The sequence below is a fragment of the Symploca atlantica LB2515 genome, from assembly GCF_052546295.1.
This window is the reverse complement of record NZ_JBQWMT010000001.1, coordinates 1,326,443-2,045,000: the sequence shown is the minus strand read 5'-3', so window position 1 is coordinate 2,045,000 and position 718,558 is coordinate 1,326,443. Positions and strand designations below refer to the sequence as shown.

General features: G+C 43.9%; 565 protein-coding genes, 6 tRNA genes, 17 pseudogenes, 1 CRISPR repeat array and 1 riboswitch (2 of these 590 cut by a window edge). Of the genes and pseudogenes, 304 read left to right on the top strand and 284 right to left on the bottom strand.

Going from position 1 to position 718,558, the window contains the following annotated elements:
• A protein-coding gene (gene dnaK / locus ACT7WV_RS08635; protein ID WP_445102518.1) for a molecular chaperone DnaK crosses the window boundary here: on the bottom strand, positions 1 to 632 show its 5' portion. 1,378 nt of this gene lie to the left of the window's left edge; 632 of the gene's 2,010 nt are visible here — the first part of the coding sequence; the start codon lies at positions 630 to 632; the stop codon falls past the left edge of the window.
• 675 nt (positions 633 to 1,307) lie between these two features.
• On the opposite strand from dnaK, the gene ACT7WV_RS08630 reads away from it, so the two are divergent.
• The 4 genes from ACT7WV_RS08630 (at position 1,308) to ACT7WV_RS08615 (ending at position 5,430) form a co-directional block, all read left to right on the top strand.
• Positions 1,308 to 2,291: an alpha-ketoacid dehydrogenase subunit beta gene (locus ACT7WV_RS08630; RefSeq protein ID WP_445102517.1), complete on the top strand. Its 984-nt coding sequence runs from the start codon at positions 1,308 to 1,310 to the stop codon at positions 2,289 to 2,291.
• Positions 2,292 to 2,596: 305 nt separating this feature from the next.
• On the top strand, positions 2,597 to 4,015 hold the full coding sequence (gene secD / locus ACT7WV_RS08625; protein ID WP_445102516.1) for a protein translocase subunit SecD: 1,419 nt from the start codon (positions 2,597 to 2,599) through the stop codon (positions 4,013 to 4,015).
• A gap of 14 nt (positions 4,016 to 4,029) precedes the next feature.
• Positions 4,030 to 4,995, top strand: coding sequence for a protein translocase subunit SecF (gene secF / locus ACT7WV_RS08620; protein WP_445102515.1), 966 nt, complete (start codon positions 4,030 to 4,032; stop codon positions 4,993 to 4,995).
• 21 nt (positions 4,996 to 5,016) lie between these two features.
• Positions 5,017 to 5,430 (top strand): hypothetical protein, encoded by a 414-nt coding sequence (locus tag ACT7WV_RS08615; protein WP_445102514.1) that lies wholly within the window; start codon positions 5,017 to 5,019, stop codon positions 5,428 to 5,430.
• Positions 5,431 to 5,456: 26 nt separating this feature from the next.
• On the opposite strand, the gene ACT7WV_RS08610 is transcribed toward ACT7WV_RS08615, so the two are convergent.
• From ACT7WV_RS08610 to ACT7WV_RS08600, 3 genes are all read right to left on the bottom strand, one after another.
• Positions 5,457 to 6,632, bottom strand: coding sequence for an ArsB/NhaD family transporter (locus tag ACT7WV_RS08610; RefSeq protein ID WP_445102513.1), 1,176 nt, complete (start codon positions 6,630 to 6,632; stop codon positions 5,457 to 5,459).
• Complete coding sequence (locus tag ACT7WV_RS08605) at positions 6,629 to 7,528, bottom strand: YihY/virulence factor BrkB family protein (RefSeq protein ID WP_463424234.1); 900 nt, start codon at positions 7,526 to 7,528, stop codon at positions 6,629 to 6,631. The genes ACT7WV_RS08610 and ACT7WV_RS08605 overlap by 4 nt, the downstream gene beginning before the upstream one ends.
• 186 nt (positions 7,529 to 7,714) lie before the next feature.
• Positions 7,715 to 8,674 carry a pentapeptide repeat-containing protein gene (locus tag ACT7WV_RS08600; protein WP_445102511.1) on the bottom strand — a complete coding sequence of 320 codons (960 nt, stop codon included), beginning with the start codon at positions 8,672 to 8,674 and terminating at the stop codon, positions 7,715 to 7,717.
• Between the two features lie 173 nt (positions 8,675 to 8,847).
• Here ACT7WV_RS08600 and bchD point away from each other — a divergent pair, with 173 nt between their 5' ends.
• Positions 8,848 to 10,884 carry a magnesium chelatase ATPase subunit D gene (bchD, locus tag ACT7WV_RS08595; protein WP_445102510.1) on the top strand — a complete coding sequence of 679 codons (2,037 nt, stop codon included), beginning with the start codon at positions 8,848 to 8,850 and terminating at the stop codon, positions 10,882 to 10,884.
• 3 nt (positions 10,885 to 10,887) lie between these two features.
• Here bchD and ACT7WV_RS08590 read toward each other — a convergent pair whose 3' ends face one another.
• The gene (locus ACT7WV_RS08590) at positions 10,888 to 11,715 is read right to left on the bottom strand and encodes a retropepsin-like aspartic protease family protein (RefSeq protein ID WP_445102509.1); all 828 of its coding nucleotides are present in this window, start codon (positions 11,713 to 11,715) and stop codon (positions 10,888 to 10,890) included.
• Positions 11,716 to 12,476: 761 nt separating this feature from the next.
• Between ACT7WV_RS08590 and ACT7WV_RS08585 the strand changes: the two genes are divergently transcribed.
• The 5 genes from ACT7WV_RS08585 to ACT7WV_RS08565 all read left to right on the top strand — a co-directional run bounded on the left by ACT7WV_RS08585 (position 12,477) and on the right by ACT7WV_RS08565 (position 18,834).
• Positions 12,477 to 14,306 (top strand): 4Fe-4S binding protein, encoded by a 1,830-nt coding sequence (locus tag ACT7WV_RS08585; protein ID WP_445102508.1) that lies wholly within the window; start codon positions 12,477 to 12,479, stop codon positions 14,304 to 14,306.
• A 189-nt stretch (positions 14,307 to 14,495) separates the two neighbouring features.
• On the top strand, positions 14,496 to 16,067 hold the full coding sequence (locus ACT7WV_RS08580; protein ID WP_463424233.1) for a 2Fe-2S iron-sulfur cluster-binding protein: 1,572 nt from the start codon (positions 14,496 to 14,498) through the stop codon (positions 16,065 to 16,067).
• A 194-nt stretch (positions 16,068 to 16,261) separates the two neighbouring features.
• Positions 16,262 to 16,903 carry a hypothetical protein gene (locus tag ACT7WV_RS08575; RefSeq protein ID WP_445102506.1) on the top strand — a complete coding sequence of 214 codons (642 nt, stop codon included), beginning with the start codon at positions 16,262 to 16,264 and terminating at the stop codon, positions 16,901 to 16,903.
• A 55-nt stretch (positions 16,904 to 16,958) separates the two neighbouring features.
• On the top strand, positions 16,959 to 17,810 hold the full coding sequence (locus ACT7WV_RS08570; protein ID WP_445102505.1) for a pentapeptide repeat-containing protein: 852 nt from the start codon (positions 16,959 to 16,961) through the stop codon (positions 17,808 to 17,810).
• 187 nt (positions 17,811 to 17,997) lie between these two features.
• Complete coding sequence (locus ACT7WV_RS08565) at positions 17,998 to 18,834, top strand: SDR family NAD(P)-dependent oxidoreductase (protein WP_445102504.1); 837 nt, start codon at positions 17,998 to 18,000, stop codon at positions 18,832 to 18,834.
• Between the two features lie 55 nt (positions 18,835 to 18,889).
• Here ACT7WV_RS08565 and ACT7WV_RS08560 read toward each other — a convergent pair whose 3' ends face one another.
• The gene (locus tag ACT7WV_RS08560) at positions 18,890 to 20,992 is read right to left on the bottom strand and encodes an acylase (RefSeq protein ID WP_445102503.1); all 2,103 of its coding nucleotides are present in this window, start codon (positions 20,990 to 20,992) and stop codon (positions 18,890 to 18,892) included.
• Positions 20,993 to 21,169: 177 nt separating this feature from the next.
• On the opposite strand from ACT7WV_RS08560, the gene ACT7WV_RS08555 reads away from it, so the two are divergent.
• Genes ACT7WV_RS08555 through ACT7WV_RS08540 form a run of 4 tightly spaced genes read left to right on the top strand, consistent with a single transcriptional unit; the run spans position 21,170 to position 23,296 of the window.
• Positions 21,170 to 21,784 carry a sigma-70 family RNA polymerase sigma factor gene (locus ACT7WV_RS08555; RefSeq protein WP_445102502.1) on the top strand — a complete coding sequence of 205 codons (615 nt, stop codon included), beginning with the start codon at positions 21,170 to 21,172 and terminating at the stop codon, positions 21,782 to 21,784.
• Complete coding sequence (locus ACT7WV_RS08550) at positions 21,781 to 22,119, top strand: hypothetical protein (RefSeq protein ID WP_445102501.1); 339 nt, start codon at positions 21,781 to 21,783, stop codon at positions 22,117 to 22,119. Before ACT7WV_RS08555 ends, ACT7WV_RS08550 begins: the two co-directional genes overlap by 4 nt.
• A gap of 32 nt (positions 22,120 to 22,151) precedes the next feature.
• Positions 22,152 to 22,631 carry a Spy/CpxP family protein refolding chaperone gene (locus ACT7WV_RS08545; RefSeq protein WP_445102500.1) on the top strand — a complete coding sequence of 160 codons (480 nt, stop codon included), beginning with the start codon at positions 22,152 to 22,154 and terminating at the stop codon, positions 22,629 to 22,631.
• Between the two features lie 20 nt (positions 22,632 to 22,651).
• Entirely contained in the window at positions 22,652 to 23,296 is a 645-nt protein-coding gene (locus ACT7WV_RS08540; protein ID WP_463424232.1) for a YqiA/YcfP family alpha/beta fold hydrolase, read from the top strand.
• Between the two features lie 149 nt (positions 23,297 to 23,445).
• Here the strand turns inward: ACT7WV_RS08540 and acsF are convergent, their stop codons facing one another.
• Positions 23,446 to 24,519, bottom strand: coding sequence for a magnesium-protoporphyrin IX monomethyl ester (oxidative) cyclase (acsF, locus tag ACT7WV_RS08535; RefSeq protein WP_445102498.1), 1,074 nt, complete (start codon positions 24,517 to 24,519; stop codon positions 23,446 to 23,448).
• Positions 24,520 to 24,792: 273 nt separating this feature from the next.
• Between acsF and ACT7WV_RS08530 the strand changes: the two genes are divergently transcribed.
• From ACT7WV_RS08530 to hetL, 3 genes are all read left to right on the top strand, one after another.
• Complete coding sequence (locus ACT7WV_RS08530; RefSeq protein WP_445102497.1) at positions 24,793 to 25,545, top strand: biliverdin-producing heme oxygenase; 753 nt, start codon at positions 24,793 to 24,795, stop codon at positions 25,543 to 25,545.
• Between the two features lie 291 nt (positions 25,546 to 25,836).
• Positions 25,837 to 27,234: an oxygen-independent coproporphyrinogen III oxidase gene (hemN, locus tag ACT7WV_RS08525; protein ID WP_445102496.1), complete on the top strand. Its 1,398-nt coding sequence runs from the start codon at positions 25,837 to 25,839 to the stop codon at positions 27,232 to 27,234.
• 101 nt (positions 27,235 to 27,335) lie between these two features.
• The gene (hetL, locus tag ACT7WV_RS08520) at positions 27,336 to 28,064 is read left to right on the top strand and encodes a heterocyst differentiation pentapeptide repeat protein HetL (protein ID WP_445102495.1); all 729 of its coding nucleotides are present in this window, start codon (positions 27,336 to 27,338) and stop codon (positions 28,062 to 28,064) included.
• Positions 28,065 to 28,188: 124 nt separating this feature from the next.
• Here the strand turns inward: hetL and ACT7WV_RS08515 are convergent, their stop codons facing one another.
• The 3 genes from ACT7WV_RS08515 to ACT7WV_RS08505 form a co-directional block, all read right to left on the bottom strand.
• Positions 28,189 to 29,589, bottom strand: coding sequence for a hypothetical protein (locus tag ACT7WV_RS08515; protein ID WP_445102494.1), 1,401 nt, complete (start codon positions 29,587 to 29,589; stop codon positions 28,189 to 28,191).
• A gap of 75 nt (positions 29,590 to 29,664) precedes the next feature.
• Positions 29,665 to 30,003 carry a hypothetical protein gene (locus ACT7WV_RS08510; RefSeq protein ID WP_445102493.1) on the bottom strand — a complete coding sequence of 113 codons (339 nt, stop codon included), beginning with the start codon at positions 30,001 to 30,003 and terminating at the stop codon, positions 29,665 to 29,667.
• Between the two features lie 14 nt (positions 30,004 to 30,017).
• On the bottom strand, positions 30,018 to 32,960 hold the full coding sequence (locus ACT7WV_RS08505; RefSeq protein WP_445102492.1) for a CHAT domain-containing protein: 2,943 nt from the start codon (positions 32,958 to 32,960) through the stop codon (positions 30,018 to 30,020).
• Positions 32,961 to 33,435: 475 nt separating this feature from the next.
• Here ACT7WV_RS08505 and ACT7WV_RS08500 point away from each other — a divergent pair, with 475 nt between their 5' ends.
• Entirely contained in the window at positions 33,436 to 33,729 is a 294-nt protein-coding gene (locus ACT7WV_RS08500) for an RNA recognition motif domain-containing protein (RefSeq protein ID WP_445102491.1), read from the top strand.
• Positions 33,730 to 33,889: 160 nt separating this feature from the next.
• Here ACT7WV_RS08500 and ACT7WV_RS08495 read toward each other — a convergent pair whose 3' ends face one another.
• Positions 33,890 to 34,345, bottom strand: a complete 456-nt coding sequence (locus ACT7WV_RS08495) for a cupin domain-containing protein (RefSeq protein WP_445102490.1) — start codon at positions 34,343 to 34,345, stop codon at positions 33,890 to 33,892.
• 392 nt (positions 34,346 to 34,737) lie between these two features.
• Between ACT7WV_RS08495 and ACT7WV_RS08490 the strand changes: the two genes are divergently transcribed.
• The 3 genes from ACT7WV_RS08490 to ppk2 all read left to right on the top strand — a co-directional run bounded on the left by ACT7WV_RS08490 (position 34,738) and on the right by ppk2 (position 37,113).
• Positions 34,738 to 35,328, top strand: coding sequence for a DUF4168 domain-containing protein (locus ACT7WV_RS08490; RefSeq protein WP_445102489.1), 591 nt, complete (start codon positions 34,738 to 34,740; stop codon positions 35,326 to 35,328).
• A gap of 223 nt (positions 35,329 to 35,551) precedes the next feature.
• Positions 35,552 to 35,815, top strand: a complete 264-nt coding sequence (locus tag ACT7WV_RS08485) for a hypothetical protein (RefSeq protein ID WP_445102488.1) — start codon at positions 35,552 to 35,554, stop codon at positions 35,813 to 35,815.
• Between the two features lie 458 nt (positions 35,816 to 36,273).
• Positions 36,274 to 37,113 carry a polyphosphate kinase 2 gene (ppk2, locus tag ACT7WV_RS08480; protein ID WP_445102487.1) on the top strand — a complete coding sequence of 280 codons (840 nt, stop codon included), beginning with the start codon at positions 36,274 to 36,276 and terminating at the stop codon, positions 37,111 to 37,113.
• Positions 37,114 to 37,140: 27 nt separating this feature from the next.
• On the opposite strand, the gene ACT7WV_RS08475 is transcribed toward ppk2, so the two are convergent.
• The 4 genes from ACT7WV_RS08475 to ACT7WV_RS08460 form a co-directional block, all read right to left on the bottom strand.
• Positions 37,141 to 38,133, bottom strand: a complete 993-nt coding sequence (locus ACT7WV_RS08475; RefSeq protein WP_445102486.1) for a Gfo/Idh/MocA family protein — start codon at positions 38,131 to 38,133, stop codon at positions 37,141 to 37,143.
• Between the two features lie 155 nt (positions 38,134 to 38,288).
• A complete protein-coding gene (locus ACT7WV_RS08470; protein ID WP_445102485.1) occupies positions 38,289 to 38,594 on the bottom strand; it encodes a MerR family transcriptional regulator in 306 nt (101 codons plus the stop codon).
• A gap of 77 nt (positions 38,595 to 38,671) precedes the next feature.
• Positions 38,672 to 39,355 carry a two-component system response regulator RppA gene (gene rppA, locus ACT7WV_RS08465; protein WP_445102484.1) on the bottom strand — a complete coding sequence of 228 codons (684 nt, stop codon included), beginning with the start codon at positions 39,353 to 39,355 and terminating at the stop codon, positions 38,672 to 38,674.
• An 18-nt stretch (positions 39,356 to 39,373) separates the two neighbouring features.
• On the bottom strand, positions 39,374 to 39,757 hold the full coding sequence (locus ACT7WV_RS08460) for a hypothetical protein (protein ID WP_445102483.1): 384 nt from the start codon (positions 39,755 to 39,757) through the stop codon (positions 39,374 to 39,376).
• Positions 39,758 to 40,222: 465 nt separating this feature from the next.
• Between ACT7WV_RS08460 and ACT7WV_RS08455 the strand changes: the two genes are divergently transcribed.
• A complete protein-coding gene (locus ACT7WV_RS08455; protein ID WP_445102482.1) occupies positions 40,223 to 40,939 on the top strand; it encodes a class I SAM-dependent methyltransferase in 717 nt (238 codons plus the stop codon).
• On the opposite strand, the gene bicA is transcribed toward ACT7WV_RS08455, so the two are convergent.
• On the bottom strand, positions 40,906 to 42,642 hold the full coding sequence (bicA, locus tag ACT7WV_RS08450; protein ID WP_445102481.1) for a bicarbonate transporter BicA: 1,737 nt from the start codon (positions 42,640 to 42,642) through the stop codon (positions 40,906 to 40,908). The two genes, ACT7WV_RS08455 and bicA, sit on opposite strands and share 34 nt — an antisense overlap.
• 763 nt (positions 42,643 to 43,405) lie before the next feature.
• Positions 43,406 to 44,326 carry a cobalamin-binding protein gene (locus ACT7WV_RS08445; protein WP_445102480.1) on the bottom strand — a complete coding sequence of 307 codons (921 nt, stop codon included), beginning with the start codon at positions 44,324 to 44,326 and terminating at the stop codon, positions 43,406 to 43,408.
• 420 nt (positions 44,327 to 44,746) lie between these two features.
• Between ACT7WV_RS08445 and ACT7WV_RS08440 the strand changes: the two genes are divergently transcribed.
• Both ACT7WV_RS08440 and ACT7WV_RS08435 read left to right on the top strand, forming a co-directional pair.
• Positions 44,747 to 44,956, top strand: coding sequence for a hypothetical protein (locus tag ACT7WV_RS08440; RefSeq protein WP_445102479.1), 210 nt, complete (start codon positions 44,747 to 44,749; stop codon positions 44,954 to 44,956).
• A gap of 40 nt (positions 44,957 to 44,996) precedes the next feature.
• On the top strand, positions 44,997 to 45,242 hold the full coding sequence (locus tag ACT7WV_RS08435) for a hypothetical protein (protein ID WP_445102478.1): 246 nt from the start codon (positions 44,997 to 44,999) through the stop codon (positions 45,240 to 45,242).
• A gap of 48 nt (positions 45,243 to 45,290) precedes the next feature.
• Here ACT7WV_RS08435 and ACT7WV_RS08430 read toward each other — a convergent pair whose 3' ends face one another.
• From ACT7WV_RS08430 to ACT7WV_RS08405, 6 genes are all read right to left on the bottom strand, one after another.
• Positions 45,291 to 45,758 (bottom strand): hypothetical protein, encoded by a 468-nt coding sequence (locus ACT7WV_RS08430; RefSeq protein WP_445102477.1) that lies wholly within the window; start codon positions 45,756 to 45,758, stop codon positions 45,291 to 45,293.
• Between the two features lie 205 nt (positions 45,759 to 45,963).
• Entirely contained in the window at positions 45,964 to 46,662 is a 699-nt protein-coding gene (locus tag ACT7WV_RS08425; protein ID WP_445102476.1) for a hypothetical protein, read from the bottom strand.
• 268 nt (positions 46,663 to 46,930) lie between these two features.
• Positions 46,931 to 47,863, bottom strand: a complete 933-nt coding sequence (locus tag ACT7WV_RS08420; protein ID WP_445102475.1) for an alpha/beta hydrolase — start codon at positions 47,861 to 47,863, stop codon at positions 46,931 to 46,933.
• 30 nt (positions 47,864 to 47,893) lie between these two features.
• The gene (locus ACT7WV_RS08415; RefSeq protein ID WP_445102474.1) at positions 47,894 to 49,666 is read right to left on the bottom strand and encodes a ShlB/FhaC/HecB family hemolysin secretion/activation protein; all 1,773 of its coding nucleotides are present in this window, start codon (positions 49,664 to 49,666) and stop codon (positions 47,894 to 47,896) included.
• 147 nt (positions 49,667 to 49,813) lie between these two features.
• On the bottom strand, positions 49,814 to 53,653 hold the full coding sequence (locus tag ACT7WV_RS08410; RefSeq protein ID WP_445102473.1) for a two-partner secretion domain-containing protein: 3,840 nt from the start codon (positions 53,651 to 53,653) through the stop codon (positions 49,814 to 49,816).
• A 702-nt stretch (positions 53,654 to 54,355) separates the two neighbouring features.
• Positions 54,356 to 55,885 (bottom strand): WD40 domain-containing protein, encoded by a 1,530-nt coding sequence (locus ACT7WV_RS08405; protein WP_445102472.1) that lies wholly within the window; start codon positions 55,883 to 55,885, stop codon positions 54,356 to 54,358.
• 72 nt (positions 55,886 to 55,957) lie between these two features.
• Between ACT7WV_RS08405 and ACT7WV_RS08400 the strand changes: the two are divergent.
• Positions 55,958 to 56,965 (top strand): annotated as a pseudogene (locus tag ACT7WV_RS08400) (transposase).
• Between the two features lie 11 nt (positions 56,966 to 56,976).
• On the opposite strand, the gene ACT7WV_RS08395 reads toward ACT7WV_RS08400, so the two are convergent.
• The 4 genes from ACT7WV_RS08395 to ACT7WV_RS08380 all read right to left on the bottom strand — a co-directional run bounded on the left by ACT7WV_RS08395 (position 56,977) and on the right by ACT7WV_RS08380 (position 60,565).
• Complete coding sequence (locus ACT7WV_RS08395; RefSeq protein ID WP_463424155.1) at positions 56,977 to 57,372, bottom strand: 4-Cys prefix domain-containing protein; 396 nt, start codon at positions 57,370 to 57,372, stop codon at positions 56,977 to 56,979.
• A gap of 234 nt (positions 57,373 to 57,606) precedes the next feature.
• Entirely contained in the window at positions 57,607 to 58,236 is a 630-nt protein-coding gene (locus ACT7WV_RS08390) for an S-layer homology domain-containing protein (RefSeq protein ID WP_445102471.1), read from the bottom strand.
• 79 nt (positions 58,237 to 58,315) lie between these two features.
• Positions 58,316 to 59,401 carry a fatty acid desaturase family protein gene (locus ACT7WV_RS08385; RefSeq protein ID WP_445102470.1) on the bottom strand — a complete coding sequence of 362 codons (1,086 nt, stop codon included), beginning with the start codon at positions 59,399 to 59,401 and terminating at the stop codon, positions 58,316 to 58,318.
• A 66-nt stretch (positions 59,402 to 59,467) separates the two neighbouring features.
• Complete coding sequence (locus ACT7WV_RS08380; protein ID WP_445102469.1) at positions 59,468 to 60,565, bottom strand: C40 family peptidase; 1,098 nt, start codon at positions 60,563 to 60,565, stop codon at positions 59,468 to 59,470.
• A 132-nt stretch (positions 60,566 to 60,697) separates the two neighbouring features.
• Here ACT7WV_RS08380 and hisG point away from each other — a divergent pair, with 132 nt between their 5' ends.
• The 3 genes from hisG (at position 60,698) to ACT7WV_RS08365 (ending at position 62,062) form a co-directional block, all read left to right on the top strand.
• Positions 60,698 to 61,345, top strand: a complete 648-nt coding sequence (hisG, locus tag ACT7WV_RS08375) for an ATP phosphoribosyltransferase (RefSeq protein ID WP_445102468.1) — start codon at positions 60,698 to 60,700, stop codon at positions 61,343 to 61,345.
• Positions 61,346 to 61,719: 374 nt separating this feature from the next.
• A complete protein-coding gene (locus ACT7WV_RS08370) occupies positions 61,720 to 61,851 on the top strand; it encodes a hypothetical protein (RefSeq protein WP_445102467.1) in 132 nt (43 codons plus the stop codon).
• Positions 61,844 to 62,062 carry a hypothetical protein gene (locus ACT7WV_RS08365; RefSeq protein WP_445102466.1) on the top strand — a complete coding sequence of 73 codons (219 nt, stop codon included), beginning with the start codon at positions 61,844 to 61,846 and terminating at the stop codon, positions 62,060 to 62,062. Before ACT7WV_RS08370 ends, ACT7WV_RS08365 begins: the two co-directional genes overlap by 8 nt.
• Before the next feature lie 165 nt (positions 62,063 to 62,227).
• On the opposite strand, the gene ACT7WV_RS08360 is transcribed toward ACT7WV_RS08365, so the two are convergent.
• Positions 62,228 to 62,773 carry a GNAT family N-acetyltransferase gene (locus ACT7WV_RS08360; RefSeq protein WP_445102465.1) on the bottom strand — a complete coding sequence of 182 codons (546 nt, stop codon included), beginning with the start codon at positions 62,771 to 62,773 and terminating at the stop codon, positions 62,228 to 62,230.
• 178 nt (positions 62,774 to 62,951) lie between these two features.
• On the opposite strand from ACT7WV_RS08360, the gene ACT7WV_RS08355 reads away from it, so the two are divergent.
• Positions 62,952 to 64,844: an ABC transporter ATP-binding protein gene (locus ACT7WV_RS08355; protein WP_445102464.1), complete on the top strand. Its 1,893-nt coding sequence runs from the start codon at positions 62,952 to 62,954 to the stop codon at positions 64,842 to 64,844.
• A gap of 29 nt (positions 64,845 to 64,873) precedes the next feature.
• Here ACT7WV_RS08355 and ACT7WV_RS08350 read toward each other — a convergent pair whose 3' ends face one another.
• The 6 genes and pseudogenes from ACT7WV_RS08350 to ACT7WV_RS08325 all read right to left on the bottom strand — a co-directional run bounded on the left by ACT7WV_RS08350 (position 64,874) and on the right by ACT7WV_RS08325 (position 74,162).
• Positions 64,874 to 67,615, bottom strand: a complete 2,742-nt coding sequence (locus ACT7WV_RS08350; RefSeq protein WP_463424154.1) for an Eco57I restriction-modification methylase domain-containing protein — start codon at positions 67,613 to 67,615, stop codon at positions 64,874 to 64,876.
• A 293-nt stretch (positions 67,616 to 67,908) separates the two neighbouring features.
• Positions 67,909 to 69,009, bottom strand: a pseudogene (locus ACT7WV_RS08345) (type IIG restriction enzyme/methyltransferase); the annotation flags it as partial.
• Positions 69,010 to 69,011: 2 nt separating this feature from the next.
• On the bottom strand, positions 69,012 to 69,584 hold the full coding sequence (locus ACT7WV_RS08340; protein WP_445102462.1) for a Uma2 family endonuclease: 573 nt from the start codon (positions 69,582 to 69,584) through the stop codon (positions 69,012 to 69,014).
• 22 nt (positions 69,585 to 69,606) lie between these two features.
• On the bottom strand, positions 69,607 to 70,170 hold the full coding sequence (locus ACT7WV_RS08335; RefSeq protein WP_445102461.1) for a Uma2 family endonuclease: 564 nt from the start codon (positions 70,168 to 70,170) through the stop codon (positions 69,607 to 69,609).
• A gap of 9 nt (positions 70,171 to 70,179) precedes the next feature.
• The gene (locus ACT7WV_RS08330; RefSeq protein WP_445102460.1) at positions 70,180 to 73,554 is read right to left on the bottom strand and encodes a helicase-related protein; all 3,375 of its coding nucleotides are present in this window, start codon (positions 73,552 to 73,554) and stop codon (positions 70,180 to 70,182) included.
• Positions 73,555 to 73,574: 20 nt separating this feature from the next.
• Positions 73,575 to 74,162, bottom strand: coding sequence for a Uma2 family endonuclease (locus tag ACT7WV_RS08325; protein WP_445102459.1), 588 nt, complete (start codon positions 74,160 to 74,162; stop codon positions 73,575 to 73,577).
• Positions 74,163 to 74,795: 633 nt separating this feature from the next.
• On the opposite strand from ACT7WV_RS08325, the gene acs reads away from it, so the two are divergent.
• Positions 74,796 to 76,766, top strand: coding sequence for an acetate--CoA ligase (gene acs / locus ACT7WV_RS08320; protein ID WP_445102458.1), 1,971 nt, complete (start codon positions 74,796 to 74,798; stop codon positions 76,764 to 76,766).
• Positions 76,767 to 76,909: 143 nt separating this feature from the next.
• On the opposite strand, the gene ACT7WV_RS08315 is transcribed toward acs, so the two are convergent.
• The 4 genes from ACT7WV_RS08315 to cdf31 form a co-directional block, all read right to left on the bottom strand.
• Positions 76,910 to 78,295: an RNA-guided endonuclease InsQ/TnpB family protein gene (locus ACT7WV_RS08315; protein ID WP_445102457.1), complete on the bottom strand. Its 1,386-nt coding sequence runs from the start codon at positions 78,293 to 78,295 to the stop codon at positions 76,910 to 76,912.
• A gap of 115 nt (positions 78,296 to 78,410) precedes the next feature.
• Positions 78,411 to 80,195 carry an N-acetylmuramoyl-L-alanine amidase gene (locus ACT7WV_RS08310; protein WP_445102456.1) on the bottom strand — a complete coding sequence of 595 codons (1,785 nt, stop codon included), beginning with the start codon at positions 80,193 to 80,195 and terminating at the stop codon, positions 78,411 to 78,413.
• Positions 80,196 to 80,249: 54 nt separating this feature from the next.
• Positions 80,250 to 80,795, bottom strand: coding sequence for a pyridoxamine 5'-phosphate oxidase family protein (locus ACT7WV_RS08305; protein WP_445102455.1), 546 nt, complete (start codon positions 80,793 to 80,795; stop codon positions 80,250 to 80,252).
• A 363-nt stretch (positions 80,796 to 81,158) separates the two neighbouring features.
• On the bottom strand, positions 81,159 to 82,049 hold the full coding sequence (gene cdf31, locus ACT7WV_RS08300; protein ID WP_463424153.1) for a CDF family zinc efflux transporter Cdf31: 891 nt from the start codon (positions 82,047 to 82,049) through the stop codon (positions 81,159 to 81,161).
• A gap of 115 nt (positions 82,050 to 82,164) precedes the next feature.
• Here cdf31 and ACT7WV_RS08295 point away from each other — a divergent pair, with 115 nt between their 5' ends.
• Together ACT7WV_RS08295 and ACT7WV_RS08290 are read left to right on the top strand one after the other, a co-directional pair.
• The gene (locus ACT7WV_RS08295; RefSeq protein ID WP_445102454.1) at positions 82,165 to 82,515 is read left to right on the top strand and encodes a hypothetical protein; all 351 of its coding nucleotides are present in this window, start codon (positions 82,165 to 82,167) and stop codon (positions 82,513 to 82,515) included.
• A gap of 148 nt (positions 82,516 to 82,663) precedes the next feature.
• A complete protein-coding gene (locus ACT7WV_RS08290) occupies positions 82,664 to 83,044 on the top strand; it encodes a hypothetical protein (RefSeq protein WP_445102453.1) in 381 nt (126 codons plus the stop codon).
• Between the two features lie 540 nt (positions 83,045 to 83,584).
• Here ACT7WV_RS08290 and ACT7WV_RS08285 read toward each other — a convergent pair.
• The 4 genes from ACT7WV_RS08285 to ACT7WV_RS08270 all read right to left on the bottom strand — a co-directional run bounded on the left by ACT7WV_RS08285 (position 83,585) and on the right by ACT7WV_RS08270 (position 86,392).
• The gene (locus tag ACT7WV_RS08285; RefSeq protein WP_445102452.1) at positions 83,585 to 83,827 is read right to left on the bottom strand and encodes a DUF4327 family protein; all 243 of its coding nucleotides are present in this window, start codon (positions 83,825 to 83,827) and stop codon (positions 83,585 to 83,587) included.
• Positions 83,828 to 84,094: 267 nt separating this feature from the next.
• Positions 84,095 to 85,735: a glycoside hydrolase family 3 N-terminal domain-containing protein gene (locus tag ACT7WV_RS08280; protein WP_445102451.1), complete on the bottom strand. Its 1,641-nt coding sequence runs from the start codon at positions 85,733 to 85,735 to the stop codon at positions 84,095 to 84,097.
• Positions 85,732 to 86,136: a 30S ribosome-binding factor RbfA gene (gene rbfA, locus ACT7WV_RS08275; protein ID WP_445102450.1), complete on the bottom strand. Its 405-nt coding sequence runs from the start codon at positions 86,134 to 86,136 to the stop codon at positions 85,732 to 85,734. Before rbfA ends, ACT7WV_RS08280 begins: the two co-directional genes overlap by 4 nt.
• Positions 86,137 to 86,185: 49 nt before the next feature.
• Positions 86,186 to 86,392, bottom strand: coding sequence for a DUF751 family protein (locus tag ACT7WV_RS08270; protein ID WP_445102449.1), 207 nt, complete (start codon positions 86,390 to 86,392; stop codon positions 86,186 to 86,188).
• Positions 86,393 to 86,724: 332 nt separating this feature from the next.
• Here ACT7WV_RS08270 and ACT7WV_RS08265 point away from each other — a divergent pair, with 332 nt between their 5' ends.
• The gene (locus tag ACT7WV_RS08265) at positions 86,725 to 87,564 is read left to right on the top strand and encodes a DNA adenine methylase (protein WP_445102448.1); all 840 of its coding nucleotides are present in this window, start codon (positions 86,725 to 86,727) and stop codon (positions 87,562 to 87,564) included.
• Positions 87,565 to 87,698: 134 nt separating this feature from the next.
• Here the strand turns inward: ACT7WV_RS08265 and ACT7WV_RS08260 are convergent, their stop codons facing one another.
• Positions 87,699 to 88,181, bottom strand: a complete 483-nt coding sequence (locus ACT7WV_RS08260) for a PD-(D/E)XK nuclease superfamily protein (protein WP_463424231.1) — start codon at positions 88,179 to 88,181, stop codon at positions 87,699 to 87,701.
• Between the two features lie 115 nt (positions 88,182 to 88,296).
• On the opposite strand from ACT7WV_RS08260, the gene ACT7WV_RS08255 reads away from it, so the two are divergent.
• The 3 genes from ACT7WV_RS08255 to ACT7WV_RS08245 all read left to right on the top strand — a co-directional run bounded on the left by ACT7WV_RS08255 (position 88,297) and on the right by ACT7WV_RS08245 (position 92,360).
• A complete protein-coding gene (locus tag ACT7WV_RS08255; protein ID WP_445102446.1) occupies positions 88,297 to 88,971 on the top strand; it encodes an SOS response-associated peptidase in 675 nt (224 codons plus the stop codon).
• 157 nt (positions 88,972 to 89,128) lie between these two features.
• Positions 89,129 to 89,467: a CU044_2847 family protein gene (locus tag ACT7WV_RS08250; RefSeq protein WP_445102445.1), complete on the top strand. Its 339-nt coding sequence runs from the start codon at positions 89,129 to 89,131 to the stop codon at positions 89,465 to 89,467.
• 178 nt (positions 89,468 to 89,645) lie between these two features.
• Positions 89,646 to 92,360, top strand: a complete 2,715-nt coding sequence (locus tag ACT7WV_RS08245) for a HEAT repeat domain-containing protein (RefSeq protein ID WP_445102444.1) — start codon at positions 89,646 to 89,648, stop codon at positions 92,358 to 92,360.
• Positions 92,361 to 92,408: 48 nt separating this feature from the next.
• Here the strand turns inward: ACT7WV_RS08245 and ACT7WV_RS08240 are convergent, their stop codons facing one another.
• The 6 genes from ACT7WV_RS08240 to ACT7WV_RS08215 form a co-directional block, all read right to left on the bottom strand.
• Positions 92,409 to 93,620 (bottom strand): quinone-dependent dihydroorotate dehydrogenase, encoded by a 1,212-nt coding sequence (locus tag ACT7WV_RS08240; RefSeq protein WP_445102443.1) that lies wholly within the window; start codon positions 93,618 to 93,620, stop codon positions 92,409 to 92,411.
• Positions 93,621 to 93,731: 111 nt separating this feature from the next.
• A complete protein-coding gene (gene secA, locus ACT7WV_RS08235; protein ID WP_445102442.1) occupies positions 93,732 to 96,527 on the bottom strand; it encodes a preprotein translocase subunit SecA in 2,796 nt (931 codons plus the stop codon).
• 381 nt (positions 96,528 to 96,908) lie between these two features.
• The gene (gene codB / locus ACT7WV_RS08230; protein WP_445102441.1) at positions 96,909 to 98,189 is read right to left on the bottom strand and encodes a cytosine permease; all 1,281 of its coding nucleotides are present in this window, start codon (positions 98,187 to 98,189) and stop codon (positions 96,909 to 96,911) included.
• Positions 98,190 to 98,814: 625 nt separating this feature from the next.
• Positions 98,815 to 99,471 (bottom strand): uracil phosphoribosyltransferase, encoded by a 657-nt coding sequence (gene upp, locus ACT7WV_RS08225; protein ID WP_445102440.1) that lies wholly within the window; start codon positions 99,469 to 99,471, stop codon positions 98,815 to 98,817.
• Between the two features lie 19 nt (positions 99,472 to 99,490).
• Positions 99,491 to 100,867, bottom strand: coding sequence for a URC4/urg3 family protein (locus ACT7WV_RS08220; RefSeq protein ID WP_445102439.1), 1,377 nt, complete (start codon positions 100,865 to 100,867; stop codon positions 99,491 to 99,493).
• Between the two features lie 382 nt (positions 100,868 to 101,249).
• A complete protein-coding gene (locus tag ACT7WV_RS08215; protein WP_445102438.1) occupies positions 101,250 to 102,515 on the bottom strand; it encodes a GTP cyclohydrolase II in 1,266 nt (421 codons plus the stop codon).
• Positions 102,516 to 103,004: 489 nt separating this feature from the next.
• On the opposite strand from ACT7WV_RS08215, the gene lysS reads away from it, so the two are divergent.
• Positions 103,005 to 104,726, top strand: a complete 1,722-nt coding sequence (gene lysS, locus ACT7WV_RS08210) for a lysine--tRNA ligase (protein WP_445102437.1) — start codon at positions 103,005 to 103,007, stop codon at positions 104,724 to 104,726.
• Between the two features lie 81 nt (positions 104,727 to 104,807).
• On the opposite strand, the gene ACT7WV_RS08205 is transcribed toward lysS, so the two are convergent.
• Positions 104,808 to 105,398, bottom strand: a complete 591-nt coding sequence (locus tag ACT7WV_RS08205) for a glyoxalase-like domain protein (protein WP_445102436.1) — start codon at positions 105,396 to 105,398, stop codon at positions 104,808 to 104,810.
• A gap of 284 nt (positions 105,399 to 105,682) precedes the next feature.
• Between ACT7WV_RS08205 and ACT7WV_RS08200 the strand changes: the two genes are divergently transcribed.
• Both ACT7WV_RS08200 and ACT7WV_RS08195 read left to right on the top strand, forming a co-directional pair.
• Entirely contained in the window at positions 105,683 to 106,351 is a 669-nt protein-coding gene (locus ACT7WV_RS08200; protein ID WP_445102435.1) for an RNA polymerase sigma factor, read from the top strand.
• Between the two features lie 73 nt (positions 106,352 to 106,424).
• Complete coding sequence (locus ACT7WV_RS08195; RefSeq protein ID WP_445102434.1) at positions 106,425 to 107,531, top strand: tetratricopeptide repeat protein; 1,107 nt, start codon at positions 106,425 to 106,427, stop codon at positions 107,529 to 107,531.
• Positions 107,532 to 107,664: 133 nt separating this feature from the next.
• Here the strand turns inward: ACT7WV_RS08195 and ACT7WV_RS08190 are convergent, their stop codons facing one another.
• On the bottom strand, positions 107,665 to 107,907 hold the full coding sequence (locus ACT7WV_RS08190) for a hypothetical protein (RefSeq protein ID WP_445102433.1): 243 nt from the start codon (positions 107,905 to 107,907) through the stop codon (positions 107,665 to 107,667).
• Between the two features lie 152 nt (positions 107,908 to 108,059).
• Between ACT7WV_RS08190 and ACT7WV_RS08185 the strand changes: the two genes are divergently transcribed.
• Complete coding sequence (locus ACT7WV_RS08185; RefSeq protein ID WP_445102432.1) at positions 108,060 to 109,640, top strand: hypothetical protein; 1,581 nt, start codon at positions 108,060 to 108,062, stop codon at positions 109,638 to 109,640.
• An 81-nt stretch (positions 109,641 to 109,721) separates the two neighbouring features.
• Here the strand turns inward: ACT7WV_RS08185 and ACT7WV_RS08180 are convergent, their stop codons facing one another.
• The 4 genes from ACT7WV_RS08180 to ACT7WV_RS08165 all read right to left on the bottom strand — a co-directional run bounded on the left by ACT7WV_RS08180 (position 109,722) and on the right by ACT7WV_RS08165 (position 114,444).
• Positions 109,722 to 111,068, bottom strand: a complete 1,347-nt coding sequence (locus ACT7WV_RS08180; protein WP_445102431.1) for a TldD/PmbA family protein — start codon at positions 111,066 to 111,068, stop codon at positions 109,722 to 109,724.
• A 40-nt stretch (positions 111,069 to 111,108) separates the two neighbouring features.
• On the bottom strand, positions 111,109 to 112,323 hold the full coding sequence (locus tag ACT7WV_RS08175) for a serine hydrolase (RefSeq protein ID WP_445102430.1): 1,215 nt from the start codon (positions 112,321 to 112,323) through the stop codon (positions 111,109 to 111,111).
• A gap of 38 nt (positions 112,324 to 112,361) precedes the next feature.
• Positions 112,362 to 113,849: a TldD/PmbA family protein gene (locus tag ACT7WV_RS08170; RefSeq protein WP_445102429.1), complete on the bottom strand. Its 1,488-nt coding sequence runs from the start codon at positions 113,847 to 113,849 to the stop codon at positions 112,362 to 112,364.
• Between the two features lie 91 nt (positions 113,850 to 113,940).
• Entirely contained in the window at positions 113,941 to 114,444 is a 504-nt protein-coding gene (locus ACT7WV_RS08165) for a 2TM domain-containing protein (RefSeq protein WP_445102428.1), read from the bottom strand.
• Between the two features lie 392 nt (positions 114,445 to 114,836).
• Between ACT7WV_RS08165 and ACT7WV_RS08160 the strand changes: the two genes are divergently transcribed.
• A complete protein-coding gene (locus ACT7WV_RS08160; protein WP_445102427.1) occupies positions 114,837 to 115,961 on the top strand; it encodes a site-2 protease family protein in 1,125 nt (374 codons plus the stop codon).
• Between the two features lie 162 nt (positions 115,962 to 116,123).
• On the opposite strand, the gene ACT7WV_RS08155 is transcribed toward ACT7WV_RS08160, so the two are convergent.
• The 3 genes from ACT7WV_RS08155 to ACT7WV_RS08145 all read right to left on the bottom strand — a co-directional run bounded on the left by ACT7WV_RS08155 (position 116,124) and on the right by ACT7WV_RS08145 (position 118,109).
• On the bottom strand, positions 116,124 to 116,750 hold the full coding sequence (locus ACT7WV_RS08155; RefSeq protein ID WP_445102426.1) for a hypothetical protein: 627 nt from the start codon (positions 116,748 to 116,750) through the stop codon (positions 116,124 to 116,126).
• On the bottom strand, positions 116,750 to 117,391 hold the full coding sequence (locus ACT7WV_RS08150; protein ID WP_445102425.1) for a ParA family protein: 642 nt from the start codon (positions 117,389 to 117,391) through the stop codon (positions 116,750 to 116,752). The genes ACT7WV_RS08155 and ACT7WV_RS08150 overlap by 1 nt, the downstream gene beginning before the upstream one ends.
• A 376-nt stretch (positions 117,392 to 117,767) precedes the next feature.
• Entirely contained in the window at positions 117,768 to 118,109 is a 342-nt protein-coding gene (locus tag ACT7WV_RS08145; RefSeq protein WP_445102424.1) for a winged helix-turn-helix transcriptional regulator, read from the bottom strand.
• Positions 118,110 to 118,234: 125 nt separating this feature from the next.
• Here ACT7WV_RS08145 and ACT7WV_RS08140 point away from each other — a divergent pair, with 125 nt between their 5' ends.
• The 5 genes from ACT7WV_RS08140 (at position 118,235) to ACT7WV_RS08120 (ending at position 122,392) form a co-directional block, all read left to right on the top strand.
• Positions 118,235 to 118,471, top strand: coding sequence for a CDGSH iron-sulfur domain-containing protein (locus ACT7WV_RS08140; RefSeq protein WP_445102423.1), 237 nt, complete (start codon positions 118,235 to 118,237; stop codon positions 118,469 to 118,471).
• Between the two features lie 88 nt (positions 118,472 to 118,559).
• Positions 118,560 to 119,258 (top strand): pirin family protein, encoded by a 699-nt coding sequence (locus tag ACT7WV_RS08135; RefSeq protein WP_445102422.1) that lies wholly within the window; start codon positions 118,560 to 118,562, stop codon positions 119,256 to 119,258.
• 238 nt (positions 119,259 to 119,496) lie between these two features.
• The gene (locus ACT7WV_RS08130) at positions 119,497 to 120,165 is read left to right on the top strand and encodes a nitroreductase family protein (protein WP_445102421.1); all 669 of its coding nucleotides are present in this window, start codon (positions 119,497 to 119,499) and stop codon (positions 120,163 to 120,165) included.
• Positions 120,166 to 120,840: 675 nt separating this feature from the next.
• On the top strand, positions 120,841 to 121,371 hold the full coding sequence (locus ACT7WV_RS08125) for an orange carotenoid protein N-terminal domain-containing protein (RefSeq protein WP_445102420.1): 531 nt from the start codon (positions 120,841 to 120,843) through the stop codon (positions 121,369 to 121,371).
• A gap of 304 nt (positions 121,372 to 121,675) precedes the next feature.
• Complete coding sequence (locus ACT7WV_RS08120; RefSeq protein ID WP_445102419.1) at positions 121,676 to 122,392, top strand: rhomboid family intramembrane serine protease; 717 nt, start codon at positions 121,676 to 121,678, stop codon at positions 122,390 to 122,392.
• Between the two features lie 100 nt (positions 122,393 to 122,492).
• Here ACT7WV_RS08120 and ACT7WV_RS08115 read toward each other — a convergent pair whose 3' ends face one another.
• From ACT7WV_RS08115 to ACT7WV_RS08105, 3 genes are all read right to left on the bottom strand, one after another.
• On the bottom strand, positions 122,493 to 124,070 hold the full coding sequence (locus tag ACT7WV_RS08115; protein WP_445102418.1) for a cation:proton antiporter: 1,578 nt from the start codon (positions 124,068 to 124,070) through the stop codon (positions 122,493 to 122,495).
• 131 nt (positions 124,071 to 124,201) lie between these two features.
• On the bottom strand, positions 124,202 to 125,854 hold the full coding sequence (locus tag ACT7WV_RS08110) for an alpha-amylase family glycosyl hydrolase (RefSeq protein ID WP_445102417.1): 1,653 nt from the start codon (positions 125,852 to 125,854) through the stop codon (positions 124,202 to 124,204).
• A 147-nt stretch (positions 125,855 to 126,001) separates the two neighbouring features.
• Entirely contained in the window at positions 126,002 to 126,994 is a 993-nt protein-coding gene (locus ACT7WV_RS08105) for a YegS/Rv2252/BmrU family lipid kinase (protein WP_445102416.1), read from the bottom strand.
• 1,055 nt (positions 126,995 to 128,049) lie between these two features.
• Between ACT7WV_RS08105 and ACT7WV_RS08100 the strand changes: the two genes are divergently transcribed.
• The 3 genes from ACT7WV_RS08100 (at position 128,050) to ACT7WV_RS08090 (ending at position 137,036) form a co-directional block, all read left to right on the top strand.
• Positions 128,050 to 135,057, top strand: a complete 7,008-nt coding sequence (locus ACT7WV_RS08100) for a CHAT domain-containing protein (protein ID WP_445102415.1) — start codon at positions 128,050 to 128,052, stop codon at positions 135,055 to 135,057.
• Between the two features lie 254 nt (positions 135,058 to 135,311).
• Complete coding sequence (gene mltA, locus ACT7WV_RS08095) at positions 135,312 to 136,643, top strand: murein transglycosylase A (protein WP_445102414.1); 1,332 nt, start codon at positions 135,312 to 135,314, stop codon at positions 136,641 to 136,643.
• Between the two features lie 156 nt (positions 136,644 to 136,799).
• Positions 136,800 to 137,036: a hypothetical protein gene (locus ACT7WV_RS08090; RefSeq protein WP_445102413.1), complete on the top strand. Its 237-nt coding sequence runs from the start codon at positions 136,800 to 136,802 to the stop codon at positions 137,034 to 137,036.
• A 429-nt stretch (positions 137,037 to 137,465) separates the two neighbouring features.
• Here ACT7WV_RS08090 and ACT7WV_RS08085 read toward each other — a convergent pair whose 3' ends face one another.
• The 6 genes from ACT7WV_RS08085 to ACT7WV_RS08060 all read right to left on the bottom strand — a co-directional run bounded on the left by ACT7WV_RS08085 (position 137,466) and on the right by ACT7WV_RS08060 (position 143,846).
• The gene (locus ACT7WV_RS08085; RefSeq protein ID WP_445102412.1) at positions 137,466 to 137,741 is read right to left on the bottom strand and encodes a hypothetical protein; all 276 of its coding nucleotides are present in this window, start codon (positions 137,739 to 137,741) and stop codon (positions 137,466 to 137,468) included.
• Between the two features lie 408 nt (positions 137,742 to 138,149).
• Positions 138,150 to 138,380, bottom strand: a complete 231-nt coding sequence (locus tag ACT7WV_RS08080; protein ID WP_445102411.1) for a hypothetical protein — start codon at positions 138,378 to 138,380, stop codon at positions 138,150 to 138,152.
• 334 nt (positions 138,381 to 138,714) lie between these two features.
• Positions 138,715 to 138,921 carry a HetP family heterocyst commitment protein gene (locus tag ACT7WV_RS08075; protein ID WP_445102410.1) on the bottom strand — a complete coding sequence of 69 codons (207 nt, stop codon included), beginning with the start codon at positions 138,919 to 138,921 and terminating at the stop codon, positions 138,715 to 138,717.
• A gap of 51 nt (positions 138,922 to 138,972) precedes the next feature.
• Positions 138,973 to 140,658, bottom strand: a complete 1,686-nt coding sequence (locus ACT7WV_RS08070) for an HlyD family efflux transporter periplasmic adaptor subunit (RefSeq protein WP_445102409.1) — start codon at positions 140,656 to 140,658, stop codon at positions 138,973 to 138,975.
• A gap of 869 nt (positions 140,659 to 141,527) precedes the next feature.
• Positions 141,528 to 142,475, bottom strand: a complete 948-nt coding sequence (locus tag ACT7WV_RS08065; protein WP_445102408.1) for a glycosyltransferase family 2 protein — start codon at positions 142,473 to 142,475, stop codon at positions 141,528 to 141,530.
• Positions 142,476 to 142,559: 84 nt separating this feature from the next.
• Positions 142,560 to 143,846: a pentapeptide repeat-containing protein gene (locus ACT7WV_RS08060; RefSeq protein WP_445102407.1), complete on the bottom strand. Its 1,287-nt coding sequence runs from the start codon at positions 143,844 to 143,846 to the stop codon at positions 142,560 to 142,562.
• 160 nt (positions 143,847 to 144,006) lie between these two features.
• Here ACT7WV_RS08060 and ACT7WV_RS08055 point away from each other — a divergent pair, with 160 nt between their 5' ends.
• Entirely contained in the window at positions 144,007 to 144,393 is a 387-nt protein-coding gene (locus tag ACT7WV_RS08055; protein ID WP_445102406.1) for a hypothetical protein, read from the top strand.
• Positions 144,394 to 144,476: 83 nt separating this feature from the next.
• Here ACT7WV_RS08055 and gcvP read toward each other — a convergent pair whose 3' ends face one another.
• On the bottom strand, positions 144,477 to 147,449 hold the full coding sequence (gene gcvP, locus ACT7WV_RS08050; protein WP_445102405.1) for an aminomethyl-transferring glycine dehydrogenase: 2,973 nt from the start codon (positions 147,447 to 147,449) through the stop codon (positions 144,477 to 144,479).
• 654 nt (positions 147,450 to 148,103) lie between these two features.
• On the opposite strand from gcvP, the gene ACT7WV_RS08045 reads away from it, so the two are divergent.
• From ACT7WV_RS08045 to ACT7WV_RS08030, 4 genes are all read left to right on the top strand, one after another.
• A complete protein-coding gene (locus ACT7WV_RS08045; RefSeq protein ID WP_445102404.1) occupies positions 148,104 to 148,706 on the top strand; it encodes a TerD family protein in 603 nt (200 codons plus the stop codon).
• Between the two features lie 96 nt (positions 148,707 to 148,802).
• Positions 148,803 to 149,375: a TerD family protein gene (locus tag ACT7WV_RS08040; protein ID WP_445102403.1), complete on the top strand. Its 573-nt coding sequence runs from the start codon at positions 148,803 to 148,805 to the stop codon at positions 149,373 to 149,375.
• 129 nt (positions 149,376 to 149,504) lie between these two features.
• Complete coding sequence (locus tag ACT7WV_RS08035) at positions 149,505 to 150,872, top strand: VWA domain-containing protein (RefSeq protein WP_445102402.1); 1,368 nt, start codon at positions 149,505 to 149,507, stop codon at positions 150,870 to 150,872.
• A gap of 257 nt (positions 150,873 to 151,129) precedes the next feature.
• Positions 151,130 to 151,633: a thiol-disulfide oxidoreductase DCC family protein gene (locus tag ACT7WV_RS08030; RefSeq protein ID WP_445102401.1), complete on the top strand. Its 504-nt coding sequence runs from the start codon at positions 151,130 to 151,132 to the stop codon at positions 151,631 to 151,633.
• 98 nt (positions 151,634 to 151,731) lie between these two features.
• Here ACT7WV_RS08030 and ACT7WV_RS08025 read toward each other — a convergent pair whose 3' ends face one another.
• The 3 genes from ACT7WV_RS08025 to ACT7WV_RS08015 form a co-directional block, all read right to left on the bottom strand.
• A complete protein-coding gene (locus ACT7WV_RS08025; protein WP_445102400.1) occupies positions 151,732 to 152,214 on the bottom strand; it encodes a hypothetical protein in 483 nt (160 codons plus the stop codon).
• 96 nt (positions 152,215 to 152,310) lie between these two features.
• Positions 152,311 to 152,829: a hypothetical protein gene (locus tag ACT7WV_RS08020; RefSeq protein ID WP_445102399.1), complete on the bottom strand. Its 519-nt coding sequence runs from the start codon at positions 152,827 to 152,829 to the stop codon at positions 152,311 to 152,313.
• Positions 152,830 to 152,844: 15 nt separating this feature from the next.
• Positions 152,845 to 153,189 (bottom strand): DUF732 domain-containing protein, encoded by a 345-nt coding sequence (locus ACT7WV_RS08015; protein WP_445102398.1) that lies wholly within the window; start codon positions 153,187 to 153,189, stop codon positions 152,845 to 152,847.
• Between the two features lie 414 nt (positions 153,190 to 153,603).
• On the opposite strand from ACT7WV_RS08015, the gene ACT7WV_RS08010 reads away from it, so the two are divergent.
• Positions 153,604 to 153,906, top strand: coding sequence for a DUF2470 domain-containing protein (locus tag ACT7WV_RS08010; RefSeq protein WP_445102397.1), 303 nt, complete (start codon positions 153,604 to 153,606; stop codon positions 153,904 to 153,906).
• 117 nt (positions 153,907 to 154,023) lie between these two features.
• Here ACT7WV_RS08010 and ACT7WV_RS08005 read toward each other — a convergent pair whose 3' ends face one another.
• The gene (locus ACT7WV_RS08005; RefSeq protein ID WP_445102396.1) at positions 154,024 to 154,767 is read right to left on the bottom strand and encodes a DUF554 domain-containing protein; all 744 of its coding nucleotides are present in this window, start codon (positions 154,765 to 154,767) and stop codon (positions 154,024 to 154,026) included.
• A gap of 90 nt (positions 154,768 to 154,857) precedes the next feature.
• On the opposite strand from ACT7WV_RS08005, the gene ACT7WV_RS08000 reads away from it, so the two are divergent.
• The 3 genes from ACT7WV_RS08000 (at position 154,858) to ACT7WV_RS07990 (ending at position 156,282) form a co-directional block, all read left to right on the top strand.
• On the top strand, positions 154,858 to 155,019 hold the full coding sequence (locus tag ACT7WV_RS08000; protein ID WP_445102395.1) for a hypothetical protein: 162 nt from the start codon (positions 154,858 to 154,860) through the stop codon (positions 155,017 to 155,019).
• 27 nt (positions 155,020 to 155,046) lie between these two features.
• Complete coding sequence (locus tag ACT7WV_RS07995; RefSeq protein ID WP_445102394.1) at positions 155,047 to 155,724, top strand: alpha/beta fold hydrolase; 678 nt, start codon at positions 155,047 to 155,049, stop codon at positions 155,722 to 155,724.
• A gap of 333 nt (positions 155,725 to 156,057) precedes the next feature.
• The gene (locus ACT7WV_RS07990; protein ID WP_445102393.1) at positions 156,058 to 156,282 is read left to right on the top strand and encodes a hypothetical protein; all 225 of its coding nucleotides are present in this window, start codon (positions 156,058 to 156,060) and stop codon (positions 156,280 to 156,282) included.
• Positions 156,283 to 156,644: 362 nt separating this feature from the next.
• Here ACT7WV_RS07990 and ACT7WV_RS07985 read toward each other — a convergent pair whose 3' ends face one another.
• Positions 156,645 to 156,929, bottom strand: coding sequence for a hypothetical protein (locus tag ACT7WV_RS07985; RefSeq protein WP_445102392.1), 285 nt, complete (start codon positions 156,927 to 156,929; stop codon positions 156,645 to 156,647).
• 181 nt (positions 156,930 to 157,110) lie between these two features.
• Here ACT7WV_RS07985 and ACT7WV_RS07980 point away from each other — a divergent pair, with 181 nt between their 5' ends.
• From ACT7WV_RS07980 to ACT7WV_RS07970, 3 genes are all read left to right on the top strand, one after another.
• Positions 157,111 to 158,037, top strand: a complete 927-nt coding sequence (locus ACT7WV_RS07980) for a LysR family transcriptional regulator (protein ID WP_445102391.1) — start codon at positions 157,111 to 157,113, stop codon at positions 158,035 to 158,037.
• Between the two features lie 198 nt (positions 158,038 to 158,235).
• Positions 158,236 to 158,841: a DUF1517 domain-containing protein gene (locus tag ACT7WV_RS07975; RefSeq protein ID WP_445102390.1), complete on the top strand. Its 606-nt coding sequence runs from the start codon at positions 158,236 to 158,238 to the stop codon at positions 158,839 to 158,841.
• Between the two features lie 124 nt (positions 158,842 to 158,965).
• On the top strand, positions 158,966 to 159,838 hold the full coding sequence (locus ACT7WV_RS07970) for a hypothetical protein (protein WP_445102389.1): 873 nt from the start codon (positions 158,966 to 158,968) through the stop codon (positions 159,836 to 159,838).
• 8 nt (positions 159,839 to 159,846) lie between these two features.
• On the opposite strand, the gene ACT7WV_RS07965 is transcribed toward ACT7WV_RS07970, so the two are convergent.
• From ACT7WV_RS07965 to ACT7WV_RS07955, 3 genes are all read right to left on the bottom strand, one after another.
• Entirely contained in the window at positions 159,847 to 160,341 is a 495-nt protein-coding gene (locus tag ACT7WV_RS07965) for a hypothetical protein (RefSeq protein WP_445102388.1), read from the bottom strand.
• Positions 160,342 to 160,665: 324 nt separating this feature from the next.
• The gene (locus ACT7WV_RS07960) at positions 160,666 to 161,454 is read right to left on the bottom strand and encodes an ABC transporter permease (RefSeq protein ID WP_445102387.1); all 789 of its coding nucleotides are present in this window, start codon (positions 161,452 to 161,454) and stop codon (positions 160,666 to 160,668) included.
• Positions 161,454 to 162,434 (bottom strand): ABC transporter ATP-binding protein, encoded by a 981-nt coding sequence (locus ACT7WV_RS07955; protein ID WP_445102386.1) that lies wholly within the window; start codon positions 162,432 to 162,434, stop codon positions 161,454 to 161,456. The genes ACT7WV_RS07960 and ACT7WV_RS07955 overlap by 1 nt, the downstream gene beginning before the upstream one ends.
• A 175-nt stretch (positions 162,435 to 162,609) precedes the next feature.
• On the opposite strand from ACT7WV_RS07955, the gene ACT7WV_RS07950 reads away from it, so the two are divergent.
• From ACT7WV_RS07950 to ACT7WV_RS07930, 5 genes are all read left to right on the top strand, one after another.
• The gene (locus ACT7WV_RS07950) at positions 162,610 to 169,506 is read left to right on the top strand and encodes an AAA family ATPase (protein WP_445102385.1); all 6,897 of its coding nucleotides are present in this window, start codon (positions 162,610 to 162,612) and stop codon (positions 169,504 to 169,506) included.
• A gap of 437 nt (positions 169,507 to 169,943) precedes the next feature.
• A complete protein-coding gene (locus ACT7WV_RS07945) occupies positions 169,944 to 171,824 on the top strand; it encodes a hybrid sensor histidine kinase/response regulator (RefSeq protein WP_445102384.1) in 1,881 nt (626 codons plus the stop codon).
• Positions 171,825 to 172,110: 286 nt separating this feature from the next.
• The gene (locus ACT7WV_RS07940) at positions 172,111 to 173,490 is read left to right on the top strand and encodes a calcium-binding protein (protein ID WP_445102383.1); all 1,380 of its coding nucleotides are present in this window, start codon (positions 172,111 to 172,113) and stop codon (positions 173,488 to 173,490) included.
• Between the two features lie 400 nt (positions 173,491 to 173,890).
• Positions 173,891 to 174,313 (top strand): hypothetical protein, encoded by a 423-nt coding sequence (locus tag ACT7WV_RS07935; RefSeq protein WP_445102382.1) that lies wholly within the window; start codon positions 173,891 to 173,893, stop codon positions 174,311 to 174,313.
• A gap of 250 nt (positions 174,314 to 174,563) precedes the next feature.
• Complete coding sequence (locus tag ACT7WV_RS07930) at positions 174,564 to 175,217, top strand: calcium-binding protein (protein WP_445102381.1); 654 nt, start codon at positions 174,564 to 174,566, stop codon at positions 175,215 to 175,217.
• A 339-nt stretch (positions 175,218 to 175,556) separates the two neighbouring features.
• Here ACT7WV_RS07930 and ACT7WV_RS07925 read toward each other — a convergent pair whose 3' ends face one another.
• From ACT7WV_RS07925 to ACT7WV_RS07900, 6 genes are all read right to left on the bottom strand, one after another.
• Entirely contained in the window at positions 175,557 to 178,214 is a 2,658-nt protein-coding gene (locus tag ACT7WV_RS07925; protein ID WP_445102380.1) for a GAF domain-containing protein, read from the bottom strand.
• 572 nt (positions 178,215 to 178,786) lie between these two features.
• Entirely contained in the window at positions 178,787 to 180,958 is a 2,172-nt protein-coding gene (locus ACT7WV_RS07920; RefSeq protein ID WP_445102379.1) for a DEAD/DEAH box helicase, read from the bottom strand.
• Between the two features lie 64 nt (positions 180,959 to 181,022).
• Complete coding sequence (locus ACT7WV_RS07915) at positions 181,023 to 181,721, bottom strand: rhomboid family intramembrane serine protease (RefSeq protein WP_445102378.1); 699 nt, start codon at positions 181,719 to 181,721, stop codon at positions 181,023 to 181,025.
• A 169-nt stretch (positions 181,722 to 181,890) separates the two neighbouring features.
• Positions 181,891 to 183,222, bottom strand: a complete 1,332-nt coding sequence (locus ACT7WV_RS07910; protein WP_445102377.1) for an ATP-binding protein — start codon at positions 183,220 to 183,222, stop codon at positions 181,891 to 181,893.
• Positions 183,223 to 183,350: 128 nt separating this feature from the next.
• A complete protein-coding gene (locus ACT7WV_RS07905) occupies positions 183,351 to 184,358 on the bottom strand; it encodes a tellurite resistance TerB C-terminal domain-containing protein (protein ID WP_445102376.1) in 1,008 nt (335 codons plus the stop codon).
• A 151-nt stretch (positions 184,359 to 184,509) separates the two neighbouring features.
• Positions 184,510 to 185,829 carry an ATP-binding protein gene (locus ACT7WV_RS07900; RefSeq protein WP_445102375.1) on the bottom strand — a complete coding sequence of 440 codons (1,320 nt, stop codon included), beginning with the start codon at positions 185,827 to 185,829 and terminating at the stop codon, positions 184,510 to 184,512.
• 277 nt (positions 185,830 to 186,106) lie between these two features.
• Between ACT7WV_RS07900 and ACT7WV_RS07895 the strand changes: the two genes are divergently transcribed.
• Positions 186,107 to 186,964: an EI24 domain-containing protein gene (locus ACT7WV_RS07895; RefSeq protein ID WP_445102374.1), complete on the top strand. Its 858-nt coding sequence runs from the start codon at positions 186,107 to 186,109 to the stop codon at positions 186,962 to 186,964.
• A gap of 148 nt (positions 186,965 to 187,112) precedes the next feature.
• Here the strand turns inward: ACT7WV_RS07895 and ACT7WV_RS07890 are convergent, their stop codons facing one another.
• A complete protein-coding gene (locus tag ACT7WV_RS07890; RefSeq protein ID WP_445102373.1) occupies positions 187,113 to 188,660 on the bottom strand; it encodes a sensor histidine kinase in 1,548 nt (515 codons plus the stop codon).
• Positions 188,661 to 188,875: 215 nt separating this feature from the next.
• On the opposite strand from ACT7WV_RS07890, the gene ACT7WV_RS07885 reads away from it, so the two are divergent.
• The 3 genes from ACT7WV_RS07885 to ACT7WV_RS07875 all read left to right on the top strand — a co-directional run bounded on the left by ACT7WV_RS07885 (position 188,876) and on the right by ACT7WV_RS07875 (position 191,908).
• Entirely contained in the window at positions 188,876 to 189,733 is an 858-nt protein-coding gene (locus ACT7WV_RS07885) for an FG-GAP and VCBS repeat-containing protein (RefSeq protein ID WP_445102372.1), read from the top strand.
• 271 nt (positions 189,734 to 190,004) lie between these two features.
• Positions 190,005 to 190,262 (top strand): hypothetical protein, encoded by a 258-nt coding sequence (locus ACT7WV_RS07880; RefSeq protein WP_445102371.1) that lies wholly within the window; start codon positions 190,005 to 190,007, stop codon positions 190,260 to 190,262.
• Positions 190,263 to 190,363: 101 nt separating this feature from the next.
• On the top strand, positions 190,364 to 191,908 hold the full coding sequence (locus ACT7WV_RS07875) for a DEAD/DEAH box helicase family protein (RefSeq protein WP_445102370.1): 1,545 nt from the start codon (positions 190,364 to 190,366) through the stop codon (positions 191,906 to 191,908).
• An 83-nt stretch (positions 191,909 to 191,991) separates the two neighbouring features.
• Here ACT7WV_RS07875 and ACT7WV_RS07870 read toward each other — a convergent pair whose 3' ends face one another.
• Both ACT7WV_RS07870 and ACT7WV_RS07865 read right to left on the bottom strand, forming a co-directional pair.
• The gene (locus ACT7WV_RS07870) at positions 191,992 to 192,729 is read right to left on the bottom strand and encodes a peptidylprolyl isomerase (RefSeq protein ID WP_445102369.1); all 738 of its coding nucleotides are present in this window, start codon (positions 192,727 to 192,729) and stop codon (positions 191,992 to 191,994) included.
• Positions 192,730 to 192,948: 219 nt separating this feature from the next.
• A complete protein-coding gene (locus tag ACT7WV_RS07865) occupies positions 192,949 to 193,275 on the bottom strand; it encodes a hypothetical protein (protein ID WP_445102368.1) in 327 nt (108 codons plus the stop codon).
• A gap of 287 nt (positions 193,276 to 193,562) precedes the next feature.
• Here ACT7WV_RS07865 and ACT7WV_RS07860 point away from each other — a divergent pair, with 287 nt between their 5' ends.
• The 5 genes from ACT7WV_RS07860 (at position 193,563) to ACT7WV_RS07840 (ending at position 199,235) form a co-directional block, all read left to right on the top strand.
• The gene (locus tag ACT7WV_RS07860; protein WP_445102367.1) at positions 193,563 to 193,970 is read left to right on the top strand and encodes an acyl-CoA thioesterase; all 408 of its coding nucleotides are present in this window, start codon (positions 193,563 to 193,565) and stop codon (positions 193,968 to 193,970) included.
• Between the two features lie 235 nt (positions 193,971 to 194,205).
• Positions 194,206 to 196,242: a sensor histidine kinase gene (locus ACT7WV_RS07855; protein WP_445102366.1), complete on the top strand. Its 2,037-nt coding sequence runs from the start codon at positions 194,206 to 194,208 to the stop codon at positions 196,240 to 196,242.
• 72 nt (positions 196,243 to 196,314) lie between these two features.
• Complete coding sequence (locus ACT7WV_RS07850) at positions 196,315 to 196,713, top strand: response regulator (protein WP_445102365.1); 399 nt, start codon at positions 196,315 to 196,317, stop codon at positions 196,711 to 196,713.
• 56 nt (positions 196,714 to 196,769) lie between these two features.
• Positions 196,770 to 197,171 carry a response regulator gene (locus tag ACT7WV_RS07845; protein WP_445102364.1) on the top strand — a complete coding sequence of 134 codons (402 nt, stop codon included), beginning with the start codon at positions 196,770 to 196,772 and terminating at the stop codon, positions 197,169 to 197,171.
• Between the two features lie 159 nt (positions 197,172 to 197,330).
• Positions 197,331 to 199,235 carry a serine/threonine protein kinase gene (locus tag ACT7WV_RS07840; protein WP_445102363.1) on the top strand — a complete coding sequence of 635 codons (1,905 nt, stop codon included), beginning with the start codon at positions 197,331 to 197,333 and terminating at the stop codon, positions 199,233 to 199,235.
• Between the two features lie 8 nt (positions 199,236 to 199,243).
• Here ACT7WV_RS07840 and ACT7WV_RS07835 read toward each other — a convergent pair whose 3' ends face one another.
• From ACT7WV_RS07835 to menA, 3 genes are all read right to left on the bottom strand, one after another.
• Positions 199,244 to 200,644 carry a 2-succinylbenzoate--CoA ligase gene (locus tag ACT7WV_RS07835; RefSeq protein ID WP_445102362.1) on the bottom strand — a complete coding sequence of 467 codons (1,401 nt, stop codon included), beginning with the start codon at positions 200,642 to 200,644 and terminating at the stop codon, positions 199,244 to 199,246.
• 120 nt (positions 200,645 to 200,764) lie between these two features.
• Positions 200,765 to 201,748: an o-succinylbenzoate synthase gene (locus tag ACT7WV_RS07830; protein WP_445102361.1), complete on the bottom strand. Its 984-nt coding sequence runs from the start codon at positions 201,746 to 201,748 to the stop codon at positions 200,765 to 200,767.
• A complete protein-coding gene (gene menA / locus ACT7WV_RS07825; RefSeq protein ID WP_445102360.1) occupies positions 201,748 to 202,653 on the bottom strand; it encodes a 2-carboxy-1,4-naphthoquinone phytyltransferase in 906 nt (301 codons plus the stop codon). Before menA ends, ACT7WV_RS07830 begins: the two co-directional genes overlap by 1 nt.
• A 413-nt stretch (positions 202,654 to 203,066) precedes the next feature.
• On the opposite strand from menA, the gene ACT7WV_RS07820 reads away from it, so the two are divergent.
• Entirely contained in the window at positions 203,067 to 204,542 is a 1,476-nt protein-coding gene (locus tag ACT7WV_RS07820) for an isochorismate synthase (protein ID WP_445102359.1), read from the top strand.
• A 26-nt stretch (positions 204,543 to 204,568) separates the two neighbouring features.
• Here ACT7WV_RS07820 and ACT7WV_RS07815 read toward each other — a convergent pair whose 3' ends face one another.
• Together ACT7WV_RS07815 and menD are read right to left on the bottom strand one after the other, a co-directional pair.
• A complete protein-coding gene (locus ACT7WV_RS07815; protein ID WP_445102358.1) occupies positions 204,569 to 204,979 on the bottom strand; it encodes a hypothetical protein in 411 nt (136 codons plus the stop codon).
• Positions 204,980 to 205,614: 635 nt separating this feature from the next.
• Complete coding sequence (gene menD / locus ACT7WV_RS07810) at positions 205,615 to 207,447, bottom strand: 2-succinyl-5-enolpyruvyl-6-hydroxy-3-cyclohexene-1-carboxylic-acid synthase (protein ID WP_445102357.1); 1,833 nt, start codon at positions 207,445 to 207,447, stop codon at positions 205,615 to 205,617.
• Between the two features lie 112 nt (positions 207,448 to 207,559).
• Here menD and ACT7WV_RS07805 point away from each other — a divergent pair, with 112 nt between their 5' ends.
• The gene (locus ACT7WV_RS07805; RefSeq protein ID WP_445102356.1) at positions 207,560 to 207,856 is read left to right on the top strand and encodes a LuxR C-terminal-related transcriptional regulator; all 297 of its coding nucleotides are present in this window, start codon (positions 207,560 to 207,562) and stop codon (positions 207,854 to 207,856) included.
• An 84-nt stretch (positions 207,857 to 207,940) separates the two neighbouring features.
• Here ACT7WV_RS07805 and ACT7WV_RS07800 read toward each other — a convergent pair whose 3' ends face one another.
• Entirely contained in the window at positions 207,941 to 209,065 is a 1,125-nt protein-coding gene (locus ACT7WV_RS07800) for an acyl-CoA dehydrogenase family protein (protein ID WP_445102355.1), read from the bottom strand.
• 384 nt (positions 209,066 to 209,449) lie between these two features.
• Here ACT7WV_RS07800 and abc-f point away from each other — a divergent pair, with 384 nt between their 5' ends.
• The gene (gene abc-f, locus ACT7WV_RS07795; protein ID WP_445102354.1) at positions 209,450 to 211,051 is read left to right on the top strand and encodes a ribosomal protection-like ABC-F family protein; all 1,602 of its coding nucleotides are present in this window, start codon (positions 209,450 to 209,452) and stop codon (positions 211,049 to 211,051) included.
• A gap of 137 nt (positions 211,052 to 211,188) precedes the next feature.
• On the opposite strand, the gene ACT7WV_RS07790 is transcribed toward abc-f, so the two are convergent.
• The 3 genes from ACT7WV_RS07790 to ACT7WV_RS07780 all read right to left on the bottom strand — a co-directional run bounded on the left by ACT7WV_RS07790 (position 211,189) and on the right by ACT7WV_RS07780 (position 213,497).
• Positions 211,189 to 211,866, bottom strand: coding sequence for a class I SAM-dependent methyltransferase (locus ACT7WV_RS07790; RefSeq protein WP_445102353.1), 678 nt, complete (start codon positions 211,864 to 211,866; stop codon positions 211,189 to 211,191).
• 605 nt (positions 211,867 to 212,471) lie between these two features.
• Positions 212,472 to 212,819 carry a hypothetical protein gene (locus ACT7WV_RS07785; RefSeq protein ID WP_445102352.1) on the bottom strand — a complete coding sequence of 116 codons (348 nt, stop codon included), beginning with the start codon at positions 212,817 to 212,819 and terminating at the stop codon, positions 212,472 to 212,474.
• 213 nt (positions 212,820 to 213,032) lie between these two features.
• A complete protein-coding gene (locus tag ACT7WV_RS07780) occupies positions 213,033 to 213,497 on the bottom strand; it encodes a CsbD family protein (RefSeq protein WP_445102351.1) in 465 nt (154 codons plus the stop codon).
• A gap of 312 nt (positions 213,498 to 213,809) precedes the next feature.
• On the opposite strand from ACT7WV_RS07780, the gene ACT7WV_RS07775 reads away from it, so the two are divergent.
• The 3 genes from ACT7WV_RS07775 to ACT7WV_RS07765 all read left to right on the top strand — a co-directional run bounded on the left by ACT7WV_RS07775 (position 213,810) and on the right by ACT7WV_RS07765 (position 216,723).
• The gene (locus tag ACT7WV_RS07775) at positions 213,810 to 213,992 is read left to right on the top strand and encodes a CsbD family protein (protein WP_445102350.1); all 183 of its coding nucleotides are present in this window, start codon (positions 213,810 to 213,812) and stop codon (positions 213,990 to 213,992) included.
• Between the two features lie 365 nt (positions 213,993 to 214,357).
• Positions 214,358 to 215,434, top strand: coding sequence for a DUF3616 domain-containing protein (locus ACT7WV_RS07770; protein ID WP_445102349.1), 1,077 nt, complete (start codon positions 214,358 to 214,360; stop codon positions 215,432 to 215,434).
• A complete protein-coding gene (locus ACT7WV_RS07765) occupies positions 215,431 to 216,723 on the top strand; it encodes a phospholipase D-like domain-containing protein (protein ID WP_445102348.1) in 1,293 nt (430 codons plus the stop codon). Before ACT7WV_RS07770 ends, ACT7WV_RS07765 begins: the two co-directional genes overlap by 4 nt.
• Positions 216,724 to 216,775: 52 nt before the next feature.
• Here the strand turns inward: ACT7WV_RS07765 and ACT7WV_RS07760 are convergent, their stop codons facing one another.
• From ACT7WV_RS07760 to ACT7WV_RS07750, 3 genes are all read right to left on the bottom strand, one after another.
• Positions 216,776 to 218,572, bottom strand: a complete 1,797-nt coding sequence (locus ACT7WV_RS07760) for an ABC transporter ATP-binding protein (RefSeq protein WP_445102347.1) — start codon at positions 218,570 to 218,572, stop codon at positions 216,776 to 216,778.
• A gap of 435 nt (positions 218,573 to 219,007) precedes the next feature.
• Positions 219,008 to 219,820: a hypothetical protein gene (locus tag ACT7WV_RS07755; protein ID WP_445102346.1), complete on the bottom strand. Its 813-nt coding sequence runs from the start codon at positions 219,818 to 219,820 to the stop codon at positions 219,008 to 219,010.
• A gap of 175 nt (positions 219,821 to 219,995) precedes the next feature.
• Entirely contained in the window at positions 219,996 to 221,000 is a 1,005-nt protein-coding gene (locus tag ACT7WV_RS07750) for a multicopper oxidase domain-containing protein (RefSeq protein ID WP_463424152.1), read from the bottom strand.
• 617 nt (positions 221,001 to 221,617) lie between these two features.
• Here ACT7WV_RS07750 and ACT7WV_RS07740 point away from each other — a divergent pair.
• Positions 221,618 to 223,447 carry an iron uptake porin gene (locus ACT7WV_RS07740; protein ID WP_445102343.1) on the top strand — a complete coding sequence of 610 codons (1,830 nt, stop codon included), beginning with the start codon at positions 221,618 to 221,620 and terminating at the stop codon, positions 223,445 to 223,447.
• Positions 223,448 to 223,544: 97 nt separating this feature from the next.
• Here the strand turns inward: ACT7WV_RS07740 and ACT7WV_RS07735 are convergent, their stop codons facing one another.
• Positions 223,545 to 225,497 (bottom strand): iron uptake porin, encoded by a 1,953-nt coding sequence (locus ACT7WV_RS07735; RefSeq protein ID WP_445102342.1) that lies wholly within the window; start codon positions 225,495 to 225,497, stop codon positions 223,545 to 223,547.
• A gap of 643 nt (positions 225,498 to 226,140) precedes the next feature.
• On the opposite strand from ACT7WV_RS07735, the pseudogene ACT7WV_RS07730 reads away from it, so the two are divergent.
• A pseudogene (locus ACT7WV_RS07730) lies at positions 226,141 to 226,720 on the top strand (IS701 family transposase); the annotation flags it as partial.
• Between the two features lie 15 nt (positions 226,721 to 226,735).
• Here the strand turns inward: ACT7WV_RS07730 and ACT7WV_RS07725 are convergent.
• Positions 226,736 to 227,998, bottom strand: a pseudogene (locus ACT7WV_RS07725) (IS701 family transposase).
• 71 nt (positions 227,999 to 228,069) lie between these two features.
• Between ACT7WV_RS07725 and ACT7WV_RS07720 the strand changes: the two are divergent.
• A pseudogene (locus ACT7WV_RS07720) lies at positions 228,070 to 228,765 on the top strand (transposase); the annotation flags it as partial.
• Between the two features lie 149 nt (positions 228,766 to 228,914).
• On the opposite strand, the pseudogene ACT7WV_RS25835 reads toward ACT7WV_RS07720, so the two are convergent.
• The 3 pseudogenes from ACT7WV_RS25835 to ACT7WV_RS07700 all read right to left on the bottom strand — a co-directional run.
• Positions 228,915 to 229,627, bottom strand: a pseudogene (locus ACT7WV_RS25835) (RNA-guided endonuclease InsQ/TnpB family protein); the annotation flags it as partial.
• 36 nt (positions 229,628 to 229,663) lie between these two features.
• Positions 229,664 to 230,883 (bottom strand): annotated as a pseudogene (locus ACT7WV_RS07705) (RNA-guided endonuclease InsQ/TnpB family protein).
• A gap of 107 nt (positions 230,884 to 230,990) precedes the next feature.
• Positions 230,991 to 231,998, bottom strand: a pseudogene (locus ACT7WV_RS07700) (transposase).
• Positions 231,999 to 232,082: 84 nt separating this feature from the next.
• Here ACT7WV_RS07700 and tnpA (ACT7WV_RS07695) point away from each other — a divergent pair.
• The gene (tnpA, locus tag ACT7WV_RS07695) at positions 232,083 to 232,499 is read left to right on the top strand and encodes an IS200/IS605 family transposase (RefSeq protein ID WP_445105597.1); all 417 of its coding nucleotides are present in this window, start codon (positions 232,083 to 232,085) and stop codon (positions 232,497 to 232,499) included.
• Positions 232,500 to 232,516: 17 nt separating this feature from the next.
• Here the strand turns inward: tnpA (ACT7WV_RS07695) and ACT7WV_RS07690 are convergent.
• The 3 genes and pseudogenes from ACT7WV_RS07690 to ACT7WV_RS07680 all read right to left on the bottom strand — a co-directional run.
• A pseudogene (locus tag ACT7WV_RS07690) lies at positions 232,517 to 232,888 on the bottom strand (helix-turn-helix domain-containing protein); the annotation flags it as partial.
• 20 nt (positions 232,889 to 232,908) lie between these two features.
• A complete protein-coding gene (locus tag ACT7WV_RS07685) occupies positions 232,909 to 233,526 on the bottom strand; it encodes an IS607 family transposase (protein ID WP_445102339.1) in 618 nt (205 codons plus the stop codon).
• Between the two features lie 87 nt (positions 233,527 to 233,613).
• Positions 233,614 to 234,237 carry a TMEM165/GDT1 family protein gene (locus ACT7WV_RS07680; RefSeq protein ID WP_445102338.1) on the bottom strand — a complete coding sequence of 208 codons (624 nt, stop codon included), beginning with the start codon at positions 234,235 to 234,237 and terminating at the stop codon, positions 233,614 to 233,616.
• A gap of 785 nt (positions 234,238 to 235,022) precedes the next feature.
• Between ACT7WV_RS07680 and ACT7WV_RS07675 the strand changes: the two genes are divergently transcribed.
• A complete protein-coding gene (locus tag ACT7WV_RS07675; RefSeq protein WP_445102337.1) occupies positions 235,023 to 237,485 on the top strand; it encodes a PAS domain S-box protein in 2,463 nt (820 codons plus the stop codon).
• 1 nt (position 237,486) lies between these two features.
• On the opposite strand, the gene ACT7WV_RS07670 is transcribed toward ACT7WV_RS07675, so the two are convergent.
• Entirely contained in the window at positions 237,487 to 238,602 is a 1,116-nt protein-coding gene (locus ACT7WV_RS07670; RefSeq protein WP_445102336.1) for a precorrin-8X methylmutase, read from the bottom strand.
• Positions 238,603 to 238,656: 54 nt separating this feature from the next.
• On the opposite strand from ACT7WV_RS07670, the gene ACT7WV_RS07665 reads away from it, so the two are divergent.
• Together ACT7WV_RS07665 and ACT7WV_RS07660 are read left to right on the top strand one after the other, a co-directional pair.
• Complete coding sequence (locus tag ACT7WV_RS07665; protein WP_445102335.1) at positions 238,657 to 239,547, top strand: CPBP family intramembrane glutamic endopeptidase; 891 nt, start codon at positions 238,657 to 238,659, stop codon at positions 239,545 to 239,547.
• Between the two features lie 260 nt (positions 239,548 to 239,807).
• Positions 239,808 to 241,790, top strand: coding sequence for a heavy metal translocating P-type ATPase (locus ACT7WV_RS07660; protein ID WP_445102334.1), 1,983 nt, complete (start codon positions 239,808 to 239,810; stop codon positions 241,788 to 241,790).
• Between the two features lie 46 nt (positions 241,791 to 241,836).
• On the opposite strand, the gene arfB is transcribed toward ACT7WV_RS07660, so the two are convergent.
• On the bottom strand, positions 241,837 to 242,253 hold the full coding sequence (arfB, locus tag ACT7WV_RS07655; protein WP_445102333.1) for an alternative ribosome rescue aminoacyl-tRNA hydrolase ArfB: 417 nt from the start codon (positions 242,251 to 242,253) through the stop codon (positions 241,837 to 241,839).
• Between the two features lie 383 nt (positions 242,254 to 242,636).
• Between arfB and ACT7WV_RS07650 the strand changes: the two genes are divergently transcribed.
• From ACT7WV_RS07650 to ACT7WV_RS07630, 5 genes are all read left to right on the top strand, one after another.
• Positions 242,637 to 244,499 (top strand): NAD(P)H-quinone oxidoreductase subunit F, encoded by a 1,863-nt coding sequence (locus tag ACT7WV_RS07650; RefSeq protein WP_445102332.1) that lies wholly within the window; start codon positions 242,637 to 242,639, stop codon positions 244,497 to 244,499.
• Between the two features lie 52 nt (positions 244,500 to 244,551).
• Entirely contained in the window at positions 244,552 to 246,069 is a 1,518-nt protein-coding gene (locus ACT7WV_RS07645; protein ID WP_445102331.1) for an NADH-quinone oxidoreductase subunit M, read from the top strand.
• A 68-nt stretch (positions 246,070 to 246,137) separates the two neighbouring features.
• On the top strand, positions 246,138 to 247,478 hold the full coding sequence (locus tag ACT7WV_RS07640; protein WP_445102330.1) for a CO2 hydration protein: 1,341 nt from the start codon (positions 246,138 to 246,140) through the stop codon (positions 247,476 to 247,478).
• Positions 247,479 to 247,644: 166 nt separating this feature from the next.
• Positions 247,645 to 247,980, top strand: coding sequence for a hypothetical protein (locus ACT7WV_RS07635; protein WP_445102329.1), 336 nt, complete (start codon positions 247,645 to 247,647; stop codon positions 247,978 to 247,980).
• Between the two features lie 134 nt (positions 247,981 to 248,114).
• Positions 248,115 to 248,663 (top strand): Uma2 family endonuclease, encoded by a 549-nt coding sequence (locus ACT7WV_RS07630; protein ID WP_445102328.1) that lies wholly within the window; start codon positions 248,115 to 248,117, stop codon positions 248,661 to 248,663.
• Positions 248,664 to 248,872: 209 nt separating this feature from the next.
• On the opposite strand, the gene ACT7WV_RS07625 is transcribed toward ACT7WV_RS07630, so the two are convergent.
• Complete coding sequence (locus ACT7WV_RS07625; RefSeq protein WP_445102327.1) at positions 248,873 to 249,274, bottom strand: fasciclin domain-containing protein; 402 nt, start codon at positions 249,272 to 249,274, stop codon at positions 248,873 to 248,875.
• A 961-nt stretch (positions 249,275 to 250,235) separates the two neighbouring features.
• Here ACT7WV_RS07625 and ACT7WV_RS07620 point away from each other — a divergent pair.
• The 4 genes from ACT7WV_RS07620 to ACT7WV_RS07605 all read left to right on the top strand — a co-directional run bounded on the left by ACT7WV_RS07620 (position 250,236) and on the right by ACT7WV_RS07605 (position 255,871).
• Entirely contained in the window at positions 250,236 to 250,478 is a 243-nt protein-coding gene (locus ACT7WV_RS07620) for a hypothetical protein (RefSeq protein WP_445102326.1), read from the top strand.
• 559 nt (positions 250,479 to 251,037) lie between these two features.
• The gene (locus ACT7WV_RS07615; protein ID WP_445102325.1) at positions 251,038 to 252,975 is read left to right on the top strand and encodes a heavy metal translocating P-type ATPase; all 1,938 of its coding nucleotides are present in this window, start codon (positions 251,038 to 251,040) and stop codon (positions 252,973 to 252,975) included.
• 523 nt (positions 252,976 to 253,498) lie between these two features.
• Entirely contained in the window at positions 253,499 to 255,004 is a 1,506-nt protein-coding gene (locus tag ACT7WV_RS07610) for an N-acetylmuramoyl-L-alanine amidase family protein (RefSeq protein ID WP_445102324.1), read from the top strand.
• A 156-nt stretch (positions 255,005 to 255,160) separates the two neighbouring features.
• Positions 255,161 to 255,871 carry a tetratricopeptide repeat protein gene (locus ACT7WV_RS07605; RefSeq protein ID WP_445102323.1) on the top strand — a complete coding sequence of 237 codons (711 nt, stop codon included), beginning with the start codon at positions 255,161 to 255,163 and terminating at the stop codon, positions 255,869 to 255,871.
• A gap of 45 nt (positions 255,872 to 255,916) precedes the next feature.
• Here ACT7WV_RS07605 and ACT7WV_RS07600 read toward each other — a convergent pair whose 3' ends face one another.
• The 6 genes from ACT7WV_RS07600 to hsdR all read right to left on the bottom strand — a co-directional run bounded on the left by ACT7WV_RS07600 (position 255,917) and on the right by hsdR (position 264,474).
• Entirely contained in the window at positions 255,917 to 257,797 is a 1,881-nt protein-coding gene (locus tag ACT7WV_RS07600) for a pentapeptide repeat-containing protein (protein ID WP_445102322.1), read from the bottom strand.
• Positions 257,798 to 258,201: 404 nt separating this feature from the next.
• The gene (locus ACT7WV_RS07595) at positions 258,202 to 259,962 is read right to left on the bottom strand and encodes a restriction endonuclease subunit S (protein WP_445102321.1); all 1,761 of its coding nucleotides are present in this window, start codon (positions 259,960 to 259,962) and stop codon (positions 258,202 to 258,204) included.
• Between the two features lie 22 nt (positions 259,963 to 259,984).
• Positions 259,985 to 260,272: a type II toxin-antitoxin system RelE/ParE family toxin gene (locus ACT7WV_RS07590; RefSeq protein WP_445102320.1), complete on the bottom strand. Its 288-nt coding sequence runs from the start codon at positions 260,270 to 260,272 to the stop codon at positions 259,985 to 259,987.
• Positions 260,269 to 260,496 carry a hypothetical protein gene (locus ACT7WV_RS07585; protein ID WP_445102319.1) on the bottom strand — a complete coding sequence of 76 codons (228 nt, stop codon included), beginning with the start codon at positions 260,494 to 260,496 and terminating at the stop codon, positions 260,269 to 260,271. The genes ACT7WV_RS07590 and ACT7WV_RS07585 overlap by 4 nt, the downstream gene beginning before the upstream one ends.
• 84 nt (positions 260,497 to 260,580) lie before the next feature.
• Positions 260,581 to 262,032, bottom strand: coding sequence for a type I restriction-modification system subunit M (locus ACT7WV_RS07580; protein ID WP_445102318.1), 1,452 nt, complete (start codon positions 262,030 to 262,032; stop codon positions 260,581 to 260,583).
• A gap of 96 nt (positions 262,033 to 262,128) precedes the next feature.
• Complete coding sequence (gene hsdR, locus ACT7WV_RS07575) at positions 262,129 to 264,474, bottom strand: EcoAI/FtnUII family type I restriction enzme subunit R (protein ID WP_445102317.1); 2,346 nt, start codon at positions 264,472 to 264,474, stop codon at positions 262,129 to 262,131.
• 201 nt (positions 264,475 to 264,675) lie between these two features.
• On the opposite strand from hsdR, the pseudogene ACT7WV_RS07570 reads away from it, so the two are divergent.
• Positions 264,676 to 264,975 (top strand): annotated as a pseudogene (locus ACT7WV_RS07570) (FMN-dependent NADH-azoreductase); the annotation flags it as partial.
• Here ACT7WV_RS07570 and ACT7WV_RS07565 read toward each other — a convergent pair.
• A complete protein-coding gene (locus tag ACT7WV_RS07565) occupies positions 264,971 to 266,182 on the bottom strand; it encodes an aminotransferase class V-fold PLP-dependent enzyme (protein WP_445102315.1) in 1,212 nt (403 codons plus the stop codon). The pseudogene ACT7WV_RS07570 and the gene ACT7WV_RS07565 sit on opposite strands and share 5 nt — an antisense overlap.
• Positions 266,183 to 266,928: 746 nt before the next feature.
• Here ACT7WV_RS07565 and ACT7WV_RS07560 point away from each other — a divergent pair.
• Both ACT7WV_RS07560 and ACT7WV_RS07555 read left to right on the top strand, forming a co-directional pair.
• A complete protein-coding gene (locus tag ACT7WV_RS07560) occupies positions 266,929 to 269,865 on the top strand; it encodes a methyl-accepting chemotaxis protein (protein ID WP_445102314.1) in 2,937 nt (978 codons plus the stop codon).
• A 744-nt stretch (positions 269,866 to 270,609) separates the two neighbouring features.
• The gene (locus tag ACT7WV_RS07555) at positions 270,610 to 271,350 is read left to right on the top strand and encodes an MHYT domain-containing protein (RefSeq protein WP_445102313.1); all 741 of its coding nucleotides are present in this window, start codon (positions 270,610 to 270,612) and stop codon (positions 271,348 to 271,350) included.
• Positions 271,351 to 271,454: 104 nt separating this feature from the next.
• Here the strand turns inward: ACT7WV_RS07555 and pcrA are convergent, their stop codons facing one another.
• Both pcrA and ACT7WV_RS07545 read right to left on the bottom strand, forming a co-directional pair.
• Positions 271,455 to 273,824 carry a DNA helicase PcrA gene (gene pcrA, locus ACT7WV_RS07550; protein ID WP_445105600.1) on the bottom strand — a complete coding sequence of 790 codons (2,370 nt, stop codon included), beginning with the start codon at positions 273,822 to 273,824 and terminating at the stop codon, positions 271,455 to 271,457.
• Between the two features lie 270 nt (positions 273,825 to 274,094).
• The gene (locus tag ACT7WV_RS07545) at positions 274,095 to 276,503 is read right to left on the bottom strand and encodes an EF-hand domain-containing protein (RefSeq protein WP_445102312.1); all 2,409 of its coding nucleotides are present in this window, start codon (positions 276,501 to 276,503) and stop codon (positions 274,095 to 274,097) included.
• Positions 276,504 to 276,607: 104 nt separating this feature from the next.
• On the opposite strand from ACT7WV_RS07545, the pseudogene ACT7WV_RS25830 reads away from it, so the two are divergent.
• Positions 276,608 to 276,741 (top strand): annotated as a pseudogene (locus ACT7WV_RS25830) (Uma2 family endonuclease); the annotation flags it as partial.
• 149 nt (positions 276,742 to 276,890) lie between these two features.
• Here the strand turns inward: ACT7WV_RS25830 and metK are convergent.
• Entirely contained in the window at positions 276,891 to 278,153 is a 1,263-nt protein-coding gene (gene metK / locus ACT7WV_RS07540; RefSeq protein WP_445102311.1) for a methionine adenosyltransferase, read from the bottom strand.
• Between the two features lie 360 nt (positions 278,154 to 278,513).
• Between metK and ACT7WV_RS07535 the strand changes: the two genes are divergently transcribed.
• Together ACT7WV_RS07535 and ACT7WV_RS07530 are read left to right on the top strand one after the other, a co-directional pair.
• Positions 278,514 to 279,827 (top strand): homoserine dehydrogenase, encoded by a 1,314-nt coding sequence (locus ACT7WV_RS07535; protein ID WP_445102310.1) that lies wholly within the window; start codon positions 278,514 to 278,516, stop codon positions 279,825 to 279,827.
• A gap of 70 nt (positions 279,828 to 279,897) precedes the next feature.
• On the top strand, positions 279,898 to 280,899 hold the full coding sequence (locus ACT7WV_RS07530) for a peptidoglycan DD-metalloendopeptidase family protein (RefSeq protein WP_445102309.1): 1,002 nt from the start codon (positions 279,898 to 279,900) through the stop codon (positions 280,897 to 280,899).
• Positions 280,900 to 281,068: 169 nt separating this feature from the next.
• Here ACT7WV_RS07530 and glgA read toward each other — a convergent pair whose 3' ends face one another.
• From glgA to ACT7WV_RS07510, 4 genes are all read right to left on the bottom strand, one after another.
• Positions 281,069 to 282,496: a glycogen synthase GlgA gene (gene glgA, locus ACT7WV_RS07525; protein ID WP_445102308.1), complete on the bottom strand. Its 1,428-nt coding sequence runs from the start codon at positions 282,494 to 282,496 to the stop codon at positions 281,069 to 281,071.
• A 101-nt stretch (positions 282,497 to 282,597) separates the two neighbouring features.
• Positions 282,598 to 283,560, bottom strand: coding sequence for a hydroxymethylbilane synthase (hemC, locus tag ACT7WV_RS07520; RefSeq protein ID WP_445102307.1), 963 nt, complete (start codon positions 283,558 to 283,560; stop codon positions 282,598 to 282,600).
• Positions 283,561 to 283,795: 235 nt separating this feature from the next.
• Positions 283,796 to 284,230 (bottom strand): ArsC/Spx/MgsR family protein, encoded by a 435-nt coding sequence (locus ACT7WV_RS07515; protein ID WP_445102306.1) that lies wholly within the window; start codon positions 284,228 to 284,230, stop codon positions 283,796 to 283,798.
• The gene (locus tag ACT7WV_RS07510; protein WP_445102305.1) at positions 284,218 to 284,523 is read right to left on the bottom strand and encodes a hypothetical protein; all 306 of its coding nucleotides are present in this window, start codon (positions 284,521 to 284,523) and stop codon (positions 284,218 to 284,220) included. The genes ACT7WV_RS07515 and ACT7WV_RS07510 overlap by 13 nt, the downstream gene beginning before the upstream one ends.
• On the opposite strand from ACT7WV_RS07510, the gene ACT7WV_RS07505 reads away from it, so the two are divergent.
• Complete coding sequence (locus ACT7WV_RS07505) at positions 284,495 to 285,598, top strand: SpoIID/LytB domain-containing protein (protein ID WP_445102304.1); 1,104 nt, start codon at positions 284,495 to 284,497, stop codon at positions 285,596 to 285,598. The genes ACT7WV_RS07510 and ACT7WV_RS07505 overlap by 29 nt on opposite strands.
• A 126-nt stretch (positions 285,599 to 285,724) precedes the next feature.
• Here the strand turns inward: ACT7WV_RS07505 and folE are convergent, their stop codons facing one another.
• From folE to ACT7WV_RS07475, 6 genes are all read right to left on the bottom strand, one after another.
• Entirely contained in the window at positions 285,725 to 286,444 is a 720-nt protein-coding gene (gene folE, locus ACT7WV_RS07500; RefSeq protein ID WP_445102303.1) for a GTP cyclohydrolase I FolE, read from the bottom strand.
• Positions 286,445 to 286,498: 54 nt separating this feature from the next.
• Positions 286,499 to 287,224, bottom strand: coding sequence for an SDR family oxidoreductase (locus ACT7WV_RS07495; RefSeq protein WP_445102302.1), 726 nt, complete (start codon positions 287,222 to 287,224; stop codon positions 286,499 to 286,501).
• Positions 287,225 to 287,896: 672 nt separating this feature from the next.
• Positions 287,897 to 288,877 carry an acetyl-CoA carboxylase carboxyl transferase subunit alpha gene (accA, locus tag ACT7WV_RS07490; RefSeq protein ID WP_445102301.1) on the bottom strand — a complete coding sequence of 327 codons (981 nt, stop codon included), beginning with the start codon at positions 288,875 to 288,877 and terminating at the stop codon, positions 287,897 to 287,899.
• A gap of 156 nt (positions 288,878 to 289,033) precedes the next feature.
• The gene (locus ACT7WV_RS07485) at positions 289,034 to 290,056 is read right to left on the bottom strand and encodes a long-chain acyl-[acyl-carrier-protein] reductase (protein ID WP_445102300.1); all 1,023 of its coding nucleotides are present in this window, start codon (positions 290,054 to 290,056) and stop codon (positions 289,034 to 289,036) included.
• A 171-nt stretch (positions 290,057 to 290,227) separates the two neighbouring features.
• Complete coding sequence (locus ACT7WV_RS07480; protein WP_445102299.1) at positions 290,228 to 291,814, bottom strand: B12-binding domain-containing radical SAM protein; 1,587 nt, start codon at positions 291,812 to 291,814, stop codon at positions 290,228 to 290,230.
• An 87-nt stretch (positions 291,815 to 291,901) separates the two neighbouring features.
• Positions 291,902 to 292,597 carry an aldehyde oxygenase (deformylating) gene (locus ACT7WV_RS07475; RefSeq protein ID WP_445102298.1) on the bottom strand — a complete coding sequence of 232 codons (696 nt, stop codon included), beginning with the start codon at positions 292,595 to 292,597 and terminating at the stop codon, positions 291,902 to 291,904.
• A 315-nt stretch (positions 292,598 to 292,912) separates the two neighbouring features.
• Between ACT7WV_RS07475 and ACT7WV_RS07470 the strand changes: the two genes are divergently transcribed.
• On the top strand, positions 292,913 to 293,758 hold the full coding sequence (locus ACT7WV_RS07470; RefSeq protein ID WP_445102297.1) for a carbohydrate ABC transporter permease: 846 nt from the start codon (positions 292,913 to 292,915) through the stop codon (positions 293,756 to 293,758).
• A gap of 17 nt (positions 293,759 to 293,775) precedes the next feature.
• On the opposite strand, the gene ACT7WV_RS07465 is transcribed toward ACT7WV_RS07470, so the two are convergent.
• Positions 293,776 to 294,816, bottom strand: a complete 1,041-nt coding sequence (locus ACT7WV_RS07465) for a hypothetical protein (protein ID WP_445102296.1) — start codon at positions 294,814 to 294,816, stop codon at positions 293,776 to 293,778.
• 651 nt (positions 294,817 to 295,467) lie between these two features.
• Here ACT7WV_RS07465 and ACT7WV_RS07460 point away from each other — a divergent pair.
• The gene (locus ACT7WV_RS07460; protein ID WP_445102295.1) at positions 295,468 to 296,259 is read left to right on the top strand and encodes a cobyrinic acid a,c-diamide synthase; all 792 of its coding nucleotides are present in this window, start codon (positions 295,468 to 295,470) and stop codon (positions 296,257 to 296,259) included.
• Between the two features lie 120 nt (positions 296,260 to 296,379).
• On the opposite strand, the gene fdxB is transcribed toward ACT7WV_RS07460, so the two are convergent.
• Complete coding sequence (gene fdxB / locus ACT7WV_RS07455) at positions 296,380 to 296,673, bottom strand: ferredoxin III, nif-specific (protein WP_445102294.1); 294 nt, start codon at positions 296,671 to 296,673, stop codon at positions 296,380 to 296,382.
• A 490-nt stretch (positions 296,674 to 297,163) separates the two neighbouring features.
• Positions 297,164 to 297,667, bottom strand: coding sequence for a DUF4112 domain-containing protein (locus ACT7WV_RS07450; protein WP_445102293.1), 504 nt, complete (start codon positions 297,665 to 297,667; stop codon positions 297,164 to 297,166).
• A gap of 193 nt (positions 297,668 to 297,860) precedes the next feature.
• Between ACT7WV_RS07450 and ACT7WV_RS07445 the strand changes: the two genes are divergently transcribed.
• Positions 297,861 to 298,313: a hypothetical protein gene (locus ACT7WV_RS07445; protein ID WP_445102292.1), complete on the top strand. Its 453-nt coding sequence runs from the start codon at positions 297,861 to 297,863 to the stop codon at positions 298,311 to 298,313.
• A 139-nt stretch (positions 298,314 to 298,452) separates the two neighbouring features.
• Here the strand turns inward: ACT7WV_RS07445 and thrC are convergent, their stop codons facing one another.
• The 3 genes from thrC to rimO all read right to left on the bottom strand — a co-directional run bounded on the left by thrC (position 298,453) and on the right by rimO (position 302,608).
• Complete coding sequence (thrC, locus tag ACT7WV_RS07440) at positions 298,453 to 299,562, bottom strand: threonine synthase (protein WP_445105599.1); 1,110 nt, start codon at positions 299,560 to 299,562, stop codon at positions 298,453 to 298,455.
• A 170-nt stretch (positions 299,563 to 299,732) separates the two neighbouring features.
• Positions 299,733 to 301,148, bottom strand: a complete 1,416-nt coding sequence (locus ACT7WV_RS07435) for a DEAD/DEAH box helicase (protein ID WP_445102291.1) — start codon at positions 301,146 to 301,148, stop codon at positions 299,733 to 299,735.
• Positions 301,149 to 301,267: 119 nt separating this feature from the next.
• Positions 301,268 to 302,608, bottom strand: coding sequence for a 30S ribosomal protein S12 methylthiotransferase RimO (gene rimO / locus ACT7WV_RS07430; RefSeq protein ID WP_445102290.1), 1,341 nt, complete (start codon positions 302,606 to 302,608; stop codon positions 301,268 to 301,270).
• A gap of 200 nt (positions 302,609 to 302,808) precedes the next feature.
• Here rimO and ACT7WV_RS07425 point away from each other — a divergent pair, with 200 nt between their 5' ends.
• From ACT7WV_RS07425 to ACT7WV_RS07415, 3 genes are read left to right on the top strand one after another with little or no spacing between them, the layout of a single operon-like run.
• Positions 302,809 to 302,955 (top strand): hypothetical protein, encoded by a 147-nt coding sequence (locus ACT7WV_RS07425; RefSeq protein ID WP_445102289.1) that lies wholly within the window; start codon positions 302,809 to 302,811, stop codon positions 302,953 to 302,955.
• Positions 302,956 to 303,008: 53 nt separating this feature from the next.
• Entirely contained in the window at positions 303,009 to 303,857 is an 849-nt protein-coding gene (btpA, locus tag ACT7WV_RS07420) for a photosystem I biogenesis protein BtpA (RefSeq protein WP_445102288.1), read from the top strand.
• Between the two features lie 55 nt (positions 303,858 to 303,912).
• The gene (locus tag ACT7WV_RS07415) at positions 303,913 to 304,902 is read left to right on the top strand and encodes a vitamin K epoxide reductase family protein (protein WP_445102287.1); all 990 of its coding nucleotides are present in this window, start codon (positions 303,913 to 303,915) and stop codon (positions 304,900 to 304,902) included.
• Between the two features lie 163 nt (positions 304,903 to 305,065).
• On the opposite strand, the gene ACT7WV_RS07410 is transcribed toward ACT7WV_RS07415, so the two are convergent.
• Positions 305,066 to 306,421, bottom strand: coding sequence for an IS200/IS605 family accessory protein TnpB-related protein (locus ACT7WV_RS07410; RefSeq protein ID WP_445102286.1), 1,356 nt, complete (start codon positions 306,419 to 306,421; stop codon positions 305,066 to 305,068).
• 30 nt (positions 306,422 to 306,451) lie between these two features.
• Between ACT7WV_RS07410 and tnpA (ACT7WV_RS07405) the strand changes: the two genes are divergently transcribed.
• The gene (tnpA, locus tag ACT7WV_RS07405) at positions 306,452 to 306,871 is read left to right on the top strand and encodes an IS200/IS605 family transposase (RefSeq protein WP_445102285.1); all 420 of its coding nucleotides are present in this window, start codon (positions 306,452 to 306,454) and stop codon (positions 306,869 to 306,871) included.
• A gap of 333 nt (positions 306,872 to 307,204) precedes the next feature.
• On the top strand, positions 307,205 to 309,121 hold the full coding sequence (locus tag ACT7WV_RS07400) for a CHASE2 domain-containing protein (RefSeq protein WP_445102284.1): 1,917 nt from the start codon (positions 307,205 to 307,207) through the stop codon (positions 309,119 to 309,121).
• Here the strand turns inward: ACT7WV_RS07400 and ACT7WV_RS07395 are convergent.
• The gene (locus tag ACT7WV_RS07395; RefSeq protein ID WP_445102283.1) at positions 309,101 to 310,729 is read right to left on the bottom strand and encodes a PAS domain S-box protein; all 1,629 of its coding nucleotides are present in this window, start codon (positions 310,727 to 310,729) and stop codon (positions 309,101 to 309,103) included. The genes ACT7WV_RS07400 and ACT7WV_RS07395 overlap by 21 nt on opposite strands.
• A gap of 817 nt (positions 310,730 to 311,546) precedes the next feature.
• On the opposite strand from ACT7WV_RS07395, the gene ACT7WV_RS07390 reads away from it, so the two are divergent.
• Entirely contained in the window at positions 311,547 to 311,795 is a 249-nt protein-coding gene (locus tag ACT7WV_RS07390; protein ID WP_445102282.1) for a hypothetical protein, read from the top strand.
• Between the two features lie 209 nt (positions 311,796 to 312,004).
• Here ACT7WV_RS07390 and nadB read toward each other — a convergent pair whose 3' ends face one another.
• Both nadB and psbU read right to left on the bottom strand, forming a co-directional pair.
• Positions 312,005 to 313,717 (bottom strand): L-aspartate oxidase, encoded by a 1,713-nt coding sequence (nadB, locus tag ACT7WV_RS07385; RefSeq protein WP_445102281.1) that lies wholly within the window; start codon positions 313,715 to 313,717, stop codon positions 312,005 to 312,007.
• A gap of 97 nt (positions 313,718 to 313,814) precedes the next feature.
• Positions 313,815 to 314,270: a photosystem II complex extrinsic protein PsbU gene (gene psbU / locus ACT7WV_RS07380; RefSeq protein ID WP_445102280.1), complete on the bottom strand. Its 456-nt coding sequence runs from the start codon at positions 314,268 to 314,270 to the stop codon at positions 313,815 to 313,817.
• A gap of 327 nt (positions 314,271 to 314,597) precedes the next feature.
• On the opposite strand from psbU, the gene ACT7WV_RS07375 reads away from it, so the two are divergent.
• The 3 genes from ACT7WV_RS07375 to ACT7WV_RS07365 all read left to right on the top strand — a co-directional run bounded on the left by ACT7WV_RS07375 (position 314,598) and on the right by ACT7WV_RS07365 (position 316,729).
• Positions 314,598 to 315,236 (top strand): peroxiredoxin, encoded by a 639-nt coding sequence (locus ACT7WV_RS07375; RefSeq protein WP_445102279.1) that lies wholly within the window; start codon positions 314,598 to 314,600, stop codon positions 315,234 to 315,236.
• A gap of 67 nt (positions 315,237 to 315,303) precedes the next feature.
• Entirely contained in the window at positions 315,304 to 316,278 is a 975-nt protein-coding gene (locus ACT7WV_RS07370) for a cysteine synthase A (protein ID WP_445102278.1), read from the top strand.
• A 151-nt stretch (positions 316,279 to 316,429) separates the two neighbouring features.
• The gene (locus tag ACT7WV_RS07365) at positions 316,430 to 316,729 is read left to right on the top strand and encodes a (2Fe-2S) ferredoxin domain-containing protein (RefSeq protein ID WP_463424230.1); all 300 of its coding nucleotides are present in this window, start codon (positions 316,430 to 316,432) and stop codon (positions 316,727 to 316,729) included.
• An 85-nt stretch (positions 316,730 to 316,814) separates the two neighbouring features.
• Here the strand turns inward: ACT7WV_RS07365 and ygfZ are convergent, their stop codons facing one another.
• Positions 316,815 to 317,867, bottom strand: coding sequence for a CAF17-like 4Fe-4S cluster assembly/insertion protein YgfZ (ygfZ, locus tag ACT7WV_RS07360; protein WP_445102276.1), 1,053 nt, complete (start codon positions 317,865 to 317,867; stop codon positions 316,815 to 316,817).
• Between the two features lie 44 nt (positions 317,868 to 317,911).
• On the bottom strand, positions 317,912 to 318,292 hold the full coding sequence (locus ACT7WV_RS07355; RefSeq protein ID WP_445102275.1) for a hypothetical protein: 381 nt from the start codon (positions 318,290 to 318,292) through the stop codon (positions 317,912 to 317,914).
• A gap of 281 nt (positions 318,293 to 318,573) precedes the next feature.
• Here ACT7WV_RS07355 and ACT7WV_RS07350 point away from each other — a divergent pair, with 281 nt between their 5' ends.
• The 4 genes from ACT7WV_RS07350 (at position 318,574) to ACT7WV_RS07335 (ending at position 325,295) form a co-directional block, all read left to right on the top strand.
• On the top strand, positions 318,574 to 320,625 hold the full coding sequence (locus ACT7WV_RS07350) for a protein kinase domain-containing protein (protein WP_445102274.1): 2,052 nt from the start codon (positions 318,574 to 318,576) through the stop codon (positions 320,623 to 320,625).
• Positions 320,626 to 320,796: 171 nt separating this feature from the next.
• Positions 320,797 to 322,128: a DnaJ domain-containing protein gene (locus ACT7WV_RS07345; protein ID WP_445102273.1), complete on the top strand. Its 1,332-nt coding sequence runs from the start codon at positions 320,797 to 320,799 to the stop codon at positions 322,126 to 322,128.
• A gap of 191 nt (positions 322,129 to 322,319) precedes the next feature.
• A riboswitch (TPP riboswitch) is annotated at positions 322,320 to 322,416 on the top strand.
• A gap of 7 nt (positions 322,417 to 322,423) precedes the next feature.
• The gene (thiC, locus tag ACT7WV_RS07340) at positions 322,424 to 323,797 is read left to right on the top strand and encodes a phosphomethylpyrimidine synthase (protein ID WP_445102272.1); all 1,374 of its coding nucleotides are present in this window, start codon (positions 322,424 to 322,426) and stop codon (positions 323,795 to 323,797) included.
• 277 nt (positions 323,798 to 324,074) lie between these two features.
• Positions 324,075 to 325,295 (top strand): RNA-guided endonuclease InsQ/TnpB family protein, encoded by a 1,221-nt coding sequence (locus ACT7WV_RS07335; protein ID WP_445102271.1) that lies wholly within the window; start codon positions 324,075 to 324,077, stop codon positions 325,293 to 325,295.
• A 71-nt stretch (positions 325,296 to 325,366) separates the two neighbouring features.
• On the opposite strand, the gene ACT7WV_RS07330 is transcribed toward ACT7WV_RS07335, so the two are convergent.
• Both ACT7WV_RS07330 and ACT7WV_RS07325 read right to left on the bottom strand, forming a co-directional pair.
• Positions 325,367 to 326,587 (bottom strand): RNA-guided endonuclease InsQ/TnpB family protein, encoded by a 1,221-nt coding sequence (locus tag ACT7WV_RS07330; RefSeq protein WP_445102270.1) that lies wholly within the window; start codon positions 326,585 to 326,587, stop codon positions 325,367 to 325,369.
• A gap of 107 nt (positions 326,588 to 326,694) precedes the next feature.
• Positions 326,695 to 327,702: pseudogene (locus ACT7WV_RS07325) on the bottom strand (transposase).
• A gap of 84 nt (positions 327,703 to 327,786) precedes the next feature.
• Here ACT7WV_RS07325 and tnpA (ACT7WV_RS07320) point away from each other — a divergent pair.
• Positions 327,787 to 328,203, top strand: a complete 417-nt coding sequence (gene tnpA / locus ACT7WV_RS07320; RefSeq protein WP_445105597.1) for an IS200/IS605 family transposase — start codon at positions 327,787 to 327,789, stop codon at positions 328,201 to 328,203.
• Here the strand turns inward: tnpA (ACT7WV_RS07320) and pyrE are convergent.
• Positions 328,170 to 328,817: an orotate phosphoribosyltransferase gene (gene pyrE, locus ACT7WV_RS07315; protein WP_445102269.1), complete on the bottom strand. Its 648-nt coding sequence runs from the start codon at positions 328,815 to 328,817 to the stop codon at positions 328,170 to 328,172. The two genes, tnpA (ACT7WV_RS07320) and pyrE, sit on opposite strands and share 34 nt — an antisense overlap.
• Before the next feature lie 133 nt (positions 328,818 to 328,950).
• Here pyrE and ACT7WV_RS07310 point away from each other — a divergent pair, with 133 nt between their 5' ends.
• Positions 328,951 to 329,466 (top strand): hypothetical protein, encoded by a 516-nt coding sequence (locus tag ACT7WV_RS07310; RefSeq protein ID WP_445102268.1) that lies wholly within the window; start codon positions 328,951 to 328,953, stop codon positions 329,464 to 329,466.
• Between the two features lie 52 nt (positions 329,467 to 329,518).
• Here ACT7WV_RS07310 and ACT7WV_RS07305 read toward each other — a convergent pair.
• A tRNA-Ile gene (locus ACT7WV_RS07305) sits at positions 329,519 to 329,591 on the bottom strand.
• 397 nt (positions 329,592 to 329,988) lie between these two features.
• On the opposite strand from ACT7WV_RS07305, the gene ACT7WV_RS07300 reads away from it, so the two are divergent.
• Positions 329,989 to 330,714 carry a hypothetical protein gene (locus ACT7WV_RS07300; protein ID WP_445102267.1) on the top strand — a complete coding sequence of 242 codons (726 nt, stop codon included), beginning with the start codon at positions 329,989 to 329,991 and terminating at the stop codon, positions 330,712 to 330,714.
• A 121-nt stretch (positions 330,715 to 330,835) separates the two neighbouring features.
• Positions 330,836 to 332,365 (top strand): hemolysin family protein, encoded by a 1,530-nt coding sequence (locus ACT7WV_RS07295; RefSeq protein WP_445102266.1) that lies wholly within the window; start codon positions 330,836 to 330,838, stop codon positions 332,363 to 332,365.
• A 101-nt stretch (positions 332,366 to 332,466) separates the two neighbouring features.
• Here the strand turns inward: ACT7WV_RS07295 and queC are convergent, their stop codons facing one another.
• A complete protein-coding gene (queC, locus tag ACT7WV_RS07290) occupies positions 332,467 to 333,189 on the bottom strand; it encodes a 7-cyano-7-deazaguanine synthase QueC (RefSeq protein ID WP_445102265.1) in 723 nt (240 codons plus the stop codon).
• 338 nt (positions 333,190 to 333,527) lie between these two features.
• Here queC and ACT7WV_RS07285 point away from each other — a divergent pair, with 338 nt between their 5' ends.
• On the top strand, positions 333,528 to 334,613 hold the full coding sequence (locus ACT7WV_RS07285) for a Gfo/Idh/MocA family oxidoreductase (protein WP_463424151.1): 1,086 nt from the start codon (positions 333,528 to 333,530) through the stop codon (positions 334,611 to 334,613).
• Here the strand turns inward: ACT7WV_RS07285 and ACT7WV_RS07280 are convergent.
• A complete protein-coding gene (locus ACT7WV_RS07280) occupies positions 334,610 to 335,650 on the bottom strand; it encodes an SGNH/GDSL hydrolase family protein (RefSeq protein ID WP_445102264.1) in 1,041 nt (346 codons plus the stop codon). The two genes, ACT7WV_RS07285 and ACT7WV_RS07280, sit on opposite strands and share 4 nt — an antisense overlap.
• 229 nt (positions 335,651 to 335,879) lie before the next feature.
• Here ACT7WV_RS07280 and ACT7WV_RS07275 point away from each other — a divergent pair, with 229 nt between their 5' ends.
• The 4 genes from ACT7WV_RS07275 (at position 335,880) to ACT7WV_RS07260 (ending at position 337,920) form a co-directional block, all read left to right on the top strand.
• Positions 335,880 to 336,020: a hypothetical protein gene (locus ACT7WV_RS07275; RefSeq protein ID WP_445102263.1), complete on the top strand. Its 141-nt coding sequence runs from the start codon at positions 335,880 to 335,882 to the stop codon at positions 336,018 to 336,020.
• Positions 336,021 to 336,450: 430 nt separating this feature from the next.
• On the top strand, positions 336,451 to 337,584 hold the full coding sequence (locus ACT7WV_RS07270) for a hemolysin family protein (RefSeq protein ID WP_445105595.1): 1,134 nt from the start codon (positions 336,451 to 336,453) through the stop codon (positions 337,582 to 337,584).
• Positions 337,585 to 337,689: 105 nt separating this feature from the next.
• A tRNA-Tyr gene (locus ACT7WV_RS07265) sits at positions 337,690 to 337,774 on the top strand.
• A 74-nt stretch (positions 337,775 to 337,848) separates the two neighbouring features.
• Positions 337,849 to 337,920 (top strand) — tRNA-Thr (locus tag ACT7WV_RS07260).
• Between the two features lie 825 nt (positions 337,921 to 338,745).
• Here ACT7WV_RS07260 and cas12k read toward each other — a convergent pair.
• The 5 genes and pseudogenes from cas12k to xseA all read right to left on the bottom strand — a co-directional run bounded on the left by cas12k (position 338,746) and on the right by xseA (position 344,529).
• Positions 338,746 to 340,653: pseudogene (gene cas12k, locus ACT7WV_RS07255) on the bottom strand (type V CRISPR-associated protein Cas12k).
• Positions 340,654 to 340,708: 55 nt separating this feature from the next.
• Positions 340,709 to 340,966: an exodeoxyribonuclease VII small subunit gene (gene xseB, locus ACT7WV_RS07245; protein ID WP_445102261.1), complete on the bottom strand. Its 258-nt coding sequence runs from the start codon at positions 340,964 to 340,966 to the stop codon at positions 340,709 to 340,711.
• A 90-nt stretch (positions 340,967 to 341,056) separates the two neighbouring features.
• A complete protein-coding gene (locus ACT7WV_RS07240) occupies positions 341,057 to 341,278 on the bottom strand; it encodes a hypothetical protein (protein ID WP_445102260.1) in 222 nt (73 codons plus the stop codon).
• Between the two features lie 100 nt (positions 341,279 to 341,378).
• Positions 341,379 to 343,289: a DUF4114 domain-containing protein gene (locus ACT7WV_RS07235; protein WP_445102259.1), complete on the bottom strand. Its 1,911-nt coding sequence runs from the start codon at positions 343,287 to 343,289 to the stop codon at positions 341,379 to 341,381.
• Between the two features lie 10 nt (positions 343,290 to 343,299).
• Positions 343,300 to 344,529, bottom strand: coding sequence for an exodeoxyribonuclease VII large subunit (xseA, locus tag ACT7WV_RS07230; protein ID WP_445102258.1), 1,230 nt, complete (start codon positions 344,527 to 344,529; stop codon positions 343,300 to 343,302).
• Between the two features lie 93 nt (positions 344,530 to 344,622).
• Here xseA and ACT7WV_RS07225 point away from each other — a divergent pair, with 93 nt between their 5' ends.
• Positions 344,623 to 345,852, top strand: coding sequence for an RNA-guided endonuclease InsQ/TnpB family protein (locus ACT7WV_RS07225; protein ID WP_445101566.1), 1,230 nt, complete (start codon positions 344,623 to 344,625; stop codon positions 345,850 to 345,852).
• Positions 345,853 to 346,124: 272 nt separating this feature from the next.
• The gene (gene recA, locus ACT7WV_RS07220; RefSeq protein ID WP_445102257.1) at positions 346,125 to 347,183 is read left to right on the top strand and encodes a recombinase RecA; all 1,059 of its coding nucleotides are present in this window, start codon (positions 346,125 to 346,127) and stop codon (positions 347,181 to 347,183) included.
• Between the two features lie 61 nt (positions 347,184 to 347,244).
• Here the strand turns inward: recA and ACT7WV_RS07215 are convergent, their stop codons facing one another.
• Both ACT7WV_RS07215 and ACT7WV_RS07210 read right to left on the bottom strand, forming a co-directional pair.
• Complete coding sequence (locus tag ACT7WV_RS07215) at positions 347,245 to 347,991, bottom strand: FHA domain-containing protein (protein ID WP_445102256.1); 747 nt, start codon at positions 347,989 to 347,991, stop codon at positions 347,245 to 347,247.
• A 266-nt stretch (positions 347,992 to 348,257) separates the two neighbouring features.
• Positions 348,258 to 348,539: a DUF3493 domain-containing protein gene (locus tag ACT7WV_RS07210; RefSeq protein WP_445102255.1), complete on the bottom strand. Its 282-nt coding sequence runs from the start codon at positions 348,537 to 348,539 to the stop codon at positions 348,258 to 348,260.
• Between the two features lie 29 nt (positions 348,540 to 348,568).
• Here ACT7WV_RS07210 and ACT7WV_RS07205 point away from each other — a divergent pair, with 29 nt between their 5' ends.
• Complete coding sequence (locus ACT7WV_RS07205) at positions 348,569 to 348,712, top strand: hypothetical protein (protein ID WP_445102254.1); 144 nt, start codon at positions 348,569 to 348,571, stop codon at positions 348,710 to 348,712.
• Between the two features lie 376 nt (positions 348,713 to 349,088).
• Positions 349,089 to 349,160: transfer RNA gene (locus ACT7WV_RS07200), tRNA-Thr, on the top strand.
• A 1-nt stretch (position 349,161) separates the two neighbouring features.
• Here ACT7WV_RS07200 and ACT7WV_RS07195 read toward each other — a convergent pair.
• Together ACT7WV_RS07195 and ACT7WV_RS07190 are read right to left on the bottom strand one after the other, a co-directional pair.
• A complete protein-coding gene (locus ACT7WV_RS07195; RefSeq protein WP_445102253.1) occupies positions 349,162 to 350,355 on the bottom strand; it encodes a DNA double-strand break repair nuclease NurA in 1,194 nt (397 codons plus the stop codon).
• A 391-nt stretch (positions 350,356 to 350,746) separates the two neighbouring features.
• Positions 350,747 to 351,535: an HAD family hydrolase gene (locus ACT7WV_RS07190; RefSeq protein WP_445102252.1), complete on the bottom strand. Its 789-nt coding sequence runs from the start codon at positions 351,533 to 351,535 to the stop codon at positions 350,747 to 350,749.
• A 945-nt stretch (positions 351,536 to 352,480) separates the two neighbouring features.
• Here ACT7WV_RS07190 and ACT7WV_RS07185 point away from each other — a divergent pair.
• The 3 genes from ACT7WV_RS07185 to ACT7WV_RS07175 all read left to right on the top strand — a co-directional run bounded on the left by ACT7WV_RS07185 (position 352,481) and on the right by ACT7WV_RS07175 (position 358,385).
• A complete protein-coding gene (locus ACT7WV_RS07185) occupies positions 352,481 to 353,233 on the top strand; it encodes a TVP38/TMEM64 family protein (protein WP_445102251.1) in 753 nt (250 codons plus the stop codon).
• A 96-nt stretch (positions 353,234 to 353,329) separates the two neighbouring features.
• Positions 353,330 to 354,880 (top strand): mercuric reductase, encoded by a 1,551-nt coding sequence (locus ACT7WV_RS07180; protein WP_445102250.1) that lies wholly within the window; start codon positions 353,330 to 353,332, stop codon positions 354,878 to 354,880.
• A 640-nt stretch (positions 354,881 to 355,520) separates the two neighbouring features.
• Positions 355,521 to 358,385, top strand: coding sequence for a cadherin-like domain-containing protein (locus tag ACT7WV_RS07175; protein ID WP_445102249.1), 2,865 nt, complete (start codon positions 355,521 to 355,523; stop codon positions 358,383 to 358,385).
• An 88-nt stretch (positions 358,386 to 358,473) separates the two neighbouring features.
• On the opposite strand, the gene ACT7WV_RS07170 is transcribed toward ACT7WV_RS07175, so the two are convergent.
• The 4 genes from ACT7WV_RS07170 to ACT7WV_RS07155 all read right to left on the bottom strand — a co-directional run bounded on the left by ACT7WV_RS07170 (position 358,474) and on the right by ACT7WV_RS07155 (position 362,817).
• On the bottom strand, positions 358,474 to 359,484 hold the full coding sequence (locus ACT7WV_RS07170; RefSeq protein WP_445102248.1) for a catalase family protein: 1,011 nt from the start codon (positions 359,482 to 359,484) through the stop codon (positions 358,474 to 358,476).
• 27 nt (positions 359,485 to 359,511) lie between these two features.
• Positions 359,512 to 360,951, bottom strand: coding sequence for a Dyp-type peroxidase (locus tag ACT7WV_RS07165; protein WP_445102247.1), 1,440 nt, complete (start codon positions 360,949 to 360,951; stop codon positions 359,512 to 359,514).
• Positions 360,952 to 361,014: 63 nt separating this feature from the next.
• Complete coding sequence (locus ACT7WV_RS07160; protein ID WP_445102246.1) at positions 361,015 to 362,325, bottom strand: hypothetical protein; 1,311 nt, start codon at positions 362,323 to 362,325, stop codon at positions 361,015 to 361,017.
• Between the two features lie 60 nt (positions 362,326 to 362,385).
• On the bottom strand, positions 362,386 to 362,817 hold the full coding sequence (locus ACT7WV_RS07155; protein ID WP_445102245.1) for a hypothetical protein: 432 nt from the start codon (positions 362,815 to 362,817) through the stop codon (positions 362,386 to 362,388).
• A 568-nt stretch (positions 362,818 to 363,385) separates the two neighbouring features.
• On the opposite strand from ACT7WV_RS07155, the gene ACT7WV_RS07150 reads away from it, so the two are divergent.
• The 7 genes from ACT7WV_RS07150 (at position 363,386) to ACT7WV_RS07120 (ending at position 374,955) form a co-directional block, all read left to right on the top strand.
• Complete coding sequence (locus tag ACT7WV_RS07150; protein ID WP_445102244.1) at positions 363,386 to 365,173, top strand: peroxidase family protein; 1,788 nt, start codon at positions 363,386 to 363,388, stop codon at positions 365,171 to 365,173.
• Positions 365,174 to 365,352: 179 nt separating this feature from the next.
• Positions 365,353 to 366,288 carry a hypothetical protein gene (locus tag ACT7WV_RS07145; protein WP_445102243.1) on the top strand — a complete coding sequence of 312 codons (936 nt, stop codon included), beginning with the start codon at positions 365,353 to 365,355 and terminating at the stop codon, positions 366,286 to 366,288.
• Between the two features lie 351 nt (positions 366,289 to 366,639).
• Positions 366,640 to 368,939: direct repeats of the CRISPR family, unit length 37 nt; unit sequence CTCGAAATTACCTATAATCCCTATTAGGGATTGAAAC.
• A gap of 735 nt (positions 368,940 to 369,674) precedes the next feature.
• Complete coding sequence (locus ACT7WV_RS07140) at positions 369,675 to 370,232, top strand: hypothetical protein (RefSeq protein WP_445102242.1); 558 nt, start codon at positions 369,675 to 369,677, stop codon at positions 370,230 to 370,232.
• A 53-nt stretch (positions 370,233 to 370,285) separates the two neighbouring features.
• Complete coding sequence (locus tag ACT7WV_RS07135; RefSeq protein WP_445102241.1) at positions 370,286 to 370,771, top strand: hypothetical protein; 486 nt, start codon at positions 370,286 to 370,288, stop codon at positions 370,769 to 370,771.
• Positions 370,772 to 370,782: 11 nt separating this feature from the next.
• Complete coding sequence (locus ACT7WV_RS07130; protein WP_445102240.1) at positions 370,783 to 371,208, top strand: hypothetical protein; 426 nt, start codon at positions 370,783 to 370,785, stop codon at positions 371,206 to 371,208.
• 248 nt (positions 371,209 to 371,456) lie between these two features.
• A complete protein-coding gene (gene glpK, locus ACT7WV_RS07125; RefSeq protein WP_445102239.1) occupies positions 371,457 to 372,974 on the top strand; it encodes a glycerol kinase GlpK in 1,518 nt (505 codons plus the stop codon).
• Between the two features lie 289 nt (positions 372,975 to 373,263).
• Positions 373,264 to 374,955: a glycoside hydrolase family 9 protein gene (locus tag ACT7WV_RS07120; protein ID WP_445102238.1), complete on the top strand. Its 1,692-nt coding sequence runs from the start codon at positions 373,264 to 373,266 to the stop codon at positions 374,953 to 374,955.
• Between the two features lie 497 nt (positions 374,956 to 375,452).
• On the opposite strand, the gene hisE is transcribed toward ACT7WV_RS07120, so the two are convergent.
• Together hisE and ACT7WV_RS07110 are read right to left on the bottom strand one after the other, a co-directional pair.
• The gene (hisE, locus tag ACT7WV_RS07115; protein WP_445102237.1) at positions 375,453 to 375,767 is read right to left on the bottom strand and encodes a phosphoribosyl-ATP diphosphatase; all 315 of its coding nucleotides are present in this window, start codon (positions 375,765 to 375,767) and stop codon (positions 375,453 to 375,455) included.
• A gap of 495 nt (positions 375,768 to 376,262) precedes the next feature.
• On the bottom strand, positions 376,263 to 377,600 hold the full coding sequence (locus ACT7WV_RS07110) for an MFS transporter (protein ID WP_463424229.1): 1,338 nt from the start codon (positions 377,598 to 377,600) through the stop codon (positions 376,263 to 376,265).
• A gap of 636 nt (positions 377,601 to 378,236) precedes the next feature.
• Here ACT7WV_RS07110 and ACT7WV_RS07105 point away from each other — a divergent pair.
• A complete protein-coding gene (locus tag ACT7WV_RS07105; protein ID WP_445102235.1) occupies positions 378,237 to 378,383 on the top strand; it encodes a hypothetical protein in 147 nt (48 codons plus the stop codon).
• Positions 378,384 to 378,555: 172 nt separating this feature from the next.
• Here ACT7WV_RS07105 and ACT7WV_RS07100 read toward each other — a convergent pair whose 3' ends face one another.
• The 9 genes from ACT7WV_RS07100 to ACT7WV_RS07060 all read right to left on the bottom strand — a co-directional run bounded on the left by ACT7WV_RS07100 (position 378,556) and on the right by ACT7WV_RS07060 (position 391,762).
• Positions 378,556 to 381,768, bottom strand: coding sequence for a HEAT repeat domain-containing protein (locus tag ACT7WV_RS07100; protein ID WP_445102234.1), 3,213 nt, complete (start codon positions 381,766 to 381,768; stop codon positions 378,556 to 378,558).
• 298 nt (positions 381,769 to 382,066) lie between these two features.
• The gene (locus tag ACT7WV_RS07095; RefSeq protein WP_445102233.1) at positions 382,067 to 383,095 is read right to left on the bottom strand and encodes an NAD(P)H-dependent glycerol-3-phosphate dehydrogenase; all 1,029 of its coding nucleotides are present in this window, start codon (positions 383,093 to 383,095) and stop codon (positions 382,067 to 382,069) included.
• Between the two features lie 130 nt (positions 383,096 to 383,225).
• Positions 383,226 to 384,932 (bottom strand): glycerol-3-phosphate dehydrogenase, encoded by a 1,707-nt coding sequence (gene glpD, locus ACT7WV_RS07090; RefSeq protein WP_445102232.1) that lies wholly within the window; start codon positions 384,930 to 384,932, stop codon positions 383,226 to 383,228.
• Positions 384,933 to 385,061: 129 nt separating this feature from the next.
• Positions 385,062 to 386,570 carry a glucosylglycerol-phosphate synthase gene (gene ggpS / locus ACT7WV_RS07085; protein ID WP_445102231.1) on the bottom strand — a complete coding sequence of 503 codons (1,509 nt, stop codon included), beginning with the start codon at positions 386,568 to 386,570 and terminating at the stop codon, positions 385,062 to 385,064.
• A gap of 1,216 nt (positions 386,571 to 387,786) precedes the next feature.
• On the bottom strand, positions 387,787 to 388,845 hold the full coding sequence (gene aroF, locus ACT7WV_RS07080; protein WP_445102230.1) for a 3-deoxy-7-phosphoheptulonate synthase: 1,059 nt from the start codon (positions 388,843 to 388,845) through the stop codon (positions 387,787 to 387,789).
• 233 nt (positions 388,846 to 389,078) lie between these two features.
• A complete protein-coding gene (locus ACT7WV_RS07075; RefSeq protein ID WP_445102229.1) occupies positions 389,079 to 389,567 on the bottom strand; it encodes a PAM68 family protein in 489 nt (162 codons plus the stop codon).
• Between the two features lie 16 nt (positions 389,568 to 389,583).
• Positions 389,584 to 389,853, bottom strand: a complete 270-nt coding sequence (gene rpsO, locus ACT7WV_RS07070) for a 30S ribosomal protein S15 (protein ID WP_445102228.1) — start codon at positions 389,851 to 389,853, stop codon at positions 389,584 to 389,586.
• A 95-nt stretch (positions 389,854 to 389,948) separates the two neighbouring features.
• Positions 389,949 to 390,416: a Holliday junction resolvase RuvX gene (gene ruvX / locus ACT7WV_RS07065; protein ID WP_445102227.1), complete on the bottom strand. Its 468-nt coding sequence runs from the start codon at positions 390,414 to 390,416 to the stop codon at positions 389,949 to 389,951.
• A gap of 104 nt (positions 390,417 to 390,520) precedes the next feature.
• Positions 390,521 to 391,762 (bottom strand): GNAT family N-acetyltransferase, encoded by a 1,242-nt coding sequence (locus ACT7WV_RS07060; protein WP_445102226.1) that lies wholly within the window; start codon positions 391,760 to 391,762, stop codon positions 390,521 to 390,523.
• Between the two features lie 325 nt (positions 391,763 to 392,087).
• Here ACT7WV_RS07060 and cruF point away from each other — a divergent pair, with 325 nt between their 5' ends.
• The 3 genes from cruF (at position 392,088) to ACT7WV_RS07045 (ending at position 396,200) form a co-directional block, all read left to right on the top strand.
• Positions 392,088 to 393,038 carry a gamma-carotene 1'-hydroxylase CruF gene (gene cruF / locus ACT7WV_RS07055; protein ID WP_445102225.1) on the top strand — a complete coding sequence of 317 codons (951 nt, stop codon included), beginning with the start codon at positions 392,088 to 392,090 and terminating at the stop codon, positions 393,036 to 393,038.
• A 166-nt stretch (positions 393,039 to 393,204) separates the two neighbouring features.
• Positions 393,205 to 394,413 carry a 2'-O-glycosyltransferase CruG gene (gene cruG / locus ACT7WV_RS07050; protein ID WP_445102224.1) on the top strand — a complete coding sequence of 403 codons (1,209 nt, stop codon included), beginning with the start codon at positions 393,205 to 393,207 and terminating at the stop codon, positions 394,411 to 394,413.
• A gap of 311 nt (positions 394,414 to 394,724) precedes the next feature.
• Positions 394,725 to 396,200, top strand: a complete 1,476-nt coding sequence (locus ACT7WV_RS07045; protein WP_445102223.1) for a hypothetical protein — start codon at positions 394,725 to 394,727, stop codon at positions 396,198 to 396,200.
• Positions 396,201 to 396,237: 37 nt separating this feature from the next.
• Here the strand turns inward: ACT7WV_RS07045 and rnhA are convergent, their stop codons facing one another.
• On the bottom strand, positions 396,238 to 397,140 hold the full coding sequence (gene rnhA, locus ACT7WV_RS07040) for a ribonuclease HI (protein ID WP_463424228.1): 903 nt from the start codon (positions 397,138 to 397,140) through the stop codon (positions 396,238 to 396,240).
• A gap of 358 nt (positions 397,141 to 397,498) precedes the next feature.
• Here rnhA and ACT7WV_RS07035 point away from each other — a divergent pair, with 358 nt between their 5' ends.
• Positions 397,499 to 399,802 carry a DNA polymerase III subunit gamma/tau gene (locus tag ACT7WV_RS07035; protein ID WP_445102221.1) on the top strand — a complete coding sequence of 768 codons (2,304 nt, stop codon included), beginning with the start codon at positions 397,499 to 397,501 and terminating at the stop codon, positions 399,800 to 399,802.
• A gap of 25 nt (positions 399,803 to 399,827) precedes the next feature.
• On the opposite strand, the gene ACT7WV_RS07030 is transcribed toward ACT7WV_RS07035, so the two are convergent.
• The gene (locus tag ACT7WV_RS07030; RefSeq protein ID WP_445102220.1) at positions 399,828 to 401,255 is read right to left on the bottom strand and encodes a glycosyltransferase family 2 protein; all 1,428 of its coding nucleotides are present in this window, start codon (positions 401,253 to 401,255) and stop codon (positions 399,828 to 399,830) included.
• A 319-nt stretch (positions 401,256 to 401,574) separates the two neighbouring features.
• Here ACT7WV_RS07030 and ACT7WV_RS07025 point away from each other — a divergent pair, with 319 nt between their 5' ends.
• On the top strand, positions 401,575 to 402,852 hold the full coding sequence (locus ACT7WV_RS07025; RefSeq protein ID WP_445102219.1) for a bifunctional sterol desaturase/short chain dehydrogenase: 1,278 nt from the start codon (positions 401,575 to 401,577) through the stop codon (positions 402,850 to 402,852).
• Positions 402,853 to 402,975: 123 nt separating this feature from the next.
• Here ACT7WV_RS07025 and ACT7WV_RS07020 read toward each other — a convergent pair whose 3' ends face one another.
• The 4 genes from ACT7WV_RS07020 to ACT7WV_RS07005 all read right to left on the bottom strand — a co-directional run bounded on the left by ACT7WV_RS07020 (position 402,976) and on the right by ACT7WV_RS07005 (position 407,347).
• The gene (locus tag ACT7WV_RS07020) at positions 402,976 to 404,064 is read right to left on the bottom strand and encodes a glycosyltransferase family 4 protein (protein ID WP_445102218.1); all 1,089 of its coding nucleotides are present in this window, start codon (positions 404,062 to 404,064) and stop codon (positions 402,976 to 402,978) included.
• A gap of 89 nt (positions 404,065 to 404,153) precedes the next feature.
• Positions 404,154 to 405,524, bottom strand: a complete 1,371-nt coding sequence (locus ACT7WV_RS07015; protein WP_445102217.1) for a HEAT repeat domain-containing protein — start codon at positions 405,522 to 405,524, stop codon at positions 404,154 to 404,156.
• Positions 405,517 to 406,092 carry a peptidoglycan-binding domain-containing protein gene (locus ACT7WV_RS07010; protein ID WP_445102216.1) on the bottom strand — a complete coding sequence of 192 codons (576 nt, stop codon included), beginning with the start codon at positions 406,090 to 406,092 and terminating at the stop codon, positions 405,517 to 405,519. The genes ACT7WV_RS07015 and ACT7WV_RS07010 overlap by 8 nt, the downstream gene beginning before the upstream one ends.
• 145 nt (positions 406,093 to 406,237) lie before the next feature.
• Complete coding sequence (locus ACT7WV_RS07005; RefSeq protein ID WP_445105594.1) at positions 406,238 to 407,347, bottom strand: DMT family transporter; 1,110 nt, start codon at positions 407,345 to 407,347, stop codon at positions 406,238 to 406,240.
• Between the two features lie 334 nt (positions 407,348 to 407,681).
• Between ACT7WV_RS07005 and sppA the strand changes: the two genes are divergently transcribed.
• A complete protein-coding gene (gene sppA, locus ACT7WV_RS07000) occupies positions 407,682 to 408,506 on the top strand; it encodes a signal peptide peptidase SppA (RefSeq protein ID WP_445102215.1) in 825 nt (274 codons plus the stop codon).
• A 30-nt stretch (positions 408,507 to 408,536) separates the two neighbouring features.
• Entirely contained in the window at positions 408,537 to 408,953 is a 417-nt protein-coding gene (gene aroH, locus ACT7WV_RS06995) for a chorismate mutase (RefSeq protein ID WP_445105593.1), read from the top strand.
• Between the two features lie 186 nt (positions 408,954 to 409,139).
• Here the strand turns inward: aroH and crtR are convergent, their stop codons facing one another.
• On the bottom strand, positions 409,140 to 410,024 hold the full coding sequence (crtR, locus tag ACT7WV_RS06990; protein WP_445105592.1) for a beta-carotene hydroxylase: 885 nt from the start codon (positions 410,022 to 410,024) through the stop codon (positions 409,140 to 409,142).
• Between the two features lie 239 nt (positions 410,025 to 410,263).
• Here crtR and ACT7WV_RS06985 point away from each other — a divergent pair, with 239 nt between their 5' ends.
• Positions 410,264 to 411,004 carry a COP23 domain-containing protein gene (locus ACT7WV_RS06985; RefSeq protein ID WP_445102214.1) on the top strand — a complete coding sequence of 247 codons (741 nt, stop codon included), beginning with the start codon at positions 410,264 to 410,266 and terminating at the stop codon, positions 411,002 to 411,004.
• Positions 411,005 to 411,175: 171 nt separating this feature from the next.
• On the opposite strand, the gene ACT7WV_RS06980 is transcribed toward ACT7WV_RS06985, so the two are convergent.
• Together ACT7WV_RS06980 and ACT7WV_RS06975 are read right to left on the bottom strand one after the other, a co-directional pair.
• On the bottom strand, positions 411,176 to 411,997 hold the full coding sequence (locus ACT7WV_RS06980) for an alpha/beta fold hydrolase (RefSeq protein WP_445102213.1): 822 nt from the start codon (positions 411,995 to 411,997) through the stop codon (positions 411,176 to 411,178).
• 57 nt (positions 411,998 to 412,054) lie between these two features.
• Positions 412,055 to 412,798, bottom strand: coding sequence for a lysophospholipid acyltransferase family protein (locus ACT7WV_RS06975; protein ID WP_445102212.1), 744 nt, complete (start codon positions 412,796 to 412,798; stop codon positions 412,055 to 412,057).
• Positions 412,799 to 413,213: 415 nt separating this feature from the next.
• Between ACT7WV_RS06975 and metG the strand changes: the two genes are divergently transcribed.
• From metG to lptC, 3 genes are all read left to right on the top strand, one after another.
• A complete protein-coding gene (gene metG / locus ACT7WV_RS06970; protein WP_445102211.1) occupies positions 413,214 to 414,806 on the top strand; it encodes a methionine--tRNA ligase in 1,593 nt (530 codons plus the stop codon).
• 109 nt (positions 414,807 to 414,915) lie between these two features.
• Entirely contained in the window at positions 414,916 to 415,518 is a 603-nt protein-coding gene (locus ACT7WV_RS06965) for a LabA-like NYN domain-containing protein (protein WP_445102210.1), read from the top strand.
• Positions 415,502 to 416,713, top strand: coding sequence for an LPS export ABC transporter periplasmic protein LptC (lptC, locus tag ACT7WV_RS06960; RefSeq protein WP_445102209.1), 1,212 nt, complete (start codon positions 415,502 to 415,504; stop codon positions 416,711 to 416,713). Before ACT7WV_RS06965 ends, lptC begins: the two co-directional genes overlap by 17 nt.
• A 7-nt stretch (positions 416,714 to 416,720) precedes the next feature.
• Here lptC and ACT7WV_RS06955 read toward each other — a convergent pair whose 3' ends face one another.
• The 7 genes from ACT7WV_RS06955 to ACT7WV_RS06925 form a co-directional block, all read right to left on the bottom strand.
• A complete protein-coding gene (locus tag ACT7WV_RS06955; protein WP_445102208.1) occupies positions 416,721 to 417,680 on the bottom strand; it encodes a hypothetical protein in 960 nt (319 codons plus the stop codon).
• 417 nt (positions 417,681 to 418,097) lie between these two features.
• Positions 418,098 to 420,764, bottom strand: a complete 2,667-nt coding sequence (gene bcsA, locus ACT7WV_RS06950) for a UDP-forming cellulose synthase catalytic subunit (RefSeq protein WP_445102207.1) — start codon at positions 420,762 to 420,764, stop codon at positions 418,098 to 418,100.
• A 58-nt stretch (positions 420,765 to 420,822) separates the two neighbouring features.
• Positions 420,823 to 423,429, bottom strand: coding sequence for a cellulose biosynthesis cyclic di-GMP-binding regulatory protein BcsB (locus ACT7WV_RS06945; protein WP_445102206.1), 2,607 nt, complete (start codon positions 423,427 to 423,429; stop codon positions 420,823 to 420,825).
• Positions 423,430 to 423,625: 196 nt separating this feature from the next.
• Positions 423,626 to 424,978 (bottom strand): glycosyl hydrolase family 8, encoded by a 1,353-nt coding sequence (locus ACT7WV_RS06940; RefSeq protein WP_445102205.1) that lies wholly within the window; start codon positions 424,976 to 424,978, stop codon positions 423,626 to 423,628.
• 74 nt (positions 424,979 to 425,052) lie between these two features.
• Complete coding sequence (locus ACT7WV_RS06935) at positions 425,053 to 427,512, bottom strand: tetratricopeptide repeat protein (RefSeq protein ID WP_445102204.1); 2,460 nt, start codon at positions 427,510 to 427,512, stop codon at positions 425,053 to 425,055.
• Positions 427,509 to 429,350: a hypothetical protein gene (locus ACT7WV_RS06930; protein WP_445102203.1), complete on the bottom strand. Its 1,842-nt coding sequence runs from the start codon at positions 429,348 to 429,350 to the stop codon at positions 427,509 to 427,511. The genes ACT7WV_RS06935 and ACT7WV_RS06930 overlap by 4 nt, the downstream gene beginning before the upstream one ends.
• A 313-nt stretch (positions 429,351 to 429,663) precedes the next feature.
• Positions 429,664 to 431,013 carry a D-alanyl-D-alanine carboxypeptidase gene (locus ACT7WV_RS06925; RefSeq protein WP_445102202.1) on the bottom strand — a complete coding sequence of 450 codons (1,350 nt, stop codon included), beginning with the start codon at positions 431,011 to 431,013 and terminating at the stop codon, positions 429,664 to 429,666.
• A 195-nt stretch (positions 431,014 to 431,208) separates the two neighbouring features.
• On the opposite strand from ACT7WV_RS06925, the gene plsX reads away from it, so the two are divergent.
• From plsX to ACT7WV_RS06900, 5 genes are all read left to right on the top strand, one after another.
• Entirely contained in the window at positions 431,209 to 432,258 is a 1,050-nt protein-coding gene (gene plsX, locus ACT7WV_RS06920; protein WP_445102201.1) for a phosphate acyltransferase PlsX, read from the top strand.
• 128 nt (positions 432,259 to 432,386) lie between these two features.
• Positions 432,387 to 433,385 (top strand): beta-ketoacyl-ACP synthase 3, encoded by a 999-nt coding sequence (locus ACT7WV_RS06915; RefSeq protein WP_463424227.1) that lies wholly within the window; start codon positions 432,387 to 432,389, stop codon positions 433,383 to 433,385.
• Between the two features lie 194 nt (positions 433,386 to 433,579).
• Positions 433,580 to 434,422: a prohibitin family protein gene (locus ACT7WV_RS06910; protein WP_445102199.1), complete on the top strand. Its 843-nt coding sequence runs from the start codon at positions 433,580 to 433,582 to the stop codon at positions 434,420 to 434,422.
• Positions 434,423 to 434,777: 355 nt separating this feature from the next.
• Positions 434,778 to 435,488 (top strand): ribose-5-phosphate isomerase RpiA, encoded by a 711-nt coding sequence (gene rpiA, locus ACT7WV_RS06905; protein WP_445102198.1) that lies wholly within the window; start codon positions 434,778 to 434,780, stop codon positions 435,486 to 435,488.
• A 300-nt stretch (positions 435,489 to 435,788) separates the two neighbouring features.
• The gene (locus tag ACT7WV_RS06900) at positions 435,789 to 436,970 is read left to right on the top strand and encodes an aldo/keto reductase (RefSeq protein WP_445105591.1); all 1,182 of its coding nucleotides are present in this window, start codon (positions 435,789 to 435,791) and stop codon (positions 436,968 to 436,970) included.
• A 167-nt stretch (positions 436,971 to 437,137) separates the two neighbouring features.
• Here ACT7WV_RS06900 and gghA read toward each other — a convergent pair whose 3' ends face one another.
• Together gghA and ACT7WV_RS06890 are read right to left on the bottom strand one after the other, a co-directional pair.
• Positions 437,138 to 439,597, bottom strand: a complete 2,460-nt coding sequence (gene gghA / locus ACT7WV_RS06895; protein WP_445102197.1) for a glucosylglycerol hydrolase — start codon at positions 439,595 to 439,597, stop codon at positions 437,138 to 437,140.
• A gap of 192 nt (positions 439,598 to 439,789) precedes the next feature.
• Positions 439,790 to 440,530, bottom strand: a complete 741-nt coding sequence (locus tag ACT7WV_RS06890) for an LmeA family phospholipid-binding protein (protein WP_445102196.1) — start codon at positions 440,528 to 440,530, stop codon at positions 439,790 to 439,792.
• Positions 440,531 to 441,054: 524 nt separating this feature from the next.
• Here ACT7WV_RS06890 and ACT7WV_RS06885 point away from each other — a divergent pair.
• A complete protein-coding gene (locus ACT7WV_RS06885; RefSeq protein WP_445102195.1) occupies positions 441,055 to 441,801 on the top strand; it encodes a pseudouridine synthase in 747 nt (248 codons plus the stop codon).
• Positions 441,802 to 441,841: 40 nt separating this feature from the next.
• Positions 441,842 to 442,618: a helix-turn-helix domain-containing protein gene (locus tag ACT7WV_RS06880; protein WP_445102194.1), complete on the top strand. Its 777-nt coding sequence runs from the start codon at positions 441,842 to 441,844 to the stop codon at positions 442,616 to 442,618.
• A 76-nt stretch (positions 442,619 to 442,694) separates the two neighbouring features.
• On the opposite strand, the gene malQ is transcribed toward ACT7WV_RS06880, so the two are convergent.
• Complete coding sequence (gene malQ, locus ACT7WV_RS06875; protein ID WP_445102193.1) at positions 442,695 to 444,200, bottom strand: 4-alpha-glucanotransferase; 1,506 nt, start codon at positions 444,198 to 444,200, stop codon at positions 442,695 to 442,697.
• Between the two features lie 265 nt (positions 444,201 to 444,465).
• On the opposite strand from malQ, the gene ACT7WV_RS06870 reads away from it, so the two are divergent.
• A complete protein-coding gene (locus tag ACT7WV_RS06870; RefSeq protein WP_445102192.1) occupies positions 444,466 to 444,900 on the top strand; it encodes an NUDIX domain-containing protein in 435 nt (144 codons plus the stop codon).
• Between the two features lie 33 nt (positions 444,901 to 444,933).
• Here the strand turns inward: ACT7WV_RS06870 and ACT7WV_RS06865 are convergent, their stop codons facing one another.
• Positions 444,934 to 446,640, bottom strand: a complete 1,707-nt coding sequence (locus ACT7WV_RS06865) for an ABC transporter permease (protein WP_445102191.1) — start codon at positions 446,638 to 446,640, stop codon at positions 444,934 to 444,936.
• 342 nt (positions 446,641 to 446,982) lie between these two features.
• On the opposite strand from ACT7WV_RS06865, the gene ACT7WV_RS06860 reads away from it, so the two are divergent.
• On the top strand, positions 446,983 to 447,438 hold the full coding sequence (locus ACT7WV_RS06860) for a GNAT family N-acetyltransferase (protein ID WP_445102190.1): 456 nt from the start codon (positions 446,983 to 446,985) through the stop codon (positions 447,436 to 447,438).
• Here ACT7WV_RS06860 and ACT7WV_RS06855 read toward each other — a convergent pair.
• The 3 genes from ACT7WV_RS06855 to ACT7WV_RS06845 form a co-directional block, all read right to left on the bottom strand.
• Positions 447,407 to 448,408 (bottom strand): sucrase ferredoxin, encoded by a 1,002-nt coding sequence (locus ACT7WV_RS06855; RefSeq protein ID WP_445102189.1) that lies wholly within the window; start codon positions 448,406 to 448,408, stop codon positions 447,407 to 447,409. The genes ACT7WV_RS06860 and ACT7WV_RS06855 overlap by 32 nt on opposite strands.
• A 29-nt stretch (positions 448,409 to 448,437) precedes the next feature.
• The gene (locus ACT7WV_RS06850; RefSeq protein WP_445102188.1) at positions 448,438 to 449,601 is read right to left on the bottom strand and encodes a cupin domain-containing protein; all 1,164 of its coding nucleotides are present in this window, start codon (positions 449,599 to 449,601) and stop codon (positions 448,438 to 448,440) included.
• Between the two features lie 126 nt (positions 449,602 to 449,727).
• Complete coding sequence (locus ACT7WV_RS06845) at positions 449,728 to 449,997, bottom strand: hypothetical protein (protein WP_445102187.1); 270 nt, start codon at positions 449,995 to 449,997, stop codon at positions 449,728 to 449,730.
• Between the two features lie 376 nt (positions 449,998 to 450,373).
• On the opposite strand from ACT7WV_RS06845, the gene ACT7WV_RS06840 reads away from it, so the two are divergent.
• Positions 450,374 to 450,766, top strand: a complete 393-nt coding sequence (locus ACT7WV_RS06840; RefSeq protein ID WP_445102186.1) for a RidA family protein — start codon at positions 450,374 to 450,376, stop codon at positions 450,764 to 450,766.
• Between the two features lie 618 nt (positions 450,767 to 451,384).
• Here the strand turns inward: ACT7WV_RS06840 and ACT7WV_RS06835 are convergent.
• The 5 genes from ACT7WV_RS06835 to ACT7WV_RS06815 all read right to left on the bottom strand — a co-directional run bounded on the left by ACT7WV_RS06835 (position 451,385) and on the right by ACT7WV_RS06815 (position 457,055).
• Positions 451,385 to 452,236 (bottom strand): ABC transporter permease, encoded by an 852-nt coding sequence (locus ACT7WV_RS06835; protein ID WP_445102185.1) that lies wholly within the window; start codon positions 452,234 to 452,236, stop codon positions 451,385 to 451,387.
• 3 nt (positions 452,237 to 452,239) lie between these two features.
• Entirely contained in the window at positions 452,240 to 453,250 is a 1,011-nt protein-coding gene (locus tag ACT7WV_RS06830; protein WP_445102184.1) for an ABC transporter permease, read from the bottom strand.
• Positions 453,251 to 453,390: 140 nt separating this feature from the next.
• Entirely contained in the window at positions 453,391 to 455,055 is a 1,665-nt protein-coding gene (locus ACT7WV_RS06825; protein WP_445102183.1) for an ABC transporter substrate-binding protein, read from the bottom strand.
• 73 nt (positions 455,056 to 455,128) lie between these two features.
• Complete coding sequence (gene msrA, locus ACT7WV_RS06820) at positions 455,129 to 455,593, bottom strand: peptide-methionine (S)-S-oxide reductase MsrA (RefSeq protein WP_445102182.1); 465 nt, start codon at positions 455,591 to 455,593, stop codon at positions 455,129 to 455,131.
• A gap of 283 nt (positions 455,594 to 455,876) precedes the next feature.
• On the bottom strand, positions 455,877 to 457,055 hold the full coding sequence (locus tag ACT7WV_RS06815; protein WP_445102181.1) for a GNAT family N-acetyltransferase: 1,179 nt from the start codon (positions 457,053 to 457,055) through the stop codon (positions 455,877 to 455,879).
• Positions 457,056 to 457,300: 245 nt separating this feature from the next.
• Here ACT7WV_RS06815 and ACT7WV_RS06810 point away from each other — a divergent pair, with 245 nt between their 5' ends.
• From ACT7WV_RS06810 to ftsE, 9 genes are all read left to right on the top strand, one after another.
• Positions 457,301 to 457,756 (top strand): chemotaxis protein CheW, encoded by a 456-nt coding sequence (locus ACT7WV_RS06810; RefSeq protein ID WP_445102180.1) that lies wholly within the window; start codon positions 457,301 to 457,303, stop codon positions 457,754 to 457,756.
• A 48-nt stretch (positions 457,757 to 457,804) separates the two neighbouring features.
• A complete protein-coding gene (locus tag ACT7WV_RS06805) occupies positions 457,805 to 459,145 on the top strand; it encodes a CheR family methyltransferase (protein WP_445102179.1) in 1,341 nt (446 codons plus the stop codon).
• Between the two features lie 31 nt (positions 459,146 to 459,176).
• Positions 459,177 to 460,802, top strand: coding sequence for a methyl-accepting chemotaxis protein (locus ACT7WV_RS06800; protein WP_445102178.1), 1,626 nt, complete (start codon positions 459,177 to 459,179; stop codon positions 460,800 to 460,802).
• Between the two features lie 2 nt (positions 460,803 to 460,804).
• Positions 460,805 to 461,458 (top strand): chemotaxis protein CheW, encoded by a 654-nt coding sequence (locus ACT7WV_RS06795; protein ID WP_445102177.1) that lies wholly within the window; start codon positions 460,805 to 460,807, stop codon positions 461,456 to 461,458.
• Positions 461,459 to 461,548: 90 nt separating this feature from the next.
• A complete protein-coding gene (locus tag ACT7WV_RS06790) occupies positions 461,549 to 463,954 on the top strand; it encodes a hybrid sensor histidine kinase/response regulator (protein WP_445102176.1) in 2,406 nt (801 codons plus the stop codon).
• Between the two features lie 122 nt (positions 463,955 to 464,076).
• Positions 464,077 to 465,096 carry a chemotaxis-specific protein-glutamate methyltransferase CheB gene (cheB, locus tag ACT7WV_RS06785; RefSeq protein ID WP_463424226.1) on the top strand — a complete coding sequence of 340 codons (1,020 nt, stop codon included), beginning with the start codon at positions 464,077 to 464,079 and terminating at the stop codon, positions 465,094 to 465,096.
• A gap of 175 nt (positions 465,097 to 465,271) precedes the next feature.
• Entirely contained in the window at positions 465,272 to 468,103 is a 2,832-nt protein-coding gene (locus ACT7WV_RS06780; protein WP_445102174.1) for a response regulator, read from the top strand.
• A gap of 421 nt (positions 468,104 to 468,524) precedes the next feature.
• Positions 468,525 to 469,280, top strand: a complete 756-nt coding sequence (locus tag ACT7WV_RS06775) for a WecB/TagA/CpsF family glycosyltransferase (protein ID WP_445102173.1) — start codon at positions 468,525 to 468,527, stop codon at positions 469,278 to 469,280.
• Positions 469,281 to 469,439: 159 nt separating this feature from the next.
• Positions 469,440 to 470,165 (top strand): cell division ATP-binding protein FtsE, encoded by a 726-nt coding sequence (ftsE, locus tag ACT7WV_RS06770; RefSeq protein ID WP_445102172.1) that lies wholly within the window; start codon positions 469,440 to 469,442, stop codon positions 470,163 to 470,165.
• A gap of 29 nt (positions 470,166 to 470,194) precedes the next feature.
• On the opposite strand, the gene trmD is transcribed toward ftsE, so the two are convergent.
• On the bottom strand, positions 470,195 to 470,905 hold the full coding sequence (gene trmD, locus ACT7WV_RS06765) for a tRNA (guanosine(37)-N1)-methyltransferase TrmD (RefSeq protein WP_445102171.1): 711 nt from the start codon (positions 470,903 to 470,905) through the stop codon (positions 470,195 to 470,197).
• 773 nt (positions 470,906 to 471,678) lie between these two features.
• On the opposite strand from trmD, the gene ACT7WV_RS06760 reads away from it, so the two are divergent.
• Together ACT7WV_RS06760 and cphA are read left to right on the top strand one after the other, a co-directional pair.
• Positions 471,679 to 472,530 carry a cyanophycinase gene (locus tag ACT7WV_RS06760; protein ID WP_445105590.1) on the top strand — a complete coding sequence of 284 codons (852 nt, stop codon included), beginning with the start codon at positions 471,679 to 471,681 and terminating at the stop codon, positions 472,528 to 472,530.
• Positions 472,531 to 473,592: 1,062 nt separating this feature from the next.
• Positions 473,593 to 476,274 carry a cyanophycin synthetase gene (cphA, locus tag ACT7WV_RS06755; protein ID WP_445102170.1) on the top strand — a complete coding sequence of 894 codons (2,682 nt, stop codon included), beginning with the start codon at positions 473,593 to 473,595 and terminating at the stop codon, positions 476,272 to 476,274.
• 245 nt (positions 476,275 to 476,519) lie between these two features.
• On the opposite strand, the gene tatA is transcribed toward cphA, so the two are convergent.
• The gene (tatA, locus tag ACT7WV_RS06750) at positions 476,520 to 476,696 is read right to left on the bottom strand and encodes a twin-arginine translocase TatA/TatE family subunit (RefSeq protein WP_445102169.1); all 177 of its coding nucleotides are present in this window, start codon (positions 476,694 to 476,696) and stop codon (positions 476,520 to 476,522) included.
• Between the two features lie 298 nt (positions 476,697 to 476,994).
• Here tatA and ACT7WV_RS06745 point away from each other — a divergent pair, with 298 nt between their 5' ends.
• Entirely contained in the window at positions 476,995 to 477,735 is a 741-nt protein-coding gene (locus ACT7WV_RS06745; RefSeq protein ID WP_445102168.1) for a phycocyanobilin:ferredoxin oxidoreductase, read from the top strand.
• A 195-nt stretch (positions 477,736 to 477,930) separates the two neighbouring features.
• Here ACT7WV_RS06745 and ACT7WV_RS06740 read toward each other — a convergent pair whose 3' ends face one another.
• Entirely contained in the window at positions 477,931 to 478,743 is an 813-nt protein-coding gene (locus ACT7WV_RS06740) for a hypothetical protein (protein WP_463424150.1), read from the bottom strand.
• A gap of 641 nt (positions 478,744 to 479,384) precedes the next feature.
• Between ACT7WV_RS06740 and ACT7WV_RS06735 the strand changes: the two genes are divergently transcribed.
• Together ACT7WV_RS06735 and ACT7WV_RS06730 are read left to right on the top strand one after the other, a co-directional pair.
• Entirely contained in the window at positions 479,385 to 480,176 is a 792-nt protein-coding gene (locus ACT7WV_RS06735) for an HAD-IIB family hydrolase (protein ID WP_445102166.1), read from the top strand.
• A gap of 546 nt (positions 480,177 to 480,722) precedes the next feature.
• Positions 480,723 to 482,558 carry an aspartate kinase gene (locus ACT7WV_RS06730; RefSeq protein WP_445102165.1) on the top strand — a complete coding sequence of 612 codons (1,836 nt, stop codon included), beginning with the start codon at positions 480,723 to 480,725 and terminating at the stop codon, positions 482,556 to 482,558.
• A gap of 59 nt (positions 482,559 to 482,617) precedes the next feature.
• Here the strand turns inward: ACT7WV_RS06730 and ACT7WV_RS06725 are convergent, their stop codons facing one another.
• Both ACT7WV_RS06725 and ACT7WV_RS06720 read right to left on the bottom strand, forming a co-directional pair.
• Positions 482,618 to 483,322 carry an ExbD/TolR family protein gene (locus ACT7WV_RS06725; RefSeq protein ID WP_445102164.1) on the bottom strand — a complete coding sequence of 235 codons (705 nt, stop codon included), beginning with the start codon at positions 483,320 to 483,322 and terminating at the stop codon, positions 482,618 to 482,620.
• A gap of 67 nt (positions 483,323 to 483,389) precedes the next feature.
• Complete coding sequence (locus ACT7WV_RS06720; protein WP_445102163.1) at positions 483,390 to 484,076, bottom strand: MotA/TolQ/ExbB proton channel family protein; 687 nt, start codon at positions 484,074 to 484,076, stop codon at positions 483,390 to 483,392.
• A 428-nt stretch (positions 484,077 to 484,504) separates the two neighbouring features.
• On the opposite strand from ACT7WV_RS06720, the gene ACT7WV_RS06715 reads away from it, so the two are divergent.
• On the top strand, positions 484,505 to 484,807 hold the full coding sequence (locus ACT7WV_RS06715; protein ID WP_445102162.1) for a YkvA family protein: 303 nt from the start codon (positions 484,505 to 484,507) through the stop codon (positions 484,805 to 484,807).
• A gap of 260 nt (positions 484,808 to 485,067) precedes the next feature.
• On the opposite strand, the gene ACT7WV_RS06710 is transcribed toward ACT7WV_RS06715, so the two are convergent.
• Positions 485,068 to 485,140: transfer RNA gene (locus ACT7WV_RS06710), tRNA-His, on the bottom strand.
• 120 nt (positions 485,141 to 485,260) lie between these two features.
• Here ACT7WV_RS06710 and ACT7WV_RS06705 point away from each other — a divergent pair.
• The 5 genes from ACT7WV_RS06705 to cobA all read left to right on the top strand — a co-directional run bounded on the left by ACT7WV_RS06705 (position 485,261) and on the right by cobA (position 489,976).
• A complete protein-coding gene (locus ACT7WV_RS06705; RefSeq protein ID WP_445102161.1) occupies positions 485,261 to 485,650 on the top strand; it encodes a DUF4359 domain-containing protein in 390 nt (129 codons plus the stop codon).
• A gap of 31 nt (positions 485,651 to 485,681) precedes the next feature.
• A complete protein-coding gene (locus ACT7WV_RS06700) occupies positions 485,682 to 487,109 on the top strand; it encodes a protein kinase domain-containing protein (RefSeq protein WP_445102160.1) in 1,428 nt (475 codons plus the stop codon).
• 294 nt (positions 487,110 to 487,403) lie between these two features.
• The gene (locus ACT7WV_RS06695) at positions 487,404 to 488,093 is read left to right on the top strand and encodes a manganese catalase family protein (RefSeq protein ID WP_445102159.1); all 690 of its coding nucleotides are present in this window, start codon (positions 487,404 to 487,406) and stop codon (positions 488,091 to 488,093) included.
• A gap of 306 nt (positions 488,094 to 488,399) precedes the next feature.
• Positions 488,400 to 489,188 (top strand): sirohydrochlorin chelatase, encoded by a 789-nt coding sequence (locus ACT7WV_RS06690; protein ID WP_445102158.1) that lies wholly within the window; start codon positions 488,400 to 488,402, stop codon positions 489,186 to 489,188.
• A complete protein-coding gene (gene cobA / locus ACT7WV_RS06685) occupies positions 489,185 to 489,976 on the top strand; it encodes a uroporphyrinogen-III C-methyltransferase (protein ID WP_445102157.1) in 792 nt (263 codons plus the stop codon). Before ACT7WV_RS06690 ends, cobA begins: the two co-directional genes overlap by 4 nt.
• Positions 489,977 to 490,718: 742 nt before the next feature.
• Here the strand turns inward: cobA and ACT7WV_RS06680 are convergent.
• Entirely contained in the window at positions 490,719 to 490,943 is a 225-nt protein-coding gene (locus tag ACT7WV_RS06680; RefSeq protein ID WP_445102156.1) for a helix-turn-helix transcriptional regulator, read from the bottom strand.
• Between the two features lie 455 nt (positions 490,944 to 491,398).
• Here ACT7WV_RS06680 and ACT7WV_RS06675 point away from each other — a divergent pair, with 455 nt between their 5' ends.
• The 4 genes from ACT7WV_RS06675 (at position 491,399) to ACT7WV_RS06660 (ending at position 494,667) form a co-directional block, all read left to right on the top strand.
• Complete coding sequence (locus tag ACT7WV_RS06675) at positions 491,399 to 491,929, top strand: hypothetical protein (protein ID WP_445102155.1); 531 nt, start codon at positions 491,399 to 491,401, stop codon at positions 491,927 to 491,929.
• 287 nt (positions 491,930 to 492,216) lie between these two features.
• Positions 492,217 to 493,242 (top strand): hypothetical protein, encoded by a 1,026-nt coding sequence (locus ACT7WV_RS06670; RefSeq protein WP_445102154.1) that lies wholly within the window; start codon positions 492,217 to 492,219, stop codon positions 493,240 to 493,242.
• 15 nt (positions 493,243 to 493,257) lie between these two features.
• Positions 493,258 to 493,884: an SMI1/KNR4 family protein gene (locus tag ACT7WV_RS06665; RefSeq protein WP_445102153.1), complete on the top strand. Its 627-nt coding sequence runs from the start codon at positions 493,258 to 493,260 to the stop codon at positions 493,882 to 493,884.
• 153 nt (positions 493,885 to 494,037) lie between these two features.
• Positions 494,038 to 494,667: a helix-turn-helix transcriptional regulator gene (locus ACT7WV_RS06660; protein ID WP_445102152.1), complete on the top strand. Its 630-nt coding sequence runs from the start codon at positions 494,038 to 494,040 to the stop codon at positions 494,665 to 494,667.
• A gap of 32 nt (positions 494,668 to 494,699) precedes the next feature.
• On the opposite strand, the gene ACT7WV_RS06655 is transcribed toward ACT7WV_RS06660, so the two are convergent.
• Entirely contained in the window at positions 494,700 to 495,332 is a 633-nt protein-coding gene (locus ACT7WV_RS06655) for a sigma-70 RNA polymerase sigma factor region 4 domain-containing protein (RefSeq protein WP_445102151.1), read from the bottom strand.
• Positions 495,333 to 495,762: 430 nt separating this feature from the next.
• Between ACT7WV_RS06655 and ACT7WV_RS06650 the strand changes: the two genes are divergently transcribed.
• A complete protein-coding gene (locus ACT7WV_RS06650; RefSeq protein WP_445102150.1) occupies positions 495,763 to 496,278 on the top strand; it encodes a peptidoglycan-binding domain-containing protein in 516 nt (171 codons plus the stop codon).
• A gap of 798 nt (positions 496,279 to 497,076) precedes the next feature.
• Here the strand turns inward: ACT7WV_RS06650 and ACT7WV_RS06645 are convergent.
• Positions 497,077 to 498,516, bottom strand: a complete 1,440-nt coding sequence (locus ACT7WV_RS06645; RefSeq protein WP_445102149.1) for a protein adenylyltransferase SelO — start codon at positions 498,514 to 498,516, stop codon at positions 497,077 to 497,079.
• A 63-nt stretch (positions 498,517 to 498,579) separates the two neighbouring features.
• Here ACT7WV_RS06645 and ACT7WV_RS06640 point away from each other — a divergent pair, with 63 nt between their 5' ends.
• Entirely contained in the window at positions 498,580 to 498,837 is a 258-nt protein-coding gene (locus ACT7WV_RS06640) for a CRR7 family NDH-1 assembly protein (protein WP_445102148.1), read from the top strand.
• Between the two features lie 20 nt (positions 498,838 to 498,857).
• Here the strand turns inward: ACT7WV_RS06640 and ACT7WV_RS06635 are convergent, their stop codons facing one another.
• Complete coding sequence (locus ACT7WV_RS06635; RefSeq protein ID WP_445105589.1) at positions 498,858 to 499,421, bottom strand: DUF2854 domain-containing protein; 564 nt, start codon at positions 499,419 to 499,421, stop codon at positions 498,858 to 498,860.
• A 238-nt stretch (positions 499,422 to 499,659) separates the two neighbouring features.
• On the opposite strand from ACT7WV_RS06635, the gene ACT7WV_RS06630 reads away from it, so the two are divergent.
• Entirely contained in the window at positions 499,660 to 499,836 is a 177-nt protein-coding gene (locus ACT7WV_RS06630; RefSeq protein ID WP_445102147.1) for a hypothetical protein, read from the top strand.
• Positions 499,837 to 499,910: 74 nt separating this feature from the next.
• On the opposite strand, the gene ACT7WV_RS06625 is transcribed toward ACT7WV_RS06630, so the two are convergent.
• Positions 499,911 to 500,306, bottom strand: coding sequence for a response regulator (locus ACT7WV_RS06625; RefSeq protein ID WP_463424225.1), 396 nt, complete (start codon positions 500,304 to 500,306; stop codon positions 499,911 to 499,913).
• 1,228 nt (positions 500,307 to 501,534) lie between these two features.
• On the opposite strand from ACT7WV_RS06625, the gene ACT7WV_RS06620 reads away from it, so the two are divergent.
• On the top strand, positions 501,535 to 503,022 hold the full coding sequence (locus ACT7WV_RS06620) for a glycoside hydrolase family 13 protein (protein ID WP_445102145.1): 1,488 nt from the start codon (positions 501,535 to 501,537) through the stop codon (positions 503,020 to 503,022).
• Between the two features lie 46 nt (positions 503,023 to 503,068).
• On the opposite strand, the gene ACT7WV_RS06615 is transcribed toward ACT7WV_RS06620, so the two are convergent.
• On the bottom strand, positions 503,069 to 504,049 hold the full coding sequence (locus ACT7WV_RS06615; RefSeq protein WP_445105588.1) for an ABC transporter ATP-binding protein: 981 nt from the start codon (positions 504,047 to 504,049) through the stop codon (positions 503,069 to 503,071).
• A 722-nt stretch (positions 504,050 to 504,771) separates the two neighbouring features.
• Between ACT7WV_RS06615 and ACT7WV_RS06610 the strand changes: the two genes are divergently transcribed.
• The 3 genes and pseudogenes from ACT7WV_RS06610 to ACT7WV_RS06600 form a co-directional block, all read left to right on the top strand.
• A complete protein-coding gene (locus tag ACT7WV_RS06610; RefSeq protein ID WP_445102144.1) occupies positions 504,772 to 504,963 on the top strand; it encodes a hypothetical protein in 192 nt (63 codons plus the stop codon).
• A 156-nt stretch (positions 504,964 to 505,119) separates the two neighbouring features.
• Positions 505,120 to 505,305, top strand: coding sequence for a hypothetical protein (locus tag ACT7WV_RS06605; RefSeq protein ID WP_445102143.1), 186 nt, complete (start codon positions 505,120 to 505,122; stop codon positions 505,303 to 505,305).
• 973 nt (positions 505,306 to 506,278) lie between these two features.
• Positions 506,279 to 506,377: pseudogene (locus tag ACT7WV_RS06600) on the top strand (hypothetical protein); the annotation flags it as partial.
• A gap of 181 nt (positions 506,378 to 506,558) precedes the next feature.
• Here ACT7WV_RS06600 and ACT7WV_RS06595 read toward each other — a convergent pair.
• Positions 506,559 to 508,238 (bottom strand): sodium:solute symporter family protein, encoded by a 1,680-nt coding sequence (locus ACT7WV_RS06595; RefSeq protein ID WP_445102142.1) that lies wholly within the window; start codon positions 508,236 to 508,238, stop codon positions 506,559 to 506,561.
• Positions 508,239 to 508,247: 9 nt separating this feature from the next.
• Complete coding sequence (locus ACT7WV_RS06590; protein WP_445102141.1) at positions 508,248 to 508,502, bottom strand: DUF4212 domain-containing protein; 255 nt, start codon at positions 508,500 to 508,502, stop codon at positions 508,248 to 508,250.
• Positions 508,503 to 508,873: 371 nt separating this feature from the next.
• Between ACT7WV_RS06590 and ACT7WV_RS06585 the strand changes: the two genes are divergently transcribed.
• Entirely contained in the window at positions 508,874 to 512,740 is a 3,867-nt protein-coding gene (locus tag ACT7WV_RS06585) for a CHAT domain-containing protein (protein WP_445102140.1), read from the top strand.
• Between the two features lie 24 nt (positions 512,741 to 512,764).
• Here ACT7WV_RS06585 and ACT7WV_RS06580 read toward each other — a convergent pair whose 3' ends face one another.
• The 8 genes from ACT7WV_RS06580 to ACT7WV_RS06545 form a co-directional block, all read right to left on the bottom strand.
• Positions 512,765 to 513,196, bottom strand: a complete 432-nt coding sequence (locus ACT7WV_RS06580) for a hypothetical protein (protein ID WP_445102139.1) — start codon at positions 513,194 to 513,196, stop codon at positions 512,765 to 512,767.
• Complete coding sequence (locus ACT7WV_RS06575) at positions 513,186 to 514,178, bottom strand: alpha/beta hydrolase (protein WP_463424224.1); 993 nt, start codon at positions 514,176 to 514,178, stop codon at positions 513,186 to 513,188. The genes ACT7WV_RS06580 and ACT7WV_RS06575 overlap by 11 nt, the downstream gene beginning before the upstream one ends.
• Entirely contained in the window at positions 514,162 to 514,839 is a 678-nt protein-coding gene (locus tag ACT7WV_RS06570; protein WP_445102137.1) for a hypothetical protein, read from the bottom strand. The genes ACT7WV_RS06575 and ACT7WV_RS06570 overlap by 17 nt, the downstream gene beginning before the upstream one ends.
• Positions 514,840 to 514,855: 16 nt before the next feature.
• Complete coding sequence (locus ACT7WV_RS06565; protein WP_445102136.1) at positions 514,856 to 515,941, bottom strand: WD40 repeat domain-containing protein; 1,086 nt, start codon at positions 515,939 to 515,941, stop codon at positions 514,856 to 514,858.
• Positions 515,942 to 516,196: 255 nt separating this feature from the next.
• Positions 516,197 to 516,484 (bottom strand): hypothetical protein, encoded by a 288-nt coding sequence (locus tag ACT7WV_RS06560; protein ID WP_445102135.1) that lies wholly within the window; start codon positions 516,482 to 516,484, stop codon positions 516,197 to 516,199.
• 40 nt (positions 516,485 to 516,524) lie between these two features.
• On the bottom strand, positions 516,525 to 517,064 hold the full coding sequence (locus ACT7WV_RS06555) for a transposase (RefSeq protein ID WP_463424206.1): 540 nt from the start codon (positions 517,062 to 517,064) through the stop codon (positions 516,525 to 516,527).
• Positions 517,065 to 517,066: 2 nt separating this feature from the next.
• Complete coding sequence (locus ACT7WV_RS06550; RefSeq protein ID WP_463424149.1) at positions 517,067 to 517,276, bottom strand: transposase; 210 nt, start codon at positions 517,274 to 517,276, stop codon at positions 517,067 to 517,069.
• 200 nt (positions 517,277 to 517,476) lie between these two features.
• On the bottom strand, positions 517,477 to 517,971 hold the full coding sequence (locus ACT7WV_RS06545; protein WP_445105587.1) for a WD40 repeat domain-containing protein: 495 nt from the start codon (positions 517,969 to 517,971) through the stop codon (positions 517,477 to 517,479).
• Positions 517,972 to 518,038: 67 nt separating this feature from the next.
• Here ACT7WV_RS06545 and ACT7WV_RS06540 point away from each other — a divergent pair, with 67 nt between their 5' ends.
• Both ACT7WV_RS06540 and ACT7WV_RS06535 read left to right on the top strand, forming a co-directional pair.
• A complete protein-coding gene (locus tag ACT7WV_RS06540; protein WP_445102133.1) occupies positions 518,039 to 518,335 on the top strand; it encodes a hypothetical protein in 297 nt (98 codons plus the stop codon).
• Positions 518,336 to 518,375: 40 nt separating this feature from the next.
• The gene (locus ACT7WV_RS06535) at positions 518,376 to 519,416 is read left to right on the top strand and encodes a hypothetical protein (protein WP_445102132.1); all 1,041 of its coding nucleotides are present in this window, start codon (positions 518,376 to 518,378) and stop codon (positions 519,414 to 519,416) included.
• Between the two features lie 241 nt (positions 519,417 to 519,657).
• Here the strand turns inward: ACT7WV_RS06535 and ACT7WV_RS06530 are convergent, their stop codons facing one another.
• Positions 519,658 to 520,875: an RNA-guided endonuclease InsQ/TnpB family protein gene (locus ACT7WV_RS06530; RefSeq protein ID WP_445102131.1), complete on the bottom strand. Its 1,218-nt coding sequence runs from the start codon at positions 520,873 to 520,875 to the stop codon at positions 519,658 to 519,660.
• 117 nt (positions 520,876 to 520,992) lie between these two features.
• Between ACT7WV_RS06530 and ACT7WV_RS06525 the strand changes: the two genes are divergently transcribed.
• The 3 genes from ACT7WV_RS06525 (at position 520,993) to ACT7WV_RS06515 (ending at position 523,047) form a co-directional block, all read left to right on the top strand.
• The gene (locus tag ACT7WV_RS06525; RefSeq protein WP_445102130.1) at positions 520,993 to 521,853 is read left to right on the top strand and encodes an alpha/beta fold hydrolase; all 861 of its coding nucleotides are present in this window, start codon (positions 520,993 to 520,995) and stop codon (positions 521,851 to 521,853) included.
• A 109-nt stretch (positions 521,854 to 521,962) separates the two neighbouring features.
• Positions 521,963 to 522,655 (top strand): Coq4 family protein, encoded by a 693-nt coding sequence (locus tag ACT7WV_RS06520; RefSeq protein WP_445102129.1) that lies wholly within the window; start codon positions 521,963 to 521,965, stop codon positions 522,653 to 522,655.
• Positions 522,656 to 522,831: 176 nt separating this feature from the next.
• Positions 522,832 to 523,047: a hypothetical protein gene (locus ACT7WV_RS06515; protein ID WP_445102128.1), complete on the top strand. Its 216-nt coding sequence runs from the start codon at positions 522,832 to 522,834 to the stop codon at positions 523,045 to 523,047.
• Between the two features lie 39 nt (positions 523,048 to 523,086).
• Here the strand turns inward: ACT7WV_RS06515 and ACT7WV_RS06510 are convergent, their stop codons facing one another.
• Both ACT7WV_RS06510 and ACT7WV_RS06505 read right to left on the bottom strand, forming a co-directional pair.
• Entirely contained in the window at positions 523,087 to 526,377 is a 3,291-nt protein-coding gene (locus ACT7WV_RS06510) for an efflux RND transporter permease subunit (RefSeq protein ID WP_445102127.1), read from the bottom strand.
• Between the two features lie 66 nt (positions 526,378 to 526,443).
• Positions 526,444 to 527,808, bottom strand: coding sequence for an efflux RND transporter periplasmic adaptor subunit (locus tag ACT7WV_RS06505; protein ID WP_445102126.1), 1,365 nt, complete (start codon positions 527,806 to 527,808; stop codon positions 526,444 to 526,446).
• A gap of 303 nt (positions 527,809 to 528,111) precedes the next feature.
• On the opposite strand from ACT7WV_RS06505, the gene ACT7WV_RS06500 reads away from it, so the two are divergent.
• Positions 528,112 to 529,104 carry an Hpt domain-containing protein gene (locus tag ACT7WV_RS06500; protein WP_445102125.1) on the top strand — a complete coding sequence of 331 codons (993 nt, stop codon included), beginning with the start codon at positions 528,112 to 528,114 and terminating at the stop codon, positions 529,102 to 529,104.
• 192 nt (positions 529,105 to 529,296) lie between these two features.
• Here ACT7WV_RS06500 and ACT7WV_RS06495 read toward each other — a convergent pair whose 3' ends face one another.
• Positions 529,297 to 529,818: a hypothetical protein gene (locus tag ACT7WV_RS06495; protein ID WP_445102124.1), complete on the bottom strand. Its 522-nt coding sequence runs from the start codon at positions 529,816 to 529,818 to the stop codon at positions 529,297 to 529,299.
• A gap of 298 nt (positions 529,819 to 530,116) precedes the next feature.
• On the opposite strand from ACT7WV_RS06495, the gene ACT7WV_RS06490 reads away from it, so the two are divergent.
• The 3 genes from ACT7WV_RS06490 to ACT7WV_RS06480 all read left to right on the top strand — a co-directional run bounded on the left by ACT7WV_RS06490 (position 530,117) and on the right by ACT7WV_RS06480 (position 532,503).
• Positions 530,117 to 531,655, top strand: a complete 1,539-nt coding sequence (locus ACT7WV_RS06490; RefSeq protein ID WP_445102123.1) for a YcjF family protein — start codon at positions 530,117 to 530,119, stop codon at positions 531,653 to 531,655.
• A 106-nt stretch (positions 531,656 to 531,761) separates the two neighbouring features.
• The gene (locus ACT7WV_RS06485) at positions 531,762 to 532,241 is read left to right on the top strand and encodes a hypothetical protein (protein ID WP_445102122.1); all 480 of its coding nucleotides are present in this window, start codon (positions 531,762 to 531,764) and stop codon (positions 532,239 to 532,241) included.
• A gap of 70 nt (positions 532,242 to 532,311) precedes the next feature.
• Complete coding sequence (locus ACT7WV_RS06480) at positions 532,312 to 532,503, top strand: hypothetical protein (protein WP_445102121.1); 192 nt, start codon at positions 532,312 to 532,314, stop codon at positions 532,501 to 532,503.
• Positions 532,504 to 533,723: 1,220 nt separating this feature from the next.
• Here the strand turns inward: ACT7WV_RS06480 and ACT7WV_RS06475 are convergent.
• The 3 genes from ACT7WV_RS06475 to ACT7WV_RS06465 all read right to left on the bottom strand — a co-directional run bounded on the left by ACT7WV_RS06475 (position 533,724) and on the right by ACT7WV_RS06465 (position 534,920).
• Positions 533,724 to 533,996, bottom strand: a complete 273-nt coding sequence (locus ACT7WV_RS06475; RefSeq protein ID WP_445102120.1) for a hypothetical protein — start codon at positions 533,994 to 533,996, stop codon at positions 533,724 to 533,726.
• Positions 533,997 to 534,002: 6 nt separating this feature from the next.
• Positions 534,003 to 534,158 carry a P-loop NTPase family protein gene (locus ACT7WV_RS06470; protein WP_445102119.1) on the bottom strand — a complete coding sequence of 52 codons (156 nt, stop codon included), beginning with the start codon at positions 534,156 to 534,158 and terminating at the stop codon, positions 534,003 to 534,005.
• A gap of 126 nt (positions 534,159 to 534,284) precedes the next feature.
• A complete protein-coding gene (locus ACT7WV_RS06465) occupies positions 534,285 to 534,920 on the bottom strand; it encodes a phosphoribosylanthranilate isomerase (protein WP_445105586.1) in 636 nt (211 codons plus the stop codon).
• 154 nt (positions 534,921 to 535,074) lie between these two features.
• Between ACT7WV_RS06465 and psaK the strand changes: the two genes are divergently transcribed.
• From psaK to ACT7WV_RS06450, 3 genes are all read left to right on the top strand, one after another.
• Positions 535,075 to 535,353 (top strand): photosystem I reaction center subunit PsaK, encoded by a 279-nt coding sequence (gene psaK, locus ACT7WV_RS06460; protein WP_445102118.1) that lies wholly within the window; start codon positions 535,075 to 535,077, stop codon positions 535,351 to 535,353.
• A 152-nt stretch (positions 535,354 to 535,505) separates the two neighbouring features.
• Complete coding sequence (locus ACT7WV_RS06455; protein ID WP_445102117.1) at positions 535,506 to 536,705, top strand: site-2 protease family protein; 1,200 nt, start codon at positions 535,506 to 535,508, stop codon at positions 536,703 to 536,705.
• Positions 536,706 to 537,399: 694 nt separating this feature from the next.
• Positions 537,400 to 537,726: a DUF1816 domain-containing protein gene (locus ACT7WV_RS06450; RefSeq protein ID WP_445102116.1), complete on the top strand. Its 327-nt coding sequence runs from the start codon at positions 537,400 to 537,402 to the stop codon at positions 537,724 to 537,726.
• Positions 537,727 to 537,764: 38 nt separating this feature from the next.
• Here ACT7WV_RS06450 and ACT7WV_RS06445 read toward each other — a convergent pair whose 3' ends face one another.
• From ACT7WV_RS06445 to glnA, 4 genes are all read right to left on the bottom strand, one after another.
• Positions 537,765 to 538,547, bottom strand: a complete 783-nt coding sequence (locus ACT7WV_RS06445; RefSeq protein ID WP_463424223.1) for a lipoate--protein ligase family protein — start codon at positions 538,545 to 538,547, stop codon at positions 537,765 to 537,767.
• 49 nt (positions 538,548 to 538,596) lie between these two features.
• Entirely contained in the window at positions 538,597 to 539,100 is a 504-nt protein-coding gene (locus tag ACT7WV_RS06440) for a YbjN domain-containing protein (protein ID WP_445102114.1), read from the bottom strand.
• A 247-nt stretch (positions 539,101 to 539,347) separates the two neighbouring features.
• Positions 539,348 to 540,421, bottom strand: coding sequence for a class I SAM-dependent methyltransferase (locus tag ACT7WV_RS06435; RefSeq protein WP_445102113.1), 1,074 nt, complete (start codon positions 540,419 to 540,421; stop codon positions 539,348 to 539,350).
• Between the two features lie 204 nt (positions 540,422 to 540,625).
• On the bottom strand, positions 540,626 to 542,047 hold the full coding sequence (gene glnA / locus ACT7WV_RS06430) for a type I glutamate--ammonia ligase (RefSeq protein ID WP_445102112.1): 1,422 nt from the start codon (positions 542,045 to 542,047) through the stop codon (positions 540,626 to 540,628).
• 893 nt (positions 542,048 to 542,940) lie between these two features.
• Here glnA and apcB point away from each other — a divergent pair.
• A complete protein-coding gene (gene apcB / locus ACT7WV_RS06425) occupies positions 542,941 to 543,450 on the top strand; it encodes an allophycocyanin subunit beta (protein ID WP_445102111.1) in 510 nt (169 codons plus the stop codon).
• A gap of 353 nt (positions 543,451 to 543,803) precedes the next feature.
• On the opposite strand, the gene ACT7WV_RS06420 is transcribed toward apcB, so the two are convergent.
• Positions 543,804 to 544,139, bottom strand: coding sequence for a hypothetical protein (locus tag ACT7WV_RS06420; RefSeq protein ID WP_445105585.1), 336 nt, complete (start codon positions 544,137 to 544,139; stop codon positions 543,804 to 543,806).
• 96 nt (positions 544,140 to 544,235) lie between these two features.
• On the opposite strand from ACT7WV_RS06420, the gene ACT7WV_RS06415 reads away from it, so the two are divergent.
• From ACT7WV_RS06415 to ACT7WV_RS06400, 4 genes are all read left to right on the top strand, one after another.
• Positions 544,236 to 544,457 carry a hypothetical protein gene (locus ACT7WV_RS06415; RefSeq protein WP_445102110.1) on the top strand — a complete coding sequence of 74 codons (222 nt, stop codon included), beginning with the start codon at positions 544,236 to 544,238 and terminating at the stop codon, positions 544,455 to 544,457.
• A 98-nt stretch (positions 544,458 to 544,555) separates the two neighbouring features.
• Positions 544,556 to 545,086: an HNH endonuclease gene (locus tag ACT7WV_RS06410; RefSeq protein WP_445102109.1), complete on the top strand. Its 531-nt coding sequence runs from the start codon at positions 544,556 to 544,558 to the stop codon at positions 545,084 to 545,086.
• A gap of 3 nt (positions 545,087 to 545,089) precedes the next feature.
• Entirely contained in the window at positions 545,090 to 545,470 is a 381-nt protein-coding gene (locus ACT7WV_RS06405) for an alr0857 family protein (RefSeq protein ID WP_445102108.1), read from the top strand.
• Between the two features lie 543 nt (positions 545,471 to 546,013).
• Entirely contained in the window at positions 546,014 to 546,538 is a 525-nt protein-coding gene (locus tag ACT7WV_RS06400) for a dihydrofolate reductase family protein (protein ID WP_445102107.1), read from the top strand.
• 76 nt (positions 546,539 to 546,614) lie between these two features.
• Here ACT7WV_RS06400 and ACT7WV_RS06395 read toward each other — a convergent pair whose 3' ends face one another.
• Together ACT7WV_RS06395 and ACT7WV_RS06390 are read right to left on the bottom strand one after the other, a co-directional pair.
• Positions 546,615 to 546,845 (bottom strand): hypothetical protein, encoded by a 231-nt coding sequence (locus ACT7WV_RS06395; RefSeq protein ID WP_445102106.1) that lies wholly within the window; start codon positions 546,843 to 546,845, stop codon positions 546,615 to 546,617.
• An 81-nt stretch (positions 546,846 to 546,926) separates the two neighbouring features.
• A complete protein-coding gene (locus ACT7WV_RS06390; protein WP_445102105.1) occupies positions 546,927 to 547,088 on the bottom strand; it encodes a ribbon-helix-helix domain-containing protein in 162 nt (53 codons plus the stop codon).
• A gap of 303 nt (positions 547,089 to 547,391) precedes the next feature.
• Between ACT7WV_RS06390 and ACT7WV_RS06385 the strand changes: the two genes are divergently transcribed.
• Entirely contained in the window at positions 547,392 to 548,195 is an 804-nt protein-coding gene (locus ACT7WV_RS06385; RefSeq protein ID WP_445102104.1) for a hypothetical protein, read from the top strand.
• 161 nt (positions 548,196 to 548,356) lie between these two features.
• Positions 548,357 to 548,833 (top strand): GNAT family N-acetyltransferase, encoded by a 477-nt coding sequence (locus ACT7WV_RS06380; RefSeq protein ID WP_445102103.1) that lies wholly within the window; start codon positions 548,357 to 548,359, stop codon positions 548,831 to 548,833.
• Positions 548,834 to 548,981: 148 nt separating this feature from the next.
• Here the strand turns inward: ACT7WV_RS06380 and ACT7WV_RS06375 are convergent, their stop codons facing one another.
• Positions 548,982 to 549,944 carry an aldo/keto reductase gene (locus ACT7WV_RS06375; RefSeq protein ID WP_445102102.1) on the bottom strand — a complete coding sequence of 321 codons (963 nt, stop codon included), beginning with the start codon at positions 549,942 to 549,944 and terminating at the stop codon, positions 548,982 to 548,984.
• A gap of 490 nt (positions 549,945 to 550,434) precedes the next feature.
• Here ACT7WV_RS06375 and ACT7WV_RS06370 point away from each other — a divergent pair, with 490 nt between their 5' ends.
• The 5 genes from ACT7WV_RS06370 to ACT7WV_RS06350 all read left to right on the top strand — a co-directional run bounded on the left by ACT7WV_RS06370 (position 550,435) and on the right by ACT7WV_RS06350 (position 554,166).
• Positions 550,435 to 551,778 carry an alkaline phosphatase PhoX gene (locus ACT7WV_RS06370; protein ID WP_445102101.1) on the top strand — a complete coding sequence of 448 codons (1,344 nt, stop codon included), beginning with the start codon at positions 550,435 to 550,437 and terminating at the stop codon, positions 551,776 to 551,778.
• 111 nt (positions 551,779 to 551,889) lie between these two features.
• The gene (locus tag ACT7WV_RS06365; RefSeq protein ID WP_445102100.1) at positions 551,890 to 552,444 is read left to right on the top strand and encodes a hypothetical protein; all 555 of its coding nucleotides are present in this window, start codon (positions 551,890 to 551,892) and stop codon (positions 552,442 to 552,444) included.
• 132 nt (positions 552,445 to 552,576) lie between these two features.
• Positions 552,577 to 553,059 carry a cupin domain-containing protein gene (locus ACT7WV_RS06360; protein ID WP_445102099.1) on the top strand — a complete coding sequence of 161 codons (483 nt, stop codon included), beginning with the start codon at positions 552,577 to 552,579 and terminating at the stop codon, positions 553,057 to 553,059.
• 13 nt (positions 553,060 to 553,072) lie between these two features.
• On the top strand, positions 553,073 to 553,660 hold the full coding sequence (locus ACT7WV_RS06355; RefSeq protein WP_445102098.1) for a YdeI/OmpD-associated family protein: 588 nt from the start codon (positions 553,073 to 553,075) through the stop codon (positions 553,658 to 553,660).
• 317 nt (positions 553,661 to 553,977) lie between these two features.
• Positions 553,978 to 554,166: a hypothetical protein gene (locus ACT7WV_RS06350; protein WP_445102097.1), complete on the top strand. Its 189-nt coding sequence runs from the start codon at positions 553,978 to 553,980 to the stop codon at positions 554,164 to 554,166.
• A 293-nt stretch (positions 554,167 to 554,459) separates the two neighbouring features.
• Here the strand turns inward: ACT7WV_RS06350 and ACT7WV_RS06345 are convergent.
• Both ACT7WV_RS06345 and ggt (ACT7WV_RS06340) read right to left on the bottom strand, forming a co-directional pair.
• Positions 554,460 to 554,531: transfer RNA gene (locus tag ACT7WV_RS06345), tRNA-Lys, on the bottom strand.
• A 202-nt stretch (positions 554,532 to 554,733) separates the two neighbouring features.
• A complete protein-coding gene (gene ggt / locus ACT7WV_RS06340) occupies positions 554,734 to 556,293 on the bottom strand; it encodes a gamma-glutamyltransferase (RefSeq protein WP_445102096.1) in 1,560 nt (519 codons plus the stop codon).
• A gap of 201 nt (positions 556,294 to 556,494) precedes the next feature.
• Between ggt (ACT7WV_RS06340) and ACT7WV_RS06335 the strand changes: the two genes are divergently transcribed.
• The 3 genes from ACT7WV_RS06335 to ACT7WV_RS06325 all read left to right on the top strand — a co-directional run bounded on the left by ACT7WV_RS06335 (position 556,495) and on the right by ACT7WV_RS06325 (position 558,680).
• Positions 556,495 to 557,268 carry a nucleoside phosphorylase gene (locus ACT7WV_RS06335; RefSeq protein WP_445102095.1) on the top strand — a complete coding sequence of 258 codons (774 nt, stop codon included), beginning with the start codon at positions 556,495 to 556,497 and terminating at the stop codon, positions 557,266 to 557,268.
• 22 nt (positions 557,269 to 557,290) lie between these two features.
• A complete protein-coding gene (locus ACT7WV_RS06330) occupies positions 557,291 to 558,157 on the top strand; it encodes a TlyA family RNA methyltransferase (protein WP_445102094.1) in 867 nt (288 codons plus the stop codon).
• 280 nt (positions 558,158 to 558,437) lie between these two features.
• The gene (locus ACT7WV_RS06325; RefSeq protein WP_445102093.1) at positions 558,438 to 558,680 is read left to right on the top strand and encodes a DUF4278 domain-containing protein; all 243 of its coding nucleotides are present in this window, start codon (positions 558,438 to 558,440) and stop codon (positions 558,678 to 558,680) included.
• Between the two features lie 135 nt (positions 558,681 to 558,815).
• On the opposite strand, the gene ACT7WV_RS06320 is transcribed toward ACT7WV_RS06325, so the two are convergent.
• Both ACT7WV_RS06320 and ltrA read right to left on the bottom strand, forming a co-directional pair.
• On the bottom strand, positions 558,816 to 560,921 hold the full coding sequence (locus ACT7WV_RS06320; RefSeq protein ID WP_445102092.1) for a M3 family metallopeptidase: 2,106 nt from the start codon (positions 560,919 to 560,921) through the stop codon (positions 558,816 to 558,818).
• Positions 560,922 to 561,026: 105 nt separating this feature from the next.
• Positions 561,027 to 562,832 (bottom strand): group II intron reverse transcriptase/maturase, encoded by a 1,806-nt coding sequence (ltrA, locus tag ACT7WV_RS06315; RefSeq protein WP_445105584.1) that lies wholly within the window; start codon positions 562,830 to 562,832, stop codon positions 561,027 to 561,029.
• Positions 562,833 to 563,185: 353 nt separating this feature from the next.
• Between ltrA and ACT7WV_RS06310 the strand changes: the two genes are divergently transcribed.
• The 4 genes from ACT7WV_RS06310 (at position 563,186) to ACT7WV_RS06295 (ending at position 565,327) form a co-directional block, all read left to right on the top strand.
• Positions 563,186 to 563,506 (top strand): hypothetical protein, encoded by a 321-nt coding sequence (locus ACT7WV_RS06310; protein ID WP_445102091.1) that lies wholly within the window; start codon positions 563,186 to 563,188, stop codon positions 563,504 to 563,506.
• 120 nt (positions 563,507 to 563,626) lie between these two features.
• Positions 563,627 to 563,908 carry a hypothetical protein gene (locus tag ACT7WV_RS06305; RefSeq protein WP_445102090.1) on the top strand — a complete coding sequence of 94 codons (282 nt, stop codon included), beginning with the start codon at positions 563,627 to 563,629 and terminating at the stop codon, positions 563,906 to 563,908.
• Positions 563,909 to 564,226: 318 nt separating this feature from the next.
• Complete coding sequence (locus ACT7WV_RS06300; RefSeq protein WP_445102089.1) at positions 564,227 to 564,712, top strand: hypothetical protein; 486 nt, start codon at positions 564,227 to 564,229, stop codon at positions 564,710 to 564,712.
• A gap of 3 nt (positions 564,713 to 564,715) precedes the next feature.
• Complete coding sequence (locus ACT7WV_RS06295; protein WP_445102088.1) at positions 564,716 to 565,327, top strand: cysteine dioxygenase family protein; 612 nt, start codon at positions 564,716 to 564,718, stop codon at positions 565,325 to 565,327.
• A 67-nt stretch (positions 565,328 to 565,394) separates the two neighbouring features.
• Here ACT7WV_RS06295 and ACT7WV_RS06290 read toward each other — a convergent pair whose 3' ends face one another.
• The 5 genes from ACT7WV_RS06290 to ACT7WV_RS06270 all read right to left on the bottom strand — a co-directional run bounded on the left by ACT7WV_RS06290 (position 565,395) and on the right by ACT7WV_RS06270 (position 575,295).
• A complete protein-coding gene (locus ACT7WV_RS06290; RefSeq protein ID WP_445102087.1) occupies positions 565,395 to 566,837 on the bottom strand; it encodes an ATP-binding protein in 1,443 nt (480 codons plus the stop codon).
• A gap of 123 nt (positions 566,838 to 566,960) precedes the next feature.
• Positions 566,961 to 570,191 (bottom strand): PAS domain S-box protein, encoded by a 3,231-nt coding sequence (locus ACT7WV_RS06285; RefSeq protein ID WP_445102086.1) that lies wholly within the window; start codon positions 570,189 to 570,191, stop codon positions 566,961 to 566,963.
• A gap of 369 nt (positions 570,192 to 570,560) precedes the next feature.
• Complete coding sequence (gene sbcC, locus ACT7WV_RS06280) at positions 570,561 to 573,581, bottom strand: exonuclease subunit SbcC (protein ID WP_445102085.1); 3,021 nt, start codon at positions 573,579 to 573,581, stop codon at positions 570,561 to 570,563.
• A 279-nt stretch (positions 573,582 to 573,860) separates the two neighbouring features.
• On the bottom strand, positions 573,861 to 574,496 hold the full coding sequence (locus ACT7WV_RS06275) for a class I SAM-dependent methyltransferase (protein WP_445102084.1): 636 nt from the start codon (positions 574,494 to 574,496) through the stop codon (positions 573,861 to 573,863).
• Positions 574,486 to 575,295 carry a TspO/MBR family protein gene (locus ACT7WV_RS06270; RefSeq protein ID WP_445102083.1) on the bottom strand — a complete coding sequence of 270 codons (810 nt, stop codon included), beginning with the start codon at positions 575,293 to 575,295 and terminating at the stop codon, positions 574,486 to 574,488. Before ACT7WV_RS06270 ends, ACT7WV_RS06275 begins: the two co-directional genes overlap by 11 nt.
• Positions 575,296 to 575,616: 321 nt before the next feature.
• Here ACT7WV_RS06270 and ACT7WV_RS06265 point away from each other — a divergent pair, with 321 nt between their 5' ends.
• Positions 575,617 to 576,273, top strand: coding sequence for a cyclic nucleotide-binding domain-containing protein (locus ACT7WV_RS06265; protein ID WP_445102082.1), 657 nt, complete (start codon positions 575,617 to 575,619; stop codon positions 576,271 to 576,273).
• Between the two features lie 114 nt (positions 576,274 to 576,387).
• Here ACT7WV_RS06265 and psb35 read toward each other — a convergent pair whose 3' ends face one another.
• Complete coding sequence (psb35, locus tag ACT7WV_RS06260; protein ID WP_445102081.1) at positions 576,388 to 576,594, bottom strand: photosystem II assembly protein Psb35; 207 nt, start codon at positions 576,592 to 576,594, stop codon at positions 576,388 to 576,390.
• Positions 576,595 to 576,677: 83 nt separating this feature from the next.
• Positions 576,678 to 579,218, bottom strand: coding sequence for a transglycosylase domain-containing protein (locus ACT7WV_RS06255; protein ID WP_445102080.1), 2,541 nt, complete (start codon positions 579,216 to 579,218; stop codon positions 576,678 to 576,680).
• 339 nt (positions 579,219 to 579,557) lie between these two features.
• Between ACT7WV_RS06255 and ACT7WV_RS06250 the strand changes: the two genes are divergently transcribed.
• The 5 genes from ACT7WV_RS06250 (at position 579,558) to ACT7WV_RS06230 (ending at position 584,294) form a co-directional block, all read left to right on the top strand.
• Positions 579,558 to 581,168, top strand: coding sequence for a B12-binding domain-containing radical SAM protein (locus ACT7WV_RS06250; RefSeq protein WP_445102079.1), 1,611 nt, complete (start codon positions 579,558 to 579,560; stop codon positions 581,166 to 581,168).
• Positions 581,169 to 581,253: 85 nt separating this feature from the next.
• On the top strand, positions 581,254 to 582,135 hold the full coding sequence (gene fabD / locus ACT7WV_RS06245) for an ACP S-malonyltransferase (RefSeq protein ID WP_445102078.1): 882 nt from the start codon (positions 581,254 to 581,256) through the stop codon (positions 582,133 to 582,135).
• Positions 582,136 to 582,338: 203 nt separating this feature from the next.
• A complete protein-coding gene (locus ACT7WV_RS06240; RefSeq protein ID WP_445102077.1) occupies positions 582,339 to 583,217 on the top strand; it encodes a phosphate ABC transporter substrate-binding protein in 879 nt (292 codons plus the stop codon).
• 49 nt (positions 583,218 to 583,266) lie between these two features.
• Entirely contained in the window at positions 583,267 to 583,905 is a 639-nt protein-coding gene (locus tag ACT7WV_RS06235; RefSeq protein WP_445102076.1) for a lysophospholipid acyltransferase family protein, read from the top strand.
• An 86-nt stretch (positions 583,906 to 583,991) separates the two neighbouring features.
• A complete protein-coding gene (locus tag ACT7WV_RS06230; RefSeq protein WP_463424222.1) occupies positions 583,992 to 584,294 on the top strand; it encodes a DUF2288 domain-containing protein in 303 nt (100 codons plus the stop codon).
• Positions 584,295 to 584,346: 52 nt separating this feature from the next.
• On the opposite strand, the gene ACT7WV_RS06225 is transcribed toward ACT7WV_RS06230, so the two are convergent.
• The 3 genes from ACT7WV_RS06225 to ACT7WV_RS06215 form a co-directional block, all read right to left on the bottom strand.
• Positions 584,347 to 584,964 carry a YdcF family protein gene (locus tag ACT7WV_RS06225; RefSeq protein ID WP_445102074.1) on the bottom strand — a complete coding sequence of 206 codons (618 nt, stop codon included), beginning with the start codon at positions 584,962 to 584,964 and terminating at the stop codon, positions 584,347 to 584,349.
• An 892-nt stretch (positions 584,965 to 585,856) separates the two neighbouring features.
• Entirely contained in the window at positions 585,857 to 586,567 is a 711-nt protein-coding gene (locus tag ACT7WV_RS06220) for a DNA endonuclease (RefSeq protein WP_445102073.1), read from the bottom strand.
• 162 nt (positions 586,568 to 586,729) lie between these two features.
• Positions 586,730 to 587,827, bottom strand: a complete 1,098-nt coding sequence (locus ACT7WV_RS06215; RefSeq protein WP_445102072.1) for a tocopherol cyclase family protein — start codon at positions 587,825 to 587,827, stop codon at positions 586,730 to 586,732.
• Positions 587,828 to 588,023: 196 nt separating this feature from the next.
• Between ACT7WV_RS06215 and ACT7WV_RS06210 the strand changes: the two genes are divergently transcribed.
• Complete coding sequence (locus ACT7WV_RS06210; protein WP_445102071.1) at positions 588,024 to 588,701, top strand: ComF family protein; 678 nt, start codon at positions 588,024 to 588,026, stop codon at positions 588,699 to 588,701.
• A 79-nt stretch (positions 588,702 to 588,780) separates the two neighbouring features.
• Here ACT7WV_RS06210 and ACT7WV_RS06205 read toward each other — a convergent pair whose 3' ends face one another.
• A complete protein-coding gene (locus ACT7WV_RS06205; RefSeq protein WP_445102070.1) occupies positions 588,781 to 589,149 on the bottom strand; it encodes an EamA family transporter in 369 nt (122 codons plus the stop codon).
• A 107-nt stretch (positions 589,150 to 589,256) separates the two neighbouring features.
• Here ACT7WV_RS06205 and ACT7WV_RS06200 point away from each other — a divergent pair, with 107 nt between their 5' ends.
• Positions 589,257 to 589,958 (top strand): DUF533 domain-containing protein, encoded by a 702-nt coding sequence (locus tag ACT7WV_RS06200; RefSeq protein ID WP_445102069.1) that lies wholly within the window; start codon positions 589,257 to 589,259, stop codon positions 589,956 to 589,958.
• A 61-nt stretch (positions 589,959 to 590,019) separates the two neighbouring features.
• Positions 590,020 to 591,045: a GTPase ObgE gene (gene obgE, locus ACT7WV_RS06195; RefSeq protein WP_445102068.1), complete on the top strand. Its 1,026-nt coding sequence runs from the start codon at positions 590,020 to 590,022 to the stop codon at positions 591,043 to 591,045.
• Positions 591,046 to 591,145: 100 nt separating this feature from the next.
• Here obgE and ACT7WV_RS06190 read toward each other — a convergent pair whose 3' ends face one another.
• Together ACT7WV_RS06190 and ACT7WV_RS06185 are read right to left on the bottom strand one after the other, a co-directional pair.
• Entirely contained in the window at positions 591,146 to 592,777 is a 1,632-nt protein-coding gene (locus tag ACT7WV_RS06190) for a serine hydrolase (RefSeq protein ID WP_445102067.1), read from the bottom strand.
• Between the two features lie 268 nt (positions 592,778 to 593,045).
• Positions 593,046 to 593,783, bottom strand: a complete 738-nt coding sequence (locus ACT7WV_RS06185) for an RNA methyltransferase (RefSeq protein ID WP_445102066.1) — start codon at positions 593,781 to 593,783, stop codon at positions 593,046 to 593,048.
• A 141-nt stretch (positions 593,784 to 593,924) separates the two neighbouring features.
• Between ACT7WV_RS06185 and ACT7WV_RS06180 the strand changes: the two genes are divergently transcribed.
• Genes ACT7WV_RS06180 through ACT7WV_RS06170 form a run of 3 tightly spaced genes read left to right on the top strand, consistent with a single transcriptional unit; the run spans position 593,925 to position 595,233 of the window.
• Positions 593,925 to 594,080: a DUF2256 domain-containing protein gene (locus tag ACT7WV_RS06180; RefSeq protein ID WP_445102065.1), complete on the top strand. Its 156-nt coding sequence runs from the start codon at positions 593,925 to 593,927 to the stop codon at positions 594,078 to 594,080.
• 39 nt (positions 594,081 to 594,119) lie between these two features.
• Positions 594,120 to 595,094, top strand: coding sequence for an isoaspartyl peptidase/L-asparaginase (locus tag ACT7WV_RS06175; RefSeq protein ID WP_445102064.1), 975 nt, complete (start codon positions 594,120 to 594,122; stop codon positions 595,092 to 595,094).
• A 4-nt stretch (positions 595,095 to 595,098) separates the two neighbouring features.
• Complete coding sequence (locus ACT7WV_RS06170) at positions 595,099 to 595,233, top strand: hypothetical protein (protein ID WP_445102063.1); 135 nt, start codon at positions 595,099 to 595,101, stop codon at positions 595,231 to 595,233.
• A 120-nt stretch (positions 595,234 to 595,353) separates the two neighbouring features.
• Here the strand turns inward: ACT7WV_RS06170 and ACT7WV_RS06165 are convergent, their stop codons facing one another.
• From ACT7WV_RS06165 to ACT7WV_RS06130, 8 genes are all read right to left on the bottom strand, one after another.
• Positions 595,354 to 596,868 carry a GMC oxidoreductase gene (locus ACT7WV_RS06165; RefSeq protein WP_445102062.1) on the bottom strand — a complete coding sequence of 505 codons (1,515 nt, stop codon included), beginning with the start codon at positions 596,866 to 596,868 and terminating at the stop codon, positions 595,354 to 595,356.
• A 21-nt stretch (positions 596,869 to 596,889) separates the two neighbouring features.
• The gene (locus ACT7WV_RS06160; protein WP_445102061.1) at positions 596,890 to 597,513 is read right to left on the bottom strand and encodes a cytochrome c oxidase subunit 3; all 624 of its coding nucleotides are present in this window, start codon (positions 597,511 to 597,513) and stop codon (positions 596,890 to 596,892) included.
• Positions 597,500 to 599,185: a cytochrome c oxidase subunit I gene (gene ctaD, locus ACT7WV_RS06155; RefSeq protein WP_445102060.1), complete on the bottom strand. Its 1,686-nt coding sequence runs from the start codon at positions 599,183 to 599,185 to the stop codon at positions 597,500 to 597,502. Before ctaD ends, ACT7WV_RS06160 begins: the two co-directional genes overlap by 14 nt.
• Positions 599,182 to 600,102 (bottom strand): cytochrome c oxidase subunit II transmembrane domain-containing protein, encoded by a 921-nt coding sequence (locus ACT7WV_RS06150; RefSeq protein ID WP_445102059.1) that lies wholly within the window; start codon positions 600,100 to 600,102, stop codon positions 599,182 to 599,184. Before ACT7WV_RS06150 ends, ctaD begins: the two co-directional genes overlap by 4 nt.
• A gap of 8 nt (positions 600,103 to 600,110) precedes the next feature.
• Complete coding sequence (locus ACT7WV_RS06145; RefSeq protein ID WP_445102058.1) at positions 600,111 to 600,716, bottom strand: DUF2231 domain-containing protein; 606 nt, start codon at positions 600,714 to 600,716, stop codon at positions 600,111 to 600,113.
• On the bottom strand, positions 600,716 to 601,213 hold the full coding sequence (locus tag ACT7WV_RS06140) for a DUF2231 domain-containing protein (protein WP_445102057.1): 498 nt from the start codon (positions 601,211 to 601,213) through the stop codon (positions 600,716 to 600,718). Before ACT7WV_RS06140 ends, ACT7WV_RS06145 begins: the two co-directional genes overlap by 1 nt.
• A gap of 489 nt (positions 601,214 to 601,702) precedes the next feature.
• A complete protein-coding gene (gene glmU, locus ACT7WV_RS06135) occupies positions 601,703 to 603,073 on the bottom strand; it encodes a bifunctional UDP-N-acetylglucosamine diphosphorylase/glucosamine-1-phosphate N-acetyltransferase GlmU (protein WP_445102056.1) in 1,371 nt (456 codons plus the stop codon).
• A 158-nt stretch (positions 603,074 to 603,231) separates the two neighbouring features.
• Positions 603,232 to 604,104, bottom strand: a complete 873-nt coding sequence (locus ACT7WV_RS06130; protein ID WP_445102055.1) for a tRNA (5-methylaminomethyl-2-thiouridine)(34)-methyltransferase MnmD — start codon at positions 604,102 to 604,104, stop codon at positions 603,232 to 603,234.
• 105 nt (positions 604,105 to 604,209) lie between these two features.
• Between ACT7WV_RS06130 and ACT7WV_RS06125 the strand changes: the two genes are divergently transcribed.
• From ACT7WV_RS06125 to ACT7WV_RS06095, 7 genes are all read left to right on the top strand, one after another.
• On the top strand, positions 604,210 to 607,044 hold the full coding sequence (locus ACT7WV_RS06125; RefSeq protein WP_445102054.1) for a CHAT domain-containing protein: 2,835 nt from the start codon (positions 604,210 to 604,212) through the stop codon (positions 607,042 to 607,044).
• Positions 607,045 to 607,349: 305 nt separating this feature from the next.
• Positions 607,350 to 610,076 carry a putative PEP-binding protein gene (locus ACT7WV_RS06120; protein WP_445102053.1) on the top strand — a complete coding sequence of 909 codons (2,727 nt, stop codon included), beginning with the start codon at positions 607,350 to 607,352 and terminating at the stop codon, positions 610,074 to 610,076.
• 221 nt (positions 610,077 to 610,297) lie between these two features.
• The gene (locus tag ACT7WV_RS06115; protein WP_445102052.1) at positions 610,298 to 611,467 is read left to right on the top strand and encodes a DegT/DnrJ/EryC1/StrS family aminotransferase; all 1,170 of its coding nucleotides are present in this window, start codon (positions 610,298 to 610,300) and stop codon (positions 611,465 to 611,467) included.
• Between the two features lie 4 nt (positions 611,468 to 611,471).
• Complete coding sequence (crtB, locus tag ACT7WV_RS06110) at positions 611,472 to 612,371, top strand: cyanoexosortase B (protein WP_445102051.1); 900 nt, start codon at positions 611,472 to 611,474, stop codon at positions 612,369 to 612,371.
• Positions 612,372 to 612,435: 64 nt separating this feature from the next.
• Complete coding sequence (locus ACT7WV_RS06105) at positions 612,436 to 613,227, top strand: cyanoexosortase B system-associated protein (RefSeq protein ID WP_445102050.1); 792 nt, start codon at positions 612,436 to 612,438, stop codon at positions 613,225 to 613,227.
• A 360-nt stretch (positions 613,228 to 613,587) separates the two neighbouring features.
• Positions 613,588 to 614,805 carry a polysaccharide biosynthesis/export family protein gene (locus ACT7WV_RS06100; RefSeq protein ID WP_445102049.1) on the top strand — a complete coding sequence of 406 codons (1,218 nt, stop codon included), beginning with the start codon at positions 613,588 to 613,590 and terminating at the stop codon, positions 614,803 to 614,805.
• A gap of 126 nt (positions 614,806 to 614,931) precedes the next feature.
• Complete coding sequence (locus ACT7WV_RS06095) at positions 614,932 to 617,121, top strand: GumC family protein (protein ID WP_445102048.1); 2,190 nt, start codon at positions 614,932 to 614,934, stop codon at positions 617,119 to 617,121.
• An 8-nt stretch (positions 617,122 to 617,129) separates the two neighbouring features.
• On the opposite strand, the gene psbV2 is transcribed toward ACT7WV_RS06095, so the two are convergent.
• The 5 genes from psbV2 to ACT7WV_RS06070 all read right to left on the bottom strand — a co-directional run bounded on the left by psbV2 (position 617,130) and on the right by ACT7WV_RS06070 (position 621,662).
• Complete coding sequence (gene psbV2, locus ACT7WV_RS06090) at positions 617,130 to 617,672, bottom strand: photosystem II cytochrome PsbV2 (RefSeq protein ID WP_445102047.1); 543 nt, start codon at positions 617,670 to 617,672, stop codon at positions 617,130 to 617,132.
• Positions 617,673 to 617,942: 270 nt separating this feature from the next.
• Positions 617,943 to 618,431 carry a photosystem II cytochrome c-550 gene (psbV, locus tag ACT7WV_RS06085; protein ID WP_445102046.1) on the bottom strand — a complete coding sequence of 163 codons (489 nt, stop codon included), beginning with the start codon at positions 618,429 to 618,431 and terminating at the stop codon, positions 617,943 to 617,945.
• A gap of 360 nt (positions 618,432 to 618,791) precedes the next feature.
• Positions 618,792 to 619,739 (bottom strand): acetyl-CoA carboxylase, carboxyltransferase subunit beta, encoded by a 948-nt coding sequence (gene accD, locus ACT7WV_RS06080; RefSeq protein ID WP_445102045.1) that lies wholly within the window; start codon positions 619,737 to 619,739, stop codon positions 618,792 to 618,794.
• A gap of 36 nt (positions 619,740 to 619,775) precedes the next feature.
• Positions 619,776 to 620,006 (bottom strand): putative signal transducing protein, encoded by a 231-nt coding sequence (locus ACT7WV_RS06075; protein WP_445102044.1) that lies wholly within the window; start codon positions 620,004 to 620,006, stop codon positions 619,776 to 619,778.
• Between the two features lie 834 nt (positions 620,007 to 620,840).
• Entirely contained in the window at positions 620,841 to 621,662 is an 822-nt protein-coding gene (locus tag ACT7WV_RS06070) for a prepilin peptidase (protein WP_445102043.1), read from the bottom strand.
• 287 nt (positions 621,663 to 621,949) lie between these two features.
• Between ACT7WV_RS06070 and ACT7WV_RS06065 the strand changes: the two genes are divergently transcribed.
• On the top strand, positions 621,950 to 624,259 hold the full coding sequence (locus tag ACT7WV_RS06065; protein WP_445102042.1) for an Ig-like domain-containing protein: 2,310 nt from the start codon (positions 621,950 to 621,952) through the stop codon (positions 624,257 to 624,259).
• Between the two features lie 136 nt (positions 624,260 to 624,395).
• Here the strand turns inward: ACT7WV_RS06065 and ACT7WV_RS06060 are convergent, their stop codons facing one another.
• Both ACT7WV_RS06060 and leuB read right to left on the bottom strand, forming a co-directional pair.
• Positions 624,396 to 624,659 carry a hypothetical protein gene (locus tag ACT7WV_RS06060; RefSeq protein WP_445102041.1) on the bottom strand — a complete coding sequence of 88 codons (264 nt, stop codon included), beginning with the start codon at positions 624,657 to 624,659 and terminating at the stop codon, positions 624,396 to 624,398.
• Between the two features lie 98 nt (positions 624,660 to 624,757).
• A complete protein-coding gene (gene leuB / locus ACT7WV_RS06055) occupies positions 624,758 to 625,846 on the bottom strand; it encodes a 3-isopropylmalate dehydrogenase (RefSeq protein ID WP_445102040.1) in 1,089 nt (362 codons plus the stop codon).
• Between the two features lie 169 nt (positions 625,847 to 626,015).
• Here leuB and ACT7WV_RS06050 point away from each other — a divergent pair, with 169 nt between their 5' ends.
• Both ACT7WV_RS06050 and ACT7WV_RS06045 read left to right on the top strand, forming a co-directional pair.
• Positions 626,016 to 626,963: an ABC transporter ATP-binding protein gene (locus ACT7WV_RS06050; protein ID WP_445102039.1), complete on the top strand. Its 948-nt coding sequence runs from the start codon at positions 626,016 to 626,018 to the stop codon at positions 626,961 to 626,963.
• Between the two features lie 130 nt (positions 626,964 to 627,093).
• A complete protein-coding gene (locus tag ACT7WV_RS06045) occupies positions 627,094 to 628,809 on the top strand; it encodes a hypothetical protein (protein ID WP_445102038.1) in 1,716 nt (571 codons plus the stop codon).
• A gap of 62 nt (positions 628,810 to 628,871) precedes the next feature.
• On the opposite strand, the gene ACT7WV_RS06040 is transcribed toward ACT7WV_RS06045, so the two are convergent.
• Positions 628,872 to 629,768 carry a succinate--CoA ligase subunit alpha gene (locus ACT7WV_RS06040; RefSeq protein WP_445102037.1) on the bottom strand — a complete coding sequence of 299 codons (897 nt, stop codon included), beginning with the start codon at positions 629,766 to 629,768 and terminating at the stop codon, positions 628,872 to 628,874.
• A 578-nt stretch (positions 629,769 to 630,346) separates the two neighbouring features.
• A complete protein-coding gene (locus ACT7WV_RS06035) occupies positions 630,347 to 631,627 on the bottom strand; it encodes an ATP-grasp domain-containing protein (protein ID WP_445102036.1) in 1,281 nt (426 codons plus the stop codon).
• 582 nt (positions 631,628 to 632,209) lie between these two features.
• Between ACT7WV_RS06035 and ACT7WV_RS06030 the strand changes: the two genes are divergently transcribed.
• Genes ACT7WV_RS06030 through ACT7WV_RS06020 form a run of 3 tightly spaced genes read left to right on the top strand, consistent with a single transcriptional unit; the run spans position 632,210 to position 633,887 of the window.
• Complete coding sequence (locus ACT7WV_RS06030) at positions 632,210 to 632,419, top strand: hypothetical protein (protein WP_445102035.1); 210 nt, start codon at positions 632,210 to 632,212, stop codon at positions 632,417 to 632,419.
• A 2-nt stretch (positions 632,420 to 632,421) separates the two neighbouring features.
• Positions 632,422 to 633,651, top strand: coding sequence for an RNA-guided endonuclease InsQ/TnpB family protein (locus ACT7WV_RS06025; protein ID WP_445101566.1), 1,230 nt, complete (start codon positions 632,422 to 632,424; stop codon positions 633,649 to 633,651).
• Positions 633,648 to 633,887, top strand: a complete 240-nt coding sequence (locus ACT7WV_RS06020) for a hypothetical protein (protein ID WP_445102034.1) — start codon at positions 633,648 to 633,650, stop codon at positions 633,885 to 633,887. The genes ACT7WV_RS06025 and ACT7WV_RS06020 overlap by 4 nt, the downstream gene beginning before the upstream one ends.
• Positions 633,888 to 633,932: 45 nt before the next feature.
• Here the strand turns inward: ACT7WV_RS06020 and ACT7WV_RS06015 are convergent, their stop codons facing one another.
• Complete coding sequence (locus ACT7WV_RS06015) at positions 633,933 to 634,859, bottom strand: SDR family NAD(P)-dependent oxidoreductase (RefSeq protein ID WP_445102033.1); 927 nt, start codon at positions 634,857 to 634,859, stop codon at positions 633,933 to 633,935.
• Positions 634,860 to 635,145: 286 nt separating this feature from the next.
• On the opposite strand from ACT7WV_RS06015, the gene ACT7WV_RS06010 reads away from it, so the two are divergent.
• The 4 genes from ACT7WV_RS06010 (at position 635,146) to ACT7WV_RS05995 (ending at position 642,551) form a co-directional block, all read left to right on the top strand.
• A complete protein-coding gene (locus ACT7WV_RS06010; protein WP_445102032.1) occupies positions 635,146 to 637,020 on the top strand; it encodes a hypothetical protein in 1,875 nt (624 codons plus the stop codon).
• Positions 637,021 to 637,706: 686 nt separating this feature from the next.
• Complete coding sequence (locus ACT7WV_RS06005; protein WP_445102031.1) at positions 637,707 to 639,113, top strand: hypothetical protein; 1,407 nt, start codon at positions 637,707 to 637,709, stop codon at positions 639,111 to 639,113.
• Between the two features lie 412 nt (positions 639,114 to 639,525).
• On the top strand, positions 639,526 to 641,475 hold the full coding sequence (locus tag ACT7WV_RS06000; RefSeq protein ID WP_445102030.1) for a response regulator: 1,950 nt from the start codon (positions 639,526 to 639,528) through the stop codon (positions 641,473 to 641,475).
• On the top strand, positions 641,472 to 642,551 hold the full coding sequence (locus tag ACT7WV_RS05995) for an adenylate/guanylate cyclase domain-containing protein (protein WP_445102029.1): 1,080 nt from the start codon (positions 641,472 to 641,474) through the stop codon (positions 642,549 to 642,551). The genes ACT7WV_RS06000 and ACT7WV_RS05995 overlap by 4 nt, the downstream gene beginning before the upstream one ends.
• A 54-nt stretch (positions 642,552 to 642,605) precedes the next feature.
• Here ACT7WV_RS05995 and ACT7WV_RS05990 read toward each other — a convergent pair whose 3' ends face one another.
• Positions 642,606 to 643,385, bottom strand: a complete 780-nt coding sequence (locus ACT7WV_RS05990) for an ABC transporter permease (RefSeq protein ID WP_445102028.1) — start codon at positions 643,383 to 643,385, stop codon at positions 642,606 to 642,608.
• A gap of 517 nt (positions 643,386 to 643,902) precedes the next feature.
• Between ACT7WV_RS05990 and ACT7WV_RS05985 the strand changes: the two genes are divergently transcribed.
• On the top strand, positions 643,903 to 645,033 hold the full coding sequence (locus ACT7WV_RS05985; RefSeq protein WP_445102027.1) for a DegT/DnrJ/EryC1/StrS family aminotransferase: 1,131 nt from the start codon (positions 643,903 to 643,905) through the stop codon (positions 645,031 to 645,033).
• A 57-nt stretch (positions 645,034 to 645,090) separates the two neighbouring features.
• Here ACT7WV_RS05985 and ACT7WV_RS05980 read toward each other — a convergent pair whose 3' ends face one another.
• Positions 645,091 to 645,834 carry a DUF561 domain-containing protein gene (locus ACT7WV_RS05980; RefSeq protein WP_445102026.1) on the bottom strand — a complete coding sequence of 248 codons (744 nt, stop codon included), beginning with the start codon at positions 645,832 to 645,834 and terminating at the stop codon, positions 645,091 to 645,093.
• A gap of 138 nt (positions 645,835 to 645,972) precedes the next feature.
• Between ACT7WV_RS05980 and ACT7WV_RS05975 the strand changes: the two genes are divergently transcribed.
• The 5 genes from ACT7WV_RS05975 (at position 645,973) to ACT7WV_RS05955 (ending at position 653,370) form a co-directional block, all read left to right on the top strand.
• Positions 645,973 to 647,082: a protein kinase domain-containing protein gene (locus ACT7WV_RS05975; RefSeq protein ID WP_445102025.1), complete on the top strand. Its 1,110-nt coding sequence runs from the start codon at positions 645,973 to 645,975 to the stop codon at positions 647,080 to 647,082.
• 1,077 nt (positions 647,083 to 648,159) lie between these two features.
• The gene (locus tag ACT7WV_RS05970; RefSeq protein WP_445102024.1) at positions 648,160 to 649,587 is read left to right on the top strand and encodes a sugar transferase; all 1,428 of its coding nucleotides are present in this window, start codon (positions 648,160 to 648,162) and stop codon (positions 649,585 to 649,587) included.
• A gap of 109 nt (positions 649,588 to 649,696) precedes the next feature.
• Positions 649,697 to 649,828, top strand: a complete 132-nt coding sequence (locus tag ACT7WV_RS05965) for a hypothetical protein (protein ID WP_445102023.1) — start codon at positions 649,697 to 649,699, stop codon at positions 649,826 to 649,828.
• 155 nt (positions 649,829 to 649,983) lie between these two features.
• On the top strand, positions 649,984 to 652,197 hold the full coding sequence (locus ACT7WV_RS05960) for a GumC family protein (RefSeq protein WP_445102022.1): 2,214 nt from the start codon (positions 649,984 to 649,986) through the stop codon (positions 652,195 to 652,197).
• Between the two features lie 30 nt (positions 652,198 to 652,227).
• Positions 652,228 to 653,370: a polysaccharide biosynthesis/export family protein gene (locus tag ACT7WV_RS05955; RefSeq protein ID WP_445102021.1), complete on the top strand. Its 1,143-nt coding sequence runs from the start codon at positions 652,228 to 652,230 to the stop codon at positions 653,368 to 653,370.
• A gap of 339 nt (positions 653,371 to 653,709) precedes the next feature.
• Here the strand turns inward: ACT7WV_RS05955 and cysC are convergent, their stop codons facing one another.
• Entirely contained in the window at positions 653,710 to 654,264 is a 555-nt protein-coding gene (cysC, locus tag ACT7WV_RS05950) for an adenylyl-sulfate kinase (protein WP_445102020.1), read from the bottom strand.
• 1,373 nt (positions 654,265 to 655,637) lie between these two features.
• Between cysC and ACT7WV_RS05945 the strand changes: the two genes are divergently transcribed.
• From ACT7WV_RS05945 to ACT7WV_RS05825, 25 genes are all read left to right on the top strand, one after another.
• A complete protein-coding gene (locus ACT7WV_RS05945; protein WP_445102019.1) occupies positions 655,638 to 657,431 on the top strand; it encodes an SLC13 family permease in 1,794 nt (597 codons plus the stop codon).
• Between the two features lie 986 nt (positions 657,432 to 658,417).
• A complete protein-coding gene (locus tag ACT7WV_RS05940) occupies positions 658,418 to 660,247 on the top strand; it encodes an ABC transporter ATP-binding protein (RefSeq protein ID WP_445102018.1) in 1,830 nt (609 codons plus the stop codon).
• Between the two features lie 46 nt (positions 660,248 to 660,293).
• Positions 660,294 to 661,094 carry a hypothetical protein gene (locus tag ACT7WV_RS05935; RefSeq protein ID WP_445102017.1) on the top strand — a complete coding sequence of 267 codons (801 nt, stop codon included), beginning with the start codon at positions 660,294 to 660,296 and terminating at the stop codon, positions 661,092 to 661,094.
• A gap of 225 nt (positions 661,095 to 661,319) precedes the next feature.
• Positions 661,320 to 662,525, top strand: coding sequence for a prenyltransferase/squalene oxidase repeat-containing protein (locus ACT7WV_RS05930; RefSeq protein WP_445102016.1), 1,206 nt, complete (start codon positions 661,320 to 661,322; stop codon positions 662,523 to 662,525).
• Between the two features lie 88 nt (positions 662,526 to 662,613).
• On the top strand, positions 662,614 to 663,399 hold the full coding sequence (locus ACT7WV_RS05925; RefSeq protein ID WP_445102015.1) for a hypothetical protein: 786 nt from the start codon (positions 662,614 to 662,616) through the stop codon (positions 663,397 to 663,399).
• A gap of 52 nt (positions 663,400 to 663,451) precedes the next feature.
• Positions 663,452 to 664,372 (top strand): glycosyltransferase family 2 protein, encoded by a 921-nt coding sequence (locus ACT7WV_RS05920; protein ID WP_445102014.1) that lies wholly within the window; start codon positions 663,452 to 663,454, stop codon positions 664,370 to 664,372.
• Positions 664,373 to 664,642: 270 nt separating this feature from the next.
• Positions 664,643 to 665,566 carry a glycosyltransferase family 2 protein gene (locus ACT7WV_RS05915; protein WP_445102013.1) on the top strand — a complete coding sequence of 308 codons (924 nt, stop codon included), beginning with the start codon at positions 664,643 to 664,645 and terminating at the stop codon, positions 665,564 to 665,566.
• A gap of 11 nt (positions 665,567 to 665,577) precedes the next feature.
• Complete coding sequence (locus tag ACT7WV_RS05910; protein WP_445102012.1) at positions 665,578 to 666,747, top strand: glycosyltransferase family 4 protein; 1,170 nt, start codon at positions 665,578 to 665,580, stop codon at positions 666,745 to 666,747.
• A gap of 73 nt (positions 666,748 to 666,820) precedes the next feature.
• Positions 666,821 to 667,696 carry a sulfotransferase gene (locus ACT7WV_RS05905; protein ID WP_445102011.1) on the top strand — a complete coding sequence of 292 codons (876 nt, stop codon included), beginning with the start codon at positions 666,821 to 666,823 and terminating at the stop codon, positions 667,694 to 667,696.
• A 55-nt stretch (positions 667,697 to 667,751) separates the two neighbouring features.
• Positions 667,752 to 669,023, top strand: coding sequence for a glycosyltransferase (locus tag ACT7WV_RS05900; RefSeq protein WP_445102010.1), 1,272 nt, complete (start codon positions 667,752 to 667,754; stop codon positions 669,021 to 669,023).
• Positions 669,024 to 669,153: 130 nt separating this feature from the next.
• The gene (locus ACT7WV_RS05895) at positions 669,154 to 670,230 is read left to right on the top strand and encodes a glycosyltransferase family 4 protein (RefSeq protein ID WP_445102009.1); all 1,077 of its coding nucleotides are present in this window, start codon (positions 669,154 to 669,156) and stop codon (positions 670,228 to 670,230) included.
• Positions 670,231 to 670,387: 157 nt separating this feature from the next.
• Positions 670,388 to 671,218, top strand: a complete 831-nt coding sequence (locus tag ACT7WV_RS05890) for a sulfotransferase domain-containing protein (RefSeq protein WP_445102008.1) — start codon at positions 670,388 to 670,390, stop codon at positions 671,216 to 671,218.
• 31 nt (positions 671,219 to 671,249) lie between these two features.
• The gene (locus tag ACT7WV_RS05885) at positions 671,250 to 672,185 is read left to right on the top strand and encodes a glycosyltransferase family A protein (RefSeq protein WP_445102007.1); all 936 of its coding nucleotides are present in this window, start codon (positions 671,250 to 671,252) and stop codon (positions 672,183 to 672,185) included.
• Between the two features lie 31 nt (positions 672,186 to 672,216).
• Positions 672,217 to 673,539 (top strand): O-antigen ligase family protein, encoded by a 1,323-nt coding sequence (locus ACT7WV_RS05880; RefSeq protein WP_445102006.1) that lies wholly within the window; start codon positions 672,217 to 672,219, stop codon positions 673,537 to 673,539.
• A 55-nt stretch (positions 673,540 to 673,594) separates the two neighbouring features.
• Entirely contained in the window at positions 673,595 to 674,848 is a 1,254-nt protein-coding gene (locus ACT7WV_RS05875) for a glycosyltransferase family 4 protein (RefSeq protein ID WP_445102005.1), read from the top strand.
• Positions 674,849 to 674,973: 125 nt separating this feature from the next.
• Entirely contained in the window at positions 674,974 to 675,681 is a 708-nt protein-coding gene (locus tag ACT7WV_RS05870; protein ID WP_445102004.1) for a hypothetical protein, read from the top strand.
• On the top strand, positions 675,668 to 676,438 hold the full coding sequence (locus ACT7WV_RS05865; RefSeq protein WP_445102003.1) for a glycosyltransferase family 2 protein: 771 nt from the start codon (positions 675,668 to 675,670) through the stop codon (positions 676,436 to 676,438). The genes ACT7WV_RS05870 and ACT7WV_RS05865 overlap by 14 nt, the downstream gene beginning before the upstream one ends.
• A 70-nt stretch (positions 676,439 to 676,508) precedes the next feature.
• Positions 676,509 to 677,705 carry a glycosyltransferase gene (locus ACT7WV_RS05860; protein WP_445102002.1) on the top strand — a complete coding sequence of 399 codons (1,197 nt, stop codon included), beginning with the start codon at positions 676,509 to 676,511 and terminating at the stop codon, positions 677,703 to 677,705.
• Positions 677,706 to 677,951: 246 nt separating this feature from the next.
• Positions 677,952 to 679,007 (top strand): acyltransferase family protein, encoded by a 1,056-nt coding sequence (locus ACT7WV_RS05855; RefSeq protein ID WP_445102001.1) that lies wholly within the window; start codon positions 677,952 to 677,954, stop codon positions 679,005 to 679,007.
• Positions 679,008 to 679,075: 68 nt separating this feature from the next.
• On the top strand, positions 679,076 to 679,849 hold the full coding sequence (locus ACT7WV_RS05850; RefSeq protein ID WP_445102000.1) for a WecB/TagA/CpsF family glycosyltransferase: 774 nt from the start codon (positions 679,076 to 679,078) through the stop codon (positions 679,847 to 679,849).
• Positions 679,850 to 679,928: 79 nt separating this feature from the next.
• Positions 679,929 to 681,104 carry an endo-1,4-beta-xylanase gene (locus ACT7WV_RS05845; RefSeq protein WP_445101999.1) on the top strand — a complete coding sequence of 392 codons (1,176 nt, stop codon included), beginning with the start codon at positions 679,929 to 679,931 and terminating at the stop codon, positions 681,102 to 681,104.
• A gap of 226 nt (positions 681,105 to 681,330) precedes the next feature.
• Entirely contained in the window at positions 681,331 to 681,687 is a 357-nt protein-coding gene (locus ACT7WV_RS05840; protein ID WP_445101998.1) for a sulfotransferase domain-containing protein, read from the top strand.
• A 179-nt stretch (positions 681,688 to 681,866) separates the two neighbouring features.
• Positions 681,867 to 682,196 (top strand): helix-turn-helix domain-containing protein, encoded by a 330-nt coding sequence (locus ACT7WV_RS05835; RefSeq protein ID WP_445105574.1) that lies wholly within the window; start codon positions 681,867 to 681,869, stop codon positions 682,194 to 682,196.
• Positions 682,193 to 683,200, top strand: coding sequence for a transposase family protein (locus tag ACT7WV_RS05830; protein WP_445101721.1), 1,008 nt, complete (start codon positions 682,193 to 682,195; stop codon positions 683,198 to 683,200). Before ACT7WV_RS05835 ends, ACT7WV_RS05830 begins: the two co-directional genes overlap by 4 nt.
• Positions 683,201 to 683,269: 69 nt before the next feature.
• On the top strand, positions 683,270 to 683,800 hold the full coding sequence (locus ACT7WV_RS05825) for a sulfotransferase domain-containing protein (RefSeq protein WP_445101997.1): 531 nt from the start codon (positions 683,270 to 683,272) through the stop codon (positions 683,798 to 683,800).
• 83 nt (positions 683,801 to 683,883) lie between these two features.
• On the opposite strand, the gene ACT7WV_RS05820 is transcribed toward ACT7WV_RS05825, so the two are convergent.
• Entirely contained in the window at positions 683,884 to 686,427 is a 2,544-nt protein-coding gene (locus ACT7WV_RS05820; RefSeq protein ID WP_445101996.1) for a glycogen/starch/alpha-glucan phosphorylase, read from the bottom strand.
• 1,093 nt (positions 686,428 to 687,520) lie between these two features.
• Between ACT7WV_RS05820 and ACT7WV_RS05815 the strand changes: the two genes are divergently transcribed.
• Positions 687,521 to 689,554 (top strand): hypothetical protein, encoded by a 2,034-nt coding sequence (locus ACT7WV_RS05815; protein WP_445101995.1) that lies wholly within the window; start codon positions 687,521 to 687,523, stop codon positions 689,552 to 689,554.
• Positions 689,555 to 689,660: 106 nt separating this feature from the next.
• Here ACT7WV_RS05815 and ACT7WV_RS05810 read toward each other — a convergent pair whose 3' ends face one another.
• Complete coding sequence (locus tag ACT7WV_RS05810) at positions 689,661 to 693,008, bottom strand: phosphoenolpyruvate carboxylase (protein ID WP_445101994.1); 3,348 nt, start codon at positions 693,006 to 693,008, stop codon at positions 689,661 to 689,663.
• Between the two features lie 398 nt (positions 693,009 to 693,406).
• Entirely contained in the window at positions 693,407 to 693,637 is a 231-nt protein-coding gene (locus ACT7WV_RS05805; protein ID WP_445101993.1) for a hypothetical protein, read from the bottom strand.
• A 294-nt stretch (positions 693,638 to 693,931) separates the two neighbouring features.
• Here ACT7WV_RS05805 and ACT7WV_RS05800 point away from each other — a divergent pair, with 294 nt between their 5' ends.
• The 3 genes from ACT7WV_RS05800 to ACT7WV_RS05790 all read left to right on the top strand — a co-directional run bounded on the left by ACT7WV_RS05800 (position 693,932) and on the right by ACT7WV_RS05790 (position 700,268).
• Positions 693,932 to 697,039, top strand: coding sequence for a hypothetical protein (locus tag ACT7WV_RS05800; protein WP_445101992.1), 3,108 nt, complete (start codon positions 693,932 to 693,934; stop codon positions 697,037 to 697,039).
• Positions 697,040 to 697,061: 22 nt separating this feature from the next.
• Complete coding sequence (locus ACT7WV_RS05795; RefSeq protein WP_445101991.1) at positions 697,062 to 698,579, top strand: MBOAT family O-acyltransferase; 1,518 nt, start codon at positions 697,062 to 697,064, stop codon at positions 698,577 to 698,579.
• A 213-nt stretch (positions 698,580 to 698,792) separates the two neighbouring features.
• Positions 698,793 to 700,268 carry a mechanosensitive ion channel domain-containing protein gene (locus ACT7WV_RS05790; protein WP_445101990.1) on the top strand — a complete coding sequence of 492 codons (1,476 nt, stop codon included), beginning with the start codon at positions 698,793 to 698,795 and terminating at the stop codon, positions 700,266 to 700,268.
• A gap of 198 nt (positions 700,269 to 700,466) precedes the next feature.
• On the opposite strand, the gene cax is transcribed toward ACT7WV_RS05790, so the two are convergent.
• Complete coding sequence (cax, locus tag ACT7WV_RS05785; protein WP_445101989.1) at positions 700,467 to 701,585, bottom strand: calcium/proton exchanger; 1,119 nt, start codon at positions 701,583 to 701,585, stop codon at positions 700,467 to 700,469.
• A gap of 384 nt (positions 701,586 to 701,969) precedes the next feature.
• Here cax and ACT7WV_RS05780 point away from each other — a divergent pair, with 384 nt between their 5' ends.
• Positions 701,970 to 704,618: a DUF3536 domain-containing protein gene (locus tag ACT7WV_RS05780; RefSeq protein WP_445101988.1), complete on the top strand. Its 2,649-nt coding sequence runs from the start codon at positions 701,970 to 701,972 to the stop codon at positions 704,616 to 704,618.
• 48 nt (positions 704,619 to 704,666) lie between these two features.
• Here ACT7WV_RS05780 and ACT7WV_RS05775 read toward each other — a convergent pair whose 3' ends face one another.
• Positions 704,667 to 704,915 (bottom strand): HNH endonuclease, encoded by a 249-nt coding sequence (locus ACT7WV_RS05775; protein WP_445101987.1) that lies wholly within the window; start codon positions 704,913 to 704,915, stop codon positions 704,667 to 704,669.
• Positions 704,916 to 704,987: 72 nt separating this feature from the next.
• Between ACT7WV_RS05775 and ACT7WV_RS05770 the strand changes: the two genes are divergently transcribed.
• Positions 704,988 to 705,293, top strand: coding sequence for a small RNA NsiR4-regulated ssr1528 family protein (locus ACT7WV_RS05770; protein WP_445101986.1), 306 nt, complete (start codon positions 704,988 to 704,990; stop codon positions 705,291 to 705,293).
• Positions 705,294 to 705,416: 123 nt separating this feature from the next.
• Here the strand turns inward: ACT7WV_RS05770 and ggt (ACT7WV_RS05765) are convergent, their stop codons facing one another.
• Entirely contained in the window at positions 705,417 to 707,213 is a 1,797-nt protein-coding gene (ggt, locus tag ACT7WV_RS05765) for a gamma-glutamyltransferase (protein ID WP_445101985.1), read from the bottom strand.
• A gap of 25 nt (positions 707,214 to 707,238) precedes the next feature.
• Entirely contained in the window at positions 707,239 to 707,634 is a 396-nt protein-coding gene (locus ACT7WV_RS05760) for a PPC domain-containing DNA-binding protein (protein ID WP_445101984.1), read from the bottom strand.
• Between the two features lie 227 nt (positions 707,635 to 707,861).
• Between ACT7WV_RS05760 and ACT7WV_RS05755 the strand changes: the two genes are divergently transcribed.
• The 4 genes from ACT7WV_RS05755 (at position 707,862) to ACT7WV_RS05740 (ending at position 712,168) form a co-directional block, all read left to right on the top strand.
• Positions 707,862 to 710,339 (top strand): dynamin family protein, encoded by a 2,478-nt coding sequence (locus tag ACT7WV_RS05755; protein WP_445101983.1) that lies wholly within the window; start codon positions 707,862 to 707,864, stop codon positions 710,337 to 710,339.
• Between the two features lie 106 nt (positions 710,340 to 710,445).
• Positions 710,446 to 710,844 (top strand): KGK domain-containing protein, encoded by a 399-nt coding sequence (locus tag ACT7WV_RS05750; RefSeq protein ID WP_445101982.1) that lies wholly within the window; start codon positions 710,446 to 710,448, stop codon positions 710,842 to 710,844.
• 88 nt (positions 710,845 to 710,932) lie between these two features.
• On the top strand, positions 710,933 to 711,280 hold the full coding sequence (locus ACT7WV_RS05745) for a KGK domain-containing protein (protein WP_445101981.1): 348 nt from the start codon (positions 710,933 to 710,935) through the stop codon (positions 711,278 to 711,280).
• Between the two features lie 48 nt (positions 711,281 to 711,328).
• Positions 711,329 to 712,168 (top strand): SDR family oxidoreductase, encoded by an 840-nt coding sequence (locus ACT7WV_RS05740; RefSeq protein ID WP_445101980.1) that lies wholly within the window; start codon positions 711,329 to 711,331, stop codon positions 712,166 to 712,168.
• On the opposite strand, the gene ACT7WV_RS05735 is transcribed toward ACT7WV_RS05740, so the two are convergent.
• Complete coding sequence (locus ACT7WV_RS05735; RefSeq protein WP_445101979.1) at positions 712,165 to 712,782, bottom strand: hypothetical protein; 618 nt, start codon at positions 712,780 to 712,782, stop codon at positions 712,165 to 712,167. The two genes, ACT7WV_RS05740 and ACT7WV_RS05735, sit on opposite strands and share 4 nt — an antisense overlap.
• 218 nt (positions 712,783 to 713,000) lie before the next feature.
• On the opposite strand from ACT7WV_RS05735, the gene ACT7WV_RS05730 reads away from it, so the two are divergent.
• Positions 713,001 to 713,378 (top strand): hypothetical protein, encoded by a 378-nt coding sequence (locus tag ACT7WV_RS05730; protein WP_445101978.1) that lies wholly within the window; start codon positions 713,001 to 713,003, stop codon positions 713,376 to 713,378.
• A 154-nt stretch (positions 713,379 to 713,532) separates the two neighbouring features.
• Here the strand turns inward: ACT7WV_RS05730 and ACT7WV_RS05725 are convergent, their stop codons facing one another.
• A complete protein-coding gene (locus tag ACT7WV_RS05725; RefSeq protein WP_445101977.1) occupies positions 713,533 to 713,850 on the bottom strand; it encodes an antibiotic biosynthesis monooxygenase family protein in 318 nt (105 codons plus the stop codon).
• A gap of 85 nt (positions 713,851 to 713,935) precedes the next feature.
• Between ACT7WV_RS05725 and ACT7WV_RS25825 the strand changes: the two are divergent.
• Positions 713,936 to 714,019: pseudogene (locus ACT7WV_RS25825) on the top strand (catalase); the annotation flags it as partial.
• Positions 714,020 to 714,403: 384 nt separating this feature from the next.
• Here ACT7WV_RS25825 and ACT7WV_RS05715 read toward each other — a convergent pair.
• Positions 714,404 to 715,252: a peptidase associated/transthyretin-like domain-containing protein gene (locus tag ACT7WV_RS05715; protein WP_445101976.1), complete on the bottom strand. Its 849-nt coding sequence runs from the start codon at positions 715,250 to 715,252 to the stop codon at positions 714,404 to 714,406.
• 52 nt (positions 715,253 to 715,304) lie between these two features.
• On the opposite strand from ACT7WV_RS05715, the pseudogene ACT7WV_RS25820 reads away from it, so the two are divergent.
• Positions 715,305 to 715,520: pseudogene (locus tag ACT7WV_RS25820) on the top strand (threonine ammonia-lyase, biosynthetic); the annotation flags it as partial.
• A 43-nt stretch (positions 715,521 to 715,563) separates the two neighbouring features.
• On the opposite strand, the gene ACT7WV_RS05710 reads toward ACT7WV_RS25820, so the two are convergent.
• The gene (locus ACT7WV_RS05710) at positions 715,564 to 716,136 is read right to left on the bottom strand and encodes a transposase (RefSeq protein WP_445101975.1); all 573 of its coding nucleotides are present in this window, start codon (positions 716,134 to 716,136) and stop codon (positions 715,564 to 715,566) included.
• A gap of 131 nt (positions 716,137 to 716,267) precedes the next feature.
• Between ACT7WV_RS05710 and ilvA the strand changes: the two genes are divergently transcribed.
• The 3 genes and pseudogenes from ilvA to ACT7WV_RS05695 form a co-directional block, all read left to right on the top strand.
• On the top strand, positions 716,268 to 717,779 hold the full coding sequence (gene ilvA, locus ACT7WV_RS05705) for a threonine ammonia-lyase, biosynthetic (protein WP_445101974.1): 1,512 nt from the start codon (positions 716,268 to 716,270) through the stop codon (positions 717,777 to 717,779).
• A 67-nt stretch (positions 717,780 to 717,846) separates the two neighbouring features.
• Positions 717,847 to 718,349: pseudogene (locus tag ACT7WV_RS05700) on the top strand (DUF29 domain-containing protein).
• 46 nt (positions 718,350 to 718,395) lie between these two features.
• On the top strand, positions 718,396 to 718,558 hold the 5' portion of the coding sequence (locus tag ACT7WV_RS05695) for a hypothetical protein (RefSeq protein WP_445101973.1). It continues 20 nt past the right edge of the window; only the first 163 of its 183 coding nucleotides appear in the window; the start codon lies at positions 718,396 to 718,398; the stop codon falls past the right edge of the window.

Below are 718,558 nucleotides of genomic sequence, written 5' to 3'. Positions count from 1 at the left end.
AAAATTCCCTCCCCAACTTCCAGGATAGAAACATCAAAAGTCCCCCCTCCCAAGTCGAATACCAGGATCGTCTGACGTTCTTGTCGATCCAAACCATACGCCAAAGAAGCGGCAGTTGGTTCATTGAGAATACGCAAAACCTCTAAACCAGCAATTCGCCCAGCATCTCGCGTTGCTTGCCGTTGAGAATCATTAAAATAAGCAGGAACCGTGATCACTGCCCCTGTCACCGGCTCTCCTAAATAGCGACTTACTTCATCCGCTAACTTGCGCAGCACCATCGCTGAAATCTCTTCGGGAGCAAATTCCTTTTTCAAGCGAGGACACCTAATTTTTAGGTTGCCATCTTCATCTCGGCGAATGGTGTAGGGTACTCGCTTGGACTCTGGACTCACTTCAGAATATTTGCGCCCGATAAACCGCTTAACTCCATAAAAAGTATTCTGAGGGTTAAGTACCGCTTGGCGGCGTGCCATCTGCCCAACTAGCAGTTCCCCATCCTTACTGAAGCCAACCACTGAAGGTGTCGTCCGCATTCCTTCTGCATTGGCAATTACAACCGGCTTGCCGCCCTCCATGACCGCTACCACAGAGTTTGTTGTACCCAGGTCAATGCCGACTACCTTGCCCATGCGTGCTTTTATCTCCTCTCGCTTTTGGTGCTGACTTGGTCACTGCTGACAATTGGTTATTTGCGACCGGATATTTGCCAAATATAACCACAAATAAGCCTTCACTGTCAGCTGCTGTGATTTGTGCATTGAAGTGCTGAACCTATTGTATCTAACGGGGTAGAGTTTGAGATAAGCACAACATTAGCTTGCAAAAGGCCGCGGCAATTGACCAAAGGGCAAGATGGCTGTTCTTTATCCTCTTCTGGGAGCATCTTATCTCCATCTCAAGCTCAAGTATCTTTTGCTGGAGGTAGATACCAACCAATAAAATAGGCAGTTTTCAGAACTAATCTGAGAGTTCTATATTTATTTTGGTAAAAATGCCAATAAATCATCGCCTTTACCAAACTAGCTACCAACATTTGCTAATGTCAATTAATTCACTTTTCGTCAACCTTAAAATCCAACGTTTTAACAAAAAACATAATAAGATATTCTGGAAATTGTTTGAGACTTAATTAAAAAGCAACTTTGCTCCTTTGAAAATAACTTAGATAAGTAGCTTTCCTGATAGTGAATAAGGACGGTTCCAGCATAGCTGAATAAACAGTTACTTTGCTCCTGTAGCTGTAATTTATCTTTAGAGCCTAGTGCAATGCTAGGATCACATTTGCCGAATCTGGTTAAGTATAAATGGCAGAAACACTTTTATTCAATGCTCTACGCGAAGCCGTTGATGAAGAAATGGCACGTGATCAAGTTGTATTTGTTCTCGGTGAGGATGTCGGTCACTACGGCGGTTCCTATAAAGTCACTAAAGGTTTATACGAAAAATACGGCGAACTGAGGGTTCTTGACACTCCCATTGCCGAAAATAGCTTCACGGGGATGGCTGTCGGTGCTGCAATGACCGGTTTGCGGCCAATCATCGAAGGTATGAATATGGGATTTTTACTCCTTGCCTTCAACCAAATTGCCAACAACGCAGGGATGTTACGCTACACTTCCGGCGGCAACTTCAAAATTCCCTTGGTAATTCGAGGGCCTGGTGGTGTAGGACGTCAACTAGGTGCCGAACACTCCCAGAGACTAGAAGCCTACTTCCAGGCAGTACCAGGTCTAAAAATAGTTGCCTGCTCAACACCCTACAACGCCAAAGGCTTGCTCAAATCAGCCATCCGTGATGATAATCCCGTTTTGTTCTTTGAACATGTCCTACTCTACAACCTCAAAGAAGACCTACCAGAAGAAGAGTACCTACTACCCCTCGACAAAGCAGAAGTAGTAAGAACAGGCAAAGATGTGACCATCCTCACCTACTCGCGGATGCGCCACCATGTGATGCAAGCAACGAGTCAGTTGGAAAAAGAGGGGTTCGACCCAGAGGTAATTGACCTAATCTCCCTCAAACCTCTAGACTTTGACACTATTGGCGCTTCTATTAGCAAAACCCACCGGGTAATTATTGTTGAAGAATGTATGAAAACTGGTGGCATAGCTGCCGAATTGACGGCATCGATTAATGAAAGATTATTTGATGAACTAGACGCACCAGTGCTGCGACTGTCTTCTCAGGATATACCCACGCCTTACAACGGCACTCTGGAAAACTTAACGATTGTGCAGCCCCAGAAAATTGTCGAGGGTGTAAAGAAGATGATGGAACTGCGGGTGTAATCTTTCCCTTCAGCAACCACTACCCCAGCTAAAGCAAAAATTTAGCTGGGGTTTGCCAACAATTTAGCAGCTTGCCCAAATAAAAAATGAACGAATTTTTGATAAAAAAGTAGCAATATCAAGTCTCAAAGACCAGCAAAGCTTTCCCCTGCCAGCCTCTAGATTTACGAAATTACTAAAAAGTAAATATTTAGCCAAAAGCAGTATAAAAAAATGTAAAGTAAGAAACAAATCAGCAATTTGTGACTAAATACCGCTTACAAGAGTTAGATATATAAACAATTCAGAGCCTTGGGATTTCATTCATGCAACGACAACGTTTATTACTAGCCTTAATTCTAGTCCTCGTGATTGCTGCAATCACAGTACTAGTAAAGATTCCCATACGTTTAGGACTAGATTTGCAAGGAGGTGCACAACTAACAGTTCAGATTAAGACTACAGAAGATATTAAAACAGTTACAGAGCAGCAACTAGAAGCAGTTCAAAGCGTTATCGAGCGTCGAGTCAACGGACTCGGAGTATCAGAATCAGTAGTACAAAGTGTTGGCAAAGATCAAATTTTGGTGCAGTTACCCGGTGTCAATGACCCCAAAGAAGCTGAACGAGTACTAGGAGGCACCGCTCAGTTAGACTTCCGCCGCGAACTTAGCAAACCAGAGATCAAAGTTCAACTAAATATTCGACAACAAGAACTGGTTCAATTATTAGCAAAGCAACAATTAGAACCTCAAGGAGAGCGCTCAGAAAGTATTCCTATCTCGGCTGAGATCGAGGAAAAAAAAGCGGAAATTGCCGAGCTGAATAACGCTCTTTATGAAAGTACCCCTCTAACCGGCAAAAACCTCAGAAATGCTCGTGCAGAACTAGATTCAGGAGGCAACAGTTGGAGTGTAGGACTTAGCTTCGATAGCCGTGGCGCCGAACTGTTTGCTGAGCTCACTAAAAGCATCGCTGGTACTGGACGTACCCTCGGTATTTTCTTGGATAACGAACTAATCAGCTCACCAATAGTTGATGCTAGGTATGCCCAAGATGGTATTAGTGGCGGAAGTGCCGAAATCAACGGCAACTTTACAGCACCGCAAGCCAGAGAATTAGCTCTTCAACTCGAGGGTGGTGCCTTACCGTTGCCCGTGGAAATTGTAGAGAATCGTACTGTAGGGGCAACTCTTGGTCAAGACAGCATCCAAAGCAGTATTTATGCAGCGATTGGCGGTCTGATTTTAGTACTAATTTTTATGATTTTCTACTACCGACTCCCAGGTGTGATTGCCGATGTTGCTCTAGTAATTTACGCCTTGCTGACAGTAGCAGCCTTTGCCCTACTAGGTGTAACCTTAACCCTACCCGGAATTGCTGGTTTTATCCTAAGCATCGGCATGGCAGTTGATGCTAATGTACTAATCTTTGAACGAACACGAGAAGAACTAAGAGCCGGGAAGAGCTTGTATCGCTCGGTTGAATCGGGCTTTTATCGAGCATTTTCTAGCATTTTGGACTCTAACGTGACAACATTAATTGCTTGCAGCGTACTTTTTTGGTTAGGCTCTGGTTTAGTAAAAGGCTTTGCGCTAACCTTGGCAATCGGGGTAGCCGTGAGTATGTTTACCGCCCTTACTTGCAGCCGTACCTTAATGCTATTAACAGTTTTGGGATTTCCCAGAGTTCGCCAGAGGCCGGAACTTTTTTGTCCTAATCTACCGGCATCAGCTAAATCATAGGCGGAGGGGTCAACATGAAACTAAACATAATCAAACAGCGCTCAGTTTGGTGGGGTATTTCTACGGCGATTATCCTTGCCGGCATTTTATCAATGGTGATTTCCACCATACAGCTAGGCTCCCCATTACGTCTGGGTCTGGATTTTGTCGGCGGTACACGGCTGCAAATTGAACGAGACTGTAACCAACCCGGAAACTGCGACAAACCAGTTGATTTGTCTGCTGTTCGAGAAGTGATGACAGCACAAGGTCTGGGTAACAGTAGTATCCAACTCTTAGGGCAAAACCAGCAAGCACTGACAATTCGGACAAAAACCCTAGATGTTGAGCAACGCACCCAATTACAAAATGCTCTTTCCGATCGCTTAGGCGCTTTTGATCCTCAAGCCACCCAAATTGATACTGTTGGCCCAGCTTTGGGACAGCAGTTATTTACTTCTGGCTTACTGGCTTTGCTCCTCTCTTTTGTCGGTATTTTCATCTATCTCTCTTTCCGCTTTCAGTTAGACTATGCCTTCTTTGCCTTTATTGCCCTATTCCACGACGTTTTTATCACCCTGGGGATTTTCTCCATCTTAGGTTTGGTGCTAGGAGTAGAGGTCAATAGTTTATTTGTGGTGGCTCTGTTGACGATTATTGGCTTCTCAGTCAACGATACCGTGGTAATTTATGACCGAGTGCGGGAGGTAATTAGTCTCAACCCAGAAGAGCATATTGACCAAGTTGTAGACGATGCCGTAAATCAAACTCTGGCACGCTCAATCAATACAACTCTGACTACGCTGCTAACTTTGACCTCAATCTTTATCTTTGGGGGAGAAACCCTGAAGTACTTTTCCTTAGCACTAATTATTGGCTTTGCCGCTGGTGCTTATTCGAGTATTTTTATTGCCAGTACGCTGTTAGCTTGGTGGAGAGAAAAAAACGGCAAAGCTCAGGCATTACCAGTCGTAGAAGCTGAGTTCTCCGACGAAACCTAACAAAAGGTTACTCTGTAACTAATGAATCAGCAAGACGCTCCCAAACCTGAAACAACGAAGGCAGAGCTTGACCCCATCTTCAAGGCGCAGGTAAAACGGTTACACCAGCTCAATGTCTATGGTCGATGGTTACTTGTGAGCATCCTGTGGATAACTCTTGGTCCTTTAAGTGTTTGGGGTTGGCGTTATGAAATTTCTCTGTTGCGATCGCATTTTACTTGGGCAGCAGTCAGGTATGGCATTCTCTACAACCGTTTGCCAGTCATGGGTATGGTCATTTGTGTTGCCATGACTACCTCTGTCCTAGTTTGGCAGAGTCGCAATATTTTATGGGGAATGCCCCCTGCTGAACAAAAGCTTCTAGAGCAACAGGTACAGCGAATTAGTCAACAAGGGTCCAGTCACCCTCTATGGAAGTGGGTTTGTAAATCTTGAGAGCCAGAAACTGCCCTATTTGCCACTTAGGCAATTAGCCACGGTAGCCAGATTGCTAAACTAAGTAAACTAGCAAACAGCACAGGCACAGTTAGCATCAAAGCAAACCGAAAGTACTGATACCAGCCGAGGTGGAATCCTTGACGCTTCAAGACTTGGAAGCACAACAGAGTCGAAAGACTGCCAATTGGTGTGACTTTAGCTCCAATACTGCAACCAATCACATTAGCGTATACCATCAACTCTTGCAGGGCTGCATTAATCCCAGTTAGCTCTTGAATCGCCTGGGCATTAATCAAGATCGCGAAAATATTGTTGAGTACACCAGATAGCAAAGTCGCTAGAAAACCGATACCAGCAGCAGCAATAGTCAATCCCCAGCCAGAAAATATCTCCAACCACTGGCGGCAGAGATGACTCACACCTACATAGTCCCAAGCGATGGTGATTAAAGGCATCGCCAATATCAACAACATCAATTGCCAGGGTGCTTCACGCCAAAGCTGGCGGAGAGAAATTATTGGGGTGGTACGTTTAGCAAACCAACGCCCCGCCAGTGCTAGCATGAGCAAAACACCAAGAGCAGTAATTAAGGAAATCGGTACGCCTAGAGGTTCAGCCCAATAGCAGCCAATTAGCAGTAATCCTAGAACGACAAAGCTCCATTGACAGATCAGAGGATCACGAATCGCACTAGCTGGTAGAGGCAACAGATCTCGATTATAGATACGTGGGATATCTCGGTCAAAGTAGAAGCAAAGAACCGCTAAACTGCTAATGATCGCCACACAACTCACCGGAACCATCACCATGGTGTAGCGCAGCCAGGAAATATGGAAATAGTCAACAGAGATAAGATTAACCAGATTGCTAATCGGTAGAGACAAACTAGCAGTATCGGCAATAAAACTAGTAGCAAAGACAAATACCAACGTTGCTTGGGAACTAAAGCCAAGTGCCAAGAGCATTTCCATCACAACGGCACTCCAGAATAAGGCTGTGGTGAAATTGCTCAAAAAAACTGTGATTAACGCCCCGAATAATACTACTAGCAAAAAAAGTAGACGCCCGTTACCAAAACCCCAGTAAGCCAGATGAAGCCCTAGCCAACGGAAAAAACCCGCTTGCTCCAAGACGTGGGAAATAATGACCAGGGAAATGAGGGTAATAGTAGAGTTGGGGATAATTGCTGCAATAGTCACCGCCTCCGGCGCCTGAGTCGTTGGGTGAAGTTGGCTGTCTTGCCATCAGGGACGATTCTTGAGCCATATTTTTTAGCATAAACTTGGGTAAATTCGGCACCGAATAAGAAAATTTGAGACGAATAGTAAACCCAAGCCAAAAGTACCATCAGAGAACCAGCAGCACCGTAGGTAGAACCGAGACTACCTGTTCCCAGATACCACCCCAACAACCAATTACCGATAGTGAAGAACAAAGCAGTGATGATCGCTCCCATCCATACATCTCTCCAGGCAATTTTGGCGTCCGGCAAAAACTTATAAATTATCGCAAATAATAGAATGATCAAGCTAAACGAGAGGGCATAGTTAAGAATCTGCCAGAGGAAGCCGAAACCAGGAAGCAAAGCGCTTTGATATTTGCTCAATACTGAAAGAAAAGCACTCAAAGCCATAAACACAAGTAGAAAGATGCCGATACTCAGCACCATGAGAAAGGAAAGCAGGCGTTTAGTGATAAAATTCTTAATTCCTGCTCCCGACTTAGGCTGGACATTCCAAACAGTGTTCAGGGCATCTTGGAGCTGAGCAAATACCCCAGAAGCACCAAATAAGAGAACCCCAATACTAATCAGAGAAGCAACACTACTGATATCGGGTTGATTAGCATTATCTAGCGCACTTTGGATTAATTCTGCGGCACTAGTACCTACTACTCCCTGAATTTGGCCAACAATTTCCCCTCTAGCTGCGGCTTTGCCAAAAATTAAACCAGCAGTTGCGATCGCAATTACCAGCAGTGGTGCCAAGGAAAAAACCGTATAGTAAGCTAACGCCGCTGCTAGCCTAGAGGCTTTATCCTTCTGCCATTCTTGAAACGTTTCTTTGAGCAGTTTGAAAATAATCTTGGGATTGATCACAAAAACTCGCACTCCGGTAGTATTTTTCCAGTTTCAGCCTCGCCCTCGCCCATTCCGTCCTTATTTTGCCCTAGTGACTTCAGGAAGGAATTCGGCGTGCTCATCGAGGATGATTCTCGAACCATACCTTATAGCCTAAACCTGGGTAAATTCTGCCCCAAAAATCTGAGCTGAATAATTTGTTTACATTTTTGCTCCCTCAAAGGAAGTATCTTTTAACTTTGCTTTGGAAAAGTCAGTACATCCAATTTTGGCGCGAGTGAAGGTAGCATTCGTTAAATCAGCTCCCTTAAAACTTGTACACTCAGTAGCAAACAATACGATAAATGATAGGATTGCCGTAAAAGCTAGCAATGGCAGAAGACTATCATTCATCAAGAATACCAATATTATAAAAGTAACTGTTACTCCAGAGGTAGCTACAATCAGTGCTTTTTTTACGAGAAGTTGCTTAGGAGTTATTTTAAATAGAAAAATTCCTAGGAAAAACCCTAAAAGAGATATAATCCAACCAACTATCCAATTAGATTCAGGCATTGATGTGTTGAATCCTAGTTCGCGGTAAAGACCGCTTTTATAAAGAAAACTAAATACATTAAACAGGTATTTTCGACTAAATAGCACTAATAGAAAAGTAACTATAGTAGCTGGAGTCCCTCCCCAAACTGAGGTATTGATCAAACTTATTTTAATAGGAATATTTTGCATAAGAGGCTTAAGTGTGATTAAAATTTTGTACAAAAGTAACGCACCTAAAAAGATGGTAATTGTTAATAACCAATAATCTACATCAGCAATAGGTCTTATCGTAGGCATTATTTTTGTTAAGAAATATTTTAGGGTATTTCCTCCTTCTAAGAATGAGAAGGAGGGGTTGGATGAAGAGAAAGCGGAGATCACATTTGCCATATCATTTGAAATACCGAACAAAAAGAATGTTAAAGTCATTAAGCCGACTTCTATAAAAAAAATCAGTTTTGGTACTCGCATCCCACAGATAGCATGACTGAAGTTAGCATTTCTAAGAATTGCCTTACGAAAGTTTGCACCTCGGATATCTATATAGCTGAAGTCGGCTCCTGACAAATCTTGTCTCTTAAATGAGTGTCCTCGGAAATCCTTGTCAAGGAAGTTATCAGACATACATGTAAAAAGCTGAGTGTGTTCTACTCAGTTATGGCATAGGTGACGAAGGCGAAAATCAGGTAGTATCACAAGTGGGAGTTGGCTTCACCTTGACGGGAATTTTGCCATTGCTCCTCAACAAAGCTCGCTAAGCCTTATCCTAGAAAGTCTGATTGATTTGATACTTTTTTATGCCTGTAATTAGCCGCCCCCCCGCAGTAAGTGCATTTCCGCTCACAGCTGTTGTGGGGCAAGAGGCGATTAAACTTGCTCTATTGTTGGCAGCGATTGACCCTGGACTAGGGGGTGTAGCGATCGCTGGACGTCGTGGCACAGCTAAATCCGTGATGGCCAGAGCGCTTTATACCCTGCTACCACCAATTGAAGTAGTCAAAGATTCTCTATCTAACTGTGACCCAACCAAGCCCCAAGAATGGGATGACCAGACCAAAGCCCTGTATAGTACAACCGATAACCTGCCCACGGAGGTAATTCCGGCTCCCTTCGTACAAATTCCCCTGGGAGTTACCGAAGACCGACTGCTAGGTTCAGTGGATGTGGAAAAGTCCGTAAAACAGGGAGAAGCCGTATTTCAACCAGGGTTATTAGCGCAAGCACATCGGGGTGTCCTGTATGTGGATGAGATTAACCTGCTTGATGACCAAATCGCTAACCAATTGCTGACGGTTCTTACTGAAGGTTACAACCAAGTTGAACGAGAAGGTCTCAGTTTTCAGCATCCCTGCAAGCCACTGTTAATTGCCACCTACAACCCAGAAGAAGGGCCGCTGCGGGAGCATTTACTGGACAGGATTGCCATTACTCTCTCTGCTGACGGTATCTTGAGCTTAGATCAACGAGTGCAGGCAGTAGACCAAGTAATCTCCTACGCCAGCTCTACTGAGCAGTTCTTGGAACAGTATGAAGAAGGAATCGACGCTCTCAAGACGGAGATTGTCTTAGCCAGAGAGTGGCTCAAAGAAGTTAGTGTTACCTCAGAACAAATTACCTACCTGGTCAACGAAGCAATTCGAGGCGGCGTACAAGGACATCGGGCCGAGCTATTTGCTCTGAGGGTTGCCAAAGCCGCAGCCGCTCTAGAGGGGCGTCAGAAGGTAATCGCTGAGGACTTGCGCCGTGCAGTGGAATTGGTGATTGTGCCTCGCTCCACAATTGTCGAGACGCCGCCAGAAGAACCACCGCCACCACCGCCACCACCGCCGCAAGAGCCATCCCAGGAAGAGCAAGAGGAACAAGAAGAGGAAGAAGACCAAGAGGAACAGGAAGAAAAGGAGGAGCAGGAAGAAAAAGAACAAGAACCCCCTAGCATCCCAGAAGAGTTTGTCTTTGACCCAGAGGGCATTTTACTGGATCCCAGCGTCCTCTATTTTGCCCAGATGGCACAACGCCAAGGTAAGTCGGGTGCCCGTAGCATCATCTTCTCTGACGACAGAGGCCGCTATGTCAAGCCAATGTTACCCAAGGGCAAAGTCAAACGCATTGCCGTAGATGCCACCCTCAGAGCCGCTGCTCCCTACCAGAAGGCACGCAGAGAGCGAAACCCCGGTCGCCGAGTAATTGTCGAGCAGGGGGATTTACGATCTAAGCGGTTAGCCAGAAGAGCTGGTGCTTTGGTAGTTTTTGTGGTGGATGCTTCTGGTTCAATGGCACTCAACCGGATGCAGTCGGCAAAGGGTGCTGTCATGCAGCTATTAACAGAGGCTTATCAAAATCGTGACCAAGTATCGCTGATTCCCTTCCGGGGAGAACAGGCCGAAGTCCTCTTACCGCCAACCCGTTCCATTGCCTTAGCGCGCCGACGTTTGGAGCGATTGCCTTGCGGTGGTGGCTCACCTCTGGCCCATGGCTTGACTCAAGCTGTGAGAGTGGGGACAAATGCTCAGATGTCGGGGGATATTGGTCAAGTGGTGATTGTCGCTATTACCGATGGACGGGGTAACATTCCCCTAGCGCGCTCTTTGGGTGAGCCATTGCCAGAAGGAGAGAAGCCCGATATTAAGGGGGAATTGTTGGAGATTGCTGGTCGAATTCGGGCGATGGGAATTCAGTTGTTAGTGATTGATACAGAAAATAAGTTTGTTTCTACTGGTTTTGCCAAAGAATTGGCTAAGCAAGCAGGTGGCAAGTATTATCACTTACCAAAGGCAACTGATCAAGCGATCGCAGCCATGACCAAAAATGCGATTGCAGATATTAAATCTCGCTAAGCCTCAACGTTTGCGAAATTCGATAACTTTTTCCTTAATCGCAATATCGTAACCCTGAAAAAAGTCTTGCCCCAGTAAGCCAATTGGCATGCTGGGGGGGGCGACGGTTACTTCCACTTTTCTTTTGAGGCGACTATCAACTTCCATTGATGGCACAAAGGTAATCGGTAATTCCAAGCGAGCTCCATCAGCAACTGTAATCTGCTTGGTTCCGACAGTTTGCAATTGCAAGGTATAAGCAGCAGAGGTAGTGACTAGAGTCCCGCTAGCGCCTGTATCAAAAACCATATCAAATTTATGCTTGCCATTAAAAGTGACTTCAACTACAGGGATGCCAGCTAGCCGCGCTTTCACTGGGACAGAGAAAAACTTGGGACTCGTGTCTCCCTGCTTGGGTTTTTCTGGCACGGGGGTGGCTTTTTCTTGAGCAACCGCTAGATGACGCTTATATTCGGTAAGCTTTGCTTTAGCTTTGGCAGAATTTGCGCTAGAGGTTGGCACTACTTTTAATAAATTAATTGCCTCTTGCCAGCGATTAGCTACTAAACTCCAATCATCTCTAGATACAGCCGATTCACTGATGGTAATTGCCCCCGAAGCAGCCGCGATCGCATCTTGATAAGTATCCTTTTTAGGCGTTGCGGTTACTGGCGAGGCAGTTGGCTGAGGCGCAGGGGTAGCCGAAGGAGAGGGAGAAGGAAAAGCTACAGTAGTCTTGGTTGAGTCATTGCCAGGAATGGCAGGTTCAGTACTCTGACAGGCAGTATTGCTTAAAGCCAAAATGCCTGATAAAACGACCAGAGCACCAGTTTGTCGATCAGGTTTCCACATAATTATAATCTATAGTTATTTTTATACTTCGGCAATAAAAGTAGTCAGAGGTTATTCCAGTATTGTAAAAAAAATTAATCGCGATACTGATAAAGCTGCATCCTACTTCTATAAGATTTAGCTACAAACTCAGGAGGCAACATTCCGGATTTTTACCAAGATTTTCTGCTAAAAATCTAATCTAAAGCTACTCTTGTTCGCCTCAAATTTAAGAAAAACAATATAAATTACTCAGCAAATAATTACTCTGCTGCTACACTCAGCTCTATAGGGAAAGTTTGAGGTTTAACTTGTCTTTGCTGTAAGTAATCGAACCCCAAAATTTTACCTATGTCAAAGCAGGTAAAACTCTACTATTCTTTATTCCCAGACTAGTTATTGTAAAGATTTGTAACAAGATTCCTGAAATCTGCATAAAATGCTAGTACTCAAACTGATGAATATCTAGTGACCAAATAACCTAACCTTTGCAATATATCAACTCATTAGATTTGGATGATAATTTGATTAGCTATTTATGGGGTTTTAGTACAACTTTTTTTTCAAAAAAAAATAGGGAATAATAGTCCTAGATGGATTGTAAACAGTGTACATTGTATTTCTTGTTGATCCGTGATTAATATTGATCAGCAATCATTTAGGATAGCTAAATTAATTATCAGAGTGCTCTTGCTGCTTTTCTAGAACCAATAAGTACCCCGGTGGGTAATATACAGAGTCTTCTTCTGTTGCTGACAATAGAAAAAAAGGGGAGTGAAGCTATGTTATCAAAAACACCAGAACAAACGATGCATCGTATCCGTTGGATACTGGTAATTGGCTGGTTAGTATTAATTTTTTCTTTATTTTATGACCCAGTTTCACAGCATCTGACCGATCCTAATAACTTATTTAGCCCATTTCGCGATTACATCATCACCCGTGAACCCTGCGTTGAGGTACAAAACGTTTGCCTTCCCCAAAGAACCTATCCCATGGGTGCGAGAATTTTTTGGGGTATGGTAGTTCCCAGCGCCATCATGATTGTTCTAGTATTCGGTCATGAAACCTGGCGGCGTATTTGTCCTCTCTATTTTCTCTCTCAAATTCCACGGGCATTGGGATTACAACCGAAACTTAACATCGAAAAAAATCACTGGCTAGTTCAAAACCATCTATATCTGCAATTCGCCATTTTCTTTTTCGGTTTGAACAGCAGGATTCTATTTATTAACTCCGATCGCCTAGTTCTCGGTCTATTTCTCATTCTCACCATTGTCTCAGCAATCATGATGGTTTTCTTCTACGGTGGTAGAAGTTGGTGTCATTATGTATGTCCCTTTGGCATGGTGCAGACAGTCTTTACCGGGCCAAGAGGACTCTTGGGCAGTGAAGCCCATAAAGCACCACCCAAGAGTATTACTCAGTCAATGTGCCGCACCGTGGATCAAACTACAGGTCAAGAAAAAAGCGCCTGTATCAACTGCAAATCTCCTTGTCTGGATATAGACTCCGAAAAAGCTTACTGGAACCAACTAACTAAACCTGGTCGCAAATTAGTCCAGTACGGTTACTTAGGACTAGTCATCGGTTACTTCGTCTACTACGGATTATATGCAGGTAATTTCGATTACTACCTATCCGGTGCTTGGACTCACGAAGCTAATCAGTTGGGAAATCTTTTCAAGCCAGGTTTTTACCTCTTTAATCAGGCAATACCTATCCCTAAACTGGTAGCCGTTCCCCTAACATTTTCTTTCTTTATCGGCATGAGTTGCCTAATTTGCACCAAGCTAGAAAAAGCTTACAAAGCGGCGATGAGAAAGAAAGACCCCTCAATTAGTCACGAGCAGGTATTGCACAGAGCATTCTCAATTTGCACCTTTTTAGCCTTCAATATCTTCTTCATTTATGGAGGGCGTCCAGAGATTCTTCGCTTACCTATATCCTGGCAATTCTTGTTTCAAGCTGTTGTTGCCCTAGTGAGTAGCATCTGGCTTTATCAAACCTGGGGTCGCAGTTCTGAACAGTACACCAAAGAAAGCTTAGTTGATAAATTGCGTCGTCAACTGAACAAGCTGTCCCTTGATTTCTCGCAGTTTCTTGATGGTCGTTCTGTCGAACAACTTAAACCCGACGAAGTGTACGTTCTTGCCAAAACCCTACCTGGTGCTACCCGACAAAACCGCTTGCAAATCTACAAAGGCGTTTTGAGAGAAGCCATACAAGCTGGACATGTCAACTCCGCTAGCAGTTTGGACGTTCTCAAGCAAATGCGTCAGGAACTCGACATCAGTGAAGAACAGCATTATCAAGTTTTAGCAGAACTTGGCAGTGAAAAAGAGAACTTTCATCTCTTTTATCCAGACACTCCGCAGGCTTCACACAATCTACGCACACAACTCAGAGGTTCCCAGTCAGCAGACACCTCCCACAACCAGACACAGCCAAAACGCCCTCAGCAAACAGACACTTCCCGCAACCGAACACAACCAAGAGCCCCCCAGACGGCAGAAAACTCCTCCAATCAGACACAGCTAAGACGACTGACAAACATCGGACAACGGCTTACACAACTAAGACGTAACGGAACTAATGGAAGCAACAAATAAACCCGCGATTATTTAATGCCGATTTCATAAAAATTACCCAGATAGTCTGATTTTAAGTAATAAGCATGCCCTTGAGCGGAGCGAAGGGTAATAAGCATGCCCTTGAGCGGAGCGAAGGGTAATAAGTTTGATTTACTTATTACGGCTTGAATGGGACTAAATGTTGATGGTCAATTATTGAGAAAGAACATGCTCAAAGCCAAAGTAATCAACTATCAAACAAGTGAGGTTCAGGAAAAAATCCTGACACCGGAAACCGAGATTCGAGGTGAGTGTCTGATTGGCCGACACCCTAGCTGTAACTTAATTCTCAATAGCCCAGAAGTAAGTCGCGTACATGGCAGGATTCTTTTCCAAGAGGGCAATTACTACTTTAGCGACCTCGGTAGTACAGATGGCTCTAGAATTAACAACGAAGACATTCTGGTTAACCAACAACGCCTCTTGAAACGGGATGACATTATCCGTGTCGGTGAGTTTGTCATTTTGATAGAAGCAATAGATCTCAATGGTGTTGCTACAGTACCCCTACTCCAGGATAAACAAGCAGTCCAGGGAAATTCAGCTCAGATCCGACAGTGGCAGCAAGGCGAGATTACTGTCCGGTGCGTGCAGGTAATTGAGCAGACATCTGACGCCAAAACTTTTCGCTTTATGGCAGAACCAAAGGTACTCTTCGACTACCAGCCGGGGCAATTTGTCACCTTGGATTTGGACATCAACGGTAAAAAGGTAAAGCGATCTTATTCGATCTCTTCTACACCCTCACGTCCCCATACCCTAGAAATCACCGTCAAGCGAGTTCCCTCCCCCGCAGACGAACCGGATATACCACCGGGTTTGGTTTCTAACTGGTTGCACGATAACCTCAAGGTAGGCTCTCTGGTCAAATTAAGTGGGCCCATGGGTAAATTTACCTGTGTTGAGCAGATTGACAAAAAACTGCTGTTCATTTCTGCTGGCAGTGGCATTACACCAATGATGTCTATGTCACAGTGGATTTGCGATACTGCGGCTAATACCGATATGGTCTTTGTCCACAGTGCTCGTAGTCCCAAAGATATTATCTTTAGGCAAGAATTAGAATTGATGGCGGCAGAGTACCCTAATTTTCGGCTAGCAGTTACGATGACTCGGCAAGAACCAGGTCAAGCTTGGTGGGGTTATACAGGTAGATTGAATGAACCAATGCTACAGGCGATCGCTTCTGACTTTCGCGATCGCACGGTTTATGTCTGCGGCCCCAATCCTTTTATGGAAGCGGTAAAAACCTTGTTAGAGAGTCTAGATTTCCCGATGCAAAACTATTACGCAGAGAGTTTTGGAGGGAAGAAGCCATCAAAAGCAAAAGCCAAAACTGCAACATCACCACTAAGACTCGTCCACAACACCGAGAAAGATATTTCTCTGGCTGAGGTGGCTACTAATGGACACCAGACTAGATTACAGGAAGTTGCCTCACTGCCAGTAACGACTTCTACTGTAGCTACTACTACTCAACCCAAGGTAGTCTTTGCTAAGTCTGGGAAGGAGGTGGACTGTGATGGCGAAGATGTCATCCTTGATATCGCCGAACAAGAGGGAGTAGACATGCCTAGTGGTTGCCGGATGGGAGCTTGTGGTGCTTGTAAGCAAAAGCTGCTAGAAGGAGAGGTCAAGTATGAGGGAGAACCTGATGCTCTTAAAGAGAGTGAACGGGAGGAAGGGTTGATTTTGACCTGTTTAGCTCACCCAGTGGGTAAAGTTGTGATTAGTGCTTGACTAGATGTGCTGAGTCGCGAAATCAATCTTACAGAAAGACACACATAACTCTCATTGTGGCAATTGCTTAAATTGTGATCTGGAAAAATACCTGTAGCAGTAGGTTTTACCGAGAACGCCAAGTAGTCAAGGCGAGTGCGGTAAACTCAGATGTTGCACTTCCCTTTTTCAGCCAACGCCAGGAGATTTAAGCTTTGGGTATAGAACTGCGCAGTTACGTATATATAGATAGTTTGCAGCCTCAGCACGCCGCTTACATAGGAACTGTAGCGCTAGGATTCTTACCTTTACCAGGTGATACGTCATTATGGATTGAACTCTCACCTGGTATCGAAATTAACCGTATTACGGATGTTGCCCTCAAATCAGCCGACGTTCGTCCTGGGGTGCAGTTCGTGGAACGACTCTACGGTCTTTTGGAAGTTCATGCTAGCCGACAAGGCGAAACGAAAGCAGCCGGTCAAGCGATTCTGGAAGCGCTAGGAGTTAGTAGACAGGAGTGTCTCAAACCACGCGTTGTTTCTAGCCAAATTATCCGTAATATTGATGCTTACCAATCACAACTAATCAATCGCAACAGACGCGGACAGATGCTGCTTGCTGGCCAAACACTATACGTGCTAGAAGTACAACCAGCCGCCTATGCAGCTTTAGCTGCCAACGAAGCAGAGAAAGCTGCCCTGATTAACATTTTGCAAGTGCAGGCTGTTGGTAGCTTCGGACGTCTTTACTTAGGTGGAGAAGAAAGAGACATCTTAGCTGGTTCTAGTGCCGCACTAGCAGCAATTGAAAATGTGGCTGGCCGCGAAAATCCGATCACTGGATCCAATGAATAATTACTTATTGTTAGCAGTGTCAGGTTAACTACTGAGGGGTTCGGGGAGCTAAAAGATGGCAAATGTAGAACATCTAGCACTGCTCAAGAAAGGTGTACTTAGATGGATTGAGTGGAGAGAGCAAAACTCAGAGATAGAACCAGACTTAAGTGAGGCTAATCTCAGTGAGGCTAATTTAAGTGGGGCTAATCTCAGTGGTGCTAATTTGAGGAGGGCTAATCTAAGAAATACTAACTTAATTGCCGCTGACTTGAGTCAGGCAAACCTCAGCAATGCTAACCTTCAGCAAGCCGAACTAATAGATGCTCACCTGATTGCTGCTGAACTGGTCAATGCTAGCCTCATGGCAGTAGACTTTCAAGGTGCTGACCTAATAAATGCCAACTTAATCGGCGCTGACTTCAGAGGTGCCAACCTCCAAGAAGCGGATCTCAGTAGTGCTAACCTGATTGGTACTGATTTGAGCAAGGCTGACCTTAGAAAAGCAGATCTTAGTACAGCTAACCTTACCAGAACTAAACTCAGTAAAGCCAACTTGATTGCGGCTAACCTAAGTGAGGCGGATCTTAGAGATGCTAACCTCTACGAAGCTGAACTAATTGGGGCTTATCTTTACAAGGCGAATTTGAGCAAAGCTAACCTAAGTGAGGCTCACCTGATTGCAGCTTACCTCTTTGCGGCGAATTTGAGTGAAGCTGACCTTACAGGAGCTGACTTGAGATGGGCTAATCTGAGCAAAGTTAACCTGAGCAGAGCTAACCTTAAAGGGGCTAATTTAGGAGGGGCTAATCTTAAAGGAGCCAACCTAAGCGAAGCTAACCTGAGCGAAGCCAACTTGAGTGAGGCTAACCTTAATAAAGCTAACCTTCGGGGAACAACTATGCCCGACGGCGTAATTGCTAGCTAACAATTGGGGGTTGAATTGTGTGATATGGCACCTCTAGATGATTCACGATAAAAATTAACCACAGATGCACACAGATACAATATTACAGTTTGCACAATTCATCTAGGATTGCTATAGCTCAAATATTTGTCAGCCAAGGGATAATGCTTTTAATTAATTGATTTAACGAAAATAAAATACCGAGCTTATGTCATTTAAAAGTGCAATAGTTACGGGCGGAACTCGTGGTATTGGCTTCGGAATATCAGAACAACTGGCTCAGGATGGCTATAACCTGATATTGTCTTTCAATACCAATGAAGAAGCAGCATCCACAGCTAAAACCACCATTGAATCAACCTATGGGGTAAGAGTTTACACCGTCAAAGGTGATGTAACTGAAGAGTCCACGATTGAAAACATATTTAAATGTGTAGATGATAATTTTGATGGCAAACTAACAGCATTGGTGCATAATGCTGGACTCTACGTCGGTATAACAACTACCCCTGAATCCAGTCAGGCAAACTTAGCCGCCAATGCCCCAGGTCAATTCTTGGGTGAGGATGCTTTAACTAACTTGACACAGTACGATTACTACCAAAATGTCTATCCCAAGTGTCTAATTAGATGTGTCGAGAGAGCCGTTAATTGCATGGAAGATGGTAAGGGTTATATCGTAGCCATCTCTTCTCCTGGATGTAATAGCTGCCAAAGACCACGGTTAGCATACATGATGCCAGGGCAAGCCAAGACGGTGGTCGAGTTTTTAGTCAGATACTACGCCCTTATGCTGGCACCACGGCAAATCACCGTAAATGCGGTGAGTCCCGGTTACACAAAAACTGAAGCCTGGGAACCTTTAACAGCTAAATTTGGGGGAGTGGATAGCGAAAGGGCGAATCAGATGATTAAAAATACACCCATGCAACGTTGGGCATCACCCGCAGAGATCGGTAGGGTAGTAGCTTTTTTGTGTTCGCCCCAAGCAGCCTTAATTACTGGCGTGGCACTTCCTGTTGACGGCGGGTTACATCTTAGTTAAAAATTCGTAATTACGAATTACGAATTAGATGGAGACTACATATTTGCCTCGTCTATCACAACAACTGGCGTGATTCCAAATGGGCTTCAATCTCCTCACGAGTCCGCCATGCTGGCCGCAACTCCCCGCGACTATATAAGGGTAATTGGTCACCGATGTGGGGTGAACCAGGTTGAGTTGCATTGCCGTAGGTATTGAGAACTTTTGCCTTAACGGAACCAGAAAACTCAATTGCCGCAATATAAGAGTCGCCACCCAAGGTTTGAAAGTGCCCATCATCTGTTGGTGCGACAAACAGAACCCGAAAGCTGCCTAGTTGCCCAAGACTGCCCGATGCTGGTAAATCTTCTGCCCCATAACGCAAGCGCACCACTTCACCCCAAGGTACATCCAGTAAACCATAGTTTGATTTGAGCTGAGCTGCGGTTTCTTCTAGTACCTCTACTGCCTTACTCAAATTAGCGATACCATTAGGGGTGATTAAGGGAGATTGCTCTTGCCAGGGTTGAGCAAACAACTCAGAAGAGGGCATGGCTTGGGCCCACAAAGTAAATAGTACTGCTCCCCGGCTATGAGCATCCGTTTGCCGATCCCAAGCTTGCAGAACATCTGCTGCTTGACGCCCTAAATCATTACCTAGTTCACGCGCTGCGGCAATCAACTCATCCAACAGTCGATCCGCCATTTCCAAACGTGATGAGAACTTGTCAGCAATCATCTCCTCAAAGCTAATCTCTTGATCTTCCCTCAGCATCCGAATTGAGCGCTGGGAGCGAAAAATATCTGGCACTTTCCCTAAAGAATTTGGTGCCAAATAGGATGGGTAATCTTGGGAATTGATGGCAGGCGGGAAGGTTGTTGTCCAAGGGGGATCGTTAGTGTTTTGCAACCACCCACTAGCTGGGTTGAGAACGCGGGGCAAGTCTTGGTAAGGGTGGTATTTCTGCCAAAGAGTTTCCGAAGTGTCCCCAGGAACAATACCCTGCCAATAATCCCAATCTCCTTGGGAACGTACAGGTACTTGAGCGTTAAATATATAGAGGATTTGCCCTTCTTGGTCTGCATAGAGCAGATTGAACATGGGTAATTGTAAGCTTTGAAGTGCCGCCTCGAACTGCTTGCGGTTAGTTGATTGTGCCATCTGCCAAAGCTGTTCCATCAAGTGCGGTTCTTCTAAACCAACTACCCGCACTGCCCTAGCTGTACCATCTTTTTGAGCAATCACCGGTCCGTGAATTGAGTGACGAATTACCAGTTGTTCCTCTCGCAAACTACCATCAGCTTGCCTGATCTTGAGAGTTTGACTTTCTGTTCGGAAAGGACGAACCTCACCATCTAGAAGATAACCACCCTCTGCTAAGGTCAATTGATAAATATCTGCACCATCAAAAGTATTGACCGTCGCTGTCCAGCCCAGATGGTCATTAAAAGCGATCGCTAATGCTGGCATGCCCACAAAAGCCACACCATAAGCATCAATTCCCGGTGCCGTTAACTGGGCTTCGTACAAGAGATACAAATCTGACCAGGGTAGGTGAGGATTGGCAAGCAGCATGGCATGACCACTAGCTGAATGAGTCGGTGCGATCGCCCAACCATTAGAACCAGCTTGGATAATTCTCGCTCCTGGAGAGGCTATTTGCTGGGGATTAACCACAAAATGGAAATGAATTACTCGCTGCACATGGGCAAGAATATCTGCCCCATTTATTGGCAGTACTGCTTCTACCTGGTCATCAATTTGCTCAGGATTTTCCTGGGCATAAGCATTAATGCCAGCAGCAAAGGCGTCAAGATAACGCCGCATGGTTGGGCTTTGTGCGGCGTACCATTGCTGTCCTCTTGCTGGAATGCCCATGGTTCTAACATAGTGGTCTGATTCCAGGTATTTCTCTCCCCAATACTCTGCCGCTCGTCCTCGCGCTTGTCCATACAGCCGCAGCATCAGGTTGCCGTGACTAGAAGTCTGCGCCCAGCCAAAAGCTTGAAATAGACCCTCAGTATCTTGGCTATAGATATGGGGTACACCCCAGTTATCCCAAAGAATTTCGTTGTGATCTTCCCCAGCAGAGGGTGAACGAATACCCAAGAAGAACACCAAAACAAAACTCAGTAGTAACGCCAATAGCGGTAAAAATTTGCTCTTAAATTTAGGCATTGAAAATAGAAAATGGTTAATTGAGGCTTCGCGGGCAAATAGTTAATGGAAAATAGTTAATTGAGGCTATAAGCCAGATACTGATGTGTACAGTTCAATTTTCCATTTGTATTGAACCTTTTCCTAAACCACTGAGTCTAAAGTATCAAGAAAATAAATCGGTGAGAGAGCCCGTAGGTGTCAGTTATACCAGCTAAGGCGTCAAACAACGATCCAGCTTCTGCCCAAGTGCCCCCAACCGAGAGCGAATTAGTGCTACGGTGCCAACAAGGTGACCAGCAAAGCTTCCGCCAACTGTACCGTACCTATGAGCAGCGAGTGAGGTCAACACTTTACCAATTGTGTGGTGCTGAGACTTTAGATGATTTAATGCAAGAGGTCTTTCTGCGAGCCTGGAAAGGCTTGCCCAAACTGCGTCAGCCTGCCCAATTTTCCACCTGGCTTTATCGCATCTGCTGGAATGTAGCGTCTGATCAGCGACGGCAGTTTGCCCAACAACGTGCAGTTAACTCAAAATTAAAAGCAGGGACAGAGGCAATACCAAGCCAAGAGGCTAAACATGCTCAAGCCCCCGACCTGATGCAGCTACACTATCAAGATATAGTACAACGAGGGCTGCAAAAGTTGAGTTTTGAGCATCGTGCTGTCATTGTGCTACATGACTTGGAAGATCTACCGCAAAAAGAGGTAGCACAAATTTTGGGCATAGCACGAGGAACAGTTAAGTCTCGTCTTTTCCATGCTCGAATGTCTCTGCGGCAGTATATCCAGCAACAAGGAGAAATGCTATGACTCAGTTACCGCCTGATGACCATCAATGGCAAGAGTTTCTGCGCCAACATTGCTCCCCTCCTCCACCAGCAGCAGCTGACTCAGAAGAGCAACTGATGAGAGCTCTGGCAAGGCAAGAGCAGACAACTAAACATCGGCAAATCTGGGCAGCCTCACCAGCAATTGTAGCTGGCATACTGATGGCTTGGAGTAGCTATCGTCATCTAATCACTTCACCAGATCTCCGCTTAGAAGCCTTCCTCACTAACAACTGGAATGGTGTAGTAGGAGAACAAACAACCCAAAATAACTCTCCCGAAGCAGATTGGATGGTTTTAGCCAATACAGGACACTAAAGCCAGAAGATAGTAAAAAAGAGGCAATTTCCATGTCGTTTCCTCGTATTTCGGTGATGTCAGCTTTCCTGCTCGCGGCAGGATGCTTAGCGGCTTTGGCAGATCCCAACCCGCTTTTACCCCAAACAATAGAACAAAACCTAGGAACCCCAGGAAATTCACAGGCTCAGCCGCGCTTGACGGAGGAGCTAAACCTCACCCCAGAGCAAAAACAAGAGCTACAGGATATTCGCTTCTCACGCCAAGATCAAATTGACCAAAAACAACAAGCTTTGCGTCAAGCTAACCAAGAGTTACACCAACTGATGAGCTCTCCTACCTCCACAAAGGAGATGCTTAGCGCCAAATATCAAGAAGTTCAAAATTTGGAGCGACAGATGGAGAACTCGCGCTTTGACGCTTTGTTGGCAATGCGAGAAGTCTTAACTGTAGAACAACGTAGCCTGTTTGCTCAATTAATGCGAGAGAATCGCCAAAATATGCGCAACCAGAGAAGCAACTCAACTGAGTAGCTGCACTGAGGTAATGAATGATGCAGTTATCTAATTACATTTATCTTCACGGCTTTGCTTCGGGTCCCCAGTCAGCCAAGGCTCAGTTTTTGTACTCTTGTCTGGAAGCATGCCAAATTAACCTCAAAATACCTGACCTCAACCAAGGCAATTTTCCTCACCTCACTCTGACACGGCAGTTGCAGCAAGTTGAAGCGGAATTTGCTTTAGGCCAGGTACCCGTCATCATGATTGGATCTAGTTTTGGAGGACTAACTGCTGCTTGGTTAGGGGAGCGCCATTCTCAAGTGCAAAGACTGGTTCTGCTAGCACCCGCCTTTGGCTTTCTAGAACACTGGTTGTCTAAACTGCCACGGGAACAATTGCAAAACTGGCAAGCCTCAGGATACATGCCAGTGCATCATTACGCCCAAAAGCGATCGCTACCCTTGCATTATCAGTTTCTAGAAGATGCCCGCCAGTATCAAGACAAACAGTTGTCGCGAGCAGTACCCACCCTAATCCTCCATGGGCGGCACGATGAGGTAATACCAATACAAGCTAGTCGAGATTATGCTGGGGTGCGGCCGTGGGTGCAATTGGTTGAACTGGAGAGTGACCATAGCCTAAGTAACGTGATGCCGGAAATTTGGCAGGCAACTCAGGCTTTCTGTCAGCTTTCTTGAGACCCAAGGGATTCTTGCTTGAGATATTTTTATTTTTTACCATCAGAGTCTCCCATGATTGGATAACTAAAGCGATCGCTTCCATCATATCTATCCAAAAAAGCGATCGCCTTTGGCGCTGCCCCTTTGGGGCAATCGCTTTATTCGTTCTACCGCACAGTTCCTCGCAGTGCTTCTGCGTCAATGGGTTTAAGCAGATAAATCCGCAGGAGGTGACCGACGATTTTCAGTTGAAATGGTAATTTGCGTAATGTTTTCAACCACTTGGGTTGAGAAGTACCCTCAATTTCAGACATTTGTAAATTGAGATCGGAACAGCGATGTAAGCGAGGGAAAAAGTCTGGATGTTCTGTGTTGAGAACAGATGGAAAGGCGCGGATTGATGTCTCATTAGTTTTGCGAATAACTTCAGCATCAAACTCGGTGGGATCTAATCCCAACACCTTGTAGAAGCCAGTCCGTTCGTGAACAGTTAAGGTATGAGTAGCAAATACTGAAAGTAGGAAAAAGCGACTCCACAACCGAGATTGCCAAGTTTGCCAGAGTTTGGGTTGCGATCGCAACAATGCCTTGAAAATATCCCCATGTCGGTTCTCATCTTGACACCAGCTTTCAAAGTAGCGGAACAATGGATAAAACTGATTCTCAGGATGTTTTTCTAGATGACGATAAATAATAATGTAACGCCAATAACCAATCTTCTCTGATAGATAAACTGTGTAAAGAACCCACTCAATCGGGAAGAACGTATAAACCCGATTTTTCGTCAGGTAAGCCAGATCCATCGTACAACCAAAATCCGCCATCGCTTTATTAAGGAATCCTGCGTGACGGGCTTCATCTCGTGCCATCAGGTTAAACATTTCAGCCAGCAGAGCACTGCGATTCTTCAATTTGCGAGAGAGTTCCTTAAACAGCAGAAAGCCGGAAAACTCAGACACACAGGATCTCTCCAAGTAATCGATAAATGCCTGTCGGGCTTCTCCGGTAATGTGGTCCCAGGATTGATCGAACGCCTCATCTCGCACAAAATGGTGGCGGTTATAATCTGCCCGCATTTCTTCCAGCATCGCCTGCAACTCAGTTTCCTGGGCAGACAAGTCCATCTGTGCAGTGGTTTCAAAATCTGTTGTATAAAACCGGGGTGTGAGGATGTTCTCCCTTAGTGCCTTTGTTTTACTGTCCGATGTGTCTAGAGTGGGTTTTGCCGGAGAAATAACCATAGTGTTCAAGCGCCCCTTAATAAACTCAATAGCTATTAAGCTATACTATTTGCCTTCTCTTGAACAGACTTGCCACTACAAAAGTTAAGAGACGTTGAATCACAAAGATTTTTGTTAATTTATGAAAACTCCCCATGATTGAATCTCTTAATCGCTATAAGGTTTTCTAAAGTATTTAGGTTGAAACAAGCGTGCCTGCTCAACAATTTCACGGCACATTGCCCTAACAGGCAGCGCCCAGACAACCGCTTCTTAGGAATAAGGTAATTTGACATGAGCCACGATCTAGCCAACCGCCTGCGAGAAGGCACCCAAAAATCCCACACCGCCGCCGAAAACACTGCCTACATGAAGTGCTTCCTTAAAGGAATCGTTGAGCGAGAGCCATTCCGTAAGTTGCTGGCAAATCTGTATTTTGTTTACAATGCCCTGGAAGAAGCACTGCGACGTCATCAAGATCATCCAGTGGTAGGACTGATGTACTTTCCTGAAATCAACCGCACATCCAATCTGGAACAAGACTTGGTATTCTACTACGGCGACAACTGGCGGGAACAGATTACGCCTTTACCCGCAGGTCAAGTTTACCTCGATCGCATTCAGGAAATCGCCAATACTGCTCCTGAACTCCTGATTGCTCACGCCTACACTCGTTACATGGGTGATTTATCCGGGGGTCAGGCGTTGAAAAATATTGTTCGTTCAGCACTAAAGTTGCCTCCCGATCAAGGTACGGGAATGCATGAGTTTGAGCAAATTCCCACGGTGGAAGCAAGACGAGAATTCAAAGAAAAATATCGTCTCGCCTTGAATTCTTTACCCATTGATGAGACAACAATTCAAAGTATTGTAGACGAAGCCAACTATGCATTTACACTCAATCGAGATGTGGTTCACGAGTTAGAAGACGATGTAAAAGCCGCCGTTGGTGAACATGTGTTTGATTTGCTTACCCGTCAGGATAAACCTGGTAGCACAGAGCGAGTTACTCACGGTGGCGCACCCCATCCTGTAGCAGTTGAATAGAGCATTTATCTAGCGGTTCTTAATCGGATGAGGTAAACAAATGTGGGATAATAGGTAACAGATAATGGGGAACAGAGAGGACAGATAAATGTACCTCGCTGAAACGAGAATTGCTATATTCTATTCATTTGAGAAAAACCTCGGGGCGAGGTATTCGTGTATTTGATTTGTCTGAAATTAACGCAAACTCCACTTATACTTCACCCCAAAGCCCACCGTATTTTTGTTGATCGCGTCGATTAATACTCATAGATTAGATTCAGTTACAAACTAATAAGAGAACACGCACAAATGAGCTTTTCGCTGCCTACGGTTCAATTTGACTCAACATTGCTCCGCAAGTATGACCAGCCTGTACCACGCTACACCAGCTATCCACCGGCAACGGAGTTGAAACCGGAGTTTGAGGAAGTCGATTTCAGGACTGCGATCGCTGTTGGCAATTATAAAAATACCCCATTATCTCTTTACTGCCATATCCCGTTTTGTGAAACTGCCTGTTATTTCTGTGGTTGCAATACTGTGATCACGCAGCGCAAACAAGTAGCAGAACCTTATCTTGACTATACAGCACGTCATATTCAACAAGTAGCCCAATTGATTGATGACAAGCGTTCAGTTCATCAGATGCATTGGGGAGGAGGGACACCAAACTATTTCTCTCTTGGTCAAATTGAACGGTTATGGACAACCATCAATCAGCATTTTCATTTCGAGCCAAATGCAGAAATTTCGATTGAGGTCAATCCCAGCTCATTAGACAAAAATTACCTTTTGTTTTTGAAAGATTTGGGATTTAACCGCATTAGTTTTGGTATTCAAGATTTTAACCCCCAAGTCCAAGAAGCGGTTAACCGTATTCAACCAGAAGCCATGCTGTTTAATGTCATGGATTGGATACGAGAAGTGGGGTTTGAAAGTGTCAATGTTGACCTGATTTATGGCTTACCTTTTCAAACTTTAAGCACGTTCCGCGAGACTATTTATAAGACTATTAAACTCGATCCTGATCGCATTGCCGTATTCAATTTTGCCTATGTGCCTTGGTTGAAACCTGTACAGCGAAGGATTCCCCAAGAGGCACTCCCGCCAGCTTCTGAGAAACTCGATATTCTGCAAATGGCGATCGAGGAACTGACTCAGAATAGCTATCAGTTTATTGGCATGGATCATTTCGCTAAACCGAATGATGAATTAGCGATCGCACAACGTCAAGGACAACTCCATCGCAACTTTCAGGGGTATACTACCAAACCGGAATCAGATCTGATTGGGTTTGGCATGACTTCGATTAGTATGCTGCATGATGTCTATGTTCAAAATCACAAGCGTTTAAAAGACTTTTATCAAGCAATTGATGCGGGAAGTTTACCCATTGAACGAGGGGTACGTCTCAATCAAGAAGATGTGATTCGTCGCACGGTGATTATGGAGTTAATGTGCCAATTCCAACTATCAAAAGATGACTTAGCAGAAAAATATCACCTTAGCTTTGATCAAGATTTTGATGAGTATTTTGCTGGTGAGCGATTGGAGTTAAAGAAGCTGGAAGCAGATGGGCTGCTGCGCATCTTTCCTAATCAAATTAAGGTGACTCCTGCTGGAAAGTTGTTAATCAGAAATATTGCTGCCGTTTTTGATACATATCTCCAACAAAAAACAATTTCTAGTTTCTCAAGAGCAATTTAACTATTTGAGGAAAGACTATTAAAAATAAATTCAGCTCATTACACTCTATAATCCAACCTCCACTTATGGGACTATAAAGAATCGCAGCAAAGGTAAAGAATATGGACGCAGATGAATTTTTGAGACGATATGCGGCAGCAGAACGGGATTTTTCTGATGTAGACTTATCAGCAATAGATCTGCGCGAGGCTACCTTAGTGGGTGCCAATTTCCGGGGGGCTAATCTGAGTCAGATTGACTTACGAGAAGCACGACTAGGGCAAGCACAACTTAGTCAGGCTAATCTCAGTCGGGCGAATTTGAGTGAGACTATCCTCTGGGGTACGGACTTTAGTGAAGCCAACCTACACCATGCTGAGTTGCGAGAAGCAGATTTGAGTGGTGCTCAGTTGAGGAAAGCTCAATTAGAAGAAACGATACTGACGAAGGCATGTCTGCGTGGTGCTAGTTTAAAGGGTGCTAATCTTTTCCGGGCGACGCTGTTTGCCGCCGATTTGCGTCCTAGTTCGGAGCAACAAACCGATTTGGGATACGCAGATTTGAGTGGCGCAAACTTAAGCTATGCGAACCTCAGTGGAGTGCTACTACAGGGGGCAAAGTTAGATGGAGCAAAACTTTGTCGAGCTAATTTAGGTGTTTGGGGAGGAGAGCGTTTCTATCAGACTGACCTTAGTGAAGCGAGTTTACAAGGGGCAGATTTAAGTTACGCAGATTTGAGTGGTGCTAATTTACAGAAAGCAGATCTGCGCAAGGCTGACCTGACTAAGGCTAACTTGACTAATGCTAATCTTCAAGGAGCCATGATGCCAGATGGCACAATCCACGACTAGAGGTGCTCTGGGAAGGAGTTACATATATAGGTATTAGACCTGTTGCGATCGCTTTCCTGAATAATTTTACGGCTTGCCGAAACTGCGATCGCGAAATGCTGCTGCAAGCAAATCGGCGATCAACTTAGTTTCGTTTCGTCCACAGCCAAGCCAAAGTGCCGAAAAACAAGGTAGCTAGCACACTCCAAAATAAGGACAATACTAAGGGATGGGGTGGGTTATTCATGGAGATAGGCGCAAAGGGTTTATCAATATGTTGTGTGACAACGCCAGAGACAATGGCACCTGCACCTAAGCCTACACCGATGATTTGGATGGTTTTTTCTAACGAGCGGTCGCGTTCTGCTTGTTCGATTTCTACAATACCGCGAATTGAAGCGATCGCTTGCTCTAATAAGGTGGCACCGTGACGGAAATATCCTAAATCGGCTTGGATTTGTTTTTGGAAAAATGGAGATTTTTCTTGACTAAATGTTGTGAGAAATAGTAATTGATTATCTCCTACTACACCACTAATTTGCTGCAATCGTTCGGAATAATTGTACTCATTTATCGCAATAGTATTGTGATAGTCTTCGAGATTTCGCAGTAAGCGAGTATAGGTTAGGGCTAATTGCGGTAATTCTTTTAACTTGTTTTTTAGGTCTTCTAATTCTTCAGTTGTTACTTGATCTTTTTCTCTTTTTTTTGGTAAGCTATCAATTAATGTTTCTATTGCTTGATAGGTAGAAGCGACTTGGTGATAAGTTTGCCTACTGTCTTGATAGGCTCTAATCACCTTGGAACGAAAAAAGAATAAGTCTAATAATTCTTGATAGCATTGATTCAACTTTTCATCGGCTTGGGAGTCACGGAATAACCAGATGAGGACGTGTTGATAGTTGGCTAACTGGCTAAATAAGCCATATTCAAAAATTGGACTGCCGAATAACTCGCCTTGACGATTGAAGGGGGGACGTTGAGATTCATTGGGAAAAACGGCTTGCAGACACTCTTCGGCGATTTGGTATAGATGTTTTTCGTCTTTCGCGCCGATTAGCCAAGCGGTGATTAATAAGGTTTGTCCGAGAAAGCGAGGACTTTTTTCTAAGGTGAAACAATTATTAGGGTTTAATTGGCTTAAGAAACTAATTTCTACATCTTCAGTTGACTGTCCATCTTCTTCATTTTCAGGACGACGTAAATTTAGCCACAACCCGTAGCTGTCAGCAAATCGCAAGGGATAGGCAAATCCTTTGATGAGGATTTGTTGCTGTTTATCTGGGGAAATTTTACCAGCAAATTCTAAGGAGTAATCACCGTCTTTAACTTCTGATTCTTTAAGCAAGTCAACGCGGTGACTATCCGGTTTTTTGTGAATGTCTATGTGCTGAGACAGATGTAAATCTTGATGTAAGATGCTGCGGACTATTTGATCGCCAGCTTGCCATATTTGAATCTTATCTTCTTGTAGAGTTATCTCTAAATTGGCAGCTTTGTAAAGTTCAAATACGAACAGATGCAGGTTAGGCGCATAGATTTTCATAGTGGGTTGAATAGTCAATTCTCTGAATAGAGACGCAAAATTTCGCGTCTCTACATTATATTTACCATCTCTACACTATTGCGATTTATCCTTTTCTTTTTTTCTTTCTTGGAGTTTTGGCAGTTCTTCTTCAAGAATTCGGTAGCGGTTTTCTAGAGTATTTTCTTGGCTTTGTGGTTTGCTTTTTTCAACTTTCTTAATTTCTCGTTCTTGCACGAGGATGGCATTTCTTACATCTTCGTGGTTGATATACCATTGACGCAGGACTTCTGCAAGGGTTTCTGGGGTGAGATTGTCTATGGCAGAGAGGTTTTGTTGTAAGTTGGGGATATCCCTTAGGGCATCGTCAGAAAAGACATAATCTTGTTCTTTGACGACTTGGATAAAGGCTTCGATGATGGTGTCGGTGTCCATGGGTATTCTCCTAATTATTCTCCAACTGCACAAAAAGCAGCCCAAAATTCTGGCTTTTTAAAGGGTTGCTGTTCTGGGTGATAGTTGTTTTCTAATCTCTCCTTTACTTTCTGTTTTTGCTGGGTGTCCATCTCTGTTTTATCATCTAGCCATTGCAGTAACTCACGTTGAGTTCTTTGACGAAACCACTGCTGTGCTTGGTTTAGGGCAAGTGCTACATTACTAGTTGAATTATGCAGGTTTTCATAGAATTTAATCATTAATAAGGCAGTAGAAAAGTCATCGACTGACCATAAACTACTGATGATACTGGCAGCACCAGCGTGGATAAACCCGCTGGGTAAACCAATATATTCATCGCTGCTATTGTTAAAGTCAACTAAGCCCGTTTCGCAGGCAGAAAGCGTGACAAGGCGGCAGTTAGGTAAACTTAATTGGAATATGTCTTCTAGGGTGAGGCATTTATTTAAATCAATGGCTGCGTCGTCAGAAAGTCGTAAATAGCGGGAGGTTTCTGCCTCTTTCGGGAGAGGAGAAATCTCAGAAGCGGCTAATTGTAAAGCCGATTTTTCAGGTAAGTTAAAGTTGAAGTAACCGTGACAGGAAAAATGCAGCCAATGGGCATTGCCTAAGTTTTTGGCATTGGTTGATTCTTGCAAAGCAGCGGCGGTGGCTTGGCTTTTTTTCAGGATGTGGTGAGGTTGAAAGGCTGTGGCAATAGTTTCCACTTCGATATCGGTGAATTCTAAGTTATCGGTGGGGTTTTGAATGGCGAAGAGGTTATGGAATTGAGAGTTAGATAAGGTTTGGGCTTTCTCTTGAGTTAAGCGCCAAAGTTGACAACTGGGGGCATAACTGACACCCTTGGGGAATTTGTCGATTAAATACTCCTCTGAAGATAGGGGTAAAGCATGGAGGGGTAGCAGGTGTAGGTAACGATGGGGGACTAAAATAACCTTTTGGCATTGGGTTGGGACAAGTTTCAGGATGTCTGGGATGTGTAAAATCTCAGCAAGGTGGTGAAGTTTGTCATGCAGGCAAAATCGCCAGCGCTGTTTGTCGTTAGAGTAAAGCTGGAGATAGTCATCTTTCCAATTTGCCAAGTTTTCTAAGTCTTGTGGTTCTGACTGCCAAATCTCCGGTTGTTCCTTGTGGCGGGTGATGATGAAGGCGCGAAGACAATCATTAAAAATGTAGAATTGGATGATGGCAGTTTGGTCATCGAGTTGGTTGTGAATCTCGCTGTAGCGGATGGGGTGAAAGCCGATAATTTTGGTAATTAGTTGTTCTCGTTGTTGGCGCAACTGATTAAGCTGGGTGTAGTTGCTATCCAAGGATGCCTGAGAAACCTGATTGTCGTTCTGAGTGGAACGATAGGGAAGCGAAGAATCCCGATTAAGCAAACTAGATGTTTCGGTTTGTTCCACACGGCGCTTTTCTTCTTCAATTTGTTGCTGTAGCTGTTTGAGTTGATCGTTCAATGCTTCCGATATAGCAACTTTAGGATAAGCTTCAGGGCTGAACAACAGTTCCACCAAATTACGGGTTTTGCTACGCTCAATATATTCAATAGCTTCAGTGATTTTGTGCAATTCCAGGCAAACCTCTACCATGCAGCGATAAAGCTTGTTCCATTCTTCAGCTTGTTTGCGTTTGCTTTGATCACCAGAAACAATTTCTCCCCGCAAAAACTCTACGGTTTCAATAGCATCCTTAAACGTTGTTTCAGCCTCAGCAAACTGTTGGCTGTCTTGGTAAGTAATACCTAAATTAAATAATGTCTCGGCGTGGTTTTGGGGGAAAGCCTCGCGGGTTCTTACTTGCAAGGCAAGGGTGTAAGCAGCGATCGCCATTTCCAGATTCTCTGCTTTGTCCCCTACTATTCTGTCTAAGTAGGCATTGCCCAGATTATTTTGCGTCGTTGCCCATTGTTGGGGGAAAGCCTCGCGGGTTGTTACTTGCAAGGCAGCGGACAAAGCAGCGATCGCCATTTCCCGATTCTCTGCTTTGTCCCCTACTATTCTGTTACGGTAGGCATTGCCCAGATTATTTTGCGTCGTTGCCCAATTTTGGGGGAAAGCCTCGCGAGTATATACTTGCAAGGCAGCGGACAAAGCAGCGATCGCCTGTTCCCGATTCTCTGCTTTGCCCCCTACTATTCTGTATAAGTAGGCAATCCCCAGATTATTTTGCGTATCTGCCCAATCTTGGGGGAAAGCCTCGCGGGTTGTTACTTGCAAGGCAAGGGTGTAAGCAGCGATCGCCTGTTCCCGATTCTCTGCTTTATCCCCTACTATTCTGTCTAAGTAGGCAATCCCCAGATTATTTTGCGTGGTTGCCCAATCTTGGGGGAAAGCCTCGCGGGTTCTTACTTGCAAGGCAAGGGAGTAAGCAGCGATCGCCTTTTCTAAATTGTCGGCTTTGTCCCCTACTATTCTGTATAAGTAGGCATTGCCCAGATTATTTTGCGTATCTGCCCATTCTTGGGGGAAAGCCTCGCGAGTATATACTTGCAAGGCAAGGGTGTAAGCAGCGATCGCCTTTTCCAGATTCTCTGCTTTGTCCCCTACTATTCTCTCACAGTAGGCATTGCCCAGATTATTTTGCGCATCTGCCCAATTTTGGGGGAAAGCCTTGCGGGTGAACAGGGTTAACACTCCTTCGTACCCAGCAATGGCAATTTCCATATTGCTGGCTTTGTCTCCCAAGGGGAAGTTCTGAATTAGATCACTAAAATTGCCAATAACTCCGGCAATGAATCGCGCCTCATCTGGCTGCCTTTCTGGCAAGGTCGTTGTCGCCCAATACCGCAATAGTTCTGCTAAAGTCCGGTGGAGGTATGCTGTATTGTCTGCCAGCAACGGGTAAATTACCCTTGCATCTCCTTCGCTGTCTGCCGTGGCTTGGAGTACCTCGATCAAGAATTGCCGATAGGCTGGTAAATCCTCTTCTGACATAGTATTTAGCAACCTCAAACATCAGACATTACTCTTGGGGAAGTTTCACGGCTGGATAGACGTATTTAGCGACGCATCACCTAATTCTTGTTCTGGTGCTTTCTTTCTTTTGTTTTGGGGCTGGAAAAAGTTGCTTCACTCAATAACAAATTATTAATGCCAACCCACTTAAGATCATAAAGCTTAATACTTAATACTCCCTGATACAGGTGGTTCTGTTAACCTCTAACTTAACCTAGGGAGCATCAGAATCTCACCAAATACTAACACCTCGCTACATTTCCTGCGCTTCACGACTCAGCAGGACAACAGAGTCTTTTATTTGTTTGCACTCCTTTACATTAAATGACAGTGAATCACTAAAAGTGTTAAACTGAAGATGGTTGATTTTCGGTAGAGTAAGCTTGTTTCAATTTCTTTCACAGGCGCATCTCCGATTTAAGTCGCTACATGTTCAAGACCAAGGAGATGCCTAATGTCTATTTATGTTGGTAATTTGTCCTACGACGTTACTCAAGAAGACCTGACTAGCGTTTTTGCTGAATACGGCAACGTCAGTCGCGTGAGTGTACCCACAGATCGTGAAACCGGACGTCCACGGGGCTTTGCCTTTGTGGAAATGGAGTCAGAAGATAACGAAGCTACCGCCATTGAAACCCTTGATGGGGCTGAATGGATGGGACGCGACCTTAAGGTTAACAAAGCCAGACCACGTGAACAAAACGGAGGCGGTGGTCGCTCTGGTGGCTATGGCCGCAGAGCCTTCTAATTTAGCTAATTTAATATAGCTAAGGCAAGTTAACAGAAAGCCCCTTCTTCAATAGCAAGTAAATCGTTTCGGCGAACAATGCTATCAGGAGGGGCTAATTATTGTGATTTAGAGAACCTCATTAGCTCTTGGGCAGCTACCAGTTTGAGCTTAATTAAAATTAATATGAGCTACCGTCTTTGTGGGTAAAAATCCAACCTGCGGTACTATCTTTAGCCATCAAGTCAGTATCGGGATAGGTTACTTCATCCCTCGGTGTTCTGTCACCAATTTCTAAATAGATGGCAACTGCATCGGATTGATTAACTAAATGATGCCCATCGGGTTCTCCTCCAGGGAAACCGGCTGCCATTCCTGGCTTTAAGGTTTGCTCTCCCTGATTACTAATCAACGTCACTTCACCTTGTAGAATATAAACAAACTCATCTTGCCGAGCGTGCCAATGCCTCATAGCAGACCAGCTTCCCGGTTGCAACTCGACTAAATTTACGCCAAAATTTTTTAAGCCAGCAATATCTCCCAAACGCTTTTTAGACCTTCCAGCTACTAAAGCTCTAAAGGGTTCAGGATAAGCCGAACCTTTTCTCTGAGGTACATCTTGAGGATTAATAATCATCGGGCATTTTCTTGGTTGATCAAATATAAATAGAGACTATCAGGCAAGAAGGTAAGGGACATAATATTAGCCCAAGAAGTCAGTAATCTGTTTGAGCAAACCCTTAGAAAAAGGGATTACTACCTGTAAAACGCGATCGCAGGTGATGGTTTTCCGTTCTTTTGGCTAATAGATCCCTTAGTCTGAATCGACGTGTGGTCGGTGTTTTCAATAAGCGATCGCTTTTTTAGGTAAGAGTTTTCGCTTAACTTACCGGATTTTTTACTTTTTGCAACTAAAGTTTAGAAAAGGATTCAAATAATTGAGTTGCGGAACATGATTGAAAGTTCCCAACCAACGGCAGAGGTTTAACCTTATAGCCAAGCAGACACGCTCTCAAGGAGAAAAGCCAAATGCTCAGGTCACTTCTAGCAGGAACTTCAGTCTTCGCCCTTTTGCTTGCTGGCAGCCTGCCAATTCGTGCACAGTTTCAAGCTCCAGCTACATCTCAACAAACTCAGGGACAGTTAGCTCAAGAGCCACCAGTACAGGAACAACCAGTACAGGAACAACCAGTACAGGAACCATCAGCAGAAGAACAGCCAGCAGCAGCGCCAGAGGTAACTAGCCAAGAAGTTAGCCAAGAAGATTTAGAGAAGTTTGCTCAGGCTGTGAAGGCAATACAGACGATTGAAGAACAAGCACAAACAGAAATGACCCAGGCTCTTGAGAATGAAGGCTTGAACTTTGATCAGTATCGCACCATTCTTCAAGGCCAGGAAAATCCAGAGGCTCAAGCGGCGTCTGAGGTGACACAAGAGCAGAAAGAGAGTTTTAAGCGGGTCAATAACCGAGTAGCCGAAATACAAGAGGCAGCTCAATCCAAAATGCAAGAAGCTGTTGAAGCTCAAGGTTTAAAAGTCGAGCGCTTCCAGGAAATTTCCATGGCAATCCAGCAGAATCCAACTCTCAGAGAGCAAATCCAACAGCTACTCCAAAGTTAGTCTGAACTGGCTTATTATCTATCGCAACAGTTCCTCTCTAACCATACCAAATAGGTAAGAGAGGATAGAAAACTTAGAGGAAGACTTGGACGGGCAGACAACAATCCTACTCTAGTTCGTCCTCTGTTCTTCCTAAATAACAGACACTTTTGGTTGGTTATTGGTGGCAACCTTGGTTTTAGCCAACAACTTTTTAATAACAAGATTTGGGAGTGATTTTACAGTGAAATTGAAATTTATTGCCTTATCGCTTTTTTTAGTGGTTGCGTCTTTTCTAGGAGCCTGCGAGTCTGAGAATGAGGTTCCTCCAGCAGGAGAAACATCACCAAGTGTTGAACCAGGCGGGGTTTCGGAAACTCCTGGGGGATTACCTGAGACGACATACCCATCAACATCGCCGGATGAATCACCGTTGTCTACTGAGTCGCCATTACCAGATGAATCACCATTACCAGATGAATCACCATCACCTACTGAGTCACCTTAATCTAGTAAGTAAAGGGAGAGAATTATTTACCAGATTCTTAGAGCTGATTTGGTGTAATTGGTAGTTTCTGATCAGAAAATGCTCAAGCTAGAAGCACCATCTTCTGACACCAGCATCCCCAACAGCATGTGATATCAATTCTGATACTACCTTGATTGGTGACAAAATTCCCCGCCCCTATCTTTGACTGGGTGGGGGATTTTGTTACTTGGTAGCTCGTCGGTTAAGTAATAAGCATGCCCTGAGCGGAGCCGAAGGGTAATAAGCATGCCCTTGAGCGGAGCGAAGGGTAATGAGTAATAAGTAATAAGTAATAAGTAAGCACTCATATCTGTAAACTGGCTACAATACTCTGTTCCCCGCTATGGTTGAGAAATTTCTGTTTGAGTTAAACTCAGGAAGTAATCTCAAATAATTAAGATAATAGACAAGTGAATGACCACAAAGAGCAGCTAGTAATGAAGAAAGGAAAAGCTAAGGGAGGAACAGAGCAAGGGCAGGAAAAAAACGAAACAAAACTCAAGAAAGTTAAAAAAAAAGTTTATCAAAAAGAATTAAGCCGACTCCAGGTAGAGTTAGTGAAATTGCAAGAATGGATCAAATATAAAGGCTTGAAAGTTGTTGTGATCTTTGAGGGACGTGATGCAGCAGGCAAAGGAGGGGTGATCAAAAGAATTACAGAATGCCTGAATCCTCGCATCTGCCGAGTTTCAGCCCTAGGTAAACCGAGCGATCGCGAAAAAACGCAATGGTATTTTCAGCGCTATGTTGCCCATCTACCAGCAGCAGGTGAAGTAGTTCTTTTTGACCGAAGTTGGTACAATCGAGCGGGTGTTGAGAGAGTAATGGGTTTTTGCACTCACGAAGAATACGTAGAGTTTTTGCGCTCATGTCCTGAATTTGAATGTATGCTCCAAAGGTCAGGAATTATCTTGATCAAATATTGGTTTTCTGTAAGTGATGAAGAACAAGAAAAGCGCTTTCGAGAACGGATTCGTAATCCTGTCAAACGATGGAAGTTCAGTTCTATGGATTTAGAAGCCCGTGCTAAGTGGGTGGAATATTCTAAAGCGAAGGATGATTTATTTCTCGCTACGGATATTCAAGAATCGCCTTGGTATGTGGTGGACGCCGATGAGAAGAGACGTGCACGCTTAAATTGTATTAGTCATTTCTTAAGCATGATACCCTATGAGGATTTAACACCTGAACCCATAGAGTTACCACCACTACAAGAGGCAATGGAGTATGAGCGTCCGCCTGTGTCAACGCAAACTTTTGTACCAGAAGTCTTCTAGTTAAGAGACTTCTGGTGGACAACTAAGTTATAGGTTGATTGTCTTGCCTGTTTCTGCCGACTGGCGCAAGGCATCACCAACCTTGAGGGCATAACAACTAGCCGACGGAGACACATAAAGGGGTTTCCCTTGCTCTAAGTAATCTAGTACCATGCAGGTGTCTTTGACAAACAAACCACGCCTGCTACTCACTTCAATTGGTGTCTTTTCTTCTTCCCTAATCAGAGTCCCTTGCTCACCTTCAAAAACTAGTGTTCCTTGCTCTCCATGGACTTCAAATTTACGTGAGCGCTGCCAGAAAACTTCTCCTCTACCGTATGTAACTTCCGCAATTAAGCCATTAGCAAAGCGCATTTGACCATTACACAAACAGGCTTTATAGTCATCTGATTCACCCCAAAATTGGGATTGACAACTCACAGAAACTACCTCTCCAAACAAGTTAGTGAAGCGGTGGACGTGAGGGAGAGCAGCTTTGAAGGGAAAGCCAAATAGTTCTCGATTGTAAGTCCAGCGCTGTGGTGCGGGTCGTTGAGGTATAAGAGTAACGTAACGAGCATAAAAGGGGTTGCCAATTTCTACTAAGGATTGCCTAAGGGCTTGATGCAAGCCGCCTAATAGCTCAATATGTTCTACATGAAGCAGTTTGCCTTTGGCTTGGGCAAGGGTTACCAAAGACTCTGCTTGTTTGGGATCCAAAGAGATCGGATATTCTACAACCACGTGCTTCCCAGCTTCGAGAGCAGCACTGGTAATTGCGCCGTGATCCCGATTAATGGTACAAATAAAGACCAGATCTAGATCAGGATGCTCTACTAACTGTTGCCAGGAATTTACGCAGGATGCTTTGTAAGTTGTGGCAAAATCTTGGGTTTTTTCCGGTGTATGACCACTGACGGCAACTAAAGTTGAGCGAGAATCTGTTTGCAAAGTCTCGGCTCTTTGTTTTGCTGCATATCCAGTACCGACAATACCAGCTTTGATGGGGAGAGTAGTAGAAGGAGTATTAATTGGTGTCACCAGTAGGATTGCATAATTGGTAGTTTTTTACATTATAAAATTAACAGATTAGGGTTTATTATTGGGTAAATCTTTGTGTGGATAAAGTCACTAATAGAAACTTCTTGGGCAGCTTGCAAACGAGTAGCAATTGTCTCTAAGAGTTTAGCTAGCTGCTACTGAAGTTGAATTGGCTTGTGCAGTTTAGCAATGTGGGATTGGATAACTGCTTTAGGAGAAAAATTGGCATTGTTTAAACAATCTTTGATTTCTTCTAAAGAAAAGCTAATCTGGCGGAGAGAAACTATCTGTTGTAGGTAGATAATATCCTTTTTGGTATAGAGACGGTGACCAGCTTCTGTACGTTGGGAAGGTTTCAAAAGACTAATCTCTTCATAATAATGAAGAGTCCGTACAGATAGACCAGTTTGCTTAGCTAAATCACCAACTTTCCAAGCTGTTGACCAGAGTCTTTCACTCATTTTTAAGGAGTTTTCTCAGTGATATCTCCACGATATAACCTGACGTTACGTGAGGTGCAAGTAGAATTTTTAGCTGATTATTTGTTCTCTCCAAAGCGGTATCCTTTTCCATATACCGTATAAATCAGTGGCGTCTCGCCCTTGGCTTCAATTTTGCGGCGCAACAAACGCATCAAAGCGGCTAAAACATTGCTACTAGGTAGTTTATCTTCTGCCCACAGATGCTGATAAATTTGTTCGTGGGTCAATAATTGACCTGGATGACGCATTAAGTATTCTAGCAGTTGGCTTTCCTTTTCTGAGAGTTCAATCAGGCGTCCCTCACGATCTGCTAATTGATTTTCTAGATCTAGTTCGAGTGTTCCCACTTGCAACCGCTGGCTGTTAGGGGTGTCTGTCGTCGCCGAACGCCGCAGTAAGGCGCGGACTCTCGCTAGTAACTCCCGCAGTTCAAAGGGTTTAACTAGATAATCGTCAGCCCCAGCATCTAATCCCATTACTCGATCATCCAGGGTATCTTTAGCTGTGAGGAAGAGAACTGGTGTGTTTTTCCCTTGCGATCGCAACTGTTGGCAAACTTCTAACCCTGAGAGTTGCGGCAGCATCCAATCTAAGATGAGTAAATCATAAACACTTTGGGAAGCCAACTGACTACCCGAAGCACCATCGTAAGCAACATCAACACTGTAGCCTTCACGGTTGAGTAGGCGACTTAAAGGATCGGTTAGTTCAACTTCGTCATCAACTAGAAGAATTCGCATAAAAAGCCGATAGTGGCATTAGTCTTCTGATCCCTGTAAGTTATGAGATTTGTCCAAAATTTCCTGCGATTCCCGAAGATACTCCTGTACAGCTTTGATTTCTTGGTTTGTCGCCTCTACATGTGCCTGAGTAGCTTTTGTCTGATTGTTCACTTCTGATTCGTAGGCAGCACGTGATGCTTCACCCTCCTCTTTCTGCGCAGCCTCGGCATCTTCCTGTAGGGCTTTGGCATACTTGTTGATGGTTTTACCAGACTCTTCGATGAACTGTCCCCTTTCGGCTGTTGACCCTCCTTTATCTTTTAAAGTCTTTCCTGACTCCTCTACTAAATTGCCGTGTTCTTCCACAGTTTTTCCATGTTTTTGTGCAAGTCTCGCTGTGTTCTCTGATACACCAGACATAATCTTTTACTTTTTGTTTCAAAAGCATATGATAAGATTTTTCCCTTTTTTTTAACTCTGTCTAAAAGCATAGCAAGAGATAAATTAAGGTTTGTGTAATACCCTAAATGACCCAGGAAAATTTACTATAGCAATCCTAGCTAAATTAGAAAACTGCCTATTTCATTTCTTGTACATCTCTTGTCCATCTGGGGCTAATTTTAGTATTAATTATTTCTGCTTGCGATATCTCCCCAAAAATGACAGCCTCCAAGACAACAACTGCATTTGCTCGAACTGGTGTTACATTATTGCTATATAAATATATGCTCTCTGCTAAATACCCAATCGTCAGCACGGCAATAATCAAGAGCATAAAAGTTAATCGAGAAAGTTTTCTGTTTCCTGCTTAGATGATAGTCCTGCTTTGAGTTGTTTCATTAGCAGACTAATTTTCAGGTGCCAAAGGTGAGTAGAAGTTACTATATGAAAGAAAAAACGATATATCCTGGCGAAGTTTTTGCGACAACTGCCGATTTTGACGCCAATATTCGACAACTGTTGCCGCGCTACGACGAAATGCTGGAAGCGATCGCACTTGGCGTCTCTCCTCATGCCCAGCGTATCCTAGACTTGGGTTGCGGTACTGGCGAACTTAGTCTTAAATTACTCAAGCGTTGCCCTAATGCCCAGGTGGTGGCGCTTGATTACTCCCCCCGTATGATTGAATTTGCCCAGTCAAAGCTCAAGGCTACCGAATATGCACAGCGGTGGACAGGCATAGAAGGAGACTTTGGTGACTGGGCTAATCATCAGTTAGTACTAGAGGATGGCTTTGATGCCTGTGTTTCATCCCTGGCAATTCATCATCTCACTGATCAAAGCAAGGGACAACTGTTTGCCAGGATCCGTGAAAGCCTTAATCTAGGTGGCGTCTTTTGGAATGCCGATCCGGTTTTGCCGGAATCACCAGCACTCTCAGATGTTTATCAGAGTATCCGAGAGCAGTGGGCGGCTCAACAGGGAACTAACTTAGCAAAGGTTCGGGCTAAGACTGGTAAAAGTACACCTTACGGTCATTCTCAACCCGACCAACTTGCCACCCTGGACACTCATCTGCAAATGCTGAAAACAGCAGGGTTTGCAACTGTGGCAGTACCTTGGAAGTACTATGGTTTAGCGGTTTTTGGCGGGTTTGCTTGAGCTACTTCAGCTGCCGGGAACGAGGAGGAGTACACTTCAGGCTTACTCTTGACCCCATACTCCTTGACTAGAGTAACTGCTTGTCTGAGTGCCTCTAGGCGATCGACAAAGAGATGGTGTGGGGGTATAAGTTGGAAAATCCCTAAGCGTTCCAGACGATGCTTGACCTTGCCAATAGCACCCACAATCAACACCTGACGACCTTGATCACAGGCTTCTCGGATTGCATTCTCGATCGCCAAAGAAGAGGTTACACCCAAAATTGGTACATCGCTGAGATCCAGAATCAAGACATCGTGGTCTTGCATCGCTGAATGTTCACGAGAGATTGCCTTAGCCACACCGAAAATCATTGGTCCACTGAGGTAGAACAGTAGCACCCGACCATTGGCTTGATCCAGAAGCTCTTTTTCTGCTTCGCTCATCAGGATTTCGTCGTCGGCGTCGGTAACTGTCTTAACTTCCTCAGAACGCATGTCTGAGAGACGTTGAATTGTCAAAATATTAGCAATGAATACCCCCACTCCAACGGCGACAATCAGGTCAACAAATACCGTCAAGAACATTACCCCATACATGATCAGCGCTCCCTTGGTTGATACCTTATGAGCGCGTTTCAAGAAGCTCCAGTCAAGAATATCAATACCAACCTTGAGGGCGATACCCGCTAGTACGGCCATGGGAATGCTTTCGGTTAGACCAGCAGCCCACAAGACTACAACCAGCAGAATTAAAGCACGAGTGATACCAGATAAAGCAGTACGAGCACCAGTCTGGATATTAACCACAGTACCCATTGTTGCGCCTGCACCAGGTAAGCCACCACATAGACCCGAAGCTATGTTGCCAATGCCTTGACCAATAAGTTCCTTATTAGAATCGTGTTGGGTGCGAGTTAAGCTATCGGAAATCACTGCGGTAAGCAACGTGTCGATACATCCCAGCATGCCCAGCATGGCAGCATCAACGAGCATGAAAGTAAGTTGTCCTAGGCTGAAGACAGGCAGTTGCAAAGTAGGTAGTCCCACTGCAATCTCGCCAATGCGGCGGATCTCAACATCTGAGAAAAAGATCAGGGACACCACAGTGCCGACGACTAAAGCTACTAGTTGCGGTGGCACTATGCGCTTGATTCGGGATGGCATGAAGAAGATAATTGCCAATGTCATCCCTCCCAAAGCCGCTTCGGCGGGATTGATATTTGCCAATAATTCGGGCAATTTTTGGATGATACCGATTACACCACCCTTGGGACTGGCTTGTCCGACAAAAGGAGCAATTTGCAGAATAATCAGTATGATGCCAATTCCCGACATAAAGCCTGAAATCACACTGTAGGGCATCAGGGTAACGTATTTACCCAGCCGAAATACGCCAAAAAGGATTTGAAATAATCCGGCTAACATGACCACGGTAAACGCCATGGCTAAGCCGTTTTCCGGGTTGGCAGCTACCAGGTGAGCCACAACAGCCGTCATCACCACGGTCATCGGCCCAGTTGGCTCAGAAATTAGGGTGGGTGTGCCACCAAACAATGCTGCAAAAAAGCCGACGCAAACAGCACCATAAAGACCAGCTACAGGGCCTGCACCAGAGGCGACACCGAAAGCCAGCGCCAGTGGTAATGAGATGATGGCGGCAGTCAGACCCCCAAATAGATCGCCGCGCAGATTGCTAAAGTTTATACGATTGGTAATTTGCATTATTTAGAGGACAATGAATCAGTTAATAAGTTTAGAGGACAATGAATCAGTTAATAAGTGCTGATCTAGAGACTGTTTAATTTCTTAGACTTAGTTAAGTTTTCTATTCAGTTTTTCATCAAAAAACATCAGAGACCGAAACGACACATCGAAGAATTAATCTTGCTTTCGTCGGCTACAGTCAATTCTTAAACGATTGCCATAGCGGGTAATGAGCCAAAGAGTTTGGGGTGATCGCTTACCCCCCAGATCTCATTAACTTCGCTTTTACCCTCCAGGCACTGATTAAAATGACAATATCAGTTGATGCAAGGTTTCATAACGCTCGATAATATTTATTTACTTAAAATTAAGTGAGCGTTATTACTCTTGCTATTTTTCCTGCTAATAGAGACCATAGAGTGGTCGAGCTTTTCGGTATACTCAATCCATACTGGCAAAATGTCAAGTTCTATGAGATGAATTTTCGGCTCGCTACTCTTGCTAAAGCAAAAAAATGACGGCTAGAAAATACAATTAAAAAAGTTGCTTGATGTCATTAAACCAGTTAACTAATTAACACTGAAAGCAGCAACAAGCCTTACCTGCTCAGATTAAATCACTTGAGAATCAGGTCAGATTCAGGAAAGAAGCCGCGCCTGGAGAGCATTGCTCTCAATCAGACTTATGATGAGGAATAAGAACCGTTAAGAAGTTAACTTAAACCTTTAATTAAGGGACATCTTACCGACATTCGAGGAAATAATACTTAAGTATTATTTCCTCAGAAACGCTCCCAGCCAGTTCCTTGATAGCCAAAATTGAACAGTTCAGGGTGTAGAATTTCTGCCAAAATTTCTAAGGAATCTACCAAGCGTGGCCCTGGACGGTTGAAGTATGCATTACCATCAGTGAGATAAATCTTACCATTACTAACCGCTTGCAAAGTTGACCATTCCGGACGCTGTGCCAACTGTTGAGTTTCTTGGCGGGTGCGTTCTAAGTCAAAGCCGCAAGGCATGACGATAATTACTTCTGGGTCAGCTTTGACTAAATTATCCCATGCTAGGTATGGTGAATGCTTACCCAAAACCCCAAACAGAGGTTTGCCACCAGCAAGTTCCACTAATTCAGGAATCCAGTTGCCAGTTGCCATCAGAGGGTCAGTCCATTCTAGGCAAGTGACCGTGGGAGGGTTGACCAGTTCTTGCGTCTTTTGCCTACAGGCTTCGACACGAGACTGTAACTGCCTGAGTAATGCTTCTGAGGCAACTCCTAGCATGGCAGCAACTCGTTCTATGTCCGCCCAAACCTCACTCAGCAAGTTGGGCTGTAAGGAAATCACTTTCGGGTTACTCTGAGTGAGTTCGGCAACTGCTTTCTCGACAATATCGAAGTTAACGGCGCAGACATCACATTGGTCTTGAGTGACAATGTGAGTCGGTTGCAGTTGTTCTAGGACATCGGTTTTAACTTGGTAAATGCTTAAAGCTTTTTGCACCAAATCCAGGACATCAGCATCAATTTGGGCGCTGGGTTTGTCACTGTTGATTTGTGCCTCGGTGCAAACGGGCTTGTCTTTGATTTCTAGGGGATAGTCACATTCATGCGATCGCCCTACAATCGCATCAGTTAAGCCCAATGCTGCCACAATCTCCGTGGCACTGGGAAGTAGAGAGACAATTCGGAGGTTGGAGGAAGTCATGATCAAGCTTTGCTCTCAATCAACTGCATAGCATACAAGATTCAGATTAGTTGATTGTTGAGCAGGCTGAGCGTTTTTTGGCTAATTTCTAATGGAGGGTATTGTCATTTAGATTACTAAAGTTTAAGATTAAAGTTATACTGGGTCAATCCACAACCAAGTGGAGTGTGATGGTTAGAGATGAGATTTAACTCCCGGTGAGACAACTTTACTTGTAATCCAGTCCCCGTCGCTATCGAACGGGGTCTTTATTTTGGGAAAAATTTTGCGTTTTGCAATTATTCATGCACTGAAATATTGGAAAACACAGTCCTCCTATTTTAGGTTGATTGAAGCACCAGAAAACTGCCAATTTGGCAACTCTCGGAGACTGAAGTAGGCTAGGTTAATTGCAGAACCCTAACGAGGAAGGAGGCTGTGATGCACCATCCATTTGAACTAGAACTTTCTGAACTAGAAACTCTCAATTTAGAGATGCCAGAAATCACTAGTGAAGAAGCCCAAAAAGTTATCGGTGGCGCTATCTCCATCACGACGATGGCAACTGGTGAAGAGGGTGGCGAAGATCCTACCACGATGGCAACTGGTGAAGAGGGTGGTGGTGAGTTTTTCTTGACGCTTGCTTTCTGAATTTGGCTAGAGGAACTCTGAGAAACCAGGAAAGAGACCTATGAAACTGCGCGATTTAGATGTACTAACTAAAATAGACGACGACAAAAAAATGACTGCAACCGTTGGGGGATTACAACTTCCTTTTCCGGTTTCCTATGACACAAGCTTGAGTAATCAATACAGTATCCGCATCGATGATTGTGGGAATATTGTCTCTGGGAATTTCGCTTGTGTTACATACCCCTGCTGTTTAGGGCCACAACAAATACCGCTAGGTGACCAGGAATTGTTAGCCACCCTTTAAGTGGTAAATAGGTATTAAGTAGCGGCAGAACACCACACAACTGTACGCTTATCCGTCATTTTTTAGGGAAGGCTGATTTAACTCTCGGCATTTAGTTAGTGCTTGTTCATAAGCAACTTGGTACTCATGACCTCCTAACATTGAATCGCCGTAATACTCATAGGGGGCTGCACCATAAACGGGAAGAGGTGGGTCATCAGGATAATCTTCTACGGCTTCTTCAATCGCAGCTTTGAGTTGCTTAAGACTCAGGCGTTGTGCTGGAAAATAGCAGAGTTCTTGAGCATTTTTGTTGAGGTGTGGCAGGGTGGGATCTACTAAAGATTCTTCGAGTTCCAGCCAGCTATGTTCAAGAGGTTTGTAGGGGTGTCCTTTCCAGACTAAAAAACCTTGGACATAGGTAGCACCATTGAGTGACAAGCTGGCTTTATAAGCATTATCAAAGCTATTAGTTGCCTTGCTATGGATTTGTTTGGCAATTTCTTTAGAAAGATGCTCTTCTAAGGGTTTGTTCATTAATCAATTACGCTTTAACTTAAGATAGATGCTTTATTTACTAGGCTCTAATTATTGTAGACAAAAAGTTATTTAATCAGAACTAATTAACAATTATCTGCGAGACAAATACCAGAATAAAAGCTAACTAAAAAGTAGAAAGCTTACCAGGTATATATTCATCTAACCTGGTAAATCTACATTTATATTTGATGGGAACTCGCTATCAAGCTTTCACTGCAACTGAGGGGAAAAATTTTCCTTGGCGATACTCCCAGACTAGTCCTTCCGGATCTCTAGCTTGGCTCCATTGGCCAAAGTCTGGAGAAGACCGCATTCTTTTAAGAATCCTATCACCACATTTGAACCGATGACAAACTTCTTTGACTGTATAAGACCGTGTTGAAGTAACTTCTAAGACGGGGATGGCAACTTCTGAAGCTTCTACGGCAGCAACTGATTTTTGGGGAACTTTCTGACTTTTTTTCTTGTTTACCGGCGTAACTTCTGAAGTTTCTACACCAGCATCGGAGAAAGTTTCCAGGGAGTAACCAGACAACTCAATACCTCGACTTTGCAATCCTTTTTGCTGATGATACTGGATAATTGACTCACCACTAAACCAGTCTAAGGCTGTACGTACCCAATGCCAACCTGGTTCTGGAGATTTTTCCAAACAGATTGGAGTCTTCTCGCCACTACCGCCTTCAACCAAGTAATGTGTAGCCTTGAACATTCCTTTTTCAGGCTTACTCGTTTCCGAGGATTTCTTCTTCCTAGGCGAACAGGATAAACAGTATTTTGGTGCTCTACCTGGATAACACTCGCGAGTCGTCATCTGATTACATTTAGCACAGATGAAGGTTACAGGTTTGGTGTGGATAGTACGAGCGTGAGCACGGACGATGAAAGTCTGAGAGGGCATGGGTTATCAGGTTATCGGTAGCGGGTAAAAGAAATTGAACAGGTAGCCACCCTTTGGGGTACATCTCCAAGAACTATCTGATTAATTATTTAAGGTAATGACACCAGCACCACAGTCTAAGTGAAGCGACTATTATCTATATTCAATTAAACTGCAAAAGTTGCACATCTTACGTAAGAGTGATCAGTTAGCTTATCAGGTTATCGTTATCACTAAGCTAACACCATTGACGTTGGTCAAGGTTTTTCAGTAGCCCGTAAGCAATCGTTCACTCAAAAGCCAGACGCAGATTAGCTGCAATTTCTGCTAAGGCTTGGCTGCCCAGATTAGGCGACTGGGGCATTCCCACAAAGCCATGAATCATTCCCGCGTAGCGTTTCTTCCTCACCTTCACACCAGCTGCCAGTAATCGCTCGGCGTAAGCTTCCCCTTCATCGCGTAGCACATCAAACTCAGCAGTAATAATCTGCGCCGCAGGTAAGTTACTCAGGTTCTTGCTTAGTAAGGGCGAAGCATAAGGATTGCTACCATCCGCTTCATTAGGTAAGTAGTGGTTCCAGTACCAGAGCATTTCATCTTTAGTTAAACCATAGCCTTCGGCACATTCTTGATAAGACGGGGTATTAAAAGCATAAGCAGTTACTGGGTAAATTAGTAGTTGATGCACCAGTGGAGGATTTCCACGCTCGCGAGCCATCAGGGCAACCACCGCTGCCAGATTCCCCCCAGCACTATCTCCCCCCACGGCCACTCGCTGGGGATTGCCATTAATCATATTTGCATGATTAACTACCCATTGAGTAGCAGCATAGGCATCTTCCGCCGCTACGGGAAACTTGTACTCTGGTGCCAAATGATAGTCTACAGAAACCACCAGGCAACTGGCTTGATTGGCAAGGGAGCGGCAGATAGCATCTGCTGAGTTTAAGTCACCCCATAGCCATCCCCCGCCGTGGAAGTAAACGAGAACTGGGAAGGGACTACTACCACCGGGGGTATAAATACGAATAGGAATTTGCTCAATAGAACCAGGGATGGTGGAATCTTCCACACGAGCGACAGTTTCTTTTCTCCTAAAGGGCATGCAGGTCATTTTGGTAATCATTTCCCGTGCCTCTTGGGGTTCAAGAGTTGGCAAGGCTGGTAGTTCTAGTTGCTTTAGCCGATTGAGCAGTATCTTTATTTGTGGGTCTAGGGGCATAAAACCTTAATGAAAGTTGATAATTATCCGCTAAAATCCATAGCCGACGCTGAAGTAAAAGCCTTCATCCTGAGCATTTTCACCCCGGTCATCTAGGTCAACAAGCGGTACAGCATAGTCAATGCGGATATTCAGACCGGGCGATGGCTCCCAGAGTAGCCCTAAGCCAATACCCGCCAGGAAGGTCTGGTCTGGTAAGTCGTTGGGATTATCTGGGTGGTTCCAAATTGCTCCTAAATCGGCAAATGGGGCTAACTGAAAGATTGAGAATCCGGCTTCGTCTCGTTTTAGGGTGATGCGGTCTTCTAGGGAAAACCGGAAGCCATTGTCGCCAGAACGGGCGTTCTGTCGATAGCCTCTCAGCGAGAGTCCTCCGCCGATGACAAACTGTTCGGACGGTAAGAGACTATCGGGGGTCAATTGCAAGTCGGCCTGCATAATCAACAGTTGATTTTTACTGAGGTTTTGCACCCGCTGAATTTGACCTAGCCAGCTAAAAAAGCGACTGTCGGGAATCGGATGATCATTAACGGTGGCATCAAATAGTCCAGTGCCGATGTTAAATTGCGATCGCACTGACCAAGCTCCCCTAGTATCCCGTTTAATATAGTCTTGCCCAAAGCGGAATACACTGGTGCGGCTGATACCGTCTTCATCGGGGCCAATGCCGAAGGGCGTAGCAATATCGTTGAATAAAAAAGTCTGACCGTCTCGAAAATTAAATCCTAGAGAAAGAGCCAATTCTTCACGAGGTGTGCGGATTAAAGGCTGACGCCAGCTAATTTCATAAAGTTCGCTCTCTCCTTCAATATCGAATTCTTTAAATGGTTCGGCAGTAACTTGGTTACGGTCAATAACTGCACGAAGTTGTAGAGTGCCATTCTTGGGATTAATCGGGGCTAGATAGCTAACATCAAAAACATTAGACCCCCCAGTAGTCGAACGGTAATAGGAACCAGCAAGATTATCGCCAATACCTGTTAGATTACGGTAGCCTAGTGCCACTCCTAAACGTTCGGAACCGATACTAGGAGGAGAATAATTATCAACGCTAACGTTGCCGTAGAAGGGTTCAGCCTCCTGCACTTTAACCACTAAAATACTTTGACCAATCTCTTCACCAGAGCGTAAACTGGCTTCGATATTATCTAAGAGCGGGTCTATTCGGAGTAGGCGCAGTTGGTCTTCGAGTTGGTCTACCCGCAGTGGTGTAGCGACTCCTAGCTGAATACGCCGACGGATGTAGCTAGGATTGAGTCGCTGGGTTCCCTCAATCTGAATCTCTTGCAAGCTCCCCTCAAATACCTGAATCCTGACGATGCCGTCGGTGATTTGCTGGTCTACTAACACTGCGCGAGAAGTAATGTAGCCTGCATCTAAGTAAAGCTGGGTAATTGCTTGGCTGACTCCTTTGAGTTCTTCAAGGCTAACAGAACGTCCTTCTAGGGGGCTGGTGATGGGAGCTAATTCCTCGGCATCAAAGACTGTGCTACCAGTTACCTCAATTTGGTTAACAGCAATTGTGACCTTTGGCTGCTCCTCCTCTGAGGAAGCTGGCTCAGATTCCTCAGTTGGATTGGGGATAATAGGTTGGGTTTCCCTGGGTTGGGAGGGTAGAGTTTCAGGATTTCTGGGCAGAAAGCGCTCTTGGTTGGGGTTGGGTTGCTGAGCTACTGGAGTAGTAATCTCGGCTATTGTTGCCGCTTCTGATAAAGTCGGTGACACCGTAGCCAGAGCATAGCTAGGGCAAAAGCTAGTAAGCAGGGCAAAACCTGGGATGGAAACAATGCTGTACCGAAACATATGCTCTGGTTAATGACTATTTTTTAACTAGAAGTGGTGATTGATAAAAGACTCTTGGGCGTTGCACAGTTAGGGATGAATAGGGGAGATAGGGGGGAGGGAATCGCTGAAAATTCCCTTTTAATCCAAAATCCTCAATCAGAGGGTTCAATTGCTGTTGAGAACTTGAGGAATAGTTTTCAACTGCATTGCTTGGGGAGTGTTGTTTTCTTGGTCAAATAAGAGTACTGGCTGTTGCGGTAATTGGAAGTCAATAATTTGCTCGGTAGATGGTCTGCAATTGTTGCCGCCTTGTTGGGAAATTAGCCTTTTACTGGGCTCAGTCGAGGATGCCTCTAATGAGTTTTCCTGAGCTAGTATTTGTTCTCTGAGCCCTAGGGGTTTTAAAGCGAAAGAGCAAATTACGGGGATTGGTTCAGGAGGTTCAGCAGAAGGTGGTGCTGGTACTGGTGGCTGTTGTGCTACTACTGACGTTACTGGCGTTGGAGTTGGTGGTGTTGGTTCTTGTATGAGTACTGGAGTTGGTGGAGTTGGTGGTGTTGGTTCTTGTATGAGTACTGGGGGCGCTGGAGTTGGTGGTGCTGGTTCTTGTATGAGTACTGGGGGCGCTGGAGTTGGTTCTTGTATGAGTACTGGGGGCGCTGGAGTTGGTGGAGTTGGTGGGGTTGGTGGTAAACTAACATCCACTGCGATCGGCACCGCAGTTGAAGAAGACACCTGATCACTAGCACTAAGAGTGAAGACGTTGAGCTGACCACTGGCGTTGAGTGGTGGAGTGTAGCTCAAAATATCGTCGGGTTCCAGAATCGTTCCGGCTGCTACCTCAGCACCATTTTTGGTTAGTCTCCCTTCGATTATTTCCTCAACAACTACTGAGGTATTATCGCCGTCTGAATCATTGACTGCTGGATTTAAATCTGCCAATGAGAATGTCAACTCCTGATTTTGCACAGTCCCAGTTAACACTGAATTAGCGCTCAGAGTTGGTGTCTCGTTAACAAAAGTAATACTGATATTCTCTACAGGATTAACCATGCCCAGTTCTGGGAAGGATTGTTGAGGTGAGATGATTGTACTGCCAGTATTAATAGCTCCTACAGTACCATTTTGAGTAGCATTGCCCACAATTAAGGGTACGTTGTTGGGGCCACCACCGTGTTCAATGGTAATGCTACCTCCTCCCCCAGTACCAGCACTAGAAATGCTAGCTGCTACGCCGTTTTGATCAGTAAAGCTGCCAGTAGCTTGCAATGAACCTCTCGCTTTAAGATCAACTGCCCCGCCTACGCCGTTCACACCTTGGGTATCAATAGAAATAACTTCGATATTTCCTCCAGCAGACAAGTTAACTGGCGCACCATTAGTGGCAGCTCTTCTCGGTATCGAAATATTATCCACTAAGAAGCCGGAGTTATACTGGTTGTCGTTAACATCGACAACTCCCATGCCCAAAATGTAGGTGCCGCTAATTGGCAGAGTAATGGCATAATTTTGAAACCCGCTCTCATAGGCAAATCCTGCCGATGCCGAGGAATCTAAGGAGATTTCAGTTCTAGTTACCTCGGAGCTATTAGAGAGAGTCAGCCAAGTAAAGTCGTTGATTTCATTGGGTGAGCGGACAGTTTCATTGGTAAAGAAATTCGCATCTAAACTAACTGTATCTCCCGCGCGGGCTTCAAAGGTAAGTTTAATGGCAGAACCTTCAATGGGCTCACCATTAGTTAGCTCATTTAGTCTGCCGGGAGGAGCGTTCACAAAGGCTTCTATTTCACCAGCGGAAACTGTGCCTTCGCTCCCGTCTACTGTTTGCAGAAAAGCTTGGTAATTTCCTTCGGTGGGACCAGTGCCAAACTCGGCTGTCTCAATACTGGTTTCGCCAATGGTTTCCCAACCAGTAAAATCACCAGATTCAAAGCCAAGCATCTCAACCGTTGATTCATATTCTCGGACGGTAATAATTCCTGCTTTAATACTTTCAAATGCCGTTACTTCTAAAGGGCCACCCGTGTAATTTCCGAATACCACATTGTTGCCGCTAATGCTCAGGCTGGCTAAGGGAGAGATACCGCCAATAGCACCATTGACAGTGACATTTCCTGTTCCTGCTGCTAGGGCTAAATTCCTGAAGCCAGTAACATCATCATCAATGGTACTGGTGAAGGTGAGATCTCCTGCCTCTGGACCAGTGCTGATGCTGAGGTCACTGCCTAGTTTAACTGGGCCATCGAAGGTAATATTACTACCATCGGAGGTCACGGCTAACCCGTTGAGAGCAATCTCAGCGGCTGTGATGGTCAGAGGGCGTCCGTTAGTATTGAGCGCACTCCCTGTCTGCATCAAGAAAGTGCCATTGGCATCATTATCGGCGTCGGCTGTAAAGGCGATGGTTCCTGAACCTGCGGGGAAGTCCAGCGAGACATCAGTTGCCAGGGTAATATCGTTGGTGGCTTGCAGAGTAATATTGTTATTACCCGCTAGTCCTTCTAATTCCGACTCGAAGATAATAGTCGGTTCAGTATCGCCGGGGAGTACTTGACCTGGTACTCCTGAAGGATTACCTACAACTGTATCCGTGCCGTCAGGGTTATCAGAAGGCGCTCCTTCCCCAGTACCAGCCACAATCGAGATGTTAGTCGGATCCAGCAGCAGTGTTCCTAAGCTACCATTGGAGGCGCTGGTGTCTACCTTACCCTGAAAAATCAGCTTCTGCCGACTCGATACCTCCACTAAACCACCGTCGCCGGCTGCTGTACCTCCACTAGCGCTGATTTGACCGTAGAATTGGGTACTCTTATCGGCCCAGACAATTACCTGACCACCATCTCCTTGGCTCAGCGCATCGGCATTAATTTCGCTATCATTGCTGACAAAGGTGCTGCTGGCATTGGGCACAGTTCCCTCGCCTTGGTAATCTCCGCCAATCAACACGGTGCCACCGCCATGGCTGCCGGAGGCATTGATATCAGCACTAATTAAAGTAACGTGATCGCCCAAAACCTGGATGCGGCCGCCAGTCTGCGATGCTGCGCTGTTAGAGGCATCAATGCTGCCAGATGCGATCGCCATTCCTCCCTGTATGGGCACGGAAATCCCCGAACCCGTTAGACTGATGGTGCCATCGGGGTTAAATGCTACTCCTGTAGCATCGGCAACATTACCTCCCCCCGCCAATAATCCTGGTAAGTCTAAAGCTGAAATCCCCTGATTACTGGGTAAATTATTATCATTAATTGCTGTGGTTGGTTGAATTTCTAAACTGAGTACCATTCCTGGTTGAGAAAGTTGTACAACACTCTCCCCCGGTACTGCGGCCAGGGTGATGTTGCCACCTGCACTAGCAAGGGTGCCAGTATTAATTACTGTGCCACCCAACAGGGTCAAATTTTGTTGGTCACTGACTGCTAAATTACCAGCGTTGATCAGGCTTCCCGGCTGACTCATCGTAAAGGCAAAGCGACTGGGATTGTCAACTAGTTGCTGATAGTTATTGGGGCCAATGGCATTAAACCAACCTTGCTCAAAACCAATACCATTAGCGGTAGTGGCAGTGAAACTAGCTGGTACATTTAAACTAGCATTGGCACCAAAGATTATCCCTGCCGGATTCATTAAAAACAGATTAGAATTGCCGCCTGTAACTTGCATCAGGCCATTAATCACTGAGGCATCTCCACCCACTACTCGGCCGAGTATGTTACGAATCTGGGGGTTAGAGAGGAAATTGGCAATCTCATTGGCATTGAGTCCAAATTGCTGAAAGCTATGGAAGAGATTTAGCTGATCTCCTGAGGGAGTACCTCCACTAATATCAAGGCGATCGCCATTAGGAGTAATAATTGTGTTTGTCCCATCGTCAGCAGCAGTAATTGATTGTGCTTGAGCTGGGGTAGTGGTGCTGGTATTAAAGACAGAAAGGATTGCTATTAGCAGAGCAGCACTAGTTTTAACTGTACTGTTGAGTTCATTTAGTAGATTATTGCCTGACATAACTATTTCCAATACTTGCTTGGGACTATTGCTGATTTGAGGTGATAATTTAAAACTGGGTTATGAGTAATTAGGCGTTAAACTATTGATGATTTAGTCATAGATTGGCTTCCCGAAAATAATAGCAAATTCAATAATTGACCTGAATGAGAGTACTAATTACACCTATCTCAGCTAATATGTAAAATTTGTGATGCCTGTAAATTGGCTCAAGATATTAATTGGTTCGGCGTCAAGCTAAATAGAATTTTTCATAAATGAATTAGGATTATTTTCCTTGCTGGCAAGCACTAGTTTTGCTTGCAAAGAAAGAACAATAATCTGATAAACAAACAAAAAAGTCAATCTATTGAATTAAAAAATTGATACTGTATTTATTAATACTTTTTGGCTTTTATTGCCTAAAAAATTTACCAAAACTACCCTGTTTATACCCCTAGAAGCTGCTATGCTGTTTCAGCAGAGGAGAGTTGCAAACTATCCAATTAGGAGGGAATTAGGGAATAGAGTAAGTAGTTCAAATATTTATTGTTTTAACTGAAACAGTCAATATCTTTTTAGAAGCTCGCTAATCACCGACTTGGTTGAACTGTAGCGGAAGATTACGTCGGCGCCTAGATGATGCTGCAATGTTTTGCCCCAAACCTTTGAGATATTTCTATCTCACCTCTCAGTCAAAGAGTACTCGCTCTCGAACAACTCCTAACCAATGACTCGCCAAATATTAATGGTGTTGTCCCAACTACCGCTGGCAATGAGTGTTCCATCAGGGCTAAAAGCAACGGAATAAACTACATCTGAATGTCCCTCTAGGGTGAAAATCTCCTGTCTAGTAAGAAAATTCCACAGTTTGACAATGTTTTCCGAACCTCCACTAGCTAAAGTTTTACCGTCAGGGCTAACAGCTACGCTACTGATAAATGGAATGCTGGAATGTCCCTTAATAGTGCAAATTTCTTGTCCGCTATCCACATCCCACAGTTTGATATTATTGTCCTGACCACCACTAACTAAAGTCTTACCATCAGGGCTAAAAACAACGGAACTCACCCCACGTAAATGCTCTCCAAGTGTGGTGATTTCGCTTCCGGTATTAACGTTCCACAGTTTGATATATTTATCCTTACTGCCACTGGCTAAAATCTTGCCATCGGGACTAAAAGCAACGGAATTGATATATTTGCGATGTCCCTGAAGGGTACTAACCTCTCGTCCGGTGCTAACCTCCCACAATTTGATAGTGCAGTCTTTACTGCCACTGGCTAAAAGCTTGCCATCAGGACTGAAAGCAAGGGAAATAATCAAGGGTAAGCTTCCTACATCACCCGGTTTTGAATGTCCTTTGAGGTGTTTAATTTCTCGTCCAGTGCCAACATCCAACAGTTTAATAGTATCACTTTGATTGTGGGCTAAAATTTTGCCCTCGGGACTAAAGGCAATGGAATTAACCCCACCAGAATGTTCCTTGATAGTTCTAATCTCCTGTCCGGTGTCAACATCCCAAAAGTTAAGGCAGTTATTTTTGTCCTTATATCCACTTCCACTCGCTAAAATTTTGCCATTGGGACTAAAAGCGATAGAAAAAACTTGGTCTGAATGCCCCTTAAGAGTAGTAACTAAGAAAATGCTTCGCTGATCAATTTTGGGGAGTATTTGTATAGTAGGTGAGGATGCTGTAACCTCTGAGCTTGTTGCTTCTAACATCTCTAAGTCTTGTATTACTTCCAAGGCTGATTGATGTCGCTGCTGAACCGCACTTTGAGTCATTTTGTTCAAAACACGCTCTAGTTGGTCACTCACCGGATTGTTATCCAAGTGATGCTGCCACACAAAGGTACTTGCCATGGCGTTATACAGTGTAAATGGCTCAATGTTAGTCAACAGATGAATACAGGTAACACCCAAACTGTAGATATCGCTGGCAAATACCGCTTGCCGAAACATCTGTTCTGGAGCTGCATAACCCGCAGAGCCAATAGTTGTTCCAGTTTTGCCTAAAGCCTTTCCCGCAGCATATTTAGCTGCCCCAAAATCTACCAGCACCAGTCTAGCATCTGAGCCACTACGGATGATATTATCTGGCTTGATATCCCGATGAATTACCTGTCCTTCGTGAATAAATTGCAGCACAGGCAGTAAGTCGCCCAGGAGACTGCGAATCTGTTGCTCTCGAAAAACTCCTATTTCTGCCAACTCTTGAGCTAAGTTTTGCTCGTTAATGAACTCCTGCACAATAAACATCTCCAAAATATAAATTATGAGATAATTAAGGCATAACTAATTAACGTTTGGGGTGCAGAAACTGTGAGTTATACCTGGGAGTACTTGCAACGTAATCATCAAGAAGCCAAGCGCTTGGTAGGAATTAGCTATGAGCAGTTGATTCAACTAATTGAACAAGCCAAACTTTGACATGAGCAGAGACAGAGAGAAATTGAGAAAAAGAAAACTCGGCTGATTAGTGCTGGCGGTGGCAAGACTTCTCTTCTTGCTCTTGAAGAACAAATTATATTAACTTTAATCTATTTACGTCATCATCTGAGCTTTCAGATTCTGGGCTTATTATTTCAAGTAAGCGAATCGACAGCCAATAACATGTTTAATTATTGGCAAGTTCTGTTGCGAGAATCACTACCAGCTAGCTTACTAGAACAAGTAAAAAAGTGCGAAGAAGAGGAGGAAGCAATTATTGAGATGTTGGCAGAGCAGGAGTTAATAGTAGATAGCGCTGAGCAAAGCCGATCAAGACCTTCAGACTATCAAGAGCAAAAATCATTCTACTCAGGTAAGAAGAAAAATCACACTTTTAAAAATCAGTTTATTGTCTTGCCCAAAGGTAAAGATATTATCGATGTAGTAGCAGGAAAACCAGGAACCAAAAGTGACATAAGTCTGATGCGGGAACGTCTGAAACAATTTGATAAAAATCAACTATTTAGTGCTGATCAAGCCTATCTAGGAGAACTTCAAATTCGCACTCCTCAGAAAAAACCGAAAAATGGAGAACTAACCTCACAGCAAAAAGAAGCCAATAAAAAGCTATCTTCTAACCGCATTTTTGTAGAACACGTGATTCGTTTAATCAAGATATTTAAAATAGCACAAGAAAGATTTCGTCTGGAAGCCAGTAAATATGAGTCAGTTATCCTAACCATTTGTGGTTTAGTAAGACTGAGAATTGAGCGGTTAGTTTTCTCGGCAGTGAAAACCCCTGAATACTCAAAGAGAAATGAGATTATTAACCTTGATAGTTTGGCAGTTAAATTAACAACAAAAGCCCCTGATGCTTATGGAGCCGTTGAATCGAGCTAAATCTGTGGAAGTTAGTTTAAGGCTTCAAAGTAAGTCAGGGAGACACTCTTAGCTTTCTGGAGATGCCTAATGTACTGACGGCCATCTTGCCCCAAATGCGCTAACAGTTCGGGAATTTGGGGATGTTTGCCCAACTGTTCCAGCCGCACCGCTTCCTGCTGGAATAACTCGGCAGCTTTTCCAGCATTGTTTTGTCTTTGAGGATAAAGCTGCTTAATCACACAGCGAGGTTTTGACGGTTTATACTCATCCTGTGCTATTAAAGTTCTCCCGCAACCTCCAGCACCAATGAGTTTAATAGGACGATATCGCTCTGCTAGCAACAGTTTTGTACCGCAATTTTGGCAAAACTTTACACCATCGATGTTTTGGGGCTTCTGACAATCGGCGTTAAGGCAGTAACTCATGGATGGATGAGCTTTAGTACATAACTATAGTTCCCAAAAACCCTAGCCAACTCTCAAATGAGCTAAAAATTGCGATCGCACTGACTACCAATCAACCCTTCCGCTTGTATGCTGATACTAGTTGAAAATATAATTTAGTTTTTCCATATTCTTCCTTTCAGCAAAATATTAAATTAAACTAGTTCCATCGGTCTAACATTCACTAGAAGATTGTTAGACCTGAAATTTTTAGTCCTAACTGCGTCTGCGCAGCACTCTATATTGCCTCAAAGCATAGTCAATATCTGCTTGGGTCATGGGGTTAAGAGGATAAATTTGATTAGTTAAAGGATCGACATTCACAAATCCATTGCGTAGCGCTCTAGCTACACCCTTTCTTGCCCAATTAGGAATTTCTAATGCATCTGGATATCTAGCCAGAATTCCCTCAGCAGTGAAGGGAAAGTACAAGGGAAATAACCCATCAGCTTGAGCAAAGATAGCAAACCCTTCCGCCCGATTAATTGTTTGATCGGGAAAGAACATGCCATCTCGATAGCTATTCATTACACCAGTTTTAATTGCTACTTGAATAGCTTGATAAGCCGGATGGGATTGAGGAACGTCTGGCACAGAAACATCCGGTTTAGCTGCATTAGGACGTTGTTCTAATTGCATCTGATCGACTAAGATCTTAGCGAGTTCTGCCCTAGTTACAACTTTTTGTTCCGTCACCGTTTCCTGGGGCGCGTCACTTATTAATACACTGGTTTGATTCTTGTGGTGATCAGTCAGTAATTGTGCTGCTAGAGAAGGATTAGGCAAAAAGCTAAGACTGACTAGAGCAGTAACAGTCGTAGTTGTCAGAAAAATTAGTTGTTTCATTCTCAGGAACATCCAGAAATAAAGATTTATCCGAGTATAGGCGATATAAAGTATCGAAAATTAACAGAAAAATTACAGATTATGTATGAGGTGTGATTCCCATTGTTTTTAACCAGCGATGATTAGCTGCGATCGCTTCTAGCAAGGTTCCATAAACTTTATATTCTACGCCAAACTCTTGGCACACTTGGCTCACAATTGGAGCTAAATTAGCATAATGAATATGGCAAACTTGAGGGAATAGATGATGAACTACTTGATAATTTAAACCACCAAGATACCAGTTGCAAAACTTATTATTAGGCGCAAAATCCACTGTAGTTTTAACTTGACAAATTGCCCACTCATCATCAATATCAGGAGACTGAGAACTCACGTCTAAAAATTCTGCTGTTTCCACTACATGAGCCAGCATTAAAATCACACCAGTTACCAACCCACCAGTCATGTAAGTAAGGCAAAAACCTACGATTGCTTGCATTGGTGTATATCCAGCTATCAGGGGTACACCCAGAAACATACCAAGCCAAAGTAGCTTTAATGTAAAGAATGCAATTAACTGCGATCGCTTAATTTTCGGGAGGGTATACTCATGGGCTCGGCGCTTAAATACGATCAAATTTAACTCACTAACAAACCAAAACCCAGGCATCAAAACGTGTATTAACCAAACAAATAGATGTTGAAACTGGTGATACCATTCGTGGGGTTTATCGGGATGACGCCGCACCCAGCCATCCCAATCTAGTTCAAAATCGTGACCTGAGATATTAGTATAAGTATGATGAATAAAGTTATGATTAAATCTCCACAAGTAACTAGAAACCCCCATAAATAAATCGTAGCTTAACCCCAAAATACGATTTACTAGTTGATGCTCAGAATAACTACCATGATTAGCATCATGCCCTACATTAAAGCCTAAAGCAGCAAGACCTAATCCGAGAAAGACGCAGCCAATTAATTTCCAACCGACAGGTGCTGGATAGAAAATAGTAAATGTCCAAGCAGAGATTATCCAAGCAAAAATTATCCCTGTTTTTAGGTACAGCGCTGGATGATCTCGTTGAGCAAGATCCTCAGAAATAAAATATGCTTCGACTCTGCGATTCAGTTCTTTCCTGAAACCAACACTCTTGCCAAAAGTTACTCTCTTCTGTGTCATTTCTCTATAAATTAATAGATTACCTCCAATTTTATTTTTAGAACAATCTCCTATTTAGTCAAAATATCAGGAACTCTGAAGAATTCTTTTAGCACCTAAGAAACGCGGCGAAAAATAGGAATCTTCCAGGGAACTATAACCCACCCCAGAGGAGGAAGCATGGATAAATTTTCGATTTCCAGCATAGATACCGACATGGGAAGGGCCGGAAGCATAGGTAGAGAAGAAGACTAAATCCCCCGGTTGCAATTGGTCTGGCGCTACACTGACTCCATCGCTAAAATATTGTAGATCAGCGTCGCGGTGTAAGCGGATGCCGTGAACTTTGAAAACAGTATGTATAAAACCCGAACAATCTACACCAGGTGTCGTCATTCCCCCCCAGAGATAGGGTTGACCAATTAGCTGATCTGCGGTTTCCAAAATGCTACCACTCGACACTTGAGAAACTTCCCGTTCTGCATAATCTAGTAACTTTGTGGAGGTAATATATCCCTCACGTCCATCCACTAGTTGAACTGAGGTAAAATCTCCTTCAGTGCTAGGCAATTCTACTCCTACTACCGTACCCAGAGGTAAACTCACCGCAACTGGAGCATTCTGACGTGGCATAGTTCGCACCTCTGCCATGGGTACAGCAACAATCTGGCGTTTTACCCAGTTTTTGCTCTTGTTGGTGGGAATATTTTGTAAAGCTGACTGCTGCACCCATCCTTGGTAATTAAACTGGTCTGGTAAGCTAACTTCTACCCATGAACCACGCTGATTAATCACCTTTACCGCCTCACCATGCAGCGCTTGAGTTACCCTCTCCGAGTCAGTCGAAGTATCTCGGTGAACGTTAACCACCCCAAAGGCAACATAAAGGTTATCTGACTGGAGAGCAGATTTCACCGTCTCTGGTTCAGAGGTGCTGGGAGGCTGTTCTACTGAAGGAATTTGATGCGGTTTTGCTGATTCCTCTACAGAAACACCATGCTGAGCGTCAATCTTAGATAAAGTATCCCTATCCCTTGACTTGAGTTGACGCTCCCTAGCTGAAAACAGATTATCCACTGGTGTAGCTTCCTGCTGGCGATTCCTCCACCAGGAAAACCAACCGACAGCCAGCACGATAAACACAGAGATTACAGCAAATTTTGCCTTTGGCTTGAGGTTAAGCATAGGAATTTCCGCAGGAATATAACATTGTCCAGGTCAGTAATGCGACTATGAGATACGAACACTCTCCCTTGTCCTCCTTGTCTCAAAACCAAGATAGTTGTATTTTGCCCTAATAAAACCGCTATACCTTCTATGATTACTGTTGCATTACCCAAAGGCGCACTTCTGCAAGATAGTATCAAGTTGCTGCAAGCTACTGGCTTAGACTTTAGTGCCTTTTTAGATTCAACCAACCGCCAACTTCAAATTGAAGACCCTACAGGCAAAGCTAAGGCTTTGCTGGTACGAGCCCAGGATGTCCCAGTTTACGTGGAATATGGTCAGGCCCAGTTAGGAATTGTCGGTTATGATGTACTGCGGGAGAAGACCCCGGAAGTAGCTCATCTGGTGGATTTACACTTCGGCAAATGTCGGCTGTCAGTAGCAGTACGCGCTTCTAGCTCCTACCAACGCTCTTTCGAGCTACCTCCCCATGGTCGGGTAGCCTCTAAGTTTGTTCACTGTGCTCGTGAATATTTCAACAACTTGGACTTACCAGTAGAAATTATCCCACTTTATGGTTCTGTGGAACTCGGTCCGATTACCGGGATGTCGGAGGCAATTGTCGATTTAGTTTCCACAGGTCGCACTTTAAAAGAAAATGGCTTGATTGAAATAGACACACTATTTGAGAGTACAGCAAGGCTGATTGCTCACCCCCTCAGTTATCGTCTCAACACAGATGGACTCAACCACTTGGTAGAAGAGCTGCGGGCATTAACCTTGAGTGTTGCGTGCTAAAATTCTCTACCGGATAGAAGTTGCAGCAGAACTAGGACTTACGCATTCAACTGTCATACTCAACGAAAGTGTTCGTGTAGCGTCTCAAACAGAAGCATCTCAGATGTCTGGGAGATCCTTCGCTATCGTTCAGGATGAGATAATTCGGTTATGGTGCGTAAGTCCTAAGAACTTCTGCTTTGTAAAGAAAATCAGGCAAATGTTAATCAATTAAATGTATTGTTGCAATGGTTTGCCTGACTGAATCCCTTCAAGGTAACCCACTGATAATGTGAAATTGAAGCCTGCTTGCTCAGTAGGTGAGCGTTAATCAGTCGAACTGGTTTCCGTGAGGCTCTGAGTCAGACTCGTAATGTTCGCGCCATTCCTAGGAAATGAGGCCGGAATTAGCTGGGTTAAATTCCTTCCCGGTTTTTCTATGCCGTGTGGCGGAAGGAAGCATCTGGGTTGACTTGGAGGAGCCACAGCCGAAGGCTATTACCCAACAAGGAGGAACGGATGAATAAATATCGCTTTCATGACGGACTCACTCTTGCAGAAGAAGCGGAAAAACTCGGAAAAAAAGCTATCGCCTTAGGGTTAATTCCTGGTTTTTCGGTGCATCTATTTGCAGACTGCTGGCAATTCTACATCCCTAATGAGAAAGAATCAGAACCCCTGACTCCAGAGCAAGTATACCTGCACTTCAAGAAACTAGTTGAGCAATCGGGCAAATAAAATTTTTACAGGTATTCACCATGACCTAGAGAACTCTCGTCATGCTCTAAAGAAAAGGATTAGTATTAGCTAATTTTAAGTTACTAAAGTGGACACAATCTCTGCTGTTTCTTAACTAAGACAGTGGAGATTTTTTTTATTAAGGGCGGCTTTTTTGCCGATAGTTTATTGTAGCCGCTGTAAGCTGTTCTTCAGCTCACTCAAACGGTAGTCTTTTTGCGAGATAGAATAGTAAACTACATCACAGTTATAGTAGTAGGCGTCTTTCTCGTACTTCAATCCCACCTTCTCCATAACCCGGCGCGAAGCCAAGTTTTCTGGTTTGGCAACTGCAACAATCTTTTTTAAGTTTACCATCTCGAAGCCGTACTTGAGCGCTGCTTGAGAGGCTTCTGTCGCTAAACCTTGACCCCAATAATATTGATCAAGTAAGTACCCCAACTCAACTTCTAGGGTATGGTCAAGAAAACAAAGTCCACAACGACCAATTAACTTATCATTATTTTTGTCAATCAATGCCCACATACCGAAACCATGTCGCTGCCAATGCTCAATCATCAACAACAAACCAGTTTCCGTCTCTTGTTGAGTTCTGGCACCTCGCCCAACGTACCTCATAACTTCCGGTTCACTGTAGAGACGATACAAATCGTCGAAATCACTTAGCCTGAACAGTCTGAGTTTTAGTCTAGCTGTTTCCAGTTCTAGCATTACCTTTACTTAACTAAAGGACTGGTAACCTGACAAGCAACACAGAATAGTAAACTACACTCTGCTTGCCTTCAGGATTGTTTATTCCACTCATACTTATAATGACTACTTATATTCTTGCGCTACATTGAGAAAGCGTACTTTTTTGCAGTAGTTAAATTTACAACCAGGGTTTTGCATGACTAGCTTATCACCGCCCCCAGAAGCGGATCGAAACCAGCGAAACTCCTCCCAAGCTGCTTTCCGAGGACGTGAGAACGACTGGCGACTCTTCTTGCGACTGTTGCCTTATGCCCGCCGCCACAGACGTCTGGTATGGGCTGCACTTATTTTATTAGTACCCTTGTCTTTTGCCAATGCCATCCAACCTTTATTAATTGGGCAAGCAGTTTCGCTAATTCGCCAAGAATCAACCTGGTCTTTTCTCCAAGATGTCTCGTTGCAGTCTGGAGTCAGTATTCTCGGCATTATGCTGTTACTAACCATAGTAATCCGGCTAGTATTCGGCATTCTTAGTAAATTTTTGGAAGAAAAAATTGGTCAGCAAATTACTGCGGGAATTCGTGATGACCTCTTTGACCATGTAACATCTCTAGCGGTGCGATTTTTTGATAAAACGCCAGTAGGGAGGTTAATTACCCGACTGACGAGTGACGTTGAAGCCCTAGGATTGGTCTTTTCTTCTGGTGCTATTGGTATTATTAATGACCTGTTCTCCATGGCAGTGATTGCCGTTTTTATGTTTTCGCTGCAATGGCAACTGGGTTTAATTTTGGTGGCAATGCTTTTTCCAGTTACTGGCCTGATTGTCTACTTTCAAAAACAGTTCCGCAAAGCCAACTATAAAGCTAGGGAAGAACTTTCGGGACTCAATTCAATGCTGCAAGAAAACATCTCCGGTATGAATATCGTGCAGTTGTTTAATCGGCAAAGATTCAATGCCGAGATGTTTCGCACCGTTAACCAGCGCTATATCGACGAAGTAAACTATACAATTTTTCACGATTCCGCAGTTTCAGCTACTCTAGAAGCGGTTTCTTTAGTTGCGATCGCTGTTGTACTCTGGCTGGGTGGTTTATTAATCTTGAATGACACCTTGACTTTTGGTGTTTTATCTGCGTTTATCCTGTATGCGCAGCGTCTGTTTAACCCCTTGCGCCAGTTTGCAGAAAAATTCACCATGTTTCAAGCTGGTTTCACTGCCTTAGAACGCATCAGTAATCTTCTCAATGAACCCATCGAAATCCTTGACCCTGAAGGGTTGCAAGTTAGAAGTTTACAATTTGGCAATGCACCAGAGTTACTAACAGAAGAAACCAACGGACAACCTGCTAACCCAACTCAAGGAGAAATTCGCTTTGAACACGTTTGGTTTGCCTACAAAGAAGATGATTACGTCCTCAAAGACCTGCACTTTACCATTCGTCCTGGTGAAAAAGTTGCCTTAGTTGGCCCGACTGGTGCTGGAAAGAGTTCGATTATTCGTCTTTTGTGCCGCCTCTATGAACCTACACAAGGGCGAATTCTGGTTGATGGCATTGATGTTCGCGATTTACCCCAGGCTCAACTGCGGCGCTATATGGGTATTATTTTACAGGACGGCTTTCTGTTTTCCGGTGATGTCAAGGGTAATATTGCCCTAGGGGAAGACTACTCCCTTGAGGAAATTCAAGCTGCGGCACAAGCAACCAATGTTGGTAGTTTCATTGAACAGCTACCGGAAGGCTACGACACCCAGTTACGAGAACGGGGAACTAATCTTTCTGGTGGTCAAAAGCAATTATTAGCATTTGCCCGCGCTGCCATTCGTAATCCTGTACTGCTGGTACTTGATGAAGCAACAGCAAGTTTGGATGTTGGTACAGAAGCACTAATTCAACAATCTTTAGAACGACTACTGCAAGAACGTACCGCAATTATTATTGCCCACCGACTCTCGACAATCCGCAATGCTAATCGGATTTTGGTGCTCAAGCGGGGTCAGTTAGTGGAGTCTGGGACTCATGAAGAACTATTGCAAGAGAATGGACTCTATGCCAGCCTATATAAATTGCAGATGTTAGGAAGCTAGTAAATCTCAGTCTCTATGGTTCCTGAAGCCTAAGACCAACGATTTTTACAGTAATTGTGAATCTCGCTAGGATTGTCGAGTTGGTTGGTAGAGTTACCTGTGCGGATGAAGAGGGATTCTTTGGTTTGACCGCTTTTGGAGTCTTTGAGTTTCAGGTAAACTGGGCGAGGGGAGGGGTCAAGGATAATGCGACAGATATCTTTAGCCTCAATTTCATGGAAGGTGATATGAATATAAGGGGCGAGGTCTTTGCCGAGTTCTTTTAATAGTAAGTTGTTGGTTAAAAAGAGTTCGTAGCCGTCGCGGTTTTTCTTTTGGACGGTTTGGTAGTCGTGGTTTAAACCGAGGATTTCTCCTTCGTCGTTGATGCCAATTAATAATGTACCGCCTTGGTGGGAGTTTAGGAAAGCGGCGACGGTTTTGAGGATGACTTGTTCTATTACTTTGTTTTTCTTATTTTCCCGCATATCCCAACGGGCGGAGGATTTGAATTCTAATTGGTTGCTTTCTCCTTGGCTAATTAGGTTGATAATTTCTGAATCGCCTGTTAGGGGGGTGAAGGTTTGGTAGGCGGCGAGTGCTGCTTGTTTGGTTGCTTCGGGGACGATGGGAAAGGTGCTGAGGATGTGTTGAAATTCGTATTCGGTTAAGCCGTAAAGGTGGGCAATCATTCCGTCAAGTTCGGCGCGGAGTTGGGCGCGTTCTGTTTCATCGGTAATGCCGTTTTGGTGGGAACCTAGTCCGACTTCTGCGGCTAAGTCGTCGAATTCTGGGGTTGTGCAGATGAGTTTGGCGGCGCGTTCTACTATTTCGTTGAAGTAGCGATCGTTTTTTGTGAGGCGGGGGACTGGGAGTTGGTAGACATAAAAAAAGTTAACATTAGCGGAAACTCTAAAGCGAATTGCGTAATCAAGAACAAAACTGTTCCAAACTGATACTAAATACAAACACTCAAGGTCATTTGGTGGACTATCGACTTTTTCCGAATACCGCAATACTGACTGAAAATTTTCTGAATGAAAGCTTGGCGGAATAACAGTTGCGATTAAAGTGCGATAGTTTGTCGTACTAGCCACTTTACGGAAACCAGCTCGATAATTTTGATAATCTAAAGTCTGTCCTCTATCTTCGCCTCGTCCTAAGATAGCTGCACGCCCCTCTGACTCTTCTATCCAATATCTAGCCTTACCAAATGTATGAGTAAATTGCTCAATCATTTTACCTTCATAGAGGGGCAGCTTACCTTTCCCTGGCTGTGGATTGAATAAACGACTATCATTAGTCATATGGAACTCTGAGGTTAATTTCAGATTCCACTTACCTTTAATCTCTTCTCCCAATAAAGGAAACTTACCCATCTTTTGAGCAATACGAATATCAGTCTCATTCTTAAACTCCATTACAGAAAGAGAGTCAGGAGACAGTTTACGAATTAGCGGAACTGAAATTTTGATGTGTTCATCTTTATTATTTAAGAAAGTCTCAAGCTGAACTGGTCTAATCGCCTCTCGCGGGTCAATGCGAAAAGCAGCAGCAAAGGAATCAGTCTGACTTCCCTTTTCAAAATTTAGTAGGCAAAACTTAAATCGATGGTCTACTCCTTCAAAAATAAACCTTTCATTAGAAATTCCAAATAAAGCACCTAACTGAGTCTGAGTAAACAACATTTCCCTCAGTTGTTTTGCACCCAAGTCAGTATAAATACCCGTAGGTAAGATAATCCCAGAATGACCGCCGGGATGTAACAGATTAAAGCATTGCTCTAAAAAAAGCTTATAGAGATTAATATCAGTCCCTGATTTTCTGCCATTTACAACAGAAATCTGATTCTTGTACTGTTCTGCTGAACGATAATAGGCACTAACATAAGGATATTGACTTTGATATTCAAGCCAAGCGTCAGCAATTTCTGAATCTTCAAGTAATTTTTTCTTGGCTTTCTCAAATTGCTTGATATCCATCTTGCTCTTTTTGACCAGCTTATTATGCTGAACAAAGAACTCTCTAGCATTTGGCTTAAATATCTCCCAAGGTGGATTAGTAATAATCGCATCAAAACCACCTCTTTTCTCTATAATCTCATCAAAATGATAACCCCAGTGAAACGGCTTCAACGCCTCAATATCCTCAATCTTCAATAGCCGCTTCTTCGCCTTACCCTTCAACTGTGCTTGCTCATACTTAATTCCTAACTTCGTGCTAAACTCATCCAGCAATAACTGATTTAACTTAGTGTAAGAATCCCGATTGAGCTTTTCAATCTCATTTCGCAACCGTTGAATCTGATCATTCTGAGATGTTCCTTCAACTTCTCCCGGTTGAAAAGCATGTTTTTTGTATAAATCTACATTTTTATTCTTCTCCTCCAAAATCCTCCTATAGTTACTAGCTGCTAAAATCTGAAGTAAATTCCCCTGTCGAGACTCACCAACCGCATCAAACCCTTCCTCATCCACTCGAATTAAACCAATTAACGAATTCCCCACCATAATATTGAAATCAATATTCGGTAGAGGTTCCAATTCTTCAACCTCCTGTGCAGAAGAAACCAATGCCAGAAATAACCGTAACTTAGCAATTTCCGTTGCTTCCTCCATGATGTCTACCCCATAGAGGTTGTCGGTAATAATCCGCTTTTTGACAAAATAAGGCAATGAGGGGTGCTTGGCTTCTACATCATTTAGCCAATTTTTCAAACGTCTGTCACCCTGTAACTTAATCGTGACAATCACCGCGCCATATACTGAAATTAGCGTCCTCATCGCCGCCACCAGAAACGCCCCCGAACCGCAGGCAGGGTCAAGTAATGATAAATTGGGTAGGATATCGTGAATTAAGCGATCGCACAGTGGGGAATCTAACTTAATTAGTAGTTCGTTGATATCCTCGAATTTTGCACCCTACCCCCCTTACTAAGGGGGGAGTTAGAGATAGAAGATTCCTTAGTAAGAGAGGAGTTAGAAATAGAGACTGTTTCAATATTCTCCCCCCTCGTTTCTAATGTCCCCCCTTGATAAGGGGGGATTAGGGGGGTGGCGGGTAGGGGGGGTTCTTCAAGTGTCGCATTCACCCGATCTAGAATGAGTTTGTTGATAGTGCGATCGCATAAATACTCGGTAATCTCCGGACGAGTATAATAAGCACCAAACGCCTTTTGGTTAATATACTTCTCAAAAATATATCCCAACACATCCGGGTTAATTTCATCATCCTTACCCCCCGGAGTATCATCCAAGTTCCAAGAATAGCGATAAAATAACGCCAAAATTTGCTCAAAACCTTGGTCAGAAATAGCAATATTTGGATAATCTTGCTCAATGCGATGCTTGAGAAATAAACCGCCATTTAAATATTTTACCCGACCAATTAACGCCTCTACCTCTGGGTTACGTTCCGCTTCCGGTTTAGCAAACCCCTCAAAAAATAGCGTTTGCAGAAACTCACGATAAAAACAATCGTCTCCCCGTTGCTTACTCTCTGCTAACTTATTTTGCAGATAATCTAAATCCTCATTATTAATAAACCCCTTGCGCTGCAAGAAATAAACAAACATCAAGCGATTGAGAATAACCGAAGTATACCAACGACGGTCAACCTCATTCTCAATTCCTCGCACAAACTTGAGAAACTCATAATGTTCCTCCTGAAATTCCTTATAAAACTTCTTAGTAACCCGTTCAACATCAAAACCACTTTGCAGTTTTTGGGCAATTTCTACAACTGAAGGTTCGCCATGTTCCAAGTCAGTAATATCAATTACTAACCCACCCAATTTGCTTAAAAATAAATCTCCAGGTTGTCCCTTAACATGCAAATGGTCACGGACATAGCGCTTGGAATTCTCCCGTTTCACCCAATACCAAAGACTACGGGTGCGTTCCTTATCGACAAAAATAAGTAAGTTTTCCGCAATTTTCTCTGTAATTTCCTGGTGAATCGCCGTTCGTTGTTTTGCTTCGGGAATCTTACCGTTTGGTGAAGTTAGTTCAAAGACAACCACTCCCGACTGTTCAGCAATTCGCTTGTAATCATAAGTTTTATCTTCAATCTCCAACGGTATAGCTTTTTTAGTTGAAGGTTGCGACCAACCTAATTCCTCAATAAATAACTCACCGAACTGAAAATTATAGAGTAAATCACGAGTATGTTTAAAATTGAGAGGCATAATTAATTTCTCCTAAAACTTAACCATTGAAATAATTCCGCTGCTGATAATTGCCAATTATCTAAAATATCTAAAACAGGTAAAATATCTGAATCTTTCTTTACTTCCGGCTGCTGCTTAGGTTTGAATACAATGACTAATCGTGCTTCCGGGTCAATTAACCAACCCAATTTTGTGCCGTGATTCAGGCAAAAGATAATTTTTTCCGTTAAACGGGCATCGTGTTGTTCCGGTGAAAGAATTTCAATCACCCAATCTGGGTAAGTTTCAAACCTATTCTTTATTTCTCCATTCTCGTTGAGAGGAATACGTTGCCATTCAAAAACCGCGATATCTGGAACAATAGAACGTCCTCCAAACGTGCAACGCAGTTCTGGAAATGCGTAAGCTAATTGTTGCGGGCTAGCAACTTGGTTGATTTCAGCCGTAAAACGACCTTGTAACGTACTATGTTTTCCTTGAGGCATTGGTTTTTGGTAGATTTTCCCATTGATATACTCACTAGCAGGTTCCGTTTCTGGCAGTTCTAGAAACTCCACCAGCGATAAATTTATCTTGGCATCTGTTGAAGTCATAATTTATTTACCCTAAAGTTATCTAATACAACCAACTAAATACATCTGCCACAGAAAGCTGCCAATCTGCTAACACTTCAAGAACAGGTAATTTTTCATCACCGTATTTCACATCAGGTAATTGATTGGGCAGAAAAACCATCACTGATTCATCTTCCGGTTCAATAAACCAACCTAATTTTGTCCCATGCTTCAAACAAAAGGTAATTTTATGAATAACGCGACTTGGTGATTGGTCTGGAGAAAGAATTTCAATCACCCAATCGGGAGGAATTTCAAACTTATTAGCAATTCTGCCGTTGGGACGACGCGGGATACGCTGCCATTCAAAAACAGTAATATCTGGCACAATTGCGCGATTCCCAAATGTACAGCGCAATTCTGGAAATGCATGAGCTATTTTTTCGGGTATACCCACCTGATTAATAGCTGCCAATAAACGACCTTGTAATGTGCTATGTTCTCCTTGAGGCATTGGTTTCTGGTAGATTCTCCCATCAATATATTCACTAGCCGGCTTAGTTTCTGGTTGCGCCAAAAACTCTTCTAAGGTTATCTGAGTGATTGGTTGTGTCGTTGAAGCCATAGCAGTTACCTACTCTTGTGATTGAAACAATCCTAGCGAACAAATAATTTGCGGTTCTTGAGTTTGTCCCTCCTCGTGCACGAAACAAAGCTGGTCATCTAAATAAAGTGCAACCACCAACTCTGCTAATTGTTGGTCATCCATACCGCTTTTAAGAGAACGATTCAAACGGTCAACGGCTGACTGTCGTAGGGGATAGCGGTAAATGTGGTCAATTGCTTTGAGTAAATCTGGAGTCACTAACAACGGCATTTCCGTGGCGTAACGTTTTAGCCGTTCATAACTCCGAAACCTGGCCCCGGAAGGGCGGCCTAATTGCCCCCCTGCACTCTTTTCTTCCTCGGCAATTAACTCAGCCCCTTTTTGCACTAAACTATGATGTTGGGAGTCACGCTCAATCGCCTTGGTTTCTGGTTCACAACGCGCCATCCGCAAAATTTCAAACTGAGATTGAGTAACACTTTTACCCTCTCGATTAATCCAAGCTAAAGCATCATTCCCTTCTACAGTTTTCATGTATAACAAAACCCCTTCCGGCTGAGTAGTAGTAGGGATATGACTACGGCTGGAATAAACCACATTTTGTAGATTTTCAATAGTTTTCTTAAGGGTGGGATTATTATCAGTAGCATTCTTCCAGATTTGATAAGCCTCCGAAGTTAGGTCTACTTCGTTATCCTCATCTCCTTCTAGAATTCCCGCTTTTTCGTGATAAATATCAAGCATCATTTGCTGATTAGCGTCATCCTCAAAAAACGCCTCATCCGTACCCACAACTTCAGCATTTTCTTGAAGCCTTTGACGCAACCTTCCCCGCAAATTAATAATTCGTTCTACTCCCTCGGCTGGTAAAAAGGAATAGCAAATTATTTTCTGTGCAGTTTGACCAATTCTATCTACCCGTCCCGCCCTTTGAATCAAGCGAATAATTGCCCAAGGCAAGTCATAATTAACAATAATGGCGCAATCTTGCAAATTCAAACCTTCACTTAAAACATCAGTCGCAATTAAAACTCTTAATTCCTCAGCCTCAGCAACAGATTTACCGTTACTCACCGGACTAAAACGCCAAGCCGTCCCTGCGGGGTCAGCAGAACTACCCGTTACCCCCTCAAGTTTGCTAATTCCTCGCTGCTGGAGTTGGTCAGTTAGATAATGCACCGTGTCAGCAAACTGGGTAAAAATTAAGACTTTTTCTTGAGGGTGAATCTTACGCAAAAGTTCAATTAACGCTGCCAACTTTTGGTCTTGATTAGCATCCCAATCTCCGCATTCATCGAGTAAACTAATTAAAGCTTGAGCATCTGCAAGTAAATCTTTTTTTAAAGAGGCTTTAAATAATTTTGGTCGCAACCATTTAAAGCGTCGCTGATAGCGATTGGCATATTCTTGGTAAACAGCAGCAGCACGTTGGCGATAATCTACCTCTGTTGAGGATAATAATTCCTCTGTTGTTAATTCTTCCTCTTCCTCGAACTCTGGATCAAGCCGAGTTACATCTAGAGAATCTGAGTCTTCATCATTATTACGAGTATCTAAAAGTGCTGCTTCTTGTGTACCAATCGGTAAGGGTAAATCTTGTGCGATCGCATGTAAGAAAATATAATTCCGTAAGATATGACGATCTAAAGATTGCAGAAAAGCTGGGCCACCACTTTCTAAGCGCTTAAATAAGTTGGTGCGGCAAAAACCCATCAATCTTTTACCTGCACGGGATAAACCTTTAAGCTGCAATGACTCAGCGGTGGTTAAAGATTTCCCCTTAGCTGACTTAGCAGAAACTGCATAGTTTCCTAACCCATATCTTGGTAAACTAAGAGAATTAAGCAGTTTAACTACATCCTCAGAATAAAGGGCGGTATAGGGTTCATCTTCTCCACCAAAGCTAAACTTAACAGTCTGGGGTTTACGCAGGGGAAAATAAGACCGTCTGCCATCAGGAAACTCTAAGTATTTACGTCCAGTTTCATCATCTTTAGTATAATTCTCCTGAATAAAACTGCGAGTCCGACGCACCATATACAGCCGCATTAGTTCTCGCCAATCATCCGGATATTCACTATGTTCAAAAGCAGCTAAGGAACGTACTGGAGATTGATGTCTGCGGCTAAATTCAATTTCTCCCCCTAACTCACTCAACAGTTTTTCCGGGCGAATACCTAAATTTTTATCTTCGGGTACAAACAAACGTAGCTGATTGGATAAATCCAAATAAGTTTTGTTATAAGGTGTAGCCGTGAGTAGAATGCAGCGACTTTCATTCAGGGCAATATACTCCTGAATTGCCCGATAACGCTTACCTTGCCGATTCCGTAAGTTGTGGCTTTCATCAATTAGTACCACCCGATAACGGCGTTCTTTAGGCAACTCAATTTGTACCCGACTCAGGGAGAGAACCTTTGCCCGCAACCCATAACGATGAACATAATCCTCCCACATCGTTACTAGATTTTTGGGACAAATAATTAGAGTTTCTAAGAAAAAATCCTCTTCTAAAATCTTGGCTAAAGTCGAAGCAATTAGAGTTTTTCCCAAACCCACCACATCCCCGACTAATACGCCTCCTCTACGATTGACGTGACGCGCCGCAATTTGCACAGCAGCTTTTTGAAAGTCAAATAACTGATTTTTAATATCACGAGGAATGTGATATTCTGCTAACCCTGCCCTGGCTTCCTGGGATAAGTGATAAGCAATTTTCAAATAAATATAGTAGGGCGGAATCAACTTTTCTCTCGCCCAACTGTTATCAATAATCTCAATCAGTTCTTGAGAAATATCAATACACCAGCGGTCATTCCAACGCTCATTAAACCATTTTTGCAACTTTTGGCAAGCATCATGGTCTAAAATATCAACATTTAACTCTCCCTGGTTTTGCAGTCCCGACAAGGTAAGATTACTACTACCTAAAAAACCAATTGTGGGATTAATTATGTCACTACGATGAATTAGATAAAGTTTGGCATGAAGGGGATGTCTAAGAAATAATTTAACAATAACTTTCTGACTTTTAATTTGCCGAGACAACCTACGCAATCCCACCTCATCCTCATTAGTAGGTGCTCCCCAAGTTAATTGTTCGCAAAATTCTTGAGCAATTTGTTTCTTATGACGAATGACAGCACTGTTATCAATTCCTGCCTCTTCCTTACCTAGTGCTAAAGCAGCATGAACTTCATCTCTTGGTAACCGTTGCATTCCCACCAGAAGACGACAGCAGCCTTTTTCTCCTCCAGCAAACTGCTCAATTTGAGCGTCAATTTTACGCCAACCCCTCAGATTAAAATAGCCGACACAAAAATCGGCTCTCTCAGAAATATCTAGGGTTTCTTGTAAAGTTGGTAGTAGGGATTGCTCTATGTTGTCAAAAATGCGCGGCATTATATCCCCTAGAACAAAATTTACTTCCTGATATGCGATCGCAACAAATCAGCAACAGCAATCCGACAATCCCGAAATAGCAAAGGAGAAACAATCCCATCCTCTCCTAAAACCACCTCACTTTGATAACCATCCTCCGTCGGTTCCCGAAAAACCCGCAACTGCTGATTCTTCACATCTAACACCCAATAATCTACAATCCCTGATTGAGCATAATCTTTTGCCTTCAACTCACAATCTCTCTTGAGAGTCGAATCTGCCACTTCAATAATCAAATAAACATCAGATGCTTTAGGATGACTTTCTTCATAATCCAACGGATCTACCCTCACTACCGCCACATCCGGTTCTGGTTCCGAGAAATCATTTAATTCAATCGGCAATTGCGTTTGTATTAAAACCTGCTTTCCCAAACGTTCCCTAAGCAACCTCTCTGTACGCCGGATTGCGGCAGCATGGAGACTTCCCTGGGGACTGATCTTTTTTATTATCTGTCCTGCAACTAATTCAACTTTCTCATCAGGCTGCAAAATTCCCGCCTCAACCATTTGGTGATATTCCTGAACTGTCCAGAGACGGAGTGGTAATGTCGTTTGAGTTTTCAGCATAGCTGTTAAGGGGAAATTGTAAATCGTAAATGGAAAATTGAGAATTGTATTGATATTTCTATTCTCTTCCTTCGATCTTGTAAGCTGTCATGCATTTAAATTGGGTATAAGTAGCGACCAAGATGGTCGCACTACAAGGCTTTCGCAATTCTTGATAATAAGCTTTAAATGACGAACAGCTTACCTAGCGGTTGAAACAGCAGCTACACCAACATAGGCGAGTAGCGGCTTCCCACTTAGATCTTGTAAGCTGTCATGCATTTAAATTGGGTATAAGTAGCGACCAAGATGGTCGCACTACAAGGCTTTCGCAATTCTTGATAATAAGCTTTAAATGACGAACAGCTTACCTAGCGGTTGAAACAGCAGCTACACCAACATAGGCGAGTAGCGGCTTCCCACTGGGTAGATTTCGGGCTAAATACAGCCTTTGTGAGCAACAAGCAAGATTTATATACACGGTAGCCCATCATCTTTGCGATGGTCAGCAAGCAAAAAAGATTAAAGAAATTTACATACTTCCCCTATTGCAGAGGATGAGAGAGTATCGTTTTTTAGCAGTATCGCTCACTACAAAAGAGCGAGCAGTAGATTAGAACTGATACCGCACATAGAGTTAAATCAATAACTACAATGTCTCAGCCCACGATAGAATCAATCCTTCAAGAAAAGCGTTCCTTCTCACCACCATCTGAGTTCTCTGAGAAAGCGCAGATTAAAAGCCTGCAAGAATATCAGCAACTCTACGAACAGGCAAAAGCTGACCCCCAGAAATTTTGGGCAGATTTAGCAGCACAAGAATTGGACTGGTTCCAGAAGTGGGATACGGTGCTGGATTGGCAACCGCCTTTTGCCAAATGGTTTGTGGGCGGCAAAATTAATATTTCTTACAACTGTCTTGACAGACATTTAACTACTTGGCGTCGCAATAAGGCAGCCTTAATCTGGGAAGGAGAACCAGGAGACTCCCGAACTTTAACTTATGCCCAACTGCACCGAGAAGTCTGCCAAATGGCAAATGTCCTCAAACAGTTGGGAGTGCAAAAAGGCGATTGTGTCGGTATTTATATGCCGATGATTCCCGAAGCAGCGATCGCCATGCTAGCTTGTGCCAGAATCGGCGCACCCCACACCGTAGTTTTTGGTGGTTTTAGTGCAGAAGCCCTCAAAGATCGACTCGTAGACGCTTCAGCAAAGTTAGTGATTACTGCTGATGGTGGCTGGCGCAAAGATGCGATCGTACCCCTAAAAGATCAAGTTGACTTAGCATTGGCTAATCAAGGTGTCCCTAGTATAGAAAACGTCCTAGTAGTGGAACGCACCAAGCAAACAACCCAGATGGAACCGGGACGCGACCATTGGTGGCACGAATTGCAGGCTGGAGTATCGGCAGATTGCCCCGCCGAACCGATGGACTCTGAGGATATGCTGTTCATCCTCTACACTAGTGGCACCACAGGGAAACCCAAAGGCGTTGTTCACACCACGGCTGGTTACAACCTCTACAGCCACATGACGCTGAAATGGGCATTTGACCTTCAAGATACGGATGTCTATTGGTGTACCGCCGACGTCGGTTGGATTACCGGACACAGCTATATTGTCTACGGCCCCCTGTCCAATGGTGCCACCAGTGTCATGTACGAAGGTGCACCACGTCCTTCTAATCCTGGTTGTAGTTGGGATGTGGTGGAAAAATACGGCGTTAATATCTTTTACACCGCACCCACCGCCATTCGGGCATTTATTAAGATGGGTGAACAATATCCCAATGCTAGAGATTTATCTTCCCTACGACTGCTAGGAACTGTGGGAGAACCGATTAACCCGGAAGCCTGGATGTGGTATCACAAAGTAATTGGCGGTGAACGCTGTCCGATTGTTGATACTTGGTGGCAAACCGAGACTGGCGGCTTTATGATTACTCCCCTACCCGGTGCGATCCCGACAAAACCCGGTTCTGCTACTCTGCCTTTCCCTGGTATTATCGCTGATGTGGTGGATTTAGAAGGTAATCCCGTTAGCAATAATCAAGGGGGCTATCTAGTCGTGAGGCACCCCTGGCCAGGGATGATGCGCACGGTTTACGGTGACCCTGACCGCTTCCGCCGCACCTATTGGGAACATATCCCCCCCCAAGATGGACAATATCTTTACTTTGCCGGGGATGGCGCGAGAAAGGATGAAGACGGTTACTTTTGGGTAATGGGCCGTGTGGATGACGTGATTAACGTAGCTGGACACCGCCTGGGTACGATGGAAATTGAGTCCGCATTGGTGTCTCATCCAGCAGTGGCTGAGGCGGCGGTGGTTGGCCGGCCAGATGAGGTGAAAGGGGAAGATGTGTTTGCTTTTGTTACCCTCGAAGGCAGTTATAGCCCCAGCGAAGAGTTAGAGAAGGAACTCAAGCAGCATGTAGTTAAGGAGATTGGTGCGATCGCACGTCCTGGTCAAATTCGCTTTACCGATGGCATGCCCAAGACGCGATCAGGCAAGATTATGCGGCGCTTATTGCGCAATTTGGCAGCAGGTCAAGAAGTTGCTGGTGATACCTCCACGTTAGAAGACCGGGGTGTCTTGGATAAGTTGAGGGGTGGGGCTTAGGTAGGGCAATTTGAAGTAATAAGTAATAAGTAATAAGTAATAAGTAATAAGTTGTTTTTAGTGATGCTATTGGCAGCTTGTCTTTAGGTTCAGCCTCTTCTCCAGTTATTACTATTACTTATTACTGAAAAAACATTGGAGGTTTATTCAACGACTCCACCCTGCGACACTTCGCCTGACGGCTCCGTTTCGCTGAGGGTGGAGATTGCATCTATCGTCCAGCGCAGTTCCGAATACCTCGAAAGGCGCGACGCTCGTTGCCTCGCTACCGCTTCGCTATCGGCTTTGCCTTCATCCGACGACGCATCAGGGACGGCTGAAAAACGCCCCGTACTCTCCCAGTCTTGCCGAAAGAGCAACACTCTAAGTGCAACATTTCGAGCACCAATCAAATCGGAATGGAGAACATAACCACACTGCTGGCACACAAAAGTTAGACCCTTGTTGGGCCTATTTCCTTTGGATGTGTGACCGCAGCAGGGACAAGCCTGAGAAGTATAATGAGCATCTACTTTGACAGCCAAACTTCCAGACAACACAGCCTTGTAATCAATAAAGCCGTGCAGCTGTGCAAATGACCAACGAGCCTTGTTGCTGTTAGCTCTACGCTGTTTGTGCGACGCTTTCTTGCCCTTTTTCTGGGGCTTGGTCCGCTCTCGGATATGGGTTAGATTCTCCAATCCAATCAGGGTGTTAGGCTCTGCAACTTGCTTAGCAATGCAGTGATTCGTATCAGCGATAAACCGTCTCTCCCGTCCAGATAAAGCAACTAATCTTTTGGTTGCACTACGGGTGCCTTTACGCTGCAAAGACCTTCTCGCTTTTACATAACGAGAAGCTTTGTGCCTCACCTGTTTACCACTGAAAAACTGAGCCTTATTTCGGGTATCTGCGGCAACAGCAATATAGCGCTGCCCAACATCTACACCGATGACTCTGTTTATATTGTTCGGTGTTAGCTCTGGTATTTCCACCTCCATGCTTACTAACAAGTAGTAAGTTTTCCTGGCGCGTGAGTACCAAAGTTTTGCCGCTCCAATTTTGGCTACTCCAGAATTAATCAGATAAAGATGCTTGGAGTATCCCTGATAATTTACCTTGATTCGACCAGATAAAGTGATGACACTTACTTTCTGGTCTTTAATAAATGAGTAATCACGCTGATAATTTAAGGTGCAGGTACGAGAAACGTACTTAGGTGGTTTATCCAATCCCTTGTATCGTTTCTTGGTACGACCCGCTTTAAATGCCTCCTCGTTGTGCTTCAACTTTGTCCGTAATGACTTATAGGTTGCTCCAACTTGACGGGGAACATTACAAGCCATTTGCGAAGGTAGTCTAAACTTCTCCCGCAGTGTGTAATAAACTTTCTTCTGTATCTTGGTGCCGTTGTAGGTTTTACCCATCTCGAAGGCAACACCAGATGTGTAATTCAATGCGTCCTTATATGCCAAAGAAGTCACCCGGAGCTGTTCTTTTTGCTCCTGGGTGACTTCTAGTTTTAATTTGGCAGTTAGGGTTTGGCCCATGATACTTTCACGATGTTGTCTTACACTATCATTGTCGTGAAGCAATGGCAAGTAGCTTGGACGACTCCATACTTACGCCGTCCCGCAATTCCTCCCCCCACCTGCGCTTTGTGAGCTAAACCCTCATTTGCTTCGAGGTGGGGGAATCCTGGCGATTTTGTTGAACATTCTGGAACCAGGCAACGATGCCATCGGCGATCGCCTTTGCTAATTTCTGCTGTTCTTTCCGGTTGGTGATCCATTCAAATTCCACCGGATTAATCATGAATCCTAGTTCCAACAACACCGAGGGCGCAGTGTGAGGACGAGTTAAGGCTAGGTTATTCCAAAAGACGCCGTAGGAAGGACGCCCTAGCTTTTTTACTAAGTAGTTATGGAGAAACACTGAGAGACTGTGGGCTGGGGTGTTATACCAAAACATGCCAATACCAGCCGTATTCATGGCGTCACCACCATCGGGTAAGGCATTGTAGTGAATCGAAAGTGCGATCGCAGGTTTGAGTTGATTAATCATCTTCACCCGATCCTCAAGGGAGACAAACTGATCTTCCTCCCTTGTCATGTAAACCTCGGCCCCTCGTTGCACTAGTTCCTCTTGCAGTAGCTTCGAGACGGTCAAGTTAACATCTTTTTCTGGATAACCATTGGGTCCCCTTGACCCCAACTCATCTCCGCCGTGGCCTGGATCGACTACAATTTTGATGCCAGAGAGAGAGTTACTCTTCAGGGTTGGTGGATACCGCAATGAGAGAATTAAACTAGTTCCTTCGTACCGTAAGTCATAACCCCACTGCTGTTGAGATTTCAGGTTGAAGGTATACTGCACCTGAGTTGGCGTCACTTGTTGCCAGTCGAGGCGGGAGATTAATGGGTCATCGTCTAGGCGAATAATATCAGTTTGTGCTGTGGTGTTATAGAGATTGAGGGTAAAAGTGCGATCGCCTTGCTGCACACTGACTGGTACAGGTGTTTGTAGGGGGAAAATCACTTCTGTTGCCCCCGCAACCTGACGGGCGCGGATACTACGAATCAGTGATAATGGTGGCACTACACCAGGCAGGAAACGTACTTCAGCCGCTTTAATCCAGGCACCGTAGTCAAGACGCACCCACTCTCCTTCTTTACCAGTGACGGTAGCCCTGGTTCCTTTGGGCAAAGGCGTTAGGCGAGAATAGTCTGTACTGGGGCCAGTGCGCGCCACACCTGCATCGGCTGTCACCTCGACAACTTCTAGTTGTGCCGGGGAGAGAATCGAAATTTTACCGGCTGCTGACTGGCTAGTTGTTTGACCATTAACAGTTAGCTGATACTGAGGTTGCCCTAAATCGGCTGCTGTCTGTGCAGTTGTACAACCCTGGTAATGACCAATCACAGACTCGCTAGCTGGCTGATTAAGTTGTGTCAATACGGCAGAATTCGCTGGCAATTGGATATTCTGGGATTGAGGCAATAAAGGGATGGTTTGATTAGCTAAACCCACGGTAACCTTGGCTTTTGGAGAAGCGATCGCGCTAAAACAAACAAGTTCTCCTGGTAATCGGGCAATATCTACTGTTGGTGTCAGAGAATCTTTGCTAAACTCCAATCCTACGGGCACCTCTGGTTCTGTGGAAAGCCTAGTGACGCTAACCTTGATTTCTTGGTTTTGGTAGCGCAGGGTAAACTGATTTTCCCCTAGTTGCAAAGGAAAACTGGGGGCAAAATTACCAGCCGGACTGCGTTCAATTGCTTGACCATTTACCAGTACTTCTCCAGATGGGGAGGCTGTACCAATCAAGAAAATTGTTGAGGCAGTTGTCTGGTGTTCCTCTGGGGGATAAGCCAGGAATAGTGGTTGTTGTGCCGCAACGGGTAAGGTAATCACAGCTCCTAAAACTGCCAATCCCAGAATTTTTCTCATGCTTGATTAAGATGCCAGTTATACCGAACCCAAGTCACTTTACACTAAAAATTCTTAATCTTCCAATAGTTTAGTCGGCAAACCATCAATGCTCTGCAGATTTTTCGCTTGCCAATATTCATATATACCCTGTTCACCCTTGTTATCAGCCCAGTCCAGAAGCGTTTTTCTTTCTTCCTTAAACTCATAGACAGGTACAGCAAAGCCACAGGAAGTTTGCGCTGATTCAATTGCCAAAACAATAATTTGCCGTTCTCCGGGCAGGGTATTAAAGAGTGAGTAGAATTGTGACCAAGCTTCATCCCTAGGTCGAATCACTTTACCTGTGCCATAGAGGCGAAGAATTAAGGGCTTTTCTGAAAAGCTACAAAACATAATTGTCATTCTGGCATCTTCTTGCAAGTGGGCAGATGTTTCGTTACCACTGCCAGTTAAATCAAGATAGGCGACAGTTTTATTATCAAGACAGCAAAAGGTATCAATGCCTTTGGGAGATAAATTAATGCGACCTTTAACGGGTGCTGTTGCTGTAAAAAATATCTTTTGCTCTTTGATAAAATTTTGCAGTGAGGCATCAATCTCGGAGTAAAACTTAGCCATAGAGCAACCTTCTGGTTAAGACGAAACTTTTGTAGAAGTGAGCCGCGATGATCTTTAGTCTGGTCGAGGAGTCAGCCGAAATCCTCTTGGCTAGGAAGCAAGCTGTTACCAAAGACCAGATATTAAGAATACCAGGATGTTGAGCTAAAAGGATATATGAGCAAGAGCGCAGACTTGAGAAGATGGAGTGTCATTAGGGGATTAGTCGTGCAGAGAGTCGAGGTACAAATTGTTCTCAAAATACCTTAAGTAAAGGTTCCATAAAGATTATCTTTTGTTTATCTATTGTGGAAAACTATCAAATTTCTGTGGAAAACTGCCAATCTCTGTGGAAAACTATGGGTATGATGGAGTATTTTTTGACTAAAAGCTAATCTGGTCAGATTGATATGCTTGGGGCTCAACGTGAATAACAACTCGCACTGGTTGGAAGCGTTCTTCCAAAAGATTCTCGACTTCTTCAGTTATTTGATGAGCACTGGCAACGTCTTGGTTATCTACAATCATGTGCATTTCAATAAAGACTTGGCGACCTAAAAGACCACGAGAAGCGATCTGATGGCAGTTAATTACACCAGGTACTTGCATGGCGATCGCTTGAATTGCTTCTGGTGCGATCGCTACTTCATCTACTAGCCAGGGTAAGTTTTCTTGCAATACTTTCCAGCCACTGCGAAACACCAACAACGCCACAGGAAATGCCAAAACCAAATCAAGCCACTGCCAGCCACTCCAGACTCCAATTAATCCAGCAATCACGCTGATCGTAATCCAGACATCGCTCATGGTATGTTGAGCATCAGCAATCAAAATATTACTGCCGAGGCGTTTACCGACACGGCGTTCGTAGAAGGCGACAAAGATATTGACTCCTAATACAATCAGCATCAGCCACAGTACAGGTGCTGACATTTTGACTAGCTGACCACCAAAAAAGATGCGCTCTACAATACCTTTAACAATTTCTAGGCAGGCAAAACCCAAAAAAGCAGCGATCCCCATGGCTCCTATCGCCTCATATTTTTGATGTCCATAGGGATGCTGGCGATCCGGCAGAGGTGATGCCATTTGGTTAGTTACCAATCCCAAGACGTTGCTGGCACTGTCAGTCACGCTGTGCAGGGCATCTGCTAGTAAACTGAGGGAACCTGTCCACCAGCCAACGCCTGCTTTCAAAGCCAGCACAAACAAATTCAGCAGCAGCGTAATAATCAGAACCCTACGGATCGCGGGACGGTTATCTATCTGATGCACGCCGCTCACCCCACTAAAATTAAAGTTGATTAATCTAGTTTAGAGACAAGGGCCGATGCTGTACTAGTTCTATGGTTAATATTAATTGGCAAACCATAACTAATCGCAACTACTGATGCATTTACCGCGACTAACACTCAATTTGGTAGGGGGTTCTGTTTCGTTCAGTTTCACGGCCGATGCTGCCCAAAAATTACAAGCTGAGATTTCCCAATTAATGCAGAGTCTCAAAACCGCTAGTCAGAGTTCAGCAAGCGGCGGCAAACCCAATCCCCAAAAATCGATGGAGTTCCAGTATACCGGAGATGTCTTTCTCGAAGTTTTCTGTAATCCCAACATCTATCCCAGTCCTTTTGCCGCCAAAGTCTTGATCACTCTCCGGGATGAGCAGATGCGTTTAAGCACAGAAGCTGAATTGACTCGCTTGATTGAGGACTTGAACCAGTATTTAGAACAAGTCGGCTGAAAGCTTCGATATCCTGAGTTCTTAGCGACTAATGTAAAATAGGCAGCGTCATCAAGAGGAACTGGCTATTTTGTTAAGTAACAGCTTCTTGCCTTGAGATGCACTCTCTTATCCCCAGAAAACTAATAGCGAATAACTAACTACTTAGATGAAATCCAACAATTTCCTGGAATTACTACAAACTGGGTTTCGTGCCTCCTTGGGAGCGACAACTTCCCTCGTCGAGACTCTGCAAGACCCTCAAAAGCGAGAGGAAACCTTTTCAGAGATCAGTCAAAAAGTGACGGAATGGGCCGAAAAAGGAGAAATAACTGAACAAGAAGCGCGGAGTTTTATCGAAGAGATGTTGAGGCAAACCCAACGTTCAGGAAGTGCGCCGACAGCAGAAACACCCAGTGAAACCTATGCATCAGCGCCGACAACCTCTGCTACTCCCAAAACACAAAGGTCAATTGAGGAACTGACAGCAGAAATTTCTGCGGTTCGGACTGAGTTAGAGAAGCTGCGCAACTCTGACTCTAATAGTTAGTTAATCTTACTTTGATGAAAAACCGCTACCTGGGGAATAATATTGCCCTTGCAGGTAGCGGAAGATTAACAACAGTATGATTTTCGACAGAGACCAGACTTGGAATTAAATTACTTCAGTGATAATCAGAGCTTAAACCAAGAATTCAGGTCTAGGGAACGCCGTGGTCAAAAGCCAAAAAGCAAAAAAACGTTCACCTTTGCCAATGCGGCTTGCTAGTGCTACTAAGTATTTATGAGTTTTTGAGGACATTAGCTAAAACTTGAAGCGACACAATTATCTCCAACACTCAAGGGAATGAAACATTTGTTTCCAGTTTATCTAGTCAAGCTGAGCAAAAGTGAACAGTACAGTATTAATTTTGCTGATTGATGTTGAGATAGCTCTACACACTGGTGCTGCGATATCAGAGTGGATGGCATAGCTACAAACAACCAGTTTCCCCCCCGGTTCCCCGGTCAGATTGTAACGATAAGTAATTAACCAAACTTGATATCACTGCCTCGCAATTAATTTCGTGTGTTGTTCAACCGCAATACCTTAGTCGTTGTCCCATTCTTCCGGACCCAACAAATCAGCAACGCGGTCTCTAAGTAAGTAGCCGCACTCTTCTAGTTCACACTCAACACAAACCCACTCGCGAGCTGGAATGTACTGACAAAGTACATAGATCGGCTGTTGCCGACCAATAGTTCCCTTCTCGACAAGGTTACGTGCTTCTTCTTGGATGAGATCAATGGAATACCGGATAGGAGGAGCAGATTGCACCGTGTCAACAATCATGGTTATTAACCTGGTAAATAGCAGCTATACGATTAAATATAAACGAAGAATTCAGTATCGTGAAAATAAATTTATTTCCGTATAGAAAGTTACAATGCACTGCGTTTTATTAACACAAGACTACGAAACATAACAGGCTCAGGCAAACTGTTCAAGTCTAACCTCTCAAAGAAGAAAAACCAAATAAACCGGCTTGAATCCTTTGCCAGTTTAATGTTGGTAACTTAGGTAGGCGTAAAGAGGGGGTTGACGGGAGGTTAACCAAACTTAAAGAAATGGAATGAAAGCATCAACTGTGGTGACTTTAGGTAATAAGACTTCAAGAGCAATTATCTGAGCCTGTGGCATCTGCCCAAAAGAAAATACATAAGACTGTTCCGGCAGCAGGTTTGGTATAAATTGCTTCAATGCATAAGGGCTACCGTAAATTACCAAAGCCTGGAGAGCCGGATTTCTTAATATTTTCTTAAACATAGCAGCTACTTCGGGGGTCAGTCCTGCACTACCCCGAAAGGGATTACCCCTGATAAATAGCTGGAGGAGAGTTGGCCTGGCGGCAAGAGAATCACTCAGATCCTCAGAAATCAGTGGGGTGTGGCGGTCAATAAGCTGTAGTTCGTAACCTAGTTGTCTAGGTATTGCCACGGCTGGGGTGTGTCGATTTAGAAAATCACAAGCTAGAATGTCGTCCACGACAATCACGTTGCGTGGCTTGTTGGTGCTGTTAGCAGCTTGAGTTGCTAAAGGTAGGGAACCTCCGCTTTGTTGTGACTCCCGCAGGATGTTGGTAACTGTAGTGAGAGCCTCTGGCTGCGCTAATTGGTCAATACAGATCGGTGTGGGGGACGGTGAGCAAGAAACTTGTTTCTCTATCACCTTAGTTTTAGCCTTCCAGATACGCTCTAGCGACTCTTGAATACGCTCTCGTGAGATGCGTCCTGTGGTCACAGCGTCACAGACTGCCTGAATCGCACTTTCGGGGTTGACAGGCATCAACAGGATATCGGCCCCGGCTTCTACAGCCATTACTGGAGCTTCATTTGCGCCATAGCGATTGGCGATCGCTCCCATGACTAGGGCATCTGTAACAATCAGTCCCTCAAATCCACAACTGATGCGCAGCAAATCAGTCAAAACTTGCTTAGATAAAGTGGCAGGGAGTTGCTTGTCTAAGGCAGGAATTAACAAGTGAGCACTCATGACGGCATCTACCCCAGAAGCGATCGCCTCTACAAAGGGAGGCAATTCTACTTGGTGCAGTCGCGATAAATCTTGAGGCAATACTGGTAAATCTAGATGAGAATCAGTTGCAGTATCGCCGTGACCAGGAAAATGTTTAGCAGTACTCAAAACTGGATACTGTTGAGTACCACGAATAAATGCCCTTGCCAGTTTACTTACGGTTTGTGGTGTTTCACCAAAGGCGCGGACGTTAATTACTGGGTTTTGGGGATTATTATTGACGTCAACAACGGGTGCCAGTAACCAGTTAATGCCAATTGCCAAGGCTTCTTGGGCCGTGATTGCTCCCATTTGCTCGGCATATAACTCAGCTTGTTGTTCATTTTGTTGGGCAATTGCCCCAATTGCCATCGGTGGGGCAAACCAAGTAGCACCGCCAAAGCGTTGACCTACTCCCTCTTCGATGTCAGCCGCAATCAGCAAAGGGATTTTACCCCAGTCTTGGAGTTGTTGGCACCTCAGTGCTAGTTCTCCGGCGCTTCCTCCTAATAAAATTACGCCGCCGACACCTAACTCTTGTAACCAATAGCGCAGCTTGGCGGCCGGAGGTTCCCAATCTGGGTATTGAATTTGCTGGTCGAACAGATAACCAGATGCCCGTACTACGACCATCTGGGCAACCTGTTCGGCTAGGGATAGTTGATCCCCATCAGGCAGCGATTTCACTCTTGAACCTCTACCTCTGGAACCGTGTCATCCGTTTCTTTGTCCTGACGCTCATCAGAGAGCTGATTGAGCAGTGTCAGCATGCGAGCGCCACGCTCTAAACCTCGGTCTTCAACGAATATGACTTCTGGTGTGCGGCGCAGACGAACTCGCTTGCCTAATTCGCGGCGAACATAGCCGGTAGCTGACTTTAAACCAGCCATCGTCTCGGCTCTTGCTTCATCTGTGCCATAGATGCTGACATAGATTTTGGCATGCTGCAAGTCACCAGAAACGTCCACGTCAGTGACGCTGGCCATTCCGGCACCCACGCGGTCATCTTTGATGTCATAGAGCAACATTTGGCTGACTTCCTGCTTAATTAGTGAGGAAATACGAGAAACACGGCGACTTGTGGCCATAAAGCCCCCTTTGATACAGTACGGGCAGTTGTTTGCAACGACTACCAGTCTAAACTGGACTCAACCCTAGCATGGCACGGAGGGTAAAAGAGATAAAGAAAAAGGAACCCACTACAAGACCAATGAAAGCGATCGCACTGATGGGATTTTGCAACAAAGGTTTGAAGAACAGGTAAACCGAATAGAAAATGCCTAAGGTAAAGCTAATCAAGTAGCGTGGGTAGCGAGAGACGTTTTGCCAGAAGCCTTCAAACATAGGTAGAGTCACCGCTCTAAGCGGCTAAGAGTTACTGTATCTTCACTGGTAGCACTTGTTAGCGAGTTCGACAAGTTCTTTTTAGTTGAGTTGATTTGTCTAATCTCCTCCAAGGATCAGGCAATGCCGTTGAACTCGATTGGCACTGCCGTTGGGTAATAATCATTACCTCTGAGAAATATTTTCTACATCCGACAATTAATTACTTGCTAACATTTTGTGGTAATTTGGAAGTTCCTTGCCGCTAATTTGCCCAATAAAAATCCCTGATCTAGGTTATTATTTGCTGCAAGATTATAGATTTTTAAAAGATTAAACCATCATTAGATTTAATGCTTCTCAAAACAACCAACATGGCTAAGCCGCGTCCCTTTCTTAAATGGGCTGGAGGCAAAAATAGGCTAATTCAGCAATACGAAAATTACTTTCCCCAGACTTTTACAACTTACTACGAGCCGTTTCTCGGTGGTGGTGCAGTCTTCTTTTATTTGTCACAGCAGCGGTTACCCTTGTCTGCCGTTTTGAGTGATATTAATCAAGAGTTGATTAATGTCTATTGCTGCTTAAAGAATGACCCAGAGCAAGTCATTTTGTTCTTAAGTGAGCATCAACAAAAGCATAGTCCAGAATACTATTATCAAGTGCGCAGTAATTCTGAAGGCAGTATTTTCCAAAAGGCAGCTAGGATAATTTATTTAAACAAAACTTGCTTTAATGGTCTCTACAGAGAAAATGCTAAAGGGGAATTCAACGTTCCTCTCGGTAGATATAAGAATCCTAAAATTTGTGACCCAGCTTTACTGCGATCAGTCTCAGCAGCACTTGAGAATGTTTACCTTGAATCCAGATCTTTTCAAGACGTTGTGCACTATGCCAAAGGCAGTAACGATTTTGTTTACTTTGACCCTCCTTATCATCCGGTAAGCTCTACTAGTAATTTTACCGCCTATAGTCGCTATTCTTTTAATCGAGCTGAGCAAGTCAATCTCAGAAATGTTTTTGTCAGCTTAGCAAGCCGTGGCGTTAAAGTGATGCTTTCTAATTCTGACTGTCCATTTATTAGAGAACTATATCACGGTTTTAGTATTCATACAGTTTCTGCTTCGAGAGTGATTAACTCTAATGCGAAGAAGCGAGGTAGGATTACTGAAGTGTTAATTACTTCTTATTAAATCTGGGCTTTCTAGATAGTATTTAGAGTATTTATTTAGCTAGACACAATTAACTTGAAAATGCGCAGGGGTTAGGTTGGCGTAGAAAACTCAACACCAATATGGGTTAAGCTTCGCTAACCGATCCTGCTATATTACAGATGATTATTAGCCCAAGTGATAAAACTAGTTAAATTATGAACTGCTAGAAGATTAGCATTAAAATTAACTTGATTGGTCAACCAATCAATAGCTTTCGGCTTCATGCCTTTGCCATCAATGAGGACAACTGCGGGAGTAGGATAGCAATTCTGGATATTTAAGTTAAGGTAAGGCAGTTTTTCATCAACTGAACCACTGGATTGTTGCCATTTACATTCAATGATTAAACTATCAGGGATTCGGGGAACGCCAAAAAGATAAAAGTCTACATAAATATCAGTTCCATAAATTCCTGGGCCTATGTAAACTTGTCTAGCATATCTTTTTATCGGTTCCTGAGAATTTATTAGCCAGTCCTTTCTTCGCTTTTTCGGTATATATTCACAGCTTTGCAGATAACCGTTTCCTTGTATTATTCCTTCCACAGTTTTTTCTAAAACATTGCCAGACTTCGTTGCCCTCCTCCCTTGATTGATTAGACTTTTATTGATCATCGGGTTTAAAATAGTAATTATGTACTATATAGCGGTGCGGTTGTATTAGCTTGAATACCTTAAAACTACCGCAACCTGCAAGCCATAGAATAAAACTATGTGTGGAAGATTTAGTCAAACTCAATCAGCAGAAGTAATCGCACAAGCATTCCAAATAGCCGAAGTTCCGCCTCTCACCCCTCGTTATAATATCGCGCCTACTCAGTCTGTGGGGACTATTTTACAGACTCCAGAACAGCAGCAAAGGCAGTTCCGGATGTTGCGTTGGGGTTTGATTCCTAGTTGGGCGAAAGATGCCAAAATTGGGGCGAGATTAATTAATGCTAGGACAGAAACGGTTGCTGAGAAACCAGCTTTTCGTAGTGCCTTCAAGCGTCGGCGTTGTTTGGTAATAGCAGATGGCTTTTATGAGTGGCAAAAACATGAAGGGAAAAAACAAAAGCAACCCTTTTATTTTCGTCTGAAAGATGAGCAGCCATTTGCATTTGCTGGTTTATGGGAACATTGGCAAGATGCTGATGGTTCAGAAGTTGAGTCTTGCACGATTTTGACGACAGAACCGAATAATTTAACTCGCCCTATTCATAACCGTATGCCAGTAATTATTGAGCCGAAAGATTATCCTTTGTGGCTGGATAGTGAAGTAAAAAAATCAGAGTTATTACAACCTTTGTTGCATCCTTATCCGCCTGAAGAGATGATAGTTTATCCAGTTAGTAAGGTTGTGAATAAGGCAAGTAATGATAGTGCAGAGTGTGTTGAGAGAATTTAATTTAAAAAGTGAAAAGGGATTGATGCTTAGGTAGTAGGTGATCATACAATTGAAGACTGCTGTAATTGCGATCGCTTCTGTTATTAGGCAATTTAGCTCAACAACGGCTAAGATAAGAGCGAAAATTTGCTAATTGCACTCTAGAGAAACTACGGCAATGCCTACAAGAATTACAGAAGTACTTGGCACTGATGGGGAAAAAATCTACATTCAATATGACGAAGAGGACAGTGATGAATTGCAAGCTGTTGGCTATATAGATGATATTCAGGCAAGAACAGAAAGATTAAAAAAGACAATGGTTAGTACAGTACGCAGTTATTCACAAATGGTACTTGATAGTGTCAAGCAAGGAATCACTGATACTGTTTCGCCAAGTAAAGTTACTTTAGAATTTGGCTTACAAGCTGGTGGGGAGACGGGAGTTCCTTTCGTAACCAAGGGGACGGCGCAAGCCAATGTGAAAGTTACCATTGAGTGGGATTTGAGTAAGTAGTAACTGAGATACTCGACTTCTGAATTGAGTTTATATAGTGTTAGCTAAGGTTTGAGAAAAGAAGTCGGGTATCTGTCAGAAAGCAGATCTTTATTCCACAGCACCTAATCCGGAAATGGGCAAAGTAGGCTTGTATTAGAGAAAACAAAGTAACTAAAGCGGTAAACATGCCCTAATCATGAGTCAATATAGCCTTGACCAACTTAGAGAATCCATGGTGAAAATCCTCAATTCTGAGGGGGGAAAGACTGCGGGTTCTGGATTCATAATTCGGGCTGATGGTTATTTGGTTACTTGCCATCATGTTATTTATTTATTAGATACCCTGAAGGTAGAGTATCAGGGTCAAGAATACGAGGCGCAATGGTGCGAAGAGTTATCTAATCCAGAAGTAGATATTGCGATTCTCAAGATTAGTATAGAGGGTGCTAAGACAGTACCAATTATTAATCCGCCTCAGCTAGCTACCTCGGTAACGGTTTATGGCTTTCCCCCTAAACAAGAGAATTTTTTTCCAGAAGGGATTGATATTTCCGCTCAAAATATTCGTCCTAGTGCGCCTGTTAAAATTCTGCCTACCTATCCCCCCCAACAGATAACTGCTAGCAATCCTTGGAATAAATTACCTCAAGAAAATTCTACTTTTACTTCCCAGAGAATTGATGCCAAAGTAGACCGCGGAACTAGTGGCGGTCCAGTTTTTGCTGAAGAATTGGGCGGTGTGGTGGGAGTAATTCAGTCCAGTAAAAGTGACGAGAGTTATGTCATTCGCTGGGATAATATTTTAGGGGAATTAGACTTACTGGGGTTAGAACCTGGGAAGAATGCTGTTTGTCAATTTCTAGCAGAGATTGAGGAGAAGTTTAACTATATTAGTTTTTTTCATATTAGAGAGCAGAAAATTAGTCTGAGAGAGCAATATATTCCTGTTCAAGTTAGTTTAGAAACGCAACGAAAAGATGTAGAGTCTTTCTTGGATGGGGAAATAGAGGCAGTACAAAAACGTGCTTATGCCCTCAAGGGATTGGAGGAATCTCAGCGGAGTAAACTTGGTTGGCAAGAGGTTAAAAAACAGCATCAAAATGAGAATTTTATGGTGCTGGCTGACCCAGGTATGGGAAAGTCTACCTTATTGAGGATGGAGGCGGCAACTAGGGCGCAAGAGGAGAGGGAGAAGTTAGAGAAGCTAAAGGGGGAGAGGTCAAATTTAATAGATCAAACCATTTTTCCTATCTGGCTACGCTTGTCTGATTTAGCGGAAACTGATTCAGAAATCATCAATGCTATCCCTAATATCATCCAGCGAGATCATCCGAAAACTTACCCAGCTATCAGCCATCTTTTGCAGGAAAAATTAGACCAGGGTAAGTGCTTCTTGCTGTTGGATGCTTTAGATGAAGTGCCGAAAGTACAGCGCAATGGTTTAAAAGAAAAGCTGCAAAGGTTTAAACAGAATTATTCCTGTCCGATTATTTGCACTTCTCGTATTGTTGGCTATGGTGGAGGGTTTTTAGAAGCTGGGAAAGAAGTAGAGATTGTGCCCTTTAGCCAGCAGCAAACAGAAGAGTATATTGAAACTTGGTTTAAAAATGCTGAAGAACACACCAATGATCATGTATCAGCCGAGGAACTGATTACAGAACTGCGGCATAAACCCCAAATTGGCGGACTAGTTCAGAATCCTTTACTCTTATCCCTACTTTGTAGTTTATATCAAGAAAAAGGCTTGACTCTTCCGGCGCGGCGCACTGAGGTTTATAAGCAAGCCGTCGATTATATGTTGAACAAATGGAGTGCTAATCGACATTCTGTATCAGCAGGGAAGATTGCTGCCAAAATTAGGTTATTGGAGGAAGTTGCTTACTATTTTTCCTGCGATGAGGAGGGAGATGGTAGCGAAGTTTTTGATTTAGATGTTCTCTCTGAGACAATTAACCGATGCCTAAAAAATGAGCAAGTTTCTCTTGATTTTAAAAATTCTACGCCCTCAGAACTGATTGAGGAACTATCGGAAAAAGATGGTATTCTGCAAAAGTGGGATAGGCAGGGTAATAAGTATCTGTTTCTGCACCGCACCTTTCAGGAGTATTTAACGGCTGCTTATTTACAGAGAAAGATTCAGGAAAATCAGACAGCAGGAATTGCTTTAGTTAAAAAACTTTTGTGGCAATATGATTGTCATGAAACTTTAATGCTACTGGCAGGGTTGATGAAAGATCCTATTCCTTTGCTTGAGGCTATTACTAAGGAAAAGGATGATATTTTTAAGACGCAGTTGTTGTTAGCAGGGCGCTGTTTGGGGGAATGTGGAGAGATTTCTCACCCTTTGATTGGTAAGATAGTTGGGCGTATTTACAAGTTTTGGCATTCTTATCCAACGGCTGATTTTATCAATTCAACTGTGGTGGTGTTGGGTAAAGCAAACTCGCGGATGGTTGAGAAGTTGCAGGCTGCCCTTAAGGACTCCGATAGTTTCGTGAGAAGGCAGGCGGCAGTGGCTTTAGGTGAAATAGGCAATGCCCAAGCAGTCGAGGCTTTAAGTGCTGCCCTTAAGGACTCCGATAGTTTCGTGAGAAGGGAGGCGGCAGAGGCTTTAGGTGAAATTGGCAATGCCCAAGCAGTTGAGGCTTTAATTGCTGCCCTTAACAACTCCGATAGTGAGGTGAGAAGCTATGCGGCAGAGGCATTAGGTGAAATTGGCAATGCAGAAACGTTGAAAAAGCTGATCTATTCCCTGGAAATAAATATCTATCGCAATGATATATTTCCCTTAGCACGCAAATTAGCAGTTAGATTCAGTAAGGAAAAACAGCCTTTTATTCCCGTTTATCCTAAGTTGGTGAGATTTACCTACTCGCCCATCTGGGCAAGGGTGAAGCGTCTTGTTAAGTAATAAATAATCAGTTAAATGTACTGTCTTCAATTGGTCTGAAGTTTGGGCTTATTCATTAGATTTTGACTTATTACCCTTCACCCCCTGATTCCCTTCCCCTCCCACTGCCAAAGAAATCGAACTCAACCCCCGTTCTTCCAACTTCTCTAGCAAACCCTGAAGAATTCGCCGCACCATCCAAGGGCCCTCGTAAACCCAACCAGTGTAAACTTGAATCAGACTGGCACCCGCCGTAATTTTCTGCCAAGCATCCTCTGCCGTAAAGATGCCTCCAACCCCAATAATCGGCAATTTACCTTGAGTTTGCTGATAAATAAAGCGAATCACCTCTGTTGATCTTTGACGCAATGGTGCCCCACTAATACCACCAGCTTCTTCCTCAACTGATTTGCCCGTTGCCTCAATGAACTCAGTTTTGAGCAGATCACGACGAATGGTGGTGTTAGTGGCAATAATCCCAGCCAACTGATGAGTTTGGGCAAGACTGAGAACATCTGCGATCGCTTCGGTTGTCAAATCTGGAGCAATTTTCACTAAAATTGGCTTAAAGCCCTGATTTTCCTGTTGTAGAACATCCAAAATTAAACCAAGTTGAGCCGCATCTTGAAGCGATCGCAATCCCGGTGTATTGGGTGAACTGACATTAACGACAAAGTAGTCCCCTAAATTCTTCAACAGGCGAAAACTGCCTAGGTAATCTGTCGCTGCTTCTGCTAGGGATGTTATCTTAGATTTCCCCAGATTAATACCAATCGGAATTGGGGTTAAATTTTGTAGGTTATTATCTTTTAAACCTTCAACTTCTAATCTGCTAGCTGGCAACCCCCTTGCCAAGCTTCGCGCCATCGTCGCCGCCCCTAGATTATTAAAACCCATGCGGTTGAGTGCTGCTTGGTCTTCAGGCAAACGAAAGAGGCGAGGACGAGGGTTTCCCGGCTGAGGATGAAACGTCACCGTACCCAGTTCAGCAAAACCAAAACCAAACTCACCCCAGACTCTAGCCGCCACGCCGTCTTTATCAAACCCAGCAGCTAAACCCAAGGGATTAGTAAATTGCAGCCCCCAGAGAGTTTGCCCTAAGCGAAGATCACTCAAGCAAAAAGATTGCTGCAATCGAGCCTTAAGTAAGCTGGTTAAGGGACTTTCACTAGTGCGATCTAGCTTACCTAAAAGCTGCAAACTTTGCTGATGCAACCATTCTGGATCAGCTTTCAAGGCAGAGAACAAAACCGGACGAATTCCAGATTGATAAATATCCATTACCTTTAGTCAAATGGAAAATGGAAAATGGAAAATGGAAAATTGAACTTTGTACACCAGTATCTGGCTTATAGTCTCAATTTTCTCTTTTCTACTAACCATTTTCAGTCGTTAAACCGCTTGTGCTTGAGTTTGCGGCTGGAACTGGAACAATGAATAAACGACATTACGGCGGATGTCAATCATCATCTCCAAGAAGGCTTCATATCCCTCTTGCTTGTACTCAATTAGGGGGTCTTTTTGCCCGTAGCCTCGTAAGCCAACCGACTCCCGCAGGGCATCCATTGACTGTAAGTGTTCCCGCCACAGGGTGTCAATTTGCTGCAAGATGAAGAATCGCTCAGCTTGCCGCATCAATCCTGGCTGAATCTGATTAACTTGGGCTTCCTTAAGATCGTAAGCTTTGCGGACTTCTTCGTGCAAGAAGGTTTTAATTTCCCCAATGGTCATATCATCCAGATGTATAGGCTCTAGATCTTGCAGAAGATAGACAAATTCTTGCACCTTCTCCACTAACTTATCTAATTTCCATTCTTCTGGTGGCAACTCTGGGTTGACGTAGGCATCGACAATATCGTCCATTGTCTTTTCAGCGTACTGAATTACCTGCTCTTTGAGGTCTAAACCTTCTAGCACCCGCCGCCTTTCTGCGTAAATGGCTTTTCTTTGATTGTTCATCACCTCGTCATACTCAAACACCTGTTTACGGGTGTCGTAGTAGAAGGTTTCGACTTTTTTCTGTGCACCTTCCAAGGAGCGAGTGAGCATTTTAGATTCGATGGGCATATCTTCCTCAACCCGGAAGGCATCCATTAAACCTGCCACGCGATCGCCGCCAAAAATCCGCAATAAGTTATCTTCTAAGCTGAGGAAGAACTTAGTCGAGCCTGGATCCCCCTGTCTGCCAGCACGTCCCCGTAGCTGGTTGTCGATGCGGCGCGATTCGTGGCGTTCTGTACCCATGACGTGCAAACCGCCTTTTTCCACCACCTGATCATGCTCACGGCTGGTGAACTCCTCATATTCAGAAATTACCGCCTTATAAACCTCCCGCAGCTTTTGAATTACCTGGTCATCTGTGGGCGCATTTTCTGCCGCTACTGCTAATTTGTCCTCAGCTTCTAGTTCTGGTAGACTCTGTTCTCCATGCTTTTGTACGGCAAAATCCACAGCAGTTTTTAGTAGCTGTTCGGTTTCTTTGGATAGTTCCGTAGGGAAAATTTGGGGGCTCACTCTCCAGGTTTTCACCTTCTTGCCAGGAGCAAAGCCTACCCCGCCGGAACGTCCCCCACTAGCACCGGGCACCGCCATGGGTGAGAAACTATCTTCTTCTGAGGGCATGACAATTTTGGGCATCAAGTATTCCCGCAACTTGAGCCTTGCCATGTAGTCAGCATTACCACCCAAAATAATGTCTGTGCCTCGCCCTGCCATGTTTGTCGCAATAGTCAAGGCTCCTAGGCGGCCGGCTTGTGCCACAATCTCCGACTCTCGTTCCACGTTTTCTGGTCGAGCATTGAGCAGTTCGTGAGGTACTGTGCGTTCTGCCAACAGTCTAGAGAGCAGTTCTGATTTTTCGACACTCGTCGTACCTACCAGCACAGGGCGTCCGATTTCGTGCATTTCGGCGCATTCGGCGGCTACTGCCTGCCACTTGGCTTCTTCTGTCTTATAGACGACATCCGACATGTCTTGGCGACGAGACGGCATGTTGGTGGGAATAACTGTAACTTGTAGATTGTAGATTTTTTCAAATTCAGCTTCTTCAGTCTTGGCAGTACCCGTCATCCCCGCTAACTTGGGATACAGCAAGAAGAAATTCTGATAGGTAATTGTTGCCAGGGTTTGGGTTTCGTTTTGAATTTCTACCCGCTCTTTGGCTTCAATTGCCTGGTGTAAGCCATCACTCCAGCGGCGTCCAGCTAATACCCGCCCCGTAAATTCATCAACAATTACCACTTCCCCTTTGCGAACGATGTAGTTCACATCTTGGGTAAATAGTTCTTTGGCTTTAATGGCATTAAAAATATAGTGCGCCCAAGGGTCATTGGGGTCAAATAAGTCCTGAACACCCAGCAGTTCCTCGGCTAACTGAAATCCTTCATCCGTCATCAGGACGTTGCGCGCTTTTTCATCAACTTCGTAGTGCTCTTCTGGCTGAAGCGCTCGTGCGATTTCTGCTGCCTTCAAGTACTTCTGAGTTGGTCGCTCTACCTGTCCGGAAATAATCAACGGTGTCCGGGCTTCATCAATTAATACTGAGTCTACTTCATCGATAATGCAATAGTTGAAGGGACGTTGTACAACATCAGCCATTGCCGTTGCCATGTTGTCTCGCAGGTAGTCGAAACCTAACTCACTGTTGGTGGCGTAGGTGACGTCACAGGCATAGTTGCGCTGTCGCTCTGCCGGCCCCATACCCGATTGAATTAGTCCGACACTCAAGCCCAAGAAACGGTGTACTTGCCCCATCCACTCGGCATCTCGACGAGCCAAGTAGTCGTTGACTGTGACAATGTGAACACCTCTACCATCAAGAGCGTTGAGATAAGCTGGTAGCGTAGAAACCAAAGTTTTTCCTTCACCAGTTTTCATCTCAGCAATTTGTCCTTTATGTAGGACAACGCCCCCCAAAAGCTGCACATCAAAATGGCGCATTCCCAAAACCCGCTTGCCAGCTTCCCGCACTACTGCGAAGACTTCGGGCAACAATTCATCTAATATCTCGTCTCGCTCTCGATCTGTAGTTGCTTTCTCCAACCTCTGTTGAAATTCTGCCGTTTTACCCTTGAGTTGTTCATCCGAAAGTACCTGAATATCTTCTTCTAAGACATTAGTATCGGCAACGTAAGGTTGGTATCTTTTTAGTTTACGTGTATTGGGATCGCCAAGTAAATTTTTCAACATAGCAGGAGAGGGAGATGTCTATTAGAGCTTTGTCTAGAGATAGATGTTAGAGGCTAAGGATATGGTAACGCTGGGTACAGATTTTTCCTAACATCTGAGGATAAGTCTTGGTTGCCTTCTTGCTGACTGGTCACCAGTTTGAGTTACGAAAAGGCTTAATCTAGGCGATAATACCTGCACAAGTCTTTGACCGCCTAATTACTGACCACCCAGAAGCTACCCTTATTTTCTGAGGATTTTCATAATTATCCTATCATTTTCGCTGAGACTGAAGTGGTACGGTGATTTCGACAGCCACTACAGTTAGCTTTGTCCTCAGACCAAGATTCTTTGAGTTTAGGCAACTTACTATTTGCCTGCATTTCCCTGTTGCCTTTGCCGTCAATTTCTTGAGAATAAGCTGCTTACCCCTACGGTAATTAGGTAAAGAACTGCTGCGGCAATAATACCGTTGATTGGTCTAATTCCTGGCCCATAAACCGCTATTGCGCAAGCAAGTATATAGGCAGTAATACCCGCCCAGTTATAGGTTGGTAGGGATGAATCTAAAGAAGGAAATCTACCTTGGTGATTTAGCCAGTAGTCCGCCATTAATATGCCCCCAATGGGAGGAATAAAAGTACCCAGCAGAATCAGGTAATCTACTAGAAAATTGTAGATACCGCTCCACGCCAGAAACAGGGCAATAGTTGCCCCCAAGAATACCAAACGATCTCGCTTCTTGGTACGAAACATGTTGGCGCCTGCTACAGAGAAGGCATAGATGGTGTTGTCTTGTGTTGTCCACATATTCAAGAAAAACAACGCCAATGCCCCCACTAGTAGTTCCTGCTGCGCCATCACTTTAACAATGTCTTCTTGCCCATACACAAAAAAGCAATAGGCACCGCTAAAGATCAGGAAACCATTGCCCAGGAAAAAAGCGAGCAATGCACTTAAAATAGCTGTACGACCTGAGTTGGCAAACCTACTCCAGTTAGTTACTTGGGTAGCACCTGAGATAAACGTACCAACAATAATTGTCATTGCCTCTCCAACAGAGAGACTTTCTTGGGGAATGATTACCTGTGCCGCCGACAAACTAGCGAGATCTGCCGTGGCACCAGTCAAACCCCAAGCCATTAAAATTAGCATTACTGGTACTGCTAGGCGACTGAGCCAATCCATTGCCAAATAGCCCATGTAAGCCGTAGTGCAAAAGGCGTAGGTAAAAAAGAGAACCACTAACCAATTGAAGGATTTAGGCAGTCCCACCAATTGATTGAGTAACTCTGCCATAAAGGCTGAACCCCAAGCATACCAGCCTATTTGTGTAAAACACAGCAGGAAATCTACCCAGCGCGAGCCAAGATTACCAAAACTGAAACGCGCCATCAGTACTGTCGTGAGACCACTTTTAGCGCCAATGTAGCTGAGTGCTGCTGCGTAGACACCTAGAATGAGGTTACTCAACACAATAACACTAATTAAATCGGGCCAAAAGCGATAGGCTGAACCTACTATCCCTCCAGCAAACAAAGTTCCCGAATAAAGCGTAAAACCAATGAGTAAGGGAGCTAGCGACCAAATCGACTTGCGCGCCTCTGGGGGAACAGCGCTTAAAGGATAGTCTTCATTTGCTTGTGAGCGGTCAATTGAGAGCGGTTCTGATGTCTTAATCATCAAGTGTCGTGCGTCCCTGTACACCTACAAATACGACTGCTTACAGGGATACAACCTCCTCGAAACAGCAGGTAGACAATACAAGTCTTCATTTAACCATTGTTGAGCAGTATGCGGATTGGCAATTTTGATTATTTACTGTTTGCTGTTCCCCTGGCTCAACAGTAAACTTGAGTTTTATCTATTTGAGGGGGTTTGGGGGAGCTATAAGCATGTCCTTGAACGAAATGAAGGAACCCGCGCTATATTCGTGAAATTAGCGCTGGGATACTTCGACAAGCTCAGTAACAACATGGACTCCCCCAGCACCTAAGTGGTAAGCTAGGCAGGGTCGATGCATAGACTCACTTCCGCTAGCTGGAATTGCTGCATCGTGAGTTGAGTAGCGAAAAAACGAAACAAAACTCAACTAGTACCCCTGGGCTAGGGGGAAGGGAAACTGCCTGTGCAGACGGTCTACCGGGGGCTGAAACGAGTAGATTTCAGCCTAGGCAAGTGTCAAAATCCCGGTAAGGGAGTAACCAGGAAATCTTCCAAGTGATTGGAGAGGGTCCGCGCTATATTCTTTGAATTAGCGACGGGAAGACGTCACCCGACTACTTAGACCCAATAGCAGCAGTAACTGCTACTTTGTACCATAAAGGCGATCGCCGGCGTCCCCAAGACCCGGTAAAATATAGCCGTTTTCGTCTAATTGTTCGTCAATTGCCGCCGTATAAATTGGCACGTCAGGATGCTGTTGGTGGAAGTGTTCAATTCCTTCTGGTGCCGCTAATAAACACAAGAATTTGATTGATAAGGGATTAGCTTCCTTGATGCGGTCAACAGCCGCAACAGCGGAGTTGCCAGTCGCGAGCATCGGATCTACCACTACAATATCTCGTTGCTCCAAATCGTTAGGAAATTTGAAATAATACTCAATAGCAACATAGGTTCCTGGGTCACGGTACAACCCAATATGCCCCACACGAGCCGAGGGAATTAGTTCCAGAACTCCGTTCAACAGCCCCTGTCCGGCCCTCATGATCGAGATAACTACCATTTTTTTTTCTGAGGCGAGCACGGGAGCCATCATCGGGGCAAGGGGTGTTTTGATTTCTTGATACTTAAGGGGCAAGTCACGGGTCACTTCGTAGGCTAACAAAATGCCAACCTCTTTCATCAGTTGGCGAAATTTTGCTGTACTAGTTTGGAACTGACGCATCAGGGTTAATTTGTGCTGCACAAAAGGGTGATCAATTACCCTGACTTGAGCCGTCACTGCCTTTTTTTTTGCCTGCATGCCTTGTTACTTATGCCTTTTAAAATACGGTGCCGTCACTTTCTAACTGAATTGGGGAGGTGCCACCTGCTCTTAACTGAGCAGCAATGCGTCTTCCTGCTGTCCAAGTTCCTCCCTGTAAAACTTTCACCATGGGCAACTCCTCTTCTGTGAGCTTAAATTGTTGCCGGATGGCTACCGCGATTAAGTCTAAGCAGCTTAGAGTCAGGGCCCGCCACTCGACAATCACCTCAGATTGGGGTGCATGAGGTTTCTGGAACAGGGCAGTTTCTTTCACGACCAACAGCCCTAAATCCAGACACAAACCACCATTGCGGTACTCTGGCAAACCTGTTAGCTGGTCGAGTCCAGCAATCTCTATGCCTAGCTCCTGTAGCGGTTCTAGCAGGGAGTAAGTTAACCACTGAGATAGTTTGTGAAATGGCACATATTCACCACCAAGATCATCTTCTTGAAGAGCTGAGTGTCGCCCAACATCACCTAAATTGATGCCAGCGATGGTTAGTCCTCCTGGCCAGATATCTCCTAATCCCTCTAAGAGGGTACTCAATACCCGACTAGCCAGCAGTTGCTTTTTGCCTTGAGATACCCCTACCTCTGGCAATTGCTCTCTATCTCGCATCCCCCAGCCGGCTACTCCATCCCTAGGGGAGATAGCATTTGGGGTTAAGCTTTCTGCTTCTTTGCCAGTGGTTATCGGAAAACTGGCACAACCTAGCAGGTAATTAACCAAATTACCAGGGCGAGGTAACCCATTGCCAAATAGCCGAGGAAAATCTAATAGTGATTTCCCCAAGCGCTGTAGCAGTGACCACCTGCCTGCTAAACCCAGGAGTGGATTGGCTGGAGACACCTGGAATGAAGCGGCTAGCTCTTCTAAGGTTAATTGTTGTAGTCCTTGAGCATCAACTCGTAGAGGGCGCTCTTGGTCACTAGAGAACACACCCTGGCAGAACATACGAAAACTTGCTACTGCTAACCCTTCAGAACGGTGAAATACCAATCCTGTTTCTGGTTCGCGATACTGCCACTGAGTACCAGCACCAGCATCAAGTAATACGCTAACCATTGCTAGGTCAAACTTGGCTTGTGCGGCTTCTAGTGGGCTCAGTTGTACCAATTTTTGTTCTAATTCTTGCAGGCGTGGGATATTGCCCACCTCGAAATGTCGCCAGCGACTATGAAACGGGATGTTTAAATCTGGATATTCTTCCCCCATCACCTCGATTACATAACTAGCTACCTGGTCTAAGTTGCTCAAATCACAGCGAAAATGGTGCAACTGGTTAGCACAGGCTAACTGAAAAAGGCGATCGCATTGCCCTCGAATTGCTCTTGGCGTTCTTAAGTAAGCGATACGCTCAGGTCGTAGCTCGGCTTCAAGTTTGCTCTTCATCTTAATTTACGGCAGCTCCCTTTGGCTGAAAAAAGGCAATTGTATTGCTCTGATATTTTGGCTAATTTTCTGAAAATACGGGAGTGCTGGTTGTTGATAATCAATGAACTACCCCGACAAGCTAGGAGGGGGAATGCGTAGCGGATAGTGTTCAACTTGGCTCACTTGGGGAAGATGGGCATTATTCCCCAGACGAAGGAACGGGAGAGTAGGATTTTTTAGTAGGTTTTTTACTTTTGCACCAGAAAAAATCAGACAGGGGGAGGAAAACAGGGGGGGTTAACAACTCCTCCCTACAGAGATGGGACTTTAAGCCAAAATTCAAACTTGATCAATTTGAACTTTAGATCTACCCAAACTCTCTTCCCCCCCAATCTCCGAACTAATCTGCTAGGGAGCGCCCTTTAATTGTAGACAGGGCTATCGCATCCGGTGCTGGTTGTTCAGTATAGTAACCAGCAGCTTTCTTGGCAGCAATTTCCACCTGTGCATCGGCAGGAATCAGTTCCTCTGGAATTGGAATGCGCTGGACAATCTCAATGCCGGAGTTAACGATCGCGTCGTGTTTCATATCACTCATGGAAATAAAACGGTCGATTCGTTGTATTCCCAGCCAGTGCAACACATCTGGCATCAGTTCTTGAAAGCGCATATCCTGCACACCAGCTACACACTCGGTGCGGTTGAAGTAGGCATCGGCACTATCGCCTCCTTCCTGGCGTTTACGAGCATTGTAGACCAGGAACTTGGTGACCTCACCTAAAGCTCGACCTTCCTTGCGGTAGTAAACTAAGATACCTGCGCCACCATCTTGGGCTGTTTGGGTACAAACTTCCAGGCCATGGGCCAAATAGGGACGGCAGGTGCAGATGTCGGAACCGAAGACATCTGAGCCGTTACATTCGTCGTGTACCCGCACAGCTAGAGGTTTTTTGGGGTCGGTAATTGCCGCTAAATCACCAATAATATAAACAGTGGTGCCGCCAATCGGTGGTAAAAATACCTGTAAATCGGGGCGCGTGACCAATTCCGGGAACATCCCACCAGTTTGCTGAAATAAAGCGCGACGCAGGTTGCTTTCTGATACTTTGAGTCGCTCAGCAATTCCTGGCAGATACCAGACGGGATCAATTGCCACCTTATTGACGAGTAAACTACCGTCTTTTTTTAAAATTTTGCCATCGACTGATAATCGCCCTTTTGCCACAGCTTCCTGCATTTCTGGCATTTTGATATGAGCTTGAGTGACGGCAATTGTCGGCCGAATATCGTATCCCTGCTCATGGAAATGGGCATAAACATCGCCCACCATGGCACCAAAGGGGTCGAGGGAAACGATACGATTGCCTTTAGCCCAACTGGGATGAGGTCCAATGGCGATCGTGGGAGAAGTATTAGTTAGATCAGCGAGGTGATTAGCCTGAAGCGCTCCGCTGGCAACGGCCAAAGCTCTGTAAATAGAGTAAGAACCTGAATGGCTACCGATGACATTGCGATGAGCTTGGTTTCTCAATGTCCCAATAATCGGGCCTCGTTTGAGAGGATCACCCTCTCCCCAGCGAATTGATTGAGATTGCGACCGAGAAGCACCTGGATGAGAAGTTAAGACAATATGCTTCGGTTTAGAGACGATTTTTAGCTGTTGCATGATTTTTAATTAGTAGAAAGCACCCTGAGTTACCACGGTTGTTGAATAATTCCCAACTGGGTAACTTTACGCAACTAAGCAAACCCTGAATACGGCAACTTGGTTGTCAAAACCAACTTGCCAGTAATCTTTCTGAAAAACTATATATACTCTCCTAATAAATGACTTATGTCAAGTTAGAGGGTCACATAGCTTGCAATAGATTATCCACCTTGCCCAAAACAAAGCTGATCACCATGAACTTTACTGAAAATTGGGCATTGGTTGCATAGTTACCGGATAATTGGGGATTTTCGGCAATTCCTTGCCCCTATTGCTTTTCTTGCCCCCTTGCCTCTTTGCTTTTCCTCGTCCTAAATTTCCAATTGACAACTACCAGGATGGAGAGAGCATGTCACAATTGAAGTCAAGCATGATTCCGCAAAATGCCACCAAGCTAAGGATGTGCTGAGCTTTCTCTAAAGACAATCTGCACTTTATTTCGCTACTATGTCCTCCGAGCAGTCCCCACAAGAACCGCAAAGCCACTCCAGCCTAGAAGAAATCCGCGCCGCACGGTTAGAAAAGGTCAAACAGCTCAAAGCCTTGGGTATCAATCCCTACGCCTACCGCTGGGCATCTACCCATCATGCGGCCCAACTCCAGGAAAAATTTGCTGATTTGCCTAATGGCGAGGAAGTAGATTTTCAGGTAGCGATCGCTGGCCGAATTCTGGTGCGTCGAGTTTTTGGCAAATTGGCATTCTTTAACCTCCAGGATGAAACTGGCACAATTCAACTTTACCTAGATAAGAAGCGCATCACGGCTGAGATGGCAGATGTACCCAATGCCTTTAACCAGCTCAAGCAGCTTACTGATATGGGGGACATTATCGGTGTTAAGGGGACAATTAAGCGCACCGATAAAGGCGAACTATCGGTATACGTCAGCCAGTACACGATTCTCACTAAGTCATTGTTGCCCTTACCTGATAAATGGCATGGGCTTACAGATACCGAAAAGCGCTACCGTCAGCGCTATGTTGACCTAATTATTAACCCCGTTGTCCGAGAAACTTTCCGAGTGCGGGCGAAAATCACCGCTGGTATTCGTCGCTATCTCGAAGAGCAAGACTTTATTGAAATTGAGACACCAGTTTTTAATACCGAAGCTGGTGGTGCGGATGCTCGTCCCTTCGTTACTTACCACAACGCCTTGGATATGGAGTTGTATCTGAGGATTGCCACAGAGTTGCACTTGAAGCGGCTGATTGTCGGTGGGTTTGAAAAAGTCTTTGAGTTGGGGCGGATTTTTCGTAATGAAGGTGTCTCCACCCGCCACAATCCTGAATTTACTTCGATTGAGGTTTACCAGGCCTATGCTGACTACAATGACATGATGCAGTTGACGGAGCATCTCATTACCACCGTCACCCAACAAGTTTTAGGTAAGCTCAAAATCACTTATCAGGGTGAGGAAATTGACCTGACGCCACCTTGGCGCAGAGTGACAATGCACCAGCTAGTGCAGGAACAGACGGGTTTAGATTTCACTGAGTTTAAGACTTTAGAAGCAGCGAAAACCGCAGCAAAAACCGCAGGCATTGAAGGCTCAGCAGAGTGTCAATCTATTGGTAAAATTCTTAATGAAGCCTTCGAGCAAAAGTGTGAAGCAACACTAATTCAGCCGACTTTTGTGGTAGATTACCCTGTAGAAATTTCGCCCCTCGCGAAGCCCCATCGAGAGAAGGCGGGTTTAGTAGAACGCTTTGAGTTATTTATCGCGGGACGCGAGACGGCTAACAGCTTCTCTGAGTTGACTGATCCCGTAGAACAAAGGAAGCGTCTAGAAGCCCAGGCGGAACGAAAAGCAGCAGGAGACTTAGAAGCACAAGGAGTCGATGAGGACTTCCTGACAGCCCTAGAATACGGCATGCCACCTACCGGGGGTATGGGTATGGGTATTGACCGCTTAGTGATGCTGCTGACTGATTCTGCTAGTATCCGGGATGCGATCGCCTTTCCCTTGCTCAAGAGTTCCAGTAATGTAGTCAAATCCTGCGACTATGACAAGGAAACTCAAACCCTGCGAGTTGAATTCAACACTGGCAGTGTCTACAAGTACCATAACGTGCCGGAAAAGGTATATCAGAGCCTCAGGAGTGCGCCCTCCCTCGGTCAATATTTCAATGGGCAAATCCGGGAAAAATACGGCTTTGATCGGGAATTGTAAATAGAAAATGGAAAATTGAGCTGTAAACACCAGAATCTGGCTTATGGTCTCAATTTTCTATTTGCCCTCACATTTGAACCGCTAATTAGAAACTTCTGCCATCTCAATAACACGGCCGTCAAGATCCTTGACCAAAAAATTGAGTGGCTTCTGTTTACGGATTTTGTACTTCAGCTGCCGCATTTGTACCCGCATTAAGACCTGTTCAAGGCAGTCTCGGTCAAAACAGACGTGGCGCTGGTTGTTTTTCTTGCCCAAGGTGGCACCAGAAATGATATGCAGTTGGGTATTCTTTTTTAATTGATACCAAAGGCCCTCAGTACCGTTGAACTGTGTTGCACTAGAGGGACTCATGGTAGCCGATGACATGTAAAGAGGGTCAATGCTAGTGGCTCCTAGCGTTTGCTCGTAATTGTAGTAATAATGCAGAGGGACTTCTGCTGCTGGTAAATCTAGCAAGCCTTCATAGAATTGCTGAGCTACAGCTAGGTCCGACACCATCACAGTATGTACTTTCGGGGCGCTAGTGAGAAACATCCACATGGCAACCCCGTAGGCCGCCAAGAGCATGACCATAATGCCCTGGGTGGAAAATAGGCTATCTAAGGGCAAAAAGGCCCCAAACGGTAGCGGCTGAAATAGGAAGGAAATAACATCTACTGATAAAATCATGAACTGACAGAGAGTGACGCTAGGTTTTAACCTTAATAAGTCCGTTGTCCTGTTACAGGTAAGATTATTACCATCAGACTTGTCTACTGTTAATAATTCTAGCTAAGTTCTACAACCACTTTGCCAGAAAACAGCCTGGACAAGTAGCTAGTAGATAGTGGAAACTCCAAACAGACTACCGTTAAAGAAATTCCTGAGATCCTCTGTCACCAGGTAACTGGCGACAGAGAGAAAACTGGGAATTATCTGCCCTGCCTTTTCCTGATTCTGGGAATTTAAAGACTGTGCAAATTCCGTATTTTACTGAATCTAATCATCCGATGGTCAAAGCGCTGTTCCATCACAGCGATCAAGAATTGCTGACCCTGTTTCAGCGCCATCGGGAACAGGGGAAGTACTTCACGGCAATTTTCTGTCGCTATAGCCCGCTGGTTTTTACCCTGATTCGGCACTCAGCACGCTCACCAGTACAAGCAGACTACTTATTTGCCTTGACTTGGCGTCATGTGTATTACGAAATTGGTGGGCTGGATTTGCGTGACAATACTCTTTTAGGATCCAATTCCTTGCAAGCTTGGCTGATTAATATGACAGCCATCTGCATCAACTCCGCCGATTTGCCACCAGTAGAGTCAATTCACTACGACATCAAAGCAGCACCTCCGCCCCTGTGGTGTTACCTCGAACAAGCATTAGGACAGTTGCCGCCAGTAGTGCGTCTAATGGTAATTATGGCACAGAGTTTCCACTGGAGCGAAACACGGATTGCCGCATATCTACAAGCCGAGGGAGAGGAAATTGCACCCGCTCAGGTGAGAAGTAAACTCCAGGAAGGTTATCAGCTCTTGGAAGCTAACTTACCTAAAGATATTCGCGTGATTTATCTGGGAGAAGAACTAACTACTCCCCAGCCAAAGTCCAAAGCAAATGCCGTGACGGTGGCGGGTGATTAACGCCCAGCTTCAGTTAAATTAAGTAAATTAAGGACACAACTGGCGAGTCGAGTTCAGCCTTGGGAATCGTGGTATGGAAAAATTGTGTCTGTTACTGGTAGTAAATAGCCAAAGAGGAGTTTTTTGCCCCTCCAAAGTTGCGGTGCTAACGCTTCATGCACTAGTAATACTAGTTAGTGATGCTGCTTTGACTGAGGTATTGCCCCGTCGAGCAGCTGCTGCTGAGTTGGAACAACAACTAGAGATACCCATGGACAATGGCATTGTCAAGGAGGCCAGAGATGAAGCAGATTTACTGCTACAGCAGGGAGAACTAGCCTATAGTCAGGGTAACTTTGAGCAAGCGATCGCTGATTGGTCGCTTGCTCTAGAAATCTATCAACGAATTGGTAATTTGGAGGGACTTGGTCTTACTTACGATTACCTGGGCCTGACTTATACTCAGCTAGAACGTTACCGGGAGGCAGAAGATGCTCTCAGAAGAAGGTTAGGAGTTGCGCGTTCTCAGCACGATTTTCAAGGGCAAATTTATGGTTTAAATAACGTCGGATCACTATTGCTGCGCTCTGGCAATCTGGAAGCTGCCCAGAAAACCTTTGCAGAAGCCCTAGAAATTGCCCGTAGCGTGGAAAATAGGCAAGGTGAAGGGCTAAGCCTCAGTAACTTGGGTTTAGTGGCTGCTGAAGGGAAAAATTATGGCGAGGCGGTTAAGTTGTACGAAGCCTCCCTTGGTTTGCGCCGTCGCTGGGGTGATATTGAGGGGCTAGCCCAAACGCGCAATAATCTAGCAGATACTTATCGCGCGATGAACCGTCTCAGAGATGCTGCATTTTCTTACCGAGCAGCGCTAATTTTAGCTAGTGATAGCAGCGATTTACCCAACCAATTTCGGGCTTTGAGGGGGCTGGCAACTTCTTATGGTGAGTTAAAACAGTATGGGCGAGCTTTGAGATTCGTAGATCAATACATTGTTTTGACCAGACAAGTAGGAAAACGCTCTGAAGAACTCAGAGCGCTAAAGCTAGCTGCAGAGCTACACCGAGCTAAGGGTGACTTGTTTCAGGCGAAGCATCTCTATGAAAGAGCGATCGCTTTAGCTAGTGATTTAGGTAATACCAGCGAAGAAACTTTTTTGCGCAATGATTTGGCTCAAATCCTCTATCAGAGAGAGCCAAATTAGCCAAAGAAATGATTAATAGGAAAAATTAACCACAGATGGACAAGAGATAGATAGCAACACTCTGACAGTTCATCGACCGAGGATTGCTATATCAAGAATTACAACGCTTGCTCAGAGGTAGATGTTGTCGCACTCAGTTAGAGTCTAGTCGCTGGGATATCTTCTGGATCAAACCACTTACCAGAGCTCCAGCCATCAGAATGCCGATTGCTGGAGTAAATACAGGTTCCCACAGACGATACCAGACTTCTAGTCCGAGGGAAACTCCCACTGAGCGGCCAACAAGCGCTACTACTAACCAAAAAAAACTTAACAATACGAGAAACACATCTACTACCAAAAATTTGTTGAGCCAGGTGATGAGGTGATCTTTCACGGTTTCAAAAATGGTCAAGTGCAAGTAATCAATTAATTAATGGTAGGATTCTATCGCCACTAGTTACATCTTCAACCCAAAGACAAGTGTAAACCGCAAAGAAGCCGAACTACGAGAGTCAGTAGAGGTTGATAACTTTCTGAATTCACCTTATGCCCAAATTCTGCTTGCGACTCCCCAGTGCCGTTGCTGTGGCTTTACTGACGTTTGCCACTAGCTGTTCCCGCTTGCCCTCACTGTCCAATATTACCGTGGGTAAGACATCTTCCTCAGCTACTAAGAACGCTACACGCTTGGTTTCCTCTGAGAAGACTTCCCCAGACTGTTCTCAAATTGACCCTTTTACTAAAGCAGTTGGTAAAGCGATCAGTGCTGCTACTCTTGCTCAATCGGCTGCATCAGAAAAAGATTGGGATTTAGTTGTCTCCAGGTGGATTGCTGCCATTGACGGTATGCAAGCTGTACCACCAGAAAGTCCCAAACGCATTTTTGCCCAAAAGAAAGTTGTTGAGTATTTACAAAACTTAGATATTGCCCAAAGAAAAGCCTCATCTATCAACTACCAGTTGCCCTTCTCCAGCTTTGACAACGAAATTTTAGATGAGCAATTACTGCTGTATTTATCTTACGTTGCGGCTGTTGGACCGCCAGATGTTTTAATTGTCGGCAGTTCCCGTGCTTTACAAGGGGTAGATCCTCAACAACTACAACAAGTTTTAGCCAGCTTTGGCAAAGAAGGACTTAAGGTTTTTAACTTTGGGGTCAATGGCGCAACTGCTCAGTTTGTGGACTTCCAACTCCGACAACTCTTAAGCGCTGAACAACTGCCACGCCTAATCCTTTGGGCGGACGGCGTACGAGCCTTTAATAGTGGGCGTGTAGATAAAACCTATAATAGCCTGATCACTTCTAAAGGTTACCAGAACCTGATAGCAGGAAAGGAACCCACACTTCCTGAGAGCGAACCTGAAACCGCTGATGCCTGTGAAGTGATCGAAACTACGATTTCTCAAGCTTCTCACGAGGAATCCAGCAGCTTAGTTAATCAAGAGAATTCTACTATCACTTCCAGCAATTGGAGATTAACCAAAGTATCCTACGAGGCAAGTGACTCCCCAGTGTCACCCCCCGCTGAGAGATTACTTTTGACTCAACTGAAGACCTCAGAGCCACCACAACGGCTGACGATGCTGCGCAATGTTACTGGTTACAGTAGTTTTGCCGTTGATGCTAATGGCTTTTTGCCGATAGATAGCCGCTTTGAGCCTCAGACTTATTTTCAGAAAAATCCACTAGTGCCAGGTCTGTACGATGCCGACTACCAGCCCTTTAGTATAGCTGGCAAGCAAGCAGTTGCCTTGAATTCGATTAAAGCTTTTACTAAGGGGAAAAAGATTCCCTTGGTGATGGTTAACTTACCAGTAACTCAAGGGTACTTAGACGCGGTACGCCAAAAACGCGAGCAGCAATTTCAACAGTCAATGGAGCAAAAGGTTGATCAAGGATTTGTTTTTATCGATTTGGCAAAGCAGTGGCGGACTAAAAATGAATATTTTGCCGATCCTAGCCATCTGAACCGCTACGGAGCAGCAGCGGTTTCTAGCCAGCTTGCTGCCGAATCTAAGATTCCCTGGCCTGTGGAGCCAGCAAAAACCCCCGATGGACATAATAATCCGATACCCAGAAGGAAAGTTGAACAGGAGCAGTCGGAATTCGATATAAGAAGCCGATAAATTGAAAATTGAACTGTGTGCCTCAGTATCTGGGTTATAGCCTCAATTAACCATTTCCGATTAACTATTGGCACCGCCTAATTACACGCTATCAGTGACGCTGCTAAAGTTAAACTCCTTAACCCGCACTCCTGGTACTACACTGCTACCAAAGCGCTCTACTGTACTCAAACCATCTACATCCCGTAGCATGTTAGGTAGGCTTTGATTAAAGCGCAGGTTTTTGATGGGGTAAGCAATTTGACCATCTTCAATCCAGAATGTGCCGTCGCGGGTCATGCCTGTTACTTCGAGGGTTCGGGGGTTGACATCACGCACGTACCAGGAGCGGTTTACCAGAATACCTCGCTCGGTTTGGGCAATTAATTCTGAGAGACTTGGCTCTGAACCTGTCATCACCAGAGGAAACATAAAACCAGTTGGTTCTTTCCCTTGCTGGGCTGCCCAGTAGCGGCTGTAGGATAAGGCTTGGGGAATGCCGTCTTTAATAACATCTGTGTATTGATTACTCAAGCCATCACCAAAGCAAGTACCTAACTGCAATAGAGGGTAAGCAGGATTACGCTGTACTTGTACCAAAGGGCTAAACATCTGCTCACCGATGCGGTTGCCTACAGGTTTACCTGCCTCGTCGGTGCGGGACATAAAAGTTCGTCCCTCATCTGCGGCTCTAGCATCTAGGTGCCACACCAACCAGGTGAGTAAAGTTACGAAGGCAGCACCGTCAAAAACTACTGGGTAGTTGCCTGGAGTAATTTCGCGAGGCTGGCGTGAGGCAAAAGCCCGCTCAATGAGCTGCTCAGTGAGTGCTTCTATGGGTAATTGGTCGATGGCAAAAGCCGTGCGTTGACGCCAACTTGAGCCATCTGCAATGCGAGCAGTAAAACTAAAATCTGCCTCTGTACTTTGATTGAAAGTTCGCAAACCCCGTGAATTACCTAATGCCCGCAAGGAAGCTTCTGTACTCAAGGTGCCGGAACCCTCAACCCCTGCTTGAGAACTCAAAGCACATACCTGCTGCACAATTTCTCCTCGTTTGAGGGGGGAGAGGGTGGCAGTTTTGATGTCAAAAGCTGGGGTGCGCTGCTCGTAATCTTGGGGTTCTAGTAGAGGCACCCATTCGGGATCTTCTGGAGCAATGCGAGCAAGTTCTTCAGAGCGTCGGATAGTTTCTGTAATTGCCTCTGGCTCTAGTTCTGTTGTGGAGGAAGAGGCGCTACGCTTGCCGAAGTAGCTGGTAATGGAGAGGTTGAAGCGATTTTTACTAATATTTTGGCTAATTTGATTTTCTGAAAAGCGACTGAGGGCTTCTTCGCTGGCATTGAGGCTGACAAAGACGCCTTCGGCTTGGGATTGTTTAATGGTGGAGTCTACTAAAGAGAGGGCTTTGTCTTGGCTGAGGAGTGTGGGAGATGGGGCTAGAGTCATTAGATTGTCGCTCTTGCTGGGAAATTGAGAGAATTAGGGGTTAATCCAGAGGCAATTTAGATTTCAACCCTTCAAGGGTAGCACTATAAAGGGTGACGAAACTTGCCTCATTAATCGGTTGATTACTATTCTGTGTCGCCGCCACACAATAAGTTTTGCCGTCTTTAGCTTCTAACCATGTAGTGAGGTTGTATACCCCAGGTTCAGAACCACCTTTGAAGGCAACCCTCTGCCAGTCTTCGGGATTTGCCAAACCAGGATTAATGCTCATTAACGGCAGGGGAGCGACTTTTGCCATCAAGCTGCACAGTTCACGCATACTGAAAAACCACTCTACATCCAGTGCTAGTGGCTCACCGTTAAATAGTTCTACATTGGGTAAGGGTGCTTCCTTTAACTGTTGGAGGATTTGCCGGCGCTTAGCAATATCGCTACGCTGATAGCGCGAGAGTAACTCTTGATTTTGAGGATTTTTCAAGGCAAAAGCTTCGCGAGTTGTCAAAAAAGGACGATTGCGAGTCGAAAAGTTTTCTACCTGCTCTCTACCTAAAATGTAGATCAAAGCATCAGTAGCAGTATTGTCACTCAGAGAAATCATCAGACTGGCTAGGGTTTGCAGAGTCAGGGGTGAATTATCTGGCCAAGTCTGTAGTATCCCACTAGGCAAACTTTTCCATTGCGGCTGAAGTTCCACCACATCTCGCCAGGAACGCTGACTAGCAGCAATTTGCTCTTGCAATAGCGCTAAAACTGCCAGCTTGAAGGCTGAACCTACTGCTAGGGGTTGATCGGCGTTGAGTTCTGCCAGGGTGGAGTTTCCTTGCATCACTAAGAAACTTACCTCACCAGGTAGCTTCTCAAATGCTGCTACTGCCTCACTAAGACTAATGCTTTGAGTTACTGGGGGTTTGAAGAGAAGTAAAGAAATTTTCCCTTCAGCGTCAAGGGTAATTTGGGTGGGAACACTCCCTTTCTCAAAAACTACTCGATAATCTTTGCCTTCTGTCTGAACTTGTTGGTAAGAACCCAAGGTTTGTTGGATATTGGTAAGGATGCGATCGATTTGAGGCAGGGGAATTTGCCTAAGAAAAGCATCGGCAAACCAATCTCTCTGGGGTTCGCTGCTGGTAAACAGCCGTTCGAGGACAACACTTGGGGATGGTTCTCCAGCTAAGGCTATGTCGGAGGGATTCATTAGCTGTAGTTGGAAGGAAAATATGAGAGTCAGCAGTATCCTAGCAATGAGCTTAGTCATATTTTGCTATAAGTTCTTGGGCTGAGATCAAGTAGAGATTAAGAAGCACCTCCCAGTTGAATATCCCGCACTCGTACAGGCACGCAAGCATGAGTCATCTGTGCTATCTGCATTGGCTCACCTTTACCACACATATTAGTGCCACACTGCTGCAACTCAGAAGCTGGGCCAATCGCATCGATACGATTCCAAAAATCAGTAGTCATGCTGTGGTATGTCACATCTTTGAGCATGCCCACGACTTTCCCTTTCTCCACCTTCCAGAAGGCATCTCCCCCAAACTGAAAGTTACGCCGCTGTTGGTCGATGGAATAACTACCAATACCATCAATTAAAATACCGTCTTCTGTGTCGGCAATCATTTCCTCTAACGTTGCCGTATGACTGCCGCCATCTGGCCCCGGTTCTAGTCCAAGATTGGGAATGCGTACCATGGGCACACTCGACCAACTATCAGCGTAAGCGCTACCGTTACTGCTGTCGCGACCCAGGCGATAGGCTGTCTCGCGGTCGGTGAGGTAGTCTACTAACATGCCATCTTTGACAAGATACCAGTCTTGTGATTTAGTACCTTCATCGTCATAGCCCATAGTACCGCGTCCCCCTGGTTGGGTACGGTCGGCTTTGAAGTTAACCCAGGGTGCAGCGTACTGCAATTTGCCTAATTTGTCAGTGGTGGCAAAGCTAGTACCAGCAAAGTTGGCTTCGTAGCCGTATACCCGATCTAATTCTGTGGGGTGTCCGACGGATTCATGGATAGTTAACCAGAGATTGGTCGGTTGGAGAATCAGAGTGCCACGGATGCCAGAAGGGCCCTTGGGAGCATTAACTTTAGCGATCGCTTCTTCGGCTACCCTTTCCACCTGACTTAAGAGGTCAGTTGCGTTAACATGCTCATAGCCGATATTTAGGGGAGGGCGTTCGTAGCTGCGGCTTTGAGCATCGCCGTTGGCAACAGCAGTACACCCCATACCCGGATAAGAGCGGTAAATTGTTTGTTGAATTAAAGAGCCTTCGGTGGAAGCAAAGGTTTTGTCTTCACGGGTAAAACGCAGGTAGGAGAAGACTTTCTTAATTCCCCGTTCTCCGTAACCGAGCAACTGCTGATTAATATTTAACAGCAAGTCTGCTTTTTCGGTAATCGGTACGGAAAAAGGGTCAATCTCAATGGGAGTGATGTAGGTATCGCGGTAGGCTGCTACTGGGGTCAATTGCACTCGTGTTCGTTGAGAGAGACGACTGCCTTTAGCCATTTCCACCGCTAAGGCGACAATTCTTGTCACTTCGGCAGGGTTTTTATGTGGACTAGCGGCGAATCCCCAGGCACCATCCAGTAGTACTCTGACGCCAAAACCAGAACTAACATTATCGGAGAGTTGAGTCAAAGAGCGATCGCGTGCGGAGAGATTCTGATTCCGGTAAGTACAAAAACGAACATCCCCGTATTCGCAACCGGCTTGGCGAATTAAATCAATTACTAAGGTGGCTAGATCAGTCGTAGTAGTGGGTGCTGGTGCTTGTACCATATTGTGATTTTTTTTGAGAGTTAATTAACTAGGTTGGCATTAATATTTGTCGTTGAGAAAGAAGACAGGGAGAAAGGTATCTCTTGCTGATTCAAGCCGCTGTATTGAGCCAGTTGTTGACACGAGTATAAAGGGAATTGGCAACTTGTTTAAGCTGCTGCTGACGTTGCCACTTTTGGAAAGATCGTTGGTATTCTTCGCCTTCTGACTGATAAGTACTCCAAGCACTGAGTCCTAAACCTAATCCCCAAAATAACAGGATGTATAAAGACCAAGAAAGCTGACCTGAAGTAAGTAGGTTTAGGCATACCAAAAAAATATTGACTATTAAATATTTGCCAAAATTTCTTTGCAATTTTCGGTGACGGTAGCTGTTAAATTGATCGCGCTTTTGCTGGTCTTTTTGTTGAACCAGCCACTCTTGTTGTGCTAGTTGCAAGCTCTCAGTTGAAATACATAATTCGGCAGCAATTTCCACAAGCTGCTCATGGGAAAAATCGCCGCCTTCAACCTGATGGGCGATTGCCAAATTGAGGATTTGCTGGATTTCTTCCTGCTTATAGGAGCGGGTGATTTGAGTTTCAAAGACAGACATGATTTACTTAATTATTTATATTGGTAACGCCTGAGGTGCCTATCAACCTGATGCCGCCCAAGGTCTCTTGAGTCTATCGAAAAGGTCTAATAGATAGTTGAAATCGCAGATACAGATGTAGACCAGCTAGCAGATAAACACGAACATCGTGGTGATTACTGCTAAGATTTTCAGGGTTTTTCGGGTAAACTCAAGAGAGTATTGCTTATTCTATTATGCCGATGCTCACTGGCAAGGAGCAAGGAGTTTAATTCTCAAAACCGAACCCCAGTGGACGGTTCTTACTACATTAGGTAGATGAAGAAAATATTTACATTTCGTTACGATAGAAGAGTATAAATGCAAACGAAATTGAGCAAACGTCTTAGATATAAAACTCTGAGGAAATCTGTATGAACGGTAGCATTCGTATTGGTAAATTATTTGGAATTCCCTTCTATGTACATCCGTCTTGGTTTTTAGTCTTGGGTCTGATGACCTTCTCTTATGGAGGCTACTTAACCGGTATCTTCCCCGGATTAGGGGGGCCTTTGCCTTGGGTACTAGGATTTGTTGCCGCCTTATTGCTATTTGCCTCCGTCTTGGCCCATGAACTAGGACACAGCTTTGTTGCTATCAGCCAGGGAATCGAAGTCAAAGCAATTACCCTCTTTCTGTTTGGTGGTTTGGCTAGTCTAGAGAAAGAGTCCAAGACTCCAGCCGAGGCATTCTGGGTAGCGATCGCTGGACCAGTAGTCAGTATAGTAATCTTTGGTCTGTTGAGTGCTGTTAGTGTTACCACCGCGATCTCTGGGCCCTTAGCGGCGCTGTTGGCAATGGTCGCTTATATCAACTTAGTACTGGCGCTATTTAACCTAATCCCTGGCTTACCGCTGGATGGAGGCAACATCCTCAAGTCGGTTGTCTGGAAGATTACTGGTAATCCTTATAAAGGGGTAGTCTTTGCTAGCCGCGTCGGTCAGTTTTTGGGTTGGGCGGGGATCGCCCTGGGGTTACTCTCCGTCTTGGGTATCAGTAACTTCGGTAGTTTCTGGACTCTGTTAATTGGTTGGTTCCTCTTGCAAAATGCTGGTCGTTCTGCCCAAGCTGCGACGATTCAAGATCAGCTAACGGCTTTGAAAGCAGAAGATGCCGTAATTCCCAACAGCCCTGTTGTCTCCGATAAGTTATCTCTGAGGGAGTTTGCTAACCAATATATTATTGGTAAAGCCCAATGGCGCAAGTTCCTAGTCACCGATGAGGAAGGTCAATTACTGGGTGGGATCGCTGTTGATGACATGAGGGCGATTCCTACTTCTGATTGGCCAGTAACTACAGTCAGAGAACTGATGAAGCCTGTTGACCATTCCACAACAGTTCAGTCTGACCAATCATTGCTAGAAGTGGTCACGCTTTTAGAAAGAGAGAAGCTAAGTCAGTTACCTGTGGTTCGTGCCAACGGCGTACTGGTAGGAATTTTGGAAAAATCCTCTATTGTCCAAGTACTTGAGAAAAGAACACAAGCTAAGCCTGCTTAAGCGTTAGCCCCTGCTCTCCTTAACCAACATCTCCCTCAGACTGAACAATAAATGTCCGAGGGCGTTTTTTTGGGAAAGTAAAGGAAGTTTAGCCTAGTGCTGTGTTGCTGTACTCTCTGGCGTAATTATTAATTTGTAACCGGGCTTTAGTCTTTCTTGTGGTTAGAGTAGCCAAGTTTTATTAGCAAAATCAGCTGGCCTTTCGCTTTCTTTTTGAATTGGTCTTTCATAGGTATGGGGCAGTTGACGCCTCTGGGCTTGGAGGGGTTCTTTGGCTTTTTTCGGGATATTGATATTATCTTTTTTCAAGCTATTAATTTCTTGAGTCAACTTTTCATTGGCTTTTGCTAGTTGGGTAGCGGCTTCTTTCGCTTGAAATAGTTCCGTCTTGAGCTGGTCTATATTTCCTCGTTCTTTTTGCAGTTTTTCTAAAAATTCTTGTTGTTGTTTTAAACTGCTTTGCAAGTCAGTAATTTGTTCTTGCAAGGAGCTTTCTCTTTTGTTGGCTTCTTCCAGAGACTCTTTTAAATCAGTTAAATCAGTAAAAGTTTTTTCTGAATTTTGTGCTTCTTCTAGGGCCGTTCTCAATTCTTTTACTGTGGCTTCTAACTGAGCTTTAGTCTGATTTGAACGACTTGCACTACTTGATGTTTGCCTATTCATTGTTGATGCTTCAGTATCCTTATCTAAAATTGCTTCTTCGGTGGTATCTTGAAGTGTTCCTAATTTATCTTCTGGAGATTTCCCCACCTCTTGACGTAAGAGTTCTGTTAAACTTTTCTTAGCCATTAGTTCCCCCAATAACTTTGTAGTTCATCAGCGACACGGCGGTAGTCCGCCTTAGCTTCATTGGCATTTTTACCTCGCCATTGGCTGATTGGCACGCCTTCAAGCGCTGCTCGTTCGTGGCTTTTGTAAGTCCTGATCAAGGCACTGAAAGCAGGAACTCCCAGCTCAATGAGAGTCTTTTGCGCCTCTAGCGCTTCCCTGAGACTACGGGAGTCTACCCTGGTTAAAAGCACCCGATGAGCTACCCCCACGGGTACAATTGCTTCTCGCACTGTCTCGACTAGCGCAGCTAAGTCCATCGGTGCAGGGGGCGTGGGCAAAACCAAATAATCAGCGATCGCAATTACTGCGGCCAAGGCTTCAGAACGCAGTGCTGGCGGTGTGTCCACCACTGCAAAATCATAACCTTTTATCTTCCTTAATTCACTCAAAAGTGCTGGATCTGTCTCTTGGGTAAGGTCAAAGCCCATGTTTTTTTTACCACGCTTAGCCCACCAAGAAAAGCTGCCCTGAATATCTGTATCTACAGCTAAAACTTTATGTTTTTCTGAGAGTATCCCTGATAATGCCATAGCTGTTGTGGTTTTCCCAACACCACCTTTGCCATTAGCTACAACGATTATCTTGGGGGACGATGACATTTAAGATTTTCCTCTGTATCAAGATCATTTTAACAAACTAGCGTTCCCAAGCTGACATATTTTTGATAAACAGAGGTTTTGGGTTTTTAACTTTCAATCGTAAGAAGTCTCTCACCTACCCGCAAGGGATGTGGTGTTAGTTTAGCAGGGCGTTAGCCCAATGAATTACGAATCAGGTTTATGGTAAAGTTACCTATTAGGTGTAATCCAATTGAATGCAGAAGTGCACCCTACAAAATAAAGAGAACCTTTGCCATCAACGAAAGACCGTGAGACGCACGGCTTAAAAGCTCAGTCAATGTCTTCAAAGAAGAGTCGCTGAGAAGCCTACAGTTACTCGGAGAGAGAAGCGTAAGTACGTCACAAGATTACAGACTTAGCCTTTATCAGACACGCCTCGATGCTTAACCCCCCATTCATGCATTGAGGCAATAATTGGTTTAAGACTCTCTCCTAAAGGAGTTAGTGAATATTCTACTTTCGGAGGCACTTGTAGGTAAACTTCGCGATGCACAACACCATCTGCCTCCATTTCCCGCAGTTGCTGAGTTAGCATTTTTTGGGTAATGCCGTGTAAAGCTCGATGTAGCTGCCCGAAACGCCTTACACCTAGAAACAATTCCCTGAGAATCAAAACTTTCCAGCGTCCACCAATCACCTGAAGAGTGGTTTCTACAGGACAACTCGCTTTCTTGCTATTTTCTAGTTTGTTGCTCATAGTATCTTTTTGGGTACTACCTTACTTTAAAGTGCATACTTTACATAAATTCTATACTAATAATAAACTTGAAATATGCAAAACATCTGCATACAAACTGTTACTAACAAAAGTACAAAAAACCAATGAATAAACCTGTTATTGCTGACAAAAAACCTGCGGTGATGCCACTAAAAGCTGGTACTTACTACTGGTGTAGTTGCGGTCAATCGCCAACTCAACCTTTTTGTAACGGTTCCCATCAAGGAACTGAATTTACACCGCTAGCTTTTGAGGTAACTGAGCAAAAACAGGTAGCACTTTGCAACTGCAAACATACTAGTAACCCTCCCTATTGTGACGGTGCTCATAGCAAACTTTAAGTAGCAACTTCAAGGTGTTATAGTCAGCAGCTACTTAAGAAAGTGAGTGTCACTAAAGGGGAGGAATAAGCTTAAATAGAAGATAAAGATGATTACAATTCGTCAAGCTCAAGATCGAGGACACGCTAATCATAGTTGGCTGGATACTTACCATACATTTTCCTTTGCCAACTATTACGATCCCCAGCAGATGGGATTTCGCTCTTTGCGGGTAATTAACGAAGATCGCATTAGCCCAGGTGCTGGTTTTGGGAAACATGGACATCGTGATATGGAAATTATCACCTATGTCCTGGCGGGGGCGCTAGAACATAAAGACAGCATCGGTAATGGTTCAGTGATTTACCCCGGCGATGTGCAGCGCATGAGTGCTGGTACAGGTATTATGCATAGCGAGTTTAATCACTCCCAAAGCGAACCAGCTCACTTCTTGCAAATTTGGTTACTACCAGATACTCAAGGAGAGCCACCAAGCTACGCACAACAAAACTTTGGCTTAGCAAAAGAGCCTGGTAAACTGCGGTTAGTTGCCGCTAGAGATGGGCGAGAGGGTGCACTGAGCATTAAGCAGGATGCAGATTTATCTGCTGCCGTTTTAGAGAAGGGCGATCGCATTTCCTATACTTTAAAGCCTCAACGTCATGCTTGGGTGCAAGTAGCGCGTGGTGCCATTACCCTGAACGAGTTGCCCCTAAACACCAGTGACGGAGCAGCGATTTCCCAGGAAACAGATGTCGTGATTGAAGCTAGAGAAAATTCTGAGATTCTGCTGTTTGATCTTGCCTAGGGAGGTATTGAGTTTTCTCTTAAACAAGTTAAACTCCAGTTTGTACTCAGAAAATAAGCTCTGGAATCTAGGTAGGTAGATGTAAACAAACGCAAGTTAAATAGGGTAGTTTAGGCAAATAAAACTGGCAATAGAGAAAACTTTATGCGCTGATCTGCCCTGCCAATTATTGGGTGTTCTTACATCTACCTATTAATTAACTAATAGCTTGCTTAATTTGGGAGGGATTCAGAACAAGATGACAATTGAAATGCAACCGACAGTTAACTTGAAAGCCGCTATTGAGCAGCGTCGTGCAGCTCGCTCTTTTCTTGCGGATCCAATTCCCGAAGCTGTTTTAGAAGAGGTTTTTCGCTTAAGTTTACGCGCACCTTCCGGTTACAATTTGCAACCCTGGCGGTTTGTGGCAGTAAGAGAACAAGAGAATAAAGATAAGCTACAAGCTTGTGCCTTTAATCAGCGTCAGGTTGGTGAAGCACCCGTAGTTTTAATTTGTTGTGGCGATCGCCGTGTCCAAGAAAAAGATTATATTGAATCGGTAATCCAGTTAGGGAAAGAGCAAGGCGCAGTTAATCAGGATTATGCTAATCATATGCGCTCAGCAATTCCTCAGTTATTTGAAAATAAGACGTCCTTTGAGGCTCTAGAAGCGTGGACAAATCGCCACACCATGCTAGCCGTAGCTCATTTAATGATAGTAGCCCAAAGTTTTGGTGTAGACACCTGTCCGATGGAAGGATTTGCCTCTGCTCAAGTCAAGGAGGCGTTTAATATTCCTGCTGAGGTGGATGTGTGCTGTTTGTTGGCAATGGGTTATGCCGCAGAACCCTTTAAACAGTATGGTGGACGCTTCGCAATTGACCAAGTTTTCTCTGCTGAGAGTTTCGGAGAGTCATTCAAACTATAGCTGAATCGCACTAATTAAAGCGGAAATTAGTTGTTTGTCATTAAAAACCCTGCTTGGGGGGACTTCCCCCCAAAACCCCTGCACAAGGATCGATCTGTTGACATGAATTTTTCTTATACCAATTTCCTAGATATTGGCTACAAATATTTTTCTAAGTAATCAGTATGTAGCATGCTAAATTAATAAGTAAACTCCCAATTAAATAAACATCTAATTCGCTAGTTTTCTAAATTCCTCAAGCCGTAGTCAGAACGTTTAATTAACTTGAGCTTATCCTTAATTACCTCAACAATTATTGCTCTTTATTTGCTTATTTGACTGTTGATTCAGCATACTATGTACTGAAGAACTATAAAAAATTAGGCTCTTTACTGCCTCACTCCAACCACCAGGTTGGGTTTTTTTACTAGAGGTTAAATCTTTGGTATTTTCTCTTGGTCGTATCTTAGTCAACCTGCTCGCAGTGGCTTAGCTCAATTTTCCCCCGTCGATTAGCTATTGGTAACTACCCTCAAATCAAGAAGATTGTTGAGCAGTCTACCTAAATGATTATTTCATTGGGTTGACAAATTAACAGAAAAATAGCTCAAACATCTATCAATTGGAGGGTGATTTACAACAGCCAACTTTGGTAAAAATGACAGTGGACGCATTATTAAGTTTCTTTAAGACGTTATGGTTTCAGCTAAACAAAACAATCTTTCTCAAGTACTCTCCGAATCTACCCAAAAGACAGTGCAAGCCTTTGACGGTTTAGGCACAGACGATAAATTAGCACTGCTTTACTACATCTACAAAAAAATGGGGGATTCGATCACACCAGCCGCCCCCACAGCTGCTGATCCAGAATTAGCTCCTACACTGCTAGGAGACTTCTACGACATGTCTGATGACGAGCAACTGGCTGCAATGCGAGCGATCGCTAATGGTGAAGAGACAGAACTCTCCCGCGCTTACGGAGGACTACGCCCCAATAATCAGCTAGTAGTTTGGTACGCCTGGGCGAAAGGAATGGGTGATACAGTCGTAGATCTGCCCTCAGATTATAAAGCCACAAAAGCAGTTAAAGAGGCCTTGTCTCACATTGAAAATCTAGAATTTGAAGAACAAATTTCAGTGTTGCGCCAGGTAGCCTCCAACATGGGCTATAGCGAAGTTGGTTCGGTTCCTAGCCAAGAAGAAACCGGTAAGACACCAAGTCTTTAGGTAATATCTGAGCTACTGCCGCCCCCTTTCTGACAAGCTAGTGAAACGTAGTGTCTTAAGTTAGGGGGCACGATAAATAATTTAGGGGCGTTGCATAATTAAGGAGGACAAGAAGGAAATTAATTGCCAACAATCTCCTCTAGGCAATGCCAGTTTAAGAATAAGCTTTAGTTCCATCGAAATTAGCAGAATTCGACGTAAAATATTAACTAACTAAAAAAGCAGAGCAGACCAAAAAAACAACAAAATATTGCCTCGTCTCTAGTCGAAAATCTCTGCAATAACACTCCAACAAAAAAAGCCTATGGTGCCTTTACGGGACGAAAATCCGATTAAAATCACTCCTTATGTGACCTATGCTCTGATTGCCATTAATGTTTTTGTTTTTATTTATGAGCTGACTCTAGCTGGGCCCCAGCTAGATGGTTTTTTCCATCTTTTTGCTGTTGTTCCTAGGGAGCTAACAGCTAGTTTCAGTGGTATTACTGTAAACCAGCCAGTGCCGGAGGCTGTGACGTTGGTTACTTCCCAGTTCCTTCATGCTGGTTTTATGCATGTTGGTTTCAATATGTTGTTTCTTTGGATTTTTGGTAACAATATTGAAGAGGAACTGGGCGGTTTTAATTACTTAGTTTTCTATTTAATTTGTGGTGTGTTGGCGGCTCTAACCCAGTGGTTTTTTTCGGCTCATTCAGCAATTCCCTCTTTGGGTGCTAGTGGTGCCGTGGCTGGGGTGATGGGTGCTTATATTCTCAAGTTTCCTGATGCTAAAGTAGTAACCTTAATTCCCCTTGGTTTCTTTTTTCCTACTTTTAGAATCCCCGCCGTCTTTTTCCTGGGTTTCTGGTTTTTGGAACAAGCCCTCAACGGATTAACCATGCTGGAAGCCCAATCTCAGGTTGGTATGGAAGCTGGCGGCGTTGCTTACTGGGCTCATGCCGGGGGTTTTATCTTCGGAGCAATTCTAGGACCAATGTTAGGATTGTTTTCTGATAAATCCGAGCGCCCTTCAGTAGGATAAAAAACTGCAGGTTTAGGTTTTTTCCCTGACTAGGGACGCACAGTTAGCGTCCCTAAATTTATCAAATTAAATGGCGATCGCTTCTAGGGCAACTGACAAACTACTCAAGAACTTTCTCGTCTGCCTCAATTAGGGCTTCCTGCATTAAGGGCGAGAGATTCTCGTTGAGACGGCCAGAACGAATAAATTCTGCGTAGGTATCCGCTTCAATATTTAACATGGTTTCTTGCACTTGTTCTAAATCAACTTGTTGTAGTTTGGGATGTTTCTTGAGTAATTGCTCAAGATTGTCTTTAATACCTCTAAGCTGTCCTTCTACAAGTGTTATCTGATAACGTCCAAATTCAGCATCAATTTCGTCGCTATTTATTGCCTGTAGGAGATAGTTCTTGACTCGATTGAGAGCAACACGACGGGCAAGCACTTCGGAATATTCCTGACGTAGAGGTTGATCACCAATTAAATTCAGTTTGTTTAATAAAAATTTGGTGGTCAAACCTTGGGCAAGGAGAGTAAATAGTACTACGCCAAATACCGTATCAATAATATCTTGTCGCCCGTCTAAAACAACCGGTACACTCAAGGCAATGGCAATAGATACAGAACCCCGCAGCCCCCCCCACCAAAGTACTGTTTGTTTTTGCCAACTGATGTTAGATTTTGCCAACCGATTACTGATCGCTCCCAACCCATAAATTGCGATCGCTCTTGTTAGTAATACTGCACCAATAGCCACGGCAATCAAGTCTAAATTCTGCCCCAAATTGTCAAAGTTTATTTGATCACCAATCAGCAAAAAGACAATTGAGTTGACAAAAAAGGCTAAAAAGTCCCAAAACTCAGAGACAATTAACCTGGTACGGGGGTTCATACCAATTCGGGAGCCAAAATTACCTAAAACTAAGCCCACTGTCACTACCCCAATGACGCCGGAACCACCTAGTTCCTCGACAATTAGATAAGTGCCATAAGCTGAAACTAAAGTTAGAGATTGTTCAACTAAGGGTAAATCAAAGCGTTGGGTGAGGAAGGATATGCCAAAACCGACTAAACAACCAACACCTATACCAATCCCCACAAAAGCAAAGAAACGAGCAACACTCGTCGAAACGGCAAATTCCTCTGTTCCCAGGGGTAACCCTACCAACAAACTAAAGGCAACGACCGCTACCCCATCATTAAATAAGCTTTCCCCCTCCATTAGAGTTTTGAGGCGTTTATCAGCACCCAAATCCCGGAACAGGGCAATTACTGAAACCGGATCAGTGGCAGAAAGACTTGCCCCGACTAACAAGGCAGTCGTCAGTGGCAAACTGGTTAGCTGGCTGATGGAGAAGGCAATGCCAACCACTGAAATTACCACGCCAATGATGGCAAACAGACTCACTGGCACTAAATCTCGCTTCAAGTCGCGCCAACGAATATTCCAAGCAGCTTCAAATAGTAGGGGGGGTAGAAAAATCTCCAGAATCAGTTCTGGTGACAAATTGACTAATCGGACATCAACAAAAGCTAAACCTAACCCGACAATTACTAACAGTAATGTGTAGGGTATTTGGCGGAACCAGGCAAAAATGCGGGAGAGTGTGGCTACACTCAAAGAAACAGAGAGCACCAAGAGAAATTGCTCCAGGTTTTGCTCAATCGCAGCTTCGTTAATAGTTGATTCTAGGGACATGCACCGAACTCCAAGAAAATCAGCCGATTAAGGCTGGGTCTTTATTGTAAGGAGCAAATAATTTAAATTCAATTTTCTTTAAAAAGTTCCTTATCTTAGTAAGAGTGGGCAGTGCCCACCCTACTGCATTTTTACTGCCAGACAAATACCTTTGCTTCGTATCCTCCAATATCAATCATCATTTGGTTATCTCCGGCTTCTAGATCATAATCACCAGTCCACTCGTGCCAAGTGCCATTTTCTGGAAAGTTGGGAATGGTGTAACCGGCTAAGAAATTATCTGAAAAATTAGCCACCACGACAACGCGAGAACCCTGATCATTCCAACGGGTGTAGGCAATAACTTTGGCTTCTGAATCTTCATAGAAAAACTCGATATTCTCTGTGTAGAGAGCATGGTTGTTTTTCCTTAGACCAATCAAGCCTTTGCAATATTCCAACAGCCCTCGGTTACTATCGTTAGCTAGTAAATTCCAATCAATTTTAGATTGCTCAATCGAGTGGGGATGATAATCGGCAAACTCTTCCCCCATCCACAACAAAGGAATACCAACAGCCGTTGTTAGTAGGGCAATTCCTAACTTGATTCGTTGGAATGCTGCCTGATCAAAAATTTCTCGTTCTGCCAACTCCACCATTAAACGGGGATGGTCATGATTAGTTAGGTAATTCACTACATTAGTGGCACCCATGAACCCTTGGCGCTTGCAGTCGATGACATCTTTGAGACGCTCTAAATCAAAGGTATCACCGCAGATATGTTCTTTAACACTATGATAGAAACTATCGTGCCAGCAGCCATCCATCGGACCATCAACATTAGTAATGCTGGTAGTTTCGGGAATATGTTCGGCGATATTGTAATATGGTTTTGTTCCTGCAGTTTTTTTCGCTTCGTCAACAATCCAGTGCATGAAATCATAGTTGGCGATTTGCCGCGCTGCGTCGTAGCGAGTGCCATCAATGTGGTATTCAGTGATCCAGAAGCGTACTACATCACCGATGAACTTTCGGGCAGGATAAGTATCTAGTTTCTCGTCGTATAGTTCGTAGTTGAACTCCGGTCCCCAGTTGTTATCGGGGTCACGAGGGGAATGATGATACCAGTAATCGTGGTCAATCTGCGTCAGAGGACTTTCGGCTTCTGAGTGGTTGTAAATACCGTCCATAATCACGCGTATTCCACGGCTATGGCACTGATCAATCAGATGCTTTAATCCTTCTGTTGAACCATAGCTAGACTCAGTGGCAAAGAAATAGCGCGGATTATAGCCCCAACTATAATCTCCAGGATACTCTTTGATCGGCATCAGTTCAATGGCATTGATACCCAATTCGCAGAGGTAGTCTAACTTTTCCGTCACATGTTTATAGTTGCCCCGTGGGTAGGGGTCATCCTCGCCACCGGAGAAATCACCAACGTGCATTTCATAGATCACTAATTCATGATCGGGAGGCAGTGGTTTGTCGTCATGCATCCAGACATAGGTATCAACAATCCGTTCGCCTCCTTTAACGCGTAACACGCAGTTTTGAGTGGGATTATCAATATCTGTGGCGTAGGGATCATTGACATCTACCCATTGGTCTGGTTCAAAAAACCAGGACCTGGATTGGACACGGAATTTGTACTGATAAGTTCCGTCTTCGAGTTCAACCTGAGTGCGGAAATAACCATCCTTACCCTTTTTCAGGGGAATTTCTTGCCAATCTGAGAAACAGCCAACTAATGCTGCTGCTTGATTGTAAGGAGCAAACAACTGAAACTCAATTTTACTTGTCATTAAACCCCCAGCCTTAACAAGAGGCTAAAAATTTTTTCGTAGATATCAGCGCATCATAATGGCAAAACGTAGCGCTCACATCAGTCTTGCGGCAGTGTACTCAGTTGCCGTTAATTTGATACTATGTAAAGTGACTTGTGGGACGCGCTATTCAGATTTTAATGGGACTTGTGGGAAATTAACTTGTTTAAACTCCACCTTCAATTCAGGTAATCCTTCTAGCTTTTCAAAGGGGTTATCTTCTGGTCTGGTAGGAACAAAAATTGTTAAGCCACCAGGAACACACTCAATATCAATGGGAGTTGTACCGACAATTTCTCCGTCCAGGACAACTTTTTGAGGTGGTTCGGTGCTTATTTTAAGACGTCTAGCCCTGAGATAGCCGATATCATCTCGCTCTGCCGCCTCGCCATTAACAGCGCTTTGCAGTAGATGGTAAGAAGCTGCGATCGCTCCGGCTCGATTTTCTGGTGCTACTACGGTTAAATCTAGCATACCATCGTCAAAGACAATCCCTGCCGGCCCTTGAGCTAAAATTGAGGTCGCTGGCGCTGCATTTGCCACTGTAATCGCTGAAGCTGTAAGGGTGATTTCTTTTTCCTCTGTCTCTATCTTCGCCTGAAAGGTTTCAAACTCCCGCAATTGCTGTAATCCAGACAGAATATAGGCTAGCATCCCCAAGCGGTTCTTTAACTCTCGTGAAGCGCCTTCTACTGTTTTGGCCTCAAACCCCACTCCGGCGAGTAATACCATTGGCTTGCCATTGCAGCAGGCTGTATCGACCACCCGTGTTTGTCCGTCTAAAATTGTCTGACAAGCGGCTTCAACCGTGTCAGGAATGCCTAAGGCGTTGGCAAAGGCGTTAGCAGTACCACGGGAAATCACACCCAAAGGAATGCCTGTTTTCACCAAGGCTTCGGCTGTAGCTGAAAGGGTGCCATCGCCTCCGGAAGCAATAATCACCTCAGCCCCACCTTCTATCGCTTCCCTGGCTAGTTGATCAGCACCAATGGCTTCAGTTGTCAAGCGGATATCCAGCTCAATTTCTTGTTCCAAAAGCGTCTTAATTAACGCTAAATCTTGGTCAGGGTCTCTTTGACCAGCAACTGGGTTGAAGATCAGACAAGCTGTGCGGGTCATCGTCTACTTCTCCTTAAAAGAAATAAAGTTGTTTTCCCCTAAGCAATTGTAGAATGTGGGGCAAGCAAGCCCACTACAGTGCTTTTGGTTGGCCTTTGATGAGTCACTAGTAACCTTAGTAGATCATCAAGTTGCCTTCTTCAAGAAGAGTCTCATTACAGCTACTGGACTGACTCCTCTTATAATAGACTCATCTTCTTTTAAATTGTTATGCTGCTTGCCTTGTACGGCACCTACTAGAAGGAATATTTCTCTTCTCTGTTGGCGAAGCGCTAGTTAATTTATCTATAGCAATCAAAGCTCGATTGTGAATATTGCCTATTTTATCTGTGTCTAGTTGTGGTTAATTTTTATAATCAATTATTGAGAAAATTTATAGTAAATCAACTGACATAAATAAACAGCGAAATTAGCTAAATTTTCTCCCTCAGATTATTGATTTAAAAAGCTGCCATAAAGATAGCTTGAAGTTGCTTTGAAAATTATTTTCGAGAGAGTTTTTGGGCTTGCTTATTAATTAATGTTTAATTGGGTAATATACCAACCAGCAAGTTGCACAAAGCCGCAATTGCTTCTATCACAGACCTCTCTAGTAAAACAGATTAATTAATGAAAAGTGCGATCGCTCAATTACTAAAGCTGCAAACCAGGCTGAGATTACTCTTAGTATAAATATTTCTTGCCAATTCTCACTTACCTTCTTGCCCTTGAGTTAGGATAGCAATCGTCTCCTAGGAAGTTACCAAAATAAATGTAATTTGTTGGTAACAAGTCGGGGGAGGGAAAGGTTATGATCTTGCGAAATCAGGAAATAAATTAAATAGGGAACAAGGATAAATAGATATATTTCCCAATCATTTGTGCAATACCAAAGTTAATTTTATCAAGGAAACTTGCCATTAACTATGCTTAATTACTACTGGAAAAAAGTATTGCACCACACTTGGGAAGAGCAAATCATTGATTTACCAAAAACAATCTTCAGGATTCTTCAATGCCAAAATTTAGCTAATTTTGGGATAATTAAGCCTGAATCAAGGTTTTTCTCACTGTCTATGTCTCCTCCCCTCACCAGCGCCTTTAAAATAGCCAGTGTCTTATTAACTGCCCTTCCCTTAACTACAAATCTTGCCCTCAAACCAGCGCAGGCACAATCAATTACACCTGCTACCGATGGCACTGGTACAGTTGTTAATCCCCAGGGCAATCGTTTTGATATTCAAGGGGGTTCTCTCTCTCAAGACGGAGCAAATCTTTTCCATAGTTTCGAGCAATTTGGACTAGATTCAGGACAAATTGTCAACTTCCTCTCTAATCCTGAAATTCGTAATATTCTGGGGCGAGTAGTTGGCGGTAACCCCTCGCTGATTAATGGTTTAGTTCAAATTACAGGGGGTAACTCTAATTTATTTTTAATCAATCCTTCTGGTATTCTTTTTGGCCCTAATGCTCAGCTTAACCTGCCTGCTGACTTTACAACAACTACGGCGACAGGTATTGGCTTTGACAATAATAATTGGTTCAATGCCATTGGCTCTAATGATTATCAAAACTTAATTGGCACACCCTCTCAGTTTGCTTTTGATTTTACTAATCCCGGCAGCATTATCAATGCAGGTAATCTGGAGGTGTTGGCAGGACAAAGTCTAACCTTACTCGGTGGCAATGTCATCAATACTGGGCAAATGACGGCAGCAGCAGGCAACGTCACGATTGCGGCTGTTCCTGGAGAGAATCTGGTGCGCCTCAGTCAGCCGGGACACTTACTGAGTTTGGAGATTGCACCGCCCAGGGACACTCAGGGGCAACTATTGGCGATTAATTCCCTGGATTTACCGACTCTCTTGACGACTGGCACTCAGCAAGGTTTAACCACAGGATTGGTGACTAATCCAGATGGTACGGTGCAACTGAAAACTTCCGGTGCAACCATACCCACCCAGGCGGGAACGGCAATTGCTGCTGGTACTCTTAATGCTTCCACAACCTTAGCCGGTTCCACTGGAGGTCAAGTAAGCATTTTAGGCGACAAAGTAGGTTTAGTTGGTGCGACAATTGACGCTTCTGGCAGTAATGGTGGGGGCAATGTGCGCCTCGGCGGAGATTACCAAGGACAAGGAACGGTGCCCAATGCCTCCCAGACGTTCGTTAGCGGCGATTCAGTAATCAAAGCCGATGCCATTACTGATGGCGATGGGGGTAGGGTGATTCTCTGGGCAGATGATGTTACAGAGTTCTCTGGCAATATCAGCGCCCATGGTGGACTCAATTCTGGTAATGGCGGTTTTGTGGAAGTATCAGGGAAACAAGACCTGATTTTTCGTGGTACAGCCGATTTAAGTGCAACTAGCGGCAATACTGGTAATTTATTGCTCGATCCCCAGAATATCACGATTGTCAGTGGTACGGGAGCAGCCGATGATGGCGAAGTGACGGGAGATGGTCAAATTCTCGCCGGAGATAGTCCTGGGGCAACTTTTACTATTTCTGAAGCTACCCTCGAAGCGTTAGGTGGTAATGCCAATGTTGTCTTAGAAGCAACGGATAATATCACCATTAATGATTTAGCTGATAACGCTTTAACCTTTCTCCAAGGTACAGGTTCTATTACCTTTACTGCTGATGCTAATGCTGATGGGGTGGGTGCTTTTACGATGAATCAAGGGGATGCAATTATTGCACCAACAAGAGCACTTACTATTACCGGAGAGAGTGTTACTGTTGGCAATATTAATACAGGATTACAGCGAATTGGGATAACCGCAATTGCCGGTGATGTCGCGATAACTGCTCAAAATAGTATCAATACTGGAGATCTTGAAACTTGGGTCAATGGGGGGAGTGGCGGTAATATTAATCTTAGTCTCACTGGTGTTGGCGGTTCAATTATTACTAATAATATCCAGTCGCAGACTTTTGATTTTGACTCCGGCGGTGATGTGATCATGGATGCCAATGGTGGTAGCATTACCACAGGTACTATTGATAGTTATGCCAACCGTAGTAATAGCCCTGATGACCAAGGTGGAGATATTAGATTACTCAATGCTAGTACAATTATTACCGAAGGCATCAACGACAATGGTCTGAGTAGTTTCAGTGCTATTGATGCTCCTGGTGGTGAAATTATCCTGGAAGCAACTGGTAGTGTTACTACGGGGAATATTAATAATAAAAATAATACTATCAGTCTTAGTGGCGCTGATGTAACCACAGGTAATCTTAGTGCAGGTAATACTGACCCCAATGACCTTACTGGCGGTCTAATTAGCCTCACTGCCACCAACAATATTACCACAGAAAATATTAATACTAAGACCAATAATGTTAGCCTTAATGGCCCGGTTAATCTTGCCAATAATGTCTTAATTAATATTGGTGGTACGGGGGGTGATATTGACTTTGGCAGTACCATTAATGGTAACGGTAATCTCTCACTAGAGGCTCTTGGCGGTAATATTACTTTCAATGATGCTGTTGCTATTCTGGGAAACCTGACAGCTAATAGTACCGGAATCACTACCTTTAGTAGCACAGTCAATGCTGCCAGTCTGTTCACTAATTTTGGTGGTACTACCCAACTCAACGGTAATGTCACCACCAGCGGTGTCTTTGGCCAAAATTATAATGACAATCTGACGGTAGTTGGTAATCTTAGCTTAACGGGTGATGAGATTAACTTTACTACTGATGTATCTGGTACTGGTGATTTAATCCTTCAGCCATTCACGACAACTCAAGCAGTTGCAGTTGGTGGCATTGATTTGGGTGAAGATGGCGACTTCACGACTCTGGATTTAACAGCTACAGACTTAGGTTTTCTACAACCTGGCTTTAACTCACTCAGCATTGGCAGAACTGATGGTAATGGTGCGCTTAGTGTTACAGGTGATGTTACTTTTAATAGTGCAATAACTTTGCGATCGCAAAATCTTGGCGTTAATGGGGCAATTCAAACTAATGGCAACCCCTTAACCTTAGAAGCTGGCAACGATTTAGCAATTAATGCCAATATTACAACTAATCAAGGTGATTTGACCCTCACTGGTGATGCCGATAATAGTGGTGAAGGTTCTCTGATTATTACTGATGCTGTTATTAATACCAACGGTGGCAATATTACAGGCAGTGGCAAAGGTAGTCTTACTTCTGCATCTGGTATAGAGGTTAATGGTGGTCAAATTAATGCCGCAGGGGGCAATATTAACCTCACGGGTACAGGTAGAGACGGCGATACATCAGGTATCGGTATTAATTTGCAAGGCGGTGCTACAGTACAAACTAACGGCACTGGAACAATTACTCTCACTGGCACCAGTGGTGTTGGTACTTCTAGTAATCAGGGTATACGAGTTGATGGTTTAGGTTCTCTAGTAAGTGCAGAAAACGGCAATATCAACCTAGTAGGTACGAGTGCGGCAAGTACTGGAGATGTTAACCACGGCATTTTTATTTCCGGCGGCGGTTTGGTGCAATCGACGGGTTCCGGATCAATTAATCTGCTTGGTACTGCTGAAGCTACCACCAACGGCGGCTTTGGCAATGAAGGTATTTCCGTAATCGGTGGCGGCACAGTCGAGGCGACTGGAACAGGAAATATTAGCTTAACGGGGATTGGCGGATTAGGTGAACAAGGATCAGATGGCAATCAGGGCATAGTTATTCTAGATGCCAATTCTAGGGTTACAGCCACCGATGGCAATATTTCCCTCAATGGTACTGGTAGGGGAAGTGGCAATAACCACTACGGCATTTGGCTGGGTAGGGATGGTGATGGTTTAGTGGAAACTACGGGTACGGGAAACATTTCCTTGGTGGGTAATAGTGAGGGAGAAAATAATAATAGTGATGGTATTTTCTTTGGCGATGGTGGTGTAGTCGCAGCCAATGGGGTGGGAGATATTAGCCTTACTGCTGATGAAATTACTCTTACTGGCAATCAAGCAGAAATTAGAGGCAATGGCATCCTTGAGTTACAGCCACTGGATCCCAATTTGGATATTACCCTCGGTGGTACTACTAATGACGCTAGCTTGAATTTGGATACCGATGAATTGAATAAATTGGCCGCTGGGTTTTCCCAAATTAATCTTGGCAATCCAGATAGTACTGGTACTATTACCCTCAATAATGATACTACTTTCAACAATCCAGTAAATATTGCTGGTGGGTCAACTCTGGTTGGACCAAACCAAAATACTACTTGGAATATTACAGGTAATAATCAAGGTAATCTCAACGGTTTAACTTTTAATAATATTGAGAAGCTTACAGGTGGCAACTCAGACGATACATTTGCTTTTAGTGATGGTGGTGCTATCAGTGGGGCAATTGCAGGCAATAGCGGTACAGACACCTTAGATTATTCTGCCTTGACTACTCCTTTGACAGTAAATTTAGAGACGCTAGAAGCGGTAGATATTGAACAAATTATTGGCACTAGCAACGCACCTAGCACTTTAATTGGCTCTAATACAGCTAATATTTGGAATATCACTGGCAGCAATAGTGGTAGTATCAATGGAGTTAATTTCACTGCCTTTTCTAACCTCGTAGGCGGCAGTTTGGAGGACACTTTTAACCTAATTAATAGTGGTAGTGTTGCTAATATTGATGGTGCGGAAGGTAATAACACTCTTGTCAGCGAAGACACCCTGAATAATTGGAATCTGACTGCCGCTAATGCTGGAACTCTCAACGATACCACCAACTTTAGCAGCATACAAAACCTCAAAGGTGGCAATTTAGATGATGCTGTTCAATTCAGCCAAGGGGCTAGCCTGAGTGGTAATCTTGAGGGGGCAGGTGGTAATCTAACTCTAATTGGAGACGAAATTGACTTTTCTGGTAATGTCTCCGGTGCAGGTAATTTGACGCTGCAACCTTTAACAGCAACACAAGACATTCAACTTGGTGCTACAGATAGCAGCAATAGCCTGTTAGATTTAACTGCCACTGAGCTCAGTTTGCTGCAAAATGGCTTTAATTCCATCACCATTGGTAGCACTGACGGCAGTGGTGAGATTACCATAGCTGGTGATCTAACTTTTAATGACCCAGTTACGATACAAGCGCCTGTCGGTAATGGTTCAATTAACACCGTAGCTGGTACGATCTTGGGGGCAGACGATGCCACACTGACCCTAGAAGCTAATCAAGATATTACCACGGGTAGTATAATTAATCCTGGCAGAAATATTAGTTTAACTAGTCGCAATGGTGCTGTTAGTGCAGGTGACCTTAACACCTCCGGTGCTAGGGGTGGTAACTTACTAATTGACGCTCAACAAGCGATCACTACTGGCGTCATTGATACTAGTGGCAGTAGTGGTGATGGCGGTAATGTCACCCTAGACCCCATCGGTGATATTCAAGTAACCTCAATTAATGCCCAGGGTGGTAGTAATGGCAGTGGTGGTACTGTGGATATCACTGCGGGTCAATTTTTCCGGGCTACAGGTACTTTTACTGACCAAAAGGGCAGAGTAGCTAGTATTTCAACTGCTGGTGGTCAAGGTGGGGGAAGCATCACAATCCGCCATGGAGGTAATGGAGAAATTCCCTTCGATGTCGGTGATGCAACTCTCAATGGCACCGAGGCAGCAATCGCTACTAATGATTTTACCATTACTCCTGTCCAATCTTTTCCCTTTACCGTAGAACAGGGCAATATTCAGATTATTAGTGTGCCGGAACCGATTAAACCCTTGGAACCGGAACCACCAATTCCGCCGATTAATCCTATTGATCTAGAACAAATACCAGAACAACCTGATCAACCACTTTTGGCTCAATTACCGCCAGTCAAGTTAGACTCCATTGTAGCAGCCGTTGAACAAAGCTACAGTGATACTTTTGAAAACCATTTAGGTATTACTAAACAGCCAATTCTTTCCTTAACAGAAATCCGTGATAGGTTGCTCGACATTGAACAAGCTACTGGTGCCAAACCTGCCGTAATCTACGGAGTTTTTGTACCCAAAAATGAAAGCTTACCCCGCTCAACATCGGCTTCAGGAAAACGAACTACTCAAGCCGATGATCAACTAGAATTAGTGTTAGTTACCTCCTCCGGTGAAGCCATTCGACACAACGTAGCAGGAGCAACCCGTGAGCAAATTCTTAAAGTAGCAGATTCATTTCGCCGCAACCTTACTAGTATTGGTTTTCCCTATCGGCGTCACTCGGAACAACTGTATCAATGGCTTGTTGCACCACTAGAGGCAGATTTACAAGCCCAAAAGATTAATAATCTCTTGTTCATTTTGGACAGTGGTTTACGTTCAGTACCTCTAGCAGCACTCCATGATGGTAAAGACTTTATTATTGAAAGATACAGTGTGGGTTTAATGCCGACCCTTTCTTTGAGCGATACCCGTTATAAAGATATCAGAGATGCTTCAGTTTTAGCAATGGGAGCTTCGCAATTTAAAGATCAAGCTCCTTTAGCCGCAGCGCCAATAGAAGTGAAGGAAATTGCTAATCAGCTCTGGCGTGGTCGGTCTTTTCTTAACGAAGATTTTACCTTAAATAATCTCCAAGAAACCAGAAAAATTCAGCCTTTTGGGATTATTCATTTGGCAACTCATGGTGAATTTAATCCAGGGAAACTGAGTAATTCTTACATCCAATTTTGGGACACCAAACTAAGACTTGATCAGCTACGCCAGTTGGGTTGGAATGACCCACCATTAGAGTTAGTTGTACTCAGTGCCTGTCGTACTGCATTAGGTGATGAAGAGGCAGAATTGGGCTTTGCAGGATTAGCAGTTTTAGCTGGGGCGAAGTCAGCGCTGGGCAGTTTGTGGAACGTCAGCGACGCCGGGACACTAGCTTTAATGACAGAATTTTATCAACAATTAAGAACTACTCCGATTAAAGCGGAAGCCCTGCGACAAGCACAGTTGTCGATGCTGCGGGGTGAGGTACAAGTCTCGGAGGGCAGGATGTTAATTGGCAATGAAAGTATTATTTTACCGCCAGAGTTGGCTCAACTGAGTCGGCGAGATTTCTCTCATCCTTACTACTGGAGTGCTTTTACAATGATTGGCAATCCTTGGTAGGGTGAGTTTGTCGGGAGATGAGGGGGACGAAGGGCAGTTTTTGACTTTAATCCCTGCTATCTAATAGCATCAGTCTAAAATTTCAGCCAAAGTTGAATGGCAAAAGCTGAGCATCGAGGTTGCAGGTACAGCGCTTTTCAGGTTAGTGAGTTGCACGGATTAGCGACTGCTTGAAGAAGTCGCTGAGCTTGCTTGGATATACTATATTTCATAAACCTGAAATATGCTGTATCTGGAAGAAACTCCAGCTCTCTATGAGAAAAAAACTGACTTTTATCCCCTTGAGTTTAGGATTAGCAACTGGGATTGTACTGTGTACTCTCAAACCATCACTGGCTGATGAGGAGCAAGTAATTGTCCCGGAAAGTGTGACTACAGGAATTGGAGAAAAACTCTCCACACTTTCGTGTCTTTTTCTCAACCTCGCGCCCTCTCTTTTCCAAGCGGAGCAAACTATTCCCCAGGAAAAGAAACCCTCTCAAGAACCTCTACAACTTCTACCGGAGATAGCATCTGTAAAAAGTTGCCAATCGAAAAATTTGGGAATGGATCAGCAGTTGTGGGGGGAATTTGGTCAGCTTGGAGACAAACAAGCGCTATTGAGGGCAATTGATCAAAGTCTGCGTTACTTGCAAACTCCCACTGCGGCGGCTGCTTACCAAAGGTATCGAGTCCCTGGAATTACCCGCGAGCGGGTTTTACGCTCTCTGGTGAGGTTCCGTCAACTGCTAGTTACCTCCGCTTCAGCAGCAGAACTTGAGGCGGCTGTTAAACGGGAGTTTGTTTTTTACCAGTCAGTTGGCAAAGAAGGCAAGGGCGATGTTTTATTTACCGCCTACTATGAACCAGTTTATGCTGCTAGTCGTGTCCCCACCCCAGAATACCGCTATCCCATCTATCGACGCCCCCCCGATTTAGACTCCTGGAGAAAACCCCACCCCACCCGCCAACAGCTAGAAGGGGATGACGGTTTGCAAGCTTCTCAGGGAAAGCTGCGGGGTTTAGAATTATTCTGGCTACGCGATCGCTTAGAGGCATATATACCTCATATCCAGGGTTCGGCTCGTCTGCGGTTAACTGACGGCACCGAAACAACGGTAAACTATGACGGGAATACAGCTTACTCCTATACCAGCCTAGGGCGATCCCTAGCAGATGACGGCAAATTGCCTTTAGAAAGTATCACCTTTCCCCTAATTCTTGAGTATTTCCATGAACATCCTGGAGACCTCAATATCTATGTACCACGGGATCGCAGCTTTGTGTTTTTCCGAGAAAATCCAGGTGGTAAAGCAACAGGTAGCATCAATGTTCCCTTAACAGCTTCCCGTTCTATTGCTACAGACAAATCTCTGATGCCACCCGGTGCTTTAGCCTTAATTCGTGCTCCCCTTCCCTTCAAAAATGCCTCTGGCGTCTTGGAAGAACATACTATCAGCCGCTATGTCCTAGACCAAGATACTGGCGGTGCCATTAAAGGCCCGGGACGGGTCGATTATTTTCTAGGAACCGGGCCTGAAGCTGGGGAACGTGCTGGGGTAACTGTCAGCCATGGGCAGCTATATTATCTACTACTTAAGGAATAAATTTGTATCTAGACTCACTACTATTGAACTTACGATACAGGCTAGTTAGTCTATTTTTTCAGAATAATTTAGCCAAATCTTCAGCTTTGTCTGCTCAAGTTTCTAGAAAGAAAGAGGTAGTTTATAGATAGAGTTAATTGATTAAGGCAACTACCTATGGACGGCGATACTAAATTCGCTTTGCTGGTGATCGGACTACCGCTTGCTGGATTGGTTTATTGTGGTTTAATGATAGCTTTGATGGCTAACTCACCGCTAGTAAGAGAACATCCTGTCGCCGGTGGTGCTTGCTTTCTGTTAATTCCTTTTGTAATCGGGGCATCTATTTGGATCAAAGCTTCTGCCAAAGCCTATAGTCAGCAAGCAGATAACTCTATCTCCAATAAGAATTAAATCCCCTAGATAGGTTGAGTTCTCTGGGGCGGCAAAATTGGATACCAACCCAGAGGAGATGTGTAGCAATGATGATTCAAATCACTTGAGTACTAAGCTATTTTTGCTGATTTATTTACTTTAGTAGCGACTAGAAAATAGCAATATTTTTTTAAGGTTAGAAATTCCCTCTTGAATTGACTCAGAAACCCGTTGCTGTTAGTAGCTATTTGAGGCTGGTAAAGTTAGCTGAATTATTGATACTTCGAGCTTAGCTAAATAAAAAAGAACACAAACAACAAACTGGCTGAACTTAGAAGCTCAATCCAGCTAACTTTACCATTAAGTACCAGACATTGATATCAATGAGTTTGGGTCTATGCCTATCTAGCTTGGCTTTTAACTCACAAAGTCGAGTTTAGCTGATTTAGGAAAACAGTTACAGTAACTTTAATAAGTCCTACTGTGAGCAGAAGCAGAGGCAGAAGTATAACCATTAAAAGAGACTGCACCAGCAGTAGCTATACCGTAGCCTCTAGAAGTTCTGAAACTCGCCTGCCGATAAACAGAACCATGGTTGATATCAACATTGACTTTGACGCCTACGCTTGAATCAACAGCAGTATCACTAGCACTGGAAACTGAAAGGGATCCCGCTGTTACTTTACTCAGTTCAAGCAACTCTTCTTCACAGAAGTTTAAGTCCCGGATCGTTATTTGGCTCATGGTATTTCTCCTTTTCAATAAAAACTTAGTAGATGCCAAAATCTGCAAGAATTTTATTCACTTTTCCTGCTTAGATTGTTTAGATAATTTAGTGACTAAATGTCTTCTTTTTGCTAGTTGCACAATGATAAAAAAAAGCAGGCAGGTAAGAGCGGCAAATTTGCTGCTAAATACTCTATCGCTCATTACCCACCCCACCAGTTTTTGATTAATTTTTACCTATCTGCTTGGCAGTCTTTGAAGTACTAGAATTCCGATTTTTCTGGCAGTCAAGGTAGTATCAGAGCTACTCTCTAAGAAGGGTGTTTTTAAGTTGCTTGGTTAGAGATTAGTCTGACAAAAAGAGCTGAAGGATTATAAGTTTTTGATAATACCCTCAGCAACTTTTAATTCCTAAATAGCCCTTAATTAATGACCGGAGCTAGCATATGAGTAAGAATCTGAGCTAGCAGCAGCAACATAACTATCTGTGTAGGCATCAGTGTTAGTATAGCTATAAGCGCTGCTGTTGCGACCAAAAGCTAACGCATCCGCAGAAGCAGAAGCAGAAGCAGTATTCCGGTTCCTACGATACCAACCGCCTTGAATTTGATTAGATTCAGAAGCTAATTCCAAGTGTTCCAAATCAGAAATAATCATCGCTTTTCTCCTGAGTTTTTTAGGTCTCCAGCGCATCTCTGAGCTGTTAGTATCAATATATAGTTGATCCCTAATTTTGTGCGGTCAAATTGACCGCTTTCTTGGCACAATGAGTAGCAAATTAAGGATTAAACATTAGCAGTTCTAGGTCACCCAAAGTTGACCAAATAAATAGCACACTTTTGCAAAATGCGAACAAAATATGTGCTATTTTTTGCAATTTTATACAGAGTAATCTTGGGAATCTAGCTTAAGAAGAATAGCAACTAAAAAAAACTGCCCTGTGTGTACCAAGAAACAAGGCAGTAATAGAACTAAGGAAAAATTTACTAACTCATTCGCGTTGGTTTCTTGTTCTCGACAATCTTCTGTAGGTGCGAGCAGGAATGTAGTCTAGAGGATTGTAACCAACGTGACGCAGGAACAAAACACAAGCCCAGGAATACTGTCCAGCAAGAATAGCGTCTAAAATCTGATCTATTTGTTCAGGATTCATCGCTGTGTCGGTTTTTTTGTCGGAAACCGAAACTTGGTAAGTCATAATGCTCACTCACTCTCTTATGTACAATCTCTGAAATGGGAATCTGAAGTATTAAAGCTTGAGACCACTCTGTTGCAGTTGCTGCAAGGGATCTAGCAAAATATCAACGATGCGGCGATGGCGGATGATAATATCAGCGCTGGCAGTCTGACCCGCTTTAAAGTCGATGGTTTGACCCTCGTCGGTAACATAGTTCCGATCCAGAGCCACTTCTACCTTATAGACGGTGCCTAGTTGTTCATCAGCTTTAGCATCCGCGGAGACAGAGGTAACTTTACCTGAGACAATGCCGTATTCCTGATAAGGGTAAGCATCTAATTTGACCTGCACAGGCATTCCTTTGTTAATGAAGCCAGCCTCGCGGTTAGGTAAACTTGCTGATAAAACCAGGGGCACACCTTCTGGAGCGATTTCAGCAACGTTTTGTCCCGGTTGTACAACTTCACCCACATTGGCGACATTGAGAGACGAAACTACCCCATCAACGGGTGCATAGAGAAAGCGCTGTTTTAGCTTTGCCTGAGCACTAGCCAGCAGGTTTTTATTTTCAGCAATTTTGGCTTCTAGCTGAGTCAGTTCTAGTTCCAGTTGTTGAATTTTTTGTTGCGTCTCCAGTTCAGTTGTTTCCTCTGCGGCTTGCTTTTGGGTTAACTCTGCCTGAAGTTGGTCTATTTCTGCTGTAGTCTGCTGCCAATCACCCTGGCTTTGAGCAATCGCTGAGTCGTACTCTCGCAGGCTTTGCTGCGCTTGAAAAATTTGCTCTTGGGCATTGGTACTCTCTTGCAGTCGGCTTTGGGTAATGGCACTCTGACTTACACGGAGACTCTGTTGAGCTTGAAACACCAGTTCTTTAGAAATTGCCCCCTTTTCTGAGAGCGGTTTGAGGGTTTCTATGCGTTGTTTATAAGCTTGTACCACCTCCTGTTGTTGCTGGAGTAGTTGTTTGGCTTGAGTCGTTAACGGCTTTAGTCCCTCTAGTCTGTCTTGACTGGCAGCTTTAGCTATCTGCTGGAGATGCAGCCGTTCTTGTATGGCACCTGCCTTGGCTTTTGCCTGAGCAATCGCCGCTTGTTGAGCTTTGGTTGCTGCCTGGGCAATTTGTTTGCGGGTTTGAGCTTCTAAACGAATGCGCTCAATTAAAGCTTTTTGTTGAACTCTTTTAGTTTGGTCTGCATTCACCAGTTGCTGTAGACGCTCGACTTCGCCTGCGGCAAGTTGTGTATCCAATTCCATCAATACTTGCCCTTTTTTGACCAATTGCCCCTCTTTGATAGAAATGCTGGCCACCTTACCCAATTCAATAGGGTCAATTTGATACACTTCTCCTTGTGGCACTAACTTTCCTTGAGCCTTACCCACCTCGTCAATCTCTCCCCAGGTTGCCCAAGCCCCAAATCCCAGACAAAAAACTAACCCCAGTAGCATTAGTTGTAGGGGTAGTGCTGCGGGAGGTTGGTCAAGCAAAGTTTGTGCAGAAGTTGACCAGTGATGTGCTTTGGTAACTTTAGCTGGTGGCGCAGGGTTTGAGTCTGTCGGGGAATCAGGGGGTATTTGCTCTACTGGCGGGAGGGCAGTGGCTGTACCTCCATAAATAACAGAGGCAGCTTGGCAGGATGCATCGTAGCAGCCACTTACAGAAATATCTTCCAATCTTAAAACAGGAGAATCAGATGAGCTAGAAGAGTTGGCTCTGCCTGAGTATCCCATTGCAGGAGTGGGTGTTATTTGTTGTTTCATAATACTGACCAAGAATTAAACAATTCTTCAGACTGCTATAGAGACACCTCGTCTGATGTCATCTGAATTTTGTGCCAGAAGATAACTTTGTCAGCGAACGATACCAATCGTTTATGGGTTTCTTTACGAAAGAATTGATGAGTTTAATGTCTTTTTCTGGGAAAAACTTTTTACCGCCGCGACAATAAACAACTTAGGCGGCTTGATACTCAAAAACTGCAGTCAAACATTACTGAACCAAGATAAATTAGCCAGACTGAGCAACAGATTGTCAGGGATTGCTACAGCTTGACTTTTAGTTAAAAAAGCGTTGTTTACTTTTTTTCAAACAGTAATTTTAATAAATTTATCATTTGAGTAGATTGCTAATATCAATTATTATTTATCGTTTGTAAAAAAAACTACTTTTTAACAAAACTTAATAAATAAAGTTGGTGAAAATGTTGGACACAAACAAAATTTTCTGAACGATTGTTTAGGTCTGACCTAAGGAGATTAGTCGCCTGAAAGGAACCCGCAAGCTTCTAGTGTTCGCCAGACAGGAGACGAGCATTCAAACTTGCTAAGATCCCAAGTATGAAGTGACTTTGGGGAATTAGAAATAAACGTAGGTCTGAGAATAGGCAGTCTAGTTAATTTCACTAAGCTGCTCTTATACTTAACTCTCAGTAGAGGACTTGATTGCCAATTAATTATGTTTTAGTAAATTAACTCATCGTAAGTCAAGTACCAATCTCGCTAGTTGACTCAATCTTCATCAAATCTTTAATAAGAAGCCCAAAAAGTCGAGGTTAACCCCCTAATTTTCACGCTAATTTCACAAACGATACAGAGTTTCAGTACTAGCCCAAGTAAACTTAGCTTCAGCTTCATTGGCTTTTAATCTCAGTAAACCCCCCAACCTCCGACAACACATATAGGGGTCTACCCTTAATTTCTTCATAAATCCGCCCCACATACTCGCCCAGAATACCAATACTCACTAGCTGCACAGCACCGAGAAAAAAGATGGCAATCAGAATCGTGGCAAAGCCAGTTAAAGGCGAACTGGGGGCAAACAGACGCCAATAGAGAACCAACACCGCCATCAACACCGCTACCGCAGCAGCCAATAGGCCAACATAAGTGGAAATGCGCAAGGGCACCCTGGAGAAAGAAACTAGACCATTTGCCGCCAAAGCCAGGGATTTACCCAAGGTGTACTTTACTTCACCAGCAAAACGAGGGTCGCGCTCATAGAGAATAGAAGTTTGTCGCCATCCTACCCAAGAACGCAGTCCCCGAATATAGCGGTTACGTTCTGGCATCCGATTGAGGATATCGACTACCCGTCGATCCATCAAACAAAAGTCACCTGTATCCAGAGGAATCTCCACATCCGCCAGTTGCCGCAGCAGACGATAAAATATGTAAGCAGGCAAGCGTTTTAGCCAGCTTTCCCGATGGCGTCTGGTGCGCTGAGCATAAACAAGTTGATACCCCTGTTGCCATTTTTCTACTAACTTAGGGATTAACTCTGGTGGGTCTTGTAAGTCGGCATCAAGAACAATAATTGCTTGACCGCGCACAAAATTGAGACCAGCGGTAACAGCAATCTGATGGCCGAAGTTACGGGAGAGACTAAGATAGCAAACCCGCGAGTCTTGCTGATGGAGTTCTCGCAGCAGCCACAAAGAGCGATCGCGGCTACCATCATTGACTAAAATTAATTCTGCTTCCCCTAACTTGTCGATCACCGCCTTTAAACGCCGATACAGTTCCGGGATATTAGTTTCCTCGTTATACACAGGAATCACCAGAGAATACTTCGGGTTCATCGGTTATTTTTCATTAGTCTTCTTGAGGTGTTGTTTTTATTTTTCCTGAAGTTGGGTAGTAACCATCCCCTAATCCCTGACCCATTATCGGCCTAACTTGTTGGGAATATCCTTACAACCACCGGGAATGGTTCTTCTCGATTTCTCACCACACCAGTAACAGCAATAGCGATGTTGTTCTTCATCCATCCGCTGTACGCCAGTAAAATTAGCGTTTTCTACCACAGCACCAGTTTGAGCACCAGTTTCGTAGTTGGGGGGTTTAGTGCGGCTGCGGGGAGTGGCAGTTTCCAGTGATCCATAAAAAAAGCGGGCTTCCCTCAAGTCAGCACCGGCTAGGTTGGCTTCGTATAAAATAGTTCGAGATAAATTGGTTTTCCCCAAGTTACAGCGTCTGAGATTAGCTTTTACCATATTCGCCTCGCTCAGTTCTGCCCAACGCAGATCAGTACCACCGAGATCTGCCCCAGCCAGCATAAAATGTAAGTCAATTACACGCACTCCCATCAAGCGGTCTTCTTGGTAACCCCCTTCTCCATCTAACATGGGGCGTCCTAAATGGCGATCGCGTTTCAGGGGCGTTAGTAAATGAGACTGGGATAAAAACCGCAACACCTTGGCTTTACCAATGGGATCCACACTGCTAAGAATCGCCGCAGTACGCCCTTCAGAAAAAGCCCTCTCCTGAGGCCAATCTTCTAACAAACCCTGATCGTCTAAAGCCAAGTCAGAAACACCCTGAAAGTAAGCATCAATAGTTTGCTGTTGGGTGATCAAGTTTTGCTGAATGGTCAAGTCTTTAGAAATTACATACTGTCGCCAAGCAATATAAACAGCCAAGACAGCAATCATAATTTGCCCTAGAGCACCCACCCATTCTGCCCAGGATCCAAACTCATCCCATTTAGCCTGGTTTAACCAATCGCCTAGGTTTTTGTAAACACCAAAGTATTTCAACAAACCAGCAGTTGCTACCAGTGCTCCGATAAAAGCGAATAATTGCTCCCGGTGTTGCGAGGGCAAAAAATTATTAAGCCATTTTTGCAGTGGGGGCCAAATTATCGGCAAAGATACCAACAGTGCTGCTAATGCCCCCAAAACCCCAATCCAGAAATTATCAATTGCTAATCCTACTGCCATAATGGCAAGCGTGGTCAGGATCGCGGGGGCAACTGGTAGTCTGTTAGTGATTAGCGCGTCATTAACGCTGATCTTGGGAAAATCCGATGTAGGTAGGGCAGATAAGTGGTGTTCTGCCGTATTTTCCGCCACTGACTGTGGAGACTGACTATTAAGCGAGTGCTGGTTGTTAGCACCATTGAGACTTTCTGGCGGTGTACTAGACTGGGTTGGTTCAGGCTTGTTGGTCATCTTTTTCCAGGTGAAGTAGGCAAATGGGTTAGGATACCTATCCTTACCTATACTTAGAAGATTTTAGCTAAGCAGTTCTTAGACAGTCTGAAAGTCATACAACATTTCCCCAACTCAAGATGTCCTAAAATCTGGATATATTTCTCACAGGAGAAAAATTGTGGTGGAATCTCAACAGTATGAATTCAGTAACGGTCAGAATCAACTGATTAAAGACTTAGCTGAGAAAATGCGCTTTGTCGGCTATTTCCTGGTAGGTATTGGAGTGCTGGTTTCTATCTTTGGAGTAGTTTTTATCACACGGGGTGGTTTTGGCTCTGTGATTCAAGGCATTGTTCAGATTATTATCGGTATCTGGACTAGTAAAGCTGGCTTGGCTTTCCAGCGAATTGTTGATACTCAGGGAAGTGATATTAATAATTTGATGGATGCCTTGGCAGAACTGAGAAAACTCTATGCACTTCAATACTGGCTACTGATTATCACGCTGGTTTTTGCCGCCATCGCCTTGGTTTTTGCCATTATTGGGGCTATTGCTACTCGGTAAGAGACAAAATTCCACTTAAGACTACTCAACCTGCGATTAAAGAGGGCACGGTATGCCGTGCCCTGGTTACCCTTAGCAAAAGTTTATGCCTCTTGGTAAGCCTCCATTCCTAGACACGAGCAAATAAAATGGCGATCGCCAAAAGCATTGTCAATCCTTCCTACAGTCGGCCAGAACTTAGATTCCTCAGTCCAGGGTGCAGGGTAGGCCGCTTGTTCACGGGAATAGGGATGTGACCATTCCCTTGCCATCAGGCTTTGAGCTGTGTGGGGTGCATTTTTGAGTAAATTATCTTGAGCATCAACCTTACCCAATTCAATTTCCTCTATTTCCTGGCGAATCGCTATCATTGCCTCACAGAAACGGTCTAGTTCTTCCTGAGATTCGCTCTCTGTGGGTTCCACCATCATTGTCCCAGCAACGGGCCAAGAAACTGTAGGCGCATGGAAACCGTAGTCCATTAAACGCTTGGCAATGTCATCCACTTCGATTCCGGCACTCTTTTTAAGCGATCGCAAATCCAAAATACACTCATGAGCCACTAAACTATTCGTGCCTTTGTAGAGAACTGGGTAATAAGTTTCTAGGCGATGAGCAATATAGTTAGCATTGAGGATAGCTACCTTAGTGGCTTGAGTCAAACCTCCACCACCCATGAGGGCAATATACATCCAGGAAATCGGCAGGATACTAGCACTACCCCAGGGTGCGGCAGAAATACTGCCAATCGAGAGGTTAGCAGCTTGCAGAGTGTTTTGATCTGAATCTACAGTCGGCAAAGTTTTAGGCAAGAAAGGCACCAAATGCGGCATTACACCAATCGGGCCCATCCCTGGGCCACCACCGCCGTGGGGAATGCAAAAAGTCTTGTGCAGATTCAAGTGACAAACATCTGCCCCAATATCTCCGGGACGGCATAGTCCCACTTGGGCATTCATATTAGCCCCATCCATGTAGACTTGACCACCGTGGCGATGGATAACCTGACAAATTTCTCGAATCGGCTCCTCAAATACGCCATGGGTAGAAGGGTAAGTTACCATCAAGGCGGCGAGGTTTTCGCGATGTTTTTCAGCTTTTGCCTGTAAATCCTCCCAGTCAATATTACCCTGGTGATCACAAGCAACCGCCACTACCTTCAGGCCACACATCACAGCACTAGCGGGATTTGTACCATGGGCAGATTCGGGAATTAAACAAATCTGACGATGCCCTTCGCCTCGATGTTCGTGATATTTGCGAATCACCTGGAGTCCGGCATACTCCCCTTGAGAACCAGCATTAGGCTGAAGAGAAATACCTGCAAAGCCAGTAATTTCGCCTAACCATTCCTCAAGCTGCTGGAAGAGGATTTGATAACCTTCAGTTTGCCAAAGAGGGGCAAAAGGATGAATCTTGCCAAACTCAGGCCAAGTAACTGGCATCATCTCAGCGGTTCCGTTGAGTTTCATGGTACAGGAACCCAAAGGAATCATCGAGGTGGTTAGGGATAAGTCTTTAGCTTCTAGTCGGTGTAGATAGCGCAGCAACTCAGTTTCCGAGTGATAACGATTGAAGACAGGGTTAGTTAAATAGCTGCTGGTACGCCGGAAAGGTTGCTCAAAATTTACACTGTCTAGATTCAGTTCTGCGACGCCAAAATCTAGGGAATCTACAGCCGCAAATATTTTCCAGAGGTCAAGCAAGTCATCAACGGTAGTAGTCTCGTCTAAGGCGATACCCACTGTAGTGGAATCTAAGATACGCAAATTAATTTTATGAGTCTCAGCTTTGGTGAGGATCTCTTCTAAAGTGCGATCGCCTAATTCTACTCGCAGAGTATCAAAAAATGGTTCTGAACCAATGCTATAGCCGAGGCGCTTTAGTCCTTGGGCCAGCATTACGGTTAACTTATGAATTTTCTCTGCTATTGCTTTAATTCCTGCTGCTCCATGGTACACCCCATACATGGAAGCAATTACCGCCAAGAGTACTTGGGCAGTACAGATATTGCTTGTCGCTTTATCGCGGCGGATATGTTGCTCACGAGTTTGCAAAGCTAAACGCAGTGCTGGCTTGCCTTGAGCATCTTTGGATACACCAACAACTCGCCCCGGAACCTGCCGTTTGTAGGCTTCTCGCGTGGCAAAATAAGCGGCATGAGGCCCTCCATATCCCAGAGGAACACCAAAGCGCTGGGTGCTGCCTACGGCAATATCAGCGCCAAATTCACCAGGGGGTGTGAGTAGAGTTAGGCTTAAGGGGTCTGCGGCTACTGTAACTAAGGCTTTAGTTGCGTGAGCTTTGTTGATAAACTCCCGATAGTCGTAAATTGTGCCATCAGTTGCCGGGTACTGTAGCAATGCGCCGAAAATCTCTTGCTCAAAGCTAAAGGTCTGATGGTCACCGATAATAATCTCAATATCCAGAGGTCTAGCACGAGTTTGCAAGACGGCGATAGTCTGGGGATGACAGGCTTGGGAAACAAAGAAGGCATTGGCTTTAGTTTTAGACAAGCCATAACTCATACTCATTGCTTCTGCGGCGGCGGTGCCTTCATCGAGCAAAGAAGCATTAGCGATTTCCAGACCCGTTAGCTCGATAATCATTGTCTGGAAGTTAAGCAGGGCTTCTAGTCTTCCTTGAGCAATCTCTGCTTGGTAGGGTGTATAGGCAGTATACCAACCTGGATTCTCTAAGATGTTGCGCTGAATCACTGGCGGAGTGATGCAATCGTGATATCCCATGCCAATTAATGAGCGAAACACCTGGTTTTTTGAGGCAATTTCTTTTAGCTTGGCTAAGGCGGCGTGTTCGCTTAAGGCTGCTGGCAAATTTAGGGGTTGGTTAAACCGGATAGCTGAGGGAACTGTTCGATTAATGAGATCATCGAGACTAGAGAAGCCTAAGGCTGCTAGCATTTGCTCGATTTCATCAGCATTAGGGCCAATGTGCCGTGTGGCAAAAGCCTCCGTAGTAGCGAGCAATTGTGGGGTAGATAATTGCGGCTGAGACTCAGGGGTGTCTTGAGTGTCTTCTGTTTGTGGATTTGGGTTAACGATATCAAAATTAAGCATATGAAACCTGTATCTGAGGGTTGGCGATGCTGCGCGAGTTGCCAGGGCAGGTAAAATTACTTATTCTTTTGTAACAAACCTTCTCGCAAGAACTCTCAGCACAGGTTAACCGATGTTAAATAAAGATGGCATCAGAGAGAGGAAACTGGAGAAAAAAGACTTTCCTCAGATTTTCAGGATGATCTGGTGGTGATTCCCTTACTCCACAAGGATGCAATCCTTTTGTCCGCAGATACCCTGAATAACTTGAAACGCAGCAGAGATTATCTGGTCGATAGGTTGTATTCGGTTATCTCTACTATTTTCTAGTACACCTAATATTCTTTTAAAAGCTAGGCTTGCAGATAAGACAAGATGTAGTCTTTTAGTAGGTTGGCATTAATATTTGTTGTTGAGTTAAGGCAGGGGAGAGGGAAATTTAGCTTCTTAATATTTGTTGACTCTTGGAGTCCGCTCAGGGTCAATGCTGAGCAAAGTCGAAGCATTGACATATCTTCGTTTATTGGTACTTACCTAATTACATTTAGGTTAATCTCCCAAAGAGATAGTATTGATTATGGCTGAACTCTACTGAAAAGATGGTAACTGGTGTCTTGAGCATATCAGGGCGGCTTAAAAGCACTTATTGACCGCTATAACTAAGAGGTAAAATAGATGGTAATTAACCTACAAAAAGGACAACGCATCTCACTTTCTAAAGAAGCACCTGGCCTTACCAAGCTCATGTGCGGCTTGGGTTGGGATATAGCTAAAAAGTCAGGTGGTGGTATTTTTAGCGCTTTCGGCAATACTCAAAACTACGACCTTGATTCATCAGTTATTTGTTTAGATAGCAATAGCAAAGTGAATAACAGAGCAAATGTGATTTCTTTTAGTAACTTAAGCCACTCATCAGGAGCTATTACTCATTTAGGGGATAATCTTACAGGTGCAGGTGCAGGAGATGACGAGCAGATTGTTGTTGATTTAGCTCGGATGCCAAAAGAAATTGTAAAACTGGTATTCACGGTTAATATTTACGAATGTCTTGCCCGTAAACAAGACTTTGGACAGGTTCAAAATGCCTTTGTACGCTTGGTAAATATATCGAACAATCAGGAACTCGCAAGATATAACTTATCGGGTCAGGAATACCAAGGGATGACTGGGATGATCATGGCTGCAATCTACAAGGATAATGATGAGTGGAAAATGGCTGCCATTGGCAAGGGAGTTAGTGTGAATGGATTGGGGGAACTAGTCAACTCTTATACTTAAGCTAGGGTTGTATATCCAGATAACCCCTACTTCTTGGGGAAATCCACTGCATGTCAATTCGGAATCAAAGTTGTTTTGTAAAAAGAGGTAAGAGTCATGTCAATTAATCTAAGCAAAGGTGAAAGAATCAATCTTGCTAAAGAAGCTCCCGGAATGAAGCTTGCAGGAATTGGTTTAGGATGGGATATCAACCAAACAGATACGGGTTCAGCATTTGACTTGGATGCTTCTGTGTTTATGTTGGGAGCCAATGGAAAAATTCCTAACGAAAAATACTTTGTTTTCTATAACAACTCTGCATCGCCAGATGGTTCTGTTAAATATCAAGGAGATAGCAGAACTGGAGAAGGGACAGGAGACGATGAGACAGTTGAAATCGATTTGAGCAAAGTAGATTCATCGGTTCAAGAAATAATTTTTGTTGTAACCATCCATGAAGCAGAGCAAAGAAAGCAAAACTTTGGGCAAGTCAGAAACTCGTTTATCAGAATTTATGATAATGCTACAGAAAAACAAGTTGCTAAGTATGAGTTAGATGAAGATTTCTCGCGAGAAGCTGCCATTGAATTTGGTAAGCTTTACAAAAAAGATGGTGAGTGGAGATTTCAAGCAGTTGGAGCAGGTTATAATTCAGGGCTTCAAAGTTTTGTAGATAAATATGCTTCTTAGTGGCTATTTGAAAAAGCCTAAATAATAGGACTCTGAACAGAAAGGGGCAATAATCAATGCCCCTTTCTGTCTTATAAACAAACTTAGCTTGATCAGCATAATTTAAGCTGGAATAGACATTCAAACAATATGGGAACTGAATTAATTAAAGGCAGCAGATTTAATCTTTTTCAAGAAGCTCCTGATTTAAAGAAAATTAACATTAGTTTAGGTTGGGAAGTGAGTGATACAGGACAAAATTATGATATTGATGCCTCTGTATTTATGTTAGATGCAGATGGCATAGTTCCTAATGAAAAATACTTTGTATTTTACAACAATTTGAAATCACTGGATGGCTCTTTGAGACACTCAGGAGATGACAGAACTGAGCAAGGAGAAAAAGACGATGAAACAATTCATATAGATTTGCATAAGGTCAATTCTGCAATTCAGGAGATGGTTTTTGTTGTTACTATTCACGAAGCCCAGGAAAAAAATCAAAATTTTAGTCACATTAAAAATGCCTTTATCAGACTTTTTAATCAGGAAACAGGACGCGAGTTAGCTAGGTACGATTTAAAAGAGGCTTTTTCTCAAGAGACGGCTTTAGAGTTTGGTCGGTTGTATAAAAAAAACGGAGAATGGAGGTTTCATGCCGTCGGACAAGGCTATAATGCTGGCTTACAAACTTTTGTAGATAAGTACAAGGTTGAGGATCAACAAAAAGAAGATCAAGAAGAACCTCAAATAGAGACACCTTCAACTAATCCTCAGAATACCAAACAACAGCCTATTGATATTAAGAAAAAGGCAGACATTAACCTTTTAAAAGCAAAAATAGATATTGTCCTTAAAAAGAAAGACATTAATAATGTCGTAGCCAAAGTTGCTTTGGTTTTAGATATTTCTGGGTCGATGCTCCATCAATATACATCGGGAGCAGTACAAGCTTTTGTTGAAAGAATAGTTCCAGTAGCTAGTAGGCTAGATGATGATAAAACCTTAGATGTTTGGTTCTTTGGCTCCAGATTTAAAAGAACTCAATCTGTGAGAGAGGCCAATGTCGATGGCTACATCAAACAACAATGTGGTGAAAGTAAAAGAAGTTTCCTAATTTTAAAAGCACCTGATCTGATGAAGGAATTGGGTTTTGGCAACAATGAGCCTCTTGTTATACGAGATGTAATAAAGAAATACACTCAAGAAAAGCCTAGTAATTTGCCCACATTTATTGTATTTCTTAGTGATGGAGGTGTTACTAATGAGCAAGAAATTAAACAAGCTGTGTTTGATGCCGCTCAATATCCTATATTTTGGCAGTTCGTTGGATTGGCTGGTTCTAACTACGGAATTTTAGAAAGACTAGATACAGTAGGTGGTCGCCTTGTTGATAATGCCGATTTTTTTAATATAGATGATCTAAGCAAAATCACTGATGAGCAATTATATGAAAGACTTCTCAATGAATTTCCCAGTTGGATAAAGGAGGCAAGGTTGAAAGGCATATTAAGCTGAGGCTTGGGTGGTTGTTCCCTAGAATCCCTAAAGAACTTTGCAAACTAAGCTCTCACGCATTTAAATTGGGTATGAGTAGTGACCAAGATGGCTCCACTACAAAGACTTGGTAATCACTGACAATAAGGTTGGAGTAACGAACAGCATACTCAACTATCATAATTTCGTTACAATCAGTAACAAACGAGCAAATAAAATCTCTATCTTCTTGTCAGGGAGATTTTTAACAAAAGTCTTTAGCCGATTAATTCTCCAATATGCCCTTATCGAACACTAAACCCCAGGAATCCGTTGAAGTTGCTACTACGTCTCCAAAACCGTCCTGGCAAATTAAGTTGCTGTACGACGGTGAGTGTCCCTTGTGTGTGCGAGAGGTCAACTTCTTGAGAAAACGGGATGCTGGTCGAGGAAGAGTGACTTTTGTGGACATTGCTGATAATGACTACACTCCTGAAATCCATGGTGGGGTAGACTTTGAGACAGCAATGGGGCGAATTCATGCTGTACTCCCCGACGGTACGATCATCAAAAATGTCGAAGTCTTTCGTCGAGTTTACGAAATTCTGGACATGGGCTGGATCTATGCAGCCACTAAGTTACCTGTAATTGGTTTCATTGTGGATACCTTATACGAAATCTGGGCCGATTGGCGACTGGCGCTAACTGGACGACCAGACTTAGCCACTATTATTAGCGATCGCCAACAGCGGATTGAGTGCGAGACGTCCCAGCGTTGCAGATTGACCGAGGATGATGGATAGACTTTGCCGATGCGCTGAACTTCGTTTCTAGAATTTGAGGGTGAGAATTTACCAAAAGTAGTATTTATCTGTCTCCTAACTCCCAAACTAGCCACAGTTCATTGACAGCGATCATAAATCCACATAGTATCGCCAAGCAAAGGTGCTGTCTTCTCTGAAACTTGATCTTTCCTGTTGTAATAGTCGTGACTGCCTAAACCAGAAATGAAAACAGCATTGGGCGCTTCAACATCAGAACCTATGTAGGAAATGTTGGCTGCTCCTAAATTAGCATCAAAGAAATTGATGACAAATTCATCGGCATGATTCATGGCAAAGAAAGAGCCATAACCATTCGCCTGCACAACGTCAAATTGATAGAGGTTATCTTGCTGAGAATGATTAATTTTTGCAGTAGCACGTAGTGAACCAACTGCTGGAATAGCTTCACTCAAAACTAACTCAAATCCTCTATTATCTGCATCTCGATAGATACTCTTCTGAATACTACATGCTCCTTGGGCATTAACCCGTGGTACTGTCAAATTAACCAATAGAATCGAGAAGCAACTAGCGAAACCAAGAAATGCATACTTCTGCATCACGCTTTTACCTAAAAGAAAATAAACTCAGTTTTATTGAAAAATATCGTAGTTAGACAGGTAATCCGCAAGCACTCCGTTTCTTTTTTAGGAAATCTAACGGTCAACAGGCTTAAAGTTGCTTGAAAAGCTCACAAACCGCCGTGATTTCGCATCTGTATCGAGATTCAGGGATGGCATATGTTTCCAATAAATACCTCCCCAGCTTATAACGGGTCGTGATATGCTGTCATTCAAACCATAAGCAATTCCCAAGTCATGGGCTAGATTGCAGGAAATATAGAACCTACCCATATTAATCTGCCCTTGATTTCCTGCTGTTAAGAAAAAGTCAGCCCCTTGCTCATTTCGGTCTTTGCATGATTGGTAAGTAATCGCAACTGCTTGTGCGATCGCTACATCGTAGTATCGGACTACGCCTCCATCGATAGGTTGTGTAGTGTCGTTCACTGGGATATTTATATGGAGTTCCTTGTACTCTCCTTCTTCATCTCCTTCCGAGAGGAAAGTAATCTCTAAGGGAAAGGGTGCTGCATCGGCTGGGGCAAAAGTCGTCACAGTGGCAGCAGCAATCGCACTGCAAAGTGTTGCAAGCTTAAATTTTGGCTTTTTCATAGTAGCGATTGACCTTTAGGGATTGCAGTAAACCGACACAGCCCCGACAATTAAATTTGAGGCATAAAGTTCAGCTAACTCTGGAATTACAGGCTCTGGGCTAATCTGTGTGTCGTTAGCAATTTCTCTCTGAATCTGTGCGACGGTTACCCCTTGGTTAATTTGTTGGCAAGCATATAACCCATGTCTTACCTTGTCTTGAGTAGACATGACTTGATCGAAACCCAGTTCCACTCCATTTAGTAGCTGGTCAACGGTATTAATAAAAGCTTCATGCTGCGCCCCTGGTAGACCAGATTGAATCATGGGGATTTTTTGAGCGATCGCTGCCAGTGGCGTTAAGGCAGTTACAGTGGTCACAGCGATTACTCTAAAAAGAAACGAGGTCTTAATTTTTGGTATCATTCGTTAGCCGCTTTCGCTTTATACTCCTTTACCCAGTCTGCCCACTCTACGAATAAAGAATTTAGCGATCGCAAACTCTTCACCTGCATGTTGTAAAACCTTTGTAATACAACTATTTGAGGCTTTTTAAAGCTTGAGTTCCATAAATTAAGAGATAATTGCCAGATACCTCCGGCAATTGCGGCAAAAGAGCATTATGCTGAACCTGAAAACTAAATTAGCCTATGGAGTGGGAGAACTGTGATATATTCGGCACTCCTGTCTTAGATAGTACCAAAGTGTAAGTATTCAACCGAATATGTATCAATCAACTAGAAGATCAGGCTAACTTTGGTTTACCTTAGTTGCAGTAATATGCTGAGCAATACAATGTCGGAACAGTTCACAACTCAAGTAAGCGATCGCATTTGTAAGCACATGAACGAGGATCATGCTGAGGCTGTAGCCACTTATGCTAAAGTTTTTGCCGATTCCCCCGATACAGAAGCTGCCCAGATGGTCTCAATTGATGCTCAAGGGATGAATCTCAAGGCACAAATTAATGGGGAATCTGTACCTCTACGCATTGAGTTTGATCATACTCTGCAAGATGCGGAAGATGCGCACCACACATTAATTGACATGCTCAAGCAGACAAGAGGGCAATCGAAACCAAGTACGCCTGCAAGCTAATGATCTAGATTATTTAAACCGCAGAAGAATACAGATTTTTTGAGAATTATCATTCGTCTGCGGTTGCCTATTGGGGATTGGCGGCGATTACTTTTCCCCTTGTCCCCATCGTCAAATTTAACTAATTAACAAGGCAACTTGATAAATTAAAGGAGCCAGTCCTAAGGCTGGAAGGAAAGAGGCTACACGGATTGGAGTCAAACCTAGCAAATTGATTCCCGTCCCTAGAATCATCAATCCACCAACACCTGTCATCAAAAGAATGCGGGGGTCGTTAACAGGGTCAGGCAGTGCTTGAGCCAGCATCCCAGCAACTAGAGAGATGCCACCTTGATAGAAGAGGATCACTAATACGGAGAATCCTACACCAATGCCAAAGCTACTGGAAAGAGCGATCGCCGCAATGCCGTCCATCACTGCTTTGAGAGTAAGCAAAGTATCATCCCCGGTTAGGCCATTATTAAGGCTTCCCAGCAAAGTCATTGGTCCGACGCAAAACAACAAACTAGCGGCGACAAAGCCTTGGGTAAAGCCACCGCCGCCCTTGAAGCGACTTTTGAGCCAGTCACCGACAGATTGGAGTCTCTCTTCAATGTGCCACCATTCTCCTAACAAACCCCCTAACACCATCACCAGTAGTCCTAAGAGTACCCCATCGACTTGACCCACTTGAACCTTCGTCAGGCTTCCCGCCATGCTGAAGCCAATAAACAGGGTAATTAATCCTACTGCTTGGGTGATAATGCGCTGCATCTGCATGGGGAGGCGGTGCTTGAGGAGCATACCCAAGGTAGTACCCAGTGCTACCGTTACCAGGTTAATCCAAGTACCGCTGGTCTTTGCAAGGAAATCGAGAGACATTTTTTGATAATCAGGCAACTACAGCAATATGCAATATCCATCGCTATTGCATAATAGTCGCCTTTTATTTGATGCCAACTAAATTAGCAGATGTTGATCTGCCCAAAGGGCAGCCTGAGTGCGATCGCGCATCTACAATTGATAGAAAATATTTGTCAGGTGATTTTTAATGGTTCCTTCGCTGAGATTAATATCTGCCGCAATTTCTCGATTGCTTTTGCCTTGACCTACACCTCTGAGTTATTCCTTTAGGAGTAGATACCACTCGTGCTTTCAATTATGAGCAAAATTAAGAATATTGTGTTGGTTCACGGTTTTTGGTCAGATGGGTCTAGTTATAGTGAGATAATTTCAACGTTGTCGGCAGAAGGCTACGAAGTAATTGCAGTTCAAAATCCTCTCACTTCCTTAGCTGATGACGTTGCAGCAACGAAGCGTGTTTTGGATCGTCTTGAAGGTCAATCTATTCTGGTTGGTCATTCGTGGGGCGGTATGGTGATTACCGAAATTGGCAATGATCAGCGAGTTTCTGGCTTGGTCTATATTGCCGCGCTTGCTCCTGATGCTGGCGAATCAATGATAGATTTGATGAGTAAATATGGATCTCCATCGCCGCATTTTCAGGAACAAGATGGCTTTATTTGGATTTCAAAAGAAGGCGTACAAAAGATTCTTGCGGATGACCTTTCGGCAGAACAAATAGCATTGATATATGCGACTCAAACTGCGCCATCTGCATCACTACTGGAAGTAAAGGCAGATACACCAGCATGGAAAAATAAGCCAAGCTGGTATATTATTGCAAACAATGATCGGGCTGTTCCACCTGATTTACAGCGTAAATTATCTAAACGAATGCGCGCAACAACAGTTGTTTTAGAATCAAGCCACTGTGCAATGATTTCTCATACAAAAGAAGTTTTGAGCGTTATCAGAGAAGCCGCAGCAAATAGCTGATTCTGGCACTATTGCTGAGTTTCTGAAACTAGGAAAATCAATGCTTCGTTGTGCCACGACTAAGTACATTTTTACCCCCCTAATCCCCCTTATCCTAAGCCTTTGGCGCATGCCCGAAAGGCTTGAGGGGGAACTCTATTACACCGACTCGGAAAGTGCTGTAGGCTTGCCGTCACGAGTTTGCTTACGCACCACCCACACCCATTCGACAAACATTGGCTCAACCGGAAAATGACTTTTGTCATTCCTTTCCATGACTTGAAGCTATGGTGATGGAGCGATCGCTTCGTTAGAGTAAAGTAACGAGTGCTTAAGGGATTAGGAGGTCATTTTATGGAATCAAAACCACGCACTTTCAAAGAAATCACTCTACTGTTTGCAGGGGGGGCTGGCGCTGGAGTAATCATCTTTGCCCTGTTCGGCGGTGTCTGGCAAGTCACTCACTTTTGGTGGGTGATGGCAGCAACTACAATATTCTGCGGTTTATTAGCCGTAGTGTTCCGCCAAAACTTCCAGAAGATGTTAAATGCTTTGATGGACAATGCTCCCTGGATTTAGGAACAGAAGATTAAATATTTCCTGATTTCCTGGCTCAAAAATTCTGTAGGGGGAATTGCGATCACCACGTTTTTCCCGTTTGTCCTCCATGTTGGAATTCAGGCGCGGGTGGGGTCAGTTTCTCAGTGGCAAGAGTGATATCCTATCCCAAATCGAGGTGCAACAGCCTTCCTACCGATCGTGGTGACGCTCTATATCTTTATCCGGTTGCGAGCGCTCATGGAATAGGTCACCATGGGTGATAGACCCTCGATCTCCCTTCAAATCAGGTTCCAGGATTAACTCGTCAACCGTATTTTTCGTAAACCTAGACTGGTCATCAATAGGCTGAAACAGTTATTCAAGCTAAGCGAATAGCCAATTTATCGATAGTAACGCTCTTCTAGCCAGATGAGGACTTCTTCTTCAGAAGCTAAATGAGCCGATCTACCTGTTTTCGGATCGTAGGCGTACCAATAATTGTTGCCAAAAGAGCTTTTTTTATATCTGATTATCGGTTCAGGTTCTTTGGTTAGTACAAAGAGAAACTTTTGTAAGAGTTTGCTTGTCTTTAACCAAAGACTAGCTTTTTTATGACTTACCTCTGTGAAACAATCAGAAGATTTAGCTATTGCTTGATCATCGAAGCATGGGTTTAATTTATTCATTTTTACTATCTCCTTGGGAGATAATTAACAATTTGATGTTTCCTGATAAATACAAGTTATTTTATTTAACCAAAATAATCAAAAACAGTTTTTGATAGCTTTTATGAATAAAATCGATAGATGAAGGTAGCAATTAGCTAATGGTTTCTGCCACAATCCAGATAATGCCTGCACTACTGTCATGAATGGAATTAGCACACACAGGATCAAGCTCTCCCAGCTACGCGCCCTAGTTGCAGTAGCTAGGTACGGTAACTTCAGTGAAGCTGCCTTACAGTTAGAAATTTCTCAATCTGCAGTTAGCCATGCGATCGCAACTTTGGAAAAAGAGTTAGGAGTTTGTTTATTCGCGCGGGGCCGCCAGGGGGCTTACCTGACTACTACTGGTGAAGGAGTAATTAGCTATGCCCAGGAGGTACTCAAACTGTTAGACGGGATGGTTGAGGAGGCAAATTCCCATAAGGGCTTAGAGGGAGGGCGGGTGCGAATTGCCGCTTTTCGCAGTATGGCAACCCATGTTTTACCAGCAATTGTTGCCCAATTCCGCTGTGACTTCCCTCTAATTACTGTCGCTATCACTGAGTATTCAGATTACAGGGATATTGAACAAGCTCTGCGGGAAGGAAGGGCTGACATTGGTTTTATGGAGATTATTGCCAGTGAGCAATTTGAAAGCTGGGAAATTTTTCGGGATGATTATGTTGCTCTACTACCGCCAACGGCTAAGTTGCATAGTAATCAGCTCAATTGGCAACAGTTAGCAGCTTATCCACTAATTGCTGATGTTCCCGGAACGGGTTGTCATCTGAAGGTTTACAATTATCTGCAAATCTCTGACGTGCCTTTGAAGATTGCTTACGAAATTAAAGAAGACTCGACAAGAGTTCAAATGGTAGCTCAAGGCTTGGGAGCAGCAGTCCTCCCTCGATTAGCAGCTCATCCCATTCCCCCAGAAGTGCAAGTTTGTCGACTACCAGTTCCTTTAGAGCGGATAATTGGGGCTACGATTTTAGCGGACGCTCTCTTACATCCTGCGGTATTTGCCTTTTTGGATATGGTTAAAAACAATAGTTCAGTAGTCAGAAGTGTCTCTCTTTGTCAGTCTTAGGGTTGGCTTGTTATTGGCTTTTTTACTGCATTTACGACCACTTATTAACTTTGGCAGAATTTTTGCTTAATGTTTGATTAATTTACGCTCTAAAAGGTAATTTTGCCTAGGTTCGGTAAACCGAAGCAATTGTTTCAAACCAGAATTGTAAAATTAACTGTATCGAATCCTAGTCATGGAAAGTGAGTAGCAATACCCATGAGTTCTTTGCGCGATCGCTTTAATAAATTTACTGGCAAAACTCGATTTGTCGTTTCTCGTTTGTTCATCCATTTAGCTGGAGCAGAGGTAGCGCCACTGCTGGGCATTCTCAATCAGGCTGGTAGGAATGCCATTGAAGCTGACGGTAACCTTGAGGTAGTGGGAGAAGGTCTAGTTGACATTTGCCAAAACCTCCTACAGTTGAGTACCTACTGGCAGTCTGCGGCTAATGAAGGGGATGTTTTCTGGGATGAAGGTGAAGCGGGAGACTACGTTACTGAACTTTTCACTGACTCGGCATCGCGCTATCTGAGTGAACCAGACTATCGGGATCCCTTGCTAGGCGAAGATGAGCCACTGTCTTTACCTGTTACTCGGAACTTGGTGGTGATGATTACAGTAGCCTTTGAGGGGGAAGTTCCTGAACTAGAAACTAATTTGGCTAGTATTGAGGCATTAGAAGACGGCCTAAAAACTTTGATAAATCTGCACTACCAAGAAAAATATCGCGCGGTTCAGATTCACTTTTCTCCAGCGCAGTTAGGCGATGAACTTACCAACGATCAACTGTTGAGCAATTTCCCAGAATTAATTCCTCTCTAACGTAGACTTTAGCTATTAGATGCTAGATTTTAAATTTCATCTGCCATCAACAAGCCAAGTTCTTGGCTTTTCAAGTTGAGCGCTAGTATTTCCCAGAAAAATTGTCGGCACAGTGTTCTAGTTTATGTTGCGTAAATTTATCATTCTTTTCCTGTCCCTGAGTTTATGTTGGACTACCTTTGCTTGTAGTTCTCCTGAACCAACACAAACTCAAAATCGGACTTCTAACACCTCCTCGGCTGTGACAAAGTTAAGTGAGGGAAAATATCCGGTGCAACAAGCCACCTACGATGATTTGAACGGGGAATACTCTCTGATGTTGCTGAATACGCCATCAGGTACTCCCCCAACATTTCGCAGCAATGATTTACAGATGGCTCGTCTCACCGATGAAGAAATTTCAGCGGGAGAAAAGACTTATCTAGAGGTTGACGGTGGTCAAGCGGTGATGCACCTGACCGAAGACTTTCGTATTGAATATGTCCACAACGTTACAGAAACTCAAACTGATCCTCAAACACGTCAGCAAGAAACAGTAATTGTGCGCCAGCAATCTGGCTTTTGGGCTCCTTTTGCTGGGGCTGTAGCAGGTCAAGCTTTGGGAAGTCTATTATTTAGACCTCAATACTATGTGCCACCTGTGTATCAAGCCGGGGGAGTTTTGAATGGTTATGGTGGATATGGCAGCAGCTATGGTCAAGCAGTGGAGCGATATCAAACCCGCTACCAAGCACCACCCCCAGTTGTTCGCAACCGTCAGGCTTTACGAACCACCGGCCGCTTAAGAAACGCAACCTCCTCTAGTCAAAGAGATACCATTCGTAGGACATCGCCAAGTAACAGTCGGGCTACAGGGTCAGGATTCGGTTCAAGCACTCTGCGGCAATCCGACAAATCGGGTTCTGTCCGCAAGAAACCCTCTAGTAGTAGTTTTGGCAGTAGTGGTAGCAGTTCACGCTCTCCTCGACGCTCATCAGGGGCAAGGAGACGGCGCTAAAGCCAGCTTTAGATATAGATAATTTCACATCTTTCCGAGTCCTGCTGAAGAGATTCTTCAGCCAAGAGGTGAGTTGCTCCTAGGTAGTCAACGAGGTTCTCCATAAAGTGGCAGCCGTCGCTAAATGAGCAGGGGGGCCAACCCATTTCCGGCCCTCCCAGAACTTGCCCAGCAATAAAGATAATCTGATGATAAAAATCAGATAAATCCATTGTTTCGATCAGTCTACGTAATTTCAGAGGCGAGGGCGAGATAAAATCCACATCCAGATATTCTGGTTCTACCAGTTCTAAGTCTTCCCAATTGGTATAGGATTGGCGGGTTTCCCAAGACTCTAAGGAGTAGCCTAGAGCAAAATGCATTTCGTCTAATACTTCCACATCCCAAACTTTATCAGCTACTTGATCTAGCCAAAGTTCGATGGTGTTATACAGTTGAGTGTTTGGCAATGAGAGCAGAGCTTCTTTGACAGCGGCAACACGCCATAGGGTCTGAATTTTCATGGTAATAACCTCCTTTGAGTAGATGGACAGTGTACGTAGCGTAATACTTTGCAAACTGTCCATTATACGGCAAAATAAAATACAATTACATTCTTAACTAAATAAAATCCAATTGACCATGGTTGAGATGGTCTTTTGTTGTGATTATCTACACGTCATCGCTGAAGGTAATTTGCTATGATGTAGGGTTGACTTTTTCTTTGAATGTAGAAGGAATGGTCGCTCTTGGTCACTGAGGAGGGTTAATTGGCGCTGCACGTGCCAATAGTTAATTGAAAATTGACCTTTTACACCCATATTCGGCTAATAGTATCACTTTTCCATTTATGCTCCCATCCCCGAATACTGCTTTAATCCCCTACGCCACAGCCAACGGTTCCACACAAAAAACAACACACCCCAAGCCAGCATCACCAGCACACCACGCACCACATTTTCCGGCAACCCAACTAAGATAGATGCTGGGAAGTAAATCAGATAAGGAAATGGTGTCCATAGTGCCACCTGGCGCACTAAGGGAGGAAAAACTTCCAAAGGAGCAATCATGCCCGAAAGAAATAAGTAGAATAAAAACCAGAACTGCTCAATTGCCGTGGCTCGTTCTGTCCAGAAAGCGAAGAGGGCAAAGGTATATTGCATCAAAAAACGCAAGATAAATGCCATTAACGTTACCAGAGAAAACAGCAAAATCTGGCTTAAACTGGGTAACCACATAGCCTGGGGATAGAGCAAGAAAAACAAAGCCACCAAGACTAGGGCGAAGGGTAAACGGGCAAACCTTTCGGAGAAGTGACCCGCGAAGTGGTGCCATACGGGATCAATTGGCTGTAGGAGTCGGGGAGAAAGTCGCCCTTCTAATACTTCTTTTTCAAACTCCCAGATTACCCAAACTACAGTGAACTGGCGGACGAGAAAAACCACGAGAAAATAGCGAATAAACTCTGTAGGTTCTAGTCCAAACTGTCCCCCCTGGGATGCCTTAGCCCAAGCACCCATAAGAATCAGAGGCAAAATGCCCGACAACATCCAAAAAATCAGCTCTGCTCGGTACTCCAGCATATAGGCGTAGTACACCGAGAGGAAAGCTCTGGCTATGGGGATAAATTTTTTCATCAGACTACCCCGGCGCGGAAGACACGACCAATTACTTCTTCAATTGGCGGTTCAGTGACTGTTAAATCCAGCACTTCCAGTTCACTGAGAATCCGGGTAACAGTGCTAGTCAGTACCTGACGCTGCACCAGGAAACGCACTTCTCTACCTTCCACTGCTTCTAGTTCAGCGTAGGTAGATAGCTTGTCATGAGGACATGGCTGAGCCAGTTCTACCTTGACTTCGCGGTAAGGGGCAAAGCGGTTAAGTAATCCTTCCAAAGAACCATCATAAATGAGCCGACCCTCATAAATGAGCAATACTCGCTGGCAAAGAGCGGTGATATCGGCCATGTAATGACTGGTCAAGAGTACCGTAGCACCTGTGCGCTGGTTGTACTCCCGCAAAAAGTCCCGCACCCCAAGTTGGGCGTTGACATCCAATCCAAGGGTGGGCTCATCGAGGAATAGTACTTGAGGCTGATGGAGGAGTGCTGCTAGTAGTTCTGCTTTCATGCGCTCACCCAAAGATAGTTTACGGACTGGCTGAGTCAGCTTGCCTTCTAGAGAAAGCATTTCTGTGAGTTCTCCAATTCGGTGGCGGAACTCTTTGTTAGAAATTCCATAGATAGCAGCATTAATTTTTAAAGAGTCCAGTGCTGGCAAGTCCCAGAGCAACTGTTGCTTTTGCCCCATCACTAAGGTAATCTTCTGCAAGAAGGCTGATTTACGCTCAAAAGGTACATAATCGGCAACCCTCACTTGACCACCAGAGGGATGAATCAAGCCAGTAAGCATCTTCAGTGTGGTAGTTTTGCCCGCTCCATTAGGACCTAAAAACCCCACCACTTCACCAGGTTCAATAGCAAAAGAAACGTCTTGAACTGCTTGCACAGAACGGTAGGTGCGGCGTAGAAAATGAGCTAATGTACCTTTGAGGCCTGGTTCTTTAACTGCTACCGGATAAGTCTTACTTAGGTTTTGGGCGGTAATAATCGACATAGATTTTTAATCTACCTTATGGAGGGCGCTAGGATGTATGGCGAGCGCTAAGAACTGATTTATCAAGCAAATCTTGAGGCAACCAACCCCTCAAATCAGTGGTTTCTGATTGAAGGTGCAGATTGCAGGTTGGCAATTTTCGTCCTTGGTTAGTAGCTACAGCTATTCGTTGACTATGATTAACCTCCCTGGTTACCGTCTTCTTACCCCAATCTACGAAAGTGCTAATTCTCTGGTTTATCGCTCGATCCGAGAAGAAGGTAATCAACCCGTTATTCTCAAAGTTCTCAAAGAAGACTATCCTACACCCTCCGAACTTACTCGCTATAAGCAAGAATATGAAATCACTCGCCATCTGAACCTAGATGGAGTGGTCAAAGCTTATGCCTTAGAACCCTATCAAAGAAGTTTTGTTATCGTCTTTGAGGATTTTGGCGCAATATCCTTAGAACAATTGATGGATGACTCATTAGGGGCTAAGAGATTCTTGTACTTACCTGAATTTCTCAACATTGCCATCAAGACTACGGAGATTTTAGGCACTATTCACAACAGCAATGTCATCCACAAAGATATTAACCCCTCTAATATTGTCCTCAATCCAGAAACCGGGCAACTCAAAATCATCGACTTTGGCATTTCTACTGTATTAAACTGCGAAAATCCTACTCTCAAAAATTCCCATTTCTTAGAAGGCACTTTAGCTTACATGTCGCCGGAACAGACGGGTAGGATGAACCGTTTCTTAGATTACCGCACGGACTTTTACTCCCTTGGCGTCACTTTCTATCAACTGCTGACTGGAAGATTACCTTTTGCCACCAATGATGCTTTGGAATTAGTACATTGTCAGATTGCTAAGCAGCCAGTGCCACTCCATCAGTTAAATCCCCAGATTCCTAAAATTCTGTCGGACATAGTGATCAAATTGATGGCGAAAACTGCCCAGGAACGATACCAAAGTGCTTGGGGAATTAAAGCTGATTTAGAAGCATGCCTAAACCAGTTACAGATAACTGGCAGAATTGAGGCTTTTCCGCTCGGTTCTAATGATATTTCTGACAAGTTTCAAATCTCCCAAAAACTCTATGGACGGGAAGCGGAAGTTGAAACTTTACGGGCAGCCTTTGAGCAAGTAGCGTCAGGGGAAGGGAGGCCGGGGGGATTAGCTTGCCTCCAACTTATGCTGGTGACAGGTTATTCTGGTGTCGGAAAATCAACCCTAGTACAAGAAATTTATCAACCAATTACTGAAAAACGCGGCTATTTTTTAACTGGTAAATTTGACCAGTTTAAGCAAAATGTTCCTTACTCTGCTGTTGTGAGCGCCTTCGGCGGATTGGTACAGCAACTGTTAACAAAAACTGAAGCACAGCTTGAACAATGGCGAGAAAAACTAGGACGTGCTTTGGGTTTTAATAGTCAGGTCATTATTGATGTTATTCCTGAAGTAGAACTGATTATCGGTAAACAGTCACCTGTCCCTGAGTTAGGCGCGGCTGAGTCGCAAAATCGCTTTAATTTAGTTTTCCAAAACTTCATCCGAACATGTTGTAGGAAAGAGCATCCCTTAGTCATCTTTTTGGATGATTTGCAGTGGGCAGACTCTGCTAGTCTCCAGTTAATAGACTTGATGATGACAGATGAGGAGACAAGATATCTGTTTCTGATTGGAGCCTATCGAGATAATGAAGTCAACCCCACCCATCCCTTGATGATGACTCTTGAGAGGTTGAGTAATCTTGGCACAACTGTCAATTTTATTACCTTAACTCCTTTACCTGGTGAACAGATTGGTCGGTTAATTGCTGATACATTGCACACTGACATGGCATTTGTGCAACCATTGGCAGACTTAGTGGTGCGTAAAACTGAAGGCAATCCTTTGTTTGTTAATCAATTTTTGAAAACGTTGTATGCGGAAAAGCTAATAACTTTTAATTATCCTCAATCCTTGACACCTCTAACCCCGCTTAGTGAAGAAGAATTAGCAACAGCAGCAATCAATTCAGCTTCTTGCCAAGAGAGTGGTAGGGGAAGTTACTGGCAATGGAACTTAGCTGAAATTGAGGCAACTGATATCACTGAAAATGTGGTGGAGTTGATGATTAGTCAGTTAAAAAAGTTGCCCGAATCTACACAGCAAATTTTGCAATTAGCGGCTTGTGTCGGTGCTGAATTCGACTTAAACATCCTTTATATTATTTCTGAAAAGTCTCCAGGAGAAATTTTCTCTTACTTAGTTGCGGCAGTTCAATCGGGGTTAATTATAGCTACATCTGATTTAGATAAAAATCTGCTAATTCAAGATTATAAATTTCTGCACGACCGTGTACAACAAGCAGCTTATACTCTGATTGCAGACGAGCAAAAACAAGCCGTCCATTTAAAAATTGGGCGTTTGTTGTTACAGAATAATTCAGCAGAAGCATTATTAGAGAAGATATTTAAAATCATTGGTCATCTCAATCTTGGGGTTGAACTGGTGACTCAACAACCAGAAATAGAAGAAATTGTCAAGCTGAATTTGATGGCAGGTCAGAAAGCTAAGTCAGCCACAGCTTATTCAGCAGCATTTGAGTACTTTAATACAGGGGTCAAACTCCTGATTACAGGTAATTGGCAAAATCAGTATGACTTAACTTTAGTTCTACATCAAGAAGCGACGCAAGCAGCCTACTTAAAGGGTGATTTTGTCCGTATGGAGCAATTGGCTGAGGTAGTACTCAACCATGCCAAAACTCTGTTGGACAAAGTGAAAGTTTATGATAGTAAAATTCAGGCGGCTGTGTCGCAGGGAAAGCTCAAAGAAGCAATTAAGATTGGTCTGAAAGTGCTGGAACAGTTAGGAGTTAGCTTACCAGAAAATCCTAGTCAGTTGGATATTCAAAAAGGACTGGAAGAAACTGCTTCGCTCTTAGTTGGAAAGGAAATTGAAGAGTTAATTAATCTGCCATTAATGACAAAAGCTGAAGCGCAATCAGCTAATCATATCATGTCGAGTATATCTTTTGCTTCCTATGCAGCGGCTCCTAACCTGATGTTGCTCCTACTTCTATCACAGGTTAATTTATCTATAAAACATGGTAATGCAACCTGCTCAATATTTGGTTATGTCGGTTACGGAGGACTTCTCTGTGGAGTAGTTCAAGACATTGAGTCAGGTTATAAATTTGGTAAGTTAGCCTTAAATTTAGTGGAGCGATTAAAAGCAACTAAAAGTAGGGCTAAGGTATTCGAGGTCTTTGGTTTACATGTCATGTTCTGGAAAGAACATCTCAGAGAAACACTACCAATTTTGAGGGAAGGTTATCAAAGTGGAGTAGAAACCGGAGACTTTGAATTTGCTAGTGGTTGTGCTTTTTCTATATGCAATCATTCATATTTTCTCGGTCATGAACTTACGGAACTAGAACAAAAAATAGCAGCTTATAGTAAGGTTATCAGCCAACTCAGACGGGAAAACTACTCGAATTGGACTGCCACATTTTGGCAAGCAGTCCTTGCTTTGCTACAGCGGTCTGACAATCCTAGCAGATTAATTGGTAATGCCTACCATGAGGAGCATGCACTACCCCGTGCTATCGCCACAAACGACCGCTCGGAAATTTACTACTTGCATCTACATAAACTTATATTAGGTTATCTGTTTGGTGAGGATCATCAAGCCATCCAAAATGCTGCAATAGCAGAACAATATTTGGATGGTGTGACAGCACAGATAGCTGTACCGCTATTCCATTTCTATGATTCTTTAGCCCATTTAAGTATCTTTGACGAGGCTTCTCAATCGCAACAAGAAACTTTTCTGGCTCGAATTAATGCCAACCAACAAAAGATGAAACTTTGGGCCCACTATGCACCAACAAATTTCCTACATAAATTTCATTTAGTGGAAGCAGAAAAAGCGCGGGTTTTAGGAGAAAATTGGCAAGCATCAGAATTTTATGAGCAAGGGATTCAAGGAGCAAGCCAAAATGAATATATTCAGGAAGAAGCTTTGGCTTATGAATTAGCAGGTAAGTTTTATTTAGCTCATAACAGAGATAAAATTGCCCAAACTTATCTGCAAGAAGCTCACTACGCTTATACTCGCTGGGGAGCGAAGGCAAAAGTTAAAGATTTGGCAGAAAAGTATCCCCAGTTTTTTGCTCAAAGGTTGTCAAATTCCAGCAATACTACCTCAATAAATTTAACTACTAACTCAAAAACATCTACTGAACTCGATTTGACTAGTGTACTTAAAGCATCACAAACTCTGTCGGGAGAAATTGAACTCAACACCCTGTTGGAAAAAATGATGCAAATCGTTTTGGAAAATGCAGGAGCTCAGATAGGTTATCTCATTCTGCCCTCTCAAGCTAAGCCTGGAAAGGAGGAAAGACAATGGGTGATTGAGGCCTCAGGAAAAGTTGCATCTAATCAATTCCAAGTTCCACCATTCATCCCGATGGAAACAGTAGATGGCAGTAGTGAGCACCCACTGGTGTGTGATGCTATTATTAATTATGTAATCCATACTCAGGAAAATGTTGTTTTAAATGATGCGACTAAAGACGGTAATTTTACTCGTACTTCTTACATCCTTAAACAACAGCCGAAATCAGTTTTATGTATGCCTTTGTTGAATCAAGGCAAACTAATAGCTATTCTGTACCTGGAAAATAATCTGACGACTGGGGCATTTACTAAAGATAGATTAACAGTATTAAAACTCTTAACTTCACAGGCAGTAATTTCCCTGGAAAATGCCAGACTTTATGCTGAAGTGCGCGAAAGTGAGAGGTTAATTAGCAACTACAATCGCAGCTTAGAAAACCAAGTTGCCCAACGGACAGAGGCATTGAGCCAAAGTGAAGAGCGCTTCCACGAAATTGCAAAAACTATCAGTCAGTTCTTCTTTGTGCGGTCAGTTAATTCTGGTCAATTTCTGTACGTTAGTCCAGCCTATGAAAAGATTTGGGGACGTACCTGTGAAAGTCTATATCAAAATCCTCAATCGTGGATCGAATCAGTGCATCCCGATGATCGCGAATTGGTTCTAGGTTCCCTCAAAAAACAGCTAGAAGGAAATGGCGTCAGGCGAGAGTATCGGATTATTCGACCTGATGGTTCAATTAGCTGGGTTGTTGCTGATATTTCCGTGGTTCGTGATCAACTAAAACAACCTCTGCGCTTTGTGGGAATCGCCGAAGACATCACGGAACGCAAACTAGTAGAAGCTGAAATTATCCGCTCTAGAGACTTACTAGAATCAATTTTCAATGAATCTGCAGATGCAATTTTTCTGGTCGATCCGGAAACACTTTTGATCGCAGACTGCAATCAGCGTGCGGTGGAAATGTTTGAAGCTCAACGCAAAGAAGAATTACTCAACACTAAGGGAAACACCCTACAAAAAAAACCTTTTGTAGCAGAAGACTTGAGTTCTATTGCCGACGAAGTAAACCTTAAAGGCTTTTGGAGTCGGGAATTAGAATATGTTACTAAAAAGGGAAACTTGTTTTGGGGTAACTTAGCGGCTAAGCAAATTTATATAGCGGGTCAGGCAATGCATCTAGTTCGCGTTACGGATATTACTGTACGCAAACAGGTAGAAGAAAAACTGCAAGAAAGTAAGCATTTTATTCAACGAGTTGCCGACGCTTCTCCCAATCTTTGGTACATCTACGATCATATCGAGCAGCGTAATGTCTATGCCAATCGCGAAATTGCGGCTATTTTGGGCTACACCCCAGAAGATATTCAAGTAATGGGTTCGGCAATTCTGCCAACGATTATTCACCCTGAAGACCTCGCAAAATTTCCGGAGTATATCAAACAATGGGAGACTGCTTCGGATCAAGATATCTTGGAAATCGAGTATCGGGTGAGGGATTATCAAGGAGAATGGCGGACTCTAATCAGTCGAGAAACCGTGTTCGTGAGAACATCTGAAGGTAAGGTAAAGCAGGTTATTGGCACATCCACTGATATCACTGACCGCAAACGAGTAGAAATAGAACGGCAACAAGCTATTGAAGCTGCCGATACCGCCAACCGAGCGAAAAGCCAATTTTTCGCCAATATGAGCCACGAATTGCGCACCCCCCTCAATGCAATCCTTGGCTTTTCCCGACTGATGAGCAAAAGCCAAAATCTGGCTCTGGAATACCAAGAAAAACTCAAAATCATAACCCGTAGCGGAGAACACCTGCTCACTCTCATTAACCAAGTTTTAGATTTGTCCAAAATTGAAGCAGGACGCATCACCCTCAACGAAACAGCCTTTGACTTATTTCGTCTGCTGGACGAGTTGCAGAAGATGTTCCGACTCAAGGCTGATACTAAGAAATTGCAGCTAGTTTTTGACCAAACTCCTGACGTTCCCCAATACGTGCAAACCGATGAAGTCAAGTTACGTCAAGTCTTGATTAATTTACTCTCTAACGCGATTAAGTTTACCCAGGAGGGAAGCGTTGCCGTGCGGGTGAGTTTGGGCAGAAGGGATCAGGGGGACGAGGTAAAAAATATTTCCCCATCTCCTTCATCTCCTCTGTCTTCCTTGTCTCTTCATTTCGAGGTAGTTGATACAGGTGTTGGTATTGCCCCAGAAGAGTTAGATAGTCTCTTTGAAGCCTTCGTGCAAACACAAACAGGCAAACAATTTCCAGAAGGCACCGGTTTGGGTCTGCCTATTAGTCAAAAATTCGTGGAATTGATGGGTGGTGAAGTTACCGTGCAAAGCCAGGTAGGGTGTGGTAGTACTTTCCAATTTGACCTTAAAGTTATCCTAGCTGATGCCAAGGGGATTACAGCCCCACTTGTGCCGCCTGAGGATCAAGTAACTCTTGCTCTAGATACCACGCCAACTGAGATGGTTACTCTTAACCCAACTGCCCTAGCTGCCTTACCTGCTGAGTTAATAGCTAATCTCTACGGAGCAACCCTTGACGGGGATTTCGATTTAATGCTAGACCTGATTGGACAAATCCGCTCTCGAAATGAGTCCCTTGCCAACGGTCTGGATTGTTTGGCAAAGAATTTTCAGTTTAATCAGTTACTGGATTTAACCCAACCAAGAGACTCTTAAGCGGTGGTGCATTTGACTGACAACACCCAAGCACAGCATACTCGGAAATTAAAAATTGTAATTGATTACATTTAAGTAAAATGAGGGCTTTAAAGCTATGTTTATCTTATGTCACAATTAGGGCAGCAGCTTAGCTGGGGCATCTCAGGTTAACTATTGATAATCTCTCTAGAGAGAATAATGAGCAGTCTTTATCTTTAGCAAAAGCATCTAAAAAGTTAAAGCTAATATAGCTATACTTAACGGTTAGTGAGAAAAATTAATCACAGATAGACAAGAGAGACAATGGGCAGTTTCCAGAATTAATCTAGAATTGCGATAAAGCCCATCTTCAATCCCATTAGATGAACAGTATTAAGTTAGGATAGCTAATTTTAAATCAATTACTTCAACACGTTGATCAAAAACGTGGGGATGAAACTATTAGCCTCTGAAAGATGAGCCAACAATTAACTAGCTGCACCAAAGAAAATATTCTCGTTGTTGATGATACTCCTGTCAATTTATACCTCTTAACCGAGATGTTGTCTGAGCAGGGATATAAAGTGCGAGTCATGCCAGAAAGTTCTCTGGCCATTAAATCTGCCTTAGCTAATCCCCCTGACTTGATTTTACTAGACATCCTTATGCCTCAGATGGATGGTTATGAAGTCTGTAGAAAGCTGAAGGCGAATCAACTAACTAAGGATATTCCTGTTATCTTTATCAGTGCTTTGAGTGAGGGATTTGATAAAGTTAAAGCATTTTCTGCTGGCGGGGTAGACTACATCACCAAGCCATTTCTGGCGGAAGAAGTGATTGCTCGTGTTGAAAGTCACTTACGTCTGAGGAATCAGGAAAAACAATTAGTGAAACAAAATGCACGATTAACTCAGGAGATAGAAGAGCGTAAATTAGCAGAAGAAAAACTTCAAAAGAGCGAAGCAAATCTTATCCAAGCTCAAAGAGTTGCTCATGTGGGAAACTGGGAATTTGATGTCTTCACAGGCAAGATTACTTGGTCAGAGGAAAAATTCCGTATTTTTGGTATTGACTCGACTAAACCAGAACCAACTTTCGCTGAACTGATGGAGATAATTCATCCCAATAACCGCTCACAGTTTGAACAAGCTGTAAGCCGTGCGATCTCTCAAGGAATTTCCTATAAAATAGACTTTCGCATTAAGCGACCCGATGGTGAACTTCGCTATCTCGAATCAAGAGGAGAGCCTGTTTTCAACAACTCTGGGGAAGTTATTCAACTGTTTGGCACAGCACTCGACATCACTGAACGCCTGCAAGCGCAGGAGGAATTGCGGCGAAGTGAAATGCGCGAAAGAGAAAAGGCAGTTCAGCTAGAACTGACCTTAAAGCAATTAAAAAGTACCCAATCCCAACTGATACAAACTGAAAAAATGTCGAGTTTGGGGCGCATGATTGCGGGTGTTGCTCACGAAATTAACAACCCTGTCAGCTTTATTGGGGGCAATCTTTCTCATGCCCGTATCTACTTCAAAGAGTTGATGCACCTCGTCGAACTTTACCAGAAGACTTACCCTGATTCCACACCAGAAATTCAGCAGTTAACTACTGAGATAGACTTAGATTTTTTGGTAGAAGATTGGTCAAAACTGATGCATTCGATGCAAGTAGGCTCAGATCGCATCCGACAAATTGTTCAATCCTTAAAGCTTTTCTCTAGATTGGATCAAGCAGCTCTAAAACCTGTAGATATCCATGAAGGTATCGACAATACCTTACTGATTTTACAACACCGACTCAGAGCCGTGGGCGGAGTAACTAAGATTAAAGTGATTAAAGACTATGGTCAACTGCCAAAAATTCCCTGCTATAGCAGTCAGTTGAATCAGGTATTTATGAATCTGCTCAATAATGCGATTGATGCTCTGGAAAGCCAACGCGCTCAAGGAAAAATTACTATCCAGACTTCAGTGATCACTAGGGACTCAAAGTTAATTACTGAAAAAGAATCTAAAATACATAATAATCAACCAACTCCTACCCATTGCCATCCCATCTCTAGACAGCAATTTGCCGTGATTAGGATTGCCGATAATGGTCTTGGTATGAGGGAGGAAATGCTTCGTAAAATATTTGACCCTTTTTTTACCACTAAACCTGTAGGGAGTGGCATGGGATTGGGGCTATCAATTAGCTACCAGATTATTGTAGAAAAACACATGGGTTGCATCAGTTGTATTTCTGCTCCTGGGCAAGGTACAGAGTTTATTGTAGAGATTCCAGTCAACCACAACAGGTTGCTGATAGAGAATTGTAATTCTCAGCTACGCAGAAATGATCTAGTTACTTCCCTATAGGCAGTTTTCACAATTCCTCTAGGATGACTATATTGCTTTTTTGGCAGGTGCAAATCGTTTCATAATTATTTAATTTTTATAAAACTTGTTGGAAGAATCATGCCATTAGCTAGGTTATGCCGATAATTTAAGATAATAAGCTGCAAGCAGATTTTTTAAGTAAACAAAAATTGAAAATAGCCCTATCTAAGTCAACCAACAATAAACAAGTCAAGTATGGTGCATTTGGGGAAACGGAAAAATCCACACCCAGCCAGATAATATCAGTCTATCAGGAGCAACTGACTTGGCAAGTTACAAAGGTGACAGGGGAAACAACTTCTACCTTCCAGAAGAGTTTGAGCTACTTAAGTCCTCGAACATCTACGGTTATGACGGAGATGACACTCTTATCGGTGGCTTGAGAAATGACGTACTCTCTGGAGAAGCGGGCAATGACTCTCTCAAGGGGGGCGATGGTAATGACTCTCTAGAAGGAGGCTCGGAAAATGATACCCTCTATGGGGGCAATGGCAATGACTCCCTCTACGGTGGTTCAGAACAAGATTCCCTTTACGGGGATAATGGCAATGACTACCTTAACGGGGGAACCAGTAACGACTACCTAGAAGGAGGTGATGGTTATGACTTCCTCGAAGGGGATTCCGGCAATGATTCCCTCTATGGGAATGCTGGTAATGATACTCTCAAGGGTGGAGTCGGTAGCGATTACCTCTACGATTATTCTGGTAATAATCAACTATTTGGGGACTCTGGCAATGATTCCCTTTACGGTGGTTCTGACAATGATATCCTAGATGGTGGAGCAGGGGATGACTCACTCTACGACGACTCTGGCAATGACTTACTGATTGGAGGCGATGGTAATGACACCCTCCAAGGTTATAGCTCTAGCTACGCCATATACGAGTTAGATACCTTAACGGGTGGCGAAGGAGCAGATACCTTTTTACTCGGTCAAGACTATCCTGGTATTTTTTACACAGGAACTGGTTTTGCCACCATTACCGACTTTAACCGCAGCGAGGGCGATAAAATTCAACTCTTTGGCAGTGAAGATGACTACAAATTCACTGACTTTGCGGGCGCAACTGAGATTTACTACCAAGAGGACAAGATTGCCTTGGTTGGACACATTGATGGTGTTCTTTTGCCAGAGGATTTCATCTTTGTGGGCAACGAAACTCTATACGGTGATCAAGGAAATGACTACCTTTACGGTGGCAATGGGGCTGATGTCCTCTATGGTTATGGTGGTAATGATGACCTAGACGGGGGATTGGGTAATGACTCACTCTATGGAGGGCAAGGAAATGACACCCTTACAGGTTATGGTCATAGCTACAGCAGTGACGGTCAAGATAGCCTACAATACGACACTTTAGAGGGTGGCCAAGGTGCTGACGTCTTTGCGCTGGGTAATCCTTATCATGGTGTTTTTTACTCCGGGGCAGGCTTTGCCACAATCACCGACTTTAGCCGCGAAGAAGGGGATAAAATTAAGCTCTTTGGCAACGAAGGCGACTACGATTTTATTGCTGCTAATGGTGGGTTAAAAATTAACCACCAGGGTGATACCGTCGGTTTTGTGGAAAACACGACTAATCTCCTCGTGCCAGATGATTTGATGTTTGTGGCTGAGGAACCCATCTTTATTATTGCTTGATAACTGCAACCGTTAAGGTTCAGTAGTAGGGGTGCGACGTGTCGTGTCCCTACTGTTTTGTGTCGGTTGCGCGTTTAGGCAGCTTGATGATTTTTTTATTAGGTTAGTATTGCAACATTTTTATTTTATCACAAGTAAATAGTAGGACAGAATTCTTTAGTAGGCAATTAATCATTTCCCTCCTCTACAGCAGCGCTTCTTGTACAGAGATAGAGAGATTAACCATTGGCTGAGCATTTGTGTAAGGTTTTGTAAAAAAGACCTGATACCTTGCGTAAGAGTTAGGACTAATACCGAGAAATATATAAGAGCGAAAAACGAACTACGCAAGTAAGCAAACACGACTAACTTCTGTTTTTCTGCCCTGAAAAATTTACTCAAGAATTAGGAGCAAAAACCAATGTCTTACGTTTCTGGAACTTACTACGGCGACTACCTAACTGGCACCTACTACAACGATTATATCGATGGTTATGAAGGTAGTGATACCCTAGTCGGTAGTTACGGTGATGATACACTTGTCGGTGGTTATTATTACCAAGATGGCTACGAGTACGATAGTTTAAGTGGTGGTTACGGTGCTGATACCTTTGTGATTGGGGATTACTACGGTTCCTACTACCAAGGTGGAGGTTACGCTACTATTAACGACTTTAACTATCTTGAAGGTGATAAAATCCAAGTCTATGGTAGTGCCTACAACTATCAAGTTACTCCTTACGGTAGTGGCACAGATATTTACTACCAAGGTGATTTGATTGCTCATGTGGCAAACACCACCAATGTCATCGCCTCCTATGACTTTGTTTCTGCTGGTTACTAATTTGTACCGCTCTTACGGAAGAGATTACCCTCAAAGGTACTGTCAGTATTCCAGTTAGATATCACAATAAAAATATAGGTGATTATCCACTACAAACTAGAGTTGAATAAGAAGTTTAACTTCTGTTACCAAGATAGGTATCAATCCCCAAGCCAGGGATTTTTCTCCAAGGTAATCACTCAATTGTAGGGCGCATTCACTAGCATTAACTCTTTCCCGAAATCACTTCATCACATTAGGAGCAACTTCCATGTCTGATATTATTGGTACTAACTGGGCTGACAACCTATACGGCACTTACTACAACGACTATATTGACGCCAAAGGCGGTGATGATTACGCCTACGGTGACGCTGGCAATGACAACATTTACGGCGGAACAGGTAATGACACCCTCGACGGTTGGACAGGAGATGACTATCTGTTCGGCGACGAAGGTAATGACACCCTGTATGGCTACGAAGGTAATGACACCCTCGATGGTTGGACAGGAAATGACAACCTCTACGGTGAAGCCGGCAACGATACTCTGTACGGCTACAATGGCGATGATACGCTGACTGGTGGCAGTGGCAACGATGCCTTATATGGTGAAGCCGGAAATGATTGGCTTAACGGCTATGGTTACAGCAGCTATGAGTACGACACCTTAAGTGGTGGTGCCGATGCTGATACCTTTGTGATTGGTGATGCCTATAGTGCCTTCTACCAAGATAGTGGCTATGCGACTATTACTGACTTTAACTACGCCGAAGGCGATAAGATTCAAGTCTATGGTAGTGTCAGCGACTACTCCCTAACTCCGTTTGCTAACGGTATTGATATTAACTACAAGGGCGAATTGATTGCCTATGTGGAAAACACGACTAATGTTGTCGCTTCGCTGGACTTTATCTCTGCCTAAAAACCTGTTTAAATTGCCTGGAAGTCGCTGTTTGGTATTGATGATTGCTTTCTCTTACCCCAACTAGCTGATTGTTTCCAGACTACCTGCCAGTGGGGCAATTGAAAGCTAATTGTAAATCTTTAGAGAAGACCATAGAACTATAACAGCCTTTAGCACTTTTCTCAAGAGTTACCACCAGCTCAGCAATAAGTAACATCCGACTTTCAGATACTTAGCATTTCAGATACCGGACTTCTTAGAGAAATCCGGTATCTCATCTTGAGGTAATTTGGCAAGGGAAAACGAGTACAACCCGAGAACAAACAGACTCATACCTGATGAAGATAGTGCCCAGTGCTACTCATCAACTTTGAAGACTCCCACAGATGCTTTTAGCTGCTGCGCTACTGCTACAGTTTGTTGCAAAGATCCAGAAATTTGCTCAGAAGACTTAGAGGTTTCTTCAGAAGCCTGAGTTATCTGTTTGATTAACTCAGTAACTACCTGAGAAGTATCGACCTGAGACACAGTATTTTGGGAAATCGACGCGACTAATTGGTCAATTTGGCGAGATACTTCGAGAATTTGACTCAGATATTGTTTGGTTTCTTCAGCCAACTCAGTACTTTCAGTTACCTCGCTTGTTCCCTGTTTAATCACCTTAGCCACTTGAGTTGTTTCTTGCTGAATTTTTTCGACAATCTGCTCAATTTCTTGTGTAGCTCTAGTGGAGCGCTGTGCTAATTCGCTAACTTGTTTGGCAACTGCGGCAAAACCCTGACCTTCTTTGCCCGCTTTAGCGGCTTCTAAACCAGCATTCATCGCTAACAAATTGGTCTGCAAGGCGATTTGATTAATTAAAGAAACAACCTGGGAAATCTGTTGAGAAGATTCTCCGAAAAGCTCCACTTTTTTGGCAACTGTTGCCACGGTTTCCCGCAGTTTAGATATTTTATCAACCGTTCGTTCTATGGTTTTGGTGCCAGCTTCAGCAGTTATGGTAGCAGTGTGGGCTACTTTTGCTGCACGGTTGGCATAATCAGCTACCTCTTGAATTGAATAAGTCATTTGCTCAACCGAACCCAAAATACGAGTAGTTTCTTGGGCTTGTTTAAAGGCAGCAGTCGCTAACTGACGGATTGCTCCTGAGTTTTCTCCTAGTGAAGCATTAACCTGAGTTGTTGACTTTTTGACTTGCACTGCAATTGCTTGTAGGCTTTCAATAATCATATTGAAAAATACGGCTAGAGTGCTGAAATCATCATCTTTGACTTGGGTGCGAACCGTAAGATCTCCCTCAGCTATCCCTTCAAAATCTCTAATTAGGTCAGAAAGTTGTTCCTGAAGCGACTGATTTTGTTGATGTTGTTGAGTAGAAAACCCCCTGATTTGCTCCATAAGTTGGGCTTGTTCTAGGGCAAACCCAATTTGTGCGGCTAGACTTTTAAGGAGTAATAATTCAGGCTCCTGCCAGTCGCGGCTACCAGAGCATTGATGAGCACACAAGAAACCGACAAGTTGGTTTCTTTGGAAAATGGGAGCAACTAAGCTGGCTTTAATTTGCAGGCTTTCTAGAATTTTATAGTGAGTGGGGGTAAGACCGTCTCGGTAAACATTGTAGGAAATGCCAACTTTGCCCATTCTATAGGCCCCTAAATTTTCAAACTCTACCAGTTTATTACACACAAGTCCCTGAGCTTCTGAGCAACCTGTTACCACTGCTTGTGATCTAATTTCTCCACTTTTGCCATCTGGATTAAAGTGATAGAGTAGCACCCGGTCTGTTTCTAGAGTGTTTCGGATTTCTTCTAGGGAAGTGCTGAGAATTTCTTCTGAGGTGAGAGATCGACGAATGCGGCAGGTAAAGTCTGCTACTAGTTGTGTTCGTTGACGCTCAATTGCCGCAGTTTTTAAGAGAGTAGCTTGCTCAAGAGCAAAACTGACTTGAACTGCTAACTCCTTAAATAATTCAATAGTAGATGTTTCCCAGGTTCGAGTTGTTGAGCACTGATGGGCAATAATTAAGCCGATGAGTTGTTTACCTAAGTGTATCGGTGCCACTAAACTGGACTTAATTTGGTACTGCTCTGATAAAGTAATCTCAGTATCTTTAAGAGTGGCTTCTTGAAGAATATTACTGATGGGCTGGAGATAGCCCCTAGCAAATCCCTCTAGATAACGCTCTTCTGACTCAGGAACGGCTAATTGCCGATCTAACATAGATGGCCATGCTGAGACAACTGACTCATTAAAGATTTTACCCTCTTGGTTGCTGGGACTGAGGCGGCAAATGACTACTCGATCTACTTCGAGGACTTGTCTAATTTCTCTGGCTGCTGTGTTGAAGACTACCTCTGGTTCCAGAGATTCACGCAGGCGCAGAGCAACTCGAGAAAAGGAACTCTCCTGGCCAGCTTTTGCCCTTAGTTTCAAAAAGCTCTTGTCTCCCAAGCAAAGTGAGACTTGCGCGGCCAACTGTACCAAGAAATCAATGTCTTCTGGTTGCCAAACTCGTGGTTGGTTACACTGATTAGCAATCAATAAACCTAGTAGATGATTATTTTTGAGAAGTGGTACTACTAAGTTAGCCCTGATTTGATATTTTTCTAACATTTGAATGTGGCAATCTGCCAAACCTGCTCGATAAATATCATTGATGGCACAGATGCGACCATTTCGATAAAGTCCTCCCTTGCTTTCTTGCAAACAAGTATCAGTTATTTGGTCGTGAAGTGATTTGGTATATCCAGGAACCACAGATTCGGCTGTGATCGTTCCGTTTAAATCAGCATCAAAGTTATAGATCATCACTCGATCTGCCTGCAAGATTTCTCGCGCTCCTTCGACAGTTCGCTGATAGATGTAGTTAATATCTAGTAGATCTATATGAGAGGCAATATCTCCAAAAAGCTGTGCTTTTTGAGATTCAGGGTGCTGCTTTGAGATGTTGAAGCGGCTAGCTAATGAGCTGATTGCTCTTACTCCCAGGAAAGTTGTATTTAATTGACTAGTCATGATTTGGCAGCTATTTTAGGTTAATTTTTTGTTAGTTATTAGTCAACTTTGCTGCTGATAATACCCTGTTAATAATTGATTTGTACGCCATAACAGACTGCTCTTCTATGCGTAATTAGCTAGTCAAAGTCTGGCAAACTTGTGGCAAATAATGCTTACTTAAACTCTCTAGACTCAGGTTGTTAGTGAGGTTGGTAGTTAGTAAATCGCCTGAAAGAGAAATTTAATTTATTCAGCGAGCAACAAACAGTTGACTTATGGTTTTTTTGGGATGCACTAATATCTTAGTTTTAGTATCGCCAGTTTTACTTCCGTAAAGATACGCAAATTTTTTCTGATTTTTGTAGCGACCACCTTTAGATATATGATAATCGATGTCGCTTGGTAAATTAGTTAAGCTTTGTTTAAGTTTTAAGTTTTATTAATTATGCTGATAATTAACATAGATAAAGGCTAATCTTACTTTTAATTAGGTGACCATGCTTCTCTGGCAGTCTTAGATGATCTGTGAGCAAGAAAAACACAGATAGACACAGATATGTAGCAGCACTTTAACAATTCGATTTTAATTGTTATAACTGCCAACTATTCAGATGGTGTTTTAAGGCTTCGACGTTCAGATAATCGAGGGCAAAGGCTTTGCGTAGCAGATTATTGGGGATAAAATCATCATATTTTTGCCGTTTGGCTACTTCCACAGAGGCAAGTAAGTCATCTGCGGTTAAGCTTTGTTTACGGAAGCTATTAATCTCTGTATAAAGCTTTTGGCATTTATCTTCTCCTAATTTAACAATTAGAAAGTAGGGGGACTTACCTTTAATACTTTTGATGTCCAGAGACTGCCTCACACAGGAGTTAAGGTAGCGTTCTAAGGTGTTATAGGTAACTGTCCCCATCCAAGGAAAGATACAGCAAAGATCATCGGCAATCGGTAGTAGATAATCTTCTGCCAATCCCGTAGTATGAGCCAGTTGACGAGCAGCTTTGAGGCGTTCTTTTGCCTGATTTTGCAAGTAAGGATATTGAGTATCTTCTAAGAGAACTTTTCGCATTCGCGAGAGGATTTTCGTATCAATGCTACCACTACTACTACGCCAGGAAGTATTAGCCAATCCGGAAACTTCTTTGACAAAGATAATTTTGCTTTTGCGATCAATATCGATGGCTTCCCAAGTTTTCCCGGCTAGGGCAAAACAATTCCCGGCTGGTAAAGGCATCACAATGCTACCAATTTCCCGAAATTCCTCTCGGACAATGTATTCCAAATTATCGGGAAATACGGCATAAAAGCGGAAGTTGCGAACAACTTTTTCTCCCGTTAAACCAATAATTAAGCCACCTTTTTCCGTGAGTTGGAGATGGTCAATATCTATCCAATAACGCAATAGTTGCCGAAAATCTTCCTGGGAAATGGCCGCGAAACTGGGCAAAGTTAACACTTGTTGAGCAAGAGCCACGGGTGATAGTTCTCCTACTGACCCTAAAATGCTCATGGTCTGATGGTACAATAAACTCAAGGGATATTTGACAGGTTCTATCGGCTCAATCCAGCGTTCTTCTAAGTAAAGCTGAATGATGGCAATACACTGCAACAATTGCCAAGGTATTTGTTCAGGTAGCAATTCTTCCCCCAAAGGTTCGGCCTCGGTACACACAAACCGCATATCTGCTGGGCTACCTCGCCTACCAGTACGTCCCAATCGCTGCAAGAAACTGGAGACGGAAAGAGGGGCATTTAGTTGAATCACCCGTTCTAATTGGCCAATATCGATGCCTAATTCAAGGGTTACGGTGGCCGCTGTTACAGCCGGGGCAGTCTCACGCATTGCCTCTTCTGCCGCTTGTCGTAAGGGGGTGGCAATGCTGCCGTGATGGACGTGATAAATGTCGGGTAGTTTGTTTGCCTGGGCAATTTGACGCAAGTTAGCAACAACTAATTCTACCTCAGTGCGATTGTTCGCAAAGATTAAGCACTTGCGAGATTTGCTGTAGTTGAAAATGTATTGATAGTAAGGATTGCTGGCTGATGCCTCTTCTTTAGTAAGATAAAAATGTTCAACTGCTAGCTGAACTTTACGCTGCCCTCCCTGAACTTGGGGAGTAATAACTTGTCTATTAGTTCCTGATTGCAACCATTTTTCGGCTAAGGAGTAATCCCCCAGAGTTGCTGATAAGCCAATCCGACGCGGTGCATTTTCTAAGTATCTGGAGAGACGTGCTAGTTGGCAGAGAATTTGGCTACCGCGTTCAGAACCCATAAAGGCATGGATTTCATCAATAATTACAAACCGCAAATCTCCGAACAGGCGGGTTAGTTCGTCCGGTTGGTTGATTAACAAGCTTTCTAGGGATTCGGGCGTAATTTGCAATACGCCCTGGGGATTTTTTCGTAGTTGTTTTTTCCGACTTTGAGAGACATCACCATGCCAAGCCCACACAGGAATATTAGCTTCTTTTAGTAAGTCGTTGAGGCGTTCAAATTGATCATTAATTAGGGCTTTAATCGGGCTGATGTAGAGTACTCCAATAGTTGATGCAGGGTTGTGGTGCAGTATTGTCAAAACTGGGAGAAAGGCAGCTTCCGTCTTCCCGGAAGCAGTGCCAGCAGACACCAAAAGATGAGCCTCAGTATCAAGAATTACCCTAGATGTTTCGATTTGGATTTGTCTTAATTCAGTCCAGCCGTGGGTGTAAATGTATTCCTGAATAAAGGGAGCAAGTCTGTCAAAAGTCTGCTGACTCATAGAAAATTATGCGTCTATAAATAGAGAAATCTGATTTATTAAACTCTTCTCATACCCAGAGAAATTATTCACGATCATCAGAAAGTAAGCCTAAAAGTGGGCCAAGGATTGCACCAAAAACAAAACCTCCAGCGTGAGCCCAATAGGCAATACCACCACTTTCTCCAACGTCAGTCTGTATGCCTAAACTAGCAATACCGCTGATTGCCTGCTGTACAAACCACAAACCCAGAAAAAAGATGGCTGGTATATTGTAAAAGGTGACAAAAGGGCCAAGGAAAATTAAAGTCCGGATACTGGCCTGAGGGAACTTGAGAATATAAGCACCCATAACACCTGCAATCGCACCACTAGCACCTAGGGAAGGGATACCTGATTGGGTGGAGAAAATCCACTGGGCTAAAGCTGCTAAAACACCACAAGCAAGGTAAAAGATGATGTACTTGATGTGACCGAGTCTGTCTTCAATATTATTGCCAAAAATCCATAAAAACAGCATATTACCGATGATATGCATAAAACCACCGTGCAGAAACTGGGAAGTTACCAATGTCAGTGGTTCTGGTACTGCTTGATTTACAGGCATACCGCTGAAGCTGGCGGTTAATTCTTTAGGAACTAGGGCATAAAGCTGAAAAAAACTATTTAACTGAGGTTGACTTAAACTCAGTTCATGTATGAACACCACGATGTTGATGGCAATTAGCGCGTAAGTCACATAGGATGTACGGCTGGTGGGATTGTTGTCACTAATGGGAAACACAGATGTTGTTCCTCTTTATCTAAATAAATGAGAAAAATTAACCACAGATGCATACAGATGCACAGAGATAAAATAGGCAGATTTCACTGTTAATCTAAAATTGCTATAGAAGGCAACGAATTCAATGCTCAATAATATCGCAAGACGGGTTTAAGTAATTAGTTTTGTATCATAAAGTAAACTCAGCAAATTCGCTGTTTTCATCCTTATCTGAATTTGTCTGCCCACTACTGGAGTGAAAATTTGAATTATAGATTAATTCTTTGAAAGTTACTTGGGGATTTTGCTGGAGAATATTCAAAACACTAATTAAGTCTCGGACAACTTCTCTTGGTGTCAAGAGTTTTTCAGCCCCTAAACGGCTAGCAAGCACTTGCTTAAATTCTGCTAATTCTTTAACCGAGAGGGTTTTTTTATACTTGTAATGAATACCATGAACTTGGGCTAAGCGTCCTAAAAGCTGGGAGAGTTCCTCCGTTGTTAAGCTTTCTAGCTCAATCACAGGTGAGGTAGTATCTTCATAGCCAGAATTATTAAGAAAACGGCTTTTTGCTAAGCGAGTTTGCCAAGCTGCTTCACTTTGCAATCCCCGGCGTGAATCTTCTAAAAACTGAGGCGTTCCCCCAATAATAATACCCAGGTGTTCTGCCTTACCCTGCATCGTATCATTGAATATTGCCAGTAATTTGTCGTAGTTACCTTGACGAGAGCCAGTATGGGTAATTTTATACAAATGCACAGCTTCATCTAATAGAATTAGTAGCCCTTTGTAGCCAATATCAGCAACAAATCTGGCGAACAGCTTAATATAGTCGTACCAAGTCTCATCATCAATAATTACTCGCACTCCTAAAGCTGACTTGGCTTCAGTTTTATTAGCAAACTCTCCCCTTAGCCAGCGCAAAGCGGCATCTTTTTTATGATCATCATCCTCGCGGTAGCCACGCCAATAAGCAGTGATTACGCTGGCAAAATCAAACCCATGGACTAATCCTTCTAAATGATTGACGACTTCGAGAATTTTTGATTCTACTTTGTCATCAAAACCTTCATCCTTGTGACGTAGCCCCGTTTCTTGAGCAACTTGAGCCAAAATACCACTAATCCATTTTTCCAAAATTAGAGCGATCGCACCGCCATTAGGATTAGTTCTTGTGGCAATATTTTTCATCAATTCTCGATAGGTTGCTACCCCCTGATTTTTAGTTCCTGCTAGTCGCCTTTCTGGTGATAAATCCCCATCTGCTACTACCAAACCTTGCTCCATTGCTTGATTACGAATCAACTGAAGCATAAAACTTTTCCCGGAACCGTAACGCCCGATAATGAAACGGAAAGCAGCACCACCATCACTAATATTTTCCAAGTCTTGTGATAGTGCAGCCAATTCTTTTTCTCGACCAACAGCAATATGTTCTAAACCAACTCTGGGCACAACTCCGGCACCTAGAGAAGTGAGTAATGCCGTAGATTCTCGCTTGTTAATTTTGAGATTTGTCATTTGCTTTAAGTGTTTATTCTATCGAGATGATACTTCTGTTATAACCTACACCAATATCGGCAAATTAGTCATGATTTATCCTGGCAATAAGCTGCATTTGTATATAATTAATATTTGCACAAACTGTTTTATATTTTATCTTTATTTATACTATCTTCGTAGACCCTGATCATTTGCTGTAAAGCTACTAAATATTCATGATCGGCAATCACTGGAGGATTAGAACCTGGCTCGATTAGCAGATCACCAACTGTATCTAAAGCACGTTCATTGATGGAATCAATTAATAGTTCAGGCATAGTAATCTTTTCTTCAGCAATACTCTTGATAGTTGCCAGGGGATTGTCTTGTTCTGCTACAGCTTTGAGAATCTTCACTTCGTGTTCAGGGAGCTGTACCATCAAATTAGTCCATTCTAGGGGTAATTCTGTGGGAAGCCTTGAGTTAGTTGGGGCAGTTTTCGTAGAGTCATTGAAATTGATCAAGGCAAATTTATGCTGTTTTATTATTGCCTCAAACTTGATTAATTCCTGTTGCAGTGTATCCTTGTTTTTTTCTTGTTCTGTAATTTGAGCTTGCAGTTGGTTGAGTTCTGTTTGTAAAGAGTGTTTGTGATTTTCTGCCCTCTCTAGTTCTGCAACTCTTACTGAAAGAGTTTGGCTAAGTTCTCTTTGATGCCTTTCAAAAGCTTGAATTTCTGCTTGCAGTTCCTGGGATGCTTTGATCGTTTGTTGTTTTTGATTCTGGAGAAGGATTAAGTCATGATTTAATAGATCTCTTTGGCTATGCAGTTCTGAGACGCGGCTTAATAACTGGAGGCGTTCTGTATATAAATTACTGATACTAGCTTCTAATTGCTCTGTTGTCGTCTTGACTAGAGAGAGTGTGTCATATAGTTGCTCTTCTTCTTCCTCAAGTTCCTCAATTTGATTTATTAGAGAATATTTAACTAATCTCTCCTGATTGGTGCGTCTTTTACTGGCAACTATTACTCCTGTATAGCTAGCCGGAACCGCAATTAAACCAGTTAACAGTGCCTGCTTGCCATCTCGGTTTACGATGAATCCCAGGATAAAGCTGACAGCAAAAGTAATGACACCGATAGTCACCTGATTAGCTAGCTTAGGGGATTGCATTAGCTGTACTTTGAAGCATCTATAGCAATCCTAAATCAATTGCGAGAATTCCCTATTTTATCTCTTGTGTATCTCTTGCCCATCTCTGGTTAATTTTTCTGATCAATTATGGAGAAGAAGGAGATAACGGAATAAAAATAATCAGTAAATTCTACAAATGGTAATTACTATCAAAAATAGCCAACTCAGCTCTCAAAAAATCCACAAATTGCCTTGCAGTACGCCCCGAACGCCCATTATTACGGGTTGCCCACTGCAAAGCGCGAAACACTAACTCTTCCTCTGCAAGATTGATCCTAGCTTGTGTTGCTAAATGCCGGACAATAACTAGATAAGTGTCTTGATCCGCTGGTTCAAAAGTCAGGGTCAAACCAAAGCGATCGCTAAAAGAAAGCTTCTCCTGCAAAGTATCCCAAACATGGACTTCATCATGATCTTGGGGACGGGGGCGCTCAGCAAAAAACTCTCGTACCAAATGACGTCGATTAGAGGTGGCGTAAACTACGACATTTTGCGGTCTTTCCATGATACTCCCTTCCAAGACAACTTTCAGAGCCTTGAAAGCGTCATCATCTTCTTCAAAAGAAAGATCATCTACAAAAATAATAAACTTCTGAGGAGTATCCCGCAATTGCTCAACAATTACTGGTAGATCTTGCAAGTCAGATTTCGCCACTTCAACTAAGCGCAATCCCCGCTCACTATATTTTTGTAACAGAGCCTTGACTAAAGAAGACTTGCCAGAGCCACGACTGCCATAGAGTAGGACATTCAAAGCCCGATATCCCGCTAGTAAAAACTCTGTATTCTGGACTAAAGCCTCCTTTTGAGACTGATAACCCACTAATTCCTGGAGAGCGATCGCATCAGGGTGAGCAATACCAATCAGTTCTCCCGAATGCCAGCGCAAGGCAGAATACTGGGCAAATTTACCTGTGCCATGCTTGCGGTAGTAAGCAACCAAATCTTCTAGTGCATCCGCCCAATTTTCGCGCTTCTGGAGTTTTTCTCGCATTGAGACGAACTCTGATAAACCAACATACTGCTCCTGATGCCAATGAGCAGGAGTGTGAGGCAGATCAGAGATTTCCTGTACCCAGACAGCCATTTGTTTGCTACTGCATTGGCAAAGACTCTGCAAGGCTTGCAAATCCTGCTTGGCCGCAGTGACTAAGGCAGGAGGCAAATCCCCCAGGGGTGTTGACTGAACTTGTCGAGTAAAAGGATTATCATCTTGAAGGACTTTACTCAGTAGGTAGTCTGGCCAGCTTTGGTTAATCTCAGCTAGGGCTTTAAACCACTTGCCATAAGCCATCAGACTATTTAATCCCTGATGATCGCTGTGACTGAGAGCTTGCAGCAGCTCAACAAAACCAAAGCCGACGGGGCCACACAAGACACATTGATAAAGTAGCAGAGAAGCCAATTGACATTCGAGTAATTGAATTGAGGCAGTAGTTGAGATAACCATTAATGAGCTAACAGTTAGATTATGGGGGTGTAATTAGACAATATTTAATCTTTCCATGTAATGGCACAGCATGAGCGTAGGGAAATCTTACTCCTTTTCAGAAGAGAGAATCGCCTGACCTCAGATAGACTTAAAACGTTGAACTAGGTATAGCAGTCAATGATTGATCAAAAAAATTAACCACAGATGGACAAGAGATCAAATAGGCAGTTTTTACAATTCATCTAGCATTACTACAGCAGTGGTTTAGAAACTAGACAAGAAACAAATAATATGTATGTTGCAAATACTTAGTGGATTTGGATTTCTCACAGGGGCAACCTACCCCCTGCGAGTACTAGCAGTTCTGAGGCGCGCACCTCGTCTGTGGAGCTATTTGGCGATACCGATTTTGGTGAATGTTGTAGTTGGAATTGCCCTCTATGCCGGGTTACTCCTTCCTAGCTTGCGGGCCACCGAGGAGCTGGAAATAAGTCTGTCTAATCGTTTAGACAGCCTTCTAGTTAACCTTCCCGCTTGGCTTGGTTTTCTCCGGTTTCTCTCAAGTGGCGTTGATTTCTTGCTAGACTTTCTGCTGATAGTGCTGCTATTTCTCTTCACAGGCTTCTTGTTGGTACAATTTGGCACCCTCCTCGGTGCACCCTGGTACGGTCAACTCTCGGAAAAGATGGAAGAACTACGTACTGGTAAAGTAGAGATTGTCGAAGTGGGCATCTTCCGAGATATTGGGCGAGCCATCCTGTTTGAATTGAAAAAACTGGGGCTAGGGATGGCAATTGGCATACCACTACTAGTACTGAACTTGTTACCGGGTTTGGGGACATTAATGGCAACTATTGGCGGTGTCACACTTACCGCAACCATTATCTGCCTAGATTTTTTAGATGGCCCTTCCGAACGCCGACGCTTGAGTTTTCGTAAAAAGTTATCTATTGTCTTAACAAGCTTACCAGCCAGTGCGGGTTTTAGTCTGGTGTGTATGGGGCTAATCACGATACCCCTGCTGAATCTGATCACGATTCCTCTGTGTGTGGCAGGTGGCACACTCTTTTGGTGCGATCGCGTTTATCCCAAACTCCCCAAAGCTGGCTCCCAGGGGAAACTCAATAAAACCTCAGGAGTTCCAAATCCTTAGTGCAAGAAGGTAGGATAGAAAGTAATAAGCATGCCCTTGAGCGGAGCGAAGGGTAATAAGCATGCCCTTGAGCGGAGCGAAGGGTAATAAGTAAGTTGCACAATTAGATGAAATTAGTATTACCACGCTTCACTAGTGGCTCACCTTGCTATCTTTGCTCCCCCCAGGAGAGTGTGACTCTAAAAGTAGTACCTACTCCAACTTCACTCTCCACCGTAATCTCACCTTGATGCAGTTCTACGCACTGCTTGACAATTGCTAGTCCCAATCCTGTTCCGGGAATCTTGCCAACATTAGCGGCTCGATGGAAGGATTCAAATAATCGCGGCTTGTCTTTTTCCGGAATGCCAATTCCTTGGTCTTGAATCTGAAAAGTTACCTGTGAAGCTTGACAATTTACTTGGCATTCAACTGTGCTGCCTTTAGGGGAATATTTAAGGGCGTTAGAAAGCAAGTTAGTCAGGATCTGTCGCAGTAATTTTTCGTCAACAACAGCAGTTTTACTTCCTTGGTAAGTAAATTCAATCTGGTGTTTGCTCTCGGTACTTAGTTGTAGCTCATTAATCAATTCACGGCACAACTTTTCCAATTCTAGCTGGACTGGTTCAAACTTGAGTTTGCCAACTTCTGCCCGACCAATTAGCAGAACATCATCTAAAAGATTGTCCATTTTGTTGACTCCAGCACGAATGCGCCCAAACACCTCCTGTTTTTTCTCTGCTGACCAACTGCTGCTATAGCGTTCTAAAAGTTGGGTCAACCCTGAAATAGCATTTAGAGGATTGCGAAATTCATGGGAAACCATGGCAACAAAACGAGACTTAAGTTCATTGAGTTCTTTTTCTCGTTCGAGTGCTTGACGAGTGTCTAAGTCCGCCTGCTTGCGCTCCGTTATATCTTCTACAATGCCAGCAATGCGCTCAAGTTTTCCGGAATCACTTTTGATGGGAAAAGCACGACTTTCTAGCCAACGAATACCTTTTTCTGGATGTACGATGCGGAACTCCTGAGAGCTGAACTTACCTTGCATCTCAATTTCCAGAGAATCTCTGACAAGCTGTTGATCTTCTGAATGAACTGTATCTAGCCAGGACAGAGGCTGCTCCTGAAGACTCTGAGAGGTACGACCCCAAATTGCCTCATAGGCTGGACTGACATAAAGCATCTGAGTTTTATCAGAAGAGGTAAGCCAGAAGACTTGATTGATATTTTCTGCTAGCTGTCGGAAGCGCCAATCACTATAACGCAGTGCTGCTTCTGTCTGAATGCGTTCTACAATCTCATGCTGGAGTTGCTCATTGGTTGCTTTGAGCTTTAAAGACATCTCTCGCGATCGCAACAGCACTCTCAACCGGGTTTTTAGCTCTTCTTTCTCAACCGGGAGCTTAATTAACTCGTCAATAACGTACTCTAGACTATCCGTCGCCATCCCCACCTCTGGACGGGAAGTAATCAAAATAAAGGGGAGAAAAACTGGCTGTTGACTCTCTCGTCTAGCTTTAATTTGCTCCCGCAGCTGTGATAAACCAGAACCATTGACGATGCCAAGGTCAAAAGACTCAGCTAATAGTCCCGGAGCCTGGGCTCCGAAACCACTTTCAGCATCAGGCCGCAGTACCTGATAAGAATCTGCTAGCAATTTTGCTAATAAGCGGCAGTTCTCTATGTGATCTATTAGCAATAAAATGCGACCCACATCGACTGCCTCAGCCCACTACTAATTATTTTCCATCATTCTCTCATCTTTAGGGGGTGTACCTATGCCTAACTACGGGAAAACTTTATCGGTTATACTCAATCAACTATAAAGTTTTGTAACTGCTAGCGCAATCTCTTGAACTTGACCAGAAAAGTCTACAGAGGAAATCGTTAAGTCCTCCTATCACCTAAGGTTCAAGGAAGTTTTTAGCCATGGCAGACTTTAATAATGACGGTTTTGATGACCTCGTAGTGGGTGCTCCCGGCGAAGCTCCAGGAGCCGATCCGCAATCAGGATACGGGTTTGTGTTTAAGGGTTCTGCTACTGGTTTAGTAGCTAGTCAAGGACTCGATCAAGCAGGACTCGGAGCCAATGAAAATGGTGATAAGTTCGGTGCTACCTTGGCGACAGGAGACTTCAATAACGACGGTTTCGATGACTTGGTAGTGGGTGCTCCCGGCGAATCTCCAGGAGCCGATCCACAATCGGGATACGCTTTTGTCTACAAGGGTTCTACTAACGGCTTAGCGGCCAGCCAAGGACTCGATCAAGCAGGACTTGGAGCCAACGAAAATGGTGATAAGTTTGGCGCTGCCTTGGCGGTGGGAGACTTTAATAATGACGGTTTTGATGACTTGGTAGTAGGCGCTCCCGGTGAAGCTCCAGGAGCCGACCCACAATCGGGATACGCCTTTGTCTACAAGGGTTCTACTACTGGTTTAGTAGCTAGTCAAGGCCTCAGTCAAGCAGGACTCGGAGCCAACGAAAATGGTGATCTCTTTGGTGCCGCTTTAACGGTGGGAGACTTCAATAACGACGGTTTCGATGACTTGGCAGTAGGCGCTCCCGGCGAAGCTCCAGGAGCCGATCCGCAATCAGGATACGCTTTTATCTTCCATGGCTCTGTGAGTGGCTTAGTGGCCAACCAAGGGCTTGATCAAGCAGGACTTGGAGCCAATGAAAATGGCGATTTATTCGGTGCTGCACTGCCTGGTAGTTCCAGCTTCACTATTAATGAGGAACTGAATCTGTTTAATATCGCACCTCCCCCTCTTGCAGTTTCTCTGTAGCTTGACTAAATGAGGATATTGGTAATCAGCAAGTAATCGTTCTCGATTCTCAAAGAACTACCCTCCAACCAAAATAACCAGGTTGATACGCTAAACCTTAAGAAACTCCTAGCTGGATGAGCAACTAGGAGTTTTCTTTTAGGGGTAAAGGAGTAGGTTCTAAAATAAGAAAATGCTTTTTCATTTTTTATTGTTAAATTTTCACTGATCAGCAAAGATAACCAGGGTGTTCTATGGGTAATTATCAACAACAATTTAAGCTCATCTCAACATGCAAAAATGGGAATATCTTACTTTCAGAGCCACAATTACTCAGGTGGGTTACCTAAGGATAATTATCGAGGCGGAAGACCCTAAACTGACTCAAGCTCTTCAGGGTAAAGGAGGAAAAGAAGGCTTAGACCACTTAGGGAACGAGGGTTGGGAGTTAATAACTGTTTTAGAAGACGCCGGATCATCATCTCTGATTTTCTTTTTTAAGCGCCCTCAAGTCGTACTGCCGATAAAATCCGATCTGAGAGTAAACTAAAATTGTTGCTCTCTGAGATTTTTGCCCCAATAGTTTCAAAAACCTATCTATCCTCCTACTAACCCTTGTCTTGGGGTGTGGGGTTTTCGGTGCTTCTACTGATGGTTCGTACCTCTAAATTAAAGTTTGACCGAGGAACTCTAATTTTACATCCACCACCCCGAGGGAAAGCTTGGGTGGATTATGCTACTTGGGATGACCGCATTGAGAAGTTTCGTATCCCTGGTATGCACTATCGTCTACTGGTGGAAGCATTACAAACAGAGGGGGCTAATTTTGTTGATGAAGCCAAGGAATTTGCTCCTTTAGAACTAATTTCTCGCTTGGAAATGGAACCTTACCCCCACCAAAGTGAGGCCCTCTTAGCCTGGAAGCAGGCGGGACGCCAGGGAGTTGTTGTGCTACCTACGGCTGCGGGTAAGACATATTTGGCTCAACTGGCAATGCAAGCCACACCCCGCAGTACTTTGATTGTGGTGCCAACGCTGGATTTAATGCACCAGTGGTATGCTCAACTGGAGGCAGCGTTTCCTGATGTCGAGGTGGGTTTACTGGGGGGAGGTTCACGCGATCGCACACCTATCCTGATTTCTACTTATGACAGTGCGGCTATCCAGGCGGAAACTCTGGGTAATCTGTACGGGTTGTTAATTTTTGATGAGTGCCACCACTTACCCACAGACTTTTATAAGGTAATTGCGGAATATGCGATCGCTCCCTATCGATTGGGACTAACGGCCACCCCAGAACGTGCCGATGGCCGGCATCAGGAACTGGCCGCCTTAGTTGGTCCAGAAGTATATCGCAGGACACCGGAAGAACTGGGAGGAAAGGCACTCGCAGAGCATAAGATAGTGCAAATTAAGGTTAAGCTCTCCCAAAGAGAACGCGATCGCTACAGCGCTTGCGTTAAACTCCGCAATGATTTTTTGAGAGAATCGAAAATTTACCTAGGTAGTATGGAAGGTTGGCAGCAATTTGTCATGGCGAGTGCTCGCTCATCCGCAGGCAGAAAAGCCATGTTAGCGCATCGGGAAGCTAAAGAAATTGCTTTATGTACAGATGGTAAGCTGCAAATACTTATTGACTTACTTGCCCAGCATTACCCAGAAAGGATTCTGATTTTTACTAACGATAATGCTACTGTCTATCGGATCTCTCAAGAGTTACTTATTCCCGCAATTACTCATCAAACCCCAGTAAAAGAACGCCATGAAATACTGACTCGTTTTCGCCAGGGAGAATACAAAAGTTTAGTTGCTTCCCACGTTCTTAACGAAGGTGTCGATGTGCCAGATGCTCGCGTGGCAATTATCTTATCGGGTACGGGTTCGATTCGTGAGTATGTGCAGCGATTGGGTAGAGTTTTACGTAAGGGCACTGATCAGAATAAACTCGCTATTCTTTACGAGGTAGTGTCAGAAGATACTAGTGAAGAACGTACTTCTGAGCGTCGGCGGGGGTTAGGAACAAAAAATGAGGCAACTCGGCAAACCAGAGGCAAAAAGCGAGAAAAACCAAAACCCCAGCATCAACAATTAGAAATTCTGCCCTCACCGTCGATTTATGAGGTAAATCCCACCAAAACGCCGAAAGCAGCTGAGCCTCCAGCCAAGTGGGGAGAAGATGAAATACCGGATAGTTGATCAAACTTTCTCAACCGATTCTTGGTCATTAGTGGCTGTTTTATGTTTAGTTCTATGCCTTGCGATCAGCCGTTCCTAATCTTTCAATTGAGCGATATTGAACCATTACTAGCTAATTCCACCAGTTGCTGTTGCACCCAGTCTTCAAAGAGTTCACTGAGTAGTCGCTGACCCATAGATTTATTGAAAATAGCCGGGATACGTTGTTCGAGGCGCACAATTATCAACCAGGATCCCAGAACCTTGGGTGACCAAAGTTGACCAACTCGACTGGCATACAACATATCACTCAAAACTGAGGGAAGTTTGCCGAGTTCAACAGGTCCCACTAGTCCGGCGGTTTGCGCCTCCGGGCCACAAGAATATTCTCTAGCCAATTCAGCGAAGGATTGCTCTCCTTCCTGCAGACGGAAATAGAGTTCGCCAGTTAAATCTTCATCTTGAGTGCGTATCAGAGAATAAATCACCTGGTCAAGTTCCCGCTTGCGACGCAGGAAGTGAGGTTCTAATTTGTGGCCCCAGGTAACTTGTTTGAATTTCTCAATTCTTGTTTCTCGTATGGCTAAAACTTCTAGTTGTTCCTGAGTCATGTCATAACTTTCTAGCCACTCCTGACGCTCTAAGTCAGAGGATAGCTGATATTTTTGATAAAGTTGCTGACAAGCGCTAGCTATTTCCTCAGGCGTGCAGCCAAAAGAAGCGATCGCTTGGTCAATAATTACCTCGCGCAAAAATTGAGGCAGCATCTGGTAATTTGCCAGCAGAGTGAAGATTTTTTCTGTGGTTATTGCTTGGTTTCTGACTTGTAAAACCTGGCTCATATTTGATACAGTGGGACTGCTTACATGACACTTTCTTGAATAAAGTCAGCACTAAGATATCAGAAAGTAATGGGTAGCTGGTTGTCAAACTACTTGATCAGTTGAGTGCAGCCCGTTACTATGACTGAAGGAGACTCCGTTCAGAAGTGGTCAATCCTCAAAAGGGAAACTCCCACAGGCAACACTTACTCGGTAGTGTTAACTGAGTAATACTGTAAATTAAGCATTGTAAACTTCATAGGTCAGTTGATAATTAGACCCTTCTAGGTTGAAGGTAGCTGTTTGTTCACCCAAGCCAGTTTCCCAATTGTAGACAGTATGGCTGCCGAGATATTCGTCACCATTGGGCCAAGAATCATCTTCAAAGAGGTCAATCTTATCAGAGTAACCGCTGATATCATAGGTTTTACCAATATAGAAGCTATCGCCGACTTCCACGCCTCCTTGATCCCAGACTTTGCTACCATCTAATTTCATGTAGAGTTCGTCCCTAGGCCATTCTTGATTGGCGTAGGCTTTAAGAGTTTTGAGCCACAGTTTAGCCATGGTGCTTCTTCTCCAAAGATAAAAAGTAGTGAGTGTTGGATGTGAGAGTTAATTACTTTGTCTTCTCTCTGTTTATTAATCACTGACGGAAAAATCTTTTATGCAAACTGTCTGTTATTTTTAACAATCTTTTACAAAAAACAGGCGAAGAACTAAGGAGTCAGTTTTAGATTTAACCTCAAATATCCAATTAAGGACTAAGAGAGCATAGTCTTCTGTTGTTTGCCATAATTGTTCTGCACTAGGAAGCTAACCGGAAGCTCATTCACATCTAAAAAAACTTAAAGATGCCTTTTACTTATAACCGTACTGTTCGCCTAGTCGATACTGATGCTGCTGGCGTCGTCTATTTCGCTAATGTTTTGGTGATGTGCCATGAAGCCTATGAAGAATCTTTAGCGGCATGTCACATCAATCTCAAGACATTTGTTAGTAATTCGGCTACTGCTTTTCCTATTGTTCATGCTGCCGTGGACTTTTTACAACCAATGTTTTGTGGTGACCAAGTGTTGATTCAGTTAGAATCTAAGCAAATAAGCAACACAGCCTTTGAGATTAATTATCAAATTTTTGCCGCAGCCTTAAGGGAGCAGCGATTAGCACAAGCTATTACCCGCCATGTCTGCATTAATCCCATCAGTAGAACCAGAACTCCACTGCCTGAGGTAATTAACCAATGGCTAGACTGTGGTTAGGATGATTGCTTCTGAGCGCCAAGGGAAGTAATTTTCCTGACAATTATTGGCATATTTCAGACTGTATACTTTTGTCGCTCAGGGGAAACTTCAGCCGACTCAACTATCTAATCTCAACGAAGAAAAATAGTCGTCCCAGCTTAATAAAAATTGTCAAAAAAAATTGATATAATACAATAATATCCCATTAATAAAGATAACAAACTTAACAAACAAAATTCATGGAACAACAAAAATGAGTCGCTCAAACAAAAATCAGGATGCGACCCGCATGCTGGTATACGGAGGATTGTTGCATCGCATAACTAACCGTATCCGTCAATCTTTGGAGCTACAGGATATTTTGTCTGCTACCGTTGCAGAAGTACGCTCCCTTTTGCAAACAGATAGGGTCAAAATTTACCGCTTTCATCCTGATAGTAGTGGGCAAGTAATTGCAGAGTCGGTCAACCAAAACCGCTTACCTTCTTTATTAGGACTCAACTTTCCCGCAGGAGATATTCCCCCTGAGTCTCGTGAAATGTTTATCAAAGCGCGTCAGCGCTCTATTGTCGATGTAGGGGCTCAAAAAATTATCCTCAGTCGCAGGGAGGCTCCCGCCACTACAGGGAATCTGACTCTTGAAGAAATCCAGGCTCAGCCAATTGAAGATATCCTGCAACGCCCCGTAGACCCCTGCCATGTGGAATACTTAACCGCGATGGGAGTGACATCTTCTTTAGTAGTGCCAATTTTCGCTCAACAGCATCTCTGGGGGCTGCTGGTGTCTCATAACTCGCAACCGCCGCCTTTTTGTGAAGAAGATTTGCTGTTGGTACAACCCATAGCGGATCAACTCTCAGTAGCGATCGCTCAATCAGAACTCCTGAGTCAAACGCGTAGACAGGTGCGACAGGAAATGATCATCAATCAGATCACTCCCCTGCTGCACTCACCGCGAAATATTCAAGAAATCCTACAACTAGTCCTTGAAAGAACTGTGAGGGCTGTTAGTGGTTCTGGTGGCAGACTGTACCTGCCCTCAATTGATAGCAGCCCATTGGCTCTCTATACCTACGGTACTGGTTCAACGCTATCTCAAGAGCCTGCTGGCTTGCTAGAAGAACACTCCTTCTGGCAAGAAATGATGCATCCTCTGGGCGAACTTGCCTCTTATACTGATTTCCCCAACCTGGAAGTCGTCTCGGACATCTATCAAAACCCCCGACTAGAATCTGTAGTCGAGATCTTCCAACCCACGCCGATTCGCGGCATGTTGGTAATGCCTCTCCAACATAATAGTCATGAGTACCTAGGCTGCTTGACAATCTTCCGCAACGCTTTTGATATTGAAATACCCTGGGCAGGATACTGGGAGGAAGATAAGCGCCAGCAGTTGCCTCGCCAATCCTTTGAACTATGGCGAGAGCAAAAAAGTAACCAACCCCCTGAATGGACTGACGAAGATATCGATCTAATTCGGTCACTAGGAATTCATCTGGCTATGGCGGTAATGCAAAATCGGCTCTACCAGTTAGAAAAGCGTAACCTAGAACTGACAATTGCTCGTGCTGCTGCCGAAGAGTCCAGCCGCATGAAGTCTAACTTTTTGGCATCTACTAGCCATGAATTGCGCACTCCCTTGGCCTCTACACTGAACTGTCTGCAAATTATCAAAAAAGGTTTCTATAAAAGCGAAGACGACTTAAACAAATATGTTCAGTTAGCTGATCAGTCGGCGAGAAACTTAGTTGCGATCATTAATGATGTTTTAGACATTGCCAAAATTGAGGCAGGTCGCATGACGGTAGATTGGGAGCAAGTTAATCTCAAGCCGCTTCTAGAAGAGCAGCGCGACCTATTTAGCATCGAAAGCCAACAGAAAGGAATTTCTTTAATAATTGATTGTGAGGTTGAGAAGGTTTATGCTGACCCAGGTAAGCTGAGACAGATTCTGACTAACCTCCTCTCTAATGCCTTCAAGTTTACTGATGGCGGCACAATCCACCTTAGAGTTAGTCAACTAGCAGATCAGCCGATGGTTGAATTTGTGATCACTGACACTGGTATCGGCATTGAGATGAATCAAAAATCACTGTTGCTAGAACCGTTTGTTCAGGAAGATGGCTCGATCAAACGGCGTTACGGCGGCACTGGTCTGGGTCTATCTATCTGTAAACGATTTGTCGAACTGATGGGCGGCAAGATTTGGTTGAATAGCGCTGGAAAAAATCTGGGTACAATAGCGACATTTACTTTACCCGAAAATACTATCCTCAACTCTTCCCCCTAAAGAAATACACTTAGGAGAGGGGGTAAAACGCAATTGATTAAGTAGGAATAATACTGTTGATTGCAACTTGATATGAAAATTCTGATCGTAGACGATGATAAAATTTTGGCTGAGACCACAGCTACACTCATTCAGTGCATTGGGGGGCATCAGGCATATATTACAGATGAACCCACAGAAATTTTCCAGCAGTGCGTATCAGGAAATGTAGATGTGGTAATGATGGATGTTAATCTGCCAGGAGCTCAGTGGGAGGGTCAACTAGTTAGCGGAGCAGACCTGTCGCGCCTGCTCAAAAATCAGCCCGAAACTGCCAGTATTCCCGTTATGTTGGTGACAGCTTATGCCTTAGTCAACGAGCGGAAACGCCTTTTAGAAGCCTCTCAAGCGGATACATTTTATGCAAAACCTATTCTAGATTTTGAGTCCCTTGTCGCAGCTTTGGAACAACTGGCCCAAGGTAAAACATGATTACAATCTACAGCTTAATTAGCTAGCAAATAATAGTCCTCTATAGGCAACTAAAAATGTATAAAATAGCTTTGTTAGATGATAACCAAGAAATTTGCGAATTGATGGGATATTTCTTGGGTAATTATTTTGAGGTGGCAACTTTTACAAACACCACTTCTTTTTTAAAGCAAATTGAAGCTAATCGCTATGCTTTAGTCATGATTGACTTAAGTATTCAACCCTATTACCAAGATATCAACATTAAAGATGGGTGTGAGTTAATCACCTATTTAAAGAAAACCTTACCAGAGCCACCCTTACTTATTCTCTTCACTGGGTGGATTAGTAGAAACCCTGCTTCCGAAGGCAAAAAACTCTGTCCCCTCGCGGATGGTTTTTTAGCAAAAGATGGCGACATAGAAGAAATGTTACTGGAAATAAATCGACTGCTGCCCTCCAAAGTACATCAAAATTGACTGTAGCTTTGCCTGTCTTTTGCTTTAATTCTAAAATCATCCGGGTTTGATACTTTGTAGGCAGAATTTAAGTCTAAGTAGGATTGACATTTTCCCTCTTGATCTCTGCGAGTTTAACGGGCGTCTCCTACTTCAAAGACAGATGAGTTCCGCCTGACCATGATGAGCAACTACCCGGATTTCAGCAGTAACGGCTATCAGGTAAATCAACAACTAGGCTACAACTACCAAGGTGGAAGATTCACCTACAAAGCCATCAGTCGGCAAACTGGACAAACTGTAGTAATTAAGCAGTTTCGGTTTGCTACTTTAGGCAGTGATTGGTCAGGTCACAAAGCCGTGGAAAGGGAGATGCAAGTGCTACGCAGTCTTAATCATCCCGGTATTCCCCGCTACCTCAATTCTTTCGATCCTGGTGATGGTCTTTGCTTGGTTCAAGAATACAAAAACGCCCTACCTTTGTCTGTCCCACGCAGTTTCCACCCAGATCAACTCAAGCAAATTGCCGTCTCACTCTTAGAAATCTTGGTGTATCTGCAAAATCAGATTCCTCCTGTAATCCATCGAGATATTAAGCCAGAAAATGTCTTAGTTGATGACCAACTTAATGTTTATCTAGTTGATTTTGGATTTGCCCGAATTGGTGGAGGAGAAGTAGTAGCACTGAGTAGTATGGTAGCCGGAACCACTGGTTTCATGCCGCCAGAACAATTGTTAAATCGTCCTCTCAGCAAAGCCTCTGATTTGTATAGTTTAGGAGCAACGTTAGTCTGCTTACTAACAGGAACAAGATCAATTGAACTCACCAACTTAATTGATAGTAGCTTTCGCCTTAATTTCCAGTCTCTAGTTCCTCAACTGAGTTTCCGGTTCATTGAATGGCTGCAAAAGCTGGTACAGCCAAATCTTAATGACCGCTTCGAGCATGCCGAAGCTGCACTAGAAGCTCTAAAACCGCTTTATGTGATTCGTTTACCAGAAGTTAAACTGAGCCAATCAAGCATTAATTTAGAGGCAGCAAAACTAGGTCAAAAGCTAACGCAGACGATTACAATTAGCAACTCAATTCCTGAAACAATTTTAGAAGCTAATTGGCAAGTAGCACCCCATCCGAGTGACCCACCCCATACTCCCGATACTCATGCTTGGATTTCTTTAACTCCAGCAAAATTTGCCAGTAATTCTGCCAACTGTGCAATTACGATTGATACCACTAAGTTGATGGCAGATCGAGTCTATGAACGTCAGATTTTACTGCATACAAATGCCGCGCCAGAGACTCAGAATTTGACCATTAAACTGCGAACAGCCCCTCTACCCATTGGCACTCAGCAAATACCTTACATCTCCTTAGTCATGCTGTTCTTAACTGCTGTTACTTTAGCCGGGGCAGCAGTTTGGCCGGCCGCTGTAGTTGAGAATTGGAATTTGTTTGTCGCTGTGATAATGGTTGTAGTTCTGGTAAGGACTATCGTTTCGTTAGTGGCGGGAAGTTGGCCTTTAGCCGGGATTTTATTTGTAACTTTTTTGGGAACTTTGATGGGAGTTCAGTTGGGGAGTGATGCTGGTGCTTGGTTTGGTGCTGGGGCTGGAGTTTCTTTTGGTACGATACTGATGGCTCAACAAGATCCTGTCTCTAAAGCTGTATGTCGGGTTTTGTTTAGTACAGTAATGGGAGCTGTGGTTATGGCTGTATTGGGCTCTCAGACAGAAACTTTACCGAGTAATTTTTTGTTGGTTGGCGGTTGCTTTGGGATTTTGGTGGGGATTATCTTAGAGGTTTTAGTCGGGGCGGGATTAGGACATGCGGTTAAAGCGATCGCGGCAAATTTCGTCAATAGAGGGTTTAGTCTTGGTTTTGCTGCTGGCGTCTCACTACTAGCGATCGCTAATGGTATCAGCTTAGGCATTGGTTGGGAAGTAGGATTGCGAAATCCCTGGGTTATCTTCAGTCTGCTAGGAACAGGTTTACCATTAGTGACTCTGGTGCTTTATACACCAATTAATCGACGCCAATTGATTGCTAAGTACCGTCAATCTGAGCAACATCTAATTAAGCCGTAGAGAGGGGATTATTGTGGCAAACATCTTTTTAATGAAACCTCAGCCACTCTTTTAAGTTCCTGATAGTTCACCTTTCCTTGACTATTGCGTGGTAGATTCTCCAGCGCTAACCAATATTTAGGAAGCTTAAATTTACTCAATTTAGTTGCTACTTCTTTTTCCAGCGTCGCAGTAGAAACTTTAAGGGAACGGGGAACGTAAATAGCGCTAACTACCTGGCCCCAATATTGATCAGGTAAGCCAATGACGCAGACATCGCTAACTAGTCCAGTTGCTCGAATTGTGGCTTCTACTTCAGCCGGGAAGACATTTTCACCACCGGTAATAATCTTGTTACTGCGACGCCCAATTATATGTAAATAACCTTGCTCATCAAAAAATCCTAGATCGTCAGTTGCTAAATACTGCTGTTGATTAAAGCTTTCGGGATAGTAGCCCAGGGCAAGGGAATCTGCCTTGATCGTAATCATGCCAGTTTGGTTAGCAGCTAAGACATTACCCGCAACGTTACAAATTTTTACGTGGGCATGGGGTAAAACCTGACCAGAGCTATGGTTACCTTTGAGGAAGTCTTCTGATTGAAGAGTAACCACCCCAGAAGCGGTTTCCGTCATGCCATAAGTGGGGGCCAAGGGGATACTGTGGCGTCTTGCCTCTTCTAAAAGTGAACCCCACGCCGGGGCACCGCCTAAAAGTACCGTCCGAAAGCAGGATAACCAAGGAGAAAAGTCTAACTCCATCAACCGTGTTAGTTGGGTAGGCACCAGGGAGATGAAAAACTCTCTAGGGTCTAAATCACATTCTTTAACTGCGATTAAAGCTTTGAACGGCTCAATTACCATGCGTCCACCAGTAGTCAAAGAGCGCAAAAACTGCATTAAGCCGCTGACGTGATATAGAGGTAAAACACAAAAGGAATTAATCGGCTTCTGACCAAAATACTGGTGAAACCCTTGCACAGATGCCGTTAAAGTTGCCCAACTATGAATAGTAAAGCGGATTCTACCAGACGATCCGCCAGTGGGAATCATAATCCTGGCAGATTGTTGAGGGGAACATCGGGAGATGGGGAAACGGGGAGATGGCATGAGGGGGAAAGGCAGAGAAGGCAATTGTCCCCAAATTAAATCCGGTTCAACAATCTCCACGACTTGTTGCCATTCTCGCGGCACCCAACGAGGATTGCAGAGAAAAACTTGGCTTCCAGCAGCACAAGCAGCCACAAAACAAGCCAAAAAACGCACTGGATCTTCCTCCGCCAAAAGAATTTTGAGCGGTTGACTTGACAACTGAAGCTTAGTTAATTCTAAAAATAGCTGTTCGCTAAGTTCGGACAACTTACGGCTGTCGTGACCAATCAGCCAATCTTCTGTGGCGCGTTGTTTAAGATGCCCTAACAATTCTTGCATTAAAGAGAAATTACTGATTAACTGCAACAACTAGCAATCCTAGATAAATTGTGAGGCATACTCTACCCCTATCCATCTCATTTCATCTCTTGTCCATCTGTGGTTAATTTTTCCTATCAATCATTGAAGCAGACGCTCAACAACTGCTGAACTCTCAAGCAACTCTTTAAGCCAAATTTCCCCATCCTCTTGAAACCACTGAGTAACACCAAAACCCAAAGCGCGATTTTTACCAGATAATTCCCTTGCCAACCGGAGGGCAGCTTTTCTGCCAATCGTAGTTTCCAAAACCGAAGAAAACACCGCATCAATCGAGTGTTCTTGGCAAAATTGCCGAAGACGCCTGGGAGAACCAGCGATCGCAGGCTTGATCACAAAAATCCCTCGCCATCCCCTTTGGTAACAAACTTCCAGTTGGTCAAGCGTAGCTACAGATTCATCTAAGGCGATCGCAGTTGCATATTGGTGAGTCATCTCTAACATCGCCTCCAACTGTCCCACGGGTAGCGGCTGTTCCAAAAATTCCACTATCTCGACATCATCGCATGCTCTGAGCCACTGATGAGCTTCTTTGGTTGAGAGTCCCCCATTGGCGTCCAAGCGCAACCGTACACCGCTAGGTAGCACTTGCCTCAACTGGTCAAATATCTGAAGTTCTTCCTCAACAGAGGCGACACCAACTTTCCATTTAAAGGTGCTAAAACCTTGATTCCACCCTGTTTGCCACGACTCCAAAGCCGCTTCGCCCGTTGGTAGGAGAAAACTGTAGGCTATTGAATGACCGCTCAAGCTAGGCTGGAGAGTATCAGCCAACATTTCCTCGGCCGACTCAAAGCCAAATTGACAAGCTGGTAGTTCTGTAGGGATGTTGTGGATAGTACTAGCTCCAATTTTACTCCCCAGTTGATCGCAGAAATTCAGAGCTTGCTCCAAGGTTTCAGAACCAAACCAGTCAAGGGGAGCAACTTCACCCCAGCCAACTTGTCCTGCGTCATCGGTGAGACGGAGAATAATTCCTTCCCGAACATCCCAGTTGCCATGACTGGTAGAGAGGGGGTGCTTAAAAAGACGGCGGTAAGGATAAAATTGGCAGTGATACTGCATTACCAACCTGTGAGTACCAACCCCAACCCTAAGAGTAGACCACTACAGAAATGCATCCCCACGGCAATAAATTTGCAATTACTCACTAACTCTGGCTGGTTGTGATACTGGTTAACGTGGCGAAATAACTGAAGGGCAAGGGGTAAACTGAGCAAGATCAGTAACGTCCAGACGGAGAAAATGCCCAAGATCACAAATAAAACGGTGAAGGCATAAATGCTGCTACCCAACCAAGTTAGCACCTGAGCTCCTCTTTTGGTGCCAAGGCGGACAATTGGCGATCGCTTTCCTGCGGCTAAGTCGTCCTCGACTTGATGAAAATGAGAGCAAAATAAAATCACACTAGTCGCTATACCGACAATCACCGAGGCGGCCAGAAAGTAAGGTGACCAGGTTTGCGTCTGAGAGTAGTAAGCTGCTGCTACCGCCATCGGGCCAAAGGTAACAAAGCAAATAATCTCACCCAGTCCTTGATAGCCAAGGCGAAATGGTGGCCCTTGGTAGGTATAGCCTAAGGCACAGCACAGAAGAATTAACCCAATCACACTTAGGTCTTGCTGCCACCAAGCGATCGCTGATATACCTAGAAGACCTACGATCAAAAACAAGTTGCTCAGCCAGAAAATTAGCGGTTTATTGCCCGTTAAATTAACCAGAGAATGAGCTTTATTTTCGTCAATACCAGTTTCTGAATCAAAGACATCGTTGCTTAGGTTTAACCAAGCAATAATCAAGATGGCTGACGTTAAGAAGGTGGAAAATATCCTCAAGTCAATCGTTTTCGTTTCCGCCACAGCCACGGCAGTTCCCACCCAAATTGGGATAATAGCAACGCTGTACATGGGCGGTTTGATTGCAGCGAGCCACAATCTGCTATTTGACTGTTTAACAAAACTGGTAGCCATTAGACAGAATTTATTAAATAACTAAAACCCAAAATGTTGCTACACTCCTTGCTTTTTTGGTAAGGATGTGCACATGCTTAAGAGCAAGTCTGGGCAGTTAATTGCTGCCGCGTCCTAGTTGGACGATGAGTTAGTAGAACCATAATATATTGCTGGCAGCCTTAGTGATCACCCGGTCGGTGATTGTTTCTTCGATACCATGAATAAGTCTGTACTATAGAACTGCTAATCTGTACTGTCTGTAGGGACTTGGGCTATCCCTAGCGGGCAAATGGAGTTAGCCCTGATCTAAGGGAGAGTGTCAATCGACACCGGGGGTTAGGTCGGGAGCCGGTGTGTCTCTTGAGATATCCCACCATTGTCAATCGGATTTTAGGAACAGAACTTCAAAAAAATTTACCATCCCAGATTCTATGACACTCACCCCGTATCGCGCCAATCTTTTCCAAGACCACAAAGAACTATATCAACTCTTGTGCACTAGCCAACAGCAAGCTATTAAAAAAAATCACCAACAGATTATCAGTATCTCTCAAGAAATTTCCCAACTCGATCCCTTAGTAGTTTTTCAGGACATTGACAAAATCACTGCAACTCCAGGGGCAAAATCGGAACAGCGACAATTCTACCTAGAAAATATTAATAGAAGAGAAGCAGTAGCAGCAATCGATACAGCTACCTCTGCGACTTTTGAAGGAACTAGTCGCTTTGATAAAGCACGAAAATTTATTAACACTTGTCTGAAAAATACGATTATTCATGACAACTTAGATTCCAGGTTTTCCGGGCCTCATTTCTTCTGTAGCTTCACCTTTTTTGCTGACAAAATAACTGAAGCGTCACCTTTCCCTGCTGCTACTATATTTCTTCCCAAGTGGCAAATCTCTCAATATCGGGGCAGCTCTATCTTAGTGGCAAATATAACTGTTAATGCCCATAGCAATCTAGAGTTTTTATTAGAAAAATTACACAAACAGGTACAAACCATTAACTGCTGTAATCGTAGAATTTTCAGGTTTAACACTCCGGAACGTCAAAATTTCATTAAGCCCAATAGCAAAAATACGGAGCAATTTAAATCATCCGTTATATCTGCCTTAAAATCGATTCAGGCTGAGAAACTCAGCAAAATTGTACTTGCGAGTGCCGTCGATGTTATTTCACCCATGCCCTTTAATCTGGTTAATTCTCTTGACAAATTGCGTAGACGTCATCCGGATTGCTATATTTTCTCTACCAGTAATGGTCAGGGACAAAACTTTATTGGTGCTAGTCCTGAACGCCTGATTACTATTGACAAATATCAGTTAACTACAGATGCTCTAGCGGGTTCAGCGCCGCGAGGCAAAACCGCTGCTAAAGATGCTGAATTAGCTAACCGTTTACTCTGTAGTGAAAAAGAGAGGCGCGAACATCAATTTGTGCTCGATTTTATTACCGAACGCTTATCTGAGTTAGGTTTGATTCCCCAGTTACTAACAACACCTCAACTGCGACAACTCTCCAATATCCAGCACTTATGGACACCAATTCAAGCTCAACTACCTACTAACGTACACCCACTAGAAATAGTCGCTCAACTGCACCCCACACCAGCAGTTGCCGGCGTACCTACTAAAATTGCTCAAGAACAGATTCGCCGCTACGAAACTTTTGATCGTTGCCTGTACGCTGCTCCTTTAGGTTGGGTAGATCATCAAGATAATTGTGAATTTATTGTCGGTATTCGCTCTGCTTTAATTGAAAGCGAAAAGCCAGCCCAACTTAGCGCAGATGCTTATTATGCTAGGCTCTACGCTGGTGCTGGAATTGTTGCTGGTTCTGACGCTAATAAAGAACTCGCAGAAATTAAACTCAAATTACAGGCACTGCTGAAAGCTTTGCTGTGAACTCTTATATTTGTGTTTTATCCTACTTAGAAAAACGGGGAGGTATTGGCAAAATTCGGCGTGACTTCGTAAGTTAGTGTGTATTCCGAGCCGCTGCCACTCAAGTTAACTATTTCTGTCAAGGGATCGACGCTTGTCGGTTGAATAGTATGACTACCTAGAAAGTCATCGCCGCCAGCTATTTCTTCTACACCAAAAATACCACCGTCTTCGTCGTAAAATGAGATGGTTGCTGTATTGTCGAACACAAAAGAATTCTGAATATCGTCAACGAAGCCCTCGGTTTCGTCAAAATAGACCATATCCCCGGTATTCAAATCATCTTCCCAAACCTTTTCGCCATTGACCTTGATATACAGCTCATCATCATCGTTAAACCAACCGTCTGCACCAGTTTTATTGGCTTCTAAAGAGATTAGTCTCAAAAAGTAGCTCATGATTTGATCTTCTCCAAAAGTAGAATGCACCTAAACCTTTCGGGCTAGGCTTTGAATGGAAAGTTAAGCTGCTTGGCTCTTCTGCTATTTTTTAATCACTCGAAAGAGCTAATTTCCTAATTCCTTGGGGATAATTAAACTTAAATTGGTTTTTACTCAAACTCTTTTTGGGAAGTCGGAGGCTCTTAAGAATGAATCATGGTTGAATGCACTTACCAATTCTAAATACTTAATTACAAAACTTTAGAAGTTTAACAAAAGATTAATTTACGTAAAAGAAATGGGTAAAACCTGAGAGCCTTGTTGAAGCGAGCCAAAACGCCAAGACTGGCGCTCTAATCTAGCTTTTCACAATCCCATTAAGATCTCTGGTGTCGTTGTCAGCGGTATCAAGGAAGCTCCAAGGCATAATTTGGTAGATAATGGCATTCTGCCACTATTCTCCATGGTGTTCTGCATCATTTGCATCTTCCTATCGCCAAGCTCAACGGTTGATGAGGAAACTGCGCCAGCATAATCTCTCGCCTAGGCGCATTTAACCTGATTATCAAAATTTTTTTCCATCCAAGTCTAGAGAATCGCCGGATTCTCCCACATCTTCCCTAAGTAGGAAAGTATGTTGCCGACTATCCCTTCTAAACTTTACCAAGATCTACTGCTAATTTTCCCAGATTTTCTTGACGCCATCTAGCATCTGCTTTGCGGTCAGTTGGCAACTCCAAAACTCGGATTCCTTGTTGAGTCGGAAGTGGATTTAGCAACTGCTTTAACTGTTCCCAAGACTCAATCAACTGATATTCAACTCCGTAAGTAAGACATAACTGAGAGAAATTGACGTTTTGCGGGGTGGCGAAGAATTCTTCAAAAGGTGGGTCAAATTTAGCAATAGGTAACATTTCAAAAATGCCGCCCCCATTGTTATTAATTAAGATAATAGTTAAATGACCAACAAACTTATTTCTTATTAGAAAACCATTAGTATCGTGCAACAGAGATAAGTCTCCGGTGAGCATGACACTGCTTTGGTTACGGTGAGCAATACCCAAGGCTGTCGATAATGTGCCATCAATGCCATTAGCACCTCGATTAAACCAAGGCTGGACACCAGTATTGCCAGGGAACCAAAAGCACTCAACGTCCCTAACTGGCATGCTGTTGGCAATAAATAGTGGTGTTCCTGAGGGCAAGATTTGGGAAAGTAGCCACGCCGCTTTACCTTCAAATAACCGATTCATGCTGACCATTTTCTGGTCAATAGCTGACTTTACCCGATTCTGGGCTTCACACCATCTTTGTCGGTAACTTAAGCTTGAATACTGTAGAGGCAATAGTGACTTCTCATATTCACTGGCAAATTTAAACTTTTGTAGCTGCCAACTTTTAGTCCCTAACTCCTTTAACCAACTACCAAGCTCTTCTACAGATATACGCAGATGGATTGTTTTGCCATGGAGGGGATCGAGGTTGTGGTGATCTGGATCAATAACCCAACGTTGGGGTTGATATTCATCTAACCAAGCCTGGAGATTTTTACTGATTGGTAGTTCACCTAGATGAATTACCATTTCTGGTTTTAGCCGTTGCGCAAGTTGGCGATTACGCAAGATAATATCGTAGGTAGAAATTAGATCGGGGTTGAGTTCTGCATAGTTTCTGACTGGTGAGAGTCCCTCCGCGATTACAGGCCATTCTAAGACTTGAGAAATCTGGGCAACTGCCTCACAATATTGCCTGGGGCTTTGGGGTTGGGCAGGTCCAGCAATGATCATACCCTGGTTACATTGCCGCCATTTGTGGATTGTGTGTCCCTGGTCTTTTGTCATTAGTCCTGTTTCTTGCCGCAATGAGCGACGAGTGATCCCAGCGAAGAATTCTTCGAGTTGAAAGATGGGTGGTAAGGTATCAATGTCGAGTTGAGGTACAGGTGCTAAGGGTTCACGAAAGGGAATATTAAGATGAACTGGTCCAGGAATAGGAAACAGCGATCGCTCCCAGGCATGAACAACCGTTTGCCGCAGATAACTAAGCATCCCGATTTCTACAGAAGGAACTGCTAATTCTGTTTGCCAATTGGGGTAGTTGCCATATAATTTCAGTTGGTCAATCGTTTGTCCTGAATGACAATTTCTCAGTTCTGGGGGACGATCAGCAGTTAAGATTAACAAGGGTACACGACTCTCAGTCGCTTCAATCACCGCTGGGTAAAAATTAGCGCCTGCGGTTCCAGAGGTGCAAATCAGGGCAACCGGATGGCTAGTCGCTCTGGCGACTCCTAAAGCAAAGAAAGCCGCAGAGCGCTCGTCCAAAACCGGAATAGCTTCTATCAGTCTTTGCTGGGCAAAAGCAAGGGCTAAAGGGGTCGAGCGTGACCCTGGACAAATGAGAGCTGTGTTTAACCCTAGGCGCTTTAAGGTTTCTGTCAAGATGGACGCCCAAACGGTATTAGTGTTGCGAAAATCAATGGCCATTAGCGACGATGGAATAGAAGTAATCGGTGATTCCAGGCAAAGACTGATTTCACTCCCACTTTTAGAAAATACTTTGGCTAGACTGGCTTTTAGATGAGTAGGGGAAAAGCTAATGTGGTTACCACCGGAATTTCTGACTCGGATAGCTTATGATAAAAAACTTTCGCCTAAGGAAGAGGATGTTCTGATCGAACTGTTTAGTAGAGGAAAAAGTAGAATACAGGTTGCGGAAGCTCTCCATATTTCTGAGAGTTCCTTAACCACTCATCTAACCGGGATTTACAAGAAATTCAGGATTAGTGGCAGTGGACCAGTTAAAGCTCCTCGTTTACAGGAATACCTGATAAATACATATTTACAATCGAATTCATCAAATTCTTCGGTATCAGAGCGAACTTTGAGGGATTAATCAACAAGCTGTAATAAAACATTATTGGTTAACAATAGTTAAGAGATAATCTGCTCTCTTTCTGAGAAGCTTCGGTTGCTTCACTTAAGAATGAAGTAATCGATTAAGACTAGCCTCCATCGCTAGGGTAGTTTGACCAGAGACACTGAAGACCAGCGCCTCTCGATAAACTCGCTGTGCAGCGTGATATTTATAGTTAGCAGTGCCACTAGAAACTATCACTGCTGCCTGACTACACCTTCCTGCCAGATTGATTGCCCAAGCTCGCAGTTGCAGTCGTTCTTCAAAAGAAAGAGCTTCTGGAGGCAAAGCCTGTATCATAGCATCCTCACAGCGATTGAATTCCTCTTGCAGGGAGTCAAAAGCTTGGTTGAGGAAATTTAGTTTTTTGTTACGGGCTGTAGCTTCCATAATATCGAGTCCTGCTTGAGCGCATCCCAAGGACAAAAAACCGGGTTGTATAACATTTTTTTTGTCTTTTTCGTGAATTGCACCTTGAGGTTTGAGCAAAACTACTTGCTCTGAGGATAGAAACCAATCGGTAAAATTAGCACTAACCGTATTAGTTGACTCCATTACCGCTAGTTGCATCGGCTCACTAAAAGTAATTGCGCCACCCGCATTAGAAAAAGTATCCCTCAAAGGCACCATGCCGTAAAGTTCCTGACCATCAGGAAGCATTGCACCCACAATAAAGTCCTTAAAGAAGCCAAAACCTGTTATCCAAGGAACCTGTCCTTTGATCTGATACCCTCCTGCTAGGGGAATTGCTCTCACTAAAGGGTTGCCTCGGCGCCGTAATTGGGAAAAACCAATACCAACTAATACTTGACCTTTACCCATTAAAGGTAAATACTGCTGTTTTAAGGACTCATTCTCACTTTGGCTGAGCAATCCGGCAGCGCTCTGGTGTTGGATTTGTAGAAACCCTAAAGCCCCAGAGTAGCGTACCACTAACTGTAAAAAGCGGTGATAGATTTCTTGGCTTACTTGGGCACCCCCCCAGGATTGGGGAACCTTTAGTGCCAGTAAAGAATGCTTCCCCATGCCCTCAAGGGCATCTTGCAAAACTTCGACAGTACTATCAATTTCTGAAGCTAAAGGAGCAACCGACTCCTTGAGGTAAGACTCAGCCACGTCTAGCAACTCTTGCTGGTCATCTTTTTTTATTTCGTGAGCAATACCTTGGTTCTTTGCTGAAGGTGACATCTAGTAAACCCGACCTAAAAAGTTAAACTATAACACTCTCACACTATAGGAATCTGCCACAGGCTTTGGAGAGGGTTAGCTTGATTCCTGCAGGAGATCTATTTTTTTCCAACATCGAACTGTCAAGAAATGCAATTCAATCAGGATCAGGAAACATCTTGATCTAGAATCCCCTCATGTAGTATATACTGTAGTACAGATAGCCTTGATTACAAATTCAGACAATGAGCCTAACAACGCTACAACTTGGCTAATTTAAACCCTTTCTCAGCTAAGAGCTAGTAGACAGTAAAAACTACTGGTTTTGAAAGCTCTATGGCAATCCTTTTTTGAAGGGGGGGTTGCTAAATACTTTACAGATTTGACAAATCGGAGGTGGTCAATATGCCACAACAGCCCTATTTGTTGGCCGAAAGCTTGACATATGAACTTCCGCCAGAGCGTAGGCTATTTAAAAACGTGCAATTAAGCCTTGCTGCTGGCGATCGCGTGGCGCTTGTCGGTGCTAATGGAGTTGGTAAATCGACGCTGCTGCAAATTTTGGCAGGGCAGATTGAGCCTACTTTAGGTTCTGTGGGGCGTCATGGATCAATCTACTATTTGCCCCAAATCAGTACTATTAGGCAGCAAATTAAAGGGGATACAGTGCTTAATTTCCTCTGTTCCATCTCTGATGAGTGGTGGAAAATTAGCAACATTTTGGAGGCACAGTTCAACACCATACTAGATTTGTCTCTATCAATTGCTCATTTAAGTGGGGGCGAACTCACGAAACTGTTTCTGGCGATTGGTTTGTCTCAACAAGCCAATGTCCTGCTGCTAGATGAACCGACTAATCACCTGGATTATCTGGCACTAGAAGAGTTGCAACAGTTTCTTAAGCAGTTCGAGGGGGCATTTATTATTGTTTCTCACAAACCTTTCTTTCTCGATCAAATTGTTAATATAACTTGGGAACTCACGCCTGAGAAAGTAACCGTATACGGGGGAAACTTTTCGTTATATCGAGAACATAAACAGGCAGAATTAGCCGCAAAATTGCGAGTACACGAGGTTGCCAAAAAGGAACTAAAACGGACTAAATTCGTTGCCCTGCAAGAGCAAAAAAGAGCAGCTCAATCTCGTCGCAACGGTAATCTACAGCGCGATAGCATGCCAAAAATTGTTGCCGGAGCATTGCAACGTAAAGCCGAAGTTACAGCAGGAAAACTAAAGCAGAAGCATGAGGCAGCCATTGCAAACGCAACTCACAAAATGGCTGAGACAAAAGTTAAAACCCATAAAGCAACGAGTATTCAGCTCGAACAAAGGAGTCAAAAACACAAAAACATTCTGGAAATTCAGGGGGCAAATCTTTGGATGGTTGATCGCCTGTTGATCGAAAATATTCGCCTGCATTTGGCTTCTGGAGATCGAGTTGCGATTGCAGGGGGAAATGGTTCTGGTAAATCTAGCTTAGCCAAAGCAATTATTAACTCAAAAGAGTCGCAAGCGTTTCTGGAATCCGGCGAAGTCTTACTTTCTCCAACCATGAAAGTAGTTTATCTCGATCAAAGCTATGAATTAGTGAATCGAGATTTAACAATTCTGGAGAATATGCAAGCTACAAATCCGGAGCTAGAGTATCAATTTATGCGACAGCAGCTTGGACACTTTCTTTTTTTTAAAGATGATGTTTATAAATCAGCATCAGTCTTGAGTGGAGGAGAATTGGCGAGATTAGCACTAGCGATGATTAGCATTTGTGAAATTGATTGGCTGATTTTAGATGAACCAACTAACAATCTGGATATTCCCACCGTAGATCAAATGGTGGAAGCGGTAAATGAATATCAAGGGGCACTTTGGGTGATTTCCCACGACTTAGACTTTCTGAGCCGTATTCAGATTAAGTCTTCCTATTGGTTGCGCAATCAAATGCTGCAAAGAACAAATTATTTACCGGAGGAAACGGAGGAATATTATCAGGAGTTAATTGGTAGCTAGCAATCAGTGCATTGATATAGTAATCCCATCAAAGTTGTGCAACAATTGTCTAGTGTAGTATCGAGATATCCGCGCCACAAGTGAGTGATGCAACCCCTGCTTCTTGAGCCAGTTCCCACATCTATCTTAGAAAGATGTTACTGTCGCTCAAAAACAAAAATGATTGAGATAGGTTTATTGGTTGCGGGATGGCACGGTTCCCGTAAATCCAGTAATCGGTAATTCTGGGCATGGAACTCCTCGATCCAGGATTGTATAGTCCGGAAGTACCAGGGAGCAGGTTGAAACTCCTCATCTGCGATTCCCTGCCACGAAGTCTCCCGCCATCCCGGAGTGTAAGCAGCATCACCGTAGGCGATTATGGGGTGAAGTGTTTGAACGATAATTTTGCCGTCTACCTCTAAAAGATGAAGTCCAGCCTCTGCAATCTGAGCTAAATCTTGCTGCCCCAGAATTGAGAAGTTACAGATCAGGCAAGAAAAATTAGCTATATCACCAAATTTCTGGGATGTCAGGTCAGAGTATAAAGATACCAGAAATCGAGCATCGCCCTCGTGCCGTGCTGCCTCAATGAGTTCAGCAGAGGCATCAACTCCCCAACCATCAATTCCCTGGGAAAAGAGTTTACGACACAACCAGCCTTCACCGCATCCCACATCCAAGAAGTTTTTCGGGTGAAGTTCAATTACTGTCTCTAATATTGCTAAATCTGTCGCGAGAACCCGGCTTTCAATTTGCTGATTACGAATTACCCGTGTCCAAGACTTGGCATTATTGTTCCATGAATCTAGGAGGCGTTGTTCATTATTATCCATAGCTATAGCTATAGTTTGAATGGCACTGATTTAATACTAGTTTCGTTAAGGAGTCCTACAAATAGTTGGGCTTGAAGTAATACCCCTCTTCTGTCACTTTCCGGTTTTTCCTATTATTAATATTTTCTAGAAAGAAGGTATATTAGGTAATGCCGCGTTGGCTCATCGGCTCATCTAATTTTGGCAATTTTCCTGCTCTGATAAATTTCTAGGAATAAAAAAGTATGCGGTTGCATACTATATAAGAACTCCAGAATTCAGAAATTGCAAAAGTTTTCGGAGAGTGACAGAAGAGGACTAAGTCTCCCAGTTTAGCATGTAGTGTGCCAGATTATAGCTTCATTTGCTTATTTGACTGTTGATTTAGCATACTATGTACGGAAGAGTTGTTTTTATTAAAAATGTTTTGGAAAGCAAGTCAGCGCTAACTTAGCTTAGACAAACATTTACTTTGAATTGAGTAACATGCTCGGCTGAACCCTGGTTGGATTGAAATGCCAATTAAATTAACTTTGTTATTTCAACCCCAGGAACTGATGATCTACTCCAGGAGGTTACGGTTATCCCGCATAGTACTCAATTCCTGATAGTTCAGGTAACTGAAACTAAATTATGCCTGTTCCTTTACCACGACTATCTTTCTCCATAGTCAGCTTTCCTTGTTCATCAGTCTGATTCATTTCTTTTAATTCTTCGTTGCGTTCAGCAGTTCTTTGCTCTTCCTCTTCCCTCAAGTCACCTGGTTCATCGACATACATTTCAGGCTCGATTGCATAGTTATTTAACAAGCCTTCTTTATCGGTTGTATAGCCACTTGTCGTATCAATCTCTCCTTCTTTTTCAGGAGTATGTTTATACTGCTGACCTTCTCTTTCGATGCGAGCTGCTGTTTCTGCAGGAGTAATTCCTCTATCGTAGTTGTCGGTTTCTATTCTTTGGTTTGGGTTAGTCATAACTGCCTCCAAAATTTACTTGCTTTTTACTAATCTAGATGGTAAATAAAACCCTGATTCTACGCATCTACCGAAAGTGGAATATCAAAAATTTAACAGTGCTGCCACGACAAGAGCAGCACTTCTACCCTTAAGGATTTTCCTGACGAGGAAATTGTTGTCGTTTAGTAGATATGGTTGGGGTAGCGGACGGTAATAAATATTTCTTGCTTTTTACTGTCCAAAGAAGTCTTTGATAGCATCTAGAGCGTTTTCACCGGCATCTTCTAAATCCGAACCAGCAGACTCAGTCCTATTCTTAGCTTCACCGAGATTTTGTTGAGCCTTACCCTGTACTTCTTTCAGAGTGCCTTCTGTTTGACTAGTTACCTTGTCCAGATTACGCTCAGTTTTGCCCATCGCCTCGTTGAGCCTACCTTGAACTTTATCCGCTGTACCAGCGCCAGCTCCTTCGTCGAGAATTCCTTTTGCTTGTTGTTCTACCTCTTTAGTAGCACTAGAGCCAAGAGCAACGACAAAGGAGGGATTTTCTAGAGTGGCTGCATTGGCAGCAGGTATGAGGTTAAAAGATGTTCCTGTTCCGATAAAGGCAAGTGCTACGAGGAAACAAGTAGTCAGCAATACCTGCTTGACTCTCTGAGCTATTAAATCGACTAAGGCGTTATTTTTATTTTTCATGGATTATCTAAATTCAGGTTCAAGTTGTGTATTTAGTCTGAAGCCTAAATGTAGCTTGCCTGCATTGCTTGAAGCATCTACCAATAGAATTAATTTAGCTGATGTTCTTGCTGCACAAACGAACTAACAAGTTTTTGAAGAACTACATATCAAGTATATTTATCTTGATTATTAAATCTCTTCAGGAATTACTGTTTTTATACACCTTTGGATAGAAGAGTAAAAATAGAAACCTAGATAAATTGGTAATCGTTAGTCAAGACTGTCCTAAATTATTTAAGGCAGTCATGTAAAAAATAGAGGTTAATAAACATGAGTACCGAAGATAGAGCCAAAGCAACTGCTAAAAATATTGAGGGTAAAGCCCAGGAAATGATGGGAGAAGTCACGGGCGATCCTGGTGATAAAGCCGAAGGAAAAGGCAAGCAAGCTGAAGCCAAAGTGCAGCACACTGTAGAAAACGCGAAAGAAAAGGTCAAGAAAGCAATTGACTAGTTCTAGCGCTGTGTTGATTAGTAGGTAGAGGAAGTCATATTTGCTCCTGCTACCTCTTAAGCACGAAGAAAGCAAAAGCTTGGCGTTTTTGATACAGCGGAGGCTCAGTTACTTGGAGGTAGCTGAGCCTCCACTTACTTTATTTGCTAAGGCTGTAGGCAACCCTCCTCGACCTTAAATATGGGGATAGCCTAGGGCATAATTTACCAAATCCCTAAACTTTTTGGCTTATTTACTTAGAAGATATTTAATTATCAGGTAAGCTAAAGTTACCCTTGGGGTCAACTTGATCAAATCGAACTCCGTAGTTACCAATTTTTTTTGAAGGTTGATCGAAACTATTACCTCTATAACTTAATTCAATCATGTCAGAAGGTTTTTTACTCAGTCGTGTCCTACTTCGCTTTGATAGTGAATCTGAGGATTTAGTTGAAGATATCTCAGCCGTTACTATAACGCCTGATGGTAGTCTCTGGATTGGTTCTGACGAATTGCTTGGAGTTGAACGCTTATCTTTGGTTGAACCATACATTTTTGGTGAACATCGACCGTTTAAATTAGCAGATTTCGTCGAGCTATTTAATCAAAAAGACGAAATTGATATTGAAGGGATGGATTATTCAGATAATTATCTCTGGTTAACAGGTTCTCACAGTACGAAACGTAAAAAGACTAAAGGGAAAAAACCTGAAAAAGATATAAAAGGACTGGCAACAATTAAAACTGATTTAAATCGCTACTTACTCGCTCGTGTTCCTGTAATTAACGGCGAATTAGTTAAGTCTTGTTCTTTTCCCGAAGGTGGAGAACAAAAACTAACAGCAGCTTGCCTCCAGAAAACAGATAAGGGTGACTTACTGATAGACGCACTAGCGGAAGATCCCCATCTCGGCTCTATTGTTTCTAGCTTTCTTCCTTCCAAAGACAACGGATTAGATATTGAAGGATTAGCTGTTCGCGGCGACCAACTTTTCCTCGGCTTACGTGGCCCTGTGCTGCGAGGTTGGGCAATTATTTTGGAGATAGAAGTTGAAGAAGTAGAACCCGGAGTGTTGACACTCAAAGAAATCGGAAAAGAAGGACAGCTCTACAAAAAACATTTTGTAGACTTAAATGGCATGGGAGTGCGCGAACTGTGCCTGTATGGGGAAGATCTAATTATTTTGGCAGGCCCAACAATGGATCTAGAAGGGGCCATGAGAGTCTTTAAGCTGAACAAGGCGCTAGAGCTTTCAGGAAATACTATCTTTGGGCAAGATGCAGAAGAACTGGAGGTTTTATTTGACCTACCATTTACTTTCGGTACAGACCACGCCGAAGGTTTAGCGCTATATCCTTGTTTGGGACAACCGGACTCTTTGATGGTAGTTTATGACTCACCAGACCCCAAGAGAAGAACTGGATCAAAGGAAGTTTTTGCTGATATTTTTCGACTCAAATGATACTCTTTGATGCCTTGATCTGGTGGCTAGGCAGTCTTGCTCTCTGCTTGGTTCTCCTCACACTACTGATTATGTATGTCCGGGGTGGCTTCCGCCGTCGGTTTAAGTATCATCTAAAAAATTTACCCTCACCAGCGACAGACGAATTTGCTTTTACTGTGGCCGGTTTGTCTGACTCTTTTGTTAGCCAAGGTCAAGTAACAGGATTTTGGGTAGAAGCCGAGCAAATTAGTAAGGCTAGACTTGAGGCAATTAGCAAGGCCAAGAGTTCGATTCAGTTTGAAACCTTTTTTATGACCCCTGGTCACCGTGCTGATGACTTTGCCTTATCTCTTGCAGAAAAAGCTCAAGCTGGGGTGAAAATTCAGCTAATTACTGATAGCTACGGCGCTAAATCAATTCCTCAACAGTACTGGCAAAGACTGCAAGCAACAGGTGTTGAGGTTCGCTTTTTCAACCCCTTTAGCATCCGTGCGCCCTTAGATTATTTAGAGCGCAATCACCGTAAGTTACTGCTAATTGACGGGCAAGTCGCCCTAATTGGGGGTGCTGGAGTTTCAGATCATTGGGACGGTATGGAAGCTATTGGTGACCAAGCACCCTGGCTCGACTATGAAGTCAGTTTCCAAGGTGCAGTGATTTCCAGACTTGAGGGTCTTTTTCTGCAACACTGGCTAGATGTTGGCGGCACCGCTGACTTATCTCAAAGAAATCTTCAGCCCAACGATGCTGAGGGAGAAAAAATCCTCGTGACCCCAGGGGAAGCCCCTAGTTATCGAGATTCTTCGATTCGCACCTTCTTTCAATCGGTGATTTTGTCAGCAAATAAAAGGGTGTGGATTGCTAGCCCTTACTTTTTGCCCAATGCCAATTCCCGCGAATTACTATTGAGAGCAAAGCGTCAAGGAGTTGATGTACGTATTCTGACAATGGGACCCCATACCGATAAAAAGTTTGTTTACTATGCATCCCGCGAACTTTACGGTTACCTACTAAGTGGTGGGGTTGAAATTCACGAATACCAGCCCAGTATGATGCATGCTAAGGTCATACTGGTAGACGATTCTTGGGTCAGTATTGGTAGTGCCAACCTTGACCCGCGTAGTTTTTTCCGTAACGATGAATTAAATCTCTTTACCGCTCAAGAGCAATTATTTCCAAAGATTGAGCGCTTTTTCTTAGATGCCTTTTCTAAAAGCTGCCGTGTTAATTACACAGATTGGCAGCGTCGCTCTTTTTGGGAACAGCTTAAGGGGCGTTTCTTCCTTCTCTTTTACTGGCAGCTTTGAATTTTTTAAGATGGATGTATCTAAGTTTTCAGCAAAAGTTACGGGATTTTCCTCAAGTCTGCAAAGCGTGTAACTGTGCATAAGTTCGATTATTTGCTAACAGTTGATTGTGATTGCCCAGCTCAACAATACGCCCTTCTTCGAGGACAATAATTCGATTAGCTTTGCGGATTGTGGAGAGGCGGTGAGCCACGACAAAAGTAGTGCGGTTAAGCTTCAATCGCTCTAATGCTTCTTGAATCAAAGCCTCATTAACTGTATCAAGGGCCGCTGTCGCCTCATCTAAAATTAAAACACGGGGATTGCGGATTAAAGCACGAGCGATCGCTAGCCGTTGCCGCTGTCCACCAGAAAGTTTCGTCCCGTTTTCACCAATTGGTGTGTTGAGTCCTTGAGATAGTTCGCTAATAAATTCCCAGGCATTAGCATCCCTAATTGCTTGTTTTAAAAGTTCCTCACTGACATGTTCTGAGCCATAGAGGATATTCTCTTTGAGAGTGCCTTCAAACAAAATAGTTTCCTGAGAAACTACTGAAAGGAAGCGTCTGTAGGTTCGTAAATCGAGGGTATTCATCTCACTACCATCAAGTAAGATGCGTCCTGTAGTTGGGCGCAGAAAACCAATTATCAGGTTCAACAGCGTCGATTTACCGGCCCCAGAACGCCCGACAATTGCTACCGTTTCACCCGGTTTTATTTGTAAAGAGAAGTCTTGGAGGGCAAATTGTTGTGCACCAGGATAGGTAAAACTGACCGACTCAAAAATAAACTCACCACGCACTTGTTTAACTGGAACTTTGCCCCAATTATGTTCTACGTCTGGACACTCTAGCACTTCACCAAGACTGCGGATTGACTCAAAACCTTTACCAATTTCCGGTAGTACTGCCATAATTTGCACTAGGGAAGTGGTTAGAGAATCAAAATAGCCCGTGAGCAAGACTACATCGCCTACCGTAATTCCTAATTTACCCGTGTAGACCAACCAACCTGCGGTGAGTAGGCAAACACAATTAAACAACCGCAGCGTCACCCAAGAAGAAGCATTAGCGATCGCATTAATCGAGTCTAATTGCACTGCTGAGTGTCGCACCGTCCTCAAGCGGCGCTCAACTCTTTCTATTTCCTGGTCTTCAGCCGCATGGGCCCGCGTGACCGGAATTAGTTTGATCATTTCTAGCAATTGTGCAGACATGCCTTCTAGCTGCTGACGAAAAGCTTGATTGCGCAGCCGTATTGGCTTTTTCAGCAATCGCACCAGAGTTACAGCAGCCGGAACAGTGGCCATAAAAAAAATTAAAAACCAAGGTGCGCGAACCGCAGTAACTGCGATCGCAACCAAGATGGTGAGAATGGCAGAAGGTACATACTGAAAGACATAGGTTGTTAAGAGTTGAACTTGCTCAACATCTCGCAAGAGTTTGTTTTGTAGGGTTCCGGTGCTTTTGTACTTATAAAACCCAATCTCCAGGTTTTGTAGATGTCGGGTGATCAGTGAGCGTAAATTGGACTCCATGTTGCGGGTAGCAACGCTCATAAACTTGATGTGCAGATAATGAGTTGGGATATTCTGCACTACAGAAGCGGCAAGAATTGCCCCGTTAAGCCAGAGGTCTGATAATGAGCTTTTATCCGGGTTAGAGATGATGTCAATAACATTGGCGACTACTAGAGGCTTGATCCACTCCGGGCTATGCTTAATTACGTAGAACACCATTGACAAGCCAAGCTTACCCAAGTCTTGACGGTAGAGGATCAGTAGTGTTCTCAGGGGGCGATCGCCTCGATAAAGACGAGTGTAGGAGTAGTGGGATCGGTCAGTCTGAGAGTTAGTGGTCGGACTGTTCATGGGAAAGGCATTAACTATAGCAGTTCTCACGCTTGATCAAATACAAAGATTCTGGTTTGGCACAAGGTGTATTGCATTCGACCGAGAATCGCTATCAAGCTAATGTAAAGCCAAAACAAAAAAAAGGCGGCACAATCAGGAGATGAGCGGGAAAGGAATTACTGAACCTCTCTAATCATCAACTATATAACCCTGCAAAAAGAAACCCCCAGCGAGAAGGAGTCGCCGAGGGAGGTCATCAAGGTGCATCTACTATTTCTCTCTTTCGGTATCAGTATTGCGGTATCAGGAAAAAGTAAGGCATTCCTCTGTGGTTAGTTGCCTTGTTTTTGATCACGGGCACCATGAGTAAATAGATTGACGTGGGGCAAATTCCCACCACGCCAGGTTTCTAACGACAAACAACCATTTTCTAGTTAAGTCATTGCCCTGAAACTATGATACTTTTTGACTATTCTCTTTAATAGTTTCAATCAGTTCTGATACTTCCTCCGGAGTTTTTACAGGAACAGCAGGAGCGTCTACAGAAGGCCAAACAGTTTTGAGTTCCGTCATGCTAGTTTCGATTGCTTGATGAGCCTCAGGGTTTTCTTTGCTCATTTGATCGGAAATATTACGATAAAGGTCTTCAGAGTACAGTACAAAACCCCGTGAATCTTGATACTCAACAACCTCAGTAATTTTACCATCAGCGATCGCAGCTTCATACTCCTTCCCAGCGGTATTTAACATCCTGTTGATTACCTTAAGTACAAATTCAGGAGACTGACGCTCAGTTGCTGGTAATACCTCAATTGCCCCATCAATTTCTTGGGTAGCTTCTTGATACTGAGTGGCCAGTTCGGGAGCGTTAGGCTGAGATTTTACTGTATCGTTTAATTTGTTCAAAGTTGTCTTAAAGTCTTTGACATTGCGCTCAGGTAACTCGCCTTCTATATCACCATAAAGCTCTTCTACAGGGTGACCAATATGAGGTTCTGCTTCTTTAGGTTTTCCTTCGTCTATTAGTTCCTTAGCTACGATGAGATGTCCTTTCATTAATCCCAAAGTAGTCATGTAGTCAACATCGTCTTTTTTACCCTCTGTGGCAGCAGGTTTCTCCGCTGTGGTGTCTGTATGACCTGCATGAGAACTAGAACTATTAGTTTCAGGGGAAGAAGTGGTAGCTGTCTCCGGGTTACCGCAACCAGTTAGCGCCATTAAAGCGGCAGTAACACTCACAACATACAACGAGCGAAAAGAAGACATGTTTTTAACTCCTGGTAATAAATAAAAGACTATAGCCGTCCTCAATCCATGAAAAAAATTAACCACAGATACACAAGAGATCAAATGGAAGTTTTCGCGATTCACCTAGGATTGCTAGAGGAAAAAAAGATTTCAAATTAGCTCTTAATTTTATTTAGAAGAGTAGCAATTTTTGTCAACTAGGAATTACCTGAAAATTTCCCATACACCCATGTTCGGCAACTACATCTTGGTGCGGATGAAACATATACTCACCGGGATAAGGGTAGGAGAATTCCAAGATATGTCGTTCTGCCGTTCCCATCGTGATTACATCGGTTTCTTCATTGGGTTTGAGTGTTCTACCTGTGCGATAAACCCGGAACATATTAGCGTGGATATGAAAAGTTACCGCTGGGTCAAACTCAATCATGTTGAGCACATACAGCCGCACTAGTTGATTTTGGTAGATCTGGATGGGGTGATCTCTGTAGTAGTTGGGCAGTCCGTTAAAGGCATACAGTTCGTTGCTTTCGTCGTTGTTGATGTCGTAACCACCCATCACCAGCACCATTTCATCCGCCGGAGGACGTCCCTCTGGTGGATCAATGATGAACATGCCATAGAGTCCTTTGCTGACGTGTCGTGTCACTGGTGCAATATGGCAATGGTAAAGGTGTACTCCATAGGGTTCGGCATCAAACTCGTAAATCACCTCCTTACCTTGACGTACTGGTTTTACCCCATCCACCTCAGAACGATGATTGCCGTGGAAGTGCAAACTATGAGAATGTCCGCCTTCGTTGCGAAAAATTATCCGCAGGCGATCGCCTGCTGTCGCCCGAAGAGTTGGCCCGGGAACGCGATTATTCACATTCCAGCTAACGAAAGAAACAGCACTATTAAGCTGGAAGGTGGAACTCTCGGCAATAAGCTGAAATTCCCGAATCTTTCGCCCATTTTCATGCTTAATGGTTCCATAGTCAAAGTCTCGCAATATAGCCATGGGGTTGAAACCATTACCAGTCACTGATAGCGCTTGCTTTGTGATTGGTGGTATTCTCGCCGACACCTGTGACTTGTTCGTCAAGCCACGCCAAGAAAGCGCGGCACCAGCTACGCCAGTCCCTGTTAGTCCCCACTTCAGCAACTGGCGGCGACTCCAAGGCTTAATTTTTGGTGATACAGAAGGGTTTGACATGTACGACTATTGGTGGGGTTTAATCAGTTTGTCTTGAGTTGTCAAAGGAAAGTCATGGGTTAATAGGAGGTTAATAATGATAATTTCTCCTGAAAGCCTATCATGTACCTGGTCATATCAGCGTACTTATTCAGAAAAATTTCTGATAAATCAACGATATTTTATCTGAATAAGCAGTCCTATTTTTCAGGATATTTCCCTAAAAAAATCATACAAGCTAGTAATTGCAGCCTTTTGAGTTGAGATGATGACCTACATGAATATTCAGCTTTTTTGAGAATAGGTCTTATAATACTCCAGATAACCCTCGCCAAACTAAGAATAAAGATTAGCAATAGTCTGAACGGATGTCGAGAGGCTCAAGCCATAATTTATTGCTGAGAAAGCACCACTGTACTGCCTACTGCTGTTGAGTGGGGTGTGTTTCGAGTGCGCAACAACCAACTCAAAAGGGGAGGATTCTCAAATAGCCGTAAATCAAGCTAATGGTTTCTTAAGAGGGCATCTGGGCTGTATTTTTGAGAATGAAAATCATTCCATTTTTTTGCCCCAGGTTGAGTCATCAGAAATTACAACCTTATCTATACAACTGATTTAAAGGTGTGAGCAAGCAAAAGATGTCTACAAACTTTTGTCGATTGTGGCAGATTAGCCCAGCAATTTTAGGGGCAACATTCTTAGTTGCAACTAGTGCGACGGCGACAGAAACGAAACTGATACTTGAAGAGACTCAACATCAAACAGTTGAGGCTTCTGTTGATGATCATCAGCAGGTACTGGTAATTACTTCTCCTACAGATGTTCAACTAGAAACCATTCTCGGAGAGGAATCCTTAGAATTCTCCCAGCAAAAGGACGAGGGAAAATTTACTCATTTAAGTGAGAAAAATTTTGTAGCTCAAACACCTAGGGAGATTAACGAAGCCAGTGTACTAGAACAAATCAACCGCTACAGCAACGAGAGTGATACTAGCTCCCTCGACCAAATTACCAGTGTCAATCAGCTTCGGGATGTTTCCCCTGGCGACTGGGCTTATGAAGCCTTGCGATCGCTTGTAGAACGCTACAACTGTATTGTGGGATATCCCGATGGCACTTACCGGGGTCAAGCACCCCTAAGCCGTTATGAATTTGCCGCTGGTTTGAACTCCTGTCTCAACCAAATTGAGCGTTTAATTCAAGAAAATAACTCTGTAGTTACCCGTGAGGATTTAGAGCAACTGCAACGACTCGTCAGTGAGTTTGAAGCCGAACTGGCAACTTTGGGAACGCGAGTTGATAACTTAGAAGGGCGCGTGGCGTTTCTGGAAGATCATCAGTTTTCCACGACAACCAAGCTGGGAGGAGAAGTTGTTTTTGGTTTGGCTAGCGTTGTTACAGGAGATGATGTTGACGGCAACGAAGTGGATAGAATACCTGTTCTGGGTCACCGGACGCGTTTAGAGCTCAATACCAGCTTCACTGGTCAAGATTTATTATTTACACGACTGGCAACAGGTAACTTTCCCGAATTCTCTGAAGTCACTGGTACATCTGAAGGAGAAATTGGCTTTGCCCAACCTGAAGATAATGATGTCGGCGTCGAGGTTCTCTACTATCGTTTCCCCTTGGGCGATAATACAGAAGTCTTAATTGCTGCCACGGGGGGTGCATCCGATGACTTTGCCAGCACTGTCAACTTTTTAGACGGAGATGGCGGTAGTGGTGCTGTGTCCGTGTTTGGCACTCGCAACCCAATTTATTACCCCTTTGGAGATGCAGGAATTGGCATTACCACAGAACTAGGTAGTAGTTTGGAGGTGAGCGTAGGGTATCAAGCAAGTGAAGCCAGTGATCCAGCTAACGGCAGTGGCTTATTTAATGGCCCCTACAGTGCTTTAGCCCAACTAGTCTTCAAGCCAACTGAGCGCATCAACTTGGGTCTGACCTATCTTCACGGTTACAATCAGCTTGATACTGGTGCTGGTAGTAATCTTTCCAACTTCCGTTCGTTTACTGAAGATCTCATCGGCTCTGAGGTTCCTACTTATAGCAATTCCTACGGAGTAGAACTATCTTGGCAACTAAGCAATAATTTCGTCCTCGGTGGTTGGGCTGGCTATACTAACGCTGGCACTCTATCTACTCTGGGAGGGACAATAGAGCGGGGTAACCTCGATATTTGGAATTGGGCTGTTACTTTAGGTTTCCCTGATTTGGGTAAAGAAGGCAACCTGGCAGGAATTATTGTGGGTATGGAGCCGAAAGTAACTGGTTCTAGCATTAATATCAATGGTAATAACCTGGAAGATCAGGATACTTCACTGCACTTCGAGGCTTTTTACCAGTATCAGCTGACGGATAATATTGCTATTACACCTGGAGTTATCTGGATTACGGCTCCTAATCACAATGAGGACAACGAAGACTTGGTAATTGGCACTGTGCGAACCACTTTTGCTTTTTGATATTGAGCCCAAATCCCCGACTTCTGAAGGAATCTGATTGGTGAAGTCGGGGATCTGCTGGAAAATACCGCTCACCAAATGAGGCTGGTAGCAAAGCTTAGAAAGAGAAGGTAGTGCGCAGTACACCTACTGCCGTAGTGTCGTTGTTGGCGTCACTTTCTGGATTAAACAGAACGAAAACACCGGGCGTTACACTCAGACGGTCGTTGAGCTTAAAATTGTAAAAAGCCTCCAAATGGTAAGGAGTTGCCCTGTCAACACCGGGTTTGCTCAGTTCTGCTGCACCGTCGGCGTTAACCCGATGCAGTGGTTGCCCAAAGAGTAAACCTGCTGTGTTGCCGTCCTTCAGTACGTCCTTAAAATATAGACCTGCCATCCAACTGCTGAAGTTGGAAGAAGCATCAGGGCCAGCAACAGCATCCACGAAGAAGTATGAACCATAGCCTGTCAAAGTGACTTTTGGCGACAAACGCCAAGCTACAGTAGCACCCACGGAATTAATATGTACAGGTGTATTAAAAGGGTCTGATCCAGGAATAAACAGAGGTTCCGAAGAGAAGCTGGTGAGTCCGAGGGCCATGATATTCAGGTCATGGTAGCTGTGGGCATAGTTAATACCCAGATCAATACTGTCGGTAGGATTAAGAGTTAGCTGGGCGGCTGCAACCGTACTACCGCCAAAAAAGCCTGCCCCTAGAACATTATTGTCCTCCTGGCTAGGAATTGCAGCGTTAACACTACCGTACAAAGCACGCAAATCTACTCGCTCAGAAATTTTCCAGATGAAACCAACTGGTGATGCTAAACCCCTTTGAGAAGTCCCACCTGAGATTCGTGCTACCGGGTTGAGGCTAGCAAAGCGAGAAATTGCTCCTTGCCCTTCACTAGAAAAAGGAACAATTGTTGGGAATGCGTCGGAAACTTCGGCAGCAGTTCCAGCAAAGAGAGTGAGATTTTTGACGCCTGGAGCTGGGAAAACGTAAAGTAGCTTATATAGTCCAATTGAATTAGAATCAATTGCCGACAAATCTTGAGGATTGAATCGGGGAAACTGAGGCTCAAAGCTGAGTTTGGTTGAACCTGCGCTCAAAAAAGATGCGCCGGGAAACAAAGTATTTTGAATACTGCCCGAACCGTCTACAGCACCTCCAAAATTGTCCGCTTGTAAACCAGTGATTAAGGCATCTTTGCCTGTAAAACTAGTAGTTAAATTTAAGCGGACGCGGTTAACTAAAATTATATTTGGATCATCACCTGCAACACCATCACTATCGTCTTTGTCACCACCAGTAGCACCAACAATTGAGAAGATAGCCTCACCGCTGAGTTTAGTAGTAGTAGAAAACTGATCTTCTTCTAAAGAAGCGACACGTCCTTCCAATTTATCTACGCGTACTCCCAGGGTTGTCAGTTCCACCTCAAAGTCATCAACCAGCCGTTGCAATACGGTTAAATCTTCTCCATTGATTGAGTTGGTGTTACTCGCAATTAATCTCTCAATCACTTGCATACAGGCATTTAAGCCCGCTGCAAACTCATAACGAGTCATGGCGCTGCTACCACGAAAGGTGCCATCTGGGTATCCAGCAATGCAGCCATAACGCTCTACTAAGCTTCTGAGTGCTTCATAGGCCCAGTCTCCAGGTTGAACATCCGACAGTTGAGAGACGGAGTTTACCTGTCCCATTGATTCGGACAGTTGAGAGACAGAGTTTACCTGTTCCATTGACGATGAATCTGGGGAACTACTCTGCGGGATTTGAGCTACAGAGTTAACCTGTTCCACAGGGGATGAATCTGGAAAATTACTATCTAATATTTGAGCTGGAATTGTAAAATCAACTGGGGAATTGTTATCTGCTATTTGAGCTGGAATTGTAAAATCAACTGATGGCAAACTATAGTCCAGAGCTATAGTTGTTGACTCTAAATTCAAGGTCTCAGTAGTCCCAGCGATCGCAGATAGTGTTCCCCAAGATCCACAGCTAGCTAGTAAGCAGAAGAAACTCGTCCCACTAACACAAGTCAGTCGATTTTTATTTTTATTCATAGTAAAAATCTCACACCAAAAATTTCAATAGCGATTTTTATTGCTTTTGGTAGATAACCCTTAAGCATCGCTAAAGCATTCCACTTTATTGTTCCCAATAAGGCGGACTTTCGTAGCAGCTATTCACCGTTTTTTAAAAAACCTAGGCAATCATCTGAGAACAAAGAGCTTTTTTGCTAGAAAGGTAATAAAATCCAGAAGTTAGAACCCTAATAGTTAGGTAAGATGATCACCAGAAAGACCTGGTAGTCTCAAAAAAAATTGATACACAATCCTGCGGCAATTGCTTTAGATTGCAATATCTTAGCCTTAAATAATAGTAACATGCAAATTTGCCTCAAAAGGCTTTAATAGCAAGAAATATCAGGTTTGCTAACCTAATGAGGTATATTTAATTTTCTTACCTATTCCCTAATCCTATTCGGGTCAGGAGGCGGAGTGGTGAAATAGGTTAATTCCTCTTTGCATCTCCCCCATCCTCCTTGTCCTTCATTCATCCCCTGATTGCGTAACGCCAAGGGAAAATCAATTAATTATCCCCAGAGTAGGTATTACCGTTACATAACGGGACTTAAACGAAAATAAAGAGTTAATAAAGGTATAATTTAGGTACTGGCAGCCATTTGACATTAGAGTGTAAGACATGAAAGAGACAACCCCCGCCGCCATGCCTCCTTGCTTCGATAGATGGTGCAAACGCTTTGATGATGTCTGGAGACATCAAGCGCAAAAAAGGGAGTTTAGGAACTATATTGGGGGATTATTAGGGGAAAGTGAAGGAAAAAACCTGTCTCAAATGGCGGATAACGCGGTGGGAGTGACTTACCACCGATTACATCATTTTTTAACGGAAGCCCCCTGGAATGCTCAACAGGTAAATGAGCGGCGTCTACTGGTGATGAATCAGTGTAGCCCAACCCGAATAAGTAGAGGATTCACGTTAATTGTAGATGACTCAGGACATAGGAAAAGTGGCAATTTCACGGCGGGAGTAGGACGACAGTACATTGGAGAAATCGGGAAGACAGACAACGGAATAGTAGTGGTAACAACTCATCTATATGATGGGAAAAAAGCCTACCGTTAGATATAGAGTTATCTCAACACGCTAGTTCTTTAGCTGAAGGAAAAAAGATATTGAATTCCAGAAAAAGCCGGAGTTAGGCTTAGCATTAATTGACCGCAGCATGAACAGAGGATATCGACCGGGTATCGTATTAATGGGACTTAGACAGATTTCAAGCCCAAACAAAGCCCAAAGCAGCTTTGTGAGCAAAGAATACGTCCCGATTGTGGTTCAACCACTCCATAAAACGAAAAGACATCGCTGTCCGAAACGCCTCTAATGCTTCAGTAAAGGTGTTTAAAGGTTTCGATGCCCAACGCCGTCTTAATCCTCCGGTTAAAGTGTGCCATAAAATAAATGTATAGGCACAAAACACAAGCATGAAATGTCTTATCAGGCTTCTATAATCTCTGACTTGATATTCAGATAAACCCAACCAGCCTTTGGCTTCCCGATAGAAAACTTCTACCCAATTTCTTTGAGAGTAGGTAGTTACTATCCAATCGGCTGTGGCTTTTGTTGATTCAACATTGGTAATAAAATAGTCAACATCACTAGCTTGGTCGAAGGTTGAGGCATTCATGACGATAGCAATTGTTCTCTTTCCTTCAAGCTGTGAGAGTTCAACTTCTACAGGAGCCACCCAAACGGTTTCAGTTTATCTAGATTGATTTGAACAGGGGTAAAATCTTTTGGCGACAAGGATTCGGCTAACTTATCTAGGCGAATCTCTTCTCGTTGACTTATCCCTATTTCAATTATCACCTTACGGTTTTTGGCTAATCCTCCTATATACTTGAGTTTCCTTTTTTCCAGTTCCAGCAAAAACGTTGTGTTATTTCCATACCCAGCATCAATTAATACGATACCCGGTCGATATCCTCTGTTCATGCTGCGGTCAATTAATGCTAAGCCTAACTCCGGCTTTTTCTGGAATTCAATATCTTTTTTCCTTCAGCTAAAGAACTAGCGTGTTGAGATAACTCTATATCTAACGGTAGGCTTTTTTCCCATCATATAGATGAGTTGTTACCACTACTATTCCGTTGTCTGTCTTCCCGATTTCTCCAATGTACTGTCGTCCTACTCCCGCCGTGAAATTGCCACTTTTCCTATGTCCTGAGTCACCTACAATTAACGTGAATCCTCTACTTATTCGGGTTGGGCTACACTGATTCATCACCAGTAGACGCCGCTCATTTACCTGTTGAGCATTCCAGGGGGCTTCCGTTAAAAAATGATGTAATCGGTGGTAAGTCACTCCCACCGCGTTATCCGCCATTTGAGACAGGTTTTTTCCTTCACTTTCCCCTAATAATCCCCCAATATAGTTCCTAAACTCCCTTTTTTGCGCTTGATGTCTCCAGACATCATCAAAGCGTTTGCACCATCTATCAAAGCAAGGAGGCATAGCGGCGGGGGTTGTCTCTTTCATGTCTTACACTCTAATGTCAAATGGCTGCCAGCTCTAAATTATACCTTTATTAACTCTTTATTTTCGTTTAAGTCCCGTTAATTGATGCTGGGTATGGAAATAACACAACGTTTTTGCTGGAACTGGAAAAAAGGAAACTCAAGTATATAGGAGGATTAGCCAAAAACCGTAAGGTGATAATTGAAATAGGGATAAGTCAACGAGAAGAGATTCGCCTAGATAAGTTAGCCAAATCCTTGTCGCCAAAAGATTTTACCCCTGTTCAAATCAATCTAGATAAACTGAAAACCGTTTGGGTGGCTCCTGTAGAAGTTGAACTCTCACAGCTTGAAGGAAAGAGAACAATTGCTATCGTCATGAATGCCTCAACCTTCGACCAAGCTAGTGATGTTGACTATTTTATTACCAATGTTGAATCAACAAAAGCCACAGCCGATTGGATAGTAACTACCTACTCTCAAAGAAATTGGGTAGAAGTTTTCTATCGGGAAGCCAAAGGCTGGTTGGGTTTATCTGAATATCAAGTCAGAGATTATAGAAGCCTGATAAGACATTTCATGCTTGTGTTTTGTGCCTATACATTTATTTTATGGCACACTTTAACCGGAGGATTAAGACGGCGTTGGGCATCGAAACCTTTAAACACCTTTACTGAAGCATTAGAGGCGTTTCGGACAGCGATGTCTTTCCGTTTTATGGAGTGGTTGAACCACAATCGGGACGTATTCTTTGCTCACAAAGCTGCTTTGGGCTTTGTTTGGGCTTGAAATCTGTCTAAGTCCCAATAAGACCTATCCAAACCTACCCAACACTAGACTTTTCTAGACTAGATAACTGGCACGCTTAGGGTAGTTGGTGCTTACTTCCTGCTTCATTCTGGGGAGTCGGCTCTTACCAGTCCGCAGGCTAACACCGTCTAACTGACGGCTTTCTCCAAATTAACAGAAGCGTTCAAGTCGCGGTCAATTTCAAGACCACAGCCATCACACTTGAACACTCTTTCACTCAAGGAGAGTGTTTCTTTTTTAGTCCCGCAGTTTGAGCAAGTTTTGCTACTGGGGAACCATCGGTCAACTACGGTTAACTTAGAGCCGTACCATTGACACTTGTACTCAAGCTGTCTACGGAACTCGTAGAATCCCATATCTGCAATAGCTTTGGCTAGCTTGTGATTTGCTAACATTCCCGATACATTTAAATCCTCAATCCCAATTTTGCCGTGGTTTTTGGCAAGGTAGGATGTCAGTTATGTAATGTATCCTTGCGGATGTTGGCAATCTTGCGATGTAACCGCGCTATCTGAATTTGGGCTTTCTTCGAGTTGTTAGAACCTTTAACCTTGTTGCGGTTGAGCCATTGCAGTCTAGAGAGTTTCAACTCATACTTGCGATAGCTAGACGCACTTGGGAACACTTCACCCGTTGAGAGTGCAGCCAGTGCCTTGATACCTAAGTCAACGCCTACAACGTCCACTGACTTCGGTTCATTGGTTGAATCGACCTCAATTTTCCAGCTAATAAACCACCTATCAGCAGTACGGCTAATCGTGAAAGATTTGGGCTTCTGGTCAACTGGTAGGCGCTCGTAGGTCTTGAGCCAACCAATTACAGGTACTTTAACTCGATAGTGTTGACATACTCCCCGCGCTGAAGCGACGGGGATTATTTACGCTTCATTGACTAATGCTACCGAAGTAGTCTTACTCTGTCTGGACGTACATTTAGAGTCGTGCCGATGCCCCGTGCCGACTTTTTCTATATTTGCAGATGCGTTTTCGTCTCTATCATGTTCGCTGCCACAACCTAAACAGAGTATTGAACGCACCGATAAATCAATCTTGCCCCATTTATAGCCACAATCAGAGCAGGCTTGGCTAGTTGGTTCCCAACGGTTGATGGCTACAAACTTGCCTCCGTACTTTTCAGATTTTGCCTCAACCAAGACCCGGAATTCTCGCCAGCCTTGCTGACTAATTGCTCTAGAGAGTTTGCGGTTTTTGACCATTCCTGATACATTTAAATCTTCTAAGACGATAGTTTGGTTTTCACTAACGACCTTGGTAGACAATTTGTGCAGGAAGTCTTGGCGAGTGTCTGCAATTTGATTGTGCAGTTTTGCTATCTGAATTCTGGTCTTATGTCTTCTGTTTGAGTCTCTCTGTTGTCGCGCCAACTTCCGTTGAAATTTACGCATTTTACGGTCTAAACGTTTGTAGCAAGGACTGAAAGCTTTTTCACGTTACTCATCACAGCCAAGGTTTTGATACCCAAATCAATGCCAATGCTTTGGTTTTTAGCATTAGCCTGAACAGGCTCTACTTCTACTACAAAACTTAAGAAGTAACGGTTGGCACAGTCCTTAATAAGGGTTACGGAACTAGGACTCGTAGGTAAATCCCTTGACCAGACAGGCTTGACAACACCTATCTTTGCAAGATAAACACCATCTTTCTTGATGGAGAAACCCCCAATCCTGAACCGTGCCGATTGGCTATTATTCCTCTTTTTGAACTTTGGATAACCAACCTTTCTACCTTTTCTCTTGCCTTTACAGGAATCGAAAAAGTTCTTGAAAGCTATCTCTAAATCAGCTACAGACTGTTGTAGCGGTATGTTCGACACCTCGCTTAACCAAGCTCTTTCCTCAGTCTTTTTCGCCTGAGTAATAACAATCTTTTGAAGTTCAGCCGACTTGGGCTTCTTTGCCCTTGCGGTACGCTCGCCCGCTAGACCTAACGGTCTCGCTTCGCTAACGCTAACACTAACAGATTGCTTACAGATTGCAAGCGCATCGTTATACACAACACGGACGCAACCGAACAACCGAGCTAGACTCTGCTGTTGTTGGTCTGTTGGGTAAAAACGATACTGGTATCTTGCTTTCATGCTCCGTGATAGGATTGGTCTGTGTTTGGATTATACATTAGGCATCTCCAGAAAGCTAAGAGTGTCTCCCTGACTTACTTTGAAGCCTTAAACTAACTTCCACAGATTTAGCTCGATTCAACGGCTCCATAAGCATCAGGGGCTTTTGTTGTTAATTTAACTGCCAAACTATCAAGGTTAATAATCTCATTTCTCTTTGAGTATTCAGGGGTTTTCACTGCCGAGAAAACTAACCGCTCAATTCTCAGTCTTACTAAACCACAAATGGTTAGGATAACTGACTCATATTTACTGGCTTCCAGACGAAATCTTTCTTGTGCTATTTTAAATATCTTGATTAAACGAATCACGTGTTCTACAAAAATGCGGTTAGAAGATAGCTTTTTATTGGCTTCTTTTTGCTGTGAGGTTAGTTCTCCATTTTTCGGTTTTTTCTGAGGAGTGCGAATTTGAAGTTCTCCTAGATAGGCTTGATCAGCACTAAATAGTTGATTTTTATCAAATTGTTTCAGACGTTCCCGCATCAGACTTATGTCACTTTTGGTTCCTGGTTTTCCTGCTACTACATCGATAATATCTTTACCTTTGGGCAAGACAATAAACTGATTTTTAAAAGTGTGATTTTTCTTCTTACCTGAGTAGAATGATTTTTGCTCTTGATAGTCTGAAGGTCTTGATCGGCTTTGCTCAGCGCTATCTACTATTAACTCCTGCTCTGCCAACATCTCAATAATTGCTTCCTCCTCTTCTTCGCACTTTTTTACTTGTTCTAGTAAGCTAGCTGGTAGTGATTCTCGCAACAGAACTTGCCAATAATTAAACATGTTATTGGCTGTCGATTCGCTTACTTGAAATAATAAGCCCAGAATCTGAAAGCTCAGATGATGACGTAAATAGATTAAAGTTAATATAATTTGTTCTTCAAGAGCAAGAAGAGAAGTCTTGCCACCGCCAGCACTAATCAGCCGAGTTTTCTTTTTCTCAATTTCTCTCTGTCTCTGCTCATGTCAAAGTTTGGCTTGTTCAATTAGTTGAATCAACTGCTCATAGCTAATTCCTACCAAGCGCTTGGCTTCTTGATGATTACGTTGCAAGTACTCCCAGGTATAACTCACAGTTTCTGCACCCCAAACGTTAATTAGTTATGCCTTAATTATCTCATAATTTATATTTTGGAGATGTTTATTGGTCTACAGGAAATGACTACTCAATTCCGGAGGGAAAGACATAGCGTTACAGACCTCAAGATTCACTTGGTCTGCGTGACTAAATATAGGGATGAGATTTTTAGTGGTGAACAGTTGAAATTAATCGAAGAAGTATTTCGCCACGTAGCAACACAGATGAACTTTCAAATTCTAGAAATCAGTGGTGAGAACGAACACGTACACGCATTGATTGAGTATCCACCAAAGCTCTCTGTATCGAAAATTGTGAATGCTCTAAAAGGTGTCTCAAGTCGTCGTTATGGACAGGCTGGCTTTAAAAAACCGCACGGCAAAACAGCTTTGTGGAGTCCCAGCTATTTTGCCGTGTCTGTTGGTGGCGCTCCTATTGAAGTGCTTATCCAGTACATCAAGAATCAAGAAAAGCCGTCCTGGAAGGACGGGGCTTGAATCCCATATTTTTGGTCAACAGCCAATGAACCGTCAACGGTCAAGCTGTCAGGGCGTCCTTTTTTCTTAAACCTCGGTGGTTTCTTGACATGCTTGAACGCTTGCTTCCCAGCTTCTGCTAACTGCCTCAAGGCATACTGAGGAGCGCATTTACTGACCTGGTAGTACCAAGGACACTCAGGCTTGACCATAGCCACAAGTAGCTTGTGTAGGTCAACCGCGCTAGGGAATTTAAGCTTGTCCTCTGGGTTCGCCTTGTTGTGGTCAAGAATGTTTTTCGCGAGCGCAAGTCCCCAATTCCAAGCATGACGCGCTACGCCGCCATGTTTAGCTAGCTGTGTCCGTTGATGGTTGTTGAGTTTTAACTCTGTCTTGAATCCTAGAAGCATTAGGACAGATCCTTAACCACTTAGGTCATGCCATCGACTAGCTTCTTGTTTTTCTTGCTTCTAGAGCCATAGAGACGCGCTGAGAACACTGTTATTAGCTCAATCATGTCTGTGACTAGCTCTTGCTCAAAGCTCAACTCCTCTGACGATTTATTGATAATCACAACCTCAGTCTCGAATTCTTCGCACATTGCCAAGACAAGCTCTGAGCCCAATCTAAGAAGTCGGTCTTTGTGAGTCAGAACTAAACGCCCAACATCACCTTTGATAATGCGCTTGAGCAGTTTTTGAAGTCCTTTTTTGTTGTAGTTAAGTCCACTGCCAAGGTCTTGAATAGTTTCATATTGCCAACCATTTGCGGCGCTGAAAGCTTCCAAAACTTGAGCTTGTCTGGTCAAGTCGTCTTTTTGGTCATGACTTGAAACACGAGCATAGTTAATTGTGATGCGGTCGTCTAGTTGATTAAGCTCTCTTGGTGTGATGCGTTTAATATCTGCTAGAAAAAACCTTCTTTGTCCTGAAGGTGAGCGCTCTGAGCGAATCTTTCCTGAGTCTGCCCACCTCCTGAGTGTTGTGATTGAGATGCCTAGCTCTTTAGCAGCATCTCCTATACTTAATGTCACTTCGGATGATTCCATATCGTTCTACTGATATATCCTACATCCTGTTCTCTACTCATTTTGGAAGAAATGGCAAGAGGTGGATAGAGATTTAGTTACAGCTCTTTACCCTCCTACATTTTCCCAAAGGGCAACCGCACCAAAAATGAGAAACAGACAGCCACCAATCGCTGTAATCATCCGTTCGGAAACTCGACCAGCGATTAGCTTACCTCCTGTAACAGCGATCGCGCTACAAATAGCATGCCCTAGTGTGGCACCGACGATTATCCCTAATGGTTGATAAGTGGCGGCTAAGGCGATGGTGGCAATCTGAGTGCGATCGCCCCACTCCGCTACAAAAGTTAAGGCAAAGGCTTCTGAGCAAACGGCGAGGAAAGTATGTTGCTTGGCTAGTTGTGACTCCGCTTTTTCTACTGCCGCTATTGCCTCTTTTTCCTCTGTATGATTGGGTTTGGCAGACATTTTACTGGCATCGTACAACAATTTTATGCCAAAGCCCAAAAACAAAGCAATTTCTGCGTAGTCGATATAAATTTGGGGAAACACCGATACCATCTGTCCCAGAACCACGGAGAGAATAGTCATCGTTGCTAAAGCAGCACTGACTCCGATAAATACCGGCCACCGCGAGTGGCGCATTGATAAAATTACGGCAATAAAGAAAGTTTTATCACCCAGTTCAGAAATTGTAATTAGTAATAGACCTGCCGTAAAAGCTGTTAGCATCCTCTCAATCTTCTCAGAAACTGTTATTTATCTGAGTGAGCTTGATGAGGATAAAGACTCTTCACCAAGCTCACATCAGAAGTGAACTTAATGAAGGTCTCGCTCTCAAATAGCTGTTGTTATCTCAGCGGTTTTACCATCAGAATTATAGACTAGAACTCTAGTACTACTCAGATAAAATCTGCTTGTACCCGTTCTAAAACGACGGTTTTTTTGCCTATGTTGAGCACCAGTATCAGGTGTCATGGCTGAGTTGAAGCTAATTTGTCACCTGAACCAGGCTCATCACCAGTATGTTGATTCCGGTGTACTGACAAAATAATCTGTCAGTAGCTACTCCCCTTCTTTAGCTATTTATTTTAATACAAATTTGACTGAAGTTAATAGTAAGTATTGACTGAACTCACAAAATCTTTAAAATTGGTTAAGTTCAATCAAAAAATCATTTTTGTCTCATATTTTATTCATTAATAAATCATTTTTAACTAAAAAGTTTTAGATTTTAGGTGTAAGTTTTTAGCTTGAAGAAAACTTACCACCTACCACCGGGCTAACGCCCCGTTGCTTACTTGAGGCCTCTGAACAGTTCTTGAATTTTAGCTAGATGAAGAAGGGTGTAGGGTATAGGGGGTAGATTGTAGACGGAGAGTTAAGCAACTTTCTGTACTATTTTCCCCCACTTTATAGCCTATACTCGTGCCGGAGGCGCTTTGCTCCGACTACACCCTCTGAAGTCTTGACAATAAAATTAAGTTGGTACGCAGACTCCAGGAATAAAGAGCTTCATGCCCAACGACTTGAAAGTGTTATCAGCCATGGCACTAACCCCTACTGAACTACAACTTTTTTTCGATTCTTTCCCTGAGCAACTCTACGTCTTTAATCGCGCTAGGCGATTGATCTTTGCTAATCGTGTATTCCTAGAGTCGATAAGCAATATCCTGGGCAGGAGTCAACCCTTAGCGCTATCCGATGTGGTTGGAAAAACAGTTGATCAGTTAGGACTTAGTTCTGAGTTCACTAAAATCCATGAGCAACAGTTGGAGAACGTCTTTAGCAGTGGTAAGTCCTTAACTGGTGAATGCAGCTCTCGGAGTCCGTCAGGCACTAAGTATTATCAGTACAAGTTTACCCCTATCGGGGATATTTCTGAAGTTCCCCAGAAAATAGTCGTCACTTACAGGGAGATTACGGAGTATCAGCAATTACCCCTGGCTGACAAGGGAGCTGACTTTTCCCTGACAATTAAGGAAGAACAACCAACTGTCCCTTTTCAGGAAAGCCAACAGCACTTAAGCGCAGTTCTCGCCCATGCACCCGTCGCTCTCTACGCTATTGACAGTAATGGTATTTTCACGCTGAGCGAAGGCAAAGAAAGAAACTCAATGGGACTAGAGCCGACTCAAGTAATTGGTAAATCAGTTTTTGAACTCTATAGTAACCGCAGTGATTGCCTAGAACATATCAAAAGAGCTTTACTTGGCTCTAAACAGACTTGGAGTGCTTCCTACGGGGAGAAAATTTTTGAGAGTCGCGTTACGCCCCTCAAGGATAGCAAAGGTAATGTTTTGGGCATCGTTGGTGTTTCTTGTGATATTACCTCCGAGCAACAGGTACACAATAGCCTAATCGAGAGTGAAGAAAAGTTTCGCCAGATGACGGAGAATATTCGCGAATGCTTCTGGATGTCCGATGCTAATCGAACTGAGTTACTCTACATCAGTCCTGCTTATGAGCAGCTTTGGGGACGCAGTCGCCAAAGTGCTTATGAGTGTATGGATACGCGGCTTGATGCCATTTATCCTGAAGATCAAGAACGCATTCGTCGCTCATTTGCTCGTGTTCTTTTAGGAGAAACGGTTGAGGAAGAATATCGAGTTGTTCGTCCCGATGGTTCGCTTGTCTGGTTGCTGGATAGAACCTTCCCCGTGTGGAACTCCCAGGGAGAGGTTTATCGCTTGGCAGGAATTGTAGTTGATATTAGTGAGCGTAAACAGGCAGAAGAAGAACTTAAGAAGCAGAAAGAAATCTTACAAACTATCTTCGACCACATCCCGGTGATGATCAGCTTTTTTGATGCTCAGGGTAAGATGCAATTAATGAGCCGGGAGTTGGAAAATTGCCTGGGTTGGTCCCTCTCAGAAATACAAGAAGTGGACATTTTGAAGGAGTGTTATCCTGATCCAGAGTATCGTCAGATGGTTCTCAATCACATGCTCAAAGGAGCGCCAGGATGGCAGGATCTTCAAACCAGAATTAGAAATGGGCAAGTTTTGGAGACTTCTTGGGCTAATGTTAGGCTTTCGGATGGCACATCAATTGGTATTGGACAAGATATTACCTTTCGCAAGCAGGCAGAACGGCAGTTGTTAGAGAAAGCTCAAGAGTTGGAAAAAACTCTCCATGAACTCCAAAAAGCCCAGGCGCAACTGGTTCAAAATGAAAAAATGTCGAGTCTTGGTCAGTTAATGGCAGGTGTTGCCCATGAAATTAACAACCCCGTAGGTTTCATCTCTGGTAATGTTAGCTTCGCTGAAGACTATGCTGAAAGTTTAATCGAGTTAGTTGAGCTTTACCAAGAATATTATCCCACGCCAGTAGCGGAAATTTCTCAAGCAATTGAAGAAATTAACTTGAATTTTATCAAAGATGATTTTATCAAATTGCTTAAGTCAATGGAGGAAGGTGCAAAGCGCATTCGGGAAATTGTCTTACAGTTGCGGAACTTTTCACGCCTTGATGAAGGCGAGATGAAACCTATTGACCTACACTCTGGTATTGAGAGTACTCTGTTAATTTTGCAGCATCGCCTCAAAGAAAAACCGGAACGAAGAGCAATTAAAGTGGTTAAAGAATTTGCTGAGTTGCCTTGGGTGGAATGTTACGCTTCTCAGCTCAATCAGGTATTTATGAATATCTTGAGTAATGCTATCGATGCTGTAGAAGAAAAACTTGAGGCAGACTGGGTTTTTACTCCAGAAATTAGGATTAGCACTGCCGTAGAAGTTAGGGAAAATTGTCCCTTGGCGGTAATTCGTATTTCTGATAACGGTTTGGGCATCTCTACTGATGCCAAGCAACGTTTGTTTGATCCTTTCTTTACTACTAAACCCATTGGTAAAGGCACTGGTTTAGGATTATCGATCAGCCATCAGATTGTTGTTGAGCGACATCAAGGACAATTATTAGTTACTAGTGAACCTGGGCAAGGAACTAAGTTTTTGATTAAGATTCCTTTAAAGGATTGAGCTAATTTAGAGATTGTAGATAGCAATGACATTCTGGCTTTTCAATCAGGGATCTTACTAAAGCATTCAGAGCAACAGCCGCTAATAAACCACCTCCCAGAGCACCTTCTACGGTAATGTAGGGAACACTAGAACGCATTAAACGACGCTTAGCAGCTGGGGCATGGCTAAAGCCAATCGGCATGCCAATGATCAGCGCTGGTTGGAATTTTCCCTGTACAGTGGCTTCAACGGCAGACAAAAGAACAGAGGGAGCATAGCCGATAACTAAAATACAGTTTTTGTCTAACTGTTGCCATTGATTGATGGTTCGGTGGTGTTGCCAAAAGCTGGCTTCTGCCTCAGCCGCACTGCTAATATGGGGGTCAGTAATCAGGGTTTGGCAAGAACAGTTCAAATGAACTAAGCGAGTTTGATCAATTGCTGCAACTACACTAGAAACGTCAGCAACTACTTGGCAGCCAGCTTTTAGGTTATCACGGGCGGTGGCGATCGCATTTTCAGAGAGCCGCACGAAGTTAACTAGACTGACATCTCCACTGGCTAACACCAATTGTGAGAGTAAATCTACTTCAATTTCTGAACGGTTAGATAAATCTGGCAAAAGCTGTTGCAGGGATTCAGTAAAGCTTTCTGGGTGGCTATCTGTGGCGGTATCCCAGTTATCCCACAGCTTTTCTAGGAGGGCAACACCATCGGCTGTTTCAACTTCTAGATGGCGTAATTGAGTGATCGCTTCGGCTTGCACTTGTTGACAGTGGCGATCGCGTCCTAGTAGTCCTTCTAAGGCAGATGCGGTGCGTCGCAGGCGTTGCAGTTGTTGCATCACCGACTGGTATTGTTGTTGCAGCAGTACTCTGAGGTCGTCAACTTTTGGGGTAGTCGTGTCAGTTTCTAGCAGCTTGTGAATGTGTGACAGTTGAAATCCCTGCTGCTTGAGCGCCATGATGCGCTGGAGACGCTGGACATCTTTTTGAGAGTAAAGTCGGTAATTGCTCTGAGAACGCACTGCTGGCGGCAATAAACCAGAGGAGTGGTAATGCCTTACCATTCTGGGCGTCAGACCACCCCCTACAGTCTCTGTGAGTTCTTTAATTGTCAAGTGGTCAGCAGGCATCCTCTCTATGGGTTAAATTGTTTTAAGCATTAATCCGAGCCGCTGATTCAAATTATGGCTTTTTCAGAAAACCCCAGTCCAGAAGAAAACCCCTTTCGGAAAATCAAGGTTCGCATTCTAATTTTATGGGGTTTTTTAGTTAGCACTATCCTGGGATTCTTACTAGGAATAAGTATACTATCAACTGGCTTAAATATTCAAGAGCCAATTCTCACCAGTATTTTGGGTATTCTCACAATTTCTTTGCTTAGTATTTTGGTTTTGCAAAGATGCAGAAAGTCACGTATCAGTTTAAAGCAGCTCATTGGCAGAGAGCCGATTAATTATCAATGGTTACCTACAGTTGGTCTGGTAATTGCTGTCTTAATTTTCTCCTTAGGAGCCTTCCAGCTTTCCTACTATCCTATCTCCTTTATTGCACCACCATTTGTTGAAAATCTGCTTAATGAGAAATTACTCTGTTACCCATCAGAAACTACTGCCCTACTCCCCTGTAACTTACTGAGAGTTCTTTATATTATTTTAGTTGCTCCCATAACTGAAGAATTTCTGTTTCGAGGAATTATCTTGCATCGTTGGGCAACTAAATGGGGAATTGGAGCAGCAATATTAGCATCTTCTTTATTTTTCGGTCTACTACACAGAAATTTTGTAGGTTTATTTGTTTTCGGCGTAATCATGGCGTTGCTGTATATTAAAACCCGCACTTTAGTTGTGCCAATCATGGCTCATTTACTCAACAATTGTGCAGCCGTTCTCTTAGGAGTTGCTTCCACAGTCTTTAACTCTGCTGAAACTGTTCGCACCTTAGAAGAATTTCGCTCTCAATGGTGGCTAGGTTTCTTGTATTTAGCTGTATCGGTTCCCTGGTTGGTTCGTTTTATCTACAAAAACTGGCCGAGTAACAATCGCTCTTTACCGTATTTTACTAATATTTCTCAATAGCTAGAATTTTATTCTTAAAATTTTGACTCAGCATCACGTAGTGGGATAGTCATGATTGCCCCGCCTGCGATAAAGACATAAGCTGTCACACATTTAAATTGGGTATGAGTAGTAAATTGGCTATGAGTAGCGACCAAGATGGTCGCACTACAAGGATTTGCCAATTATTGACAATATAGATGGTAGTAAAACGCTTGACCTTAACACTAATGTCAAGGTTTAGGGTGAAGTAGTTGTTCAGATGCAATCTACTAGCCAGAATGAGTCAAAGTTCTCTCCCTACCCCTTCCCTGGGCCAACTATTTAAACAACATCCCGACGCAGTAGCTGCTGCGGTTTGCGCCCTACTGCTTTTCTTTGGTTGGCTAACACTGCAACTAGGCTGGGTGGGACTAGCAGTAATAGTTTTAGCCGCCGCCTATGTAATTGGTGGTTATGAAAGCACACGAGAAGGCTTAACTACCTTAATTAAAGAACATCAACTAGATGTTGATCTACTGATGATTGTGGCAGCATTAGGTGCTGCTGGTTTGGGATTGTGGCGTCAGGAATATTACCTAATTGTTGATGGTGCTGTACTAATTCTCATCTTTGCCATTAGTGGCGCACTTGAAGGTTATGCCATGCAGCGCACCGAACGTAATATTCGTAGTTTGATGGCGGTAACGCCGGATACGGCTAGATTATTGCAGCCTGCGGGGGAACAGATGGTTCCTGTAGAAAAATTGCAGGTAGGTGACGAAATATTAGTTAAGCCAGGAGAATTGATTCCCACAGACGCCATCATCTTAGCAGGTTATAGTTCCCTCAATGAAGCATCAATTACGGGTGAATCAATGCCTGTAGAAAAGCAAGCTGGGGATGAAGTGTTTGCTGGGACAATTAATGGTAATGGTGCTTTAAAACTGAGGGTACATCAACCACCAGAAAGTAGCTTAATTCAGCGGGTGATTCAGTTAGTTAAGCAAGCACAAACAGAAGCACCGCCATCTCAGTTATTTATTGAACGTTTTGAGCGGAGTTATGCTCAAGTTATTGTCTTAGTTGGGATATTACTAGCAATTACGCCGCCAATTTTTCTCGGTTGGGATTGGGAAACTACTATCTATCGAGCATTGATTTTTCTGGTAGTTGCCTCTCCTTGTGCCTTAATGGCGTCGATTATGCCAACTTTGCTATCGGGTATTGCTAACGGCGCACGGCAGGGTATTTTATTTAAAAATGGTACTCAATTGGAGATGATCGGCAGGGTAAAAGCGATCGCTTTTGATAAAACTGGCACTCTGACTACTGGCAATGTGACGGTGGTGCAAGTAACTCCAGCTACTGGAGAATCAGAAACTGATGTTTTGCGCATGGCTGCGGCTTTAGAAGCATACTCAGAGCATCCCATTGGTCAAGCTATTGTGCAAGCAGCGCAGTTACAACAGATAGAATTACCAACTGCTACTGATGTGCAAGCGCAGACGGGTTTAGGGATTTTGGGTAAGGTTAATGGTCAGTTAATTGTCGTTGGCAAGGCAAAGTATGGGCAATTATCACTAGAATACTCTTCAAGGGAACAAAACTTATTATCAAGGGAAAAGTTAAACCAAGGGTGTTCCTTACCTCCGGAATTAACTACAGCTAGTCAGCAGCTAGAAGCGACAGGCAAAACGGTGGTTTGGGTAGTTTGTGACGATAAAATATTGGGAATTATTGCTTTGGCAGACAAAGAACGTCCCTTAGCAGCGCAAACGGTAAAGCGTCTCAGGCAGCTAGGAATTGAGCAAGTGGTAATGCTAACGGGGGATAATGCTAGTACTGCGGAAAGCATTGCCAAGGCTACTGGTATTGAGCAAGTGTACGCAGAGTTGTTGCCGGAAGACAAGGTGAGTGTGATTCGTCAGTTACAGCGGCAGTACGGCGCTGTGGCGATGGTGGGAGATGGGATTAATGATGCACCTGCACTGGCGACGGCTTCGGTGGGAATTGCCATGGGTGCTGCGGGTAGTGATGTGGCATTGGAAACGGCTGATATTGTTTTAATGGCTAATAGGCTGGAAAAATTAGAACAGGCAGTTTATTTGGGCCGCCGTGCCACAAGAATTGTTCAGCAAAATATTGTTTTTGCTCTGAGTTTTATTGTGTTGCTCTTGATTGCTAATTTTGCTGGTAGCATTAACATGCCTCTGGGTGTCATCGGGCATGAAGGTTCTACACTGATAGTTACTTTGAGTGGTTTGAGGTTGTTGAGGAATTGAGAAGGGGAAAGGGCAAATCGAGAGTTAGCAGAAAAGTGATTTAATCTCATTCATCCGTAACCTTTCCTCGCATTGCCTTAATCTGACTCCGCCTGCTTTTGTTATCCAGACGCTTTCTTTGAGAACTCCGAGTCGGTTTGCTCCTTTTACGGGGTTTGGGGAGTGCAATCGCGTTCTTAATCAGGGCTTGCAATCGTTGCAATGCCTCTGCTCGGTTTTGTTCCTGGCTACGGTGTTCTTGAGCCTTGATGACAATAACCCCTTCTTTGGTAATCCGCTGATCGGAAAGCTTTAACAAGCGCTCTTGGTAGCGATTGGGTAGGGAAGAAGCCAGGATGTCAAAGCGTAGGTGAATTGCAGTCGCCACTTTATTTACGTTTTGCCCACCTGCGCCTTGAGAGCGCACTGCACTCATCTCCACCTCATGCTCTGGGATACTTACTGTGTGGGAAATTTGCAGCATGATTGATCAATTCAATATGGAATGATGCACCGTTTCTCTCGGCAGGTTGAGCAGCGAGTTTTTTTGGCAATGGTTATTCCAGTGTAGAGTACCTAGTTGATCACTGGCCCTGTTCAGAGCTTTAACTCTAGAGACAAATCACTCAAGATAGATAAAAGCCAATAGTTACTATTACTCTTCCTGTATTATATAAGCAGATTTTACGACCATCATTACCGAATTGTTTAATTTAATCCTTCTTTTTTTGTCAACCAACCATTACACTAAGTTAAAAGCTTAAAAAAAGTTAATCCAGTGACTTTGCTAGTTCTGGAAACAAGATAACGAGCTCAATATTGCTTTCATATACTTGACAATTTTTCCATCATAGAAAGATAAGACCGATGGCTCAACTTTTCCTGGAAACAGCTTGGTTGATACCTTGCTATCCGCTAATTGGTTCGATTTTAGCCGTACCTTGGTCTCCCGGTATTATTCGTCGCACGGGACCAAGACCAGCAGGTTACATCAATGTGTTGATGACGTTGGTCGCATTTTTACATGGTTTAATTGCTTTATCTGCAACTTGGAATCAGCCTGCACAAGAAGTAACAATTCCTTGGCTGCAAGTTGTCAATCTCGATCTGAATATTCCCTTGGAATTTTCTGCGATTACCATTGGCGCAACCCTGGTGATTACAGGAATAAACCTGCTGGCACAAATCTACGCCATTGGTTACATAGAGACAGATTGGGGCTGGGCGCGTTTATATTCTTTGCTGGCATTCTTTGAAGCCGGAATGTGCGCCTTAGTTCTCTGCAACTCCTTATTTTTTGGCTACATTATTCTAGAAATCCTTACTCTAGGAACTTACCTCTTAGTTGGATTTTGGTTTAATCAATCTTTGGTGGTTACGGGTGCAAGAGATGCCTTCTTAACCAAACGGGTGGGGGATTTGTTTCTCTTAATGGGGGTTATTGCTATCTATCCCCTGTCAGGAACCTGGAATTTTACAGAACTCGCAACCTGGGCAAGTACGGCTCATATCGACCCTACAGTTGCCACCTTGTTGGGCTTAGCCTTAATTGCAGGGCCAATGGGTAAATGCGCTCAATTTCCTCTCCATCTGTGGCTTGATTTAGCGATGGAAGGTCCTGTTCCCAGCACGATTTTACGAAACTCTGTAGTTGTTTGCACAGGTGCTTGGGTGCTAATTAAACTGCAACCTGTGATCCAACTTTCTCCCTTGGCAACATCATTCACATTGTTTATTGGTGCTGTGACAGCATTGGGCGGTACGATGGTGGCAATCGCACAAATTGATGCTAAGCGTACTCTTTCTTTCCTCGTCAGTGCTTACATGGGTTTGGTATTTATCGCCGTAGGTACGGGCCAAACTCAAGCCGCCTTAACCTTAATGTTGACCTACGCCGTCTCAATGGCTCTGTTGGTGATGAGTTTGGGTACAATTATCTGGAATAGCATTACTCAAGATGTCACCCAATTAGGGGGTTTGTGGGGTAAACGACCAGCTTCAGGCATTTCCTATCTCGTCGGTGCGGCTGGCTTGGTTGCCATCCCTCCCCTTGGTGGTTTTTGGCCTTTATTGCAGTTAGGCGACTATCTTTCTAATACTCGCCCTTGGTTATTTGCTGTATTGCTAGTGGTCAATGCACTGGCTAGCTTAAGCCTTACCCGCGTCTTTGGCTTGATTTTTGGCGGTAAACCCAAGCAAATGAGTGAACGTTCCCCCGAAGTTCACTGGCCAATGGTTTTTCCCATGTTGCTGCTAATGGGTTTCGTCTTGCATGTACCCCTGATCTTGCTGCAATGGCAGATCATACCTGAGTTATCTGCTATCAATACTACTGTGGCCGGTTTGTTGCTGTTATCGAGTGCCGTAGGTTGTGGCATCGGGTCATTCCTCTACCTTAATAATAGCTATGCCAAACCCGTGCATTTTGGCCCTCAGTCCCTACAAAACTTGTTTACCTACGATTTTTACACCCAAAAAGTGTACCGCGTCACCGTTGTCTTTTTTGTTGACTTAGTGTCTAAAGTCATTTCTTGGTCTGACCGTTATATCGTGGATGGATTGGTCAACTTAGTCGGAATAGTAACCGTCTTTGGTGGACAAAGCTTAAAGTACAACGCTTCAGGTCAAACTCAGTTTTATGTACTAACTATTCTTCTGGGAATTGCTTTGTTTGGATTGATTGTAAGCTTGCCTCTCTTGTCTACTCTTTCTTTAATTATGGGCGGTTAGTTGTTAGTTATTACTCAACCAACAACAAATAATAAACAACCAACAACAAATAATGCTGAGTACCTTAATTTTGTTGCCTGTATTAGGCGCTGCCATAATTGGTTTTATACCCGGAACTCTAACAGGTTCGCGGATACGTTCTGCTGCTGTTGCGGTCGCAGCAGCTATCTTGCTTGTCACCATCTGGATTGGTTTTCAGTTTGATATAACCAATTCAGGCATGCAGTTTCAAGAGTCTTTACCCTGGATTCCTCAACTGGGATTAAATTACAAACTGGGAATTGATGGGTTGTCGTTTCCCTTACTAGCATTAAGCAGTTTACTGACTGTTATTGTCCTCTTTAGCGGTCGTAAAGAAGTTGAGCGTCCCCGACTAAAATATGCCCTAATTCTGCTGGTTAATGCGGGGGTAACTGGAGCATTTCTTGCTCAGAATTTGTTGCTGTTTGTCTTATTCTACGAACTAGTCCTCATTCCCCTTTATTTATTAATTGCTATCTGGGGAGGTGACAAGCGAGAATATGCAGCGATGAAGTTTCTTATCTACACCTTTGTATCCGGAATCCTCATTTTGGCAGCCTTTCTAGGGATGGCTTGGCTATCGAATTCTACTAGCTTTGATTACGATGCCATTAATACCCAAAACCTATCCCTAACTACCCAACTGGTTCTTTTAACCGTGCTTTTGGTGGGATTTGCCATTAAAATTCCTCTAGTTCCTCTGCATACTTGGTTACCGGATGCTTATGTGGCTGCCTCTCCCTCTGTGGCGATTTTATTAGGTGGGATTGTGGCTAAAATGGGAACCTATGGCCTAGTGCGGTTCGGTTTGCAACTATTTCCTGAAACCTGGTCGCTGACAGCCCCCGGACTATCGGTGATTGGTGTGGTGAGTGTGATGTATGGGGCATTAAGTGCGATCGCACAAAAAGACATCAAACGCATGGTAGCCTATAGTTCTATCGGTCATATGGGCTATATTGTTGTCGCCGCCGCCGCACTGACTCCCTTAAGCCTCTTGGGTGCTGTATCTCAAATGGTGAGTCACGGTTTAATTTTGGCAATTCTGTTTTATCTGGTAGGTGTGATTGAAACCAAAGTTGGCACCCGTGATTTAGATGTCCTCAATGGATTAATGAATCCCTTGCGCGGTTTGCCCCTTGTTAGCGCCCTGTTAATTTTAAGTGGCATGGCTAGCGCCGGAATTCCTGGTTTAGTCGGTTTTGTCGCTGAATTTATGGTGTTTCAAGGCAGTTATGCAGTGTTCCCCTGGCAAACGCTTCTATGTATCTTTGCCTCTGGCTTAACTGCCGTTTACTTTGTGATTCTCCTGAACCGCACCTGCTTTGGCAAACTAGACAACAATACTGCCTACTATCCCAAAGTTTTGTTTCCGGAAAAAGTTCCTGCTTTCATTTTAGCGGCTCTCATCTTCTTATTAGGAATACAACCTAGTTGGTTAGTGCGCTGGATGGAACCGACTACCACAGCAATTGTTGCCACTACTCATGCTGTTAATAATCAGCAAGTTGCCATCAATTATCAATCTAATACAGCAACTAACAAATAGTGGGTAAGGGCGATAAGTGTAAGATTCAAGATTAACAAAATCATTCTTAAAATCAAGAACAAAAGACCATGTCTGCCACTCTAGATAAAGCTCCTGAAACTCAAGCAAATAAAGCTAAACTGCCGCCTTCTAAGCATGAATTTGCTGAGGTTATTCATCGCCTAGAAGCCGGTGGTGCAATGGTGCCGGATACGCCAGAGAATCTGATGCAAATTGTCGGCATTTGGAAAGCTTATGCTGTGCCGATGGATTTCTACTGGCGCGACTTACTTTATATTGGTGAGCGTGTCTTTTTAAATCCTTTTCCTTTCTTTAAATACGTCTTACCTAAAGAATATTTAGATCTGCATAATCATTATGCTGGCGATGATGCAGATTTACGGATTTGGCGTGGCGAAGCAACTGCTCACCCTGAACTTTTAGCTTTCATTGAGAAGGGTGAAACTAGGAAAATGCCTAAGTTGCTGCATCACTTATGGCATGACCGGATTAATATGGAGTTTGCTGAAGCTTGTATGCGGGCAATGCTCTGGCATCGTCAGATGTATGCGCCGGTGAATCAGTTTGACGCTTACCTAGATTCTGACGAATACAAAGCGAATGCAGATCGGGCAATTAAGGCTTATTTTAAGAACAATCCCTTAATGCTGGGACTGCATAAGCTGTTCCCAGAAATGTTTATTGAGCAATGTCGTCAGGCATCTTATTACAGTAATTTGGGGCTATTTTGGGAAGTGATGGCCCCGGTTTTCTTTGAAGTCTCTGATTTGTATGATGAGGGGAAAATTACCACGGTTCCAGAGGCGATGAATTTTATCGTCAATGGCATTTTTGCGATCGCAGGTCGTCCCATTTATCATCATGTTTATGTAGGGAACGAATGTTACGAGGTTATCCCTAAATCCAAGGGTTTTACTTGGTTGTATGAAGCAGCACTTCCTTATGTAGAAGCGGTTTTCTATCGCACGGCTCCCTTTAGAGGAACCAAGTCTTATAATGCTCAGGCTGGGGAAGTTCCCAGTGACCAAAAAGATTTCCATTATGGAGTGCTTTATGCTGATAAGTTCCCAGTGGGGACGGCAGGTATTCCACCGACACTGCTAATGCAAGATATGTATCATTTTCTGCCACCTTATCTCAAGGAGTTTTATGCTAAGCGGTGTCGGGGTGAGGATGATGTTTTAAATCAAATTGCGGTAACGTTTCAGCGCTCTATGTATTGTGTAACATCTGGAGTGTTTCAGGCATTGCGGACTGCACTTTTGTATCCGTTAGATGACCCAAATCCCAAGCATTTGCAGGCAAATCGGGCGTTTTTTGAGGCGCAATTAGATCGCTTTTGTCGTCCGGAGTATGGGATGCGCGATGCGGCGCGGTTGGAGAATATTCAGACGGCGGATTATCGGTAGGAAGTTTAGATATATTCAACCCCCCTTAATTAAAAAGGGGGCTTTTTTTTTGAGAGGTACTAGGGAGAAAAGTACACCTCCAGCATCCGGGTAATCCTATAAAGTCTATGAATATTTAGAAAGCTGAAAGGCTTAGAGATAGGAAATTAGGACGAGGATGAAACAAATGGATGAGGCTGTCAGAAAAATTGCTGCATTAGGATTGCCCGGAGTCATTCTCCTGATTGCAATGGCTACTACAGGTTTTACAGGAGCAGCGGCAATCACAGCAGCTCTAGCAATGCTGGGACCAGGAGGGATGATTGGAGGTATTGTTTTTCTGGGAGTAATAGGCATAGCTGGCGATGCCTTGTCTAAGTTTGGGCTGCAAGCTTTACTTGCGGGTGTATACAAAGAACGCCATGAAAAGGGAGAAACACTTAAAGCTCTTAAAAAGGAGATTAACGGACTATTTATTTCTGACGATTTGAAGCGCAAGCTTAGAGAAGAACTGGGCCGTTAAACAAGAGAATTTTCTTGTTGACTGGGGTGTGTCTACATATAATGAAAAGTTGCTAGCCGACAAGATAGCGATCGCACTTGACCTGATCATCTTGGCGTCATAATAAGGAAGAGTTGCAAAAAGGCGCAGAAAAAATGCTAGCCTCTACAGTCGTCCCCAACCAAACAGAAGCCTTTTCCTTAGAAGACTTTCTGCAAAATCCCCCTGATCACATGGAATGGGTGGACGGGCAACTGGTGGAGAAAAACGGCATGACACTCAAGCATGGTCGAATTCAAGCAAAACTATCAACTTACTGGGGAAATTACCAAGATGATCGCCAATTGGGAGGAGTAGTTTATACAGAAGCACCTTGTCGCACCAATAAACAAGTACGCCGTCCAGATGTAGCCTATCTCACACCAGAATTACTGACCCAATTTGGCGAACCTAATGTACTGCCTCAGAGTTTCCCACTGATTGCTGAGATTATCTCACCCACCGATTTAGCAGAAGATGTATTCGCTAAAGCCAATGAATATTTAGCATCCGGTTGCCAGGAAGTCTGGTTAGTCTTGCCGGATAGTCAATGGATTGTTGTACTAACTCAACAGCAACGATTTTTATTTACAACGGGTGAAGGGATTAGCACTCAGCTTATTCTCCCAGGTTTCAGCGTCGCTGTCGATCGCTTATTGGCTTGATAGCGGATAAAAATGCGAGTCCCTAGTGCTGCAAATTAGTTCACTCAACAAATTGCTAACTTGAAGGTAAAGTAAGCCAGCAAGAAAAAGCGATCGCCACGACTGTAACAACATTAATATTTAGATAGAACCGACTATCAACTTTAGAGGTATGATAGCGGCTCTTACTATCTCCTTGCTAAGGTCTAAATAAACTAACTAAAATTAGATTACCCCATTAAAATTACGTTATCAATAACGTGGATAATACCGTTATCGGCTTCGATATCTGCGGCTAGAACAGTAGCATTTTTTACCTCAAAACCATCAGAGGTATCAATTCTAATCGGTGAACCTTCAACGGAGGTAACCGAATCTACTTGTTCCAAATCGGCTTTGGTTAACTTGCCAGATACAACGTGATAGGTCAAAATCCTGGCTAATTGAGGAATGTTCTGCACGAGGGTTTGTATCGTTCCTGGCGGAAGTTTAGCAAAGGCCTCATCATTCGGTGCAAAAACAGTAAAAGGGCCGGGACTTTTCAGCGTCTCCACTAATCCAGCCGCTTTGACGGCGGTTACTAGAGTCTCGAAAGAACCCGCGCTAACTGCAATATCAACAATATCAGGCATTTATTTCGGCTCAGCTAAAATTTGCAGAAAAATCTAATTTATTATTTTACTTGCCAAGACACCCGGAAAGCGATTTTTTATGTTTATAGCCAATAAAAAATCAGGCTTATGTATCAATTACAGAAACTGCTTCACTTACTATTTAATATATTTATTCATCTTTTTAGTGGCTTAATTATGACCACATTTATCATGATTTTTTCTGAAAAATGTCCTGGGTGAAGTTGGGCTACATTGGTTTAATTGCCACTAAGTAGATAGACTCAATTAACTTGAAGATACGCGTGTCTTAGGTTGGTGCAGGAAACTCAGCACCAGCATTGGTTAACGAAGCGTAACCCATCCTACAAATAATTAGGCTCATTTACCTAAAGATGGGCTAACTTATCTAGGTTACCAGGCTTCTGCCAGAAATCTTAAACTTAACGATGAAAAATACTTGTGAGTTATCAGGTAAAATACAAGCGTCATCAAGATGCATCTACTCTCAACAGAAAAGGTGAATTTATCTCCTCAACACGTCTTTGATACAGAGAGTGCGTCTACAATTAAAAGATGGGTCATCTACGATCTAATACAAAGGGTGCGTCTACCCTCGACACAGGGCATCTACGAGTTCATCAAAGGGTGCGTCTACACTCGACACAGGGCATCTACGAGTTCATCAAAGGGTGCGTCTACCCTCGACACAGAGAAATCATCTATATATTTAGTCTGGGCCAAGAAAACCGATTTTAGGTTTAGCTTGCGTGAAGTAGTTATGAAGATTTAATAAATTTCCCAAAAGACCTATCCAAAAAAGAGTTTCAAATACCGACAACGTCATAGCTAGATGTTACTTTATGGATAGTTCTCAAGATTGCCCCAGCTAAAAAATTTTTAATCCAGTTTAAAGGAAGGTTACACCGTTCTGCTACCGAAGTCTACCAGCAAATTCACCATGTCCTAGGAGATTTGTCTGATGTCATCCCTTCAACAACAATTGCTCAAGGCAGGTTGGTGCTACGAAAGCAGTAGCCCGATGTATAGCGAAAAAAAAAGCGAAATCTACAAAGATTGGGAGATTATCACTTACCCAGAATTAGCTTTACACTATCTGCCGACAGGAGAGCATTTCATCGGCTCAAATAATCCATCTCCTAGACTGAGGCAGTCTCAAGCTCCAGTAAGGGCAATTAAAGCTCTAATTGACTCAGCAGATTAAGGCTAGCTGGTTCGGGGTTGATCTTTTTTTGGTATTTTTAATAATAATTATTTCTAGAAACTAAGAGAGCAAGTCTTAATAACTTTGATAACTTACGTTAATCAAAAAAATAGTACTCATAAGTAAATTTATAAATACATTTGATTGATTTTAATTGTTAGATAATAGAACAAATTATTCCTGCATTTGAGTAGTGTGAGGCTCTTACTCACGTAAGCTGCAAAGCGAGCAAGATGTCTTTGCTTACGCAGACGCTACGCCAATGCACTACATTGCCAAAAACGACATGCTCCCAACGTCAGGAGCAGAAATTTACTATATATCTGCTCATAATTAACACTCTAGATTCACTTCCGTGATTAGATAGATAGACAGTAAAAAAAAGATTTTTCTGTTAATTACGACACCAGTTAGCCAATAATTAGCAAACAATAATTATTGGCATTTTTCCGAAAAAATAATGATTATAATTATCAAAATATTTATATTTTAATCCCTTGCCTAAAAATCATTTATTCGTTAATTTACAAATATTCCGACGTTAAACACTCGACAAAAAATGAGTCAGTCAAATTCAGGGCATTCAGGCTGTCATAGTTGCCATCATGACCACGGACATGACCACACTCATGGTTCGGACGGCATAACAATTAGGCAGGTCACTCCACTGATTATCAGTATTATTTTCTATAGTCTGGGTCTGATTTTTGGTGATGATTTACGTAAAGCTGGCTATGAAGCGGCGGAATATTTACTATTTGTCCCTGCTTATTTATTGAGTGGTTGGAGTGTTTTGACCAGTGCAGGACGCAACATACTTAAAGGCAGAGTTTTTGATGAAAACTTTCTGATGACTGTGGCCACGCTCAGTGCTTTTGCAATTCGTAAACTTCCAGAAGCTGTAGCAGTCATGCTATTTTTTCAAATTGGGGAGTTATTCCAGGAATATGCCGTAGGTCGTTCTCGCCGCTCGATAAAAACCGCTCTAGAAGTTCGTCCTGACTATGCCAATCTCCAAGTAAATGGTGAAGTCAAAAAAGTATCCCCTACAAGCGTACAAGTTGGGGATATTGTGATCGTTAAACCTGGTGAAAAAATTCCCCTAGATGGTGAGATTGTTCAAGGAAATGCTCAAGTTGATACCTCTGCTTTAACAGGAGAGTTCCTTCCCCGCACCCTAGAAGCGGGAGAAATTGCCCTAGCTGGAATGATTAATCAAACTGGAGTCCTGACTATTCGCGTAACTAAACCCTTTGCCGAGTCTTCGATTTCTAAGATTTTGCACTTGGTAGAAAATGCTAGTAGTAAGAAGGCACAAACTGAAAAATTCATTACGCGGTTTGCCCGATACTACACACCGATTGTGGTTGTGGGTTCACTTTTAGTTGCTCTACTTCCCCCTTTAATTATTCCCGGAGCTATTGCTTCAGAATGGGCTTACCGCGCTCTCATTTTGCTAGTAATTTCTTGCCCCTGTGGACTGGTAATTAGTATTCCACTTGGCTACTTTGGAGGTGTTGGCGGAGCAGCAAATCGGGGAATTTTGGTTAAGGGCGCTACTTTTCTCGATACACTTGCCTCAGTCAAAACAGTCGTCTTTGACAAGACAGGAACTTTGACCAAAGGAAAAATAAAAGTTGGTAAAATTATTCCTAGTAATGGTTTTCAACCGGAAGAAATGCTGCAGCTAGCTGCCGCTGCTGAATTACATTCTAACCATCCCGTTGCTGAATCAATTCGCCAAGCTCATGGTCACAATATTGATGCTTCCGAGGTGGAAGACTACGAAGAAATTGCGGGTCAGGGAATTCGAGTTAAAGTAAGAAAACGTCAAGTTGTCGCTGGTAATGACCGCCTCTTACATCAAGAAAACATCCAGCACGATACCTGTTTAGTAGAAGGCACAGTTGTTCACTTAGCAGTTGATGGTCAATATACAGGATATATTCTGATTGAAGATGAACTTCGTGAAGACGCCGCCTCAGCAATTCAAAGCCTCAAACAACTAGGTATTGAACGGGTGATGATGTTAACCGGAGATAATCAAGCTGTTGCGGCCAAGGTAGCTCAACAGCTCAGTTTGGATTCCTACGAGGCAGACTTGCTACCAGAAGATAAAGTTAATGCGATTGAAAGAATTTTGTGCCAAGCTGGAAAAAATAATAGAGTTGCGTTTGTTGGGGATGGCATTAATGATGCTCCTGTAATTGCTAGAGCCGATGTTGGCATAGCAATGGGAGGATTAGGCTCCGATGCAGCAATTGAAACGGCGGATGTGGTACTAATGACTGATGCACCCTCAAAAGTTGCTGAGGCAATTAAAGTAGCACGGAAGACTCAGAAAATTGTTTGGCAAAACATTGCTTTAGCTTTAGTGATTAAAGGTTTATTTATTTTTCTAGGTATTTTGGGTGTTGCTACCCTGTGGGAAGCAGTTTTTGCTGATGTTGGCGTAGCTTTGTTGGCGATTTTTAATGCCACGAGGGTTCTGAAATAGGGTGCTGAGGCTGACCCGTAATTCATCAATAAATCACGGGTCAAAATTAAAAGATGTCTTACTAATAGCAGATTTCAATTGGGTATAATATAGGGCTGGTGTAGGGGTGCGACAGGTCGTGCCTCTACCCTGTTGTTTAGGCAAGTAGAAACGCTATGTCGGGGTAAATTGGAGAGCAATCACTGACAAAGCTACCCTCTCCTCCTCAGGTTATCCTCAGGAAGCTCAATCATGTTCAAAAGTAAACTGTCCTCAATTGTTAAATAGAGATGTTAATTGACATGGCGACGGCCTAAAAGACCAGCACCTGCCTAGATAAACCTCTGATCGCATAAACTCTATTAGTCGGGTATCAATAAGGTTTGTATGTTTTCAAGTTCCAGCGGACTTTAGGGCCGACTGCACAGATTAAAGTTCTACCAACCCTGTCGATAGGGTCTGACTAACTGCTTTAATGACCAATTCTGAGCTTCTTCTCCACCCGGCGCGAAGCAATACAACTTATTCGACGAATACAGCGATTATGAAATTTCGGTGGCTACTGCTACTTCCTAGTTTTCTGAGCGTTTTTCTCTTTTCCTCTGCTGCTGAGGCAGCGAAACTGCTATCGTCATCTTCCTCTTCCTCCCAGACAATGCCTGTTATCGCCCAGATCACCTCAGGCGCTCAACTGAGAGGTTTTCAGGTGACGCGGGATGGATTTTTCCTGCGGACTCGTGGTGGAGAACCAACAACTATCAAGGTCAGACGCAGTCGCGATGGTCGTACGATCGAATTTGACCTAGAAGGTACAACCCTCTTAGAGCGCCTGAACTCTCAAACTGTATCAGTGAATCGCTATGGAGTCAGCCAAGTTCAATTTTCTCAGGTGCAAACCTCACCAGCACTGACCCGTGTTACCTTGAGCGTGAATAAGAACAGTCCCGATTGGCAGGCAAGTGTTAGTAATTTCGGTGGTATCGTCATTCTGCCTTTGGGAGGTGTTGCCCAAACCGATGATTCCTCTGGAAGTCGTCCTTCTCCATCTTCGGCATCTTCGGCATCGTCAACTCAACCAGCGGTGGTTACTACTGCCAATCAACTGGCGGAGATTGAGTCAGTGGGACTGGCAAATAACGCTACTCAGTTGTTAATCGTGGCTAACCAGAAGATTAGGGCAACTAGTAGTTGGGATACCAGGGAAAATGTTTACCGGATTAAGGTCTCTAACGCCCGATTAGCAAGCGGATTTAGAGGGCCACAGCTAGATGGTAGCAGCCCTATCCAGCAGGTACGTGTCCGACAACAAAAGCCAGATATTGTAGAATTTTTGGTGCGACCCAATGCCGGAGTCCAAATTGGGGAGTTGAATCAGCCTAGTGAACGCATATTAGCGCTCTCACTGCAATGGGCAAGACAATCAACGCCTACCGCGCGATCAATTCCCGTACCCCCCCCAGAAAGAGAAAGGAACAATTCTTCAGCTTCCTTACCCCGCGTACCCAGGGGCAGGATTGTAGTTGTAGTTGATCCAGGTCATGGTGGTCAAGATCCTGGCGCTATTGGCATCGGGGGACTACAAGAAAAAGATATAATTTTGCCGATCGCTCAACAGGTGGCAACTCTGCTGGAGCAACAAGGTATCCAAGCTGTGTTGACGCGAGATTCTGACTACTTTGTAGACCTAGCGCCACGAGTTGCGATGGCTGAGCGAGTTGGTGCTAGTTTATTTGTGAGTATCCATGCTAACTCTCTGAGTCTGAGCCGCCCGGATGTTAATGGTCTAGAAACTTATTATTTTTCTAGTGGTGTCGGTCTTGCACGGACAATTCACAACAGCATTTTGCAGAGTGCTAACATCGGTAATCGGGGGGTACGGCAAGCAAGATTTTTCGTGCTTCGGAAAACTTCTATGCCAGCGGTTTTAGTAGAAGTTGGCTATGTCACAGGTAATCAAGATGCTGCTCGACTCTCAAACCCAGCTTCCCAGAGACAGATGGCAGAAGCGATCGCGCGCGGTGTTTTAGAGTACATTCGGCAAAATCGTTAGAGTAAGTAAGATTTTCCCCAGTATTTCTACTCCTAAAACTCTCAGGGTGCATTCACTAAATCTGGAGGTTGAGAATAGGTCAATTACAATGGTGAGAGTAGGGAATAACTCCGTACTCGTCAAATAGGCCGTTCAATCACTGACAAGGTCAACGCAATGAACCCTATTCACCAACTCTTAACGCTTTTAGGGATAGCACTCGCTTTGGGTGGACTAGTTCCTGTAGCCCAAGCCAGTTCTTCTTATTTGCCCCATACTCAATTAAAAGCAACTTCTACTGCTCGGCTCAGTGCTCAAGAATTCTTTGCTCGCGGCATAGACAAAACTCAGCAAGGTGATTACAGTGGGGCGATTTCAGACTTTAATCAAGTTGTCAAACTCGACCCGAAAATTATTGAAGCCTATTGTAGCCGAGGAATGGCCAGACTCGGACTTGAAGATTATCGGGGGGCAATCACTGACTTTCAGCAAGCACTGCGGGTTGATCCCAACCATGCCGATGCTTATAACAAGCTGGGGAATGTTCGCTCTCTACTCGGAGACTTTTCCGGAGCATTGTCAGCCTTTGAACAGGCATTGCAACTTGACCCCAAATTAGCTGATGCTTACTACAATCGGGGGATAACCTACTCGGAACAAGGGAACCTGCAAAAAGCGCTTCAGGATTATAACCAGGCAATTAGAATTGAACCTGACTTAGCCGAAGCTTATGGTAACCGAGGACTGGTTCGCTATCAACTAGGAGATCAGCCAGGGGCGGTTACTGATTTGAAGCAAGCCGCACAACTATTTCACCATCAAGGTGACGCCACTGCCTATCAACAAACCCTCTCTTATCTGCAAGCAGTTCAGCAGCCTGCGAAGTAAAAAATTAACTGTGCTTTTGAGCTGTTGACTACTGAGAGGCGATCGCTAAATACAACCTTGCAAGGACTTTGTGCCATCTGGCATGGTAGCATTACACAGATTAGCATTCCCTGGTTTGATATTTGCCAAATTAGCACCTTTGAGGTCAGCGCCACTGAGATTAGCACCTCTCAAGTCGGCACCTCTCAAGTCGGCATACCTAAGTTGGACATTACTTAAGTTAGCGCCACTGAGATTAGCACCTCTCAAGTCGGCAACCATCAAATTGGCGTTTTTTAAGTCAGCACTCTTTAAGTTGGCGTTTTTTAAGTCAGCGTAACTTAAGTTAGCATTCCTCAGATCAGCCTGAGCGCCAACCGGACGCATCTTTTGTTGATCGGGGTCAATATTAGCTGGTAACTTAGTTTCTTCTGTGTAGAATGCGCCTGTTAGGTCAGTATTACTCAAGTCAGCTTTGCTGAGATTAGCGCCCCTGAGATAAGCATTTTTCAGCTTAGCGTTAATCAGTTTAGCATTAGTCAGGTCAGCATATCTGAGATTAACTCCAGTCAGATCAGCCTGTTTCAGGTTAGCTTTAGTTAGTATGGCATTAGTTAGGTCAGCATATCTGAGGTTGGCTCCAGTCAGATCAGCTTGTTTGAGATTGCTATCATTCAGATCAGCACCAAGCAACTGGGTATCCCTCAAATTAGCATTTCTGAGGTCTGCACCAATCAAATCAATATCCGTCAGCCTAAAAGCCTCAAAATTGGCAGACTTCAAGTCGGCGGTATTTAATTTAATTAGGGATTGCTGGCAATTAAGGCAACCAATTAGTTTAGTTTCGTATAAAAATAGAACTAACTGCCCCTTGCGATTGCCATCTTTTTCTGAGATACCAAATCTTCTTAAAGTAGTCAAGGTAGTAGCCCTCACTACTCTCTGAGTTTTATTGTTAGAATTTATTGTCTCTTGAGAAGGATTGATAATAATTTCTTTCATCGAGTTAAAATAACCAGATAATATTTGCTGATGGGCAAGATCTTCAGCTAGTTTATTCTGGTGATTTATTAAAACTAGGGCAATTAAACTGCCAAATAAGGAAATAATTAACGAAGGAATAATAAATGCTGACCAGCTTCTTGATTTTTTTTGATTAAAACTGGGTTCTTCCTGAATAACTTCTATAAATTCTGGCTGTTGAGTCTTGTTAATTGTGGAAAAAGTATAAGATTCATTTGCTTGAATTTTACTTTGTTGTTCAGTCGGAAAAGTAGAGATTTGAGGAGTTAAATTAGCTTGATTTTCCCCAACAGAGGTAATCAGAAAACCTGGAGATGTAGGGTAATGTTTTTCTTGAGAAGAAGCTGGTGAAGAAATATTTTCTTGTTCTTGTGGTTTTTCTTGGTGTGGACTGGGAGAAGGATTTTGCTTAACAAAATCTACCTCTTTTCCTCTTTGATATTCCTCCTTCTTGGTAATCTCAGTTGAAGAGGCAATTTCTGACCATGAGACTGGTAAATAATTTGCTGCTTGTTTGCCTAACTTAGAAGAGTTTATTTTTTTCTTTCTTGGTTCTTGCTGAGAGATTAAAGCTGGTTTTATCACCTGGTTAAGCTGCTCAAACCAGAGTTGGTTTTGGTCTATGGTTAGAATGATTCGTTTATAATATTGATCAATTAACTCAATAGTTAGATAATCTCTATCTCTAGTAACGTACCAAAATTCTCTGCCTCGACTAGTGTAATAAGTTCCGGCTTTAATTAACTTGGGTATAAAAGTTCCTGGCGCTCTAATTTCCAGACAAGTTTTCCTGGGTTTTTCTGCTGTTACACTAGTTATATGGCTGAGTGGAACGCTAATAACCTTGCTTAGATAAAAAGCTAAGACTTGTTCAAACCATTCGAGATTTATCTGTAGTTGTTGCTCGACAATTGTAAGTTTCATCGCTAATTATCTTTTAAATGTATCTATATTCTTTATCAAAGTTTCCTATTAACTCGTACCAATGTTACTGCTCTTAAATTAATTTGAGTAAGCAATCTTCTGTAACTCTATATGATATCATTAGATTACAGCAGTTTTGTCAGATATCTTGACAGTTGGTTATGGGCAAAAAAATTAATACCTAAGTAAACTGGCATCGATGGGCTTAATTTGTGTAGAGGTAGTTGCCACCAATTAGTTGAGAATAGGTAGGATGCGAGCCATTCAATATTAAGAATGACTGCTAATTTTGATTGATTTCCGAGGTTCTAGCCTAACACAAGACAAACTGAAGACTTCCGCATAAAAAGTAAGGTAGGCGATAGTCACCACTCTCATCTAAAACTCGGTGTGTTACGCTGTCGCTAACACGCCCTACGGTTGTTTTCTTCTAGTGCGTCGCTTTTGTCGGCTGCGTTAATGAAGTGTGATGCAACTGCATTTAAGAGGGTGGTTTGTTTGTCGGTGGCGCAATCGATTTGTTGTTCGAGTTGGTCGCACAGTGTCATTAGTTTATCGACTTTGGCGACGATGCGGTGTTGTTCTGGAAGGGGGGGAAGGGGGATTACTAATTCTTTTATTTTTCCTAAAAATAAATTTGATTGAGCTGTTGTCCTTGATTTTTCAACAATTTGAAATTGTACTAATAGTGATCTAAGTACATAAGCTAAAAATGAAGAACTAACGCGATTATGATCATATTTAATTAGTGCAACACTACGCACCATAACATAACAATCAGAATCAACTATTGCGATTCTACCAACACTACCTGAACAAGATACTAAAATATCTCCAATTTCAGGATTACATCTTTTTCTGATTCTCAAATATTCTTCTTCTAAAACATAATCTACATCATCAAGTTTTATTCCTTTATTTGTGACATTACGCGCTGAAAGTAAATAATATCCAGTATCGGATCTAATAGGAGTTTTATGTTCTCCGTCTGTAACTTTTAGGCTAATATTTTGGATGTTTGTCCATTCCCAAGCATCCGGCAAATCATAAGGAATCTCATCCGGTGTAATCTCCGGTAAAGGCTTCGACTTCTTAATCTTCCCTTCCTTAATTAACCGTTTCTTCTCCGCCTCAATTTCCTTGAGTAATTCACTAGCAGGCGGATCATCTGGATTTTGCGGGACGAGTTTACCCATTACCGCGAGTTGTAAGATCGCTTTACGGAGTTCGCTGACGTTTTCTTTAACCGAATACAAATCGCTGAAGTTATGGCGGATAAAGTCCCAAGCTTTTCTAAACCCTTGATCATCCTTGGCATTCAGGAGGCGATCGCACGCAGCAGCATGGACTATCAGGCGTTTTTGGTTACGTTTATCCCGTAGCCGTTCTAGTTCATCGCATCGGGACATCAGGCGATCGATTTTTTCAACTATTCGGCGTTGTTCTGGGAGTGGGGGTAGGGGGAATAATAAGGTACTCAAAGAGGTTCCATTAACATTAGGCTGTCCAGTTCCTGAGCATTTTTCATAGAGTTGTTTCCAGTACAAAGGACTTTCAATAACAAGTTTTAAATAGTTGACATTAATATGTTTCGAGGGAATTAAACGAATTAAATAAGATGCAAAAACAGCGTTTATATTAATATTTTCAACCAAATATGATTTTCCAACTGTTCCACCTGTTCGGGCAATTAAAATATCATTATTAGCAAGTAGATAAGATGAAACATCTTGTCCATTAGTATCGCATCCTGGAACAGAATCCCATTTGACCTTATTGTTTTGAATATCTGTAATTCTCAATAGTCTTATATCCCGTAATTCATGATTAGCTGAAGCAGTATAACCATAGTGAATTCTTATTGAGATATCCATTAATTGCATCCATTCCCAACTCTCTGGAATTTCATAAGGAATTTCATCCGGTGTAATCTCCGGTAACGGCTTCGACTTTTTAATCTTCCCTTCCTTAACTAACCGTTCCTTCTCCGCCTCAATTTCTTTTAAAAGCTCCCTCGCAGGCTGATCACTGGCATCTTGCTGTACTAACTTCCCCTGCATCGCCAAACTTAAAATCAACTCCCGTAACCGTTTCACCCCATCCGGTGCAGCAAAAGCCGTATCAAAATATTTATCTAAAACTTCCATATAATTTTCTTCAGTCATAAAAAAATTGTCAGGCTTTGCACTAATAAACATCATCATGGGAGCCAATATTTAAAAGCACAACAACCTCTTCATCCGTTTCTAAATCGTTCTCAATCGCAAAAATAATTCGACAATCATAACCACAGGAACAAGCCCTTAACCCCTCAAACTCTCCCTTTAGTCGATGAGTCGTAAGATTCGGGGCAAATACATCCACCTCCATTTCCTGTAATGTCTCCTCAATCTGTATTTGTAAACGACTATTCCCCTTAATAAACTTCTTTAATGACCGCTTAAACCGAGAAGTTAAAACAATTTTTCTATTCATAATTCAGGAGAATTCACATAACTTCTGAGTTCTGCGATCGCCTCTGTAGCTGTTAAAGACTGAAACTGACCTGCTTTAAATTCAGCTAAAGCCTCATGAGACTCTCTTGCTAAAACTTTTCGCCGCTGCTCTACAGTTCTACGTTTAACAATTTCAATCAGTAACTCTTGCTGATCAATCGGTAATTCTGAAATCTGATCCAAGACTTGTTCAAAAGTAGACATAATCTAAAAATGAGGGTGAATCCATACTTCTATCACTCTAATTCTAACTAGCTCTCACTCAAAGGCAGTATTCCCAGTCTTGAATTAAACATCACTCCCCAAAGCCAACATCAACTCAGCCTTGAGCGCCTCCTGTACCGCCGCCAAATCCTGGGAAAGCTGCTCATATTCTGCCATCAACTCATCCGGTTCACCGTGATTAATTTCCACAGAATAAGGATTTTTACAATCTAAATTAAAATTTCGTTCCGCAATCTCCTTAACCGAAACCTTCCACGCAAACTCATTCACCTCCCGCTTATCCCACCATTTTTTCTCCCGCTCAAATTCCTTAATCGTCAAAGGCTTAGAACGAGAATAAGACTTATAACCCTGGGGATAAGGATGCTCAAAAAACCAGATATCCTCCGTCGATTTCCCCTTCTCAAAAAATAAAATATTCGTACTAATACTCGTATAGGGACTAAACACCCCCTTCGGTAATCGCACAATTGTATGCAAATTAAACTGAGCCAAAAGTTCCTGCTTAATCGTCGTTTTCACCCCTTCCCCAAACAAAAAACCATCCGGTAAAACCACCGCAGCCCGCCCCCCATCTTTTTTGAGCAGGTGCATAATCAAACCCATAAATAAATCCGCCGTCTCCCTGGTTTGATACTTCTTGGGAAAATTATTCTCAATCCCATCTTCTTCAACACCCCCAAACGGCGGATTAGTAATAATCACCTCCACCCGTTCGGCAGGACTGTAATCTTTGAGGGGACGGCTTAAAGTATTATCATGGCGAATATTAGTCGGCACATCAATGCCATGTAGCATCATATTCGTCATTGCCAACATGTGGGGTAACGGCTTTTTCTCAACCCCGTGAATCGTCATCTCAATCATCTTTTCATCATCAGGATTTTTCACCTGTTTTTTGAGATGATCGATGGCACAAGTCAAAAAACCCCCCGTTCCACAAGCCGGATCAAGTAACGATTCCCCCAACTGCGGATCGAGAATATCTACCATAAACTGAGTTACCGCACGAGGCGTATAATATTCCCCCGCATTCCCCGCCGACTGCAAATCCGCTAGAATCTTCTCATAAATATCATTAAATAAATGGCGATCGCTAGAGGAATTAAAATCTAAATCTTCTTCAATCTTATTAATAACCTGTCGCAGTAAAGTCCCCGACTTCATATAATTATAGGCATCCTCAAACACCGAACCAATCACCCTACCCCGATTAGAAACCCCCGCCGCAGTTCCTAAAGTCTTCAACGCCGGAAAAAGCTCGTTATTGACAAACTCAATCAACTCATCCCCCGTCATCCCCTCATCATCTTTTGCCCAATTCAACCACCGCAACCGCTCATCTAGAGGCGACTGATACCCCTCCACAAAAAACTGCCATTCCTGTTCCTTATCATCAAAAATCTTCAGAAACAGCAACCAAACCAACTGGCTAATGCGTTGGGCATCCCCATCGACACCCACATCCTTACGCATGATGTCCTGAATACTCTTAACCAAAGTTGCGATCGCCATAATTATCTGTTTTCCTAAACTTCCTTAAAGCAAAACTTTGAGCCATTACCGTAGGGTGCTGTTAGCGAAGCGTAACGCAGCAAAAGTAACGCCAGATCATGATGCGCTGTAAAGCTCCCGTTCCAAATCCCGCACCGCCTCCTGATAACCCTTCATCCCCCCAAAAGCCTTGACAATTTCCAGCGGTGTCCCAAACTGTGTAAACGGTGAAATCTTGAGAATTTGTGGTTCCTCTACCGCCTCAATCCCCTCATCTGCATACTTATCCAGCAGCGCTTCCAAAACCTTTCGCGCCTGTTCCCCATACTTGGTAAAGTAATTGCGCTTCTTAACTTCCCTAGCCCGTTCCTTGCGAGTCAACGGCGGCATATCCCAAACAATATGACAAATCAGATCAAACGGATCACAATCGAGCCCAATTTCTTCCGCCAAAGCCTCAAAAAAGACCCCCTCCTTTGCCAATTCCTCAATCACCACCTGCTTTTTCTCTGCATCACTCCACCGTCGCAGAAAATCATCTAGGGAGGCAAATTCCGTTACCAAAGCCTTGCGGGTATAATCCTTTAATGATTCCGTAATTAGCTTGCCATCTGCGTCATAATATTGCACCCGTTCTGAAGAAACCTTCACCTCCACATCCGCCACCACATACCGCCTCACCCTAGCAGCTTCTTCTTCAGTCCAATCACCCCAATCATCTCCACTAGAATCATCATGATCATCATCTATCAGTTCCTCTGGTGGTACTGGCAAATCGTCAATACTTTTTGGCTGATAAATCTGAACTGGATCACCATCAAAATCAGGGTCAGCAAACAACTCTGTTGCCTTCTTAAAATCGATAATCGTGAAGAAAAACTTACCGAAGTCCTCATTAATCCGAGTCCCCCGTCCAATAATTTGTTTAAACTCCGTCATCGACTGAATCCGCTGATCCAGCACGATTAATTTACAAGTTTGAGCATCTACCCCCGTCGTCATTAACTTAGACGTAGTAGCAATTACAGGGTAAACACTCTCCGGAAAAATAAAATTATCCAGCTCATCTTTCCCCTCCTGATTATCCCCCGTAATCCGCATCACATACTTAGAATTTTCTGCTGCTAAATCACTATTTTCATTATTAAGAGCTTGTCGCATCCGTTCGGCGTGGTCAATATTTTCACAAAAGACAATTGTTTTATCAAAGCGGTTCGTTTGCTTAAGAAACTCACTTACCTTTTGAGCAACTAACTGAGTACGCTTTTCTAGCACCAAGCTTTTATCAAAATCCTGTTGGTTATAAATCCTATCTTCAATTTCCTGCCCATATTTATCCCTCATCCCCTTACTCGGACGCCAGCCAGCCAAATCCTTATCAATATCAATTCGCACTACCTTATAAGGAGCCAAAAAACCATCATCAATCCCTTGACGTAGGGAATAAGTATAAATCGACTTACCAAAGTAATCAATATTAGAAACATCCTTAGTTTCCTTCGGTGTAGCCGTCAAACCGATTTGAGTCGCTGAGGTAAAATACTCTAAAATTTCCCGCCACGCCGAATCCTCCGCAGCACTCCCCCGATGGCATTCATCTATGACAATCAGATCGAAAAAGTCGCGGCTAAATTGCTTATAAATATTTTGGCTTTCCTCATTTCCTGTCACCGCCTGATAAAGGGAAAGATAAATCTCATAGGATTTATCCGCCTGTCGCTTCTGAATTTTCGTCATTGCCGAACCAAACGGTTTAAAATCATTAGTCATCGTCTGATCGACCAAGATATTGCGATCGGCTAAAAACAAAATCCGCTTTTTCGTCCGCGACTTCCACAACCGCCAAATAATCTGAAACGCGGTAAATGTCTTCCCCGTACCTGTCGCCATCACCAACAGAATCCGGTTTTGCCCAATGGCTATCGCTTCAATGGTTTTATTAATCGCCAGAAGCTGATAATATCGGGGTGCTTTATTACTCCCATCACTGAAATAATCCTGAGTAACAATTCCCGTCTGTTCTGCCGTTAAACCCTGATAATCTGACCACAAGCGCCACAGCATCTCCGGTGATGGCATCTGGGTAAACTCAATTTCTTGCTCTAAAACCCCATCTGTATTAATTTTGTTATGGAACAACAAGCGATCGCCATTGGAACTAAACACAAAGGGAACTTGCAACATTTCTGCATAGCCTAAAGCTTGCTGCATTCCATCCCCAACCGAATGATTATTATCTTTCGCCTCAAGTACGGCTAAGGGGATATTCGGCTTATAGAACAATACATAATCTGCTCGCTTATTCTTCCCACGGGTATGAAGTTTACCCCGCACAATAATCCGTCCATTCGTCAGGGAAAATTCCTCTCGAATCTGCGTCTGGATGTTCCAGCCAGCCTTCTCCAAAGCCGGGGTAATAAATTTCGTACAAATATCCCGTTCAGAAAGCTGCTTTTTATTCATGTTCAAAATCTCGACATATCAAACTATCTTTCATCATGTCTGATCATGATTACGGAAGATTCTGAATAACCCTATCAATTTTGCCTGTTTCCCATTGAGCAATCTGAAAATTGACAGCAAGATTTTGATAGCTGCACAAGAACTAGATAGTTAAATATGAGGCGTTTACCTAAGCTGGAATAGTGATTAACAGATGGAACTATGGCACATATTCTGCATATTGATTCTAGTCCTAGAGGAGAAAGATCCCACTCTCGCCCCATGACTAGAGAGTTTGTTGAACAATGGAAACAGACTGATCCGGCTGATAGTTTCACCTATCGAGATGTTGGTCATAATCCCGTCCCCCATGTAGATGAAATGTCGATTGCAGCGGGTTATACACCCCCAGAGGAACGTACACCCAAACTATGGGATGCAATTCCTATTAGCGAGCAACTGGTGGACGAATTTTTAGCGGCTGATCTTTATCTCATTGGCACTCCGATGTACAATTTCAGCCCTTAGTACTCCTCTGAATATATCCCTCAAGCGCTTTAATCAACTGGTCAATTTCGGTCTTTGTGGTGAAATAGTGAACACAGGCACGGACACAGTTAGGATCGAGAATAGTTCGTAGTAGGAAGCCTTGTTGTTCTAGAGAAGTTACCAACTGCTGATGAGACTCTCCATTAGTCAATACAAAAGAAACTAAACCAGATAGGGGAGGTGAGGCGGCTAGACAACGGACTGACTCTAGTTGCGATAAACCTTGCCAGAGGTACTCACTCAACAGACAAATTTGCTCGTAACGTTCTTGGGAAGTTCCCCATTGCTGATGAGTTGCGATCGCAGCACACAATCCGCTATAGAGGGGGTAAGCGGAGGTTGCTACTTCAAACTTTTGTCCATCAGGCTTCCAACCCACCGGGTTCCCAGCTTGGTCTTTGATAACGCCACGCCAACCAATGAAAGTAGGATTGATACTGGAAAAAGCATCTGGTCGTACGTACAAACCACCAATACCTTCTGGCCCGCATAACCACTTGTGACCGGTAAAGGCATAGAAATCTGCCCCTAGTTCAGTCAAATTTAAAGGTAGGGAACCCACCGATTGAGCCGCATCTACTAAAACTCTCACCACTTGGTCACCTGTAGAATAGCTACGGCAAGCCTCAACAATTTCTGCAAGGGGCAAGATTTGACCAGTGTTCCACAGAATATGGCTGAGGACGACTAGTCGAGTACGGGGTTTTAGATGTTCCGCGATTACTGCTGTGGGATTTCCCTGGTTGAGGGTTGCTAAGATTGGGCAAGTAGATACTTCTACCTGAAACCGACGTCCAATTTCTTGGGCGGTAGCAACAATACCTGGGTGTTCACAATCGGTAAGCAGTAGGTGATCGCCAGCTTGCCAATCAATCCCCCAGATGGCGATATTACAGCCAACTGTGACATCTTCTGTCAGGGTAATTGTCTGTACTGGCACTCCTAACTCAGAAGCGATCGCTCGTCTAGTTTGCTTTCCTGCATCGATTAGCCACTCATTCACCTGACCAGAAAACGGTCCGTGCTGCTGAATATATTCGTAAGCTTGCTGAATAGCCGTCAGCGAGGCTTGGGGGAGGGGACCTTGACCGCCAAAGTTGAAATAGGCTTTATTGGCTAATGCTGGAAATTGTTGCCGATGGCTCTCAAGAGCCTTTGGCGTAAGATAGATGCCAGTCATGGGAGGACTCAGAAAGAACCAAAAATTTATTGTATACGTTTATAACCTTTGTCCCGAAACAAGGCAAGCCCGAAAAACTGCAATATATTCCGGTTACCTTGGTAATTACGTAGATAAATCAGATAACTCTATGAAGACTATTTCGATGTGTTAATTTAGCTAATACATATGATTATCGAAACCAGAGGTTAAACACCCTGGCGGAAAACCATCACTTCGGTGCATCCTTATCAAACTTAAAAGGTTCGCTGCTTACCCTTAGCAAACCTCTTCGACTGACTTACAAAAGAGGAAATTCTTCTCTGTCTTTGCCAGCAATATCAGGAATGCATAACTTCTACCCTTATAGACCAGCGACTGATCTGACAAAAGCAGAGAAGCCTTTGCCATGCCATGAGTTTGAGAGGATAACCAAACACGAGTAAAGTTTTACTTAAAACAAGCTCCTGAGCTTTGTCCGTTTAGTTGTGGCTTGAGCAACCTCACTACTGACAGCTATTTAATAATTTATCTGGGTGGTGCTACTCATCAGGATTAAGACTCTCATCTCGACAATCGTCGAGATGCACGTATCTACACCACTACCTGATCGCCATGAATAGAGTTAACGGCGATATTTTTTTATTGTCAACACTGCTGCCTTCAGGGAGATTAGCCTCAATCTCCTGCTTTTGAGTAACTTAAGCACTGCTAGAGAAACTAAGAGAAAATCTGACCCAATTTATAGTTAATGAACTTATTTGACGATGAGAGCTAAAATACCACAATTTGATTCCCCAACTCAACCACATCCTTCTAGTTATCAGGAAAACGAATCTTCTCTTCTGCGATGGTTTTATAACTTACCAGTGAGAAGCAAACAGCTCACTGGTCTGTTTACTTCTGAGGTACTCTCTATCGTAGGGCTAGTGGGTGTTGGGGCTGTGTTGATTGTAGTGGGAGGGCGAACTCAATTACGACAGCAAGCTCAGTCGGAATTAGTAGTCACCGAGATTAATTACAACATTAAAATTGACCAAATGGGCTTCGGTTTTCGTGGTCAATCTGACAATCCTGCCATCATTAAAGCAGCATCTGACCATAGCTCCGGTAAATCTGTCAACGAGTTAGAACTCTCTCAAGTGAAGCTGATTCTCCAAAATGAGATCAAGGCTCGCCAAATTGAATATGCCACCTTAGTAGGCAGCGATAAAAAAATTATCGCTAATGCCAACATCAATAGGGCTGGCCAGAGTTTTGACCCCAACAACCTCGTTAGTCAAGTACTCAGGAATCCGGAGCAAATTAAAACTAGTCAAATTGTCAGTAGGCAAGAATTACTTAAAGAGTCACCGCCACTGCCCGAAGGTTTTACTCAACCAGAGGCTCTGATCCGTTACACTGTCACTCCTGTCAAGGGTCAAAATGGTCAGGTGGTTGGCGTGTTAGTTTCTGGGGATATTGTTAATGGCAAATCGCCGATTGTTGAAAACACCATTAATGCCTTTGATGGAGGTTACAGTGCTGTTTATGCCTACCAACCCTCTGGAGAATTTACTCTAGCCACAGCTTTAGACCAAGCTGAAAACCTTAATGGGGAACCAGTCAAATCTGGTGAAGCCTTATCTAATAAATCTTTACTAGAAAAAGCTACTGAGCAGCCAGGAAAGATCGTCACTGCCAGAAAGGTAGTGGGAGAGCAAACCTACACCATGGCGGCTAAAGCGATCACCGATGCTAATCAGCAACCTGTTGCTGTTTTGGTACGGGGAACTCCAGAAACGGCACTGAATACACTTCTGGGAAATAGTCTTCTGTTACAGTTGGTCGTCTCTGTCTTGGCTTTGTCGGCAGATGTCTTGTTGGCAATTTTGCTAGGACGCTCGATTGGTGAGCCGATCAAAGATCTACAGGAAACTACCCAAAAATTTGCCAACGGTGATCGCCGTATCCGCGCTAAGAGTCAAAATACTGATGAACTGGGGCAACTAGCAGAAACTTTCAATGAATTAGCCGACAAAATTGTCTTTGGAGAGACAAGTCTGGCACAGCAGTTGATTCGTCAAAGAACGGAGGCGGAGCGATCGCAATTTTTTGCCGACTTTACCAGCCGCCTCTATCAATCTCTGACAGTGGAAGATATTCTGAGTACTTCCATCGAAGAAATCCGCACGGTACTACAGGCAGAGCGTATCTTGATCTATCGCTTAAATTCTGACTTGCAAGGCGGGGAAGTCACTAGCGAATCAATAGCACCTGGTTGGACGCCAACTAAGGGGCGAGCCTTCAATGAAACTTTATGGGAAGGTAACATCAGTACTTACCGCAATGAGCGTGTCTGGGTTAGTAACAATCTTGAGGAGGTCAACTTAAGCACTGAGCAAAGGCAAATTTTTGAGGCGCTTCGGGTCAAGGCGAGTATGGTTGCGCCCATTTTGCAAGATGATCAACCTGTAGCTTTTTTGTGTGTTCATCAGTGTTCTGGCATTAGGATTTGGCAGCAAGAAGAAGTTGCTTTCTTAAGGCAGTTAGCGACTCAGACGAGCTTCGCTCTTAAACAAGCTAATCTGATTGAACAATTGGAACGAGCACGACGGGAAGCAGAATTAGGTCGTCAGAAGGCGATAGAATTCTCTCAAGTGGAGCAAGCACGCCAAATTGCTGAGTTGACTTCTAGTGAGCAACGTCAGCAAAAAGAAGAACTGCAACGCCAGGTAATTGCACTGCTGAGTGATATTGAAGGTTCGGTACAGGGAGACCTCACAGTACGCGCTGAGGTGACTGATACCGAAATTGGTACTGTAGCTGACTTCTTCAACGCTATTGTGGAAAACCAGCGGCAGATTGTCATGCAGGTGAAACAAGCCTCTACCCAAGTTAACTCCTCCCTCCGCCAAGATGAACAAGCTGTCGGGAAACTCTCAGAGCAAGCGCTTCAACAGGCGGAAGAAATTAATCTCGGCTTAGAGTCGCTCTTGAGGATGACTTACTCTGTTCAAGCGGTAGCAGAAAACGCTCGCCAAGCCGCAGCAGTTGCCCATACAGCCTCCCAAGCAGCAGAAACGGGTGGAGTGGCAATTGATGGCACGGTAGAAAACATCATGAATTTGCAAGCCAAGGTGGTAGGAACTGCTGACAAGGTGAAGATTCTTGGTGAATCTTCGCAACAAATTGCCAAGGTGGTTTCTTTGGTTCAACAAATTTCTCTCAAGACCAATTTGTTGTCGATTAATGCTGGTATTGAAGCCAACCGTAGTGGAGAAGAAGGTGAAGGCTTCCGAGTAATTGCTACACAAATCGGTGAATTGGCAACTCAATCAGTCAGTGCCACAGCAGAAATTGAAAAGGTAATTGACGTGATTATGCGAGGGACGAAAGAAGTGGTTGAGGCTATGGAAGAAGGCAGAACTCATGTGGTTGATAGTGCTCGTTTGGTAGTAGATGCCAAGCAGAGTATGGAGAAAATTGTTGAAGTTTCACGTCAGATTGATAATTTAGTGCAATCGATTTCCTCAGAGACTGTCTCTCAAGCACAAACCTCTGAGGAAGTAACGGCTTTGATGCAAGAAATTGCTAGATTCTCTCAAGTCACTTCCGAATCCTCTCGCCAAGTTTGTGGCAATTTACAACAAACTGTTGAGGTGGCGGAGCAATTACAGAGGTCTGTTGGTAGATTCAAGATTGACTCTCATGAGTTACAGTAAAACTCGCATCAATACCTGAGATTTTGCTGCCTTACTACTCAAAATTGCTCGTTGATTGATGAATCTTTATCTAATCTTGGGATAATGCATCACTAGTTTACTAAGTGATGATACAAGTAGTTGTTGAACTTCTTGGTCAGGTTCAGTTTTGTTCTTTAACACCTGAACCATGACTTCTGCCTGTTGATTAATTGCTTAATATCAACCGCGTGAAATAATCTGAGTTTTGGCATGAAGCTGGGTAGCAATTCAGTCTCTGGTCAAGATTTAGTAAATATTCCAACCGAAAATAATGTTTTTGATGTATCATAGTTGTCAACTTCAATTTTCGACATCAAAGATTGAGTGCATCTCCACAAGCATCGAACGAAGTATTTGAATTAGGGAAATTATTCCTTAGTAGTATCTACAGATTTTTGGTTGGTGATAGCTATCTTGGTAGTTTAGATATAGATTTTACTGATTAAGGTCGTTAATCAAACTTGGAGATTAGTGGTGAGTTTTAGAGCAAATTTAGATCTCATTATCGCCAGTTTTCAGGGAAAGTAAAACGTTACAATCCTCTGTTGACCGCAAATAAATTTGAGGTGCTGGTGGCGGAATATTTCTGCTGTCAATATCCTGTTGTCAAGGTTCTAAGATTTATCAAAAATTCATGAATCAAGGCAAAAAACAGAAGATAAAAAAATCACTGCTGCCTACTAACTAAGAAAAATTAATCCTCGGAATAGGCTTTAAAAAACTATGACTGCTACCTACAATTTTTACCTGGTAGTTTTATCTGCTTTAATTGCTGTACTTGCTTCTTACACAACCCTTGAGTTAGCTCGTAAAGTTACGGCATCACAAGGCTTGACTCGCAGACTCTGGCTAACAGGAGGGGCGATTGCTATGGGTACAGGAATTTGGTCAATGCATTTTGTTGCGATGCTCGCCTTTTCTATCCCAATATTTATTGGCTACAACCTGATGATTGTCCTCGCCTCGCTAATTGTCGCGATCTTAGCGTCTCTACAGGCGCTGTTTATTATCTGTCGCCCCAAATCTAATGCGCAAATCTTGCTCTCCGGCAGCATTGCTATGGGTATTGGTATTGCCTCTATGCACTATATCGGTATGGCAGCGATGGAAATGCCAGCTACCCTGCGTTACAAACCCAGTCTATTTTTACTATCGGTAGCCATTGCGATCGCAGTTTCCCTAGTAGCATTGAAGCTTGCCATCAGGTTTCGTGAGGGAGTTAGATCAAAACGCACGGGGTCAAAGATCTTCAATGCTTTTATCATGGGATCGGCGGTGCTTTCTATGCATTACACGGGAATGGCAGCAGCTGTCTTCAAACCTGAGCCGAGTAAGCTAGTTGAAGCACCTGGTTTAGATAATCTATCTTTAGCCTATATTGTCTGCCTTGGTACGCTTCTAATTATCAGCATGACCATAGCTTCGATGGCAATTAACTCTCCGTCGAAAGATTTTGTAAGTTAGGCAAAAGGACAATTTTTAAGCTAGGACAAAACATTCTTGAATTAGGCTTTTAGGCTTTGCCTCCACAAAAATTGGGCTTCTTATCCAGAAATAACCCAAGAGGGTTACTGCAATCTTTGCAACGCTGCTCGTTTAGGATCGAGAATTTTCTGTCCTAAGCCAGGAAATTTAACCGCAATGCTGACTTTGTTCCCTGAACCAAACACATGAGTTACTTCACCAGTGCCAAAGGTATCATGAATTAGTAATTCGCCAACTTCCCATACTTGAGACTCTGTTGTTGAGCCTGGGGATTTTTGATTTTTAGTTTTGCTTGAAGATGGCAGATTTTTGGGAGAACTTAATTCTAAAACCTGGGAACTTTTAACCTTAATTTTATAAGTACTGCTGACAAGTTCTTTGGGCAATTCGTCCAGAAACTGAGAACGCACTGCTGGTTCCCGATTACCATAGAGGCGGCGTTCACGAGCATGAGAAAGAAACAGTTGATCTTGGGCACGGGTGATACCCACATAACAGAGACGGCGTTCTTCCTCTAAAGCAGCAGTATCTCTCATGGTGCGGCTATGGGGGAATAATCCTTGCTCTAAGCCAACCATGAATACTACAGGAAACTCTAATCCTTTGGCAGAATGTAGCGTCATCAGCGATACTGCTTTTTGCCCTTCTTCGAGGTTATCTAAGTCTGAAGCGAGAGAAGCATTAGCTAAAAAACCTCCTAAACTGGTGTCTTCGTTGTCTTCCTGAAATTGGAGAACAGCGTTATATAGTTCAAAAATATTTTCTAGTCGGTTTTCAGCTTCCTCAGTGCCTTTATTTCTTAAGTCATGAATATAACCAGACTCTTCCATAATTCCCCGAACCACCTCAGCCGCTTCTAGGTTCTCAATTTGTTCCTGCCACTGCTTAATTAGCTGAGCAAACTTATTAACTGCTTTAGCGGATCTGCCAGCCATGGTATTAACTGAGGTTTCGTCGTTGATGATTTCCCAAAGAGGTGTGCTAAGTTGTTGACCAGCAACCATAAGATTATCGATAGTAGCTTGACCAATACCACGTCGGGGTGTGTTAATTACTCGCAGGAGACTGACAGTATCAGCCGGGTTGGCAAGTACCCGCAAATAGGCTAGAGCATCTTTAATTTCTTTACGATCATAGAATTTTAGACCGCCAACAATAAGGTAGGGTACTCTTCCCCGCAAGACATCTTCAAAGGGGCGAGATTGAGCGTTGGTGCGGTAAAGAATGGCAAAACTTCCCCAGTCTAGTTCGGGGTTTTCTTGTTCTAATTTGCGAATTTGATTAACAACAAATTTGGCTTCTTCTACCTCATCATCGGCTTTATGGCAATAAATTTGCTCTCCGACACCTCGAGTTGCTTTAAGGACTTTATCAATGCGTTCAGTATTATTTTCAATTAGCTGGTTAGCTGCTTGGAGAATGTTTTCTCTAGAACGATAGTTTTCTTCTAATTTCACCATTGTTCGGGTATCTTCGTCTGGCAAACCATCACCAAAGTCCGATTGAAAACCCAACAAAATAGTAAAGTCTGCCTGCCTAAAGGAATAGATTGATTGGTCGGCATCACCTACCACAAAAATCGAACGACTGCGCCAATTCCATGCAGTTTTTTGGGTTTCTCCATTAGTGGTCAGTAGGCGAATTAGTTCGTATTGAATGCGGTTAGTATCTTGATATTCATCCACTAAAATGTGATGAAATTGCCGATGCCAATAGCCCAAAACCGTTTCATTTTGCTGAAATAGTTTGGAAGTTACTAAAATCAGGTCATCAAAATCTAGGGCATTGTTGGCAGCTAGTTGATCTTGGTAAATACTATAGACTTCAGCTTGGACTCGTCCTTTATAATTATTTTGTTCTTGCTCGAATTCTTGAGGAGATAAGCCCTGGTTTTTGGCGTTGCTGATAGCGTAGCGGACACTACGTGGGTCAAATTTGCGGTCATCTAGGTTTAACTGTTTGGTAGCAATATTTTTGACCAAACTTTGCACATCTGATTCATCAAAGATGGAAAAATTGCGGCTCCACTGCCGTCCTTTTTCGTCTTGATATTTATTGAGATCAAAGCGGAGTATTCGAGCAAATAAACTGTGGAAAGTGCCAATCCACAAAGGCTTGGTGATGGTTTTATAAACTTGCGATCGCAACTTAGCTTGTGCTTCTTCTGGTAGTAATTCCAGACGTGTACCGTGTTTTTGTTGCGCTAAATGCTGAGTAAATATACTCTCAATTCGGTTTTTCATCTCCCGTGCGGCTTTGTTGGTGAAAGTTACCGCCAGGATATTTTCTGGATCGACTTTGTGCTGGAGAATCAGATTAGCAATTCGATAAGTCAATGCTCTGGTTTTGCCGGAACCTGCTCCCGCTACTACCAGCAACGGCCCACAAAAATGCTCGACAGCACGACGTTGAGAAGAGTTAAGTTGGCTAAGGAAATCGGGAGTTGCTCTCATGAGAGTGATAGCGGCGATCGCGGCAATAATGGCTAACCTCAGCAGGCAAATTTTCAACAAAGTTGCTGCTGAGGTTAAGCCCTATCATCTCATATACTATCTGATAGATTCTGCTTCCCGTCACCGCCTTGGGTGAGTTCGAGCAATTGCCGAAGTTAGATGAGCTTAGTTTTCAAAAAACTAGTCTTCTTGACATCCTCCCCGCCTGGAGAAAATGATCAAAATATCCGAGCAATTAGGACAAATCTAGAAGGCATCATCCCTTGATATTTAAGCAACTTCTACAAACACACCGCTTCGTGCAAACTCCTCCTCCTCAGGCGTGAAGTACGGAGCTTGATCTACGAGATCAGGGTTAAAGTAATAGGTATCCTGGAGAAATTGTCCACTGATCACAGCTTCTTCCAAATCCCGAATGTAATCTTGTGCCACAAGGCAGGCTTCCTTGATGCCTTCAGGATCACCCTTCTCTAACAGCTTTTGCAATGTTGTTCTCGCCCCGGCAAGCCGTGACGCTGGCTTAAGCATCCCGTAGAGGTGGTAGATGCGATCGGTGGCAATGCTGATATGTTTGAGCGCTTTGGCACGAGCTAGTTCAGAGTCAAGGCTGGGCCAATAGCGGGTCGTGTAGAATGCCCTCTCATCCTTGTGATACCACTCCTCAGAGCGAGCAATAGACGAGGAGACAGTATTGTGCAGCTTCCAGAAGAATAGGCGAAGGGATGAACCATCTACTACAGTAGAGAGCTTAGCATCCATTGACACCTCAAAGTTATCAAGGCGCGGATCACGTCCGAGCAAAAGGTACTCCATCGGGTACATTTCCACCTCTTTATTCTGCACGACGTACATGTTGAGGTGGTGGCGGCAGTAGGGGCAAGGGTACATGGTGGCAAACAAACGGAAGAAGTCTTTGAAGACTGCTACCAAGGCGGTTTGTTGCTCAGGAGTTTTGCTAGACAAAATCTCAGCCGTGGTGTGGAAAAAACGCCACACCGCAGGACCAATATAGTAGGGGAAGCTCACCCGCATTTGGGCATCTTTCACATCAGTGCGGTTTAGGTAGACATCAATGAATGCCACATACTGTGAAAGTGCTCCTGACTCACGCCCAAACTCTTGACGTTCGCGCCGTTTCTGCACCCCATTCAGGTAGTGATGTGTGAGACGCCATGCTTGTTTGAGCATTAGCTTCTTTTTTGGGGTGGACTGGGGAAAGCCCTCAGCCACATCCGCCCCATAACGGTCAAACTCTCCCACGGCTTTGGTGGAATCATACCACTGGTTCAAAGCAACTTCGTCAGGCACGGTGCTACTCTGAATATTCGCTGCGGTGCTTACACTGAAAGCCGCCAGCAGTTTCGGCATGAAGTCCTCATACCAATAGGCTACGGGCATCATCGCACCATCAATTTCTTCTGATGCATCGGAGAGGATGACACGGTTCCACTGCTTCAGGTAGTCCTTTGGGTTTCCCTTTGACTTGTCAGGGGGTGGCGCAAACTCCTCATTTAGCTCCATTTGCCTCAGACGGTTGAGTTCGTTGATGGCAAGCACGCCTTCTGCAATGTCACGCAAGTTGAGCTGCTTTTTCTTAATTGTGATCGCAAACTCGACCCCCGCTGCAAATTTCTCTTTGACAGTGGCGGACTTACTGCGCGCCTCCAACATTGCTTTTTCTTGTGCCAACATCTCTGGCGTCTTTTCCACTGTATTCCAGTTTTGGATACGCTCTTCTAGTCGGCTATACTCATCTGCGATCGATTCCACCACCGCATCCAGTACGGGGTAACACGCCTCTTCCACCACGCCTAACCCTTTGTACAGCTCGATCGCCGTCTTCACAAATTGTGCAAAATCAGTAATTCTGTAGGGCAGGCTTCTCACACGCAGGTGGGTTTCGTGGTTTGCTGAGAAACTCTCGCGGAAGCAACGGTAAGCTGCTCCCTGGATGAGACGAAATAAACCAATCTGCATCTGCAACAGCGATGTACCGCGCTTCGTCTCATTCTGTGGATGTTTAGCAAGTAGTTCTTTGAGTCGTGCTACCTCTGTATCTATCTCAGTGGAGGCTTTCTGGGGAGTGGGTTCAGTGGGGGCAGAGGCTGTACTGATGGTAGTTCCTACTGTACTTTGGGTAGGAGTTGCTGTACTCCTTGAAGTTGCGCTTGGTTGGAGGGAAGCGGAGGTAATTGGCGATTCTTTATAACCTGTTATTGTCTCTGATTCGTCCGGCACCAGCTTACAGAATTCCTCAAAGTCAATTGAGGCATCGCCATCGTGATCCACTTCTTTGATGATCTCATCGAGTTCTTCATCCGTCAGTCCAAACTGACTCATAACATTGTGCAGTTCATTGACCGTGATCTGACCACTGCCGTCCGGATCAAAAACACTGAACGCTAGTTTGAGGCGGCTTTCACGATCTCCTTGCCGAGAAACCATCAGGGCTTTGAACTCATCCAAATCGATCGTGCCTGACAAGTCAACGTCTACTTCTTTGATCATGTCGCGCAGTTCCGTGTCGCTGGGACTCTGCCCCAATGAACGCATCACCTGTCCCAGTTCTTCGGCTGAGATGGCTCCACTGCTATCAGCGTCAAACACGTTGAACGCTTCCCACAGCTTTTCTACCTCTGCCTCGCTCATTGGCGTTGTTTCCGATTCCACAGATGTCATAAGTAGATTATCAGTAGATTATCCCCATTTTTAAAATTCTTCATGCATAGATGAGGATTTGTCAATAATCTCTGTACGCTTACGATAAGGATAAGATGGTTTGACCCCATCCCCAAGGATTTCAAGGGAGCCAGCAGCTACAGTTATATCTCGGCATTGAGCAAAAAAAATGCGCTTCTTCACCCCCGAACAGCAACTAGTGCCATTACCAGAAGAAGCAGCACAACAGGAAACTTAACAAGCGGAACGCTTAGCAGCTAAACTCCGGGAATTAGGTGTTAATCCAGATACTATCTAGAATTCCCAAAATCTTCCCTAAGTCCCAAAGATAATTAGTAGAGACGCCAATGCGCCTCTACCAAACACTAACTCTTAGGAATTAATTAACTAGCCTACTGCAACTGAAGCAGGCTCTTTGAGTGCTTCCTTGAGTAGTTCTACTTTATCGGTCTTTTCCCAAGGCAAATCCAAATCGGGACGACCAAGATGGCCATAAGCCGCGACATCTTGATAGAAACGGCCACCGCGTTCGGCTGGCAAACGGCGCAGATTGAAGGCCTGGATAATGCCAGCAGGACGGAGTTCAAAATGCTGTTTCACCAGTTCCAGCAGTCTTTCTTCCTCAACCTTACCAGTCCCAAAAGTTTCTACTAAAATACTCACCGGTCGGGCCACTCCGATGGCGTAACTTAACTGCACTTCGCACTTTTCGGCCAAACCAGCAGCCACAATGTTTTTCGCCACGTAGCGGCAAGCATAAGCTGCCGAACGGTCTACTTTTGTGGGGTCTTTTCCGGAAAAAGCACCGCCGCCATGACGAGAATAACCACCGTAGGTATCAATAATAATTTTGCGGCCCGTCAGACCAGCATCTCCTTGAGGGCCACCGATGACAAACTTGCCAGTTGGGTTGACAAGGAAGCGGGTTTGTGAGTCTGGCTTAATATCAATTTCTGCAAAAGCAGGCTGCACTACAGCTTCCCAAAGATCCTCTTTAATCTTTTCTTGTATAGCTGCTGCGGCAGTGATTTCCCCAATTGCGGGGGCATGTTGTGTAGAAATTAGAATAGTATCAATCCCTACAGGGCGTCCGTCTTCATAGACTACAGTGACTTGGGTTTTGCCATCAGGACGTAGGTAAGGCAAAAGGCCAGTTTTACGTACTGCCGCCAGACGTCGAGCCAATCTATGGGCTAGACTAATCGGCATAGGCATCATTTCGGGAGTCTCATTGCAGGCAAAGCCGAACATCAGACCCTGATCACCAGCACCAATCGCGTCTAATTGATCTTCGCTCATCTGTTCCCGACTTTCGTGGGCAGTGGTGACGCCTTGGGCAATATCGGGAGATTGTTCATCTAAAGCTACCAAAACAGAGCAACTGTTGGCACAGAAGCCGTACTCGGAGTTAGTGTAGCCAATTTCCGCAATTTTTTGGCGTGCTAAATCAATATAATTGACATGGGCTTGGGAGGTTACTTCACCGGTAATGAGCAACAAACCAGTGTTGGCAACAACTTCTGCTGCAACACGGCTTTGCTCGTCTTGGGTGAGTAGGGCGTCTAAAATCGTGTCGGAAATTTGATCACAGATTTTATCAGGATGACCTTCCGTAACCGATTCTGAAGTAAATAAATAGCGACGAGTCAACTCAATTCTCCTTGAACAAGTGGCTAGAGTAATGAAGGGCTTGGAGCTATCAAGAGCCACTATAACCTGCTATCATAAATAAATTTTTACCTCTGGGCAGAGCGGCTAATTGGGGTAACAATAACTACAAAACCTTATTTAGATAAAGAAATTAACTTTTTATCTTACAAAAGATGCACGCTCATGGCTAGTATAGTTCTTAACTTTGGTGTTGCACAGTGGAAGCTAAAACAATTCATGAATTCTTTAATTTTTCAGGCTTTGGCGTTAGCCTAGGCATTGGGTTTTAAGGCGATTTCAATAAGAAAGAGTAAAGTTCGCACTCACAAATTAGAACGCTGAAGATTCAGGATAACCGCTGTGGCTTTGAAAATAGGTTTATTAGGGCTGGGGACAGTTGGTACGGGAACGGCAAAGATTTTGTTGAACCCAGCAGAACGTAGCCCCCTGCTACAAGAGATAGAAATTTATCGGGTAGGGGTGCGATCGCTTGACAAATCTAGAGATGTTTCCTTGCCTCAAAAGTTAATGACAACGGCATTGGAGACAATTGTCACTGACCCAGCGATTGACGTTGTGGTAGAAGTACTTGGAGGTATAGAACCAGCGCGATCGCTAATTCTTCAAGCAATTGCTCACGGCAAGCATATCGTCACCGCGAATAAGGCGGTAATTGCCCGCCATGGTGATGAAATTTTTACAGCGGCCGAGGAAGCTGGGGTTTACGTTCTCTTGGAAGCAGCAGTTGGCGGTGGTATTCCCGTAATTCAACCCCTCAAGCAATCCTTGGGTGCTAATCGGATTAGCAGTATCACTGGCATCGTCAATGGCACAACTAATTACATCCTGACTAGGATGCAAACCGAAAGAGGTGAATTTACTGATATCCTCGCCGATGCCCAAAAGTTGGGTTATGCAGAAGCTGATCCTACTGCTGATGTTGATGGGTTGGATGCGGCTGATAAGATTGCGATTTTGGCTTCCCTGGCGTTTGGAGGACGTATTAAGCTGCAAGATGTCCACTGTGAAGGGATTCGTCAGGTAAGTGCGGCGGATATTGCCTATGCGGAAAAACTGGGATTTGTGATTAAACTGCTAGCTGTGGCCAAGCGAGAGAAAACCCCAGCAATAGCTTCTCCAGAGGGGGAAGTGCTGCAAGTCAGAGTTCACCCAGCCCTGGTTCCTAAAAATCACCCTCTTGCTAGTATCAGCGGTGTATACAACGCCATTTTGGTAGAAGGTGAACCGATTGGACAGGTGATGTTTTTTGGGCCGGGGGCTGGATCTGGGCCGACGGCTAGCGCCGTGGTTGCAGATATCTTAAATATTGCCGCCGTTTTAAAAACTAGTAAAGACGCTGAGCAATTGCATCCTTTACTTAGCTGTGTTCATCAACACTACAGCACAATTGCTCCCATGTCGGAACTGGTCACTCGCTTTTATGCGCGTTTTCTTACTAAAGATCGTCCAGGTGTCATTGGTCAGTTGGGAACCAGCTTTGGCAACCACAGCGTTAGTCTAGAATCTATTGTACAGACTGGCTTTCAAGGAGAGTTAGCAGAAATTGTGGTGGTCACTCACGATGTCCGTGAAGGCAACTTTCGAGATGCCCTTGAGGAAATGCGGGTTTTAGAGGCGGTCGATAGTATTCCTAGTATTCTTAGGGTGGTTTGAGGGGTTGTCGGATTGCAGGTTTTAGCTGGTTTACTTTCAGCTTTTCTTTGCCCATCACTAATTGCTGAAAATGAATTTACTACGCTGGCTCCCTATTAGTTCGACAATTTTCTGTCTTTTTGCCTTATCTGTCGGCACACTAGCTCATCCTCTTGAGGGGATTTCTTTATTTTCTACTAGACACACTAATTTAGATGCTCAAGATTCTCCCTCTTTATCAAAAAGTGTGTCGGCCAAGGCAATAGCAGGGTTGATTGCTCAAACCCCCTCACTGGAAGAAAATACCTGTCCGCCACCTATTCTTGAGCGGTTGAGTCGTCACAAAGTTCTTGCTGGTGATACTTTGGAGAGTATTGCTGAGCAGTACAACCTAGTACCTGCCACTTTAACTAATCTTAATCCTGGTTTGCCGGAAGGAGCCATGTTGTCGGTCGGTAGTGAAGTGCTGATTCCTCCTTTTAATGGCATCCGTATTCAAGTGCCTGCGGGTTCTAACTGGAAAGATCTTGCTACTACTTACGGTGTCCGCGCTGAGCTTTTATTTGAGGTAAATGGCTGTAAAACTAAGCCTCAACAATTGGTTTTTCTGCCAGGGGTGAATTGGTCTGAGGAGGGCAATCAGGCCAAAGATAACTATAGTGGCTTTGCTGGTTATCCTTTGCCCTCAGTCGCGCCAGTGGGACTAAGTTATGGCTGGCAGGAAAATTCCGGCGATGAGCAAGTAAAGTTTCACCCAGGAATCGATTTACTGGCTGACATCGGCACGCCAGTACTCTCGGTTGACCCTGGAACTGTGGCCTTTGCTGGGGAGCAAGGTAGTTATGGTAATTTAGTCGTGGTTAATCATCAAGGCGGACGGCAAAGCCGCTATGCTCATCTAGCTAGTGTGATCGCGAAAGTGGGTCAGCAAGTACAGCCGGGGGATACTCTGGGAACAGTTGGCAATACTGGCATTCCTGACATTAGCCAACCACATCTGCATTTTGAGGTACGTTACAATTCTTCTCTAGGTTGGGTAGCTCAAAATCCGGAACTGCATTTGCGCACAAAGCCCACCGAAAATCGGGGTTGATTTTGCTAGGGGGCAGCCTCTGATCTTGAAAAAGCGACCATTCTGCATAACCAACCAGATTAGCCAACAACCTCTTGTTTGCGATCGCATTCATTTGGCGTAGTTAATTCCAGCTTACGAGTACAGTGGTCGCTTCTACCTAGGGCAAGGAAATTGGCCTGGGTTGGGTCTAGCTAACAACCCCTGCTAGTTGTGAAGATTTCTCAGCTTCGGTAAGTTCTGGTGGCATTCCTCGCATTTCCCTGTACATTTTGACGTATTCAATAGCTGACTTATCCCAGCTAAAGTTTTCCCTCATGCCTCTTTGCTGTAAAGCCTTCCAGGCATCTTTGTAGCGGAAACCTTCCCAGGCGCGAATCATGCAAGTGAATAAATCTAGTGGTTCATAGCGGTCAAAGCAGTAACCGGTACCCGCTTGGTTAACGGGGTCGTGGTGGCTAACGGTATCAACCAAACCACCAGTGCGCCGCACAATTGGGACGCAACCGTAACGCATTGCTAGCAGTTGACTCAAGCCGCAGGGTTCAAAGCGCGAAGGCATGAGGAAAGCGTCGCTACCGGCATAAATGCGTCTGGCTAGAGCTTCATTGTAGAGCAATTGAGCAGACATCCGGCCTGGATAGCGGGAAGCCATCTGCCACATTTGAGTTTCGTAGTAGCGGTCGCCTGTACCCAGTACCACTAATTGGCAGTCAGTATAAGCCATGAAGCGGTCTAGAACTTGGATTAATAGATCAACCCCTTTTTGTTCTACCAACCGCGACACCATGCCCATCAAAAATGCCCCAGAGTTAACTTCTAAGCCTACTTCTTCTTGCAGGGCAATTTTGTTTTTAGGACGCAATTCAATCGTATCGGCAGTGAAGTTATGATTGATATACTTGTCAGTTTCTGGATCGTAGCTTTCTGTATCAATCCCGTTGAGGATACCGACTGTCTTACTACTAATAAAAGACAACAAGCCTTCGAGGGTTTCGCCGTATTCCGGCGTCCGGATTTGCTCGGCATAAGTTGGGGAAACAACACTCACCCGGTCAGCAAATTGCACAGCAGCGGCCATTGTATTATGACCTTGCATGTACCAAGGACACCAAGTCATCTGGTCTAAGCGCCAACGCCACGGCCCTTGATAAGCTAGGTTATGTATTGTAAAGACTGTACTAATGTCAGGGGATTGGTGCATCCACACTGGAATCATGCCTGTGTGCCAATCATGGCAGTGGATGATTTCTGGTTTCCAGTAGTTCCAAGCAAACTCCGCAGCGCCATTAGAAAACAGAGTAAATCGCCAGTCTTCATCCGCTCCGTAGTAGATATTACGACCTGAGAAAGCAAGATGTCCAAACAGGTACAAGGGTACGTCAGTACCGGGCAAAACTGTCTCATAGACAGCAAAGCTCTGGAACATAGCATAGCCCGACCAGACCGGTTCTTTAGGAACCTCCATCTTGTCTGGCACAAAGCCATAGTAAGGCATGAAAATCCGCACATCATGCCCCATGCGGCGCAAAAATTTCGGCAATGCTCCAACAACATCTCCCATCCCGCCTGCTTTAGCGATGGGTGCTGCTTCTGCGGCAACAAATAGAATTCGCATATTGTTTCCCTAGGTTTTTCCTCAGTTTTAGTAATTTTTTTGCTTAATTGCTAATCTTTACCAGAGGAACTGCCGAAAAATTAGCAATTGGCTATTAGTTACTAACCGCGCTGAATTTGAGCAAAAATTTCTTCGAGTATCTCTTGAGCACCTGCCTGACGTAGTCGCTGGGCGAGTTCTAGACCTAGCTGTTCGGCACTAATGGCTTCACCACTAACCGTATCTTGCACCAGTCTTTGACCATCAATACTAGCAACGATGCCAGTGAGAGTTAGCGTGTTGCCTTCAATGTGGGTGTCCACGCCGATAGGCACTTGACAACCGCCTTCTAATTCTCGCAGAAACGCTCGTTCAGCATAGCAACGCTGAGTAGTTGGGATGTGTTCAATTGCTTTTAATAGTTCTAATACTTCGGTATCATCAGCACGGCATTCGATACCCAAAGCACCTTGTCCTACAGCATGGAGAGAAACCTCAGAGGAGATAACCTGGTGAATGCGGTCTTCCATGTCTAGCCGCTTTAAGCCAGCAACAGCCAGGATAATAGCGTCATACTCACCAGCATCTAGTTTCGCCAATCGGGTGTTCAAATTACCCCGAATATCTTTGAAGGTCAAGTGAGGGAAATGATGACGCAGTTGAGCCAACCTCCGTAGCGAGGAAGTTCCGATTACCGCACCTTCTGGCAGTGTTTCAAGCTGCTTGTCTTGATGTTTGGCATGAACCACGAGAGCATCAGCTGGGTTCTCTCTTTCTGTAACCACTCCTAAAACCAAATTTTCTGGTAGGTTAGTGGGCAAATCTTTGAGGGAATGAACCGCAAAATCAATCTCATTGCCCAGCATGCCCAGTTCCAGTTCCTTGGTAAATAGCCCCTTATCCCCTATCTTGGATAAAGCCACATCCAGGATTTTATCTCCGTGGGTACTCATGGTCTGGACTTCAAACTCTCTGCCGGGAAAGTGCATTTCCAGTTGTTTTTGTACCCAGTAGGTTTGAATGAGAGCTAGCTGACTTTTGCGGGAACCGATACGAATAGTGCGGGGAGGTCCGATAACAGACATAGGGCGATCAAGCGTCAAAAGTAGTGAATACAGTCACTCGATCTAGACTACCGCAACAGGGGGACTCTGATCTGGTGTTTCTCCTGGTTTAGGTTGCAATAAGCTCCGTTAAAGAGTAGTGCGCTAGAGCTACGGCTAAAAATTCGGCCTTGCCTAGTTATGGGATGATCAGGGATTTTCGGCAAATTTTTCCCCCTTGTCCCCCTGATATCCTGAGTGCGCAACAGGAAAAATTCTATTTATTGTGGCTATTAGGGCAGCTCTGCAAGTCCTGGCTCATCAGGCTTTGGCTCATGCTCTTGTCCGCCTCGTCTAGTGGCTTAAGGCTAATCCAGTGGTTTAGTAGGTCAGTATCGAACCCTACTTCCCGGCGCTCATCTACCTGAATTAAAGGGCGACGAATCAGAATCGGGTCATTGACCATCAGCGCCAAGGCGGTTTCAACATCGATTTTTTCAGGAACTACCTCTCCCGATTTGATCCTCGGCGCAGTGCGGTTGAACCACTCAGAGACAGGAAGCTCACCGAAAAACAAGCGTAACTCCTCAACTTGCCATGATTGTGTCAGGAGATTGTGAGCAATCACCTCGTGACCAGCAGCTTTAAGTAGAGCCTTTTGTTTAGTATTGTTAATGCAACCCGGTTTTTCGTAGAAAATCACCTTTGCCATTGAGTTATCTCCCCTGCACTGATTTTGGTGACGTTCCATAGACTAACACTGAGCCTCTCCCAAGAAGCGATCGCAGTGGACAGCTGAGCCAATTGCTTTTTGCTCTGGATGGCTACAGCTAAAATCTCGGCTAAGGTTTTCACTAATTGAGGAGTGAGTATTTTTCTTATGTCTGACCAGCACCCAGTTTTTAACCATTCGGCTTTATGGTCAGTTTTTCTGTTTTCAGCGGCTTTGTTTTTACCCTGGATGTTAGCTAAATCCATGCCGCCCCGTTCTAAGGAGTTAGTCACATCTTACTCAACACCTTCCCCTGACTCGGAGCCTTTGCTTAGGGGTTCCCAGGACAAATTTTTAGCAGAACGGGAGTGGCATCGTCAAATAGTTAGTCAAAGTCTTTCGTTGCAGACGCCAAAAGCTAGCACAACTCCTGAGATTAAGCCTCCCACTGCTAATACTCAAAAGTCAACGCCACCTTCTGCCCCTGCTAGTTCTCCACCTTCAGCGCTGACTTCTCAGACTACTAGCTCTAAGTCTTCCCAGCAAAACAAGGAGACTAAAGTTCCTAAAGCTAACAAGCAGCAAGCCAGCAAATCGCCCGCTTCTAGTAAAAGCCAGGCTCAACTTCCCGATTTGTCTCAAAATCCTCCCTCGGTTGAGATACGAGTAGCGCTAGCTCAGGGAGTCAGTTCTCTAGTAGTTGCTACCTCAACACCGGGCGAGTTGGTCAATGAGAATGGCAAGGTAGTCGATAAGTTGCCGGCTAACAAGGGAACTAATGTCCAACCCAATGGTTCCAAGATCCGTATCGACGATGTGCAAATAGCCAAAGGAGTTTGGCTGAAGCCGACTCAAGGAGGGCATGTCTTTGTAGGAAATCGCTGGTATCGAGGCGATGTACTCCTAGTTTCTCTGGGTGATACTCTCTTGGCAGTTAATTACGTTGACCTGGAGTCTTACCTCAAAGGTGTTGTAGCTGCCGAGATGCCACCTAGTTGGCCGATGGAAGCTTTAAAAGCTCAAGCAATTGCTGCTCGCTCTTATGCCATCGTCCACGCTTTGCGACCTGCTCATGCTTTGTATGATTTGGGAAACACTCAGCGTTGGCAAGTTTACAAGGGTGTGGAATCTGAATGGAACACGACGAGTCAGGCTGTCCAGGAAACTACCGGAATTTTTCTTAGTTACAAGGGTGGAGTAGTCGAATCTATGTACGCGGCCTCCGAAAATATAGTAACTAACGTTTTTGGCGGTAGAGGGATGAGCCAAGAGGGTGCTAAAGATTTGGCCCAAGATGGTTACAACCATCAAGAAATTTTGGCTAATTATTATCCAGGAACGGGTTTAGGCTGGATTGAGGATAACTAAATAATCAAGGGAAAATTTCCAACTGTTAATTGAAATTTTCCCTTGATTATTGGCGAGTCCTCTGGTGTTCTTCAAAGATACCGGAGGCTCAACCTTCTCTGATTCCAGAAAATAATCAAGACGGGTTTACCAGAAACTAGGTTGATGACGGATCAGACTGAGGAATTCTTCGCGAGTTTTTTGCTCTTCCTGAAAAACTCCGACCATGGCGCTAGTTACTGTCCAGGAACCAGGTTTCTGGACACCCCGCATCACCATGCACATGTGGGTAGCTTCCATCACCACAGCAACACCCTGGGGTTCTAAGACGGTTTGAATGGCTTCGGCAATCTCGCGAGTTAGACGTTCCTGCACTTGCAAGCGTCTAGCGTACATTTCAACAACGCGAGCTAATTTGCTTAGTCCTACTACTTTTTGGTTAGGGATATAGGCAACATGAGCCTTGCCCATAAAGGGCAGCATGTGGTGTTCACACAGGCTAAAGAAATGGATGTCCCGGACAAGAACCATTTCGTTATGACCTTCATCAAAGATGGCACCATTGATGATTTCTTCTAGAGACTGATTGTAGCCATCGGTAAGGAATCGCATCGCCTCGGCCACTCGCTTAGGAGTTTTGAGGAGTCCTTCGCGTTCTGGATTTTCACCAACGTTTAATAACATGGTCCGCACCGCACTCATCATTTCTTCGTTAGATTCCTCTACCTGCGGTTGCAATTTGGCTTGTTGACCATTATGGGTATTGCGGTCAGGTCTAGGTTCGACGCGAATATTGGCGTTTGTCATATCAGTAGGAGTGGAGTTAGGCTCAGAGCGATAGGAACCATTGGAAGAAGCAATAGTCATGATTAATCTGATGTAGTGTTCTGCGAAATTTGAGTGCGGTGGCAGAAGGTTAATCTAAAGAGTTCCTGCACTAGGCATTAAAGTCACCGATTCGATAACGGCTTGTTCTGGTAATAAGGCTGTGTGCAGGATAGACTGAGCAACAATTTCTGGGGTTAACATCGCTAAACGATTAAAGTCAGCTTGCACTGTGTCTGTATCCCAGAGTGGAGTATTCACCGAACCAGGGCAGACAGTAACGACACGAATACCTCGATTACGTTCTTCAGCGGCTAAGGTTTTTGAAAGAGCAATCAAACCGGCTTTACTGACGCTGTAGGCTCCCCAACCGGGAAAAGGTTGTTGACCAGCAATCGAAGCTACGTTGATGATTGTTCCCTTTTTCTGGTCGCGCATGGCTGGCAAAACGCCCAAAATACACTGAAACACACTAGTAAGATTGAGATCAATAACTTGTTGCCAATCTGATAGAGGGGTTTCACTTAGGGAACCGGTGTAACCGATACCAGCGTTGTTTACAAGAATGTCAACAGGAGCAAAATCTGCAGCAATCGCCTCAATTGCTGCTCTGACTTGCTCAATCTTTGCCAAATCCAGAGAATAAGCCGAGGCTTTGACTCCGGTAGCCCTAGCAGCATTAGCCACTGCCTCTAAACTTTCTTGGGAGCGGCTGACTAAGGCAACATCAATCCCTGCCTTGGCAAAGGCCAAAGCTGTAGCTTTGCCAATGCCACTACTAGCCCCAGTAATCAGGGCGCGTCTTTGGATGGTCGAAGTCATGAAATATTCCAGTACTCTCTAACTAGATGCTCTCATCGCAGCTGATGTAACTGCTTAACTTTTTCTGAAGAGCTGCTCATATCTTTTTACGGCGCAACTCCTGTGACTCTGGCCTTGGAGCAAGCAGCCTGCAAGACATCGGTGTGTTTTAACACAACAATATTTGCTTGTTCTGGGTTTTGTGGTGGTTCAGACTCTGAACGTTGCTCATGACACTCACTTTTCGGGCAGTATCCTAATTCGGTCAATATACATAGCGAATCTTTGAAAAAGCATGATGTTAGCCACTCAGTATGAGAAAAGATTCGCTTAATGGGGATACTGCCGTTTCCCAGGACTTAGTCTAGCTTTGATTCGGTGGCAAATTGACCAACTACCTCAAATTAGTAAAATGTAAAAAATTGTTACTCTAGAAATTATATCACCCAGAAAGGCTGAATATTTGGAAAATTTAGCCGCATTAGGCAACAAAAGACTTGATAAAGTTCTTCGCTTGGGGTATCCCAACATCAATTGAACTCCGTCAAGACAGCGCAAAAAACTGGGAGTTGCACAATCAGGGAATGAATAGGGGACAAGGGGAACTAGGGAGCAAAAACCCACATCCTTCCGTAATTATGCAATGCCAAAAGTTTCAAGCTAACTAAAAAGTGAGATAGCCCAAGCAGTAGTTTAAACTGGGGCCTCAGTAAAGACACCAATGCTGCGGAACTTCTGATAACGTAACTCCCTAAGTTCTCCAGGTGTTAGTTGATTCAATTCTCCTAGGTTTTGTAATAGTGACTCTTTGAGCACAGAAGCTGCTCCTAATGGGTCAGTATGAGCGCCACCTAGTGGTTCTGGCAATATTTGGTCGAGAATGCCGAAGCTTTTGAGATCCCAAGCTGTGATTCTTAAGGCTGCTGCTGCTTCCGGTGCTTTGCGCGAGTCTTTCCAGAGAATTGCGGCACAAGCTTCCGGGGTAGCTACAGTGTAAACAGCGTATTCAAACATTAATAATTTGTCGCCAACGCCAATCCCCAAGGCCCCACCTGAGCCACCTTCACCGATGACTGTACAGACAATGGGGACTTCAAGCTGAAACATCTCTCGTAGATTATAAGCGATCGCTTCTCCTTGACCTAGCTCTTCAGCTTTAACGCCTGCCCAGGCTCCTGGCGTGTCGATAAAAGTTAAAATAGGCATGCCAAAGCGGTTAGCGTGTTCCATAAGCCGCATTGCCTTACGGTAGCCTCCAGGAGATGCCATGCCAAAGTTACGAGCTACGTTATCTTTGGTATCGCGACCTTTTTGATGACCTAACATTACCACCGGCAGCCCTTCTAGTTTACCGATGCCACCGACTAAAGCGGGATCATCGTAACCCCGGCGGTCGCCATGCAACTCAATCCATTCATCACTAATTGCTTGGATATAGTCAAGGGTACTAGGACGCCTAGGGTGACGCGCTAGCTGTAGCCTCTGTCCCGGAGACAAACTGCTGAAGATTTCCTGACGCAGCTGCTTAGCACGGGTCTCCAGTTGTCGGATTTGGTCAGAGACATCAACCTCGTTTTCCTCTGCTAGTTGGCGAATCTGGTTAATTCGTGTCTCTAACTCAGCCAAGGGCTTTTCAAAGTCGAGAAGAAAGGTTCTTTGTTCTAAGGTTGCCATAATTAAAATTTTCAGGCTGGAGGGTTAAGAATTACAGCTAAGTAGGCTCTCTTTTTTTCAGGGTTCGCTACTGAGCGCCAATTGCCCCAAATCATTGTTAAAAAGCCTACTCAGCAGTAAGTTGTCAAGTGACTAGCGACAACAGGAAACAAATAACTAACAGCTCAGTAGTGGTCTAAAGCCATGCTTTACTGATACTTGTCCAATTTGCTCCATTTTTTCTACCGTAATCTGATTTCTTCCCCAGGAGAAATTGGTATACAATTTTTCAAATTCCAGGAGCATAGATTCTGCAAAGCAGGCAAAGAGCTGACGTGCTGGTACATCCATATTGACGATTTGCATAATCCGCCACTCAATATCCAAGGAATGCTCTACAATGCCGCCATTGAGGACGTAAACACCGGGACGCTGAATCTTCGTTCCTAGGTTTTTGGGGTAGCCACCGTCAATTAGCAGGCAGGGTTGCCTCAGGCAAGTGAAGTCAATTTCCACGCCCTTGGGCATACTAGCGACCCAAACTACTATATCTGCCAGTGGTAGAGCCTCTTCCAGTCCGAGAATTTTACCGCGACCGAGTTCACCTTGTAGCTCTTTTAATCTTTCTTGGTTTCGGGCAATCAGCAATAATTCTCCTACGTCAGTACGTGCATCAAGCCAGCGGCAAATAGCGCTACCAATATCACCAGTTGCTCCGCAGACAGCAACGGTTGCTTTTGAAAGTTCAATTCCTAGTTTTTGAGAAGCCTGTTCCACCTGGCGGCAAATAATGTAGGCGGTATGGGTATTACCAGTGGTAAATCTTTCAAACTGCAGTTTAACGTTACGAACCTGCTTCATCTGCTGCAGGTTGAAGTTTTCAAAGATAATCGAAGAAAAGCCTCCTAATGCGGTAATGTCAATGCTGTGCTTTTGGGCATGAGCCATCGCATTGAGGATTTTGCGCATTGCCGCCTTGATGCGGCGATTAGCGAGCATTTCTGGCAAGAAGCAAGATTCTACGTACCGACCTTCGATCTGTTGACCGGTGATGCTGGTAACCTTGATTGTATCAACGATTTGGGGCGGTGCAGAACACCAAAAATCCAGCCCTTGGTCGGCATATTCTGGATAGCCTAACTCTTTAGCAACGGCTTGGGCGTGTTCCAAACTGGTAAGATGACCGATGAGACCAAACATGTATTGCTCGCGTATAGACCTGTAGATCAGGCGGAATGGGGATAAAGGACACAAATAGTTAACGACTCTTAACGATATTACAAAAAATTGCCGCTCTTGGAGAGCGGCTGGTAAAAAAAACCTCAACTCTCCTTAGGAGAGTCTCTGGTAAGGACAATCATTCAGCTCAGATCAGGCTCTGGTCAGAGCTGGTTGCGGCTCAATTACAGGAGTTATACTGAGCGGATCAAACCCCAACTGCTGAGTAATCCGTTCTCTGGTGAGAACGCGGTATTCCCAGAAATGCTCTCCAGCAGCACACAGACCCAGATACATGTTGAGAAATTGAGGCTTTTCTCGTAGGATTCTCCAAAGCTGCCGCCAAAACAGACCGCGAATCTCCGGCCGCCGTATCCCTTGACGCCAAATTAACTGTGCTACGAGTCGCGCTCCTTTCCCAGGAGGGAAATAAGCACTTTGACCTCTTTTCGGGTGGTTAGCGATATTCAGGCATTGTTGAAAACACCGTCTCAGGTAACTTTCTAGCTCGTAGACTTTCCAAATAGTTTGAACATATTCTCTAGCAATTTCAGCAATCGGGCGGCTGGGTATAAAGTTCATTAAAGAGTTTTGGTCTCCCAACTCAACAACACCGACGCCTTCTTGCAAGCGCTGCTCTTGTTTAAGCCGTTGCCACAGAGCAGTATTAGGCAAAGCTTGTAGAATGCCTACCATGGGCTGGGGAATGCTAGTTTCTTCAATAAAGGCTTGCATCCTCTCGCCTGCACCAGTTTTTTCTCCATCGAAGCCGATGATAAATCCCGCATAAATTAACAGTCCAGCCTGGTTAATGATGCGACAGGCTTCTACTAAGGGATGGCGGGTATTTTGATACTTGTGAGTAACCTTGAGGCTGTCTTGATCTGGGGTTTCGATACCGAGGAAGACTGAGTAGAAACCAGCTTTGACCATCAAATCTAACAGTTCAGAGTCTTCTGCTAAATTAACAGAGGCTTCTGTAAGGAAGCTAAAGGGATAATTACGTTCCTCCATCCAGGGAATTAGTTCTCGCAACAGGCATTTAACGTTGCGCTTATTACCGATGAAATTATCGTCTACGACAAATAGTGTTCCCCGCCAACCCAATTCGTAGAGAAATTGCAGCTCAGCAAGGGTTTGGCTCGGTTCTTTAGTACGAGGTTTGCGACCGTAGAGACTAATAATATCGCAGAATTCACAGTTGAAAGGGCAACCACGAGAAAACTGGATTGCCATGGCAAAGTAGGAATCCAGTTTGAGCAAATCGAAGCGAGGCATTGGACTAAGGCTGACATCTGGCTTTTCGAGAGAACGAAAGATGCCTTGTTCTTGTCCTTGAGCGATCGCTTCGAGGAATAGTGGAATGGTAAGCTCGCCCTCATCTAGAATCAGGTAATCAGCGCCAGAAGCAAGTGCATGCTCTGGAACGGAAGTGGGGTAAGGGCCACCCACGGCTACTTTCTTGCCCAACCCCACAGCTTTCTGAATTAGCTGCTGAAAGTCTTGTTTCTGGGCCAACATAGCGGAGAGGATGACGATATCGCACCACTCCCAATCAGCCTCTGTTTCTAAGGCGACGTTGCGGTCATGAAAACGAATTTCCCAATCCTCTGGCAACAGGGACGCTATGGTAATAATTCCTAAGGGGGGAATAACTGCCTTTAGTCCAGCAATCTCCATGAATCGGTCATAGGACCAAAAGGTCTGGGGAAAGCGGGGGTAAAGTAAAAGTGCTTTCATGTATTTTTCCTAACAGAAAATTAGGCAACTTACCCCCCTTATACCACTGCCTTCGGTGGACTGGTTAGACAATTAGGTTAATTTGTGCTAAGCAGCAGTCAGCCCATAGGCAGACATCCGCATGATGTCGCGGGTGGTGAAACCAATGTTACTTAAGGCTTCGCCGTAGGCAATCATGAAGTCTTCCACCAGAGCCTCTTTTTCCATACCCAGGATATGGGCATCCTGCTCAACCTCGTTGAGCATTCGCCAAACAATAGGCAGATTCTGACGATTAGCTGCTTCTAGTTCAGCTTTAGATTCTTCAAAGTGTTCTTGCAGCCAAACTTCGCCGAAGTTGAGGTGGGTGTACTCCTCTTTGACAACACCCTCGGTGATCTTCCGAGCAAAGGGGTCAGCTACAGGGATATAAATGTTGTAGGCGGCAATAGCGAAACACTCAATAATTAGCGATTGAATTAGCAGGCAAGTGACAACTTGATCTGCTGCTGCTGCTTGCTGAAAATTTTGATGTAAATCAGCAAAGTACTTGTTGGCAAACTCCATATCTGGCTTGACATCTAGGTTCCGTCCACAGGCCTGAAAACCTTTCATGTGGCGGTTTTCCATCTTCGAGAGGCGAATCAGCTCATCTTGTTGATCTGGCAGCAGTTCAGCCAGTTTGATGTAGTTATCGTGAGCCTCTTGTTCACCTTCAATCACAATCGCGTCGATGCGGCTGTAGGCGTCTTTGTAGGTTTCACTTTGGTAATCGAACTCCGGACTGACTGCAAGCTGCTGCATAGTGGTAGATTGTCTCCTGTTGGCATTGGTATGCTGCGACAAAGTTATCTAATCCTTTACCGGTCGGGTAAAGGTCGAGATGATTAAGTTTAGTAACCTAACCAGCTATGTTATACGTTACTGCTTTTTATGCAATACCCTCCTAAGAGGGAAAGTATGGTACGGGAAAATGACACCCTGCCAAACTCTTAAGCGTAGGTATGCCTGTAGGGCTTTGGCTAGTAGTGACGATCTGGACTTCTGAGCAAGCGCTTCCAGGATTTCCTACTTTACGAGAATTCCCATCTTAACAAGGATAAAGTCAAATCAGTAGAAATGCCTAATCTATCTCAGAAAAACCCCTCATCGTTGCTAGGAAAAATGCTGCTGGTTCTGTTGCTGAGCATAGCCGCTGTTGTCGTACTACTGCCTTTAGTGATTGTTTTCCTGACATCTCTGGCACCTCCTGGCAGTGTCACCAGTTCTAGTTCTAGCATCATACCAAAGGCAGTAACATGGGATAATTATCGTCAAGCATGGGTTAGGGGCGATTTTCTGTTAGCTTTTGCCAATTCAACCTTAGTGGCTCTGGCAGTTACTGGTTTTCAGCTACTCACCTCCGCTTTGGCCGGCTATGCTTTAGCGCGACTCAAATTTCGGGGCCGTCAAGCAGTGCTATTGATGATTGTCGCAACCCTGGTAATTCCTTTTCAGATTTTGGTGGTGCCGATTTTTTTGGTTCTTAAGTGGGGCAATTTGATCAATACCTATGCAGCCCTAATTTTGCCCACGGCAGCCAATGGCTTTGGTATTTTTCTCTTGCGGCAGTATTTTCTCACAGTCCCAGTAGAGTTAGAGGAGGCGGCGGCGCTGGATGGGGCTTCCCGACTGCAAATTCTCACTCAGGTGATGCTGCCTTTATCCCAACCAGCATTGTTGACGTTGTTTTTATTTACCTTTATTGGGGAGTGGAACGATTTATTTAAACCCCTAATTTTTACTACTCGACCAGAGTTGAGGACAGTGCAATTAGCCCTAGCTGAGTTCCAGGAACAATTTACCAATAACTGGTCTTTGCTGATGGCTGCTGTAGTTATAGCAACAGTGCCTGTGGTGCTACTGTTTCTTGTCGGCCAGCGGCAGTTTATCCAAGGAATTGGGTCAACAGGAATAAAGAATTGACCCAATTTTGAGCAATATCAAGAATTAACCTCTGTCATCACTTTCAGGCGAATAATTTGTTCTCCTGTGTCGTCGAGTGCTACTTCGATTACTTCACCAGCAAGGCCCTCTAGGCAGTTCAAGAGCGATCGCAAATTCGGGGTACTAGCACCTGTGTCTACATACAATCTATCTGAAAGGCTGCCTAGGCGTTTCCAGGTAGTGAAAAGTTTACCAACAGTCTGTTCGAGTACAGAAGCCTGTTTAACTAAATCAGCAGCAGTATTTAAACAGTCCAATCTGAGGGCTTCCTCTAGTGCCATTTCCAAGTCCAGGGAGGACTGGTTCAGGGCCTGGACTTGGGCGGCAGCCTCGAGATACTTGGCTAAGTAACGGGCATCGGAGGTTACCTGTTTGACTGTATCAACATCAGGGCTTGCCGCTACTTCTTGTTGTAATGGTTTGAGATGGATTTCTGGTAGTTTTTCCATTTCTTTGACCAAAGGCGCTAAATAGCGCGCAGGCATATTGCCACCAGCGGATTTTTCCTTAACTTCATCTGGGAGCAATTCTGAGGACATTGCCGTCCATTCATCAGAGAGTTGTTTGACCTCACGACGGGTAATGCGATCGCCTTTTTGAGCAGCATCTGTTACTAGTTGTTGCACTTCTGGGGCAGACTTAGCCGTTTCAACAAATGCTCGTTTACTGAAGTTGTTAATCGAGTTGGAGTTGAGTCTTCCTTCGGCTAAGAGAGTATCGGCACTGTTGGCCAGTTCAATTAGGGAATAAGCATAACTTTTGCTAATTTCTCGGCTTTTAAGCCAGTTCAGAAATCCTGTGCCTCTGCCATCGCCGCCTTTTTTCTCTCGATCTCGAACTACTCGCAAAATTCGCCCTCGCCAGATTTCCGTTTGGAGGTCAAAGCGATCGCACACTAGCCAAGCGTTATCGACTAGTTGTTGAAAATCATATTCTAAAATTTCCTCATCTTCTGGATCTGGCAGATTGAAATTGAGATCAACTGGTTGCTCAAGGACAGCAGCCAGGTCGGCGGTAGACTGTGGTACTTCAACCATGAGAAGCAATCATTGAGTGGCGGTCGGATTATTATGGCACGATTCTTGAACGGATAATTACGCTATAGGTAGAGTGCCTTTAGTGCTTTGTCTAGGATTTTGCACAAGCTGCGTTGGTGATTAAGGTAATTATTTAGTTGTCCAGTCGCGATTCTCGCTTGAGTCCAAGATACCGTAGCCTTCCTTGTCCCTAACCATAATTTTTGTAGGCTAGGGGTCTAAAATATTGCACTCAATACTTCTGGTATATTTCTGATGATACCTCTAGCAAAGTTGAGATTAATTTTTTAGGAAAGTGACGATGATTCTGCAAGTCTAGTTTTTAGTTAACAACATTGCCGAAAACACTCAAAGGGTATTTGAGTTCAGAATTTTTAATAAAAATTGATAATTGGCAAAATCTTCCGAGAGGGTTTTGCTGTTAATGCTGTGAGTGTAATGGATTAGACGCACATTAGATTATAAATACAAAACTTCACCCTAACCCTGATTTTTGTCTACCTACAGTCACTCCGGGAAAAGTTTATTATTTCCTTTTGTCGGTTTAAATTATACTTGTTGACAGCCAACTTAAGCTAATTATATTTCCTCAAATTAATGAGAAGCTGACTGCCTGGATTTTTGTCTGCCTAATTCTTAAGACTTCAATTCATGGACGAACCCAACTACCAGAAACCCTATCCTTCTGAAATTATTAGAGATTTTGATATTTTTCAAATAGTTCCTCAGGAAATAAAAGAATGGGTAGAGGGATTACCGATAGACGAACGTTCCTATGTTTTATTGTTATGTCACCTAATATCTGTAGCCACGCCGGAAACTAAATCTGATTTTTTGGATAATTACGCTGCCGATAGCTTAGTTTCCAAAATGCTTGAGGATAAAGTGCCTCAACAAATATTAAAAAAGTACCTTTGTAAGTTTTATATTCAGCAAGAGATTAGTGATTTGCTTTTGAAAAAGTATATCAATCAGTTTTATATACATTCGGCTCAAAATCGGCACACGCAACCTGAACTTTATTTGAAAATAGTCTTACGCTTATTCTCTTCTTTAAAAGAACGAAATAATCTGCTTAACTATATTTTAGGCTTCGAGATTATTAAAATGATCTTTAAAATGAGCTGGTTACAACATGAAAGGTTATATTCTTTACAGAAAAGTCCAGAGACTTTTATAAAAAATTTTATTAAACCAGTTCAACATGCCCACCGTGTTAACAAAATTATCATTCCTGTACACGAGAAGGTTTTTTTTGCTAAGCGTCGTTATTTTATTGAAAAACCTCAGATAGAAGACAAGAAACTAGTAGAACTAGTCATGGCTACATTTCCCACCCACAAGGTTGCAAAATTAGGATTCTTTATAATTTACAATCCTAATTTTTTAGTTTTTGATTACGAATATATTTTCAACTCTGATCCAGAAAGTATCTTCCTGTAAAGCACAAATATTAACGAGCATGACTCATTGATGAGTCATGCTCTTTTGATACCAACTCTACACATCCAGACAAGGCTCCAGGGCAATACCCAGACTACTGTATGGAGTCTGGGGAGCATGTTAAACAGTTAAAGTTTCATTAGTGATGCACTTTTTCGCGCACTGTCTTGCACAAGCTTTGCAGCCAACGCAGTTTTCTCGGTTGCTAATGCTCATTACTCTACGAGCTTCGTCTTCATCGCCTTCTTCTTCTATAACTTCTCCATCTTCGTTAAGTGCTAGTAGCTCAAGCACATCACGACCACATATTTTAAAGCATCTGCCACAGCCAAGGCACTTGCTCCAGTCAATGTTTTGAATAAATTCAGGAGTCCAAGTATTACCGCCAAAAGTTACGCCAGTTAATGTTGACATGGTGTGTTCTACCTCTCCAACTTTATACGAAGGTCTGCTTTCTCTTCACAAATACTAGCCTGAAGTCCTAGTTTTTTTTATTAAAAGATGCTGCGTATATAGTTAAGAAAATTGTTTTTTTTTGACACTAAATTTAGTGTATTTGTTTATACAAATAATTTATTTTTAATTAGTTGCAAATAATTTTCATCATTTTTCTAATAACACAGATTCTTATATAGGATAGTAGAAAAAGCAACAGTTTTCTTATTTTTTAGTTCAGAATGAGTATAAATAAATGCAGATGAGCGGCATAGAAAGTTATGGCATTAGAGGTGAGTGGCAAAGGCTGATAGCTAAGAATTACCTAATACCTGACGAGAGAGTCCTCATCGTTATCCTCAAGGATTAATGAGAAAAATCAACCACAGGTGCACACAGACGAAATAGTAAATTTTTACAATTCATCTAGGACTGCTACCAGTATATTTAGCTTGATCTGCTTACTTGGTTAGAGTTTGATTACTCCTAGCAGCCAGTTTACAATTGTGAGGCTAATAATAGCCATGAGTATCACAAATAAAATTAATCCCCCCAACAGCAAGACAAGAAATAACCAATCAACTTTTTGTCTGGTAGGAGAAACATTCAAATGCGCTTCTAGCAGGGCAACATTTTTGGCATTGGCTTTCCACCCGACATCAACCAAATCTCCCAGCACTGGTACGGAACCGGCTACTGTGTCTAAAACAATATTGGTAGCCATTTGCACTAACATGGCTCGTGGTACACCTAGGCGCGAGGCTTCTAGAACTATATATGCTGAAAGGATACTTGCCAAAATATCACCCCCTCCTGGCAATAAACCTAGTACAGGATCTAGACCAATACGGTAAGGTGTCCCTGGAATGGCAATGGCATTATCGAGTAGGTGGCTCAACTGGCGTAGACGCCTAAGAGTAGGCATTCGGGAGTCGAGTGGTTGGTTGGAAGGTCGAGGATTGAGTGGTGGCATGGCAAAAAAAAAGAGTTAGCAAGACAATAATAGTAGAGCAACTGAGTTGGTAATTTTTGCCGTAAGCTTTTGAGTAATTAAGGTGCCAAACTAACAGACAATTGATTTATTAAATCGGTCAGCAATACGATCTATACAAGTTAGCATTTAAGGGTTTTATCCGTGCAGTGGAACACAGAAGGAGAACCTATCGATGAGTAGTGATATCACTCGGTGGTTAGCCGAAATCAGGGAACTAAAGCAGCAACTAGCAGACAGCATTAGGGATCGCCAGGCAGCGGATGAAAGTGCGGCTAGTTGGCGTAAACTATACACTACCGAGGCAGAGCAACGTCGTATTCAAGCACGCCTTGCTCAACAGCAAATAGAAGCTCTCCAAAGAAAAGTTCAGCAACTACAAGGAGAGAGTGATCGAATTAAATCGGAAGATCCAGAAGCAATGTCGGCAATTGAGCAGGAAGTGGCACAACTGCTCACTATTGAGGAATTGAAAGCAAGGCTGACTGAGATCATGCTCGAACGCGATCGCCTTATCGATGCTTTAAAGGCTGAGCAAACTAATCATGTTCAAACTCGCAAAAGCCTAACTGCTGTGATTGGGGATACTATTGACCAGCTCTCAAAACAACGTGGTAATCACCATTGAGAACTAGAAATTAAAAATTAGAATTTCTTCTGTTAGTTGGTGGGTATTTCCCACCCTTCTATTTAAGATTGATCATTAATAAATTAGGACTTTACTTTTTTACTAAAATAAGTCCAATTAATTTTAATTTAGTATTTTTTTAATTTTGCAGTCCCATAACTTGGGCCACTGCTGCTGTTGTGGGTGCAATTCCTTGCTTGAAGGGGTTATTGCTATGTTGAATTGCAGTATCTGGATCTTTAAGACCGTTGCCAGTAAGAACACAGACCACTGTGGCACCGCTAGGCACCTGATCTTTGACTTTCAACAAACCAGCCACAGATGCTGCACTAGCAGGTTCACAGAAAATTCCTTCTTGGGATGCCAATAGCCGATAAGCTTCGAGAATTTCCGCATCAGTGACACTGTTAAACTGTCCCTGACTAGCTTGTTGGGCCGCAATTGCTTGCTGCCAACTAGCTGGATTACCGATACGAATTGCTGTAGCTAAAGTTTCGGGATGAGGAACAATTTTGCCGGTGACGATGGGAGATGCGCCGGAGGCCTGAAATCCCATCATTACGGGTAAGCGGTCGCACTTACCCTGCTGATGGTATTGGCAAAATCCCATCCAGTAGGCGGTGATATTCCCCGCATTGCCTACGGGTATACAAAGCCAATCTGGTGCATTTCCTAGAGTGTCTACTACTTCAAAAGCGGCTGTCTTCTGACCTTCTAGGCGATAGGGGTTAACTGAGTTGACTAGCGTGACAGGATACGTAGAAGCCATCTCCCGCACAATTTTCAAGCAGTCGTCAAAGTTTCCCTGAATCGCCAGCACTTGGGCTCCGTAAACTAACGCCTGTGCTAACTTGCCTAGTGCTACATAACCATCGGGAATAAGGACAAAAGCCTGCATACCACCCCGCGCCGCGTAGGCAGCTGCTGCTGCGGAAGTGTTGCCGGTACTGGCACAAATCACGGCCTTAGCTCCTGCTTCCTTTGCCTTGGAAACCGCCATTGTCATTCCTCGGTCTTTGAAGCTGCCGGTAGGATTGAGACCATCGTACTTCACCAATACTCGTACACCCTTACCGATCAGCTTTGCGATCGCTGGCACGGGAATTAAGGGGGTATTACCCTCTTGGAGGGTTACTACTGGCGTTGACTCGGTGACCGGCAAATAAGGACGGTAAGCTTCGATTAGACCAGGCCAGTGAATTTGCCCGGAGGCGGATTCCCCGTAAGTAGGGTTGTTGACAGGAGACAGACTTGAAGCCACTTTTTTTAGGCAAGAGTTAGTTATTGAGCAGTGAAAGTAAGTGTGAAGTGTTAAGTTTGAGAATCTGATATTTCGGTAATTGATTCAGCTATCTAACTCACTCAGGAGTTAATACTTGACACTTCATCTTTACTTTTCAGACTTTTACTTACCTCAGTTTAGCGTGATGGGTTCTGTATCACAGGTTTCTGGGGTTCTTCTCTTTTACTAGACCTGGAGGAGCGACGTTTGTTGACTTTTGGTCGTTCCACCATTGGCGTTTCAAAATCTAGTGCTGCCCAAGATGGTTGAGTTTGATCGTAGAGCATTTGCAGCGTCGCTGCTGCAATCGCTTGAGGGTCATATTCCTCGCTCAAATCTCTTACCACCGGTAAGAAGGAAGCCATCCGTTCACCTGCTAGAGCTTCGCGCAATTTGTCTTGCAGTTTTTCCAGATGCCGCGCTTCAATTTGTGAACGGCTGGGAATTCTCGATACTTCTATCTTTTGCCGCACTTTGCGCTCAATCAAGTTCAGTTTGCGCCGGTCTAGAGGTTGAATCAGAGAAATTGCTATTCCTGTGTTTCCAGCACGTCCTGTACGACCGATTCGGTGAATATAGCTTTCTGCCTGATCCGGTAGGTCGTAATTAATTACGTGAGATAGGTGATCAACATGCAGACCCCGCGCCGCAATATCTGTAGCTACAACCCAACGGACTTGACCTTGACGGAACCGCTGGAGCAGTCGCTCACGTTGGGACTGGCTCAGATCACCATGGTACTCATCTACACTGTAACCGGCTGACTGTAAGTGGGTAGTCAGTTCAGCTGCTGAGCGTCGCGTCCGCACAAAAATTAGTGCTGCTTCCGGGTCTTCCAGAGCCAGAATTGGTTGAAGAGCCCTGATTTTGGGGCAACCACGGGGAACCATGTAGACTCGTTGTTCAATCCGAGCTGGTGCGACTCTTTCTTGCTTAATGGTTACTGTGACTGGCGATTTCAGGAATTGGTTAACTAAATCACAGATTTGTTTAGGCATGGTGGCCGAAAAACAAGCTGTCTGACGATTGCTTGGAGTTTTTTTGAGGATTTTCTTGACATCATCAATAAATCCCATACTCAACATTTCATCAGCTTCGTCGAGTACCACCCAATTGATCTGATCAAGTTTTAGATCGCCCCTGTCGAGCAAGTCAATTACCCGTCCGGGTGTACCTACGACGATCTGGGTTCCTCGTTGCAGCCGTCGAATTTGCCGATCCATCGACTGACCGCCACAAACGGTGAGGATTCCTAGTCGGCGGTCGCTATTAAAATCGCGAATCGCATCATTTACTTGAGAGGCTAACTCTCGTGTCGGTGTTAAAATGATCGCTTGTACTGCTGGGTTCTTGAGGTCAATACTTTCCAGCATTGGTAGCGAGAAGGCAGCTGTTTTACCAGTGCCAGTTTGAGACTGGGCTACCATATCGCGTCCTTTGAGCAGTTCGGGAATTGCTTGGACTTGAATTGGCGTTGGTGTCGTAAAGCCTAATTGTTCCAGTTCTTGGACACGAGCTTCAGACAGGCCCAGGCTTTGAAAAGAAAGGGTCATAAGTTACTTTTCGCTGTTAATTTTCAGTTTTTCGGAGTCTAAAAGTTATTTGTCAATAGCCGGTTCTCAGTAGCTGGTTATTTAAAAGACCGAGAACAAGAACCAATAAGGTTACACGATCAGCGGCTAATTGACAACTGGTGATTGGGGATTACGCATCCATGGAGGTCGTAGACTTCGGCGTCAGTGATTTCTACGGCCACGATTTTCCCCAAGGGGGCTTCGCCTCGGATGTAGACCAATCCATCTATCTCAGGTGCAAACCGAGCAGAGCGACCAATTAATTCACCCGTTGCAGGATTTTCTTGCTCAACTAGCACATCAACCACCTTACCTAGTTCACCCTGATTTTTTTTCAGGGATATGGGCTGCTGGATTGCCATCAGGGCATCCCGACGACTATCCATGACATTTTGGGGTAGTTGGTTGGACAAGTTGTAGGCTGGAGTTCCTTCTTCTGGGGAAAAGGTAAAGACACCTACATGGTCAAACTCGTGATTTTTGACAAATTTGAGCAAATGTTCAAAGTGCTCATCTGTCTCACCAGGAAATCCCACAATAAACGTAGTCCGCAGCACCGCATTGGGCAACGCTGTTTTAATCCGCTCGATGATAGCGTCATTTACTTTCCCCTGCCAGGGTCGGTTCATGGCACGAAGGACTTCCGGGTGTGAGTGTTGCAAGGGCAAATCCAGATAAGGAAGAAGGTTCGGAGTTTCCTGAATCGCTTGTATGACGGGTGGTGTCAAACCAGTTGGATAAGCGTAGTGCATCCTAATCCAAGGAATGTCTACTTCACCCAATGCCCTTAACAATTCGGCTAGCTTAGGTACACCGTAAATATCTAAACCGTAGTTAGTGGTGATTTGGGAAATTAAGATCAACTCCTGGACACCTTCCGAGGCCAACTGTTGGGCTTCGGTAACAAGAGATTCAATGGTGCGGGAACGCTGAGCCCCCCGTAGCTGAGGAATGATACAAAAAGCACAGTGGTAATCACACCCTTCCGCTATGCGCAAATAGGCAACGCCCTCAGATGTTGTACGGTAACGCGGTGTCGTTTCGTCGGCAATGTAGGTAGGTTCAGCCGAAACTTGCTTGACACGCTCACCAGTCTCTACTCGTTGAATCACATCAACTATTTGGTTGTAGTCACCGGTTCCCACCACTGCCACCGCTTCTGGCAACTCTTCCAAGAGTTCTTGTTGAAAGTGTTGTGCCAGACAACCAGTGATGACTATTTTTTTGTTCTCTTCCGCCAATTCTACCAATGTGCGGACTGATTCTGCCCTAGCAGCTTCAATGAAGCTACAGGTATTAACTATAACATAGTCAGCTAATTCTTCGTTATTATCTACCGGGTAACCTGCCTGTACCAACAGCCCCAGCATGTGTTCGGTATCTATACGGTTCTTTTCGCAGCCTAGATGAGAAAATGCAATTGTTGGCTTGTTGCCCATGCGGTTATTATTCTTTATGACTCAGGAGAGTGGCGGAGCGCTATTGTCGATGAGAATTCTACAACATATAAGCTTTTTTAGTTCACCCACACTCCACCAGTCAGGATGTTCTTTATTCTATTCATCAACTCTGTTAACCATTGTAGATAAAATTTGAGTGAGATATCTAACAAACTGGGGAAGCATTTTTCAATGGCATCATGGGCAAATTAATTATAGAGAGTCCGGCTGGTCAGATCTCTACTGTTATCTTTGGGGCATCAGTACTTAATTGGCTAGAGAACGATTTGCCCCAGTCAGGATATTTCCACAAGGCTATTGACGCCACGAAAACCCTGAACCCATAAGGGAGAAAATCTACAGGTTGGGCAAAAAGTAGCCAGTGTTTTCAGGTAGACACGTGAAATTAGAGCAAATTTTCAAGACACCGAATCCAATCATTGGAGTTGTTCATCTACTGCCGCTCCCAACATCTCCCCGTTGGGGGGGGAGCCTCAAAGCAGTTATCGACCGCGCAGAGCAGGAAGTGACAGCACTAGCTTCGGGAGGGGTAGATGGTGTAATCGTTGAGAACTTTTTTGATGCCCCATTTACCAAAAATCAGGTAGATCCAGCAATTGTCAGTGCCATGACGCTAATCGTCCAACGGCTGATGAATCTGGTAACTTTACCGGTGGGGATCAATGTTTTGCGCAACGATGCCCAAAGCGCCTTAGCGATCGCATCCTGTGTAAACGCCCAGTTTATCCGCGTTAATGTTCTCACTGGGGTTATGGCAACTGACCAGGGATTAATTGAAGGACAGGCACATCAGCTACTCCGTTACCGTCGGGAACTCGGTAGCGATGTCAAAATTTTGGCAGATGTTCTAGTGAAACACGCACGCCCCCTTGGTTCCCCGAATCTCACCACAGCGGTGCAAGAAACCATAGAACGGGGCTTAGCGGATGGCGTTATTCTCTCCGGTTGGGCAACGGGTAGCCCTCCCACTCTAGAAGATCTAGAACTGGCATCTGCCGCAGCTAGAGGGACACCAGTCTTTATTGGTAGCGGTGCCAACTGGGAGAATATTTCCCACTTGATGCAAGCAGCCGATGGCGTTATTGTCTCAAGTTCTCTCAAGCGACGTGGACGTATCGAGCAGCCCATTGACCCCGTCCGTGTTAGTCAGTTTGTAGAAGCAGCGCGACAAAGTGCTGCGCCAATGACGGAACCAAAACCCGTCTCCTCAGTCAAGCTACATTCATAGATAAGTTGAGCGTTTAACTAGTAACACACTGACCACTAATACCTAACAACTGATTATGAGTCGCCGACGTTCTGCTCCCTGGATTCATCGCTGGTCTCGTCAGTTAATCGGCGCGATCGCTATCACAGGAGCCTTGTTAACTGCATATCTAACCGTGGTTAAACTCACTGGTGGTGCTGCTGCTTGCGTAGCTGGTGAGGCGGCTGCCGGGGCTACCAACTGTAACAATGTTCTCTCTAGCCCCTACGCTACGGTTTTTGGTTTGCCTCTAGCCTTATTTGGCTTTCTCGCTTACGCCAGTATGGCAACTTTTGCTCTGGCTCCTCTGGCTTTGCAGTCAGACCAAAAAAAAGCACTGCGTTCTCAATTAGAAGACTGGACTTGGCTGTTGCTCTTTGCTGGTGCCATCGCCATGACCATTTTCAGTGCTTATTTGATGTATATCCTGGCTTTTGAACTGGAAGCTTCCTGTCCCTACTGCATTGGCTCTGCCTTATTTTCCCTGAGCATGCTGACCTTGACGATTCTGGGCCGTAGTTGGGAGGATATAGGTCAAATTTTCTTTATTGGCGTTGTTGTGGGCATGGTGACGCTGATTGGCACCTTAGGTGTATATGCCAATGTGGGCGAGCCAACAGCAACTTCAGAAGTAGCTAGCGGTGAGATTCCGATTGCTTCTGGTCAGCCACAACCAGCAATCGGTGGTTGGGAAGTTACCACTACTTCTGGTGAAGCCGAAATCGCTCTAGCACGCCATCTGACAAAAATCGGTGCTAAGAAATACGGTGCTTACTGGTGTCCTCATTGCTACGAACAGAAGCAGTTGTTTGGCAAAGAGGCATCCAGTGAAATCAACGACTTAGAGTGTGCTCCCAATGGCAAAAATGCCCAGCCACAAGCCTGTAGCGCTGCTGAAGTTAACTCTTACCCTACCTGGGAAATTAATGGGAAATTAATTCCCGGAGTCCAAACCCTGGAAGAACTAGCTAACTTAAGTGGTTATCAAGGTCCACGAGACTTTAAGTACTATTTGCCAGGGAATTAGCTTAACTAAAGCAGCCAAAAACCCTGTAATAACAGAAGACGCACTACTAACCTTTGAGAGCAAAGGGGTAATTGGTAATTGTGATCAGAATTGGCAGGGAAACTAACAAATACTGATCACCTCATGAAGCTCCTCCACCTGCCTATCGGCGAGGTGGAAGTGTCTATGCTAACTTAGGACGGTCGTTGTACCACAAGTCACATAAACAAGCCCAGCTTCTAGGCAAGCGTCCAGAGTTTTTACTGGGACGCTTCTCGTAGTCCTTTCGGCCATCGAGTTTAAGCCAACCTCTAGCGGCAATGTTGTAAGACCCATTGAGGTCACAGTTGTAGTGCTTGCCGTTTTGGAATGTGGCTAATGCATAATTTTTAGAGTCACGCTGGAGTGTTCCCGACCCATCAAAAGCCAACTTAGATGTATAGGCAGCAATGACAGTTACTGTCTTGCCTCCCATCTCAGCCCACTTAGATTGAGTTAGGTTCACAATTAGGCTTTTTAGCCATCCGTGAAACCGTTGTTTTAGGGTTGAACGTTTCTTTCCTCCCTTGGGTTTCCACCCCTTTAAATCCTCAAAAACAATAGCATCAACACTATATTCTTGAGCAATCTGAGTAATGCGTTGAGAAACGATATGCCCAATCTGTTGGTTAATGTTGCGGCACTTGCGGTAGATGTGCTTGCAGAAACCAGAATTAAGTTTTCCGCCTTTTCCCATCGTCTTTTTGGCACGCATGGAAACTGATTTCAGTCGCTTGTCACGTCGGTCTATGTCTCTTCCTGGATGAATAAATTCACGATGGATTACAGTACCGTTGCGACTCACTACTGAAACAGTGGCTGTGGTGTTTAACCCCAAATCGACAGCCACAACAAAACCCGTTCCCCTCACTTTTTCTGGATGACACTCGAACGGCACCGATAGATGGCAGCGTTTACCATCAATGATGAGTGAGGGAGATTTTATTTTGTTGTTAGCAACTAAATGGCGTTCACGCCAAGAAGTAATCTGAATAGTTGTCCAAATCCAATCTTTCCCTGTGAACACCTTTATCTCGACCTGTTCAAAACTATGTAGTTTGAAACATTGCCCTTTGTAAAGAGCTGGATAGCATCCCGCCTCGGAATTGAGGATTGGTGGCTTGGCATCTCTACGATGACGACTTTGGCCGGACTGCCAGTTCCGGTATCTGGTCATATAGCTACTGACTTGTCCTGCTGCAAACATAATGGCAGCACGGCGCAGGTAGCTAGGGAATTTAGGGAATGCCTTGTTAATTTGAGGGTATTTCGGATGAGGATTCTTGGTCGTAGCATGTACCAGCCTTTCGACAGCAGGTACAAGATTGTCGCTACTCAATGTTCCCAATTTAACCCAATGGGTACAGACTACAGTTACTAAAAAACGGCATAAACGACGATACTCCCGAACAGTGTTAAGCATGTACTGCTTTTGCTCACTGTTTGGGGCGAGTTGCCATTGATCCGTTCTAATTGTTTTAGCTACTGGTTTCTGTGCCATAGTCTACAGTGTAAGTCATAGAGTAGACTGATGACAAGAACCCTTCGCTCCTTTGCTCATAGTGTCTGTAGTATACACATCCACCTGGTATTTATTACGAAGTATAGGCACTCGGTACTAGATGAACAGATGGAGTCTGACATTATCCAGATATGCCGAAGCATTTGTGAAAAAAATCGCTCTTACCTAATAGAGGCAAAAGCTGACTTGACAACCAAAGACCACATCCACTTATTAATAGATATGGCTCCAGATGTCTCTATCTCGAAACTTGCTAACACAATGAAAACTGTCAGCAGCAGGGAGATTAGGAAGCGATACACAGAAAAACTTAAACCCTATTACTGGAAACCTGTATTCTGGAAACGCGGATATTGTGTTGTTTCTGGTGGTGGGGGAACCCTGGATGTCATCAAATCCTATATTGAGTCTCAAGGAAAAGATGACTGACTTCGTTCGGCTAACCCCCACCTGTTACCGAGGTGGGGCAGTGCGCCTCACAATTTGTTCAAATACCGATTATCCCTTAACAATTTTCTGACCTGACAAGACCAATATAAACGGACGGTATAGTATTCATTTGTTATATTAGGCATCTGCACAATTGATTGAAGACAATTAATGATGCTCTTGGAGAATTAGCTACTAGTAACATCAGGGTAAAAAAGATACTGAGTGTTTCTCAGCTCAAGCTATCAAACCATCTCTAGACTTCACAATTTAAAATCGTACCCTTCCAGATGTAGATCACTGCGCTCTTAAGAGAATCCTCAAATCGGGTAGATGTTAGAAGCAAGTCTGTTGAAGCAACTGAAGCTGTGGATTAAGCACAAGAGCCCGATATTAACAGTCGTTGCTGGTGTCACAGTTACTCTGATACTCCTTCGCTTACTGGGGATACTACTCCCATTAGAGTTAGCCGCCCTAGATCAAATTTTTCGCTTACGTCCCCCAGAAGCCTCCGACGAAAGGATCGTCATTGTCGCAATTGACGAGGCTGACCTCAGCCAGGTAGGAACATTTCCTCTTCCTGATCAAGTGATTGCTCAGCTACTGAAGAAGTTAGACAGCTATCACCCAAGGGCTATTGGTTTAGACATCTATCGCTTTAGCTCAGTTGATCCCGGTCGCGAGGCATTTGTCAAAGTTTCCCAAAGCATTCCCCATTTAATTGGAATTGAAAGATTAACAGATAACAGTAGTGTGGGGGTTCCACCTCCGCCAGTATTGAGTCAACGCCAGCAAGTGGGCTTCAACAACGTTGTTGTGGACGCCGATGGCAGAATACGTCGCAATTTGCTCTATTGGCATGCACAGGGAATTGTGCATCAAAGTTTTGCACTACAGTTAGCGTTGATTTATCTGAAAAGGGAAGGAATTACACCTCAACCAGCCACCGCCAATCCCCAAGATTTACAACTAGGTCAGAGTGTTTTTCACCCTCTTGAGCCATCAGACGGTGGCTACGTACACTCAGACACCAAAGGCTATCAAATTCTTGCCAACTTTCGACGCCCTGGTAAATTTCGCACTATCTCGATGACGGATGTCCTGAAAAACCAGTTACCCCAAAGTTGGCTGCATGATCGCATTATCCTGATTGGCTCGACCGCAGATAGTTTTAAAGATTTTTTCTACATCCCCTACAGTGGGGGACTGTTGGGGACGGCAGAACCAATTTTTGGAGTTGAGCTACAGGCTAATTTTGTCAGCCAAATTCTCAGTAGTGTCCTAGACCAACGTCCTCTGCTCAAAGCTTGGTCGGAACCTTGGGAATGGCTATGGATTCTCGGTTGGTCTGGTGTTGGTGCTACTCTCATCTGGCAAATACAACCGCATTTACCCACCAAAGTTGCGAGGGATAGTGATCCTGAAAAACCAATATCGGAACCTAAAACTATTCCCAAAGCGCTATCGCTGTGCAGTTTATTTACTAGGCTTTTCCTCGTCAGTGCTGGGCTTTTTGGTAGTTGTTACTTCGCTTTTGTCGCAGGTTGGTGGTTACCTTTGATTCCTGGTCTTTTGGGGCTGCTGGGTTCTGCTACTGTGATGCTTAGCCAGGCATTACTGAGCGCCATCAGAGACCTTAAAGAACGGCAGCAGCTAGAGGAAAAACTCCGGCAAGTAGCTATGGAGTTAAACCTCTCTAATAGTGAGCTACAGCTTTCGGGAGAACAATGGCGTTATCTAGCTAATCACGATCCTCTGACAGGTCTTGCCAATCGCCAACAATTTCAGGAAAAACTCAGTCAGTGTTTGGATTGGGCTAGCAATCACAAGCAATTGGTAGCACTGATGTATCTTGATTTAGATGGCTTTAAGCAGGTCAATGACACCCTGGGACACAGCACCGGGGATCAGCTACTTCAGGTCGTTGCCCAGCGACTGACTAGTAGCTTGCGTGAAAGTGATATTATTTCGCGTTTAGGCGGAGATGAATTTACAGTTATTCTGCCGGGAATTCCCCAAGAGGAATATGCAGCTAAAGTTGCGCAAAAGATTCTTGGACTTTTTTCTCAAGTTTTCGTTTTAGAGGGAAAAAATGCAACTGTCACAGTTAGTATTGGCATCAGCATCTTCCCCTTTGATGGAGAAGTAGAGGAAAGCTTAATTGAGAAAGCTGACACCGCTATGTATCGTGCTAAGCAATTGGGTCGGAACCAATATCAATTCTCTTCTTTAAACTGTTCCTCTTCCTGAACAACATTCGGTGATATCGATGGAAGTACCAATGATTTGCTCCGGTAGACCCTCTGGAGTTCTGCTGTAAACTGCTTCAAGGCTGCGGAACCAGCGCCACTGACCTTGGGCATCTTTCATCCTGAACTCGTTTTCAATCACTTGATCATCTTGAGCTGAGTTCCATTGTTCTGCCCCCGGGTCTAGTTTTGCCAGGTCTTCGGGGTGTAGAAATTTTTCAAAAAATGCTTTCCCCAGCTTCGGCATAGCTTCCGCTGTCTTGCCGTAAAATTTTTGGGCTTTGTGGTTCAAGTAGACATAGCGCTTTTGAGCCACGTCTTGGATGTAAATCAAACTAGGTGCGATTTTTGTCAGCTTCTCAATAAAATGTTGGCTTTCTTGCAATGCCGATTCGGTCTGCTTGCGCTCAGTAATATCGCGGATGAAGCTTTGAATAGCTAGTTGACCATCATATTCAATTACTCTGCTACTAACTTCAACCGGCCTGACCGTTCCATCTTTGCTGATGTGAATGTGTTCAAAAATTACACTGCCAGTTTGCCATAACTTCCTTAACACAGCTTTCCGTCGCTTAGGATCCATGGGCGGGCTAATTACCTCCGTAGGCAAGCTCAGAAGCTGTTTGCGGGTATAGCCCAAACGCCTTGCACCGTGTTCGTTGACATCTAAAAGGCGATGGGTAGAGTGATCAGTGATAAAGATGGAATCTTGAGCCCATTCAAACAGGTTGCGATAATTTTTTTCTGATTCCCGCAGTGATTCTTCTACCTGCTTGCGTTCGGTAATATCCCTGGCGGTATATACCACTGCTTCAACCGAACCGTCAGCATCATAGATGGGGCTGAGGATATATTCGTAGTCTCTGGAACCATTGACAGTGGGCAAAGTGATTTCCGCTGCTACCGACTGCCCTGTAGCAAAGACAATTTGGCGTTGTGCCTCAAAAGGCTTCATCATCTCGGGTGGCAAACCCAGTTGCTGCCATGTCTTGCCGTAAAGTTCGCTCCCCTCAAATCCCAAGGACTGCATAAAGGCACAGTTAGCGTAAGTGTACCTCCCTAACCTGTCGTACATGCAGACGTGATCTATGGATGCTGAAAGAACCTGATCGAGAATTCTTGCTCGTTGCTCAACTTTATCTACTAGCTGTTGCAGGCTCTCTTCTAATTCATTATGTCTGCCACTGCCAAGTTTTGACTCTGGGCTAGCTACTTGGTCAGTATCTGCCTTATCGAGCAATTCACTAACTGCCTGAGACTGAGCAACTTTAGGTTGTCCTACGGAGATTTCCTCAAATAGCTCTTGCCCACCAACCAGAGTCTGATTACTCTGCTCTAAAGCTTGTGCCTTGTTTTCCGACGGCAATGCCTCAGATGCCAACTCGACTAATCGCTTATTCAAGCAGGCGACTTTCTTGCTTAAGGCTTCTAGTTGATTGTGAATTCCTTCCAGTGAAGCTGGTGGCATTTCACCAGCAGGCAAGCCGAAAGCTTCTTTAAGAACCTCAACTATCACCGCTGTTCTAGTCCTGCCTGTCGCCTTGGCTTGAGAGACAATCGCCTGCATCAGGTCTTCCGGCAATCTGAAGGTTACTACCTTGCTAGACATTTTCTGTACCGTTTACAACATCAATAAAGCTGGTTACACCTAATGCTGATTTTTTGGTGTATTTCGCCAGCTTCTCAGCATCAATGGTGGGTATTATATCGTAATACATTTTGCTGTTATCCAGCAACTAAATTCGGCTAATTTCAATTCATATTTTGAAGGCAAATTTCTCTAAATCATTGCTTATTTCGATTGGATAACTCCTAGATAGTTTTTGTTGGATTATGATTGTTGCCCTCGATCATTCATATAATGCTCAAAAATTCCATTTATGCCAATAATTCCCTCGTTTGAAGCCAATACAAATTGAAGTAGATCATACACTAAAAAAAGAACTTCAGAGATCAAAAACCATCAAAAGTAGATAAGGAAATTAGTAAGGGTAGGTATAACAATCTTCCAGCCATATTCATAAGAGTCTACTTGGACTCTTATAAGAGCCTTGGAAATTACCTGAAATCTGGCTTAACCTTACTTTCCTCGGTGAGTTAGCAGCAAAGATTACCCTCAAGGGCAATGCCCAGACTTAGGGTTTGGCTGTGATTATGCTGCCAGGCTAAATGCATTATAAATTGCCTTTAGGTAAATATACCGTAAATGCACTGTAAATATTTGATAAACTTACCAATTAACCTCGAAGGGTAAAGTTATTCTAATCATCTTTTGCCGATCGTCTTAGTGACCCTTTTCCTGAGATTTATTCAGTTTTATAAACATTACGTGAAAGCCTTGTAAAGCTTTGCTCAATGCTCTTAATTCTGTCAAATGCAGTGAATATACTGAATTTATACGACACCACAAATACTAATTTACGCCTATGTATGTTTCTTGTTGGCTTACCACTGTTGCTAGTTTACTATTTAGTTTACAAGTGTTGGCTTCACAGGTTGTCAGCACCCAGGCAGTAATTAGTTCATTGAATAAGATATTAGTTGATCAATCATTAGTAACTTACTATAGCAACAATTATCCAGTGTTTGAGCAACGTGCTCAGCCGACGGTCAAATATCAGCCTGTAGATAACGGTCATCCAGACCGCACTCAAAGTTCCGGAACCTATATTTAGCTTCACAAGATATTCCAGAAAAGGTGTGTCACCACTCTAAAATTTTGTGGTCACAAAATAAAAGGGTAAAAAATTAAGAAATTAAGGAAAGCGTCATACCAATAAGCAACTTTGTTCCTGATTTTTTGATCTCTTTATCTCAAAAAAAGGCTGGTGACTCGTGATTGGCGGCCCGACACCCTGACGCTTTTTCCCCCTCCGCTTTGTCTCTAGCTCCTGATCGGCAATGATTTCCACCACCTATTATCTTGAACTAATGTATGAACCTGCCAGTTAGGTTCTGTCTGAGGACAATCAAGTCGGTAATGTCCGCCCCGACTTTCGGTGCGAAAAGCAGCACTTTGAAGAATTAAATAAGCCACATCCAATAAATTGTAAGTTTCTCCCCAAGTCCGCAATTGTCGATCAGCATCGGCTAAGTCAAACCGGAGAGTTTTCCTAGGAGATAAATTCAACAATTGTTGGCTCAAAGGCAGAGCAGTAAATTCCTCTCGCAATATCTTAACCTGTGCGATCGCACTCTCTAAAACCGCCTGGGAGCGACAAATTCCAGCACTTTGCCAGACTAGGCGCTGTAGTGCGACACGCATTGTTACCATTTTTTCTTTTTGAGTTATCCAATCAAACTCAGCCAAATTTTCCCCGATCACCGCTACATTGTGAACAGACAAATCATCAACTGTTTCGCTCACCTTCTCAGGTGTGAGATGACGCAGTTGAGCCCCAAAGACCAAACATTCCAGTAGCGAATTGCTAGCGAGACGATTAGCACCATGAACTCCAGTGCTTGCAGTTTCTCCAACGGCATACAAACCAGGAATCGAGGTACGGTTCATCAAATCCGTTGCAATTCCTCCCATCCAGTAATGAGCGGCTGGTGCTACGGGAATGGGTTGCTGGAAAACGTCAATGCCCCACTGCTGACACACCTGAATAATATTAGGAAATCGGTAGCGAATTTTCTCATCGGGAATGGGTCGTAAATCTAAATAGACATGGCTAGTAGCTGGGTCAGTGGTACTTTTTTGTAAATGGCTAAAAACCGCCCGACTGACAATATCCCTAGGTGCTAGTTCTCCAGCCGGGTGATAATCAAAACCAAAGCGCACTCCCTGAGCATCTACTAAGTGAGCACCTTCTCCTCTCACGGCTTCGCTGATCAGGAAGTGAGGAGCACCAGCTTTGGTTAAGGCCGTGGGGTGAAATTGCACAAATTCCAAGTCTCGCAACAGAGCTCCCGCACGCCAAGCAATCGCCACCCCATCTCCGGTGCTGACTTCAGGATTAGTTGTCTGAGCAAATACCTGACCGCCACCACCAGTTGCCAACACCACTGCACCCGCCCGCACCCAAGTCATTTGACCTTGGTAAACTAAGCTGATCCCTTGACAATGACCAGTTTGAGGGTTGAGCCATAACGAGACAGCAAACGCCTGCTGCAACACCGTGATATTCTGGCGATTCAGAACCTGAGCCGTCAGAGTGCCAACTACCGCTCTACCCGTGGTATCAGCCGCATGAAGCACGCGGGGACGAGAGTGAGCTGCTTCTAAGGTTAAAGCTAAATTACTCCCCCTGCGGTCAAAGGCAACCCCCATGTCTACCAAAGACTCAATACAAGAGTGTGCTTGCTCCACCAGAAACTTGACAGCAGCTAAGTCGCAAAGACCAGCGCCAGCCTGCACCGTATCTTCAACGTGCAGTGCTAATGAGTCCTTTGGGTCAACTACTGCCGCAATGCCACCCTGAGCCCAATCACTAGCACCAGTGGATAGGGTATCTTTTGTAATTAAGCCAACATGCAAATTTTCTGGCAGACAAAGCGCCGCATAAAGCCCAGCTGCACCAGCACCCACCACCAATACGTCAAACTGGGTGGGAAGGTTTGGCTGAGGTAGAGAATTAGAGAGGGGCTGATTCAAGGAAAGAACAGTTCCTACATAAATTTCATAAATTCTAATAAATAACCCACTCCCTGAAGGAGTGGGTTGAACTAAATAATTTAGCAACCAGTGTTTTTTAGTAGATGCCGTTATTGATGCGGTCGTCACCCTCGACGTAAGCTGACTCAGGATTAGTCACGGCAAATTTATCGAGGTTGGCTTGCAGCAGTGATTGCTGACGTTCGCTCAGACCAGGAATCTTTAGAACATCCTCTACCGAATTGTAGGGAGCATTATCAACAACTTTTCGAGCCAGGTTAGGATACATGCCTCGATACTGACGAAAGGCTCGCACATTGGTATTGTTCAAGTCGATTTTTTCGCCAAACTCGGTGGCTAATTTTTGGTCAGCGGGATTACGCAGGGATGCATCGGCGAGCAAAACCTGTGATGATTGCCCATTGATAGTAATTAAAGCCTCTCCGTCAGCCAAAGGCTTCGGTGAAGCGCTAGCACTTTGGGGCATACCTAGCCAGCCAAAGCAGCTTACCATCAGACTCAAGACCACTAGTAGCCTAACTACTTTTTTCATCAATCCACTCAACTCCTTCCTTACAGAAAACAGGATGAAGAGAGTAACACCCCTCTTCAATTAGCTTAACTTTTGTTTTCAATCATCTCATTTTATCTAAGCATTATATGAGCAAAGCGTTAATTTTATTTACTAACGAGGCTCAAACCACCATTACTTGTCTCCCCTGTCTCCCCTGTCTTCAGCTAGTAGCTTCAGGCGTGGCGCTTCAAAAATATAGCTAAAATCTGAAGTAATAGTAAATAAATTTAACAGCCAAGAGTTAGATCAACGTTTTATGGGAACATATAAAGCCGTCTCCATCGAGATTCAAAAGGAAATCTAGTTATGACTCTGCGATTAGGTGATACGGTACCCAACTTTACTCAAAACTCTACTGAAGGCGAAATCAACTTTTACGATTGGGCAGGAGATAGCTGGGTAGTACTATTTTCCCACCCAGCGGACTTTACGCCAGTTTGTACTACAGAATTAGGCATGGTTGCCAAGCTTAAGCCTGAATTCGATAAACGTAGCGTCAAAGCACTAGCCCTGAGTGTTGACGATGTTGATTCCCACAAAGGCTGGGTAGGAGATATCGAGGAAACCCAAAAGACTACTCTCAATTATCCGATTTTGGCGGATCCGGATAAAAAAGTGTCTGATCTCTACGACATGATTCATCCCAACGCCAACAGTACCTTGACAGTACGTTCTGTTTTCATTATCGATCCACAGAAGAAATTGCGGCTAGTTTTAACTTACCCTGCTAGTACCGGTCGCAATTTTGATGAAATTTTGCGGGTTATTGACTCCCTGCAACTGACAGATAACTACCAGGTAGCAACCCCGGTTAACTGGCAAGAGGGAGGCGACTGCGTAATAGTCCCTTCGATTAAAGATCCAGAAGAGTTGAAGCAAAAATTCCCCAAAGGTTACGAAGAAATTAAGCCTTACCTAAGGATGACGCCCCAGCCTAACAAGTAAAGGGTTTAGTAGGGTGGGGAATGCTCACCCTACTGGCTGATAAACTCAATTAGCTACCAAATAGGATATGGATATCAAAGCAGGCTTTGTAGGAACCGTTGGCAACACACCACTGATCCGGTTAAACAGCTTTAGCGAACAGACTGGCTGCGAAATCCTGGGTAAAGCCGAGTTTCTTAATCCGGGCGGCTCTGTTAAAGACCGGGCAGCACTTTATATTATTGAAGATGCTGAAGCCAAAGGTTTACTCAAACCCGGAGGCACCGTAGTTGAGGGAACGGCTGGCAACACTGGTATTGGTCTAGCTCATATCTGTAACGCTAAGGGATATAAGTGCCTAATTATTATCCCAGATACCCAGTCTCAAGAGAAAATGGACGCTTTGCGGACACTGGGTGCCGAAGTGCGTCCTGTTCCTGCTGTGCCTTACAAAGATCCTAATAATTACGTCAAACTCTCGGGACGTGTTGCCGCAGAAATGGAAAATGCTATCTGGGCAAATCAGTTTGACAACTTAGCAAATCGGCTGTCTCATTACGAAACCACAGGCCCGGAAATGTGGGAGCAAACGGGCGGTAAAATCGACGGCTGGGTTGCTGCTACGGGTACTGGCGGTACTTTTGCCGGTGTCTCTCTGTATCTCAAAGAAAAAAACCCTAACATTAAATCGGTGGTAGCTGACCCCATGGGCAGTGGACTCTACAGCTACATTAAAACTGGTGAAATTAATATAGAAGGCAACTCAATTACAGAAGGCATCGGTAACAGCCGCATCACCGCTAACATGGAAGGCGTCCCCATCGACGATGCGATTCAAGTCGATGACCACGAATGTATAAGGGTGATTTACCAGCTACTCAGGGAAGATGGTTTATTTATGGGTGGCTCTGTGGGCATTAATGTAGGAGCAGCAGTGGCTCTTGCTCAAGAAATGGGGCCTGGTCACACCATTGTTACTGTTCTTTGTGATGGCGGTGCCCGTTACCAGTCACGGTTATTTAATCAGGAATGGCTGGAGTCTAAAGGACTTTTGCCGGATTAAATAGAGCGCTTCTTCGGATGATTATTAGAGCTTGACAGGGAGTTGAGCAAGCAACCAGGGCAGCAAGTCACCCATTAGTTTTGCCTGCGAGAGAATCATGGTTGAGCTATGAATATTTCTACAAAACCCGCTTTTTCCGAATTAATTAATGATGAGCATTCCAGAAACTGCTAGACAGGTACTGGTATGTCAAAACCGTAGCTGTCGTAGACATGGTGCAGCCGCAGTATTGACAGCTTTTCAAAAATCACCAATCAAGGATGTCAGAGTTATTAGCAGTGGTTGTCTGGGGCAATGTGGCAATGGACCGATGGTGCTAGTGATGCCAGAACAAGTTTGGTATAGTCGTGTCCACCCTGACGAAGTGCCTGTGGTGGTTGAACGACATCTAAAAAATGGGCATCCTGTGCAGGCAATGCTCTACCCTAAGTATCCCCTTGATCAGCACTAATCTGGAGCACCGCTCCGCAGAAATCAACAATGAAGAAAACTACTCTCGATGCTTAAATCTAATTGATCTCAAGGGTAAACTACCTTCAAGGGTATTCATGGGTTAGGAAAGGGACATCAACAACTTCCCCCTCAACATCTCCCACTTTTACCTGAAGACCAACACCACCTGCCTTAGTTCGGATATAAGCTAAAGCAAATCGTCCAGAGTCCGTTTCCGTAAAACTAGTTAGCTGGCCCACTTTTTCTCCATCAACAGTAACGCTACTTCCAGGAGAGGCTGTTCCCTGTAGGTGAACACCCCAAAGTTGCTGCTTAACGCCTTTATAGGTATTTAACCGCGCAATAGTTTCCTGACCAATGTAGCAACCTTTCTCCAAGGAGATGGTCTGCCATAAACCGGCTTCTAAGGGATTGTAATCATCAGTCAGTTCGTGTTCAGGAACCGGACGTCCTTGCTCAATTCGCAATTGTTCCCAGGCGCAATTGCCTATTGGTATTGCTCCAGCCTTCTTTAGCTGTTCCCAAAGTCCAGCAGCATCCTGAGCAGATACAATCACAGTATATCCCGGCAAGGCTAGACCGTTGCCCACAGCAACACGTATCTTCACCTCACCCAGGGTTAGCTGTTGGTGACTGGCATAAGCTTGAGCAGTAATCTCAATCCCCAACTGTTTCAAGAGGGCATCACTTTCTGGTCCAATCAGGCTAAAAACCGCACTCTCGCTGGAAATATCTTTTAAGGTAACCCGATCCATGGGAAAAATATAACGATCTAGCCACTCGATCAACTGCTGACGGCGATTAGGAGAGACGAGAACTAGCACAGCATCTGCTGTCACATAAGCAGTTGCGAGGTCAATTGTGCGAGCTGTGGAAGTCACGAAAACAGTATCACAGCCTTGGCCTGGTTGGAGCTTTTGGAAGTCATTGGTACTTTGATTATGTAGGTAACGTAATCTGTCTTCATCACCGATACACAGCAGCCCCCAATGGGATAAGTCAAATAGAGCAACACCCTGATTTACTGCCTGAAGCGCCGCAGTGTCATTAGCAAAACTAGCTGCAACCATAACATCAGCAACTGGCTCAAATATCGCCCCAGCAGTGAGCTGTATATCTTGTAATTCTTTAATCATTGTTAGCTGCTTTTCTCTTCAAATTATCTACTGCCCAGGAGTTATCAAGCTGGTAAATCTGCGAATAATTTTGCCACCAAATCTTGTGCCTTGGCGTCCAACATCTGCCAATCAACTTCACCAGCTTCATCAATTAAGCTAGTGTCAATCTCGATTTCCTGGCTTTCTTGTTCATGATGTGTAGGATTGTACTGGCAAAAACATACTTGGTAACACAGTTCCCATAAATCAAAACAGAGTGAGATATCTTGGCGTTGTAAACACATCTGATAACCTGGTATCGGACTTGTGACATCTTGATAAGTTGCCTTCCAGGTCGTTTGTTCAAGCTGTTGGCGTATCTGATCTAGTAGGCGAATGAAAGCCGGTTGCATCAGCATTTGTGCCTGTTGCCAAGCAACAGTATCTTTAAATTTTGGTTTCATAAATCCACTTAAAAGCCAAGGAACTAGCGGCAAGATAATGATCAAGAACTACTCTTGGTTGGTATTTCCTCTGCTAGACTCCGATATAGCAATCATAAAGGAGGGTGCGATGTCGCCAACTGTCACACCCAAAAAACCCTCGCCTCGACTAGTTTAATGGCTTCCCGACGCTATCTCTTGCGTGATCAGAACCACCAAAAAAATAATTGGTACACTCCTGAAACATCTTCCTCTGGTGTGTATGTCAAGATCTATAGGTGTATTAGGAGGCGTGTCACCCCATGTTAGGCAAGCTACTTGACGGGCGTTACCAAGTTACTGAGGTTCTCGGTGCCGGGGGATTTAGTAAAACCTACCTAGCGCAAGATACTAAGCGTCCAGGTAACCCCATCTGTGTAATCAAACAACTCAAACCAGCTAATAGCGACCAGAATTTTTTGGAAATTGCCCGACGCCTATTTAGGAGCGAAGCCGAAACCCTAGAGAAGTTGGGAAATCATGACCAAATTCCTCGGCTACTGGCTTACTTCGAGGAAGACCAGGAATTCTATCTAGCACAAGAATTCATTGAAGGACATACTCTAAGTCAAGAGCTACAACCAGAACAAAAGTGGCCTGAGAGCGAAGTAATTGAACTGCTACGAGAAGTGCTGCTGATTTTAGAATTTGTCCATAGCCACAATGTCATTCACCGCGATATCAAACCTGACAACATTATCCGACGTCAATCAGACAACAAATTAGTCTTAGTGGACTTTGGTGCTGTTAAGCAAGTGAGCTCTCAGCTTACTGGCGGTTATGGAAAATCCGGCAACACTGTCAGTGTCGGTACTCCCGGCTACATGTCCAGTGAGCAAGCTTTGGGTCAGCCACGTCCTAGTAGTGATATTTATGGACTGGGTATTATTGGCATTCAAGCCCTCACGGGTATGCTACCGGATCAGCTCCCAGAAGACCTCAGCACTGGTGAAATTCTCTGGGAACATTTGGTGGTGCCAGTTAGTCGGAGTTTCGGCAGTGTCCTGACTCGCATGGTACGTTACCACTTCAAAGACCGCTACCAGTCGGCAGCCGATGCTATGCTGGCGCTGCGGCAACTGCAGTCTCCCCAATACCAAGCGAAGCGTTATCCTGCTGCTCCTAGATACTCTTCCAATAATAGTGTTCAGACTCCTAGACAAACTTTGCCGCCACCACTACCAGTGACGCCTTCGGTTCAGAGAACCCTGGTTGCTAGTCCTGGTTACACTCCCAAACCACCAGGCACTTCTACCTCTCGTCTGGCTCATGCTGCTACCTCTGACCACCTCCCGGTGTTTATTGGTATTGGCTTGGCGCTAGCTGTTGGGGCATTAGGCCTAGCCTATGGCATACGCCAAGAACCATTGACTTGGATCAGCGATCGCATTATCACTAACAAAGATGCGAATTCACAAGCTAATTGTACGGTGGTTAATGCTGGTTTAAATGTTCGTTCAGAGCCTACTGGTGGTAAAAACAATGTCGTTGAAATCGTTAAACAAGGTACTAACCTGGCTCTGACTGGTCAAGAACAAAATGGCTGGGTAGAAATTAGCTCTCCAGTCAAAGGGTGGGTGTTTAATGAGAATAGATATATTAACTGCACCTCACCAAGTCAGACACCTATTGCTACTGCCGCACCTACTACTGCCCCCGTTGAGACTGTTAAACCGAAACCACCAGCAGTAACACCAAAGCAGACAGATGGTGACTCAAGCACGATGGAACAAGCAACAGATAAGTACCAGGAAGGAGACTTAGAAGGCGCGATTTCCGACGCTGAGTCAATTATTCCCGGTACTGCCGCTTTCAAAGATGCCCAAGCGAAAATTCAGCAGTGGCGGGAGGAATGGTCAGCCACTAAAGAAAAATTCGATAAGGTGAAAACAGCCTATGATGAGGGTCGTTGGGCTGATGTAGTGATTATTGCCACAGACAGCGATTTTCCAGAACAACGCTATTGGCCAGAGATCTTAAAACAACAAGTTGAAGAAGCCAAACGCCGCGCTAATCAAGCAAGTCCCTTACCCCAAGAACCTAGTCCATCTCAACAGCCAAGACCTCAAGAGTCGGTAGGGAGACAACCAGCAGCATCCCAGGAACCTAGGTCATCAGCTCATTACGTGCTGATTAATGATACTAGCGATCGCACCCTACAAGAAGTACAGAAAAGCTTTCCTAATGCTTTTGTGGCTGACTTTTCCGGTCTTACAGGTATTCAGGTAGGAGTCTTTGAAAATAAGGTTAATGCCCAAAGATTCGCAGGGGAACTCAAGCAACAAGGCTTTCCTGTATCGATTTATAGTCGCTAGGGCAAGCACAAGGAAGCTTGCCGTATTCAAGAGTGAAGGATGAGTTGGACTAAATAACCGTTAAATTACCATTTTCGTTTTATTATCCTAAATTTTTTCTTTCTGAGTTGATCCTTCACTGTTTTTACTTAAAGTCTTTGTCGATTTTTGTCCCAGTGTGACACCCTGGTAATGAAAGCGCTTCTTGGTTTAAGTCACATGCAGGACTCTGGCGACTATTACAAAATTCTGGAAGTTTCAACAAAAGCCACCGCTGAGGAAATTAAAGAAGCTTACCGGCGTCTTGTACGCAAGTATCATCCTGACTTGCATCCAGGAAATCTAGCTGCAGAAGAGAGATTTAAAGAAATTTGTAAAGCTTATGAAATCCTCTCTGATTCAGTTGAGCGCAGCCAGTATGACCAAAGATTTAGACACAAAAAAAGTAAACCTCAAGGGATGAGTCCCCAAGATTTCTATGTTCGGGCCATCGGCAAAGCTTTAGAAAGAGACTATCCGGGAGCGGTTGCAGATTACACCCAGGCTATTGAGGGCAATCCTCGTTTTGTTGAAGCTTATCTAGAAAGAGGGGCAACACGCTACAAACTCGGAGATGCTCGTGGATCTCTCCAAGATTGTAACCAGGCATTACAAATTAATCCCAATTTGGCTCAGGCTTACTATTACCAAGGTAGAGCACGCTACAAACTAGGGTACACTTCCGCAGCGATTAAAGCTTACAGTAAAGCAATTCACCTCAAACCCGACTATGCCCAAGTCTATTATCACCGGGGTCTAGCTAATCACGAATTGGAAGATAACATTCTTGCTAGCGAAGATTTACAAAAGGCGGCAGAACTTTTTCGTAAGCAAGGTGATAAGACGGGCTACCAGCTAGCCCAAGCCACCCTGACAACACTCCAAGATAATCGGGGAAAATTCAAAAAATCTTCCAGGAAAAACCCCCCAGCAGCCGTGAAGAGTTTGCTGACTAATCTAGTGCAAGTTTCCTTCTCTTTAGTCGTTAATCCTGCTGGAGGAATGTTGTCAGGTTATGCCAATCTTGAGAAGCGACAGGCGTTAGCAGTAGGGATTGTCTTTGCCGGAATTTTCAATTTCTGTTTTGTTTTTTGGTCTTATGTCGGTTGGCGCAATATCTTTGAGGCTTACCTATGGGAGCTGATGAGTGTCGGGTTAGTCCCGTTTTTTACCTTGGTGGCGATTGGTAGCATAGCACGGGTCGTTTCTCGCAGTTCCGGTAGTTTAGCTGGTGATATTTATCTCGCTGGTGCTTCCCTTTTACCGTTGGGTTTTCTGGCCCTAGCAAGCAGTGGCTCTACGGTTTTAGGCTCTCAGGTAATGCTAATTATCGGTGTATTTGCTAGTTGCTATACGGTTCTCATCCTTTACAGCGGCTGCACTCAGATTTCTGGTATGTCTGATACGGTAGCAGCTCTGACCTTACCTGTGATGTTACTAGTAAGTGGTTGGTTGACTTATTTGGCTGTGACGGTGATTTTGTAGTGTGCAGGTTTTTCGAGGAGCCTGGAAAAGTGTAGGGGTTTTCCTCAGGTTGACTTTTCTGATCCTTGATGGTGAGGGGAGGCGGGTTACTCATAAAATTGAGAAGAAAATTTTACACAAAATTAAAATATTTTTCATAAAGAATTAACAATCCTGGCCGCACTTTGAGTGAAGGTGGGTGATAAGATCCTCAAATAGGCTGGGGGTGCCTGAGTAACCAGGCTGAGATTAAACCCTTTGCACCTGAGTCCGGGTAATACCGGCGGAGGGAAGCTGTTAATTGAGGGAATCAAATATGCGGACTGAATGGGTTGCTAAGCGACGTGGTCAGAGTAATGTTACTCAAATGTACTACGCCCGCCAGGGCCTTGTTACCGAAGAAATGCACTACGTCGCTGGGCGGGAAAATTTGCCACCTGAGCTGATTCGCGAAGAAGTGGCACGGGGGCGTATGATCATCCCTGCCAATATTAATCACACCAACCTCGAACCAATGTCTATTGGTATCGCCTCAAAATGCAAGGTGAATGCCAATATTGGTGCTTCCCCCAACTCTTCCAATTTGCAGGAAGAGGTGGATAAACTGAAGCTGGCAGTAAAGTATGGTGCTGATACGGTGATGGACTTGTCCACTGGTGGTGGTAACCTGGACGAGATTCGCACTGCGATTATTAAAGCTTCCCCTGTTCCCATTGGCACCGTGCCAGTTTACCAAGCCCTAGAAAGCGTCCACGGCACAATTGAGAACCTAAGAGCGGATGACTTTCTCCATGTCATTGAGAAGCATGCACAGCAAGGTGTTGATTATCAAACTATCCATGCTGGGATTTTAATTGAACACCTGCCGTTGGTAAGAAACCGTTTGACGGGCATTGTCTCTCGCGGTGGCGGAATTCTTGCCAAGTGGATGCTGCATCACCACCAACAAAATCCCCTCTACACCCACTTCAATGACATCATCGAAATTTTCAAAAAGTACGATGTCTCCTTTAGTTTGGGCGATTCCTTGCGCCCCGGTTGCACCCATGATGCCTCTGACGAGGCTCAACTGGCAGAACTCAAAACCCTGGGACAACTGACACGTCGTGCTTGGGAAGACGATGTTCAAGTAATGGTAGAAGGTCCTGGTCACGTGCCGATGGATCAAATTGAGTTTAATGTCAAGAAACAGATGGAAGAGTGCTCGGAAGCACCTTTCTATGTACTAGGGCCCCTGGTGACAGATATTGCCCCTGGTTACGATCACATCACCTCTGCCATTGGTGCGGCAATGGCTGGCTGGTACGGCACGGCGATGCTGTGCTACGTGACGCCCAAAGAACACTTAGGATTGCCCGATGCGGAGGATGTGCGTAACGGGTTAATTGCTTACAAAATAGCAGCTCATGCTGCTGATATTGCTAGGCATCGTTCAGGAGCACGCGATCGCGACGACGAACTATCTAAGGCTCGTTACAATTTCGACTGGAACCGCCAGTTTGAACTTTCCCTTGATCCAGAACGAGCTAAGGAATACCACGACGAAACTCTGCCAGCGGACATCTACAAAACAGCCGAGTTTTGCTCGATGTGTGGGCCCAAGTTCTGCCCGATGCAGACCAAAGTTGATGCCGAAGCCTTAACCGAATTAGAGAAGTTCCTCGCCAAGGAAGCTGTAAGTCAGAGTTAACCACCCCAGAAAATTGAGGTCAACTGGGGTAGGTAATCTTCAGTTGACCAAAAAAAATGGGATACAAGCCTCCCCCCTTCGACAGGCTCAGGGCAAGCCTTCTAGGGGGACTTTTTATTGATTTTCAGTTTTCTAATTAACTCACGCAGTACATCGTTTTGAGTTCTAGCTTCCTGCTGGCAGTAGCCTACCAAGCGTTCATATTCTTGGTCTGAACAGCGGACTGTTAATTTTTTAATGCCGTCAATATGCCATCATTTTGCGGTGGAATCTTAACATGAAAGCACGCTACCGCTACAGAATCTATCCCACACCCGGACAACAAATGGCACTCGCCAAGCTGTTCGGGTGTTGTCGTGTAGTCTGGAACGATGCCCTGGCTTTCTGTATCGAGCAGTATCAATTAGGTGAGAAGAAGCCCAAAAATGGAGAACTTCAGAAAAAATTCATCACCCAGGCAAAAAAGACATTAGAACGCCAGTGGTTAACAGAAGTTTCTAACATCCCACTCCAACAATCCCTTAACGATTTAGAGCAGGCTTACCAAAACTTCTTCAAGTCTTGTAAGGGGCAAAGAAAAGGTAGACCTGTTAGACCACCAAGATTTAAAAAGCGTCGAGCCAAGCAGTCTGCTCGTTTTCGCCAGGGGGGATTTAAGGTCAATCGAAAGCTTAAGCTGGCAAAGATTGGCGAAGTTAAAGTTGCTTGGTCAAGACAGTTGCCTGCTGCACCATCATCAGTCTCCATTGTCAAAGATGCGGCTGGTAGATATTTTGCTAGTTTTGTTGTCGAAATTGAGCCTGAATCTTTACCAAAAACTGATACCTCAGTCGGTATTGATATTGATTTGGGAATTACCACCTTTGCCACATTGGATGCTGGCGAAAAAATAAAAGCACCTAAACCTTTAAGGAAAAGACTTAGACGCTTAAGAAAGCTCAACAGAAACCTGTCTAGAAAGACAAGATTCAGTAATCGCTACGAAAAAGCGAGGCAGAGAAAGGCTAAACTCTACGCCAAACTCAAAGACACTAGAACCGACTTCCTGCATAAGTTATCAACTCGGATAATTCGCGAGAACCAAGTAATTGTCCTGGAGGATTTAAATGTGTCGGGAATGGTGAAAAACCGCAAGCTATCTAGGGCTATTAGCGATTTGGGTTGGCGACAGTTTAGAACCTACCTTGAAGGCAAGACAGAGAAATACGGTCGAGAACTACAAGTAATCAGCAGGTGGGAACCGACTTCCCAGAGATGTTCGTGTTGTGGTTTTCGTGGTGGCAAAAAAGACCTATCTGTTAGGACTTGGACTTGCCTTAATTGCGAAACAACTCACGACCGCGATATTAATGCCGCAGCGAATATAAAAAAAGCCGCCGGGGGACACTCGGAGGCTCAAAACGGGCGTGGAGACAGGCTTAAGACTTTCGTAAAGAAAGCAGCAGTCGATGAACCGTCAACCCATCAGGAATTCATTCAGCTTGAGTTGTTTGGATAGATTGGGAATCTCCGTCATTTTACGGCGGAGAGGATTTGACATACTCCCCGCGCTGAAGCGACGGGGATTATTTACGCTTCATTGACTAATGCTACCGAAGTAGTCTTACTCTGTCTGGACGTACATTTAGAGTCGTGCCGATGCCCCGTGCCGACTTTTTCTATATTTGCAGATGCGTTTTCGTCTCTATCATGTTCGCTGCCACAACCTAAACAGAGTATTGAACGCACCGATAAATCAATCTTGCCCCATTTATAGCCACAATCAGAGCAGGCTTGGCTAGTTGGTTCCCAACGGTTGATGGCTACAAACTTGCCTCCGTACTTTTCAGATTTTGCCTCAACCAAGACCCGGAATTCTCGCCAGCCTTGCTGACTAATTGCTCTAGAGAGTTTGCGGTTTTTGACCATTCCTGATACATTTAAATCTTCTAAGACGATAGTTTGGTTTTCACTAACGACCTTGGTAGACAATTTGTGCAGGAAGTCTTGGCGAGTGTCTGCAATTTGATTGTGCAGTTTTGCTATCTGAATTCTGGTCTTATGTCTTCTGTTTGAGTCTCTCTGTTGTCGCGCCAACTTCCGTTGAAATTTACGCATTTTACGGTCTAAACGTTTGTAGCAAGGACTGAAAGCTTTTTCACCGTTACTCATCACAGCCAAGGTTTTGATACCCAAATCAATGCCAATGCTTTGGTTTTTAGCATTAGCCTGAACAGGCTCTACTTCTACTACAAAACTTAAGAAGTAACGGTTGGCACAGTCCTTAATAAGGGTTACGGAACTAGGACTCGTAGGTAAATCCCTTGACCAGACAGGCTTGACAACACCTATCTTTGCAAGATAAACACCATCTTTCTTGATGGAGAAACCCCCAATCCTGAACCGTGCCGATTGGCTATTATTCCTCTTTTTGAACTTTGGATAACCAACCTTTCTACCTTTTCTCTTGCCTTTACAGGAATCGAAAAAGTTCTTGAAAGCTATCTCTAAATCAGCTACAGACTGTTGTAGCGGTATGTTCGACACCTCGCTTAACCAAGCTCTTTCCTCAGTCTTTTTCGCCTGAGTAATAACAATCTTTTGAAGTTCAGCCGACTTGGGCTTCTTTGCCCTTGCGGTACGCTCGCCCGCTAGACCTAACGGTCTCGCTTCGCTAACGCTAACACTAACAGATTGCTTACAGATTGCAAGCGCATCGTTATACACAACACGGACGCAACCGAACAACCGAGCTAGACTCTGCTGTTGTTGGTCTGTTGGGTAAAAACGATACTGGTATCTTGCTTTCATGCTCCGTGATAGGATTGGTCTGTGTTTGGATTATACATTAGGCATCTCCAGAAAGCTAAGAGTGTCTCCCTGACTTACTTTGAAGCCTTAAACTAACTTCCACAGATTTAGCTCGATTCAACGGCTCCATAAGCATCAGGGGCTTTTGTTGTTAATTTAACTGCCAAACTATCAAGGTTAATAATCTCATTTCTCTTTGAGTATTCAGGGGTTTTCACTGCCGAGAAAACTAACCGCTCAATTCTCAGTCTTACTAAACCACAAATGGTTAGGATAACTGACTCATATTTACTGGCTTCCAGACGAAATCTTTCTTGTGCTATTTTAAATATCTTGATTAAACGAATCACGTGTTCTACAAAAATGCGGTTAGAAGATAGCTTTTTATTGGCTTCTTTTTGCTGTGAGGTTAGTTCTCCATTTTTCGGTTTTTTCTGAGGAGTGCGAATTTGAAGTTCTCCTAGATAGGCTTGATCAGCACTAAATAGTTGATTTTTATCAAATTGTTTCAGACGTTCCCGCATCAGACTTATGTCACTTTTGGTTCCTGGTTTTCCTGCTACTACATCGATAATATCTTTACCTTTGGGCAAGACAATAAACTGATTTTTAAAAGTGTGATTTTTCTTCTTACCTGAGTAGAATGATTTTTGCTCTTGATAGTCTGAAGGTCTTGATCGGCTTTGCTCAGCGCTATCTACTATTAACTCCTGCTCTGCCAACATCTCAATAATTGCTTCCTCCTCTTCTTCGCACTTTTTTACTTGTTCTAGTAAGCTAGCTGGTAGTGATTCTCGCAACAGAACTTGCCAATAATTAAACATGTTATTGGCTGTCGATTCGCTTACTTGAAATAATAAGCCCAGAATCTGAAAGCTCAGATGATGACGTAAATAGATTAAAGTTAATATAATTTGTTCTTCAAGAGCAAGAAGAGAAGTCTTGCCACCGCCAGCACTAATCAGCCGAGTTTTCTTTTTCTCAATTTCTCTCTGTCTCTGCTCATGTCAAAGTTTGGCTTGTTCAATTAGTTGAATCAACTGCTCATAGCTAATTCCTACCAAGCGCTTGGCTTCTTGATGATTACGTTGCAAGTACTCCCAGGTATAACTCACAGTTTCTGCACCCCAAACGTTAATTAGTTATGCCTTAATTATCTCATAATTTATATTTTGGAGATGTTTATTGGTCTACAGGAAATGACTACTCAATTCCGGAGGGAAAGACATAGCGTTACAGACCTCAAGATTCACTTGGTCTGCGTGACTAAATATAGGGATGAGATTTTTAGTGGTGAACAGTTGAAATTAATCGAAGAAGTATTTCGCCACGTAGCAACACAGATGAACTTTCAAATTCTAGAAATCAGTGGTGAGAACGAACACGTACACGCATTGATTGAGTATCCACCAAAGCTCTCTGTATCGAAAATTGTGAATGCTCTAAAAGGTGTCTCAAGTCGTCGTTATGGACAGGCTGGCTTTAAAAAACCGCACGGCAAAACAGCTTTGTGGAGTCCCAGCTATTTTGCCGTGTCTGTTGGTGGCGCTCCTATTGAAGTGCTTATCCAGTACATCAAGAATCAAGAAAAGCCGTCCTGGAAGGACGGGGCTTGAATCCCATATTTTTGGTCAAGCCAGCGCTGTTGAATTTCCTCAATGGTAAACACTGCTTGAAACTTTAGTCCCATGGATTCGTATAACTCGGCACCCCCCTGCTGGCGGTCTACTAGGGCAATTACTTGCTCCACCTCATAACCGGCATGCTTAAGACGCTCTACCGCTTTCATTGCTGATTGCCCTGTCGTAACTACATCTTCTAAAACCACCATTTTGGCTCCGACTGGCAAATTTGGCCCCTCTATATAAGCTTTAGTACCGTGTCCTTTCGGCTCCTTACGAATAATCAGCGCTGGGATTGGTCGATTTTCTATAGCAGATACTACACTTACCGCCGTGACAATCGGGTCTGCTCCTAGAGTCAAACCAGCAACGGCCTGAGTATCGGCAGTCAGCATAGATAAGAGCAAACGTCCCACGGCTAAAGCTCCTTGGGGATCGAGGGTCACTGGCTTGCCATTAATGTAATAAGAACTGCGCTGACCCGAAGAAAGAACGAATTCACCTTCTTGATAAGCCAGTTGGCAAAACAAGTCCAGCAGCAGTTGGCGTAGGGAAGTTAAGTCCATTAAAGCGGTGTTGCCCAGGGGTGTTTGAATTTTGTCAATCATTCAGTTACGGCAAAGAATGTCATATACGGGCAGGTTCCCCAAGGCAGCGTACTCTAATGAGGAAGCTTGCCTTAGACTTGCTTACATATCGGATATCATTCAAATAATATGGGAGTGGTAAAAAGTGAGGGTGATGATTATGCAAATGCGGTTAACTAGATGCCTCAGTATTTTGTTGGTTGCTGCTAGCTCTAGTGTATTGGCTAGCAGTGCCATCGCACAAACTAACTCCCCAAAGTCAGAAGTAGCACCGGTTAATCCTAGAACTCTCGGTATTGATACTGCACCTCCAGAATTTGAGCCAATCCCTCTACAGACGATTCCCGAAGCTTTTGACCGGGCTCTTTTCAATGATTCTGGGAACTTTTACGAAAACAGTTCCATCCCCCGCCAAATAGATTTGATCCTGGGTACTGGTCTACCAGGACGAGCCGCTTTTCCTGAGCTGGAAATTGAGCGGGATGGCGCACTAGTTCACCTTCTTTACGAAGAGGCACTATATCAGCAGGTGTCGAGTGATCCCGTGCTGCGTACACCTGATTTACCTAACCCCTACAGAACATCGGTTTTGCAATTGCCCGATGCCACCCGTTTCCAGTATCAACTGGAGGGCGCAGAGTTCTTTTTTGAGACAGTGCCTTATAAATAGAGGCTTGCTCAAGACAAGGCGCATTCATCGCCTTCAAGAGCAATTTTTTTAATCCAGGGTGCAGGAGTTGAACCTGCCTTGGGCGAATTATGAGTTCGCTGCCTCAACCGCTCGGCCAACCCTGGTTAATCCACCTCTACCATTGTAAGCTGAGTCAGGTCATAGAAGGCAACTGAAGAAAAATTCCTGATGTATCTGCAAATTTTCAGAAGTATGAAATAGAGTCAAAGGCAAATTAGTCTTTCCTAAACAAGGATAGATTTTACCTAGATTCCTTTAATCAAAGAACTTCCAGCACAGGCGCTTCTTCAAGGTGGTAGCAGCTTGTTGTCAGAAGTACAACCTAAGACATTGACTTTTTTAGAGTACGTGCTAGAAAAGACAACGAACCTAGAAAGCTCCGATCTGATGGTGGATCGGAACTACTCAATTAACTATCTTCATGTTAAATAGCTGTAGACCTTACGCCTAGTATGGCATACAGCAAGTTCTTTCTGCCTTTCGGAGTAACTTGAATCACTAATGAAATTGAACTCAACTGTGGCGCTAACCTTACTTCTGCTGGTGATGATGTTAGGTGCCGGTTTTGTGAGTGCGATGTGGGGATTCACTCTTGGTCATGAAGCCCTCAAAGGAGTCACCCAGCCGGATGTTCGTCCAACTAAAAAGCTTTCGGGGAACCAGCAGACTGTTGCCGGGAACGAAGGGGTGGAACTTTTGCAAGAAAGGGACATCCTGATTAATGTTGATGCTTACATTAAAGAACAAGGCGAGAAATTTAAGAGCGATAGCCAGGATAATCAGGCAAACAACAGCTCTAAGTCTCAAACTGATGAGCAGAAATCTTTAGCTAACCAGGTAGCTAGCACTCAGGTATCTTTTACCACTACCAGTCCCGTCCTTAATTTACCTGTGAAAAGCCAAGATCAGGGAGTAACGCTGGAAGTACGTTCTGCCAGTCAACAGGGAGGTTCTTTATTGCTCAATGTCAGCATGAAGAACGAAGGAAGAGATGATGTGCGGTTCCTGTACAGTTTTTTAAATGTTACAGATGACCGAGGTCGTGCCCTGAGTGCGATTACGGAAGGCTTACCGGGAGAATTGCCCGCCAATGGTCAAGAATTTTCTGGTACGGTGAGTATCCCGGCAGTTTTATTGGATAACTCTCAAAAGCTTTCACTAAAGTTGACGGATTATCCAGACCAAAAACTTCTACTGCAAGCTTCAGAGATTCCCGTAGTGAGGTAAGGCATTGCTAAACTTGTTGGTTGTCGGTTGCTAGTTGTTTGTCAAGATGAAGAAATGACTCAATAAAAAATAACCCATAACAAACAACTAGACTTATACCTTTTTTATGGTAGACAACCTAATGCTTCTCCTTTCAGTGAGTGCTTTTGCTAACCTCACCAGTGGAGACATTCTACTGCGATTGTTATCGGTGCTACTACTGATTGCCATCAATGCCTTTTTTGTCACTGCTGAGTTTTCCATGGTTTCGGTAAGGCGATCGCGCATCAGTCAATTAGCTGATGCTGGCGACGTGCAAGCCAAGACTGTCCAAGCACTGCAACAGAGTATTGATCGATTACTTTCTACTACTCAGTTGGGGATTACTCTTTCTAGTTTGGCGTTAGGCTGGATCGGCGAGAGTACGATGGCAGTTTTAGTCAAAGCTCTCATCGACCAGGTTCCCTTGCCAGCAGTAGTTAGCCAGGTGATTATTACCCACTCCCTGGCAACCATAGTGGCTTTTTTCCTGATTGCCTATCTACAAATTGTTCTCGGTGAACTTTGCCCCAAGTCTGTTGCCATGCTTTACTCGGAAGAGCTGGCGCGGTTTCTGGGGCCTCCGAGTCTGGCGATCGCACGTTTCTTTAAACCTTTTATCTGGATTTTAAACCAATCGACTCAGTGGCTACTGCGGTTAGGAGGCATACAACATACAGCTCAAAGCTGGTACAACCGAGTAACACCAGAAGAGTTACAACTAATTATTACCACTGAGCGTGAGTCTACCGGACTAGAAGCTGAAGAAAGAGAGCTACTAAATAATATCTTTGAGTTTGGCGAGGTTTTAGCCTCAGAGGTTATGGTTCCCCGTACTAGCATTGCGGCTATTCCCAATGCTGCCACTTTCCAGACCTTACTAGAGGAAATTGCCAACACTGGTCATTCTCGCTATCCTGTGACTGGCGAATCTCTAGATGATATTCGCGGCATTGTCTATTTTAAAGAATTAGCCGAGCCTTTATCCAACGGTCAGCTATCCTCAGAGACATCACTTCACCAATGGATTCGTCCAGCCAAGTTTGTGCAAGAGTCTACGCCTCTTTCCGAGCTACTACCAATGATGCAGCGATTGCATCTAGCCATGGTTATGATTGTGGATGAGTTCGGCGGCACGGCTGGTTTAGTTACGCTCAAAGACTTGATTGCTGAAATTATTGGTGACGACTACGAATCAGAAAGTACCGAAGAATTGGCTCTACAAATTCTAGACGAGCGAACTTTCCTGGTACAGGCTCAATTGGACTTGGAAGAAGTCAACGAACTTTTAGATTTAGACTTTCCCCTGGCTGATGAATACCAAACCTTGGGAGGGTTTATCCTCAACCAGTTTCAAAAAATTCCTCTACAGGGTGAAACCCTACAATATGAACATTTTGATTTAACTGTTGTTGCTGCTGAAGGGCCGCGCTTAGATCAAATCCGCATACACCGCAGGGAGCCAGCGGTTGTCAATTCTTCAGATAGTTCTTTGACAGATACTAGCTCAGAAGTTGCCCCCAATGATCAACAAAACCCTGGTGATCTTCTCCAAGATATTGATAACGCTCCCTCTAAAGATCCAGACCCAGACTTTTCTGTCAATCAAGACGACTACACTGATAAATTTTGAGTTTTGAGTAGTCAAGTTCTCCCTGAATTTTAGGCAATGATGGCGTGGCAAGTGGGGTCTGTCTTTAACGCTTTAGCTAAAGTAGTATTCAGAGTAAGCTACTATTTGTTCTCGTTGGTCACCGTGTAGGGAAGTGGGTCTTCTAATCCCAACTCAGCAAATGCAGCCAGCCGTAATCGGCAAGAGTCACACACACCACAAGCGAGTTCAGCACCAGCGTAGCAAGACCAAGTTTCTTGCCAAGGGACGCCCAACTGATTACCTAACTCAATGATTTCAGTTTTCTTTAAGTCAATCAAAGGGGTGACAATCTCAATCGCTTGTCCCTCACGTCCCTGTTTTGTCCCCAGTTTAAAGACGTTTTGCATTGCCTGAATATAGTCAGGACGACAATCTGGGTAACCTGAATAATCCAAAGCGTTGACACCTACATAGACTCGTGAGGCTCCCTTAGCTTCTGCATAGGATAAACCAAAACTCAAAAAAATCGTGTTGCGAGCCGGAACATAAGTGATGGGGATCTGGCTAGACATTTGTTCAAGGGAGCGATCCCCAGGTAAGTCTAACTGATCATCAGTTAGAGCCGAACCACCCCACTGCCGTAAGTTAAAGCTCACTACCTGATGTTCCTTAATCTCAGCTTGCTTGGCGATCGCAATCGCTGAATTTAGCTCCCGACGATGACGCTGCTGGTAGTCGAAGGAAATTGCATAACACTCATAACCATCAGCCTTAGCTTGATACAGAACTGTCGAGGAGTCTAATCCTCCAGATAACAAAACAATGGCTTTGGGAATAGTTGTATTTGCACAACCCAATGTCAATACTTTTATCCTCAGAAATGCTGACAATTACTTACCTGATCAATATTACTCATATTCTGGGTATTACCCATTAGCATTGCTCATCTGCTTGAATGTTTTATTCAACCTTGGTTGGTTTACAGACACCCCAAAAACTGACACATCCAATTACTAATCTATAAGCCAGTAAAACCAAAATAAAAACGAGGTGATTAACTTCAAGACTTCGTGAATCTGAGAAACCTCGGCAAAACTTTGAAATTCTTCATATTTAGAGGTGCTGTGGTACTATCTGGATGGTTTTAAGCGGCTCAGATTGAGCAAATCGACTTAGTTCCAGTGGTGAGGAGCAGACAAGAGTGCAAGATAGAACGTGCCAAAGGCATCAAGATACCCATTTGCAGCGCAGCCTACCGCAGCCAGTCAAAATCGGCGTCATTGGTGTCGGCAACATGGGACAACATCACGCCCGCGTTTTGAGTCTTCTCAAAGATATCGAAATGGTCGGGGTGGCAGACATCAATGTTGAGAGAGGTTTGGACACGGCAAGTAAGTACCGTGTCCACTTTTTTGAAGATTATCGAGATCTTTTGCCTCACGTAGAGGCTGTATGCATTGCGGTGCCTACTCGCTTGCATTACGAAGTAGGCATGACTTGCTTACAAGCCGGGGTTCATGTCTTAATCGAAAAACCGATTGCTGCCAGTATTGCTGAGGCAGAATCTTTAGTAAATTTAGCAGCTGAATCTCAACGGATTCTGCAAGTGGGTCATATTGAACGATTTAACCCAGCTTTTCAGGAACTCCGAAAAGTCTTGCAGACGGAAGAACTACTGGCTCTGGAAGCTCATCGGATGAGTCCTTTCCCTGACCGAGCCAACGATGTTTCCGTAGTTCTGGATTTGATGATACATGACATTGATCTACTCTTAGAACTGGCAAACGCTTCGGTAGATAAGCTAACAGCTAGTGGCAGCCGTGCTTCGGATTCCGGTTATCTGGACTACGTAACTGCTACTCTAGGCTTCACCAATGGTATTGTTGCGACCCTAACAGCTAGCAAAATAGCGCACCGCAAAATCCGCACTATTGCTGCTCATTGCAAAAACTCCTTAACTGAAGCAGATTTTCTCAACCATGAAATTTTGATTCATCGGCAGACTACAGCCAACTACATGACGGAATATGGTCAGGTACTCTATCGGCAGGATGGATTGATTGAGAAGGTTTACACCAGCAATATTGACAAGTTATGGGCAGAATTGGAGCATTTTGTCAACTGTGTTCGGGGTGGTAATCAACCTTCTGTCGGTGGTGAGCAAGCGCTCAAGGCACTACGTCTGGCAAGTTTGATTGAGCAAATGGCACTCGAAGGCCAAGTTTGGCAACAGCTACACAGAGATCGTCGTGACCTCGATTCGACCGCAGTGACGGTTTCTTATTAAGGGTTTGATTCTGGTAAAAATTCTTCAGGGTTAAGAAAATTTGCTCTCGGGGCAGTAACCGAGGAGATTGCGGGCGCTAATAAAGGCTGGAGCAATCTCCCCAGGACTTCACTTACTTTCTGATTCCCTTGAAAATTGAGGTGAATGTGGTCACGATATAAAGTTTTTGGCTTTGGATCACTGTTGAAAATCGGCAGAAAATCTAGATAAGTAATTTGCTGTTGTTGAGTAAATTCAGCAAGCTTTGCACGCTCTTTGAGTTCGTAATCGCGAGGTCCTGGTTCACCAATTTCCCGCAAAAGGGGGGTCATGGCAAGTACGAATTCAGTACCAGCGGCCTTGGCAAGGAGCTTAATTTGATTAATAGCCTCTAAGTTAAAGCCCACCTGATCCCCTGGTTCCGCCTTGACGGTTGCTATTTCTGGTGGTGTTTGCCGGGGTAATAACCGACTAATAACCTCTAATATGGCTAAAGCAGGTTGACGCACTGGATAATTGCGATCGCGTCCTACTGGCAAGGAAGTTGGTTGGGGAGCAAACAAGTCATCAGTATTGATCAGTAAAACTAAGGCTGGGACGCCGAAATTGCCAAAGCGTTGTAGATAAGCTAATTCGTTTCTTGGTCCCCAAGAATTAGCGGAGGCATTGAGGACTTCTACTCTCTGGTAGGTAGTCTCTTGGGTATTATTATTAGTTGCTTTGTCCAACAAGGGTTCGAGTTGACTCATCAACAATGCTGAAATTGTCTGATCTTGATCCGTCCACCAACCACCGTTGGCAACAGAATCTCCCAAAAGGAGTACTCGCAGTGTTGAGGCTGGTGGAACAATTGTGGTGGAGGGACTCCGCATCGAATACTCATTAATAAAGATGCGATTGCCCAACCTATTGGCGCATTGGTTGGGCGCAAGTAAATAGCCAATTTCTTGATCTGCGAGATAAATTAGAAGCTTGCCAAAGCCCAGGAATCTGAAGCACACTTCTAAAGCTACTAAACAGCCTACCAGCACTGCCAAAATAACTAGTAGCAATTTCACACATTTTCTCCTCGCCTAGAAAGGCTTTTGTTATCGGTAACTATTTTTCCCAGTTTACTGATGCTTTTCTGGCTGCTAAGGGTCGTGCTTCTCAAGTTGATAGCAATTAGGCTTGAGGTAAATAAATTCTTTAAATCTATGGAATCTTCCTCCTTAGAGAGTTAATCTAAACCCATATATATTCGATTTGCTAAATCAATCTAAAAGTAATACGAGGAGTCACAGGGATATGTCAGACTTGAATCGTGGAATCATGAAGTTTAAAGGAGCCGATAGTCCAACGGTGGTCGCTATTTCAGCCGTGCTGATTCTGGGCGCTATTGCACTCCTGCTTTGGTGGGCGCTACAAACTGCTTACACAGTAGGCTAGATAATAATCTCTAAATTTATTGTCGAGTGCGATTCCTTGGGCACCAGTCATTCTCTACTCAGTAACCAGAGTGTACTATCTATCGAAGACAAGCCAGGGTAGGGAATGGCTTGTCTTTAATTGACCCTCATCACCTTTAGTTTCTAGAAACGAGTCGTTTAAAGCTTAATATTAGCCATAATTAAGAATTCCCAGTCGGTGACTAATCCGCTACGTGTCCTTTCTGGTTTTCCGGCGAGGGTAACTCAGCGCCTGTTGCTCTGCCTACAGGCGTTGCTACCAGTATTTTTTACTACCTTTTACTAGGCAAGATAAACAATACAAATACAACAGATGCCTTGTTTTTCATTCTATCCTTAAGGAGAAAGATTAGGTTATCTGGCCTAATCTGTCCAAGATTATAGTTCTCCAAAGACCTGCATTGTTTAGCGTGATTTTTTTGCCAGTATCGTTTTACTTTCTTGCTATTTCTGAAATTGGTCCCCTGTTGGGCAATGTTTGGCTTGACATTATAGTATTGGTCTTGATGCTCGTACTTTCGGGTGCATTCTCTGGTTCAGAAACTGCAATCACCGCCCTAGACAACCTCAAACTGCGGGCACTGATTAAAGACCAAGGCGACCCAGATGGGATGTTTAGGCTGGTTTTGGAGAAACGGTCTCGGTTCATTACCACTTTGTTAGTGGGTAATAACTTAGTCAATAATTTTTCCGCGATTCTAACGAGTAACTTATTTGCTCTGTGGTTAGGAAACGCTGGTCTGGGAGTTGCTACTGCTATCATCACTTTTTTAGTGTTGATTTTTGGAGAAATTACCCCGAAATCTTTAGCAATTAATAATGTAATTCCAGTTTTTCAGGCGGTGATACGACCGATTTACTGGCTATCTAAGTTTCTCTCTTTCTTAGGAATTACTTATTTTTTGGAAACTATTGCTCAAACAGCCATTCGCTTTTTTCAAAGAGGTGTCGTTCAAGAGGGAGAATCGGTAAGAGACCTCAAGTTAATGATTGAAGTTTTGGGTGGTAAAGGAAAACTTGACCTAGATAAACACCAACTGCTGAGTAAAGCTTTGATGTTAGATAGCCTCAAAGTACGGGAGGTTGTTAAGCCCCGGATTGAGATGCGCACGATTTCTCATGAGGCGACGCTACAAAATTTAGTGAATCTCTGTTTAGAGACAGGTTATTCCCGTATTCCTGTGCAAGAAGAGTCGAAAGACCAAATTGTTGGCATTGTTCACCTCAAACGGGCTTTGCAGCACTTAACCTCTTCGAGAAAAGAAGGCCGTGCTGGTGTGCTGGTAACAGAAGCCATGAATCCGCCGTTTTATGTTCCGGAGACCAAGCGAGTTGCTAGTTTGCTTAAAGAAATGTTGCAACAGAGATCGCACATTGCCATTGTGGTTGATGAGTATGGGGGTACAGTAGGATTAGTGACTCTGGAAGATATTCTGGAGGAACTGGTAGGAGAAATTTACGATGAAAGTGACTTTCCTAGCCGGACAGCCAACCTCAGAAGTGGTACTACTCTCAATAAAGTGATGCGCAAGGGTGCTAGCTGAGCAACCAAAGACACACACAGCGATGCAGCAAGGTGACAAAATTTCTTCAAAAAAAAATGAGGAACACTGATATTTTGTGTTAATATGATCGGGTGTGGAACAAAAGGGTCGATGCCCGAGTGGTTAATGGGGGCGGACTGTAAATCCGCTGGCTACGCCTACGCTGGTTCAAATCCAGCTCGGCCCACCACAAGCCAATTTAAAATTTATAATTGCCGACTGCATTATTTTTAGTTTGGTATTTATAATCATCAATTGTTTGTTGCCCGTGTGGCTCAGTGGTAGAGCACACCCTTGGTAAGGGTGAGGTCACGAGTTCGATCCTCGTCACGGGCTTTGTCTTCAGAGATGTCGATTGCCAAATTACTTGTCACCGTTGTCATATTAGTGTCGCTTTGACAAATTAATTGTCGTTGTGACAGATAAATGTCGCCGAAGGAGTATTGACGAATTAGATGTCATCTTAACAAATCAATTTGCTATTCAGCAATCTTAGCTCTAAGATTGAACTCGTGACCTCTTTCAATCCACACCTAGCTGGAATGGTCGTTGAAACCTGTAGGCTTCGAGTGCAGTATCCAGCTTCGTATCTTTCAACCCACACCTAGCTGGAATGGTCGTTGAAACTCGTTAGCCGAATTGTTTCCTCAGTCATAAAAACTTTCAACCCACACCTAGCTGGAATGGTCGTTGAAACCCTTCCTACCTAGACCCTGGTCTACCACTGATTTTCAGGACTGGTTTTGGCAAACCTCGAAAATACTGGCTAAATCTCTCCAAAAAAGAGAGGATTGACTTTTGCCAGAATTACTGAAGTCAAGACTACCTCAGGGATTGGCATTTTTGGCGAACCTCCAGGGTTTTTGCCCCCGCTTTGGCTTGCCAGAAAAATGAATGAGAGTGGATTCCTCCTTGCTCGGAGGTGATTGAGTAGCCACGACTGTAGTAGACCTACACCCCTATTACTGGGAGCGCACCTTATTCCTGTCTTTCGACAGCAGCATCAGGGTGGACAGCTACCAGGGCCAGAAAGCAAAACTGTTGTCAAACAGTCAAACTAACCCTCATTTTTCGCACATCAGGGGTTCGGTCGAACATGAACTGCGGCGCTGTTAGCCATTGAATTATTATACTTTCAAGGTTCAATAATTTGTCTTATTTTTAAGAATTAAGACGAGATTGATAAGTGCCAATAGCCATTTCTTTTGCCTTTTCCTGGGGACTGCCTCGAATTGGCTGCTTTCCTTGTTCAACTGAAATACCTATCTTTGCTGCTTGAGCTTGAATGTTGTCAATTAATCTGCCGTAACTCCATTGGTGGAAATGAACTCGATATTGTTTAGCGTACTTTTGCTGCCCTTCGAGATAAGCAGGGATTTTTTGCTCGGCTTTGGCTTGGATTTCGCTTTGCACGAGTTCTCGCATATCCCCCAGTTTGGGCAAAACAATGCTAGCTGCTTGGTAGGTTTGGGCTAGAGTAACAATGGCTTTAGCTATTAGTCGGTCTAAGTACTGACCTAGTTCAGATTCCCCAAATTGGTTAGGAGCAGCATTTTTTTGTGCTTTGTGGCGTTGGTGAGATTGACGTTGTTTTTCCTGCCTAACTCGGTTGAGAAGTCTAGAGTTTTTCCCTAATAATTGCCGGATGCTGCGGAAAGTTATTGCTTTGCCCGTAGCGCCATCGATCACAGCAGCTATAGCAGGTTTTTCTAGTCCTAAACTGATACCTACCAGAATATTTCCTTGCCCCTGATAGAGAGGTTGACTAGGACGAGGAAAAGGGTTGTGAATGCGTGCAAGAGTTGTATTTTTACGTTTGATAAAAGCTTGCTGGTTCTGAGTTAGGTCACCTTTCTCTTTCATTTTGGTGAGGATTTTGGCAATCTCAGTCGCTTTCTCATCTCTTACTTGCTCTGTACCTTCAGCAGAAAAGAGACGAGTGTCTAAGGTGCAATAGAGAGTGAGGTGATGGACGTTCCAAGGTTCGCCTTTGCCAAATCCTTCCCGCCAAGCAATTCTGCCTGAGCGTAGGGTAAATAAGCTACTCGAATGTTGGTTTTTACTTTCCTTCTTAACTTGCTGGTCTTCCAGAAAGCGCTCAAACCATTTGAGTTGGCGCTGGTCACAGTAGATTTGAAACTTATACTCACTCAAACCACTGAACTTAACACAGAGGCGACCTTGAGAGTTTTTGCTCCAGGTTAGGTCTTCGTTGGTTTCGTAAGCGACTGGAAAAGGTAAGACTTTGGGTTTGGTAAGGAGTTGGTTTTGCCAAGACTTGGCTTGAGCTTCATTCGCTGGAACAGTTCTGGTAGCGGTGATTAAGGTTTCTAACCATTTTTCCCCGGTTAAGTCTCGACCTTTAGGCAAGCGGCTGGTGAGTTGTTCAGATAATCTTGAAATCCTGATTTCATGCTTACGGCGACGCTGAGCAAATTTTTCGGGGTTTTCTGCTTTGCTAGGAAGTTTGCAGCCATTTTTGAGTAGATAGCAGATAGCATTTTTACTCAGGATGTCTTCTGTTTGGTCGTAAGCAGAGAAAAGAGTTTGGGAAATACTATCCTGAGATTTTGACGCTTTAGGCTTCTTTCTCTTTTTCCCTTTGGTTTTTGGGGATTGAGTCGAGGAGTTTTGAGGAGTTAAGGGAAGAATAATTTCACTAGCTTTGCTGCGAAGAACCTCAAGGGTAGAATTACTTTCCTTAATTAATTCTTCATCGCTTTTGAGCATTGCCAACCAGCGCATCTGCCCTGCCAATTTGCGTTGTAGTCTTTGCTGGAGTTGGAGCCAAGATTTGTAAGTGTAGTCTACCAATGCGATCGCAGACATATAAAAACGGCTCGGCTGACCACTGTAGCGGGGGTCAGTTTTGAGGGGTTAGCATAGTTGTTCGATAGTGCCAGTGGGGATTTTGCCTTTTTCTCGCCAGTTTTCCCAGTCGGGATGTTCTTGAACTTGTTTTAAAAGTTCATTGATTAGAGGTGTATTCAGTTCTGCCATCAACTTCCAAAGTTGGTGGCGGCATTCTGGTGAAGCAACAAGACGACATTGGATCGTAATTTGGCTCATGCCGTCAATACACTACTGTGTTTAATAAAAATTAATTAGTCAGTCTAGAAAAACTCTAGAATTCTGATTCATCTGTTAACGTTTCAATCAGCAAGTCCATTTGCTGCTGTCGCTGGTTCAAGAAAGCCTCGCACTGGCGCAAGTATTCAACCGCCGCGCTAAATTGCTCAAAAACCTCTGCTAGTTCCAATTCACCAGCTTCTATTTGCTCAATGATATTTTCCACTTGAGCGACAGTTGCCTCGTAGTTCCAATTTTGAGGCGGGGAAATATCTACTTTATGGGAAACAGAAACACCACTAGGGTCAACCATAAGAATTCCGAGTATCGAATTGAGATGATAACTCCTGTGATCTTTTTCTGGCAAGGCTAAGTAAATAGCCCTATTCCCAACAATAGTCTATCAATCCCTCTTTAAATCACTCCTTAACTCTTCCGAATCATCGAGCATTTGAGGAGTTACGGCTGGGTTATTGACAATTTCTGCGGGATCTTTGGTGTAACCGCCTTTCGTCACTAAATCTCTGGGATCAACAGCTTCTTCGAGAACGGATTCCTGAACCGTCTGTAGCTCGTCTTGATTCTTTTCTTGCTCAGCAGATGGTTTCGGTGTCTCAGGACTCATATAACTTTGCCTATACAATTAGCAAGCTTTAGTTTACAGGCACTTTGTCCGATGTAAACACTATCAAAAGGCAGATTCAAAGTTGCAAATTATCTAAATATCAGACAACAGGAGAAAGATTAACCTGGAAAACTATATCATTGTAGTCCAAATCACCGCCGTTAAATAAATCCTCAAAAGCAAAGGTATTGTCTCCGCCTAAGCGAACATGGTCAACCCCATCTGGGTTAGCTTCCAAAAAGGGAAAATAAGCTAAAGGAACTTGCTCTGGCTGGTGATTCAAGTTAAGTTCCAGAAATTCCTCTGGTGTGCCATCAGCAATAATATAAGGTGCCAAAATTTCTCCACCCGTCAATTGCACTGTTGTATTACTGTCAAACTCCAGTAGACGCTCTAATATCGCTATTCGTGCATAATCAGCCTCACCTGGATGAGAGTCAATCACACCATCATTATTGACATCTATACCGCCATTTTCATCATCAATTACATAGAAACCAACAACATTGTTGTAACCAGCCTCACCGTTAACAATCAACTCAGCTTGCACCGGAGTAGTCTGGCTACGCAAATCGAGCAGTTCGACTTCTCCTTGAAGTTGTGTACCTAGCGGTTGTGGCTCCTCTGTCACCTCAACAGTCAGCACTAAATCGTCAAAACTTTGGTCACCACCGCCGATTTGATCTTCCCAAGAAAGCGTAAAGCCACCATCTGTAATTTCGTCACTCTGTAGGTAGTTAATGCCATTAGTATTAGCCGAGGGAAAGGCAAACAAAATCTCCGGAGTTTGTCCAGTTGCCAACTCCTGCTGCGCCGTAGTTGTTGTGCTATTTGGTACTAGATAAAAACCCAAATTAGTACCACCACTAAAGCTTAATTGACGAGTGATACTGACGTTATTCAATAAATCAAAAATATCAGAGGGGGCTGAAAAAATTACTTGCGATTGTCTTAGGGCTGCCTCTAGGTATCCTTCCTGACCAGGAACTAAGGATAAACCCGTATTACTATCAATAACTCCGCCATTTGTATCTACCGTAAAAACACCAATTTCATCAACAAAATTGGTGTTAATTTGGTTTAGAGTAAATAAGAGTTGAGTGGTGGAGTCACCTAAGCCTGCGAGACTAAAAATATTATTATCGTTCCTGGTAAGACCAGCAGGGGATGTCGCAGCAACAATTGCTTCTCGAAAAGTGTCGGCGTAAATTTCATCGACTTTAGTTGTGGGATGAACATCATCCCAGAAAAAAAACTGGTCTGGATCGGGATCTGGATCGACAACTTCTGCCGTGTTTAAAAAAGAGTCAGTAATATTAGACAAGCCAAACGCGGTAGGATTAGCCGCGATTTCCTGGCTAATGTCAAATAAATCTACTGAAATTACATCTAGCACGAGACCTGCTAGAGCTAGTTCTAATGCTGAATTGAACGATAAGCTAATGTCGCGCAGAATCGATGTCAAGCCATTTGCTGACGCCAATGGTGTTCTACCTATATCCGGCAAATTTGGCACTACGACATTTTGCGCCCCCACACTAGCCAGGGCATTGACAGCCGTTGTCAGGTTGTTGACAGCCGCAGTCACCGCCGCCTTAGGATCAGCAGGTGGATTTAAAAAATCATTGCCCCCAGCCCAGACAACATAAAGCCCATCAGGATCTGCGCCTTGGGAACCAGTGTTAGCAACAAACTGATCAATTTGGTCAAGTAATCCGGGAAATTCTAATCCCAAAGCAGGATTATCACCGCTGTTATCGCGTCCCGTTTTGGCACCACCAACAGCAAAGTTGGTGGCGGGGTTGGAGGTCAAACCTAACTGGGGTGCTAGGAGTTCTACAGTTAAAGGACCGTTAGAGAAACGCCCCTCAAAGTAGGGTGGGCTATTGGGAACAAGACCCCCCGTTGCTTGGAATAAGTTACCTGTATCAGAAAGACTGTCCCCAAAAACAAATAACTCACTAAAATTTTGGGTCTCCTCTAGGGAAGTCGCACTATTAGAAGTAGCCATAGCTATTTAGCTAAATAATTTCTGTAATTTTGACTTTTATTTGCCCTTCACTCAGGGTAATTTCTAGTGTCTCACCAAGCTGCAACTGCTCTGCTGAGCGTGCAATAGTTCCTTCTGCTTGACGCACTACAGCATAGCCTCGTTTCAGTACACTATTGGGGTCAAGGGTAGCTAGTTTTTGCTGCAAGAGTTGACAATGCCCATTAGCTTGACTTAGGCGCTGTGAGGTGAGTTGTACTAATTGCTGGCGCTTCCAAGCGATCGCTTGTTTTTCTTGCTGTAATTGTCGGTTCAGGGGTAGGCGTTGCACTCTGGCTCGCAGATATTGAACTTGCTGGTGAGAGCCTTCTAGAACTTTAGCTACGACCTGATTAAGGTTACGTTTTCGTTGTTGATGTTCAGCATCAAGCTTGGCTAGTTCTGGAACCGCCAGTTCTGCTGCTGCTGTCGGCGTGTGAGCACAAGCGTCAGCCACTAAGTCAGCTAAAGACTCATCCCGTTGATGACCAATCCCCGTTAAGACGGGAATGGAGCAATTAGCGATCGCTCGCACTACCCTCTCATCATTAAAGCAAGCCAAATCTTCAGATGCTCCGCCCCCCCGTGACAAAATCAGCAGTTGCGCTCTACCATCTAACTCAATACGCTCAATTGCTGCCACAATCGAAGCTGGTGCTAACTCTCCCTGCACCTGGGCAGGTGATAACAAAACTTGTAAACCGGGATGCCGACTGCGCAGGGTGCGTTGAATATCACCCCAGGCGGCGGCTTGAGGCGAGGTAACAACGCCAATGATTTGGGGATGAGTGGGCAGGGGGCGCTTGCCTTCTTCGTCAAACAAGCCTTCTGCTGCTAGTCGATGACGGAGTTGGGCATAGCGCAATGCCTGCAAACCTTCACCCCCTGGCAATGACTGCCATACCATCAGTTGGTATTGTCCCCGTTGAGGGTAAACCCGGATACTGCCTAAAACAATCAGCTGTTCTCCAGTAGTGGGTGGCTGCACTAGTTTAGTCACTACAGAATTCCACACTACACACTGAATCGAGGCCTTAGCGTCTGGGTCTTGAAGTGTGAAAAACATGCCACTGCGATGTTGAGAAGCGCTAGAAACTTCTCCAATCACCCAAACCCTTCGCAGTTGTTCGTCCTGTTCCAACAGTTCCTGAATGTAATTTGTTAGGTCAGAGACAGACAACGTTAATTCCGGAAACAGAGAATTAGACACAAACGAAGTCATGTTTTTTACCAAAATAATGGGTCTAAAGCCCCGTGCTTTTAGCGCGGCTTTGTTTAACTGCGCTATACTTACCCTAAGTAAGTCAGCGTAATCATGTGGGTATTTGAAGCAAAACTTCAGGGAACAAACGGGCAGTATGAGCGGCTTAATCAAGCCATTCGTACTGCTAGGTTTGTTGGTAACAGTTGCCTCAGATACTGGATGGACAACAAGGGAATTGGGAAATACGAGTTGAGTGCTTATTGCGCTGTTCTCGCCAAAGAGTTTCCCTTCGCTTTTCAGCTCAACTCTCAAGCTAGACAAGCCTCCGCTCAAAGAGCTTGGTCTGCTATCACCCGCTTCTACAACAATTGCCAAAAAGGCAAGCCAGGAAAAAAGGGTTTTCCACGCTTCAAAAAGCACCAAACTCACGGTTCTGTTGAGTACAAAACAACGGGATGGAAGCTGTCGGAAGATAGAAGAACCATCACCTTCACCGATGGTTTCAAAGCTGGAAGCTTCAAGCTGTGGGGAACCCGTGACTTGCATTTCTATCAGTTGAGTCAAATCAAGCGGGTTCGAGTTGTTCGTCGTGCTGATGGGTACTACGTTCAGTTTTGTCTTGATGTTGAGCGGGTTGAGAAACGAGAACCAACAGGAAAAACTATCGGGTTGGACGTTGGCTTGACTCACTTTTATACCGATTCCGATGGACAGACGGTTGAGAATCCCCGACATCTGAGGAAGTCTGAAAAAGCTCTTAAGCGTCTGAATCGCCATCTCTCTAGAACCCAGAAGGGTTCTAAAAACAGAGCCAAAGCTCGAAACCGTTTGAGCAGAAAACACCTCAAGGTAAGTAGGCAGCGTCAAGATTTTGCCGTGAAGTTGGCAAGATGCGTAGTCCAGTCTAACGACTTGGTTGCTTATGAAGACTTGATGGTGCGGAACATGGTTAAGAATAGAAAGCTGTCCAAGTCGATATCGGATGCTGCATGGTCGACTTTCCGCAACTGGTTGGAATACTTCGGCAAGGTGTTTGGAGTGGTGACGGTTGCCGTTGCGCCCCACTACACCAGTCAAAATTGCTCTAACTGTGGGGAAGTCGTCAAAAAGTCTTTGAGTCAAAGAACACATCGCTGTCACCATTGTGGGTTTGTTTTAGACCGAGACTGGAATGCATCCCGGAACATTTTGGAACTAGCACTACGTACCGTGGGGCACACGGGAACGCCAGCCCTGAGCTTTGTCGAAGGGTTAAACGCCTCTGGAGACATCGACCTCTGCATTGGTGGGGAAACTCCTCAATGTAAGCCGAGTCGTGGAAAGAGGAAACCCAAAGAGTGATCTTTGGAATCCTCGTACCTTTAGGTCGAGGAGGATGTCAATTAGCAGGTGAATAATTAAACGTACTATCAAGGAGTAGGTTGAGCATAATCCATAACTCATGCTTAACCAAAAGTAGCCCCACTTTACCCAAAAGAAAACCGCTATAGTGCTAAAGTTCTCGGCGGGTTAGCCGCTTACTGATTTTTTCACTCAACCACAGCACAGAGTTAGAATAGGAAGGAGTTTGGGCGCGTTTCCCAACACATCCCAACACAGTTCCTGAGGCACTAATGGCTACCCAAATCACAAACAGTCCCGAAAAGGAAAAAGCCCTGAACTTGGTGCTCAACCAGATTGAGCGCAACTTTGGCAAAGGTGCCATCATGCGTTTGGGAGATGCCACTCGCATGAGGGTGGAGACGATCTCCAGCGGAGCAATTACGCTAGATTTAGCTTTGGGTGGTGGCTTGCCGAAGGGTCGGATTATTGAGATTTATGGACCAGAAAGTTCCGGTAAAACAACGCTAGCTTTGCATGCTGTCGCAGAAGTACAAAAAAGCGGAGGTGTGGCGGCTTTTGTTGATGCTGAACACGCCCTTGACCCTACCTACTCTGCTGCTTTGGGAGTTGACATCGCCAACCTGTTGGTTTCTCAACCTGATAATGGTGAGGCAGCTTTGGAAATTGTCGATCAATTAGTACGCTCAGCGGCAGTGGATATTGTAGTTATCGATTCAGTGGCTGCTTTAGTCCCGCGTGCAGAAATTGAAGGGGAAATGGGCGACACTCAAGTAGGTTTGCAAGCGCGTCTGATGAGTAAAGCACTGCGCAAAATCGCTGGTAATATTGGCAAATCTGGCTGCACCGTCATTTTTCTCAACCAACTAAGACAAAAAATAGGTATTTCTTACGGTAGTCCCGAAGTGACTACAGGCGGCAATGCCCTCAAGTTTTATGCTTCAGTCCGCTTAGACATTCGTCGCATTCAAACCCTGAAAAAGGGATCTGAAGGTGAGTATGGTATCCGTGCCAAAGTTAAGGTGGCAAAAAATAAAGTCGCTCCCCCTTTCCGTATTGGAGAGTTTGACATTATTTTCGGAGAGGGTATCTCCCGGCTAGGTTGTCTGGTTGACCTAGCAGAAGAAACTGGCGTAATTGTTCGCAAGGGAGCTTGGTACAGCTACGAAGGCAGCAACATCGCTCAAGGGCGTGATAACACTGTTAAGTATCTCCAAGAAAATGTAGAGGTTGCCGAGACTGTGGATCGGCAGGTGCGCCAGAAATTAGAAATGGGAGTGGTTGTTTCTGCCAATTCGGTCACTCGGGTGGAGAGTGAAGAGGAAGAGTAACTTCTCTAAAAAGCCCAATAGGGTTATTACCAAACTAGGGGTTAGCTGAAGATGCTAGCTCCTAGCTATGTTCAAATATCTTCTGTATTTGCCGACTAGCGAAGCTATCTGAGGTCTTCGGGTGACTAGCTTGGTTAAACTGGGCTATGGAGAATTGAGCATTGGGTTCTTCTGGTTCGGATTGCTTTTGCCAGGAGCTAGGATTTACTTCTTGACAGTCAATAGTTGAATCATCTAAGTCTCGAGGTGATATAGATGAACCCAATTGTTGGACTGTGGCCAAGTTTTTCTTAGTTGGATCGGCTTCTAGTTTCGCCAGGATATCCGGGGGTATGTCGTCTAAAGTCTTAGTTTGATAGCACAAGAAAAAGTCAAAGGTAAAGTTGCTCAGTCGTACGTGATCGCCGTCCCGAAGAAGCATTCGCCCCCGCACGGCTTTATCATTAATGAAAGAGCCATTGGTGCTGTTGAAATCCACCAGGTAAAAACCCTGGTACTTAACGTACTGAATCGCTGCGTGATGCCTAGACAACCGTCGGTCTTGGATTGTTAAAGCTAGCCGTTGGTCGCGACCAATCGTCCAGATGCCTTGAGATTGAAACAAAGTCTGAGTTTTTCCGTCAACTAAGTTTGTGATCAAATAAACTTGCTGACCTTCAATGACGCCGGTCACCGATTGTGTGGCTAAGCCCGGAAGGTTTGGGAATCCAGTTTTTTCTAGCTTAAGAAGTTCATCTAACAGACCGCGATGGTTCTCGTAAAGCTTGAGAAAAACCTCGTAAAGACCTAGTCTTTGTTCGATATTCATAATTATCGGATCAATTCAGAGGAGCAGAGGTATGTGCAAAGTAAAAAATCGTGACTTAGCAAGTGCGGTAGGTTTACGGTAAAACCACTGTCGCCATTCGTCAGTTATGCAACAGGTAGGCAATATGACTAGCTCACTTACCCCGACGTCCAAAGACTGGTGAGCAAATTTTGGTAGATCCTTTCCCTCTTAGCCTAGATTACCTTGACCCGTCAAGATGCACCAATTTTTTTTAAATAAAGTGCCACCACAATATTAATTCCCAACTACTTGTCAAGGCGAAACAACCAAACCATCAAGGCAACCACTCCAATTTGCACTACCAGGTTAGGCAGAACCGTGTTTGCTTGTTGACCAGAGGCTAGCTGTGCCAAAAACACTACTGCACCAATGAGACCAGATGCACCAAAGGCAACATAAATAAATTTTCTCAGACCTCGGTAGGGAGCTTGTGCCTCTGCTTTTAATTTTGCATATTTTTCTGGGCTAAGCTTTCGAGGGTTGATGTTAGATTTGGGGTTGGGACTTTTTGAGGTTGGCTTTGACATCCGTTTTTGATTTTGCCTTCATATCAATCTTGGCACGACTGCAACTTCTTTATGGTCTAAATAGTCTGGTAAAAGATGAAGTCTTGCCAATAGAAGATGAAGTATTGTCGAGTAGCAGAGCAATTTTTGGCTACCTGAGTATTGAGTTTGTCGGAGCATCAGGGTTAGGGTAAGGGGTAGTCAACAAAGACCCTTATTGAAGATACAGTAAGATGCGCAAATTTCCCCTATACCCCAGACCCCACACTCACAGCTTTAGGTTACTTATCTTGGAGTCAAAAAAAGGATAGGGGGACACGGGAGACAAGGAGGACTAGCCTAATTTTTCCGTTCCTTTGAGCGTCTGATATTACTTTGTAATATTTTCTATCAGTTTTTCTTAAGAGAGAGAGAAACTATGAGTCTGCACTCATAGCGAGTGGCGTTTAATAACCCCTGCAACCGGAGATATTACAATTGTCACTGTTTCAGTCCAAGAGAATCTTCGATCACAAGTGGGGTTAGCGGGGTCATTTTTGGGCAAAAATCCTGCTATATTATTCAATTGGTGCCGGTGTAGCTCAGTGGTAGAGCATTCGATTCGTAATCGAACGGTCGGCGGTTCAAATCCGCCCATCGGCTTTTAGGCAATACTGCCGCGTTTGCGGGCTTCTTTATAGGAGATGCCTACATTTTTTAAACCGACGCGAATCATTTGTTGTTCAAGGAGGGCAAAGAAGCGGGTGCGATCGCCGCCTCGCACTACTGCCTGATTGTGAGCTTCAGCTAGGGCGACTGGATAGCCATAACCTTTGTGAACTTGCGCTAGCATCAAACTTAGGGCTTGATCAAGCAAGGAGGGGTTAAGCGCTACCCATTCCGGTACTTCTGTGCGGGCAATTTCTGTGCCAACATTGACATAGCAGAAATAGACGCGATGAGCTTGATATGACTCAAGAATCCGTGCTGAACTGCGAAACAAAGAGCTACGTTGTCCTGGTTGCAAAAAATTTGTCCAGAGAGCAGCATCTCGCAAAGGGTCAATAACTTGACAGGGTAACTTGTCAGTGAGGCTAGCACAATTGCTGATGCAGTTAGGAGTCTCGTGAGGGCAAGCTTGCAGCCGCAGAAAGTTAACGGCTTCAGTGCTGCGAGAGGCGCTCAAATAGCCCAACAAGGGAACGTTGACTGAGCGTAGCTGTTCCCAAGCTTCCAGAATTGGTGGCAGAATGCGATCGCGTGCTTCTGCTGGTAGCGATTCCAGAAACCAGTAGATTAAGGAACCATCCACCATTGCCAGATTGGGTATGTCAAAGTGAGCGCCCGGTGGATTGACCCAGCGACAAGCCATTTCTGCTAACGTTGACGCCTCGGAAACCGTACGCCGATAACCCATCCACTCTTCTGTACGAATACCCCACTGACGAGAAACGTACAGGTCTTCTGGTCGGTAAAATACTTCTGGCAAGCTATCTAAAAGCGGGTATAAACTCTGCCCATAGTGCAACATTACCCGGCCAACATTAATCAAGTAACAGTAGGCAATTTCGTGGTGAGAAGGAGACAGTTGAGAGCCATCTGTGGCGAAAACGGTGTGGCCCTCTGGTGGTGTACTGATCTCAATAGCCGTGTCTAGGGGTTCGATGGGTGTTGCAGCGGCAAAGGTAATGCGATCGCGCCATTGTTGTTGCCGATTGACGATTTCTTCCTGCTGGGATTTGGCTTGTATTAACAGTTTCTGGGCAAGTTCTAAGCGTTGACGTGTTGCAGCCGCTTCAACTCTCAGGTGCTGACTAATACCAGGTATCTGCTTGGCAATTTTCGTTAAATCGAGCATTAGATTTCCCTTTGGTGAGAAATAGTTGCACAGGTATCAGGTTTTAGGTGGTACTAAGCAACATCTAATAGCTTATCTTGACTGTTTTTTAGATACATCCATTCCTACCAAACTGAATTGTGAATAATTTTGACTATTCACTACTTTTCTTCACTCAAGGCAAAATCTGTCTTTGTTTTCTATGCAGTAATAGCAACTCTAGAAGAATTCTTGGAAATGATCGGTGTTGTTGTTTTCTTGTACAGGCTGTTTTCTTATTGACAACGGATGAGCGAGGTATCTGTACGTATCGAAGACAAAAAGGTAGCTAGGGAACTAGAATCAGGCAGCCATCTGGTTTAATGACAAGTTAGGGAGTAGTTGAGTAACTGCTAATATCTCACTTACCTGACTAAGACCAAACTGAAAAATCTTGGGGAAACTGAGCAAGTGACAAGAGCCTAATTCTCTGATCATTACTGGCAGATTGATGATGAGCCTCGGTGTTATAACCCCAATCTGCTAAGTAGAGTCTGACATCTTGAAGATCAGGGTGCTGTTGGACTAATTGTAAGGTTTTTAATCTATCTTCCACAAACCAAAGACCAGCCGCTTGGCAACTCAGCACTTCTAGGATTTGGCGAAGAGTTTGGTATTTAGGACGTTTGCACTCTTTGCCGATAATCCTCTCCTCTGGCAGTTGGATGCCTTGTTGTTGCAAGAGCTGCTTGACAAACCGCCCTTCTTTGGTGGTAACAATAAATACTTGTGTTGGTGTTTCTGAGAGTATTTTACCTACTCCCTCAATCACGCCGGGGTAGAAGCGATGTAGCTCTAGCCAACTGTCTAAATCTTTATTGATCCACTCGTCTCGGAAACTGTCTAGTTTCTTGCCGCTTTCTGCAGGATCTAACTTTTCAGAGGCAACGATTTCCTTGGCGACAGTTGACCAATCTTGAACAATCTTTGCTTCTGGCACTCCCAGCACTAGTGCACGGACTAGCACTGGCATTTCCCAGCCAGTTTCGATTACAGGTCGTAAGCGGTAAAATTGAGCAGCCACGTTATCTGGTGGAGTGTGGCTAGGTGGGTTCCAGATTTGACAGTAAGTACCCCAAGAAGTCTGAAAATATTCTAGCAGTCCGTCACAGAGGACACCATCAAAGTCAAGGGCAAGAATTGTAGGAGCGATCGCAGCCATGGCTTTAGAGCTTCAAAGTCGCTGTCTATCATCGCATACAATCAAGGAATAACTCAGTAACATTGAGCCTTCTCTGCCTGAGTAGCGATCGCTTCGTACCAATCAGTGAGGGGAAACTCAGCAGGTGTTGTTACTTGTTGATAAACACTTTGGCACAGTTCTAGAAATGAACTCTCATTGATCTTGATTTATAGAGCCAGCTACAAAATGGGTGGTTTTGAGCTGCTAATTATTTAGCTGCTTTTAGTTCTACTTTTTTACGCAAAACACCGACTCAAATTAAATTTTTTAACAAAGGTTAATTTACTAGTATTCCCTCGTTTTATCGAAATTTTGGCTTATTCCCACCTAGGCACTGGCAAACGGGAAGTGTTCACCACTGGCTCAGGAGTCTGTACGAGTCCCAACATGCTGGTGTAAGTAGCTTCTCAATGTACAGGTATATCCTCAACAGACAAACCCACAATAAAAGTACCCTGGAGGGTACTTTTATCGATGCTCCTAGTTGCCAGAATAAACAGATAAGTGATTAGTACTAACTATTTAAAATCTGTTGTTCCTAAAATTTTTAACAAAAATAACCATTGATCTAAGTTCGGGGGAAATTTAGGTTTTTTTAAGCTGATTCTCAGACAAGGCACTTAATCTAATAACCATGTCCAAAAATTAATTAGTTTTTCTGAACTAGATTCTAATCATCAACAACATCTTCTGGGCAGGGAGGTTAATTATAGGACTCACTAGATTTTGAATGTTTCTCTACTGAGAATAGCCAATTTTTAGGTGTAAATCTTCCTGAATTGCCTCAATTACTAATGCTTTTGAATGTGGGTAAATGAGGTAAATTCAGCGCATTACTATATCGTTATAGACATCAATATTAACCACAAGTGACCAACCATGAAGGATAATCTAATAAAACATCAATACCGTGCGAAAAAATTAATGAAGCTTTTCAAACTAATCGCATTGACTTTGTTGGCATTCAGTGTTGTCCTGGTGTTTGCCGATAATTCCGCCCTAGCCCAAGAATCTGCTAACGTACAGGGATTTAATCCTCAACAATGGTTGCGCAATGCTTTGCAATGGATTCAAAACCTTGGCCCAACTGGTGCGATCGCCTTTATTTTACTTTACATAGTTGCTACTGTAGCTTTCTTACCAGGGTCAATTCTTACCCTCGGTTCTGGCGTGGTTTTTGGTGTAGTTTTAGGTTCCCTTTATGTCTTCATTGGTGCGACAATTGGAGCTACTGCCGCTTTCTTAGTTGGTCGTTATTTTGCAAGAGGCTGGGTTGCCAAAAAAATTGCGGGTAATGATAAATTTCGGGCAATTGATGAAGCTGTTGGTAAAGAAGGATTTAAAATTGTTCTGTTGACGCGACTCTCTCCAGTATTTCCTTTCAACTTATTAAATTATGCCTATGGCGTGACCGGGGTTTCCCTCAAAGACTACTTTTTTGGTTCCGTTGGCATGATTCCAGGAACCATTATGTATGTTTATATTGGTTCTCTAGCGGGTAGTTTAGCTACCATTGGTGGCGAAAATCAGCCTACCAATGCGACTGTACAGTGGGCAATTCGGATCATTGGTTTTATCGCCACGGTTGCTGTAACTGTTTACGTGACCAAAGTTGCCAGAAAGGCGTTAGAAGAGAAGGTATCAGACGAGCAACTTTCAGATGAGACAGTTTCCTAACTAATGTAAGTTTTGTTACTTGCGTCAATTATCAAAAAACGAGAATAAATTCTCTGTTTTTAATTGTGTATTTTTACTATTTATGAGGTTTTTTCTATGTCAAATTCTGCCTTTGAGAAAGTCACTGTTCCACCGATGGATGAGTATAACCGCAAATTGGTTAACTATGTCCACCCACCAGATTGGGTAAATCCTAAGCCAGTTGATTGTTACGATTTAGTAGTAATTGGTGCTGGTACTGCTGGATTAGTAGTCGCAGCAGGTGCAGCGGGTTTAGGTATTGGTTTAAAAGTTGCCTTGATTGAAAAACATCTTATGGGTGGGGACTGCTTAAATGTCGGTTGCGTGCCTTCTAAGTGTATAATTCGCTCTTCTCGCGTCGTTGCTGATATTAGGGAAGCAGGAGCATTTGGTATTCATACCCCAGAAAACATTGAAGTCGATTTTCCTGCTGTCATGGAGCGGATGCGCAGGTTAAGAGCTAATATTAGTCATGTTGATTCGGCTGCACGCTTTCAAAAAATAGGAGTTGATGTTTTTTTAGGGGAAGGCAATTTTTCTAGCGACGATATGATTAAGATTGGCGAGCAAAATCTCCGGTTTAAGAAAGCCGTAATTGCTACAGGCGCTCGGGCGGTACGGCCCTCGATTGAGGGCATAGAAGAGACGGGTTTTCTTACTAATGAAACGGTTTTTTCTCTGACAGAACGCCCCAAACGTCTTGCCGTAATTGGTGGTGGCCCCATCGGTTGTGAACTAGCTCAATCTTTCCAACGTTTGGGTTGTGAGGTGGTGCTTTTCCATCGAGGTTCTCATATTTTAAATAAAGAAGATGCTGATGCCGCAGAAATTGTTCAACAAGTTTTGGTACGGGAAGGAATTCGCCTAGTACTCGGTAGCAAAATGCAGCGTGTTGCTAAGACTAGTGAGGGTAAGACGCTTTATTTTACCTCTTGTAGTGGTCAGCAAGAGTCGATTACAGTGGACGAAATTTTAGTCGGTGCAGGACGTGCGCCTAATGTAGAAGGACTCAATTTAGAAACAGTTGGGGTAGATTACGACCAGCGAAAGGGAGTCATAGTGAATGACTATCTCCAGACAACCAACCCCAAAATTTACGCTGCTGGTGATATCTGCATGGATTGGAAATTTACCCATGCTGCTGATGCTGCGGCGCGGATTGTAATTAAGAATACCCTGTTTTCTCCCTTTGGCTTTGGCAGATATAAACTAAGTGATTTAGTGATGCCTTGGGTAACCTATACTTCTCCAGAAATTGCCCACGTTGGTATGTATGAAGATGAAGCACAGAAAAAAGGTTTTGATGTTAGTACTATTAAGATTGACTTTGAGCATGTAGACCGGGCAATTGCTGATGGTGAGACGGAAGGGTTTGTTAAAATACACCACAAAAAGGGTTCGGATCAGATTCTAGGTGCAACAATTGTGGCTCGTCATGCTGGTGAAATGATCTCGGAAGTGACTACGGCAATTGTCGGTAATTTAGGTTTAAGTAAGCTCTCTAGTGTGATTCATCCTTATCCTACTCAGGCGGAATGTATTAAAAAAGCTGCTGATGCTTATCGCCGTACGTTACTCACGCCGACTAGTAAGCGACTGTTGGGATTACTTACCAAGTTTTCCTAGTAGTTAGGTAATACTTTGCTCTCAGCATGCCTATGCCTATGCAGTAGCTTTACGCTACCACAAAAACTTGTATCCGCCGTCAACTACTAAATCATCAACTCACCTGACTAGGTGGGTTTAGTTTTTCTTGCCCCAAATTTGAGTCTGCAGGCGTATATTCCCTTGAGCAAGATGTATATTGCTCTGGTTCTTGGTAAACAATTGCTATTGCCGGGAACTTAAGACATTACCTATGCGTCTTAATGTCAAATTAAACTTATACATCTTTCAACTTTATAGAAGCTTTAAACAAGTAATAAGTCTCTTATCTTTTATTTAAAGATTTCATATTCAATTGGTATTGAAAGGTGTAAAAATATTTTTTGTGATTAAAAGTTAAACTCGCAAAATAACAACTATTTCTTAGATGTGACAGATATTTAACTGAACACCATACCTATCATTTAGTTTAGTAATAGCTAGAATAATGAGCAGAAAATGTTTGCGATATCTATAGATCTTACAGCAAAAATAATCTATTTTTCGCAAACTCAAAAAATAGTTTATCTGATTTTCAGGGGCAATTGCAGTTAGATAAATCATGGTTTATCTAACTAACATCTATTCCTTTACTGTTAATGTTTGTCTTTGAGGAGATAGAATGCCCACTTTTACTTGGACTGGAGCAGCTGCTGATAACTCCTGGAGTAATCCTGCAAACTGGGTTGATGAGCTTAATAACAATGCGGTGCCTGGAGAGTTGGACATTGCCATTGTCGATGTTGATGTCAACGTCACCACAGATGTTGATATCAACGTAACTCAATTGAACCTCCTTGCAGGCACCCTCAACTGTATAGGAAACACTAACTGGAGTGGCAATTTTGACGTTGCAGAGAATGCCGGCATTCAGTTGAATGGAGAAAGCTATACCTTTGGTGCGGGTGTCAACTTCACTGGCTTAGGCTTACTGGAAGTTGTCAGTGGAGAGTTGGAAATTGCTGACGAAGTTAGCATTAAGAGTAAGTTCAAGAGTAACGCCAACGGCAAAGTTAAAGTTAAAAACAAGCTTAAACTTGAAGGCGATAGCGAAATCAACGGCCAGTGTGAACTGGACGAAAATGCTAGCCTGGAGTTAATTGGCGAGAATCACATCCTAGCTGCTGGTAGTGACTTCATCGGTAATGGCACACTGGATGTCATCAGTGGCAACGTTAATGTTGATAGTGACATCAGCATTAAGAGTAAGTTTAAATCGAGCACTAACAGCCAACTCAATGTCAAAAGCAAGCTCAAGCTAGAGGGTGACAGTGAAATCAGCAGCCAGTGTGACTTGGCAGATAATGCCAGCTTAGAGTTAATTGGCCTGAATCACACCTTAGCTGCTGGCAGTGACTTCACTGGTAATGGCACACTGGATGTCATCAGTGGCAACGTTAATGTTGATAGTGACATCAGCATTAAGAGTAAGTTTAAATCGAGCACTAACAGCCAACTCAATGTCAAAAGCAAGCTCAAGCTAGAGGGTGACAGTGAAATCAGCAGCCAGTGTGACTTGGCAGATAATGCCAGCTTAGAGTTAATTGGCCTGAATCACACCTTAGCTGCTGGCAGTGACTTCACTGGTAATGGCACACTGGATGTCATCAGTGGCAACGTTAATGTTGATAGTGACATCAGCATTAAGAGTAAGTTTAAATCGAGCACTAACAGCCAACTCAATGTCAAAAGCAAGCTCAAGCTAGAGGGTGACAGTGAAATCAGCAGCCAGTGTGACTTGGCAGATAATGCCAGCTTAGAGTTAATTGGCCTGAATCACACCTTAGCTGCTGGCAGTGACTTCACTGGTAATGGCACACTGGATGTCATCAGTGGCAACGTTAATGTTGATAGTGACATCAGCATTAAGAGTAAGTTTAAATCGAGCACTAACAGCCAACTCAATGTCAAAAGCAAGCTCAAGCTAGAGGGTGACAGTGAAATCACCGGCAGTTTTGATCTCGCAGAGGGAGCTACGGTAGAGTTTTCTGGGGGAACGCACAACCTTGATAGTGGCACTGCCTTCACTGGTACTGGCTTGGTGAAAGTCACAGGAGGCATCTTCAATGTCAATGAAACGATTAACGTCGAGAAATTTGAACTGACAGGTGGTACTGTTGTTGGTCAAGACAAAATTATCGCCAATATCTTTGTTGAGAATTTTGGCTTAACCCTTGGTGAAGGGAAAGACAAGGCAATCTCTAACGAATTCCTGGAGGTTACCGATGTCAATGCTACCCCGGATCAAATTGTTTACACTCTGACTACCTTACCGGCTGAGGGTACTCTGTTACTCAACGGTGCCGCTTTGGGTGTTAATGGCACCTTCAGCCAAAGTGACATTAACAACGGTCTAGTGACTTATCAAGATGGCGATAGTGATGCCCCTGGCGACAGTTTTGGCTTCACTGCAACTGCTAATGGTCAAGAAATTACTAGCAGCAGTTTTGCCTTCACCATCGGTTCAGTTGCCGAGTTCCGAGATACGGGAACTGCTGGCATTTTTGCTTTTACAGAAACCAGCACCTCTGCCACACTGCAATTTAGCGTCGATACTAGCAGTATTCCTAGTCTCCACAACGAGATTGGCGTTTTCAACGTCGATGATGACCAAGGCACTATCGATGGTATTGCACCTGGTGAAGATGGTTATCTGCAAGCCGCCTTTAACAGAGCTAAAGTTATCAACTCAGTTCTTGCTAACAATCCCAACGGTTTCCAGGCTGTTGCTCGTCTGTTAGGGTTTGAATCAACTGACCGCTTAGGATTTTACCTAGTACAAGATGGCACTACGGATACAGTGCTAGCGGAGTTGGCTGGTGGGGGAACACCAGATAATGTCTCCTTCTCGACTTCTGGCAGTCTAGAGGTTGCTAACTTCTCTTCTACTGGTTTCACTCTACAGTGGTCAGAAAACGTAGCGATTAATGTTGAATCTGTAGTTGAAGACTCGACGCCCGGTACAGGAGTTCAAGGCGAAACGCAAGGCGAATTACTAGATTTACGTGATTTTACTGGTCAAGTTTCAGCTAGCTATACAGTCCATCGGGAAGCCGACTTCGACAATGTTGCTGGCTTTTATGTCGTACAAAATGAGCAGGGAGCAATCCTTGATGAGCTGACTGGCCAACTGGTTAATCCTGGTGATGAGGGTTATGGACAAATTGCCATCAGACAGCGCCTTGATCTAGAATTATCTGTCGAAAATCAGGGTACGGTCAATATCTCCAGTCAGTTGGATGCTGGTGTACTTTTGGCTCCGTTCCTCATGGTCGATGGTAGTCTGGATGATTTCCAGAGTTCTGGGTTTAGCCTGTCGCAGTCGAGTAGCGAAGTCTACTTTGCTTTCTTAGGAGCGAACTCGGATGGCGCTGACCACATTACTTTGCTGGGAGACAATCAGTGGGGCTTCGAGGATTTGCCCAGCGCTGTTAGTGATAAAGACTATAACGATCTTACTATCACTCTCAATCTGGCAGTAGCTTAAGCGATCGCTAATTGCTTATCCTCTTGAGGGTTTGAGCATTAATACCGAAGGGACACGATATATCGTGTCCCTTGCCTGTTTGTCGGGTTTAAGGAGTCGGTTCTCTTAAGGGAGCATTATTTAAGTCATGCCGCTGTTTAGACAACATTTGGTAAACCATGAGACGACCACGGTTGATACCGCCTAGGGGTCGGTGTTCTGGCAAAGAATGCCAAGGAGTATAAGCAAGATTTTCACAGAACTTCATTTGCTCATCAGAATCAAAACTCTGAGGAGGAATTTTAATAGTTGCTACCTTGATATAAGGTGAATTCCATCTAATCGTTGGATTTTCAATCGGCATTTTTACTGGGTCAGTCTGTAACTGAACCATAAAATCAAAACAAGCTTCTTGGTTCTTTAAATACTCGACCATTGCCTCCCTAAGGTAATTTTTTGACTTGAAGAAAGGTTTGATTTTTTGGGAAGTAGTGGTTGGTCTTGCCGAAAACTGAATTGCTTGCTCTCCTAGCTTATAAGGCGTAGTACTCCAGTATTGAACTAGTAAAGGATTAACAACCTTTTGTACAGCAGTTGCCACAAGAATATATAATTCCCGCAAACGCCATTGAACAGGATTAAAGCTGGGAAAGAAAAACTTGAGCGGAAATCGAGACTTTTGCAATGCACTAAAAAACTCAACGTAGTCTGGTATGTTGCCAATAAAAAAAAGTGGGTAGTTGATCATCAAAAAGTCTTGGGTTTTCTGTTCGTCATCCAACAACTTTTCACCATCCACCTCCATCAGTTTAACTGCCATCCCCCGCCCATCCAATTTGGTATCATCCTGCTCTCTGCTATTAGAGAAGCGAATCCAAGTGGGGAAACTACGTGGCTCTCGAAAAACACCAACTCTGAGATTTTCTGGTAGGTTATCTTCAACAATAAATTCTGCCTTGACACAACCATGATGTTTAGGATGCTGGGCTCGTGGTACTGGTTTCTTCTCTGTTTCCAGAAATGATTTAATGTGAATATCAGTAATTTTCTGGAAAGCTTCTTCCTCGCCAGGGACAGCATGTTCCTTGCCAAGTTCTAGTTTTTCTAGTGGGTTTTGCATAGGTTTCTCCTGAAAGGTTGAAGTTACTTAAATAGACATCAAGTAACGAAATGCCCTAATACCTGGCAAGAAAAAGTAAGCCCCCCCACGAACCACAACAAATTCTGGAAGACCAGTTAAACGCTTTCTGACTGGTGTTGCTTGTTCCGTAAAGGTGACCTCTAAGCCTAAATCTCCAGGATGGCGATCGCCAATTAAAGGATCGGTATCACTGTACATACCACTAAATTTCGGGTTGTTAATCCAGGTTTGCTGGACGAACTCAAATTGCCGAGCAATATTGGCATTGACGCAGATGAAGTGTAGCCCCCGTTCTCCTGAACTGTCGCCCTTGAGTAGTTCCTGCGGTTCCAGTGAGGCAGCTATCGGTTTACCATAGGTACGACCCCGGCGGAGCAGCCGATGTGTTTTATTAACGGCGATGGATTTCTCTGTGCCTGGTTTGGGGTCTAGGGAATCACGGGGATTGGAACGGCGAATATGAGCACCTAAAGGACATTTCAAGCCGTGGGGGTCTAGGTGATGATAGGCAAAATCATTGTTATTTTCTAAGGATGGGTCATCTTGGTCTGGTGATGTTACCAGGGGTGTACCGCTTGGCCATCTTCCCACTATTTTCGATGCTAATTTGAGACTAGCTTCGGGGTTACTGGTGCCTTCCTGTTCTTGGGTTACTTTGTCCAGAAAATGCCAGAATTCTTGGACTTTTTGACCAAGTTGTCTAAAAACAAGATAGCTGCCGTTGCGCCCCAGATCGTGGTTACCAGAACCTTCTGAATCTTCGGGTAGAATACTCTGCTGGTCTTGTTGGGCCTTCACCATGGGTCTTTCTGTATACAGCCCGTACTCGTTAGGGTAACCAAGAATAAATTCTCCAGCTTTGACCGTATTATCTGGCGATCCGACCCTGCTGAGTCCTTCAATAGTCGGTTGCGATACGCCGTCTCGAAAGCCAAAGTGTTCCCGAAATCTGCCCTCTTCGTCCATCAAAGTAAAGGTTTCTAGTTTCAGGATTTCCTCAACGCCTCCACTAGCAAAGTCTTGGGCGTAAGCTTTGTAGAAAGTAGCAAGTTTGGCTTGATCAGTGGCATAAAGCATCAGTAAGATATCTACTGATGTCGTGTTGGGACCACCCCACTCCCACAACTCAGGGGCACTTTCTCCGTGATCTCCCAGAATGCGACGGCGATAGGGTTCACTCATACCCTCCCGAAATTCAGGGGAGAACGTGGTCAAAATTTGCTCGTTTAAGCCTAAGCTTTTTAAGCCTTCGTAGGTGAAGGCTATGTTGAGGCAGGTTTCTGATGGTCTCTCTTGACTATTTTGGAGTTGAGGGGCTAGGGTACTAAGCCACTGCTTAGCTGCTTTGGGGTTCTCAATCTTTAGTAATACGAAACGAGCAGCGAGAAGCTGAGAATACCCACGTACGATCAGCCCTTGAATATCGTTGAGTTCGAGGGTGGACATAGCGCTAGTAGTTCTTAAGAATTTAACGGGATATGTAGCATCTTCTTGGTCTGGAAGTTTGGCTCAAAATCGGCGTAGCCACTCCTCTGTTTCTGGTTGGTTGAGGTGTTGGGAAATTCCGGCGCGAATCTGGGCGTTGTTACCAATATTTACAGCCGTAAGTTGGGGGTAGGCGGTATACCAAACCTGCGTAACAATCTGGTGTTGGCGAATAAAGGCTTTGAAGGCTTGCTCATCTTTAGCACCATCCAAAACCAGCCAACGGGTTTTGGGATAGCCAACGCCATTGCTAAAGACAGCATTCAATCCCCAGGCAACTTTGTTAATAAAGTCGTTCATGTAGCTTTCTAAGCTACCGTCGTAGTTGCTGCAAAACAACAAACGTCGCCCTTCATCGATGATGATCCACCGGGCAAAGTGGATGGTGTCCACGCCGTCTAGGCTAAGTAAGTCAATACCTGCCAGGTTGCCTTTATTGAAGATATGTCGGCAGGTAAAATTAACTAGCCAGAGGAGTACCCTGACCGTGATCTGCCGAAACCAACCGGGCTTGATCAAGCCAACGGCACTAAATTGATTTTGCACCACGTGGTCTTCGCGAAGGGCAAGATTACCTCTTTCTTGCTTGCTCAACCTTAAGTCATTCTCCTGGGCATCTTTGGTTTCCTTATAGCGCAGGATGGCAAAGAATATCGGAGAAATCAGCAGGAAAGTAGGTAATAAAGCCAGTATGAGTAGAGTACCGAACAGGAAATGCAGCGTTTCCTTAACTCGCCACACCAAACTGGGTTCTGCGGCCGGATTCTCGGCCCAAGTTAGAGTTTTCTCTCCTCTGATCAAGTCCTGGATTGCCTTGCGAATATCCTTCGTACTCCAATCCCACCAGCGATGTTTTGTTTGTTGCTGATCTAGAAAGCTTTCAATTTGGTCGCGTAGTTTGGCTTCTTGGTGAATCTGCTTTACAGGACGACCAACGGTGTTAACGTAGAAGGCTTGGCTTTTAATCTGATGAGCGCGAAGATAGGCTAAGCGACTTTGCCTAGTCCTTTCACCCGCAATCGGATATCCTTCACAGTGACTAAAGATCTGATCTATGCTTTCCCCTACCACCTCAACGAGTTCTTGAAGATGTCCTTCTAAAGGTGCATCAATATTGCTGGAAAAGACTAGGCTAGGTCTAAGGATGTTTCCTTTAAGGTCTTTTGCTTCTTCGAGAATCAAAAATCGCGCAAAGTGAATCTTACTCAGCTTTGCCAAGGGAATAATTTTATTTTGTCCGATATCTTCGCTAATTAAACCCAACAAATGCTTGAGAGCATTGATCTCTCTCAGTTTGATCTTAGCGATTACTGTCAGTGCTACTTGATGTGTCATAGAGCCACCTAGATAAATGCGGCATTGTATTCATCAATTCACGCTAATCTGGAGCATTATTTAAAATTCCAGGATGAAATTGAGTAGCCGTGTTTTTCCCCAGTAGGCATTGCCTAGATAAAGACACGGTGCAACCTCTCGTATTTCGTCTCTAATTTGTTGAGCGACAAATGATGTTTTAGAGTAGTCCAGAATGATCGATTGTCCATCACTAACCCAGCTATCTCCCATGTAGATTTGAGCTTTGATTAAATGAATCTGGAAAGGGGTAATCTTATTGAGCAAGTACTGTTGCTCTCGATGAAAGACTTTGCCCCGCCAAGCTATCGACTTAATCAGGGAGGAGAGACCATTACTGAAAGATGCTCCAGGAGCAATAATCGCTGTACCCTGGCTATCACCGTCAGGGATTGTACCCGGAAGACTGTTTCTATACAGTTCATCCAGTTCGGCTTGCGACATTCTCATCATATCGGCTGTGGTAACAGTCATTTATTATTGCCTCATTTATTTGAGTTTAAGTTAATCAATCTATTCTGAATCACCGCTCATTTAGTCAGATATATTCTATATTCTGCGATTTTTAAAGACTTGACAGTACCCTTAAGGGTGATCTCACTTTAGGGATTACCAGAAATAATAGTGACAGGAAGCGGTACTCACCATTCCAAGATCAGCAATCATAATTGGGCAATATCTCGCACCTTAGCTTTGCCCTCAATCTGACTCCAAGTCAGGAGTTACTTGACTATGTAACCAATCTTAAACTTTTAATTCGTGACCTACAATAGTGATACCTCATTACTTTGAGGATTTCCGTAAACTTCAAAAAAGTACAAGCTTAATAATGAAAATCTTTGATGTCACAACGCTGCTACCCAAGCAATAGTCGATTCTGCAAAAATAGAAAAATAGTTTGACGAAAATAATTATTCTTTACGGTTTACGAAATGTTACAAACTTCCGGTTTATTTGTTACTAGAGGTGAGGTCTAACAAAAGTTACATCTTGTCAAAAATATTCAGTAAAAACTTCTAGCTTACCAAAGGAGAGTTGAATAGTGCTAAAATTTTTGACTTCAGTCCTAGAGAATACATTTCCTTGGCATAAACTGCCCGTACCCCTAGCACTGCTAGAATTAATTAAGTTCCGCGACGACCTGCGGGAAAAAAATCTCCACGATACGTCAAAGTTGCCCACAGAAGCGGAACAACCAGCGCCAAGTCCTGGCGATCGCCATTTAGTTACTCGAACCGCAGATGGGAGTTTTAATGACCTTCAAGACCCCAAAATGGGGATGGCGGGTAGTCGCTTCGGACGTAATGTGCCGCTTGAATACGCCTATCCCAACGAAAAGAATTTACTAAACCCCAATCCGCGCAGCGTTAGTCGGGTGTTGATGACGCGAGATGAATTTGTACCAGCTACTACCTTAAATCTACTAGCTGCAGCCTGGATTCAATTTCAGACCCACGACTGGTTTTCTCATGGCAGCAACCAGCCAGATCATAAAATTCAGCTTCCCTTAGAAGCAGATGACCCCTGGCCAGAGGAATATCGACCTCTGGAAGTCAAAAAAACCTCAACAGATGCCACACGTACCGATGGCAATAAACAAGGACCACCAACATATATTAACCATGTCACCCACTGGTGGGACGCCTCACAAATCTATGGCAGCAACCAGGAAACCATTGATAAACTACGTACCCACGTAGACGGAAAAATGATCATCGGTGAAGACGGCTTATTGCCCGTCAACCCAGAAAATGGCATTGATTTAGCCGGATTTGATGATAACTGGTGGGTTGGGCTGAGTCTGTTGCATACTCTTTTTATCAAAGAACACAATACTATTTGTGAGCATCTCCAACGCGAATATCCCGAATGGAAAGACGACGAACTTTTCAACCATGCACGATTAATTAATGCGGCTTTGCTGGCCAAAATTCATACTGTTGAATGGACTCCCGGCATTCTGGGGCATCCTGCTTTGCAAATAGCGATGAGTGCTAATTGGTGGGGTTTATTGGGTCAGCAAACCAAGAAAATTTTCGGGCATATTGGCGATACTGAATTGCTTAGTGGCATCATTGGTTCTCCGAAAGATCACCATACTGCTCCCTACTATCTCACGGAAGAATTTGTATCTGTGTATCGGATGCATGCCCTAATGCCAGATGAGTTTGAATTTTATTCAGTTAAAGATGGCAAATTTTTGCTTAAGGAAAATCTTTTTGAGGTTTCCGGTAAGCGAAGTCGGGCTTTAGTAGAAAAGCTGGAGATGCCGGATTTATTCTACTCCTTTGGTATTACTCACCCCGGAGCAATTACACTGCACAATTACCCGCGCTTTTTGCAACAGTTAGTTAGGGATAATGGCGAAGTTTTTGACTTAGCTGCTGTTGATATCCTCCGAGACCGAGAACGGGGCGTTCCTCGCTACAATGATTTTCGGGAACTTATCGGCCGGGGTAGAGTTACCTGCTTCGAGGAAATTACTGATAAGCCACAATGGGTTAAGGAACTGCGCCAAGTTTACAACAACGATATCAATAGTGTAGACCTCATGGTTGGCATGTTTGCCGAAAACCCACCAGAAGGCTTTGGTTTTAGTGATACTGCTTTTCGGATCTTCATCCTGATGGCCTCTCGTCGGCTGAAAAGCGATCGCTTTTTTACTAACGACTACAGGGCAGAAGTTTATACCCAATTTGGTCTTGACTGGATAGACAATAACGGTATGTTAACCATTCTCAACCGACACTATCCCACTCTAAGTCCTGCCTTATTTGGTGTCGAAAATGCCTTTGCTCCTTGGCGACGTTTGGGAGCGTCTGTCAAATGAGTTAGAGAACTTTAGTACTAAGAAACATGGTGGCGGTAAGTGGCTTGATCAGGAGACAACCGCCTTAAATCTAAGGTCGCTAATGTCAACGGAATCAGGAATAGTTGTCAGTGAACAATAAAACAAGTAATAACTGATAGCAACCCTTTGCCGCCACTTTATTAACGGGATATCAAACAATGAAAGAAATTAGTAAGTTTTGGTCGGGTGCTTATGAACTACCACCTTTGCCCGCAGATTACGAATCCTGGAGTGCTTCTAAAAAACAGGACTTTCTTTGGCAAGAGAGGATTTTAAAATCTCAATATGATCAACTGCCACCTCTAGAAAAAATTGATGTTTTAGGTTTATTTGTAACAATTTTAAGCATCAAAATGGATCGTTTAGCTGATGAAGCTCCTCGTAAGTGGAAAAAAGCTATTCATGCCCACGGAAGTGTTGCCAAAATCAAGTTTGTGCCTGCTACTAATAGCCCTTTTACTGGTTTATTTAAGGGAGCTGATTCTGGTCTATTACGCTTATCAGTAACTGCTGATCCAGCAGATAGAGGTTTTGCTCCTGGTTTGGCACTCAAGCTTTTTGTTGATGGCAAGCCTTCCGAAAATTTCTCTGCTTTAGTTTCGTTATCGGGTCAAGGGAATAACTATAACTTTTTTGCTCATGAATTATCTAATATAGTTTCTGAAGAAAAAAGTGTAGGGCCTAAACTGATTAACTTAATTTTTAGTCGAGTCAGCAAATTTCCTAGAAAATTGTATTTGCAGGGTTTTGGACAAGTTGACCAAAAGGGTAATCAGGAGACCAATCCTAATTATCCTTATCGCCTTTTTCTCGCACCCAATCCTGATCTCCAGTTTCCGGAAAGCCCACCCCACGACTTTAGAAATGACCTGGCTACCATTCCCTCTGGAACATTATTATTCTCAGTTTATGCTGTAAATCCTCAGCAAGTTGGAGATGATGCGGCTAATAAAGTTGCTGATGCTGTGGAACAGTCTGAATACCGCCAAAAAGCTGAATTAATTGGGCAGATTGTCACAACGTCTGAGTTTGTTTCTTCGTTTTATGGTGATAGTTTGTTGTTCTTTAGACACCAGCGTTTTGCTAATCGATAGTTTGTGATTTAGTGGCGGGAGTCGAAGTTGCAGCAGGCAGTGGAGAGCACTCAAAAACATCTATACATTTATAATTGTGAATAGGGGACTTGAGGTTTTGAGTGCGCGGCTAGGTAGGTGTTTTTTCCAGCTAGTGGGAAAATATGCTTGAATCGCCCTCTGGCTGGTAATTTGAACCTCTCGATCCTAAAAATTCTGCCGCGCAATAGCTAAAATGCTTAATGTATATGGGTTAAAGCTGATATTTCTGATCAGGTCTTGCCGAACCCTAAGCCTGAAATGCTATAATTTTTCTCAGGCGCGCAATCGTACCTTGAAAACTAAATACAGTGAAGGTTTCAGGAGTCCGGCCTCGAAATTACCTATAATCCCTATTAGGGATTGAAACGCCTCAGGGACACCGAGAGCGGCTAGAACTAATAGCTCGAAATTACCTATAATCCCTATTAGGGATTGAAACATTGGCTTCAAAGCGCTTTATTGATGCCTCGACCTCGAAATTACCTATAATCCCTATTAGGGATTGAAACTGATTCGAGATATCTTTAGGTGTTGTTGAGATTGCCTCGAAATTACCTATAATCCCTATTAGGGATTGAAACTGCTGTTTGGCCCCTGGTAGCCGCCAGGGGCTAAACTCGAAATTACCTATAATCCCTATTAGGGATTGAAACGATGTAGAGTGTCCCCGAATCTCTCGATTGAAGCTCTCGAAATTACCTATAATCCCTATTAGGGATTGAAACGAATAAGTAAACTATGCCACAGCTAACTGAACCTCTCGAAATTACCTATAATCCCTATTAGGGATTGAAACTCAAAATTAGGACTTTGCTTAATGGTGTTGTCGTAGATCTCGAAATTACCTATAATCCCTATTAGGGATTGAAACATTAATGAAGCTACTGGAGAAGCTTATGCGACTGCTCGAAATTACCTATAATCCCTATTAGGGATTGAAACATCAACCAAGATGATGATCTAAGGTTGAATCGCGGCGCCTCGAAATTACCTATAATCCCTATTAGGGATTGAAACTCCAGTAGCTTATGTCTAGTCGAGTGCACATTTTTTCTACCTCGAAATTACCTATAATCCCTATTAGGGATTGAAACAGGGAGGTTCTGGGATGCTGTGCCAGCAAAGAAAAAATCTCGAAATTACCTATAATCCCTATTAGGGATTGAAACTATGGCTTTCTCCAGTTCATCGAGATATTTCAATACCTCGAAATTACCTATAATCCCTATTAGGGATTGAAACCCATCCAATAAATGGACTCGCCAGTCGGGCTAAACTCGAAATTACCTATAATCCCTATTAGGGATTGAAACCTATTGGATCGCTCATGGGTGCCAGAGGATGTAATTCTCGAAATTACCTATAATCCCTATTAGGGATTGAAACACATTATTTGACAACAGAGAAGTAGCGCCAAAACTCTCGAAATTACCTATAATCCCTATTAGGGATTGAAACCTGAGGTTCTGAAAGCGAATCTCATAGACATTTACTCGAAATTACCTATAATCCCTATTAGGGATTGAAACACGCCAGAGGGTAAGGATACCTACTATCAGCTAAACGGCTTGATAACTCGAAATTACCTATAATCCCTATTAGGGATTGAAACTACTGTTATTTATTTGCCCCTTCACGCCGCTCATTGTCTCGAAATTACCTATAATCCCTATCAGGGATTGAAACCTGGGGTGGCTTCGACTACTTGGCTGTGAATTTCTCGAAATTACCTATAATCCCTATCAGGGATTGAAACCCTAAATATCGCAAGTGTGGCATCGTGGCGCTTGTTCCTCGAAATTACCTATAATCCCTATCAGGGATTGAAACATGGTATGGGCAAGGGCTTTGAATCCATGGATAACTCGAAATTACCTATAATCCCTATCAGGGATTGAAACGGGAGAGAAATTAGCCACTAAGGCGCGGTTGATTCTCGAAATTACCTATAATCCCTATCAGGGATTGAAACGAGCCGCTTCCTTTTGACACTGCCCGACCTTCCCCTCGAAATTACCTATAATCCCTATCAGGGATTGAAACAAATAAGATATACGACCAAGGGAAAAACATCATGATTTCTCGAAATTACCTATAATCCCTATCAGGGATTGAAACACGGATTACCCCCAAAAGTGTGACGGATTGGTGACGGCTCGAAATTACCTATAATCCCTATCAGGGATTGAAACTTTATCTAGTAACTGCTTGAGTTCTCCTAAAAAAGGATGGTTCTCGAAATTACCTATAATCCCTATCAGGGATTGAAACATCTCACTGTCTCGCGGCTTAGATTTGGGCTTTATCTCGAAATTACCTATAATCCCTATCAGGGATTGAAACAGAAGGAATCGGCTCAACATGCCGTCGGGGTCTTGCTCGAAATTACCTATAATCCCTATCAGGGATTGAAACATGATATCTGGACTCTTTTGTGTCCCATCGCTTCTCGAAATTACCTATAATCCCTATTAGGGATTGAAACAGAGAAAATGCCCTCATGAGAATCTAACTCTCGCTCTCGAAATTACCTATAATCCCTATTAGGGATTGAAACGACTAATGCCTTCATACTCACTACCTACTCACCAGACTCGAAATTATCTATAATCCCTATTAGGGATTGAAATTACGAGAAAAATAAGTAATATACCCACCATTAGGGCGAGGATAACTAACCTTGCCAATAGTGCCAGCACTACCCATTTGATGACAACAAGCATCTAGTGAACCTGGGAGTAAATCAGGCATTGCTTCATGCAACTGACTCAAAGAAACTGGGTCATTTTGATGACTAAGAAAATCTAACACTCGCTCTCGAATATTGAGCGAAGTATTGGTATAAAGTAACTCTTCAACGGCAGTTAAGGCAGTCTCCGGAACCGTAACACAGGAGTAGGGATGATTTTCTAGTAGAGACTCCAATTCAACAATCCACACCGTCGAAAGTCCTGGTACATGACTAGCAATACCCTGAATGTACCCAGTAGTAGCACCCTCTCTTCCCATAAACCCCAAATCAATACATACTCGCTGGCGGGGAGGATAAGTGTAGTGTGGAGTTATAGAAGTTTCTGTCTTTTGCATCTTTATCAACAACACCCATTAATATTGACATACTTTAACACTCCCGTAAGTCCAGCTAGACTGCAAGCTTCTCAACTAATCTAGTTACAGCAGTGCATCAGTGTGTTAGGTTGTATTCACTAATAAAGTATCTCCCATCAAAAATTAGAGCAGTGGGTGCGGCATAACCTCATTAGCCTAAGTGTTAGACTGCAAATCCGGTACAACTAATAGTTATACCGATGGATTGTGGGTGCAGCTAGCATTGGTATTTTATCTATTTGTTTTATGAACTATTTATGAATAAAGCACTGCAATTTGCCTTCCCTTTACTGGTAAGTTGTTTCACTTTTTCCGGTGTCGCCCAAGCTTTACCTGACATGACATCCGATGCCCTTGATGCTTGGTTCCAACGCAATCGCTCGATTGAAATAGCAAATGGCACTGCTCGCTTGTCCGTCTTTTTCAATGCCCAAGGCAATGTTGAAACAGAGATAATTGACTACCGCCCAAAATGCTATCTCTCTCCTGACTGTTTTGGAACAGTACTTTTTCAAAAAGTGAATAGTTCAGGTGGACAAATTGAGGGAGGGGCTATTTCAAGTGGAGACAATCTCATCAAAAATTTTTGGGGGCAAAACATTTTAGATGATTTCAAAACGTCAACACTCGTAGAAACTGTCTCTGATAGCGGTCCAAAAAGATGGTATCAGGGTAAATTATACAACTACGAGACATGGCATTATACAGACCAGACAATTGTCCATTTTGGTGTTGTATCTAAGAAATCTGCTCAGGCTAAACGGATTCAAGAATATAAATTATGCATCACAGATCCAACTAGTTGTGACCCCTAACTAGTGACCTTACACGAGACAATTTTGGAACGATTTGAGCTTATCAAATAGAAATGTTGACGCTCTTAACTTTTCTATTAAGTGAATCACCGAACGATAAAATTATGCAACTCATCAAATCTGCGACAGCACTCGCTATTGCTTCTCTGTCTATATTTTCAACACCTGTCCTTGCTCAAACAAACCAAGAACAATGGGTAGACTTTGGTAGAACCAATGGCGGTGAAACACTCAGGTTAAACGAAAAAAGCATTGAGTTTGAGATGATGCTGACTGACGATTCTCTCAACAATGAAGATGGATTCTATGACGACTTACCAAAAATAAAAGTTGTGGCATTTGATTACAGCATTGGAGGCAGGAAAAGAAGTGCATACACCAAATCCTGTAACAGTGGCAATTTGGCTGCTAACCCAAACTGGAAAACCTTCACTACTTTTATAGACTATTGGCCTCAATATTTTCTGGTTGAAGCTGACAGTGTTGCTAGCCAGAAAATGTTACAACGGGTTTGTACTTTAAGTTTGTATGAACAATAATTGAGCAAAAAATGAAAATGATAGAATCTCTGTACCGTAGACTTGGCTTAACTGTTTTAGCTAGTATTACTTTATTGAGCGTGGCATTTCCTGTTTCTGCGGAAGTTCTAGAAATCAAGTTACGCCAAAACATGTCATATCAGGATGCAAAAACTTTACTGGTAAATGCAGGTTGGCAGTATGCGAGTTTACCAGCTTATGGCTATCGTGAAACCGATCAAAAAGTCATCTCAGAGTGCTTCGGAGAAGTCAAAATTTGTAATGAGTATCCCGAACTATCAGCATGTAGTGGTCAAGGATATTGTAAGATGTCATTCTCTGACCACTTTGGTAATGTTTTATCGGTGACAACTTACGGGTCACTTACGAGTAAAGAGCTTCTTGTCATTGGTTGGAGCCTGAGCTCGGAAGAAGCCGATATCAGGGAATCGCGCTAGTAGTATTAACCTGCTGACCTCAATCAACTACTCACCAGGTGGCGCAGCAGAAGCTAAAGCTGTGGAGCCCTTAGACAATACGGAGAGGACTACAGTTTTACGTCACAGCCATGGGCTAGTCGAAGGGGTATCTGGATTCTCGGTTTTAAGAAACACTAAGGATTGCAGCATTTCTAGCACTTAAGCTGTTACAAGTGATACCCAACCCCCAACTGGGTTGATTGCGAGATTTCAAAGTTTTATTAACCATGACAACAAAAAAGCCTCAATATGTGCTTTCTTTAGACCTTGGCACCACAGGCAACCGCGCTATTCTTTTCAATTCTGAAGGAAACGTCGTAAGTCAAGAGTATAAGGAACTAACCCAGCATTACCCCCAACCTGGCTGGTTAGAGCACGATCCTGAGCAGATTTGGCGAGATACTCGCCTGGTAATGTATGAGGCATTGGGTGATGCAGATATTTCCGCCTCACAAGTAGCCGCAATTGGTCTAACAGTTCAACGGGAAACCTGCCTGCTGTGGGATAAAACCACAGGCAAACCCCTACATAATGCGATCGTTTGGCAAGACCGCCGTACCTCTGCCGTGTGTCGTGAGTTAATTGAGCAAGGTTATGCCCAAAAAGTTCAAGAACATACAGGACTAGTTCTGGATGCCTACTTTTCTGCCACAAAACTAGCTTGGCTGCTGGATTGGGTACGGCAGAACCAACCTGATACTAACCTGGATAACGTTTTAGCTGGCACAATCGATACCTGGGTTCTCTGGAATTTGACGGGAGGGCAAGTCCATGCGACAGACCACAGCAATGCTAGCCGCACCATGTTGATGAATCTGGCTAAAGGGGACTGGGACACGGAACTTTTAGATTTATTCGGTATCCCTGCCCAGATGATGCCCCAGATTAAGCCGAGTATGGGCATGTTTGGCAATACTGACCCTGACTTGTTGGGAGCTTCGATTCCCATCACTGCTATCTTCGGTGACCAACAGGCAGCACTGTTTGCTCACGGATGCGATCGCCCCGGCTTGTTAAAATGCACCTACGGCACTGGCTGCTTCTTGGTCGCCCAGACAGGCAAAGAAATGACGCGATCGCAAAATCGACTGCTCTCAACGGTAGCTTGGAGCAAAGCAGGGCCAGAGGGTGCCATTGATACCAACTACGCCCTAGAAGGAGCCATGTTTACCACAGGAGCCTGCATTCAGTGGCTGCGGGATGGTATCAAGCTGATCAACTCGGCACCAGAAACAGACGCATTAGCGCGTCAGCTAGAAGACACAAATGGTGTCTACTTTGTACCAGCTCTGAGTGGCTTGGGTGCACCCCACTGGGATATGAGTGCTCGTGGTGCATTCCTCGGCATTACAGGAGGTGTTCAACGAGAACACATGGTTAGAGCTGTCCTAGAATCGATCGCCTATCAAGTTAAGGAAGTGGTAGATGCGATGAACAAGGACGGTGATACGGCAATTGCTCGCCTTAAAGTCGATGGTGGTGCCTCTCAGAATGATTTCTTGATGCAGTTCCAGGCAGATGTTCTCGGCATCCCAGTTGAGCGTCCTGCCTTCATTGATGCTACTGCCCAGGGAGCTGCGTTTGGTGCTGGTTTAGCCGTGGGCTTCTGGGAAGATTATGACCAGTTGGTGGCGACAAGCAAGGTGGGCAAGGTTTTTGAGCCAGGAGAGGGTGCGGCGACAGCCCAGGGCAATTTTGTGATGTGGCAAAAAGCTGTAGAACGGGCTAAACAATGGACTGATTGATAGTCATTAGCTCGCCATAGAGCTTAAGAGCGATCGCTTCTTCTCATCCCAGGTTAGCTAGGGAAACAATACTTGATTTTCTACTGTCTTGAGATCTGTAAGCAAGCGATCGCTATTTAATAAATGCTTGCATCAAATAAGGCTTTTAGATAAAAATCCGGAAATTACTTGCTTGGTTTCGTAAAAATCATTGTATTCAGCATCAGCAATATTAAAAATATTTATTTCCTAAACTTGCTAACTACAAATGAAAATTAGTAGAAGATTTTTCCTTGGTTTTGTTTCCGCGATGACCTACGGATTATATGCCAAGGGCAATGCTCAATCGCTGCTGAGACCTTCTAGTAGCAAAATTGTGATTAATCAAGTGGGTTATTGTCCCGGAAGAACCAAAGCTGCTTTCCTGATTAATCTAGACAATCCTACAAGCAACCAAGTCAAAATACTTGATGCAAAAACGCGCAAAACTGTTTTTGTTACCCAACTGGGACAACCTTTAAAAGATTCAGCAAGTCAAGACCTGATCCAAACTGTTGATTTTACTGATTTTAATCAAGAAGGTAGCTATTACCTCAAACTAGGTAATCTTGAGTCCTCTGTTTTCCCAATTGGCAGGAAGATATATCAAGATGCCTTTACCAAGCTGCTGCGTTCTTATTATCTGCAAAGATGCGGCGTTGCTATTAATGATCCCGTTACTGGCATTAATCATCCTCCCTGCCATTTAAGCGACGGCATTATTGCTCATCAAGACAACTTTCATCAAGCTGGTGAGTCATTATCTGCCACAGGTGGTTGGCATGATGCTGGGGATTTTGGCAAGTACGTCGGCCCAACGGCGGTGACTGTTGGTCGCTTGTTAAGTTTATATGAGCAATATCCCAGCTTATTTAGCGATCGGCAACTAACTATTCCTGAGAGTGGTAATGGTAGACCAGACTTACTGGACGAAGTCAAGGTGGGACTGGACTGGATGCTGAAAATGCAAAGGAGGGACGGTGCTGTCTACCGCAAGTTGTCGGGGAAAAACTGGCCCGGGGAAATTATGCCCAATGAAGACACACAGCCCAGGCTTGTCTATGGTATCTCCACACCAGAAACTGGCAAGTTTGCTGGGGCAATGGCAATGGCAGCAAGAGTTTATGCTCCCATAGATTCAGGTCTTGCTCAAAATTATTTGCAAGCAGCCCGGAAAGCTTGGGATTTCCTGCAAAGGCAACCCTCAATGAAAGTGGATTGGTTTGAAGGGGATGATAGTGGTTCTGGTAAGTACCTAGCCTCGGAATGGGATCCGGAAGAGTCCTTAAAAACGGATCAAGACGACCGTTTATGGGCAGCAGCGGAACTGTTGATCACCACAGGCGAGGATACTTTTGAGCAATACTTGTCTGAAAATCTACCCACCTTTGACTATACTCTGTTTGAATGGAAGGACCCTTCACCACTGGCAATGAGTAACTATTTAATGCGAACTGGTGGTAAAGGTTCAGAAGACCTGAAGCAGCAAATTAAGCAGAAATTAATCGGACGGGCGGATGCTTTGCTGCAAAAAGTTAACCGCAGTGGCTATCGTTTGGCTATTGATAAATTTGTCTGGGCATCTAATAAGATGGTAGCCGAAGAGGGAATTACTCTGTTTTATGCTTATCAACTAACTGGCAACAAAGACTACTTAAGAGCAGCCTCTGACCAGGTAGATTATTTACTGGGAAGAAATCATTTTAATCTCTCCTTTGTTTCTAGTGTAGGCACTAATGCAGTACAGCATGTTCATCACCGGATCGCCCGTGCAAAGAGAGTAGTTATCCCAGGTCTATTAGTCGGTGGCCCTAATACGGATGCACAAGATGATATTGCGCCTAAAAGTTTGGGTCCTCTGAGTTACGTAGACGATGAGCGGTCTTATGCTACTAATGAATATGCAATTGATTACAATGCTTCCTTAATTGGATTGATGGGGATGCTGATCGGAGAAGCTTAACTGGATGCCCAGAAAATAAGGTAAGCTCTCTTAAGAGGAACTTGATTAATCAGGTCAGTAAACCTGTGGCAGCTTTTTCAGTTCGATAAATAATAACTTCACCAAGTCTTCACATTAAATTCACCGAAGCTAAATAATAAAACTCCTTTCAGAATTCATAATGTAGTTAATAGATTCATACACCCGACGTGACCGCCCTCAGCTACCCACTGAGGGTTTTCGCTTTTATAGACATTAAGTAGCACCCCTACTTAATGGAGAGGTGCAGATTCTTTCCTCAAAGTTTTACAGAAGCTTCTGCAAAACTCAACTATTAAAATATTTTCAGGCTTGGTGAAGATAGTTCTTAGTGATTTGCCGATATAGACGAATCTATAGCCTAAGTTTACGAGCAGATCTTTTTGCTGAATCAATATTAGTATTGAGGGCAGTTCGCTAAACTTTGCGATTCCCCTGAGATCAAAATAACTTTAAATTTGCCCAAGTTTCTTCATAACTTAGGATAGAAAATCAAACTGGCGCTTTTTCCACATTTTCTTAAATACTTTCTCTGCATCTACATCATTGTGAGCCAAAGCAATTAGAAGGTAATAAAGCACGTCACCTACTTCTTCTTCTATGTGTTTTTTGTCTCCGTTGCCCAGCTTGTAATCTTTACAAGCCATGATTACCTCAGCCGCCTCTTCGCCAATTTTTCTCAAGATTTTGTCGTCACCCTTACGCAGTATTTCCTCAATATGGGGATGGCTTAATTTCCCTTCACGACAGTCGTTAATTATCTTAACCGTTTCCTGTAGATTGGGGTTCTTCACTGATTGATGCTCCTTAGCTACTAATTTGTTCTCAGGGGTTTTCTCAAGCCTATATTCCGTTCTCAAAGTGTTACTCCTCGATAATTTCCTTGAACAATATAGCCGAAATTTACACAAATAATAGTTCACTAACGTCAAACATCACAAAAAGTCAATGATCTTTAATTAAGCAGGAAAGATGATTATTGATTAATAAAGAAAATCGCTGTAGTGCTTGCCGAAGCTTTTGCTCATACCGACTCTAACCCATAGTCTAGTCTCTCCTAAAAAAGACTAGGTATGTCCTGGAAGGAAGGGGAAATTTGGCAGTAAAAAAAGCCTCTACCGTTGATACTTCAATAGTAGAGACTAATAGTTAGCCTTAGTGAGGGAAATAGACAACTAGTTTAAGTGACCATCAACCAGGTTGAATTCAACTTAACGAACAAAGCTTTGAGAAGTTTCCTTAGTTGACAATTTGCCTACTGGCACTGTGCAGCGTCTGTTGGCTTCGAGTTAAGTATTGACCACGGTTTTTTCCGAGTTTTCCATCTCCGGCATTTCTTCGTCAGTTAGATTAGCCAAATCTTCAGTAGGCGTTGTTTGTACCCGCTGTGTTAGCAAGGCAGCAATGATCAAAAAGCTACCACCAAGGACGATTGCCACTAAACGATTGTCATCCAGAAAGTTTTCCATTACCCAACCGAAGCCCAGGGACACGGCAATCTGAGGCAAGACAATAAAGAAGTTGAAGATTCCCATGTAAATTCCGCTACGTTCCACTGGTAAGGAACCTACTAGCATGGCGTAAGGCATCGCCAAAATACTCGACCAAGCAATACCAATACCCACCATGGGCAGCAATAATAGATATTGATTTCTGATCACCCCTAGGGAGATTAAACCCACCGCACCGCAAAGTAAGCAAAGGCTATGAGTCGTCTGGCGGCTAGTTGCTCGTGCCAAATGGGATAATAAAAAAGAAAAGACCATACAGACAGCATTGTAAGCGGCAATACAAATTCCCGCCCATTCAATACCACGCAGATAAAGTGGCGAACTTTGGTGAGTAGCCTGGAAAACGTGCCGAGCAACTGCTGGTGGGAAATACAGAAAAAAGCAATACAGACCGAGCCAAGTAAAGAATTGTACCCAAGCAAGCTGCCGCATCGTCAAGGGCATTTCCTGCAAAGCAGTCCAAATTTCCCTGAAGCTGTTGAGTACACCACCTCGCTGCGTCTGCTCTTGCTTAAAGACTTTCATGTCTTTGGGAGGATATTCCTTGGTACTCAGTACAGTCCACAACACAGTTGCCAAAAATAGAGAGCCTCCAATATAAAAGGACAACTCGACGTTTAGGGGAATCGGATGTTCTGTAGTACTGAGGCTGGAAATACGAAAGACGTGATTGAGAACCCAGGGGAAGGCTGATGCCGAGACGCTTCCCATGCCAATCAACAGACTTTGCATCGCGAACCCCTGGGTACGCTGATCTTCTGGTAGCAAATCGCCAACAAACGCCCGAAAGGGCTCCATGCTGATGTTGGCTGACGTGTCTAAAATCCAGAGTAGTCCGGCTGCCATCCAAAGTGTTGATGAATGGGGCATGAGGATCAGGGTAATCGAACTAAGAATTGCGCCTGAGAGAAAATAAGGTCGCCGCCTACCCAAAGGTCCCCAGGTGTGGTCACTCATGTTGCCAATAATTGGCTGGACAATTAAGCCCGTTAAAGGAGCCGCTAGCCAGAGGATAGGTATTTGGTGGGCATTAGCACCGAGATGCTCGAAAATGGCACTCATATTTGCCATTTGCAGCCCCCAGCCAAACTGGATGCCGAGAAACCCAAAGCTCATATTCCAGAGCTGCCAAAAGTTTAATTTGCTGTTTTCTTTCTCTACCTCCTCTAGCTGCTCGTGAGGATAACATAGCCATTCCTGGAGTCTGAGATTAAGATTGCGACGACCATCAATGAAAAAAATGATTAATGGTGCCAAAAATGACTTAAAAATTTGATTTCCCTCTTCTTCTGGTAGCGTCCCTTGTGGTTTTTGCAGCTGTTCTTTATTCTGCATATGGTCATCTAGAAATCAACACTCAAGCTGCGTCGTGGTTTGAGCCACTCTTGGCTTGACTTTGAGACCGGCTAAGGCAGGTCTGCTAAGGAATGCCCAGCAAACTTAAATCCGCTTGAGTATCAGACTTATCGACTTAAGCAGTCAGCAAAGCAGCACTCACAAGGGTAAAAAGTCCGTAGGCAAAATCAATGGATGTATTTCGGCAATGAAGGTAGAAGTCCTCACATATTACCTAGGTAATCAAAATTACAGACGGTTTTAAAGTCTTGACTAGGTTGTCTTAGAGAGCCAAAGTCACTGGCTCTGGCTAAAGATAACTTTGTAATTACAAAATACTTTAGATATTATTACACAATGTAAAGTGCTGTTATGACATTGTCAACATAATATATGTATATTGTTAGTACAAAATCAATGACCAGAACGAAACCTCCCTCCAATCGAATTCTGACCATCCGTATACCCGAAGCCGATCTCCAACACCTAGAAGCTTACTGTTTTTCTAAAGGCAAAACAAAAACAGAAGTCCTGATTGGTCTAATTCGTAAATTGAAGCCCTAGGATTATTCTGTTTCCGCTCAATTGAGGGCGAAGTGCGAGTAGAGAAAATTGATGGGAGCAACATTGCCTAAACAGGCTTCGCCCCCTAATAAGAAATACCTCAATGTTGGCTACAGATAACAAGCACGGGGTCAGGGGGGGAATAATTTGTAGCATTCTTGTTATAAAAAGCTCAAAGACTCTCTAACGCCACTTGAGATGGTTCAGGTAACTTCTTGGTAGGTAGGTACTTGTCGGTTTGTCTGAGGCGCTGACTTAAGAATCTGCAAATCTCTAACAAAATGTGAGGGCGTTGAGTAACTAAGCTAATAAAGCGATTTTTCTCCAGCTTCAGCAAGGTACAGTCCTCAACAGCGATCGCTCCATCCCAACGGGGACAATCATCAAACAGAGCTACCTCTCCAAAATGCTGACTAACAGAGAGGTCAGTTAGATCGCGTTTCTCCCCCTCAACTTCTTTGACAATGCGCACACTACCCTCACCGATAATGTAGAGATGCTTACCCCAACTGCCTTCGCTGAAAATAGTTTCTCCAGCTAAGAAATGTTCTTGCTCTAAAGCTTGGTCAATTAAGAGCAGTTCGTCGAGGGAAAGATCTCGAAACAAAGCAACATTTTTCAGCAAGAGTAGGCGGTTCATAAAGAAATTCTTTGGGGATGGATGCTGATCTAGGGGCAAGAAAATCTGCTTGGCGGCAACTTGAACTAGAGGATCTGGATCTTTCATTAAAACTGATGGCACCGCAGCCAAAGCAATTAAAGCACCAATCTTGATCCATCGGTCTCTAGATTCTAGAGCTTCGAGAAGCAATTTTTGCCCCTTAGTTCTCATCCACTGCGGATTTGAGCGAGTAAGGATTCCTGGCGTCTCTCCACTGGCTAACTGCTCGAGTACTGGCATTAAAGGCAAGACAAAGCGACGATGGTTCAATGAAGCTAAGGTTTCTACTGCGTTAGCTACTTCTCTTTGTTCTCGGCTATAGAGCAAGCGTTTGACAGAATTAACAGTGCGTGAGTTGCCTAAACAAGAGAGTACGTATAAAACTCTTTGAATGAGACGCTGGTGGTAGTCGGCAATCGCGATCGCTAAAGGCTTCCAACTCAGATCATATCGAGGAATCTGTTGCTCCCACTGTCTGGTAGCAGCAACTTGCTGGAAATCTGGACTGAGATAGTTAAATAAGATATCGCTGGCGCGTTTGATCCGAACTTGTCCAATTGCTGCGATCGCCGCTTCTACTACATCTGGGTTTGAGGAAGACAAATTATCTTGAGCTAAAGACAAACCCTGCTCTCCGTAAGCCGCAAGAGCTATTGCTGCTCTACGACGCACTTGGGGGTCAGGATCTTCGAGGCCTAGGGCTACATAGCTCAACATTCCCTGGCTACGGGCAACTCCCAAGAGTTTGAAGGCCGCAGCACGTACTGATGGTTCTGGGTGATTTAGTTGATTTACCGCGATTTCTCCCAACTCGACATCACCAGGGCGTGCTAGGCTCGCTAAAGCCTCTAATCCTTCTTGCTTGACTACTGCTGTTCCACAGGTCAAAACCTGCTTGAGTGGGGTAATCAGCTCTTGATTGCTGCTAAAAAATACGGCTCGTACTACTGCCTCTCCGGTAGTAGTATCTAGCTCTGATTGCCATAACTGTTGGCAAGTTGCCTTAATTTCCGCAGGGGTGATTTCTCCACTCTGGGCAACTGCTACAGAGGCTAATACCCTAACCTCCTGACTGACATCCCCTAAGCCGGAACAGATTTGTTCTTGATTGAGAGGCTGTTTACTGGCAATTAAGACTTCTAATGCCATTGCCCGCATCGTGGGATTCTGGGAGTATAGTAGCTCTTGGCAGTGGTCGATAGTTTCGTTGTCTGGTGTGCTGCTCAAGAGTTTGACAGCAGCTTTGCGGATTTCGTTATTGGCAGTCGGGATTAATGCTTGTACTGGTGCTAAAAATTGACTGGGCTTTCCTAAACCTACAGCCAATTCTAATCCTTTTAGTTGAGTGTAGTGGTCACTGCTCTCCAGCAGTTCCTGGATTACTGAGCCAGACTGAGGCGGTAATTGGGTCAATCCTTCACCAACATCGTCCAGGTTGACTGTATCTGAGCGTAGTATTACTTCTAGGCATTGGGCGTAACTATTGCCCATGAAAGAGCGCAAAACCAGAAGAACTACACTGAAACCCACACCGATCCAGAGGATCTCAACTAGGGTGAAAAATGATTGGGAAATCCATAACATCACCCCAGCTAAAGTAAGACCGATCGCATAAAAGAAACCATCACTGAGCGAGCGCACACGCCCCATAAATTCGTGAGGAACGGCGTTATAGTTCAATTGATGTACGGGCAAGTTAATGCCTTTATAGAGGGAGTCGCTATTAATATTGGTAGCGATCGCTGCTTTGAGATTGAAGTTAAAGGCTAGCCCTAAAAAGCTAACCAATGTTGTCATAGGATAGAGCAAATTCATGCGTCCTACCCCCAATCTTTGGATCAGGGGTCGAGTGAAGCAGTAAAGAACAATTATTTGCAAAATACTATTTGTCATCCTGACTAATCCCAGGAAACCAGTCAGTTCTTGGTCATTGGTAAAGGTCTGAGAGTAAATGCTCAAGTACTCGAATTCAGACGTGATGTAAATGATAACTAATAAAAAACTGCTACTAGCTAAGAATAAAATAATTGGGTAACGCTTCACTAAGTCGGGAAATGTCTTTAATGCTTCTACCATCCCCACTGGTGTTTGGTTTCTATTAGATTCTAGGGGACGTTCTGAACGTTCTAGATACCATAACTGGGCGATAGCCACGGCACACAGAAAAGGCAGGCTCAGCAGCATATCTTGAGTTGTCAAATACTTTGATAGCAAACTGGTTAAGCCACCGCCCAAGAGAGTACCTACCGCCTGGGCTATGCCAATAAAAGGAGCGTAGCGTTTGTATTCCAAGGCTGTAAAATAGTCCATGAGCAGACTGGGAAACAAAATATTATTGTGTAAATCCCACTGAAAAAAAATAACAATAAAGATTATGTAGTAAATTGGCAAACTCTCTAAAGTTACCAATGCCCGCATTCCCACTGTCATGAAGATAGCTAACAGCAACATGTAGCGGAAAAGTTGAGGGCGAGAGTAGTGGTCAACTATTTGCGAAAAACAGGCATAAGCTGGGATTGAAAACAATCCAATCAGCACATAAAATAGAGGTAGACTTTGAGAACCAGCGTTGCTCAAAAATAAAGAATTGGCTGTAGTCATAGCCAAGATGTTGTAAGCCAAAATAGAGGCCGCAAGCAACAGCAAGTGGGTCAGGCGACGTACTTTCCAGATAGAAATGCCCAGGCGTTGCTCAAGTATTTGCTCAATGAACCGATTCAGCATCAGGGATAAAATTGGAGACTATAGCAATCCTAGGGGAATGGCGAACACTGCATATTTTATCTGTATGCATATCCTGTCCATCTGATTTTTCCCCAGAATCACTGAGGGCTGCTCTATCTCTAGAATCCGCCCTAGGGAACTAGGATAATAAGTTAATTATTTTTTATTTTTAGGATAAGTAAAGTAATAGCGCAACCTATTAAACTTTGATGAGTGCTGGCTAAAAATAGCCTCAACCCAATCCGAGAAGAGTTTAGTTTAATTAGGTGCGCTTACTTAGTTAAAGAAAAATTTGGCTCTAGAGCAAGTCACAAGCTTCTGGTTTCAAATCCCTCTCCATTAAGGCTCCTACAGCCTCTTGCGGAGTAATTTTGTTGTTGAGCAGGCGATGCACCTGCCGAGAAACTGGCACCGGAATTTCTTCGCGATTGGCAATTTCCATCAATACGTTGGTCGTGTTTACCCCTTCAGCAGTACTTTGTAATTCTGTCAGAATTTGCTCTAAGGTTTTTCCTTCGGCTAAAGCGTAACCAACTCGATAGTTACGACTCAGAGCGCTGCTGCAAGTTGCTAACATGTCCCCTAAGCCGGATAAACCGAAAAAGGTTTCCGCCTGTCCACCAAGATGGGTGCCGATACGGATGATTTCTGTCAAGGCACGGGTAATTAGAGCTGACTTAGCATTAGTGCCTAGCTGCAAACCATCACAAACCCCAGCTGCGATCGCCATTACGTTTTTCAGTGTGCCGCCTAATTCAACGCCAATGGGATCGCTACTGGTGTAGACACGAAAGCGATCAGAAGCAAAGAGCTGTTGTACCGTCTCAGCTGCTGCCAAATCTGTGCAGGCAACGACGCTGGCGGCTGGTAGTCCTTGTTCAATTTCCTTCGAGAGGTTGGGACCAGAGAGCACTACAATCGGATGTCCTGGAAACGAGTCTTGCCAAATCTGGGAAGGAGTTCGGGTGGTTACTGGATCCAACCCCTTGGTGGCTGTGACAATGGTCACGTTGTCAGCTAGGCCTATTTCTTGCATTTTGGCAGCAGTAGCTGCTACTCCCTTCATTGGGATGGCTGAAACGATAATTGAGGCGTCAGCCAAGGCTTCTGCCAGGGATTGGTCACTGCTGCGCGACCACAAGCGCACTTGGTGACCATTGTGAAGAGCTAATGTCGCCAAGGCTGAACCCCAGGCACCCGCACCAAGAACTGTCAGAGTTGCCTGTTGGGTTTGGTCTTGCTGGCAAGAATCTGGGTTAACGTTAACTTCTTTCGTCTCCTGTGTTTGGGACGATGAAGCCTGAGAGTTTGTAAGGTTGGTTACCATAGAATGCTGTCCTAACTCAAAATGAGGGACTGGGTAATTTTTACTACCTTAACAAAAATTTAGGATAAATCAACTTAGAATCGGTTATAATTCTTAACCCTGTTGCTAATTACCCAGTCCCCTATAACTACTACCGATTGCTAGACATGAGCTGCGGCTCAAAGGATGACTCAAGAGGAGCTAGTGCATAATCAGGAATGCAATTTTCCTTCATATAGGTGAAATAGTCTGCCACTTGGCTATCACACTTTTGGTCACTCCAGCCGCAGTGCTGTTTCAGGGTCTCGGTAATTACGGGAAGTAACTCCAATCCGTAGTGTGCCTTCATTGCCAAAGTAGTGCGGCGACGGGTGATGTCCAGGAGGGTATGAGCAAACTCTGAGTTAACGGCATAAACAATTTGAGCCTTAATGTCGGGTAACTCAGGATAGATCGCTTCTGCCAATTTGGGGTTAGAGTCTGTTAATGACAAAACGTTTACTGCTCTGGCACCGTAGAGGCTAAACAAGTGGTGAATTGTTTTTAGAGGCAGTAAGGCACCGTATTCGTCGCGAGCCTTTTGCAAGCGTGGGTCGTAAGGAAAAATGCACCCTGGCAATGGCTTGGTTTCTGTTGTACAAGGCGGTGCTTGGCGTCCTAGTTTACGGAAGACACTATCAACTGCTTCTTCACCAACGTGGCGGTAGGTTGTTAGTTTACCTCCAATCAGAGAGATTAAATTAACCACGCCCTCTCTGCTGTGGTCATAAAGGATATGCTTGCGGGTTACACTTCCTGGTTTCTTCCCTTCCTCATTGGGTAGAGGACGAACTCCGGAGTAGGTAAACTTGACATCCTCACGGGACAATTGAGCAGTCGGAATGATGTTATTCGTTTCCCTCAATAGATAATCAATCTCGTCGTTGTCTGCCTTGATGTTGTCTAATTCCCCTTGGAAGCGAAGGTCGGTTGTGCCAATTAGGTACATTCCCAACCAAGGTACAATGAAGAAGGGACGACCATCGGTCTTGGCTTCCACGTATAATGCCGTATCGGGAGCCCCAGGAAAGTCATTGACAATAATGTGACTGCCTTTGGTGCCGCCAATTTTTTTCCTTTTGCCGATGGGAGCCTCTGAGCCATCAACAAAAGCCCTCTGGCAAACCTGATCTACCCAGGGACCTGAGGTGTTAAGCACCATCCCAGACTCGCTACCGTGGACAGTAAACTCTTCTCCTGAGGCAAGATCCTTACAGATCAGGCTAGTCACCCGATTACCTTGGCGCTGCAATTGGGTCACTTCCACATAGTTGAGTGTTGTTGCTCCGGCTTCTCGTGCGGAGATGATATTTTCTAGGCACAAGCGCTCTGCATAAGCTGCCTGAGCATCATAGTATTGAGCTGCACCTTGCAAGTTTTCTGGGTCAAGATGGCGAAATAACTGCCGGAGTTTTTGTTTGGGCAGCATCCGGTGAGAAGGCAAGGTTTTATCAAAGCTGAAGATGTCATAAAGGAACATCCCTGCCTGAATTTTCCAGTAAGGGCGGGAGCGACCACTGTAAACAGGAACCGTCAGCATCAGGGGATGCACTAAGTGGGGTGCCGTGCGCAAGAGGATTTCTCGCTCCCGTAAAGACTCCCGTACCAAAGGAAATTCAAAATACTCCAAATAACGCAAACCGCCATGCACCAGACGAGTAGACCAACTCGAAGTACCACCCGCGAAATCCCCCTTTTCCACCAGGATGGTTTTGAGACCTCGCAAAGCGGCATCTCTGGCAACGCCAGCACCATTAATGCCGCCCCCGATCACAATCAAGTCGTAGGTTTCTTGCTGGATAGTTTGAAAATCTCGCATGATTTAGTTTTCTTTGCTTGTAGTGTCAACACCAGTTGCGGTCGAGCCAATAAGTTATGTATCCAGACTCAACCTAGCAAAGATATCAGTTTAAGTCTTCAGGCAAATGGTAGGGAGTTGACAATAACTTTAAACTGAAACTACTTCTTGTTGCGATGTTTTCTCAGGGTTAGTGCTTTCAAATAGCTCTAGTAGATGATCAGCCCAGTAATTAACATCATATTTAGTTACTGTTTCGTACATCTTAGCCATCCGTTCCTTTTGCTCTTTTTCCGGCATGGCAAGCGCCTGGTCAATTGCCTCGTCCATGCGATCTATAGAGTAGGGATTGGTCAAAATTGCTTCTGGCAGTTCGACTGCGGCCCCAACAAACTCTGAAAGAACCAAAGCTCCACCTTGTCCTTCTTTGGCAACAATATATTCCTTTGCCACCAAGTTCAAGCCATCGCGCAGGGGAGTTGTCCAGCAAACATCGGCTGTGTGGTAGTAGCAGATTAAGTCTTCGTAAGGCACTGGCTGGGTGAACAGCATGATGGGCACCCAGTCAAACTGAGCAAACTGTCCGTTGATTTTTCCTGCTAGTTGTTCTATTTGATGCTGGGTTGTTTTGTAAACTCGCATCCCCGCCGCCGCTGAAACCGATGTTGCCATCAAGTTAACTTTGCCACGCAAGTCAGGGCGACGCTCTAGTAAACGTCCGTAGGCTTCTAACATCTCGCGGGTGCCTTTGACGTAGTCCACCCTACCAGCTGCGAAAATTAACTTACGCCCATTCATGGCTTGCTGAATCTCAACTAGCCGTTTTTGGGTCTCTGGTTTGTGCAGAACTGAGAGAATTCCCTGAGGATTTGTCCCTACAGGTAAAGCGTCAATATTGACTAACTGATTCTTGTAGCGTAATTGGGTAGTAAAGTCTGGTTCAGCCAAGGCTGTCCCCACAGGTGTAATTTGGGGTGGTACTGGCTCTCTTTTAACAATTTCCACTTCCCGCAAACTACGGGCAACATTGACAAAGTTTTCTGAGTAGCGGGGGATATGGAAGCCTACAATATCGCAACAGAGTAAACTATCAGCGATTTCTTCCCGCCAAGGCAAGATGTTGAAAATATCGACGGAGGGGAAAGGCGTATGGTGGAAGAAAGCAATGCGAGCGTTGGGTTTTTTTTGCCGGATGTAGTAGGGAGCCAGCCAGAGATTATAATCGTGTATCCAGATTAGGGCATCATCTGCGGCTTCTTCGCAGGCAGCCTCGGCAAATAAACGGTTGATGGTATGAAAGTTTTGCCAATCTGAAGATTCGTAAGTGAAGTGATAAGGAAAAGAGTGCAGGATTGGCCAGAAAGCTTCTTTGGAAGTTATGTGGTAAAAATGCTTGACCTGATCGGCACTTAGCGGAATGCGTCGTACGTTGTAGCCTGCGCCGTCTTCAACAGTTACCCGTTCTTGGAAATCAGCTTTTTGTTTAGAATTGACTTGCTTCCAAGCAATCCAGGTGCCCTGCTTAACACTGGCGAAAAAGTTTTTTAACGTTGGTACAATGCCATTGGGGCTTTTCTTTGGGAGGTAACGGGTTTGGCCGTTTTCAACTACCTCGTCGTAAGGTTCTCGATGGTAAAGAATAACAAGATTAGATTTCACTAGTACACCTCGTATTTGCCATAATTGTTTAAGCAGTTCCCGATCCGTGCTATGTCAGGCTTACAAAGCACAATAGATGCTTTCTATCACTTTGATTTTGCCGACAAGTCTGCTTTCTCAAGTTACCCGCCGTGCTGATAATCTCTGCTACCTCTTGAGTTTAGTGACTAATATGTCAATATCTAAAATGCGTAAACCCTAATTGACCAAGGCTAATAGCATTGACCAAAATTCTTTTGGCTTCGCCTATCTGGCTTGGCTCTTCGAGGACATCTTAGATTAATGACTTTTCTCGAAAGAGGAAAATTCTACTGAAAGAGAGATAGGTTTGTCCTCTAAGCAAGATTGCTAGCTTCCGCTAAATTATTAGTAAATCCATACCAACTTTGAGAGCAACAGTGTAATTGATTACAGCTTTTTTATCAATTTATCACTTGGTTTAGTTCAACAACTGTGTGTCTACTAAACTCCGAAAAGTACAATTTTTGATTAGGAATGGAAGTTTCGATCTTTTTCTAAGTATGGTGTACTTAACCAGCTTGATACAAGTTTGGCGCTCTGTTTTGGCTCTCCCAACCAACCTGGATAAACAGATATTTTAGCTGCTCAGAAGTTCTTTGTGGCTCTTTCGCAAGTGCCTAACCTCTCTAATCTTGGGACTAGTGAGGAGATTTTACTTCCAAAGCTACGAGTTTTATTTGCATGATTGCCAGTGTCAGAAGCAATCTTTTTTAGCCAAGCAGGTCGCTCTTTTTTCTTGGGAACAGCGTATTTTGCTGCATCCCGATGTGCCAATGAAACAGCCTGAAGTAGATTAATCTGCTTCAGGGTTGCTTCTGATTTTATTTTGGCAGTAAAGACTTGTTTCACGGATTGCTTCGGCTGCTACGTTTGAAGTATACCATGTCCGCCAAATCTTTAAAAATATTCAAAAATCAACTGGCACTTCGCTGTCAGACACAGTGGGGAAAAGCTAGTTGAACCTAGGATAAAACTACTGATAGGTCAGAAATTTGCGCCAATAAATTATCAGCTTCACTTATAACAAATATCAGTGTAATTTATTGCAAGCTACTAGGAATCTGCCTCTCGTATTTATCTATTGCCATCCCAAGAATCTCTTTTTTTGTGATTATGCTATCAAGTAAAATTTTGCTATTTACTAGAGGCAATATTACTAGCCCTGAGAGAGCAACTTGTTCGACCGACAAAACCCTCAGGCAACGGCAACAACTGGTGCAGCCCAACGCCCCACAGCTCGACCAATGACCTCCATTTCTTTGACCAAGCGATCAAAACTCTCTGGTGTCAAAGATTGGGGCCCGTCAGAGAGAGCCTTGGCAGGGTTAGGATGGACTTCAATCATTAAAGAGTCAGTACCAGCGGCAATCGCTGCCAGAGTCATGGCGGGGACATACTCAGCTCTTCCTGTGCCGTGGCTAGGGTCGATCATTATTGGCAGGTGAGTTAGGGAACGCAGTACTGGTAACACCGATAAATCCAAGGTATTCCTTGCATACTGACGGTCAAATGACCTGATCCCCCGTTCACAAAGGATTACATTTTGGTTGCCCGCAGCGAGGATATATTCTGCTGCCATCAACCACTCGTCAATTGTTGCCGACATCCCTCGCTTGAGTAACACTGGCTTTTCTTGGGCCCCGACTTTTTTCAGCAGTGAGAAGTTCTGCATATTGCGTGCTCCTACTTGCAGCACATCGGCGACTTCAGCAATCTTTTCTACGTCAGCGGTGTCCATCACTTCAGTAATGATACCCAAACCGCTAGCTTCCCTGGCGGCTGCCAGCAAACCCAAGGCACTTTCACCGTGACCTTGAAAAGCATAAGGTGATGTCCGGGGTTTATAGGCTCCTCCCCGTAGGAATTTTGCTCCTGCGGCTTTGACGCGAAGCGCCGTTTCCACAATCATCTCTTCATTTTCTACGGAGCAGGGTCCAGCAACAATTACCAAAGGGTGATGCTCTCCAAAGTAAGCCGGTCCATTGGGAGTCGAGACAACCACTTCACTGGCTTCTCCGTGACGAAACTCGCGGCTAGTTCGTTTGAAGGGTTTTTCTACCCGCAAAACCTCTTCAATCCACGGGCTAATTTCTCGAAGTTGTAAGGGGTCTAAATCAACTGTGTCGCCAACTAGACCAATCACAACTTTATGCTTGCCGACAATTTTTTCTGGAGTCAGACCCCATTCTTCCAGCTCCTGGTTAATGCGAACAACCTCGGCTTCTGGGGAGCCGACTTTCATTACCACGATCATGTTTTAAAGCCCCTGGTAAATTGCTTGTTTGCGTAAAGTTTGTCTGGACTTACGCAGTTGGATGAATTTCCAGACAGTCTGAAGGTTCAACTGCGTAACTCCTTGATGAGGAAATGAGGAGGGTTTTAGAGGCACAAGCGGCTTAATCAATCAAAGGCTAACAAGCAGCAACCTTGGTAAATTAAGCAGTTCCACTTGAGTATTTCTTGCCAGTCTAACTAGGCAAATATTGTCTAGTTGGTAGTTTTTTGTCTAGCGGAGCGCCATGCTGATGTCATTCTTCCCCAATTAGTGGTGAACTCTTGCCAACCTAAGTTTGTTCCTGGTGTGTTTTCATCCCAAGAAGCAGAGAGAAGCCCATAGCTTAATCCCAACACTCCTAAACCAAAAAATCCCATACTGACAAGAACCACCGCCACGTTGGGCAGTTTTAACCCAACGTTTGTGCTCAAAAGATAGCTGACAAAAAAGGTTGCTATACCCATAAACGTAGGAACCCCGCACAGCAAGGCCATACGTCGCACCATGCGTTTGCTGACTACTTCAGGAATTGCCATTGCTTCCTTGTTGGCACCTGGAGATTTCCCTTGTCCAGAAGCAGTTTTTTGAGGTGCTGTTGACGGTGTAGTCTTAGGTTTTTTTTGGCGCTTCTGACGCGGCTCAAATGGTAGACGATTCTCCTCAGGAGAGTTTTTTGACCCGCGCGATGGTTCAGTAGACATAATTTAAATTCTTAATCTATCCACGGATGCCTAAGCGTTTAATCAAGCCTTGATAGCGTTCTAGATCTTCTTTGCGCAAATAGTTCATTAAACGCTTACGCCGACCAATCATTTTGAGCAATCCTCTTCGGGAGGAATGATCTTTTTTGTTGATTTTCAGGTGGCCGCTCAATTGACTAATTCGGGTCGTGAGCATAGCAATTTGAACATCCACTGAACCTGTGTCAGTTTCGTGGACTTGGTAGCCGTTAATAATTTCCTGTTTGCTTTCTTGGGTCAGACTCATGGATAGATTTGATTAGTATCGTACAGCAGTCTTTTATGTTATCATTCTTGACCCGATGGTTGAAAAGTAATACGCTGACTTAGAAAGAAAAGCTTCTAGTGAGGGGAAAAGTTTTCTGCTGGAGGCGTATTTCTTTGACTGAGCCAACGGCGGCTATCTAACCATCTTTGCAGAATTAAGGCAGCGGCCTTGCGGTCAATCAGACCTTTATCAGTAGAAAGCGATCGCTTTTTTGTCTTAGTTAGTTCTTCTGCTTCCCAGGAACTCAGGCGCTCGTCTTCGTACTCCACAGGCAAATCAAGGGCTGCTGCCAACTTAAGAGCTAACTTTTGTATCTTAGTGGCTTGGGGGCCAATGGTGCCATCCATCGAATAAGGCAAGCCAACTACCAAAACCTGAACCTGTCTTTGTTCGATTAATTCTCGCAGCTGCGCTATATCTTGCTGAAAGGAAGTGCGCTCAATTGTGGTGATACCTGTAGCAATTAAACCAGTTCCATCACACCCAGCAACACCAATACGCTTGCTCCCAAGATCTAAACCTAGGGCTGAGATTTTTTGCATAACTTTCCCTTGAATTTCTAGAGACTGCTGATTAGGGGTTGAGGTAGTACTGGTGTTTTAGTTAATCGGGAATTTGAGCTGAGGGAGTTTACTTTACCTAATCTCTAATTACGAGTTTCTGGAGATTCTCCCTGTGGTTTGATCTCTTTGGGGGAGGGATTTACTTTAGTTGAGTCACAAGAAGATAAATCTGTCCTTGAGGGGTGATGATTTAATGACTGGGAAACCAACCAGGCGATGCGACTAGGTATCGGGGTACGCACTGGCTGCAACCCCTTTAAGACATCAGATAACTCAAAAGAAACTGGTTTGGCTTCCCGGAGTTTGTGCCAAACTGAACGAGACATCAGCAAGGTATGCTCGGTTCTTTGGGCTCCAATCTTTTCCAGATATTCTTCTCGTTCTGGCTGATAGTCAGCCGAAGCCAACTTTAGAGATTGGTTGGGCAATTCTTTAACAATTCGCGCCATTTGAGAGAGCAACTCTGGATATAAGCAAGTGTAGGCAGGGTGAACAGTCATCTGAGCTTCGTTAACTTGATCACCATTTCGGTGAAGTTGCAACCGAAAATAGCCAATTGCTGCTTTGCGCTGGGGTTCAAATACATAGGCACTAACTGCCTCAGTATTACCTAACCATTGTTGAAAATGCTCTGTTACCCCTCTAAAGAAACCTTTTTTGAAATCCTGGATATGACGATCAAAAACTTGGCGTACTAAGGGGGGCATTGATGCTGTATCTAGCTGATAGAGTAACTGAGCATCAGCATTGCTTACCGGGAGCAAGTTGGGCAAATCTGGTTCATGATCTCCAAGCTTTTGGATGGTTGTCGGTGTAATTTCCCAGTAAGTCAATTGCGCTAGAGGTTGAAAACCATTTTGGCGATACAGCGCCATTTTACTTTTGTCATGGATATTTACTTCCAACAACCAGGTACGCGCTTCCCAAATAGTCTCGAAGCAGTGGCGCAGTAGTCCAGATCCTGTATCTCCTGTTGCTGGAGTATTGTTAATATCTGAAGAGTCTTTATTGACTAACACCCGTTCTACCCGCCAAGTGCTGCGGGTGCGATTAAATGGTGCAACCTGTATCAGTCCGCGAATTTGTTGTATTTGTTGAGCAACGTAAATGCAAAAGTCATACTGGCAAGGATTAGGGAACCAACTCAAAAATTTGACAAGTCCGTACCAGTGTCGAAGTTGCCGTAATTTTCGCAGGAGATCAATCGAGCTACTATTGCCATCGGCATCAATTGCCTTTTTAGCAAGCTGTTCGATTGCCTCCAAATCGCCATATTGAATAAGGCGGATTACATTTTTCGGTTTTTCCGGGAGGGGTAAAGTCATTTTGGGTACAGATGCCGTGAAGCCGATAGCAAGTAGCAGAGGCGAGAAACTTCGCTTGTCCCACAACAAACAGTTGCAATACTGAGGTTGAGGTTACTGCCAATATCTTAACGATTTTACCCCTACCCCATCTGCCCCATCACTTAAATAAATTAGTGGCATTCTGTAATTTTGGTTGGGAAAGGGGGAATTTTTCATAAACATTTGTAAACTATTAGACGACTCAGGGTGTTCCTGCTCGCAGAAGTTTGCTTGCCGCTTCCCGTTGAAGAAGGCTCTTTTCCGGCTTTACCTGTCGAGGTTTCCACAGTTTTAGGAGTTTCCCATGAAGCAACTTGTTAATCTTGAGCGCTTTTTGCTCACTGCCCACATTTTTACGATGGTTTTTGGACTAGCAGGGCTAGTGTTAGTTTTACCTAACCCCGAACTGATTACAGGTTTACCAGAGTTTGGACAAACTCTGTTTCGCTGGTCAATGGCTGGGGGTGGGGTCGTTTACATAATTTTAGGTGCAATAGCTGTAGCGATTTATGCCTATCGCCACCTGGGACTGTGGAGATGGTTAACTTTCATGGTGCCTGCTGTTGTTCTTTCTTTGAGCAGCGAATTACTGGGTACGAGTACGGGTTTTCCTTTCGGAGAATATGGCTATTTGAGTGGCTTGGGCTACAAAATTGCTGGTCTTGTTCCCTTTACTATTCCCCTTTCCTGGTTTTATATGGGATTTGCTTCCTATGTAATTGCTCGTACTGCTCTAGAAGCTAGTACAAAAGGCGTAAGCAAACTGGGATGGCTAGGTCACATTGGGGCAATTGTCTTAGGAGCAACTCTCTTAACATCTTGGGACTTTGCTCTTGATCCAGCCATGAGCAGAACTATTTATCCCTTTTGGCAATACGGGCAAGAGGGTGCCTTTTTTGGCACACCCTACCAAAACTTTGCCGGTTGGATGGCGACGGGGGCCCTATTTATGACAGTGGCAGCTTTGTGTTGGGGAAAAAATCCCCTGCCCCTATCGCGCCAACAGTTGGTATTTCCCCTATCTGTTTATATAACTAACGTTGTCTTCGGTGCGGTAATCTCTATTACTGGCGCTGGAATTTGGATACCGGTAGTATTAAGCTTGCTGTTGGGCGTCGCACCTGCCATCTGTCTCTGGTGGTTAGCCCCCTCACAAGCAACGCCGACTGTATCAGCTCAACCGGAAAATACTCCAGCAAACGAACCACAGATCAGTAAATTACCAGCATCACCAGTGGGAGCAACCCACAAGTAACTCAGGTTCTCAACTTGGTCAAAGATTAGGTTGTTCGCCAAGCGTTCCCTGCCCGGTTAGGTTGAAGGTTGAGATTTAAAGCCAGTTTCATACCTTCAACCAATTCTCTTAAAGAGTAAAACACAACTCAAAACCTACATATCATCATTTCAAGCAAGCAAACCCAATGTCCTTCAGCTTACTCTCACCCCAAACCGCTGGCTTGATCGCAACGGCGCTGTTAGTTATCCAGATACCAGCAACCTGCCTTTTGCTCTCGCGCCTGATTAAAGGCCCTAGTCGTCGTCTACCCATTGCTCCTGGAACCACGACGCCTGAACAATTTGGTACTGTGAGTGTGGTGGTTCCCACTCTCAACGAGCAAGAGCGGTTGACACCCTGTTTGACAGGTTTGAGTCAACAAAGTTACGAGGTGCGAGAAATCATTGTCGTAGATAGTCGCTCGACTGACGGGACACCAGAGTTGGTCAAGAAAGCTCAAAGCAAAGACCCTCGATTTCGCTTAATTACAGATGATCCCTTGCCATGGGACTGGGTAGGGCGTCCTTGGGCGTTGCATACTGGTTATTTGTACAGTTCTCCTGAGAGTGAGTGGGTTTTGGGTATGGATGCTGATACCCAGCCTCATCCTGGACTAGTTGCTGGTTTGATCCAAGCCGCCGTTGCCCATAAATTTGACCTGGTTTCCCTCTCACCGCAATTTATTCTCAAATATCCTGGGGAGTGGTGGTTACAGCCAGCACTATTGATTACCTTGGTCTACAGGTTTGGTCCTGCTGGGATTAGTGGAGAAACGCCAGAACGAGTCATGGCAAATGGACAATGCTTTTTGTCTCGTCGAGAGGTTTTGGCAAAACTGCAGGGTTACACCAGCGCTAAGGGGTCTTTCTGCGACGATGTGACTCTTGCTCGCTATGCCGCTGCTAGAGGGTTTAAAGTGGGCTTTCTGGATGGGGCAAAGGTTTTGAAAGTGCGGATGTATGAAGGAGCAAAAGAGACTTGGCAAGAGTGGGGACGCTCCCTTGATCTCAAAGATGCCTCTTCTCCTGGTCAGCTAGGAAGTGATTTATGGTTGCTACTAGCTGTCCAGGGTCTTCCTTTGCCCGCTTGCCTACTTTTTCTGGGCTACATTGCTCAGGGAAGTTCTTGCCCAGCAGTAACTGCCGCAGTTGGCTTAAACTCGTTTTTGCTGTTGATTCGCTTTGCATTATTATTAGCGATCGCGCCCTCTTATGACCGCACTCAGGCATTACCCCAGGCTTCTGCGCTGTTTTGGCTGTCCCCCCTGGCAGATCCTTTAGCTGTCTGGCGCATTTTCTTATCTGCGATCAAAAGACCGACTCAGTGGCGGGGGCGGAGTTACCAGTTCTCATAACCAATACATCGATAATATAATCAGCCAGGAAGTTTTCTACCCTGTTTTGATAAAAAAGATTTCATCAGCTTCTCTGCCAACTGCATATCACAGACTTGTTGAGGAACTTACACAAATTGGTAAGTTAAGCAATTTGGCAAGGGAAGAATAGGTATTGAAGTCATTTCCTGTTAACTGATTTTTTCTCAGTTTTAAAGCTAACTCCCTAAGTCTTAAATGTAAGGTTTGATAACAATCAATCCGGAAAGCTCAACGGCAAATTTGAAGCAATAAGCAATAAGAAACGTGGAGCAAATTAAAGGAAAAGCATTATGCCAGCAAAACTAGTCACAATCGGTGATAGCCTATCTCAAGGCTTTACCAGTGGCAGCATTTATAAAACCGAGTTTTCCTATCCAGCAATAATTGCTCGCTGTTTGGGAGCCAAAAACTTCCGAAAACCTGACTTTAGCGGTGAGGGTGGTCTGCCGATTAACCTAGAAAATGTCTTGCGATTACTTTTTCAAAGATATGGACCTAAAGTTAATTGGACTGATGTTATCCCCGCAACCTTAAGCGTACGTAGTCTTCTAGATCGTGTAGAAGATTATTGGGAACGGGGTGAGGGAAATGAACCTTCAACAACTGGTCCTTTACATGACAATCTTGCTGTCTTTAGTTTCCTCTTGGATGACTGCGACACCTTAACTGAAGAACTTTGTCGCCGTTATCTTCCGGAACCACAAGATAATTTCTTGGGGCAGATTCCTGAGTTTCCCATGTATCGCGCTGCTCGACGGACGCTCAATCCTAGCTTCGGCTCTCAGTATAAGAATTTATCGCAAATTGAAGCAGCCCAAGCGATCGCTAAGCAAGAACAAGGGATTGAGAATCTGATTATCTGGCTAGGAGGCAACAACTGCCTCGGCACAGTCACCAGTTTAGACATTAAGTGGTCTGAGAAGGAAGACCTCGACCCAGCAAGGCTAGCTCAAAAGCGAAATGATCCCCAACAGCAGACTCCCAATTTGTGGCGGCCTGAGCATTTTCAAACAGTACTTGAGCGCATTGGCCCCAAGCTTGATGCTATTGGGGCCAATGATATTTTCATTGCCACTGTACCCCACGTCACCATACCGCCCATCAGCCGGGGTGTGACTCCTGGTGCCACTGGCAGTAAAGCACTCAGCAGTGATGGCTATTACGAGTACTACACCCAATTCTGGGTTTGGGATGATGAATTTTCCAAATCTCCCAACCAGTATTCCTACCTCACCCGTGAGGATGCTCGTATAATTGATGCGACAATTAACGCCTATAACTCACAGATTAAAGCAGAAGCTAGCAAGCGTGGTTGGCATGTAGTTGATATGTGTCAGGTACTCGATAAACTAGCTTTCAGAAGACAGGAAGGACAAGTAAAATACCAATTTCCTCCTGAACTGGTCAAGGCAATTCAAGACAATCCCAAAACTAAGGATAGATTTACTCCCCAAGGCGAGCTACTGCTGGATACACGGTTTCTAAGTTTGTCTCCAGATGCTCCTGATCCCAGTCAGAGGTATCAGGGGGGGATTTTTGGTTTGGATGGCTTTCATCCGACTTTTATTGGTTACGGAATTATCGCTTACGAGTTTCTTCAAGTAATGGGGCAGCAAGTAACTGCACAGTCCATAGACTGGAAGGCAATTGTTGCGGCTGATACTCTTTTAACCAACCCACCTTTGAACTTGGCAAATTTGCAAAGCACCCTCGGTTTTCTTTATCACCGAACTCCCCTGCGGGAATTGCTCAAGGTTATGAGCTAAATTCAGCTTTAGCGGGCAACCGCAAAAACCAGTTAACCTAATCTTCGTCAACATTAACTTGGTCTACGCGTTCTAGCTGCCAGAGAATTTGGTTGCCTTCACGCCGTACCCTTGAGACAATCCAGTTACGCCAAGGCCAGTTGTCACCTCGACTGGTCACAGCGCTGGCGTTGACATCCATTAAATCTGCTAATTCGGAGCTGCTAATCAAGTAGCCTTGGCTAGCCACTTCATCGGCAATGCGCAGAGTTTCTATGAGGTTGCGCAGTTGAGCAACTCTTACCTCGCGGGGTAAGTCTTCAGTGGCAGCAGTAGAGGAAGAAGTAAGTGAGTCCGTCATGACTACATCAGAGTGGGAAACCAGGGATTGTACAGTTGTTTGAGCTAGCTCAGGAGTAGTAGAATTATCTAATACGCCTGTACTATATAGATGGTTGGTTGCCACCATTGGTGGAATACCAAGGTTCAAGGCCTGTCTTAGTGCCAGAGGTTTCCCCGTGGCAAAGGCACGAGCTATCTTATCACAACGCTCATTTCCCTCGTTGCCATTGTGTCCTCTGACATATTCCCACTGCACCAGTGAAGAATTAAGCTCGTCAAGAGTTTGCCACAAGTCTTGATTTAAAACAGGCTTTCCCTGGGAGGTTTTCCAACCTTTCTGTTTCCAGCCCTTTACCCATTTGGTGATACCGTTTTTTACGTATTCACTATCGGTGTAGAGTTTAACAGATTCAGTTTGTCCAGAAGCTTGGAAAACCTTTAAAGCCTGAATGGCGGCTTGTAGTTCCATCCGGTTGTTAGTGCTTTGAGCTTCAGCACCGCCCATCTCATAAATAGAGCTATCAGTGAAATAAACTAAAGTACCCCAGCCACCAGGGCCAGGGTTGCCACTACAAGCTCCGTCGGTGTAAAAACTGTCGATTGTGCGAGTAAGAGTCATGATTAACCAATTAAATCGCAAAAACCCAGAAAAATCAGGGTCACGAGGAGATAAGATTGCCGAGTGTTCGGTAGCGAAGGCATCTGAAATCAGTATACGGTGAGTTCTCTGCCGCTTGAAAGGCGGGGGAGAAGTCGCAAATGGAAAATAGAAAATGGAAAATTGAGAATAAGATTCCATTTTTTATTCCTAGAAGTAACTATCTCCCCAAACTTGCCTGCTAGTAGATTACGCTTCTTTGGAGAAGTTTGAGTTAATCATCTGGCTTGAAGCCACTAATTAATGGAACCTCAGTAAAAACCCCCTAAGCTAGGTAGAGCAGCTATCAACCAGCGCGATCACTGGAACAACAGTTTTCATGTCCTACGAACCCTTACACCACAAATATCGCCCTCAGAGGTTTGACCAGTTGGTGGGGCAAGAGGCCATTGCCACGACCCTTACTAACGCCATCGTCAGCCAAAGGATTGCTCACGCCTACTTGTTTACCGGCCCTAGGGGTACTGGTAAGACTTCCTCTGCCAGGATTCTGGCAAAATCCCTTAACTGTCTTTCTCGTGAGCAGCCTACCCCCTCCCCTTGTGGCAGTTGTGCAGTTTGTAGCTCAATTACTAGAGGTTCCGCCCTTGATGTAATTGAAATTGATGCTGCTAGTAATACTGGTGTTGATAACATCCGAGAAATTATTGAGCGTGCTCAATTTGCACCCGTTCAAGGTCGCTACAAAGTCTACATCATAGACGAAGTACACATGCTCAGTACGGCGGCATTCAACGCCTTGCTGAAAACCTTGGAAGAACCACCGGAACACGTAGTATTTGTGCTGGCAACAACAGACCCTCAGCGAGTGTTGCCCACCATCATCTCCCGCACTCAAAGGTTTGATTTCCGCCGCATTCCTCTAGAAGCAATGGTTTCTCATCTGAGCATGATTGCTTCAAAAGAAAACATCGAGATCACACCGGAGGCAATAACTGTAGTTGCCCAAGTAGCACAAGGGGGATTACGGGATGCGGAAAGTTTGTTGGATCAACTCAGTTTGTTACCAGGACAAGTAACGATCGAGCGAGTTTGGGATTTGGTGGGAGCAGTACCAGAACGGGACTTGCTAGTCCTAGCAGAAGCGATCGCTTCTAACAATGCTCAGTTGGTTCTCGTTCAGTGCCGCCACCTGATGGATCGGGGTCGAGAACCTTTAGTAGTTCTGCAAAATTTAGCTGGTTTCTACCGAGATTTACTGATTGCTAAAACTGCACCGCATCGCAATGATTTAGTGGCTTTAACATCTCCTACTTGGAAACAGTTGTGTGAGTTTACTCAACCCTTGCCAGTTAGCAGTATTTTGCAAGGTCAACAGCATCTCAAAAACAGCGAAGCTCAAATTAAAAACACTACTCAGCCGCGTTTGTGGCTAGAGGTAACCTTACTCGGTTTATTGCCTTCTGCCGAAAATTCTGAGCCAGTAAAGAAAAACTCAAAGTCTAATCATACTCAACAGCTACAAACTTCAGAAACCCACAAGGAAACTCCTTTAGAGAATCCTAAAAACCATCGATCTCAGAAGGCAACACCCACAGAAACTCCCAGAACTGAGGAACCAAGCCAACTACGCTCATCAGTTCCAGAAATTGACCCTTTGACTCGGAAAGGATTGCCAAACCAACAAAAACCGAGTTCCAATACCCTACAACCGCCGCCGCCGGAACAGGCAGAACCTGGTGCTGCAACTTTGGAGTCAAGGGAGACAAGCGCAGCTACTAGACAGCTATCTGAACTAGAAAAAGTTTGGCAACAAGTGATTCAAAATACCGAACTACCCGGTACTAGACAGTTGCTACAAGATTACTGCCGCTTACTAGACTTGAATGATCACCATGCATATCTTGGTGTTAATAAGAAGGGTATGCTGAAGCAAATACAAAAAACAGCCCCCCAAATTGAAAAGGCTTTTGCAGTAATTCGCCAAGACCGAATAAAACTGAGTTTTCAAATTGTGGAAGGGACGGCATCCCCATCAGTTGTTGTTAAGGAGCCAGTATCTAACAATCAGCCTCAAGAAGCAATGCCACCGCCATCAGCTACTCAGGCACCAACTGGGTCATCGGAGCAGTGGGTGCCATCAGGTAGAGTTACACCGCAGCATCCTACTGAACCCTTAACGCCACCAAATAGCGAGAAACGAGTAGCAGAAAAATTGGCGTTGGGGGCAGGTCAAACCTCTGGTTCACCTGCTCTAAAACCAGCCACAGTGCCATCTCAAGAACTTGAAGAAAATAACGTTAGCAGTCAGACACCAGCTTTAAGCGAGTCTTCTGTGTCCCAAACTGGACAAGAGTCAGATTGGGATGCTGCTCAAGTAGAGAAGGCCCTTGATAATCTCAAAAAATTTTTTGACGGGGAAATTGTTGAATTTAAAGATGATTTGACTCAGCATCAGTCAGATATGACTGAACCGAAAAAACGGTCGGCAGTAATTGAGGCTATTTCTAACCAACCTGAATCAAGCTCAGAGACTGACTCTAAACTGCTCAGTTCAATGACATTGGCAGTTAATCACCAGTCAACATCGAGCAGGGCAAGCTTACCAGAAAAAATCCCGACTACTCCAGAGCGAGAAGATCGGCAATATCAATATGATGAAGATGGTGATTTAGCATTCTAGTGCTTAGCTACGGCGCAGCACCAGTTTAAAATTCAAAACTTTCTTCCCCAGCTTCTTCAGTCCCTTGATGTACAGTTTTTACCCATTTGAGCCTCTTGGGACGTACGGAAAGACGAACGGTAATACCAGCAATTACTAGCATCCAGTGAAGCATATAAAAGGTGCCGCGCAATGTCTGCCAAAGGTTGAGAAAAACCTTGGAGACGCTTAATGGCGAATTGCCCTGAGTACGGCGTACTCCCGTAAACATACCAATGAAAGTGATCGTTAGGCCTAGTGCAGTCAGAGGGCTAAGCAGGGGTAGACGGTGACGAGCGATTGCCATCAAACCATCCGGTAAAGCCGCTGCTGGCAACAAGTACTGGATAATCATCCAGGAGAATAAATCGAGAGTCTTCGAGGTTCCCATGCGGTTGCTGACAATCAGACGCCAGTAGTCTAAATAGCGCTGGTATCCCCCTTCTCCCCAACGGTTACGCTGGTGCCATAGGGCTAAGGCGCTAGTAACGCCTTCTTCTTGGACTGCAGGGAAGTCAAGAAAGCCGATGTCCCATTTATCTAGGTGCAAGCGTAAGGTTAAATCTAAGTCATCGGTGATTGTTTGCTCATTCCAACCACCGCAATGCTGTAGTGCCGAACGGCGTACAAACTGACCGTTGCCTCGCAATTCTCCAATGCCACCAACGGCGATGCGCTGTTGCTGTATGTAAGTATCGAAAGCCATTTCGGCCATTTGACCTTTTGTCCAGAAGTTTAGCTGGGCATTGGCAATCGCTTTACGTACTTGCACTGCTCCCACTTGCGGCTGGTTGAATAGAGGTAGCACACACCTGAGTAAGTCTTTGGATACTTGAGCATCAGCATCAAATACTCCCACAATTGCTCCTTTGCTTAGGGGTAGAACCTGATTGAGGGCCCCTGACTTACCACCACCCGCATCAGCACTGCGACGGAGTACTTTTAGTTGATCATATTCTTTGGTCAGTTGCTCTAACAGCAATGGTGTCCCGTCGGTACTATGGTCATCAATTACCCAAACTTCATAGCGCGTTTTTGGGTAATCTAAATTGCAGAGTCTCCTCACTAGATTACTGATAACAGCTTCCTCGTTTTTGGCTGCTACCAGTAGGGACACATAAGGAAAATTTGCTTGGTCATCATCTTTGAGCGGTTCGGGCGTTTTTAAAGGTTGAGCTAGTAATATTCTTAGTGCCTGAATTCCTAATAATGCCGTTAAGCTGCAAACTAACCAGTAACCCCAGGAAACTAAGTGGAGTACTATAGTACCGCCCCAAATCACTGTTAAGATTACAGCGGCTTTACGTCGCCTCCCTTCTAATCCCTGAAAGAAGAAGTCACTTTCAAAATCGTCGTCTGACAACTCGGATAAAAGAGAGCTAATTGGATCAATATCGTCGTCAGAATCGTTTTCTAACCAAGAATTTTTAGACATAATTAAATTTATTTAACTACCATTAATCATTAAAATTATATACTAAATTGTTAATTTATTTTATACATAATTAAGTATTATTAAGTAGTTGAGTGTTTGGGGTTGAGTGATCAATCAGTGCCTAGGGAAAACAGCAAGCCATCAAGCTTTAATTGATGGCTGTTGGCACAATAAGAGTGCTTAGGAGACAGGTTGAAGTTTGAAGACGAAAATTAATCTTGTGTTGACTTTAAATGGCGAGTTGTTTTAGAGGTGCAGTACTAGTGATTTATACTTAGCTTATTTTTTGGCAAACTAAAATTAACTGGGTGATTGGTGTATGGTAATTTCTTTAATATCGACGGTAGCTTGGGGATTGGGATCTGTCCTCTGGGTAGAGCTGGTGCGAGACTTGTATCACGTCTTCTCCCATTATTGGACTCCCCTATATCGTTTACATTCGTGGCATCATCGCGTTTTCCGTCCAGATTTAACTGCCGTCAGTGACCAGATTTATCGGCAGGCTCAATGGCGTAATGACGTACCAGAATCGTTGTTGATGCTACTGTTGAGCTTATCTACATGGTGGTTAGCTTATACTTGGTCACCAGAGCAACAGTGGGCAGCCTTGGCAGGTTCTCTTTACACTTTAACCTTCTTACTCAGTGCGATCGCTCGTGGCAGTGGTATCAAACTGGCAGATAAATTAACTGACTTGACCCATTTACCAGGCCCATTTATCGATCCACCTTCTCATTGGACAGTGAATCGACCTTATCACTGGCGGCATCACTTTGATAATCAAAAAGCATACTATTGCGGCACTTTCACAATTGTGGACAAACTAATAGGTACAGCACTGTCGCTCAAGGGCAAAACTATTGCTATAACCGGAGCATCTGGTACTCTAGGGCAATCGCTCCTGCAACATCTCCGCAACCGTGGGGCGAAAGTAATTGCTCTGACATCCTCACCCCAAAACGTTACCTTAGAAGTAAATGGTGAGCATCTGCCCGTGAAAACACTCACCTGGCAAGTAGGTTCTGAGGCAGAATTGGTCGCAGAATTAGAGAAAGTAGATATTCTGATTCTCAATCACGGTATTAACGTTCATGGGGAAAGAAGTGCAGCAGCGATCGCTAAATCCTACGAAGTTAATACCTTTTCTAGTTTGCGGTTGTTAGAGTTATTTTTCAACACCGTTCGCACTAATGAAGATGTTGCTCGCAAGGAAGTTTGGGTTAATACATCGGAGGCAGAAGTTAGCCCCACTTTTAGTCCCTTGTACGAACTGAGTAAACGCACCTTGGGAGATTTGGTGACAATGCGGCGTCTCGACGCCCCTTGTGTAGTGAGAAAACTGATTCTCGGCCCCTTCAAAAGTAATCTGAATCCGATTGGCGTGATGTCAGCCGATTGGGTGGCAAAGCAAATCATTAATTTGGCGATTCGAGATGTACGCAACATCATTGTCACCATTAATCCATTGACTTTTATCGCTTTTCCCATCAAAGAATTTTTTGCGGGAATTTACTTCAAGCTATTTAGTCACAAAGCTACTGAGATTAAGAAAGTATCAACCAATTCTGAGGCATTATCAAAATCAAAGATGAGTTGAGTAGGTTACTAATCTACTAACTGTTTGCCGAATAGAGAAAATAGGGAAAAGAACAAAAGAAATAGAGAGCATCCCATTTTTGTTTAATTGGTAGTGCGGGCATCTTGCCCGCTTGCCGTAATTTCATTTACGCCACTTCAAAATATCTCGAAACCATTGCTCTACACGATCACCCATTGCTGTTGTTGAGTATTCAGCTTCTGCTCTTTGACGACAAGCATAACGGTCAATTTGAGGCAGTTTTCTGATCGCTTCTACCAAGCCCTCTACAGAATCTGGTTCGACTAAAAAGCCCGTTTTCCCATCCTCAACAATTTCCGCAGGTCCACCGCGACGATAGGCAATCACGGGAACTCCGCAGGCAAGGGCTTCAATTGCCACATTACCAAAGGCTTCCACCCAGCGAGGCGTCATTAACAATGCTTGACACTTACCCAAGCGCTTTTGTAATTCTGTAGTTTCGAGAAACCCTTCATATTCTATTGGTGCAGTCGGGTAGTCTCGAAGAATCCGTTGCCAATAACCCTCCGCTTGCAGGAACCCCATAATTTTTAGAGGAATCCCTGTTAACTCAGATGCCGCCACGGCATCCTCTAAACCCTTTTCTGGGGCAATGCGACCAACCCATCCTATCCAGGGTGATGGTTGAGCAGAGAACTCATACATTGAGAGTTGAATGCCATTTCCTAAGCATTGGCAGCGATCAGCAAAGGCAAAAGTTGCTGCCTGAGCCTGAGAATGGACACCAATTGTACCAGGAAACTCAGTTACTACCTTCTCAATCACTTGATCCATTGCCTCCGTCAGCGAACCCATACTAACTAGGTGGGCAATGGGGCGATGGAAAAAAGGCGTTAAATAGAAGGGCAACCAATCATAGGCAAAGTTGAGGATTAAATCATAGTCACCTTGAACCTGCCGTGCATATTCCCAAACATTTGCCAGGGCAGAAGATGCTGGCATGATGGTTGGTGCATCTCGCCCTTGAGTTTGGGCACTAATTTGTGGAGTGCCATCAATCTCAACTAGAGGCATTCCCCAACTGTTAGATCCAGGAGTTGCCACAATTTTTACAGTATGACCCCGCCGTCTCATTTCCATCGCAATGTTACGCAGGGTCAATTCAACACCACCTCCTAATCCTGAACCCAATGGGCCAATAGGACTGGAGACAAGTAGCAATCTAAATGAATTGCTTGGTTCGTTGGTCATTGGTTATTGGTTATTGGTTATTAATAATTTCTTGCTGTCTGGGGTGTTGCTGACACATAAACAACGAACAACCAACGAAAACAATACACTTATCGCGGTGGTTCCTGAAGCTGATTTTCTGATGGAGTGAGGGAAACTGGCGAAGTTGGCAAGTTGTTGAACGTTTCTGGTCCACGAATGCGACTTAACTGAGCCATTGCCCATAGCGCTGTGTCCCGAACTTCTGGATTAGAGTCTTCAGCAGCATAGCGCAACATCTGGCTCATCTGAGCAGCCAACTCGTAAACTCGTGTCAAGTCTCGAATCGCATTTTTCCTCACCTCAGGACTTTCATCCTGCAAAGAGATGGTTAGGGCTTTATTCAAAGGCTTGAGCGTATTAGTCCCAATTTGCGAGATTGCCCCCAAAATTAAGCTGCGCTGCTGAGAGTCTGAATCAATCAGGGCATCAACCAGGGGCTTTACTGCCCTGGAGTCTCCTTGCTGTGCTAGTTCCCAGACAGCTTTGCTACGCTTGTTGGGGTCAGCTCCCCGTAAGTCTGAGATTAATTCTTCAACAATATCAATTTTGGAAAGACGAGTGGTTTTTTTTTGAGGTAAGGTAGCTTCTGTTGACTCAAGCCCTGACTGAGTATTCTCATAGCTGTGGTGGGAAAACTGCTGATGGTATCCTTGAGGGTGGTGCTCTTGGGCAAGTGTTTCAGTTTGAAGATTGTTGAGCTGAGATTTTTGGGTACTCAGATTTTCTTCGTCCGCTAGAAATTTAGGCTCTAGCACTGTTTTGGTTTTACTAAACTTGCGCAGCAAAAATAAAGCTACCCCAACCAAAATAGTTATGGTTGCGGCAATGCCTGGTATTAGCCAAAGTAGTTTTCCCCTCTCACTACTGGCTTGATTAGCAGTTGTGGTGTTGGTGGTTCCTGGAGCAAGCTGTTGGTTTTGAGCTGTCTGGAGGCGACTCTGGGTTGTGGGACCAATGTAGCCTAAAGCCTCAAGTCCAACAGCTTGTTGGAATTTGGATACAGCAATTTTTGTGCTGGCTCCGTAAATTCCATCCACCTTATCCTGGTAATAACCTAGCTGCTTGAGCTGTTTTTGTAATTGGGCAACATCGCTTCCTTGATCCCCTGATCTGATAAAAGTCCGCTCAGTCAATTGTTCAGCAGGAGACTGGGCGAGCAGGACAGCTTGTGGGAAGTTTAATGATGTATGGGATAACCGACTCACACTACTTTTAGTATCTTGTTCTCCTTGACGGACTGCTTTCTGCTGAACTAACCCTTGACTCACAGGGATAGATGATGGTGAAGCATCACTAAGGGAGACTAAAGCAACGGCTGGCTCTAGTTGAGGCTGATAGCTAGTATCCAGAGATAGACCAAAGCTAGTAACACAAGTAGCTAGAAATACAGTAGGGAGACGGCGACTCATAGAATAACTAGTAACTTGAGGCTCAACCATCTTCTTCGGATTCGGTCTTAGTGAAGTCTAACGCCTTGCTCCAGAAGAAGGCTGCTCCCCCCAGCATGACAATATAGATTAAGACTGCACTCGATAGTATCAACAGTGGCTTTTTGGGGATGTCAAGACTGATCGTCGATTGGTCAGCATCTTTTTTTTGTTCTTGTTCTTCGGGGGGAGTAGGTTGGTTTTGTTTAGCTAAAGCTGTTTCTATAAGCTCCCAAGTGGTTGAACCAGCAATACCATCGGCTGTTAAACCAGCAGATTTCTGAAATTCCCTAATTGCAGTCCGACTACCTTGTCCATAGACGCCATCCACCTCTCCTTGGTAGTAGCTCAATTCTTTGAGCTTTTCTTGCAGTTCTTTAACTTTCTCTCCTCTACTACCAGGTCCGATAGTCGGTTGATTGGTTTTAACCGGGGGAGTTTGAGCCAGTTTAAGAGAAGAAGAATCAACCGAGGAATAGGCAAGAACTGGCTCTGGTTGAGAGTTATGGTTCTTACCCACAGCTAGGCTCAAGCAAGCAATAAAGGTAGCTAGAATTAAAGTATGAAGACTATTAATCATAAGTTAGGATAACTAAGAATTTTGTGGTTTAGCCAGTGTTGACCACTGAGATTTCACTCCTAGTTATCTCCTCCATCGTAACTGCGCCTAATTCCGGAGAGCAACCCTTGACTGAAAGCTAATTGGAAAAGACGAAGTTAGAAACTCACCGATGGGGTAACATTTCCGTCTCTGATTCTTTCACATTGAAGGGGATTGGCGTTAATGTTGCTGATTGAGATTCCTCTAAGAGGAGTTCTCTTTGAGCTACAGTTTCGGCAACTGGTGCTTGTTGATCAGCAGTTGACGTTTTCTGGAGCAGAGATTGCCACTGCTGCGCTATCTTTTCCCGCTGATTGATCAAATAAATGCTCACCAAAGTCAGAGAGACACCAATCCACTGTAAGGGGCTAAGTACCTCAGACAAAAATAACTTGCCGAAGAGTAGGGCAAATATTGGTGTCAGAAAGGTTAAAGCACTAAGGCTAGTGAGGTTACCACTAGAGGCAAAATAAAAGAATAGACCGTAAGCGATCGCACTGCCAAAAATGGCTGAGTATACCAGCGCTGTCCAGCCAGATGGGTCAAGATACGTCCACTGATCAGATTCCCAGGCACCGGAGAGGGCAAACAGGGGTAAGCCGCCTAAAATCATGTGCCACCCTGTGGCGGTAAGGGGGTCAGCATAGCGGCAAACAAAGCGGATCATCACTGTACCTACTGCCATCGACAGAGAGGCTAACAGCATCAGCCATTCTCCGTTTTGAAACAGCTCTTGCCAGTTAAAATTTACGGCAATTGCCTGGCCTTGCAGTAAACTCAAAAACCACTGGTCTGGTAAGCCAATCAGACTGATTCCTAGAATCCCGATACACAATCCAATAGCTCCCCACACTCCAATGATTTCACCAAAGAGCAACCCAGATAGCAATGCTACGGCTAGGGGTTGAGAGTCAATCATCACTGAGCCCAAACCGGCACTAGTTCTTACTAATCCTTCTGCTAAAAACCCTTGAAAGAGTGCGCCATCTACTAGAGCAAACAAGCTAATCCATAGCCACGCCGCCCAACTTTTTGGCTGAGGCCTTTTGAGTACAATCGCCGCCACTAAGACTAAAACTCCTGCTGGCACCAAACGTACCCCTGCCATAAATAGGGGAGTTGTATTGGGGATAGCGCCCTTCATTGCCACCATTGCTGTTCCCCAGAAGAAAAAAGGGGCAATCAGTAATAAAGTAGCGAAGGCTGGTTTGAGTTTGGTGATGTTTGGCTGCATGAGATACTTTCGGCGCTGCATCAGACAACGAACAAGGATTGTATAACGTTTCTTTATTATTCTTTACATAAATTGTACCGAATGATTGCTTTGTATTAAGCAAATGAGACGAATTTCTGGTCTTGGCTGCACTTAATCAAGCTAATGCTGAGCTTCCAAGCTAGATTAAAGGGAAGAAAATGCCTACTCCCTGCTCACTAAGACAGGGGGTCTAAAGTTCTACCTAAATTTGGCTCTTGCTTGAAGATTCTGAGAAATAGCTCCAGAAGATTGTTAGGCTGAGCTAACTAAGCAAAAACTCAAAGCTCACAACTCAACACCACTCGAACGACTCATGCCCTGGCCTTTTAAGCCCAATTACCGTAAACAAATAGCTCGTATAGAAGTCACTGGCGTGATCTCCGGTGCTGCCCGCAAGCGGGTTCTGGACGCCCTCAAAACCGTTGAAGAGAAGAAGTTTCCTGCCCTACTCTTACGCATTGACTCTCCTGGGGGAACTGTGGGGGATTCCCAGGAAATTTACAGTGCCTTAATGCGCTTGCGAGAGAAGGTCAAAATTGTTGCCAGCTTTGGCAATATTTCGGCATCCGGGGGGGTTTACATCGGCATGGGGGCCGAACACATAGTATCAAACCCAGGCACGATTACTGGCAGTATTGGGGTAATCCTCAGAGGCAATAATCTAGAGCGCCTCTTAGAGAAAGTTGGTGTTTCCTTCAAAGTGATTAAGTCTGGCCCTTACAAAGACATTCTGGCTTTTGATCGCGAACTGACTGAGCCGGAAAAAAATATTCTTCAGGAACTGATAGATACTAGTTATCAGCAGTTTGTGGAAACCGTGGCTGAAGGTCGTTCTTTGGCTGTAGAAACAGTGAAAACCTTTGCCGATGGTCGTATTTTTACGGGTCAGCAAGCTCTAGAATTGGGTGTCGTTGACCGCTTAGGAACAGAAGAGGATGCTCGCCGTTGGGCAACACAACTGGTGGGTCTTGACCCAGAGAAAACTAAGTGTGAGACGATAGAAGAACCAAAACCTTTCTGGAACCGCCTGCTACCCGGCAGTAGTAGTAAGACGAGGTCAGGGCTATCAGCTGGTATAGATTGGGTAGAATTTGAACTGTCTACTAGTGGTCAGCCTCTGTGGCTTTATAGACCATAGGCGGAATTGGCAATGCGGAGGATGCAAGTGGTGGAATGGAAAGTTCGAGCGATTCGTGGCGCAACTACTGTCTCGGAAAATACGGTTGAGGCAATCCGAGAAGCCGTGATGGAATTACTAGACGAACTAGAAGCACGTAATCAGATTGACTACGAGGAGATTATCAGTGCTACCTTCACCACGACACGTGATTTGGATGCAATTTTTCCTGCGGCGATCGCACGATCGCGCCCTCACTGGGAAAATGTTGCTTTGCTCGACGTGCAGCAAATGCACGTCGAGGGCAGTTTGGAGCGCTGTATCCGGTTTTTAATTCACCTGAATACATCAGTGTCACAAGCAGATATTGATCATCCCTATCTACGTCAAGCTAAAAATCTAAGACCGGATTGGAGTTTGTCTCAAGATGTACCAGAGGAATCGCCTGTTGCTCAATCTCGTCGCTGAAGTTTGCCAGAGGTTAATAGGTGGCAGAACCTAGAGCGCCAACAGATAGTTTGAGAGCGCACTTAATCCACAATTATGGTAACCTCTCTAGGTGTTACTCTAGATTCTGCTTTTTCTGCCTCAATGACTTGACTAACTCAAGGAAATACTCAGCTTAATATTCTTCTACTTAGCCTTTTTGAGGTTTTACTCAGGTTGTTTACTGTGGAAACGTATACCCAAAAAGATGTCATATAAGAAACCCCGAAAACTTTTTCCTTCTAGTAGCCCCAGGGATTGAGCACACCCTTTTTCATCTAGTAAAGGCTTCACCGCATGGTAAGTAGGCTGGTAGTTATACCAGGGAATAGAAGGCCATAGATGATGAATCAAGTGGTAATTCTGCCCCAAAATCAGTAGGTTGAGGACGGGATTAGGGTAGACTCTGGCATTTTTCCAGCGGTCGCGTTCCTTAAAGGGGCGATGGGGCAGATAATCAAAAAAAAGTCCCAGTGCTAGACCAACAACTAGTGCTGGTACAAACCAGAAGTTCATGATGTAGCCCAAAAAGCCATACCTATAGGCAAGACAGACGATACTGGCAACAAATAAACGGCTCAAAAACCATTCCAACAACTCATAATTACGCCACAAACGCCGTTTGAAAAAAAATATTTCGTGATAAAAAAAGCGAGCTGCAATCAACCAGAGGGGACCACCCGTGGAGACAAAATGGTCAGGGTCATTTTTGGGATCGTTGACGTTGCCATGGTGCTGTATGTGAACCCTGGTAAACACCGGGAAGGCAAAGCCCAACATTAGTGCGCTCCCATGTCCCATTAAGGCATTCGCCAAGCGATTGCGGTGGGCAGAGTTATGAGAGGCATCATGGATTACTGTTCCCGACATGTGTAAAGCGAGGACGTTAGTGCAAAAGCTACACCAGTCGGGCCAGTCCCAAAGCCAGTAACCGCAGGTGGAAATTACGACTAACGCAATCGCTACTAGAAACATGAGTAGCGTTGGATTAAAGTCACCGGGAGGCCCAAGCAATTCTCTGGGCGCTGTCAGTGGCTTCTGGGCCTCCGACATATTTTTGTTTACTCCTTCATGCATTTCTACTGTTCTTTGGTAGTATAAGGCACCAGAAGACCATGATAAAGATTTGTGAACAAACATTAGAGTAACTCATCTATACTGTCAATTGCTCAACAGTTGCGCTGACGAGTCTGGGAACGATTGGTTTACTCACAGAGTCACAGGATATCAGCTTAGCTTTTGATGCCAATGTCAAAAGCTAAGAAGAGAAAGTTTTAGGGGAAAGGGGAGCCATGTCCTTAACGTTTGATCATATTAGTTGGTCAGTTAGTGTGGTAATTCTAATGGCTAACAGTAGTGCATTTGCCTTAAATAGCACTTTTATTCCGGTAACTGTTCAGAGTCAGCTAGCCCGTAATACTACCTTGGCTCAAAATTTAGATACAGAAACAGAAATACCAGAGTTTGAACCAGGTATTGATCAGTCTGAAGAACCTCGGTTTACTTGCGAATTTTTTAATGGTGACTATACCGTAATGTATCACCCACCAAGTGAACCAGGTGAAGCTTATGCCTGGGCGACTCCTAGTGCTATGGGTGGTGGTTGGACACCAGAGTCGCGTTGTAACGAAATCAGTAGACGTTTAGAATTCTACAGACCTGATGGCTTATTGGAACTGCAAACTGCGGTGGAAAATCGCTACGACATTCTTTGTGTTACCACTCAACTAGATCCATCCTGTCGCATCGTGCTGACAGTGCCTCCAGGTCAAGATCCAGAAGTAACGCGCGATCGCGTCTTTGAAAACTTGGTGGTTGCTGATATTGGTCAACAAACCGATGCCGTCAACACCTTTACCAGTCGGGGTAGTGGTTTACAACTACTCGATCAGGTATTCCAGGAGGGTCTTTCCGTTCTAGGCATTGGGGACAAAAAACCCTCTCAGCGTTCTGGTAACATTAACTTGCAGCCTTTCTTAGACCGGGCTGATGGTGGTACTGGTCCTTGGTTGCCAACCAACAACCAAAGGTAACTATTGCCTGGTTAAATCTAGACTGGTTATGCTGAAAACGTGCCTTGGGCACGGGAGTGGGGAGTGAGGAGTGGTAACCGCAGACTAAGGCAGATGAAGAGTGACCTTGATCCGTCAGTGTTTATCTGTCTTAGTCTGCGGTGAACAAAAGCTCCGGCTAGGGTAGTTTGTTTACTCCTGGCAAGAGATAGAATGCTTTTCCCCTAGAATGTTTGCCAGAAAGCCTTGATTCTTGAGGAGTTCAAAAAGATTAACGTCTTTTTCCAAAAGACAGGCATGACCCGACCGAGGCAAGACGATCATCTTGCCATTGGGCAAGTACTTAACTAAGCGTTGTGCTTCATCCACTGATGGTAACAGTTGGTCAGCAGCACCAGCAATAATCAGGACAGGTTGGCTAATTCTTCTTAGTTGCCTTTCATCCACGTCAAACTCACTTAACAGGGATACCCGCCAATTAGCCGTGTTAGCCGGTACAGACTGCATCGCCTGGAGAAGTGCTTGGCGATCACTCGGTGCAGTCTTTTCCCAAGCGGAGAGGAAAGGTAGAAAGACTAATGCCGAGAACTGGTAGAAAGAGTCTGGTATCCAGCGAACTAGTGGCGAACCCCATCGTAACAAGGGTCTTTGCTTCAAGGAACTCGCCGGGTTGCTCAAAATAATCCTCTCAAAAAGGTGCGGGGATTTGAGCGCTACCTTAATCGCTAGACAGCCTCCAAAAGACTCGCCACACAGATAAACTGAACGCGAGGGACGCTTATTTAGCTCTTGTTTAATTAAATCTACCACTGTCTCAGTGAGTTCGTCCCAGTCAGCTAAATCATCTGGCGGAATTGCCAAACAGCGAACATCGAAGGCTAATTCTAAACCTTTCGTCTGTGATCGAAGCAACTGACCTGTGCCATCCATCCCCGGCAGAAAAACAAATAATGGATAATCTGGATTTAATCGCCCTGGTGTTAGAAAACAAGGGCGACTCTTAACTTCTGGCATGTTTATTGCTTCCAATTCAATCAAGACGATTTAAATAAGCTTAGAACTGAGTCCCCGTTAGTTTGTGGCAAATTGACTACTATCGACACTTTGATGCAGTAAAGTAGCAATTTCCTCCCGACAAGTGTTATTAACTTCAGAGACAATTTGCCTAGCTTGTTTACCTTGATAAAGTTCCCGTTTTCTGGGCGTAATCCAGTAAGGACGTCCGACCAATACTGCAACGCGGCGATGAATTACCATCGGATGCTTACCTGGTTGTTTGAATAGTGGTTCTGATGGGTCAAACAGGTGCAACAAGCGCAGTGGCACTGTTGAGTTTACACTTTCCTCCAGGGAGGCAATTGCTACTGGCAGTACTGCCAAATACCGTGCCGATGACCTTAGGGCTAAATGAGCAAAACCTCGGTGAAATTGAGACATTTCTCCAGGCTTAGTCAACTGCACCATTGGTTGAGCTCCTTCGGGAAAAACGCCAACCCATTGGTTTTGCGCTAGTAGTTCAGTCGCCTGCTGAAAGAAAGACTGCTGTCTCTTCTGTGGCTTTTCCAGAGGAAAACAACCCAACTGCATGACTAGAGACCGCATGATGGGGACATGTCCCATGTAGTGATGGCAAGCAATGCGAATGGGATGTCTCAAGGCTGCCATCAGTAAAGGTGCATCCATAAAACTGCGATGGTTACTTACCACCACAACGGCGCAATCCTCTGGGATGCGGTCTTCGTGGTAAACAAACATCTGTGTTCCTGTTGCCGCTAGTAGCGAACGAGAAATTTGTAGGGGGCTATCGTCAGGCATGGGTTGAAACTATCGCTGGTGGCAAAGTATTCATCTTTCTTAACAATACTAACTAATGTTACTTATTTGTTAGACTACTAAGTATTAATGCTTAGTAGTCTAGTTAAGTGTCTAGCAACATTAAGTCTTATGTTCATTTATCGGCTGTTTTTGCAGAGCCTGAAGATGATTGGGTAATAATAGGTACGTAACTGCTACTTAAGAATTCCTGGTTAAATTGGCAGTCATTTTTTCCGGTTTTTCAATGAAACTTAGGCTGTTAAAATCAGCGATTGGTATTCATGAATACCTTTGTTCAGATAAAGAAAGTGAACTTAAGCACACTTAAGATTGAAACAATTATTAAAATAAATACCTGTGGCCATACACTGGGAATTAAAAGTAGTTTTATGGAGAGGTATTTCTTCAACTTCAGATGAGTCATACAGATACAAATAGAAGCACATTTGCTGTTACGACCCCCCTGTACTACGTCAACGACTTACCCCACATCGGCAGTGCCTATACAACAATGGCGGCAGATGCGGTAGCTCGATTTGAAAGGCTGCGCGGTAAATCTGTGTTGTTGATTACCGGCACAGATGAACATGGGCAAAAGATTCAGCGTACAGCCCAAAAGTATGGGCTAAAGCCTCAGGAACACTGTGATAAAGTGGCTGCAGGGTTTGATGCTCTTTGGCAGAAGCTTAATATTGACTACGACCGTTTCAGCAGAACAACCTCGACCCGTCATGAAGCGATTGTCAAAGAATTTTGGCAACGAGTTTGGCAAAAAGGCGACATTTACCTAAGTCAACAACAAGGCTGGTACTGTGTCTCCTGCGAAGAATTTAAAGAAGAACGCGAGCTTTTAAAGGATAAACGTTGTCCAATCCACTCGAATGTAGAAGTAGAATGGCGGGATGAGCAAAATTACTTTTTCCGGCTTTCTAAATACCAAAGCCAGTTAGAAGCTCTCTATCAAGAACGACCTGATTTTATCCAACCAGAAAGTCGTCGCAATGAAGTTCTCAGTTTTGTTAGCCAGGGACTTCAGGACTTCTCCGTTTCTCGAGTTAATCTAGACTGGGGATTCCGGGTACCGACCGATGCCAACCACACTATCTATGTTTGGTTTGATGCTCTCTTAGGTTACGTTACAGCCCTTCTTGATCCGGATAGCGAACCAACCTTAGAGAATGCTTTAAAAAAGTGGTGGCCAATAAATTTACATCTGATTGGTAAAGATATTCTGAGATTTCATGCTGTCTACTGGCCAGCTATGTTAACCTCAGCAGGTTTACCAGTTACAGAGCAGGTGTTTGGGCATGGCTTTCTGACGAAGGACGGTCAAAAAATGGGCAAAAGCCTGGGTAACACCTTGGACCCAGTAGATTTAGTCAATCGTTACGGGGCTGACGCAATCCGCTATTACTTTCTCAAAGAGATTGAATTTGGGCGAGACGGAGATTTTAGTGAAACCCGTTTCATCGATATTGTGAATGCCGATTTAGCCAATGATTTGGGCAATCTGCTCAACCGAACACTAAAAATGGCACTCAAGTATTGTGACGGCCGTGTCCCCAATCTCAACGGTGATGACATTCTAGCTGATAATCCCCTGAAGAAAATTGGTAGAGAATTGAGCGATCGCGTCCCTCAATCATACGAAAAATTATCTTTTAGTGAAGCTTGTAGAGAACTTTTTATTCTAGTCAGGGCAAGTAACAAATTTATTGATGAGCAAGCCCCGTGGAGTCTCTATAAGCAAGGTAATTTAACAGCAGTCGAACAAGTCCTGTATTCCGTTTTGGAATCAGTACGACTATCTGCCTATCTCTTATCCCCAATTATTCCCAATATCAGCACAGATATCTATCAACAGTTAGGTTTTTCAATTGATTTTAACGACCAAAATCTAATTAGAAATTCTGTAAATTATTCCACTCAAGTAGTTTGGGGAAGTTTGCCAGCTAATCAAAAATTAGGAGAAGCCAAACCAGTCTTTTCTCGACTGGAACAATCTTGATTAATTTTACGTCTTTTTAATCATAAAATCAAATTGTGACTAATCAAAATTCTGATTTTTGTAATAGCAGACATTGAACTTTTTTTACATAAAATGAGGCATAACAATCATGTTGAACAACTTTAGTAATGATCCTGTTTTTACACCTGAACAAGTTTTAGAAAATCGCGGTCGCGTTGCCATTTTTATTGATGGTTCAAATTTGTTTTATGCTGCTTTACAATTGGGAATTGAGATCGATTACACTAAACTACTGTGTCGTTTAACTGCTGGTTCAAGGCTACTACGCTCCTTCTTTTACACAGGCGTTGATCGTACTAACGAAAAACAGCAGGGTTTTTTGTTGTGGATGCGTCGTAACGGTTACCGAGTAATTGCCAAGGATTTAGTTCAGCTGCCAGATGGCTCTAAAAAAGCGAATCTGGATGTGGAAATTGCTGTAGATATGATGGCGCTAGTTGGTTCTTACGAAACCGCAGTTCTGGTGAGTGGCGATGGGGATCTTGCCTATGCAGTGGATGCTGTCAGCTATCGGGGAGCCCGTATTGAAGTGGTCAGCTTGCGCTCAATGACTAGTGATAGTCTGATTAACGTAGCTGATAGATACATTGACCTCGATAACATTAAAGAAAGCATCCAAAAAACGCCCAGACAAAACTATTCTTATCGTCCGTTGTCAGGCATTGGTCTTATGGATGAAACAGAAGAATAATCACACTATTACCGTCTGGAATAGACCGAAGAAAAATGCCAAGGGAAAAAGATTTTCTGCTTTTGCCTTTGGTATTTTCTTGATAGTTGTGTTATCTGCCTGTGACCGTAAAGGTGACTCGGCAAAACCAACAAAGCAAAATACTGGCGAAACGGAAATTGAAGCAAGCCTTGTCTTTAACAATGTCACCCTTGATCAGGCAGATGAGAAAGGAAATCCTCTTTGGGAAATAAAAGCAGAAAAAGCCACTTACTCTCAAGATAAAAAAACAGCCATCGTGGAAAATCCAACCGGTGATTTGTTCCAAGACGGAAAAGTAGTCTTGCAAGTTTCAGCAAAGCAGGGAGAAATTCAACAGGATGGTCAGATAGTCTTTTTACGGGGACAAATTATTGCCAAAGACCTACGCAACGGAACACAATTGCGGGGTGAGGAGTTAGAGTGGCATCCTCAGGAAGATTTATTAGTCGTTCGTAATAACTTAAAGGGTGAACATCCCCAACTACAAGCTTCAGCAAAAGAAGGGCGCTACTTTAGCAGAAAACAACAACTGGAGTTAACGGGTCAAGTCGCAGCAATCTCTAAAGACCCAAACTTACATATGAAAACGGAACATTTAGTGTGGTTGATCCAAGACCAGAAAGTGCTTGGAGACCAACGTATTCATATGGAAAGATATAAAGATCAGAAAGTAACAGACACAGTAGAAGCAGACAAATCTGAATTAAACCAGAAAACCAAAGTAGTAACCCTGCAACAAAATGTTCAACTGAAGTCGGTGGATCCACCACTTTTAATGTCAAGCAATTCAGCCGTTTGGAACTTAAATACCCAAACAGTGATCTCAGATCAACCATTACAGATTGTCCAACAAAAAGAAAACCTCACTCTTACAGCCAACCAGGGTCAGATAGACTTGGAGAGAGAAGTTGCTGATTTAACTGGCGGCGTCCAAGGTATTGCTAGTCGAAATCAGGCAAAACTCTACAGCAATCAACTGAGATGGAATATTCCGACTCAGTTAATGCAGGCTTCGGGTAATGTGATTTATCAACAGGTTGACCCACCACTCAATACTACAGGTGTAACGGCAGAGGGTAAACTTCAAGACCAAAGTATTGTTGTTAAAGGGGGCGCTGGCACACGTGTGGTGACAGAAATTATTCCTAAAGATAGTCCAATTAAAATTCCTTGAAAAGAGGTCAAGCATATTTGGGGCGGCGTTTTTTCCCCCTCTTAGAACTCTTTTTGATGCTGGGGTTTTCGCTTCTTAATGCTTCTGGCTGCCTTTGTGACCAAACTGCTGAGTTACCCTGAGATTGGGGCGATTCGCTCACAAAAGAGTTTTTTGCCAAAAGAGGCTTTTGTCGAACGGTTTCAAGTTCAAGTTGATCTTCTGAGTTGTCTACTGCCCAAGACTGGAGAACCTTGAGGGAGTTTGAGTTAAGATACTCCGCTACTTGCAGATCAGCAGCCATTTTTTGATGAGAAACGGTAGCTACTGGTACAGCTTCTATCACCGATTCGAGGGATGCTATCCTAGTCATCATTTGTTGCAGTTGAGAATGGAGTTCCTCAACTTCTGATAACCTTGGCAAGGTTGCTGACGGGGATGGCTTGAGTGGAGAAGCTGGCTGGGCATGATTGAGCAAGGTGAAGGCTGAGTTAAACGCAGGCGCTACTTGTTCTATTTGAGGCAGTGCTACTGGTTGATCCTGATTAGATGGAGGAGCGATTTTAGCTTTTGATTGTGGTGAAGAAGCAACACTAGATTCAGTTTCCTGAGCCAAAAACTCCTTAAGCCCAGAAGTTTTCAGTCTTGATTCTGAGAGTTTCAGTTCTTTTAATTGTTCTTCCTTTTCTTGCAGTTGTTGTGCTAGACCCGATAGTTTTTCCTCAACTTGAGCAGATTTACGGGCAGATTGTTGCCACCCGGTTAGCGCTACACTGGCAACACCTGCGCCGAGACTCAGTAAAGTTGCCAAGCCTAGGTAAGGAGTCGCGATATCCCTTATTTCACCATTAAAAACTGGCTCTTTCTGCATTTGGACGCTGATTGTTTTCGACCCAAGCAAAGCTAGGGGTAAGGTCAGCGCAGCAAAGACTGACGCTGAAAGTATTACCGGTGCAAGGACAAATTTCTTGAGTGGAGATCCGATCATGATTTATAAGGCGCAGTTATAGCTTCTTTCAGTTTAATTGGTACATCAGTAACTTTTGAGTAAGTTACGATGAAGAAACTGACAAAAAGAATAAATTCTCTATAAATTTTCTCTCACTAGTTAATTTTAATTTACTTCCTTAACATTTATTAACTGAAATTCTCATATTAAGGGATTATTAATGTTTTTGTTTATAGTTACAGCTTGTAATTTTTTCTAAGCTGATTAACCTACAACAAATTTCCAGAGGCAGTTTCAGCCTCTGATAATTCTAACTTGCTAATGATGATGGCAGTACTTAATTGACTAGAATACCCCTCTTATTCTGACAATTTTAAATTTTTTCAGGGCTGTATTCTTCTATCAAAACAAAAAGCATATAATTCCTAGGATGATTGCTTAATAAGCCCTGATATGTTATCCGAGCTCTTGCAGAAGCTGTTTGATTTTCTCTGTCTGTTTGTGCTTAAACTGCTCTGGGAAATTTAACTCAAGTGCGACTTTAGGATAGGGTCGGTCACTGTTTTTTGGAAGAGACAAGACTTCTACTGCCACGATTTCCGCCAGAAAGCGCTCCGGTAAAGGGTTAGTTGTTTGTTGAGACAATAACAAGCCCACAATAGGTTTCTCTTGCCGCATCTTTTCCAGGTCTTTTTCCCGGAGGTAAGGCTCACTGTGCCTGTGAACATCCGATATCTCAGAGTTGCTGCCACCATCTAATTCCAGCCGTAAACTCCCAATCCCCAGTTCAGTAACCTTCCCGGAGTAAAAATGACCTTCCCAGTAGAGCTGAGCCTCTGCCCAAACGCGTTTGCGTACCTTGCCAACACTACTGCTGGCTGGTTGAAACTCCCGCAAAGATCGATTGAGACTAGTAGCAAGGAACTTTAGAGATGCCAGTGGTTGATCTACATGCTCACGCTTCTGGGAGTACCATTCTTTAACATCAGAATAGATAACCAAAGCCAAATTATCGAGTTGGGTTTGAGTAGGATTGACAAAATCAACAGCTAAATGAGTAAGCTCATCGTTGACGGGTGTTGCGCGGATAATTCGTGCATTGACCAATGCTCGTTTACCATAGTCGCCGATTAACTCAACCTCTACTTCATCCAGTAGATCAGGTAAGTTATTTAGGGCAATTAGTGCACCAGTTTCTGAGACATCAATGGTTGTACCACTCCAAGCTTGACCAGAGCTATGAATTAGAACACCTAGGCATCTTGAGAGACGATGAGCGACGCGCCGTTGCGGTTGCTCGAAGGCAACAACCAAGGCAGCAAACAGCAATGTTAGATTAAAAAGGCACCATAAACCATTAATTACTACCGCCTCAGCATCCTCTGGACGGAGCAACAGCCAGAAGGGTACAGCAATCAGAGAGACGACAACGAATGCGGTTACTACTAATAAACCGCGCACAGACTCCCAATCAAAGCTGCGTTTGGTGACAATTAACCCCTTGTCAGTAACATTAAACGAACCCAGATTAGGATTAATTAGCGCCATCAAAGTGACATATCCTGCCTGGAAAGCCATCACAAATTCAAAAATCTCATTCCAGAAGGAAAAGCGAACGTTTTTGTAGCTGATATAAGTAGCATTCAGAGAGATGAAAATGTGGGGCAAAGCATAGACAACAGTCTCTAAACCCAAACCTTGAATTGGTCTGAGACCAAACAACAAAAACAGAGTAGGAGCGATCGCATAAATTAACCGGGGATAGCCGTAAAAAAAGTGAGAAGTCGCACTAAAGTAACAGAGTCTTTGAGGAATGCTCAGATTCAGTTTTGGGTTAATCAGGGGATTTTCTAACCGCAGAATCTGGGCCATGCCTCTAGCCCAGCGCACTTGCTGCCCAACATAGGAAGAAAATTTCTCTGGTGCTAAACCCGCCACCATAATTTTGTCGTAGTAGACCGACTTATAACCTAAAGAATGCAGCCGAAATGCGGTGTGACAATCTTCTGTGACAGTTTCTGTAGCAATTCCTCCGACTTCGAGAGCATGCTGTTTACGAATCACAGCAGCTGAACCACAGAAAAAAGCTGCATTCCAGAAATCATTACCCTTTTGCAGCACCTTATAAAAGAGTTCATTACCCACAGGAACTTTTCCCTTGGTTAGCAAATTACGCTCAAAAGGATCAGGGTTATAGAACCAGTGAGGAGTTTGCACAAAAGATACTTTTGGGTCAAAGAAAAAGCCCACTGTATCTTGAAGGAACTGCCGTGAGGGAATGTGATCGCAGTCGAGAATTAGTACTAAATCACCATCAGTACGGCGAAAGGCAGTGTTGATATTACCAGCTTTAGCGTGTTCATTGCTGTCCCTAGTCATCAGAACCGCACCTAGTTCGACGCACATTTGGCGCAACTGTTCTCGACGGGCGTTAAAAGTTTGTCGGCGTGGATCGTCTTCCTGATATTTTTCTGGCCGACCATCATCTAGGATATAAACTCGTTTTTTGTTCGCTGGATAGTCTAGGGCTAAAGCTGCTAGTGTGGTCTTGCGCACAATCTCCACATCTTCGTTGTAAGTCGGGATATAGACATCGACTTTAAACCATTGATTTTGAGGAAACTCTGCTAGAGCAACCGATTCGCGCTCTTGGATTTTCAGAGTTTGAAAATACGACAGAAACAGGGTGATAACCGCATAAAGTTCCGCCCCGTACAGCAGCAGACAAGAGATGCCGTTGAGTGGACTATCAAAATTCAGGGTATAGCTAGTGCGGTAGTAGAGATAGCGGGCTGTAGTGACAACACTCAGCCAGACCAAAAATAAGTGGAAATATTCACTAGTTTTTTTGTCGGATTCTTGGGAGTCGGCCCGCACGATTATCTGACTGAGCATAATCAGCAGCAAGGCAACAACTCCCTGCTGCCAAATCTCGAGCGGCGTAATAATTAGGGGAATCGATAGCAACAGCAGCAGTAAAATAAGCCACTTTAAAGGCTGTAGTTCTAACCGTGCTAAAGCCCGATTAAAAAACTGGGGTAGGAGATCGACCAGCCAGAAGGTTACCGAGGAACGGGGACGGTTAGCCGACGGTAACCGAGATCTAAGCCAGGAGAAAGACATAACATTGTTGGGGTTGGAGGTTTTAAGTGAGGGGGTTAAGACTTTCAGTAATCAAGAACTAATGACTCTTTCTATCGGTAATGCGCTTAAGAGATAGCTGAGCAACGCCATAAAGCAGCAGTGCGATCAGCAAAATGCCCAAGGGTAGAAACAACCAATTATTCTGAAAAAAGCGAGATACTTTGCTCAGAGGCGTCGTATTTTCGAGACGTGTTGTCGAAGAGGAGTTTTGTAAAAATTCCAGCTTGTAGGCATCGGATTCATCGCTATAAAGGCTTTGCGGGTTGCTACTAATAAGTGCTGTATCCTCCTGTAATTGGAAGAACCAGGAATCTTTACTCAGGATCTGGCGTACTAAATCTAAGCCACTGTCGGTTTGACCAGTGAGAGCCAAAATTACTAATTGTCGGTTATCAGGAGAGACAACTTCTTTAATCACGCCTTCGGTATCAGGCAGGGTTTGAATACTACCTTGACGCGATTGGCGCAAAGAAGCATTACCTAAACTAAAACCACTGGCAGTAAACGCCTCTTGGAAAGGAAAGTTTTCCCAGTTACCAATTCCTACAAGATGGTGGGTTTTAGAGATTTCTGAGGGTAAGTTATCAGTGGTATAAGTTGCTAATTTGATAGATTCCGAGCGACTCAATCTTCCTAAGCGATCGCTCAAGGTAAGTAGAGTCAGCAGATCTGTATTAGAACTAGAATTGGGTAAAACAATCGCTGTATTCGAGAGGTCTTGAGGAGCTGCGAAGGGAAAACCCGACCGCAGCAGTTTTAGATCCGGCAATTCAATAGAAGTTTCTCGATTAAGTTTGAAGCTGGTATCGGCGTGAACTGTGCCTGTAAGTTGTTCGTCGGTAACATTACCACACTGCTCCGGTTCTCTGGGATTAAGCCGAAATGCAACTTGAATTTTCGAGTCAGGCTTGACTAAGGCAGGGGGTAAATCCACCTTCAGGGTTTTACGAATAGCACCGTTTTCCGAGTTTAACCTCGCTCCACCAATAAAAATTCCATCAAGCAAAACTTCTACAGCCGAGGTTCTGGGATTAACTTGGGGACCGTAGCTGTAAACCAGTTTCATAGAACTTCCCCGTTTAAACCGATCATCCGGCAAAGCTCGAAAATCAAACTCTATGGGTGGTGCATTAGAACCGCGAACAGTAATGTCTTGAAAAGGTTGACCATTGAGTTGAGTAGCGATCTCTTTGAGTTGGAAGGAATTTTCTATCGGTAAATAACGAGGCCATTGGTGGAGTGGTGGTGTGGGAACCTCTGTCAGGTTACTTACCAAAATTGCCTGACCAGTCCCGATTTTGTTAGTGTCTGGCTGTACTAAAAACTGTACGGCCTTGGTGACACCTTCTAGCCCATTTCCTGTGGCAACTAACACAGGAACAGCACCATCAAGGGTTGTTGAGAGCATCAGTATGCCAACATCCTCCGGTAGGGCAGACTGATTACCATCGAGAATCTGGTTACCTTGAATTGTGAAGGGTAAATCCAAAGACTTTAGCGCCGGTTGGTCAGCAGGAGTACCAATCACCACCAAGCGATCGCCCCATTCTACTTGGTTAAGATCTTCGACCAAACTAATTTCTGTGGGGCGGAAATCTGCTAACCTCCCTAGGGCAGCTTGGAAACGAGGTGCCGCCGTCAGCCAAGCATCACCGAGCCTCGGTAGTAAATAAACGATGCGATTGGGGTCTAAGCTAAGTTCGTCGAAGAAGGGATAGGGATAGCGGCTAAAGTTGAGAGGCAGTGGTTGCAGGGCGTAGCTAAAGACTACCTGTGAATCGGGCAAAATCTCAGTCCACAGGGTAACGTCTTCAGGATCGCTGCATTTGGGGTCGTTATTCTGCTGCGCCACAATAGAGAGGTCATTGTAGTCCTGAATCAATCCCTTGGGGATATCAAAAAGTACGCTTCCTACTTCGGAGTTTTTGCGATTGAGTGGTACACTGCCGACACTCCTGCCATTGACTAGCACTGTTAAATTAGAGCGATTAGCCAGCAGAGCTGGTGAGTGTTGGAAGCGAATTAAGGCTTTAGCTGTGACAGATTTTGGCTCCCAGCTCCGGGGGCGCGTAAAGCCGACTCTAGTTTCTGCCGAGACGCCTTGCAAGCGTAAGCGATTGCCCACCACAGGAGAGCGATTGAATTGCAGAACGTACTGACTTTCGGGGAGAGACTCGGCGAGAGTATCTTCTGCGGAGCTTGTCTCCTGCCGTTCTCTGGAGGGAGAGCGAGTAACTGGAGGCGGTGATTCCGCTTGAGGGGCAACGTTCCGTCGCCTTGGGGGTGGTGATGCGGGGGCTGCCTGGGATTGTTGGGGAGCTGCCCTTTGTTGAGGCGCAGGAGCCGCCCTCTGTTGAGGCGCAGGTGCCGCCTTCCGTTGGGGAGCTGGTTCACTCTGCTGTTTGCTCGGGCGGGGCGGTTGAGGCTTGTAAACTGGAGGTTTGGCAGGAGCGCTGGGTAAAGCATACTCCTGGATTAACTGGTTTTCTTGCTTTTCTAGACTGCTGTCGCTTTGGGCAAACACGACGGTAGTACTTATCCCCAGCACTAAGATCAACGTGCTGAAGAAGACTAATAGCCACCGTCGTTGAAGCCATCTGAAAGTCGAAGCAGTGGGTTGGGAGTTACGAAAGGAGGGTTTCATAGGTATGTGGTCAATCGTTGTTTGATAAGACCAAAACCAATTTGGTACTTATCTCCCGGGTGAATTGCGGAACTTGAGGAGTGCTAAACATTCACTTAAAGAATTCAATCACTATGAGCAAACCACAGGAATTTTTACAAGTAATTCAAAATATCCAACTTTTGCACCTAGTAACTGCTAAAAACGAAGGATTTTCCTACTGGGGTTGCAGTAGTCGGGGATTAATCGTTTCCGGTGGTAGTAGTGCTAACCAAACTAGGTTTTGAGTGTAGTAGGCTGATTGGTCGTCCCAGACACCCTGGTTATATTGAGGTAGAAGTTTCTCGGCTAGCAGTTGCTTGGCAGTGTCCGGAGCGATTACGCTGAAAGCAGAATAGAGCATCGCGTATTGGGAAGTAGCTTCGTAATTAACTAGCGGTCGTCCCTGAAGATTGATTCGAGCTGGTAGACGCCCTGAAGAGTCCCAACGCTGTTGTAGGTTCCGGGTGGCAGTACGCAGGTAACGTAGTGCTTCGGGAGACTGGAACCAAGCAGCATCCCAAGCAACTCTCCACCAAACACGGTAAGCATCAAAACTGTAGACGCTCTCAATTTTGCTGCTAGTTGGTAGTGGTTTGAATTGCCCAGTTTGAGTGTCCAGAGCAATCCAATCACTGGGTAAGCCTACTTGGGAAACCTGGGAAGACTTTTCTAGTGCCTGGTAGCTACTCTCTACCAAACTGAGCCAGTCATGCTCAGGGTCAACCTGAGCAAAAAGGCGAAAAGCATAGGGGGCAAAATAAGAGGGGTTGAGGTAGATGGTAGATGCTGAGGGGACAAAAGCTTCTTTTGGCCCGGGGAGTAGATAGCGCTGACCCTCTGGTACAGCTATGGTGGAAAATTGCCAAAGGTCTTGCAGTTTGAGTCGCGCTAAATCCAGGTATTCAGAGCGATTCCAACGACGAGCTGCCAGGATAAGAGCAGTAATGGCATCAATATCGGCATCACTGGCAAAATTACTGTCTATTTGCCCCCAATTACCTCCCTCAAGGCTTCCCCACTTCCATGACCAAAGCTGATCTTGAAAGTCACCCTTAGCTGAACGCCGACGTAGGTTGTTTTGCGCCCAATTTAAGGTGAGATCAAAGGTTTTGCGGTCATTAATTAACACAGCCCGCAACATGGCATAGGCTTGCCCTTCGGAGGTTGAGCGATCACTAGCTTCGTAGTCAATGACTCGCCCATCTTCTTGAATAAATCGCTCTCGGTAGATGCCCCAACTTTCTTCTAGTAGCTGCCGATTAGCCGTTGATTCGGGTAAACGGGAAGAACTCTCCACTGGTGAGTTTTGGGTGACTGGTGATGGAGATAGGGGACTTTCTGGCTGTTGTGTCGAAGGTGGGGAAATACAGCCAGCTAAACTTAACAACACAGCAATGGTAGCGGTTTTCAGCCAAGTTTTACATCCTATAGCCAGTAGCCTGTCAAGCTTTATTTGACAGATACCCTGGGGACAAGGAAGAAGTTTTTTACTGGAGCGAATTTTACTTTTACCCATTACTTCAACCATGACACTTGATAAAAGCTGTATCCCTTAAGGTCATCGCCAAAACCGCCATGTTCACCATCCTTTTGGTTTGCGCCTTAAAAACGTTCCCAGGTAGGCTGGAACCCGCGCCTTCGTAAGAAATCTTCTTGAATTTCCTGGCGTTGTCGCGTTAGGTTGCTCTCAGGATTCCCCTGCGCCATTTGTTCAAGTTGTAGCTGTTCGAGCTGGGCAAGAGCCTTTAGGGGTAAATCTTGAGCTCGATTGAGGTCAATCAGCGACTGGCGTAGCGCTAAGTCATCTGGTTTAATGGCAAGCGCTTGAGAATAAAGTTCACTGGCTGAGTCAAAACGTCTTTGTTGAAAGCGAATTCCCCCTAAAGCAGCTAGGGCTTCTCGATTGTTCGGCTGAGCTGACAATATCACCTCGTAGGCCCGACTAGCGAGATCTAGCTCATCGATGGCTTGAGCTAGTTGTCCTTGCAACAAGTAGTTAGTAATATTGCTAGGATCGCGAGCCACCAACTGTGTTACTCTTGCCCTTGCTTGAGCTGGACTGCGTTGGGCGATCGCCTGAATCAGGCGAATTTGCAGCGGCATGTTGCTAGGGTCAATCTGAAGCAGCGAATTGTATAGGGGTTCCCGCCGCCCGTCTGCTGGTAGTGCTGCAGCTAGGCTAAACAATTCTGGAGGTAAGTTGGTGGCAGGTTGAGTCTGTAGCCAATAGCTGAGAACCGCTTCTGCCTCTGACTCAGAAATCAACTCAGTTTCGTAGGCAAGACTAGCGCGAGCCAACTGCAATCTAGTATCTTGAGGATTCCGAGCAATCAACTGGTCATAAATTGCTAGCGCTTCCTGCGGTCGATTCTGGGCAAGGCGAATGCCCGACAAGCCCCGCAAGGCAGCATTAAGAATATCCTGATCTGCTGAGTTACTGGCCAGTAAACCTTGGTAACGTCGAGCAGCAGCTTCTAAAGAACCCTCGCGACGCTCAATCTCGGCGGCTAATAATTGCGGTGCTAAATCTTGAGCACCTTGGGTAGTTGCTGTATAAACTGCCAAAGCATTTCTTGCCTGTGGCAGGTCATTAGCTTCTATATACATCTGAGCAACGCGGAAATTCAAAAAAGGTGCATTAACACCAGACTGTAGAAGGCTTAGGTAGACGGGCAGCAATTCTGACCCAGGAGGTTCAATTCTGACTAAGGCAGTGGCGAGTTGTTGTTGCTCGCTGGGATTGGTGGGCAAAGTTTGCAAAGCGGCGGCAAGACTCTGGCGTAGTTGCAGCTCAGAAATCAAACCCAACTGACTTTCCAGTGCCAGCCGCTTGACTAAAAGAGTGCGGTCATTCGGTTGACTAGCTGTTAGTTGTCTATATAGTTGCAGGGCTGTTTGCCTCTCGGAGGGCAAGCCACTAAAGACATCAGCAACCTCTTGCCACAGCTTGGGTTCAGGATTGGGGTTCTCAGTTAGTGCCTGACGGTAAAGACTAGCTACTGAGGAGGCGAGGGCTTCATTTTTGGTTTGATTGCGAATTTCATTTAGCGATCGCGCCAACGGCAAAACAGCATCAGTTCTGCCTTGCAACGGCTCTAATACGGCAAAGGCTTGATTAGCAAGTCCAGAGGCTAGGTAAGCTTGGGAGAGTGCGGCACGAGTTTGGATCGCTAGTTCATCCAAACTAGTTGACTGTTTTAGCTGAGCTTCCAGAATTGTCACCGCTTGACTAGAATCACCAGTTTCTCTTAAGGCGCGGGCATAGGCAAGAGTAGCGTATCCAGTCATTTTTTCCCCAGTGGCTTGGTAACGCTTAAATAGTTCTAGTCCCTGCTGGGGGTTGCCACTGTAGGTGTAGGCTTCGGCAGCACCGAGGAGTACTTCAGGTGTAGGGTTAGCCTGTAGCACAATTTGATAATCTGCTAGTGCCTCGGCAAACTTGCCTTGATAATTGTAAAGCAATCCTCGCCAGCCAAGGGCTTCGGTGTCGTTAGGATTTAAATTGAGTAAGGTCGTAAGCGCCTCAATCCCTTGTAACTGCCACTCTGGTTTGTAGCTTGCTAAGAAACCCAGGGACTTGAGGGCCAGCTCATTAGTGGAGTCTTGAGTAAGTACCTGTTGATAAGTATCCCAGGCAGCTTCAATTAACCCTTGTCGCCTGTAAGCAATTGCTAGACCCAACTTAGCTTCTACGGACTGAGAGTTACCCCGCACAGCCTGCTCAAATAACTTGATTGCCTCCTCAACTCGCCCTTGCTTAAGCAGGGTAAAACCTTGTCGTATAGCTGAGGTGATATTCTGAGCAATTGTCTGAGCTTGCACAAGGGTTAATGGCCCGCAGATCACTAGACTTGCCATACTCCCAGCGATGGTAACGCCGATCAGAAAATGGAAAATGGAAAATGGAAAATGGAAAGTTAGTACTTTCTCTCCCCTATCTCCTTTGTCCCCCTTCTCTTCCCTCTCCCTCCTATCTACTAGGTTCAAGCGCCACTCAGTATTACCCTCCCTGAATAAGGAGAGCACTTTTGGTTTTAGGGATTGACCAAATACATGATTCATGGGGTCAATCTCCGCCGGGGAATGATATTGAATTCTGTTTTTACCCGAAACCCAGCATAGGTATCAGAAAAACCGTCGCGTTGCTGAAGGGTAAAACCGAGCCGGAGATTGGGTGCAAATCGAAAATCGTAGAATAATTCCCAAACGTCTGGCACTTCATCCCCGTTTTCCTGCCGCAGTGTCTCATTGGATAAGTTCCGGCCGTAGGCTAAGCCTAAACGGTCATCTGGGCTAAATACATCTAAGAAACTGAGTCCTAAACTGTAGGTATCTCCCCCTTGATCTAAATCGCGGTTTTCATAACGGCCATAGCGCCCAAATATTCCCATGTTCAAATCGGGAACAAAGACTTCTGCGTTAATACCGTAAGACTCTTCGCGATCGCCTGAGAGTAATCCAAATTGATCATCACCACGAGGGACGGAGAAAATTTCCTGGAAGCCACTATCTGAACCCGCATCTTTAGCCGTGGCATAGGTGCCGCGAATAATCGCATTGCCAGAACGTACACCAACTTCTCCAGCAAATCCATCTAAGGAAAAATCACCCAGATTTCGAGAAGATGAGAAGACGGCAGCTTTAGCCTCTAAGTTATCGTTGGCTGTCCAATTAACTAAAAAACCAGGACGAGAAAGAATCCCCGTAGCACTCAAGGCGGGATTAGTCTGAAAAACTGGATTAAAGAAATGGGTTACTCCGTCTTTAGCAAAACTGTTGCGGTCAAAGTAAGAAGTTAAATCTAACTGACCAACGACGAAGCGAAGATTAGGTAAATCCGCCACAGGAGCAGTCGCTACATAGAGTTCATTGATATTCAAACCCTCTTCTGGAGAGTCTGCTAACTCGTTATCTTCGCTGGTCAGATCAATAGTGGCACCAAGCAGTACTCTGGGAGTTAGCGGATAAAGACCAGACAGGCGTGCCCTGGCTACAGATTGATCGCCTTGAGTTACATAGGTTCCTTGGAAGTCTAAAGAGGGGGAATTTACTGGGGTGGTGCTACTAGGGAAGGGTTCTTGAGTGGACAACTCCTGTCCTAACTGCGTTGTGGGAGCGGTAATTGACGGTGCAAGGTTGGGTTCAGCAGTATTAGGCAGCACTTGCTGGGTTTGTCTGAAGTCATACTCAATTTGGGAAGTTGAGTTATTGCTGTTGAGGGCTACTGGACTCTCTGGAAGGGGTGCCTGGGCTGGGGGTAAGTTAGGATACTGCCCAGAGACGGCGTTGTAGTTACCGGGGTTGGCTGTGCTTGTCGGTAGTGGCGGTGGCAATGGTGCCTGGGCTGGGGGTAAGTTAGGATACTGCCCAGGGAGGGCGTTGTAGTTACCGGGGTTAGGCACCGCCATCATTACCGTGTTGGGCGGCAAGTTAGGATACTGCCCGGAGACGGCGTTGTAGTTACCAGAGTTGACTGGCACTGCTGTAGCTGGCACCGGCATGATGATCATGATTTGTGGGTAGTTGGGATACTGCCCAGAGACGGCGTTATAGTTACCAGGGTTAACTGGCACCGCTGTGGCTGGTATAGCCATCATGACGGTGTTTGGTGGTAAGTTGGGATACTGCCCAGGAGTAAAACCTGGTGGAATTGGTTGTTGAGTCTGAGCTTGAGAGAAATTAGGTAGCTGAGCCAACTTAAGCTGGGAATGATTATTTCCCTCAGCAGCCGGTAGCTCTTCTTGAAGCATCCTTTGTTGCTGAGGAAGATTGGCTTGAGCTGGTCTAATACTACTTAGTCCCAGCAGACACAAAATAGCTATTAGTTTAGCGTTAGTCCAGTTAACTTTTAGTAGAAATAGACGATTTAAAATAACAGGCTGGGCGCCATAGGAAGTCATTTAGTTCCTCGCCAGGATTTTTTGATTAGTCAATCTTTGACTGCACCCTGTTGCTAATTTAGCAAAGAGATTTATTTTATGCACGATTTAACCAATCTTAGTTTTAAGATATCTCTATTTTTAATGTTTTTAACAACTTTTTTTGATGGACACATTTTGATATTACCTACCGCTAACGTAATAACAGTAATGAAAATTGTTTATTCCAGCTAAATTTTGCTGTTAAGTACGAATTAGAACCTAGTGGTCAACTGGGAACTTTTACCTTATAAACTTACAGCGGAGAAACTACGTTTCCGGAAGTAAAACTGTGTCAAGAATCGGAAATCTTCTGATTGCGTTTAGGATCACCTAGAAGTATAGGAGTATCACTAGTATTAGTTTCGGCATTGGTTAAAGATCCCCACTTTTGCGATAGACTCTCTAAGAATTGGTCTTGGTTTGCCCGAAAATTCCCGATATTCCAGCCGCCGTTAATAATGGCAAACCAGACTAAACCACGCTCTTTTGTGGGCATAACACCAGCCAAGGCACTCACCTGTCGTAGAGTTCCGGTTTTAACAACAGTCCCAACGGGAATTTGCCGTTGCAGCATGGTTCCCCCCTGATCACGTCCCGCAACAGGAAACAAATCTGTAACCCTCAGTTGATGAGGCTCTAAAAATCGTTCAATTGCCATCAGCATGGCAACAACAGCACGGGGAGAAATTCGATTATCGACACCTAATCCCGAACCGTTAACTAGCTGAATTTCAGCTAAAGGGATGCCAGTATAGCTTGCTGCTCTTTGAGCAGTTATTATAGCACCACCAACGGATTGTGCTAACAGCTCTGCTAGGTCGTTGTTACTGTAAATGTTCATCTCTCGTAGAATTTGTGCCAGGGGCAGTGAGCGGTGGCGTAACAACAAGGATGTTTGAAACGGAGCCTTTGTGGCTACTTTGACCTTACCTGCAATTACTACTTGTGGTTTTGCTGTTCCCTGAGGCAGAGAGCGATGTCGAGCGGCGGCAAGTCTTGACCAAAGACTGGTGTTGATGGCTTGTCGGAGTTGCTGACCAGCGATTACTGGATCTTGCTCATAGTTCATGTAGAATTTGTTGACAATTACCAAATTCCCGGTGACTCGACGGATACCCAGTTCTTCGAGGCTATTGCCAAGAGCGATCGCTTCTTGCCAAATAAAAAAGGGGTCACCATAACCAGTAATCACCAAATCTCCCTGCAATACTCCCTCTTTAACTGGGCCAGTGCTGCTAACTAGAGTCTCAAATTGGTACTCTGGCCCCCATCGCTCTAGTGCTGCTAAGGTTGTGGCAATTTTGGTCAACGAAGCTGCGGGTAAGGGAACTTTACTCTGGTGAGTGGCAAGTAGATTTAGGCCTGAATGTATCCATATTCCTTGCTGGGAAGCTGCTGCTCCTTTGTCATTCCAGGCTTTGAGGTACTGACTCATAGTTGCCTGAGTAAGGGGGTCTGATTCGGTAGGCAGGGCAAAAAAAGGCATCTCCTGCCAAGCTAATATCTGGGCAGTACTCCGGCTAATGGGCAGGGTTGCCCAAACCGAACGCAGTAGAGCCATTGCTCCTGAAGACATTAGACCAGAGATAATTAGGGCAGAAACTACCAATTCAGAGCAAAATCTTGGCAATCGTGGTGACATCCCTTCTCCTTTGCTGTGGGTTGAAAGTGCTTAGTTTATGGTGCTTTATTTTAGAGATTCGACGATGGGTTAAGCTTGAAGCAAGCTAAAAGTTTTACGAACAGAGGTTTTAGTTGCGTAACTTATGTTACATATTCCTTAGAACCGCACGTAGGGCTTCTGGTAGAATCTTGGAGGTTTCTACAACTTTGAGTAATGGCATCGACTCGCGCACGGATCGCAATTGACGCTATGGGAGGGGATCACGCCCCTGAAGAAATCGTTGCTGGAGCTATTAGGGCACAGGCCGAGTTGGGTGTAGAGGTTTTATTGGTGGGTGATCCTCAGCAAATTGAATCCTCCCTAAAGCAACATACCAGTTCGTGCCAGCTAGAAATTGTAGCTGCTGAAGACGTCGTTGCCATGGAAGAGGAGCCTTTGGTGAGCTTGAAACGCAAGCCCAAGGCATCGATTAACGTGGCAATGGATTTAGTCAAGAAAAAGCGTGCTGATGCTGTGGTTTCTGCTGGTCACTCTGGAGCAGCCATGGCCTCTGCTCTACTGCGCTTAGGACGTTTGCGAGGCATTGATCGTCCGGCAATTGGCGCAGTGTTTCCGACACTGGTAGTTGGCAAACCAGTCATCGTCTTGGACGTTGGGGCAAATGTTGATTGCCGCCCTAAATATCTAGAGCAGTTTGCCGTGATGGGAACGGTATACAGTCAGTATGTGTTAGGTGTTAAGGAACCTAAGGTGGGACTACTCAATATTGGGGAAGAGCCCTCTAAGGGAAATGATTTGGCAACCCGCACTTACCAGTTGCTGCAAGAGAACTCCCGAGTTACCTTTATCGGCAACGCTGAGGGTAGAGATGTTCTTTCAGGTAACTTTGATGTAATTGTCTGCGATGGGTTTGTCGGCAATGTGTTGCTTAAGTTTGCCGAAGCTGTGGGTGAGGTGGTGCTGCAAATTCTGCGGGAGGAATTGCCTCACGGTATAACAGGTCAGTTGGGTACAGCTTTACTCAAACCTAACCTCAGGCGCATTAAGCAGCGTATCGACCATGCAGAACACGGAGGCGGATTGCTGTTGGGAGTAGCAGGAATTTGTATTATTAGTCATGGCAGCTCTCAGGCACCGTCAATCTTTAATGCAATTCGCTTAGCCAAAGAAGCGATCGATAATTGTGTCCTGGAGAGAATTCAGTCCCAAAGTTTCAAAAACATCGAGCAATCAGCAGCTAGTATTCAGAAAAGTGAGGAGTGAGGAGTGAGGAGTCACAGGTCAGGAGTTGGCACAATCAATGACTCTTTTTTTTCTCGGTTGCTCGATTTTGATTCGTTACCCCTTACCCCTCAACTTCTGTACATCCAAGCAACCGACGGAGAATAGTGTTGAATCAATTAGGGGCAGGAATCGCAATCACTGGGGTAGGTTCTGCAAAGCCAGAAACCGTTCTCGATAATCATCATCTCAGCCAAATGGTTGAGACTTCTGATGAGTGGATTCAGACTCGGACGGGAATTCGTCAACGGCGTTTGCTGGATGCCCAAGGCTCTCTGAGTGAGATGGCCAGCGCTGCTGCTCACAAGGCAATGGCGATGGCAGGACTTTCCCCGGTGAACCTGGATCTGATTATCTTAGCAACCTCGACAGCCGATGACTTGTTTGGCAGTGCTTGTCAAATTCAGGCATCATTGGGGGCGTCCAATGCAGTTGCTTTTGACCTAACAGCAGCTTGCTCAGGATTTGTCTTTGGTATGGTGACAGCAGCCCAGTTTATCCGTACAGGCGTTTACAGAAATGTCTTGCTCATTGGTGCCGATGTCCTTTCACGCTGGGTCGATTGGTCAGATCGTTGTACCTGTGTGTTATTTGGCGACGGCGCTGGAGCTGTGGTTATGCAAGCTAACCAACAAGACCGCCTTCTGGGGTTTGAAATTCGCAGTGATGGTAATCAGAATGGCTCGCTGAAGCTAGCATATGATGCACGCACTCAAGAAATTGTCAAAGGTGTTACCGTTAGTCGAGGCTGCTATCAGCCGATCACCATGAACGGTAAGGAAGTTTACCGTTTTGCTGTGCAAAAAGTGCCAGAAGTCATTGATAAAGCCTTATTCTGGGCTAATCTCACTACTGACCAGGTAGACTGGCTGGTTTTACACCAAGCGAATCAAAGGATTCTTGATGCTGTTGCCCAACGCCTCAAGATTCCTAGTGAAAAAGTCTTGACTAATCTTAGTAATTATGGGAATACTTCTGCGGCTTCTATACCTCTAGTCCTAGACGAAGGAGTGCAGCAAGGCAAAATTAAACCAGGAGATATTATTGCGGCTTCTGGTTTTGGTGCTGGACTAACTTGGGGTTCTGCGATTTTTCAGTGGGGAAGGTAATGCATCGAGCTTTCGCTGATAACTTGAGTCGCAAGTTTTTTAAGAGCGCCATCAACTGAACCAAAATATTGCTAACTTGGCAGTGAACTACCAGCAGTTTTTCTACAAAAGAAGTTGAGGAATTAAACAAGTTGCTTCCGAACCTTGATAGGCTGGAAACAGTCGCCAGTAGCTTTGTATAAGGAGAATAAAACTTGAAAACTCAGACTACACAAAGCTTTACATCTATAATTCTAGGAGTTTTAGCGGCAGCAGTCCTGCTCATCGGCTTTAATTCTTTTGTAATTATTAACCCAGGCCAGGCAGGAGTCATCAGTATTTTGGGTAAAGCCAGAGATGGCGCTTTATTAGAAGGAATCCATATTAAACCACCACTGGTTTCAGCAGTGGATGTGTATGATGTGACGGTGCAAAAATTTGAAGTTCCGGCGCAGAGTTCTACCAAAGATTTGCAAGATTTATCGGCAAGCTTTGCGATTAACTTTCGTCTCGATCCTACACAAGTAGTTAAGATCAGAAGGACACAAGGAACTCTACAAAATATAGTCTCAAAAATTATTGCACCTCAGACTCAGGAATCTTTTAAAGTCGCTGCCGCCAGGAGAACAGTTGAAGAAGCAATCACCAAAAGGGACGAACTTAAACAAGACTTTGATATGGCTTTAGGTGAGCGCTTAGAAAAGTACGGAATTATTGTACTTGATACCAGCGTAGTTGACTTAGACTTTTCCCCAGAGTTCTCTAAGGCAGTTGAGGATAAACAAATTGCCGAACAACGTGCGCAAAGAGCTGTCTATGTAGCGCGAGAAGCTGAGCAAGAAGCACAAGGAGATATTAATCGCGCTAAGGGTAAAGCCGAGGCTCAAAGACTACTCGCGGAAACCCTGAAAGCTCAAGGTGGTGAATTGGTACTTCAGAAGGAAGCGATTGAAGCCTGGAGACAAGGAGGAGCTCAGATGCCGAAAGTCTTGGTTGTGGGTAGCGACTCCAAGAGTAGTGTTCCCTTTCTCTTTAACCTAGGTAATCTTCAGGAGTAAAACTTCTAGGTTAAGAAACTATTTTATCGCTGTCAGTTTTGACTTCTACAGTAACCCGCTTTCACGAAAAAAGCGGGTTATTTATTTACTGTTAGTCAAAATAAATATAGCTGTCCTAAATTATTGAGAAAAAAATTAACCACAGATCAAATATGCAGTTCTCACAATTCATTTAAGATTGCTATAGTTACTTTTTAAAAATTTAAAAAAGCATGATTTAAATTACTTTAAAATCCACTATTTAGCTATTTTCAAATAAATATTCAAATTTACGTAATACATAGTAAATTATTAGAGGTCTTCATCTTTTGTAAATCTAAGAGTTGTAACACCGTAGTTAAGAGGAATTTTGTTCATGAGTGCAGAAATTGATCCCGTTAAGTTAATGAAACAGGAAGTTGCCAAGGCAGCTGCCGATCGCGTAAAATCCGGTACGATTGTCGGTCTAGGTAGCGGTTCGACTGCTGCCTATGCGATCGAGTTTTTGGGAAATCGTCTCCAGAGTGGTCAACTCAAAGATATTCAGGGTGTGCCAACTTCTTTTCAGTCGGAAGTCTTGGCAAAGCAGTATGGAATTCCTCTGACAACTCTCGATGCTACGGATCATATTGATGTGGCAATTGATGGCGCTGACGAAGTTGATCCCCAGAAAAATTTAATCAAGGGTGGTGGGGCAGCCCATACTCGAGAGAAACTTGTAGACTCATTAGCAACGCAATTTATTGTAGTAGTAGATAGCACTAAATTAGTTGAACACTTGGGTTCTACTTTTTTGCTGCCAGTAGAAGTACTGCCAATGGCAATTTCTCCAGTGATGCGTGCCATTGAAAAACTAGGAGGTAAGCCAGAACTCCGCATGGGTGTCAGAAAAGCTGGGCCAGTAATTACTGACCAAGGCAATATGGTGATTGATGTTAAATTTGAGAGCATCGCTAACCCAGCCGAGTTAGAAAAGACACTGAATAATATTCCCGGTGTTTTGGAGAATGGTTTGTTTGTCGGTGTGACAGATTTGGTTTTGGTGGGAGAAGTTAAGGATGGTAAGCCCGTAATTCGGGAATTTTGAGATCAAGATAGCAATCCTAGATGAATTGTGAGAACTACCTAATATGTAGTTAATTTTTCTCATAGATCATTTGGGAGTGCTATGGACATCTGGGATAAGTCAATAATTATCTAGTTAACCTGCGACAAGCCTATAAATTCTATTAATTTGGTAACAATAAACTTCTCCAAAAACTAGTTTTTGACTTAGGCAGCACAAAGGTTTAAGCTTCTTTCGGCGAGATGTCTCATGATGTAAGGCAGAGTTCAAAAGTTAGAATTGTTCTGAAATTCTGACTCCTGAGGACTGACAACTCCCATGATGCAATATCGAAGATTTGGGCGTACAGAGTTGCAGATGCCAGTATTCTCCTGCGGCGGGATGAGGTATCAGTTCAAATGGCAAGACGTTCCAGGGTGGCGAATTCCCAAAGACAATCAGCGGAATCTAGAAGCCACAATTCACCGTTCTCTCGAAGTTGGGATTAATCATATTGAAACTGCTCGTGGTTATGGTTCTTCTGAGATGCAGTTGGGGCGAGTTCTGCCTAAAATTCCCCGTGAGCAGTTGATTGTTCAGACTAAGGTTAGCCCGAGCTCAGATCCTCAAGAGTTTCTACGTCAGTTTAATAAATCCCTAGCTTATCTAAAGCTGGACTATGTTGACCTACTGGGTCTGCATGGTATCAACAATCTGCAACTGCTACACGATAGTATTCGCCCCGGTGGTTGTCTAGAAGTGGCGCAGCAGCTACAAGCACAGGGTAAGGTAAGATTTATTGGCTTTTCAACTCATGGACCAACAGAGGTGATAGTCAAGACAATTGAAACCGATCAATTTGACTATGTTAACCTGCATTGGTACTACATCAATCAATTCAATTGGCCGGCGATTGAAGCGGCTACCCGCCACGATCTGGGGGTTTTTATTATTAGCCCCTCAGACAAGGGGGGAATGCTCTATAAACCATCGCCAAGGTTGGTAGAACTGTGTGCACCTCTTAGCCCAATCGTGTTTAATGACTTGTTTTGTTTAAGTCATTCCCAGGTGCATACTCTAAGTTTAGGTGCCTCACAGCCATCAGATTTTGATGAACACTTAAAGGCTGTGGAATTGCTGGATCAGGTATCGGAAATTTTACCCCCGATTATAGAACGCCTGGAAAAAGAAGCGATCGCTCGGTTGGGAGAAGACTGGGTGCGCCAGTGGTATGTCGGTTTACCTACTCCGGAAGAAACCCCAGGGGGTATCAATATTCCAGTAATTTTGTGGTTGAGGAATTTAGCGATCGCTTACGATATGTTTGATTATGCCAAAATGCGCTATAACCTCTTAGGTAATGCTAGTCACTGGTTTCCTGGTGCTAAGGCAGAGCGAGTCAGAGAATTGGATTTGTGGGAATGTTTACGAGAGAGTCCTTTCGCAGAGAAAATCCCTACTTTCTTAGAAGAAGCTGATCAGCTTTTAGGGGGGGGAACTGTTAAGCGGTTGTCGCAGCAATAGACTTTTTTGAGCGGTTGGTCAAGAAAGCAGGTTAAAAGCTAAAGGAGGATAATTACTCTGTTGAGCACTATCCTCCCATCCTTCAACTAACGGTGTCAGTTACGACTCTCTCAAGTTGGTGGTCAAGATGCAGTTGGCTTGCTTTTACCGATACCTCTCTTTTCCCGTTATGCAGTTTCGCGAATACGCTCTAAAAGTAAAGCCTGAGAGTCAGCTAACTCAAAACATTCTAAATTAGCTAGGTTATCACCACTCTCAAGTCCTGGAGAAGCGATCGCTACACGCCACTCAGCTAAGTCTAGTTGTAGCCAGTCTCCCAAAGTAATCGTCTTTGATTCACCGCCCATATGGGCAACCATTGCCACTTGCTCGTCGCTATCCTCAGGATTAGAACGAACACCGTAGTAGACGGTACTAGCTTCGTCGCTGATTTTGTTAAAGCGGTCTGTACCTTGTAGATTCTGACGCACCCAGGAATGATTATGGCGGAAGCGACGCAGAGTTAGATTAAATTGGGTTTGCACCGGGCTAAGATCTGCATGGTAGTGACATACATTACAAGCGTCGTAGCAATCTTCCATAAACATCAAAGCGAATGCCTTCAAGCGAGGAACATTCAGTTTTCTGAGGAAGTTGGCAATTTCTGGACTATGCATTTGTTCTTGATCAAGAACCTCCCCGCCTTCAGTTTTCTCTTCCCAAAACGACTGACAGGCTTGAACTACCTCCGCCAGGTTGTAATCCGTTTCGATGATGGCTTTTTGCAGCAATTTGGCAAAATGTTGCAATGGATTGAGATCCCGGAATCCTGTTAACTTCAAACGCTTGAACTGGTCATCTGAGGCATAGATTTCTGGGGTTATTTGCCAATCCAAAAACCCAACTTCCTCTGAGGCAACTTTTACACCGTAGCGCTCATCTGTGTTACGGAAGAACATCCAAGGTGCACGCATGGTGGCATTGATAAAGTCCATAGGTAAGCCAGGACTAAAGCCGTAAACCCACAGCGTAACCGCCGGATTGTCATAGGCATTTTTCAGCACTTCTGGCAGAGTGTTGCCCAAATGCCAGTTAATCGAGCCGTTGGGGTCGATTTGATTGCCGCGCCTTACCGTATCGTGGTTAGCACAACCCGTGATCCAATTTTCGCCCTCGAAGATCACCTCACAGACCCGACGCCACTTTTTATCCCAAAATTTTTCTAGGGCGGGAGTATTGTGAGCAAAAATCAGCGGTCCCCATTGGTAGGAATCCGGCTTCAGTGTAACCAAGTCGCGGTAGGTAGAAATTTCTTCCCAACCTTCTTGCGGCCAAGGACGACCATCTTCATAGATGGTGAACAACAGCCGTTGGTGAGGGCCAATTTCTTGGACGAGATCGCTCATTGCCAGTAGGTAAGCGTCATCTTGCTCTACTCGACCGGAGAGGGGGTTAAAAAAGCGGAAGTCTTGACCACCGTCAACTCGGATGCCGTCAATTCCATCATTAATCCTACGCCTTTGCATTTCCAGGAAAATCGCCCGCACAGTTGGCTGTTGGTGGTTCAAATCCTGGCCATACATATTAGGGCCTTTGAGGAACTGGCGATTGAGCAGTAACTCTGACTGATTATCGGCATGACCGTAAACTAGGTCGTAAATCAGTTGGATTGGACCAGAAGAGAAGTTATGTAGGGTGGCAATAAAGTCTACAACTTCATCGGGACGCAAGCTGCCCAAAATTGCTGGATTAGTGGCACTTGAACCTAAGATGGGTACATCGTAGCCCCAGTCTTGGGTAATGGATTTTTTCAGTTGTATTTGCAGGTAATTGCCTTGACCAGAGATAAAGGAGAAAAACTCGCTCTCTGGAGAGTACTCGTCTCGATATTCAATAGTCGGTTCGACGGGCAATAACTGTACTGCATCGTAACCAATGTAGTTTTCTTCGGCTGGTGTTAAGGGGATTCTTTTTGCCAATTTATCGGAAATTTGGCGATAAATACGCGTTAACCCCTCGAAAGTTCCTTCCTTGGAGGCAGTACCTACATGGAGTTGCAAAATGTTTATTGGTGCAGGAACACGAGCAATTTTGTCCGGTTCTGAAGACGCAGTGCGTTGGAAGTAGCCGAGGTCGGTTCTCTGTTGCTGTAAGCTGTTTATGTCATAGAGTTCTGCGGGGCCAAAAACGCCGTAAGGCAGAGAATAGGGTACAACATCTCGAATCGCTCGCAGCTTTTCTTGTAGATCTAGATAGCGTAGCCAGTAAAATGAACCTACTTGATTCCGGCTACCGGGTTGCATCCCAGCAATTACTCCCCAAAAATATTCACCATACTGCTTTAATCTCAGGCGATTGCGATAAAAGGTGACAATCTGTTCGGTAGCGCGTAAGTTAATCGGCTCAAGGGGTGTTAAGACCTCCAAATAGACATCCATTTGTCGCATCACCTCTCCGGTGAGTTCTGGTATCCAGAAGCCGATTTCTGTCAACCCGTCAGGACGGTAATGAGCACCTAATCGCCTGACTATAGTTTGAGCTTTTTCAAAATAGGTAGCGTCCGATTGCTCAATGGCTACTGCCCAATCAAGCAATTCTTGGGTCGCGTCTTCAACTAGTCTTAGAGAGTCTTTTGTATCGATAATCACAGTTACTTATCTCGCAACCAATACCCAAATTTTGTAGGAGTGGATTTTTAACCAGAACTATCTGACGATTTGCTAAACTTATCTGCTCAAATCGCTCCTACTTAATAATCCAGTAAAGTTTAACAGCAGAAACTCTCGTGGAAATGCAAAAATTCGGTAAGATTTTTTACTACTTCGTGAGTTTGTCTTATTTCAGGCCTCAGGAATTACACTTAGGCATCCGCAACACTTCAATTCTGCTGGAGTCAGAGTGAGTTCTAATAAATCAACTTCTGAACCTAAATCTAGCAAGAAGCCGTCTAAGTTGAATGGCGGCGTGTCCTGGTGTAGCTGAATTTCCAGGGGATCTAGTAGTAAGGTATGCCCCGTTGTTAGTTGCAGACCTGCGCGAATTACTATTGGTCTAGGGATCAAATTAGTATCTGTCAGATTACCACTCAGTGTTAACCCTCCTGCCTCAAGCTCAATTCGTTGCCAGTTGATTTGTGTCTGTTGTAATTTATCGACCAGATTATTAGTTTCGTCAACTCTGAGCAATTCACCGAGTAAATTAGTCAAAGCTGTGGCCAACAAGGGTGCTTTCAGGGAGGCTTGGAGATCGTTAGCTGTAACTAGAAGCTTCCCAGCTACTGGTACAGTTTCTAGCAGGCGTAGGGGCTTACCCTTAAGTAACTGACCTAGGTTGAAGCGAATACCCTTACCTTCAAGTTCCAGGAAGCTAAGGTGTATCCCTTGATAAACCGCATGGCTTGCGGTGATCGAGACGGTGGGGATGTGACCGGTGAGAATCTGCCGATTACCCCCAATAATATTGAACTGCAAGTTTTCAACTTGCTCAACTTGCGACCTCAACCACAGCCACAATGCTGGAGAGACAACTTGACTAATAATCTGGTTTTTTTGGGGATTGACCGCTTTTGCAGTTTCAAGCACAAAAACACCTCAAAAAGGAGTAATCTTTAAATGTTCTGCTGTAATTGTTGGCTATAAGCCAAGTTCGATAAGGGTTTTGGTAGTATTAACTATTGGTAAAGTGGAGAAAAATCTTCTGTTGATCATTGACACAGGGTTGCTTAAATGCTTGATGGCTTAGTTTAATACATAGGTGACTAGTTGATTTAAGCTTTTGCTGTGTTCTCGCCCCAGAGCGAGAGACTTGCAGTTATCCCCATTCTTGGTAATGTTTGTAAATGGTCTAGATTTACTGGAGCTAGACATAGACTGACTCTAGAGGAGAACAAGTTATTTTTAGAGGTTACCTGAAGAGTGGAGGATCGCTTTTCCCGGACATTGCTGTGAGGTAGAGATTAGTTGTGGGGTTAAAACCAGTACAACCAGCAAACTACAAACTGACTAGCAACTAAGGCTTGTCTACAATGCTGGCAATATTGCGGTAGGTAGTATGATTCTAGGCTTACTCTTCTCATTGACAAAATAGCTTACTTAGTAGTGTGACCATGGAGGAAAGATTACAAAAAATTCTTTCACAGTGGGGTATTGCCTCACGGCGTCAAGCTGAACAAATGATCTTAGCAGGACGTGTTCGGCTCAATGGCACTGTGGTTAATCTCGGACAAAAAGCTAACCCAGTAGAGGATTTGATCGAAATAGATGGGAAACTTGTTAAGTCAGATGACCGTCCGCAACCTATTTATCTGTTGCTCAACAAACCCTTGGGAGTAGTTTCCACTTGCCATGATTCTCATGGGCGTATTACTATTCTTGATTTACTGCCTCAGAAAATCCGAGAAGGTCAGGGGATTCATCCGGTGGGACGCTTAGATGCAGAATCAACAGGTGCATTATTACTAACTAATGATGGTGCAATGACATTTCGTTTGACCCATCCTCGTCATCATATTTCTAAAATTTATCAAGTTTGGGTGCAAGGTCATCCATCAAAATCAGTGCTACAAATTTGGCGTCAGGGTGTTACTCTGTCGGGTAAAAAGACTTTACCGGCTAGTGTTCGAGTACTTGAGCAGGGGCATCAGGAAACACTTTTAGAAATTGTGTTGAGAGAAGGAAGAAACCGCCAGATTCGTCGTGTCGCTGAACTGCTAAGCTATCCAGTGATTCATCTGCATCGCACTGCAATTGGTTCGATCCCATTGCAACTGCCAGGTGAACCGATATTAAAAAGTGGTCATTATCGTTATCTTAAAGACTTTGAAATCCATTTCCTCAAAACCGAGTCCACCTAACATCAGTAAAAGTGCTAGCAGAGATCAAGGAGTAGCGTATATGAAGGAGAATAAACTCCATGTTCAGCAAGAACAAGTTGAGAAACTCGAAGAATTAGGGTCTCGCCTCCGCCAGTATCGCACTCAACAGTCTATTCCTTTAGAGGAAGTTGCGGCAATTACCAGAATTCAACCACGGTTGTTGAATGCGATTGAAGAAGGCAGGCTGGAACAATTGCCAGAACCAGTTTATATTCAAGGGTTTATTAGGCGCTTTGCGGACGCTCTAGGTCTCAATGGGGCAGAGTTCGCCAGTGCTTTTCCTACTGGGTCAGGTATAAGTTACATAAAGCCTTGTTGGCGAAACTTGCCAGCAGCTCAACTACGACCGCTTCACCTTTATTTACTCTACGTAGGTCTGGTGATTGCTGCAGTAAGTGGGCTCTCCTTACTGGTCAGTCGCTCTGCCGTACAGGTGGTCAGCATTGAGCGAGATTCCTGGCAAACAGCCAACTTACCGGAACCTAATAAGCCACAACAGCAGTTAGACTCTTCTCAAGGCACCCCAGGTAAAGCCCCTAGTCAAAATAAACCGGTGCAAGTGGGTGTTACTCTCAAAGAAAGGTCTTGGATTCGGGTAGTCGCAGATGGCAAGACGGAATTTGAAGACATCTTAGAAGAGGGAACGCAGCGTACCTGGGTCGCCGATCAACAACTGACTATCAGGGCTGGTAATGCTGGAGGAGTCATGGTTGAGTTTAATGACGAAATTGCCAAAAAGATGGGTTCTCAGGGTGAAGTAGAGGAACTGACGTTTGCTGCTAATCCCAAATCCTAGGAGTTGAATAATCAGCGAGTTGAAAGTTGAAAGTTGGGTAAGCAAACCTCAACCTTTCAACCTTCAATTTAGTGATTTAATGATTGGGACCACGACCGTAGGTATAGACCATCGTTTTCAGGCGATCGCTTAACTCCTGTGTCAACGCATTCGGTCGGTAGCGCCATTTCCAGTTACCTTCGGTAGTGCTAGGCATATTCATTTGGGCATCTGAGTCAAGATCTAAGAGGTCTTGAACTGTAACGACAGCTAAATTCGCTACACTACTGAATGCTAATCGAATCAAATCCCAATTGATGCCTTCGGGGCTAAGATGACCGAGGTAACGGATAACGTTTTCTCTTTCGTATTCTGGGATCTGCTTGAACCAGCCTACGGTTGTATTGTTATCGTGGGTGCCAGGGTAGACAACAAAGTTACGGTCTAAGTTAAAAGGTAAATAGGGATTATCTGGTCCCCCCCCAAAAGCAAAATGCAAAATCTTCATACCAGGAAAATCGAAGCAGTCCCGCAGCGCTTCTACTTCTGGGGTGATCACGCCTAAATCTTCGGCAATGATCGGTAGGTAGCCTAATTTCTCCTTGAGAACCTTAAAAAATACTTCTCCTGGTCCTTCAACCCACCGTCCATTCATGGCAGTCGTTTCGCCCTGCTCGACTTCCCAGTAAGCCTCAAAGCCTCGGAAATGGTCAATCCGAACCACATCTACATATTCCAGCATTGCTTGGAAGCGTTGCACCCACCAGTGAAAGTCATCCTTCTCTAACCGCTCCCAGTCATAAACCGGATTTCCCCACAATTGGCCAGTTTCACTGAAATAATCAGGGGGGACACCTGCCATCAGCGCGGGTTCACCCGTTTCTTGATCAATGGCAAAATTTTCCCGATGAGCCCAAACATCGGCACTGTTGTGAGCCACATAAATCGGTATATCGCCAATAATCCTAATATTGCGCTGGTTGGCATACTGCTTTAGCCATGACCACTGACGAAAAAACTCAAACTGTAAGTATTTTTGGAAGTAAATTTTGTCGCTTAATCTCTCACGCCACTCTTGCTTCGCCTTGGGTTCTGCCTTAGCAATTTCTGGCTCCCATTTATTCCAGCTAGCATCTCCAAAGGTGTTGTGCAATGCCATAAACAAGGCATAGTCTTCCAGCCAGCTAGTATGATGTTCACAGAAAGTAGCAAATTCTGCTTGCTGCTCTGCCAAAGCGTGAGCTTTGAAGTTATCGCAGGCTTTGAGCAACAGAGCCTTCTTCGAGGCAACCACCTGCTCAAAATCTATCGAGTCAAGGGGAAAAGCTGGCAAATTGGCCAAATCTTGATCCGTGAGTAGTCCTTTTTTTTGCAATTGCTCTGGACTAATCAGCAGTGGATTGCCTGCCATCGCTGAGTAACACATGTAAGGAGAGTTGCCATACCCAGTTGGTCCTAAAGGCAAGACTTGCCAGAATTGCTGGGCACTCTCAGCTAAAAAATCAATGAATTGATAAGCTTCGGTTCCCAAGTCACCAATGCCATAGCGACTTGGCAAGGAAGTAGGGTGCAGCAAAATTCCGCTAGATCTGGGAAAAAGCATAGAGAATATGAATATCGATAGGAGGCAAGATTTATCGACCTTACCATGGTCAGGAGTGATTGGCACTGGTTGAAAGATTGAAGCTTGGAAGCCACTTCCTTAAGTTCTTCAACTTTTTTACCTGCGACCTGCAACCCAGATTAACCTAAGCTACAAGTTAAGCAAACAGTCCTAGGCAGTGTTTGTAGAGAATTATCCTTTAGACATAATTAAGATCAAAGGGAATCAAACTGCAATCACCCTCTTCAACCTTCTAAGCCTGATCGTGACTTATCGAAATCCTACTCCCACCGTTGATATCATTGTCGAATTAGTAGACCGACCTCATCGACCGATTGTCTTGATAGAACGCCACAATCCCCCACTGGGCTGGGCAATTCCCGGCGGTTTTATGGATTACGGTGAATCGGCTCAAACCGCAGCCGTGCGGGAAGCTGCTGAAGAAATTAGTTTGTCGGTAGAGTTGATTGAACAGTTTCAGGTCTATTCAGATCCCGGCCGAGACCCACGACAGCATACTCTGAGTATTGTATTTTTAGCCGCAGCAACTGGCGAGCCTCAAGCGGCTGATGATGCTAAAAACCTGGGAATTTTTCACTCTTGGGATTTTCCCACTAACCTTTGTTTTGACCACGATCAGATATTACGAGATTACTGGCGTTACCGTCATTATGGATTGCGACCCCGTTTGTCTTGGTAATTATTTTGCTGAGTTTTTCAGGAGTTTCCTCGGTTAATTTTTGACTTGAGCGATTCTAGATTGGGCAATCCTCAAGCTGAGAAAAATTACCGGAATAATCCCGACTAGGACAATTGCCAGTGCTGGCCCTGCTGCCTCAGCTAGTCGTTCGTCGGAAGCAAGGTTGTAGACTCGGACTGCCAGTGTATCAAAATTAAAAGGTCTGATAATTAAAGTAGCTGGCAGCTCTTTCATCGCATCGACAAATACTAGTATTCCCGCGGTTAGTAGGCTGCCCCACATCATTGGTATATGGACTTTTAGTAGGGTCTGACGCGGTTCATAACCGAGGGAACGGGCAGCGTCATCAAGATTCGGCGTAATTTTGCCTAAACTTGACTCAATACTACCGAAGGAAACTGCCAGGAAGCGAACTAAATAAGCAAATACTAAGGCTGTGATTGTACCGCTCAAGAGAAGACCGGTGGAGATGCCAACAGTGGCACGCATCCAGGCATCGATGGTGTTGTCCAATTGACCCAGAGGGATAAGGATGCCCACGGCGATTACTGAACCAGGTACAGCGTAGCCCATTGAGGCGATGCGTGCAGCGAAGAGCATTCCTAAATTAGAGCGCAGCCTTAACCCATAGGCCATCAGTAAGGAAATCACTACTGCTAGAGTGGCGGTAACCACAGCTAGGGTAAAACTATGACTAGCAAAGCTCCAAAAACGGTCATCTATAGTAGTTGTGGCATTAGTAATGGTCATCTGTAGCAAGATGGCTGCTGGTAGCATAAAACCCAGGCTTACTGGCACAAGACAAGCTAACGTTGCACCTAGCCCACGCCACCCCTTTAGTTGATAATCCTGTAGAGGACGGTCTGTGCCGGAACTACGATAATATCGCGCTCGACGACGTGACCAACGCTCTAGCAAAATTAGGCAGAGAATAAATAACAACAGAAAAGCTGCTAGCTGAGATGCTGCTACTCGCTCCCCGAAACCAAACCAGGTACGGTAGATACCTGTCGTGAATGTGTCAACGCCAAAATACTGCACCGTGCCAAAGTCGTTGAGTGTTTCCATGAGTACTAGAGATACACCAGCGACGATTGCAGGTCGTGCCAAGGGTAAGGCGATGGTAGCAAAACTGCGCCATGGACCACAGCCTAGCGCACGGCTTGCTTCTAAAGCACATACCGACTGCTCTAAAAAGGCAACTCTGGTTAACAGATAAACGTAAGGATACAGTACCAAAGTCAGCATCGCGATCGCACCGCCGAGGGAGCGGATGTTGGGGAACCAGTAATCTCCATAACCCCAACCCGTCAAGTCACGGAGGAAACTTTGCACGGGACCGGCAAATTCTAAAAAGTCGGTGTAGGTATAGGCAAGTACATAGGCAGGTGCAGCTAGAGGCAACAGTAGCGCCCATTCAAATAAACGAGAACCCGGAAAGCGACACATCGTGACTAGCCATGCTGTTCCCACACCAATTACTGACACGCAAAGCCCCACACCAACCATCAGTAAGAATGAGTTGGTGATATAACTCCACAAGACTGTCTGGGCGAGATGCTGCCAAAGGTCGCCAGAGTCAACGAAGATGTTGCTTAAAACTGATAACACTGGTGTTGATACTAGCAGGGCAATTACTGCTACCAAAACAGTCCAGCCGCTAGGTTTTACTAGGCTAACTCTCGACCTCGTGAGGAAATTTGCTAAAGCAGTGGATGAATGTCTAGTGGGTTTTTCCATCTCTACAGGACCCTGTTCTCTACAATCAGGGCGATTTGAGTAAGCTCTCGGGCCTACTCAATTTACAGAGTCTTTATCATAATCTATTGCAGTAACTTCTTGAACACTAATCTCAATTATTTGTGGTTATTATTAAGGAATTTTCCCAATTCTATCTCCTAGGTGTCAATAATATCTGTTTTTTGAATAACCGCGATTTTTTCCATAAGTCTACTGCTATCATGCTTTTGTATTTATGAGAAAAATGCTCTATTCCTCATTTTTGGCAACTTAATAAGTACCTTTTTTCTAAGAGTTACTAAGTTGTTGATTAGCACAAACAAGTCTTTTGTCCGCAGAAAAATGCCTGATATTGAATTGCGTTTCCCCAAAAACCAACAAGAATTAGAGGATATGTACTATCAGCGTTGGCTTGTCCTGAGAAAACCTTTGGGAATGGAGAAAGGTTCCGAAAGAGACAAGCATGATAATAATGCTTTGCATCTGGTTGCCATCGACAATGATAGAGTAATTGGTTCGGCCCGATTGCGGGAATTATCCGACAATACAGGAAGCATTGCCTACGTGGCAGTACTGTCCGAGTTCCGCAATCAAGGAATAGGCACAAAATTAATAACAAGACTACTCGACCAAGCCCATAAAAAAAATCTTAAGAGTGTCAGGTTAATGGCTCGGATTGACTCTCTAGGTTTTTACAATCGCCTCAGTTTTTCCAGAGATGGTGAACCTTTTGATTTCCTTGGTCTTCCCCATACCTTTATGTCGATTAACTTGCCACTTTTTCGGGGTAACGGATAATTGTTTTTGGTAGACGTCCCGAATAAAGCCGAAGATTTTCTACAGAATATTTAATAAATTCTGACTCATTCATGGCACCACAAGAACCTTTCATCCGAACTGTTTTGCTTTCATTTTTTAGTAGCTCAGCTCGGTAATTGTAGGTGGAACCACTCGGTTTCTGGAAATTTATCTCAGCTTTAATGAAGCTGTTCTCTGAACGCTTTTCTATAATTTTTCCTGAGACTTTGTAGTTAAACCAATCCCAGCCTTGTAGGAGAATTAATTCCCTTTCCAAAACCTGTATTTGGGTTGGTAACATACCCCAGCCTCGATAAACTCGATTTAAGCAGGTGAGATCTCCGCTACGGGTCAAAATAGATTTGAATGATTCTTGATCAAGAGTTCCGTAGTATCTTCCTTCGGGAAAGTCTATGGCTGTTGGCGCAAACCGATGACCACCAAAGTGACTGGCTTGCCAGATGCGAACATTACTCAAAGATAACTCAGTAACAGTACTCAAAGCTTGTCGGTAAAAGGGATTACCATAGCGAGCACAGCACTTATCGTGGCTACCATGAGTACAGATAATAATATCTCGTTTACCACTTTGTTCAACTTGCCATTCCGCAGTTTCTCCCTGTAGGTGCTGGCGGATGACAGTAGCTGCCTGACTAATGTTGTCCAGATTAAACTCTTTTTGAGTATAACCCTGAGCAAGACCCTCTTGCTGATCATAAATCAAAACTTTGGTGCTGTTTGTTAGCTTTGATTTTGGCGGTGCTAGTAACAGGAATCTAACTGGTAATTTCAGCCGCTCAACTTCAGTTGCTAAACTTCTGAGATCTTCGGGAACATGTTTAGAATCTAAGGCATTCGGAGCCCAGGGAGTTGGACATTCCACCAAAACGTAAGTTTGGTGATTGGTGCCACTGCCAATAATGTCCTCTCCTGCCTGACGGGAATATTCAGCACAAAAGTAATTGTCCATTTATTTTACTTATCCTCATCTAGCTATTTTTATTGATTTGTGGTGGTTTCAACGAAAACGATGCCTTCTATGACTAAACGATATAAAAGGGGAACAATATCAATTTCCCAATCGTAATCCGGTAGCCAACTCATGACCTCATTGCCCATGAAGCACTCTTTGTTAAATATAGTTTCAGCAAAAGAGCGAGGAACGCCTTTGAGAGAAACTTCTTTACCTGAAACAATAATTTTACAGCCGTTACCTTCCGGTAGTTCGGAAATTGTAACTCGCTGTAATGCAGGGACGGTAAATAGGGTTTGCGTCCCTTGGGGAAATATATTGAACCCTGCTTGTTGGGGCAGAGAATACTTGGCTATTGGTCTACCTAAACTATCAAGATAACTGATGTACTCATGAGCAATATTGTTATGATAAATATACTTATCTAAATCTTCTTTTAAGCTGTCTAAGTAAGATTCTACCGGGACTTTATCTAAGCGTAACGGCAGATTTCTACGCCACTTTTCTTGCTGACGTAACTCACCTATTAACCATTCCAGAAAGTCAACACCTGTCTGGCAATGCACTCCCAAAGTGAGATGCAGAGATGGTTCATTTAAAGCTACTGCATAGTGCCAGTGTCCCCGTGGGATATAGAGAACATCCCCTGGGCTTAAAGTACAGCTTAGGTACGGCTCTCCTTCTGGAGGTGTAAGAGATGCTGATTTTTGATCAACTAAAGGGTATTTAAATGTATCAGGAAATACATGCCATTCTTTTCTGCCTTCTATTTGTAAGATGAAAACTTCGTGAGTATCGTAGTGGGAGGAAAAGCCTTGTCTTCCCGGCCAAGAACAGTAAGAATTTACTTGAGTACCGTAGCCTAAATCATATGTGACTTCCGTAGCAAAAGCGGCAATTTCTGGGATGAATTTATTTACTTGATTGACAATCAGAGTTGCTCCCTCTTGGCAAAGCTTTGTAATGTCTTTATTTTTACTTTCATCAAGAACCTTTCCATCTAACGCTAGGCGGAGTTCGGGATATTTGAACTGATGAAAATTCAGTAGATAGTTGAGTTTTTCCCAGGAAAACAGGTGAGCAAATTTGCTTTTTTCTCCACTGGGTACGAAAAGGGCTTTGCTTGTCCAGTGGGTGTTTAGAAATTCCTCTACACTGTAGGGTTTTAGGAGATTGATTAAGGAATTCATTATCGATAAAGATTCGCAACAGTTTGGTAAAAAAATAATATTACAGGTTTTTATATCAGGAGAGAAGTGTAACAGTATACCTTCTTACTCCTGATATGTATTATTAATGATGATAGCTAGCAATTACTAATTGCTAATGTCACTGCCATCGGCGTCGGCACTGATGTCGCTACCGTCAGCATCTGCATTCAGGTAAGAATCAATGTTTTTTCTCGACGCAGGCTTGATGATTTCTTTAACTTCGATCTGAATCTTGCTGACACGAGAGTGCTGTTGTTCTGAGACCTTGATTTGTTCTGACATTTTGTTAATTGCCTGTAGATTTTGCCCTTTTAACCTCTCTAACTGCCCCGCAGTTAAGGAGTTAGAGTGGTACTTGGTGATAATCTTAGTCAATTAATGAGAGGTGTACCCCCATTAATTCACCTAGATTGTCTTTTATTAAGACTTTTCAACTTTAACCAATTTCAATAACGAAGTCAACTAATAGGAACTTCTATTAAGAATTGGCAAACTACACCAGTACAAAAAGATACATTTAAGGAATGGAGGGGACTTAACCCTTGACCCATTCTCTTTAAATTATCCTCAAGACTAGTTACTCTCTCAGACTAAATTAATCAGATATAAAGCCAAGGTGGTTTTTTGTATAGAGCATCATTAATCATTCTGGGAGGCTTAGTAGTCACAACTTCAGATTTTCAGTAGAGTCTTTAAGCTGTTATGGTTTTGAGTAAAAGCTTGACAACTCAAATCCTGGAGCTAACAAATCATGACCAGAAAAATTATACGCACTGACAAGGCACCAGCACCAGTAGGGCCCTATAATCAAGGGATTGTCGCTAGCGGTCAACTGCTGTTTGTTGCTGGTCAAATTGCTCTTGAACCCAGTACTGGTCAAGTTGTGGGTGCTGAAGATGTCACTCAACAAACAGAGCAAGTGATGGCAAATCTTGAAGCTATACTGACCGCAGCTGGGGCTAAAACTAGTAATATTGTGAAAACCACAGTGTTTTTGGCAGATATGGATGATTTTGCCGCCATGAACGAAGTCTACGCCCGCTACTTTGATACATCATCTGCTCCAGCTCGTGCTTGCGTTCAAGTTTCCCGTCTACCAAAAAACGTTTTGGTAGAAATAGAATGTATCGCAGTTTTGCCTTGAATTTCTGTCATTTAGATCACTGCTATTTAGACTTAGACTTATGAGGCAATTAAACCGGGCTATCTAGCTGATCATTACAGAAGTTAGCGATTATTACTAGATAGCTTTTGGCTACTAAATAATCGCTGATTTCTTGATTAAATTAACTGCTAGTCAACCGCAGGTTTTGAGTTATGCAACCTTTTTTTAGATTACCTCAGTCAGTTAAAACTAGCTATTTCTCATAAAAATAAGACAAATAAACTTGATATAACAAACCTATTTTGTGCAAATAACAAGCTTGATCTTCATAATCTAAGAGTGAAAAAAGTGGCACAGAGGAGATGGTTTACGCCCCTGTGTCTCACCTTTTGGTTGGTGTTAGAGAAGAGAACAACACTGGAATAAAATATAGTTTTATTGATATCTTTTGTCAAGTAAGAGGCAAAGATGTTTTGCTTCGTTGCCTAGCCACCAGATGAGTTGGGGTTTTCAGCGATTACTTTTGCCCTGATCTTAATTCCCTGATTTGGCAACAGCCCTGATTGACGGAATCTCATCTGTTGATAATTTCGCTTTGGCAAGCTAGAAATAACTAGTAAGCAGAGAGGGCAGAGGGCAGAGGGCAGTTTTGCCTTTTTAAAGGCTGGATCGAGGATCGAGAGCGTCTCTTAGACCATCACCTAGCAGGTTAAAAGCCAAAACAGTTAGCGTAATCAATAAACCTGGGAACAAGATAGTCCAGGGTGAAGAGAGAGAATAGCCACCTTTAAAGGCATCAGAGAGCATTGTACCCAATTCGGGGGTTGGAGGCTGAGCTCCTAAGCCTAAAAAACCTAAACCAGCAGCTTCTAAGGTAGCGGTGCCAAGGTCAAGAGTGGCTTGCACGACTAAGGGCGGCAAGCTTGCTGGTAAGATGTGCCGGAAGATAATTCGCCCTGGCGTGGCACCTAAGACATGAACACTTTGGATAAAATCCTGCTCCCTGAATGAGAGTACCATACTGCGGGTCAACCGGATGAAAACCGGGATTTGCACTACTCCCACGGCGATCATGACACTTTTAATACTAGGGCCAGTGACTGTGACAATTGCGATCGCTAAGAGAATTGAAGGAAAAGCCAGAAGAATATCCGTCAGCCAACCGATGATAGTTTCCAGCCAGCCTCGGAAATAGCCAGCCACCAGTCCCAACAGTAGACCAACTAATAGTCCTAAACCCACTGACACCAAGCTAATCACCAGAGAAGTCCGTAAACCGTACCATACTAAGTCGAGGAGATCTCGTCCCAAACCATCAGTACCGAACCAATGCTGGATGCTGGGAGGCTGCAAACGGGCGGCGTAATTCCTGTCTGTTGAAGGATCATAGGGATTGAGAATCGGGGCAAGCAGTGCTACCAATAAAATAGCGATCGCAAGACCAAGACCAATTTTACCTGAACTAGATTGCCAAAACCGTTGGCAGGCTTTGTGATCCGATAGTTTCATTTACTACTTATACTGAATCCTCGGATCCAAAAGACCATAACAGACATCGACCAAAAGATTAATCATTACAAAAGCCATAGCCACAAAAATCACCCCACCTTGTACCACCGGATAGTCTCGCGCTAGAATCCCTTCGTAAACCCAGGAGCCAATTCCTGGCCAAGAGAAAATAGTTTCTGTAAGAATTGCACCACCGAGAAGTTTACCGAATTGTAGACCGATAATCGTCACTATAGGCAGCATGGCGTTCTTGAGCGCATGGCGAAAAATTACCCAACGCTCCAAAACCCCCTTTGCCCTGGCCGTGCGGATATAATCTTGTGAGAGGACTTCCAGCATCCCACTGCGAGTAATGCGAGCCAGGATTGCTAAAGGAATCGTCGCTAGAGTCAGAGCTGGTAAAATCAGGTGAGCCACTACATCTTGGAAAGCTTTGATATCTAGTCTGAGCAAGGTATCGATTAGATAAAAGCCAGTAATTGGTCGGAAGTTTAATCCCGCATCAATACTAATGCGCCCGCTGGGTGGTAGCCAATGGAGATTGACGGCGAATAGGTAAATTAACAGTAACCCCAACCAATACACTGGTAGGGAAACACCAAGCAAAGAGCCACTCATGGTTAAGTTATCCCAGAGGCTATTTTTGCGAACTGCGGCCAAAACACCTACCGGAATCCCCAAAATCAGAGCAATTAGCATTGCCACCAACGATAACTCAAAAGTAGCAGGCCAGCGGGTTTGAATTTCTTGAGCGATCGGAACGCCGCTGATGATGCTCTTGCCTAAGTCAAGGCGAAATATATCGCCCAAAAAGCTAAAGTATTGTAATAGCAGTGGTCTATTTAAACCTAACTGCTCCCTCAAAGCCTCGACTTGTTCCGGAGTGGCACGCTCCCCTAAGATGACTAAGGCTGGATCACCAGGAATTAAGTGCAGCAAGACAAAAACTAAAAGGGTGATGCCCAACAGCACTGGTACTAAATTGAGTAGGCGTCTGGCAATGTAGAGAGCCATAAAAGGTGATCAGGTTGCAGGTTTGAAGCGACTAAATTTTCTAGGATTGATAGACTCTTTTCAAGACGTTACCAGTTGCGAGATGATGGAAAATTTTCAGCAATTCTTCTCCCCCTTGTCTCCCTTTTCTCCCTTGTCCTTTATTCATCCCCTGATTGTGCAACACCCTTTTCCAGCCCATCAAAAACTTCTGAACCTAAGGGACTAGGATTCCAACCCTTGAGGTACTTACGTTTAGCTAACAAGGGTTGCGAGTGGACAATGGGTAGGCGCACAGCCTCTTGAGCCACAATTTCGTCCACCTTGGCATAGATTTTACTCCGTTCAGCCTGTTTCTTGGTGACTCGACCCTCATTCAAAAGTTCGAGGAGTGTCTCATTTTTCCAGCCTCCCAAGTCTAAAGTAGCCCCAGGACCAAAGTGGGGATAGTAAAAGTTATCTGGATCACCATAGTCACCCGTCCAGCCCAGCATAAAAGCTTGATAACCGGGGGGTTTGTTACGATCTTCAAGATATGCTGCCCAGTCTTTGGTTTGTAGATTGACGTTAATGCCGATCGCACTTAGTTCAGCGGCAAAGGCTTCAGCAATCGGTTTAGGATTAGGAAAATAGGGACGACTAACAGGCATGTAGAAAAGCTCAAGATCAAAGCCATTGGGGTAACCCGCCGCAGCGATGACTTGCTTGGCTCGCTCTGGGTTGTACTGATAGCCTGTTACTTGAGCTGACTGAAACTCCTGGAGTGAGGGGGGAGTAAAGTGAGCATCGTTTTTACCCAATTCATTCCAGAAAGCCTTGACAATTTCCTTGTAGTTAATCGCTATGGCGATCGCCTGACGCACTTCCGGTTTTGCTAGCGGTTCGTAGCTAGGGTTAAGGGCTAGGTAACCCACATTAAAAGAAGGGCGCAAGACAGATTCTAAGTTAGAATCGCTCTTAATTTCTGCCAACTGGTCTGGGGTAAGATCTACAGTAAAGTCAATTGTCCCAGCCCGCAGTTGAGCTAATCTTGCCGCCGGATCTTTGATAAAACGAACTACTAGTTGCTCTGACTTAGGCAAGTTTGGTTTCCAGTAGTTAGGGTTTTTCTCTAGCACAATACGATCATCTGTGCGCCATTCTTGGAAAATAAATGGGCCAGTTCCCACAGCCAAGGAAGAGGGTGTACCGTATTGAGCACCAGCTTGCTTAATTGCTTCTGGGCTAGCAATGCCAAAGTAACCGGAAGCCATGGCTGAGGGGAAACCTGCAAAGGGTTGTTTGAGGACAAATTTAATTGTAAATTCATCCTGGGTCACTACCTCTTGTAATAAAGATTCGGGAGTCCCCTTGTAACCCCCAAAAAGCTGCCCCCAAATCTCGTAGATTTTCCCCGCGTCGCGGTAGCCAAACTCACTCTGTGGATCCCACCAGCGTTCGATGTTAAACTTCACAGCTTCTGCATTAAAGTCTGTGCCATCGTGAAATTTAACTCCTTCTTGCAGTTTAAATGTCCAGGTTTTGCCGTCTTCAGAAGCCGTCCACTCCTTAGCTAGACTCGGCTGAAGATCGGTAGTACCGGGCTTAAAATCCACCAGGTAATTATAGATTTGTCGCTGCACAATAATTGAGTTGCCGTCGGTGATATTTCCCGGTTCTAGATTTACAGGCTGTCCGACGGAACCATAAACCAACGCCCCAGTGGGAGCAACTGCTGGGTTATTACTAGTTTGATTGGGGGAGTTATCGCAGTTTGAGAGAAATATTGCTAAAACAAAGGCAACAAATGCCAAAATAACTGAGTTAGAACGCCGACCAAGCCTCATTGCAACCGACTCCTGATTAGTTTATCGTCCATCTTAATTTTTCCAGGGCTGCATGGGACTGGTCTAACTACTTTTACTTTATCTGTCGTTTTTGTTTCTCAAAATAATGCTGATGAGACTCATCGGCTAAATAATAAGCTGAGGCTGGCTTAATTTCTGTGACAATAGCCTTATCGAACTTGCCAGATAGTTGGAACTGGCGCTTCGATTTTCTGGCGGTTTCCTCGTGCTGGGTATTGTGGCAGAATATCACAGAGCGATACTGTTCTCCTCTGTCTGCGCCCTGGCGATTTAGTGAAGTGGGATCGTGGATCTGCCAAAACACCTCCAGTAGTTCCTCATACCTGACTATTTCCGGGTCATACTCTACCTGAACCACTTCTGCATGACCCGTAATCCTCGATAACACATCAAGATAGCAAGGGTTAGGAAAGTGCCCTCCCATATATCCGACTGAAGTAGATTTTACCCCTTTAACTTGTGCAAAGGCTGCCTCTACTCCCCAAAAACAACCCGCTCCGAAAGTAGCTTTTTCCATTGTTATTTTTCCATTTTTTGGCTCACTTTCTCCAATTTACTTATAAAAAATAGCTATCTTCACTAAATTGTGAAAGCGGCATATTTTACAGCAATCCTCAAGGAGATGCTCCCTTATCTCCCTTATCTCCCTTATTCCTGTGAAATAGCCGACGAGCTTGTTTGCTGTATGCTCCGCCTCTCCCTTGTCTCCCTTTGTTGGAAAATCCAATAGGATTACTATATCCACCTCCATCTGTGGTTAATTTTTCTTACCCGTGAATCATTAAAGATAACTATAGTTATTAAAAGAAATCCGGCATCCAAGGCTCAGAGCCAGAGAACAACAACTTTGCCGCCAATAAAGCTTCTTTTGTTGCCTTCAGATAACCCATCAATTGCAATTGATCAGGGGTAAATAACCCACTGTAAAGAGGAGCCAAACCCCTGATATCCAGTTGTAGTTCCCCCTTACCTCCGGGGGTAACTTCACCTCGTCCCTCGGACACTTTCAAACAAAATTTACCGTTGTTAGCCGCAATTAAATCGTCTTTAACTTTCAAGTGCAATTGAGTTTCTATTCCCAGGGGATAACCTCGTTGTGCTAAAGCTAGAGGAAGATTAATAATACGCAGCATCCAGTGTTCTTTATTAACAATGTTCGCCGTTTGTTCAGGTAAGAGTAACATCCAAGGGTTAAGTGCTGAACTCTGCCAACGTACTTGATTAACCTGGGAGCGATGATCTGCAAGAAATGTCCAAAAACGCTTTGCGGCTGCCGTTGTTAGTACCGCCCAGTCTTTAAGATTAATCGTCAAGTTATTCGCTTGGCAATGTTGAGTGAAAATCCCATAGCCTTCAGGTTGGTTAGGTGAACCAATTACATAGGCATAGAGTATCTTTCCTGGTTGTGATGCTAACAATTGCTGCCAAATTGCTTGATTTCGATCTAAATTCCCATTATTAGCTTGTGCTTGCTGTTTGTAGATTTGCTCAAAAACTTCGTAGCTTACGGGGTTTACTTGATGCAGAGGAAGATGGCGTTCTCGGAGATTAATACTGGCGACAGGTAATTCCCAACGACATCTAATTCCACCTTGTTCGTATCCTACCTTTCTATATAGCCCTTGAGTTGCGGCATAGAGTACAGAAATTGGCACCTCTAAGCGATTGAGTTCTTGGAGCGTTTGACTCATTAAATAGTAAGCTGCTCCTGTGCCGCGATACTCTGGTGCAATGCCAACAGCGGCAATTCCTGCCATGGGTACTCGAAAACCACCGTACCATTGCCCCAGAGGATAAATTGCCAAACCACCAATCACTTGTCCTCCTTGACGGATCAGGCGGAAGTTTTCCCTACCAATAATGTCGAGGTAACGCTGAGCGTCAGTAGGTGGTGTACCGAAGCATTGAGAGTCAATTATCCCAAGCTGTTGCAGTTCTTGGGGGTTGGATACGGCACTATATTCAAGCTGGGATGCCATGATTAATTTGGGTTTATGCTACAAAAGCAATTAAAATTTAACACAAAGATAACCGACTTCAGCGAGTTATTTTGTTGTACTTTCTCGTGGTAGAACCATGAAACTCCTACTTCTTTTTTGTTTGCTTGAGGGCTGACTAAATAACAACAAAATTATTAATAAAAAGCCATCAAAAAATTAGGTAGCAAATAGGCAACTAAGGCTAAAATTATTTAGCCAGATAAACTAGATAAATAGACATAAAAATGTTAATGCTACTTTTTTATATAGGTGGACAACGATATGCACTTTCCAGTCAGCCGATTGTAGAGATAGTACCTTTAGTAGAACTAAAAAAAATGGCACGCTCGCCTAAATATGTTGCTGGTTTACTGCACTACCGCAACCAAATCATACCTGTAATTGACTTATGTCAACTGCTGGTGGGAAACTCTGCCTGTCCTCAGCTAAGCACCAGAATTATTATAGTTAATTATTGGAGCAGCAAGCAGATAACTTATCAATTGGGCTTAATTGCTGAAAGAGTTACAGAAACTCTGGATATCGAATCAACTGACTTTAAAAGAACAGAAGATATCGGAAAAAACACTTATAGTTTAGGGGAAATTGTTACAGATGAGCAAGGAATAATTCAATGTATTCGACTAGATTACCTGTTCTCCGAATCACAACAAAGATACCTGATGCCGGAGATCAACTAAAATTGAATCATCAGAACAATTAAAAAATGTTAAAGGAAAGCCTTATCTATGTCGCAGGCAGCAATTGAAGCTTTTCTTAGAAAAAAAATTGGTCTGGAAGTCCTCGCTATTGGTTCGAGTACCATTGCCCATATTTTACAGCAACGCTTGGCTGTTTGTGGTCTGCCTAACCTAGAAGTTTACCTAAGAAAACTGCAAACATCAACGGTAGAACTAGAGGCTCTAGTTGAAGATATAGTAGTGTCAGAGACTTGGTTTTTTCGCGATCGCGAAGCTTATCGTTACCTCAAGAAATATGTCCAGTTAGAATGGCAACCTTCCTACCCAAATAGTGTGCTGCGCATCTTGAGTTTACCCTGTTCAACCGGTGAAGAACCCTACTCCATTGCCATCACTCTTCAAGAAGCTGGATTAAACTCAAAAAATTTCAGCATAGATGCAGTTGACATCAGCCAAAAATCCCTGGATTATGCACGACGAGCTCTCTACACGAGGAATTCCTTTCGAGGAAACAATCTGAGTTTCCGAAAACATTATTTTTCGCAGACAGCAGATGGTTATCAGTTACTTGAATCAATCAGCCGTACTGTTAAATTCAGCCACGGTAATTTACTAGAACCTCAGCTACCGCTGTTGCAAAAACCTTATAATGTAATTTTTTGTCGCAACTTGCTAATTTATTTAGAGCAATCAGCGAGAGAGAAAGTTGTGCGTATGTTGGACAATTTATTGGTGGACAATGGGAGATTATTTGTTGGTTCTTCGGAAGCCATTCCCATATCATCAGCTAAATTTGTTGCCGTTAAGTATCCCCTAGCTTTTGTCTTTCAAAAAATAGCAGAAAAACCAGACAAATTAGAAAAAATAGAGCCAGTTTGCCTACAGAAAAAACCGAAAAATAAGGCCACTAAAACTGATAAATTTCCCAGCAAATTCCCAGACTTGGAGATAACTAAGTCTGGACGATCAGGGGACTCTTTAGTTAACCAGAAACTTCAAGAAAATTTGTCTTCATCATATCGCATACCACCAAATTATCCTCGATTAACCAAGGACAGCAAACCTAGAGAAACAACACTAGAAACTGCTAGAAATTTAGCAGATCAGGGGCAGTTAAAACAGGCTATCACCCTATGCGAAAACTATCTAAGCCACAATCGGTTCAATGCTGAAGCACATTTTTTGTTTGGTCAATTGCTTCAAGCTAAAGGCAATGAGCGAGAGGCGACAGAACACTTTCGTAAGGCAGTTTATTTAAAACCAAACCACTACGAGGCGCTGATTCACCTTGCATTACTTCAAGAAACTCAGGGAGACTTCAAGGGTGCAGCTATTATACGGCAGCGTCTTCAAAGACTGCGCAAGAGCCAGAGTAGTTATACTACTTAATTACTAGAAATTTTATCAAAAAGTGGTTGTAATGCTCAGAAAAATTAAACTAGATCAACTAGTGCTTCTAGGCTTTGGTGTTATTGTTTTAGTAACAACTGTGAGTGCTGTCATCACCAAAATAGGGGCAACTGCCTTAACAAATTCTTTTGACTTGGTCTCTAAAAGCTATAAAATTAAATCAGATTTGGATCAAATAGAGCAACTAATAACTGATGCTGAAACAGGTCAACGTGGCTTTGTTTATACCAACAGAGAAAATTTTCTCGAACCCTATAACAAGGCAACTCAAAAAATAGAAAATGTTTTTGCAGACCTGAAAGAGAAAATTGAAAATAATCCTGAGCAGCTATCAAAATTTGACCAGCTTCAAGAACTATCTCAACAAAAAATAGCTGAAACAGCCACAGCAATTGCTTTAAAAAGAGAGGGAAATGATCAAGAATTAAGAGCTTTAATCTTGTCAGGTCGAGGCAAGCAACTCATGGACAGTGTTCGAGAAAAACTTGCGGAAATGTCTCAGGTTGAAGACAGACAATTAGTGGAAAGACAAAGGTTTGTTACTCAAGCTAAAAATCTTTTAAGTTACTTAACTTGGGTGAGTGTCCTAGCTGTTATAGTTATTGGCTTATTGATTTCATTTATCATTGCTCGTATCGTCAAAAACTCCTTACAAGTTGCGGTAGAAGCAGCAGAAAAAGTCTCTGCTGGTGATCTAACTAGCAAAATTGAGGCCACTTCTAATGATGAACTTGGTAAATTACTGACTGCCTTTGGTGGTATGACACAAAGCCTGAATTCCCTAATCCGACAAGTGCAACAATCTGGTATTCAAATCACCACTTCTACTACAGAAATTGCCGCCAGTGGTAGGGAATTAGAAGCCGCAGTTGCCCAACAAGTCGCCTCAACTAATGAGGTAGTTGCCACCGCACGGCAAATTGCTGCTAATTCTGAAGAACTGGTGCAAACAATGGATGAAGTTACCGAACTTTCCCAAGGTGCCACCATAGCAGCAAGTGATGGTCAACAAGACCTGAGAAAAATGCAAAAAACGATGGTTCAGTTGGCTGATTCTACCAGTTCTATATCAGCTAAATTGGGTGTTATTAGTGAAAAAGCTAACAATATTAACAGCATCGTTACCACAATTACCAAAGTTGCTGACCAAACAAATTTACTCTCCCTCAATGCAGCCATTGAAGCCGAAAAAGCCAAAGAATATGGTTTCGGTTTTGCCGTAGTTGCTAAAGAAATCCGTAGACTAGCAGACCAAACGGCCGTTGCTACCTTAGATATAGAAGACATGGTTAAAGAGATGCAATCTGCTGTTTCAACGGGAGTTATGGAAATGGATAAATTTGCCAAAGAAGTCAGTCAAGGTGTTGAAGATGTGGGCAATATTAGTCTGCAAGTTGGACAGATTATCCAACAAGTACAAGCCTTAAATCCCCGTTTTGAAACAGTCAATGAAGGGATGAATGCTCAGTCTCAAGGAGCTCAACAAATCAGCGAGGCAATGCTTCAATTAAGAGAAGCATCAACCCAAACAGCCGAAGCTTTGCGTGATACCAACCGGGCGATTGAACGCTTAAATGATGCCGCGCGCCGTCTACAGCAAGAAAATGCTCGCTTCAAACTCAGTAATAGCAACTAAAGATGACTACCAACTGCTGGCGTAAAATTGGTATCTGGGGTGATCGCTCTTGCCCAAAACTAGAAACTCAGATTCACTGTCGCAATTGTCCTGTCTACTCAGCAGCAGGGCGCACATTACTAGAACGTGAAGCACCCGCAGGTTACCAGCAGGAGTGGACTAGTCTGCTGAGTAAGACTAAGCAGGAAGAAAATGCCAGCATAACCTCAGTGAGCATTTTTCGTTTAGGCAGGGAGTGGCTAGCACTAGCTGCACCAGTATTCACCCAAGTAACACAGCCTTCACCCGTCCACACTTTACCTCATCGCAGCAATAAGATCCTTGTTGGTGTAGTGAGTATTCGGGGTGAAATCCAAATTTGCATTTCCCTAAGCGCCCTTTTAGAACTAGAAACAGTAGCACCTGAGCGTTCTGTTAGCCCGATTATCTATAAGCGAATGGTAATGATTGAAAAAGAAGGAAGCCGATGGGTATTTCCTGCTGATGAAATTTATGGCATGCACCAAATTGATCAAACAAACTTAGAGAATGTGCCTGCAACCGTTTCGCAAGCGACAGGTACTTTCACCAAAGCCATGATTAATTGGCAAGATAAAAGCGTGAGCTACTTAGATGATGAGTTATTATTTTACACACTCAACCATAGGGTTTTATAACAGCAAGAAGGGGGCTTTTGCCATTAATTAAGAGTCATTTCTTGAAGATTAAGGATTACTCAGATGGATATTTAATTTTGACTCTAACCGATGGCTAATCAGGATTTGAGCAATTTCTCGATGCGGGACTTATTCCGTATGGAGGTAGAAACCCAAGCAGCAGTACTCAACGAGAAGCTTTTGGCACTTGAGGCGAAGCTAAATCAGACAGAAGGAGCAGCCCCAGAATCATCGCTCGTCCTGGAATACTTGATGCGCGCAGCCCATTCTATCAAAGGTGCCGCTCGTATTGTACAAGTTGAGCCAGCAGTCAAAGTTGCCCATGCCATGGAAGACTGGTTTGTCGCTGCTCAACAAGAGGAAATTACCCTTTCAGCAAACCAGATAGATCTGCTTTTGCAAGGAGTCGATTTACTACTACGCCTTGCTCAATTCCCTGAAACCGACTCAGAAAAATGGCTCTCTCAACATAACACTGAAGTTGAGAATCTAGTCGGCGCGATCTCTGCCACATTAGTTGCAGATAATCATCCTGCTGTCGAGCCAGTAGTTAGAGAAGCCAACTTAGAAAGTAACCAGTCTTTCTCAGAAGAAATTGGACAAGCCTACATTGTCAAAAATCCGGGTGCCACCACAGAAAGTATCGAGGAGCCAGAAAAAACAGATTCTGCCCTAGAATTGTCCTCGTCACCCTCAGTGCCTCGTAAACCCCCACAAGTTACCCAGGAGACAGACAGGAGAGTACGCGTCAGCGCCGCCAACTTAAACTGCCTGATGGGTTTAGCGGGTGAATCCTTGGTAGAGGCTAACTGGTTACTGCCTTTTGCTGATTCTTTAAATGCACTCAGGCGGCGTCAGAGAGAACTCTCACAAGACTTGGAAAATTTGTTAACTAGTAATCGCCATGTTGATCAACGTCTAGAGGCGCAACTAGAACTCACTCGCCAGAAAGCCGATCAATGCTATCAAATTCTGGTTGAGCGCTTGAGTCAACTCGAAGTTTTTGCCCGTCGTTCTGCCGAAATCTCTGATCGCCTCTACCGCCAGGTTATCGCTACTCAAATGCGACCATTAGCGGATGGAGTTGAGGGTTTTCCTCGTATGGTGCGCGATCTGGCAAAAGAGCTCGATAAGCAAATCCGGTTTGAAATTATTGGCAAATCTACTCAAGTAGACCGAGATATTCTCGAAAAACTAGAAGCTCCCCTGACTCATCTGTTGCGTAATGCGGTTGATCACGGTATCGAGTCGCCCCAGGAAAGGCTGAGACTCGGCAAACCTGCTGTCGGAAACCTGCGCATTGAAGCCACTCACCAAGCAGGAATGTTGTTAATTACCGTTGCTGATGATGGTCGAGGGGTGGATATTGAACAACTGCGTCGCCATGTTATTAGTAAAGGCATGGTGGGTGTTTCAATAGCTGAGCGGCTCACAGAAACAGAGCTTATAGAATTTTTATTCCTACCGGGATTTTCTACCTCTAATCATGTCACCGAAATTTCCGGTCGTGGTGTTGGTTTAGATATCGTGCGCAGTATGGTGGAGTCGGTGGGGGGGCTGCTAAGGGCTGTGGCGCAACCCTTGGGGGGAATGACTTTTCACTTACAATTGCCCCTGACTCTATCGGTAATTCGTGCCTTATTAGTGGAAATTTCAGGAGAAGCTTATGCTTTTGCCCTGTCACGCATTGACCGGGTTTTGATGATTCCCAAAGCAGAAATTGCGGTGAGCGAAAATCGTCAATTTTTGCGGTTGGATGAGCAAAATATCGGACTGGTAGCAGCTCATCAATTGTTAGAGTTGCCTCCCTCCACCTCAGAGTTAGCCGTTTTACCAGTGGTTGTGGTGAGTGATTCTCCCAAAGGCACCACCCTCAATAGCGATCGCTACCGTCGTTATGGGGTAGTTGTAGAGCGGTTTTTGGAGGTGCGAGATTTGGTGGTCAGACCATTGGATCCGCGCCTGGGAAAGGTTCGAGATATTAGTGCTGCTGCCATGAGAGAAGATGGCTCTATCATTTTAATTGTTGATGTTGAAGACTTGGTTCGTTCTATAGATAGATTACTTGCTGGCGAGCAGTTGAGTACAGTTACTCAGGCAGGTGCTGTTTCTCTGGCTCAACAGTCCCCACATATTTTAGTGGTTGATGACTCGCTGACAGTCCGGGAAGTTGAGCGTAAGCTGCTCGAAAACCAAGGCTATAAAGTCGAAGTAGCCGTCAACGGTATAGAAGCTTGGAATGCCATTCGCACGGGTAACTACGACTTAGTAATTACAGATGTTGATATGCCCAGGATGAATGGAATTGAGTTAGTCAGCCAGATTAGGCAACACTCCTTTCTCAACTCATTGCCGGTGATTATTGTTTCTTACAAAGACCGTGAAGAAGACTATATTCAAGGTCTAGATGTGGGAGCTAATTATTATTTGACCAAGAGTAGTTTTCAAGATGATACCTTTTTGGAGGCAGTGATTGACCTAGTGGGCGAGGCGTAAATATAGCGCTTCTCGCGCTTGATAGCATGCATAAATTTTGTTGTGGGATCAGGGGGACAAGGGTGTATGGCACTTAACCGATGACTGCTATGTGTAGTGGCAAATCTCAAACTTCAGAGCGGATGCGAATAGCGATTGTAGATGACACGTTGATGGTAACAGAAGCTCTGCGACGTGTTTTGCAGACGGTGCCAGATTATGAACTTGCTTGGGTGGCGCGTAATGGTCTTCAAGCAGTTACCAAATGCGCTGAAGATACCCCCGATTTGATTCTGATGGACTTGGTGATGCCAGTGATGGATGGAGTAGAAGCAACTCGTCGCATTATGGCTAATTCCCCTTGTGCAATTTTGGTGGTCACAGCTTCTGTCAGTGGCCGAGAATCCAAGGTTTTTGCTGCCATGGGACAAGGAGCACTAGACGCTGTTGTGACACCAATTATGCACTCTGATGGCTCTATCCAGGGGGGAGAAGATTTACTCTCAAAGGTTGCTACTATTGGCAAACTACTCGGTAAATCGGGTAGTAAAAAATCTCAGCCTCCGGTTACTTGGCCGTGGGACTTTTCACCCAAGCCAAACTACCATTTAGTGGCTATCGGAGCTTCTACAGGAGGCCCAAGAGCTCTAGCAACAATTCTTTCTGGCTTAGATAAGAGTTTACCAGCAGCTTTTGTGATTATTCAACATGTTGATGTTAAGTTTGCCCCAGGTTTAGTTGAATGGTTAGATAATCAAACAAGTTTGCCAGTACAGCTAGCAAGTACCGGTTGTGTACCCAAGGTGGGAAAAGTTTTAGTTGCTGGTAGTAATGACCATTTAGTTATGCAATCAAATCAAAAGTTTGCTTACACCAAGAACCCTAGGGATTATCCCTACCGTCCCTCTGTTGACGTTTTTTTTAAGAGTTTATCGTTGCACTGGCAAGGTCGAGGAGTTGGGGTGCTACTAACAGGTATGGGACGAGACGGAGCCAAAGGTTTGGCACTTTTGCAGTCTACAGGTTGGCAGACAATTGCTCAAGATCAAAAAAGCTGTGTCGTTTATGGAATGCCCAAGGCGGCGGTAGAGTTGGGTGCTGCAATGGAAGTCTTGCCAGTTGAGGAGATTGCTACAGCTATAATCAAAGTCTTGGGAAGATAGTTATGTTGTCTATAATCTCAAAAAATACTCCTCTGGTTAGCTGTTAATTTTTCCGTAGTTAGATAATATCGCCCTAAGCAGGGTACTAACTATAACCATCAACTAGATTTTTCCGAGGCTATACAGTTGCGGTCAACAGGCTTTATCAATTTCCCCGAAAGCAAATAAGATTATTATGGTTAGTCAGGATGGCTCAGCTAGCCCATCAGCTTCATCTTTGAAAGAATATCCCATCACAGTTTTACTCATTGATGACCAGCCCATGATTGGCGAAGCCGTAAGGCGTATGCTGGCTCCTGAAGAGGATATTACTTTTCATTACTGTAGCGACCCTATTCAAGCGCTTCAACAGGCTACAGAGACTAACCCCACCGTTATTTTGCAAGATTTAGTCATGCCAGAGGTGGATGGTTTACTGCTACTGCGCTTTTTTCGAGCCAATGAAAACACCTCGGAACTGCCAATCATCGTACTTTCAGTTAAGGAAGATGCCAAACTTAAGGCCGATGCTTTTACAGCAGGTGCTAATGATTACTTGGTTAAATTGCCCGATGCCGTTGAGCTAATTGCCCGTATCCGCTACCATTCCCAAGCTTATATCAACCGACTACAAAGAGACGAAGCGTATCAAGCCAGCATCGAAAGTGAACAGCGCCTCCGCAGAGTGTTAGAAAATATGCCTGTGATGATGATGGCGTTTGATGTCACAGGCACTATTATTGTCTGGAACGGTGAATGTGAGAGAGTTACAGGCTATACAGCCGCTGAGATTGTCAACCATCGCCACGTCCGGGAACTGCTGGCTAACAGCAGTAATTCAGTGGTTGAACCATCAGTCTCCCAGGAAAATTCAACTACTGTTTCTCGGCTGTTGACTCCGGACTCCTCGGAATGGGAAATAACTTGTAAAGACGGTAGCCTTAAAACAGTAGCATGGTCAAACCTTGGCGATCGCTTTCCCATTCCTCGTTGGGCAGGATGGGGGATTGGTTTAGATATTACCGAGCGCAAACGGGCTGAGATTAGCCTAACTAAAGAGTACCAACAACTGAGAAAGGTGATTGATAATGCTCCGATAGCTATGGCAATGTTGGATACTCAAATGCGTTATCTTGCCTACAGCAATCAGTGGCTAATTGAGAGTCAATTACCAGTTAATTCTCTTTTAGGTAAATGTCATTATCAGCTTTTACCAAAACAAAGAGAGAAGTATCAAGCTATCTATCAGCAAGCTCTACAAGGACAATTTCTTTCTTGTGCTGAAGATCAATGGGAGCGTAGTGATGGTACAGCATATTATTGCCGTTGGGCTATCCAACCTTGGTACACTCCAGAGAATCAAGTGGGCGGCGTTATTATTGTTAACCACCCCATTAATGAATTAGTAGAAGCACGAGAAGCTGCTTTAGAAACCAGCCGGACAAAATCTCAGTTTCTCGCCAATATGAGTCACGAAATCCGTACCCCGATGAACGGAGTGCTCGGTATGTCAGAGTTATTGCTACAGACTGAACTCGGTGGTAAGCAGAAAGATTATGCTAAAACTATTAGCACCAGCGCTAAACATTTACTCAGTTTGATTAATGATATCCTCGATTTTTCTAAGCTAGAAGCGGGGGAAATGCATTTAGAAAATATCAATTTTAATTTGCCTGAGTGCGTTAAAGAAAGTGTAAGTTTGATGACTTTGCCTGCCCAAAACAAAGACATCAAAATAATTACTGAATTTGATATAAATTTACCGGAAAGAGTACACGGTGATCCTGGTAAATTGCGTCAAATTTTACTTAATTTAGTAAGTAACGCGATTAAATTCACGCCGCAGGGCGAGATAAAAATTCAGACTAATTTGCAAAGTGAAACCCAACAAGATTCCACCATATACTTTGCTGTTACTGATACGGGTATTGGTATTCCTCCTGAGGCACTGCCCAAAATTTTCAAATCCTTTTCTCAAGTAGATGCTTCAACCAGTAGAGAATATGGCGGTACTGGTTTGGGATTAGCTATTTGCCAACAATTAGCATCAATTATGGGTGGTGAAATTGGTGTAGATAGCTTAGTCAATCAAGGTTCAACTTTTTGGTTTACAGTTAAGCTAAGTAAACCTTTATATCACCAGGGTATTGCTACTTCATCAACAGGAAAAACAGATAATTTATCTGATCAAGACATTGAAGATGCTCGCCAGCCAGCAAATATTCAGAAAAAGCTAAAAATTTTGGTCGCAGAAGATAACCTGATTAATCAAACTGTGATTTTGAGCCAACTGCAAACCTTGGGTTACGAAGCGGAATGTGTAGCCAATGGTTCGGAAGCCTTGGAGTTATTAGAAAAGCAAGATTACGATTTGGTTTTGATGGATTGCCAAATGCCCGTGATGGATGGCTACAGCGCAATCCAGGAGTTACGTCGCCGCGAGAGAAATCAAGAGCATACAGTGGTGATTGCCTTGACTGCTAATGCCATGTTAGCTGATCGTCAAAAATGTTTGGGGGCAGGCATGGATGACTATTTAAGTAAGCCGCTTGAACAAGGGGATTTAGCCAGAGTAATCAGACGCTGGACAACTCAAGGTTCAGTCAGCAACACTAATCAAGCAAAACTGGAGCAGATTACTCCTCAAGAGCAGCTACCCAATGTCGAAAAAGAAGCGATCCCTCAACACGAAACTTCTCCCCTCATTGACTTTGAGCGTTTGCAGAGAATCTCACGGGGTAAGGTTGCCAGACAACAGAAACTCCTGGAAATTTTCCTTAATTCAGCGGCCCAGGATGCGATCGCTCTAGAAGAGGCGATTCTCAAGCTAGATTATGCTCAAGTAGCATACTACGCCCATCGTCTTAAAGGTAGCTCGGCTAATGTCGGCATTCCCCCTTTGTTAGCGCTTGCTAAAAAACTTGAAGTTATGACAAAGCAACAGTCTCTCGAAGGGGCCACAGAAATTGTAGCTTCTTTGCAGCAAGTCATGGAACAACTACAGGTAGCCGTGAAGGCTTTCGTTTAAGTAATCCTGCAATTATCACCTCTTTTCACAATAAAATTTTTCTTCAGCTTATCCGGATTTGTCAGAGATTTCTGAGATCACAGGAATAGGTAACAAACGAAGTTGAGCTAATACTATCTCCTGCTGCCTCTCTATTACGGGCAACAGGACACTAATTGGTAACAGTTGCAGAGGAATTTACTAAGCAACCGAGAAAAGAAAATCGTAGGTGATCTTCGCCTACAATATAAACTTCTTTCTCCTTTACACTTTCTTTTGATACAGCTTATTACCCTTTAGCCAGTATGCCCAATGACGTTTAAGGACTTGATATGATACTGATGCTCTCCAGGTTCAGCTGACTTGGTGTGCGATGTGAGTGAATAGTCTTTGTATAAATTGTCTCGTGTAAAGATGTGTGGGATGTGAGGAGATAGACGTAATGCTATGCAAGGGTCCAGCTGTGCTAGAGGCACCCGAACAATTTACCGTTTTAGGACTACCGGTTCACTTATTAAATGACTACGGCAACTGGCTAGGGAGTCGCCTCAGCCAAGGGATAGGGACTCATGTGATCACGCTCAATGCAGAAATGACCATACAAGCAGAGCGTCACGAAACTCTAGCTCAGATTATCCGCCAATCAGAATTAGTAATTCCAGATGGCGCTGGAATCATACTTTACTTGCGGCTGCGCGGTCAACGGCGGCGGCGCTGTCCAGGAATTGAACTAGCGGAGTCATTATTGCAGCAAGCGGCTCAATGGGGGGCATCTTGCCCAGTCTTTTTCTATGGTGGTGCCCCCGGTGTAGCTGCACAAGCCGTTAAAAATTGGCAAGAACAACTTCCCCAACTAGCTATCCAGGGAGTTACTGATGGCTACATTTCAGAGGAGGCTCAACAAGAATTACAGCACACCCTCCAGAAGAAGCAACCCAGACTGATTTTGGTGGGCTTGGGTGTGCCTCGCCAGGAGTTATGGATTGCCCAACACCGACATTTGTGTCCCCAAGCGACTTGGATGGGTATCGGTGGCAGCTTTGATATCTGGGCTGGCAATAAATCCCGTGCGCCGGCTTGGTTGGGTGATAATCACCTGGAATGGCTTTACCGGCTTTATCAAGAACCCTGGCGCTGGCGACGGATGATGGCTTTGCCTCATTTTGCCCTCAAGGCTTTAGCTCAGCTGCGAGCATAAGCTAAGGTGAGATTTGAGATCCGCAAAAACTCTCTGTATCTCCTGCATGCCCCAAAAGCATAACTCTAGTATTGCGCCACGCTCTGCTTTCTGGGCAGGGCTGTGTTTCTTTGCTTAATGCTGCACCAATGCTGAGATTGATCGCAGGAATTAGCTCCGATGACCGAGACAAGATCCCCTATCCCCTATCCAGAAACCCCAGATTCTACAGCCCAAGCCCCGCTAATGGTCAAGCTACGAGAGGTAACAAAAACCTATCCCAATGGCAACCGAGGGCTGTTTGCTGTCAACCTAGAAGTGCCACGAGGAGACTTTCTGTTTATCACTGGTGCTTCTGGTGCTGGCAAGTCAACTTTGCTAAAACTTCTCTATGGTGCGCAACGTCCGAGTTCCGGAGAGGTAATTATTGATCAGGTCAATGTCGGACAACTAACAGGTGACCGCTTGTTTTTGCTGCGTCGCCGTTTGGGCATCGTTTTCCAGGACTACAAACTCATTCCCACACGGACAGTCTCAGAAAATATCGCCTTTGTCTTGTGGGCCCAGGGTTTCACCCGTAAAGAGGTGAAACGACGGCTACTGCCTACTTTAAAGTTAGTCGGTTTGCCTCACAAAGCCGATTGTTTTCCAGAGCAACTTTCTGGAGGAGAGCAGCAACGGGTGAGCATTGCCCGTGCGATTATTGGAACACCGCCCTTGTTACTGGCAGATGAACCAACTGGTAACCTCGATCCCGATAATTCTTGGCGAGTATTGAAAATTCTGGAAAAACTTAACGCTGCTGGTGTAACGGTAATCGTCACCACTCATGATGAGCGCTTAGTGAAGAATTCCCATCGCTCAGTCGTACAGCTACGAGAAGGGCGCTTATATAGAAATTTTTGAGCATTCACTCTGTTGTGTTGCACAAAAACTCAGCTTTCTTCACTTTGTTGCTGAGCATCTTTCAGCCAAGCGGCATATAAATCAGGGCGACGCTCATTGGTTCTTTGAATCTGTTGTGCTTCTCGCCAGCGGGCAATTGCCGCATGATTTCCCGAAAGTAATACATCTGGAACCTTCCAGCCCCTAAATTCCGCTGGTCTCGTATACTGAGGATAATCTAGTAGCCCTGCTTCAAAACTCTCTGTTTTCAGAGAATCAGCCTTACCTACTGTTCCTGGTAGTAGTCGCACGACACCGTTAATTAGCGCCAAGGCCGGAATTTCCCCACAGGTCAACACAAAATCCCCTAAAGAAACCTCACGGGTTACTAGGTTTAGAACTCGCTCATCAACTCCTTCATAATGCCCGCAAATCACTACTAGTTGGTCGTATCCCTGGGCTAATTCTCCCAACAGGCGTTGGTTGAGGGATTTTCCTTGAGGTGTCATTAGAATGACGTCTCGTCTGGGTAACACTGGCAATGAGTCTACAGCCGCAAAAATTGGTTCCGGCTTCATCAACATTCCGACACCGCCACCGTAGGGTTCATCATCGACTCGTCGGTGTTTGTCGGTAGCGAAGTCGCGGGGATTCACACAATGCACTTCGGCAATTTTTCTAGCTAGTGCTTTACCTAGCAGCCCCGAACTCAGGGGAGAAGTAAAGAAATCAGGGAACAGAGTTACAAGATCAAATCTCACAGGGCATTAATCGTGTTTCGAGCATCGAGGTGAGAACTGGGAAAAAGCTGAAGGAAGTATGAGTTGGGAAATTAGTTTCTTTAGCATACTTTAACCTTCCTAGAATAATCTGCTCTCTGACTATCATTGAGCGGATCCTGATTAAGATTACCGCAGAACGCCAAGTTAAAATCGAGCCGGAATTTATGGTACTAACTCCAAAGTGCAGGGAAAAAGATGATAAGATAAATCGCTACATCCAATCTCACAAAGGGTTGTAGCTAATCTCAGAGAACAAAAAACCTTGATGGATATGTATGGATAGTTGAGTAACTAGTGGAGTTGCAGTGTGATGGCTTTTACAGAACAAGCCTTTGTACTGAAAACTCATTTGTTAGCTAATAGTTGTCCTTAAGCATGCTTGGTTCCTAGAGGTTACTGGTTCTCTAGGCAAAAATTAGGAGAGGGAATATTCCCGCGTCCTAGGGCAAAAAATTAATTACATGATTTGGCATGCTTTATGAGAAGATAGCAATTTAAATAAGGAAAGATTGCCACTTTGATTGGCGTTTATTCATCAGGTGCAAAAATTGAGACTGAAATTGTTGACAGGATTAAAGCAGAAATTGCCAATTGTTAAAATCGGTAATGACCTGGTCTTTAGTTTGTCTGCGGTTTTTGTCAGCCATAGCCTACTGAGTAGTTGAGCCAGAGTCAAATTCGGTATGAAGTGGCGCTTTTCTTGAAAAGCACTAATCAAGAATTTAGATCACCTCATGCCCAAAACCGACATTATGCTGCAGTTAGAATCTCAATTGCATGGGACTAGGATGCCTCAATCCACTAAAACCGCTATTTTAGTAATTGGCGGTGCTGAAGATAAAGTTCATGGACGCGAGATCCTGCACAACTTCTTTTGTCGTGCCGGGTCAGATGAGGCTAGGATCGCGATTATTCCCTCAGCTTCGCGAGAACCGGTACTCAGCGGAGAACGCTACCAGAACATTTTTGAAGATATGGGGGCCAAGGAGATCAAAGTTCTTGATATCCGCGAACGCGAACAAGGCTCAGATCCCTACTTCCAGGAATACATAGAAAATTGTACCGGGGTCTTTATGACTGGTGGGGATCAATTAAGGCTTTGTGGGCTACTGGCAGACACGCCACTCATGGCAAAAGTGCGGCAAAGGGCACATTTGGGTGAGGTTACCCTGGCAGGTACTAGTGCCGGAGCTGCGGTCATGGGTCACCACATGATTGCTGGTGGTGGCAGTGGGGAATCACCAAATCGTTCATTGGTAGACATGACTATGGGACTGGGGCTGATCCCGGAGGTAATTGTGGATCAACATTTCCACAATCGCAATCGCATGGCCCGTCTAATTAGCGCTGTAGCTGAACATCCTGAGCGTTTAGGGATGGGAATTGACGAAGATACCTGTGCCATGTTTGAGCGAGATGGTGTATTACAGGTAATTGGAAAAGGCAGTGTGACAATTGTCGATCCAGGAGAAATTTGTTATACCAACTATACTGAGGTCAATGCCAACGAGCCGATCAGCATTCATAATTTAAGAGTGCATATTCTTAGTCATGGCAACCGCTACCATTTACATAAGCGTACCCTGATTCCCCAGGACGGCTGAGTTCCTTGCTATTCAAAACTTCTAATCGAAACAATGCACTAAGCAGAGGTTTACATTTCTCCCTTACTCACCGTCTTCGCGTCCGAGTAGTCTCTATTGCTTCACTCTGCTTAAGCGGTGCCTTCGATCCCAGCGAAGGCATCGCAAAGGGATGGCCCAAGGGCAAACGACCCCAGCGAAAGAACAGCGAAGGGATTGCTCAAGGGCAGACGAACCTGAACCCCAAGCAAATCCACGGTTCAGCGAGGGGTGGGGGAGCAATGACCCCCCGACTACCGACCAGAGAAAAGGGACAAGGGAAAAGGGAATCTTTTTCTCAATTTTCCACTAACCATTCTCTTCTAGTGATAAATTCCCGGTCTTGCCAGCGTGGGATAAATCAAGACTCAGTTTTCTTAAAACTTGGTACGACAGTATTGTGGCGAACTGGAAGTTATTTTCTCGTTTTGTCTCTATTGCCAAGAAAACTGTTCTCTGTGAACAGTTTAAGAGCTTTTGCCCGCGAGACACTAGTAGCTAATACTCCAATTCTCTGCCACTGCTCTTATTCAAAGTTGAAGCAAGGTCACCTAATATGAAGCCGTTCCCCTCTGAGCAGCAGAAACTTTATGTTCACTCTCAACAGGTCCCGCAGTGTATTTCTGTGATGTCACCTCAGTTAATTAATGCGTTCTCAGGACGACTTTGGATTGTTTCTTAAAGCTAAGGGGATTTAGATGTAACCTTCTAAACTTAACACTTAGGTAGTATCTCAAGATCCAAAATCGATTATTGCTGAGTGAGAAGAAAATTGTCCCGCCCCTGGTTTTTTGTTAAAGCTCCCCTCGCTTTCTCAAGCGTTCAGGTTTAGTTTTAGCAGAATCAGTACCCAACGAGTTTAGTTATTGTAAGGGTTTTGGAATCAAGGAAAAAGATGGCAAACCCCTATTGCCCGCTTGAAAAAATTCTAGCTCCCTTGTTTAGAGAGCTCACTGAAACCCAGACCATAGCAAGTTGGGCTCTAAAGGCGTATTTTCTATAATTACTTCTTTGGGTTTCCTTGCATATTCTTTGTCATAGGTTATGAGAATTCTGAGAATCCAGACGTTACGCGGTCCTAACTATTGGAGTATTCGACGCCATAAACTCATAGTCATGCGTCTCGATTTAGAGGAACTCGCAGACAGTCCCTCTAATGAAATTTCCGGCTTCTATGAAGGAATAATCACCGTACTCCCTAGCCTGGAGGAACACTATTGTTCTCCAGGTGTCCGGGGGGGGTTCCTCAGTCGGATCAGAGAAGGCACGATGATGGGACACATTGTCGAACACGTCGCCCTAGAACTGCAAGAAATGGCAGGCATGCAGGTGGGGTTTGGTCGCACCAGAGAAACGGCAACACCAGGCGTCTACCAGGTAGTATTTGAGTATATCGATGAACAAGCAGGTCGTTACGCTGCCAGAGCAGCAGTGCGGCTGTGTCAAAGCATAATCAATACCGGCACCTATCCCGAAAACGAGTTGCTGCAAGACCTGAAAGACTTAAGAGAACTTGCTAGTGATGCAGCTCTCGGTCCTTCTACAGAAGCCCTTGTCAAAGAAGCCGAAGCCAAAAATATTCCCTGGTTACCTCTCTCTGCCAGAGCAATGATTCAGTTAGGCTATGGTGTCTATCAAAAGCGAATTCAGGCAACCTTGAGTAACTACTCTGGGATTTTAGGTGTAGAGCTTGCTTGTGATAAAGAAGGCACCAAACAGGTTCTGCGTGACGCAGGTGTACCCGTGCCACAAGGCACCGTGGTGCAATACCTAGATGAACTCGAAGCGGCAATTGAAAATGTCGGTGGTTACCCAATAGTGCTTAAGCCTCTCAATGGCAATCATGGACGAGGTATTACCCTTGACATTAATAGTTGGGATGAGGCAGAACAAGCCTACGACACTGCTAGGGAAATCTCTCGTGCCGTGATTGTTGAAGGCTTTTATCCCGGCACTGACCACCGGGTTTTAGTCGTTGAAGGCAAATTAGTAGCAGTGGCTGAGCGCATTCCTGCCCATGTGACTGGAGATGGCAAATCCACCATTGAGGAACTGATTGAGGAAACTAATCTTCATCCCAGTCGTGGTGAAGGTCATGATAATGTTCTCACCAAGATTGTCGTAGACCGCACCAGTTTGAATTTATTACAACGCCAGGGATACACAGTTGAGAGTGTTCCCCACAAAGGTGAAGTTTGTTACTTGCGAGCAACTGCTAATCTCAGTACGGGCGGCATTGCTGTAGACCGAACCGACGAGATCCATCCGGACAATCTGTGGCTAGCTCAGCGGGTTGCCAAAATTATTGGTCTGGATATAGCGGGAATCGATATTGTCACGCCAGATATCAGCAAGCCTCTGCGAGAAGTAGGCGGAGTGGTGGTAGAAGTAAATGCAGCTCCTGGTTTTCGGATGCATGTTTGCCCTAGTCATGGTCTTCCCCGGAATGTAGCAGCACCAGTACTAGATATGCTGTTCCCTGCCGGACAACCGAGCCGTATTCCCCTCGTTGCGATTACAGGCACCAACGGCAAAACCACAACGACGCGCTTGATTGCCCATATCTATCGACAAACCGGGCAAGTTGTCGGCTATACGACTACTGACGGTATTTATATTGATGAGCATTTAGTAGAAAAAGGTGACACTACTGGTCCCCAAAGTGCTCAGGTAATTCTCAAAGACCCGACTGTTGAGGTGGCAGTACTAGAAACTGCTCGTGGTGGTATCCTGCGTTCGGGCTTAGCGTTTGATAGTTGTGACATTGGCGTAGTATTGAATGTTTCTGCTGACCACCTAGGGATTGGCGACATTGAGACAATTGAACAGATGGCCCGCGTTAAGAGTGTGGTTGCTGAATCAGTAAGTCCCAGTGGCTATGCCATACTCAACGCCGACGATCCTCTGGTGGCAGCAATGACTCAACGGGTGAGGAGTCGAGTGGCTTACTTCAGCATGAACCCAGACAATCAATTAGTGCAGGAACACACCCGGCAAGGTGGTCTGGCGGCAGTATATGAGAATGGTTATCTGTCAATCCTTAAGGGAGATTGGACACTGCGGATTGAACAGGCTGTGCAGTTGCCGGTAACCATGTCGGGATTAGCACCTTTCATGATTGCTAATGCCTTAGCAGCAAGTTTGGCAGCATTTGCTCAGGGAGTTTCGATTGAAGCCATTCGCTCAGCTTTAAGAACATTCCGGGCTTCCGTAGATCAGACACCGGGACGGATGAATTTGTTTAATCTCGGTCGCTACCATGCCCTGATCGATTATGCCCATAACCCTGCCAGCTATCAGGCGGTAGGGAGTTTTGTCCGTAATTGGCCAGGAGAGCGTCTTGGGGTGATTGGAGGCCCTGGGGATCGCCGTGATGAAGACCTTATTGAACTGGGAAAACTCTCTGCTAAAGTGTTTAACCGGATTATCGTCAAAGAAGACGATGATCGACGAGGGCGTCCCACAGGCGAGGCTGCAGAGCTAATTGGTCAGGGCATCAGGCAAGTGGATCCCGACTGCCAGTATGAAACCATCCTTAAGGAAACAGACGCGATCAACACTGGCTTAGACCAAGCCTCCGCTGGCGGTTTAGTCGTGATCCTGCCGGAATCTGTCACCAGGGCAATCAGCCTGATTGAGGAGCGTCGCCCTCTGCCGGAGAATATCTCTGAGCAGATTGTGGTTGAACATCAACCGAATTTAGTTAAAACACCGGAAGTGTATTAATCAGGGGCAAATCCCGACCCAGGATATTTAGTGGGGAGCACAAAAGGGTTTCTACTATTTAGTTACGATATTGACATTTATTCAGTAACCCACTAAATACACCAAAATTTTTCCTGACCGCTCAGGGAATTGCCTAAAAAACAAATATAGCCTTGACTAGATTAGCTTGATCTATCGAGATCAGAACTAAAGCCCCTTAGTACTTAAGTCCTGGGTTGGATTTTTAGCCTGTTCTGTGACAACTACTAAGGGCTATCTTGCTCTGGTTCCTCTTGATCAGAAGCTGGCTTATTCACTTCATCCTTGAAGCCTCTCAGGGTTTTTCCCAGAGCACTGCCAATTTCCGGAATTTTCTTGGGTCCAAAAATCACTAGAGCAATAATTAAGATTACGCCCACTTCAGGCCACCCTAAACCAAACATACTGCTTTCCTGTCAACTCTCTTTCACTAACTATAGACACTAATGGTGAAAATAAGCGTCAGGTCAGACCTGTTCGTTGTGTATGAACCCTTAGAGTTTTCTGGAGTAGAGTAGCTCAATCAAAAACTAATATTTAACAATCGGCAATCCTATCTTTTAGGAGTAAAGATCGTCAAACGGTCTTTACTCCTGCCAGAGGTGTTCTGGAGCAGGACTAACTGATATTCTTAAGCTATACACTTTGTCACTTAATCCTGTCTGATCATATGTGAGTCAGGATTTGTCTTACATTTCTGCAATGTCAAACACGTTGAAACCTTCCCTGCGAGAACAACAGCACCCTGTAATTTGCCAACTAGCTGACTTGATAGAAACTATCTGGCAAGAGCAGTTGGAACTTGAGCCTTATCACCTACCAGCAGATTTAGGGTATGTAGAAGGACGCTTAGAAGGGGAAAAACTAACGATTGAAAACCACTGCTATCAGACAACTCAGTTCCGGAAAATGCATCTGGAACTGGCGAAAGTTGGTACAACGTTGGATATCTTGCACTGTGTAATGTTTCCTCGCCCCGAATATGCCTTACCCATGTTTGGCTGCGATTTGGTTGGAGGAAGGGGACAAATCTCAGCAGCGATCGTTGACCTATCTCCTGTTAATTCTGAGCGCATTTTACCCGAAAATTATCGTCTTGCCCTACAAACATTGCCAATAACTGAGTTTTCTCAGCAGCGGGGATTGCCAGATTGGGCAGATATTTTTTCTGAATTTTGTTTGTTTATTAGACCAGATGGCCCAGAGGAAGAAGCTCATTTTCTTTCACGGGTTGAGGGGTTTCTCAAAATTCATTGTGCCTACGCTGCCCAGGCTTTACCTGTATCTCCAGAACAACAAGCAGAAATTCTTTTGGGTCAACGCTACTACTGCACTAAGCAACAACAAAATGACAAAACGCGCCGTGTGCTAGAAAAAGCTTTTGGCGCTGAATGGACTCAACGTTACATGACATCAGTACTATTTGACATACCAACACCGTAATGGTGACGGATAGTTTGTCTAAATCAAATGTCAGAGCGGTAGTATATGAGCTTAATCAACGTCAAGATAAGAATAGTACTGAGACTTTTTTAGCTAACTTTAAAAATACTAAATCATAGCTTGGTTAGCTAGTTACACTTTGACTAATTAACTAATTATAATTGCTTCACCCTGATAGGACTAGTGAATTTGTAATTATAAGTTTCCCCGCTGTGTTTTCAGAGTGACATTAACGCCTTCACTTGATTGCTCGAGTACCAGCAAAGGAGTCGGTCTCGCTTTTTGATCCCAGCTAATAGAGACAATGCGACCTTGAATGGTTGGCTGCCAATTTTCATTGTCTGGTTTCAGAAAATTTTCTACACAGTCAATAATCTGGCTAATAGTTGCCGAAGTTGCCTGAGTGGGCAGTTTTGTTAATCTGATTTGAATGCGAAAAAGCACCGCCAGAGAACGCTTTTCTCTGCTTTCTGTCTGGTACATCACATCAAATATCTGATCTACTTGACGACCTGAGGTACTAGCCAAGCCAATAGAAGTTTCCTTGCCCTGAGGAGGTCGCAGTGCCGTACTAATTAACTGTTTAATCCTCATTTTAATCTGATTGACAATTGCAAAGTGAAACACTTCTTCTTCCATGCGCATTCTGAGGTAGTCCAGGTTGAATTCTCGTGAGTGAACCAAATCAGGATTAGCCTCCATCTTACGGATGGTGTGAAGAGCTAACTTCAACTTTTTCTGAACGTCTTGGGTTTTAAACTGCTCCAATCTAATCTTTCTAGCCATAGACTTTAGTTGGACTTTGCCATAAACTGCCAGACCAATAAGTGTGAAGAATAATATCAGGCAGACAAACATCCAGATCTGTCCAGAGGACACAGTAATTGTTGCCTTGTTCTCAGGGGGCGGTGAGGGAAAGATTTGCGAGATCACAGAAGTTTCAGCTAATGCAGAATCTGCAAAAATGATAGGAGTGGAGTTAATCACGTTTTGAATAGAACTCGACATCTATTTTTAGAATGCCCCTAAGACCCAGATTTTGCTCATTGGAGTAATCAAAAAAGAGGTCTTAGGAAAGGAAGATTTTTGTGTTGATGGGTGAAACTGAAGAGTTATTAGTCCATGATTGCCCATAATTACTCCTTGACTACTAGTTAAAGATTGAGAGTTATCTAGGGAGTCCAGTAAGATAGGCAACAATTGCTCGTTACCTGCACTAAGTAGACCTGTCTCCCCCCAGAGATGCTGGTTCTGTTGTCGAGTCATTAGCCGGGGTTAGGTAGCCCATAACAAGGTACTCCGGAAATTTGTCAGTATAGCTATCTAGCTCAAGATTGTGCAAATCCAACCCATTCCCGTTTTACTCTATTAAAAATTAGTCAAGGAACAATGGCCATTGCCCTCATTAAGGAAAAACAGCTAAAGCGCCGCCCCTGAGTTGGTCTAATTAATCCTTCCGGGATTCGTGGTTAAGAAAAATTGCCCATGCCTATTTACTAAGGTGTCTTTACTTAAGGTCAACTTCTACAAGAAGACAAACTTTAGTAAGTGTGAGCATGCCTAAGCAAAACAGCCCAACGGAGTAGTACAGTTCTCTAGATGAGGCAATTGTATACTGTTTAATTTGAACTTAATTAGGCTTAAAGTTAATGGATACTTTCGCACCAATTGCTCAAGCAAAAACTCAAAAAAGTTTGAGTAATTTCCGTCTGATTGCTACCGACATGGATGGCACTTTGACACAGCAAGGAAAATTTACCTCCAGTTTGTTTCAAGCCTTTGAAGATTTGAGGGTAGCCAATATCCCTGTACTGATTGTTACAGGCCGCTCAGCTGGGTGGGTCAGTAGTTTAGTGAATTACTTGCCCATAGTAGGAGCGATCGCCGAAAATGGAGGTATCTTCTATTCTGGTCAAAGAGAAGAGTCTGTAGCTTTGTCATCTATCCCTGACTTAGTGGCACACCGACAACATCTGGCAGAGGTCTACCAAAGCCTAAAGGCAGAATTTCCTGATCTTCAAGAGTCGGCAGACAATGGCTTTCGGCTTACTGACTGGACATTTGAGAATTGCAACTTGACACCAAGTCAGCTAAAAACTCTAGAGTCTCGATGTATTGCCAGGGGTTGGGGTTTTACCTACAGTTCGATACAATGCCACATTAAACTAGCCTCTCAAGACAAGGCGACTGGTTTGATGCAGGTCTTAGGCAAGTATTTTTCTGAGTACACTCTTGAGCAAGTTCTGACTGTTGGCGATAGTCCGAATGATGCTAGTCTCTTCAACGCCAAACTTTTCCCCCTTTCCGTTGGAGTCGCTAATATCTGGCATTATGCTTCGGAGCTAATTTATCAACCAGCTTATGTCACGACAGCAGCAGAAGGGGAGGGATTTTGTGAGCTGGTGCAATACTTGCTGAGTGAGCCAGTTATCGCTAGCTAACTTAATTGACACTCCTCAGCCTAAAGGCTTGAGGGTTATTAGTTCAGCTAGTCCACTTAAACTAAATGCCTCACGGTGAAGAGCAAGATAGATGGTTCTCTCCCTAAGGTTTTAACCCATTGCAGAGTTGATTCGGGTATGCCCTACCCTAGCTTGAGAATACTAAAGTCCGTTGTTTCTCTTTGCTTGGTGCTTAAAGATTTTACCTGCACAAGCGTTCCTGTACAGAACTCCATATCTTTAGACTTCATCAGTGCGTCACCTTCCGGCACTGGGTGTTTTAAGAGGTTGATTACCCTAACCTCGGAAGTAATCGTATCAGAAAGCCGTCCTAGAAAGACGGGGCTTTAAACCCATAACCAAGGGTAAAATGATGAAGTCAATACTCACGAGAATAACTCGTATTTATCCTATTTAGAATCTTAAAAGTACAGACCAAGCAGTTTGCAGGCACTACCTGACTTCTTTGTAAATTATTGGCGTCCTTGAATAGTTTGACTGCTCAAGTAGTATTGACATCTCAGAAAGTTTGGTGAAATAAAGATTATGTCGCTAGTTGTCCAAAAATACGGTGGTACTTCCGTTGGGTCAGTTGAACGTATTCAAGCTGTTGCCCAGCGAGTGACGAAAATTGCCCGAACCGGAAATTCCCTAGTTGTCGTCGTTTCCGCGATGGGTAAAACTACCGATAGTTTGGTGAAACTAGCTCAGGCAATTTCTCCTCATCCCTGCCGTCGGGAAATGGACATGTTGCTGTCCACTGGCGAGCAAGTAACAATTGCGCTGCTGTCTATGGCTTTGCAAGAATTGGGGCAACCAGCAATCTCCTTGACAGGTGCTCAGGTGGGCATTGTCACGGAAGCACACCACAGTCGCGCTCGCATTCTTAATATCCAAACCCAGCGAATTTCGCGGCACCTCAACGAAGGTAAAGTTGTCGTAGTTGCTGGTTTTCAGGGCATCAGCAGTACTAATGAGCTAGAAATTACCACCCTTGGTCGTGGTGGTTCTGATACTTCAGCGGTAGCCCTAGCAGCGTCCTTAGGAGCTTCTCGGTGTGAAATTTATACTGATGTACCAGGAATTTTGACCACTGATCCCCGCCTAGTGCCAGATGCTCAACTGATGGATGAAATCACCTCAGATGAAATGTTGGAACTGGCTAGTTTGGGGGCCAAAGTACTGCATCCCCGCGCAGTGGAAATTGCTCGCAATTACGGTCTTCCTTTGGTGGTTCTGTCTAGCTGGACGGATGAACCTGGTACATTCGTAGTCTCTCCAGCGCCTCAGCCTCGTTCCTTAGAAGGTATGGAGATTTCCCAGTCAGTAACTGCCGTAGAATTTGATAATAATCAGGGGAAAGTGGCACTGCTGAGAGTTCCAGATTACCCAGGTGTGGCAGCCCAGTTATTTGGAGAGATTGCCCGTCAAGAGCTGGATGTGGATTTAATTATCCAGTCAATTCACGAGAGCAACACTAACGATATTGCCTTTACCGTCAATAGTGGCATTCTCAAACGAGCGGAAGCAGTAGCGGAAGCGATCGCACCTGTTTTTCGCTCTCAACCCACAGCTAATCCCCAAGAAGCTGAGGTGATGGTAGATCGGCACATTGCCAAAGTCTCGATTGCTGGTGCTGGCATGATTGGCCGTCCCGGTATTGCGGCAGAGATGTTCACTGCCTTAGCCACGGCTGGGGTTAATATTCAAATGATTTCCACCTCTGAGGTAAAAGTCAGCTGTGTGATTGACTCCCAAGACTGCGATCAAGCGATCGCTGCTCTTTGCCAAGCCTTCAAGGTGGCAAGTTCCCCAATCCACTTGTTAGCAGCAGGTGAGGCAAAAGACACTGCTGTATCAATTGCCAAATTCCAGCCTGCCGTGAGGGGTGTGGCTCTCGATCTTAACCAAGCTCGTCTGGCAATTCGCTTTGTTCCAGATCGTCCCGGCATGGCAGCGCGGGTTTTTGGACTCTTGGCAGAGCGAAATATCAGTGTTGATATGATCATTCAGTCTCAGCGCTGTCGTGTGGTTAAGGGGTTTCCTACTCGCGATATTGCCTTTACGGTGTCTCAAGTAGACGCTGAAGCTGCTCAAATGGCTCTCCAAGAACTAGCACCAATTCTGGGGTGTGGTGAGATTCTCCTCAACCGAGAAATTGCCAAAGTTAGTATTGTTGGTGCCGGAATGGTAGGACAACCTGGTGTCGCCGCGCAGATGTTTGCCGCGCTAGCTGAACACCAAATTAACATTCAAATGATTACCACCTCAGAAATTAAGATTAGCTGTGTAGTTGACCAAGATCAGGGAGTCATGGCTTTGCAAGTTATTCATCAAGCCTTTGGTCTTGCTGGAAATAAAAAAATTCAAGTTCCTGCTTGAACTCCTGTTGCTACTCTACAGCTCGGCGCTTTATGAGGGTAACTTTTGGTTAGTCCTGTTTAATTATCGGGACTAGCTGTGTTACCAGGACTAGCTTGATTACCAGGGCTAGGTTGGTTACTAGGACTAGAATCCGTTTGTCCAGGAGAAGTTTGGGGACTGGCTGGAGTTAGTCCAGGTATTCCTGGCGGTGTTTGTCCTGGGCTTCCCGGCAAGGGTATCTCAGTAGAATTGGGTACGCTGGGAGCGAAACCAGGAACGCCTGTTGCTGGTGGCTGCGTTGGCAGACTCCTAGGAACCTGCTCAGTATCTCCCGGTAGAGTTGCTAGAGCGACGCGATCGCCTCCTACTTCCCGCAAGACATCCAGTACTTGCACTACCTCGTTGTAAATAGCATTTTCTGAAGCATACAGAGCCATCACCCCCTGAGGGTTCTCCTGACGATAGTTCTGTAGTTTTTCAATGAACTGCTGTTTGGTGACAACTGGTTCTTGTTCTACGTAAACTTCGCCAAACTCATTAAGGCTGACAACCAAGATTTGTCGTCCCTGTTGGGTTCCGGTGCTTGCCTTGGGCAAATCGATACTGATTGCCTGCTGGCGAGACAAGCTCACTGCCGCTAGGATGAAAAACGTCAAAATACAGAAAATGACATCGATTAGAGGAACAATCTCAATCCTCACTTCTTCAGCCTGAGCATCACTGCGAAGCCTCAGAGGACGAGTTGGCATCGGAGAAATAACTGAAGCCGCTTTTTTATTCATAGAAACAAACCGTTGGGGAGCTGTTGCCATCTTATCGAAGCTAGTGAGTAAGGGCGTTAGAGATGATTTACTTTTCTGTCACTTCAGAAACTTCTGCTGGATGGGGCTTTGACGAAAGCTCACTATCTTCCATTGCTAACCAATATTGCCGATAAATTAACTCCAGCTCACCCCCAGCCCTGCGGAAAATTTTTACTTGATTGTGCCAAAAAGCTTGGAACAGTCTGTAGAAAGCTAGACTAATAATTGCAACAATTAGCCCTGTTGCTGTACTAATCAATGCTTCCGCAATTCCTAGCGTCACTCCAGAAGTTGAGGCTGTTCCCAAATCACTAATCCGAATTGAACCCAACGAGTTAATCAAGCCTAAAACTGTACCTAGCAGTCCTAATAGCGGCGATAGAGCAATTACGGCTTCTAGCAGCTTGTCTCCTCGTCGCATTGCAGCCAACTCATCATCAGCAGATGTCTCTAGTGCTAGTCGAAACACTTCTGGATCCGGGTTATCTAGTTTTAAGGGAGCGTAGAGATATCGCCCGATAGGCTGTCGCCGCGCCCGAAGAGCCATCTCTTTTGCTGCTTGCCAGTTGCGAGTTGCCGCCTCTAGGGTGCGATTGACAACAGCTCCTTCTTTCAAGGAAATGCTTGCCCAAAACCAGATGCGCTCAAGGATTGTACCTAAAGCGAGGATCGATAAGACCAATAGTGGCCACATCGACACCCCGCCCTTTTCAAAGAGTTCAACTATATCCACCGTTTACTTTTACCTCCCTTGATTGCTTTTGTTTGTAAAGTGCAAGCCATTCCAATTTTATGATGTTTATTATTTATTAAATTTTTTTGTCTGATTGCTAATTACCATCAACTTCGCTTTTACTAAGATTTCTACTGCTCAAGAATAGTGGTTAATCCCCTTTGAGCTATTACCTAAATTCCCAGCTATCAGGTTCCATATCGCTGATATTGTTCTACTGTGTCTGCTGATTAACGACAAAAAGCAGTTGGCAATTGTAACTAGTTCCTCCTCTGGAAAGACTAGGTTCTTATCAATAGGCAGGGTAAATACCCTAAACAGTTTCAGTGATCATAGATATGGCCAAACTCTACAATAATGGCGGGTTATCCACACCAGCAATCACTGAGATAATTTGGCACGATTAAGAGTAGCTTTAGGAAAAAGACATGAACAACTTTTCTATTCAATCTATCTACAACTGGTATCGCAACACCATCAGGAATCCCAAGTACCGTTGGTGGATTGTCCTAGGAACACTAGCGTACATTTTTAGTCCGATTGATATTGCTCCGGACTTTATCCCAATCCTAGGGCAGATTGACGATGTACTAGTTTTAACAATGCTGGTTTCCGAAATTTCCCAGTTGCTAATTGACAGCGTCAAATCTCGCAAAGACGAGAAAGTTACTGCCAGCACTAATAACACTGCCGAAAAGACAGTGGATGTCGATTCTGTGTCAGTTTCGTAACCGTCATAGGCCACAAGCATCAATTAATAGCCTCGCTGCTGTATTGGTCTTACCTGTTTAGACTACCGCTAAGCGAGGATATTTTTTTATCTATAAATAACCGCTACTCTTGTTATTGCACAGAGAACCAGGCATTTCTTGACAGGGAAGAAAGCGAAAAGCTGAAGACGAGATTAACTTGTCACCATCACTTGCCTAAGATTTCCATGCCGCCACTACACATCTTTAGCCAATGCGTAGAGGTATATATCAACAATGAGGGCGAACGACGGGACTCGAACCCGCGAGTGGTGGAACCACAATCCACTGCCTTAACCACTTGGCTACGCTCGCCGTACCGTATTTAAGTATAACATCTGGTGAGTTAGTAGATCTACTCTTTCTCAGGAGTTAGTCTGGAATTTTCCGTCCGACAACTGTAGTAATACAGTATTATATAGTCAATAAATTAAGATGAAAGCTTTGCAAGTTGTTACAGCCATGGTTTGTGGAGTGGCTTTAGTTGGTCTAGGAGCATCACTGGCACTGACCAACCCTGGTAGAGATGCTTATCAAAACTATGCTGTTGAACAGTTGAGCAAGTATCTCAAAGACGAAGTGTGTACAAAGGCACCAGAGATCAAATCTTTGCAGAACCTGATCCAAGGCAATTGCACAACGATTATTGACACGGGACGCCCCTTAATTGGGCAAATTATTTCCAAGAATACAACACGAGATAACTTTCTTCTGTTTAGCATTTACCAAACCGATTTAGATATCGGTGCTTCCTTGCCTGCTTATGAGTTTAAAACCATAGGGGTTTTTCAGCAGTTCTATATCTACGAGGCTCAGAAACAGTAATACTAGAGGATATTGGCTAAGTGTCCTAGTAATGAGCTATTGTGTCATTCCTGGATGTTTTAATCCTCCAAATCAAGATTCGGCGTTATTTTGCCACAGTTGTGGCTCTAAGCTATTGCTCAAGGAGCGATACCGTCCCCTTAAACCCATTGGTTACGGTGGCTTCGGGAGAACTTTTTTGGCAGTGGATGAAAACATGCCCTCTCAACCCCACTGCGTAATCAAGCAATTATTTCTGCAAACTCAAAACGGCTTAGTCTTAAAAAAGGCAGTGCAAATGTTCCACCAAGAAGCAGAACATTTGGAACAATTGGGACAACACCAGCAAATACCTACACTCTTAGCCCACTTTGAACAAAATAGACAACTGTATCTAGTACAGGAGTGGATTGAAGGGGAGACTTTAGAGCAAGAATTGCAGCAAGTAGGTGTGTTTAGTGAAACGCAAATTGGGGAACTATTGCAGGGTTTGTTACCAGTCCTCCAGTTTATCCACGATCGCCAAGTAATTCACAGAGACATCAAACCAAGTAATATTATCCGACGCCAGAGCGATCGCTTGCCAGTGTTGATTGATTTTGGAGTAGCTAAACTCATCAGTGGCACAGCCTTACTCCACACAGGTACAGTAGTAGGTACTGCTGAGTATACCGCTCCTGAGCAAAGCAAGGGCAAAGCTCTTCCTGCTAGTGACCTCTACAGTTTAGGAGTTACCTGTATTCACCTGCTGACCAACACTCCTCCTAGAGATTTGTTTGATATTATCGATAATCGGTGGGCGTGGCGAGAGCATTTACCGGGTAACACTCGACTTAGCGATCGCTTAGCTCAAATCCTCGATCAATTATCGGAAACTACCCTTAGAAAGCGCTACCAATCTGCTGATGACGCCTTACAAGCAGTGGTAAAGCTGTCCCCGATACTGAAAAGGGGAATATCTCCACTTGCGGGAACTAATTTTTCGGTTAATCACTGGCAAAGAACTGCTGCTAAATCAGAAGCGGAGAACTGGACTTCAGCCGTAGGGGTTGACTATCAGTATTTGCAGAATTTTCTAGCCACTGGTAAATGGCAACAAGCCGATGAAGAAACCCGAAGAGTCATGTGTCAGGCATTGGGTAAGCCTCTTAGCAGTTATCTCCACTCGGGCGAAATTAGCCAGTTGCCCTGCAAAGACTTGTGGATAATTGACCAACTGTGGCTAAAGTACAGCCAGGGACGCTTTGGTTTTACTGTGCAAAAACAAATTTATGAAAACACCGCTGGTGAAGAGTACTGGATTTTCTGCGATTGCGTCGGTTGGCCAACCCATCAACCTCATTTCCTAGATGCAGTAATGATGTTTAGCTGGCAAGCACCCGTGGGACACCTGCCCTCTCGTCGCTGGGCAGGTGGGTTTAGTTGGTGGCGTCACGCTACTGCCATGGCTGAAAAGTTGAAACAATGCGGCATTGGCTGATGCTGAAATACTCTTTTGCTAACCAAAGAGAAAGGTACAAGCAGCAGGGTAGAAAACCAGCTCAAACTCCTAAAAAATATCCTTCTATAAATTTGTTCTTAAAACATTATCCTCTAGTTAGAGAATGCTACCGGTCAACTCTATCTTAAGATGCAGGTTTTGTTAAGCTCCGTGATTTAAATTGGTTTGTGTGGTCGAAATTTGCTGGAAACTAAATAATTTAATTGACAACTTTTCCCACAAATTTTTAGCTAAAAACCCTTCTACAATCATCAAAATAAAAGGAGTACTATCTTGTTTTTTCACAAGAAAGAAACCATCGTCAAATCCGTCAATATTGATGAAGCTAACCCTCGCTATGCTCAGCTACTGTTAGAACAGTTCGGAGGAGCAACAGGTGAACTTTCTGCTGCTTTGCAATACTGGGTACAGTCCTTTCATGTCGAAGATGCTGGCATCAAAGATATGCTTCAAGATATAGCGGTAGAAGAGTTTAGCCATCTAGAAATGGTCGGCAAGCTGATTGAATCTCATACTAAAAACGTTGATCAAACAGAGGCATTTAAAAGCACACTTTTTGCCGTGAGGGGTGCTGGACCACACTTTTTAGATAGCCAAGGTAGTGCTTGGACAGCAACTTACCTCAATGAAGGTGGCGATGTAGTACGTGACCTGCGAGCCAATATTGCAGCGGAAGCTGGCGCACGCCAAACCTACGAATCATTGATCAAGGTGGCACCGGATCAGGGAACTAAAGAGACACTGGTTCACCTCCTAACCCGTGAGATTTCTCATACCAAGATGTTCATGAAAGCCCTAGATTCGCTAGGTAAACTAACTGACCCATTCTTTGGTAATATTCAGCCAGATGAAACAGTAGATATTTACTACAATCTGTCTACGAATGGTCAAGATGAGCGTGGCCCCTGGAACTCTGACGAAAACTTCAGATATATTGCTAATCCAGTTCAGGAAAAAGCGTAATTAGCTAGTTAGTATAGCAATCCTACCTAGATGAATGGCGAAAACTGCCGATTTCATCTGTGTACACCTCTGGTTGATTTTTCTTAGATCACTTGGGACTGCTAGAGAAACAAGATAATTAGTAAAAGTCGGGGATAGTTAAATTCCCCGGCTCAATTTTTTATGTCTAATAAGGGTACTTACAAAACCCCGTTAAGCGGTGCTGGTAATTTTGTTGAGAAGTTGCCTAACCTCACAGCTCAATTAGTTTTTTTTTGAAAACGATATAATTAATTACAAAATAAACCAAAAGCTTTCAAAAAATCATTGACCTTGTCACCTGCTTATCTATTAATATCCCACGGCAGCCGCGACCAGCGCCCCCAGCTAGCTATGGAAAAACTGGTCGAGTTAGTACACGAAAAGCTAGAAACTCGGAAAGTTACTGGAAAGCCACCAACTAGCTATTCCCATGACAGCGATCAAATACCCAACCTTGTGGATCATCCACTAGTAGGGACAGCAGTTTTAGAACATGCTTATGCACCTTTGAGTCAGCAAATTCAGCAATTTTCTGGGAAGGCGCGAGCAATTGGTTGTAACAAAATAGAATTGTTGCCTATTTTCCTCTTGCCAGGAGTGCATGTCATGGAAGATATCCCTCAAGAAGTGGCACTGGCACAAGCAAGTTTAGGTCAAGCTGCGGAGATTAGACAACTGCCCCATTTGGGTAGTCATCCTGGTTTGACGAAAATGCTGGTTAGTCAGTTAGTCGAGATGGACGCCGACGCCAAAATTTTGTTGTCTCACGGAACTCGTCGCCCTGGTGGTAATGAACCAGTAGAGGCAGTTGCTGACTATTTGGGTGCAATGGCGGCTTACTTGTCAGTACCACCAATGTTAGAGGAACAAGTTAAAGTTTTAGCTGCTGCTGGTCATAAGCAGATAGTGATTTTGCCCTACTTTTTCTTCTGTGGGAGTATTACAGATGCGATCGCTCAGCTAGTTGCTGATTTACAATTACAATTTCCCAAGTTAGAACTCAAACTTGGTCAACCAATCGGCGCAAGTACTCAGTTAGCTGATTTAATTGTGGATTTAGTTGAGCAGATATGAACCCCAGAGGCACAGAGGAAACAGGGACAACAGACAACAGATGTGTCGGTAAAGTTTATTTAGTGGGTGCAGGGCCAGGAGATCCGGGACTCTTGACGCTTAAGGGTAAAGGACTCTTGGAATGTGCTGATGTAGTTGTTTATGACGCGTTGGTAAGTCCTTTAATTTTGGCGATGATTAATCCCCTGGCAGAGAAAATTCCTGCGGGGAAGCGTCGGGGGCGTCATTCGTTGTTGCAGCAAGAGACGACGCAACTACTAATTGAAAAGGCACAGACTGAGGCGGTGGTGGTGCGCCTCAAAGGAGGTGACCCGTTTGTCTTTGGTCGCGGTGGTGAGGAAATGCAAGACTTGCTAGGGGCGGGCGTGTCGGTGGAAGTGGTGCCAGGAGTGACCTCTGGAATTGCTGCGCCAGCCTATGCAGGCATTCCTTTGACTCATCGAGGTTACAGTTCTTCAGTCACCTTTGTTACAGGTCATGAGTCAGCAGGCAAGTATCGCCCAAATGTTAATTGGCAAGCGATCGCTCATGGTTCAGAAACCATCGTAATTTACATGGGTGTTCATAATCTCCCTTACATTGTCACAGAATTGAGCCATGCTGGGCTGAGTGACGAGACGCCTGTAGCTTTAGTTCGTTGGGGGACGCGACCAGAACAAGAAGAATTGATTGGCACCCTAGGGACAATTGTGGCGCAGGTAGAAGCAAGCGAGTTTGAAGCCCCTGCGATCGCAGTAATCGGCAATGTGGTTAGGTTACACGATATTTTATCCGGTGAATTGACCTAAAAAACTACAGCTGCTTAGTCAACTCTTGATCAAAATCGCCTTTTCCTTTAACATCTCTTCACAGGAAAACTGTTAAATTATTTCCTGGGTTGTCTTCGCCCTAATTAGTTCCTTGTTCAACGACTGCAGTACTAGCCCCTTAGCTGGATAAGCTTTCAGCATTATCGGTTTCTTGTACTCGGAACCTAGTAATCTCAGTTTGAAGAAAACCGCAAAATTTCTTCATGCTCAAAAGTACCCCTGGGGGATACCTTGCCCTGTAGCTAGTTATCAGTAGTTTTCATTAAAAGATTAAAACCTTGTAACTTCAAAACAACCTAGCTTTGAAGTTACTCTTTCTGATTTGTAAATCATCACAATGACCAACCGTGATTCAGTTAGGGCATGATCCGGCAATCACTTGAAAAATCAAATTTTTTTCAATTACTTGAGTATCTGCAAGCAAGCATCTGGGAGAAACCAATTCTTGCACTGGTCAGTTTTAACCCCAAAACTCGCGACCGTACACGCTACGCTACCACAGCAGATCTTGAGCAAAAAACTACCTGCGTGTAGATTGACTAAACCCATACTTCTCTCCTAATCCCCGCAGGCAGAGTTGATATGTATAGTCGCGATTTACTTTTTCAGCGAGCTCAGCGCTAAACCTAAGTTAACCGCAAGACCTAGAGACGTGTTTTATCAAAGTTACTGAGTCATTGTTGTCAGATTTTAACTGATGCAACAGTGATAATTTGAGCTGCTACTTATTTTTTGCCAAGAGAGATTTTTGCTTGGTATGAATGTTTTTCAGGTGATTCTTCACAGTATTGGGAGTAATCCTGAGTTCAGCTGCAATTTCCTTGTAAGTGTAGTCAGCGAGATGAAGTGACCACACTTCCAGCTCAAAGTCAGTTAAACCATTTTTTTCCGCATCTTCCATCATCATTTCCTGTTTGGCTTGATGTTTACTATCTATTATCAGCAATAAACAAGGTTTTGCCTCATAGTTTAGTGCCAGTCTGCGAGCTGGAGCATCAACAAATACCTAGATGTACTTTACTACTGGGGATTTAATCGGCTCAAATTGATGGCTAAATAAGTTAGGAATCTTCGTTAGGAATTAACAAATACAGAAACAGATATCTTCTGACATTGAACTAAATGGTAATTTCATTTGATTTAGTTGAGGTAAAAGTCTACAGAAAAATCCTTAAAGTATGACTAAAAATTTCACCGTATCAGCTGTTGTAATTCTTGGTTACCAAGAGAATAATTAACAATTTCCAGTAGAGAGAAAAGTACCCCGTCTGGGTACTTAGCAAAGGCTCTGCTGCTCGAGCATCATGAGGATAGGTTGACAAGCCGAAGACAAGAAGCCCCAAAGCTAATCTCACTAAGGCTTGATCACTTAAATAATCTGAAAATAAAGAGGATACTACCATGGATGGAATGCAACTAAAGCCAACAGCAGGACCACAACCATTACCCCAAGTTGGCACCACTGAAACCTACTCTCAAAATATTCTTGGTCCAGTTTACTTCGAGCTGTATGACCTGCGAGTTGAAGGTCAAACTACACCTTCGCAACCTCCTCACCCAGAGAATTCACCATATATTATCTCTTCCAACGAGGACTTTACAGCTAGTGTCAAGGTAAAATTCAACAACAGCCCTCTAACAAGACTGCTGCTGTGCTTGAAGACAAAGATTCATATCTGCTTCTCTTTTGAGGGTGTTGGTGCTAAAGCAACAGAGTTAGACCTCTCAGCATGGATAGAAACTGAGAAAGATGTGTTCGAGTACACCATCACTTACGAAGGTACTCCAGATGCCGCAGGACTAACTTCTGGATTCTACGCCATTGCAGCTGTCGCTGAAATTGGCCCGGGTAATCATCCTTGCGCTCAGTACGTTTTCGGGTATGGCTACGTTGCAGGAGTTCTGCTCCAAGTTTACAAAGCTTTCGTTTAAGTAGCTACGAAAGTCCTAGCTCTGGCAGCGAAGAATGCTATTTGCTCCTGAGTGTAGAGGAGAGAAATGCCTAACTGGTAGGTTACTAGTGCCTACCAGTTTTCCCCGGAAAAGAATAAGGTTAAAACGAATTCAGCTTAATATAAACAGCACGCATAACTTAGCAGATTTTCCCAATATTACTCACAACCCAACTGTTACTAAAAGCTGGGTGAATGCTCACGCAACACCATGGCTATTAATGAGTTGAGTTTGTCCTCGGTAGCAATAGAGAGGAGCAAGCAAAAATGACTAGATTACCCATGGGTAAGTCCCTAAAGCAGCCAAATGGCAAGCAACAAGATGACTTGACCAGAATTAAAGGCATCGGCTCAGTCAAGCAGCAATGGCTTCAAGAGTCGCTCCAGGTTTACACTATTCAAGATTTAGCTAGTCTTTCAGTTGATCAGATTGAGTCACAGCTTAGTGCTAAAGGACACACCACCTCCCGCGACGAGATTGAAGAATGGCTCGTGCAGGCTGAGAAACTTGCTAGTAGAGAATCTCCTCAACCGGATGTAGAATCAGCAGATAGAGCAACTGAAGAACTCTCGCCTTCCTTACCTGAAGAAAATGAACATTTCAGAGAAACAGAGTTTCTCACCTCTCCAGAGAGAGAAAATCAATGGAGTTGCTTTGCCTCATTTGCAGTAGAGTTTCAGCGCCGAGAAATTGCAGGACAAGCCGAGGAAAAACGCACTGTAGTTCGTCATTTGGAAGCGAACACTGTTAAGATTTGGTCGGAAATTGAAAGTAAGCAACTCCCAGAGTGGATACGGAATCAGTTAGGTGAAGAGATTTGGCTGACATCTGAGAGCCAACAGCAACAGCTAGAGACTCAAGCCGAAAAGTCATTGGCTGCAACGCCTGTGGCAGTTGAGATTAGCCAACTACGAGTATTTCAACCTCCTCAAACTAAGAATCAACTGATAGTTAATCACTCTAGTCCAGTTTTTCCAGGAACGATCAGCAGTGACAAGCCTTTTGCTTTGGAGATAGACCTAAATTTTGGTGAATTGAGTATAGCTCAGATAGTACAACAGCCCGTTAAGTACTATGCTCAATGCTATGCCCGCAATCGCTCCACAGGCGTCATCACTCATCTAGGTGACACGGAACCAGGAACTGTTACTAAAAGTCAGCTATCTTATAAGACTAAGCTGCCTGAGATTAGCTTGCAACCGGGTATATATCGTTTACAAGTAGTCGCAACACTTCAAGGCGCACCTGCAACTCCAGGCTTTTTGGAGGTTCCACTGCTTCCAGTCGTCTAGAGCAGTATTGCAACTATGAGTTCTTTTAACTGGAAAAGTTTTCTAAGACAATGGAGTAGAGATTGGCTGGAGTTCAAGAGGAATGACCCAGAAGGACTACCTCCAGAGGTGATTGAATCTGGCTGGTTAGGTTATCCAGGAGCCACAGAGGAACAAATTGCTGGTGCTGAAATTCGCTTAGGTACAACTCTACCACCCTCCTATCGAGAGTTTCTTAAGGTCAGCAACGGTTGGCGTCAAACCACACCTTTCATTTACCAACTCTGGTCAACTGAAACAATTGAATGGTTTGCAGAAAAACGCCAAGCTTGGATTGATGCTTTTGTCCAACGGTACGATGATCGTAGAAATAGTTTAAGATCTCAATGGGCGACTGCTTCGGTTCCGGACGAAGAATACTTAGTTTACGGTACTGCTCAGGATTGTAGTAAGCTTCGGCTTGAGTATCTCAGTACCGCTTTAGAAATTAGCGATCAAGGTGAATCTGCAATCTACCTCCTCAATCCTCAAGTAATTACAGAAGATGGGGAATGGGAAGCCTGGTTTTTCTGCGACTGGCTTCCGGGTGCTGATCGCTACCAATCTTTTCGAGAAATGATGCAGACTGAGTACGAAAATTTTCTCGAACTAAGAGAACTTTAATAATTTCCTGTCAGTTTTTTAATTTTTTTAAAGCTAAATAATTTAAATAAAAAAGCCTTTTAAATACCGAGACTGGCAGCCCATTCTAAGCTAATTAAGAACAGAGTGTTATTCTGCATTAAAGTAATTTAATGAAAGAGATTTATCATAGTTATGCAGACTACCAAAATAAAAACTATTAGTCATTCTCCAGAAAATGAAAATCATCACAAAAAAACCATAAATTTCCCTTTGCATAGAAAAGCTGAATATCAGGTTGTACTGCAAGGAATCATTGAGAACCTAATTGATGGTATCTTGATAGTGAGTGAGCAAAAGGAGCTGATTTATGCCAATGATATTGCTAGCCGAGTTTTGCGTCAGCTAAATCACAATCGTCTTTGCGCTGATTTAGTACCCAGGGAAATTTGGCATATTTGTCAATCTTTAATTCAAAGCCGTAATTTATTTCCCAATCAAAGTTGGACGATTAATTCAGAAATTTTTACTAATGACTCAACTGTTTTGCATATCCAGGCTAAATGGTTGACGGCAGAAATTATTGATAATCCCTGTATCTTACTAACAGTCAAAGACCAGTATCAAACCATCAAAAATAGAGCGGTTGAAGAGGCTGAAAAATATGGTCTAACTCCTCGGGAAAAAGAGGTATGGTTACTTCAAAGAGCTAGGTATACCTATAAAGAAATTGCCGAGGAACTGTCTATTACTCCTAATACAGTCAAGAAGCATATGAGAGGCATTCATGCTAAGCAGAAAGAGATTTGTGAGCTTGATGAATGAATGCTTAAGGTAAATAGGAGAGAAATCTCTCCTTAACTGCCAATTAAGTCTTGTGTCATGGCGTGATATATTTTTCGCAAATTTTTCTTAGCGCGACATCCTTTTTGCCGCAAAGCTGACTCACTGGGAGCTTTTCCCTTCTGTTGAAGGATATATTGATGAATTTCCTTCCATGAGAGTCCTTCTGATTGTAAGCGTAGTAACTTCGCACCCTCCGGATTACTGCTACTGAGTATTTGGAGTGCACTTAGGAGTATTTTCAAGCTATCTTCAAGATTTTGCTGTGTAACTAAAGGGTTTAGCGTACCCTCTGCTGTCGCTTTTAAGGCAGGGAGGAGTTCTACCAACTCCGGAGCAGTTAGCTGCTCTCTATATTGCTGTCGGTTCTTTTCTCGAATAATATTGAGGCATGTACCCTTCAGCCAAGAGTGAGGGTTGGTGATAGTTCCTCCAGACCCAATGAATTCTTTACCCCGCAGATAGGCTTCGTTGAGGATTTCGTGAGCTTCCAGTCGAGAAGACAACTTAAATTGTATAAGACGCCTCTCAATAAACGTGATTGTGGAATAAGAATGAGGATTATTTGACCCTAGTACTTCTCCAATGGCTGTATCCAAGGCATCTTCTGGGGGAGACGTACACCTAACGTGCTCAGAGTCTGTCATAGGATATGGGTAAAGTCAGTTGCACAAATTAGTGAAAAATTCGTGCCTAATGTGACAATTGTCTCCTGCTCCTTGGTACTGATATCGCCTCTAAGCCAGATGGTGAGGCATGTTCCTGAGATTCAGCCTACTAGTTATCTAACTAACTCTTCAGTTCTAAGAAAAGCACAGGGACGGCAATCTTCATTAAAACTTTAAAAAAAATTGTGTCACGAATGATCAAACAAAAGCACTAATCACTAGACTTACCTAAACCTAGGCTAGGGAAAAGGCTGAAACTTTTATAGAACAATGGTTTTAGTTTTTGCCCAGATGGGTTCCTTGCTCTGTTAAAGCGTCAGTTTTGTTTAGGAGTAAGTTGGTCAAAACTGACCACGGCAAACTATATAACTATGTTGATTAGCTTGGGAAAGAGGAGTAGATCATAACCATGGGGACGCAAAAGGACGAAAATCCGGCTAGAGATACTGAGGTATTAGTACAACAATCTCTCAAATACAAGGAGGTTATCCAAGAATACTGTACCTTAGCATCGCTATCAACTCTCACAGAATCGGAAGCAGACCGTATTGAGGAAATACTGCTTAAGGCTCAGTCTGAACCTTGGCTTGATTTCTTGATTGATGAAGCTGACCATATTTTGGCGCACAAATTAGGTTTAATGGACAAACAAGCAATCAAATCTCAGCAGAACAAACTGAGTCAGTTAATAGATCGTAACTGCTTAGAACAGCAACTTATGGAGATACAAAATCGCTCACAGAAAATTCAAAATCGCTCGAAGGAAATCCAAGAATACCTAAAAGTAAAAGGAGTTTACCACGGTGCCATAGACGGCAAAATGGGTTCTCTTACGCGAACAGCAATAGAATCCTTAAAGAAGGAAGGTAGCCTCGACAGTGAGATTGCAGAATTTTTTGATTCGGGAAGGTGGTCGGCTTGCTAGGCAGTAAATTGCCACTCTAGAAACCAAAGAATATTGAGACTGTCATTAGATATAGCCTGGTATTCTTCAGGTCTTTTAGCGGAGCCAAATTGATAACTACATGGGACACGAGGAGCTACAAATTTTGGTAGTTCTAGTAGTTACTAGTACTTAAAATCTCAAGTAAAAGCGCAGTGGAGGGGAACTGCGCTTAATTTTTTTACTGTCACAAAATTTAAAACCCATCACTTAATTAGTGAGTAATCTAATTGTGTAAAATTTTATGAGACCCGAACCATTAGACACCCTAAACCTCCCGACCGAGTGTCCAAAATGTGGGAAAAAGGCTTTAGTTAGACGTAGTAATGAAGAGTACCATTGCTTATGGTGCGGATTCCATCGCAATTTTTCTCATATCCAAGGCGGAAATACGCTTTTTACTGCCGCATTTCTGGCACTTCTGTTAGTAATACTCTTGGCTAATCTAGCTTCTGCGCCGAGTAGAGAAAAACCGAATCAGCGACTACCTGTATCAATAGGTAGACTCAGACGTATGACTCCTCGTGGGAGTAGCACCAGTTTTCAGCTTAGTTAGTCAAAAAATAGCTTCAGTGTTTGAAGCTTAACTTCTCGGTTGGCGATCAACTTGGGTTAAAAGATATCACTTTTCGCTAATCTTCAGCTTAGAGAAGTTTTGTTGATTAGCGGAACAAGATTACAGTTTTTACTGCTTGTCTGGTAATCAAGATTATCCCATTCAATCCAAGTGAAATGACTAGGGACAGGGCAATGCCGTGTCCCTCAAACTAGGCATATTACTCAATCCTTAGCTTGTATTCGCCGTAATAAATCATAAAAAGGCTGCCAATTGTTTTCAGTAGTAATTGCTTGCCAAACTTCTTCAATTACTGGTCTAAGTAAAGCAGTCTGCGGATTATGATTCTGTAGTCGTTGGGCAATTTTCTCCATTTCATCAATGGAGCAATTTTGTAGAATATGGTGATACAACTCTCGCCAACCTGCTAAAAGTGAAAGCTGCTCATCTGATTGCACAAAAGATGCCTGATTGAAAATCTTACTAGGATCATCCCGCCAACCAAGGTCAAACTGCTGTGCTAATTCTGCAAAAAATCCATGGTAGGCAACCTGACTATCTGCAAGAAATTCTATCGTTAGCTGCAATAACTGATCCGCCTCTTGTTCTGGTAGGTGTTCAAACCCCAATTTATACAGCATCAATTGCCGATAGTTGAGGTAATAATATTCACCAAACTTAGTCAAAGCTGCTGTCATCTCAGACGCAGGAATCACAGACGCTAGAGGCTGTTGCAGCATCTCCAAATTCCACTGGCAAACTGCTGGTTGTCTACCATAACTATAGCGACCGTAATAGTCGAAATAAGCCGCCGTAAAACTAGGGTTGTAAGTTGGGATAAAAGCGTAGGGCCCATAATCAAAACTTTCACCAGTGATGGACATATTGTCAGTGTTCAAAACAGCATGGCAAAAGCCAGCCGCCATCCACTGTGCCACCAGTTGAGCCACCCGTTCTACTAACTCTGCGTAAAATTTGACATACCGCTCTTCTTGCCTTTCCTGACTCAGGGAGTCAGCAAGAACTAGATGGGGATAGTAATATTCAATTACGTGGTCTAAGAGTTTTTTTGTTAAATCCTTACGTTGAAAGTAATGCAGTCTTTCAAAAGTACCAAACCGAAGATGAGAACGATTGAAACGCACGATTACAGAAGAACGGGTAGGGGAAGGTTCATCACCCCGCCACAGCGGTTCTCCCGTTTCAACTAAGCTTAGACAACGAGAGGTGCGAACACCAAGACTGTGCAAGGCTTCCGCTGCCAACACTTCCCGCACCCCTCCTTTGAGGGTTAGTCTTCCATCAGCACCTCTAGAGTAAGGCGTCGTTCCAGAACCTTTGGTGCCAAAGTCGTAGAGTTCGCCGTCAGTGCCTCGCACTTGTCCGTAGAGAAAGCCTCTGCCGTCCCCTAACCGAGGATTATAGTCACCAAACTGATAGCCGTGATAGCGTAACGCCAGAAAGGGTCGTACTCCCTGAAATTTGCCAAAGGCTTGAATAAAATCAGCGTCTGTAACTTCTTTGGGCTCTAAACCGATGATAGATAGCAGTGGATCATTGCGAAACCGCAGGATATGGTGAGGAAATTGGGCCGCCTCCACTTCATCAAAATAGTCATATCCCAAGGATTCTAAAGCCGATTCATAGTCAAGGGAAAGGAACATACTAAAGCCACGGGTTAATCGCAGTACACTTGAGCATAGCGAACGTTGGTCAGGAATTTAGTAATGCCAGACTCCATAATGTACGAAGAAGATGCCTATGTAGTTCTTGAAACCAACCAACCAGAAGCACTTCTGACCCCAGCAGAGCTACGAGAAAAGCTTAAGACAATTTTGAGCCAGCGGCAGGATGATTTGCCGCGAGATGTAGAGCGTTTTAACTCTGTGGAGGAGCAAGCTGAGTATTTGATGGAGACTTGCTGCGAATTGGACGTCGGCCCTGGAGAGTACCTCCAATGGTACGTAGTGCGGCTAGAAAAATAAACAACTAATGCTTAGCTTCTCTAGACGCTGCTAGTCTCTTTGGCTGCGGTGATTAGTGCGACTTCAACCAGGCTTTCCTCTGGTTGTGTTAAATCTACCTGAATACCAGGGCCAAAAAATTTTTCAATCTTTTCCCGCTTTTCTTGCCAAGTTTCAAAGGAAATCAGCGGCGACTCAAATTCTAAAATAAGAGCGTAAGCACCATCAACTTCCGTTTCTCTTAAACTTGTAAGCATTGGTCTTTCTTCATCTGTGGGCGATAATCCCAAACTTTCTAGAGAGCTATCAAGATGAGCTTCTTGACCATAGCGATACCGCATTACGTCTTCGCGAATCTGGTTTTGAGTGGAAGTGGCTTGCTGCTGGCGTAGCGCGAGTACAGCAGGAGGTGTCGGCTCGCTCAAGGGTACTGGCTTTAATTCAGAGGCCTTAAGGGCTAATCCTCCCAGTAAAAGGGGTATTCCGTAGAAAAATCCCGCTAAATTCAAAGTGGCATTTGCCGTGGCGTAAGCAACGAAGCCGATGATGGTAAGAACACCACCAACACCCAAGCCCAAGGTTCCCAGAGAAGTTCGAGGTAATATCTTCACTAAACTATCCCACTAGCAATTACTTCAACTTCAATTATCCTTGTCTAGGGGAGATATCTGGAGGATGTTTGCCAAACACTTACCTGGGAAGGAGCCTGACTGCTCTTAGGGACTAGCAAATCCCAGACTCAAAGCTTTGGGCGTTCAAAGAAAGACTTATCTTTCCTCAACCTTATCCCCTACTGTCTCAGTCTTGTCTATCCTAAGTAGGAGTAAGTAAAGAAAGCAAACTATGGATGCGCAAACAATTCGAGAAAAAATTAGTTTAATAGAAAGTCAACGGGAATATCTGGTTCAGCTTTTAGAGCAACCTGATTTAGGGACTCTCAGGATTGATGTCAACCAAGCTCTCGAAGAATTAGATGATTTAATTGATGAATTTAGGCGTACTTTTCCGGAGGCTTCGTAGACCGGTTAGTTGAGGCGTGGAGGGAGCGGTTGCTCCCTTAATCGCCACTGTAGAAGGTTTCTATGCATCTTAAATTAGTTTATTCCAGGTAGACCCAACTGCTTTACGAGATCGATGAGAACATTGGTTTCAGCATCTTTGTGACAAAAGGCATCAATGCCAGCCGTTTGGCTCATAACCTCAGTTTGAGGATCTGCGACCGAAGAATAGGCAATTATTTGAGTATCGGGGTCGATGTTTTTGATGTGCTTGGAAGCACTCAGACCATCCATAACCGGCATTTGTAGGTCAAGGATGATTACATCAGGGCGCTCGCGCTCAAACATCTCAATTGCTTCTTTACCATTACTGGCAAGACCAACTAGCTCAATGCTCTTATGGAGCGAAAGAGCTAACTTGAGACTAAAGCGAGTTAATTCGTGATCGTCAACTACGAGAACACGCACAGTGGATTGTAGACAGGACAACATAGGAAGACAGAATATCATCATTTGGTTTTTATAGTGTAACTGTTGACTACCTTATCCTTGCTCTACCATTCGATTGACTCTGTAAATAAATTGTATGAAGATTTGGAATTATCAATGTGTATCTCGATAAGCCTTGCCAGGGTGTGGTCACTCAGACAGTTTGCGAATCTGTACATCCTGTGAGCTAGAAAAGAAGAGCAATTCTGATACTTGATATTTTCCCTGTAGCTGTTCATCTACCTTCCCTGAGACCCACTCACTTAACAAAGATGAGGATTTGGTAAAATTAATTTTTTAGCCCTGATCGAGTGTTTTAGGTCATGAAGATGTAAATACTTGGTCAAGCAGCCGGAGTTAGCCCATGGCATTACCTAAAAAACACTTAAAGCAAGATTTGAAAAGCATCAAGTCTTTTCTGGAGCTACATACTGATCGTTACGACGGGAGTACTAATATTTCTCTCCAGAATCTAATTAATACTATGTCTGTATTAATCAAACAACTGGAATATTAGAAGACCTCCAGAGAAGTCGTTCTCCTGCTCAAGGTGACTTCTTGACTGACCAAGCTCCTTTGGAGCAAGGAGTAAGAAACCCTTGAGTAGAGAACAGACCGTGGATTTACCATGGCTGAACTCGATAGTCTTTGCCTTCTCGAAAAAAAAATGGGCTTAACTTTCTCAAGAATCACTTCAAAGCTCAAACTGACCTAAGATTTCTTGAGCTTCTTCTCGATTTTTACGCTTCAGGAAATCTTTAGCTAAAAGGGGTCTGCGTCATTAGCCAGAAACCTTCTAGCCTCAAACCCTTGAGAGGAGCTAGACGATCGCACTCCCCAAACTTTTTTATCAAAAAATCCCTGACTTATCAAATTACTAATTTTTAAAATAATAATTTTCCTGTGATCGTAATAATTAATTGATGTAAATTATGACGGTAATTTGGACAAGCATACTAAGCAAAACTGAATGCTCTGATGCAGAGTGGTCTTAATTTTGGCCAAAACTTGACTTTTTTCAAAATCTCAGATTTAAAAAATAACAAGAGAAGAGATTCCATTTAAATGTATGCTGGAACAACAGATAGTTTTTCTAGACAGAAAAACTGTGTTAAAAAAATAAGGGACATTGATTCCCCCACTTTGTACGACGATCTATCCCAGTTCTAAACTTAGAGGTATAGAGCTAGGTTGATCGCTCGGCTAACAATGAAGAGCTAGGCAGCTATCCATGGAGATTTATACGCCTGATTGGGTTAAGCACGCGGTTTTCTACCAAATATTTCCTGACCGCTTTGCCAGAAGTCAGCAACCTCGCTATCGCGTATCCCACTCAATTCCTTTAGAACCCTGGGATGCCATCCCCACGCTGCAAGGCTATAAAGGTGGCGATTTGTGGGGCGTTATCGAACAGCTAGATTACCTAGAAGAACTAGGAATTAATGCTATTTACTTTACACCCATATTTCAATCTGCTAGTAATCACCGCTATCACACCCACGACTATTTTCAGGTTGACCCCTTATTAGGGGGCAATGGAGCATTCATGGAACTAGTGGAGGAGTGCCATCAGCGGGAGATGAAAGTTGTACTGGATGGGGTGTTTAACCACGCTAGTCGCGGCTTTTTCTTTTTCCACGATATTTTAGAAAATGGTCCGTATTCTCCCTGGTTAGACTGGTTCCGCATCGAAGACTGGCCTTTATCTGCCTACGACGGTAGCCAACCGGCAAACTACGCTGGTTGGGACAACAACCGTGCTTTACCAGTTTTTAACCACGACAATCCAGATGTCCGGGAATACATTATGCAAATTGCTGAATACTGGATTAAGCAAGGCATTGATGGTTGGCGTCTTGATGTACCGTTTGAAGTTAAGACTCCTGGATTTTGGCAAGAATTCCGCACGCGCGTCAAGGCAATCAACCCGGAAGCTTACATAGTGGGGGAAATCTGGGGAGATTCCCGCCAGTGGTTGGAGGGCACCCAATTTGATGGCGTGATGAATTACTTATTCGCCGCACCAACAATTGCTTTCAGCGCAGGCGATCGCGTAGTCAGAGAGTACGTCGAACAGCAATCCTATGAACCTTATCCTCCCCTAGACGCTGCTGGTTATGCAGCCAAAATTCAGCACCTCCTGCAACTTTACCCCTGGGAAATTCAGCTAACCCAGCTCAACCTCCTGGCTAGCCACGATACAGCACGGCTGATGTCGATTGCCAGTGGTGGTAAAGACTCGCCTATGGCAGAAGCCCTAGAAAGTGTTAAGCTGGCAACCTTGCTGCTGTTAACTTTTCCCGGTGCACCTAGTATCTACTACGGTGATGAAGTCGGTTTATTCGGTGCCATTGACCCTGATTCCCGCCGTGGTTTCCCGACAGAAGTTCAATGGAATCGGGAAGTTTTGGACTACCATCAGCAATTGATTGCTCTGCGCCATGCTCACCCAGCCCTCCGTATTGGTAATTACCAGGTACTGTTTGCCGAGGAGATGCTTTACGTCTTCGCACGACAACTTGAACAAGAAGAGTTGATTGTTGCCGTCAACATGGGAACCAAGAGCGTTAAAGCCAGGTTTGAAGTCTCAGCACTATTGTCCCGTCCTAGTCAAGTATTATCTGGCAGTGGTCAGGCAACATGGAGCAAAGCAGCAGAATCGAGCTACTTAGCCTTAGAATTGCCACCCCGCAGCGGCTGTATTCTTGGTAATCCCTAACTGGAAGAGGCAACAGATCTGATTGAATAGTTGTTTGGCTAAGGTTTCAACCACTGAGAGTCATTCCCCTCTGCTGCAACTCCTCCATGAAAAACTCTTCTAAGGATGACCGAGTAAGGGTCATGGCAATTAGCTGAGCATCCATCAGGCGCAGACTAGCAAGAAACTCTTGAGGTTCGCCTTGCAACTTACCGTACCAGCAATTGTCCTCCAAGCTCAATTGTTTAACCCAGCGCTTGAGTATCTCTAAATTGCCACCCCTGCCTCTAACCCGGTAGGTGTAAGCTGTGCCTAGGAGTTCATCTAAGGAGCCAGTACAAATTAATTCTCCCTGAGCCAGAATAGCGACGCGATCGCAAATTTTCTCGACATCGGAGAGTATATGGCTATTGAAAAAAATCGTCTTACCTTGAGCTTTGAGAGAGAGAATAATTTCTCGAATTTGGTAGCGCCCTAGCGGATCTAGACCAGACATCGGCTCATCCAAAAATACTACCTCTGGATCGTTAATTAGCGCTTGCGCCATACCAATCCGTTGCAGCATCCCTTTGGAATACTGACGCAGTTGCTTATTGCGGGCTGCTGACTGGGACAAGCCGACTAATTCCAGAAGCCGGGGAATTACTTGGCGTTGTACACTACCGGGAATTTGGAAAAGTCCCCCTGCTAACTGTAAAAATTCCCAGCCAGTCAGGAAGTCGTAGAAATAGGCATTTTCCGGCAAATAGCCGATTTGCTGCTTAACAGCAAGATCACCTAAGGGCTTTCCCAACAACCACCCTCGCCCAGATGTTGGACGGATAATTCCCAGCAATAGCTTCAATAAGGTGGTTTTCCCGGCTCCATTGGGACCAAGCAAGCCAAAGGTTTCTCCCTGATAAACTGAGAGGGAGCAGTTTTTTAAGGATTCGATTTTTTGATTGAGCCAAAATCCCGTGCGGTAGACTTTTCTTAGTTGAGAAGTCTGTACCACTGGTATTCTTTCCAGGGTAGTCAATGCAGTTGGTCGATTGGCAGTAGAATCCATCACCTTACCCAGAATAAGCTGCAAGCAACAGAAGACTCACGTCTCCTGAGTCTAATGATTCCCTATTGTGCCGATTTTCTGATCACTTCGGCAGAAAAAACCTTCAGGAGGCAGTAGAAAAATGGTTAATAGAAGTGTACGTATCAGTGATCTGGCTTCTTGCCTTAATTAACCACGGGTACGGGCAGCGACAACCTAACTACTGCCTTTCTTTTGTAAAGAAACTAGCTAAATTAGTTCAGCTTTGTTAAGCGCTCCTAAAGATTCTTTACGCATAAGACTTAACTCTTGACTTAACTGGGAAAAAACTACTATATTTCATTGTTATCGAAAAATGGTCTTCCAACCAGCCTCTCCTGTTAAACCGTAGGGATAATGGCAGGAGTTTGCACCCAATCACCGAGTCTTGGGTTGCCATCGGGCTGGGACTTCATTAAGCCGATATCCAGACTTGGTTCCACTATGCTCTCTCAGATTTTACCATGTAGACTAACTTCGCGCCTACACAAGCATTATCTATTAAAGCTAGTAGAACCCTAGCTATTGCCGCTACAGCAGCAGCACTAGAGTCAGGTTGAGAGCATAACCAATATATTCAAATACTGGTTTTCTCCTGCCTGATTTCTACCACTCAAAAACAGTCTTACTTCCTCATGACAAGAACCGTAACAGATACTTCTTGTCGTGATGATAGCTATTAACTAAAAAAGGGATTTGTCAACATGGTGTACAACGCAAGTTCTCAAGTAAGAATCACCAAAGGTATGATGAAAGGTCACACAGGCAAGATAGCAGCCTGTAACAGTGACGGATTTTACTTCATTTTGGGAAGTTGGGATACTCAGAAGACTGGTTGCAGTAGTATTTGGGGTCCCTTCCTAAGTGACGAAATCGAGCCACTAGATAGCTTATAACTCTCCAAGATACTAAATAAGGACTTGGTTATTACTCCGCAAGTCCTTATTTGTTTTGCCTAGCCTTCTAGATTCTCAACCCTTGCTCCCAGGGGTTGCAGAACTGTGGCACAGTGGATATAGGAATAGTGAAGAAGCTAAATTTCGAGGGGACTGATGGAGCGCGGGAAGATTGTTGCCATAATCACTGGAGTAATTTCCATACTACTAGCGATCGCTTACTTAATTATTGTTCAACTCCTAGACTTCCGGGGGGAAATGATACCAGCTCCAATTAGTCAGTTGCAAGGTGGAGAAGTTACTCACGTATCGACTATCAGTATTCTATTTTACCTTATGTAGTATATGAATTTTTGAAGCTAACCATCAAGTTACCTGAAGGTGCCTTGATGGTTAGATTATTGAATTGAAAAAACTCAGGCGAACAGGGAATACTACTATTACCGAAAGCGTAAGGAACTTCAAGTGCTGCTACAGCATTGACCCCCAACGGTACAGTATTAAAAGTTAACTCAGCTTTCAAGGGAACACCGTTGAGTACCCGTCTTTCTACGGCTCCATTGTCTTGAGAATTACCAAACTGAACTTTGTTACAAAAATATTCATTTCCCGAACTATCAACTATCCTGCCAACTTAATTAATGCTCTTCTTACGGACTTAAAAGAACAGCCTACCTCCAGTCATTCAAACCCTATCAAAGTTGGCTTGATTTTAGATGACTATGTCTGATCCAGCCGCTTGGCAACGGTATAGGGAAAGCAAGTGTCGTCCTCAATGAGAAGTACTAAAGGACTTTACTAGAGATCGCCAAATTTTAGAGCAGTTACCTTTGTTTTTCCTTAGGGATTTAAGGGAATACCTGAGTAAATCTAATTTATCTGCTGCTAAACAACAGGCTATTATTTTAATAGATAAGTACGGGCAATTACTAGATGAATCTGGTCAATGCTCTTGGTTGGAACAGATGATCAGTGAGTCCAATCAGTATCTGTTGTGGGTGATTTTCTCAGAGCGTTGAATTGAGGAATTGCCAGAGGCAAGACAAGTAGCAATCATACCTTTGACCATAGAAAAAAGTATAAACTATTTGCGGGAAGAAGGCATTACTGATCAACGAATTTGCCAGACGATCGCAAAAGCTTCTCAAGGTATCCCCTTCCATTTACAAGTAGGTTTAAAAACTTGGCAGGATCGTAAGAAGCAGCGGCAACCGAAACCAGAAGACTTTGCCCAAAATCTCAGTGAGGCTTTATCTAAACAGAGTCAAGCTTGGTATTCTGATGAGCAGCCGAACCTTTCTTTCAACAAGCATTACAAATCCGTCGTAAAACTCTCGGAGAAAACCACCCCGACACTAAGAGAACAAAAAACAACCTAAGTAACCTCGGCGAGAAAATGTCAAATCAAGATTAGTAGCTACTAAGAGTAATTAATATTTTGCACTTGGCGGTTAAAACCGCAGCTAGACAAACAAAACCCGCCTGTGCGGGTTTAAAATGAAACACTCGGTTCTTTGTTAGTCCGTGAGACGGACTTAGTTTGTATAGCCCCAGAATTCCATTCTGAGGGCAAGGTACTTCCCCAAATACATAACCTAAAAATGTCCAGCCGCACCAGCAGATAATTCCCCAGCAGGTGTACGCAAATCTTCCACCATTTCCTGAATTTCCGCTGGTGGTGGCGGAGTGAGACGAGAAACTACGAAAGTAACTATTAAGTTAATCACCATTCCTAAGGTGCCGATACCTTCAGCAGAAACACCAAAAAACCATGGTTCCATCCCGGCAAACTTGACACCAATAATGTAAACTGCCGTGAAGGTTAGACCAATCACCATACCAGCGATCGCACCTTCTTTGTTAGTGCGTTTATCAAATATCCCTAGCATAATCACCGGGAAAAAACTGGCTGCTGCTAAACCGAAGGCAAAAGCAACTACTTGAGCAACAAATCCCGGTGGATTAACACCAAAGTACCCAGCAATTACTAAAGCAAATCCCACCATAATGCGGCCAACAAATACTCGTTTGGTTTCTGATGCCTCCGGATTGATCATGCGGTAGTAGATATCGTGGGCGAAGGAACTAGAAATCACCAGTAATAAACCCGAAGCTGTAGACAAAGCTGCTGCTAATCCTCCCGCTGCTACTAAAGCAATTACCCAGGGAGCAAGTTTGGCAACTTCTGGAGTGGAAAGGACGATAATATCTCGGTCAATGATAATCTCATTGCTTGGTTCCTCCGGTGTCATTTGCAAGCGTCCATCGCCATTTTTATCTTCAAAGGCTAATAAACCCGTGTTTTCCCACTTATTTACCCAATCTAATTGATGCACTTCTTCAATCGTTTGATTGTGGAGTGAGTTAATTAAGTTGTAGCGAGCAAACATTGATAGTGCTGGGGCGGTAGTGTAAAGAATGGCGATAAATAACAATGCCCAACCAGCCGAATACCGGGCTGAACGTACATCAGGAACTGTGTAAAAACGTACAATTACATGAGGTAAACCTGCTGTTCCTGCCATCAGGGCAATGGTGATAAACAGCACATCCAGCATGGATTTGTTGACAAAGGGTTGGGTGTATTCAATAAAGCCTAAGTCAGCCTGAACTTGATTGAGTTTGGCGGCAATATCACTGAAAGTAAATGCTAACTGAGGTACGGGATTGCCTGTGAGAATGAAAGAAAGTGCGATCGCGGGGATCAGGTAGGCGAAAATCAACACACAATACTGGGCTACCTGTGTCCAGGTGATGCCTTTCATACCTCCTAGCACGGCGAAAAAGCCGACAATCACCATACCAATAACCACGCCAGTAGAAACGTCTACTTGGAGAAAGCGGCTAAAGACAATTCCGACACCGCGCATTTGCCCTGCTACGTAAGTTAATGATACAAAAATTGCGGCTACTACTGCGACTAGACGAGCCACATTAGAATAATAGCGATCGCCAACAAAGTCGGGCACAGTGTATTTACCAAACTTCCGCAGGTAGGGAGCAAGTAACAGCGCCAGCAGCACATAGCCACCAGTCCAACCCATCAGATAAATTGAGCCATCGTAACCTAAAAAGGAAATTAGCCCCGCCATGGAGATAAAAGAGGCCGCCGACATCCAGTCAGCGGCTGTTGCAGCGCCATTGGCGATTGGGGGTACACCTCGTCCAGCAACGAAGAAGCCGGAACTGTCTTTGACGCGCGATCGCCAACCGATGTAGGTGTATAAAATAAAGGAGAGACCAACAAATAAAATTGTCCAAATTTCAACTGTCATGAGTTCTCCTTACTCCTTGATATTGTATTTGCGGTCTAATTTATCCATTTGGATGGCATAGATAAAAATTAGCACCACGAAAGTTATAATCGAGCCTTGTTGTGCCATCCAAAAACCGAAGGGTACACCAAAAAACACAATTGAGTTTAGTGGTTTAGCTAAGATAATACTCAAGAGTAGAGAAACTACAGCCCAGACTATCAAGAGATTTCTGATTAAAGCAGTATTTTCACGCCAGTAAGATCTGCGGTTATTTTCATCCATTGGTTTTAGAATTACAAAAAATTTAAAAGACAAAAAAGAGCAATTCCCCTGCAAGGGGATATTATCAGTTTGATGCCTAAAATAGTCTAAACTTGGTAATATAAAGAATTGCAACGAATAGACTTGCTAATCTGAGTTTAATGCTAATGAATTAGCAAAAAGCTAAGAATTTAAGAAATATTACATTCTTGGTGAGAGCTTACCGGAATTTTTACTAGAGTTTATCTATAAAAGCAAAACAACCATAGCTGTTGCTGCATTTAAATAGGATATAAGGATTTGGTAAAAAGGAACAGGGTTCGCCTAGCATTGCCGTAGGCTACGGAGAATAGAGAATAAGTCAGTTAAATAGATGAGGGAAAACTTGTTTCATGGGTTTACGTTTATTTAGCCTTAGTTTTGCCACCCTGCTACTTTCTGCCATCTTTCTCTTCTTACCACTTACCTTAACTTTCTCGCCTTTAGTAGCCCAGGCACAAACCTTTGAAGATCAGAAAGCTGAAAGCGATCGCTTATTAGAAGAAGGCATAGAGCAGTATAACGAATTTCAATTAGGAAAAGCACTCTTAAGATTTGAGGAAGCCTTATTAATTTATCAAGAGATAGGAGATAAAGCAGGGGCTGGGACAACCCTCTACAGAATTGGGTTAGTTTACGGCAGCATGAAAGAGTATCAAAAGACGTTGGATTACTACCAGCGAGCCCTAACAATTCAACGGGAGGTCAACAATCACGCAGGTGCTAGAGTAACCCTATACCAAATTGGCAGAATTTACGACAAGTTCGGAGAGACTCAGCAGACGTTGGATTATTATCAGCAAGCTGCGGCAATTCCACTGGAGGTGAGTGATGGCACAGAGGAAAGCGCTGCTTGTGACGATGGTGCTTGGCAAGGAGTAGTCTTCAAAGAAATTGGCAGAATTTACCAAAATGAGGAAAAGTATCAGCAAGCGTTGGATTACTATCAGCAAGCTGTGGCAATTCGAGAGGAATTAAGTAATTGTGCTGATGAATCTTTAAGCCTTTTCCGCAATAAAGGAGCAACCCTCTTCTTCAATACGGGATTAATTTCTCAGCAGATAGGAGAGTATCAGCAGGCACTTGATTACTTCGAGAAAGCCTTAGCAATTTATCAAGAACATGGCGAACCTGAAGAAGAATGGGCAACTCTCAACCGGATTGGGGTAGTTTACCGCAAGCTAGGAGAGTATCAACTGGCTCTTAATTACTTCGAGCAAGCCCAGAAAATGGATCTGTTAATGGGTCATTTTCACGAAGCAGGAAATCTCCACAATATAGCAATAGTTTACGACAAATTGGGAGAGTATGAGCAGGCACTTAATTATTACCAACAAGCTTTAGCTAGCGCCAGAGAAATTGGTGATCAAAAAGGAGTTGTCCTTAATAATTTAGGTGTATTTTATTATCAGAACAAGGAGTATCAGAAAGCCTTAGAATACTACCAACAATCTGGGTTTATTTTCCAAGAAATTGACGACAAAAAAAATAAAAGCGTAGCTTTCAACAACATTGGAGCAGTTTACAACCAGCTAGGAGAGTATCAAAAAGCCTTGGATTACTACCAACAAGCTTTGGCAACTTTCCGAGAACTTGGCGAGAAAATTTGGGAAAGAGTAACTCTCAACAACATAGGGTTAACTTACGAGCAATTGGGAGAATCTAAACAAGCAGTCGATTACTATCAGCAAGCCTTAGCAATTAGACCGGAAATTGGCGATAAACCAACAGAAGAAGCACCTTCTTTGCCAGTTACCTTAAATCTTGAGCCTCTGCTATTTCAGGCACCACCCTCAGTCAAGCAAGAAGTACGACTATACCAAGAAGGTATTCAACTCTCCAATCAAGGTCAATATCAAGAAGCATTACCAAAATTTCAGCAAGTTTTGGTCATTCATAGAGAAAATGGTGATCAAGCAGAGGAAGGGAAAACTCTTAACCAAATTGGGCTAATTTATAGCAGCTTAGGAGAGTATGCCAAAGCGTTAGAGTTCTATCAAAAAGCTTTAGCTATTCCCGAACAAGTGGTTGATAATACAGGGGTAATCCATTACAACATTGGGCTAGTTTACAGCAGTTTGGGAGACTATACCAAAGCTTTAGAATTCTATGAACAAGCCTCAGCACTCGCCAAAAAATCTAGTAACACGGCGGGGGAAGTGAGAATTATCAACACTATTGGTAATGTTCATACTAAGCTAGAACAGTACGAATTAGCTTTGAATTTTTATCAGCAAGCCTTAGCAATCCTCAAAACCGTTGACTTCGACAAAAACTTGCTAGAAGGAGCAACTTTTAATAATATTGGACAAGTTTACGACCAACAAGGCAAATATAAATTAGCCTTAGATTTCTATCAGCAAGCTTTAACGATTCAAAAATTATTGGGTTCTAAGGTTGGGGAGGGAGTAATTCTCGATAATATGGGAGAATCTTACTACCATTTGGGACAGTATCAACAAGCCCTAGAATATTATCAGCAAGCATTAGTAATTAGTCAACAAGCAGGGGATAGACCAAGAGAAGGAGAAAATCTTAGCAATATCGGTTACTTGCTAGAGAAACAGAACCAACCAGAATTAGCTATTGCTTTCTTTAAACAATCCGTTAACACCAGAGAAACGATTCGAGATAATATCAAGGAACTGCCTCAAAAACAACAGCAATCCTACACAGAAACCATTGCTAAGGATTATCGCCATTTAGCCGACTTATTATTACAACAAAACCGCATCATTGAAGCCCAACGAGTCCTCGATTTACTCAAAGTCCAAGAACTTGAAGATTATTTGCGTAATCTCCGAGGCAATCAACAAACTGCCCAAGGTATAACCAATTTACCTCCAGAAGAACAAATTGAAGACGGTTACCAAGACATTCTCGATAAAGCCATTGCCATCGGCAAAGAACTCACCCAACTTCGAGAGAAGGGCAACCGTACTTCTCAAGAGGAACAGCGTCTTACCCAACTCGTAAACGCCCAAGAAAAAATTATTGCAGATTTCAATAACTTTATTGAAAGTCCAGAAGTAGAAACACTAATTTCCCAACTTACTCCCAAGACACGTAAAGCAGATTTAGTAGATGATTTAGAAGACCTTCTCAGTATCCAAGATAACCTAAGAAATCTGCAACAAAATGCCGTCCTCCTCTATCCTCTGATTCTCGATGATCGCTTAGAAATTGTCCTAGTTACCCCTGATTCGCCGCCAATCCGCCGCACTGTTCCTGTTACTAAAGAACAATTAAATCAGGCAATTATTGACTTTTGTCAAGCCTTGCGCAACCCTGCTTATAATGCTAAAACTCCCGCACAACAACTCTACAAATGGCTGATTAAGCCTTTAGAAAATGACCTCAAAGCAGCAGAAGCTGAAACCATTATCTATGCACCTGATGGACAACTGCGTTATATTCCCCTTGCAGCTTTACATGATGGTGAAAAATGGTTAGTGCAGCGTTACCGTATTAATAATATTACTGCCGCTTCCTTGACAGAACTTGATACTCAACCCCAGTCTCAACTTAAGATTCTCGCCGGTGCGTTTACTACTGGACGCTACAGCTTTACTCTTGGTAAAGAACGCTTTAACTTTGGCGGTTTGCCCTATGCAGGAGTAGAGGTGGAAACTTTAGCCAAGACGGTTGCTAATACCACCACACTTATTGATAATGCCTTCAATCCGGAAGAGACGAAACCGAAAATGGGGGACTATACAGTTTTGCATTTTGCCACCCACGGGGCAATTGTTCCGGGAACACCAGAAGAGTCATTTATTCTCTTTGGGGATGGCACTCCTGTTACTATTGCCGATGTCCGTAACTGGAATCTTAATAATATAGATTTAGTGGTACTTTCTGCTTGTGAAACTGGACTTGGTGGCAATTTGGGTACAGGTTCAGAAATTCTAGGATTAGGTTACCAAATGCAAAGGGCAGGGGCAAAGGCTGCGATCGCCTCATTATGGACGGTTGATGATGGGGGGACACAGGTGTTAATGAATGCTTTTTATACTGCATTGCTTGGTAACATTTCCAAAGCAGAAGCTCTACGCGAAGCTCAAATTGCATTAATTACAGGAGATTATACTGCTTTGGGCGAACAACGGTCTTCTCTGGCTGCTGTACCGATTGAGGATAGAGTAAAGCCTCAAGTAACTAATCGTCTCAATCATCCTTATTATTGGGCACCGTTTATTCTGATTGGTAATGGATTGTGAAGATTAGGAAGTGGGGAGTAGGATTCATGATTTTTGATAGTCATAAATTATCTCACGACTCTTGAGATTTTCCAACATTTTGAGGGAAATGTCATCGCCGAAGAAAACATGAGAAAAATGATCGTAAGCAGCAAATTGAACAGAACCATTAGATTCAATTTCAAGATGTAAAACCTCAAATGTTAAACGACCATTAGCTGCCAAAAGCTGTATCACTTTCTCCATATTACTCAACTTTAGTTTAATAAGCAGGCTAGAGCCAGCGAGTATGCTATTGCTTCCTGGAAACGGAGATTGTGATCCAATGAGCTGAGGTTCAATCAAAGAGAAATCAATATTATTCTGAATAAGCCAAACCGCTAATTGAGTTTTATCACCAGCTAATTTACTCACTACTGCCTCAAACAGTTCTTCGAGAGCATCGTAATTTGGTTCTATCGTACCTTTAGAATTCATCGTTAGGTGATATCCTTTGATTTTTTTCTAGTAGAATACTCACAGCATCTACAATGAGGTTAGGTTGATCTATCCACACAAAATGGCCACTGTTATTAGCTTGAAGTTCAAGAAAATTTGTTGATAGATTGCGCAATTCTCTATGCATTTTTTCTCTTAGTTGGTTGGCACCTCGTAAAGGAATAAAAAACGTCCAAATAGAGGGTTTAAAAAAGGAACTTGCTTTGATGCTGACTATGGGCATTGAACCCAACTGGTTAGCGATACTAACCTGACGTGCACTTTTATTTAAATTCAGCATTTCTCGACTCATCGTAATCCAATGCTTAGAACGATAAAAAGAATATTTGACTGAGTTGAGAGAATCTTTAGAAAACTGTCGTAATTCAGGTTTTAGTAGTTCAAATAGTCCATAGAGGCCTAATAGCCTAATAATCCCTAGTATTGAGCCTATCGTAGACATCAAAAAGCCAGAAATAAAGAAGAGTTTTAAAACTTGTAACTGGATAGACATTTTCAGCATTCCTGTCTCATGAAGTCCATCTGTCAGTACGATTCCAATGACTTTCTCCGGGAAACGATGGGCATATAATCGGACATTATAGCTGCCAAAAGAATTTCCTACTAAAATGTATGGTGGTTCAATTCCTGCTTGGGTGAGCAGCGTATCTAATTCCGTCACAATTTGGTTACTAGTTCGAGGATGAGGGCTGTGATCACTCCATCCATATCCAGCTCTATCGTAAATGCAGACTCGTGTTAACTTTGCCAATTCTTCTATTAGGAAATAGCCCTCTATTCCCCCTAAACTATGGTCTAAAATAATGGTTGGACTCCCTTCCCCTGCAATGCAGAAGTGCAGGCGATAGCCACCCACATCAATGAGTTGACCAGGTGGAGATTTTTGATTTTCCAACCAGCAGGCGATCGCCTGATAAAGTGTTGTAGCAATAAGTAGGAGAACTCTAACTGAAATTGACATCATTAGCTCTACTGATTTGAATAAATTTAAGCTGCATGGCATTAACAATTGTTTGAGTGATCGCTATTAAGATAATTACCCCTGACAAACTTAGGAGTTCTTTTGCAGCGATCGCCACAGTAACGAAAAACTCTGGAATATCTCTGATTGACTCAACTCTTCCTAGATAGTCATATCTGTATATCAATCTCTTTAGTAGATACGATGCAATAAAAATGGCGTACATTACAGGAACTAAGCGATAGAGGAGGAATCCGCAACGGCGCAAGCTATCTGTCTCTGCCTTAAAGTAATGCGCAATTGTCATCAGTGTATTCCAGATGCCCCAGAGGTTAAAACCGGGCAAGATAAAGCGACATAAGGAATCCCAAGCAGCAATCGGGTAACTGCTATAGCACTGGTGTAAGTCCTTGTGCAGACGATAAATCCAAACGAATAACAGCAGTAGTGTTGCCAGAGATAATACAAGCGACGGGATAAGTAGATCATTCAGTAAATGCTGTAAGGTGACAATTGTTGGGGGATTCACTGGTATGGCTAGTTCAATTAATGTGAGAATTACTGAAAGTCCGTCTAATGCCAGAAAAATACGAAGCAGCCATAAGAGAACCTTAGCAACTCCTACCGATTTTAGTCGAACCGTTAACTTAGACTTTCTCATCGTGAATTTCCCTCGATTAAGGGCGCTGTAACACTAAAATTTCGCTGTTGTAACTATCTGAATTGCCTGTAATTCCAACTAGGAGTTTGCCATCTGGACTAACTACCAAATTACTCAAATTATCCTTGTTGAAATTATCTTTATTTAAAGTTGCTTCCAGCTTGGCTGTTTGTAGATTCCATACTGCTAAACCCTTTAAGGTACTACCAATCATAAAATTACGGCTGAGGGCAATATCAGATGGTTTGAACATCCAACGAGAAAAACGTTCTTTTGTCTTTACTTTTCCTGTTGTTAAATCTGATATTTTTAAATCGAAAGATCTTTTTGCTTGTTTTGTAAAAGTTCCTCGTTTAAGGCTAATCAGTGTATGTCCATCTAAGCCAATGCGTGCTGAGTCTAAAGGTCTAAAAAACTTTTGGAGGACTTGTTGCTGGTTTGTTGTTACATCCCAAGCGATAAGTTGACTAGCTGGTGAAGTAAAAAGTACCGTTTTGCCATCTGGACTAATGTCATCAAAATGGAGATATGGCAATCTTGCTTTTTGCTCACCTGTGGCAAGATCCCAGACTTTGATCTCAGGATCTCTACCCCGATCAAGACTAATAATGGTCTTCCCATCAGAGGAAATATCAACATGAGTAACATTGCCAGAATGACCTGTGAGTAGCCGAGGAGGTTTATCTGAGGTAATGTCCCAAATGCGCACCAGGCGATCGCCACTACCACTGACAACGGTTTTGCCGTCAGGTGCGATCGCCACAGCTTGAATTTCTCCTGAATCACTCTGAAGAGTCTTTCTCAACTGTCCTGTTTGCAAATCCCAGACTTTAATTGCCTTATCTTTTCCACCACTAATCAAAGTATTACCGTCATAACTGATAACAATAGCAAAGGCAGTAGGATGACCCTCTAGGGTGCGAACAACTGAAAAATCACAGTAGGGAGATTTGATTTGATTATGGGAACAGTACATCCGCTTCTGTTGAACAAAGGGTAGAACTTCCAAAGGATCATCTCCGAGAAGAACTAGTATGATGAACCCCACCAAAGCCAACAAGAAGTATTTGCGTTTCAAGTCACCGATCTTTAAAATTTTCATCAGCTTTTTCCATCTAAAATTTTGCGATCGCCAATTATCTTATGGCTTTTGATAGAGATTAGCCTTTCCAAGGAATTATAAAATATATAGCGTTTCTCATACTCGTGAGATACATACAATTTTCTTCCCTATTTCCTGTTCCCTATTCCCTATTCCCTAAAACCCAAAAGTTTGTACCTCACCTAATTGAGAACTACTATACTCTGTATATTTATAAGGCGGCAAACAGAAATAAAACTCGTTTAGATTTCAAATTTACGGACGCTGCAACACTAAAATTTCGCTACTATAACTGTCTGAATTGCCTGTAATTCCAACTAGGAGTTTGCCATCAGGACTGACAACTAAGTGACTCATCTGCTGTTCATCTAGAGTTGCTTCTAGTTCGGTCGTTTGCAGATTCCAAACTTTGAGTCCCTTATGGGTACTGCCAAAAATGCGATCACGACTCAGGGCAATATCACTAACCCCTTGTTGTTTAGGAGAAGAAGACACACGTCCCTGTACCTTAAGCTTTGCCGTTGTCAGATCCCATACCTTCAAATAAGTTACAGGTTGTCTATAGAACCCATTTGGGATCTATCTAGCCATTTGCCAGTCTTTTGAGCATCAGTCGGACAAAACAAAGATTAATTTTGGTGGTAGAATTCTCAAGAGTTTTTTCAAAGTTCTTGACCAAACTTTTACATCTCTCCATCCAAGAATTGCTTCTTTCAATAACCCACCTTGCTTTGACTGGAACAAAACCTGTTTTTCCTTCTTTTTCTTTTTGGGTTTTGTCTGGTTTGGCTGATAGATTAAATCTAATCTTGGTCATTATCTGGGGATAAACTTTTTTCAACTCTTCTGCCAATTTTTCAGGATGATATCCGTTGTCAAGAAGGATAGTAATTTTGGGAATATTGACAGGTTTAGATTGGAAATAATCAATATTATCTGAGAGCATTTCAATTAAGCCCCGGTCATCGGAAATCGATGCTTTGGTGCAGTGAGTAAAAAAAGGAAATCCCAAAGTATCTACGGCTAAGTGCCTTTTGATGCCGTTTGTTGATTTGTAAAAACAAAAACCAGACGATTCTTTACTAGCATTACAAGTGTTCTTTACCGCCTGTGAGTCAATAATTATTAAGGTTGTCCATAATGGTTTTTTTTAACCTTCTGCCGCAGTTGTCCATGCAGAATATCTCGTATTTTCTCAATTATTCCTTGTTCTCGCCACTGTTTGTAATGCCAAAATACAGTCGAATAGGGAGGTAGATCTTTTGGCAAATCACACCAATTACAACCATTTTTGAGTTGATAGAGAACCCCATCTAAAATTTCCCTCTTGTCCATGTTGGGGGTTTGGTTCTTTTTTCTTAGGTAGGAGGGGTTCAATAATTTCCCACTCTTTATCTGTCAAACTGCTTGAATAGCTCATTGTCTCTTAGATCAACTCAAGTTATGGAAGGTGCCAAGCACCTTCGACAAAGAACGGTGCAGGGCAATCACACAGTTCGAGTAAGTTTGTATTCGATAACCAGTATCTTGGATTATTATACCGGAGAATGTAAAGATACCAAATGGGTTCTATATGAGGTAGTAACTGCTGTCTGTCCATCTAGACTGATACGTGGAGAGTAAAAATGGTTAAACCATGATGTCTGGAGGACTTTTTGTTGGTTTGTTGCTAAATCCCATGCTAAAAATTTGCTGCCTAAGTTAACCAGTGCCGTTTTGCCATCGGGGCTGATAGTTAAGGTCTGGAAATATGGCGAGTTATCTTCAATCAGGATTGAATCACCTATTTCGATCTCCATAGGAGAGAAATTTGGCAATGTTACTTTGAGTTTACCTGTTGCCAAATCCCAGATTTTAATCTCGTCATAACTCCTACTAATAATCGTCTTGCCATCAAATGAAATCTCGACTTTACCGATATCGCTAGAATGACCCTTGAGCATCTGGGGACGCTGATTTGAGCTAATATTCCAAATACGAACCATGCGATCGCCACTACCACTGACAACGGTTTTGCCGTCAGGTGCGATCGCCGTTAACCCAATTCAGCCACACCCGAAGGTTAAAATTGGCATAGATAGCCTAGGCTAAATTAATATGACTGTAACAGGGCTTCTTCCCACTCTCAAAAATCTTTCCCGCGCTGACAAGCTGAGAATTATGCAGTTTTTAGTCTTTGAGCTTGCTAAAGAGGAAGAGGCGATAGCGAAGCGCTGCTGCGAAGCGCAGATAGCGACAAGTTTTTCAGCGGAATTAGAAGATGAACAAGCGTGGAAAAATAGCTTTGAATCTACTAAGGATGAGCAATGGGATAGTCTAGCCCAAATGGTGCGTCAGGAAATTGTTGCTGGTGATATCACTCCGCTTGATGATGTTTTTCCACCTAAGTCATGAAATCGAGTGTAACCAAAGCATTTTAGGAGTTTGAGGCGTAGTGACACCGAATGTTGAGCTTTTGAAAATAGAGTTCCGAGAATTCTGCGTGAATCATTTATACATACGCAGTATCCACGATATTTTTACTACAGCTGGAATTAGTCAAGGACAATCAGAAAAGACGTTAAGTGGCGAACGTAGATCACTTGTTGAAGACTACTATGCCTCACTCAACTGGAAGAGTATTGATGAAGTACTTCGCAAATTTGCCAAAGTTTTAGAAAAAACACTCATGCTGAGCTGGGTTAGTCAAGAAGATAAGCAGGAATTACGTTTGCTTTGTGAGAAGCATGGTTTTGAGATAGACAAAGACGGTTACAAAGTCTATCTCAAAACAGCAGGAGTAGGTAGTAGTGTTAAGAATTTAATCTTTGCCGCAGATGGAGAAAAACCGGAAATAATCTTATCTGATTCAGTAAGTAACGATATTGATATAGTTAAAAACGCTGAATATTGTCTTGTATATAATCGCCCTATTAAATCCCATGGTCTGCTCTGGAAAGAACTCGTTGATTGGTGGCGAGAGAGAGAGAATATTAATGATAAGACTGATAGAGATGTCGGTCGGATACTTTACTCACGTCTACGCAAGTCTCTATCTTCTGAGCCTGAAAAGCTTTTGTTTAAAACTTACTTTAGTAAATTCTATAAACCTTCTAACGATCAACTTCCTGCGTTAATTCCACAAATTTATTTACACTATGACCCCTATACCATGAAACAGTTACAGGAGCAAAAACGTTTAGTACGCCAAAGGATGGATTTTCTACTCTTACTCTCTGAAAGAATTAGAGTGGTTATCGAAGTTGATGGACAACATCACTATTCTGAACAAGGTAAACCTAGCCCACGCTTATACTCTGAAATGGTTGCTGAAGATAGACGTTTGAAACTTGTTGGTTATGAAGTCTATCGCTTTGGAGGTTATGAACTTAGTGGAGAGAATGCGGAAGAGCTAGTAGAAAAGTTTTTTAGTAGCTTATTTGAACGACACGAGGTAGCACAGAAATGTGATCGCCTATTCCCCATCTCTAACTAAAACTAAAAACCCAACATCCAGACAAAAGGGGCGCGACAAAAGCCACACCCCCTTACCTAACTAACTCAACTCAAACAAGCAGCCAAATCCTCATCCGGTGTTGTAATTGCCTTCAGCTGATATTTCTCCGACAACTTGAAAAAGGCTATATATATAGTCTGAGCTAGGATTGACACTCCCGCCGCTAAATCAAAGGCTTGCCCTCGAGCAAAGCGAAGGGTTATAGCGGGGGATTCTTCCTTCAACCAGCGAACTTAGTATCTTGATTTTCATCAAGACAAAAGAGGCTCATCTGTCCGGAAGCGTTGGTCCAGTATTCCTGGAATGTTCCCGCATGCCCTGCGGTACGTAGTCCTAATTTGAGAATGTTTTTCGCCGCGTTTTCATCACGATCTAATACAGTTCCACAACCGCATTTGTGAGTTCTAGTACTAAGCGATTTCTTGACGGTTGCGCCGCAATTAGAGCAGTTTTGACTAGTGTAGTGGGGAGGTACGGACACGGTTACCGTGCCAAATACCTTCCCAAAGTATTCCACCCAAGTCCTAAACATCGTCCAACTAGCATCAGAAATAGACTTAGCTAGTTTGTGGTTGTTCACCATATTTCGCACTTTTAAGTCTTCATAGGCTACCAAGTCGTTAGACCGGATTACGCACAATGCAGTCTTAACTGCAAAGTCTTTACGTTGCCTACTTACTTTGAGGTGCTTTCTTGCAAGCTTTTGCTTGGCTTTCTTGTAGCTACTTGACTGAGCCTGACCTTTCTTGAACTTTCGAGAGACTCGCTTCTGTAGGCGCTTTAGGGCTTTTTCAGACTTTCTCAGGTACTTGGGACTATCAATCTTGTTACCATCAGAGTCTGTGTAGAAAGCACAGATGCCAACATCAAGTCCTACAGTTTTACCTGTTGGCTGTCTCTCCTCAGTCCGGTCATAGTCGATACAAAACTGGACATAAAAACCGTCAGCTCTACGTACTACCCTGACTCGCTTGATTTGCTCAAGTTGGTAGTAGTTTAAGTTTCGACTGCCGTAGAGTTTGAACTCGCCAGCATTGAAGCCGTCAGTGAAGGTTATTCTGTCTCGATTTTCAGACAGCTTCCAGCCCGTGACTTTGTATTCTACTGAGCCGTGGGCGGGTCTATTTTTCTTGTATTTTGGGTAGCCTTTCTTGCCTGGTATCTGCTTTTTGCAGTTATCGAAGAACCTAGAAATAGCTGCCCAAGTACGCTCTGCCATAGCTTGACGAGCTTGTGAGTTAAGGTTTTTAGTCCAAGGGAAGTCTGTATTTCTGGCTAATCGCGTGACGTATTTGTATAAGTCGTTCCGACTCTTGGCGTTGCCATCTTCCCAAAAACGAAGACAAGAATTACGGATAAACAAACCAGTGCGAATGGCTTCGTTTAGCCTCTCGTACTGGTTTATATTTCCCTTTAACTTGGCTTCGTAGACTAGCATTTATCACTTAACAACCACGATAAAATACTAGCACAAGTGCTTTTCACTGGCAATTCATCTCACCGCTAAATCAGAGATTATAGCGGGAGCTTTCTTGCCGAATTAGGTAAGTAAACAATGACAATACTCGAAGAAACTTGGCAACACGAGTATATCGAGAGTAATGGTGTCAAGCTGCATTATGTGACGCAAGGAGAAGGGCCACTGATGCTGATGTTGCACGGTTTCCCAGAGTTTTGGTACTCTTGGCGTCACCAAATCCCTGAATTTGCCCAGGATTATAAGGTAGTTGCCCTAGACTTACGTGGCTACAACGAAAGTGATAAACCACCAGAACCATCAGCCTATGTAATGAGTGAGTTTATCAAAGATATTGAAGGGGTGATTCAAGGGCTAGGATACGATCGCTGTGTCTTAGTAGCTCATGACTGGGGTGGTTTGATCGCGTGGAGTTTTGCTAATGCTCACCCAGCAATGGTAGAGCGGTTGATAGTGATGAATATACCCCATCCTGCGAAGTTTTTTGAAGGTGTGCGCACTCCAGAGCAGTTGATGCGTAGCTGGTACATCTTTTTCTTTCAGCTACCCATGTTACCAGAGATGTGGTTACAGGCGTCTGACTACGAAATAATCGGCAAAATGTTCACCGAGATGGCCTGCGATAAAAGTGCTTTTACCCCGGCAGATATCGAAGCCTATAAGAATGCTGCGGCAAAGCGCGGTGCACTCACAGCAATGGTTAACTATTACCGCAATGCTTTTAAAGGTGGGCAAACAAATTGGCGTGTACTTGAAGTACCAACTCTGATGATTTGGGGTGAAGAGGACACCGCTTTGGGTAAAGAATTAACTTACGGAACTTCAGAATATGTCAAAAACTTGCAAATTCGCTACATTCCCAACTGTAGCCACTGGGTACAGCAAGAAAAACCAGAGTTAGTCAATCAGTATATGCGAGAGTTCCTTGCAGGATTTTGATGACAGCTTAAGCTGCTCAATGAGAAGATAATCAGTGTCCGACAATCGGCAACTTTTATTTTTTAACCAGTCTAATTTCCTTGTTTACACAGTTTCGAGAGAAGATAAAATGAACATCCTAACCCAGTCAAAAAAAACGTGGCAGACACTAGTCACGGGATACCGATTTATGCAGCTTGTTCAAGCTCCCTATGGAGACTTCAGGGCACTCGGACGACTGTCTAACGTCATTAATACACCCGATAAATTGAAACTAATTATCCAGTTTCTGGGTTCTCATGAACAAGGTCGAAAAGCCTTAAAAGAGCATCCCAGACTAGGATATATTGATTTACAACAACTTCATCAGCTACCTCAAAATACCCTCGGTTACCTTTATGCCGACCACTTGATTAAAAATAGTTTAACTCCCCCTTCAGTGCCGGATACGGTTGATGACTATTCCTTTCCTCGTGTTCATCTTCTGGAAACCCACGATATCTGGCATGTGGTAACGGGTTGTGGTACAACAAAAGCCGGAGAAATCGAGCTAGAAGCCTTTTATACCGTCCAATTTTACCCATCCCCGACATTTTTGGCACTGCTGGCTAAAAATTTAATGAAAACAGCCATTGAAGATATAGAACTTTGCGAACAGCATATGAATGCCCTATCAAGAGGATGGATACGAGGAAAGCAAGCTGAACCTTTATTTGGCATTCAATGGAATACCAAATGGGAAATACCTTTAGAAGAGTTGCGTACTCAGCTAAACCTTAACCAATCATCAGACAGGACTGTAGAACTTTTGCCGATTGGTTAGCCATGGGAGCATTACCTGCATAACTCAGCAGCAATTCTAACTCAACTAGTAGCACAAATAACGTTTTGTCTTAATTCTAGTGACCTAGTTAGTTTGAGTTTCATGTAAATACCATTCTGCTATTTTTCTAAGCCATCTTCTCTCGTAGGGTGGCTTTAGTTTTTCATGGTAATCTGATGAACCAACTCGAACACCAAGCCTATCTTCAACGGCTCAGTCCCTGGTGCATCATCAAACCACTTGCCAATATGCAACGGCAAGTGGTAGGTCGCTTTCGCAACCGCTCTGATGCTGAAGGTCATCTCCAAGTCTTAAGCCGTCTAGTTGCTAACGCCACCTACATCATTGTTTTCGACCCACCGTTAGAGCCACCAGACTCAATAGATACTTAGGGAAAAGGAGTCTACTTCTCACTCTTTCTCTTACAGGCATTACTTTTTGTTTACCGTACCGTCGGAAACTACCTGCTTAAATTCACTGGCAAAGTCATCGATAATAGCCCTTTGCTTAATATTTAATGGCTTGTTACCGCCAGTTAAATCATGAAGCAGTAAGTAAAAACAGGGGATGATCAACAAAGTTAGTAAAGTTGCCAGAGATAAACCAGAAAATACGACAACTCCTAGGGGTTGTAGAAACTCTGAACCTTCTCCAATCCCTAAAGCTAAAGGAAACAATCCTAAAACAGTAGTAATTGTGGTCATCAAAATCGGTCGCAGGCGTTGGGGAGCAGCTTGCAAAATCGCAGTTTTGCGGTCAACGCCTTCGCTTTCGTAAATCTGGTTAGCAAATTCCACCATAATGATTGCATTGTTAACCACAATTCCCACCAGTAGCACCGCCCCAACTAAGACCATTGCTCCCATGGCGGTTTGGGTTATGTAAAGTCCCAAAATACCCCCAGCCAGGGAAAGAGGCACCGTGAACATGATTATCAGAGGGTCAACCAGCGAGTTATACTGCACAGCCATGACCACAAACACCAAGAAGGCTGCTAAACCCCCCAGAATCTTCAGAGAATCTTGCAACTGTTGATTAGTCTCGCTCGTGGAACTTGGTACAATGCTGACACCATCAGGTAACTCTAAAGAAGCTAACACAGCATCAGTTTGAGCGATCGCCTCACCTAGAACTGCTCCTTCAGCCAGATTCCCGGCAATTTGGAAAACTTGTCGCTGGTTAATTCTTTGAATTTCTCCCGGTGCTTGACCTTTTTCGATAGTGGCAACATCTGCTAAGCGAACTTGGCGGTTGTCCCCCACTAATAAAGGTAACTGCTCTAACTGCGTCTGACGTCGCAAAGATTCTTGGTCTAGCTGCACCCGCACATCCACCAAGCGCTCTCCTCGCTGTAGTTGCGTTGGCACTGAACCATCAATCGCTGTCTGGATTGTACTGCCAATTTCTTGTGCCGTTAACCCAAACTCCGCAACCCGTTCCCAGTCGGGTCGAATCTGCACTTCTGGCTGTTTAGGGTCAGCATCTGGGCGGAAACGGGCCAAGGTTACTTGTTCATCGAGAGCTTGCAGCACTTGACGTCCCGCCTGTTGCAGCTTTTCTTGGTCAGTTCCCTGGAGAGTCACATCAACATCTGCCCCCCGTATTGGCGAGTTGGTTAGAATAATACCCCGTACCTCACCTGGTCTGATGCGTAAACGAATATCGACTAGATTGAGCTTGTCAAACTCCTGACTCACTCGTTGCACAAAAGCCTCAATATCAGTACCTGGCTTGAGGATAATCGTACTCGAACCCCGCAGAGTGTTTTCTGAGGTATTACTACCAAACAGCGAACCCCCGGAAGTCGTGAAAGCATTCTCGGTTTCTGGTTGAGAGAGGATGATTTTGTCAACAATGTTCATCACTCTCTGATTAGTTTCCAGGGTAGTCCCCGGCGGAAATTGAGCAGACATTGAGGCTTGTCCGGTGTTAATTCCGGGTAAAATTTCTTGGGGGATCTGACCAGCTAAAGACAGACTACCACCGCCGAGAACCAGAAAAGCCACCACAATAACCACTAGTCGATAACGCAGTAGAAGGTTGAGGAAACTCCTGTAACCTCTAGTTGCCGCTTCAAAGCGCAAATTAAACTGTCGCAATGGCCAAAACTCACCGATGCGACTTGACCAACGCACCGTCAGTAGGCGCGAGGTTAGCATGGGCACAACAGTTAGCGCTACCACCAGCGAAGCCGCTACAGAAAAGCTGATAGTGAGAATTAATTCACTAAATAGCAGTGAGAAGAAACCACCAATTAACAAAAACGGTAGCACCGCAACTAAATTAGTACTGGTAGAAGCTAGTAAAGCCGATTCTATGGCTCGACTGCTATTTTCTGCCTGTTCAATAACAAGTTGGGAATTAACTTTCTTATTGCCTATTTTCTGACCTGGACTGATGCCAACACCTTCGGCAATAGTTTCCAGCATCACAATCGCATTATCGACCACAATCCCCACACCTAATGCCAAGCCACCCAAGCTAAAGACATTAAGAGACAAACCAAAAAGTTGCATGAGGATAACTGCTGCCAGAGTTGCCAGGGGGATTGCCACCACAATAATTAAGGTCTGACGCAAAGAACCCAAGAACAACAACACAGCGAAGGCTGCTAGCGCTGTACCAATAAGACCGGAAGTAGTCACATTGGCAATTGAGTTACGGATAAAGATCGACTCATCCAAGGTGGTGATTAATTCCATATCCTCTGGAATCAAGCCCGACTCTTGCAGTTGTTCGATACGTTTTTTGACACTATCTACCACTTCAATCGTGTTAGCATCTGGCTGCTTTTGCACACTGACTTTAATTGCTGGTTCCCCATTGAGGGCGACAAATACTCGCTGTTCTTCAGTGCCATCAATTACTTCAGCAAAATCTCGTAAATAGACACGGCGAGTGGCTTGGGAATTAGGCAGCAGGGAAGAGGAACCAGAAGTAGCTTCGAGTTGACTTGTGCCAGAAGCACCACCTACCTCAAAGGAAAGATTACGTATTTCTTGAACATCTTGAAAAAGTCCGACGGTACGGGTTAAAGGTTCTGCTTCCTGCCCGCGCAAACGTCCACCAGAAACATCTTGATTACGCTCTTCCAGTGCATTTAAGATTTCAGTTACACCAATGCCCAAGCTTTGTAAACGTTCTGGGTCAATTTTGACCAGTACTTCTTCTGAAACCCCCCCCGAAACATCAACTGCTGCCACCCCAGGTATCACACTCAGTTCTCGACCAAGTTCTTCATCGGCAAATACTCGCAAATCGACATCCTGTAGGGAGGGAGATTTTAAAGCAACTTCGTAAACTGGCAATTGGGAAGGGTCGAATTTGAACAAGCGGGGTTCTTCAACAGTATCTGGTAATCTACCTTGGGCACGGTTAAAGGCAGCCGTCGCATCATTCAAGGCTTGGTCAATATTGCCTCCCGGTCGGAAAAACAGGTCTAAACTGACCCGTCCTTCACGGGTTTGAGAATAAACTTGCACCACTCCTTCTGTAGCACTTAAGGCTTCTTCCAAAGGTTTGGTGATTTCCTGCACTGCTACCTCCGGTGAGACACCAGGAGAAGAGAGTCGCAAGCCAATCCGAGGATAGGTAATTGAAGGCAGCAAATCAACCTGAATCTGGGCAAGGAAAAAGACTCCCAGTACAATTACTGTCAGGGTAAGCATCAGGGTGCCGATATGACGGCGAATTGCGATCGCGCTAAAGCTAAATCCAGACATTAGTTTTCGTTGTTGGTGGATGGTGGTTACTCAGGCTGTATGGAAGGACTAATAACTGCCAACTGACTACTGTTCTGAAAGAACGCTCAAGACCACGGCTTCGCCGTCTTTTAACGACTTACTACTGCGGGCAACAAACCGCTCTCCTGGCTGCAAACCGGAGATAATTTCTACTTGATTATTCGCCTGATCGCCTAGTTGCACCTGGCGAGCTTGTACTGTAGCTTTAGTACCTTCACCAGTGACCACAAATACCGTTGCCTCAGTAGTTTGAGAGCTTTCTTCCTGATTTCTTGCTCTGTTGTTTCCTGGCTTCCCTGCGACCTGTAGTGCTGTGCGGGGGATAACCACTTGTGAAGCTGTATCTGAGGCAAAGTTAACCCTTGCCAGAAGTCCACTACCGATCCGACCACCATTATTAGGGATAGTCACTTCTATCGGCACCTGACGTGCTGCTGAGTCGGCTGCTGGAGAAATGCGACTAACTTCCCCCGAAAAAGATTCACCAGCAAAGGCATCTAAGCTGACTGTAACCGACTGACCAACCCGAATATTTGCTAGTTCCAACTCAGAAACTGGGACAACTACCTTGACTCGGCTAAAATCGCCCAATCTGAGAACTTCACTCCCAGCAGTTATCAGGTTACCTGGTTCGGTTACTCTTTCGAGGACAACACCCGTAATCGGAGAAGCCAGTAAAGCGTAGGACTGACGTTCTTGGTTTTGAGCGACCACAGCTTGTTGTGCTGTGACCCGTTCTCTAGCAGCAGCGACTGCTTGCTGTTCTGTGGCAATTTGTTCAGTTACAGCGAGTAGATTTTGTTGAGCCGTGGCGGCAGCAGTTTGACCTAATTCTGCCTGTTGTTTAGCAATAGCTCCCTTGATGGCTAAACTTTGCTGGCGTGCAGCATCAACTTTAGCTTGTTCAAGTTCCAGCCGCGCTTGTTCGGCTTGGGCGCGAGCATTGCTGACCTGAGTTTGGGCACGGCTGACCTCTGACTGAAGTGCTGCTAACTCGGCCTTGGCTTCGCTGACAGCAGTCAGCAACAGGTTATCATCCAAACGCGCCAGGATTTGTCCCCGCTTCACAGAATCACCAGTATCTACCCCCAGACTGAGCAATCGCCCCTCCGTTCGAGAACGCAAGGAAACTTCTCTAACTGGTCTGGTAGTGCCAGTGTAGTCTAAGGGTTCTTGCAGGACTCCGGTTTTCGCGATCGCTACATCTACCGATGGACTACTGCTTGCTTCGCCTCTTGGAGGTTGTGATTGGGCTCCGGCTTCAGTTTTGGGCAGTAGACCACACCCAGCTACATAAGGGCCAGTAACAAGTACACAGAGCAGTAATAACAGAGAAATTTTCGGCTGAGGCTTTCCCAGCTTCCCTTTTCCTGCTTGCAGAGGGTTGTCTTGCCAAACTTTAGTAAGCATTAATTGACCAGGATAATTTCAGGAAAACTTTTTCAGCATTCTTTTTCAATAATTACGTAAATTTTAATAAACTGATGTGAAGCGCTTCCCCAGTAATTCCTATCTCGGAAATAGCTAAAGGGAAATGCTGTTAACTCAGAACACTCCCTGGCGGCTTTCAGTTACTCTAAAAAAGAATCAACAGTGTAGCTGGTAATTTTAGCAAAGCCCTTTCTTCTCTTGAGACTGCTCAGTGCTAACATCAACCTGTGTAGCCGTTGCTGGCCTAAGTACACAAAACCGTTCTGATTGAGGAAACCTGCCTTGGATTCGGGGAATCAGCAGAGGATTTTAGGCTATTTCATCGAAGAAGCTAAAGAACACCTCGATACTATCCAAAAAGGGCTCTTAAGTTTGCCCTCGGTTGTCAAAGAGCCGGATACGCTCAATGAAATGTTTCGCGCTGCCCATTCTATCAAGGGAGGAGCAGCGATGCTGGGCTTCAGCAGTATTCAAAAGATAGCTCACAGATTAGAGGATTCTTTCAAAATGCTCACAGAGCAGGAGATTGAAGTTGATCAAAAACTGGAGAGCTTGTTTCTACAAGGGTACGATACTTTAGAAGACCTAATTCAACAACTGCAAGGACCGTTTGGTCTCCGGGAAGAAGATGCCCAGCAAAGGGTCCAAGCAGCAGAGCCTTGTTTTGCCCAATTGCAGAGTTACCTCAAGCGTTTAGTTAGTGGTGGTAGAGCCCCAGTCGCGCCGCCAGCTACTACTCCCTCGGCTAATCCAGCGAAAGCCCAACTCAAGCTTGCCCCAAACTTTGCACCTCAGGTAGTTGACATTCTTAGACAAATGTTGCAGCTATTTAAACAACAAGATACACCTAAGAGTCGCCAAAAACTTCAACATCTTTGTAAACGTCTAGCTCAATTGGGAGCAGGAATTCAAAGTTGGAAGCTCTTAGTACAAGCTTCCTACAAAGCGATCGCTAATACAAATAATTCTTACCCAACTATCGCACCTGTGGTGATTAAAGAACTCAAGCAAGGCAGCGACTTATTGCAAAAGGGTCAAAACAATGCATTATCCCTGCAAAAAGCGGCTGCGTCCCTGACTTTGAGTCCAGAGTTGCGGAAACTGGCAACTGTCGCGCCAGCTAGTGCTACTAAAGCTACCAGTATCCCTGTTCAACAAATAACTATCCCTTTGGAACCAAAGGCTACAGCCAAGCTACTCATCCAAGCCTTTGATAAGCAGCAATTGTCACAGCTAGTCAAGTTACTCGCCAAAGCTATTCGCACCTCATCCTAGTTCAGCTCAAGCAGAATTTTTTGTCAGCTTTCTCTTAGGAGAGGATAGTTACGCCTGCACTAGTTAGAGAGTTAAGAAGTCAGGAGGCACTCACACTTAAAAAATCGTGGTATTTAAACAAAAAAGCTTTGTGTCTCCTGCTACGCATCTCTACAGAAATTCCTTACTCTCGATTACAGTAACAAGAAAACCTCACTGACCAAGAAAACGCCCTGCCATCTTTAAAGTGTCAGCAATATCAACATCACCATCACCATCAGCATCTAAAAAAGTATTCAGGACAGAATTAGAGCCTTGTGTATTCTGATTGCTATTACCGGTTTGAAGTAAATTTAGCACCAGGGGAACCACAGTTGGCAACAGAGATTGAATCGTACCAGCACCCAACCCAGTTCGTTGTTCAGCTTCCTGTAAAAGTTGCTGTAATTGAGGCGCACCCAAAAGCAAATTAACAGCTTGATTGCTGGGATTGGTGCCGCTGTATTGATTAACGAAGGCTTGAGTCTCCTCAGGGCCATCAGTTGCTTGTTTGGCTTGCAACGCTGGACGAACATACTTGCCGACAATCGACATCAGAGATTCAATCGAGGAAGCGTTGGCGTTAGTATTATTGCTTAACTGCTGCACAGTATTAAGAATATTCGCCAACTGACCAGAACTAGCTTGTTGATTTGGGTTGTCGATCGCACCGAGAATTTGGTTAAACAGGTTCATGATTCTTTACCAAGTTTTGGCTAACTACAGGGCCTAACTGATCTTACTTGTAGCGTGGTACTCGTTGATACAGTCCCTGTAGGTTAATCTTTAGCCATTGCCAACCAGGAGCATCACGCAGGGAATTTACAGTAATGTCTCATCTCTCAGATTATCCTTACTTCTAGTCGACAGCAGAAAATGGTAAAGATGATACTTTCAAAGCTAGAACTAAAGAGTGAGGAGTCAACTAAATTGCGAATTCTACCTTCAGTAATTTAGCACCCAATATTCGCCCTTTCTTTGAGTAATTTTTTCCATGCCCCTTTCACGCCTGTTGACGCTAATTATTGGTCTCAGCATCATTCTAGGGCTGGTGCTTTGGCTGGTTAATTCCCTATACTTGCTGTATCTCCAAATCTCATTTACAGCGCCTCTATTGGCAAATTTGCTGTTACTGCTGCTGATTGTCCTAATCGGGGCGTTAATCTTCGCTTTCGTCTACTACCTCGGCTTATTCAGGCGCTCTCCCAGCACCGCCTCTGGGCGTCGCAGGGAACCAAAAGTTCCGGAAGAAAAGACTGAAGCAGCCTCCGAAAGCCTCAAAGCAATACGCCAGCAAGTTAAGCAAATTCAGGATGAGGTGGCACAGCAAGCTTTACTCAACCGTTCACGGGAGATTGAAGCTAATCTCTCCCGTGGAGAGTTAATGGTGGTGGTATTTGGTACAGGTTCAGCGGGTAAAACATCCCTGGTGAACGCCTTGATTGGGCGCATGATTGGTCAAGTTGGTGCTCCGATGGGTACAACGGAGGTAGGGGAGACTTATCGTCTCAAGTTTAAGGGCATCAATCGCCAGATTCTGATTACAGACACACCGGGGATTTTGGAAGCAGGCGTAGTTGGCACCCAACGGGAGCAACTAGCACGGCAGTTGGCAACAGAAGCCGATTTATTATTGTTTGTGGTAGATAATGACTTGCGGCAGTCGGAATATGAGCCACTGCTGCGGTTGGCCGAAATTGGCAAGCGATCGCTCCTTGTTCTCAATAAAACCGATCTCTATGCCGACAATGACAAGGAAACAATTCTGGCGCGGTTGCGGCAGCGAACACGGCGATTTATTGCCGCTGTGGATGTGGTAGCGATCGCAGCTAATCCCCAGTCTGTGATGCTAGAAAAGGGAGAACTCTTGCAACCTGAGCCAGAGATTATGCCTTTAATTCGCCGCCTTGCGGCTGTTCTGCGAGCAGAGGGAGAGGACTTAGTAGCAGATAATATTTTACTGCAATCCCAGCGCTTAGGAGAGGAAGCCCGAAGCCTGATCGATAGCCAGCGTCGGCGGCAAGCAGAGAAGGTAGTCGAGCGTTTCCAGTGGATTGGAGCCGGGGTAATTGCGGTGACTCCCTTACCAGTAGTTGATTTGCTGGCAACTGCTGCTGTTAATGCCCAAATGGTAGTGGAAATTGGCAGAATTTATGGTTGTGAACTGAATCTGGAGCGAGGTAGAGAACTTGCTCTCTCTTTGGGAAAAACATTGGCAAGTTTGGGAATTGTTAAGGGAGCAGTGCAACTTATGGCCACGGCACTCCAGCTCAATGTTGCTACCTATGTGGCAGGAAAGGCAATTCAGGGGGCTACGGCTGCTTATTTAACCAGAATTGCTGGTAGAAGCTTTATTGAATACTTTCGTCATGACCAAGATTGGGGCGACGGTGGTATTACTGAGGTAGTGCAAAGGCAATTCCAACTCAGTCGTCGAGATGAGTTTATCAAGGATTTCATCCAGCAAGCGATCGCGCGAGTAGTTCAGCCGCTGACAGCCAACTCAGAAGTAGAAAAGGAGCGGGAATGGTAAAGTGATTTTTACTATATTTAGCTATTTAAGTAATATACTCAGACTACTTCTAAGTTAGTCTTAAAAATCCTTTAGATAAATCTAACCAAAGATTCATAGCAATGTTGTGAAAAAATTTAAATCCTTAGTTTTGGCTATTTTATTGGTAAGTTGTGGTGCACCCCTAGCCTACTCTTTCGAGAAACAGTATAAGAGTTTTAAGATTGATGATATTAATGTTCGAGTGTTTGACCGTTCTACCAATCAAGTGTTTCCTCTCTCAGAGCTACCTAATCACTACGGGTTGGATATGGATTTACTAGTGAGTGTTAAGGTTATTGGCGTTCCCAGTCAGTCTTTCGCCCAACTGCTGCCCAGGCAAAAAGTAACCTTATCTATTGATGCTCCAGGTTATACGACAGCAGCTACAGGAGATGTTCCGCCGTGGCAAGAAAATCACACAAGATCGGTCTTTATTTCTTCAAAAGCGACAACTAGTTACTTACCATTTATTGCGGAATACCAATGTTATCCCCATGTAATTTTTACGGCGAGTACAGCAGAATCTACAAAATCTGAAACTCTAGCGCTGCCTTGCGCGGAGTAGTTTCCAATTTGGAGAGTACCGTAAATTTGAGTAAAAACATCAAGAAAGACTCTACAAAAAAGAGTAAAGTATGACTATTAAAGTAGGTCAAGAGTTCACAGAAAACAGCAAAGGGTACCGCTGGCAAATCAGTAAACCTTGGTTAGATGAAAAATCCCAAAAACAAATAGGATGGGAATGTGTTGCCGTTGAGAGAAAGATTCGTCAATCCGAAAAATCCAAATGGTTTAATGAAGAACTGGTCAATTTTAATTTAAGTTAAGAGACTGCCTGCACTTACAAGTCATTGATGTCTCTTTGAAGCCAACAAGCTAATTACTAAAACTCAGTTAATTGAAGGCAAATATCCGCGAAGATCAGTAACCGCACTATTGAGTAAGCAGCCATAGATTTTGTGATCTACGTTAAAAATTGTAAAATCCTGCAAACTATTGCTGTTCGCCGTTGCCCAATCTCTAAATAACTTCTATTTTGTCGGACTACTGGTATCAACCTGCACTTTTATTTAACGCTCTCTAGGGACGGTAAATTGATCGCAATCTCTTCCTGATTTTGCAGAAGAGAGGCGTATTACTAAAGGTAATAACGAGCCTTAAAAGCGTAGGTGTGAAGTGAGTCAGCAATTAACTAAAATCCCACCCAAGCAATTAGCAGTATCTTTGATTATAGTGGTAGTGTTAGGGCTAAGTGTTGCTAGGGTTTATACCACTTGGAAGAAGAGAGACGGTTGGTGTGCTAGATATTACCCAAATGGCTCTCAGAAAATTTTTTATGGGGCTGATTGCCAGAAGTTTAAGCCAAATTAAAGCTTCATTTTGAAGTTCAGTAACCTATCCAGTCGTCAGGTTACTGAACTTCCCTCCAGGCTGGGAGTAATGCTCAAGCAGTATTACCCAAGAGACTCTTCTACGCGCAGTTCAATGTTCTCTTTGCTCTGATTTATGAGCCAAGCCTGCTAGAGTCATTTTAAGTTAAGACTTGCCTTAAGCTTTTAGCTTGCTCGTCATCCAATCAGCTTCCAGAGTGCGTCGCTTTCTTGGCATCTGTTAAACCCTAATGCTAGCCTATATTAGGTTAAGTATATGGAAGAGTAAGTATAGGTCAAAGAGTCTATGCTTTTACCCGTGACGCTTGAGGTCAATTAATTTATTTGATTAATCACTTTTGACATTTAACAGCTAAATTTTAGATAACTGTCCAAATCTTGTTCATACATTTTCATACATTATTATGGCTTATTAATTAAGTTTAAGTTTACCTAAGTTAATTGCTTCGTCAGGCTTAGTAATAGGCAGTTTAGGTTTAATGGCTGCTGCTCTACCCCTACAAGTTCAAGCAACAACGAAGAAAATAGAAAGTACGAGACCAATAGTAAGAGAAAAAAAGTACTTATTAATAGCTCAACAAACTTGGGAATTAGAATCATATACTGCTAATCTTCAATAGTTTTGTCGCTCAGGAAATTTGGTCAAATGTGACTTACTAATAGTAACCACACAGGATTACAATAGATTCCAGATACACTGCAATTCGACTGGAACAAGCAGCATTATTGCCCATATCCACCCGCTCCATCCGCCGAGTAAAACCAGCAGCATCTAGAGGAACTTCTGGGTGTACTAACCGCCAGTAGTAGAAGAAGGCAACATCAAAACAAGTGAAACTAGCCTTGACTCTACTCAAATCCCTTCGTAGCCGTTTAAGAACTCCCTCAATTACTAGAGAACCACATCCTTGCAGCTCTTTTGCTGACAAAAGAGCTCATAAATATTCTGGCTGTAAAGATTTATAGAACCACTGACACAACTCAGTTTTGCCAATGCCTGGAGTTCCATAAAAGATGAGAATATTTTGAGCTTGGTTGCCTAGAGTAGCAAGAGAAGATTCTAGCTCTTGGCGATATTGCTGATAGAACAAAGTTGGCGAGCGTATAGCAAGTCTGGCTTTTGTCTGACTTTTCCAGTATCACTTCCATTACTATTAATCGTCGATAATCTCTCCCCACTTATTACTTATTACTTATTACTTATTACTTATTACTTATTACTTATTACCAACACGCAACTTCTCAAACAGCAACTCCACCTTACCCAAATCCTTATCTCCAGGAGCTCGCTCTACACCACTAGATAAATCAATCCCACTCGGTTGTAACTCTTTGAGAGCATCTAAGACATTATCCGGTGTCAAGCCGCCAGCAAGCAACCAAGGGCAACCAGGACGAAACTGTTGCAGAGTAACCCAATCTAGAGTTTTGCCAGTTCCGCCCAACATTTGGGGGTGATAAGCATCCAGCAGCAGTGTATCGACACAACTAGCATAAGTTCCAGCCTCCGCTAAAGTCTCTAGAGTCTTCACCTTCAAAGCCTTGATTACTTCTATTTCTGGTAGGATCTGACGTAGATGCTGGCAAAATTCCGGGGACTCGTTTCCATGTAGTTGTACTGCTGTCAAATCAGCCTCGCTTACAACCTGACGTATTTCCTCAACAGCAGCATCAGCAAAGACGCCAACTCGGTCAACTGCTGCCAGTAGCTGTTCTACCACCGCCCGAATTTGCCCAGCAGTAACATAGCGGGGGGATTTTCTCACACAGATAAATCCTAAAGCTGTTGCTCCTAGTTGCGCGATCGCTTGACCTTGTTCTGGTTTAGTAATACCGCAAATTTTGACCCGCATCATCGCAGTTCTCAGCTTTCGTTAGTTTTTAAGTTTCGTCTCAAGATTCTCTCTCAGATTGTTAACTATTAAAACAATTTGCAAATTTTATACCGATAAATTTTTATTATTTTCTTGTCTTTGACGGTAGTTTATTAACAAAGTAGAGAATATCTTGATTAACTCAATTTTATTCGCCGCTGTACAATCGACTGTTCCAGCAACACCTAGTTGGAACCCCACGATCGGGTTGGTGATGATTTTGTGTAACCTGGTTGCGATCGCCATTGGTTACTACGCCATTCAAAATCCTGGTGTCGGACCAGATTTACCTGGCTCTAAACCTGCCATTTTCAATCGCTTTGGCATCCCAGAACTATTGGCTACAGCTAGCTTAGGCCACATTATTGGCGCGGGAGTCATTTTGGGGTTGACCAACGCTGGTACGCTGTAGAACCTAGCCTTTAGACAAAGATCCAACGTCTTGACAAGACGCCCAGGAACAAAGACATCCAACTGTTCAGACTGGGTGTCTTTAGTTTCAGCAGGAACCATCATCTATGCTGGTATGTAGAGGCATTCAAGGTCGGAGAGCAGGAAAATTTAATGAAGGCAGGTTGGAGAGTTGGCTCTTTACTAGGAATCCCACTGTTTTTAGACCCATCTTGGTTTTTTATCCTCGCATTTGTAACCATGCTCAATGCGTTGGATTTTTATCCCAGCTTCGGGTTAGTTTTAGGCTGGTTAGCTGGGTTAGCAATGGCACTACTGTTGTTTGGCTCAGTCCTCTTGCACGAACTAGGTCATAGTTTAACGGCACAAGCGCAGGGCATCAAAGTTAATTCGATTACTCTGTTTCTTTTTGGTGGAGTTGCTTCCATTGAGCGAGAATCAAAAACTCCTGGTGAGGCTTTTAAAGTAGCGATCGCTGGTCCAGCAGTAAGTTTACTACTATTTGGGCTGTTTTCCCTACTCTCTCTAGCCATGCCTGAGCTTGGTGTGGGACATACCTTAACCTCCAGCCTTGCCAGCATCAACTTGGCACTAGCGGTTTTTAACTTAATTCCAGGTCTCCCCCTTGATGGGGGACAAGTTTTAAAAGCATTAGTGTGGAAGCTAACAGGCAACCGATTTCAGGCTGTGCGGTGGGCGGCAAAAACTGGCATGTTTTTGGGTACATTTGCCCTGATTGTGGGTTTGGGATTGGCTTTCTTGGCAGGTGAGTTTGCCTTGATTTGGTTTGCCTTAATCGGCGGATTTATTCTACGTAATGCCAGTGCCTACTATCAACTGACGATTCTGCAAGAAATCTTACTTAAGCTGATGGCAGTAGAGGTCATGACCCGTGATTTTCGTGTCGTGGATCCTCGAATGACACTACGCTCTTTTGCTGACGAGTATATCTTGGCAGACCTTCAGACACCTCTGCCCTACTATGCGGCAGCCGAGGGACGCTACCGTGGTCTAGTTACTGTTGAAGATTTACATTCTATAGAGCGTAGCCGTTGGGAAAGTGAGACGGTGGAGAATATTGTCCGCCCCATATCTGAAATCTCCACAGTTCGGGGAAAGACGCCTCTAGTCGAGGTGATTAACTCCCTTGAAGAACATCAACTCAGTTATCTGACAGTGCTCTCTTTAGCTGGAACTGTTGCCGGTGTTATTGACCGAGGCGACATTGTTCGCGCTGTTGCCAGGAAGTTAAAGTTACAGATTTCCACCGCTGAAATTGAGCGAATTAAAGCTGAAGGTACATATCCTCAAGGGCTACAGCTACAGACAATTGCCAAAGCCACAACTGAGTAATTTAAGATATTAGTCTGATTATTAAAAGAGGTCGATTTTTCTATAAATTGCTCAAGGCTTCGCGATTAAAACAGAGTAAAGTTTCAATTAAATTTTTTTTAAGTAAAAAAAACAGCTATCACACTTTACAACGACGATTAAAGTGGGAAAATAAGTTGTGATTATTTTTCCAAATAACAGCGATACCAGAAAAAATATCAGTAAACCCTGACTTTGTGACTTGGTTAAGTATTGTCTTGAATTCATCTCTGGGATTAGTATCAGAAGCAGTTCTAGCTTGGCAAGGCACAGCCTGGTAGCATTGATAGAGCTTACCTAGCTAGGTTATGATATCCAAGGTTTATTCCTAGAAAAGCTAAGGGAATTACGACTTAGCTTCTCAGTTCCACCCTTTAGATAGAAGCAATAATTAAGCACCACCAATATTCTTGAGCATAATCAGAGCCTATCACTATCCAGGTTTTCCAAGATACCTCATATTCTTTCTAGAATGCTCATATTAGTAGCAGGTACGGTTGAGGTTTCTGTAACCCAACTGTTTAGACGGAGAACGGATTGCTCTAGCGATAAGCTCTTCTTAGTGAACAGTCGATTCCTCAATTCCTGATCCCAAGTGACAATTAAACGACTACAGGAGATACGAATTAATCTGCTGTGGTCGGTATCAAGTATTAAATCAACAAATTTGGCAACAATGATGATGAAATTAAGAGAAAAAGCTGAAAATACTTTCTTATCTGGCCTAGAAAAATTGAGACTAGCCTGGTGGATAAAAATTATTACCAAAAACCCCTATTGTATTTATTACTTCGGGCCTTTTGGCAGTACCGAACACGCTAAGGCTTATCAAGATGGCTACCTTGAAGACTTGCAGGAGGAAGGTGCACAAATAATTGCTCTAGAAATTAAGCAAGGGCAACCACGTCATCTGACAATTGTTGAAGATGAGCTGCCAGATATATTTGAGAGTAACCGCTCAAAATCAGTCTTCAGTAATTTTGTCACTCCCTCAAGTCGCTAATAGCTTGAACTAAAGGCGATCCCCGTTGGATTGATTTTCTAGCTAACTGGCGAACCAACGGCTAAAGTTGGTTGCGCCAGAATTTCCTGCCATTCTTGCTCTGATAGAGGCTGCTTCACTAACTCAATGCCAAAACACTCAACAGCAGCGTCAGTGAGAGCCTCCATAACTGTTTGAATCAAGGCACTTTCCCGCTGAGTAAACAGTAGATTGGATAACGATGGCACTTCCCCAAAAACTTGATTAAATAGCTGGGGATCTGGCTCCAATTTAATCGAACCGTGCTGCAAAATTGCCCTGCCACGTCGTAACTGGGCGCTACCAATTAGTTTACCGCCGTCAGCAGATAGTAAATCTGCGCCAGTTGCAGTGCCAAAACAACTAGGGTTATGAATATAACCTCGTCCTGCGGAACCATAGTGCAGTTCTATACCCAGGGATCGCCAACCCTCAATTAAAAACTCGCAGATTTTTTGATAAACCTCTAGGCGCTTACCCACGAGCCCAGACATAACTACTGTGTAGGTCAAATCTCCCTGGTGTAGTACCGCTCGTCCCCCAGTAGGACGCCGTACGAGTTGTACCGGAATTCCTTGCCAAGTCAAATGCTGCCAGTGTTTGGGCCACTGACGTTGATGATATCCCAGGGAGATAGTTGGTGATGCCCAAGTATAAAATCGCAAAACAGGGGGATGCTTTCCCGCTTGGTGTTGCTCTAGTAGCCATTTATCAATAGCCATTTGGTGCTCTCCCGACACCTCCAGCAACGGGATCAAACGCCAGGAAGATTTCACTTTGTGGATTGGGTCTTTGTGGTTCATCCCCATTGCCCTGATCACAAATTGGCTCAAGGCTAATAGTTTTTAAGTTTTAAGCAGCACCAAACTCCGATTGTAAGGCTTCGTCATTGTCATCAGCGATGGTGGCAACAATCGTAATGGCGCGAGCTATTTCTCCGGAGGAGAGTTCTGCTACAGTTCGTGAAGATAGCACTACGATTTGATTATCAATGATCGCAAAATGAGACTCGTAGGTTTCGAGCCAGTTCATCTCCAGAAGCTTACGCATCAATTGTGCCTCGTTCTGACAAGGTAGCCGCATCACCGAAGACCAAACGGTAAAAGTGTCATCATCGGTAGAACCAGTAAGCTCCACAAACACTTCCACGCTGCCGTATTTAAACTTCCACAGGTAGCCTTCTTGGTTGTGGCTCACCATGGCAGTCTCGTCTTCTTCCAGACTGGAGATCACTGTCTCAATCTTCTCCACATAGTTAACGGTAGTAATATCTTCAATTAACTCAGTGGAGACTATCTCTTCCGTTGACAAGGTTTCGATAGGAACTGTTTCAGAATTAGGCTGTTGGGTCGTCATAGAATTTTTTTTAATCGTCTTGGGGTTTACTTTAGACCCAGTATCGCCTCTGGCTGTCCTACTTGGCATCTTTAGTTAAATTCTGTGCAACCTGCAAGCTAACCCAGAGATTTTTCTGATTTTATTTTACCGTTTGCTATGGTGCTGCCGTAAGGTGTTAGTCAGTGTTTGAATTTATCCAACAATCCCATGCCCAACAGGGATAAGATTGTTGGATCAATGTAGCTAAAGGGATACCTCCTGTAGCTTATTCGCCCTGTTGAGGCTTATAGGCAATCCAGTACTTGCTCATAAAATGGTTTTCTGTAGCAATATTTTGGAAGCCTACTTTCTGCAAACGCTCTACTAAATCATCAGTGATGTAGTGTTTGTAGTATGGCTCGTGAAACAGGGTCGGAAAGTTTTCCATCATGGGTGTTAATTCAGGAAAGTCAATTGCCTGAATCGAGTCGCAAATGACGAATACTCCCCCTGGTTGAATGACTCGGAAGCACTGCTCAATTACCCGTTGACGGGCCTGTGGTGGTAATTCGTGAAACAGAAAAACACAAGTTACACCATGGAAATGGTGATCTCGATAAGGTAATTCCTCGGCATTTGCCTGTACTAACTGAGGTAATTCACCGGGAATCTCAGACAATAGCTGATTTGCCTTACGTAAGTAAGCGGGGGACAAATCTGTGCCGTACAAAGAAGCCTGAGGTAAAGTTGCCCGAATAAATTTCAGAGTACGAGCTGTGCCACAAGCTACATCTAAAACCCGGATTTGTTGGGGAGCTTTTCCTGGAAAGGATGCTGTGATGCCTTGCTTTAGGGGAGCCAAAACTCGCCTTCGCATGGGATCAGCTGCACCATTAAACAAGATTTCTACCTGCAAGTCATACAGATTGGCTGACATGTCACTCAAGTAGCCATCCGTCTGATGATGAAAATTTTGTAAGAAATAGCTGGGGTAGCCTTCTGTGGCAATCGATGCGTCGAACTCTTGATATCTCTTGCGGTTAGCTCTCTCCCAGGTTTTTGGCATATCCAGCCACACTAGAGGATAGTAGAGTAAGAAGTCTTCCCAGGAGTTGTCGAATAGCAGGCTCTCCGGATAAACACCCCGCTCAGCATCCTGCCAATCCGCTTCGATAACCTCATTGAGCATTTGTCGAAACTTGAGTAACAGCTCTGGAGAAAGCGGTTGAGTTTTGAGTTCACTCAGAGGAGGATTAATCAGATTCCGCAGTTGAGTACCAAGATTCTTATGGGCAAGACCAAATATGCTTTTGCCCTGTTGAAAAGCCTGATAAGTCAGCTTGGTTAAAGTGTCAGACATAGAAGTTGTTTGGCTGGCTGCAAGTCCATTATTTAGCGTTAAGAGTTGTGAACAATTCTAACGAATAAATAAGAGACCCTGACCAACCAAAAGATAGATTCGGTTAGTAACGTTGTTGGGAAGACTGACAAAAAAAAGCCACCTCTGGGGGTGGCTGGTACAGATGTCGAGCTGCTATTCCCTAGAAGCAGCTAATAACGAAGACTAGCAATCGTAGTAGAGAGCAAACTCATAAGGATGAGGGCGCAAGCGCATTGGGTTGACTTCATTGTCAAGTTTGTACTCAATCCAGTTTTCAATGAAGTCTTCTGTAAAGACGCCTGAGTTAGTTAAGAAGGAATGATCCTTCTCTAAGCTTTCCAGAGCGGCTTCTAAAGAACCTGGGGTTGAAGGAATTTTACTCAATTCTGCTGGAGAAAGATCATAGATATCTACGTCCAGAGATTCACCAGGGTCAATCTCATTTTTAATGCCATCAATCCCAGCGCAAAGCATGGCAGCAAAGGCAAGATAAGGGTTACAAGTAGCATCAGGACAACGGAATTCTAACCGTTTTGCCTTAGGATTGGTTCCCGACAGAGGAATACGGATCGAAGCTGAGCGGTTACCTTGAGAGTAAGCAAGGTTCACGGGAGCTTCAAAACCGGGTACTAAGCGCTTGTAAGAGTTAGTGGTGGGGTTAGTTAAGGCTAGTAGTGCTGGAGCATGTCTGAGGATACCACCAATATAATTGAGTGCCATCTTGCTCAGATTAGCGTAACCGTCACCCCAAAACAGGGGTTGTCCGTCCTTCCAAATAGACTGGTGACAGTGCATTCCAGAGCCATTGTCGTTAAACACTGGCTTAGGCATGAAAGTAACGGTTTTGCCGTATTTCTTGGCAACGTTTTTGATGACATATTTATAGGTCATCAACCAGTCAGCCGCCTCAATTAGTCGTCCAAAGCGGAAACCCAACTCGTTTTGTCCACCTGTAGCAACCTCGTGGTGATGCTTTTCAATCGGCACACCACACTCTGCCATGGTCAGCAGCATTTCGGTACGCATGTCTTGCACCGTATCTGTTGGCGGAACAGGGAAATAACCTTCTTTGTAACGGGGTTTGTAACCCAGGTTACCACCAGTTTCTTGCCGACCAGTATTCCAGCGACCTTCAACGCTATCTACGTAGTAGTAGCACTGGCTCTCAGTTTGGTCAAAGCGAACATCATCAAAGATGAAGAACTCGGCTTCTGGACCAAAGAAGGCAACATCTCCAATCCCTGTGCTACTAAGGAAGTCAACTGCCTTTTGAGCAATAGTACGGGGGTCGCGGTTGTACCATTCTCCGGTGCGCGGCTCCTTAATACTACAGATCATGCTCAGGGTTTTTTCTTTCATGAATGGGTCAATCCAAGCAGTCTTAGGATCGGGCACCATGCACATGTCAGATTCGTTAATCGCCTTCCAACCCCGGATACTGGAGCCGTCGAAGGGAACGCCTTCATCGAAAGAATTCTCGTCAATTTGATTGTGGTAGAACGAGCAGTGCTGCCAGATTCCCGGCGTATCGATGAATTTGAGGTCGATGATTTTGATGTCTTGGTCTTGAATCATTTTCAAGACTTCTTGTGGGGTTTCAGGCATATAATGACTCCTTTGGTCAGCTTGACTATATGTAATGTGTTTAGCAAGGCAAGCGGTTTTTCACGATGTTTAGCATTTCACGATGTTTAGCATTTTTAGCTCAACCCACGGCCACCAAGTCTGCCGATTGGACTAGCACCCATGGGGTCTTAACCTCATGGTACTCAAGCTGCCTACCCACTTTGAGACGGCAACTATCTAGTCTCTTTCTTCCTTTGGCTTGGTTCTTTGAGCCTAGCTATTCCCGAAATGCCTGCCTCTTTAACCTTGTGAGTGCTTCCTCGTTTGGCATGATAGCAGTGTTTTCTATCTGGTTAGTGTCTCGAGTCGTTGCTGTAGAGGCAAAGCTTTCGCATTGCTATTTCTGGGATGGGTAATCCATTGAGATAGCAGCACGACGACCTCGCCAGTACAACCCCGTTTCTGGCTAACCATCCAATTCTGGAGTTAGTGTTTCTCAGCAGGGGTGACATTAAGGCAGAACTGGGTGTATACCCAATTAGTCCTAGCAATTATAACGGTGAGATTTTCTTCTAGCAGGATAATTTAACGATGTGATTATTAACTCAGGGGAGAATCTCTAAAAACGAGGTTAGCTTTTTCGATTCCAGCAGGTAGGCTTTTTGCCGTACAATCGTTATACACCTGGATATTTCAGCACTTTCGCCTAGACAGTGCCAAGTAAAGATAACCATAAAAAAGCACTTCGTACCGCAGGGCATGCGGAAACATTCCAGGAATACTGGATAAACGCTTCTGGACAGATGGACTTATTATGTCTTGAGCTTGATCAAGACACTGAGCTTGCTGATTGAAGGAAGAATCCTCCAGCTTAAGCTGGAGGAGTGTCAAGTCATATAAAATAAGCAGATTGTTGTTGAGAGAGCAATTATATGCGTGATGCAGTCACAAACCTAATTAGAAATTACGACGGCACAGGTCGCTACTTAGATCGCAATGCCATTGATTCACTTAAGTCTTACTTTGAAACAGGCACAGCACGCATTATGGCAGCAAAGACAATTAACGCCAATGCGGCAGCAATTGTCAAGCAGGCAGGTTCGCAGCTATTTGATGAACTGCCAGAACTAATTCGTCCGGGTGGCAATGCCTACACGACTCGTCGCTATGCCGCTTGTCTCAGAGATATGGACTATTACCTGCGCTATGCTAGCTATGCATTGGTTGCAGCTGACACCAATGTACTAGATGAGCGGGTATTGCAGGGTTTACGGGAAACCTATAACTCTTTGGGAGTACCAATTGCCCCAACAGTTCGCGGCATCCAGATGATGAAAGACATGGTTAAAGAAATGGTCGCGGAAGCTGGCGTGCAAAATACTGCTTTTATTGATCAGCCATTTGACCACATAACTCGTGAATTGAGCGAGCAGGATATTTAACTAAAAACTTTTGTAATAAGTAGAAGAACGATCGCCTCTCTAGCTAGCTAGTAAAACTTTAGGGAGCGATCGCTTTTTTGTGGGCAGTTATCTGTCAGTGTGATCAAAATAAGGATAAGTTCAGAAGACTCCAAGGCAAAATGAAAAGGGAAAATTGAAAGTTGAGCTTTACAAATCAGAATCTGGCTTATCGCCTTAATTAACCATTTTTAATTAACCATTGGCCCGCGAAGCGACAGAAAGTTTGTCAAGAATTCTTAATTGATAACAATCCTATGTTGAAAAATATTAAGACAAATTATGCTCCTGCATTTTTTCAGATGGGCACCCCTCTGGAGTGCCCCAAGATGCATTTATTGCGCTAAACTCTCTAAACTTAAAGGAACCATATCTCCGTGCAGGGTTAGTCCCAATAACATCTGTTCATGGGGTCGAATAAACTTGCCCGTCAGTACACAGCGCTCTTCTTGTTGAGCTATTGCTTCCATACTGGCTCTGATATCAGAAAGCGAAAATTCGGGTCGGTAATCGCCAGATTTTTGTTGCACATAGTTCCAGAGAACATCTCTAATCAGAGCTTGATATCCCTGGTTGCCTGATAGCTCTTTGAGCTTTTCCTTCAACTCCCGCTCCAAGCGGATGCTGGTAACTTCCATGTCAGTGGTTGCAGTCCTCGTGAGTGTACGCATCATTTTTTTCCTCTAAATAGATATGGACATGTTCGTAATACAAGTGTAGTATTTAAAAAGCAGCTTGGAAATTTATCTTCAGCAATTCATTATTCAATGAGCAGCCATCCAACCCTCTCCACCCGATACTCTGACTCCAATCGCCTCGGCGGTTGGCAATCAGCAGCAATCTCGCTGGAGTTTTTCTTTTGGGGTGGATACGTCTCAAAACAACGCCGAACTAGAGAAATTAGCAATAATTTACCGAATGGTGACGCTGGCGCAGAGCCAGTTGTCTATTTCAAACTAGATAAATGCAGCGGGAGGTGCAGCTTTTAGATAGCAGCGCCAACATAGGATAAGAAAAGCTTATAACTTTTTTGAACCCCCGCTCTTAACTAGAAAAAGCGGGGGTTTTTTGTATGAGGAGTTTAGTCGTGACGAGTGCAACTCAAGTACTAAGACAATCAGTTGTCGTGTTCTCTAAGAACTACCTGCCAATGAGCCAGGTAAATATCAAAAGAGCGATCGCTCTTTTAATCACTGGGAAAGCCGAACCTCTAGATTTGATTAACGGCAAACTCTTTGAAGTGCGATCGCCAAGTTTGGTTCTTTTAGTGCCTGAGTGGATTCGTTTAACAATTACTGGCTCAGAGAGGGTTTGGAAAGTTCCACCAGTCAATAGACGAGAAGTTCTACGACGTGATCAACGCATTTGCCAATACTGTGGCAGCACCAAAAAGTTAACACTCGACCACGTTATTCCTCGCTCAAAAGGCGGAAAACACAGTTGGGAGAATGTAGTTACAGCTTGTCAACGGTGTAACAGCCGTAAGGGTAACCGCACTCCCCAGCAGGCAGGAATGACACTACGCACCAAACTTACAGCGCCAATGCACCCGACTGTTGCCTTCGCGGAGCAGTTCTGGCTTGAGGTGCAAGTAAACCTGGAGAGGCAGGAGATATAGCTGATGCTGAAACTCACTTACACCGAAAATAGCTTTTACTTAGAGCGTCTGGCTCAACCCCTTGAGGAGTGGATCACGGCACGAGTGATTCTGGCACTGAGAGCGGGTACGCCTCTTTGCGTTGAACCTAGCACGGCATCGTTTCTGCTTCCGGCTGATGTACCACAACTGCGTCATTTAGAGCGGCACCAAGAAGGAGAAGATGCGATCGCGGTATCACTCTGCGATGCCGAGTATGTCGAAGTCAGTCTCAAAGGAACTTGGATGACATCTGACTCGGACTGTGCTGAGGGTGTCTTTGTCGCATCGTTGAGTTACACCATTGAATTCTTCCTGATCAAGCTTTGGGAAGAGACTCAAATCCAGACTCGCTGTCTTCCCTAAATAGGTAGCAGCATTAATCAAAAGTCAATTTAATCTTGGAGGGGTAACTAGGCTGTGTTGCCTCCTCTTTCCTTCGACTGTAGTAAGCTGTCACCGATTTAAATTGGGTATGAGTAGCGACCAAGATGGTCGCACTATCAGGATTTTGTCAATAATCGCAAAATGTTTAAATCACGAACAGCTTAGACACTCTTAAAATTTCCTTGCAACTATTGACACCGTTTGTAGTATTTTTGTAGTAATTAAATACTACAAGTGTAACGGAATTCAAAACTCCGGCTCAAAATCATCATGTTTTTACTACTAATTAAATTCCCCGGTCAACGTAGACGAAGGCGGGAATTAAACAACAGACCAAACCAGTCTCCTTTTGGAAAACCAGAAAGAGTGCAAGAACAAAGGTCTTCTGAACATATCAATCACACAAAAACAACTGAATCTATGCGCAATGTTCAACAAAGACATTACTTGCAACGTCGGTGGTTTTTGTAAATAATTCAGACTTTTTTACTGAACGTTGAAAGCTAAAAAGGAAGGTTAAAGATGCGAAAACTAAAATATTACGTAGCTTGCAGCATCGACGGGTTTATTGCTCACGAAGACGGCACATGGGATGGTTTTCTTTTTGAAGGCGAACACGTGAGTGATTATCTCGAATCTCTCAACTTGTTTGATGTTGTGTTCATGGGACGCAAGACTTACGAAATGGGATTAAAAGAAGGGAAAACTGACCCCTACCCAACTATGAAAAGTTACGTTTTCTCGCGCACTATGAAAGAAAGCCCTGATCAGCGTGTTCAAGTTATTTCAGAGAACGTGGCTGCATTAGTTACAAGTTTAAAGGAAGAAATGGGTCAAGACATCTACCTTTGTGGTGGCGGGAATTTAGCTACAAGGCTTTTGGGTGAGAAGTTGATTGACGAAATCATTCTGAAGGTGAATCCATTTTTGATGGGTTCGGGTATTCCGCTTTTTGCTAGAGTTGCCAAGCAAACTGAACTGGAACTCACCGACAACAAGATTTATGAAAATGGTGTCGTGGTGCTTCGTTATCAGGTTAAGTATTGAAGCGTTTGAGGTTAGAGGCTGTGTTCAAGTTGCTGAGACAATCTAACTTATCTAATTGGATATAGTGACTTATAGCTTAATCACCATAGGGGTTTAAGCTAGGGTCATACCTATATGTCGGTCTTAGCTGAGTCATCAACCGTCTAAGCAGAAAAGCATTTTTATTCCACGCTGTATAAAGAGTAGCTCCTTTTCCCTCCAGCCTCAGAGTCTGTTGCGCTTTGTCGTGGCAGATAGTCGCCAATAGGCTGACAACGGAAACTAAGCCCAGTTCATCGACAAGGGCTTCTAGTTCGTCTTGAGTCATGGGTAAATCTCCAGGGTTGACTATTCCTTTAAGATACCATAAAGTACCCTTGAAGGGTACTTGAGGTATACCTGAAGTTACTTAATTTTCTTGTTCGTCTACAAGGTTATATTCCTTTACAGCCGCCATGACAAGCAGAGTGGACATGGGAACTCCAGTCTGTTGGGAAATTTTTTTCAATTTTTCCTGCAAACGTTTAGGAACTGTGACTTTAATCACAGCCGTCTCTTCTTTCTCAGCCATTTCAAGCAGTCAACGTTAGATGCCATCAGCTTATCTCCTTTCTGACTACCGACAAAGGGTAGTTATAGTCCTTGGTAGTACCGTTTTAGTAATTGGAGTAGGGTAAAAGTACAATAGCAATACTCCATATCTCTAGTCAGGGCATCCTTTTGAATTGCTACCCACTGCTAGTCAACCGAGTGGCGTAGCATAGTTAGAGTGCAGGATAACATCATAGAATAAGCCTGTTAGACTGCTCTGTGCGGTTGAATAGATAGTCATGCCCCTCCAGCAATCGATGGAGATAGTTCTTCAAGATAGTCTGTGAATCGCTATAGCCATATGATGCGAGAGTTTCTAGAAACGTATATCCAAGCCATCAATTTAGATGATAAACAGTATGATTGTTACTTTCCTAATGGCGTAGGTCGTGCGGATTTTCTCCTATTTGAAAAACAAGTTGTTTGTGAATTCAAAGAAACTCAGAAAATAAATGTATCGAGTAAAATAGAAAAAATATCGCGAAGGAAAGATTTGTCAGAACAAGACCTGAAGCGTGATTTATATAACTCAATTGAAAAGGCTTTAAGTAAAGCAAATCAACAAATACAAGATACTAAGCAAGTTTTCGATATTCCAAACGCTTTTGGTTTAATCATTATAGAGAATACAATGCCTAAAGACTTATCTATCTTATCTCTCCTAGACTCAGCTAACAGAAAAATGATTGGAGGCTTAGTCAATACTGACTGCGTCCTGTGTGTGGATTTTATTAATACATTCTCAAATCCAGAAGGCAGGCTATTTAGACCTGTACAAATTCTTTCAAGAAATACAAAGCAAGCTAAAAATTTGAGTAATTTTATCAATCAGCTAGTAAAAGACTTTTGCGTTAAATCAGAAACTCCGCTCTTAACAGATTGGACAATTGAGAAAGCTTCACAAGTTTGGTTTACTGATGCCAATGGTAAATATAAAGCTTACACGGCAAAAGTAGATTTTAAATTACCTGTTTCTTTGAAGAAAGATAGTTGGAAACAACGGGTTTCTCACTTCTTAGACAGATGGTGGTGGGTCATTCCTCTTCCCTTTATCTGTTATGACTGTTATGACTGGTTTGTGCGTTAGGGAGTGCGCGCTACATCAGATAACCCACTTCAAGTCATGAACTTCGTTTCGAGGTTATCCGTCACTGATGAGTTTAGCTGTTAGCATTCCAAGAATGCGATCGCACTAAGTTGAGATTGTCAGTCAACGATTGACCTTGAATAATTACACAGAAGTTGCTCATGATTCGACCGGCTACGCCCAATGACAAGAAAGCTCTGATGGCTATTGCTAATGCTATTGGTATGTTTACGCCGCAAGAGCTTGAAGAACTGGGCGGTATGCTAGAAGAATATTTCTACGGCAACCTCGACCGCACTCATTTCTGGATCGCCTACGATGATGGCGGTCCGGTGGGGGTCGCGTACTACGCGCCGGAGCCGTATACTGATGGGACGTGGAACCTGTACTTTATTGCCGTCCACCCTGACCGTCAGGGGGAAGGAATTGGCGCGAAACTGCTGCGCCACGTCGAACAAATGTTGGCCGCACGAGGCGAGCGTGTGCTATTGGTGGAAACTTCTGGACTACCAAACTTTGAGCGTACGCGGGCGTTCTACCGTAAGCACGGGTACCACGAGGAAGCGCGAATCCGTGAATTTTACAGAGCGGGCGATGATAAGATCATTTTTCGTAAGGCACTGGCCACTCTAGAGTAGTAAGTTGAACCGAGTCAGAGCCAAGATACTTGCGAAATAATGAGAGAGTCAAGCACTGTTGCCTGCTCTGCATTAAAGAGTTTCCTTTGTCCATCTCCGCTGAATCACGAGAGAGTTGCGTAGCTACAAACAATCCTCATCGCTCCGATCACGCTGACATTAATTGCTGGATGTGTTCTGGTTCCTCTCCAAGCCAATCCGGATTCTGGGCAGTGCTGTCGAAAATAGATGAAGTTTTGAAGGGTTCAAACTCGCCGCGTGATGCCACATCTGCCGTTTTTGCTAAAAGCGATCGCACTTGCTGGTCATCCATCGGCTGGAATGTTCGCACGGCTTCAAATGCTTGATCGAGAATCTCCATGCTGTCAATTCCCGTAATCACAACCGATGTGGGCAGATTCAGGGCATAGTGCAGACATTCAATTGGTGTGACTGTATTTGACCGTAAAAGAATCCCGTTTGCCATACTTTTCATGCCCAGAACGCCAATATTTTGTTTGACCAGTTCTGGCACAACTAGCTTGCCGAAGCTGCGGTAGTGAGCATCCATCACATTAAGTGGCATCTGGGCTGCATCAAACTTAAATCCGTTTTCCGCTGCAACCTCCAGCATATGCAAATGGATATGAGGGTCTTTGTGTCCAGTAAAGCCAATGTATCGCACCTTACCAGCTTCACGCGCCTCCATCAGTGCCGCATTCGCCCCTTCTTCGTCGAAAACTCGGTGCGGATCTTCGTACCGGATAATTTCGTGATGCTGAACCAGGTCAATGCAATCAACTTGCAGGCGTTGCAGTGACTCATCTAGCTGTCTTGCGGCTTCTTTTTTGGAGCGACCATCAATTTTCGTCATCAGGAACACTTTATCCCGATAGCCACCGCGAAGCGCTTGCCCCATGCGACTCTCGCTAGCTCCACCATTGTAATCCCAACTGTTATCCATAAAGGTGATGCCGCGATCAATCGCTGTGTGAACAATACGGATCGCCAGTTGCTCGTCAACGTGCTTCAAGCTAAGATGCCAGCCTCCCAGTCCGATCGCAGAAACTCTTTCTCCTGTACTGCCCAGAGTTCGGTATAGCATTTCTGAGTTTGATGTACTTTCTGACATCTTTTCCCCTTGTATGTCAGCTATGGCTGAAGTTTATTTCACTGTGAGCCAATTCAAACATAAGGAAACGTTCACAATATCTGCCTAGAGACACAACTTCGTTGACCAAAGAAAGGCAGAGGGTTCCAGGGCAGAGGTCAGAAGGGATTTATCAAAAGTCAATCCGGCAAAAAGTATCTGACATCACATCTTGATCAAGTTGGTTTAATTAAAATTCTTGGAAGACACGACATAAACAAGAAAAACTTATCTAAGTCCGACGTTTTAATTTACATAAAATAGTCGAAATTTCTAGCCCAATCGCCCATCGCCGCAAGTTGTTTTGCTGTCAGGGAAGCAGGCATTTCTTCCCTTCCAATTCGGCATCTTCAGTAGTCTTGTTCTACTAAATTTAACCCTGTCTTATTCGGGAGTTAAAAGAAGGCTTATAAGATTTTTCAAGAAATTTTGATGCGAAATTTCTCGAATTTTAATCTTCTACCCTCAATCGATGAAATTATCAAGACGTAGGTTTTTTACCTTGGCGGGCGCAAGTGCTGCTGGCGTTACCATGGTTTCCCCACTGGAAGCCTTCTATGCAAGAGTTGCCAACGGTCAAGTAGCAAAGGGTATTGGCTACGGTTCACTCTCGCCTAAGCTGCCTGTAAATGCAAATGAACTTACGAATACTCTGATTGGCGACTTAAGTAATACTGCTATCCTGGAACTGCCTTCTGGCTTCAACTATAGAGCACTATCTCTTACAGGCGAGCTGATGGATGATGGAACACAGGTGCCAGGTTCTCATGATGGCATGGCTGCCTTTGAAGGGCCAAATGGAAGCACAATTCTCGTGCGGAACCACGAAGTAAGAGCAGGTGGATCTAATGCAGTCGTTGCACCTAAACTATACGACCAGCTTGGGGGAGGCACGACAAATCTAGTTGTTGGTTCCAACCGTAAGCTGATCAAGCATTTTGCTTCTTTAGGAGGTACAATTCGTAACTGTGCCGGTGGTCCGACTCCTTGGGGTTCTTGGGTTAGCTGCGAAGAAAATACCTCCGTTCCAGGCAGCGATAATACTTTGGCTAAGAGGCACGGCTATAACTTTGAGGTTCCTGCAACCGCAGATATCGTAACCGTTGATCCATTACCTCTGGTGGCAATGGGACGCTTTAACCATGAAGCGATCGCAGTGGATCCGGCCACTGGATACGTCTATGAAACTGAAGACAGGGGTGATAGCTGTTTCTACCGCTTCCGTCCCCAACAGAAAGGCAGTCTGCGAAGTGGTGGAGAACTTGAAGCGTTGGTGATTCAGGGAGCGCCCGCAGATACCCGCACAGGTTATCTTGGCTATAAAGGCAAACCTCTATCAGTTAGTTGGGTCAAAATTGATGATGTTGACCCTGTTGATGATACTTTGCGAATCGAAGCCCAAGGCAAAGGTGCAGCCATGTTTGCACGGGGTGAAGGTGCTTGGTATGGCAATGGTCTGGTCTACTTTGTTTGTACCAGTGGTGGTGATATTGGGAAAGGTCAGGTTTTTGCCTACAACCCCAATTACGATACGCTTACTCTGGTTGTTGAGTCTACCAGTGCTAGCGAACTGGATAACCCGGATAACATTACTGTTACTCCCTCTGGTGACCTCTTGCTCTGCGAAGATGGTGATAGTACCCAATACATTGTTGGGGTTAACCAAAAAGGCGAGTTGTACCAGTTTGCCAAGAATAACCTTAACACTAGCGAATATGCTGGTGCCTGCTTCTCACCTGATGGTAAAACTCTGTTTGTAAATATCCAGTCTCCTGGAATTACGCTGGCAATTTGGGGTCCTTGGGCGAAAAGCTAAGTTTAAAGTTACTACATAATCGTAGTGTTTCTATTAGTTGCAGGGTGTATTGATACTTGCAGGGCTACTCAAGCAATAAACCGAAGTAGCCCTGCTTTTAGTAAATATTGATTGAGTGAAGTTGCAATAAGCCAGAGCTTCAATTCATGGTTTTTTGTTTTCAAAATAGTTGAAATGGCTGGAAATTCCATGAGCAAAATTGGACGATTTGTCTGCACAGTCAGTTGGTTACTTGTGCATTGTTCCATCGGTATTTTGGGTTATCAAAAATCTGCGCTATCTGAATCTGCTTACCTTGTAGCCATCGATCCGGGAGACTTGGTTTGCTATATGCAAACACGAGATGGGAGAATTATCAACCTCAACAAACTTTGTATTAATAACACCAGAAGAAACGAAACTATTTTATCAACAACCGATCAGCAGTTTCTTGAAGAATACCAAAATTTTTTGAGAAAACGAGCGGGTACATCGCCGTTGGTATCAACTGCTTTAGCAAAACTACAGCAATCTCCCCAAGCAGTTGTTGAACGTGCCCAGGAAGTTTGTGCAACTATTAGATCTGGGAATCAGCATAATTCGACACAGCAACCTCAGAGAAATATTGATGCAGACTTGATCAATACAATGGCAGTAGATTATTATTGCCCTGACTTGGATGATTAGTTCGATCTTCGGCTATTGGCAGTGGGTACACTTGAGCATGATTATGTTTTGTTGTCTTTATCCTTTATTTCAGGCGATAAAGTTAAATTGAGCCGTTAGATCTCCAGTCCAAACTACCTGAGAGTTAATAACATGGCAGAAAAGCAATCTTTTATTTTGCGGTATCAACAAATTGCAGACAGTTTGCAGACATTCTCACACCCCTGGAATCCGAAATCCGAAATTACAGGGACATTCTTGGGGCGAATGGTTGGACTGAAGCGCACTGGAGTCAATTTTGCCAAAGTTCCTCCAGGAAAGGAATCGTTTATTTATCATTCCCACTACTGTGAGGAAGAATGGATTTACATTCTATCGGGCTACGGAATTGCGGAAATTGATGGGGAAGAATTTGAAGTTGGGCCAGGAGACTTTATGGCATTTCCAACTCCTTCGGTAGCTCATCACCTGAAGAATGCAGGTGACGAAGATTTAGTTTACCTGATGGGAGGAGAAAACCTCGATGTGGAAATTGCCGATTTCCCGCACCTAGGAAAACGCATGTTTCGCCGTGAAGATGCTGTTGAAATTTTTGACCTAAAAGATGCGAAACCTTTTGGAGGATTAGACACCTAATGACTCTGTCAGTATGCCGAAGCCTGATACCCAAATAGAAACTTTTCTTGCCATAAATTGCCAAGAATGGCGGCAATGGTTAGATAAAAACCATCGCACCTCTAGCGGTGTATGGCTTATCTACTACAAAGTAAAAAGTGGTAAACCAAGCATTCGATATAGCGAAGCGGTCAAAGAAGCATTATGCTTTGGTTGGATTGATAGTAAAGTAAAATCATTAGATGAAGAACGCTATAAGCAAATATTTACTCCTCGAAAAACGAAAAGCGTATGGTCAAAATTAAATAAGCAATACGTTGAAGAACTTATAGAACAAGGGTTGATGACGGAGGCTGGTTTTGAAAAAATTGAAGCAGCCAAACAAGATGGCTCATGGAATGCTTTAGATGCAATAGAAGCATTAATCGTTCCGACAGACTTAAAGCAAGCGTTAGAAGCCAACCAAACTGCCAACAGGTATTTTGAGGTATTTAGTAAATCCGCCAAAAAGAGTATACTCTTTTGGATTGAAAGTGCTAAGCGTCCGGAAACGAGATTGAAGAGAATTGAGCAAACTATCAGCTCAGCGGCGCAGAATAAAAGTCCCTTGGCACCATCATGATGCCACCTTTGCCTCAACCTTAGCCTAATAATCGCGTCAGTTTGGGGAAAATCTTGTAGTAAAGCCCTGCATTGGCGATAAAATCATTAATATTTTCTCAGACAAAATAAAGAAGAGAGCCACGCTAGGCGACTCTCCCGATCATCAGGGTGCATCTAATACTCACAAGTATAGCTATCTAAGATGAGGGGTGTCACCCCCTATTTATGAAGAATTGATGAAGTTAGGATTGCTTCTCTATATACTGAGATCGAGTAGAACCCATAACTCTACTAGAAAATTGTGGTTTCAAAATTGAGCGTTACTTGATCACAAGGATGGGTTCACTGGCTGAACCCATCCCAGAACCCCAGTTACCCGAAGGCTTTACCCTGCGCCATCTTAGGGGTGAACAAGATGCCCAGGCTTGGGTAGAAATGTTCAATGAGACATTTATTGATCACTGGAATTACCATCCTCAAACGATTGAGACTTTTAACTTTCAGGGGGCGCTTGTCGCACCCTGAAGTCAACTAGCTAAAAATAGAAATATACCCTACCGGGTAAAGATTTCAGCCGTTGAGGGAACCAAGTTTACTTTTTAATTGATTTTGCCAGAGCCAGGTTTCTGTGAGAAAATCGATCGCAGATAGAGCTTGTTGCCTACCTGAGTTATCTTGCAGCGAACTAAAGAACTCTTAAGCCTACCGTTAGCTTAGTTAATCCTGCCAAGTACTTGCACTTACACTGTGCTAAGTTCCTTGCTTAATTTTTGCCTAATTTCGTGATTAGACAAACACACACAGGCATCAGGAAAAAGTGGGTGACCAGGGACTCGAACCCTGAACCAATGGATTAAGAGTCCAGTGCTCTACCGTTGAGCTAGTCACCCGCTAACTCAGTATATCAAGTTTCGCTACAACTGGGCTATTGCTAGTCGAGAATATCTATCTTTCATGACCTAAACTGGCTTAGTCTAGCTTAGTAGAGACTTTACTGTTGGAAAACATTGTGCTTTTCCTAGGGAAATAGAGAACTAGCAGGAAAAAACTAGAGTGGATTATTGCCACGCATAGTAACTGAAGAACTCTACTTTAGTAACTAGCAACCCCTCCATCTCTGCGTCGATCAGCAGCACCTTCAATTTTTCGCTCTTCAGTTTCTAGAACAGTATGAACACCACCAAAAAATACATTTTTTTCTTGCCAGCGAACTAACTTATAATCGTCGGCAAGTTGAGTTTTACTAATTTCTGTTTCGGCAAATCCAGGTTCCAGATGAAAAACATTGTTTTCCCAGTGAACCCTAGGGCTATTAACTGCTTTTTCTGCCGACATTTTAAAATCTAAAATGTTAGAAATGACTTGTAAAATTACTGTTCTGATTCGGTTAGAACCACCAGAACCTAAAACAATTGCTGGTTGATTATTCCTCAAAACTATGGTTGGTGCCATCATGGAAGAAATTCTGACATCTTCGCGCCACTGATGGAATCCTTGGGGATTTAAGTCTTCTTCTCCCAGCATATTATTCACCATAATGCCTGTGCCGGGAATGACATATCTAGAACCTTCACCATTAGAAGTCGTCACACTGGCTGCATTACCTTGATCATCTACAACACTAATATGAGTGGTACTTCCCCATTTATTGACAGTTTCTGTTAACTTATCTTGATATTCGGCAAGATGTTTATGGGATAAAAAAGTATCAGCAATGTCGGATTTGTAAAGATGGTCATCGTATCCATTGGTTCTGGCTTCATTAGTCATTTCCATCACTTTAGCCAGAATTTCTAAATGACAAGCACTGCCAAATTCAACACCAGAAAAATCAACTGGTGATAGCAGTTGCAAGGCAAAAGCAATCAGCGCACCACCGGAACTGGGAGGAGGATTAGTCAATAAAGTATTGCCGCGATAATTGATAATGAGTGGTTCTCTCTCAATCACACGATAATTCTTGAGGTCTTCTAGAGTTATGTATCCTCCTAAATCTTGGCAATCTTTAACTAATTTGTGGGCAATTGCTCCTTCATAAAATTCTCTTACGCCTTTTTCAGCTAAGTAAGCTAGAGTTTCGGCAAACTCTCTCATTACCAACTTACTTTCTAGAGCAATTGGCTCACCAGTAGGCACAAAAACTTGCTTTCCTTCTCGGTAGTCTATAGTGATTGGCTTCAGAATATCTAGTAAACAATAAGCTTGAAATTCGCTTAATTTAATCCCCTTTTTGGCATAATCTATGGCAGGTTCGGCAACGACTTTAAAAGGTAATTTTCCCAGCTTTTCATGAACCTGAAATACCCCAGCAATATTTCCTGGCACGGCCATAGATCCAAGTCCGATATGAAACTCTTGCACGGCATCCCCAAAATCTACTTTAACGGGGTAAAAGTTAATTCCGTTGTGATTGATTTTTTGACGCGGTGTTTGAGTAAAAAAATCAAATAAAATATTTTTATTTGCCTGAGTATGTGCTAAGAGAAAACCACCACCAGCCGCAGAGGTTAAACCAGGTTCCGTAACAAAAGAAGCTAAAATTGCTGCGACTGCTGCGTCAAAAGCATTCCCCCCAAGGCGAAACATTTCTATACCAGCTTCGGCAGTTTTCTGATGTCCAGCCGCAATGACACCACGAGTCTTTTGATTCATAGATTTTGAGCTTCAGCAGTAATGATATCGGTAGTTTATTAATGTATAGATTTCCTTCGCCTGCTCTTATTCTCAATCGGGATAATTTTCAAGTATTGTTATATTAATCCGATGCTAGCAGCCAAAAATAAGGCTTGTTTGCCAATAAAATTTTATCAACTTATCTGGGCAATTTTCCTTGGCAGTCATCTTCCTGAAACAATGACCAGTAAACGTTTATACCACATTGGTTTTGGTCGAGATGACCTTGGTGGGCAACCTCCTAGCATTGCTTTATTATCCGGTGATCCCGAACGTGCTCTTCTGATTGCCCAAGCTTATCTAGAGGATGTGCAACCGTTGTCGGAGAATCGAGGACTCAATAGCTATCTTTGTACCTTACCAAACGGGCGTCCAGTTTTATCTGCTACTAGCGGCATGGGTGCGCCTTCTCTCAGTATTGTAGTTAATGAGTTGAGACAACTAGGAATCCAGCAAATTATTCGTTTGGGAACTTGCGGTTCAATTCAAGCCGATGTACCAGTCGGTAGCATTGTGATTAGCAGTGCGGCATTATGCAGACAAGGTGCAGCCAACGATATTGCACCTGTTGAGTATCCAGCGGCTGCTGATCCATTTCTCACAGTGGCCTTAGCTAAGGCAGCACAAGAGTTAGAAATCGAGTATCATCTTGGCATTACAGCATCGGTAGATACTTTCTATGAAGGGCAAGAACGCACTGATTCAGCTAATCCATCTTTAATGCGATCGCTACAGGGAATTACGGAAGAATACCGACGTTTAAATATACTTAATTATGAGATGGAATGCGGCACACTCTTTAAAATGGCAGGAGTATACAATTTTGCTGCTGCTTGTGTTTGTGGTGTAGTTGTTCAGCGCACTACAAGCGAAAACGTCGGCTTGGAAAAGAAGGCTATTGCTATTGAACGGGCGATTAAAGTAGCAGTGTATGCAGTTGCCAATTTAGAATAATAGCGAGTAACAAGATTAAGCCTTGGCAAAACAACGACTCGATATATTATTAGTAAACCTCGACCTTTGTCCCTCACGACAACTAGCACAAAGGTTAATTCGTGCTGGTGAAGTGATGGTTAATCAGCAAGTAATCGATAAGCCAGGAACTGAGGTTGATATCAATGCAGCTATCAAGGTTAAGGAAAAGCCACCCTACGTTTCTCGAGGCGGCGAAAAGCTTGCCAAAGGCTTAGAAATATTTGCCATTAATGTGCAGGGACGCATTTGCTTAGATGGAGGTATTTCTACTGGTGGCTTCACAGATTGTTTGCTGCAAGCTGGCGCCAAGTTGGTTTACGGTGTTGATGTTGGCTATGGACAAGTTGCTTGGAGTTTACGCAACGATCAGCGCGTAATTTTGAGAGAACGCACCAATTTGCGTAATCTTTTAACTACTGACTTATATGGCGACAACCAACCAGCCGATTTGAGTGTTGTGGATGTCTCCTTTATTTCCCTAACTAAAATTTTGGATGCTTTGTGGCATTTACTGCAAGCGCCCCGTGAGGTAGTGTTGTTAGTCAAGCCGCAGTTTGAAGTAGGGCGATCGCGTGTTGGTAAAAAAGGTGTGGTGCGCGATCCCAAAGATCATGCTGAGGCGATCGCCCAAGTCTTAGAAGCTGCAAACAAGCTAGGTTGGGTTTATCAAGGCTTAACTTGGTCGCCACTCACAGGACCTGCTGGTAATATTGAATATCTACTCTGGCTGGGAATGGAGAGTTCATTAGCACCTCCCGATTTAGTAGCAATTAAACAGATTGCTCACTCAGCAGTTGCTCACTTCCGGGTTGATAATACCTGTAAAGATAGCATGGAGACTCCTCACATCAGAGAATTTAAGGAGTAGGTTGGAGCAAGCTCCCGATAGTCACTTGTGGTAAACCAGAAGTGACTTACAGTCATTTAACCCCAGCCTTAGGTATAGCAACCAAAATATTTGCCTCTGTAGGGTTCTCTAGATGCAGCTTAAAGGGGAACCCGTCACTTAGTCTTGTATTTTTTCAATAAACATTCCGGCACAAGTGAGATTGGCTTTGAAGTCTGTTTGAGGCAACTGATGACTAGAAGCTGCTCAAGTCAAGGCATCAGATTATACAGACGTTGTTAAGTAGTAAAAGAAAAAGCCGATGAAACTCACTTATCGTGGTGTTAAGTATCAATCTCAAACTCCTATCCCAGAAACAACCGAGAGTGAGATTGGTGGCAAATATCGCGGTGTAAATTTTAAATTTAGGCAAAAAAAAGCAATTTTTATACCTCATTCCAGCTTAAGACTGAAATATCGTGGAGTGACGCATTTAGCTTTTGGTCGCTCTTGGCACCGACTCCAACTCAATGATTTGACTTGCTCAGGGCAATCTTCTATCTAAATGGAAAATAGAAAATGGTTAATGGAAAATTGAGACTATAAGCCAGATTCTGGTGTATACAGTTCAATTTTCCATTTTCTATTAACCAGGGGAATGGGTAGCGAGATTTTCAATCAAGGAAGAACACTGAAAAACTCAAGAAGCAACAGCCAAGCCACTGTGCCTCAGCAGCGGTTCTGTACTAGGTTGGCGACCTCGAAATGCTTGGAATACCGCCATGGGATGCAAGCCACCGCCGAGAGCCAACACTGTATCACGGTAGCGCTTACCAGTGGCTGCGATCGCTTCTTCGTTTTCTAAACCCGCTTCTTCAAAAGCAGCAAAGGCGTCAGCACTGAGTACCTCAGCCCATTTGTAGCTGTAATAACCAGCTGCATAGCCACCAGAAAAAATGTGACCAAAGGCGCACAAAAAGTTGTCTTCTGGCAGTGGGGGTAAAATTGTTGTGGTTTTGGCAATACGGTTACGTACCTCAGCAGGAGTTTCCGGACTACTTGGCTGATAGCGGTGGTGCAACTCCAGGTCAACAAAACTAAAGTGAAGTTGCCTTAACATTGCTGTGCCACTCATATAGTGACGTGCTGCCAGCAGCTTCTGGTAATAATGCTCCGGCAAAGGCTCACCCGTTTCGTAATGCTTTGCCATTCCCATTAAAGTGGGTCTATCGTAGCACCAGTTTTCCATAAACTGACTGGGTAGTTCCACCGCATCCCATTCCACATTATTAATACCAGCGGCTCCAGGATAATCTACCTTCGTCAGCATGTGTTGCAAGCCGTGGCCAAACTCATGAAATAGAGTTTCCACTTCACTGAAGATCATCAGGCTAGGCTTGCCATCTATCGGGGGAGTTTGGTTACAGTTTAAATACGCCACTGGTAAGCGAGTGGTTGTCTTGCCAGCTTCTGTAATTTTGGCACGACCAATGCAATCATTCATCCAGGCCCCGCCACGCTTTTCGGCAGGACGGCTGTAAGGATCTAAATAAAAATAGGCGATAGGGGTATCTGTCTCGTCGGCAATTTGGAAATAGCGGATATCTTCGTGCCACACTGGAGCAGTCCCATCAGCAGCCGTGACAGTAACCCCAAACAGTCGTTTCACTAGGGCAAACAAGCCGTCAAGTACCTGAGGCAGGGGAAAGTAAGGTCGTAATTCTTCTGCACTGAAAGCAAATTTTGCTTCTCGCTGACGTTCTGACCAAAAGGCGATATCCCAGTGCTTTAAATCACTGGCTTCTGGGGCTCCTTGAGCAGCAGCAAAAGCTTTGAGTTCTGCTAACTCTTGAGCAGCGGCATCATAACTGGCGCCACGCAGTTCCTCAAGTAGTTTCTCCACCTCTGCTACGTCAGGAGCCATTTTACTGGCAAGGCTTAGCTGAGCGTAACTCTCAAAGCCTAGCAGTGCCGCTTGTTCTTGACGCAGTGCTAAAATCCGCTCAATCAACGGAGTGTTATCTAACTCGCCCCTAGAAGCACGGCTGAGAAAAGCTTTGTAGAGTTGCTCTCGCAAATCTCGACGAGTACTGTGCTGCAAAAAGGGAACATAGCTGGGATAATCTAGGGTGATCCGCCAGGGTCCATTTTCTGCTGTAGCGCCAGCCTCGCCAGCTTCCCGAGCTGCTTGAGCAGCTAAACTAGTTAAGCTGGGCGGCAAGCCATCTATCTCCTCTTTGCTAGTGAGTGTCAGGCTGAAGGCCTTAGTGGCATCTAGTACATGGTTGGAGAACTTGGTGGCAATTTCTGCCAATTCCATCTGAATTCCGTTAAAGCGATCGCGTTTTTCTCCTGTCAAACCGACACCGGAAAGCTCGGCATCTCTGATAGCTGCTTCGGTAATTCGCTGTTGAGCAGGCTCTAGATTGCTCCAATCTTTCCCTTGTTGTAGTGCTTTGAATGCTTCGTAGACAGGCTTGCTTTGGTTAAGCTTATTCATGAATTGCACAACTTGGGGTTGTACCGTTTCGTAAGCTTTACGTAGTTCTGGGCTATTCTTGACACTCATCAAGTGATCCACTGCTCCCCAACTCCAGGTGAGGCGCTCCGCTAAGCGGTCTAGTGGTTCTACTAAGCCACCCCAGGTAGGTACTACCCTCCCTTCTAGACTGGTCAATTCTGCGTCGAGTTCAGCCAGCAGCTGCGTCATGGCCGGCACTACCTGTTCTGGCTTGATGGCTTCAAATGGGGGTAATCCTTTGCCGATTAACAAAGGGTTGCCACTGATAGTTGCGTTAGCAATCATAGGTATCTTTCGAGTTGGGAATTTTTGGCTAAATCCCTTTTAATTTGGTATGGTGACTCCTTTTATTATGGTGAATTTTTAATTGGTGTTAAACCTGGTGTTAACCTAAGCCGCCCCGTCACCAGGGCGACTCGGCTTCAGAACCGGACGTGAAAATTTCTTTTCATCCGGCTCCTCAGTGGTATGGTGCTTATCCAATTGCAGACCTACAGCTTTATCATCCTTAGCTGTTTTCAAATCGTGGCAGTGTCGATGGAGCATTTGTAGATTTTTGTATTCATCCTTTCCACCTTTCGATTTGGGGATTTTATGGTCTATTTCTAATACGTCTCCATCTTTGAAATACATTCCACAGTAGGTACATTTCCCTTTTTGCTTCTTCAGGAGTGTTGCCACTCTAGTTGTTGCTTCAGGGTGGTTACCCATTCTTGTACTCCAGTAAATTAGGTTGCCATCGTATGGGCTGGCATCGCCTTTAACCTTGTTGTGCCGGACTATAGGAGTTGCAGCATATTTTAGTAACCGCTTCGGGTTTTTACCCTCTTGCTTGGTTGCGAATACCCAATTGTCACCGCCAATAGTTTGCCAGTATTTTTTGGCTATCCATTCCCCCGACTTGTTAGGGTGGCGGCGTTTTGCCCAGGCTCGGAGTTTTTGGTACACATGGTTATCTAATTGTGTGTAAGTTTCTTTGCTACACACGCTTGAGTAGTAGTTTGCCCATCCTCTTATGATTGAATTTAGATTTGCAATTAACGCCGTTTGTGGCGCTGACTTATGGGCGTTGATGACACTACATACTCGGTTGTAATGTACCTTTTGTTTCTCTTTGCTTGGGGTAATGATTGGCTTGAATCCTAGCAGTTCACCCTTTGTGTCTTTTCCCGAATGATGTTTAGACACTCGGTACTGTCTGATATTGAACCCAAGGAAATCGAATCCTGGGTTTTTGCCTTCATACTCGTTTAGAGTATGAAGCATCTGGGTTTTACTAGGCTTCAATTCCAAACCCATGCCTTTTAACCATTCGGAGATTATCTCCTTGCATCTTTGGACAACAGATTCTTCTTTGTGGAGAATCACAAAGTCGTCGGCGTAACGGATAAGCTGAGGGGAGGAAAAGTAAACCCCTTTTACTGACTTCTCAGGAAAAGTCTGTTTTATCCGATTTTCCATACCGTGGAGGGCAATATTTGCTAGTAGCGGAGAGATGACCCCTCCCTGTGGTGTACCCTCAGATGTTGGAAATAGCTGCTTATCATCCATTACTCCCGCTTTAAACCATGCTCGAACTTGTCGGCGTATGGTGGGGAATGTATTTAATTTTATGAGCAGCGCTTTATGGTCAATGCAATCGAAGCACTTGGCAATATCGGCATCCAGCACATATTTGGCTTTGGCGTTGATTGCTTTAAAAATTGCTTCTATTGCATCTTGGCATGAGCGTCCTGGTCGGAACCCGTATGAATTAGGTTCAAATTTAGCCTCCCATTCTGGCTCAAGAGCCAGTTTGACTAAGGCTTGCAAAGCGCGGTCATTCATTGTCGGGATGCCCAACGGTCGCTTCTCATCCTTTCCAGGTTTTGGTATCCATACACGCCTGGTAGGAGCGACTTTTGAGCCTAATTTTAATTCGGCAACCAGAGTGAGACGTTGCTTTGGAGTTAGGGATTTGACCCCATCTACACCCGCCGTCTTCTTCCCCATGTTGTCTTGTGTAACCCGTCTAACCGCTAAACACTTTGCTGACCAAGACTTCATTAGCATCTTCTGGAGTCTGCGTACTGCTTTGACATCACCACGACTAGAGGCTTTGTAGATTCTTTTTTGCAACTTATAGACTTTTCGCTCAAGCTTTTGCCAAGGGATAGTCTTCCATTCCACCGTAGTTTTTACACTCGTTTTAGACATATTCATTGCTACTGGGACTCCACATTCCCTATCACCGTGAGTCTGTTAGCATATCCTCGCCATTACAGTGAGGCGTTCGCTTCTGACTCAATCCCGCCTACTCGCAGCATCCGGTTAGCACCTGCTCAGAGAATCGACCACCCTGAGAGCATACGAGAGGTTACTTCGTTCCTGATAGCCATTATTTGGAACCTTTAGAGCGATGCTATCCACCGGGTTTATATTGGGAGTGTTATTGGTCGAGATTAAAATCGCCAACCCCTTATCCTTTGCCTTTTGGCTCCAGCGTAAAAAGCCTTATTTCGCTGGTTGGTCATTACGATGGTTCTGATACATCTTCACTTTCGTTACTCATGGATTCTTGCTCGTCGGGAACCAACTTAGGCTGTCAGTCTACCCGTCTTTTCATCCCGCTTCAGGCTTTGATGGCTAGTCGCAAACCTGGGGATGATGCTTTTACCCCTACACCTGGGGGAGCAGGACTTGAGTTTTCTAGGGTACTTGCTCTCACCTGCATGGCTATCAAGTTGTCAAGGTTCTGTTTGGGTTGCCCCTTTCTTTTCCTTGCCTCTCATCTCTCCATTGCTGGATTTCGAGAGAACGAATCGCACTTAATCGTTGACCTCAAGAATCTATCTGAAAAATCCCCAGACTTAGTGATCTCTCAAATCTAATCTTGACAGATCAAGTTGAGACAAGAGGATGACAGGGGGTAAATTTTTTGAGATTTGCCCCTAAATTTCATCTTGACACTCCACTAGCTTCCTGGGGAAGTTCCAGACTATTATCCATCATTGCCAACTCGTTACTTCTTGGCGGCGCAAGGATTGGTTTTATCGGCGGCGGCACAAGGATTAGTTTTATCAGCGGCGGCACAAGGATTAGTTTTATCAGCGGCTGCACAAGGATTGGTTTTATCGGCGGCGGCACAAGGATTAGTTTTAGTCGCAGCACCACTATCAGACTTGGGTTTAGCCGCGCAGGGGTTACTGCAACCAGTAGCTAGTCCTAAGCCGAGGATTGAAGCAATAGCCAGCGTAGCGATGTATTTAACTCTCATAATTGCCTTAATTTAGTGAAATAGTGGGTTGATAACAGCAGAACATTGTCTGGGCTTAACTAATAATTTCACCTAACCAAGATGAATCTCTGCTGAAAAAGAGCTTAGTACTTGCTTAGAAATCAGTGTTGTTTCTTTTGCACCGCGTCTTAGTTTGACTAGGCTCATTGAAGCGTTTTATGTAGCTAAGTGGCATTGCCTCTAATCAAGTAAGCGCTGTGTTGTAAGGATTCTCAGCGAATATTATTACTAAACTAAGGAAAAACTCATTTTTTTTGAGAAAAATTTTAATAGACTCAAACAGTGTAGCCAGAAGCTTTAGGGACTAGATAAAATGAAGAAGATTTTATTAGTGAGTGGTAGTTTATTGATATCGTGGTTTCTGGTTGGTTGTAATAACTCTCAAACAGCTTCTGAGCAGCCCGTTAGTCAAGAGGAGGAGCCACAGGTTATCCAGCTAACTCAAACTGGTTGTCAATTTCTTGAGACAGAGAGTAAAGATTACCAATTTACTACTCAGAGTGAACAGGATTGCCAGAGCCTTAACTCTGATACTTTGGTTAAACGGCAGAGTGGCTTTAAACCTCTAAGTCTTAAGCCGGGAGACTATATCTTTCGTGTAACTAATCGTGATGTTCCTTACGAGCTAGGGTTCTATTTACGGGGCGAGGGTGTTAACCAGGTAACCTTGCCAAAAGTCAGTGGCGGTGGACTTACGCAAGGTACAACTCAAGATTATCGTGTTACCCTTCGCCCCGGTAAATATGTCTTTAGTTGCCCTCTCAATCCTACACCTGATTACCCTTTAGTTGTGCAATAGATAATGGAAAATAGTGATTTATTAATAACCGCAGATGGACAGTGTGAAGTCTGCACTGTTTCCCAAGATTTGGCATCTACTGCTCGTCCTTATCGACTGTATCGATTCTTAACTGATATGGAAGATATTCTCGAAACAGTCACCGACGATCGCCAACGCCTAGAAAGGATTCGTCCTTTAGTGCGCCGTTTGCTCACTAGTTCCTACTGGCTACAAGGCGAATATCGTGAGCCTAATCCTGATACAGGTTGGTCAGTTCTTACCCTATATGAAGAACCAGATTTTCCCTTAACCATACAGACGACATCATGGCTACCAGGAAGAGGATCACCGATTCATAATCATGCTACTTGGGGAGTAGTGGCGCTTTTAAGTGGACAAGAAAAAAATACATTTTGGCGGCGAACTAATCAGCAAGAATTTCCGGATCGCATTGAACAAGTTGGGGAGCAGGTTGTAGCAGCAGGCGATATCATTAGCTTTCTACCTGAGGCTATCCACCAGGTGGAAATTGTTGGTGATGAACCCTCAATTACCTTCAATATTTATGGCGAAACTGACTATAGTCAAAGATTTGAGTTTGATGCAGTTAACCACACAGCACAAAAATTTTAATTAATTTGTTAACCTCAAACCTTTAGATAAAAAACTGTCTATTGATAGCTGAATTGAAAAGCAAAATTTAGCAGTTTTTAATTAATTGTGATTCACACTCACAAAAATCCTGATTTATTTGCACCGGAATTTCAATCTGAAATGTTGTCCCTTTTCCTGGTGTAGACTCACACTGCAAAACACCACTGTGCTTTTCTACTACAATTTGATGGCTAATTGATAGTCCGAGTCCTGTACCTTTGCCAGATGGTTTGGTGGTAAAAAATGGTTCAAATATGCTTTCTTTGACTTCTGGGGTCATACCTAGTCCATTATCGGAAATTTGGATGATTACCACAGAATTATCAGTACTGATACTAGTGCGAATCGTAATACAACCAAGATGATTGGGGATATCTTCTAGGGTATCAATTGCGTTGCTCACCAGGTTTAAAAATACCTGACACATCTGCCCAGGATAGCACTCAACAGGCGGTAGAGTGCTATAGTCTTTAACAATCTCAAGACCTCGGCAATCGCCGTGAGCTTTTAGACGATGCTGTAAGATAAGCAATGTACTATCAATAACTGCATGGAGATCGACCACCTGACTTAGACTCTGATCTCGGCGAGAAAAGTTACGTAGCGAGAGTACAATTTCACTAAGGCGATCGGCTCCAACTTGCATTGAAGCGATTACTTTGGGCAAGTCTTCGAGCCAAAAATCTAAATCTACAGCCTCAATCTTGGCTTGTATCACTGGGTGCAGATCCGAGTAATACTCTTGATAAAGTTTGTGCAATTCAACTAAATATTGAACGTAATCACTGGCATGGTGTAAGTTACAATAAATAAAACTGATAGGATTATTGAGTTCGTGGGCAACACCCGCAACCATCTCACCGATACTAGATAATTTTTCAGCCTGAATTAGTTGAGCTTGAGTACGTTGCAAATTTTGTAAGGCTTCTTCTAGTTCCTGAGTTTTTGCTTCAGCCATAGCCTTAGCTTGGCAGCTTTTTTTATATAGTTGAATTTGTTGAACTTCGATATTAAACTCATAGGCATCACTTTCTTTTTGGTACTGACTAACTACCGCTTCTAATCCTTCCACTAGACTTGTTGCTGACACCCTCAAAATGTATTCTAAATGAGGATTTTCTATTGTCAGTTCAGTAAAATTTACTTTTGCTAAAGCCCTAACTTGACTGATGTAGTCACGAATTTGTTGGTCAAGAAAAACTGGTGCTTCAAAGTACATTTTCTTGACTGCTTTTGAAGGGTGACCAGGTAACTTCATTGCTATATCACCTTGAAGTAGACCTTGGTGAGACTTTTCCATCAAGTCAACGGCTACTAGCATTTCTTGTTGCCATTTTTGGCACGTTGAGTAGTCTTGATTGAGTACTAGTCTTAAGGCAAACAAGGCAGCTCGCTGGGACAGCATGCGCTGGCGTCCACTGATATTGATTACTGCTGCATTAATTTCTCGCACTGCGATTATTTTATCTAGGTCAAAGTAGTTTGCCAAGTCACTCCCCTGCGGTAGCTTCCAGTACAAAAAAGTTGTTAAAAGACTAGCACAAATAAAACTTTTATACCCAGCTCTTTGGGTTGAGTAAATAAGACCTTAAAAACCATTAAGCCTATGATCTCAATCGCTTTGCTTGAGAGGAATTTCAATCCAAAATTCGCTGCCTTTCCCTGGTTCAGAGATACAAGTAAGAACACCATGGTGATTCTCTACGATAATCTGGTAGCTGATAGAGAGTCCGAAACCAGTGCCTTGACCAACAGGTTTGGTACTAAAAAATGGGTCAAATATTTGTGATTTTATTGTCTCAGTCATTCCCGGCCCATTATCAGCAATTTGAATAACAATCTTTTGACCTTTTTGTGAAGCTGGGACAGCGGTATCTAACGGTTGTTGCAGTTGCTGACTACTAACTAAAGAAAGAGACTTGTCAGTTGAGTCAGAACTGCCGACAAGACTGGTACGGATGCTAATCTTAGGTGAAAAATTCTGCTGAGTACCTAAACTTGAAAGCTCAAAAGCTTCTACGGCATTGGTAAGGATATTCATCAAGACTTGGTTCAGTTGTCCTGGGTAACAATCTATCGGTGGTAAGTTACCGTATTCTCTGATCACCTCAATTTTTAGATTGGAACTTTTGGTCTTTAACCGATGCTGCAAAACCATCAGAGTGCTCTCAATACCTTCGTGTACATCAACTTGCCGCTTTTCCGCTACATCTAGCCGCGAGAAATTTTGCAGGCTGAGTACCACTGTCCGTATGCGTTCTGTTCCAACGTGCATCGAAGAAAGGAGTTTAGGGAGATCTTCGGCAATGAAGTTGATGTCGATGAGTTCTGCTTCCTCGGCGATTACAGCAGGAGGATTAGGGCAGTGTTCCTGATAAAGATGTAATAAGCCCATAATTTCACACAGGTAGGCACTGGCATAGGTTAGGTTGCCGTGGATGAAGCTAACAGGGTTGTTAATTTCATGGGCAATACCAGCCACTAATTGTCCTAAGCTAGACATTTTGGCGCTTTGCACTAGCTGAGCTTGAGTGGTTTTGAGTTGGTTGAGAGCCGCCTCTAGTTCTTGGGTTTTCTTGTGGGCAATTGCTGCCGATTGACGGGCATGATTGTAGAGGGCAGCTTGATCAATAGCGATCGCCAATTGTACAACCACTGCTTGCAAAAGTTCTACCTCGCTATCATCCCAAACTCTTGCTCCTGTACATTGATAGCAGCTAATTACGCCAATTTCCCCGGCATAAGTCTCAAACGGTATGGATAACACCGAGGTGTAGCCCATATGCAGCAAAAACTGCTGTACTTCAACATCGCCGTAGCTAGCAACTTCATCTACTTGGATAATTTGTCGGTTTAAAAGCCGTTGGGCAAAAGCCCCCATTTCCTCTGTCGTGTACTTACCAATCTGGCTAGATAGGGTAGGCTTTCTGGCTTCGTTGGCCACCTCCCAAGAGATGGCACCCGATTGCTTTTTGCACCAGATAAAGTGGCACCTGTCAATGTTTAACAGGCTGCGGATCGACTCTACAGCGGTTTCCAGGATTGTATCGAGTTCTAAGGAATTACGAATTTGAGTTGCTAGGCTGAACAGTAATGATTCTCGGCGGCTGAGCATTTCTGAGCGTGCCCAGTAACGGTCAACTGCCACGGCGATCGCATTGGCAACCCAACTTAGAGTATGACTAGATTTTGCCGTGAGTTGTCCGTTAGCTAAAAAACCCCTCACTCCCCTCAACTGGTCTTCCACCACTGTGGCTAATGCTGAGAGCCGCGTCCGCTTCAACAGAGCCGCCTCTGCCTGTTTCCACTCGCTGACATCACTAAAGAATACAGATAAGCCACCTTCGTAGGGATAGGCTCTCACCTGAAACCAAAGGTTCAGGTGCTGATCAAACTCTTCAAATTTGACACTGACTTGTTCAGCAACTGCTCTGCGATACTGCTTCTCAAACTGGGAACCGACGGTTTCAGGAAATATCTCCCAGAAGCACTTGCCTAGTAACTGCTCTTCAGGTCGCGCGAGAAGCTGCTTAGCTTTGTGGTTAATGTAAGTGAAGCACCACTCTTCGTCCAAGGCAAAGAAAGCCTCAGCAATGCTCTCTAAGAGATTCAGCTTATCGCGGTTAGCTTTGAGCAACTGAGCCTCTGCCTGTTTGCGGCTAGTAATGTCTTCAATGACACTGATGCAGTAGTTGGGGACGCCTTGGGGATCACAGGCAACAGATTGGGTAATATTCACCCAGATTGTCGCACCAGTTTTGTGAATGTAGCGTTTTTCCAGGTTGATTGTTTGCCTCTGACCACTAAAAAACTCCTCTAGACAAGCCTGAGTAGCTGCTTGGTCTTCTTTGCAGGTAATCTCTAGGACAGTTTTTTTCAACAGTTCCTCTTGAGAGTAACCAGTGATCTGGCACAATTTTTGGTTGACCCGCAGCAACTGACCATTTGCCCCAACCTGAGCGATGGCGATTCCTGGTTGCTCGAAGGTAGCTTTAAAGAGTTCCTCGCTTTCATGCCAAGCTGCTTCAGCTTGTTTGCGCTCTGTGATGTCCATGAGTATCCCATCCCAGAGAATATCGCCGCTGCTCTGCAATTCAGGTTTTGCTGATGCTTGCAACCATTTGAGTTTCCCTGATGGTGTGATAATACGCCCTTGCCATCTCCAAGACTGCAAAGTCTTGGCTGAGACAACCACAGATTCCTGGAAGGCTTCGCGGTCATCAGGATGAATTGCCTCAATAATTATCGCAGCATTCTTTTGGATGAAACTGGGCTCTAATTCGTAGATATCGCGAGCGCCCTCACTGACAAAAGGAAAGGAGACAGATCCATCTGTCCGGAGCAAAAATTGGTAAATCATTCCCGGTACATTAGCCGTGAGCTTTCGGAAGTTAAGCTCATAATCTCGCGCAGCCTGCTGTTCTGGTTGAGTCTGGCTAATCTCAGAGGAAACAGTAATTTTTGAATTAGTTAGTTTCTTTTCTGGGGTGCCAGTATTGTTGCCATTGGAGGTTTGAGCCCATAGTTTACTGGTGGCTAAACGGTTCTGAAGGAGGATTAGTGCTGTTGAGAGTATCATGAGCAAAGTTATCGCTGAGCTAGGGAACGCGACGGGGAAGCCTTGCCAGGCGAACAACTGCATCAACCAGATCACTATGCCGATGAGCGTACCTCCTGCTAACAGCCAGAGGAAACAAATAAGACGTTCGTGAGTGCTAGTGACTTGCTCCACCAGTTGAGTACAGATGTAAAAAGCAATCAGAGCGATTAGCATGCCAACGGCAAGATCGCACACAAGCGGAAGTACCACAAGGTGCAGGTTATTGGTGCTAGTAGTTGTCATACCCGATCTCCATCCCAGACCTCTGGGAATTTTAGACCATGTTGGTCTATACTCAGCTACCGTCCGATGCACCCTCCTCTCACCTTGGCGGTAATTGAGAACTACTGTCTTATTGCACACTCACCTGGATGCTACTGCTGAAGAAAGTGAGCTTATGTATACACGATATAAGGTTGCTCAGAAAGTAGATATCCGTGTACTCACTTAAATCTATATTACGCTGTATTACATTGATTTACTTAATTTACAACATCACAAAGGATGAAGTTTTCTATAGTACAGAGCGAACTTATTCCGTTGATACTCTCAAACCAATGACTGATGAGATATGTAGCTGCAAGAATCACCGATTTATGGTTGTCAAAAAGTTTACACTGACATACTTAATTGGGAGCCGTACTGACTTTTACTTACCTCAATGCGCGTCTGAAATGCTTCCTTAAACTGAGGCATATGGGTAACTGTCAGTATGCAGGAAAAGTCCGAGGCGATCGCATTTATTGCCGCAATCAAGCGTTCGCATCCTGAGCTGTCCTGGGTGCCAAACCCCTCATCCACAATCAACATTTGCAATGATGTTCCGGCGCGTTGTGCCAGCAGTTTTGCTAGTGCTAGACGAATCGAAAAGTTAATCCGAAATGCCTCACCACCAGAGTAGGTTTCGTACTGTCTAGTGCCACTAGCGTCAGCAATTAAAATATCAAGAGTATCAATTAATTTCGATTTTTTCTTAGAAGAGCGACGTCCTGCTTTTTGAGTAATAATTTGTACATGCAATTGATTCCCAGTAAGTCGAGAAAGAATTTGATTAGTTTCTGCTTCTAGTTGGGGTAAGACATTCTCAATCATCAGTGCCTGGATACCATTTTTCCCAAAAGCTTGAGTTAACTCTTGATGAATGCGATATTGTCTGTACAGTTGTTGAAGATGTTTCTGCTGCTCATCGTATTGGATTTGCAGAGATTCCAATTGAGTTAATCGCTGTTGGATACTTCCTTGTTGAGATAGGCATTGATCAAGTTGGCGTCGTCGTTGCTGTGTTTGCAATTCTAATGCCTGAATTTCTTGGGTTGGGTCTGAACATTTTTCTAATTGCTTGACAATTTCTTCTATTTGTGATTCAACTGATTCCAGTTCAGAACACCGCTCTTGGAGTAAGTTAGTTAGAGAGGTTAGGCGTTGGCAGACTTGAGGATATTGCTCTTGAGCTGCTTGGAACTCCTGATAACGCAGTTGCCAAGATTGGGCTTGGCGCACAGCCGCTCGTTGGGTGTTGTGATCAACTAAGTTATAACCGATTGCTGCTATTTGCTCTTCTAGGGCTTCCAGGCGTAACTTCAGTTGAGAATTGGTTTGTAGCGAGTGCACTGAAGCCTGGAGAGCATCAAGTTGTCCTTGAATTTGCGGCTTCTGAGCGTCAATTTTCCGCTGACGCCGTTGTGCTTCTTCCAGTTTGGCTTGCCGGATTTCTGCCCAGCGCCAACGATCTACCTCAGCTCTTACTAGAGCATGAGTTTGTTCATCGTAGTCAAGCTGTTGCAACTGGCTCTCTAGCTGTCGCAGTTCATGCTGTAAATCGACAGCATAGCCACCAGCACCGAGAGCTGCCTCAATTTCTTTTCTTTCCTCGGAAACTTCATAGAGGCGATTGTAAAGATCGTCCGTAGCTTCGAGTCGTGCCTCTAGTTGTCCTCGTTGCTCTAGTAACTCTTCATAGGGGGCCAGTTCTTTAGCCAGCTGAGCGTACTCTTCTCGCAACACCTGAAGCTCTCGTTCGCAGACAGCTAGCTGCTCTCGCACTACCCAGAACTGGTCTTGCATTTGCTGGTGTTCAGCAGTAGTTTTTTCTACAACGTAATGACCGTGAGCTTCGTCTAAGGGACGCTCGCACAGAGGGCAAACTGCGTCCTGCCGACGCAGCATATCAATTTTTTGCGTCAGTTCCGCCAACTGCTTTTCATAACGGCGCTGGTTTTCTTGGAGTCGTTCTTGGAAGCTGCGGCGTTCTAACCCCTTTTCCTGGACGCGCTGCTGGTAAACGCGCTTTTTCTCCAATTCTCCGATTTCTGCATCTACAGATAAACAGCGCTGCCGTAGCTGTGGCGTTGTCGCCACCTGAGCAGATAACTCCTCGACCGAGAAGTGCAATTCTTCTAAACGAGCAGCGAGTCTGGTGTGTACGCGGTCAAGTTCTTTTTGGATTGAGGTACGACGTTGTAGCAGAGGAGAAATATGCAGTTGCAGACTGTCTAGCTGGGAGAGGCGTCTACGAGCTTGGTTGAGTTTCTCCAGCCCTTGGAGTACTTCTGCTGAAGAGGTCAGAGTTTCCTGAATTTCTTGCTCTTGAGGATGCAATGCCTCAAGTTGGGCTTGTTTTTGGCGAATTTGCAGTTGTAGTTCGTTAATTTGTTGTGTGAGCTGCTGTTGCAGTTGCTGGCTTTGCTGTTGGGCTTCTGTGGCAGCTTGGAATTTCCCCGCTAGTATTTCTTCCTGTTTTTCGAGGTTGATATATTGGGCATAACCTTCGGCGATTTGCTCTTCTTGAGCCAGCAGAGTGGCAAGTTTTTGTTTTTCAGCTTCTGCCGTGGCGATGTCTTGTTGAAGGCGCTCGCTATCTTTGCGGAGGTTTTGAGACTGTTGCTTGACAAAAGTAAGTTGTTGTTGCCAAGAGCCGCGCTGTTGTTGGAGAGATTGAAATTGCTGAAGTTGTTGATTGTCGGTTTCTTGTTGAATACTTAGCTGTTTTAGGGTAGTTTCTAGGGTAGCTTGTTGCTCAACTGTTGCTTCTCGTTCCTCTAGTTGTTGGGCAATTACTTGCAAACTTTGTGACTGTTGCTCGGCTTGACCCTTAAACTGTTTTGATAAGTCCTTTGCTTGCTCTGCTAAATCTTCGTATTGGTTAAGTTTGAGTAGATCTGCCAGAATTTGTTTGCGCTCATTGGGACGCCGCAACATAAACTCATCCGCCCGGCCTTGTCGTAGATAGGCTGAGTTAATGAAGGTATCATAATCTAGCTTGAGATGATGCAAAATTTTCTGCTGCGTCGCCTTCACCCCTTTCTCTGTTAAAGAGACAAAGCCAGTGGGTGTCTGAACTTGAAATTCTAGGGAGCCACTTTGCCCCCGGTTACGAGTCCGAATCACGCGATGAGTGACACTGTTGTTCTGGAAGAGAAAATCTACTCGGACATCCTTAGCCCCAGTACGAATCACATCATCTTCAGCCGCAGCACGACTTTTCCCCCAAAGCACCCAAGTGATTGCTTCGAGGAGCGAGGATTTCCCGGCACCGTTTGGACCGCAGATACAGGCAGTATGTAACCCGCGAAAGTCCAGGGTTGCCTCACAATAGCTAAGGAAGTTCTTAATGTTCAGTTGTAGAGGAATCATTGAGCATCGAACGACATAATTTTTTAGTGAGTAACTGCCAGTATCTGAGCACTGTTGCCTAGTCTATACAGCCAGAAACAGGGTTTCTAGACATTGCCACTTAAGTTTTACAATTATTAATAATTAAAGGCAAATAACAGTTATGCCGGAAAACCTAGCTCGGCAAAATTTCTACCTATGTAATGGTAAATAGAAAATGGAAAATAGAACTGTACAAACCAGTATCTGGCTTATCGTCTCAATGAACCATTTTCTATTTACCATTGGCACGCGCAGCGATTAACCATTAACTCGCCCAGCAAGCTTGGCAAAAATTGTCAGCATAACCGGCCCCAGAAGATAATAATGAGCTAGGCATTCCAGGCCAGTTTCTTGACCGAAATGCTGGCGCTGTTGAGGACTATAAAATCGTAAACCTCCGGGAGACAGGGGAAGCTGAATATTACTACCCATCTCTTCTCTAACGGTGTAATCAACTAAATAAAAACGTCCATTAGGGCGCAGTACCCGAGAAACTTCTAAGAAAACCTGTTGGGGATTAGGGTAGTGCAGAAAGCTGATGGTGTTAAAAACTGCATCAAATTGATTTTCCTCTAAGGGTAAAGACTCGGCATTACCCTGCTTGTACATTAATCGATCTCTATAGTGATGGCGCTGCTGGGCTTGAGAGAGCATTTCTGCTGAAAGGTCTACTCCAGTACCCTGAAGAGTCGGGAACTGTGCTGCAAGGCGGTTGAGAAGACGACCAGTGCCACAGCCGAGGTCTAGTACATGAGGCTGCTGGTCAGTTAGTTCAACGTACTCTAAGAGGCGTTTGTGGACTGCTTGGTAAAACACTGTGGTGAGCAAGCAGTCATAGTTCGGTGCCCAGAGGTCAAATAACTTTTGTTTGTTGCTAAAGATATCACTGTTCATTGAGGTTGTTTTTTGCTCGATTTGAAGGTAGTACCGCTAGCTTAATTAGTAGTAATAAAATAAGAGCGATCGCTAATCCCCCAGCGGTAGCAGCAATTAGTACTTGATCAACATGACGCACTGCGATTGCGACAAACGCCCAGATAATTACTAATGTATAGGCAATGTCAGACCGCTGGATAATCACTGCAGCAGCTATGGCTGCTCCTATAATCAGCATGATTACTGTCCAGTATTGGGGAGTAATACCCCAACCACTCCAGGCAAAATTGTCAAGTACCAGGGCTACATTAACGATTGTAGCGACACTAATCCAAGCCAGATAGATACTTACAGGATGGTGAACCAAGCACTTATCTTTCCAGGAAACCTGTCTTGAACCAATTCCCAACCTTAGATAAGTTGCTATTAGGGGTAGCAAAATTCCTAGCATTGCCACTAGTGATAGGGTAAACAGCCGGTATTGAAAAAAAAGCACCCAGATAATTTGGGCTAAACTACTTGCTGCTAAGAGATAACCTATCTGCTGAAGTATCGGGTTTTGTCTCTGGCTGGGTAGTGCTTGATAAATCCCTAAGGAAATTAGACCTAAATAAATTAACCCCCAAATTGCAAAGGCATAGTTAGCTGGGGTAATCTGAACTTCCCGGAAAAGTGTATTAGAAATTTCGCCAATTGTCAGCTCATTGAGCGGTGCTACATTTGCTAAAACATTGATGACGAATGCAGCAATAATAGCTCCTAGGTTGATAATTTGCTTTAAGGGATCTCGAATTATGGATTTTCTGGGCTGATTCATTTTGATTCCTACGGCACGATTCCTGATGCTCTCCCGGAGAGAGAATCACGAGTATTTGTTCTCGAAAGTAGCAGCGGGATTAGGGACGCTAGTATTGGCAATTAGAGCTGGTTTTTTCGGGGAATTTCTGTAAACATTCAAGTACTAACATCACATAAGGTTAAAAAAATATTTTATTTCCTGAAAATCCTGAAAATTTTGTTCAACCATATATTTATAATCATTGACTTCACAATCCAATGTAAATAACCTAGAAGTCTGCGCGTGCCAGCAAGCTATCCCAGCCCACCTGCCACCAAAGTAAGGAAAAAAGCGTCAGTTATGAAAAAAATATTTTTTTTGCTGGGCGAATTAGATGACGACGATATAGATTGGATCATCGCTACAGGTCGTCGAGAGGAGATTGCTGCTGGCACCGTTCTCATTAAGGAAGGCCAGCCCATTGACACATTGCACATTCTCCTGGATGGTACTTTATCTGTGTCTGTTTCTGCCTTTGAAGGCAGGACAATTGCTCGCTTAACAAGCGGGGCGGTAGTAGGAGAAATGTCCTTTGCCGACTCCCACCCGCCCTCCGCCACTGTCCAGGCGGCTGAAAACTCTCTGGTGCTATCGATTCCGCGAAGTCAATTACTGGAGAAACTACAAAAAGACGAAGGGTTTGCCTCCCGTTTTTATCGAGCGATTGCAGTTTTTCTCTCTACCAGATTGCGGGGTACAGTTAGATATCTCGGTTATGCCAAAGGTCAGATGCTACAGGAAGATATCGAGGTAGAGGATCTCTCTCCCGAAACGATGGATAATGTACCGCTAGCGCAAGCCCGGTTTGACTGGTTGCTAAAACGCTTGAAAAAAGGATACCGTGCTGGAATACCCGGTGAGTCGTCGGTCTTGCCCAACGAAAGTGATGAGAATACCGAGTGGTATTCTCCTAAAATTAGCTCAAATATTTACTGGATGTATCAGAGCCATCAATAGCTATAGCTAAGGCTTCTGCTTTGAGCGAGATATCGGTATTTTTGGCTCTTCAAGTACAACAGCTAGTTGTTAATCACTTCCCTTGAGAACAGTGGTTTTTGTTCGTTATCTTGCTTATTCCTTGTTTTGCCCTCCTACGCCAGGATTTTCTTCTTTGTCCACCTTCGGTACAATATCGGGACGATCCTTATTTTCCCAACCGACAGGACGCTTAGAGTTGTACCAGGCGATGGAGCCGATACCTACAGCTGCAATAAAACCGACCACATAGACCAAGGTAAAAGAAAGTGGAAAAGCACCCGCTTCCATTAATAAATGCATAGCTTATAAACCTCTAGTCCGATTTTGGTTATCCTACCAAATTATCGTGTTTGGGCAATCACAGCTCAGGAATGCGACTTGAGTCACTCGCCCGTCCTGGGTGCAGGTGGTTCGGGAGGACGACTCTGAGGAGCTGATGCGGGGGCTTTTCTGGCGGCAGGGGGAGCTAGAGGTGCAGCAGCAGGGGCTGGCTTAAACTGCTGTTGAACTCTAGGAGCCGGAGCGGCAGCTGGTTTGGGTGCGCTGGGAACTGGTCGTGTAGTTTGCTGTGCTGGTGCTGACCTCCTCGGTGCAGTGTTTCTGGGTGCTGCTCTCCTGGTGGGGGTTGAGCTTCGTACAGCAGCGCGACTACGGGAGCGCCTTACGGGTGCAGGCTGAGGATTACTAACACTACTGTTGCTGCGTCGTCGCCGATAACTACGGCTTGAGCCAGATTGGTTCTGCGGTGTACTATTTCTGACAACTCTAGTTCTAGTCCTTCTTCCTGACTGACTCCCAGATTCAGACGGAGAAGTCTTTTTGTGTATGGCTCGTTTCGGTCTGATGGGCTTGGCTTTGATCGTGGCTTTACGACCTTCTAATTTGCTGGGACGTTCAGGAAAAGGCTCCTTTTCCACATCTTCTACCACCTCGTCCATAAACCTCCGCCAGGTAGAGGCGGCAGTGCTGCTTGCCCCCCAAGTTGGCTTGTTATCGTCGTTACCTAGCCAGACGCCTGCAACCACCTGGGGAATATAGCCGATAAACCAGAGGTCGCGAGCTTCATCGGAGGTGCCAGTTTTACCAGCAACAGGTCGATCAAGCTGAGCACTACGACCAGTACCAGAGGTGACTACACCTTGGAGCATCCAGGTCATAATCGCAGCTGTTTCTTTGTCAATTGCCCGATGGGAGTGAATTTTCTGTTCATAAATCACCTTACCCCGGTGGTCTAAAATGCGACGAATGCCAGAGGGTTGGGTGTGAACTCCTTGGGCTGCTAGGGTGCCGTAGGCACTGGTTAGCTCTAACAGGTTAACCTCTGAGGCCCCTAACGCTAAGGAGTAGGTGGAATGGAGCTTTGATTCAATGCCCATTTTTTTGGCAATTTCGATGGTTGGCTCCCAGCCAACATCAATCAGGGTTTTGACGGCTATAACGTTGATTGAAGACACGAGGGCTTGGCGAATTGAGGTCCAGCCCCGGAAGTCTTCCGAGTAGTTTTTCGGTTCGTAGCCATCAACCACGTAAGCAGCGTCTAGGTAGCCACTATTAGGGGAGATACCCGCCGCCACAGCTGAGGTATAAACAAAGGTTTTAAAGGTAGAACCCGGTTGACGCTTGGTCTGGGTAACACGGTTCAAGTAATTGTTTGAGTCTTGGTCGTAAAAGTCTTTGCCCCCAACCATGGCTTTTATTTGACCATTGCGCGGATCTATGGCGACTAAAGCGGCTTGCTCAAAGCGTTCGTAACGACCATTGCGTTCGATAGTTTTTTGCACGGCAGCCTCTGCCGCCTGTTGCCAATCTAAATTTAGAGTAGTTTCAACGATTAACCCTTTCTTGCCCAGCAAGTTCTTTGGGACGTACTTGGGTAGCTCTTGTTGAACGTATTCAGTAAAGTAGTAAGCTTCTTGATCCAGCCTTTTGGGATTACCACGTTTGGTAGTCAGAGGAGCGGCAATCGCTTGCTGCATCTGATTTTCGTTAATGTACCCACTTTTGTGCATCCGTTGCAACACCGTATCGCGGCGCTCTTTGGCTGCTTTTTCGTTGACAAAGGGTGAATAGGCACTGGGGGCTGGTGGCAATCCAGCCAGCATTGCCATTTCTGGCAGGGTCAGTTCTTTAACTGGTTTACTAAAGTAGACCCAGGCAGCATCGGCAATTCCATAGGCTCCCGAACCCAGGTAAACTAAGTTGAGGTAACGCTCCAGAATCTGCTCTTTATCGATATCGTGCTCAATTTTTTGCGCCATCCGCATCTCTTTGAGCTTTCTTGCCAAGCTGCGTTCTTGATCGAAATAGACAATCCTTGCTAGCTGCTGGGTAATAGTGCTACCACCTTCAACTACTCCTCTCGCTAGTAGGTTAGAAAAAGCAGCTCGGAAAATACCCTGAAAATCGACGCCGCTATGTTTCTCGAAACGCCTGTCTTCTGTAGCGACGAAGGCTTCAATTAAGGGTTCGGGTACTTCCCAAATCTTCAGCCTCTCACGGGTAGCTGGTCCAATTTGCTGGATAATTTCGCCGTCTGAGGCTTTGATGGTTAATGTGTTATCCCGGACATAGGTTAAGATGTCTGCGGTGGAATCCGGAACGCTTCTCTCTAAAGTTTGCCAGCCCCAAGCCAGAGCAACTACGCTGCCACTAACGCCTATTCCTACCCAAAATAAGGGACGACGGTGGAGCTTTCTTGGTCCGGTAAACTGCTCTGTTAGAGTACTAGAAACCTGTTTCAATCCATTAATAGTCAGTCTTGCTCCCTGTCTGCATCTTTTGAGGAACAAACGCCTGAATTGCGGTGGATTTTTTCCCTGCTGCTCAACAGTACTCTCAGACGCCGACTCTGGTTCTAATGCCGCTGAAGCTCCTGACTTTAATCGGCTCGATGAATCTTTGTGTTTTGGAAGAAAATTTGACACTTCAACTCCTCAGTTCCACCACCAGCAGACATGACCTCCTGCTTATTTTAGGGCTTGCACTTAGAATTCGCTCAAAGAAATAATACTTTATGTATCGATTTAAGCATTGGTAGATAATTTGTATAAATTCTGACACACCATTTAAAAGAGTTTGGCGTTTTTTTAGTTAAACTCTGACAAACGATGCTTTTTTTGCTTAACTTTGCCAAATTTTGCCACTTAAACAGGCTTTTTCCACGGTTGTTACCACCAGCATCTAGTCTAACTTGAGCTTGTCTAAAGGAAGATTCTTAAAATTAATTAAGTGAGACACTACTCAGCCAACACCCAAGGACAACTGTGACATCTGCTTTATTTGCATCAGAACGCCTGCTTTTTACACCAACGCCTCCCAGTGCCGGAGCCATACCTACTATATTCGCCTTCCCTAATGAATATAGCGTCGGTATTACTAGCCTCGGTTATCAAGTAGTATGGGCAACTTTGGCATCGCGAACAGACTTGCAAGTAAGCCGTTTATTCACTGATTGCCATGAGCCACTGCCAGGACAAGCAGAATTGTTAGGCTATTCTTTGTCATGGGAGTTAGATTATGTCAATATAATCAACTTACTGGAATTTCTGGAGATTCCTGTAAGGTCAGCTTTTCGTAACTCTCTTCATCCCCTGGTTTTTGGCGGTGGTCCCGTGCTGACGGCTAACCCAGAACCTTTTGCTGACTTCTTTGATCTGATTTTGCTCGGAGATGGCGAGAATCTGCTAGATTATTTCATTGAAGCTTACCAAGAAGTTCGCACAGCAGAACGCCATATTCAATTACGGCATCTGGCACAGGTACCGGGAATTTATGTTCCTAGTCTGTACGAGGTAACTTACCACGACTCGCAGGGTGCGCTCGCCTCGATTAAGCCAGTAGATTCTGAGATTCCCCCTCAAGTAGAGAAACAGACTTACCGGGGTAATACCCTATCAGCTTCTACAGTGGTCACTCAAAAGGCTGCCTGGGAAAATATTTACATGGTGGAAGTGGTACGCAGTTGTCCAGAAATGTGCCGCTTTTGCCTAGCAAGTTATCTAACACTGCCGTTCCGCACCGCCAGTTTAGCAGATTCGCTGATACCAGCAATTGAGCGGGGATTAACGGTAACCAAACGTATTGGCTTGCTGGGAGCATCTGTGACACAACACCCTGAGTTTGAAGCCTTACTGGATTATCTCTCACTGCCGCAGTATGAAGATGTGCGACTGAGTATTGCTTCCGTACGGACAAATACAGTGACGCAGAAACTAGCTGAGACTCTGGCAAAACGAGATACTCGTTCAATTACCATCGCTGTAGAAAGCGGTTCGGAAAAGTTACGGCAGATTATTAATAAGAAGCTGAGCAATGAAGAAATTATCCAGGCTGCGGTAAATGCCAAAGCAGGTGGCTTAAAGAATCTAAAACTCTACGGGATGGTGGGTATCCCAGGAGAGGAATTGTCAGATGTTGAGCAGACGGTGGCAATGATGCAAGAGATTAAGAAAGCTGTTCCTGGTCTACGTTTGACCCTAGGTTGCAGCACTTTTGTACCAAAAGCACACACACCATTTCAGTGGTTTGGGGTGAATCCCCAAGCAGAAAAGCGGCTGAAGTTTTTGCAAAAGCATTTGCGATCGCAAGGCATCGACTTAAGACCAGAAAGCTATAACTGGTCTGTGATTCAGGCGTTAATTTCTCGTGGCGATCGCCGTCTTTCTTATCTATTAGAATTAACCAGACACTACGGTGACTCTGTGGGTAGTTTCCGCCGTGCCTTCAAACAACTCAAAGGAAAGCTACCGGAACTAGATTTCTATGTTTATGCTAATTGGTCAACTGACCAGGTGTTGCCTTGGAGTCACTTGCAAGGCCCACTACCTCAGGCAACATTAGTCAAGCATCTGGAAACGGCAACATCCTTTAAATGAAAATCGCTTTCCCGGAAAAAAACCACAAAAGACACCCATCACAGATAATAGATACCCTGACCATTAACAATCAACTAACTAACCAATGACAAAAACCGCATGGGTGTTTCCCGGCCAGGGTTCTCAGGAACCAGGAATGGGAATAGACTTATCTGAGTTGCCCTTGGCTCAAGACAGGTTTCGGCTAGCTGAAGAGATTCTAGGCTGGTCAGTCTTGGAGGCTTGCCAAGAGGACTCGGATAAGCTAAACCGCACTCTCTACACACAACCTTGTTTGTACGTTGTTGAAAGCATTCTGGCTGATCTACTCCTTGAAAAAGGCAACACTCCCTATTTAGTTGCTGGTCATAGTTTGGGAGAATATGTTGCCCTTTATGCTGCTAGAGTATTTGACTTTGAGACTGGTTTAGGTTTAGTTAAGCATCGAGCAGAACTGATGGATGGTGCTTCTGAGGGCATAATGGTTGCCTTGATGAAGTTTGATCGCCAGCAGCTAGAGAAATTAATTGAGCAGACACCGGATGTTGTGATCGCTAATGATAATAGTCCTGCTCAAGTCGTAATTTCTGGTAAGCCGGAAGCCGTGCAGGAAGTATCAACTCAGATCAAGGCAAAAAGAGCAGTTCCCTTAAAGGTTTCAGGTGCCTTTCACTCCCCTTTAATTGCAGAAGTAGCTGCTCAATTCCAGGAAGTTTTAGATGCTGTTGCCTTTGCCGATGCTCAGTTTCCTGTACTCTCGAATGTGGAACCTCTCCCTACTGTTGAAGCTGCTATCCTCAAAAATCGCTTGCAGCGTCAGATGACTGGTAGTGTACGGTGGCGAGAAATTTCGATGCAGTTGCCTGTTGAGGGTATTGAGCAAGTAGTAGAAATTGGGCCTGGCAAAGTTCTCACGGGTTTAATTAAACGGATGTGTCCTGACTTAATTTTGCAAAATATTGGCAGTGCTAAAGATTTTTCTGCTTGAAAGTTACTGATCATTGGTCTAACTGAGATAGCTGTTCTCGGTGGAATGGATTACAGATATTCTGGTTTGAGATAAGGGGGATAAGGGAGATAAAAATGTATTGCCTTCAACCGAGAATTGAGTAAATCTCAGGATAAACAGAAGATACCCAGGTAATCTTATGGAATCTTCCGTGCAAAATAAATTCCTGAGTAGAGGAAATCATGAATGAGAGAGGTGACCCGCCACTCATTTTCTATATTCTGCTAGTCGCTTGTGTGGTGTTGGGTTCTGGCTACTGGTACTTAAGCTTACTGCGGGAGAGGCCGGGCAATGACCTGCAATCTCCCTCATCTTCTTCGGAGGATGCAGAGTCCTCCCCCCCCCAAGTTCCTAGTCCTCCTTCTTCAGTACCGACTAGTACAACCGTGAGCATTGATGGTTCCCCCGGCATGATGACCATCAATCAGCAGCTCAAAAGCGGTTTTGAGGGGCAGTATCCGGGGGTTACTGTGAAAACGATGGCTAACGGTTCTGAGCAGGGAATTAGGGCTCTTATCTCCGGTAGTATCGATATCGCAGCCATTTCTCGACCTCTGACCCCTCAAGAACAAGAGCAAGGTTTGATAGCATTACCAATTTCCTTAGAGGAGATTGCCATCGTAGTTGATGTAGAAAATCCTTTTCAGGGAGGGTTGAGCGTCACTCAAGTTGCCGATATCTTCCAGGGTAAGCTTACCAACTGGTCAGCAGTGGGAGGATCCAATGCCCCGATCCGAGTAATTCATCATCCCTCTAGTAGTAGTACGCGTCAGGCTTTTCAGACGCTTTTACTTCAAGAGGGGAATTTTGGTAATACTCCCAACACGAGTACTCTACCCAGTGAGGAGAAAAGCGCCTTGTTCTCAGCCCTGGCAGCGGACGGAATTAGCTATATTAATGCCTTTGAGGTGCTTAACCAGGAAAGCGTACGAACTGTTCCTCTCAATGGTATAAAGCCAGGAAGGGCAAACTACCCTTTACAAAGGAAACTTTATTACGTGTATCAAGAACCACCCAGCATCGCAGTTCGGGCTTTTTTGGGTTATGCTACTTCACCCTGAATTTAAATTAGTCTAGCACTCAAGAATTATCAAGATTAGAGGGTTTTTTGTGACTGCAAAGCGCGAACCATTGGTCAGTCTATGGCTCTACCACGCCTTCAAATGGTCGGTAGTTAGCCCCATGCTTAAGGTTTATCTGAAAGGTTGCATCTATGGTGCGGAAAATGTGCCCATGGAAGGGCCTTTGATTGTAGTAAGTAACCATGCCAGCGACTTTGATCCGCCAATTTTATCTAGTTGTGTCGGGCGTCCAGTGGCGTTTATGGCAAAGGAAGAATTGTTTCGTGTCCCTGTGTTGAAGCAAGCCATTGAATTATACGGTGCTTATCCGGTCAAGCGAGGTGCAGCAGACCGCAGTGCCATTCGTTCAGCCCTTAGTTGCTTGGAAAATGGCTGGGCTGTCGGCTTGTTTTTGCAAGGAACCCGGACACCGGATGCTCGCATTCCCGAACCAAAGTTAGGTGCTGCTTTGATTGCTGCCAAGGCCAAAGTACCACTGCTGCCGGTAAGTTTGTGGGGAACGGAGGCAGTTTTCCGGAAAGGTTCATCCGTGCCGCGTTCTGTACCTGTAACCGTAAGGATTGGCCAGCTAATTGAGCCTCCTACCTCAACCCGCAGAGAAGAATTGGAGGCAGTGACGCGAGATTGTACGACAGCAATTCATACTCTACACGACTTGGGACGCTAAAGGATGGTTTGTTGAGAGAAATGGGTATTTTTCCTGGGGCACGGCCTCTAGGTACAATAGGTCGTGAACAAGCAATTCGCCCAAAAATGCAGGATTTAAAAGACGAACTAGCAAAAACTTTGGATGAGGCAGCCTGGGAATGGCTGATTCCCCACGCGAAACGTGACGTTTTGGTGGTTGTCGCAGGGGAACTAGACTTGCTGGATGTGGGTGTCGCGATTGCGCGTGATGATGTTCTCTCCGTACAGCACTGGATTAGCAAGCAAATGCTGCACAAGCCTTTGCCTGAACAACTCACTGATTGGAACAATAACAGTAGTAAGCGTTTCCAGGCTCTGATTGTACAACCCTATGTCTTAGTCAAAGAATCACCGGAAACTGCTGCCTGATTAATCTCAACAAGTGTATTCTCAGAACTAATCCTGTAACTGTGCGTCCTACTTATTTAGATTTTTTGATGTCTGATCTAGGGTGTAGGGTGGCTCCTGTGTAACCAGTGAATACCCACAGTATTGCTCGTGCACCATCTCGAAAAGATTTTTCGAGCGGTTCAGGCGATCGCCCTGAGGCAACAGATACGGGGTGGAGTGCAATTCCTTTGCTACCGAAGACAATTTCACCTATAACGCGAGCACGGCGCATATGATCGTCAGAGGTAATCAAATAAACACCGTCAACTCCCCGAGTCTGTAAATCATCCACTAAAGTGGTGAAGTTAGTTACTGTATCTATTGCTCGACGGTCGATGTGTAAGCGGTTGCGATCGATCCCGGCTTTGGCAAAAATTTTCTGAGTGTACCATTCTGAACTACCCGAAGACACCCAAATATCTAGTCCTGGATGCTGCTGTGCTAGTCTTGCCGCAAACAATTCTCGCTTTTCGTCTCCTCCTAAGACAAAGATTGCTTCTGGTTGGACAAAATAACTTTTAATTTGCTTGTAGCCGCACAGGATTGAAACAGCTAAGATCGGCATTAACCACGGCAAAAATCTTACCTGAGAGTGCTTAGGTTTAGCAAATAAGTATCGCCGCTTACGGGCAGAAATCCTCAAAAACATGAGTCAAGGGATAGGTTTTTGTGCAAAAGTCCGACACTTGGGCTATGCCCTTGTTAATCAAGGTGTTTGACCAGTTACTGAATAGCTGAAGGCAAAACTGGTAGTTAGGTGAAAAATCATAATAATACCCACTAAACTATCATGCAGTTTGGTTTCTTTTTCAGATACCTTCAAGTTGATTCAGCATATTTTGGTAAGATTAATGATTCTGGACTAGGCTTTTGATTTACATCCATAAAAAAACCTAAACTTCGTGTAGCCTTTTCTGCCTGACTTCTTGGTAAAGAGCCGTGGATAGCAAATCCTTTGGTACTAAACCTCAGAAAGGCGAAATTTTTGGTTTCTCACTGGGGGAAAACTTCGTACTGAAGGCTGTCTCCGCAACGAGTTACTCAACTAGAGTAGTTATTCGGGGTTATTGATCAAAAACTCAGACGATTCTTTTAGGAGAATAGGTGCTGATTTTTTTTGCAGAATTTGATGTTACTTCTGTCAAAAAGCGTTCAACTTAAAGCAGCAATTGATTACCTATCAATTTACTCAAGATGAAGCCAATTGCTTCAAACTTTTATATTCTTACCAACTGAATGAACAAGAAGTTAGCAGACTTTGAGATTACTTTGGTGTCAGGCAACGGTCTTAAGTAAGCCAAGCCGATTACAGTCCCTGCATTAGTAAAGCTTCCCTCTACTCAGGCAATCTGTCAACAGAAAACACAGCAGTTTCAGAATTTGACTACTTTTGAGTAAAGCTTGATTAACTTTTAGCAGATGACCCTAATCAAAAAAAGTGGGAACGGGACTGGCCGGATTCGAACCGGCGACCTAGCGCTTCAGATTTGTGTGAGTTTCCTCACTCTCCGGACTATACCTTCACCATAACCTTGTTGATTTTAGGTGGTGGCCGTTATGTTTAAGGAGGTTTGTATTTTGTAAAGCATGCTTTCCTCGATGTAGGGACTAATAAAATCGAGGAATCTTTTCCCTTCTTTCGTCCCTAGGCGCAGACGGTACAAATCTTTGCTTTTACTTAGACCCCACTTAAATCCCCATACCTGCTGAAAATAAGCAACTATGATCTCATTTTCTTCTTTGGAGAGATAAGTATTGAGGTTAAAAGTCACAGCGTGAACCTTACCATCTTTTTTTTTGAAGGACTTAGAACCAGCATCCATGCACCAAATCGCTATTCCTTGAGGGGTCAAGAGGTTAAGAAACTTTCTCGTCACTGTTTTAGTTTGTGCTCGATATAGTTTCTTAACTAAAACCCGTGTCAGGGGTACTAACTTAGGTTCTAGGCGAAGCAGGTCATAGCCCTTTTTTGTTGGAGAGCGCCGAAAGCTTACTAATTTCCTGGTTATTTGCTCAAGAAGTGCTTTCTTAAACAAAACATACCCTTCTTGCTTAGATGAATGCTCGACGAAGAAGTTTTTTTTTCTTCTACTTGCATTACCTAAGAGCATGCCAACCAGAACACCACGTTGCTCTACTTTCGATGAGACATTGTAGTCCATCTTTTTTTGGCTCCCTAAACCAGTCTCTGCACCTTCTCTACTGGCGTCGAACCTTGGTTCTTGACGCTTGCATAGTAGAGCTTGGCTCAAGATTACCTTATCTGTTGCCAGACTTAGGCTTCCTTGAATTTGACCACATTCACTTGCAGAGTTTCCCCCGCAGTGCCCGATTGTTCAGGAGGCGCTTGCTCTATCCATCTGAGCCACAGCCCCAGATTACGCACTTTATTATAACTAAAGTCGCGGCCAAAACTATAAAACCCAGGGAAATTTAGCGCTAGCATCCCAAGGTTTTTGCCAAGGTCCGCCTCCTATTTCTAATCCACAGACAAAACTGCTTGCCGTCAGGATAGTTTTCAATTTTTCTACCCCTCGCTCTCGCAGTTCCAAGGTTAGTCTGCCTTGCATGGTGTCGCGACAAACGAAGTTTAAGCCTTGTTCTGTAGGTGCTCTCAGGGGTGTCCCTGGTTGGTCAGTAGTTCCCGTTAACTCCACTTCATAGTTGCTATTTCTGGCTTGCATTTGCCAACTACCCCAAGGCTGAATTTGCCAACTGACTTGTGAGTTCCAGGGTACGAATTCGTAGAACTTACCTTGGTAGTGGATGCCAATTAAGGCGGCAGACTCCTCCCACCACAACACTTCCCTTCTACCGCCGCCAGCAGTCAGGGCTAGGTCGGTTGTTTCTGAAAAACTATTGCAATTTAGCCAAAACCACTTTTGGGGAAAAGCCCGACCCCAGTTTTTTTCGCCATAGGCGGGAGCATCTGTAAATTCGTAGAGTTTGCCATTCCAATCAATCCAACCAGTTGCTAGACCGTGTGCCATCAAAATCTGCCATCCTGGTTCAAATATCGGCAAATAAGAGAGCCAGCCAGCAGTGGATTGCTGGGATGCACCGCGATCAGCCCAGCCATAGACAGGCTTGATTTCGTACTGCCAACGACAGTAGCGACCGCTGCCGGGATCGCGAATTATGCCTTGATTGCCAGTTGCTGTTGCTTGATAGCCTTCTGGGATGTGATGTGCAAACTTAGTAGGCTGGAGATATTGAGGCAGAATTGATAAGTCGGTTTTGCCCCAATGTCCCAAGGCTAAGAATTGCCGGGATGCCCAAAACTTTTCCACATCCGGAAAGGTACGCCAAAGATAACCATCATCAGGGCCAATAATTTGGGCAGCGCCACCACTATGGGGTTGACCACCGATGGGGTCATCGATGGAATACATAAAACCAAAGGTTTGACCACAAGCAGGTAAGGTAACGCGGTAGTACCACCCCTCGAAAAAACGATGGTCACTACCATCCCAGTGATATTCACTGTGGGGTGTTTGCAGAGGATGTCCCATAGATTCAACTTACTGACTCTTTCTCAGTATGAGCCATCTCTTTAATCTCAGACTTAAGCTTTCTTGCCAATTTGGTAAGCCGTTGTCTTTTTGATGATTTTATTATCCTGAGAGCCGAGCAAATTGAGACAATTTGGCATGGATGTTGCCTTTTTGCTATCAAGGAAAGGTGATTTTAGTTTAAAAAAAGATAAATATGGGTGGGGGCATTAGCAAGCTAACAGAAGGGCTACTTTCTCTGTTTCTCAAGTCTCAATGTCCCTTATGTAATCGCCCTGCGCAGGTCGAATTGTGTGAAGGCTGTCAACGGCAGTTACGACGCTGTAAGGTAGATACACTAAGCCTGAGTTGGCAAGGAAAGTTACCAGTGTTTGCTTGGGGTAGTTACGGCGGTGTCTTGAAACGTGCGATCGCTGCCTTAAAATACGAAAATCAACCCCAACTGGCGCGTCCCTTGGGTCATTGGTTAGGCGAGTCTTGGCTAAAATCAGCTGCTGCTGAGGGCGCCGGAAAATTGACGGTAGTACCCATTCCCATACACCCCAGTAAGCTACAAGTCAGAGGTTACAACCAAGCAGAACTGATTGCCCAAAGTTTTTGCCAGTTTACAGGCTACAAGCAGCAACCACGGCTCTTAGCGAGAGTCCGCGCTACTGAAGCACAATTTGGTCTGTCGGTGCGAGAACGTCAGCAAAACCTGGTGGATGCTTTTGTCGTTGGCAAAAGCTTTCTGGGCCGTTCACCAATTTCTCCTGTGCTGCTGGTTGATGATATTTATACTAGTGGTGCTACTGTCCGTGAGGCTGCCCAAACTCTAAATAGACAGGGAATAGGAGTACATGGGGTAGTGGCGGTTGCCATGTCTCGAAAGTAAACTTGTTGCCAAAATCACCTCCTTTTGTTTGAACTAAGGGTATATTTTCCCTTTTTTCATACTTTCTTTAGGGTCATGCCTATTTTTTCCAAATCACCAATAGAACACCACAGACAATCAAACCTAAACCGATAGCACGGTTTAAGGAAATGGCTTCTCGAAAGAAAAAATAGCCCATAATTACGGAGAATACGTAAATTAGAGAAGCGGCTGGAGCTGCTACGCTGAGATTAACCCGCGTCAGTACCAAAATGTAGGCAACTGCCCCTACACCGTAGCAGCAGAGACCGGCAACTAGTGCTGGTGTCGTGAGCATCCCGAAAATATGACCCAGCCAATTAGTGGCATTAACTTTTCCTAGCTGTAGCGCCCCAGTTTTGAGCAAAAATTGCCCTGTAACACTGGTTAATATTGAAATTAGGAAAATCCCAAATTCTGGTAAGGTCACGAAAGATCCGAGGATTACGATTTGTTTAGTCTCCTAGTTTACAGCCATCGAAGACTCAACCAGGATTAACTCATACAATAGCGTCCGTAAATTTAATTTAGGTGATTATGAATAGAGTCATTCCGTCTCCCTATACTGAAGAGCAAATTTCAGCTTGGCTGCGTGGTTTGTTCACCGTTGCTTGGGCAGATGGTCATTTTGATCCCGAAGAGCAAGAGGTGCTTGCCCAGCTCACTAAAGAAGAACTAGCTCCAGCCAATGATTTACAATCTCTCAATCAGCCAATTAGTGCTCAAGAACTGGCAGAAGCTTTAGGAAAAGACGCGGAAACAGCAGAGAATTTTTTACGAACTGCTGTGATGGTGGCATTAGCAGATGGTGTCTACTCTCCCACAGAAGCTGAGGTTCTCGATCAGTTTTGCGAAGCACTAGGACTCAATGGTGAGGCCCTTGAGGCACTGCGACTGACCATGTACGATAGTCAGTTGGTTGAGCAGTCTGATGCTGCTGATCAATTGGCTCAGGAACCAGGAAGCTCTCCTCACCCTCACTCTGATGTATTGCAACCTGTGCGACACTGGTTGGATGGCATGGAAGTTGAAGATCCACGGGTGGCAAGATTTATCTGTAAGATGATTCCTGCTCAATGCCCGTTTGAACGTGATGTTAAGCTCTTTGGTCGCAAAATTGTCCACATTCCAGCGATGTGTAAGATCAATCCCCTCTATGATCAGTTAGTGGGCTTGCGCTTCCGGGCTTTGTCTTACTTAGCGGATGTGGAAGGTGAGGATGTCTCAGAATATTGTTAGTCATTGATGATTGGTTGTTTGCTGTTAATCATGGCGAGCAACCCAGGACAAAGAAGCAAATATGCAATTTATTGACCAAGCAGAAATTGAAGTTACAGCCGGTAACGGCGGCGACGGTATAGTAGCATTTCGCCGAGAGAAGTACGTGCCAGCGGGAGGGCCCGCTGGCGGTAATGGGGGTAAAGGCGGTGATGTGATTTTTGTTGCCGTAGAACACCTGCAAACGTTGCTTGATTTCAGGTACGCCCACCACTTTCATGCCGAGAATGGCAAGCGGGGAGGGCCCAATAATCGAACTGGGGCAAGTGCGCAGGATCTAATTATCGAAGTTCCTTGTGGTACTGCCGTTCATAATACTGAAACTGATGAAATACTAGGGGACTTGGTAAAACCAGGGCAAGTTTTTTGTGCAGCTAAGGGCGGTAAGGGCGGGCTGGGGAACAGGTGTTTCCTAAGCAATCATAATCGAGCACCAGAATATGCCTTACCAGGACGACCAGGAGAGCATCTTAACCTGCGCTTGGAGTTGAAGCTGTTAGCTGAAGTGGGCATTATTGGTTTACCGAATGCGGGTAAGTCTACTTTGATTTCGGCTGTTTCAGCAGCAAGACCGAAGATTGCAGATTATCCTTTTACTACTTTGGTGCCGAATTTGGGCGTAGTACGTAAACCGACTGGTGATGGTACAGTTTTTGCAGATATTCCTGGGCTGATTTCTGGGGCGCACCTAGGAACAGGGTTGGGTCATGATTTTTTGCGTCATATCGAACGCACTCGCCTACTACTACATCTGATTGATGCCACTGATGTTGATCCCATCGCTAACTATCAGACAATTCAACAGGAATTAGATGCTTATGGGCGAGGTTTGGCAAATCGTCCTCAAATTCTGGCCCTCAATAAAGTAGATGCGGCTGATGCAGAGGAGGTAGAGACTTTAGCTTACCAATTGAGTCAGTTGACTCAGGTGCCAGTTTTCCAGATTTCGGCAGTTACCCAGCTAGGATTAGATGCCCTGCTGCAAAAAATCTGGCAGTCCCTTGACCAGTTAACCTCAACTGAGTTAGAGATGATCGGAGGACTTTAAGGGGGCAGGTAAGTTCTCTAAATAGGCTTGGGTACTCCTTCCGAGGGTTTTAACCCTCGGTTGCCTGTCTTGAGAGCAGTGCTAGTTTCCCTTTCAGAATTTAATTAAAAGTCACTTCAAAGTTGAGAAGGCTGGTGAGTGTAGCCGTGCTACCAGAAGGCACCAAGTTGGTACTAGGAGTAGCGCGGGGTGGCTGGAAATAATCGTAGGCTGCACCGGAAATTTGGCGGATCAGCTCTTCGGCACTGGGATCGTTGCGGGGGCGTTTGACGATAACCGCCACAATGTAACGCTTACCAGTAGGCATATCCACTAAACCAACATCGGCGATTACTGAGCCAATATTACCAGTTTTATGGGCAATAACCGCATCAGCACCCAGTCCTTTGGGCAGGAGGGAGTCATTTTTAGTTTGCTGCATGATATCCAGCAAGCGATCGCGCGATCGCAAAGACAATAACTTCCCTTGGTTGACAATTGACATCAAATAAGCCATATCTTTGGGGCTGGTGGTATTTGTCCCTTGTATATCTGGCAGAGGGCTTTGAATTGCTGTTGTGGTCAAGCCCCAAGACAAGAACTGCTGATTAAGTAACTCTGTACCACCGAGGCGATTGATAATCATATTAGTGGCAGTATTATCACTAATCGTAATCATCTTCTCAATCACTTCCAGAGCTGTATACTGTGTTCCCGGCTTTTGGTACTGTAAATCTCCGGAACCATCAGCAATCGCTTCTTGCTGTAAGGTGAGCAGTTCATCTAGGCGTACCACTCCAGCATCAACAGCCTGAAAGAAAGCTACCAAAACGGGAACTTTAATGGTGCTGGCGGCGGCAAAAGTGGAGTTGCTATTAATTTCAAGATAGGCGCCAGTATCCAGATCGAGAACGAAGACTCCAGGTTCCAAGGCAGGGTTTTGCGCCATGAGAGTCTGGATTTGTGCTTTCAATGGGGAGATTTCTTGTCGCAGCGCCAAGGGCGTGGAATTACTAACACTCCCAGGACTCTCCTGAACCTGAGAGTTGGGGGTATCATTTGCCTTCAGTGATGTTTGAGTTGCTGGATTCAAGGCAGACAATACTGTCCCCACAATGGTGCTAATGCCAATTCCCACAACTAACAAGCGCAGTATATATCCCAGTAAACTAGGGGGACGTTCTTGTCTACGGCGGGATCTGCGACTTTTCTTCGTCCGGGGGGATGGGGAGCCAAAGCCTGAATTCACCTGTCTACTAGTTTGGTGACCTGCTTGAGCAGTTGCTCTGGGGACTGAATCAGCAGTATTGGATGACCTTTGGCGGTTACGACGCATTTTCTCCGAGTTGGTCAACGGCTGGGAACGCCTGGGATCGAGCTTCTCGGAAAAAATACGCCTCTTACGTCCTTGAGCCATATGGGAATTTTCACGAATCCTTGCTGGATCGACTGCACGGACTTTTGGTCGATTTGGGTCGATTGGAGCCGGTGGCAGCGGTCTGAGCAGACGAGGAGGGATATTGGCAGCAGTTGGAGGTTCCGTGTTTTGAGGTGTTAGCTTTTTGGGGAGTATGGGTTGCACTCTTTCTCCAGAAGCCTGGTTCTGCTGTTGATAGCGCCGACTTCTCACCTCCGGTCTTGGCTGCTGTTTTTGGTGGTTTCGACGCTGAAGAGAACGAGGATCAATTGGCTCCACTCGCTGTTCTCCTGGCAATTTTTTAGACTGACGCCGCTTGTCCATAGACGCTGCCACCGATGAAACCTCCCAAAATTAATGTTTAGCGAAAAAGTCGAAAGCCTCCTCATCAATCAAGAGCTAGACTCGAATAGATAGACAGAGAATTCTGCCTCCTAGACGTTATGCAAATTCTCAACCGCCAAAGAGCTTGAGATCAAGCTGGCATGTTAGCAAAATTGCCAAATGTTGGCAACACTAAAGCACGTCAACGACAAAAGTACAGTAATCTGACATCTCGTGTAAATAAAAGTTCCTTTTTTATCTCATTCAACGAGAAGACTGGCTAACACTGCTGAGATTTTATCGCCCATTCCATCTGACGCAAAATCCCTCGGAGCATAGCAACCTCTTCCGGAGTCGGCGTTGCGCGATTGAACAGACGCCGGAATTTTTCCATACGTGCTGCGGCAGTATGGGGATAGAGGTAGCCGATGTTCAATAACAGAGCTTCTAGGTGTTCGTAGTACCCTTCTAGTACTTCTAAAGGTGCAGCTTCGGCAGAGTGGTCAGTAATCTGACTAGTAACTGGTGTTGGCTGCTGACTAGTTGTATAAAGCTCATAACAGCAAACAGCGACTGCCTGAGCAAGGTTTAAAGAAGGATACTCGGCACTAGAAGGAATGCAGACAAATCGCTGAGCATAATTTAGCTCAAGGTTGCTCAATCCCCGATCTTCTGGACCAAAAATTAAGGCAGAGGTTACCGATTCCTCTACTAACCAGGGCAGTAATGCTCTAGGTTCTTCTAGGGGAGTCGGTAAAGTACGAACACGGGCAGTCGTCGCGATTGCTCTTTGACACCCTGTCAATGCCTCTGGTAACGTCTCAACCTGCTGGGCAGTTTCTAAGATATCTACTCCATGTACTGCCATCTGTCGGGCTTCGGCTCCCAATGGGTCACACTGAGGATTCACCAGCACTAGTTGTTGCAGCGCCATATTTTTCATCACACGCGCCACTGAACCCACATTTAAAGGGCCAGCCGGTTCTACTAAAATAATTTTGACTCTATGTAAACTCATTCTCGGTCTTTTGCTCAGAAAGATCCTCTGCTGGGATCAAGTTATGAGATTTTTTACTTGCTTGACTACCTCAGAATCCCACAATTTTTTTTGTTGGGAGTGCCAAAATTAAATGGTTAATCTATATGTTGTCAACCTAGCATGGCAAGAGCGCGCTCTAAATCTAATCTGCCGACTAAAGTTTGTTCTGTCTGTGAACGCCCTTTCAGTTGGCGCAAAAAATGGGCTGATTGCTGGGATGATGTGAAATTCTGCTCAGAACGCTGCCGCAGGCGTAAATCCCAAGTCAATAGCTAAAGAAAACAAGGCAGTTAGCAATTAGCAATTAGCAAAATCATGTCAGTGAATCAGGTACAACCCAAACTTATCATCCACGGCGGTGCTGGTAGTTCGATCAAAGGTAAAGAGGGAGTAGAGGCGGTGCGCCAATCGCTCCACAAAGTAATTGAGGCAGTTTATTCTTTGTTATTGACTGGTGTCCCTGCCTCAGAAGCAGTAATTGTTGGCTGTAAACTGCTCGAAGATGAACCCCGTTTTAATGCCGGAACTGGTTCAGTGCTGCAATCGGATGGACAAATCCGCATGAGTGCCGCTTTGATGGACGGCAAGTTGCAGCGCTTTTCTGGTGTGATTAACGTCTCACGAGTACAAAACCCAATTGAGCTAGCAAACGTATTGCAAGATTCAGCCGACAGGGTGTTATCTGACTTCGGAACAGCGGAACTACTACGAGAAATTAATGCTCCGGTTTACAATCCCATGACTGACATTAGGTTGCAGGAGTGGATGCAGGAGAGGCAAGAGAATTTCACTAAGGCAATGGCGGGAGTGGTTGCGGAAAAACCACTGGTTACCTCTTCTGAGGCGGGACGTGGCACGATTGGTGTTGTGGCTCTAGATACTCAGGGAAATTTAGCAGCAGGTACTTCCACTGGCGGCAAGGGTTTTGAACGCATTGGTCGCGTTAGTGACTCTGCTATGCCAGCAGGGAACTATGCTGCTAGTAAGGCGGCAGTTAGCTGTACTGGCATTGGGGAAGATATTATCGATGAGTGTTTAGCAGCGCGGATTGTGGTGCGCGTCACGGATGGTTTATCTTTAGCTGAAGCGATGCAGCGTTCTTTTGCCGAAGCCAAGGAACATCAGCGAGATTTGGGAGCAATTGCCATTGACGAGACAGGTGTGATCTCCTGGGGAAAAACTAGTGAAGTGATTTTGGCTGCTTATCACACTGGTGAGCAGATCGGAGATACTGTGGAATGGACAGGAGAGGATTTAATTGGCTTAGCTTCGGCAAAAATTAGCGGCTGATCTTGTGTTGTGGTTATTCCAGAGGCTATTGGCGGCATTTGGTACACCAAGAAGTGATACTCATCGGCGTACCCCTGATGGTGCTTGGGGTAATCATTTTCGAGTAATCACCACAATTGTCGCAGTTCTTGCCAAGTGAACCAGTTAGCGGTAACTGATCAATTATCCACCGTAATCACGGCGCTGATCTTGATCCAGCACCGTGATTACGGTCTTTGCAGCCTCTATTTTTATAAGGGGAGAGAGAATCCTCAGCAGGTTAGGTTAGTTGAGTCAAATGCTCACCTACACGCAAAGCATTGGCAATGATCGTCAAAGCCGGACTCACACCAGAACTCGATGGTAAGAAGCTACCATCAACAACATATAAATTATCAACATCATGAGTGCGGCAGTTGATGTCTAACACTGAAGTCTGCGGATCTTCTCCAAAACAGCAAGTACCGCACTGATTCGCCACAACTTGAATTGGGACTTCGCCACGGGGATAAACGCCACTGGATGGCAAGACAGATTGTTCGCTGTTTTTTTCTATAGCTTTCAGTACTTCCATCCAGCGATAAATCAGGCGATCATGGGCTTCGGTGTTGTTGGGAGTGTAATCTAAATAAAGTTTATTTCCCTCAACTCGTACCCGGTTGTTAGGATCGGGCAACGCTTCCGTCTGTACCCACCAACCAATTGAGCGCACGGCCAACTGCTTTAAACCAAACCCAGGCATCGCTTTTGCCAATACCGATAAAATCGGTGGAGATTCGGCAAAAGTTACATCTTGCAGTAATCCCCCCGTATTCTCAATGTGGCCCATGGGATAGGGGAAATTCTCATCCCCCCAGTAAAAATCATTGATACTGATCGTGCGGGGAAACTTGCCGGAATTAGCGGTTGCACTCAGTTGTACTACCGCCGACATCTGATGTCTCATCAGGTTCCGTCCCACCAAATCCGAACTATTGGCTAGTCCGTTGGGATGTTTTTCATTGGCAGAACGCAGTAGCAGTGCTGCGGAGTTGACTGCCCCACAGGAAAGCACTACAGTATCAGACGAAAATAAGTAAGATTGCCCAGCAATTTCTGCCTCCACCGCTTTAACAGTTCGCCCTGACGAGTTGGTGTGCAAGCAAACGACTTTGGCAGAGGTTTTCAGTGTCACATTGGGGAACTTCAGGGCTGGAGTGATACCAAATACCTCAGAATCCCCTGTTGGGTCATCATCTTGGCGGGTTAGGGTTAAGGGTAACGTTGCTGGATGTAAACCCTGCTTGGCGATCGCAACTGCAACCTCCTGCATTTTTGGTTCATTATCAATCGCCGGATAGGGATAATCGGCACTCCGTGGTGGTTCAGTCGGGTCGTCTGCTGCCTTACCATGAACCTTGTAAAGCTGTTCTGCTTCTGTGTAATAAGGTTCAAAGTCTTGGTATTTGAGACACCATTCTGGAGAAACACCTTCTTGATGTTTAACCACCTCAAAATCCCGTTCTCGCATTCTCAGTAGCGCCGCAGCGTAGATTTTGGTATTTCCACCAACGGCGTAATTAGTCTGCGGAGAAAAGGATTCCCCATTGTTGTCATACCACTGTTCGGGGGCGTGATATCGCTCTCTTTTAAAAACATCAACGTTGCTTCTATTTTGCTCCTCTAGGGGCATAAAATCACCCCGTTCTAAGACGAGAATTTTCTTCCCCGTCGGAGCAAGTTTATTAGCTAAAGTCCCTCCTCCTGCCCCTGTCCCGACGATAATTACGTCGTAATATTGGTCATCAATAATCATCAGAATACCTTCACTTTTAACTCACTGCCAGACATAAAGGAGAACAAACAAAATAATCCAGATTACATCAACAAAGTGCCAAAATAGTGACGTGGCAGCGACACCAAATTCTCCACCATCGTAGTTACCTGGAATAAAGGATCGCACCAACATCAACGACTGCAATAAGACCCCTGTAAGTACGTGCAAGCCGTGAAACCCGGTAAGTAGATAAAAAGTGCCACCAAACAAACCGGAAGTAAAGCCAAATTCAAGACCACTCCATTCCACGGCCTGACCGTATAAAAAGTAGGAACCCATTGCCATGGTCAGCAACCAAAAAGCACGGAATCCCCAAAGATTTTTATCGTGGAGAAATCGTTCGGCAATGTAAATGACAAAACTGCTAGAAACCAAGATGACGGTGTTAATAGCAGGTTCTTTAACTTCTAACCCCGATACCCCCGGTGGTAGCCAGTCTACAGTACTAGTTTTATAGATAATGTATCCGGCAAAAAAACTGAGGAAAATGACACTTTCTGACAAGAGAAATATGATGAAGCCAAACATACTATTGCCAGCTTCATCATGGGTATGTTCGGCTGCATGAGCAGCAGGAGATACCTGTTCAGACTTTAAAGAACTATCAACATTAGTTGTGCTCACTTTCTACCTCCAAAGCATTAATATTGGCAACTAGGGGTTCTTGCTTGCCGTAGCCATAGGGTTCAGCCACAACGATGGGGATTTCTTCAAAGTTCTCGTGGGGTGGTGGTGAAGATACTAACCACTCCAAGCCAATTGCCCGCCAAGGATTAGCAGGTGCTTTCTCTCCCTGTACCCAAGAACTAACCATATTGAGAATGAAGGGTAGAGTAGACATTCCTAGCAGAAAAGCCCCTAAACTAGCGATCACATTCCAAAAAGCGAACTCTGGATCATAAGAAGCAACTCGACGGGGCATTCCCTGTAATCCCAAGGGATGCATGGGGAAAAAATTCAGGTTGGCACCAATAAAGGTTAGGGCAAAGTGCAGCTTTCCTAATCCCTCGTAATACATGCGCCCTGTCATCTTAGGAAACCAATGGTAAATCGCAGCATAGATGCCCATTACCACAGCGCCGTAGATGACGTAGTGAAAGTGACCAACCACAAAATAGGTGTTGTTGACATGAATATCAACAGGTACAGCCGACAGCATAATGCCCGTAATGCCGGAAAACACGAACATGACTAGACCACCTAAGGCAAACAACATGGCTGTATTTAAGCGCAGTTTGCCGCCCCAAACCGTTGCCACCCAGGCAAAGACTTTGATTCCTGTCGGTACAGAAATCAACATGGTAGAGAACATAAACAGCATCCGCATCCATCCCGGCGTACCACTAGCAAACATATGGTGTACCCAGACGACGGCGCTCAACGTGACGATAATCAGTGAGGAAACGGCGACGACTTTGTAGCCAAATAACGGCTTGCGAGCATAAACGGGCAGGAGTTCTGAGAAAATGCCAAAAATAGGCAGAATAATTACATAAACGGCCGGATGGGAATAGAACCAAAAGAAGTGCTGAAACAGAACTGGCTGACCCCCAGTGGCTGGGTCAAAAAAGGTTGTCCCCACCGTTAGATCACACATCAGCATAACGGCCCCTGCGGTGAGGGCGGGTAAACCAAATAACTGAATAATTTGAGCGCTGAGTACAGTCCAGACGAAGATGGGCATACGGAAAAAGGTCATTCCCGGTGCTCGCATCCGAATAATGGTGGTGACAATATTGACGGCCCCCATAATGGACGATACCCCCGACAGGGCCACTGCTAACAACCAGAGGAATTGACCGTTAATCAAATTGCCTGTAGGATTTTGCAGACTCGCGGGCGGGTAAGACCACCAACCTGTCTGGGCTGGGCCGCCGGGAACCAAAAAGCTGGCCATCAAAATGGTGCCAAAGACAGGCACCATCCAAAAGGCAGCGGCATTCGGGCGAGGGAATGCCATATCTCGCGCCCCAATCATCAGGGGTACTAGATAGTTAGCCAAGCCTGCGAGCACGGGAAACGTCCACAGAAAGAGCATTACCGTGCCATGCATGGTAAACATGGCATTGTAGACGGTGCGATCTACTAAATCGGCTTCCGGGGTAATTAGTTCGCCTCGAATAATCATGGCGAAGATGCCACCGATTAGAAAAAAGAAAAAGGCGGTAACTATATATTGAATGCCAATTACTTTGTGATCGGTACTGAAGCTAAAGAAGCGTTTCCAGTTCTCTGGCGCACCGGGAAGCGGTTGTTCAGTCTTAGAAGCGATCGCTTGATCAGAAAGATTAATCATGAAGACTTATCCTGAGAACTAGAGTAGTTAACAATGGGGGGTGAAGCAGGGACAACGGTTTTCCAACCTGGCTTTATGGCTTTTTCTGAGGCTTTGGTGTATTCCTCAAAGGCCGGATTAAATGCTGCTTTTGGGGTTTGATTTGCTGCTTTAGCTAGCCATTGCTGATAGGCTTCTGGCGACTCTACTACTACGTCTGCTTGCATAGAGGCGAAGTAAGTCCCGCTGTATTGAGAGTCCCGCAGGCGATATTTTCCTTCGCGAATCGGGGTGAATTCAAAATTAATCGGTTGATTGGGGATGATGTCTTGTTTGAGACGAAAGGCAGGGATGTAAAAGCCATGAATCACGTCTTCCGACTTGAGTACCAACTTCACCCGTTTGAGCTTGGGTAAATGTAGTTCGGTACTGGTAACATTTTGCTCAGGATAGTGGAATTCCCATGCCCACTGGCGAGATAGAACTTCAATGGGTTCCATCGACTCCATTGATTTGGTCTGATCATTGATTGGTGCCGCCTCGGCTGTTGGCATACTCAGATGAATATGTTCCATGGGGCCGAGTATCGACATTTGGTCGTAGATTTGGTAGCTATAGGTCGCAATCCAAATTACTAAGGCAAAGGGAATTGCTGTCCAGACAATTTCTAGGGTGACATTTCCTTCAATATGCGGGCCGTCACTAAGGTCATATTTGCCTGTCCGTTGGAAAATTACGGAATAGGTTAAGACTCCTACCACACCGAGAAAAATGAAAGTTCCCAGGGTGACTAAAAAGCTAAATAAATCATCAATCAGCTTCGATTCAGCCGAGGCTTGGGGTGGAAACCAGGAGTAAGCCTGTTGTCCCATCCAGAGACTGATTGCAGCAAGGGCGATCGCGCTAGCAATCAGGGTCAAAATTATGCGAAGTTTCATCGGTTCCCTTACTTCAAAAATACATTCGGATTTTCACCCAACCTCAACAGGCGATCGGCGCTAATATGAACGCCAAAATCAGCCGCTAGTTGTGCTCCTAAAGTGCCGTGGAGGAACATCAGGGCGAAAATTCCTAGTCCAACTAACAGATAACTCCACTGCACTTGTCGTGTCATATCCTTGCGCCAGAGAAAACGCTGGAAACCTCTCCATATTGCCATTGAGACAATAAGGGCTAAGAGAAGGACACCGCCTACTCCATGCCAAAGCATGGTTTCCATTGCTTGCAATCCCCAGGCACTCTTAACATCGGCGGGTGGATCTGCCAGCAAAATTTCGTAAAATCCTGCTGCTACTGTAAAGAAGGTGATGATGGCTGCTGCCATCATGTTGTACCAGCCAACATCATAGAAACTAGAACGGGTGGCGGGAATTGCCAGAAACTTGAAGACGGGTTTTTCTAGGGGGAAGAAAACCCCAACCATGTCAAAGGCGATCGCGGCGATAAACAGCCCCAAGGTAAGATGCACCAAGTTAGGGTGAATGGGGATGGAGTAGGGCAACCCATTGGCCCCTAGTTGCCCCTCTAATTGGTCAATCAGTTCTAAACTCATTACAATACTCCTTCCCGAACTGCTTCTACCACTTGCACGGTATGCAACCCGTAGATCCAAACCAGCTTATCGCCAAGATAGATTTGGAAAAAAACCACACTCGTCAATAGCACACTCATTCCTAGATAGGGTATTGGCAATTGCTTCGGGTTACGGGAACGAAGTACGTAACGCCATCCGGTAATTCCGGCAATAATTCCCGAAAGTGACCAGCCAATTAGTGTATGTAAGTTCAGCGTTGACTCTACTACTTCATAGGGCTCTGCTAAACCGGCTTCAATTTGCCCGAAAATAATAGCGATAAAGACGGAAATTGTCGCAAAGAACATATTCCACCAACTCACTTCGTATAAACGAGGATTACGAGTCAAATAGCCTACTAAATCGCATAAAAAAGCAAATAACACCATCGCGATTACAAAATGAACCACGATGGGATGCATTGTGTCGGGATAGGGTAAATTATGGTCATTAAGGGGTGGAAGATATTCAAACACAGTGCTTTCCCAGTAGCTTGCTTACTCTTAATAGAGCTTAACAAATAGCCAATCGGGACAATTGTATTTTTGGTTTCAGAAACTCTAATTTCCTGGAATATTTAAGTATTTTTTTACTATATTTCAGTATTTTTTTACTAGATGAACGCTTGAGAGTATGTCTTTTGACAAAAAGCAAAACATCCTTTATTAATTGAGTAGACAATGATATAATTATTTCCGTTTATCTAATTGAATTGCTTAAGATAAAAGCTGTCGCTGAACAAGCATTGTCGCTGACCATTTAGTTTCGTCAAGCCCAGCGAAAGCTTCGCAACTTTTTGGAGATGGCTGATCAGAAAATAGCCACAAGTGTACGAGAGATCAACAGAGATACTCTTAGGATTTAACGGGGATGGCTTTGCTAAGGTAAAGGCTCAAAAATAAAAGGGAAAGGAAGTCGGAGGTGCAGATACTTGCTCCTTTCCCTACTGCAGAACTAGGAGATAATTAACTAGATGGTTTATTTTTCTGGGACTTTAAGCGCCAACCAGGCTTAACTACTTGATGCCCACGAGCAACTACCAAGCTATCATCAGAGACATCTTCTGTGACCACGGAACCAGCCGCAACCGTGACATCTTCTCCCAGGGTTACTGGTGCAACTAACACGCTATTAGAACCAGTCTTACTGCGATCGCCAATATGGGTAGGATGTTTATTAACACCGTCATAATTAGCCGTAATTGTCCCAGCGCCAATATTGACTTGATTTCCTAAGATGGCATCTCCTAAATAAGAGAGGTGAGAAACCTTAGTGTTTTTGCCTAACTTAGCATTTTTTAGTTCCACAAAGTTACCAATGCGGCAAGATTCTCCTACTACTGCATGACCCCTGAGATGAGCGTACGGACCAATTTGAGTGCCGTCTTTAACCACGGATTCACTGACTACCGAATACAGCGCCGTCACATTCTCCCCTAATTGGCTGTTTTCAATCAGACTACCTGGTCCAATGCGACTACCAGAACCAATTATAGTATTGCCCCGCAAATGAGTTTGGGGTTCAATAATTACATCTGGCTGCAATTCCACTGTGTCATCAATCGTAATACTTGCCGGGTTAATTAAGGTCACCCCGGCCCTCATCCACCCATCCTTGACTCGTGTTTGCAAAATCTCATAGGCTGTTGCCATTTGTTTGCGGTCATTAATACCGAGAATTTCCTGGTAATCTTCAACATCTACCGCCATCACTGGCGCGAGGTAGTTAACTGTGTCTGTGAGGTAATACTCCTTTTGGTCATTGTTCGTCTTTAATTGGGGCAGTACTTCTGCTAATTGCGACCAATTAAAGCAATAAATACCAGAATTAACGCGGCGATTTTGCTTTTGATCTGTTGTACAATCACGGTCTTCAACAATCTGCTTGAGTAGATTCTGACCATCACAAAAAACGCGCCCGTAGCCTTGAGGATTAGGCATTTGAGCCGTGATCACTGTTGCGGCATTTTGGTGAGTCTGATGAGTCTCCAACAATCCGCGAAGAGTACTCTCTCGTAATAGGGGTACATCTCCATACAATACCAACAAATCCTCAGTGAATCCTTTTAGATAAGGCATCACTTGTTGGACAGCATGACCTGTACCTAGTTGCTCAGTTTGTTCAATAAACTCAATGGCTGAGTAAGCCTCCAAAGATTTTTGTACTTGTTCACCCTGGTAACCAACAATTACGAAAAGCCGTGAAGGTTCGATTGAAAGACAATTTTTAATAACTCGTTCGATAAGGGAAAGTGAACCCAATTTATGACATACCTTGGGCAGGTCAGATTTCATTCGAGTCCCACGACCCGCTGCTAGAATCGCTATTGCCACCATGATTAGCTATCAGCTTTGTGCTATTTTGTGCTACCAACTTTCAGATTTTTGTGCCCACTGATGATCACAAGATCTAATTCAGTGTGCCAAAATCTCTGTCAAATGTATCGGATTTAGAGCCGATCATCCCAGAAATCTGTAGGTTGACCTAAGATTTCCTAGCTAGAGTTTAACCAACGCTTTTTCCAGTGAGAAGTCGGCTCTAAACAAGATGCTTCTCGTTCAAGGCAACGCCGTTGTAAAATAATTGGGGCAGAGTCACCCAAGTCGGGGTCACGGTAGGGAACAGCCGCACGGGTTTGCAAATGTTCCAGCGCTCGCACTGACAAAGGTGGTAAGTCAACAGCACTAAAACTACCGACAGTTCCCGGTTGCCTGCCTCCTACCTTTGGGGTTTCGCCCATCTTCAGTCCAGTTGCCAGAAAGGCTATTCGTACTGCTGCTGCACAGGAATAGGTCGCAACTATCCCTTCTCTAGCACAACAGCTAGCTAAACGGTGAATAAATTCCATTGTCCACAACTGAGGAGAGCGAGGCGGAGAAAAAGGGTCGAGAAAAATGGCATCTGCTTGCCACTGCGATTGTTGCAACTGTTGAATCCTTATCCTGGCGTCGCCGAGATAAAGTCGGGCGTGCAGTCGCTCAGTTTTAACCTCAAGAGAAGTTCCCAGAACTTTCAGCAGTTGCGGGATAGGCTGACTCCAGCTATCCAGTAAACCATGGGCGATCGCTGCTTGGGGTACAGCTTGCTCTAATTCCAGGGCAACTAACTCAACACAGCAGTTAGGATTGGTCTGCCAAATCACCTCAAGAGCCGCTGCGCTATTGTACCCTAGACCATAGCAGACATCAAGAATACGCAGTGTCGGCTGTTGCCCTCTTTGGGCTAACTGACAGGGCGCAACAAACTTTAGCAAAGCTTCAGCTTTGGCTCCTTGTCTACTATGAAACGATTCACCCATTTCTTCAGAAAAGAAAGTGAATGAGCCATCGGCTGTTAGCTGTGGCGTAAAAACATCAGTGTCTGGCATCAAGCAAGCTGGAAACAGGGGTGCTAATCAAAAGTCTGCTTTTTACGCTCTGCTGCCTATCCCAGTCTCATAATTAATAGTAAGGGAAAGCATGAGGGTGAGCAGATGGAAAAAAAATGGCTAAGATCTTGTCGTAGATTTAGGAGGTTTGGCGATCAGCCCTTAGAGTCTATCAAAACAATCCTCAACATCCTGACGAGTATTATTAAGTACCTGCCTTTAGCTGCATATTCTGCGGTAAAAAGCTTTTTTCGTGGTGTTCCTCGGTGCCAATCCCTACTCCATGGGGCGGCTCAACTTTTATTTAAGAGTAACCACGCTAAGCTAAAAATCAGTATTATTTACGTTTTACTGTTTACTTTCACCTTCTTGTCAGCCGCCGTTGCTCAGTTACCAACAAGCAACACAACCTACTCAACCACTGCCAAGATATCGACTAACCCTCAATCCTTGGTAGAGCAGGGTAAAGCTTTCTACGATGCGGGAAACTTCACTGAAGCTGCCGTAAGTTTACAACAAGCCGCTGACGCCTTCAAAACCCAGGGGGATTACCGGCGACAGGCAATGTCTTTGAGTAATCTCTCTTTAGCTTATCAGCAACTAGGAAAATGGACTGAAGCTGAACAAGCGATCACTGAGAGCTTACAACTCTTAGAAAATAGCACCACAAGCGCTGACTGGAAACTCCAAGGCGCAGCCTTAGATATTCAAGGACAACTGCACTTAGCTCAAGGGAAACCTGTATTGGCTGGGGAAAGCTGGAAAGAGGCAGCTAGCAGCTACACCAAAGCCGGGGATGAGCAGGGTGTACTCCGTAGCCAAATTAACCAAACTCAAGCCCAGCAAGTCTCAGGAATGTACCGCAGCGCCTTGAAAACTCTGCAACAGGTAAACACAACTTTGCAGCAACAGCCAAATTCTCAGCTTAAGGCGACTGCACTACGTAGTCTTGGTAATACCCAGCGCCTAGTGGGTAATATTAAACAATCCCGAGAGGTTTTGTTACAAAGTTTGGCTGTTGCCGAGGCAGTACAATCTCCCCAAGACATCAGTGCAACTCTATTAAGTTTGGGCAACACGGCTAGAACTCAAGGGGATAATTCAGCCGCTCTAGATTATTACCACAGAGCAGCAAACGCAGCCTCAAATATACCAACTACCAAAATTAAGGCCCAGCTTAATCAGCTTAGCCTCCTGCTCGAAACCTCACCAGGGTCAACCGATCAGCAATTAGTTTCCCAAATTACAGCACAGTTGGCACAACTGCCTCCTTCTCGTACCTCAGTGGAAGCTCGAATTAATTTAGCTCATTCCCTGATGCAATGGCAGAGTGAGACAAAGGAACATCTGCCAGAAATTGTCGAGCAACTGAGGACAGCAATACAACAAGCGAGAAGTATTAATGACCCCAGGGCCGAATCTCAAGCTCTTGGTCAGTTAGGTACTTTGTATGAACAAAATCAGCAATTAAGTACTGCTCAAGAGTTGACTGAGCAAGCCTTGTTGCTGGTTGAGTCAATTCACGCCCCAGAAATTGCCTACGTCTGGCAATGGCAATTGGGACGGCTCCTGAAAGCTCAAGGAGAAACAACGGGAGCGATTGCCGCTTACACTACGGCGGTGAAAACCCTACAGTCTTTACGTAGTGACTTAGCTAATATTAACCCTGATGTCCAATTTTCTTTCCGGGAAAGTGTTGAGCCAGTTTATCGCGAACTAGTTGGATTACTCTTACAAGCCCCAGATACTCAAACCAGTCAAAGCAATTTAATCCAAGCTCGTCAAGTTCTTGAGTCTCTCCAACAAGCAGAACTAGTCAACTTCTTTAGGGAAGACTGCTTAAATAGCACTGCCATTCAGATTGACGACGTTGACAAAAGAGCCGCCATACTATATCCAATTGTTTTAAAAGACCGTTTAGAGGTGGTTCTGTCTTTACCAGATGCTCCCCTGCGTCACTACGCAACTCCTCTGCCGCAAGTAGAGGTAGAAGCATATTTTCAACAGCTGCGCCAAGCAATTGCACCCGAAAGTGTTGAGCCGACTCGAGGGGGGAATTCTTTTATTACCCTCGTGCAACGAGCACGCGGTACTTATCCTGAGCAAGAAGAGGATTATTTAACCTTTGCTCAACAAGTCTACGATTGGTTAATTCGACCAGCAGAAGCTGAGCTGATTAGCAGTGGAGTCAAAACTCTGGTCTTTTTGCTAGATGTCCCTTTGCTAAATCTACCCATGGCAGTTCTTCACGATGGAGAGCAGTTCTTGATCGAGAAATATGCGCTTGCCATCACTCCAGGACTACAACTGCTAGACCCTAAACCTCTAGCGCGAGGTAAACTCACTGCCCTCAAAGCAGGCATTACTAAAGCCAGGGATGTTTTTCCTCCCCTGCCCTTTGTCCAGCGAGAATTGCAAGAAATCAGTGACGTAATACCAGGAGAACTCCTGCTCAATCAAGAGTTTACCAGTTCAGCGATTGAAAGGGAAATCGACTCAGCTCCTTTCCCTGTGGTTCACCTGGCAACTCACGGTCAATTTAGTTCCAACGCCCAAAACACATTTATTCTTGCTTGGGATGAGCGTCTTGATGTCAACCAGCTCAACAACCTGCTGCGCTCCAGAGCAGAAAGTGGTGAGGGGGCAATTGAACTTTTGGTACTAAGTGCTTGTCAGACGGCAACCGGAGATAAAAGAGCAGCTCTAGGACTGGCTGGGGTAGCTGTAAGGGCCGGAGCCCGCAGCACCCTGGCAACTCTCTGGTTAGTTGATGATCGAGCGACAGCAGAGTTGATGATCCGATTTTATCAACAATTAGCTGATACAACAGTTACCAAAGCCGAGGCCCTGCGCCGTGCTCAAATATCGCTTTTACGGGATACTGCCTACGATTTACCTCGTTTTTGGGCACCTTTTATTCTGGTGGGAAATTGGCTATGATACCCAACTCTTACAAGAGTGTAATCACAGCAGTCTAGCACTTCGTGTAGCAGAAGCGGCGCTGCTCAGTTGCGGGAAAATTGGCGATTTTCAACAATGCCTCGTCCCCCTTGTCTCTTCTATCCCACAAGCGACATCATTATAGTAATTTAGCAAAATGATAACCACAATGACCCTGGCCCGAGAAGGGAGTATTACTGAGGAAATTGGACTAAAATCAACCAAAACTACAGGTCATCACCTGAACTTAAAAACACTTAACGAGACTAATTCCTAATCGCAAGATTTCTCATGACAGGCTAATTGTGGACAACCTTTACTGGCTAGATCAGATTCAACCCACGGAGTACCTCTGTGTAGGCAATAAAGCCTTTAACTTAAGTCAGCTATTGCAGCGTGGCTATCCGGTTTTGCCTGGTTTGGTGGTTCCGGGAAGAGCGTTGTGGGAATTCCTGGAAATTTTGGGTGAGTCTGAACCACTGCTAGCAGATTTTCCCCAATCTAATTTGCATGTAGATCTAGACAATCCGGCTCAATTACAGCTTGTCGCGCAACAAATTCGTCACGAGATGATCACAACAGCTTTACCTCCACAATGGGAAGCTTCAATCTTGAAGGGAGCTGAGCTTTTACAAGCAACGAACTTGATTTTGCGTCCTTCTCTCTCTCTCCAAGTCCAAATTATGGGCGTTACTAACTTTACCTTTGACACTCCCCGCTCAATATTTGAGATTTCTCATAAAGCTCGTTCTTTACCGATGAAGATGTGGGAGTCCCATATCTCTTCCCAGGAACCAACAGTACTGACATTATCTGTAAAGCGTGTTTGGGCAGAACTATTTAGGGCGAGAAGCCTATTTTACTGTCAGCGTAGTAGTGTTAACCTACAGCAACTGAATTTGGCGGTTTTAGTGCAACCAATTAGAAATGCGATCGCTTCCGGCACTCTCAAAGCTGATCCCGATGAGTGGAGTATCGAAGCAACCTGGGGATTAGGAACGGCGATTAACAGAGGAGAGGTATTGCCAGATTTCTACAAAATAGATCCGAAGACTGGCAGCGTCTACACTAGGAAATTGGGCAGTAAAACCCGTGCTTATTGCCTAAGACGAAGAAAGGAACAAGAATCATCTTCGTTAGCTCAGAGTGGAGTTTCTCAAGTCCAGAATTTGAGCTTACAAGTCTATCTTCTGGGTACAGAACAACAAAAACAATACGCTCTTCCAGAAAAATATCTCAAGCAACTGATTGAGTTGTCTGAACGCTTGAGCGCTGAAATTGATCGAACTTTTTCTTTAGAGTGGACACTTTGTCAAACGCCAGAAAGCTCAATTCCCCAGCTGTACCTTACCCAATTTAGTCTTCGTAGCTCGAAACAATTAGCAATCAACGAGAGCGAAAACCTCAGAGAAACAGAGCAAAACTACCAATCAACAGCTTTACAGCAAGTGTTGCAGGTTGAATCTGGGAGACTCTATCTACCAAATCAGGACGCAATTATTCAACAGCCAAGTCCTTTTTATCAGTTGGAAAGTTCACAAGAGTTAACGGACGAAGGTTTAACAGCTCAAGATTCCCCTCTGTCCTCAAACCTAAACTACGCTCATTATTTGCCAGCAACAACCTCCGCAGAGAATGAGAAAGTTGAGGGTAAACCATCTTCTACAAGGCAGCCTGCGATTCCTTCAAACCTGCCATCTCAAGGTTCGTTGCTCAACCCTCAGATACTTAGAGGACTACCAGCAGCGGCTGGACGCGTTACGGCAACAGCTCAGGTAATTACTGGTGAGAACCATGATTTAGAGGCAAAGATTGCAGGGAAAATTTTGGTGACTCATAGCGTTGCCCCTGACTGGTTACCTTTACTGAAGCAAGCTGTTGGCATAGTTACTGAGCAAGGAGGAATGACTAGCCACGCCGCAATTATCGCTAGAGAACTGGGTATACCTGCTGTCGCTAGTGCTGCTGGTGTGACCAAAGTCATTCAAAGCGGTGAGTTGCTTCTGGTTGATGGTACTCAGGGAGAAATCCATCGCTTGGCAGCAGGGAAGAGTTCCCCAGCTAGCCCGTCGAAGCTGGAAGTTTCTCCTCAACCTTCCCATCTGCAACCTTATTTTCCCATCGCCACTCAACTGTTAGTTAACATCAGCCAGCCCGACTCTCTGAGCAGAATTGCTGGCTTGCCAGTGGATGGGGTAGGGTTATTGCGCTCGGAACTAATGATGCTTAATATTCTGGAAAACCTACACCCCAACGAATGGCGCAGGCGGGGACGCGATCGAGAATTAGTAGAAAGACTCGCCCAGCTTATTATTCAATTTGCTGCTGCCTTAGCGCCACGACCTGTAATGTATCGCTCATGGGATTGGCGATCCCATGAGTTTCAATCTTTAGTGGGTGACCCTTCAGGAAACGAACTGGAAGTTAATCCGATCATTGGTTTACGCGGCACTCGTAGCTATGTGAGAGACCCCACTTGCTTCGACTTAGAACTGGCAGCCTTAAGGAAAGTTTACTCTTACGGATACACCAATATTCAGCTAATTTTGCCTTTTGTTCGTACCGTTGAGGAGTTTATTTTCTGCCGTGATCGCGTCGAAAAAGTTGGTTTAACGGAGAATCCCCAATTCCAACTCTGGATTATGGCGGAGGTGCCGTCAGTGTTGTTTTTGCTTCCTGATTACGTTAAGGCCGGTGTTCAGGGCATTTCTATTGGCACCAATGACTTGACTCAACTGTTACTAGCTGCTGATCGTGACCACGAGCGGTTAGGAAACCAACTCGATGGACGGCATCCTGTGGTCAAGCAGGCAATTGAGCAACTGATCGCAGTAGCAAAAAACACTGGCATCCCCTGCTCAATTTGCGGTCAGGCACCCAGTCAGTATCCTGAATTGATTAACTCTTTGGTGGACTGGGGTATTACTTCAATTTCTGTTGATATCAATGAAATTCAGAGTACCTACAGGGCAATTGCTCGTGCTGAGCAACGTATTCTCCTCCAAGCAGCACGCCACAAAATTGGTGGCTAGGAGTTCTCGGAGCCATCAAAAAAAAGATGCGGCTGCAATTGTCGGACAAACCGCACTGATTGCAAGGCTCGACCAAAGCTTCAAAAACTCCGAGCAACCTGAAAACTTGATTTGATGTTACGCAACATTGCATTCAAGATTACTATTAAGGTTGGAGCAGCCCAACGAAGTTTTTTTAGTTCAAAAAAATAATAAACCGATACTCAAAATTTTTTAGTAGTATGAGCTACCAGAGTCCGGTCAGAGTCCCCTTCGTTGATCTTGCGCTGCAAAACCAACCACTTCAAGCCCAGCTAGAACAAGCTATTAATGCTGTAGTCAGGCAGGGAAATTTTGTTTTGGGTCAAGCTTTAGCCGATTTTGAGGCGTCTTTTGCTGCGGCATCTGGTGTTAGATACGGTGTTGGTGTAGGTTCTGGAACAGAAGCAATTGCTCTGGGACTGCAAGCTTGTGGCATTAGTGCGGGTGATGAAGTAATTATTCCAGCCAATACCTTTATTGCTACAGTAATTGGCGTAGTTAAAGCAGGCGCCCATCCAATTTTGGTCGATTGCGATCCCCAGACTGCCCTAATTGACTTGAGAGCTTGCCAACAGGCGATTACAGCCAAAACTAAGGCAATTTTACCGGTGCATCTCTATGGTCAGATGGTTTCACCACGTCGCTTACGAGAGTTTGCCGCTGCTCATAACTTGCTCATCTTTGAAGATGCGGCTCAGGCTCACCTGGCTCATAGAGAGGGTTATCTCGCCGGATCCGTGGGTAAAGCAGCAGCCTTCAGCTTCTACCCTAGCAAGAATTTGGGAGCCTTAGGTAATGGCGGCATGGTGCTAACTAATGATGCTGCGGTAGCGCAAAAAATGCGCTCATTGCGTAATTATGGCGCACCCCGCAAATATTTCCACGTGGACATTGGTACAAACAGTAGGCTCGACGAAATTCAAGCTGCTGTCCTCAATGTCAAGCTGCCTCATTTAGGAAAATGGAACCAGTTACGTAATTCTGCGGCTCAAGAGTATGATGCTGTCCTCAAGCCGCTGCGCAACCAAGGAATTTTTCCTATTCAAAATCAGGGCGGTGCTGGTCACGTTTACCATTTATACATTATTCGAGTTAGTCAAGAATGCCCTGTAGACCGACAGACTATCCAGGATAAACTGGCAACGAGGGGAATTCAAACCGGCATCCACTATCCTATTCCCTGTCATCTTCAGCCAGCTTACAAATATTTGGGGTATCAAGCTGGTGATTTTCCTCACGCCGAAACTCTCTGTCAAGAAATCCTGTCTTTGCCCATGTATCCCGGCTTGAGTAACACTCAAATCCAAGAAGTCGCTGAGTCCTTAGAATACCTGTTAAGAACTAGTTCTCCTGCTGTAATTGCCTGTTAATAAAATGCAATATCGAAGCAAGATTCCTGTTGCTGTCGAGCGTTACCTGCTAGATGGCTTGATCGTTGCTTTACTAAGCGTACTTTATGGGCCCCTACTCTTTCACTGGTATGATGGCTGGCTCAACAAAAGTATCAGTATTGAACACGAGTACTTCAGCCATGGGTTGATTGGTTTACCCTTTGCCGTTTACATTTTCTGGATGCATCGGCAACGTTGGCGTCGGCTTCCAGATAGCACCCATCCTCTCGGTGCAGTTCTCCTGGTTTTAGGAGGAGTATTTTATCTGAGTGGTCAATCAGAACTGGTCAATTTATCTTTCCCCACCGTATTAACAGGACTGTGTTTTTGGTTAAAGGGTAGTCCTGGCTTTAAGCTGCAAAGTTTTCCCCTGTTACTAGTATGGCTAGCAACACCAACAGCAGTTCCCTACTTAATAGAACCTTATATCTTGCCACTACAGCGATTCATTGCAGGCGTAGCTGGCTTCATCCTAGTCCAGTTCGGCATTGACGTTACAGTTGAAGGGATTAACTTGTTTGTTGGTGGACGTATTGTGGAAGTAGCGCCCCACTGTGCTGGTCTTAAGATGATGTTTACCAGTCTTTATGTGGGTTTGATGCTGGTTTATTGGACAGATACCTGGAAGTCACGACAGAAGACAACTTTGTTTTTGTTTGGTGCTATCTTACTCAGCATTAGCGCTAATATCGTCCGTAATACGCTGCTTACTTTCTTTCATGGTGCAGGCAAAGAAAATGCTTTTAGGTGGCTGCACGACTCTTGGGGGGGTGATGTTTACTCTGCCTGTATGTTACTCCTGCTGCTACCGCTAATTAATATGATTGAAAAACACAACTGGTTGTCAGGGGCATCAACTACCCTAGCAGAAGGCGAAGATTGAGCAAAACGTCTTGGCTAGCAGCTAATGGGGTTCTCAAATTGTGCTGCACTCAAGGCAAAATAAGATGAAATCAGTGAGTCTGTTCAAGGGAATCCAGCGCTCTCAAGTTCAGAGAATGCTGGTGTTAGTGCTTCTTTTAGTCCTGGTAGTCATGGGAGCAGTACCAGGTTACTGGACGGGAAACTGGCCTTGGGCGCAACTACCATCAGTTACTAACCTCAAGGAAATCCGAAAGTTACGAACAACTGGGCTGGAAATTTCTGGCTGGCATACTATTGAGCAAGAAATCAGAAAAATTGGCGGTCATCAATGGTCGTATCAGAAAATTGAGGGAGAATATGCCAAACCGATAAGAGTGCTGTTATTACCCCAGAGTGATTCTAAATCACAGCCCCAAGTCGAGTGGGAAGCTATCAAAGGATTCTATAAATGGCAAACAGATTCCCAGACAAGAATACGGCTGGCGGTTAACCCCTCTGGCTCAGCAACAGAGGTTGAAGCTCTTTTCTTTCGAGCTTATCCTCGACAAATTTTTAGAATAAGTCCTGAGCAGTGGCAGACTTTAAGCAGAAAGCAGCAGCAGCACGTGACCGAGCAACAGCAAACTTTAGCAATACTACAGTGGTATGCTTGGCCAGGAGGTGGGCACCCAGCTCCCAGCAGGTGGTTTTGGGCAGATCAATTTGCTCAATTGCGTCGTAACAGAGTACCTTGGGTTGCGGTTTGCCTGCAAATTCCCATTGAACCCTTGGGCGATATTGAAGCATCTCGATCTTTGGCAGAATCCCTAGCTAAGATGGTACAAACAAGCTTGATGACAGGGCCTCTGACCAAAGCATCGAGGGAAGCATCTTAAAGCAGATGCAATGATCTGGGCATCTACAAATTTTTCTGATTAAGAACCTACCCAACAAAGACTCTGTTGAGAGTAAATTCACCAAATATATATTTGTCTATATCTATGTTGCTAGCGGCACAATGCCAGCTCGCCTATGTCTTTACCCGTCCCTAGTTTGCCATCTCTCACTTCCAGTTTTCCCATAGGCTCTGAGCAAGACTGCATCCGGCTAAAATTCAGGAGGCAGGAAGCAGAAGATGCGCCTGTGTCCAGGTTTTGATGAATTTCCAATCAGCAGTAAACAACCCAAAGCTCAAGTCATTTTTGCCGTGGCATCAATTGATTGCTCTTACCGTTGCGAGTTTTTATAGAACCGCTGTGCCCTTATCAGGTACTCTCTTGTTCTGGTTGATTGCTGTTGCTACTTTAGCCAACGTTGGATCCAGCCAGACGTTAGTAGGTTTACCGACATTTGCACCTCAACAGGGCGAGGTCGAGAGTATTCCTCTACCTCCAGTCACAGAGGATTCCTTGCCAGACAGTGGCGTGCAGCTACCCAGCTTTACCCCCCCCGCCGAAACCTTGGAAGCAAATCCTGTGCCGCCTCCTTTAGGCTATCCAGAGCAGCAGTGGGAAGTTAGTCCACCCGCAGAGCAATTTAGCCGCTATCGCCTTGGCCCAGGAGATACGCTCCAGGTACAGGTACAAAATTTCCCTGACCTGAGTTTTAGTTACGGCATCGATATACAGGGTAATATCGTCGTGCCATTACTGGGTAAATTACCAGTAGCAGGTCTCACAGTAGAAGAAGTGCAAGAGCAACTTCGAGCGGGTCTCAATAGATTTGTGATTGACCCGGAAGTAACGGTAGTCGTAGCTGGTTTTCGTCCAGCTCAGGTAACAGTCACTGGTGAGGTATTCAAACCAGGTTACTATGCCCTTAACCCAGGAGCTAAGCTAGATAATGCTCTACTAGCCGCTGGCGGTGCTACTAATGAGGCAGATTTGCGCACTATTGTGGTGCGTCGTCGGTCGTTGGTGGATGGCTCGATTAGCGAGAAACAGATTGATCTGTTCACGCCCCTGCAAAATGGGACTAGCCTACCAGATTTGCGCCTGCAAGATGGGGATGCTGTAATTGTCCTCAAGTTAGATTCAGAGAATACGAATGACTATGACCGCACTCTGGCGGCTCGCTCTAGCTTTGCACAACCGAGCATCAATATTCGCGTTTTGAACTACGCTGGTAGAGGAATTAGTAACCTGACTTTGCCTAATGGCAGTAATTTTGTGGATGCTTTGGCAGCAATCAGTCCTAACGCTAATGAGGCTAACCTACGAGAAATTGCCTTGATTCGTTTTGATCCGGAACGAGGCAAAGCTCTCAGCCAAGAAATAGACGGAAAAAGGGCTCTGTTGGGTGATGTGGCGCAAAATGTGCCGCTCCAGAATAACGATGTCATTGTTGTGGGTCGTAACCTGATTGCTCGCATTACCTATGCTTTAAGTGTGATTACTCGACCCTTTAGAGATTTTCTGGGCTTTAGTCGCTTTTTTGAGCGGATCACAGAAGATTTTGGCATCAATAACAACTAGTAACGACAGTTATCTGGCAAGAAATTTGAGAGCAGTGGTTGTTAATCTGAAGGTTTCTTAGCCGCTTGCTTCTTGACTTCTCCCATTTTCCACACCCTGCTGAGGCAAACCTTCGCTGACACGGCCATGAGTCCTCTCGTCAAACGCTATCTAATCGCTCTTAACAAACATAAGTTAATTGGCATTGCTAGTTTTGCTCTGATTACAGGGATATCAGGTGTTTTCGTCCTTAGCCAAGGGCCTCGCTCTGCGGCTCTTTCCATCTATAAGGCTCAGGGTGTTCTGGCAATTAGTACTGCTCCTAGTATCTTGTCGGAGACGGGGGTTCAAATTAATCAGCAGGGCACCCAACTCACCAAGGCAGATTTACTAACGGATCAGGTACTCACAGCAGTCACAGCACGCTCAAAAGTCGAGCCACAAGAACTGATTGAGAAGGTGGATTTGGAGTTACCGGAAGAAAAGGAAGCACAAATAATTCGCATTGCCTACGCCGATAGCAATCGTGAAAGAGCACAGACAATTGTCGAAGTGCTGATGCAGAAGATGATTGAGCAGAGCCGTTCGGTGAACACAGCACGACTGCGCTCAATACAAGAGTCGATTAAAGAACGTTTACCTGAGGCAGAAGAGGAACTCAAGACAGCGGAAAAACAACTAGAGAATTACGTCCGTACTGAAGGTACAGCTTTATTAGCAGCTCAAGATGGCACTTTGGTCAGCGCAATTACGGGTAGCCAACAACAGCAAAGAACGATTCAACAACAAATAGAAGGTATTGAAACTCAACTCAACAGCCTAGTTAACCGCCTAGGTCTGACTCCTGACCAGGCTTATACTAATTCTGTTCTCAGTGCTGACCCGATTATTGCTAACCTGCGAGCTTCTATTCTGCAAACTGAGACACAACTAGAACTTTTTAGCCGTAGTTTGCGACCGGAACATCCGACTATGGTTGAGTTAGCTAAACAGAAGGAAGCTTATGAAAAGCTCCTCAAAGAGCGTGCTGATGAGGTCATTGGTGGCAATGGTGTGGGAGAACCACTAACACCCAGTAAAATTCGCCAAGACAGTAATCTTGATCCAGCACGCCAGCAACTAGCTAACCAGTTGGTAAACTTGCAAACCCAGAGAGATTTACTCAGAAATCAACTGCAAGTTGCCCAGAGAACAGAACGAGAACTCCGCCAGGAGTACCAAAATTTTCCTAACAAACAGCTCGAACAAGGGCGGCTAGAACAGGATTATCAGCGAAAACAGGCGTACTATAACAAGCTGGAGGCAGCTTTAGCGGACGCGGAAGCGGCTGAGGCAGAGACAGTAAGCAATTTGACGGTTGCTGCTCCTCCTAATGTTGCGGCGGTAGAGTTAGAAGAAAATGCCAATAGTCCCCTGGTTATTTTGGCTGGGGGTGCCTTTTTTGGTTTAGTGGTGGCTGGTGGGTTAATTTTCTTGCTCTCAACTTTGGATAATACTTTCTACACTCCAGAAGAAGTGCGGGAGGTACTCATTGAATACGATGTGCCGTTACTGGGAGAATTGCCTAGTGTAACTGTACTGGATCCAGATTTGGGTAAAACGGGAATTTTGAGTAAGCCGGATTCCCCTTATTTAGAGTCCTACGAAATGTTCCGCAGTAACCTCCGTCGTTTGGGAAACCAATCCTTGAAAGTGGTTTTAATCACGAGTACTCTCAAGGGAGAGGGTAAGACGGTGAGCGCTTATAATTTGGCGATCGCTTCTGCACAAGCTGGTAAGCGTACTCTTTTAGTGGAGGCTGATTTGCGATCGCCTTCTCAAACTCAGTTTCTCAAAGTAACTGCTGACCCCGAAACTAGCGCTGAACCCCTACATTACTACAGCACAATTAGCGGAGCTATTCGTTTAGCTCCGCTAATTGAGAATTTATACATCGCCCCTAGTCCAGGGCCACAACGACAAGCCGTTGCAATCCTTGAGTCTGGAGAATTTCGGCAGTTTTTGGCAGATGCTCGTGGTCGCTTTGACTTTGTAATTATCGATACTCCCGCTCTCTCGCGTTGCAATGATGCTCTGTTACTGGAACCATTAACAGATGGCTTAGTGCTGGTCACCAGGCCTGGTTATACCCAGGAGGGTATTTTAGCTACAGCCTTTGAAGAGTTAACTAAAGAAGAGCCATCACCCCTGTTGGGAGTAATTATTAATGGTGTAAATCGACCTGTTTACGTCTCAGAATTTGACAGCATGCTAACGGAGTACGAGCCAAAAGACCCCTCTGAACAGGACAACTCTGAGAAAGGCGATGACGTTACCACCAGAGTAACGCGCTTTTGAGGAAGAATTTATTGAGAAATGCTCTTACTTCCCCATCCTGGTGCTTTCTGTGCGGCTCTGAGAATAAAGGCGGCTAACTGTTCTACTTGTTCCTGGGACATCCAGCTTTCTGTAACTTCACGGCACCAAAAGCTTTCTTCGCTGCCATCGTAAGTCATTGGTTGCCGAAAGAAAGCTACTAAATTATTAATATTGTCGCGAGGAGGTGTAGCTCCAGCCAAGTCATCTAGAGTGAGAGACACGGGTGGGAAAGGTATATTCGCGCCCCCCACATGACAGTTAATACAATTGGTTTTAAACAGCTCCTTACCCTGACTGAGATCCTCAGCAGTAAAGGGTTTGGTTTGACCTTGGTCATTTACCTGAAGAGGAATTGGTTCTGTGACCTCTAGGTAGCGCTTAACATATTCGTCAGTAACAGCATAAGCGGGTGAGCTGACCAATAAGGCACTGGAGATAGCAAAAAAAATGGTAATCAGAGAGGGAAGGGAAAACAGTTGATGCCACAGTGCAGACAAAAACTGAGTACTTTTAACTAATCTAGTCAGCATTTTTAATTCATGCAGTGAGTCTTCTGATCTTTCCTAGCTTTGAGGAGATTGATTGCGATGTACCGCTCAAGGTTCGCTCACCTTAACACGCCAGTAGTTCCAGCAGCACTCAAAATTATTAGTGTTTGAAGCAACAGCTACAATTACACTTTTCTGTGTCGCCTAGAATAGGAGTGGCAGAGGCAAGCAAGCCTTGAGCGGGGTGTTCGTGGTCTTCTGAAAAGCTCCTCAACTTAAGAGGAGAATGAATCCCCTGACAAAAATCAGCTATTAGTTGTAGACTTTACCGCCTCCCCACCGGATGCCACGAATTTTCTGTTCGAGGAGAATGTGACCGGCAATCGATTCTAAATCCTCTTCTGTCAGGTTTCTCATTTCCGGAAAGAGATCACTACTTCTGGTGCTGGGATGTAACTCATAAATCTCAATTTCCCCGTCGTAGGTGGTTGGATTTTTGATGTAATCAACCAAAGCGGCAAGATTATCGCGCGGTGGCTCGGCTCCAGAAAGAGTAACAGTGCTTAAATTGACATTAGGGTTAGTTTTAGTTCTGCCTCCCTCATGGCATTGAGCACAGCTATCGTTAAAGAGGCGCTTGCCTTGCTTAACTTGCTCCAGGCTCAAAACAGTAGTTTGACCCTGTTCATTTAATGGCACCGTGCGGATATCTTCGTCTAGTTCAATTGCTGCTGCGGTCGCGACTGCAATTTGAAAGGCGAAGAATACTGTCGCTACAGCCAGCAATATGAATCGCTTCATTCTTGGTTCTCCTTCAAAAATTTGGTTCAGTAGATTGGTTTATTTTGTGGGAAACTCTCCAGTTTCCAGCCTACGACCTAGTTAGAGGTCGAAATAGTTGACTTTCTGCATATCCGCAATGGGATAAGTTTGCCAAACCCTTAATCCTTGGCTGGCTGCTTAAGAGAGAATCAATCTAATATGAATATGATGCCACTGAGAGAGCGTTTATAAAGTAATTATCAAGGATTTTGGTACTAGAAACTGGGTTTCTTTGGTTTTGTCAAACTGGCTTTTTGACTCTACTGCTAAGAGAAACCCAGTTTTGGGAGATTTGTCTTTTTCTCAAGCACAGCTTCTGGGAGCGAAAACTTCCCCTAATCAGCTAGTTGGCTGAGAGAAATTATTACCTGTGACGCTCAAAGTCATTGTTTCTGAATGATGAGCTACTAAGGGTGTATTAGCTTGCGGCTGATGCAAGCGGATTAGCTGTGCCAGGGTTTTCCTTAACTGAGTGCGGGAGATAATGGCATCGACGAAGCCGTGCTGTAGTAAATACTCGGAGGTTTGGAAACCTTCTGGCAGCTTTTCTCGGAGGGTTTGCTCAATGACTCGGCGTCCGGCAAAACCAATCATGGCTTTCGGTTCCGCCAAAATCATGTCTCCTAGCATGGCGAAGCTAGCTGTGACACCGCCAGTCGTAGGATGGGTCAAAATTGGGATATAAAGCTGCTTGGCTTCGCGATGGCGCTGCAGGGCTCCAGATATTTTTGCCATTTGCATAAGGCTGAGCATCCCCTCTTGCATCCTAGCCCCACCAGAGGCACAAACAATAATTACTGGTAGGCGTCTTAGGGTTGCTTGCTCGATTAAGCGGGTGAGTTTTTCCCCGACAACAGAACCCATGCTGCCACCCATGAAGCGGAAATCCATGACACCCAAAGCAACTGGACAACCTTCTAGGTGACCATTGCCAGTTTTTACCGAGTCTACTAACTGGGTTTTCTCTTGGGTTTCTCGCAGCCTGTCGCTGTAAGATTTGCGATCGCGGAAGTTTAGGGGATCAGCAGGACGTATTTGCTCATTGAGGGGTATCCAGGTATTAGCATCAATAATCTGGCGGATGCGTTCTTCGCTGTGAACCCGTATATGATGGTCGCACTCTAGGCAGACCATTTGATTGGCTTGCAGGTCTTTGGTATAAGCCAGAACGCCGCAAGCCTCGCACTTTGTCCATAGCCCATCTGCAATTTCAGATTCGGACTCCTGCCGTTGTTGATTAATCGGTTCTGATTTCCGTCGATTTGCAAACCAATCAAATAGAGACATAAAAATTTCTAATTCCTTAAAATTTTACTTCCTTATTTAGTTGTTATCTGATGTTTCTGCTTGTTCCTCTTCTGGATAACTCAGTAGCAGTAAAGCCGTCCATTGATCTTGTGAGCGAACTTGCAAAGCTGCCGGACTTCCTGCACCGAAATAGGAAGTTATGCCCGTGTCAAGAATCCGGCTGGGGATGTCGTGGCCCGCTAGTAACTGCTGCATTAGCTCGGCTTCCCAGCGGGTTTTTGTTGTTTTGATTGTTATCCAGGACACAGCTTAATCTTATCAAGATCATAGTTTCCCTTCGACATCCTACCTTCTTTGCCCCACCGTAGGAGTTTAATTCTACTAGATGGGGAGCGCTAAGCTGAGTAACTTAACTCTTTTTCTGGGCTACTTTGCCCTTTGATCGGAGTATAAATTCAGCTAATAGCAGAATAAACGCAGCCTTCTTGGGTTGAATTATGGGCTTATTCTCGCCTAATTACAAGGTAGGGAGTGATTATGGTTTTTTCTCGTCTTAATACAGAGTTTTTCCTTACACTGCTCCTACACTCTTCCCTGTTCTTTGGCAATTTACCAATAACTAGGTATAAGGTTGGTGGTTGTTGTCTCTTGCCTTTTTTCCTAGCAGTCTTCCTGACTTCTTTGGTCGGGAGATAACTTGCTGTTGAGCAGAGTGTAACGTTTAACTCCTCCTTTGGGAATTTACCAAGTGAATATCCAGATGTTTGTCGCCAAACACACAATTACCCCATATTTTGAGGTTCAGCCTATCAAAATAGCGTTTTTTGCCCTGAAATCCCAAGCTACTGGGTTGTATTCTTTTTAGGAAATTTAAGCAAAAAGTCTAGAGTAATACCACTAATGACTAGGCATCTTCTCTGAAACCCAAAACTAGGGAATTTGACTCTACTAGGACTACTTACGCCCCCTAATGAAACTAGATCATCCTGAGCGATAGCGCCTGAGATGCTTTATGCTCAATTCTTTTAGCATGACAATTGAGTGCGTAATATCAAATCGTTAATGTTTGCTACGGATGACAAGCAGGGAGCAGATGATTGGTAGCATTCTTTTTTCTATTCAATATAAGTCCTATCTATTTCAACTCAAAGGGAAGAATAGATTGAGGTAGCTAGACAATATTAGCTCACCCAAAAATACGGTCAATGCTGCTCCCAGAGCGAGGAAAGGACCAAAGGGCATCGGTTGTCGTCTGTCTAACCAACCAAGGGCAATTGCACCTCCACCGATAAATGCGCCTGCTGCACAAGCAATAAATCCTCCCAGCAGCAGATATTTCCACCCCAACCAGGCACCCATCATTGCGGCTAGTTTGGCATCTCCTCCACCCATTGCAGTTTGTCCAAAAACTATTGATCCCCCAAAGGCAATAATCTCAAACAGCCAAATACCAAGAACAGCACCAGTAATACCAGTCATAAGTTGCTGGGATACTCCTGTTGGTTCAAAAGCCTGCCCAAAACTAAGCGTAACTTGAAAAACCAAGCCAGCAATCAATCCCGACTGGGTTAGTGAGTTAGGCAAAGTCATGGTATCTAGGTCAATTAGAGAGAGTACCAACAACCAGCTTAAAAAAGCCCAGTAACCCAAAGTAGTCACAGTAAAACCGTACTTCCAGAAAACTAGGAAAAATAATATACCTGTGACTGTTTCTATTAAGGGATAGCGGATAGAAATTGGGCTTCTACAGTGGCGACAGCGACCCTTTAACCGCAGCCAGCCAAAAATCGGGATATTCTCAAGTTTTCCTAATTGATGTAAGCAATGAGGACAACGCGAAGGAGGCCAGAGAATAGATAAATTAGCTGGTAGACGGTAAACTAAAACGTTCAGAAAACTACCAATTGATGACCCTAGAGTGAAAACAATAAAGTAAGCAAAAGCAGTGATTAATAATTCCATTCTTTATAAAATCCTGCTAGTAATTTACGTATTTATCATATAAATTTCCCAAAAATATACAAATAGATAATTATAGGGTTTGTAAATTTATAGACCTAAACCACTATTGCTGTTTGCCGCCAAAAAGCTTATATGTCAAGGTTTCTAGGCACATACTATAGGTAGAATCAGGGAAAAAATCGACAGAAGACCTCCGGAAAGTTGTGTGAGTTTGAGTATCTGTAGATGGAATCTCTACTAAAGAGATATTTTTTTATACCTGCAACTTTTCTATAGAAAAGAGTACTATGGCAAGAATTGAAGCGGAAAGTTTTCAGTTGAACACATTTGCTTCTCAGACAATTAGCGGCGCTTCAGGTGGTCAAGGAATAAGACTCCCTTCAGGTAATGACATAGGCACCGCAACAATAATTTTCAATCAACCCAGTGGGTATTACGAAGTAGTAATCAGATACTACGACGAGAACGACGGAATTGGTCAGCTAGGAGTAGCCCTCAATGGTAGTTTAATAGACGAATTCTCTCTCGATGATCCCATCGGTGAATCTCTACCTGGTCCCGCCACTGAACAAACGCGGGTGATTAGCCAAAGTGTTTTCATCGCTGAGGGTGACAGTATACAAATCGCGGGAGCAGCCAATCTGGAGGAATTGGTTAGAGTTGACTATATTGATTTCAATCTACTCCCTAGCGTTGAGTTTTCTGCGGCGAATTACTCCGTTAACGAAGACGGTACTCCAGTTGCAGAAATTACGATCAACCGCACGGGTAATACTGATGTCGCTTCCAGTGTTGATCTCCAGTTAACTGACGGTACTGCTACTGGTGCAGTGGATTACGACAATACGACTCAAACCATTGCTTTTGCTGTGGGTGAGACAACTAAGACTCTCACGATTCCCATCACTGACGATGCTGTGATTGAAGGTTCGGAAAACCTAACTCTCACTTTAGCTAATGCCAGTACCGGAAGTGTGATTGGTACTCAAGATACAGCTAGTTTAGAAATTGTCGATAATGATGTTGACCTAGAAAACAATCCGCCGACTGCCGAAAACGACAGTATCATTACCGACCAAAATACTCCAGTCAATATTAGTGTGCTGGACAACGATACTGATATTGACGGCGATGCGCTGACGATAACAATTGCTACTTCTACCAACAACGGTACTGTGGTAGTCAATGATAATGGCACAGCAATTGATCCAAACGACGATTTTGTCATTTACACCCCGAATCAAGATTACATCGGATCTGACAGCTTCACTTATAGCGTCAACGACGGCAAGGGTGGTACTGCGACTGCCACAGTCAGTATTGGCGTTAATACACCAGTTAATAACCTTCCTCAGGCTCAAGACGATAGCGTCACCACTAAAGAAAATGAAGCTGTAGTTATTACTGTTCTAGACAACGATACAGATGAAGACAACGACACACTAACGCTAGCTGCGGTAACGAGTGGAACCAACGGCACGACCACAGTTAATAACGATGGCAGCATAACTTATACCCCTAATACTGGATTTTTCGGAAGTGACACCTTTGAATACACTGTTGACGACAGCAAGGGTGGGGTTGATACAGCAACAGTTACGGTCAGCATTACTGAAGAACCTGACTCTGTTGGCGTCGGTCTAATTCAGAACGCCGATGGTATTTTCACTGTACAAAGCGCCTCTGCTTCTGCCACATCAACTGCTATTAAGTTCGCACTTTCTCGAAACCTCTCCGGTTTTGACAATGTAGATGAAATTGGATTTTTCGTTGTTGACGGTTCTGACGGTAATATTGGCGGCATTCTCCCAGGTGAGGAAGGTTATGAAGAAGCAGCCTTTGCTCGGACACAAGCTTCTGGACAGGCAATTTTCTCTGTTCTCGGCAACACTCCCGAAGGTACTTCTTTACCCAGCCGCCAACTAACCCTAGAAAATGGTAGTTTCCTGAGCTTTTATCAGGTGAAAAATGGCACAATTGCAGACGCTGACTCATCGTCTTTTTCTGTAGGCGGATCTTCCTTTATTAATAACGTCCTCAGCTTTGGTGAGATTGAGGTTGCTGCCCAAGAAACTACGGAAACTAACCTAACTGGAGCAGGTTTACAAGGAGGTCAGCCAGCAGAAATCTTTGATTTAAGAACCCTGATAGGTCAGGTAACAGCTAACTTCACAATCACCAGCGAAGCCGCCTTTAACAATGCTGTCGGTCTTTATACTATCGATGATGTCAATGGTCGGATTGGTGATCTTAACCCAGGGGATGCCGGTTACACTGCCGCCGCTTTCCAACGAACAGTGTTGGAATTCGAGCTTGGAGAAAATCGCAGTGCCACCGGTTCGCAGGTGCTTGATGGTGGAGTAATGTTAGCGTCCTACATTATTAGTAATGGCAGTCAGGACGATTTTCAGACTCTAGATTTCAGTAATCTCGGCGGTAGTAAAGAGACCAATATCTTTTTCGCTTTCCAGGAAGCTAACGCCGACAAAGTTGATCACTTCCTAGGATTAGGAGACAATGTATTTGGTGCTGAAGATACGTTTGGTGGTGGAGATAAAGACTATCAGGACTTAGTATTCCAGGTTGAGTTTGTCTAACAACCTTAGAACCAGGAAAATGCAAAATTGAGCTTTTAACATCATAATCTCGCTTATAGCCTCAATTTTCCCTTAACCATTTAACCCTGATGGACTTCTCCTCCGTCACACCGAGGTGGAGAGCAGTCTATCAGGCTTAATATATTTCCGCCTCCAGTTGGCTAAAAGGCACAAAACATTCTTGTGGCAACAAAACCACTTTGCTTCTAAAAATTAGCTTACCTCGATGGGTATACCTGTCTATGGCCACACCATACGGGCGTTGCACGAGATTAGGATGAACTTCGCAATAGGTACGATAAATCTGCCTAGCTGCTCTCAGCAGAGAGGGGTCTAGCAACATTGGTAGATCTATGCGTTCTTGATATTGGTCTTGCCTTTGTCGTGATGTATATACCACCCACCTACCCCTATTATTTAAGCTTGACTTTAATCCATCAGCATCATTACAGCAAGAGGCTTGGGGGCGTCAAGCAATAAGCATTCCTAATATTAATATTACACGTTAGCTAGGGCTTTAATCAGTGCTTCTCCCATGGCCTGACAACCCAGCAAATTCATGCCTTCTGACATGATATCGCCAGTGCGATCGCCTTGGTCTAGCACCCTTAGCACTGCCTGTTCAATACGATCTGCTGCCGTTGCCTGGTTTAATCCATAGCGTAGCATCATAGCTACACTCAATACTTGAGCCAAGGGATTAGCTTTATCCTGTCCCGCGATGTCTGGTGCTGAGCCGTGAACGGGTTCAAAGACACCTGGCCCAGAATCTCCCAAACTGGCAGAAGGCAACATGCCAATACTACCAGTAAGCATAGCGGCAGCGTCAGAGAGAATATCTCCGAAAAGATTACCAGTTACAATTGTGTCAAATTGCTTAGGTGCCCTCAAAAGCTGCATAGCTGCATTATCAACATACAGGTGAGAAAGTTCCACATTAGGATAGTCAGCCGCCACCTCAATCAGGCGATCGCGCCATAATTGTGATACTTCCAACACGTTTGCCTTATCTACCGAGCAGACTTTTCCACCCCGTTTTCTCGCTGTTTCAAATGCCACTCGTGCAATTCTGTCAATTTCGGCTTCTGTATAAGCCATCGTATTGACGCCCCGCTTCTGACCAGTTTCTGTGGTAAAAACCCCTTTGGGTTGCCCAAAATAGATGCCGCCAGTCAGTTCTCGCACCACCATAATATCGACTCCCTCAACCACTTCTCGTTTCAAGCTAGAGGCATCGATCAGTTGCGGTAATATGGTTGCTGGTCGTAAATTGGCAAATAAGCCTAATCCCGCTCTTAATCCCAACAATCCCGTTTCTGGTCGTTGATGGCGAGGTAAATTATCCCACTTATAACCGCCAATAGCTGCCAATAAAACTGCATCACTAACACGGCACTTTTCCAGCGTTTCATCAGGTAAGGGGGCACCAGTAGCGTCAATTGCTGCACCACCAATTAAAGCTTCGCTAAATTCCCAACTGATGTCGAGTTGCCTGCCAATGACTTTCATGACATCCACTGCTACTGCCATAATTTCCGGGCCAATGCCGTCGCCGGGTAGTAAAGTAATGCGGTAGGACTGAGTCATGATGGATGTTGGCTAGCTTAAAAAGTTGATCAAGTGTGGAAACTTTTGCCGATTTAATATCATACCCAGCTTTGGCACTAATAGCGTTTTTTATTTTTGACAATCAGCCTGACAATTTCCCCAAGAAATAGCTAAGTTAGCAATAAATCTGGCGTGATCGCTCTTCCCGATGGTAAAAGAACTGGCGATTGATACCCGTGGACTAACCAAGCAATTTGACCGACATCTGGCTGTCAATGACGTTTATTTACAGATAGAAGTGGGTGAAGTATATGGATTGATTGGTCCCAACGGCGCGGGCAAAACAACCCTGATGCGGATGTTGGCAGCAGCAGAGGAGCCAACTACTGGTGAAATTTACATTAATGGCGATCGCTTGTTGCGGGATGAAAGCAATCCCACACTGAAGCGGCGTCTGGGCTATTTGCCCGATGACTTTCCTCTGTATGATGACTTAAGTGTCTGGGACTACCTAGATTACTTTGGGCGTTTGTATCAGTTGCGAAAACCACGACGCCGACGCCTCCACGAAGTTCTCGAATTGGTACAGCTAACTAATAAGCGCAACAGCCTGATTTCTACCCTCTCGCGGGGTATGAAACAGCGACTTAGTTTGGCACGCACCATTATTCACGAGCCGATTTTGTTGCTTTTGGATGAACCAGTTTCTGGACTTGATCCGCTTTCCAGAATGCAGTTTCGAGAAATTATCAAGACGCTGCGGGAAGCTGGGATGACAATTTTGATTTCTTCCCATGTCCTGAGCGATTTGGCGGAACTTTGCACTGCGGTAGGCATCATGGAACTAGGCTGCTTGGTAGAGAGTACTTCTCTTGAGGAACTCTACCGCCGCTTCAGTCGCCAGCAAATCATACTTTCTTCTTTAGGAGAATTAGACGTACTAATTAACCAACTGAAAGACCATCCTTTGGTTAAAAAATGGCAGTTAATACCAGCAACCCAAGGTCTGCAAATTGACTTTGCGGGAAGCCAAGAAGATTGTGCTGGGCTTTTGCGATCGCTGATTACGGCTGGGGTTCCCCTGACAGAATTCCACTGTACTAGAGAAGATTTAGAAACCATCTTCCTCAATCTGGGACATCAGCAGGCTTCGTGACATCTAGAATGGCTCCAATGAGGAATGGGGACATCTAAATATTGGGCGAACAGGATTTTTGCTGACAACTTGACGTTGGAATTGCCAGAATCTAGGAAACCGCAAGTTTTTTTAATTGAGGAATATGACTATGAGATTATCTAACCTCGAAAGACTTGGGGAGTGGAATCCCCAACTATTTCGGGAAATTAAAGGACGCCTCAAAACTCGTAATGTGGCGATCGCCGCAGCTATTTCTGTCTTTGGTCAGCTGCTGGTATACCTGTATTATCAAACTCTTCTGCCTGCTAGCCAAGCTTTTAACCGCTACTGCATTGGTAATTCTCCCCCGAATTCAGATAATTACATTCCTTACTCCCTTAAGAGCAATAACTACTGTCTCCAAGACGCGCTGGGAAACTTAGTGATCAACCGATCACTCTGGTGGTTAGATCTGTTTGCCTGCCTGAGTATCATTGGCACGTTTGCCCTGTTGGTGGTGGGCACCCACATGCTAATCAGTGACTTGTCGCAAGAAGAGCGTCAGGGCACCCTAGCTCTAATTCGCCTTAGCCCCCAATCTGCGATCAGTATTTTGACAGGAAAAATGCTGGGAGTACCAGTTCTACTTTATTTGGTGGGAATATTAGCTCTGCCTTTACATCTAAGAGCCGGGTTAGCTGCTCAAATTCCCTTGAGTCTAATTTTGAGCTTCTACGGCGTCCTAATTGCTAGCTGTGTTTTCTTCTACAGTGGGGCTCTTCTCTACGGCTTAGTCAGTGCTGGTTTAGGGGGATTTCAAGCTTGGTTAGGTAGTGGAGCAATCTTATGTTTCTCGTTTTTGATGACCAGCATTAGCTTTACCAATGAAGCCGTTCTCTATAATTCTGTTGACTGGTTCACGCTATTTTACCCGGCTAAGGTGTTGCCTTACCTGGTTGATTCTACCCCCCACTCTCCTGGTTACTTTGAGCTGGAAAGTTTAGTCGGGCAGAAATTTTATGGGCTACCCCTGTGGAGAAGTGCTTGGAGTGCCATCGGTTTGATGTTGCTCAACTGCGTTTGGTGGACTTACTTAGTGTGGCAGGGATTAAGGCGTCGCTTTCACAACCCCAGTACTACTATCTTAAGTAAGCAGCAGAGCTATCGAGTCTCAGCTAGTTTTGTAGTAATGATGCTGGGATTTTCCCTACAAGCTTATTCAGGAAGGGGGAACCAAGAATACACCCTGTTTACCAATTTTGCTTTTCTGCTAGGATTTAACTTACTACTGTTTTTAGGTCTCATTGCCGCTCTAAGTCCCCACCGACAAGCCTTACAGGACTGGGCACGTTATCGACATCAGGCTACTACTTCTGAGAGTCAAAGCATTGTCAAGGATTTAATTAGCGGAGCAAAAAGCCCTTCTATAGTATCCATAGCTTTGAATCTGGCAATTACCTCGGCAATTTTACTACCTAGCATCCTACTCTTGCCCCTCAAGCAATACAAAATACCCTTGCTGTTGGCTCTGCTACTGAGTGCTAGTTTAATCATGATTTATGCTAGCCTTGCCCAGTTAATGCTGTTAATGAAGACGCAAAAGCGAGCTATTTGGGCTACTGGTGGGGTGGTTTGCTTGATTATTTTACCCCTGGCCAGTTTTGCTTTTTTCCGGCTAGATCCTGCTGAAATTCCTGGATTGTGGTTGTTTTCTGCCGTGCCAGTGGCTGCCATTAAACATGCGACAACAACCCATGTCTTCCTTTCACTGCTAGCTCAATGGTTAGCGATCGCTCTATTGAGTTTCCAGATGAAGCGACAGTTGCAAAAAGCTGGTCAATCAACCACCAAAGCCTTGAGCTCCGGGCGTCTACCGTTAGCCTAAGCTTGCCCCTGATTGGCAAAAGAAGTACCCCCGCTAGCGGGGGTACTTCTTTTGAAAGGATTTCAATCTTTGTTTTTCAGTGCTTTTTTAAGCAAATCGGGAATTTGGGAAGGACGTTCTGCTACTGGTATTTTCGCTTCTTTAAAAACTCTCACTTTGTCCTGAGCTGAGCTACTCCTAGTGACGGGTACTGAGAGTTGAGCTGCAACCTGAGCACTAGTATCACTTAGTTGTTGATCCATTGGTGTGTAGCGTCCAGCAATATAGACAACCACTGGTTTATCAATTACCTCGGCAATGTATCTAGCAGTTGCTTGATGGTTACCACCGCCACTTTGATCTACTAAGACAATTGCTTTGGTGCTTTCGTCTGTTGCCAAAATCTGTAGCCATTGACGAAAAGAAGAGCCTGCAATTGGCTCACTGCCTAAGTTTACTCCGATTGATTGTCCGAGTTTGGCTTGAGTTAAGGCTAGGGCTACTTCGTAGGTTAAGACATCGGCGCGGCTAATTAGTCCCACCGGTCCAGGCGTATAAAATTCCGTTTCCTGAGTACCCAGTAAAATTTTTTCCGGCACGATGATCCCAGAACTACTAGGGCCAAGAATTATGGTTTTGGTAGCTTGGGCTTTCCGGAGTAAGTGAACCACGTCTAAGGGAGGGATGGCACCAGTCACAAGAATAACTTGCGGGATACCTGCATCGATCGCTTCTAGGGCAGCATCCAGGACTTGGTAGGATTCTACAAAAATAATTGCTGCATCTACGGAACCAGTATGGCGAAGCGCTTCGTCCACCAGGTCAAACACTGGAATTCCACTCACTTCCCGCCCTCCCTGACCAGCGCTCACGCCTGCTACCACATTGGTGCCGTAAGCTTTCATGCGGCTAGCATGGTATGAACCTATTGGTTGTGTAATGCCCTGTACTAGGACTTTGCTGTCTGGTGTCAAGTTCATAATTGCCTGATCTGCAAGCGCTATTGAGGATTGCCGGAGATGAACAGGAGCAGACAGCTGATTACAAGCTCATTGGTATTATAACTTTAATGAGCGCTTTGAGAATCGCTTCTGATTACTTTCTAATTTAGAGCAGTTAACTTAGTCATTAGCCTTGCTAGTTAATAATCTTCACCCGCGCAGTAGCTCTTTTACCAACTCTAGGATTGATTCCCTCAGCTTAGTTGAACTCTTAGAGACCAGAAGAGAGTGTTTATTTTCAGCTCATTTTAATTTGTTTCTGGGTTATCTATAGAATATTTCTGAAACAGCTACAACCATAACTAACTTTACTAATTACTTAGTCTACAACTCCATAATATGCTGTTTAATTCAATTAAATTTGATGCAACTTATCCCCCTAATTTTTTCCTGAGTAGCTTAACTACTCCACCGATCATCTTACCAGAAGAATCTGCTTATTTGTAGCTGTTTGTATTTCTTGAGTTTTTCCTATTCAATCTATCAATACTCCCTTAGAAAAAGATGGCGAGTAGAGATACGTTCTCACCATCCCTTGACTATTAAAATCAAGACTATTAAGCGGCTGACTCTGCTAGGGATATAGTTTTCTTGACTGCTCTATCTAAGTTATTCACCCAGTGTACAGGTATCGCTGGCAAACGCTTTTTAACAGCGTCAAATTCTCCTCCAACCAGTCGAATAACCAACTGAGGAACTTGATGGAGAGATGACAATTCCTGACTTTCGCTGTAGTCATGGATGCTTAATTGTATAGGTGAGTTTTCAGGAGAAACTACACCGTTGCGTCTCTTTCTGCCTCCCTGCACCACTGAAGCTGGCACTGCTGTCCCCAACTCATTCAGATAATTGGCAATAAATTCGGCTACTTCTTCACTAGTGGCTGTGCTGTCTAAAATATTGATTAAAACAACTTTGATATCTTTAGCTTCTGTCAGAAGCTGCAGTGCCTTATGAAGTTGTTGGGGCCAGGAAGACGCTGAGGGCAATTCACCGTTGGCATCAGAGTCGATAATTACGCACCTAGCTGGCTTTCCCTTGGCTTTGTAGATTAAATCCAGAGTTGCTGCTGCTAGGCAATTACTGTTACAGAGAATCCCAATGTTACCTTGTGCGTCTGTTCCACCGAGTTCAGTCAATTGACATGAAAGCGGCGATTGGTCAGTGTTGTCGTCGGGGATCTTGGCCGCAAGAGTGACTAATTCCGAATGGCGTCCCAAAGCATATTTGTTTGCCGTAATTTTGCCATCTAGAGCCATCACCTCACCTTGGGCATTAATACCAAGGGGATTTATTTCCACAGCGTCTAGGTCTTTTTGGAGAAATAGTTGGTACATATTTTCAATGACCCCGCTAACTGACTCCATCAAGTCACCCCGCAGTCCCATTTTGAGTACGAGACGCCGCGCGTAAAAGGGAGAGAATTCGTGGTCAACTACTACTTTTTGCATTTGCTCCTTGACCGCTTCCAAATTCACCCCTCCCTGAGGAGAACCTAGGAGTACAGGACGCCTCAGATTGTCGTCGAGGAACACCGCTAGATAAATTTCTTGAGCCGCTTCATAGCGGGACTCTGCTAGCACAACTTTGGGGTATCTGCCCAAAATGGGAAGGTTGAACACAGTCCTCGCAGCAGCGATCGCATCGACAGTATTTCCTACACACCTAATGCCACCGGCTTTACCTCTTCCGCCGGTAGGAACCTGAGACTTGAGTACTACCGGATAGGGAATTTGCAGACTTTTGATTTCTGCCGGATTATCGATGCATTGAGAAGGCAATACAGGAATACCTATCTCCCTAAATAATTCTTTGGCTTGGTACTCTAACAATTCCATATCAATTTTTCCAACACCCTGACTGAGCAAGTTGAGCTTTTAAAGAATAAACTTGGTTTTTATTTGTCTGACAATGGAGAGGATAACGGTGACCTATCCACTAAAAATGGTTCCTTGGGAGTGTATTTTGCATAGGCGCTAGCCTTATCTCCAGTTTTTTAATATTGTTACTCATTTTATACTTTGTAACATCTATTCCACGTATCGTAATATATAAAATGAGATTTGACTTGGCTACTGTTTGCAATTTAACGGTGGCAGAATCGTTAGTCCGTATTCCCTTTGCGGTATTCCTCAGCAGGGTGTATAAGCGAGTGAAGATAGCAATTCATCAGATTTCCTGAGCCTCATTCAAAGATTAATTAATCAATCAATTAATCTTGTATTGTGGGTCTTTCTGCTGTAGTTTCAATTTTAAAAATTAACCTTAAATTATGATTACACTTGTATTAGGTACTACAGAAGTTGGCTAAATGAAGATTTATCTCTAATTGTTCAAGATGTTTTATGCCAATCCCCCATTATAACAAAGATAATCAAGAAAATTTTCAATGATTCTCAGGACTACGGCGAGGAGTAATCTTGGCAATTTGGCGAATCTACTTGACCGACTCTCAACAAAAGATGAAGAGCATCACAGAGCCTCAAGGGTTGCTCCGTGAAGGTACACAGGCGACTCGCAACTTTGCGCGATCGCATTCTGCACTTTACAAGGTAATGGGTCTAAAGCCCCGTGCTTTTAGCGCGGCTTTGTTTAACTGCGCTATACTTACCCTAAGTAAGTCAGCGTAATCATGTGGGTATTTGAAGCAAAACTTCAGGGAACAAACGGGCAGTATGAGCGGCTTAATCAAGCCATTCGTACTGCTAGGTTTGTTGGTAACAGTTGCCTCAGATACTGGATGGACAACAAGGGAATTGGGAAATACGAGTTGAGTGCTTATTGCGCTGTTCTCGCCAAAGAGTTTCCCTTCGCTTTTCAGCTCAACTCTCAAGCTAGACAAGCCTCCGCTCAAAGAGCTTGGTCTGCTATCACCCGCTTCTACAACAATTGCCAAAAAGGCAAGCCAGGAAAAAAGGGTTTTCCACGCTTCAAAAAGCACCAAACTCACGGTTCTGTTGAGTACAAAACAACGGGATGGAAGCTGTCGGAAGATAGAAGAACCATCACCTTCACCGATGGTTTCAAAGCTGGAAGCTTCAAGCTGTGGGGAACCCGTGACTTGCATTTCTATCAGTTGAGTCAAATCAAGCGGGTTCGAGTTGTTCGTCGTGCTGATGGGTACTACGTTCAGTTTTGTCTTGATGTTGAGCGGGTTGAGAAACGAGAACCAACAGGAAAAACTATCGGGTTGGACGTTGGCTTGACTCACTTTTATACCGATTCCGATGGACAGACGGTTGAGAATCCCCGACATCTGAGGAAGTCTGAAAAAGCTCTTAAGCGTCTGAATCGCCATCTCTCTAGAACCCAGAAGGGTTCTAAAAACAGAGCCAAAGCTCGAAACCGTTTGAGCAGAAAACACCTCAAGGTAAGTAGGCAGCGTCAAGATTTTGCCGTGAAGTTGGCAAGATGCGTAGTCCAGTCTAACGACTTGGTTGCTTATGAAGACTTGATGGTGCGGAACATGGTTAAGAATAGAAAGCTGTCCAAGTCGATATCGGATGCTGCATGGTCGACTTTCCGCAACTGGTTGGAATACTTCGGCAAGGTGTTTGGAGTGGTGACGGTTGCCGTTGCGCCCCACTACACCAGTCAAAATTGCTCTAACTGTGGGGAAGTCGTCAAAAAGTCTTTGAGTCAAAGAACACATCGCTGTCACCATTGTGGGTTTGTTTTAGACCGAGACTGGAATGCATCCCGGAACATTTTGGAACTAGCACTACGTACCGTGGGGCACACGGGAACGCCAGCCCTGAGCTTTGTCGAAGGGTTAAACGCCTCTGGAGACATCGACCTCTGCATTGGTGGGGAAACTCCTCAATGTAAGCCGAGTCGTGGAAAGAGGAAACCCAAAGAGTGATCTTTGGAATCCTCGTACCTAAAGGTCGAGGAGGATGTCAAAAGGTAATGGTGCAATATCAAATGCGACCCACCGATCCGGAAGAGGCGATAATCATTCTCAGAGAGCAGTCGGACTTGATGACGCTCAACCATTCAACTGATAAAAGTTACGAGGTTATGCTGGATGCACTGATGGTGGCAATTGAACATATTCGGCTGATCAATTCCCCACTAGAGGATAACTCCGAGTATTAACAACCTCCTAGGTCAAATCAATCGCTGTATTTTTGAGCGCCTAGGCTACGACATCTCCACATTCACACCCGTCTCCAGACTACTTTTATGACTCCTCCAGTCTTGTTCAACTTTATTGATACTGTAAAAACGCTTCCAGAAGATGTCTACTAACTGACGCGGTAGGAGTTTAGTCATTAAAAACAGCATAGTCTTACCACCAGTGGCAGCAACATAACGAGGGCGGGGGTGACGATCCCTCAGGGCCTGAATAATTACAGCTGCTACCTGCTCAGAACTCCACGCCAGACGAGAGGTTCGCTGTTCTATCTCTGGAATTGCTTGGTTTAAGGCGCGGTAGGGAGTTTCTCCCAAATCCGGCAAGGCAAGCTGTAGCTGTTCACTAGCAACCTGAAAAAAGTCCGTCTTCACCGGCCCTGGTTCGACAACGCTGACTTTGATGTTGAATGACTCTAATTCCATACGAAGTGTATCACTGAGGGCTTCCAAGGCAAATTTGGAGGAACTGTACAAGCCCCCAGTAGGAAAAGCCAGACGACCACCCAAAGAACTAACATTAATAATTCTGCCACCACCTTGGTGGCGCATGACCGGAATTAAAGCTTGAGTCAGCACTAGGGGACCGTGAAAATTAACCGCAAACTGTCTTTTGGCATCTTCTGGTGAAAGTAATTCTATTGGCCCCATTTGACCGTAGCCTGCGTTATTGACTAGGGCATCAACTCTACCAAAACCCTCAATAGCCGAATTTGCCAAAGCTGTTACCTGTTCTACTTGAGTAATGTCAGTAGGTACAACCAGGACTTCGGCAGCAGTTTTGAGGCAATCATTGGCTACAGTCTCTAATTTTTTCCGGTTTCGAGCAGCTAGTACTAAGCGTATGTCGGAAAACTCAGTAGCTAACCTCCGCGCTAGGGCAGCTCCAATCCCTGAGGAAGCGCCAGTAATGAGAACGACTTGTTTACTAAACATGATTGTATATCAGTCAACTTGGCGGTAGAGTCAAAAATTTCCTAAGTCACCTCAGAAGGTGAAGAGCGAGGGAGTATCGTCTCAGATTTGCGGTAGTTTTTTACTAATGCTTCCCTAAACGCTCTCTAAAGAAGGCGGGAATTACCCTCGAAGAACTTGAACTCATCCCCTATTTTAAAGAGGGTGAGCTTTATCGGCTGGAATTTTGTAAATTAAGTAATCAACAGTTTAGTAACAAATTTAGGAAACTGTAGGTATACCAGTTGCTCTCTAGCGGTGTGGTCCCATGAAAACAGCGACGCCCCCAGATAATTTAAAAGTTTTGGGTAATATTTTAGAGAAGGAGTTAGTCTCAAAACTCTCAAAGATTGCCTCTATGCAGGTTCTCTGCCAGGTTCTGAAAGGGACGTTGGTTATTGTGGTAGAGCACCCGGCAGCAGTTAAGCCAGATCCTCATCAAACCTTTAGTGTGTTGGAGCAAGCAATCCTTACCCGGTATCGCTCAGTTAGCCAGAAGGTAAAAATTTATTTGAGGGTAGCAGGGCAACAGCAGCCTTATACATCATACTCTTTTATGGTGAAGCCACCAGAGTCATCAACAGCAAGCGCTACGACTAATCTGGGAGCAACGGATGCAGACAAATTTGCTGAAATTCCTACCGCCAAGCAGAGAGAAGACAAATTGCTAGAGACTGAATCTATCCAAAACAAAGATACACAGACAACTACATCGGTTTTACCTCAACCCTGGGATTTACAGATTCCTGGCTCAGAGTCTCAAGAAAAAGAGGGCTACAACAATCAACAAGCACAGTCTTCTGAGCAATTTTTGCCTGCTGAGGAAACACCGACACCGACAAAAGCTAAGTTTAAACGTTCTCTGCTGCCTTTGATTGCGGTTGGTACTGGCTTGAGTGTATTGGTTTTTTGTTTAACCTTTTACATGCTCAGCCGTCCTTGTGTAATGGGAGCTTGTGAGGCGATTCCTGAGGCTGACGAGTTGAGTCAGCAATCAGCAACAACGCTGCGCAATCCTCAATCGGGGAAAGAGGTTTTGGCAGCCCAAGAGCAGATGATGAGAGCGATTCAGATTCTAGAATCTATTCCAGTATGGTCAAAAAATCGCGCCCAAGCTCAAGAACTCCTGAAAACTTATCGAGCCAGCTTAACCAACGTTAACGAGATGGTATTGGCCATGCAGACGGCGGCTAGAGCAGCTTATAAAGGTCAAAATCCGCCTCATCCACCTTCAAGATGGATAGAAATTCAGGGCTTTTGGCGAGAAGCAATCGCACGTCTCGAACAGCTTCCTTCAGACAGTAGCTTGCAACCGTTAGCTCAACAAAAAATCAAGGAGTATCAGAGTAAGTTAGCACAAATTAATCAGAGATTAGTCAAGGAGAGACAGTCTGATGGCAAACTCCAAGCAGCAAAGGATGCTGCTCAAATTGCTGAAGCGCGCCAAGGTGTGGCGCAGACTTTACCTCACTGGCAGTTAGTTTATGCCACTTGGCAAACGGCTTTGAAACGTCTCCGGGAAATCCCTCAAGGAACAACCGCCTACCAAGAGGCACAGCAGTTGTCGGCACTCTATCAGCCCAAGATAGCATCGGTTCGCGATCGCAAAACCCAAGAAAAAATTGCGGCTAATGCTTACAATCAGGCAATTCGTCTGGCTCAACTAGCCAAACAATCTCAGGAGCAAAACCAATGGTCAGCGACTGTCAAACACTGGCGCAATGCTTTAACTTATGCCAAACAAGTATCTAATAACACTTTTTACTACACCAAAGCACAGTCGCTAATTGATTCCTATAACAGTGATCTTAAGCAAGCGCAAAACCAACTGCAATATGCAGTCAAGGTACAACAAACCCGTGATGAGTTGAACCAGGTTTGCTCTGGGAAAATCAAGGTTTGTGACTACAACATTAGCAATAACATCATCAAAGTACAGTTAACACCCAGCTATTTAGAGATAGTGAAAAAAACGGCACTTACTGCCCAAGTCAGTGGCAACTCTGCTGCCCATGCTGGTATCGTTAATCATGTATTAACCTTAGAAGAAGCTTTGGCGGCGATTAGTAATAATTTCCAAATGCGTTTAGAAGTTTATACTCCCGATGGTGTGTTGGTTGAAATACACAGCCCAGGAAGCTAACAAGCTAGCCAGTTATCTTGCAAAAACTTTAGGAGCAGAGGAAAAGCCGATTAAGAATAATTACAAGAGTAAATTTACTAAAAGTGAGGCAAAGGAGGAAAAAAGATCAAAAAAAGAAGTGCGATTCGTCTAGTTTTTTTGTGATTGGGGACAGTTTCTAGTTTTAATAATCTCCTATAAATTAGGGAAATAGTGTATTTGAGGCTAATAAAATCTGGTCTAGGCAGCTTAAGTTAAGCACTAACAGGTAATCAATAGCAAATGCTTATATTAGCTCTACTGAGAAACTGATTTGTTTATGCAAGAAAGTGAAGCAGCTTGCCATCATCGAGAGGATTAGTATGTTTTGCCAAGTAATGCTAAAGATGAATGTATTGATTGCCGACCAGCGAGAAATTTATAGACATTGCAACGATACCCATTTAGAGATTTATAACTACTCATGCCAGGTTGCAATAAAAGGAATTACCTCTAACTACATCCCTCGTCAAAGTACTCCAGCCTATAGCCCCTTGGCGTGAATCACCTAGTGCCCAGATAAGATTACCAGCTCCCTGCTTGCTTCTTATTGCCATAAAAAAAAAGATGAGCAATTTTTATTCTTAATCTTTTCTTGGCAAAGGGATTTTAAAATCTACATAAATCTAGTCGAGTTTTAGAGAACTCTAGTTATTCGGTAGATCTTCATGAATTTTGAACAAAATCATCAGCAATGCTTGGAGAAACTAATCTGGGTTGTAGATCAGCTACAGGTTGAAGTTCCTCCCAACCACATTGCTAAAATATCCACGCTTATTGTGAAAACGATGACTGGTCCTTGGCGCTACTTTCATACAACTGAGCATATTTTTGAGGTAGGTGGCTATAGAGATGCCATCGAAGTCCTCGCCGCTTTATTTCACGATATTGTTTATGTACAAGTTGATGGGAGTGTAAATTTCAACCTCACTTATTATCTTGCTGCTTTCATTGAAGAAGATAGGGGAGAGTTATTTATTCGAGAAAAAAGTGAGTTACCAAGCGATTCTCTGTTCGAGATAGTAGCAGATGTATTTAATTTTGTTCCAAGTCAAGCGCTTTCTCCTCTAGGGGGACAGAATGAATTTTTGAGTGCAGTAGTTGCTGCCAAGGTTCTGGAACCATTTCTTAGTACAAATCTCATTTTTCAAATTGTGGCTTGTATCGAAGCTACGATTCCCTTCCGGTTAAAATCGGAATCAGGTTTAAGTCCCAGTGAGATTTTATACCAGCGCTTAAAGTCGATCAATCATCAGTTTAACCTTGAGTTGACCGAGACAGAAATTAGCCAAACGGTGAAGCGTTCTGTGAGATTAGCTAATCGGGATGTCGGTAGTTTTGCTCATCCAAGTTCCGCTGTTTTTTTAGCCAATACCTGGAGTTTGTTACCAGAAACTAATCATAATCTGTTGAAATCAGGCTCTTACACCGTGCGGGATTACCGAGTAGCCATGCAAAAGATGTCAGGCTTGATGAATTTTCTTGAACCAGAGCTAATTTTTAGGCAGTTCCAGGGAGAACCGGACGACCAAACCTATCATGGTTTAGTTGAGCAAGCAAGGAGAAATTTGCAGGTGGCAAGGCTTTACTTAGAGAGTAAGCTAGTAGCTAATGCTATCCTTGAATCGCTCTCTTTACGCTTAGGTCGAGATATTTCTCTAGCAATTATGATGGGAGAATTACCAGATTCAGGATTTTCTTTAGGTCGTTTGGGAGATTCTTTCCCTAATATTCTCAATCCTTACAAACCAAACAATGAAATTCAACAAGAAGTTTTAGATTTGTTGGAATTAGGGCGAAGTAATGGAGCAAACTATGACTTAAAAACTTCTCCTTTAACGGCATTTGTTGTTAAGTATATTGGATTTGATAGTATTTCTAAAATACAGGAACAAATGCAAGATTTTTTTCAGGGAAATATTTGTTCGGAAGATTTCTTGGCTAGTTGCAATGTCGATCTGATCAGAATTATTACCAATGAAGTTACCAAACTCTTAGAAAATCGCAAAGCAGCATTATGTCATCCTTGGCCGAATTCACATCTTAATTTTGCTAAAAGTTCAAACTCCGATTAGATTAGTAATTTCTTGGTGATCAGAATTTGCCACCAGTTAGCCGAGTCTTACCAATTAGCAACTTGCCAAAGTTTGACCCGAAACATAGGTAACCTTACCCTAAAAAGGTTAAGAATAAACAATCATTTTTTTAAAATTTGTTAAAAAATAGTTCAAAATATTTTTCAAAACTATACTTAGTAGTAATCAATTAAAATCAATCTATGCTAAGAACAGAATATCGCGATTAAAGTCAATCAAAAAAACTTATCTCCTCTTATTTTTACTGTACTTTTCAAATTAAGCAGCTAGAATCAGAGGTAGATTTTTCAGGTACGCAGCATCAACAAGAGTGCTTATAGTCGTCGGCGATCTAGAGAATACCTCTAGTAGTTAACGCTGAGTAATCGTAGCCGCCAATAAATAGTTAATTGTGCCTGTTCAAATACCAGATGGGCTTACCCTTGATTCCAATCTGGCAGATCTCCCTAGCCACGACTTTCAAGTTAGCTTAACAACTTCGGGCAACGTTGTAGCGCAAGCATTTCAGAAACATCCAGAATTACCTGGAGTGATCCTCACAGCTAATTATCAAGTTGTGGGGATGATCTCTAGAACTAAATTCTTAGAGTGGCTTAGTCGTCCCTATGGATTAGAGATTTTCCTGAGACGCCCGATACAATCCCTGTGGAGAATGATTGCCCTGGCGGAAAAAATTCCGGATGCAAAAACCTTTTTCGCGAAATACCTAGTATTAAGTGCAACTTGCTCTATCGACAAGGCAGTAGAACTAGCCCTTCAGCGTCCAGTATCTGTAGCCTATGAGCCAATAGTAATTGAATGGAGAGATGGACAGCGACGATTGGTTGATATGCAGGTTTTGCTCTTAGCTCAATCTCAGCTATTTGCTACAGCGAAAAAAGCTGCTGATGCTGCTAACACAGCTAAGAGTGAATTCCTAGCCAATATGAGTCATGAACTGCGCACTCCCCTCAATGCCATCCTTGGCTTTACCCAAGTGATTACTCGTGACTCTAAACTGTCGAGGGAACAAAAACAAAATCTAGAAATCATTACCCATTCTAGTGAGTATCTGCTGGAATTGATCAACGACATTCTGCAAATGTCCAAAATCGAGGCAGGTAGGAGTACTGTAAAAAACAGTGACTTTGACCTGTACCGCTTACTGGAAAACCTTCAAGAGATGCTGCAACTAAAAGCCTTATCTAAGGGCTTACAGTTAATTTTTGAATGCGATGCAAATCTTCCTCAATACATGCACGCTGATGAGGGGAAATTACGTGAAATTTTGACCAATATTCTAAGCAACGGGATTAAATTTACCCAAGAGGGCAGTGTGATTCTGCGGGTGAAAGTAGAACCCAAAAAACCAAAAGATGTCTCTATTGCCAATACTCCCTACCCAATCACTCATCGCCTTTATTTTGAAGTAGAAGATACTGGTCCCGGCATTGCTTGTGAGGAAATTCACAAGTTATTTACCGCCTTTGGACAAACACAAACTGGTCAAAACTCGCAGCAAGGAACAGGTTTAGGTTTAGCAATCAGCAAAAAATTTGTGCAGCTGATGGAAGGAGACATTAGGGTCAGTAGTGTCCTAGGACAAGGAACCAAGTTTACCTTTAATATCCCAATTACTATTGCTGAAACTACAAAAAGTCAGATAAAAAAAGAAAGTCGCCAAGTAATTGAGTTAGCACCTGACCAACCGGAATATCGCATCTTAGCAGTTGATGATAGTCCAGATAATCGTCTCCTACTGACCAAATTATTGACATCTGTGGGCTTCTGTGTTGCCAGTGCTGAAAACGGTCAACAAGCCGTAGAACTTTGGTCAAATTACTCACCGCACCTCATATTCATGGATATGCGGATGCCTGTCATGGATGGCTACGAAGCCACCAGGCGCATCAAAGCGCATCCCCAAGGTCAAGCAACGGTAATAATTGCTCTGACGGCTAGTGCTTTTGAAGAAAACCGCTCAACAGTCTTGTCAGCAGGTTGTGATGATTTCCTACGCAAACCTTTCCGACAAGAAGAACTCTGGGAAAAAATAGCTCAACATTTAGGAGTGCGCTACCTCTACGAAAATTTAGTAGTTGAGGACAAAAACTACTTAAGCGATGCTGGGTCAATTGAAGTTGCTCAATCCCTCAATGCTCATTTATCCGGAATGCCCAGGGAATGGGTGAAAGAAGTAAATGAAGCAGCGCTAAAATGCCTCGACCATAAAATCCTGCGGCTGTGCGAGCAAATCCCTGAGGTTCATGCCCCTTTAGCGAACGCCTTAAGGAATTGGGCCAATAACTTTCTTTTTGATCAAGTCATAGAGCTAATTCGACAAGCTCAGATTACAGCATGAACGTCAATCAAGCTGACGCCCCTAAAAGAAACATTCTCATCGTTGATGATACGCCCAATAACCTGCGCCTCTTATCGGCAATTCTCACCAAACGGGGGTACGAAGTCGGTAAGGCACTTGATGGAAAAATTGCCCTGAGAGCTGCCAAAACTGCACCACCGGATCTGATTTTGCTTGACATCAAGATGCCGGAAATGAATGGCTACCAAGTCTGCGAGCGTTTAAAAGCAGATGACAAAACTAGAGAAATTCCCGTAATTTTTATCAGTGCTCTCGATGATGTACTCGATAAAGTCAAAGCTTTTAGATCCGGTGGCGTGGACTATATCACTAAGCCGTTTCAAGGGGAAGAAGTACTCGCGCGTGTCCAGATTCACCTCAATCTCCAGGCGTTGCAAAATGCACTGCGCCGAGAACAGAAAAATTCCGAGCGCTTATTGCTCAATATTTTGCCCCAGGCAATTGTTGAAGAGTTAAAACAAAAATCAAGCGCTACACCTACACAATTTGAGGAAGCAACATTTTTGTTTGCCGATATTGCTGAATTTACTCCTCAGTCTAGCTTGATGCCTCCGGTGGCAGTAGTTAGTTTGCTCAATCAAGTATTCTCTGCTTTTGACCAGTTGGCTCAGCACCACGGCGTCGAAAAAATTAGAACCATTGGCGACTCTTATTTTGTGGCAGGAGGACTGCCAGTAGTACGCACGGATCATGCTCAAGCTATTGCTGAGATGGCACTGGATATGCAGCAAGTAATCACTCGGTTCCACTGGCCAACCGGAGAACCCCTCCGCCTCCGCATCGGTATCAATACTGGTGGTCCAGTGGTAGCAGCCGTGATTGGCATCAAGAAATTTGCCTACGATGTTTGGGGAGATACCGTGAATCTTGCCTCTCGGATGGAGTCTCAGGGAGAAGCAGGTAGAATTCAAGTAACAGAGGCTACCTATAAGCGCTTGCAAGATCAGTATCAGTTTGAGAAAAGAGGCGCGCTCCTGGTCAAGGGTAGGGGGGCAATGATTACTTATTGGCTCATTGGTAGAAAGTCCTCAAGTTTTGAGATTACATTCGGCTAATTACTTTCTGGAGCAAGTTTTTGCTTGACCATCTCCTGAACTTCCTCTCGTTGCTTAAGGTAGCCGCAGTTGGGCCTGAGCATTGAAAAATTGGCGTGTCAGTCCTTGAGTAACCAGCAGCGTGGTGACCAGGTTAGTAAAGGCAAGTATAAACATAATCAGTATCTGATAGGAAGCGGCATTGAGAGGATCAATACCACTGAGCAGTTGACCTGTGAAAATTCCCGGTAAGGTGACCATCCCAACTACCGTCATCGAGTTGATGGTGGGAATCAATCCGGTGCGGATGGCATCTTGACGGTATCTTGCCACCGCCTGTTGTGGTGTTGCTCCCAAGCTGAGATGGGTTTCAATTTCCAGACGGCTGTTGCTAATTGTATTGACAAGGCGCTCGCCAGCGATCGCGGCTCCATTCATCGCCTGTCCCAGCACAATACTCGCTAAAGGAACTAGATACTGTGGATCGTACCAGGTTTCTGGTTGAATAATCAGTAAGAGTGTATAACTCAAAGTCAAAGCTGCACTGAAAAAAATCGAACCGAACACCACAAGAAAAAGCCGGGGAATTTTTTTGCCGATGCGATTGCGGGCCGTGATTGTGGTGATCAGTAGCATGATCAGAACAACACTCAGAACAGCTATGGGGTTGTTTAATTGATAAATTACAGCTAGTACCGAGCCGACAACTAGTAGCTGCAAGAGGGTTCTTCCTGTCGCGATCGCTATTGGAATCTCTAATTTCAATCTCAGAGTACTCGACAAACCAATGGCGAGTGCGATCATCCCCAATGCCCAAAGCAAATCCGTCTGCTCAAGTTCAATTAAAGAATCCACCTTTCCTCCTTGGGGTCAAAGTTAACAAAATTCGGGATACCCTCTGGTGTACTGGCAAGGCTAGAAAGCAGGATTCAGGAAGATTGTTGTTTGCCAATCGGTGAAGGTAACTACTAATATTTCTGTCTTGATCTGCTTTATCCCCTCTAAATTTTTCAGCTAATAACTTTCCAGTAAAGCGGTATTGATCACGCTCTACTTTCTGAGAATGGTGCAAGCTTAGAGTGCAGTGAGCAGGTCATGTTGTATCTATTGAAACTCTTGTGGTGCAATTTGCTTAGCTGGCAATTAGTTAATACCTCTGGTTAACCTGCTCGACATTTTACCCATAGCTTTATCATTGATTTAACAAATTAGCGGAATTCCCTACCCGTTCTTACAGTGGGGATGGATAGCGCGTCAATTCATCGGCTTAATGCCGCGCAGATTGACGAATAATTGAGCCAAAACTCAATTGCAGCTGAGGAGTGGGCTTTTTTGCTTGCTTAATTTATGTAGAAATTATAGGTGTGAACGAGTGAAAAAAATTCCCCCTTTTGACCTGACGCGGCAGTACCAAACTATTGGTAAACAGATCAGTGATGCTGCACAGGAGGTTCTGGCATCAGGAGGTTATATCGGTGGTTCCCTAGTAGAAAGCTTTGAGCAACAGTTTGCTGCTTATATGGGCGTCTCAGAGTGCTTAAGCTGCAATTCTGGCACTGATGCCCTTTATCTGGCGCTACGGGCTTTACAAATCGGAGCTGGAGATGAGGTGATTACCACACCTTTAACTTTTATTGCCACCACTGAAATGATCGCTGCAGTTGGTGCCAAACCAGTTTTTGTCGATATTGATGCCCAAAGCTTCAATCTTGATCTCGCCCAGATTGCTACAGCCATTACCGACAAAACGAAAGCAATCATACCAGTTCATCTGTTTGGGCAACCGATGGACATGACTGCTCTGATGAAGATAGCACAAGCACACAATATTCTTGTGATTGAAGACTGTGCCCAGGCCACTGGTGCCGAATGGGCGGCACAAAAGGTGGGGAGCATCGGACATATTGGCTGTTTTAGCTTCTATCCCACCAAGAATCTGGGAGCTTGTGGCGATGGTGGTGCAGTAGTTACCAATGATCGAAGTTTAGCAGAGCCTATCCGGATGCTGCGAGACCACGGCAGACGCTCTGGTTATTATCATCAACTAACAGGTATCAATAGCCGTTTGGATGCTCTACAAGCCGCCATTCTCCAAATTAAGTTGTCTTATCTGGAGCAATGGAATGATGCCCGTCGCCAGATTGCTGCCAATTATTACCAGCTACTGCAGCCAGTACCAGGGATAGTGATTCCTCAGGAAACTGATGGTGGACGTTCTGTCTGGAATCAGTACACAATTCGTTTAACTAAAGACGGTCGTACTAGCAGCTATCGGGATCAAATACGCTCTAAGCTACAACAAATGGGTATTGGTTCGATGGTCTATTACCCACTACCTTTGCATTTGCAGCCAGTATACCAAGATTTAGGCTACCAAGCTGGTCAGCTACCAGTCTGCGAGCAAGTCTGCCATCAAGTATTATCTCTGCCAATGTTCCCAGAACTTTCCTTCCAGGAACAGCAGCAGGTGGTTTATCAGTTGAAGGATTGTTTGGTCGGTTAAGAGTTGCAGGTTGAAGATTACAATCTACTAACCTTCAACCTGCTAACCAGCTAAACTTTAACCGTTCAACGTTTTGATCTTTGACCCTTCAAGAGCTTCTACCAGGCTACGGATGACGGCAATCATCGCCAGTTGATTATCTAACTGATTGATGGCTGAACCAATACCAACACCCTGGGCACCAGCAGCAATTGCCATGGGTACGGTTACATTAGATAAACCGGAAGCACAGAGTACTGGCACTGACACAGCACGAGAAATTTCATAAGCTGCGGCTAAGGTAGGTGCGGCTTTTTCCATTAAACCTAGTGTCCCGGCTGAACGCGGCTGGCTACTGGTTCCACCTTCAGTTTGGATAATGTCTGCGCCTGCTTTTACCAATTCTTCTGCTAGTTGCGCCTGCTGATCAAGGGTTAGGATGTGAGGGACAGTGACAGACAGGGTGACATTAGGTAGAAGCGATCGCGTTTTTTTGGTAATTGCCAACACCTCTGGGGCCTCAAACCGTCTCCCTTGAGCATAAAAGCTATCGAAGTTACCAATTTCGATAAGATCGGCGCCAGCCTGAGTGGCGATAACTAACTGATCTGGTTCCACCGCTGAAACACAAATTGGTAGATTAGTTAGCTCCTTGGCTAACTTTACCAAATCTGGGTCGGCGGCGATATCTACGAAAGTAGCACCACCTCTGTCAGCCGCCTTAACTATGGCAGCCACATTTGTGGCGTCAAAGTTATTCAAACCGCTGATTACCTTGAGGGCTCGGTTCTGGTCGAATGCTTTCTTTAGTGTAGGATGCATAAGTTGTGGAGCCTCTTATCTCTTGAAAAACTATTTTTCCCTGATTACTTCTAAATTAAGAAGTTGGTCGAAAGGGAAGTTATTTGCCTAGACTAAAAGCATACCGGAGATTTAGTCTCTTCTCGTCCTCGAAAATTCATGAATTTTCCCGGAAACCTTTATTCGTTTCGCCCTGAGGTTTTGCAAAATACTCAGCTAGGTCAGTTGTGTGGCCAAGAACAGCTATTTCGCGACCGCTACCAAGTGTTGCGGATGATTGGTCGAGGCGGTTTTGGCCTCACTTTTCTTGCCAGGGATGTGTCTTTGCCTGGTAACCCCTTGTGCGTAATTAAGCAGTTGTGTCCCAAAGTCAATGATCCCCCGGCTTTAGAAAAGGCTAGGGTGCGCTTCAAGCGAGAAGCGGAAACACTCGTCAAGCTAGGCAATCACTCTCAGATCCCCATGCTGCTAGATTATTTTGTCGCTGACGGGGAATTTTACCTAGTGCAGGAATATGTAAACGGCAGTACTCTGGCAAGACTAGTAAGGCGTTATGGCTGTGTATCGGAAACGGCAGTTAAAAGCTTCTTACGAGAAATGTTGCCTTTGTTGCAGTATGTTCACGAAAATCAGGTAATTCATCGGGATATTAAGCCCCAGAATATTATTCGTTGTCAAGATGATGGGAGACTGGTTCTGATTGATTTTGGCGCAGTTAAGGAAGTGATTACCCCTGCAGGGGATAGCAGTGGTAAGATGCCAACTACTCACTTCATTGGTACTGTAGGTTTCGCACCGCCGGAACAATTTTACCTGCGACCAGTGTTTGGCAGTGATCTTTATTCACTGGGTGTTACTTGTCTTTATTTGCTAACAGGAAAAGCGCCGTTAGAATTTAAGAGCGACCTCAAAAATGGCGAGTTACGCTGGCAAGATACAGCTAACGTTAGTGAATCCTTAGCAAAGATTTTGGGGAAAATGCTCAAAGTTTCTTTGCAAGAACGCTATCAGTCTGCTCAGGCAATCTTGCGAGCTTTAGAGAGCGAACTGCATCAAGATAATCTGGCCGAGTGTCTGTGTGTACGACATCAGCCGGACTTTTACGAGGCAGCCAGTAAAAACAAAAGTAAACCTGGTAGCCATCGTTCTCCTGCGGCACAAACTGCAGTTGCCATTAGAGACTGGAAAAACCGGAGGCAAGAAAAACAGCGGCTGCGTCGCCGTTCAAAAATTTCTAACCTACTCAATAAGTCTGGCAATTCATCCTGAAATTGCCACTAAAATTTGGTTAATTGAGAACAACTTAGTCAGGAATGCCTAGATTTCTCTGACAAGAAAAAATCTCAAAGAGCTAGGGAATTTTTGATGAATTTTCCTGGGATACTGGCGTGATTGCAATGCACAACTAGCTCGCTAGTTTTTTACCTAAAATAATCTTTAGACAAAGAGATAAATCTGAGGTAATTTTTCTCTATAAAAACAAAAAATTGATATTTATTGTGAAGCTAATTATCCTCTGAAGGAATAATTATTTCTATTGCATATATCAACAAATATTCTTAAAATTCAAGAATTTTCATTGGAAGAAATTAAAGTTTTAATCAGCAATTAATCTACAGATAGACTCTCAATAATCTCTAGCTGTAGCATAAAAAATCATCAAAAATTTAGATATAACCTAGGCACATATAGGGTTAAATGTGCCAAGATTTAAACTAGGAATACTTCCTGATTAGCCTGTTGGTAAATATAAAAATAGAAAAGAGAGACATCTCCATCTGAAGATAGAGACTTAAAAAAAAATTGAATTATCTCCATCGTCAGATAGAGAGTTAAACAGTGGTATACTTGCTAACTTGAACATGAGGCATCGGCAAAACATGAAATGCGCCCGTAAACTTACCCCCGAATAAAAAAGGTGTTGAGCCTCAAAGTAAGTCAGAGATTTACGGGACATTAATCAGGTAGCACAAGAATGATTAATGGTGGGAGTAAGCAATTAGTAAAAAACTCTCAACGTTAACCAATACTGGGGGCAAACTAAGGTGTATTTACCGAAGAGAATGCTTTTAAAGTTTGCCAGACTGCTTTGGGTGTTTTGCCAGTTAATTAAGTTTAGGAACAATCAATCTTTGATAGCGTCTAGAAATAGGTTGCAGAAGAAATAAACCTAAACTTGTCCAACATGTTCTTAGTTTGACACCGGGCTTCATCTAAGTGCTGAGATTTTGATCTGTTAATCAGATCATTAGTATCTTGAAGAGTTTAATACTCACTACACTTGTCAAGGGTTTCGGATCTTAGGTGCATTTGATTGCTCAAGGGTTGAAGGTTTTTTTTAACACCATGTATACACGAAACTGTGATCTTCGGTCTCCAACAGTTACCAAAATTAGCTCGGAAATTAGCCTTAGCTGGCTTCGGATTAATCTTCTAGTTTTTATAGATAGCCTTGCTCTTTCTGTAGCTTGGGTTATTGCAGATAAATTAGGAACTCCAGTTGAGAAGTTTAATTTTTTATTGAAGCTCGATCAGCAGCTTGGTTTTCTGCTAACAATGTTGGTGATTAATTTAGGTATTCTAGCTGCCTCTGGATGTTATGGAAGTGACGATAAAAAGCGTAGCTACATAAACCTGAGTAAATCACTTACCCTTGGTCAGACCATCTTGTTGATTACAGCTTTCCTCTATCAGCCGGAAGTTGGGATATCTCGTTCTGTCTTTTTGCTAGCTTGGCTACTCACTATCATTTTCGTTAATGCTGAGCGCTTACTCATTCAGTTGGCTATTGTTAGCCTCCGTAGTAAAAACGTAGCTTTCCAGAAACGAGTTTTTCTACTGGGCAACCCGGAAGATACAGAGAAAGCAAAAAAATTACTGGGGCGCACTAAACAATTTAATATCCAGGGTGCGGCAGATTTATCTGTGCGAAGTAATCCTGAGCAATGGTCAGATACACTCGAAAAGATCCGCAACTGGAGAGTCAGTGAGATCTTTATTTGTTCCTGGCAATCTGTCAAAGATCCTATAATTTTCTTCTGGGAACTAAAATCTGCCGGAATTCAGTTAAGAGTTCTACCTATCAGTTTGGAGTTACCTCAACAGTGGTCTGACATTAAGATGATTGACGGGTTCACCACTATTCGCTTTAGTTCTCCTCCTATTATCGGTGGCGATTTTTGGCTAAAACGCGCTTTCGATCTTGTAGCTTCTTCTATAATTTTGTTGCTAATCAGTTTGCCGATGTCGCTGATTGCTATTTTGATCAAACTTGACTCACCTGGACCAATTTTCTACAAGCAAAATCGCGTTGGTTTGAAGAATTGCCACTTCCAGGTCTGGAAATTCCGCACGATGGTAATTAATGCGGACAAGTTACAAAAAGAACTAGAAGCACAAAATGAAGTCAAAGGGGGGGTACTTTTTAAGATTAAAGATGACCCGCGTATCACTAAAGTAGGTAAGTTTCTCCGTCGCTATAGCTTAGACGAGTTACCCCAGCTGTTCAATGTTCTGCGGGGAGAAATGAGTCTGGTTGGCCCTCGTCCACTACCAGTTAGAGACGTAGAAAAATTTGCTGAACATCACTTTCTGCGTCAGGAAGTGTTGCCGGGGATTACTGGTTTGTGGCAAGTTGGTGGTCGTTCTGATGTCAATTCTGATGAAGTTTTCTCCTTGGACATGACCTATATTCAGCACTGGTCTCTTGCTCTAGATTTCAAAATTTTGCTGAAGACAATCAAAGTAGTGCTGTTAAAAGAAGGTGCCTACTAGGATGACGGGAAGAGTAATCATCACCTGGTCAATTATCTGTTGCTCAAGTTTCAGAGCTAGGAGATCGGAAATTATAGGTTGCCTTTAATACAAGTGTATTAACTTGACAATGTCATTTTTCTTGAAAATTAACGGCATTGTCAAGTCAATCAACACAACCGTCAAACTTTCCTTCATTAAGGTGACAAACTATCCCGATTCAGCAGAGACGAATCTGAAAATAGAAGTAGAGGGTTTCTAGATTAAAGGTCAGAAAGCGATGAAAAGTATACTTAGTATGATCTTCAGGAGTTTTGTGCAGTTACCCAAGCAGGTGACCTGTCACGTTCATCATTAGATAGGAACTATTTCTCTACTAATTATTTTACTTGTACTCAACCTTTTTGATGAGCCTTTATGGAACCTATCGAATACTCAGAAGAAATAGATTTTCAGAAGTACTGGCTAGTACTGAAACGTCGCTGGTTCCCTGCTACAGGGGTTTTTGCCATTGCGGTAGCACTTTCAGCCTTTGCTGTGTCTCGGCAAGAGGCTGCCTATATGGCAGAAGGTAAACTCTTGTTCAAAGAAGATAGTACTTCTGCACTGGCAGGGTTGAAGAATGAAATTGGAGACCTTAAGGGTCTGAGTTCAAAAAGCAATCCTCTATCAACGGAAGCAGAAATTATTCGTTCTCGCCCCATTGCAGAAAAGACTGTAGAGGCACTAGGACTGACAAACGAAGAGGGCGAGCCCCTTAACCCAAAGAAGATCTCGGCAGATTTAGAGGTAAAAACTGTTACCGATACAGATGTAATGCAGATTTCCTATGAAGCCGATGATCCTGCAACAGCTGCATCCGTGGTTAATAAAATCATGGAAGTTTATATACAGAACGATATACAAACTAACCGGGCTAAAGCGGTGGCAGCTCGCGAATTTATTGCTGAGCAACTACCAAAAGTTGAAGCCAACGTTAGTCAGGCAGAAGAAGGCTTGCGTCGGTTTAAAGAACAAAATAAAGTCATAGCCCTGGATCAGGAAGCTAATGCCTCGGTGGGTATTATTTCAGATTTAGATAAGCAAATTGCTCAAGCTGAAGCTAAATTGGCAGATGCTAGTGCTAGGTCTACAGCACTCCGCAATCAAATCGGCTTGAATTCTGAGCAAGCTGTAGCCGTTAGTTCCTTGAGCCAGTCTGAGGCAGTGCAGCAGGTACTTGAAGAATTCCAGAAGGTACAAGGCGAGCTAGCAGTTGAGCGAACCCGCTACAAAGAAGGATACCCTACCATAGACACCTTAGAGCGCAAGGCTGCGGCACTAGAAGCCTTACTGCAAGAGCGAGTAGCACAGGTACTTGGTGGTCAACAAGCACCGGTGGACAACTTACAAATTGGACAGCTCAGAGAAAACCTGACCGCAGATTTGGTGAAGTCAGAAGTAGAGCGCTCTGGTTTGGCCGACCAGGTTACCGTTCTCCGAAATGCTCAGTCTGCTTACAAACAGCGGTCTAACGTTTTGCCAAGACTAGAGCAGAGTCAGCGGGAACTTGAACGGAAGTTAGAGGCAGCTCAGTCTACCTACGAAATTCTGTTGAATAGTCTTCAAGAAACACGAGTTGCAGAAAATCAAAATGTAGGTAATGCCCGAGTTATTTCAACTGCCTTAGTTCCTGAAAATCCTATTGCCTCGAAGAAAAAACTGATTCTGGCAGCAGGAGGTTTAGTCGGTATCTTGTTGGGTATAACTACTGCCTTCTTACTAGATATGATAGACACCTCTATTAAAACTGTCAAAGAATCAAGAGAACTATTTGGTTCTACCCTGCTAGGTGTGATTCCTTCCCATGGAAAATCTAGAAAAGCTAGACATTTTTTTGGGTACTCCGAACCGAGTGTGCCGCCAATTTTTGCTAGAGATTTGCCTCGCTCTCCCATCAGTGAAGCCTATCAAATGCTTCAAGCTAATCTGAAATTTCTCAGTTCAGATAAAGCAATTAAAGCGATTGTCGTCACAAGTTCTATTCATCACGAGGGCAAGTCGGAAGTCTCGGCCAATTTAGCAGCGGCCATGGCTCAAGTGGGACGGCGAGTACTACTAGTGGATGGAGATATGCGTCATCCTGATCAGCATCATATCTGGGATCTAACTAACGCAGTGGGTTTAAGTAATGTTCTGGTCGGTGAGGCAGAATTTAGCAGTGCTGTCAGGGAAGTCATGCCGGGGCTAGATGTACTGACCGCCGGGGTAATACCTCCTAATTCTGTGGCCCTTCTAGATTCCAAGCGGATGGCTTCATTGATAGAGACTTTCTCCGAAACCTACGATGCGGTCATTGTTGATACCCCTCCTTTGGTTGGTGTTGCTGATGCCCCGATTTTGGGCAAAATGGCCGACGGCGTTTTAATGGTGGTTCGACCGGGAGTCTTGGACTCTGCAAGCGCTAAGGCTGCTAAAGATTTGCTAATACGTTCCGGGCAAAATGTTTTAGGCATCGTGACCAACGGCGTCATTCTGGGTAACGAACCAGACAGCTATTTCTACCACAAACAGGAACAATATAACGCCCAAGATGCAGCCAGCCTGGGAGCAACAACATCGAACTCTAGCAGTGATCTTGAGCGCTCCTAAATCAGTGCTAACGAATAGTGATCATAATTTATGCTCAATCTACATAGTTATTTGAGAGTTCCTCAGTCAATCACGGCAACACTGCTGTTTTGTTCCGCACTTCCCTTTCCTGCTTTCGCTCAAATACCGAGTTTTGAAGAAATAGAGGTTTTACCTTCTACAGAGACGCAGGCTTTACCTTTTAATCAAACGGAAGCTACAACTTTTAATTCAACCGAAGCGATAAAACCTGTTTACATTCTCGGGCCTGGTGATCAAATCGAAATCACCGTGTTTGGCTACGAAGAATTTACGGGAGGTAAGGTAATTTTGCCTGATGGTACGATATCGCTACCAGTTGTTGGCAGCATCATGGCAGCAGACAAAACTCCCGACGGGCTGGCCCAAGAACTAACGGCACGCTTAGATGCTTATCTAGTAAATCCAGTTGTCTCTGTTAATTTAAATACTTTAAGGCCAGTTTTAATCAATGTTGCTGGAGAAGTACAGCGTCCAGGGCCAGTGCAGCTGCGTAGTCTGACTACTACTACTGTTAGCAATAGTGGTAGTACTGTGAGAGCTTCTCTAGAAGGAGCACCGACGGTCAGTTCAGCTCTGATGGAAGCGGGGGGAGTAAGTCAATATGCAGATATTCGTCAGATTGTTTTGAGGCGCTCTTTGCCTGGGGGTAGATCTACTACAACTACCATCAATCTTTGGGACGCTCTGCGGTCAGAACAGGCACCCCAAGACCTGATTTTGCAGGACGGAGACTCAATTTTTGTGCCTAAATTAACTGGAGATGAAACTCTAGACCGCAGATTAGTTGCCAGATCAAGCTTAGCACCGAGTACTGTCAAGGTGCGGGTAGTAGGAGAAGTAAAACGTCCCGGAGAAGTACAAGTTCCGCCAAACAGTTCTCTTTCCAGCGCAGTTGCGATCGCTGGTGGCCCAACCGATGATGCCAAACTGAGCGAAGTAGCATTTATTCGTTTGAATGAGGCAGGAACTGTGGAGAGTCAGCAGGTTGATCTGACCAGTTTGACCGATAACGAGCAAATTTTGGAAGGGGACGTGATTATTGTACCTAAGACAAAGACTGCTAAGACAGCAGATACTGTTGATCGGGTGGGTAGACCAATAAATACAATACTAAATATCTTGCGCTTTCTGATTCCATTTCCGCTATTCTAAGAGCTTTGAGTTGTTTTGTGTCTAGATTAAGTAGAGAACAAGGGAGACAAGAATCACCAATTATCTTGTAACTCTGCAATGTCGCTTTTGTTGATTAAATAAGCCGGAAATGCTGGATCAGTGTTTCCGGTTTATCAAGTTATGCTTCAAGCTTTTTGGTTGTTTGGAGCCGTAGCTAATTAGTTATTCCCAATTCTCTAAGCAGACGAAATGGTCGAAGGAAGGATTTTTTAGCTCTCTGTTGTAGCAAAAAAAATCTTTCACCACTTTGAAATATCTAAAGTGGTGAAAAGACTAAATTACAGTGATAGTTTTCTTAGTGATTACTAAAACAGAGTGCTAGACTTCTTGAGCGACTTTATTTTTAGATAAATAACCTAACTCTTCAAGTTTATTCAAGACTTTTGACACACTCTCTGATAATTCTTCAATGTCAGTGCGACATTCAACGGTGGGGTTGAGAGGTGGTTCGTAAGGGTCATCAATTCCAGTGAAACTTTTAATTTCTCCTGAACGTGCTCGTTTGTAAAGCCCTTTGACATCTCTATCTTCGCAGACTGCTAAGGGAGCATTAACATAGACTTCTACAAAGTCTCCAATTTTTTGCTTCAGCTCTTCCCTGATTTCACGATATGGTGATATAGCTGATACTAAAACAATCACTCCATTTCTGGTTAGAAGATGAGAAACAAAGCCAATGCGGCGGACGTTTTCATCTCTGTCTGCTTTACTAAAGCCTAACCCTTTAGTTAGGTTCTCGCGTACTACGTCGCCGTCCAAGATTTCTAAATTACTTCCTTGCGATTGCAAAGCTTCAGCAACTGCCCGAGTGATAGTGGTTTTTCCCGCACCACTCAAACCAGTAAACCAGACCGTTACACCAGACTTTTCCATGACAATTTTCTCCTAATAATTTGGGGTAGGGTTTTGCAAGAAGACCAATGTTGTCCTAATTCTGTTAGCGACTCGTGCTGAGCAATTAGGCATAATTTAATGTCGAAAATGCCGTTTTAGATAGATGACTTAGCAACGCTGTTACGGATTGAGCAGCACTATCATCTTACTCAGCATATTTATGTCCACTCAACTTAAATCTTCTTCTAGCTGCTAGATTAAAGTTGCAACTTCACAGATTATTTTGCTAAGGTTATTAGCTTTCATCCTGAATATTCTAATTTTGGGTAGAGGCTGATCGTGAGCCTAGCAGACAAGTTAGCAAGAGTCTAACACTAAATTTCACAAACGACTACCTGCAAAGCACGCCAGGTTTTTTCAGGTGTTTTTATCATAAATTGAACAGTTATGTAATTCAGAGAACCCCTAAACAAAATCAGGCATTGAATAACTATTTTTACCCAAAAAGCGTTTTTTGTAAGCTGTGAATTAGCTCCATATCTGAAAATATATCATTCCCTTAGGTCATGTATGCTGAAATAAATAGTCTAACAACAAAATTTCAACTGTAATCAGTTATATTTCCTTTCATGGAATAGATAAACAACACGTAAAACTCTGAGCAAATAAAAAAAGACTTAATGAAGATATTACATGATGGTGGCTTTATTGGGTGATATTGGCTATGATGTTGCAAGGCGAATCCGACTAAGCTACGATACTTGATAGAACTAGTTGAGTTATGTCTACTAATTGACTAAGCAACTCACCTCTGTCCTATAAAGTCGGTGGTACTTACCGTTTGTATAGCTCTCAGTAAGACCAATATCACCAGTTATCTGAATTTCTGGCTAAACCTCAAGTCCATTGAAATGAACTTAACTTCCTGAGTGTCAATCCTGTAGTACTTTTTTAGAGACCTTTATCTATCAACGAGTAATTAATTTCCTCGCGGACGATTAGGTAGGTGCAAGCTCTCAGATAAAACTATCCGGGTTGAATAGATAATCTTGGAAAAATGTTAGTAGCTCAACTTAAAGATCATACCCTTATTACTGGAGTGGTTTAAATCACTTCTCAATCAATAGTACTTTTAATTTCCGCCAGTTCATAGCGTTTTTGTTGCGGTTGCATGTAACGGCGGAATTAGTGTGGTGGAATTTGTTTGTATAACTCAGTGAACAGACTTACCTACCAAATACAGCCAATTCCTTCAATTAAGGAAACAACGAAAGGTGAAGCCTGCCTACGCAGGCTTTATTTGTGTGTTTACTGCTGCTGTCGAAACTCACCTTCTGTGTGGGATTTATCGGGAGTGTATCTTTTTTTAGAAATAATGCATCAATGAAGTCTAGGGAAATCAATTCTACCTCATGAGTATTTTTTTAACCCTAAGCGTTGTCGTCCTGACGTTGATCTGTTTCATTACCGAATGGTTACCTGTTGATATCACGGCGATTGCGGTGATGGTTGTGCTAATGTCGCTGGGATTAGTCAGCCCAGAAGAAGGGATCTCCGGTTTTGGCAACTCGGCCACTATTACGGTGATGGCCATGTTTATCCTCAGTGCTGGGATTGCCCGCACAGGTGCAATGCAGATGGTTAATGATCTGCTGCTGAAATGGGGAGGAAAGCATTCTACTCAGCAGATCTTGGCTATGGGGATAATTGCTGGACCAATCACTGCTTTTATCAACAATACTGCTGTCGTCGCAGTTTTTTTACCAGTGGTGGAAGATTGGTGCAGGAGACAAGAGATTTCACCATCTAAGCTACTAATGCCGTTATCTTTTGTGACAATTTTGGGGGGAATGCTGACAACAATTGGCACTTCCACAAATGTCTTAGCCAGTGGCTTGTCTGAAAAGCTGGGATATCAAGCTTTTGGCTTGTTTGAGTTCACAAAGTTGGGGGTAATCACTTTTAGCGTAGGGTTGATATATCTAGCTTTTGTAGCACCCCGGCTATTACCTGATCGTAAAGCGCCAAGCACTAAAGTAGTTGCCCAAGACTACGAGCTCAAAGACTATGTTAGTGAAATTGTAATTACACCGGGTTCTAGTTTAGTAGGGCAAACCCTGCGTAAGAGTCAACTCCAGCGGAAGTTTGACCTAGACGTACTGGAACTGATTCGCAATGGTGGTCATTTTCCTCAACCTTTGGCAGATAAAGTATTGTTGGCAGGTGATATTTTAATCGTGCGCTCTCGTCAAGAATGTCTCTTGAAAATTAAAGATGAAAGAGGAATAGAGATCCTACCTGATGTTCAGTTTGGGCAGAAATCTCTAGAGGAAGATCTTAGTTCTGGAGAAGAGAGCATTGCTGAAGTTTTGATCCTTGCTAGCTCAAATTTGATTGGTTCGACTTTAAGAGACATGCGCTTTCGGCAACGCTACAACGCTACAGTGTTGGCAATTCGGCGTGGAGAAGAAATGGTAAGGGAGCGACTGGGTGGAGTTCCTTTGCGGCTTGGCGATGTCTTATTACTACAAGGCCCGAATCAAAGCTTTGTGGGACTGCAAACGAGTAGAAGAGATCTGTTATTAATTGGAGAGCGAGATTGGGAAACCTTAAGACGAGACAAAGCATTTATTGCTATTGGTATTGGCTTAGGAGTAGTTTTAGCAGCTGCTTTTAACTTACTACCAATTTTGGTAAGTGCCTTGGTGGGGGTAGTGTTGATGGTGCTGACTGGCTGTTTAAAACCCGGTGAAGTATACGAAGCAGTACGCTGGGATATTATCTTTCTGTTAGCTGGATTGATTCCCCTAGGAGTAGCCATGGATAAGTCGGGAGCAACTCAGTGGTTAGCGAGTAATTTAGTCGCATTAGGGGGGAATTTTTCGGGCTATTGGCTCTTAACTTTCTTCTACATTATTACTGCTTTAGTCACAGAAATTCTTTCTAATAATGCTTCGGTAGTGTTGCTGCTACCTGTGGCAGCAGAGGTTGCCAAGAGTCTCAGTCTTAATCCTCTAGCTTTTATGTTTGCGGTTACTTTTGCAGCTTCTAGTAGCTTTATGACGCCAATTGGTTATCAAACTAACACCATGGTTTATGGACCAGGTGGTTACAAGTTTCTAGACTTTGCCAGGGTTGGAGCTCCCTTGAGTTTGATCATGACGCTGATTATTCCTCCACTAATTATTTTTCTCTTTGGCTTGTAAGCAAGTCGGCAAAACTAAGTCCAACAACTATAGCTGGTTTTGGCAGTAACAAACCACCGGAGAGTAAGCCTACTGCCTTTACCTGTCTCTATAAATCAATCAATATTTCTTATAGCTGAATTACACTGTTTTGTTACTTAGATAACAAAGCAGTTCTAGTAATTGTGAAATGCTATTGTAGGTATGTTAAACCAATCCTGAACAGGTATTTTTATAAGCATTACTCCTGAAATGGGCGGATCTACAGATAAAACCTGCCAGAAGTAGATGATTGTTTTCTTGAATGACCAGCGAATTTAGATACTAAGGGCTTTACGATTGGTAAGCAATGGATGTACTAGAGATTGGTTAAAAGAAGCCTAGAGAAGCTTTATTTATCTGCCTCTGTAGACGACTCTAGGTAAAAAATGTGCTAAAAGCTAGGTTTTAGAACCACTAAACAGATAGACAAATACTATATTCTGATCAACAGATTATTCTTGGCTAATTCCCAACAATCAGGATAAAAACGTTTTGTTGTGAAAGCCAGAGAAAATCTAACTTTTGGAGTAGACACTTCAGAATCGACTAGGTTAGATTGACAGAAGTTATAAGAAATTGGCTCACGCATCAAAGGGTCTGGGTTGCATCTCGTTTCGGCGAATATACTTTGTGAAAGAAGGGCGAAATGAGTTGTACGAAATTTTCTACCTGCTATTGCAACGAAAATAAGTTGAGAAAGCGGCTGGCTTTCCGGTTTGATTATTACTTAAATTTTTTCTAACTTAGGCAGCGAGTAACGCCTATTTTAGAGCTTTTCAGATTTAGCAGTATAGGTTTAAAAGTAATTTTCTACTAAAATGTCCTGTTGTCTCATGCTACATCTGTAAAAAATGTTTGTATAGCATCGGCTTTGCTTAGTAAGCTTCAGTAGCATATTACCTAAATTTGTATTGCTCATAAATTTAAAGTATTTTCCTCCAATCAAGTAGCAGGTTATCAGCCAGATGGTCAAATATCTTTCTAAAGTATTATTCGTACTTGGTGAAAGGAAAAAACTGCTTCCTTTCATACTAGCTCTCTTTATGTTTTCCTCTGTAATGGAAGCTGTAGGTGTTGGCATGATCGGCCCCTATATAGCGATAGCTTCAAAACCGGAGATTATACAGCAACATAGTTTATTAGTCTGGGTTTATAAACAGTTAAATCCGGCAACTGATCAACAGTTTCTTTTGTTACTGGGAATAGCAATTGTATTAGTATTTATCTTTAAATCATTATTGGCATTTTCAGTAAAGTCATATATTTTTAAATTTACTTTTAACCAAAAAAGAATATTAGTTAATAGGTTGATGAAGTCATATTTATCAGCTCCTTATACTCTTTATCTAAAACAGAATACTGCCAATATCATTAAAAATATTACTGGAGAAACTAATAGATTTACTGGTGGTTGTCTTCAGCCTCTGCTAACTTTTACAGCTAATTTAGTTGTCGTAGTTGTTCTTTTGTTACTGCTAGCTAAGACTAGCCCATTACTTCTGGTAATGGTATTAGGAATTCTACTCCCTACATTTCTACTATTCCAACGACTTGGCAAAAAGTTCAGAAAATGGGGCAAAATAACCTCTGAAACTAGTAGAGAGATGATTCGCGTAATCAACCACGGTTTGGGAGGATTGAAAGAGACGCGGGTTATTGGTTGTGAATCCTACTTCGAGAACCAGATGGATATAGAATCCGAGAAGTTTGCTAGGGTAGCAACCAAATACGCAAGTTCTCAAGTAATTCCTAATATTCTAATTCAGACCTGCTTAATTGCTTTTTTGATTCTTTTTGTCTCCCTCTCTCAAATCCTATTTCAGCAGAGTATGGACGATTTGACTGCTGTTATGAGTGTTTTTGCAGTTGCTTCACTGCGCTTAATCCCAACATCTAGTCAGTTAATCAACGCTATGAATAGTATGCGAAATTCTGGCTATGCTCTTGACACACTTTACCTTGAGCTGAAGGAGATAGGGAAACAAGGACTAGACAAGCATTTAGACGATGAGTCCAGTTCTAAGAAAGGTAATTTGATTGCTTCTAAAAACACTGAAAGTCAAGTTATGACTTTCAAAAGTCAGGTTGACCTGATTAATGTTGCTTATAGTTATCCTGGGACTTCAGAGCCGGCAATTAAGGATATCTCTTTGAGTATTAAAAAGGGTCAATCTATTGCTTTAATCGGTAAATCCGGAGCTGGCAAAACAACTTTAGTAGATGTTATTTTGGGGTTATTGGAAATTGGGAGCGGAGACATCCGGGTTGATGATGTATCGGTATATGACAATATCCGTTCCTGGCAGAACTTAATTGGCTATATACCTCAGTCAATTTTTCTAATTGACGACACAGTTGAGAGAAATATTGCTTTCGGTGTTCCGGATAATCAGATTGATTCAGGAAGATTAAATAGGGCAATCAAAGCGGCTCAACTTGAGGAGTTAGTAGCAGAATTACCTGATGGAGTTAAAACTAGTGTTGGTGAACGGGGGGTACGCTTGTCTGGTGGACAACGCCAGCGGATAGGAATTGCTCGTGCGCTCTATCACGAGAGAGAGATTTTAGTGCTGGATGAGGCGACTTCTGCACTAGATAATGAAACCGAGCATTTAATTAGTGAGTCAATTAACTCTCTGGCTGGTACGAAAACTTTGATTATTATTGCTCACCGTCTTTCAACTGTTGAAAATTGCGATCGTATTTACATGTTAGAAAAAGGCGGTGTTGTTAAGTCTGGTACTTTTCAAGAGGTTGTTTTAGAGGGATCAAAAAGTAACAACAATATTGTCTAGTTTAGAAAGGTATTTACAGATAGTTTATTCTGTTGAAAATTAATCAATGCGAAACACTATTGTTTTAGGTTCAATAAGAAGTGGCACAAGTATGCTGACGGCAACATTTCGTAATACTGGAGCATATTTCGGAGATGAGATTATGCCTCCAACTGTTGCCAATCCTTATGGTTATTATGAATGTTACAAAATCAACAAATTGAATGATCGTATAATTGGGAGTATCCTTCATCGATACAGTCGATTTCCTATAAGTATTCTGCGCCGTTTCCAGCCACGGATACATCGTGATAAAAGATGTTCTATGTTGGCTGCACCTCGATACATACGCCCACTGAATTTGCCTGATGAAATTATCAGTGAAGTGCGTCATTTTATGTCGACAAATCCTTTCTGCTTAAAGGATCCACGATTCAGTCTCACTCTACCATTTTGGGAGCCAGTTATTCCTGATGGCACCCGTTTCCTTGTTGTATTTCGTGACCCGCGCAGAACAGTAGATAGTATGTTAAGGAATGCCAAAGAAATATATAATCCCCCCTTACCTTTGGATGAAAAATGGGGATTCACAGTATGGTATCGAAACTATCGACGCTTGTTATACAAATTATCAAATGAAGAAGACTGGCTGTTCATTCAAGATGAGCAAATTTTTAGCGGCGAAGCTTTTCCAGCCATAGAAAATTTTATTGAAACCAGCATAGATACTAGTCAAATCAAACCTGGAATTCGTCGTTCACGTCCTGAAACAATCGCGTCTTCTAATCAGTATTATTGTAAATCTCAAGTTTTATTCAACGAGCTAAAGCAGAGGGCTAAACGTGATGTCGAGAAGTGGCTGAAATGATGGATATTTCGATACAGTTTTCTCAATCCTGCACTTCTTTCTGAACAGATTATCGCAGCTTACGAACAGCGGCGAGAACTCGGCGAAGTTAATCGAGCGCGACAACATGCAAACTTGGGTGGTAGTGCATCATCGGATATTCAAAGTTTGTTATCTAGATGAACATTTGAGGTCTCCGTTCCAACCCATTTAATCATGCTCACAGCGTATGGGAGTCTAACACCAATGAAAAACAACAGCTCAACTGTACTAGACCGACCAAAACTTTTAACAGTAAGAGAAAAAGCTATTGCTTACTGGCTAAGCTTATGGGATGAAACAACAGGTGGCTTCCGCTTTGCATTGCATCAACCAGCGACGCTGATGGCAACAGCCTATTCTGTCCTAGGACTAGAATTTACTAGTAGTCTTTCTTTGCTAAGTAATGTCCAGAGAGATGCTACTATCTCTTTCTTGATAGCTGGCGCGCAGCCAGATGGCTCTTTCTGCGACCCACTTTTTCGTGCAGAAGACATTCTGAGCAAGCAGCATGGTCTGAACTACTTTCAGCAAGAAACCACTACAATGTGCCAACAGGCTCTTGATGCTCTATCTGCACCGCCTCCACCACCACGCGACTGGCCTGCAGATTGGCGCACAGCTGATGGTCTAATTCGCTACTTTGAATCATTTTCCTGGCAAAATCCCTGGTTGGATTCTAATCCGGTAATGTTCACTCTTAGTCAGTTATGCCATGACGCCGAAAGACATCAGCAGCCAGAACTTCTAGAGTTGGTCGATGTTGGCCTCGACTGGTTAGATGCACACCAAAGCTCAGAAACAGGTTTATGGCAAGGACTCCATAAAGTCTCACTTACCAACGCCATGGCGGCTACCTTTCACTTTACCTTCTTTTACTACTATCGTCGTCGACCGATACAGTATGTAGAGCAAATCATCGATTCTTGTCTAAAGTTGCAACAACCACACGGTCTATTTAGTGGTAGCTTAGTTGGACAAACCTGCTTAGACTACGACGCTCTGGATTTGCTGGCAAAGGCTTCTTTAGCAACGGATTATCGTTCTAGTGATGTTCAAGAAGCGATGATGCATGCATATGATGCATTGTTAGGACTACACAACCCTGCCGATGGTGGCTTTGCCGACTGCAAAGAGCGCCTGAGTGATCCGAGTAGAGGACGCAAGGCAAAGCTGTTGAGAAAGTTGGGGTTGTCTAGATTTATACCATCACCTGCCCGTATCCCGGCCAGAGGAACATACCACGTTTGCTGGCGTTTGCTCTCTTGTGACACTGCACAAAGTAATGCTTTTTCGACCTGGTTTCGACTCTTAGGGTTGCGTTTAGCTACACAAAAGCAATTACCAGATATTGAATCAACTGATGCATTTACTTTTCGGCGTTTACCTTTCCTCGGATACCACACTCTTTAGTAATAAAAATTGTTATAAAGCGTAGTTGACTCAAGCTGATTTTAGATAACACAAGTAAGTATCTTTGACTTATTGGAGAGAATACACCATGGGTTTACGACAGCAGATCAATCCTTATGTTCGTCAATTATTGAATAATAAAGTAGAGCAAAAAATCTTCTTCCTTCATATTTCTAAATGTGGAGGCACTTCAATAAGTGAAGCAATAAAAGATAGTTTTGGCCTTACGAAGTGCCAGCAGGCAACCAACTTTTTTATTCTCAATACTAGTGCTGCACGAAAATGTTCGTACCTCTTGGGTGACGATCTCCACGATTATGGAAGAAAGCTTCTAGCTTACTCTATGTCAAATTCTCAATGTAGATATATTCACGGTCATTTCACTTATAGCAAAAAAATTTCTCAAGAATTTAGTCAGGACTGGAACTTTATTACAATTTTACGACATCCAGTTTCTCAATGGTTATCACAGTATTTTTACGATACCAGAGAAAATTCTGAAGTTCGCATTGAGTCTGATTTGAAATCCTTTTTAGAGTCGGAAAGAGCCATTATTCAAGGCAATAACTATGTTTGGAAATTAACAGATTTTCAACCAAATGAAGCATCATCTGACGAAGCTATAGAACAGGCGAAAGAAAACTTGGAAAAATTTTCTTTAGTAGGAATTTTGGAGAACCTAGATAGTTTTGTCAAAGACTATCATACAACATTTGGTGCAAAGCTAGTAATCAAGCATCGCAATCAGAGTCCTGTGTCTAAATCCAAACGACAAGAACAAATCACAGACAAGATTCACAAGAAAATAGAAGAACTTTGCCAACCTAATATGAGAGTTTATAAAGCTGCGCTAGAAAGAATCCAAAGAATATGAATAAAACTGGGTAGTTTTGTACAGTATACGAGAGAGTGAGTCAGGTAATTGTATGCCCAAAATTAGTGTATTAATGAGTGTTTATAATGCTGGAGAATACCTAGCAAAGGCAGTCGGAAGCATTCTTACACAGACCTTTAAAGATTTTGAGTTTATCATTATCGATGATGGTTCAACAGACAAATCTTTGGCAATACTAGAACGCTACGCCAAGCAAGATAGCCGAATTAGATTAATTAGCCAGCAAAATATTGGACTCACCAAAACCTTGAATAAAGCCTTAGCTTTGGCTCAAGGTGAATTTATCGCTCGGATGGATGCAGACGATATTTCAATGCCAGAACGGTTTAATCGACAAGTTCAGTATCTTGAGAATAACCCAAACTGTGTAGCTTTAGGGTGTGATGTGTTGCAGATCGATATGGACGGAGCGCCTATCTGTAAGATGGGTGTCTTGCTTTCCCATGATGAGCTTGAAGCTGAACTTTTGAAAGGAAGAGGAGGAGTTATTCGCCATCCTGCGGTCATGATCAGGCGAGAGGCTTTGGTTGCGATCAATGGCTATCGAGATCAGTTTAAGACTGCTCAAGATTTAGACCTTTATCTGCGACTAGCTGAGCGAGGTCAACTGGCAAACCTGCCTGATGTTTTGCTGGAATACCGACTACATCTTGAAAGTGTCAATTTTGCTAAGTACGAGCGACAAACTCAGGACGTGATTGCTATGTTAGAAGATGCCTACGCTAAGCGTAACCTGAAAATGCCAGAGGGGGTTCTACAGCGCCGCTTCAAAAAACAAGTATCGACCGATCATCATCGCTTCTGGGCTCAGATGGCACTCAAAGAAAGGAATATCTCGACTGCTCGAAAACATGCTTTTCTCTCTCTACACAAGGATCCATTTTCGCTTGAATCGTGGCAAATGATGCTTCGTACTATTAAACGTTCAATTAAAAATTTTCAACTCAACTAGAACAAATAATACTTCACACAGACAAAGTTTTTTAATGTATAAGTATCTCGGATTTGTTGCAAATACAATATGGCAAAAAAAAACCGGATACTTGCTACTCAGTCATTAGGTATTACTATATCTGTGTAAAAGAATAATATTATTTGTAAATATCTAGGTCTGCAGTGAAGAAAACAGGAGATATAAAAAACTAATTCATTTTCAAATGAATTAGAAAAAATATTAATTTAAGCGTCTAACTCTATTCAAATAATTGCTCATCAATTTCCTATGAGTATCACAGCTAGTATACTGATACGCACAAAAAATGAAGCTAGAGATCTTCCAAAAGCTTTAGATATTATTAGAAATCAATCATTGAAACCCGTTGATATTATCGTAGTTGATTCTGGATCTACAGATGGCACAGTTGACATTGTTAAACAGCAGAGTGAGATCAAGTTAATTCAAATGCTCCCTGAAGAATTCACCTTTGGTAGTTCTTTAAATATCGGGTTTGAAGCTGCTCAAGGAGAAGTAGTTGTCTCTCTGAGCGCTCATGCTTTTCCCTGCGATCAACACTGGTTGCAAAATTTAGTTAAACACTTTGATGATCCTCAAGTAGCAGGAGTTTATGGAAAACAAGTTCCTCAACCTGATGCTTGGCCACCAGTTCAGCGAGACTATCTCAGTTATTACCGCGACCAGTTGCGGGTTCAAAACAACCTAGCAAATTTCAGTGATCACTCTTTTTCTAATGCCAATTCTGCTATCCGTTTTCAGTCCTGGAAGAGGCGTCCGTTTAATGAAACACTGACAGGTGCTGAAGATCGGGAGTGGGCGCGGATCATGCTAGATTTGGGTTACAAAATCGTTTACGAGCCAAAAGCAGCGCTATATCACTCACACAATGAACCCTTTCTCAAGGTTTATCAGCGAACTTATAGAGAAGCGCTTGCACATGAAGCAATCTACGAAAAGAACGAGAGAAAAATCGGTTTGGGTGCTGCTTTTCAGAGGTGGTACAAATCGGTAGTAGCTGATGTGCGTTTTATTATTCGAAATGGCAAAAATTACATATGGCTATTAAAGGCACCAATCTACCGTCTTTTTTGGACATATGGCTATCTCAGACCCAACATGCCAGATGCACTTTGGGAGCCTTTCGTAAAGCGATGGAAACGAATTATCAGCCTAGAGACACAAAAGTGGTAGAGGAGTAAATAATGAGAGTACTAGCAATAATTCCCTCTACCTTACGTGGTGGTGTAGAAGAGTACACCTTAAGAATTACCTCAGCAGCAGTTAAAGAAGGCTGGGAAGTTCATGTAGCATTCCCCCAGACTGAAGGAACCGCATCCCTAATTAAAGACTTCACAGCAAATGGCGTATCTTACCACCGTTTGGAAATTTCTGAGTCAAATCTCCATGGACTAGCGGCAGTAAGAAAATATTTAATACACTTTGTTCGCACAGCATTGCTATTACTTAAGGTCAAGCCGAATGTTGCACAGATAGTTCTCCCAAGCATTACCTATTGTTTAGGAAGTATACTTGCGTGTAGCCTTTTGCAAGTACCCACTTTAGTGAGGTTCGGTTTAGTTTATTTCAAGTGGCCATTTGGTGCTAAAAAACTCAAAATTTACGCTTGGGCAAGAGCCAGAAAGCAACAATGGGTAACCATTTCAGAAAACAATAGAAAACTGGTCTGTGAGACATTTCAGATTCCAGCCCAGGAAATAGTCTACATCTATAATGGTGCTAATATAGAGTCTTCTTATAATCAGAACAAAGAAGACCTGAATAAACTACGTTCTGAGGTAATTCAAGAGCTTGGGATTCCCATAAATAGCCAGTTGGCTTTAACAGTTGGACGCCTCGAAAATCAGAAAGGTTATATCGACCTTATCCCAGCAATTCCTCACATTGCCGAAGAGTTTCCAGATATAAGATTTGTCTGGGTCGGAGACGGTACTCAGCAAAGCAAACTCGCTAGTATGTTACGGGAGTACGGTGTTGCAGAAAAAGTAATATTTTTAGGTTATCGCTCTGATGTACCAAGGCTACTCAAAGCGGCTGATATTTTTGTTTTTCCTACTCACTACGAAGGCGGTCAGTCATGGGCGATTGCTGAAGCAATGGCTTATGGTCTGCCCATTGTCACCTCAGATGCTAGTGGCATCCCAGAGGTAATTAAGCACAAAACTCATGGTCTTGTGTTTAAAACAGGAGATAGCTGCGACTTACTAGAAAACCTGCGCTGGGCGCTCAGAAATCCTGACAAAATGCAAGAAATGGCTCAAAATGCACAGCTACGTGCCAAAGATTTCTCTGAAGAAAGAATGGTAAAGGAAACTCTAGAAGTATGGCAGAAATTGGCAGGTAATTTTAGATAAAAAATGCATATAAAAAGCCAGGATATCACGGTAGGCAGGTTCTTTTTCTAACAAACTAAACCAGATAACTAGTATGGCAACAAAATACAAACCACCGGTCTATATCGTCGGTCTGCCCCGTAGTGGAACAACCTGGCTGGCTTCTATATTAAATACCGCTCAGGGAATTAAATATTTTTACGAACCCTTTAACAAACAGCATGTCCCTGAGGCGAAATCCCTTTGGATGAAGTATCTGCGTGCAGACGATGATGACCAGGAGTTTGCCAAATTTTGCCAGGATGTATTTGCTGGTCAAATTAATAGACGCTACGTAACCAGAAGACTAGCACAACCCTATGGAATGTTTGGCGCAAGACTACGTTGGTTGCCGGGTCGGGTTATGGTTAAGGATGTACACTCGTGCTTATCGCTAGAGTGGGTTGATCGGCACATCGCACCCATTACGGTCATCATCACACGTCACCCCTGCGCCATCGTAGCTAGCCAGTTGCGATCATTGAGATTAAAAAACAAATTTGATCCCTTCCAGAAACTGCTTGCTCAACCAAGAGTTATAGACGATTATTTGAAACCGTTTGAGCATCTTCTTAGGAATGACGAAGGATTGTTGCAGCAAATGGCGGTTTGCTGGGGAGCTGTGTACTACATCATGCTTGAGCAGCAAAAGCGACATCCTAACTGGTTGGTGGTACAGCATGAAGAGTTATGTCGAGATCCAGTTAGGGAATACCAAAAATTATTTGACAAGCTAAATCTTCGTTGGACAGAGAAAACAGACAAGCTGCTTCAGATCTCAACTACTGAAGACAGTGGTCAGACATACGTGCCTCAACGTATATCTTCGCAAGAACCTGACAAGTGGAAAAAGGAACTTGAGCAAGAGCAAATTGAGCAAGTGCGGCGACTTGTAAAACCTTTTGAAATTCCTTACTACTCTGATTTTTGATTAACTCATTTATTTTAACTTTAGGCGTATTGGCTACTATATAAGCAGATTGATAATGATGAGAATCGGTTACTTACACATTGGTTCACCGCAACATGGCGTTTGTCGTTATGGACGCTTACTTGCTGCCGAGGCACGTAGGCAACCTGAGCTAAGCGTTATTGAAGTTGATGTAGTTCTAAGTCAAGACAAAAAGCAAAACCGAGAGCTGCTGATCAAAGCAGCTCAGCAGCTTTCCGAAGCAGAAATTATTCACTTTCAATTCAACAAATTCAACAAAGAAATATGGGGCGGTGGTTGGTCACAGTTATATTACCTTCGGGTTTTCATGGGTCACTGCTCGTGTCCCTTGGTAGTTACACTCCACGATGTTTTTTATCCGCCCTATGGTTTAGCAAGTGTGCTGAAATATTTGCACAACAAGTTCTCAGCTAATGCCTCAGTGATCAACAAGAAGACAACTGCAATATCTTCAAGTAAACCTTCAGCGCCTGGGCGCTCACGCTTAAAAAGTGCCTTTGAGTTTATGCAAAGTATATTCAAGGGTGTGTTGGGGCCCGATGCCTTAGCTTTGCGTGAGATAGCAAATCGAGTAAGTCTGATGTTTGTTTGCACAGAAGAAGAAGCACAACGAATTTGCGATCGCGTTGATAACCGTAAACTGAAAGTTGTGCCTCACTTTGTTGAAACACGATCTATCAATATTAGCCCAGCCAAAGCTCGTACTGTATTGGGATTAGAAGGAGTCAAAGTAGTTACTCTTCTAGGGTTCATTTACGCTACTAAGGGTCATCAACTAATGGTTGAAGCCCTACCTGAACTACCGCCAGACGTAAAAATTATCTTTGCTGGAGGTTCTAGTTCTGGTGGCTCGGAGCAGCTTGTTAAGAATCTTCTCGCCTTGGCTAAGGCAAAGGGAGTGGATGAGCGCTTGCGAATAACAGGCTATTTATCTGAAGAGGAGTTAGAACATTATCTCATGGCAACTGACCTGGCTGTTTGTCCATTTTCCAGATTTTCAGCTTCGGGTTCTTTGTCAACTTGGATCTCTGTCGCTCGTCCTGTTCTTGCATCAGATTTTCCACAAGTAGCTGAATACAACAGACTGGAACCAGGTGCTATCAAGACATTTAGTCCCTATACACCAGCTGCCTTAGCTAAAACAATTGAGCAGCTCCTACCATTATCTGGAGAAGATAATGAATCGGCGATAACCCGTCTCCGAAAAAAACTTTCCATGTCCGTAATTTTCGATAAACACCTTTCTCACTACCAAAATGTTGCCAAAGTACAAGACTCAGCAAAAGAAAAATGTAAGTTTGTATAAATTTTCTTAATGTGTTGATCGAGTACTTCGCAAATTGCGACATGTCAGTATCTTAGTTAAACCAAGATATCTGATGAAACAATCCGGAATATCTAGATTTAGTAAAGTAAACACTAATAGCTAACAAAAGATGGAAGATTTGAGAGTAATTTTTTTGTCAGATTGGCTATCTAACCCCTATAAACTACTACTGGCTAAGTGTCTCAACAACTACAAAGTTAAAGTAGAGGAATACCGTTGGAATTTTATTTTTCTGTATAGAAATTTTCTTCCCTATAAATCTGAGATATTACATTTTCACACACTACACCCTTTTATTGTTGGTAGAAGCAGCATAGGTAGGGTATTTAAAACTTTATTGTTTATTACTCAAATAATACTTCTCAAGCTAATTGGCACTAAAATTGTGTGGACTGTGCATGAATGGTCTGATAAAAATTCTGGTGGTAACCGCAATATCTCTCCCAATCAGGCAAAACTAATTGGTAATTTTTTCGATGCGATAATCACTCATTGTGAAACAACCAAACTTGATATTACGAAGGCGCTATACTTGGAAGGTAAGGGTAAAGTATTTGTAGTACCCCATGGTAACTATATAGGATGCTACGCCAATCAAGCAACTAGGCTTAGTAGTCGGAAAACTTTAGAAATTCCTGAAGAAAATTTAGTCTTTCTTTTGTTTGGGAATATATACCGCTACAAAGGAGTTCTGGAAACTATTGATGCCTTTAAGTGCTTAGAGCAGAAAAGAATATCATTAGTGATTGCTGGCAAGCCTAATGAACAAGAATTAGAGCAGACTATTAAAGAAAAAATCAAAGGGTATAACAATATATTGTTTATTCCTGAAAGAATTCCTGATGATAAAGTGCAAATTTACATGAATGCCTGTGATTGTGTTGTAGTTCCTTATAAAGTTTTTACAACTTCAGGTGTAGCTATTTTAGCAATGTCTTTTGGACGGGCTTGTATGGCACCACGCATAGGATTTTTCAGCGATATGCTAGATGATTCCGGAACTTTTTTCTATGACCCAAATCAAGAAGAGGGATTAGTTCAAGCCATGAAATCCACAGTGGATAAGAAGGATAAAATCTCCGAAATGGGTGAACACAATCTCAACTTAGCTGAACAATGGAACTGGCACTACGTTGCTGAAGAAACTTTCAAACTTTACCAGCAGTGCGTTGGGGGTGAATTTTGAAAGTTTTAGCCTATGACTGGAAATTCTAATAATTTTACTAACACCTATAAAATCCTTTATATTCAACATGTTATGAAGCAATAAAAAGTTTTTTGCTATTAAAAACTAATCTTAACAAACGAAATTAAGTGTTAAACAAGCTTCCCTTAAATACCAGATGATGACATATATTCCTAGGATAAAAGTAGGATTATCTGCTCTCAAGAGATTACCTCTTCCACTTAGTATTCAAGAACTTAATGCTTCTCTATCTGGCCCAAAAGTTTTTGCCAGTAGCTTTCCTAAGGGAGGAACAAATCTACTTGTACGTGTTCTTTATTTATTGCCTCTGCTAAGTCCTCGCTTACATTACCACGTTGACAATCACACACCGCAACTTATACAAAAATTGAGCGCAATTCGTGGAGGTCAATATTTATCTGGACATGTTTACTGGAGTCCAGAAATTATTGATACCCTTACTACTAAAAATATTCGCACTCTATTTGTTATTCGTGACCTCCGTGATATCGCTGTTTCCAATGCTTACTACATTTCCTATAAGGAACCTGAGCATCGACTACATAAGTACTTTAGCTCATTGAAATCAGATGCTGAGAGACTAATGGCTTCTATTGTGGGAGTGGATGGCAAGCTTCTTAAAGATGGTATAAGGTCAAAATCTATCGGTGAACACGCCACAGCCTACGCACCTTGGTTAGACGAAGAAAACTGTCTTACAGTTCGTTTTGAAGATCTGATTGGGAGTAGTGGTGGTGGAAGTGATGAAAAGCAGGTGGAGACTATTCGCACTATTACGCATCATTTAGGACTAAATGTTTCTGAATATCAGATTAATCAAATTGCTGACAAGACTTTTTTTAAAAAATCTCTTACCTTCCATAAAGGACAAATTGGTAATTGGAGAAATCATTTTACAGAAGAGCACAAGCGTGTTTTCAGAGAGATCGCCGGCGAAGCATTAATGAAGTTTGGATACATTGATTAACCGGAATTTTTAAACCTTGTTGTAGAAAATCATGACGTATAATTATCAACTTAAAACACCAGTAGTATTCTTGATATTTAACCGGCCAGATACTACAGAGAAAGTATTCGAGAGCATTCGCCAAGCAAAACCTCTAAAACTCTTGGTAATTGCAGATGGTCCCCGTACCGACCGACCTGGCGAAGCTGAAAAGTGCGCTGCTACCCGCGCAATTATTGAGCGTGTTGATTGGGAGTGCGAAGTTTTAAAAAATTACTCGGAGATTAATTTAAGTTGTGCCAAACGCGTCTCTAGCGGTCTAAATTGGGTATTTGAGCAAGTGGAAGATGCCATTATCTTAGAAGATGACTGTGTGCCCCATCCTAGTTTCTTTCGCTTTTGTGAAGAGTTACTCGAACGATATAAAGATGACAGCAGAGTAGTATCAATTTCTGGTCAAAATGTCCAGTTTGGTCGTCAACGCACTGAATATAGTTATTACTTCTCTCGCTACAATCACTGCTGGGGTTGGGCTACTTGGAAACGAGCATGGCAATACTTTGACTTTGAGATGAAACTCTGGCCAGAAGTCAAAAAACACAACTTTCTTGGGGACATATTAATAGAACCTCAGGCAATCAAGCATTGGACAGAAACTTTCCAGTCTACATACGATGGTCAGATAAATAGCTGGGCTAATCGTTGGACATTTGCTTGCTGGATGCAGAATGGCTTAAGCATTCTGGCAAACACTAACCTAATTTCTAATATTGGCTTTGGCACAGAATCAACTCATACGGGTAATAAAAAAAGCAAGTTTGCTAATATACCCACAGAAGCAGTTGAGTTTCCTTTGAAAGAGCCACCTTTCATGATTCGAGATATGAGAGCAGACAGTTTTACTCAAAGCACTCTATATCATCAAACTTTTCTGAGGAAACTGAAGAAAAATCTCAAGAAAAATGTCGATCTAATTTTGAGTAAATGAAGTCAGCCATATAATCTTATTTTTGAGAGTAATGAAAGTCAAAACTTTCTACATCCCTATGGTATCACTGGTAATCGATATGATTGTATCGTTACCACAGTTGCCATTTGATAGGATGAAGATCGGAGGCTTTAGCATCTTTGGCGCTATTAGACTTTTGATTATTCCCCTTCTAGTTTTTGCGATATTTGATATTTCTAAAAAAATTGGAGAAAATAGATTGAAATTTTCAATCGGCATGAGCATACCAATAATAATATTACTCATGCTGTTTGGTTTGCAAATACTGGCAATTCCCCCGCAAGCTAAAGCAATTCATCTTTCAGGTTGTGCAAAATTTGTCACCTGGATTTTGGGATATTTCTGTATATTGTTAAGCTTAAATATTAAGACAGCACCTAAAATAAAAAACCTGACTTTCCTTACATTATTATTAGTATTTTTTGCGACGGTTATTCAGTATCCGTACTTAATCGCTACATCGGGAGCAAGCTTTTCTCAGATTTTATTATCCTATGGTGCTTTCCAAAAAGTTAAGATTTATGGTCTTTTTGGTTCTGCTAACGAGGATGCTAATGCTCTGATGACTTTGTTCCCATTTGCGATATTCTATGTTGAAAAAATGTCCGGCTTTAAAAGGTCATTATTCAGGGCAATACTTCTTTTCTGTGTTCCTCTAATAGTTTTTGTCAATGGAACAAGAACGGCTTTATTTATAACCTTTCCTATCGTAGTTTTTCTGTTTTATACCAATTTATCCCTAAAAAAGTTTCTACAAGTAACCCCTCTATTACTTGTGACTGTTATTGCCTATAACTTATTTTTTAGTAATCTCACTAGTGCGGCATTTCAATCAGAATCTGAAGGTGGAGGTACTCTAGATTGGCGAATAGAGCATGTATGGACTCCTACCACTGCCTACACCACCGAAAATTCTCCTATATTTGGTTTTGGGTCTCGTGGATGGGAATATGTCTCTATCCAGAGTGGAGCTGTTAAAGAAATGACAGAACCACCACAACCTGAGTCTGCTCACAATGTTTATGTCTGGACTTATGCCTCGTGGGGAATAATCGGTTGCTCTGCTCACCTACTATTTATTGCTCTTCTTCTTAAAGAATCTTTTCAGTTATCAAAGTTTACTAGTTATGAAGTATCTATGCTTGGCAGAGCATCATTTTGCTCGATCATTGCATATTGCCTTTGGGGTTCTATTTCCAACGCATATTCTAATGTCGGCTGGGTAATTTTGATTTTTATAGCGTCTTTGATTGGTTCATTGAAAGTACTAAAGGCGACCATTAAAGTAACTAGGAAATTAAACATGACAGACCCTAATTTTATTAGCCTTTAATTCTTATAAGTAAGTTAATTATAAAAAGTGAATTCTTCCAGAGGGGATGTGCAAATTGAAATCTTTAATTATTAGTACTTCTAATAGTGGAGGAGCTGGTCGTGCTGCTTATCGATTGCATCAAGGGTTGCAAAATATTGGCACGCCTTCTCAGATGCTGGTACAAACTAAAGTTGGTGATGATAGCAATATAATTGCTCCGCAGATAAGTTTAGAAAAAGGACTGTCTAAGCTAGGACATGCTTTAGATGCTATGCCCTTGCGGTTTTATCCTCAGAGTAAAACCACTGAGTTTTCTACTCAATGGTCTCCCGACCTAATTATTCCCAGAGTTGCTAGACTTAATCCAGACTTAATTAATCTGCACTGGATTAATGAAAGCCACCTACGAATTGAAACAATTGCTAAATTCAAGCAACCTATCGTCTGGACTCTCCATGACATGTGGTCATTTACCGGAGGATGCCACTATGACCAAAACTGTAATCGATACGTAGATTCCTGCGGTGCTTGTCCTCAACTAAATAGTACTAATAACTGGGATCTATCTCGCTTGACATGGCAACGCAAGTTTCAAGCCTGGAAAAATTCTAACTTAACAATAGTTACTCCCAGCTCATGGTTAGCTAAATGTGCTAGTTCGAGTTCTCTTTTCCAAAGCCTAAGAACTGAAGTTATCCCTAACGGTCTTGACATACAAAAGTACAAACCCATCAATTGCCAGATGGCGAGAGAGTTGCTCAACTTGCCTCAAGATAAGCAGCTAGTTCTTTTTGGGGCAATTAATGCAACTAGTGCTCAAAGAAAGGGATTTCATCTACTTCAGCCAGCTTTACAAAACCTATGTGGATCCGGCTGGAATGACCAAATAGAGCTGATTGTTTTTGGTTCTTCTCGACCAGGAAATCAGACTGATTTAGGTTTTAAAACCCATTACCTGGGTAAATTTAGCGATGAACTATCTCTAGCACTAGTCTACGCAGCAGCAGATGTTTTTATCGCGCCCTCACTTCAAGATAATCTGCCTAATACAGTGATGGAAGCGATCGCCTGTGGCACTCCCTGTGTCGCCTTCAAGATTGGTGGTATGTCAGAGATGATTGAACATCAGAAAAATGGTTATTTAGCTCAACCCTTTGATGTAGAAGATTTAGCTAAAGGAATCGCCTGGGTTCTAGAGAGTAGAGAGCGACATCAGCAATTATGCATTAATGCCCGTGAAAAAGCTGTGCAGGAATTTACTCAGGAATTACAAGCAAGACGTTACACCTCTCTTTTTAATGAGCTTTTAGCTGATTATAATCGCTAAGTTTAAAACCTATGATTTTAATTGTAAAACTAAATCTCCCTAAAGTTACTGCCCAAATAAAATGATTTAAATAAATTTAATTGAGCAACAATTAGTCATTAAAGCAGCAAAATAGGACAAAGAAAATGGTTGCACAAGGACATATTGAGATTTCTTTCCCACTGCGTAATTTTTTAGGTAGATATCCTTTTTTGTATTACTCGCTTTACAACTTAATACCTAAAAATAAAAAGCTTTCAGTCAAGCAAAATACACAGCTTGTAATTGAAGGATTTCCTCGCTCAGCTAACACATTTGCTGTTCTTGCATTTGGATATGCACAACCAAATCCAGTAAATATTGCCCACCACATGCATGTACCTGCCCAGGTAATTAGAGCAGTTAAGTGGAAAATACCAACCATTGTTTTATTGAGAAATCCCAAAGATGCTGTAGTTTCTTTCGTCATCAGAGACCCACGAGTTTCGATTGATCAGGCACTTAAATCCTATATATCTTTTTACGAAACAATTTATCCCTACAAGAATAATTATGTGATATCGGGTTTTGAGGAAATTATTAAAAATTATTCTCTTACAATAGAACGAGTAAACAAAAAATTTGGAACCGACTTTGTCGCTTTTACACCGACAGGTAAAGATCTAGAAAACATTTTCCAAAAAGCAGAGAAACTAGAAGGAGGAGTAGAATCAAAAGTATCACGTCCTTCCTCCACAAGAACTGCTGCCAAAAAAGAGCTGTTGCAGGAACTTGAATCAGAAAAATATAGCAAGCTTTTAACTGCTGCGGAAAAAATATATCGCCAATTTGAACATGAAAATGACCTGGCCTAAAATTACTGTTGTTACTCCATCCTATAATCAAGCTCCCTTCCTTGAAGCAACACTGCAAAGTGTATTGAGTCAGGAGTACCCTAACTTAGAATATATAGTCATTGATGGCGGTTCAACAGACGGAAGCGTCGAAATTATCAGTCGATATGCTGATCATCTCACCTACTGGGTAAGTGAACCAGATGGTGGTCAAACCGATGCACTTAACAAAGGTTTCGCTAAGGCTACTGGTGATATTGTCTGCTGGCTATGTTCCGATGATTTACTTGAGCCTGGAAGCCTACAAGAAGTAGTTCAGTTTTTTCAAAAGAATCCTCAAGCCCGTGTGGTCTATGGTGATACTACTTGGGTTGATATAGACAATAAACCCATAAGGAAGAGAAAAGAGCTTCCCTTCAACCGCTTTATTTTTCTGTACGAACATAACTTTATTCCTCAACCTTCAACTTTTTGGCGGCTTGATTTGCATGAAGAAGTAGGGGGTTTAGATTCTGCCTTTGATGCCTCTATGGACGCCGACCTTTGGATTCGTTTTGCTGATGTCACCTATCTCCATCACGTACGTAGACCTTGGTCACGGATGCGTTTACATCCTGAACAAAAAACCCAGCGTCTTCAAGATAAAAGACGTACAGAAGCTCAAATACTTCGGCAAAGATATTTTGGTAATGAACCAGATTGGTTCTTCGGGTTCAAGAAAATCTTAGCTAAGGGAATACGAGTTACCTGGAAACTATCAGCAGGATGCTACTGGTAAATAGCTTCAGTTTCTTAACTCCGCAATTTGAATATATCTATAAAAGTTTTGCAATATTGGAAGAAATAAAGTGAGAATTCTCCAAGTACATAATGCCTATACGCACTCAGGTGGGGAAGAGGCAGTTGTAGCTGCTGAGTATGCAATGCTCAAGCAGTATGGGCATGAAGTTTACCAATGGATTGTTAATAGTTCAACCGTCCATGAAGCTAATGCCCTGGCAAAAGCCAAGATTGCCATCAACTCAGTTTGGTCTGGTGATTCTTACGTAGAAACAAAAAAAATACTACAGGAATATCAGCCAGATGTCGTCCATGTTCACAACACAATTCCTTTAATTTCACCCTCAGTTTATGCTGCCTGTCGTAGTAGTGGTGTACCCGTGGTGCATACTTTACACAACTATAAACTGATTTGTCCAGGCGCTTATTTGTATCGTCAAGGACGTGTTTGTGAAGAATGTGTTGACAAGTCTGTTCGGTATCCTGGTTTAGTTCACGGTTGCTATCGCAATAACCGTACTCAAACTGCTATTGCGGTAACTGGTCTGACAATTAATCAACTACGTAAAACATATCAAAGCGACGTAGATATTTATATTGCTTTAACTCGATTCGCCCGTCAAAAATTTATTGAAGGTGGTTTACCACCTGACAAAATTGCCGTAAAACCTAACTTTGTCACCTCAGATATTCAACCAGGTAGACATGCAGGCGGATATGCTTTGTTTGCTGGAAAGTTGATGCAATACAAGGGCGTAGAAACGCTGTTACGGGCTTGGGATTTACTCAATGAACCAATTCCTTTGAAGGTTGTTGGTCAGGGACCACTAGAAATCTTGTTTAAGAGCAATTTGCCTCGTGGCGTAGAGTATCTAGGTCGAATACCACGAGAACAAGTTTTGAGCCTCATGCAAGAAGCTAGCTTTGTGGTATTTCCTTCCGAATGGTATGAAGGATTTCCGATGACTATTGCTGAGGCATTTGCAACAGCTACTCCTGTTGTTGCCAGCCGCATGGCCGCAATGGCTGAGATTGTTAGAGACGGTTCTTCTGGCTGGCATTTCACTCCTGGAGATGCTCAAGATTTAGCCAATACAGTACAGGCAGCATGGTCTGATCCCAGTGAAGTTAGCCGTCGGGGGGCTTTGGCCCGTAGACAATACGACGAATGTTACTCTCTAGAAAAAAATTATCAAATGACAATAAGTATTTACAAAACTGCTATTGAATGGTTCAAAGGACGTAGTTCTGCAACCGTATTTTAATTGTCTGTAATTAGAGGAAAAATTCATTGGCAACAATTGCCATTGCCGACATTTTTATTTTTTGTCATTACCATACAAGTAAACAATGATAGTTAATTTAATTTGACATTGCTGAGCAAGAATATTTGATGTCAATTGCTGCTAATCTTGAGTGATTAATCTACTAGTTTCAGTAAATTAAATTGCTTCTCAGGGATTTTTATCTGCTTCTCTTACCACCCTGAATTTAGCCATAAGGTACAACCCATGGAAGCTTTACAAGAACGAAAGCCTCAAGTACCCAGACCTAATAACTTTGATATTCTAAGGCTTGTATGCGCTTTTTCAGTATTTATGTTTCATATAAATACTGAAACTGGACAACTAGAACAGATAAATAGCTTAATTGGATTAATTGCTCATTCGGCAGTTCCGATTTTTTTTGTAATTAGTGGATTCCTTATATTCATGAGTTATGAAAAATCAAAGTCACTTAAAGAATATTCTCTAAAAAGGATCAAAAGAATTTATCCTGCATACTTTTTAGTGATAATTTTGTGTGCCATTGGAGGTGTATTTTTGACAAGTCTTCCTTGGAATGAGTACTTTTTCAATGATAAATTTTTTAAATACATTTTATACAATTTAATATTTTTAAACCACAAACAACCATCTCTTACCGGAGTATTTACTGATAATACTCAGTCATTAGTAAATGCTTCTTTGTGGACTATCAGAATTGAAGTTATGTTTTATATGATAACTCCAATTTTAGTATTTTTATTTCGTAAATATAATAAATTAGCTGTATTTTTGGTAATTTATGCAATTGCTGCTGGGTATTACGAAGGAATGATTTTCCTTTATAAGGATACGGGCAATATGTTTTATTACAAATTAGCTGTCAAGTTTTTAATTGGTCAACTATCTTTCTTTGTAAGTGGTGCCTTAGTTTACTATTACCTAGATTTTTTAAAAAAATACACTGTACCCTTGCTAGTTATAGCTTTGCCAATTTGGTTGAATAGTGCTTCCTTACCTCTGCGTCCCTTTCTACCCATATCTCTAGCTATAATTACGTTCTACATTGTTTTTTTGACTCCTTATGTAGGGTTTTTCAGCAAATTTGGAGATTTATCCTACGGAATTTACATTTTTCATTTTCCTCTTCTTCAAATTCTCCATCAATCATTTAAAGCTTCACCTTATCCCACGTTATTTGGGGCAACATGCATTTTACTTTTAATGGCTTATGCTAGCTGGCATTTTGTAGAGAAACCATTTTTAGGGAAGAAATCGCATTACCGCTCAAAGGCTAGCTGAGTTAGTTATGAAATCTGAATAAATTACAGCTAAGTGTAATCAAACAGTCCAATTAATTAATTGTTAACATGACTATGACACAATTCACTGAAGTCAAACTGCTAGCAACAAGGTTTCATAAAGTTACAGTTCGGGAATTAATAAATTACATAGCCCAAGCCGCCAAGCTCGACAAAAAGACTGTAGTCAGTAACGTGAATGTCCGAGCAATCAACTTTGCTTGTGAACTCCCTTGGTATCGAGATTTTTTGAATGATTCTGATTTAGTCTTCTGTGATGGATTCGGGGTTTTATTGGGAGCGAAGCTACAAGGCTGCTCTCTGGAATCATCTCACCGTATGACTTGTCCGGACTACATAGAGGATTTAGCCTTAGCCTGTCAAAAACAGGATGTCTCTTTATTTATTTTGGCAGGTAAACCTGGTGTAGCAGACAAAGCAATAGCTAAATTAACTGCGATCGCACCGAATTTAAGAGTACAGGGACACCATGGTTATTTTGATAAATCTGGTGCAGAAAATGATGCAGTTATTGACAAAATCAATAATTTCAAACCAGGAGTTCTATATGTAGGTTTTGGTATGCCCCTACAAGAACGTTGGATCACGGACAACATGGAAAAAATAGAGGCACGAGTATTTCTGCCTTTAGGCGCATGCCTTGATTTTTATACTGATACTGTATACCGGGGACCGCGTTGGATGACTGATTATGGACTTGAATGGTTAAGTCGATTAGTTACTGAACCAGGACGTTTGTGGGAACGCTATCTGGTAGGAAACTTGCTGTTTTTTTACCGTGTTCTTACCGATTACTCACGCAAACTAATCAACAAAAGCTGAATTTTTCAGAATTTTATCGCTAAACAAATTAGGTTTCGGGGAACCTGCCTTTTTGATGTTTAATCAGGAATGATTGCAAATGCCTAAAAACAGGCTAATCACTAGACGACATGCCCTACATTTAGGTCTAGGAACTTTGGCGACTATGGGCGCTTTAGCAAATAGTTGTTCTCTCAATCGCCAACTGCCAGTTAAAGCCCTTGATGACTCAGAAAAGTCGGAAAGAGACTTGATGGTAGTTAGGGATGCTCCCTTAAAAGACCATGCTGCGGCAAAGGGTTTGATTTACGGAGCAGCAGCTTTAACCTATTATCTCAAGCAAGACGAGGAGTTTGCAGCTAGTATTGCCCAAGAGTGTGGCATGCTAGTGCCAGGACTTGAACTCAAGTGGAAAGCCCTTCGCCCTAGCCCAGACAGTTTTAAGTTTGGCGCGGCTGATTGGCTGGCTGAGTTTGCCCAAACTCACGGTATGTTATTTCGTGGACATACTCTGGTCTGGCATCAGGCTACGCCGAAATGGTTCAAGGAAGTGCTAAACCGCCAAAATGCTGAAAAAATCTTGCTGGAACACATTGCCAAGGTCGCTGGGCATTATGCTGGAAAAATGCACTCGTGGGATGTAGTAAATGAGGCCATTGAGCCAGATCATGAACGGTCTGATGGTTTGCGTAACTCGCGATGGCTTCGATTGCTAGGGCCAGACTACATTGACCTGGCTTTTCGCGCTACAGCAGAGGCGGACCCCAAAGCAATGCTGGTATACAACGATTATGGGTTAGATAATGACACACCCAAAGATGAAGCAAGGAGAGTCGCCACACTTAAATTGTTAGAGCGTTTGAAGTCTAAGGGAACTCCCGTACATGCTTTGGGTACACAAGCTCACCTCTGGGCTAAGGACTCAACTGCGTTAAACTTCAAAAAGCTGAAAACTTTTCTGCGTGATGTTGCAGACATGGGTCTGAAAATCCTAGTGACTGAACTAGATGTAAAAGATAATCATCTACCGCAAGATATTCAAACCCGCGATCGCGATGTGGCTAAAGCTTATGAAGACTATATCTCCGCTGTACTAGAAGAACCCGCAGTAATTGCAGTACTCACTTGGGGATTAAGCGATCGCTACACCTGGCGCTCACATTTTCCGCGCAAAGATAAAGCAGCAGTTCGACCTTTGCCACTCGATAAACAAATGAAGCGCAAATTGACCTGGAACGCCATGACCCGTGCTTTTGATCAGGCTCCTGTGCGTTAAGTTAAATGCTACCTGTTTTGTAATTGCCTGGATAATAATGTGCTGACTCAGTATGTGAGATTAGTCACTATATATCGCCCTAAAACGTAAGAGGATAAGTATTCCCAATTGACCTGATCAATATCACCGACTAATGTTTTATATAAAACAATTTTAGTCAGTATTTGAAAAGCATCAGTAGCCACAGAAATAAACATTTGAATAATTTTCTCTAGGAGATAAGCAGATGACAATGCCTAATTTCTTTGTTATAGGTGCAATGAAAGCTGGAACCACTACAATTCATAACTATCTAAAACAGCATCCACAAATTTATATGAGTTCCATCAAGGAGCCTGATTTTTTCTGTTATGACGGCCAGCGCAATTGTGCCATCACTAATTTAGAAGACTATCGTGCTTTGTTCCAAGGAGTTTCTGACGAAATAGCCATCGGAGAATCATCCACCACTTACCTAGAGTTACCGCAAATTACTGCTGAGCGTATCAAGTCTGACGTACCCAACGCCAAGTTAATTGCTATTTTGCGTAACCCAGTTGATTCAGTATATTCCATTTACCTAATAGACATCTCCAAAATATAAATTATGAGATAATTAAGGCATAACTAATTAACGTTTGGGGTGCAGAAACTGTGAGTTATACCTGGGAGTACTTGCAACGTAATCATCAAGAAGCCAAGCGCTTGGTAGGAATTAGCTATGAGCAGTTGATTCAACTAATTGAACAAGCCAAACTTTGACATGAGCAGAGACAGAGAGAAATTGAGAAAAAGAAAACTCGGCTGATTAGTGCTGGCGGTGGCAAGACTTCTCTTCTTGCTCTTGAAGAACAAATTATATTAACTTTAATCTATTTACGTCATCATCTGAGCTTTCAGATTCTGGGCTTATTATTTCAAGTAAGCGAATCGACAGCCAATAACATGTTTAATTATTGGCAAGTTCTGTTGCGAGAATCACTACCAGCTAGCTTACTAGAACAAGTAAAAAAGTGCGAAGAAGAGGAGGAAGCAATTATTAGACATCTCCAAAATATAAATTATGAGATAATTATGGAGAACAAATCAGTGTTTGAGGTGCAAAAACTGTGAGTTATACCTGGAACTATTTGCAACGTAATCAGAAAGAAGCCAAGCGTTTGGTGGGAATTAGCTACGAGCAGCTAATTCAACTGATGGAGCAGGCTAAACGTTTACATGAGCAAAAACTCTCAGAAAGAGAAAGAAGTAAAACTCGGCTGATTAGTGCTGGTGGTGGCAAAAAGCCTCAACTTGAAGAAGAAGAACAAATTATCTTAACTTTAATCTATTTACGTCATCATTTGAGCTTCCAGATTCTGGGTCTGTTGTTTCAAGTAAGTGAATCTACAGCCAATAACATTTTTAATTATTGGCAATCTCTGTTGCAAGAATTACTACCAGCTAGCTTACTAGAACAAGTAAAAAAGTGCGAAGGAGAGGAGGAAGCAATTATTGAGATGTTGGCAGAACACGAGTTAATAGTAGATAGCGCTGAGCAAAGCCGGTCAAGACCTTCAGTATCTCAAGAGCAAAAAACATTTTACTCAGGCAAGAAAAAAAGTCACACCTTTAAAAACCAGCTAATTGTCTTACCAAAAGGTAAGGATATTATCGATGTAGTAGCAGGGAAACCCGGACTGACAAGTGACATAAGCTTAATGCGAGAACGTCTGAAACAATTTGATAAAAATCAACTCTTTAGTGCTGATAAAGCTTATCTAGGGGAACCACAGATTCGTACTCCTCATAAAAAACCCCCAAACGGAGAACTAACCTCACAACAGAAAGAAGCTAATAAAAAGCTATCTTCTAACCGCATTTTTGTCGAACACGTAATTCGTCTAGTCAAGATTTTTAAAATAGCACAAGAAAGATTTCGTTTAGATGCTCACAAGTATGAATCAATCATAATGACAATTTGTGGGTTAGTAAGATTGAGAATTGAGCGGTTAGTTTTCCCAGCCGTAAAAATCGACGACGACACCAAAACAATTGAGGTTAATAATCTTCTTACTTCGGGGTCTAAATTAACAACAATGGCTTCTAATGCTAATTATGCCGTTGAAATTCGCTGAAACTGCTCCAATCATTTTAAGGGATAAACAGTAGTCAGAGAGCTACTTTCGACTTTCTGGAGATGTCTAATGGTCAATCGTAGTAAATTACATGGTAAGAGTCAGCAAAACATCCTTGATAATTTTACTAAAATGATCCAGAATAAAAGTTCTGGAATCATTAGAGGCAGATACTACTACAGCCATTTGCAGCACTATCTCAGTCTATTTGAGCGCGAGCAGATTAAAACTTACCTTTATCAAGATATTAAGACTGATGTAGATGGTTTGATGAAGGATATTTTTCAATTCCTTAGTGTAGATGAAAAATTTATCATTGATAAATCTGCACACCACAATAAAGGTGGCATTCCGAAAAACAAACTTATTTACAATTTAATAAACAATTTGAGTAAAAACCAGAAATTATTCAAAAAGACTATTCCTCAAGGATTATATCAGCCAATTTATCACACTTTTATTGGTCTAAAAAACCGTAACTTGGCTAAACCACCGCAACTTTCCCAGGAAATTCGTCAGCAATTAGTTGAGCTGTACCGCGAAGATATTTTGAAACTTCAAGACTTAATTCAACGGGATCTTTCACCATGGCTAGAGTAAAAAAATAGCCATTCTTAAAGTGTAGCCGGGGGCTGAACGCTGGCTACCTTGAGCCTTAGTTGGCAACCCCCAGTCAAATTTACTTACAACTGCTCCTCAAGTTTCAAACCGGTTCCCCCTGGAACGTACTCTTCTAACTGAACCTTCACTGGCCCTACTTTCCAGATATCCCGACAGTATTCCTTAATCGTACGGTCTGAAGAAAAATTACCCGTGCGAGCTGTATTGAGAATCGACATCCGAGTCCATTTTTCCTGGTCTCGGTAAGCTTGACTCACCCGCTCCTGACAGTCAATGTAAGATTGATAATCAGCGAAGAGCAAGTACTGGTCATCGTACAGCAGTGAGTCCACAATCGGCTTGAATAGCTCCTGATCGCCTCTAGAGAAGTGACCCTCAGCAATCCGGTCAATCACCTCCTTCAGTTCGGCATTGCTATTATAGTAATCCAAAGCATTGTATCCCTTGGCTTTCAGCTCAAACACTTCCTCCGCTGTTAGACCAAACAGGAAGAAGTTTTCAGCTCCTACTGCTTCTCTAATCTCAATGTTGGCACCGTCCAGAGTACCAATAGTCAATGCCCCATTCATGGCAAATTTCATATTGCCGGTTCCAGAAGCCTCCTTACCAGCCATCGAGATTTGCTCGGAAAGTTCAGCAGCGGGATAGACTTTCTGACCAAGAGAAACAGAGAAGCCTTCGAGGAACACCACCTTAATACGGCCAGCCACATCGGAATCATTATTGACCACCTCCGCCACAGAGTTGACCAACTTAATTACCAATTTGGCAATGTAGTAGCCCGGTGCCGCCTTCCCTGCAAACATAAAGGTACGGGGTAAGACCTCAATATTGGGATTCTTTTTAATGCGGTTGTAGAGCGTGATGATGTAGAGTACATCGAGTAGCTGACGCTTGTACTCGTGAATTCGCTTTACTTGGACATCAAACAGAGAATGCGGATCTACTTCAATATCGTTGGAGAGCAAAATATACTCTGCTAAGTCCGCCTTAATCTCTTGCTTAATCTGACGCCAGCGATGGCAAAATTCAGGGTCATCAGCAAATGGTTCTAACTGTTGGAGTTTATCAAGCTGAGTTACCCAACCCTCGCCAATCTTCTCAGTAATCAGATCAGACAGCTTGGGATTGCTTAGCTTGAGCCACCGACGCGGTGTTACCCCATTGGTTTTATTTTGGAATTTCTCTGGCCATAACTGATAGAAATCTTGCAGCACACGCTGCTTGAGCAATTCTGTGTGCAGTGCTGCCACGCCGTTGATCGCATGACTACCGACACAGGCTAAATGGGCCATGCGGACGCACTTTTCCGCACCTTCTTCAATCAGAGACATGCGACTGACTCGCTCTGGATCACCGGGATATTTGAAGCGCACTTCATCTAGGAAGCGACGATTGATTTCATAGATAATTTCCAGATGTCTAGGCAGAAGGCGCTCGAACAGGCTGACAGGCCAACGCTCCAAAGCTTCTGAGAGTAGCGTATGGTTGGTGTAGGCAAAGACCTGCTTGGTAATGCGCCAAGCTAGATTCCAGCCCAATTCATACTTATCTATGAGCAGCCGCATCAATTCGGCAACGCCAATAGATGGGTGAGTGTCATTGAGCTGAATCGCTACTTTATCTGGAAAGTGGTCAAAATTAGAGTGAGTGAGGCGGTAAGTATTGATGATATCTTGCAGAGAACAGCTAACGAAGAAGTACTGCTGCTCTAGCCGCAGTTGCTTGCCTTGGGAAGTGTTGTCGTTAGGATAAAGGACTTTTGAGATATTTTCAGAAAAGATTTTGTCGGTAACAGCACCAGCATAGTCACCGCTGTCAAAAACTTGGAAATCGAAATCTTGGCTGGCACTGGCACTCCAAAGACGTAAGGTGTTTACTGTATTGTTTTGGTAGCCAGGTAAAGGTGTGTCGAAAGGTGTGCCCAACACTTTCCGAGCTGGAAGCCAACGCACTCGATAATGACCTTTTTCGTCTAGATAGGCTTCTGTATGTCCCCCAAACTGGACATCCACTGTTAATTCTGGTCTGGGGATTTCCCAAGGATTGCCAAAACGGAGCCATCTATCAGGGTGTTCTACCTGAGCGCCATCCTCAATTCGCTGGTCAAAAATACCGAATTCGTAGCGAATTCCGTAGCCAACTGCTGGAATTTCTAAGGTAGCTAAGGAATCCAAAAAACAAGCAGCCAGACGACCCAAGCCTCCATTACCCAGACCTGGTTCTGCTTCCAGCATCATCAGCTCATTAAGGTCAAGCCCCGATTCGTGGATAGCTTGCCGTGTCCGTTCATAAATTCCCAGATTGAGCAGGTTTTTGCCTAACTGACGACCCATTAAAAACTCGGCCGAGAAATAATGCACGGTTTTAACATCTTGTTTGAGATGTGTTGTTGCCGTGTTAATCCACCGATAAAGCAGGCGGTCTCGTACCGTATAAGCCAAGGCCATGTAGTAATCAAAAGGTTTGGCCAAGAACTCATTCTTTCCCTGAATGTAGTACAGGTTATCTGCAAAGGCTCGCTTGATAGTCTCCACCGACATCCCGGTGCGGTCATCCTCTACCCGAACCTTGATTGGATCTGTGATGTGGATCGATTTCTCCATGAGTTCTCCATGTAGACAGTAAGAGGCAACTGATCTGGAATGTTAGCAAGCTAGAACAGCCCAAAAAGTTCACAAAAATCAACTGCCTTTATCCCATTAACGACGAGGATAACAACATTTCTCAATTTAGCCATCCCAAGATTCAGAACTACAGGCAAAATGTTCCCAGATCTTCTTTCCTGTCCCTGATTTTATCTCTATTGGTAAAGAAAAACTAAAGTCTATGGAGCTTGGTTTTTTCTTCACTTCATTCTAGGGCTTTTATTGTGGTGACCTAGCAAAAGCGCTAGTCTAACTTAATCAAACACACTCTGTTTATTGAGGGCAATTCCTTAACAATTAATTTATAAATAACCTCTAATAGCAAATCCACTTTTTGATATTACTTGTTGCTGCCAGTTAACGTTTGGCTAAGAAAATATGATAATTAGTAAATTAATTAACAAAACTTATAAAAAGCAACAATGATGCAGCTTCAGCAAAAATGTTCAACAATCAGGTTAACCCTATCGTGCATTAGCAACCTACCCATTGAGCAAAAAATAGTAGGTTGACCACTACATAAGCTATAGCAATTCCAGATGAATCGTGAGAAGCACCTATTTTATCTGTGTGCATTTGTGGTTAATTTTTTTTCATTAATTATTTAGGAGTGCTATCAGATTCCCTTGTAGTAATCTATCTCCTGAGCAAGATATTTTTCTAAATTAAATCAACCAAAAGTCTTACTAAAGACTCATGACCAGTCTTCACAAGAATGTAACACTCTGTATAGAGTTATAGGTTTTTAGACGTAATTTTTGATAATTCTCTGAATTCGTCAGGACTCTGAATGCATCTTAATTGGTTCTAGTCATCGGCTCTAGACAGCTAACATTTTCTCGCAGGTAAAGAATAAAAGTACAAGTTTTCAATAACTTCCTGACTTGTCTGGAATCAGCAACAAGAGAGCAAAAAATATCCGATTTTTTGCTCTCGCTATTGTTTTGTACCTTTACTGTGCAAGCCACCAAATGTTGAGCTGAATCAGGCATCATCTATCAACAGTAACTCAGGGTTTTCTACCAACTGAAGTTACTCAGAAGGATGAATCATGGCGATTATTACTGTTAAAAATACCGCAGATAGTGGAGCAGGCTCCCTGAGAGAAGCAATTCAGGATGCTAAATCAGGAGACACCATCAAATTCGCCTCCAGTCTAGCTGATAAAACGATTACTCTCACTAGTCGTCAACTCCAGGTTGACAAAAACCTAACCATTGACGGGGGTAATGCCTCTGGTTTAACCATTTCTGGGAATAATCAGAATCGGGTCTTTTTTGTAAATAAAGACCACTCTAAGGTAAACTTCACCCTGAGAAATCTCAATGTCGCTGATGGGTTTGTCTCCAATGACCGTGGAGGAGCAATTGAACTCAGAGGCAATGGAAGTACCCTACAGGTTAAAAACGTCGATTTTTACAATAACGTTTCCACTGCTGGTGCTATCTCAGCCCGTGAAAAAACTACCGTTACCGTAGTTAACAGTATATTTGATGGCAATGATGCTGCCAAGTATAGCAAGCTGGGAGCTGTGACTCCGACGGGCGGTGCCATTAATGTTCTCCGCGAGAGCCAACTTACCATCAAAAACAGCAAGTTTACCAATAACACAGGTACTTACGGTGGAGCTGTTGGCACCATATTCACAGATACCATTGTCGAAGACTCGACCTTCCTCAATAACAAAAGCAAGGGATTTGGCGGGGGACTCTACGTTGACGGCGCAAGTTGGCCAGACAATCCCAAGTATTTACCCAAGGGCGTGAAACCGAAAAATGTTCCGGGAGGCGAAGTCATTGTTAGTAATACTCGCTTTGAAGGCAATAGTGCCAAAGGTTTTGGCGGTGGAATTGCGGTATGGGGCTACGACAAAGACAACGTGACGATTGAAGATAGCAAAATTATCAACAATCAAGTCACTAAGGCTTCAGGTGGAACTGCCAAAGGCGGCGGATTGAGTCTTTCCGGCTTGATTGACATTAAAAATACCACCGTTGCCAATAATCAGTCACAGGACCAGGGCGGCGGCTTATGGTATCAAGGAGCAGTGCCTGCCAAGATTAGCGACAGTAACTTTTCCGGCAACAAAGCCAAAGGTAACGGTGGAGCCATCTATGATGGTCTATGGGGTTCTCAAACTAATGTCGGCAACACCGCCTTTAAAAATAATTACGCGGGGACAGAAGCTGGAGCAATTTACACCAAAAATAACCAGCCAATCAACATCGAAGATTCGATCTTCGACAAGAATAAGGCAGGGAATTTATCCAAGAGCCAAACTTCTAATTTTGAAGTCTTTGACGATGCCACTGACGGCTTCTTGAGGGTTAAGAAAAACGGTCTTTTTCAAGGGGGTAATAAAAACGATAACCTCCAAGGTGGTGCCGCACAAGATATTTTAGCGGGTGGAAACGGCAACGATAAACTCAAGGGTGGTGCCGGAAACGATACCCTTAATGGTGGTCAAGGCAATGACACCTTATGGGGAGAAAATAACAACGACCTTCTTGATGGTGGTTTCGGCAAAGATAGCCTCGACGGTGGTTCTGGCAACGACACTCTCAATGGTGGTTACCATAATGATACGTTGAAGGGTGGTTCCGGCAACGACAAACTCGATGGTGGCGGCGACCAGGACAGACTCTTCGGTAATTACGGCAAGGATACTTTATTAGGTGGAAAAGGTAACGACACCCTAAAGGGAGGTAGTCACAATGACACCCTAATCGGTGGTCAGGGTCTTGATTTACTTGTTGGAGAAGGGGGCAATGATGTTTTGATCGATGGTATTGGTCGGGATACCTTCATTGGTGGAAGCGGTCGAGATCGATACGTCCTGGGAGACACTAAAGAGATCTTCTATGACAATAGTGGTTACGGCGATTACGCTGCTCTTAGCGACTTTAACCGTTTCCAGGACGTGATTCAGCTTCGTGGCAAGGCTGCTGACTATCGCCTAGGTTCTGGCACGAAGCAAACATCAGGCACGGGCATATTTACCTCCAAGGGTGATTTGATTGCTGTGGTGGAAGATTTCGCCCAGAATCAGCTAAGTCTCGACGCGAACTACATCGACTACGTATAGAACCACTAAATTAAACTCCCCCCTAAACCTTCTTGGCAAGGGGGGAGACTGAAGCTTGAGAACGCTTAAATTGCAGTTTTCCCATCTGGGGACGCTGCGGTTCTGCTCAACCAGTATTGCGCATCCCTGCCGCAATACCGTTGATTGTCAACAAGGCCCCGCGCAGTAACTCACCTTTGCTATAGCGGAAGTGGACAACACCAGATGCCATCTGATTGCTGTGTTGGCGCAGACGTTTGAGCAAAGATACCTGCAAGAAACCGAGGGGAACAATCGTACCATTGCGCAGATGTACTGAGCGCTGTAAATCTGGATCCCCATCCAGAAGCCTTTTGTTTCCTGTGATTGACAAAACCAAATCGCGGGTGAGGTTGAATTCCTTGGCAATCTGCTCAAAGAGTCGCTCAAAGCGTTCGATGTCCTCCGGAGTTGACAACTCTCGCACATAGTGGTGTGCCATCTGCAAATCCACCTTGGCTAAGGTCATCTCTACCTTAGAAATTGCCATTTTAAAGAAAGGCCACTTACGGTAAAAGTAGCATAGCAGCTTGAGATTCTCCTCTGGTTCCTCATCTAAGAAGCCTTGTAGTGCTGTGCCAACACCATACCAAGAAGGCAATAAAAAGCGGCTTTGTGTCCAGCTAAAGACCCAGGGAATTGCCCGAAGACTGCTTAAGTCCTTTTTACCTCCTTGACGCCGCGCTGGTCTTGAGCTGATTTGCAACTGACTAATTTCTTGGATAGGTGTTACTTGGTGAAAGAAATCGAGTAAGTCAGGTTGCTCGTAAATCAGGGCGCGATAGTGAGCGCGAGCACGCGTCGCTAACTCCTCCATGATTTCGTTCCAGGGCTGAATATCGTCAAAGCCACTACCCAGCAAACTAGCCTGAATCACCGCTGTTGTCACCGTTTCTAGGTGGTATAAAGCTAGTTCCGGTAGAGAGTACTTTGACGCCAACACTTCTCCCTGTTCCGTAATTTTAATTCGCCCACTAATACTACGACCCGGTTGCGCCAGAATAGCTTCGTAGGCTGGACCACCACCACGACCAACTGAACCACCGCGTCCGTGGAAGATTCTTAAAGCGACACCGTATTGTTCTGCAATTGTTTGCAGTGCTTTCTGGGCTTTGTGAATTTCCCAGTTGCTGCTGAGAAAACCAGAATCTTTATTACTGTCAGAGTAACCTAGCATCACCTCTTGGAGGTTCCAAGTTAGGGATTCTGATTGAGAGCTATTTTGCTTTGCTGGAGCAAATTTAGGAGACTCAGCGACGGCTGCGAAATTTGATAACTGCTTACTATCCTGTGCAACAGAAGCCTTTGGAAAAGAAGGTAAATCGGCTGTTGAGTCGGGCAAATTTGAGGGTCGATGGTTATCTAAGCAACTTTCAACCTTCAAATTACTAACGGGCAAATTTGCGTAACCACCAGCAAGACAAGCCCGATAAAGTGGTAGTTCAAACAGAGATTTCATCACTACTGGAGCGCGTTTGAGGTCTTCCACTGTTTCAAACAATGGCACCACCCCAATACTACTAGTGCCGCTAGCTGGGTCATACAAGCCAGCTTCCTGTGCCAGCAGGAGTACTTCCAGGAGATCGCTGACTTCGTGACTCATACTAATGATGTACGTCTGGCAAATTTGAGAGCCAAACTCCTGCTGCACCCGCCGCACCATGCGGAAAGTTTCAATAGTTTCGCAGGTTTTCTCAGAAAATGGCAGTTCGTTAGGTATTAGGGGGCGTCGGGTCGGTAATTCCTGTGTTAGCCACAGCGTACGTTCTTCTTCCGAGAGTTCGTTGTAGGGCTTGGGTAAAATTTGCAGATATTCTGTAATTTCATTGATCGCATCTGAGTGGCGGGAGCTTTCTTGACGAATATCTAGCTGCGCCAGATTAAAGCCATAAATTTCTACCTGGCAGATGAGCTGTTCTAAATCAGAGCAGCTTAACCCAGTTTCCGTTAAATTCCGCTCAATCAAGCGCAACTCGGCTAAGAACTCGGCTCCAGAGCGGTAAATTCCGGTGCTATTAATGTCGGGCATTTCCCGTTGCGGTGGCTCACCTTCGTAGAGGTGTCGATTGCGATCGCGTGTATTTTCCAGCCTTCTTTGAATATAGGCAAGTTTGAGCCGATAAGGCTCCTGTCGGTAACGAATGGCTAACCGTTCGTACAACTCTGGCATCTGGGAGCGGTCTTGTTCCAGAGAGTCTAATAGTTCTGGTAAGACATTACTCCAGTGCAGCGATAGGCTCAACAAATTGGTGAGATTACTGAGGGACTCTATATATTTTTCTAGCACCAAATCCCGCTGATAGCAGGCGGTTTGCCAAGTCACTTGAGGCGTTACGGAAGGATTACCATCTCGGTCTGACCCGACCCAAGAGCCAAAGTAACAGAAATTATTACGAGGAGGTTCTAGCCAGGGGAAAGACTTATTTAAAGACTGTTTGAGGCGGTAAGACAGTTGGGGAATTGCCTCAAATAGTACTTCCCTAAAATAGTGAAGTGTGTTCTCTACCTCGTCGATTACTGTAGGCTTAAATTGATGCAATTCGTCTGTACGCCACCACAGTTGAATTTCTTCTCTAAGCTGTTCGGTATATTTTTCGCTATCCAAGGAGACAGGGGATCCCAATCCTTGATAAGCTTCCTCCGCCTGGTCTAGCTGTTGCAGGATTTTGGCAATACGTCGCTGTTTGGCCCTGATTGTTTGACGGACGATTTCTGTAGGGTGAGCTGTGAAGACTAACCGAATATCCAGATTATTAATCAATCGTTGAATGTGCTGGGGTGGCACATTTAGCCTTTGTAGTTGAGGAAATAGCCATTGAAATGTACTAACTTCGGTAGATCCAACGTGGTTATCCTCCCAGTTTTTTTCTAGTAAATCCGTAACTGAACCAATGGTGAGAGGGACATTTTCTTGATGGACATCTTGCTCAACTCCGTTGACAGAAGCCATCGCTAAATTGCCATTCTCCTTCCGGTTGACTTGCTTCTCTGGCAATTGTTCTGGGACTACTTGTGACTGGTTCGCCTCCCTATTTATTGGCAAACCTTGCTGATACCAACGCAAATTCCCCGCTTCTGCACTGGAGTTGCTAACTGCACGTCGTGAGAGCTGCTGAGCGCGTTGTTCATAATGCTGCTCGACAATGTTGATGAGCTGGAAGTACAGAGCAAAAGCTCGTGAGGCTCGAATCGCCGAGTTGAGGTCAAGCTTTTCAATTAACTTAGGTACAGATAGTTCAGGAAAATCCGGAGTCTGCCCCTCTGGCGAACACAAATCCCGGAGCTGCTTGAGCATAGCTACCAGTTCGTGACCGCATTCTGAGTAAAGAACAGACTCCCACAAATCCTCTACTACTTTGAGTCGATGGCGCAAAAACATGTAATCAGTAGAAGGAAGAGCAAAATCCTGATCAGACGAGTGAAGTAGTGAATTCATAAGGTCTGTTCACACCGAGACAAAGGATAATTTATTCTAGGGGGTTGAGGTTCGAGATAGTCGTTCAGAAAATCACTCAACTGAATTCTAGGGAAAGGAATCACTATCTTTGCCGCCAACAGAAGCCTCTATTCCTTTAAGTGGTCTTTGAAGCATGCCCTTTCCCCAAAAGAGACGCTGCGCAAACGAGCGAAGCGAAGGGGTGACCCAAGGGCAAACGACCGAACCGAAGGTTGGAAGAGGAACAACCACTGTTGGTAGCTAAAAATAGCCGCTTTCCCGGTTAATGGTTAATGGAAAATGAATAATTAAGCTGCATAGACCAGCATCTGGCTTATAGTCTCAATTTTCGATTTTCGATTGGCGACGAATCCCCCGCCTTTCAAGTTGGGGAAAACTCACTCCTCAATCACTGCTTCTGGGAAGTGTAGTACAGGCAAGCAATCGCCTCGAAACACTTCCTCACTAGCAAGACCTGCGGCTTGTAGCCACGATAAGACAGCTTGGGTCGAGATTACCCCCAGGAGCAGGGGTCCAGTAACTAGACTCAATAAAAATTCTGCCGGAATTGCTGAATTATCTGTGTTCGTTGCTGTACTTTCCGGTAGTTTTTTGTTAGGAGATGACATAGTGAAACCAAAGATAGCAAGTTTATGAACCTATTAGTACTGAGTCAACTAGCGACCTTAGCTAGTACAGATATCCTAGCTCTGCTAATTAGTTATGTATCACAGCTTTGGTGCTTGCTGTTGTGTAAAACTATTTAGATGTATATAGATCAATTAAATTTATGAGCTGCTTGCTCCTTGGAACTCTTTATACTTAAGGGCTACAGAAGATATATTAAGTATGCTTAAACTAGATGTGCAATTATTAGAAGAAAAATTCACTCGTCCTTTATCAGTCCAGTTAACAGTTTTGTGATGTTGGATGTCGCTCAGCATACCCCAAAGGATCGTCCGTCCGCCCTCGCTCAATGGCTAGATCGTGCCATTGGACAACCGGGGGTATGTCTACGAGTTCGGTGGCGAGGGAGTAACCTGCACGTTCTTTGCGAGAGCCGTCAAACTCTAGAGGCAAAGACAATTATCAACCGTTTGATAGCAGCTCTCAAAGTACCGGATGCAGGCAACTCTTTTCCCTTCGAGCCCCAGAACCCTATCTACAAGATTATTATTTATGGACGCACTACAGGACACCAGCGTCCCGACTGGATTAAGCAAATTGGGCTCAAACCACCCTCAGACACTCAACCTCAAGCTTCTCAGGTCTATACCTGGGAAACACCTAAGACTGACTCAGAGCTAATTATTGCTAACGAAATGCTGCCCCGTGGTGCCTCCACCGAAGATATTGCTGGCTATCTCAACCAAACTCTTCGCTCTTTAGGAGTTAAGTTCAAAGTACTGATCCAAGAAAAAGAAACTGCCGAAACTTCTGATCCTCAATCTTCTCACCTGCAAAGGCGTCTTTGGGTTGTTGGTAATTCCCCCCACAGCAATTCTCTATCTTTACTGGTTGATCCCCTAGTGGAGAAGTTGCGCTCTCTAGAACTCAGAGACTTCCGAGATGCGGCAATTTGTAGTCAAATTACTGGGGAAGCGGATCCTGAATGGATTATCAGGGTAGATTTAACTCCAAAAGAAGCCATGCTCAAGGATTGGGCTAGTTGGGGAGAGGTGCAGGCAACGGCTCGATTGTTGAATCAGACTCTCTCTGGCTCAGGAATGGCAGTAAAAGCCTCCTTCAAAGAGGCGACATTACATTTAATTTGTACCCTCTTAGGCAAGGGGAAAAACGCCGCCCCAGACAAGCAACAAGCACTAGCTTCCATTGTCCCAGTACTGGAGGCGATCGCACCTCAAGGCATCGTAGCTGCTACCGTTTTTGGTGTCGAGTCTGAGTCCCCAGAGCAGCAAATAAAGCGATCGCAACAGGCTTTGAGTCCTAGACAACAGGCTGCAACAACGCCAAAAACTTCGGCAGAACCCTTTTTAGAGCCTGAGCAAGAAACAGCAGTCTGGATCGAGTGGCTAGACCTCCCAGCAGCTAAAGATCCAGCCAGAGCGGCATCAGTAATATCCCTAGCACAAAAAGGTAACCAAGAGGCTCTAACATTTTTGCTAGAAAAGCGACTCAATCCCGACCTGGAGAGACGATTAACAACTGGCGGCATTCATCTGAAAATTCACCGCAAACAAGACTTATTGCACATTATGAGTGAGGCACCGCTGTGTCCCTCACAAGCTAAGGTAGGGCCTCCTGTAACTCAGTGCCTGCGCCAGCTTGCTCTTCCAGGTATTGCGGGAGTACGCATCTACGGACGCCGTGCCGGTTCTGCCTCCTCTTCGTGGAACTATGGTGTTGATTTTGCCCAACGGCGGCGTCTTGTACCAGAAGCCAACCCAGAATTTACGGCTTCAGATGCCTATCTCAGTGAGATTATGGCTCCTTCCTCCGAACCAGTACTGCGGAAAAATTTAACCAAAGAAGACCTCAAAGACGGTCTCCAGGAAAATCTTCAAAGTACAGTTAGTAAAATCCAGCGTTGGCTGTGCCATTCTCAGCTATTCGTACCCCTCGAACCCCATCAAGAGCTAACAACAGTTACCCCAGTTAAGGCTCAAAAAACCCTGGGCAGAAAAGTGGCAATTGTCTGGGGTACTGTGGGACTATTGTTGACCATACAAGCTGATTTACTCATCGGTCAGCAACTAAAATCCGATGGGTTGTTCTCGGATAGAACACAGCCTCAAGAGTTAACCGATAATCATAGAGAAACAGAACCGCTAGCTTTGCCCCAAATATCCTTGCAAAAAGGTGGTACTCAGGCAACTAATGACTTCAACGCTTCTGAATTTACCAGAGAGGGGCAAACTAAGGTCATTATTGACGAGGATCAAGCTCAGTTAGTGACCCCCTCTCGTTCGGGTGCAGCAACGGCGGCAATCCTAGCCGCAGCGCGCTCTTCCTTACCCTCCTTCAACAACCAGCAACTAGACGAAAAACTGGCTCTCTACCAACAGCACGTCCTGAAAATGGGTCCCCCAGATGTTTTAATTGCTGGAAGTTCCAGGGCACTCCGGGGTGTGGATCCGATAGCACTCCAAGATGCCTTAGCTGCTCAAGGCTATCCTAATGTTGAGGTGTTCAACTTTGGAGTTAACGGAGCAACCGCTCAGGTTGTAGACTTATTAATCCGTCGTGTTCTCACACCAGAGCAATTGCCTAAATTAATTATCTGGGCAGATGGAGCTAGGGCATTTAACAGTGGTCGAGTAGATAATACCTACAACGCAATTACTACCTCCGATGCTTACCAGTCCATCAAAGAAGAAACCTTTCCTCGCCCCACAGCACTCAACAACCAAGCTGGTCAACAGTTAGACCAACCCTTAACGTTTTTGAGTGGGATCGATCAGTTTGTCAACGAATGGCTTAATCAGTCTCTAGGAAAATTTTCCTCTACTTACTCTCAGCGAGACCAAATCAAGTCACAGTTGCAGAAAGAGTTTCTCAGTTTCTTGGAACGGACTAATTTTTCCGGTGCTCAGACGGACGAGGAATTACAGGAACCATTACTAGATCAAGAATCCATTGATGCTGATGGCTTTTTGCCTGTATCAGTCCGTTTCAATCCCGCCACCTACTATGATAAACACCCCAGAGTTGCCGGTGCTTATGACAGCAACTATCAATTCTTCCAGCTTTCCGGTAAGCAAGACACTTCTCTAGAATCGCTGCTGCAATTTACCAAGGCTAATGGCATTGGCCTGGTTTTTGTCAATCTACCTCTCACTAATGACTACCTAGATCCGGTACGCAAAGAACACGAGGAACAATTTCGGCGGCATATGCACTCCTCAGCTTTGGACAGGGGCTTGATTTTTAGAGACTTAACTGATTTGATGCTCACTAAGCACGACTACTTTTCTGATCCGAGCCATCTTAACCGTTACGGTGCCTATAAAGTATCGCAAAAGTTAGCTCAAGACCCGATGATTCCCTGGTCATTGGCCGTTAGTCCGTAGGAGCAAATAAGAAGCAAAGCCAATGACATTTATCTCACTCATTTATGGCTTTTTTCTGCTGGCTGTCTTGGGAAGCTACTGGTTAGTCAAAACCCGAACTCAGCAACTGTGGGTGCTGGTAATTGCCAGTCTTATTTTTTATGCCTCAGAGCAAATTCAATACATTCCTGTGCTATTGGTAATTATCCTGATTAACTTTTCCCTAGGGAAAAAAATAGGAGTAAATACAGCGCCGGGGCCCCATGCAGCCAACGAGCACCTTTCTAATGAAGCTTGGCTATTGGCTCAAAAAGCTTGGAATCAACGACGCCTCAAGCTTCTCTGGCTGGGCATTTTGCTCAATGTCGTTTGTTTGCTCAGTTTCCGGTATTTGCCTTTTGTCTTAAGCCATTTGGTGGCACCCTCAAACTTACCAGTTTCTCAAGAGAGTGCTAACTGGATGGGCGCTAGCTTAATTGTGCCTTTAGGACTCTCGTTCTTCATCTTTGAGTGCATTGCTTATCTAGTTGATGTTTATCGTGGTGCACCAGCTAATCAGCAGTTATTGCAATTTTCTGCCTACAAATTGTTCTTTCCCAAACTAATTGCTGGGCCGATTACTCGCTATCATCAGTTTGCCGAGCAACTGAAAACCACAAAATTTCCGAGTGTCGAAAGGCTAACACAGGGACTCTGGCTAATTGCCTGTGGTGCCATCAAAAAGGCACTGCTAGCAGACCGTATTGCAATTTTTGTTGATTTATGCTTTGGCAATTTAGAGCGGGCAGGTAGTGCAGATTTATGGCTGGCGATCTTTGCCTACGGCTTGCAACTCTATCTCGATTTCAGCGGCTATGTAGACATTGCTCGCGGCAGTGCAGTTCTCCTGGGATTCGACCTCCCCGAAAATTTTGACTTCCCCTACTTCAGCACGAGCATCGCCGATTTCTGGCGTCGCTGGCATATGACTTTAGGAGATTGGATACGCAACTATCTTTACTTTCCCTTGGGTGGCTCGCGTCAGGGTCTAGGTAGAACCTGTTTTAACCTGATGATTGTCATGCTAGTGATTGGCATCTGGCATGGAGCCGCTTGGGGTTTTCTGATTTGGGGTGCCTTGCATGGTCTTGCCTTAGTAGTTCACCGTTTGACTAGAGTAGTCTCTGAGCGTCTAGATTGGGCAAAAATCTGGTGGCAAAGTATCTTAGGTGTCTGTGTTGCCTGGTTGCTAACCCAGTCAATGGTTTTCTTCTCCTGGATTTTTTTCCGGCTACCTAGTATCCAACAAGCTGGGTTAGTAATTCAGAACCTCTGGGGTCACTCAGCAGACGTCCAATTTGCCCAAAAAGTCTACATAGAAGCAATCGGTCTAGGACGCTTCCCCATTGCCTTACTCCTAGCTGCTTTGATGACTGGAATGGGTATCGTCTACATGCTCCAAAGAGTTCTCAAGTTAAAACTCAACTGGCCTGTAAAATTGCTGCTAGTGCCTTTGTGTCTTTTAACTGTCTGGGTCTTAGCTCCTCAAAATACTTTACCCTACATTTACTTCGATTTTTAGTTATTAATGATAGACCCCTTGCAACACTTGATCAAAACTAAAAAACAAGTCCAATTTTATCTCTTATCTATCTAATGAGTGAGCCTAAAGTTTCAACCTCATAGACAGTCCTTCGTTGATAAATCCATTTTGAGCCAAGAGCCTTTTACAAATACCAATTTAAAGAAAGAATGCGAAAAATCTAAATAAAATTGGTATGAGGTATATCTAATAATGGATTGGTTAATCAAACAAACGCAAAGAATATTCATCGCTCTATCTGAGCTGTTTACAGCTAATTTATTTGAGTTTGGCGGTAAACTTTTTTCCTTAAGTTTACTAGTCAAACTCATTTTTTTTGCTCTAATTGCTTTCGTTATTTCTCGTACTATCAGTGAGTGGATTAAGGGCCGGCTGTTAGTACGCTTTGGACTTGATCCAGGCTCCCGCGAAGTAATTGGTTCAGTTATCGGCTATATTCTGACCAGTTTAGGGTTTTTAATTGTCCTGCAAACCGCCGGAATTAATCTTAGTTCCTTAACTGTTCTCGCTGGTGCCCTCGGCATCGGTTTTGGTATCGGGCTTCAGAATTTAGCTAGTAATTTTATCAGTGGTCTGACTCTCTTATTTGAGCAACAAATTAGAGTAGGGGACTTTGTTGAGGTAGATAACCTGTCAGGAACAGTTGAAAAAATCTCGATGCGCTCCACAATTGTGCGTACTATTGATAATGTTTGCGTGATTGTTCCTAATAACCATTTTGTCGAGAACAATATTACGAATTGGAGTTATCAAAGTCCCAGACATCGCCTCCACATACCTATTGGTGTTGCCTATGGCAGTGATGCTCTTGTCGTCACTGAAGCTCTGTTAGCGGCTGCTCGGAGAGAGTCGAGAGTGTTATCTTATCCCTCTCCTCAAGTTTGGTTTAGGGGGTTTGGAGATAGTTCTTTGAATTTTGAACTTTTAGTTTGGATTGATAATCCCCCTGAGAGTGAACAAATTAAAAGTGCTCTGAATTTTCTCATTGAAGTGGAATTTAACAAATATGGTCTCAAAATACCTTTCCCTCAACTTGATTTACATATCCAAAATACAGAAACATTAAATCCTCTATTTTATAAACATCAGGAATCACTTATTCCCAACAGCAAAATGGCGGCGCAATCTGCCACCCTATCAGAAAATAAAAAACCAGTTCCTAGCTCCCCTAATAATCGAAGTCTGCGGGATTTATTGCGTCGAATCAGCTATTTTTCCTGTTGTAATGATATTGAACTGCGACAATTAATTGAGTATGGGTATCGGCAATTTTTTCCTGCCGATCAGATTGTCTGTCACGAAAATGAGCCAGGTGATTCGTTTTACCTAATTCTTTCGGGATCGGTGGAAGTCTTTTCACAAAGAGCCGACAAATATATCGCTTCTCTTCATGCAGGAGAGTTTTTTGGCGAGATTTCTTTGCTTATGGGTACTCCCCGCACAGCTAGTATTCGTACCTTAGAAGATAGCATTTTGTTTGTGGTGGAGCGTAATGATTTGCAAAGGTTATTACTTGAACACCTAAGTTTAGCTGACCAAATTGCTGAAAAATTATCAGAACGCCGAGAGTCATTACATAGCTTGGGATTACTTGTAGATCAAACTAGTACCGAAGAGAAGCCGTTAATTTGGATCCGCAAACGAATTAATACCATTTTTGGCATTTAATCACATAGTTCTGCCTTGGTCAAAGGCGTAGTTTCTCACTTGCTGAAATACACCGCAAAGAATCGCCGCAACAGAACTAAAACTCTTCCGACATCAGCGTTGCATAGTTGAGGGATGATTGGCGATTTTCGACGATTCTTATCCCCCTAACCGTGCAACACCTCAGCCAGTATTGAGGCAATAGATTTGCTAACGGTTCTAACTCAATCCCTCAATCACCGGATGGAAGTAAAACGCCAACCCCACAACGGCATAGGCTGCTAGGAGTAAAATACCCTCTAGCCAGTTTGACTTACCATCAGAACTGATGGAATTGGCAATTAACACCGCTACCGCCACCGCCACTAGTTCAAACGGATTAAAGTCTAAATCCATCGGCTGACCAATAAACCAGCCAGTCAACACTAACACCGGGGCGACAAAGAGGGCAATTTGCAGACTTGAGCCCACTGCTACCGACACCGAAAGATCCATCTTATTTTTCATTGCCACTGTTACTGCGGTGGCGTGTTCAGCCGCATTACCGATTACTGGTAGGAGGATGACGCCAGTAAACAAACTGGTTAGTCCCAGTTGTGAGGTAGCTTCTTCTAAGCTATCAACCAGCAGTTCTGACTCCAGCGCTACGATCAAAGTTATACCTAGTAGTACTCCCATCCATAGCCACAGATTGGGTTTTTCTTCCGTATGCTTTTCGCTGTCTTTTGCCTGGAGTTCATCCTCTAAGACTATTTCCGCCATACCCACATCAAATAGATAGCTATGGGTTTTCATGGAAAACAGCAGAGTTAATCCGTATACCAAGATCAACACAATAGCAACGGCGACTGAAAGCTTCTGCAAAGTCGATCCATCAATACCAGAAGAAGTAGCATCCATCGCCGTTGGCAGCAAAATCGCAATCACTGCCAGGTTCATCGAAGAGGCATTTACCCGCGCCACAATTGGTTGAAACTCTTGTTCTTTATAGCGCAAGCCTCCCAACAGCATCGATAAGCCCATTACCAAGAGTAAGTTACTGATTAGTGATCCAGTAATCGTAGCTTTGACAACGTTGACTAGTCCTGCATTCAGGGCAATTAGGGCAATAATTAATTCTGTGGCATTGCCGAAAGTGGCGTTTAACAAACCCCCTAGGTTGGGCCCCACTACTACAGCGATTTCTTCTGTGGCAGCACCCATAAAGGCAGCAAGGGGAATAATTGCCAAGCCAGAGGTGACGAAGATCACTGTTGATCCCCACTCGGCAAAATGAGCCGCAATCGAAATGGGAACAAATATCAGAAAAACTGACAAAATGGTATTTTTATTGAGCATCTAGGTTTTCTATCCCTCAACATGGGTACTGTAATTCGACTCTAGAATACTCGTTTATCATGGGTAACAAGTATGCCTTTGGGTTAGTGCGGCAGCAATGGGGAACTTTTATCCTGCAATTAAGTTCCATTAACTTACACCTCCTTAAAGAGGGATTTTGCGCTTAAATGAGAATAGTGTAAACAATTTCAAAGCTTTAACCCCCCAAGCAAGTCTGACCACTACACTTACTGGTTCTTGCTAAAGCCTGCTTAATTCGTTTCCTCTTGAGATTGCATATCCGAAGCAGACTTTAGTTTGTAGGATCGCACTGGATCCAGACTAGTAAAGTTGTATGTAGCAAGGGGGAGCCCTACCACAAGTTTTTTCTAATTTGGTAATTCAATGACTTCTGCTGCTGATATTCCAGCTTCACAAGCCGCTGCAATGAACTCCATTGCCAAGATTCAAGACGACGCTGGGATCGCAAATGATCCCCTGAAAACTGCTACTGGCGTCTATGTGACCATCCATGGTCATTTCTATCAACCCCCCCGTGAAAACCCTTATCTAAATACCGTTGAGCGTCAGGCAAGTGCTGCTCCTTTCCATGACTGGAACGAACGCATTCACCATGAATGCTATCGCCCTAATGCCTTTGCCAGAGTGTTAAATGGTCAGGGCGAAGTTATAGAAATTGTCAATAACTACGAATATTTGAGTTTCAACATCGGCGCAACGCTGATGTCATGGTTGGAGCGCTATGATGTTGAAACTTATCAAAGGATTCTCGAAGCTGACCGCAAAAGTTGCGATCGCCTCAATGGTCACGGCAACGCGGTAGCCCAAGTCTACAACCACATAATTTTGCCCCTGGCCAACGAACGGGACAAACACACCCAAATCCGCTGGGGTAAAGAAGACTTTCGCTCCCGTTTCGGCCGCGATCCCGAAGGCATGTGGTTAGCAGAAACCGCTGTAGACTATCCCTCCCTTGAGGCTTTGGTGGCCCAAGGGATTAAATTTATTATCCTGGCACCATCTCAAGCCGAGCGTTGCCGTGTGATCCCCAACCAGGAAAACCACGATCCCCAATGGCATGAAGTGGGTGGCTCGCAAATTGATCCCACACGGCCTTACCGCTGTTTCCTCGCTGATGGTCAATACATCGATATCTTTTTCTATGACGGCCCAATCTCACGAGATATGGGCTTTAACGATGTCCTCAATAATGCGGAAAACTTTGCCAGTCGCATTGGCTTGGCAGTAAGGGGCGATCACCGTCCCTCCCAACTAATTAGTGTGGCAACCGACGGCGAAACCTTCGGACATCACAAAGGTGGTACAGAAAAGTGCGTTGCCTATGCCCTTACCCAGGAGTTTCCTCAACGAAACTGGACAGTAACCAACTTTGCTCACTACCTCAGTATTAATCAGCCTACCTGGGAAGTAGTCCTCAAGCCAGTAACAGCTTGGAGTTGCTCCCACGGTGTTGACCGTTGGCAAGATGATTGTGGTTGCGGTGGTGGCGGTTTGTGGCACCAGCAATGGCGGCGTCCTCTACGGGATGCCTTGGATTGGTTACGGGATGAGTTAAGTAAAGTTTACGAAGGCACAGGTCGTCAGTTCTTTGAAGATCCCTGGGCGGCGCGGGATGAGTATATTCAGGTAGTACGCGATCGCTCTCCAGCCAACGTTGAGAATTTTCTCGAGCGTCACTGTGTTACTGCTTTGTCACCAGCAGAACAGATCGACGCCCTGCGGCTATTGGAAATGCAGCGTCACGCGCTGCTGATGTACACTAGTTGCGGTTGGTTCTTTGATGAACTTTCTCGTCCCGAAGGTACTCAAATTCTCCGTTATGCCGCCCGTGCTTTGGAATTAGCTGGTGAGGTGTCGGGTGTTCAACTCGAAGATGGCTTTCTGCTGATTCTCGCCCAGGCCCAGAGTAATGTGGAATACTTTAGAACTGGGGATGAGATTTATCGGCAACTGGTACTGTCGGCACAAGTGAGCTTTGAACAGATAGCAGCCCACTACGCGATTAGTTCTCTATTTACCAACTATCCACCACAAGAAAGAGTTCACTGCTACGACGCCCATCAGTTGGACTACCAACTGCAACATATGGGATCGCTGACGCTGGCAGTGGGACAGTTACGGCTAGTTTCAGAGATTACTTGGGAAAGCACTCACTTGGTGTTTACTGTGCTGCACTTGGGCGGTTGGGATTTCCACTGCTGTATTCAACCGTTTGCAGGGCGTCGCGCCTACAGCCAACTAAAAGATAAGCTATTTGATACCCTCAAACAAGCCAGTGCTGCTCACACGATTATGGCAATGACTCAGCTATTCGGCGACAATGCCTTTAGTCTGCAAAACTTGTTTGCGGAAGAACGGCACCGGATTATGCAGTTGTTAAGTCAGGAAACCTTGACTCGTGTGGATCAGCTCTACACTCAGGTTTACCGAGACAACTACGGTGTGTTAATGGCTTTCCACCGAGACGAGTTGCCAGTGCCCAAAGAGTTACAGGTAGCAGCCGAGATTGCTCTTTCTAATCGTTGCCTAACTTCAATCAAAGCATTGGAACAAGAAAGCAGCGAAGCCGACAAAGGGACGAATCATCTGGCAGAATTGGAAGCGGTTGCCACTGAAGCCAATCACTTGCGCTGTCAGTTGAATATTCCCGAAGCCAAGGAAACTCTAGAGCAATTAATTTTGCGATCGCTCTGGCAATTGTTGCACGAAACTAACCCGGAAACTCTAGAGGGCGATATTCAACGCATTGGGCGTCTGATCGAGTTAGGAAATCAGCTTAATCTTGGCTTATCTCTGGCTCGTTGTCAGGAATTTTACTTCAATTTTCTACAGACGCGCCTAGTACCCCAGTGTCAGTTTGCCGTGCAAGCTCAACTGGTGCTCGACACGGATAATGCTAGTAATGCTACTGAGGAAGAAATTAGTTGGGACACTAGACAGCTACGTCGTTTGCTCCAGTTGGGTCAAAAACTGACTGTAGATGTTAGTTTGTGGCTAAGTAAGTTGCCGTAGTTTGGTTAGTCGCGGCAACTTTGGGGCAGGTTTAGCACCTGCCTTTTTTTATTCACCACTGAAGTAACGCCGGAATCGGGGATCGAGGTGGTGTTTTTTTTGTTGGTTACAACTGTGACACAGAGTTTGTAGGTTACTGAGGTCATTTTGACCACCTAGAGCAAGGGGAATAATATGGTCTATGGTCAATTTGGTTTTTTGTGCAGTTTTGCCACAACTGCGGCACTGGTAATTATCCCGCTCAAAGACATATTTTCTCACGGCGGGGGGAATGTGAATTCGGGGAGTTTTTACCATGTAGCTCAATTCTCCTGATTATGGGGAACTATAGACAGCTAAAATACTTGTGTAAAAAAGTTCTAAGCTGCCATGTCTCCCGAAACCAATCCACAGGCTCAACAAACCACAGGTGCTGACGCTATTGACAATGCGATTTCTAAGGGAGTTGATTTTGACGGTTCGCCAATTCCCACGGCTAAATTAGAACTATATCAAAAGGTAATGGGTTTAGAGGCTGGGCGGCAGCGCAGTGGTGTATCTAATACCATGCGCTCTCGGATTGTGCGGATTGGGGCAAAGCATATTTCCCAGGAAGAACTTAACCAAATGTTGACAGAGGCAGCTTTTGCGCCGTTGAAAGAGAAAGAAATTGCTTTTTACTACGGCGATAAATAGCGTCTAGTGAGCGGTGCTCCAGTGCTAGCAGGATTCGTCTTGCGGATGGCAAGAATCTGGTGAAGTTCCATCACATCTTCACCTATTTTAATCACGGGACACAACGACTTGGAAAACAGGCATCTAGTATCCTAAAGTCAAAGCACCAGTGCGACGAGGATCAGATGCTCCTTGAAAGGAATCGGCAACGCGCATAATACTTTGAGTGCTACCCATGGCATCTTGCACGGATATCTGATGTCCTTTCTCAGTTAAGAGGCGGATTGTGTCACCATTTAAACCTTGTTCTACCAAGAGGACATCAGGTAGCCATTGATGATGTATGCGGACAGCATTAGTAGCTTCAGCAATATTCATTTTGTGGTCAATTACATTGATAATCACCTGCAAAACTGCAGTAATAATTCTTCCACCACCTGGACTTCCTGTTACTAAATATGGCTGATTCTCTTTGATAACAATTGTCGGCGTCATGGAACTGAGCATTCTTTTTTCTGGTTCAATGGCATTTAATTCTCCACCAATTAAACCGAAAGCATTGGGTACTCCTAGCTTAGCGGCAAAATCATCCATTTCATTGTTGAGTAAAATTCCGGTTCCTGTTGCTGTTAAGCGGCTGCCAAAACTAAAGTTTAAGGTGTAAGTGTTGGAGACAACGTTACCGTCTTTGTCCATCACTGAATAATGAGTTGTATTATTGCTTTCGTTGAAATTATTAGGATTTCCTGGAGCAATTTCTTGACTAGGAGTAGCTTTAGCGAGATTAATCTTACTGCGTAGTTCTGTGGCATAGCTTTTGGAAATCAAGCCACGAATAGGAACAGTAACAAAGTCAGTATCACCCAAGAATTTAGAACGATCAGCGTAAGCTAGTTTCATGCTTTCTGTCATTAAATGAAGAGTTTGGGCTGTATTATGTCCTAATTCAGCAATGGGAAATCCCTCTAAGATATTCAACATCTGTACCAGATGGATGCCGCCAGAACTTGGGGGTGGCATAGAATAGATTTCATATCCCCGATAAGTTCCCCGGATTGGTTCTCGGATAACAGGTTGATAGGCGGCTAAATCTTTTTTGGTAATCAAACCGCCATTGGCTGCCATATCTGCAACAATAGAATCAGCGATCGCACCTTGATAAAATGCCTGGATACCTTCTTTAGCAATTAGTCTTAAACTCTTGGCTAAATCCTTTTGCACCAAAATTTCCCCCACCTCATAAGGGACACCTCCTGGCTTATAGAAGATGTTCATACTAGGAGGGGAAGCCTGCATTTGCTCCTTGGCTACAATCAAAGAATTATGCAAATATTCAGAAAGAGGAAACCCATTTTCTGCTAACTCAATTGCTGGTTTTAAGGCGCGTTCTAAGGAAATGGTTCCATATTTTTCCAACGCCAAGGCTAACCCAGCTACTGTACCCGGAACACCAACAGCCAAATAACTGTATCGTGACTTTTTCGGGTCAACTTCACCATTCTCGTCAAGAAACATATCACGAGTCGCTGCTTTGGGAGCCTTTTCCCGGTAATCAATAGCAACAGTTTGGTTATCTTTTGCTAAATGAGCCAGCATAAAACCACCACCACCAATATTGCCAGCTTCAGGTAAAGTAACTGCCATCGTAAACCCGATAGTTACGGCAGCATCAACAGCATTTCCTCCTTCTTTTAAAACTACTAAACCAGCTTTTGTAGCGTAGCTTTCCTGAGTAGAAACCATGCCATGGTATGAGATAACCGGATGAAAGATATCTTTGTCGCTATAAATAGGTACATCTTGAGCCAAGACACTGCTGGTGATGATACTCAGACACAGCAAAATACTGATGACAATTTTATACTGACGAACTAGTAACAATATTTTGCTAAAAGTTTTCTTGATAAATGTTTGATAGTTAACCTCTTGGTTATTTGGCATGTGCTTCCCCTGCGATAATCTATCTTTAAGTATGTTTAATTTCCAGCTCTTGATAGCCAGTTTCTGCATCTAGTGTTCTCATAAAGATAAAATCTTGGCTAGTACCAATGACTATCTCGGCTGTTGTGGAGATTAGGCAGCCATCTAGCAGATGTCCCCCAATGGTTTTGCCGTTTTTGTCCGATAAAGAAATGTGCAAATGGATGCCGTGTAAAGAAAGGGTGCCAACTAGAGAAACAATCTCAAATTTTTCAGTCAATAACTGAGAGTTATCCTGATTGGCAAAGCGCAGAGTAGCTTGTTTAAGACTGCCAACTGCTGTGAGGATAAAACCAGATTGAAGATGATTTTGCTTAGCAAAATTTCTCAGGTTGTCTTTTAAATCTTGATTGGGTTTTAGGCGAATTGCAAAAATTTTCATCGCTAATTGAGGTTATCTGGGAAAACGCGATCGCATCAGGGGTACTAGCTGAATCTATATACATTTCTTATAGTTTGCTGGATTTCACGATATTTAAGCACTAATAACAGCAAATTACTTAATTTCACGGTGTCTTTTACTGAGTTACCACCTTAGGATTAATCTAAGCTGCTTATTAGAACCGGCACTAAAATCGACCAAAAACTTAGATTAAAAGATCTACCACCATGTCGCCAATACTACCTCAGTGTCAAAATTTACAAGAACGAGTAGAAATTCTGCTACGGTTGCTGCATCAGGAGCCATCTCTAAGAGCATCGCAGGATATAACAAGTATTCAGGCATCCCTACGTAAAGTGATCGCACCCACGTTTGAGATTGTCTTTGCGGGTGCTTTTAGTGCCGGTAAATCTATGTTAATTAATGCACTGCTGGAGCGAGAACTACTCTACAGTGCTGAGGGACATGCGACAGGTACGGAATGTTACATAGCCTACGCCGAAGCTGATCAAGAACGAGTCGTGCTGACTTTTTTGAGTGAGGCAGAGATTCGGGAACAAGTGGCAGCTTTATGTCAAAGATTGAAATTATCAGCAGCCGTTAACATTAATCAACCGGAAGTAATTGATTTGTTACGCCAAGGCTCTGAAGCTATTATCCAGCAAGAAGGTGGAGAGAGCAAGTCAGAGAGAGCAAAGCAGGCGAAGGCGCTAATCTTGTTGTTAGAGGGATTTGTGAGCAATCGCGAGCATATCCAAACTGTTAGCAATGCCACCTATTCTATGGAGCAGTTTAACTTCTCTAATATTAAGGAAGCAGCTAGCTATGCACGTCGTGGTAGTAACAGTGCAGTACTCAAACGGATTGAATATTACTGCTATCATCCCCTGTTAGAGGATGGCAATGTACTGATTGATCTGCCAGGAATTGATGCCCCAGTCCAGAAAGATGCAGAACTAACTTATCACAAAATTGCCGACCCGGAAACATCAGCAGTGGTTTGTGTCTTAAAACCAGCATCGGCGGGTGAAATGACGACGGAAGAAACAGCACTTCTGGAAAAAATGCGTAGTAATTCAGGGATTAGAGACAGGGTTTTTTATATCTTCAATCGCATTGATGAAACTTGGTATAACACCCAGCTACGGCAAAGATTAGATGATTTAATTAATTCCCAGTTTCAAGACACTCCCCAGCTTTATAAAACTAGTGGCTTACTGGGATTTTATGGTAGTCAAATTAAAGGGACAAATGGTAGCGATCGCTTTGGTTTAGATTCCCTGTTTGCCGATAGCGTACGCAACAGCAGCAGTGGAGAAGATACGCCACAATTCGTTAATGAATTTAACCGCTACTGTGCCAATTCCGGTAAATTGTCTGCCAGTAAGTTCCGGATTTCTGTGAATAGCTTTGAGACGCCTAATGAAAACTACGCCAGGATTCTCAGTGAGTGGGGAACGCCGCTGATTGAACAGCTAATTACCGATAGTGGTGTAGAAGATTTCCGTACGGCAATTACCCGCTATTTAACCGAAGAAAAGCGCCCTCAATTATTTGCTAATCTCGCTGATGACTTACAACCTTTATGCATTGATTTAAAGAAATATTACTTGAGTATTAAGCGAAACTTAGCTAGTCAACCCCGCGAAATTGAGGCAATGAAAGCCCAGGAGTTAGAAAGGCTAAATCAAGAGTTACGACAAATTGGAGAAGCCTTTTGCTATCACATCGCTGAGGAAATAAATCAGACAGTGACGAACAACTGCGAAGCCTTCGAGGTAGATTTTCGTCAACTGCAAACTTCCATGATTCAACGCCTTGACGAGTTACTGAAAGCCTTCTCAGTTGCAGATGCCTATAGCCGTGCCACGCGCAGCCATCCCCGCAATGCCACAGCACCTCTAATTGCTGTTTTAGTGGAGGCACTTTATTACTTGGCTAATCAGTTAGAAGATGTTTTAGTACATGCTTCCCAAGAGGTAGTTACTAACTTTTTCCAACGCCTAATACAGCGTGTGCGTCGCTCAGATTATTATAGTCAACTTTATCGGTTGTTAGGTAATGACGGTGGCATTGAGCAACAGCTAAAACAGTTAGAAAAGCAGGTAAGTTTAGCTTTAGTCAGTGCGGCGAAAATTGAATGCGATCGCTTTGTTAGAGAAAGTCCTCGTTTTTATGACGAAGGTACTTTCTCAATTTATCAATTCCGGCAAACTTTACAACAGACATCCCAAGGCTACGATGCCGAAAGTATGCTGGAAGCAGAACCAGCAATTCGGCAGTTATTGAAGTTAGATTTTGAGCCTAAAATTTCTGTGACAATCCGGCGTAATTTCCGCCAAATTATCAATCAGACTCTCAAAACACACTTATTGCCAATGGCAGATTATCAAGCAGATGAAATACTGCAAAAGTACAATCAGGCGCGTGCTTATTTAGAACAAACTCTGGAACAAGAAGCCGAAGAAAAAATTAATAATAATTGCCGTTTACAAGATGACGTTGAGCAAAAAATTGCTCTTTACAGTCAAGCTGTGACTGAGATTAATAGCTGCTTGCAGGGAATGAATTTAGACAGGCATCATCAATTACCTGTAATTAGTGAATCTGATGCCATGGCAGTTTCAGTTTCTCCCGATGCTGAAGGTTTTAATGGTAGTTCAGATTTAACTGATGTTGCTGTGTCAATAGAAGAGGAAGTTTAAGACACAACTTTACTGCTTCTTAATTTCAGTAGATTTACTGAAAAATTTTGCAGAAATTATCAGTAGGATATTTCTAGTAATGACGCCGTAACAAGGAGAAATCACCATGGAAGATAACTACAATTTGCAAGAAGTTAATGATGACTATGTTTTATCCTTCGGAAATGATATGTGCAAGGTTGGTAGGTTTAAGGAAGCATTTAATCAGCTATGGGGCAATGAGATGGGAAAGAATATAACTGATTATTTAGATAAGCAAGGAATAAAAATAGCTCAATCAATACCCTGGCTTAGTTCCACGTGGTCTTATGTAGAATTGTTCAGAAAAGGTATAGATTGTGAAATGCTGAAGATTGGTTCCCATGGCTGGGAAAAAGGAAAAGTCAGAGTCAGGATAACTCTAGAATTTTGCCCAGAACAATCTGAAGTTGAAAAAATACCGTTAAATAATGGCACGAATAATCCAGAATCACCCCTTGATGATCTGCGTCAGAGGATTAACTAGTCAACCTAGTATCAACCATCAAAATATTGATGATCTTGAAAGTCGTTAGCATAGCCATAATTCAAATATTGATAGTAAAGAAAACAAAATGAGTGGAGAATTTGAGCGTCTAGAACGAGAAGATGTTGTGTCCTTATATGCTGGTCAAATGCTAGTTACCAACCGCACGTTTACTATAAGTGAATTTATCACAGCAATGATGACATTAATCAAAGCACAAGCTGGATGGACAGAAGAAAAAGCAAGTTGGTTTGGGGATGGCATAGATTGTAAAATGCTAAAACCTGGTGCTAAGAGCTGGCAAAGAGGTAAAGTTAGGCTTACTCTAGAGTTTGTCTCCGAAGAACTTGAGGTGAAAGAAACTAGCGAACTAGAAGGTAGTCAAGAAAAATCAACTCTTGATGATCTTCGTCAAAGGATACCAAAGGATGGTTAGTACAAAAATTAATCAGCGAAACTCCCCCAGACTGGAAAAGAAAGTGTCATGACTTCACAAACAGCAAGAAAGCCTGAGTTGGTGCTGGTTGCAGGTGCTACGGGTGGGGTTGGACAATTAACAGTAGCCACGCTACTAGAGAAAGGCTACAGGGTACGCGTTCTAACTCGCAGTGCCGCAAAAGTCCAGAAAATGTTTAATAACCAGGTGGAGATTGCCATTGGTGATATCCGCTATCCCACGACTCTCCCCTCTGCCATGGAGAATGTTGATTACATCATCTGTTGTACGGGAACAACAGCTTTTCCTTCCACTAGGTGGGATTTCGAGACAATCGACGAAACCCAAGGACGAGGAAGTCTGATAGAATGGGTTAAGATTTACCTCGACTCAGATTACCGTCTTGCCAAAGCTAAAAATAGTCCCCAGCAAGTCGATGCTCAAGGAATTAGTAACCTATTAGCCGCCGCACCCCAGGAGCTCAAGCGGTTTGTTTTTGTGTCCTCATGCGGCATTTTGCGCAAAAATCAACCCCCTTTTAGCCTTCTCAATGGCTTTGGCATACTCGATGCCAAGGAACAAGGCGAGGCAGCAGTCATCAATTCCGGGTTACCCTACACCATTATTCGTCCCGCAAGGCTCATCGATGGTCCTTACACTTCTTACGACTTAAATACCCTATTAAAGGCTAAAACCAGGAGTAAGCTAAATGTAGTCGTCGGTACAGGCGATACCTTAGTTGGCCAAACCAGCCGCATTGATGTGGCCTCAGCCTGTGTAGCATGCCTAGAGAACCCCGTGACAATAGGAAAAGTGTTTGAGTTAGTCAACCAAGGAACAAGACCAACAGCAATTGATTGGAAAACACTCTTTTCCCATCTCAATTAACTGGCCTTCGTCCACAGCGCCAATCCACCTCCCCTACCTCTAGCAGCAATGCAACGGTTTTTTACTAAGAAGTAAGTGAAAAATGCTTGCTCTTTGAGACTTTGCTCATAAAAGCAAGCCTCTCGTTTTTGGCCGCCTCGAATGTAGCCAGAGTAAAGCTTCAGTCCCGAAAAAGATATCTTCATCCGAGTGAAGTCAAAAGCCAGGATATTCGTCTTTTGCCAAAACTGCGTAGGGCCAGAGAGAACCAGTTGCACCACACCGAGATCAACAGAATTTTCCACGGTTCCTTGCTCCGGATCAGACTCTGATGGAGAGTAAGACAATTGAATCTTGACCCAGTTCGGCAAAAACCTGCCAGCTCCTAGAATAACACCTGCTCTTCGACGCGATCGCTTAGTACCTGTGACAAATCCCAATCGCCAAGTGCCTAATAATTGCGAGTATGTATGGCGGATTTTGGTCTGTCTAGCCATTTTCTCCGATGCAAGCAATGCCTCAACCACAGCCTCCGGTGCAGGTGGGGTTGCAGATTTGGTTGTTAGAAACTCAATTGCTTGGTCGAGTACTGGATTGATTGAGGGAGTTGTCTGAAGTTGGTCGCTACTTGTCATCTAACCGTCCATAGAGAATTGCAGCTAAACCCTGAGAGCTTTGCTTGAATACTTTTCAGTATAGGGGAAACTTTCTTCAAACAGAAAGCATCAAAGTTTTATAGCCTTCAATATTTTACTCATCAATCTTTGCTCAAAGTTGCATCAAGAAAAATATTAAATTAAACAGGCAGACGATTTTGTTAGTAATTAGAGATTTTGTTGACCTCAGATAATTTATGAATCGATTTATTGTTAGTTTTTCAATTGTCACCTCATCGATTGTCGGTGTGGTTACAGCTTTGATGCTACCTCACGCTCAAGCTGACACTCAGCATCTACTTAGTCAGAGAGAACCAGATATGGACAACATTTACCATGAAGATAATAATTTACCTGATGATGCTGATGTGTTTCCTCGGATAGGTAAAATTAAGGGTAGATCTTCAGAACTATCCAATTGCCGAGCTACCCCTTGGGGAACTGTGGTAAAGTCATTTCCGGGTAATGTGTCCGTAGAAGTCGGTACTCGGAAAGTAGACCCCAAAGGTGAGTCCTGGTTCAACATTACTGGCTCAGGTTGCTGGATTCACGAAAGTCGGATTAATTTACTATGAGTATATTCGACCTCAGAGCTGCAAACTGCTGCACAGATTCGTCTTCTGGCTTATAGTCTCAATTTTCAATTGGCGAGTAATCCCCCGTCACTTTAAGCGGGGGAGAAGTCAATACAAGACACAAGCTTATGTGATTTTTCTGCTGGCAATTATATTAAGGCGCTGCCTGATCAAGACTATTATCAAAAACGGCTGCGTAGTGTTCTACAACTGGAAATGGTTCATAGAAATTATGCAGCAAAGAACGCCATTGTTGATACTGAGGTGATTGTCGAAATCCAATCGTATGATCTTCTAATGTTTGCCAACGTATCAGCATAATATAACGATTTGCAGTTTCTATGCAGCGTTGAAGTTCGTGAGAAACGTATCCCGGCATAGTAGCAATGATAGCTGAAGCTGTTTTGAAAGCAGCTTCAAATTCAGGAGCTAAACCAGGTTTGACATCAAGGACAGCAACTTCTAGAATCACGGACTAAAACACCAACTCAATCCTTACAGACTACCTTATCCAGCACCCCAGCTTATTAAAATACCTAAATGTTTGTTACAAGCTTATTGTCCAAGCCAGAGGAGCTGCTGCATTTGGCACGTTTACCGTTACCCACGATATTACTCGCTACAGTAGAGCTAAAGTCTTTATTCAACGGTTTAGGTTCTAAGGCAGTATTTCAGGTAAATCCTGGTTGACTTCAAGAGTCTGAACCGTTTTCTTTGTTGAATATGGAGATTAATATTAATAAAAACACACTAATCAAAAATAGTAATTTACTATAGCAATCATCAGGAAGGTGCGAACACCTCCCCCTTGTTCACCTTTAGAATGAAAATCAAATAGGATTGCTATAAATGAGGCTGATATCTTGATTAGTGTGCCTATGGATAGAGGTTATTGTCTGCTTTCTTAATTAAGCCCACCTACTTACATCCCAGTTTAGAGTTTCTCAAGCTCTGTATAACCAAATTTTGGCGATAGTGGGAGAATCATAAGTCCTAAAAACTTTTCCCTGATGTGCGATCGCTCTTTATTCAATGCCAAACTTGTACTCGTAGCCATAATACATATCCCCATTACACCAATAAGGACTCATCGGAGTTAGTCTTTGATCGTTTATTCGTATTTCGCCTGCTACACCATACCCATTCTCATTCTCACGACGAGAGGGCGAAAATGCTGTAATGATTAATGATCGATCTGTACGTTGTGCATTATCAATAAATTCGTTAATCCTTGTTTTGAAATCCTTTGGTAAAAAGCCCTTTGAGTCAGAAGCCCTTTCACACCCACTGGGATTTTGAAGACTTTTATTTTGATAGTAGACCCACATCCTCTCAACATCATTAGGTATGAATACCTCATACCGACCGTTTTCTGGACTGCGTGGAGAAGTAAGTTCAGGACTAGGCGCAGGGGAGGGACTAAAAACAGGTTTAGGTGCAGGCAAAGATTGAGCTGGTTGAACTTCAGGTTGACCTGATTGATTAAACCTAATAATTCTGACGGTATTTTGCTCATTTGCTAAATTGATAGTAAAGTCCTGAGTTGGATAGCCAGCCTTACTTAAAATGACACGAACATCCCCTTGGCTTGGGATTTGTACTTTGGCATAACCATTATTATCGGTGTTTTCAATCTCTGGCGCTCCTTTGGCAATAAACTGAATCTTTACTCCTGCTAACGATTCTCCTGTTTCTGTTTGTGTGACAAGCTCAACTGTCTGTAGTGGTGCGACACATCCGTTTGAAATCCAACCGATATTACATCTAATTTCTGGGACAGTAACAGCAGTAGCAATAACTCCAACAAGAGCAATAGGAATACCTAAGACAAAGCTCCACTTAGTGTAGTCAAACTTTTTAGGACTTTGACTCATAGAAGTTTCCTTTCTATTGCTACCTACACCTCACTTCTTCACCCTCACCCCCATGATTTGCGACTACCTGGTACAAATCTTAACGGCTCGTGTCTATGATGTAGCCTAAGGAATCCCCCTAGATACACCCCCAACCTATCTGCACGACTCAATCACAAACTCCTGCTCAAGCAGGAAGATATAGAGATAAGTCTTTTCCTTCAAGCTGCGGGGTGCTTGTAACAACAAGATGGCACAACTAATACCAAATATGCTAGTAATGACCGTAGATCCCCGACTTCTCTAAGAAGTCGGGGATCTAATCTCCCAGCCTACTCGTCCAGTAGCAGTCGTTTGAAACCAATGCTATCGGGCAATTTACAATCCACTAAAAACTGCTGATAAGCCAAATCTCCCTCAATCTGCGCTCTGATCAACTCTGTCTTGGGTAACGTTCCTCTCCGTAATCCTGCATATTCTAAATAACTGGAAAACTCCCATTCCCCAGCCTGCTGCACCAGTCCTGCTTTCACCGGATTAAGATGAACATAGCGGGACAGATTGACTAGATAATCGCTTCCATGAACGTGGATACTTTGAAACCGCCCCTGAAATAATACCCCAACCCGATTGAACCGTTGATTAATCGCTTTTGTGTAGGAGAGTGAGAGCGATTTCATTGCATTAGATAGAGTTTCATCTCTCAGGTAAACCAAGAAATGGTAATGATTGGACATGAGACAGTAAGCAACAACATCTACTCCGTTGCTTGTAAGATGCTGCCTCACTAATCGCAGAAAATAAAGATAGTTCTCTCGCTCGAAAAAAATCGCTTGGTGATTATTCCCTCGATTGTAGATATGATAAAAGTTCCCGGTTCGCAGTGGAATCCGTCTTTGGGGCATGGGTAGGAGTTACAAAACGTCTTTTAGTAGTATTCCCAAAATCTCCCAGATCCCCAACTTCTTTAAAAAGTCGGGGATCTCAACCCACCAGTAAAGTAAAATTCTCTTTACACCCCGCATCTGCTTACCCCATGCTCTGCGACTACCTAGTACAAATTCTGACGGCTCGTGTCTACGATGTCGCCCAAGAAACACCCCTCGAATACGCCCCAAACCTCTCCGCACGACTCAATAACAAACTCCTGCTCAAACGGGAAGATATGCAATCCGTCTTTTCCTTCAAGTTGCGGGGTGCTTACAACAAGATGGCGCAACTATCCCCCGATTTGCTAACTCAAGGGGTAATCGCTGCATCTGCCGGAAACCATGCCCAAGGAGTTGCCCTTGCTGCCCGTCAGCTAGGAACCCAAGCGATTATTGTTATGCCCATCACCACACCCCAGGTTAAGATAGACGCCGTTAAAGCCCGTGGAGGAGAGGTGGTGTTGCATGGGGATACCTACGATGATGCCTATGCCTATGCCCGTCAACTGGAGGCAGACAAAGGCTTAACCTTTATTCACCCCTTTGATGATCCGCACGTAATTGCTGGACAAGGTACGATTGGCATGGAAATTTTGCGGCAATATCAGCAACCCATTCATGCTATTTTTGTGGCAATTGGCGGTGGTGGATTAATTTCTGGGATTGGGGCGTATGTAAAACGGTTGCGTCCCGAAATCAAGATTATTGGCGTTGAACCTGTCGATGCCGATGCGATGAACCAATCCCTTAAAGCAGGGAAACGGGTGCGCTTATCTCAGGTGGGTTTATTTGCCGATGGTGTGGCGGTGCGGGAAGTGGGGGAAGAAACCTTCCGTCTCTGCCAGCAATATGTAGATGAAATTATTTTAGTAGATACCGATGCTATTTGTGCTGCGATAAAAGACGTGTTCGAGGATACACGTTCAATTTTAGAGCCAGCCGGAGCACTAGCGATCGCAGCCGCCAAAACTTACGTAGAACGAGAACAAATCCAAGGACAAACGTTAGTTGCGGTTGCCTGTGGTGCTAACATGAACTTTGATCGCCTCAGGTTTGTGGCAGAACGCGCAGAGTTTGGTGAACGCCGCGAAGCCATCTTTGCTGTCACGATTCCGGAAAAACCTGGAAGTCTGCGTAAGTTCTGTGACTGTATGGGCAAACGCAACCTTACTGAGTTCAACTATCGCATTGCTGATCAAAAAGAGGCCCATATTTTTGTCGGTGTGCAAATTCAAAACCGTGCCGACGCCGCAAAGATGGTTGAATCTTTTGAAGCTTGTGGATTCAAAACCTTGGATTTAACCGATGATGAACTGACGAAATTGCATCTACGCCATATGGTAGGTGGACGTTCCCCCTTGGCTAATCATGAATTGCTCTACCGATTTGAGTTTCCCGAACGTCCTGGTGCATTAATGAAGTTTGTTGGTTCCATTAGTCCCAACTGGAATATTAGCCTGTTTCACTATCGGAATAACGGTGCAGATTACGGGCGCATTGTGGTAGGAATGCAAGTTCCGCCTGATGAGATGGAGGAGTGGCAGGCGTTTCTTGATACCCTTGGTTATCGTTATTGGGATGAAAATAAGAATCCGGCTTATAAGTTGTTTTTGGGATAGTGGGATTTGATCACAGGCGGCTCTGATTTTTTAGGATAGAGTAAAGAACGCCAGGTTTTGACTTTTTATGCAAACACCACAAACTGGGCAAACACCCGGAACCCTAACACATAATCTTTACGAAACTGACTTTGATGCCTGGATACAAGAACAAGCAAAACTCCTCAAAAATCAGCAATGGAGCTAACTTGATCTGCTTAATTTAATTGAGGAGATTGAGTCGTTGGCAAAACAACAACTTGCAGAATTGAGAAATTGTTTAAAGGTGTTAATTGGAGACTTTTACAATGGGAATATCAACCAGAAAAACGAAGCCGTAGCTGGCTGATGACGATTCGTGTTCAGCGTCGTGAAACTCAAGAATTGTTAGAAGAAAATCCCAGTCTTAAACCCTATCTTGAGGAAGTGTTGCCAAAGATATATGAGAGTAGTGGAAATTTAGCTGTAGGAGAAACAAACCTACCCCGAAAAACCTTCCCAGAAAATTACTTGTATCCGTTAACCTTAGAAGAAATATTTAGAGATGGCTGGTATCCGGGTGAACTTGCAACAGATGATTTGAGGGAATAATGCGGAAAAAAACTGGAAAAAGTTGTTTAGCTAAGGGTAGCTGGGCATGGCAGCAAAATCTGGCAATCTTGGTCAGAAAATAACCACAATGCCCACCCTACAAGAGTTTTTTCATACCAATTTTCTAGTTAAGGGGTTGCGCCAAAGAAATCGGACTGAAATTTTAGCCGTTTTGCAGCAGGGTTTGCCAACCGCAGAATATCAAGCTT

What these genes read in the sequence shown, in the direction of transcription:
- ACT7WV_RS08630 (WP_445102517.1), top strand. Translation starts at nt 1,308, where the DNA reads ATGGCAGAAACACTTTTATTCAATGCTCTACGCGAAGCCGTTGATGAA.
- secD (WP_445102516.1), top strand. Translation starts at nt 2,597, where the DNA reads ATGCAACGACAACGTTTATTACTAGCCTTAATTCTAGTCCTCGTGATT.
- secF (WP_445102515.1), top strand. Translation starts at nt 4,030, where the DNA reads ATGAAACTAAACATAATCAAACAGCGCTCAGTTTGGTGGGGTATTTCT.
- ACT7WV_RS08615 (WP_445102514.1), top strand. Translation starts at nt 5,017, where the DNA reads ATGAATCAGCAAGACGCTCCCAAACCTGAAACAACGAAGGCAGAGCTT.
- ACT7WV_RS08600 (WP_445102511.1), bottom strand. Translation starts at nt 8,674, where the DNA reads ATGTCTGATAACTTCCTTGACAAGGATTTCCGAGGACACTCATTTAAG.
- bchD (WP_445102510.1), top strand. Translation starts at nt 8,848, where the DNA reads ATGCCTGTAATTAGCCGCCCCCCCGCAGTAAGTGCATTTCCGCTCACA.
- ACT7WV_RS08590 (WP_445102509.1), bottom strand. Translation starts at nt 11,715, where the DNA reads ATGTGGAAACCTGATCGACAAACTGGTGCTCTGGTCGTTTTATCAGGC.
- ACT7WV_RS08585 (WP_445102508.1), top strand. Translation starts at nt 12,477, where the DNA reads ATGTTATCAAAAACACCAGAACAAACGATGCATCGTATCCGTTGGATA.
- ACT7WV_RS08580 (WP_463424233.1), top strand. Translation starts at nt 14,496, where the DNA reads ATGCTCAAAGCCAAAGTAATCAACTATCAAACAAGTGAGGTTCAGGAA.
- ACT7WV_RS08570 (WP_445102505.1), top strand. Translation starts at nt 16,959, where the DNA reads ATGGCAAATGTAGAACATCTAGCACTGCTCAAGAAAGGTGTACTTAGA.
- ACT7WV_RS08565 (WP_445102504.1), top strand. Translation starts at nt 17,998, where the DNA reads ATGTCATTTAAAAGTGCAATAGTTACGGGCGGAACTCGTGGTATTGGC.
- ACT7WV_RS08560 (WP_445102503.1), bottom strand. Translation starts at nt 20,992, where the DNA reads ATGCCTAAATTTAAGAGCAAATTTTTACCGCTATTGGCGTTACTACTG.
- ACT7WV_RS08550 (WP_445102501.1), top strand. Translation starts at nt 21,781, where the DNA reads ATGACTCAGTTACCGCCTGATGACCATCAATGGCAAGAGTTTCTGCGC.
- ACT7WV_RS08545 (WP_445102500.1), top strand. Translation starts at nt 22,152, where the DNA reads ATGTCGTTTCCTCGTATTTCGGTGATGTCAGCTTTCCTGCTCGCGGCA.
- ACT7WV_RS08540 (WP_463424232.1), top strand. Translation starts at nt 22,652, where the DNA reads ATGCAGTTATCTAATTACATTTATCTTCACGGCTTTGCTTCGGGTCCC.
- acsF (WP_445102498.1), bottom strand. Translation starts at nt 24,519, where the DNA reads ATGGTTATTTCTCCGGCAAAACCCACTCTAGACACATCGGACAGTAAA.
- ACT7WV_RS08530 (WP_445102497.1), top strand. Translation starts at nt 24,793, where the DNA reads ATGAGCCACGATCTAGCCAACCGCCTGCGAGAAGGCACCCAAAAATCC.
- hemN (WP_445102496.1), top strand. Translation starts at nt 25,837, where the DNA reads ATGAGCTTTTCGCTGCCTACGGTTCAATTTGACTCAACATTGCTCCGC.
- hetL (WP_445102495.1), top strand. Translation starts at nt 27,336, where the DNA reads ATGGACGCAGATGAATTTTTGAGACGATATGCGGCAGCAGAACGGGAT.
- ACT7WV_RS08515 (WP_445102494.1), bottom strand. Translation starts at nt 29,589, where the DNA reads ATGAAAATCTATGCGCCTAACCTGCATCTGTTCGTATTTGAACTTTAC.
- ACT7WV_RS08510 (WP_445102493.1), bottom strand. Translation starts at nt 30,003, where the DNA reads ATGGACACCGACACCATCATCGAAGCCTTTATCCAAGTCGTCAAAGAA.
- ACT7WV_RS08505 (WP_445102492.1), bottom strand. Translation starts at nt 32,960, where the DNA reads ATGTCAGAAGAGGATTTACCAGCCTATCGGCAATTCTTGATCGAGGTA.
- ACT7WV_RS08500 (WP_445102491.1), top strand. Translation starts at nt 33,436, where the DNA reads ATGTCTATTTATGTTGGTAATTTGTCCTACGACGTTACTCAAGAAGAC.
- ACT7WV_RS08495 (WP_445102490.1), bottom strand. Translation starts at nt 34,345, where the DNA reads ATGATTATTAATCCTCAAGATGTACCTCAGAGAAAAGGTTCGGCTTAT.
- ACT7WV_RS08490 (WP_445102489.1), top strand. Translation starts at nt 34,738, where the DNA reads ATGCTCAGGTCACTTCTAGCAGGAACTTCAGTCTTCGCCCTTTTGCTT.
- ppk2 (WP_445102487.1), top strand. Translation starts at nt 36,274, where the DNA reads ATGAAGAAAGGAAAAGCTAAGGGAGGAACAGAGCAAGGGCAGGAAAAA.
- ACT7WV_RS08470 (WP_445102485.1), bottom strand. Translation starts at nt 38,594, where the DNA reads ATGAGTGAAAGACTCTGGTCAACAGCTTGGAAAGTTGGTGATTTAGCT.
- rppA (WP_445102484.1), bottom strand. Translation starts at nt 39,355, where the DNA reads ATGCGAATTCTTCTAGTTGATGACGAAGTTGAACTAACCGATCCTTTA.
- ACT7WV_RS08460 (WP_445102483.1), bottom strand. Translation starts at nt 39,757, where the DNA reads ATGTCTGGTGTATCAGAGAACACAGCGAGACTTGCACAAAAACATGGA.
- ACT7WV_RS08455 (WP_445102482.1), top strand. Translation starts at nt 40,223, where the DNA reads ATGAAAGAAAAAACGATATATCCTGGCGAAGTTTTTGCGACAACTGCC.
- bicA (WP_445102481.1), bottom strand. Translation starts at nt 42,642, where the DNA reads ATGCAAATTACCAATCGTATAAACTTTAGCAATCTGCGCGGCGATCTA.
- ACT7WV_RS08445 (WP_445102480.1), bottom strand. Translation starts at nt 44,326, where the DNA reads ATGACTTCCTCCAACCTCCGAATTGTCTCTCTACTTCCCAGTGCCACG.
- ACT7WV_RS08440 (WP_445102479.1), top strand. Translation starts at nt 44,747, where the DNA reads ATGCACCATCCATTTGAACTAGAACTTTCTGAACTAGAAACTCTCAAT.
- ACT7WV_RS08435 (WP_445102478.1), top strand. Translation starts at nt 44,997, where the DNA reads ATGAAACTGCGCGATTTAGATGTACTAACTAAAATAGACGACGACAAA.
- ACT7WV_RS08430 (WP_445102477.1), bottom strand. Translation starts at nt 45,758, where the DNA reads ATGAACAAACCCTTAGAAGAGCATCTTTCTAAAGAAATTGCCAAACAA.
- ACT7WV_RS08425 (WP_445102476.1), bottom strand. Translation starts at nt 46,662, where the DNA reads ATGCCCTCTCAGACTTTCATCGTCCGTGCTCACGCTCGTACTATCCAC.
- ACT7WV_RS08420 (WP_445102475.1), bottom strand. Translation starts at nt 47,863, where the DNA reads ATGCCCCTAGACCCACAAATAAAGATACTGCTCAATCGGCTAAAGCAA.
- ACT7WV_RS08415 (WP_445102474.1), bottom strand. Translation starts at nt 49,666, where the DNA reads ATGTTTCGGTACAGCATTGTTTCCATCCCAGGTTTTGCCCTGCTTACT.
- ACT7WV_RS08410 (WP_445102473.1), bottom strand. Translation starts at nt 53,653, where the DNA reads ATGTCAGGCAATAATCTACTAAATGAACTCAACAGTACAGTTAAAACT.
- ACT7WV_RS08395 (WP_463424155.1), bottom strand. Translation starts at nt 57,372, where the DNA reads ATGAGTTACTGCCTTAACGCCGATTGTCAGAAGCCCCAAAACATCGAT.
- ACT7WV_RS08390 (WP_445102471.1), bottom strand. Translation starts at nt 58,236, where the DNA reads ATGAAACAACTAATTTTTCTGACAACTACGACTGTTACTGCTCTAGTC.
- ACT7WV_RS08385 (WP_445102470.1), bottom strand. Translation starts at nt 59,401, where the DNA reads ATGACACAGAAGAGAGTAACTTTTGGCAAGAGTGTTGGTTTCAGGAAA.
- ACT7WV_RS08380 (WP_445102469.1), bottom strand. Translation starts at nt 60,565, where the DNA reads ATGCTTAACCTCAAGCCAAAGGCAAAATTTGCTGTAATCTCTGTGTTT.
- hisG (WP_445102468.1), top strand. Translation starts at nt 60,698, where the DNA reads ATGATTACTGTTGCATTACCCAAAGGCGCACTTCTGCAAGATAGTATC.
- ACT7WV_RS08370 (WP_445102467.1), top strand. Translation starts at nt 61,720, where the DNA reads ATGAGGCCGGAATTAGCTGGGTTAAATTCCTTCCCGGTTTTTCTATGC.
- ACT7WV_RS08365 (WP_445102466.1), top strand. Translation starts at nt 61,844, where the DNA reads ATGAATAAATATCGCTTTCATGACGGACTCACTCTTGCAGAAGAAGCG.
- ACT7WV_RS08360 (WP_445102465.1), bottom strand. Translation starts at nt 62,773, where the DNA reads ATGCTAGAACTGGAAACAGCTAGACTAAAACTCAGACTGTTCAGGCTA.
- ACT7WV_RS08355 (WP_445102464.1), top strand. Translation starts at nt 62,952, where the DNA reads ATGACTAGCTTATCACCGCCCCCAGAAGCGGATCGAAACCAGCGAAAC.
- ACT7WV_RS08340 (WP_445102462.1), bottom strand. Translation starts at nt 69,584, where the DNA reads ATGACTTCAACAGATGCCAAGATAAATTTATCGCTGGTGGAGTTTCTA.
- ACT7WV_RS08335 (WP_445102461.1), bottom strand. Translation starts at nt 70,170, where the DNA reads ATGGCTTCAACGACACAACCAATCACTCAGATAACCTTAGAAGAGTTT.
- ACT7WV_RS08330 (WP_445102460.1), bottom strand. Translation starts at nt 73,554, where the DNA reads ATGCCGCGCATTTTTGACAACATAGAGCAATCCCTACTACCAACTTTA.
- ACT7WV_RS08325 (WP_445102459.1), bottom strand. Translation starts at nt 74,162, where the DNA reads ATGCTGAAAACTCAAACGACATTACCACTCCGTCTCTGGACAGTTCAG.
- acs (WP_445102458.1), top strand. Translation starts at nt 74,796, where the DNA reads ATGTCTCAGCCCACGATAGAATCAATCCTTCAAGAAAAGCGTTCCTTC.
- ACT7WV_RS08315 (WP_445102457.1), bottom strand. Translation starts at nt 78,295, where the DNA reads ATGGGCCAAACCCTAACTGCCAAATTAAAACTAGAAGTCACCCAGGAG.
- ACT7WV_RS08310 (WP_445102456.1), bottom strand. Translation starts at nt 80,195, where the DNA reads ATGAGAAAAATTCTGGGATTGGCAGTTTTAGGAGCTGTGATTACCTTA.
- ACT7WV_RS08305 (WP_445102455.1), bottom strand. Translation starts at nt 80,795, where the DNA reads ATGGCTAAGTTTTACTCCGAGATTGATGCCTCACTGCAAAATTTTATC.
- ACT7WV_RS08295 (WP_445102454.1), top strand. Translation starts at nt 82,165, where the DNA reads ATGCATTTACCGCGACTAACACTCAATTTGGTAGGGGGTTCTGTTTCG.
- ACT7WV_RS08290 (WP_445102453.1), top strand. Translation starts at nt 82,664, where the DNA reads ATGAAATCCAACAATTTCCTGGAATTACTACAAACTGGGTTTCGTGCC.
- ACT7WV_RS08285 (WP_445102452.1), bottom strand. Translation starts at nt 83,827, where the DNA reads ATGATTGTTGACACGGTGCAATCTGCTCCTCCTATCCGGTATTCCATT.
- rbfA (WP_445102450.1), bottom strand. Translation starts at nt 86,136, where the DNA reads ATGGCCACAAGTCGCCGTGTTTCTCGTATTTCCTCACTAATTAAGCAG.
- ACT7WV_RS08270 (WP_445102449.1), bottom strand. Translation starts at nt 86,392, where the DNA reads ATGTTTGAAGGCTTCTGGCAAAACGTCTCTCGCTACCCACGCTACTTG.
- ACT7WV_RS08265 (WP_445102448.1), top strand. Translation starts at nt 86,725, where the DNA reads ATGCTTCTCAAAACAACCAACATGGCTAAGCCGCGTCCCTTTCTTAAA.
- ACT7WV_RS08255 (WP_445102446.1), top strand. Translation starts at nt 88,297, where the DNA reads ATGTGTGGAAGATTTAGTCAAACTCAATCAGCAGAAGTAATCGCACAA.
- ACT7WV_RS08250 (WP_445102445.1), top strand. Translation starts at nt 89,129, where the DNA reads ATGCCTACAAGAATTACAGAAGTACTTGGCACTGATGGGGAAAAAATC.
- ACT7WV_RS08245 (WP_445102444.1), top strand. Translation starts at nt 89,646, where the DNA reads ATGAGTCAATATAGCCTTGACCAACTTAGAGAATCCATGGTGAAAATC.
- ACT7WV_RS08240 (WP_445102443.1), bottom strand. Translation starts at nt 93,620, where the DNA reads ATGGATATTTATCAATCTGGAATTCGTCCGGTTTTGTTCTCTGCCTTG.
- secA (WP_445102442.1), bottom strand. Translation starts at nt 96,527, where the DNA reads ATGTTGAAAAATTTACTTGGCGATCCCAATACACGTAAACTAAAAAGA.
- codB (WP_445102441.1), bottom strand. Translation starts at nt 98,189, where the DNA reads ATGATTAAGACATCAGAACCGCTCTCAATTGACCGCTCACAAGCAAAT.
- upp (WP_445102440.1), bottom strand. Translation starts at nt 99,471, where the DNA reads ATGCAGGCAAAAAAAAAGGCAGTGACGGCTCAAGTCAGGGTAATTGAT.
- ACT7WV_RS08220 (WP_445102439.1), bottom strand. Translation starts at nt 100,867, where the DNA reads ATGAAGAGCAAACTTGAAGCCGAGCTACGACCTGAGCGTATCGCTTAC.
- ACT7WV_RS08215 (WP_445102438.1), bottom strand. Translation starts at nt 102,515, where the DNA reads ATGCAACAGCTAAAAATCGTCTCTAAACCGAAGCATATTGTCTTAACT.
- lysS (WP_445102437.1), top strand. Translation starts at nt 103,005, where the DNA reads ATGTCCTCCGAGCAGTCCCCACAAGAACCGCAAAGCCACTCCAGCCTA.
- ACT7WV_RS08205 (WP_445102436.1), bottom strand. Translation starts at nt 105,398, where the DNA reads ATGATTTTATCAGTAGATGTTATTTCCTTCCTATTTCAGCCGCTACCG.
- ACT7WV_RS08195 (WP_445102434.1), top strand. Translation starts at nt 106,425, where the DNA reads ATGGAAAAATTGTGTCTGTTACTGGTAGTAAATAGCCAAAGAGGAGTT.
- ACT7WV_RS08185 (WP_445102432.1), top strand. Translation starts at nt 108,060, where the DNA reads ATGCCCAAATTCTGCTTGCGACTCCCCAGTGCCGTTGCTGTGGCTTTA.
- ACT7WV_RS08180 (WP_445102431.1), bottom strand. Translation starts at nt 111,068, where the DNA reads ATGACTCTAGCCCCATCTCCCACACTCCTCAGCCAAGACAAAGCCCTC.
- ACT7WV_RS08175 (WP_445102430.1), bottom strand. Translation starts at nt 112,323, where the DNA reads ATGACTAAGCTCATTGCTAGGATACTGCTGACTCTCATATTTTCCTTC.
- ACT7WV_RS08170 (WP_445102429.1), bottom strand. Translation starts at nt 113,849, where the DNA reads ATGGTACAAGCACCAGCACCCACTACTACGACTGATCTAGCCACCTTA.
- ACT7WV_RS08165 (WP_445102428.1), bottom strand. Translation starts at nt 114,444, where the DNA reads ATGTCTGTCTTTGAAACTCAAATCACCCGCTCCTATAAGCAGGAAGAA.
- ACT7WV_RS08160 (WP_445102427.1), top strand. Translation starts at nt 114,837, where the DNA reads ATGAACGGTAGCATTCGTATTGGTAAATTATTTGGAATTCCCTTCTAT.
- ACT7WV_RS08155 (WP_445102426.1), bottom strand. Translation starts at nt 116,750, where the DNA reads ATGGCTAAGAAAAGTTTAACAGAACTCTTACGTCAAGAGGTGGGGAAA.
- ACT7WV_RS08150 (WP_445102425.1), bottom strand. Translation starts at nt 117,391, where the DNA reads ATGTCATCGTCCCCCAAGATAATCGTTGTAGCTAATGGCAAAGGTGGT.
- ACT7WV_RS08145 (WP_445102424.1), bottom strand. Translation starts at nt 118,109, where the DNA reads ATGAGCAACAAACTAGAAAATAGCAAGAAAGCGAGTTGTCCTGTAGAA.
- ACT7WV_RS08140 (WP_445102423.1), top strand. Translation starts at nt 118,235, where the DNA reads ATGAATAAACCTGTTATTGCTGACAAAAAACCTGCGGTGATGCCACTA.
- ACT7WV_RS08135 (WP_445102422.1), top strand. Translation starts at nt 118,560, where the DNA reads ATGATTACAATTCGTCAAGCTCAAGATCGAGGACACGCTAATCATAGT.
- ACT7WV_RS08130 (WP_445102421.1), top strand. Translation starts at nt 119,497, where the DNA reads ATGACAATTGAAATGCAACCGACAGTTAACTTGAAAGCCGCTATTGAG.
- ACT7WV_RS08125 (WP_445102420.1), top strand. Translation starts at nt 120,841, where the DNA reads ATGGTTTCAGCTAAACAAAACAATCTTTCTCAAGTACTCTCCGAATCT.
- ACT7WV_RS08120 (WP_445102419.1), top strand. Translation starts at nt 121,676, where the DNA reads ATGGTGCCTTTACGGGACGAAAATCCGATTAAAATCACTCCTTATGTG.
- ACT7WV_RS08115 (WP_445102418.1), bottom strand. Translation starts at nt 124,070, where the DNA reads ATGTCCCTAGAATCAACTATTAACGAAGCTGCGATTGAGCAAAACCTG.
- ACT7WV_RS08110 (WP_445102417.1), bottom strand. Translation starts at nt 125,854, where the DNA reads ATGACAAGTAAAATTGAGTTTCAGTTGTTTGCTCCTTACAATCAAGCA.
- ACT7WV_RS08105 (WP_445102416.1), bottom strand. Translation starts at nt 126,994, where the DNA reads ATGACCCGCACAGCTTGTCTGATCTTCAACCCAGTTGCTGGTCAAAGA.
- ACT7WV_RS08100 (WP_445102415.1), top strand. Translation starts at nt 128,050, where the DNA reads ATGTCTCCTCCCCTCACCAGCGCCTTTAAAATAGCCAGTGTCTTATTA.
- mltA (WP_445102414.1), top strand. Translation starts at nt 135,312, where the DNA reads ATGAGAAAAAAACTGACTTTTATCCCCTTGAGTTTAGGATTAGCAACT.
- ACT7WV_RS08090 (WP_445102413.1), top strand. Translation starts at nt 136,800, where the DNA reads ATGGACGGCGATACTAAATTCGCTTTGCTGGTGATCGGACTACCGCTT.
- ACT7WV_RS08085 (WP_445102412.1), bottom strand. Translation starts at nt 137,741, where the DNA reads ATGAGCCAAATAACGATCCGGGACTTAAACTTCTGTGAAGAAGAGTTG.
- ACT7WV_RS08080 (WP_445102411.1), bottom strand. Translation starts at nt 138,380, where the DNA reads ATGATTATTTCTGATTTGGAACACTTGGAATTAGCTTCTGAATCTAAT.
- ACT7WV_RS08075 (WP_445102410.1), bottom strand. Translation starts at nt 138,921, where the DNA reads ATGACTTACCAAGTTTCGGTTTCCGACAAAAAAACCGACACAGCGATG.
- ACT7WV_RS08070 (WP_445102409.1), bottom strand. Translation starts at nt 140,658, where the DNA reads ATGAAACAACAAATAACACCCACTCCTGCAATGGGATACTCAGGCAGA.
- ACT7WV_RS08065 (WP_445102408.1), bottom strand. Translation starts at nt 142,475, where the DNA reads ATGAACCCGAAGTATTCTCTGGTGATTCCTGTGTATAACGAGGAAACT.
- ACT7WV_RS08060 (WP_445102407.1), bottom strand. Translation starts at nt 143,846, where the DNA reads ATGACCAACAAGCCTGAACCAACCCAGTCTAGTACACCGCCAGAAAGT.
- gcvP (WP_445102405.1), bottom strand. Translation starts at nt 147,449, where the DNA reads ATGCTTAATTTTGATATCGTTAACCCAAATCCACAAACAGAAGACACT.
- ACT7WV_RS08045 (WP_445102404.1), top strand. Translation starts at nt 148,104, where the DNA reads ATGGTAATTAACCTACAAAAAGGACAACGCATCTCACTTTCTAAAGAA.
- ACT7WV_RS08040 (WP_445102403.1), top strand. Translation starts at nt 148,803, where the DNA reads ATGTCAATTAATCTAAGCAAAGGTGAAAGAATCAATCTTGCTAAAGAA.
- ACT7WV_RS08035 (WP_445102402.1), top strand. Translation starts at nt 149,505, where the DNA reads ATGGGAACTGAATTAATTAAAGGCAGCAGATTTAATCTTTTTCAAGAA.
- ACT7WV_RS08030 (WP_445102401.1), top strand. Translation starts at nt 151,130, where the DNA reads ATGCCCTTATCGAACACTAAACCCCAGGAATCCGTTGAAGTTGCTACT.
- ACT7WV_RS08025 (WP_445102400.1), bottom strand. Translation starts at nt 152,214, where the DNA reads ATGCAGAAGTATGCATTTCTTGGTTTCGCTAGTTGCTTCTCGATTCTA.
- ACT7WV_RS08020 (WP_445102399.1), bottom strand. Translation starts at nt 152,829, where the DNA reads ATGAAAAAGCCAAAATTTAAGCTTGCAACACTTTGCAGTGCGATTGCT.
- ACT7WV_RS08010 (WP_445102397.1), top strand. Translation starts at nt 153,604, where the DNA reads ATGTCGGAACAGTTCACAACTCAAGTAAGCGATCGCATTTGTAAGCAC.
- ACT7WV_RS08005 (WP_445102396.1), bottom strand. Translation starts at nt 154,767, where the DNA reads ATGTCTCTCGATTTCCTTGCAAAGACCAGCGGTACTTGGATTAACCTG.
- ACT7WV_RS08000 (WP_445102395.1), top strand. Translation starts at nt 154,858, where the DNA reads ATGTTGATCTGCCCAAAGGGCAGCCTGAGTGCGATCGCGCATCTACAA.
- ACT7WV_RS07995 (WP_445102394.1), top strand. Translation starts at nt 155,047, where the DNA reads ATGAGCAAAATTAAGAATATTGTGTTGGTTCACGGTTTTTGGTCAGAT.
- ACT7WV_RS07990 (WP_445102393.1), top strand. Translation starts at nt 156,058, where the DNA reads ATGGAATCAAAACCACGCACTTTCAAAGAAATCACTCTACTGTTTGCA.
- ACT7WV_RS07985 (WP_445102392.1), bottom strand. Translation starts at nt 156,929, where the DNA reads ATGAATAAATTAAACCCATGCTTCGATGATCAAGCAATAGCTAAATCT.
- ACT7WV_RS07980 (WP_445102391.1), top strand. Translation starts at nt 157,111, where the DNA reads ATGAATGGAATTAGCACACACAGGATCAAGCTCTCCCAGCTACGCGCC.
- ACT7WV_RS07975 (WP_445102390.1), top strand. Translation starts at nt 158,236, where the DNA reads ATGAGTTCTTTGCGCGATCGCTTTAATAAATTTACTGGCAAAACTCGA.
- ACT7WV_RS07970 (WP_445102389.1), top strand. Translation starts at nt 158,966, where the DNA reads ATGTTGCGTAAATTTATCATTCTTTTCCTGTCCCTGAGTTTATGTTGG.
- ACT7WV_RS07965 (WP_445102388.1), bottom strand. Translation starts at nt 160,341, where the DNA reads ATGAAAATTCAGACCCTATGGCGTGTTGCCGCTGTCAAAGAAGCTCTG.
- ACT7WV_RS07960 (WP_445102387.1), bottom strand. Translation starts at nt 161,454, where the DNA reads ATGAAAAAATTTATCCCCATAGCCAGAGCTTTCCTCTCGGTGTACTAC.
- ACT7WV_RS07955 (WP_445102386.1), bottom strand. Translation starts at nt 162,434, where the DNA reads ATGTCGATTATTACCGCCCAAAACCTAAGTAAGACTTATCCGGTAGCA.
- ACT7WV_RS07950 (WP_445102385.1), top strand. Translation starts at nt 162,610, where the DNA reads ATGATTAACCTCCCTGGTTACCGTCTTCTTACCCCAATCTACGAAAGT.
- ACT7WV_RS07945 (WP_445102384.1), top strand. Translation starts at nt 169,944, where the DNA reads ATGAGCCAACAATTAACTAGCTGCACCAAAGAAAATATTCTCGTTGTT.
- ACT7WV_RS07935 (WP_445102382.1), top strand. Translation starts at nt 173,891, where the DNA reads ATGTCTTACGTTTCTGGAACTTACTACGGCGACTACCTAACTGGCACC.
- ACT7WV_RS07930 (WP_445102381.1), top strand. Translation starts at nt 174,564, where the DNA reads ATGTCTGATATTATTGGTACTAACTGGGCTGACAACCTATACGGCACT.
- ACT7WV_RS07925 (WP_445102380.1), bottom strand. Translation starts at nt 178,214, where the DNA reads ATGACTAGTCAATTAAATACAACTTTCCTGGGAGTAAGAGCAATCAGC.
- ACT7WV_RS07920 (WP_445102379.1), bottom strand. Translation starts at nt 180,958, where the DNA reads ATGAGTCAGCAGACTTTTGACAGACTTGCTCCCTTTATTCAGGAATAC.
- ACT7WV_RS07910 (WP_445102377.1), bottom strand. Translation starts at nt 183,222, where the DNA reads ATGACAAATCTCAAAATTAACAAGCGAGAATCTACGGCATTACTCACT.
- ACT7WV_RS07905 (WP_445102376.1), bottom strand. Translation starts at nt 184,358, where the DNA reads ATGCAATCCCCTAAGCTAGCTAATCAGGTGACTATCGGTGTCATTACT.
- ACT7WV_RS07900 (WP_445102375.1), bottom strand. Translation starts at nt 185,829, where the DNA reads ATGGTTATCTCAACTACTGCCTCAATTCAATTACTCGAATGTCAATTG.
- ACT7WV_RS07895 (WP_445102374.1), top strand. Translation starts at nt 186,107, where the DNA reads ATGTTGCAAATACTTAGTGGATTTGGATTTCTCACAGGGGCAACCTAC.
- ACT7WV_RS07885 (WP_445102372.1), top strand. Translation starts at nt 188,876, where the DNA reads ATGGCAGACTTTAATAATGACGGTTTTGATGACCTCGTAGTGGGTGCT.
- ACT7WV_RS07880 (WP_445102371.1), top strand. Translation starts at nt 190,005, where the DNA reads ATGCAAAAATGGGAATATCTTACTTTCAGAGCCACAATTACTCAGGTG.
- ACT7WV_RS07875 (WP_445102370.1), top strand. Translation starts at nt 190,364, where the DNA reads ATGGTTCGTACCTCTAAATTAAAGTTTGACCGAGGAACTCTAATTTTA.
- ACT7WV_RS07870 (WP_445102369.1), bottom strand. Translation starts at nt 192,729, where the DNA reads ATGAGCCAGGTTTTACAAGTCAGAAACCAAGCAATAACCACAGAAAAA.
- ACT7WV_RS07865 (WP_445102368.1), bottom strand. Translation starts at nt 193,275, where the DNA reads ATGGCTAAACTGTGGCTCAAAACTCTTAAAGCCTACGCCAATCAAGAA.
- ACT7WV_RS07860 (WP_445102367.1), top strand. Translation starts at nt 193,563, where the DNA reads ATGCCTTTTACTTATAACCGTACTGTTCGCCTAGTCGATACTGATGCT.
- ACT7WV_RS07855 (WP_445102366.1), top strand. Translation starts at nt 194,206, where the DNA reads ATGAGTCGCTCAAACAAAAATCAGGATGCGACCCGCATGCTGGTATAC.
- ACT7WV_RS07850 (WP_445102365.1), top strand. Translation starts at nt 196,315, where the DNA reads ATGAAAATTCTGATCGTAGACGATGATAAAATTTTGGCTGAGACCACA.
- ACT7WV_RS07845 (WP_445102364.1), top strand. Translation starts at nt 196,770, where the DNA reads ATGTATAAAATAGCTTTGTTAGATGATAACCAAGAAATTTGCGAATTG.
- ACT7WV_RS07840 (WP_445102363.1), top strand. Translation starts at nt 197,331, where the DNA reads ATGATGAGCAACTACCCGGATTTCAGCAGTAACGGCTATCAGGTAAAT.
- ACT7WV_RS07835 (WP_445102362.1), bottom strand. Translation starts at nt 200,644, where the DNA reads ATGCAAGAATTGTTAGGGCATCTTAAACAACGCGCCACAGAAGATTGG.
- ACT7WV_RS07830 (WP_445102361.1), bottom strand. Translation starts at nt 201,748, where the DNA reads ATGCAGTATCACTGCCAATTTTATCCTTACCGCCGTCTTTTTAAGCAC.
- menA (WP_445102360.1), bottom strand. Translation starts at nt 202,653, where the DNA reads ATGGCTACCAGTTTTGTTAAACAGTCAAATAGCAGATTGTGGCTCGCT.
- ACT7WV_RS07820 (WP_445102359.1), top strand. Translation starts at nt 203,067, where the DNA reads ATGACACTCACCCCGTATCGCGCCAATCTTTTCCAAGACCACAAAGAA.
- ACT7WV_RS07815 (WP_445102358.1), bottom strand. Translation starts at nt 204,979, where the DNA reads ATGAGCTACTTTTTGAGACTAATCTCTTTAGAAGCCAATAAAACTGGT.
- menD (WP_445102357.1), bottom strand. Translation starts at nt 207,447, where the DNA reads ATGGCCATTGATTTTCGCAACACTAATACCGTTTGGGCGTCCATCTTG.
- ACT7WV_RS07805 (WP_445102356.1), top strand. Translation starts at nt 207,560, where the DNA reads ATGTGGTTACCACCGGAATTTCTGACTCGGATAGCTTATGATAAAAAA.
- ACT7WV_RS07800 (WP_445102355.1), bottom strand. Translation starts at nt 209,065, where the DNA reads ATGTCACCTTCAGCAAAGAACCAAGGTATTGCTCACGAAATAAAAAAA.
- abc-f (WP_445102354.1), top strand. Translation starts at nt 209,450, where the DNA reads ATGCCACAACAGCCCTATTTGTTGGCCGAAAGCTTGACATATGAACTT.
- ACT7WV_RS07790 (WP_445102353.1), bottom strand. Translation starts at nt 211,866, where the DNA reads ATGGATAATAATGAACAACGCCTCCTAGATTCATGGAACAATAATGCC.
- ACT7WV_RS07785 (WP_445102352.1), bottom strand. Translation starts at nt 212,819, where the DNA reads ATGACTAACCCAAACCAAAGAATAGAAACCGACAACTACGATAGAGGA.
- ACT7WV_RS07780 (WP_445102351.1), bottom strand. Translation starts at nt 213,497, where the DNA reads ATGAAAAATAAAAATAACGCCTTAGTCGATTTAATAGCTCAGAGAGTC.
- ACT7WV_RS07775 (WP_445102350.1), top strand. Translation starts at nt 213,810, where the DNA reads ATGAGTACCGAAGATAGAGCCAAAGCAACTGCTAAAAATATTGAGGGT.
- ACT7WV_RS07770 (WP_445102349.1), top strand. Translation starts at nt 214,358, where the DNA reads ATGTCAGAAGGTTTTTTACTCAGTCGTGTCCTACTTCGCTTTGATAGT.
- ACT7WV_RS07765 (WP_445102348.1), top strand. Translation starts at nt 215,431, where the DNA reads ATGATACTCTTTGATGCCTTGATCTGGTGGCTAGGCAGTCTTGCTCTC.
- ACT7WV_RS07760 (WP_445102347.1), bottom strand. Translation starts at nt 218,572, where the DNA reads ATGAACAGTCCGACCACTAACTCTCAGACTGACCGATCCCACTACTCC.
- ACT7WV_RS07755 (WP_445102346.1), bottom strand. Translation starts at nt 219,820, where the DNA reads ATGTCTTCTTTTCGCTCGTTGTATGTTGTGAGTGTTACTGCCGCTTTA.
- ACT7WV_RS07750 (WP_463424152.1), bottom strand. Translation starts at nt 221,000, where the DNA reads ATGTCAAACCCTTCTGTATCACCAAAAATTAAGCCTTGGAGTCGCCGC.
- ACT7WV_RS07740 (WP_445102343.1), top strand. Translation starts at nt 221,618, where the DNA reads ATGTCTACAAACTTTTGTCGATTGTGGCAGATTAGCCCAGCAATTTTA.
- ACT7WV_RS07735 (WP_445102342.1), bottom strand. Translation starts at nt 225,497, where the DNA reads ATGAATAAAAATAAAAATCGACTGACTTGTGTTAGTGGGACGAGTTTC.
- tnpA (WP_445105597.1), top strand. Translation starts at nt 232,083, where the DNA reads ATGACTACTCAATTCCGGAGGGAAAGACATAGCGTTACAGACCTCAAG.
- ACT7WV_RS07685 (WP_445102339.1), bottom strand. Translation starts at nt 233,526, where the DNA reads ATGGAATCATCCGAAGTGACATTAAGTATAGGAGATGCTGCTAAAGAG.
- ACT7WV_RS07680 (WP_445102338.1), bottom strand. Translation starts at nt 234,237, where the DNA reads ATGCTAACAGCTTTTACGGCAGGTCTATTACTAATTACAATTTCTGAA.
- ACT7WV_RS07675 (WP_445102337.1), top strand. Translation starts at nt 235,023, where the DNA reads ATGCCCAACGACTTGAAAGTGTTATCAGCCATGGCACTAACCCCTACT.
- ACT7WV_RS07670 (WP_445102336.1), bottom strand. Translation starts at nt 238,602, where the DNA reads ATGCCTGCTGACCACTTGACAATTAAAGAACTCACAGAGACTGTAGGG.
- ACT7WV_RS07665 (WP_445102335.1), top strand. Translation starts at nt 238,657, where the DNA reads ATGGCTTTTTCAGAAAACCCCAGTCCAGAAGAAAACCCCTTTCGGAAA.
- ACT7WV_RS07660 (WP_445102334.1), top strand. Translation starts at nt 239,808, where the DNA reads ATGAGTCAAAGTTCTCTCCCTACCCCTTCCCTGGGCCAACTATTTAAA.
- arfB (WP_445102333.1), bottom strand. Translation starts at nt 242,253, where the DNA reads ATGCTGCAAATTTCCCACACAGTAAGTATCCCAGAGCATGAGGTGGAG.
- ACT7WV_RS07650 (WP_445102332.1), top strand. Translation starts at nt 242,637, where the DNA reads ATGGCTCAACTTTTCCTGGAAACAGCTTGGTTGATACCTTGCTATCCG.
- ACT7WV_RS07645 (WP_445102331.1), top strand. Translation starts at nt 244,552, where the DNA reads ATGCTGAGTACCTTAATTTTGTTGCCTGTATTAGGCGCTGCCATAATT.
- ACT7WV_RS07640 (WP_445102330.1), top strand. Translation starts at nt 246,138, where the DNA reads ATGTCTGCCACTCTAGATAAAGCTCCTGAAACTCAAGCAAATAAAGCT.
- ACT7WV_RS07635 (WP_445102329.1), top strand. Translation starts at nt 247,645, where the DNA reads ATGGATGAGGCTGTCAGAAAAATTGCTGCATTAGGATTGCCCGGAGTC.
- ACT7WV_RS07630 (WP_445102328.1), top strand. Translation starts at nt 248,115, where the DNA reads ATGCTAGCCTCTACAGTCGTCCCCAACCAAACAGAAGCCTTTTCCTTA.
- ACT7WV_RS07625 (WP_445102327.1), bottom strand. Translation starts at nt 249,274, where the DNA reads ATGCCTGATATTGTTGATATTGCAGTTAGCGCGGGTTCTTTCGAGACT.
- ACT7WV_RS07620 (WP_445102326.1), top strand. Translation starts at nt 250,236, where the DNA reads ATGTCATCCCTTCAACAACAATTGCTCAAGGCAGGTTGGTGCTACGAA.
- ACT7WV_RS07615 (WP_445102325.1), top strand. Translation starts at nt 251,038, where the DNA reads ATGAGTCAGTCAAATTCAGGGCATTCAGGCTGTCATAGTTGCCATCAT.
- ACT7WV_RS07610 (WP_445102324.1), top strand. Translation starts at nt 253,499, where the DNA reads ATGAAATTTCGGTGGCTACTGCTACTTCCTAGTTTTCTGAGCGTTTTT.
- ACT7WV_RS07605 (WP_445102323.1), top strand. Translation starts at nt 255,161, where the DNA reads ATGAACCCTATTCACCAACTCTTAACGCTTTTAGGGATAGCACTCGCT.
- ACT7WV_RS07600 (WP_445102322.1), bottom strand. Translation starts at nt 257,797, where the DNA reads ATGAAACTTACAATTGTCGAGCAACAACTACAGATAAATCTCGAATGG.
- ACT7WV_RS07595 (WP_445102321.1), bottom strand. Translation starts at nt 259,962, where the DNA reads ATGACTGAAGAAAATTATATGGAAGTTTTAGATAAATATTTTGATACG.
- ACT7WV_RS07590 (WP_445102320.1), bottom strand. Translation starts at nt 260,272, where the DNA reads ATGAATAGAAAAATTGTTTTAACTTCTCGGTTTAAGCGGTCATTAAAG.
- ACT7WV_RS07585 (WP_445102319.1), bottom strand. Translation starts at nt 260,496, where the DNA reads ATGTCTACTTTTGAACAAGTCTTGGATCAGATTTCAGAATTACCGATT.
- ACT7WV_RS07580 (WP_445102318.1), bottom strand. Translation starts at nt 262,032, where the DNA reads ATGGCGATCGCAACTTTGGTTAAGAGTATTCAGGACATCATGCGTAAG.
- hsdR (WP_445102317.1), bottom strand. Translation starts at nt 264,474, where the DNA reads ATGAATAAAAAGCAGCTTTCTGAACGGGATATTTGTACGAAATTTATT.
- ACT7WV_RS07565 (WP_445102315.1), bottom strand. Translation starts at nt 266,182, where the DNA reads ATGACTGGCATCTATCTTACGCCAAAGGCTCTTGAGAGCCATCGGCAA.
- ACT7WV_RS07560 (WP_445102314.1), top strand. Translation starts at nt 266,929, where the DNA reads ATGAGAGCTAAAATACCACAATTTGATTCCCCAACTCAACCACATCCT.
- ACT7WV_RS07555 (WP_445102313.1), top strand. Translation starts at nt 270,610, where the DNA reads ATGACTGCTACCTACAATTTTTACCTGGTAGTTTTATCTGCTTTAATT.
- pcrA (WP_445105600.1), bottom strand. Translation starts at nt 273,824, where the DNA reads ATGAGAGCAACTCCCGATTTCCTTAGCCAACTTAACTCTTCTCAACGT.
- ACT7WV_RS07545 (WP_445102312.1), bottom strand. Translation starts at nt 276,503, where the DNA reads ATGACATCTGTGGAATCGGAAACAACGCCAATGAGCGAGGCAGAGGTA.
- ACT7WV_RS07530 (WP_445102309.1), top strand. Translation starts at nt 279,898, where the DNA reads ATGAATTTACTACGCTGGCTCCCTATTAGTTCGACAATTTTCTGTCTT.
- glgA (WP_445102308.1), bottom strand. Translation starts at nt 282,496, where the DNA reads ATGCGAATTCTATTTGTTGCCGCAGAAGCAGCACCCATCGCTAAAGCA.
- hemC (WP_445102307.1), bottom strand. Translation starts at nt 283,560, where the DNA reads ATGTCTGTTATCGGACCTCCCCGCACTATTCGTATCGGTTCCCGCAAA.
- ACT7WV_RS07515 (WP_445102306.1), bottom strand. Translation starts at nt 284,230, where the DNA reads ATGGCAAAGGTGATTTTCTACGAAAAACCGGGTTGCATTAACAATACT.
- ACT7WV_RS07505 (WP_445102304.1), top strand. Translation starts at nt 284,495, where the DNA reads ATGCCGCCCCGTTCTAAGGAGTTAGTCACATCTTACTCAACACCTTCC.
- folE (WP_445102303.1), bottom strand. Translation starts at nt 286,444, where the DNA reads ATGACTATTGCTTCTTCCAATGGTTCCTATCGCTCTGAGCCTAACTCC.
- ACT7WV_RS07495 (WP_445102302.1), bottom strand. Translation starts at nt 287,224, where the DNA reads ATGACTTCGACCATCCAAAGACGCGCCCTGATTACTGGGGCTAGTAGT.
- accA (WP_445102301.1), bottom strand. Translation starts at nt 288,877, where the DNA reads ATGGCAACCTTAGAACAAAGAACCTTTCTTCTCGACTTTGAAAAGCCC.
- ACT7WV_RS07485 (WP_445102300.1), bottom strand. Translation starts at nt 290,056, where the DNA reads ATGTTTGGTCTCATCGGTCATCTTACCAGTTTGGAACACGCCCAAGCC.
- ACT7WV_RS07480 (WP_445102299.1), bottom strand. Translation starts at nt 291,814, where the DNA reads ATGAAAGCACTTTTACTTTACCCCCGCTTTCCCCAGACCTTTTGGTCC.
- ACT7WV_RS07475 (WP_445102298.1), bottom strand. Translation starts at nt 292,597, where the DNA reads ATGCAGCAGCTTGCAGTCAGTCCGGAGTTCGATTACCAAAGTGAAACC.
- ACT7WV_RS07470 (WP_445102297.1), top strand. Translation starts at nt 292,913, where the DNA reads ATGCCTAATCTATCTCAGAAAAACCCCTCATCGTTGCTAGGAAAAATG.
- ACT7WV_RS07465 (WP_445102296.1), bottom strand. Translation starts at nt 294,816, where the DNA reads ATGGTTGAAGTACCACAGTCTACCGCCGACCTGGCTGCTGTCCTTGAG.
- ACT7WV_RS07460 (WP_445102295.1), top strand. Translation starts at nt 295,468, where the DNA reads ATGGACGAACCCAACTACCAGAAACCCTATCCTTCTGAAATTATTAGA.
- fdxB (WP_445102294.1), bottom strand. Translation starts at nt 296,673, where the DNA reads ATGTCAACATTAACTGGCGTAACTTTTGGCGGTAATACTTGGACTCCT.
- ACT7WV_RS07450 (WP_445102293.1), bottom strand. Translation starts at nt 297,667, where the DNA reads ATGCCACCACTCAATCCTCGACCTTCCAACCAACCACTCGACTCCCGA.
- ACT7WV_RS07445 (WP_445102292.1), top strand. Translation starts at nt 297,861, where the DNA reads ATGAGTAGTGATATCACTCGGTGGTTAGCCGAAATCAGGGAACTAAAG.
- ACT7WV_RS07435 (WP_445102291.1), bottom strand. Translation starts at nt 301,148, where the DNA reads ATGACCCTTTCTTTTCAAAGCCTGGGCCTGTCTGAAGCTCGTGTCCAA.
- rimO (WP_445102290.1), bottom strand. Translation starts at nt 302,608, where the DNA reads ATGGGCAACAAGCCAACAATTGCATTTTCTCATCTAGGCTGCGAAAAG.
- ACT7WV_RS07425 (WP_445102289.1), top strand. Translation starts at nt 302,809, where the DNA reads ATGGGCAAATTAATTATAGAGAGTCCGGCTGGTCAGATCTCTACTGTT.
- ACT7WV_RS07415 (WP_445102287.1), top strand. Translation starts at nt 303,913, where the DNA reads ATGAGTCGCCGACGTTCTGCTCCCTGGATTCATCGCTGGTCTCGTCAG.
- ACT7WV_RS07410 (WP_445102286.1), bottom strand. Translation starts at nt 306,421, where the DNA reads ATGGCACAGAAACCAGTAGCTAAAACAATTAGAACGGATCAATGGCAA.
- tnpA (WP_445102285.1), top strand. Translation starts at nt 306,452, where the DNA reads ATGACAAGAACCCTTCGCTCCTTTGCTCATAGTGTCTGTAGTATACAC.
- ACT7WV_RS07400 (WP_445102284.1), top strand. Translation starts at nt 307,205, where the DNA reads ATGTTAGAAGCAAGTCTGTTGAAGCAACTGAAGCTGTGGATTAAGCAC.
- ACT7WV_RS07395 (WP_445102283.1), bottom strand. Translation starts at nt 310,729, where the DNA reads ATGTCTAGCAAGGTAGTAACCTTCAGATTGCCGGAAGACCTGATGCAG.
- ACT7WV_RS07390 (WP_445102282.1), top strand. Translation starts at nt 311,547, where the DNA reads ATGTATGTTTCTTGTTGGCTTACCACTGTTGCTAGTTTACTATTTAGT.
- psbU (WP_445102280.1), bottom strand. Translation starts at nt 314,270, where the DNA reads ATGAAAAAAGTAGTTAGGCTACTAGTGGTCTTGAGTCTGATGGTAAGC.
- ACT7WV_RS07375 (WP_445102279.1), top strand. Translation starts at nt 314,598, where the DNA reads ATGACTCTGCGATTAGGTGATACGGTACCCAACTTTACTCAAAACTCT.
- ACT7WV_RS07370 (WP_445102278.1), top strand. Translation starts at nt 315,304, where the DNA reads ATGGATATCAAAGCAGGCTTTGTAGGAACCGTTGGCAACACACCACTG.
- ACT7WV_RS07365 (WP_463424230.1), top strand. Translation starts at nt 316,430, where the DNA reads ATGAGCATTCCAGAAACTGCTAGACAGGTACTGGTATGTCAAAACCGT.
- ygfZ (WP_445102276.1), bottom strand. Translation starts at nt 317,867, where the DNA reads ATGATTAAAGAATTACAAGATATACAGCTCACTGCTGGGGCGATATTT.
- ACT7WV_RS07355 (WP_445102275.1), bottom strand. Translation starts at nt 318,292, where the DNA reads ATGAAACCAAAATTTAAAGATACTGTTGCTTGGCAACAGGCACAAATG.
- ACT7WV_RS07350 (WP_445102274.1), top strand. Translation starts at nt 318,574, where the DNA reads ATGTTAGGCAAGCTACTTGACGGGCGTTACCAAGTTACTGAGGTTCTC.
- ACT7WV_RS07345 (WP_445102273.1), top strand. Translation starts at nt 320,797, where the DNA reads ATGAAAGCGCTTCTTGGTTTAAGTCACATGCAGGACTCTGGCGACTAT.
- thiC (WP_445102272.1), top strand. Translation starts at nt 322,424, where the DNA reads ATGCGGACTGAATGGGTTGCTAAGCGACGTGGTCAGAGTAATGTTACT.
- ACT7WV_RS07335 (WP_445102271.1), top strand. Translation starts at nt 324,075, where the DNA reads ATGAAAGCACGCTACCGCTACAGAATCTATCCCACACCCGGACAACAA.
- ACT7WV_RS07330 (WP_445102270.1), bottom strand. Translation starts at nt 326,587, where the DNA reads ATGAAAGCAAGATACCAGTATCGTTTTTACCCAACAGACCAACAACAG.
- tnpA (WP_445105597.1), top strand. Translation starts at nt 327,787, where the DNA reads ATGACTACTCAATTCCGGAGGGAAAGACATAGCGTTACAGACCTCAAG.
- pyrE (WP_445102269.1), bottom strand. Translation starts at nt 328,817, where the DNA reads ATGATTGACAAAATTCAAACACCCCTGGGCAACACCGCTTTAATGGAC.
- ACT7WV_RS07310 (WP_445102268.1), top strand. Translation starts at nt 328,951, where the DNA reads ATGATTATGCAAATGCGGTTAACTAGATGCCTCAGTATTTTGTTGGTT.
- ACT7WV_RS07300 (WP_445102267.1), top strand. Translation starts at nt 329,989, where the DNA reads ATGAAATTGAACTCAACTGTGGCGCTAACCTTACTTCTGCTGGTGATG.
- ACT7WV_RS07295 (WP_445102266.1), top strand. Translation starts at nt 330,836, where the DNA reads ATGCTTCTCCTTTCAGTGAGTGCTTTTGCTAACCTCACCAGTGGAGAC.
- ACT7WV_RS07275 (WP_445102263.1), top strand. Translation starts at nt 335,880, where the DNA reads ATGTCAGACTTGAATCGTGGAATCATGAAGTTTAAAGGAGCCGATAGT.
- xseB (WP_445102261.1), bottom strand. Translation starts at nt 340,966, where the DNA reads ATGGTTGACCCTAGTGGTGTTTCTGTTTCCCATAAAGTAGATATTTCC.
- ACT7WV_RS07240 (WP_445102260.1), bottom strand. Translation starts at nt 341,278, where the DNA reads ATGAGTCCTGAGACACCGAAACCATCTGCTGAGCAAGAAAAGAATCAA.
- ACT7WV_RS07235 (WP_445102259.1), bottom strand. Translation starts at nt 343,289, where the DNA reads ATGGCTACTTCTAATAGTGCGACTTCCCTAGAGGAGACCCAAAATTTT.
- xseA (WP_445102258.1), bottom strand. Translation starts at nt 344,529, where the DNA reads ATGACTTCGTTTGTGTCTAATTCTCTGTTTCCGGAATTAACGTTGTCT.
- ACT7WV_RS07225 (WP_445101566.1), top strand. Translation starts at nt 344,623, where the DNA reads ATGTGGGTATTTGAAGCAAAACTTCAGGGAACAAACGGGCAGTATGAG.
- recA (WP_445102257.1), top strand. Translation starts at nt 346,125, where the DNA reads ATGGCTACCCAAATCACAAACAGTCCCGAAAAGGAAAAAGCCCTGAAC.
- ACT7WV_RS07215 (WP_445102256.1), bottom strand. Translation starts at nt 347,991, where the DNA reads ATGAATATCGAACAAAGACTAGGTCTTTACGAGGTTTTTCTCAAGCTT.
- ACT7WV_RS07210 (WP_445102255.1), bottom strand. Translation starts at nt 348,539, where the DNA reads ATGTCAAAGCCAACCTCAAAAAGTCCCAACCCCAAATCTAACATCAAC.
- ACT7WV_RS07195 (WP_445102253.1), bottom strand. Translation starts at nt 350,355, where the DNA reads ATGCTCGATTTAACGAAAATTGCCAAGCAGATACCTGGTATTAGTCAG.
- ACT7WV_RS07190 (WP_445102252.1), bottom strand. Translation starts at nt 351,535, where the DNA reads ATGGCTGCGATCGCTCCTACAATTCTTGCCCTTGACTTTGATGGTGTC.
- ACT7WV_RS07185 (WP_445102251.1), top strand. Translation starts at nt 352,481, where the DNA reads ATGAAGCTTTTCAAACTAATCGCATTGACTTTGTTGGCATTCAGTGTT.
- ACT7WV_RS07180 (WP_445102250.1), top strand. Translation starts at nt 353,330, where the DNA reads ATGTCAAATTCTGCCTTTGAGAAAGTCACTGTTCCACCGATGGATGAG.
- ACT7WV_RS07175 (WP_445102249.1), top strand. Translation starts at nt 355,521, where the DNA reads ATGCCCACTTTTACTTGGACTGGAGCAGCTGCTGATAACTCCTGGAGT.
- ACT7WV_RS07170 (WP_445102248.1), bottom strand. Translation starts at nt 359,484, where the DNA reads ATGCAAAACCCACTAGAAAAACTAGAACTTGGCAAGGAACATGCTGTC.
- ACT7WV_RS07165 (WP_445102247.1), bottom strand. Translation starts at nt 360,951, where the DNA reads ATGTCCACCCTCGAACTCAACGATATTCAAGGGCTGATCGTACGTGGG.
- ACT7WV_RS07160 (WP_445102246.1), bottom strand. Translation starts at nt 362,325, where the DNA reads ATGACACATCAAGTAGCACTGACAGTAATCGCTAAGATCAAACTGAGA.
- ACT7WV_RS07155 (WP_445102245.1), bottom strand. Translation starts at nt 362,817, where the DNA reads ATGACTGTTACCACAGCCGATATGATGAGAATGTCGCAAGCCGAACTG.
- ACT7WV_RS07145 (WP_445102243.1), top strand. Translation starts at nt 365,353, where the DNA reads ATGAAAGAAATTAGTAAGTTTTGGTCGGGTGCTTATGAACTACCACCT.
- ACT7WV_RS07140 (WP_445102242.1), top strand. Translation starts at nt 369,675, where the DNA reads ATGAATAAAGCACTGCAATTTGCCTTCCCTTTACTGGTAAGTTGTTTC.
- ACT7WV_RS07135 (WP_445102241.1), top strand. Translation starts at nt 370,286, where the DNA reads ATGTTGACGCTCTTAACTTTTCTATTAAGTGAATCACCGAACGATAAA.
- ACT7WV_RS07130 (WP_445102240.1), top strand. Translation starts at nt 370,783, where the DNA reads ATGAAAATGATAGAATCTCTGTACCGTAGACTTGGCTTAACTGTTTTA.
- glpK (WP_445102239.1), top strand. Translation starts at nt 371,457, where the DNA reads ATGACAACAAAAAAGCCTCAATATGTGCTTTCTTTAGACCTTGGCACC.
- ACT7WV_RS07120 (WP_445102238.1), top strand. Translation starts at nt 373,264, where the DNA reads ATGACCTACGGATTATATGCCAAGGGCAATGCTCAATCGCTGCTGAGA.
- ACT7WV_RS07110 (WP_463424229.1), bottom strand. Translation starts at nt 377,600, where the DNA reads ATGAGCTTTGGGTTTCTCGGCATCCAGTTTGGCTGGGGGCTGCAAATG.
- ACT7WV_RS07105 (WP_445102235.1), top strand. Translation starts at nt 378,237, where the DNA reads ATGACCAGAACGAAACCTCCCTCCAATCGAATTCTGACCATCCGTATA.
- ACT7WV_RS07100 (WP_445102234.1), bottom strand. Translation starts at nt 381,768, where the DNA reads ATGCTGAATCGGTTCATTGAGCAAATACTTGAGCAACGCCTGGGCATT.
- ACT7WV_RS07095 (WP_445102233.1), bottom strand. Translation starts at nt 383,095, where the DNA reads ATGGTAACCAACCTTACAAACTCTCAGGCTTCATCGTCCCAAACACAG.
- glpD (WP_445102232.1), bottom strand. Translation starts at nt 384,932, where the DNA reads ATGCGAGATTTTCAAACTATCCAGCAAGAAACCTACGACTTGATTGTG.
- aroF (WP_445102230.1), bottom strand. Translation starts at nt 388,845, where the DNA reads ATGATCGTGGTAATGAAAGTCGGCTCCCCAGAAGCCGAGGTTGTTCGC.
- ACT7WV_RS07075 (WP_445102229.1), bottom strand. Translation starts at nt 389,567, where the DNA reads ATGTCTACTGAACCATCGCGCGGGTCAAAAAACTCTCCTGAGGAGAAT.
- rpsO (WP_445102228.1), bottom strand. Translation starts at nt 389,853, where the DNA reads ATGAGTCTGACCCAAGAAAGCAAACAGGAAATTATTAACGGCTACCAA.
- ruvX (WP_445102227.1), bottom strand. Translation starts at nt 390,416, where the DNA reads ATGCAAAAAATCTCAGCCCTAGGTTTAGATCTTGGGAGCAAGCGTATT.
- ACT7WV_RS07060 (WP_445102226.1), bottom strand. Translation starts at nt 391,762, where the DNA reads ATGACTTTACCCCTCCCGGAAAAACCGAAAAATGTAATCCGCCTTATT.
- cruF (WP_445102225.1), top strand. Translation starts at nt 392,088, where the DNA reads ATGAAGCAACTTGTTAATCTTGAGCGCTTTTTGCTCACTGCCCACATT.
- cruG (WP_445102224.1), top strand. Translation starts at nt 393,205, where the DNA reads ATGTCCTTCAGCTTACTCTCACCCCAAACCGCTGGCTTGATCGCAACG.
- ACT7WV_RS07045 (WP_445102223.1), top strand. Translation starts at nt 394,725, where the DNA reads ATGCCAGCAAAACTAGTCACAATCGGTGATAGCCTATCTCAAGGCTTT.
- rnhA (WP_463424228.1), bottom strand. Translation starts at nt 397,140, where the DNA reads ATGACTCTTACTCGCACAATCGACAGTTTTTACACCGACGGAGCTTGT.
- ACT7WV_RS07035 (WP_445102221.1), top strand. Translation starts at nt 397,499, where the DNA reads ATGTCCTACGAACCCTTACACCACAAATATCGCCCTCAGAGGTTTGAC.
- ACT7WV_RS07030 (WP_445102220.1), bottom strand. Translation starts at nt 401,255, where the DNA reads ATGTCTAAAAATTCTTGGTTAGAAAACGATTCTGACGACGATATTGAT.
- ACT7WV_RS07025 (WP_445102219.1), top strand. Translation starts at nt 401,575, where the DNA reads ATGGTAATTTCTTTAATATCGACGGTAGCTTGGGGATTGGGATCTGTC.
- ACT7WV_RS07020 (WP_445102218.1), bottom strand. Translation starts at nt 404,064, where the DNA reads ATGACCAACGAACCAAGCAATTCATTTAGATTGCTACTTGTCTCCAGT.
- ACT7WV_RS07015 (WP_445102217.1), bottom strand. Translation starts at nt 405,524, where the DNA reads ATGGTTGAGCCTCAAGTTACTAGTTATTCTATGAGTCGCCGTCTCCCT.
- ACT7WV_RS07010 (WP_445102216.1), bottom strand. Translation starts at nt 406,092, where the DNA reads ATGATTAATAGTCTTCATACTTTAATTCTAGCTACCTTTATTGCTTGC.
- ACT7WV_RS07005 (WP_445105594.1), bottom strand. Translation starts at nt 407,347, where the DNA reads ATGCAGCCAAACATCACCAAACTCAAACCAGCCTTCGCTACTTTATTA.
- sppA (WP_445102215.1), top strand. Translation starts at nt 407,682, where the DNA reads ATGCCCTGGCCTTTTAAGCCCAATTACCGTAAACAAATAGCTCGTATA.
- crtR (WP_445105592.1), bottom strand. Translation starts at nt 410,024, where the DNA reads ATGTCGGAGGCCCAGAAGCCACTGACAGCGCCCAGAGAATTGCTTGGG.
- ACT7WV_RS06985 (WP_445102214.1), top strand. Translation starts at nt 410,264, where the DNA reads ATGTCCTTAACGTTTGATCATATTAGTTGGTCAGTTAGTGTGGTAATT.
- ACT7WV_RS06980 (WP_445102213.1), bottom strand. Translation starts at nt 411,997, where the DNA reads ATGCCAGAAGTTAAGAGTCGCCCTTGTTTTCTAACACCAGGGCGATTA.
- ACT7WV_RS06975 (WP_445102212.1), bottom strand. Translation starts at nt 412,798, where the DNA reads ATGCCTGACGATAGCCCCCTACAAATTTCTCGTTCGCTACTAGCGGCA.
- metG (WP_445102211.1), top strand. Translation starts at nt 413,214, where the DNA reads ATGAGTCATACAGATACAAATAGAAGCACATTTGCTGTTACGACCCCC.
- ACT7WV_RS06965 (WP_445102210.1), top strand. Translation starts at nt 414,916, where the DNA reads ATGTTGAACAACTTTAGTAATGATCCTGTTTTTACACCTGAACAAGTT.
- lptC (WP_445102209.1), top strand. Translation starts at nt 415,502, where the DNA reads ATGAAACAGAAGAATAATCACACTATTACCGTCTGGAATAGACCGAAG.
- ACT7WV_RS06955 (WP_445102208.1), bottom strand. Translation starts at nt 417,680, where the DNA reads ATGATCGGATCTCCACTCAAGAAATTTGTCCTTGCACCGGTAATACTT.
- bcsA (WP_445102207.1), bottom strand. Translation starts at nt 420,764, where the DNA reads ATGTCTTTCTCCTGGCTTAGATCTCGGTTACCGTCGGCTAACCGTCCC.
- ACT7WV_RS06945 (WP_445102206.1), bottom strand. Translation starts at nt 423,429, where the DNA reads ATGAAACCCTCCTTTCGTAACTCCCAACCCACTGCTTCGACTTTCAGA.
- ACT7WV_RS06940 (WP_445102205.1), bottom strand. Translation starts at nt 424,978, where the DNA reads ATGGTTGAAGTAATGGGTAAAAGTAAAATTCGCTCCAGTAAAAAACTT.
- ACT7WV_RS06935 (WP_445102204.1), bottom strand. Translation starts at nt 427,512, where the DNA reads ATGAATCATGTATTTGGTCAATCCCTAAAACCAAAAGTGCTCTCCTTA.
- ACT7WV_RS06930 (WP_445102203.1), bottom strand. Translation starts at nt 429,350, where the DNA reads ATGACTTCCTATGGCGCCCAGCCTGTTATTTTAAATCGTCTATTTCTA.
- ACT7WV_RS06925 (WP_445102202.1), bottom strand. Translation starts at nt 431,013, where the DNA reads ATGTCACCACGATTGCCAAGATTTTGCTCTGAATTGGTAGTTTCTGCC.
- plsX (WP_445102201.1), top strand. Translation starts at nt 431,209, where the DNA reads ATGGCATCGACTCGCGCACGGATCGCAATTGACGCTATGGGAGGGGAT.
- rpiA (WP_445102198.1), top strand. Translation starts at nt 434,778, where the DNA reads ATGAGTGCAGAAATTGATCCCGTTAAGTTAATGAAACAGGAAGTTGCC.
- ACT7WV_RS06900 (WP_445105591.1), top strand. Translation starts at nt 435,789, where the DNA reads ATGCAATATCGAAGATTTGGGCGTACAGAGTTGCAGATGCCAGTATTC.
- ACT7WV_RS06885 (WP_445102195.1), top strand. Translation starts at nt 441,055, where the DNA reads ATGGAGGAAAGATTACAAAAAATTCTTTCACAGTGGGGTATTGCCTCA.
- ACT7WV_RS06880 (WP_445102194.1), top strand. Translation starts at nt 441,842, where the DNA reads ATGAAGGAGAATAAACTCCATGTTCAGCAAGAACAAGTTGAGAAACTC.
- malQ (WP_445102193.1), bottom strand. Translation starts at nt 444,200, where the DNA reads ATGCTTTTTCCCAGATCTAGCGGAATTTTGCTGCACCCTACTTCCTTG.
- ACT7WV_RS06865 (WP_445102191.1), bottom strand. Translation starts at nt 446,640, where the DNA reads ATGGAAAAACCCACTAGACATTCATCCACTGCTTTAGCAAATTTCCTC.
- ACT7WV_RS06860 (WP_445102190.1), top strand. Translation starts at nt 446,983, where the DNA reads ATGCCTGATATTGAATTGCGTTTCCCCAAAAACCAACAAGAATTAGAG.
- ACT7WV_RS06855 (WP_445102189.1), bottom strand. Translation starts at nt 448,408, where the DNA reads ATGGACAATTACTTTTGTGCTGAATATTCCCGTCAGGCAGGAGAGGAC.
- ACT7WV_RS06850 (WP_445102188.1), bottom strand. Translation starts at nt 449,601, where the DNA reads ATGAATTCCTTAATCAATCTCCTAAAACCCTACAGTGTAGAGGAATTT.
- ACT7WV_RS06840 (WP_445102186.1), top strand. Translation starts at nt 450,374, where the DNA reads ATGACCAGAAAAATTATACGCACTGACAAGGCACCAGCACCAGTAGGG.
- ACT7WV_RS06835 (WP_445102185.1), bottom strand. Translation starts at nt 452,236, where the DNA reads ATGAAACTATCGGATCACAAAGCCTGCCAACGGTTTTGGCAATCTAGT.
- ACT7WV_RS06830 (WP_445102184.1), bottom strand. Translation starts at nt 453,250, where the DNA reads ATGGCTCTCTACATTGCCAGACGCCTACTCAATTTAGTACCAGTGCTG.
- ACT7WV_RS06825 (WP_445102183.1), bottom strand. Translation starts at nt 455,055, where the DNA reads ATGAGGCTTGGTCGGCGTTCTAACTCAGTTATTTTGGCATTTGTTGCC.
- msrA (WP_445102182.1), bottom strand. Translation starts at nt 455,593, where the DNA reads ATGGAAAAAGCTACTTTCGGAGCGGGTTGTTTTTGGGGAGTAGAGGCA.
- ACT7WV_RS06815 (WP_445102181.1), bottom strand. Translation starts at nt 457,055, where the DNA reads ATGGCATCCCAGCTTGAATATAGTGCCGTATCCAACCCCCAAGAACTG.
- ACT7WV_RS06810 (WP_445102180.1), top strand. Translation starts at nt 457,301, where the DNA reads ATGTTAATGCTACTTTTTTATATAGGTGGACAACGATATGCACTTTCC.
- ACT7WV_RS06805 (WP_445102179.1), top strand. Translation starts at nt 457,805, where the DNA reads ATGTCGCAGGCAGCAATTGAAGCTTTTCTTAGAAAAAAAATTGGTCTG.
- ACT7WV_RS06800 (WP_445102178.1), top strand. Translation starts at nt 459,177, where the DNA reads ATGCTCAGAAAAATTAAACTAGATCAACTAGTGCTTCTAGGCTTTGGT.
- ACT7WV_RS06795 (WP_445102177.1), top strand. Translation starts at nt 460,805, where the DNA reads ATGACTACCAACTGCTGGCGTAAAATTGGTATCTGGGGTGATCGCTCT.
- ACT7WV_RS06790 (WP_445102176.1), top strand. Translation starts at nt 461,549, where the DNA reads ATGGCTAATCAGGATTTGAGCAATTTCTCGATGCGGGACTTATTCCGT.
- cheB (WP_463424226.1), top strand. Translation starts at nt 464,077, where the DNA reads ATGCGAATAGCGATTGTAGATGACACGTTGATGGTAACAGAAGCTCTG.
- ACT7WV_RS06780 (WP_445102174.1), top strand. Translation starts at nt 465,272, where the DNA reads ATGGTTAGTCAGGATGGCTCAGCTAGCCCATCAGCTTCATCTTTGAAA.
- ACT7WV_RS06775 (WP_445102173.1), top strand. Translation starts at nt 468,525, where the DNA reads ATGCTATGCAAGGGTCCAGCTGTGCTAGAGGCACCCGAACAATTTACC.
- ftsE (WP_445102172.1), top strand. Translation starts at nt 469,440, where the DNA reads ATGACCGAGACAAGATCCCCTATCCCCTATCCAGAAACCCCAGATTCT.
- ACT7WV_RS06760 (WP_445105590.1), top strand. Translation starts at nt 471,679, where the DNA reads ATGCTGCAGTTAGAATCTCAATTGCATGGGACTAGGATGCCTCAATCC.
- cphA (WP_445102170.1), top strand. Translation starts at nt 473,593, where the DNA reads ATGAGAATTCTGAGAATCCAGACGTTACGCGGTCCTAACTATTGGAGT.
- tatA (WP_445102169.1), bottom strand. Translation starts at nt 476,696, where the DNA reads ATGTTTGGTTTAGGGTGGCCTGAAGTGGGCGTAATCTTAATTATTGCT.
- ACT7WV_RS06745 (WP_445102168.1), top strand. Translation starts at nt 476,995, where the DNA reads ATGTCAAACACGTTGAAACCTTCCCTGCGAGAACAACAGCACCCTGTA.
- ACT7WV_RS06740 (WP_463424150.1), bottom strand. Translation starts at nt 478,743, where the DNA reads ATGTCGAGTTCTATTCAAAACGTGATTAACTCCACTCCTATCATTTTT.
- ACT7WV_RS06735 (WP_445102166.1), top strand. Translation starts at nt 479,385, where the DNA reads ATGGATACTTTCGCACCAATTGCTCAAGCAAAAACTCAAAAAAGTTTG.
- ACT7WV_RS06730 (WP_445102165.1), top strand. Translation starts at nt 480,723, where the DNA reads ATGTCGCTAGTTGTCCAAAAATACGGTGGTACTTCCGTTGGGTCAGTT.
- ACT7WV_RS06725 (WP_445102164.1), bottom strand. Translation starts at nt 483,322, where the DNA reads ATGAATAAAAAAGCGGCTTCAGTTATTTCTCCGATGCCAACTCGTCCT.
- ACT7WV_RS06715 (WP_445102162.1), top strand. Translation starts at nt 484,505, where the DNA reads ATGAACAACTTTTCTATTCAATCTATCTACAACTGGTATCGCAACACC.
- ACT7WV_RS06705 (WP_445102161.1), top strand. Translation starts at nt 485,261, where the DNA reads ATGAAAGCTTTGCAAGTTGTTACAGCCATGGTTTGTGGAGTGGCTTTA.
- ACT7WV_RS06700 (WP_445102160.1), top strand. Translation starts at nt 485,682, where the DNA reads ATGAGCTATTGTGTCATTCCTGGATGTTTTAATCCTCCAAATCAAGAT.
- cobA (WP_445102157.1), top strand. Translation starts at nt 489,185, where the DNA reads ATGAACCCCAGAGGCACAGAGGAAACAGGGACAACAGACAACAGATGT.
- ACT7WV_RS06675 (WP_445102155.1), top strand. Translation starts at nt 491,399, where the DNA reads ATGGATGGAATGCAACTAAAGCCAACAGCAGGACCACAACCATTACCC.
- ACT7WV_RS06670 (WP_445102154.1), top strand. Translation starts at nt 492,217, where the DNA reads ATGACTAGATTACCCATGGGTAAGTCCCTAAAGCAGCCAAATGGCAAG.
- ACT7WV_RS06665 (WP_445102153.1), top strand. Translation starts at nt 493,258, where the DNA reads ATGAGTTCTTTTAACTGGAAAAGTTTTCTAAGACAATGGAGTAGAGAT.
- ACT7WV_RS06660 (WP_445102152.1), top strand. Translation starts at nt 494,038, where the DNA reads ATGCAGACTACCAAAATAAAAACTATTAGTCATTCTCCAGAAAATGAA.
- ACT7WV_RS06655 (WP_445102151.1), bottom strand. Translation starts at nt 495,332, where the DNA reads ATGACAGACTCTGAGCACGTTAGGTGTACGTCTCCCCCAGAAGATGCC.
- ACT7WV_RS06650 (WP_445102150.1), top strand. Translation starts at nt 495,763, where the DNA reads ATGGGGACGCAAAAGGACGAAAATCCGGCTAGAGATACTGAGGTATTA.
- ACT7WV_RS06645 (WP_445102149.1), bottom strand. Translation starts at nt 498,516, where the DNA reads ATGTTCCTTTCCCTTGACTATGAATCGGCTTTAGAATCCTTGGGATAT.
- ACT7WV_RS06640 (WP_445102148.1), top strand. Translation starts at nt 498,580, where the DNA reads ATGCCAGACTCCATAATGTACGAAGAAGATGCCTATGTAGTTCTTGAA.
- ACT7WV_RS06630 (WP_445102147.1), top strand. Translation starts at nt 499,660, where the DNA reads ATGGATGCGCAAACAATTCGAGAAAAAATTAGTTTAATAGAAAGTCAA.
- ACT7WV_RS06625 (WP_463424225.1), bottom strand. Translation starts at nt 500,306, where the DNA reads ATGTTGTCCTGTCTACAATCCACTGTGCGTGTTCTCGTAGTTGACGAT.
- ACT7WV_RS06620 (WP_445102145.1), top strand. Translation starts at nt 501,535, where the DNA reads ATGGAGATTTATACGCCTGATTGGGTTAAGCACGCGGTTTTCTACCAA.
- ACT7WV_RS06615 (WP_445105588.1), bottom strand. Translation starts at nt 504,049, where the DNA reads ATGGATTCTACTGCCAATCGACCAACTGCATTGACTACCCTGGAAAGA.
- ACT7WV_RS06610 (WP_445102144.1), top strand. Translation starts at nt 504,772, where the DNA reads ATGGTGTACAACGCAAGTTCTCAAGTAAGAATCACCAAAGGTATGATG.
- ACT7WV_RS06605 (WP_445102143.1), top strand. Translation starts at nt 505,120, where the DNA reads ATGGAGCGCGGGAAGATTGTTGCCATAATCACTGGAGTAATTTCCATA.
- ACT7WV_RS06595 (WP_445102142.1), bottom strand. Translation starts at nt 508,238, where the DNA reads ATGACAGTTGAAATTTGGACAATTTTATTTGTTGGTCTCTCCTTTATT.
- ACT7WV_RS06590 (WP_445102141.1), bottom strand. Translation starts at nt 508,502, where the DNA reads ATGGATGAAAATAACCGCAGATCTTACTGGCGTGAAAATACTGCTTTA.
- ACT7WV_RS06585 (WP_445102140.1), top strand. Translation starts at nt 508,874, where the DNA reads ATGGGTTTACGTTTATTTAGCCTTAGTTTTGCCACCCTGCTACTTTCT.
- ACT7WV_RS06580 (WP_445102139.1), bottom strand. Translation starts at nt 513,196, where the DNA reads ATGAATTCTAAAGGTACGATAGAACCAAATTACGATGCTCTCGAAGAA.
- ACT7WV_RS06575 (WP_463424224.1), bottom strand. Translation starts at nt 514,178, where the DNA reads ATGTCAATTTCAGTTAGAGTTCTCCTACTTATTGCTACAACACTTTAT.
- ACT7WV_RS06570 (WP_445102137.1), bottom strand. Translation starts at nt 514,839, where the DNA reads ATGAGAAAGTCTAAGTTAACGGTTCGACTAAAATCGGTAGGAGTTGCT.
- ACT7WV_RS06565 (WP_445102136.1), bottom strand. Translation starts at nt 515,941, where the DNA reads ATGAAAATTTTAAAGATCGGTGACTTGAAACGCAAATACTTCTTGTTG.
- ACT7WV_RS06550 (WP_463424149.1), bottom strand. Translation starts at nt 517,276, where the DNA reads ATGGACAAGAGGGAAATTTTAGATGGGGTTCTCTATCAACTCAAAAAT.
- ACT7WV_RS06540 (WP_445102133.1), top strand. Translation starts at nt 518,039, where the DNA reads ATGACTGTAACAGGGCTTCTTCCCACTCTCAAAAATCTTTCCCGCGCT.
- ACT7WV_RS06530 (WP_445102131.1), bottom strand. Translation starts at nt 520,875, where the DNA reads ATGCTAGTCTACGAAGCCAAGTTAAAGGGAAATATAAACCAGTACGAG.
- ACT7WV_RS06525 (WP_445102130.1), top strand. Translation starts at nt 520,993, where the DNA reads ATGACAATACTCGAAGAAACTTGGCAACACGAGTATATCGAGAGTAAT.
- ACT7WV_RS06520 (WP_445102129.1), top strand. Translation starts at nt 521,963, where the DNA reads ATGAACATCCTAACCCAGTCAAAAAAAACGTGGCAGACACTAGTCACG.
- ACT7WV_RS06515 (WP_445102128.1), top strand. Translation starts at nt 522,832, where the DNA reads ATGAACCAACTCGAACACCAAGCCTATCTTCAACGGCTCAGTCCCTGG.
- ACT7WV_RS06510 (WP_445102127.1), bottom strand. Translation starts at nt 526,377, where the DNA reads ATGTCTGGATTTAGCTTTAGCGCGATCGCAATTCGCCGTCATATCGGC.
- ACT7WV_RS06505 (WP_445102126.1), bottom strand. Translation starts at nt 527,808, where the DNA reads ATGCTTACTAAAGTTTGGCAAGACAACCCTCTGCAAGCAGGAAAAGGG.
- ACT7WV_RS06495 (WP_445102124.1), bottom strand. Translation starts at nt 529,818, where the DNA reads ATGAACCTGTTTAACCAAATTCTCGGTGCGATCGACAACCCAAATCAA.
- ACT7WV_RS06490 (WP_445102123.1), top strand. Translation starts at nt 530,117, where the DNA reads ATGCCCCTTTCACGCCTGTTGACGCTAATTATTGGTCTCAGCATCATT.
- ACT7WV_RS06480 (WP_445102121.1), top strand. Translation starts at nt 532,312, where the DNA reads ATGACTATTAAAGTAGGTCAAGAGTTCACAGAAAACAGCAAAGGGTAC.
- ACT7WV_RS06465 (WP_445105586.1), bottom strand. Translation starts at nt 534,920, where the DNA reads ATGCGGGTCAAAATTTGCGGTATTACTAAACCAGAACAAGGTCAAGCG.
- ACT7WV_RS06455 (WP_445102117.1), top strand. Translation starts at nt 535,506, where the DNA reads ATGAAGGCAGGTTGGAGAGTTGGCTCTTTACTAGGAATCCCACTGTTT.
- ACT7WV_RS06450 (WP_445102116.1), top strand. Translation starts at nt 537,400, where the DNA reads ATGATGATGAAATTAAGAGAAAAAGCTGAAAATACTTTCTTATCTGGC.
- ACT7WV_RS06445 (WP_463424223.1), bottom strand. Translation starts at nt 538,547, where the DNA reads ATGAACCACAAAGACCCAATCCACAAAGTGAAATCTTCCTGGCGTTTG.
- ACT7WV_RS06440 (WP_445102114.1), bottom strand. Translation starts at nt 539,100, where the DNA reads ATGACGACCCAACAGCCTAATTCTGAAACAGTTCCTATCGAAACCTTG.
- ACT7WV_RS06435 (WP_445102113.1), bottom strand. Translation starts at nt 540,421, where the DNA reads ATGTCTGACACTTTAACCAAGCTGACTTATCAGGCTTTTCAACAGGGC.
- glnA (WP_445102112.1), bottom strand. Translation starts at nt 542,047, where the DNA reads ATGCCTGAAACCCCACAAGAAGTCTTGAAAATGATTCAAGACCAAGAC.
- apcB (WP_445102111.1), top strand. Translation starts at nt 542,941, where the DNA reads ATGCGTGATGCAGTCACAAACCTAATTAGAAATTACGACGGCACAGGT.
- ACT7WV_RS06420 (WP_445105585.1), bottom strand. Translation starts at nt 544,139, where the DNA reads ATGCGTACACTCACGAGGACTGCAACCACTGACATGGAAGTTACCAGC.
- ACT7WV_RS06415 (WP_445102110.1), top strand. Translation starts at nt 544,236, where the DNA reads ATGAGCAGCCATCCAACCCTCTCCACCCGATACTCTGACTCCAATCGC.
- ACT7WV_RS06405 (WP_445102108.1), top strand. Translation starts at nt 545,090, where the DNA reads ATGCTGAAACTCACTTACACCGAAAATAGCTTTTACTTAGAGCGTCTG.
- ACT7WV_RS06400 (WP_445102107.1), top strand. Translation starts at nt 546,014, where the DNA reads ATGCGAAAACTAAAATATTACGTAGCTTGCAGCATCGACGGGTTTATT.
- ACT7WV_RS06395 (WP_445102106.1), bottom strand. Translation starts at nt 546,845, where the DNA reads ATGACTCAAGACGAACTAGAAGCCCTTGTCGATGAACTGGGCTTAGTT.
- ACT7WV_RS06390 (WP_445102105.1), bottom strand. Translation starts at nt 547,088, where the DNA reads ATGGCTGAGAAAGAAGAGACGGCTGTGATTAAAGTCACAGTTCCTAAA.
- ACT7WV_RS06380 (WP_445102103.1), top strand. Translation starts at nt 548,357, where the DNA reads ATGATTCGACCGGCTACGCCCAATGACAAGAAAGCTCTGATGGCTATT.
- ACT7WV_RS06375 (WP_445102102.1), bottom strand. Translation starts at nt 549,944, where the DNA reads ATGTCAGAAAGTACATCAAACTCAGAAATGCTATACCGAACTCTGGGC.
- ACT7WV_RS06370 (WP_445102101.1), top strand. Translation starts at nt 550,435, where the DNA reads ATGAAATTATCAAGACGTAGGTTTTTTACCTTGGCGGGCGCAAGTGCT.
- ACT7WV_RS06360 (WP_445102099.1), top strand. Translation starts at nt 552,577, where the DNA reads ATGGCAGAAAAGCAATCTTTTATTTTGCGGTATCAACAAATTGCAGAC.
- ACT7WV_RS06355 (WP_445102098.1), top strand. Translation starts at nt 553,073, where the DNA reads ATGCCGAAGCCTGATACCCAAATAGAAACTTTTCTTGCCATAAATTGC.
- ACT7WV_RS06350 (WP_445102097.1), top strand. Translation starts at nt 553,978, where the DNA reads ATGGGTTCACTGGCTGAACCCATCCCAGAACCCCAGTTACCCGAAGGC.
- ggt (WP_445102096.1), bottom strand. Translation starts at nt 556,293, where the DNA reads ATGAATCAAAAGACTCGTGGTGTCATTGCGGCTGGACATCAGAAAACT.
- ACT7WV_RS06335 (WP_445102095.1), top strand. Translation starts at nt 556,495, where the DNA reads ATGACCAGTAAACGTTTATACCACATTGGTTTTGGTCGAGATGACCTT.
- ACT7WV_RS06325 (WP_445102093.1), top strand. Translation starts at nt 558,438, where the DNA reads ATGAAACTCACTTATCGTGGTGTTAAGTATCAATCTCAAACTCCTATC.
- ACT7WV_RS06320 (WP_445102092.1), bottom strand. Translation starts at nt 560,921, where the DNA reads ATGATTGCTAACGCAACTATCAGTGGCAACCCTTTGTTAATCGGCAAA.
- ltrA (WP_445105584.1), bottom strand. Translation starts at nt 562,832, where the DNA reads ATGTCTAAAACGAGTGTAAAAACTACGGTGGAATGGAAGACTATCCCT.
- ACT7WV_RS06310 (WP_445102091.1), top strand. Translation starts at nt 563,186, where the DNA reads ATGGATTCTTGCTCGTCGGGAACCAACTTAGGCTGTCAGTCTACCCGT.
- ACT7WV_RS06300 (WP_445102089.1), top strand. Translation starts at nt 564,227, where the DNA reads ATGAAGAAGATTTTATTAGTGAGTGGTAGTTTATTGATATCGTGGTTT.
- ACT7WV_RS06295 (WP_445102088.1), top strand. Translation starts at nt 564,716, where the DNA reads ATGGAAAATAGTGATTTATTAATAACCGCAGATGGACAGTGTGAAGTC.
- ACT7WV_RS06285 (WP_445102086.1), bottom strand. Translation starts at nt 570,191, where the DNA reads ATGACAACTACTAGCACCAATAACCTGCACCTTGTGGTACTTCCGCTT.
- sbcC (WP_445102085.1), bottom strand. Translation starts at nt 573,581, where the DNA reads ATGATTCCTCTACAACTGAACATTAAGAACTTCCTTAGCTATTGTGAG.
- ACT7WV_RS06275 (WP_445102084.1), bottom strand. Translation starts at nt 574,496, where the DNA reads ATGAACAGTGATATCTTTAGCAACAAACAAAAGTTATTTGACCTCTGG.
- ACT7WV_RS06270 (WP_445102083.1), bottom strand. Translation starts at nt 575,295, where the DNA reads ATGAATCAGCCCAGAAAATCCATAATTCGAGATCCCTTAAAGCAAATT.
- ACT7WV_RS06265 (WP_445102082.1), top strand. Translation starts at nt 575,617, where the DNA reads ATGAAAAAAATATTTTTTTTGCTGGGCGAATTAGATGACGACGATATA.
- psb35 (WP_445102081.1), bottom strand. Translation starts at nt 576,594, where the DNA reads ATGCATTTATTAATGGAAGCGGGTGCTTTTCCACTTTCTTTTACCTTG.
- fabD (WP_445102078.1), top strand. Translation starts at nt 581,254, where the DNA reads ATGACAAAAACCGCATGGGTGTTTCCCGGCCAGGGTTCTCAGGAACCA.
- ACT7WV_RS06240 (WP_445102077.1), top strand. Translation starts at nt 582,339, where the DNA reads ATGAATGAGAGAGGTGACCCGCCACTCATTTTCTATATTCTGCTAGTC.
- ACT7WV_RS06230 (WP_463424222.1), top strand. Translation starts at nt 583,992, where the DNA reads ATGCAGGATTTAAAAGACGAACTAGCAAAAACTTTGGATGAGGCAGCC.
- ACT7WV_RS06225 (WP_445102074.1), bottom strand. Translation starts at nt 584,964, where the DNA reads ATGTTTTTGAGGATTTCTGCCCGTAAGCGGCGATACTTATTTGCTAAA.
- ACT7WV_RS06215 (WP_445102072.1), bottom strand. Translation starts at nt 587,827, where the DNA reads ATGGGACATCCTCTGCAAACACCCCACAGTGAATATCACTGGGATGGT.
- ACT7WV_RS06210 (WP_445102071.1), top strand. Translation starts at nt 588,024, where the DNA reads ATGGGTGGGGGCATTAGCAAGCTAACAGAAGGGCTACTTTCTCTGTTT.
- ACT7WV_RS06200 (WP_445102069.1), top strand. Translation starts at nt 589,257, where the DNA reads ATGAATAGAGTCATTCCGTCTCCCTATACTGAAGAGCAAATTTCAGCT.
- obgE (WP_445102068.1), top strand. Translation starts at nt 590,020, where the DNA reads ATGCAATTTATTGACCAAGCAGAAATTGAAGTTACAGCCGGTAACGGC.
- ACT7WV_RS06185 (WP_445102066.1), bottom strand. Translation starts at nt 593,783, where the DNA reads ATGAGTTTACATAGAGTCAAAATTATTTTAGTAGAACCGGCTGGCCCT.
- ACT7WV_RS06180 (WP_445102065.1), top strand. Translation starts at nt 593,925, where the DNA reads ATGGCAAGAGCGCGCTCTAAATCTAATCTGCCGACTAAAGTTTGTTCT.
- ACT7WV_RS06175 (WP_445102064.1), top strand. Translation starts at nt 594,120, where the DNA reads ATGTCAGTGAATCAGGTACAACCCAAACTTATCATCCACGGCGGTGCT.
- ACT7WV_RS06165 (WP_445102062.1), bottom strand. Translation starts at nt 596,868, where the DNA reads ATGATTATTGATGACCAATATTACGACGTAATTATCGTCGGGACAGGG.
- ctaD (WP_445102060.1), bottom strand. Translation starts at nt 599,185, where the DNA reads ATGATTAATCTTTCTGATCAAGCGATCGCTTCTAAGACTGAACAACCG.
- ACT7WV_RS06150 (WP_445102059.1), bottom strand. Translation starts at nt 600,102, where the DNA reads ATGAAACTTCGCATAATTTTGACCCTGATTGCTAGCGCGATCGCCCTT.
- ACT7WV_RS06145 (WP_445102058.1), bottom strand. Translation starts at nt 600,716, where the DNA reads ATGAGTTTAGAACTGATTGACCAATTAGAGGGGCAACTAGGGGCCAAT.
- glmU (WP_445102056.1), bottom strand. Translation starts at nt 603,073, where the DNA reads ATGGTGGCAATAGCGATTCTAGCAGCGGGTCGTGGGACTCGAATGAAA.
- ACT7WV_RS06130 (WP_445102055.1), bottom strand. Translation starts at nt 604,104, where the DNA reads ATGCCAGACACTGATGTTTTTACGCCACAGCTAACAGCCGATGGCTCA.
- ACT7WV_RS06125 (WP_445102054.1), top strand. Translation starts at nt 604,210, where the DNA reads ATGGAAAAAAAATGGCTAAGATCTTGTCGTAGATTTAGGAGGTTTGGC.
- ACT7WV_RS06115 (WP_445102052.1), top strand. Translation starts at nt 610,298, where the DNA reads ATGAGCTACCAGAGTCCGGTCAGAGTCCCCTTCGTTGATCTTGCGCTG.
- crtB (WP_445102051.1), top strand. Translation starts at nt 611,472, where the DNA reads ATGCAATATCGAAGCAAGATTCCTGTTGCTGTCGAGCGTTACCTGCTA.
- ACT7WV_RS06105 (WP_445102050.1), top strand. Translation starts at nt 612,436, where the DNA reads ATGAAATCAGTGAGTCTGTTCAAGGGAATCCAGCGCTCTCAAGTTCAG.
- ACT7WV_RS06095 (WP_445102048.1), top strand. Translation starts at nt 614,932, where the DNA reads ATGAGTCCTCTCGTCAAACGCTATCTAATCGCTCTTAACAAACATAAG.
- psbV2 (WP_445102047.1), bottom strand. Translation starts at nt 617,672, where the DNA reads ATGCTGACTAGATTAGTTAAAAGTACTCAGTTTTTGTCTGCACTGTGG.
- psbV (WP_445102046.1), bottom strand. Translation starts at nt 618,431, where the DNA reads ATGAAGCGATTCATATTGCTGGCTGTAGCGACAGTATTCTTCGCCTTT.
- accD (WP_445102045.1), bottom strand. Translation starts at nt 619,739, where the DNA reads ATGTCTCTATTTGATTGGTTTGCAAATCGACGGAAATCAGAACCGATT.
- ACT7WV_RS06070 (WP_445102043.1), bottom strand. Translation starts at nt 621,662, where the DNA reads ATGGAATTATTAATCACTGCTTTTGCTTACTTTATTGTTTTCACTCTA.
- ACT7WV_RS06065 (WP_445102042.1), top strand. Translation starts at nt 621,950, where the DNA reads ATGGCAAGAATTGAAGCGGAAAGTTTTCAGTTGAACACATTTGCTTCT.
- leuB (WP_445102040.1), bottom strand. Translation starts at nt 625,846, where the DNA reads ATGACTCAGTCCTACCGCATTACTTTACTACCCGGCGACGGCATTGGC.
- ACT7WV_RS06050 (WP_445102039.1), top strand. Translation starts at nt 626,016, where the DNA reads ATGGTAAAAGAACTGGCGATTGATACCCGTGGACTAACCAAGCAATTT.
- ACT7WV_RS06045 (WP_445102038.1), top strand. Translation starts at nt 627,094, where the DNA reads ATGAGATTATCTAACCTCGAAAGACTTGGGGAGTGGAATCCCCAACTA.
- ACT7WV_RS06040 (WP_445102037.1), bottom strand. Translation starts at nt 629,768, where the DNA reads ATGAACTTGACACCAGACAGCAAAGTCCTAGTACAGGGCATTACACAA.
- ACT7WV_RS06035 (WP_445102036.1), bottom strand. Translation starts at nt 631,627, where the DNA reads ATGGAATTGTTAGAGTACCAAGCCAAAGAATTATTTAGGGAGATAGGT.
- ACT7WV_RS06025 (WP_445101566.1), top strand. Translation starts at nt 632,422, where the DNA reads ATGTGGGTATTTGAAGCAAAACTTCAGGGAACAAACGGGCAGTATGAG.
- ACT7WV_RS06015 (WP_445102033.1), bottom strand. Translation starts at nt 634,859, where the DNA reads ATGTTTAGTAAACAAGTCGTTCTCATTACTGGCGCTTCCTCAGGGATT.
- ACT7WV_RS06010 (WP_445102032.1), top strand. Translation starts at nt 635,146, where the DNA reads ATGAAAACAGCGACGCCCCCAGATAATTTAAAAGTTTTGGGTAATATT.
- ACT7WV_RS06005 (WP_445102031.1), top strand. Translation starts at nt 637,707, where the DNA reads ATGAATTTTGAACAAAATCATCAGCAATGCTTGGAGAAACTAATCTGG.
- ACT7WV_RS05995 (WP_445102029.1), top strand. Translation starts at nt 641,472, where the DNA reads ATGAACGTCAATCAAGCTGACGCCCCTAAAAGAAACATTCTCATCGTT.
- ACT7WV_RS05980 (WP_445102026.1), bottom strand. Translation starts at nt 645,834, where the DNA reads ATGCATCCTACACTAAAGAAAGCATTCGACCAGAACCGAGCCCTCAAG.
- ACT7WV_RS05975 (WP_445102025.1), top strand. Translation starts at nt 645,973, where the DNA reads ATGAATTTTCCCGGAAACCTTTATTCGTTTCGCCCTGAGGTTTTGCAA.
- ACT7WV_RS05970 (WP_445102024.1), top strand. Translation starts at nt 648,160, where the DNA reads ATGTATACACGAAACTGTGATCTTCGGTCTCCAACAGTTACCAAAATT.
- ACT7WV_RS05965 (WP_445102023.1), top strand. Translation starts at nt 649,697, where the DNA reads ATGTCATTTTTCTTGAAAATTAACGGCATTGTCAAGTCAATCAACACA.
- ACT7WV_RS05960 (WP_445102022.1), top strand. Translation starts at nt 649,984, where the DNA reads ATGGAACCTATCGAATACTCAGAAGAAATAGATTTTCAGAAGTACTGG.
- ACT7WV_RS05955 (WP_445102021.1), top strand. Translation starts at nt 652,228, where the DNA reads ATGCTCAATCTACATAGTTATTTGAGAGTTCCTCAGTCAATCACGGCA.
- cysC (WP_445102020.1), bottom strand. Translation starts at nt 654,264, where the DNA reads ATGGAAAAGTCTGGTGTAACGGTCTGGTTTACTGGTTTGAGTGGTGCG.
- ACT7WV_RS05945 (WP_445102019.1), top strand. Translation starts at nt 655,638, where the DNA reads ATGAGTATTTTTTTAACCCTAAGCGTTGTCGTCCTGACGTTGATCTGT.
- ACT7WV_RS05940 (WP_445102018.1), top strand. Translation starts at nt 658,418, where the DNA reads ATGGTCAAATATCTTTCTAAAGTATTATTCGTACTTGGTGAAAGGAAA.
- ACT7WV_RS05935 (WP_445102017.1), top strand. Translation starts at nt 660,294, where the DNA reads ATGCGAAACACTATTGTTTTAGGTTCAATAAGAAGTGGCACAAGTATG.
- ACT7WV_RS05930 (WP_445102016.1), top strand. Translation starts at nt 661,320, where the DNA reads ATGAAAAACAACAGCTCAACTGTACTAGACCGACCAAAACTTTTAACA.
- ACT7WV_RS05925 (WP_445102015.1), top strand. Translation starts at nt 662,614, where the DNA reads ATGGGTTTACGACAGCAGATCAATCCTTATGTTCGTCAATTATTGAAT.
- ACT7WV_RS05920 (WP_445102014.1), top strand. Translation starts at nt 663,452, where the DNA reads ATGCCCAAAATTAGTGTATTAATGAGTGTTTATAATGCTGGAGAATAC.
- ACT7WV_RS05915 (WP_445102013.1), top strand. Translation starts at nt 664,643, where the DNA reads ATGAGTATCACAGCTAGTATACTGATACGCACAAAAAATGAAGCTAGA.
- ACT7WV_RS05910 (WP_445102012.1), top strand. Translation starts at nt 665,578, where the DNA reads ATGAGAGTACTAGCAATAATTCCCTCTACCTTACGTGGTGGTGTAGAA.
- ACT7WV_RS05905 (WP_445102011.1), top strand. Translation starts at nt 666,821, where the DNA reads ATGGCAACAAAATACAAACCACCGGTCTATATCGTCGGTCTGCCCCGT.
- ACT7WV_RS05900 (WP_445102010.1), top strand. Translation starts at nt 667,752, where the DNA reads ATGATGAGAATCGGTTACTTACACATTGGTTCACCGCAACATGGCGTT.
- ACT7WV_RS05895 (WP_445102009.1), top strand. Translation starts at nt 669,154, where the DNA reads ATGGAAGATTTGAGAGTAATTTTTTTGTCAGATTGGCTATCTAACCCC.
- ACT7WV_RS05890 (WP_445102008.1), top strand. Translation starts at nt 670,388, where the DNA reads ATGATGACATATATTCCTAGGATAAAAGTAGGATTATCTGCTCTCAAG.
- ACT7WV_RS05885 (WP_445102007.1), top strand. Translation starts at nt 671,250, where the DNA reads ATGACGTATAATTATCAACTTAAAACACCAGTAGTATTCTTGATATTT.
- ACT7WV_RS05880 (WP_445102006.1), top strand. Translation starts at nt 672,217, where the DNA reads ATGAAAGTCAAAACTTTCTACATCCCTATGGTATCACTGGTAATCGAT.
- ACT7WV_RS05870 (WP_445102004.1), top strand. Translation starts at nt 674,974, where the DNA reads ATGGTTGCACAAGGACATATTGAGATTTCTTTCCCACTGCGTAATTTT.
- ACT7WV_RS05865 (WP_445102003.1), top strand. Translation starts at nt 675,668, where the DNA reads ATGACCTGGCCTAAAATTACTGTTGTTACTCCATCCTATAATCAAGCT.
- ACT7WV_RS05855 (WP_445102001.1), top strand. Translation starts at nt 677,952, where the DNA reads ATGGAAGCTTTACAAGAACGAAAGCCTCAAGTACCCAGACCTAATAAC.
- ACT7WV_RS05850 (WP_445102000.1), top strand. Translation starts at nt 679,076, where the DNA reads ATGACTATGACACAATTCACTGAAGTCAAACTGCTAGCAACAAGGTTT.
- ACT7WV_RS05845 (WP_445101999.1), top strand. Translation starts at nt 679,929, where the DNA reads ATGCCTAAAAACAGGCTAATCACTAGACGACATGCCCTACATTTAGGT.
- ACT7WV_RS05840 (WP_445101998.1), top strand. Translation starts at nt 681,331, where the DNA reads ATGACAATGCCTAATTTCTTTGTTATAGGTGCAATGAAAGCTGGAACC.
- ACT7WV_RS05825 (WP_445101997.1), top strand. Translation starts at nt 683,270, where the DNA reads ATGGTCAATCGTAGTAAATTACATGGTAAGAGTCAGCAAAACATCCTT.
- ACT7WV_RS05820 (WP_445101996.1), bottom strand. Translation starts at nt 686,427, where the DNA reads ATGGAGAAATCGATCCACATCACAGATCCAATCAAGGTTCGGGTAGAG.
- ACT7WV_RS05815 (WP_445101995.1), top strand. Translation starts at nt 687,521, where the DNA reads ATGGCGATTATTACTGTTAAAAATACCGCAGATAGTGGAGCAGGCTCC.
- ACT7WV_RS05810 (WP_445101994.1), bottom strand. Translation starts at nt 693,008, where the DNA reads ATGAATTCACTACTTCACTCGTCTGATCAGGATTTTGCTCTTCCTTCT.
- ACT7WV_RS05805 (WP_445101993.1), bottom strand. Translation starts at nt 693,637, where the DNA reads ATGTCATCTCCTAACAAAAAACTACCGGAAAGTACAGCAACGAACACA.
- ACT7WV_RS05800 (WP_445101992.1), top strand. Translation starts at nt 693,932, where the DNA reads ATGTTGGATGTCGCTCAGCATACCCCAAAGGATCGTCCGTCCGCCCTC.
- ACT7WV_RS05795 (WP_445101991.1), top strand. Translation starts at nt 697,062, where the DNA reads ATGACATTTATCTCACTCATTTATGGCTTTTTTCTGCTGGCTGTCTTG.
- ACT7WV_RS05790 (WP_445101990.1), top strand. Translation starts at nt 698,793, where the DNA reads ATGGATTGGTTAATCAAACAAACGCAAAGAATATTCATCGCTCTATCT.
- cax (WP_445101989.1), bottom strand. Translation starts at nt 701,585, where the DNA reads ATGCTCAATAAAAATACCATTTTGTCAGTTTTTCTGATATTTGTTCCC.
- ACT7WV_RS05780 (WP_445101988.1), top strand. Translation starts at nt 701,970, where the DNA reads ATGACTTCTGCTGCTGATATTCCAGCTTCACAAGCCGCTGCAATGAAC.
- ACT7WV_RS05775 (WP_445101987.1), bottom strand. Translation starts at nt 704,915, where the DNA reads ATGGTAAAAACTCCCCGAATTCACATTCCCCCCGCCGTGAGAAAATAT.
- ACT7WV_RS05770 (WP_445101986.1), top strand. Translation starts at nt 704,988, where the DNA reads ATGTCTCCCGAAACCAATCCACAGGCTCAACAAACCACAGGTGCTGAC.
- ggt (WP_445101985.1), bottom strand. Translation starts at nt 707,213, where the DNA reads ATGCCAAATAACCAAGAGGTTAACTATCAAACATTTATCAAGAAAACT.
- ACT7WV_RS05760 (WP_445101984.1), bottom strand. Translation starts at nt 707,634, where the DNA reads ATGAAAATTTTTGCAATTCGCCTAAAACCCAATCAAGATTTAAAAGAC.
- ACT7WV_RS05755 (WP_445101983.1), top strand. Translation starts at nt 707,862, where the DNA reads ATGTCGCCAATACTACCTCAGTGTCAAAATTTACAAGAACGAGTAGAA.
- ACT7WV_RS05750 (WP_445101982.1), top strand. Translation starts at nt 710,446, where the DNA reads ATGGAAGATAACTACAATTTGCAAGAAGTTAATGATGACTATGTTTTA.
- ACT7WV_RS05745 (WP_445101981.1), top strand. Translation starts at nt 710,933, where the DNA reads ATGAGTGGAGAATTTGAGCGTCTAGAACGAGAAGATGTTGTGTCCTTA.
- ACT7WV_RS05740 (WP_445101980.1), top strand. Translation starts at nt 711,329, where the DNA reads ATGACTTCACAAACAGCAAGAAAGCCTGAGTTGGTGCTGGTTGCAGGT.
- ACT7WV_RS05735 (WP_445101979.1), bottom strand. Translation starts at nt 712,782, where the DNA reads ATGACAAGTAGCGACCAACTTCAGACAACTCCCTCAATCAATCCAGTA.
- ACT7WV_RS05730 (WP_445101978.1), top strand. Translation starts at nt 713,001, where the DNA reads ATGAATCGATTTATTGTTAGTTTTTCAATTGTCACCTCATCGATTGTC.
- ACT7WV_RS05715 (WP_445101976.1), bottom strand. Translation starts at nt 715,252, where the DNA reads ATGAGTCAAAGTCCTAAAAAGTTTGACTACACTAAGTGGAGCTTTGTC.
- ACT7WV_RS05710 (WP_445101975.1), bottom strand. Translation starts at nt 716,136, where the DNA reads ATGCCCCAAAGACGGATTCCACTGCGAACCGGGAACTTTTATCATATC.
- ilvA (WP_445101974.1), top strand. Translation starts at nt 716,268, where the DNA reads ATGCTCTGCGACTACCTAGTACAAATTCTGACGGCTCGTGTCTACGAT.